The following is a 922,746-nucleotide window of genomic DNA, read 5'->3' as shown; positions in this document are numbered from 1 at the left end:
TCCAGTCCGTCCAGCAGAGCACTTTTGACAGCAGAGATTTGTTCCAGCATAGATTTGGGCCAAGTGTGTTTTTTGGCTTTGGCGTCCGCTGGCGTGACGGTAACATCGGCTTCGGTTTGAGCAGTCGACTCATAAGCGGAAGCGCTGTCTTTGCCCCGATCTGAATGTTGATAGTTGGGATTTTGATAGTCAGGACGCAACCAGCGAATCTGACCTCTGGCTTCTTCAGCGGCGCGTTGATGATTCAAAGCCACCAGTCGTTTCAGCAGTTCTTCTTCCGCTTCGGCCTGGGCTTCGGATTTTTCCGGGTAAGGCGTGGTGGCACCGGGCAAACCGACCAGTTTATCCGCCAGGTCGCTCCAGCCGTAGGCTTCGAACACGGCGCAGTCGAGTTCGTCGTGGAGTTCCCGCAGAATCCCAACCAGCCCGTCGTTATTAATGATCTGTTCTTTGGCATTTAGTGGTTCTTGCTTGCGCAGCTTTTCCAGCACGTTGTACATACCGGTTAGCGTCAGCTTGTCGTGGGCGGCTTGCTGGGTTTTGCGGTGCTGGTCTATTTGCTCGGCCAGCTCTCCGATACGGGCGGTGAGTGTTACTTGTTCTGGGCTGGAAAGATCCGGGAAGGGGAAGGTTTCAAAGCAGACTGATTTGTTGTATCGGGGACGGTCTTCGAGAGTTCCGCCAGCGGCTAATGCCCAATTTGTATGAATACGAGAAGATAATGTCCCCAGAGCTGTCGGTGAACCAATGCCAATCGCAACCAGCATGTTGTCTGGCATAATGTCTCCATCCATAGCCAGAAATACTCGGTGTTTCATCGTTTCGACAGTGGCTACATAGCCAGAAAGAGCCTTCTCAACTTGCCTCCACTCTCTCCTTGCTTCACCGAAAACCCACCAGTTATCTCTATAGGACTTTCGGTTGTTTTGATCGCGTTCTGGTTTAACCCGCTCTGCCACCCATTGATACACCGCCGGAAATTGGTTGCGTACGTCGTCCTGAGTCAGCCCAAACAAGTCGATCACCATCACGCCTCGTGGCTTGTCGGTCAGGTCGCGTCCATGTCGGTATTGGCGAATATGCTGTTCCAGTCCAGGCACAGTGCCCAAGCCTAATTGTTTGGCCGCGTCCGGGGTAACAATAAAGCCAGAACCAATCAGCTGAACCCCACGAGAGCTGATACCAGAATTGGACAACAATGGTTTTGCTCCGTGAACATCCGCCCCAATCTTTAAATCCGCAAACAGCTTGCCGTGGCGATTCTGGAAATCGACTTTGATTTCATCGGTTTGGGTTTCTGATTCTTTCAGACTGGTCAGCAGTCGGCCTTGCTGTTCTCCGGCCACGCCTACTGTCATGGCGATTCGCACGGCTGCGCCGTCGCTGGCGTCGACCCAAGGGTGATCCGGGATGGCAAAAGCTAGCGACAAAGGCTTTTTCGGGTCGTTCAGGTGCGGTTCCAGCACCCGGCGGTTAAAGGTCTGGCGCAGGCTATTGGTGGTAATAAAGCCAAACTGGCGTGGCTCTCCAACTTTACCTTGGCCCTGTCGGACTTTTTCAGCGGCGATATGCCACCAGAACATCACGAAATCGGCGGATTCCGGCACTGTGCCTTTAAAGACATTACGCACCGAATCCACATAGCCATCCCCTAACGCCCGTCGCATGGTGGAGGCACCAATAAACGGCGGATTACCGACAATAAAATCCGCGTCAGGCCATCGGGTTTGTTTGGGGTTGTGGTACTGGTACACCGCTGTGCGGGCGCTGTCGTCGGGGATAAGTTCGCCGGTGACCGGACTGGTCTTCATGGTCAGGCCGTCCCAGATGGTTACTGGCTGGCCGTGTTCATCGAGCAGTTCACTGCGGCTGTCGTATTCAATCAGGGCATCGCGGTTGTCGATATTGTGGAAGTCTTTTAACACTGGTTCTGGCGGGTTGCTGTTGCCATAAGTGCGGAAGTGCCATTGCAGGTAACCAATCCACAGCACCATTTCGGCCACCTTGGCGGCCCGAGGGTTGATTTCGATACCGAGGAACTGGTGCGGGTCAACGGTAATGCCTGCCATATCCAGCAGGCCCTGGCTTTCGCCCAGTTCGTGCAACAGGTTGAGTACGTCGCCTTCCAGCCGTTTCATGTGCTCCAGCGTTACGTACAAAAAGTTACCGCTGCCACAGGCCGGATCGAGTACGCGGATATTGCACAGTCGATGATGAAAGGCGCGAATTTCGGCGACGGCGTCTTTGTGTTTGCCCTTGTCTTCCAGCGCGACCGCCGCCGCTTGTACGTTTTCCCATTCTTCCCGCAAAGGGTCGATGATGGTGGGCATCACCAGCCGTTCGACGTAACTACGTGGGGTGTAATGGGCACCCAGTTTATGACGTTCACGGGGGTCTAACGCCCGTTCCAGCAAGGTGCCAAAAATGGCCGGTTCGACAAATCGCCAGTCGGATTTGGCGGCTTCAATTAATAGCTGGCGCTGTTCGCGGTTCAGTTCGATGGCTTCGGCTTCTGCGAACAGGCCACCGTTAAACTTCAGCACTTTTTTGCGCAAAATCGCCGAAAAGCCACCGCTGTTCATGGTTTTCCACAGATTTTCAAGCATATCCTTGAAAGAGTCGTCTTGCTCCAGCTCCATCAGCAGTTCGGTAAAACTGCGGTGTGGCAAAAGGCCAACATCTTCAGCAAACATGGTAAACAGGCAGCGCATCAGAAAGCCGGAAGTTTGCTCGGGGGAGTGGTTATCAGCTTCGAGGGATTTGGCCAGCTTTGCCAGCTGGTCGGCAATATCACGGGTGACCCGTGCCGACAGGCGGCTGGGATCCAGCTCCATCGGGTTTGTCCATACCGCAATTAAACGCTGCTGAATCTCTGGCTTGCGCAGGTCTTCGAGTTTGATCCGAAAGCTGTTGGCGTCGGGATAAGCGGTGTAGTTACCACCGCTGCGGCTGAATTCAGAATACAGCTCCAAGTGGCGGCCAACGTCGGTAACGATAATAAACGGTGGCCTGCCCTCATCTGCGGGCAAGGCCCGTACGTAACCTTCAGCCTGGTTAAAGGCCTTGCGCATGGCTTTGTCCCAGCGGCTAGACGCCAGCGTCAGACCCGATTGCTTGGCTTCACAGACGAAACTACTGCGTTTGTACAGGTCGATAAATCGCTTGGTACTGCCGCCTTCGGTAAAGGCTTCGGTCACCCGACGTTCAAAGACGTAGCTGTTATCTCGGACGTCGTCGCGGGCGGGTTCCGGCTTGTCGAGGTTTAACACCTCGCACAGTTCGTTCAGAAACAGCTGGTAGTTAGCACGCTCGGTGCCCCCGCCATCTTTCCAGCGGGCAATAAAGGCTTCCACAGAATCGGGGTTAACGCTGGGTTCAGGCAGGTTGGCAAACAGCAGTACGGAGGTATCGATAGACGCGGTACTGCTGGCCATGGGGCATGTCCTTATGGTGAATATGGTGAAAAGCGGCAATGGCCAGAAGAATATCACATGGGTGTCAGGGAGTTATCTTCGGTCTTGGTTTTCGGCTATCACGCGGAGTGTGGGAACGCCTCCGTCTCAGCCAGACTACCACTCGGAGCGTGGCAGCCAATGGTGTTCTGTCGCGGCCATCTCCGCCATGATCCGCTGCCAGGCAACCTCCAGCCAATTAACGTCTTTGATCGATGTGTGTCGGGCATCGGGTTCTACTGTTACGTCAAAGGTTTTGTGCCAGTCGGTTGCCGGGCCAACGTAGACGGGATCCAGCGGATAACCCCGATCTTGAAATTGATCGGCGGTGATGTCGATGATCAGGTTGTTTATTTGTAGCCAGGCGTGGGAGTAGATTTCGTGATCGGTGCCGCCATCTCGACCGGCACAGTAGTCAGCGATTACGCCGGTTTTTTCGAACAGGTAGGTCGCCAGTACGTTGGAGGTATCGCCGCAACAGCCAGCGGGAAAATCCCGGAATACCGATCCGATAAATTCTTCACGGGGAACGGCTTCAATGGCGCGGCGACACTGCCGGGCCAGCAGGTACAAGGTGTGTTGGTCGGGTACGGCCATACCTCGTGGTTCCTTTTGCTGTGGGCGACTGCTTGGGCGAGTTGTTTGCCGAAAAGGCATTCGATGGTTGAGAGTATCGGCTGGCGGCAACACTCACAACGACGGTGGTCTGTCGGCGATGCCATGACAGCCGTTAGAAGGTACGGATTCCGGGGGGTGTGAGCAGCCAGGCTCATCATCAACATGGCGCATTTCATCACACGCCTGGCGTCTGCAGCGGCCCGGTGTGATCGCCGCCAGGCCCCGGCGATTACTTTCCGCGATTACGTTGGCAGTGACTGCGGCATCAACCGGGCGACCAGTTGCCCGAGGGTGCTCAGTGCGGTGGCGACGCTGTCGTCCCACGGTCGGGCGATGTTCAGGCGCAGGTATTGTTCAAATCGTTCGCTGTTGGAAAACAGGCCGCCTGGCACAATGCTGATGGATTGCTCTCGGGCGAGGTGAAACAGTTGCCCGGACGATACCCCATCCGGCAGCTGAACCCAGAGGCAATAACCGCCGAGTGGCTGGGAGATCAGGGTTTGTGCTGGAAAATATTGCTGTATGGCCTGGTAGAACCGCATGCAGTTGTCGGTGATGGTTTGCCGCAATTTGCGCAGGTGGCGGTCGTAGTGCCCTTGTTGCAGGTAGGAATAGAGCGTCTCTTGCGAGAGGCTGCTGGCCGAAAAGGTGGTAAAGAGCTGATGTTTGACCACGTCATCAAAATGGCGTCCCGGTATACACCAGCCAATTCTCAAGCCTGCCGACAGGGTTTTTGAAAACGATGAGCAGTACATTACCCGGCCATCGGTATCCCAGGCTTTGAGGGCGGTACAAGCACCATCAAGGCTGGTGTTATTGGGGCTGGTGTTTTTGGGGCTGGTGTTTTTGTTGACGTAGGCCAGTTCACCGTAGATGTCGTCTTCCAGCAGGTCGATATCGTACCGACGAGCCATCGTCACCAGCTGTTTTTGCCGCGCCACCGGTATTACCGAGCCGTGGGGGTTGGAGAAGCGCGCCGTCAGCAGTACCAGGGTGATCGGCCACTGGCTCAGGGCCAGTTCCAGCGCTTCCAGACTGATGCCGGTGGCGGGGTCGGTGGGTATTTCCAGCACTTTGAGGCCAAGCAATTCTGCCAGTTGCAAGAAGCCGTAATAACAGGGTGATTCGACCGCGATCAAGTCGCCTGGCGTGGTGCTGGCTCGCAGGCACAGTGTCAGCGCCTCGACACAACCATGGCTGATAACAATATCGTCGGAGTGGCAAGTTACGCTGGCATCACGCATGCGAATGGCCAGCTGTTGGCGCAAGCCGGTATGGCCCGGTGAAAACTGGTAGGTCAGCACTTCGGCCAGCCGGTAACGGCTGACTTTCTGAATGTGTTGCTGTAACTGGCGCTGGGGCATCAGTGAGGCATGGGGGATGGTGGCTCCCAGATTCACCTGGCTGGGGTGGTTCAGTTGATTCAGTACGTGGCTGATCAGATCCGCCTTGGTGACTTCCGAGGGGGCGACTTCTGGTGCGGAGACCGGTAACCGGATGACCTTGGCCTGTCCCATCTGGGTATGGGTGGAACGAACGTAGTAACCGGATTGTGGCCGTGCTTGCAGCCAGCCCTGGTCTTCCAGCCAGCCATAGGCCTGGCTGACGGTGGAGATACTGACGCCGCGTAACCCGCTCATCTTGCGTACGCTGGGCACCTTATGACCCACCGGATAAATACCGCTGCGAATATCGTTGCTGAGGGCATCTGCCAGTTGCTGGTAGAGGGGTTTGTCCTGGCTACGTTCGAGCATATTGGCTCTCTCTCACGTCGATTCACGACTGTTTGGTAACGGTTTTTAGTGGCTGTCCACTTCGGGGTTGTTGAGCATACCGTCGTGATGGCGCTGGCAACCAGTACAGTTTTCTCTCAATTAGCCAGTTCAGTTAACTGTACAGGGGTCATCTGTACCGCTTGTTCAGTGCCATTGTGGTGCTAATACCTTGGGCCGGGCTACGGCATGATGGGCTGGTTTTCTAGCCGCTCTGGTTTCTAGCCGCTCTGGTTTCTAGCCGCTCTGGTTTCTAGCCGCTCTGGTTTCTAGCCATTGCGGGGTTCCTGATCATTAGGATTGCCTGCCTACCATTCAGCCGAGGTGTTTATGTCTCTGTTTCAGCTTCGTCGCTCTGAACCATTATTGCCACTGCCATCATGGCAGCTGGCCATCAGGCAATGGTTCAGCCATTCGGGTATTTATCCGAAAATCACCCGGCTGACCGCGCTGCTGGCAGCCGCAGTGGTGATGGTAATCGGCATAAAACTGGGGCTGGCGTCGTTTTCGGTTGCTTCGGTTGCTTTTGGTGCCAGTACGCTACTGGGCATCCGGGCGCTGTTGCTGATTGTTTTGCAGCGTCTGGCCTTCCCCGCTGCGGCCAACTGGCCATGGCTGGGGCTTGCTGCCGTGCTGCTCAGCCTGATATTGCCGGAATTGCTGGTGCTGTTGGTCGATAGTGCCGCCTTCGGCTGGCTACTGCTGGTTATTCTGGTGGCCAGCGTCATTTATACCCTCTGCTCCCAACTGCTGCTGTTTGAGCAAATCGCCACCATGATTGGCTGGAATATGCTGCTGTGCTTGCCTCTGCTGGCGCTGTGCTTGGGCCTGTCGCTGGGGAACCACAGCCATGTCACGACCTCGTCAGTCGGGCTGGGGGGAATGGTGTTGTTCGGGGTGGGCTACTGGTGGTTCTGGTCGCTGCTGCTGAAGCACACGGCCAGACCATGAACCATGCTGAGCTACTCCAGCAAGTACTGATACACCGACTGCATTAACAGCCGTTCGATTGGCAACATGCTGAAGCAGTCCGGGAGTTCAATCCAGCGCATGCCTTCCGGGGCAGCGAAGGGCGACGGGCCTGAAACCCGCAGGATATATACCTGAGTTGGCTGGCCAGGGGTGTCTATCCAGCGGCGGAAGCCGGGTTCTACCGACAGGCGATCGAGCGGCAGCTGCATCTGTTCACAGGCTTGCTTCAGCCAGGTGCCGGGATGAATGGCCAGCTTGTCGAATTGTGGCCGTTCATCCATCAGTTCCGCCAGTTTGGGTAAGGGGGTTGGCATACAAAGCTGGCCGTAGGGCATGGTCAGATAACGCAGACGGGCACTGACCCGGTGTACGTGAAATACCAAAAAGCGCAGTTGCATCGGGCTTTCTGCTATTGAAGTCATATCCGTATCAGACATTCGGACGGGTTTCCGGGTGGAGAAGAAAATCAGGCACTGAGCAGGTCAGACCATTGCAGTGCCCAGCGGGCAGCGGCCATGGGTTGTTCAGCATTAGGAACCAGAGCGGCATCAAGGCGATACAGATCGCTGACCTGACTGGCGCCACTGCCGTACAGTAAGGCTTCCAGTGTCATTCCGGCCTGGGCATAACGGGGATAACCGCTGTCGCCCAGGGCAATGACCGCATAACGCCGGCCTTGCAGGTTGACGAGCTGGTCTTCCAGGGCCAGGTACACCGGATAGATATTGCGTGGCAGTTCACCGTTGCCGGTGGTGGAGCAACAGATCAACAATATTTCATCCGCATCGCGGCCGAGATCAGCGGCGCTGGGTTCAACATTGATCCAGGCATGGTGCCCGAGTTTTTCCAGCAGTTGCGCAACCACAGCACCGACCTGCAAGGCAGTGCCATTGACGGAACCGATGATGACCTGAATTTTTGCCATGATTTGACCTCTGTGCCAGTGGTGAGCAAGCCTGGATTCGATTAGCGGTTACAGCCTGAACTGCAAATAACAGGCCTTGGGGATCATCTATTTAATCCGGTGCCTGCTCCGGGCTTCCGGATGGTGTCGAAGCACGAAGCCGGTTTGCAGGTCTGACGGGCCAAGTCAACAACCGGCGACACCGAGTCGTAATCATCTGTCAGCCCCCGAAGGGCGCGGGTTGCTGCCCGCCAGAGCGGTGTTGGCGAACGTGAAAAAGACTCGTTCGCGGCGTTCGCCGCCTTGCTCTGACATCCAGCAACACTCGCACAGCGCTGTGCAGGATTAAATAGAGGATCCCCTTGGGTTAAAACGCACTAATTACAGGGTTCATGCGCTGGAAGATGAAAAAATGTACTGAACAATGTACTGAAAGTCTGTCGTGATTATGACAGCACAGCGGCTTTTGCCGGGTTTGCGACAGATGAATTTTAAGCCGGTACAGACGCTGACGATTCGAACTCTGTCGACCAGAGAATCTGTTTATGTGAGTACACTGATTCAAAACCGCCAGGGTACTCTTTCTCATTCTCTGGCCATGGCAAACGACCGCCACTAAAAGCGATGCGGTAACTGGCGTTCTTACTGGCATGTGTGACACCTGAATAGTTGTCCTGAGTTATGTGAACCCTTCCCCTGATCCTCTGATCCCAAAATTCCCACAACTCCCAAACCTTCTCCCCCCCCCCCTTTCCCGCACTCTGTTGCCACTCTGCAATGAATGAAAAAGTTCAATTAGAATTACGAAAATATTTGATAAGCATTATCATTAATATTAGCATAATTGCATAACCACTTTCAGGAACGGTAACCATGGATCAACTGCAAACACTGATGAACACGATCGGAGGGCCTATCAACGCGATTTTGTTGGTGCTTTCCCTGGTTGCCAGCACGCTTATTCTGGCCAAGTTATGGCAGTTTTTCCGGCAAGGTTCCGGTTCTCGACAGCGTATCGACGCAACCTTTGCACGCATCACCAGCGGCGAACAGTCGCAAGCCTTGCTGATGACCCGCAATCATCCATCCCCTTGTCTCAGTCTGATTGGAAAATTCCTCGAGCTGCGTAAAACACCCGCGCTGTCAGTCGCATCGTTGCGAGAAGAAACCCTGCGCCTCGCCCGGCTGGAAGTCGGCAAGTTGACTCAGGGATTACGGCCCTTGGAAGTGATTGCCAATATCGCCCCCTTATTGGGTCTGTTCGGTACGGTGCTAGGCATGATCGAAGCTTTCCAGGCCATGGAAGCCGCCGGTTCCCAGGTTGATCCTGCAGTACTGTCGGGCGGTATCTGGCAAGCACTGTTGACCACCGCTGCTGGTCTGGCGGTCGCGATTCCGGTCTCGATGATCCACAGCGCGCTGGAGCGCAAGGCCGAATTACAAACCAGTGAGCTGCAGGATGTGATTGACCGCCTGTTCTTCCTTCAGTCCACACAGCAGGATGCGGACGCCGATGCGCCGACTTGCGAACTGGCGGCCCAGCGCGCATGAGCAGCCTGGCCATAACGCCACGCCGGGCACGCCCGATCAGCCTGACGGCACTGATTGATGTGGTGTTTATCCTGCTGATGTTCTTCATGCTGACCTCCAGTTTCAGTCAATGGCTAACCCTGCCATTGGCGTCGCAGTCGGCAGTAACGACCAACAGCAGGAGCGACGAGTTGCCCCAACTGCTGGTGCTCCACCACGACGGCTCGGTCACGCTGGCACAGGATAAACCGGCCCGCTTTGATGCCCTTGAACAGGCCATCGGCCAGATCGATCACAGCAGCAAGCTGGTGGTGTTACCGGAAGCTGATATTCAGGTGCAACGCATCGTCGAGGTGATGACCACGCTGGCCACGCTGGAGCTGCCAGCGGTCACTCTCGGGCAAGCGCTGTCAGGCACAGATGCGGCAACTGCCGTTGCACCACCCGCCCGCAGTCAATCTGCCCTGTTTCCGGAATAACCCGTCATGCTCCAGAGTCATTCCCTGCTCACACCGCACACATCGCGAAACAACGACGACAATATGATCCCGCTGATCAATATCGTCTTTTTGCTGCTGATTTTTTTTATGGTCGCCGGACAGATTCGGGCGCTGCCCAATGCCGAGCTGGTATTGCCCAAGGCTGCCTTGGAACAGGCTGAAGGCCAGTCCGACCTGCGCCTGGAAGTGTCTCAACAAGGTGACATGACGCTGGATGGCATCGCCTGCACGGCGGAACAACTGGCTACCAGACTGCAAGCGCTGCCCCAGCCTTCGTCGGTAGCGGTCGGAATTTTTGCCGATCAGCGCGCTACCGCCGCCGCACTGGAGAACGCTCTGGCGGTGGTACGCCAGTTTTCTTTCCAGTCGGTACGTTTGTACGCCGAAGCACCGGAAGGAACCGTCAAATGACACTGACCCGAATCCATTGGTTGGGCGCCTTGACCGTGGCGGCTGTCCTGCATGTGCTGGCGATTTATTGGCTGCTGTTTTACACCCCGGCCAGCGCGTTGGGGGATGCCGTCGCTGACGGAGAATCCGGTGTCGATGTCAATCTGGGCATGCTGGGCAGTTATGCCAATGCCGCAGAGCGACTTGCCGAGCCAGAACCTGAACCAGTGCAACCACCAGAACCTGTGCAACCACCCAAGCCCAAACCAGATCCGGTGCGGCCAAAACCGGTATCAAAGCCCGTTACCAAAACGCCGCCAGCCAAACCGATTGCGCCGCAGCCAGAAATCGCGCCGCAGCCAGAAATCGTCAAGTTGCCAGAACCCACAACGGTGGTGCCGGAAGTGGCAACGTTCAAGGTAGCCAAACAGCAACAGCCACCTGCAGAGCCAGAATCTGAGCAGCAACCTGAACCGGAGTCAGAGACGGCCGAACGTCCACTCGACGAGCCGAAAGAGACCCGAACAGAAACCAGCAAAGCCATGGTGAAAGCCACTGGCAAGGCAGATCAGCAACGCGCCGGTGGCAAGCGCGGCGATAGCAAAAATTATATCGCCAGTATCCAGCGCTGGCTGAACCGGTTTCAGGAATACCCGACCGTTGCAAAAAAGAAAAAGCAGGAAGGGGTCGTCAAATTGCAGTTCACCATTAACCGCAATGGTGAGGTCATTCGCTCCGGTATTTACCAGTCGTCCGGCAATCCGTTACTGGATCAGGCGGCTCTCGAAATGCTGGCACGGGCCAACCCTCTACCCGGCGTTCCGGATGACTTTCACCCCGACAGGTTGACCCTGCCGCTGGTCATTCCTGTCGAATATTCATTAATTACCAACACCTCCTTTAAGGACTGATTCATGAGCGATAACACACGACGCACTCCCTTAACTCTGCGTAAACCGGTATTCAAACAGCGTTCCACGCTACTTGGATCGGCGATGGTCGGTATTCCGACGCTGTTGCTGGGTACCACGGCGATGGCTCAGGACGACGACGCCCCGATCATGCTCGACACCATGCAAATTGAAGAGCGGGCACTCGATACCAACCCCTACGCGGAAGAAGGCGCCATACAAGGCCAAAGTGTCCGGTGACCGCCGCCACGTCAAGGAGCTGGCCGACACGCCGCAAACCATCTCGGTACTGACCCAGACCATGATTCAGGAGTCTGGCAAAAGTGATCTGAAAGATATTCTCGCGGCGCAACCCGGTATCACGCTGGGTACCGGCGAAAACGGTAACGCCTTTGGTGACCGTTATGTGATTCGTGGTCACGAAGCCCGCTCCGACGTCTTTGTCGATGGTTTGAAAGACCCCGGTATGACCACCCGTGAAAGTTTTGCGGTAGAACAGGTCGAGATCACCAAGGGCCCCAGCTCCACCTTCGCCGGTCGAGGCTCCACCGGTGGTGCGATCAACAGCATTACCAAGCAGGCCAACAGCGAATATTCCTTTAACAAACTGTCAGCCGGAATCGGCACCGATGACTATCGCCGGGCCACGCTCGACAGCAATCTGCGCATCACCGACGACATCGCGGTACGTGCCAACCTGCTGCATGCCTATGAGGAAGTACCCGACCGCGCACCCGCCGACCGCGAACGTAACGGTGCCGCGCTGTCACTGAGTCTACAGGCTACCGACAAGCTGAAAGTCATCGCCGACTACTACCACTTGCAGGCGTTTGATCACGCTGACCTGGGTGCCTTTATCAGCAGGGATACCGGCAAGGTATACGAAGATATCCCGTCTTATGTACAGGATGAAGATTTCCTCAAATCCCGCGTCGATACCTTCACCCTGCGCGCCGAATACGAAGGCGATAATGTCACCATCACCAACGCCATGCGTTACGGCACCACCAATAACGGCTATTTCGTGACGGGTGCTGGTGCCTCAACCCGTGACACCGGAGAGTTCACAATAACAACAAGCAACCATCAGGGCTGGCAAGAGGTTGATTACTTCGTCAACCAGCTGAATCTCTACTTTGACGCAGACCTGGCTGGCAAGAAGCATGAGTTTGTAACCGGGCTGGAATATTCCCGCCACAATGTGCTGAACGGTACCTATACCGGCACCTCGACCGGCGCGACCAACTGTGTTGTGAATGGCACTGAAAATTACTGTTTGCTGGATGAAAGCGGCAATGCGGTCAGCAACATTAACAACCTGCTGCAACGCGACATCACCAAGGGCGACTGGGACTCCGACTATCAAATCAACACCTGGTCGCTGTACCTGATGGATACCATTGAAGTAAACGAATTTGTCTCAGTGTTTGCCGGTATTCGTGCCGACAACTTCGACTACGACAACGTGGTGGTCAGTACCGACCGGGACACTCAGGTAACCTCAAAAACGCCTTACACATACAGCGATACGCTCTGGAACGGCCACCTCGGCGGTACCGTCAAAGTCGCAGAAGACACCAATGTATACGCGACCTGGAGCACCTCCAGCAATATTAACGGTGGTGAATCCGATGTCGGCGGTAACTGCGGTTATGGTGGTTTGTGTTCCAGTGCCGAGAGCGTCGACAAGGCCAAACCGGAATCGGTCGAAAACCTCGAGCTGGGTATCAAGCATGAAATGCTGGATGAGAAGTTATTGGCCACGGCAGCTATTTTCAGAATCACCAAAGACGATGTCATGGAAGGCACCGATTACGATACCGCCGGTACTTACAACACCGGTAAAAACCGTGTTGAAGGTCTGGAAATCGGCCTCACCGGCAACCTGACCGAGAAACTCAGTACTCAGTTCGGCTTTTCCCTGATGACGTCAGAAATACTGAAAACCCAAGCCACCAATCGTGATGGTTCTGCTGTTGAGCCAGGTGGTCGTCTGGCCAACTTCTCTGATCGTTCTGGCTACCTGCAATTGCGTTATCAACTGACCGACAAGTTCAGCTTCGGTGGTTCCGCTACCCACGCCAGCGAGTCTTACGTTGGTCAGCCAGACAGCCCTGCGGGCGATCTGTATGTACCGGCTTACACGGTGTTTGATGCATTTGCCAACTACGACATCAACGAACAGCTGAAAACCCGACTGAACGTAGGTAACGTGACCGACAAGAACTACTATCTGACAGCCTATCGCAGCGGTACTTTCGCCTATATTGGTGACGCCCGTAATGCCCAGCTGACGTTGTCTTACGAGTTCTGATCCGCCCTGAAGACAGCAGGTGCAGCAACAAGCTGCACCTGCTTTCCGGTTACATTCCACAGGAAACAAGATGACACACATTCAGCAACCCCATTTATCCCATATTCCTGCTGATCTGGTTGCCATCCATGACTACGAACATCGTGCGGCTGAATTTATTCGCCACGATATTCTTGAATACATTGCCAGCGGTTGCGCCGACGATCTGACCATGCAACGTAACCGCCAGCGGCTCGACGCTATCCCGCTACAAGCGCGTCTGTTACAGGACTTTCAACAAGCCAATACGCGTACCACCCTGTTTGGCCAACCACTAGCTCACCCGCTATTGCTCGGCCCTGTAGCCCACCAGCAACTGGTTCATCCGGCCGGAGAATTGGCCACTGCCGAGGCCGCTGCGGCCATGGCAACCCCTATGGTGGTCAGTACACTGGCCAGTACGACACTGGAGACCATTGCCAGCCATCATCAGGGCGCGCTCTGGTTTCAGCTGTATTGGCAACACGACCGGCCCAGCTCGCTGGCACTGGTGCAACGCGCCGAACGCAGCGGCTATCAGGTGCTGGTCATTACTCTGGATGCGCCGGTGAACGGCCTCAGAAATCGCCCTCAACGAGCCAAATTCCAACTGCCCGACGGGGTGATCGAAGCTAATTTGCAACACCAGCCCCGCCCCGCCCAACGGACACTGTCCGCTGAGCAAAGCATCATTCTTAATGGCATTATGGCCGACGCCCCGACACTGGACGACCTGCTCTGGCTGCGCCAGCAAACCCGCCTCCCTATCGTGATCAAGGGCGTTATCAATCCTGCTGACGCCACTGCGCTGCAAGCAGCCGGATTTGATGGTCTGATTGTTTCCAACCACGGTGGCCGAACGTTGGATGGCCTACCGGCCAGCATCGACGCCTTGCCAGCCATTCGGCGTGCCGTTGGTGCGGACTTTCCGGTCTTGATGGACAGCGGCATTCGTCGGGGTACGGATGTGTTCAAGGCCTTGGCGCTGGGTGCCAACGCGGTGCTGGTTGGTCGGCCGCAGCTGTATGCCCTGGCCGTTGCTGGCGCACTCGGCGTTGCTCATATGCTGAAAATTCTGCAGGATGAGCTGGAAATGACCATGGCCCTGGCGGGCTGCCCAACCATCGCCCATATCCAGGCAGATGCTCTTGGCTGATCGCTGAGAGCCAATAACAAGACGCCCAGGACTCCCTATGCTGTTGCCTATCGACACGCTGTTAACCCCGCAAGAAGTACACTACTGCCGCCAACAATTAGCGGCTGGCCCCTGGCAGGACGGCAGTCTGACCGCTGGCACGCTGGCGGTACAGGTCAAGCGTAACCTGCAGCTGGATGATCATTCAGAGCAGGCACTGCAGCTACGCCAGTTGATCCTTGGCAAACTCCAGAGTCATCCGCTGTTTGTATCGGCGACGTTACCGTCGCGCTATTTTCCACCCAAGTTCAATTGTTACCAGGACGGCGGCCACTACGGCCTGCACGTGGATAACGCCATCTTGGCGTTGGGCAGCCCGGAGCAACTGCGTAGCGATGTTTCCTGTACGCTGTTTCTGAACAGCCCTGACGAATACGACGGTGGCGAGCTGGTGATCGAAACCCGTTATGGTGCCCAGCAGGTCAAGCTGGAGGCTGGTTCGCTGATTATTTATCCGTCCACCTCGTTGCATCAGGTACTGCCAGTCACCGCAGGACAGCGCATCTGCTCGTTTTTCTGGATTCAAAGTCTGATTCGCGACGCCCACCAGCGTGAAATGCTGTTCGAACTGGATCAATCCGTACAAGCCTTGACCGTGGCTCTGGGCGAAGGTGATGCAGAAGTCAGCCGCCTGAGCCAGCTGTACCACAACCTGCTCAGGGAATGGGCGGTGTAAATGCGGCCTGCTCTGTACCTCAGCCAGTCCCTGTCGACGCGTACAAGCGTTCAAATTCGCTGACGGCCATGGGCCGTTCAAACAGGAAGCCCTGTAACTGGTCACATTCCTTGAAACGCAAAATTTCGGCCTGCATCCGGGTTTCCACGCCTTCTGCAATGACGGTCATACCGAGACTCTTGGCCATGGCAATAACAGCGGAGACAATTTTCTGACTGCCATCGTCATCAACGATGTCCTTGATAAATTGCTTGTCGATCTTGAGCTTGTCGATGGGCAGTTTGCGTAAATACGATAACGATGAATAGCCGGTGCCAAAATCATCCATTGCCAGGCTGAAACCGCCCGCTTTGAGATGATGCAGCTCGCGGATTACCTGATTCGCTCCATGCAGGATAAAACCTTCGGTGATTTCGAGTTCAATACAGCTCGCTGGGCATTTGTTTTCCGCCATCATGGTAATAATATCGGTGGCAAAATCGGGTCGTTTGAGAAAGCTGCCAGAAAGGTTGATGGCCATTTTTCCATACTGTACTCCATCATGGTTCCAGGCTGCCGCCTGCCGACTGGCGGTGTGGACTACCCAGTTTTCCAGCTCCGACATCAGCCCCATTTTTTCTGCCACCGGCAGAAACTCTTCCGGCAGGATTTCTCCCCGCTCCGGGTGAGACCAGCGCACCAGTGCTTCAACCCCTTGCAATTGGCCGGTCGAGGTATCGACCTGTGGCTGGTAGACCAGATGCAACTCGTTTTCCTGAATCGCCCGGTGCAGCTGATACTCGGTTTTCAGCATATCCCGTGATATCGAGTCGGTGTCTTCGTAAAAAAAGAAACAGCGGTTCTTGCCCGCTTCTTTGGCCTGATACATGGCCATATCGCTTTTGCGTAGCAGGGTTTCGCCATCGCGGCCATCATCTGGATAAATACAGACGCCAATACTGGCGGTTACCCGCACCGTGTCATTTTCGATCGCAAACGCTGAAGACAACCGGCGCGTCAGTTTACCCAGCACCAGGCGGGTGGCATGGGCCTGGCCAATACCTTCCAGCAAGACAACAAATTCGTCTCCGCCCAGGCGAGCGACGACGTCTTCTTCGCGCAGTTCCTCTTTGAGTGCATCCGCCACCTGCTTGAGCAGTTGGTCACCGGCACGATGCCCCAAGCCATCGTTGATGTATTTGAAGTTGTCGAGATCAATAAACAACAAGGCAAATTTTTCCCGGTGGCGCTTGGCCCGACCAATCGCCAAGTCGATCGACTCCTGCAGCATCATACGATTGGGCAACCCGGTCAGGGCATCATGATAGGCCTGATGTTCAAGCTGTACGTAAGCTCTGCGGATTTCACTGATATCGGAAAAAGAAAATACATAGTGACTCAGGCGTCCTCTGGTATCCCGGACACTGCTGATCGACAGCCGCACCGGACACGGCTCATCTGCCGTGGTTAATGCTTGCCACTCACCACCCCAGTGATCCGAATCTCCCACCAGCTGTTGCAGTGAAGCGCCACCGGGTTCCAGCCGTTCCAGTAAAAACGCCGTGGGCGTGGCTCCCTCGACAACTGATTCCGGCATACCGCACAGATTGGAAAACATGGTATTGACGTGCTCAACCTGCCAGTTGGCATCGGTGATCACCATCGCTTCCCCGGCTTCCTGAAAGGCACTGGCGTAGTTACGCAGCCGCTTTTCGTTTTCCAGCCGCTCGGTAATATCAACCACGGTGGCCGATACTTTGACACCGTCGTCAGACTGCACCGGACTGAGGCTGACCTCGACGTCAACCAGACTGCCGTCATGATGTTTGGCCCGAATATGCCGATTTCTCGCCATCGTTCGACGTCCGGGCTGGCGGATACCGGTGGCCAAGGGATCTGGGTCAAACAGCACGGCGTTATCCGGCACCAATATCTCCATCGGTTGCCCGACCAGTTCACCCTTCTGGTAACCAAACAGCGTATCCAGAGCCGGGTTGGTCATCTGAATATTGCCATTGCCATCAACAATCAAAATGCCATTGACGTTACCATTCACCAGGTTTTGCGCTTGTGCCCGTGCCCGGATCAAATCAGCTTCCATCTCACGCAAGCGCTCAGACTCTTGCAGCTGAAGAGAGACATCCTGGTGACGACAACGAAAATACAGAAAGGCGGTCAATAGTCCCCAGAGAATCATGCCAACCGAGATGCAGCCCACCCAGACATAACCGCTCTCGCGGCTGACCAGTTGCAACAGTTCGGTATTTGAAATAAAGCTGACCAACAGCAGATTGGGGGCGTGCTGGTAATCCATGGTTTCCGCATAGCCCCATTGCCGCTCACCGGTATGGGCCACGTTCCAGATCCAGATCCCCTCCGGCTGCACCAGCGTTCCTGAAGGCTGGTTCCCCATGGCCTCCCACACGATTTCTGATTGATCACCAATGCGCCGGGGCTTGCCAAACATAAAGCCCCATTCGTCCTGACGGCTGAAGCCTCTTAACCAGTCACCAGCACTATTAGCCATCAGTAACAGGCTGCCGGTGGTGCTGTGTTCCAGCCACTCAAACATGGGTGTCAGACTGTCGTTGATAATCACGATGCCACGATCATGACCAGCATCATCAAATACCCGAATCGCCGCCCGGATCATTGGCCGGAACGGCCGTTCCACCTCACCGTATTCCACGTTCAGGTCGATGGGCGAAAAATACACATTGCCTGGCGCAACGTTGATGGCATCCTGAAAGTAATAACGGCTCGATTTGTCTTGCAGTTCGCTGGTGGGTACATGCTGGATACGACGCCCGTAGCGCTGTAAACGCACGCGCTCCATGCCTTGTTGGTCAATCCAGCGTGCCTGGTAATAGGAAGCGTGGCGACTGGTGATGCCAAACAGAATATCGGCCACCTGGGCACTGCCATTATCTTGTGACAAGGCAGCGATAAGCGCTGGCTCCTGCGCCAGTGAGCGCAGCAAGTCACCACTGTCCGCCATATAACCTGACAGTTGTGAGCTGACCAGTTGTACTTGCTGCTCTTCATGCTGTTTTTTGGCGTCAATAATCTGCTCATTCCAGAGCGAAGTAATCCCCCACCCGGTCAGAGCTGTGATAACCGCGACCAGTAACAGCGACAGCAAAATATGTCTGCCAACCATATTCCTTTACTCCCTGAACCTTCCTGAACCTTCCTGAACGTCAAACACCATTCAGATGCACCGATGTACAAAGAATAGTCAGTAACCGGAGTTTGACTGCTTAATCAACGCCTGCATCCCGCTACAGGCTGTTTTTGTTAGAAGAGTCAACAGCACGCTGATACCAGAGAATAGGCGAAAAATTCCTGCAGCAACAACAGTTAATGGTGGGTTTAGGGGTACCATCCTCAGGAATTCTGGAATCCGTCCGCCACACCATCCGCAAGAGACGTGGGCGAACGGATGGTGATGAGGGTGACGGCGAGTTATTGGCCGCTCGCCAGATTATCCAGATAGCGCTCGGCATCCAGCGCAGCCATACAACCGGTGCCTGCAGAAGTAATCGCCTGACGGTAAATATGGTCAGACACATCACCCGCCGCAAACACCCCCTCTACGCTGGTTTGAGTGGCGTTACCATGACTGCCGGTCTGCACCTTCAAATAACCCCCTTCCATCTCCAGCTGACCTTCAAAAATACCGGTATTGGGTGAGTGACCGATAGCGACAAAAATACCGTCCAGCGCGATTTCCGTTGTCTCACTGCTTTCTCGATGTTTGATACGCATACCGGTGACACCCATGTTGTCGCCCAGTACTTCATCCAGCTCGCTGTTCCAGTGAATGGTGACATTGCCATTTGCGGCTTTTTCGAGCAATTTGTCGGCGAGGATTTTTTCCGAGCGGAAGCTGTCGCGGCGGTGTACCACGATCACTTCGGAGGCAATATTGGAAAGATACAACGCTTCTTCAACCGCTGTATTGCCGCCGCCAATCACCGCCACGGGCTTCTTGCGATAGAAAAAGCCGTCGCAGGTGGCACAGGCTGATACCCCTTTGCCTTTGAAAGCTTCTTCACTTTCCATACCCAGGTATCTGGCACTGGCACCGGTAGCAATAATCAGCGCGTCACAGCTGTACTCACCGCTGTCGCCCTGCAAGACAAACGGCCGCTGATCCAGTTTGACGGTGTGAATCTGGTCAAAAATAATTTCTGTTTCAAAACGCTCAGCATGGGCTTTCATGCGCTCCATCAGTTCCGGCCCCTGAACCCCCATCGCATCACCCGGCCAGTTGTCGACCTCGGTGGTTGTGGTGAGCTGACCACCCATCTGCATACCGGTAATCATCACCGGGTTGAGGTTGGCACGAGCAGCGTACACTGCGGCGGTGTAACCGGCAGGGCCAGAGCCGAGGATTAACAATTTTACGTGGCGTGATGAGCTCATACAAAAATCTCCAGAAAAGGAAGCCTGCCAACGATGCGAATAATCGCGCAGCCATCAGATAACAATGATAACGAATCAATGGGGGCAAGCTTATCGGTTGCCAAGGCAACGGTTCAATAATATTTGCCAATGACCCCGTCTATTTTGTCCATTGATCAGTCCCTGAGCAGCAAAACGCCCGATGGCCACTGTCGCCTTTGATAGCGCAGTTTGATAGCGCAGTTTGATAGCGCAGAGAGGCAAGCAATCATTCACACAGTGCGCCAGGATGAAATTGCCAACAGAGGACTTGGCAAGGTCGGCAACAGAGGCCATAGTGAGGCCATTACCCACGGAGGGAGGGAAACATTGTCAGTTAATCTGTCAATGCCATCGGTTCCGTATCAGCCTCTGGTGCAGCACCGTTTTTTATCATTGCCAAGCAGTGTCGCAGACACCGCCGCATTGGCTGCCCCTGCCAATAACCCGTTCCCCTCCAGCGTCTCCATGTCCCTTTTTGCTCCATCCCGCACGTTCCCAATCCAACATTTCTCAGACCCAACGTTTGCTTCTCTGCAATTGAAACCAGGAGAGTGTCCTTATGGCCGCACGCAAAACTGCTACCAAGCTGTACGTTCTGGATACCAATGTACTGATTCACGACCCGAGTGCCATTCACCAGTTCGAAGAACATCAGGTGGTCATTCCCATGACCGTGCTGGAAGAACTCGACAAATTAAAAATGGGCAAGGCGTCCATCGCCACCGACTGCCGGGAAGCAATACGACAGATTGATCGCATTATTGGGGATGCCACCCCCACCGAGATCGCCAAGGGGGTGCCGATTGAACGGGCAGACGGTAATCCGCTCGGGTTTTTTTCCATTCTGCTGGATGGTTTCGACAGCCGCAATCGCACCCTGCCGCTGGATCTGAACGACAACAAAATCATCAACAGCCTGGTGGCACTGCAAGAAAAATTTCCCCGCCGCGAAATTATTCTGATCACCAAAGACATCAACATGCGCCTCAAGGCACGAGGCTGTGGTATTGGTGCGCAGGATTATCAGAATGACCAGCTGCTGTCGGATGTTTCCTTGCTGGAAACCGGTTTCAACACCTATGCCGGGTCTTTTTGGGAAAGCCAGAGCCAGGTCGATACCTTTCACGATGCCATTGGTACTTTCCACCGTCTGCCACGTGCCAACCTGCCAGACGAGTTGTACATCAATCGTTTTATCGTTGATGAAAGCGGCTTTGTCGGCAAGGTGATTGAACTGAATGACGAGGTTGCCGTACTGCAGGACCTGCCGGTTGAACAGTTGATGTCGCAGGTCGCCTGGGGACTCAGCCCGCGTGATCTGCCGCAGGCCATGGCCTTGCACCTGTTACTCGACCCGACGATTTCGCTGGTCACTCTCAGTGGTCAGGCCGGCTCCGGCAAAACCATTCTGGCCCTTGCAGCGGCCATTGAAATGACCGTCGCGACCCAACAATTCCGCCGTATTATCGCCACCCGCAGCACCCGTGGCCTGGATGAGGATATTGGTTATTTACCCGGCACCGAAGCAGAAAAAATGGAACCCTGGCTCGGCGCGATTACCGATAACCTCGAAGCCCTGCATAACGAAGACGAACACTCCACCAGCAGTGTCGATTACATTCTGAAAAAAGTACCGCTGCAGTTCAAATCACTGAACTACATTCGCGGCCGCAGTTTCCAGCACAGCCTGATTCTGATTGATGAATGCCAGAACCTCACCCCGCACCAGATGAAAACCATCATTACCCGTGCTGGCTCCGGCAGCAAGGTGGTGTGCCTTGGCAACCTGTCACAGATCGACACCCCTTACCTGACACCGGTCAGCTCGGGTTTGACCTACTTGATCGAACGCTTCAAGGAGTTCAATCAGGGAGGCACGATTCACCTGGAAGGTTCGCCTCGTTCACCGCTGGCAGAGTACGCCGAAAACCATCTCTGATCGTTCTCAGCAGCCAGCCGTACCGGGAGCGCGCACTGTTCGCGCTCCCGGAATATCACACCGGGTATGATCAGGCACCATGTTTTGCGCCGACCAAGTTCAACTATGGCCAATTGCGCTCGGCCAACGGGTGACAGCCAGCGCCAGATACGTATGCTAAAGGGAACATCTATTTAATCCTGCACGGCTCTGCGCGAGTGTTGCCGTTGTTCAGGGCAAGGCGGCGAATGCAGCGAAATGACGCGTCCTTGTCAAATTCGTCAACACCGCACTGGACGGCGGCAACCCGCGCCCTCCGGGGGCTGCCGGATTAAATAGGTGTCCCCTATAGCCGAATTTTTCTGCTGGACGTCGAGATGATCAAGCGTGTCGCTATTTATTGTGGTTCCCGTCTGGGGAATGAAACCAAATTTGCCCATGCAGCAGCCTCGCTGGCCACCTTTCTGGCCCGGCAGGGGATCGGCATTGTGTATGGCGGCAGCCAGTCAGGACTGATGGGGGTTGTCGCGGACGCAGCGCTGGCGGCTGGCGGCGAAGTGATTGGTGTGATGCCCGGCAACCTCGAACAGCGGGAAAAAACCCACAGCGGTTTAACCGAAGTGCGTCTGGTGAGCAGCATGCACGAGCGCAAGGCATTGATGGCAGAGCTGGCCGATGCTTTTGTGGCACTGCCCGGTGGTATCGGCACCCTCGATGAGCTGGTGGAAATCTGGTGCTGGGCCAATATCGGTGACCATAATAAACCTTGCGCCTGTTTCGACATCGACCAGTTCTGGCAACCGTTTTTTGATCTGCTGGTGCATATTCGCCAGCAGGGGTTTGCCCATCAGGGAGCAGATATCCTGCGGGCCAGTGAACCGGATCAATTGCTGCTGAAACTCAGAAATCACCGTCAGGCAACGCCATCGACAAGGCACTGACACTGACAGGTCGTACCAACAGGTCATACCAACAGGTCATACCAACAGGTCATACCAACAGGTCATACCAACAGGTCATACCAACAGGTCATACCAACAGGTCATACCAACAGGTCATACCAACAGATGTCGGCTCTCTGCGGCAAAACCGGCACCGACTTCAGAATAATAATTAAACACGACATCAACGCCAAGATTGAGTAATTCCTGGCGCTCATCGTCATAGCGGGCGACCGCCGCAATCTTGCCCTGATAACCGGACAAACGCAGCATCTCCAGCGTGCTTCTCATTTCCAGATGCGAAGGCAGTGCCATCATCACCAGCCGGATATCTCCTCGTGCCGTGCCGATACATTCCCAGAATTCCATATCGTCGGCATCACCAGCGACTACATTCAAACCCCGATCCTTCAGGTAGGCGACCCGCTCGGGATCGGATTCCACTCCACAGACACGATGGCCATATTCGGGTTCCAGCGCCTTGTAAGCGCCTTTGCCAACCCGTCCCATACCCAGAATCAGCACTTCGGCCTGTACTGGCGTTTCGTAAGTCGGGTGAGCACCCGAGCGCTCATACCGGTTAATTTGTTGCTTGCGTAACGCATAGATATGGTGAGCACGGCGATAAACCGCAGCACTGATCACAAACGACAGTGACATCGCCACGGCGATAATCACCAGCCAGTCATTACTCAGCCAGCCCTTCGCCACACTCAGATTGGCAACGATCAGACCAAACTCGCTGAAGTTGGTTAATGCCAGTGCACTCAGATACGAAGCCCGACCCGACACCCGGAACTTCAGCATCAGCACAAAAAACAGGCCGAACTTGAGCAACAGCAACAAGGTTAATAACAGCACCGGTACAGCCATATCGAGGGTCGGTAACGCAGTAAAACCAATCGACAGGAAAAACCCGATCAGGAACAGATCCTTGAACCCCATCAGCGCCTTGTAAATCTCGGCCGACTTGCCATGGGATGCCAGCAGCATGCCCATTAACAAAGCGCCGAGGTCGCCTTTCATATGCACCAGAGTAAAGAGTTCTGCTCCCCCCAGGGCAAGGAAAAAACCCAGTAACGGTAACAGTTCATCGTGGCCAACCCGGCTGACCAGTCGATGCAACAGCGGTTTCAGCAGCCATAATCCCAACAGACCGAAGGCCATTATCGAAGGCACCTTGCCAGTGGACGCCACCAGAAAGATCACCGCGACAATATCCTGAATCACCAGAATGCCCACCGCGATTTTGCCATGGCGTGCTTTCAGCTCGGAAGATTCTTCCAGCATCTTGATGACACAGACAGTCGATGAAAAGCTCAGTGCAAAACCGATCAACAGCTGGGTTTGCCAGGAAATATCAAGATAGTGGCTGATACCCAGCCAGCCCAGCAGGGTCATAATACCGACCAACAAGACCGTCCAGACTCCGGTATGCAGCACGCTAGTGGCCCAGACCTCGGTTTTTAACAACGCCTTGATGTTCAGCTTGAGGCCAATGGTAAACAGCATCAGCGTAATACCGAGATCGGCTAACCGGTTCAGCCCGCTATCCGGCTGCATACCAGCTGCATTCAAGCCAAACCCGGCTAACAGATACCCCACCAGTGGTGGCATTCCTAACTGCTTGACGGCAAAGCCACATAAAAATGCCACCAGAATCCAGACAAAATCCATTCCTGCTCCTTAATTACTACAGCGTTACTACAGCGTTACTACAGCGTTACTACAGCGACTCCGGCCAATAACGACTGCCGCCAACGGCAAGAATACCAGTCGATAAGCTTTGCGCCACTGCTTCCAGTGCTCAGCCACCCAGCGGCCAGACCAGCTGCAGGTAGCCCTCACCGCCGTTACTGCTGGCGTTATCCAGACCTTGGCTGTAACCGATGGTTAATGAACCCGGTGTGCTGTAGCCCCACCAGAGTTGCAGCGTCAGCTCTCCCCCCAGCGCTGGTAACCAGCGTGAAAACTGGCCATCTTCCTCAACGCCACCGGCAACGGCATATACGCGGGTGAAATAATCGCCAAAGCCGATTGGCCAGGTTGACCAGTTCTGCTCCAGCCGCCCGAGCCACAGGCGGGAACTGAGGCTTTCCTTGTGGTAACGGTGGCCGTAGCGGACACCTGCGTGATAGCCAGGTAAAGCAATCTGATCGCGACCAAACAGCTGCGCCTCATCACCGGTCTGCCCACCCAATGCAAAGTACTCGCCGGTATCTGCCGCGATGCCGCCATCGAGACCTAACGTCAGAGTATCTCGACCAGGTAGATCCAGAGTGTAACGGCCCCGGAACTGGGCCAGAGCTCCCCGGTATTGGCTATTGAGTACATCATTACTTTCAATCACCAGATCAGCGTAGCTGCCCTGCCCGACACCAGGCACCTGACGAAAGCTCTGGCGATTGTCCCAGGTCGCCGCCAGCCCCACCAACCCCTGAGACCATTGCCCACCACGCCAGGGCAAACCGGCGTTATCAATCACCTGTTTGCTTTCCCAGACCGTACCCAGGTGGAGCGCGAAACGATCCTCAAAGCCGTGTAACAGGTAATTACGCTGGGCAATTAGCCGATCCTCGCGACCCAGCTGATCGCGCTCGTTATCCTCGGCACCCTGGGCATAGCGGTATTCTCGGGAGAGGTACAGCGCGTAGCGATTGTCGTAGCTATACAGCAGGGTTCCACTGGTCACCCCATAAGTGACATCACGCAACAGGTTCACGCTGTAGTTATGTCGTCCCAAGGCATCCTGACCCCAAGTGGTAACGCCCAGTTCGGTATGAAACTCATCGACATACCAGAGTGGAAACCAGCTGCGCGGCCGCAGGTCGTGCCAGGGTTGGTATTGATCGGCTGCTACCAATGTTGGCGCAGATATCGGCGATGTCTGATCCTGAACGGTGGCGGCTGGGTGATCCTGAACGGTGGCGGCTGGGTGATCCTGAATGATGGCCGTGATCGGTTTGGTATCGACGTGCCGGTATTCAATCCGCTGCCGGTTATCTGCCAATCCTGTAGCGCTTGTCATCAACGGTTCTTTCACTTCATACAAGGCATAGCCTTCGGTGCTATAGCGTTGATAAACCAACCGGTCTGCCAGCCATTGCGGTTCAAATGCGCCGGTCATCACCCGCGTCCAGCGGGTCAGCTGCTGGTCGGTCAGCGACAGCTGGTAAATATCAAAGTTTGCGTCGTAATCGGCACTGAACAGCAGGGTCTGGTTATCTCGGAATACCGGCGCATTTTCAGTAGCGGAGGTTTTGGTCAGCGGTTGCCATGTCGCGCTGGCCAGAGAGTACAGTGCCAGATTCCAGCCCTGTCGCGGCCGTTTGACCGCCGCGACCAGACGGGTACGATCCGGTGAAAGATCAACATCGCCGATCACCACACCATAGTCGCCGCGCCACAGCAACTGGCGGTTGCCGTGTAAATCCAGCGTTAACAGTTCTGCCCGCCCTGCCACCATACGGCGTACCAGCAGCTGCCCTGTATTCAGCCAACGTACCTGGCGGGCACGCAAACCCTGGCTGATACGCACTTCCCGGCCGTTTTTCTGACGGTAAAAAACATCATTCCAGACCCGGCCATCAACCGCTGTCACCGGACGGCTATACACCAGCCTCCCATCCTGGCCAATGTCCACACTGGATGCCCCTGTTACCGACCCGTGCTGTACCCGTTCCCAGCCCGTTCCTGCAGACTGATAACTCACGAGCTGCCGGGCCGACTCGCCGCTGTATTCCACCGCTGCCAGCCAGCTGCCGTTGCTGGCCATCGGCCGTCGCTCTGTGACCAGATCGTTACCGGGTAATGGCTCCCCTTGCCACGATTGCGCCAGACGCTGCTGCCGCTGAGGTTGCCAGTCGGCTGCCTGAGCGGTCAGGAACCCCTGCCACAACTGCTCCAGCGACAGCCCGAAACTGCGCCGAAAATCGCCGCTGAGTTCTGAATAAGGCAGCAGCCGCCCACTGTGCAGCCAGAGGAAATACTTCAGCTGTTGTTCACTGTATTGCTGCGCCAAATAACGAACAAACCAGGCACCATAGAGATAGGCCTTGTTGTATGGCCAGTCCCGTGGTGGAACCAGCACTTGGCCGAGGGAGTCAGGCTGCTGTTCCAGCTCGGCCTGCATTTGCATGCGATAAAAGGTGCTGTTGAGTCGGCCACTGCCAAGATCCTTGTTGCTTTCGAGATACACCGCCAACCCTTCCAGCAACAGTGATGGCTCCAGTGCATGAGGAAAGCTGAACCACATTCGGCCAAATAGATTGCGACTCTGACGTACCGCACCGCGCTGCAAATCGGTGTGCAGTACATGAGTATACTCATGACGAATCAGCAAACTGAGCCAGTCGTCATAATGTTCCAGACCGCTAACCTGATCCGGTGGACTGATATACAAACGCATCTGGGCAAATGGCAAGGGAGTGGCCCAGCCGTTAGCGGCGTCAAAGTCGTCCACCAGCACCACCTGGGTGGGATGCTCTGGCTGACTGCCAAACCAGGCCGACAGTTCGGTATGGGTCTGCTCGGCGATCTGCACGGTTCGGTGGGCAATATCCTCCAGACCGGAGGGGTAATTGACAACAAAATGCTCGCTCTGCAGCGAAAACCAATGCTGGCCCTGGTATTGCCAGCCCACGGCTTCAGCTCGTACCGGGCCGCTGACTAGCCACAACAGTAACAGCAACGGCAGTAACAGCAACGGCAGCAACGGCAACAGCGGCCAAAGACACCGAACCCGTCCATCCGGCCGGGTAATAGTAGAAGTGTGACAGCGGGTGGCTACATACATAAAAAGGCAATCCATGTCCTGAAAGGCAGTGATACAGACAACAAGATAGACAGAGAAATAGACCAAGCTTCAGTGTAAACACGAATGGATGACAAAACCCACCCTGCCCACTATAAGCCCTCGCCGTGAGTGGCAGCCAGATTCTGATTCGGCTACAGTCCCGCCATAAGCTATGCTCTCCCATGCCCGACCCGAGAGGTTAAAAGATTACCCTTGCTCGACATCCTCTATCTTGACGACCATCTGGTTGCCATCAACAAACCCAGCGGACTGCTGGTACACCGCAGTGAAATCGACCGTCACGAAACCCGTTTTGTCTTGCAACTGCTGCGTAACCAACTGGGACAGCGCGTGTATCCGGTACACCGGCTGGATAAACCGACGTCCGGTGTTCTGGTGTTTGCGCTCTCCAGCGAAATGGCCAGCAAGATTGCTGATCAATGGCGCGAGCGTGCCATTGATAAACACTACCTCGCCATTGTGCGTGGCTATATGCCGGAATTTGTCCACCTCGACTACGCCATGAGTCCGCCAGTCGACAAGTACGCCAAGCAGGAAGTGATCAAACCGGCGCAAGAAGCCATTACCGATTTCAGCTTATTGGCCACCGTCGAAATTGATGTCGAGATCGACAAATATCCGCAGTCCCGTTATTCACTGGTCGAAGCCATGCCCAAAACCGGGCGTAAACATCAGATCCGCCGCCACCTAAAACACCTCAGTCACCCGATTATTGGTGATGCCCGTTATGGCAAAGGCCGTCACAGTCGCTACTTTCGCGATCACTTTGACGCCGGGCGCCTGCTGCTCCATGCCTGGCAACTCAGCATGACCCACCCGGTTACCGGGCAACCCCTGGTGTTTACCGCACCACTGGACGATATCTGGCTGTCGCTGGTCAAACGTTTTCAATGGCAGCAGCAGCTACCCGGCCTGTTGTCTGAGACCTTGCCCGGAACCAGGCACGAAGCACCGAGTACCTTTGCACAGCAATAGCCCCTCCAACGATGCTTATTCCCCAGAGTTGTGCACAACCGGTCTGATTAGAAGTTGTGCACAGTTATCGAGGCCGATAACGTAAAAATCCATGCCAACCACTTTTCTTCGTGTATTTTTGACAGGATTTTTTGCCAAAATCAGCAAAATAACCGCCAATTTCTCTTGACGACCGGTTACCCACAGAATCTGTGGATAAATCTGAGGACAATTTCTTTAAAAGTACCTGAGAGCCGCGAAAATACTGGCTTGGCTTCAGATTGGTCGGTTTTGAACCAGAAATAAAACCCCTTAAATATCAACAAGATAGGAAAATTTCAACTTTTCAAAGACATATATTGACTTTTATCGATGAAGAAAATTACCGTTTTATTACTTTGTGAATAACGGCTGTTAGAAAATATTTGTGCTTCATTTTTAAAAAAATCTCTGTCAAGACTTGCATGCCATCATTCTTGGGCTAATTCCACCAAAGCGTTGAAATATCTTCTTAATAACTTGTGGATAACCTAGTGGATAAAATCGCGGACGCTGAAATGGATATTCATCACACCGCCTTACATTGTGTTCATCCGATTCCGGCTTTAAAAAATACCTGCTTTTCAATACCTTAGAGCGTTACAACTACTGGTTGTCAATATCATTACAACCAAACCGCAACATTTGGCCTTTTTCTCCAGTGTGAGTAATTTCTCAACGCCTCAACTTCGCCGCGTGTTTTTTATCGCTGTTTTGAGTGACTTTTCCGAAAAGATACTTGACGTCACTATTCTGTCGATTTGACCCTTCACAACTTCATCCACAGTTTCTGTGGATAATCGTGTGAATATCATCTTCAAAAGCGCTCCAGAGCCAGTCAGGGCAACGACCCGCCCCAGATTGGTTGTTTTTTAACCAGACCGATAACAATGTTACCCACAGAAACAAGTCAGCTCTTGATTCAGTAAGCGTCAAGCATTGGAAGTAAAAAATATCACTTATATAAGCCGCAGGCATAAGCAGCCATGGCCAGAAAAATGCGCAAAAGCGACTGCGGTTATAAAACGTTATTGCCATAAAAACAGCCACAAAAAAGCCCGGATGTCTTGACCCTGCTGCTGCAACGTCGAGTCATCCGGGCCATGCTTGTTTCGCAGTTTGCTGCCGGTTTGCTTTTACTGCCTGAAAAGTATCCCGTCCCTTCAGAGCACACCCAGTTCTCTTGCCAACTCCTCGGCGGGCATATAGCCAGGAAACAAACGACCATCGTCAACAATAATCGCCGGCGTTCCATTCACCCCCAGCTTTTGACCCAACTGGTACTGTGCGGCAATCGGTTCCTGACAGGCTGCTCCTGCTTTCATATTAGAAACCAGCGTGTTTTGTAATTCATTCACCCGTGTCTGCACGGCGGCATCACCGGCTCGCAGCTGGCGACTTAAAGAATTTAACTCGCGTTGGGTATTCTTCATTTCAGACATCGCGGTCTTACGGTCATCCTGACACCAGACATAGTTGATCTTCTGGAACGATTGGGTAGGTCGGCCCGTTTGCGGATCCTGAATTCCAGAACGAGGGTACGCCAGGTAACGAACGGTGATTCCCAGTTCATTAATACGCGGGATTTCCTGATGCAGCTTTTGACAGTAGCCACAATCAATATCGGTAAACACGTTAATCAGGGCTTTCTGCTCGCCTTTGGCCGGAAACAGCACGGTATCCGAATCGGCAACCGCCGCCAGGCTCTCGGCTCGACGCGGGTTCATGCGCTGCTGGGTAATATTGACAGCCTGCGGGCCATCAATGGCGATCAGTTCATCCCGATAGATAAGATGACTGGCGTCCGGTGTCATATAGATTGCCGGGCCACCTTCCAGAATCACTTCCAGTATCTGGCCATTGGCAATCAGAGTGGCTGCTTCGACACTGACATGTGGACCATAAACTTGCTGTAAGCGGGATTCTGCCAGTGTACGGTTATCGGAGCTGGCAGCTTGATTCTGCGTAGCCGCCGCATCGCTGTTGCCTGCATCCGAATCGTTACAAGCGGCCAGGCCAACCACCAGCAACGCCAATAATAATTTTTTCATCGTGTCCAACACCCTGTTGTCAGGAATAAATTCAGGCTTAGAGACCAAAGGCTCATCGTTGGTTCCAACAATACCTTATGCACTCTCTCCATGCTGTTTTTCAGCCATAAAAAAACGGGCGCAAGGCCCGTTTTTCATAACAAGAAGGTTATACCTTCTCTCTGATACGCGCAGATTTACCGCTACGCTCACGCAGGTAGTACAGTTTCGCCTGACGCACATCACCACGACGCTTGACTGCAATGCTGTCAATCTGTGGGCTGTGAGTCTGGAACGTACGCTCTACGCCAACACCGTGAGAAATTTTACGGACAGTGAAAGCAGAGTTCAGGCCGCGGTTACGCTTGCCGATCACTACACCTTCAAACGCCTGCAGACGCTCACGGGTACCTTCTTTTACCTTAACCTGTACAACCACAGTGTCACCTGGGCCGAATTCAGGAACGGATTCTTTCAGCTGGGCGTTCTCAATCTGCTGAATGATTGGATTCTTGCTGCTCATTGTTTGCTCCTCAACAGTCTGGCGATTTGGTGTCGGATTCACTCACTCGTTCGCTCAGATACTCTGTCAATAACCTATGTTGTTCGTTACTCAGTTCCAGCGCGTCCAATAAATCTGGCCGACGCTCCCAGGTTCTGCCAAGAGACTGTTTTAACCGCCAAAGGCGGATTTTCTCGTGGTTGCCACTCAGTAATACCTCGGGCACAGATTGTCCGTCGTAAACTTCCGGACGAGTGTAATGCGGACAGTCGAGCAAGCCTTCCATAAAGGAGTCCTGCTGGGCCGACAGGTCATGTCCCAATACACCCGGCACCAAACGAATCACTGCATCCATCAACGTCATGGCAGCCAGTTCACCACCGCTGAGTACAAAATCGCCGAGCGACCACTCTTCGTCGATTTCCTGCTCAATCAAACGTTCATCAATGCCTTCGTACCGCCCCGATACCAGAATCAGCTTGTCGTGTTGTGCCAGTTCCAGCACCCCCGCCTGATCCAGCTTGCGCCCTTGCGGTGACAGATAAATCACTCGCGCCGGCTTGCCTGGTTGCTGATCTGCCGCTGTTCGAGCGGCGGCGATGGCTTCTTGCAGAGGCTGAATTTTCATCAGCATACCTGGGCCACCACCATAAGGGCGATCATCAACGGTTTGGTAATTGTCATACGCGAAATCACGGGGATTCCAGCGCTCAAGCAAAATCTGTCCCTGCTTCACTGCCCGCCCACTCACACCAAAATCGGTGAGCGAGTTGAACATTTCTGGAAACAGGGAGACAACGCCAAACCACATCGTTTGTGCCTCTACCAATGTTGTCGAAACAACACCGGTCAATAATCTGCTTCCCATTCGACCTGGATGACCTTTGTTTCAAGGTCAACATCCAGAACGATGGTATCCACGTAGGGGATCAGGCGCTGTAGCTGGTCAATACTGCCTTCACAGTTCGTCAGCTTCATTACCTGGTTACCGCCACCAGAATCAAACAGTTCTTTCACCTTGCCCAGCAGCTGACCCTGAGTATTGACTACTTTCAGGTCTTCCAACTGGAACCAATAAAATTCATCGTCGTCGGGTTCAGGCAGCTGTGAGGTATATACCGCAATCTCGGTTTGAGACAGCGCCAGAGCCGCATCGCGGTCTGCTATACCTTGCAGTTTTGCCACAATTCCCTTGCTTTGGGTTTGGCCTGCTTCCACTTCAAACTTCCGCCACTCGCCATTGATATTCAGCAGCCAGATCGGGTAGTCCAGAATGTTGCTTACAGGGTCGGTAAAGGAATACACCTTGATCCAGCCCTTGATGCCAAATGCGGTGGCTACCTTGCCCAGGACGGTGATTTCCTGGTCTGTCACCAACACACCCTCAGCCAACACGTATTAAGCTTCAGCTTCAGCTGCAGGAGCAGCAGGCTGGACTTTACGTGCATCCTTGATCAGTTTGACAACACGTTCAGTAGGCTGAGCACCACGCGCCAGCCAGAAATCAACGCGTTCCAGATCCAGACGCAGGCCTTCTTCGGAGCCGCGAGCAACCGGGTTAAAGAACCCCATACGCTCGATAAAGCGACCGTCGCGAGGACAACGCGAATCTGCTACGTTGATGTGATAAAAAGGACGTTTTTTAGAGCCACCACGGGCCAGACGAATAACTACCATAAAAAAGATCTACTCCGATCGTTTTATCAAGCGGAACACCCGGAAGCGACACTCTGCAAAGCAGAATCACACAGCCGAACATCCCGGTGGCGGGTTTTGGAATCGCCCACCGTTCAACATCTTTCTCGCTTGCCAGGCAGGGTATGAAACCCGGAGGTTGCTCACACCAAACATGGAAACAGGCGAAAAAGGCCTATTAAAAGGGGCGCAGATTGTATGCTGGATTGATTGGGAAGTAAATGGCCGTTTTCTTGCCCCGGCGTAACCCTTGCTGCTACAGACAACAGCCCAGCGGCTATTCAGCCACCACCGGGGCTGGTTGCGGCTTCGACGGTTTGACCATCACTGAAGCCACAGCGGCAAGCAGCATCGACGCACCCAGTACTGCAAAAGCCTCGTTGTAAGACATCACCGCAGCTTGTTGATGAATTTCATTAGCCACTCGGGACAACACCTGGGGAGCCTGCTCCGACAAGCCCATTTGCTGCCCCATCTGGGACAGATAATCGAGCGTCGACTGGCTGTTGGCCACCAGCGTCTCTCGAATTTCTGTCGTGTGTATATCCGTTCGCTTTTGCAACAGGGTGGCCAGACTGGCGATCCCAATAGCGCCACCCAGATTACGCATCACGTTATACAGGATCGATGCCGAGGCAACGTCCTTTGGTGGTAACGCCGACGCCGACATCAAAGACAGCGGCACCATAATAAACGGCTGGCCCAGTGCTCGCAGCAACAAGGCCGGAATCAGGTAACTGCCATCGTAATCCATACTCATGTGCATATTCATAAACAGACTCAGACCCATGACTACAAACCCCATCGCCACCAAAAAACGGGCTTGCACGAATTTGAGAATTTTGGGGATCAAGGGAAAAAAGGGCAACTGTGGAAAACCTACCCACATCAAGACCAGGCCAATATCGAGCGCGGTGTAGTCGTGCAGCGACGCCAGATACAAAGGCACCAGATAGACAGAACCAAACAACCCGAAACCCAGCATCAGATACGCCACGCAGGCGAGACTGAACTCCTTGTTGGCAAACAGCCGCAGATTCACCAGCGGGAACGCTGCACGTAATTGATGCCGTACAAACAAAATCAGCGATACCGCTGACACCAGCGCCAGCCAGCGAATATATTCCGCATCAAACCAGTCGTCTCTGGCACCCTCTTCCAGTACCAATTGCAAGCAACCCAGTCCGAGTGCCATCGTCACCATGCCAAACAGATCGATACGGGCGAGCTGGGAGTCATTCACCTCGCGTTTGTCGAGGCCCATCGACAGCAGGGCAATCACCGCAGCGCCGGGCAAGACATTGAGGTAAAACAGGTAATGCCAGCTGAAGGTTTCGGTCAGCCAGCCGCCCAGTGTCGGGCCGATACTGGGGGCAAACGTCGCAGTAACACCAAACAATGTCATGCCTACCGGACGTTTATCCACCGGCAGCAAGGTCACAATCAGGTTAAAGGCCATTGGAATCAATGCACCGCCGGTAAACCCCTGCAATGCCCGAAAAACAATCATGCTTTCGAGATTCCAGGCTTCTGAACAAGCCAGCGACGCCAAAACAAAAGCGGCACTGTTCCACACCAGATAACGGCGTGGCGACAACCAGCCAGCAAAAAAACCGGTCAGCGGGATGGCAATCATCTCGGCCACCAGATACGACGTCGCAATCCACGACGACTCTTCCAGTGTTGCCCCCAGCGCCGCCTGAATATCCTTCAGTGACGAGTTGGTGATCTGGATATCGAGAATTGCCATGAAAGCGCCGATCAGCGCGCCGGCAATCGCCAGCCAGTGACGGGGAAAACGGTCTACCACAACTTATTCAACTGCAGTTTGAGCAGTAAATACCGCCGCTTCAACCGACATTCCCGGCCGCAGCATTGAGGTGTCCTGTCCAGCCTCAAACACCAGCTTCACCGGTAACCGTTGTACCACCTTGGTAAAGTTACCCGTTGCATTTTGCGGTGGCAGCAGCGCAAATTCCGATCCGGTGGCAGCAAAAAAACTATCGATATGGCCCTTGAATACCTGATCAGGCAAGGCATCCACCCGTATTTCAGCAGCTTGCCCTGCCTGCATTGCCGCAATCTGGGTTTCCTTGAAATTGGCATAGATCCAGACGGGCTCTGTGACCAGACTCATCAGTCGTGCACCGGGAGCCACACCTTGGCCCAGCTGAATTTGACGACTGGTAATCACGCCGTCTCGTGGCGCAACGATGGTGCAGTAATCCAGCATCAGTTGCGCCTGGGCTACCGCTGCATGGGCTTCATCGACACTGGCTGTCAGCTGTGGTGCCTCACCCTTGACCGATACCAGATTGGCCTTGCGTGACGCCAACTGCGCTTCGTTTTCATGCAACCGCGCTTCTGCCGAAGCCAGCGTCAGGGCCGCTGCGTCAATGTTGTCTTGCGAGACGTATTGCTGTTGTTTGAGCTTTTGTAACCGTTGTAATTGTTGCTGGGCGCGCAAGTATTCTGCTCGCGCCCCTTCCAGCGATGCAGCGGCTGAAGCAATCAGCGACTGTTCTGCCTGCACCCGATCAGCCAGATGGGCTAACCCCGCCTGTGCCGCCGCCAGTAACGCCTGTTGTTGTCGCAAGCGTGCCTGATACAGCCCAGGATCTAGCTCCAGCAAAACCTCACCCTGCCGCACACGTCGGTTGTCCTCCGCAAACAAGGCCAACACCGTCCCGTCAACACGACTCATGACAGGCACAATATCCGCTTTGACGTAGGCATTGTCGGTATCTTCGCGACCCTGGTGCCACCACCACCAATAACCCACCAAGCCGACTAACAGCACCACAAACAGAGCAATAACCAGTTTACGCATCGCACCACACCAACCAGTGAACCAGAACAGGGCGCTAAACTAGCCTGCTATTTATCAAATTGGAAACCATACTGCTTTCACATACTGTTCCAGAATTAACAACAGCAACGGCAAGCGGAAGCTTCAGCGTCTTAACGCATGGCCAAATGACCACTGCCGGTTTTACAAGTCATCCAGTATTGCCGCACGTTTTGCCGTGTACTCCGGCTCAGTCAGCAAGTGCTTTTGTCGTAGCGACTCCAGTCGCAACAAACGCTCCTCAATGCTTTTGCCTCCGCCCTGCACTGCTGCAGGCTGACGTACCCGAGACGTTTCATCACAAGCAAAATAACGGGCCTTCATCCTTGTTTTGGTCACACTGGTGTAGAGACCGTTAGCCATCCGTTTTTTATGATCGCTCTGGTCGGTAGTGCCGATAACGACCCGGTTGGCGCCGAATTGGGCGGCAGATTTTAAGTGCTCCTGCCGACAATGCGCCACGCCGTCCCGGCTTGTGGTGGAACACATCTCCTGCTTGACCATGCGGCAACTCTGCTCATCAACCCCATCGCGAATCTCAACAGACTCTGCGCTGACTCCCATACTGGCACTCATACTGACGCCGAGCAGCAATCCAACCCACACCTTTTTCATCATTTTTCTCACTGTTTCTGTTGATACGATGATCTGACTCACGGCTGGAAATGCCGCATCTGGAATCGGCATACTCAGAGCACGCGGGCCACTACAACTGCCCAGTTAAAACAAAAAATCCGCTACCAGAAAACTGATACCGGATTTTCAGAATCCACTTATTAAACCCAGCTAAAGCCCAGACGCTCTGCGATTTCGTCCAATCAACTGATCTCAGTCAACCGAGCATACTCAGTTCTCTTCACACCACACACGGGCATTACGGAACATTCGCATCCAGGCACCGTCTTCACTCCAGGGCTCGCCATCAGCGCCCACCGGAATATACGAGTTCTGAATGGCACGGAATACCCGTTCCGGGTGCGGCATCATGATGGTGATGCGGCCATCGGCTGCGGTCAGGCCGGTAATACCTTGCGGCGAACCGTTCGGATTCAGCGGGTATTGCTGGGTAACCTGGCCGTAGTTGTCAACGTAACGCAGCGCAATCTGGCCAACCAGTTCGTCGAGATCGGATTTGGCGCTGAACTCTGCCCGGCCTTCTCCGTGTGCCACCGCGATAGGCATGCGGGAACCCGCCATACCGGCGAAAAACACGGAGTCCGATTCCTGCACTTCGACCATGGCAACACGGGCTTCAAACTGTTCGCTCATATTGCGCACAAAATGTGGCCAGTGTTCAGCCCCCGGAATCAGTTCATGCAGGTTGGACAACATCTGACAGCCATTACAGACACCCAGAGCAAAGGTATCGTTGCGAGCGAAAAAAGCTTCAAACTGACCACGAGCCTGGGCGTTAAACAGGATCGACTTGGCCCAGCCTTCACCGGCACCCAGTACGTCACCGTAGGAGAAACCACCACACGCCACCAGTCCACGGAAGCTGTCCAGCGTCACTGCACCCGACAGCACGTCACTCATATGAACATCGACGGTGGCAAAACCAGCGCGGTCAAAGGCGGCGGCCATTTCAATCTGGCCGTTTACGCCTTGCTCACGCAGAATCGCCACTTTGGGTGCGCCGTCAACATCAGCGGCTGGTAAATCAGAGGTAATGTCTTCGTTGATATCAAAAGTCAGCTCAGCGTGGATACCGGGATTTTCAATCTCCAGCAGTGCATCAAATTCCTGCTGGGCACAGTCGGCGTTGTCACGTAGCGCCTGCATACGGAAGCTGGTTTCTGCCCAAATGCGGTGCCAGTTGACACGAGACTCACTGAGGAATTCTTCATCCTGGAAACTGAAGGTAATCTGATCGTCGTCGTTGGCAGAGCCAATCACAGCGGTGCAGTCACCTAATCCTGCAGCTTCAAATTGCGTCAGAACTTCTTCCAGATCGTCTCGACGCACCTGCATCACCGCACCCAGTTCTTCAGCAAACAACGCTCCTGCCAGCTCGTCTTCGGCATCCGCCAACAAGTCCATCGAAATATCCAGACCAGCGTGACCAGCAAAGGCCATTTCCACCAGCGTGGCAAACAGACCGCCATCGGAACGATCGTGGTAAGCCAGCAACTTGCCATCGGCGTTTAGCCCCTGCACCACGGCAAAGAAGGCTTTTAAATCTTCGGCATCATCCAGATCAGCCGGAACATCACCCAGCTGCTGGTATACCTGCGCCAGACAGGAGGCACCCAGACGATTCTGACCACGACCCAGATCGACCAGAATCAGATCCGATGCCACATTTTTCTGAATTTGTGGCGTCAGTACCGAACGGGCGTCCGTCACGGGCGCAAAGCCAGTGATCACCAGCGACATCGGCGAAGTAACGGCTTTGTCTTCGCTATTACCCTGTTCGTTGGTGTCTTGCCAACGGGTCTTCATTGACATGGAGTCCTTGCCTACCGGAATGGTCACTTGCAGTTCCGGGCAAAGTTCCATACCCACGGCTTTGACCGTGGCGTAGAGTTTTTCGTCTTCACCGTCGTGGCCAGCGGCGCACATCCAGTTAGCCGACAATTTAATATCTGCCAGCTGGGCAATCGGCGCAGCCGCCAGATTGGTGATCGTTTCTGCTACAGCCAGACGACCGGATGCCGGGGCATCCAGCAACGCCACTGGGGTACGTTCCCCCATGGCCATCGCTTCACCCACAAAAGAGTCATAAGACGAGGTCGTCACCGCGACGTCAGCTACCGGCACCTGCCAGGGGCCAACAAACTGATCACGGGCAACAGTACCGGTAATGGAGCGGTCACCAATAGTGATCAGGAATGACTTGCTGGCGACCGTTGGCAACTTGAGCACCCGTTCAGCCGCTTCGGCCAGATCGATCCCAGCGGATTCAAATGCTTTGACGCTTGTTGCACGGGTGACTGCATCACGGTGCATACGTGGCGGTTTACCCAACAGCACCTGCAGCGGCATATCCACCGGCTTGTTGCCAAAATGGCTGTCGGTCACGGTCAGGTGTTCTTCTTCCGTGGCGTACCCGACCACCGCATAGGGGCAGCGTTCACGCTGACAAATGGCATCAAAAGTGGCCAGATCTTCCAGCGGCACCGCCATGACGTAGCGTTCCTGGGATTCATTCGACCAGATCGCCAGCGGGCTCATGCCCGGTTCATCGTTTGGTACGTTACGCAGTTCGAAGTGACCACCTCGGCCACCGTCGCCCACCAGCTCGGGGAAAGCGTTGGAGATACCTCCGGCACCGACATCATGAATAAAGGCAATCGGGTTCTGATCGCCTTTCTGCCAGCAGCGGTCAATCACTTCCTGACAGCGACGTTCCATTTCCGGGTTCTCGCGCTGCACAGAAGCAAAATCGAGGTCGGCATTGGACTGGCCAGACGCCATCGAAGACGCAGCACCACCACCCAGACCAATCTGCATCGCCGGGCCACCCAGTACAATCAGGGCCGCGCCAACCGGAATTTCACCTTTCTGAACATGCTCGTCACGGATGTTGCCGTAACCTCCGGCGATCATAATCGGCTTGTGGTAACCACGGACTTCACCGTCGTGTTGCAGTTCGAAGGTACGGAAGTAGCCACACAGGTTCGGACGACCAAATTCGTTGTTAAACGCCGCGCCACCCAGTGGTCCATCAATCATGATGTCCAATGCCGAGACGATACGACCCGGCTTGCCGTAGTCGCTTTCCCACGGCTGTTCGAAACCGGGAATTTTCAGGTCGGAGACGGTGAAACCGGTCAGACCAGCTTTGGGTTTGGAACCACGACCGGTTGCCCCTTCGTCGCGAATCTCACCGCCGGAACCCGTGGCGGCACCGGAATGCGGTGCAATCGCAGTCGGGTGGTTGTGGGTTTCGACCTTCATCAGGATGTGCATGTCTTCCTGATGATAGCGGTACTGACGAGACTGATCAGAATCCACCGGGTTCGGGAAGAAACGACCAGCCTTGTGACCACGAATCACCGAGGCATTGTCTTTATAGGCAGAGAGGACGTTGTCGCTGTAACACTCGTAGGTATTCTTGATCATCTGGAACAGGGATTTGTCCTGTTCCAGACCATCAATGGTCCAGCTGGCGTTAAAAATCTTGTGACGGCAGTGCTCGGAATTAGCCTGAGCAAACATCATCAATTCGACGTCGGTCGGGTTACGGCCCATGATCTGGTAGTTATCGAGCAAATAATCCACTTCGTCATCGGCCAGCGCCAGACCCAGGGTTTTATCGGCCTCAACCAGCGCGTCTCGCCCGCCGACAAGAATATCCACGATCGATAACGGTGCCGGTTCAGCGTGTGAAAACAGGGCTTCGGCCTGCTCGCTGCGCTCCAGTACGGTGTCGACCATACGGTCATGCAGCACGGCGGCAATGGCATCACGATCCGCAGTGGCCGCACCTGCGACATAATAGGCAATCCCCCGCTCCAGCCGTTGCACCTTGCCCAAACCACAATTATGGGCGATGTCTGTCGCTTTCGACGACCACGGGGAAATGGTACCGAAACGCGGCGTCACCAGAAAATAGTCACCCACAGCATCCTGTCGGGCAGCCTTGGGGCCATAACGAAGAATGCGTTCCAGCACCAGACGCTCGTTGTCCGCCAGATCCTCACTGAGATCAGTAAAATGTACAAACTCGGCGTACACACCGGTCACGGCCGGAACCGCAGCCTGCAGTTTGGCCAGGATTCTGGATTGACGAAATTCTGAAAGCGCAGGTGCGCCACGCAGCTCAAGCATTGTGCCTTGACTCCAGGGGTTGGGGCCGAAAATACGGGAAAAAATGAGGCCGAATGATACTGGATAGTGGCCAACTCCGCTACCAGAGGGCTATCCCGGCACCGCCGAGAGGGCGGATTTGTGAGCAGTTTCATTCTCTGCAATACCACCCAAACCGCATCGATTAACGGCTGTCGACAACGTATTCATGGCCTGCTGAACGTTCACTTCAGATCCATCTACCGGCTTGTCGCCGCAGAAAAAGGATGAGCCATTGATTGCCTTTCTTATCACCATTCACCAGAGCTATAGGCAACAAGGTTGTTTTTTGACCACCTTATGTTATAAAATGGAACAATAATTGCTGCCACGCCCACTATTGGTGCAGGAGAGCAGAAAGTAAATTCTGGAGCTTACATGTTATTGAAATCAGTCAAACTGATGACTGGTCTGATGACCCTGCTGGTCTGCCTTACGGCTATCACAGGGAGCGTACGTCCAACGCAGCTGGAGCAAATACGGATGCACGGTGAAATTACCGTCGTCACCCGCAACAGCCCGACCACGTACTACGAAGACCGAACCGGCCAAACCGGCTATGAATTTGAACTGGCCCAGGCCTTTGCCGACTACCTCGGCGTCAAATTAAATGTTCAGGTTGCCAACAACCTGACGGATATATTCACCGCGCTGGATACTGACCAGGCTCAGTTTGCAGCAGCAGGACTTGCTATTACGCCAGAGCGTCAGCGCTGGTTTCGCTTTAGTGAGCCATATCAACAGGTCAGTGAACAGGTTATTTATCGCCGTGGTACCCAACGGCCACGTCAGTTGGATGACCTGCTTGGCGGTATGACCGTCGTTCCGGCCTCATCAAGCCATGCCCAGACATTACGCAGAGCACAAGTCACCGAACGGCCCGAACTGAGCTGGAGTGAAACCGGCGAACTGGACGTGACCGACCTGATGCATATGGTCGCTAATGGCGACATCGATTACAGCCTTGTCGACTCCAATGAATTTAATATGCTGCAAGCCTATATTCCCAACATCGGGGTGGGTTTCACCATAACCGAGCAACAGTCCCTGGCCTGGGCCTTTCAGCACAGCCGCGATGACTCCTTGCTGAATGCTTCCCGCGACTTTTTCCAGTCACGTCAGACCCGTCAGCAACTGGCGACACTGAACGAGCGTTACTATGGCCACCTGAGTGAGCTGGACTATGTCGGTGCCAAACGCTTCTTGCGCCAGACCGTACGCAAACTGGATCGTTACAAGCCCTACTTCGTCAGCTCTGCCACTGACAATCAGTTTGACTGGCGCTTGCTGGCTGCCGTCGGTTATCAGGAAAGTCACTGGAATCCGGTCGCCACCAGTTATACCGGTGTCCGTGGTCTGATGATGCTGACCACCGCCACCGCCAGTGACTTGGGCGTCAGTGATCGCCTCGACGCCGAACAGAGCATTCTGGGCGGCGGGCGTTATCTGAATACATTACGAGACCGTCTGGGCACCCAGGTCGCAGAACCGGATCGCACCTGGATGACTTTAGCGGCCTATAACGTCGGTTATGGCCATTTGCAAGATGCCCGTCGTCTCGCTTATGAAATGGGTGGCAACCCGAACCTCTGGCGTGATGTCAAAGAAGCCTTGCCATTGCTGAGCCAGAAGCGTTACCACAAGAATACCCGCCACGGTTATGCGCGTGGACGTGAAGCCGTTGACTATGTCCAGAACATACGCCGCTACTACGACGTACTGGTATGGAACGATGAGCAACCGTTACATATTGCGTCGAGTGAAAATGAGAGCCTGCACCTGTCCTCATCGCTTACGGTCATTCCTCCGCTGCTCTGAGCTATGCTATTCGCCGACACTCTCCACTCCACTCTCACTGCCAGCGGCTGTTGCTCTCCCGGCAGTGAGATAGCGACTCCAAGCGTCAGCTGCCGTTATAACCCGTAGCCGGGCGGTTCTGGCCTTCTCCGTTTTGATCGACAGAAGTTCGATCGCAGCAGCACTAATCAGGTGGGCAGGGTTGACCTCAGGATTCCTGCAAATAATTCCTGAACAGCGTACAAAAAATAACCGCAGACAAGCTGCGGTTATTTTGCCAACACAAGCAGCCGTTGTTATACAAGCCCCCTGCTTTATCCGTTGATATGTACGATGTATGGATGCTTATGACGACTTTTTGTGGCCGCTCCATACACCGCTAACGTCTTCACCGGCAGCCTGCGCGTCGGCATGATAGGAAGAACGTACCATTGGGCCACTGGTAACCCGACTGAATCCCATGCCTTTGGCAATATCGCCCAGCTCATCAAACTCTTCCGGCGTCACAAAACGCTCGACCGGCAGGTGCTCACGGCTTGGCTGCAAATACTGCCCCATGGTGATGTGATCGATGTTGTGAGCGCGCATGTCTTTCATCACTGCAATCACTTCCTCGTTGGTTTCACCCAACCCCAGCATCAGGCCAGATTTGGTCGGCACATCCGGGCGACGCTGTTTGTATTTTTTCAGCAAGTCCAGCGACCATTGATAGTCGGAACCCGGACGGCTCTTTTTATACAAACGCGGCACCGTTTCCAGATTGTGGTTAAACACATCGGGAGGCGTCTGCTCCAGTACATCCAGAGCAACGTCCATTCGTCCACGGAAGTCCGGCACCAGCACTTCAATCTTGATACTCGGGCTGTGCTCACGAGTTAGGGAAATACAGTCGGCGAAGTGCTGGGCACCACCGTCACGCAGGTCGTCGCGGTCAACCGAGGTGATCACCACGTACTTCAATCCCATATCAGCAATCGCCAGCGCCAGGTTTTTTGGCTCATCCACATCCAGCGGATTGGGACGCCCATGGCCAACATCGCAGAACGGACAGCGACGAGTACAAATGTCACCCATAATCATAAAGGTCGCGGTACCACCACCAAAGCACTCACCCAGGTTAGGGCAACTGGCTTCTTCACACACAGTATGAAGCTTGTGCTTGCGCAGCTTGGCCTTGATGTCACTGATCGCCGGGGTAGCCGGAATGCGCACACGAATCCAGTCAGGCTTGCGTGGCATTTCTTCGGTAGGAATCACCTTGATCGGGATACGGGCCACCTTGTCAGCGCCACGCAACTTCAGCCCTTGTACGGCTTTTACTCTTTCAGTCATCTGTTTACCCCAGCCTGCCCGGTCGGCGGGATCACCGCAACCGGGATGTATAGTTTGGATCCAGCACGGCAGATTATGCCGGGCGTTTGATCGTTGCAAAACCCAGGTGGCTGACCAACTGCTGTTCCAGCTGCTCAGCAACCTGATCAATGTTCAAAGTGGCGTCCGGTACTTCCCGAACTACCTGTGTCATTTCAAGCCCGGCATAACCACAGGGATTAATACGCAGAAAGGGCGTCATATCCATATCCACATTCAGCGCCAGACCATGAAAAGTACGACCGTTGCGGATACGCAGCCCCAGCGAGGCAATCTTGCGGCCGTCAACGTAAACCCCCGGTGCATCGGCTTTTGCTGCCGAGCGGATCCCCCAGTGCGCCAGTGTCGCCACGATCGATTCTTCCATCGCTGTTACCAGTAAACGGGGGCCAATGCCAAGACGTTTGATATCCAGTAGCAGATAGGCCACCAGCTGGCCAGGACCATGATAGGTCACCTGGCCACCGCGATCCGTCTGCAGCACGGGAATATCACCCGGCACCAGCAAATGCTCTGCCTTGCCAGCCTGGCCCTGAGTAAATACACGAGGATGTTGCAACAGCCAGATTTCATCCGGAGTGTCTGGCTGGCGCTGCGCCGTAAACGACACCATTTGCTGGTAGCAGGGCTGATAATCAACCAGCCCCAACCGACGAACCACCACATCGGGCATCAAATCACCATGTGTACCAGTTCGTGGGCGCTCAACTCCTTGTGTAATGCTTCAAGCTGTTCAATACCCGTCGCCGTAATATAGATGGTGAGCGATTGGAAATTACCTTTACTGCTATCACGCACCAGAATCTTTTCGATATCAAATCCGGGCGCATGAATCTGAAAAATATCCAGCACCACTTGGCGGTAGTTATCCTTGCCCTTGCCGACTACCTTGATCGGGTAATCAGGACAGGGAAATTCAATTTTCGGCGCTTCCTGAGTCGTCGCAGGTTGTCCGTCAGCTTTAATCAAGGCCATTTCTGTTACCCCAGCAAACGTATAAAAAACATCTGGATCTCGCCCAGCAAGCGGCCAAAAAAGCCTGCTTCCTCAACGGCGCTGATCGCAATCAGGGGCCGTTCGACAATTTTTTCACCGTCTTTGCGCACGACCAGAGTACCGACCACTGCACCAGCAGCAATCGGCGCCTTGATATATTCATCAGTGATCAACTCGACATCGAGATCCCCTTCGGTGCCGCGAGGCACAGTCAGGTACAGATCGTTTTGTACACCGAGTTCAACCTGATCCTGCTGACCCAGCCAGACCTTGCGCTGCTCCAGCACATCATTAGCGCTGTAGAGTTTGTGGGTCTGGAAATAACGAAAACCATACGCCAGCAGCTTCTGGGTTTCCTGGGCGCGGGCATCATCACTGCGAGTCCCCATCACCACGGCAATCAGACGCATGTCGTCACGTACCGCAGAAGCGGCCAGACAGAAACCGGCAGCCTCGGTATGACCGGTTTTCAAACCATCGACGGAGGAATCACGCCACAGCAGCTTGTTGCGGTTGGGCTGGCGAATATCGTTGTATTCAAAATATTTTTCGGAATACAGACCGTAATAATCAGGATGATCCTTGATGATATGCAACGCCAGCGTAGCTATATCCCGTGCGCTTGAGTGGTGTCCTTCCGCTGGCCAGCCTGTCGCATTCATAAAATGACTGTTGTCCATGCCCAACTTGATGGCGTACTGGTTCATCCAGTCAGCAAAGGCATCTTCAGAACCGGCAAAGTATTCTGCCACCGCCACTGAAGCATCATTACCGGATTGCACAATAATGCCGCGTAGCAGGTCGATCAACGGCACCTCGGTACCCTCCCGCACAAACATTTTCGAGCCACCCTTCTTCCAGGCGTTAACACTGATAGGCACCATGGTGTCGTCGCTGGCATTACCGGTCACCAGTTCGTGCACTGCAATATAACTGGTCAACATTTTGGTCAGGCTGGCAGGTGGCAGGGTCTCGTCGGCATTCTGCTCGACCAGTACATTGCCACTCTCGGCATCCACCAGAATAAAGGCCCGCGCATCCAGATCAGGAGCTTTGGGAACAATGACAGCCGCCGATGTACAGGCCGCACTTACGTATAAAAACAGACTTAATAGATAGCGCATGACTCTTGACTAAAAGTAGGAGAGTTGAGCCGGGCATTGTAACACGGCTAGCAGAATTTGCAGTCCGCACTCGAACGACATATTGCCGTCACACAGAGCTGCGATATACAGGGAATGGCTGAGCCAGTCAGACCCCTGTTGACCATACGTAAACAGCAAAGACTATAGGCGCAGCAAGCGCCTCGAATTACACTGGCTGACATAACCAACCTTCACCAGAACCCTTATTCGACAGGAAGTTCCCATGCAACGCCTTGTCTGTTCCGGCCTGCTGGCCATTGCAACAATCACCACAGCGACCCTGGTCACCCCCTCAAACGTGCTGGCAGCAGCGCCGTCGGCGTATCAGCCGGATTATCAACAGGGTGAAGCCTGGCTCGATTATCGGCTGGCCAGCACCACACCGGGAACCCATGCGCGCAACCTGATTCTGTTTCTCGGCGACGGCATGAGCATCACCACCCTGACCGCTGCACGTATTTTGCAGGGCCAGCAACAAGGATTCACCGGAGAAGAAAACTTCCTCTCCTTTGAGCGCTTTCCTTACTCGGGCCTGGTCAAAACCTATAATACCAACCAGCAGACCCCCGACTCCGCAGGCACCATGAGTGCCATTATGACCGGTGTCAAAACTCGTGCCGGAGTCCTCAGTGTCGGCCCGGAACAGGATCGCGCCATCTGCCAGGGCAGCAATACACACTCATTGACCACCCTGTTGGAATACGCCAGCCAGCAAGGGTTTGCCACCGGTGTCGTGACGACCGCACGGATCACCCATGCCACTCCGGCAGCGACCTATGCCCACACACCGGAACGGGACTGGGAAGCCGACAGCGACCTCTCTGACGAAGCCCGCCAACAAGGCTGTAAGGACATTGCAGACCAGTTGATTAACAACGGCTTTGCCAATGGCCTGGATCTGGCGCTGGGAGGTGGTCGCCAGAATTTTTTACCAGCCAGCCAGGGCGGCAAGCGCCTCGACACTGATCTGACCCGTCAATTCAAACACCAGTACCCGAACGGACAACTTCTATTGAGCCGAAATGACCTTGTGAGCATGCATGCCCGCACACCGATTCTCGGACTGTTCGCCAGCAGCCATATGGCCTACGCCTACGACCGCACCCCTGCCGAACCGTCGCTCACCGAAATGACCTTTGCTGCCTTGCAGGTACTGCAGCAGCAAACGCAGAACACCGACAAGGGCTATGTGCTGATTATTGAAGGTGCCCGGATCGACCATGCCCACCATGCAGGCAATGCTTACCGCGCCTTGACGGACACCATTGCCATGGCCGACGCAGTGGCGTTTGCCGACCGCATGACCAACGACCACGACACCCTGATCATGGTCACCGCTGACCATAGCCATACGCTGTCGTTTTCCGGTTACCCGCAACGAGGTAACGATATTCTCGGTCTGGTGCGCCAACCCGACAAGCTCAGTCGGGCGGCTGACAACGCGCCCTATACAACGCTGGGTTACGCCAATGGCCTGGGAGCCAACGATATTGACCCGGTGACTGCAAATGATTCCGGCCAAACTCACGGTCGTATCAATGGCCGTATCCACTGGCACGACGATGAAAACACGGCAGATCCTGACTTTCACCAGGCATCACTGGGTCATAAAGAAAGTGAAACCCACGGTAGTGATGATGTTGCCGTGCACGCCAAAGGCCCAGGCTCACAGTGGTTCCGCGGATTACTGGAACAAAACAGCCTGTTTCACCTCGCCAGTCGCGCCCTGCATCTGACAACTCAGGCGCCAACTGCAACGGAGGGCAATTAACATGATCGGTTTTAACAAGCGCTATCAGGCAGCACGACGCACCGGTACTCTAACCGCCACAACCCTGACCGTTCTTACCCTGGCCAGCTGTGCAACTCACGACAGCCCATTAGCCACTGCTCAGTCTCCTCGACCTATCGGCCCCGTCACCAGTAACGAATGGTATGCCACCGGGCAGCAACAAGCCGACCAGCGCCAACAACAAACCGACAATCACCACCGCGCCAAAAATCTGGTACTGGTGATTGGTGACGGCATGGGCATCACCACCTTAACGGCTGGCCGTATATTCAGTGGCCAACAACTGGGGCTCAGTGGCGAAGACTTTGCCATGAGCTTTGAAACCCTGCCCTATTCGGCACTGGTCAAAACCTATAATACCGATCAGCAAACGCCTGATTCCGCAGGCACCATGACCGCTCTGGTGACCGGCACCAAAACACGCGCCGGGGTGCTGTCCGTCAGTCCGGCCGTGATACGCAGCGACTGCGCCAGCGGCAAGGGTCAAGCACTGGATACTCTGATGGATCTGGCTCTGGCACAAGGCAAGGGCACCGGCGTCGTCACCACCACCCGCCTGACCCACGCTACACCGGCAGCCACCTATGCGCACAGCGTTGAACGTAATTGGGAAAACGACAGCCAGCTGACGCCCGCAGCACGAGCCGCAGGCTGTGAAGACATCGCCACCCAACTGGTACACAGCGACCTCGACATCGCTCTGGGTGGCGGCCTTGCCCAGTTTTTACCTGCGACCGAAGGCGGTGCCCGACAGTCTGGCGACCTCACCGACACCTGGCAACAACGCCCGGATCATCACCTGCTCACAACACCGGCAGCGTTACACACGGCTGACTTGAGTCACGGCCAATGGCTTGGTTTGTTTGCTCCGTCTCATCTGCCGTATGTCGACGATCGCGATGAACAGACGCCAGGCTTACTGGACATGACCCAAGCAGCAGTACAGCGCCTGTCTCACAACCCGAAGGGATACGTACTGGTGATTGAAGCAGGTCGAATCGATCACGCCCACCACGCTGGCAATGGCTACCGTGCGCTGAAGGAAACCGAAGAACTGCATCAGACGGTGGCATGGCTGCTGCAATCTCTCGATCTCGACAATACCCTGCTGCTGGTCACCGCTGATCACAGCCATACCCTGACCCTGGCAGGCTACCCGACCCGAGGCAATCCGATGACCGCACTGGTCACCGGCAACGATGCTCACGGTCATCCATCTACCGAGCCAGACCGACTGGCCGATGGGCAACATTACACCTCAATGAATTATCGTAATGGCCCCGGAGCCGTGACCCTGCCACGCCCGGCCATCACCGCTGCCGAAGTCCAAGCACCAGACTATCGCCAGCAAGCACTGGTACCGCTGGAAGCGGAAACCCACGGCGGAGAAGACGTCGCCGTTTATGGGGCAGGCCCCTGGTCAGACCTGCTTGGCGGCACACTGGAACAGCACTGGTTGTTTCATCTGATGCGTCACGCGCTCACGGTCGAAACAGCACCCGAGCAAGCCACCGTCGCCCACTGAGCTGATACCAGGCTGGTGCCGCTACAGCGGGTAAAGCGGCACCAGCCTGCCAACAAGATCAATCATCTAACGAGTGATCGACCTCAGGGTCAGGCAACAACGACTCGGCACGGGCAGGATGCAGGGAAATCATTGGCGCACCATCATGCTGGCGATAACTGTGGCGTAAACGGAATCCTTCATTGATACGACGAACACAGAGCGTTATCCGTACCGTCAACCAACGATAGTCGACCCGATCCTCTGCGTGCACAATGACCGATGCCTGATTATCCACAATCGCCTGACACAGAGGTGCCATCGCCTCCCGAATAGAGCGGTCACGCAACTCAACCAGTTCGGCATCAAGTGAAAATTCCGCCAGCGGTGGTGAGTTGTCTTCGTAAGGACTACGAAATTCATTATGCACAGTAGCATCCAGCAACCGATAATCCAGCAACATCGCAACCGGGGTTTCCAGAGTGCTTGCCGTAGCCAACGGCAATGCCGCTGACTCTGCTGTCAGTGCCGCCACCTGCTCTGCCAGTAACCGGGCCTGATCAAAGCGTTGTTGCAAGGCGTCCAACCCCTGAGTAAGCGGCACCAGTTCCCAGAGCTGCTCCAGACCGGATGCCGCCGCCGCCAGCTCGCCCGTTTCCAGCCAATAGGCCACCTGCTGCTGATAAGCAGTGGCCCATTGATACGCCAGCGGCACCACTGCCATATCCGTTGGCCAGCGCCGACGAAATTCGTCGATACGTACCATGGCATTCAGGCCCGGAGGCTGGGATAATCGCCCGACAGCGAGATCCTGACGAATAAGACCCAACGCAGCGCTGGCTGAAAGATCCATAGTTACCGGAGTAGTTACCGGAGTAGTTACCGGAGTAGTTACCGGAGTAGTTACCGGAGTAGTTACCGGAGTAGTTACCGGAGTAGTTACCGGAGTAGTTACCGGAGTAGTTACCGGAGTAGTTACCGGAGTAGTTACCGGAGTAGTTACCGGAGTAGTTACCGGAGTAGTTACCGGAGTAGTTACCGGAGTAGTTACCGGAGTAGTTACCGGAGTAGTTACCTGAATAGTTACAGGAATAACCACCGCAGCAGAACCGACAGCTTGTGTTGCTGTTACTGTTGCTGTTGGTATTGCTGTCTGTGATGCTGTCGGCTCGGCCAGCACCAACAGGCTGACGCCCGTTAGCAAAAACAACACCACGATCAACACACCGCTGACAGACAATCCGCTTGGCAAACCCTGACATTGAACACTCATTCGAGGAAATACGTCCTTATGCTTAACCCAACCGGATTACTACGCTTTGGCACTCTGATTTGCGTGCTTCCTGCTGTCGCACTGCTGATAGTCTATGGACTCGACTTGTCGCGAATTACCGATTGCCAGCAACAGGGGCTGAGTTACTCTCCCGCTCTCGGCAGCTGTATCGCCGCCGCCGAACCCGTCATGACCTATTACGCTCGCCACAGCCTGTTGATCAACATCAGCCTGCTGATTGCAACCGCAGGAGCGCTGGCCATGACGCTTGGCATGGCATTAAAAGGCCCGAGTCAGGGCCGACAACCGCACTGACTCAAATGGTCTGCTGGTATCAACCACCACGTCAGGCACAGCATTTTTTGAATTTTTCACCGGAGCCGCAAGGGCAGAGGTCGTTCCGACCCGGCTGTAACTGCTGCCAGTCGGCCTCACCATCGTGGTAGCGCCAATGGCCATCCTGTTTGACGAAATGTGAACATTCATGCAATGTTTGCCAGCGTCCATGGGCCCGGAAAGTTGCCCGGAAACAGACAGTGCCAGACTCATCCTGCTCTTCACTGCTTTCTATCTTCAGCCCATACCAGCGCGTTGAGGCATCACAGACCGGGCCAACCGGCCGGGTTTCCGGGTGCCAACTCTCCAGCAGGTAAGCTTCCAGGCCCAACACATAGGCACAATAACGTGATCTCATCAGGGCTTCAGCACTGGCAGCTGGTTGACCAAGATGCAATGGCTGACAGCAGTGACCGTAGTCAAGAACCCCGGAATCGAATGAACTATGTGAACCATGACCCTGCGAACTGCCACACGGGCAAGGGGAATCCGGTGTCATTGCGTTTGTCCTCTTACGATCCCTAACAACCGGGTAATGGCCTGATCCAGTTGTGGACTGTGCTGGCCGGATGAAAATGCAGCCAGCATCCGCTGCCGCATCCCCGGCAGGGTCATCATATCCGCAACCAGCGCTGCAAAGGCATTTTGCCCCTGCTCATTCACCGCCAGTGTTCTCAGAAACGCCAACAGTAACTCACCCTCAAGATCTGCCCAGCAACGGCTGGATACCGCCGCCAGTACTTCCACCGAGCGGGATTTGGGATGTGCCAGTAGCGCCTGCACCAACAAGCGGCGTTGCTCGATATTTTCACTGTGCGACAGTGCCCGGGCAAACGCCGCCAGGTCGTTGGCGTCCGGTTCCCCCGCGATCACACTGGCAAGCCGGTCATTCACCGCACTGGTCAACGCCTGACCCGGCGAAATATTTTCCATAAAGCCCAGAACCACATTGAGTGGCACCCTCGGCAAGTAGGGCAGTGCACGGGTCAACAACGCCTGATTGTTGTCCTGTTGATATCCTGCAACCACTTCAGCCAGCCCCTGCAACCCAAGCTGTTGCCAGTTTTCCCAACCGATATCCCCCGATAGATAACCGCGGGTTGTGCCATAAAAACGACTGACCGGTGCACCCAGCTCACGCGCCGCCAGAGCATGAAAATACGCCATGCGATGACCGTCCGGCTTGAAACTGAAAGGTGCTTCACCCTTGTCGGTGGTGCTATCGCCTGACGCCTGGCGCTGCGCAACATAACGGACAAACCCATCGCGCGCCGGAGCATCCAGCAGATTTTGTTCATCCAGCGGCAACTTCAAAAACCAGATTGCATGCTGGCCCGCCTGCTCCGGATGCCAGCTCAGCAAAGCCAGCCAGGCATGTTTGAGGTAAGGAACGGGATAACTGCGACGCTGCTGTTCGATCTCTTCAAACAGCGCAGTGTCCAGCGGTTGAATGCGGCGGCCCATATCAAATATACGCAGGTTGGCGCCACGCTGGCGTACCAGATCAGTGATGGTCACTCGTTGCCCTCTAAACAAAATGCAAAACGGTCGCCAGTGTAGCAGATTCTGCAGCCTGTCCGGTTGCCGGTAAGACACCGCAGCGCCACACGGTGCGACCCGCCAGTACCCAAACGAGATCCCCCCTGCCGACGTCACCGACAAGCAGGTATGATGACAATCAACCGAACAGGCAGCCCACAGGAGACAACTTATGCTGATCGTATTTGCTCTGATATCCGGATTGATTATTGGCGGAGGGAGCGTTGGCATCTGGCTCAGTCGACGCTGGCAACAACAGATAAAAGACGCCGAAACCAGCCTGACCGAGCTGGTCAGCCAACACCAGCAAGAGCAGCAAGCGGGCAAAGAGTTGCGACAACAGGCCGCCGACCTCAGTTACCAGCTTAACGAAGCCAGTAAAACCATACGTTATCTGGAAAGTCGCCAGGATAACCTCCCGGCCCCCTGACCAGGACAACCAGGCTCAGAATGCCGACGCCTGCAAACTGGCACGCTTCTGTTTCGCTAACCGGGTAAGCAGGCGCCGTTCAACGTCCCGCCCTTTCTCACCCGCTGCCAGCGCGACGGTAGCGGTTAACAACGAGACTTCACCCAGCACCGGCCAATGACGTTGTTCCAGATGTCGTCTGATACGCTCCATCAACACGATAGCACCGTCTTCCGCGCAGTCTGGCAACAACAAGATAAACAATTCTTCACGGATCCGAAAAACTTCATCCCCGGCCCGTACCTCATCCCGAATACAGCCAACAAAATCCGGCAGAAACTGGATCACGGCGCGATTGCCATGCAGATCGCATAGCTGGGAAAAGTCCTCGATACTGAATCCGATCAGCGACAACGGGCGTTTGGCCCGTACACTGCGAGCTACCTCACGTTCCAACATCAACGCAAACTGACGGGCGTTATAGGCCCCGGACTCTCCATCTTTCAGGGCCAGCGACGTCGCAACCAGCAGACGATGGCTGATCAACAGCCCGTAACAGGCCACCGACGCCGCCACCATGATGTATACCAGCGCAGATCGGGTGGCGACCAGCAAATCCGACACCGCCAGAGTAGCGATCCAAATTGCCACCACCATGCAAAAATTATAGATATGGCCAAGCGTTCGACGCAGACAGAAGTAACTCAGAAACGGCATCATCAACAGATAATTCAGCGACAGGGCAACACCGGTTTCCAGCCGAACCAGTCCGGGGATTGTCACCAGCACCAGCACTGGCAACACCAACCAGTCATGGTGACTGCGATCCCGGCTAAACAGAATCACCACCGCAGCCAATACCAGTACTGGAATGACATAGATGCTGGCCAGCACGGTGTTGTACAAACCCAACTGAAACTGCTCCCACAACAGACCGCTCATCAACAGTGCCGTCAGGCCAAACAATCCCGCTCGCAACACCGGCCCTTGACGATGACTGTCAATGATGGAAATCATGGCGGGCCTCGCTGATACGATCCATCAGACTGTGAATATCATCGTCCGGCTGATAGTGAATGGCGACCACTTCCACTTGCTGGTCTACCGGCCCGTGCAAACCACTGCCAATACGCTGTTCGATCAGCTCAATATCATTGCTATTGCCGTGCGGCATCAACACCAGAAAGTCGTCCGACTTCAATCGATACAGGGTGTGAAATGCCAATACTCCCTGTCGCAGCTGTTCCCCTAACTGATGAATACTGTCTTCATATTTTTCACTATCCCACTGGCGCCAAGCACTTGGCAACACCACCAGAGCCAGCAACAACCGTGACGTCTGCCGATCTGCACGGGGAATCTCACGAGCCAGATCGATTTGCAGCTGATCCTCGTTATAGGCCCCGGTACGAGGATCCGCACCGACCTCTTCTCGCAGCCGGACGGCACCCGACTCGTTGAACCAGCCGATCGCTGCCGCCACGACGACACTCACCAGATAGGTCACCACAATTTGTGCGCGCAGCAACATATCCGACCATACCGCCAGACATAAAAACAACAGTGAAAACGCCAACAACATCCAATAGGCATGCGACCAGCGAAACGCAAAAATCAGATAAAACGGCACCCAATACCCAATATGAACCGTGTCCAGTCCGGTACTCATTTCACGTAGCGTCATCAGCACCAGCAAGGTCACGACTAACCATTCGGGCCAACGACGGCGATAAGGTCGATCCCGCAGCAGCAGATAACCGGCATAGACACTGAGCAGACAACCCAGAGCCAAGGCTGCAAGCGCCTCCCCTATCCGCTGATCAATCCAGTCCAGCAACGATAACGACGTCAGACAGACTGCCATCAACAGGCAATAGAAAGCCGTCAGTCGCAATTCTTGCTGGCGTAAAAAATAGCTATTGTTCTTGCCTGTAAGCATCAGTGGTGTTCTCAATCACTTTGATCGGGCCAGATTCATGCACCATCCAGCCCCGACTCTCGCCGGACTGGCCGCAAAGCAGCCGGGGCTGCTTTGCTTCAAGCACCAGACATCCGAGTGTAATTACCGGGTTAATCCAGAGGTTGGTAGTGTATACTAGCCGACTTTATCTGTTTCCGACCGATCGGGTGTAATCGATGGATGTAAACCAATACATGATAACGCTGGGCGAGCAGGCACGCAGCGCTGCCACTGCCATTGCCAGAGCATCAACCCAGGACAAGAACAAGGCCTTGCTGGCCATTGCCGATGCGATCAGCCAACAGCGTAGCGCACTGTACCAGGCCAATGCCACCGATCTTGAAAACGGCCGGGCCAAGGGGCTTGATGCCGCATTACTGGATCGTCTGGAACTGACGGACGCGCGTATTGATACCATGATCGAAGGCTTGCACCAGGTCGCCACGCTGCCAGATCCGGTGGGTGAAATCACCGATATGAAATACCGTCCCAGCGGCATCCAGGTCGGCAAAATGCGCGTACCTCTGGGGGTCATTGGCATTATTTATGAAAGCCGCCCGAATGTGACCATTGAAGCCGCCAGCCTGTGTCTGAAATCTGGCAATGCCACTATCTTGCGCGGTGGATCAGAATCGATCGCCAGCAACCAGATGCTGGCAGCCTGCATACGCACTGGACTGGCGGCTGCCGGCCTGCCCGAAACCGCCGTCCAGGTGGTTGAAACCACGGATCGTGCAGCCGTTGGCAAACTGATCACCATGCCCGAATTCGTCGATGTGATTGTGCCTCGCGGGGGCAAGGGACTGATTGAGCGCGTCAGCAAGGAAGCCCGCGTGCCGGTCATCAAGCACCTGGATGGTATCTGCCATGTTTATCTGGATCGCTTTGCCGACAAGACCAAGGCCCTGAACATTGCCGTGAATGCCAAGACTCACCGCTACGGCACCTGCAATACCATGGAAACCCTGCTGGTACACCAGCAGGTGGCGAATGAATTGCTACCGGAACTGGGCGAAGCCTTTGCAGCACTGGGTGTCGAATTACGCGGTTGTGACCAGACCCGCGCTATTCTTAATAGTATTCATGCGGCTACAGCAGCCGACTGGGACACCGAGTACCTGGCACCGATTCTGTCCATCAAGATCGTTGCTTCGATCGATGACGCCATTGAGCACATCAATCGCCACGGCTCACACCATACCGACAGTATCGTGACCGAAAACTACACCTTGGCGCGCCAATTCCTCACGGAAGTCGATTCCAGCTCCGTGATGATTAATGCTTCTACCCGTTTTGCCGACGGCTTTGAGTACGGATTGGGGGCTGAAATTGGCATCTCTACCGATAAAATTCATGCCCGTGGCCCAGTCGGCCTGGACGGTCTGACCTCACAAAAATACGTGGTATTTGGTAACGGCGAAGTACGTACATAATGACGTTAACAGCGGCAGCCTGTCGGGCTGCTCCTTGGGCAATCCTTGGTGGTACGTTTGACCCGGTTCACATCGGCCACCTGCGTATTGCCCTGCAGCTGCGTGATGCCGGCTTTGACCGAGTGCTGTTGATGCCTAACCGCATTCCGCCACACCGGCCATCGCCACGGGCGTCATCCAGTCAACGTCTGACCATGCTGACCTTGGCGACCAGAGACCTAGACGGCGTGGATGTCAGTGACATTGAACTGCAACGTCCTGAATGCAGCTACAGTGCTGTTACCCTGGAGCTGCTACGCACCTTGTACCCGGAAGTCACCTTCAGCTGGGCGATGGGTACCGATGCCTGGCTCAGTTTTGATCGCTGGCATCGCTGTGACGACATTCTCGATTTGGCCAACCTGATGGTAATCAGTCGCCCGGGGGAACGGCAACCCGTCGCTCCCTGGCAACAACAACAATGGCTGGCACGACAGGCCTCGCTGGATGAACTCCTGGTAAGTCCGGCCGGTCGCATTTGTCAGCAAACCTGGCCGGGGCTGGATATTTCAGCTTCAGGCTTGCGCCGGGGTATCGCCGAAGGCGAAAATATCCGGTTCCTTACTCCAGACCCTGTGCTGGACTATCTCACTCAACACCAACTTTACCGATAAGTAGCGAATGCAAACTGAGCAAATCAAAAACCTGGTCGTCGATTCCCTGGACGATATGAAAGCCAGAGACATCATTATTCTGGATGTACGCGGTCGTACTTCCGTGACCGACTGGATGATCATTGCCACGGGAACGTCAAACCGCCACGTCACTGCCGTTGCCGGTCATGTTGAAGAAAAAGCCAAGGAAGCTGGCCTGCGACCCAATGGTACTGAAGGCCGCGCGGTTGCCGACTGGGTGCTGATCGACCTGTTCGATGTGGTCGTCCACGTCATGACCGATCAGGCGCGCCATTTTTACGATCTGGAGCGGCTCTGGGGTGAGCCGGCGGACAGCACCAGCCAGGAAAGTTCGGCGGAATGAAAATCCGGCTGCTTGCTGTTGGCCAGAAAATGTCCTCCTGGGTTACCGAAGGCTATCAGGAATACGCCAAGCGACTTCCTGCCGATTGCGCGCTTGAACTGGTCGAAATCAGTCCGGGTTATCGCAGTAAAAGCAGCAGCAAAGAAAAAGCCATGCAGCAAGAAGCCGATGCCCTGCTGAAAGCGATTCGGCCGCAGGAACATCTGGTCGCACTGGATGTCCTTGGTAAACCCTGGTCAACCGAACAGCTTGCCAGCCAGATGGGACAGTGGCGTATGGATGGCCACGATATTGCTCTGGTCATTGGTGGCCCGGATGGCATCGCCCCCTCCTTGCTGACGCAGGCGAAACAGCGCTGGTCGTTGTCCAGTCTGACCTTGCCCCATCCGCTGGTACGTGTGGTGGTGGCAGAACAGATCTATCGAGCCTGGACCCTGTTGCAGGGTCATCCTTACCACAAATGAGGCCTGCATGTGGGAGCACTCCTTCCGGGACAAATCAGCTGAAGTAAAGCTGTTTCGCTCTCGCGCCATGATTCTGGGCCTGATTATTTTTGCCTTGCTGGGTGTGCTCGTCTGGCGCATGGCCTATTTGCAGATCACCTTGTACGAGAAGTACCAGAACCTTTCGGAAAACAACCGCATCAAGATCCAGCCACTGCCCCCAAAACGTGGTCTGATTTATGATCGTAATGGTGAACTGCTGGCAGAAAATGTGCCGTCTTACAGCCTTACGCTAGTGCCTGAACGCGTCCGCGACATGGATGCTACGCTGAGTTTTATTAACGACATGATCGGTATCTCGGAGCGCGACCGGGAACAGCTCGACAAGCGTCTGGAACTGCGCCGTCGCCCCTACGAACCGGTCGTTTTGCGCCACCAGCTCACTGAAGTCGAGATTGCCAAAGTCATGGTCAACCGGGTTTACCTGCCCGGCGTCGATGTGGAAGCCCAGCTGGTGCGCCACTACCCCCAGGGTGAAACCTTTGCCCACGTACTCGGTTATGTCGGCCGTATCAACCAGCGCGAACAAAACCAGCTGGATACCGACAGTGAGACCAAACGCCGTTATAGCGCCACCCAGTACATTGGCAAGCAGGGTATCGAAAAATATTACGAAAGCGACTTACACGGCGAGCCCGGCTATCAGAAAGTCGAAACCAACGCCCGAGGCCGCATTCTGCGAGTGCTGGAACAATCGGATCCGGCTCCTGGGGAAGATCTGACATTACACCTCGACAGCCGTTTGCAACGGCTGGCGCAACAACAACTGGCCGGTCGCCGTGGTGCCCTCGTTGCCATTGAAGTAAAAACCGGCGGCATTCTCAGCCTTTACAGCAATCCCGGCTTCGATCCCAACCTGTTTGTCACCGGTATTTCCCACACCGACTACAACGCCTTGCGTGACAACCCGGACCTGCCCTTGTTTGACCGCGCCATTCGTGGCCGTTACCCCCCCGCGTCCACCCTGAAACCCTTCATTGGCCTGGGTGTTGCCGACCTGGGCGTAACCAGCTGGAGCCGTACTATTTTTGACACCGGCAGCTTCACCTTGGAAAACAGCGATCGGGAATATCGGGACTGGAAGCGTCAGGGTCATGGTGAAGTCAACCTCGAACGAGCCATCGTTGAATCCTGCGATGTCTATTTTTATGATGCCGCCGTACGGGCGGGAATCGATCGATTGGAGCCATTTCTGGCGCAATTCGGTTTTGGCCAGAATCTGGCCATTGATGTGGATAATGCCTTTTCCGGCTTGTTGCCAGGACGCGAATGGAAACATCGCCATCACAAGGCCAGCTGGTATGCCGGAGACACCGTCAACCTGGGGATTGGCCAGGGCTATATCCAGGTCACGCCGTTGCAACTGGCAACCGCTACTGCGGTGATGGCCAACCGGGGCAAATGGATGGCACCACGGTTGCTGGCAGCTCATAGCGGCCAGTACGAAGCCATTGATGAAAGCGGGATTCAGGACATAAAACTGAATAATGAAGACAACTGGAATCGGATGTTTGAAGCCATGCGCAAGGTGATCAGCAGTCCTCATGGCACTGCTCGGGTACTGCAAAAGCATCTGGAATTCTCAATAGCCGGCAAAACCGGCACCGCCCAGGTCGTTGGTATCAAACAGGATGAAGAATACGACTCCGATGCGCTGCGTGAGCGTCTGCGTGACCATGCCCTGTTTATTGCCTTTGCTCCGGTCGAAGATCCCCAGATTGCCATTGCCGTAGTGGTCGAAAATGGTGAATCAGCCGGGCGTACAGCAGCCCCCATTGCCCAATCGGTGATCAATCTTTATCTCAGCGGAAGCACTGGCGAATGAGCAGTTCTGACTTTACCCGCACGCTCGGCAGCGGCGCACATCCAGGATTTGATCGCAGCCGTGCCCTGTTCACCCGTATGCACCTGGATCTGCTGCTGCTGGTACTGCTGCTGGTTCTTTGCCTGACCGGCTTGCTGATTCTCTACACCGGCAGTGGTAAAGATCTGCATATGCTGACACGCCAGGCGATTCACATGGGTATTGGTTCGCTCGGCATGATTCTGGCTGCACAACTGCCGCCACGTTTTTATCAGCTGATTGCCCCCTGGGCCTATCTTGTTGCCCTTGCAGCACTGCTCGGCGTCCTGATTGCCGGGGTAGACGCCAAGGGGGCACAGCGCTGGCTGGCGCTGCCCGGCCTGCCGCGCTTCCAGCCTTCCGAGCTGGTCAAACTGATACTGCCATTGACCGTCGCCTGGTATATGGCCAGACGTCCGGTTCCACCGCATATCACCGACTTGCTCAAGGCCAGCGTGATTATTGTTGTGCCCACCATACTGATTCTCAAACAACCGGATCTGGGCACATCCCTGCTGATTTCCGCGTCCGGTTTGTTAGTGTTGTTTTTTGCTGGCATGTCCTGGCGGCTGATTGGATCCCTGATCGCGCTGGTCTCCGCCTGTGCACCCTTGATGTGGTTTTTTGTGATGCACGATTATCAGAAACAGCGGGTATTGACCTTCCTCAATCCAGAAAGCGACCCGCTGGGTTCGGGCTGGAACATCATCCAGTCAAAAACCGCCATTGGCTCTGGCGGCATTGAAGGTAAAGGCTTTATGCAGGGCACCCAGTCACAGCTGGAATTTCTGCCCGAGAGCCATACCGACTTTATTATTGCCGTCTTGGCAGAAGAACTGGGACTGATTGGCGTTTTACTGCTGCTGATGCTGTACTTTCTGATTATATTTCGCTGCCTGGTACTCAGTAGCCGCTGTGAAACCTTGTTCGGCCGACTGTTGGCTGGCAGTTTGTCTGTTACCTTTTTTATCTATGTGTTCGTGAATATCGGGATGGTCAGCGGAATTTTGCCAGTGGTTGGTGTCCCATTGCCGCTGGTCAGCTACGGTGGTACGTCGGTGGTCAGTCTGATGGCCGCCTTCGGCCTGATCATGTCAATGGCAACGCATCAAAAACGTTAATCTACACAACAGGGAATTAGTATGACCAGACTCACACGTCAACTGGCACAGACCTGCCTGGTTGTCAGCCTCGGAGGCTCAGCCTTGGTACATGCAGGCTACGATCAGCATGCACGCTTCAATGAGTTTGCCGCCGAGCTGGAAAAGGAATATCACATCCCCCCGGCAGAAACCAAACGCTGGCTGTCGGAGTCAAAAAAACTCGATTCCGTGCTGGAAGCAATCGCCCGACCAGCGGAAAAAACCCTCGAATGGGATGGCTATCAGGACATATTCCTGACCCAAAAGCGGATTGAAGGTGGCAAGGCCTTTATGCAACAGCACGCCGAGCTGTTGGCTGTGGCAGAGCAAAAATACGGTGTTCCGAAGGAAATCATCAGCGCCATCATCGGCGTTGAAACCTTCTACGGCAGCCGCCAGGGCAACTATCGGGTACTGGATTCACTGGCAACACTGGCGTTTGATTACCCCCAACGGCCTATATTCTGGCGTGAATTAAAAGCCTTTTTTTCCCTAGCCAAAACAGAACAGCTCGACCCCGGTACGGTCAAAGGTTCCTACGCCGGTGCCATGGGCTACGGCCAGTTTATTCCGACCAGCTTCCTGGCCTATGCCGTCGACGGTGATGGCGATGGCAAACGTGATTTGTGGTCGAACCCTACGGATGCAATTAACAGCGTGGCCAACTACTTCAGTGTCCACGGTTGGCGAGCCGGTGAACCCGTTGTACAGCGCGCACGGGTCAGTGGCCAACAATACGAGACAGCCGTGAATGACAGCCTGAAACCCAAGTGGACGGTAGCGCAACTGGCCGCCATGGGCGTGTCGGCTACCGAGCCAGCGTCAGCGGATGCCCCCGCCAGCCTGGTCAAACTGATCGGCAAACAGGGTGCGGAATTCTGGCTGGCACAATACAACTACTATGTCATTACCCGTTACAACCACAGCCGCCTCTATGCCATGGCTGTCTACCAGTTGAGTGAGGCGCTGAAACAGTGAAGACCGGCTTATGGCTGATCATGGCGCTGCTGCTCAGCGCCTGCAGCTCGCGTTATCAGCACAGGGAAGATTTCAGTCCTCCGGTACCGCCCGATTTATCCACCCTCAAGGAGCCAACCCCAACGTCTGAAGCACTCAGCGTGATGGGTAATGGCCCCACCTACAAGGTGCTGGGTAAACGCTACCAGGTGCTGGAGCAGCCCCGTACTTTCCGCGAGACCGGCACGGCATCCTGGTATGGCATGAAATTTCATGGCCACGCCACCGCCAACGGCGAGATTTACGATGTCTATCAGTTCACCGCTGCGCATAAAACCTTGCCGTTGCCCAGTTATGTAAAAGTGACCAGGCAAGATAATGGTAAAAGCGTTGTCGTGCGGGTCAACGATCGCGGACCGTTTTACAAGGATCGTATGATCGATCTGTCGTACGTCGCCGCTCACAAGATTGGTCTGGATATCTCCGGTACGGCCCCGGTCACGATTGAGCTGCTCAAGCCGCCCCTGCCAGATAAAGTACGCTGGGTACAGGTGTCTGCCCTGTCCGACCAGCCAAGCGCCAACAAGCAGCAGCAAGCGTTACGTGACGCCCTGAAGCCGCTGACCTGGCCGGTCGAGGTCTACCAGGGCAAGCTGAATGGCAAGCCCCTGCACAAAGTACGTATTGGCCCGGTGCCGGAAGGAAAGCCGCTGCAGGACTTACTCGCCCGGCTGGATAAGTTGCATATCAACAACCCGGTCGTACTCGGAGCGCACCAGCTTAACTAACAGGCTGCCAGTGCATACCACCAGTCCCCTTCCCGCTGAGGAATTAAGGCGCACAAAAAAAAGGGCCATGACCAAATTGGTCAGGCCCGAGGCAAGGGTACTCAGCGCAGAAAATTGTTAAAACCGGTACTTATTCACCCGTACCGTGTTTTTTAATGTCTTTACGAATGGCCAGGTAAACACCTGCAAAAAATACGCAGGTCAGGCCCACAATTACCAATCCTGAAAAAACGACTTCATCCATAAACATAGTGGGATACCTCACTCACTGTCGATCATGCGTTTGCCTTGTTGAGTTCAATGTAACAGCCTGTGCCGGGGCCAGATTGACCCATATCAAGTGGATTTTTCTGTCATTGCCCTAACCGCTGCTACGCTTGATATGTATCAAAATCGGGAATTGTGAGCCATTTGGTGGCCTGCTTATTGCGCTGCAGAATGAGACTGTATAATTTTGTCAGAGCTGTATAAGGATCACCGGACGCTGATCGCCCGGGATTACATTCGCCGCCGCTTTGGTAAGGAATGCCCATGCATCATCATATCGATCCGTACCGCAGGGACTCATACAGCCGAATACCCGTCTTGCTACTGGCCGCACTGGCACCGTTGCAGCTGAATCCCTGTCGCGCCGCCAGTGTCGGTGATGCCGCGCCAGCAGTGGTTACCGAAGCAGCCACCCTGGAGACCCTGATAGCCTCCATCCGCTCAGGAGACTTCAGTTCCGCCTACCAGATCGCCCATACACTGCTGGCGATGTACGAAGGCGAGGAAGCCTTCGATTTGATGTACGGCAGCGCCGCACTGGAAACCCGCAACCTCAACGAGGCCTGGTTTGTATTTGACCGGCTGCATAGCCGCTTTCCACAAAATCTCAACTACCACTTCGAGCTGGCGCGCTGCCAATATGCCATGGGGCAGATGCTGGCGGCGGAAACCGGTTTTCAGACTGTGCTGGCAGCGGATCCGCTGCCAGCCATCGCCACCGCATCCCGTAACTACTTGCAACAAATCAGCCAGCAACAATCCCGTAGCCGACGCTCCTGGTCGGTGGCACTGGCAACAGCAGCCGGTTACGACACCAATATCAACACGGCCACCAGTGAACGGGAAATCGACCTGTTTGATGGCCAGTTGAGCGCGATTCTCAGCGAAGAACAGCGCGCCATACATTCAGGTTATTTTCGCTACTCTGCCGCCGTCCAGATGAGTTTGCCGCTCACCAGCAAGCGGCGGGTCTACAGTAGTGTCTCCTTCGCTCGCAAAGACAATAACGGCAATGACACCTACGACCTCGATGCCGTTCAATTCCGGGCGGGTGCCCAGCAGCTGCTGGGACAACACCAGCTGAATGCCAGCCTCGGCTATGAATACTACTGGCTTGGCCACGACAGCCTGCAATCCATGCTGCAGCTGACGACAGAATGGCGCTGGAATGGCTGGCAACACTGGCAGCCTCAGTTCGAACTCCATGTCATCAGCAAAGACAGTCAGCTCAATGATGAAGCCGATACCCTGCAAATCGGCAGCCGGACAGCACTGGCATACCAGCAGGGACTCTGGAGCAGCATGGCGGGCGTCAGCTGGTCGAGCGATCTGGATGACCAGGCTGAACTGGCACGGGATACCGCAGGTGCCGATGCACGGCTGTCTTACCAGTTGAATTCACGTTTGGCGCTGCATCTTCAGGGTCTCTATCGGCAGTACGATTACCAGCATGGCAACGATTTGCTCGCACCAGGCAAAGATCGCCAGGAGCACCTGGGTCAGGCCAGCATTGGCTGGCAATACCAGCTCTTGCACTGGCTGACGCTGCACAATCAGTTCAGTTATTTGCGCAACGCCAGCTCCATCAGCGTCTATCAGTATGACAGGGCACTGTTTGAGGCTGGCCTGACGGTCAGTTTCCAGAATTGAAGCGGAGGTTTTATGACAATCAGGATGCGTATCTTTTTTGGCGCCATGGTCACCTTGTTCGGATTATTGACGACAATGGCTTATGCCGACGACAACGTCGGTACAGTGATCATGGCACGGGGCGAGGTTACAGCCCTCCAGCCGCAGCAAGATGTCCGTGTCCTCAAGCGCCGCAGCCCGGTTTATATGCAGGATACCGTCACCACCGGCAACAACAGCAAAGTGCAGATACGTTTTAACGATGATGCCCTGCTGGCGCTGAATGCCAACAGCAGTCTGGTTGTACATCAGTACCAGCAACAGGCTACCCGCCACGATCAACCGGAAGTGGTCATGCAGCTGATTGAAGGGGGATTCCGGACACTGACCGGTAGCCTTGGCAAGGGCACCGCAGCCGCCTACCGGGTCGATACCCCGGTTGGCAGCATCGGCATTCGAGGCACACTTTACAGCGCCTTGCTGGACAAGGGCCGACTGCTGCTGGGCGTCTGGCAAGGCACCATCAGCATCACTACCGACGCTGGTGATTTTGTGCTCGGTCATGGCGCGGACTTCCACTACGCCAGCGTGGGTGCCGATGGCTTTACCGGCCTGCTGGAAGCACCGGCCGAACTTCAGGACAACACGGCCGAACAACCGCAAAGCACACCCAATAGCAATCAGCACAATACGTCCGCAGACGCCAACAGCAACATCACCAACAGCGACGTGCCACCGCCGCTTGATCAACAGGACAGCGCCCGCCTTCAAGCAATTCTGAAAGCGTCAGTAAATAGTGACACGGATCCCGACGCCAACCCTGACACGCCGCTGATTGACGACAGCAGCCCGGACAGCCGCCTGACCAATACCGAATATCAGGCATTTTTGTCCAGTCACCGTCTTGGTGCTGTCGCCATGAACGGCGAGCTGCGGGTCGGCACCGTAGTGCAACTGGACGGTGAACAACCGATATTTGTTGCCGTCAATGAAGCAGGTCAACTCGATGTCGTGCGCTTTTCCGGCACCAGCTCAAAGTCCGACCAGCCAGACAACAATTTGGATGTCATTTGGGGTGTCTGGGACGGTAGTGATAGCGATATTGAGGTCTACTCCGATCGCGATTCTGATGAACATAGCGGCTATGACGGCATGGCACTCTGGCTACACGGTACCCCGACACTGTCTTCCCAGCTGAGTTCTCTGTCTGGCAGTGTGCATTTTGCTGGCAACCTGGGTATCGGCTTTAATAATCTGGGACAGCCGCTGAGTGTTTCCGGGGGGCAGTTTGATCTCGACTTCAACACTGGCCGCGTTTCCAATGGCTCATTATCTGCCGGATTTGGTGATACCGGCGCCGATCTCTGGGCCATCAGCTTCGATGGCAGCATTCAGATTGATGGTAATAATTCACCACTGGTTAACCTGGATATCATGAATGGCCAACACGGCGATATCAGCATCAACACCGGCACCAGTGAGCTGGGTGGCATTCTGGTCGGCGAACAGGCTGATGCCTTCCTCGGTGGATTTGAACTGATCGACAACAGCAGCAACAGCGCCACCGGCGCGGTATTGTGGCAACACGCCAGTCCTAACTGAACACCTCTGGCTGACGACTATTTTTGCTGATGCTGAAAGCTGCCGTCCCAGTCTGACGGCGGCAGCATCTCCCACTCTCGCAGTCGTTCCTGAAAGACCTGGTAAAGTTTGCACTGGGGATAACGCCAGACCAATTCGTCAAATGCCTCTCTGGCGGCACGCCAGTTAGCGCAGATATACAGATCCATGGCCAGACGATGATAGTCCAACTCTTCACGGGTAGCTGCCGAGGTTTCGCTGATCAACCCGAGTGGTTCAAAGACATCCAGCGCTTCGAGCTTGCCTTTGACCTGGATACGATCAACAAAACGGTATTCAAATTCCAGCGCCTGATGGCGGGTATTTTCGCCAACCAGCACATCAACCCCGTAATACTTGGTCAGTGATTCCAGTCGCGACCCCAGGTTTACAGCATCACCCAGCACCGTATAGGCACGGCGGTATGACGATCCCATATCCCCCACATTCATCGCACCCGTATTAATGCCAATGCCTGCCACCAGCCGTGGCCAGCCGCGTAATGCAAACGGCTGCTCCAACGTTCTGGTCACCTCAATCATGGCCAACGCGGCGGCGACGGCATGGCTGGCATGATCGACATCGTCCAGCGGTGCCCCCCAGAAGGCCATCACCATATCGCCGACGTATTTGTCGATGGTGCCTTCATGATCAAAAATGGTTTTGGTAACCGGCGTAAAATAACTACTCAGCAGCTGTTTCAGTTCGTTGGCGGGCAAACCTTCCGAAATACTGGTAAAGGATCGAATATCGCTGAACAACACCGTCATTTGACGGTTATCACCCTGAAACTGGTAAGCCGACGGATCGTCGAGCATTTTTTCAATATGTGCCGGTGGCACATATTGGTCGAACATTCCCTTCAGCGTGCGACGACTTCTGCTTTCATAAACAAAGCCATAACCCAGGTTGAGTATCACCAGGGTAAAACACAGCAGAATCAGCGGCGCCAATGGCAAATCCAGCCCCATCGACCAGCATGTTGCGTTAATCACGACCACCAGCAACAGCGCGGCAATACTGGATGGAATCGCTCGCAACGGCCCCATTCCAGGTAATACAACCGACAGCAGCAACCCGGTCAGTATCATTAACAGAAACGTCGCCCCCGGCTCCCACTCCGGACGATAGGGAAAACTGCCGTTCAGGAGCGCATCGATCACATTGGCATGAACTTCGACGCCGGGGTACTGGGTACCGACCGGCGTTGTTCGCAAATCAGCCAAACCCTGAGCGCTGGTGCCCACCAAGACCAAAGCACCTTCCAACACGTCGCTTGCCACCCGTCCGGCCATAATGTCAGCGGCCGAGATATAACGATAGCTTCTGGCTGGCCCTTTATAAGGAACAATCACTCGCCCGAGTGCATCGGTGCGCACCTGGATACCCGCCACCGCCAGCTGCCTTGGTACCATGACATTACCCAGGCGAACCATCTCTGGCTCCAGCTGCCAATCGAGCAAGTAGGTCATCACCATGGCCAGTGACAACGCCGGGTACAGTTGATCGCCATAGCGCATCACCAACGGCGTGCGTCTGATACTGCCGTCGCTGTCAGTAAAAGTGGAGACAAAACCGGCTCCAGCACTGGCTTCCGCAAATAATGGTAAATTGCCGTTATAGCCAGGACTGGCCAGAAATGTCATCGGTACACCAGAAGGCAGTTGCGCCACCGGAGCAGGCAGTACACCACGCGTATCCGTGCTGTTGTCGCTGAAAAAAAATCCTGCCACGACATCTAGCCGTCGCATCGTACTGGCCAGTATGGTGTCGGGATCCGGGGCCGATTTCATCAGCTCCAGCAGCATTAAACGCTGCTGCTCTGGGACAGTATCCAGCCAACGACCCAAAGGTTGTTGTTCCGCTTCAGACAGCACAATATCAAGACCAACAACCGCCACACCAGCGTCCGCCAGACGGGTCAGTAATTGCGATAACTGCCGACGACTCCAGGGCCAGCGCCCCTGTTCTGCCAGCGAGGACTCGTCAATATCGACAACGATAACCGGCACCCTGCTGTCTGCCTCATCATCATAATGATCAGACAACAGGCCGAAACGCCAGTCGTACAGCAAATAATCCAGACGTTGTAGCCAGAATCCACTACCACTTTCGATGCGGTTACAGGCCAGTGTCAGGCAGACGGTGATCAGAATACCGGCGTAAACCGGCGCTCGTCGGCGTAAAAGCCGTTTATCGAAAGGGGCGAAAGGCATGTGCTGTTTCCGGTTGAAAAAACATCAACCCGGCAAAGATTGATGGGATATTAACCCGACTTGATGAACGACCTGATAAGGTCAATCCGAGACAACTGCACCAGAAATTTACAGGCGTTATCAAACCAGTTCAATATCGCACCAAAAAACAACACATTGATAACAAACTATCCCGAGATAATTCGGCCCCGATAGACTCGGGTAGAAGGCCCAATACGCTCACGATCATCAATCATTGTGGTGGCACCCCGGTAGGTTCTATCCATAATTTGTCTGGATGGTGGCTCCTGGGTCGGCAAAAACTCCTCTACCAGGGCCAACAGATCCTGACTGACGCCGCTTTTTACAAGGTTTCTGAGGTCGTCTTCCAGTGAAGGCGAATCATAGTGAATCATGCAGCCCTGCTCTTCTTTCGCTAATCGCTTTATTTTTTGTAGTAGCGCGATATTGATGCGGTTGAATTCAACCATGTGGTTCCCCCCAAATTGGTTCTGGAAAGTTCACTGCAACGCTCATACCATAGTTTTGCTCTCGGCGATTATTTGCCCCATGGGACAATCCAGCTGGCGCTCAATGTAGCCGCTAAACTGGGAGGCCACACTCTCCCAACTCAACTGTTCAGCCGTTGTTCGGGCGGCTTTGCCCAATGCCACCAGATCACTGTCTACCAATGCTTCTGCCGCCGCGATAAAGGCAAAATCTGCGGCATGACTGTCCTCTCCCGTTAATGCCAGTACACCGTTAATACCGGTGCGGACGTGCATATGCGCAGCCGCCAGATCAAAGGCAACCACTGGCAAGGCGCTGGCCATGGCTTCCAGAGTCACCAGGCCGAACGTTTCTGTCACGCTGGGGAACACAAACAGATCCGCAGAAGCGAAATGCCGGGCCAGTGCTTCACCGGTTTGTACCCCGGCAAAAATTACATCCGGGTGGCTGGTCTGAATTTCGTCGCGCATGGGACCATCTCCGACCATCACCAGTTTGAGATCCGGGCGTGAAACACGCAAATGGTCATAGGTTGCAATTGCCAGCGGGATATTCTTTTCTGCAGCGATACGCCCGACGTACAGCATTACCCGGTCTGCTTCTCCAACCTGCCATGACTGGCGTAGCCCTGAGCTGCGCCGACGAGGATGAAACAAGGTGCAATTGACACCGTGTGGCAGCACCTGAACATTATGGAAGCGTGATTCACGCAGAAAGGCAGCAACCTCTTCGGAAGGCACCAGAGTCCCGGCGGTACGATTGTGGAAGCGTCGCAACCAGTTCAAAGTCAGTGTTCGAATCCAGCCCAGCCCGTAATAACTGCTGTAACGATGGAAATTGGTGTGAAAAGCGCTCAGCACCGGAATATGGCATTCTGTGGCCAAATTAAGCGCCGAGTTACCCAATGGGCCTTCGGTGGCAATAAATACAAATTCAGGCTGAAATCGCTCCCAGGCTGCGCGTATTTCACTGCGTGCTGGCCAGCCGATTTGCAAATCAGGGTACATGGGGATGGTCAGACCACGACACCACACCTCCTCGACTTCCGGTTTCCATTCCGAACGGGGGCGGGTGCGAATCAGCTGCACCTGGAAACAACCGGGATCCAGAGCATTAATTAACTGACGCAAGGAATTCGCGACGCCATTAACGTCGGGAACATAGGTCTCAGTGACAATACTGATACGAAGCGAAGCCATACTTCTCTGGCACTCTGGCTAAATTTGACCAGTGTGCCAGCGCGAACGTGACACTTTGATGAAGCATGACGGCATACCGGGTATTACCCCGCCAGCCATTATCCGTAAAATGCAATACTGGCACCAGCGCTCGAATAATCAGCAACCGTAGCCATGCCCGGCCAGTAATTACCTGGCGCCAATAATAGGCGAGACAGGTAAAACAGACGTCATCCGCGAACCAGCCAGAAATATCTCAATGCTCACCTGGAGAGGAACGAATAATCCCTCGTCAAGATTGCGGATTCAGCAATACATCCCGGCAGGCCCAAAAGCCTGCATTCCAGGATTCGAATCGGTGAAATTCCTAGTGTGTTACTTCTGCAACGTTTAACTGCTGCAGGTTTTCTTCACTCAGCTTGGAAAGCCGATAACGCAACTGCCGTGGCGTCAGCCCCAGAACCTTGGCAGCCATCGTCTTATTACCATTACATTTGTCGATTGCGGCGTGAATATCACTCAGTTCATCTTCCTGTACGCGCTGGTAAGGGCGAGCATACAGCGTCTTGAAGTTAGGGACGACCTGGGTTGCCAGAATCTGGGCGATTTGCGCGCCAAGGCAGTGCACCAAATCAAGACTGACTTGATCCAGGCGTGCACCACGGAGATCCATCACCAAAACCGCCAATACAGACTGGCGCAACACCAGTGGCACCAGCAGGCAACGATCTTGCAAGGTGAGGCCACAAGCTTGGGGATCAAACCGTTCAGGACGCTCACTACCATCCTTGATAACCAACCACTCTCGCGACTCAAACTGACGACACAGGGCGTGCTGGACAGCAAAGCTGTAAACGCCATTAGTCACGCCGGTTGAACAATACTGCGCCTTGAAACGACTCGGCGAATCGGGCAAAGCAATTGAGACATTGCGCAACTCAGTGTGCTCGGAAATCAGCATCAGCAGGCGCTGAATGCTTTCCTCGTCCTGGTAACGACCTTCAATAATTTCAGTAAGCCCCGTAAGCCAGTGGGCAACGGTAGTTGGCTTGGGCTGGCGGTAGTCTTGGATATCAGCGATTTTATACATGGGCAGATCCTCCTTTGTATAGTCTTTCGCAAACTCCGTACCAGCTATTAGAAACAGGCCAATAAAATTTATCAGGAACCGGTTTCAACGAAAATACCGCTGCAGAAGCCACAATAATGAGCAAAAACACGCTCTATAAGCTGTCTTTCAGAGCTTTTGGTATCAATCCTGTCGTTACCCGATCCCAGTGATGGCAGAAAAAATATTGCGATTTATCAATAACCATTACACTAAAACCAGCACTCATCACAAAAATGCACAAAGAATTATCACAAAGACGACACAGTCGAGTCAAAAGGGTGCAGAAAGGGGGTAACTCTAACGAGGTAAAACGCAGACAATCGGAGTAAAACGAGCCGACGGCCAAAATAGTCGAGATTGCCAGTAGTCTCGCTGGAGGCAAGCCCTCGGCAAGGGTAATCATGCCTCCGGTGTTCGGCATATCTGCTTGTGTTTCAAACGACCTGATAACTAACCAGCCGTGTCTGCGGTCAGGCAACTATCAGGCAACTATCAGGCAACCCTCAGGCAATGCTGGGATCATCGTCTGGCAAGTACTCTTTTTTCAGCCAACCGGCAAAAAATCGACAGGCGTCCTGGCTGGTCAAAATGCCAGCCAGTCGTTCATGGCGCATAACAACCACTGCATTGATTCCTTCTTCAGCCATACAGGACAGCACGACATCAAGCCGAGTATGCAAATCCACTTTGGCAAAACGTCGCTGGCACATATCACCTGCCGTCAGACCCTGGCTATCTTCCAGATCGTGGCCCGGCAGCTGTGCCAGCTTGATCTCTTCGGAACTCAACAACCCAACGACCTTGACTCCATCCATAACGGGCAGGTGGTGACATTGATGCTGCGCCATTTGATCAGCCGCGTCCGTCAGTGAAGTATCCTCGTTAACATGCAGCGGGAATGCCGTCATTACCTCAGTGAGCGTTGGCATATGTCTCATACAACGGGTCTCCAATATTATTTTTTTGCTGTACGACCGGGGGAAGCGATGATCAGTCGTCAGATGCGCCAGCCGAGTACCTGAAGAAGCGCCGGAGTTACATCCATACGAATGGAACCTCCCCACCCTGTCAGACTCCGATACGACCTAATGTATCAACGATTTGTCGCAAGATTTCCGAGAGCGTCGGATGATCCTGATCAAAGCGGATGGCATACTCCTGCAAACCCTCAACAACATCGGCGTTGTCCGTCAGCTCCATAACTTCAATGTCTTCCGCGACTTTCCTCATCAGTTCAGCAGTCTCTTCATCCAATTCAGGATTGGCTGACAATTCCTCATGTAAACGCTGAAGCTGTTCTTTTAGCGGGCTTCCCATAAAACACCTCTCATTTTCTACAGTCTGCTTGATCATGGCACGTTGTCTGACGATATGGTCATTGTGTATCAGGATACTCTATCAGCAGCTGATCTTGCGCACGATTGTGTGAACCTGATTACATTTAACAACAACACCGATAACGCCAGCGAGTTTTTAGCGGAAGGAACCATTACCGTCAGATGTCATAAAGCAACGCGGTTCAAGCAGGGATCAGTAAAGATGGGACAACGCCTACAAGCATCAGGCTGAGGACGTTGTTCCATTATGGCAAGGGCAGCTGTGACTAGCGGGCGTTTTCAATGATCAAACCGAGCCTGCTGAGAGCCCGTTGGTTTCAGAACAAGGCATGAGGAGCGCGATTGGGCGAGCTAAACAAGTGACGAATAACGCCGTACTGGAAGTCACTGGCCTCAGCCCCAAGGGTCAGAGTCAGGGTCAACATCCCGCCAGGCGGTGTTATTGGACTTGAAAAGGACTCGCCATTCTCGGCGTCCAACGCCTTGCCTGACGGGATTTTTCCTCCTGACAGGCCGTGGCAAATAATTGAGAACGCTCCCTAATACGTCGCCTGGCAGAAAATAGGCATATCACAGGATTCGGCGAGGCGTTTGAAGGCAGGAAAATTGGCATGATCGCCAATGTAGAGCAATGGATTACGAGACAAATCCAGAGATTGCAGTTGCGGCAATATCCGGCCCAACACGTTAAGCAACATACTGTGGCTACTCGCCAGAGGTACCCACAGCTCCTGCTGCCCGGAAATTCTGGACAAAAAGCCAAGTAACAGGTTTGAGTTTTCATCAATACTGGAACGTGAATCGGTATACACCAGGTTCAGCCACTGGCTTTGGGGTAGATGATAAAAATTTGCCATGTGTACAGCCGTCGGCAGCAGATTTTCTGCCAGCAACTGTATTCTGGCCGTCGTTTCCTCGTCAGATACATCCCCAGTATATGGGACTGGTATCTGAACCAGCTTCACACTCCATCCTGGTGATGTGATGAATTCCTCTGGAATCCGGGCAAACATAACTTCCTCAGGCTTGCCCAGCCTTTGCGCAGCTTCCATTTTTCCTCCGTTTGACACGGCCTACTGACCGGGCCAGCTATTCGCTACAAGTGAATCTAACGATAGCTATTGCATATGCAGTGCCAATAACGGAAAAACGGCATTTAAAAACAAACAGGCTTACAGGTTGAGTATTTCGACAATCACACTCTTGATGACAAAACCCAGCATGCCCAGCCCCAGTGCAAAGAACAGTACTCCCATCCCAAATTTGCCCGCATTTGAGCGTTTGGCAAGGTCGTAGATGATAAACATCATAAAGCCGATCAAAATGGCAATGCCGATTGTCATGCCTGCATTCTCAACGTGACTGATGTTCATCGGTGTTACCTTCTCCGCAGCTGTGGTAAAAATCGGTGCGACACTTTAACAAAAGCCGCATGGCGCGGCACCCTCTACCGTTACCGTATGCAGGCACCGTTATTCGATGACTCCAGACTTTGATGTATGCATTGTTGGCGCGGGCGTTATCGGCCTGGCGATCGCCCGACAGCTATCCCGCCATTATTCGGTCTTGATACTTGAGCAGGCCGACATGGCTGGCAGCGAAACCAGCAGCCGCAACAGTGAAGTCATTCATGCCGGCCTTTATTATCCACCAGGTTCGCTAAAGGAAACCCTTTGTATCCGGGGCCGGGAGTTGACCTATCCGTTTTGTCAGCAGTTTGACATTCCCCATCAAAAAACGGGCAAGCTTATTGTCAGCCCAAGCGCGGCTCATCCGGAACTGGAACGTCTGCAGCAAACGGCCAAACGCCTCAATATTCCATTGCATCATCTGGACAGCCAGCAAATAAAACAGATGGAACCGGAAGTCGCGGCAGCAGCAGCACTCTGGTCGCCGGAAACCGGCATCATCGATAGCCACCAGTTTATGCAAGCCTTGCAACATCAGGCTGAGCAAGCCGGAGCACTACTGGTTTGTCGCAGCCAGGTCACCGGTGCTCACAGCAGCGGGCCGCTCTGGAAGGTTGACGTCGAAACCCCTGACGGCCCTTGGCACATTCACTGCCGGGCCGTCATCAACGCAGCCGGTCTGCAAGCCATATCACTGATGGCAGCACTTGAAGGAATTAACACCCATACCACTGACACTTCTGTCCACACCAATACCCGTATCCCCCAACTGTTTCCGGCTCGGGGACACTATTTCAGTTATCAGGGCAAAAGCCCGTTCCGGCATTTGGTGTATCCATTACCCGAACCAGGGCTGGCTGGCTTGGGGATTCATGCCACGCTCGATCTGGCGGGGCAATTGCGTTTTGGTCCGGATGTCGAATATCTGGATCAGCACACGGCATTTGGCCCTTCGCGCTATGCCGTAAGCGCCGATTTGCGCAGTCAGTTTGCCGGAGCCATACGCCGGTATTGGCCAGGCCTGGACGAAAATAATCTGCACGCGGCTTACGCCGGTATCCGGCCAAAACTGAGCGCGCCAGGCTGTCCTGCGGTCGATTTTGTAATCACCCGCAGCGATATCAGTACACCACCGATATGGCACCTGCTGGGTATCGAAAGTCCGGGGCTGACATCCGCACTGGCGATAGCGGAGCTTATTGAAAAAAAACTGGCGGCAGAAATCGGATAACACGGGGCATTACTGACAATGTGTCGCACTAACACTACAACAGTCGCCATGTTTAATGACAAACGCTAACATTTCACTGGTATAACCAATCCCGGCTACTCACGACACACGAATCGTCACCAATTCATCGGTGTATTACCATCACACCTGTCTCCGACAGAACAATGGCCTGCTAGGCTGGGATGATAACGACATGTCAGGAACCGTTCGGGAGCTCAAATGATTCACCCATTGCCAATCGCCACCGTCATTATCGAGGACAATGTGAGTACGATATTGCCTTGTGAGGCCCAGATTCCCATTACGTGCGACCAGTGTGAAGCGGATACCAACGTCAGTATTGCTGATCTGAAAGCGCTGGCACCGATTACCTGCCAGCATTGCGGAGCCAGGCGTGCATTCACTCAGACAGAGATTGAAGTTACCCGTCTGGTACTGGCCCAGGCCGGTTACTATTTTTCCTGATGCTATACATATCGCGGCTCGCCACTATCTGGGCGGTCACATACTACCGACGGCAATTTGTGTCAGCATAGCCGATACCACCACCGTCATCATGCCGCTACTATCGGCAAATCACTGCCCCCTTGTCATCTAAAATCAAATAAGTGTTTGAAAAATATAACAAAATAAAATAGGTATAATATTTGCTATAACAGGATAGATGTTAACCAACCCGCTCACTGAAGAGCAGGTCACATATCCTGAGGTTCACAGCCATGCTACTCAATGCACTCACCAGCTACTTGCAGCACCAGAGCGCCTCCATAACACGGGAAAGTGACACGACCAGCGCGGTTACACAGCCCAGCGGCGACACGTCTCTGACATCTCGTAATACGCCAGACAGCTATCAGCCTTCAACCCGTGCAATCCTGATCAGCGCGCTTGCCAGTGATATCAATGTGAACGAACTGGACGATACAACACTCAATCATCTGCAAGACTCATTGCAGCAGTTCGGTCTGATCAGCCCCCGCGACTTGTCCGGTATGTCACTCTTACGCCAAGCCATGCAGGGGGCAGAAACAACAACCAACTCCGTTGAGTTACTGGATCACCTTGCCGCACAGGAGCAACCGTATCAGCAACAGCAGGCCGTCAAACGCTTACAGGCACTCTTCCACAACCTGGCATCCGCCCAGCCGTCTCCTCAGGCAGCCTGATTACTGTCCAGTCTGCCTGCATTGACTATTGCATTGAGTACTGCATTTCACCCTAATGTCACGGAGCTGAAAAAGAACTGTCACACTGACACCTCAGAGTAAAGAGTCATATGTAGAGACCTGATGGCACCATGACTGCACTCGTAAACCGCGTCACGATTGTGACGGAAACTTTTGCCCCCGAGATCAATGGCGTTGCGCATACGCTGTCGCAACTCGTTGATGGCATGAGAGCGCGCGGTATTCAGGTTCAAATCATTCGTCCACGCCAGCACAAACAGGATCAGCCAGCCAACGAACATGGGCTACAAACCGCGCTGCTGCCTGGCATGCCATTACCCGGATACAAGGAGCTGAAATTCGGCGTTCCCCTCACTGGCCGCATTTCTTCCGTCCTGCAACACTTTGCTCCCGATGTTATTTATGTTGCAACGGAAGGCCCGATGGGATGGGCGGCCGTTCGTGCTGCACGTAAAACCGGCGTGGCCGTCATCAGCGGCTTCCACACCAATTTCCATCAGTATATTGAACATTATCGTATGGCCGGGCTGGAAAAACTCGCCTATCGCTATCTGCGCTATTTCCACAACCGGACCGCCGCGACACTAGTACCCACCCGTACTCAACGTGACGAACTGGACGCCCATGGCTTCCACAATGTGCGCGTGTTATCACGGGGAGTCGACAGCCAGAAGTTCAACCCCTGCCATCGCAGTAACGCACTGCGCCGCTCCTGGGGTGTGGGCGAACATGATCTGGTGCTGCTGTATGTGGGGCGTATAGCGGGAGAAAAAAACATGGATCTGGCACTGGCGGCCTACCGCAGACTGCTCAATACCGATGAACAGGTACGTATGGTGCTGGTTGGCGATGGCCCCGAATTACCCGCCATTCGCACCCAACATCCCGAAATCATTTGTTGTGGCATGCGCCGTGATGAAGATCTGGCCGCTCACTATGCCAGCGGTGATATTTTTCTGTTCCCGAGCAAAACCGATACGTTTGGCAATGTCGTCACCGAAGCCATGGCTAGCGGGCTGGCGGTTGTCAGTTTTGACTATGCCGCCGGTCACGAGCATATCACCTCCGGTACAACCGGTATGCTTGCCCCATTCGGCGAAGACGAAGCCTATATCAAGCAGGTAGAAACCCTGTCCGACAGCCCGAATTTACTGCAAAAAATTCGTCAGGAAGCCCGTTCACGTGCAGAAAAGATTTCCTGGAACAGCATTGTGGACGAGTTCATCCAGCGCCTTAGCGGCGCCAATACCAAGGTAACCCCTAATGGCAATCGCAAAGCAGTTACAGCCAAAGACAGCGCTACTGTTCAGTAAAGCCGATCGATTCGAGCTGAGCCTGTGCCAGCTGATGAACCGGATGGGATACAATCGCAGCGTACGCCTGTTTTTCAAAGGCATCAGCCGCGCAGGCGACGGCGAGTTCTGGTATGTACTGGGGCTGCTGTTGCCGCTGATATTCGGCATTGAAGGACTGGCCGCACTCGGCCATATGGCCATCACCGGCTTACTTTGTGTCGGCATCTACAGCCAACTGAAAAACAGGCTGGTACGCCAGCGGCCTTATATTTCGTTTGCAGCCATTCAAGCACACACGGCTCCGCTGGATCTTTACAGTTTCCCGTCGGGACACACCATGAATGCGGTTAACTTTACCGTGCTGATCAGCTTTTTCTTCCCGCTACTGTTCTGGGTGGTTGCCCCCTTTGCCCTGCTGGTGGCACTGTCCCGCGTTATTCTGGGCATGCACTACCCGACCGACGTGCTGGTTGGCGCGTCACTCGGTATGTTGCTCAGTTATGGTTCTCTGGCTATTTGGCCGGCAGGTATGTTCGCGTTTATTATTTACTAAGAACCACACGTTATCGGCTTGGTCGCAACACTCGTTATTGCAACACTCGTTATTGCAACACTCGTTATTGCAACACTCGTTATTGCAACACTCGGCTGCACTTCACCCAAACAAGCATCAAAACAGGCGTCCCTGGGCCGGGTCGCTACCGCAGTGTCTGGCACCAATCCCCAGCAGACGTACCTTTTTATCCTGACGTCGCATGGCGCTGGAAATCAGCCGGGTAAACCCATTGAGATCGGCCGGAATATCATTATCGGCCATCGTCGTTTGGGTAAAATCAGCGAATTTGACCTTCACAAAAGGGGCCAGCTCTTCCGCACGCCAGCCAGTATTCACCACTCGTTGCTGCCAGCGCAGCCACAAATCGGGTAACTGCAGCAGGCACTCGGCTTCACTGTCCAGATCGCTCTGAAAAGTTCGCTCGACACTGACCGTCTTGCGTTCTCGAACCTCCCGCAACGGCCGATGATCAATACCATGACAACGCTCGTACAGGATTGCCCCCATACGGCCGTAACGATGGATCAGATGCCCCATGGATAACGCCTGCAAATCGGCACAAAGGTGCAAGCCATCGGCCGCTAGCCGCTCACCCAGTTTTGGCCCGACTCCGGGAATTTTACGTATCTCAAGCTGACGCACAAACGCCGCGACCTCATCGGCAGGAATCTGCCGGAGACCATTCGGTTTGTTGATATCACTGGCGATTTTAGCCAGATACTTGTTGGGCGCAATACCGGCAGACACCGTCACACCGACCTGGTGTGCCACTTCCTGGCGAATAGCCTGGGCCACGGCCAAGGCGTTCTCACCAACAGGCAATTCAAGATAGGCTTCATCTATGGAGACCTGCTCAAACACCCGCGCATACTGACGCATGATCGCCATAATCTGCCTGGATGCTTGCTGGTATCGCACCATATCTCCCTTTACCAGCACCAGATCAGGACACAATCGCAGCGCCAGCCCTGATGCCATGGCCGATCGCACCCCATAACGCCGTGCAATATAATTGCAGGTCGAAATCACGCCGCGTCCGGATGGGTCACCCCCCACCGCCAGAGGCAGCTGCCGCAGCGCTGGCTGATCCCTCATTTCAATGGCAGCGAAGAAGCAGTCACAATCGATATGCAGTACCTGACGTGGAGAAGTATCCATAATGCAGCCCCATAAACTGTACATCCATACAGTATCAGATACCCAGGTATGGGGGAATACCCAAATCGTACCGCCAACCAGGCCATAATTTGGGGCATACAGCACTCACTGTCGTGGCGCATACGGTCAACCAGTGTTAGCCTGAAGCAGTTGAAAAAGGAACCCAAAGTGAACGACGACAACCAGGCAAAAGAAATATTTTTAACCCGGATCGAGAACGATGATCACCTGTTCTCAGTGACACTGGGCTACATTGACAAGTACTACGAATTTTCCGCTGCCGCATTTACTAACGGTGAGCTGGAAAACAGCCAGGAACAGAATCAGGGCTCATGTCGGGTACTGGCACTGGCCAAGCTGCTGCAACTGACGGATGAACAAACCCTGTGCTGCTTTGGCGAACACTATCGCGATGTTCTGGCGAGCCCGAGCGGTGACAGTCATCAGAACATTCGCCAGTTACAACAACATGGCCTCGAAGGCGTACGCTTCGAACAATTGCCATTGAGAAAAAAATAGTATGGCCACGCCTGTGCTGGATATGAAAACCGGGATGACTCCCCTGACCACACTGACATTTCACAGCACTGAGCCAGAGGTCATCAGCGCCGATCTGCAACGCCGACGCTCCGAGGCTCCGGCACTGTTTCAGGGCCTTCCCTGCCTGATTTCCCTGCAGCATCTGGATCCCGAGCAGACCAGCCTTGCCAGTCTGACGACATTATTGCGCCAACATGGACTGGCGCCCGTCGGAGTACGTTACAGCTCAGCGGCATGGCACTCTGCCTGCGATGCCCTGTGTCTGGCAGATTTTGGTCAGTCATCGGTCAAGCCGGTACGGCAGCAACCGACGCCAACTCAGCCGGACAGTCAGGAACAGGAACTACAGCCAATAGCGGCCCGTGCCGTCAAGGTTCACAGCAGCAACGTCCGCTCCGGCCAGCAACTGTACTTTGATGGTGATCTGGTGGTGATGGGCATGGTCAGCCCTGGTGCCGAAGTACTGGCAACGGGAGATATCCAGATTATGGGCGCGTTGCGCGGCAAGGCTCTCGCCGGTATCAAGGGTAATCCTGATGCCATGATCAGCTGCCTGCAATTTGATGCCCAGCTGACCGCCATTGCTGGCCACTATCAGCTATTTGAAGATGACCACACATTGAAAAACAGCAGCGTACTGGTTCGGTTGGTCGATGACCAATTAACCATCACCGGCTCGGAAAAATAACCAAACCTGCAGGATGAATACCTTGGCAAAGATAATCGTGGTGACCTCCGGAAAAGGCGGAGTAGGAAAAACAACCACCAGCGCTGCATTTGCAGCCGCATTGGCCATGCAAGGCCATAAAACCGTTGTTATCGATTTTGACGTAGGTTTGCGTAATCTGGATCTCGTCATGGGTTGCGAGCGCAGAGTTGTTTACGACTTTGTCAATCTGATACAGGGGGAATCCACCTTGTCCCAAACCCTGATCAAAGACAAGCGGCTTGAAAACCTCTACGTGCTGCCGGCCTCACAAACCCGTGACAAGGACGCCCTGACCATTGAAGGGGTCGAAAAGACGCTTAACGAACTGGCAAAAACCTTCGAATTTATCGTCTGTGACTCACCCGCCGGTATTGAGCATGGTGCTCAAATGGCGCTCTACTTTGCCGAAGAAGCGATTATCGTGACCAATCCCGAAGTCTCTTCCGTACGGGATTCAGATCGCATCATCGGCATTCTGCAAAGCAAATCCCGCTTGGCGGAACAGGGCGGGTCGGTCAAGGAGCACCTGCTGCTCACGCGCTACAATCCAGAACGGGTTGAACGTGGCGAAATGCTGTCAGTCACCGATGTGGAAGACATTCTGGCAATTCCATTACTCGGCGTCATCCCGGAATCCGAAGCCGTACTCAAAGCCTCCAACCAGGGCGTTCCGGTGGTGCACGACAGCGACAGCGACGCCGGTCAGGCCTATGCCGACGCCGTCGCCCGTTATCTGGGAGAGGATCGTCCACACCGTTTTCTTGAGAAGCAAAAAAAAGGCTTTCTGAAACGGGTTTTTGGAGGTTGATATGAGCTTGTTAAAACGATTTCGCAAGGAAAGCACCACCTCCGCGTCTGTCGCCAAAGAGCGTTTGCGAGTACTGGTCGCGCACGACCGGCTACGTACCAACGGCCCGGACTATCTGCCACAACTGGAACGGGAAATACTCGCGGTGATTCGAAAATACGTCGAAGTTGGAGACGAAGACGTCAATGTTCATCTGGAAAACCATGGCCAGACATCCATCCTTGAACTCAACGTGACCCTGCCTGATCGCTAAACCCCTGCGGCCTCGCGTATACCCTCGTCAGTCGGGAGTATTTCGTTAACCCGCCCGGCCTTCCCAACCAGCACTCTGTGTGGGAAGGCCGGGCAGCGGTTAATCAATCGACAACCCCGCCAGCTTGCACAGCAACTGCACAAACGCCATGCAGTTATCCAGATCAGCGCTTTCATCCATGGTGTGATAACCCGTCGTCGGAATTTGCAGCGTGGTGCCATCCACCAAGCCACCCGACGCTGCCACGATACGTCCCATCTCGGTACTGCCAAGGGATTTGGGAGACAGTCCGGCGGCTACCAGACGACGATTATTATCTTCAATATATTCATCCTTGAAACGATAACTCAAGCCCAGCTGCTCACAGCCGGTGACCAGCGCCTGAGTCAAGTCACGGTTAAACCCGGCGTTGGCATCCTTGTGCCGTAGTACCAGCTGTTGCTCATTGGCCGCCGCGATATCCGGATAGGGACTGGTATCCACCACCACCAACTGGTTGGTGGAGCCACCAAAACGCCGGAACCACTCCAGCAAATAACGCCAACTGCGTCCTGCCTCTTCCTGCGCAGTAAAAAACGCCGTACCACGAAAACCCAGCTCGAACAGATACACCAGAACCGCAGCGGTCAGCACGTTATCCAGTTGTCCGTACAACCGGCCCTGCAGAATCCGCAACTTGTCCTGAAAAGCGACCGGCGTACCGGCCACCAGATGCGACATACCGTCCAACTCAAAAATCAGGTTATTACGGTAAGGACAAATGTAGGCATTACGAATGCTGCCCTGTCCACGATACGCCCCCGACCAGGGGTCATAGGCAAACACCCCTTCACTCACAAAGCGGTCAACAATCTGCAACATCAGCTCTTCAGAAACCGAATTACCCAACAGATCCGAACGCCCGCCACAGACAAAAGCAGCGTACTGAAACTCGTTCGGGCCAGTACATATCAATCCATGGCGGTCAATGTGGGCAGAAAACATCAACGACTCCGGTTCACTGCCCTGTGCCACCAGCAAGCCTTCATACCAGGTGACTTTGGCACCACGATCTTCCAGCTCACGTTGTAACACCCGGAAAAACGAGTGTTCGGCACCCACCACTGACGGGCTGCGGATAAGGCTTTTGATAATGTCCAACAAAGGGGCCGGCAAGGTCATGGCAAATCCTGAAAGCAATAATCGAAAAAGAGCAGGTGACACCGGAACAGTACCCGGTGCCAATGAATGCAGTAAAAATGCCTCACAGGCTCGAGAGCAGTTACTGACTAATCGGAAAAATCGACATCAAAACCGAGTAAATCCTCAAGCCTCCTCCGCTCAATAATCGCCTCGGCACGACGTTTTTTACGTTCATAATCTTCACTGCGATGACGCAAGCGACGCGGAGGCTGATCCTCATCATCGTGATTATTCTCAGATTCATGGAAAGACGGGCGCATATTGACCTCCTTTGGTTCATAACACGGGACACCGTACTCAATGCGCTGTTTATCCAGAGAATTCCTCAGTGAAAAGTGAATTATCACAATCCTGTCGAGAAGAAAAATTTGTTGGTCTTCATCAAGGTACGCAGTCAGAATCTGCGCCCCCCGCAAACCAGCACCAACCGAGTTCTCCAGCCCCGTTGAATACCCCTCTGTTCCGCCATATCGAAGAGCAACTGCTGTGTAACGGCCTGGCTATCTGTCAGCCATTCGATTTACAGCTGCCATTGACGCCGCTGTCTGAGCTGTCGCATCAACTCCGAACCCACGTTCTGAGTCTGGAAGAGCAAAACAAATTACAGCCCGCAGGTACTGGTCGAGAGCAGGCACACCAACTGAATCGTCAGATTCGCCGCGACCGGATTCGCTGGCTAACAGCGCAAGACCCGGTCGAAAAAGCCTGGCTGGACTTTATGGCGCAGCTACAGCAACACCTCAATCGCACACTGTTGCTGGGGTTGTTCAGCTACGAGTGCCATTTTGCCCATTACCAGCCTGGCGACTTCTATCAAAAACACAAAGATGCCTTTAGCGGCCAGTCCAACCGTATTCTCAGTACCGTGCTGTATCTCAACCCCGACTGGCAACCAGACGATGGCGGCGAACTGCTGATTTATAGTGACGAGGAAAGCGACTCGGTAAGGTCCCGATTACTGCCCCAACTTGGCACCCTGGTCACGTTTTTAAGCGAAGAGTTTCCTCACGAAGTACTGGCGTCTAATCGGCACCGCTACAGTATTGCAGGCTGGTTCCGCCTCAACAGCAGTGTCAGTAATCGAGTGGATCCTCCCCGTTAATTAATTGCAGATGCGGCCGATAACACTCCAGGTACCTAGACACTGTATAACCGGAGCATCGCCCATGAACTGGTCCAACCTTGGCCTGACCACCAAAATACTGCTACCTATTTTGCTTACCGGCGCACTGATGCTGGTACTGTCTTATATGCAAATCACCACTCTTGAGCGTCTCGCCAAGGAATACGGTCACATCTCCACCGAATACCTTCCCGGCATCAGCCTGGTGCTGAATGCGGACAGGGATTTGTATCAGGCCCAACTGGCTGAACGCAGTCTTGCACTGGGTCTGAAAAACCCTGCACTGGTCAGAGAGCACGCCGACAACTTACAGCAGGTAGCAGACCGTATCAGCAAGATCAAAGCATTGGATATGTCTGCCTCAATCCATAACCAGGCAGACACATTTCTCAGCACCTTCGGCGTCTGGCGAGACAAAAGCACCCGCTTTGTGAATGAACTTGGCGCCAATAGCCATTCTCCGGCCGCAGCTGCCAGTATCAGCACCGGTAAACTTCACGATGAGTTCAACAGGATACGTGCTTTGCTGGACGCACTGGGTGAGTCCGTTACCCAGGAAAGCCTGTCGGAGCATGCCTCAAGCGATCAGGATCGAATCGACTCCCGCAACCGTATTCTGCTGATGCTGGTATTGGCAGTGCTGATTGTCGGTAGTTTCTCCGTACTCTTCCCCAGAGCCATTACCACGCCGATTAATCGCATGGCCAGAGAACTGCAAACCCTGGCCAATGGTCAGGGCGATCTGAATACCCGCCTGGACAGCAACCGCAAGGATGAAATTGGCGAACTGGCGCGCCACTTCAACGCCTTTCTCGACAACCTCAAGGGCATGATCACCCATATCCGTCATGAAGCCAGTGGCATTCAGCACACCACCGATCAGCTGCACAGCAGTGCCGAAGTCAGCCAGCGGGTCAGTAACGACTATAGCCACACCATGGATATGGTAGCCACCGCGAATGAGCAAATGGGTCTGGCCATCCAGGAAGTATCAAGCAATACACAGCAGGTATCTGCAGAAGCACAAGCATCCGATCGAACCGCCAAAACCGTCGCCAAAGAATTTGGCCTGGCGATGGACGAATTACGCACGCTGGTATCACGGGTCGATGATTCCAGCGAAGTAATCCGGGCTTTGGAAGCCGAAACCACCAATATTGCCTCGGTACTGGATGTGATCAAGGGGATTGCCGAACAAACCAATTTACTGGCACTGAATGCCGCCATTGAGGCCGCCAGAGCCGGAGAACAAGGTCGGGGCTTCGCGGTGGTCGCCGACGAGGTACGTACACTGGCCAGCCGCACCCAACAGTCGACCGGCGATATCAATGAAATGATCGAACGCCTGAGAGCCGGTGTCGAACGCGCGGTAGGAGCCATGAATGAAAGCCAGCACAAGGCCGAACAAACCGTGACTCATGCCAGCCGCTCACAAGAAAATATCCAGACCATTTCAGACTCGCTGATGAATATCAGTGACAACATCCTGCAAGTCGCCTCTGCGATCGAGGAACAGACGTCGGTTATCACCGACATCAACCATAACCTGTCGAGTGCCAAAACGCTCAGTGCCCAGGGCAAAAGCAGTTCTGATACCGTGAACAACTCGGTCAGCGACCTGCGCTCCAGAGCTGCCAGCCTTAACCATCAGGTCGCAGGATTCAAGGTCTGAGCAACACCCTCACCGCCAGCAGATACTGCAATCCGGCACTGCAAATCCGGCACAAATGCCAAGTCGGATTGCAGTGCCAAATGACGGTTGTGGTTGTAATGGTTCTTCCATTAATCCAGTGTCACCACCACTCGACCACGCACTTTACCTTCCAGCAGTGCAGTCGCCGTTTCGATGACGTGCTCCAGACCAATCTCATGAGCAATCCCCGTCAGCATGGATTCATCCACCAACCCGGCCAGCTGATCCCAGGCAGACACCCGATCGGCTTTCGGTCGCATCACGCTGTCTATTCCCGCCAGCGTCACACCACGTAGAATAAATGGCATCACCGTGGTGGCCAGATCGGCTCCCTGAGCCAGGCCACAAGCGGCAACGGTGCCACCATAACGGGTGCTCGCCAGCACATTGGCCAACGTGTGACTCCCCACCGAATCCACCGCCCCAGCCCACCGTTCCTGCTGTAACGGTTTGCCCGGCCCGGATAACAACTGACGATCGACAATCTCGGCGGCACCCAGTTGTTGCAGATAATCCACTTCATTCGGGCGTCCGGTTGACGCCACCACCCGGTAGCCCAAACGGGACAACAAGCCGATCGCAAAACTGCCAACACCGCCATTGGCACCGGTGACCAGAATATCGCCCTGCTCTGGCGTCACGCCGTTACGCTGCAAGGCCTGCACACACAGCATGGCGGTATACCCTGCAGTGCCTATCGACATTGCCTCACGGCCAGACAGACCTGCTGGCAATCGAATAAGCCAATCACTGTTCAGCCGCGCACGCTGGGCCAGCCCGCCCCAATGCACTTCACCCACACCAAAGCCGTTTAACAACACCGTGTCACCCACCGCAAAGGCATCACTGCTGCAGGCTTCGACCGTGCCGACCAGATCAATACCGGGCACCATGGGAAAGCGGCGGACAACCGGGGCCTTGCCGGTAATCGCCAGCCCATCCTTGTAGTTAAGGGTAGAATAATGAACCCGTACCGTCACATCGCCCTCTGGTAACGTATCGTCCTCCAGTTGCGTCAACTCGGCGTGGTAGCCCTTGTCATCCTTGTTAATCTGAATCGCCTTGAACATTACAGCCTCCGTCCGGCTACGCCGGTGTTGTGAATCTATGACACTCACGGCCAAATTAGACCGATCGTCTTTTATTAATTTGAAAAACACCCAGCTGTTATACCCTGGCGTTACCCAAGGTTGATTTACCCCCGTGTCAGAGAAGCCAGAAACCAATCACGAAAACGTCGCATCGGTTGGGTGCTGCGCTCCAGCCGCGCCCGCATCACCGCACCTTCCCAGCCAACCCAAAAGATATTAGCCAACACTGCACAGTCTTCGTTGACAGCGATCATCCGTTGTTGCTGTGCCTGTTCCAGGCACTGCTGCAGCTGCAGCTCCCAGCCAGCCAAGATGGCTTGTAACGGCTGGCGCAGGCTCTCCGGCAACTGGCCCACTTCCTGCCCCAGGTTGCCAACCAGACAACCACTGCGGTAGTCGTGCTGCTCCATCCAGCGCATCGCACTATTGGTAAAATGTTCGATCTGTACCAGTGCGGGCAGCTCGCTGTCGTGAAAGCTGCGCGCCAGTACCTTGTCAAAATAGCGGCCATAACTTGCTACTACCGCCGCAACATAGGCCTCTTTACTGGCAAAGAAGTGGTAAAAAGACCCTTTCGGAACACCTACCCGCTTCAGTACCTGGTCGATACCGGTTGCCGCAAAGCCCTGCTCCGTCAGTACATCTATGCCACTACGCACCAGTAATGCACGGGTCTCGCTGACACTGCGACCATCTTTGGGCGGGCGTCCGCGGCGACGGGGTGACTCGGCGGCGGTGATATCGGCGGGCGTTGGTGTCGTTGGTTTATTCATTCGTATATATTAGACCGACTGTCTCATTAATGACAAGCCCCGGATTCCCCCCCCCGCGTTGTCCAATCTGCTCCGTCAGCCGTGTTATCAAGGGTGCTGGAAATCGATCAGCTCAAACGTCAGAGTGCCGCCCTTGAACATGGCCAGATCCAGCGGTTCTTCTCGCACCAGCCGTACCAGCCCCACCCCGGGTGCGTACCATTCCGACTGCACAATCTCGACCTCTTGATAGCCCAGCCTGGGATCGGCGTACAATCCGATCACGGCGCGGCCTTCCACCCTCACACAATCGTGAAATTCGCCCGCCGGAGTGGATAACTCCAGCCCGGTTGCAGCCAGCTCGTAGGTCATATCAAATTCATTGCTGCCCCGATTCCAGGCAACGTGGCTCTGGGTGCTGTGAATGACATACGGTCGGGTTGACTGATTCCAGGTAATGCCCTGCTCCAGTTCATCCGCTGGCGGTAGCACCAGTACGGGTTCGGTATCCAGCCGGGGGGCTTTTTCAATCAGAGTACGCTTGCCAACCCGATAGGTGCCGCTGATATTCCGCAGCAGATAATAATCGGTGCCATCACTGGTGTGGCGCACCGTCATTTGCGCAGCGCCGATCAGGCTGACCAGTTCGGCCGGAGTATCAATACGCCGGGTGGCCACGTCAAAGCGACGCACCTCACGGGCATCGGTGCGGTCTTCTGTCACCTGATACTGCCAGCGTAAACCCGGCTCCAGGGGGAAATAATCATCTGCGGCCGGAGCCTGACCACAGCCCGACAGCAGCACCGCAGCAAGCACCGGCAGCAGGCCAGGAAAATACCGATACCGATACATCGACTGACTGTTCATAGTCTGCTCCTACTTTTCCGGTAACGACGGATCCGGCACCGGAACAAATTCAAGCTCCAGCGGGCGGTCTCCCAACTGGTTGCGGAAGCGTTTGACCTCGGGCAAATCATCGCCTCCCGCCTTCAGTCCCAATTGCAGGTTACCCGCCTTGGCCCGGCGCATGGCACTTTCGACCCTGGCGTGCAACTCCTGGTTATACGGCAAGCGATAGGCACGCGGCTCCGCAGCCAGTTGGTCGTCGTATAAATCCGTCAACCAGAGAAAAATCGCCCCTGGCGCACCGCTGCTGTCATCCGGTTCTTCAATCACGGCAAAATGCAGCAGGAACTTGTCCGGCAGCTCGACACTGGCAGGCCACCCCTGGGTATCTTTCCAGCCCAGGTAACTGCCCCAGTACAGTCCACTGGCCAGTACCACCAGCACCAGTTTGGCAACAACCGGCCAGCGACTGCTGATCAGTGCCAGCACCAGCAAGGCCACCAGGGCGGTGTAGGCCAGTAGCAGTAGCAACATGGTTTCAGTCATTTATCCTCTCCCCGAACCAGACTTTTTTGCAGCTGGTTAATATTGGTGACCTTGCCTTCCGGCGTGATGGTAAAGCGGAAGGCCGTGACCTCGTCCCCTTCCTTGCCCAGCACATTAGTGTTGTAAAACAGCACTTTCATGCGCGGATTCACTTCTGCCAGATAGACAGTGACGGGCACCTCCTCTGTCTCAGGCTGAGGCATTGAGGTATCGGCTTGCTGCGTTTTGAAGTAGTGCAGATTGACAATGTATTCCCCTGGGGGTCGGCCGCGAATGGTCAGCACCTCCTGGTTCAACGGGTTATTGATTTCCACACCGTTGACGGTTTGAACGTCGTTGATCATGCCGCGATCATCGCGGTCCAGGTGCATCAAACCAGCCTGCGGCTGCTTGTAACTGACTTGCTTGCCATCCGGGCCGGAGAGCCAGATATCAATGTCGTTGGGATTGCCATCCGGCCAGCTGACTGTAATCAGAAACTCGGCCTTGGGATCCACAATGCCGGTTTTGGCGGGCGGGTTCAGCAACACCAGCGCAATCAGAAACAGAAAGGTGAACGTTAACAGAGCGTTAAACAGCAAATCGGTGAAGGGGTCGATTTCAGTGTGTGGATTACGGCGAAACAGCGCCATCAGCTCGACCCGGAACGGGTGTTAAGCATCTGGCCCAATGCCACGGTGTCGGCCACCAAACGGTCAGCACACCGATCCAGCAGCAGATATTGCATACCCAGCAGCACGCTGCAAACCAGTCCGACCAGCGTGGTATTCATCGCCACCCCCATGCCCGACGTCATTTGCTGCATCAGCTCCTTGATATCAGAGGTATCCAGATTCTCCAGCCCCGAGACAGAACCCAGCATCAGAATAAAGCCGACCACGGTGCCCAACAGCCCGAGTTTTACCAGTACCCCGGTAACAAACCAGCCAACCTGGTGACTACCACGCAGACGTTCCGCCAGGATTTCTGCCGCCAGTGCGTTTTCTTGTTGATCCGGGCCGAGTCCCTGTAAATATTGACTGCCCAGCGAGCATTCCGGCGTCAGGGAAGCCAACTGCGGTGCTTTATGAGCAGGCGTCAGGTGATCAAACGCCAGACATTCGCGTGCCAGTACCCAGCTGCGTACGCCACAATGGCCACAGCCAACCACAAACACCAGCAGGGTGACTGCGGTAATCCGGGTTACATCCTGTGCCAGCATGGTATTCAGCACCCCTAGATCCAGTAACAGCAGGGCCGCAAACAGCATCAGCCCGAGTAACAGCAGCCAGTGCAAAAAGACCTGATAAGGATTCTGAGAAGGGCTGGGGTAATGCATACCGCCACCTGTGGTGATGTAGTGATGTTATTTATCGTTATGGGGTTTTATGTTAGATCGGAGGGCCGTCGGCGGCCAGCGCTACTATAGGACCAGACGGCCCGAATGGGAGTGGCCGAAAGTCGTACTATTGCGGCAGCAGTAGCGCCAGAATCCGGCGTTTTTCTTCATGACTCAGTGGCAGTTCAGCATCATGATAATCAGCAAAACGGCGTATTGAATAATTGAACTTGCGAGCAAATTTTCGACTTCTGGGGCAAAAATAGCGAGTAACACCGGTGTCTATCCAGGTGACTTTACCTTGCGGATGCGCAAAGACATTTTTCAAATGACAATCCGAAAACACCACACCGGCATCTCGCATAATACGCAGATCATCCAGAATCGAATCCAGCCAGCTAATCCGCTGCGCACTGTCCAGACCACCAGACTTGAACAGCTCAAAGACTTCCAGCGCCCCCGCAGCGGCGAGGTCATCCATGATGTAGTAGCCAAGATAACGATAGCGACGGCCCGGTAACAGCCCGACACCCATTTCATGAATAGCAGCCACATGAATACCCAACCGGGTAAGCAAACGGTTGCCCTTCACTTCCTTGAACAGGCGACTGTGCGCCCAGAAGGTTTTGACGTACTCGTGCCAGCTGCGTGCCTTGATCAACTTGAGAACAGACAAACCATTAGCCGTGACGGCAACCGTAGACGGCGTATGATCGATAATCAGTCGATCAGCCGTTCGTACACCGTTATGAGGCAGCTGACGCGATAACTGGAAACAGACAAACGCCTGGGATACCTCCAGCCAAGGCAGTTTTACGTGGGTAATCATCATAAGTGCAATTCCATGGGCCGGTTCAGACAACCGGTAACGTGTTAACGTTATTGAACCAGCCCTAGGGGTCGCCGTATTAGCCCTGCCACTAACAACAGTTTGTTAACAATTGATGACAAGCACCCAAGTCGTTTTATAAACCGACATTTAGGAAATAAAAATCAAAAATACACATAATTTGTGAGCCATTAGCATCAGTTATGCTATTCACGTCACACTTTGATAGCTTGAGTCGGGATATTTGGAAGTGTTAGCCATTCCGAATCGCTGCTTTCCAGATACGGAACAATTGCTATTTGTATTTCTTTTGCCTGAACAGCTCCTTCTGCTCAGGCATTACAAAGCTGAGCTGGGTTTTAACGGGGCTTAGGGGGCGTTCTCAATTAGTTAATGCGTCCTGTTATGGAGAAAAAATCCATCAGGCAAGGCGTTGAACGCAGAGAATGGTGGGCCCTTTTCAAGTTCAACAACACCGCATGATGGATTTTTAACCATAACCCTTCGGGCTGAGGCCAGTTGACTCCAGAACGGTGTTATTCGTCGCTTATTGAGCTCGCCCTGTTTATTAAACACAGGAGGCACTCCTCATGGCTTGTTCTGAAGCCAACGGGCTCTCAGCAGATCCGATTGACCAATTGAGAACGCCCCTAGTCATACCTCCACCGCCACTGCCACGGATTTGAATGCAGGCGTATGACTTCTGGGGTCTCGCTCAATGCCGGTTAACACATTGGCTTCCGGGTAATAGGCCATCACCGCACCCCGAGTCAGTCCATAGGGGTACACCTCTACCCCTTCCATACAGCCATTACGGGAACGCAAGGTCACGGCCTGTTGTGGCTTGATACCCAGCTCCAGCATATCCTGCGGCGACATCAGTACCGACCAGCGCTTGGGGGTGCCACGATAGCTGTCTGCTTCTTCATAAATGATGGAATTAAATTGCCCTTCGCTACGCACGCTCATCAGTGCAAACGGAAACGCCGCCGACATTTTCAGACCGGGAAGCCTGTGGGTCTGAAAATGCGCCTTGCCAGACGGTGTAGTAAAACTCGGGGTCTTGATCAGCCGGTTGGGAATATGGAACTCCCGTTGGCTGTCACTGATATCCGCCAGCCCTGCCATACCGGGAACCACCCGTGAAATGCATTCGCGCACCCCTTGATGGGATTCAATCGCCGTCAGATCCAGCCCAGGTTGAGACACACCCCGCTTGAGTAACTCCAGCAGAATAGCGCTCTCCGCTTTGACATTGTCCAGCCGGGTAATTCCGCCATCACTGAGGCGGACGTAGTTGAACATCGACTCTTGCGTGGTTGGCTCAAATTCTTCATCCCGGGCGGCAACCGGTAAAATAAAGGCTTCACTGTGCTCCATACCGGAGACATGGCCACGGTTCAGAGTTGTGGTGAGGAACACCTTGGTCTTGACCCGGTCAAGCGCCTCCCTGGCCCAGCGAGTATCCGGTGTGGCATCGAGCAGATTACCGCCCAGCAAGACAGCCAGATCGACGGCTCCGGCATGAGCCTGTTCCAGGCTGGCGAGCGTATCCAGCCCCGTGGTGGTTGGCAGACGGACACCCAACTCCTGTTCAAGCGCCTGAAACACCTGCTCCGGTAACACAGGTTTAACGCCGATGGTGCCAATCCCCTGCACATTACTATGACCTCGCAAGGGCAACAGCCCAGCCCCCGGCTTGCCGACCATTCCCCGACAGAGCGCCAGGTTAGCAATGGCCTCAACGGTATCGGCACCATGGGTGTGATGTGTGACTCCCATCCCCCAGGCAAAAATCGCCTTGGTGGAACGCCCGTACAATGCCGCCACTCGCTCGATATCAACGCGGGCAACACCGGTCGTGTCTTCAATGTCCGGCCACGCCAGCCCGGCCACCTGCGTCAGGAATTCATCACTCCCTTCGGTATGGGCCTGCATAAATGCGTCATCCATCCACCCTTGTTCCAGCAGCGATTTGGCCAGCCCATACAGTAACCAGATATCCGCCCCCACCCTGGGCTGCAGATACTCCGAGGCAATGTCACTCCCCCCCTTGAGCATCGAGCGGGGACTCTTGGGAACCGCAAATTTCACCAGCCCCGACTCTTTCGCCGGATTGATCACCACCACATGGCCGCCACGTTCACGCAGTGCCATCAGCTTGTGCATCAGACGAGGATGATTGGAAGCCGGGTTGGCGCCTATCAGTACCACCAGATCGCATTCCGCCAGATCGGCCAGTTCCACCGTCGCGGTATACGACCCGACGGTGGATTGCAGCCCCACGCCCGTCGCCTGATGGCAGTAATAGGAACAGTTGGTGACATTATTGGTACCGGATAACCGCGCCAGCAGCTGCAAGACAAAACCGGCTTCGTTGGACGAGCGTCCGGAAGAATAAAAAAAGCTCCGCTCCGCCGGAGTCACCTGCATACGTTCGGCGATACGCTCAAACGCTGACTCCCAGCTCAGTACCTGATAATGATCACTGTCTGCGGGCTTGAACAACGGGGTGTTCAGACGACCGAGGTGTTCCAGCTCGTAGCGACTGAGTTGCTGAAAATCGTCCAGCGAGTGTTTGAAGACGGCGGTAGGAATCGGCGCCTGAATGTCCGTCGACTGCGCCTGGATACTTTTGTTGCAGACCGACGGAAACTCATCCAATTCGTTGGTCATTCCCCCATGCTGCCCCCCCATACCCAAACCACAGGCCTTGCAGGTATTGTGGCTTTTCAGCGCCTTGGCAGAATTGATCAGACCAATACGCCCGACAGTCTGCAGGGTATACAGCACCTTTTTCGGACCACCACCGACGATCGTCGGGGCACCCGCTGCACGGGCCGTAGCAAGGACAGAATCAGATTTACTCATAACAGCTCCGGTCAACCGCCCATACCTGATCAGGTGACAGTGACAGAGGCGGTATCAATATGACATCAGGGAGCCAGTAAAGCGCCTCCGGTGTCAAAATCCAAGATCCAAAGCCGACCGTAAAAGTCTTTTACGATCGGCCAGACATCAGATCAGCGGGCGCTCTCCATGATAGAACAAAGCCTGTTGTCGGTGAAAATTTCATCAGCCAAGGCGTTGAACGCAGGGAACGTCTAGGCCAGCCACGACAATATATGATGGCTCTTCGCTACCCCGACCATATAAACGTACATTAACAGAGTCACCACAGCGGCGGGGATACTGCGCTGTCGCACCGCGATGACACCTGCGCCAATCAATACCACCAGTGCCACCACCTTGGCTGTCAGCCAACCATCAACCAGTGGATACTGGCCAATCAGCACACACAGCCAGACGGCAAATACCAGCAGGATCGTATCGATCACGTGTGGCAGAATCTTGACCAGTTTGCTGGAGGCCATCCCGGCTCCGGCATACACCAGTCCGAAACGAATCAGAAACAACAGCGCTGACAAATAAGCCAGGCCAGCGTGAGCGTGTTTTACAGCAGAGTAGTCCATAAGATCCTCAGAAAAGTACGAATTTAAACTTGCAGCCAAAATGTGACCGGGCCGTCATTCGTTAATGCCACTTGCATATCAGCACCAAAGCGGCCGCTGGCAGTATGAACACACTGCCCCGCTGCTGCGACAAAATAATCGTACAAGGATTCAGCCAACGCTGGCGCTGCCGCCGTCGAGAAGCCCGGCCGCAAGCCACGGCCGGTATCTGCTGCCAAGGTAAACTGCGAGACCACCAACAGCTGTCCTCCGGCGGAGAGCAAACTTCGATTCATACGGCCTTCGTCATCCGCAAAGACCCGGTAATTGACCACCTTGTGTAATAACTTGTCGGCCTCTGTCGACGTATCGTCCGGTTGCACCCCCAACAGCAGCAACAAACCACCACCAATCTCGCCAATCACCTTGCCATCCACCGCCACACTGGCGTCAGAAACCCGCTGAATCAACCCAATCATCTGTATTCCTGTTTAAACTGGTTCACAATTCTAACGCCTGCAGCATAACGATGAATTCAACCCCTGCACATCGTTCGCCTTTGCTGCAGAAACTCGGGTAAGCTGTCGCCATCAAAACCCCATGACAGAGGACAGACTTTATGATGTGCCTGATATCCTCCCGACGGTCTTCAATCGCACGGCTGTTATGCATACTCTGTCTGACCGCCGCCAGTTATGCCCAGGCGAGTACCCAGGTGTACGTAACCCGAGATGCCGCCGGCAACCTGACGTTCAGCGATCGCGCCAGTGCCGACTCGGAAGCCCACGATGTGAATGAACTGCCAACCGTGCCTGCCTTTGTGCCACTCTCAGCAGACCGGGCGCCACCCACTGCAGCACCCGTTCAACCAGAACGTTATTACACCAGCCTGCAAATACTCAGCCCTTCCAATCAGGAAAACATCCCCACCGGCCTGGCCGCCAGCCTGAACATCCTGATTGACGTCATACCGGCGTTGCGGGCAGAAGACACCTTTGTAGTACTGGTCGATGGCAGCCCGATCGCTTCCGGGCACGACAACAGCATCCCCATCAACCAACTGATACGAGGCCAACATTTGCTCGAAGCTGTGATCAAAGACGCCAATAACAAGGAAATACTGCGCAGCCCGGCGGTCACCGTGTATATCCAGCGCCACTCAATTCAAAACCAGCAATTGCAGCGCTGACGCAGCAGTAAAAGGGGTTTGCAGAAAATCAGGTCAACGCCCAAGTCGTCCGACAGGCTTACCGGGTGATCAAAAATGATCTGAAAGTTCACAGGATGCCAATAGCCACCCCCTTTTCTTTTATATCACCACGGCAACTGGTGGCCATTCTACAAAGGGAGAGAGATCTTGTTGAGTTAATGGCATGGTTGGTCAAACCGGTATTACTCGACCACCGAAGGCAGCAGTTCCAACAGCCGCGTCAGTTCTTTCATATCACCACGGCAACTGGTGGCCATTCTACAAAGGGAGAGAGATCTTGTTGAGTTAATGGCATGGTTGGTCAAACCGGTATTATTCGACCACCGAAGGCAGCAGTTCCAACAGCCGCGTCAGTTCTTTCATATCACCATGGCAACTGGTGGCCATTCTACAAAGGGAGAGATCTTGTTGAGTTAATGGCATGGTGGGTCAAACCGGTATTATTCGACCACCGAAGGCAGCAGTTCCAACAGCCGCGTTAGTTCTTTCATATCACCATGGCCACTGCCGATGGCACGATTGATTTTGTCCAGTACGACACTGAGACCATCGTCAATCCGGATACCTTCGTTAAAGACCTTCGAGGTATCGGCTACGCCCTGCTCCATAATGTTCTGGATTGCCCTCTCCTGTTGTTCGTCCATCCCCAGAAATTGCAAACTGCTTTCCACACCTTCGGCCATCCCTTCAACCACATTGGCAATATCGCGCATAACGAGCTGATAGGAATCATCGACCGAGGCCATCAGACCGCGCATGCTGCTGACCAGGCGCCTGACCAGTTGACCTTCGATCTCCAGGGAGTAAAGGTTATCCAATGCCATGGTTCGGGCATGAGCCCCTTGTAATAGCGAGAACACGTTATCCTTGATGGCACCATATTTATTGCGGTCATCCACCGGCATGTTTTTCACCAGGATGGATACCGAGCCGTAATTCATAATGGAGCGCTTGCCAAAATCAACATAGCGGCCCTGATCCCGACACTCCATCAGTAGCGCTGCTTCCAGCTCCTTGGCCATGCCGTTGGCTTCCATGTTCTTGACCACAAAACGGGAGCGTATTTGCAAACTGCAATTGATGCCGTAGCTTTTTAACGCCTGAAACAGCCGCATACCCAGTTCATCCAGGTTGTTACAGGTATTCACGTCGAGCAAAAACTGGATATTAACGCCCAGATCAGACGTATCGGACATGGCAATAAATGCCATTTCATTGGCGTGTTTCAGTTGCACCTTGAGCTGATCGTTTGCAACCTTGTTAAACAGTACCCGATCCAGCCTTGGCTTCATCTCATCCAGGTCGCTGCGAACCAGATAGTCATCACAACCGGCTTCGTAAGCACTCAACCGATGTTTGAGGGTTTCACTGTTGGCCAGCATCACCAGCGGTACTTCTGCAGTGGCCGGATCATCCTTGAGCTGACGACAGGCGGCAATGCCGGTTTTAGGGCCAATACTGACCAGATCGACCAGAATCAGCTTGGCATCGTATTGCCGCACCCCTTCCTGAATGGCGTCCAGCTGCCCAACCTGATGCAGTGTGTAACCGTCGTCCAGCACCGCTTCTATCTCGGGAAGTGGCCCGATCGCCAGAATGACAGCGTGATATGTCGTTTCCATGTGTTACCAACCATTGCATCCAGTAAACCTTTTAAGGTTTAGACGACAGCCGTGCAATTCGCCAGTGACAGCGAGTATTACCAAGCGACCATCTGCTTTTGCATCACCACACATACCATCACCACACATACCATCACCACACATACCATCGCCACACATAAAAAGACAACGGCATCAAGACCGATGGTCAACTAAACGAAAGGGGATATTTATTTAATCCTGCACGGCTCTGCGCGAGTGTTGCCGTTGTTCAGGGCAAGGCGGCGAATGCCGCGAAATGACGCGTCCTTTTCAAATTCGTCAACACCGCACTGGACGGCGGCAACCCGCGCCCTGCGGAGGCTGCCGGATTAAAGAGATGTCCCCTAAAGCAACAGCAGTTCCTTCGCCTTGTGAATTGCCTGGGTACGGTTTTTTACCCCCAGTTTGATATTGATCTTGCGGGCATGAGTCTTGACCGTATGCAGGGAAATAAACAATTGCGATGCTATTTCCTGATTTGATAACCCCTCGGCAATCTTGCGCAGCACATCGTGCTCCCGCTCACTAAGCTGAACCCTGGCCGTGGTGGCGAACGCGGATTCTGCTTCTCGTGCCGGCGCATACAACTCCGGCAACCAGGCTTTGAAACTCATGCTAATGCCTTCCTGGCGCAACTGATGACCGACCTGATTAAAAATATGCTGACTTTCAGCAATCTGATTACAACCACGCAAGGCCGCAGCACGAATCAACTGGATCAGCATCATGATCATCGGGCTGGAATTACAGCGTAACCACTCATCCACTTCCGCCAGGCAATCATGAAAGCGACCGCACACCAGATACAACCGCGCCTGGGTCGCAGCGGCAAAGTCTGGTAACAACGGGAATACTTCCGGACGCGGCAGGTGCGCTACCGGCTGCCCCTGCAACAATTCAACCAGACAACCCTGGGCGCGATGGTGTTTGCCCTGGGAAATCCAGACATTGGCTTTTACCAGAATCAGCCAGAGGTAACTGGCCGATTCGACGCCCCAACTGTGCATCAAGCGCTCAACCTCATCCAGCAGATCCAGTGCCTGGCGGCAGTGCCCATCTGAGGCAGCAATCATGGCCTGCAGGCCGTAGCCGTAGCAGATCATCACATCCGCCCCTTCACGGCAGTAACGGCTGCCCTGTTCCAGTAAATCTGGCAGCGTATCCGGGTGACGATGAGTGACCCACAACAAAAAGGCGCGATACACCATCAGTCGACCCATTGGCACGACCGCAATACGTCCGGGTTTGTCCCGTAACAGCTGAATACCGGCATCAATCAGATCCAGACTGAATTCCAGATGGCCCCGGTGCAGTTCGATACGCGCCTGGTCAAACATCGCCAGCGCCTCCAGCGCCCAGCCACCATGTTGCCGTGCCAGTTGCATGGCACGCCGATTCCAGGCGCGGGCGTTGTCGAGATCGGTTTCGCCAAGGCTCAGATAGGTCAATGTGCTGCACATCAGAAAGCGAATGCTGTAACGATCGCCCGACAAACCATCAAGTGCTTTTTTACACAGCGTCATGGCGCTTTTTTGCTGCCCCTTGAGACGCGCCAGATACCCTTGCAATGCCGCCAGCTCAGCATCATCCAGTAACTGTCGATGCATCAGCTGCCGCAACATCGACTCGGCCCGACGCTGCCGATGGCTGACCAGCCAGGCCCAACAGGCCAGTTGCATCAGGCGTGGCGATTGATTCAGCACCTGATCACCAGCCAGCTCACACCAGTCGATCAGACCAGCGATGTCCAGGCTCGCCAGCAAAGCCTCCGCCTGCGACTCCATCCAGGGGGCAAGCTCGGCTGCCATGGCCGTTTTTTGTGCATGCTCCAACGCCCGCACAGGCTGTTGATGCTCGCCGTACCAATAAAAAGCCAGACGGTGCCATTGCTCCCGCTGCACCTCCGTAACGGTCGCAAATATCAGCCGTCGAAACGGAGCCGCTACCTTGACCCAGCCGGCCTGATCCAACGGCTGTAAAAATCCGTTACGTAATAATTCATCGATGCCCGCGCTGGAATCCCGCTGATTCAACCGCCGTAACAGATCCTCACAGCCATACTCCAGTACCGCGAGTTGTTGCAACAGTAATCGATTCTCAGCCGATTGGTCGGCAACCACATCGCTGAGCCAATAATCCTGCAACTCAAACATTCCCAATCCGGGGGCCATCACTTCCAGGGTTGCATAGGCCCGGACACAGGCCAGCCAGATCCCCAGCGCTGCCGGCCAGCCACCCAAGCGGCGATCCAGCAGCAGTTGTTCATCCTGATCAAGCGACAGGCCATGCTCCGCCAGCCAGCGTTGCTGCTGCGGCAGGCTAAAGGTGAGCTGACGCATACCAACCGCCAGTAACGCCGGATGCCGGAACACCACACTGGCACCACTGGGTGCCCGACGGGTCGCCAAAACGAGAGAACAAGTCTCTGGCGCCCGACTGATCAGCAGCTGAACCAGACGCCAGCCAGTCTCATCAAGATTCTGCAGATTATCGATACACACACACAGCGGCCGGTCGATCAGCGCCAACCAGTTGATCAGGATCGACTCCAGCTGTTCGGCAGCAAACGCAGGCGTTTCAGCCAAAGGCCAACAATGTCGGGCCAACTCAATCGCCGCTGCAGACCCATCGCCAGCCAATAAAGCCTGCAGTAACAAGGCCGCATCATCCGTCACTTCACAATTGAACCAGATGACATTCAGCCCTTGCCCCTGCCAGTGGTGATACCACTCCAGCAGATATTGGGTTTTACCAAATCCGGCGGGAGCATGAATCCACACCAACCCCGGAGTCGTGGCATCCAGAGGATAATCGAGGCGTTTTATACCGGGTGACAAGGGGGCAGGAGGACGCCGCCGCGCCAGTAACAGCGGCGCCGCAAGGACATCCGCTAACGCAGCAAGCGATGTGTTATGGGAATAGTGTTCAGAGGTCGTCATGGCAGACTGCGGTAACGATTTGAGGCATTATGGCGAGTTTCATCGGCCCACAGCAACCATCGACACCGAACCCACGGTCGATATGGACGACAGAGCAAATGCCCATAAGGCAACAAGATAACAATCGGGCGATATGGCGGAAAACAGCCAAGAGAAACAGGTGCGAAGCCATCCGGCTTCGCACCGGAGCATCAGGCCTCTGGTGCTGCCTTCGGCGCTGCTTCATCAAGCAGGGTTTTCAGTTCACCCTTTTCAAACATCTCGGTGATGATATCGCAACCGCCCACCAATTCACCCTTGACCCACAACTGGGGAAACGTAGGCCAATTGGCATACTTGGGCAAATTGGCCCGAATTTCTTGATTGGACAGAATATCGACATAAGCGAACTTCTGACCACATTCCATCACCGCCTGAACAGTGCGGGCCGAGAAGCCACACATAGGCTGGTTAGGCGAGCCCTTCATGTACAACAGAATATCGTTGCTTTCGATCTGGTCTTTGATGACTTCCATAATTTCCATGGTGACAACTCTCTCGTCAGGTGAATCAACAGCGTTCAGATTACCACAATCCTGGCTAATCCTGACAGCCACGCTTGGGTTTTAGCGTCCATCCATTGGCACAACGGCTACTACTCCGTAACCGCCACCGCCCGGCGTATGAATTGCCAGCGTATCGTTTACATCCAGTTCCAGCCGGGCACAACCAGCGACGGGCAACACCGATTTCGGTTCTCCTGCGGCGGTACGTCCGCGCATCACCATATTCACCCCACAGCTACCGGCACCACCGCCCTGAATCCCAAAGGGGGCAACCTGGCGGCGGCCGCTGATGATATTAGCGGTCATCGGTTGCAGAAAGCGGATATGACGTTCAACGCCCATGCCGCCCGGATATTGGCCAGCGCCACCCGAGCCACGACGTAAATGAAAATGATCCAGCACCACCGGGTAGCGCTGCTCCAGTACTTCCGGGTCGGTCAGCCGTGAGTTGGTCATATGGCTGTGCACCCCGCTGGCACCGGCCCCAAAAGCGCTGCCACCAGCCCCACCGCACAGGGTTTCGTAATATTGGTAGCGTTGGTTACCAAAGGTCAGGTTGTTATTGGTGCCCTGACAGGCAGCCATCAGTTGCAGTGCGCCCATCAGGGTATCGACCAGATACTGGGCGGTTTCGACGTTGCCGGAGACCACCGCTGCCGGATAACAAGGAGCCAGTATCGATGCTTCCGGTACTCGGATGGTTAACGCCCGGAACAGGCCGGCGTTCAGCGGAATCGGCCGAGCCACCAGCACCCGGAACACATACAGCACGGCGGCACGAACCACGGATGTGGGCGCATTAAAGTTGCCCGGATGCATGGCCTGATCCGGCCGATAGCCGGTGCCGGTAAAATCAATCAATGCACTGCACGTCTGTTGGTCTACCTCGATCCGGACGGCGAACCGGGTGCCATCATCCATCAATTGATCAAACTGACCGGACGGCAACTGTGCCAGACAGGTTCGCAGAGTGTCTTCGGCATTGTCGAGCACATAGCCCATGTACTGGTGCACCAACCTGCGGCCATAACGCTGGCAAAGGCGTGCCAGTTCTCGGGCACCGGTTTCGCAAGCGGCCAGCTGAGCTTTCAGATCGGCGATATTCTGCTGCGGATTACGTGCCGGGTAACGGCCGTTCGTCAACACATTCAGGATTGAGTCCGTCAGTAACACCCCCTGCCGCATCAGCAACAGGTTGTCGATCAGTACGCCTTCTTCATCAATGTGTTGGCTGTTGGCGGGCATCGAGCCGGGTGTTATGCCGCCGATATCAGCATGATGGCCACGGGCCGCCACGAAAAAATCGGCCGTTCCTGTGGTGTTCCCGGCAATAAAGACCGGTTTGACAACGGTGATGTCCGGTAAGTGAGTGCCCCCTTCATAGGGTGAGTTCAGCACAAAGGCATCGCCTGCTTCCATCTCTGGGTGGCGACGGACAACGGCCAGCACACTGTCGCTCATGGAACCGAGATGCACCGGTATATGCGGTGCATTGGCAATCAGTTCAGCGTTACGATCAAAAATAGCGCAAGAAAAATCCAACCGTTCCTTGATATTGACACTGCTGGCGGTTTTTTCCAGCACCAGTCCCATCTGTTCGGCAGCAGCCATAAACAGATTATTGAATACCTCCAGTTGCACCGGATCAGCACCCGATGGTTCTGGATCAGGCAGTTCTGGATCAGGCAGTTCTGGATCAGGCAGTTCTGGATCAGGCAGTTCTGGATCAGATGGTTGCGCGGTCTGCTGCTTTGGCTGGCTTTCCAGCATCTTCTCCTGCACGACTTCCCGCACCTTTTCCAACACCAGCGCACCGCTGGCGATGACCGTGCATGTCCAGCCTGGCTCGACGACCAAGGTACTATTGCTGTCGGTGAATAACAGCGGCCCGACTGCGCAAAAGCCGCTGGGCAGGCTTTCTCGGCTATACACTTTCACCGACTGGCGACCGGCAGGAAAGACCATCTCGACGGATGCCAATGGCTCGGGAGCGTCACCCGCCCTCGGTATTAGCCGGGGTAATGGCTCACCCGGCTGAATACGTTCCAGTTGAATGGCATCGCAGATCAGTGGCTGATCCGCGGACACAAACCCGAACAGTCGCTGGTGACGGATGGCAAACTCGGCTGCCATTGTTTCCGGCGCTGCCAATGCCACCAGCAAAGGCGTATCGGCACCCTGATAACGCACATACGCGCGCCAGTGATCGGCCACCTCGGCGGTTGCCGGTAATGACTGCTGCGCCTGTTGCTGCAACTGCTGACACACCCGCTGCTGCTGATTGGCCATCTGTTCGAGCACGGTCTCTACCGGTTGCTCACCCAGCCAGCGCTGATCGGCAACGCCGATGCCGAAGGCCGACAACACGCCCGCCATGGGGTGTAGATAAACCTGCTCAATGCCCAAAGCCTCCGCCACCTGACAGGCATGCTGGGCACCGGCACCACCAAAGGCGACCAGGGCGTAATCCCGTACATCATAGCCGCGTTGTACCGAGATTTTTTTGGCGGCACGGGCCATGTTATCGACGGCAATGGCCAGAAAACCCTGCGCCAGTGATTCAGCGGTCTGCGCTTGCCCGGTCTGGTGACTCACCTCAAGTGCCAGCTGTTGAAACTGTTGCCGAACAATATCCACATTCAGAGGTAAATCCTGACCCGGCCCGAACAGACTGGGAAAATACTGCGGCTGGATTCTGCCCAGCAATACATTGCAGTCAGTGACGGTTAATGGCCCCCCGTTGCGATAACAGGCAGGGCCAGGAAAAGCCCCCGCGGATTGTGGCCCAACCTGCAAGCGTCCATCGGCAAACGTGACGATCGAACCGCCCCCGGCCGCCACGGTATGAATATTCATCATTGGCACTCGCAAGCCAACACCGGCAATACGGGTGCTGGTTTCACGCTCCAGCTCACCGGCAAAGTGACTGACGTCGGTCGAGGTGCCCCCCATATCAAAACCGAGCAGACGCTCGAAACCATCGGCCGTGGCCGTGCGTACCATCCCCACCACCCCACCGGCCGGACCAGACAATACGGCATCCTTGCCAGACAGCATGGCTGCCGGGGCCAAGCCACCGTTCGACTGCATCAGCGCCAGCGTGGCATCGACACAAATGCTCTGCAACTGCTGCTCGACATTCGCCAGGTAACGCTGCAACACCGGCGTCAGATAGGCATCCGCCAACGTGGTTTCGCCACGGGCGACCAGCTTGATCAGCGGACTGACCTGGTGGGAAAGGGAGATTTGTTCAAAGCCCACGGCACGCGCCAACGCTGCCAGCGCCAGCTCGTGCTGCGGGTATTTATAGGCGTGCATCAGCACCACGGCAACAGCACGCAAGCCACCGTTCCAGGCCTCTTGCAGCTGCACACGAGCAGCTTCCAGATCCAGCGGCCAGTCAACCTGGCCGCTGGCCAATATCCGCTCCGGCACTTCATACACCGCCTGATACAACCGTTCAGGCTGTTCGATAGCGACGGCAAACAGGTCAGGGCGAGTTTGATAACCAATCTGTAGCTGGTCTCTCAAACCATGACTGATCAGCAGTGCAACTGGCGCGCCCTTACGTTCCAGCAACGCATTGGTGGCCACCGTAGTACCCATTTTTACCTGCTGGATCAGACTTCCCTGCTCGGGATATCGGCGCAACAGCTGACGAATACCCTCTATCGCGGCATCGTTATAGTGGTCGGGGTTTGCGGACAAGAGTTTGTGCGTCACCAATACGCCATCGGGGCGCAACGCCACCAGATCGGTAAAGGTGCCTCCCCGATCAATCCAGAACTGCCAGCGGCTGGCGGGAGTATTCAGGTGGGGAGATAAAGAGGCGGTTGGCTGGGTCATGGCGGCATCGCTGGTCGGTCGGGCCTGTCAGTCTAACAGAGCAGGGGAATCCCTGAATAACCCGGCGAACGACGCAACGTCATTCACAATTCAACCATGAAAAATAACAGCAGCGATGGCTATCAGCGCATATGGGCCAGATACGCCGCGACGTCTTTTAGCTGTTGCTCGGTCAGATTTTGCACCACACCAATCATCGGCGACTTCGCTCTGTCCGGATTTTTATCCAGAAATTTCAGCAAGGTTGCTTCCAGGTATTCATAGGGCTGACCGGCAATACGAGGATACTCGCGGGAGCCATGGGCGCTGGCGCCATGACAGGCGAAACACATCGAGTCAAACAGGGCCTTCCCCTCGGCCGAAGGGACAACGGGTTGTTGTCTCGGCTTGACTGCCCGATCGGCAAAATACAGCGCAACGGCCACTCGATCCGAATCCGTTATTTGGGTAGCCAGTTTGCTCATCACATAGTTTTTACGCTCGCCGCTGGCAAAATGCTCGAACTGGGTAAACAGATAGGCCGGATTCTGGCTGGCCAGATTGGGAATGTAATCCCGAGTGCTGTTGCCGTCCTTGCCATGGCAGGAAAAACACAACGTACCGCGATACTCCCCCTGCTGAATGGCAGCTTGCAACGCAGCCGGATCTTGCTGGATACGAGCCATATCTGCCAACAGTTCGTCAACAGTCTCCGCCTGCACAGAAACGGACAGCAACCCCAACGACAGGAGTAAACACAGTACAGGTTGAATAATATTTTTCATTTCCATAACATTTCCAGTGATGATCCAACAAAATACCGGCCCCGTTCCCCAGCTCCAACCCCTGTCTGTGTTGTTTCGCCAGTTTGTAGGACTGCCACTGATCTGAGTCAACAGCCCGAACAGAGTACAAGCGTTCAGCCATGGATAAGAAAGACCTTGTCACGACTTGTCCTTTCCTCTCGCGACGGACATCGGTGTTCGCGCCGGACGCATTCGGTTAAACTCCTGCCCTACTTTCCCAATCACGTATCCGATTTCAAAGCCAACATGATGCAAGAGACTTACGCTCCCCACGCCATTGAGCCTGCTGTTCAGCAACAGTGGCAGGAAAACCAGGTATTCCGTGCTGTGGCCGACGCCAGCAAAGAAAAATTCTACTGCCTGTCGATGTTCCCCTACCCCAGTGGCCGCTTGCACATGGGCCATGTGCGTAACTACACCATCGGTGACGTAATCTCTCGCTACCAGCGCATGCTGGGCAAGAATGTGCTGCAACCGATGGGCTGGGACGCATTTGGTCTGCCTGCTGAAAACGCCGCCATCAAGCACCAGGTTGCGCCAGCCAAGTGGACACGGGAAAACATTGCCTACATGAAAAACCAGCTCAAATCACTGGGCTTTGGCTACGACTGGGAACGCGAAATTGCCACCTGCGACCCGGACTATTACCGCTGGGAACAATGGTTCTTCACCCAGTTGATCGACAAGGATCTGGCCTACAAAAAAGTATCTGCCGTTAACTGGTGCCCCCACGACCAGACGGTACTGGCCAACGAACAGGTAATCGAAGGCTGTTGCTGGCGCTGTGACACACCGGTTGAACGCAAGGAAATCCCGCAGTGGTTTATCCGTATCACAGCCTACGCGGAAGAGCTGTTAAACGACCTCGACCAACTGGAAGGCTGGCCGGATCAGGTCAAGGCCATGCAGCGTAACTGGATTGGCAAATCCCGTGGTGTACAACTGCAATTTGGTATAAAAGGCCGGGACGAAGCGCTGGAAGTTTACACTACTCGTCCGGATACCCTGATGGGCGTCAGCTACGTGGCAGTCGCGGCTGGCCACCCATTAGCCAAAGAAGCCGCCGCGAACAATACCGAGCTGGCTGCCTTTATTGACGAGTGCAGCAAGTCCGGCACCGCCGAAGCCGATGTCGCAACCAAGGAAAAGAAAGGCCTGAAGACCGGTTTTACTGCCATTCATCCCCTGTCTGGCAAAGAAGTGGATATCTGGGTGGCCAACTTTGTATTGATGGAATTTGGTACCGGTGCAGTGATGGCCGTTCCCGCCCACGACCAGCGTGACTGGGAATTTGCCAATCAATACGGTATCGAGATTACTCAGGTGATTGCTTCAGCAACCGAGAGTGACGCAATTGACCTGAGCAAGGCGGCCTATACGGAAAAAGGCACCCTGATCAATTCTGCCGAATTCGATGGTCTGGCTTTCGAACAAGCCTTCGATGCCATCGCCGCCAAACTGGCCGAACTGGGCAAGGGTGAAGTCAAAATCAATTATCGACTGCGCGACTGGGGCGTCAGCCGTCAGCGCTATTGGGGATCACCGATTCCCATTATCCGGACAGAAAGTGGTGAATCTATTCCAGCAACAGTAGACATGCTGCCGGTGATTCTGCCAACGGACGTGGTGATGGACGGCATCAATTCTCCCATCAAGAACAACCCGGCATTCGAAAACATCGAATTCAACGGTGCTCCGGCTTTCCGTGAAACCGATACCTTCGATACCTTTATGGAGTCATCCTGGTACTACGCCCGCTACTGCTCGCCCAAGGCCGACCAGATGTTGGATCCAGCCGAAGCCAACTACTGGCTGCCGGTCGACCAGTACGTCGGTGGCATCGAACACGCCATCCTGCACCTGCTCTATGCCCGTTTTTTCCACAAACTGCTGCGAGATGCTGGTCTGGTGGACAGTGACGAGCCGTTCAAAAGCCTGCTGTGTCAGGGCATGGTACTGGCCGACGCCTACTATTACACCAACGTCAATGGCGGCAAGGAATGGGTCAATCCGGCAGAAGTCACCGTTGAACGTGATGACAAAGGCCGGATGGTGTCTGCCAAACGCACTGCGGACGGCCTCGAGCTGCACCACTCGGGCATGAGCAAGATGTCCAAATCCAAGAACAACGGTGTTGACCCGCAAGAAGCCATCAAGCACTACGGTGCCGATACCGTGCGTTTGTACACCATGTTCGCAGCGCCGCCAGAGCAAACACTGGAATGGTCTGACTCCGGCGTACAAGGATCGCAGAAATTCCTCCAGCGGGTATGGCGTCTGGCTTACGAACTGAAGCAACTCGATCAGGTTGAACTGAGCGCCGTTGCACTGAGTAAATCCGATAAAGACGCGCGCCGTAAACTGCACGAGACCATTGCCAAGGTATCTGACGACATTGGTCGCCGTTACAACTTCAATACCGGTATTGCTGCCATTATGGAGTTGATGAAAACCCTCACCAAGCTCGACCTCGCGCTGGAATCCAGCCGTGCCGTTGCGGCCGAAGCCGTGGACGCCGTGATTCGCATGCTCAGCCCGATGGCGCCGCATATCACTCAGGCGCTCTGGGTCGCATTCGGCAACGAAGGCCTGGTGATCGATGCCAGCTGGCCAGCAGTGGATGAGTCCGCATTGGTAGCTGATACCATTCAGGTCGTGGTACAGGTGAATGGCAAGCTGCGTGCCAAACTCGACGTTGCGGCCAGTGTCAGCAAGGAAGAACTGCAAGCACAAGCCATGGCCGACGAGGCAGTGCAAAAGCAGCTTGATGGCAAAACGGTGCGAAAAGTGATCGTAGTGCCTGGCAAACTGGTCAACATCGTCGCGAACTGAACAGGCTGACCATTTTGAGCTATCTTCGCGTTCCACATAGCCTGCTGATGCTACTGACCTTGCTGGTCAGTAGCTGCGGCTGGCAGCTGCGTGGAGACTATCAGCCTCCTGCCGATACCACGGTACTGATGCTGCAAAGCCAGGCAAGCAGCAACATTAACCAGCGTATAGAGCAGGCACTGCAGCGTCATGGCTGGCTACTGGTAAATAACCGCGAGGACGCCCAGGCAGTCCTTGAAATCCAGTCGTTTGTTATCAATCGCCGGACTCTGACGATTAACAGCGCCGGACAAATTGCTGAGTATCAACTGGAGGCCGAGCTGCAGGGTCGTCTGGTCACCGCCGCTGCCGCTGCCTACTCCATCGAGCTGTCCACCCAGTCCTGGTTCGACAATGACGTCACCCGAGTCACGGCGACGGCTCTGGAAGAAGACGCCGTGCGTGAGCGCCTCACAGCACGCATGATTGAATTACTGATTTTCCGCTTGCAACACATCCGGAGCGAGAATTGAAACTTCGTACCGACCAGTTGCAGGGCCATTTGGGCAAATCACTGCTGCCGGTATATCTGGTCTCTGGTGATGAACCCTTATTGGTCATGGAAGCCTGCGACCAACTTCGGGCAGCCGCCCGTGCACAAGGGTTTGAGGAGCGTCAGCTCTTTCATGCCGAAGCTGGCTTCGACTGGAACCAGCTTCGAGATGAAGCCGATGCCATGTCGCTGTTTGCCAGTCGTCGGTTACTGGAAGTACGCATCCCCAACGGCAAGCCCAGCGATAAGGGCGATACGCTCAAGGCCTTGTTGCAGCGGCCGAACCCCGACAATCTGTTACTGGTTATTTGCCCGCGACTGGACAGCAAATCACAAAATACCGCCTGGCACAAAGCCATCGACAAGCACGGCGGCCTGGTACAAATCTGGCCGATTGAACGCAACCAGTATGCCGGTTGGCTGCGCCACCGCTTGCAGCAGGCGGGTTTACAAGCAGATCCGGCTGCTATCTCTCTGCTGGCCCATCAAACCGAAGGCAACCTGCTGGCAGCGGTTCAGGAAATTGAAAAACTGCGCATGAGTGGCGCAGTACGTATCACAGAAGAGTTATTGCAGGAAGCACTGGGCGACAGTGCCCGTTTTGACGCTTTTGGCTTCGCCGATGCCTGCCTCGACGGCAAGGTACAGGAGGCCAGCCGGATTCTGTCGCACTTGCGCGCCGAGGGGGTCGAAATACTATCGATTCTTGGTGCCCTGACCCATAAAATTCGCCAGCTAATGGTTCTGTCTGGCAAATCTGGTCAATCATTGAGCGAAGCCTTCAAACAGGCCAGAGTCTGGCCGCGACAACAGGGCAGTTATAAAACAGCACTGACGCGACTGACGCGACAAGAACTCCAGCAAGCGCTGATTTTGGCAGAAAAAATCGATGCTGCAGCCAAGGGGCAAGGCGGTAATTGCTGGTTACTCATGAGCGAACTGACACTTTTGGTCACATCAACTCACTTGTTCCACAGCCAGCGTTTGGGACAGAGTTAACATTGGGCAGTCCGACTAACGCACAGTTTTCGTGTATATAAGATGAGATACTGCTGCCTGTTAGTTATTAACACTAATGGTCAGTAAGCGACGCTATGAGTAAATGAGCCCCCACACTGGCGTTACCGCTGACAAATTTTGTCAATGGATAACAAAGAGTGACATTTATCCCCTAGTGTTCTGCAAAAATAGGTAGCAACACCCGATCTATACGTTAAACTGCATTTGACTCGTGAAGGTAGACAGGATGAATTCTGTGAAGCAACAACGTAACGCGGATTTGGTGTGGGATCTCCAGAAGATCCATCAGCACAAGCGTGCCGTCAATTTTGTAAAACAGTTTGAGAATCACTTTTGTGTGTTCTCTTCTTCCGTCCGGCAGCTCTATACCAACTACAACGTTTTTTTTCCGGAAGAAGCCAACCGCCAACTGGTTATCCTGCCTGATCCCTATGCTTTCCACGACACTTTCAGCCACCTGAACCCGGAAGCTGTCCAGTCCACCGGACTGCATGTTATTCCTGGCAATCTGATTGGTAAAAGTGGTTTGTATCTGATTATTTCGCACCGGGATAAAAACGTACGCTCAGTGCCTATTCCATTCCAGGAAGGTATTCGCCAGATTCTGCGTCGCTCCAACACCGAGGATCCGTTCCTGCCGGTATTGATGAAAGGTGACCTGCGCGAATTTAACGATCAGCTTCCCTGTCTGCATCTGCATCGCCTGCGTCTGAAAGAATTAAAAGCTTTGTCATCACTGGATCGCGAAAGTATTCGTGCCGTGATCACTGACAAGCTGATGACGCTGTATCAGGAATCCAGCGCCCTGAATCTGGCCTGATCCAGACAGACGTAAAAAAACGGGCCTTGATTGCCCGTTTTTTTACGTCTGTCGTTACTGCTCAGCTGTCCGTACTGTCTGCCCGGTAGTAGCGTCGAACCAGTCGCCCCAGACCGGTTCGCCATGGCTTGCGCTTGATCCCGAAGGTATAAAACAGTTGTGACACATCCGCATTCGGTGTCCAGATTACCGGAGCTAGACCCTCGCTATGTTCCACCAGACGAGCCTCGGACAAATCCTCAAATTGCCCAGCCTCAGCTAACAAGGCTTCGGCAAAAGCGTAGGAGGTGACTGGCTCTACGCCACAAAAATGATAGGTGCCCCATAAATCATCACTGCAGTCGGCCTGTTTGAGCATCGCCAACAGCACGTTGGCAATATCATCATCCGGTGTCGGGCTGAAAGTACGCTGGTCATCCACCTGAATCAGGCCATTATCTCGAATACGGGTGAGCAAGGTATGGGCAAAATCACCGGACTGTACCGCAAAAGCTTGGCCGACCCGCAAAATCAGGTGCCGACGACACTGACGAATCCGTTGCTCAACAGCCATTAACGCAACGCCCAGTTCACTGGAACAGTAGTCATTGTCCTGTTCGGAGAAGCGATGCCCGTCATCCGCAGCAAAGACCGCCAGCGACGACACCAGCACCACTGGAGCATCATGCTCATCGGCCAGATCAGCCCAGGCCATGGCATCACTGAAGTCGCTGGGATGACACAATGAGGGCGTCAGCACAAAAAACGGCTGCCCGGCCGATTGCACGGAAAACCGCTCCTGCCTTTCAATCGCCACGCCTTTGTAGATATAGTTTTCTGTTGCCAGTGCTCTGGTCAGGCACTGGCCCACCGAGCGGTCTGCACCGATCACATAGCTATAGAAAGGATTTACCGACAAACGTTTTACTCCCCGTCAACTGCCTGGTTATTGATACTCCAGCGACATACGCTGCAATTCATGGGTATTTGCCAGCGCATCCTGCTTGTTGGCAAACAGACGGACATCATTAAGACCAATCAGCAATACAAAGCCTTCGGCCAAACCGACGTAGCCAGCTCGATGTTCCCGGATCAGCGGCGAGCAATCGGGTAAACACGCCGCGTCCGTCAATGCCACACTGCGAATCAGACCATTGCCCAGAGGATCCTGCAACGCATCCAGGTGACGATATAACGCCAGACCATCCCGGCCAATCGTCAGCACACAACCATTAAGCAGTGTGGCTGCATCAACACGGACACCATTGGCCAGTGTTGTGACATGATCTGAGACAATCAGATCTGAACTGGTTTCTATCAACATACAGGACTACCACTACATTACCGCCGATCAGCCATCATACTCCAAAGGGATCATCTATTTAATCCTGCACAGCTCTGCGTGCGCACCTATGAATTACAGCGCTCGCAATGACGGCGTCAATCATCGACCCACCATGCTCATTTATCACTCATAAACTGTGCTTTTCGTCGATTTTTGCCCTGTCCTTTCATCGCTCGCTACATTTTTATTTAAATGCACCCTTAAAGCCATACGGTAAGAGATGGAAAAATAAAAGCTAAAAACTATCTGAAAAATAAATTCAATTAATTTTTAAAATACAAAGAAGCGACCATACTGTCTGTATGACGAGTAACGGCATTCGACCAGTACCAAACGCTATTCAACATCGATCTTTCCATTCAAGGAGCAAACATGACAACACTGATCAGTAAAGAAGGACAGGCTGTACCATCGGTCACCTGGCCCGCTCGTGTTGGAGATGACTGGGTTCAGATCTCCAGTGATGACATTTTCAAGAATCGCACCGTGGTGGTCTTTTCGCTTCCTGGTGCCTTCACGCCCACCTGCTCCAGTACCCACTTGCCGCGTTACAACGAGCTGGCCAGTGTTTTCCGCGCCAATGGCATTGATGAGATTCTCTGCATCAGCGTCAACGATACTTTTGTGATGAATGCCTGGGCCGCCAATCAGGAAGCCGAAAACATTCGTATGATTGCGGATGGTAATGGCGAGTTCACTGCTGGCATGGGCATGTTGGTGGACAAGAATGATATCGGTTTTGGCAAACGCAGCTGGCGTTACAGCATGCTGGTGAAAAACGGCATTGTCGAAAAGATGTTTATTGAGCCACAAAAACCGGGCGACCCATTTGAGGTATCTGATGCTGATACCATGCTCGAATTTATCAATGCCGATGCCGAAAAACCCAGATCGGTGGCGTTATTCACCAAGCCGGGCTGCTCCTTTTGTGCGCGAGCCAAAGGTGCATTGGAAGCAGCGGGGATGGATTATGAAGAAATCGTCATGGGTACGGATGCCAGTATCGTCTCACTGCGCGCTATCACCGGACGTGAAACCGTACCGCAAATTTACATTGGCGGAGAGCACATTGGCGGCTCGGATGAGTTGATCAAGTATCTTTCCGGGAAGTAATCCAACACCAACCAACACCAACCACACCGTTTAACCGGTATGGTTGGTGTTGGTTGGTGTTGTTACCGGACATTGCCGGGGGTTCCTATCTCTATAGCAACGGAACAAATATTGGAACAATCATCAGAACACTAATAATAGCAATAATCATCGGTATAGGGCCGATCAGAAAAAAGTCTCAGAACAACTCAATATCACCCTCGTCCGTACCGCCACAGGCCTTGCGTTTCCTGTCATTTTCTTCTGCCAGTACCAGATCTTTCAGATCCGCCAGTTCAACATCCGTCAGCTGGGTAATATCCATCGACTTGAAGGTACGTTTCATGGTGCGATAGGCCTGATAGCAATAAGCATGGGCTGGCCCCATCCCCGGTACCGTCTGTCCACTACTGCCAAAAACCACTTTTTGGCAAAATACACAGTTCAACGACATGCTGGGTGATTCCAAATATCTGAATATATTTGCAGTCTAGCAGGCTGTCGAAAATCCACTGCCAGCAGTCAGCCGACAAGCCGGATTATTCGCTCGGTGCCTTCAACTCAGGCTGGCCATGACCCAGCGCCTCCTGACAGGCTACCGGTCGGTTTTTGCCATCCACCAGGATGCCTGCCACTTCATGACCATTGGTCGGCCGCAGTAGCAAATAGCCATCAACGCAGAACGCCTCTTTGCCAGACGCCTTGTTCGAGACTTTGACGTCATAACCAGGTTCCAGCGACAACAAGACAAACTCGTCGATGCGGGCGCTGTCAGCGTCAGATGGATGCTTGATAAAGCCGTAATATTCCATTGCCAGCACAGATAAAATGATCCCGGCGACAAATCCGATAAATGCCCAGCGGGTAATATCCGGTGGCTCGACCGGATTATGATGTGATTCGTGATTGGTTTCAGTCACCGGATATTTCTCCTGGCGGGTAGGTTGCTCCCCACAGTGGCATTAACGACTGGGGTATATTGAGTTGGTTAAGGATACGGGCCACCACAAAATCAATCAGATCCTGAACCGATTGTGGTTGATGGTAGAAACCCGGACTAGCGGGCAGAATGGTCGCTCCCATACGTTTCAGTGTCAGCATGTTGCTGAGATGAATTTCCGAATACGGACTTTCACGGGGCACAAGAATCAGTTTGCGACCTTCTTTTAATGCCACATCGGCAGCCCGTTCGATCAGATTATCGCTGGCGCCGACGGCAATCGCCGACAACGTGCCGGTACTGCACGGGCAGATCACCAGCGTGCCGGGCTGACCGGAACCAGAGGCCCAGGGGGACATCCAGTCATCACGGCCGAACACTCGCAGACGCTGCGCATCAACCTGAAAATGGTGGTGCAGCGCACGGGCCTGACCTTGCGGTTTGCCAGGCAGCTGCAATTCGGTTTCCGTTGCCATCACCAGCAGGGCTGCGCGGGAAAAGATCAGGTCAACATTCTGATCCGCCGCCAGCAGAACCTCGATCAGGCGCAAGGTATAGGGTGAACCAGAGGCTCCGGTGACCGCAACACAGATACGACTGTCATTCACGCGTGCTCTTCCTCTGCTTTCAGGTTAACCCAGGCAGCAAACCGTGCCGGTAGGCCGGAAAATCCGCCATTGGACATAAATACCACCCGATCACCAGGACGCAGCTGTTGCTGCAAATGTTCCAGCAGCTCCTCATCCGTGTGGAAACAGCGCCCTTTTTCTTCAGGCAGACGGTCTGCCAGGCTCCAGCCCTGGCCTTGCGATTCCAGCCAGAAGGACAAATCAGCATCGCCCACAGCGGGTATCAGTGCTTCCTTGTGCACTCCCATTTTCATGGTATTGGAACGTGGTTCGAGTACCGCAATCAACCGCTCGTCATCCGTCATCGCCGCTCTGGCACCAGCCAGAGTGGTCTTGATCGCCGTAGGGTGATGAGCAAAGTCGTCATACACACGCACCCTGCCGGTATTTGCCAGGCATTCCATCCGTCGGCGCGGCAATCTGAACGACGTCAGGGCCTCCAGTGCCTGCTCGGGCCGTACGCCCATATGCCGCGCAGCCAGCAGCGCAGCACAGACATTGTTCAGATTATGATCACCATTCAGTGACCATTGCACCTGACCCAATTGCTGCTCGCCCTGCCACAATGAGAAGAGACTGCCATCATCCGCATGCTTGCGTATATGCCAACCACTTCGTTCTCCGAAACGTTCGATTTCGCTCCAGCAACCTTGCGCCAGCACTCGTTCCAGCGCCGGTTCAGATGCGGGCAATACAATACGGCCAGAAGCCGGAACCAGTCGCACCAGGTGATGAAACTGACGCTCAATCGCCGCCAGGTCGTCAAAAATATCCGCGTGATCAAACTCCAGATTGTTCATCACTACGGTTCTGGGCAGGTAATGAACAAACTTCGAGCGCTTGTCAAAAAACGCTGTGTCATATTCATCGGCTTCTATCACAAAAAACGGGCTGTCACCAAGGCGGGCGGACACCGGGAAGTTTCCCGGCACACCACCAATCAGAAAACCCGGTGCCATTCCCGCGCACTCAAGTATCCAGGCCAACATACTGGCTGTTGATGTTTTGCCATGGGTACCTGCTACCGCAGCAACCCAGCGACCTTGCAGCAGATGCTGATTCATCCACTGGGGGCCGGAACAATAGGGAATACCTCGTTCCAGTACATACTCGACCGATGGGTTCCCCCGCGACATGGCATTACCGATAATCACCAACTCGGTATCAGCAGGAATCGCAGCGGGGTCAAACCCTTCAATCAGATCGATCCCGGCAGCCGACAGCTGCTCGCTCATGGGTGGATACACACCATGGTCACTGCCTGACACCTGATGGCCGAGCGCCTTCGCCAACTGCGCCAGCGACCCCATGAAAGTGCCACAAATTCCCAAAATATGAACGCGCATGGCCAATCATCCCCACAAACCAACAAAAAGTCCGCTAGTGTAGCCGCTGGGTCGCGCTGACCCAAGCACAGATAAATCGGCCTGTCTGTCGGTAGAAGAAGGCGAAATCAGGTCAGGCGGCCACGGCTGGCACTGTAATCAGAACCTGATTCCGGTAGTATCGCCGCAACGGAACGAATGTGACCAATGAGGCCCAGCGACCTATGCTTAGATTGAGGACTTTTTTACAGCAGCACTGCGACAATGCAGAACTGATCGATGTGATCGACCAGTTGGCAGTGACCTGCAAAGACATTGCCCACCAGCTCACTCTCGGTGACCTAGCGGGCATTCTTGGCAGCGCCGAGCAGGAAAACGTACAGGGTGAATGCCAGAAAAAACTGGATGTAATCGCCAACGATCTGCTGAAGGACTCACTGGCGGCATTACCCGCTGTACGCGGTATCGCCAGCGAAGAAGAGCCGGATCCTGTGGCATGCAATAAAAACGGTGCTTATCTGGTGCTGTTTGATCCACTGGATGGTTCTTCCAATATCGACATCAACGTGACGGTTGGCACCATTTTCTCGATTCTGGCGGCGCCAGAAGGCAGCCATGGCAGTGACGAAGCGGCTTATCTGCAACCAGGCAACCAGCAAGTGGCCGCTGGCTATGTTCTGTATGGGCCATCCACCATCATGATGCTGACCACGGGTAACGGCGTGTATTCCTTCACGCTGGACACCCGCATGGGCGAATTCCTGTTGATGAAAGAAAATATTCAGGTGCCCGCCGCTACTGCCGAATTTGCCATCAATATGTCGAACCAGCGCTTCTGGCTACCGGCCATGCAGCAATACGTAGATGACTTGCTGAAGGGCGAAACCGGTCCGCTGGGTAAACGTTACAATATGCGCTGGGTGGCTGCCATGGTGGCGGAAATCCATCGTATTCTGACTCGAGGGGGGATTTTCTTGTACCCGTTCGACAACCGTGATCCCGCCAAACCCGGCAAACTCCGGCTGATGTACGAAGCCAATCCGATGAGCATGCTGATGGAACAAGCTGGTGGCCGCTGCAGTACCGCCAGTGAAGCTATTATGGCCATTCAACCACAAGGCATTCACCAGCGCGTCTCCGTCGTGATGGGTTCCGCTGAGGAAGTAAGCATCGTTGAGCAGTATCATCACTGATTAACGGTCGATTATCAGGAGGTCAGCGATCCGTCGTACTGACCTCCGTTCCTCCCTTCCGGCCCCACTTCAGCAAAGTGGCTTGCAGCGAAGCCAATGACAGCGGCTTACCCAGGTAGTCATTCATTCCCACGCCGATACAGCGCCGAAACACCAGATCCGAGCCATTGGCGGTACAGGCAACAATAGGGGTTGTCACGCCGTTGGCACGCAAACGCCGGGTTGTCTCAAAGCCATCCAGAACCGGCATCTGACAATCCATAAGAATCAGATCAAAATCCTGCTCCGCCACGCATTCCAGACAGCGTTCGCCGTTTTCGGCAGCAACCACGTTGGCTCCAGGACACGCCTTGAGGATCATTTTTTCTGCCACCTTGAGGTTAACCACATTGTCTTCTACCACCAAAACGGCAAGCGCCATACCAAGCACATCCGTGTCTTGGTTACCGGACACGACAGAACGCTTGATCGGCAGATTGATTAATACCTGGGTTCCCCCACCGTCATTATCCCGTAACTGGATACTGCCGCCGAGGATATGGCTGATATGCTGTGAAATGGTCAGACCCAGCCCAATCCCGTCGTATTGACGACTGAAAGATGAGCTTATCTGGGAAAAGGCTTCCATAACCTTGTGTCGTTTATCGGGCGGAATGCCGATCCCGGTATCCTTCACCTGGATTCTGAGCCAGTGGCTGGTCGGCTGCTGATGAATCGAGAACAATGCCACCACATACCCTTGTTCGGTAAATTTGATCGCGTTGTCAATGATGTGGCGAACAATTTGCCGCACCAGCGATGGATCCACCCGAATTTTGCCTTGCGACAGGATATCATCGTATTCAACAACGAAAGACAGCCGCTTTTCCAGTGCCCGAAGGCTGAACTCGTGCATCAGGGTCGCCAGTATTTCAGGCAGCGGATGCTCGGCAAAAACCACCGGCAAGTTATTCTTTTCCGTGTCTACAACCACCAGCACATCTTCCAGTAGCTGTGCCAGATTGGTCAGCGACTGCTCAGCCATCGATTTGTATTCGTAAAATTCCTCAGCCTCGTTATCCAGTGCGATCAACTGCAGCATCCCTACTGCGCCATTTAATGGCGTACGTAATTCATGGCTCATCATCGCCAGAAATTCACTTTTGGCCTGACTGGCCTGCTGGCTTTTGTGCTGTTCTTCCCGGAGTTCTGCGGTATAGCGCCGGTGGGCTTCCTGAGCGTGCTGCAACGACTCAGCCAGCCGATTAGCGCTATCTTGAAGATTGCCTATCTCTGCCCCACTGTCGATCGTAATACGCTGTTTGACATTGCCAGAAGCCAGCTGGCCGATAAAGCCAGTGAGTCGTTCAAGCGGCGGGATAATCGTTGTCGAGATTCCCCCAGCCACCAGCATGGAGACCAGTACAAACCCCAGACCTGCCACCATGGACTGATACATAATGGCGTCCTGACGCTGACGAATAAAGGTATCCGCCACTTCCATCTTGACCAGCCCGATACGGTGTACCTCTGGCTGTTGGGAATCAAACTCGGACAAGCTGTCCAGCGCCGGAATTTCAGGAAAAATTTCCCGCGTCAAGGTACGAACATCCTTTCTGGGGATTTCTTCGTAACGCTCGGTTTGCTGGAAATACAGCCGCTTGCCACTCATATCCAGGATCTCAACGGCCGCAATGGAAGGCTGCTTGAGCACCGCCATCACCACCGGATTCAGCAACTGATAGTTGCCTGAAAAAATAGGATATTCTGCGCCTGCCACCAGGTGTTCCAGCGCGATATTCGCCAAGCTGTCAGTTTCCCGCTGTAACTCCTCCCAGCGCTGCATCATGTGATAACTGGTGATCAGAATCGCTGCCAACACCACCGGAATTGTTGCAACCAACATGATTCTTAGGCGGATCGACCAGCGCCGAACCGAAATCATCGACGTTCCCTGTCCTTGAGGCGGGTTACCATGTCATTTTCATCGGGCAGCACCAGATTCAGGGAGCGAGCCACCTGTTCGTTGTAACGCACCTTGAAATAGGGATTGTAGTCCGGCTCTGGCCAGCTACCCGACTTGCTCCCCTGCCGAATGATATCCACCAGTCGACTGGCAACATCGTCAAGGTCGCTATAGGTCGTCGCCAGCGCACCAGCACGGATATAAGCACTGGATGGACCAATCAATGGTCGATTCTGGCGATAGGCGGTAATGAGGATATTCTTGATATTGGCAGCACTGAACAACTCGGGATCGTAAATGCCGACCAGCGCCTGATTGTCCTGCAACAGATCCACCAGCGCTCGATTCATACCCGGATAGTCACTGATAAAATAAGGAGTGACTCCCATCTTGCGTAATGCACTTTCGTTGCAACACAAGGTGAGCAGACGCTCCGGACTACTGGCCAGCAAGCCGAGCGGAGTCTGGCGACCGAGAATCTCGTGGGCAAGGCTAACCTGACGCATCAAGGGTGGCTCCAGATACACAGCACTGGACAGATGATCTGCCCTGAAGATGTCTTCACGAGTTACCAGGGTAGCCAACACTGGCAAGGCAATGGGCAACGCCAGAGACGCCGCTTCCCGCACTGCCACAGGGCCGACCAACACCACGACATCAGCACTGGCAATGGCGCTGTCCAGATGACCGTCAGACAACACCCGTACCGTCGAGCTGGCGCCAGATCCGGCAGCCGTCTGTGCTGCCAGCTCATTAACCGAGTCCATCGTCTTATGGGTGATAAACAGCAACTCAAGCGCACTGGCAGTACCACTCAACCCGACTAACAGGGGAAAAACCAGTAGCTTAAACCATTGCTTGAAAAGCCATGCATCCATGCAAGCATCCGCTCCCTGTCAGAAATTAAGGCCAAGCTGTACATTGTACAGATTATTTGTAGAGTAGCGCTGGTTCGCGTACACCAGACTACTGTCGTCAACCAGATGCTGTAAATGAAAACCCAACCAAGGGTTATACCGGCCGATCCGGTCAAATACTTTCAGACTGACTTCATAGCGACGATAGCGATTTCCCTTGCCGCTGTACTTACTATTGTAGGCGTCGTACCAGAAATGTGACCCCGTCAGACTCCAGCGACTGCCCTGATGATGCCAGCTCGCAACCACACTGTCTTTCGCACTGAGGCGGGTATCAACACGTTGATTGCGTTGCACGCCATCCTCACCCTTGAGCTCGACATTAATATAGGCAGACGACAACCAGATCCAGTCTGTGGGAGTCATGCGCCAGTTAAGCTGTACTTCTGCCCCATCAATATCCATTTGGGTATCCGAACTGATGGCCAGGCTCTGAATCTGAATGGGATCCGAAATCAGGTGGGTCATATGCTCCTGAAACAATTTCAGATCAATTTCGATATCAGGATCAGAGAAACGACCATAATAGCCTACTTCGGTGCTGACAATTCGCTCATGATCGAGATCCCTTGACTCCGGCCATTGATGAATAAAAAACTGTCCTTCCGACAAGCCGAGGTAATTATCCCCAAGGCCGCTGACGGCCACCGTATAATTAGGGTTCTGCTCCAGCAAATCCGGTGAACGCACGGCTTCTGAGTGAATAAGGCGAATACTCTGCTGGGGGGTCAATAACAGATTCAGGCCAATCCGGGGAGAGAAGGCATCATCATTGGCATCTTCGCGCTCATAGGTGCCACCAAGGTTGACAATGACACGATCATAGCTGCGCCATTCCAGATTACCAAACACCCGATAGGTATCGTTATTTACCTTGCCGCCAAAATACGTCTCGGACGTCACCTGATCCCGTCGCATATTGATACCCAAGACCGTACGCAGTGAGTTACTCCAGCGCCGGGTATCCTGAAATTCAATATCAACCCGCTCATCAGCGATATTCCAATTGGTTTGTCCCGTCACCTCTTGCGACAAATTGGCAACGTCCCCACCGGTACTCGCCAGCATCGCCTGCAGCTGATCCAGATCGGAATTGCTGACCTCAACCGGATGGCCAGCTGACGTTGCCAACGCCTCAAGCTGCTCGGCAGAAGCCCCGGATGCCACGGCATTAATCATGGATTCATTTAATGCCAACCGAGCCAGATCCGGATTGTTGCGATAGAGGGCATACAGGTTCGGATCCAGCAATATCGTTGGCACCCGGACAGAAGTCTCCTGCGTGCGATCATCATATTGCCAGTAGGCACGTACCGAAGACGAATGATTGGCACTGAAATCCCGAGAAAGCTTGGCCATGACCATTCCCTGACGCGTATCCTGATCTGGATAACCCTGATCAAAATCCCCCTGGCGAATGTCAGTATGGCCCGCCTTGTAGGCCGCCTGGGTATTCAGCTGCCAGCCACCCTCAAACCCCTGAGTCCGATTCAGGCTGACAAAACCATGACGGCTGCTGTCGCGCAGGTCATCAGCCCCCTTCGTGCTATCGATACCATCAAACCCATTCGATGCATTCAGTTGTGCTGTCAGTCGGTAGGAAACACTGTCATCTTGCCAGGAATAACTGGCCAAACTGTCATCCTCTCCCTGATTGCCATTACGGTAACGCAAACGCACCCCCAAAGTGTCACCCGGGTGCTTGCTGATAATGTTAATGACCCCCTGAAAGGAATTGGAGCCATAGGTTGCCGAACTGGGGCCTCGGGTAATTTCAATCCGCTGAATATCCTCTAACGCGATCGGTATATCATCCCAGACCACCGAGGCAATGCCGGATTTAAACACCGAGCGGCCATCCACCATCACCTGTAAGCGCCTCATCACACTGGGGCTGGAAGAGTGATAGGCAATCGATGCGTTGTTCTCATCATCGCCATGACCAATAAACATGCCTGGCACAAAACGCATCAGTTCTGGCAGGGTTCGGACATTCCATGCCTCGATTTGCTCTGCTTCAATCACGGTGACACTGGCAGGTACCTCGGCACGCGGCTGGCGCAGGCGCGTCGCCGTCAAGACAACCGGAATATCATCATCACCGAGGCCAAAGACTTCCGCAAAGTCTGGCAGCTGCTTATCGTCGAAATCGCTGGCCGTCGCATTGCCAGACCCCCACAGTAACGGGATGCCCACCAAGGCCCAAATTAACATCGCCATAAGTCGTATTTCTTTTACTCGCTGATCAGGATAATAAACCGGCTGCCTGCATCTTTTGGTCGATGCCTGCAGTTTTATACTGATGTAGACCTGACAGAACAAGAGCCGCTTGGCTATAATCCGGCCAAATAACTCAACCGACCCAGGGAAAACAAGATGAGCTACAACGCCATTTCCGCAGGTAAAGACCTGCCAAACGATGTTTACGTCGTCATTGAAATTCCAGCCAACCATGCCCCCATCAAATACGAAATAGACAAGGACATGGATTGCCTGATGGTCGATCGCTTCATGGCCACCCCGATGTTCTACCCGGCCAACTATGGTTATATTTCAAATACGTTGGCAGGTGACGGTGACCCACTTGACGTGCTGGTGATCACGCCTTATCCAGTACAACCGGGTTCTGTCATCCGCGCTCGCCCGGTTGCCGTACTTAACATGGAAGACGAAGGTGGCGAAGACGTCAAGTTACTCGCCGTTCCTCATACCAAACTCAGCAAGATTTATGATGACGTTCAGGACGTAAACGACGTACCTGAGTTGCTGCGCAACCAGATTGCCCACTTTTTTGAAAACTACAAGGATCTGGAAGCCGGAAAATGGGTCAAGGTGCGCGACTGGGGTAATGCCGACGAAGCACGTCGCCTGATCATGGAATCTGCCGAAGCTTACAACAACAAGTAATCCGGTACAGACCAACCAATCAGTATCAATAAAAAAGCAGAGCGCAGCCGCGACTCTGCTTTTTTTATGCTTCCTATTGGATGGTTAAAGCCCACCCTGGCATCTAAAAAATAGAGTGAGCGATAAAAGACCGAGGCAACAATCAACGAAAAAGCGCAGTTTAACCGTGCTGAATGAGCCTTTTGAGATGATTTTTAACAGCGTAACTTTTACAGCTGTGCTCAACGGATCAGGGCAGGCTACGCAACCTGGCCAACTCGGCCTCTGCCACTTCAGCACGATGCAGGGCTTCAACGGTCGCGGTGACGTCTTTCTGCACACCGATGTAATACATCAGCTGATCGTCATCACTGTACACTGGCGACAGACTTAATTCGTTCCAGAACAACGACCCATCCTTGCGATAATTTCTCAGTGTGGCTCGTGCCGGTCGTCCTTCAGCAATCGCCTGGCGGATTGCACCCAGATCGGCCTGATCCCGATCGCCCAACTGTAAAAAACGACAATCCTGATAGAGAATCTCATCGGCCTGATAGCCAGTCAGACGCTCGAACGCCTTGTTGACGTAAACCAGAATATTGTCGTCACCTTCCTGCTCGGCAATGACGATGCCATCATTGGAGGCATCGACCGCTTTTTTCAACAGCTCAAGGCTGATCGGCCCCTGAGGGTCTGACGCGTCAGCAAACATACATGCTCTCCATTGGAATATTCCGGCAAGTTAATCAGCGTCACCGCCGTGGTCAAGTATTTGGCCCCTTTGGGACGCGACTTTTACTTTGTAACGATGTAAGAATAGAATCTGTACACCCTTGTACACCACCGGTTACAAAAGAAGATTTCATCATCGTACCCGGTCACCGTCCACCCAAGGTGACAGCCTGCTTGTTACCAGATAACGCAAGAGCCCATGACATGACTGGCAATGGTTCCGAATCTCACGCTGCGTATTATCCGATCCGGATAGTGTCTGCGGAAACAGGCATCAATGCCATCACCTTGCGCGCCTGGGAACGACGCTATGGACTGATCGAACCCAAACGCACCGCCAAGGGGCATCGCCTTTACACCGAGCAAGACATACAGCTGATCAAACGGGTGATTGCCTTGCTGAATCGCGGCATCCCCATTTCCCAGGCCCAAGCCATGCTGGCGAATGGCGAGGCCGATCTTGATACTCCGCTTACCGCCGCCAAACCTTCCCAGTGGCAGCATTATCGGGAATTATTACAGCAAGCGACGCAAGACTTTGACGACCGTTTGCTGGCTTCCACCTTTGATGAAGTCAGCCAGTTTTTTCCGGTTGAGCTGGCGCTGCGATTTCTGTTTGTGCCTTTTTATCGTCAGCTCAGGGAAAACAGCACCCAGACACTGGGCAGCGCCCGACTGTGCTTTTTTACTTCATTCCTGCAAGCCAGGCTGGCCTGGCGCCTGTCAGAAAGCGGAACAACGCCAGAACAGCCAAGAATACTGCTGGCAAACTGCACCAGAGACAGCGAAATCAATCTGTTACTGCTCGGTTTGCTGATCCGACAACTCGGTCTGGGCGCTACTCGGCTGTCCGGTTTAATGGCGCTGGAGCAAATCATCCCGTTGCTGAACGAATGTCGACACTGGCCTGTCGCCATTCTACAAATAGAAGCAACACCTTCGACAGAACGTATTCAGCAATTACACAAGATTGCCGCAGAAACCGGCTGTCCGTTGTTTGTCACCGGACAATCCAGTGAATTTGACAGTCAATTACGTCAGCAAGGGCTGGTCCCACTTGGCGACGACTACCAGATCGCAGCATTAAACGTACGCGACATAGTGCAAGGAATGACGGCATGAACCAGGCCCCCTACCAATTACTGACCCGCCACCCGGATTTGCTGACGGCGACCACGCTGATCCTTACCAGCGAGAGCGACACCGATCCCGAGTGGCTCAACATGGTGCGTAGCGCCGGGTGCCGGGTGCAAACCTGGGATTGGCGCTGCTACCTCGCCATGTCAGCGGCGCTGGGCGAAGACAAGGTCACCTTCGCTATTCCCGAAGCCGAACTACCGGATAACACCGAACGCGTCGTTATTGTCTGGCCTAAAGCCAAGCAACTGGCCATCGCTCTGGTACAAATGCTGACTCGGGTACCCGCTCACCGCCATCTGCCTGAAGTCTGGCTGGTCGGCGCCAATGACAGCGGTGGCAAAAGCATCAATAACGCCATCAAGCACCTTGCGGATCCGCTGAAGCACGACAGTGCCCGCCATTGCAGCCTGTGGTCAGCGCTGCTGCGGCCTCAGCAACAAGCGTTCAACTGGCTGGCACTCGCCAAAGCAACACACTACGATGGTCGGGATTATCTATCCCTGCCCGGCGTATTCAGTCAGGGGGCTCTCGACAAGGGCACCGAGTTACTGTTGGCACAACTCAAGCCGCTGCACGGCAAGGTGCTGGATCTGGGTTGCGGCTGTGGCGTACTGGGCCTAAGCCAGGCGCTGCGTAGCCCGGACATCAGTCTGACGCTGGCAGATACCGACGCCTTTGCACTGCGCAGCGCCGCACTGAATGCGGCGCGGTTAGGGATCCAGGCAGATATTATCGCCAGTGATGGCATGAGCCAGGTCGACGGCTATTTTGAGACCATTATCAGCAACCCACCGTTCCACGCTGGCAAAGAGACAGACTACCATTTTGCCGAACAACTGTTTGCCAGTGCCCGCAAACAATTACGGGCAGGAGGCAAGCTCTGGGTCGTCGCCAACCGCCACTTGCCCTATGAAGAGTGGGCCACACACCACTTCAGCCAGGTAGAGGAAGTCGCCACAGCCAACGGCTTCAAGATACTCCGTATCAGCCATTAACCGCCGGAGTCCGACAGCAGGGGGAACACCATGTTCAGGAACGAGCAACACATCAGTGTCAGGCGTCGACATCCCCTGCTCCAGCTGATTCCAGCCAGTGTACTGGTAGCACTGCTCGGATTCTCTGCTCCGGGTCAGGCAAATGATGCAACACTTTCCTACGACCCGGAAAACTACAGCCGCTTTTTGCCCCTGACAGCCCTCGACCTGCTACGCCAGCTCCCCACTACTGGGATGGGTAAGAATCTCAATATAGAGGACGACGTACTCCTTTATGGCATGAGCGGCAGCTACCAAAGTTTGTCTATTAATGGCCAACCGCTACTGGGAGACAGCAATGCCCAGCGGCTGGCTCTTGAGCGCATTCCGGCCGCCATGATCAAGCAAATTGACATCAGTGAAAACAGCCAGTCAGACCAGGACTGGGGGGGAGGCGCTGCCGGTGCCATCAACCTGATACTGAAGGATCAATTCAGCCCAAGCAGTTACCTGGCAGGCATCAGTGGTCCGGAGGATGGTTATCAACTGCTGGCCGATGTATCACTATCTCGTACTCTGCGAATCGGTCTTTCACGTATTCGCCAGGCTAGCAACAACCAGGGGACGTATGACGATGGCACCCGGCAAACCTGGTCACAACACCGTCAGCAGCAAGACGATACGCTGCGGCTGTATCACCAAGCTTCATTATCTGCAGCAACACGCCTGAGCAGTGAACTCATGCTGATGAACAGCGACTTCGACCGCAATCACACCGCTCTGCCATTAACGTTACGTTATGATGCCAGTCACCCAGGCCTGGCCGATACGACCTACCAGCATGACCGCACCAATCAATATCTTCGCTTTAGTGCCAGTCATCAAATTGATAGCCGTATTACCCGACTGTCGCTGACAGGTGAGCAATTTGAACAGCAACAACAACGAGACAACACCTACGATGACGAAGACGACAGCCGCTATCGACTGAACTGGACACTGGCAGAAACCCGCGATGAACACCGCTGGTCACTGGGGCTGAGCTACCAGCAACGAAAGCAGAGCACCTACCATGCTGGCGATAGCCAGCAACAACAGCTGATATTCAAGGAAAACCGGGCCTCTGCCTTTATACAGGATGCTTGGCAGGTAACGCCCGGTACCCGTCTTACGCTGGGATTACGGCTGGAATCCTATGAACTCAGCCAAGACAATGAAGGAGATCAAAGTCTTGCCGACCAATCTGAGATCGCAACCGCGACCTACTGGTTGCCCAGTGCAATCCTCAATCGTCGCCTCGACTATCATCAACAATTGCAGTTCAGCCTCGGCCAAAGCATTCATTCAGCCCGCGCCAGGGATCGGGTTCCCCACCAACTGGATGACGAGAACCTGTTATGGATGGGCAATGCCAACCTGGTGGACGAGCAGATAACCTCCTACGTGATGCGCTATCAGCGCCAATTCCAGACCGGTGTCCGGGCGGAAGAAGAAGGCTTGATTCTGTCAGTCTTCCAGCGCAGCCTCTACCAGCCCATCCATTATCGCTATGACGCTTTGGCCGCAGGGCAATATCAGATCACACCGGTCAACAGTGCTGTTCCTGCCGTTCTGCGCGGTATTAGTCTGTCTGTACGGCGACCGTTATCGCTGGCTGAGCGACCACTGATTGTCGAACTGGGAGCTAATCTTTATGAGTCGGATGTTCGGGGTGGGCAAGTAATAGAACAACGCCGACGGCTGGATCAGTCTCCGGACGCCGTGATCAAAGCCAGCGTGGAGTACTGGTATTTCCGTCATGCCCGACTCGGAGCCTACTGGTTTTATCAAGGTCAATCGGCCCATCTCGCAGTTGGAGACACGCACGAAATCAGCGTACGGAACACGCCTTCCCATGATTGTGGTGGCTATCTTGACTACTCCTGGACAGGTGGTTGGCGTATCGGTGTATCCATCAGCCAACACCTGACCGGTGACTACCGCAGCAATGATCCGGATTTCCAGTTAGAAAGCGCCAGCGAATGGCGCTGGCAATTGCAATTACGCAAGGAAGGCTAGCCGAAACACAGGAGAACCCCTGTCGAGTTTCAGACCCAAAAGACAAAAAAACAGGACAGCGCCCCAGTCAAAGGCACTGCCCTGTGGGCGTTTACCCGAATCAGTCAGGCATATTACGGGAGTAGAAGATCTCCAGCATTTCCTTGCGCACCTTGTTCTCAATCACTTCGCGCTCTGCAGTACTCAGGCTCAGTGCCGCTTCTCCGAACAGGTAGTTATCCAGTTCAAAATCCTTCAGCAACATTTTGGTGTGGAAGGTATTTTCCTGGTACACGTTCACATCGATCATCTGATAGGCGTTGCGGGTGTCTTCGGTCAGATAGTTCTGGATTGAATTAATATCGTGGTCGATATAATGCTTGTTGCCATCAACATCACGGGTAAAACCGCGCACCCGGTAATCCACCGTAACGATGTCTGAATCCAGTGCATGAATCAGATAATTTAATGCCTTCAGCGGCGAGATCAGACCGCATGTCGAGACATCAATATCTGCCCGGAAAGTGCTGATCCCGCCATCCGGATGACTCTCTGGGTAGGTGTGCACCGTCACATGGCTTTTATCGAGATGAGCAACGACAGAATCTCTCAATGGGCCAGGCTTCTCTTCCATCAGATCATCGCTGGGCGGTACTTCATGCTCAGCAATCAAAATGGTCACACTTGCGCCCTGTGGCTCATAATCCTGACGGGCCACATTGAGAATATTTGCACCGATAATATCCACTACATCACCCAGAATCTGAGTCAGGCGGTCAGCGTTGTAGAGTTCATCAATGTATTCGATGTATTCCTGACGTTCTTTCTCGGTCTGGGTATAACAAATATCGTAGATATTAAAACTCAAAGACTTGGTCAGGTTGTTGAAGCCATGCAGGCGCAACTTGTCGTTCAATAGCGTATCCTCATCAACCCCGCCTGATGCGGTGGTGTGGATGTTAAAATTTGAATTTCATTGAAGCTGATATCAGGCTTCAATCACTTCATGGCTGTGGGTAATGGCAACACCCGCCTGTTCGAGCATAATCGATGCCGAGCAGTATTTTTCTGCCGACAGAGTGACTGCGCGCTCCACACTGCCCGCCTTCAGATGTTTCCCGGACACTTTGAAATGTACATGTATACGGGTAAAGACCGACGGCACGGAATCTGCCCGTTCCGCTTCAATGGAGGCAACACAATCGGTGACCTGCTGACGCTGTTTGGTCAGGATGCTCATGACATCAAAACTGGTACAACCGCCCAGGCCCAGCAACAGCATTTCCATCGGCCGAACCCCCATGTTCCTGCCACCGTGATCTTCTGGACCATCCATGACAACTGTGTGACCACTGCCAGACTCACCCAGGAACATGGCACCATCTACCCATTTGATTTCTGCTTTCATCTCGTCAACCAGCACAGTTATTAAAGAAAGGCGCGGAGCGTACCATAACCTGCGCGCGCGGTTAAATTGTCTCACCTGGGCAACACGCCCTGTCGCCGTGTTTTGTCACCCTGACAAAAAGTTCAATCTGCCGATACATTTGATGCCGCCGCCCTATCCTTGCTACCAAATCCGGCTGTTATGCCGGGCAAACCCGAACCCTACAAGACAAATCAAAGGCTTACATGATTTTACTGATATTAATGATCTGGTTCACGGAACTGAAAGCCATACTGTCTGTAATGGTAAAAGCACTAACGCACTGCGTCACAAACTGACATACTATTTAACTTATTCTGTTCATGAGCAATAATCGCATCAGTACCGGATTGGAAGCCCAACTATGAGCCTGGTAAGACTGCCCCAAAAGGATCCCTATCTGGAAGACTTTTTGTCTCAATGTCACCGTCGTCGTTACCCGGCGCGCAGCACCCTGATTTATGCTGGAGAAGAAAGTCACACCCTGTACTATCTGGTCAAAGGCTCCGTCAGCGTCATTATTGAAGACGAAGACGGACGCGATATGATCATGGCCTACCTGAATCCTGGCGACTTCTTTGGTGAAATGGGCCTGTTTGATGAAGAGCACAAGACCCGTACCGCTTGGGTAAAATCCAAAATCGAATGTGAAGTTGCCGAAATCAGCTACAGCAAGTTTGAAGAACTGGTCAAACTGAATCCTGCGCTGCTCTTCCGCTTGTTCCGCCAAATGGCGCATCGCCTGAGCCATACCACCCGCAAAGCCGGTGACTTGGTATTTATGGACGTCACTGGCCGTGTTGCTCGCACCTTGCTGGAATTGAGCAAGGAGCCTGATGCCATGACTCACCCGGATGGTATGCAAATCAAGATTACACGGCAGGAAATCGGCCGCATTGTTGGCTGCTCCCGCGAAATGGTCGGTCGGGTATTAAAAGACCTTGAAGACAGCGGCCTGGTATCCGTCAAAGGCAAAACCATGGTGGTGTACGGCACCCGCTGAATTTGATACCGGATTCAATGCTTTATTGACTAGCACAATCAAAAAAACACTGTCATGGCAGTGTTTTTTGTGGTGATCATAAAAACCATCGGTCAGAAAAACAGTTTGCTCAGCTCGACGCCAGGCTCATCAGCCCGCATAAAGGCCTCTCCGACCAAAAAGCCATGAACATGGTGCTGACGCATGGCTTCAACATCCTCACGACTCAAAATACCGCTTTCCGTTACCAGCAATTTATCGTCTGGCACCGCCGCCAACAAACCATAGGTCGTTTCCAACGTCACTTCAAACGTATGCAGATTGCGGTTATTGATACCCAACAGCGGCGTTGTCAACGTCAGCGCAGATTCCAGTTCACGCTGATCATGAACCTCGACCAGCACATCCATACCCAGCTCCTGCGCCAGACCTTCCAGATCCTGCAACTGCATGCCCGACAACGCCGAGACAATCAGTAAAATACAGTCGGCATTCAACGTCCGTGCTTCGTAAATCTGGTAGGGATCCACCAGAAAATCCTTGCGGATGACCGGCAGCGAGCAGGCACTACGGGCTTGTTGGAGAAAATCCTCATGCCCCTGAAAATACTCACGATCCGTCAGTACCGACAAACACGCCGCACCGCCCTTTTCGTAAGACTCGGCAATGGCTGCAGGGACAAAATGTTCACGTAATACGCCCTTCGATGGTGATGCTTTTTTTACTTCGGCAATAACCGCAGGATCACCGGCATCAATGCGGGCACGCATGGCTCGATAAAAGCCGCGTAGTTGTTCCGGGTCCTGATCCAACGCCTGCGCTCTTAATTCAGCCAACGGCAAGTTACGCCGACGCTGCTTGATTTCCAGTGCTTTGGTTGCGAGGATTTTTCGGAGTACGGTCGGTGTATCGTTATTCACTGCGTTATTCGCCTTTTGTTTCGCCGGTTTCAGGCAGCGCCATCTTCAACCAGACAGGTTGAAAAGCTGACCAGCTCTTTCATTTTTTCCAGTGCCAGACCCGAGTAGATGGCATCCTGTGCCATGCTGACACCATCTTTCAGATTCAGCGCCAAGCCAGCCACATAAATGGCAGCACCGGCATTCAAAGCCAGCATATCTGCGGCTTTCTTGCCTGCTTCCGTTTTACGTTTGCCCAACGCATCCTGAATCAACTCCAGACTTTCAGCCGCGCTATTAACGATCAGACCATTCAGGCTGCGTGGTTCAATTTCCAGCTCTTCTGGACGAATAATACGTTCACGAAGTTCACCCATGTAAAGCTCACAGGCGTACGTAGGGCCAGCCAGACTGATTTCATCCAGTCCGTCATCGGAATGCACTACCATGACGTGGCCAGCGTTCATCCGCTGCATCACTTCCGCCACCGGGCGCACCAACGCCTTGCTGTACACACCAATCAACTGATTGGGTACACCGGCCGGGTTGGTCATGGGCCCAAGAATGTTAAAAATGGTTCTTAGCCCCAGCGACTTGCGCACACCAATGGCATGTTTCATGGCACTGTGGTGCTGGGGAGCAAACATAAAGCCCACTCCCAACTCTTCAATACAACGGGCAACCTGCTCGGGGCTGAGCGTCAATTTGACCCCCGCCGCCTCAAGTAAATCGGCACTGCCTGATTTCGACGAAACGCCACGATTACCGTGCTTGGCGACCTTGCCGCCTGCAGCCGCAACCACAAAGGACGAGGCCGTTGAGACATTAAACAAGTTCGAGCCATCGCCACCAGTACCGACAATATCCACCGCATGGTGCGGATGAACATTGACGCCGCTAACCAAATCCCGCATCACACGCACCGCACCGACAATTTCGTCAATGGTTTCGCCCTTCATCCGCAAGGCAACCAGAAATGCCCCGATCTGGGCATCTTCACACTGGCCGGTCATTATCTGGCGCATGACATCGGTCATTTCTTCCGTCGTCAGATTTTCACCTTCGACAACCCGTGCAAGGGCAGCGCGCATTTCCATAACGGTCTCCTGATCAGTTCAGCCGCATTTGCAAAAAGTTGTTGAGCAAGTCATGGCCATGTTCGGTAAGAATGGACTCGGGATGGAACTGAACCCCTTCAATCGCCAGTTCCCGATGCCGAATCCCCATAATTTCTTCCATGCTGCCATCCGGGTTTTGCGTCCAGGCAGTCACTTCCAGGCAAGCAGGCAAGGTGTGCTTGTCAATCACCAGAGAGTGGTAGCGAGTCGCCTGGTACGGATTCGTCAGGCCGCTAAACACCCCGGTATTGGCATGGTGTATTGCTGACAGCTTGCCATGCATCACCTGCCCAGCACGCGTAATCGTGCCTCCAAATACCTGGCCGATCGACTGGTGGCCAAGACAAATCCCGAGGATCGGCAACTGGCCGGCAAAGTGACGGATAGCGTCCATCGAGATTCCGGCCTCGTTCGGTGTACAAGGCCCAGGGGAGATCACGAGATGATCCGGTTTCAAAGCTTCGATTTGCTCCAGTGTAACGTCGTCGTTACGAAACACCCGCACATCTGCACCCAATTCGGCGAAATACTGCACGATGTTGTAAGTAAAGGAGTCGTAGTTATCAATCATTACCAGCATGCTGTACTCCAGCGGCGCCCGCTACAGCTGACGCCTTGTCACATTCATTCGGAAGATGGCGGCCTGTCTGGCAGGCCGTTATTGATCCAGCCCGGCTTCCGCCAGAGCAACGGCACGGAACATGGCCCGGCCCTTGTTCAGGGTTTCCTGCCACTCCATTTCCGGAATTGAATCGGCCACAATCCCGGCTCCTGCCTGAATATTCAGCACACCGTCCTTGATAACAGCGGTACGAATCGCAATAGCGGTATCCATATTGCCGTTCCAGCTCAAATAGCCCACCGCGCCGCCGTACACACCCCGTTTGGTTGTTTCCAGTTCATCAATGATTTCCATTGCCCGGATTTTCGGCGCGCCACTCAAGGTTCCCGCCGGATGCACGGCCCTCAGAACGTCCATCGCGGTTGTACCGTCTTTTACCTGGCCGGTGACATTGGAAACGATGTGCATCACATGACTGTAATGCTCCACCACCATTCTGTCGGTCAGTTCCACCTTGCCAGTCTGCGCCACCCGGCCAACATCATTACGCCCGAGGTCGATCAGCATCAGATGTTCTGCTATCTCTTTTGGATCAGCCAGCAGCTCCTGCTCCAGTGCCAGATCCTCTGCGGCGGTATGGCCCCGTTTGCGCGTTCCGGCAATCGGCCGTACGGTGACTTCACCGTCTTCAAGGCGCGCCAGAATCTCTGGCGAAGAACCGACAACATGAAAATCATCCAGATGCAGACAATACATATAAGGTGACGGGTTCAGTGTTCTCAACGCGCGATAGATATTGACCGGATCGCCCGCAAACGGAATCTGCATACGCTGGGATATCACACACTGCATAATGTCCCCGGCCAGGATGTAATCCTTGATGGCAGACACCGCCGAGCGGAACTCGTCTGCACCAAACACTGAGCGGAAATCATCTTCAACCACCTGACGTGGCTGCACCAATGGCTGACCCACCTCTCCCTGGTAAGGCTGACGCAGCTGTTCGCGCAACTGTTCAATACGCCGTTCGGCAATAGTCAGAGCATCCTGCTGCTGTGGATCAGCCAGTACAATGAGGTGCAAGGTGCCACTCAAGTTATCGAATACCACCACCTCTTCTGACACCATCAACAGAATGTCCGGAGTATTCAATTCATCGACAGGGCAACCCTTTTCCAGCCGGGGTTCAATATAACGTACGGTATCGTAACCAAAATAGCCGACCAGCCCGCCCTGAAAACGCGGCAAGCCGGGCAAATCCGGTACCTTGTAACTTTGCTGTAATTCGCTGACATATTGCAACGGGTCACGCACTTCCAGCTCGCTGACCACTTCGCCATCTTCCAGCCGTACCACCCGATGCCCCGACACCTTGATGATATGTCGTGCGGGCAAGCCGATCATCGAATATCGACCCCATTTTTCTCCACCCTGAACCGATTCGAACAAGTAGGAATAAGGGCGATTGGCCAATTTCAGGTAGGTACTGAGAGGAGTGTCGATATCAGCCAGAACCTGGCGCGACACAGGAATACGGTTATAGCCCTGGGCAACCAGCGTTTCAAATTCTTGCGGAGTCATAATAGGAACCTGAGTGTGATTAAACGCAATAGCGGATGCATCCTTCCATGTAATACAGAGGTGATGCAGGAAATCAGGCGTTTATCACCATCGACGGGCGAGCAGTTGGCCTTGTTGCTGAGGACGATCCAGAGGGTAGAACACCACGGGCTCCATAGTCGTGATTTAATCGAACAGAGATCATACCAGAAGGCCAATCTCCGGCAAGCCTTGCGGCGGTTGATTTCAGTTTTTGAGGGGACGCCAGTCCAGACAAGGCCAGCTTCTTAATTCCGCCGCGTCACGCAAACGGGCATTCGGATTCAATACTACAGGCTGGGCCACTTTTTCCAGTAAGGGCAAATCGGCATGGCTGTCGGTATAAAATGCGGCATCTGCAAATTTCAAACCCCGTTCTCGCAAAAAGGTTCGGGCCAAACCCACCTTGCCACTGCCGTAGCACAGTGGTCGCTGCAAGCCGACAATACGATCATCAACCACCTTGAGGCGGTTACTGATCACATGGGTGATACCCAATGCATCAGCGTAGGCCCGAGCCACATAATCATCGGCACCCGTAATCATCACCAGCTCGACACCCTGGCTCTGATAGGCATATAGCAGCGATGCCGCCTGCGGATAAATATGCAGATGGCCACGCTCCTCAAAAAACTGCGCCACCCGCTGCTGATACACCGATAAAGCCATGCCACGGGCACGGGTTTTGTAATAATTCGATAATCGCCAGTGAGTCACCCGCCCTTTTTTATAGGCGCGATACAGCGAGGCCAAAGCCAGAGTCGCCTCAACCAGCGCCCAACGCTCACGGCGAACCCGCCATTTGATCCAGAGGCTATTGGCATCCTTGTTAATCAGTGAGTCGTCGAGATCAAAAAAAACGACTTTTACCTTGTATACCTGCATGACACTCTGCCCACAATGCGTCCATTCAGACTAACATGCATTCAAATCCTTCCCAATGCGAATTCGTCGCGTCAACTCACTGTTGCATTCAGACTCAAAAGTTCCGCCAAAAAAACATAAAAATGTTACATCCAGATGATTGACCTTGTGACAAGTTGATGTAGTCTGAAGACATCAGGGAGCAACAGAAACGCCTGATCGCAACCCGGTAAAAGGTATTTTCCGGTTGCAGTTTTTTGTTATCAAGCTATTGTTTTATAAAGGTTTTCAAGACTACCGTAACGTGAAGGAGGGTAAAAATACCGATCCAGGCGCACTCGGCAAGATCCAGAAACCGGTCTGTATACCTATACGGATCTGCCCTTTAGCAAGTGCGTAATGACAACTGCGCCAACGCGCAGACGTCCGCCGGATTCCCCGGCGTAGCCTCATGCTTATTTTAACCAAGGAGCATTTATGAAAGGTCTGGCAATCAGTTTTCGTGACATCGAACATTCAGATGGGATAGAAACGTCTATCCGCGAGAAAGCCACCAAACTTACTTCCACCTTTGATGACATCACCGGTATTCGTGCTGTTGTCGCCATGCCGCACAACCATAGCTATAAAGGCCGACTGGCTCATGTGTCACTGGAAGTGGGATTACCTGGTGAAACGGTAGCAATCACTCACGACAACCACGATAACTCTGACCACGAAGATATGTATGTGGCCGTCAGGGATGCGTTCGAGAAGGCCCAACGCAAGATCCGCAAGATTCATGAAAAGCGGGTAGATCGTAACCGTCGAGCAACAACTGTTGTCGCCCAAGCCACCTGAACACCCCAGATATAATGGCAACTGAAGCTGAATTTACCGCTTAAGCCACTACAAAAAAGCCGCTGACATCAGCGGCTTTTTTGTGTTTTCTACTCTGGCTGGCACAAACAACCGGTAAAGAAAAAGGCCACTCCAAAGAGTGGCCTCTGCTCTTACCTCTTGTCCGGATCAAACCTGACCCGGAGCATAATCAGCATTGAGTGAGCATTTACTAGAATGCAAAGTGCTCTACATCCAGATCCATCACGCTCGCAGCACCGGCAGTCATGGTAGCTGCGTGCATACGGGTACGTGGCAGAATACGCGTAAAGTAGAAACGTGCGGTCGTCAGCTTGGCTTTGTAGAACGCTTCTTCTGACGTACCCGCTGCCAGTTTTTCCTGCGCAACCTTGGCCATTCTGGCCCAGAAATACCCCAGTACCATATAGCCGGAATACATCAGGTAATCGACCGAAGCGGCACCGACTTCATCGCGGTTTTTCATGGCGCTCATCCCAATTTTCATGGTCAGGTCGCCCCACTCCTTGTTAGCTTCCACCAAAGGTTTGATCATTTTCGACAGTTCTTTATTGCCAGACTCGGCCTTGCAGAACTTGTGCACCATCTTGGTGAACGTCCGCAGGCTGGCACCCTGGGTCATCAGAACTTTACGTCCTAACAGATCCAGTGCCTGAATACCCGTTGTGCCTTCATAAATAGTGGCAATACGGGTATCTCGCGCCAGCTGTTCCATGCCCCATTCAGCAATATAACCGTGGCCGCCATACACCTGCATACCCAGGTTGGTGGCTTCACAACCGGCTTCGGTCAGGAAGGCTTTGGCAATCGGCGTCAGGAAGCTCAACAGCTCTTCCGCTTCTTTGCGTTCGGCTGCGGTGGCGGCTTTTTTAACGATGTCGTTTTGCTGCGAGGCAAAGTACACCAGTGCCCGGCCCGCTTCGTTCAGCGACTTCTGGGTCAGCAGCATACGGCGCACATCCGGGTGAACAATAATCGGATCGGCGGCTTTCTCAGGTGCTTTCGGGCCAGTTAGTGAACGCATGGCCAGACGCTCTTTGGCGTATGCCAACGCGCCCTGGAACGATGCTTCCATCGCCGATGAACCCTGCAACGCGGTACCGATACGGGCGGTATTCATAAAGGTGAACATGCAGTTCAGACCCTTGTTTTCCGGCCCAATCAGCCAGCCTTTGGCACCGTCGAAGTTCATGACACAAGTGGCATTACCATGAATGCCCATTTTGTGTTCCAGTGAACCACACTCTACCGCGTTACCATTACCCAGGCTGCCATCTGCATTTGGCATCACCTTGGGCACAATAAACAGGGAAATACCTTTAGTGCCTTCAGGTGCACCAGGCAGCCGCGCCAGTACGATGTGGATGATGTTTTCGGCCATGTCGTGGTCACCGGCAGAAATAAAGATTTTGGTGCCAGTGATGGAGTAGCTGCCATCGGCATTGGGCTCAGCCTTGGCTTTCAGGATGCCCAGATCAGAACCGCAATGGGGTTCAGTCAGACACATGGTGCCGGTCCATTCGCCCGATACCAGTTTGGTCAGGTAGGTGTTTTTCTGTTCGGCAGTACCGTGCTGGTCAATAGTGTTCATGGCTCCGTGCGACAGACCGGGATACATGCCCCAGGACCAGTTGGACGAACCGACCATTTCCGAAATAACGATTCCCAGCGATTCAGGCAAACCCTGACCGCCAAATTCTTCTTCGTGAGACAGCGATGGCCAGCCACCTTCAACAAATTTGGCATAGGCTTCTTTGAAACCGGTCGGTGTGGTCACGGAACCGTCTTCATTACGCTTGCAGCCTTCGATATCACCCACACGATTCAAGGGTGCCAGTTCCTGTTCACAAAAACGGGCGCCTTCAGCAATGATGGCGTCCACCATGTCTGGAGTCGCTACTTCGGCGTAGGCAGGAATGCTGGCGTAATGGGACGGCATATCCAGCAGCTCGTCCATAACGAATTTAATTTCACGCAGGGGGGCTTTGTATTCTGGCATTGCGGATACCTCGTCGCCTTACTGTTTGGGTCGCCTGATGGGCGTTATCTGTTATTAGTCTAGCGTCTGACAGCTAAAACGGTGAATGTCAGCGCAGGCTGTCGAATGAGTGTATCTGAACACACTTTCAAACAACTGTTTGAAACATACGTTCGCCTTACAATTCTGTCAAGCAAAAGCGTGCAATAACCCTTATCAACCCCGAAACCCACGACAAGGCAGCAACCTCCTCTTTTTTAAAACGCCAGCACCAGAGTCGATTGCCCCTGACCCTGAGGCCTGTGACTTCCAGCACGGCGTTATTCGTCACTTATTGAGCCGGTTAATAAATGACCGATTTGAGCCTGTTTTTAACACTGCTGTGGCAACGCAGATAGAAAATCAACAGCCTCTAGAAGCACAAACCGGATTCAGACTTGGGTATCCAGCAAGTATCCTATTTGAGCGCTCTGCGCTTCTATCAGCTTACCGGCGGCGCTCACCAGTTGCTTGCCCTGTTGCATATCCACCAACGCTTCGGTCACACCGCCCGTTTCTTCAATCGGACGCTGGGACATGGAGCCTGCCACTTGCTGCGCCGCCACGGTGACACGCTGTTCGGCATCACTGACCATATGGGTCGCCTGAGTGCTCACCGTCATGGCCGAGCCGGAAGTAGAACCTATATTCATTTAACCACTCCTTACTGTATCAATAGGGTTCATCTAAAAATGTAGCGCGCGATGAAAGGCCAAGGCAAAAATCGACGAAAGCGCAGTTTATGAGTGATAAATAAGCATTTTGAGTCGATTTTTAACGCCGTGATTGTGAGCGCGGTAATGTATAGGGGACATCTATTTAATCCGGTGCTCACTCTGGGCTAGCGGATGGTGTCGAATCACGAAGCCAACTTGCAGGCCTGACGGGTCAAGTCAAACGTCGGCGACACAGAGTCGAGATCATCCGACAGCCCCCGCAGGGCGCGGGTTGCCGCCGTCCAGTGCGGTGTTGACGAATGTGAAAAGGACGCGTCATTTCGCTGCATTCGCCGCCTTGCCCTGAACAACGGCAACACTCGCGCAGAGCCGTGCAGGATTCAATAGATGTTCCCTATAGATGTGCCCAAATAGCTAACTACGGATACAAACAGGATAGTCGCCGCACATGCGAACCAGCCTGCAGATTTGTCGTAACGGTGTTTCAGGCTACGCTTCTGTACAAAATTCCAACACTTTATTCGGTAACATCAGGCTACCAAATGTAATCCACTGGGTGTTATTAGCAGATTGACCCAAGATCGACATCCAAGCAGGATACGTCGGGTATTCATACGCAAAAACGGATCAGGGAAGACAATGGCAAGACGCCTCAGGTTGAATCTGTTGAATACGCTTCAGGTATCAAAACACCAGTCGGCGGTGCAGCTGTCAGACTTTCGTTGTGAATGGTGCCTGACCACAGTCAGCAACAGTGTCAGCGGATTTTTGTGCCACCACTGCGAGACTATCTTGCGTGCTCCCTACCCGGCGTGCAGCCAATGTGGCGAACTATTAAACTCCACTGAACGCCGTTGTCAGCATTGTCAGCAAACGCCACCCGCATTCGACTACACTCTGGCGTTTCTGCCCTACCAAACACCCGTTAGTTATTGGTTGCGTCAGGCGAAAGACCGCCGCCGCTACGAATGGCTGTTACGTCTGGGCTACTGGATGGCTCGCTATCCCCCCGCCGCCATCAACCAGGTGGACGCGTTTGCCTATGTACCTTCAGGTTGGCAGAAACGCCTCTGGCGCGGCTTTAATCCCGCTCGGATTATCTGTGAACAACTGGCAGCAATGCACCACAAACCGATAGTACACAAAGCGCTGCGCCGTCGTGGCAGTACGCCGCAACGGGGCCAACAACGCCAGTCCCGATTACTGCAGGCCAGACAACAGTTTGCCAGCGGCCAGCAAGCGCTGGACGGCTTGCACCTGCTGCTGATTGACGATGTGCTCACTACCGGTGCAACGGCAGATGCCACAGCAGCGCTGCTGAAACAGCAAGGTGCCAGTATTGTCGGTGTCTGGGCGCTGGCACGGACGCCGCCTCCCGGAATGCCGATACCAATGCCACAGCATGGATGTGGGTTGCCTGAGAGTCAGGCATAATCGCCTGTCGAATCCAGGTGAGGCCCGATCATGTCTGCACATCCCTACGCTAACCTGACCCCGGAACGGGTGATGGATGCCATTGAGTCAGTGGGCTATCTCTGTGACGCCAGGGTATTCCCGCTCAACAGTTATGAAAATCGGGTGTACCAGGTCGGTATCGAAGAAGGCGAGCCGCTGATCGCCAAGTTCTATCGCCCTGATCGCTGGAGTCGCGCTGCGATTCTGGAAGAGCACAAGTTTATGTTTGATCTGGTCGAGGAAGAAATCCCCGTCGTTGCACCGATCCAGATTGATGGCGAAAGTCTGTTCTATAGCGAACCCTTTATGTTTGCGCTGTTTCCGCGCCGTGGCGGCCATGCACCGGAACTGTCATCCAATGCCGATCTGGAATTGTTGGGGCGTTGGTTGGCACGCTTGCATCAGGTTGGTAGCTGGGAGTCCTTTGAACATCGGCCGGTCATTCTTGGCGCACAGGATCTGGCCCAGGCCGCCGAGACGGTGCTGAGCTCTGGCCATATGCCCAGCGACTACCACGCAGTGTATGCCAGTATCTGGCCACAGCTGGTGCAAAGCCTTGAGCAGCAAATGTCATCCCGTCCTTTCCGTACCATTCGGGTACATGGCGACCTGCACCCTGGCAACCTGCTTTTGCGTTATGAACAACTGTGGATGGTCGACTTTGATGATTGTGTACAAGGCCCGGCCATGCAGGATATCTGGATGCTGCTGAGTGGTGCACGGGACGAACAATTGTCTCAGCTGGACGTCATCCGCAACGGTTATGAAATGTTCCGCCCCTTCCCCTATACGGAACTTTCACTGGTCGAGTGCCTCCGAACCATACGTGTTATGAAGCATGCTGCCTGGCTTTGCCAGCGTTGGGACGATCCGGCTTTCCCTATCGCCTTTCCCTGGTTTGACAGCCATCGCTTCTGGTCAGAGCACATTCTGACTTTGAGAGAACAACAGGCGGCACTGCAACAAGAACCACTGGTACTGTTTGCCTGAGCCTTTTGGGCAGCAGTGCACCCGTTTTATATATCTAACATGCGTTAAGGAACTGCTATGACTCGATCGATGACATCTTCTCTCCTGCTGACCACTCTGCTCTGCACCGGTACTGCAGCACATGCCGATGAAATGGATACCAGCAAGCTCTATTTGGGCGGCAGTTTTTCCTACAACACCATCGACTCCCCATTTGGTGGTGGCAGTGCCGATGCAACCGGTGTCCAGGGCTTTGCTGGCTATGAAATGGCGACTCTTGAAGGGGGAATTCATACCAGCGTTGAACTGGGTATCAGCCAGACCGGTGACTTCGACCACACCGATGAAAGCATCAGTGGCTTGTGGCTCGCTGCCGTCGCCGAAAAAGACCTGCCAGAGATCAGCCCCAACCTGTCACTGCTTGGCCGGGTTGGACTGGATGTGGGTGACGACGACGGCATACTGACCGGTGTGGGTGTTGGTTATCGGCTTAACCGCCAACTGCAATTACGTGGGGAATTTGTTAACAAGGATGCGTCCAACCAATACCTCGCCAGTTTGCTCATCAAACTCTGATATTGGCACCGGCATCTGGACACACAGCCGGAATATACAGTCTGAACAGACAATGAGATCGCAATAAAAAACCGGCCATCGCCGGTTTTTTATTGCGCTTTTATTAACTGCAACAACAAGCAGAATCAGCGTCGCCCTGAACGACGCAACGCCGAGGTGGTGTAGTCACTGGACGAGCGCTCTGCGCCAAAGACGTACGAACCGTCCTCTTCATTATCCAGACCCAACGCCAGGTAACGGCCAGAGGTCAGGTCGTAGAGTACTTCCAGGCCGTACCATGGCACCGTAGCATTGTAGTACATCACCTCATGGCCTTCCGCCACACGCCACAGCAATCCACGGCCATCATAATGATCAATGACCGATGCCTGCCAGGTATCTTCATCTATATAAAACACCCGTTTGGCATAAACATGGCGCATGCCATCTTTCAGGGTCGCTTCCACCTTCCAGACGCGGTGTAATTCGTAACGGGCAAGATCCTGGTTAATATGGCCAGGCTTGACGATGTCATCGTACTTCAGTGTGTCAGACTTCAGCTTGTAGCTGTTATACGGAATATACATATCCTGCTTGCCAATCAGCTTCCACTCGTAGCGATCGGGTGCACCATTGTACATATCGAAGTTATCCGAAGTACGCATGCCGTCGGACGCTGTGCCAGGGCTGTCGTAGGCAATGGTCGGTGCCCGGCGAACCTTGCGTGAACCGGCATTGTAGATCCACGCCTTGCGCGGTTCTTTTACCTGATCCAGGGTTTCATGCACCAGCAGTACGTTACCGGCCAGACGGGCCGGAGACAGTACATCCTGTTTGAAATAGAACAACACGTTGTCGTCCTGACCCGGCGTGTAGTCGGTCAGCTTGTCACTGAAAGTGAACTCTTCCTGAAAACGGACCAGCGTGTAGTCACCACTCGCCTGGGGTGTTACCTGGCCGATAGTACGTTCGACACTGCCGCCGCGATAACGGACGATATGGTTCCAAATCACTTCCAGGCCCGTTTTGGGCATGGGAAAGGGAGTACCGTCGACGTAGTTCTCCAGACCGTTGCCACCATCAACCAGTTTGGTCGCCGTCGCATTACTGGCCGTCACATCGTAGATGCTGCGAGGATACGCAGCGGTACGATGAGAGGGATAGACCGGCATACGGTAACTGTCCGGGTATTTTTCAAACATGGCTTTTTGGCCAGCCGACATTTTGTCGGCATATTGTTTGTAGTTACTGCTATTGATCACAAACAGCGGCTTTTCGTCAGCAAACGGATCAACCAGCTTACCACCACTGACGTATCCAGCCGGAGCCTGCGTCAGGCCACCGGTCCAGGCGGGAATATCACCCGACCCGGCCTTGTTGGCACCCATAGGGGTCAGCTCATTACCCAATTTAGCAGCTTCTGCGGCCGTCACTGCAGCCTCGGCAGACAGCCCGAGCAGCGAAAGCATCAGTGCACTGCCCAGCACACGTATCGTCGATTTGATCATTCTGTGTTCCTCGCTTGTTCCACTGTCTGCCAATTAAAATGAATAGGATGCAGACAGACTGATGTTGTCGCGGTCTTTAATCTGGTTGTAATCACCGCCGGTGTAATTGGTATAGCTCACATCGACCGATGTCTTGTTCAGATACACAAAGCGCATGGCCAAACCGGTGGTCAGGCGGTTATCAATAAACTGGGCACCGGGTTCTGGGCCATTACCCTTGTCATAGGCAAGCGACACAATCGGGGTGATGTTGACCCCTGCCAGCGCATTGTTGTAGTCGAATGACATACGCAAACGCACACCGCCAGAAAGCCGGGTAACGTAGCCGTCATCGGTACAATTGGCAGCATGCACGTTTTTACCACTATTTGCTTCATTAGTGCCTGGTACGGTGTCGGCGGTACAGAAGTTGGTATCCCCTGCAGCGCTATAAACGCCATCGTTGTTACCAATACCGTAAGCGCCCGAGCGACCGTAACGAGCATCGTCCGTATCTGGCAGATCCGGGATAAAGCTCACACCCAGTTCACCCACCAAAGCGGCACGGTCTGAACCAAGGATACGATCAAAGAACGCAATATAGGTAGTTTGTGCCTGCCACATATCGAACTGATCGTAGCCAACGGCCAGTTCACCCGATAAATCAGCCGGGTTACCGCCAGCTTCGGCCAGACGCTGCTGATACATACGGCTATAGGGAGCAGCGTTACCGGCCAGCAGCAGCTCAAACGCATTCCACTGCAAGGGCATATCCGGGCGATAACTGATTTCTCCAGATACCGAGGCGCCGCCTTCTGTTGCCGTCGCAAAACTTAATCCCATCACCTGAATATCTTCAGGATAAGCAATCTGGTAGAGCGGATAATTGCTCTCGTAGGTGGCATTGGCATTGTAGTAACTGCTGTCAGACTTGTTCACCACCACGCCGTTGATAAACGGCAAACGGCTGTGAATATTCATGTAGTAGGCACCAAATTCCGTGTCACCCAACGCTTCGGAATACCAACGTAATGCCAGACCATATTGGCCGGAATCTCTGGGTTCATCGTCAGACAATCGTTCCGCCACCGGTGCAACCCGTTCAGACAGGGGCTGATTGTCCGCCACTTCCTGATCTCGGGCTGCCAGGATATCCAGCTCACTGGAGCTACCTCCCAAGATCACCGGGCCACAGCCGTCGGCAACAAAATCGGACGAAGAGAAGAAGGTGCCGCATGGATCAGTCCGGGTCTTTTCCCACTGCAGCTGATAGAAGGCTTCCATCGACAGATCCGGGGTCAGGCCGACCGAGGTGTACAGCATGTTGACGGGCAACAAACCTTCTTTCAGCTCTGCCCCAGGTTTACGGAACGCCGAGGCATCCACCGGATTAATGCTGTTGATACCGCCCTGAATAAAAGTGCTTTCACCCCAGCTTAATACCTGACGTCCCAGACGTACCGAGAGCGGTGTCTCGCCAATATCAAAATCACCCCAGACATACGCATCCAGCAAGTCATAACCACGACCCGCAGCATCCTTGGTTTCATTACTGAGTGCCTTGAAATCCGTATCGTCATTCATGATGGCATCGTCATAAAATGCCCGAACCCGGAAAAAACCGCCGTAATTTTGATAGGTCATTTCCAGATCGGATGTCCATTTTATCACTCGGGTATAGACATCACCCTTGCCGTAGTTCTGTGTGCCGTCGTCATAATTGTACGAAGAACCCGTCGCATCGTTGCCCGAGGCCGCGCCATTACCAGGCATAATCTGATACGCACCAGGTTCCTGTAGTCGCCAGCCGATACCGGCACTGACGGTGTTGTCCAGCCGCATATCGATCGCGCCAACAGCAAACTCGGTTGCCTGAACAGAAGTGGCTGCAAGAGCCGAAATGGCCAGAGCCAGTGGAAGCTTTTTCATCGCGTGCCCGCCTGTATTCTTATTATTCATGGTCGCCCCTTTACTCTGCCGCTGCTTCAACAATACCAGCGCCACCATCGACCAGAGTCGGTGCTGCCGGATCGTTAAACAGGCTCACAATGTGGTTGGCGATAACACCAAAGGTCGCAGCCGTTTCCGCAGTCGCATCGCTTGTATCCGGTACCGCCATCGAGATATGACTGCTCAAATCCGCATTGAGGCGCAAGGCAACCTGCACCGGATGAGTGGCCGACAAATCGGACGAGGTATCCACCAGCGTCGCACTCAGAACATCAATCAACGGTTCGGTACCCGATAACGGGGCATCATCAACCGTATTCGGAATAACGTGATCACCCACCGCCTCAATCAGGGTATAAGGCGTACCAGTGGCTGCCAGCTGTTTAACGTAGTTGATCGGGTCAGAGGCATCCACGGTCGCCTGATACACATACATCAGTGACTCATAGTCCGAGCCGCCCTGAGTGAGGTTAAAGCTGTCGGGATCTGTCAGTCCTGCCACGATTGTCGGGCCATAGGCATCGGAATGTTCAAGCATTTTTGCCAACCCACCACCAGGAACACCAAAAGCGGCAGCCTGCACCGGATTCAAGGCACTGTTACCTGTGGCATTGGCCGCCAGCGTATTGGCGTTATTGATCGCCACAAATTCGGTACCGACAATGGCACCCAACGAAATACCGGCAAAATAGATCTTGCTGGCATCAAAATCCGGCGCACTGTTCAACACGCCGTTACCGTCACCATCGATATCCATAAACGGAATCGACGCATTCAGGTTGAGTAAATCCATCACTGCCTGACGGGTGTTATCGCGCGTGGTCTGGAAGCGCACAAAGTTAATGTAAAGCGAACCGGAGACATTCGCGGCAGCATCCGTTGCGCTGACCGCTGTTGGTGCTACGCCATTGGCGGTCAGCCCAAAGTGGCGCTGACTGTAAGTTTGGGCCGTAACAATCTCCGTCACCTTGGCCAGCAACGCGGCCGTGCCCTCGCTCTGCCCCAATGCGTACAAACTGGTTGCACTGTTCTCGCTGTGTTCGCTGCCCTCAACAATCGCCAGGGCCGGTACTGCCGCAAATTCGGCCCCCAGCATGGCGGACAGATCCACCGTATCGGTTGGCATCACCCCGTGTAGCGGCAGGTCAATGGCGACCGTGGCATAACAGTTCTGGGCGAACTGGTCTGCCAGCGGCAAGGTATCCAGGCGCTGGGAGCGTAAACCGTGTTGATAAATCACCACTGGCCAGCCGGCCGCCGGTTTGACGCAACTGGAAACCGGCTCAACCACCAGTACCGGTGCTGACACGGTGCCCTGGGCTGCGGCAAACGGGAACAAATCGGTGACGTTTTCAGAAGGTGCCGCATAAGCCGCCGCCGTTGTGGCATCGGCTCCCAGCGCCAACTGAATATTGCTGATCACATCGGCATCAGACACCCACTGTGAAGTAATCACATTGGCGGCTGTCAGCTGTTTCAGCAAACAGTCAGAGTCCGTTGCACTCGACGGTGTACAGCCATAACCGGCGGCCGGACTCTCACCACTGTAGGCACCCTCTGGCGCGCTGTGATAATACGGCAGTTCAATACGGCCACTGCGGAATGTCGACTGCAAACCAGCCGCCAACAAGGCTGAAGGAACTGACGCACTGGTGCTGAAATCCGTTTTGCGCGGTGCCGGTGTCGGCAAGGTAGCCAACAGGGTATTGCCCTGAATCAGCGCCGTAGCGGTCGCGGTATCACCACTGGCCATCATGGTGACGGTCGCCATTTGAGTGCTGGCATCGTCGGTGGTGGTGTTGAGATAATTCTGCACCACCGCTGGAATATCCTTGTTGCTCAAGGCACTGTTGACGTTACCGGGGGCGGCCATGGCATTCATCACGGCCGTTGAACCGCCGGTGGTAAAGGTGTAGGCAAGCGCAACATGAACATCGCTGCGCTGCAGTACACCGCCGACAAAACCTTCCGCCAGTTGCTGCCAGCCTTCTACCGCTGACTTGGCAGATTCAAGAGCGTCCGTATAGGCTTCCAGATCCGGATCAGACAGGTACTTGTATTGCGTCGAGGCATCAATCTGATTGCCATTGGCGCCCAGCAGGCTGTCGAGCACCACCACCAGATAACGGGTGCTTTCCAGTAGCGGCTCAGTTGGGCTGATACGAAGTACGTTGTTACTGAGGTTGCCATCGGTGTAACTCACCACCTCGGCACGAATAGCAGGCATGCTCAGGTATTGAAACGGCGCTGCAGAGTCCAGAGAACCCAGTTTGGCTCCACCCTCATAGTTCAGTGGCACCAGATAGACCGAGCCAGCGGCAACGTCAGTCGACAACTCACCATCAAAGGCAATATCAAACGGCGCCGTAACAGAAAAACCATCCAGATCGTTAATGGCATCGTAGACCGGGTTGTAATCAGGGTTGATATCACCCGTCGCCGACAGCGGAGCGATGTCTTTGCCCGCAGCATAATACAGAGTGCCATCCACATCGGTGGCATCGACGGCGGAGCCATCGGTATTAGTCGGGTAGGTTTTGAACAGAAAATCGATATTTAACGGTAATTCTGACGTAGCAGGATTAAACATCGGAGAAACAAAAGTATCCTGATTTTCCCCACTACCGGCGAGCACCGAGGTTTGATCGACTTCACTATTGCCATCCACACTGCTGATGTTGCAGCCAACCAAGCCCGCGGTTGCTGCCGCAATGGCCAGACCGAGAAACGTCTTGTTAACCATATTGCTACCTGTCGTATTGTTGTTATTAGTACTGTGAATGGATAAGGAGGCATCCATAGCCACAGCTATGAGAGGAATATAGTCTGCCAAAGCGCTCATACTCATCCCTCCAAAGTATGAATCCACCGAGAATGGCCATTGCTTTTGTTAAGTTCTGTAACAAGCAAATCTACCCGTGTGCACGCCAAACCGCCTCGGCACCAGCTACTATCAAAAGTCTAGACAACAAACCGGCATTCAGAAAGAAATCAGGCAGGCCTGTGGCCTGCCTGATAAAGCATGAAGTGAGCAGCGGGGGGTCAGAACACGATGGTCTTGTTACCATGCAGCAGTACCCGATCTTCCAGATGGCTACGCACGCCGCGCGCCAACACCATTTTTTCCACGTCCTTGCCCAGCCGTACCATATCGTCCACGGTGTCGTTATGGCTGATCCGAATAACATCCTGGTCGATGATAGGGCCCGCATCCAATTCCTGGGTCACGTAATGACAGGTGGCACCGATCAACTTCACCCCACGATCGGCCGCCTGGTGATAAGGCCGCGCGCCTACAAACGACGGCAAAAAACTGTGATGAATATTGATTACCTGACCGATATACCGCGCACATAACTCTGGCGGCAAAATTTGCATATAACGCGCCAGTACGATGGTATCGGCCTTGTGTTCTTCCACGATCGCATTCACCCTGCGAAAATGTTCCGCCTTGTTGTCTTTATCAACCGGCACATGAAAAAACGGGATACCGTGCCACTCCACCAGCGAGCGCAAGGTGTCGTGATTGGAAATCACACAGGGGATATCACACATCAGTTCCTGGCTGTGCCAGCGGTGCAACAAATCGACCAGGCAGTGGCTGCCCTTACTCGCCATCAGAATGACTTTTTTTGCGCTGCCGGAGTCATTGATGTGCCAGTCCATATCGAACTCGGTGGCAATCTCCGCAAAACGACGGCGCAGCTCGTCAATCTCGAAAGGCAGCGACTCCGCCCGAATACAGTGGCGCATAAAGAACCGGCCGGTGGCCGCATCTGAATAATGGTTGGCCTCGACAATCCAGCCACCCAAGCCGGAAAAAAACTGCCCCACCCGAGCGACGATTCCGACCCGATCTGGACAAGAAATCGTCAATCGATACACACGTTCCATAAGAATTCTGCCTGTTACCACGCTATGCTTAAAAATGTCTTGAACGGTTGTCAGAGCGAAGCGCACCAACAGCAGTACAAGCTGTTCGTTTGCCGCGCATCGACAGATAATATTTAACGCTGCCGGAAACCGTCTTGGTGAACCCATCATTAAAGGTACGCTGAGTTTAACCGCTAATCCGCTCATTGTATGTGCCTGGCAACAGACGGAGAGCATCATGGCCATTATCAGTTTTGATATGGGGCAGCGAGTCATCACCCCGGAGCAACCAACAGCCCGCAAGGTTGAGCGTACCGGAGCCATCAGCCCGGCCAGCGCACTCCACCAGCATACCGGCAGCGAAACAACACCAGCGGGGCATAACCCACCCCGCAACCCCGCGATCCACCGCTATCAGCAACAGGCTCGACAACAAGACAACACTCCCCGCCCGGTGCTGTACGTAGCCGAGCTGATGACCGTTTCGCCCACCACTCTGCCAGCAACAGCCACCCTTGAAGAAGCCTGGTTATGCCTGCGCGAGCACCCCTTTCGCCACTTGCCGGTCGTTACAGAACAACGGATTCAAGGGCTGCTCTCCGACCGGGACCTGCTCACTTACTACGCCTCACCCGACCAACATCAATCCACGGCAACACTGATGTCGATCGCCAGCCGTCCGGTGATGTGTGTCGAAGCTCATACCGACATTCGCCAGGCTGCAGCGCTGCTGTGCGAACAGCATATTGGCTGCTTACCCGTCGTTGAACATGAGCTGATCACCGGCATTCTGACCCGTAGCGACTGTCTGAGAGCGCTCAGTCGTTACCCCGAAATCACCCTCTGGGTCTGACGGTTAATGCTTCGACACTGCACGTCCTGGCAAATGCAGCCATCAATGACCCGCCCAATAATCGCACTCAGATTCCTTAACTCCGATGGCTTACATGCTGTTATTGCTGCAGTTTTTTTACCCGCAGCCTATAGTGATCAATACGACCGACGGCAGGAAATGACCACATCCATGAACAGCTATGAACTGATTCACCCCAAAACCCATCTGCGCGTACTGTCGCGCTACGAAATACAACAGTTACGAGACGTCAGCAGTCAGGCTCACGACCTGGTACGGCGCTGCTGCTACGCGGTATTGAGTGCCGGCAGCCAGAACGACAGCTATGTTGAAATAGAAGAAGCCTATCAGCCGTTCGATATCCACTTTGAACAAGAAGATCGGGGACTGGTATTACGACTGATCAACCCCCCGGCCAGCGCCTTTGTCGACAACGAAATTATTCGCGGTGTACGGGAGCAATTATTTTCTGTACTGCGGGATGTTCTCTACGCCCAGGATTCCATTATCAAAGCCCAGCGCTTTGACTTGAACAACAGCGAAGACATCACCAACGCCATTTTTCACCTGCTACGTAATGCCGATGTATTACGGGCGGATCAGCTACCCAATCTGGCGGTATGTTGGGGAGGCCATTCTATTCCACGCAGCGAATACAAATACTGCAAGGAAGTCGGCTATCACCTCGGTCTGCGCGGGTTGGATATCGGTACCGGCTGTGGCCCCGGCGCGATGAAAGGTCCCATGAAAGGGGCCACCATCGGCCACGCCAAGCAACACAACCGCAACGGCCGTTATATTGGCATTACCGAACCCGGTATTATCGCCACCGAGGCCCCAAACCCCATCGTCAACGAACTGGTGATTTTGCCAGACATTGAAAAACGCCTGGAAGCCTTTGTGCGCATGGCGCACGGCATTGTTATTTTTCCTGGCGGGCCGGGGACTGCCGAGGAACTGCTCTACCTGCTGGGGATTCTCACCCACCCGGATAACGCTACCCTGCCGTTTCCGGTCATCATTACCGGACCAAAAGAGACAGAAGACTATCTGCAAGCGATCGACCGCTTTATCGGAACCACATTAGGCGCAAAAGCCCAGGCTCGTTACCAACTGATTATTGATGACCCACAAGCGGTCGCCCAGGCAATCAAAACCGGGATCCACGGCGTCAAGATCTGGCGGCAACAGCAAAAAGATGCCTACTTTTTTAACTGGTCATTACATATCGAAGCAGACTTCCAACACCCGTTCGATCCGACCCACGAAGCCATGGCAGCACTCAACCTGTCGCTAAAAGCACCAGGACACCAGCTGGCCGCCGACTTGCGCCGTGCCTTTTCCGGCATTGTTGCAGGTAACGTAAAAGCAGACGGCATCAAGCGGGTACAGGAGCATGGCCCGTATCTGTTGAATGGTGATCCGCAAATTATGGCCGAGATGGACGCCCTGCTGGCTCGCATGGTGGCTAACGGGCGTATGAAGATAACAGGGGAGTATACTCCCTGCTACCGTATTTCAAGTCGGGGAGTCTTGGAGTAAGTCGAACCCGTACCTGCCTTTCAAACACCAAGCAGGTACGGGCGTATTGCAGCCACCGTCGTGCTTCAGTAGTGACTGAGTATTTCCGTGATACCCGTCTTCTGATCGACTTCAACTTCATCGTACACGTTCGTCAAGGGTGTGATCACCGCTTCGCGGCCCAGATTAAAACTCTGCTCTTTAACGATCACCCGATAAGCTTTATTTAACTTCAATGCTCGCTCAGCCGAAGGCATTAACAGATAGCTGATATCGTCAGAAATTTTGGCAAATTCTGCGGCAACAGGGTTACCCTCGGAATCAAAGAATTTCGCTAACACTTCGTCGTTGGTGCGGAATTCATTACCGGTTGGGTTATGTGCCAGGTAATAGGCAAACTCGCCAGCACCGTCTTCACGCTTCAGGTCTGCAACCCCCGAGAAACCCTTCTCCAGCCAGTGATACCAGCCCTGACGAAAGCTGTTTTGGGTATCAAACTTGCGTTCGAATGAAAGAACCGTGTCGTTGTGTGCACCAATAAAGCCATGACAACCCAGGCAAAACGCGTTTTCTTCGTACGTTTGCGGACGCAGTTGCCCGGCATCATCTTCAATAAAGCCTTGATACAGCCAACCATGCGAAGCGTAAACACCTACTTCCATGTTGCCGAAGATGGTTTTGGTACGACTCGGGAAATCGTGACGCTCCTTGATTTCCTTGTTCACGATTTCGCGCAGGTCGTAATAGGTGCGCCAGCCCATCTTGCGGCTATAACGCAGTTCCTTCATACGAGCCGCCATGCCGGTATTGCCAGTGGCCTCGTTGATATCCAGGTAACGCACACTATGCAGAAATTCGGTACCTTCCGGGAACAAACGCGCAGCCAGATGAATATCACCTTTTTCCAGTTGCGATTTGGCCACCCCCACGTAAGTCATATATCGGCCGTCATTCGGGGCCCAATCGTAGGTAATTTGAGTTGCAGTGCCCAATACACCATTGTTATCCAGATCGACACCAAAACGCGTTTCATCGGTGGCATCAATCATGACATCTTGTTCTTTCAGCAGCGCTTCGACAATGGCCAGGTTGATCTTGTAGGTCTCCAGGTCAAAGGTTCCTGTCGTCAGTTGCTGGAAAGCTTCCGGCAGTCTGATCATCACATCGTCTGTTGAGCCATTGGTGGGCATAAAGGTGCCCAGGAACGGGTAGTAAGCATAAACGCGCCAGCCGCTGTACTGTCCATCCGGGGCAATATCAAAGCCCTGCTCATTAAAATCAAACCAGGCATCCGGGGAATAACCCTCCCATTTGCCATCACCATTACGATCCCATTCGGCAGGAGGGTTGGCGAGTTTTGCTGCGAGAATGATGCCGCCATTGTCAGCGCGGTAGTTATCCTCGCGAACGTATCGCAGAATGTCGTCGTCTGAAATCGCCGCTATATCATTCGTGCGATCCTTACGGATATTGGCCCAACGATTCACTACACCACTCTCTGGAAAAGCGTACGCTTCCTGTACGTCAGTATCGTTGAGATAGTTGGGGCGTTTACTCTCACCATGACACGCATAACAGGGGTTGGATACTTCCCCATTTTCCTTGACCGGATTGGTGTAACACTGAGGCGGGATATAAGGCGTCGGACTCTCGGAAACATCTCTGGTGATATCGGTCAGAGTGCCGTAAGCCAGATTGGTAGCAACAGGATTCGTCGTCTCTTGTTGATTATTATCACTGCTGCTATCCGGGGAACTACTATCTTCAGTCTGGTTTTCATCATGTTCACTGGCATCCGAGTTACTGTCAGCTGTATGAGAAGATCCACTGTTATCAAAACAGGCGGACAAAACCAAAGGAACCAGCAGTAGGCAAATTCGGAATGTGTTCATTTAACAATACCTTTAAAAAAAGGGCAGCTAAGCGCCGCCCTTTTTGTTGATCGATCAAGCGATAACTACCAAAACTTACTCTGCAATAGCAGGGAAAGGCCCGATATAGCCAGTGTATGCACGGTGTGCATCACCCGTTGTATCTTCTTCTTGGTCAGACTCACCATAAGGATGCTGAACCACAGACATCAGGTAGGCGAAACCATTGATGTTTGGATACCAGTATGGAGAAGTCGTTTCAGAACCATATGGAGTGGTCTGGATACGAATCAGATCCTGGCTGGCAAAGTCGTAAGCCCAGATGACGTCGTTCTGGTGGTTACCAGTATCTTCACCAATGATCAGGTAATCATAACCGGACATGTAGGTCACGTTATCCGGCTCGGAAATACCATTGATATGACAGCTGTTTTCGTCTTCGAAACCCGCCAGCTGGGCTTCAACGTTCACGCCCTCAACACCGTTGCTGGCCTTGGTTGGACGACCAACGACCAGTCCTTTCATGGTTTTGGCAACGTAGTTGGAACCAATAGTGCTATCAACCAGCAGATCCAGTTCATAAACCGCACCACAACGATTCTTGTTCAGCTGGATATGGTCTACCGGTGCAGAGGCATCGGCTTGCATGCTGTTATACACACGAGACATAGCAACATACAGCTTGTTGCGCTTGCTATCGTAAGTAACACCTTCTTCCTTGGAGAACTCGGTGGTTGCACCCATCAAGGCAGCGTAACGACGGGTTTCCAGACGGGAAGCAGCCACTTCCATACCGGTTTTCACAGCCAGACATTCGGTTGAACCGTTGGCAGCAATTTTGGTGTGGGCAGCGTTAGCACAGGTGCCGTCAGTCTGCACTTCGGAGGTTGCGAAGATGTCAGTAAACAGCAGCGGATCGGTGGTGTCGGTACCGTGTACGTAGGCACTGACAGTCGCGTTGTCTGCATGACCCAGAGAGATCCAGTCCAGAGTCGCTTCACCAGCGCCTGTAGCAGAAACCTGGTTCCACTTGGCTGCATACAGGTTACCGGCACTCAGATCACCAGCGGTGTCGGCCACGAACATGAAGAAACCAACGTTGGAACCGTCATCCGTGATGTAGGCAGTTTTGGAGTCCGGCATGACATAAGCCAGCTCAATGGCCACACGGCCCATGGCGTAGTGCTTGGTCATATCAACGGTTGGAGTACTGGTGGCATCCGTGGCGTCAGTGCTCACTTCAATTTCAGTGTTCCAGCCGTAGTAGTAAGGGTTCCAGCTCAGATCACCGGAAACGTAGTAGTCCAGTTGGGTAGCAGGGTAGCTATCAGCAGCGGCTTCAGTAGCCGTCGGCAGCGAGCGGGCATCCGGCTCATATTCTTCAGACGCCAGGTGGGTGTTCCATGGGGTCACAGAAGCAGCACAATGTACCCAGCCACCATCAACGCCTTTCTGATCCAGCTGGGTCAGGCTGATTGGTGAAAGAGCGCCAGTCGTTTCATCCTGATCCAGTTCGAACAGGAACATGGCGCCCGGACGGGTTTCCATCTGGGAAACAGAGAACAGGCGACCATTCACTGGCAACAAGGAGGTGTGTTCGTTAGCGTCAGTAATACGCAGTGAACTGTCTTCTTCAGTCAGGGCAGTGCCCATATCATCAACCAGCTGGCCGAATGTTACGCCAGTGATTTCATCACCAGAACGGGCGAACTCATGGTATTGACCACCGAAAGATTCGCCATCAATAACCGCTTCAGACACCAGGATTGCACGTTTCTGAGCATCGGTTGCAGGAGCAGGAACACCAGTAAAAGTCAGTTTACCAGTACCAGCAGCAGGAGTACCGTCAGTACCTGGAGTACCTGGATCACCCTTGTCACCGTCAGCACCAGCAACGCCGTCTTTGCCATCGTCGCCATCTGAACCACAAGCAGCCAGACCAGTAGCCAGAGCGGCCATCAGCAATGCCTGCAGCAGTTTGTTTTTCTTGAATTCCATAACGCACTCTCTCATCGATTGTTTATAGAGGTCTAAGTGCGGCATAGGCTAGTCGCAGAAAATGACAACTTGAATGAGCTTTTATGTCAGAAAGAAGACATTATTGTGACAGCTATTAATAACGAATTTGACGTCGATACACTCCCATGACGCGTTTGTACTGGAGCTTTATTGAGGTATCAATGGTGCAATCTGCCGGCTATGGTTGCCAAAAATGGCCTCAGATTCCAGGGTACTCAACCTTCGGACAAGAGCATCATCTCAAGATGGCCAACTGGGTGCAGAAGGGAGAAATGGCCCGTTGCTCGTGGCTTCAGATATGAATCGTCAGGCTACCCCACCACCACTAGGGGTGGTGATTCTGTTCCTCTGCCAGTTCTCCTGTGCGATTAGCCAACCCCAGCGATTGCCCGAAATTCTGGGTCTTTACCTTGCGCTGTAACATCGATTGGTTCTCTTCGCTTATCAATTCCCAGGCGGACAGCAGCCCCGCCAAAACACGAACGATTTCATCCTGAGTGAGTGAAGATGGTGTCAGTGCTTGCTCCGGTATCCGCAGTAAAAAACAAAAAACCCGGCGCTGTTAACACAGGGCCGGGTTATTCAATCAGAACAGCGTGATCAGCTCACTTCTTTCGCGGCGATACGCGCCGCCCATTCGATCGGGCCGGTCATGTGTACCGATTCACCTTTGGTATCGACAGCAACGGTGACGGGCATATCCACCACGTCAAACTCGTAGATGGCTTCCATACCCAGATCCGCAAAACCCAGCACTTCCGCACCCTTGATCGCCTGGGAAACCAGGTAAGCCGCACCGCCGACGGCCATCAGGTACACGGCTTCGTTGTCCTTGATGGCTTCAATCGCGATCGGGCCACGCTCGGATTTACCGATCATGCCCAGCAGTCCGGTTTGTTCAAGGATAGTACGGGTAAACTTGTCCATCCGGGTGGCTGTGGTCGGGCCAGCAGGGCCAACTACTTCGTCGCGAACCGGATCAACCGGGCCAACGTAATAGATAAAGCGACCTTTCAGATCAACCGGCAGTTCTTCACCACGGGCCAGCATTTCGACCATACGTTTGTGAGCGGCATCCCGGCCGGTCAGCATCTTGCCAGACAGCAGTACGGTTTCACCGGTTTTCCAATCCTTGACGTCTTCCGGCGTTACGGTGTTCAGGTCAACGCGGCGAACACTGTCACCAACTTCCCAGCTGATTTCCGGCCAGTCTTCCAGCTTTGGCACTGGCAGCGAGGCAACCCCGGAACCATCCAGCACAAAATGGGTGTGACGGGTTGCCGCACAGTTAGGAATAATGGCTACCGGCTTGTTGGCGGCATGGGTCGGATAATCCGCCACTTTCACATCCAGTACCGTGGTCAGACCACCCAGCCCCTGAGCGCCGATGCCCAGCTTGTTGACCTTATCGAACAACTCCAGGCGCAGTTCTTCGGCACGATTACTGGCACCACGCGCCTGCAGTTCCTGGATATTGATTGGCTCCAGCAGCGATTCCTTGGCAATTTGCATGGCTTTTTCAGCCGTGCCGCCAATGCCGATACCCAACATGCCCGGCGGACACCAGCCAGCCCCCATGGTCGGAATCTGCTTCAGTACCCATTCAACCACATCGTCAGACGGGTTCAGCATGGCGAACTTGGATTTGGCTTCGGAGCCGCCGCCCTTGGCTGCGACATGCACGTCGACGGTATTCCCCGGCACCAGTTTCATATGAATAACCGCCGGAGTATTGTCCTTGGTGTTGACCCGCTTGCCGTCCGGATCCGCCAGTACCGAAGCACGCAAGACGTTGTCCGGGTTCAGGTAAGCACGACGAACCCCTTCGTTACACATGTCTTCGACCGACATGTCGCTTTCAAATTTGACATCCATACCAATGGTCAGAAAAACGGTAACGATACCAGTATCCTGACAGATCGGACGTTTGCCCATGGCACACATACGAGAGTTGATCAGAATCTGCGCCATGGCGTCTTTGGCGGCCTTGGACTCTTCACGCTCGTACGCTGCGTGAACGGCGTCGATAAAATCTTTGGGGTGGTAGTAGGAAATGTACTGCAGCGCATCAGCGACGCTTTGGATCAGGTCTTCTTGCTTGATCACTGTCATGGCGAGTTCTCTCTCTGTGCTCTCTCTCGGGTGCCCTGGCTCCGTCTTGCGACAAAACACTCAGCAGTGATATGCGCCAGACCGATGCTGGCGCGAACGGTGGCCGATTGTACCCGAAGGAACAAGCGGCTCAAATGCGATCGACAGGCGCCTTTAGTCAAATGTCAGGGTTTGGTCGCGGCCGGAGTGTGCAGTGTGGTGATACGCGACTCCACCTGACGCAGCTGCTTGCGTAAGGTCTCAATCTCTTGCTGACGATTGGCCAGGGATTCTTTCAGGATGGCGACGCTACGCCCCGTCATTTGTACCGCCTCGCTGTTCTGGGCAATACGCAACTCGGATTCCGGCAAGGACAGCAGTGCCGCTTCGGCGGAAGATACCCGCTCCGACAGTGCGCTGCTGGCCAGCTGTTGCTGCTCCAGCGTCGCTTGCTGCGTGGTCAGGCTGATCTGCTGCTTGTCGGCCTCAGACTTGAGTCTTTTGACAGTCGCCACATTGCTCGCTATGGCTTTTTCATTACTGGCGATCATGCCCTTGTTACGCTTATTGGCAACATCCCACAGCTTGCGAATTTCAGAATCATGTTCTTTCAGCAGCACCTTGAGCGCATCGAGTGACAAACTGGCGTTTTCGCCAGTAACCGACAAACGCTCATTTAGTTGTTGCAGATTAACCGACTGCTGCTGAAGGGTCTGTCTGGCCGCCAGCAGCTCGGTCTGCATCGTCTGCACCAGGGTATAAAGATACCCGGCGGCGGCGAGACCAAGCAGAGCCAGCAACAGTGCCACAGCCACCAGCCCGGCCCCAGCGGACTTGCCTGTTGTGTTGGCAGACCCGGCTGCCGCCGGTGAACGCCGCGATTTATTTTGCCGCTGACGCATTTCAATATCGTCTTTCGAGGGTTTGATGTCGGGTATAAGCGGTTCTTTAACGTTGTCCATTAGGATTTCCGGAACTGGCGATCAGGAGATAAACGGCCCGCAGTATACAAACATTAACGCTGAAATACCGACCGCAGCCGGGAATTTTCACGCCTGACCAGAGCATCAGACACACCTGTAGAGCAAGAATTCATCCTTTCCATAATAGTGATTCACTATTAGCAACACATAGCCGCTCCGGCCGCTCCGGTGTTATCATGCTGCGACTTCGGAAGGCGGGATGGAGCCGTTGAATTATTTTTATAAAGCCCCATCTACACCCCTGAATGCAACCACCTAGCCTGATAATGGAGAACGCTCATGGCCTTCGAACTTCCCGCTCTGCCATACGAAAAAACTGCACTGGAACCTCACATCTCTGCAGAAACCCTCGATTTCCACTACGGTAAGCACCACAACACCTACGTCACCAAACTGAATGGTTTGATTGGTGGTACTGAATTTGAAGGCAAGACTCTGGAAGAAATCATCAAGACTTCTTCTGGCGGCGTATTCAACAACGCAGCCCAAATCTGGAACCACACCTTCTACTGGAACAGTCTGGCACCGAATGCCGGTGGTGCACCGACTGGCGCTATCGCCGACGCCATCAACGCTGCGTTTGGTTCATTCGAAGAATTCCAGACCAAGTTCAACGATATGGCGGTGAACAACTTCGGCTCCAGCTGGACCTGGCTGGTGAAAAAGGCAGACGGCACACTGGACATCGTCAACACGTCCAACGCTGCTACCCCGATCACTGAAGAAGGTCTGACGCCGCTGCTGACCGTTGACCTGTGGGAACACGCCTACTACATCGACTATCGCAACGTACGTCCGGATTACCTGAAAGGTTTCTGGGCACTGGTGAACTGGGAATTTGCGAACGCTAACTTCGCTGCCTGATCACTGCATTGATAAAAAGGGAGCCTCGGCTCCCTTTTTTGTTGGCTTGGTTTTTATTAACTGGCCGCCTTTCCTTCCTTACCTTTTCCAGCGCAGTGTCGGCTACGCTACAGGAGCCTGAATGCAACTGTTACTCGCCTCATCATCTCGCTATCGTCGCCAGCAACTGGCACAGCTGGGTATTCCATTCGACTGGGCCAGTCCGGATATTGATGAAACCCCGTACGTCGATGAAACCATCGATGCCTATGTCCAGCGCCTGGCGGAACAAAAAGCCCTCGCCATGGCAGCACAGTACCCGCAGCACTGGATTATCGGCAGCGATCAGGCCTGTTCACTGAATGGCGCGGTAGTCAGCAAACCGGAAAACCATGACAACGCCCGTCAGCAACTACTGGCCAGCGCCGGGAAGACCATTCGTTTTTCGACCGGTATTGCACTTTGGCATCAAGGTAAAACAAGCAGTGCCGTTGAGCACTTTGATGTGCAGTTTCGGGCTCTGTCAGCCGAGGAAATTGAAGATTATCTGAGACTGGAGCAACCCTACGATTGTGCTGGCAGCTTCAAGGTCGAAGGCCTCGGCATCCATCTGTTTGAAGCCTTGCATGGGCGGGATATCAATAGCCTGATTGGGCTGCCATTAATCCGCTTGTGCGATTTAATGAGAGCAGCAGGACTGAACCCACTGCAGTTGGCGGCCCGGCATCGCTAGGAAGCCCACCAGTCATGATAACGACGGGGGGTAAACCTGCGATGCGACCGCGACAGAGTGACGGCGTGGCCTGAAGGCCCACTAGCGATTGGTTGGACGACCCTCAAACAGTCGTTCAAGCGAGGCATCAATATCGTCCGTACCAAGCTGATCAGACACTTCAAACTCCCAGATACCGTTGTATTTTTCACGGGTCAGTGCACGGGAGGTTTCAGCGTTATTAACAATGGTCGGACGTAAAAACACCATCAGATTACTTTTGACGTGCTCGCTACTGGATGAGCGGAACAACCAGCCCAGCACCGGAATATCACCCAGCCAAGGCACCTTGCTTTCACTCTCGATCACGTCATCACGAATCAGGCCGCCCAGGACGATGGTTTCCTGATTACCAGTCAGAATCATGGTTTTGATCGATCGTTTGTTAGTAATCAGATCCGCACTGCCCGACACCGAGGTGGCCGATACGGATTCTGCCGTAGCTTCCACTTCCAGACGAATATCCGTGCCGTCATGAATGTGTGGCTTCACCTTCAGCGTCACACCAACATCTTCACGGGTGATGGTGGTGAAAGGATTGGAATTGGTCGACGACGACGTCGAGCCAGTAATAAACGGTACGTTCTGACCGACAATGATTTCCGCTTCCTGATTGTCCATAGTCATGATGCTGGGGGTCGACAGCAAGTTGGTATTGCTGTCACTCTGCAATGCCTGCAAGATCACGCCGAAGTCCAGCACACCGTTATTCTCACTGTAACCACCAACCGTCAGGCCACTGCCAATGGCACTGGCATACGACCCGGACGCAACACTGGTGGCGATGGTACTGAGCGACGGCCCGGCGTCGCTGAAATTAGTCATGGATACCGGATTATCCAGATCACCAGAAACCCATTGCACGCCCAGTGCATCGTTCACATCACCCGTCACTTCAACAATCGCCGATTCAATCAACACCTGTGCACGGCGTACATCCAGTGACGCGACCAGTTCCTGAATCTCTTTCATCAATGACGGTTCGGCACGCACCACCAAGGCATTCAGTTCTTCATCGGCGTGAATACCGACAGAACCCTTCACTTGCTGGGCATCCTTGTCATTACTGCTCACTTCACCCATCAGGTTTTTGAGCAGATCCGCCAGCTTGGTGGCATCGGCGTACTGCAGCCGAATCACCTGGGCACTGCCGCTGAAATAGGATGGCTGGTCAAGCTGCTCGATCAGATGGCGAATACGTTCGCGAGCCGTTTTTTCGCCCTTGATAATCAGCCGATTGCTGCGCTCGTCGGCCACCACCCGAATGCTGCCAGCGGTATTGTTATTATCGCCATTGCCCTGGGAAACCTTGGAGGGATCCAGGCTTTGTAACATGGTAACGACATTGCCGACCCAGGCTTCTTTGAGTTGCACCACTTCCAGTTCTTCACTGCCGGACTTATCGAGGCGATCGATAATCTGCTCGATGCGCTGAATATTCATGGCATGATCTGAAATGATCAGCGCGTTGGCGGATTTGACCCCGGCCAGATGGCCGTATTTGGCCACCAACGGGCGCAAAATAGGCACCAGATCCAGCGCCGGTGTATTCTTGATCATGATTACCTTGGTAAGCATTTCCTGGCTATCATTGGCCGATTGGGTGTTCAGGTCACGACCAACCTGTTTCACCTCGTTCTGTTGGACAATCAGCACCACATCTCCGGCTGGTACGGCGGCATAACCGTGCACCTGCAACACCGACAGAAACAACTCATATACGCCGTTGGAATCCATCGCCTCACTGGTCAGGACATTAACCTTGCCCTTGACGCGCGGATCGACCACAAAGCTTTTTCCGGTAATATCCGCCACCTGGCTGATAAAGGCGCCGATATCGGCTTCTTTCAGATTGATCTGCCAGCTCTCCTGAGCACTGACGGTGAAGCTCAGTGATAACAAGACAGCCACTACCCAATGTTTGAACACACCCATATCCTTAATTCAGCCTGTGGTTAACGGTGAAACGATCATTGCCGCGCTGTACTTCGATACGCACGCTATCGGTATTTTGCAAATCAGCCAACAGGCTCTGGTCACTGGCGGGGTCTCCGAGTGACTGGCCGTTGATCGACAACAGCAAATCACCTGGTCGGAGTTTGAACTGCATCAGCGGCGAACCGGGTTGCACCCGATAGCCCAAACCATCCCCTTGCGGCTCCAGCCCCATGCGTCCCAGCGCTTCAAGCGGATCATCCTCCAGTTCAGACGTCGCCAGATCGACAAATTCAGTGGCATTACGGATCTTGCCAAAACGCTCCTTTAACGAACCGGAACGCCCGCTAGAGGCACTCGGGTTACCCCTGTCAGTATCGTCACGAGGGACAATCCGCACATCCGAGCCACGACTTGTCTGCTCGTCAAACTTGAGGGTTTCCAACTTGCCCACCGTATCCAGAATGACTTTGTCCGAATACACACCGGCCAGCCGGGTACGGCCTTGAACGGCATCCCCCATCCGATAAAATTCCCCAGCCCGACCCGCCGCAGAGATGATGGCACTGGAGTATTCCTCTCGCGAGGACTGATTAACCCCCAGCAGGGTCAGCTTCAGACGGGTATCCGGTGCCTCCACTTCTTTTTGTACCACCACTGGAGCGACCGCCGTTGCTTCACCGAACAGGTGATAGGCTGCGGTTCCCCGCACATGACCATCTGCCGCCTCAGCATTACCTTGAACGGGCGCTTTTAATACCAGCGGTGCCGGGGCGGCCACCAGCCACACCAGTTGTGCTGCCTGCCAGCTCAATAACACCGTCAGCATCAGCTTGCCCGCCAGCAATATCCATTTTTGCCACAGCAACAGCTCTACCACATTCTTATCCAAATCGACTGCTCCGAATCGGCGCCAAGGTTATAGAATCTTTCGTGACACTTCAAAAACCACGGTATCCACATCGGCTTTGTCTGGCCAGGTTTGCCCTAACACATCAAACATGCGACGTCGTATCGCCACTCCACCCCAGCCATCCGGCTGGATGAACCCTTGTACCAGCTTCTGGCCTTCCATTGACGTCACATCCAGCACCGCACGTTCTTTATCCATACCCAGAGCCCCAACCAACATCGGCACCTCGGCCGTCACCCGTTTGCGTTGTACCGGAAAAGCCGCAGCACCACCACTGAAAACCAGGCGGCCACCCAGTGCGGTCAGCTGCCGGGTATCCAACTCAATCACGGCAGCCACATCATTGGCTTCGATGTTGCCAGACAGATCAATCTGCAATGGTTTCAGTAACGGCTTCAATAAATCAGTATCAACAAAACCGTCCAGCCCGGTGACATGTAACTGCTGATCGGCCTCCAAACGCACCAGACCATTCATTCGGATCGCAGGTGCTGTCAACGTCAAGTCAACTTCAGCCGCCGCCGTCAACAACGCCCAGGGCGACAACCGCCACTCCGCATCAATGGGGCCAAGTTGTCGTTGCTCGGCCTGGAGATGACCATGCCAGAGTGTGCCGGAAACTGACCGAACATCGACCGGTAAATTCCGCACATCAGGTTCCAGCATGCGCCAGACAAAGTGTAATGGCGCATTGATGGCCAGAAATACAAGAAAGGTAAACAGGCCGAGAAGCAGGTACCAGCGAGTTGCCCAAATGGCTGCAAACATGATGATGATGGTATCCGTGTCGCTATAAATTGCGTGTCATTCTACTGACAGGGCGCCGGAGTCTAAAGCGAAGTTATGACATCCATGTAACAATTACGCAGTGTATCGGTAACAAGTGTTCAGCTTGCGTCTGATAAACCTTTCACCGCGTACCTCATTACCTCATAACACGATTCACGCCACATCGTGCAACAAGCGCTGTTGCAGTGCGCGGTCTCCAGCGATCAGCCGTTCCTTTTGGGGTCGGCTCAACCGTTTCGCCCGGTATTCGACTTTCAGTGCCACCGACTTGCTCGGCAACAACCAGCTAAAATCCAACTGCAAGGGTGCCTTGCCTCGCAACGCCCGCGCAGCACGCACGCTACCGGAGTTGTGCTCGCGAAAGCGCCGAATCACATTCGTCGTAACGCCACAATACAAGGTGTTGTGGCGGGTACGAATAAAATACAAAAACCAGCCTGCGTCAGGAGCAGATTCAGTGGCAGGTTTGATATCAGAGGAACCTTCTGCCAGGTCGGCGTCATAATTTACCTGATCTGCCGGTATACTCAGTCGCGCTACACTGTTTGCTGCCATAAAATCGGTATAAACCCCAAAGGTAATTGCGTTATCCACTATGGTCACTCACAGCCCGCCAAGGAGTTTTTAATGCACCCAGGTCGCCCGCTGTTTCGCGAACCAGTCAGTGGCCTCACCCATCTTGCCGGTGCGCTGTTTGCCATTGTTGCGCTGTGCATTCTGAGTGTCCAGGCAACGCTACATGGCAGCATTTGGCATATTGTATCGTTCAGCGTATTTGGCACCACCATGCTGCTGATGTTTGCCAGCAGTGCGGTCTATCACCTGTCATATGGTTCCGAGCAATGGATTGCCTGGCTCAAACGGATTGATCATATCGCCATTTTTTTACTGATCGCCGGTACTTATACGCCGGTTTGCCTGGTTCCTCTCCACGGCACCATTGGCTGGTGGCTGCTTGGCACCGTATGGTTACTGGCGCTGCTTGGCGTGGCGCTGAAGCTCTTCTGGATCACCGCACCACGCTGGCTGTCTACGCTGGTGTATATCGCCATGGGCTGGCTGATCATAGTCGCTGCCCAGCCAGCGATAGAACGTATTCCAACCGATGCGTTGATCTGGCTGGCCTGTGGCGGTGGTTTCTATACCATAGGCGCGGTTATTTACGCCTGCAAATGGCCAAACCCCTGGCCTGACACCTTTGGCTTCCACGAAATCTGGCATTTATTTGTGATTGCTGGCGTATTCTGTCATTTTTGGGCCATTGCCTTTGGCCTCGCGGATTTACCCGTAGCAAACATCGCTCCGGCGATGTCTGCGGCATCCCATCCCGACACCACTGGCTGACACTTTTATAACCAACAGAACGCCATGACTGACTCCGAAACTGAACTGGAAATTTCCAGCCGCCTCTCCGTCCCGCTGTATCAGATCGAATTACTGGCCATCCGCGCTCAAGGGGCTGGGGGCCAGAATGTTAACAAGGTATCCAGCGCTATCCACCTGCGCTTTGATATTGGCGCATCGTCCTTGCCGGCCTATATCAAGGAACGCCTTGCCAATACCTCCGACAGTCGTATCAGCAAAGACGGTATTATTGTGATCAAGGCGCAGCAACACCGCACCCAGGAAAAAAACCGTCAGGATGCGCTGGAGCGTCTGGCCGAGCTGATCCGCAAGGCAACCGTTGTCTTGCCACCCAGAGTCGCTACCCGACCCACCCGTTCGTCACAGCGTAAACGGGTCGATCAGAAAACCCGGCGCGGGCAGATCAAAAACCTGCGCGGTAAAGTCGGCAAGGTCGATACCTAGCAGGCTGTTGAAATTCTTATTCGCTTTGCTGACAGAAGCTTTTCAACTCGCTAAATCACGCTTATTTGGTTGTTTTTTGAGTGGTTTTTCCACCGGAAACAGGATGATCCATCCCGTTTCCGGTCATCAGACGGATTGACCCTGTAACTTGGACATTCGCACCAGGTTATAAGCCATCATGGTCATCTCAAGAACACTGTTGACCTTCGCAAGTCCTCTCACTTTTAACTGCCGTAAGTGGCCGACGGTCTTACCCCAGCCGAAAGGTTCCTCGACACGTTTACGCACAATCTGACTGGCGGCATAACCCGCTTTGTTACTGGTTCGACCATCGATGGCTGAGCCACCTGACCGTTTGTCATTGCGAGCAACATGGGGCGTGATGCGGTGCTTCCTGCATTCCTTCACAAACCCTTTGGTGTCGTAGTTTTTATCCGCACCCACGGTTTTACGATGAGCTCCCGGCAGTGCTTTTAAAAGCCCTTGGGCGACGTCTCTTTCCGCTGTTCCGGTCGCCAGACTGGCTTGTGTCGCAACGATCAAACCATTCCGATTTTCCATGACAGTGTGTCCCATGAAGGATAATCGGGCCTCTTGTCCTTTGGATTTTTTGAACAGCCTCGCATCCGGATCCGTGGTTGATTCATGCGTGTCATTACGGCGTTTGGTGCCACGAAAGTTCTCTTCCTGATTGCGTCCGGATGGCCCTTCGCCCTTATCCTGATCGTCATCAGATTGCTTTGGCCGAAAACTCTTTTGGGAAGCCCAGGCCTGCATCAATGTGCCATCGACACTAAAATGATCGTTCGACAGGAGTTGTTGTTTTCGGGCTGTGGCAATCACCTCGGCGAATAATTCGGTGCTGACGTCATGGCGGATCAAACGATCCCGATTGACGCTGAAAGTCGAATGATCCCAGACCGGATCATCAATACTCAAACCAATAAACCAGCGATAAAGCATGTTGTACTGAATCTGCTCGACCAGTTGCCGTTCGCTGCGAATACTGAAGAGGATTTGCAGCAGCAAGGCTCTCAATAGACGCTCCGGAGGAATAGATTCCCGGCCACGCTCGGAATAGATCAGGCTGAGTTTCCAATCGATATTGGTGAGCGCCTGATCAAACAGGATTTTGATGGATCTCAAAGGGTGATCCTGTGGAACCAGTTCATCCAGTTTGATGGTGGTGAACAAGGCTTCTTGGGTAATGTCAGCGCCACGCATGGGAGTCCGGGAATCCATTGAAAAAGAGTATTGTATCGAAGCCAGTAGGCATCAGGGATAAAATCAACGGCCTGCTAGGAGTCTGTCAGTCCAGGGGGCGTTCTACTGCGGGAAGCGGGTTTTGTTGGCCAGTAGGTCAATGGGCTTGCTTGGTGATGAGACAGTTCGAGTCACAACATGGTCACAGGCCCTGAGGCCTGTGCCACACAACACTCGTCAGAGTGATCGCGCCTTGCGGATCATGGCGTAGGAGGTCTGGATTTGCTGGGTTTTTTCTTTCGCCAAGCGCAGCATTTCTTCTGGCATACCACTGGCAGAGAGCTTGTCGGGGTGATTCTGGCTCATTAACCGTCGATAGGTTTTTTTCAGCGTTTCGTCATCAACATCAGACCGCACGCCCAGTGTTTTATAAGCCTGCTCCAATTGCTGGCTTTGGCTGACACCGCCGTTACGCGCCTGAAACATGGCTGCTTCGATCCGTTCTTTGACCCGATCGATCTGCGTCTGGCTAATACCCAGTACGTTACTGAGATGCTCAATCATGGCCCACTCTGCGGGTGACAACTCGCCATCGGCGTAACCGATGGTCATCACCACTTCCAGAAACATCTGTGCCATCGGCAAGCTCAGTCGCGGCCGCAGCTGTTCCAGCTCGCTATCGAATGAAAACTCCGTGTCTTTACCTTCCTGAAACCAGGCAATCGCTTGCTGCCTGGCAGCGTCCTTGAGCTGCATCCGGTCCATAATAAAATTGGCAGCGGCTATTTCTTCCTCACTGACGCGGCCATCAGCCTTGGCAATCCGCCCCATGCAACGACACAGGGATGACACATACAGCTGGCGAACATCACCAGCACCGCCGGGGCGAGCCAGTGTCATTAACTGGCCACCCCAGGCATTTTCCAGGTTCTGGTCGAACATATGGCCTACAAATGCGCCTATCATCATGCCAAACGGGCCGCCGGTCATAAAACCGAGCATGCTGCCCATGGCTTTTCCCATCCATAGCATCAGAACGTCTCTCTGGTGAGTTGCTGTTCCAGTTCTGCCAGACGCTGTGGAGTACCCACATCTGTCCAGCAACCATTAAGCAAGCAGCCTTTTACCTGCTTGCGTGCCATTGCCTGACGTAATATCGGTGCCAATGCCTGCTTCCCCATAGATATTCCGGCCAACAAGTCGGGGTGAATCAGACTGATACCGGTAAACGTCAAACCCTGGTCGCCAGCCTCTGCCGCAACCTCGGTACCGTCAAGGGAAAAATCGCCCGCCGGGTTATGAAGCGGGTTATCCGTCAGCCACAGCCAGGCCAGAGTGCCGTCGTCGAGTACCCCGGAGGATAAGGTTCTGACCGCTTCCTGATAGTCCCAGTCAGTCCAGACATCGCCGTTAACCAATAAAAACGGCTGATCTCCCAGCAACGGCAGCGCCTGTCGTACGCCGCCAGCGGTTTCCAGGGCAATCGCTTCAGCGGAATAGCGAATGGTTGCACCCCATTGCTGGCCATCCTGTAGCTGGGTTTCAAGCATATCTCCTAGCCAGGCGTGGTTAATCACCAGTTCGGTGATACCTGCCGCGACCAGTTTTTCAATATGATGAACAATCAGCGGTTTGCCCGCCAGTGGTAACAACGGTTTGGGGCAATGATCGGTCAATGGCGCCATACGCTGGCCTCGACCAGCAGCCAGGATCATTGCTTTCATCGGGATAACTGCACCAGTGCGGGCATCAGCCGCTGGTTGAGCCAGAGACTGAAGTCACTCAGTTCGTCGTAACGTCTGGCAATATCCACCAGGTACTGGCAGGTATTGGGAATATCGGCCAGATAGGTCGGTTTATGGTCGCGCAAATTGAGGCGGGCAAAAATACCGGCGGCCTTGAGGTGTCGCTGCAGACCCATCCAGTCAACGTCCCGCACGCAGTGTTCCCAATCACCGAGATAATAACCAAACGGTCGGGCCAACTCCCAATAATAGGCCACCAGTTCATCCACCAGCGCCTGCGGCCAGCGCACGTAGCAATCTCGAACCAGCGACACCAGATCGTAAGTGGAAGGGCCAGCCAGGGCATCCTGAAAATCAATAATGCCCAACCCGCCATCCGGTTTCAGCATCAGGTTGCGGGAGTGATAATCCCGGTGCACCGTTACTATTGGTTGCGCTAATGCCTGGCGAGCAAGCAGATCAAACACCCGATCCAGCATGCAGTGTTCGGCGGCTGTCAGTGCCAGTTGCAGCTGTTGGCCGCACAACCAGTCACGAAACAGCTCCATTTCTCGTTGCAGACACGCTTCATCATAAGCAGGCAGCTGACGGCAGCTGACACCCTGTAGCTGCACCAGTTGCTCAATCGCCTGCCGATACAGCGCCAGTATTTGCTTGTCGGTTGCAGCCGGATCGTGCAAAGCCGCCCATAGCAGATGGTCACCAAAGTCTTCGAGTAACATAAAACCCTGGTCGATATCTGCGGCCAGTACTTGGGGAACCGCCACCTGCTGGTGACGCCATTGCTCGGCAATACGAATAAAACGCGGGTTATCTTCCTTGTCTGGCGGGGCGTCGACAAGAATCCAGCTCTTGCCCAGGCCTCTCAGGCGGAAGTAACGGCGGAAACTGGCATCACCAGACACCGTTTCCAGGCTAGTATTAACATCCAGGTTCGCCTCGCGGCGAATGGTACTGGACGCCCAGTCAACCAGGTGATCAAGGCGCGGATCCATGCTGGCCTCACATTTGTTATCGATCTAAAATTGCGCGCGTTGAGCGCCCCCCGTATCATCTGCGCGCTAAGATAGCACACTTCACAGTACAGGCACCCACGCTCAGCCATGGCGGATCACAGACATTCAGATGCAATCCATACACAGCCGATGCCCATTCGCATGCCGCTGACGCCATCGCGCCTGCCTGCTCGTTACGCCTGCAGGCTGCTACTGATCGCCTTCTGCACGGCGAGCACCAGCGCCCTGGCTCAGGCTGAAACACCGCTGCTGAATTGGTATCCACGGGCGCTACTGAGTGATGCTGAGCTTGCCGGGCTGCCGTCATTCTGCTCCGGTCGCTACCTGCCCAACCAGCTGCTACCGCTCTCTGATGGCCGTCTCGAAGCCGAATCCGAGCAGGCGTTCGTAGATCGTAATGGCAACGCCGAGTTCACCGGTTCCGTCAGCATGCGACGAGAAGACTACGTATTAAAAAGCGATTCTGCGCGCTGGGATGCCAGCCTGCGTCAGGCAGAGTTTGATAGCGACGTCAGTTTTTTTAATGACGAAGTGACCGTCCACAGTGACCATGCTCGCTTTCAAGAACAGCAGAGCGCCGCCAACAGTCGTAGTGAACTGGTACTGGAAAGTGCCCGCTATGCGCTACCCGCACGCCATATGCGCGGTACTGCAACCAGTATGACAACCCGTTCGGAAGGCACCATCGAACTGAATGAAGCCACCGTCACCTGGTGTGAACCGGGCCAGGACGATTGGCGTATCGCAGCCAGCCATATTTATCTCGATCAACAGCAGGGCATTGGCAGTGCCTGGAACACCCGTCTGGAAGTGATGGATGTCCCTGTTTTCTACATCCCCTATTATCGTTTCCCGATTGATGATCGTCGTACCACGGGTTTCCTCGATCCCAGCTTCTCGCTGGGCGGTAACGCCGGTCTGGAAGAACTGAAGTTGCCGTTCTACCTGAATCTGGCCAGCAATCTGGACGCGACTATCGCGCCGCACTACTTCAACCAGCGCGGCTGGTTGTGGGAAAGCCAGTTGCGCCACAAAACCCGTTGGCTTGGCGACGGTGAGCTGAACTATGCCTACCTTAATCAGGACGCCACCGACGAGCGTGAACGCTGGCTGATCAACTACCAGCAGTCCGGCACTCTGGGGCCGCACTGGCAACATCGCTGGGTCTACAACCACGTCAGCGACAACGACTATCTCGCCGATCTGAACTCATCCACCGCGATCGACCGTACTACCCACTTACCGCGTTTGGGCCAGCTGCGTTACCAGAACGATGCCTGGCGGTTTGAGTTGCTGGCCGAGGGTTTTCAGACCATCGACGATACCATTGACCTGGCTGACCGGCCTTACAAACGCTTGCCTCAGGCCACCCTCGACTATCAGCAACGATACGATCGCTGGCGGGTAAGCAGCCGTTTGCAAGGCAGTCGTTTCGAACGGGAAGACAGCGCTACCATCAACGGCAGTGAGCAGACTCTGACCGGCTTTGCTTCTCTCGATGGCCGTCGGCTGGTCAGCGACAACGCCATCGCCTGGCGTTTCGAACAGCCGTACAGTTATATCCAGCCGGAAGCCAGTTACCGCTATCGCTATTATCGTCTGAGCAGTCCAGACAGCTTCGATTACAACACCGTGGTCAATTACGGCGTCCCCCGTTACAGTCTCGATTCAGGGCTGTTTTTTGAACGACCGTTACACTGGTTTGATACTATCCAGATCCAAACGCTGGAACCGCGCCTGTTCTGGGTCAAAAGCCCTTACCAGTCGGGCCAGGATGCAATTCCCGCCTTTGATACCAAGGTCACCAGTGTCAGCTACGACAGCCTGTTTCAGGGTGATCGTTTTATCGGTGCCGATCGTCTCGCCGATCTCGAACAGGTCAGCCTTGGCGTCACCAGCCGGATTATCGATCAGCGCGGGGATGAATGGCTGCGTTTTAGCCTCGGCCGGGTCTATTTCGGCGATCGTCGCAAGGTTCAGCTCGACAGCGACGAAGTCAATGACAGCCACGCCACCTCCAGTACACTGGCCGAAGTGGAATGGCGTCCGGGCAGACACTGGCGTTTGAACCAGACACTGGAGTGGGATGTGTATGGCGACTATGCTCGCCAGCGCCGTCTGGGAGTCGGCTATGCGCCGCTCAGCAACCGCATGCTGAACCTTTCTGTTAACAAGGTTCAAAGCGAGAATTCCGATAGTGGTACGATCGAGACTGACCTGTATCAGGCCGATATCAACGCCTTCTGGGCGCTCAGTGATCGCTGGGCCCTGACCGGACGCGTACTCAAGGATATGAAGAACTACCCGGAAGGCGAGCGTCGCCCCACCAGCTCCGTACTGGAATCGCTGGCCGGATTTGAATACCAGAATTGTTGCTGGCGCTTGCAAGTGCTGTACAAGGAGTCTTCTCCGACAGCCGATGACAGCGCCAGCTACAGCACCGAAAAGAGCCAGAGCCTGATGTTCAGTATTCAGCTCAAAGGTCTCAGCACGCTGGGTGGCGGCACCGACGCCACCGTTCGCAACAGCATCAAAGGTTACTCCAGACGGCAATACCATGACTATTAACAAGCTGATTTTCCTGTTTTTCCTCACCCTCAGCAGCACGCTGAGCCACGCCGAGCCGGTACTGATTGACCAAGTCGTTGCAATCGTTGATGACGACGCGATCATGGCCTCACAGTTGCAGCAGCGGGTGCAGAATGTCCGCAGCCAGAACCGTGGAGCCAACCTGCCTGATGACTCGGTACTGAAAAAACAGGTACTGGATCGTCTGATTGAGGAAAGTATTCAACTGCAGCTGGCCAAGCGCATTGGTATTCGTATCAGCGATGCCCAGCTGAACGACTCCCTGCAACGTATTGCCGCCCAGAACAAGATGAATCTGGAGCAGTTCCGCGCTGCGATGGAAGCCGAAGGCATTCCCTTTGCTACTGCCAGGGAACAGATTGAAACCGAGATGATCACCAGCCGGCTGCAGCGTATCCGGGTCGGAGAAACCATTCAGATCACCGATCAGGATGTCGATTATTTTCTCGCCTCCGAAATCGGCAAAATGGCCTCTGCCGCCGAATACCGCCTTGGCCATATTCTGGTGTCTGTTCCTGCCGATGCCAGCGCCAGCGACTTGCAAAAAGCCGAATTGAAGGCCCGCGCCCTGGTTGCCCGTATTCGCGCTGGTGCCAACTTCACTGACGTTGCCATTGGCGAATCAGATGGTCGTAACGCGCTCAAGGGCGGCGACCTGGGCTGGCGCAAAGAAGGTCAGCTACCGGGGATTTTTGCTGCGGTTGTACCGACACTGGCAGCCGGTGAAGTCTCTGACCCTATCCGCAGTTCCAGTGGCTACCACCTGGTTGCCGTGCTGGAAAAGCGTGGCGGCAACAGCCAATTAATCACCCAGTACCAGGTGCGCCATATTCTTGTCAGTCCGAATGAATTACGCAGCAAAGACGAAAGTGAAACACTGATCAATCAACTGTATCAACGGCTGTTACAAGGAGCAGACTTCGCCGTACTGGCGAAAGAATTCAGCGACGACCCTGGCAGTGGCTCCGCCGGTGGCGACCTTGGCTGGGTCAGTCCCGGTGCCATGGTGCCAGAGTTTGATGCCACCATGCAGCAGGCACAAATCGGCAATATCAGTGCACCATTTGAAACCCAGTTCGGTTGGCACATATTGCAGGTGCAAGCCCAACGCCAAAGTGATATCGGTAAGGAAATGCAACGCAACCAGATCCGTCAATTGCTGTACTCGCGTCGCTTTGAAGAAGAGCTGCCGTTGTGGCTGCGCAAAATCCGCACCGAAGCCTATGTTGACATCAAGGAGCCTGCATGACCCTGCGTCTGGCAATAACAGCCGGAGAACCCGGCGGTATTGGCCCCGACCTTTGTATTCAGCTGGCTCAGCAGGGAAGTGAACACCAACTGGTGGTGATCGCAGACCCACAGCTGCTGGCTGAACGGGCCAGACAACTCCGCTTGCCGCTGACCCTGGTGGATTTTAACCCGGCCAGCGCCACAGTTCCGACCCCAACGGGTACGCTGTATGTTCAGCCGGTCGCCTTGCAACAACCCGCCGTTGCCGGTGAACTCAACCCGGCCAATGCCCGTTATGTACTGGATACCCTGACCATCGCAGCTCAGGGATGCAACGAGGGTCACTGGGATGCGATTGTCACCGCCCCGGTGCACAAAGGTGTGATCAATGATGCCGGTATGCCATTCAGTGGCCATACCGAATACTTCCGTGATTTTGCCGGTGTGGAAGAAGTTGTGATGATGTTGGCCACCACCGATCTGCGGGTGGCTCTGGTCACCACCCACTTGCCGCTACGGGACGTCGCCGATGCTATCACCCCCGAGCGCCTGAGCCGGGTTATCCGTATTCTGGATCATGACCTGAAAATGTTTTTTGGCTGCCCGCAGCCACGTATTCTGGTGGCTGGCCTCAATCCTCACGCCGGAGAAAATGGCCATCTGGGCCACGAGGAACAGGACATTATCGAACCCACGCTGGCACAGCTGCGCCAGGAAGGCATCCATCTGATCGGGCCACTGCCCGCCGATACCCTGTATACACCCAAACATCTCGCTGGCGCTGACGCCACCCTCGCCATGTATCACGATCAAGGCCTGCCAGTGCTGAAATTTCATGGTTTCGGGCGCGCCGCCAACATCACACTGGGGCTGCCCTTTATTCGTACTTCTGTCGACCATGGTACCGCCCTCGACCTTGCCGCCACCGGCAAGGCCGACAGTGGTAGCCTGCACACGGCCATTGCCGTCGCAGCACACATGGCCGACAGCCGCCACACCGCCGGAGTCAAAACCGCATGAGTCGCCACCCCAAACCCAATCTGCACGGCCACAAGGCCCGCAAGCGCTTTGGGCAGAACTTTCTCCATGACCCCTATGTGATCAGCAACATCATCAACGCCATTTACCCCAAGGATGATGATTGTCTGGTAGAAATTGGCCCAGGCATGGGCGCCATTACCGAGCCGCTGCTGGAAGCCACTGGCAAGTTAAACGTGGTTGAGCTGGATCGTGATCTGATTCCCATCTTGCGCACCAAGTTCTTTAATTATCCCGGCCTGCAAATTCACGAAGGGGATGCCCTCAAGTTCGATTTCAGTCAGCTGGCTGAACCCGGCAAACGTCTGCGTATTATTGGCAATTTGCCCTACAATATTTCCACACCACTGATTTTTCATTTGCTGAGCCACCATGCACTGGTGCAAGACATGCATTTCATGTTGCAAAAAGAAGTGGTCGAACGCCTGGCAGCGGTACCGGGTAACTCCGACTATGGCCGCTTGAGCATCATGACACAGTATTATTGCAAGGTAGAGCTGCTGTTTATTGTCGGGCCAGGATCGTTTAATCCGCCGCCCAAAGTAGAGTCTGCCATTGTCAGAATGACGCCTTACGAAACACTGCCGATCGTCGCTAAAGATACAAAAATGCTACAAACCGTCGTACGTGAAGCCTTCAGTATGCGTCGTAAAACCATACGAAACACTTTAAAAAAGCTCATCAGCGCCGAACAACTGGAAGCATTGGGCATTGATACACAGCTGCGCCCGGAAGTACTGACACTGGAAGACTATGTCCGTATTGCCGATGCCGTATTACAGCTGTCTGAGCAAGCGGAGAAAGAAAATGGGACTGAGTGAATGCATCCGGGTGACCGTGCTGCCAGAGTATCTGGAAGAACAATCTGACCCGGAAGATGAACGTTTTGTATTTTCCTACCAGGTTTGCATCAGCAACCAGGGGGATCAGGGTGCCACGTTAAAAACCCGCCACTGGTTTATTACCAATGGCAATGGCGATATACAGGAAGTCAAAGGTGAAGGCGTAGTCGGAGAACAGCCCAATATTGCCCCGCAACAGCAGTTCGATTATACCTCTGGGGCCGTACTGAGCACCCCGGTTGGCAGTATGCGTGGTTACTATGTGATGGAAGCGGATGATGGCACCCTGTTTCACGCCACCATCCCGGTATTCACCCTGGCAACCACCTACGCCTTGAATTAGGGGGCGCTGAGCAACGCTTTCGATGCCGTCAGCGCAAGACAAAAATGATTAAAAAAGCGGTTTAGCAGTCAGAAATGCGTATTTAAAGGTCATTTTTAACGCAGTCATCGTAACGCGGACAGATTTTCAATCCGTCTGACAGGGAGCCAGACCGTGACCACTTACGCCATTGGTGATATTCAGGGCTGTTATGAACCGCTACAACGGCTGTTGGAACTGATACATTTTGATCCACAGCATGATCAGCTCTGGCTCGCGGGAGACTTGGTTAACCGGGGCCCGCAAAGTCTGGAGGTATTACGCTGGGCCAGCTCGCTGGGAGACAGCGTTGTCGCCGTATTAGGTAACCACGACCTGCACCTGCTGGCGCGTTACTACGGCAGTAGTCGCAAGAGCAAAAGCGACACCCTCGACAGCGTCCTGAACGCACCGGATTGCGATGAACTGATGCACTGGTTACGCTATTGCCCATTAGTGCACCTGAGTGATGACCAGCAATGGTGTATGAGCCATGCCGGTATTCCACCCATCTGGTCGGCAACACAGGCCAGAGCACTGGCAGCAGAAGTCGAGCAGATCTTGCAGGGAGACCAGAGTCAAGACCTGCTGCGCGAGCTATACGGCAATGCACCGGACATCTGGGATGAACAATTAACAGGGCCTGAGCGCTGGCGCACGATTGTCAACTATTTGACACGCATGCGCTTTATCGATACTCATTGCCGCCTTGATTTTAGCGCCAAGGAAGGTCTCGACAGTGCACCGAAAGGATTTATGCCCTGGTTTGAGGCAAGCAACACTCAAACACGCCTGATTTTTGGTCACTGGGCAGCACTGAACGGCAATATTCACCACAATCATATCGAAGCCCTCGACACTGGCTGTGTCTGGGGCGGACAGCTAACAGCCATGAGCCTGAACAACAGACAGCGCTATGCCGTACCAGCTTCGGCCTGACGCCTATTAAAGGAGTAACAGATGAGCGGTTTTACCCAGATAAATGCAGCCGATGCCAAAGCCATGATCGCCAACGGTGATGTTCAGATCGCCGATATCCGTGATGCCATGAGCTACCAGTCTGGCCATATGAATGCGGCACAACGTGTCGACAACCAGAACCTGAATGACTTTATCGCAGCGACCAGCAAGCAAAAACCCCTGATCGTCTGTTGCTATCATGGCAATTCCAGCCAGGGTGCGGCCCAGTTCTTTGCCGAGCAGGGTTACGAGTCGGTGTACAGCCTGAAAGGGGGTTACGAGATGTGGAAAGTGACCTGCCCAGAATTGTGTCAACACGGTTAACCACCGCGATATCAGGGCTTGCTAACATCCGGCAAGCTCTCTCCCGCAGGGCCTGCGGCGATCAGACTTGCAGGCCAATCTCACCGCCACCATCAGGCCACTATCCGCGCCTCTGATACCTCCTCCGCATGATCCTGGCCACGCCTGCGTCTTCGCCGCATGAACCTTTGTTAACCATACCGTCGTCAGGACAATGACAAGCACCTTTTCGTCACGCCCGTTTGCTCCCGTGCAGTAGCCAATTCCTTGCCACAGGTCTAACCCCTGTTAGCTCCCGCCATTGTCGACCTTCCATTTTGACGTTGGCATACGCTGTTACGGCACACTCAATGCATAACACATTGAAGAGTCAAAAAGTCATCAGCGTCAAACAACGACTAGACTGAACCAATCCGGTGCTGCCAAACCAAAGCATTAGACAGCGAGCTTTAAAGGCATTGGAAAGTATGCTTTTGTATCTGAACAACCGAATCAAAAAGAGGAACGCCGCAGTTCTGGACGTCAATTGAACAACGATATCTACCAGCCGAAGAGGTGCCCAATGAGTGTATTCAGCCGCTATCAAGATCGTTATCAGGCCACTCAGCAAGAAGTCATGAGCCTGCAAGACTACCTCGAGCTCTGCAAAAAAGACCCGAGTGTGTATGCCACAGCCGCCGAACGTTTGTTATTGGCCATCGGTGAGCCGCAACTGGTAGACACGTCCAAAGACCTGCGCCTCAGTCGCATATTCTCCAACAAGGTCATCAAGCGTTATCCGGCATTTAATGAGTTTTACGGCATGGAAGAAGCGGTAGAAAGTATCGTTTCCTACTTCCGTCATGCTGCTCAGGGGCTGGAAGAACGCAAGCAGGTGCTGTATCTGCTGGGGCCAGTTGGCGGCGGTAAATCGTCGCTGGCTGAACGCCTGAAACTGTTGATCCAGAATGTGCCGTTTTATGCCATCAAGGGTTCACCGGTCTTCGAATCGCCGCTGGGGCTGTTTGACCCGGCCGAAGATGCCGACATTCTGGAAGAAGATTTTGGCATTCCGCGCCGTTACCTCGGTCGGGTGATGTCGCCCTGGGCGGTCAAGCGCCTGCATGAAATGGGCGGCGATATCAGCAAATTCGAAGTGGTCAAGCTTTACCCTTCGACTCTCGACCAGATCGGGGTGGCCAAAACCGAGCCGGGCGACGAAAACAACCAGGATATTTCCTCACTGGTGGGCAAGGTGGATATTCGCAAACTGGAAGACTATTCCCAGGATGACCCGGATGCCTACGCCTATTCCGGTGCCTTGTGCCGCTCCAACCAGGGCCTGATGGAATTTGTCGAGATGTTCAAGGCACCGATCAAGGTGCTGCACCCCTTGCTAACCGCCACTCAGGAAGGTAACTACAATGGCACTGAAGGCATGGGTGCGATTCCGTTTGAAGGCGTTATTCTGGCTCACTCCAACGAATCGGAATGGCAAACCTTCAAGAACAACAAGAACAACGAAGCCTTCCTCGACCGTGTTTACATCGTCAAGGTGCCTTACTGCCTGCGCGTTAACGAAGAAGTGAAAATCTACGAAAAGCTGCTGGAACACAGCTCGCTGGCTCATGCTCCTTGCGCACCAGATACCCTGAAGATGCTGGCCAAGTTCACCGTTCTGTCCCGTCTGAAAGAACCAGAAAACTCCAGTGTCTACTCCAAGATGCGTATCTATAACGGTGAAAATCTCAAGGATACCGATCCCAAGGCCAAGTCACTGCAGGAATATCGCGACGCAGCCGGTGTTGATGAAGGCATGAACGGGATATCCACCCGTTTCGCCTTCAAGATCCTCTCCAAGGTCTTCAACTTTGACGCCACCGAAGTCGCCGCCAATCCGGTACATCTGATGTACATTCTCGAACAGGCGATCGAGCAGGAGCAATATCCAGAAGAAACCCACAACCGCTATCTCAATTACCTGAAAGAATATCTGGCCCAGGATTACGTTGAATTTATCGGCAAGGAAATCCAGACCGCTTATCTCGAATCCTATTCTGAATACGGCCAGAATATTTTTGACCGCTACGTTACCTATGCCGACTTCTGGATTCAGGATCAGGAATACCGCGACCCGGAAACCGGCGAAATACTGGATCGTGTAGCGATCAACGAAGAACTGGAAAAAATCGAGAAGTCCGCCGGTATCAGCAACCCGAAAGATTTCCGCAACGAGATCGTCAACTTCGTTTTACGCGCCAGAGCCAACCACAACGGCAACAATCCTTCCTGGCAGTCGTACGAGAAAATGCGCTCCGTTATCGAGAAAAAAATGTTCTCCAATACCGAAGACCTGCTGCCAGTTATTTCCTTCTCTGCCAAGTCTTCCAACCAGGATCAGAAGAAACATAACGATTTTGTTGCTCGCATGACTGAACGAGGCTATACCGAGAAACAGGTGCGCTTGCTATCCGAGTGGTACCTGCGCGTACGCAAGTCCCAGTAACCGGTTTAAACCCGTGTAGCGTTTAGTTAGTCGCTGCACGGTTTCCGGCCGATGGTCTGCCCGAATAGCCAGCCTTGCTCAAAGCCGGGCGGCTTATGGGCCAGAGAAGCTCCACCGGGGAGCTTCTGACGTGTGGAGACTATATATGTCATATATCATTGATCGACGTCTTAACGGCAAAAACAAGAGTATGGTGAATCGGCAGCGTTTTTTACGCCGCTATCGCCAGCACATCAAGGAAGCCGTATCCGACGCCGTCAATCGCCGCTCCATCACCGATATGGAGCGGGGAGAGCAAATCAGCATCCCGACCCGCAATACCCATGAACCCGTTATCAGCCATGGCCAGGGTGGTAAACAGCATCGGGTCTTTCCGGGCAACAAGGAATTCAATACCGGCGACCAGCTGGAAAAACCCAAAGGTGGTGGTGGCGGCTCCGGTTCCGGCAAAGCCAGCAATCAGGGCGAAGGGGAAGACGACTTCAGCTTTTTTATTACCAAGGACGAGTTTCTCAAATACCTGTTTGATGACCTTGAACTACCCAACATGGTCAAGAAAACCCTGTCGCAGTCGAAAGAGTTCAAGACCCGGAGGGCCGGTTTTGTCTCGGAAGGCACGCCCAACAACCTCTCGGTTGTCCGCTCCCTGCGTAATGCCCATGCTCGCCGCATCGGGATGGGAGCAGGCAAACGTCGGCGTATTCGGGAACTGACCAGCGAAATCGAAGCCATGCTGGCGGCTGGCAATACCAAAACCCATGCAGACCAGATAACCGCCATGCGGGAAGAAATCGAATCACTGGAGAAAAAACTCAAGCTGCTGCCTTTTATCGACCAGCTTGACCTGCGCTACCGCAATCAGGTCAAAGTCCCAACCCCTACCAGCAAGGCGGTGATGTTTTGTCTGATGGATGTCTCCGGTTCCATGACCCAGGACGTCAAGGATCTGGCCAAACGCTTTTACCTGTTGCTCTACCTCTTTCTGGAAAAGAACTATGAGCACATCGAGATTGTGTTTATTCGTCACCACACCAGCGCCAAGGAAGTCACCGAAGAAGAGTTTTTCTACTCCAGAGAAACCGGCGGCACCATCGTATCAAGTGCGCTGAAGCTGATGAATGACATTGTTCAGGAGCGCTACCTCAGTGGTGGCTGGAACATCTACGGTGCCCAGGCATCTGACGGCGACAACTGGGATGACGACTCCCCTATTTGCGCCAGAATACTCGCCGATCAGCTGTTGCCCATCATCCAGCACTTTGCCTATATAGAAATCACCCCGCATGAGCATCAGGCACTCTGGTACGCCTATCAAAGCGTTGCCAAAGCCAATGCCCACCAGTTCGCCACCGCCCAGATCCGTAATCCCGGTGATATCTTTCCGGTCTTCCGGGAACTGTTTGCCAAAGAGCGTTACAAGGAGGCCGTATGAGTCTCAATCAAACGTCAGACAAGCGCGAGTACCTGTCCACGGATTCTGACTGGACCTTTGCACTGCTGGAAGACTACGATCGGGAAATTGCCCGTATCGCCAAGGGTTATGGCCTCCAAACCTATCCAAACCAAATTGAAATCATCAGCGCTGAACAAATGATGGATGCCTACTCATCGGTGGGCATGCCGATTGGCTACAACCATTGGTCTTACGGCAAGCAGTTTCTGGCTACCCAGAAAAGCTACCAGCGCGGGCAAATGGGTCTGGCTTACGAGATTGTCATTAACTCAGACCCCTGCATTGCTTACCTGATGGAAGAAAACACCATGCCGATGCAGGCACTGGTGATTGCCCATGCCTGTTACGGCCACAACTCCTTTTTCAAGGGTAACTACCTGTTCCAGACCTGGACAGACGCCAGCTCTATCATTGATTACCTGCTGTTTGCCAAGCACTACGTCCGCAAGTGCGAAGAACGTTACGGTAGCGAAGAAGTTGAACGTGTGCTGGATGCCTGCCATTCACTGCAGAACTATGGTGTTGATCGCTATCGCCGACCACGGCCAATATCCGCCGCCGAAGAAAAGTTGCGCCAGGAAGAACGGGAAGACCAGATGCAACGGCAAATCAACGATCTCTGGCGTACGCTACCGACCTACAACACTGATGAAGTCAAAAACAAACAAGGTAAATTCCCGGAAGAACCGCAGGAAAACCTGCTCTATTTTCTCGAAAAAAACGCCCCGATTCTGGCCCCCTGGCAGCGGGAGCTGGTGCGTATCGTGCGCAAGATTTCGCAATATTTTTATCCACAACGCCAGACCCAGGTGATGAACGAAGGTTGGGCTACCTTCTGGCATTATACCCTGCTGAACCACCTGTATGATGAAGGCAAGGTCACCGATGGTTTTATGATGGAGGTGCTGTCATCGCATTCAAATGTGGTGCACCAACCGAGCTTTGACTCGCCCTATTACTCAGGCATCAACCCCTACGCACTCGGCTTCAACATGTTCAGGGACATCAAACGGATTTGCGAAAACCCGACCGCTGAAGATTATGAATGGTTTCCGGATATCGCCGGTAAAGACTGGCTGGAGACCTTGCACTTTGCCATGCACAACTTCAAGGACGAGAGTTTTGTACAGCAATTCTTGTCACCTCACCTGATGCGGGAATTCCATCTCTTCAGTCTTTATGACGATGACGAGCGCTCCCATTACGAGATCGAAGCCATTCACAACGACAGCGGCTATCGCAAGGTGCGGGAAATGCTGGCGCGCCAGTACGACCTGTCGGTCAGGGAGCCGAATATCCAGGTCTGGTCCGTCGACCTGCAAGGGGATCGTTCCATGACGTTGCGCCATACCATGCAGGATGGCACGCCGCTCTCCACCGATGTGCACGAGGTGCTCAAGCATCTTAATTATCTGTGGGGGTTTGATATTCATCTGGAAACCTACAAGGATGGCAAACTGATGAGCAAGCACAGCTGCCCTTCCATGAAAGTAGCAGACTAACGCTGTCAGCCAGCACCCGAGCGAGGATAGAGGCCCGACTCCCTGGAGTCGGGCCGTCCGCAACCTCTCAACTCTTCGATTAATTTTCTCGTCAATTACCAACAATCACCAGGCAATCACCAGGCAATCACCAGATCATCGCGCTGGATCGCCAGCGAGGCCGCGTCACTGGTCATTTCTGCCACCACAAACTGGGGCTGTACCTGCTTGATCACGACTTCGGTTGCCATATCAGTCAGCTCGGTACGGGGTTCAAGGTCAAGATTATAAAAGGTGCCAGTGCGGTACACCTGAAACTTGTCACCGGGACGAATACCGGTACCACCACTGGCTTCAATGTGTATACGCTTGCCTCGGGCTGCCACGATACGAGCCATGAATGGCTGACACCGTATGACTTCTCCAATGTCATCGACCATGGCTTCCAGAATATGTCCCACTTCCTTGCCATAGGGAGTGTCCCAGAATACCGGCGAAGCAAACCCGACGCTGGCATTCCGCTCCGGTGTCCAGGCGCCAGAACCCTGATAAGTACGCTGAAACAACAAGGCACCGCTCAGGCCGTCATGCACAAACAGATCGGCGACAAACTCACGCTCCAGGGTTGCCCTATCCAGCCCCAATAGCGACCTCCAACCGGCCTGTGGTTCGGGTTCAGTTTGCTTGCCCGGATTGCCTTGCCCCAGCTGCCGCACCACACCAGACACTACATATTGCGCTCCCAACCGGGTTGCCAGCGCCACCGATGTCGTCAACCGCTGCTGACTCGTCTCCATTGATGGTGCCCGGCGTGGATCTTCGTACAGGCTGATTCGGCTGGCATCAAGCGCTTGAACAAAGCGGCTGTTATTCAATTCACTGATCAGTACTCGCGGTAAATCCTGTTCGATATTCTGCAGCCGTCCCAGAGTTGCCTGGGACGGTTGTGCCAGACCAAACCCAGCCACTGCAATCGCCTTGCGATAGGATTGCTGACTGGTCGAACACATGGCTTCCGGGCGCACCTCTGCCCGAATTTCCAGCTCGTAGATGCCGTTGTGCTGACCTTCTCCCAATACTTCGATATTGTGCACTCGGGCACGACTGCGAATATCCATATCATCCTGCTCCAACTGCCCGGCAGACAGACGTTGGGTCGAGCGGATACTGGCTCCAGCCGTCAACCCCGCCTGCCGTAACGCATCGGTCAGGGCATCTTCGCGGGCCTGATTAACCGATATTTCAATGACGGCGCGACCGGTCACCTCCACCGTCTGCGCCTGTACTGGCCCACTGAGCAACAACAGCAGCACACTACTGACTCCGGCATACCATATTGCACACATTGCAGCCTCCCGGCTCCGGTCAGGAACCATCATCATTCGATAAAATAAAAACCGGAGTCAGGCACGGGCGCTTCACCCTTGACCCGGCTGCGCTGGCGTTCAACAAACTGGCTCAAGCTCGCGCCGCCAAGGGAAACTCGACAATCAACGTTAACCCGCTGGTTATCCATGGTTTGCAGACAGTTACGGAAGCCCTGATCAATGGTCATTTCCAGCAGAGTTTCCACCGTCCCATCCGGCATCACATCCGAACTGACCACGCGGGCGCCATGCAGCCAGGTTTCGATATAGGTTTTCAGACGGTCGTTTTCGACCACCATATCGCGCACCGTGGTACTCCCTTGAATGGCCGTTCCGTACACCCGTTCAGCCATGGCTCGATAAGCATCCATACGGGCAGCACGAATCGCCAACAAACGCCGCTGGGCGTCCGTCATGCCTTTGCCATTTGCCATTGCGCCATACCCCACCACTCGCAGCAGCATGGGGGCGATCGGATCAATTTGTTGTTCTACCGGTGAAAAATACGCTTCGGCGTCTTTCGGTGTGCTGCTGTGGCGCATCAGCATGTCGCTACACCCTGTCATTATTAACGCCGTACAGACAAGTATCTGCAGATATAGCACTCGTTTCATGATGATCTCCGACCGGTTTACAGCAGTTATCGGCCGAAAATACATTGAGTTAAGCTTTTTTCCGCGCCCGCCAACGTTGCGGAGCCAGCAGCCCATGATGCAGCAGACGATCCAGCCTCTGTGGCCACTGATACAAGGCCAGCGCCAGCAGCAGCAAACCAGCGCCCTGCAACGTCGCCAGCTGCAGCGTTTCATCGTTCAACAGATGGCCCCAGAGCACCGCCAAAACCGGTGCAATCAACGTAATCATGGTGACCCGCGCGGCGCTGTAATGACGCAACACCAGGAAATACAGTACAAACCCGAGCAGTGAGCCAAACACCGTCAGGTAACCAAGACTGAGCAACCCTCTGGTTGGCCATCGATCAGGCCAGACCAAACCGAAAAACGGAATCGACAAGACGTACAACACCGACGACAACAACAAACTGCCGCTGGTCTGTACCATCGGATGCAACCCGGCGTTGGAGCGTTTGACCCAGACGGCACTCAAGGCAAAACAAAATACCGAGACCAGAGTGCCGACAATGCCCCGCCAGGACTGCTCATCCAGATCCAGGCGAGCAGCCACGACCAGTCCAAGCCCAGCCAGCGCCACCAGCAAGGCAAACACTCTGGCAGGCGTCAACTCACGTTCTTTCAGCCAAACCCAGGCAATCGCCCCCGACAGCATCGGACTCAGTCCGTACAGCACCGAGATCAACCCGGACGGGATGTAATGAGCCCCCCAATACACCGCCATCATGGCGCCATAAATACCGATGGTGCCGCCAACATAACTGTTGATCGCCTGCCGCGAGCGCTCCAGCCGCTGCCCCATAATCCATACCAGCGGTAGCGACAGCATGGCGCTCACGGTCATTCGCAGCATGGCGGCCATAAAAAACCCGATACCTTCCTGGCTCGCTTGTAACGCCAGTGGTGTGGTCGACCAAATAAGGATGACCAGTAAATACGCAACAATTACTAACATGGCAGTTTTCCTGACGACCTGATCCGGCTGATGGCGACAAAATGGTGGTTTCCGCGCCTTGTTGCAACCGCTGCAGGCGATTCGCCTCGCAGGATAAGCCTGGACAATGTCAAAGAAAGGTCAGCGATTGTCATTCATGCGTCATCTGCAAGTAACCGGAAATTCATCAACCAACCATAGCGTTTCTCATTCTCGGCTAATCCCAATCTTCAGAGGACGATGACATGAACCTATTCAGATTATCCACGCTTGCACTGGCAATCGTACTGGCGGCGTGTGGCAGTGATGGCAAGGACGGTCAAGGACGGTCAAGACGGTCAAGACGGTCAGAATGGATCCAATGGCAGCGACGGAACGAACGCGCCAACCGCCAAAGCGCTGGATCTGACCATTCTGCATATGAATGACCACCACTCGCATCTCTCGGCAGAAACACTGGATATCGACACCTCGGCGCTGGCGTTAAACGCCAAAACGGAAGCCGACGAAGCCATCAGCGAAGTCGCGGTTGAATACGGCGGCTTCCCGATGCTGACCACGCTGTTCAACACCCTGAGCAACCAGCACACCAATGTGCTGAAACTGCACTCCGGTGATGCGGTTACCGGTACGCTGTACTTTTCACTGTTCAACGGTACTGCCGATGCTGCCGTTATGAACCAGATCTGCTTTGATGCCTTTGCCCTCGGCAACCACGAATTTGATGGCGGCGACTCCGGCCTGGCCAACTTCCTCGACTCCCTCAACGCCAGCGCTTGCGAAACCGCGACCCTGGCTGCCAATGTGCAACCATCCGCCACATCGGCCATCGCCAGTGGTTATATTCAGCCCTATACCATCGTTGAAAAAGACGGTGAAAAAATTGGTATTATTGGTATCGATATCGCCAGCAAAACCCAGAATTCCTCCTTCCTCGATGCCGGTACCCTGTTGCTGGATGAGACCGAAACCGCCCAACAGTACATCGACGAGTTAACAGCGGCGGGGATTAACAAGATCATCCTGATGACCCACTATCAATATGCCAACGATCTGACTCTGGCATCCAACCTGACTGGCGTTGATGTGATTGTCGGGGGCGATTCACACACCCTGCTGGGTGACAGTACCTTTACCAAGCTGGGCTTCAATCCGGTAGCGGCATACCCCACCATCGTCACCAACAAGGATGGTGACACCACCTGTGTTGTACATGCCTGGGAATACGCCCATTTGTTGGGCAAACTGGATGTCAGGTTTGATGCCGACGGGGTTGTCACCCAATGTTCCGGTCACCCCTACCTGCCAATTGGCACCACTTTCACATATGCCTATAACGGCAGTGAAGATCGCACGCTGGACGCCGTGGATGCGTTTACAGTGACACAGCAGCTGACCGCTGACGACGACGTGGTGTCTACCGTCGCCGACAGCAACAGTGCCGCTATTCTGGCAGGCTACGATCAGGTTGCCGATGTACTGCGTCAAACCGTCATTGGCACCATCTCGGAAGATCTCTGCCTTGAGCGTATTCCCGGCCAGGGCCGCTCCAGTATTTGTGATGTATCGGATACCACCGTGCATGGCAGCGATATCTCCAACATCGTCGCCAAAGCCTTTATGACCATCACGCCAACGGCTGACATCGCCATTCAAAATGGCGGCGGCGTCCGGGTCGACGTCGCCAGCGGTGACTACACCATTGCAGACGCTTACTCGCTGCTGCCATTTGCCAACACCATGGCAACTCTGGAAATGACTGGCCAACAGATCAAGAATGTTCTGGAAGATGCGTTCGACTACGCCCTCAGTGAGGGCGGTTCTACCGGTTCGTACCCTTACGCATCCGGCCTGCGTTTTGACGTAGATGCCTCGCAGGCCAAGGGCAGCCGTTTCAGCAATCTGGAAGTCAACTCCCGCGTCGCCGGTGACTGGGGCGCCCTTGATCTCGCCGCCACCTATACCGTGGTGACCAACAACTATATTGCCGCTGGCCAGGACGGTTACACCACCTTTGCCGAGATCACCGGGGATGCCTATGTCGATACTTTTACCGAGTATGCGCAAGGCTTCATGGACTACGTCAAGCAGCTCAGTGACGCTGGCCAAACCGTCAACAAGCTGCCCATCAGTGAATACTCCACCCAATCCTATATTGGCACGGACAGCTGCAATCACAGCAGTGGCAGCTGCACCGGGTTCTGAGCCAGAACCGGCTGGTTCTGCTATCCACCCAAACAGGGGCCACTGGCCTCTGTTTGTTGTCTCTTACCCCTGCGTTGGTGGGTAATAGCCGGAAAACTGCCGCGCCAGACTGGCCGCATAGGTATCGGTCATACCCGAGATATAATCGATGGTGCGCATATAACTCTCATACAGTGTCCAGCCGGGCTGTGGAGCCGAACCTCCCATCAATTCCAGCAAGCGGGCATTACGAAACGTCGGAGCCTGACTGGTTGAACACTCTCGCGCCGCACTGAGAAAAGCGTCCAGCAGAATACCCAATGTCGTGTAGGAGCCAATCTCGATTGTCAGCTTGCGCCCGTCTCTGAAGATGCGCTGGCGCGCCAGTTCCTTGGCATCCGCCACCACATGGCGCACAGCTTCCGGGCAATAGTCAATAATGCCGCCGTCCAGACAGCCCTGCAGCAGTTGCGCTTCATGGCGAGTAAAGCTGGCACTGACCGCTTGTACCATCACCTCCATCGCATAACCGCGCAGAATCTGTAACTTGCGCCGGTCACCCTCTTCGTTGGCCAGGTCTTCCTGAACCTGTTCCCACTGATCGACCAATAACGGACTGAGCAGGGTTTCGACCTCGTGATACTGCAACAAGCCCACTTCAACGCCATCTTCAAGATCAATCAGACCGTAACAAATATCATCAGCGGCCTCGACCAAATACACCAGCGGGTGGCGACACCAGCGATCCTCTCCCCGCTTGAGCAGCCCCAAGGCGCTGGCGACTTCTCGCAGAATCGGCAGCTCCGACTGATAACAGCCAAATTTTTTCGCTCTGCCCTGCGTCACTTCGGCAACACTCCAGGGGTATTTGAGAAACGTCCCCAACGTCGCATAGGTTAACCGCATACCGCCCTTGAAGCGGTTGTATTCCACCTGAGTCACCAGCCGTAACCCTTGGGCGTTACCCTCAAAGGTCATCAGGTCGGCCTGCTCCAGTGCAGACAAGCCTTCAAGAAAATGGTGATTCTGTGGATCCATAAACCAGTGCCGAATAGCGTCTTCACCACTGTGTCCATAGGGAGGATTACCAATATCGTGAGCCAGACAAGCGGCCTGAACCAATGCACCGAGATCGCCAGCATCGATAAACTCCGGCAGTTTATGCGCCATGGCGTTACCGACCATGCTGCCGAGCGAGCGGCCGACACACCCCACTTCCAGTGAATGAGTCAGGCGACTGTGCAAATGATCGTTCTCGGTCAGCGGATGCACCTGGGTTTTACGATTCAACCGCCGAAACGCCGACGAAAAAATAATACGGTCGTAGTCCTTGTGAAAGGGAGTACGGCCGATATCCAGCGCCAGACGTGCCTGGGTTTCGCCGTAGCGCAGCGGCAACAGTAATTGCCGCCAGTTCATGCGCCCGCCATGCGGTTGCTTTTCCATAGACTCTGCTCCGTTCACTACTGCTTATATGCCGGGCTAGACACCTGGCGCGTTGATCGGAACGCACCCTTTTCAACCCGCCGTTCAGCCCACAACGTCAACCCTCAGGCTGTCTCCCCGCCCACGCGGTCAAACAGGCGAGGCCTGATGCTTGCGACCATGGTATAGCAACCGGCTGACTTTCTATAACCTGCTGATTTAACAAATATTTTATCCACAAATGTGGCCTATTTTGAGGCTACTACCAAGGTCTATCTGTTGCGCGATCAGACTTAGCTGCTAGTTTTAGCTTACCTATAAAATAACAATTAGGAGGGGTTATGGCTTTCAAGTCTGATGACGACAAAAAGGCCTACTGGCGCAGAAACATCAATCTGATGAAAGTGCTGCTGGTAATTTGGGCTTTATGCTCATATGGATTCGGTATTTTGCTTCGTCCGATACTCGATGTTATCCCGGTGGGTGGCGTTGGGTTGGGATTCTGGTTCGCTCAGCAAGGTTCCATTTATGTGTTCCTCGCAATCGTATTTTATTACGCCAAGAAAATGCGCGATCTCGATCGTGAATTCGGCGTTGAAGACTAATAAAAATAAATAGCTGAGGAATCAATAATGGATCTCACGACCTTAACCTACATCGTTGTAGGTCTGACCTTTGCCCTGTATATGGGTATTGCGGTATGGGCCCGAGCGGGCACGACCGGCGAATTTTACTCTGCAGGCGGTGGTATTCATCCGGTCGCTAATGGCATGGCAACCGGTGCCGACTGGATGTCTGCGGCTTCTTTTATCGGCATGGCCGGCCTGATCGCCTTTAAAGGCTATGATGCCTCCATCTTCCTGATGGGCTGGACCGGTGGCTATGTACTGCTGGCACTGTGCCTGGCACCTTACCTGCGTAAATTTGGCAAATTCACGGTGCCTGACTTTATTGGCGACCGTTACTACTCCAAAACCGCCCGTATCGTTGCTGTTATCTGTCTGATTGTGGCGTCACTGACGTACGTTATTGGTCAGATGAAAGGGATCGGCGTGGCCTTTTCGCGCTTCCTCGACGTTGACTACGCAACCGGCCTGTACTCCGGTATGGCGATTGTATTCTTCTACGCCGTATTGGGCGGCATGAAGGGCGTTACCTACACTCAGATCGCGCAATACTGTGTACTGATTTTTGCCTACACCGTTCCTGCGGTGTTTATCTCGCTGAACCTGACCGGCAACCCGCTGCCACAACTGGGTTTCCTCAGCGATACGGCTGATGGCACGCCGCTACTGGTCAAACTGGATCAAACCCTGGTTGATCTCGGCTTTGCAGAATACACTGCCCAGAAAGGCGGTACCTTCAACATGATGATGTACACCCTGTCACTGATGTTTGGTACAGCTGGCTTGCCTCACGTGATCATCCGCTTCTTCACCGTACCGAAAGTATCCGATGCGCGTAAATCTGCTGGCTGGGCATTACTGTTCATTGCCATCCTCTATACCACGGCTCCAGCCGTTGGCTCCATGGCCCGCCTGAATCTGACCAACACCATTCAGAACCCTGAATTTGCTGTAGGCGACCCGCAAGCCAACCTGGAATATGAAAAGCGTCCAAATTGGTTCAAGAACTGGGAAACCACCGGTCTGTTGCAGTTTGAAGATAAAAACGGTGACGGTCGTATCCAGTACTACGATGACTCAAACCCTGAGTTCGCCGCCAAAGCTGAATCATACGGCTGGAAAGGCAATGAAATGGTCAAGGTTGACCGAGACATCATGGTATTGGCCAACCCTGAAATTGCCAACCTGCCTAACTGGGTCATTGCACTGGTAGCCGCTGGTGGTCTGGCAGCTGCACTGTCAACAGCAGCCGGTTTGTTGCTGGCAATCTCTTCGGCTATCTCGCACGACTTGCTGAAAAGCACCTTTATGCCAGGCATCAGTGAGAAGCAGGAACTCATGGCTGCTCGTATCGCCATGGCAGGTGCCATATTGGTGGCGGGTTACCTTGGTCTGAATCCGCCCGGATTCGCGGCTCAGGTAGTGGCTCTGGCCTTTGGTCTGGCAGCGTCCTCGATCTTCCCGGCATTGATGATGGGTATCTTCAGCACCAAGATCAACAACACCGGAGCGGTCGCCGGTATGCTGGCTGGTCTGCTGTCTACCCTGGTATACATCTTCACCTACAAAGGCTGGTTCTTTGTTGCTGGCACCGAAATGTTGCCAAACACACCGGACAACTGGTTCCTTGGTATTGCACCGGAAGCCTTTGGTGCCATGGGTGCGCTGATCAACTTTGTTGTTGCCTTTGCGGTAACCAGCATGACAGCTCCCGTACCTAAACATATTGAAGAAATGGTCGAAAGTATCCGTGTTCCCAAAGGCGCTGGCGCCGCTCAGGATCACTAAAATGTTTTGAACTACCCGCTCTGCAACCCGGCTTCGGCCGGGTTTTTTGTACCTGTTACTACGAATGACCCAAACGATCTGACGAAAAATCCTCTTCAATTACCCGTTAGAAGGATATTGATCCCGTCACAGCAATGACTTCAGCTGCTGCAAATTCGCTTGTTGCTGCTGACGATCCAGTGGGCGTTCGATGGTGACGGGCAGCGCCTTGTCGACGGCCAGCTGAATATCCTCACCCTGTTGCAGTCGTTGCAGCAGCAAGTCGTAGTTACGCTTGAACACCGAAAATGCCTGCTGCTCAGTACTGTTGGCGAGAAAAAACCAGTCGCTGGCGCGCCCGGCAAAATAGACGATAGGGTGACTCCAGCCGAAGTCCTTTTTTGGTGACGGTGCCCGACAGGCTTCTATATAAGCGGCGTGAGCGTCTGGAACACCAAATTCTGCCGCCAGATCACAACGAGAAATCACCTCATGCACATTCGGCAGGTAACTGCACTCCTTCACTGCTCGCTCAGCCGCCGACAATATCATGCTGGCCGGATAGTCCATTAACAACCTGGCCCACAATCGCTTGGCGGTGATCAGGGTCGCCGCGTCGGGAAAGGCTTTAAGAAACTGGTTGTGGTAGTTGAAGCGAAACAGCTCGAACATTTGATTCAGTGCTGATTTTTGTGCGGTGTTGGCTTCTCGCGAGCCATCATCACCAGCTGGTGTCGTTGAGTCGGCGCAAACTTGCTTCAACTGTTGTGTAGTCCGGTTCAGCAGTTGTTTGTCCATTCTTGCCTCCTTGGGTGGTCGGTTGCGACAACTGACGAGCCCACTGTTGTTTGATGTATTGCAAAAAGCGACTGTTCCAGCTGTTATGCACCTGATGGGAGTCACGCCAGTAGAGTACAAACTCGGCTACCCGTTCGCGGGCAAATTGCGGATCAATATGAGCCATGGCGAGAATATCGTAACAATCGCGCGAGGGCTGCCAGTCGCTGGCGATCGGCAAGGGCACCGTAGAGTGTTCCATGGCTGCTGAATAGCGTGCCCATTGCTGGCGAATATGCTGAATAAACTTGCTGTTCCAGGTTTTTAACGCATCGCCCCGCTCGCGCCAGTAAAGAATAAACTCGGCTACCGCGTCGTCAATAAACTGCTGATCGATACCTGAACGTTGCAAAATCTGTAGCGCGTCCTCACTTGGTCGCCATTGGTGGCCAATGGGTGCAGCTTCGTCACTGGCAACATTAAAACCACTGCGATTCAGCTGGTTTTCCTGCTGTAGCCGTTGACGTTCGGCGTCGTTCTGGGCGTACACCCACTGTTTTTTGACAAAGCGGAAAAAGCGGGTATTCCAGTCATTACGATTAGCCCCCTGCTCTTGCCCCTGCAATAAAAAGACATCCCGCTGGGTCCAGATAAAACTGGTGGGAATACCATGCTGTTGCAGTCGCGTCAGAGTGTCAGCACCGGGCTGCCACTCGTTGCTGATCCCCTGGTGACCTGTCGGTATCGCGCTGGTTGGCGGCGACCCTGTGCCTATAGGCCCACGCCCCATAGACCCGGTGCCCATGGCCTGGCTGGTTTCGACTCGCTGGGCGGAAGCGTTGACCGAGGACTGGTTCTGATCAAAGCTCAGTACCAGTTCAATACTTTCCGGATACATCGGGCCGTGCAAGCGCACCAGCCCCTTGTCGACCAGACTGGCCAGGGTACGACGAATCGTCACATCATCCCAAAAGGGTAATTGCTGCCGCACCGTTTCCCGCGCCAACCGAATGCCATGACGGCTACTGTCGTGCTGCAATACCGCAGCCTGATTGATAATGGTCAGCAAGACAGCGTCCTCCAGCCCGATTGTGGCGGCCAGCGTCACGGACAAGGGGATGGAAAAATCGGTAAACAGTGGATGGCTACTCATGATGTACTTGTTGAATTGACCTGGGTCGAAAGCGGAAGAATGATCGGACGAGGTATCAGCATACCACCCTTCCGGGTGTAACCATGCGGAAGAAACATTGGTTCGCTATTCGATTAATCGACCATTGTGTCTTGGCCGCCTCCTCAATTATTGGACGCGGCCTGTCGTGCCTGTTTGTGCCTGCGGGTACGGGGTGGCCCAAGAATAGTACAAAAAAACAGTCATACCCGGACGTACGTATGAGCCACTCCCGACACGCATCACATCTCGCATCACACCAGCCCGACTTACGCCAGGCGCTTGTACTTCATACGTTTTGGCGCAGCATCGGCACCCAGACGTTTTTTGCGATCGGCTTCGTATTCGGTGTAGTTGCCTTCAAAGAAGTTCACTTTGGAATCGCCTTCGTACGCCATGATGTGCGTGGCAATACGGTCGAGGAACCAGCGATCGTGGGAGACCACCATTACCGCGCCCGGAAAGGCCAATACCGCTTCTTCCAGTGCCCGCAGGGTTTCCACATCCAGGTCGTTGGACGGTTCGTCCAGCAACAGTACGTTAGCCCCTTGCTTTAAGGTATAAGCCAGCTGCAAGCGGCCACGCTCACCACCGGACAAGTCGCCCACACGCTTCTGCTGGTCACCACCCTTGAAGTTGAAGCGGCCAATATAGGAGCGGCTTGGGTATTCCTTGCCATTGATATTCAACATATCCTGGCCGTCAGAAATCGCCTCCCATACCGTTTTCTTGTCGTCCAGCTCATCACGCAGCTGTTCAACAAATGCCAGCTTGACGGTTTCACCCATCACGACTGCGCCGGAATCCGGTTGTTCCTGCCCCGCAATCATGCGGAACAAGGTTGATTTACCCGCACCGTTACCACCAACAATACCAACAATGGCACCAGCCGGTACGGTAAAGCTGAGGTCATCAATCAACACCCGATCACCGAAAGATTTGGTGACGTTATGGAATTCAATTACCTTGTCACCCAGGCGCGGGCCAGGTGGGATGTAGATTTCGTTGGTTTCGTTGCGGGTCTGGAACTCGCGCGAGTTCATCTCTTCGAACCGGGCCAAACGCGCCTTGGACTTCGACTGACGGCCCTTGGCTCCTTGACGCACCCATTCCAGTTCGTGCCTGATGGCCTTGGCGTGAGCATCTTCTTCTTTCTTTTCCTGATCCAGACGCTTCTCTTTCGCTTCCAGCCAGGTGGTGTAGTTGCCCTCGTAAGGGATACCGTGGCCACGATCCAGCTCCAAAATCCACTCGGCACAGTTATCGAGGAAGTAACGGTCGTGGGTAATCGCCACCACGGTGCCGGGGTACTCTTCGAGAAATTTCTCCAGCCAGCCGACCGATTCGGCATCCAGATGGTTGGTCGGTTCGTCCAGCAGCAACATGTCCGGCTTCGACATCAACAATCGGCATAAGGCAACACGACGACGCTCACCACCCGACAGCTTGGTGACATCGGCATCCCAGGGTGGCAGCCGCAAGGCGTCGGCGGCGATTTCCATCTGGCGATCAATATCATGGCCACCGGCGGTTTCGATCAGGGCTTCGAGCTGGCCCTGTTTTTTAGCCAGTGCATCAAAATCGGCATCCGGCTCGGCATACGCCGCATAAACTGCATCCAGTTCGGTCTTGGCATTCATCAGCTCACTGAGGCCGTCTTCGACGTTGCCCTTGACATCTTTGGCCGGATCGAGTTCCGGCTCCTGAGATAAATAGCCTATGTTCAGGTCGGGCTGGGGACGGGCTTCGCCAATGAAATCCTGATCAACGCCTGCCATAATCTTCAGCAGGGTCGATTTACCGGAGCCATTCAGACCAAGTACACCAATTTTGGCACCGGGGAAAAAAGATAGAGAGATATCGCGTAGAATCTGACGCTTGGGCGGTACAATCTTGCCCAGACGGTTCATCGTAAATACATACTGTGCCATGGTGAAACCCTTAACTATAAATGCTGCGCCAAACTACTCAAATCCGCCGAAAATGGCAATCAGCGACATCACTATCCCATTGCTAGCGGTCGGTTCCGGCGTGATTTGGCTTTCAAGGGCGATGATCAGCCAATGGGCTGATTCGGCACTCAGTAGAGTAAGGCTATGAGCAGGAATCAGATCGATGCAGCATGACAAACAAACAGGCAACCCCGTGCAGTCAGGAGCAGGCCCACAGCGCTTTTTTATCCCCGCCTTTGTCATCATGGTTACGATTGTCGTATTCAATGTGTATCAGCACGTCTGTTCCGATCGGGAAAAACTACTCACCAGCGCCAGTATTATCGTTAACCAACAGGCCACCGCTCTCAGTTCCCTGCTGTTGGCCTATACGCCATTACAGTGCCATCTGCGCGAACATATCCCCACAGCCGAGCAGTTGTCAGCCACAGCCAAACTCGATCAACTGGCCGGATTAACACCGTCACTGGAAGCCATCGCCATCGTGGCATCGGCTCAAAACATCATCTATCAACACACGTTGTCAGGTCTGCCAGTCAGCCAGGAGCTGCTGTTTGCCCTGGCAGAAAATCCGCAACGTCAGCTGGCAACACAACCGCAACTAGTCAATGGACAACTCTATCTGGTGTCCTGGTGCAATCGCAGCAATCAGCAGTATCAGGTTGCCAGCCGCCACTCGGTTAACCACTTCAGTGCCAATACCCTGTCCAGCAGCAACCCGGATATCAGCCTCAGTCTGGTGAATAGCCGTTCTGGCAGCGCATTAGGCGACACATTAAATAATCGGCCAGACAACCTCCCCCATGATGCACCATTGGCACAAAAAACAATCACCGGCACTGAGTGGTCTGTCGTTGCGCGACAGGTGCCAGGTTATCTGGAGCGCCAGCTCGCCGGACGTCTGGTTGCACCACTGCTGCTGATCTTGGTACTGATAGCATTTGCGCTGGCATTCTGGCGTTTTATTCGCAAAGCCGAGCAGGCCGCCAGGCATGCGGATAGCCAGCGTCAACAGGCTGAAGAACGGGCCGATCTGGTGCTGCAGTCGATAGAAGACGCCCTGATTTCTACCGACGCCGACGGCATCATTAATTATATCAACAACCGCGCCAAGCTACTGCTTGAGCAAAATGGTCACGCGATTGTCCTCGGCCGCACACTCGCCGAAGCCTGGCCGCATCCTCGGGCATTGTGGTCCCACGGCCTCAACGCCCGCGAGCTGGAAGTCCTGCGCGATAATGGTCGCACTCTGTCGATCTCCCTCGACGGCGAGTCCCGCATTCTGGAGCAAAGCTACCACCCGCTGTATCGCGACCGGCAACTGGATGGCATCGTCTGGATACTGCGTGACATCAGCATTTCGGTGCGCACCCGTCGCGAACTGGAACTGAGCCGCCAGCGTTATATGTCCCTGTTCGAAGAAGCGGGTGTGGCCCACTGGTTATTGGATGTTTCCGAGTTCCGCAACACGCTCTCCAGCCTGGTGATTGTTAATGCCAACCAGGCGGCCGTGGTGCTGGCAGGAGCCACCAGTCGGCCACAACTGCAACTGCAGTTTCGGGAACTGTTTATTGATGACGGTAAAGCCTTTCTCGAGATGATCCGCCACAGCCTCAACGAACAGACCCGCTATACCCACACCAATGTCTCCGTCAAACGCTTTGATGGCCAACAGCGAGAACTGTCGGCCCACTTCAGTCCCGGCTTCGACCACAAACTGATGATCTCCCTGATTGATATCACCGAAGAAAAGCGTGCCTCAGAACAGACACGGGAACAGGAAGCCTTCTGGGCTGCCGTGATGGCTGCCATGCCGGATACCGTCTTTGTCGCCAATCTCGATGATCGGCTGGAACCCGATCTTGTTTACTGCAACCGCACCGGTTCCCAAACGCTTGGTTACCCGGCAACCGATAATCGTGATGGCCACGACTGGCTGCTGTATGCCTCTGACGAGGTAAAAAAACACTGTCTCCAGGTCATGACGGTCGTCAGAAAACTGCCTCCCGGACAACCACTGGTCACCAGCGCCCAATTCCGTCATTACGATGGCAGCATCCGGGTTATTCGCTTCGAGTTTACGCCATTCCAGCACAGTGATAACGGCAAGGTGGATCGTTATATAGGCACGGCTCGGGATGTAACCGCCGAGCTTACCAAGCAACAACAAGTCGCCGAAAGCGAAGCCCGTTACCGCATGGTGGCCGAGAACATGACCGACGTCATCTGGGCAACAGACGATCAGATGCAGCTCAACTTTGTCAGCTCGTCGGTACAGCGGCTGCTGGGCTATCCGCCAGACGAGTTGCTTGGCCTCGGTATCGGCGCGATTTTCAGCCGCCGGGATATCCGCAGCTTGTTCCGTGAATTACAGCAAAGCCTGCGTCAGGCGTTGCAGAATAACGGCAACGACCCCGGACTCTACCGCAATGTCCTGGTACAAAAAGACATTCAGGCTAAAACTCGCAGTGGCACACGCTGCTTGCTGGAGCTGCAGGCCAGTATGATTTGGGGCCAGGACGGTGCGATGCAAGGCATCATCGGCATCTGCCGCGACGTCACCGAAAAACGTCAGAACGAGCGCGAACTGCTACTGGCGGCCGATGTGTTTGAAAACACCAACGAGGCCATTATTGTTGCCGATGCCCACTTCCGGGTGGTCAAGGTTAACCGGGCCTTTACCCATATCACCGGCTTTGCGAGTAATGAAATCATTGGCAAGACCCCGGATCACCTGGTAGCACCGGAACATCGCAACAACCAGTACATGCACGAGATTATCGAAACCCTGGTGATTGAAAACTACTGGCAGGGAGAGCTGAAATACCGCTGTCTGAATGGCGAAATCCGCACATCCTGGACCGGCATCAGCATCATTCGCGATCAGCAGCACGAGATTCAGAGCCTGACCATCATCATGTCGGACGTCACCGAACGTAAAGCCAACGAAGAACGCATTCACCGCCTGGCGTATTACGACCCGCTGACCGGCCTTGCCAACCGCGCCCAGATGCACGAACGGCTGGAGTTGTTGATGCACAAGACCGACAGTTCCGACGGTTTCCTGTCATTGCTGTTTATCGATCTCGACCGCTTCAAGCCGATCAACGATTCACTTGGTCACCCGGCGGGCGACAAGGTATTGATCGAGGTTGCCGAACGCCTGCGTCACTGTGTTAAAAGTGGTGACATGGTGTGCCGGATGGGCGGCGACGAGTTCACCATCAGCCTCGCCTTCAAGGATTCCGCCGACGATGTAGTCGCGATTTCCCAACGGGTATCAGAACGCATTCTCAAAGAAATCAACCAACCCTATTACATTGGCAAGCACCAGCTGTTTCTCAGTGCCAGCATTGGTATCGCCACCTACCCGAGCGATGGCAACAGTGTCATCGAACTGTTGAAAAACGCCGACATGGCGATGTACCACGCCAAGGATGCCGGTCGTAACAACCTGCAATTCTACGACGCCACCATGAATCGACGGGCGGTTGAACGCATGGAACTGGAAAATGACCTGCACCAGGTGATTCAGAAACAGGAGCTGTATCTGCTGTTCCAGCCACAATACGACTCCAGGACGCTCAAGGCCGTCGGCGTGGAAACCCTGCTACGCTGGCAACACCCGGTGCGGGGCGAAGTATTACCCCAGGTGTTTGTGCCCATTCTGGAAGATACCGGTCTGATTGTGTCAGTGGGGCGCTGGGTGTTGGAACAATCCTGTCTGCAAATGGCGCGCTGGCTCGAACTCAACAGTTCGGTTCGTCTGATCGCGGTCAATGTATCGGCGCGCCAGTTCAAATATCCGGGCTTTGTCGAGGAGGTCAAACAGGCAATCATAAAATCCGGCATATCAGCCAGCCATCTTGAGCTGGAACTGACCGAATCGGTGTTGATTGACGACATCGACTTCACCTTGTCGGTATTACACGAATTACGGGCACTGGGTGTACGCATCTCGATTGATGATTTTGGTACCGGCTATTCGTCACTCAACTACCTGAAACAATTCCCGGTCGATATGCTCAAGATCGACCGCAGTTTTATCCAGAACCTGCCAGCCAACCGTGATGACGCCCAGATCACCCGCACGATTATCGCCATGGCCCACAACCTCGGCCTCGGTGTGATTGCGGAAGGCGTCGAAAACTGCGACCAGCTCGAATTCCTGGTCAAGGCCCGCTGTGAAAAGATCCAGGGTTACCTGTTGTCATACCCGGCCACCGCCGAAGAGCTCGAAAACCGCATTAAAACCCAACAAGTTTGTTGTGCAATGCAGTTGAAAGACACTCAGTCTGACGGTGAATAACACTCACGTGCCAGCAAGCCACAATTTAGGGTAGAATGCTCGCCCTTTTAAATTGCCCGGCGTAGCCACGACCCGATGCGCAACGCCCCACACACCGAGGACGCCCTGATGTTTAGCCGCGACATGAACATTGCCGACTTTGACCCGGATCTCTGGTCAGCCATGCAGGCTGAAGACCAGCGTCAGGAACACCATATCGAGCTGATTGCTTCCGAAAACTACACCAGCCCACGGGTCATGGAAGCCCAGGGTTCCCAGCTGACCAACAAGTACGCCGAAGGTTATCCAGGCAAGCGTTACTACGGTGGTTGTGAACACGTTGATGTGATCGAACAGCTGGCCATCGACCGCGCCAAGGAACTGTTTGGTGCACCGTACGCCAACGTTCAGCCTCACTCTGGCTCCCAGGCCAACGCCGCCGTCTTTATGGCGCTGGTCAAGCCTGGCGATACCGTATTGGGCATGAGCCTGGCCCACGGTGGTCACCTGACGCACGGCGCGTCGGTCTCTTTCTCTGGTCGCATCTACAATGCCATCCAGTACGGGCTGAACCCGGAAACCGGTGAAATCGACTACGAAGAAGTTGAACGCCTGGCAAAAGAACACCAGCCGAAGATGATCATCGCCGGTTTCTCGGCCTACTCCCGTATCGTCGATTGGCAGCGTTTCCGCGACATCGCTGATGCCGTCGGTGCCTACCTGTTCGTCGACATGGCTCACGTTGCCGGTCTGGTTGCTGCCGGTGTCTACCCGACGCCTGTCGGTATCGCCGATGTCGTTACCACCACCACTCACAAAACCCTGCGTGGCCCGCGTGGTGGCCTGATTCTGGCGAAAGAAGACGAAGAACTGAACAAAAAACTCAACTTCGCCGTCTTCCCGGAATCCCAGGGTGGCCCGCTGATGCACGTGATTGCCGCCAAGGCCGTGTGTTTCAAGGAAGCCATGTCGGAGGAATACAAAACGTATCAGGCTCAGGTGGTAAAAAACGCCCAGGCCATGGCGAAAACCTTTATTGAACGTGGCATCAACATCGTTTCTGGCGGTACCGACGACCACCTGTTCCTGGTGGATCTGATTGGCAAGGAATACACCGGCAAAGACGCCGACGCCGCACTCGGTCGCGCCAATATCACTGTCAACAAAAACTCCGTTCCCAACGACCCACGTTCTCCGTTCGTAACCTCGGGTCTGCGTATCGGTAGTCCGGCAATCACTTCCCGTGGTTTTGGTGAAGCGCAAGCCACGGAACTGGCGGGCTGGATCTGTGACGTTCTGGATAGTCTGGAAAATGGCACCTCAGCACACGTTGAAGCCGAAGTGAAAGCCAAGGTAATTGCCTTGTGTGACCAATTCCCGGTTTACCGCTAACATCGATCGACCTGTCACATCGCGCCACACTTGCTGTGGCGCGATGCCCGCCCCGACCGGCCGCTAGCGGCTACGCTCCATCGTCCAGGAGTCTGCTCAACACAGATTTTCACCCGACACTGCAGTTTTTTATTGCAACTTGACCCCGACGTTTTAGAATCGCAGCGCTCGTGCAAGAAGTTCCGATCGTACTCTTTCTGATACTCAGGATGCCTCTGATGACGACGTCAACCGAACAATGCGCCTGTGGCTGGACTCCTATTTCCGAGTCCCGCCTACTGGATCTGATCAAACGCGCAGAAACCAGCATGGAAGCACCTGTCAAAGCCCTCTGGGAACTGGTGCGCCTGCCGGATGCCGAAATATGGCAACAGCACCCTTGGGCCGATGAAGGCTGCGGCTTCTGGGTACTGGCGACCTTCAGCCGCCACTGTCTTTATTTTAACGATGTCACCCAGGGCTTTGCCGTGAGTCCATTCCGCAACTGGGGCAATATCGATCACTTTGAACCCGACCCGACGCCTCTGGATGAACTGATCGAACGCCTGACCGCCAGCGCTTGCGAGAGCGCCTGAAGTCAATTCCGGCGACACCACTGCAGCGAATGCCATTGCCTGACCATTCCGTCAGGAGTACACTGGCGCGCTTTGGCCACTACGGCCGTATCACGCTCTTTAGTCAGTTCCGCCTATGCATTGTCCATTCTGTTCACATCCGGAAACCAAGGTGGTCGACTCACGCTTGATGGCTGACGGCGCCCAGGTTCGCCGTCGTCGCGAATGCTTGGGCTGTGCCGAGCGTTTCACCACGTTTGAATGCGTCGAACTGACCTTTCCCCATGTGATCAAACAAAATGGCGAACGGGAAACCTTCCGCGAGAGCAAACTCCGCAGTGGTATTGAACGAGCGCTGGAAAAACGCCCGATTCCGGTCGACACCATGGATGCTGCCATCCATCGCATTCTGCAAACCATTCGTAACAAAAACGACCGGGAAATTTCCAGTCGCCAGATCGGCGAATGTGTCATGGCCGAATTACGCCAGCTGGATCAAGTCGCTTACGTCCGCTTTGCCTCGGTATACCGCAGCTTCAAGGATCTGGACGAATTCCGCGCCGAAATTGAACGCCTGACAGACAGCGTCACCGCTGCCGTCATCACAGCAGTCGACGCATGAATACCCCTATTGAACACAGCGATGAATACTGGATGGCCAAAGCGCTGCGACTGGCTGAACGCGGCCTTTATTCCACCAGCCCCAACCCCCGAGTTGGCTGTGTCATCGTCAAGGACAACCGCTTGATCGGCGAAGGCTGGCACCAGCAAGCCGGTGGACCACACGCCGAAGTGCACGCCCTGCGCATGGCCGGTGATCAGGCCCAACATGCCACCGCTTACGTCACCCTCGAACCCTGCAGCCATTTTGGCCGCACCCCCCCCTGTGCCAATGCCCTGGCAGCAGCCGGTGTAGCCCGAGTGGTTGGCGCTTGCCGCGACCCCAACCCCCAAGTAGGCGGACGCGGCTTTCAACACCTGCGCGATGCCGGAATCGAGGTCACAGAAAGCTGCTTGCAAGCCCAGGCCGAAGCTCTGAATACCGGTTTTATCCAGCGTATGCGCAGTGGGCTGCCCTGGGTCAGCATCAAACTGGCCCAAAGCCTGGATGGACGTACTGCCATGGCCAGCGGCGCAAGCCAATGGATCACCGGCCCGGACGCCCGACGTGATGTTCAACGCTTACGGGCGCGCAGCTGTGCCGTCATTACCGGTGCCAGCTCGGTGCTGATCGACAATCCGTCGATGACCGTCCGGCCAGCCGAAACCGGTATTGAACAGCCTGAACACCTGTGGCGTCAGCCCTTGCGGGTGGTGATTGACGGCCAGCAACGGCTGAGCGGCAACGAAAAACTGTTTAACCAGTCTGGGGATATTTTGCTGGCGGTTACCGACCCGACTCGCGTCACCGTCCAGCGGGCGGCAGAATTGGGCCAACTGACGCTCTGGCAAAGCCCGCCGACCCGTTCTGGCAAGGTCGACCTGCCAGCCCTGCTGCAGTTTCTGGCCGCACAAGGCCACAACGAAGTGCTGGTCGAAAGTGGCGCTCACCTGGCGGCGGCCTTTGTCGAATCCGGTCTGGTAAACGAACTGGTGTTGTACTGCGCACCCACCTTGTTGGGCAGCAGTGCCCGCCCGTTACTGGTGCTGCCACTAGAGAGCATGCAACAACAGATGCGCTGGCAATGGCAGGATATACGCATGATTGGCAACGATCTGCGCCTGATCTTACGACCTGAACAAAATCAGCCCGGTTAGCCGAATGCTGAGCAACGGCATCCGGCTTGTCGCCAATGCCAATAGAAATAGAGACCGATAGAGAGCAGCCATGTTTACAGGAATTATCGAAGCGATCGGCACCGTCGCCAGCGTTACCAGCGTCTCTGGCGACCTGCGTCTGACGATCCGCAGCGGTGCGCTGGATCTGACTGATGTCAAACTCGGCGACAGCATTGCCACCAACGGCGTTTGCCTGACGGTCGTGGCACTGCCCGGCGACGGTTTTGTGGCCGATGTCTCACGCGAGTCACTGTCCCACACGCGTATTAGTGCCTGGCAAGCAGGCACACGGGTGAATCTGGAAAAGGCGCTACTGCCGACGACCCGCCTGGGCGGCCATATGGTCAGTGGCCACGTTGATGGCGTTGGCCGTATCAGCAGTCGTCAGGCCGATGCACGTTCCATTCGCCTCGGCGTCAATGCTCCGGCAGAACTGACGCGTTATATCGCCGCCAAGGGTTCAATTACCGTCGATGGCGTCAGCCTGACTGTCAATGCCCTCAACGACGACGGCTTTACACTGAATATTGTGCCCCATACTGCGGCGGAGACAACATTGATTTCCATTCAGCCGGGTCAGCAGGTTCACCTGGAAGTTGATATGATTGCCCGCTATCTGGAACAGTTGGTCAAGGCACCAGCAACCACAGAAAAAACACCCATGGATGCGGCTTTTCTGGCGCAACACGGGTTTTGGAAATAGGCGGAACTGACCGGCAACAAGATCGGCACCGACACACACTCACAGGTTATTCTGAACAGGCTCATTATGGCACTGAACACCATCGAAGAAATTATTGCCGACATCCATGACGGTAAAATGGTCATCCTGATGGATGACGAAGACCGTGAAAACGAAGGCGATATTATTGTTGCTGCAGAGAAAGTGACGCCAGAAATCATCAACTTTATGGCCACCGAAGCGCGTGGTCTTATCTGTCTTCCCTTGTCAGCAGAACGTTGTGATTACCTCGGTTTACCCGCCATGGTAACCGCCAACGGCGCCAAGTTTTACACCCCGTTCACGGTTTCCATTGAAGCCGCCGAAGGCGTCACTACCGGTATTTCTGCCGCCGACCGTGCCGCCACTATTCTCGCCGCCGTGAACCCGATGGGTAAACCGGAAGACATCGTCCAGCCGGGGCATATATTCCCGTTACGCGCCCGTCCGGGGGGGGTGCTGAGTCGCGCTGGCCATACTGAAGCCGGTTGTGACCTGGCACGCCTGGCGGGTCTTAACCCCGCCGCTGCCATCGTTGAGGTATTAAACCCTGATGGCACCATGGCCCGTCGCCCGGAACTGGAAGTGTTTGCGGAAAAGCATGGCATCAAGATCGGTACAATCGCCGACCTGATCCACTACCGCATCGCCAATGAAAAAACCGTTGAGCTGGTCAGCAAGGACGACATCTCCACCGAATATGGCGATTTTGTGTTACACACCTTCCGCGACACCATCCAGAACGAAACACATCTGGCGCTGACCCTCGGTGACATTCACCCGGACAGCCCCTGCGTGGTGCGGGTACAGACCAATAACTATCTGCGCGACGTGCTGGGCATGCGCCCAACCAGCGGCTCCAGCTGGTCGTCTTCCCATGCGCTGCAACGTATCGCCGATGAAGGCGAAGGCGTACTGGTGTTGTTGTCGGCGGGTCAGCGCGAATCGATTGAAGACAGCCTTGGTGACTTCTTTGGCCGCGCCCGCCCGGTGCGTAGTCCCAACAAGGACAGCTCCGGTGCCTTCCTGACCATTGGCACCGGCTCCCAAATCCTGCGCGAGCTGGGCGTTCAGAAAATGCGCCTGCTCAGCTCGGAAATGAAATACAGCGGCATCTCGGGTTTCGATCTCGAAATTACCGAATACTTGCCATTTGATGCCTGACATTCCCCTGCTTACAAACTGGAAATACTCATGAAACAGATCAGAACCATTGAAGGCAACCTCACCCCGAACGACGGTAAATACGCCATTGTCGTTGGTCGCTGGAACGCCTTTGTTGTGGAAAGCCTGCTTGAAGGCGCAGTCGACAGCCTGCTGCGTCACGGTGTTGACGAAGAAAACATCACGATTATTCGTGCACCGGGTGCGTTTGAGATTCCTCTGGTAGTGCAGCGTATCGCCGCCTCTGAACAATACGATGCCATCATTGCCCTCGGCGCAGTGATTCGTGGTGGGACACCACACTTCGAATACGTCGCTGGTGAATGCACCAAAGGCCTGGCCAACGTCTCGCTGGAATACAGCGTACCGGTTTCCTTCGGTGTACTGACCGTCGACAGCATTGAACAGGCGATTGAACGCTCTGGCACCAAGGCCGGCAACAAAGGGGAAGAAGCGGCAATGTCTGCCTTTGAAATGGTTTCCCTGCTGTCCGCCCTGGAGGCCTGATCCGCATGTCACGTGCTTCTGGCAACCATAAACCCAGTCCTGCTGCGCGCCGCAAAGCGCGTGGTTTTGCCTTGCAGGCGCTGTACCAGTGGCATATCGCCGGTGCCAACCTGACTCAGATTGAATCGGAATTTCGTGCCGATAACGACATGAGCAAGGTCGACCTGGAATATTTCCACGACATTCTCCACGGCGTACCGCGTGAGCGTTCTGCCCTGGATGAAAAAATAGCCCCGCTGATGGATCGTCGCCTTGATGAAATGACACCGGTTGAGCTGTCCATTCTGCGTCTTGGTGCCTTCGAAATGTGCCGTCGGCCAGATGTACCCTACAAGGTCGTAATTAACGAATCGGTGGAATTGGCCAAAATCTTTGGTGCCACCGACGGCCACAAGTACATCAATGGCGTCCTCGACAAACTGGCCCAGCGTGAACGGGGGGTCGAGATTCGTGGTGCCCGTGCACCACAGCGGCAGGACAACAAAGAACAGTGAGCGAGCAGCCGGGTGGTTCTGAATTTGCGCTGATACAGCGCTGCTTCAGCAGCGGCTACCCGCAAAACGCTGCGACCCTGCTGGGCGTTGGTGACGATGCCAGCGTTATTTGCCCGCCTGCGGGTCAGCACCTGGTACAAAGCCTCGACACCCAGGTTGCCGACGTCCATTTCCCTGCCAACGCTCCTGCCCAACTGATCGCCCAGCGCACTCTGCGCTGTGCCGTCAGTGATCTGGCGGCCATGGGTGCGACGCCACAGGGTTTTTTACTCGGCCTCACTCTGCCAGACAACCAAACGGACTGGCTTGATGATTTTGCTCATGGCTTGCGCGACGCCGCTACCGAATTCGGTATCAGCCTGTTGGGGGGCGACACCACTCGTGGGCCAGCCCTGGTAATCAGCATCCTGGTACAGGGCTGGGTAGCCACTGCCCCGACACCAACCGGTTTGACGCGCAGCGGTGCCAGGGTCGGAGATGATGTTTGGGTCAGTGGATATATTGGTGCCGCAGCCCTGTCCTTGCCCACCGTGCTGGCCAACCCTGAGACCACCGATGGGCTCGCTGCCGCTTATTATTACCCCACACCCCGGCTGTCACTCGGCCAGTCACTGCTAGGGATCGCCACAGCCGCGCTGGATATTTCCGACGGCCTGTTGCAAGACGCCCACCATATTGCCACCGCCTCGGCGGTTAGCCTGGCCCTGACCGGAGAGCAGATTCCGACAGCCGTCGGCTGTGGTCATCCCGACTGGCCCAACTGCCTGACGGGTGGCGACGATTATGAATTATTATTTACCGCCTCCCCTGCACAGCAGGCCAACATTCAGACACTGGCGCAACGACTGGCTCTTCCCCTGAGTCGTATTGGCCAGTGCCTGCCAGCAGCCCCTGGTCAGCCACCCGCAGTGACCGTTTCGCTTGATGGCCTGCCGTTGCAGCTGAAAACATCCGGCTACCAGCACTTCTGAACCGGAATGAGGTCAGAACCACCACTCAACGCCCTGCCAAAGGAATGCCCATGACACGCCTCACCCATACTGCCCTGCTGTTGTGTTTGCCGCTGATCACCTTGCTGGCACTGCCGAGCCAGGCTGCCGAAGAGGCCTACGTCCAGGTCTCTGCCAGCGCCGATGTTCAGGCAACCCCGGATTACCTGTTGCTCAACCTGAATATCAGCGATACCCGCCCGACCCTGGCAGACGCCAAACGTCAGGTCGACGACAGCTTTCATCAGCTGATGGAAGTCACCCGCAAGCTGAACATTGCCGAAGATTCGGTGCGAGCTGAGCAAATCTCCAACTACCCCCAATACCAATGGCATGAAAAAGGCCGCACCTATGTCGGTGAACAGGTCACCCGCCAGATCGCGATTACCCTGCGCCAGTTGGATAACTACGGCGAACTGGTGCATCAACTGATGCAAAACCCATTGGTGCAAATCAGCCAGAGTCAATTTCGTTTCGACGATCGCGATGGGCTGGAAAACCAGGCACTGAAGGCCGCCTTGCTGAAAGCCAGAGACAAGGCCAAACTGATGGCCAGCACCCTCGGTAGCCGGCTGGGGAACGTCTTGGCGATTAGCGAAAGCGGTTCCAGCTCACCCCAGCCGATGTACGCCATGCGGGAAATGGCCGCCGATACCCGCAGCAAAAGCGCCCCTATGCTGGTACAGCAACAAACCATCAGCGCCAGTGTCGATGTGCGTTTTGAACTGGAATAAGGACGAGTCATACCATGAGTCTGCAGCACCCCACAGCCAACACTGTCACAGCCAACACCGTTAATCCCTGCCCGGCGGGCCTGCGTCCTGGGCGTTACCGCCATTACAAGGGCCAGGACTACGAAGTCTTCGGTCTGGTACGCCATAGCGAAACCGAAGAATGGCTGGTGCACTACCGCACCCTGTATGGCGACTTCAGCCATTGGGTACGGCCATACCGGATGTTTATTGAAACAATCGATGTGGAAGGCAAAGCGGTTGCCCGGTTTGATTATCTGGGGCCTATCGAGCTGCCGTCCAAGCCGGACACCCTGCCTGTGGATGCGTTATGACCCCTGCCATTAACCTGGCCAAAAAAGCCGGGATCACGTTCACCCTGCATGAATACCCACACGATCCCAAGGCCGACTCTTGGGGTGGTGAGGCTGCGGAAGCACTCGGCCTGCCTCCCTCACAGGTGTTCAAAACCTTATTGGTCAGCCTCAGTGGCCATCAAAGCACCCTGGCTGTGGCGATTATCCCGGTGGACAAAAAACTCAGCCTGAAAGCCATCGCCAAAGCATTGGGTGCCAAAAAAGCCGATATGGCCGATCCTGCTGTTGCGGAAAAAACCACCGGTTATGTGGTGGGAGGCATCAGTCCGCTGGGGCAGAAAAAGTTATTACCCACCGTACTGGACAGCAGCGCCGAACAGCAGACCACCATCAATGTCAGCGGTGGCCGTCGCGGGCTGGAGATCGAACTGGCAGCCGCCGACTTGTTGGCGCTAACGCGCGGAAAACTGGCGGCTATTGCCAGCGAGAGCTGATTAAAACGCCACGCTGTACAGCCACTGCAGCTGTATTCTGGGCAGCGCCAGGGCATCGGTCAGGGGCACATTATATTGCAGCCGCAGCTTGCTGCCCTGCCATGGCAAACGCCAGGCGATCAGCATATTCAGATAGCTGGGGCTGCGGCTCTGGTGGTTAAGAATCGAATCGGCCAGATCATCTCCAGATACCCGGCTCAAGCCCACATCACTGCCCAGCGTCTGCCAGCGTACACCGGCTGCCAGCCTTGATTGCTGCCACGACAGGTCGAGATAACTGCCCCAGCTGCGCAGATCCAGTACTGCGCTGGCATCGGTGGTTTGCCCGGCAGCACTGCTGAGATCCCCTTTTTCCTGACGTTGTTGATACTCGCCCTGTAGCCGCCAGCGGCCCCATGTGTTGTCCCACTCACTGGACAAGCCCATGGCGATATGACCAATACCACCGTCAAAATACTCGGTCGCCGTCGAGCCATGACTATGAGTGGCCGTACTGGTGGAGAACAACTGCATGCCCCGTTGCCCCACCTCGGCTCCATACACATCCAGTTTGATGGCATGCTGCCACTGCCCGTAGCGAGCACTGACGGCAGTAGTGACCATGGCAGCCACGCCGTCCCTGGCGGTGTTCATTTGGCTGGTGCCCAGCAAACTCAGCGCTGAATGCCACTGCCACAGACCCGAATTTGAATCCAAATCCTGCCTCTGATAGCCCAGCCGTACTTCGGCTTCTGACCACTCACCACCCCACATCGCCTGATACATCAGCGGCAGATCAACAAACAAGCGGTCGTGGCTATGCAATCGATTCAGCCAACCAAGATCAACCAGCTGCTGCCCAGCCTGTAGCTGCCAAGCACCGCTACGGTGTCCGATCCAGGCTTCGTGGATGTCGGTACTGCTGCGGTGACGCGACACCACCACCTGCCCATACACGCCCTGATCTGGCAACCGAAACGACCGTCCGATATCCAGGTGTTGCAAGCCAAATCCGGCGCTGCGGTAATGACCGTCGTAAGGCAGAAAACCGGCAATCAGTGGTGTCGCGGTCTTCTGATAGCCCATCACTACATCCAGTTGCCACGGCGTCCGGTCTTGCCCAGTCTCACCCGCAGCGGCGGTTTCATGCTGATGACCACTGTCAGCCAGTACCGGTAAAACCATCAGACTGGAGGCCGCCGCAAAACAACGGAGATTATTCAAACGGATTGGCAAAACGGTCATCGCTAATAAATTCCTGGTCGGTCAGGCTGTGAAGAAAATTGATCAGATCCGTCTTGTCTGCGGCCGTCAGGTCAAAACCATTCACAAAACTGCTCTTGTACGGATTATTACGACCATCACCGCGATAAGCACCAGCGGTCAGGTTTCGCCCTCCAGCTGCGTAAAAGTCCACCACGGCTGCCAGCGTGGCAATGGAACCGTCGTGCATATAGGGTGCGGTCAATTCGATATTACGCAGGGTCGGCGGACGAAAAGCCCCCATATCATTCCAGTCACCCGTAACCTGATACTTGCCGGTATTGTCGCTCGGATAACTGCCCTGATTATCGATGTTGTACAAACCGGTATTAAAAAAGGGCCGTTCCGGAAAGCGGGTGTTCGTGGTGATAGTGGAGCTGGAAAAATTAAAACCGTTGTGACAGTGGAAGCACTCCAGCGCCTCGGAGAAAAATAACGCCTCGCCCCGACGGGCAGAGTCCGACAGTTCATTACGGTCATAGGGTGAGCGATCGGAAATCATCGTGCGGGTAAAGGACGCCAGCGCACGGGTGATATTGGTCAGGGTAAAAGGGTCCGTCGCTGTCGGAAAGGCGTTAGCAAACAAGGCCTGGTAAACCGTATCACTGCGAAAGCGTTGAAGAATCGCGGCCAGATTGGCGTCATTAATTCCCAGCTCTGCTGGGGTATCCCCGGTCAGAGGCATCGCCAACTGTAATTCAATGCGGGTGAAAATCGGATTCCACCAAGTATAAGTCGCGTTATAGGCCACGTTGGTCAGCGTTTGCGAATTACGCACCAGAGCCTCACCGGTCGAGCCGGTCGGCACCGCTTTACCATCGGTAAAAGCCAACGCCTGAAAATGGCAGCTCTCGCAACTCTGGGTCTGATTGGCCGACAGCCGGGGGTCGTAAAACAGAAAACGGCCCAGGGTAATTTTGGCATCTGTCAGCGGATTCTCGTCCGGGATAGCAGGCAGCACAAAACCGCCCTCACTGCTGAGTTGCAACAAGGTAACGCCTTCTGCCTGCTGCTGCAGCTGCAGATCAAAGTCGGACGACTGACACCCCGCCAGCAACAACAGACACCCGACTGCCAGCCACCGGACAGATAAACTGATCAGCTGCATTTATTCGACCGTCACCCAGGACTGGGAGTCACAGCCATCAGCCAGGCATTGACCAGTGGTCACATCCAGCCCCATACGGGTAAACAGGGCCTCACATTCGGGATCATCGGCGGACGACATGCAGCCGATCGCCGTGCCCTCGGTATTACTGCTCAGATCAGACCCGGCAACCAGTGCCGCATAGTCAAAATTGATGGTACTGCTGCCCGGCGTCAGGCTGGCAAAGGTGTAGGTCGGACGGTTCGGACGTGCGTTAGAGCAATCCAGATTGGTGTTATTTTCATCCAGCGTACAACCGGTCGTGCCAAGGTGGATATTCCAGCCAACAATATCCATCCGGGCGTGCTTGTAACCCCCTGCCCAGCTCCAGGTCAGGCCATCAATATTCAGCGGTGATAGCGCCGTGGCACGATCCAGATGATTGAGTTCTTCCGGCACACCCAGAGTAAAACGCACCCGGCTGTAGTCTGCGGCTGGGGCCGTTCCGCTAATCACCCTGTTGGTTGCCGTGGTGGATGCAGTGCAAGTGCTGGTGCCATCTTCAAAATCCAGCAGTGCCACATTGTTGTACTGCCAGTCGGTCTGATCCAGTGTCAGACTGACGAAGTCTCCGTTGGCGGTTGCCAGCTGTACGTCGGAGATATACAAACGGAAATCGCTGATCTGCGGCAGACTGCCATTCCCTTCATTGGCGTTACCCGCCAAAGTGGTTCGCTCACCACAGGCCAGGGGTTCGGCACCAACGGATGCAGAAAACGGCAGGCTGTAGCTGGCAGATGAATCTGCCGTGGCTGAATCTTTGTCGCTGCCACTGTCACTGCCACAACCGACCAGCAAAACACTGGCGGTCATCACACTGAAAGCGGTTAAAAAAGTCGCGCTGGGGAGAGTAAAAAGAACGGTCATGGATGTGTCCTTACTGGATGACATTAAGAATTCGCCGTTGGCTGTGAGTGCCAGCCAGCGGCGATAATGCGGGGGACATCCGTTCAAATCCAGACCGTGCGACACTGTGTCACAGTATTAACAGCGGCGTTACGGGAACCAATAGAACAGCTGTTACATAACCCGTCAGATCAACAAACGCTATCGGTTCACAAAAACCGCAGCGGGAAGTCACTGTCATCTTTTTTCAGTCTTGTTGTCATCTCTCTCAACTAGCCTGCGCCGTTCTGCTTGACCAGACCCAAACTACGTCAGAACCACCCAGGATGATGATCATGTTGAAACAGATTTCCGCCGCGCTGTTACTGTCATCGGCACTCGCCGTTGCCAGTACCGGCCATGCGACCGTCGCCAATGGCGATTTTGAACAATGGACTAACTCAACTCCCGACGACTGGACCACCATCGACAGCGGCATCAGTCTTGCCGCGTCCAGCAGTGTGGTGTATAGCGGCAACCAGTCGGCCGCCATTACGGTCAATACCGGCACCCAAAGTTCTACCGACTTGCGCCAGACCGTCAGTGTCACCAGCGGTACCCACTACGACTTCAGTGCCTGGATTTATCACACCGAAGGCCACGTCCAGGCACGCCTGTATGTCGCCGATTATCAGGGCTATTCCGATAACAGCCTGACCGATCAATGGCAGCAACTCAGCTACAGCTATACCGCCACCAGCACAGGTTCCATCGAAGTGGGCCTGCGTTTTTACGACCAAAGCGGCTTTGATGGCTCGGAACTGGTGTATGTCGACGACTTTGAACCAACCACCGACAGCGCGACAGACACTGGTGCAGACAGCGGCAACACAGGAAGCAGTGGCAGCTGCGTCACGACCGACGTCAATATCACGACCGATAATTACGGCTCCGAAACCAGCTGGTACATCCTCAATGCCAGCGGCACCGAAGTCGCCAGCGGCGGCAATTACGACAACAACAGCAGCAACACCGAAACATTCTGCCTGGATACCGGTAACTACACCTTTACCATTCTCGACAGCTACGGCGATGGTATTTGCTGCTCGTACGGCAACGGCTCTTTTGCAGTGGTGGTGGCTGGTACCGAAGTGGTCAGTGGCGACCAGTTCACCAGCAGCCAGAGCAACAGCGTTACTGTCGCCGATAGCAGCGACGGATCATCCGGCGGCACAGAAACTGGCGGAGGTTCATCCGGTGGTACAGGAGCAACGGATAGTGGTGCCAGTTGCACAGCAGGCACTCTGAGCCTGACTACCGACAACTACGGCGCCGAAACCAGCTGGGCCATCAGCAACAGCAGCGGCACCGACATCGCCAATGGTAACGGCTACAGCAGCAACACCAGCTACAGCGAAGATATTTGCCTGGAAGACGACGACTACACCTTCACCATTAACGACAGCTATGACGACGGTATGTGCTGCTCATTTGGTAACGGTTCCTACGACCTCGTTCTCGACGGCACCAGCGTCGCCAGCGGCAGCGAATTTGCCAGCAGCGAAAGCACCAGTTTCATCCTGGGTTCCGCTACAGACACCGGAGCTGGGACAGATACCGGTACAGGAACCGGCAGCACCGACCTCATTGGCTACTACGCCAGTGCCAATGGCCTGAGTGGCTATGTCCTCAAAACTGAGCTGCACAACATCATCAGCGCTGGCCACAGCGCCCAGGGCTACAGTGCCTTATGGACCTTCTACAGCAACTACGAACGCGATAATTATTACGAAGCCGACGGCAGCCTGCTGGATATTTACTCCGAAAATCCGAACGGTTCAGACCCATACACCTACACCAGCAGCAGTGACCAGTGCGGCAGCTACAGCGGCGAAGGCTCCTGCTATAACCGAGAACATACTTTCCCACGCAGTTGGTTTGGTGGTGCAATAGAACCGATGAACTCCGACGTACACCATATTTACGCCTCCGATGGCTATGTCAACGGCAAGCGCAGCAGCTACCCTTACGGCGAAGTGGCTACCGCCAGCTACACCTCCAGCAATGGCTCCAAACTGGGCAGTGCCGAATCCGGATTGGGCTACTCCGGCACCGTATTCGAACCCATCGACGAGTTCAAAGGCGATTTGGCCCGCACCTATTTCTACATGGCCACCCGCTACGAAGACGTGATTTCCGGCTGGGAGACCCAGTCCAGCTATGGCGATGCCGTACTCAATGGCAGCAGCGATCAGGTCTTTGAAATCTGGTACCTGAACCTGATGAAAAGCTGGCACAACGCCGACCCCGTCAGCCAGAAAGAACTTGATCGTAACGACGCCGCCTACAGCCACCAGGGCAACCGTAATCCCTTTATCGACCACCCGGAACTGGTGGCTGAAATCTGGGGTAACTGAAGCGCGGTTGTTGACAGGTTGTTGGCAGTATCACCAGGCTGCTCTGCATACCCCTGGCCACCACGCTCCGGCGTGGTGGCCAGGGGTATCACTTATCGACCAACAGGGCAGTCCTAAATCACTGCACATAATGCGGCCAACGCGGCTGACTGAACCCAACCGCTTTCAAGGAGGCTGACCAAGGGCTGTAACAGCGATTCAATAGACAGTGATGGGTTTTCGTATTTATCCGCCGGATCGGTATTTTCCTGCTTTACTGTAATCAGAACAGCCAAGGCAGGAACCACCATGCAACTCGTCAAACAACTGATGACCACTCACCTTCATACCCATTTGCCAACGGATACCCTGCGCGATGCAGAAAAGACGATGGCAGAACACCATATTCGCCATATTCCTGTGGTGGATGAAGAGGGCAAACTCTGTGGCCTGATGAGCCAACGGGAATTTCTGACGGAAGCATTCCGCATCACCGATAAATTTGGTGCCCACCACTTGCAGGAATACCTGAGCAAAACCGGCATCAGCCAGTGCATGCAGCATGAGGTTGTCACTGTGACGCCCGATACCTCATTGCAGCAAGCGGGTGAAAGCCTGCGCGCCAATCGCCGCCAAGGGTGTGTGCTGGTCACCGATGAACACAAGGTACTGGTCGGCATGCTGACATCACAAGACTTTGTAAAACTGGCCATTACGTTACTGCAACAGAACAACTAGCGATCGTTTTTAATACTTGCTCCGGCACCAAACCCAATCCGGTGCCAACCTAACGGGCAGGCCAGCGTTGCTGAATATCCTGAATCGCGGCTTTGTTATCCAGCACCGCCGCTACGCAGTCGGGATCCAGCTGGCGACCGGAAAGCCGCTCCAGTTCCTGCCACACCGCATCTTCTTCCCATGCCTGCTTGTAACAACGGGCATTCAGCAACGCATCCAGAATATCCGCCACGGCGACAATACGAGCTTCCAGCGGAATTTCATGGGTACCATTCAGCCCCAGATAACCGGAACCATCCAGCTTCTCGTGGTGGTACTGGATAATATTCATCAGCATATCGATGTGCTCGATCCGGGCCAGATCAAAACGCCGAATCGCCTTTTCAAGCAGTGTCTTGCCCCCAGAAACATGACGCTTCATTTCATCAAATTCCTCTGCGGTCAGACTGCCCGGCTTGTGCAGAATCCGATCCGGCACCGATATTTTGCCAATATCATGTAACGGCGCAAACAGCGTCAGATATTCTATCCAGCTGTCTGACAACGGCTGTGACGATTGTAATTGCCGGGCAATCAGCCGAGTGTATGCGGCCATACGCTGCATATGGTCGTCCGATTCAATACAGCGCACGCCACTGACATCCAGTGCCCAACGTGCCAGCGCATGCAGACGGCGTAACGTCTCCTGTTCCTGCGCCAGCGTCTGCCCCACCAAATGGCCCCACAGGGTGCAATACGCCGCCATGGGCGCCGAGAAATAGTCAATGGTACGAGCATTCAGAAACAGCATCCCGAGGAAATGTCCTTCCACCGTCAATGGCATCGTCAGGCTTGAGCGATAACCCTGCCCCAACAGCGCCGCCGTATGCGTTGACAGCTCATCAGAGCGAAACTCGCGCATATCACCGACCACCCGCACCAGCGGGTTATCGGCCAGAACTTTTAACGATGGCACCGCGTCTAATAACACGCTGTACCCCGTTAGTGGCGATGCGTCATCTCCGGCACAGGTAAAGGTCGATAGCTGATCACTGTCTGGCTGATACAACGCCAGCGACAAACGATCAATACCGGAATACTGTTCACGCAACACCCGATAGAGATGCTGCAACCGATCACCGAATGACAGCGGCTGCGCCAACTGCTGGTAGGGGTCGATAAAACGCTGTTCTGAGGCATTGGCCATAACGACCTCCAGGAGCAGAAACGAACAAAAACAAGGCAAAAGCCACTCTCTTCAGTCTAGCCAAAGCTGTCTTGCACGCCGCTGACCCATATCAAGGCGGTCGGGCAACAGCCAACGTAATTTGACAGCCAGACACGCCAATATATTCGACGTTTATTAAGGAGAATCCGATGAACATTGATGCACTACGGAGCCGCTTGAGACAACAGCTGGATGAGCTTCAAACCCGCTCTGTCGATGCCGAACGACTCGCCAGTCACCGTGACAACCCACTGTCGGCAGATTTTGCCGAACAGGCAACCGAGCGTGAAAACGACGAGGTACTGGGCGCTATCAGCGGCGAAGCCTGTATTGAAGCAGTAGCGATCCAGCAGGCGCTGGAGCGAATTGAACAGGGCACTTACGGCAGCTGTATTGAATGTGGAGAAACCATCGAAAGCGCACGGTTGGAAGCAGTGCCTTATGCAATTCGCTGCCTGCAATGTGCCAGTCGGCACGAACAGCAGGCCTGAGAAAACAACACGCATGGAAGTGGCTCTCACAACATATCCAGCTTCTTTTCGATACGCTCAAGGCGTTGCTCCAACACCTTGAGCTGGCGAGATTGCTCCCGTATTAGCCGGGATTGGCCCGCTTCATCCTGCTGCATCATCAGTGAAGACATGCTCGCCGTCAGCGTAGGGACGCCCTCCGTGGCTGTCCGAAACGGCCACGCATTGCACAACGGCCACGATGGAACCGGCAACGGCCACGCATATTGCACAACGGCCACGATGGAACCGGCAACGGCCGCGCATATTACACAACGGCCACGGACGGAGCCGGGCCCTACGTTATTATTTGATTCAAGATCCCAAAGGGTCGGTAAAATACGGGGATACAACACGCCGTAGGGACGCCCTCCGTGGCTGTCCGAAACGGCCGCGCATATTGCACAACGGCCACGATGGAACCGGCAACGGCCACGGACAGAACCGGCAACGGCCACGCATATTGCACAACGGCCACGGACGGAGCCGGGCCCTACGTTATTATTTGATTCAAAACCCAAGATCCCAAAGGGTCGGTAAAATACGGGGATACAACACGCCGTAGGGACGCCCTCCGTGGCTGTCCGAAACGGCCGCGCATATTGCACAATGGCCACGATGGAACCGGCAACGGCCACGCATATTGCACAACGGCCACGGACGGAGCCGGGCCCTACGTTATTATTTGATTCAAAACCCAGAATCCCAAAGGGTCGGTAAAATACGGGGATACAACACGCCGTAGGGACGCCCTCCGTGGCTGTCCGAAACGGCTACGCAGATTGCACAACGGCCACGGACAGAACCGGCAACGGCCACGCATATTGCACAACGGCCACGGACGGAGCCGGGCCCTACGTTATTATTTGATTCAAAACCCAGAAAATCCCAAAGGGTCGGTAAAATACGGGGATACAACACGCCGTAGGGACGCCCTCCGTGGCTGTCCGAAACGGCCGCGCATATTGCACAACGGCCACGATTGGCCACGATGGAACCGGCAATGGCCACGGATGGAGCCGGGCCCTACGTTATATGACACAACCGTCTGCTAACGCGGGCTAACCTCTACCTCACACAGTACCGAGTTGGCAATAAAACAGTGCTCATGAGCTTTGTGATGCATGGCCATAATGGCTTCAGCATCGGGCACCTTGTCACCCTCAAACACCACCCGTGGTGACAAACGGATGCAGGCGACATGGAAACGGCCATCGTCTCGCTGTGCCAGCTCTGCTACTGCACGGTCATCGTACGACACCACGGTCAGCCGCTTTTTGGCTGCCAGCGCCAAAAAGGTCATCATATGGCAACTGGCCATCGATGCTGCCAGCATCTGCTCAGGATCACAGCCGTAGTCATTACCAGCGCCTCCGGCTGCTATGTGTGCCTGATGGCCAAAGTCGAGTTGATGGCGGCGCTCAAAACCCAGGTGAGAGAACTCACCCTCACGCTGCCAGTGTAAATCCATGCCGTGTTCTGAAACCTTCGCTGTCATTTATTGTGCTTCCAGGGATAGGGGATCACCAATCAATACCATTGACGGGGTTAGTCAGCCAGTGTTTTGCGCAGGGTAAAGGCACCCCGTAATTGACCCACCTGATAACCCACCGCCTGGTCAGCCGGGTACAGCTCACTGAGACGAGTTTTAACCGGCTCAGCCAACGCTGAACCATGGCAGTTCAGACACAAGGCTCCGGTCGGAATCGCTTTCATATAACGATATTCACCGTTCTCCAGCATGCTGGCTTCCAGCGCAGCCGGAGGTTCGCCTGCCGCCAGACGCTGGTCGAAAGATTTTAAGGTCGCCAGTTCCCAGGCGTCCGGGGCATTGGCCGGATTGCGCAACTGCAACGAGGTACGCCCCACCGTCCAGTCGCCCTGGCTGTTGGCAGCGGCAATTGCCGGTGCCTGGGTATTACACAGATGAATGGCTGCGGTTGGGCCGCCCGCCTTCATCCCCTGCTGTACCGTTTGTTTCAGCTGTTTGCCAAACGTCATGGCCTGCTGCCGGGCTTCAATACGCAGGCTGGCGTCATCAAGCTGTTCAGCCTTGACGGTTGCACTGGTCAGCGACCCGAATGAGCCACCCAGTACACAGACCAGCGTCAATAATTTTTTCATCGTTATGCTCTCCATAAATAACTAAATACGCACAAAGGAATATTAATATTCTGAAAAAGCGGATACATGTATCAACACGATCCGCTCCTGTCTTGGTGTCCATCTGCCGCGAATGGCGAACGGCAAATTACCGTTTGTAATGGCTTATGGCCGTATATTTACTGGTATACGCTAGGATTAACTTCCACCTTGTGGACGTCACCGCTCCAGCCGTCAAAACCACCCACCAGCATTTTTACCTGGTCAAACCCCATACGCTTGAGGGTATGAGCTGCCAGTGTGCTGCGGCCACCATTCTTGCAATACAATACAATCGTGGCTGCTGTATCCATCAGCGCCGGATGATCACCGACCCGAAATTCCAGCACTCCACGAGGCACATTCACGGCCCCTGGCAAATGTCCCATCTCGAACTCGGCCGGCTCCCGCACGTCCAGTACCACGGCACCGGCGGTCAACAAGGACTCTGCCTCTTCGACGTTAACCGGGTTAACCGATACCCGTGCTTCGGCCAACAAATCTTCTTTTTTGAGTATCATCAGGTTTCCTCTTGACCAACGAACCGGAACAAACATGCCCATGCAGGCATATTATTAGTGTGCACCCAAACGCCATACAAACCAACCGGCTTAATCACAATTGATGCAACTCGCCGCCGCATCAGCTGCCGCTGCTCCGGCTTGCTCAGCCGCCTCGATACGTTCAAGCGTAGCAGGATGCGAACTCAGATACTGCTGCCAGCCCGGTTGATCTGTTGATAGCGGATCATCCGCATGTGACGCCATCAATAACCGCATGGCACGGGCAAAATCCAGCGGCGACCGGCCAAGTTGCTGCAGCCTGGCAATGGCAAAATCATCCGCTTGCCGCTCCATCTCCCTGGAGAAGGCATTTTCCAGCAAACCGGTTCCGGCCCCCAGCAGCAGCTCGGAGCTACCCTCTATATCGCCAAACAGTAAGCCAAACAACACTGAGGTGGCGGCCGATCGCGCCATCAGCTGCATCCCATGCTGATACTCCACATGGCCAATTTCGTGCAGCATAACGGCGATCAGGGCATCCACATCGGACGCGGTAAGATCCACCATCTGGTCTGTTACCAATACGGTGCCATCGGGCAGCGCAAAGGCATTCGCGCCCATATCCCCGGTACGGAAAATCAGGGGATACTGCGCCGGTTCAAGCTGTAACCGTTCCAGCACCTGTTGCCAGTGCACACGCAACTGCTGCTGTTGTGGCAAGGGCAGTGATGACGGCTCAAAATGCAGCGAGTCGAGAACCTGCAGGGTGTGTTGGCCAACCTGCTGCGATACCTGTACTGGCAACCATTCTACCGTGGTTTGCGCCAGTGCTGGAATGCCACGAAACGTGACCCACCATAAACACAGCGGCACCGCCAAAGCCGCAACCAGCACCACCAGCCAACGGCTTTCCAGCCATTCAGGTATACATTGCCGACGGCCAGCCACTAACCAGCGCCAATGTACATCGGCGGGAATAAAGCGGGCGTTATCTTCAAACACGACTTCTTGGGGTAAGCCAGGCACCGCACTTTCTACTACAAACTGGCCCGCTGCTGCGTATTTCAGCCCTTGTTGTACGTCCGTGCGATTCACATGAATCGCGCCGGTGTCATCCAGCAATGCCTCAGCCGCAACGGCCAGAGCACGATCGGCAAACTGATACTGTCCGGCAACAGCCGCTGTCATCCCAGCACCGAGACATCAACATCAAACAAACCTGCGGCTTCCTCACCAAAAGCGCCATCCTGCGACGTCACGGTATTGATCATGGAATCCATCGCGGGCTGAATCGTTACCTCGGTATGTTCCGCCAAATAACACAGCATACGTACCTGAGTAACCGGATACGCCAACCCCAAGGTTACGATTAACAGCAGGGCATTAGATATTGCCAGCCCGGCGTAACCGATAGGCGTGACATCCGATCGAAAAGTGGCGATGCCATCCAGCGACAGATTGGCCAGCAGGTGATTGCGGATCATGGCACTCCATATGGCGGCAACTAGTTGACTGATCACAAACATCGCCACAAACAGCAGCACCGGCAACCAGAAGCGCGGGGGAGCGTCGCCCTCGCCCTCCCCAATACCGGATAGCAGGCTGAACAACGGCAGCAGCAGCACCATACTGAGTATGCCAAGGCCGACACACACCAGTGCCGCGTGATAATACGCACTCGTCCGGTTACTCACGTTGAAGGCCTTGCCGCCATAGGTGATGTTGTTATGGGTGTACTGATCAATCTTCTTCAGTACCCAGGGCAGTGCGAAGTAGAAGGTGAACATGGCGATCAGCGGCAAAAAAATAAAATGCGCCATGATACCGCCATAGTCACCGGTAAAATCAAAACGAACCTGGCGGTAGGAAGTCATCCGCAAAGTGAAGCGAATGCCCTGACAAATCAGCCATGGCACCGCAAACATCAGCAGAAAATACATCAAGCTCGCCGCTATCGGGCTGACATAGGCAACACCTGACAGCAGCACCAACACCAGCAGGGCAATCAGGCGCCCTCGCAAGATTTGCAGCGGTTTGGCCAGATAACTGAAACGATGGCCATCCAGCGAGGTATGGCCATACAGGTAACGGTGATTACGTACCTTGGCCCAGGCGCTGTAAATGCCCAGCGTCAGCAGGGTCAACAACATATTGACCAGCCAGAGTTTCTGGTATTCCAGATTGCGGCCAGAAAACAGTACTCGTACGTCTCTCGCACCACCCTCACTCGGTCGTGGAGGCGGTGTCACATCGTCATGGCCATTGGCTGCGGTGGCCATCCGGCCAGCAAAAGAATCAGTTTCCATCGGGAGTTCTCAACATCCGTGTTAATAAATAGGAGACTTCTATTTAATCCGGCGCTCACTCTGGGCCAGCGGATGGTTTCGAATCACGAAGCCGACTTGCAGGCCTGACGGGTCAAGTCAAACGTCGGCGACACCGAGTCGAGATCATCCGGCAACACTCGCGCAGAGCCGTGCAGGATTAAATAGATGTCCCCAACAGTCTATATAACCGTCATCCTCCGGCGGTACAACCTCTGGCCCCACAGCCATCTGCTCTCACAACCACTATACCTACACCCATGACTGACCACAGACACCCGTGACTGAACTGACACCCAACTCACTACCGACACCCGCTGCTGTCAGATCAGAGCAGCCACAGGTACACACACAGCCCCATCAATGGCCAGCCGACATAAGGGCTGAAGGCATACCGCCAGAGCCGGGTTGTCGGAACATAGCCGACACCGTGGACAAACCCGGCGGAAATACCCCATAACCCCGCCGACAACGAGCCGTGATCCAACTCGTGCAAACCAACGGCCACCAGCTGCGGCATGGCCAACAGCAAACCGGACAGCACCAGCGCGCCCAGAAAGGACAGCGCTCGTGCCCAGCCCGCATACAGCGGCCCATAGGCCGCATAATCTACCGGAGTATTGGTTGAAGACGCCATGAAACTACTCCGCGTCCCGATCCAGGTCTTCATAAAACTCCAGCCACATGGCGTTAATCAGGCCAAAGGAGCAGGCCAGTAATACACCGAGAATCCAGGCAAAATACCACATACTATTTTCCTCGTTGTTTGAGTCAGACGTCGGGCGTCTGACCCCATTTCCGGGTTTTGATATTGCAGAATAACCAGCGTCGGTTCATCAATACGTGCTGTATTTGTTATCTTCAATAAACTTGTTGGTCATCCGGCCCCACATTTTGTAGTAACCCCAGATGGTGTAACTCAGCACGATAGGTACAAAAATCACCGCGACCCAGAACATGATGTTCAGCGTCATTTCGCTGGATACCACATCCCACACGGTAAGGCTGTGAGACGGCTCCAGGCTGGACGGCATCACAAACGGGAACAAGGAGAAACCAGCCGTCAGAATAATCCCGGTGACTGCCAGCGAGCTGGATACGAACGCCAGGGCACCGCGATTCAACATCGACATCAGTGCCGTCAGCGCCAGTCCGGCGAAGCCCAGCAACGGTGCTGCCAGCATCCAGGGGTATGTGCTGTAATTGGCCAGCCAGGCACCTTCCTGGGTGATCACCAGCTTATCCAGCGGCGTGACTGCCGCTGCGGTACTTTTGATATCCACAATCACATAGCCATCAATACCCATCCAGATCCAGACTCCGGCCAGTGCAAACAACGCCGCCACCAATACCGCCAGCGCCACCGCCATACGACGGGCGCGTTCATGCAGGGCACCATCAGTACGCATTTGCAGCCAGGTCGAACCGTGCATCATCAACATACCCAGACTCACCAGTCCGGCCAGCAGACCAAACGGATTCAGCAGCGCCCAGAATGAGCCGGTATAGGTTGAGCGCATAAATTCATCGAGATCAAACGGCACCCCCAGAATCAGGTTGCCAAAGGCCACACCAAACACCAGCGCCGGTACGGCTCCGCCAATGGTCAGGCCCCAGTCCCACAAATTACGCCAGCGCGGATCATCCACTTTCGAGCGATATTCAAACCCGACCGGCCGGAAAAACATCGAAAACAACACCAGCAACAAGGCCCAGTAAAAGCCGGAAAACGCCACTGCATACACCACAGGCCAGGCCGCAAAAATGGCCCCGCCTGCGGTAATAAACCACACCTGATTGCCATCCCAGTGCGGCCCAATGGTATTCAGCATCACCCGTCGTTCAGTATCGGTACGGCCAAGAATACGCAGCAGCGCCCCCACCCCCATATCGAAGCCATCGGTAACCGCAAACCCGATCAGCAGCACCCCGATCAGTACCCACCACACCATTTTTAATACTTCGTAATCCATAACTCCCCCTTACGCCTGTTCGTTACGTGCTTGCAACGGTTGCGCCTGTGGCCCAGCCGCTGTACCACCCGCAGTGGTGTGATCATCATCTTTCTCAAAGTGATAGCGGCCGGTATGAATGGCCGATGGCCCCAGGCGAGCAAACTTGAACATCAGGAACATCTCGGCAATCAGCAAGCCGGTATAGAACACGACGAAGCCACCGATACTCATCCACAAGTCTTCAACCGAACGGCTGGAGGCGGACAAATGGGTTGGCAGCACTTCACCAATCGACCAGGGCTGACGGCCAAACTCAGCCACGAACCAGCCCATTTCACAGGCCAGGAAGGGTAATGGAATCGCCCACAACAGCGCTTTTTGCAGCCAGGTTTGCTTATCGATGGTCTGGCGAGCGGAGTGCCAGAACGCCAGCGCAATCAGCAGGAACATGGCGAAGCCAATGGCCACCATAATGCGGAAGGTAAAGAACATCGGTGCGACTCCAGGAATGGTGTCACGCGCCGCAGACTTGATCTGCTCTTCCGTCGCGTTGGTCACGGTCGGTGTGTATTTTTTTAATAGCAAGCCATAGCCCAGATCGTGCTTGACCGCATCAAACGCCGCCATGGTTGCGGGAGATTCATCCCCGGCTTTCAACTGCGTAAATAGCTGGTATGCCCCGATACCATTACGCACCCGCTCTTCGTGTTCCACCAGCAAATCCTTGATACCCACCACTTCCTCATCGGTCGAGCGAGTAGCAATCAGGCCCAGAACCCAGGGAATCCGCACGGCATAGTCGGTTTCCATGGTTTCCTCATTAGGAATACCAAACAGCGTAAAGGCAGCCGGTGCCGGATGGGTTTCCCACTCAGCTTCAATCGCCGCCAGCTTGGTTTTTTGCACATCGCCGATTTCATAACCGGACTCATCGCCCAGCAAAATCACGCTCAGAATAGCCGCCATACCAAAGCTGGAGGCAATGGCAAAAGAACGACGGGCGAACGGCAGATCACGCTTTTTCAGCAGATAATAGGACGACACGCCCAGGACAAACATCGCCCCCGTGACATAACCAGCCGACACCGTGTGGACAAACTTGACCTGGGCAACCGGATTAAAGATAACGTCGGCGAAGCTGGTCATCTCCATCCGCATGGTGTTGTAGTTGAACTCGGCCCCAACCGGGTTTTGCATCCAGCCATTGGCAATCAGAATCCACAACGCCGACAGGTTCGAACCCAGCGCAACCAGCCAGGTCACCATCAGATGCTGCAGGCGGGTCAAGCGATCCCAGCCAAAAAAGAACAGGCCGATAAACGTACTTTCAAGGAAAAAGGCCATCAAGCCTTCAATCGCCAGCGGCGCACCAAAAATATCGCCGACATAATGGGAGTAGTAAGCCCAGTTAGTACCAAACTGGAATTCCATCGTCAGACCGGTGGTCACACCCAAAGCAAAGTTGATACCAAACAGCTTGCCCCAGAACTTGACCATGTCCTGATACACCTGCTTGCCCGTCATCACATAGGCAGATTCCATGATGGCGAGAATAAACGATAACCCCAGTGTCAGGGGTACAAACAAAAAGTGGTACAGCGCGGTAATGGCAAATTGCAGCCGCGACAAGTCCACCAGACTTTCACTGATCATGGTTGATCCTCCAAAGGCAGGGCCGTGGAACGTTCAGTTGAGTGTTGAGGAAGCGAAAATTCAGTCGCCGGACGAGCGGGAGAAACATGTTCTTCACCGTTGCCCAGCTGCTGTAACAAGGCAGCCTGTGGATCGCTCAGATCCACAGGCTGAGAAAAAAACAGTGCTCGCAAGGTAAAAATCAATGCCAGCTTGAGCACCAGGATCAACGCCAGATCACGTACGATCGGCTTCGACCAAAGAGAGGATGTACTAGCCATAATGAGCTCCGACAGCGGCAGGAAGCGGGTCACAACACAGGGCTTTTTCCTGTGCTACCGAACTGATGCATAACCCCCTGGACACCCGTCCGGGGTAGATCACATAGTCATCTGGAAGTTGGAGGAGCGGCAGCTTATCAACGTCAGCCTCTGGCTCAGATGCGACAAATGGTCGCAGCCCACCCGCCAGCCACCATAAACCGGTAAAGACCAGCCCGTCACAAGCATAAGCCACCCGAGCGGTTGCCGGATCAACAATAATCCGTATACGGCTCTCTCCCAATGCCAGCGCATCCGGTGCTACCGGGCCAGACAGTGCCCCAGCGGAGAACATATCCGCACCTAACACCTGACCGGGGACATTCACGCCACTGGCCACCGCACCGGTGAACAGCAAATAGGCATTACCAACCCCCAATTGCTCCAGCGTCTGCAAATAGCAGGACACCAGTGCCGGTTGTGGATCAATCACCGCGCCACGACGGGAGATCGGATCAAACAGTAAATAACTGAGTTGTTGATTGATCCGCCATTGTTTCACTCTGGCCATACCCTTCCTGCCGGTTGTCTCGTATCCGTCACAGCTGACATTGGTCGCTGACTATGCCAGTGGAACAGCAAATCACGGGCCAGTCTGCCAAGCCCCTGCGGCATTTATTTTCCAGATCCTCATAAAACAGCTCAAAAGCGCGCTATTACTGGGCTTTCGATAAAATACAAGCCCGACAAAAAAGACCGGGCAAGAGGATTGGCAACGAATACGCCTTTAAAATACAGCAGCCATCGTCTACCATTCTGCCAATACTGTCAGACCGGTGACACCTATGTCAGACCTTCGCAGTTACAGCAGCCTGCCCGGCATCTCCTCCTTGCTCGACGCCATCTCCGCACCCGCCATTCTGATGGATCGTGACTACCGTATTTGCGCTGCCAACCAGGCTTACCGGGAGCATTTTTCAGGTAACGAAGCCCTGCTCGGACGTCATTGCTACGAAGTCTCCCATGGCTATCAGGTACCCTGTGATCAGGCCGGTGAAACCTGCCCTCTGCAAGGCTGCCTGCGCACCGGTCAGCGCCAGCGCATCCTGCACATTCACAACACCTGCCAAGGCAAGGAACACGTCGATGTCGAACTGAGTCCGGTGCGTAATGACGACGGCCAAATTGAATTCTTTGTCGAAATAATGGCCCCGGTACGCACCCCGGATACGCCAGGGTCGCGGCCAATGCTGGGGTTCAGTCAGGCTTATACCGAGATGCTGGCCATGCTGGGTCGGGCCGCACCGTCTGAAATCAGCGTGCTGCTGTTGGGTGAATCCGGTACTGGCAAAGAACTGGCCGCCCGTCATATCCACCAGCACAGCGCACGGGCCAACAAACCCTTTGTTACCGTGGAATGTTCCGGCCTGACTGAAAGCCTGTTCGAAAGCGAATTGTTTGGCCACGAAAAAGGCGCGTTTACCGGTGCCACCCAGCGCAAGCCGGGTCTGGTCGAAGCCGCTCGCGGCGGCACCCTGTTTCTTGATGAAGTCGGTGATATTCCGCTCGCCATGCAGGTCAAATTGCTGCGCCTGATCGAAACCGGCAGCTATCGCCTGGTTGGCAGCGTCACCCCGCAGCAGGCCGACTTCCGGCTGGTCTGTGCCACCCATCGCCAGCTGACCCAGATGGTTGAGGCAGGCACCTTTCGACAAGACCTGTACTACCGCATATCACCGTTTCCGATTCTGCTGCCATCGTTGGCCGAACGGCGGGCAGACATCGTCCCGCTGGCGCGCAGACTGTTGCAACAGCTGAGCCAGGATCGTCCACGGGTATTGTCTGCCGCGTCTTGCGACTGGCTCGAACAGCAGCAGTTTCCTGGCAATATCCGCGAGCTGAGAAACCGGCTGGAACGGGCCACTATTCTGTGTGATGACCGCGAGATTGAACCGCGCCACCTGACCTTGCCCGACTCACTGCTGACTACCGCACAAGCTTCCCACAATATCCAGTCCGTCAACCTGACCACCGGTATCGATCAGGCCATGCCACTGGATCAGCTCGAAGCCCGCTACCTGCTGGCCATCGCCCACCAGTTTGGCGGCGACAATGCCCGCCTGGCCAAACAGTTGGGTATCAGCGAGCGCACCCTGTATCGCAAGTTGGCCAATGCCCGCAGCAACCCGCAAGACAACCCCGATGCAACAACAGCAGACAAACCGTCATCTGCGGAACACTGAATTCTTGTGTAATAACGACTGGTTCAGAATGCTTGTGAGTATTGCTCATTAAAGACAGGCACCAAGGTGTGTACAATTGCGCCAAATTTTTACAAGCACCCGTGACTATGAAACGACTCACTATTGCACTGGCCGCCCTGGCGCTGAGTGCCTGCTCAGTTGGCAACCTGCCGAAAAACCTGTCCCGTTCGATGATGAACAGCGACAACCCGGAAGTAGTTGCCGCCGGAGCACCGGCCTATCTGCTGCTGCTCGATGCCCTGGTACTGACCTACCCGGATGACGAAGATTTCCTGCTGTCAGCCTCCAAGCTTTATGGTGCTTACTCCGGCGTATTCTCCAGAGACCCGATCCAGACCAAACGCATGGCCGACAAGGCACTGGAATACGCCACCCGTGGCCTGTGTGAATACGACGACGATGCTTGCGCCGCCGTCAAATTGCCACAAGACGAGATGCTGGATGCGCTTAACCACCAGTTCGACGAAGACGATATTCATGTCTTCTATGCCTACGCTGCCGCCAAGGCAGGCTGGATTCAAGCCAACAGCAGCGACTGGGGCGCGATTGCCGAACTGGGCAAAACCAAGGCGCTGATGCAGTGGGTCGCCAATATCAAACCGGATTACGACCAAGGCACACTTCAGGTCTACCTCGGTGTCATGGAAACTCAGCTGCCCCCGTCTCTGGGTGGCCGTCCGGAAGTCGGCAGAGAACATTTTGAAAAAGCGCTGCAATACAGCAATGGCAAACACCTGATGGCCAAGGTTTTATATGCCAAGCAGTACGCACGGCTGATGTTTGACCAGGAACTTCACGACCGCCTGCTCAACGAAGCCATTGCCGCCGACCCGGAAGCCGAAGGTCTGACCATGATCAACTACCTGGCCCAGCGTCAGGCAGCTGAACTACTGGCAGAATCCGCCGACTTTTTTGAATAATCGCCTTTTGACCACAAGCCAAGAGTAACCACCTATGAAAAACAAACTGATTGCCCTGGGCCTGATGCTGCTGTGCCTGAGTCCGATGTCCCAGGCGGCAACGCTGAAAATCGCCACCCTGGCCCCCGACGGCACCAACTGGATGAAACAGATGCGTGCCGCTGCCGACGAGATCAAGCAAGAAACCGCAGGCCGCGTCAAAATCAAATACTTCCCCGGTGGGGTACAGGGCAGCGACAAGAGCGTGCTGCGCAAAATGCAAATCGGCCAGCTGCAAGGTGGCGCAGTATCTTCCGGCGCACTGACCAATATTGCCAACGAAGTGCAGCTCTACAGCTTGCCTTTTACCTTCCGAGATCCGGCGGAATTAAGCGCTGTCCGAGCCGAATTCGACCACTATATTGTTGATGCCCTGGAAGCCAGAGGCTACGTCGTACTAGGTCTGACGGAAGGCGGCTTCGCCTACATCATGGGTAACAAGCCACTCAAAACCACTGCCGATTTCCAGGGCCAGAAAGTCTGGGCTCCAGAAGGCGACATCGTCAGCCAGACAGTCTTCCAGAAAGCCGGTATCGAGCCGATTTCACTGCCGATTTCTGACGTTTACACCAGCCTGCAAACCGGCCTGATCGACACTGTCGGGGTGAATCTCACCGCCTCGATCGCACTGCAATGGCACAGCAAGCTGAGCCATGTTACCGACCTGCCACTGCTGTCGCTGCTGGGCATGATGGTGGTCGACCAGAAAGCCTTCGACAAACTGTCAGCGGAAGACCAGACCATCGTCCGTCGCATCATGAAAGCAACCTACGCCCGGATGGACAAACAAAACGCTGAAGACGAAATCGGCGCTCGCAAGGCACTGGAAGACAGCGGCATGATCTTCGTACAACTGACCGACGCCGAAAAAGCCACCTGGCAGAAACTGGCCGACGACAGCCTCACCGAACTGGCCAGCAAGGGAGTCTATCCGGTTGATCTGTATAAGAAATTGCAGGCGCGTATTGCCGCGATTCGGGCAGGTCAATAACCTTGAAACACTCCCCTTTGCGGCGTCTTCTCAGCGCCATTCACACATTGGAAGACGGCCTGTTGGTACTGGTATTGCTGATTATGGTACTGCTGGCAGGCATTGATATTGTCGCCCGCAGTGTCTTTGGTGGCGGCGTTATGTGGATTCCTCCCGCGCTGCGGGTGATGGTGTTATGGCTCGGCTTGCTGGGCGGCATGGTTGCCACTCGCGGGCGCGAACACATTGCCATCGACCTGGTGAACCGGCTGGCACCCAAGGCTGTATCCGAAGCCATCTCCGTCGTCACCTCCGCGTTTGCAGCCTTTATCTGTGCCATTGTGGCCTGGAACGGCTATGCCTACATCGAACTGGCGATAGAATTTGGCGATATCGCTTTCGGCAAGATTCCTGCCTGGCCGCTACAACTGATTATCCCCTTCAGTTTTACGGTAATGGCATTACGCTTTGCCATTCAAAGTATTGAAGCCGTCATCAAAGTGCTGGGCAAACACCCCGCAGCCGAGGCCCATTCATGAGCGTACTGGTTCCACTGATTCTGTTATTACTGGCATTGTCCGGTACACCGCTGTTTGTGGTGATTGCCGCCAGTGCCATCTGGGGATTTTATCAGACCGATATTGACCTGATGGTAATGGCGGTCGAGATTTACCGGATTGCTGAAATGCCGGTGCTGATTGCCATTCCGTTGTTTACCTTTGCCGGTTACCTGCTGGGAGAAAGCAAGGCACCACAGCGGCTGGTGCGTATTACCGACGCCTTTCTCGGCTGGATGCCCGGCGGGCTGGCCATTGTCGCACTGGTTACCTGTGCGCTGTTCACCGCCTTTACCGGTGCTTCCGGCGTCACCATCGTTGCATTGGGTGCACTGCTGGTACCAGCCCTGCAGAAATCCGGTTACCCGGAGCGATTTAATCTCGGACTGGTCACCACCTCCGGCTCACTTGGCTTGCTGTTTGCTCCTTCACTGCCGCTAATTTTATACGGCGTGGTGGCGCAGCAAATGTCACTGGACGTGGCGGTTAGTATCGATGACCTGTTCCTCGCCGGTTTGCTTCCCGGTGGTCTGATGCTGGTCGCACTGTCGCTTTATAGCGGCTGGGTGTCACGCAAGACCGAACGCAATCACCATCCTTTCGACAAGACCGAAGCCTGGGCAGCGCTGAAAGACACCAAATGGGAAATGCCCCTGCCATTCCTGGTATTGGGTGGCATTTATGGCGGCTGGTTTGCGGTATCGGAAGCAGCCGCCATTACCGCGTTTTACGTCCTCATCGTTTCTACGCTGATTCGCCGTGAAATTCCGTTTAAACAGCTGATTACCGTCATGCGGGATTCAATGAAGCTGGTCGGGGCGATTCTGCTGATTCTGGCGGTGTCCATGGCATCCACCAACTACATGATTGATGCTGGAGTACCGGAAAAAATCTTCGGCTTTATTCAGCAACACGTCAGCGACAGTTTTACTTTCTTGCTGCTGCTCACGGTGTTCCTGCTGATTCTGGGCATGATGCTGGACATCTTCTCCGCCATTGTGATCATGATTCCGATTATTCTGCCGATTGCGGTGGAATACGGTATTCATCCGATTCACTTGGGGATTTTATTCCTCGCCAACATGCAGCTGGGATACTTCACTCCGCCGGTCGGTATGAACCTGTTTATTGCCAGCTTCCGTTTTAACAAACCGGTAATGGAGTTGTATCGCGCTACCTTGCCTTTCTTCTTTATCCTGCTGGCAACGGTATTGGTGATTACCTTCTGGCCCGGATTAAGTCTGGCCTTTATCGGAGAGTAAGCGCTATTAGCAGAGGGCCGTCGTCAGTGGCGGCGCTCTGTTATCTTCCCCTCCTTTTTCCAACCCACGCCACACACACGCCACGCCACAACCACTCCACAACCACGCCACACACACGCCACGTTCCATCTTCTCTAACCATTCAAACAGAAAAGTCCCATTTCCAGCCAGAAAACGTCATGTTCCCCAGTATGGCCTGCCGCAATAATGAATCCATCGAAGCTAAACGCTCCGGCAATAGCTTCCGCTGTGTTGCTCAGGGCCCGACAACACCTTGCTGATATTAAAAACAACAAAATACCCAAGGCTGAATACCATGACTGCAAACAACCCGATGTTGGAAAAGCTGCACGAAATCCTGCCTGCGATTCGCGCCAATGCGTCAAAAGCAGAAGAGATCCGCATGATCCCGCAAGAAAACGTCGACATGCTGCACGGCATCGGCCTGAACCGCGCTTTCCTGCCGAAAGCCTACGGCGGTTTGGAAATGAGCCTGCCGGAATTCACCGACTGCATCGCCGCACTGGCTGGTGCCTGCTGCTCCACCGCCTGGGGCTACAGCCTGTTGTGCACTCACAATCATCAGATTGCCATGTTCAGCAAAGAAACCCAGGACGAGATCTGGGGTGAAAACCCCGATGTCGTGGCATCGTCTTCGATTGCACCGTTTGGCCGTTACGAAGAAACCAACGGCGGCATCGTCTTTACCGGTGATATGAAATGGAGCTCGGGGGTTGACCACGCTGACTGGATATTGGTTGGCCTCAACCGCATGGTCAACGACGAAAAAATCTACAGCTTCGCGATTATTCCGAAAGCCGAATTCACCATCATCGACGACTGGTACGCCGCTGGCATGTGTGGTTCCGGCACCAAAACCGCCCGTATCGAAGGTGTGTTTGTACCCGAACGCCGCATCCAGGCCGCCAAAAACATGATGGAAGGCCGTCATATTGGCCGTGACCTGTATCCAGAAAGTAACATCTACCACACCCCATACCGGCCATACTTCGCCTGTGGTTTTGCCGCCATGAGCCTGGGCGTAGCCGAACGCATGATCGCCGTGTACAAAGACATCACCCAAAACCGCGTCCGCGCCTACACCGGCGCCAAAGTAGCGGGATCTGTCGCGCCGGTATTGCGCATGGCTGAGTCCTACCAGCAAGTCTGCGCCGCCCGCGCCTACCTCGAAAAAACCTGGAACGAGCACAAGGAATACGGCGAGCGTCACCAATACCCGGATCGCTACACCCTGGCCCATTGGCGCACCAACCAGGCCTACGCCATCAAGATGTGTGTCGAAGCCGTTAACCGCCTCTGGGCCGTGATGGGCGGCTCCAACTGGTATAACGAGCGCGAAGGCCAGCGGCTGTGGCGCGAATCCAACATGACCGCCGCCCACGCCTACACCGACTACGACGTTTGTGCGCAGATCATTGGCCGCGAACTGCTCGGTATGGAACCCGATCCCAGCCTGCTGTAAGCGGCTCTCACCTGGCCCCCACGCTCCGGCGTGGTCGCCAGAGATCCCGGCCCACCGCAGCGTTCCCTCACAAGAATGAGGGAACGAGAAACACAAAATTGACGCCTCAGGGTGCGCACTGCGCACCACTGCGCCAGCACAGGATACTCACCATGTCAGCCACACAAACCGCCACCGACTTCGACCCCAAAGCCTTCCGCCGCGCCCTCGGCAACTTCGCCACCGGCGTCACCGTCATTACCGCCTGCACCCCGAACGGCGTACAAACCGGCGTCACCGCCAACAGCTTTAACTCGGTCTCCCTCGACCCGGCACTGGTGCTGTGGAGCATCATGAAAACCTCCGCCAGCGTCGATATTTTCGAGCAAGCCAGCCACTTTGCTGTCAACGTGCTGGCCGCCGATCAGATCAACCTGTCGAACCACTTTGCCCGTCCGTCCGACGACAAATTTGCCCGCATCGACTACGAAAAAGGTCTGGGTAACGCCCCCCTGTTACCCGACTGTGCCGCCCGTTTTCAGTGCGAAAACTACCAGCGTATCGACGGTGGCGACCACTGGATTCTGATCGGTAACGTCGTCGCCTTCGACGACATTGGCCGCGCCCCATTGCTGTATCACGGCGGAGCCTACTCCGCCGTGATACCCCATGCCGGAGTCAAACCAAAAGATTCTGACGCCTCCAGCAAAGGCGAAGAGAAAAACGCCCAGCGTCTGCACGACAACCTCTACTACCAGATGATTCAGGCAGTGAAGCGTTACCAAACCAGTTACCAACCGCTGCAACTGGCCACCGGCCTGCGTACCATCGAAGCCCGCATGATCATGACCCTGAACGACTTCGGCAGCCTCGCCGCCAGTGAACTGGAACAACGTATTGGCATGCCGGATCAGGATTTGAAAGCCGCACTGGACACCCTCAAACGCAAAGAATGGATTGCCGCCAGCGACGACATCCTCAGCCTGACCCGCGCCGGTATCGAACAGGCAGCCACCTTATGGAAAGTAGCTAACGACCGTCAGACTGACGTATTTGGCCAGTTCAGCGCCGAAGACGTTGCCACCTTCCGCAAAGTGCTGGACGCCGTACAGTAACCAACACCACTGACCACCAATCCCCACCCATATCGGCGGCAAGCCACCTTCTACCGGGATATATCCACGCAGGAGGGTTTGCCACCGATATAAATACGGCTCCCACCCTTGCTTGCCCTGCCCTTGCCTGTCCCCCAAAAATAACGACAGCCAGCCAGTCAAAATTGATTACACTGAACAACAATCAGGTTTGCATCACAACAATAACAACGAGCATCCATCCCTATGGATCAGCCAATAGTCACGCCACCCACCGAGCAACAACTGACGCTGCTGGAATCGCTGGGCACCCCGGCGTTCTTCGACCACTTTCTCAACTGGCTACAACACCAGCTACTCAGCGACCAATGCATGATCTTTTTCTGCCCCGATGGCGAACACGTCAGTACGCTGCTGTACAAAGACTTCAGCCACGACGCCTCAGCCCGCCAGCTGGCCATGGCCTATATTTCCGAGCGCCAGTACCTCCACGACCCGAACTTCGACAAGCTACGTCACTGCCAACCAGACCAACTGATTACCGAACATTATGGTGTTCTCAGTGGCAACATGGGGCTGCACTACCGCAATCGTTTTTTTGAACAGCCAGGTTTTCTCGACAAATGGTCCGTGATTTGCCACTCAGACAGCGGCAACTACTACATCAATCTCTACAGCCGTCGCGGCTATTTCAGACCATTATTCAACAACAGCCAGCAACAAGAGCAAGGTATTGCACGGCTGCTTGCCCTGCTGGTCAGCAAACATTACCTGCTGAACAACCAACTGCTCAATCAGGGGCCGCTGGCGTTTTTATCGGAACGCGAACGCCAGGTGTGTGAAGCCGTACTGGCAGGCAAAAAATCCGAAACCATTGCCCACGACCTGACCATTTCCCCCAGCAGCGTAGTGACCTACAAAAAACGCGCCTACGACAAGCTCGGTATTTGCTCGCGGGCGCAGTTATTTGCCTTGTGTCGGTGAAAGGATTCCTGAATTTGATGCAATCGTTGGCGATGTAATGCCATTAACTCATCGGCCGATAACGATGTGCAGGATACTTGCGACCTCCTGCAGAAAAGCGCTTGCGCCCTCCTGCAGAAAGAATCCGAATGCCTATATAAGGCTGCATTTAAGCCATATTGTTATCCTGTGGCTTATACTGTGACGGAGTCTCAAGCACGGCAATCGTCACGCGAGAAACACAGACCAGCTTTTCACCTTCATTTCGAATACGCACTTCCCAAACATGTGTCTTTCGCCCAATATGCAACGGTTTCGCGACACCGTAGACCCATCCTGAATCGACGGCACGAATATGGTTCGCGTTGATTTCTTGACCAACACAATGATATTTAGAAGGATCAACGGCACATGCAGCCCCCCAGGAAGCGAGCGTTTCTGCCAGAACAACCGACATGCCACCATGAAGAACACCAGCCGGTTGCCGGGTTTTCTCATTGACCTCCATTCGGCCTTTTAAATAATCATTGCCAGCTTCTGTAATCTCAATACCAACACGTTCGTTAGCAGTGCCTTTTGCCAAGAAATTCAATTCTTCGATATCCGGCTCTTTGAACCAACAAGACTTATCATCACTCATAAACAACCCTTTATTTTCATGTTAACAATTTTCTTATATTTACAGGAGACATCTATTTAATCCGGCACGACGCTGCGCGAGTGTTGCCGGTGATCAGAGCAAGGCAGCGAATGCAGCGAAATGACGAGTCCTTTTCACATTCGACAACACCGCTCTGGACGGCGGCAACCCGCTCCCTGGGGGGCTGCCGGATTAAATAGATGCCCTCTACAGCATAACCGACACACTTGGTATAAATAAGAGAATCCGCAGCTGCTTCTCCAAAATATCCCCGCCACACAGATTTCTTTATTATCGTCCTCAGCAATCCGGCATGACCATCAAACGAACAACGCCACAAACATGGCACACGCCTACCTTATTTTGTGTCCTTTTTTTGCAAACAACCATCGCTGTTCTACCACATTTTCGTAACCGCTCCATTAACCCCATCTAATATCCTCGCCACCACCTGCGTATCCTGATTCTGTAAATCCCGGATCAGATCCCGCTCAAGCTCATCTTCGCTCTGGTAGGCGTCCTTTACCTCCCAGCGGCGAACGTATTGAATGTCTTTACCGGTGATCTCCGCCAGCGGCTGACGGGTCAGATGACTGCTGGCCTGTAACAACGCCACAATGGCATCCGGTGCGGTATACAGCAGAAATTCAGTGGCCTGATCTTGCAGGGTCAACGCTCGGCTCATGGGCTACTTCCTTTATTGGGCGACGGTGGCCGTGTCTGGCTTGGGGAAACTCAACAGCTGATCCCGGTAGCTTGATTTCACGGGTCAAGCCCTCGCTGATTGAGTTGGTTAGGGTATCGAACTTGTCGAGCTTGAAATCCCAGCCGTCGACTGCGCCTCGGACATCGTTGGCAATGGCCCATATCTGGCGGTGCAGGATTAAATAGATGATCCCTTTACATTCAAGGCGATTATTTTTAGTAAGTGCATAACGATTCATTGCAACGCCGCTATTTTTTTGAGTATCGCATCTGCTCAAAAGAACCTAACCTAATGATTTTATTGAATATTTAATATATACGCAGCGTTTGGTCAACATATGCCACCAAACCAATTGGATCCGTATCGCTTGGCACGATGATCCGTGAACTTTATACGAAAGGCGAGTTTTTCTAGCAGTAGCGAACAACGGGCCATCGTTTATGACCAAACACCTTCCAGTAACACTGACCAATGGCACGTCGTGTCGGCGGCAAGTCACCTCCTGCGTGAATCCCGGACGACGTCGGTGTTTTGTGTCCCCATTTTCTGAGGACATTCCCCCACCCGGCTTTTCAGTAACCTGTGCTTCGTCATCACGATCAAACAACAATAATACGGAGCACTCAGATGAAACCTGAAAGTCATATCCAGCAAACCGGACGTCCGTTTAATGGTGCGGAGTTTCTTGCCAGCCTGAACGATGGCCGTGAGGTGTATTACGCCGGTGAGCGGGTCGAGAATGTCACCGCGCATCCGGCCTTCAAGAATGCCGCTGCGTCGGTTGCCGCCATGTACGATGCTTTGCACGCTGAGGAAACCAAAGACAAACTGTGCTGGGCGACGGATACCGGCAATGGCGGTTATACGCACAAGTTTTTCCGTTACGCCCGCTCACCACAGGAATTGTTGGAACAGCGGGATGCCATCGCGGAATGGGCGCGTATGAGTTATGGCTGGATGGGTCGTACTGCCGACTATAAAGCCGCCTTTGGGGATGTTCTGGGTGCCAACCCGGAGTTTTATGGTGACTTTGCCGATAACGCCCGTACCTGGTACCAGCGTATTCAGGAAAACTGTCTGTATTTGAACCACGCGATTGTTAACCCGCCGATCGACCGCAATAAGCCTAGCGATGAGGTCAAGGATGTTTATGTTCATGTCACTCGTGAAACCAGTGACGGGATTTACGTCAACGGTGCCAAGGTAGTGGCGACCAACTCGGCACTGACCCATTACAACTTTATTGGTCAGACTGCCGTACAAGACATTGGTGATGACCCGGATTTTGCCCTGCTGTTTATTACTCCGATGAATGCCAACGGCGTAAAACTGATTTCTCGGGTTTCGTATGAAAAAAATGCGACCGACACTGCGTCGCCATTCGACTATCCACTGTCGTCCCGTTTTGATGAAAACGACGCCATCCTGATTCTGGAGAATGTGTTTATTCCATGGGAAGACGTACTGATCTACAAAGACAAACAAAAGCTGATGCAATGGGGATTTGCCGCCGGTTTTGGGCGTCTTTACCCGTTGCAGGCCTGTACCCGGTTTGCGGTAAAGCTCGACTTTATGGCCGGTCTGCTGGAGCAGGCGCTGGAATGCACCGGTGCCATCGATTTCCGTAATGTAGGTGCCGAACTGGGCGAGGTGGTCGCCTGGCGCAACCTGTTCTGGTCTATCACCGATCATATGTGCCTGGCCGCCGAAGAATGGAAATCCGGTGCCTGGCTGCCCCCCACGGAATCGGCTTTCAACTATCGCGCCTTCGCTCCCATGGCGTACGACAAGATTTGCCACATCATCAAGACCACCGCCGCCAGCGGCCTGATCTATTTGCCGGGCAGTCATCTGGATCTGAAAAATCCGCAGTTGAACACGGATCTGGCTCGTTACTGTCGCGGCTCAGGTGATATTTCACACCTCGAACGCATCAAGATCATGAAATTGCTGTGGGATGCCGTTGGCTCTGAATTTGGTGGGCGTCATCATCTGTATGAACTCAACTACGCGGGCACTGCCGATGCTATTCGCCTGCAATGCCTGGGATCGGCTCGCGCCACTGGCAGTATGGCCAAGATGCGGCAGCTGTCGCAGCAATGCATGGAAGACTACGATCTGAATGGCTGGACCAACCCGACACTGAGCTAGGAGCCTGTAGGACTTAGGCGTTCGTCGCGAGGGAAAGACTGGTTTGAGCCATTTTTGCGCAAATTTGAGGCGAATAATGGTTCTATTTAACTTAACCAGAATTTGCTCAAAAAAGAGCCAGATTCAGCTTTACCGCAGTAGAGCAGCCCTAAGCCCGACAGACTCCTAGGCCCAATTCGCCCCGCGCATTACCACGCGGAGCGTAGGAACAAGAAATTTACGCCTCAGGGTGCGCACTGCGCACCACTGCGCCAGCACAGGATACTCACCATGTCAGCCACACAAACCGCCACCGACTTCGACCCCAAAGCCTTCCGCCGCGCCCTCGGCAACTTCGCCACCGGCGTCACCGTCATTACCGCCTGCACCCCGAACGGCGTACAAACCGGCGTCACCGCCAACAGCTTTAACTCGGTCTCCCTCGACCCGGCACTGGTGCTGTGGAGCATCATGAAAACCTCCGCCAGCGTCGATATTTTCGAGCAAGCCAGCCACTTTGCTGTCAACGTGCTGGCCGCCGATCAGATCAACCTGTCGAATCACTTTGCCCGTCCGTCCGACGACAAATTTGCCCGCATCGACTACGAAAAAGGTCTGGGTAACGCACCTCTGTTACCCGACTGTGCCGCCCGTTTTCAGTGCGAAAACTACCAGCGTATCGACGGTGGCGACCACTGGATTCTGATCGGTAACGTCGTCGCCTTCGACGACATTGGCCGCGCCCCATTGCTGTACCACGGCGGAGCCTACTCCGCCGTGATACCCCACGCCGGAGTCAAACCGAAAGATTCTGACGCCTCCAGCAAAGGCGAAGAGAAAAACGCCCAGCGTCTGCACGACAACCTCTACTACCAGATGATTCAGGCAGTGAAGCGTTACCAGGCCAGCTACCAACCGCTGCAACTGGCCACCGGCCTGCGCACCATCGAAGCCCGCATGATCATGACCCTGAACGACTTCGGCAGCCTCGCCGCCAGTGAACTGGAACAACGTATTGGCATGCCGGATCAGGATTTGAAAGCCGCATTGGACACCCTCAAACGCAAAGAATGGATTGCCGCCAGCGACGACATTCTCAGCCTGACCAGCGCCGGTATCGAACAGGCAGCCACCTTATGGAAAGTAGCTAACGACCGTCAGACTGACGTATTTGGCCAGTTCAGCGCCGAAGACGTTGCCACCTTCCGCAAAGTGCTGGACGCCGTACAGTAACCAACACCACTGACCACCAATCCCCACCCATATCGGCGGCAAGCCACCTTCTACCGGGATATATCCACGCAGGAGGGTTTGTCACCGATATAAATACGGCTCCCACCCTTGCTTGCCCTGCCCTTGCCTGTCCCCCAAAAATAACGACAGCCAGCCAATCAAAATTGATTACACTGAACAACAATCAGGTTTGCATCACAACAATAACAACGAGCATCCATCCCTATCCCTGTGCGGGTTATTTTGCAGCAGCCTTAACGTGTTGACCAAGCCGCCATCATATTTATCGGCTTAATTGATGCCCCATTGCTTAGCGGTATCTTGATAGATTTTGATCACGTATTGAGAGGCTTTGCCAGAACAGGTAATGCTAAGCGTCATGTAATCCTGCTTTCGCTTGAGCAATCAGCTCTTCATGGCTTAGCTGGCTTTCTCGACTTTCTTCACCCTCTTTCAGAGCGTGACGCAATGCTTCAAGCTTGGTCTGATATTCCGTTTCTTGTTCTTCTAATAAGCGCAAACCCGCTCTGACCGCTTCACTGGCGTTGCGATAGCGACCGCTGGATTTAAGCGCACCATGCAGCAACGCATCGAACGGCTAGAGAATTTTGATCAAACGCGGGGGCAATCCCTGAATAGGGATATTGAACAGTATCAACAGATACAGCAAGGAGTGCAGGAGAAATTCGAGCCTAAGCTAACGCCTTGATTAGCTACATTTCCGTTAGATCGTCCACGTTCAGTTGGCGATCAACATCCATGTTTTCATGCAGGATACGGATCACTTCCAGCGTCGTCTCGGTGTGAACATATACAATAAGATGGTGAGCATGACGGTAAATACGAAGTGTGGGCGTGTATTCCGTGCGCTCTCGGCAAATCAGCGGATTATCAGCCAGAACTGCGAAGTTCTCATCAAATTCATCAATATAACGGTTAGCCTGCGCTGTACCCCACGTTGACTGGGTATAACGCCAAATACTTTCAAGATCAGCTTCCGCTTGCGGGTATAGCAGGGCTTCACGCATTCTTAACGCTTTCTTCCATACGCGTCTTAAATGCCTGTTTATTGAACGGTTTGGGCGTACCGCTCTGCAAACCTTCATCAATGGCTTGTTGCATCGCTTGAATTTTGTGGTTGCGCTGTTGATCTTTACGGATCAAATCACGCACATAATCACTGTTGTTAGAGTAAAGACCACTGTCGATCTGCAACTCAACCCAATCGCGCATCTGGTCAGGTAAAGAAATATTCATTGTCGCCATGGAAACCGCCTTTCTTTTAGAAACAATCAACTACTACACTTCCAAGATGACATTATTTGGCAATCATTGTCAATCTTATCATTCCAACGCCAAATACAGATTCCTAATCTCATCGGGCAATATACCTGGCAGGTTGACACATGGTTGGGCAGGTTTAATGTGGTGCCATCAATCGCTAGCCATCGCAATCCGTTACGCCGTTGTTCTGGCACTTGATTGACCATCAGGCGATTGAGGTATGCCAGTGCCTCCGGGTTGAGCTTGTCGCGTTGTTTGCAAAATGCAGCGGCAGAAACGGGCATGTCCTGCTCGGGAAGATAACGAAACAGTTCATGATCAATCGATGAGGTCATGTTGCTCAATAGCAGCAGAATCAGATCTTTCAGTGGCAGGCGGCGGTCACGAATGAAATCTGAGTGGGTGCGCCGGGCTTTTTCTCGAAAGATGTCGGTCTCAAGCTGATCAATGAGATGGCCGACAATGTTCTGTAGTTGGTCAGGAGTCACGTTGGTTTATCGAGTTATCAGGAGTTAGCCGGTGACAATGGAGGAGATTGAGATCTCTTTCAACAGGCTTAAGTTAATGGCATTGAAATAACGCCTTGCTAAGCGGATAAAAATGGTTGGCTATAATCGCGAAGCGATGGCCAACTGTTTTTATTCCGTTTAAGCAACTTGTTATGTGTTTATCTCTTTCACCAATTTAGCTTGGCAAAATATTCCATTTAATGAAGCTATGCAACTTAATTGTACATCTTTTGCCTTTATAGTTTGTTGGTTATAGTTTAATGACCTAGTAGCACAGGCATCTGAAGCTAATGTAATTTTATACCCAAGATCAAATCCAGCTCTCACCGTTGATTCAATGCACATATGAGTCATTGCACCGCAAATAATTAACTCTTTTATTTTTTCTTTGTCCAAATGTTCTTGTAGGCTCGTTTCTCTAAAGCTGTTTGGATAATTTTTTTTGATAATTGTATCATTAGTAAAATCCAGACTTTCATGGAGCTCTACACCTTTTGTTTCAGGTATAAAGAACGTTGCCCCTTCTCTTGTAGAAAAATGCTGAATGAAAAATATTTCATATTCATGAGTTCTTGCATATGAAATTAACTCATTCGTTTTATTTAACGCTTCTTCCACCCCTTCAAGTTCCATTTTGCCACCACAAAAATAGTCATTTTGCAAGTCGATAATTAATAGTGCTTCTTTCATTTCATTTCTCTCTGTAGAATTGATTAAGTGAGTAATAATACAGAGGGATTTTTTTTAAAGAATTGCATAACGAAAGACATTTAGTGCCATTACTTACATTATGAAAGGATTAATACTTTGGATAAGATGAATACAAAAATACTGGATTGCCTTAAGCAAAATGGCAGAATGAGTTGGCAAGATATTGGAAAGAAAGTTCACTTAACAGGACAAGCTGTGGCAACCCGTGTAAAACAGATGGAAGACTTAGGCATTATATCGGGTTACACCATCAAGCAAGATAATCTTAAGCAACACTTTATAACAGTTTTCATGGATACAAGAGACTTCGTGAAGTTTGATGAGTTTTTAAAACAACAAAACCTAGTAAATCAAGCGTTTAAGGTAACAGGAGATGGGTGTTATCTTATTGTTTTTATAGGCATTGATAAAGAATTAGAAGTTTTTTTAGATTTATTATTAAGTTATGGGAGATATAGAGTCTCAAGTATTTTAAAGTTAATAAAATGAATATAACTACTAGAACCTCGATTACCCTCATCTTCAACGCGATTCACATCCCCGCAAGAAACACATAACAGTTTATTCATGCGCATGCGCGTTTTTCTGGTGGCACGATTTGTTGCGAAAGGAGGGCAGGTATTTCATGAGGTTACGCTAACACCAACCGAAAAAATGCGCAAGCTCTCTGGAAATACGCGCATGGATTTTCTCTCCGACTTGATTATACTGTTCATACATACAGACTTATAGAGAGAGGCAGAAGCATGAGCAAAAGACCTTTCATCAATCAAGTCTCCAGATTCATGCGGCTGAATGGATGCAGCCTCAGAACAGAGAAGACCTATCTTCAATGGATCAAGTGTTTTATCCGATACAGCGGTTTACGCCCACTACTGTCCGGTTAACTGACCCGCCAAAAGAAAGAAGCCCGGTTCCCATGCCGTTTCCGGTAAAATGAAGCTTCTCACAGACATCATTCAGAGGAACCGGGCTTGGCACAGGCTAACACCGTGCTGGCACAGCGACTCAACGTCATCCCTCGTCATCAATTTCAGAAAACCGTCGATCAATACCAAGCCGACAAACGCACACGAACCTTGTCATGCTGGGGGCAATTTGTGGCCTTGCTGGTGGGTCAGCTGAGTGGTGCTTCCTCTCTGCGAAGGCTGGTTGAACAGCTCGATGTTCAATCCTGCCGTCTGTACCACCTGAGCCTGAAGCCCGTCCGCAAAAGCACACTGGCCGATGCCAATCAAAAGCGCTCCACGCGGGTGTATTACGTGCTGTTCTTTCGCTTGCTGTCCCGCTTGGCCAGACAGAAAGGCCGTCGAGAAGTCATCACTCAGGGTCAATGATGGCCGCGCCATCTCTCAACTCTCTGTTTTTAAAGGGACTATTTACGTATTTGAGCGTGCTTATAACGGTGGGGCATGGCTCGAAAACTCGTGAATGAGGGCTGTCTGTTTGTGGGCAGGATGAAGAAAGATATGAATTACAAGGTCACAAAGTCTCTGCCGCCAACAGGCGTGGGGGTGGTGAGCGATGAAAAAATCGAGACCCGATCGTATCTGAAAGGCCGCACCTTGAGGCGAGTCGTGTTTCATCGTCAGCAGGATGACAAGGAGCTGGTCTTCATCACCAATGACCTGAAACGCAGCGCTCTGGCGATTGCGGATTTGTACAAACAGCGCTGGCAGATTGAATTGTTTTTCAAGTGGATCAAGCAGAATCTCAAGATCAAACAGTTCTATGGTACGTCAGAAAACGCCGTCAAATTGCAGGTTTTAATGGCGATGATCAGTTATGTGCTGTTGCGTCTGATCCAGCAAACCGGACGCCCGTTTAATGGTGCGGAGTTTCTTGCCAGCCTGAACGATGGCCGTGAGGTGTATTACGCCGGTGAGCGGGTCGAGAATGTCACCGCGCACCCGGCCTTCAAGAATGCCGCTGCGTCGGTTGCCGCCATGTACGATGCTTTGCACGCTGAGGAAACCAAAGACAAACTGTGCTGGGCGACGGATACCGGCAATGGCGGTTATACGCACAAATTTTTCCGTTACGCCCGCTCACCACAGGAATTGTTGGAACAGCGGGATGCCATCGCGGAATGGGCGCGTATGAGTTATGGCTGGATGGGTCGTACTGCCGACTATAAAGCCGCCTTTGGGGATGTTCTGGGTGCCAACCCGGAGTTTTATGGTGACTTTGCCGATAACGCCCGTACCTGGTACCAGCGTATTCAGGAAAACTGTCTGTATTTGAACCACGCGATTGTTAAATCGATTTCCGTAATGTGGGTGCCGAACTGGGCGAGGTGGTCGCCTGGCGCAACCTGTTCTGGTCTATCACCGATCATATGTGCCGCCCGTTTTCAGTACAAAAACGACCAGCGTATCGATGGTGGCAACCACTCGACTCTGCTTGGTAAGGTGCTTGGCAAAGTAGTGGCGTTTGACGATATTGGCTACGCACCGCTGCTGTACCTCACGCCGCTATTCCTTTTACCGGGTGATTCCCATCACCAAACAGCAACAGGCTGACATCAAACGTATGCTATCGGCCTGGTTTCACGCTAACGCGGCGCCTCGGTCGTTACCCAGGTGCCGTCGTCCACCAACTGCTGGCACTGCTGCCGGATCGCTTCGACCACTCGTATAAACGCGGCGTTTTGCTTGTATTCGTGCAGGTATACCAGGTTCATCTGGCGAGTCATGTCCGGCTCGATCACCGGGAGCAGTTTCACCTCTCCCTGACGCACTTGCGGGTAAGCTGCCGTCGTCGAGCAAATCATCAAACCGTAGCCTTCCGCCACGTAGCGCATGCTGGTCAGTAGCTGACCGAAAGGTATCTGCCGCTGCAGACGAACACCCGTTAGTTTCTCATACTGTGCGACTCTAAAGCCCAAAGAATCCTGTTCGCTGGTGTACATCACCTGGTAGTTGGCCAGTTCACTGAAACGGAGGCTGTCGCGACTGGCCAGCTGGGCATAATCACCATCCGCTCGGGTGCTCACCGCCAGAAACAAGCGTTCGGTCAGTAGTGGTTCGCTGACCATACCCATGTGCGAGCTGGCATCTTCCGGGCACACCAGCAAGTCCACTTCGCCTTTGCGCAACTGCTCATACAAGCGGCTGGACAAACCGGTGTACAAATCCAGTTCTATCCCTGGATAGCGCCGGTTAATGTCGGCAAACAACGGGATTGCCAGGGCGTTCCCCGTGGGTTGTGTCATACCAATCACCACGCGACCAAACGGGTCGGCGGCAGACTCCTGCAAGGCAACCTTGGCACCCTCCAGCTGTTGCAAGGCCGTGCTGGCAACTGGCAAAAACCGTTGTCCTGCCGCTGTTAACCGCACGCCTTTGTGGTCGCGTTCCAGCAGTCGGGTTTTTAATTCATGTTCCAGCGCGGCCAGTTGCTGGCTGATGCTGGGCTGGGCGATATCCAGTTCACGAGCCGCCGCCGCGATGGAGCCGGTGCGGGCGCAGGTGATCAAATACAGCAATTGTCGGGTATTCACGCTTGTGATCCATCCATATCTGAGTACTGGCACAGACTGCCAACACAAGGCTATCAGCTTTACCTATAACCCCTTCCATAAAGATCAGTCTACCCGCCCTTGATGTCAATAATTAACATGCTAACGAAAATAACCTCTCCTCTACACCGGGGTAACACCATGACTGATGTGCAGAATGACGCCTTGATCCGTGACCAAAACAATTTCAACAAGCCAACCCGTTTCAGTGCAGAAGAATGGCAAGCGCGTGTCAAGCTGGCAGGTACCTATCGGGTGTTCGCTTATATGGGCTGGGATGAAGGCATCTACAACCATATTTCGCTGCGTATTCCCGGCACTGAATATTTTCTGATTAATCCGTTTGGGCTGCATTACAGCGAGGTGACGGCCTCGAATCTGGTGAAAGTGGATATCAACGGCACGTTAATGGGTCATTCCGACTGGCCCATTAATCCGGCCGGTTTCACCTTCCACGGTGCCATTCATGCCCAGGTCGCCGACGGTCATTGCGTGATGCATGTTCACACTACGCCAACACTGGCGGTGTGTTGTCTTGAAGATGGCCTGTCTTACAGTAATTTTTATTCGGCCCAGCTGTACGGCAAGGTCGCCTGGCATGACTTTGAAGGGATTACCGTGCACGCCGATGAAGGCAATCGCATTTTGGCCAGTGCTGGCGACAAACCGGTCTTGATGCTGAAAAACCACGGCCCGGTGATTATTGGCCATACCCTGGCCCAGGCTTTTTCGCTGATGTGGCTGGTGAACCGTGCCTGTGAATGCCAGCTGGCGACGCTGAGCATGGGCAAGCCGCAAAGTATTGCTAAAGATGTACTCGAGCGCTGTGTCGCAGATTCGTTGAATTTCGATCCGCGTTTTGGTGCCGGTGAAGATGCTCTGGCAGCATTTATTCGGCTGGTCGAGAAGCAGGATCCCTCGTTCAAATACTGATACTAAGCGGTTAGCCAGTAACACTGGCAATACCCTCAAGACCTGAAACACTCGTTAGTTCGACAGTGTAGTACCCGGTTGCAACCACCTGTCGTCGGGTACGCCATAACAATAAAAAATAACCAACGGTAAAAGAGCGAATCATGAAATATCTTGTCAGCTTGTTTTTTAGCCTGCTGCTGTCTGTCAGCGTCCAGGCACAAACCACTATCCGCGTCGCCACCTGGTTGCCGCCGTCCAACCCGCAAAACGCGGTGGTCTGGCCAACCTGGATCAAATGGGTTGAAGACGCCACCGAAGGACGTGTTACGGTAAAACTGGAGTACGGTATGGGCCACCCCAAATCGCTGTTTGCGCTGGTGGAAGATGGCGTGGTTGATATGGGATTCAGTGTGCTGGGCTATATTCCGGGGCGCTTCAAACTGCCATTGGTGGCGGAGCTGCCGAATATCAGTAACAGCGCCGAAGCGACCTCAGTTGCTTTGTGGCGCACGCAGGAAAAATACTTTGCCAGTGCCCATGAATTTGACGGCCTTGAATTACTGGGGATGTTCGTCCATGGCCCGTCCCAGATTCATACCCGTAACCGATTTGATACTCTGGAAGAACTGTCGCAGATGAAAATTCGGATTGGTGGCGGTCTGCAGGGGCCAATCGCAGAACGTCTGGGTGTCACCCCGGTACAAGCACCTGCCCCAAAAACGTATGAAATGATGCAGCAAGGCGTGGTCGACGGCACCTTTATGCCAGCACTGGAGCAGAAATACTCCCGCCTGAGCGAAGTCAGCCAGCAACTCACGGTTATCCCCAAGGGTCTCTACGCCAGCTCCTTTGCCTTCTTTGCCAACCCGGAGTTTATGGACAGTCTGGATCCCCGTGACCGCGACGCCATTCTCAGTGTCTCAGGTGAAAAGCTGTCCGCCCTGGCAGGACGTGCCTGGGAAACCGGCGACAAGGAAGGCTACAAGACTGCCCGTGCCGCAGGGGTCAAGATCCTGCAATTACGCGAAGAAGACGCGCTAACAATCGCCTTCCGTGACAGGCTGGCGTATTTGCCGGAGGAATGGGTGATCAGTGTTGCAGATCGCAACGTCGATGCTACCCAGGCAATGAATTACCTGAAACAACAGGCGCTGTCTTATGAACAGCAACACGCTGTCAATCATGTTGAGCAGCCGTAACAAGATCCGTCACACCGCCGTGACGCGGACAACAACACCCGCTTGTCCGCGTTCGGTTTCGATTTCGATTTCGATTTCGATAATGATTGGCGGCCAGATCCGCTCCGGGCTTTCCGGCCGTAACGGATCATCCGCAGGTATTCAGGAGAATAGCCAATGAACGTATGTATTCTGGGGGCCGGTGCCATTGGCGGTTATATCGCCGCCCGTTTGTCGCAACAGGGCTGCCACGTCAACCTGATTGCCCGAGGCGAAACGCTGACCCAACTGCAACAGCATGGCATCGGCCTGATCGAAGATAATCAGCCGGTGCAGTATTTCCCGGTGAATGCCGTGGCACAGGCCAGTGACTTGCCGCCACAGGATCTGGTGATTATCGCCGTCAAGGAGCCAGCACTGGCGGGACTGGTGCCGCAATTACGTCACCTGGTCAAGCCCCATACCCGTATTGTCACCGCTATGAACGGCATTCCCTGGTGGTTTGGTGCCGGGCTGCCAGGCGGCTCGGCGCTGCATCTGGAACCGCTCGATCCTCATCATCACCTCAGTGCGCTGATGCCCGCTGAACAGGTGATCGGTTGTGTCCTGCACATGGCCTGTACTTGCCCGACGCCAGGTGTGATTCAGCACAAGATGGGTAATCGCATGATTCTCGGTGAAGCCCTCGGCGGCCCTTCCGCAGCGCTGGACGGCATTGCCAACTTACTCACCGGTGCCGGGTTTGATGCCAGCACCACGGACCATATCCACAAGGACATCTGGTTCAAGCTGTGGGGCAATATGTCCCATAACCCGATTTCAGCACTGACCCGAGCCACCACCGATCAGATCATCTCCGACCCGCTCACCCGGCAGTTGTCGGAAGACATCATGGCCGAAGCCCAGCAGGTGGGAACACGTATCGGCTGCCAGCTCGACACCACTCCGGCCTGCCGCAATCAGGAAACCCTCAAACTCGGGGCCTTCAAAACGTCCATGTTGCAAGACGTGGAAGCGGGGAAAACCCTGGAGATCAACGCCTTGCTGGGTGCCTTCTGCAATCTGGCGCAACAGCTCGGAATTGAAACCCCGTTTGCCTCCACGGTATTGGGCCTGGTACGACTACTGGATCGGCAGCTGTTGTAACGCGGGTGTTGTAACGCGGGTGTTGTAACGGAGATCGAGTGTTGGGGCCGGGTATTGGAGGCCGGGTAGAGTAAATCCCGTTAATGGCTTCGTTAATTGCCATTAATGATGGTTTGAACCGGCCACCACTTTCTCTCATGATCGGGGTATGTCTATCTGATCCATAGTTGAGGAATCTCCAATGCCTGCCCCGATTAATCATTTCAAGAATGCCATCCGCACAGGTGCCGTACCGACCAACCGTGCCCAGATAGGCCTGTGGCTGGGTCTTGCCAACAGCTACACCGCCGAGCTGCTGGCCGGAGCCGGCTTTGACTGGTTATTGATCGACGGTGAGCATTCCCCCAACGATTTGCGTACCATTCTGGAACAGTTGCAGGCCATTGCGCCTTACCCGACGGCACCTATCGTGCGTCCAGTCTGGCCGGATTCCGTTCGTATCAAACAAATTCTGGATCTGGGTGTACAAACCATTCTGGCCCCCATGGTCGATACTGCCGAACAGGCTGCGGGGGTGGTGGCGGCCACCCGTTACCCGCCCGAAGGTATTCGCGGCGTTGGCAGCCCACTGGCGCGTGCTTCCCAGTTCAACCGCACGGCGGATTACCTGGAAACCGCCAATGAACAAATCTGTGTGCTGATCCAGATTGAAACCGCCCTGGGAGTAACCAACCTGGACAGCATTCTGACCGTCGAAGGCGTTGATGGTGTCTTTATTGGCCCCGCCGACCTGAGCGCCTCCATGGGTCATTTGAACAACCCCGCCCACCCGGAAGTTCAGGCCGTGATCGAAGACTGCATCGCCCGCATTGTCAAAGCAGGCAAGGCTCCCGGTATTCTGATTGGCGATGAAACCCTGGCCAAACGCTATATCGACCTCGGCGCCATGTTTGTCGGTGTCGGTACTGATACCGGTTTGCTGCTGAAATCTTCGGCTGAGCTGGTTGGCCGTTTCAACCCGGAGAAGGCACCGGCAACGTCAGACGAGCCATCGGTATATTAAAATTACCGGACAGCTGACCCAGACCGGCGGCGCTGGCTGTCCGGGTCAGTTGCGCTGGCCAGTCCGGCAAGCCAGTTATTCAAGATACGTGGGTTTGCCCGCCTTGGTACGCACGGCTTTCCACTCGTCATAGCTCCGCACCAGCTCATCACCACGAAATGACTGCAGCACCTGAAAGAAGTTTTCCCGATATTTGTCCTGAATAACTTCATTCCGGGGCCGCCCTTTGACCAGATAAACACTTTGTACATTCTGGTGATCAAATGCCCGCCACACCTGTTCATCCTTGAGCGCAGTGTAACGATGACCTTCCAGCGCCTTGATAACGCTATCGGTGTCCAGCGTACCCGCACGTTCAACGGCATCCTTGTATTGATAAACGATGTTATAAGCCGAAGCAGCCGGGCTTGACGGGTACTGGTCATATTTTCGGACGTAGGCTTCAACAAAACGCTGGCCTTTTTCGTAACCCAGTTCATAGGGGATATTCCAGCTCCAGGGCACCGTACCAATCACTCCGTCCAGCAGATAAGGCCCGGCATTACGGGCCATCCCCAACGTAAATGCGGTGGCAATAAGCGTCAGGTTTTCAGTAGCAGGATTATTTTTGATCATCCTTAACATGGCGACGAGATTTTGCCCGCCCAGTGTGATGACCAGGGTATCAACGCCACTCTGGAGCACGGCGTCCAGTGTCTCTGCCATTTGCTGGTGACGAGGTTTGGGAAAGGGTAATAAAAAAGACGGATGCACCACCTTGTCGGCCGTACCCGACAAGCCTCTGAGCGAAGATTCTGTCGACCAGCCCCAACTGTAGTCGGCAGTGATATAACCGATCCGATCCTTGCTATGATGCTCCAACAGGTATCCCGCCAGCGACTTGGCCATCATCCAGGAGTTATGACACTCACGGAACATATAGCGCTGGGCTTCTTCCCCCGTCGTCTGGTTGGCATAACTCAAGGTGCCAAAATACAGCAGCCCATGCTGAGCCGCTTCTTTTCCTGCCGCAATAGTCACCGTGCTGGTGACACCGCCAAATACCATACTGACGCCCTGTTTTGCCATTTGACGGACATTGTCAATCGCCTTTTCCGGTTGCGAGGCGGTATTCGCGGTTATCAGTTCAATGGGACGTCCTGCCATACCGCCGTTTTGATTAATCTCTTCTACCGCCAGCATGGCCCCCTGGGCCTCCGCAATACCATCGGAGGAAAAGCGGCCGGTTGATGGGTAATTCAACCCGAGCTTGATCGGGCCGCTAGCGGCTGCGACCTGGTTAGCCAGCGAGACAACAATCAGCAGAAATGCAGCGCCGAGGATGTTTTTCATTATTATTTCCTGTCAATGAGCGAGCAAATTTAAGGGTATAATATAGCGATATTAGCGTTACCCATATCGGCCAATTTCGTCGTGATCATGACTGGACACAGCCTCAAAAAAAGCCCGGAAAGTTTCCGGGCATGGCCATTATATTAGCGGCTGTATCTGAACCATCTTTCGCGAGTCAAACGAAGGAGAGCGATGGTAATTCGCAGCAACGCAGCAACAAGGTTAATGAATTAATATTCATCATGCACATTGAAGCATTAACCTGAGCGGCGTTTCCAGGATCAATCAGAAGCTCACACTAATACCTGCCAAAAAGTTATTAACCGAATGATCGTACTGAGCACCTTCCACATACAGGTAGGATTTGTCACCCGTCTGGTATTTCACCTTGGCCATAACACCGCTGTTATCCAGGGCGTCGTTGTCATGATTTTTATTGGCATAACCCAGGCTCGCCGAAACCCGTTGGGAAAGGCTGGTTTCTGCCACTACCGCATAGGAGTCAAAATCACCGGAGGGGTGTTTATCGTTCATTTCATAGGTACCCCCCAGAGAAAACGAACCAAAGTCATAACCAATAGTCGCTGCGGTACGGTTATAGGTTTCCGGCACCAGCTTGTCACTGACCATGACATTACCCAAACCGGCATTAAACCCTTTTTTGTTGTTATACACAAAACGCCACACCAGTGCATCAAGGTCTTCTTTATTGTAATCGTCAATGGTTAATGCGGCGGCAATAAAGCGGACGCCACCAGCAAATTCAGGTGTGATATAGGCGACGACATCGTTTGCCTGTTCGATTTGCGCAAAAATAGCACTTGGCCCGGTTTTGCCGTGCATGCGGTTATATTCAAACTTGTCGACATTACCGTACAGCTGGGCCCACTGACCGGAAATAGTACGAGGAGCTACCAGGAACAGACCATAATCGGTAATCACAAAAATCCGCGCGGTATGAACGTCAACGTCGCCTTCAGAATTGCCGTTATCCAGGTCGGAAGATTCACCAGAAGTCCAGGTTTCACCGCCGCTGTCTACACCGTTCAGCTCACCGGCAAAGTCGGCAACAAATTGATACTTCAGCTTCACGCCACTTTCGGTAATGTACATGCCATCCACACCCAGATCGGCCTTGAATGCCCAGACATCGTAGTCACGAGAGCCTGCCTGCAAAATACCGGCATTCAGTTTGCCGGAAAAATTCGGCCCTTTATGAATATCACCTTCCGCCTGCACAGCAGTAGCACCAACACCGGCCAGCAGCGCCATGGACAACACCATCACTTTACGATTCAGTTTCATGAACAATCCTCATTTATTATTATCTTGATTAAATATTCATCATCATGAAAGGCAGCGCCTTTCGATATATATCGAACAAGCAAACGAATCCCCGACAGAAAATCTATCGTTATAAAATGATCCGTTTCATCGCCAATAGATAAGCCGATCCATTGCGGGCTATATATGCTCGTAATCTTGACTCATCCGATGACTTGACCTTCAGGGTGTATCTAAAAATGTAGCGAGCGATAAAAGAACAAGGCAAAAATCGACGAAAAAGCGCAGCTCATTATTGATAAATGAGCATTTTGAGTCGATTTTTAACGCTGTTATTTCGAGCGCAGTATTTTATAGATGTGCCCTGCAGCCAGTTTATTAACACTCTGTCACTGTTATATCTGGATAATGCGTTTTTCCTCCTCCTGAATTTCGCGCCATAAGACCTTACCACTGCCAGATTTTGGCAATGTATCCACAAACCGTATTAAACGGGGAATTTTATAGGCAGCCATATGCTCACGACTCCATTCGATAATATCAGCGGCCTGAATATCCGGGTATTCGTCAGCCACTACAACCAGTGCCTTGACGGTTTCACCCCGTTTCGGATCTTTTTGAGCAATAACACAGACTTCCTTGATGGCAGGATGGCGATACAATACCGCTTCCACCTGATTTGGCCACACTTTAAAACCTGAGGCGTTAATCATCCGTTTAATACGATCCACGATAAACAGATACCCAGATTCATCAACATAACCCAGATCACCGGTACGTAAATAACGCTGGCCATCCAGTTCGATAAAAGAGTCGTTATTGGCTGTTTCATCCTGCCAGTAACCCACCATCACCTGTGGCCCGGCAATCAATACCTCGCCGACGTCGCCTTCCGGCATATCGGCCAGGCTATCGTGATCAACAATACGGCAGTGGGTATTAAACACCGGAATACCGGCACAACCGGCTTTCGGGGCCTGGGGCGGATTAGCCGTTCCCGGACAGCAGGTTTCGGTCATGCCGTAACCTTCCAGGAAGGTAACGCCACAGAGTTGGTACAATTTGGCCGCAACGGCCTCCGGCATGCTGGAGCCGCCGCCAAACATCACCCGTAATGACGACACATCGCACAACTCAAAGCCCGGCATATTAATCAGGTCTATGGCCATGGTCGGCACCGCTGGCCAGACGGTGACATGAAAATTGTGAATGGCATGGGCGGCGACCTCACGATCCCAGCGCGGCAGAATAATCAGCGTGCTACCCCGTGCCATCGCGGTGTTCATGCCTGCCTGCAAGCCAACGACATGGAACATCGGCGCAACCGCCAGAATCACATCCTCGCGACCAATACCGAACCAGTCATACACGCCGCGCAAGGCGTGTTGCACATTGATATTGTTGTGCATGCAGCCTTTCGGGTTACCGGTGGAGCCGGAGGTATAAGGCAGCATCACCAGGTCATCCATCACCAGCTCGGCCATGGCAACCTCCGCAGTGCACGACATGGCCTGCTGCCAGCGGATAAAATGCGGGTGCTGGTCGAGATCTGGTGGGCAATCCTGCTGACGAATAGCCGCCGGAATCGGCAGGTCAGTAGCAGTACGCAGATAATCCTTGTATTCAATCCCGACCACCTGGATATCACGGCGATCCATCACCCCGACAAACGCGTGATGAAGCTCCAGCGCAGCAAACAGCAAGGTCGCCCCACTGTTGTCCAGCAAGTACGCCAGTTCGTCTTCAACATACATCGGGTTCATTGGCACCACGACTGCGCCAAGGCGCAGAGCAGCGTAGTAAGCGATCACATACTGCGGGCTGTTTTGCGAAAAGATACCCACCCGATCACCCTTGCAGACACCGGCGCTCGTGGCCATCCAGGCAGCCAGGCGACACACATCGTTGTGCATCTCCTGATAGCCGATACAGGTTTCATAAAACACCAGCGCTGGCTTGTCGGCACACTCGGCCACCGAGTGTTCAAAATTCTGGTAAACCGTGGTTTCTGGCAGTTCCAGGTCTTCGGGCTGGCCCGGTGGCCAGACGGAAAAGTTCTTCTGATACATAGCCCGCTCCTCAGTCCAGACGCTCAAAGATGGTGCTGATTCCCTGTCCCATGCCGATACACATGGTGGCCAGGCCCAGCGTGGTGTCTTGCTGTTGCATCACGTTCAGCAGCGTGGTGGAGATGCGTGTTCCCGAGCAACCGAACGGATGTCCGAGAGCAATGGCTCCCCCGTTGAGGTTGACCTTGTCGTCCACCACCTCCAGCAGATCCAGATCCTGCAGCACCGGAATCGCCTGCGCCGCGAAGGCTTCGTTTAATTCCACGGTTTGCATGTCCTGCATGGTCAGACCGGCACGCTTGAGCGCCTTGTGGGTGGCAGGCACCGGGCCATAACCCATGATTGCGGCTTCACACCCGGCGACGGCCATCGAGACGATTCTGGCCATGGGCTGCAACCCCGCTTCACGGGCGGCCTTGCCCGACATCACCAGCATGGCGGATGCGCCATCCGCCATGGCCGACGCCGTACCTGCGGTAATGGTGCCGGTTTGTGGAATAAACACCGGCGGCAAGGTCGACAGTCCCTCCAGCGACACGTCGGCACGAATCACTTCGTCTTCCGTTACCGCGATCAACACACCGTCGGCGTCGTGACCGTCAATGGCCATCAATTCGTTGGCGAAGCGGCCTTCAATCGTGGCTTGGTGAGCACGCTGTTGTGATCGGTAGCCAAAGGCGTCCTGCATCTGGCGGCTAACACTATGTTTGCGACCCAGGGCTTCGGCAGTCAGACCCATGTTCATCGAGTGACTGGAGATCGAACGGCTCAACTCCGGGTTAATGTCGATGCCGTGGGTCATGGCGATATGGCCAATGTGCTCGACACCACCGACGATGAAAGTGTCCCCCAGACCGGCGCTAATGGACGCGGCGGCGGTGTGCAAACCGGCCATCGACGAACCACACAGGCGGTTAACGGTTTGTGCCGCAATGCCGGTAGGCAAATCAGCCAGAATCGCCACACCTTTGGCGATGTTCAGCCCCTGCTCCAATGTCTGGTTAACACAGCCCCAGATCAGATCTTCGACTCGTTCGGGGTTAAAGTTCGGGTTACGTGCCAGCAGCCCTTCGACCAGACGTGCGGACAAGCTATCGGCCCGTACATGGCGGAATACGCCGCCTCGTGAACGACCCATCGCAGTACGGGCTGCATCAATAATGACGACGTCGTTGTCTTTGAAATTCATGACTGATTCCTCAAACCCGGTTAGCGGATGCTGAAGTGACGGATGAAGTGGCTGATTCTGTGGCGTAAAAACACTGGCCAGCGGCGGCCATATCACGCAGGCGCGCCGTTGGCTGGTAGGCCATGCCGAGATCGCTGTAGTGGTCGCACTGGCTGACAAAGTCTTGCAGCCCTACGCTGTCCATGTAGCCAAACGCTCCACCAAGATAACGGGGGAAACCCACGCCGTTGATCAACGCCACGTCGATATCCGCAACCGCATCGGCAATACCTTCTTCCAGACAGCGCATCGCTTCCAGACAGAGCGGAATCATCATGCGCTGAACAATGTCGTCGTCCGTCAGCAGCAGCGAACCACTGACGACCGACTGGATAACGTCGTGCGCCGCCGGATCGGAGGATTTCTTCAGTTTGCCGCGCTTGTCGGCTTCATAGCGGTAGTAACCGGCACCACTTTTTTGTCCCAGACGGCCCGCAGCAAACAGGGCATCGGTCGGGGTTTTGACGCCGGTCAGATAACGATCCGGGTAGGCAGCGGCAATCAGTCCTTCAGCATGATGACCGGTATCCATACCGACGATGTCGGCCAGCGTGGCCGGGCCCATCGGCCAGCCAAAACGTTCCATCACCTGGTCGATACGTTCGAAATCCACACCATCTATTACCAACCGGGCGAAGGCGTGTACGTAGGGCAGTAATACCCGGTTGACCAGGAATCCGGGGCAGTCATTCACCACGATCGGGACTTTCTTCATTGCCAGCGCATACGACACCGCCCGGCTGACGGCGGCATCCGAGGTTTGCTCACCACGAATAATTTCCACCAGCGGCATACGATGTACCGGATTAAAGAAGTGCATACCGCAAAAGTTTTCCGGCCGCTGCAACTCACCCACCAGTTCCTTGACGGTCAAGGTCGAGGTATTGGTGGCCAGCACGCAGTCACGGCCAACCTGTTGTTCCACTTCGGCCAACACTGCCCGTTTGATATTAGGGTTTTCCACCACTGCCTCGACCACCAGATCAGCATGGTCAAAGCCCTTGTAGTCCAGCGTTGGCTGAATACGCTGGCTGGTGGCCAGCGCCTGTTGCGGTTGCATTTTCTTGCGTTTGAGTTGGCCCAGCATCAGCCGGTTGGCTTCGGCCGTACCGGCCTCCAGCGCTTGGCTGGTAATGTCTTTCATCAAGATCGGGGTGCCGGTGGAGGCGCTCTGATAAGCCACTCCACCTCCCATAATGCCTGCACCCAATACCGCCGCCTGGGCGACCGGTTGGCCAGTGTTGGCATACTGGCGATTTTTACGTTTGAGGGCCTGATCGCTGAGGAACAGGTTCACCAGACTGCGGGATACGGCCGTATTGGCCAGCTGAATAAAGTCGCGGCTTTCGTGTGCACCGGCAGTTTCACGGTTCATCCGCACACTGGCGCGCACCGACTGCACAATGGTACGTGCGGCCGGATAATGATCACTGCTGAACATCGACACCATGCCTTCGGCGGTGTCACAGGCCATCGCCAGTTCCAGTTCATTCAGGGTCATGGCGCGGGTCTTCAGACCACGGCGGGGCAGATATTTGAGGCGACCATCTACCGCCTGTTGCAAGACTTTCAAGGCGGCAGCGGCGAGTTTGTCGTCGGCGACCACCGCATCCGCAACCCCTGCCCGCAAGGCGTCAGCGGCTTTCATCGGCCGCCCCTGAGTCATCCAGGTCAGGGCATTATCCACCCCGATCAGTCGCGGCAGACGCACGCTGCCACCCCAACCCGGCATAATGCCCAGATTCACTTCCGGCAACCCCAGGCGCGCTTGCTCGGTCACCACCCGGTAGTCGGCACAGAGCGCCAGTTCCATACCACCACCCAGGGCTTCACCCCGAACAGCGGCTACGGTCGGAAAGGGCAGATCTTCAATCCGATTAAACAACCGGTGCACCTTCATGCTGTAGTCGAAGATGGTATCGGCGCTCTGGGCAAAGCTGTCACAGAATTCGGTAATGTCGGCACCGGCAACAAAGCTGTCCTTGGCACTGGTGATCAGCAGTCCTTTGATCGATGCCAGCGGCAACTGCGCAATCGCCTGCTCCAGGCTGGCAATGGCGGCCTTGCTGAGGATATTCATACGGGCATCGGCAGCGTCCAGAACCAGCTGATACAGGCCGTTTTCCATTTCCTCAAGGCGAACGAAGCTCTCCACGTTCATAAGGTGGTTCTCCAAACAAAATGGGGTAAGTCAGACCCCCGCCAGCACACAGCGGGGCATTGATTCAGACGGTTACATGTAGTTTTGGTAAATAAGCATCACCACCACCAGCACCAGGTCGGCAAGAATAAAGGGCAATACCCCGGCAAAGATTTTTTCCAGCGAGGCGTAGTCTTTCGCCACCGAGTGAATCACGAACACGTTCAGCCCCACCGGTGGGGTGATCATGCCGATCTCCAGCAACTTGGCCACCAGCAGCCCGAACCAGACCTTGTCGATACCGTGTTCAACCACCAGTGGCAGGAACAGCGGCAAGGTCAGCAACATCGCGCCAATCGGCTCCAGGAACATACCTAACGCCAGATAGATAAAGACGATCACCAACAGGATACCCAGCACACTGAAGCCGTTGCCGTCGATCCAGTCAGCCACTTCATACGAGAGGCCAGTCAGGGCGATCAAGCGGGTAAACAGGCTGGCACCAATTGCGATCATAAACAGCGCGCCGCTGGACAGCAGCGTATCGAGACAGCTGTCGATAAAGCGTTCTTTGTTCAGCTCCTTACGGCTCAGGCCAATAATGATGGTGAAAAAGGCACCAATCGCTCCGGCCTCGGTGGCAGTAAAGATGCCGCCAAACAATCCCCCAAACACCACGATGATCAGCAGCAGTACCGGCCAGATGTCCATGCTGGCACTGATTTTTTCTTTGAAGGTCGTGCTCTCGACGCCGGGTAAACGCTCCGGTGCACTCAGGTAGGTCAGCCAGATTACTGCGAAGTAGAACAGCATCGACAGCAGCCCCAACGCCAGACCACCGACAAACAGGTCGTTGATGGATTCTTCCGCCTGAATACCGTAAATAATCAGCAAGATACTCGGTGGAATCAGCGCGCCGATGGTGCCGCCGGCTGCAACCGAGCCGGTTGCGGTGCGAATGTCGTAATTCATGCGGTGCATTTCGGGAATGGCGATCCGGCCAATCGCAGCGCTACAGGCCACCGATGAACCGGTCACCGCCGCAAAGCCGCTGGCACCACCAATAGCGGAAATTGCCAGCCCACCGGGCATCCAGCCCAGCCAGGCACGAGCGGCGCTGAACAGCCCCCGCGTCATACCGGTATGAAAGGCGACATAGCCCATCAGCAGGAACATCGGCACCGAGCTGAGCGTCCAGCTGGAAGCAAAGCTGTAGGGAATATTCGATAACATACTGACCGCCGACTCAGCTCCGACGATGGCCATAATGCCAACCGCAGAGACGGTGATCAGACTGACCGCAATGGGGACGCGCAACATAATCAGCGCCATCACGCCAACCAGGGCGGCAAAACCGATAGTGACCGGTTCGATTTCCATGATCATTCCTCCACCTGGGCCAGGGTGACATTCATCATGTCAGGGTCATGGCCATGATCCTGAATACGGTTGGTGACCAGCTCGACGGTGCTGGTAATCACGCGCAACAGCAGTACCAGCACCATTAATCCGAACGACACCGGTAAAACCCAGTAACTTGGCCAGGTGTAAAACATGTCCACCCCCGACTCCACATACGATCCCTTGCTGGTGTTGGCAATGGCCTCCACCAGCGTGCCCCAGCAGAGCACGGCGTAGACCAGCAGCGAGAGAATAAAACCCATCAGAGTCACCAGCAGCTTGGCTCGCGGTGGCAGCTTGTCGGTGAAAATAGTGGCCTCGACATGGCGACGACGAATCTCGGCGTAAGCGATCGGCAAAAAACTGACCGCCACCATGTAGTACTTGCTGACCAGCTCTGAAGTGGCGAGAAAACCCGCTCCCAACAGTGAGCGCATGGCCACATCGATCACAATCTGCAGCACCATCAGGATCAGGATGGTGCAGCCAATCCAGATGGTCAGTCGGCCAATCCAGTTCTCAAGTTGTTTCATCTCTCTTCCACTCAGCCAGTCAGTTACCCGGTGTGTTAGTTGCCATAGTGGCTCAGATCTCGCTTGGCCCAGATTTCCTGGTAACGCAGCTCGGCCAGCTCGTCTTCACTGCTGACACTGGCCACCAGCTTGCTCCACTTTTCAACCAGTGCGATGTAACGATCTACCTTGGCCTGAGCGTTTTTCACGCCGCGTTCTTCCAGGGTTTTGGCAACGGTCGCCAGGTGATCTTTCTTGAACTGTGCAGCTTTGGCCTTGAGTGAATCATCCGGCTCAAGAAACTGGATACCGGCTTTTTTGCCTTCACGAGTGGCTTCTTCCAGAGTGTTTATCCAGCCATAGATACTGGCGACCTGGGCGTACTGGGCAGCATGCACCAGCGCCTGACGCTCTTTTTCATCCATCTTGCTCCATAGCTTGCTACCAACATTGGGGAAGGCCGAGGCGTTAAACACCCCCTGATGAATATTGGTGACGTACTTGACGACGTCGTACAGACGGGAGTTTTTCAGGTCGGGGGTAGAGCTGTAAGTACCATCCAGGACACCCGAAGACAGTCCTTCAAACAGCTCACTGGAAGGCATCTGCACCGCCACACCACCCATATCCGAGACAAAACGGGTAAACACCGAACCGGCGGTACGAATACGCATGCCTTTGAGATCAGCACTGTTGCGCACCGGTTTGGTGGTCAGCAATTCATAGGTTACGGTGGCATCACTGCCGGTATACACCTGGCCATTGGCCTTGAACTCGGCCAGGCATTCATTACAGGTCGAGATGTATTCGGTCACCGCAGAGGAAATAGCGCGATTGTCAGTACCCACAATCGACAACTCTGCCACCAAAGCGCTTTCGGAATAGTCGGCCGCAAAATACGGCATGATAATGGTGCCCATCTCGGCGACGCCGTTTTTCAGACCTTCGTTCATTTCGCCGATGGACAGCAGACCGGATGGGGTATCGCGGATTTTCCACTCGCCGTTGGTAAATTCCTGCAGTTTTTCAGACATTTTCGGGTAAGCCGTGGTCGCCAGCACGTGGGCTGGGCCAAAACCACTGACCGCACGAATGGTCTTTGCCTGCACCGATGGCGCAGCCATCGCCAGCATGGAGGCAGCTGCGACGGTCAGAGACAGCATTCTGATTTTCATAGATACACCTTTTGTAATTACTTTTTATTGTTATTCAGTAACCGGCCTTACCAAAAAAGCCGGGGACAACACCCTGCTGCCGCAGGGTTTGGTGATGACGGGAATAAACCGACTCAGTCGCCCACTTCCGGGATATCCGGCAGACAGGCATCTGCATCATCAGCCAGATAATTCATCACCTGCCGCTCCATGCCGGCAACTTCGGCCAGGCTGTAGCGACAATAAAAATCGGCACTTTGTAACCAGCTGGCCAGTTGGGCAGCGGTATAGTCTTCACCATTCTGGTGAAAGCGGGCCGCCAGCGCACAACGGCCAAGCAACCAGCCACCGGCAACATGACCAAACATCATCAGGAATGGCACCGACATCAGTTGTGCCAGCGGCATGTCATCGGCACAGCGTTTCATCACCGCCGCCGCCGTACTTTCCAGACTGTTGATCGCCACCGCCAGTTTTGTCGCCAGCGTATTCAGCCCATTTCCCTGCATCGCCGTCACCGTCTCGCGCATACGGCTCACCAGCAGGGCGAAGGTTTCGCCCTTGTCACGATAGAGCTTGCGGCCAATCAGATCCTGCGCCTGAATACCGGTCGTACCCTCATAAATCGGGCTGATACGAGCATCACGCCAGATTTGCGCAGCACCGGTTTCTTCCACAAACCCCATCCCACCGTGGATCTGGATACCCAGCGAAGCCACTTCTACACCGGACTCGGTCGCCCAGGCCTTGAATACCGGAATCATCAGCTCAACAAACTTCTGTTGCTGCTGGCGCACCTCGGCATCGGCGTGGTTTTCGTGCATGTCCTGCGCTTCGGCAATCACCATCGCCATGGCACGCATGGCGCGCGTCCGTGACTGCATCAGCATCAGCATGCGGCGAACATCCGGGTGTTCGGCGATCACCGCCGGTTTACCTGGTTCTGCCGGAGTTGCCCCCTGAACTCGCTCAAGGGCGTAAGCCCAGGCCAGTTGCAAGGCCGCTTCGGCCGAAGCCAGCCCTTCAATCCCTACCGCCAGCCGGGCCATGTTCATCATCACGAACATCGCCGCCAGCCCCTTGTTTTCTTCACCCACCAGATAACCGATGGCACCGTCCTGCTCACCAAACGCCATCACGGCGGTGGGACTGGCGTGAATACCGAGTTTATGTTCCAGTGCGGCACAGACCAGATCGTTGCGTTCACCCAGTGAGCCGTCATCGTTGACCAAAAACTTGGGCACCAGGAACAACGAGATACCCCGAACACCCGCAGGCGCATCCGGGGTACGGGCCAGTACCAGGTGAATAATGTTGTCGGCCAGGTCATGTTCACCGAACGAGATAAAAATCTTCTGGCCTTTTATACGATAGCTACCATCCGCCTGGGGCATGGCTCGGGTACGAATAGCCCCCACATCAGAACCCGCTTGAGGCTCGGTCAGATTCATGGTGCCGGTCCATTCGCCCGCCACCATTTTCGGTAAATACTTCTGTTTCAGCTCATCGGAGCCGGCTGCATAAATGGCTTCAATTGCACCCTGAGTCAAACCGGGGCACATGGTGAACGACTTGTTGGCGGAGCTGAACATCTCAGTCGCCAGCGTGCTGATCATCCATGGCAACCCTTGCCCACCAATGCTTTCAGGCAAAGCCATGTTGTTCCAGCCATTGGCAATCAGTTGTTGCCAGGCTGCGGCAAAACCATCCGGAGTGGTAACAACGCCATCTTCCAGGGACAGCCCGCTACGGTCGCCGCAAGCATTCAGTGGCGACAATACGCCAGCGGCAAATTTGCCTGCTTCTTCCCAGATGGTCAGCGCCAGCTCCTGGGTCATCATCTCGGGATCACTGACCGCTGCCGGAAAATCCACCAGCTCGTGCAGTAAAAAACGTAAATCATCCAGAGGAGTGCGGTAAGCCATGTTCCGGTATCCGTGAGTTATTGTTATTTGAACTGGTAATTACGGTACATTGGGCAAAGAAGGCGGTCTGTAGGAATATTCTGATTTGATCGATGGACACATCAATTATTGAATTACTAAACAAAAAAACCTGTAATCTGTGATCAACACAGACAGACGCATCGGCCAAACAACAAAAAAAAGAGGCCCAGTATGACTTCACAGCGAGACCAGCAGCTGGAACGCCGTATTATCAATGAGATTCCCTACCAGGTTCTGGTGGAGCAATCCTTGGTCGGCATCTATCTGATTCAGGATGGCATTCTCAAATATTGCAACACCGCCTTTGCTGGCATTACCGGCCATACCCCTGAACAGGCGATAGGCAGAAATATTGCCACTATGGTGGCTCCAGAAAGCATCCACCGGGTGCTCAACAATATTGACAACCGGATTGGCCAGGGCATCGGCAACAGCACCCGTTATTTCAACAAGGCGGTGCATGTGGATGGTTATCTGGTGGATCTGGAAGTACATGGCCGTTCAATCCTGCACGAAGGTCGCCCCGCTATTGCCGGTGTCGCAGTGAACGTCACCAAACGACTGAAATACGAGCGGGAATTCCGCGAGTCCCACGACCAGTTACAACAGCTGACGCGTTACACCATCAAGTTGCGGGAACAGCGGCGGCAGGAAATGGCGCGGGAGATTCACGATGTACTGGGCGGTTTGCTCACTTCCATCAAGATGGACGCCACCCGTATCCTCAACCACCAGCCGTCGGCCAATGTCGCGGAGATTGCCGAAGACATCATCAATCTGGCGCAGGAAAGCATTCACTTTGCCCGCCACAAATCGGAACAGCTCTACCCCACCACGTTGACCTACCTTGGCCTCAAGCCCGCGCTGGACAGTTTGCTGAACCAGTTCCAGCAACGCAGTGAACTGGCCTGCCAGCTGGTGACCCAGTCGCCGATTCCACGCCTGTCGGCCGATGCTGAGTTGATGGTTTACCGGATCGTACAAGAGTCCCTGACCAACGTTGTGCGCCACGCCAGGGCAACCGAGGTAACCGTTACCCTGAGCGCCGACGCTGACCAATTACAAGCCTGTATCCTTGATGATGGCATTGGTATTCATGAATCCATTGCCAGAGAAGGCTCTCTGGGGCTGCTGTTCATGCGTGAGCGGGCGGCAGATTTTGATGGTGAATTGACGGTCACAGGGATACCGGAGGGCGGTACCCGAGTGTGCCTGATCCTGCCGCTGAACGAACGCAACCGCAAACCGGTGCCCTTGCTGGAACCCGGCATGAGGCTCTAGCAGCCTGTCGGACTTAGGAGAAAAACAATGACAACGTCCAACAAGTACCCGATATTGCAGGTCGACGACCACACGATATTCCGCAGCGGCCTGAGCAAATTATTGGCCGAAAGCGAATGTTTTATGATCCAGGCGGAAGCCGCCACCATTGAACAGGCCTGCGCCTGTTTGCAGCAGCAACCTGAACTGGCGCTGATGATTCTCGACATCAATCTGGCGGGCCAGAATTCCCTCGACCAGATCCCGCTGTTGCGTCAGTTCCACGCCGACATCCCGATTCTGATCATGTCGATGTACCCACCTGACCAGTTTGCCGCTGCCGCCTATCGAGCCGGTGCCAATGCTTATCTGAGCAAGGATGCCTGTCACGAAGAACTGCAGCTGGCCTTAAGCAGTATCGTAACTGGCGGAATCTGGCTGAACCCGTCTGCCAGACTGGCAACGGACGATACCCCCAACCAGGGCTATCCTCACGAACGACTGTCCGAACGGGAACTGGATATTCTCAAAAGTCTGGCCAACGGCGAATCACTCACTGACATTGGCAGCCGCATGTTCCTCAGTGTAAAAACCGTCAGTACCTACCGTACCCGGATTCTGGAAAAGCTGAATCTGACCAACAATGCCGAGCTGATCAAATATGCCCTGACCCACGGTCTGAGTGTCTGAGCATAACCGTCAAGCCGGAGTTCTTGCTCCAGCTACCATTTTTCTCCGGCCACTATTTGTCTCCTGCTACTCTTCTTCTGGCTACTCTTCTTATGGCCACTATTCTTCTGGCCACAGATGAATCTGCGCCCGGCCTCCGGGCCGAAAACCATAACAGGTGTTCAGTACCGCTTTACGTTCCTCGCTGCCGTTGCTGTACCCTGCGGTATGGCTGAGGTGATAACCACGAATGGTCTGCATCGCGGCGGTCGCCAACACTGGCAACATTTCGGTCAGATGGGTACAGCCACTTAACCGCCCCACCGCCTTGCGGGCGTCGGCCAGCCAGCCCTTGCCAATGTGCAGCCCGACCAGCGCCTGATATTGCTGCGCCGCACCGGGGCAGTCCTGATACGGTGTGTGATACATGGTGGCACGAGCGTCCAGTATCTGCAGTTGGTCGTTGATGATCAGGGTCAGCCTCATACGATGCAGAAATCCGCCAACCTCAATCCGGCCACGGTCAAACAGTTCAATGTCATAACCCTTGGTATCTTCCAGTACGCCTTCTATTTCCCACAGCCCGTCTTCACGTAAATAGCCCTGCACATCGATATTGCGACGGTGCAAGGGAGTGCGCGGTGAGGCAGGAATTGGCTCGGACATCGGCTTCGATATCGGCTCGGACATAGTCAGTCTCCAGGGTCAGTTTTCACAGTCGGTATGGATCGGTCTTTACAGCACCAAGGAGTGTGCCGCATTGATGCGGCGTCAACCAGCCTGACCGAAGCGGCTGAACAGCTCCGGGTTCAGGCCCTGTGCTAATTGGCGCTCGATAAACGACACTGAGATAGCACGCTCTCGCAGTGCATTTACATCGCTGTTCGGGTCAGATACTGCCCGGTAATGATGCTGGAACGACAACCAGAAGTAATCCTGCTGGCGCTGGTCGAGCCGTTGGTCAACACCGGCTCCGGTCAGCGACTGACCATTCATGCTGGCGTTGGCTATGCCGCTGACCTGCTGCGGTGCTACCGATGGAAAGTTGATGTTGGTGACCATACCGCCAGGGAGCGGCTCAGTCAGCAACTGGCGAATCAGCGCCCCGGTATAACGACGCGGCGTATCCCAGTGGATCTTGTGGCGATCTTTCCAGGCCTGACTCAGAGCAATGGCCGGTATATCAAACAGACTGGCGGTCAGCGCCGCTCCCAAGGTGCCGGAGAAGCCCACGGTATCGGCCATATTGATGCCCTGGTTGATGCCCGACAGCAGCAGATCCGGTTTTTCCGGCATCAAATGAAACGCCCCCAGCAAGACACAATCCGAAGGCGTACCACGCACCGCAAAGTGACGTTCAGCCAGGGGTTTACAACGAATCGGCTGGTGTAACGACACACTCTGGGCGGTGCCGCTCTGGTCTGTTGCCGGAGCCACAATCCAGACTTCTTCCGCCAGTTCCGCCGCCAGTTCCGCCAACAACTGAATACCGGGGGCATCGTAGCCATCATCGTTGGTAATCAGGATACGCCGCAGTAATGGCTCGCCTTTGTGCGGATGCACTGGTGGCAGGGGTAACAGCCGCAAACCATTTGGGCTCACCCGGCTCATGCGCAGGTCACGCCACCGTCGACGGCCAGTGCGGTGCCGGTTACATGGCAGGAGGCATCGGCAGCAAAAAATACGGCCGGGCCCTGGAGGTCGGTTTCAGCACCAAATCGCTGCAAGGGAACCGCAGGCAGCACCTGATCGGAGATACTTGCCAGCAGCTTGGCCGACAGTTTCGACTGGAAAAAACCGGGGCACAGAGCATTCACATTGATGTTGTACTTGCCCCACTCGCTGGCCAGCGCCTTGGTGAAGTTGATCATTGCAGCCTTGGAGGTGTTGTAGCCGATGGTATTCATATTCAGCCCTGGGGGGTTGCCGCTCAGACCACCAATAGAGGCGATATTAATGATCTTGCCGTAACGCCGGGCAATCATGCACTGACGTCCGATTTCACGGGTCAGGACAAAGGGCGCGGTAATATTCAGCGTCATGACCTTGTTCCAGGCTTCCAGCGGATGCTCCTCCATCGGCGCGGCCCAACTGGTGCCAGCATTGTTGACCAGAATGTCAATGCTGCCGACCTCGGCCAGTAACTGCTCGACCATGGCCGGAATGGCATCCAGATCCTGCAAGTCGCTGACGCAGCTCAGGATACGGCTGGCATCACCCTTGGCGACGGGCAGCAGTTCCGTTTTGGCTTCTTCCAACTCGGCGGCCTTGCGGGCGGTCAGAATCACCCGTGCGCCCTGTTGCAGGTAGGCTGCGGCAATTTGTAACCCCAGCCCACGAGAGCCGCCGGTAATCAGCGCGGTTTTACCAGAGAGATCAAACATAGGAGTACCTGCTCTATAGTGATTGATTTTATATTTTTATAGGTTGGCGTTTTATTTTATTGATGGGGCTGGATAGTGCTTGATGGTGCGTGCCCGACCAGCGCGCCAGGCCTTCAGGCGTCGCTCATAAAAACCACTCGTGCCAACAACGAGCCACCCCGCTGGGCCTGACGGCTGATCAATTCATCCGGTTCCCACAGCACCTTGCCGTGGCTGGCGTAACGCTGATATTGGCGCATTTCTCCAACCAGCTGACTCAGCCCCAGTTGCTCAGCCAGATACATCGGCCCTCCGGCGGCGGCCGGGAAACCGTAGCCATTAACAAATGCCAGGTCGATATCCACCGGCCCACTGGCAAAACCTTGCCGCACAATGGCACAGCCTTCGTTCACCAGCGCCAGAATGCAGCGCCCCAGTATTTCGTCATTACTGATGTCCCGACGCGTATGTCCCAGCTCGGCAGACACTTGTTGCAACAGCGCATCGGTCTCGGCACTGGGCAGGGCGGTGCGGGAACCGGCTTCGTAGCAATACCAGCCGGAACCGGTTTTCTGTCCATAACGGCCCTGTTCGCACAGAGCATCACCGATCCGAGGCTGCAGGATATCGGGAGTACGCTGCTGACGCTGACAGCGCACCATCCAGGGGATGTCGTTGCCCACCATATCCAGTGCCCGCAGCGGGCCAATCGCCATGCCCCAGTCTTCCAGCACCCGATCCACCTGCGCCGGGGTTGCGCCTTCTTCCAGCAAATACATGGCCTCCTGGTGAAAGCGGTCAAACAGGCGATTGCCAATAAAACCGTCACAGTTGCCCGCCACCACAAACACTTTGCCCAACGCCAGCGCCATGGCTTTGATCAGCCCTGTCACCGCCGCCGAGGTGGTTTGCGCGGGTACAATTTCCAGCAACCGGGTAATGTGTGCAGGGATAAAAAAATGCGTACCGATCACCCGTTCAGGATGGTTAACCGCAGCGGCAATGGCATCCATATCCAGCGTCGAGGTATTGGTTGCCAGCACACAGTCATCAGCGACCAGCGCCTCGATGGCTTGCATCACCTGCTGTTTCAGTTCGAGTATCTCCGGCACCGCTTCTACCACCAGGCCTGACCCGGTAATACTGGCCAGCTCGACCGAGAATTCAAAACAGGATTGCAGCTGCGCTGCGGCATTTTCATCCAGTTGGCCACGTATCTGCTGACTGGCAAGATACTGGTCAATAAAGCGCTGGGCGAGGTCAAGGGAATCGGCGTCCGCATCGACCAGAGTCACCTGTTTGCCCAACCGGGCCAAGGCAATGGCGATGCAGCGCCCCATGGCTCCGGCACCAATCACAGCGACCTTGCGAATATCTTCAAACCCCTGCCGATCCGCTGCCGTTAGCTGCTTTGGCAAAGCCATTATCGACTGTTGCTGCCAGCTGTCCGCATGCTTGAGCTGGGCGGCATCCCGCACCAGGGTCTGCCGCACAGGTTCAAGGGGCGAGGCTGTCATACCATTTCAGCCTCATCGGCGCTGGCCAAGCCGTAGTCAAACGGCAAATCCAGACGGGCATCACGTTCTTCGGCACGATCCGGCGGGGTCAGGAAACGGGCCGCCTGACCATAACTATCCTTGGCTTTTTTGATGGCACCACGGGCAATCGAACGCAGGTGCACTTCATCCGGGCCATCGGCGATACGCAGGGCGCGGCCCATGGTCCACAGTTCCGGCAGTGGTGTATCCGGCGATAGACCCATCCCACCAAATACCTGCATGGCACGGTCAACCACTTTCAATTGCATCCGTGGCACAGCCACCTTGATCATGGCAATTTCGTTACGCGCCAGCTTGGCACCACCCTGATCAATCAACCAGGCCGCTTTTAATACCAGCAGGCGGGCCTGTTCAATTTCGTACATGGATTCGGCCAGGAATTCACGTATCACACCCTGTTCATGCAGGTACTGACCAAAGGTTTTACGTTCCAGTGAACGTTCCGCCATCAAGTCCAGTGCCAACTGAGCCTGGCCGATGCAACGCATGCAATGGTGAATCCGACCCGGCCCGAGGCGCGCCTGAGCCAGGGCAAAACCGGAACCTTCTTCACCCAGCAAATGACTGGCGGGCACGCGGACGTTCTTGAACAGCAGCTCGCAATGGGTTTCGTAGCTGTGGTGATTCATCACCGACAGATCACGTACCACGGTCAGCCCTGGTGTGTTCATCGGCACCAGAATCATGCTTTGCTGACTATGCACATCGGCGTTGGGATCGGTTTTGCCCATCACGATCGCGACTTTGCAGTTCGGGTTCAGCGCTCCGGTAATAAACCACTTGCGACCGTTAATGACATAATCTTCGCCGTCACGCTGAATCAGCGTGGTCACGTTGGTGGCATCGGATGACGCGACATCGGGCTCGGTCATGGCAAAACAGGAGCGAATCGCGCCACTCAACAAGGGCTCCAGCCATTGGGATTTTTGCTCGTCGGTGCCGAACATGTGCAACAACTCCATGTTGCCAGTATCCGGGGCGGAGCAGTTAAATACTTCGGAAGCCCAAGTCATGCGGCCCATAATTTCGGCCAGCGGAGCGTATTCCATATTGGTCAGACGCGTGCCCGGTTCGCCGTCACGCAAGTGCGGCAAAAACAGGTTCCACAGGCCTTCGGATTTGGCCAGCGCTTTCAGATCGTCCAGAAAGGATATGTGGTAGCCATTGTCATGGAATTCCCGCAGAAACTGCGCATTGCGCGGAATCACGTGGTCATCCATAAAGTTGTTGAGCTTCTGTGCCAGCTCTTGGGTGGTCTGGTTGTAGGCAAAATCCATAATGATGTCCTGTCGTCAATTGAGTTGTCTGGTGACGCTTGCCGCGTCGGTTACAGCTGGCCGTGGGCAACTTGCAAGCCGATACCGGCAAAAACATGGTGCAAGCGGCTGATGTCCACGCCCGGATGTGCCTCCGGGTCACCGCCACCTCGGCTTAATACGCCGTCGAAAATTACCGCCAGCCGGAAGAAGGAAAAAGCCAGATAGAAGGGGTTAAAGTTGTTACTGATAGCGCGATTGTCGAAATATGCCTGTATATAGTCGTCAAACACCGGGATGCCACAGGCAGCAAAGTCCTGATCGGCTATGCCGTGAAATTCGTCACCGCGCATTTTCCACACCATCAGGTTGTAACCAAGATCCGACATCGGGTGGCCCAGGGTCGACAGTTCCCAGTCCAGCACCGCCACCACTTCCGGCTTGTCCGGGTGGAACATCAGGTTGCCCAGGCGAAAATCACCATGGACGATGGTGGTGACATCGTCGTCTGGCAGGTTGTCTGCCAGCCACTGCCCCAGCGCTTCGATCTCTGCCACCGAGCTGCCGCTTTTGTCGTACTGAGCACTCCAGCGCCGAATCTGGCGCTCGATAAAACCACCTTCGCGACCAAAACCTTCCAGCCCGACGGCACGAAAATCCACTGCGTGTAGTTTCGCCAGGGCGGCGTTCATGGCGGCGTAATACTGACCGCGTTCTTCCGCACTCATGCCCGGCAAGGTGCTGTCGTGTAATACCCGTCCTGGCACCCGTTCCATAATGTAGAACGGCGTTCCCACCAGGCTGTCGTCCTCGCAGTAATGCAGCATTTTAGGTACTGGCACGTCGGTATGCTCCAGCGCCGCCATAACCCGGTATTCACGGTCGATGGCATGGGCCGATGGCAGCAAGTCACCAGCGGGCTTCTTGCGCAGCACATAGTCAGCGCTGTCGGAGTATTTGAGAAAAAATGTTGGATTGGAAAATCCGCCAGCAATCGGCGTCAGCTCTGCGGTGGCCCCTTCAGGCCCACAGTCCAGATACTGACGCAGATAGTCTGTCAGTCGCACGAGATCAAACGGTGCAGCATCCATCGAAGTTGTGATTGGTGCAGACGTGGTCACAGCCAGGCTCCTGAATCAGATTGGGTGTGAATTGATAGTGTGCTCCGCCAATACATATGTAAAATCAATAGTTAGCATGATCATCTATAGATAAATCACATGTATCTGACAGCCGGGAGTCCGCATGCATATTTACCGAACCGATCTGAATCTGTTGGTGGTGTTTGACTGCATCTATACCCAGGGCAGCGTGACCCGTGCGGCAGAGGTACTGCATCTGACCCAGCCCAGTGTCAGCCATGCCTTGTCTCGCTTGCGCGATCGTGTGGGCGATCCGTTATTTGTACGCAACGGCCAGAAACTGGCACCCACCCAGGTTGCCCAAAAACTGATTTATCCCGTACGCCAGGCGTTGCAACTGCTGGAATCCTCTCTCAGTGACCTGGAAGGGTTTGACCCCCAGACCGCCAATCAGCATTTTGTAATTGGTATGCGGCCCTTGATGGAAGGTGCTTTTTTCCCACCATTGATGCGTCAGATCACTCAGCACGCTCCCTCTGCCGGGCTGTCATCGGTACAGTTCGACCGTAACAATCTGGCCGCTGAACTGACCAGTGGTAAACTCAGCGTCGCGATTGATGTGTTTCTATCCCTGCCTGACACCATCTGTCGCCAGCATTTGTCCAGCACCCCGATTGTGGTGGTGGCCCGGCGTGATCACCCGGCGATTAACGCCGGACAGATCGATATCGACCGTTATCTTGCCCAGCAGCACTTGCTGGTATCGTCGCGACCGGAAGGTCACGGTGTTGAAGACCTGATGCTGGCCCGCCAGGGCATCAGTCGCCGGGTGGTGGCACGCTGCCAGCAAATCACGACCGGACTGGAGCTGGTACGGCAGTCGAACCTGCTGATGACGGTGGCGGAGAGTCTGATCAGTCATCACTTCGACCCGACGCAACATCAAATCTGCCGGGCACCGTTTGCGGCACCGGAAGTGGACTCCTACCTGTACTGGCACGCCAGCAGCGAGTCCGACAAGGCCAGCCAGTGGTTACGTTCCATCATTGGTGCTTCCTACCAGACAACAGGGCAGCTGTTACCGCGAACGGTATCTTGATGGGTGTCCTAGTTGAGAGTGGTTTGGTAACCTTACCCGCTCTATGTCTAGGGGGCGTTCTCAATTGGTCAATCGGATCTGCTGAGAGCCCGTTGGCTTCAGAACAAGCCATGAGGAGTGCCTCCTGTGTTTAATAAACAGGGCGTGCTCAATAAGCGACGAATAACACCGTTCTGGAGTCAACTGGCCTCAGCCCGAAGGGTTATGGTTAAAGATCCATCATGCGGTGTTGTTGAACTTGAAAAGGGCCCACCATTCTCTGCGTTCAACGCCTTGCCTGATGGATTTTTTCTCCATAACAGGACGCGTTAACTAATTGAGAACGCCCCCTAGAACATCCCCTAATTCCTTATTGTCCTCGGTGCGTATGCAAGCCACAGTAAAAAAAGACTCAAAACCCGCTCAAACCCCGATGATGACGCAGTATTTGCGGATCAAATCCGAGTTCCCGGACACCATCCTGTTTTACCGCATGGGGGACTTCTACGAACTGTTTTTTGACGACGCCAGGAAGGCCGCGCAACTGCTGGACATCACTCTGACGGCACGTGGTCAAAGTGAAGGTAAACCGATTCCCATGGCCGGTGTGCCCTATCATGCTGCCGATAACTACATCGCCCGGCTGGTCAAGCAGGGTGTGTCGATCGCCATTGCCGAACAGATTGGCGACCCGGCCACCAGCAAAGGCCCGGTCGAACGCAAGGTGGTGCGGGTAATCACCCCCGGCACCCTGACCGACGAAGCCTATCTGGATGAACGCGCCGACAACCTGATTGCCGCCGTCTGCCGCCACCAGGACGCTTATGGCATCTCGGTGCTGGAAATATCCACCGGGCGATTTTCAGTACTGGAAGTAGCCTCGGAAGCCGAGTTGCTGGCCGAGATCGAGCGGCTGCGGCCGGCTGAACTGCTCTATGCCGAAGACCAGCCGCTGCCGGCAGGGGTGAACGAACGTGCCGGGGCACGCAGTCAGGCACCCTGGCATTTTGACTCCGACAGCGCCTTTCGTTTGCTGACCCAGCAGCTAAAAACCAAAGACTTGCGGGGCTTTGGCTGCGAGGGCATGACGCTGGCGGTACGGGCTGCCGGAGCACTGTTGCATTACGCCCGAGAAACCCAGCGTAATGACCTGCCTCACGTTCGTTCTTTACAGGTCGAATTGTCGGACGATGCCATTGTGATCGACCCGGCCAGCCGCCGAAATCTCGAAATCGACATTAACCAGCAGGGTGAAAGCAGCCACACCCTGGCCTGGATCATGGATAAAACCGCCACCGCCATGGGCAGCCGTCTGCTCAAGCGCTGGCTTAATCGCCCGATCCGTAACCTCACCTTGCTGGAGCAGCGCCAGACCCTGATCAAACAGCTGTTAGAGACCGGTGCCTGGCAGGATCAGCAACCGCTGTTGCGCCAGATTGGTGACATCGAACGGATTCTGTCCCGTGTAGCGCTGGGGTCGGCCCGTCCTCGTGACCTTGCCCGCCTGCGTGATGCCTTGTCGGTATTACCCGCCGTCAGAACCCTGCTGGAACCCATCGACAGCCTGCTGGCCCGGCAGTTATGGAGCGAGATTCAGGAATTCCCCCAGTGGGTGGAACGGCTGCAGGCCGCTATTATCGACAACCCGCCAGTGGTGATTCGGGACGGTGGCGTCATTGCTACTGGCTATGATGACGAGCTGGATGAGTTACGCAGCCTGAGCGAAAACGCCGGTGATTTCCTGCTGCAACTGGAAACCCGCGAGCGTGAACGCAGTGGTATCAGCACCTTGAAAGTCGGTTACAACCGGGTGCACGGCTACTACATCGAGATCAGCAAGGCCCAGGCCGCCGATGCACCGACCGAATACATCCGCCGCCAGACGTTAAAAAACGCCGAGCGTTTTATCACCCCGGAATTAAAAACCTTTGAAGACAAGGCACTGAGCGCCAAAAGCCGTTCCCTGAGCCGGGAAAAACACCTCTACGATCAACTGGTCGTGGATCTGGGGCTGCAGCTGCCGGGGCTGCAAACCTGCGCGGCGGCACTGTCGCAGCTGGATGTTCTGGTGAATCTGAGTGAACGCGCCGACACCCTGAGACTGACTTGCCCAACCCTGACCAGTGACGCCGTGATTGATATTCGCCAGGGCCGCCATCCGGTTGTCGAAGCCCTGATCGACGACCCTTTTGTTGCCAACGACACCCGTCTGGATGACAGCCGCAAAATGCAGATCATCACCGGCCCCAACATGGGCGGTAAATCAACCTACATGCGTCAGGTAGCGGTGATTGTACTGCTCGCCCATATCGGCAGTTTTGTACCCGCTGACCAGTGTACCCTTACCACGGTTGACCGTATTTTTACCCGCATGGGTTCGGCTGACGATGTCGCCGGTGGTCGCTCCACCTTTATGGTCGAGATGACCGAAACCGCCAACATCCTGCACAATGCCACCGCCAACAGCCTGGTGCTGATGGATGAAGTCGGGCGTGGCACCAGTACCTTTGATGGCCTGTCACTGGCCTGGGCCAGTGCCGCTCATCTGGCGGAAAAAACCGCTGCCTACACGCTGTTTGCTACCCACTACTTTGAAATGACGGCGTTGCCGGAATCCCATCATCGGGTCGTGAATGTGCACCTCAAGGCCACTGAACACGACGACCGGATTATCTTCCTGCATTCGGTCGAGGATGGCCCGGCCAGTCAGAGTTATGGTTTGCAGGTCGCGCAGCTGGCCGGTGTGCCTGCTACCGTTATTCAAAATGCTCGTATTCAACTGCAGAAACTGGAACAGGGCAGCTTGCCCCCGACCAGCCCGAGGTTTGTCGAACCCGGCGTCACCGACCCGCCCCACCAGACGGATATGTTTGCCAGCGTGCCGTCGGCCGTCGAAACCCGGCTGGCCGAACTCGACCCGAACAACCTGACGCCACGCGCTGCACTTGAGCTACTCTATGAACTGAAACGCCTGGTCTGATGTATGAGCAACAGTAGCCATCAAGAACGAAATAAGCCGCACAGCAACACCGGGCGGTTGTTTGGCTTGCGGCCTGACAGGTGGATACCTAGAATGAACGATTATTCCCAAGCCTGAGCAAAGAACTCGGGTATATAACCGATTACGCCATGCGCTGACTGTACCCGGCGCGATATGAGGAGATACTCCATGCCTTTTGTTGTCACCGACAACTGCATCAAATGCAAATACACCGACTGTGTAGAAGTTTGCCCGGTCGACTGTTTTTACGAAGGACCCAACTTTCTGGTGATCCACCCGGACGAGTGCATCGACTGCGCATTATGCGAACCGGAATGTCCGGCCGAAGCGATTTATTCCGAGGACGAAATCCCGACAGGTCAGGAACAGTTTATTGAACTAAACGCCGAGTTGGCAGAAATATGGCCCAACATCGCCGAGCGTAAGGAACCGCTACCCGATGCAGAAGAATGGGATGGTGTTGAAAACAAGATTGGTCAGCTGGAGCGTTAATACGCTGACTTGTTGAGGTCTGTCTGATCGAGACGTTTCTGAAGTATTTTTTGCGGTACTCTGCAGTGATTACTGCAATAAAGTACTCGCAGAAACTGGATCGCCCTGAGTGAGCCAGTCAGGCCCGAAACATCGATTCTGAAACACCAGTCCAGAAAACCCAGCCCAAAAAACCACTGAGCACCCGTTAACCGCAGGCGGTACGACTAACGGGTGATCGGGTTGCACAACCCGATACTGATGACTCCGACCCCCTCGGAGTCATCAGTGTCACGCTTCCCCAAACAAGGTTTCTGCGTTCAGACCCTGACCTTCCATCACTTCACGCAGACGTTTTAACGCCTCAACCTGGATCTGACGCACGCGTTCACGAGTCAGGCCAATTTCACGACCGACATCTTCCAGCGTACTGGTTTCATGACCACGCAACCCGAAACGGCGCGACAGCACTTCCCGTTGTTTTTCTGGCAGCTCGTCAATCCACTGCTCCAGGTTGTTCTGAATATCGTTGTTTTGCAGCTCTTCACCTGGATCAGCACTGCGCTCATCGGCAATGGTATCCAGTATGGATTTGTCGGAAGACACCCCCAGTGGCGTATCAACCGAGGTAACGCGTTCATTCAGCTTGAGCATGCGCTTGACGTCGGCCACTGGCTTTTCCAGCAGTTCGGCGATCTCTTCTGCACTCGGTTCATGATCCAGCTTCTGGGTCAGCTCTCGTGCCGCACGCAGGTAAACATTCAGTTCCTTGACCACATGAATCGGCAAACGGATGGTACGGGTCTGGTTCATGATGGCGCGTTCGATAGTCTGACGAATCCACCAGGTAGCGTAGGTTGAAAAACGAAAGCCACGTTCAGGATCAAATTTTTCCACGGCGCGAATCAGACCCAGGTTGCCCTCTTCAATCAGATCCAGCAATGCCAGCCCACGATTGATATAACGACGGGAAATCTTTACCACCAGACGCAGATTACTTTCAATCATACGTCGACGACCCATCTCATCACCCTTACGGGCCAGGCGTGCGTAATGCACTTCCTCTTCCGCAGACAACAACGGCGAAAAGCCGATTTCGTTCAGGTAAAGTTGAGTAGCATCCATTGCTTTGTAGGAGCTGTCGGCTGCAAAACGTTCTGGTGCCGTATCCGTTTGATGATCGTCTGAGCCAGAAGTGGCTGTGTCACGCTCATCAAGGATATTTTCGTTGACATCACGCTGCTGTTGTACCGCCATGATATTTCCCCGCCTTTTGGTTTGTCTTATTGTCCTGATAGTTAAACAGGAACTGTGCCAGAACGGTTGGTAAGTAATCCCGACTGGGACTTTACCGTTTTGGCAAGTACAACAGCGGGTCGACCGGTTTACCGTTCTTGCGGACCTCAAAGTGAAGTTTCACTTTATCGGTACCGGTAGAACCTGTTTCGGCAATTATCTGTCCAGCTTTAACAACTTCTTTTTCGCTAACCAGAATCCGACTGGTGTGGGCGTATGCACTGAGGTAGGTTTCATCGTGCTTGATGATCACCAGATTGCCGTAACCCCTGAGGCCTTGACCGGCATACACCACGGTTCCTGCCGCTGCTGCAGACACAGATTCCCCCATGGCACCGGCCAGATCAATCCCCTTGTTAACGGGCTTTTGGGTTGAGAACTGAGCCATTATTTTGCCGGGTACCGGCCATACCCAGTCGTTCTCGGTACTCTCCACAACAGGTTCTGGCGGGTTTTGACCAGTTATCACTGGAACGGCAACCGGTGTCGGCGGAATTGACACCTGAGGCGCCGGTTTACTGACACTTTTTGAAGGAGTGGGTTTTTTGATCGCGACAACCACAGGCGCGGTTGCTCGTACGTCAATTTTCTGACCCGGAAAAATGGTATAGGGACTGGTAATGCCGTTAGCTTTGGCCAAGTCGTGATGATCCACGCCATAACGCCAGGCAATTGAATAAAGAGTGTCGCCTTTTTCGACGATATGAAAACCTGACGATTTTTCGGCACGCTCTGTTTGTTTATAGACCGGTCGTTCAGAATTGCCAAATTTTTGTTCCACTGACACAAATCCACTGCCAGTCGTACAACCAGCCGTGATGGCAACAATCGCGACGATAGTGACAACAGTCAGGCGCTTCATGGTTTTTCCTGAGCGGTTGGTTCTTGACACCCTGAAGTGACAGATTTCCGTTAATAGGTGCATTATTGAACCAATCTAACAACAAGATATTAAATAACCTCCTAATATTCTAAAAAGATCTAAAAGAACAACCTATTTATCAGAATTATTACTAGTTGGGATTATTTTTCATCTGGACTTGCCGCCAGCCTGGTCTACTCCTTTATTAAGTGTCAGCCAAATATCAGCGGCGGGTACGCATACCCATACCGTTAACAGGCTGTTAATTGATTGTCTTGCTGGCGATTGGCAACCCATTCCAGCAGCAACACCAGCGCCGCACCCGCGACCATCAGCAATAACGCCCATAACAGATCGGCTCCCGGCTCTGGCAGGATGTTCTGCTGCAGGAAGGGTACGGTTTCACCTTTGCTGTTCAGCCGGGTCGACAGGGTTTCCTTCCAGGGCCAAACCTTGACCAGAGAACCGAGCATAAATCCGGTCAGCACGGCAAATGTGGCTTCTCGCCAGCCGGCCAGCAGCCAACTGAGCAAACGGGAGAAAGAAAGCAGTCCGATCACGGCACCGGCACCAAACAACGCCATAATACCCAGGTCAAGATTCTTGAGCGCCCCCAGAATCGGCTCATACAACCCCATCAACAGCAAAATAAAACTGCCCGATATACCGGGCAGAATCATCGCACAGATGGCGATACTGCCCGCCAGAAAGACCACGAATGGCGTGGCTTCAATTGACGTCGGAGATGCCATACTGATCCAGCCAGCAACCACGGCTCCAGCGGCCAGCAGAACCAGCGTAACAGCATTCCACTGGCGGATTTCACGGCCAACGTGAAACACAGAGGCGATGATCAAGCCAAAGAAAAACGCCCACAACCAGACCGGGTAATGCAGCAGTAAAAAGTGAATACCTTTGGCCAGGCTCAGCAATGCGGTCAGTACACCGGCCCCCAGCACCACTAGAAAAGTACCATTTATATGTTGCCAGGCCGCCCTTGGCCCCTGTTTGAACAGCAGTACCAGCGCCTGGGCATCCACTTTGCGAATGGAACCCAGTAACTGATCATAAATGCCGGTCACAAAAGCAATCGTACCTCCCGATACACCGGGAACGACGTCTGCCGATCCCATTGCAATACCTTTCAGAAACAACCAGAGGTGGTGCATGACTAATCCTTGTTAACAGAAAAAGAAAATTAACGCTGAACCCCGGACAGAAAAGGGACAAACAACGCATCTTCCAGGATACGGGTGACAAACTCGTCACCATCGCGGGAAATCAGGGTCAATTTTTGCTGTTCGCCGCCCAGCGGAATCACCATGCGGCCCCCGTCAACCAGTTGCTCCAGTAAGGCATAAGGCACCTGTTCAGGAGCGGCTGCCACCAGGATACCGTCAAACGGCCCCTTGTCTGGCAAGCCCCAACTACCGTCGGAGAGTGAGCAATGGACGTTACGGTATTTCAGATCGTAAAGACGGTTTCTGGCGCGGGAAAACAGCGGTTCGATACGCTCGACACTAAACAGCTGCTCCACCAGCGGTGACAATACCGCCGACTGATAACCGCAACCGGTGCCAACTTCCAGTACCCGTCCCAACCGACGCTGGTTGCCCAGCAACTCTTCGGTCATACGGGCAACGGTATAGGGCTGGCTGATAGTCTGGCCATAACCAATCGGCAAGGCCGTGTCTTCATAGGCACGGTGAGCCAGGGCTTCGTCGATAAACACATGCCTGGGTGTCGATGCCATCACGCTGAGTACCTGTTCATTGCTGATACCCGCTTCCCGCAAGCGCTGTACCAGCCGATTACGGGTACGCTGGGATGTCATGCCAATTCCGCTCAGTTGCTGCGTATCCAACCGCACTCCTCCATTAGCCAAGCACTGTTTGCATATGTTCCAGCGCTGTGTGCTGGGTCATGTCCATCTGGATCGGGGTAATCGAAACATACCCTGCTTCTACTGCAAAAAAATCGGTTTCCGGCCCGGCATCTGCCACCTCGCCTGCGGCAGAAATCCAGTAACACTCTTTGCCACGCGGGTTGGTGGCCAATACCGGATTATCGGAACGATGACGATGACCAAGACGGGTAATACGCTGACCCCGTAATTCACTGTACGGCCGGTCTGGCACATTGATGTTGATCACCGAATGCGGCGGCAATTGCAGCTGTTCCAGCCGGGGTAGCAGCTCCACCAGCACACGGGCGGCGGTATCAAAATGCTGTTTGCCGACCAATGATACCGCCACTGGGGTTTTACGGAGAAAACGACCTTCCATCGCCGCCGCGACCGTGCCGGAATACAAGACGTCATCGCCGAGATTGGCACCGGCATTAATACCGGACACCACCCGTTCACACTGATCGCGGAACAGTGCGTTGGTACCCAGGTGCACGCAGTCGGTCGGGGTGCCGTTGACACAATAAAAACCGTTTTCGAGCAATACCGGATGCAGCGGGCGATCCAGGGTCAGCGAATTGCTGGCGCCGCTGCGGTCACGGTCGGGAGCAATTACTGATAACGAATAGCCCGCCTGCTGCAAGGCATTGGCCAGCGTGCGCAAACCGAGCGCATGGGCACCATCGTCATTGGAAAGCATCAACCGGCTCATGTGTTTTCTCCTGCTGCGGTGGCATCTGACGCGACCGCTAGCATGCGATCCGGCTCACTCACCGCCAGCACTTCCTGTAATAGTGACGTCGCATAATACCCGGCTCCCAAGGAAAAACAGACTCGCAATTGGGGAGTCTGGTCGTCGGCTTGTTGCCATTGCCAACTCATCCGTTCCGGCTTCACCACCAGCGCCCGCCGTTCCTGACTCAAGCCACTGTGTTCCAGCGCGTCGAGCACTTCGGTGTAGGGCGCCAGCACAGCGTCTTCGAAAGCTAATGCCTGCGCCGTGGACAATGAACGGCCACGTCCCCACAGGGGGGCCGTGGTCGTACCGCTGGCGGTCAGCGGCTCGCCTTCCAGCGGGACAGTCCAGTCACCGGCCACCACTCGTGCCGCCACCACCTGATTAAACAGCCAGGATCGCACAGCCGAGAGATACAGGCCTTTTTTGCTGGCATTCCGCACCCGGATTTCGCGGCGCAGCATGGCAATACCTTGGGGAACATTAGCGCCGCCATGGCCAAAACGCTGGGGGCCAAAGTAGTTGGGGTAGCCGTGATCACGAATCGCCGTCAGATTGGCCTCTATCGCCTCAATCGGGCCTTCCACCGCTCGGATTAATAATTCAAAGTGGTTGCCGAGCAAATCACCACGCCGCAATTTTTTGTTATGGCGCAGCTGCTGTAACACACGAAACTCGTCGTGTTGCAGAGCCAAAAAATCCGGGGTTTCGCCTTTGGGGAAATAAATACTGAACCACTGCCGTGTTACCGCATAACGATCCTTGAGACCAGCAAAGCCGACATCCAGCTCCCGAACTCCAGCATAACGCGCCAGTTCGGCGGCCACCCAGGCGGTATTGGCACCGCGCTTTTCGACCCATAACCAGATGTGTTCGCCCTCTCCCTGAGGCAACGCCAGCGGCAGTTCATCCACGACAAAATCGTCCGGGACAAACTTGAGTACACCGCGCGCGCCGGTATCCGGGAGTGCGGCAGGCCAACCAATAGGCCAGTCAACCGATGTAGTGGCTCCCTCGGTCGCTAATGGCAAAACAGGAGTAGCAGTCGTGGTATGGATATGGGTGGAATCAGTCAATGAATGGTGTACTCAACGTTCAGGGCTGGCGACGGTGGTCGGCCTGGCCAATGGGTTTAAAATCAGATCAGTCAATTCGTTGCAATACTCAGGGCGTTGCAATACTCAGGGCGTTGCCATAATCAGCGCAACGGCATGTACCGCAATGCCTTCCTTGCGGCCGACATACCCCAGTTTTTCAGTGGTGGTTGCCTTGACGTTAACATCGTCCAGACGCACGTTCAGGTCAGCAGCAATCGTCTGACGCATCAGCGCAATATGGGGGGCCATTTTCGGGGCCTGGGCAACAATCGTGATATCCACATTGCCGATTCCATAACCCCGATCCGCCAGCAGGCAAACCACGTGACGCAACAGCATACGACTGTCGGCCCCGGCCCATTGCGCGTCGGTATCGGGAAAATGCTGGCCAATATCACCCAGCGCGGCAGCGCCCAACAGGGCATCGGCCAACGCATGCAAGGCAACATCACCATCGGAGTGGGCCTTGAGTCCCTGATCATGAGGGATTTCGACTCCACCCAGAGTAATAAAGTCGCCATCTTCAAAAGCGTGGACGTCAAAACCGTGGCCAATTCTCACAACCCACCTCGTTTATTGGTTAGCCCAGACCGGGCCTGCTGTAAATAAAATGCCACCAGCGCCAGATCCGCCGGGCGGGTAACCTTGATATTGTCTGCCCGCCCCTCCACCAGCCTGGGGGCATGGCCGAGGTGCTCGATGGCTGAGGCTTCATCCGTCACCGCTACGCCCTGCTCAAGGCAGAACTCCAGCGCACGAATCAACAACCCCAGCGGAAACACCTGCGGCGTCAAGGCATGCCAGAGTTGTTCGCGTTCAACGGTGGCGCTGATTTCAGTTTGTCCTGCGGCATTGAGACGGCCACGCTTCATGGTGTCTCGTGTCGGGCTGGCCAGAATAGCACCGGGGAATGTCAGCTGCGCCAGCAAGGCATCGAGGTCGCTGTGTTGCAGACACGGACGCGCCACATCATGCACCATCACCCAGTCATCCACTGAAGCAATCGCCTGTAGGGTACGTAGTCCATTTAATACCGAGTCAGAACGTTCCGCACCACCAGCGGCACGCAGAATCCGTGCATCATGGGCAAATTCACTGGCGGGCCAATAGGGGTCGTGTGCGGACAGCACCAATACCAGACGCGTCACGCCCGGATAGGTCAGCAGGGTATCGAGGGTATAGTCCATCAGCAGGCGCTGATTCAGACGCAGATATTGTTTCGGGCGATCGGCCTGCATACGACGGCCAACACCCGCCGCGACAACTAATGGCCAGACCGTCACTGTTGTGGCTCAACAAACAGGATCAGGGTTTCACCATCCTGTACAAGGCCCAGGTCTTCGCGGGCCTTTTCTTCCAGAATCGCGCTGCCATCGCGCAGGTCTGTCACTTCCAGCTTCAACTGGTCGTTGCGACCCTGCAATACGTCGATATCTTCAGCAATACGCTCAATCAGCTGTTCAAGCGTCCGACTGGCCAGCACGCCACTGTCATCCCACCAGATGCGATACTGGAGAACCAGTACTAACAGTGTACCGATGAGTAACATAGCGCGCTGGGTAATAGTGCTCATGGCATGTCCGGAAGTCAGGCGCACAAAGCCGGGCAGAGGCCCGGCTTTGTTAGCTGATCAGCTGTCGATTACTGACCCTTGATCTCTTTCAGGCCATTATAAGGGGCCTTGGCACCCAGCTGCTCTTCAATCCGCAGCAAGCGGTTGTACTTGGAAACCCGGTCAGAACGACACAGCGAACCGGTCTTGATCTGGCCCGCACAGGTACCCACCGCCAGATCCGCAATGGTGGTATCTTCGGTTTCGCCGGAACGGTGTGAAATCACCGCTGTGTAACCGGCATCTTTCGCCATCTTGATCGCTTCCAGGGTTTCGGTCAGCGAACCGATCTGGTTGAACTTGATCAGGATCGAGTTGGCAATGTGCTTCTCGATGCCTTCTTTGAGGATCTTGGTGTTGGTCACAAACAGGTCGTCACCCACCAGCTGCACCTTGGCACCCAGCTTTTCAGTCTGGTATTTCCAGCCTGCCCAGTCCGATTCGTCCTGGCCATCTTCGACAGATACGATCGGGTACTGCTCACACAGGTCGTACAGATAGTCCGAGAACTCTTCTGCACTGAAAACTTTGCCTTCGCCTTTCAGGTCGTACTTGCCGTCTTTATAAAACTCAGACGATGCACAGTCGAGCGCCAGGGTAATGTCTTTACCCAGCTCATAACCGGCTCCGGCAACGGCTTCCTGAATAGCCGCCAAAGCATCGGCATTGGAGGCCAGATCGGGCGCAAAACCACCTTCATCACCAACAGACGTGCTCAGGCCCTTGCTGCTCAGTACTTTTTTCAGGCTGTGGAAAATTTCAGCACCGGCACGCAGGGCTTCAGCAAACGTCGGAGCGCCCACGGGCTGCACCATAAATTCCTGAATATCGACATTGTTGTCGGCGTGTTCACCGCCGTTGATGATGTTCATCATCGGCACTGGCATGGAGTACTGGCCAGAAGTGCCGTTCAGGTCGGCAATGTGTTCGTACAGTTCAACACCTTTGGCAACAGCCGCAGCCTTGGCGGCTGCCAGAGACACGGCAAGAATGGCGTTGGCACCCAGCTTGGCCTTGTTGTCGGTGCCGTCCAGCTCCAGCATTTTTTCGTCCAGAGCGCGCTGTCCGGTGGCGTCCATCCCCAGCAGAGCAGGCTTGATGATGTCGTTGACGTTGGCAACCGCTGTCAATACGCCCTTGCCCAGGTAACGGCTCTTGTCGCCATCACGCAGTTCGAGCGCTTCACGGGTTCCTGTCGATGCACCGGAAGGAGCGCATGCGGTACCAAAAAAGCCGCCTTCAAGAGTAACGTCCGCTTCGATGGTCGGGTTACCGCGGGAGTCCAGCACTTCGCGTGCCTTGATGTCTACGATCTTAGCCATAAGGTTTCTCCATGAGTAATTGGCAAATTGAATGCTCTGACCCGACTCCGTTGAGTCGGGCAGGATTGCCGGTCGTTATATTTTTTCTTTGTGGATCAATGCTGCATTGATAAAGGCGGAAAACAGGCCATGGCCATCACGGGGGGTCGACGTAAACTCCGGATGGAACTGACAGCCGACAAACCAGGGATGATCAGCCACTTCAACCACTTCCACCAGCTCGCCATCAACAGAACGGCCGGAAATCCGCAAGCCAGCGGCTTCCAGCTCTGGCACCAGCGACGAGTTCACTTCGTAACGATGACGATGACGCTCAAGTACGACATCCTGACCGTAGGCCTGCGAGGTGGTGGAATCGGGCAACAGCACACATTCCTGGCCACCCAGACGCATGGTGCCGCCCAGATCCGATGCTTCGCTACGGACTTCTGTCGTGCCTTCGGCGGTTGTCCACTCAGTAATCAGGCCAACCACAGGATGCGTGGTCTCGGTGCTGAACTCAGACGAATGGGCATCCGTCCAACCAACCACGTTACGAGCGAATTCAATAACGGCTACTTGCATGCCCAAACAGATACCCAGATACGGCACCTTGTTTTCGCGGGCGTACTGTACCGTGCGGATCTTGCCTTCCACACCCCGGTTACCAAAGCCACCAGGCACCAGAATGGCATCCACACCGGCCAGAATATCAACGCCCTTGCGTTCAACATCTTCGGCGTCGATGTAGCGGATATGTACCTTGGCACGGTGCTGGATACCGGCATGATCAATCGCTTCGATCAGCGACTTGTAGGCATCCAGCAAATCCATGTACTTGCCGACCATGGCAATGGTGACTTCCTTTTCCGGGTTCAGCTTGGCATCCGCCACGGCATCCCACTCAGACAGGTCGGCATCCTTGCAGGACAGATCAAATTTCTCAACGATCAGATCATCAAGCCCGGCGTCGTGGAGATGACGCGGAATCTTGTAGATGGTGTCGGCATCTTCCAGCGGAATCACCGCACGTTCTTCAACGTTGGTAAAAAGCGCGATCTTGCGTAACGCCGAGGCTTCAATCTTGTGATCGGAACGACAGATCAGCACATCGGGCTGCAAGCCAATGGTGCGCATCTCTTTTACCGAGTGCTGGGTCGGCTTGGTTTTGGTCTCACCAGCGGTGGCGATATAAGGCACCAGCGTCAGGTGAATAGACAACGCCCGGCGCGAGCCAAGCTCGACTTTCATCTGCCGCACCGCTTCAAGGAACGGCTGGGATTCAATATCGCCGACGGTGCCGCCAATTTCGACCAGCGCGATGTCCGCGCCTTCAGCGCCTTCAAGTACCCGGCGCTTGATTTCATCGGTAATGTGCGGAATCACCTGCACAGTACCGCCGAGGTAGTCACCACGCCGCTCCTTGGCCAGTACATCGGTGTAGATGCGGCCAGTGGTGAAGTTATTCCGACGTGACATGGTGGTGCGAATAAAACGTTCGTAATGGCCAAGATCCAGGTCGGTCTCAGCGCCGTCCTCGGTAACAAACACCTCGCCATGCTGGAAGGGGCTCATGGTGCCAGGATCAACGTTGATATAAGGGTCAAGCTTGAGCATGGTGACCTTGAGGCCACGGGCTTCCAGAATGGCAGCCAGAGATGCAGAAGCGATGCCTTTCCCCAACGAAGAAACAACACCACCTGTGACAAAGATAAATCGTGTCATAGAAGGTCCGCGAAAAGAGGTGATAAATCAAAACGGAAGGTGCAGAACCTTCACTCGAGATGGGAGGGCAGGTTAGCAGATTCGCCAATTCGGGTAAATTTGTTTAGGCCTGTTCCGGGCAGTAAAGTCATGGTAATTTCGGCAGTAGCTCGACTGTTTGCAGCAAAACCCGATGATTTACCCTGTTTTTGCGGATTTTTGCCTGTTTCGCCCATATTCTCGCCATGTTGGACTGATGGCAGCGACCGGTCGGATTGTCTCAGCCAGATCCTCATACCCACCAGCCAAACATCCAGTCTTCACGCCGTGATCCCAACCCCGCCTGAATGAGTATGCAATATGACTGCCCGCTATTCATCTGCAGCCACCCAGAACGATCAGCGTTTCGGCCTGATCATTGCCCTGTGTGCCGCCACGCTGTTTTCCACCAAACCCATTCTGATCAAATGGCTGTACAGCCTTGGCGTTGAGGTACTGCCGCTGATTTGGCTGCGCATGGCAATGGCTCTGCCTTTCTACCTGATCATGGGGTATCTGGCCTGGGCCAGACTGGCCAGCAAACCGGCCACCAGGCATTTACTGAAAGCCGCCAGCATCGGCTTGCTGGGATACTACCTGTCATCCGTACTCGACCTGTATGGGCTACAATACGTCAGCGCCCAGCTGGAACGGCTGGTGCTGTACGCCTACCCATCCATGGTTGTCATACTGGGCATGCTGTTTTTTGGTCAGACCTTCAAAGCGGCCATCATTCTGCCCCTGCTTATCACCTACGGCGGCCTGGCCCTGATGTACGGCCATGACATGGACATGCTGGCAGCCGTTCCCGGAGTGAATAACGACCAGCTGATGATGGGTGCCGGACTGGTACTCAGCGCGGCGTTGACCTTTGCCTGCTATCTGCTCTTCAGCAAAAACTCGATTCGCCAGCTTGGCAGCATTCTGTTCACCTGCATCGCCATGACCTCGGCAACGCTGGCGATTCTGGTGCATCAACGCGTGGATTCCTGGTTAACCGGCGTGGACTACCCGCTGGTGCCAGAGTATTCAGCCACCATCTGGCTGGGAATTGCCGCACTGGCAATCATTGCCACGGTGTTGCCTTCCTTCCTGATCAGTGCCGCCATTGCCCGAATCGGCCCCGAACGCACCAGCATGAGCGGCACAATCGGCCCGGTAGCCACCACAGCGCTGGCGGTGATTTTTCTGGGTGAAAGTTTGTCGCTGCTCAGCATCGCCGGTATGGCACTGGTGGTCTTCGGCGTGTGGCGGCTCAGTCAGATCAAGTAACGAGCCAGGCAAACCGGGGAAGTAGGCAAGATGTAATAGCCGAAGGCGTATTACATCACACTGATTGGGTATATTACGCGTTCCGCTCATACACCCTAGCTGATATTTTTTTACTGGCTTGGCAGGTATCGCCGATTAAGAAATATGGTAAGAGACATGGGCACTGGCTTAAGCGGATGCGGTCGCCAGAATAAGACGATCTCGTGCCATCGTCACCACCGCTGCCCTCAATCCGCGCATCACCGGGCTTTCGGTTTGCCAGTAATGCCAGTACAACGGCACATCCAGGTGATAACCCGGTACCACATCCACCAGCGTGCCCTCTTCGAGGTATTTGGCGATTTGCAGTTGCGGCATCATGCCGTAGCCGAGGCCTTCCAGCGCCATACGAACAAACCCTTCGGAGGTGGGCGAAATATGATAACGCTGCGGTTCCGGTTGTTGCGGGCACAGCGCCTGCAAAAAACGATGCTGCAGACGGTCGTCCTGGTTAAAAATCAGGCAAGGCAATTGTGCCAGTGGCGGTTGCGGCATTAACAGCGGCTGACCAGCACCATACCGTGCGACAAAACCGGGGCTGGCAAAGGCCCGGTATCTGAGGATGCCGAGCGGCTGCACCAGGCCGCCATTAACCGGGGTGTCGGCGGCGCAGATACAGGCCATGACTTCGCCATTTTTCATCCGTCGCAGGCCAACGTCCTGATCTTCCACCAGCAGCTCAAAGTCCATGCTGTCACTGCCTGGTGCCGCTGCCAGCGCGGGAACCAGCCAGGTATCCAGGGAGTCGGCATTCACCGCCAAGCGTATCCGCACGGATTGCCCGGTTGCCTCTTCGTTCAACAGCAAACCTTGTTGCAACTGTTGCACCTGTTGCAAATGGTTGGCGAGGCGCTGCCCCAGTTCGGTAGGTTTCGGCGGTGTGGTGCGCAGTAATACCGGCTGGCCAAGTTTGAATTCCAGCTGACGAATACGCTGGCTAATCGCCGATTGACTGACACTCAGTCGTTGTGCGGCGCGTTCAAACCCACGGGTTTCAATCACAGCGACCAGGGCTTCCAGAGCACGGTAGTCAATCATAAGACCTTCTAATATCTCATTAGATTTATGACTTGGACTTATAGCAGGTCTCTCCCTACTCTGCCACGCATCCGCCTGCCAGCTACTGCCTGGGGGCGGAGCGGTATTGCGGCTGCCGCTATGATCGCTGCGTTTTCTGAGTACTGGAGCACCCTGCTTGTGTCTGATCTGTTCTTGAATCTACAACCGCTCATCACTGGCTTTGCCATTACCATGGGGTTGATCGTCGCCATCGGGGCACAAAATGCCTGGGTGTTACAAAAAAGCCTGCGTGGAGAGAACCCCTGGACCATCGCGGGCGTTTGTGTGGCGCTGGACGTCCTGCTCGTTTCCACCGGAGTATTTGGTCTGGATTATATCCAGACCCTGATGCCGGGTTTGGTGCCGGTGCTAACCTGGCTCGGTATTGCCCTGCTGCTGTGGCTGGCGCTGCAAGCTTTTGGACGGGCGCTACAAGGTAATGATGGCCTGGTGGTTGCTGCGGCATCGGAGCCGGTCAACCGCTGGCGCAGTGCCGGCCAGGTGATGATGTTGTCGTTGATCAATCCCCATGTGTATCTGGATACCGTGGTATTAATTGGCAGTGTCGGTGCCCAGCAAAGTCATCCGGGCCTGTTTGTCGTGGGCGCAGCCTGCGGATCGGCGTTGTGGTTTGGCACTCTGGTGATTGCTGCCCGTCAGCTCAGACCTTATCTCAGCTCACCCCGTCACTGGCAGATGCTGGATGTGATTATGGGTGTTCTTTTATTGCTGGTCGCGCTGACGTTGTTACTGAATCACCCCTAGGGACGCTCTGAAAACACACTCGAATCAGCGACAATCGCCTGATCAGTCAGCAGCATGACTGAACACGACTCAGATGACCTTCGCCGAACTCGAAGAGCAGATCAAAAAACGCAAAACCCGTCGTAAAATCTTTCTGGAAAAGATGGATCCGCTGATTCCCTGGGCCCAGCTCGAGAAAAAACGGGGCCAATATCACCCCGTCAAAGCCACTGGTCGACCTGATGACCCGCTGCCCACCATGCTCCGCATCCATTACATGCAGCCGCCGGATCTTGCGGTTCGCGGTGGCCTTGCTCCCAATCTTGGAACGTGAGCATACTGACGCCCCGCAAACGCTGACTGAGACATTTTGAGCTTTAACGGATTACTTGGGGTGGTCACGGCTCCGACAGTTCTGCGGTTTTGAATTGAACCTTGCCTTTCTTGTACTGCTGTATTTCTCTAATACCGCCCAAGATCTCAGCACCGACATCTCGCTGACTCATGATCGATTGCCTCTGCGATTTGTTTCAAAACATGACCAGAAATGGTAAATCGCTCCGATTTGCTACCTGAATTCAGGGTTCCGTTTAAGTGCCCTGTTACATTTTAGTCGCAAGCACAAGACATATCTTTACCATCAGCACTATATGCACATGTGCCAGACTGACCGCCACAAGAAACACTCGAACCATCAGCACTATATGCACATTTTACAGACTGACCACCACAAGCAACACTCGAACCATCAGCACTATATGCACATTTTACAGACTGACCACCACAAGCAACACTCGAACCATCAGCACTATATGCACATTTTACAGACTGACCACCACAAGCAACACTCGAACCATCAGCACTATATGCACATTTTACAGACTGACCACCACAAGCAACACTCGAGCCATCAGCGCTATATGCACATATATCAGACTGGCCACCACAAGCAACACTCGAGCCATCAGCGCTATAATTACAAGTTCCAACTGCAAGGCATTGCATTTTCGTCGTCAGTATTTTTATTTTCTCACGCGGTTGCTTCTGTTCTCCTTGAATCATTACCAAACACGCATTACCAACCCTCTTAAATCCTTCATTACACTTCCAATCACTACCATATAAATCCAAACCTGCATTCTTCGGTATTTTGACTTTTTGACATTGACGACCCGATTTATAAAAACCCTTATTGCACGCCCAGCCATCTCCATATGAATTTTTTGAAGCATGTTCAGGAACATCTTGCGACCAACATTGTACTGATAAGAAAATCGCCAACATTAATAACAGTATTCTCACCTTCACTCCTAAAATATAACGAAGCTGTAGAAAAAGTATTTTCGGAAGGTATTTATTCACCATATCCGAAACAGCCGTCACAAAATCCAACAGATCCAAACTCTGTCCCAGAAATGTCCGAACTCAGGATTCGCTCTGTCTTTAATCGAAAAATCTGCTTCATTGCATCCATTCCTCTCTATACTCCTTCTTCAATAGCTCATTCTCGGTGACCACTTCTCAATATTGTGCACCACACTGAATAGTTGCCACTGCGCTTGAACTTTCTTTTTACCCCTCAGGCTGAATCGCTTCAAGCCTTTATTATATTCAATATTGGCAAACACTGACTCCACCGTCGACATCCTGTGGCTGTCAATTCGTTTACCTTCATCACTGTCGATACGCCTGGTTGCTCGTATCGTCCTGATACTTGCCCTTCGGGCTGACGCACCAATCGGCTCCTGGCAGATTGGTCATCCAATCCGTGTACGTCGGTACCTTGCTGTACACTCGGAATGAGACTTGCCTTCCCGAGCCGTTACGATGATCCGCCGAGGATGGATTGACCATGCCATCGGCTTTAATCGGGCACACCCGACAAGCGAACAGTCGTCCAGTAAAATAAGCCGCCTGGTTTCCCTGATCATCTTATCTGAGGCCATTAAACGTCAGTTCATTTCCCTGTGGGCAAATACACGCTTGCTTCACGGGATCGTAGTCAAATTCACTGGCCGAGATTTGCTTGTGACACTCGCTTTTGCGGTGCTCTTCATGGCGGTGGCCATACTTCTCTTTTTGTTCGTCAAAGCGTTCATCTTGGGAGCGAAACCGGTAATACACCTGCGCCGGTGGTTGGTCATGATACTCAGCACGGCTCAACACCGCTTTTGCCTGAGTACGCTCTTCGACACTCAAGGCGCGTGGTTGGATATCCTTGCGCTTTCGTCGGTGTGGGCTCACCGGCCCGCACAGGTGATAACGGGCGCGTATGGCACGAAAGGTATTGCGACCAATATCCAGCACGTGACAAGCAAGGCGTTCAGAAATACCGGAGGGTAATGGTGCCTGCAGCAACTGATTCATGACGCGTCCTCGTCGAGCATGTCCAGTAGATCCAAGGCTTTTTTTTGGAGCGTCAGGCAGCCATTCTGAATCTCGATCTGCTTGCGTAGCCGGTCGTTCTCTTTTTCGAGCTGTTCGATACGTTTTTGCTCAGCGGTCTTCTTCGGCGCGGGACCTGGGGCGGATTTTTTCAGACCATCCAGCCCTCGCTCATCCCGTTCCCGACGCCATTGAGACAGTTGATTGGAATACAATTTTTCATGGCGCAGCAGTTCCCCTAACTCACCATGCTGGCAGGCCTCGGCTTGCTGGATGATGGATAACTTGTATTCGGTACTGAAGGCTCTGCGCACCCGCTTTTCCAGTGCGGGACTGGGTTCAACTTTGGGATTAGCAGTGGTAGCAGGTTTTGGCATAGTCATTCTCCTGAGCGCCCTGATTTAGATGTTATCTCAAAATCCACTGGCTCAGGCTTAGGTTGACATACAGGGCACGCAAGCTCAGCACAGAGCAACAGGAACTTCTCAGGCAGCAGGCCATTCGACTCCGTTTGAAAGGTAAAACTTTCCGTGAAATCGGGCAGCTGCTCAATGTTCACCCCGATACTGTTGGACGCTGGTACCAGCGTTATGAAGCCGGCGGCAAGGCGGCTTTGACAGTACAAAAACGGGGCCCCAAGAACAAACCGCGTCGCCTGACAGAGGCGCAGGAGCAGCGTGTCATTGAGGCGGTTAAAGACCAGATGCCGGATCAGTACAAACTGGGTTTTGCGCTCTGGACGCGGCGTGCTATCGCTCAGCTAATCAAGCAATTCTGGGGGATCGACATTCCGGTTCGGACTTTGGGAGACTATCTCAAGCGCTGGGGCTTCTCGCCGCAGAAGCCGCTAAAGAAAGCCTGGGAACAGAGCCCGGCCCGGGTCGATGCTTGGCTGAAAGAGGAGTATCCGCAAATCCAGGCTCGCGCCAAAGCAGAGAACGCGCAGATTTTCTGGGGTGACGAAACCGGGATCAAGAATACAACTCAGCATGGCCGTAGTTATGCTCCGATCGGCAAAACGCCCGTGCAGCCACTGCCGGCCAAGCGCGTATCACTGAATATGATCTCGGCGATCACCAACCAGGGGGCCGTGCGTTTCATGCTGTACGAATCGACGATGAACGCCAAGGTTCTGATCAAGTTTCTTCGGGCACTGATCGAGTCGACGCCCGGCAAAGTGTTTCTGATTCTTGATAACCTGCGCGTCCACCATGCCAAGATCGTGAAGCGCTGGCTCGCAAAGAAGCCCGTGAAGCGCTATCTGGAAGTGTTTTTTTGCCCGCGTACTCGCCTGAACTGAACCCGGATGAATACTTGAACTGCGACCTGAAGAAACGCACTCGATCGTGCATGCTCACATTGCAACGTCGGCCAGAGCGGGTAAAAACCTATTTCCGAGCAGGACACATTCTGTATGCAGCATGAGCGATGTATTTATCCGCCGGGTTAATACTATCTGACAGATTGCCACGCTTTATCAATTTAATTGTGGCAGCCCGCCCTACAATGCTGAAAAACCATACTTAATTTCCGGTATTGGTTGACCGCTTCAGATTCCCCTATGCACACAATACATATTGTGATAATCCGCAGATTTATACGGGACGGCGGCCGCAGGCGAAAGTCTTGGTGAATCCATCCCCTCTTTTAAGCGATGCTGTCCCAGCACAGGGCAGCATCGCCAGCCAAAATTTCCTTGGCGTTTGAATTTAAAACGGATACTGCATACCTGGGCCCATCACGCTGACCCACTGAGTTTCAGTGAACTCTTCGATATTCGCAGGACCACCAAAACGACTGCCATTACCCGATGCGCCCATGCCGCCGAATGGAACCTGGAACTCGTTATTCACCGTCTGGTCGTTGATATGCACCATGCCAGCACGCAGCTTGGAGGCGACACTGAGGGCCCGTGATTCGGACTGGCTATGCACCGCCACAGCAAGACCGTATTCCGAACTGTTCACCAGAGCGATGGCCTCTTCCTCTGTATCGAACACCATGATCGGCGCCACAGGTCCGAAGATTTCCTCGTTCCAGGCTGGCATGTCGGGCGTAACGTCCGCAAGGACCGTAGCCTGGAAGAAACGACCGTTGGCCTTGCCACCGGCGAGTACCTGCGCACCGAGTGCGACAGAACGGTTGACGATATCCCCAACCCTTGCAGCTTGACGGTCATTGATCAACGGGCCCAGATGTACCTGATCAGTAGCTGGATTGCCCACCGCTAGGTTGGCGGCACGGCCAGCCAAAAGTTCAGCGTAGCGCTGCGCCACCTTGCGTTGCACCAGATGCCGCCCTGTCTGCATGCAGATCTGCCCCTGGTGCAGGAAAGCCCCCCAAGCCGCGCAAGATGCTGCAGATTCAAGATCAGCATCATCAAGAATGACCATGGCGTTGTTACCGCCGAGCTCCAATGAGACTTTTTTCAGGCTACGTCCGCAAATCTCACCAATCTGCCGGCCCACTGGAGTCGAGCCGGTAAAGGAGATCATCTTGACATCCGGGTGCCGTACCAGCGCATCTCCTGTATCTGCAGCGCCGGGAACGACCTGGAAGACTCCTTTGGGTATCCCCGCGGCTTCGAAAAGCTCGGCCAACAACAAGCCTCCGCAAACTGCACTTTGTACATCCGGCTTCAAAATCACAGCATTCCCCATGGCAAGTGCTGGCAGAACTGAGCGCAGACCCAGCAGGATGGGAAAATTCCAGGGAGCGATAACACCCACCACGCCGATAGGGATACGCTTCCAGTAATTGCGACGCCCCGGCATCGAAGACGGGAAGATTGCCCCCGTTGCATGCATCGGCAGGGCTGCCGCCATATGGGCCTGCTCAATGCAGGCATGCAGTTCCCATTCAGCCTTGGGTGGGATAGACCCACATTCCCGAACGTTCCAGTTATTGATGGTGGCAGCATTATCCTCCAGTTGGCGAGCGACTTTACGCATGATGGCAGCACGCTGATCAAAAGACAGAGCCGCCCAGTGCACCTGAGCCTCTTTGGCAATGCGGGCAGCATCATCAATATCATCCTTGGTACCTGTCGCCAGCATCCCAAGCTGATTCCCTGTCGCTGGCTCTATGACCGGAACGATCTCGCCGCGGCCAGACACCCAGCTTCCCAAATAAAGTTTGCTATCCCATTGAGCAGATACGTTTGAAGTCATTGTCTTTTTTCTCCGGAGTTAGGCCTTACTGACCTTTATTTTATTCGTATACTCGACACATCAAAATATAATTAATTTATCGCCCACCCCCTGCCTTAAATTATCAAGCGATATTTGATTTAAACTACAATCCGATTTCAAATCTCCCATCCAGAAAGTACGATTAAATAATATATTTTACAAAAATACACCTCAACTATATAGAAACTTCGGCAGCAGCATTGCTATCGGAGCGATAAAAACTACAAGTAATAAACGTACAATATCAGCACACCAGAACGGCGTAACCCCTCTAAAAATAGTACTCGCTCTCATATCTGGAATAACCGCACTGAGCACGAAGACATTCATACCTACTGGCGGGGTAATCAAACTTATTTCTGTAACGATAACAACCACGATGCCAAACCAAACCAAGTCAAAGCCCATACTTGCCACCAGTGGATAAAATACCGGTACCGTCAGAAGTATCATCGACAGGCTCTCAAACACCATCCCAAGGACAATATAAACAGCCAGTATCACCAGAATGACAGCAAGCGGCGAAATATCTAGTGCCGCCACAAACTGCAGTAACATATCCGGCAATCCGGCTCGGTTAACAAAGTCGGAGAAAATCAGTGCGCCTATCACCACTGCAAACAGCATCGCAGAGGTACGGGCAGTTTCCGCCAACGTCAGGAACAAGGTCCCCAACGTCAGGCGTTTACGGCTGAGCGCTATTATAAAAGCGCCGCCTGCGCCTACACCTGCGGCCTCTGTCGGAGTAAAAACGCCCAGATAGATACCCCCCATCACCACTGTGAACAGTACCAGCACCCCCCAAACCCCTTTCAGGGCCTGTATGCGCTCGGGCCATGATAGCTTTTCACCGGCCGGTCCCGCGGCTGGATCGCGCCAGACGACGTAACGAACCGCTCCCAGATACAGCAGTATTCCTAGCAGGCCAGGGAGCAGACCAGCAGCAAAGAGTTCACGAATGCTGCTTTCTGTCATCAAACCGTAAATCACCAGGATGACACTCGGAGGAATAAGAATACCGAGAGTTCCACCCGCCGCTATCGAGGCCGTGGCAAGGGAGTCCGCGTATCCGTATTTGCGCATTGCAGGCATGGCCACTTTCGACATCGTGGCCGAGGTGGCAAGACTCGAACCGCAGATGGCGGAAAACCCACCACAGGCAACTACAGTAGCCATCGATAAGCCGCCCTTGCGATGTCCCAAAAAGGCGTTCGAGGCGGCATAGAGTTCCTCGGAAAGACCTGATCGGGTAACCAGATTACCCATCAATATAAACAGTGGAATGACCGATAAGCCATAGTCCTGCACAGTATCGATCATACGATTAGAAGCCATCGACAACGGGATGGTCCAACGAAAATCAGTGATATTTGTTAATTCAAGCCCGATTATAAACGCAAAACCGAAAAAACCCACGAGGCCCATTGCAAACGCAATCGGTATTCGCGCAACTATGATCATAAAAATGAGTACGGCAAATCCGACTAAGATTACTGACATAATAAATACCTCTATCTATCCAGTATATTTTATTTTTTTTCCTGAGACAGGATTCGATAAACGCCAAATGTAATCACGCAGAAAGCTGTTACCCAGCTCATCACGGCAATGTACTGAACAATGTAACCTCTTGGGAAACTGAGATACTCGGTTATGACGCCACGGAGAATCGAACGCGCACCCAAATCGAATATTCTGAACGCCAGAAAAAACATTGATGATGAGATCAGCAGCGCTACCAGTAACCCAATGACTTTTAGAATTCGGGTTCCGATAAATCGATCCAGCAGATCCACGACCACATGACCAAAACGCCAGGTCACTACGGGCATCGCAGCAAATACCATGAGCGCCAGTCCAATCTCGGTGAGCTCAACACTGCCGTGCACTGGGCTGTTAAACAGGTAGCGGCCGACGACATCGACACACGTAAGCCCCATCAAAACGAAGAGAATAATTGCAGCGGCCACCTCGAGAGAGAAAGCCAGCCATTTGGCTGGGCCTCTCTCGACATAGTGCTGGTTGATCCAGGCACTCAACGACATCGGATGATTCCTACTTCTGCGCTTCAAGATTGCGTGCAGTCTGACGTAGTTCCGCAAGCGCGGCACTGGCATCAACACCCTTGCTGGCAACACGGGTTAACCATTCGTCGTCGATTCCCGTGGCAATTTCCTGGAACTCTGCTGCCATCGGTTCACCGACTTTAACCATTTTTACGCTAACTCCTTTATCGATGCTCTCCTGAAGAGCTTCATCGCCGCACTGCTCCCAGGCTTGGCCAGCAAGGCGTGAGAGTTTTTCACCGGAGACATTGAGAATGGCTGTACGGATTTCTTCGGACAGTGAGCCCAGAAAATCGGGATTGATGAACACCGCGAAACTGGTTTGGTACATCCCGCCAGGCAGTAACGTCAGATTCCGCGCAATTTCATTCAGTCGTAGCGTACGCTGCTCACAAACGGGCAAGAAGGTGCCGTCGATAACGCCCTGCTGCATCATCTCGTAGACTTTACCGGCTGGCGCTGAGACCCCGACAGCCCCCATCTTTTCGGCCAACTCATTCATAACTCCGCCGCCAAGCCGAATCTTTCTGCCTTTAAGATCACTTAGACTGGAGATTGGCTCCAGTGTGTGAATCTGCCCGGGCGCATGCGTAAAAAGACCCACGACTTCAAGACCAGAAAATTCATTCGCCTTTTTCAGGTACTTTTCATGGATACGCCAGTAAGCCACCGATGCGGCTTCGGCATTCGTACCGAGCAATGGCAACTCTACAACCTGTGTCAGCTCGAAACGCCCCGGAACATAGCCGGTTGAAGACCAAGCGGCATCGACAACTCCATCTTCTACGAGCGAGAACAGATCCTTAGGATGGCCCAGATTGTAGCTAACTTGAAGCTTGACCTCACCCTGCGTAGCCTCTTCGATCCATTTTGCCCAGGTAGGAAGGACAATGGCATTTTGCGGGTGGGTCGGCGGCAACCAACTTCCGACATGCATGATCGTTTCGGCAGATGCCTGTGTATTGGCAAGCACACATAACGCGGCAGACAGCATCACTTTCTTAATATTAAACATAAGAACCTTCTTATTTTAAAGACTATTAGCCCGGCGGGTTAACAGGAAAACAGGCAATGCAACGCAAAAACAAACGGTAAATCCGTGTATTTTCGTCAACTTACCTAAAGAATAGACAAACAGCATCGAGCTTAATTATTTGTTTTTAATAATCTAATATAATTACAAAAACTGTCTAACAGTTTAAATAATATACTTTACAATTTCCGACTCCTTCCAGGTGATACCTGCCCCAGGTTCATCAGAAATAATTACATTTCCATCAACGAACTTGAGTGAAGAGTCTACAACCGACTCCGCAATATCCAATTTTTCCAACCAATCAGCAGTGGGAGTCACTGTTAATAAGTGAGCACTGAACTCCTGGAAAAGGTGTGACGACATTGGCAGACTAAACTGCTGGGCCAATGCACTGGCTCGCAGCCAGCCCGTAACTCCACCGATTTTCATAATATCTGGCATCGCCAGGTCTGAAGCCCCCGCCATGCAAGCGTTCATCATTTCTTCTGGTCCGATCCAGTTCTCACCCATCTGGATCGGCACATTCAGTGATTCACGAATTCGTTTATGACCGTCGTAGTCGTACTGGAGCGTCGGCTCTTCAATCCAGGCGATACCTTCATCCTGCAATGCCTGACCCCGTGCTATCGCTTGCGGCACTGTAAGGCTTTGATTGAAGTCGACCATAATGCTGAAGTTGTCGCCGACTTCCTTGCGAATACCGCGTATGACATTGATATCTTCCTGAACACTCGAGTAGCCGATTTTTGTTTTTATACCCTTGAAACCGCTAGACGCAGCTCCTGCTGCGCGTTCGGCCGCCAGATTTCGCCCATCCATACTATGACTGTCGTAGCTTTTTATCGGTTGAGCAATACCACCAAGATATTTGTACAGCGGCAATCCGGCCTGTTTTGAGAGCAGATCCCAAAGCGCCATATCAATACCTGAACATGCCATACGAACCAGCCCTGTAAAACCCAGCAGGGTGAATTTTTCCGACAATATTTTTTCAATACTCTGTGGTGCTACAGGTAACCCAATGAGCGCACTTTCCATACCCATGATAATGGAAATAAGAGGTTTAATAGTAAGAGGTGTGTAGCCAAAAATATAGGCGTGACCGACTTCATCGGTAGTTGTTAACACATCAATCAAAACGAGTGGAGATGTCTCGACGGCCCCCATAGCCGTATAGACAGGATATTTCAGGGGCGCATTGACACCTCTGGCCTTTATTCCTTTTATCAGAAAGTCTTTCATTATAAACCCCAAATTATTATTTCAAAGACAAAAAAGATTTATCAACAGTATTGATATCCGCACAACCGATATGAGCAAGAGTCCGGTCAATATCGTTTTTTAACAGTTGAAGCATGTGATCGACACCGGCCTCCCCTTCCGCAGCAAGCGCGTAAAGAACAGGCCGGCCGATCAGCACAGCCGTAGCACCAAGGGCGAGCGCCTTGACCACATCCGCACCGCGTCGAAATCCGCTGTCAACCAGAACAGGTATATTGATCGCAGAAGCCGTTTCTTCGAGTATCTCCACCGGCGAAATACAGCTATCCAGTTGTCGGGCACCGTGATTGGACAGGATGACACCATCCACTCCCAGATCCGCACACCGCGCAGCATCCTCTGTACTGGTAATGCCTTTCACCAGAAGCCGGTGTGGCCAAATATCACGCAGCCATGTGAGATCCTGCCAATTAAAGCTGGCATCCATCTGCCGACTCATCAGTGCGGCCTGAACTTCCAGGTTGGAAACATCGGCGATTTTGAAGTTAGCCAGTTCTGGCGCTCCCCTAAGCATGAAGTTCAAGGACCAATCCGGGTGCAGTGCACCGTCAATGATTGATTTCAGCGTGTATTGGAACGGCACGGAAAAGCCATTGCGAATATCTCGTTCGCGAAAACCATTTATGCTAACATCAACAGTAAGTATGAGTGTCTTGTAACCGGCCTTTAAGGCCCTTTCCACCATTTGCTTTGCCAAATCTCGGTGCACGACGTAGAGCTGAAACCAGAGCTCTCCATCACTCACCTTGGCAATATCCTCGATCGAAGCATTCGAGGCTGTCGACAATGCGAAGGGTATGTTTGCCCGTGCCGCGGCCCTGGCAAGTTTGAAATCGCCATCGGGCGAAAGCATACCGTTAAGGCCGGTAGGCCCTATCGCGATGGGAGCCGAAAACGATCCACCTAGAAAGCTAGACCCAATACTCCTGTTTTTAACGTTGATGAGTCGCTTGGGCTTGAACCTGATCGCGTCCAATACGCTTCGGTTGTGCTTAAGCCCGACTTCGTCATCAGCACCGCCTTCCAGGTAATCAAATACCATACCAGGAAGTTTCTTCTGTGCCTTACAACGAAAATCTTCAGAATTTAACAGCTTATTCTTCATAAAAATCGCTCAATTACATAATTTGGAACAACTTATTATTACTTTATTAATGCTGGTAAAAACTTGGATATCTCAGGAAATAAGACCAAAAGAATCAAAACACTAACCTGGAGCAGCAAAAATGGAAATGCCGCCTTATAAACCATACTGAGTCGGGTGCCGGCAGGTGCCACTCCCTGCATAACGAGTAAGAGCAGCCCAAACGGCGGTGTAAGCAAACTTATTTCCATAGCGATAAGAATCAAAACACCGAACCAGATCAAGTCAATTTGAAGATTGTTGGCCAACGGGATAAAGAAGGGAAGCGTTAACATGATCATACTAATCTGATCTGTAAAACACCCAAGAATTAGCAGGGTTACTACCATGATAATTACCACCATAAAAGGTGACAGATCAAAACCCATGAAAGTATTAAGCAGCCCTGTTGTAGCCCCGGAGAATGAAAGTATTTGTGAAAAAGTTGTTGACGAGACTAAAATAAATAAAATCACTGCCGATATTTTTGCCGTTTCGACAACTGAAACTAAAAATGATTTCTTATTCAAGGTCCCATAGCATACAGAAGCGATAAAAGATGCGACCACTCCGAAGGCCGCAGACTCGGTGGGTGATGCCCAGCCGACAAGCATAGAACCAATAACGACGAAAAAAATACAGAGAAGTGGAACCACATCGCGGAAGAACGGCTTCCATTTGTCCGACCCGCTGATCAGTTCAACCTCATCAGACGGCGCCAATTGCGGATTAAGGGAACACCGGATAATAACGTAGACGAGCGTGGCGGCACAATGAGCAACCCGGGCACGATACCCGCAATGAGCAGTTTACTGATCGAAATCCCGGCAAGACTCGCCAACGTAACCGCCAATGCCGATGGCGGGATAAGCATTGCTATCCCGCCAACAGCCATGATGGGCCCCATCGACATAGAAGGGTGGTAGCCTTTACGGTGCATCTCAGGAAGCATCGCACTGCCCATCATAGCCGTATTGGCGATACTGGATCCTGACAGCGTCGCGAAAGCAGTTCCCCCTAAAATGGAGACAATGCTAAGACGACCAGGGACCGCCGATATCAGGCGTTCAATGGCTGAAATTGCTTTGTAAGCGAGTCCCGTGTGAAAAAGAACCTCTCCCATCAAGATAAAAAGGGGGATAGGTATCAACGAAAAAGAAGAAATTGCTTCTGCTGAGTTTCGAGCCATTTGCACCACCCCGAACTCACCTCCAAGAAAAGCAAAGGCACCTAGTATATTGATCGCAAAGAATGCAATTACAACGGGCACCCCGACGATCATCAGGAATAGAAGAGACCCAAACAAAAAGAATAGACTCAGTTGCCAATCCATTAGTTAGATCCTCTTATTGCTATAATTATGCGGCGGAGAAACTCGACACAAACCAGTAAAAAGCACAGAGCGGGGGCTATCAACAACCACCACTCGGGTATGACCAATGATTTTATTTGTAAGGTTTCATTTACAAAGGCTTCATGAGCAATTCGGAGCATAAAATAGCACAATACAACTCCAACAAGGAAACCAACAGCATTGATAAAAAGCTCAATTTTTTTCCTGATAGCTTCTGGCGAGCTTCGAAGCAAAAAATCAACCTGAACATGTGCCGATTCGTATAGAACCCATGGCGCAGCGATGAAGGCTGAAAAACTTAGTCCATACTCACATATTTCAGTGACCCATGAAAAAGAAACGCCACCAGTGTTCCGCAAAATAACATTTATGAAAATCAACAGCGATATCAGAAATATAAATATTCCAGATATTACGCCCAGTGATTTCATAAAGATATCGTAGCTTTTCGAGAGCCCCGACATTTTAATATAACTTTCGGCACTCAACATCCCGATACTCATCGATAGTTACTCAATTATATTTTTAATATTAATCGCCATATCCTTGGAATTCTTCATAACCTCTGCCCAAGCTGCTTCTTTTGCAACCTCAAGAAACCTCGTGCGTTCTTCCCCTCGTAACTCAATAACGTCTATACCTGTTTCAGTCTGACGTTGTCGCTCTATTTCATTAATAGAAACATTCTCATCATTCAACGATTCGAGCCAAATAGCTTTATCCGTAAGATATTTCTGCTGATCGCCTGTCAGACTCTCCCATTTACCTTCATTGACCATGACCGTAACTTCTGCTTGATAGAAACCAGGCTCAACACGGTACTTAGTTTGTTCATGCCAGCCGAGGTCAAAAATACCCTGCATCGTCCAGCCATATCCATCTACTACACCACGCTCAAGTGCAGTGTAAACCTCACCGGGTGCAGTCTGTACGACAGTCGCTCCCAAAGCTTCGAAGAATGGCCGATAAATTGGCGTCACTCTTAAGCGCTGACCATCCAATTGGGCGGACTCTATCGGTTTGTTCGTGTAAAGGTGGAACTGGTTGCCATAATTGGTAAACGCGAGCAGATGGACATTCATTCCGTCCTTCCATATTTTCTGGAGCTTTGACCACCCACCCGCTGCACGCAGTTGCTGCGGAGAATAGTTCGTCAACTTCAGTGCATCTGCGGCAGGCATAACGTTGCTGTAGAAAGCCCCCGTCGAAAGGATCATATCGACAACGCCGGTTTTAACGGCATTTCCGATCTGAAACGGTGGCATCGCTTCCGGGCCGCCGATCAAGTTAATTTTGATAGGCGATTTTTCATCTGAATTTATATTTTCAACAAATTTTTCAAAAGTGCGCGTAATAGCAGTACCTCTAGCAAACCCGCTGATTGCTCTTATTTCAACTTTATCTTCAGCAAATGCACTTGTTGCTGAAGAGCTAGATAGCGCGAAACATAAAGCAAAAATACCGAAATTTAAATTATTGTTATTCATTATAACCACCCATAAGATAAAGTAAATTTTAAACGATAACCTCAATCAAAAACGGCCTATCCATATTCAAGGCTATCTTGTAATGTTTTTTGAAGTCTCGAACAGAGTTCACTTTTACAGCCTTAACGCCATACCCCTCCGAAATTTTTACAAAATCGACATCTTCAATAGTCAATCCAGGCACCGCATCATCGACACCAAACAGGTCAGCAAACCACTTCAGTGCAGAATACCCCTTATTGTTAATAACCACATAAACAACGGGAATATTGTATTTTGCAGCCGTCCATAACGCTGCAATGCTGTAATGGGCGGATCCATCTCCGATAAATGCGACCACTTTCCGCTCCGGAGAGGCCAACTGAACTCCGAGTGCCGCTGGCATCGCAAAGCCAAGACCACCCGCCGCGGCAAAGTAATAGCTACCAGAGTATTCCATCGTGACACGGGACCACAAGGTAGCCAGCGTTGAGGTTGCCTCATTGAGATAAATGCTGTCTCGGGGGCTCAAATCATCAACCACATCATAAACTGTCTCGGGGCTCAACACCGCGTCATCCGATGTATTCCGCCTAACCTCTTTCCGAAAACTTGGACACTCCGTTTGCTTGGGCGGCAGGCTGTCGTACAGAGCTTCGACAAAGCTCTTAACGCTAGCAACGATCGCTTCACCAATAGGCGCCCTTGCGGCTTCATCACTGTCGGACGTGATGTGAATCAGCTTTGCATGGTCGGGAATCAGGGTGCCTGGGTCATTCTGGTGATAGCGGAAAACAGGTCCACCAATGACGATGACCAAGTCATGCTCCTGAAGATGGCTACAGAGCGCGGCCTCCCCCGCAGGTAAAATGCCGGCGAAGCAACGATGACCGGTCGGAAAGGGACAACGTGGTGCGGACGGCGCCACCCAAGCTGGTGCATGAAGTTTCTCGGCCAGTTTTGCGACCAAGGCATTGCAGCGCTCACTGTCAACTTCCGGGCCGAGAATCAGTACGGGGCTTTTAGCTACCTGAATTTGCTTACTGACCCTTTCCAGCAACCCCTTATCTGGGGCCCCACAGTGCGAGACGCGTCGATTAACCAACTGCAACGCATTTTCACTCACCTTTTTTTCCCAGTCATCATAGGGTATCGAAACGTATACCGGTCCCTTGGCGGGAGCCATTGCGGAGTTGAGTGCCCGGTTGATCGAATGTGGCACCTCTTCATGACTAAGTGGCTCAAAGCTGTCCTTGACCAAAGGCCTTGGCAGCATGGTGGCATCTGAGTTCTTCAACATTGGATCAGCATATACCATGGTCCTGGCCTGCTGACCGGCTGTCACTACGATCGGACTGTGAGAGTTACGCGCGTTTGCCAGCCCCCCCATTGCGTTCCCGGTCCCCGCGGCGGAGTGCAGGTTAACGAAAGCCGGCTGGCCCGTCGCTTGGGCATAACCGTCCGCAACACCAATGACAACACCTTCATCCAGGCACAGAATGTATTCGAAATCTTCGGGGAAGCCGCGCAGAAAATGCAATTCGTTGGAACCCGGATTGCCAAAAACCTTGTCTACCCCATGATTCCTGAGTATCTGAAATACTGTTTCTTTGACGGACGGCAGTGTATCGCTCATGACAGCTTCTTTCTTATTGATTGGACTTTAAGGTTATCAATGCTAGCATTATCCATCAAATAGATAATTAATCGATCAAGATATAAATAATATCTATATATTAGAGATGCCATGTCTTACAAAGCAGATTTAGGCCTGATTAAAGTTTTTTTGGCCATTTACGAAAGTGGAAGTGTCAGTGGCGCGGCTGAAAAAATACACCTGACACAGCCTTCGGTTAGCTACTCCCTCGCAAGGCTGCGAAAACTGCTGAATGATCCGCTCTTCACCCGAACCCGTGAAGGTATGCAATCCACATTCATAGCGGACCAATACTACGCGACATTTCGTGACTCCATACTGGCAATTGAGCAAGCGATCGCGGCCGCCCAGGAATTCGACCCTGCTTTAGCAAATCGAACGTTCAGAATAGCGCTTTCAGACTTAGGTGAATTTTACCTATTACCAATAATTATGGAAAAATTCCAACAGCTTGCGCCCAACTGTAGTATGGAAGTCATAACAATCGAAGTTAATCAAGTAGAATCATGGCTTCTTCGCGGAAGAATAGATGCAGCTATTGGAAACCTTAAATTCTTGAAAGGCACAGTTGAATCTAAGAAACTTTTTAATGAAAACTATTCATGCTTATTATCTACCAACCACCCAAGAATAAAAAACAATATAAATACCGAGCAATTTCTAACTGAAAAACATATATTAATATCAAAATCTACCGGACATTTTATAATTGATGAGTACTTAAGAGAAAATAGCAAATCTATCGATATAGCGCTAAAAATACCTCATTTTTCTGCACTCCCTGGAATCATTCCGAAGTGCGATATGATCGCCTGCTTACCGACCCGCGTTGCGAACAAATTCGCCGAGAGCCGTGATCTTATTTCCACCCCACTTCCATTCGACCTCCCATCTTTTGAGGTCGGCCTATATTGGAACAATAATATTGATGAACCGTCGGCACACAAATGGTTATGCGATGTAATTTATGACTCATTAAGCGCTCTATAGGTATTTTCTCAAGATTGGTTACCTTGCAGCCCCGGACGCGGTCGGTAGCAAGGCTGCGTCCGCTCAAGGTGCACCTGTATCGGAGGCGGAACGTGTCAACGTCATTTGAGCCAGTTTTTTAAACATTACATTGCTTTTGTAATCGCCCGTGGCAACGTTGGGAAATTCACGCCTTTTTCGATTGTCGCCTGATCAGCATCCTCTGGCACCGGATTGATGCAGACTTCGGCCGGTGGCAGCGGTACGTTTGGACGACCTTTACTGAAGCGCTCCGGGTGCTGAGCGTACATCTCGTCCAGTGCCGCTTGCCGGAGGTGAGCGATTTCAAGGTATTCCCCGCTAAACACCTGATGGGGCGTAAAACCGGCCAGGCTGCTGTGGTGGTGATCATGGTTGTACCAGCGGACATACTCCTCATTCCAATGTACCGCATGGTCGTAGCTGTCGAAGCGGCCCGGGTAGTCCGGCTGATATTTCAGGGTCTTGAACTGTGCTTCACTCATCGCGTTGTCGTTGCTCACTCGGGGGCGGCTATGACTGGCCGTCATCGTCAACTCACCCAGCAAATCCAGATAGCAGTGGGCGGTCATGGGGGTGCCACGATCCTGATGCAGCGTGAGCGTACCGGGTTGTATGTCATAACGTTCATGCGCTTCCATGATCAGCTGGCTGGACAGCGCACTGTTTTCCTTGCGTGACAGCATCCAGGCCACAATGTAACGGCTGAACAGGTCCATGACCACGTACAAGGACAGGTATTCACCGCGCTTCCTGGTCGGCAGCTTGGCAATGTCCCAGGTCCAGACTTGATTGGGTGCGGTCGCCTTCAGCCGTGGAATGGCATGCGACTGGCGCGGACGCTGAAGACGGCGTTCGCCGTTGAGTCCATCGGCTCGCAGCAGTCGGTGCATCGTGCTGATGGAGCACAGGTAGGTGCCTTGTTGCAGCAGGCTGTAATACACCTGCGCCGGTGGTTGATCCTGATACTCAGTGCTGCTCAATACCGCTTTTGCCTGAGTACGCTCTTCGACACTCAGGGCCCGTGGCTGTTGGGTATCCTTGCGCTTTCGTCGGTGTGGGCTCACCGGCCCGCACAGGTGATAACGGGCGCGTATGGCACGAAAGGTATTGCGACCAATATCCAGCACGTGACAAGCAAGGCGTTCAGAAATACCGGAGGGTAATGGTGCCTGCAGCAACTGATTCATGACGCGTCCTCGTCGAGCATGTCCAGTAGATCCAAGGCTTTTTTTTGGAGCGTCAGGCAGCCATTCTGAATCTCGATCTGCTTGCGTAGCCGGTCGTTCTCTTTTTCGAGCTGTTCGATACGTTTTTGCTCAGCGGTCTTCTTCGGCGCGGGACCTGGGGCGGATTTTTTCAGACCATCCAGCCCTCGCTCATCCCGTTCCCGACGCCATTGAGACAGTTGATTGGAATACAATTTTTCATGGCGCAGCAGTTCCCCTAACTCACCATGCTGGCAGGCCTCGGCTTGCTGGATGATGGATAACTTGTATTCGGTACTGAAGGCTCTGCGCACCCGCTTTTCCAGTGCGGGACTGGGTTCATGCCATAACCTCCTATTTAATATAATTAATAATCCACTAGCCCCACCGTCCCCGCCAACCGCTTATTAATCACTTTAACCTCCGCTCGCCATATCTGACCCTGGCGTTTTAATACACTGGCTAATTTATCGCTAAAAGGCGGAAGGTATTCATCTGGCATCTCCGGAATCACCAGATACAACATAATTCTGCGCTCTGGCCCAAGTGGTGTAACTCTAGTCATCGGGCCCATTTGGTGAGTCAATTCGTTATGACGCTCCAGCAAACCTGCCGCGAGTATTTGTAATGAGTTATCCAGCTTTTCGAAGATACTGGTGAAAAATTCGTCGTATTCTTTGGGGAATGTATGAGGGTTAGGAACCGAGCTTTTGGCTTCGATCAGCAGCAAGCTATCTTGCGGAGTAAGCCAGACAAACTCACAGGCCTTGAGTTGTTTGCCTCGCAAAAATGCAGACTCTTCGATCCTGAAAACCCGATCAGGATCAAAAGGCCCAAACGTCATCCCTGACTCTGTGATGGTGATCATCCGATTCCTTCGAACTCCTGTTCAAACAGCCTGACGGATTCCTTGATGATTTCGGTTTCTGGCAGACCGTCATTTAACAAACAACTCTGTTGCCAGACACCCTGAGAATCAGAGAGAAAACAAGGGATGGGCAGTTGTTGCTGGCGAGCGATCAAGAGCAGCTTTTTGACCACATAATAAGAATGGGTGGCCATAAATATCTGCATGCCCTGCTGTGCCAGCAGGGCCAGAATATCCAGAAACTGCACAATCGCTGTCGGGTGCAAGGCGGATTCTGGCTCGTCGACAAATATCACCGAACCCGGTGTCAGGAAACGGTTGCCGAGCAAGGTATCCAGAATGGCGATTTTCTTGATGCCTTCTGCCGTGCTGTGAATCGAGAATTTCGAGTTGCCCTGTTTGTAAATCCACTCGTTGTTCTCGAACGTGACCTTACCCTGAAACATCTCTTCCAGTTGTTTGCGGGATCTGGAAAAGCTGTCGTAGTTACGGCCCTTTTGTGGTTGGTTCTGCAACGCCAGCACCAGATCGGAATAGGTGGCGTCATAACCAAACTCACGATTCTGTAAGGCACTGCGCAAAATCACATGCCACAGTGACAGCACTTCCTTGGGGGGCAGAAAGATCGAGTTGTCTTCACGTTCAGAAAGGGTGTTAACCGATGGCTTTACCAGCTTGCTGGTGTCTTGCCCAAAACTGTATGCAAGACTGGTGTTGTCCGACATGGACACTTCAAAACTCAGGCGGTTGCCCTTGCCTCGACGCACCATATCGCCCAGAGAGTCGGTCTGAAACGTCCAATAGAGCTTGTCACTCAGAACGTCATGGAATTCACGCTTGTCATTGCCGCGCCCGGATTCTTCCTGAGTACGCATAACGCAATAAAGGCTTTTCAGCAGCCAGGTCTTGCCACAACCATTTTCCCCAATGATCAGATTCAATGCGCCAAGCCCCTGCCCTTTGGCAGAGGCAATCGGCCCGCTATTGGAGATGGAGAAACTGTAAATCATGCACATGTCCTGAATGATGATTACTTAACTATACCACCATCTTCTACAAGACAAACCGGACGACCTGAGAGTTCGTTAAGCACCAAACTCCGCGACGTTGCAGGTATCCATCCCCCCGTTTTCAACAATATGTCGCTGAGTACCGACACCTGCCATTGCCAAGCATTTGTTTGGCCATTTAACCCTCAACGTTTCCGCTTTTTTATGTGACGGATGGCAACGCAGCCCCGCCACTAGCGCCCGTAGCTTCCGCGCATCAGCGCGCTAATATCCGCAGCAGCCTTGTACATGATGGGTGACAGGCTTTCAACTCACTGCAACTCACCGTCGACAAACGCACTCAGAATATCCATCACCTGCTCCTGCTCCTGCTCCTGCTCCTGCGTTGGATTCTGAATCCCCTCCATCGATGCCAGTTTCAAGCGGGCTGCGTCTTTGATCAGGGCAGACTCTTCCTCGGTCAGATCGTGAATCAGGGTTTGCCAGGCATTAATTTGCAGATCGGCCGTTTCATCCGGGTCATAACCGTTGTCCGGTTCTACCGAGAGATAACAGAGCAGGTCCATCAGAATGGTGGTCAGGTTTTTCATCATGGATTCTCAACAGACATATCCTGCGCAGTTAACCCACGCCATGAAGAAGAGTCAACCGGCCAACAGACTGCGCTCCCACTGACCGGATCTCATCCCTACGCTCCTGCGTGGGGATGTTGCGGCGCCAATCTATCTGGTGCTTTGGTTCAGAACACATCTCCCAGTGAACAACAAAAGATGATTTGCGAGGCGTTATTGACGTGTTCTTGCTGGATGTTTCAAACCCGTCGTAATTGAACTCTCGAATCTGAAACCATCGGAGCTATCCCATAAAGTGCTCGTCCAGCTTATCCAGCAGCTCCAGCCCCTTGCTCCTGTCGCCCACTGCCGCCATAGCCCTGAAGCGGACTTCAGTATCAAACTCAGCGATGGCCTGGGTTGATAGCTCTTCAATCAGTTTGTTCATGCTGATTTTTCTGTGAGCTGCCAGAGCTTTCAGGCGATTATGTTTATCGTCGGGCAAGCGTACGGTCAATGTCGACATGTCAATTTCCCCTCAAATTTCCAGCCCGTTTCTCAACGATGTCCGCCGGCTCATGCGCATTCGGGGCGACGGGGGCTATCTATTTAATTCTGCACAGCCCCGGCTCTGATTTCGTAATTCGAGACCATCCAGAAACCGGCGGGTACCGGATTATATAGATGATCTCCGACCACTCAGACGTCGGGCTCAAACCGGGTTATCAATATCGACAAACGTGACCTTGATACCAAACTCGGTTTCCAGATGCTGCCCCAGAGCCAGAACACCGTAACGCTCGGTAGCGTGATGACCAGCACTGTAGAAATGGGTGCCGGTTTCGCGCGCCAGGTGCACCGCCGGTTCGTTGATTTCACCGGTGATATAGGCGTCGACACCGGCATCCACTGCCAGCTGCAGATAACCCTGCGCGCCACCGGTACACCAGGCAACTGTTTCGATGATGTCTTCATCTTCGCCAATATGTAATGGCGTACGATCCAGGCATTCGCCAATCCATTGGGCAAACTCGGCGGCAGCCATCGGCTTTGATAATCGCCCGATCAGGCCGGGGGTCGTATGATCCAGCGGATCGATAGCGCTGGTGACGGTCAGTTCGAGAATATCGGCCAGCTGGGCGTTGTTGCCCAGTTCAGGGTGAACATCCAGCGGCAGGTGGTAGGCGATCAGGTTGATATCGTGGGCCAGCAGGGCTTTCAGGCGTTCGCGTTTGATCCCGGTCACACAGGCATTTTCGCCTTTCCAGAAGTAACCATGATGCACCAGCAAGGTATCGGCACCGAGCGCAATGGCTTCATCAATCAGCGCCTGATTGGCTGTCACGCCGGTGACGATGTGCTGAATGCGATCTCGACCCTCGACTTGCAGACCATTTGGGCAATAATCCCGGATCTGCCGGTTTTGCAACAATTGGTCCAGATATGTCAGCAGCTGCTGGCGTTCAATAGCGCCATCTAACATGATGCGTCTCGCTTATTTCTGTTAAATTTGTTGGCCAGCAATAATCGACCTGATCGTTTGAACCTGCGGCTTGCTCGCAACCCCGTGGAGACTTGCTTACATGCCCCGATATTCCTTTGTTCACACTATGCTGGTGCCATCACTGGTCGGTCTGTGTGTCGCCTTGATGATCCTGCTTTGGGCGCCGCAATGGGTGACGCCTGCGCTCCAGCAACAGAACCAGCAAACGGCTGCTGCCGTCCAGCAGGATACACCGACAGCGTCCGGCATGGTGAGCAGTTACGCTGATGCTGTGGAGCGGGCAGCTCCTGCGGTTGTCAACATTTACACCAGCAAGGTGGTAAAACGCAAACAGCATCCGCTGTTTGATGATCCGCTGTTCCAGCGTTTTTTCAACACCAAGCCAGAGCCCAGCGAGCGACTGCAGTCCAGTCTCGGTTCCGGTGTGATCATGACAGCGGAAGGCCATATCCTCACCAATAATCACGTGATCAAGGATGCCGACCAGATTGTGGTAGCCCTGCGTGATGGTCGCGAGGCCAATGCGACTCTGATCGGCTCTGACCCGGAAGCGGATCTGGCCATTCTGAAAATTGACATGGCAGATCTGCCGGTGATTCAAGTGGCCCATAACGAGCATCTGCGGGTGGGTGATGTTGTGCTGGCGATAGGCAACCCGTTTGGCGTTGGTCAGACGGTGACATTAGGAATTGTGTCGGCTACCGGGCGTAACCAACTGGGGCTGAATACCTACGAGAACTACATTCAGACCGATGCTGCCATTAATCCGGGGAATTCCGGTGGTGCCTTGATCAATGCCAACGGCGAGCTGGTTGGCATCAATACTGCAATTTATTCCCAGAGTGGTGGCAGCGAAGGCATTGGTTTTGCCATTCCTGGCACGGTTGCCCAGCGGGCACTGACGGATATTTCCCAACACGGTATTGCCATTCGTGGCTGGCTCGGTATCGAAGTGCAGGAGGCAACCCCCAAACTGCTGGAAGCGCTGGCCCTGCCGGAGGCGCTGGAAGGGCTGATTGTGACGGGTATCTATCAGGATGGCCCTGCGGATCTTTCCGGGCTGACGGTCGGCGACATCATCGTCAAGATCAACCAGATGGACGCCAGTGATGCCCGCGCTGCGATGAATCAGATCGCTATTCTGCATCCGGGCGACAAGATTCTGGTGGATTTTATTCGTGAAGGAAAACTGGCCCAAACCGAAGCAATTGCCGGTCAACGGGGTGCCCAGCCAGAAAGCTGAGCATTAGCAGGAGCCTGCTGCTCTACTGCGGACAGGCTCCTGAGCCGCCAGCGGCCGCATCAGTCCTTGATGCGGTACTCGGCGGAACGGGCGTGGGCAGTCAGGAACTCACCACGAGCCAGCGTTGAAGCTACTTTTCCCAGTTCCGATGCGCCATCAGCTGAACACATAATCAGCGATGAGCGTTTCTGGAAGTCGTACACCCCCAGCGGCGATGAGAAACGCGCCGTGCCCGAGGTGGGCAATACGTGGTTCGGCCCGGCACAGTAATCACCCAATGCTTCTGCGGTATACCGACCCATAAAGATGGCTCCGGCATGACGGATGGACGGTAACCAGGCTTCCGGGTCTGCCACCGACAGCTCCAGGTGCTCAGGTGCAATGCGGTTGATAATGGCCACTGCATCGTCGTCTGAGCGGGCGTGAATCAGCGCCCCACGCTCCGCCAGCGATGTACGGATAATTTCGGCACGTTCCATGGTGGGCAACAGCGTGTTGATGCTGGCTTCCACTTGATCAAGGAAATCGGCATCGGTTGATACCAGGATCGACTGGGCATCTTCGTCGTGTTCTGCCTGGGAGAACAGATCCATGGCAATCCAGTCCGGGTTGGTTTTGCCATCACATACCACCAGAATTTCTGACGGCCCGGCAATCATGTCGATACCGACCTGACCAAACACCATGCGCTTGGCGGTGGCAACGTAAATATTGCCAGGGCCAACGATTTTGTCCACTCCCGGTACGGTTTCGGTGCCGTAAGCCAGTGCTGCCACCGCCTGCGCACCACCAATGGTGAAGACCCGCGAAACGCCGGCGGCAGCGGCAGCGGCCAACACCAGTTGATTCAGCTCTCCCCCTGGCGTCGGCACCACCATGATGATTTCCTGCACGTCGGCAACGTGAGCCGGAATGGCGTTCATCAAGACCGAAGATGGATACGCGGCTTTGCCACCGGGGACGTAAATGCCAACGCGGTCCATCGGGGTGATTTTCTGCCCCAGCACGGTGCCGTCGGCTTCGGTATAACGCCAGGAGTCCTGCTGCTGGTGTTTGTGGTACGAACGAACACGTTCAGCGGCCGCCAGCAAGGCGGTACGTTGTGTTTCTGGCAAGCCATCCAGTGCATCCTGCAACTGCTGCTGGCTCAACTCCAGGTCGGCCATGGACGTCACATCCATCCGGTCGAACTTGTTGGTGTATTCAATCACGGCGGCATCGCCACGGCTGCGCACATTGTTGACGATGTCGGTGACGGCCTGTTGGACGCCGGTATCGGATACCGATTCCCATGACAACAGCGCGTCCATCTGGCTGGAAAAATCCGGCTGGGCGGAGCTGAATCGACGAATGGATAAAGTCATGTTGTCTCCCCGGTTATTTGGCTTGCTGCTGTTGACGCTCTACCGCAGCGCCAATCAAATCGATAATAGGCTGAATCTGGGCATGCTTGACCTTCATCGCGGCACGACTGGCCACCAGTCGGGAGCTGATCGGGGCAATCAGGTCACGCGCTTCCAGACCATTGGCCTTGAGGGTATTGCCGGTATCCACGATGTCGACGATCAAATCCGCCAGGCCCATGATCGGTGCCAGCTCCATGCCACCGTACAGCTTGATAATGTCGACCTGACGGCCCTGTTCGGCAAAGTAGCGTTTGGCCACGTTGACAAATTTGGTCGCCACCCGCAGCCGCCCTTCTGGCAAGGCATAGCCCTTGATGGCCGCCGTCATCAGCCGACAGGTCGCAATGTTCAGATCCAGTGGCTCACACAGATTGTCGCTGTTGTACTCCATCAGCACATCCTTGCCCGACACGCCCAGATCCGCTGCACCGTATTCGACATAGGTCGGTACGTCCGTCGCACGAATCACCACCAGCTTGATATGCTCATGATTGGTATCGAAGATCAGCTTGCGGCTTTTTTGAATGTCTTCCGCCGGATGAATGCCCGCCTCGGCCAGCAGGGGCAAGGTGTCATCCAGAATGCGTCCCTTGGACAGTGCAATGGTAAGCGGTTGGGTCATGATGTCCTCAATCTAGTGTGGTGTGCCAATCAGCCGGAAATTCGACGGATATTGGCACCCAGCTGCTGAAATTTTTCTTCAATACATTCGTAACCACGATCAATGTGGTAAATGCGATTTACGTCGGTGGTGCCATTGGCGACCAGCGCAGCCAGTACCAGCGAGGCCGAAGCCCGCAGGTCGGTGGCCATCACCGGGGCACCACTGAGTGTGGCACGACCGGTAATAATGGCCGTGTTACCTTCGACATGAATATCCGCTCCCATGCGCACCAGTTCCTGGGCGTGCATAAAACGGTTTTCAAAGACGGTTTCGATCACAGTACCCACACCTTCAGCGACCGCATTCAGCACCACAAACTGGGCCTGCATGTCGGTTGGAAATGCAGGGTGCGGAGCGGTACGAATATTCACTGCTTTAGGGCGGCGGCCGGTCATATCCAGCTGAATCCAGTCGTCACCGGTGGTGATTTCGGCACCCGCTTCTTGCAATTTCAGCAGCACCGCTTCAAGTAATAACGGGTCGGTGTTGCGGGTTCTGACGCAACCACCGGTCACGGCCGCAGCGACCAGATAAGTACCGGTTTCAATGCGATCAGGCAAGACTTCAAAGGAACAGCCGTGCAGGGTTTCAACGCCGTCGACCGTCAAGGTCGCACTGCCTGCTCCCTGAATCTTGGCACCCATGGCAATCAGGCAGTTGGCAAGATCCACCACTTCCGGTTCGCGGGCAGCGTTTTCAATCACTGTCCGGCCATCCGCCAGCGCGGCAGCCATCAGGATATTTTCCGTGCCGGTCACCGTGGGGGTATCCAGGAAGATATGCGCACCCTTTAAACGGCCACCTGGCACATGTGCCTTGATGTAACCATCCAGCACATCAACATGTGCACCCATCGCTTCCATACCACGCAGGTGTAAATCAACCGGACGGCTGCCAATGGCACAACCTCCTGGCAAGGACACTTCGGCTTCACCATAACGCGCCAATAATGGCCCCAGCACCAGGATCGATGCCCGCATGGTGCGCACCAGGTCATAGGGAGCAACACAGCTTTTAACATGGCGGCAATCGGTCTCGACCGACATATCTTCGTTGATTGCCACTTCAACACCCATGCACCCCAGCAATTCCAGCATCGTGGTGATGTCATGCAGGTGCGGCAAGTTACCGACCCGCATAACGCCTTCGGCTAGCAAGGTAGCGGCCAGAATTGGTAAGGCGGAGTTTTTGGCACCCGAGATCCGAACATCACCGGACAGCCGGTTGCCGCCAACAATTTGCAATTTTTCCATGTGTCTTCCAGAAATCAGCGCGCAGCATACTCAGCGCTGGTGAAGGTACGAATGGTCACAGCATGCAGCGAGCCATTGGCGATCAGAGGATTAAGTACTGTGTAGACAACCTGTTGGCGTTTAACGGCATTCAGGCCTTCAAAATGATCGCCGATGCCCTCTACCTGATATTGGTAACCATCACCATCAACAGACCACTGGACGTCAGGAAACTGGCTTTCCAGCATGGCCTGGATTTCGGAGAGTGTAGAAGGTGTCATATTGCTCCACCGGTATTGGAATTAGAGAGGGCGGGAATGATAGCGGATTTAGTGGATCAGAATAAGTGGAAGGAGGATCAGCAATAGCTATTCGGCCGATAATCAGCTTGAGGGGGCCGGGCCGTACGCGGTGACCATCAGGAACGGCACCCAAGCCGTCCCTCTTTTTATGCGCGTCTGTGCGTTATGCGTCAGTGACCATGACTTCGGCAAACAGCACTTCCAGGTCACTGACCTGCAGAATAGGCATCAACCGTTCTGGCACCGAGCGAATGGTCATGTGAACGTCGTGCTGGCGTGCGGTTCTCATCCAATCGAGTAGCAGTGCCACGGCGGCACTCGACACCCGATCCACATTGGACATATCCAGACACCATTCGCCACCGGAGCTGCGAATCATTTCGTGCCCTGGTTCAATCAAGGCAACCACAGTGGACGCCAGCATGTCACCACTGACATTGGCCAGGTTGGCGGAGAGGGACTCAAGCGTGGTCATTTATTGTGCCCCACTGACAACGGAGCGCTTGCGCAACTCGCGTCCCTGCTCTTGCAAATTTTCGATCCATTGATCGATGGCCGCACCGATATTGCCATTATTATCTTCAACCAGCTGAACAAACTGTTCATTAAACAATTGTCCGATGTTGATGCCGTTAACAATCACGTTTTGCGCTTTCCAGGCGTAGGAGGACAGGTCGTAGTACATGCTCTGGGTGATGGGAAAAACCCGACCACTGGGGGTAATAACTTCCAGATCGACCAGAGTGTTGGATGATGTGTGTTCAAAATCCTTGCGAGGCGGTAGCATCCGGACTTCGTAATCGGTGAACTCAATCAGGCCGGTCGCGTAGGAACTCAGCAAACTGCGCTTGAAGGCACGGGCAAAACGCTGGCGTTGTTCCTTGCTGGCATCAAAATAATAACGCCCCATGATCTTGCGAGTCAGCCGGCGAAAATCCACCATCGGCCCCAACACATCTTCCAGCTCCCAATAAAACCGGGCCTTGTCACTCTCGTAAAGATCCCGATTGGTGTTGATTTTCTCCAGCACCTTGGTCGTTACCCGTCGCACCACTTCGTGGGCGTGCTCGCCCAGTTCTTCTGACTCAAGTGCCTGAACACCAGGCGCAAGCAATACCATAACCAATAATAGCAACCGAATCATGACGTCTCCTTCTCTCCATGTAGCGCGGGCTTACGTTGTGTATCCACGGTCTGACAGCTGCCATACGCCTGATCTGGGAAGCTAAGTTACAACCATTACAAATTGCAACAAAGCGATCATAAAAGCAGCAAATCAGCCATCTTCTGCCTTGTTAAACAAGAAACGGCCAATTAATTCCTCAAGTACCAGCGCCGACTGGGTATCTTCAATCCAGTCGCCTTCTTTGAGGAAGTCTTCCTCGGCACCCACGGTCAGGCCAATGTATTTTTCTCCCAGCAAGCCTGCGGTAAGAATCGCCGCTGACGTATCGCTGGTCAGGGTGCTCATGTCCTTGGTGATTTCCATCTCGACAACAGCCGAGTACCATTCTTTGTCGAGGTACACCTTGGTCACCCGACCAATGGTCACTCCCGCCATGGAGACCTTGGCGCGCTCGTTCAGACCCCCCAAATTTTCGAAACGGGCCTTGATGGTATAGGTATCTCCGGCATCACTCATCGACAAACCGCTGACGCGGAGCGCCATCAGTACCAGAGCCAGAATACCGATCACCATAAAAGCACCGACGGTGAGCTCTACAGAACGCTTTTGCATAATTAAACGCCTCCAAACATGACTGCTGTCAGTACAAAATCGAGTCCCAATACCGCCAGCGAGGAAATCACCACCGTCTGGGTTGTTGCCTTGCCAATGCCTTCTGAAGTCGGCATTGATGCATAGCCCTGATAAACCGCAATCCAGGTCACCACCCAGCCAAATGCGACCGACTTGATAATTCCCTTGACCACGTCGTTATAAAATTCGACTGACGCCTGCATATTGCCCCAGTAGGCACCTTCATCAATACCCAGCATATCAACGGCAACAAAGGCCCCGCCCCAGATGCCCACGGTATTAAATATCAGCGTCAGCACGGGCAGCGAGATAATACCGGCCCACAAACGCGGCGTAATCACTCGCTTGAGCGGATCAACCCCCATCATTTCCATCGCCGACAACTGTTCCGTTGCCTTCATCAGGCCAATTTCTGCCGTTAACGCGGAACCAGCCCGCCCGGCAAACAACAGCGCCGCGACCACCGGCCCCAGCTCACGCAACAGCGTCAGCGACACCAGCGTGCCCAGCGCCGCCTCGGAGCCAAAATCAACCAGAATGGTATAGCCTTGCAACCCCAGCACCATACCGACAAAGAAGCCGGCAACGGCAATAATACTGAGCGAGCGCACACCAACAGAATAGAGTTGTCGAATCAGGTCAGAAAACGTCGCACTGCCTGGGCCGCCCCAAGCCAGTGAATGCCATAACACCAGGGACGCAGCGCCCAGTGCCTCAATGGAAGACAAGCCACGACGGCCCAGCAACTGCAATCGATTGAGCATATTCAGTCGCTCCCTGCCAATATGTCCTGGCGGTAATCATTCGCGGGATAATGAAACGGTACCGGCCCATCAGGGTCGCCATTGAGGAACTGGCGAACTTCATCCGAGCCTTCATGCAACAGCTCATTCGGCGTGCCAAAACCGATCACCTTGCCACCCGAGACCAGGCACAGGTAATCAGCAATCCCGCAACATTCCTCAACATCGTGGGATACCAGCAGGCTGGTCAGTCCGAGTGCCTTGTTCAGCCCGCGAATCAGCTTGACGATCATTCCCATTGAAATAGGGTCAAGACCAGTAAAGGGTTCGTCGTACATGATCAGTTCAGGATCCATGGCGATGGAACGTGCCAGTGCCACTCGACGCGCCATGCCGCCGGACAATTCAGCCGGATTAAGACTGCGAGCTCCGCGCAAACCGACGGCTTCCAGCTTCATCAGTACCAGATCCCGAATCATGGATTCGGGCAAATCGGTATGAACACGCAAGGGGAAAGCCACGTTATCGAACACATCCAGGTCAGTAAACAGGGCACCGGTCTGGAACAGCATGCCCATTTTCTGTTTGCGGAGTTCGAACAGCTGATGACGTTTGAGAGTGGTAATTTCTTCTCCGGCAAGCAGGATAGAACCACTGTCGGGAAGCAACTGACCACCAATCAGGCGCAGCAAGGTTGTTTTCCCGGTGCCACTGGGTCCCATGATTGCAGTGACCTTGCCACGGGGAAAATCGACGGACAGGCCGTTGTAGATCAAACGATCGCCGCGTGTAAAGGTCAGATCACGCACCGAGATGTAGGGCTGCTCAACCACCATGAAAGCTTCCTTACCTGGGCCGGAAATGCGGGGTTTAAAGTGAGCGCTAGCATAGCGGATTGCACAGACAGAACCAACGCTGCTTTTGTGATGACCTTCACCCGCCACAAAACGCATTGTTCCAATTGCGCCCTTGCGCCCCTTCGGTACAATGCGGCCTCTCTATCATCAAGCACGTCAAAGCAGAATTCACCTGCAGGAGCATCATGATCACAGCACTGGTTGCCGTCCTTATCGGTTTGGTTGTTCTGGTATGGAGTGCCGACAAGTTTGTCCTCGGTGCTGCGGCGACAGCCCGTCGTCTCGGCATGTCACCGCTGCTGGTCGGACTGACCATTGTCTCCATCGGCACCTCCGCTCCCGAGCTGTTTGTCTCTGCCGTCGCGACACTGGATGGTGCTGGCAACCTCGCCATAGGCAACGCACTGGGTTCTAATATCACCAATATCGGCCTGGTACTGGGTATTACTGCACTGGTCAGCCCGATTCCGCTGAAAAAGAAGTTGTTACGCAAAGAACTGCCACTGCTGCTGCTGGTCAGTATTCTTGCCGGTTTGACACTGGCCGACCTGGAACTCAGCTATATTGATTCCATCCTGCTGCTGGCCGGACTGGTTGCCGCCATGTACATCCTGTTTCAGGAATCCGATGACAGCGGCGAATCGCTGGTTGATGAAGACGAAGCCGCAGCGATTGAATCGCTGTCCACCAAGATGGCAGTGTTCTGGCTCTTGCTCGGACTGGTCTGCCTGATGATCAGCTCCAAGGCACTGGTTTGGGGCGCAACAGAAATTGCCCGCAGCTTTGGCATCAGCGATCTGATGATTGGCCTGACCATCGTTGCCATTGGTACCAGCCTGCCAGAACTGGCGGCATCGGTTGCCAGCGCCCTCAAAGGGCATCACGACATTGCGATTGGCAACGTGATTGGCTCCAACATATTTAACCTGCTCGCAGTGATGCCTGTCCCCGGTCTGATCGCGACAGTTGCAGTCGAACCAATGGCACTGTATCGCGACCTGCCCGTCATGTTGGCTCTGACTCTGGTACTGTTGGTACTGTTTATACTCAATCGTCGTAGTGGAGTGATGGGACGCTTCAGTGGCAGCCTGCTTGGGCTGAGCTATCTGGGCTACCTGACCACCCTGTTTATGATGACAAGCAACGGATAACGACAAGCAACGGATAACAATGAACACTGAATTTGATTTTGATTTTCTGAAATCGGCGCTGCGCACCATCGAACTGGAACAGCGCGCCATTCATAATCTGTCAGCCATGCTGGATAGCAATTTTATTACTGCCTGCCAGCTGATGCTGTCTTGCCAGGGTCGAGTCGTGGTCACCGGGATGGGTAAATCCGGCCACATCGGCAACAAAATTGCGGCCACCTTGGCCAGCACAGGGACACCGGCCTTTTTTGTTCACCCTGGTGAAGCCAGTCACGGCGATATGGGCATGATCACCGCAGTGGACGTCGTGATTGCCCTGAGTAACTCCGGTGAAACCGCAGAAGTGACCAGCCTGTTGCCGTTATTGAAGCGCATGGCGATCCCTTTGATCAGCATCACCGGCAATCCGCGTTCCACGCTGGGTCTGGCCTCGGCTGCCCATCTGAACGCCAGCGTCGATTCAGAAGCCTGTCCGCTGGGTCTGGCACCCACCTCCTCAACCACCAGCGCCCTGGTACTGGGAGATGCACTGGCAATCGCCTTGCTGGAAGCACGCGGATTTACCGCCGAAGACTTCGCGTTTTCACATCCCGGCGGCAGCCTCGGGCGGCGTCTGTTGCTAAAAGTGGAAGACATCATGCACAGCGGCCCAGAGATTCCCACGGTCAGGCCGGAATCCAGCCTGTCGCGCTCGCTGCTTGAAATGACCACCAAAGGCCTCGGGATGACCACGATTCAAACCGCCTCCGGCGATCTGGTGGGAATTTTCACCGATGGCGACCTGCGCCGTACCATCGACCATGGTGTTGATATCCATTCCGCCATTATTGCCGACCTGATGACGCGCCATGCCAAAACCATATTACCCGGCATGTTGGCCGCAGAAGCGTTGAAAATTATGGAAGACAGTAAAATCAATGCGCTTGTCGTGGCTGAAAACCACCGCATCTGCGGCGTGATTACCATGCACGACTTGCTGCGTGCCGGAGTCATCTGATGCGCAAGCGCTATCTGCTGCTGGTACTGGCGGTGGTCTTTGGCCTTGCCTTGCTGGCAGTAGAACGCTACACCACTGAACTGGTCACCGCTGAAACCCAGGTGGTCAGTTTTGAACCGGATTATTATGGCAAGCAATTACAGCATCGCCACTACGACGTTAATGGCCAACTGCAGCAAACGCTGCAAGCGGATGGCTCCAGCCATATTCCGGCTTTCTCGGAAACCCGACTGGAGAATCCCGTTATTATCACCCAGACGGCTCCACAACAGGCATGGCGTGTCAGTGCTGAATCCGGCCGCATTCAGGATGCCAACAGTCTGGTTGAATTACGCAATCAGGTCGAAATACGTTCGCTGGCGGAGACCGGCCAGACAAATGACGATCTGAGTATTGAAACCAGCCAACTGCTCTACGAACCGGAATTGGCTACAGCCTCTACGACCAAACAGGTTACCATTCGTAATGGCAACAGTATTACCCACGCAACAGGCATGACTCTGGACATCAAGCGTCAACACCTCGACCTTCAAGAACACGTGAGTACCCGGTATGTACAATAAACTGGCAGCCCTGCTGCTGCTCACCAGCGCCCTGGTTGCCACGGTAGAGGCATTGCCAGAAGACTGGCAGCAAGAAATGATTATCCAGTCCGACCGCGCCGAACTCGATCGCAAAACCGGCATGGTCGTTTATGAAGGGGATGTGGTACTGACGCAAGGTACTCTGAAAATCGAATCTGAACGCCTGGTACTGATCCTGAACGGCAAAATTCTCGAACAAGCCATCGCCGAAGGTCAACCCGCCCGCTACCAGCAACAGGTCAGCAGCAACAAGCCGGTCACTCAGGCAACCGCCAATCGCATCGATTTTTACGCCACCCGCAAGGAAATCGCGTTTAAAGGCAATGCCGAATTACGCCAGGAAAACAACCTCTTCAGTGGCGAACTGATTCGCTACGACATTGAACAGGAAACCGTGACCGCCAGCGGCTCCGACACGCCTGCCGATGGTACGGCTGAGTCGGAAGACAAACAGCGTATCCGGGTGATTATCCAGCCCCAGCCCGACACGGAAGCACAACCATGAAAACGCTCAGGGCGGAACATCTGGCCAAAAGCTACAGCGGCCGAGAGGTCGTCAAAGACGTATCCCTTGCCGTCAGCAGCGGACAAATTGTCGGCCTGCTCGGCCCTAACGGAGCCGGTAAAACCACCTGTTTTTACATGATTGTCAACCTGGTACAGGCCGACAAGGGACGCGTCAAAATTGACGACGACGACATCAGTCACCTGCCCATGCATGGCCGTGCCCAGAAAGGCATTGGCTATCTGCCACAAGAAGCCTCGATCTTCCGCAAGCTCAGCGTCGAAGACAACATCATGGCCATTCTGGAAACCCGCACGGAACTGAAAAAACCCCAACGCCAGCAACAGCTGGAACAACTGCTGGACGAATTTCACATCCAGCACATTCGCAGCAGCCTGGGGATGTCACTCTCCGGCGGTGAACGCCGCCGGGTAGAAATTGCCCGGGCACTGGCCGCCGAACCCTCCTTTATTTTGCTTGATGAACCCTTTGCCGGTGTCGACCCGATTTCCGTATCCGACATTATGGCCATCATTCGCCAGCTCAAGGCGCGCGGCATTGGCGTACTGATTACCGATCACAACGTCCGCGAAACCCTCGCAATTTGTGAAAAAGCCTATATCGTAGGCGGTGGACACATTATTGCCGAAGGCAGCGCCGATGAAGTACTCGCCAACGAACAGGTTCGGGCCATCTACCTTGGTCAGGACTTCCGTCTTTGATTCTTACTGGCTTACAGGGCTATGATGCCCGGCGCTGTTTCATTTCGACACCATGAAAAGCATTCCCAGCCTCACAGGCTGGCGTATAATGCACAGACCATGCCGACAACCGATGAACTATAACGCTGTATGAAAGCATCGCTTCAGTTAAAAATGGGTCAGCAGCTGACCATGACCCCTCAGCTGCAACAGGCAATTCGACTGCTGCAATTGTCTACCCTTGATCTGCAACAGGAAATCCAGGAAGCCCTGGATTCCAATCCCATGCTGGAATTCGAAGAGTCCGAGCACGACGACTATACGGATGCCCAGCAAACCAACGGCGATCAGGAGCGAGAAGCCGCCGTCACGGCGACAGCGACCGACACCGACACCCAGGAACTGGGTGAACAGTGGTCGGACGACAAGATGCCGGATGACCTGCCGGTCGACAGCAATTGGGACGATACCTTCCAGACTACCGCTGGCGTTTCCTCCGGTTCAGGCTCTGTCGGCGACGACGACTTTGACTACGACTCCCGTCATGCCACCTCCGACGACCTGCAAGGGCATCTGGAATGGCAACTGAATCTGACTCCCATGAGTGATGTCGATCGCGAGATTGCCACCATGCTGATTGACGGTGTCGACGACGACGGCTACCTCCACACCACCATAGACGACGTACTGGGTTCCATGGATCCGGAATTTGGGGTTGAGGAAGACGAAGTCCAGGCCGTACTCAAACGCCTGCAACAGTTTGATCCGGCTGGTGTTTTTGCCCGCGACCTGCGCGAATGCCTGATCCTGCAGTTAAACCAGCTGCCAGCCGACACTCCCTGGCTGGCAGAAGCCAAACTGGTGATCGGTGACTACATTGCCCTGCTGGGCAGTAAAGACTACCCCACGCTGATGCGCAAAACCCGGCTGAAAGAAGAAGACCTCAAAGCCGTATTACGCCTGGTCAAGGAGTTGAATCCCAAACCAGGAGCCGGAATCAGCTCCGAACAGTCAGAATACGTTGTGCCCGACGTGATCGTGCGTAACATCCGCGATGAATGGCGCGTTGAACTGAACCCGGATATTGCCCCCAAACTGCGGGTAAACTCCGACTACGCCTCGTTGGTGCGCCGCTCAGACAGCAGTGCCGACAACGCCTTCCTCAAAGATCACCTGCAAGAAGCGCGCTGGTTTATCAAAAGCCTGCAAAGCCGCAACGAAACCCTGCTGAAAGTCGCTACCAAAATTGTCGAATATCAGCTCGACTTTTTTGAGCAGGGCGAAGAAGCTATGAAACCACTGGTACTGCATGATATTGCCGATGCCGTTGGTATGCACGAGTCGACCATTTCACGGGTAACGACGCAAAAATTCATGCACACACCGCGTGGTATTTTTGAACTGAAGTACTTTTTCTCCAGCCATGTCAGTACCGATGCTGGCGGCGAATGTTCATCAACCGCCATTCGCGCCATGATCAAGAAGCTGATTAGCGAAGAAAACCCGCGCAAGCCACTGAGTGACAACAAGATCGCCGTCGTCCTCGGAGACAAGGGAATTCAGGTTGCACGCCGCACGGTGGCCAAATATCGTGAGGCAATGATGATTCCGCCATCGAATGAGCGGAAACAGTTGATTTGATCGACCCCGTCGATCCTTGTTCGGTTTAAAGCGAGCCATAAGGAGCCGTTTATGAGCATCAATATCAGTGGACACCATGTCGAAGTTACCGAAGCCATGGAAGAATACGTCAAGGAAAAACTGGTTCGCCTTGAGCGGCATGCCGAACCCATTACCTCTGGTCAGGTTACCCTGACCCTTGAAAAAGGCCGTCAGCTGGCAGAAGCATCGCTGCACGTCAGTGGTGCCGATTTTCATGCGACGTCATCCCATGACGACATGTACGCTGCCATTGACTTGCTGGCCGACAAACTGGATCGGCAAGTGCTGAAACACAAAGAAAAACTGGTTGCCCGACAGCACGGACAAGGCTGACACATGAGCATAGCGATTGCCGATATTCTTGCGCCTGAACGTACTCGTACCGATGTCGCCATTACCAGCAAAAAAAAACTGCTGGAGTTTCTGGCAGAGCTGATTGCTGAAGAAGTGGATGGCAGCTCATCGGATGAGGTTTTTGAACGTCTGCTTGGGCGTGAGCGCCTTGGCAGTACCGGCATTGGCGAAGGCATCGCTATCCCTCACTGTCGATTACGGCAATGTGAACGGGCCGTTGGGGTATTACTCCACCTGCGCGAGGCCATCGACTTTGATGCCATAGACCATCAGCCAGTCGATCTTGTATTTGCCTTGCTGGTGCCTGAAGAAGCAACAGACGACCACCTGAAAATACTGGCAACCCTGGCAGAAAATTTCAGCCAGAGCCAATATCGCCACCTATTACGCAGTGCGAGCAGCGACCAGGAACTGTATCAACGGGCGCTGGCCGACAACTGACCTTGCCCAAAACACGGAGACAGTACATGCGTCTGGTTGTGATCAGTGGCCGTTCAGGCTCAGGTAAATCCAGCGCACTGGCGGTGCTTGAAGACCTCGGGTTTTATTGCATCGATAATCTACCGGTCGATTTACTGCCAGCACTCGCAGGCCTGCCCTACAGTGCAGAAAAACGCGCCAACGTTGCTGTCAGTGTTGACGTTCGTAACCTGCCCGATGCCATAGAGCAACTGACCCAGGTGCTGACCCGCTTGCCGGAGCAGTATCGCCAGGTCGACATCGTTTTTCTTGATGCCACCGAAGAAGTCCTGTTACAACGCTTCAGTTCAACCCGGCGCAAGCATCCGCTCACCAATGACAATATTTCCCTGGCGGAAGCCATTGAGCGCGAAACCGAATTACTCGAACCCGTCGCCAACCTCGCGGATCTGACTCTGGATACGACACGCATGTCGGTACATGAGCTGCGGAGCCTGATCAAACTGCGAGTGGCCGAGAAAATCACTCCGGACATGGCTGTGCTGTTCCAGTCGTTCGGCTTCAAACAGGGCATTCCCCTGGATGCCGACTTCGTTTTCGATGTGCGCAACCTGCCCAATCCCTACTGGCAGCATGAGTTGCGCCCGCTGACTGGGCAAGACCCGGCCATCATCGAGTTCTTGTCCGGCCAACAGGAAGTCACCGAACTATTTAATGATATTCAGGCATACCTGTTGCGTTGGCTACCCCGTTTTGCTGAAAATAACCGCAGCTATTTAACCGTTGCGATTGGTTGCACTGGCGGCCAGCATCGTTCAGTGTATTTATCTGAACGACTGGCAGAAGCCTTCAAGCAAGAATTCGGCAACGTTCAGGTGCGTCACCGCGAGCTGCGGTCGACTGCCAACAGCAGTCACTGACACACACCAAAAACAATGACATCGTTCGGGAGCCTGGATGGTCAGCACTCAAATAACCATCATCAACAAACTTGGTTTGCACGCACGGGCAGCAGCCAAGTTGGTTTCGACTGCCGCCGCCTACGGTTCTACCGTCAAGATCGGCTATCCGAACCGGATGGTTGATGCCAAAAGCATCATGGCGGTGATGATGCTCGCCGCCAGCAAGGGCACTGATATTCAAATCGAAGCCGAGGGTAACGATGCCCAACCAGCACTGGATGCGCTCTGCGAGCTGATCAACCGCCGCTTCGATGAAGGCGAATAAAATGTACCCACCCTGGTGTCGCCACTGCTTGCCAAGATTCGCTAACACATAAAAAGTTTCCTATAAAATCAAATCACTAGCGACATAAATGCGAGTAGTTTCAGCACTGCTCACATGGCAACACTCGACGATTCACGCTAGAATCATGCCATTCACTCCGTATCGGGGCTCCCATGGCAGAACTCAGCGAAAAGGCCAGATCCAAACTCCATAGCCTGAACGAAGCGCTCGAATCTGGTGCCATGACTCGGGTGCGCCGGATCATCAACTCCGGCCTCGCCCCTGTCGATGTTGCCCATCTGATCGAATCCTCTCCGCCCAAGGCCCGAAAAATCATCTGGGAACTGGTCGACAAGGAAATCGAAGGTGAAGTGCTGCAATATCTGGCGATCGATATCCAGAGTCAGTTCCTCAGCGACATGAGCGCCGAGGAAGTCGTCGATGCCACCGCAGATCTCGACAGCGATGATATTGCCGATATGCTCCAGCAACTTCCTGAGCAGGTTACCCAGGAAATTCTGAGCTCGATGGATCATCAGGATCGTGCTCGTGTTGAAGCCATTCTTGGCTACCCGGAGGACAGCGCCGGTGGTCTGATGAACACCGACACCATCACCATTCGCCCGGACATCACCCTTGATGTGGTGCTGCGTTATCTGCGCCGCCACCAATCGTTGCCAGACATGACGGATAACCTGTTGGTGGTAAACCGGCAAAACGAGTTTATTGGTGCCCTGCCAATCCGTAAATTACTGGTGAGCGACCCGTTGCAGACCGTTCGTGAAGTCATGTCAACCGGCAGCACAGTGATCCAGGCGACCCAGCATGAAACCGAAGTCGCCAAACTGTTCGAGCGTCACGACCTGGTATCGGCACCGGTGGTGGATGCCAACGGTATGCTGCTGGGCCGTATCACCATCGATGACGTGGTCGATGTTATCCGCGAAACGGCTGATCACTCACTGATGAGTATGGCGGGTCTGGACGAAGATGAAGATACCTTCGCACCAGCACTCAAAACGGCGCGACGACGGGCTGTCTGGCTCGGCATCAACTTGATTACCGCCTTTATCGCCTCGGCCGTGATTGGACTGTTTGATAAAACCATCGAGGCCGTGGTCGCATTGGCGGTATTAATGCCAATTGTTGCCAGCATGGGTGGCATTGCTGGCAGCCAGGTACTGACACTGGTGATTCGAGGACAGGCGCTGGGTCATCTCAGCGGTGCCAACTTCCGCTGGTTATTTAATCGTGAGCTGTTGGTTGCCGCGTTAAATGGTGTACTTTGGGCTATTGTCATCGCGATACTGGCGTGGGTATGGTTCGGAGATCCCAGACTTTCCCTGATCATGGCAGCAGCCATCATGATCAACCTGATGGCCGCTGCTGTTGCTGGCGCTTCACTGCCTCAGATTCTCAAAGCCAGAGGCATTGATCCGGCACTGGCCGGAGGTGTTATCCTGACGACGGTGACCGACGTCGTGGGTTTTATGTCCTTCCTCGGACTGGCGACCCTGATCTATATCTAGCAGTGAAAGCAGCCCCAGGGGTGCCCTCACCGCACTTTAACGAATACGCACGAGAAGACTATTTATTATGAACGACTTTGACTCCCAGCCAGACGAAGAATACGAACTGGTCAGCAAGACCGAAATGAAGCGTGAAGCAGAGCGCTGGCAAGCACTGGGAGAACAACTGACGGAGTTGAACCCGGCATTGTGGAACGACATGCCAATCACCGAGGTATTACGGGCCGCGCTGGAAGAAAGCCGACGGATAAAACAGCATGGCGCCAAGCGTCGCCATCTGCAGTACATCGGCCGAATCATGCGTGATGAAGATATCGAAGGTATTCAGGGGAAAATCGATCTACTGGATCCTTCCAGCGATGCCTACGGCCGCCGTCAACGGCAGTATGAAATGTGGCGTACACGCCTGCTGGAAGACAGTACCGGTCTCAACGCCTATATCGAGCAATACCCTCATATTGATCGCCAGCAACTGCGCAACCTGGTACGCAATGCCCAAAAGGAAATGAGCGGTGACGATGCCCGTCCAGGGAAAGCCTACAAAAGCCTGTTCCAATTGATCAAATCCGAGAGTGAATAACGGCCAAGAACTGCTGAATATACCGCGTAGGGATTGCTCAATGATGAGCGCGCATAACGCGCATAAAATGGCAGTAGACTTCACACGTTCACGCTAATCTGCGCTGAACCATAAAAAACCGTTACCGGCACTGCTAACGGTTTTTTTTATGTCCGACCTGGTCATTCCACCGATAAAATTCCACCAGTAAAATCAGTCAACAATCATGCAATTGCCCCACTGACAACGTACCAGCAAAAAACTGCCATCGTCACAACGGGCCTGATACACCTCATCTGGCCAGGCGTTACTGAGCAAGCTGACTTGCGCTCCCGGACAGGCAAAACGCTGTGACAGTTTTTCTACCACATAATATGATCGGCCATAAACCTTGCCTGTCTGTTTCTCCACAGCAGCCTGTTTCAGCAACAAGGCGTCACCTTGCATATCCTTATGATGCTGCAACTCCAGCAAAGCCTTGTAGGTCGCCTCGCGATCAGCCAGATCCAGATCTCCACGATCAAATTCTTCCAGCACCTTGAGACAGCTACTTTCTCGTTCGGCGTTATTTGCCAAGGCGGCGTTCACTTCTTGCTCCGCGCTTTCAACGATTCCCCAGGTCAGTGCCATCGCCAGACGCGCACCGGTCGGTTGGCGGGTGTCTGTCACCGTCACCAGATCATAGGCCAGACCATAATCGGCGCTTTCGACCAGATTACCATTCCGGCTCCACCAGTTCTGGCGTGCCAGTTGGGCCGCCTTGTCCGCCTTGTAGCTGACTTTCGAACAACTGTCTGCCCATGTCCGCAAACGCGTATCCAGCGCCAGCGCATCATAAATTGCCTCCCCTTTGGCAGATAGGGGGCTGGAAGCACACCCGGACAACCCAGCCAGCAGTGCGGCGGCAAGCATCACAATCTGAATACGGAGCAAACCGGTTCCCGCTATCATCTTCTTCATCAACATAATCAGTTTTCCTTTTCCGGAGAGTGATGCACTGTCAGCCAGGACAGCAAGTGTGCGAAATCAAACGGCCAGCCAAGCTCATCACAGGAGCCATCATGCCGAATCACGGGGATACGAATACCATAACGCTCAACCAGCCTGTCATCATTGGCAATATCTTCGTATCGATAAGTTACCGGAAGCAGGGTAGCAGCCTGTTGCAGCAGCCGGCCTGCGTCTTCACACAAGTGACAACCATCGGTACCAAAAAGCGTAAAAGCCATTTAATGATCCTTAATTAAACCTTTAAACTGGGCACATCAAGCACGCCTCAATCAAGCTGGTCAAAAAAATTCGGAAAATTGTATGCCATGTTTCTTTCTCAGTCAGTCATCAATCAAACTTCAGTACAATTTTCTACTGGTAAATTCATGGTTGATGATGAAAACTATCTTACTGATAATTAACTTATTATTTATCCGCACACCAGACTTAAAAACACAATAACGCCATCGGCGACACTCAAGCAGTAAGGCAGCAATCAATATGACGACGGATCAGGGGTATCTTGCAGCACTGACAGTGATGCCATTGCTACAGATTTTGCCACATCAACACAGGGAACATCTGCCAGCCCCATTGGGGAATGTAACGCCGGAGCTACCCGCCATACTGGATGCTGCCACCGCAGACGAGTACATTGCCCATCTGCGAGCAACACACAACAACAACGATTTCTGTGTTTTACCGCCACTCCGCTTCGATAGCATTGCCAGCGGCCCGCTACATCATCTGTTTTTGTGCAGTAACACCTTGCGTGAAGCACTGTACTATCTGGAAAAGTTTTCCGCCCTGCTGTCGGAACACATGGTTGTCAATGTCACCCGTACTCGGATGGGGCCATTACGCGTCCGCATGGATCTGAAAGCAGCTATCGAGAATGACGTCAGCCGCTGGCGTATGGAATTGCTGATCAGTACCTTGCTGAGCTGGTTTCGCCATCTCTGTGGCTCACGCTTAAGCATTGAGCGCATCCTGCTGCCGTGGCCAGAGCCAGACTACACCCAGCGCTATACTCAACAATGGCAAACCGATCTGCTCTTCAATTGCCCGCAGTGTACGATAGAGCTACGTCCAGACAGTCTTGATCTGGGGTTACACCATACCAATCCGAACATTACTCAAATGATGCGGCGTGAGGTTGAACAGCAATTTCGCAAACTCGTGCGGGCTGGTTCACTGTGCAATCATATCCAGCGGGCTCTGACCAGCGGGCAGTTAAGTTTCTCCGCCACCCAGCAAACCATTGCTGAACATTTCAATATCAGTACCCGGACGCTGAATCGCCACTTGCAACGAGAAGCGACATCACTGAAACAACTGGTGACCCGAGTAAGAATCGAGCGAGCCAAGCACATGCTGCTCAGTAGCAACAGCAGCATTGATGATGTTGCAGTAACACTGGGACTGTCGGGAAGACGTGCTCTGGATCGTATATTTTACAAACACGAAAACATCAGCCCAGCGCAGTTTCGTCAGGATGCCAATACAAAAATTTCGGAAGTCGCCAACTGAGTCGATCAGGTGCCAACCAGACCTAACAGTCTGGCGCGCTGGATCACCGCGACAGTCAACAAATCCGTAATACGGCCATCCAGCGTCATCGCCAATGCTTCAGCAAATGGAATACGCTGAATATCCAACTGTTCGGTTTCGTCAAAGCAGGGCTTGCCCTCGGTCAGCCCACAGGCCAGATAAGCAAAGGCTTCTTCATTGGTGATGCAATTGCTGACATGAAAATACCCCAGCGACTGCCACTGCTCAGCAACCAGTCCAGTTTCTTCCTGCAGCTCACGCCGAGCGGCCAATTCTGGCGCCTCATCCAGTGGCCCACCACCCATGGGTAGTTCCCAGCTGTATTGATCCAAAGGAAAACGGTGCTGACCAACCAGCCAGGTATCACCATTATCCGCGACAGGCAGAACTGCAATTGCACGATTTTTGAACGTAACAGTGCCATAAATACCCGGTTTGCCGGTTGGCGCTATCACCTTGTGGTCGTCGACCCGTATCCAGGGATTTTCGTAAACGGATTGGGCACTGACAATAGTCCATGGACCGCGCTGTTGTTGATCATTCTGAGACATATGGGCTATCCCGGCGAGAAATTTGGCTCCAGACTGCCATAGCCAACAGCCAGATGCCACCGGCGATCACACCCAACAAATGGGCGCGGGTTTCTACCCGTCCACCAATAATCGCCATGATCGCCTGGTCACTGTAAAACGGTGTCTGTTCCCACAATACCTTGACCACAATCAGACCGGCAAAGAGCAGCGCGACACGACGGCTATATCCTGACGCCAAAAACGGAGCTACCATCAAAACGCCGTGTAACACTCCAGACAACCCCACATAACGCTGTAAATCTGCGGCCAATAATATCAACCCCAAACCCGTGATACAGCTGCACCAGAGCAACAGCCAGGCCAGCACACTGTCTTTCACCGTCCTGCGAGTGATTGCCGCCAACAGTGCCAGGCCGCCGATATTTCCCATCGCATGCAGCAATGACAAATGCACCCAGTGGCAAGTCAGCAAACGCCACCATTGGCCCTGATCAATCCGGTTACGATTAAACTCCAGCCACTGTGAGCTAAACGGTTCCAGTGCACTCAACAGCAAAACTACGGCGACACAGACTGCACAGGTAAGATAGCGACCGGGCTGGTTCATAGTGACACTCCCACAATGATTGCCAACCATCCGGTTACAATCAGGTTATAAAAATCAGGCGGATGTCCTGTTCGAGGAGCGAGACGCCCACAACAAGGGCAGCCCCAAGATCAGTAGCCACCAGCCACTGCCACCCGATGTACCTGCAGTATCATGCGTGCTACTAACCGTTGTTAGCGGGGTTTCAGTTTTGCTGGTTGTTTCAGGAACAGTACTGGCCTGAGTGCCAGTATCATCATCCCAGGGCACCAAGGCCAGACGGTATAACAAGCGCACATTGACATCATAGGGCTGTACCGTCATCAGCACCTGCTGCTGTAAGAAAGTCTGTCCACTGCTGCTCCCCTGCCGATCAAGCCCGATAGAAGCACCCGCGGAGATAATGGCACCCGCCACAGCAGACACCGACAAAGCCAACACGGCACCACAGTCACCCAGACGGTGGGCGCTGAAAGGGATCCGGTTCCAGCCGGCCTCAAGCATCATGTCTTGGTCAACAATCTCACAGCCACTCCTCGCCGCAGGCATCGCTGTCAGCGACAAATGCACCATGCCGGCACCGACGGCATAAATGTCTACGCCTTCAATGGTGCTATCCTCAGGTTGTGTTTCCATATCAAAATGAATAACCAACGCACGGTCATCCCGATTGACAAACCAGCCATCTGTCGCCAGCCACTCAGCGTAACCCAGATTACGTCCGCCCATATCCAACAAGCGCTCGACCCGTAATTGCGCACCCTGCTCTCCACCTTGACCGGAGATCAACGCCAACAAGTGGCTACCATCAAGAGTGTAGATCCCCTGATCCTGCCAGCGGTCAGTATCCGAAACGACGGCTTCACTCAAAACAAAACCGGTTTCCAGAGGTGTAGCCTGAACGGCAGTCGCAACATTGGCCATCGACTGCAACCGGTCATCGACCCGACTGACCAACAACATATTATGTGGCAGTGCCTGGTCGAAGCCATCATGGGTGCGGTATTCCAGTAGCACCCGTTCACCATGACGGTAATCGTCTACCGGGATCTCCAGTGCTCTGGCCATCAGGGACGAACTTTCCAGCTGCCACAGGCTAATACCCTGACCCACGGCTTCAGGTTGTAAAAAACCGGCTCGATGTTTGGACCAGGCCAACAGATGCGCTGGCGAATCACCGGCAACCTGCTCACCATTCCAACCACCCAACCCCATCAGGCCCCAGCGTCCAACACCATCGGCAAAGCCGGTGTTATTGTGTAAATCTGGCAGCCCTAACAGTAAATGACCCAGTTCATGACAAATAACCCCCAAGGTAGCCAGATGATCTTCATGTTGTTCACCGACCATCGCGTAACCATCCAGCGTTACACCTTGTATGGGCAGCTGGCCAAAAGCAGTTTTGTGCGCCCATACCCGTGGGTGACTGGCACTGGCACCGGCATAGGAATGCTCATAACCGGCAATCACAAACACAATCCCCAGTTCCTGAGCCGATAGATGACCATTACCATCAAGATCCAATGCCGTCAGATCCGGCAAACCACCCTGTTGCTCCAATGCCTGCATGATGTTTTGTGCGAGCAAGGCACTGACACCGCCCCCCGCCCCCATCCCGAAATCCGGGTGTGGATAATCCAACGTCACATCAACAACCGGGTTGTCGGGATTGGCCGCTACCAGGAGCAGTGCGCCATAGGAATTCTCGGCGTAATAGGCACTCACACTCTGTCCAGCAGCAAAAAAGCGCTGCTCTACTTGCTGATTGGAATAAACAAAGCCCTGATTACTGAATGCAACCCGAATCACCAGTAACCGCTGTGTCCTGTTAACGGCAATGGCATTCACCTGACGATCGACCAGCACCAGTCCTCGCACATTGGGTTTCGCCACATCAGTCAGGCCGATGCTTGCTCTAACCGCAGTCGCATCCTCCAGCGGTGGCATCAGCAAACCATCAGGTGCAGGCAAACTGGCATTCGCCAGCGATAGCGTGATCAGCAAGAGACAGGAAAGACACAGTTTTCCGAGCAGGGAGGCAGACATGAAACAGGCCATGTATAAGGGTCTGTTGCAAGCTTAGGTACGGCAAACGTTAGGTGCCGGGATAACAACAACACGCTACAAATCAGCAAAGTTGGTAACACATTAGTGCGATAAACACACAAAAGTACTTGTGCATAAGAAAAGTCATGCTATTCAGGCTTGAGTGTTAGCCCACAGATAATACCCAGACAAGTAAAAACAGCGGTACTGGGCACAGCCGGTCAGAATGACCAGCGAGAAAGCCAGAAACTAACGTCGTTTATTAGTAACGTTGATCCAGGTAGTCCAGAATTGCATCCGGACTGTACAGCCATTGACTGTCCTGCTCACCGTCGATACGCAAACAGGGCACCCTTGATGCACCGCCGCCGTTAACCAGCTCATTACGATAAGCATCGACACGTTCAACGTCTTTTTCCACCACCCGCAAACCGAGGCGCAAACAATGACGCCGCACCTGAATCGAGGCCGGGCAGTTACGCGAAAAATACAAATGCATCCGCCGTGACTCACGATCCAGTGCCGTTTGCAGAGCGGGTGGGCGCACAACCGGCTTAACAGGAACCACTCGATCGACCCAATCAAAAGCCATACTTTTCAGTTGACGAGCTACATTCATATAATCAGGACTCAGCGCACGAAATCGATGCGCATTGTAGTCCTGTTTTGCCACACAACAACCCCTTATTGAGTACTTTTTTACACCGCCACCACGGGTAAGCCAGATCGCATCAATAACACGTCAACCAGGAGATTGGTTAAGCAGAAATATCGCCACCAACAATAACAGCATCGAGCAGGATACAACCCAGCGGCTGTAAAAACACACGCGGCAATAACGTCCTGCCATCTTCACCACCTCCCAGTCATTCCCATGACCAGAAGATAGTTCAGAGTAGCGTTTACCGCCAATACAGAACGTTACTGAATCCAGGTATTACGTTCAAACGAAGGCAAGTCACTCCAGCTTTTCCAGTGCATCCAGACCGCTACGGCCTTGCCAACAATATTTTTCTCGGGCACAAAACCCCACACCCGTCCATCGCTGCTGTTGCCGCGATTGTCGCCCATCATAAAGTAATGCCCTTGCGGCACATCCCACTCGCCCTCTGGGCCTGCCCAGACCACCAACTCAGTAGAACCTGCCGGGCGACCGACTACCCACTGTACAGTTGCCTGGTGCTCACCCAGCGACTCTTCTACCAGATATTTGACCGGACGGTACACCGGCTCTCCACTCAAGGCTTGAGTCGCAATTTTTTCACCATTAATCGTCAATTGGCGATTGTGATAATCAATATGATCGCCCGGCAAGCCAATCACGCGCTTGATAAAATAACGCGGATCATCCGGCGGGAAAAACACCATCACATCACCCCGCTCCGGCTCACCGACAGGGATCAACGTGTTACCAAAAACCGGCATTCTCAGACCATAGTGAAATTTACTCACCAGAATAAAATCACCTTCGGTCAAGCCCGGTTCCATTGATGCCGACGGAATCTGGAACGGTTCGGCAATAAACGAACGCAACACAAAGACAATCGCCAGCACCGGGAAAAAAGATTTGCTCTGCTCCACCAGAAAAGGCTCACGTGCGGCAACGGCTGCGGCGTCCATATCACCCAGAGCCGTTTTGGCATCGGCACGATCAGCGCGCCGGGTCGCCAGAAACAGCTTGTCCACCAACGCCACGATGCCGGTAAGCACAGTAGCGACCATCAATACGAGCGGAAAATCAATATTCATAAATAGCAATAACCTGAAAACGTTGCATCATTGAGGCGGGCATTCTAGCTTACCAGGAGAGGCTCCTGAGATTTTATATTGCCGAAAGGGAGATTCTTCTGTGGCTGGCTCACCCTGAGACACAAGGTGAGAGAGTGGGCAATATTCATCTCGTTAAGCCGCTGTGTTGCCACAGCGGCTCCTTGATTACCTGTCATTAGCAGTACAAATGCAGCACTGGCAGGAGACAGGCAAAAACCGATCAGATTTCGAAACTGTGACGCAGTACGATGGTTTCGACGCGGTCAGGGCCGGTAGAAATAATATCGATCGGTGCGTTGATGGCTGTTTCAATAAAGCGAATATAGGCGCGGGCATTTTCTGGCAAGTCTTCCAGCGTTTTGGCACCAAACGTGGATTCAGTCCAGCCCGGCAGCTCTTCATAAACCGGAGTGATCTTTTCAAACTTGTCAGCGCTGGCCGGCACGTTCATCCGCTTGCCATGTTCATCTTCGTAGCCGATACACACCTTGATGGTTTCCAGGCCGTCGAGTACGTCGAGCTTGGTCAGACAAATAGTATTGATCGAGTTCACACGAATCGCGTGCTTGACCAACATGGCATCAAACCAGCCACAACGACGGTCGCGGCCAGTAGTCGTACCTTTTTCCTTGCCAACCGTGGCCAGATGTTTGCCAACGTCATCAAACAGTTCTGTCGGAAATGGGCCAGATCCCACACGGGTGGTATAGGCCTTGGTGATTCCCAGAATCTGATCCAGATACAAGGGGCCAACGCCAGAACCCGTCGCCACGCCACCTGCGGTGGTGTTGGACGAGGTGACGAATGGGTAAGTGCCGTGGTCAATGTCCAGCAGCGTGCCCTGAGCACCTTCAAACATGATGTCACCACCGGCTTCACGGACGGAGTGCACCAGATCCACGGCATCAACCACGATGCTTTCAATCTGTGCAGCCCAGTCTTTGCAGGATGCCAGGGTTGCTTCATAACTGACTTCTTCCACACCATAGTAGTGCTTCAGTGAAAAGTTATGGTATTCCATGACTTCTTTCAACTTATCAGCAAATTCCGGCTGATACAGATCGTCGACACGCAAGCCTCGACGGCTGACCTTGTCTTCGTAGGCCGGGCCGATACCACGACCGGTAGTACCAATCTTGGCGTTACCCCGTTTGATTTCGCGCGCCTGATCCAGAGCCGCATGATAAGGCAGAATCAATGGGCAGGCATGGGATACGCGCAAACGCTCCATCACCGGCACACCACGATCTTCCAATGCCCGCACTTCTTTCAACAGTGCGTCCGGTGCCAATACCACGCCATTCCCGATGATACAGGTTACGCCATCACGCAGGATGCCAGAAGGAATCAGGTGCAAGGCGGTTTTTTCGCCATCAATGACCAGAGTATGACCGGCATTGTGGCCACCCTGAAAGCGCACAACTGCAGCGGCTTTTTCAGTCAGCAAGTCAACAATTTTACCTTTACCTTCGTCACCCCATTGGGTGCCGAGAACTACAACACATTTACCCATGTCTGTCTCAATCTTGAACTGGTTGCACTGAGACCAGCTGCCACTGGCCATTGATGGTTTGCAGGGAATAATCCGCCTGCTGTGTATCCTGCTCGCGGCAGGAGATAACGCGCATCCCCTGCTGCCTTAATTCATTCACTTGCTGCCAGAGCGCAGCATCGTCAGAGGTTGGTGCCAGCACCAGCGGTTTACGCTCCGGTACAAAATTACCCAGACGGGCCAGAACCCGCAAGTCGGCACTGAACCCCCGTGCCGGACGTGCACGGCCAAAGGCCTTGCCGGTTTCATCGTAACGACCACCCTGAGCAATCGCATCACCGTAACCGGGTACGTAGGCACCAAACACCAGACCGGTGTGATATTGGTAACCACGTAATTCCGTCAGGTCGATATACAGCGGTACCGCAGGGAAACGCGCCAGAATCTGGCTAGCAACCACGCGAATGTGTTCCAGTTCTCCGGCTGCCGCCGGCACCAGTGCCGTCAACTTGCCAAAGCCGACTTCCAGATTGTCTGGCGTACCTTGTAAACGTGCCAGCAGTTGCAGCGCTGCGCGGCTATTGCTATCGGCAATTTCCCGTTCCGCCCAGGCATCAATATCACTGGCACATTTGAGTTTGAGCAAATCAAACAGCTCGGCCTGTTGTACCGCCGTCACACCAGCCTGTTCAGCAATCGCACGATAAACACCGACGTTGCCGATATCCAGATGGACATTATCAACGGCGCTGGCAGCCAGCAGGCTTAACATCAACCCGAGTATTTCAACATCGGCTTCCGCTCCCGCTTCACCAAACAGCTCTGCGCCTATCTGGGTTGGTGTACGGCTGGCCAGCAGTGAACGAGCACGGGTATGAAAAACCGTACGGCAATAACAGAAACGTCCAATTCCTTGCGGAGCCAGACTGTGGGCGTCGATTCTGGCAACCTGCGGTGTGGTATCCGCACTCAGTCCTAACATGCGGCCAGAGATCTGATCGGTTACCTTGAAGGTACGCAGATCGAGATCCTTGCCTGTGCCGGTCAGCAGCGCATCCAGATATTCCAGCACGGGCGGCATCACCAGGTCGTAACCCCAGCCGTCCATCAGGTCGAGTAAACGTCGACGCAAGTGTTCTATCTGCTGCGCTCCCGGCGGCAGGACTTCTTCAATACCGTCCGGCAATAGCCAGCGATCCGCTAGAGTCATTATTCAGCCTATATCAATGGGTAACATACAAGAGTGTCAGGCCCAGCACGATGCTGGCCAAGCCAACCAGGCGTACCGTTCGGTCACTATTGGCAGCCGCCATTTTTACCCAGCATCGCCAACGCCGTGGAATCAGGAAAGGCGTCAGGCCTTCCAGAATCAATACCAGACAAAAGGCGGCCAGAAGTTCCTGCCAGAGCGTCATATCTTGATCTTCTTTACACACCAGTGCGTCTCATCCGAGTCAGTGCGCCTGACTACCGATCGTCTGATGCTTTGGTTATGTCACAAAAAAACCGGGCCTTTGCCCGGTTTTTTTGATTTTAGCAAAGCTGCGCGGTGATGGCCATGAATCCGTACCCTGCAGCTGCTATCGCCATGGCCTGTCAGCTACCGGAAGGATCTTTGAGGTAACGGAAGAACGTACTGTCTGGCTTGAGCAAAATCACATCGTTCTGATTAAACGTCTCAGTGTAGGCTTTCAGGCTACGAGTAAAGGCGTAGAACTCAGGATCCTTGCTGAACGCGGCGTTATAAATGCGAGAAGCTTCTGCATCCCCTTCACCACGAGTCCGTTCCGCATCCCGATAAGCTTCCGCTACAATCACGGTCTTCTGACGATCGGCGTCGGCCTGGATACCTTCTGCCAGCTCACGTCCCTGGGAACGATGCTCGCGCGCTTCACGCTCACGTTCCGCCGACATCCGCTGATAGACCGATTCGCTCAGGTCGTCGGGCAAATCAATTGCCTTGACCCGAACGTCCAGCACTTCAATCCCCAATTCCGACTGGGTTTCAGTATTCAGCAAGCCGGTCAGTTTGGTCATCAGCTCATCACGCTCGCCAGAGACCACATCATGCATGGTGCGAGCAGCAATTTCGTCGCGCAGACCCTTATTCATCAGATTAGCGAGTAATTTCGATGCTTCCATCCGGTTGCCGGATGTTGCTTGATAGTAAGCTCGCACGTCCTTGATGCGCCATTTGGCGAAAGCATCAACAATCACGTACTTTTTACCCGCAGTCAGAAAACGGGCAGGGCTGGAATCAAGCGTCAGCACACGGGCATCAAACAGTTTGACGGTTTCAATAAACGGTACTTTCCAGTGTAAACCAGGCTGAATGTCAGCACCGACAATTTCACGGAACTTCAGTTTGATGGCACGTTCGGTTTCGTTAACCACGTACAAACCCTGACTGGCAAGCAGCAGGACAGCACCCACAATCACGGCGCTGGCAAAGGCTTTCGGAGACATTAACGACCCTCCCGACGAGTTGTAGTAGTAGTTGAGCTTTGACGTGAGCGCACTTCTTCCAGCACCTGATCGGTGAGGCGGGAAATATCGCTACTGGTCAGCTGACCACTACCCGATGCCGCCTGCGATGAGGGCATCGCCTTCATCAGCTGATCCAATGGCAGATACATCATGTTGTTGCCACCATCAACATCGACCAACACCTTGCTGGACTGGGTATACACATCTGAAATGGCATCAATATACAAACGCTCACGCATAACTTTGGGAGCCTTGCGGTATTCCGCCAGCAGATCGTTAAAGCGGGCAGCCTGACCTTCGGCACGAGCAATAACCTGTTCTTTATAGGCCGAGGCTTCTTCCAGCTGACGCTGGGCACGACCACGAGCTTCAGGAACAACCGAGTTGGCATAGGCTTCAGATTCGCTGATAAAACGATCCTTGTCCTGCTTCGCTTTTTGCACATCATCAAACGATGCTTTCACCTGTGAAGGTGGACGGGCATCCTTGATGTTGACTGTATTCAGCACCATACCGGTCTGATAGCGATCGAGATAATCCTGCAGCCGGATCTGCACCTGATCGGCCAGCAGATTACGACCGACCGTCAAAATCTGATCCATTTCTGTCGAACCCACTTCATGACGCAGGGCACTTTCAGCAGCAGCCACCAGTGTACGCTCAGGGGATTCAACCCGCAGGGCATACGCAACCGGATCGGATACGCGGTACTGCACGCTGAGCTCAATTTCGACGATGTTCTCGTCTTCAGTCAGCATGCGTTCCTTGACTTCCACTTCACGAACACCCGTGGTGTTGACCGGTGTTACCTGGTCGACCAGTGGAATCTTGAAGCGCAAACCGGGGTTTTCGGTCGAGCTGTATTCCCCCAAACGCAGTACCACGCCACGCTCGGTTTCATCCAGCGTGTATACCGAGTTAAACCCCAGCAAGACAATCAGGATGGCACCGGCAATTGCGAACAACCCGCCAAAACCGCCACTGCCGTTGTCCTTGTTATTACCGCCGCCAGAACCCTTGCCACCAAACATGCCGTTGAGCTTGTCAAGCAGCTGCTTGAGTGCCTCGTCCAGATCGGGTGGCTGACCGCCGCCGCCGCGGTTGTTGTTACCGCGGTTGTTGTTACCCCAGGGATCGTTGGGATTGCCCTTACCGCCGGGCTCATTCCAGGCCATAGTTAACTCCAGTCAGGAAGCATCCAATACATAAAAACCGGGCCTTACTCGCCGCTCCCCGCAGGGAATGACATTCGGGCCCGTTCAGAAAATTCAGTCGCCAATGATAACGATTTTGGCCAGGATTGCGACCAAAGCCGTTACTGGTTACTGCCAGGCTTCACGAACTTCTGGCAAAAACCGGGATTCGGCGATTTCCGCCCGTGCCAATGCACGTTTAAAGTCCTCGACCTGCAAGCGCACCGACAACAGCATATCGCCATTATCTTCATGCTGTTCGCGCTGGATAGCACCCAGCCCGTACAGTATGGCACGCAGTTTGGCATCCGCCGGTGTTAGCAGAATATCTTCGTCCAGTAGCTCTTTACCCAGCAATTCACCAATCGCCCGGGTTAACAGCTCGAAACCGTTACGATCAACCGCCGAAAGCCAGATGGCTTCTGGCTGCCCATGTTCGTCGCGATCAATACGTGCCTCTCCCCGCTCCAACAAATCAATCTTGTTGTAGACACGCAATTGCGGCACATCGCTGGCGTCAATTTCTGCCAATACGGACTCAACCTCGGCGATATTGCCATCCCGCTCGGCTGCCGCACAGTCGACAACATGCAGCAGCAAATCAGCCTCTGCTGCCTCTTGCAAGGTCGCCTGAAAAGCGTCTACCAGCTTATGAGGCAAATGACGGATAAAACCCACCGTATCGGCCAATACCACTTCGCCGATGTCATCCACCGGCAAGCGACGCAAGGTCGGATCCAGTGTCGCAAACAGCTGGTTGGCAGCATACACTTCGGCGCTGGTCAGAGCGTTAAACAAGGTCGACTTGCCCGCGTTGGTGTAACCCACAATAGCCACCGTCGGGATCGATGAACGCTGTCGTGCTCGCCTGCCCTGTTGCCGTTGGGCACGTACCTTGGCCAACCGGGCATGGATGTTTTTCACCCGCTCACGCAGCAGCCGCCGGTCAGTTTCGAGCTGGGTTTCACCCGGCCCGCGCATGCCTATTCCCCCTTTTTGCCGCTCAAGGTGAGTCCAGCCGCGAATCAGCCGGGTTGACTGGTATTGCAGTTGTGCCAGTTCAACCTGCAGCTTACCCTCGTGGGTACGGGCTCGCTGGGCAAAAATATCCAGAATAAGACCGGTGCGATCAAGCACACGGCACTTCAGGGCGCGCTCAAGATTGCGCTCCTGACTGGGGGAAAGAGAGTGATTGAAGATCACCAGTTCGCAGTCGTGCAAATGCACGAGGTCGTGAATTTCCTCAACCTTGCCGCTGCCAATAAAGAATTTGGCATCTGGCACATCACGTTTGCTGGTAACCAGTTCGACCGGATCAGCTCCGGCGGAGATCACGAGTTCCCGAAATTCAGCAACGTCTTCACGATTGACGCCTTCCGGGAAATCGATATGCACCAGAACGGCTGTCTCGCCGCCGTTCTGTGGGCGCTCAAAAAACAATTAGACGCTACTCCCAATCCTGTCAGTTATCGTCACCGGATTCGTCACCGGTTTCCATTGGCTGCATCCGCACATTACGGGATGGCACAACGGTTGAGATGGCGTGTTTGTAAACCATTTGGCTGACGGTGTTTTTCAGCAAAATTACAAATTGATCAAACGATTCGATCTGCCCTTGCAGCTTGATTCCATTAACCAGAAAGATGGATACCGGAATACGCTCTTTCCTGAGCTGATTTAGGTAAGGGTCTTGTAGCGAGTGCCCTTTTGACATTGTTGTAGTCTCCTCAAAGAGTGGTGCCCCCAATATACGGCGGCAAAAAAAATAGAATAAACCCAGTCCGCTGCTTTTTCAGGGCAACTCGCTAAATATGGCGTTCGCCTCAAGTATTTTCAAGGCACTTGTCAACAGATCCGGTGAATCTGTCTCAAGCCAGTGTAAATCAGGCCAGCTGCGCAACCAGGTGATCTGCCGTTTGGCCAGCTGACGCGTGGCAATAATGCCACGTTCTCTCATACTGTCGTAATCATACAGTCCATCAAGGTATTCCCATACCTGGCGATAGCCGACTGCCCTGATGGAGGGCAGGCCGGTGTGTAAATCGCCGCGCTGGTACAAGCGCCGTACTTCATCAACAAAACCTTGCTGCAGCATCTGCTCAAAACGCCAGGCGATACGCTGGTGCAATAGCGCCCGGTCTGTCGGGCAAACCGCAAGGTTGACCAGCTGATACGGCAGCGGTTCCGTCTGCTGTTCAGCCCAGTACTGGGTCAGGGTTTTGCCGGATACCCGATACACTTCCAGCGCCCGCTGGATCCGTTGCTGATCCATCGGTTGCAAACGCGCGGCCGCAGCCGGATCCACTTCTGCCAGACGCTCATGCATCCACGGCCAGCCTTGGGTTTCGGCTTCGGCCAGCAACTGGCTGCGCACCGACTCATCGGCCTGGGGCAAGTCCGCAGCACCATCACGCAGGAATTTGAAATACATCATGGTGCCACCCACCAGCAGTGGAATACGGCCTCGGGCGCTGATCTCCGCCATCTCACGCAAGGCATCCTCGCGAAAGGTAGCAGCGGAATAGGGTTCTGCCGGATCACACAAATTAATCAGCCGATGAGGCGCCTGGGCCAGCATGGCAGCGTCGGGCTTGGCCGTACCAATATCCATATCGCGATACACCAGCGCCGAGTCGACACTGATAATGTCACACGGATAGCGATTCGCCAGCGCCAGCGCCAGCGCCGTCTTGCCAGACGCAGTTGGCCCCATCAAAAAAATAGCCGGCGGCAAACGGGATTGGCTCACTAGCGCCCCCTCAGAAACAGTTTGTCGAGTTCAGTCATACTGAGTTGGGTCCAGGTCGGGCGGCCATGATTACATTGACCACTGCGCTCCGTCGCCTCCATATCACGCAACAGAGCGTTCATTTCGGCAATCGTCAGTTTACGATTGGCCCGCACCGAACCATGACAGGCCATGGTCGACAGAATTTCGTTGCGATGTGCCTGAATCCGGTCGGAAGTGCCATGCTCCAGCAGATCGCCCAACATATCGGTCACCAGCTGCGGCACCACGGCCTGCTGCAACAGTACCGGAATTTGTCGAATCAATAATGACTCCGGCCCAACGCGGGCCAGCTCAACCCCGAGTTGGCGGAACTCTTCGGCATGCTGCTCGGCCATATCCGCTTCGCGTTCACTGACGGCCAGGGTCTCCGGCACCAGCAAGGGCTGGCTGACGACCTGTTGTTGATCGACGGCCAGCTTCAAACGCTCATAGGTAATCCGTTCGTGGGCCGCATGCATATCAACCAGCACCAGCCCGACGGTGTTCTGCGCCAAAATATAAATACCGTGCAATTGAGCAATAGCCAGACCGAGCGGTGGCATATCACCGTCATCGGTTGCTGGCATTACGGCGGGCTGTCCAGACAACGGTAGTGGTTGGCTCATGGCATGGTAAGCGCTGAGTTGGTCGGCAACCTGATTACCAGAGGGGCGCTGGCCAAATGGCTGCGCCTGACTGCCAATCGCAGCTCTGCTGCTGGCCTGGGCCTGCCAGGGTAAACGCTCCTGACCGGTAAATTCTCCCGTTGCCTGACCCGTCACCGGCAGCGACTGTCCGGCCGGATGCAAGACACCGTCACTCGCAACCGTTGGCTTGCCATCCGCCATCCCTGCTCCCAGCGCATCGGCATTGGTCGGCGGCAATTGATCGGACGGACGCACATCCGCCAGTACCCGGTGCAAGGTTCGAAACAGAAAATCATGCACCAGCCGACCATCACGAAAACGCACTTCGTGCTTGGTCGGATGCACATTCACATCCACCAGTTTTGGATCCAGCGTCAGATAGAGCACAAAGGCCGGATGGCGACCATGAAACAGCACATCACGGTAGGCTTGTTTGATCGCATGGACGACCAACCGGTCACGCACAGCACGCCCATTGACGTAAAAATACTGCATATCCGCCTGCGAGCGCGAAAAGGTCGGCAACGCCACCCAGCCAGACAGCGACAAACCCGCCGCCTCGGTATCCACATGCAGGGCGTTATCGATAAACTGCGGTGACAGGATCGCCGCTACCCTGCGTTCCTGTTCGATACCCCGGCTGGCAACACGTAGCTGATGGATGACGCGATTGTTATGACGCAAACAAAACGCCACGTCATAACGACTCAGCGCCAGTTTCTTCAGATGTTCTTCAAGGTGGGAGAATTCGGTTTTTTCGGTACGCAGAAATTTGCGCCGGGCCGGAGTATTAAAAAACAGGTCACGCACTTCCAGCGTTGTCCCTTCCGGGTGCGCCGCCGGGGCGACACTGGTCACCATATCACGGCCTTCGGCGGTCACCTGCCAGGCATCCGTGGCCTCATGATGACGCGACGTCAGGGTCAGTCGGGAAACCGAGCTGATAGACGCCAGCGCCTCGCCCCGAAACCCCATGGTGATCACGGCTTCCAGATCATCAAGAGTATTGATCTTACTGGTGGCATGGCGGCTCAGTGCCAGAGACAAATCGTCTTTTTCAATACCGCAGCCATTATCACGCACCCGTAACAACTTGATTCCGCCTTGCTCGGCGTCCACGTCAATGCGGGTTGCACCCGCGTCCAGCGCGTTTTCAACCAGTTCCTTGACGATATTGGCAGGACGTTCCACCACCTCCCCGGCAGCAATCTGGTTGGCCAGGCGAGGAGAAAGCAGATGAATATTGGGCATGAGTTCTTCAGGAGCTGGGGATTTTGATGGTTTGACCAATACGAATCTGATCATCGCTCAGGCCGTTGATGCGGCGCAACTCATTCAAGGCTACACCATTCTGAACGGCAATGTCCGACAGGGTATCACCACTACGAATGACATAGGAGCGCCAATGGTCAGCGCTGTCCTGATTGCGGCGACGCTCCGCCTCCAGCAAGGTGCCACTGGGCGGATGATCACTGAAATATTCCTTGATGCCACTGAAGATGGCCGCTGCCATCTTCTGCTGATAACTGCGAGTATTCAGCTTGCGTTCTTCTTCCGGATTGGAAATAAATCCGGTTTCAACCAACAAGGCTGGCATGTCCGGTGCCTTCAATACCACAAACGCTGCTTCTTCTACCTGACGCTTGTGCAAATGAGATATTTTATCCATATGTCCAAGGATGTCGGCTCCAATACGCTTGCTGGAATTACGTTGATACGTCATCGACAGATCCAGCAACGTCATTCTCAAATGATCGTCCTTGTCTTCCAGCGAGATCCCGCCAATCAGGTCGGCGTCGTTTTCCTTGTCCGCCAACCAGCGGGCTGTCTCACTGGTCGCACCACGATCAGACAGCACATACACCGAACTGCCATTAGCACTGGATTGTTTAAACGCATCCGCATGAATTGAAACCAGGAAATCAGCATTGGCTGCACGGGCTTTTTCAGTCCGTTCACGCAGGCCAATATAGTAATCACCGGTACGTACCATAAACGGCGTAAAACCCGCTTCCTGCTTCAACAGCGCCTGCAATTCCTTGGCGATGGCCAGCACCACGTGTTTTTCCTTGGTACGGCGTGCACCAGAAGCACCGGGATCTTCTCCACCATGGCCAGCGTCGATAGCAATAATGATGTCTCGGCGACGTGATGCCGGCGTCTCCGCTTTTTTAACCGGTTTCACTGGTGACAGCGACTGGGTTGTTTCCGGCCGCTTCAAATCAATCACCAGACGATGGTTGGAATAGACCTCATTCGGCGGTAACGGGAAACTGCTCGGATTCAGCGTTTCATTCAGGTCGAGTACAATCCGCAACACTTTTTTACTGGGGTGACCGGTGCGAATACTCGCAACCGCCGTCCCTTCCAGGTCGATCGCAGCGGTATCCAGCAGCATTTCAGCATCAGTCAGATCAATCACAACACGACTGGGAGAGCTGAGCGGAAAAATCTTGTGCTCGGAAGGCTCGGTCAAATCAAACACCAGCCGAGTACTTTCCGGTGACTGCCACACTCGAATATCGCGGACATCAGCATTCGTGATAGCGCTGCCACCAAAAGCCAGCCACAAACAGACATGCCAGAGTAGTGACTTTTTCGCCCCAACCGGAGTTGCTTTTACGGCACGGGACAACGTCATCCAACATCCCCTTGCTCTAGCGCCGCCAGCCACACAACCGCACGGTCGGACAGTGCCAGCAACTGCAGACGACGGGACTCACCCAGATCATCGAAATGAATTTCCAGATCAGCAGCAGGTAAAACACCCCGTCCCTTGTCAGGCCATTCAATCAGGCACAGCGCCTGATCCGATAGATAATCACGAATACCCATAAACTCCAGTTCTTCCGGATCGCCCAAGCGGTAGAGATCAAAATGACACACCTGGCAACTCTCCAGCTGATAGTCCTCGACCAGTGTGTAAGTCGGACTTTTAACCGCCCCAGCATGCCCCAGTGCCTGAATCAGACCACGACAAAACGCGGTTTTACCCGCCCCCAGCGTACCCTGCAGAAAAATCAGCCCGCCATTAACAACAAGCGGTGCCAGCTGAGCAGCCAGCTGCAGCGTCGCTGGTTCACCATGCAGTTCGCGGGTAAGGATCATTTTGGCAGGAGGGAGGCAATCGGTCACGGCGATCATTAACTCGTTCAGGAAAGATGTTTCTGGTATCGGAAAGTGGGCAAGTGTATCAGCCCGACAGCCGATTCCCAATGGAAGAGGATGTACCTCGCGGCGGTATGCAGGGGTCTGACCATCAAAGGCAACCGGTTCATCACTGGCAGTAAAACCAGGCAGAGCACTGATGTAAGGGGTCTCAACTCTCGTTATTCAATGCCCGGAGATAAGGGAACACATCGGTTGCCAGCAAGCCACGACTGCCACCTTCTGCTGCCGCCAGATCGGCTGCTGCACTATGCAAACAAACCCCCAAGCGCGCAGCGTGCCAGGCATCACTGCCCTGGGCCATCAGCGCGGCGATCACGCCGGTTAGAACATCGCCCATTCCGCCCGTAGCCATACCGGAATTGCCATCAGTACACACCGCGACACGGCCCCCCGGACGAGCAATAAGAGTTCCCCGCCCTTTCAATACCACAACCGCTTGATACTTCTCCGCCAGGGCTCTCGCCGCGACGAAGCGATTCTGCTGGATCTCGATAGTATCCAGCCCCAGCAGTCGGGCAGCTTCTCCCGGATGTGGCGTCAACACGACGTTACGTTCAGAGAATTCGTGGAACCAGGCTGGCGTTGCCAGCAGATTCAATCCATCGGCATCCAGCACCAGCGGCTTCTCGCTGTTTAACACCTGCTGTAACATCAATTCGGACCAGCTGCTTTGTCCCATACCAGGGCCAACCGCCAGTACGCTGGCACTGTCGAGCAGCCCGGTCAGTTCAAGCCCGGAAGACACTCCATGCACCATCACTTCCGGGCGGCGCGCCAGTACAGCGACACTGTGTTCTGGTCGGGTAGCACAGCTGACCAGACCCGCACCGGTGCGTCCGGCCGCTTCGGCGGCCATGGTAACGGCACCCACCATTCCCTGATCGCCACCCACCACCAGCACATGCCCAAAATGCCCTTTATGGGAGTTACCGGTACGTACGGGTAATAACTGGCCAAGCTGCTGTAACCGATGCCAGCTGATGCGCTCGCAATCGGGTATGAGCCGACCGGCGGCGGCACCCTCGGTCGACAATGCTGCAAAGGCAATTTCACCACACAGATCGGGGCCATCAGCGACCAGCAAGCCTCGCTTGGTACCGACAAAGGTCACCGTCATATCAGCACGCACCGCAACACCCAGCACGCAACCGGTATTGGCATCCAGGCCGGATGGAATATCCAGCGACAATACGTCAGCCGGGTGGGCATTGATTGCCCAGATGGCGTCGGCATACACACCGGCAACTGTAGCATTCAGGCCAGTGCCAAACAGTGCATCCACAATCAGCTCGCCATCAAAATCCAGCTCGCCATCAAACACCTGGGGAATGACGCCGGCATCCAGCGCCAGTTGAGCCGCTTCCGCAGTAGCAGCAGAAACCTGCTCATGATTACCCAGTGTATACAGGCTGACGCTCATGCCATGCAGAGCGGCCAAGGCGGCCAGTACGTAACCATCACCACCGTTATTCCCGGCCCCTGCCATTACACAAACGGACTCGGTGTAACCCCAACGTCCGAGCAGACAGGCAAATGCAGCCTCTCCGGCACGCGCCATCAGTTCAAAGGTACGAATACCCTCGAAAGTAATGGCCGCCTGATCCAGTTCACGCACTTGCTCGGCGCTGTATAGCGCTCCGGGCAGGTGATCCACAATGCTGTTTGGTCGTTTCATCCCTGATTCCTGAAAATAGAACAACGCCGTTGCTCCTGACCACGGTCAGGGCTGGCTCGGCGACTGTCAAGCATGAGTATGTGTTCCAAGATTAACACCAGGTGCTATCTGTGGCTGTGATAAAATGACTGAATTATAAACAGTCTCTCCCTACTAAGCGAAACCATGTCCGACGAACTGCAATTAATTCCACCCGCTGCCATGGCCAGACTGCGCCAACAGCTAACAGACTGGGGAAACGAGCTTGGGTTCCAGCAAGTCGGTGTTACCAATATCGAGCTGAATGAACATGGAGAACGTCTGCAAGAATGGCTGAAACAGGGCTATCACGGCTCGATGCACTACATGGCAGACCACGGTGACATGCGCTGGAAACCCGATGCACTACTGCCCGGCACACTCAGGGTTATCAGCGTCAGGATGGATTATCTGGCGCCACACATTGACCTGATAAGCCAACTTCGCAATCCGGACAGGGCGTATGTCTCACGCTATGCACTGGGAAGGGACTACCACAAGTTAATCCGCAAACGTTTAACCCTACTCGGCCAGAAACTGGCGACCGAAGTCGAACAGCTGGGATTTCGGGCGTTTGTGGATAGCGCCCCGATACTGGAACGCGCTCTGGCTAACAAGGCCGGACTCGGCTGGATTGGCAAAAATACCATGTTAATCAATCGCCAGGCCGGTTCGTATTTTTTTCTCGGTGAGCTGCTCACCAATCTGCCATTACCCATGGATACGCCTTACCAACAAGACCACTGCGGTCGTTGTACTGCCTGTCTGGAGATCTGCCCTACCCAGGCCTTTGTTGGCCCCCATATACTGGACGCCCGACGCTGTATTTCCTACCTCACCATTGAACTGGATGGCCCCATTCCGGTTGAACTGCGCAAAGGCATGGGCAACCGCATTTTTGGTTGCGATGACTGCCAGATTGGCTGTCCGTGGAATCGCTTCAGCAAACCGACCACAGAAACCGATTTCACCCCCCGCCACCAGCTCGACAAAGCAACGCTGCTGGAGCTGTTTCAGTGGGACGAGCATACTTTTCTGAAAAAAACCGAAGGCATGCCGATTCGCCGAACCGGCTATGAAAACTGGCAACGTAATATTGCTGTGGCGTTGGGAAATGCTCCCGCCAGTCTGGACGTGGTCGCCGCACTGGAACACAAACGCCCGCAGGTCAGTGCGCTGGTACAACAACATATTGATTGGGCATTAGCCCAGCAGTCGGGCTGAACGGTCGGCCGATATTCTTTCCATTCTCACTCATTCCCCGCCTGAACATCACCAGCAACCTACCGGCTATACAACCATCAAAACCGGTTGTATCAAGTTACATCGGCCGTTTGGCAAACTGGTATCGGTTCAACCGTCGTTCCAGCAGTCGAAACATCAGAATCAGCACCGCAGCCATTGCCAGGTACACCATACCAGCTGCAAAAAACATCTCTAACGGGGTATAGGTTCGAGCAATAATGGTACGGGCCATACCGGTCAGATCCAACAAGGTGATGGTGGAAGCCAGCGCGCTGCTCTTCAGCATCAGCAGTACTTCATTGCTGTAACCTGGCAGTACAATGCCAGCAGCACGGGGCAAAACAATCCGCCGAATCATGGTCAGTTTACTCATCCCCAGCGCCAGCGAGACTTCTATTTCACCTTTTGGAATCGCCTGAATCGCGGCCCGTATCAACTCGGCGGCATAAGCTGCTGTGTTCATTGAAAAGGCGATAATGGCACACCAGTAGGGTTCGCGCAGAATCGGCCAGAGCAAAGACTCTTTCACTGCATCAAATTGCGACGCACCGTAATAAATCAGGAATATCTGCACCAGCAGCGGTGTACCACGAAAGAAAAATATATAAGCGTACGGAAAGGCATTAATCGCCGGATTGGCCGACGCTCGCATCAGTGCCAAGGGCACCGCCAGCAACAACCCCAGCAGACCAGAAACCGCCACCAACTCCAGAGTCAGCCAGGCGCCTTGTAACAGCCTGGGGAAATACTCCCAGATAACCCCCCACTCCCAGCTCATGCGCGGCTTCCTCTCAGTTCCGGTTTGCTACGACGTTCGAGATAGCCAGTCAGCAAGGTCGTCACCACCGTCAGTAACAAGTACAACAGCGCCGCTGCCAGATAAAAATCAAACGGTTGCTTGGTATTGGCAGCCCCAACTGAGGCCTGCCGCATCAGTTCGTTCAGACCCACCACCGACACCAGCGCAGTATCTTTCAGTAACACCTGAAACAGGTTGCCCAACCCCGGAATCGCCAGCCGCCAGACCTGCGGCATAATGATACGAACAAAGGTTTTTAATGGCGTCATGCCCATCGCCTGGGCCGATTCCCACTGGCCTTTGGGCAAATCCATCATCGCCATGCGGAACACTTCAGTGGAGTAAGCACCAAAAGCGATCGCCAGCGCCGCAACCGCTGCGGCAAACTGGCCAACATCAATATATTCGTCATAGCCAAACAGGCTGGCGATCCACATCAATAACTGTGAACCGCCAAAATACAGCGTCAGTACCAACAGCAGTTCCGGAATACCCCGCACCACCGTGGTATAGGTGGTGGCAATCGCACGGGCCACCGGCGACGAAGACAAGCGTGCGGTGGCACCACACAGACCAATGATCAAACCGAAAAAGACACTGGCCAACGCCAGCTGAATGGTGACCCACAAGCCACTTAACAGCAGTTGGCCATACCCTTGTAAATCCATAGCGATGGCTACCGTAATCCTGGGACTGAAACCTGCAACAGTGCCGGAGCCAGATTCTGGCTCCGGCAACCAACGTCAGTAAATATCAAACGGGAAGTACTTGGCGTTAATCTCGGCGTACTTGCCGTTGGCACGAATGGCCTTGATTGCCGCGCTAAACTTGGCCGCGAGTGCATCACCCTTACGCACCGCAATGGCAATATGGTCATCGATGTCGAGGTCAGCGCCTTTGAATTCAAAGCTTTTGCCATCGTCGGTACGCAGCCAGTCATAGGCCGGGAATTTGTCCGACATAATGCCGTCCAGACGGCCGTTAGCCAGATCGAGATAAGCGTTGTCCTGGGTGTCGTAGAGCTTCACATCAACAATATCGCTAAAGTTGTCTTCCAGATACTGACCGGCAATGGTCGCCCGCTGGGCACCAATTACCTTGCCTTTCAAACCGGCCTTGCTGGTTTCCAGTGGTTTGCCTTTTGGCCCGACAAACGCCAGTACGTTGGCGTAGTACTTTTCGCTGAAATCCACCACTCGCAAACGTTCGTCGGTGATCGACATGGAGGCGATAATGGCGTCGTACTTGCGTGCCCGCAGACCCGGAATAATACCGTCCCAGTCCTGTGCCACAATCTCGTAGTCGGCTTTCATTTCAGTACACAGGGCCTTGGCGATATCGACATCAAAACCGATCAGGTTGCCCTGATTATCGGTCATATTAAACGGCGCATAGGCACCTTCTGTCGCAATACGGATTTTGTCACCCGCCAACGCCAGCGGAGCCGTCAGGCAGGATACCAACAAACAGACAGTCGTCATTACCTTACGCATCGTTCTCTTTCCTCATGGTTTATAAGATCAAGGGGTACTGAAAATAGCGGCAGCCACAGCCGCACTGCTCATCACCGCTCATCAGGATTGATGGCTGGCCATAAAATCTTTCACTCGCTGGGATTTTGGCTGATCGAACACCTGTTCAGGCGTGCCGATCTCTTCTATTTGACCCTGATGCAAAAACACCACCTGGCTGGATACTTCACGGGCAAAACGCATTTCGTGAGTCACAATCAGCATAGTGCGGCCCTCTTCGGCCAATTCGCGCATGACCGCCAGCACTTCATTCACCAGTTCAGGGTCGAGTGCCGACGTTGGTTCATCAAACAACAGTACCCGAGGTTCCATTGCCAACGTACGGGCAATCGCAACGCGCTGCTGCTGGCCGCCGGACAAATGCGCCGGATAGGCATTTTCCTTGTCGGCCAACCCCACCTTGGCGAGTAATTTACGCGCGCGCTGAATGGCTTCTGCTTTGGGCACCCCCAGCACATGCACTGGAGCTTCGATAAGGTTCTGCAAAATGGTCATGTGCGGCCAGAGGTTAAACTGCTGAAAGACAAACCCGAGCCGGGAACGCAGCTTTTCCAGCTGCTTGCTGCTGGTCGCTTCCAGCTCGCCATTTTTACCCGGCTTCAACATTAATTGTTCGTCGCCAATAACAATTTCGCCCTGACTGGGTTTTTCCAACAAATTGATACAACGCAGCAAGGTGCTTTTGCCTGATCCGCTGGATCCAAGAATCGAGATCACATCCCCTTTTCTGGCTTGCAGCGTAACGCCCTTCAGCACTTGCAGGTCGCCATAAGATTTGTGAATGTCGATCAGCTCCAACGCCAGATTCGAAGTACTCATGCAGGACTGCACTCTTGTGGAAGAATGGATGTCGTTGAAGACACAGTAGTAATTTTTCCTATTTTCAATGGCTTACAGATAGATGACAACCAAAAAAACAAACGATCGTTTAACAATCTGACCCAATGTTGGCAATACTATCCTGGCTTCGGTAACACACCGGATATACAAACTGGTCACCCGCTAACCCGGCCTTCCAGACGCTAGCTCAGGCATAATCTCAGGCATAGCCAGAATCCAGGTCACGAGACCACAAAGTCCGTTGCGCGTAACACTGGCTGCCGTTTTGCGTTTGTTTTTCCAGCCACCCAAAACAATAACAATCTGCCCAATACGATATGCCCAACAAATGTTGCCTGGCACCGCCGACCGAATGTAGTAAACATCAGGGATCATCTATTTAATCCGCTGCCGAATAGTATTCGATAAACGCTCTTGTAAATCGGGTTTGGACACGGCATCCAGTCGGATCACAGCGGCATTGTGGCCAAAGCAGCGAAGCAACACAGACAGTGGTAATCCACGGCAGTCGCAAGAGCCTATGTAAAACAAAAAACTCACAATGAGGCGACCACCGACAAACAGCGCATACTGCCGTTTGCCACTGACTTGTTTTCAGGATAGAACCATCCCTTCAACTGCGCATTGTGGTCAATATTCGCAATATGACCCGTTTTGAGGCCATCCTAGGGGGCGTTCTCAATTGGTCAATTGGACCGGCTGAGAGCCCGTTGGCTTCAGAACAAGGTATGAGGAGTGTGGTTTGGCGTGCAAGACCGGACAGCGTTCAATGCGTCATTCAAGGTTACATTGAACGCAGCAATAACGACACCAACAACGAGTCAACCACCACTACACGATGGAACGCCATGGTTACGCCCACAGGCCTGGCATACTGGTGGAAGAGGTAAAAAAAGGGACATGATTATTTCCACTGTTTATCAAACGCCAGTGACCGGTAAAACGGCAACAAAAAGGGGGACGCTATGCTGCCACTGATTGTTCCTGTTGGTTCACTGTTGCTCGGAGTGTCGCTATTACTGTTTGGTAGCGGTCTACTGAACACCTTGCTGGCCCTGCGCGGGGGTATGGAAGGTTACAGCGACAGCCTGATTGGCTATATCAGCTCCGGTTATTTTGCTGGCTTCTTTGTCGGCTTTTATATTGGTCTGCCCATACTGCGGCGTATTGGCCATATTCGGGCTTTTGCGCTCTGCGCCGCCATTGCCGCTGCCGTTGTGCTGCTACACAGCCTGCTGGTTAATCCGGTCGCCTGGATCCTGCTGCGGATTGTGACCGGTGCGGTACTGGTCATTTTGTACACCATTATTGAAAGCTGGCTCAATAACCAGACGCCGCCACAACAACGTGGCCAGGTGTTTGCGATTTATATGGCCGTCAACCTCGGCTCATTGGCCTTGGCCCAGCAACTGTTACAGCTCGACAGTCCGGCCAACTTTACCCTCTTCGCGCTGGCCGCCATGCTCGTATGTATCAGCCTGGTGCCCATTACCTGGACGCGTCTGGCCCAGCCATCCGTTGCCGAGGTCAAACGTTTCTCGCTGCGAAAACTGGTCAAACTGGCTCCCGTTGCCGTTGCCGGAGGCGCCCTGTCTGGCATTGCCATGGGCGCTTTCTGGGGGCTGACGCCAGTATTTGGCCAGCGTATCGGTTTTGACAGCGGCCAGGTCGCAATGCTGATGTCGGCCACCATTATTGGCGGTGCCATATGCCAATATCCACTGGGGCGTTACTCGGATCGGCATGACCGCCGCCGGGTGCTTGGCATCACCGCCGCTGCCGGAGCAGCCGTGGCGTTACTGCTGTTCCTGTTACCGTCCAGCTACTGGCTGGTATTGCTATTGATGGCCATTTGGGGAGGCGCAGCGTTTGCCATCTACCCGGTATCTGTTGCCCACCTGGTCGACCATCTGGAAACCGGTGATATATTGCCTGCTGGTAGCGCCTTGTTATTACTACATGGGATGGGTGCCGCTGCCGGACCGGCGATTGCTGGTACACTGATGGAGTTCACTGGACCGCTGGCCCTGCTGCTGTTTTTTATGCTGGCCCATGCACTGATTGCTGCCTACGCCTTTTATGCCCTGCAGCGACCACAAACCCAGGCGGATGAGATTGAATCGGCAGCGCCGTTTGTACCCATGGTACGAACAACCCCTACAGCGCTGGAAATGCTGCCGGAAGAAGGACCCGAAGAAGATATAGATATGGCGCAGAGCCCAGAACGTGATAAGCCGCCCGAGTCACCATCATCACCCGACCGATACGGCTGATAGCCACCCGAACAACGTAACATGGCCTAAGGCAACAAAAGGAAACGTAGCCGGAGGGAAATACATTCAGGAACACCGTCACCTTGCCAGTCATTTGAACAAGCGCAGTCTGACCGGATGTTCCACACCGCCAGAGCCGAGGCTCCGGTATCAATGGCTGCAGAAGCCAATTAACCCGATGTCAGCCATGCAGACATCACGACCTGTCAACCAGGGCCGCCCATCGTTCAAGATGAACCCAGCCCAGGAAGGAGAATACGCACGATGCTACTCGCCACAGACCTTGATGGTACTTTTTTATCCGGCAACCCGGACGATCGACAACAGCTCTATCATCTGATTAATCATCACCCGGATATTCGGCTAGCCTTTGTTACCGGTCGCGGGATTGAAATGGTGATGCCACTGCTGTCCGACCCGTCAATCCCACAGCCCGATTACATTATTTGCGATGTCGGCGCCACCATCGTTGATGGAGAAACGCTACAACCCATTACCCATATACAGGGCGAAATCGAACAGAATTGGCCTGGCGAACTGGCAGTCACCAATGCTCTGGCTGCATTTACCGAGCTGCAGCGCCAAGACGTGCCACAGGAACGCCGCTGCTCCTACTATTGTGAACAAGGCAGCGTTTCCGCAGCATTGCAAACCGCTGTCAGCCAGCTCGGGTGCGATTTACTGTATTCCTCAGACCAGTATCTGGATGTGTTGCCCCGTGGCGTCAACAAGGGTTCTACCCTCGACAGCCTGGCAGAATGGCTGGGTCTGAGTCAGGATCAGGTACTGATCGCGGGTGACAGTCTGAACGACCTGGCGATGATTTCACTCGACTACCCGTCCGTTTGTGTCGGCGGCTCCGAAAGCCGTTTACTGGAAGCGACAGAACGCAGCACCATGGTCTATCACGCGGAGAAAAATGGCTGTGGTGGCATTCTTGAAGCCTTTAACTACTTCGGTTTTCTTGGCGAAGCCGGTGTCGAAGCCGAAGCCAGGGCAGAACAGCAAACCGGAAAATCCGACCTGGTGGTGGTTTATCATCGCCTGCCGTTTGAAGAAAAAGTCGAAAACGGTGTCATGGTCGAGCGTCAACCGTCTTCGCCGAACGGCATTATTCCGACGTTACTGAGCTTTTTTGGTGATGGCAAACCCGGCTCTTGGGTGGCCTGGTCGACGGTTGACCCAGCGACTCCCGGTTACAGAACCCGCAGCGCCGTCGATATCGTAAAATATCCCAAACTGGTTGCCGCCCGCGTTGCCCTGACAACGCATCAAGTGGATATTTTCTACAAGAAATTTTCCAAGGAAGCCTTCTGGCCCACACTCCACACCTTCTGGGAGCGGGCCACCTTTCTTGAAGAAGACTGGCTGGTATACCTTGAGGTCAATCGCTTGTTTGCCGAGCGGGCAGCGGCAGAGGCAGCAGAAAATGCCGTTGTCTGGATTCACGACTACAACCTCTGGATGGTGCCCGCGTTCCTGCGAGAACTGCGCCCCGATGTCACCATCGCCTTCTTCCACCACACCTACTTTCCATCGGCTGACGTCTTTAACGTAGTGCCATGGCGTCGTGAAATTATCGGCAGCCTGCTGCAGTGCGACTTTATCGGCTTCCATATTCCACGCCAGTCGGAAAATTTTGTCGATGTCGCCCGTGGCGTTACCCCGATCAAGGTGCTGGAAAAACAGAACTGTGCACCCCGTTTCATGACCTACGGCTGTGCCGTCGGACTGGAAGAAATGACCTCGGTGATCAAGGTACACGGCCGCATCATTCACCTTGGTGCACACCCGGTCGGACTCGATCTCAGCCGTATCAGCCATGCCCTCGACAAACCAGAGATCCAGGCGCAAATACGCCAATTGAAAAAGGAACTCGAAGGCACACGAGTATTACTGTCGGTCGAACGGCTCGATTACACCAAGGGGATTCTGGAAAAACTGCATGCTTTCGAACGCCTGCTGGACGAACACCCGGAACTTATTGGTAACGTGACTCTCGTTACCATCTGCGTCCCGGCGGCGGCAGAAATGACCGTGTATGCCGAACTGCAAGTCGATATTGAACAGGCCGTCGGCCGCATCAATGGCCGCTTTGCCCAGATTGGCTGGACACCGTTACAGTTCTTCTTCCGCAAAGTGCCGTTTGAACAGCTGGTCGCTTATTACGCCATGGCAGATGTTATGTGGATTACGCCGCTGCGCGATGGCCTTAACCTGGTCGCCAAGGAATACGTTGCCACCCAAGGCATGGTGGACGGTGCCGGAGTACTGGTGTTGTCGGAATTTGCAGGCGCTGCCGCCGAACTGCGAGGCGCTTTGCTGACCAACCCCCACTCTCCGCATGAACTGGCCGACAGCGCCTGGCAAGGACTGATAATGGATGAAGCGGAAGCCCGTTCCCGCATACGCGACGCCTTTGATGTTGTCCAACACCATGACATTGAGCGCTGGGGCCACGACTTCCTCGACGCCGTCGAAGTCGCACGGCTGGCCAATATCCAGCAGGTTGCAGAAGACAGCCAACCGGCGTGATGTTTACGTGATGTTTGCGTACTGTCTGTAAAAGCAGACCATCACGGTGTTCAGGTAACCCCGCAGAATCCAACCTGCCGGATTACCTGAGCGGCCGGTTTGTAATATTCCAGCCTGCCCGATACCATGGCCATGTCTCGTCCAATCCACATGGAAAACCATGCCCTTGCCAGGATCTCACCGCCTATGTTGAAGACCAACAAATCAGGGGCCATGGTTGGCGTTATAGGCAACAAGACCCTGCATTACAGTGCAGCAGCTCTGTGCCTGGCCTTGTATATGGGTCTACTGGTCGCGGCCATATTATCCGGTGCCCTATCATTCTGGGCGATTCCACTGGGCCTCATGGCTATTTACTGTGCTGATACCCTGTCCGGTATTACTCATTTTTTTCTCGACTATCGCCGTACCACGCCCAATTCCGGGCTCAAGGAATTGTATTTTTATCAGGGCAACAAAGGCTCACAAGACTATTTACAGAAGCGCCAGATCGCCATGAAAAAGATTTCGCCACTGGAAACCATCGTCTTTGATTTCAAAGTCCACCATCTCAGTCCCGGTGCTCTGGGACGCCGCAGTTTCCTGCGGGTGATCCTGCCTGCCATGTATTTTATCACCCTGCCCAGCACCAGCCTGCTGCTGCTATTACACGCACTTGGATGGATTGACGGCCTGGTATCTTTCTTTCTCTGGGTGGTTATCGGTGCCCTGACCCTGGCGCAATATGCGCACAGCTGCGCTCATCGTAAACAGATCCCCATCGTGGCGCGTTATCTGCAGACACTGGGGGTTTTTATGACCAAAGAACAACACAACTCCCATCACCTGGATCTTGGCGTCGACTTCTGCATACTCAACGGCTGGGCCAATCCGATCGTCAACCGTATCTTCCGTTTTTGCCGCCAGCGGGGCTGGATCTTCGAAGAAGGGCTGGAACCCATTTAACCAACGACTGCACACACAAGCCCGAGGCGGCCATGCAACAGCCTGCCAGGATAAACACGCCATGAAACCTCATCTCCAACGCTATCTGCTGCGGCCACTACTCTGGTTATTGGGTTCACTGCTGGTTGGGTTGATCAGAGCCACAGGCCAAACCCGGATACAGCGCATCAGCCACTATTCTGTTACCGGGCCGATTATTGCCCGTCTAACCAGACTGCTACTGGCCAAAAAAAATCACTATCTGGATGACAACCTGCAACGCGTATTTCCCGATGCCAGCGTGGAACAACGCCAGCATATCCGCCAGCGCTACTACGCCAACCTGCTCTTGACCGCAACAGAATCCCTCACGATGGATGGCAACGAACGGCAACGCAGCCAAATAGATGGATTGGAAAACCTGCAACATGCCAGAGACCGCCAACAAGGTATTTTATTTGTCAGCGGTCATATCAATAACTGGGAAATGAACCGCCGTATCATCGAGCAACTGGGATTCCCGGCATGGGAGCTGTACCGGGATTTTGCCGACACACGGTTTGATTATCTGACCTTTAACCGCCGCTTTCGAGTCGGGCCAAAGATGATTTCAACCGCCCGTATCAGCGAATTGATCGGCCACCTGAGCAACGGCGATAACGCCCATATTCTGATCGACATCAAGGTCAAGAAAGGACGTAATGGCCAGCAGCTCGACTTCGCCGGGCAACCCGCCTGGACCTCCACATTCGCGGCAGAAATGGCCCTTCGCCATAACCTGGCGCTGATACCCACCTATACCCAAAGAGAAGCCAATGGCCACTATCGGCAGATCTTTGAAGCCTCATTAACCTCCGAACACCCAACCGCCAACGACCATATTCAGGCGTCTGCTTGCCAACTCACCGAACGCATCAACCAGTCCTTGTCGAACCAGCTCAAGCAAAACCCTGCCAGCTGGCTGTTATGGGATACCAATCGCTGGGGGCCATAATAAACTGGCCTGACAATCACAGGTTCCGAAACGCTGAGGCAGGCTGCGACGGGGCTTATTCCCGCAATAATTACTCAGGCAAATTACTCTGGCAAGTTACTCAGGCAAGCGCAGAAAATGCTCGCGGTAGTGCGCCAGTTCGGCAATCGATTCACGAATATCATCCAGAGCCTGATGGCTGCCGGCTTTTTTGAATGAAGACACCACCGCTGGATTCCAGCGCTTGGCCAGTTCTTTCAGGGTGCTGACGTCAAGATTGCGATAATGGAAAAATGCTTCCAGCTCCGGCATGTATTTGACCAGAAAGCGGCGATCCTGATGAATGCTGTTGCCACACAGCGGCGACGTACCGGCCTTGAGGTGCTGACGGAGAAACGCCAGCGTCTTTTGTTCCGCATCACGACAAGTAATCGTGCTGTTGCTGACCCGTTCGACCAGCCCGGAATTACCATGGGTGCGGGTATTCCACTCATCCATGGCGTCCAGCAGGATAGCCGGTTGATATACCGCCATCACCGGGCCTTCGGCAATCAGATTCAGATTACCATCGGTCACGATGGTCGCGATTTCGATAATCACATCCCGCTCTGGCTCCAGACCGGTCATTTCCAGATCCATCCATACCAGATTGTCTTGCTGACTCATGTTTGTCGTTTCCTGTGTTCGCTCAATGTCCGGAGTCTAGCAGGCTGTTGAACTGCGCGTCACAGCCGACTCAGATAACCCAGGCTGAGAGCCGCCGCAGAGGTGCGATTCTCGACCCCCATCTTGCGGAATACGGTTTCGAGGTGTTTGTTAACCGTGCGAGGGCTCATGGACAGAATCCGGCCGATTTCCTGATTGGTTTTGCCACGCGATAACCACAGCAAGACTTCGGCCTCCCGTACCGTTAGCTGAAAATGGTCGCGCAGCGTTTGCCGCAGTGATACTTCGTCATCATCCACCAGCCGCAATAAATATTCACCGGGAGCGGGTAAACCCAGAAATTTCACCAGCAATGGGCTGCTGGTCTGTTCAATCCTGACTTGCTGGAATCGTTCTGGTGCGCTGGCAAACCACGAGGCCAGAAAGGCGCTGGTTGCTTCCTGAAAGTCATGCTCCGATAACCCGGCTTTGGCCAGCACTTCAATAGTACGACTGGAACACCACAACAGTTGCCCATGCACATCGCAGGCAAACGTGGGCTGACCAATCTCATTCAAGGAACCGATTGCCCGGCGTGTCTTGCGCGCATTGGTGATATGCACCTGAACTCGGGCCAGCAACACATCCAGATTGACCGGCTTGGTGACATAATCCACGCCTCCGGCTTCCAGCCCGCGCACGACATCGATACTGTCACTCAATCCGGTCATGAAGATCACCGGAATACCTTCCAGATCCGGGTCTTTTTTGAGTGCCTCACAGGCTTCGAAGCCATCCATGTTGGGCATGATGGCATCCATCAGAATCAGATCCGGCATCATTCTTTCGGCCACAGCCAAGGCCTGTAAACCATCCATAGCGACCAATACGGTATAGCCAGCCTGAACGAGTGTTTCATTCAGCATACCCAGCGACTCGATGGTATCGTCTGCTATCAGTACCACCCCACGAGTGCTGGTTCCGGAAGACGTGTGGGTCGCACTATGTTTCATGGTTGATCACCTTTTTCGCCAGTGTGATGAGCTCATCGAACCGAAAGGCCGAGAGATGGTGACGTATCTGCCACTGTACATCAGCAGCAGCTTGCCGCTGTTCCATGTCGGCGAGCACGGCTTCCATACCGGCAAGATGGCCCAGTTCAGCCGCCGCCAGCAGTTCCCGTGCTTCTGATCGTGTCATATCGCAATCGCTACCGATGGCGGTCTTGTTGTTCACTGCAATCTCATCGTCTTCATATTGCCATTGCAAATCCAATACTCTGGCCACCAGATCAAGCAGCTTGCGATCACGGATCGGCTTGATCAGGTAACCATCATTCAGGCGTTTGCCCTGCTCACTGGCATCTCCCTGGGCCAGCGCGGACTGACGGTCTTCCGCATCCGCTGACACCATCACAACGGGGCTTTTCACACCCTCATCACGTAATTGCCGCAGCAGCTGCCAACCGGTCATGCCCGGCATGGAGATATCCATCAGCAACAGATCCACATGGGTCTGGTGTAAAACCCGCTGACAAGCGTAGCCATCTTCTGCTTCCAGCACCTCAAATCCCACCGGCGTCAGGATCTCACTGATCAACCCCCGATGGGTGGCGTCATCGTCGACCACCAGCAAGGTTTTCCCACTGCCCTGGTAACCAACAATCTTGCGCTCCGGCGCAACCCCCGGCCCTGGTGTTGCCACACTGGCTAACATCATCGACAAACGGAACACACTCCCTCGGCCCGACTGGCTGTCCACATGAATGTCACCCCCCATGATGTCGGCCAGCAAACGGGAGATGGTCAAGCCAAGACCCGTCCCTGGCGTCTGTGGCAAACCGGGTTTACGAATCCGTTCAAACGGCAGGAATATGCGCTGCATATCGTAATCACTGATGCCGGGGCCGGTATCCGTCACCATAAATTCGGCCACCTGGCTACGGTAGCTGATGGCTAACGAAACCTGACCAACCGTAGTAAATTTGACGGCATTGGAGAGCAGGTTGATCAGAATCTGGCGCAGATGTTTTTCGTCCGAACGGACAATGTGTGGCAGGTACGGGCCGGGCTTATAGATAAATCGAATGCCTTTGTCTTCGGCCTGGAGCCGGAACATATCCACCAGCTCATCCAATAAACGATGCAGATCAAACTCGTCACGGTGAATTTCCAGCCGACCGGCTTCAATCCGGGAAATATCCAGCAGCCCTTCAATCAGATCGGCCAGATGGTCACCGCTACGGTGAATCAGTTTCACCTTGTCCCGTTGCCGAACAGACAGCGTAGTGTCTTTTTCCAGCAATTGGGCATAGCCAATAATGGAGTTCAGCGGGCTGCGTAACTCGTGACTGATGCCGCCCAGATAGCGGCTTTTGGCGCGGTTGGCGGCTTCGGCCAGTTCCTTGGATTGCTGCAGGGCGCGATCGGTCACTTCGTGTGCAGCAATCTCCTGTTGCAATAATCCGGTCTGGCGCTGGGATTCATTAAGGGCAAACATCCGGCTCTCATTCGCCAGCACAAACAACCAGATCAGTACACCAATAATAATCAGTAACAGCAGATACACCTGTATCAGAGTACCGGCGAGTAATGAGTGTCCTTCGGCATAGGCGGGAATCTGGGCATACACCATCCAGAACAGCCCACCCACGATAAAGCCGATAATCGCCATCAAGCCGCAAAACTGCAGCAACCTCGGGTTCATGCGCTCCACCATCCAGGTTGGCAGCAGAATTTCCAGCAACTGCTGAATCTGGTCACTCAGGCGGGCGTTTTCCTTGCAGAGGTCGTGGCAGCGGGATTCCAGCGTGCAGCACAAGGAGCAAATCGCGCCTTTATACAACGGACAGCTGGCGATATCTTCCGAGTCAAAATGGTTGTTGCAGACCACACATTCACAGACCGCCGAGTCCTGCACAATCACCTCACGGGCCAGGTAAAAACGCCCACGGGTCAGCATTGCAATCAACGGCGACACCACCAGCGCCGTTGCCAGCGCAATGTAGGGCGACAGCGCCTGGGCAACAGCACCAAACACCCCCATAAAACTCATCACCCCGATCACCGATGCCAGCACCATCGCACCAAATCCCACCGGATTGATGTCGTACAGGTAAGCCCGCTTGAACTCAATGTGTTTGGGACTCAAACCCAAAGGCTTGTTGATCACCAGATCGGCAACCAGCGCCCCGACCCAGGCCACTGCAACGTTGGCATAAATCCCCAGAATCCGCTCCAGCGATTCATACACCCCCAGCATCATCAGCAACAGCGCGATGATCACATTAAAGACCAGCCACACCACCCGGCCAGGGTGGCTGTGGGTCAGGCGGGAAAAGAAATTCGACCAGGCAATGGAACCGGCATACGCGTTGGTGACATTGATCTTGACCTGACACAGCACCACAAACAGGCCGGTCAGAGCCAGGTTCGCCATCGGTGATTGGGTCAGGTAACCGAAAGCCACGTAATAAATACGGGTCGGATCAGAAGCCTCGGCAATCGACATGCCGGAACGCACCGCCAGCACCGCCAAAAAGGAGCCTGCCAGAATTTTCATCATACCGACCACAATCCAGCCTGGCCCGCCGCCCAGCAAGGCCAGCCACCAGCGCAGTCGATGGTTTGGTTTTGGCTCGGGCAAAAAGCGCAGAAAGTCGACCTGCTCGCCAATCTGGGCGATCAAGGCAAACACCACCGCCGACGCCGCACCAAAAAACATCAGATTAAAATGGCTGCCATCGCGATGGCTATCCTCTGCCACCGACATCGTGCCCGGATAGTTCACCCACTCCGTCGCCGCAGACCATTCCTGCCAGAGAATAAACACAAACGGCAGTACCTGCAGCACGATCCAGAGCGGCTGACTCCACAACTGAAAGCGGCTGATCACGGTGATGCCGTGGGTAACCAACGGGATCACCAGCAAGGAGCTGAACAGGTAACCGACCCACAGTGGCATGCCAAACAGCATGTCCATCGCCGACGCCATGATGGCCGCTTCGATCGCAAAAAAAATAAACGTGAACGAGGCGTAAATCAGCGAGGTAACGGTCGAACCAATATAGCCAAACCCGGCACCCCGACTGAGCAGGTCGATATCCACCCCATACCGGGCAGCGTAATAACTGATCGGAATGGAGGTCAGAAAAATCAGCGCCGACACCATCATGATGGCCGCCACCGCAGAGTGAAAGCCGTACATCAGCGTCACCGTAGCGCCAATCGCTTCCATCGCCAGAAACGAAATGGCCCCCAACGCGGTGTTGGAAACCCGCGCCGCTGACCAGCGCCGGGCATTTTTGGCGGTGAAGCGTAACGCAAAGTCTTCCAGCGTCTGATTCGCTACCCAACGGTTGTAACTTCGGCGACTCGAGTACGGCGACGGTTGCGGCATAACCTGTATTTACCCACGGCGACCAAATCGCCTTTCCTAATGAATCAAGACCATAACGACAAGCCCTGCTGGCGGGTATGCGTCAATGTACGTACACCGGTGTCACAAGACGCGAATATTTTTTCCCGGGCCGATGATGGATGCTGAACAACGTTCCTTACGCTAACAGCAGAACCCATGAAGAGGCCCAATTATGATTTCAAAATCAAGGAATTACGACTCGCTCAGAGGTACACGCCGTACTCTGCTACGTAACATGCTGGCGATTCCCGCAACACTGGCGATGGCTCATTTCAGCTTGCCAGTGCTGGCCGACAGTGCCAACACAACCGGCCTGGCAGTGACCGACAGCACGGTCACTGTTGGTATCCTGCACTCGGTAACGGGCACCATGGCCATCAGCGAAACCGGTTCTGTGCAGGCAGAAAAACTGGCCATCGACCAGATCAATGCCATGGGTGGCGTGTTGGGCCGCAAGATCGAATACACCCAGGAAGATGGTGCCAGTGACTGGCCAACCTTCGCTGAAAAAGCCAAGAAACTGCTGGTCAGCGACAAGGTCGCAGCGGTATTCGGCTGCTGGACCTCGGCTTCCCGCAAAGCCGTCTTGCCCGTGTTCGAACAATACAACGGCATGCTCTATTACCCTACCTTCTACGAGGGACTGGAACAGTCTCCGAACGTGATTTATACCGGCCAGGAAGCCACCCAGCAGATTCTCGAAGGTCTGAACTGGGCGTCAGAAACCAAGGGCGCAAAAAAATACTTCCTACTCGGCTCGGACTACATCTGGCCACGTACCTCCAACAAGATTGCCCGCAAGCACATCGAAAACGTGCTGCACGAACAAGTGGTTGGCGAAGAGTACTACCCGCTTGGACACACCCAGTTCAACTCCGTTATCAACAAGATCAAGCTGAAAAAGCCTGACGTAGTGTTTATCTCCGTGGTCGGTGGTTCCAACGTGGCGTTCTACAAGCAGTTGAAAGCCGCAGGTATCGACATGACCAAAGAGAAGCCGTTGTTCCTGACCATTTCGGTGACTGAAGACGAAATCCTCGGTATCGGTGGCGAGAACATCGACGGCATCTACGCCTCCATGAAGTACTTCCAGAGTCTGCCTAACGCCAACAACGCCGCCTTCGTCAAAGCCTTCAAGGCAAAATATGGCAAGGACATTGTTATCGGCGACGTCACCCAGGCAGCCTACCTCGGCCCATGGTTGTGGAAAGCAGCGGTTGAAAAAGCCGGTTCATTCGACATCGACAAAGTCCGTGAAGCCTCTCCTGGCATCGAACTCACCACCGCACCTGAAGGCTATGTGCGCGTGCATCCAAACCACCACTTGTGGTCCAAGACCCGCATCGGCCGCGCTCAGCTGGATGGCCAGTACAAGGTGGTTTACGAGAGTGCCGAGCTGATCGAACCCAACCCCTTCCCTAAAGGTTACCAGTAAGAACGGCAACAAGCGGCCCCTGCGGGCCGCTTTCAACCACGTTCATCGCGCTGTTCGTACTGCTCCAAACCACTGGGAGGACACACCATGTTTGCCGATTACACCATGACCGAACTGACCTCAATCTTTGCCATGCAAGGTTTTGCCGGTCTTATTCTGTTTTCTGTTTTTGTTCTGATGGCGCTGGGGCTGGCGATTATTTTCGGCCAAATGGGCGTCATCAATATGGCGCACGGCGAATTCATGATTCTCGGTGCCTACACGACCTACCTGACATCCCATATTTTTTCGTCGTATCTGCCCGAATCCTTCTATGACGCGTACTTTTTTGTCGCCCTGATTCTGGCCTTCTTTGCCGCCGGGGCACTCGGGGCGCTGGTTGAATGGGCCATGATCCGGCACCTCTACAAACGCCCGCTCGACACTCTATTGGCCACCTGGGGCCTGAGCCTGATTTTGCAACAGCTGTACCGCACCATTTTTGGCACCCGCGAAGTCGGCGTCACCCTGCCCGACTGGCTGATGGGTTCCATCGCCCTGACCGACATGGTGGAAATTCCGATCAATGGTTTGTTCGTGATGGCCATCACCCTGGTAGTAACGGTGGGCGTCTGGCTGATGATGCAGAAATCCCGACTCGGCAAACAAACCCGCGCCGTGGTGCAGAACCGACCGATGGCCTCCGCCGTCGGCATCAATACCGCCATGGTAGACCGCCTGACCTTTGCCCTCGGTTGCGGCATTGCCGGTATCGCCGGATCCGCCTTCACCATGATCGGTTCTACCGGCCCGACCTCTGGCCAGCTTTATATCGTCGATACCTTTTTGGTGGTGGTGTTTGGTGGAGCCTCCAGCTTGCTGGGCACGGTCGCCTCGGCTTTTACCATCTCCCAGGCGCAATCGACCATGGAATTTTTCCTCAGTGGTTCGATGGCCAAAGTTCTTACCCTGCTCGTCGTGGTTGGCATCCTGATGCTGCGTCCACAAGGGCTGTTCTCTCTGAAGATACGGAAATAAGAGGTTGCCCATGAATCCGATTAGCCAATTCTTCGCACGTTACCAGATGACGCATATGTTGATCCTGGCGCTGTTGCTGGTGGTGATACTGCCGTTGTCGATGGATATTTTCCGCCTCAATCTGGTGGGTAAATACCTGACCTACTCCTTCGTCGCTATTGGCCTGGTGTTGTGCTGGGGCTACGGCGGCATTCTGAGCCTGGGCCAGGGGGTTTTCTTTGGCCTTGGCGGCTATTGCATGGCGATGTTCCTCAAGCTGGAAGCCTCCAGCCCGGAAAACACCACCATTCAGTCAACGCCGGGAATTCCCGACTTTATGGACTGGAACCAAATCACCGCACTGCCCTGGTTCTGGGAACCCTTCCACAGCTTCGGCTTTACCCTGATTGCCATTATTGCGGTACCAGCGATCTTTGCCTTTGTCGTCGCGGTGGCCATGTTCAAACGCCGCGTCGGTGGCGTGTATTTCGCCATCATTACCCAGGCCGTCGCCGCCATCCTGACCATCCTGATCATTGGCCAGCAAGGCTACACCGGTGGCGTTAACGGTATTACCGACCTGCGCACCCTGCATGGCTGGGATATCCGTACCGACAGCGCCAAATACGTTCTCTATTTTGTCTGTGTTGCCTGCCTGTTCGGCTGTCTGTTTATCGCCAAATACGTGATTAACAGCAAACTCGGTCGGCTGCTGGTAGCGATGCGGGAACGGGAAGACCGAGTGCGCTTTTCCGGCTACGACGTGTCCGCCTTCAAGATTTTCATCTTCTGCCTGGCCGCAGTGTTCTCGGCTATTGGTGGTGCCATGTTCGCGCTGCAAGTGGGCTTTATGTCACCGACCTTCGTCGGCATCGTGCCGTCGATCGAGATGGTGATCTTCTGCGCCGTTGGTGGGCGTCTTTCTATTCTCGGCGCGGTGTACGGCACCTTACTGGTCAACGCTGCCAAGACCAGCTTCTCGGAATCCTTTCCCGAGCTGTGGCTGTTCGCCATGGGTGCCTTGTTCATCGGCGTGGTAATGGCATTCCCGAACGGCCTGGCCGGGGTCTGGAGCACGCATATCGAGCCGCGAATCAAGGCACGGTTCTGCAAAACCAACACGCCCGCTGCCCTGCCAGATACCACCACTAACAACGCAACGACCTCAGCTACCGCCAATACCGCCAATACCGCCAATGCCGACACCTTCAATACCAAGGAGCACAGCCATGCTGGCAGTTAACAAGCACATCGAGCAGAAGGACTTTGTTCTGAGCGTCGAAGGGTTGACGGTTTCCTTTGATGGCTTCAAGGCCGTGAGTGATCTGTCGCTGTACGTCGAAGAACAGGAAATCCGGGTGATCATCGGCCCCAACGGCGCAGGTAAAACCACGGTGCTGGATCTGATCTGCGGCCGCACCAAAGCCACCGAAGGCTCGATCAAGTTCAAGGGCCAGGAGCTGACCCGTATGAACGAACACCAGATTGTTCATGCCGGAGTTGGCCGCAAGTTCCAGAACCCCTCCATTTACGAAGACCTGACGGTGTTCGAAAACCTCGAACTCTCCTACCCCAAAGGCCGAGGGGTATGGGGAGCGCTGACCTTCCGGCGTGACGCTGCGGTGATCGACAAGGTACACGAAATCGCCGAGATGATTTTCCTGCCCGACAAGCTCGATATGCCTGCCGACCTGCTCAGCCACGGTCAGAAACAGTGGCTGGAAATCGGCATGTTGCTGATCCAGGACCCGGAACTGCTGATGCTTGATGAACCGGTCGCAGGCATGTCGGTTGCCGAACGCCAGCAAACAGCCGCATTGCTGCAACGCATTACCAAAGACCGCTCGGTACTGGTGATTGAACACGACATGCAGTTTGTCGCCGACATCGCCGACCGCGTCACGGTATTGCACCAGGGCAAAGTGCTGTCGGAAGGCTCGATGGAACGGGTGCAGAACGACCCCAAAGTCATTGAAGTATACCTGGGCCATTGATCGCCAAGTCGGTAAACGAGGAGATAAACAATGCTTGAGCTAACCGATTACAACGTGGCCTACGGTCAGAGCGACGTTATTCGCAATATGAACCTGAGTGTCGGCGACGAGGAAATCGTCGCGGTACTGGGCCGCAACGGCATGGGCAAGACCACGCTGATGAAGTCGCTGATCGGCATGATCCCGAGTAAATCAGGCCGCGCCGCACTCAACGGTGCCGACCTGGTGCCCCTGAAAAGTCATGAACGGGTCGGTGCCGGTATCGGTTTTGTGCCCCAGGGACGGATGATTTTTTCCACCATGACGGTGAGAGAAAATATTGAAACCGGCCTCACCTCAACCGGCAAAAACCAGATCCCGGAAGACCTCTACGAGATGTTCCCGGTGCTGAAAGAAATGCAGCACCGGCGTGGCGGCAACCTCTCTGGAGGCCAGCAGCAGCAACTCGCCATCGCACGGGCGTTAGCCAGCGACCCCAGTGTACTGCTGCTGGACGAGCCGACCGAAGGTATCCAGCCCAGCATCATCAAGGAGATGGCCCGTACCCTGCGCAAGATCCGCGACCAACGCAAGTTATCGATCATCGTTTCCGAACAGGTGCTCAGTTTCGCACTGGATGTCGCCGACCGCATTCTGGTGATCGAGAAAGGCAGCATCGTACTCGATGTCCCCGTTGCCGAGGCCGACCAGGCCACCATCACCCGCTACCTGTCGGTCTGAACCAAATCTGATTCAAAGGAGAATCCTCATGCGTCATGGTGATATTTCAAGCAGTAACGATACCGTCGGCGTTGCCGTGGTGAACTACAAAATGCCGCGCCTGCACAGCAAAGCCGAGGTGCTCGACAACGCCCGCAACATTGCCGACATGATCAAGGGCATCAAGCAGGGCCTGCCGGGAATGGATCTGATTGTCTTCCCTGAATACAGCACCATGGGAATCATGTACGACCACGATGAAATGATGGCCACGGCAGCCACCATTCCTGGCGACGAGACCGAAATTTTTGCCGCCGCCTGCCGCGCCGCCAACACCTGGGGGGTATTTTCCCTCACTGGTGAACAGCACGAAGAACACCCCAACAAAGCCCCCTACAACACCCTGGTGCTGATCAATAACAACGGCGACATCGTCCAGAAATACCGCAAGTGTATTCCCTGGTGTCCGATTGAAGGCTGGTACCCAGGCGATCGTACCTACGTCAGCGACGGCCCGAAAGGCATGAAGCTGAGCCTGATCATTTGTGACGACGGCAATTACCCGGAAATCTGGCGCGACTGCGCCATGAAAGGCGCCGAGCTGATTGTGCGTTGCCAGGGCTATATGTACCCGGCCAAGGAACAACAGGTGATGATGGCCAAATCCATGGCCTGGGCCAACAACTGCTACGTCGCCGTCGCCAACGCCACCGGCTTCGACGGTGTTTACTCCTACTTCGGTCACTCCGCCGTGATTGGCTTCGACGGCCGCACCCTGGGGGAATGCGGCGAAGAAGACATGGGCGTGCAGTATGCCCAGCTGTCGCTGTCGCAGATTCGTGACGCCCGCAAAAACGATCAGTCACAGAACCACCTGTTCAAACTGCTGCACCGTGGCTACACCGGCGTGCATGCCTCCGGCGATGGCGACCGGGGTATTGCCGACTGCCCGTTCGAGTTCTATCGCACCTGGGTCACCGATGCTGAAAAAGCCCGCGACGACGTTGAAGCCATGACCCGCAGCACCATCGGCACCGAAGAGTGCCCTGTGGGGGATCTGCCAGCACCGGAAAAAACCATGGAATCCGGTTCCTGAGGCGCTGACGACCATGGTGTTCATTAACGATCGTCTGCAGCAGCGTCAGCCGCCATCAGCAGGCCAACCGGAGTCGGCCAGTCCGGCGCTTTACTCCCGCTTTGCTTTTGATCCGGCCCAGCTACAGCAGCAACTGGAAAGCCAACTGGTGGGGCAGAGTCAGGTCATTCGCAGTTTGCGCCGCCAGTTGGATGTGCTCAAGGCGGGCCTCAGTGACGGTCGCCGCCCCTTGCTGACGGCACTGTTTCTGGGAGATACCGGGGTAGGTAAAACCGAAATGGTGCGGCGTATTGCCGAAGCCATTCATGGTGACGCCAACCGCTTCTGTCGCATCGACATGAACACCCTGTCGCAAAGCCATTACAGCGCCGCCATCACTGGTGCACCGCCGGGCTACGTTGGCAGCAAGGACAACCTGACCCTGCTCAACGAAGAACTGATCAATGGCAGCAGCACCCGCCCCGGCATCGTGCTGTTTGATGAAATTGAAAAGGCCAGTCCAGAAGTAGTGCGCAGCTTGATGAACATTCTGGATAACGGCGAACTGACACTGGCATCCGGCCAGAAAGCACTGCACTTCCGCAACACCCTGGTATTCATGACCAGCAACATTGGTTCACGCCAATGGCAACAACACAGATTACGCCCGTGGCTGCCGCAAGCCTGGCAGACCAGGCTGCAACAGCGGGTACAACAACAGGCACTGGAAAGCCACTTTGATGCGGAATTCCTCAACCGTATTCATTGCATCGAACGCTTTGCCAACCTGAGTCACGAACACCTGCCACGGGTGGTGATCACCCTGCTGGACGAACTCAACCAGCGCCTGAACAAACACCAACTGACCTTGCTGCTCGACGATGCCTGCCTGTTCTGGCTCAGCCGCAGCGGCTTTGACCAGCAGTATGGTGCCCGTGCGATCCAGCGGCTGTTCCAGCGCCAGGTCGTCGCGCCCTTGGCCAGTTACCTGCTCACCCTGCCCCAGTCCCAGCAACCGCGTCAGCTGCGAGCGCTGCTATGCGATGGCGAACTGAGTTTCAGCGCCGCTGCTGTGACCAAACCCGCAACCGACCCGACGGATTCAGCATTACCCCGCACCAACACAACCCGACAAGACGGTGCTACTGCCGTCGATCCACACGTTTTTTCCAAGGCTGTACTTGCCAATCAAGGAGCAAACCATGACTGATACCATCATCAAAATTGACCTTAACCAGTCTGCCTACGACAACGACAGCGTCCACAACCGCTGGCACCCGGATATTCCCATGGTGTCTACGGTAAAGCCCGGTGATGATTTTATTATCGAGTGCTACGACTGGACCGGCGGCCAGATCAAAAACAACGATAACGCCGAGGATATTCGTGATGTCGACCTGACCCAGGTGCATTTTCTGTCTGGCCCGGTGGCGATCGACGGTGCCCAGCCAGGTGACCTGCTGGAAGTCGATATTCTCGACATCGGCACTTTTGCCGAACAACAGTGGGGCTTCAACGGCTTCTTTTCCAAAAAGAACGGCGGCGGTTTCCTGACCGACCGTTTCCCCGAAGCACAAAAATCCATCTGGGACTTCAACGGTATCTACACCAAATCCCGTCATGTACCGGGCGTTGAATTTGCTGGCATCCTGCATCCCGGTCTGATCGGCTGCTTGCCATCCCGCGATATGCTGGACACCTGGAATCAGCGCGAAAAAGAATTGTTTGATACCAACCCGGATCGCGAACCGGCCCTGGCCTGTTTGCCTTACGCCGACACCGCCCATATGGGGCGGATGCAAGGCGATGCCAAAGCCGCTGCTGCCGCAGAAGGTGCCCGTACAGTGCCACCGCGAGAGCATGGTGGTAACTGCGACATCAAGGATCTGACTCGAGGGGCAAAGATTTATTTCCCGGTCTACGTCGACGGTGCAGGTCTGTCCGTAGGCGACCTGCACTTCAGTCAGGGTGACGGCGAAATCACCTTCTGTGGTGCCATCGAAATGGCTGGCTGGATTCACTTGCGCGTCAACCTGATCAAGGATGGCATGAGCAAATACCAGGTGAAAAACCCGATCTTCAAGCCCAGCCCGCTGGTACCCAAATACGATGACTACCTGATCTTTGAAGGTATTTCCGTTGATGACACAGGCAAGCAGCACTATCTGGATACCAGCCTGGCTTACCAACAAGCCTGTATGAATGCCATCAACTACCTGACCAAGTTCGGCTACAGCGAAGCCCAGGGTTACGCCATCATTGGTTGTGCACCGATTCAGGGACATATCAGTGGCGTGGTCGATATCCCCAACTCCTGTGCCACCCTGTGGTTACCTACCGACATCTTCGAGTTCGATATCAAGCCGTCAGCGGATGGCCCGGTCAAACATCTGGATGGCTCGGTGAATATTCCGAAAGCAGCGGATCTCGACTGACCACAACAACCCAGACACCGCTGCCGGGGTTGCTCCGGCAGCGGTTGCTCTATCAACAATTGATGATAAAAACTGCCGGAGATACCCGCCATGCCCATGTACGACTACAAATGTCCCAGCCACGGCGTTTTTCAGGAACTGGCCCCGATGCAGCAGCACGACCAGCCCCAGCCCTGTCCCCAATGCAACACCCGTTCGGCACGGGTGATTGTCTTGCCTCCAGCCATTGCCAAGGTATTAAAAGAAACCCGTGAAGCCATGGAGCGCAACGACAAAGCCCGCGAAGCACCCGAAGTGATGAGCACCAGCCAGTATCAGGAAAGGGAGAACGAAAAAAAAGAACGCCAGCGGTTTGATCATCGCCACCAGCATGGCAAGGACTGCGGCTGTGGCAGCAAACGCAAGAGCAACCTGATGTACACCGCCAATGGCGACAAGATGTTTCCTGGCATGCGGCCATGGATGATTAGCCATTAAATACACGCGACTGAACAACACGCACATCAACAACACACCATCACCACCGTGCTGGCAAACGCCAAAACCGGCAGAATAAACCTTGCTGCAGGGACGCATACCGGTATTTCAGACGCCACACTGGCAGCTCGCTCTTTGCTGCCATGCGTGTGGTGCCGAACGCGGCATGACTCGGGACTGAAAACCGCACTCGGCAGGCGTCGATCACCCCGGCTACAGCTTGCGCTTAGCGCAGCCAGCGCGGAGAATGGCGGCCGAATCGACACTCCGAGTAACGCATGGCCAAACGAAAGCTCACCAAAAAACAATCCTGGCGCATCACCAAAATCCAGGAAGAAAAAGCCCAGCGCGCCCAGCAAAAAGAGGCGGTGATTTCCGATCAGCTTAACGCCGGTGAATTAGGCGATGAAATGCACGGCCAGGTGATCGCCCATTTTGGTGCCCAAGTCGAAGTGGAAGATAACGAACGCAACATCTACCGTTGTTTTTTACGCGCCAACCTCGGCTCACTGGTCACCGGTGACCGCATTGTCTTCCGCCCGGCACCGGCCAATGCCCTGGGTGTCAATCAGGGGGTGGTGGAGATGGTGCAGGAGCGAGAATCAGAGCTGTCGCGCCCCAACCCCTACAATGAGATCAAACCGGTCGCCGCCAATATCGATTTTATTGTGCTGGTGATTGCCCCCGAACCACACGCCCACGCCAACCTGATTGACCGTTACCTGGTGGCGGCAGAAAACTGCCGGATCGAGCCAATTATCCTGCTGAACAAGATCGACTTGCTCGACGAGCTGAGCCTGTTTCACCTGGAGCCGCTACTGCAGCGTTATGCCTATCTCGGTTACCGCATTCTGCAAGTGTGCGCCAACGACCCCGACAGCTTGGGAGAGCTAAAAGAATTCCTCAACGACCGTGTCAGCGTATTTGTTGGCCAGTCTGGGGTCGGCAAGTCGTCGCTGATCGGCACCCTGCTGCCCGATGAAGAACTCAAGGTTGGCCCGCTATCGGAAAACACCCGCAAGGGGAAACACACCACCACCACTGCCCGGCTGTACCACTTTCCGGCGGGTGGCGATCTGATTGACTCGCCGGGAATCCGCGAGTTTGGCCTCTGGCACATGAGCGAAGATGAGGTGTTGTACGGCTTCCGTGAGTTACGGGCGCTGGCTGGCCATTGCCGCTTCCGTGACTGCCATCATGAAACCGAACCCGGCTGTGCACTGTTGCAAGCCGTGGATGAAGAGCTGATCAGCCCGGAGCGGTTTATCAGCTACAAACGGATCGTCGAGACCCTGTCGGAACTCTGATGCCTGCCCGATAAAACAGCACGGCTGACTATTCCATCTGATTGGGTGGATTATCGTAGCTGTTATCGGGCTGGTTACGTTGCTGCTGCACCCGCTGGAGGGTGCTATCCGCCGCCGTACCGCCATCTGAACGCGATGAGATCTCGCCATCTTGCAAGGCCTCGTTGCCCGACAAGCTCTCACTGCGCTGTCGGTTCAACAGCAGCAGCGCAATACGCCGGTTCACCGGTGCCTGGGGATTGCTGCGATCGTACGGGGCCGTGTCGCCCATACCGATCACCTGAGCGATTTGTGGCTTGCTAACACCCGCTTCCATCAAGGCCCGGCGGGCCGCATCCGCCCGCTGCGCGGACAGCAGCCAGTTACTGTCTTCTGCCGCTTGCCCGCTCGGACTGGCCGGGTAAGCATCGGTATGCCCGGTTATCGATAGCCGCAAACCGGAAGCGGCCAACACCGGTGCCAGTTCCCAAAGCATATCTTCGGCGTAATAGGTCAGCACCGCCTGGCCAGACTCAAACAGCGGCCGCTGCTGACGATCAACTATTTGCAGCCGTAAACCGTCCGTAGTGATATCCAGCAGCAGTTGATTCCGAAACGGGCTTAACGCCGGGCTGGCCAGAATCAAGCGCTCAAGTTGCTCGTATACTTCTTGCTGTTGCTGTTGCTGCTGTTGTTGATCATTGTCGTCGCCTCGATCCGGGGCCGGTTGGCGATTAATCATCGCATCCGAGTTCCCTGACTGACCGATATTAGCCAGCACCGAAGGCGAGCCGCCAAGGTCAATGGCTGCAGCTGATGGCGCACGACGGCCCTCAATAAAAGCCTGCGGATCGGCAAAATAGCCAGAAATAGCCTGGCGTTGTGCTTCGGTCGAATTACTGATGATCCACAGCACCAGAAACAGCGCCATCATCGCCAGGGCAAAATCGGCCATGGCTACCTTCCAGGCACCCCCGTGTTCTTCGTGCCCGCGCCGGGGGCTGCGTCGAATGATGACCGGGGGCTGAGGGCCAAGATGCTCCATCAACGTCCCCGCAAACGGGATTCAAGTTCATTAAAAGTCGGGCGACTGTGGCTGTACAGCGCCTTGCGGCCAAACTCCACCGCCAGCTGCGGTGCAATCCCATGCAGCGAAGCAATAATGGCGGCCTTGGCGGCATCATAAAGTTTGATTTCGTCTTCTGCCAGATGCTTCAAGTTGGCACTGACTGGCCCCACCAGGCCGTAGGAAAGCAACACCCCGGAAAATGTCCCCACCAGGGCAGCCGCCACATGCGCACCAATTTCGGCGACATCACCACCAATCGCCCCCATGGTGATCACGATTCCCAGTACCGCCGCCACAATACCAAAACCGGGCAAGGCATCGGCGACTTTACCTAATGCCACACCCGGTTGTTCCAGTTCATTCAGCCGGGTGTCGATTTCCTGATCCATCAGTCCCTCCAGTTCATAAGCACTGAGATTGCCGACGACGATGATGCGGAAATAGTCAGCCACAAAATTGGCCAGCTCCGGATTTTTTTGCACGCTGGCGTAACGAGCGAAAATGGCACTGGCCTGAGGGTTGTCGACTTCCGCTTCAATGGCCATCAAGCCTTCGCGACGGGACTTGCCGAGAATGTCATAAATCAGGCTGAGTAATTCCATTTGGCGGGTCTTGTGATGGTGCGCGCCGAAGATCACCGAGGGCAATTGCCGGGCACAGCGTTTCACCACCGACCAGGGATTGGACAGCAAGAATGAACCCAGTGCCGCACCGACAATAATCAGCACTTCAAACGGTTGCCACAACGCCAGTAATTGGCCGTGTGACATCACAAAGCCAAACAGGACGCTGCCAAAAACAATCACCATCCCTATCAAAAACAACATGTGGTTATTCAGCTCCCCAAGGTCAATCCGGTAATCCTGTCTATAGTTAAGGACATGACTCTCAGTTACACAAACGCCGACATGAAACCAAACCTCCGCCAGTACAGCGAAAGCCCGTTTAATCGCCAGCAGCAGGACACTGTTTTTGCTGTTGGGCCTTTGCCTATCCTCGAAGAAACCCGTACCCGCCTGCACGCCCGCCTGCGTGACCGCCAAATCACCTTTAATGACCTGGCCCCTGAAGTCGAACGCGATCCGGCCCTGTGCCTGCAATTACAAAGGCTGGCGGTGGAGCAAAATCCGGATTGTCTGGAACAGATCAGCGGTGCTGCCAATTGTTTGTCCTTACTGGGGATGCAGGAACTGGTCAGGTTGGTAAAACAGCTGCCGGTCATAACCACTGACACTCTGGACGAGGGTGAACAGGCGTACCGCACCGCGCTGCAAAACGCTGCTCTGGCGGGCAGGCTGGCCGCACTGTGGACACAACAAAAGGGCAATATCAGCCCACACTACGCGCACTGGGCAACCATGCTGGCGGCCGCGCCACTCTGGCCCTGGCTGTTATCTGTCCCGCCAGCCCGCAACTGGTTGTATTACCTGTCGCTCGGACTTGAACCCTGGCAGGCGCTGCAGGCGATCTGGGGCAAGGATCTGAAACCCTGGCAGCGACTGGTGACACATATGCATTTACCGCCGTTGGCGCGTGAGGTCTGGAATCCGCGCAAGCATCCAACACCACAACAATGGCAGGCGCTACGTCGTTGTGATCCCCGTGATTTACCCGCCCAAACCGGTCGGCCACTGATACACCTGGGACAGCAACCAGTGATGACCACATTGTTGTGTTGTCACCTCGCCTGGCATCTGCACATCCACCCTCGAAGCCAGCGCAGCACCCGTTGGTTGACACTGATCAGCCACTGGCTCGGCAAGCCCGAGAGTATGGTGACCAACCAGCTCCGAGAAACACTGTTGGACGTGAGTCATCAACAGGGCAGTGCCTTTGCGACCGGACTGCACCAGCTGCTGCATACCTCGGCTCATGATCACCCAGCCGCAGGCATCCAATACCCCTGGGTTGAAACCCGGCCAGCGCCTGCGGTTGCAACTCCCGTTGCGGCAACACCGGATATGTCAACACCGGATATGTCAACGCCGGATATGTCAACGCCAGCAGCTTCGGCTATTCCCGCGACATCGAACCCTCGACCGACTCCACATCTACCGCCATCGCCATCGCCATCGTCATCGCCATCGTCATCGTCATCGTCATCGTCATCGCCAGCGCCATCGCCATCGTCATCGGCAGCGGTGCCAGCCCAGGCAGCGGCAGCCGCGCCGGTAGCCCGATCAGCCCGACACAACCTGGCAGCCCTGCAACAACGCATGCAACAGGATGCCCGCAGTTTTGGCGACTGGCACAGCCTGGTCTCCAGCCTGCTCCATGGCATCCGGCTGGGGTTGTCCGTGCCATTTGCCGCCTTGTGGCTGCCCAACCGTGACAAGACCTGCCTGCGACTGATTTACCAGGAAGGCATTCCCGAGCAGCAACCAATCGTCGGCCTGCAATTGCCGCTGGATAAAACCAGCCTGTTCAGCAAACTGATGGAACGTAATGCCGGTATCAGCCTGCATCCGGGTAATCGCCAGCAGCTGCTGCGCGGCATACCGCCCGTATTGGCGCAACAACTGCCAGATCACGCCATGCTGATGTCGATCAGTGCCGGAGCCAAACCCATCGGCATCGTCATGGCGGGCACACTGGACAGCAATCAACTGGCCATTAGCGCGAGCGACTACCCGCATTTCAAATCGCTCTGTCATTACGCTTCCCAGGGGCTTGCCTGTCTGCGCGAGCAATCGCTGGAGCAACAAAAAAGCGCCCGCCACAAGACCTAATCTTTTTTAGTAACTGTTTTCCAGTACGGCTTTACGCCTGACAGTCGCCGTCGGCTTGGATACACTGCATCTTTGCGACCTGTTTATCCGGAGTATTGTTCATGAGCCAACTGCCGCTGCTGCTGGAACCCCGGGCGCTTGCTGAGCGACTGCCACTGAATAACGTCCTGATCATTGATCAGAGCAAACGAGAAACCTACCTCCAGCACCATATTCCCGCTGCCGTACATCTGGACTTCAAACGTCTGCAGTTGGGTATTGCCCCAACGCCCGGTGCCCTGCCATCGCTGCAGCAACTGTCCGAGGTCTTCAGCCAACTGGGACTCACCGCAGAGACTCATGTGATTGCCTATGACGACGAAGGCGGCGGCTGGGCCGGACGACTGCTCTGGGTACTGGATATGATCGGCCATCGTCACTACAGCTATCTCAATGGCGGCATTCACGCCTGGCTGCAAGACGGCCTGCCGACCGAGTCTGGCGAGGTGATACCGACGCCATCGGGTTACTCTGTCAGCCAATTGCAAGACGGCTTTTCCCTGACCAAGGAAGAGATACTGGCACGCCTCGGCCAGCCGGATTTTGCCGTTTGGGATGCTCGATCCCAGGCCGAATACAACGGTGAAAAAGTGATTTCAGCCCGTGGCGGCCATATTCCCGGAGCCGTGAACTACGAATGGACACTCGGCATGGACAAAGCCAACGGCATGCGCATCAACGAACTGGAAGCCTTCCGCAGCCTGTTGTCGTCAATGGGACTGACCGCCGACAAAGACATTGCCACCCACTGCCAAACCCATCATCGTTCCGGTTATACCTATCTGGTGGGCAAGATTCTGGGGCTGAAGATGAAAGCCTACCCCGGCTCCTGGGCAGAATGGGGTAACGATCCGTCAACCCCGGTCACCACTGGCAACCAGCCTTGAAACCAACCTAAACAAACAACCATTTCCGGCCAAGGATGCCTGGCCTAATAAAAGAGAGTCCCCCCTTGTTAAAAGATGATCTGTTTATTGCCAGCCAATACGTGCTGCCCCATCACTGGCTGTCTCGTCTGGTCGGCAAACTGGCGGCCAGTGAGAACACCTGGCTCAAAAACCAGCTGATCACCCGGTTTATCCGCCAATACGATGTGCGCCTCGACGAAGCCCAGCGGCAGCATCCCCAGGATTTTCGCAGCTTTAACGATTTTTTCACCCGCGAATTGTTGCCCGAAGCTCGACCACTGGATAACGCTGCCGATAGCCTGCTTTCCCCGGCTGACGGTGCGGTTTCCCAGATTGGTCATATCCAGCGCGGGCGTATCTTTCAGGCCAAAGGACAGGAATTCTCCCTGACCGAGTTACTGGGTGGTTCACGCCCGCGAGCCGAAGATTTTGTTGGCGGCAAGTTCGCCACCCTGTACCTGTCACCACGAGATTATCACCGGGTGCATATGCCGATGGCTGGCAAACTGCGCGAAATGATCTACGTGCCCGGCTCTCTGTTTTCTGTCAACCAGACCACCGCCGAGCGCGTTCCCGGACTGTTTGCCCGCAACGAACGACTGGTGTGTATTTTTGATACCGAGCATGGCCCGATGGCCATGGTGCTGGTTGGTGCGATGATTGTTGCAGCGATTGAAACCGTCTGGGCGGGCCGGATAACGCCACCGACCCGCGAACTGAAAGTGACTGATTATCGCGACCCACAGCCGGTTGAACTCGACAAGGGTGAAGAAATGGGCCGTTTTTGCCTGGGTTCCACCGTGGTGCTGTGTTTTCCGGATGGCATGGTCGACTGGAGCAAGGAACTGGAAGCGGGCAGCCCAATTCGTATGGGCAGCCGACTGGGTTCAATCCGGGCGTTACAAACAGAGGAATCTGCGCCGATCGAAAACACGGCGACGGCAATCGATGCTGAACCAGCCGTGACGACTGACAATGCAGAGGCAGATGCCGATGCCGAAAATGTCAGCCCTGATAACGCTGACACGAGATCAACCACAACGGACGATAGCCGCAGTCAGTAATCACTCCCCGCACTGACACCACGCAAGCAACCGCCGGGCATGTCCGGCAGGTTGCTCTGTGGCCGGATACGTAATGACACCCATTGCTGGCTGCCATCAAGGTGAATATCGGCAAAACGCCATTGTTGGCTGAGCTGCTCATTCTCAGGCCAGATCACCCGGCTGAGCGAGCCCATTAACCGGGCCATACGTCCGGCGTCAGCAGAGACCAGATGCACCAGGGTTTGCTGGTCGTACTCCGCCACCAATGCGACCGGCACCCGAATCTGCAAACCCCCGCCAACCCCAATTCTGGCGATCATCAGTTCACAATCAATGTCAGCTGCTAAAGCTGTCAACGGCATACCTAAACCCAACAGCAACAGGCCCCAAACCGTATTCCCAACCGACATTTCCAGACCTCCACAAGATGAGTGAAAATCTGACCATATTCCGCTGTTAAGTAGGTCGGCGAATCAGCAAGTAAATGCAATAGTTTGGTTATAAATGTCAGGCACGCGACCAGTCGAAACTCAGCACCTCGGCGATCACCGTCGATTGCAAGCGCTGCATCAAGATTCGATCCAGCCCCATGGCCACGCCAGCACATTCAGGCAAGCCCGCTGCCAGCGCCGCCAATAAGCGTTGGTCGACCGGGCGTCCGTCAGCCTCATTGGCAAAACGACGGGCCTGCTCTTGCGCATCGGTCAGCTCATGGTAGCCATTCGCCAGCTCTGAGCCGTTCCAGAACAATTCAAAGCGCTCAGCGACCTGATAGCCATCCTCATGCTGGCGGGTTTTTGCCAACGCCGCCTGAGATGCCGGAAAGTCGTACACAAAGACCAGGGTGTTGGTCGGCAGTGCCGGTTCGACAGCGTGGCTCATGATAATGTCGAGCCAGCCATCGCGGCTCAACTGCAAGTCGTGACCCGCCAGTTGCTGGCCTCGTGCGGCCAGCACTGCATCTGACGCCTGACAAGGGTTGATACCGGCATACTGCTCCAGCGCTTGCTGGTAAGTCAGTGTCAGTAACGGCCGATCATCCGGCAAATCCAGCAGCTGGGTGACCAGCTCGGCCACTTCCGCCATCAACTGCTGCTCGTTCCAGCCCAGCCGATACCATTCCAGCATCGAGAATTCCGGGTTGTGGCGACGACCCGCTTCACCGCGCCGAAAGACTTTGCAGATCTGGTAAATATCACCACTACCGGCACATAACAGCCGTTTCATCGCATACTCGGGCGAGGTATGCAGATAGCGACCATCCAGGGTTGCCATAGGTTCTATATTGGGGTCGCACACCGGCGCTTGCGCCAGTATCGGAGTTTCAACTTCCAGTACCTGACGATCGGCAAAAAACCGGCGGATGTGTTGATACAGATCGGCTCTGGCCTGAATCGCCGCCAGACTGGCAGAAGGGATCCAGCGTGTGGTCATAACATTTTATACTCTACAGGGATCATCTATTTAATCCGCTGCCCACTCTGGGCTTTTGGAGGGCTTCGAATCCCGAGGCCGGTTTTGCAGACACAAAAAAGGGAGCCAGTGACTTGACTCCCTTATGGACGACGCCTCAGCGCCGCGATCAAGCGCGGCTGACGTATTCACCAGAACGGGTATCGATACGCAACGTATCGCCGATATTGATAAACAGTGGTACTTTCACCACCGCACCGGTTTTTAATGTCGCGGGCTTGCTGCCACCCTGAGCAGTATCACCTTTGATGCCGGGGTCGGTCTCTGCCACTTCCAGTTCAACAAAATTGGCCGGAGCAACCGTCAGAATCGCACCGTTAAACAGGGTAATGACATAGACATCCTGTTCTTTCAGCCATTTGACCGTATCGCCAACCGCTTCGGCAGACGCACCGTGCTGTTCAAATGAACCGTCGGTTGCCATGAAATGCCAGAATTCTCCATCGTTGTAGAGATATTCCATGTCAATTTCCATCACGTCGGCACCTTCGAGCGAGTCGCCAGACTTGAAGGTTTTTTCAATCACCCGGCCGAGACGCAGGTTGCGTAACTTGACGCGGTTAAAGGCCTGACCTTTGCCGGGTTTTACGTATTCGTTCTCAATAATGGAGCACGGCTCTCCATCCATCATGACTTTAAGACCGGATTTAAATTCGTTGGTAGAATAGTTCGCCATTTCGCAATCCAATTAGAGTAGGACATTTTTATAAAGTGCGTATCATAGCGCGATCCGCTGCCATTGAGCAGCAAGACTGGCAACAGATTCTGGCCAGCGCCATCCGTAGCCCCGAACAACTGTTCGCGGCACTTCGTCTTCCAGCGACCGACCTGAGCGCCCGCCAACAGGCAGCCAGCACATTCCCGCTGCTGGTACCCGAGCCTTATCTGCGCAAAATGGAACCCGGTAACCCCGATGATCCGCTGTTACGTCAGGTCATGCCGGATGCAGAAGAACTGGTCGCCATGCCCGGTTACGTCACCGACCCACTGGGTGAACAGCAAGCCAATGTCACCCCTGGCATTGTGCACAAGTACAACGGCAGACTGTTGTTACTCGCGGCGACCGGCTGTGCCGTCAACTGCCGCTACTGCTTCCGGCGTCATTTTGACTATACCGATAACCGTCTCAGCCGACGCCAGTGGCAAACAGCTCTGGATTATGTACGCGATGACCCGTCGATCAGTGAAGTGATTCTGAGTGGCGGCGACCCACTGATGCTGAAAGACGACGCCCTTGACGAACTGCTTGAAGCGATCGGGCACATATCCCATGTCCGGCGTTTGCGTATACATACCCGGCTGCCCGTAGTCATTCCCCAACGTCTGACCGATCACCTGATTCAACAGCTCAGTGCCAGCCGCCTGTCGATCAGTCTGGTGTTACATATAAACCACCCCAACGAGCTGGATGCGCTGTTTCGGCAATATATCCAGCCCTTGCGCCAGGCCGGAATCACTCTGCTGAATCAGTCGGTGTTATTAAACGGCGTCAATAACCGGGTGGATACTCTGGTCAATCTCAGCCAGTCTTTATTCGATGCAGGCATTCTGCCCTATTACCTGCATCTGCTCGATCCGGTAACAGGCACACATCACTTTGATAACCCGGAACAGGAGGCGCTTGTCCTATACCGTCAACTGCATCAGCGACTACCCGGCTACCTGTTACCCAGGCTGGTACGCGAAGAGGCAGGTAAGGCAGGTAAGTCATTGATTCTTATGGATGACAATTTTTGACAGACAGATCACTCATTATTTGTCATATGTCGCTACAATCTGCAGTTATCTACTGACTGGCATGACATTAACTGTCTGTTGTTACTGCCTGCTGTCATAATTTGTTCCTGAAGAGCAAACAGTATGTCCTTCTGCTTGCAGCTGACCAAGATGGGCTTTATTGACCAACTTTGGGTACAATTAGACAAACAACGTCAGATCATCCAAGAATACGACTGAGTAAACCGAGCAATGGCGAGCAACCAAGAGACGCTACACCTGCTGATTCATACCGAATCCCAGAATGACGCAGAAGGAATTGTCAGTCTGTTGCGGAACTCAGGCAATGCGACCCGCGCTCATCAAATTACCTCGCTGGAAGACTTTAACGAACAGCTGGAACAAAAATCCTGGGATCTGCTCATTGCCGAAGAAGAAGTAAACGGCATTAACTATCAGGCATTACAAGATCAGATCCGGCGTCTGAACAAGGATCTGCCGATCATTCTGATCAGTCGGGAAATAGACCTGATTGCCATGGAAAACGCGCTCAAGCGTGGCGTGTGCACCATGGTTCCCATGGATGAAACCAATTTACTGGTGCTCGCCCTGCAGCGTGAATTACGCCACCTGAAAAACCGCCGGGAGCTGCGCTCCCTTGAAGTCCGGTTAAGGGACGCCGAAAAACGCTCTCAGGCGCTGCTTGAAAGTTCTCGTGATGCAGTAGCCTACGTCCACGACGGCATGCATATTTTTGCCAACCCTTCTTATCTGGGCATGTTTGGCTACGCATCCGTCGACGAGCTCGAAGGCATGCCGCTGATGGACATGGTCGACAGCTCGGGCCAGGCTGAATTCAAGAATTTCCTCAAAAAATACATGACTGGCCCCCACAAACTGGAAGAGCTCAACACCATTGGTGTTGATGGTCAGGGGCAGTTATTTCCCATGTTGATGCGCTTTTCACCAGCAACGTATGCCGAAGAACGCTGCACCCAGGTCACCATTCGCTCCAACGAAAAAAATACCGCCCTCGAAGCAAAGCTGCGCGAAGTCAGTAATCTCGACATGATGACCGGGCTGTACAACAAGCCCTATTTTATGGCCCAGCTGGAAATTGCAGTCGATAACGCCGTCCTGGGAGGCAGCCACGGAGCCACGCTTTACCTCAATCTTGATGGTTTTGGCAAAATCAAAAGTGACGTTGGTATCAGCCGGGCAGACACGGTTTTGTCTGAGTTATCCCAGTCGCTCAAAAAAGAAATTGGTACCACTCACAGCCTGGCCCGTATCAGCGAAGATATTTTTGCCACCATTCTCACCGGTTATAACGCCGATCAGGCCATGGAGTTCGCAGAACGACTGCGGAATCACGTTGAAACCCTGCTGATCGATATTGGCGACCGCACGATCACCGCGACCGTGAGCGTAGGCGTTGCGTTAATTAACGACACCTGTTCCCGTCCCGAAGACGTGCTGCAAAATGCCCATACCGCGTGTGAACAGGTGCACCAGCAAGCTGATCACGCCAATGGCAATGGCGTCATGCTGTTTGTTCCCAGCGCACCACACAGTGTGGCCCCAAGTGACATAAGCCTTGAAGAAGCCATTACAGAAGCCTTGCGCCAGAACAGCTTCCAGTTGCTATTCCAGCCGATGATCAGTTTGCGCGGTGATGACATCGAACATTATGAAGCTCTGATACGACTGAATCTGCCCGGTGGCCGCGATGCCACCGCCGGTGAACTGATGAACAACCCGGATATCAGTGACGCCCTGAAGCGCAAGGTAGACCGCTGGGTATTGCTGAATACCGTCAAACGCCTGGGAGAACATCGTCAGCAAGGCCATGACACCCGCGTCTTTGTGAATCTGGCAGCACCATCAATTCAGGATGACAGCCTGCCCAACTGGATTGGTGTTGCCATGCGCGCTGCACGCCTGCCCAAAGGCTCGTTGGTGATGCAACTGTCGGAAGACAACGCCACCAAGGTACTGAAACAGGCACAGCAATTTGTCGAATCACTGAATTCTCGTGGTATCACCACGGCCCTCAATCGTTTTGGCTGCTCCCTTAATCCACTGCGTAATCTGCAGCATCTCGCCGTAGAGTACGTCAAGATCGATGGTTCCTATACCAGCGAACTGAATCAGAATCAGGAAAACCAGCAACAGCTGCAAGCCTTGTTGAAAGAACTGCACGAAGCGGAAAAGAAGACCATCATTCCCATGGTGGAGAGTGCATCCATGCTGGCCACACTGTGGCAAATGGGCGTCCATTTTATTCAGGGTGACTACGTGCAGGCACCTCAAGACAGCATGAACTACAACTTCGAGGAAGAAAGCAGCTTCTGATCAGAGCTGCCGAAAACCCATTCAGTCTACCGCTGGCCAGCAGTAGTACACGGCGGCTCGGCAATATCCCGGTCGCGATACCCCAGCAGATACAGAATGCCGTCCAGACCCAGGGTTGAAATAGAGTGACGGGCATTTTCACGCACCAGCGGCTTGGCACGAAACGCAATGCCCAAGCCAGCAATACTCAGCATCGGCAGATCGTTGGCACCGTCTCCCACGGCAATGGTCTGCTCCAGGCGAATACCCTCCTTGGCGGCCAACTCTCGCAGCAATTCTGCCTTGCGCTGGCCATCAACCACCGGCTCGATGACACGGCCGGTAACCACACCGTCCTCCATCTCCAGCTCGTTGGCAAACACATAATCAATACCCAGACGTTGCTGCAGATAACGACCAAAGTAGTTGAAACCACCGGACAGAATAGCGGTTTTATACCCCAGTGCCCGCAGGTTATAAATCAACCGCTCGGCACCTTCGGTAATCGGCAGTCGCTCGGCAATGCCTTCCAGCACACTGGCATCCAGCCCCCGCAACAGCGCCATGCGTTCGGCAAAACTTTGTTTGAAATCCAGTTCGCCCAACATCGCCCGCTCAGTAATGGCTGCCACCTGATCCCCGACTCCGGCGGCACGAGCCAGCTCGTCGATGACTTCCGCTTCGATCAGAGTCGAATCCATATCAAAAGCCACCAAGCGCCGCGTACGACGATAAACATCATCAGCCTGGAAGGCGACATCGACACCCAGCTCGTTGGCTACCTCCAGAAAGCGGGCGCGCAACTCACTCTGATCAGCTTCGCCGCGTACCGAAAACTCAACACAGGCACGGGTATTGTCGTTACTGCTGGCGGCCTGATCCAGTGGCACCCGCCCAGACAGACGGCTGATCTGGTCAATATTCAGTCCGTGTTCCGCCACAATCGCGGTAACACGGGCAATGGCATCGGCCTCGATCGTACGGGCCAGCAGGGTGATGATATGACGGGACTTGCCCTGACCAGCCACCCAGTGCGCGTAACTCTCGGCGGTGACCGGTGTAAAACGGATAGAAAGCCCCAGTTCGTGTGCTTTGAACAACACATCTTTTAATACCGGAGCGGATTCTGCGTTGTCAGGAATCGCTGCCAGAATACCCAAAGACAAGGTATCGTGAATTTCAGCCTGACCGATATCCAGTATGGTGACACCATACTGGGCCAGAATCGCGCTGATACTGGCAGTCAGGCCGGGTTTATCGGCACCGGTTACCCGGATAAGAACCAATTCGGTCACAATGCGTTCCTGTTGCCCTCAGGCGGTTGTCAGTTTACAGCTTACCCAGATCGGTCTTGGCTGCAGCCACGACAGAGCGCAGGTCTTCAATCAGATCGGTAGTTTCATGAGTAGACAGTGCACGGATACGGTCAACACTCATCAGAAACAGGCCTTTTTCCAGCTGTTCCAGTTTTTCTTGCAGAGACTGCTTAACGTCGCTCATGGCGGTTCCTCTTGGGTTCAGTATTGGTCGTCCGATGCCCGACGGAATTGGCATCACTGCCGCTCGGTTCTGGCCATATATCGGGCGGCGCCTATAATACCACCTCAGACAACTCTGACTATCACTGCGATGGTACTGATTGCCGACGGCGAATAATTTCCAGCGTTGCGCACGTCAGTTATGCCGCAAACCGGTATGGTCGTACCAGATCACCAGTCAGACCCCGGATTTCAACACCCTAATGGCGAACCAGATGCAGGTTAAGTTGACCAGAAGTTTTCCTTTCAGCCAGATCTGCGGCCTTGCAGGTGCCACCCAAGTACTGCTACTTGGACTGCTGATTACATTCCTGACCTATAACAACCTCAGCGACCAGCTCGAGCGGCGGCTGCAGCAGGATGCCACCAGGCAGACCCAACGGCTGGCACTGACCCTGGCCCACAGCCTGATCCAGCAAGACCGCATCAGTCTCAACCTGGCGCTGGCGGAGTGGCAACGAGGTGAGGAAATCAGCGCGTTGAGAGTACTGGATACCGACGGCCAAGTGATTGCCGAAATCGGCAAAACCCTCGATAACCGCATCAATATCAGCCGCTCAATCACTCAGGACGACCAGGTGGTCGGTGTCATCCAGGCCGACATCAACCTCGCCGCTGCCCACCGCGACAGCGGCCGTTATCTGTCGCTGGCGTTGATTGCTACCGGGCTAAGCGCCATGTTGGCAGGTCTGATCAGCTATTTTCTGGCCGAACGGGTAGCCAACTACTTGCGAAAACTGTCCCGTACCTTGCAAGGCTGGCACGACGACGAGCCGCTGCAGTTACCGCCCCCGCCCCCCCCGGTGACCGAGTTTGATCAACTTCATACCGAGTTGGGCAACATCCGCGAGCAGGAACGACAACGCCTGGCATTGGAAAAAGCACTTGGCAAGTTTCTCTATAACGACAACAAAGTGCCGGTCAAGGCCACGACCTACCAGCGCTGTGCGCTGATCTACATCGAAATTAGCGAACTGGATGTGCTGCAATCACGCCTCAGTGCCGAAGAGCTGGCCCAGGCTCTGGGCGAGTACCATCGGTTATTGAACCAGGCGGCCAAACTGTATAACGGCAAACTGGATCGCTATCAGGGTGATGGCATCGTGATGATTTTTGGCCTCAACGATGAGAATGAACGCGACACCCTGCACTGCGTCTACGCAGCCCAACTGTGTCTGGGACTGATGCAGTATGCTCGGCAAAAAAATCCCCATCTGGCCGCCATCAGTTTCCGTGCTGCCGCCCACTGGGGGCCGGTATTACTGGCACCACTTGAGCAAGGTGACGAAAGTCATTACAGCCTGATTGGCGACACCCTCTATTGGGCATCGCATCTGGCCCGCCGCAGTGAAGAACACCGCCTGCTGGCCAGCCAAACACTGCTTGGTGAGCTGCCACCCGAATACGGGCTGGAATGGGAAGAAGGCCCAATGGTGGCGGATTTACAAGGTAACGAACAAGCCAACTTCTGGCTCACCGCCCTGCCAGAAAACAGCCGGACGCTGATTGATCGTCAGATATTGCATATTGCCAATATGACAGAGCAAGTCTGAGCAGCCGCAGGGATTACGGTCAGGACGATAATTACCAGGACGATAATTGCCAGCCAGCCTGGGTTCACTTCACCTGACGGGCCTGGCTCTGTGACTGTGACTGTAACTGCAACTCAACCAACCGGTCGAGCACCCCCGCGACCGCATCAAACTCCGACGAAGCCACCAGCCGGTTCAGTCCGGCCACCGCCGCTTCCAGCGTGGACAAGCCATCAGGACGAGGCGATTTGCGAATCGGACGGTAACGACTGAGTTCGGCTGGCGTGAGTTGTAGATGGGGTAATTCTTTCAACCAGGGATTCAGCAACAACAAGCGTCGCACCTTGCGCCAGGTGCCGTCCAGTATCAGCAGCTGCTGACACTGACGCGCCTGTTCGACCGGACACTCGGGCTTGTGCTCCAACGGGAATAGCAAGACGGTGTTCTGACGCCAGCCTGGCCCCAGCAACTTGACTGGATCGTATTGATCCGCCACCACCAGACGACTGTTAGTGATGCTTTTATGCAACAGTGGTGCGGTAGATAAACGGTGACGAGCCTCATCCGGATCCTGCCAGATCACCAGCTCCAGCGGTGCCAACGTGTGCACCAGCGCGTCACACAAACACACACTGGTTGGCCGGTCGCACTGGTGACAGATTGTCCGGCCCGACATCAGCGCTGCCGCTGTTTCGCCACTTCCAGCAACGGCTTGAGGAAGCGGCCGGTATAGGACTGCTCAGCTGCCGCAATCGCTTCTGGAGTACCTTCAGCAATAATATAACCGCCCTTGGAACCGCCCTCTGGCCCGAGGTCGACTACCCAGTCAGCGGTTTTGATCACATCCAGGTTATGTTCAATCACCACCACAGTATTGCCGTGGTCGCGCAACCGGTGCAGCACCTCCAACAACTGTTCAATATCATGGAAATGCAACCCGGTCGTTGGCTCGTCCAGTATGTACAGGGTTTTGCCGGTATCCCGCTTCGACAGCTCTTTCGCCAGCTTGACCCGCTGTGCTTCACCACCTGACAGCGTCGTCGCCGCTTGTCCCAAACGAATGTAACTCAGCCCGACGTCCATCAGGGTTTGCAGCTTGCGCGCCACCGCCGGAATCGGATCAAAAAATTCGCGGGCATCTTCAACCGTCATATCCAGCACTTCGTGGATGTTTTTGCCCTTGTAGCGAATATCCAGGGTTTCGCGGTTATAGCGTTTGCTATGGCAAATATCGCAAGGCACATAAATATCTGCCAGGAAGTGCATCTCCACCTTGATGACGCCATCACCCTGACAGGCCTCACAACGCCCGCCCTTGACGTTAAAGGAAAAACGTCCGGCCTTGTAACCACGGGAACGGGCTTCCTGAGTGCCCGCAAACAACTCACGGACTGGAGTAAAAATGCCAGTATAAGTCGCGGGATTGGAGCGCGGTGTACGACCAATCGGACTCTGGTCAATATCCACCACCTTGTCGAGCAGCCCCATGCCATGCACGCTGTCGTGCTCAGAGGCTTTCAGCGTCGTTGCGCCATTTAAAGCCGTGGCTGCCAGCGGATACAGGGTGCGGTTGATCAACGTCGATTTACCCGACCCCGACACCCCGGTCACACAGGTCATCAACCCCAACGGAATAGTCAGGTCGACGTTATTGAGGTTGTTACCCCGTGCGCCCTTGAGTTTCAGCTCCTTGCCCTTCGGATACGGTGTGCGGATATCGGGCACCTGGATGGCACGGACACCGGACAGATATTCCCCCGTCACCGAGTTCGGATCCGCAGCCACCTGCTCTGGTGTGCCCTGGGCAATAACCTGTCCGCCATGCACTCCGGCACCAGGACCAATATCAATCAGGTAATCGGCACTGCGAATCGCATCTTCGTCATGCTCCACCACCAACACGGTATTACCCAGATCGCGCAAATGAAACAACGTCTGCAGCAAACGGTCGTTATCACGTTGGTGCAAACCAATGGACGGTTCATCCAGGATATACAATACGCCAACCAGGCCAGCGCCAATCTGCGAAGCCAGGCGAATACGCTGGGATTCCCCCCCGGACAAGGTATCGGAACTGCGATTGAGGGTCAGATACTCCAGCCCGACGTTGACCAGAAAACTGAGACGTTCACGAATTTCCTTGAGAATTTTTTCTGCAATTTCGCCTTTGTTGCCTGCCAGCGCCAGGCTGGTGAAATAAGCGTGGGCATCCTCGATCGACATACTGGTGCAGGCATGAATATTTTTATCTTCAATAAACACATTGCGTGCTTCCTGCCGCAAACGCGAACCGGCACACGCCGGACAAGGCTGCACACTCAGGTATTTGGCCAGCTCCTCACGTACCGATTGTGATTCGGTTTCGTGATAACGACGATCCAGGTTGGGCAACACCCCTTCAAACGGATGCTGCTTGCGAATCTGCTCACCGCGCGAGTTCACATAAACAAAACCGATCTCTTCATCACCACTGCCGTACAGCAGTTGCTCCTGCGCCTGAACACTCAACGTCGAAAATGGTACATCCAGCTGGAAACCATAATGCTCAGCCACCGCACATAACATCTGAAAGTAATAAACACTGCGGCGATCCCAACCCCGAATGGCACCCTCTCCAATCGACAAACTCGCATCGGCAATCACCCGATCCGGATCAAAAAACTGCTTGACCCCCAGACCATCACACGTGGTACAGGCACCGGCCGGGTTATTAAACGAAAACAGCCGAGGCTCCAGTTCAGACAGGCTGTAACCACAATGAGGACAAGAAAATTGTGACGAAAACAACAGGGGTGCCGCGTCATCGTCATCCATCGATGCCACCAGCGCCAGACCACCGCTCAGCTCCAGGCAGGTTTCGATGGACTCAGACAAACGCTGCTCAAGACCAGGCTTGACCTTGAAACGATCGACCACCACTTCAATGCTGTGCTTGCGCCGTTTATCGAGATCCGGCGTATCATCCAGATCGTAGATACGGCCATCAATACGTACCCGCACATAGCCCTGAGCGCGCAAGCTATCGAAGATATGCGCATGTTCTCCCTTGCGGTCACGCACCACTGGCGCGAGGATCATCTGCTTGCTGTCTTCCTCCAGCGTCAGAATACCATCAACCATCTGACTGACCGTTTGCGCCTCCAGGGCAACGCCATGATCCGGGCAACGCGGCGTGCCCACCCGAGCGAACAACAAGCGTAAATAATCGTAGATTTCAGTGACAGTCCCCACCGTGGAACGGGGATTGTGCGAGGTGGATTTTTGCTCAATAGAAATCGCCGGCGACAAGCCCTCGATCAGGTCAACGTCGGGCTTTTCCATCACACTCAGAAACTGGCGTGCATAGGTAGACAGGGATTCGACGTAACGACGCTGGCCTTCCGCATAAAGGGTATCGAATGCCAAAGAGGACTTGCCCGATCCACTCAGGCCAGTGATCACCACCAACTTGTCGCGGGGAATATCCAGATCGATGTTTTTGAGGTTGTGAGTGCGTGCACCCCTGACCAGAATCTTGTCCATGCAGCTCTACACCAAGGCAAAAGCGCTATTGTAATAGAACCCGTGTCCAGATACAGGATTGATCTGCTTATTGCACAACAACAGAGTATCCATTCAGTGGCACCTGTCAGACCAAGTGGTTGCTGACCCACGCTGGCACCCAAAAAGACCGCCGTTTGACTTAGCAATATAAATACATCATGACACCGAGAGTGTGCCGGTTGCCGGGGATCCACGGTGAAACCACTACTGCTTGCTATGCAACCACTGCTACAGCTACTACTACCATGTGAATCGGGTTTACAAGCACGCTTCCCACTTGGCTATAGCGACTCCTTCCGGTACTTCTTGAAGTTCTCGGCTTGCTCGAATATTTCTTTGTACACCTCGTCCTTGTCTACAGGCGGATAGCCGTGTTTGGCCAGTAGCAGAATCAAACCCACTTTGAGTTCGGCTTTAATGTCTTCTCGCTGATCCCAGTCGGTGAATTGGGCTTTGTCATCAACCAGTTGTTTTACCGCTTGAGCCAACGTTAACAGTTTGTCTTCCGGGTAGGTGAAGTCGTATTTGATCGCGAGTTTTTTGAGGATGTCGTAGAAGGCTTTTTCTTCCAGATCAATGCCCAGATCAGCAAACGATTCTTTCTCTTTTTTCAGCGCCTGCAGCAGATCAACGATCTGGTCGGAGAAGTCTTCCAGCACGTCGCTCACCAGCACACTGTCTTCATTCCGTTCGTTGTAGTTTTCCACCAACTGGCGGAATTTCTCGCTGAAGTTCAGGCCCTGGGTTTTGTTGACCTTTTTGAAGTCTTCAATGGCGCGGGCCAGCAGTTGCTGCAGCAGCTTGATACGGGTGTTAGGCAGTTTGATCTTTTCGATCTTGGCCAGGTAATCGTCATCGAAGATGTCGACTTCGCCACCCTGGTTTTCGCCCATTTTGAAGATTTCTTCGACGCCGTCGGCTTTTAACGCTTCGGCAATCATCTCGCGCACGCGGGCGTTCATCTTCGCGGTGTCCGGGGCGTTCCCCCGAGTGAGTTTGAACACAATCGAGCGCACCGCCAGATAGAAGTGGATCCAGTCACGTTCATCCTGGTTGATGGATTCCGAGCCACTGCAAATATCAAACGCCGCTTTCAGGCGTTTCACCAGCGCCATAAAACGCTTTTCGATCTTGTCGGTGATCTGCACAAACTCAGCGGCCATATTCAGGCAGTTAAGCTGCTCCAGCGGGCTGCCGCTGAAGTACGGCGTGGTGTCGAACTTGTGGAAAATCTTGCCCAGCAGGTCGAGGTGGTCTTTCACCACAATCACCGACTGCTGTATCTCTTCGATGTTCTGCTGGTCGGCCTTGTTGTAGTGCGCCAGCGCCAGATTCATCTGCTTTTTGATGCCGATGTAATCCACCACCAGGCCTTTCTCCTTGCCTTCAAACTTGCGGTTCACCCGCGAGATGGTCTGGATCAGGTTATGGCGCTGGATTGGTTTGTCGATGTAGATGGTATCGAGGAACGGCACGTCGAAGCCGGTCAGCCACATATCCACCACAATGGCAATTTTGAAATTGGATTCCGCCTTTTTGAACTGGCGACTGAGCATCTCGCGATACTCCTTGGTGCCGAGCATTTCATAAAGCGCTGCCGGGTCATCCTTGCCACGAGTCATGATCATCTTGATCCGTTCCATCGGTTTGATGTCCTGTTTTTCCTTCTCCGACAGCTTGTCGTTCTCTTCAGCAATCAGCATTTCGTTCCATTGCGGGCGCAGGTCGGTCACTTCCTGCCAGAAGCGGTAGGCAATCTCGCGGCTGCTGCACACAAACATGGCTTTACCCTTCAGGGTTGCGCCTTCTTCGATGCGTTGTTCATAGTGGTGAACAAAGTCTTTGGCCAGCGCCTGGATGCGGTCGGGGTCGCCGAGAATGACGTTCATATTGGCGCTGGCTTTTTTGCTTTCCTCGATGGCGTAGTCGGAGCTGCCTTCGTCGGCGCACTCCTTGTAGTACGCCTCGATCTCTTGCAGCTTGTTGTTGTCCAGCACCACCTTGGCGGCGCGGCCCTCGTAGACGATGCGCACGGTGATCTCGTCTTTTACCGACTCGGTCATGGTATAGCTGTCGATCACCTCACCGAACACATCCAGCGTGGCGTCGATCGGTGTACCGGTAAAACCCACATACGTGGCGTTGGGCAGCGAGTCGTGCAGGTATTTGGCAAAGCCATAAGTACGTTTGACGCCCTGTTCGGTGATGCGCACCTTCTGATCCAGATTGATCTGGCTGCGGTGGGCTTCGTCGGAAATACAGATCACGTTGCAGCGATTGGTCAGCAGCTCGATGTCTTCGCTGAACTTGTGAATGGTGGTCAGAAACACCCCGCCGCTGCTGCGCCCTTGCAGCAACTCGCGCAGGTGCTGGCGGCTTTCGACGCTGACCACGGTGTTATCGCCAATGTAGGTTTTGGCGTTGGTAAACTGGCCGGACAGCTGATCATCGAGGTCGGTGCGGTCGGTAATCAGCACAATGGTCGGGCTTTCAAAGGCCACGCTTTTCATCAGCAGTCGGGTTAAAAACAGCATGGTGAAGCTTTTGCCACAGCCGGTGGCACCAAAGTAAGTGCCGCCCTTGCCGTCTCCGCCACGCACCCCGCCCTGGCCATCCGGCACTTTGCGGTGCGCCAGAATGTTCTGATACAAACGGGTGGCGGCGTAAAACTGCGGATAGCGGCAGACGATCTTGTCCTCGCGCTTCGACACATCCGGGAACAGCACAAAATGACGAATCACCTCGCGCAGCCGGGTTTTGTCGAACAGCCCCTGCATCATGGTGTGCAGCGCACTGATGCCGTCGGCCTCGATGGTTTCGTGGCCGGTGATCTTGCGCCAGGTGTAGAAATACTCGTAGGGCGCAAACAGCGAGCCCATACGCGAGTTGACGCCATCGCTGATCACACACAGGGCGTTGTACTTCATGAGTTCGGGAATATCGCGGGCGTAATATCTGGTCAGCTGCACCCAGGCATCGTGAATGGTCGCTTCCGGACGAATCGCGCTTTTAAATTCAAACACCACCAGCGGCAGGCCATTGATATACAAAATGGCGTCCGGTTTGCGCAGTTCATTACCCTCAATCTCCAGCTGGTTGACCAGCTTGTAGATATTGCCGTCGCCATAGGCGGTTTGTGGATCGTTCACCGCAGCGGCTGCCAGGGTTTCTACCTCGCCTTCTGCTGGCACGCGCTGCTCGGGCAACCCGGCATAGTCAATTAGCTGGATATACAGATCTTTTTTACTGCGCTGTTTATCCCCGGCGGCAGGCTCGCGCTTGAGCAAAAAACCATCGGCCACCCGACGGTGAATGGTGCGGTTGCTGTCGTACAGATCGGCGGCGGGCAGCTTCTCCAGCTGATGGATAATGGTGTCGATTTCAGATGCAGTGATCTGCTCGGTGGCGTAGCGTTTGCCCAGATAAGCGCGTAAATCCTCCTTGATCAGCACCCCGGATTTCGAGCGGCCCAGCGACCCGCCGGGTATATGCGGAAAACCCTGCTGCCCGAGCAATTCGATAATGGCCTGTTCCAGCCTGGCTTCAGTAAAGCTCATCCCTGATTCCTTTTTGATGGCAGCCAGGCTGCGTTTAATGATTGAGGCTTAACATATTCATAATCAGCCGAATCAGCGTCTCTTTCTGTTTCGGGTCGGATTCGGCCACCAGCAAGGTTAACGCCGCCAGGCCGGTATCGTTAATCACCGGATAACCTTCCGCACTGAACAAGCGGCCATTACGGTGTAAAAAGTCGACAAACAGAAACGCGCCGCTGCGTTTGTTGCCGTCGGCGAACGGATGATTTTTTACCACAAAATACAGCAAATGCGCGGCTTTACTCTCGACGGTTGGATAAGCCGGTTCGCCAAAGACGGTTTGGTCAAGGTTGCCGAAAATACCCGCCAGCCCGTGCTCCCGCACTTTGGCGAATAGCTCGGTGGCCTCGCCTCGCGCTATCAGCGATTGCTTGAGCTGACCTAACGCCTGCATGGCATCGTCAGGGGTGGGTAACTGGCCGCCGTTTTCTCCGGCGGGTTCTTCCAGCAAGCCTTCGTCGTAACGCTGCAACCACAAAAAGGTTTGGGTATAGCGCGAGACAATATCCACCAGACCACGCCCCGCCGGGCCAGACAACTCCGGGCTTTGCGCGGCTTTCTGGATCAAGGCCAGCGCCTGCTCCAGCTCGACGGCGTTTTTCTCAAAGCGGGTTTTATCCAGGGTGTAACCCTGCACCAGCAGCTCTTTCAGACGTTGAGTGGCCCAGATACGGAATTGGGTGCCTTGCCGGGATTTAACCCGATAGCCGACCGAGATAATGACATCCAGGTTATAGTGCTCGACCTGATAGGTTTTGCCGTCATCGGCAGTTGTCGCAAAATTTGCGACAACTGAATCCCTGCTCAACTCCCCCTCCCGGAACACATTGGCAATGTGCTTGCCGATGGTTTTTACATCCCGCCCGAACAGCTCGGCCAACTGCTGACGGTTCAGCCAGACAGACTCCTCTGCCAGCCGCACCTCAATCCGGGTGTGGCCATCGCTGCTTTGGTAGATCTCAATGGCTTTACTGCTTTGCTCGGGTGTGCTCATGGTGTTACCTCTGGCTTAATCTGTATAAATATACAGCAGCAAAGCATAACGCTTTTGCAGGAAAACCGGCTCTCACCGTCGGTCGGACAAGACTGCAGCCGACACGCCGACGTCAGCCGCTTCGCGTCTTTATCAGTCCGACACGAATCCAACCCCGCAGGATGCTGCCAGCCCAAGGTTGTTCGCGTGGCCAGGGCTGCCGTTATGCTGCCATTATTACTGTCGTTTTCTGAACGCAGCCAACGAAATCACATTATCGGTCGTCGACCCGTGCTCCGGGTCGGTCGTAAAGCTGCGCCTCATCGAAACGGCGATCTTTTGGCAGCAAGCCCTGTTCATTCAGCGGCAATTTGGCCAGCAGTTTTTTGGTGGAATGAATCGTGATCATCGGTTGTCGTTTTGAGCCAGTGTTGACGAGTGTCGAACATTCACTGTGTAGGCCTGCCGTGGATGGGTCGGCGTATCAGGAAAGGCCATCACCAGCTTTCCGCTATCTACCAATGGCTTAAGCGTATTTTTACGCAACGATTCAGGTTTTCTCACGAGTAGCTCGCAGAGTACCGGCAAGGTCAGGTAATGCTTTTTACAAAGGTCGAGAACAATTTCTGCCATCGCCTCCGGAGGTAATCGCCTGCTTTGCTGCGCATCCCAAGCATCAATCACCAACGATCTGCCCAGTTCTGAAGCCAGCAGGTCCAGCCGATCAATCAAAGGTCGGCTTAAACCCTCGACCAGCAAACAACCATTACTATCCCTCTGACTATATCCGGAGCTCTGCTCGTTATGTCCAGAGCTCTGCTCGTTATGTCCGGAGCTACCGTCATTAGCTCCGGACATAGCGCCAGCTTCAGACATAGCAACCGACCCAGGCACATGCTCACCAAATACCTGATCAGCCGTTGGGCCATCGTTTCCGGGCAAGCGGTAAACGGTTCCCCGACCACGGCCATAAGCCACCAGCAGCTCTTTTTTACTCAGCGCCTGGAATGCCAGCGTCAGATCGTGGGCATGTTCGGTAGTAATTTCAGCCATACGGCCATGGCTGACCACTTGCTCAGTCATCGCGGTGGCCAAAATCAGTCGTTCCAGATGACTGAGTTCGTCAAAGCCTTTGCCCAGCATAACCTTGAGGTTCTCGACCACACCTTCCGGTAACAGATCGAGCATACGCAATTCAAGTAACGTCTGCTCTGAGGGTGAATCTTTCTCATACAGCAGTGGCGTTCGCCAGTGCTGGCTGTCCCAGCCACGATAAATTTTTGGCACACCAGAGCCCGCCTGTTCGCCCAGCCCGACATACCGGAACATTTGGTGAATCAATCGGTTACGACAATCACTGTCACCACCCTGCACTGCCTGCTCTTGTGGCACCCTCATCAAGCCTGGATTACGAAAGCCAAACATATCAGGCCGCTTGACCACCAGCACCGACGCCCGACCGGTGTAATCGGCGTGCACCAGGGTGTTAATCAGGGCTTCACGCAGCGCCTGATGCACCAGTGTATTGTCCTGCCTCACATCACCTTCCAGCGAAAACGGCACTTTCAGATCACTGGTGAGCTTTTTGATAACCCTGCGATAAAAATCGAACAGATTGCCCGGCCAGCTACCATCCAGCGTCAGCCGGTCAATCCAGCGGGCTTCCGTGGTGGCTTGCGGGCGTTCCTGATAATCCAGCATGTAGTTCGGGAAACATTCCTGAATCGACGGCAACTGCCCAAACATCAGCAAACCGGCACGGGTCAGCCCTTCCTTGCCAGACTCACGATCCATACGCCAGCCGCCGATATTGCGCAGAAACACGCGAGCGTCAGCCTCATTCCAGGGGTGGTCTGGCTGCAAGCTGACATACAGCTGGCGGTAGGCTTTAAAGGTATCAGCATCGAGATCATCCAGCCCAAAGCCAAACAGAATCTCATTGTCGCGGCTGTCTTCAACCTGCTCCGCCATCATTCGACGAACCGTTTCTTCGTCGCACAGAAAATCACCGCTGTGGTTGCGCTTGTAAGTACCCGTTATCGGGTTACCACCTACATACACCGGGCGCTGTTTGCGTGCCGCCGCTGGCACGTGAATATGGATAATATTCTGGCCTTCAAGGGGAATGACCCGGACGTCGGACTCCCGCAGCAGGTTGACGCTGGCTTTCTGTGGGTTATTCACCAGATTCCATAGGTTATCCAGCACCCGACCAAGCTGCTGAATACCACCGACCGAAAAGCGCGACTTTTTCTCTTCCAGCCCCAGTAACACATCGCCCCCACCACTATTGGCAAAGGCGCTGTAACTGCCCCAGAAATCCTTTGGCAGCTCACCCTGGCCGTCCTTGCCAGCGGCCAGTTTACATTCGATGTCGGCGCTTTCACGCAAGGCAGCAATATCGTCAAGGGTCTGGATTTCAAGCATGGTTACAGCACCTCGTCTAAGACCTGCTCGGCATCGGGGATGGTGATCTGGCCGGAAAGCAGTTTGGGGAGTAAGGAATCGCGGAGGTCTACTAGCGTCTTACTACTTGCGCCACAAGCTAAGCTCTTGTCGGTCATCCCTACGGTGTAACGTTCAAAAAAGCTCAAAACTTTTGAATCCGGCTGCAATACAGGAACTGCTTCCAGGTGGCCTTTCGTAACAGCCTCTCTGGATGCTCCAGCATTTTGGGCCATCAGATGATTTTTGATTTTTTGATTCAAAAGATGCAGGTGTAAATAACGAGATGGAACACCGCTCTTGGGGCGAATAATCGCTACGTGCTGATTTACTCGGGCAGGTAGAACAGATGGCTCAACGATGCAGGTACGAAGAATTGAGGCTCCCGTAATGTTAATCAGGACATCACCCTCCATGACTTCAACGTTCTTTAACTGCAACGCTGCTTCATCAGTGATAAAAGCCAGTCCATCCCAGACGAAATCTGAGTCATAAATATTTTGGCTACGAATCAACGATATTCCTGACTCTTGATAAACACTTTGACCGCCTCTTGGAGTTGCTCCACTACCAATTTTTTGGGTCATTTCTTTCAACGTAACCACCTCCCACCCTTCGGGCACCCAGCCCATGTCTTCGGTAAAGACAAAGCGGTCGGGGAAGTGTTGTTGCACGTCGGCGGGGTGTGTCGGGCCTTGTGGGTGTGTGCGGGTTTCGGCGTTGCTCTCGCCCTCGCTGTCACTGCCACGCAAAGCGCGGCGGCGGGCGGCGCGGGCTTGCAGCTCGTCCGGAATGTCATGACCAGCGGCGAGGGCGTTGTCGATCACGGGGTCGAAATCGACAAACCAGCTTTTAAACAACGCCTGCGCCATGGATTCGAGAGTGGTGTTGATCTGGCGGTTCAGGGCGATTTTGTTATCGAGAGCCGAGAGGATAGAAACAATTTGCTCCTGAACTTCCAATGACGGCAAAGACAATTCCATTAATTTTGCCGAACCTACATTGAAGTGCTGCTGCACAGCGCCAACAAGGTGAGCATTCACATGGCTGCTAGCGACCGTATTGACGTAATACGCGAGAAAACGATTATTAATTTCCGGCCCACATCGAACAATCACAAGGTCAGAGCAATTCGCGCTCTCTAACCAGTCAGGAATAACCGCACAGGTTCCTGGCTTCCCTGTGCGAACAATGACGACATCCCCGGGAGCAAGAGCGGATTTTTTTAACTTTTCGTTAAACTCTGGAGATATGTATTTGATGTCATCCAGATTTACAGTAAACGGATCAACATTCTTTGATCTCAAAAACGGAACTCCTGACTCTATGTACTCCGACGTCATAGAACCAACATAGCCAACCGTGACTTCAGAGGCGACTTCTTCGAGTTTTACCTTCCGCCACTCACTCCCCATAACCCAGCCCCTTCAGGTTCTGTTTAATTACTGCATCCAGCTCCTGCGCATCACGCATCTGCTGAAACAGGGTTTGGGTGAGTTGCTGCATTTTTTCTTCAAACAGCTCGCCGTCGTCTTCCACTTCTGCCGCGCCTACGTAACGGCCCGGTGTCAGTACGTAGTCGTTGGCCTGGATGTCGGCCAGAGTGGCGGATTTGCAGAAACCAGCAACGTCCTGATAAGCGTCAGACGTCTGACGTCCGACGTCCGACGAATTGGCATCTGACGCAGTGGTGTTTGCGTCCGACGTCTGACTTCCGACTTCCGACGATTTCGCGTCCGACGTCCGACTTCCGACGTCCGACAAATCAACCGGCTCCCCTCTCCACAAATGATACGTCCGTGCAATCGCGCCAATATCCTCGGCGGTGAGTTCTTTATGGGTGCGGTCGATCATGCTGCCCATATTGCGGGCGTCGATAAACAGGGTTTCGCCCTGGCGGTTGCGGTGTTGTTTGCGGCCGTCGCTGAAGGTTTGTTCTTTCTTATTCTTGGTTAAAAACCACAGGCACACCGGAATCTGGGTGGTGTAGAACAGTTGGCCGGGCAGCGCGATCATGCAGTCGACCAGGTCGTTGTGAATGATCTGCTTGCGGATTTCACCTTCGCCCTTGGTGTTGGTGCTCATCGCGCCGTTGGCCAGTACAAAGCCCGCGACGCCGTTGTCGCTGAGCTTGCTGATCATGTGCAAAATCCAGCCGTAGTTGGCGTTGCCGGTGGGCGGAGTGTCGTAACCGGCCCAGCGCGGGTCGTCGGTGAGTTCGTCGGGGCCGCGCCATTCCTTCAGGTTAAACGGCGGGTTGGCGATGATAAAGTCGGCTTTTAAATCCGGGTGCTGGTCTTTAAAGAAGGTGTCGGCAGGCACGTCGCCGAGGTTGGCGCTGATGCCACGAATCGCCAGGTTCATCTTGGCCAGCTTGTAGGTGGTGCTGGTTTGTTCCTGACCGTAGATAGAGATGTTTTTTTTGTTGCCCTGATGGCTTTCAACAAATTTGATCGACTGTACAAACATGCCGCCGGAGCCGCAGCAGGGGTCATAGATTTTGCCATGATACGGCTCGATCATTTCGGCCAGCAGGTTAACCACGCATTTGGGGGTGTAAAACTCGCCGCCGCCTTTGCCTTCAGTGGCGGCGAAGTTGCCGAGGAAGTATTCGTAAACGCGACCGACGATGTCTTCTTCGCTGGCGGCTTTTTGAGCTGCGCTGCCGGCACTGTCTTCACCATCAGCCCCCACAGCCTGAACAATAGTGTCGATATTGTTGATGCCGTCGATCAGCGCCGCCAGCTTGCTGACGTCGAGGCCAAGGCGCGAGAAGTAGTTATCCGGCAGCGCACCGCGCAGGGATGGGTTGTTTTTCTCGATGATGTACAGGGCGGTGTCGATTTTTACCGCGATGTCGTCCTGCTTGGCGTGTTGGGCAATGTACTCCCAGCGGCTGTTTTCCGGCAGGTAGAAGGTGTTGGTCATGGTGTAAAACTCCACCATGTTGACATAGTCGCCCTGTCCTTCGTTTATCAGTTGCTGCTTGCGTTGAGTGAATTTGTCGCTGATGAATTTGAGGAAGATCAGCGACAGCACCACGTGTTTGTATTCTGACGATTCAACGCTACCGCGCAGTTTGTCGGCGGTGGCCCAGAGCGTTTGTTCAAAGGATTGGGTTTTCGAGGCGTCTTTTTTAGCGGGCTTGCGGGCCATGAAGGCGATTCCTTGGGCTGCACAGGGAAGCGGCATGAACCAGTACCATTCACTTCCCTGCATGGGGTTGCTGTCTATTCTGCCCCCAACCAGTGGGGGTTGTCTCGCAGGGTAATAATCGTTCAAACCCGGATGCTCACCGAAAAACAGCGGTGGGGATTAAAATCATTCAGCTTGGCGTACGTTTTTTGATTCAGAGCCAGAGGTATTTACGTTGAGGCGACGAGAACGAGCGAATTTCAGGCACAAAAAAACCAGCACTTGGCTGGTTTAATTGGAAATGGTTGCGGGAGCAGGATTCGAACCTACGACCTTCGGGTTATGAGCCCGACGAGCTACCAGACTGCTCCATCCCGCGACATCATCTTGCTTCTCTGACCTAAACCGCACTACGTTGGAAATTGGTTGCGGGAGCAGGATTCGAACCTACGACCTTCGGGTTATGAGCCCGACGAGCTACCAGACTGCTCCATCCCGCGTCAGAGGTTGCATATATTACGGACGACGCCCTCGACTGTCAAGTCATGTTCACAAATAAAGCAGGATCTACCGTTCAAAATCCGCTACTGATTAAAAAATACTCTTGGGGGCTGGTCTGAAAGCAGCGGCGGTGATACGTTGTCTGCAACAAAAATAACAACAATGACATTATTTATGAGTGCTTATCTTACTCCGACATTGACGTCGGCGGCGTTGCACCCCCTTTTTCAGCTCATGCGTGAGCGGGGATTAAGTCCTGATGAGCTTCCTGAGCTGGCTCAGGACTGGGGTAACAGCCAACAACAATTTCCTGTGCCTGTGTTTGATCGCATCATCGAACAGGCCGGTCAGTCTCTGAAAACGCCTGCTATTGGCGTCATGATGGGGAGCCGGCTGGATTGGCGACGGTTTCGACTGCTGGCTTATTTGCTCAGTGAATGTCGCACCGGTCGCGATGCGCTGTCACAACTGCGGCGTTATTATCCGCTGATCAGCGACAGTCATCCCCCCGATGTGTTTATTGGGCAGCAGGCGGTCAAAGTCGTGTTTTATGTTAGCGATGGAACACCGCATGCGCGTCAAACCCGTGCCGAACTGGTTGCCGCTGGCATTCATGACGTCGGCTCCAGGCTGGGGAGCGGGTTTTACAACATCACCGGCATTGGCTTTCAGCAGCCACCACCACACTATCGGGAACAACTCGACCGCTACTTCGGGGTGCCTGTACGTTATGGCGAAAGCTGTAACTGGATCAGTTTCTCCAGCGACTACCTCGACAAGTCGATGAAAAAGGCCATGCCTTTCCTGGAAACCATGCTGGAAGGTGCTGAAGTGCCTTGGCGCTCGGAAGACACCGAACGCCCATTCAGTCGCAAATTACGCCATATCCTTTATTACTGGCCGACCTGTCTGCCGATGACCAAGGAAGCTGTCGCCGATTTGTTGGGCACCAGTGCGCGAACCCTGACCCGACGATTGCAGGAAGAAGGCAGCCAGTTTTCAGAATTGAGCAAACACTGTCGTCTGGTTCGGGCAGCCGCTGCGCTGAAGCGTACCAGCAAGGATGTGCAACAGTTGGCCAACGAGCTGGGATTTTCTGATCGCCGAGGTTTCGAACGGGCGTTCAAACAGTGGACCGGACAAACACCGGCAGCCTTCCGGCGTCAATGGCGCAATCAGGCCGTCGCTGCGGTTTCCAGCATGTCGGCGCTGGAATCGAATATGGGGTTTTACTGACCTGACGAAAACGTCGCTCTGACGCGCTCCGACACCCGGCTGGGTTTGTTTGCAGCCGGACTGTCGCTGCAACGTCAGGGTGAATAAGAGTGCGTTACCACTATGGTAGCTATGGTAACAGGCACTCACACTCAGATGCCGTTACGTTATTGCATTAACTGACGCAGTTCCGCCATACGGCCGCTCACCAGTGTCTTGTCGGCTGCATCTACCGCTTCCATTTCATCCATCATTTTCAACGTGCCCCGCATCATGGTTTCCATGGCATCCAGCTGTTCTGCTGGCATGCCACCGGCGTTGCGCATTTGTTGCAGCTGGGCCAGTTGTTGCTTTACTTGATCACGGCTGCCGCCCTGCTCACTCATTTCCACGGCCAGCATGCCCAGACTGACTTCGGTTGTTACCCTTGTCCATTGTTCCACGCTGTCAAACCCGGCAGCGGATACCTTTCGACCAAACTCGCTGTAGAGGCCTGAGGTTTTCAGACTTTTGATACCTTCCTGAAACATCGCGGCCATGCCTTGTTCCATGGAAGCGCTGGTTTTTGGCATGGCATCTTCATGCTGATCCAGCCAGCCTTGTATCTGTGGCATGGAGTTAATCCACACATCCAGCTCTGTCGCAGTCAGGGCCCATGCCGGGGATGTTGCCAGCATGGCAACCAGTGTCATCACACGACGCATACAATAATCTCCGTTTATTTTTTCTGATAGCTGTTCTAAAGCCGCGAGATTATCACAGCCAGATCAAGGCGAGTGTGGCATGGCGTGGATTTCAATCAAAACCTGCTGATCAAAATCACCGATGGCCGGTAAGGTAGCAAATAGCCCGGAGTCCTGGGCTGCAGCTGCTGAAGACGGGAAGAAGTGACGCAGGGCAGCAGCGGGTTCAGCCGTCAGCCCTGCCGAAATACTGGCCTGCAGCTCGGCTAACAGTGGGTGACTCGCCGGGTCGTAGAGCAGATCGCCCGCCAGAAACACATCAAAATCACCCCAGTCTCCGGCACGAACAACCTCGACGACCACGCCGTTCAGGCTGGCGTTGTGCTGTGCTGCCAGGGTCGCCAGCGGATCAATATCACAGACCCCCACCATACTCGCCCCCTGACGAGCTGCCTGCAGCGCTGCAATGCCTCCACCACAGCCGATATCCAGCACCCGTTTGCCTGCAACCCGGTGCGGCTGTTTCACCAGGAAGGATGACATTGCCCTGCCCCCTGCCCAGGCAAATGCCCAATAGGGCATGTAACGCCACAGGGCTGCAATCTCTGTAGCATCAAACAGCCGCTGTTCATTCACTGCCAGTAGCCAGAGGCGAATATCATGCTCCAGCGGCACCAGCGCCAGTCCGGCGTCAGCCCAGACTGCATGTTGTTGCAGACCCGCTAACAGCGCCTCTGGTGGCTGAGGATGAAGGGGATTCACGTCCCACCGCCGTAGCGTTGCTGTGCCGCTGAGACTTTTTTAAGGTAGTTACGCGATTCCTGGCTCGGATGACTCGACAGGATGGTGCGATAAACCTGATTGGCAGACATGGCGTTAATGCGGGCAATGGCTTTTTGACGATCGCGATGAAAGGTTTTCAACAGATTACCGGCACCGCCGTTATAGGATGCGATCATGCAGTAGAGCTGCTTTTGGGCATCCTGTATGCCGCGCAAATAGCGATCCCGTAAAATAGACAAATACGCTGTGCCGATATCAATGTTCTGCTCTGGGCGAAAGAGCACATCACGACCGGGTCGACCACTGCGCTGATAGATTTTGTCATAGACGTCCTGACCCGCCGTACCACTCATCACCTGCATCAAACCATAGGCCCCCACAGGAGAGACGGCAAAGGGGTTAAAACTGCTTTCGGTTTCAATAATGGCCAGAATCAGGGCAGCAGGAATGCCATAACGATTTGCTGCCTGATGCACCAGTTCACCGTACTGCTGTGCACTGACCTGACGAAATTGCCGAACCATGGGAATCGAAACCCAGTAGCGACTGCCCGTGTGTTGCAGCTGGTGCGCCACCAGATATTCGGCATAACGCCGGGCACGCCAGGGAAACTCGACCGATTTGCCTTCCTGATCTTGTACTTTGCCAGCCAGAAAGGGGGTTCCCGTCAGGCCGAAATCCGCTGCGGTCAGCAAGTCGACAGCAGCAGGATCGGCGGGGGTCAGCAAGGTGGCTTCAATGGCATGTCGCAGCGCTTGAAGCGGTGTGTGACTGCCGCGACTTTCGATATGAATCGTGCCCACATCAAAGTCGATGCGTACCTGGGTATGGAAATCGTCCAGGTATTTCACCAGCGAGCGAACGCCCGACACCGCCAGATCGTTACCCCAGACCTGGTTGGCCTGTTCCGGGAAAAACATGAATTCCAGAATGACGGACTGTACATCGTCCGACAGCTCGGCAAAATTATCCGGCAGCTCGGCATCCGCCAACACCAGCCCCCCCGTCAGGGAGAACCACAGCAACGGATAAAGCAACAGGTAACGGCGGCGTTGCCACTGTGGCAGCAGCAACCTGAGCACCAAACGGAACATCGGTGTGAGCAAAAAAAAGACAGCCAACGGAGCACATCCATAAAGATCAGGCCGCAGTGTAGCGGCCTGTTATCAGCCTGTCAGCGTTTGGCCTGGCGGCGGACGGCATTGGTGGAAAAATCATTTTCACTCAAACCGGTATCAAAGAAGCGGAAACTGCGTTCGCGTTCGTTATCCAGACCTTCGACATAATAACGCCCGGAGGGAAAATCATAGGTCACTTCCAGTGTAGTCATCATCATTTGCAGGTCGTAATAGTTGATCAGATGGCCTTCTGTCACCTGCACCAGTAACCCGTGATGATCGTATTCTTCGGCATACACAATCGACCAGGAGTCTTCATCCAGGTAATAGCGGCGCTTGCTGTAACGATGACTGAACCCTACCCGCAAATTGGCTTCAATCACCCACACACGGTGCAGCTCATAGCGCAACAAGGCCGGATTCAGATGGTGTTTTTGTAATATATCGTCCAGTCGCAGGTTCCCCTGATGCACCGGATAAGCATTGTAGGGAATATAGATTTCCTGTTTGCCGATCAATGTCCAGTCGTAATAATCCGGCGCACCGTTATACATATCGACCTGGTCAATGGTACGGAGTGACTGACTGTTCACATCCGGTGTGTCGTGCGCCAGATCTGGAGTACGACGCAAGCGCCGGGCACCCGGCGTATAAATCCAGGATTTACGGGGCGAGCGCATCTGATCCAGCGTTTCATGTACCAGCGTCAGGCTGCCCGCCTGGTGCGCCGGGGCCAAAGTCTCCCGCGTTAACAGAAACACCTTGTTATCCAGCGCCGATGGCTGGAGGCCAGACTCGCTGTATTTGAAGTAGTAGTTGTACTCCCGCAGGGTATCCATCCGCTGGCCCGACGCCGTTATCAGTGAGCTGACCGCTTCGTAGGATACCGTCTGGCCCCGAAATCTGAGCGTATGGTTCCAGAGCACTTCCAGTCCATTGGCGGGGATCGGAAAGGGCGAACTCATGACTGCGCCGATGACACCCGATCCATAAGGCAACAATTTGGCGGTAGCAGCGTTGGTTCTGATCGCCTCGTAAACATAATCCGGGTAAGACGCAGAACGATGACTCGGATACACATTCAGGTACATATCCGGAAACCGCATCAGCAGCTGGCGCTGTCCTTCGGTCAATTGCGCCTTATGTGCTTCCAGGTTACTGGCTTCAATACGAAATAAGGCCTGTTCTCCGGCATAAGGGTCAGGATGAAATCCGCTTTCCCAGGGGCCTTTGTCCTGTGGCAAGCCCCCCGTCCAGGCCGGTATCGCTTTACCATTACCGGCACGCTCGGCACCCAATGGGGTTAAATCCTGGTGTAATCGTTCAATCTCGCTGGCAGGTAATTCCGCCCAGGACGACATTGCCGCGCTTATCATCAAAAAAGCAGCACTGATTATTTTCATGTCTTTTTGCCTACCCGGTGTTGCCGCAGTTGAATGTTCAACCACATAATTTTTATTGTTATCTCAACCGGGAAGAATAATGAGCGCGTAACCTGGGATCAATTTCACCTTACAAAAGGCAACAACTCTGGCTTGTTACCAAAAACAACATCCAGGCTTTAATCATACTTTCGAGTGACATCCATTCCAGAATGTACGGTATTGAAGGCCATTCTCAGCTTTCTGTTATATAGGATGGTCTGACAAGGGGAAGAATAGCTTGCGAATACTATCGGCCTGGCAGGCTTGCAGCGCTGCCGGAGTCAGCTGTTTGATCCGCGCCAGTGCCACCCCCACCAACGGCAGGAAAACGGGCGAGTTGCGCCGCGACGCCGCGATCGCGGGCGTCATATCCGGTGCATCGGTTTCCAGCAACCAGGCTTCCAGCGGCAGCTGTTGAACCGTGCGGCGCAAGCGATGGGCATTAGGCCGCAGTAACAATCCTCCCAGACCCAGACAAAAACCCAGATCCAGGTATTGCCGCGCCTGCTGTTCACTGCCACTGAAGGCATGCACGACACCACCACCGTCAAACCGGGCCAGTCGCAACGCCTGGATAATCTCATCGTGCGCTCCCACGCCGTGCAAAATAACCGGCAGTTTGTACTGTTGCGCCAACTGTATTTGCGCATCAAACAGCTGGCGCTGTTGCTGACGCACCGCCAGATCGACAGGGCGGCTAAAATGCAGGCCAAACTCCCCCACCGCGACACATTCTGACGTAGATAATACCTGCTCCAGCCAGTCGAGATCGGCCATACGGTGCCGCTCGCTAAAACAGGGATGTAACCCCAGTGCAAAAAACCATGGCTGCCCAGCGCAGAACGATGCCAGACGTTCGCCTTGCTCGCGGCAGACACCTGGCACAATCAAACCGGAGATACCCAGTGTTTCGCAGTGCTGCCATACCGCTCGCCGATCTGGATTAAATGCCGGAAAATCAAAATGACAGTGGGTATCAAACCAGCCTGGCGAAGATAATTTCTGGCATGAACCGGGAAGCGAGCCTGAATAAGAGTCACGGGGTGAATATTTTTTCATTTAAATTTGGTTTCTAAGAATAATTTAAAATAAAAACACGGAGAATAATTCGCAAATATCACCACCAGCGGCCATCCGCGTCCAGTTGACGGCGGGATATCGACACGGCAATACCATCACCAGCCAATTATCCATTCGTAAATAAACCGCCAACTGTCAAATTTCTGACAATATTTATAACGGCGGCGGCCAGAAATAGACCCGTCCAACGTAATCCGCCACAGCACAGCGGCAGCCACAATACGATATTGGCGTTAATTGCATCAATTTCTCTCCCAGCAAGAATAATGGCGTTCTTTTTGCAACTGATACAAGTGTCACAGAAATCAACCAATACCCCGTCATCACTGGCCAACGACCGTTCAAACAATCCAGTCAATAACGACCAGTGTGCTATTCCTAAGGGTATACAATCTAACCAAGACTACAGGAGGGTGAGCGATGAAGCTTATGCCTCACGAGCTCAGAGACACCATTATTCGCCCAACACTGGACTATCTGGGCTGTTATACCGGCACTGCGGAAAACCTGCTGATTGCTCTGGCGCAAAGGCAGGAGCACAGCCAGGTCAATGCTTTCGAAGACTGCTCGCTGTATCCGCTGGATGCCGATATTCATCAGAAAGTCTGGGATCAATATCTTGCCTTTGACCCGGATCAGGCCAGCCTGATTCGTGGACTGGCTTCCCAGCGGCAATTTTTGGTCAATCCTCACAGCGAATTAAAAACCAACCTCTGTTATGCCACTGCCATCGCCTGGGCCGTTTTTATTGCCTATCCGCAGGTGCAAGCCAGCGACCTGAGCCAGAGCGCCTGAATCAGAGCACCTGGCTCAAAGTTTCAACTGCTCTTTTACTGCAGCCCACAACGCCCGGTAATTACGGGACAGGGGAACATGGGGCTGACAGACCACGATCGGACTGCGTAATTCCAGCATCCGCTCAGCACTGGCAGAGTGGCCGATAAACACGGGTAATAACTCGCGAATTTTTGGCGCTACTTCTGCAGCCCATTTGACGTGCGCACTCTTGCGACGATCAATCAGAGTCACAAAGGGCATCCACTGCTTGCTTTTGACCCAGTCGAGCTGTTGTTTGGACTGCTCGTAGGCCCGAATGGACAGCAACGAAGGTTCTATCGGTACCAGAATTTTATCCACGGCCTGCAAGACACCCTCAATCTGCGGCGACAGTACTGGCGGGCAATCAATCACCACCAGTTCATAGTCTTCTCCCAGCATGCTGATGGCATCGGTGGTCAAATCCCTGGCGGTACGCTTGTCGGCAACACTCTGGTGAAACTTGCGTAACGAGATATCAGCTGCCAGTACATCCAGACGATCGTACTGGGTCGGGTAAATATAGCGGCCAATAGGCTTGCCTTCACTCCAGACCTTGTCTTGCTTGCGATCCGGCTCAACCCCCAGTATCCAGGTCGCAGCCCCCTGGGGATCCAGATCCCAGAGCAGGGTACGAATGGAGTTACTGGCAGCCAATGCGGCCAGGTTGACGGCGGAGGTAGTTTTCCCCACCCCGCCTTTCAACTGAAATACAGCGATAGCGCGCACTAAACGGTCATCCCTTGGTAACATTGGCGACCAGTCTAACACGCGATTCTTACGGATAATCCAACCAATACCATACCGCAACGGCCATAGCCTAGGGACAGGGCGGTATTGGTCACGGCAGATCGCAGCTGGCGGAATGGATAGCGTGGTTATTTTTGCTCTGACACGGCGTCTGCGAAGACGACACCACAACCACCCAGCCCACAATACCCACCGGGATTTTTAGCCAGATATTGCTGGTGATAGCCTTCGGCCATGTAATAACGAATGCCCAGCAGTATCTCGGTAGTTATTTCGGGCATGCCTGCGGCAGTCAGGCACTGTTGGTATTGATCCCGACTCTGCTCCGCCAGCGCCATATCTTCCGCATTGGTCAGATAGATCCCTGAACGGTACTGGGTACCAATATCGTTACCCTGGCGCATGCCCTGGCAAGGGTCATGTTTTTCCCAAAATACAGTGAGTAGTTGCGGTAATGACGTTTGCTGCGGGTCATACCAGATACGCACCAGCTCGTTGTGACCGGTTAAACCGCTGCAAACCTCTTCATAGCTGGCATTGGGCGTATGCCCGGCACCATAGCCGACCGAGGTGGAATACACTCCCGGCAATGACCAGAAAGCCCGCTCGGCTCCCCAGAAGCATCCCATCCCCACCATTAATTCAGCCAGATCCTCCGGGCATTCTCCGGCAATGTCATGGCCATTAACAAAATGATGGCTGGTGGTCGGTAAGGGTTCAGCACGGCCGGGCAGTGCTTCGGCCGCAGTAGGAATGGACATACGCTTTGGACGCCACATAATCAGTCTCCAGTAACAGTATCCGTATTCAGGCAGGGCTATTTTCTACAGGCATCCTATGACAACACATCCGAATCACCTATCCCTCTGTTTTCAGGGTGTCGGTAGCGGCGGGCATTTAGCCCTCGGCAGTGCCGCCGCTACCTTGGAACAACAGGGCCAGCCCTTGCTGTTGATCGATTGCGGGCCGGGCACACTGGCACAACTACAGCAACGCTATCAGGCTCTGCCAAGCGCTCTATTTATGACCCATGCCCATATGGATCATATCGCCGATCTGGAAATATTGACCGTACGGGCGCGACTGCAACAGCTTGCACCGATTCCCATGTTTGTACCACTCAGTGTGATACCGGTTTTGCATCAGCGGCTGGCCACCTATCCCGGCACCATGGCAGAGGGTGGGCATAATTTCTGGCAATCTTTCCAGTTGTTACCGGTAACCGACCAGTTTGAATACGCAGGCATGACATTTTGCTGCTATCCGACCCGGCATCATGCTCCCGGATCATCTTTCGCGCTGCATTTACCCGGACAATTTTTTTACAGCGGCGATACCCGACCGATTCCCGAGATTCTCAACCACCAGCTGAGCGGCAATGAAGTGGTCTTTCACGATTGCGGGTTAAGTGCCAATCCATCCCATACCGGCCTCGATGACCTCGACAGGGAGTACCCCGAGCCGCTGCGACAGCAATTGGTACTGTATCACTACGCCAATGCCGCCGCTGGCGAGCAACTGGCCGCCGCCGGTTATCGTGTTGCCAAACCCGGCGAATGTTTTGCGCTTGGAGGGGCCTGAATGAGTACGGGCATAAGTACTGGCATAAGTACTGGAATGGCTACTGGCATGAAGGATCGTCCCTGGTGAATCACGCTCATCCACTGCTTGACCAGCAACTGCAACAGATGCTGCCGGGCAGCTATGTCCGCCGCCAACATCTGGCTGCCTGTCCTGAACTGCAGCTGTGGCTGGTTGCGCCGGAATGCATCAATCGGCCCTTTTCTGCCGAGGAACAACAGCGCATCGCGGCTTACCCGGCCTATTGGGCAGTGTGCTGGCCAGGCGGCCTGGCCATGGCACGTTATATTCTGGATCACCCGCAGCTCGTCAGAAACAAGGCCGTTCTGGATCTCGGTTGTGGATCAGGGCTGGTGGCGATTGCGGCTGCTCGTGCCGGAGCCAAACGGGTGATTGCCTGCGACCTGGATCAGCAGGCGCTTGCGGCCTGTCGCGCCAATGCCGAATTAAACCAGACGAGGCAAAATAACAACGAGCTGGAATTCTGTACCGATTTCCACCGAACTGATGGTATTGATATCGTGCTCGCGGCCGATCTGCTGTACGACCACCACAACCACACCTTGCTGGACGAGTTTATGACGATCAGCCAGCAGGTCTGGCTGTCGGAATCGCGGGCAGCAGACATTCAGCACCCCGCCTTTGATCACATCGGCCAACACCACTATGCCACCGAACCCGACAGCGGACACCCTGATCCCTACGCAACGTCGTTGCTGTATTGCTCCAGACCGGGTGCCAAACAATAAAAAACACACCGACATCTGTTGATATCAGGGTGTTTTTTAAGCAGCCATCATTGATTCAAATCAGCTCAATGCGACATTTTCCAGAGTCAGCTCGCTACCCGCCATCACCTGCATACGCTTACGGGTGTTGGCGATATAGCTGGAGCTGGTGATGGAATCGACAAATACCCAGTCGCAGCTGGCTTTTTCTGGTGTAAACGTTACCAGCATAAAACCACGATTACCGGCATTCAGATACTTGAGGTCATCAATCAGAATGGTAATAGCGGACTCGAAAGAAGCCTGCAACGCCGCATCGCTACCAAACCCGGCATACACTTCCAGACCTGGCGACGTTACCGATGGGGTGGCAAATTCAACGCCGATGGCACTGTCACCCTGAGTCAACTGGCTGGCCCAGGCATTATGAGTGTCACCGGCCAGAGCAACCAGGTTAACGTCACGGGATTGACCCGCAATCTGCGCGTACAGTAGCTGGCGCGCCACTTCATAACCATCCCAGGCATCCAGATTGTAAGGCGCCGTGACTGCCAGTGCGGCGGCAACATCGGCATCAATATCCATACCCAGGCTCTGCATATACTTGGCCGTCGCATAGGTTTCCAGCATGGTCGCCAGCGCTTGCTGATCTTCAACCGTTGCCAGTGATGCCATAGCGGTCAGAATATCCGCTGGAATATACATGCGGCCCATCAACACTTGCTGACCCAGTACGTCCCAGGTGGCCCCCGAAGTCGCCAGACTATTACCAAACCAGGCCGATTGCTCATCCCCCAGCAAAACACGCGAGGTATCGGCCATCGCGGTCATAAACGCAGTAGTATCGAGGCCGCTGGCAGTCATGTAATTGGTATAATCCAGCTGCTTGCTACGGGCCAGAATACGGGTATCCAGCATATGCAGACGTACCAGGTCGCCAAAATCAAAGGCGCGGTAAATATGCGTATTATCTGACCCGGTACGGATTGGCAACCACTCATGATAGGCCTGCTCTGCCGCCGCACGACGATCGGCAAACGACCCTTCGGTCGTCTCGTCGTGATTTTCAGCGCCGTCCTTGTAGGCATCGTTGGCCAGTTCGTGGTCATCCCAGACGCAGATAAACGGCTTCGCCGCGTGCGCAGCCTGCAGGTTGGCATCGACATGGTACTGAGCGTAACGCTGACGATATTGCGCCAGCGTTGTAATCTCTACCGATGGTTCCGGCTCACGGCCTTCGGCATCTTCGGTAGGGTATTCATTGGTGCCGTATTCATACAAATAGTCACCAAGGTGTACAACCGCATCGGCATCACTGTCGGCAATTTCTTGATAGACGTTAAACAGCCCGGCAGGAAAGTTGGCACACGAACATACTGCCAGCTTGACGCTGCTGACACTGCCTTCTGGCAAGGTTTTGGTCTTGCCTACGGTCGAGCTTTCGCCATCCTTGCCAGAGAACTGATAGTAGTAGCTGGTGCCCGCAGACAAACCGGTGACATCCACCTTGACGGTATAGTCGCGTGAGGCATCGGTATACACAGTGCCAGAGGCGACAACGTCGGTCATCGCCGCATCGGTCGCCAGGGTATAGCCCACTTCCGCTTCGGCATCCGCCGTCGCCGATTCATCTGGCGTAACACGCGTCCAGAGAATAACCGCATCCGCCAGCGGATCGCCCGACGCTACCCCATGACCGAATACAAACACTGTCAGGTTGCGGCTGGACTCATTGTCGTCATCATCGGCAAAACAACCGGTAATAACCGCAGGAACGCTTACCGCGCTGGCCGTACCAGCAACCGATTGCAAAAAACGACGACGACTCAAACTTGGCGTATGTGACATGCTCAGACCTCAGAATAAAAATTAAGGCGTGATCCGCCCCATTAGTGCCTTAAAACACCCATAGTCGTGAATCTTTATTAAGAACTGAAGACAGCATGAATTTTCCCTACTGGCCTGTATGGCACGCGTCCATTAAACTCAACGACCTTTTTCACCGGCCGGGGCCAGATCGGAATGCTAGATAAGAATGCGTTGTCACAACTGCAATCTCTCAAACAGGAAATACACGACAGTGTTCCCAGGTTTGAGGGCAAGGTTCGGGCGACTGGCGGACGCTTCGGCTTCGTAGTCACGGACGATAACCAGCAGTTCTACATGTCACCGGAAGAAATGGAAAAGGTACTGCCGGGAGACAAGGTCGCTTTTCGTGTTGAGGAAGTCACCGAAAAGAAGACTCAAGCCATTGTCGAAAGTCTGATCAGTACCGAACTGAGCGATTTTTGCGGCACCTACATCGTCAAGGGCAAGGGTCACTTTATCCAGCCCGACCATCCAGCCTTGAACCGCTGGATTTTTGTGCCGCCCAAATCTCGCCAGAGTGCTGGAGATGGCATGCTGGTCAAGGGACATCTTTCCCAACATCCTTACCCTGCGGGTCGCGCCCAGGCGGAAATTGATGCGGTGATTGGCAGTAGCCAGGATGCCGGTATCGAAGCCCGCTACATGTGTCAGAAGTGGCACCTGACCACCGAGTTCACCGAGGCCGAATTACAACAGGCCAATGAACTGGCTGCGGCAGGCATCGACAGCTTCACCGCCGGACGTGTCGATCTGACCGGGCTGCCACTGGTAACGATCGACTCTGCCAGCACCCGCGATCTGGACGACGCCCTCTGTGCGACCGTCACCGATAACGGCTGGACGCTGCACATCGCCATCGCCGATCCGGCTGCTGTTATTCAACCGGGCACGGCACTTGATCTGATGGCGCGTGACCGCACGACCTCAGCCTACTTTGCCAACCTGGTCATTCCCATGCTGCCAGCAGCGCTGTCCGAACAGCTGTGCTCCCTGCAACCTGAGGTTACCCGTCTGGCACTGGTTGCCGAAGTGGCCGTCAATCAGGAAGGCGAATCCACCCTGATCGGTTTGCAGCAAGCACACGTCAAAAGCCACGCCAAGCTCAGCTACCAGCAAGTCAGTGAATTTATCGCTGACGCGCACCAGGGTGACATCGACGCCGCCTTGCAACCGTCGCTGGCGGCATTAAAAGACTGTACCAGAGCACTCGCCAGCCAGCGCAAAAAAGCCTGCCTGGTGATGGAAGACCGTCCCGACTATCGTCTGGTACTGGATGAAAATGGCAAGGTCAAGGACATCGTGCGGCAGGAACGCAACGACGCCCAACGCCTGGTCGAAGAATGCATGCTGGTGTGCAACCGCCTCTGTGCCGATTGGCTGCGCCAGCACGAGAGCGGCATTTTTATCGAACATGCCGGTATCCGTACCGAACGTATTGGCGATGTAACCAGTCTGCTCAAGGAACAGCTCGGGCTGGAAAAGAAACCCAAAATCAAATCGCTGGAAGATTACGTCAGCCTGATGAAACAGGCAGCGGCCTGTGACAGCGGACTGAACGTCAAGGACATCATCAGCCGCCAGCTTGAACGCAGCAACCTGACGCAGGAAGACAAACCCCACATGGGGCTGGGCTTCCCTCGCTACACCACCATGACGTCACCGTTACGTAAATACAACGACCTGCTGGTGCACCGCATGATTGCGGCGATTCTCGCCGCACAGCCCGCTCCCGAAGTGGATGCGCTGGCGCTGGCGGCCATTCAGGACAAGCAAACCAAAGCCCGGATCGCTGCCAACCAGACCGATACCTGGCTGAAGCTGCAGTGGTTAAAAACCCTGCCAGCAGAAGCCCAGTTTGATGCGGTTATCCAGTACGCCACCGCCAACAACATCATGGTGCGTTTTGAAGATTCAGGGATTGAAGGGCAGATAGACCGCCGCAAGGTAAAAGGCAACTGGGCATTTGACAGTAAAACCCTGTCGCACAGCAATGGCGAGCAGACGCTGGCCATTGGTCAGACGGTTCGGGTTAGTGTCTTGACACTGGAGCCGGACGCCCGCGAACTCAAGCTGGCCTTGCAGGAGTAACAACCATCCGTTGGGGACGACCCGCCGTGGTCGTCCCCAACTCTTTCATCTCCAACTCTTTCTCTTTTTCATTGCCAACTTTTTCATTTCCAACTCTTTCATTTCTAACGTTACTCAGTTGACTCGGGTTTGAATGGTCAGCGTCTGAACGTCAGTATCCCGATTACTGACCGGTGAGCGCTCGTCTTGCCAATCCCCCGGCTGCGCGGTCGGTTGCCCGGTGCGGGATACACGCGCAATCAGCGTCAGTTGGTCAAAACCGCTAATCGTCATACCCGGTGCCATCGCCTGGGCATCGGTCAGAATCACCTGTGTTGGCAAATCAGCGACTTTCAAGCGCTGAACCGCCAGGGGCATCGGCGGGCCAGTCACGGCTTTGGCCAAGACAAACACCAGATCATCCGGCGCAACCGCCGCTCGCGCTTCAGCAGTGATATCGACCGTGATGGTTAACCTGACCCGTTCCAGCCAACTCAGATCAACCGTAATCCCCTGCGACTCCAGCTGTTCCGCAGCACGATGAATTCCCTGTGCCAGCACCTGGGATTCCGGCCCTTCCGGCAAACCTTGCCACAATGCTTTCCAGTGGCTGATGGCGCGTTCGTGCTTGCCCAGTTCAAACGCCAGAATACCGGCCATACCCAGCGCCTGACGACTTTGGGGGTTGAGCGTCAAGGCTTCATCCAGCAAGGCATAGGTGGACTCATCGGCTTGCTGATCGGCAGCAAAGAATTGCGCTTCGGCCATCAAGGTCAAGGTTGCCGCACGATCGGCGCTGGCATCGTCAGGCAAAGCATCAAGAATGCTGGCAAACGCCTCGGTAGCACGGTGGTATTCGCCACTGGCACTGAGCAGACGTGCATTCAGATAGGCCCATTCCAGATTGTCAGGATCATGCTGTGCTTCTGCAGCCAGTCGTTGTATCAACTCCTGCCGTTCCGGTGTGGTCAGTTCCACCTGCTCGCCCTTGTCCAGCAAGGCGCTGGCGCGCAAGGCATTGTCAGAACCCCAGAAGCTGTACAGCAGCATCGAACCCAGCAGCGCAATCGCCGCCATGCTGCCCAGCATTAGCCAGCTGCCAGAAGTTTTGTCTGCGCTGCTTTGGCGCGCATCGGCACTGGCCAGAAACTCACGATCCAGCTCCAGCTGTAATGCCGCCTGTTCGGTATCGTTCAAATCGCTACTTTTTACTTCGTTGGTGCGTTCCTGATACAGCCGCAGGTTTTCTTCGCTTTGCTGATTGGTTTCAGGCCGGAACCACACCGGGCGATACAGCAACGCCACCAGTGGCAGCAACAGGATCAACAACATCCAGATCATGGGTTATTCGCCTTTTGGTCATTCGATGAATCCGCCGTCACTGCGGCTTTTAATTGTTCAAGACGCTGACGTTCTGCATCCGTTAGTGGTGCCGGTACCGGTGCCTTGCGCTGATTACGACGCATCTGTCTCAGCACCAGCAGCCCCAATAAAAACGCCAGCAACGGGCCGAACCAAAGCAGGTAGGTTTCAGCACGAACCGGGGGTTTGTAACGGACAAAATCGCCGTATCGGGCCACCAGATAACCCACAATCTGATCATCACTCTGGCCTTCATTCATCAGCTCATACACCTTCTCGCGCATATCTCCAGCTACCGGGGCATTGGAGTCTGCCAGATTCTGGTTCTGGCATTTGGGGCAGCGCAATTCTTCAGCCAGGTGCTGGAAGCGGGCAATATCAGCAGGGTCTTCAAACGGGTACTTGTAGCCATTAACAACGGCCTGGGCTGCTACTGCAGCAAGCAGCAGCAATAACCCTGCCAGCCAGTGGCGAAATGGATAACGCATCACGGCAGGCTCTCAAATTCAGGTTTCAGAGTGGCCCAGACTCGGGCATTGAGATCACCCACATGGCGACCCCGAATAACCCCGCTGCCATCAATCAAAAAGGTTTCCGGTGCGCCGTAAACCCCTAGCTCCAGCCCCAGCTTGCCGTCGGTATCGGACAGGTTCCAGCGATAGGGATTGCCGTATGACGCCAGCCATTGCCTGGCCTTGCTGTCCTCGTCCTTGTAGTTGATACCAAAGATACGAACCCCTTCAGAAGCCAGCAGGTTAAGAAAGGAATGCTCAGCCTTGCAGGTTGGGCACCAGGTGGCCCAGACATTCACCAGCGCCCGCTTGCCCAGCAAATCCTTGCGACTAACCACTTCACCGGTTTCCAGCGAGATCATCTCAAATTCAGGGAACGGCTGGCCAACCAACGGCGACGGCAGAACCTCTTTGTCCTTACGGTCGATAGTGAGAAAAAACAACCCGGCCAAAATAGTAAAGCCCACCAACGGGACAAACAGAATAAACCGGTTCATACCGCCACCTCCGTTGTTGCCGACTGACTGGGTGCGGACGGATCCTGTACCAACCGTCGGGGCTGGCGATAACGTTTATCGAACATTGCCATCAAGCCACCCAGCGCCATAAATATTGCTCCCAGCCAGACCCAGCGCATAAAGGGTTTGACCTGTAACCGCATCCCCCAAGCACCGTTCTCCAGCGGTTCGCCCATTGACACATACAAATCGCGGAACAGGCTGACGTCGATGGCGGCTTCAGTCATCACCGATCCACGTGCACTGTAGCGCCGTTTTTCCGGCATCAGCTCACCAATCTGACGCTCACCGTCATAGACCCGGAAACGAATGGCATCAGCCTGATAGTTAGGGCCGCGAATCTGCCCTGCTTCGACAAATTCAAAGCGGTAGTCACCCAGCGTGTGGCTGTCGCCCGGTGCCATACGAACAGACACCTCCTGACTGTAATTGGCCACCATGGTCACCCCCACCACCGTGACTGCCACACCAATGTGCGCGAGAATCATGCCGTTAAAACTGAGACTCAGCGACGGAATACGCTGGAGCTGGCCACGGCATTTTTTCCAGACTTCAGCAAGACTGGCCAACACCAGCCAAATCGCAATGCCCATCCCCAGCATTACCTTGCCATTCAATTCACCAGAGACAATCAAGGGTGTCGCCACTCCCAGTACCAGCGCCGCCAGCGCCGCCAGACCCAGTTCCCGCCCAAGGCGGCTGAATTGGTCACTTTTCCAGCGTGAAATGGCACCAATACCGATAATCAGGGTTAACACCACACTCACCGGCACAAACATAAAGTTAAACCAGCTCGCCCCCACCGATATTTTGCCCATGCCGAGGAAATCGATCAGCAGTGGATACAGGGTACCGAGCAGGATCGCAAAGGCAGCAACCAGCAATAACAGGTTGTTCATTAACAAAAAGCTTTCCCGCGACAACCACTCATAACGTCCCACCGACGCAACAGTCGGCGCTTTGAGCGCATAAATCAGCAGCGAGCCACCGACACAGATCCCCAGCAGCGCCAGCACAAACACACCCCGCTCTGGATCGGAAGCAAAGGCATGAACCGAGGTCAACACCCCGGAACGTACCAGGAAGGTGCCCAGCAGACTGAGCGAAAAGGCAAAGATTGCCAGTAGCACCGTCCAGCTTTTAAACAGTCCGCGTTTTTCGGTGACTGCCAGTGAGTGCATCAGAGCAGTTGTTACCAGCCAGGGCATCAGCGAGGCATTCTCAACCGGATCCCAGAACCACCAGCCGCCCCAGCCCAGTTCGTAGTAGGCCCACCAGCTGCCAAGCGCGATACCAATGGTCAGAAAAATCCACGCAGCGGTTGTCCAGGGACGCGACCAGCGTGCCCAGGCGGCATCCAGACGACCACCCAATAAAGCCGCAATGGCAAAGGCAAACACCACCGACAGGCCAACGTAGCCCATATACAAGGTGGGCGGGTGGACGATCAGACCAAAATCCTGCAACAGCGGATTCAGGTCACCGCCCTCAGAGGGAACCGACGGCAAGGTTCTGGCGAACGGGTTGGAGGTTTCCAGTGTGAACAGAATAAATCCGGTCGAGACCAGCCCCATGATGCCCAGCACCCGCGCCAGCATTTCCAGCGGTAACGAACGACTGAACAGCGCCACGGCGACGCCCCAGCAGCCCAGCAAGGTGACCCACAGCAATAACGACCCTTCGTGAGCACCCCATACCGCGCTGATCTTGAACGGCGTCGGCAAGGCAGAATTACTATTGGTGGCCACATAAGTGACAGAAAAATCATCCACCACAAAACACCAGGCCAGCGTCACCAGACTGATCAGCAGAAACAGCGCCTGTGCCGCCGCCAGTGGCCGGGCATACGCCATCGCCAAGGTATTCCCGGCACGGACGCCCCACAGTGGCACCAGGGTTTGCAACACCGCCACCAGAAACGCCATGATCAACGCCAGCTGGCCAAACTCCGGGATCGACGACAAGGTGCCGTAGGCTTCGGTAAACATCAGTACGCTCCGCCGGTTTTGATCGATTCAGAGATCGAATAAGACGCTGGTTTCGACGCCGCGTCCTGCAGCGCCTGCTTGCCTTCTTCGTGAGCCTGCTCCAGCGCATCCTTCACTTCGGGCGGCATGTAATTTTCATCGTGCTTGGCCAGCACTTCGGATGCCTGGATCACGCCATGTTCATCCAGCTTGCCCAGCGCCACAATCCCCTGCCCTTCGCGGAACAGATCCGGCAGGATACCTTCATAATGAATCGGCACCGTCGCCGCACCATCGGTGACATTAAAAGTCACCGCCAGCCCCTGATCATCCCGTTGCAGGCTGCCCTTGACCACCAGGCCACCGGCACGAATGGTACGGCCGACCGGCACGTCACCACTGGCAATCTGGGTGGGTGTCTGGAACAGGTTGATATTCTGGCTGAGGGAGTACATCAACAACCCCACGGCAACACCAAACCCGATCACCAAAAACAGAATCAGCGTCAGCCGTTTCTTTCGTTGTGGATGCATGTCAGTTTTTCTCCTCGTTAACAACAGTTCGGTCGGGGCTGGCCTGTTGCGCACGACGATCGCGACGCAGATGCTGCCCTTGTTGCCGAATCAAACGACGGCGCTGCATCATCGGCAGCACCAGATTGGCGATAATCACCAGCGCACTCAGCCCATACGACAGCCAGACATACAAGCCATGGCGACCCATGGCGAGAAACTCGCTGACACTGTGAAATTCCATCAGTGACGTCCCCCTGACATTTCTGGCAACGCCTGTACCCAGCTGCGCTTGCGCTCGTGCCAGAGAATTTCATTACGGGTGCGCAAAATCACCAGCAAGGCAAACAGCACGTACGTGGTTAAAATCATGATCAGCAGCGGTATCAGCATATCCGGGTGCATGCTTGGTTTTTCGGTCAACTTCAAGGTCGCCGGTTGATGCAAGGTATTCCACCACTCCACCGAGTATTTGATGATGGGAATGTTCACCAGCCCCACCAGCGCCAGAATCGCGCCAGCCTTGTGACTGGCTTCTTCTGACTCGATCGCCCGCTGCAATGCCATCACCCCGAAGTAGAGGAACAACAGCATTAACATCGAGGTCAAGCGTGCATCCCAGACCCACCAGGTACCCCAAGTCGGCTTACCCCAGATCGCTCCGGTAAACAGTGCAATCAGACAAAAGCTGGCCCCTACCGGAGCCACCGCACGGGCCACCCAGGCGGCCATTTTCATTTTCCAGATCAGGAACACCGCCCCGGCAAGCGCCATCATGACAAAACCACTCTGGGCCACAAGTGCCGCCGGAACATGAATATAAATGATGCGAAAACTGTTGCCTTGCAGGTAATCCGCTGGCGCATACAGCAAACCGAGTACCAGCCCGACCACACCGCCCACCACTGACAACAAACCCAGCCAGAAGATCCATTTTGATGTCAGTTCATAAAACCATTTGGGCGAACCCAGGCGGTGATACAGCCGTACAATCCACTGCCACATAAAATCCCCGATCAAAAACGTGCGCCTAGCGCGACAAATTCAGTTTCAGTGCTGCAGCCGAAGCAAACGGCGTCAGGCACACAGAAAGCGCCAACATGGCGCCCAGAAAACCGATCTGGCCATTGTATGCCATCCCCAGCCCGGCGTGATAAACCGCACTGGCAGCAAAGATCAAAACCGGCACATACATAGGCAAAATCAATAGGCTCAATAGCAATCCGCCGCTGCGTACCCCGGCGGTCAACGCCGCACCCACAGCCCCCAGCAAACTCAGGATCGGCGTCCCCACTGCCAGGCTCAGCAACATCGCCAGGTAGGCGTCATTAGGCAGCGCCATCATCAATCCCAACACCGGTGCCATCAGCGTCAGCGGCAAACCGCTGCAGAGCCAATGCACCAGCGCCTTGGCCAGTGCCAACAGATAAAGCGACTCACCCGACGCCAGCCACTGTTCCAGAGTGCCGTCCTCGACATCCGCCTTGTAGAGCGCATCGAGCGACAGCAAGGTCGCCAGCAAGGCACCCACCCAGATCACACCACCGGCAATGCGCGCCAGAAAGTCAGGATCCGGATCCACCGCCAGTGGAAACATCGCCACCACCATTAAAAAGAACATCAAGGGGTTGAGCCACTCACCGGGATTTCGTCCGGCCAGCAGCAAGTCCCGCTTAATGGTCGCGACGACCAGGCTCATGAGAGTCCTCCCGCCAACGCCAGTTCACCCAGATCCAGACGTGTGAGCGAAGGAATATTCTGCAAGGCATGATGACTGGTAATAATGACCGCGCCATTGCGGGCGACATGCTGCTGGATCTGTGTTTCAAGCCAGGCAACACCGGCAATATCCAGCGCCGTAAACGGCTCATCCAGAATCCACAACGGTGCCGGTACAATCGCCAGACGCGACAAGCCGACGCGGCGCTGCTGCCCTGCCGACAGCTGATTACAAGGCGTCTCTTCATAGCCGCCCAGCTCGACCGCCTCCAGTGCCCGCCAGAGATCATCTTCAGTAATAACCGCTGGCTGCTCTGCAGCCATCCACGGGCTAACCAGCCAGCGCAGATTTTCCAGCGGCGTCAGCGCCCGCTTGATCGCCGCCAGATGGCCGAGATACAGACGTTGACGGGCGTAATCGGAAAAAACGGCGGATAGCGGTTGGCCATGCCACTGCAACGCCCCGTCAAAATCGCGATTCAAACCGGCAAGCAACCGCAACAAGGTGGTTTTACCCGCGCCATTAGGGCCAGCCAGCTGTAACAAATCGCCATTATTGACGGCCAGGTTCAGGCGATCGAACAACACCCGGTCATCGCGCTCACAATACAACTGAGTTGCGCTCAGAGACACACTGTTATCGCTATAACGATTCGCCATTCAAACCCCGGTAGTTGTGCCAAATCAGTTGCCACTGCCAATAACGGCGGGCGCATTATATACAAAAACCGTACCGACTGTGGCTTGACCCGGATGGGTCATTCGATCAATTTGTCTCATTCATCAGACGCACTTCAGATCCTGCCTCAAGCGCCGATAACAGGGTACAGCCAAAAAGGTAGCGAGCGATGACAGGACAAGGCAAAACCGAGTTTATCAATGCGTATTTTGAGTCGATTGTTAGCGCCGTCGTTTCGACGCACAGTCATTGACTCACAGTCATTGATACGCACAGTCATTGACAGATACGCCCTCAACCTATGCAGGAGGTAACCGATGATCCGATTCAGGCCGACGTGTTACCCGGTTGGCAATGGCGCTGAGCGCTACCTGCCAAGCCTGGACGGGAGCCTGGCGTGAGGCCGCTGATTACGAGCGATTTACTGCAACGTACCGCGCTGGAAACACCCGCCCGGCGCGAGCCGGTGATACAGGCGCGAGTATTAACCAGTACCCCCTCTGCCGACGCTACCGCCCGGCGCTACAACCTGACATTGGTCGTAGCCGATCAACAGCTGACGGTGAACAGCGAACAGGATTTTGCACCGGGAACACGCCTGACCATGGTTCTCAAACCGGGGCCAGCGCTGACGGTGATCAAAGCGGATGCCCAACACAGCGGCCAGCCGTCCCAGTCCACATCAGCCCCACCGGAACAGGCTATTGCCCGCCTGCTGGCCTCGCGCTTACCCCTGCAACCTCCAGCCTCACGACCAGCACCGTTTACAGCTGCACCGTTTACCTCAGCACTGTCTACAGCGGCACCATTGGCTGGCCTCACTTACCCACCCAGTCAGAGCACCAGCAGTACAACCTCCAGCCCGATAACCACAACGACCAATACAAGCACGAATGTCATCGGCGTCCTGATGCAGCGGCTACAAACTCCGTCCTCCGCCCAGCCCAGGGGCAACCGCCCTTTGCCCACACCCGTCAGTCCATCTCTGACGACCCCATCAAACACCCCATCAAACAATGGCACCACGACACCCGGTTTGAGTCAGCAGACGCAAGCGTTGTTACAACACTGGCATAACCAGCTGCCACAGGCAGGTGGGCGTGATGCCGCCGCGATCAAAACAGCCATTCAACAATCCGGGGTTTTTCACGAAGCCCAGCTATTAGCCAAATTGAACGCCGCCGTGAGCGGCCCAGGCAACTCAGATAATAGCGGCAGCGGCAAAATGTCAGGCATCGCCGAGCAGCTATGGCAACGCCTGGCGGCATTATCGCCAGCGCGACCACAGATGCCAGCAGCCACGACAACGCCAGAGCAAACAGCCCCCTTACCATTGAGCCAGCAAGCCCGGCAGCCATCACAACCATTACAACAAACGTTGCAGCAGATCAGCCAGAATTACAGCCAGCAAATGGCCGCCGCAGTAGCGGATGTCAGCGACAGTACGCCGAGTCTGACCAACCTCAAGGCCGTACTGGCACAGAGTATTCTGGATCTGGAAGGCAACCACTCGCGCTCGCGCACCATTCCATTAAGCTGGACGCTGGCGTCAGAAACACCCCTCAGCCGACAGCTAAAGCAACTGCTAGCCGGTATTGAAACCCGACAACTCAACATGGCCAGCGAGCCGCGTTCCTTGTTGCAGACCTTACTGCTGTTAAAGGACGGTGAGGCCTTGCAGCAGGTACGGATTGACGTGCAACGCCAGGACGGTTCTCCCCACAGCGCCGAGCAACGTCCGCCAGAACCACGCAGTAGCGAAGCGGCCAGCACCAATAGCCCACATTCACCACCCGCACATAACAGCGACGACCCCAACGCCCAACACCAGCACAGCCCGCCATCAGCGGCGGCACAACGCCAGCCGGTGTGGCAGCTCAAATTACATTTCGAACTGGAACAATTTGGGCCGCTGGATGTGGAGATCCAGCTGGGCTGGCCCAGGCTGGACATCACTTTCTGGTCATCCCAACAGCACACCCGGCACACGCTGAGCGCCGCCTTGCAGCCATTACGCCAGCGGCTGCAAGCGCTAGGAGCAGAAGTACAACAAATGGAAGTGCGTCACGGCTCACTGCCCGTCGGGCAGCAAAACGTTATTACCCAACGACTGGTGGATTTGCACACATGAGTATTCCGGATTCCCTCAAACAGGCCAACCAGGCCATTGCACTGAGTTATCAGCCCGAGCAGACAGGCACCCCACGCATCAGTGCCAGTGGCGAGGACGAACTGGCCCAGGCCATTATTGAACTGGCGCTGGCCCATCAGGTGCCGGTCTATGAAAATGCCGCGCTCACTCGTTGGCTGGGGCAAATGGCGGTTGGCGATGAAATCCCTGAGCCGCTGTATCAGGTAATTGCTGAAATTCTGGCAGTGGTGTATCAGCTGCAAGGCAAAACGCCGGATGGCAGCTGAAACGCTCAGACGAGATCGACCACCCGCTTTTTCACCGCCTCGACCAGCCAGTCGGTATGAGTACGCACCATATCTTCCGGGATCAGTTCCACACCTTCCAGCAACTGTGGCAGCGCCTGGTATTGATAACAATCCACCAGCCCGTGAATGGCGGTAATAAAATACAGTGTAATACGCTGGCGCTCGACATCACTTTGCTCTGCCAGCCCGTCAATCGCATCCGTCAGTAACATCTGTGCATGGCGTTGCCATTCTTCCAGCAAACGATCCAGCTGCATGGCCGCGAGGCCGTCATCCTCATCGGCCAGCCCCGGACGAATCCGGGGCGGCTGAAACATCAGCTGATAATAACCGGCATAGTCCCGCGCAAAACAGATCAACTGGCGGGCCAGACGGTGCAGAGAGTCAAGTGAACTGGTGCTGTCCATCAATGCCAGGTTGGTATCGTGAAACAGCATTTCGAAGCCACGACGACGAATGTGCAGCAGCAAGGACTCCTTGCTGGGAAAATAATTGTAAATATTGCTGGCGGTCATTCCCAACTCAGCAGCCAGCTTACGCATGGACAGATAATGAAAACCGACATCGGCCATGACGCCAGCAGCGCTATCCATGATGCGCTCACGCTGGCAAGCGATTTCTTCCGGTGAAAACGGCTTCTTGGGCATGACTACTCCTGGTCGTTGCAATGGAAGACGGCAAGCATATTCAGGGTCTGACGGCCCGACAGCTTGACCGCCAAGGTTAACGGGAACCAATACCAAATCAAGTCAAATGAGTGAGTAAAACGTCGCAGTGACCAGACCAAAGCATAACGGCCCTACTATAGGTTTCTCTTGATGCAGGGCAACTCGACCCGTCATCAATTTATTTAACATTCGCTCAGATAACAGCATATGGCACATACAAGCGAAAGCGCCATGCCCATACCTGCCAACCGGATCAAATCAAAAACAGACAGCAGCAGGATGCATCTGAAATATCACGCTGCCAGAGCTGCCCGGCAGGCATGGCCCATCACGAGGTAAACTCAGCATGAATCACACTGTTTCCTGGGATCCTTTGCTGATCCAGCGTTATAACCGTCCCGGACCGCGCTACACGTCCTACCCGACGGCAGTTGAATTTGTACCGCTCGACAATGACATCCTTGAACGCCAGGCCTATGCCGAACGCAACCCTGAACGGCCACTGTCGTTGTACCTGCACATCCCTTTCTGTCGCCATGTCTGCTACTACTGCGGCTGCAACAAGATTGTGACCAAGGACATGAGCCGCGCAGCCCCTTATCTGGAATATCTGAAAGACGAAATCCGCCGTAAACATGCCCTGCTTGGTGGTAACCAGGGAGGCCGTATTGCTCGTGTCGAACAACTGCACCTTGGTGGTGGCACTCCGACTTTCCTCAGTGACGAACAACTGCAGGATCTGGTTTCTTTCCTGCGCGAGACCTTTGAATTCAGCACTTCGGAAGACGCCGACTACTCCATCGAAATAGATCCGCGTGAATTACGTCCCGGTACACTGACACTGTTACGCCAATTGGGTTTCAACCGCCTCAGTTATGGCGTGCAGGATTTGCAGCCAGAGGTACAGCAAGCTGTCAATCGGCTGCAGCCGGAAGCAATGATTCGGGAAGTGATGGCAAAAGCACGGGTGCTGGGATTCCGCTCTATCAATATTGACTTGATCTACGGCCTGCCCCATCAAACACGGGACAGCTTCGACCAGACACTGGATACCATGATCGAGCTGAGCCCGGATCGACTGTCGGTGTTTAATTACGCCCACTTGCCAGAGCGCTTCAAGCCACAGCGTCGTATCAACGCCGAAGATCTGCCGTCGGCGCAGGAAAAACTGGTTATTCTCGGACACTGTATTCAGCGCCTGACAGCAGCGGGCTACCAGTATATTGGCATGGATCACTTCGCCCGACCGGATGACGAGCTGGCGCTGGCCCAGACTGCAGGCAAATTACATCGTAACTTCCAGGGCTATACCACCCATGGCGATTGTGACCTGCTCGGATTCGGCGTGTCTTCCATCAGCCAGATTGGCGACTACTATCTGCAAAACCAGGTCAGTATGGATGGCTATACCGCAGCGCTGGACAAACCGCAGCTGCCAGCCAACAAATACTGCAAGGTAACCCGCGACGACCAGATCCGGCGGCGGGTCATCAGCGAATTATTGTGTCATCTCCACGTCGACTTCTCTGCTATTGATGCCGAGTTCCAAATCAACAGCCGCGACTACTTGTTACCATCACTGCGACGTCTTGATCCCATGGTGAACGACGGGCTGGTGACCATTACCGACAGCGGCGTCGCTATCCGTGACAAGGGCCAATTATTGGTGCGTAATGCCTGCATGGCCTTCGACGAGTACATTTACCAGCATGAGCAACAACGTTTCTCCAGAGCCATCTGATTCTGGCTGGCGACAAGGCTACCGGGCCAGACCCCGCTGGCAACGCTGGGGTATCGAACTACTACTGGCCTTCCTCGTGGTAACACTGCTGAGCCAGTGGCTCAGCCGTCACCTGCTTGACCGCAATACCCCCTTTCCGGCGCTGACCCTCACCCGTCTTGATGGCCAGCCCGTGCTACTGCCCGACGCCACTCAGGCACCCAAGACCACTCTGGTGTATCTGTTTGCGCCATGGTGCAGTGTCTGCCGGGTCAGCATGCCAGCGCTGAAGTGGCTGGACAGCGACGACATCCGTATCATTGCCATCGCGCTGGACTGGCGCAACAAGTCTGAAGTGGCCAATATGGTCCAGTCCGTACACTACGCTGGCACCACCCTGCTGGGTGATGCGGAGACCGCCAGACAACTCAATATCCGGGGCTATCCGAGTTACTACGTAATCGATCAACATGGCAACATTCGCTTTGCCGATCAGGGCCTCAGCACCTTGCCCGGACTCTGGCTACGAACCCGCCTGGCCAACCAGGAATAACCCGACAAACCGGCTCTCCTCAGAATGCACTCCAGCCTGTCGCCGCAATATGACCACGCCAATAGTGCCAACCATCCTCGTCAAACTGCAGATACACGGTACGAGCGAATGGCTTGTCGAAGGATTCGGCACTGCGGCGGAACAGTCGCTGTTGTTTGAACAAGGGTAACCTGGCCCAGGGTGACAGAGCCTCGACGTACCACTCCAGATACACCTCGGCGTACCAGGCATCATCCACCCAATAGGCTGGAGACACCGACACCACACGCTTCAGAGCCGGGTGGCCGTACTGTAAACGCTGCCCATCCGGACTGTCGATCCAATCGCTGCCAGGGCCAGATCGATACTGCCACAGCGCAGCAATACGCCGTCGGCCATTGCTTTCGTCGATCATCTGAATGCTTTCCTCGCGGCTGACCAGCCGCTCCTCTGCCAGCACCGACAACCAGCGAGCCAACCTGGACTGCTCGGTCTTCGGTATCAGCAATGGCAAGGTAATACCGTCCCAGATCAATAATTCATGGGTAATAGATTGAACTACCAGCGCCTCCGCATCCTCGAAGAGCAGTTCAGGTTGAACCGCCGGAGCGGCCCAGGCTAACACCCGATCGACCCAGACAATGCCAAGCACGGGCAACAGCACCAACAAAACAGACGCAACATCCGCGACAAAGCCGCAGCTGAAATATTTTTGTAATGACGGTTCACGAATGTAGTTCATATCAATACCATAGCGCTTCTTGGGACGAATGTCGGACATGTCACCCAAATGTCATACGCACGCCGTAAATTCGGCCAGATTAATTCAACAGTCAGGTATTACCATGCAGCAAGCCACTGCTCCCCAGAGCGCCGTCAGCAGCGACTCTCCACTCGTGGCCCGGGTGACTCAGGATCCCGTTGAAATTCGCCAGGCACTGGCACTGCGTTACCGGGTGTTTGCCGAGGGAATGGGGGCGCACATCGATAGCGGTGAAGCGGGGATTGACCGCGATCACTTCGATGATATCTGTCTGCACCTGATTGTTAAGGACGTCAACAACGACCGTGTTGTCGGTTACAGCCGTATTCTCACCAACGAACTGGCGAATCAGGCAGGCGGTTTTTATTCGGCTACCGAATTTGACCTCGGCAACATCGTCAAACCAGGTCATAGCTATATGGAAATCGGCCGCACTTGCGTCGATCCCGATTTCCGCAGCGGTGCCGTGATCGGCTTGCTGTGGTCCGGTCTTGCCCAGTTCATGTCAGCCCACAACATTGATTTCCTGATGGGTTGCGCCAGTATTTCCCTGAATGAAGGGTATGCACGAGCAATCGCCATCATTAATTACTTGAGAGAACAACATTTTTCACCCGCCGATACACGGGCAGAACCTCGCTTGCATATGCCACGTATCGATGTCGATATGGATGGTGCCAGCCTGGTGCCGCCACTGTTAAAAGCTTACCTGCGTATTGGCGTCAAGGTGTGTGGCGAACCCTGCCTCGACAAGGACTTTAATGTTGCCGATGCACTGATCCTGCTCAGCCGCGACAACATCAACCAGCGCTATCTGCGCCATTTCACCAAAACTGAAGGTCAGGGTTAACTCTGCGCGGATGCTGCTATTGTCGCAGCCATCCTGATACCCATTCCTCTGCTAAGCTGAAACCTGACTCCAACATTAACCGGGCGACGTCAACACCGTCGCCGCGAGGATCAGGAATGAACAAGATCAACATCAGTGACGCGCTGATCGCGATTTGGGACCTTATCGAAGGGCTCGAAACGGGATACTGGGAAGCCAGCTCAATGGACGCCAAGGATCAGCTGTTTAATTTGCTGCAGGTGTTGCAACGGGAGTACATCGAGCTGCTCAAACTCAGCGTGCAGGATCACCATTTCGAATACGAAGTGATCAGCCTGCCACCTCAGCAGCTGCATGACCTGATGATCAACCTCCAGCGAGACGTAACCCGACATTGCCCCCGCAACAGCACTCGGCAGCAACTTGCAACACTGGCCGATACCCTGCTCACCGGGCTGACTGGCTGACCAGATCCGCAGCTATATGGCGGGCGCGGCCGCTACGCTTGGCCCGGTAAAGTGCCTCATCAGCAGCAGCGACCGCCGTTATTACCGGATCATCCATCAGCGGCTGAAACCAGGCGCTGCCGATACTGACACTGAGTAATGGCCCGGCCGGAGATCCGGTATTCAGCAGTTGCAGATCAGCAATCGCCCGCAGCATACGTTGCGCCACAATTGCAACGCCTTCCGGCTCAATCGACGGCAGGACGACCGCAAACTCTTCCCCCCCGTAGCGAGCAACCAGATCGTGAGAACGATTGACGGCTTCATCAAGTGCGCCAGCCACCTTGCGCAAGGCTTCATCGCCCTGAGGATGTCCGTATTGATCGTTAAACGCCTTGAAAGCATCAATATCAATCATCATCACCGCCAGACCGCTCTGGTGCCGCTGCGCTCGACGCCACTCCGCCAGCAAAAAATCATCAAAACGCCGTCGATTGGCAATACCTGTCAGGCCGTCGGTGGTGGTTAACGCCTCAAGCTGGCGCAGACGCCGACGCTGGCGGGCCAGCACGCCCAGCCGGGCAGCAACCAGAGTCGACCGCAACGGTCGTCCCAAATAGAGAGCCGCGCCAGCGTCCAGTGCCATCACTTCCTGATCAATATCAGCCGTACCAATCGCTACCACATCAACGTGGCGATGCAGCGGATCCATCGTCCAGCGCGCCATAAAAGCGGCAAAATCAAGTGTCGGCAAATCCACTGCCAACAGCAGCAACTGAGGATAAAACTCGGGTTGCTGTAAACAGTCTTCCAGCTGTGCCACCGACGTCAGATTCATGACCCGACTGGCCGCTGGCAATACGTCGCCAAACAACGCCTGGTCAGCCAGGCTGGCATCTGCGACCAAAACAGTCAGAGGCTTATTCATCTTCAGAGGAACCATTTGCTATGAATCAATACTTACAATTTGTCATCATAACGAGACAAACAACACCCGCCGCTACAAAAAAATAACAGACTTTTTATCATCGTCGACCAGAGCCGCCTGGAAATACACAGCCGTCAGCTATTTTTGGGGTCAACCCCCAACCTCGTATACACTGCCCGCCAACTACCGTGACCAAGGAGCAAAATATGTCACCGCAAACCACTTTACGGATCATCACCCGCCCCTTCCTGCCACTGAGTCTGTTCGCCACACTGGCGCTGCTACTGTCCGGCTGTGAGCAGGCGACAGAAACACCTGCCAGCCAGTCCCCAGAAACACAGGCACAGGCACAGGCACAAGACAAGCCGACACCAGCCCTGCCTACTGCAGAAGTGAAAACCAAACCGGTACAAGCTGCCAAGAGCCCGGTGCACGCCAGTACCTCATCGACACTGCCCAACTTCGCTAGCTATACCGATGTCAAACAGAAGAAAAAAGCCTTCTTCAGCTACATGCTGAACCTGGTCAAGCGTGCCAATGCCAATGTACTCAAGGAACGTACTGCCGTTAAACAATGGGACACCAGCAAAGCCGCAAACAGCACCATCAGTGCTTTAGTTGAAAAATATCGGGTCGAAGACACTCTGTCAGCAACCGAACAGAAAGCCTTGCTGCTCAAACGTGTCCAGGTCATTCCTCCATCCCTGGTACTGGCACAAGGGGCGAATGAAAGCGCCTGGGGTACCTCCCGTTTTGCCCGCCAAGGTAACAACTTTTTTGGTCAATGGTGCTTTTCCAAAGGCTGCGGCATTGTGCCAAGCCAGCGTAACGACGGGGCTGCCCATGAAGTAGCCAAATTTGATGACCCGCTGGAATCAGTCGAAAGCTATATTCGGAATCTGAACAGCCACCCGACCTACCGGAAGCTACGAGACCTGCGTAGCACCGAGATGGCCAAACAGGGCTACCCCACCGGTATTAACCTGGCGGCCGGCCTGGAAGGCTACTCTGAACGAGGCCACGAATACATCAAGGAAATCCGCAGCATGATCCGGTTTAACAAGCTCGACCAGCTCGACCCCGGCGTGCTGGCCGACCTCAAGGCAAAGACACAGGAAGGATAATTTGAGCGCGCCAGACCGTCGTTTCAGCCAGCGCCACGATGCCGCTCCATTAAAAGTGGAGCTGTGTCAGCGTAACTGGCTGGGCCAGTGGCAACCACCCCACCATGCCATTGCACTGGAGATCACTCTGGATGGGCTGTCCATTCTGTCGCCCCTGAAAATCCGCCGGGGCCAGCGGCTGCTGATCGCCATCGGCAACCGTCACCACAGTTTGCAACAGCTCACTGCCGCCGTGGTTCAGCAAACCCCGCAAGGTCGCGATTTCATCTACAAATTGCACTTTGAACTCGACTCTCTGTCAGACAGTTCACGCCAAAGTGCAGAAGCCGTTCTGCAACGACTGCTCACCAGCCCCGCTGGCTGAGCAGTCAACCTCGATTGAAGGCAGAAACAGCCTCCATCCCGGCTTGACCCAGGCAAAACGGTAGGGTTTTATGCTGCCTCGACAAAGAATCTCGGCCATTCAATAACGATAACGAAGAACGCTCCCATGCCCGCATTTCTGACCGGACTGATCGCCAGCCTGCTGTTAATCTTAAACACCCTGATTTGGGCGCCATTATTGATCGGCCTGGCCTTGCTGAAATTACTATTGCCCATTCCCGTGGTACGAACGACTCTGAGTTGGCTGGTCGATGGCTGCGCCAGCCGCTGGATTGCCTGCAATTCCGGCTGGATGAAGCTGACTCAGGCCATGGACTGGCAGATAGAACGACCTGACAAACTGACGCCGCAAGGTTGGTATTTTGTCGTCAGCAACCACCAAAGCTGGGTGGATATTCTGGTGCTGCAACACTGCCTGAATGGTCATATTCCCTTGCTCAAATTTTTTCTCAAACAAGAGCTGATCTGGGTACCGATTATGGGGATCGCCTGGTGGGCACTCGACTTTCCGTTTATGAAGCGTTACAGCAAAGCCTACCTGGCCCGCCATCCGGAAAAACGCGGACAGGATCTCAACACTACCCGCAAGTCCTGTGAGAAATTCCAGCGCAAGCCCACCAGTGTGATGAATTTTCTCGAAGGCACCCGCTTCAACCAGGAAAAACACGCGCTGCAACGCCCGTCCTATCGCCATTTGCTGCAACCCAGAGCAGGCGGCATGGCGTTTGCTATGAGTGTGATGGGAGACAACTTCCACTCACTGGTCGATGTCACCATTCACTACCCGGATGGCGTACCCACGTTCTGGTCGTTCCTGAGCGGCAAGATGCGTCGCTGTCAGGTACTGATTCAACAAAAAGACATCCCGGCAGAACTGTCTCAGGGCGATTATCAGAACGACATAGACTTCCGCAACCGGTTTCAACAATGGGTACATGAATTGTGGCTGGATAAGGATGATACGCTGGAGCGACTGTCTCGAAGCGCGTCAACCAGCCAGGCAGAATGACCGCCAAGGCCGTCACGATGGACAGACTCTGATACTACACGGCGACAGAATTGCCGCTACAAAACTACCAAGGAGCTTATTCGATGAATGTTTTTGAAGATGTCAGCCAGTCGATTGGCAACACCCCACTGGTACGTATCCGTACCCTGACCGATCACCCACACGTTTACGCCAAACTGGAAAGCCGCAACCCGGCCCAGTCGGTCAAATGCCGGATTGGCGCCAATATGATCTGGCAGGCCGAAAAAGATGGCCTGTTGAAGCCGGGCATGGAAATCGTCGAACCGACCAGTGGCAATACCGGTATTGCCCTTGCCTTTGTTGGTGCAGCACGTGGCTACAAGGTCACCCTGACCATGCCAGAAACCATGAGCATGGAACGTCGCAAAGTGATGATGGCACTGGGTGCCAACCTGGTACTGACCGAAGGCCCAAAAGGCATGAAAGGCGCGGTCGACAAGGCTGAAGAACTGCTCGCGGAAGCACCGGCAACCCGCATCATGCTGCAACAGTTCAACAACCCGGCCAACCCGGCGATTCATGAACAGACCACTGGCCCGGAAATCTGGCGCGATACCGACGGTGAAGTCGATGTTGTGGTTGCCGGAGTGGGTACCGGCGGTACAATTTCCGGCATTTCCCGCTACCTCAAAACGCAAAAAGCCATTACGTCTGTGGCAGTGGAACCAGCAGCCTCACCCATTATTACCCAGAAACTGCAAGGCGAAGACCTGACCCCAGCGCCACACAAGATCCAGGGTATCGGTGCCAACTTTATTCCAGGCAACCTGGATCTGGATATTCTTGACCGGGTTGAACAGGTTAACAACGAAGACGCCATGGCCATGGCACATCGACTGATGTCGGAAGAAGGTATCCTGGCCGGTATCTCTTGTGGTGCTGCCATGGTAGCCGCCTTGCGCCTGGCAGCCGAAGATGCCTTCAAAGACAAGAAAATCGTGGTGATCCTGCCGGACTCCGGTGAGCGTTACCTGACGTCACCCTTGTTTGACGGCTTTTTTGACAAGTAATAACACCCGGCCCCGCTGTAGATCTTATGGCGGGGCTGCTTTGGGGCGCGTTAAAGAAAGCCACAACGTGTCCAGCCCTTCGGGGCCGGTCTGCAATGTAACGGGCAATAGCAACACTGGACAACTAGAATACCCATGGCTCGATTTCGCGGCGACAGGCTTCATAAGCGGCAATAGCCTCTGACTGCTCAAGAGTGATATCAATATCGTCTAATCCAGCCAAAAGCTTGTTTTTCACGACAGATCCAATATCAAATTTTAATGCAGTTCCATCGGGTTTTAATATCGTTTGCGATATCAAATCAATGGTAAGCCAGTAACCCGGCGAAATGTCGACTTCCGAAAAAAGCGTATTGATTTCGAAAGTATCCAATACGATGGGCAACAATCCATTTTTCAAGCAATTGCCAGAGAATATGTCAGCAAAACTGGGCGCCAGTATCGAGCGAATACCAAAGTCTCGCAGTGCCCACGGCGCATGCTCTCTGCTGGAGCCACAACCAAAATTTTCACGGGTAAGTAGGATTTGACTCCCTAGATAGCGGGACTGATTTAACGGGAAATCGGGATTTAATCTGCGTTCTTGATTGTCCAGACCCGGCTGGTGCTGATCTAGATAGCGCAATTCATCGAACAGATTGGGGCCAAAGCCGGTACGACTGATCGATTTCATAAACTGTTTTGGCAGTATTGCATCGGTGTCTATGTTTGCGCGGTTTAACGGAACAACCAGAGACTCAATGCGGGTGAACCTATCCATTTATCAGCTCCTGAGTAATATCCACAAAGTGACCGGCAATGGCCGCTGCTGCTGCCATGGCCGGGCTGACCAGATGAGTACGTCCCCCGGACCCTTGCCGGTCTTCAAAGTTACGGTTAGAAGTCGACGCACACCGTTCACCAGAGGATAAGCGGTCGTCATTCATCCCCAGACACATTGAGCAGCCGGGCTCTCTCCACTCGAACCCGGCATTAGCAAACACGCTATCCAACCCTTCCGCTTCTGCTTGCTCCTTTACCAGGCCGGAGCCTGGTACCACCAAGGCCTGCTTGATCCAGGGTGCAATCTTTTTACCACGTACCATCGCGGCAGCTGCTCGAATATCTTCAATCCGTGCATTAGTGCAAGAGCCGATAAAAATCTTGTCCAGGTAAATGGATTTGACCGGCATGCCTGACTCAAGACCCATATACCCAATGGCTCGTTGTAAACCAGCACGTCGAGTGATATCCGGTTCATCAGCTGCATCCGGTACGTAACCATCAACGGGAACCACCATATCGGGCGAGGTTCCCCAGGTCACCATAGGCTTGATCAACGACGCATCAATAGTCAAAAAAGCATCGAAGATGGCATCGCTATCACTGTTTAATGTCAGCCAATACTCCACCGCATTGATCCAGTCATCGCCTTTGGGGGCGAAGGGTCGGCCATGAATGTAATCAATCGTTTTGTCATCGACAGCAATCAATCCAACTCGGGCACCCGCCTCAATCACCATATTACAAAGTGTCATGCGGGATTCCATCGACAGCGCGGATACGGCTTTACCAATAAACTCGATTGCGTAACCGGTCGCACCAGCGGCGCCTAACCGACGGATCACCTCGAGAATCAAATCCTTTGCCGTGATGCCCGCAGCCAGATCCCCATCAATTTTCACCATCATGGTCTTCGGTTTGTTCAATATCAGGCATTGAGTTGCCAGTACATGCTCCACTTCCGATGTACCAATGCCGAACGCCAGGGCCGCAAAGGCTCCGTGCGTACTGGTATGCGAGTCTCCTGCAACCACCGTCATACCCGGAAGTATCGCCCCTTGTTCCGGCCCTATCACATGAATAATGCCTTGACGATGATCCATCAAACCAAATTTATTCAGACCAAACTCGGTACAATTCTGATCAAGCTGCTCAATCTGGATTTTGGCAAGATTATCCTGAATTGATCCGATCGAGGTTCGTTCACTTGCAAGTGTCGGAACATTATGGTCAACCGTCGCAAGCACACTACCCGGGCGCCATATCTGTCGACCTGACACTCGCAATCCTTCGAACGCTTGCGGGCTTGTGACCTCATAGACAAGATGGCGGTCGATATATATCAGAGATGATCCATCTTCCATCTCGGTCACGACGTGTCGATGCCACAGTTTTTCAAATAACGTTATACAAGCCATAATAGACTCAGCCTCTGATTACAAGAACACCCGACTTATTGGCGAGGGACGATAATATTTATTATTCCGCTGAATCGCTCATCTTCAACTTGAGCGGAACCCGGCTGAATTTATTATTCACATGAACCAGCTTGGATAACAAAGCCATGAAGACATCCTGTTCTTCCGCAGATAACGGGGCTAATAAACGCTGTTGTATTCGAGAAATTTGTTCGACCGTTTTTCTCAACAGTTTATTGCCAGCATCGGTTATATAAAGCTGCTTGACCCGCAAGTTCTCTGGGGGGGTAAGACGCCGAACCAGACCTTTATTTTCCAGTCCTTTCAGCATCGTCGCCACGGTGGAACGATCGATCGCTACTATATTTCCCAGACCTCGTTGATCGATACCTCCATGATCTCTGATGGCCAGCAGTGATGCATATTGAACTGACGTTAAACCATATTTGCCCAGTTCATCAGCAAACAGGGCAACAGAAATCTGGTGAGATCGCCGTATAAGGTGCGCTGGTGCCATATAAATAGCGGCTATCTCCGGAGGCTCTCCAGAGACAGAAATATTGTCCCAAAACTTTACGCTACGCTGCGACGAATCCAGCTGCTCTTCTTCAATGGGCGCATCGGATGCCCACTGATCTGGTGGTGTATGCAAGGCCATTCCCCAAAAAAAATCACAAAGGCAATATTAACCTATTGACATCCCTACCGCAAATTGTCAGCATACTGACAATAAATCATCAGTGTACTGACAGTTTATAGATCATGGTATGACCCGAGCGAAAACAAGCCCTTTCACGTGCGAACCATACGCAACCAGAGACTTCAGGAGAGCTATATGAGCGACGTTATCAATACCGAAATTATTATCGTAGGAGGGGGCATCGGCGGTTTGGCCGCTGCCCTGGCGCTGGCGAACATTGACAAACACGTCTGCGTGCTGGAGCAGGCAGCAGAGATTGCAGAAATCGGTGCCGGGATCCAGCTGGGTCCCAATGTGTACAAGATGTTTGAACGGCTCGGACTGGTGGATGAAATCAACAGCATCTCGTCGTTCCCTGAAAGCCTGATGATGCGTGACAGCATGACCGGTGAATCCGTCATTGAAATACCAGCCGGTAAGCAATTTAAACAGCAATTCGGGTTTCCCTATGCCGTGATTCATCGGGCTGACCTACATGGTGTTTTATTAAAGAAATGCCAAACGTCAGACAAGATCGAACTCCGGACAGGTGCCAAGGTTACCGGGATTGAGGAGTCAGATACCGGCACCAGCGTGACAACAGAACAAGGTTTGCGAGTCAACGGCGATGCGCTTGTCGGAGCCGACGGGATCTGGTCCACCATTCGTCAGCATGTTGTCGGTGATGGTGATGCTCGTGTTTCCGGTCATGTTGCGTACCGGGCCGTTATACGGGCGGAAGATATGCCAGAAGCGCTGCGCTGGAATTCCATGTGCCTCTGGGCTGGAGAAAAGTCTCACCTGGTGCAATATCCAATGCGCGGTGGTGAGCTGTTTAATCTGGTTGCTGTTTTTCACTCAGACAAGTTTACCCAAGGCTGGAATGACTTCGGTGACAACGAAGAGTTGGAGCACCGTTTTGCAGGCAAGTGCCCAGAAGTACTTTCCCTGATTGGCAAAATTGAAAGCTGGCGTATGTGGGTATTAAGCGATCGTGAACCAACCCGTGATTGGGTCAAGGGTCGTATTACATTACTGGGGGATGCCGCACACCCAATGCTTCAGTACCTTGCCCAGGGCGCCAATATGGCCATCGAGGATGCCATTTGTCTCGCCGATATGTTGGTAAATGAGAACGGTGACTATGCCAAGGCATTTATACGTTATCGCGACGCCCGCTACCTCAGGACTACCCGAGTCCAGATGCAGGCCAGGCTCTACGGCGAGATATACCATGCCAGCGGCGCTGTCCGCGATTTCCGTAATGACGAGCTGGCCAGTTGGTCCGATGAAAAATTTTATACCGGGATGTCCTGGCTCTACGACATCAAACCGTCCTGGAGAGATCAATAACTAGCAAAAAAAGATCAATCCAAGCAACAAGATACGCCATTCTATAAATAAAAATAAACGGTGCAGATAATGAAAAAAAGACATCTAAAATTCATCACATTATTAGCGTTAATGCTTTCATTCAACTCTGCTTCTTATGCTGAAACAACAATACTGCGCTACAGCGCCTGGCTGCCAGCAACGTATTTTATGCATAAAAATGCGCTTTATAAGTATTTTGAAGATATTGAGCAGGTCACAGAGGGTCGAGTCAAGGTCGAGATATCCGCTGCTCCATTGGGACCTGCGCCACGAAACTTCCAACTCGCCTTGAGCGGTATCGCTGACATTACCTGGGGTCTGCATGGCTATACACCTGGTACATTTCCATTGAGTGAAATGGTGGAACTTCCTTTTAATTCAACCAATGCCGTCGAAAACTCAGCCGCCTACTGGAAAGTGTTCAAAAAATATTTTGAACCCGCTGGTATGCATAAAGGGGTACACACCCTGACCGTACACACGCAGCCGCCAGGGCAGATATTCAGCTCCAAGCAGGCGATCACCGAAGCCAGTAACTTTGAAGGCCTCAAAATCCGCTCGACCAACAGTGGTGTTGCCGAATCTATTGCTTTACTCGGTGCAGTTCCTCTCGGCATTCCGGTTACTGAAATGCGCGACGCCTTGCACAAAGGCATTGTGGATGGGGTATCGCTGACCGATGAAGCCCTTTACAGCTTCAATATCGACCGTTTGATCAAGCATAAGCTTGAGGTTCCAGGAGGAATGTACAACGCCAGTATGTTTCTTGTCGTGAACCAGAATAAGTGGGATCAAATATCTGCGGCTGACCAGCAGGCCATCACGTCGATCTCAGGAGAAGTGCTCGCCCGTCGTATGGGTCAAGTCTGGCAGGATGAACTGAACCATGCTGCCGCCCAGTTGGCAGCAGATGGCATTGAGAAAAATGTGGCCTCCGGGCCGCTGTTCGAATTCATCCAGTCACGCCTATCCAAACAGGATGCCAATTGGGTGAAAAAAGCCAATGCGCTCAACGTAGACGGTCAGGCTGCACTTGAGATGTATCATGCCGAATCCTCCAGGGGTCAATAACGCAGGGGAACCAGCTATGCATTTTAATACTGCACGAACCATTGCCCGCCAGCTGGAATCCATGGCAGCAGTGGTTGCCGGAACGCTGATATTTCTATTGGTACTTATTACCTTTGTGGATGTTACCGGACGTCAATTCGGGCATCCACTGGCGTTTGCTTTTGAGATCACCCAGCTCACGGTTGGCATCATGTTCTATACCGTTCTGCCGTTGGTTACGCTCAGGCGCGAACACATTACCGTTGACCTGATTGCTATCAACCCTGACTCATTCGGCGTTCGCGTACTGGCTGCCCTGGTCAATTTACTCTGCGTTGGAGCCCTGGCAGTCACTGCCAAGGAGCTCTGGCGGCAGGGTGAGATGCTGGAGATGCTGAATACCGTGACGATGTTTACCCGCTGGCCGGTGGCTCCCTTTGTGTATTTCATGGCAGTGCTGGCGATGTTTACTGCCCTAATATTTGTTGCCTTGGTGGTCATTGACGCCAGGCACGCTCGACGATTCGATAAGGAATAACACAGTGCTTATTTTCTTGGCTTTTGTTGTACTGTTCGCTCTGCTGCTCTGCCGGGTGCCGATTGGATTTGCGCTTGGTTTGGTAGGGACTGGGGGCTTTGCCACGATCGTCGGACTCGAGCCAGCGCTAAGGAGTCTGGGCGGAGTAGCATCCGATACCGTGATGAGCTACGACTTCGCGGTCATCCCCATGTTTATTCTCATGGCCAACCTAATCGGGCGATCCGGCATATCAGACGATCTTTATGCCACGTCCAATGTCTGGTTCGGAGGGGCTCGTGGCGGACTGGCTATTGCCACTATCGCTTCCTGTGGTGGATTCAGTGCAGTTTCCGGATCCAGTCTTGCGACAGCCGCGACAATGGCCAAGGTGGCTATCCCCCCGATGCGTTCCTATCACTACTCAGACACCCTGGCTGCAGGCGCAGTCGCGGCGGGTGGAACACTTGGCATTTTGATCCCGCCCAGTATCGCGCTGGTGCTCTACGGCATCATGACGCAATCGGATATTGGCAAGCTGTTCGCTGCCGGTGTGCTGCCGGGTATTTTGGGAATTGTGCTGTACATGGCCGCAATCGCCATCTGGGTGCGTATCGATCCCGATATAGGGCCTGCGGCTAAAAAACACAGTTTTCCCGAAAAAATAGCATCTCTCCGTGGTGTGATCGGTATCCTGGCCTTGTTCACGCTAGTAATGGGTGGGCTTTATGTCGGCTTATTCACTCCAACCGAGGCGGCGGGTATAGGATCCTGCGGCGCTCTGTTGATCACCACCCTGCGCGGGCGCTTCAACTGGAAGGAATTCCTGGAGGTGATTTATACCTCTGCTCGCACCTCAGTCACCTTGTTGACGATATTGATCGGTGCCATGTTGTTTGCCAATTTTATCAACGTTGCACGATTGCCGCAGACGATCGGAGATTGGGTTTCTGGATTGGAACTGGCACCTATTTATGTGATTCTCGTGATTGTCGCCGTGTACGTAATCCTGGGTTGTTTTCTAGAATCACTGTCGATGATGTTACTGACCGTGCCTATATTTTACCCTATCGTTGAGATGATGGGTTATGACCTTATATGGTTTGGCATTCTCGTCATTGTGGTCATTGAAATCAGCATGATAACGCCACCAATCGGGATCAACATATTCGTATTACGCAGCGTATTACCAGACATACCGACAAAAACCATTTTTAAAGGCGTCATACCTTTTATCTCTGCTGATCTGGCACGAATATCATTATTGATTATTTTCCCGGCAATTTCACTATGGCTACCATCTTTAATGAGGTAAAACCACCAACTACTGATCCATATCAATATATTTCTGGCATATCAATCCGGTCAGCTACTATCGCTATAGCTGACGTTTTGCTTGGTATGTCTGACAAAGATAAAAAATGGGCTACTGATTTCAACCAGGATTAACAGTAAAGAAAGCAGAACAATAAAAACCCGCACTGATAGCAACCATCACAGCCGGAGGAAATATGTAATGGCATCGTTTGATTCGCTAACTAACGCTGACAAGCAAAATTTTTATCAAGAGCTAGATCCCGTTTCACTGGCACCTCTCTGGGAGGTTATGAAAGGCCTGGTTCCTTTTGAACCGACAAACAAGGCCGTTCCCTACGCCTGGCACTATGAGCAGATGCGTCCGTTATTGATGAAATCAGGGGAGTTGTTGACAGCAGCAGAAGCCGAACGCCGCGTATTGGTGTTTGAAAATCCATCCTTTCGGGGACAGTCTATTGTCAACTCGACCTTGTATGCTGGTATTCAGCTTATCCTGCCTGGAGAGACGGCTCCAGCCCACAAACATACCGCTGGTGCCTTGCGTTTCGTACTCGAAAGCGAGGGCGGCTATACCTCGGTAAACGGTGAAAGAACCACCATGCATCGTGGCGATCTGGTTCTGACACCCAGTGGTACTTTCCACGATCACGGCCATGATGGAGAAGGGCCCGTTATTTGGATCGATGGATTGGATGTGCCCATTGTGAATTATTTCCAGTGTGGCTTCAGTGCCCAACTTGATACCGAACGGCAACTAATAACCAAGGTAGAAGGCTATTCGGGTGCAGCGTTTGGTTCAGGCATGACGCCTTTTGAACCCAGATCTCCATTTGGATCAACATCGCCTATATTTTCTTATCCCTATTCGCGCGCACGGGCAGCATTGTTAGCAATAACGGAATCAGAAAAACCTGATCCGCACTGGGGATATGTACTCAAGTATGCGAATCCGTTAACTGGCGACTGGATTATGCCAACAATGGCAGCCTGGTTAGCATATATCCCAGACCAGATGATCACGCAAAAATACAGAACAACAGACAACCAGGTACTGGTTGTCTCAGAAGGTACTGTGCAGGTGGATATTGGCGATGAAACCTTTGAGCTAGGCCAGAACGACGTGATGGCTCTGCCCGGCTGGACCTGGCGCCAGTTTCATGCCAGTGAAGATTCCGTATTGTTTTTCTTCTCCGATCGCAGCGCGCAGGAGAAGCTGGGTATTTGGCAAGAGCAAAAGGGAGGAGCAGAAACTCAACTATAAAGCCGGCCACGATTTATCGTTATATGAACTCACTCATCGTGGCAAATCAGGGGCTTTATATGGCGTCGTGCCACTAACGAATCTTTAAACTCCGAGAGGAATCCAAAATGCGCATTTGTTTCTTTAATGACCAACGTCTGGGGCTCGTCGATAACAACCAGGTACGAGACATCAGCGAAATATTGAAAGAGTTCCCGGCTCATGCTTATCCCTACCCCAGGCATGACCTGCTTATTGCTGCATTACCGGAGCTGCATGACAAGATCACTGCTCTCGCAGCAACTGCACCGGCTATTGCCCTGGATCAGGTGACCCTGTTAAGCCCGGTACAAAATCCAGGCAAGATTGTTGCTGCACCGGTCAACTACCAAAAGCATCTGGAAGAAGCGATCGAGGATACCGCCACCTTCTCGCGCGCCCACGTGCGGAAAATCCAGGAAACCGGATTATTTCTCAAAGCAACACATTCTCTGGTAGGTGCCAGCGAAGGCATTGAACTTCAATTGCTGGAGCGCCGTACCGACCATGAAATCGAACTCGCGGTCATCATTGGTAAAACATGCCGGAATGTGGACTATGAAGATGCCTTGGCGCAGGTGGCAGGCTACTGCATTGGCCTGGACATTACCATTCGAGGCCCGGAAGAACGCAGCCTGCGGAAGTCGCTGGACACATATACCGTGCTCGGCCCCTGGTTAGTAACGGCTGACGAGCTAAGCGATCCATCGCAACTCGAAATGACATTATTGGTCAATGATGAACAACGTCAGCATGCCAATACCAGAGATCTGATTCTGGATGTCGCAGACCTGATTGTTTTTGCATCCAAGTTCTACACCTTGGAACCGGGAGATATTTTACTGACCGGCACTCCTGAAGGTGTCGCGCCCATTCATCCCGGTGACAAGCTCTGCGCCAGTATCGACAAGATCGGCACCATGGACGTAGAAGTAAAACCGATAGTTTCATAAAGTCATTTAGCGGCCGTAAACGCTCCGCCAGACCAACACCCATCCTCTTTGACAACGAGTGATGGGTGCAGCTTAATAGCAAAAGTCGGCTTGTGTTCAAACGCAGAATTTCAAACCAAGGATTTTCAGGGTATACCCGGATATTTTTAACTCCGTAATTTCGAGCGCAGTCATTTATAGATGTACACTGCCACCGCCGCAGCCCTGTGCCAATAAGGAGGCTGGAGGAAAATATCAGCATGTTATTGCTTTCCGGAATGACGCCAGAGCAGCTCCTCGACGGTCAGCTAAGTTACTACCCTGAGCTTATCCGCGATTCCGACACGTTGCTGCAAATCCTGCTCTCCGAACTGCCCTGGCACTCTGACTCAATCCGGGTTTATGGCAAGGAACACACGATTCCCCGACGGCAATGCTGGCTTGGCGACACCGGACTGAACTACACCTACTCAGGCAAAACCCTGCAACCGTTGGCCTGGCATCCACGGTTAAAAACACTTAACCACGAGCTGAACCAGGCATTGGGTCTGGCTAATAATTCGGTGTTATGCAATCTCTACCGTAATGGTCAGGATACAATGGGCTGGCACAGCGATGATGAACCGGAACTCGGCCCAGCGCCGGTAGTCGTGTCGGTCAGTCTCGGGGCCGAGCGGGATTTCGCCCTGCGGCGTAAAGGACAATCCAGGATGTATGGCAAACTGCCGCTGGCTCATGGCTCGGTACTGGTGATGAACGCCGGTATGCAAACTTGCTGGCAGCACGCCCTGCCACGTCGGGCAGGTATTGAGGCGGCCAGAATCAACCTGACCTTTCGCTGCCTGGCCAATCCCGCGCCGTTATTTTGAAATCACGCTTTCGATACGAAACATGATTACGGGGGTGGTTTCATAATCCTTGTCCCGCTCCCACACCAGCTCCGGGGCAAACTCAGCAAACACCCAATCCTTGTAGATCTGGCGACGATAACGCACGCTGACACTGTAGTTGTAAAAACTGGGATATCCCTCGGTATCACCACTGGCACCGGCGATATAACCCAATGCGGCTCGACGGCTGAGTTCGTGGTACAAGCCGCCACTGTAGGACAGCTTAAAATAATCGTCGTTAAGCAAATAAGCGGCTTTGGCGTTGATCCGGAACAGCTTCTCGATATTGAGGGGGTAGTTCATTTGCAGACTGGTGTCTTCTCCCCAGCCCTTGGTAGCGTAGTAAGACAGGGTCTGGGTTGCTTTTACTTCCCATTCGGCAAAATAGCCGTAGCGCCTGGCCCGGAGACGAGTAAACGGATCGGGGGGTAACCCCCAGCGAACACCGGTATCAATGTCGGTCTTCCAGCGTTCACTCTCCTGCAGAATAAACCGCAACGCGGCGGAGTAATGATTGTTTTCAATACTTTCCAGCGGGTCGGCTTCACGCGCTTCCTCGTCTTCCGATTGCAACAGCAAATTCAACCGCTCGCTGATATTCGGTAACTCCAGATTCACGCTGATTCCGAATTTATAATCCACTGGATCGCCCAGCTCGCGCCGGGTATAAAACGACAGCTTGGCACGGCTGCCCTTGACGTCATCTTCGAGAATGTTTTCACTAAAAAAGGTATCGACAAAAAAGCTGTCGAGGCCACCCGACAGGTTATCCAGATAACTGGCCAGCCACTCTCGGGAGCGGTTCACCATATCGTCCGTCACCTTCGTTTCTGCGGTATAGGGTTCGCTGGCTGAGGCTTCATTGGCCTCCGCGGACAAGGTTTCCTGGCCAGCGCGGAGATAGGGTTCCGATGTCAATGCCTTAACCGGTGCTGCGGTTAACAGGCTGATCCCGAGGATGATTGCCCAGCGTCCGTGCATGCGGTCACTCCCTGTCATTCCTGGACATAGCCAGAGTTTACACAAGCCCTGACAGCCTGCTAAACCGGATCATGATGAATCAGTACCTCGGCACGGGGGAAGCGCGCCAGAATCGCGGCTTCAACCTGATCGCCAATCGCATGGGCACGGCTCAGGGTCTGGTCGCCATCCATATCCAGATGCAGCTGGATAAATTGTACCGCTCCGGCCTGACGGGTTTTCAGGTCATGCAAACCACGCACACCGTCAATAGCTCGAATCAGCTGTTGTAATTCCACTTCTTCTGTCTCGGGCATAGACTGATCCATCAGCACCACCAGCGCTTCCTGGATAATGTCGTAAACGCTGCGCACCAGCACCAGTGCAATCACCAGTGCAATCACAGGATCCAGCCAATATTGTCCGAACCAGGCAGCAACCAGAGCAACCACCACCGCCAGACTGGTGAGAATATCGCCATAATAGTGGGCTGAATCTGCCTTGACTGCGAGGGAGCCGGTCTTGCGTACGACCCAGCGCTGATAGAGCACCAGCGCGGTAGTGAGGGCGGTGGAAAACAGCATAACGCCGATACTTTCACCCACCGCCTTGAGCGGTTGAGGATCCACCAGCCGATCGGTGACGTGCAGCAACAAGGCCACGACCGAACCCAGAATAAACGCGGACTGCACCAGAGCTGCCAGTCCCTCAGCCTTGCTGTGCCCAAATGGATGATCATCATCCGCTGGCATCAGCGCGTAACGCACAGCAAAATAGTTCACCACGGACGCGGCAATATCCATCAGCGAATCAAGCAGCGACGACAGCACACTGGTCGAGTCGCTCACGCTCCAGGCGCCGAGTTTGGCCACCAGCAAAACCACTGCTGTTGCAATGGATGCCATAGCTGCACGCTTGATCAGTATGGCATCGGGTTGATAAGACATAAGTGCCAACCTTTAACATGATCGGCTGATTATGCCAGAGAACCTGCTCAGGTGGTGGCCCGGCAGCAAATTAGCCACTCAGGCACATGGTCGCTGACCATCGGCAGCACAGGTATTAGCGAGGGCGATATCGAGTGTCACGCGGTGGCCATCCGGCTCCGCAACGTTCTGGTAGTGCCAGTTCAACCGCGCCGTCAGTTGCCGGGTGAGCTGCAACCCGAGACCAAACCCCTGATCCTGGTACCTGCCATCATCGGGATGATTGTCACCGCCTGCCTGGCGAAAATCATCAGCGGCCTGTTTATCGTAGTTGTTCACCACAATCCGGCTGCCCTGCTGGTTAATCTCGACACGGCCTTCCCAGGTATGCTGAAAGGCATTACGCAAGATATTGCCCAGCACAATCCGTAATGGTGTTTCTGGCAGGCAGGCCTGCCAGTCATTGTCGGTTGTAACCACCAGCTCGATGGCCTTGTTGTTTAACAAAAATGTCAGCTCGTCGACCAGCTGGCGGAGTAATACGCCAGGTGCGACCTGCCGGGTTGGCAGACTGCCCATATCATCGCGACTGAGCCAAAGCAGGGTTTCGGTCAATTGGGCCATGGTCACTCCGGCGCGTTCCAGTCGTTCTACGGTCGCCAACACCCGTCCATCGTCGAGCGGGGTATGACGTTCGGTCAGACGCCGGAGCAACTCGGTATTGGTACGCACCACCGCAATCGGAGTGCGCAACTCATGACTGGCGTGACGTAAAAACGCCTGCTCGCGATTCAGCGTCTGCTGCACACGAGTCAGGCTACCGTGCATCAGTCCGGCCAGCTCGTTCAGTTCCGAATAACCAAAATCCGGCACCGGTTGCTGTAACCGGTCGGCATCCAGTGCGCGGGTCCAGTCCAGCAAGCGCCCTGCAGGGCGGGACAAAAACCGGTACAGCAACACCGCAATACCGATAATCAGCGCCATGGTCGCCGCCAGAATCAACTGCAGTCGCTGGCGACTGCTGTCGATCTGGGTACTGACCAGCGATGAGCTGGTTGAACGCTCCAGTGTCCGGCTGATATACCAGTCTTGCTGTTGGCCATCCCGTATCAGCGAGTAGCGCATCAGAAAATGGATCTGGTGAGGCTCCGTACCCAAGCGGGTATTGTGACGCTTATACAACACCCCCGCTTGCTCAGGAATGTGCTGGAATATCTGCTGTGTTGCTGGCGGGAGCTGCTGCCAGTCCGGGGCAACATAAAACTCATTGTACTGGCCAGCGGCAGGAGGCTGCTTTGCAGACGACAGCTGCTGCAGGGTGTGCTCCATATCCCGTATCAACACCACATCCATACCACGAATCATGTACTGGACGCTGAGCATGGAATAGCCCACGGCCAACAACAGACCAAGCAATATAAATGCCGCCACCAGCAACCATTTCAGACTGATACGCATCAGCTCTGCTGCCCGTCGTTCGCATTGGGCACGCGCAAAGCGATGCCCTGCCCTGCCAGGGTATACATCAGCGGCACTCCCACGCTACCGTCAACGGCCTTGCGCAAATTAAACAGGTGCACCTTGAGACTGTTGCTGTCAGGGGTTTCGTCGCCCCACACTGCTTGTGCCAGCTGACGTCGGGTGACAACGGTAGGAGATGCCCGTAACAGGGTTTCCAGCAAGATCCAGCCGGTGGGCGACAGTCGAATCTCGCGGCCACTGCGAGTCACCGAGCGACGACCAAGATCCATCACCAGATCAGCGCACTCCAGACGCGTGACCTGACCACTGCGCCGTCGGGCCAAGGCCTGCACCCGCATCACCAGCTCGCTCATTTCAAATGGCTTGACCAGATAATCATCGGTACCGGCCTGAAAACCATCCCGTTTATCGGTAAGCTGATCACGGGCAGTCAACATCAGGATCGGCGTATCGTTGCCCAGCTGCCGCAATCGCTGGCAGACACTGAGGCCATCCAGCCGGGGCAGGTTCAGATCCAGTAACAATACAGAATAGTGATTTTGTGCCATCAGCGTCAGCCCGGCCACGCCATTACTGGCGTGATCGCACTGAATATCTTCCAGCAGCAGATAGTCGACCAGTGTCGCGGCAAGATCGAGATCATCCTCCACCAGCAAGACACTCAGCACGGCTTGTCTCCTGCGGGGTCAGTCTCGTCTGGCGAATCAGCACGGCCACCAAAACGCTGCTTGAGTGCCGCCAGCAGATCAATCGCATCGTGCTGCACCGCCAGCAAGGCCGGAATCAGGATCAGGGTAATCACTGTCGCAAACAGAATGCCGTATCCCAGGGAAACAGCGGCCGGAATCAGGAACTGGGCTTGCATATCGGTTTCTCCCAACAGCGGCGCCAGACCGGCAAAGGTCGTCACCGAGGTTAACAATACCGCCCGTAAACGATCCCGACAGGCCAGACTGATGGCACTATTGTAGTGAGCGGCATCCGGTTTGAGTTCGTTAAAACGGGACACCAGCAACAGACTGTCATTCACCACCACCCCGCTCAACGCGATGATGCCAAAAAACGACTGAATGGTCAGCGATAGCCCGGTTACCCAGTGCCCCAAAATTGCCCCCATCACCCCGAACGGAATCGCCGTCATGATAATCACCGGCTGCACATAGGACTGCAGCGGCACCGCCAGCAGGATGTAGATCACCAGCATGGCAACAATAAACAGCGAAGTCATGCTCGACTGGGTAGTGGCCTGCTCTTCTGCCTCACCGGCAAAATGCACATCCAGCCCCGGATACTGTTTTTGCAGCTGCGGCGCGACATCGCGCTTGAGCAAGCTGACCAGCTCGGTCGATGACAATACGCTCTTGTCGACATCAGCAGTCAAGTAAACCGCACGCTTACCGTCAATCCGGGTGATCGTGTCACGAGAATAACCATAGCTGATGGTTGCCACCGCAGACAGTGGCACCACGGTGCCATCGGCAGTCCGCACCCGCGCACTCAGAACATCCGCCGGATTCTGACGATCCGACACGGGATAACGAACCTTCACTTCCATTTCATCACTGCCACGCTGATAGCGCTGTACCACCTGGCCACTGAAGGCCTGTAATACTTGCTGCGCCAGCATGGCGGTGGTCAGCCCCAGTGCCTCACCCTGGGCATTCAGCCGCAAACTGACCTGGGGCTGGGTCGGATCCAGATTATCTTCCACGCCGCTGACACCGGGAATGGCCATTAACCGCTCACGAAAGGCCTCGCCAGCTCCTTCCAGAACATCATCGGCACTGGCGCGCAATTCAACCCGCAAGGCCGAAATAGATTCATGACGGCTCTGGATACGCAGCGTTCTTACTCCTTCCGGCGTACCGGCCAGCGCCTTCCACTGCCGGGTGAATTCACCAATCCGGTAAGGGGCGTTTTCAGCCAGCTCAATGGTCAGCGAGCCAGACTGATCGGCCTGGGACAGTACCTGGATATGGGCAATTCCATGACCTCCCAGCGCTTGATCGACCTCATAGGCCTGTTGCTCCAGAGTCAATAAATGGCTGTGGGTCAAGCCATAGCTGGCGTCCTGTTGCATGGTCAGTGAAGCACGAACCGTATCGCCTTCCACATCCGGGAAAAAGCTGACCCGTACTGCCCCGGTAAATGGCATCCCCAGCACCAGTACAAACACACCGGCAAACGCCACAATCACCGCATAACGTTGCGCCAGTGCGGCATCAATCAGCTGGCGGTATACCCGTTCGCTGAACCATTGCAAGCCCACATCACAGCCGTGTTGTATTTTCCCCCACCCCTTGGACAGCAGGTTACGACGCAGTCGCTTGCGGGTATTCAGATGCGCCAGGTGGGCTGGCAGAATCAGCTTCGACTCCACCAGCGACAGCAACAGGCAAATAGTGACTACGCTGGCAAACTGGCTATAGACCTGGCCCAGACGCCCCTCGATATGCGACAGCGAATAAAACGCCGCCACCGTGGTAAACACCCCGAACAGGGTGGGAACGGCAACGCGCAAGGTACCGCTAATGGTGTTTTTTAACGCATCACCGTGCCGACTTCGTTCGGTGTAGACACTTTCGCCCACCACTACGGCATCATCCACCACAATACCGAGCGCCATAATAAAACCGAAAGTGGTGAAGGCGTTGAGCGATAATCCCGCCCAGCTGTCGCCCATAAAATACAGCGTGCCAAAAAAGATAAACGGCAATCCCATCGCCACCCAAAAGGCGACCGTCACGTTCAGAAACAACGCCAGCAACAGGAACACCATCAGCACACCGGTAATCGCATTTCTGACCAGCAGCGACAGACGACTATTGATCGATTCACTGCGGTCGTACCAGGTATCCAGCGCCACCGAGGGTGGAATGCGGCCGGTTTCCTGCCACTGCGCTACCACTGCACGTGCCGCCACGACGGAATCGCTGATATCATCCTGACCAGTCGTAATGACTTGCAGGGCAATACTGTTCTGACCCTGGAAACGGGACAGTACCACCGAGTCTTCGTCGTAGGTATCACGCACGCTGGCCACGTCACCGAGCAGCAGCTGACGACCACTGGCCAGACTGATCAGTGGTAATTGTTCAAAGGCGGTGACATCGTAAGCCTGCTCCGATGCCTGCAACTGTAAGTACAGTTGCTCGCTCTTCAATACCGCCGTCATACTGGTCGACGAGCCAGAATTCACCGCATCCTCAACGTCCGACAGACTCAAGCCATAAGCCTGCAAGCGGCCCTCATCAATTTCGACCACCATCTGCGGATCACGCCAGCCCGATTCCGACACTCGGCTGATCTCGGAACGTGCCAATAAATCGGATTTCAGTTCCTTGCCCAGCAGTTGCAAGGTATGGCGATCCACATCGCCATAGAGCTGAATCCACAACGAGTGCTCTTCCCGCTGGGCCTTGGCTATCACCGGATTCTTGGCATCCACCGGAAAGGTTGAAATACCATCCACTTCGGCACGGACATCGCGCAGCAAGGTATCCAGATCGTAGTCCGATTTGCGCTCTATCGTGACGGTGGCACCGCTGCCGGTCGAACTGGAAGTAATCGACTCAATCCCCATCACCCCTTCCAGCGCTTCCTCAATCTTGATCGCCAGACCTTCTTCGGACTGCACCGCCGAACCACTGCTGTAACTGACCGACACCGTTACCTCATCTGGCTCCATGCTCGGAAAGGCTTCCTTGCGCAGCTGGGTCGCCTGCAGCAAGCCCAATACAATCACCAACCCCATCAGCAAATTGGCCGCCACCGGGTTGCAGGCAAACCAGCCGATCAGACCACCCGAGGATGGTTTGCTGAGGTTACTCATACGACGACACCCCACCCTGTTTTGGCTTGTCCGCTTGCAGGCCAGATTCTCCTGTTTTCACCACCACCGGCACCACCTGACTCTTTTCAGCGTAGCTCGACAGCGGTTGCACCACCACCTGACGCAGCCCAGACAAGCCGTCGGGCACCTGTACGTAGATGGAATGGGCATCGCTGAACAGGGTATTGGCGACGTATTTTTCCAGCTGATGACTGCCGTTGACCAACCAGATTTCGCCACGCTGGCTCAGTGCTGAAGCGGGTAATTTCCACAGCTGATCCACCGCCTTGCCCGACAGCGCGACTTTGACAAACATGCCGGGCTGTAACATCGGCGTTTGTTCCAGCGGTTTTGCAACCGCCACAATCAGTGCTCGCTGCCGTGTTGCCTCATCCAGATGCTGTTGCGCCCGAATCACCACGCCCTGCCATTGGCCGGAAGATTCCACCGACGTCAGTGTCACCGGCCAGTCTCCGCTCAGTAACTCATCAACACCGGGTAACATTTCCCATTCCCGCTCGGACAGGGCAACGGCAATTTCTACCCGATCGGTGCTGTACAGTGTTGCCACCGCGCCACCCGCACTGATATAGCCACCCGGACTGACCAGGCGTTCGATAATCAGGGCATCAAACGGCGTGCTAATACGCGTCCAGGACAGCCGCTTGCGAGCAGAAATCAAGGCCGCTTGAGCATTGTTCAACGCCGCTTCCGCCGCCGCCAATTGTGGTTCGCGCAGCAACAGTGGCGAATCCGGCTCCCCCGCCAGGCCAGCGGCTTGCCATTCTTCCCGTGCCTGATCCACTTCGCGCTGTTCTTCCAGTAACGCCAGACTGGCATCAGCCACGGCTTGCTCAGCAACCGCCACTTCGGCCTTGTAACTGCTGTCTTCCAGCGTCGCCAGCACCGTCCCTTTTGGCACACGGCGGCCACTGTCAAAAACAGCAGCGGTCTGTTCGATATCACCGGCCACCTTGGCGGTAAGGCTTAATTCAAAATGCGCCTCGGCAGAGCCATAGCCAGATAACTCGGCTTGATACTGGCCTGCCGACACTTCTACCACTCGAACGCTGGCAGCGGCGACGGTTGAGGTCTCAGCGGACGGTGGTGCGATCTCAGGTGCAGCCGCTGTTTCAGCGTCTGGTTCAGCGCCTTGAGCGGCACTCTTGTCGTCTCCCTGTCCGGGCATGGGACGGTTGTCCTGCTGATTCATTTTGTAGCTATTCCAGGCCACGACGGCGCCAACAAAGGCGACGGCCACAGCGAACCAGATCAGTTTGCGCCAGCCAGTGTGAGTCAAGTTAGCGCTCATATCAGCGAGTCTCCGTAGATAATTCAGATGAGGATCCAGTGGTGTTTTTCAGGCTGGCAGTACCCGGTAAGCCAAGTGCCAGACCCAGCGTAATGCGGTTACTCAGGCGCTGATACGTGAGGGTGTTCAGCGTGCCCTCCAGGTCATAGCGGGATTGCTGTACCGTCAGCAAATCGAGCAGATCGACCAGCCCGGAACGATAACGGCGCAGGTAACGTTCTTCATTGGCACGAGCGCTCAGCAAGGCCCGCTGAATGGCGGCTTGCTGGCGCTCCAGTGCCACCTCTTGATCCAGTGCATTTTCCACTTCCGTCACGGCGGTCAGCAGCGTTTCCCGATAGGCCTGGGCGGACTGGGCAGCGGTTAATTCGGCGGTACGGGCCGCTGCTTTTAACTCACCGCCCCGAAACAGCGGTGCCGTCAGCTGTCCCAACAAACTCCAGACCGGATCCGTCAACAAGGATGCTGCAGGGGAACGGCCACTGTCGGACAACGCCGCCGAAATACTCAGTGATGGCAACATGTCTTTGTAGGCGACGCGGGTGCGTAAATCAGCGGCTTCCAGCGCCTGCCAGGCGGCTTGCAAATCAGGACGACGCGCCAGCGTCTGTTCCGGCAAATCCACCAGCGGCATCAATACCGCAGGATAATCATCCGGAATAGCAACACCTGCCGAACCTGCCGATTCTGCAGCCGTATCTGTCACTTGACCCAGTAAAGTACGTAAACTGCGTTTTGCTGCAGCCAGCTGATACCGGTTATCGGCCTGGGAGGACTCAGCACTGGCCAATGCCGAACGAGCGCTGTCCAGATCATCCAGATCGCCGACACCGCGACGATAACGCTGCAGAATTGCCTGTTCATTTTTGCCCAGTGCGGCAAGACGCAGAGCCTGCCATTCGATGGCATTGTGCAACTGGATCAACTGCAGCCAGGTCGACATCACCGCCGCTACCTGACTGTCACGCGCCGACTGATACAGCGCCAGTTGTTCGGCCACATCCGCCGCCGCCGCCGAACTGCTGTCGGCCAGCTTGGCCCATAAATCCAGCTCCCAGCTGACCGACAACTCGGTGCTGAAGCTGTTGCCCGTGTTTTCACCACGACTGGCGGCAAAGCCCAGATCCGCCTGCGGCAACTGGCCAGCTTCCACACCGCGCTGTTCACTACGCAAAATCTGCAGCGTCAGCCAGGTTTGCTGCAAACCGGGATTGGCGGCCAGGCTTTGTTTGACCAGTTGGGTTAACTGCTCGTCCGGCAGTAGCGATAGCAGACTGTTGGACTCGACCGCTTCCTCCCCTGCCACAGAAGTCACGGGAGTGGCTTGCCACTGCTGAACGCTGGCCTGTTCATCCATCAAGGTTTGCTGTACCGCTTGCTGCTCGCCAGACAAACTGGCACACCCCGCCAGTAACATGACAGGTAGCAGCCGGGCTGTTCGTGGAATCAGGGGCAACGGGAATGCCAGAAAAGGCATAAAAGATACTCCGCAGGAATCTGGTCGGCCATGCTAGAGCAGCCAAGGTTAAGGTAGGGTTAAGGGAACGGAAGGTTAAGAGCGAATCCAGCGCGATTCAATCAGCAGCGGATTGGAGGTAAGCTGTGGCGGTGAGAGTCACTTTATGAAGTGTCCGGAATCAGTTGACCACTACAGAGCGCAGCGTAGGCGCGTCCGACAACAGCCGCTTGTTATATCAGCTCTCTGGTAGCTCAAGTTGTCTCTCACTTCTCCAAACTCGAATGAGCACAACGTCAGTTTCTTGTCTCAGGTAGACAACTCGAAATGGCGAATGGATTAGCTCTCGGATATGGTTCAAACCAAGCTCGGGGACAATCCGGCCAGCATCAGGGTGGCGCACAAGCATTTCAGCTTGCTCCAGAATGGCGGTCACATACTCATCACCGATATGCGGCACGCTCTCTTTGATGTAGTGTTCTTGAATAGCTTGCAAATCCTCAAGAGCGGACTGTGAGACGCGCAGTTCCATTTAGTTAATGCCCAGGGTTTTCTTCGCATCAGTTAGAGAAACAGTATTGCCCTCGCGAACATCCATGAGACCCTGTGCCACAGCTTTAACGAATCGGAGTTCCTCAGCAGTTTTCTCAAACTCCTCAAGCCCTTGAACAACAGCTACTCCACGACCTCGGCTCGTAAGCAAGATTGGACGGTGTGTACTCTGAGCTCGGCTAACCACCTTTCCAGGGTTAATCTTTAGGTCTGAGAGAGGGACAACGTCTTCTGAAAACTTTACTTGCATGATGCATACTCCAAAGTGGAACAGCTATCACTAATAGCACCAGTTAACAGGTGCGGTCAAGAGAATATAACGCTGAGCGCACCGGAGCCTTTGACGTAGCGAAGCGGAGACAAAGGCATCCGAGTGCCGCGTCTGGTTAAATTACTATCGTTCACCTGCAAGGCCATGCCATACCCGGAGAATGATGATGGCACTGGCATGAAGTGAGTATCGAACGACGTATTTGCCGAAAAACATATCTCGAACGGAGTCTGGCACCGGTGCCATTTCAACGGGTGTGCCCATTTTGGGGAAGTCTGGGAGCAGTCCGATTTTGCCAACCAGTTCGGCGGCAATCTTGGCTGCCGCCGATGGATTGTGGACTTCAATGAACTCCCTCAAACGTTTCAAATCTTCGATGGCTTCATCCGTGTAAACCAGTTTCACTTACCTGACCTCGGTGCATCCTGCTCGTTCTCGGCTCCCCAACTATTAAGCCAGCTATGAACCTCACTGGCATCAACAACCTTGCCTTGGGCGGCAGACTCCATTGCCTCTAACGTTTGTTTCCAACGCTCCTGCTCAAGCTGCTGCTTTTCTATGTATTCCGACAGTGCCTGGTTGATTACCCAACCTTTGCTCCGCTGCAGCCTGCTTGCGATTGCTTCCAGGTGCTGTTCAACTTCGGCTTGGAGACGAACGGTGGTGACACTCATAGCTATACCCTCGAACCTGAAACTACAATGTATTACATCATAGTCTGCGAGGTGTAGTGGTCAACTGATTCCGGACACGGTGTTAAGTTTTTCTTCTGCTGCGAGAGGGCTGATACCACCATTAGCCGTATGTGGCCGCTGTTGGTTGTAATAGCCCACAAAAAAGCCCGCAATCATTGCGGGCAAAAAGAAAAGGGTATCCGGATTAACTGGTTGATACGTGCGTTAGCGTTCAAAAGTAGAGCTCAGGTGAGCAACGGAAAATATGGTTTATCGTGAGACACACGACATTTCCGTCAAAGTGGCTCCAAACTCCAGCCTTGTTCAGTAGCAAGCAAGCGTTCTGTTAGTCCGAGGTTTTCCAGAAATGAGTCATCATGCGACACTACGATCAACGTGCCTTGGTAACTACGCAACATGATTTCCAATGCCTGTACTGAGGGCAAATCAAGGTGATTGTTCGGTTCATCAAGTAACAAGAGTTGCGGTGGTGAATCGGCGTAGAGTATGCAAGCGAGAGCTCCCTTTAGACGCTCACCGCCGCTCAACGACCCGCTGGGTGTCGCTATCTTCTGCGCGTCAAGTCCTAGTTGAGCCAAGCGCATGCGCAGGTCCCCTTCAGTAGCTGTGCGATTGGCCAATTGTAACTGTTCTAGTACCGTATTCTCTGGATCCAAATTTTCTAATCGCTGATCGAGATATGCTCTCTCCGGCGTCACCTTGGATACCCCAGCCAAAGGCGAAACTTGTCCTGCAAACACTCGAAGCAATGTGGATTTACCACAACCGTTCGGGCCGACTACACCTATACGCTGTTGTCCACCCAGGATCAGGCTTATGGTTCGGGTTGCTCCCGATACGTACGGCAGCTCCACGTCATTCAATTCGGCCACGCGACGCTTTGCGGCCTGCGTAATTGGTATTTCATGCAGGGTTATTTGCGACTCATCTTCAACTTGTTGTGCGGCTTCACGCACGCGTTGGTTGAGTTGTGCCCGGCTGGAGGCCTGTTTCTGGCGCAGCGCGCCTGACGATGTCTCGCTGCGCTCTTTCTGACGATCCAGCAAGATCTTGGCTTGATTGGCCTCTTTGCCTCGCCGGTTACCGCGCGCTTGCCGTTGTTCCTGCCGTACACGCTGCTTCCGCATCGCCTGTTCCTGCCGTTGGCGTTCAAGCTTGCGCTCACTCAGGCTTTGTAGGGCGTTCTGTCGTTCATGTGCCTTAGCCTCGGCATAAAATGAGTAGTTGCCTCCGTAGCTTTGCAGCCCCAGGGAAGACAATTCCACGATGCGCTCCATGGACTCCAGCAACTGCCTGTCATGGCTGACCACGATCAGCCCACGCGGCCAGCGTTGTAGTTGTTCGATCAGCGCCTGTCGGTTCGGTCGATCGAGATGATTGCTCGGCTCATCGAGAATCAAGAAGTCTGCATCCGAGAGCATGGCACCAATCAAGGAAATTCGCATCGCCTCACCGCCGCTCAGGATGCTGGCAGGCGTATCTGTTTCAAGGTGGCTCAAGTTATTGCGCTCAAGTTCATAGCGGAGTCGCTGGTGTATGTCCCAGTGATCTCCTACGGCATCGAAATCCTCCGGTGCTGTACTGCCTGACTCAATACGTGCTAGCGCATCCAGCGTGTGCTTTACCCCCGCCAAGTCGGCCACTGTAGAACCATCAGGGTGCACCACTTGCTGGGCGAGGTAATGCACGCTGCCGGAGCACTGGCAGTGGCCGGTGGTTGGTTGTAACAACCCAGACAAGATGCGTGCTAGCAAAGTTTTACCGACACCATTGCGTCCGACCAGTCCTGTTGAGCGCATATCGAACTGCTCGCGAAGGTCGGAGAAAAGAGTTCTGCCGTCTGGCAGAACGTGGGACACGTTTTTCAGTACGAGATGGGTATTCGTCATGCTCTATTCCAAAGATGCCAAGAACTCCCCCTGCTACTGGGGGCTGGTGGAGACTGGCCGTCATAACAACGGCGGCATCAATGGCGCATTGGACAAACACCTCATATTGGAAGGAATAGGCTAATTATTGTACAAGCACTTGCAGAAATGGACAATGCAGTAATTTCAGCTGATTGAACCAACAAACTCATGACCGAGATGCCCGACAACATCCTGCACCTGCCTGAGTATCAGGTACTGGGCTTCAAATCCACCGACGACGAAATGCACTTCCAGGTGGATGCGCCCAATCCCATCGCCTGCGAGGAATGCGGCGTGCAGGGTGAATTCGTGCGGTTCGGCAAGCGTGATGTTCCCTATCGTGATCTGCCCATCCACGGCAAGCGGGTCACCCTCTGGGTGGTCCGCCGCCGGTACACCTGCCGGGCCTGCAAGACTACCTTCAGGCCCCAGCTGCCGGAGATGGTAGACGGCTATCGCATGACACTGCGGCTGCATGAGTACGTGGAGAAGGAAGGCTTCAACCATCCCTACACCTTCGTGGCAGCACAGACCGGCCTGGACGAGAAGACGGTACGCGACATCTTCAGCACCCGTGCCGAGTTTTTGGGGCGCTGGCACCGCTTCGAGACGCCCCGCATTCTGGGCATCGACGAGCTGTACCTGAACAAGCGCTACCGCTGCATCCTGACCAACATCGAGGAGCGAACCCTACTCGACCTGCTGGCCACTCGCCGACAGGACGTGGTGACCAACTACCTGATGAAGCTGAAAGACAGGCAGAAGGTCGAGATCGTCAGCATGGACATGTGGAACCCCTACCGGGCAGCGGTCAAGGCCGTGCTGCCACAGGCCCGCATCGTGGTCGATAAGTTCCATGTGGTGCGCATTGCCAACGATGCCCTGGAAAAGGTGCGCAAGGGTCTCAGGAAGGAGCTGAAACCCTCCCAGAGCCGAACCCTCAAGGGAGACCGGAAAATCCTGCTGAAACGCGCTCACGAAGTTTCAGACCGAGAACAACTCATCATGGAGACCTGGACGGGCGCATTCCCGCAACTGCTGGCTGCCTACGAGCACAAGGAACGCTTCTACGACATCTGGGACGCCACCACACGGCCCCAGGCAGAAGCCGCTCTGGACGACTGGATAGCCACCATCCCGAAGGGCCAGAAGGAAGTCTGGAGCGATCTGGTCAGAGCTGTGGGCAACTGGCGCGAAGAGATCATGACCTACTTCGAGACAGACATGCCGGTCACCAACGCTTACACGGAGTCCATCAACCGACTGGCCAAGGACAAGAACCGTGAAGGGCGTGGTTACTCCTTCGAGGTGATGCGGGCACGAATGCTCTACACCACGAAGCACAAGAAGAAGGCCCCGACTGCGAAAGTATCTCCGTTCTACAAGAAAACCATCGGTTACGGACTGCCGGACTTCGCAGAGGAACTCAACTACGGAGTCGATCTATCAACCATCTGAGGGTGGCATCAGGTTGGTGGGGTGAAGGTGCCCCATCAACCATTAAATCCGCATACCCAAAGAAAACAATCACTCACTCACTGCCGTCAGCGGCCGAGCTTTTTCACCGAGACACCACCAATACCAAAATGTTGCTTGGGCATTTCCGTGATCAGTACCCGGACACTTTCACGAGGAGCGCCCAGAGCACGTACGGCGGCTTCTGTCAGTTCGACAATCAGCTGTTCCTTCATTTCATCAGGACGGCCTTCGATAATACTGACCTGAATAATCGGCATGGCGGCTCTCTCTGTTACTGTACTGGATACACGGATGGGCTACGCCTCACCCGTGCGGTTATGCCAACAGGCATTACAACTTGATGCAAATATTCTTCAGTTCGGTGTAGAACTCAAGACCATGGACTCCGCCTTCACGGCCAATCCCGGACTGTTTGGCACCACCAAAGGCAGTACGCAGGTCGCGCAGGAACCAGGAGTTGACCCAGACGATACCGGCTTCCATCTGCTCGGCGACACGAATCGCCTGGGAGGTATTTTCGGTCCAGATCGCGGCAGCCAGGCCGTACACCGTGTCGTTGGCCAGTTCGATCGCTTCTTCTTCCGAATCAAACGGGCGAATATGACAGCAAGGGCCGAAAATTTCTTCGCGCACCACACGGGCGTCGTCTGGCAGACCGGTCCAGATGGTCGGTTCAATCCAGGCACCGTCATTCAGTTCAGCCCCCATATCCGGGATACCGCCACCAATTTCTACCGTCGCGCCTTCTTCTTTTGCCAGGTTGTAGTAGTAGGCAACCTTGTCGCGGTGTTCGAGGCTAACCAGCGGGCCGAAATTGGCTTGCTTGTCTTCCGGGCGACCCAGCTTGAGTTTGGCAACTTCTTCTTTCATACGGGCCAGAAACTGGTCATACACGGGCCGCTCAACGTACACACGCTCGGTGCCCAGACACACCTGACCGCAGTTAACGAAGGCGGAACGCATGGTGCCTTCGACGGCTTTTTCGATATCACAATCGGCAAAAACAATACCGGCATTCTTGCCGCCACATTCCAGCGAGATATTACGCAGGCCACAGGCGGCGGCTTTCATAATGATTTCGCCGGTGCGGGTTTCACCGGTAAAGGTAATGGCATCGACCAGCGGATGGGTGGTGAGAAATTCACCCGCGGAGTTTGGCCCCAGGCCATGAACGACGTTAAAGACACCGGCAGGAACGCCACATTCGTTCATGACTTCACCCAGCAAGGTGGTGGTGGCCGGGGTTTCTTCTGATGGTTTAACCACCACGGTATTCCCACACGCCAGCGCCGGGCCAACTTTCCAGGTCATCAGCAGCAACGGCAAGTTCCATGGCGAAATCACCGCAACCACCCCTTTCGGAGTACGGTGACCCATGTTGATAGCGCCCTTGCCGTCTGGAGTATCAAGACGGAAATTTTCAGTCGGATGGTTGGCCAGGGTTTCAGAGAAAGCCTTGAAATTGGCCGCACCGCGTGGAATGTCGATATGGCTGGCAATGCTGTGTGGCTTGCCGGTATCCAGACATTCAGCCTGGAGGAATTCGTCAAAGCGTTCGTTGATACGATCCGCTACCTTGTTCAATAGATTGATACGCTGTGCCTGGGTGTATTTGCCCCAAGGGCCTTTGAGGGCTTTTTTGGCAGCCTTGACGGCGGCATCAACTTCTTCTTTTCCGGCTTCGTGCACCAGGCCAATCAGGCTGTTATCAACCGGGTTACGATTTTCAAATGTCCGGTTGCTCAGAGATGCAACATACTCACCATTAATAAAGTGTCGAAACTCTTTCATATATCACCTGTTTGATCATTTGTTTGCGCAGGAAAAAACGTAATTCCGCCGTTCGGGATCACGGTTTATTGTTATTCGGCTTGCTACTTCAGAAACCCTATATCAGACCCTCAGTATATGGCTGGCATAAGCGGTTAAAACCGATAATTTCGAGAGTTGATCATCCCGATTACGGGATGATCAAAGTACCAAAAAGGGGCCATTCAGCGCAGTCAGTCCTGCCGGGGGGAGCCAGACAGTCCGCTGGCAGCGCAATAATAATCGCTCTGTCGATTACACGGCTTCACGCAGAAGAGCGGCTTTCTGGGTTGCCCTGGCGATGACAAAATCAATAAAAGCGCGGGTTTTGACGGGCAGGTTTTCGCGGTGCGGGAAGACAATATTGACCTGCCGATCTTCCATCCGCCATTCCGGTAACAATTGAATCAGCTCGCCTTTTTCCAGCTCGTCACGGGCAATGTAAGACGGCAAACAGGCAGCACCAACACCATCCAGTACCGCATCCAGAGCGAACTGGATTTCATCGGTTCGTAACGCCGGTTTCGGCACGAAAGTTTCCGCTTCGCCGTTGTTATTAAAGAAGCGCCAGACCGGATTACGCTTCAGTGCCACCAGCGGCATGCGTGACAACTCTTGCGGGCGCTGCGGATTATCGAATTGAGTCATATAGGCGGGTGTGGCACAGATCAGATTACTGGAACGAAACAGCGGCCGAGACACCCATTCATTCAGGGTCACATTACCCATGCGGAAGGCGATATCAATGCTGTTTTTCACCAGATCGACATTCTCGTTACTGAGGAACATTTCTACCGTAATACGTGGATTTTCCTTCATGAACTCGAACACCCACTGCTTGACGTAGTAGTGCCCGAGGCTGACGGGAGCGGTGATTTTGATGTCGCCCGACATCGACGACAACTCACTGTTGACGTTTTCCAGCCGGGTTTCGAGATCCTGTACCGTGTGAACGACACTCTGATAAAAACGCTGGCCGGATTCGGTCAGACCAAAGGTTTTGGCGCTTCGATGAATCAGCTTGTAACCCAGCTCGGCTTCAAACGACTGTATCCGCCGACTCAGCGTGGAGGTGGGCACGTTCAGATAACGCGATGCTGCCACGATACTGCCTTTATCCACCACCTTCACAAAGAAATACAAATCCTGATAATTCATTGAGCACCCATATATGACATTCGGAATTCCCGCGCATATTAAAAACAACACCTGACCTTGTTTTCTATTCGCGCTAGCATTTTGAAATTATTATTATTGGAGTGGTTATGGAACCCCACAGCGACACAAACGGCCCTGTTACGGTTGTCATTTCTCGCCGTGTTATTCCCGGCAAGGAGTCCGAGTTCGAACAACTCAGCGCCGAAATGACCCTCGCCGCTTCACGCTTCGAGGGCTATCTGGGTACCAACCTGTTTCGCCCGGCCAGCAGCGAAGACCCAGAGTACCGGATCATCTTCCGCTTTGCCTCCCATGCCGCGCTTAACGTCTGGGAAGCATCGGAGCAGCGGGCACAACTGCTCGGTTCGATTGAAGCCCTGTTGTCGTCACCCACCCAGCGAGAAAGAACCTACGGCATCGCCAACTGGTTTGATCTGCCTGGACACCCAGCGGCGAACCAACAATCTCCACCAGCCAAATACAAGATGACCATCGTCAGCTGGATGGCCCTGTATCCTATCGTAACGCTGATTTTCTTTTTGTTTGGTGAACCGCTTGCCCATATCCCACTGATACTGCGCACACTGCTGGTGACCGCTGCGGTGATGGTTCTGATGTCTTACGTCGCCATGCCACGCATGACACGCTGGTTCGGGTTCTGGTTATTTTCCAAACGCTAACAACTCGAATTTGACACCTGCGAACCTGACACCCGCCCCTCTCAACATGCAATGTATCGACACCTTCCAGCTTGTCCAGCAAGCATAACGCCACGATTGACCGTGGCGTTATGCTTATGGGCTATTCAGCCAGATCAGGTAGTGACGGTCAGGAAGCGTTCGTTCAGGACACGGTCATGGTAGAAAATCGCCTTGCCCAGCTGATCTGCTGTCCAAGTGATCGGTTCATGATCCGGATAGTGGTAGTTACCATTGGCGAACACTTCGGTGCGGTTACCGGATGGGTCAAAGAAATAGATCGTACGACCGTTAGTTAAGCCGTGGCGGGTCGGGCCAATATCGATAGGGGTATCCGTCATGGAGATCAGGTCAGCAGCACGCAGCACGTCTTCCCAAGTTTCCAGGTAATAGGACGAATGGTGGAACTGGCCGGACTCGGGGCTTTCAATAAAGGCAATATCATGCGCTTTCATGCCGCAAGACAGAAAAGCGGCGATCACGGTTTTATCTTCATCCGGTGTCAGTACTTGCTCAGCCATATCAAAACCCAATACCTGCTGAAACAATTTTGCCGTTGCCGGAACATCCGGGCCATACAACAGGCAATGGTCGAAACGCACCACGCCCATCCCTTTAAGGTCACGCGGCCAGGCTTCCGGGTTAACATTCGATATACCCCATTTGCCGGTTTGCTCCTTGGTGGCAAACAGCTCAAAGGTATGACCGGTCGGCACCACAAAACGAATTCGGCGGCCACAATCCTGCAGATCGTTGGCGGCCACCTCATTAACTTCAACACCGTATTCAACCAAACGGCCTTGCAGCAGATCCAGCATTTCTTCTGAAACAACCTTGAAACCGATAAAGTCCACACCGGCAGCATCGGCCTCACGCAGTACAACTGAATACTTGTCCACTTCCGACCAAGCTTTCAGATAAACGCGACCCTGATCATCGCGACCCGTTTCAATCAGACCCATCAAGTCACAGTAGTGCTTCAGGGCATCTGCCATATCGAGAACCCGAATCTGGACATGTCCAGGACGCATTACGCCGTATTTCATAGCTATTTCCCGTTTATTGTTATTTACGTTTGATAGTACACATGACTCCACTGGCTTTCAGCCGGGTGGAACCAATGAGAGAATCTTGATCTCCGTTCGTCTTGTTTTTTGTGATTATGACGAATGGATACGAAGCCTGTCTGGCCGTTATTACTGTCTGCCTGCAAGTAAAAGCAACCGCCGTGCCAGCGCCAGAAAAACAATTCAGCAGAACCATGGAAAACAATAAGTTATTGTTTTATAAAAGATTTTTAAAATCAATCCGATCAATAAATTCAGCTTTACGCCCAACCACGGGACGACCAGATCCCGATAGACATTTACGATATAGTGACTGTGATCTATCCAATTGACGATATGATCAATCTGATACCGGCCAACACAAAAAAGATAACAACAATGAGCCAAAGAACTGCGTTACCCGTCCCCAGCGACGATGACTTGATTCATCAACTGCGTTTCGACCCCGACAGCGGCCACATATGGCTGCACGAAAATCGAATGCTACTGACCCACTCCGCCGTGTTTGGCAAGTTGCGCAAAGACCTGATTGATATTCTTGGCTGGGAACGTGCCAAGGGTGTGCTGATGCGCTTTGGTTACGCCGCTGGCCGCCTGGACGCAGAGCTGGCCAAACGCTTGCGTCCCGACCTCAGCACCAGAGATTCCTTTGTAGTAGGGCCACAGCTGCACAAACTCGAAGGCAAGGTCAAGGTGACACCGATCCGGTTGGAGTTCGATATGGCCAGCGGTGCCTATTACGGCGAATTTGACTGGCACCACTCCTGGGAAGCCGAACAACACCTGCAGGAGATCGGCCCCAGCAAAGAAGCCGTGTGCTGGACACTGCTCGGCTATGCCAGTGGCTACACCAGTTACTACATGGGGCGACAGATTCTATTCAAGGAAACCCAGTGCTGCGCCTGTGGCGATAGCCACTGCGTCAACATCGGTCGTCCGGCCCATGAGTGGCCAGATCGCGAAGAACTGGAAAAATACCTCCGCCCCAGCCCGCTGATCGACGAACTGGAGTTGCTGCAGCACGAATACACCGAATTAAAAAACCGTTATGAAGCCCAGACTCAGGCCGACTGGACACCGTTTTCCGCCGTTGGCAATGCCCCGGTGTTCAAACAGGCCTGCGATATGATTGCCAGAGCCGCCGCTAGTAAAGTCAGCGTGTTGTTGCTGGGAGAAACCGGGGTCGGCAAGGAAGTTCAGGCCCGCAACATTCATCGTCTCAGCGACCGCGCTGAACAACCCTTTGTCGCCGTCAACTGCGCCTGCATTCCACCCGACCTGATTGAATCGGAATTGTTTGGGGTCGAAAAAGGTGCCTTTACTGGTGCCCACCAATCGCGCAAAGGCAAATTTGAACGCGCCGATTACGGCACCATATTTCTGGATGAAGTCGCCGAACTGACCCCCAGAGCACAAGCCACCCTGCTGCGGGTACTGCAAGAAAGTGAGCTGGAACGCGTTGGTGACACCATGACCCGCAAAATCGACGTACGGGTTGTGGCTGCCACCAATGAAGACCTGGAACAGGCCGTCCGGGACGGACGCTTTCGCGCCGACCTGTTCTTCCGCCTTAACGTCCTGCCCATTCGTATTCCATCATTACGTGAACGCAAGGAAGACATCCCGCTGTTGGTGGAGCACTTTCTCGACCGCTACCAGCGAGAGTACAACAAGAAAATTCTCGGCCTCACCGACCGCGCCATGTCGATGCTGGCGGAATACGCCTGGCCGGGTAACGTCCGTGAACTGGAAAATATGATCGAACGCGGCGTGATTCTGACCGACAACCATCGGGTCATTGAGCTGGAACATCTGTTCCCCTCCCTGACAGAGCCATCTCATCCGCTCAACATCATTAACCGTCAGGGTAGAATTGCTTCACCCGGCAGCGAAATAACCACCATAGCGCCGGGGTTATCGACCGACCAGCTGGCCGACATCCTCATCGCCTCCGGCACCAGCCTTGATGAACTGGAAACCCTGCTGATCGAAAAAGCACTACAGAACAGCCATGGCGTAGTCACCGAAGCAGCGAAACAGCTGGGACTGACACGCCCTGCACTGGCCTACCGGATGAAAAAACGGCAATAAATCACGTACCGTCCGTGGCCGCATATCCGTGTCCGCGTGTCCGTGGCCGCATGTCCGTGTCCGTGTCCGTAGGGCCCGGCTCCGTCCGTGGCCGCGTGGCCGTGTCCGTGTCCGTAGGGCCCGGCTCCGTCCGTGTCCGCATGTCCGTGTCCGCATGTCCGTGTCCGCATGTCCGTGTCCGCATGTCCGTGTCCGCATGTCCGTGTCCGCATGTCCGTGTCCGCATGTCCGTGTCCGCATGTCCGTGTCCGCATGTCCGTGTCCGCATGTCCGTGTCCGTAGGGCCCGGCTCCGTCCGTGGCCGCATGTCCGTGGCCGTGGCCGTGGCCGTGTCCGTGTCCGTGGCCGTGGCCGTGTCCGTGTCCGTGTCCGTGTCCGTGTCCGTGTCCGTGTCCGTGGCCGTGGCCGTGGCCGTGGCCGTAGTGCAATTGTAATTCTGATTGTTTTACACCAATGCTATTTCACGGCTAACGGCCAAAGGTCACTTCCATCTCATCGGCCATCATCTGCGGGTCGACCGGCTGACCGGTGAGTGTTTTGACGCCACTGAGCCAGGCACTGACCTGGGCCGGATTGCGGTGCATCCACATCCGCACGGCGCGATCGACCGGGACAAACTCATTGCTGGTTTTCTGCATAATTTCTTCTTCGATCGCGGCCTTGAAGGTCAGGTTACTGAAAAAGCGGGCGAGGTTGGGACATTCCTGCTCCAGTCCCTTGCGGATACTGGTATTCACCGTGGCCTTGCCGTAATCCGGGCCGAAATACTGATCACCACCGTCAAGATAACGCATGGCAAACTGCTGGTTCATCGGATGCGGTTTCCAACCCATAAACACGATCCATTCTCCCTTGCGGACTCGGCCATTCACCTGTGCCAGCATCAGCCGTTCGGAGGTTTCAATCAGTTTGAAGTCTTTCAGCCCAAAGGCATTGGAGGAAATCATTTCGAGAATGGCGGCATTACCGCTACTGCCTTTCTCCAGGCCGTAGATACGTCCTTCAAACTTGTCGCTAAACCGGGCGATATCGGCAAAATCATGCACGCCCTGTTCATAAACATAATCGGGCACCGCCAGTGTCCAGAGCGCTTCATCGAGGTTGGCCGTCAAGGTTGATACGTCTTGCGGGCCGTAAAACGGCGCTGCCACCTCAACCATGGCGGGCGTCCAGTAACCCATAAAAACATCGATATTCCGTTGCTGCATCTGGCTGAATACTTCCGGTGTGGCGGGCTGGTTACTGAGTTCCACCCGATACCCCAATTGCTCCAGCAGCGATTTGGCAATGCCGTTAACCACATGCAAATCGGTCCAATCCACCACGCCTATACGCACGGTTTGGCACTGTGCTTCTGTAGCGCTTTCGGCGTAACCGGTCAGTGCCAGCAGCCACACCAGTACGCAACGGGAAACAAATTTCATGAATTACCTCGATTCAGACCATGGGAATTAAATGGTGAGGAGCCGGGAAACATCAGCAACAACGCTGTTACTAATTAACGTCGTCGCTAACAAACTCATCAACAACGCAGCAAACGGCCTTCAGCTTATAAATAACCGCACCCGGCGGCATTTCCCCATTAGGGCCATTCCCAAAGAGGTATTGACGCCATCTCAAACGGCAAAAAACCGGCTTTTGATAAAAGGAATAACTCGGGTGGGGTATATCGTTGGGGTGATTGACGCGCAAAAAGGCTACGCAATGGCTCAGACAGGGTTAGCTGAGCCTGGGCGGACAATATGACAGAAAAACCTCCGTCTGTGCGGAGCGGGTTGTTACACGGAACAGGTCACTGGCCTATAGGCCGGAGCCAAGTACCCAGCTGATGGTGAGTAGCGAAATCATCGACGTCCAGATAATGGTGGTGGAGGTTTCCTGCACGAAGGTGTCGTATTTTTGCGCCAGTACAAAGCTGCCTGCACCGGTTGGTGTACTGGCCATCAGAATCGCCACACTGGTCCAGAGTGGTGGTAGCGAAAAGACATAACTGGCCAGCCCCCAGGTCAGCAATGGCTGCCCCAGTAACTTCAGTACCGCCGTCATCGAGATCGCCCCGAGATCGCCAAACAGGGGTTTGCCCACCAGAAACAGCCCGAGCGAAAACAGCGCGCATGGCCCGGCGGCAGCCCCAAGAATATCGCAGAAGTTAAATACCATGGAGGGCAGCTCCAATGGCAACATCGCATACAGGATGCCGACCAGCGGCGATAACAACATCGGGTTTTTAAACACCGCCTTGCCAATATCCAGGGTAATACGCCCGGGACTGGCTGCCACCTTGTTATCCAGTTCAATCATGATAGTGGCCATGGTGATGGTCAGCAGAGAGCCAACCACCACAAACAGAATCACTGGCACACTGGCTGCGTCACCAAAGCTGGCAAACGCCAGCGGGATACCCAGATACCCGGTATTGCCGTAGGCCGCGTTCAAGCCCAGCATAGTGGCGCTGCCAAGCCGCTTGCCGAGCAGGTATTTCGCCAGCACAACCCCGATCACCATGGTCAGCACCACGCTGATTGCAATCAGGATCAGGTAATCCAGATTCAGCAACACCTGTGGATCAACCACAGCCATGGCCTTGAACAGCAGACACGGCATGGCAAACCAGAAGACAAAATCATTTAATGCCTTGGCTGCCTCGCTACCACAAATCCTGAATTTCCCTGCCAGAAATCCGGCCAGGATGATCAGGAAGACCGGAAAAACCGTATCAATCAGAATCGACATTTTACCTCCAGAACGCCTCCCGTATGGAGGGCCAGCAGTATAAAGAGAAAATATTGCCCGGCACCAGACAGCGATTGGTAGGGCACAAGCGCTGGCCGTTGTGCTTCAGTCCGCCTGGCGACGTCGACCTGCCGTCTTGCGGCCCTTGCTATGTGTGCTGCTGGCGCTGCTACGGCGCTGGGGTTTCGCCTTGGGGTTGTCGCTCTGGATACCACTAAAAGCCTGGGTATTCAGCTGGCAGGCCTGGCCAACCAGGGTATGCAACTGCCCTAGCAGCGGTTGCATAAAACCCTCGTAGTTTAATGCCCGTTCGCTGATGTCGTTCAGCTGGCGTTCCCAATGCGCGGTCATGTCTGGCACGGTGGTGCTTTCTGGCAGGGTATTGATCAACGCACGACCCAGCTCGGTGGCCAGTATGGTTTTGCCTGCGCGCTGCAGGAAGCGCCGCTTGAACAACAGTTCGATAATACTGGCCCGCGTGGCTTCGGTGCCAAGACCATCGGTGTCTTTGAGGATTTTTTTCAGCTCGCGGTCTTTAACGAAGCGGTTGATGCCCGTCATCGCCGCCAGCAGCGTGGCATCGCTGAAATGCGTCGGAGGTTGGGTATGTTTTTCATCCACCAACGGCTCACCACTCCATACTGTCTGGCCGGGTGCCAGCACGGGCAAGCGGCCGTCGCCGGGTAGCGCTGAATCATCCGGTTGCCGCTGCTGTTTGCCTTGTGGCATGGCGGCCTTCCAACCAGGTTCCAGATTCTCCCGTTCGGTAGCGACAAACTGGCCGCCCGCAATGACCAGCTCAATACGACGGTCGGCATAACGATGCGGCGGATAAAACTGCAGCAGATACTGGCGGGCAATCATCGAATACAGCTGTTTTTCTGCCAGTGTCAGGCTGCCGGAAGCCGTGGTTTTTTCGCTGGGAATAATCGCATGGTGCGCTTCGACCTTACGGTCATTCCAGGCTTTGGAACGTAACGACAGATTGGCTCCCTCAATCACCGTCACCAGATCTTGCTGATGATGACCAATGGCACTGACGACCGACTGGCGGCGGCTGTAGTGATCCTCTGGCAAGTAACGGCAATCGGAGCGGGGATAGGTAATCAGCTGATACTTTTCGTACAACGACTGACAGCCATCCAGCACCTGTTTGGCGCTCAGTCCAAACGCTTTGGCGGCATCAATCTGCAACGCCGACAGGTTATAGGGCAGCGGTGCGGCTTGCTGTTTCTCCTTGCGTTCGCTGGCTGTGACGGTGGCGGGTTGCTGTCGAATACGTTCAGCCACGTTATGGGCAAGTTTGGGGTTAAGTACCCGCCCCTCGTCATCCAGGTGGCTGGCACAGGCTTCACTGGGTTGCCAGCGAGCGTAAAAACACAAGGGTTGACCGGCTTGCAGATGAATGGCAGCACGGACTTCATAAAAAGGTTTGGAGACAAAATCGCTTATTTCTTCATCGCGACGCACCACCAGTCCGAGAATCGGTGTTTGTACCCGTCCCACCGACAGTACCTGCTTCAACCCACCTTGCTGCCCCTTGACGGTACAGGCTCGGGTCAGGTTAATGCCGTACAGCCAGTCCGCCCGACTGCGTGCCAGCGCCGAGGTTGAGAGCGGGATAAAGTCCCGATTGGAACGTAGTTGCGTTAAGGCCCGGCTCACGGCTTGGGGATTGAGGTCGCTGATCAGCAGGCGTTGCATGTTCTGACGTTTGACCACCGGGACATTCAGATAGCTGACAACTTCGTCCACCAGTAGCTGCCCTTCCCGATCCGGGTCGCCGGCATGAACCAGTTGACTGGCCTCTTTCACCAGTTTACGTAACACCGACAGTTGTTTACGGGTCTGGCTTTTGGGTTGCAGTTGCCAGGTCTCGGGCACGATCGGCAATACATCCAGCCGCCACTGTTTGAACGCCGGGTTGTAGGCTTCTGGCTCGGCCTGTTCCAGCAAATGACCGATACACCAGCTGACGACATCGCCATTGGCAGCACGTACAAAACCTTCACCTTTTTGATGGGGTTTCGGCAGCACTGCCGCAATGGCGCGGCCAAGAGAGGGTTTTTCAGCAATAAACAGACGCATGGCTTTTCTGGATAACTGGGATTTTGTACAGTATATCCAGACTGGCGACAAAGGGAATGCACAGCGTGGTTTAACGCTGCGGTCGGTTATCCTTGATACCGGGCAGCATGCCCTGCAGCAGAGGCACCCGGTAACGCCACTGGATCAATAACACCGCCACAACGTGGATCACCACCATGGCCATAACGCTATTGGCCGCCCAGCGATGCAGATTTTGCACCCAATCTTCGCCCCAGAAGGCATCCAGTTCCTGCATCCAGCCGCTGACGCCGGTGACTGTCAGCATCAACAGCAACAACAGCACCATCAGCCCGCCAACCGGGCTGTGGCGACTGTTATGCCGATGCTGACGCTGGTACTCGCCAAACCGTTGCCAGTTATCACATAACCGCGCCGGCGTCGGCAGAAAGTCGCTGAAACGGGCGTTGGTCGGGCCAACAAAGCCCCAGATCAGACGCGCCAGCAGCAGCGCCAACAGCGTATAACCGGCCCATTCATGCGCATCGTCGCCATCGTCCAGCCACCAGAAGTTAGCCAGAAACAAAACCGCCACCGACCAGTGAAACAGACGTATAAAACGATCCCAGATCATTCCAGCAGCACCAGCTCAGTCGATTTTTTTCTTGACGATGTCGCCCGTTTTAGTATCGAAATACACTTCGATTTTGACAAACTCGGTCTTTGCCTCGTTCAGACCCCAGCCATAGATTTCATAACAATGGCCAGCTGCCTGGAATTTTTTGATGGCAAAACCATAGTCATTCACGATCTTTTTCTGCATTTCCAGCACATGCAGTTGTTCTTCTTTGGGGTGCTTCTGGCAATCAGCACTGGCATACAGCGGGCCACTGGCCAGGGTAGCGAATGACAGCAACACTATTTTTTTCAACATCACTTTCTTCAACATCACTTTCTTCAACATCAGGGAGGACTCCGACAAAGGACAAATTATCGGCCCGACATTACATTGAATATAAATTACTATCAATATCGTTTACAAACAATCACACCCTGGCACCAACCGCGCTCCAGAGCCTCAGATACCCCAGTTCACATCATCGTGTTTTGCGACACAATCGGTACGGAACGTCGACAACGTGGCGTTGCTGCAGGTCAGGTCGGTTACGACGATATCCGTGCCGTCGTAGTAACCGTCGAGCAGCAACCACTTGTCATCGTCGATGGCATTATCCAGGTCAGAACACTGGCTGAAGCTGCTGCAATCCAGATTGGGGGCACTGTCGTACACAGAGATAGAACCGCCACTGCTTTTTGACAGTTCACTGCCCCGTACAATTATTTTGAAATCGTAGCTGCTGCCAAGACGGTCATCCGGGCTGCTGTCATCATTATCCAGCTCGACTGCCGTAATGCTGCCGCCGTCACTGGTGGTTTTGATCACATCAATATAAGGCTGCTCTCCCCATACCGGCGTAAAGCCGTCGATACCATCGTCCAGTTGCAGCAGTTCAAAATCGTCCGAACTGTTAACCTTGTACACCAGGCACATGGCCGCTTCGGCCAAACCACATTCGCTCTGGAACCAGCCGATGTACCAGGACACGCTGCTGCTGCCTTCACAGCTGCTGTCAAAATCGTCTTCAGCTGCAGCACAGAGAACATTGTCCAGTGTAATGCCACCAGCCCCGTCGACACTGAATTCCAGTTGTGCCACATAGCCATTGGCAACCGCCGCAGTCAGCTCATCACAGGCGCTGTTGCAGGCAAAGTCGATCTCGCTGGCCAGATTCCAGTTCGCATCATCTACGGCGTAGAGAATACCGGTGTCGGTGTAGAGGGTCAGGGCGAAGGTTTCTTCACTGTCGCTGACGGCCTCGGTCGAAGCGATGCTATCGAAGCGGTAACGGCTAGGGTCACCATCTTCGTCAAATGAGACGGTGACATTCACCACATAACGGTTACCCCAGGCAAATTCGCTGAAGCCACTGAAAGTCTCCTCGACCACATCCCAGCTGTCGTCACTCGCTTCCCGAATACGAAAGCAGAGGCTGGTGCTGTCGGTATCGCACTGTTCTTTGTAATAGTCGACCTGGCGGGTTTCGGCCTGGTCGTCCCAGTGACGCCCGAGTTCCAGGCAGCCCGACAGCAACAGTGCCATCACCGGCCATAGTAATCGTATTATCCAACGCATCCGTTCAACTCTCTTCTGTCATCGTGTTCATCGAATAACAACCACATCAAACTGCATCACAACGGCATCACAACCACAGCAATTACCTTTACTAGCAGGTGACACTCATAGCGGTGGACTGGCGGGTTATGACAGCCAGTGATTGCTTAATGCTTTCTATTGCTCAATGCCTTGCTGCAATAGAATAGGCATGGCGTAGCCAATCAATACCTGTTTTTGTACATCCTGTGCTTCACCTTCGATGCGCTGCCACAACGTATCCTGAATCTGGCGACTGCACTCACCGCCATCCACATCCGGGTAACAAGCGAAACGCTGCTGCAACAACCGCACCGCAGCATGATGCACAGGCAGAATTTCAGTCATGTGACGCATCTGGCGATCAATCGCCGCTGCCATGGTTTCCGCACTGGCCAGCTCGTCATCTGTCAATGGCTGGCCAAAATCAACGTGTATCGTTCCCTTCTGACCGATAATGCCCGCCAGCAAACTGCGGGTATCTTCTCCTTCTTCCTTGCTGTAACAGCCGTATTTGGATCGGGCCACCAGCTCTCTGGCTTTCATCAAGTCACATGGATCCCATTCGTACTGGATGCACACTGGCACCGGGCGCAGGGCGAACAGGGTTGCGGCAAAGGTTTCCGCGTGTTCACGTCCATGCAGGGCCAGCATTTTTAATACCGCCTTGTCGGTCAGGTCGATGCCATTTTTGGCCCGTCCTTCCCGCTGGGCAATCCAGACTGATTCATGCTGATCCAGCGAAAAACGAATATAGCCCGATAGCTGCTGTAATGCCGTCAGCTTTTCTCGTTTATTGGTAATGTTTCGTCGAACAATAAATGATTTATTGAGACGCATGACATCGGCAATATCCGGGTGACTGAGCAAATTATCACCAATCGCAATCCGACTGGTGGGCCAGCCCGCCTGATACAGCGAGTAGTTGATCAGCGTTGGATCCATGGCGATGTCACGGTGGTTGGATATCCACAAATGTCCCTGTTCCGGGGCCATTTTATCCAGCCCCCGCACCACCACATCGGTGGCGGTTTTGGCCAGCAGACGTTCGATCCAGCCTTCCATCCACATCTGGAAATCGTGCACGGTATTGACGCCCGCCAGCTGGCGATCCAACAGGTAACGGGCTAATGGCAGCATCCGTTCGCGCAGCCAATGCGGCAACATCGGCAGCCGGTATTTCAGCAGTGCCCGGTGTACGGTGTCGGACTGACTCACTCGCTCCAGTACGGCAGCAACTTCATCATCCTGGTAGGGGCGGATATCGGCGTAACAATCTGGTATTGGCATATCTGGATTCGGCAGTAAAAGGCGCGGGGATGATGCCTGAACAATGCGTTGCTGTTAAGGCACATTGAGGGATGTGGTACCGTTAGCCCCATAAAATTTCTGGTCAGTGCACCGTACTGACGGTTTTTGAGGAGACACCCGATGATTGAGCAGTGGCAACCGGCTTCCAGCCAGACCAGCAAACCGGATTCCGACACTCTGCTGCAACTGCTAGCAGCCCTGCCCCAGCAACCGCAATCACCTGTTATTGACCGTCAGCGTCTGGATGACAGCGCACGGGCCAAAGCCCATACCTGGATCACACTGGACGAAGCGGCATGGCAGACGGCGCTGGCCGGGATCGCAGCCGACCAGTTGCTACAGGTTGCTACTTTTTTTGTCTGTGCCGAGCAACAGCTGGAAGATTGGCAATGTGGCAGCAGCAATCCGGCGATCTGGGTATTTCGTTACCTGAAGAAACAGGGCACCCCTGCGAGCAAGGAGCAGATCCGGGCCATCAAGGCACTCACCGACAACCGCTATATTCCGCACGGCAGCGCCCTCTGAGTAACTGCCAGTAACAGTAACAGTAACCTCAGGGTCAGGGGTCAGGGGCCGCTTACCGGCCCTCTCGACCAGCCCGCAAAAACGTTGGCAACTCGCGCCGCAAATCTTCCAACCGTACCGGTTTGGCCAGGTAACCGTTCATACCGGCGGCTTCACAGGCGCCCTTGCGGTCTGACATCACATCGGCAGATAACGCCACAATCGGTACCCCAGGCAGATCTTGCTGTTGTTCTCGTCGACGTATTTCCCGACAGGCATCAAGGCCATCCAGCACCGGCATATGGCAATCCATCAGGATCAGATCGAATTCAGCAACGGCACTGCTATCAACCGCTTCGCGGCCATTATTGGCGACGGTGACAATACACCCCAGGTGCGCCAGCATCTGGGTAGCCACTTTCTGGTTCACGGCATTGTCTTCCGCCAGCAGGATACGGCAGTTATTCAACCGTGCATCATCTTCAGTAACCGGCTTGCTCATACCCATACCCTGATAGCGATTGGTTCGGGTAATCATCAAGGTCGGCTGAGGCGGTTGCTGTAGCAGACGACTGAGCAATTCACGCAAATTGCTCTGGCTGATTGGCCAATCCCAGTGAGCACCCACTCCGGCAGCCAACAAGGCGTCACGGCCAGTGGTTAACACATCTTTGGATGATAATGCCAGTCGTACCGGACTGGCCGCCAGCGTACGGCGCAAGTCCTCGTCACTCGCCATCCAGCTGCGATAAGCCAGTACCAGAATGGCCGGCTGCTCATGCGGCAACAAGGCCACCACATCGGCTGGGCGGCCAAATTCCCGATACGGCATCCCCAGCTGACGCGCAACCGAAATCAGCAAGGTACGATTTGCCTGCAGTTCGTCACAGATCCACAACGCCTGCCCGCCTATCGGCGAAATATCCCCTTCATCACCGGCTTTGACGGAGACCACTGGCAAGGTGACATCAAACCAGAAGTTGGATCCGACACCCGGCGAACTGACAACACCCACATAGCCATCCATCAGTTTGGCCAGCCGTTGGCAGATATTCAGACCCAGCCCGGAACCGCCCGCAGCGGAGGAAATCCTGCCGTGAACAAAACTGTATTCCTCGAATAACGCCATCACCTTGTTGGCACCGATACCGATACCCGAGTCTTCAACCGAAAACCGCAACTGCACTTCATGTCCCAGTTCCCGGACTTGCACCACCCGCAACAAGATATGGCCAGTCTCGGTAAACTTAATGGCGTTGCTCAGGTAATTCATCAGAATCTGGCGAATACGAATCGGGTCACCTATCAATTGAGCAGGTATTTTTTCGTCCATAAACGACTGCAGCACCAGCTGTTTTTCCTGCGCCTTGCTGGACACCATTTCCAACAGGCTTTGCACCAGTTCAGGCAGATCAAACACGTCGGTCTCAAGACTCAGCTTGCCAGCATCAATTTTGGATATATCGAGGATGTCATTGATGATCGCCAGCAAATGTTCAGAGGAACTTTGAATAACCCGTTGAAAACCTTGTTGTTCATCATCAAGGTGGGTCTGCTCCATCAGTGACACCATGCCCAGCAAGCCGGTCATGGGAGTACGAATCTCATGGCTCATATTGGCCAGAAAACGGCTTTTGGCCAGGTTCGATCGCTCAGCATAATCCCGCTTGGTTTCCAGCGCTTGTCGTTGCCGGACCAGGACGGACACATCGCGAAAAAACACCAACGCCTCGGTATCCGCCTGCGGGTTGGTTACCAGCCAGACATGCCAGCAACAGGCCGGTTCGTCATCCGTCAAGATCTCCATGGAGGCGGTAATGCCCTTGTCCAACACGCTACGCAGGGCGGACTGCCACACATCGCGCTCGGCCAGCGGCAGGCAGCCCGCCAAATTTTGCCCACTCGTCAGTAGCTGTCGAGCAAGCGGACGATTGGCCTCAATCACCAGGCCATCCGAATCAACCCGAACCAGCACATCGGGGGACTGTTGCCACCATGACTGCAGCTGTCGTTGCCGTTGCATCAGCGCATCCAGCTGCTGGCGAATGCGGCGCTTTGCCTGTACCAGCAAGACCAGCGCAGTCAGTACTGGCAGTAATACCAGCACCAGCACCAACAACAAGACGAGCCCACTTTCAGTAAACATGTCGGTCATAGCTACCTTTTTTAGCGATCCCTGCCCTCGTAGTCACCGATACAGACTGTATGTCAAACGCTGACGGTGATGGTCATAAATCCAGCAAGCTGACGAAGCGCTTCTGTTCCATCGGCCAGTGCAGTCGGTACCAACCATCGCTACTGACCCCACCTGCCACATCGGCCCCCGCCAGGATACACAGCATTTCCTGCAGTTCTCCTTCACGCCGAATACGATTGACCGCAGCAACCAATGCCTCACTGGAAACCACCATCGCACTCGGCTGTTGCTCAGCATAACAATAGCCAAACTGCATCGCATCTCCGGCCACCAGTGGCTCCCAGCCCGCCCGCCGGGCAGAAGACGCCAGCTCAGCAGCCAGCTCCTCTGGTTCGGCAAGAATCAGCAAGGTTCGACTTTGACCTCGTAACTCATCAGGAACCGGCATCTGGTTACTTTGCAGAAAATTGATAAATCCGGGCAAGGGAATTCGATTATCTCCACGCCCTGGCAGTTTATAAGCATCCAGATGACCACGTTCAATCCAACGGATGACCGTCCTGAAATTTACGCCACAGTACTTTGCAACCTCACCTGTGGTAAGTGCCTGTTTTCCCCTCACGTCATTGCCCAGCCCGATAGATACATTAGTTTCAGTATAGATACCCTTTGGCCATTGCAAGGTCGAAACAGTATGCTGTGGCCAGGACACAAGAGTGGCACGCCGAAGTTATCCACTCAATCGGTCAGCAGTGCCCCCGTAACAGGAGCCGAAATGACGTTCAAGGTATTACTGGTTGATGATGAAGCCGGTATTCTGCATTCAATCTCAAAACTGCTTCTTAACGAATCCATTACCGTGAGAACGACCACCAGCGCCGCCGAAGCCCTCGATTACCTCGCCACCCAGTCCATCCAGGTGCTGGTCACCGATTTCCAGATGCCGGATATGGATGGCCTGGCACTCTGCCGGGAAGCCCGCCAACTAAGCCCCAGCAGCTACCGTATTATGCTCTCTGGCCACGTCGATTACCCGGTACTGCGTCAGGCCCGGCAACAAGGTGTGATTCACAAGTTTATTGCCAAACCCTGGAACAATCTGGTACTGGCGCGGGATATTTTTGAAGGTGCCCGCCAGTCCAGTCTGATGCAACGGGCCCATACTCTGAAAACCGCCATGAATACCGAGCAGCCCGCCTTTCTGACCGACAACAACTGGGTCATTCGCCTGGCCAACAAACCGGTCTGTGAAGCGCTGTCGGTGGCTGAGGATCAACTGCTGGGTCGCAACCTGTTTGCCAACAGCGTCAGCAATATGCCGGTTGCCCTGGAAACAGAAATCACCCGCCAGTCTGAATCCAACCAGACCTGGCTGGGCTACTTCAACCTGATCGACCAGCAACGCCGCATCCAGCCCACCTGGATGGCCATTACACCACTCAGTGAAGATTTCCGGCTCTGTATCTGTGGCCTGATCAATACCGCCGCCGACCGGCAATCCGAATTAAAAACCGAGTTTCAGCGTTACTCCGGCTTGCATCAACTCAACCAGCTGGAGAGTTATCTGACCCAGTCGGATGGTATCAACTGCATTTTACTGATCAGTTTCGATGAAAACAGGGTCGCCGACGCCGACCTGGGCAGCCTGTGTTATGAACGCCTGGTCGAGGCAATTGCAGCGCAGTCACCGGTATTCCAGCCAGCCCACCATCTGTTCCTGATACCGGTCATCACCGATCCGGCCAGCCCCTGTGCCGAACACCTGCAGAGTGCCATTCTACAGGTGTTCGACAAGCCGCTGTTGCACCAGAATCAGGCAATCACCCTGACCCCCGGCATCAGCTGCGAATGGGTACAACCGTCACAGCATGACACTCGCCCCTCAACGGATCCGTTTGAACGAATCCGCCAGCACCTCGGGCTTGGCAGCATCAACGGCCAGCCCCAACCACCGGAACGGCCCCAGCCAGCGGCTGTTATGGAGGCATCTCCCGAACGCCAGAGCGATTTTAACGCCATGCCAGTGTTTGATTCCCAGGGCGCGCTGGCAGGACTGGAGCTGCTCCCCGAGTACATGATCGAACCCGATATTTGCCGCCAGTGGCTGGAAGACATGCATATCGCCTGGCAACAACATTTTTCTCAGCCCATGTACGTCATCCTCCGGGTAACCAACCTTAACGATGAGAGCTGGCAACACATCACCGCCTGCATCGTCAAATGGCACCAACAGGCAACCGGCCCGGTGCCCCACTGGTGCGTTATCCTGCCGTGGCATCCGGATGACACGGTGCCAGAACTGGCCCATGGACTGCGCCAGCTCAATATGCAGCTGCTACTCGAGATGGTACTGAGCACACCTCAGCAACGGCTGCCCGGCTATCGCAGTCTCCGTGCCATGAACGTTGATGGCTTCAGTCTGGCACCAGGCCTGGTCGCCCTCACACGTCAGCCCCAATATCAGGAAAGACCGTTACTGCAGCGCCTGCAGCAGGACGGGGTCATTATCTATGCCCATGGCATTGGCTCGACCGAAGCGCTGGCCGCCGCCCATCAAAGTGGTGCTGGCTGGTTAAGCGGTAATGCCTTGTCGCGCATGGTGAACGCCACCCAGCTGCACTGGTTTGCCATCAGCGACTGAATTCTCATGTATGATGGGCGGCTAATCGGAGGAACCGCCCTGTGAACAAAGACCAAGCCTATCACCAGATTGCCCTGGCCTGTCTGAAATCCCTGCGCAACACCAGCGCCAGCAGCTCGGATGCCGTGTCCGAGCTGTACAGCACCATAGATGAAGCCTTCCAGCAGCAATTTGCCCTGATGCTGACGGAACTGGAAGACAATCGCGAACGTCTCAACCGCATTTGTGAGCTTGACCCCGGCATCAACACACTGGCCGACGCCCAGGCAATTGCCTTGAACCGGGGAACCTCACACTGACAACGCGCCTGGGGCCAAGCTTCAGGTAACCCAACCCTGATTGACCGCGACTTGTAGTAGGAGCAGGTATGTTATCGCCCCGTTACTGGATTTTTATTGTTATTGTTCTGGCTGCCATCGGATATTCCATGTTCAAACCCGCGTCTGACACTCCCGCTGCTGTTTCCGACTGCAGCGACACCACCCCCTGGAACTGCCGCGAGCCGGGCGACACCAGCGTCATTGTCAGCCCCTCGGATCCGTTCAGCTACGAATACGTCCAGCTCGACAATGGCCTGCGCGTGCTGCTGGTATCCACCCCAGACACCGACAAGGCCGCCGCCGCCATGACCGTGGCCACCGGCAGTGGCGATGACCCCAAGGGCCGCGAAGGCCTGGCACACTTTCTTGAACACATGCTGTTTCTCGGCACCGAACCCTACCCCGAATCGGGCGAATATCAGGCCTTTATCAGCCGCCATGGTGGCAGTCATAACGCCTTTACCGCGCATCAGCAAACCACTTACTTTTTCTCGATCGACAATGATGCCATGAGTGGCGCACTGGATCGTTTTGCGCCTTTCTTTATCTCTCCCAGCTTTGACGAAACCTATGTCGATCGCGAGAAAAACGCCGTTCATGCCGAATACAGCGCCAAGATAAAAGACGATTTCCGCCGTATTTTTTCGGCTGAAAAGCAAGCCATGAACCCGGCCCATCCTTACGCTGGCTTTGCTACCGGCAACCTCGACACCCTGTCGGATCGCCCGGATCGCAAGGTGCGCGATGACCTGATCGACTTTTACCGCCAGCATTACAGTGCCGACCAGATGACCCTGGTGCTGGCAGGCAACTACCCGCTGCAACAGCTGCAAGACTGGGCCACCAGCCACTTCAACGCCGTTCCCAAGCGAGACGTAAAAACCGCCACGTCACGGCCACCCATGTTTGTACCGGAGCAATTGCCTCTCGATATCAATATCGAACCGGTAAAAGAAATTCGCCGCCTGCAATTTACCTTCCCAATGCCGGAAACCCTGTCGCTGTACCAGTACAAGCCGCTGCAATTATTGTCCAACTTGCTCGGTCATGAAGGCGAAGGCAGCATACTCGCCTTGCTGAAAGAAAAAGGCTGGGCCGAAGGTCTCAGTGCCGGACGCTCCATCAGCACCCGCTTCGAGTCCAACCTGGTCATCCAGATTGAACTGACCCGTGCCGGGCTGTTACACGTCGAAAACATCACCCAGATACTCGAACACTACTTTGCCCTGCTTAAAGACCAACCCATTCCGACCTACCTGATGACCGAACAAGAACAGCTGAGCGAAATGTCATTCCGCTTCCAGCAACATGGCAGCCTGTCAGACTACGCCGTACGCTTGAGCAGCAACCTGCAGGTCTATCCGCCCGAGCAGGTGATCCACGGCGACTACCTCTGGCGGCCGACAACACAAGGCACCCTGAAGCCTTTCCTTGATGCCCTGAGCATGGATAACGTCTTGCGCACCCTGATTGCACCCGGCGTCGCGACCGATATGACCGACCCCTGGTACAACACGCCAATGCGTATTCGTCCATCCAGCTACCTGGCCGCAGATGTCTCGACCGATGAGCTGGAACAACTGCACCTGCCTGCACCCAACCCCTTTATTCCGCAAGATTTCTCACTCAATGCCGAACCGGAACAAGCGGTTCCGACCGCGCTGATTGATCAACCAGGACAGCAACTCTGGTACTACCCGGAACACGAGTTCGCCCAGCCCCGCAGCCGTATTACCCTGGAGCTGCAACATGCCGACATCGCCACACCGCGTGGCATGGTACTGGCTCAGCTGTACACCCGCGCAGTCAACGAAGCGCTCAATACCTACAGCTACCCGGCGCAACTGGCCGGGCTGAATTATGGCCTCAGTGCCAACTCCCGTGGCCTGCAACTGATGCTGTCCGGCTACCAGGACAAGCTGCCCGAATTGCTCAAGCGAGTACTGGATGGCATGCAGCAGGTCAGCATCAGCGACGACCAGTTCCAACGCTATCAGGCATCGTTACAGCGAAATCTGGAAAACCAGCTCAAGGCCAAACCCTACGAGCGCGGCATCGCCGAGCTGAAACGCTGGATCTACTCCCCCAGCTTCGACGAACAACAGCTGCTGGGTGAACTCGGCTCGGTCAGCCGCGCCGACGTCGAAGCCTTCGCCAGCACCATGCAAGGTAATACCGCTACCCGCTTGTATATTCACGGCAGCATGAGCAAGGCCGATGCCGAAGCAATCGCCAGCCAGGTAGCCGAGGTATATCCGGCCAACCCCGAGCAACAATCCAGCCTCGCCATCCTCAAGGCACCTGCTGGCAAGTTCCAGCAGTCGCTGAATCTGGATCACAAGGACAACGCCATGATCCTGTACCTGCAAGGTCAGGATACCAGCGACCATAACCGCGCTCAGACAGCCCTGCTTGGCCAGATGATCAGCGCTCCCTACTACCAGTACATGCGTACCGAACAGCAGTTGGGGTATATTGTCTTTGCTGCCGTTTACCCGCAGCGTACCGTGCCCGGGTTGGTCTTTATCGTGCAGTCGCCAGAACATACCCCTGCCGACCTGATCCACCACAGCCAGATCTTCTGGAACCACTATCAGGACACTCTGGCGGCCATGGGCGAAGAAGAATTTGCCGCCTTCAAGGAAGGCCTGATCAGCATGCTGCTGCAACCACCGCGCAACATGAGTGAAAAAGCCGACGACTTCTGGCGCGACATTGATGTCCAGCGTACCGGCTTTGATACCAACAAGGCCATTGCCAGCGAAGTACAAAATCTGACGCTGGCAGAAATTCAGGCGTTGTATCAACGTCTGATCCTGCAAGCCGATGTACCCTGGCTGTTATTTACCCAGGGTGAACCCGTACCCGACTGGCAACCGATGAACAGCCTGCAGCGCGACCAGATGACAAGGTTTGACCTCCCGCGCTAACAGGCACATAACACAGGGCCTGGCCATGGCGGCCAGTGCCCGAGGGAGAAGACGATGAAGACCTGGCAAAACCTGGACGAGCTGACCCTGAGCAGCCACTACGCCACCCTGCCTGAATCCTGGTATCACGCCATCGAGCCGACGCCACTACCGGATCCTGCCATCGTCAGCGTCAACCACATGGTCGCCGAGCAGCTTCATATCAACCCCTGCAGTCTGGATCCGCACCAACTTGCCGCCTGGCTCGGAGGCCACACCCTGCCACCGGGAGCCAGACCGCTGGCGATGAAATACAGCGGCCACCAGTTTGGCGTCTACAACCCGCAACTCGGTGATGGTCGCGGGCTGTTGCTGGGAGAGCTGGAGATCGATGGCGAACGCTGGGATCTGCACCTCAAGGGCGCGGGTCAAACCCGCTATTCACGCATGGGGGATGGCCGTGCGGTACTACGTTCCAGCCTGCGGGAATACCTGGTCGGGGAAGCTCTCACCCATCTCGGCATCCCCTCTACTCGAGCCTTGGCAGTCTGCGTCAGCAGCCAGAAAATCCAGCGTGAACGGGTTGAACTGGCAGCAACGATCCTCCGCATCAGCCGCTGCCATATTCGTTTTGGTCACTTCGAACACCTGTACTACACCCGCCAATTTGACGGCTTGAAACAACTGGCCGACTATTGCCTCGACCGTTACTACCCGGACTGCCAGAGCGCCGACAACCCGTATCTGGCCATGTTCCAGCACATCAGCCAACGCAGCGCCGACATGGTGGCAGGCTGGCAGGCCTATGGTTTTTTACACGGCGTCATGAACACCGACAACATGTCGATTCTGGGTGAAACCTTTGATCATGGCCCCTTCGCCTTTATTGATCGCTGGAAAGAAAATGCCGTCTACAACCATACCGATCAGGAAGGCCGCTACGCCTTCGACCAACAACCCGATGTGATTCACTGGAACCTCTCCGCGCTGGCCCAGGCACTGACGCCACTGGTGCCGGTTGATGACCTCAAGGCCGCTCTCGAACAGTTCCCCGAGCGCTATGCTGCAGCCTACCAACAACGGATGTCACTGCGCCTCGGTCTGGCTACCAGCCAACCCGGCGACGACGAACTGATTCGTCACTGGCGCGATTTGCTGAACCAGCATCAGGCGGACTACAACCCGCTGTATCGGGCACTGTCCGAAGCCCAGCAAAGCGACGATGGTCAACCCGGCCTCAACCACCTTGACCTTGCACCCTGGCAAACCATGCTCAACGACTGGCTGCCGCAATACCGGCAACGACTGCAACAGGAAACCTGCAACGCCGAAACCCGCCGCCATGCCATGCTGGCCGTCAATCCGGCCTACACCCTGCGGACCCACGTAGCCCAGCACCTGATCGACAGGGCTGAAGAAGGTGACTACCAGCCACTCAACGACTGGCTGACCATCTTGCAGAATCCGTTTGATGAACATCCAGGATTTGAACAATGGCGTCGCGCGCCGGATACCCGAGGACTGGTGATGCTGAGCTGCTCGTCATAAACCGCAACCAGCCATTCAGTGGTACCCGGCATCGTGGGTTGAGTATCCATGACCGTGAGCACGCGCCAAAACACACACCTTTGTATGTTTTTAGCAACTCACGGCAATAATTTCGGTAATTGCAGTCCTGTCGGCAACCACATCAGATCACCATCTGATATGATTCAAGGCTTGACCCCAAACCCCCTTGCTGTTGTCCCGTCGTACAGAACATAAGCCTTGCGGGCTGTTAGCAGACAAAATCCAAGGGGATAAACTGCGCCATCAAACAGTTTGAACAACGATCCCTATCCACTCGAGGATCGTATCGATGCTGCAGGCCTTACCAACTGACGCCAGTGTATTAAAATATCTGATATGAGTTCACCGAAACTGACCCGTAATGACTGGATCAACTCCGCAATGAATGTGCTGGCTACTGGTGGCATTGACCTTGTACGAGTTGACAACCTCGCCAAGGAAATGAAAATCACCCGTGGCAGTTTTTATTACCACTTTGAAAACCGGCAGGAATTGTTACAGGCGATTCTTGAGCGCTGGCGCATCAAAGCCACGGAAGCCGTCATTGAAAGCCTGAAAAAACGCTCGCTGAACACCAGAGAGCAATTGATTGAACTGATCACCCTGCCCTACAAGGGCGAACGCTCCTTTGAAGCGGCCTCGATCGAAATCTCCCTGCGCGCCTGGGCGCGTCGCGATCCCATGGCCAAAGCCGCTGTCGAGGAAGTCGATTCCTATCGTATTTCCTACATCGAAAAGCTGTTTATGGAAATGGAACACCCGCAGGAACAGGCCAGTGATCTGGCCTATCTGATCTATTCCTATATGGTGGCCAACTCGCTAATGGGAGACAAGGATGATCCGCAAAGCAAGGCCGACCGCGCCCGCAGACTGGCACTGTTTCTGAGCGACAATTGCCCGCTAACCAACTGTCAGCACCGACTGCAAGGCCATGCCAGCGGTGGCTGATCGTGGAAGTTGAGAGTTGAGAGTTGAGAGTTGAGAGTTGAGAGTTGAGAGTTGAGAGTTGAGAGTTGAGAGTTGAGAGTTGAGAGTTGAGAGTTGGAAGCCTGACGCCGAAACAGACGTCAGGCAAGTGATTACTCCATCCACTCCACCAGACCCAGAGAAACAATCGGGAACGCCACGATCAACGCCAGCCGGAACAGATCGGCCACCAGGAAAGGAAAGACACCACGGAAGATCACCTTTAGATCAACATCCGTAATCACCGATTTCAGCACAAACACATTCAGCCCCACCGGCGGGGTAATCAGACTGATCTCGGTGGCCACCACCACAATGATGCCAAACCACACCAGATCCATTCCCATACCCGCGACCACCGGATAAAACACCGGTACGGTCAGCAGCAGCATGGAAATCGACTCCAGCACCGCTCCCAGTACAAAATACAGCGCCAGCATGATCAGCAGTACCCCGATCAGACTCAGATCCAGCGATTCAATCCAGGCGACAATATGAAACGGCATATTGGAAATATTCACCAGATTGGCGAATACCAGTGATCCGATCAGAATGGCCACCAGTGATACCGTCGTTGCGGCAGACTCTTCCAGTGCATCCAGCAAGTTACGCCACTCAAACTTACCCCGGATCAGGGTCACGACAATCGCCCCCACCGCACCCACACCGGCCGACTCGGTCGGTGAAAAGAAACCGGCATAGATACCACCCAGCACCAGCACAATCAGCAGCGAGAACGCCCACAGCTGACCAATCGCCTGCAGTTTTTCCTTGCCGGTTGCTTCTTTAACACGGCTATCACTGTCACCCTTGACATGCACCACATACAACACCGCCGCAATATAAAACAGCACCCCCAGTACACCCGGCAGCACTCCGGCAATAAACAGACGACCGATATCGGTCTCGGTCATGATGCCGTAAAACACCAGTGCAATAGACGGTGGAATCAGAATACCCAAGGTGCCACCAGCAGCAATGGAACCCGTTGCCAGACCATCGCTGTAACCGAATTTTTTCATCGACGGGTACGCAATCCGGCTCATGGTTGCCGCCGTGGCAAAACTGGAACCACAAAACGTACTGAAGCCTCCAGACGCAGCAATGGTGGTAATGGCCAGACCACCACGATAATGACCCACCAGCGCATGGGTGGCGCTGTACAGTTCCTCCGCCAGCCCCGAACGACTGATGATATTCCCCATCAAAATAAACAGCGGAATCACCGCAAATTCGTAGGACAATACGGTTTCAGTGGCAATCATGCCCAGCTGGCTTAATGCCGGAGACCAGCCCTGAAACCAGGCCAGCCCCACCACCCCGACAGCCCCGGTAGCAACGGCAATCGGGATACGTAAAAACAGCAAAAACAGCAAGACAACAAATGCAAAAATCATAACCATGGACGCTATTACCCCTGACGCTCAGTACGTGGTAACCGCGCCGAACGGGTTTCCGGCGTGGTAACGATCAGGCTGACAAACGCGATGACCGCCAAGACAAACATGACCAGCAATACCAGCCATTTTTCAAAGCCGAGAAACATAAAGGTTTCCCCGAACAGACGGGTGTCTTGCAGGGTCTGGTACACCATCACCACCAGAGCACCAAAAAACACCACTTCAATCAGATAACCAAACCAGAACACCAGTACGCCCGGCGTTCCTTTAAACAGCCCATCAAACAAATCGATACGGATGTGTTTGCTGGTTTTATGGACATGGTACAAACCGGCATAAAACGAAACCGCCAGAAAAATACCGACCAGCTCATAGGCAAACCCCAATGGGGCGTTAAACACTACCCGGCCAAACACATCGGCAAACGTCACCGCCGCCATCAGCATCAGGGTAATGATCGAGAGTTTGGCGCAGAGATATTCCAGCACCGCAAGCAACGAAAACTTCACAGATTTCTCCAGTCAATCGGCATAGAAAAGCACAGCCATCACGCCCCGACCGTAACGACAGCCGGGGAGCGCTGTATACTCTTACTGTTCCAGTGCTTCGGTTTGCTGACTGTAGAAGCGCATCGCTTCCAGGCCATCTACCTCGGCAGCGGTCGCCTTATCCAGCCATTGCTCACGAATAGGGGCAAACGCTTCGTCCAGACCAACAAACAGCTCTTCCGACGCGATTTGATAATCCTTGCCCAACCGCTTTTTTAATTCACCACGCGCCAGCAAATCGTTCTTGTGCCACAACGCGCCCATGCGTACCGCCAGCTTTTCGCCGGAAATCGCCATAATGGCTTGCTGGTCTTTGGCTGAAATCTTGTTCCATTTATCTTTGTTCATAATCACAAAGGCACTGTTGGAATAGAGGCCACCCGGAATCTGGGTGATGTAGTTAATGTACTTGTCGACTTTAAAACCGGTCAGCAACTCATCCGACAACGACGTGCCATCGACAATGCCGCGAGACAAAAACTCGCGCAGCTCCGACAGTGAGCCGGATACCGGTACAGCACCCAGAGTCTTCAGCGCATCACCCACAACACTGGTCTGGACACGGATTTTCTTGCCCTGCAAATCCTTGATCGTATTGACCGGTGCATCCTTCATATGCAGGTTACCGCCGGAGGTAACATGCACTGCCAGCGTCACCACGTCACCATGCATGCCGGCTGGCTTGAAGTACTTTTCAAACACGCGCCAGTAAGCCGCAGAACTGATACCGGCATCATTCACACTGAATGGGAACTCCACCATTTCTGACAGCGGAAAGACGCCCGGAGTATAACCGTGAGGCCCCCAGGCAATATCAGCAATGCCGTTAACTACCGCCTGATAGTTTTTGGTCGGTGGCACAATCGGCTTGGCCGAAGGCTGCACCTTCACCCGCCCTTCTGTGACTTTTTCAATCTCCTCAAAATATTGGTACAAACCGTCTTTCTGCGACCAGTGCTGGGACGGAAACCACTGGTTGTATCGCAATACAACAGTGTCTTCTGCCAGAGCAATGGACGAGGTCACAATAGCCGCCGAGACAAACGCTGATTTAATAATAATGCGCTTGAATAGATTCATGGTTTTCTCCATTTTATTATTCTACTTTCAAATACATACATGTCTGTATGTTGAGGGCAAACTTTAACCCGTGGCCTGGCCACGAGCAAGATCAAACAAAGGCATCGGAATAGAAATTGGCTGAACTCAGCCCGCATTGACCCACAAAATCCCGGCGCGCAGACTCAATCACTATCGGCGCACCACAGGCGTACACTTCGTGAGCCGACAGGTCGTTCAAATCGGCCACCACCGCCTGGTGTACAAAACCGGTACGACCCACCCAGCCATCCGTGGTATCCGACACCACCGGAATATAATCAAACCAGGGCAAGCGCTCGGCCCAGCCTTCACACAGCGCCGCCATGTAGAGATCGGCGGCCGAACGACCACCCCAGTACAATCGGACTGAACGCTCGTTACCCTCAGCGATCAGCTGCTCCATAATCGCCTTGATAGGCGTAAAGCCAGTCCCGCTGGCCAACAACACCATCGGAGCATCGGAATTACGCAGATAGAAACTGCCGAATGGCCCTTCTACCGTCACCATTTTGCGCAGCCCCAACTCGTTAAAAATAAACGGCGTGCCGGTGCCATCCGGTTTTAGCCGGATATGCAATTCAATCGCGTTTTCCTGCAACTGTCGGCTCGCCATCGAATAGCTGCGCGTCACGCCGTTAGGCAAGGTAATATCAATGTACTGTCCCGGCAGATAAGGAAAATCACTGCCCGGTGCCAGCATCAGCTTGAGTACAATCACATCGCTGGACACCTGGTCTTTCAGCAGCACCCGAGACACCAGTTTCTGGATCGAAATACCCTCCAGCTCGGTGACTTCAGGCGCATTCAACGCCAGATCCTGATGCGCCACCGCCTGGCAACACAGCACCGTTGCACCGGCCTGATCACTCTCCGCCAACGCCAGACCGGCCGGATACGTCACCGCGCCTTCTGAGATCGGCGTCTCAACCAGAGTACGACAGTCACCACAGCGACCATCACGACAGCCGTGCTTCAACATGATCCCGGAGCGCAAAGCGGCATCCAGAATGGTTTCTCCCTCGTGGGTATCGAAGGTTTTACCCACCGGGTTTACGGTAATGGTACTCATATAACACCTGTTTTAATGTATTCGTCAGATGTCTGAAGCCGGAGATCAGACACCTGACGCAATGTTTTCTCGTTTCCGCGCTCAACGCGGGAATGCCAATCCGCAAGGGCTGCCCGCAGCAGCGTGGCAGCCAGTCCAGCGTTAGCCTTTCGCTTTGTTAGCCTTTCGCTTTCGCTTTGGCCATGGTTAACGCCAGATCTTCAATCATGTCTTCCTGACCACCCACGGTGCCGCGCTTGCCCAGTTCCACCAGGATGTCGCGGGCGCTGACGCCGTATTTCTTTTCGGCACGCTGGGCGAACAGCAAGAAGGAGCTGTACACACCGGCATAACCCAGGGTCAGGGCATCACGGTCGATGCGGATGATCTGATCCATTAATGGCGTGATCAGGTCTTCGGCAACGTCCATGATTTGGTACAGGTCGATGCCGGTCTGACAGCCCATGCGGTCGAGTACCGCGCACAGCACTTCCAGCGGCGTGTTACCCGCTCCGGCACCCAGACCAGCGACTGAGCCGTCGATACGGGCAGCCCCGGCGTCGATGGCGGCGAGGGAGTTGGCTACGCCCATGGCCATGTTGTGGTGGCCGTGGAAGCCGATTTCGATGCGGCTGTCGAGTTCTTGCCGCAGCAGGCCGATTTTCTGGCTGACTTCGTCCGGCAGCATGTAACCCGCAGAGTCGGTGCAGTAGATGCAGTTGGCTCCGTAACTGACCATCAGTCGGGCTTGTTCGAGGATTTTTTCGGCCGGTACCATGTGCGCCATCATCAGGAAGCCGACGGTGTCCATGTCCATTTCACGGGCGATGGTGATGTGTTGCTGGGAGACGTCGGCTTCGGTGCAGTGGGTCGCCACGCGAATGGTGGAGACGCCCAGTTCTCGGGCCATTTTGAGGTGGTCAACGGTGCCGATGCCGGGCAGCAGCAGGGCGGAGATTTTCGCCTGTTTCATTTTCGGGATCACGGCACCGAGGTATTCTTCGTCGCTGTGGGCCGGGAAGCCGTAGTTCACCGAGGCACCGCCGAGGCCGTCGCCGTGGGTGACTTCGATCAGTGGCATGCCGGCGGCGTCCATGGCGCAGGCGATGGCGACCATGTCGTCAACGCTGATCTGGTGACGTTTGGCGTGCATGCCGTCGCGCAGGGACATGTCGTGGAGTTTGACGCTTTTACCTTGCAAGTTCATGTTCATGCTCCCCTGTTATTCGCCACGTGCTGGCAGTGTGATGGTGCCGTTGGCGGCTTCTTCGGCAAACATTTCGGCGGTACGCAGTCCGGCGGCGGTCATGATGTCGAGGTTACCGGCGTATTTGGGCAGGAAGTCGCCCAGGCCTTCCACTTCCATAAACATGGAGACGCGGTTGCCGTCAAACACCGGGCCGTTGACCAGGCGGTAACCGGGTACGTATTTTTGTACGTCAGCAACCATGGCGTGAACCGATGCGGTGATGGCATCACGATCCGGTTCGCTTTCGGTGAGGCAGTGGACGGTGTCGCGCATCATCAGTGGCGGTTCAGCCGGGTTGATGATGATGATGGCTTTGCCTTGTTTGGCACCGCCGACTTTGGACACTGCACCGGCGGTAGTGCGGGTGAATTCGTCGATGTTCTGGCGGGTGCCGGGGCCAACGGATTTGGACGACACGGTGGCGATGATTTCGCCGTAGTCAACCGCTTGTACGCGGGACACTGCCGCCACCATGGGGATGGTGGCCTGGCCGCCACAAGTGACCATGTTGACGTTCATTTCGAGGTTTTTGGCGTGCGCGGCAAGGTTCACCGGCGGCACGCAGAACGGGCCAATGGCCGCTGGGGTGAGGTCGATCATGATCACCCCCAGCGCGTTGAGCTTGCGCGAGTTTTCCGCATGCACGTAGGCGGAGGTGGCGTCAAAGGCGACACGAATGTCGTCGGCGATTACCTGTTCGAGTATGCCATCGACGCCGGTGGCGCAGGTTTTGATGCCCATCGTGGCGGCGCGTTTGAGGCCTTCGGATTCCGGGTCAATGCCCACCATCCAGACCGGTTCAATCCATTCGGAACGTTGCATTTTCATCAGCAGGTCGGTGCCGATGTTACCTGGGCCAATAATGACCGCTTTGAGTTTTTTACTCATATGAATACCTTCTGGTTCTTGTGCTTAGATGGCTATCATCGCACCGGCGTTAAGAGGGGAATGGTTGTCTGCATACAGGCTGGCGATCAGATCCTTACGGGTGTCCAGTAACTTGCGCTGATTCAGATTACCTTTGTCGGTGACTTCACCCAGATCAAGCGAAGGTGCCTGATCGGCCAACACGACTTTGGCAATACGCTGGGATGAGCCCTTGGCCTGGGCATTCACAACATCCAGGGCTGCAACAAAGGCTTGCTGCAAGGATGGATTGGCCAGCAAGTCCGCCGCTGCCATCTGCCCACTGCTATCTCCACCGAGTTGGTAAATACCCGGACTCGGAAAAACCACCAGGCCGATATAATCCTGATCGTGACCAGTAATCAGGGCATCCGACACCAGTCCGTCAAAGGCTTCCACCACGCGTTTGCGCATGGTTGCGACGCACACCCAAGTGCCGGTGGATAATTTAAAATCTTCCGACACCCGACCGTCGAACAGCACACCCGCCGACGGGTTGGTCGGGTCAGCCAGGCGACCGGCATCACCAATTTTGTAGAAGCCATCCCGATCGAAACTGTCAATCGTCTTCTCACGGTCGTGCAAATATTCCTTGAATACATTCGGGCCTTTGACCCGCAGCTCCAACTTGCTGCCGTTGGGAACAAACTTAAGCGCCACACCGGGCATGGGTATACCAATATTACCCGCCTTATCGAGGCGCCAATTGACATTGGTATTGGCCGGGGCCGTCTCTGTCGAACCCCACTCGGTTGAAAACAGAGGATCCTTGCCCTGTTCCGCAGCCAATGCTTTCAGGGCCTTCCAAACCGGTTCAGACAAGGACGCGGCGGCATAAAACACCAGTTGCAGGTTTTCAAAAAAGGCGCTTGCCAGGGACTTGTCCTGCTGCAACATCGGCAGCAGCGCTTCGTAGCCTTTGGGGACGTTAAAAAACAGCGTGGGTTTGATCTCGCGAATATTGGCGACGGTTTTTTCCACCATGCCGGGCATCGGGCGGCCGTCATCAATGTAGAGTGAGCCGCCATTACGCAAGACCAGATTAAAATTGTGATTGGTGCCGAAGGTATGACTCCAGGGTAGCCAGTCGAGTACGACCGGCGGCGTGGCTTCAACAAAGGGATAACACTGGGCAATCATCTGCTGGTTGGAGCACATCATGCGCTGGGTCACCACAACGATTTTGGGGTGTCCGGTGGAGCCTGAGGTCAGCATGTATTTGGCTGGCGTTTCAGGGTTAATCTCAGCAAAGCGCTCATCGACCAGCGCGGTTACCTGGGCATCTGCCAGTGTGGCCAGCAACATCACGGGTTGTTGCACGTCTGCCAGCGCCTCAAGACCGGATGACACCACCACTTGATGATCCCCCTTCAAAGACGCCAGCGGTTGGGCAAATGTCTGCCCCTGCTCTGCGAAAATCAGTCCTGGCGTCAAACGCTCAACGGCGGCGACCAAGCGGTCGTATTTGCCCGCAAACATCGAATAGGCGACCGATAAGGAAGTAACCGGCACACCGACATGCATGGCTGCCATCTTGATCAGGGCATGGTCAATCGAGTTGCCCGACAGAATTAATACCGGTCGCTGTGGCGACAAGCCCAGCGTCAGCATCCCTTGGGCCAGCTGCCGTACCTGATCACGAAAGGCCTGATAGGTCAGGGTTCGCCACCCTTCAGCCTCTGGATTCGCCAACCGCAGAGGCTCACCAACCAGAATCGCATCCGGGGTCTGTTGCGCCCATTTTTCCAGCCAGTCACCGACACAACGCGCATATGGCAACAGCGCCATATCCGATTCCATGATAATGACACCCTGGTCATCAGTGCTGACCGATGCCAACGGTGTTGGCAGTTGTTCAAACACGGATTGAGTACCCATAAAACACCTCATTTATTGTTATATGCGGACAACAGGAGGGCAGCCGGAAATATATCGGGCGTTTGATTATTAATCACTGTCATTACAAACGCCGTCGCTTCTGAATATGCCCAACAGGCAAACGCTCCCCGACCACCATAACTGGTTGGATATCGGAGGCTTATCCCTGATCCGATGTTGCTGTTTTACCGGATTATTATTGACTGCCAATCATCCGGTTTATATATCGGCTATTTATTATTGCAAACAGCTCGTTATTGTTATCTTCGCCTGCGCTACATTTATAAACATCACCACCAAAGCGTGATGGCTTAGATCGCCGTCACTGCAATGGACTCCAGCCCCTTGAAATCAAACTGCAGGGTTTGTCCGGCAACCACCGGTACCATCGGAGCCAATGCCCCTGACAATACCAACTGGCCCCGACGAATCGGCCGTCCCAGGGATACCATTTTGCGTACCAGCCACTGGGTAGCGTAAAGCGGATTCCCCAGACAAGCGGCCCCCCGTCCAGCAACATTGACGCCCTCACCCCGAATAACGATTTCCAGCTCGGCAAAATCAACGCCATCGGGTGAATATCGGCTATCGCCAGGAATATACAAACCGGATGAGGCGTTATCGGCAACCGTATCGATCAGGGTAATTTTCCAGTCGGCAATCGCCGAATCCACGACTTCCACAACCGGAAAGAAATAATCAATGGCGGATTTCAATTCAGTGAGGGTGATATCGGTATGTTCTATATCGCGATTAAAAACAAAACCGATTTCACCTTCGGCTTTGGCCGCGATCAAGCGGGAGCTATCCAGCGGCTGATCCTTACGGACTTCCATACTGGCAAACACCAGACCGAAGTCCGGTTCACTGACCCCCAGTTGTTGCTGCACTGCGACCGACGTCAGGCCAACCTTGTAACCCACGATCCGTTCACCCCGAAGCAGCCGTTGTTCACTGATCAGGGTCTGGATGGCGTAGGCATCTTCAACGCTGAGGCCGTGATAACGGGCTGTAATCGGAGCCACAGGCTGACAGTCAAGACGAGCCGTCAGCAGCTCATCCGCAATTGCTTTCAGATCCAAAGACACACTATTTCTCCAGGATGATTCAGGAAAACGACGCCAGTAACTGGCGAGTTTCTGCTACGGCGGTATCAAACTCGGCCACCAGGCTATTCACAATCTCGGCGGTGGTTTCTTTGGCGCGGATATTCCCGACCCCATGGCCAGCCGACCAGACGTCTTTCCAGGCTTTATTGGCAGTGGAAATATTGCCGGAGAAATCAATACCGGCCTTGTTTTCAGACGCCGGATCAATACCCGCTTGTTCCAGGCTCTGGCGCATCCAGTTGGCCTTGACGCCACTGACGGCTTTGGTTTCGATGACGTCATCCATCACCGCCGCTACCAGCATGTCGCGGTAGCCTTCTGCCACCAGACTTTCGCGGGCACCAATAAAGCGAGTACCGGACAAAACAAAATCAGCACCTGCTACCCGCATGGCCAGCAAGTCGCGACCGCTGGAGATACAACCGGCTATGCCCAGCGGGCCATCCCAGAACTGACGCACTTCGGCAATAAAGGCTAACGGGTTATAGGTACCGGTGTGGCCACCCGCGCCATTGGTCACCAGGATCAAAGCATCCACCCCTGCGGCAGCAGCCTTGCGCGCCATGGCCGGGGTAATCACGTCGGCAATCACCTTGCCGCCGTAGGATTTCACCGTATCCAGAATCCGTGCCGGAGACCCCAGCGCCGTCGAAACAATGGCAGGCTGATAACGTTTGACCAGCTCCACCTCGGCCTCAAAACGGTCGTAGGTCTTGTGCACAATCATGTTAAACAGCCAGGGCAACTGACGCGGGCTAAGCTGTTCGTGAATTTGACCCATCCAGGCATCAAGCGCCTCAACGGTACGGGCGTTAGCGGCTGGCAAGCTGCCAACAACGCCGTTCTGCGAAGCCGCTATTACCAATTCTGGCGACGACACCAGAAACATCGGCGCGACAATTAATGGCAGTCGCAGCCCGGTGGATTCGTTATCAAACAGATTCATAGCGCTACCCTTGTCACTTTATTGTTATTTGGAGATTGTTATTTAACGGCCCAGCCGCCATCACTGTGAATGATGTTACCGGTTGTAAACGGTGACAGCTCATTGCTGGCCATTACCAGATACAGGTGAGCATGGTCTTTGGGGGCTGCAATCCGCTTGAGTGGCACGGCATTGGCTGCAGCCTCCTGAAACCCCTTGATGCTGTTTAATGGCTGTGCCCGATCGGAGACCCCTTCGACCGAAGCCAGACTGGTATCTGTTGCGCCCGGTGACACACCGTTAACACGGATATCCGGGGCCAATTCATGTCCCAATTGCTTGATAATACCCACCACCGCATGCTTGCTGGCGACGTACAGTACGCCACCACCACCCGGATAAAAACCGGAGTTGGATACCGTCAGCACCACCGATCCACGGGTTTTCTTTAACTCCGGGGCAGCGGCCTTGACGCCATTGATGTAGCCCAGCACATTGACCCGGAAAATGCGGTCGAAGGTATCACTCAGGGTCGTGTCATCGAGCTTGTGTAACGGCGTGAAATAATCAAACAGTGCGGCGTTGCCGATAAAACTGTCGATCTTGCCAAACCGCTCGACCGCCAGACGCACCAGCGCCTGATTATCGGCCAACGAAGCCACATCCCCTTGCAGCGTGAGAATGTCGGGCGACACCTCCGCTTGCAGCGTTGCCAGCTTGTCGGCGTTGATATCCATCACTGCCACACTGGCACCCTGCTCCAGCATGTATTCAACAACACCACGACCAATGCCGTCGGCTCCGCCCGTCACCAGTACTACTTTCGACTGCATGAGTTTCATCGCTACTTCCCAGACTAGATAAAGGTATTGATGTTTTTGCAGTTCAGCGTCGCGTTCGGCATCAGAATCAGACGCTTTTTCAGCTTCAGCTGACCGTCCACATCGGCCCAGGTATCGTAACGGCGGCCGCTGAACACATACTCTTCGTCCAGACCACGGGAGCGAATGCTCTGGAAGGTGGAATAGACCACGTACTCCCCGGCCATTGCGCCACGAAAGGCTTCGATTCCGGCAACGATATGCACGTTACGGGTGGCCGGGTTTTCGGCCCAGGCCGACGGCTGCTGAAAACGGGCAACACGACGTTTAAGGTCGCGCATGGCATCGTCAAATAGCGCCATATGCTGGGAATCAAAGAAACCGTGTTCCAGTGGATTTTCACGACGGCGGTTTTCCATGCCCGGCATCCAGTAATGGATTTCCGGGTGCAACATGGCCAGCCAGTCGTCAAAGCGTTCTTCATCCAGCAGGCGGTATTCACGCGCCAGCAGCATGCTGATGTTATGGAATTCGTCTGGAGATACCGGGGTAAAATCCTCACTTTGATAAAACATCACTTTGCCTCCTTGAGTTCGCAGCGCTCAGCCGCGACTCCGGCTTCGACACGACCGACATTACGGTTGGGAACATCGTTCCAGCTTGGTGCTTTCAGCAAATCACTCCAGAACTGGTAAAAAGCGCGGGAGTTGGCTTCATTCAGCTGGCCGCTGTAGACGTTGGCAGGCAGATCGGTTTCTTGCAGCAACGAATCCTGACCCAGGCCGACGTACAGATCCTGTTTGGCGGTTACCTTGCCACGAGCGGTTTTGGTGCAGTATTCCCAGTTTTCGCCATCGTCCATTTCAAACACGCCGGTGGGCGAGAAGGTCATCATCGCGCCCTTGCGCCACTTTTCCTTGATCTCTTCCGGAGCCGACTTGTTCACCAGCACCCAGGTATAGAGTTCGATCTTGTTCGGCCCCCGTGGCTGCCACACCCGAATGGTGTTCTGGCCCGGCAGGAAGGAGAAGTTGGGGAAAATCGTCGCCGACGATACCGAGCCAATCATATTGGAACGGAAGTCACCCAAGCGTTCAGCCACCGATGGCTTGATGGTGTGGAGATATTTATTGAGCGCACTTTCGCCCAAAACGGCCACGTTGCCGACGGTATCCAGCGCGAATTCGTAACCATGGCCATGCCAGTTAACGGAATAGGACTCGTCGAAATCGCTCACCTTGGATACCGCACCACCCAACATCGCACGGGCAGCGGAGTCATGTGTCCAACCGGCATGCAGAATGTCGCCGACAAAGTTTTCGGCGGCAATTTTCCAGTTACAGTCCATGGTGGAACGAATACAGCCACCGACAAATTCAGTACCACCTTCCTGGTTATCGAACAAGGCGTCGAAATACCAGGCCATCGGGCCGAGATACTCTTTCAGCGACGGTGCGTCGGCATCGAAGTTGGCAAAGATCAGTCCCTTGTAGCTGTCGATCAGAGCAACTTCCCGCAGCCCCCATTTCGAGGCATCAAAATTGCTGCTCTCGTAGATACCAGATTCATGCTGGCCAATCAGGTTACCGGCAATATCAAACGACCAACCGTGATAGTTACAGATAAAACCGCGCGCATTACCGGATTCGGAAAAACACACCTTGTTGCCACGATGCGGGCAAGCGTTGATAAAGGCGCGGTGGCTGCCGTCTTTCTGACGCACCACAATCACGTCATCTTCGCCCATGGTGGTGGCAATATAATCCCCGGCCTTTTTGAACTGGGATTCGTGTGCCACAAACAACCAGCAACGGGCAAAAACTTTTTCCAACTCTTGCTCGTAAATATCCTGTCGGTGAAAGATTTCACCGGAAATACGGGCATTGGGGATGTCGCAGAAACGATCCACATCACTCAGTGCTGTGGTAACGTCGACGGTTTTTATCATTGTAGTCATATCGGTAACCTCTCAGCCTTTCGCTATTACGTCAGGTTGCTGTTCAGTTGTTTCAATAAGGGCGTACAAGGCATCGCCCTCCTGTTTGACCGGATAGGTTTTGATGTTGATTTCGCAAGGAAACCCGCGAGCCTCGCCAGTCGGAATATGGAACGTGCCCCAGTGCACCGGGCACACAATCAGGTCATCTTCAATATCGCCTGCCGCCAGCGACGCCGTAGCATGGCTGCATAAGTCCGCCGTGGCGTAAAACTGGCCGCCGAGGTTGTACACGGCGATATCGCCGTGTTCCGCGTTATCGACCTTGCGGACTGCGTTGTCGGGCAGCTCACCGACCTGGCAAAGAAAAATCTGTTTCATACGATATCCGCTGTTTGGTTCAGTGCTTTTTCAATTCAATAAAGCCCAACCCGGTGACCCACTCAGGGACTGGTTGGTATTCAATCAGGCTGGTGCTATCGGCATTCACCGCTGCCATGGCGCAGACAAAGTTGCGCAGTTCCATCGCACCGTTGCCGCCATGCTCCAGAATGTGCTCGTCACTCAAGGCCATGATGGCGTTGATATTGAGTGAACAGCAGTGATCCAGAACCATGTGATCGAAGGTTTCATTCACCCGGCCAGACTCTTTGGTGCCGACCCAATGGCTAATGCCACCACTGCCAATCACCGCGACCCGCTCGTCACCGTCAAAGGCTTCAACCGCAGCAGCTATTTGCTGACCCAGCTGTTGGGCACGCTGCATGGTCAGAAACGGATCAACGGCACTGGCCAGATACACAGGAATGGCCTGGATTGGCTTACCCCGGATCTCCGCCGCCCGCTGGACGATTTTCTGAAACGGAATCGAAAACGAATGATCGGTCGAAAACGACCGCGCCACCGCCCAGTCAAAGCCGTTGGCATGACCATGAGCAGCGATATGCGTCGCCAGCGCTTCGTGATTAGGCACCGGTTGACGCTTCAAACCCGGCAGCTGATCCAGCGGGCCATCGACATCCCCGGTCGCAATACAAAACTGCGGTAAACAGGTGGTGCCAAACAGCATGTAATGGTCGTTACCGACAATAATCACGGTGTCTACATCCTGCTCGGCCAGACGTTCGGCACAGGTATCAAAGGCCGCCCAAGCCTTGTCAGCGATTTCTTTGGCCGGTGCATCCGGTGCCACAAACATCACTGGGTCATGCGGCACCAGCAAACCACTTACTATTGTTGCCATGGTGTTTACCCCTTGATCGATGCGGAATACTGGCCGGTTGAGCCAAGCTTTTGGTTGTAGGTATGCATCGAACGGTCGGGAGACATCTCGATCCAGTAGCCCATGGTCAGCATGGGATTAACACCCATTTCCTGTAGCGCTTTGACATCGAAGGTCAGGATCTTCTCGACATCTGACTCATCCAGCACAAAGCGTGACAGGAACTTGTTCGGATCTTCCTTGAATTTCATTTTCGAAAAACGGTCCATCGACAAATTCCATAACACTCGTTCGATTACATCGCGTTTCATAAGCTGCTCCCTTACTCACCAACAAACAGGGTGACCATGCGGATGAACTTGGTGCGCTGTTCGGTCTGTACCCAGTGGCCACACTGACCAAACACAAACAGATCGGCATTGGGGATGTTTTGCACCAAACGAATACCGCATTCCAGTGGTACGACCTTGTCTTCGCGGCCGTGTAATACCAGCGTCTGGGCGGTGATTTTTTGTAATGCCGGTTCCGGAAAGCCCTTCACCAGGGTCTCGCCTTCGTCGTTGGGCTTTGGCAACAACTTGCGCAGCGCTTCCTGAGCGCCTGGACGATTACTGGCTTCAAAACGGGACTGCAACAGTTCGTCAGTAATCAGCGCAGTGTTATAGGGGAACAGCTCCATCAGCTGGCGCATGTTGGCCACCGTTGGCTCATACAGCCAGGCACCGGCCAGACCCGGAGTCTGGACAAAGGTGCCCGCCGGAGTACCCAGTAACACCAGTTTGTTCAGCCGCGCCGGAGCAAATACACCCAGCCCGACACCCACAGCACCACCAAATGAATTACCCACCAGCGAGGCCTTGTCGATGCCAACAGCATCCATAAATTCGACCAGGTGATTGACCCAGAACTTGATGTCGTAGGTGGTGCCTTCCTTGAACTCGGTAAAGCCAAAACCGGCAATATCCGGCACATACACATGAAAGTGCTGGCCCAGTTCAGCCATCACACCACCCCAGTTGGTCCAGCCAGAAACGCCGGGGCCAGAGCCATGTAACAACAACAGCGGCTCACCACTTCCACATTCAAAGTAAGCCGTCTGATGACCGGATGCCGTGACAAACTTGCGTTCTGATTCATTCATAAAACCACCTCAACATACACAACTGTATTTAAACAATACTCAAACATACAGAAGTGTATGTCAAGTACAAAAATCATCCTGTAAGGACAACCACCGGTGCTGCCTGGGTACTAAGATCGACCAGCAAGTGCCAGGATCGACCAGCAAGTACCAGGAGCGGCTAGCAAGCCCCGGCCCGACGACGCCTTAATGTTTCCGAGGGCAGCTCCCCCATGCATTCACGATACTGCTGGGCGAAGCGCCCAAGATTGGAAAAACCGTAATCGATGGCCACTTCCGTGACACTGCGTGACAGCGGTGCCGACAGATCTCGGTAAGCGCACTCCATTTTCAGGCGGCGCAGATATTCACCCGGAGTCATGTCCAGCTCCCGGCGAAACAGGTTGTACAGACTGCGGGAACTCAGGCAGCACTCTTGTGCCAGGGCGTCGATATCGAAGGTGTTTTTTATATTCCGGATCAGCCAGTCACGGGCTAGACGTAGCATCGGATGCTGAATCGACCGATGCAGATGAAAACTGGTCATTTTGCCCGGCCAGCCCTGCAGTACCAGGAAGTCACACAGGCGTACGTAATCATCAATGGCTTCTTCCTGAAATTGATAGCGCTGCAGTCGAAAAACGTCGTCCACCAGCGCCGCCAGACAACCAGCGTGCTCGGATGACACAATCGCATCGCCAGGCTGATAACGGCCACCGCGCCAGTACATGCCAAAACCCAGCACGGTTCGCATCAGCTTGGCCTCGGGTATCCGGAGCAGTTGCACTCTGGCCTGTTCATGGCACCACAGCGACACCGGCCTCCCGGCAGGAATCGCACGCATGCAACCCGCGCCCAGATATTCATCACCATCGCTAATACCGCCACTCTGACAAATAACCAGCAGCAACTCACCGGGCAACACCCGGCCATGCACCGCGATAGACTTGTGACAGACCAGCTGCAGATATTCCCGCCCCCGCAGGGTTTTGCACTGCAATTCGGAGACGTGGGCGCTGCTATCAAACGCTGTCCACTTGCCCGTGATCCAAGCCGTGAGCTTGCTTTCCAACTCATGGTTGACACTAGGGTTAACATGCCCGCCGAATTCCCGGCGCAGTACACGCGGCACCGGTACTGGCAAAGCCCGAGTGCTGTGCATTTGCACACCCCAGTGTTCGCACGTCGTCTCTATTTCAGCACCAGGGTTCAAACTTGCCATGGTTACACCCCACACACAGTCAATCACTGCATCATTATTATTTTTATTCACTAATTTGTGGTTCCCGGTGTTCAGCCAGACGTATCAGCAGATACATCAAGAATAGAGTACGGCCGCCCGACCATCAGAATACACAACTGTATTCTAACTTATTACCAACATACATAAGTGTCAATCGATAATTACACGGCGGGCAGGCGCAGCAGGCCAGCGAGAAAGACAGCGGCTTGGCGATAAAGGCCAATATGACGTCGTCCGTGCCAGTGGCATATCCGCAGTAGAGCAGTCCTGAGCCCGACAGGCTCCTGGCCGTTATCCATTCAAAACCATCGGCTAACGCCGGACTATCCAGCTGCTGCACGGCGCTAGCCAGAATCGGTCGTTGCCAGGCTTATAAACGCCGCAACCCCGGCCGCTGCACACGGTTTTTTCCCGGCTCGATGGGCTCTTGCCAGTAAACCGGCCACACGTATTCTTGACAGATAAATCGTGATCCCTTATTCCAGACAGCCGATAGATACCATTATCCAGCCGCAGGGCAAGAGGTCTGATGAGCATTCTGATTCAACAACAGCAATCCATGAGCCACCAGCACGAATGGCTGCCGGTCACCGGCAGCGACACCCTGGTACTCATTTACCCGACCTGGGCTGGCATTGCTGACTTCGAACGACAAATCGCCACACGCCTGAATCAGCAGGGTTTCAGTGTCATGCTGGTTGATATTTTTGGCCAAGGTGTCGCCCTGAACAGCATGGAAGAGCGCCGTGCGGCCATGGCCACCTACCTGAACAATCGCCCACTGCTCAATCAGTCACTGCAAGCTTTTGCTGACTTCGCCCTTGAACAACCCGCTGCCAAAGACAAGCGTTTGATGGTAACCGGCTACTGTTTTGGTGGGCTGTGCGCCATGCTCAGCGCCTTGTTGCTGCCGACCATCGAAGCAGCGGCCAGCTTTCATGGACTGTTTAAAGTCCCATTGGATCTGACACCAGCCAACCCCGCCGTGCGCCTGCTGATACTGAACGGCTATCGAGACCCGATGGTGCCGGAACACGAGGTACTGGCTTTTCAGCGACGTCTGGATGCCCTCGATCTCGATTGGGTGATCATGCATTTTGGCAAGGCCATGCACTCATTTACTCTGCCCGCCGCCAATGCTCCCGATCATGGCAGCTGCTATGAATCCAAGGCGGCAGCACGGGCATGGCAAGCACTGCTGGCGTTTCTTGCCGAGTCGCGGGATTAAGCCGGGTAATTTATGACGCAGGTATTAACGGCGACCTCCTATTTTTTGTTATATTATAACAAACAAAAGGAGGTCGCCCATGAAACTACATCGACACTACCTTGCCGGGATACTACTGACGACCACTGCCTCACTGGCTCAGGGAGTCCCTGCCCACCAGCACGGAGTCGCCACCCTGCAAGCCGTTTTATCATCAACAACGCTTCATATTGAACTGCGTTCGCCCTTGATGAACCTGGTCGGATTTGAAGGCCATGCCGATACCCCCGAACAGCAACAGGCATTGGATGATGTACGCCAGCGCTTTGCCCAGGATGTGATTCAGTCAAGGCCGTGCCAATTGCAACACACCTCGATCGAATTGCCAGAGCAATCGCACGACCACGATCATGATCATGATGAACACACAGACCTGACCGTCTCTTGGGAGTTTTATTGCCCGGCGGCAGGTTCCGTCACACTGGATTCCCGACTGATCACGACGTTCCCCGGTATTGAAACCTTGCAGCTACTCTGGATAACGGATCAGCAACAGGGTGCAGATACTTTCGATCACGATCAGCCTATTCTGCTACCACGACGTTGAGCCTGTTCGCACCTCAGACGTCGGCTAACCGCTCTTATTGGTAATACGCTTCACGCTTTTCAACGGTGAGGGCGTATGCCGACTGGCCAAGGCCGTTGTCGTTTTTCTGTAAATGCAAAGTCCCTTCCAGCCAAACCGGATCGAAGATGGACTCCAGCACAAACGCATCATCCACCTGCGCATAAATAATCTGGTTCGGCGGCGGCGGCGGTACATGAATACAGGCACCAAAAAAGGGAACCAGGAAAAACTCGGTCACCCTTTGCTGATCATCAAAGTTGATTGGCACCACAAAACCCGGAATCCGTATACGTGTCCCGTCTAACTCCTGTCGCGTACGGGTTGATGTCAAGGCAGCCTGATAACGCTGCAGCCGGGCAGACTCTTCCATCGAGATATCGGAGCTGAGCTGTCCATCCAGACTATTCGCCATGGTATCGGCATCCGATCCCTCCTCAATACTGTCGAGGAGTGCCGGGCGATCTTCCAGTGCCGCCAGATCGTCATCGGGAAGCAGATCGATCCAGTCAACTTCTCGGATTGCATGACGGCTGTTCTGACCCTCGCCGGTATCCGCAGTTGCCAGCGAGGAATCGGTGCAACCAGCAACCAGGAGCAATAACAGCAAGCTGCCAGGTAAAAAGCCTTTATTCATAATCAGTACTCTGGAGTATCGAGGCCACTTTATTGTTACAATATAACAAACCAGATACTCCAGAGAAACCCATGCTGGCAATCGAGCTACAGGACATCGTGTTCCACTACCCATCCTCTCCGCCTGAGCATGCCTTGTGTATCCCACATTGGCAGGTTCCTCCCGGCCAACGCCTGTTTTTACACGGCCGCTCTGGCAGCGGTAAAACCACGTTGCTGCGTTTATTAACCGGCATGATGTCGCCACAGCAAGGCCAGATCCGCCTGCTTGGGGAAAACATCCAATCGCTGTCTCCACCGCAACGAGATACCTTTCGAGCCCAACACATCGGCCAGATTTCACAACAGTTTTATCTGCTGCCGTATTTATCCGTAGCCGACAATATTCGTCTGGCGGCGGTGCTGGCCAAAAAACCCAGTGCCTTTCTGGATGACAGAATCTATCAACTGTTAGAACAATTGGATATGCCGCCAGCGCTATTCCATCAGCCTGCCGGACGTCTCAGTCAGGGCCAACAGCAACGGGTCGCCATTGCCCGAGCCCTGATCAACCGCCCGGCGCTGCTGTTTGCCGATGAACCAACGTCGGCCCTTGATGAAGCATCCACCGCCGCATTTATCCGCCTGCTGCTGCAGAATCTGGCAACCGATACCACACTGATCATGATCAGCCATGACCACCGACAAGCCAGCTGGTTTGATCAATCGGTCGCCTTGCAAGATCTTACATCCGTTAAAAAGGGGCTTTAACATGTTATGGCGCATTGCTCGCTTGAGCCTCTGGCATCGGCGTATCACCATCAGCCTGATCGTATTGGCGCTGACACTGGCGTTTGCCGTACTGCTGGCGGTGGAACATATTCGCCATGAGGTACGTGACACCTTTACGGGTACGGTATCCGGAGTCGATCTGATTGTCGGTGCCCGCACTGGCTCCAGCAATCTGTTGTTGTACTCATTGTTTGGCATTGGCAGCCCAACCCGCAACATCAGCTGGACAAGCGTTGAAACCATTACTCAACAGCCAGCCGTCGATTGGGTTGTGCCTTTATCGATGGGTGATTCGCACCGGGGGTTCCGGGTACTCGCCACAACCGATGCGTTTTTTGCACATTTTCATTATGGCCAGCAACGCCCTTTGTTGTGGCGGCAAGGCCAAGGATTTGCCACCTCTCGTGAGGTTGTCGTCGGGGCGGCAGTGGCGCAACAACTGGGCTATATTCCCGGCGACAGTCTGGTACTGGCTCATGGTCAGGGACGTACCAGTTTCAGCCTCCACTCCGACCATCCGTTCAAAGTCTCCGGCGTGCTAGCGCCAACCGGTACACCGGTCGACCAGACATTACTGATTAACCTTGACGCCATGGATCAGATTCATGGCCACTCACCAGGGGCGCAGCCTCAAGCCGTCAGCGCCCTGCTGGTCGGGCTGAACAATCGTATCCAGACATTTGCCCTGCAGCGTTATATCAATGAATTTGACCAGGAAGCACTGCTGGCGATTTTACCTGGAGTCGAACTGTCCTTACTGTGGGAGAATCTCCGCTGGATTGAAACCAGCCTGAGATCCATTGCCGCCTTGGTCTTGCTCTCCTCCATGCTCGGCATGATCACGTTACTGCTGGTATCAATCCAGCAACGTCAGGAAGAACTCGGAACGTTACGCTCGTTAGGAGCAGGCCCCTGGTCGGTGTTTGCCCTGATTGAAATCGAAGTATTGCTGATTACCGGCAGCGCATTACTGCTGGCGCTGCTGATCACCCAACTGGGTCTGCTGGCCGCCAGCCAGTGGCTGGCACACATCACCGGCATTCAGCTGACGCCGTTATCCATCGACATCCGCTTGCTCGGCTGGCTTGGGCTACTCCTGCTGATTTCCCTGATGGTCGCAGTGATACCCGCCTGGCTTGCCAGCCGTCGTTCGCTGCTGCAGCAGTTGCACAGTGAGCGTCACTGAAGGGACCGGCTCCGTATTCGGACAGCCACGGAGGGCGTCCCTACGATTACCGCCATTTGTACAACGTAGGGACCGGCTCCGTCCGTTCGCAAAACCGGCTCCGTATTCGGACAGCCACAGAGGGCGTCCCTACGATTACCGCCGTTTGTACAACGTAGGGACCGGCTCCGTCCGTGTCCGCAAAACCGGCTCCGTCCGTTCGCAAAACCGGCTCCGTATTCGGACAGCCACGGAGGGCGTCCCTACGATTACCGCCGTTTGTACAACGTAGGGACCGGCTCCGTCCGTGTCCGCAAAACCGGCTCCGTCCGTGTCCGCAAAACCGGCTCCGTCCGTTCGCAAAACCGGCTCCGTATTCGGACAGCCACAGAGGGCGTCCCTACGATTACCGCCGTTTGTACAACGTAGGGACCGGCTCCGTATTCGGACAGCCACAGAGGGCGTCCCTACGATTACCGCCATTTGTACAACGTAGGGACCGGCTCCGTCCGTTCGCAAAACCGGCTCCGTATTCGGACAGCCACGGAGGGCGTCCCTACGATTGCAGCCACTGTCGCTCTTGAGGTGTGAAACCACTTTGCTGCGAGGCCGGTAGTCTCACCAGATTAATATCCGGTGCATAAATGCGGCTCAATTCAACAATCGTGTCAACCTCCAGACCACGTAATGCCGATACTTCCAGAACGTCAGCCTGGTTGCTCAGGGTCATTGGCCAAACTCCCATTCCGGGAACGGATCATCCATCCCGCTCCAGAGCTGGCGACCGGCGGCCAGTTCATCCTCGCCCAGGGATTCTCCCGCCTCTTGCAGGCACAGCGCAGCATCGTAATCGTGCAGAAAATTGACCGCATCGACGACGGTTACCAGCGTATCAAGCCGGGCAATATCGCTCAGAGAATGACCTTGTTCATCAGTAAAGGTAAACACCGGTAGCGGCTCGGCCAACTGACGAATTTCAATCAGCAAATCTTCGCGTAACGTACAACAAATGCAGCCATTGCTCATTTCTACCAGTTTTTCTTCAGCACGATGCAAAGCAACCTGTTGGCCCACCGTCATGACATCAATATTCACCTCACTCATGTCATTGACGATCACCGCGACCCGCAGGCCTTCGCGATTATTCAAAATGTGATTCAGAACGGTGGTTTTTCCAGCTCCCAGAAACCCGGACAGCAGCGTCACGGGAAGCAATTCAAACGGATCTTCAGACATATTCAGCCTCCTTATCGTTGCCAGACAGCGTCAAAATCTGTTTTCAGTTCTTGACGATCCCTACAAATGTTATGTTATAACAATAACAACATTAAGCAACGAAGGATTGCAACCCATGCTCATCCAATGGAAGCGCCAGGCACTGTTTCTGGCCATCACCAGCCTGCTGTTAAGCGCCTGTGGCTCTGACGACAACTCGTCCAGCAGTGATGATCACGGCCATGAAGACGAATATGGCCAACGCCTGGTCATGACGGAATTGAATGGTCAGGATATTTCGCTTTATGACCGTGACGAGGCCAGTGTGAGTCTGGTCGGTCAGGCCAACGCGGCGGCCGGGCAATTGTTAAAATCCGATGACGGCCTCAGTGCGGCGCTGATCACCTCTTCCGGCGTGCAATTTATCAGCAGCGGTCTGGCCACCGAGCCAGAAACCGATGCCATCTTCCTCGACACTCTGGCGGTGACCCTGGCAGATCCACAGCTGATCATGACGGCCAACCACTTTGCCTTGTTGCAAGACGGCAACACCGAGTTCTACCCGGCGGAAGACCTGACAGACGCCACAGGCCCAGAAGAAGACCTGACACTGACGGGTATCACCCAGACCTTCCCGGCACTGATTCTGAACGAAGGCGAAAGCCTGTACGCGGTGTTCTACGATGACCAGCTGCACGTTTACCAAGACAGCGTGCTGCAAACCAGCTACAACTGCAGTGCTCCTTCTGCGGTCATGCACAATGATGCGCTGGCGCTGATCCAGTGTGACGGTGCCTTGCGTTATCTGGTGGTTGATGAAGACGACAGCGGCTCCCACGTTGCTTACAGTGGCACCACCTTTACGGGCGAAACCGTATCCGGCTGGAGCAGTGGTGGTGAGTACATCCTGCTGTACAACAGCGATACCGTTTCCCTGGTTTACCCCCACAACGACCACACCCACAGCACCGACCCTGGCATCAGCCTGACAGATGACCAAAGCATTTGTGCTGCCGCCATCAACTACGATGCCAGTGCCCTGATTACCGTCCGTGACGACGCCAGCGCTGAAGTGCTCGACCTGACCGATAACGGTCTGGATCCGGCTACCATAAGCCTCAGCGAAGCAGAAGCCACCTTCAGCTGTGACGATATACAACTGGCCGCAGGCAGTGCGGCCTTCATGATCACCGACAACAGCAGTGGCCACCTGTACACGGTGGATTCACACGATGGTGGCGCCTGGCACCTGCATGGCAGCGCGTTGGCGTTATCCAGTGGTATCAACGTTCAGTCTACCGTGCTGCTGGAAGCAGACGACGATCAAGAGAGTGACGACGACGAACATGACCATTAATCGGCCAACCGCCACCGGTAACGGTGGCAACCCGGTCAGCAGCAGACAGACAGGCACACCGCGACGGCTGACAGCAGCCGTCATCAGCCTGCCCCTGTTGTGGCTCGCTGCCCTGTCGCAGGTCGAAGCTGAAACGGCTCCAGAAGCTGCCAGCCACTGGCAGGATCTGGAAGAAGTTCGAGTCACGGCTCCAGAGCAAACGCCTTCCGAGGCCATCAGTCCGGTACTGGATCAGGAATCGATTCAGGGTAACCGTAGCCAGTCATTGGGGGCCTTGCTCGAATCGATGCCCGGCGTCAGCAACGCCTCGTTTGGCCAGGGAGTTGCCCGTCCTGTCGTACGCGGATTATCCGGCAACCGGGTGCAAATCCTGACCAATGGTGCCGACAGCGCCGACCTCTCCGCCATGAGTTCCGACCACGCCCCGATGGCCGATCTGGCCGCTGCCAATCAGGTGGAACTGGTACGAGGCCCGGCCGCTTTCCGTTATGGCAGTGGCATCCTTGGCGGCATCGTCAATGTACAGGACAGCCGCATCCACGATACCGAACTGGATGGCATCGACGGCGAGGTCACACTGGGGTATTCCAGTAATGATCAGGGCTGGACCCGGATCGCCCGGCTTGACGCCGGTAATGGCCAGACCATTGTGCATATCGATGGTTTTGACCGTGAAGGCAACAACTATCATGCTGGCGCTAATGGCGCACAGAGCGGCGGCCGCAGCGGCGAAATTTTCAACAGCGACACCAGCAGTCAGGGTATGGCATTCGCTCTCAGCCGGATCTTCGATAATTACGGTTATCTCGGTCTCAGCATCAGCAACCTCAGCAGTGACTACGCCGTCCCCAACGAAGATAACGACAACGCCCGCGTCGCCCCTGACCAGACGCGCTACGACCTGCGTACCGAACTCCCGCTGGACAGCAGCTGGGCCAATACCTGGCGGCTGCAACTGGGCTGGAGCGACTACGAACACGATGAATCCACCGACGACCTGGTGGTCGGCCTGTTTATTCAGGCGTTCCGGGAATGGCGTACCGAGCTGGACTATCAAACCGAATCCGGCTGGAACGGCACCATTGGCATCGGCAGCAACCAGCGCAGTTTTGAACTGTGCCACGATCATTCCGGCTGTGAACAGATTGCCGACCACAGTGACGAGAGCTGGGATGGCTCCCAGGGACCCGACTTCACCCACTACGAAGGTTATGACTTTGCCCACGATACCCCGATGCCCAGTACCGTCAGTCGTGACATCATTGGTTTCTGGCACGCCGACCAGCCATTGACCTTTGGCCAGCTGTCGCTCGGCGGCCGCGTTGAACAACGTCAGATTCAGGCCGATGAGTCTGTCATCAGCGCCAGCTTCCGCCAGGACGAAGCGTATTATAAAAACCGCCATTACACCCCGGTGTCGCTGTCTGCCAGTCTTACCTACGACCTGAACGACATCAGCCAGATGATCGCGACCTTGTCGCGCTTGCAACGGGCACCCACCACCGACGAGCTGTACTGGAATGGCGACCATCATGCCACTTTCTCCTTTCAGCTGGATAACCCCGACCTCAAGCTGGAAACCGCTCGGGCACTGGATATCAGCTGGCAAAGTTACCCCGCTGCCAACGCCAGCCAATGGCGTATCAGTGGTTATTTCTACGACTATCAGGACTATATCTATAACGACCTGAAGGACTTCACCGACCCTTACCACGGCAACCGGGTATATCGCCACGAGCAAACCGACGCCCGTCTGGCCGGTGCTGATGCCAACTGGACGCAGCCCCTCAGCGAGCAATGGACGCTGGACGTCGGCGCATCCCTGACACGTGGCTGGCTGGTGCAATCCGGCGACCCCCTGCCACGCATGCCAGCCGACAACCTCATGCTCGCTTTCAGCCGCCAACACGCCCATAACCGGCTGCGGGCTGAAGTGTTCTACCACGCCCGTCAGACACGCGTTGCCACCGCAGAAACCATCAGTCCGGCCTGGTATCAACTGAATCTCGCCGCACGAACAGAAATCAGACTGGCTAACCAGACGTTACGACTGGATGCCCAACTGCGTAACCTCACCAACCAGTACGGCGAACAACATACGTCCTATCTCAAGGAATATGCCCCGATCATGGGACGTAACCTACTGCTGGAACTGCAATGGCCGTTTGGTGACTCGGGCTAACGGAATGCGCGCCACAATCAGCATGGCATTGGGACTGGCTGCTAGGGGGCTCTCAGCAGGTTCGATTGACCAATTGAGAACGCCCCCTAGCGCTGTTCAACTGCCATGCCGTCGCCAAGTTCGGCGGCGGGATAGAGAATCACCTTTTCATTCACCTGCAATCCCTGTAATACACTGGCCTCGGTGCCATTGTTTTTTTCGATGCGCAGAGTGCGTAATTGCGCTTTGCCGTTGTCCACCACGAATACCGCCCAGTCGCCGTTTTCCCGCAACAGCGCACTTGACGGCACCTTGACCGCGCTTGTTTTCTGCCAGACAACAATCGCCACATCGACCCGAAAACCGTGCCCCAAACCAGAGGCCGAGACCGGTAGCGATGGCAGAGAGATCAGCGCCTTCACCCGTCGTTCTTCAACTCCCAGTGCCGACGTTTTGATGTAGCCCAGTGGATCAATGCGGCTGACAACCCCCGCGATGATTTCATCGCCACCCCAGTTCGAGATCTGGACAGGCTGGCCGGGCCGAATCTGGACGGCATCACGAGACAACAACTCAACTTCGACCTCAAGGCCGTGGGTAACGTCGCCGATTTCGACAATCGCTACGCCAGCGGTCACGACCTTTTCGTTTTCTTCCATGACACGGAGAATTTTGCCCGATATCGGTGCCAGAATATCGATGGCTTTAAAAGGGGCATCACCCCCGCTACCTGCCAATGCCGCTCTCGCATTAAGCAACTCGGCACGGCGCATGGCCAACATTGCGACTGCGCTGGCGACGGCAGCAGCAGCGTTGTCAGCCTTGACTTGGGTTTGTTCATTATCGGCAACACTGAGAGCGCCCAGCCTGGCCTGCTGCTCGTTACGCCGGGCTTGCTGATCGGCCAGGTATTGGTCGTTTTCAGCCTGTTTTAATGCCGCCTGAGCCGCATCAACAGCGGCTTCTGCTGCTTGTACTCTGGCCTGACCCTGCGTGATTTCATGACTGTCCAAAGGGTTAGGCAACAGCTGTGCGACCAGGGTTTTCCCTTGCACAACGGCAGCGCCCGGTTTAAGTTCCAGCCGTAGCAAACGACCAGATACCGGTGCCGACAAGACATACAGTTCGGTCACCCGTGTATGAGCTTCTTCGTTAATAGTCACTTGCATCGGCCCCTGTGACACGGTGCCGATATCCACCCGTGTCGGTTGTGGCCAAAAGGCATACACAAGCGCGATAGTGACAAGTATTGTGGTTGCGATCGTCAGGGCTTTTCTGGAAAGCTTTTTGCTGGTCATAACCTCACTCTTTTGATTTCAGGGCGGAAACCATATCCATCCGGTCGATATCCCGCTTCACCAGCCAGCCCGATGCCACCGCTGCCAGCAGAACCGATACCCCTGCAACACCATAATTGGCGGCTGAGAAGGTTGCCGGAATCTGATACAGATCGGTACTGAAGCCCTGCGCTACCCCCATCGACAAATAGTAGCCCAGCACACTGCCAAGCGGCAGCGCCAGCAAGGTTACCAGTGCCAGTTCTCCCAATAGCACAAACGCCACTTCGCCTCGGGTAAAACCGATAACCCGCAAGCTGGCCAGATCGCGCTCGCGTTCGGCATACGCAATCCGGGCGGCGTTGTACACAATGCCAAAGGTAATCGCCGCCGCAACCAGCATCATGATGTAGCGCATGGCACCGGCACCGCTGTCCATCATGTTGACAAACGCAGCCAGACGGTCACTTTTTAACGTCATACCGGCAACTGCGGGCATGTTTTTGATAGCCTGACAGACGCTATCACGAGAATGGCTGTCGAGGCTGAGATAGGCACCAGAGATACGTTCCGGCTCATGCAAATAGCGATTCAGCCAGTTAATATCCATATACGTCGGTGCTCCCAACAAGGTGTCTGCCACGCCGATTACCGGGATATGCAAGACCGGCTGGTGACCCTCACGAACGTCGACCGTGATCACTTCTCCAGGCCTGATGTGCAACATATTCGCCAGCGGTTGGGCAATAACAATACCCTGCTGGTCAAGCAGCATCGGGTTATGGGCTGTATCTAACGCACGATATAAACGCGCGGTGTTTGTCAGTCCATAAATCGCCCCGCGATAAGAGTAACGTCCGTGACGAAACACCACAGCGACATTACGAAAGGGTTCAACGTAGGTTACGCCTTCGAGGGCTTGCAGCTCAAACACAGCTTTGTCGCCCATCGGTTGAATAAAGGTAACGCTGGCATCGCTACGATCCACCACTGAAAAGGTCAAATCGATAGCGCGATCAAACCCCGTCAGCACCGTGGTCATACCCACCGATAACGCCATGCCGGTGGCAATGCCGGCGACACTGCCGGCCATCCGTCCCGGTTGTCGTAACACCCGCCGCAACACCATCCGGCTGGGCTGATCCAGCCAATGATAAAGACGTTGCAAGCCTTGCCCGGATTGACGATAGTCCGGTGGCGCAGCCGGTCGCATGGCCACCGCCGGGGTCAACACAAAGACCTGTTTCAACACCAGCAGACCACCGACCGATGCGGTGACGATACTGACGCCAAAGCCGGTGACAAATGCCCTGGGATCAAGCTGAAAAACAATAAACGGAAATTTGAAATAGTGTTGATAAAACACCGCCATGCTATGGCCAGCGGCAATACCCATGATACTGCCGACAATTGCGCCACCGGTCGCGATGATCAGCACCAGCTTTAAATAATGGCTGCTGACTTCAGCGCTGGAATAACCAAAGGCTTTTAACAAGCCGACTTGCTGACGCTCGGACTGCACCAGGCGCGATATAACGATGTACAACAGAAAAGCCGCTACCGCCAAAAATATCGGTGGTACGCCGACTGCGGAGGCCCGCAAGCCGGATATTTCTTCACTTACAAACCGGTTGGAGGTTTGATCCTCCAGACCGTAGGCACCCAGACCACCATAGGCTTTCACGACCGCATCGGCTTGATCCAGTATCGCGGGCAAACGTGCCTGACGAGTGGTCGCTAACAAGGCCTCATTAAAGGCACCTTTCATATCGTACACCGCCGCCAACGCGGTTCGACTCATCCAGAACACGGCAAAGCGGCCATCGTCAGGCACCATTTCTCCCGGCGCGGTGGTGTACAAAAATTCTGGCGATTGCGCCAGACCGACGATGGTAAACTCCCTGCGGATACCCTTCATGGTAGCGGCCAACACATCGCCCGGCTTTAACTGGCGGGCACGGGCAAAGCTGTCGAGCAGCAGAATTTCATCTGCCCGGCGTGCATCCAGCATCCGGCCTGCGGTGAGCAGCACAGCATTCAAGCGCGGTGAGCCGAGGTCGGGCAGCGACACCGCTTGTGCTCTCAGTGGTATGGCGACATCCGCTAAATCAATCAGTGCATCGCCTGTTACCCGACCTTCAACGGCACTGATACCGGCGATATGGCCCAGAGATTCCAGCACGCTGTTAGGTGCCCTTTTAACGCTGACAAACACATCCGCCAAGCGGTAGCGCTGATAGTAGGCCTGCCGGGTTTCATCAAGGGTATTCACCAGGCCGTCCATCATTACCAGCATCAGCACGCCCAGCGCAATCACCAGGCCAATCGCCAATGCCTGCCCCTTGATACGCCATAAATCGCGCAATAATTTGCGCTCCAGCGGGCTTACCATTCAATCGCCCCAGCGGATAACGGCTGCGTATTAACGCTGATATTCCGAATATCACCGTCGGCAAAATAAATCACCCGATCGGCCATTTTGGCCGTATTCGCCGCATGAGTCACAATAATGACGGTAGCGCCAAATTCCTTATTGATGTCTTGCAGTACCTTTAATACCGCACGGCCGGTGTTGCTATCCAGAGCGCCGGTTGGCTCATCACAAAACAGCACCGTGGGTCGTTTGGCAATGGCGCGGGCAATCGCCACCCGTTGTTGCTCCCCCCCTGACAGTTGCGACGGAAAATGATCGCCTCGGTGTTGTAAGCCCACCAGAGTCAGCGCCGCATCGGCAGCCATTGGATTGCCAGCGATTTCAGTCACCAGCTCGATATTCTCCCTGGCGGTCAGGCTTGGCATCAAATTATAAAACTGGAATACAAAACCAACCTGATCACGGCGATAGCGGGTCAGCTCGGCGTCTGACAATTCACTCAGATTTTGCTGCTGAAAAAAAACCGAGCCGCTACTGGCTCGATCCAGCCCACCCAATATATTCAACAGTGTCGACTTACCACTGCCTGATGGCCCGAGTAACACAACGATTTCACCGGCCGGTATGTCAACTGTTACTCCGCGCAGCGCATGCACGGCAGTATCGCCTGCGCCGTAGACTTTCGTCAGCTGCTTGGTGGCAAAGGCCATTCGATGCTGTTGCTGTGGCGGTAACATGGGACTGTCCCGGTCTTGAAAGAAGCGCGCAATACAGTAATTTCGGAGCACACATGGAGCACGTATAGTGGTGTAACCAACCGAGACACTCAACAAAGTCTTTCACTGACGCGCCATTGATCTGGGGAACCACCTCTTTAATCCCGGCACAGCTCTCGGCTCTGGCTTGCAGCAACCCGCGTCCTGCGGGGGCTTCCGGATGATTCCGACTTGGTATCGCCGGTTTTTGACTTGACCCGTCAGGCCCGTAAACCGGCTTCGTGATTCAAAACCATCTGGAAGCCAGGAGCGGGCACCGGATTAAAATAGATGGCCCCTGTTGTTCGGAGGCTTTCTAGGAATTCTGGGGCACTGTGTGCTAATGTTATATCCATCTGTTTTTAAATATCAGCCGAAGACATCGCGTGTGTCAGAAATACCCAGACCCTGCCTGAGAACGTTGATCTCGCCAGGAAGTCAGTTTTTGCACTATTAATTGGCACCTGAGTCCACAACTTGAAAATGGTTATTTTTAAAACAACTTACAGAACTTAAAAAGCGACAAATGCTGAAATATAACTGGATTACTCGTAACCAACCAATCATGAAAAATCATCCTGCCTCAGCATTTTTAATGAGTCATTTGGTATATTTATGAACAAATCTGCAATAGAACATGAAACTTCTGGATTCTCCAGTTCAAGCAAGACCCAGGCATCATTGGTTCGGCATTTAATTCAGAATGATATAATTTCAGGAATATTCAAACCTGGAGAAAAACTCAAACCCGCCCAATTAGCCGCCCACTACGGCATTGGTCTGATTCCGGTACGCGAAGCCCTGTCCAAGCTTGCCATGTCTTCCTTTGTTACCGCAGAGGATTTGAAGGGGTTTAAAGTAGCACAGGTATCCAAATCAGAGATCGAAGACTTATTGAATTTACGTTTGAACCTTGAAATCAATGCCCTTGAGCAATCCATTAAAAATGGTGATATCAAATGGGAAAGCACACTGGCAGGCATCACCCACCTGCTATTGTCATTATCCCAACAACATGAATCAGAAGCATCGGCAGTTGAATGGCACCAGGCCCATGAAAAATTTCATGATGTGCTCATCGCTGCTTGTCCATCGCCCTGGTTAATAAAAATTTGTACCATGCTCAGAGAGCAATCAACCCGCTATCGGTTTTTATCCTCGCGAAGCAAAAAATTCAATGACCGCCATTTGTACGATGAGCATAAAAATATAGCGGAAGCAGCCCTGAACCGTGATGTTGAAAAAACGGTAAAACTCTACATACAGCATTTGAGTAAAACTGCCGATTTGGCAATAGCCGCATTGGATTAATACATTCCCTGGTTCAACCCCGGGTTCCCGAAATAAGTAATCGTTTTCAGCCCTGCTCAGCAACCAAACATGCCGCGCTGAAGTCAAGAATCGATCAGCGCACAACGCGCTGATCGATAACACCAAAGGGGCCGGCATCACCGTTATCAAACATGGCCTGCATCCGCACCCGGTCGCCAAACTGCATAAAAGGTGTTTTAGCGGCTCCCTCATCTATTATTTCGATGACTCGCCGTTCAGCAATACAGGCTGAGCCAGCGGCACGGGATTGATTCGATACCGTACCAGACCCCACCACGCTGCCCGCTGACAAGGTTCGGGTGCGAGCTGCGTGAGCAATCAGTTCACCAAATGAATAATGCATTTCGCGGCCATGGGGTTCGCCAAAGCGCGCACCATTCCACTCGACCTTGAGGTGCATATTGACCCGGCCATTCGCCCAGGCATCACCCAGTTCGTCGGGAGTAACAGCTAGTGGGGCAAAGCTGCTGGATGGCTTGGCTTGCAGAAAGCCGAAGCCGGTTTTCATTTCGTGGGGGCCAAGTGCCCGCAAACTCCAGTCGTTGACCTGGACGATCAAACGTATCTGTTGTTCTGCGGCTTCCGGGCTGCAACCCATCGGAATGGCTCCCACCACCACACCAAACTCTCCTTCGAAGTCGATGCCGTATTCTTCGCTGGCCATGACCATATCGTCCATCGGGCCATGAAAATCGTCACTGGCACCCTGGTACATCACTGGAGTGGTCTCGAAGTGCGGGATACGTTCGGTATTAAACGCACGTTCCATCAGGTAGCCGTGATTCAGGAAGGCCGAGGCATCCAGCCATTGCGGTGCACAGGGTAACGGCGCAGCGCATTGGGCCGGGTCAAACGCAAAGGCACCAATAAAAGTGCCATCGTTGAGACGGCTATAAATTTCTTCCAGCTCTGGCTGACGGGTATCCCAGCACTCCAGCGCAGCAAGCAGATCCGGCGCAATCATAGAGGCATCGGCCGCCAGAGTCTGGTCGCGGGATACCACAATCAAACGACCGTGTTTACGTGCAGATTTGAGTGAAGCCAGTTTCATGGTGTTCTCTTCTTATTGTATATATGGGATTCATCTAAAAATGTAGCCCGCAGTAATTTATAGATTTGCCCTATGGATAATAAAAGCGGTTGTTCTACCAGTGGCTCAGCTGGTCAGGGGTTACCACCCCTCTGCGACAACTTTTCCGCTCTGCGCTACCCCGTCACAACAGAATGACCAGGGGCGTTTACTCCTGCAATACGTTCAGCCCCAGCGCGCCTCTGCCTTGAGATCTTTTTCCGCCGCATCAAGCCAACGCTCCCGGGTATTGGTCTCAGACTGGTGCAAAGTTTCTTTTTTCCAGAACGGCGCGTGGTTTTTGAGGTAATCCATCATGAACTGGCAGGCTTCAAAAGCGGCTTCGCGGTGGGGGCTGCTGGTGCCAACAAAGACAATCTGATCGCTGATGCCGAGCTGCCCGACGCGGTGGACAATTTGTACCCGGCCCAACGGCCAGCGAGCGCGGGCGTCGTCTTCTATCTGGTGCAACGCCCGTTCGGTCATGCCTGGATAATGTTCCAGCAACAGGCCGCTGACGGCGTCTCCCTGATTCATATCGCGTACCAGCCCGACAAAAAACACCACGGCACCATCGGTGGGGTTGTCTCCGATCAGTTGCTGATATTCAGCTCCCACATCGAAGTCTTCGGTTTGTACCCGTACCGCCATATCAGCCTCCGGTCATGGGGGGTAACAACGCAATTTCATCCGTTGCGCAGACGATGGCATTTTCGTCGTTGGTCAGTGCCTGGTTAATGGCAACCAGTGCCCGCCCCGCTGCCAACACATCCGTCTGATGCGGAAAGTGCTGTTGCAAGGCGAACCGCAAACTGGCAACCGTGCAGGGTTCGGGAAGGTTCATGCGGAGGCAATCGGTACCCAGTTCATCACGCAGGCGGGCAAACAGCAAAACCTGGATCATGACGGCGCTCCTGTAGCGGTTTCTGTCGTGCCGGATTCCAGCTGCCAGTGGCCGCTTTTACCGCCCTGTTTTTCCAGTACCCGAATACCGCTGATACACATGGCCGGATCAACCGCCTTGCACATATCAAACAGCGTCAGGGCGGCGACACTGACGGCGGTCAGGGCTTCCATCTCGACGCCGGTCTGGCCACTGAGTTTGCACAGGCTGTGAATACGCACACGGTTGTGTGCTGGCTGTACCTCGAAGTCGACCGCCACTTTTGACAGCATCAGAGGATGGCAAAGGGGAATCAGCTGACTGGTCTGCTTGGCTGCCTGAATCCCGGCAATACGGGCAACACTGAATACATCGCCCTTGTGGTGATGGCCGTTGATGATCATCTTCAGGGTGCTTGCCTGCATCTGCACATAGCCTTCCGCACGTGCCTCGCGCACGGTCACGGCTTTACTGCTGACGTCGACCATATTGGCTTCACCACGTGAATTAACGTGGGAAAAAGCCGCTTGTTGTGCAGGTTTATCCATCTCAGCCTCGCGTTCCACAGAGGTTATCTGCGGTATTTTTCAGCCGCAAAACAAAGTTGCAGGGACGGAAACGGGCATCCAGCTGACTGGCAATAATGTCATCCCAGGCAGTACCACACGCATTAGTGGAACCCGGCATGCAGAAAATCAGCGTGCTGTTGGCAAGGCCAGCCACTGCACGACTCTGAATGGTAGAAGTGCCAATCTGATCGAAGGAGATCTGCCGGAACAATTCACCAAAGCCGGTAATAGTCTGGTCAAACAAGGGTTCCAGCGCATCGGGGGTATTATCGCGTTCGGTAAAACCGGTTCCACCAGTCACCAGCACCACCTGGGTGCTGGTGTCGGCAACCCATTGTGATACGACGGCGCGTAACTGGTATTTGTCGTCGGCCACAATCGCTTTGGCGGAGAGCACATGCCCTGCTGCGGTGAGCTTTTCGATCAGCAGATGACCGCTGGTATCGGTTGCTTCGGTACGGCTGTCAGAGACGGTCAACACGGCGATATTGAGAGCAACGAAGTCATCAGTAAAGGTTTTTGACATGATAAAAGTTCCTTTAATCCTGAGGTAGAACCGACCAGTCTGCTTGTAGACTGGCCTGCCATTCTTCCGGGGTATTGGTATTGGTTAGAGTGTTATCAACAGGTGCTGGCAATGCCACGGCGTTTTCCCGCCGCAACAGGCCACGAATGGATTTGTCTGATGCAGCCAGAGTAATACGGGCACACAGATCCTCACGCAGGGCGTCATGCAACGGCAAATACAGCGGTAAATACTCGTTTTCGTAATACACCGCCGTGCGCAGGCGCTGGCCTTCCTCCAGCAGATGCTGCAGGGATGCAGTACAAACAAAAGGCAAGTCCACCGGCAAGACCAGTACCGCTGTCGCTTCCGGCCAGGCTAAAGCAGCGGCCTGGATGCCGGCCAACGGCCCTTCGTGATTGTCACTGTTGGAGTCACTGAGTACCGGTACATCCAGATCCGTCGGAGTCTGGTGACGGCGATGGCGACTGACCGAACAGGCGTCCAGCGACAGCGATTGCAACAAGGCCAATTGACGGTGCAACAGGCTTGGATAACCGGCTACTGATAGCAATGCCTTGTCCTGACCCATACGGCGCGACTCCCCACCGGCCAGAACCAGACCCAGGATAAACGCAGTCGACATCATCAGCCTCCTAACATCGCCAGGTGACGGGTAGCACCGGTAGCGCCTTGATGCAGGGAGTGGCTCACGCGTTTTTCACCCAACAATGTCAACAGACGAGCCTGGAGCAAATCCTCCTTGCCAGCTTCCAGCAAGGTTCGAATATCATGGCCTTGCTCACCAAACAGACACAGATGCAACTTGCCGACAGACGACAGACGCAGGCGATTACAGCTGGCGCAGAAGTCCTTGCTATAGGGCATGATCAAACCAATACGGCCCCGGTAATCCGGATGCTGGAATTCCAGCGCTGGCCCGGCGTTGATCTCTTTCAAGCGCGGTTGCCATCCTTGCTGTAGCAGCTGCTGGCGAATCTCGTCTCCACTGACATGATGTTCGGTAAAAAACACCTGATTGTCGCCAGTTTGCATCAGTTCGATAAATCGCAGACTAACGGGTGTCTTACGAATCCAGTTAAGAAAATCCTGCAGTTGATGGTGATTAAATCCTTTCAGCAGAACGGCGTTAACCTTGACCTTCAGTCCCAGCGCCAGCGCTTTGTCCAGACCTTGCAGCAAATACGGCAAACGGTCATGGCCGGTAATGTTGGCAAATTGCGCCGGATCGAGACTATCGATACTGAGGTTGAGGTGGGTCAGACCGGCGTCGGCCCAGTCCTGCACGGCATGTAACAGCCGATAGCCATTAGTGGTAATCGCGACCTGATCAATACCGGGGGTTTGCGCAACAATACGAATAATATCCGGCAGATCTTTACGCAGACTGGGTTCACCACCGGTGACACGCACCTTGCGTGTCCCCAGTGCGGCAAATGCTGCCACAGCACAACGAATTTCATCCAGCGCCAGGTATGTCGGTTTTTCCGAGCACTGGTAACCATCCGGCAGGCAATAATTGCAGCGGAAGTTGCACTGATCGGTCACCGACAGGCGTAAATAACCGAAGCGACGGCCAAAGGCGTCACTCAGTTGGGGTTCTGGCAATGTCATGTCACACCTTTCCAAATATGTGGGAGGCCAGCCAGTTTCCCGGCTAACCCTGGTGACCGACCGCCGTTATTGGTGGTGGCCACGGCGGCAGCTGCGTACCTCATACCTGATTAGCTCAGGGAGGGTTAGCAACAGCCGCTCGGCGATGAACTGCGTTTCATCAAAAAAACAAACAGGATCAGCAGCAGATCAAGCAGTGCCAGATAACCAGGCCTGATGCAGATCCTCTGCCGCCTGGCGTATATCATCCGAGGTCAGGGTCATGTGGTACTCCTTTTTCGATGGGTGTTCAGATGAGCCAGAAGCGTTCCCAGATCTTGTTGGCGGGCGTTGCGTAACGTGCGCCATCGGGGCTGATTCAACGTCTCCAGTGCACGCTCAAACTCCTGCTCGGATAGCGGCTCGGATGCCTTGCCCACCAGGTGGTGATTGTCTTCTGTAACTTGTTGAATAATATGCTGCCCCAGCTGCCTTGCCGTCGCTCGTGCAACGTCCAGATTCCACTTTTCAGGAACCAGGCAGACGTCGATTAACGCGGCGATCAAGCGGGATTCCTGAGGGAGGTTGTCATTTGTGTCGGTATGGGTCACCGATACGTTATCGCTGACCTGGTGCAATTGTTGTAAGGCTGGTTCCTGACGGAAATCACGTATCACCAAGGCAAAATTCTGGATTGCCGTCAGTAACATGCCGACTAACTCATCGTTCTCGGTAAGGCAGTCCGGCGCTTGCAAGCAGAGTTCCAGCTGTTCAATTAACGCTATCCAGATCGCATGGTTCTCGCGGAACTCCCGGATCACTTGCTGCTGCGCCGATTCCTGTTCTTCCCCCACTGCCGCCACCAGTACCGGGATCCGGGTCTGCTGGACCACTTTCAACAGCACTGAGCCGAACAGGCGTTCGATCAACGAACGACGCCAGTGCGTCCCCATCAGGATCAGGTCTGCTTGCAGCTCCGTCGCCTTGGCCAGAATGGTGTCCGCAATCGAATCGTCACAGACTTCGGAAATAAAATCGGCGCTTATACTTGCTGTTCGTGCCCAGCCGGTTGCCCGTGCCTTGATGTAACCATCTCGCCACAGGTATTTACGGGCGAACAGTTCCGGGGCCATGGCGTGCAGCAGCCCGGCATCTTCACGGTTCACTTCGTTGTCCTGCGGCGACAGGTACAAAAAGGTCACGTGGGCACCGTGGACTTCAGCCATGCGCACCCCCGACTCCAGCACTTGCATCGACAGCTGGCTTTCATCCAGCGGGATAAGTAGTTGCTTGTACATCCTGTTTGCTCCTCAGTGCGGCTGGCTGCGTTTCAGTAAAAAACTCGCCAGCGCCGGCAGTAAAATCAGCGCGCCGAGCATGTTCCACAGGAACATGAAGGTCAGTAATATGCCCATGTCGGCCTGGAACTTGATCGGTGAGAAGGCCCAGGCACCAACGCCAATGGCGAGGGTGCAGCCGGTAAAAATAACCACCCGGCCGGTGAACACCAGGGCCCGATAGTAGGCTTCGGAGAGGCTGGCCCCAGCGCGTAGCCAGGTTTGCACCACGCTGAGGATGTAGAGCGCGTAGTCGATGCCGATGCCGACCCCGAGAGCGATCACCGGCAAGGTCGAGACCTTGATGCCGATGCCCAGAAAGACCATCAGTGCCTCGACCAAAATCGAGGTCAGTACCAGCGGCACCATGGCGCAGATCACTGCGGGCAGGGAGCGGAAGGCGATGATGCTGAGCAGGGTGACGGCGATATAGACGCCGTACAAAATCTTGCTGTTGGCGACCTTGACCACTTGGTTGGTGGCGGCTTCAATGCCGGCGTTGCCGCCGCTGAGTTCAAAGCGGATGCCGGTTGAGGGGTTGTCTTGCTTGAAGGTGTCGATGGCGTTCACCACGGTTTCCAGGGTGTCGGCTTTGTGGTCGGTGAGGTACAAGTAAATGGGCAGCAGGTCGCAGGTGGCATTAAATAGCTCACGTGGGGCACGGGCGGCACTGCCATTGATCAGGTACTGGTTGGCGACCAGGTCGTACCATTTGAAGTTGCCTTCGTTAAACCCGGCGGCAGCCTGACGCACCATGCCGGCAAAGGATCGGGTGCCATCCACCATCGGTAATTGCCGCAGTTGCCATTCCAGCCGGTCAACCATCAGCAGGTTGTCGTAGTTGGCACAGGCCCCCTTGTCGGTGACCCCAAAGACCACAAAGACGTCAGCTCCGGCCTGGTAGTTGGCCACCATAAAGCGGTTATCCTGGTTGTAGCGGGAGTCGGCCCGCAGTTCCGGCGCACCGCTGTCGAGGTCACCGATGCGGACATGCTGACTCACCAGGTAGCCGCCGACACCGAGGCCCAATGCGATGACCAGGGCGACAGTCGCAGGTCCCCGACGGGTAAACATGTCCAGAAATTGCCAGAACGGATGTTTTTCATGATCGGCTTCGTCACCGGTCTGGGCCAGACTGCGACGGGCAGCGCTGGCGGAGACGCCGGTGTAGGACAACAGAATCGGCAACAGCGCCAGGTTGGTGAAGATCAGGACACCCACCCCGACACTGGCAATCAGCGCCAGCTCACGGATCACCGGAATATCAATCACGGAGAGCACCGCAAAGCCCACGACATCGGCTAGCAATGCCGTGGCTCCGGCCATAAACAGACGGCGGAAGGTATAACGGGCAGCGATCAGGCGATGAGTGCCACGACCGATGTCCTGCATGATGCCGTTCATTTTCTGGGCACCGTGGCTGACACCAATGGCAAAGATCAGGAAGGGCACCAGAATCGAATAGGGATTGAGCTCAAAACCCAACACCGGCAGCAAGCCCAATAACCAGACGATGCCAATCAGCGTGGTCAACAGCACCAGCAGGGTGCTGCGCAGGCAGCGGGTAAAAAAGAACAGGATTAACCCGGTAATGATCAGGGCAAAGGCGAAGAAGGCCAGAATGGTGTACAGGCCATCAATCAGATCCCCCATCACCTTGGCAAAACCGGTGATGTGCAAGCGGATGCCATGGGCTTCGTAGCGGCTGCGAATGTCTTCCAGCGCTTGAGAGAGTGCACCGTAGTTCAGGGGCGACTGATCGGTTTCCATCAGCGGCACATAAATAATGGACGAGCGGAAATCCGCCGCAACCAGCTGGCCAATCTCACCGGAGCGCAAGACGTTGTTGCGGAAATCGGCGATGCTCTGGTCGCTGCCATCGTAGTTCTGCGGCATCACCGGGCCACCTTCGTAGCCATATTGGGTCACCCCGATCCAGCGTACCGAGGGCATCCACAACGACTTCATGAAGGGCCGGTCAACGTTGGGCAGCAGGTAAATCTCGTCGTTGATGGCCTTGAGCTGATCGATATAGCTGGCCGAAAAGAGGGTCTCACCGGGCTTGGCTTCCACCGCAATCCGCAGGGCATTCCCCAATCCCTTGACGTCATCCTGATAGTTGAGAAAATTGACAATATACGGATGGTTGCCCGGAATCGTTTTCAGAAAACTGGCATTCAGTTCGGTGCGCAAGGCCGATAATCCCAATAACAGGGTTAACAGGGCACAGACGGCCACAATCCAGGCGCGATGATTAAACAGCAAACGCTCAGCACGATTACCGGAACGCGAATCAAAAGACCCCAGATCCGCGATGGTTTCAAATGTTTGAGAAGAGACGGCCATGAAATATCCAGATAAAAGTTAGGGTTGAGCAGCCGGGGTTACCGCCAGGGCACCCTGCAATCCCACAGCAATAACCGGGGCTTCGGAGCGGGTACCCGGTGACAGTGCCAGGATGGGAAAACCGGCCGATACGGCCAAACGCGAGGTGGTGCCGTTATCCTGCAAGCGCCAGAGGCCGCCGCCGTCATCGGACAGCAGATAACCACCAGTCGTTAATGGCAGAATGGCCAGCAGTGAGTACTGGGTATCGATGGCCAGCGGCTGCCAGTCAGCGGAGCTCAGGTCGCCCTGCCAGAGCGTGCCGCGCAGACCGAGCAACAGCAGTTGCTGCTGGCTGGCGGAATACCAGCCACTGAACAGGCTGGCGTCGGAGGGCGAATCCAGCGGCTGAAAATGCTGACCGCGATCACCGGACTGATACAGCAAGCCCATTTCACCCATCAGAATGATCCCGTCGCCATCACTGGCGATGTGGTAAATATGGCGGTCTTCTTCACCCCCCAGTCGACCAGCCGCCGAGTGCCAGCTTTGGCCGCCATTGTCGGTGCTTAACATCACGCCATAAGCGCCCACCGCCAAACCGTCCTGGGCATTGATAAAATGCACATCCAGCAGAGGCTTGTCGGCACCGTCGTCGCTGTAGCGTTGTAACTTCATCGCCAACCGATCGTCACCGGCCTGTTGTGCGGCTTCCGCCTGTTGATGCCACATCCCGACCAGTTGGCGGCCATCGGTCTGGCGCTGCCAGGTCAGGCCGCCATCGGCGGTTGCCAGAATGACCAGGCCGTGTCCGACTGCCCAGCCATGCTGGTCATCAACAAAATCCACCGCCGTCAGGGTCACCGACACCGGCACCTGGGCTTGTTGCCACTGTTGGCCGCCATCCTCGCTGTAAACGATATGGCCGCGTTCACCGACCGCCACCAGACGTTCACCCACCTGGCGAATATCCAGTAATGCCCCGGTAGCGGCCAGGACACTGGGCAGCGCCGGTTGGTCCAACGGGGAATAGGACGGCAGCGGGTCTGCCTGAACAGACGCCGCCCCGACACACAGTATCAAGGCGGCGATACGCCTTACCAAATTCAACATAATCAACAACATCCTATTAAAAACACCCGTACTCGGGTGTGTTGCACTGACACCGAAGGCCGCGTGCTAACGCACACTGCGGATAATCAGTGACGAGGGCGAAAAATAACGTTCGGGTTTCATTTCGACGGCTTTTAACTGATAGCCAGGATCGAAATACACCATGTTACGAGCCGACCAGGACGCATCCAGGATATACAGGAGGTCGGCATAACTGCTCATTTGTGTGGGCACGTCGGGCAGGTAGAAGGCCAGGTTCAGGCTCACCCGCCAGAGCGTGCCGGACGGATCCCAGCCATCCATCAGGCTGGTGCCCCAGGTGTCTTCGTCGATGTAAAATTTGCGCTTGCTGACGGCATGGCGTTTGCCCGGTTTTAATGTCGCTTCCACCACCCAGACGCGGTGTTTTTCCCAGCGAATGGCATCCGGTTGGTGGTGTTCCTTGCCAAAGACACCGTCTTCATCCAGCGCAAAAATCTTGTTGTTGTTGTACGGAATCAGCGCTTCCTGTTTACCCACAATACGGTAGTCATAACGTTCATCGTTGGTATACGGACTGCCAAACACTTCATCAAAGAAGTTGGCACCGGAGTTGACAAAATCCGGCGTATCCCAGCCGACGTTGGGGGAACGACGCACGCGGCGCTGACCCACCAGGTACTGGGAGACCTTGCGATCCGACTGCACATAGTTGTCGGTGTCGCGGGAGACCAGACCCTCGCCGGCCCGGAACGACGGCGCGTCGGTAAATTGCAGGAACAGCCAGTTGAGGAAGCCCTGTTCGGCGTGTTTCTGCAACGAGATGTCCTGCCGGTAGGCCTCGAACTGATCCCGTTGATAGGATTGACTACCTAACACCCGTTCACCATTAGTGGTGAAGGAATATTGGCGACTCTTGCTCTCGTACGACTGCCCGCGCCAGCGCAGGTTGGTGTTCCAGCGCACCTCCGATCCAGTTTTTGGAATAGGGAACGGAATGCCATTGATCGCACCGAGCAGACCATCGTTATCGCCCTTCACTTCCAGCGTCGCCCGCGTGGCATTGGCTTTGGTGCCTTCGTACACCCACTCGGGCGCACAATGGTTACGGTGCGTCGGGTAGACATCCAGATACAGGGATGTTGGATATTTCTGCAGCAGGGCTTTGACACCGTCCGACAGCAAGGCGTCGTACTGCGCCATATTGGTGGCCGTGACCCGGTACAGCGCCGACTCTTGGGCATAGGGATCCCAGCGTCGGTCGCCCGATTGCAGTTGTGCCATCGGCACCTTTTTCATGTCGGGACAGCCGTTCCACTCCGGAATCGAGCCGTCGCTATTGGCGGCGCGCTCCGCCCCCAGTGGCGTCAGATCCTTGCCCAGACGGGCGGCTTCTTCACGCGATACGGCCGCCAGGGCCGGGACAGAAATCATCAACAGCAGGTAAACCATGGTCACTACCGGTTTAAACATTGTTCTGTTTCCTTCTTCTTATTGTTATTTTTCATCGCTGGATAGTCACAACCGGCCACACCAGACCACACCAGACCACGGCATCGCCGTGGCCTGATGAGCGATCGGCCGACTTACCGCACGCCCCGTACCAGCAAGGCAGACGGCGAGAAGTCACTTTCCGGTTTCATCTCAACCGACTTCAGCTGATAACCCGTGTCGTGGTACACCATGTTGCGCGCTGACCAGGAGGCATCCAGTACGTACAGCACATCACCGTAATACACCTGCGCCGGGACATCCGGCAGGTAGAACGGTACGTTGATGCTGACGCGCCAGAGCTTGCCGGATGGATCCCAGCCATCCATCAGCGCAGTACCCCAGGTGTCTTCGTCGATGTAGAATTTGCGTTTGTTCACCGCATGGCGTTGACCCGGCTTCAGCGTGGCTTCCACCACCCAGACACGGTGTTTTTCCCAGCGCAGGGCATCCGGCTTGTGGTGTTCCTTATCAAACACGCCGTCTTCATCCAGGCTGAAAATCTTGTTGTTGCTGTACGGGATCAGCGCTTCCTGCTTGCCCACAATGGTGTACTCGTAACGCTCATCACCGGTGTAGGGACTGCCGAACACTTCATCAAAGAAGTTGGCACCGGAGTTGACAAAATCCGGCGTATCCCAGCCGGCGTTGGGGGAACGACGCACGCGGCGCTGACCCACCAGGTACTGGGAGACCTTGCGATCCGACTGCACATAGTTGTCGGTATCACGAGAGACCAGCCCCTCGCCGGCCCGGAACGACGGCGCATCGGTGAACTGCAAAAACATCCAGCTCAGATAACCTTGCTTGGCATGGTCTTCCAGCGAGATACCTTGGCGGTAACCTTCCATCTGGTCGAGCTGAAACCCCTGACTGCCCAACACCCGTTCGCCATTGGTGGTGAAAGAGTACTGACGGGTTTTGCTCTCAAACGACTGTCCGCGCCAGCGCAGGTTGGTGTTCCAGCGCACCTCCGATCCAGTGTTTGGAATAGGGAACGGAATACCATTAATGGCACCCAGAAGACCGTCATTATTACCCTTGACCTCCAGCGTGGCGCGGGTGGCATTGGCTTTGGTGCCGTCGTACACCCACTGCGGAGCACAGTGATTGCGGTGGGTCGGGTAGACATCCAGATACAGATCCGGATATTGGGTCAGAACCGCTTTCACCCCCTCCGACAGCAAGGCGTCGTACTGTGCCATATTGGCCGCCGAGACCCGGTACAGTGGCTTTTCTGCGGCGTACGGATCCCAGCGTCGGTCGCCCGATTGCAGTTGTGCCATCGGCACCTTTTTCAGGTCGGGACAGCCGTTCCACTCCGGGATCGAGCCGTCGGCATTGGCGGCACGTTCCGCCCCCAGCGGCGTCAGATCCTTGCCCAGACGGGCGGCTTCTTCCGGCGAGACCGCCGCTTGCGCGGCGGGGATCGCCATCATCAGTAGACACGTTGTCAAAAACGCAGGTTTAAACATTGCTCGTTCTCCTTATTGTTATTCTTAAAAGCTGTATTCAGCCGATACCGAGAGGTAATCCCGGTCTTTCAGCGCCTGGCCATAGTTCTGCACATAGCCGGACGTCTCGCTGCGTAAAGAAGTCTTCTCGGTACCAAAATAATGGTTATAGGTCAGCGACATGCGCAGCAGGCGTCTGTAATCGCCTTTGAGACCGATGGAGACATCACCGCCCTTGTCGGCACCGCCATTAAAGGACGTCAGCACGGCGGACTTGCCTTTGGGGTTGTACCCCAGACCCATCGGGATGGTCAGATCCAGTCCGGACAGCACCTGGTAGATAGCCGGTTCCAGTGTCAGGCGCAGACCCAGCGCATCGCGCTCAGCCCCAGGATCCAGTGCATCCGGGTTATCCGTCACCTTCAGCAAACGGTTCCAGCCGATCTCACCGACCAGAAAGGCGTTGTCAAACAAGGCTCCGCCGGTAAAGGAATAAATCATCGAGACGTTGGCATGAGCAGTACGGCCCACGGCGTAGAGCGGGTTATCGCGGTTATCCCCGGTGCCCATCACATCGGCCTGACCGGTGGAGACCAGCGGCATATTGCTGCGCATCGACACTTCGGCCGCGACATTGGCATCCCCCACCAGGGTGCTGACACTGGTTCCCAGGGTCTGGATATCTTCCGGGTAGACCCAGCGATAAGCGGTCGGCGTCGGCGCGGGCACTGCGGGTGGGAAGGCAAATTGAGTCAGATAAATCTGTGGCGTCTTGTCGTGATAGCGGGCGGCATAAAAGCCGAATTCAGCATCAATGGACCTCGGCGTAAAACGTAACTGCATGCCACCCTGACCGCTGTCGCGGGCTTCCAGATCATCCTCACGAGTGGCGGCAAAACCGGGGGCCAGCCACAGCTGTTCAGCGCCATCGGCAAGAAAATCAATGGTGCTGAAATAACTGCCGGAGGCTGGCAAGCGGGTTTTTTTCCAGCTCAGCTGGTAATAACCCCCCAGCGTCCAGGCGGAGTTCAGCTGGGTCTGCAGAGATACCTGGTTGACCGGCATCAACAGTTCCTTGAACTGGGTATTGGGCACCGACAACGCTTTCACCGCATCGACCGGCCCCTGCGCGGCGGCAATCCCGTTAGCACCAAAAAACAGCGTCTCGCCATAAACCTGGGTGTGTTTACCGACCCGGACAATGGTCGGTGCCCCGGCCATATCAAAACGACCGAACAGGAAAGCGTCGAGAATTTCAGCCTTCTGGCCGTGCAGATCACGGGTATCGTCGGTGAATTCGGTTTGGTCGACGGAAGCGGCATTCCCGGTCGTGCTGTCGTTATCGGTATCCTGCTGATAGATCTGGTCATACCAGCCAGCCCCGGAGACACGCACGCCCAGGTTGTTATAGGTCAGATCGATTTCGGATAAGACATCCACCCGGTTGGAGACCAGCCCCTGATCGAAATTACGATCGCCATCGTCCTGGTTCAGGTCGGCGGTGAGGGTATCGGAGGCCTGTTTAAGGCGATACATGGCGCTGTATTTAAGGTTGGTATCCCAACGAATGGTCAAATCTGGATTACCGCTATCGATTTCAAGCGCCATGGCTGTGGTTGAACCCAGCAATAACGCCCCCAGGATAACCGCATGCCGTAACCGGTTTACGGGTAATATCGTGACGGCAGCGGTGGATTTATTTTCATTACTGCAGACTATTTTTATCATTATGGTCTCCATTAAGAGATTGATTGGTGTTCGTCACCAAACGCTTATTTTTCCTGCACATACTAAAAACACAACGGCATCCCGGCACTGACAATGTTCGTATTGTCAGTGCACGAAATGTTTTGAATAAAAAGGGGAGCCAGTGACAGGACTCCCAAAAAGCCGCACAGGCGGCTGGCGGTGTAAATAATCGGTATTTAATAAGAGGAATGCTGTTATAGCGTAGCCGGTAACTCAAATAGTCCTGGCGGCAATCCCTGATCCAGCAGATAACTGCCAAGCAGGGCAGAGGTATCATCTTCATTTTGGGTGATATGGTTGGCAGCAACGAGCAGCGCTCTCATTTGGCGCTGCATGGGATTACTCAGGAATACCCCTCTGGCGCTGCTTTTCTTGAACAACATATGACCAGCACCAAAACAATCTTTGGCAACCCCCTGAATATCGAGGAAATAGTGAACTCGATCATGAATACTCACCAATCCGTCTTGCTCCACAGATTGCGTGGATTCCTGCACTCCGACCAGCAAGCGTGCGCGGGCGGAGCGAATCATCAATACGGCGTTACCCAGTTTTTCCTGAACAAAAGGATTTTGTGCCGCGACGGGGCCACCCACAAAAACATTCACGCGTGGTTTCATATGTTCAACGAATAAATCGACCATGCCTTGTGCAAAACCAACGATCACTGACGATACGGCACCGAAGAAGATCTGGTTAAAAGGTAACTTGTAGCTTAAATCGCCTTCGGGTTGGGTGTAATCGGCAATGCTGTGTGATCGGTGCTCAGGAATAAACACCTCTTCCTTGAGCACCAGTGATTTACTGCCCGTGCCTGCCAGGCCAACCACGTGCCAGTCATCGATCAGTTCATAGTTCTCACGGCGGGCGAGGAAGGAGCGGTAGTCAACAAAGTTACCTTCTTCATCAAAGATACGTGCGCCCAGAAAAGCACCGCCCGCTGCATGATCCGAACCACTGGCTGTTGGCCAGCGACCGGATAACATCCAGCCGCCTTCTACTTTCCTGGCTTTACCCAGTGGCGCGTAGGATGACGCAACCAGAATGCTGTTATCTTCTCCCCATACTTCATTCCCGGCTTGCGGATCCATTTTGCCGAATTCCCATTGATGGATACCAAGAATCATCAGGCACCAGGCACTGGAAGGGCAACCACGGCCCAGCTCCATCAGCACGCGATAAAACACTTCCGGATTCATGCCGTAGCCGCCCCATTGACGCGGTTGCAGAATCTTGAAAAAGCCACAGTCCTTGAACAGTTGAATAGTCTCAGTGGGAACCGAGCGCAGCTCTTCAACGTGATCAGCGTTATCTCGCAGTTGTGGAATCAGCTCACGGGCTTTGCTGATCAGCACTTCCGCAGATGGAATATTGGTTACAGACATAATGGTTACCTTCTATTTATTGTTAGCTGGAGAGACGTCGATAAAATGACCGTCGAAGTAAACCAGCGCTTCACGCTGATCGGGATGGGTGCAGACTTGAATCACTTCACAAACCACCATGCTGTGAGAGGAGGCTGGTAAAATCTCGACAATCTGGCACTGCAAATTAACCAGGGCAGACGGTAGCTGCGGTGCCATATTCTCTGGCTGAATCCAGCCCCCCTGATCGAAGCGCGCTTCCGGGGCGATATCGCTGACCATTCCGGCAAAGATCTGGGCCTGATACTGGTCAGCAGATGACAAAACGTTAATGCAGACAGAACTCCCTTCTTTCACCAGCGTATGGGCAAAGGTGCTCTGGTTAACGCAGACCATAAGTCTGGGCGGCGTGGCCGTAATCGACATGACCGCTGTGGCGGTCAGTCCTGCGGTTTGCTGGCCATCGGTAAATGACAGAATGGAAACAGCACCGGCCAAGCCACGCATTCCGGCTTTGAACTGTTCGGCATCGACCGGTGGGGCGAGACACTCGCTTTGCTGGGTTGAAGTCGCCATATCAAATATCCCCGGTGCTCAGAAACCGGGTTACTACCTGGTTGAACTCTTCCGGGCACTCGTATTGGGGCCAGTGCGCAGCATCCGCTTGCATCACGTACAGCTTGCCGCCATCGACTCGAGCAGAGGCGGCTTCGGCGGCTTCCAAATCATGAATCGGGTTGTGTTTGGTCCAGAAGAACAGTGTATCGACGGCAAGGTCTTCCAGCGGCAGCATCTCTCCGAGTTCAATCAGCTCCTCGGTTCGGCGCAGCAGGCTGAATACCAGAGGTGCAGATTGCTGGAATTCCGGGCGGGTATAAATTGCCAGGCGGCTGCCAATCAGTTCGTCATCCAGCAATCCCCAATTGGATTCATGAATCAGCCACTGCATCCGCTCACGAACAGAATCGACAGTGGGGGCCTTGCCAAAATTCTTGCGATTCAGAGCGTCGAGATCACGAATATCCTGACGGCCTTTTTCTGTGACCACCGGAATGCCACCGGCGGTGTTCAGGATCAGACGCAGGGTGCGTTCGGGATATCTGGTCGCAAACATACCGGCGACCCATCCTCCCAGAGATTCACCAGAGATGTGTGCTTTCTGGATATCCATGGCATCCATCAGCTCTGCCAGCATCTCTACATAAGTGGATGGCAGGTAATCGATATCGGTTCTTTTTTCAGATAAACCATGACCGATAAAATCAAAGGCAATGGTGTGAAATGTTTCAGATAATGGCATCAGGTTTTTGGCATAGGCTTCAATATGGCCACCAATACCATGCATCAAAAACAGCGTTTCCTGATTACCTTTACCTGATTCGGCGATTCGAAAACGGCCGAAGGTAGGGGTTTCGACATAGCGTACTTCTGCGCCCAGAAAATCCAGCCACAAGCTCATATTAATATCCTGTCGGAGCTATATTCTCCGAATTTGACGTTCTGAAAATTTTTGTTCTTATGGTTTGATCTGGAATTCGTGACCCCAATCACTTAATTGCTGATAGGTTTTTATATGCCAGTCATTGTCATCAACAACGATGCCGCCAAAACCGAATTCCAGTCCAAATCCAGAAGGCGTCACAATATAGAAAGAGACCATCTTGTCATTGGGGTGATGGCCTATACCCATAATGACCGGAATGTTTGCTGCTTTCATTCGATCAAATGCAAGACCCACGTCATTAAGATCCTTCACCTGTATCATCATATGTTGCAGGATTTTCGCGGATGGCATGGCAGCGGTTGCAAGTGAATGATGACGCCCGGTTTTGGTATGCATAAACGTGGCATCAACGGTGACTCCGGGAAATACACTTGAATCCCGTATATAGTCAGTGATTTTCAGACCGAGTTTTTGAGTATAGAAATCAACAGATGCTTGGTAATCCCTGGCAACAACCAGAGCATGACCAAGGCCCAACTCACCGGTTTCAAATCCGTCACCAATCAGTTTTGATGAATAGAAAGGCGATGAAATAGGAGCGTATACCGGGCCGGTAAAAAACTCGTTGGTGTAACCATTGATATCGTCACACACGTATAGTGATTCTACTTTTCTTTGCAAGCAGAGCTCTTCATTGGCAGCGTTCACGACAACGCCTTTGGATTTCAGGGTCTCAATGTATTGGTTCAGATCAACCAGGTTTTTGAATTCCCAGCCGATGGCAAACAAATCATCTTTTTCCCCCTGTACCAGTTGGATACGTTGTTCACGTTCATCCATACGGAGGTTTATTACCGTATCTGTACAGGAGCCTATTTGCAGACCCAGTAATTCAGCGGCGAAGGAACGCCAGTTTTCGAGGCTGGAGACCTCTAACACCATGTATCCAAGAGATTGTATTTCAGACATGCAGACTCCCAAGGCAGCTCGATGGCTGCGGTATTATTTTTAGAATTTTTAGCAATCTGAATACATGTAGCCAAAAGCATGCCAGTTATATATTTTATTATAAGTTATTGATTTTTAATAAATTTTTATTTTCAGGGAGGTGTCTGGGTAATAAATTTATCAAATCACCAATATCTTGCTGGTTCCAGCATTATAAATTTATCAGGTGACCTGTTGTCGGCTATCGGGCGCAGCTGAAAACACAGGTGCTGTGTCTATAGCCGGTTTGGCTCACCTTGGCACAGACTTGATGGAGAAGAGGCACACTTGATGGAGAAGATAAATGTCTGGAAGATTGACAACACCCCCCGGATAATGTTTTTCATTAGGCAGATACGCCAGCGATTGGCTGTTAAACACCAATAAGAACAAAAAGAAAAAAATATGACCAAAAAATCAGATGTAGAATTTGTCGAACCTCGAACAAGTGGTAACTCTTCGGCGTTTGCCGAAATGAAAAAGAGGCTGCATTTTAATCCGGCAGAAGCCATGATCTGGCTTGATGATCGTCGTATGGTGCTGATGCAGGTCGAAGCTCTGGGGTTGCTGCGGCAGGAGCTAATTGAAAGTATCGGTCGGGAGGCAGCCAGGGGACTGTTGACCCGTTTTGGTTACTCCTCTGGTTGTCGTGATGCTGAAGTGGCGGTAAAAATTAATCAGCAAGCGTCGCCAGTGGATTTGTTGATTTCAGGTGGCGATTTCCACGCCTTGCAAGGTGTTGTTGCAGTCGAGTTGGTGCATCAGGAAATTGATATTGAGAAGGGCACTTGCAATATTGAGTTTTTGTGGAAAAACTGCTTCGAAGATCAAGTGCATACCCATTATTACGGCATTTCTTCTGAGGTCGCCTGCTGGATTGAGACAGGTTATGCCTCCGGGTTTCTCAGTACCTGTATGGGAAAACGTATTTTAGTGAAAGAAGTGGAATGCCGGGCACAGGGCAAGGATGTTTGTCGATGTATTGCGCGTCCTCTGGATGAATGGGCCGATATCGATGAAGCCCGTTACATTTACCCCGGTATTACGTTGCCTGAAGCCGGTATCAGCAAGGTTCTAACTGCTGTGACCATGCCCTCAGATGTTACTACGGCTGGTACTGAAGTCCGAGCCGGTATGCTGGGCGTGTCGGCACCTTTTAATGTGTTGATGCACAAGATAAAACGAGTGGCTGCTACCAATGCTACCGTTTTGTTACAGGGTGAAAGCGGTGTTGGCAAAAGTGTTTTTGCCCGTGAACTGGTGCGCTTGAGCAAACGTGCTGGTCAGCCTTTTCTTGAGATGAATTGTGCCGCGATTCCCGATCAATTAATTGAGTCGGAATTGTTTGGTGTTGTGAAAGGCGCTTATACCGGGGCCAATAACAGTCGCCCGGGACGTTTTGACATGGCCGATGGTGGCACCCTGTTCCTGGATGAAGTGGGTACTTTATCCCTTATTGCTCAAGGCAAGCTGCTACGGGTGATTCAGGATGGTGAATTTGAGCCGCTGGGCAGTGTCGAAACCCACAAGGTGAATGTTCGTATTATTGCAGCAACCAATGAAGACCTTAAGGCCCGGGTTCGGGATGGCAGTTTTCGTGAAGATTTGTTTTATCGATTAAACGTATTTCCCATTCTGGTACCACCTTTAAGAAATCGCAGGGATGATATTCCCCTGTTATTGGAATTTTTCATGAAGAAATTCTCTGATCTTTATGAAAAACACCCGTCAGGCATAACGGCAAGAGCCTTGCAGACTATTTTGAATTATTCCTGGCCTGGTAATATCCGTGAATTCGAGAACGTGATAGAGCGGGGTATTATTCTTTGTGACACCGACCAGCCGCTGGCATTCAGTCATCTGTTTACCATCGATACCTTTGCTGCAGACGATACGATTATGGCCCCGGATGAATTTGGATTGTTATCCGAGATCAATCTGCAGGACAAATCAGGTGATGCGGCCAGCCAGGAGGAAAAAGCCATGGAAGAAATGATGCTGTCCAATTGGTCAGATAGTGTGGTGCAACGATCCCGAGTCACTCTGGAGGATGTCGAAGATGCTCTGATCCGATCAGCGATCAAAGCATGTGATGGAAATCTGACGCAAGCCGCCATAAAACTGGGGTTAACCCGGTCGCAAATAGCTTACAAGGCCAAGAAGAAGAAAATGGGCTGATGTTGAGGGGACATCTATTTAATCCTGGACGGCGGCAACCCGCGCCCTGCGGGGCTGCCGGATGATCTCGACTCTGTGTCGCCGACGTTTGACGTGACCCGTCAGGCCTACAAGTCGGCTTCGTGATTCGACACCATCCGAAAGCCCAGAGCGGGCACCGGACTAAATAGATGTCCCCAAATGTTTAATGCATCTGAAAACGGCTGTGCTGGCGATATTTATAAATCAATGACCAGTACGCTGCTTTTCGAGCGGGAACAGCAGGGGGTGAACTGATTGTTCAGTGCATGCTCTTTAGCCGTCATAAAATAATCCCTATGGTCAGGAATACCCTCCAATACTGACGTCAGACAGGTGCCACAGATGCCTTGCTCACAGGAGATCGGGATTTCGATACCATTGTCCAGCAACACGTTGGCAACCGATTGATCCGCCGCTACTTTTAGCTCTTTGCCACTACGCGCCAGCCGGAGTGTGAAACTTTCTGCCTCCTCGTCACCCGCTGTGTCAGCAGAGGCCACATCAGGAGCGGAAAAGTATTCCCGGTGTAATCTTGCCTCGGGCCAGCCGCTATCTGTTGCCTGGCCAAGGACATAGTCCATGAACCCGGCAGGGCCACAGATGTAAAGATGGCTGTCTTCCGGTGTTGCACCAAACACGGTGTCTAGGTTCAGTTTCTGTTTTGCATCACCATCATCACAATGAAGGATAACCTTGGCCGCAAAAGGCGAATGACGCAAACGGTCGATAAACGCCATTGATGTACGCGAACGTCCGCAGTAGTGCAGTTCAAAATCACGGCCTAACTGCTGGAGTTGCTCGGCCATGGCGATAATTGGCGTGATACCCACTCCTCCAGCCAGCAGCAGCGTGAAACCGGTATTTTCATCCAGTGGAAACAGGTTGCGCGGCTTGCTGATACGAATCGTTTGCCCCTCAAGCACCTGTTCGATCATCCCGACCGAGCCACCTCTCGATGCCGGATCATTCAGTACGGCAATGAGGTAACGATCCGTTTTCCCTGCTGGATTGCATAGTGAGTACTGCCGGATCAGTCCTGGACGGACTTCAACATCAATATGTGCACCGGCTTGAAACTTTGGCAGATAGCCTTGCTCCGGCAGTGTTAACTCGAAGGAGTAAATATTTTCAGCTTCCTGCTTTTTTTTGCATACAACGACATCAAACATCGGGATACCTGTCATAAAAAGAGAGATGGCGAGCGCGGTGCTCTGAATATGGCTATTGGGCAACGACCGCTGCCCTAGCGGCCTGAGTGGCTGATACCGTCTTGATCCATGATCATGGGCGGGGAGTGGCTATGATCCACTTTCCCGCTCCAGGGCACTGCTGGTTAGGGTTCGTTTCTGGGGTTGGTTCCCGACGGCTAATCGGTACGGAAACGAGCTAATCAGGCTGGCGTATTTACCTCTGCCAGAATCATCTCATCTAGCAATCGTCTTGCTTTTACGGCAGCGACATCCGTTTCCAGCAACACTGGTTGCAGCGCAAAAAGATCGAGGACTCCTCCCATCAACTCCTGACAGGCTTCCACCATTGGCTCGTCTTCGTCTGCAAATGCCCGGATTGCATATTCGCTAATCACACGGGTTTTCTCGGTATCGTCAATATCCCGGTTGTGACCAATGGCAAAAAAGTAATGACTGGTGGTGGCGGTTTCCGGTGTCATAAAGTGCATCACCGGTACAATCACCCCTTCTTCTTTGGGCTTGCCGGTTTCAGTAAGACTCACCTCAAGAACCAGCGTTGCTGGCGCGTGCCAGTGCATCAGTGCTCGAAAATCACCCGGAGCACGATTTTCCCAGAAGACAGCAAGCTGGGGGGTTGCTGGCATATCGCGGACAAAATAATTGGACTGAATATCCCGCTCACCCTGCACAAACTCGACGGTCATTTTACCCGGTGCCATGGATTCTTCTGTTGCACCCGCCAGAGTATCGGGATGAAGATAAGGGGCGTGGGTCAGATCCAGCAGGTTGTCGACAAATAACTGATAGTTGACCTTCACCTTGAGGTAACCGGTTGTACTGGCATATTGGTCTTTCTGAACCAGAAACGGCGTTCCCACAATCTGCTCTTCATCGATATTCTCGGCATCTCCCATCCAGATCCACAGCGTGCCTTCGCGCTCAACCAGAGGATACGAACGTAATTGGGCTGCTTTCGGGATAATGCCTCTGCCATGCGGGTTCAGGATGCATGTGCCATTGGCATCATACTGAAGGCCATGATAGGGACATTCGATATTGTCCCCCTTCAACTTGCCTTCACACAGGGGTGCAAACCGATGAGGGCAACGGTTGGAGAGAGCAACAGGGGTTCCGTCCTCTCGTCGGTACATCACGATTGATTCTTCGAGAAACGTCTTTGAAATGGGTTCACGGCCAATGTCAGAAGACCAGCCAGCGCAGTACCAGGCATTCTTTAAATAGTTCATCGCAACCTCTGTTATTTTTGTTGGTTAAAAGGTGAGCGTCGAAACTGTAGCAATCACAAATGTATTTTTATAATTTAACTAATTCAGCTAACGTATTGATCTTGTCAATGTATTTAGGGGGGAATCACTCGGTGCGTTTCAAAGGATTAGATCTGAATTTACTGATTGCTCTGGATGTGCTCATCGCCGAGCAGAGTGTCACGAAGGCCGCAGGCAGGCTCAATCTGAGTCAATCGGCGGTCAGTTGTGCACTCAACCGTTTGCGTGATCACTTGCAGGATGAATTACTGGTTAAGGTAGGCCGCAATATGGTGCTGACGCCATTTGCCACAGCCTTGGGCAACGATGTGCGAAATTTGCTCCTGCAGATTGACGCTACCATGAAGTCCCGCCCGGAATTTATTCCTGGCAAGGTCGAGCGCACCTTCAAAATAGCGGCTTCCGACTATATGGCTCATGTGGCCATCAACAGATTAAGACGCCGGGTCTTCAAGCAGGCTCCGGGCATCAAGCTGGAACTGTTGCAAATAGGTATTCATTCGATGGAAATGCTTGACCAGGGAACTATCGACCTGGTGATCGCACCATCCCAGTTCCTGCGCCCAGGGCAATCCAGTCAGCCACTGCTACAGGACACCATCGTCTGTCTGGTGAGTGAGAACAATCAGCTGGTTGGTGATGAGATAGATCTGCCATTGTATATGTCGCTGGAGCATGTCGCGTTCCAGCCCGAAGGCCTTCCGGCAACCTTCGAACGCTGGATGCTGGCAAATCTAGGAAAGCGCAATATCCGGGTATCAACCCTGAACTACGCCATGCTGCCCTATTTCATTCTGGACAGTGACATGATCGCAACCTTGCCACTGCAGCTGGCACTCCTGTACAGCAGGATTCTGCCGGTGCGGATTGTGCAGCCAGCGTTTCATCTGCTGGAATTTACCGAAACCATGCAGTGGCACAAAGCCAGTGACCGCGATCCTGGAATCAGTTGGTTAAGAAATGAGATGGCCGAGGCGGTAGCGGAAGCCAAACTCAATCACGAGATGTGATCTTTCAGAACCAGCGGGTGTTATGCCTGACACCACCGGCGAGTTCCGTTGACCTCTGATTGCATCTGGGCACGGCTCCATTCTGCCTGCTGTCTACTCCCTCTCCCCTTTGCTACGAACTGCGGCGAACAACCGGAGTGCTTGTCGCTCTGAATCACTCCGGGTTTTGAGCTGGCACAACAGGCTCAAGCCCGCTCAATCGGTTCTTGTCATCAATCTTGCTGTGTTGATTTATTTTATCGACACCTTGTTGTTGACGTGTTTTATGTTCTCTGATTTACTATCAAATAATATATCAAATTGAAACGGTATATCTAGGAGCAAAGAACATGATAAAAATAAAAGACATCCTCTACGTTCGTTATGCAACACCAGATCTTCAGGCCATGAAGCAGTTTCTGCAGGACTTCGGTATGAGTGTTGCGCATGAAAATGACAGTGCTCTTTATATGGCAGGAGCGGGCGACTCCCCCTTTGTGCATGTGTCCGAAAAGGCGGAACAAGCAGCGACGCTGGGTTTTGCCCTGGCGGTCGAATCTCGCGATGATCTGGTTGAAATAGCAGCCCTGACCGACACCCCGGTGCTGTTGAACGAAGAACCTTGCGGTGGTGAAGTGGTAAGAATTCTTGACCCGTTTGGTTTTCGCATCGACTTTCTGTGGGGCTATGAAAAACGTGCCGAGGATGCCGTGCGGCTGCCTTACAAAATGAATCCGTCTTCTGAACGTAGCCGCTACGGCAACCCTATACGGGTTGTGCGTAATGCGCCGTCGACGGTGATGCGCTGCGGCCATGTGGCGTTGTTGGTGTCTGATTTTGCCAAGGCAATGCAGTTTTATACCGAGACCCTCGGACTGAAGGTGTCTGATACCTATTTTGATGGCACTGAGACCAATCTGATTGGTGCCTTCCTGCATTGTGACCATGGTGATGAATTTACGGATCACCACACTATCGCACTGGTTGCTTCTCCTCAGGGAGAAAGTCGTTTTGATCACTCCGCCTTTGAGGTTATTGACCTGGATGACCTGATGTTGGGAAATGACCATCTGGAATCCTGTGGTTACAACCACGCCTGGGGTGTTGGTCGGCATGTGCAGGGCAGCCAGTTGTTCGATTACTGGCGTGATCCGTGCGGACACAAGATCGAGCACTGGACCGACGGTGACCTGGTGAATGATCAGTGGCAAGTAACAACTGCCCAGATTACGCCAGATGAGCTGGCTCAGTGGGCACCTGAATTCTCACCTGAATTCTTCAAATAATATTGTTGATTCAAGCATACTGATTCTGTATTGGAGTTGATTGTGAAATTTGTTCAATTTAAAAATGGCAATGATATTAATGATATTGTCGCCGGTATTCTTGTTGATGGTCTGGTGTATACCATCACGGATATTGATTCGAATTTGCCCGCAACCGTGAAAGATATTATTGCTGCCGGTGACGATGCAATGGCGATTATTCGCTCTGCAGATGTATCAGCTCTGACTGGTGTTCCTGAGTCTGCATTGACCTTGGTGTCGCCAGTTCATAATCCACAAAAATATCTGGCTATTGGTATGAATTATCAGGATCACGCTGATGAAGCCCGCGCCGCTGGTATTCCTGTGCCCACAAACCAGTTGTGGTTTAACAAGCAGGTATCCTGCATTACCGGGCCATATTCAGATATTGAAGTTCCCTGGGTTTCCGACAAAATAGATTATGAAGCTGAAATGGCCGTTGTGATTGGCAAGCGCTGTCGTCATGTGTCTGTCGAAGATGCCCGCGATGTGATATTTGGCTATATGGTCAGTAATGATGTCACGGTTCGGGACTGGCAGGCTGCGAGCCAGACATTTACCCTGGGTAAATCCTTTGATACCCACGGCCCATTAGGTCCCTGGCTGGTAACGGATGATGAAATTAAGGATCCATTGGATCTGAAAATGAGTCTTTGGGTTAATGATGAGCTGCGCCAGCAGGCCAATACCGGGTTGATGATCCATAATATTTATGAGCAGATTGCCCATCTCTCTACCGCGATGACGTTAGAGCCGGGTGATATTTTGGCAACAGGAACCTGTGCCGGTGTCGGTATTGCCAGTAATCGTTTTCTAAAGGCGGGAGATGTGGTTAAGGTTGCAATTGAAAACCTTGGCCATATTGAAAATGCCTTTGTTGATGAAAAGAAGTAGTCTCTGTTCACGATATTTCTGTATGACTGAATGAAATTGACTGCCTGAAGATAAAAATAAGATCAGGGTATACTGTGAAAAAAATCAAGTTCCGTGCAATTCTCACTGCGCTGGGAGTAATGCTCCCGGCAGTAGCCAAAAAGAATTCCATGCTGGCAACTATGTTGCAAAAACATAATGCAACCTTTCAGATGAAGCTGAAAGATGGAAGTGCCGGTCGTGTATTCACAGTCAAGGATGGCAAGGTGACCAGTGTTGCTGGTATTTCTGAAGATGCTGATGTCAGCATTGTCTTCAAGAATCTGGACGTGGCACTGAAATTCATGTCCCCCAAACCTGATCGACTTTTTATCGTTCATGCAGCCAAGAACTTTCTGGTTGAAGTGGCTGGTGAAAGTGAAAAAGTCGTGTGGGCCATGCAGGTGCTTAACTGCATTAATCACACCGGTGTTCAGTTCGGTACACCACAAAAAGACGGTGCGGTGCGTTACACCACCATGACCAATGGCGGCCCGCTGTTTGTCTATGTCAAAGACAATAAGATTGTGCGGACGATGCCGATTGACTTTGATGCGTCGGATGCCGAGCCATGGACTATTGAGGCGCGTGGTAAATCCTTTACGCCTGAACGTCGTGCCACGGTGGCACCACATGCGTTGGCGCACAAGTCGGTTGTGTATTCCGACAAGCGTGTTCTTTATCCCATGAAACGGGTGGATTTTGACCCGGAAGGGGAGCGCAATCCGCAAAACCGGGGTATTTCAGGCTATGAACGTATTTCCTGGGACGAGGCACTCGATATCGTGTCGAAGGAAATCAATCGTCAGAAACGTGAATATGGCCCAGGCTCAATTGTCTTTCCGATGTCTTCTCACCATCAATGGGGCAATGTCGGCTATTACCTCAGCTCATTGATGCGTTTTGCCAACCTGATCGGTTTTACCCGTTTGGCTGCTAATCCAGACAGCTGGGAAGGCTGGTATTGGGGGGCGATGCACCATTTTGGTGGTTCCATGCGGGTTGGTATTGCCGGTAATTACGGCACCGTTGAAGACTGCCTGAAAGAATGTGAGCAAATCATCTTCTGGTCCAGTGATCCTGAAAGCACCAATGGCGGTTATATGGGCTTTGAAGGCACACCGCGTCGTTTATGGGCCAAGCAGCTGGGCATCGATTTTGTCCATATTGATCCTCACTACAACCCGACAGCCCAGTTGCTGGGTGGCAAGTGGATTCCTATCAAGCCTGGTACGGATTCGGCGCTGGCGATCGCGATTATGAATGTCTGGGTTAAAGAAGATCTTTACGACAAGGATTATATCGCCAAAAACACCACCGGTTTTGATGAATGGAAAGCGTATCTGATGGGTGAAAGTGACGGTGTGGATAAAACACCGGAATGGCAAGCTCAGGAAACCGGGGTTTCTGCTGCTGTCTGTCGTGCGCTGGCACGCAAGTGGGCGGGCAAAAAGACCTATCTGGCACCGGGTGCCAGTGGTAGTGGTTTTGGTGGTGCCTGTCGGGGGGCAACCGGTGCGCAGTGGGCTCGTAACATGGTCATGATGATGGCCATGCAAGGCTGGGGCAAACCGGGTATCAATATGGGTAACCTCCAGGCGGGCACCCCGATTGACCTGCATTTCTATTTTCCGGGTTATGCCGACGGCGGTATATCTGGCGAGCTGAACTGGAATGCCAACTCGGTGAATAATTACCAGAAAATGCCCCATGTTCTGACGATGAATCCGGTCAAGCAGATGGTGCCAAGGCAACAGTTTCCAGAAGCTATTATTAACGGTGAAGCATCGGGTTACCTATGGGATGGCACGGCGCAAGAAGCCCAGTTCGCGCCTTTCCAGTACCCGATGCCGGGTTACTCAAAAATCCGTATGATTTATCGTTACGGCGGTTCGTCATACAGCACGCTGACCAATTCCTCGCGTATGGATGAAGCCTATCGCCATGAATCTATCGATTTTGTGGTGAACCAGTCGATCTGCATGGAAGGTGAGGCGCTGTTTTCAGACATTATATTGCCAGCCTGTACATCGCTCGAACGCTGGGACATTGGCGAGTGGGGCAGTGGTGGTGGTTATTTACCGCATGGTTTTAACGGTCTGAATCACCGGGTGATCGCTCTGCAGCATAAATGCATTGAGCCGCTTGGTGAGTCCAAATCGGATTATCAGATTTTTACCGATATTCTCAATCGACTGGGTCTGGGTACGGTCTTTACCGAAGGGTGCACCGAGCTGGACTGGGTGAAGCGCGTGTATGAATCTACCGATCTGGTGGATTATATTTCCTGGAAAGCGTTTTGTCGCAAGGGTTATTTTGTTGTCCCGGCAGAAAAGGAAGAGCTGAGAGACCCGGTCAATATGCGCTGGTTTGCCGAAGGCCGCCATAAGGATGTTCCGGAAGCCCAGCCTTTGCCATCACAATATGCTGAAACCTTCGGAAAAGGATTACAGACTCCAAGCGGCAAATTTGAGTTTATTCCAGAGACCTTACGCCGGTCTGATCCAGCAAATGAAGAACGGCCTTTGGTTAATAAATACATTCAGTCCTGGGAAGGCCCAGCGACGACCTCGTTAACGGATAAATACCCGTTACAAATGTTGGCAACACATTCCCGCTACAGCTTCCATACCCATGTGGATGGTAAAAACAGCATTACCAATACCATCAATGACCACCGACGTTTGATAGATGGTCATTATTACTGGATTGTACGTATTAATTCGGATGATGCGGAGGCACGTAATATTCGCAAAAACGATATCGTCAAGGTTTTTAACGCCCGTGGAGCGGTACTGTGTGCTGCAGATATCAGCGACCAAGTGGCCGTCGGAGTGGTCAAGTCCTTTGAATCCAGTGCAGAATACAAGCGAGTCATGATGAACGGGGAGTTGGTTGAAATCGGCGGCTGTATGAATATCCTGACTTCAGACCGGCCACAAATGAAAGGTACAAGCAGTATGTCTCCGAACTCCTGTCTGGTTGAGGTTGTACGGTTTGATGTCGTAAAACAAGGTGAAGCGATATGAAAAAGTGGAACCTGCTGATTGATGTGGAATTGTGTGAAAATTGCAATAACTGCGTTCTGGCGACCAAGGATGAATACCTCGGTAATGATATTTCCGGTTATTCGGCCAGAGTGCCGGGTATGGGTAATAATCTGATTGCTATCGAATCTTCCGAACGTGGATCGGGTGCACTGATTGAAATTTCACATCGCCCTGTGACCTGTAACCATTGTGATAATGCGCCCTGTATTCAACATGCTCCGGATGCCATTCAAAAGCGTGCCGATGGCATTGTGATTGTTGATCCGGAAAAAGCCCATGGGCGTAAGGATATTGTGGGTTCGTGTCCTTACGGGGCTATTTACTGGAATGAAGAGCTAGCGCTACCGCAGCAGTGGATTTTTGATGCACACCTGCTGGATCAGGGCTGGAAACAACCCCGTGGTGCCCAGGCTTGCCCCACTCATGCTATCTATGCGGTGCAGAAAACGGATGCAGAAATGCAACAGCACGCCAGTGCCAAGGGATATGAGGTGCTGAAGCCGGAGTTGGGTACCTCGCCTCGGGTCTACTATCGCAATAATCACCATTTTACCGATGGTTATGTAGCTGGTGCGGTATTTGCCAAAAATGAATGTCTGGCAGGTGTGCAGGTTACTCTTGAATGTCATGGCCAGCCGCTGGGTGAAGCCATAACGGATGAATTTGGCGAATTCCGTATTCATAAAGTACCGATAACAAAAGATATAATGAAACTCTCTCTGATGTCGCAAGGTTTGGTATTTGAGTCGATAGATGTTGGCTTTGGTGATGGGGAGTCTTCTGTTGTTCTGAATGAGTTATGTATGATTTAATAACTCTTCAGGATGGTTTTTAATCGTTATTATTACTCTGGCATACCTTTAAGATATGCCAGGTTGGCTGGGCTTTCATAAATATAATAAAGGTTCTTGATATGGCAACGACTGAATGTGCCAGAGGTAGACTTGCGCTTTGCTCGGCACACGTAGCGGGTATGGTGGATATGGTGGCCCTGCCTGTTTGGGTAGGAAGCCTGATATCCGGCTTTGGTTTTTCACCTGCACGGGCAGGTGGATTAGCCAGTATTTTCCTGATCGGTGTGGTTGTGGCCAGCCTGTATCTGGCGCCTCGATTTAATCGTATTAATGCGCGGATTCTGGTGCCTCTGGGTTTTGTTGCTTGCGGTATTCTGTTTTTGCTTAATATCGTTGTTGACCAATATGAGATCATGGGTGTTTTTCACTTCCTCGGTGGTTTGGCCCTGGGTTGTGCACTGTCGCTAACCCATGGCACGGTGGGTCGTAGTGCCAATCCTCATCGCACCTTTGCCTTGTTACAGTTTGCCAATGGCATTTTTGCCATTGGATTTATGGGCAGTGTGCCATTACTGATTCACGCCTATGGCGCCGAGGCCATGTATTACGTTTTTGCCGTGATTATGTTGATGGCAGCCATTCTGACCGGTTTTTTCTTCCCCGACCCGGATAGGTCTGTGCAGCAGCAGGCGCGCAGCAGCAAGCCTCATACTGCTTTACCTGTCGGCGTCTGGTTTGGTATCGCCGGCGTATCACTGATGGCGATCATGCAGTCGATGATGTTCAGTTTTCTGGAACGGGTAGGTTCCAGCAAGGGATTCAGTGTCGAGCAAATGGCATCCATGCTGGCATTCCTCGGGCTTGTTAATCTGGCACCGGCAGCGCTGGCAGCGGTGTTGGAAAAACACCTCAAAGCACATCGGGTGATGCAATTTGCCCCGGTATTTCAGGTGCTGCTGGCTTTCGCTATTGTGTATTCCGGCAGTTTTTATATGTATGCCGCTGCCGGGGCTTTTTATCCCTTTATTATGATATTCACTCATACCTTTGCATTCGGCTTGTTTGCAAAACTGGATCCCAGTGGACGAGTTGTCTCTTCAACGCCTGCGATCAATATGCTTGGTGCCAGCATCGGTCCATTTTTGGGTGGCGTACTGGTTCAGGAAATAGGCTATGGCGCCCTTCCTTATGCGGTCAGTGTCCTGGCACTGGTAGCCATGTTGTCATTCTTTATGATCGGTCGACATATCAAACGCAATTCGCCAGTCGTCTTGTCACATTAACCCCATTATCAGTCATCAATAAAGGTTATGAATATGAAATCGAATGATGCGGTCATTGCTTCCTATGCCAGAACCGCTTTGGGTAAATCGTTTCGTGGTGCATTTAATGCCACCCATGGCGCGCAGCTTGGTAAGGCCTCTGTCGCTGAGGCGGTGCGTCGTGCGGGTATCGACCCCAAGGATATCTCTGATGTACTGATGGGCTGTGGGTTTCCTGAAGGACCCACCGGATTCAATATCGCCCGTCAGATCGCCCTGGCAGCCGGTCTTGGTAATAGTGTACCAGGCATGACCATTAACCGCTTTTGTGCCAGTTCCCTGCAAACAATCGCGACGGCTTCACAAGCGGTTATCAGTGGTCAGGGCGAGGCTTTTGTTGCGGCCGGTGTGGAATCTATTTCTGGAACCCAGGGCAGCATGAATACTTTCATGCTGGAAGATACTGATTTGAAGAGCCAGCATCCAGGGATCTATTGGACCATGCTGCAAACCGCTGAAGAGGTTGCCCGGCGCTTCGAGGTTTCTCGAGAGGATCAGGATGCCTATGGCCTGAGAAGCCAGATGCTGGCGGCTAAAGCCGCTGACAATGGTGTGTTCGATCAGGAAATTGTCCCTGTCTCTACCACCATGAACCTGTTTGACCGGGCAACGCGAGCAGTCTCTGGACAACGGGATATTACCGTCAGTCGTGATGAGGGTATTCGGCCAGATACTTTAATAGAGGGATTGTCCGGACTGAATGCCGTACTTGACGGCGGTACGGTAACAGCAGGCAATGCCAGCCAGTTTTCAGATGGCAGTGTTGCGACCTTGGTGTGCAGTCGTGCCAAAGCGCAGGAGCTTGGCGTCGAGCCTCTTGGAGTCTTTCGCGATTTTGTGGTTGCCGGATGTGAGCCTGAAGTCATGGGGATCGGCCCGGTTTATGCCATCCCCAAATTGTTAGCCCGTGCAGGCCTGACCGTTGACGATATTGGTTTGTGGGAAATTAACGAGGCTTTTGCGGTTCAGGTGCTGTATTGCGCCCATGCTCTGGGGATTCCTCTGGATCGTCTGAATGTTAATGGTGGGGCGATTGCGTTAGGCCATCCCTATGGTGTATCGGGTGCCCGAATCGTCGGCTCCGGTTTGCTTGAAGCAAAACGTCGCGGCGTAAAATATTTTATTGCTTCCATGTGTATCGGTGGTGGTATGGGCGCAGCAGCGCTGTTTGAAATCGAGTAAGGAGATAATCATGACTGCGCAACCCAAGGTGCTTTGGCAACCATCGAATGAGCGACTGAAGCAGGCGAAGTTGACCGGTTATACCAACTGGCTCAAGGAAACCCGAGGAGTGTCGTTTGATCGTTACGATGATTTGTGGTCCTGGAGTGCTGAGACTCACCCAGAAGATTTCTGGAAATCTGTCGTCGATTATTTTGAATTGCCTTACGCAGATACGGTTGGTGAGGTAATGTCCTCCGATGCGATGCCGTACACGCGCTGGTTCAAAGGAGTTACTACTAACTTTGCCGAGCAGGTCTTTCGCTTTGCACACCTTGATAGCCCGGCGCTGGTTTATGAGAGCGAGGCGCTTGGTAAAGGGGAGCTGAGTTGGTCTGAACTGAAACAGCAAGTGGCTTCTCTTGCGGAATGTCTGCGTAGTCAGGGGGTACAGCCAGGAGATCGGGTTGTCGCCTGTTTGCCGAATACCTGGCATGCGGTTGTGTCATTTCTGGCCGTTGCCGCAGTCGGTGCAATCTGGTCTATATGTGCCCCAGAAATGGGACCAGTTAGTATTCTGGATCGTTTTCAGCAAATAGAGCCAAAAGCATTCATCGCCTGTGATGGCTATGTTTTTAGCGGCAAAACCATCGATAAAAGACCCGTTATCGAAGAAGTGGCATCCAGTCTACCAACGCTGAAAACCATTATCAGGGTCAATCTTATATCTTCAGATCGTGCGGATATTGCCGGAAAGGAAACCATATCATGGCAACAGGCCAGCAGTCAGAAACCCCAGTTGCGGTGCGAGTCCGTATCATTTGAACAGCCGCTTTGGGTAGTATATTCATCCGGTACCACCGGTATTCCCAAAGCGATTGTGCATGGTCATGGTGGCGTCGCTCTTATGAATATAGTGTCGGCTGCTTTTCATACCGACTTGGGGCCGGGTGATCGCTATCTTTGGGTTGCCAGCACCGGTTGGATTGTTTGGAATATATTGGTGTGTGGCTTACTGGTGGGCGCTACGGTATGTCTGTTTGACGGTGCGCTTACTGGCTCAGGCAGCACACCGGATTGGCAGAGATTGTGGCGATTTGTCGCCGAGAATAACGTAGAGGCATTTGGGGCCGGTGCTGGTTTCTTTGCTTCTTGCGATAAATTTAATGTCGAACCTGGTAGAGACTGTGATTTGTCGACGCTACGAACCATTATTTCATCAGGTGCGCCCCTGACCCCTGAGTCTTATGAATGGATTTATCGTCAGGTACCGGATGTTTGGGTGACCTCTGCTTCTGGCGGGACAGATATTGCCGGTGCTTTTATTACTGGTGCACCGACATTGCCCGTGTACTCTGGAGAAATGCAGTGCCGGGGACTAGGAGCTGCTGTTTATGCCTTTGACGATGATGGGCGGCCAGTCGAAGGGCGGGTGGGTGAGTTAGTGTGCACCCGTGCTTTGCCATCCATGCCGTTGTATTTTTGGGGCGACAAGGATGATGAGCGTTATCTTGACAGTTATTTCGGCATGTATACGGATGCAAAGAGCGGTCAATCTGTGTGGCGTCATGGCGACTGGCTGGAGCTTAACTCCAGGTCACAGGCATCAAGTGGCGTTATTTTTGGACGTTCTGACGCTACTATTAACCGTGGTGGTATTCGCATGGGAACCAGTGAAATATACCGGGTGGTTGATCGCTTGCCAGTGGTAGCGGATTCGATGGTGGTTGACCTCGAATACCTGGGCAAACCATCGATGTTGGCCCTGTTTGTCGTTCTTCGGAATGAATCTGAATTGACGACGGAGATCGAAGACACTATTCGCTCTGAAATTCGTGTTTCCTTATCACCTCGTTATGTGCCGAATAAAATCCTGGCAGTTCCGGGTATTCCTAGAAATATAACCGGTAAAAAACTGGAGTTGCCAATAAAAAAAGTATTATTGGGTTTTAATCCGGAAGATGTTGCCAAACGTGATGGTTTGGCAAACCCGGATATATTTGACTGGTATGTTGATAACGCCCAGGAATTTATCTGATCAATGAATTGATTACACCGCCAGCCGCCTGTGCGGCTTTTTGGGAGTCTTGTCACTGGCTCCCCTTTTTTATTCCTGCTCCTTCGGGAGTAATAACCGATTCCGGTCGGTTTACTATTCTGGTTTAAGGGCTGCCAGATACCTTTATTTTGCCCTTTATTGTTTTAGCGAGTTACGTCCAAACGGAGATCATAATGATAAAAAACATCTGCAGGCATAACGCTAAAGTTACCGTCCGACAAAACAGAGCCTTTCCGGTTTCTCTTTTGGCACTGGCAGTGACGGCTGCTTCCTTTTCTTTTGTTACCCCGGTGGTGGCGCTTGAAATCGATAGCGGTAATCCGGATTTGACCATTCGTTGGGATACCAACCTTAAATACAGCGCCATGTATCGCCTTAAACAGGCCTCCGATACCCTCACCGCCGACCTGAACCAGGACGATGGCGATCGTAATTTCGATCAGGGGCTGGTCTCCAACCGGGTGGATGTCTTATCCGAAATCGATCTGACCTATAACAACCTGGGCGTGCGTGTCTCCGGGGCTGGCTGGTATGACCAGATCTATCAGCAGGATACCGATAACGACAGCACGACCGGGAATGCCGCTTCCGTCGACCAAACCGAATTCACCGACGATACCCGTGATCTGCACGGCCAGAAGGCTGAAATTCTCGACGCTTTCCTGTTCGGTCGTTTTGATATGGCCGGGGCACCGACCATTGTCCGGGTCGGTAAACACACCCAGGTTTATGGCGAGACGCTGTTTTTTGGTGCTAACGGGATTGCCGCCGCGCAGGGGCCGGTCGATGCGGTGAAAGCGTTGTCGGTGCCCAATACCCAGTTCAAGGAACTGTTGATGCCGGTCAACCAGGTATCTCTGCAGACCCAGCTGAACTCCGCCTGGACGCTGGGGGGTTATTACCAGCTGAGCTGGAAAAAAACCCGCTTGCCAGCCTCCGGCAGTTATTTCAGCACCATTGATTTTCTTGCCGATGGCGCTGAACAGCTGTGGCTGGCCCCCGGTTTTGCCGCCACTCGTGAGGATGATCTGGAAGCCCGCGACAGCGGTCAGGGTGGCATGCAGTTACGTTTTACGCCGAGGTCCATTGATGCTGAATTCGGCTTTTATGCCGCCCGCTATCACGACAAGACGCCACAGATTTATCTGACTCAATTTGCCTTCCCACCCGCAGTGCCCGCGCCGACGCCGACCGCTTATCGCTGGGTCTACCCGGAAGATATCCAGACCCTGGGAACCAGTGTCAGCACCCTGGTGGGGGATGCCAATGTCGCGGCCGAAGTGTCGATGCGCAGCAATATGCCGCTGGTCTCCACCGGTCAGGCCGATGTGATGGGCACCGGGGATAACCGCGATAACCCGCTCTACGCCGTGGGCCGTACTGCTCATGCCAACGTCTCGATGATTTATTCCTTTACCGGCGGAGCCTTGTTTGACAACGCCTTTCTGGTCGGTGAGATCGGCTGGAACCGTTTGCTGAAGGTGACGGATAACCCGGATGCACTGGATCCTGGGGCTGAGCGCGATGCGCTGGGTCTGCGCCTGACACTGGAACCGGCTATCTACCAGGTGCTGTCCGGACTGGATCTGACCATCCCGATGGGTCTGGGGTACAACCCCAAAGGCAAGTCCGCCGTGCTGACGTCCTTTAATGGCGGTGCCGACAAGGGCGGTGATGTCTCCATCGGTCTCAAAGGCGATTACAGACGCCTGCTGCGCATGTCGCTGACCTATAACCATTATTTTGGTACCGAGAAGACTTCTTTACGCAGCGAGACGTCCGGCTATGTGCAGAACTATGGCCAGGCGCTGAAAGACCGGGATTACCTCTCGGTATCGGCTGAATACAGCTTTTAAGAATAACAATAAGGAGAACGAGCAATGTTTAAACCTGCGTTTTTGACAACGTGTCTACTGATGATGGCGATCCCCGCCGCGCAAGCGGCGGTCTCGCCGGAAGAAGCCGCCCGTCTGGGCAAGGATCTGACGCCGCTGGGGGCGGAACGTGCCGCCAATGCCGACGGCTCGATCCCGGAGTGGAACGGCTGTCCCGACCTGAAAAAGGTGCCGATGGCACAACTGCAATCGGGCGACCGACGCTGGGATCCGTACGCCGCAGAAAAGCCACTGTACCGGGTCTCGGCGGCCAATATGGCACAGTACGACGCCTTGCTGTCGGAGGGGGTGAAAGCGGTTCTGACCCAATATCCGGATCTGTATCTGGATGTCTACCCGACCCACCGCAATCACTGTGCTCCGCAGTGGGTGTACGACGGCACCAAAGCCAATGCCACCCGCGCCACGCTGGAGGTCAAGGGTAATAATGACGGTCTTCTGGGTGCCATTAATGGTATTCCGTTCCCTATTCCAAACACTGGATCGGAGGTGCGCTGGAACACCAACCTGCGCTGGCGCGGACAGTCGTTTGAGAGCAAAACCCGTCAGTACTCTTTCACCACCAATGGCGAACGGGTGTTGGGCAGTCAGGGGTTTCAGCTCGACCAGATGGAAGGTTACCGCCAAGGTATCTCGCTGGAAGACCATGCCAAGCAAGGTTATCTGAGCTGGATGTTTTTGCAGTTCACCGATGCGCCGTCGTTCCGGGCCGGCGAGGGGCTGGTCTCTCGTGATACCGACAACTATGTGCAGTCGGATCGCAAGGTCTCCCAGTACCTGGTGGGTCAGCGCCGCGTGCGTCGTTCCCCCAACGCCGGCTGGGATACGCCGGATTTTGTCAACTCCGGTGCCAACTTCTTTGATGAAGTGTTCGGCAGTCCCTACACCGGTGATGAGCGTTACGAGTACACCATTGTGGGCAAGCAGGAAGCGCTGATCCCGTACAGCAACAACAAGATTTTCAGCCTGGATGAAGACGGCGTGTTTGATAAGGAACACCACAAGCCGGATGCCCTGCGCTGGGAAAAACACCGTGTCTGGGTGGTGGAAGCCACGCTGAAGCCGGGTCAACGCCATGCGGTGAACAAACGCAAATTCTACATCGACGAAGACACCTGGGGTACTGCGCTGATGGATGGCTGGGATCCATCCGGCAAGCTCTGGCGCGTCAGCATCAACGTACCGTTCTACCTGCCGGATGTCCCGGCGCAGGTGTATTACGGTGATGTGCTGTACGTACTGGATGCCTCCTGGTCAGCGCGCAACATGGTGTACCACGACACGGGTTATCAGCTGAAGTCGGTTGAGATGAAACCGGAAAGTGACTTCTCGCCGTCTGCCTTGCTGGTACGGGGCGTGCGGTAAGTCGGCCGATCGCTCATCAGGCCACGGCGATGCCGTGGTCTGGTGTGGTCTGGTGTGGCCGGTTGTGACTATCCAGCGATGAAAAATAACAATAAGAAGAAGGAAACAGAACAATGTTTAAACCGGTAGTGACCATGGTTTACCTGCTGTTGATGATTTCTGTCCCGGCCCTGGCGGCCGTATCGCGTGAAGAAGCCGCCCGTCTGGGCAAGGATCTGACGCCACTGGGGGCGGAGCGCGCCGCCAATAGCGACGGCTCGATTCCGGAGTGGAACGGCTGTCCCGACATGAAAAAGGTGCCGATGGCACAACTGCAATCGGGCGACCGACGCTGGGATCCCTATGCCCAAGAGTCGGCGCTGTACCGGGTCACGGCCACCAATATGGCGCAGTACGACGCCTTGCTGTCGGACGGTGTCAAAGCCCTGCTGCAGAAATATCCAACATCCCTGTATCTGGATGTCTACCCGACGCACCGTAACCATTGTGCGCCCGAGTGGGTGTACGAAGGCACCAAAGCCAATGCCACGCGGGCGACGCTGGAAGTGAAGGGCGATAACGATGGTCTGCTCGGTGCGATCAATGGCATTCCGTTCCCTATTCCAAAAACTGGATCGGAGGTGCGCTGGAACACCAACCTGCGCTGGCGCGGGCAGTCGTACGAGAGCAAGAGTCGCCAATATTCCTTCACCACTAATGGTGAACGGGTGTTAGGTAGTCAATCCTATCAACGGGATCAGTTCGAGGCCTACCGGCAGGACATCTCGTTGCAGAAACACGCCGAACAGGGCTTCCTCAACTGGCTGTTCCTGCAATTTACCGACGCGCCGTCGTTCCGGGCCGGCGAGGGTCTGGTCTCCCGCGACACCGACAACTATGTGCAGTCGGATCGCAAGGTCTCCCAGTACCTGGTGGGTCAGCGCCGCGTGCGTCGTTCCCCCAACGTCGGCTGGGATACGCCGGATTTTGTCAACTCCGGTGCCAACTTCTTTGATGAAGTGTTTGGCAGTCCGTATACCAACGATGAACGTTATGACTACCGTATTGTGGGTAAACAGGAAGCGCTGATTCCGTACAACAACAACAAGATTTTTGCGCTGGATGAAGACGGTGTCTTTGGCAAGGAACACCACCAACCGGATGCCATTCGCTGGGAAAAACACCGCGTCTGGGTGGTGGAAGCGACATTAAAACCGGGCAAACGCCATGCCGTCAGCAAGCGCAAATTTTACATCGACGAAGACACCTGGGGCACCAGCCTGATGGATGGCTGGGATCCGTCCGGCACGCTCTGGCGGGTGAGCCTGAACCTGGCCTTCTACCTGCCCGACGTGCCCACACAAATGAGCAGTTATGCCGACCTCCTGTATATCCTGGATGCGTCCTGGTCGGCTCGTAACATGGTGTATTTCGATCCTGGCTATCAGTTAAAAGCCGTCGAAATGAAACCCGAACGTTATTTTTCGCCCTCGTCACTGATTATCCGCAGTGTGCGTTAGCACGCGGCCTTCGGTGTCAGTGCAACACACCCGAGTACGGGTGTTTTTAATAGGATGTTGTTGATTATGTTGAATTTGGTAAGGCGTATCGCCGCCTTGATACTGTGTGTCGGGGCGGCGTCTGTTCAGGCAGACCCGCTGCCGTCCTATTCCCCGTTGGACCAACCGGCGCTGCCCAGTGTCCTGGCCGCTACCGGGGCATTACTGGATATTCGCCAGGTGGGTGAACGTCTGGTGGCGGTCGGTGAACGCGGCCATATCGTTTACAGCGAGGATGGCGGCCAACAGTGGCAACAAGCCCAGGTGCCGGTGTCGGTGACCCTGACGGCGGTGGATTTTGTTGATGACCAGCATGGCTGGGCAGTCGGACACGGCCTGGTCATTCTGGCAACCGCCGATGGCGGCCTGACCTGGCAGCGCCAGACCGATGGCCGCCAACTGGTCGGGATGTGGCATCAACAGGCGGAAGCCGCACAACAGGCCGGTGACGATCGGTTGGCGATGAAGTTACAACGCTACAGCGACGACGGTGCCGACAAGCCTCTGCTGGATGTGCATTTTATCAATGCCCAGGACGGTTTGGCGGTGGGCGCTTATGGCGTGATGTTAAGCACCGACAATGGCGGCCAAAGCTGGCACTCGGCGGCTGGTCGACTGGGGGGTGAAGAAGACCGCCATATTTACCACATCGCCAGTGATGGCGACGGGATCATTCTGATGGGTGAAATGGGCTTGCTGTATCAGTCCGGTGATCGCGGTCAGCATTTTCAGCCGCTGGATTCGCCCTCCGACGCCAGCCTGTTCAGTGGCTGGTATTCCGCCAGCCAGCAGCAACTGCTGTTGCTCGGTCTGCGCGGCACGCTCTGGCAGGGCGACCTGAGCTCCGCTGACTGGCAGCCGCTGGCCATCGATACCCAGTACTCACTGCTGGCCATTCTGCCATTAACGACTGGTGGTTATCTGCTGTCCGATGACGGCGGCGGCCTCTGGCGCTTGCAGGATAACGGCACCACCTCGCGTTTGGCCGTATCGGCCGGTTTTCCCATCCTGGCACTGTCACCGGGTACCCGCTCCGAAGCCCCGGTTATTGCTGTGGGATTGCAGGGTGCCCTGGCGGTAACCCCGGCTGCTCAACCCTAACTTTTATCTGGATATTTCATGGCCGTCTCTTCTCAAACATTTGAAACCATCGCGGATCTGGGGTCTTTTGATTCGCGTTCCGGTAATCGTGCTGAGCGTTTGCTGTTTAATCATCGCGCCTGGATTGTGGCCGTCTGTGCCCTGTTAACCCTGTTATTGGGATTATCGGCCTTGCGCACCGAACTGAATGCCAGTTTTCTGAAAACGATTCCGGGCAACCATCCGTATATTGTCAATTTTCTCAACTATCAGGATGACGTCAAGGGATTGGGGAATGCCCTGCGGATTGCGGTGGAAGCCAAGCCCGGTGAGACCCTCTTTTCGGCCAGCTATATCGATCAGCTCAAGGCCATCAACGACGAGATTTACCTGCTGCCCAACGTTGACCGGCCCTTCATGAAGTCGTTGTGGATGCCCTCGGTACGCTGGATCGGGGTGACCCAATATGGCTACGAAGGTGGCCCGGTGATGCCGCAGAACTACGATGGCAGCGACCAGAGCATCGCCGATTTCCGCAACAACGTCTTGCGCTCCGGTGAGATTGGCCAGCTGGTTGCGGCGGATTTCCGCTCGTCCATTATTTATGTGCCGCTGATGGAAACCGATCAGTCGCCCCTGAACTACGGTGCACTCTCTCAAGCGCTGGAAGACATTCGCAGCCGCTACGAAGCCCATGGCATCCGCTTGCACATCACCGGTTTTGCCAAGGTGATGGGGGATCTGATTGATGGCCTGTACACCATTCTGGCCTTCTTCGCCTTTGCCCTGATCATTACCGGGTTAATCCTGTTCTTTTTTACCCGCTGCCTGCGCAGCACCCTGCTGGTGCTGTTGACCACGCTGATTGGCATCGTCTGGTTATTGGGCTTGCTGCCGGTGTTGGGTTTTGAGCTCAATCCCTATTCGATTCTGGTGCCCTTCCTGATCTTTGCCATTGGTGTCAGCCACGGTGCCCAGAAAATGAACGGCATCATGCAGGACATCGGTCGTGGCACTCATCGCCTGATCGCTGCCCGTTATACCTTCCGCCGTCTGTTTATGGCCGGAGCCACGGCATTGCTAGCCGATGTCGTGGGCTTTGCGGTGCTCTCCGTGATTGATATTCCGGTGATCCGTGAGCTGGCGCTGATTGCCAGTGTCGGGGTGGGTGTCCTGATCTTCACCAACCTGGCGCTGTTGCCGATTCTGTTGTCCTACACCGGCGTCTCCGCCAGCGCTGCCCGTCGCAGTCTGGCCCAGACCGGTGACGAAGCCGATCATGAAAAACATCCGTTCTGGCAATTTCTGGACATGTTTACCCGTCGGGGACCTGCGACTGTCGCCCTGGTCATCGCATTGGGCCTCGGTGTCGGCGGCTACCTGGTGAGTCAGCATGTCCGCATCGGTGACCTCGACAGCGGTGCGCCGGAACTGCGGGCCGACTCCCGCTACAACCAGGATAACCGCTTTATGGTGGCCAACTACCAGGCCGGAGCTGACGTCTTTGTGGTCTTTGGGGTCACCGACAAGGGGGCCTGTGCCAACTACGACAACCTGCTGATGGTTGACCGGCTGGAATGGCAACTGCGGCAATTACCGATGGTGGATGGCACCCGATCCTTTGCCGGCATGGTGCGTCAGGCTGCCGCCGGGTTTAACGAAGGCAACTTCAAATGGTACGACCTGGTCGCCAACCAGTACCTGATCAATGGCAGTGCCGCCCGTGCCCCACGTGAGCTATTTAATGCCACCTGCGACCTGCTGCCCATTTACTTGTACCTCACCGACCACAAAGCCGACACCCTGGAAACCGTGGTGAACGCCATCGACACCTTCAAGCAAGACAACCCCTCAACCGGCATCCGCTTTGAACTCAGCGGCGGCAACGCCGGCATTGAAGCCGCCACCAACCAAGTGGTCAAGGTCGCCAACAGCAAGATTTTGTACGGCGTCTATATCGCCGTCACCCTGCTCAGCATCATCGCCTTCCGCTCCCTGCCCGCAGTGATCTGCGCCATGGTGCCGCTGGTACTGACCTCGATTTTGGTCGAGGCACTGATGGTCTTTCTGGGCATCGGCATCAAGGTCTCGACCTTGCCGGTGATCGCTCTCGGGGTCGGCATCGGCATCGACTACGCGCTCTACATCCTCAGCGTGGTGCAAACCTGGCTACGCGCTGGGGCCAGCCTCTCCGAAGCCTACTATCGGGCCCTGGTGTTCACCGGCCGGGTGGTTATTTTTACCGGCTGCACCCTCGCCATTGGCGTTGGTGCCTGGGCCTTCTCACCGATCAAGTTCCAGGCCGACATGGGCATATTACTGACCTTCATGTTCCTGTGGAACATGCTCGGCGCGCTGATTTTACTGCCGGCGCTGGCGAGTTTTTTACTGAAACGCAGCCAGCCGCACTGAGGAGCAAACAGGATGTACAAGCAACTACTTATCCCGCTGGATGAAAGCCAGCTGTCGATGCAAGTGCTGGAGTCGGGGGTGCGCATGGCTGAAGTCCACGGTGCCCGACTGACATATATAAAGAGGAGTGCAACATGACCATGACCCCGGAAAACATTCATCAGGCAGCGCAGGATCTGCATCAAGCCTGGTTATCCAGAACCACTATTCCACCACTGTCGAAGCGCTACAGCGACATCAGCATGGACGACGCCTATCAGATCCAGACACTATTTGTTGATGCTATGAAAGCAGGCAAACACCAGGTTATTGGCAAAAAAGTGGGGGTTACCAGCCAGGCAGTGATGGATTTACTGGGTGTTTATCAACCGGATTTTGGTTATTTGCTCGACAACATGTGTGCCCAGAATAGGCAGGCAATCCAGCTCGATACCCTGATTCAACCAAAAGCCGAAGGCGAAATTGCCTTCGTCCTGAAAGACGACCTGATGGGGCCAGGAATTACCAATGCCGATGTGCTGGCGGCCACTCGCGGGGTTATGCCCTGTTTCGAGATTGTTGATTCCCGCATTACTGACTGGAAAATCGCCATCACCGATACCGTCGCCGACAACGCCTCCTGCGGACTGTTTGTCCTCGGCGATCAACTGACCAGCGCAGAAGGGCTGGATCTGGCGCTGGCTGGCATGGTGCTGGAAAAGAATGGCCAGATAGTCGCCACCGGTGCCGGAGCAGCAGCACTGGGTAGCCCGGTTAATGCAGTGACCTGGCTGGCCAATACGCTGGGGCAATTCGGTATTCCTTTGAAAGCCGGGGAAGTCATTCTTTCCGGTTCGCTTGCGACGATGGTGCCAGTGCAGCCCGGCGATTTCCTCAAGGTATCCATTGCCGGACTCGGCAGCTGCTCAGTCTGTTTTGAGTAATTTATTCCCTGTTTTTACTTTATATATCAAAGGTTAAACCATGAAAAAGATTCGTTGCGCCATTATCGGGCCAGGCAATATCGGCACCGATCTGCTCTACAAACTGCAACGCAGTGATTACCTGGAGCCGGTATGGATGGTCGGTATTGACCCAACCTCGGAAGGCCTGGATCGTGCCAGAACACTCGGATTACAGACCACCGCTGACGGTGTTGATGGCCTGCTGCCACATGTTGTCAGCGATAATATCCAGATCGCTTTTGACGCCACCAGTGCTTACGTTCATGCCGAAAACAGTCGCAAACTGAATGAACTGGGGGTACTGATGATTGACCTCACTCCGGCCGCTATTGGCCCCTATTGTGTGCCTCCGGTCAATCTGAATGAGCATATCGGCAGTGGCGCGATGAACGTCAACATGGTGACCTGTGGTGGCCAGGCGACAATCCCGATGGTAGCGGCGATTTCACGGGTTCAGGATGTGGATTACGGCGAAATTGTTGCAACGGTTTCCTCCCGATCAGTAGGCCCCGGCACCCGCAAGAATATCGACGAATTCACCCGCACCACAGCGGCTGCCGTCGTAAAGGTTGGAAGGGCCACCGAAGGCAAGGCCATCATTATTATCAATCCGGCGGAACCGCCGCTGATGATGCGCGACACCGTGCATTGCCTGACCCGTGAAACGCCAGATCAAGAAAAAATCAAAGCCTCTGTTCTTGCCATGATTGCCGAAGTACAGCGCTACGTCCCCGGTTATCGACTCGTGAACGGCCCGGTGTTTGATGGCAAGCGGGTATCGGTATTCCTTGAAGTGGAAGGTCTGGGTGACTTTTTACCCACCTACGCCGGTAACCTCGACATTATGACAGCCGCCGCCTGTCGCACTGCCGAGATGTTTGCTGAAGCCCTCAACCAATCCGCATCCTCAGCCCAATAATGTATTCAGGTATCCCGATATGACCATAAACACTCGTATTACCCTGCACGATATGACCCTGCGTGACGGCATGCACCCAAAACGTCATCAGATGAGCCTGGACCACATGCGCAGCATTGCCTGTGGTCTGGATGAGGCAGGCGTTCCGCTGATTGAAGTCACCCATGGGGATGGCCTTGGGGGCAGCTCGGTAAATTATGGCTTTCCGGCTCACACGGATGAGGAATACCTGGCCACCGTTGTCCCACTGATGAAACAAGCCCGTATTTCCGCTCTGCTGTTGCCCGGTATTGGTACGGTTGATCACCTGACAATGGCCCATGATCTGGGTGTTTCGACGATTCGTGTCGCCACCCACTGCACCGAAGCCGACGTTTCCGAGCAACACATCACTCTTGCGCGCAAGCTGGAAATGGATACCGTCGGTTTTCTGATGATGGCCCACATGAACTCAGCCGCCGGGTTACTGGAGCAAGCGCGATTGATGGAGTCTTATGGTGCCAACTGCATCTACATCACCGACTCAGCGGGTCATTTGCTGCCAGAGGGCGTAAAAGAACGTATTCGTATGGTGCGCGAAGGCCTCAAACCTGAAACCGAAATCGGTTTTCACGGCCATCACAATCTTGCCATGGGGGTTGCCAATTCCATTGCCGCCATTGAAGCTGGAGCCACCCGGATCGACGGCGCTGCCGCCGGGCTTGGAGCCGGGGCCGGTAATACCCCGCTCGAAGTGCTGGCTGCCGTGTGCGATATGATGTCAATTGAAACGGGGATTGACCTGTATAAACTGCAGGATGTCGCCGAAGATCTGGTGGTACCGATTATGGACTTCCCGATTCGTATCGATCGTGATGCCCTGACCCTGGGTTATGCCGGTGTCTATGGTTCTTTCCTGCTGTTCGCCAAACGCGCTGCCGCGAAGTATGGCCTGCAAGCCAGAGATATTCTGGTTGAAATGGGACGCCGGGGAATGGTCGGAGGACAGGAAGACATGATTGAAGACACAGCACTGACACTGGCCCGGCAACGCTCCATGTAAACCGGCCTGTCCGGGACAAGGCGTCCCGGACAATGCTTATCAACGAGTCCTGCGGGCAAACTGACCATTCACCGCACCGGTTCTGCGAGCGCCGGGCTGATCTAACCACGCCCCAAGGATGCCTCTGCATGACAACCACCACCCCGCAGGATCGCCACGACGAACAACCGGAAGGTTCGATGTCTGCGCGCGTGTTCCCGGCTTCCAGCCAGACCCGCCACCTCAGTCTCAGGCCCGGATTCTTGCTGTACTGTGCCGCAGGTCAGATAACCTGGCTGCCACTGCAGCAGCCTGATCCACTGATGATTCCAGCCGGGTGCCCGGCCTGGCTGATGACCCTGGACCGCTCCTGTTTCTTCCACGCCATCCACAATAATCCGGAACTGGAACAGGCTTTACGGATACTCGAACAGCCGTTACAGATCGCCCTGAATGAGGATTCAAAGGTACTGGCATCCATTCAGAATGATATTGGCCGAATGCAGGATGAACTGTCACTGAATGCCCCTGGCTCCGGGGCGTTATTAATGTCACTGGTCACCCTGGTACTGGTGTATGTCTGGCGCGCAACCGGCACCGAAGCATTACTGCAACAGATAACCCACGACAGCAGCCGGATGGTTCAGCGCTTTCAGGTACTGCTGGAACAGAATTATCGACAACGCTGGACGGTGTATCAGTATGCTGAAGCCATCGATGTCAGTACCCATCGTCTGTACGCGGGGTGCAAACGTGAAACCGGCATGACCCCGGCGCAATTGATCCAGACGCGAATTGTGCGCGAGGCTCGGATATTGTTAAGCCGATCCGCCTTGAGTATTGACCAGATCTCAAGTTGCCTGGGATTCAAGGACAGTTCTCACTTCAGCCATTTTTTCAAACGCCATGCCAGCGAGTCTCCCGGCCACTATCGAGCCAATCATCGCCCGTCAGCGACACCAAAGCCCCTCGAAGCAACAGAATTTACCCATTGGCCATAAAAAATTCTCCGAGTTGGCCCAAGTTACACCACAACCTCAGGATATTGACAATAAATGGCAGGATTACGACATATCCAGCCCTGCCCTTCGGTGGTCTCATAAGCCTTTAATAACAATAACCATGCAATGGGTTCTGTCTGTACCGATTGCTCTGGAGGCTTTATGCAAACCACCCAACTCCTGATTAATGGCGAATATCTTGATGCCGCACAGGGAAAAACCTACGACTGCATTGACCCGATAACAGAGCAACCCGCCAGCCGGGCTGCTGCTGCCAGCAGCAAGGACGCCATTGCTGCAGCAAACGCTGCAGCGGCCGCCTTTACCGACTGGGCCTTGACCGGCCCCGGTACCCGCCGCAGCATTCTGATGAAAGCGGCCGATATTCTGGAAGCCCGCAGCCAGGAGTTTGTTGCCGCCATGCAGGCAGAAACAGGTTCATCAGCGGTCTGGGCCGGGTTTAATTGCCATCTGGCAGCCGGACATATGCGTGAAGCTGCCGCGATGACCACATCCATTACCGGTGATGTTATTCCTTCCGACAAGGCCGGCAGTTTTGCCATGTCGGTAAAAGAACCTATTGGTGTTTGCCTCTGTATCGCCCCCTGGAATGCCCCGGTTATTCTGGGTGTGCGGGCCATTGCCATGCCGCTGGCCTGTGGTAATACCGTGATTTTCAAGGCATCGGAACTCTGCCCAAAAACCCATGCCCTGATCGCCGACGTGCTGGTCGAAGCCGGTTTGCCTGCCGGGGTTATCAATGTGATCACCAATGCGCCACAGGATGCCGCCGAGATTGTACGCACCCTGATTGAACAGCCGTGTGTACGACATGTGAACTTTACCGGCTCTACCCGGGTTGGCCGCATTATTGCCGAACAGTGTGCCCGTCACCTCAAACGTCATGTACTGGAACTGGGTGGCAAGGCCCCTCTGCTGGTACTGGAAGATGCCGATCTGGATGCCGCCGTGAGTGCCGCCGCCTTTGGTGCCTTTATGAATCAGGGGCAGATTTGCATGTCGACAGAGCGTCTGATTGTGGATAACCGCATCGCGGACGAGTTTGTCCAGCGCTTGAAAACCAAGGTTGAAACACTTCAGGCTGGTAACCCTCGCGAAGGCAATTTCCCACTGGGTGCCATGATCAGTGCCGACGCCGCCCGCCGGGTCAAAAATATGGTCGATGAGGCGGTATCAAAGGGAGCGGTCAAGATTACGGGTGGCCAGGTTCAAGGTGCCATCATGCAACCAACAATTGTTGATCACGTTACGCCCGAGATTGCCCTGTACCGTGATGAATCGTTTGGCCCGGTGGTCAGTGTGATTCGTGTTAACAGCGAAGACGAAGCCATTACCGTCGCCAACGACACCGACTACGGTCTTTCTGCCGCCGTATTCAGCCGCGACATCAGCCGTGCCATGGCAGTCGCCCGCCGTATTCATTCCGGTATTTGTCATATCAATGGTTCAACGGTACACGACGAAGGACAAATGCCATTTGGCGGCGTCAAGGACAGTGGTTATGGTCGCTTCGGTGGCAAAGCCGGTATTAGCGAGTTTACAGAAACCCGCTGGCTGACGATCCAGAGCGGTACTCCGCATTATCCCATCTGACGATGATGTCAGGCGCTGTTGGCCTTTTACCCGACAGTAGCAATCCCAATCAGGAAAGGCGGGCCACTGTGCCCGCCAAAAACAGGGATAAAGCCTGCCAGGCACCAATATAAAACAACAAATACCAACCCACTAAAATGAAAATATTCCTCGTCAACCGGGGTGATTCAATTCGTTAATCAGGCAACCGTCATATTAACGAACAACGTTTAACACTGGAGAATTCAAGACATGAAAACTGGAGTAAGGTATCGCATGCCGGTTGTGTTTGGCCCATCAGTTAGCCCACGTCAACATCCGGATGGCAGACCATGGAAAATTGAAGAAACCGGCACCATGACACTTGAAACGGCCTCTGTTCGTTACCGTACAGATGCCGAAAAACTTAAAGCATTATTACCTCCTGGTTTTGAACTGCGTGGCGAACCGGTTATTACGCTTAATTACAGCTGGTTCAAGGATTTATACTGGCTGGCAGGACGTGGATACGGCGTAGTCATGCCAACCTTCCCAGTTACCTATTATGGTAAAGACGAAACTCTGGAAGGAAACTTCAACCCCTGCATCTGGGAAGGAAATCCCGACGCGATCATGACGGGGCGCGAAGAAATGGGCTTTGCCAAACTGTTCGCCGATATTCCAGCAACCGTTTGGCAAGAAAACGAAGGCACATTGTCAGGTGAAGCCTCCTGGTATGGACATACGTTCTTTGAACTGAATTTGAGTGGTATGAAAGAAGTCGGAGGCAAACCCAATCAGTCCATTATTGGCAACCCCAATATCTGGTTTAAATATATTCCCAAAACTGCCGTAAACGGAACTGGTGGCGGTGATGTTGCCTATGCCACCACCAATGCGCCAGCAGCCGATCCAGCAGCATTTTCTCGCCCGGCTTTGGAAATCAGCAATTATCGTCGCTGGACTGCTGAACACGTCGATATCAAATGGCATCGTGCAACATTTGAACAACTGCCACTGACCGCTCATATTGTTAACAAGCTGGCAGACCTTGAAATCCTTGAAGTGATTGATGTTGAAGTCAGCAGTTTTTCAATGCCCGGCATCGGTATTTCTGCAGATGAACTGCGTGCCATTGAGCCTAAAGATGAAAACAGTGTGAGTATTTTGCATCCCAGTACTGCCGAATAATTGATTTAAAGAGTCAAGTCATAAAGCCACGGCCTGCCGTGGCAGCCAGGAAAATACTGGAACCTCTGACGTTGACCATCAGAGGTTTTTCTCCCAATGCCTATCTCAGTCAGCGACCAGTGCCTGTTGTCGTTCCGCGCTGGATTGTGCCGTTTGCAGGCTGCGAGCACGGTTGCGTAATTCCGTCAGAGCCGCCTTGGCATCAACACCTTTGGCGTTTGCCATCTTCAGCCAGTCGGTATCTATGCCTTTGGTCATGGCTTGATATTCATTCACCATGGCACCCCCAGCAGCAACATACTGGATATGAACGTGCTGATCCTTGGCCATGTTGATGCCATTTTTGTCCGATTGATCCCAGGCTTTGCCCGCCAGTGCCGACAGGCGTGCCCCGGATACCGCCCAGATAGCTTTGCGATCCCGAGGCTCCAGCGAATCGAGAAACTCTTCATTGGCAAAAATCGCAAAACTGCCCATATACAAGCCGCCCGGCAGCAACGTCAGGTAGGGAGCCACTTCGGCAAGACGAAAGTCTTTCTGGCTGGCGGCTGGCATAAAGACACCATCAACGATGCCTTGTTGCAGCAGTTCGTATACTTTGGGGCCGGGTGCTGCAATCGGCGTGACGTCCAGACGTTCCGCCAGGGTTTGCTGAATACCACCACCCACGCGGATTTTCATCCCCCGCAGATCGGTAAGATGATTGATTGCGCGGGTGCTGTGAATCTGCCCCGGCCCATGGGTAAACAAGCCCAGTAGCGCCAGGCCGTCATGCTCTCCGGCCTTGGCCAGATATTTCTGATACACCTCCCAATAGGCTTGTGAAGCGGCTTCGGCATCGACGCCCAGGTTCGGTAACTCGACGACCTGGGTCAGCTGGAAGCGCCCCGGCACATACCCATGATAGGCCCAGGCGGCATCGGCCACGCCATCTTCGACCAGATTAAAAAAGGTCGACTGATTACCAAGGCCGTATTCCAGTTTGACCTGTACCCGACCTTCGGTAGCTTCTTCAATCCATTTGGCCCAGGTTGGAAATACGATGCTATTTTGGACATGCCCTGGCGGCCCGGCAGTAGCCACATGCATGATCACAGGTTCAGCCTGTGTCTGAGCGGCCAGGCCCAGTGAGGTGGCCGTGATGGCGGCCAGTAGCGAGGTTCGGATGATGTTTTTTATGAGGTTGCGCATCGGAGTACCCTTTTGATTTTGTTATTGGTTCAGGGAGTTGTGATTGTGCGGTCTTGCGGCGGTGACCAGAGTCTGATCAGGAAGCCACCGCAGCGGTTGCCAACGTGCAGGAATTGCCGGCGTTGGGATCGTTAGGGTCAACAGGGGCCACACACTGGCCCAGTGGTATTGCGGCGTTAGCCGCCTGTAACGGGTCGAGCGACTGACCGCTACTGATCAGTTTTTTTGCCTGCAGAAAATCCGCCGGACGATTGACCGCATCACAGGCCAGTAGACGACCCTGACGTAAATACAGCCAACTGATTCCCGGTTTGCCTTCGGCCTGGCGCGTGATGAGCTGGTCGTAACCCTGCGACAGTCCGGCAATTTGCAAACGGGCGTCGTACTGGGTTGACCAGAACCAGGGCACCGCCGCCGGCGGTAGCGGACTCTGCGTTAACATCGCCGCAATAAGCTGACCCTGATGAGTGGCATTTTCTACCGACTCCAGTCGCAGCCGTTGTTGATACAGGGGATGCCGCCGATTGGCCCCATCACCAGCCGCAAAAATATCTGGATCGGAGGTCTGGCACTGTTCATTCACCAGTATGCCGTTGTCACATGCCAGCCCGGCAGACTGTGCCAAGCCGGTTTCAGGCTCAACCCCGATCCCGACCACCACCAGATCGGTTGCCAGCACATCCCCAGACGCCAGCTGTATCGCTCGTACGTTGCCATGGTCGTCGGCCAGCAGGTGCTGTAACGAGCTGTGCAGGCGCAGCTCGACACCCTGTTCGATGTGCATTTGCTGAAACCAGTGGGAGACCGGAGCAGCCACCACCCGACGTAACAAGCGCTCGCCAGATTCCAGCACACAGACGGCGACCCCTTGCTGGCGCGCCGTTGCCGCTACTTCCAGTCCGATAAACCCGCCACCAATCACCGTCAGCTGACGGGCATGTTGCAGCGCTTGCCTCAGAGCCTGCGACTGGCTCGCGGTTTTGAGGTAAAAGACCCCCTTCATCTCACTGACTGGCTGATCACCACCCGGCAGAGAAAGCTGGCGCAAACGGACACCGGTGGCCAACACCAGCGTATCCCACTCAAGCTGACGGCCGTTATACAGCTGCAGTTGATGCCTCTGACGGTCGACCGAGATCACACGACAGTCAGTAAGCCATTGCAGACCCAGGGTGCTCGTCATGGCTTGGCGTACCTCACTGGCGATCAGTGGCAGCTGATCGTCACCGACCTTGTGACTGAGGTAATCTTTCGAGAGCAACGGCCGGTTTACCGCCTCGGTGCTCTCGGCGGAGATCACCGTCACTTGCCAGTCGGAGCAGCCATTGCTGGTTTGCTTGTGTAACTGATTCAGCAAGGCGGCGGTAGCATGACCACCACCCACAATCAGCAATTTTTTCATACCCTCTCCTCAGCACTCGGCCGGCACAATGATCAGGGACAGGCCATCAAGGCTGGCATCCAGCCGTATCTGGCAGCTCAGTCGCGACTGGTCATTACGCACGTCCAGGGCATCCAGCAGGTCATGTTCTTCTGCGGGCATGGCTGGCAGCCGTTCCAGCCATTGCGGGGCAATATGGACATGGCAGGTTCCACACGCGGCACAGCCACCACAAATGCCTTCGACACCGTCACTCTGATCCCGTAATACTTCCATCAACAGTGCACCATCGGCGGCTTTCAGCTGTTGCTGGCGACCTGATGCAGCGGTGACCTCAATCTGGATACTCATGACAACTCCTCGTTTATCCATCCTGTTTTTCAGCACAACGACAGCCGTCACGGCTCAGACCGGCACTGGAATATTGCCGACCGTCGCCGGTGCTGCGGGAGCCGTGGGGGCTGCCGATGACGCCGGGGCATCTGTCGTTATCAGGCCCTGCTCCTCGTTTGCACGACGCTTGAGATAACGCCGCATGGCGACACTGGCTGCGTCTGACTTCACCGATATTTCGAAATAGTTGTCGTCCATTTCTGCCGCCATCAGTATTTCCTGTTGCTGCAAGCCCACCACGTCTTCCTGGAATGCGGCCATCAGCTGTTGGTGCATAAAGTCGGTGACGTCGCCTTCCTCCAACGCAAAGTTGCGGCCGTGAACAACAAAATAATGGGTTTCGGTCGCGGTTGATGGCGTCGGTATATGCGCCGTTTTGATACGTTGATCCGGGCGCTCTGATTCAGCCAGCGCCAGGTCGTAAAACTCGGCGTGGACGATATGCAGTGCCGGGGAGACAAAATCCGAGGTGGTAATTCGCGCCGCATCCTTGCCTTCCAGCCGGGTTGGTTTGGCCCAGACCGGTGGCAAGCGGGTCGGCATGACGTAGCGTTTCAGCCACATGCGGGTATCCGAGATCTGGACGTCAAAATCAGCGCGGGCGTAATCCGGGGTGCCAAAGGTGTTGGCGTGCAAAAAACTCAGGTGGGTCAGATCCAGCAAATTCTCATGCAGATAAACGTAGTTGGCTTTCAGATCCATATAGTCTTCCGACGTGACCCAGCCGTCTTCCAGCATCGGCATCTCCGGGATGGTGGCAGGATCTGCCTGTTCCGGCTGCCCCATCCAGATCCAGATCACCGGCCCCATTTCCACCAGTGGATAATGACGAATGGAAATACCGCCGCACGAGGCTTGGGATGGCACCTCTATCACCTCGCCCAGCTCGTTGTAACGCATACCGTGGTAGCCACACACCAGGTGATCGCCCACCAGGGTGCCCTTGTCGAGAGGGAATGAGCGATGGGCGCAACGGTTACTGAGTGCCACCGGGCCGCCATCCTGCTTGCGGTAAAACACCAGGGTTTTACCCAGAATAGTGCGAGCCAGCGGCTCGCGACTGACTTCCCGAGACAAGGCGGCAACGTACCATTCATTAAAAATAAACGGGGTGTCACGCCCGGCCAGGCTTTTTCCTGCCACTTGGGCAGCACGCTGAATACGTGTCAGAGTCATCACGGTCTCCTGTTGTTGTTATCAAACCGTTGCGAACAGGTTACGTCGGCCAGACGCTGACGACACTCACAAGATCTTGTGAGTTGATGCAGCCCAGCCAGGATCAGAGCAAAAGATAAACCGCTGAGGAAAGGCCAGAAGCCAGAAGAGAAAAACACCGGCGGGCCAGGAGCGGACGCAGTGAAATACAGTTTCTACTTGCCAGCTACACGCCAGCTACCACATAGTAAAAATATCAGGGGACGTTCTCGATGATTAAACCGAGCCAGCTGAGAGCCGGTTGGTGTCAGAACAAGGCATCAGGAACGCGGTTGAGCGAGCTCAACAAGTGACGAATAACAAGTGACGAATAACAAGTGCTGGAAGTCACAGGTCTCAGCCCGAAGGGTCAGGGTCAAATAATTGAGAACGCCCCCTAACTATCCGTTCAGAATAACAACAACACACTGGGGTAGTCGTATGAATCCGGCGCAATCTACCGATTTGCCGCTGACTGACCTGATTGGGTCACTCGGTGCCGACACGTTTGAATCGACATTGGTCAGCAGCCTGCGACGCCTGACCGGTGCCGATCATTGCCTGTTGATTTCTTTCCGGGCGAACAATAAACACCCGCTGACACTGTTTTCCACCGGTGCAATCTATCAACCGTTAGCACGGGAGTGCCGTCACCTGTATGACGAGTACTATTTTCAACGCGACCCTAACCTTGACTGGCTACGCCATCAGGCAGCCAGCGGGCAACCTCGTATTCGCCAGCAGAACGCGCGCGAGCTGGCCGATGGGGATTACCGTCATCAGCTGCTTGAGCGCTGTGGTATTGAGGAAAAGCTGGCGTTTATGTATCAGAACGATGGTCAAGCCCTGTGTCTTAACCTCTATCGACTGGCATCTGAACACTCGACCCGCCTCGACATGAGTTCGCTGGCTCAGCATGGTGAGTTGCTGGCCACCCTGTTGCAGCGTCATATCCAGCTGACTCGACAACATCGCATGGTGTTTGATCTGCCCTGGGTACGGGCACGTCTGGCAGCAGCCGTGGGTAAACAGCTGACCGCCCGCGAACTCGATGTCGGCTCTCGTATTGTGTTGGGTTACCGCTCCGACGCCATTGCTCTGGATCTGGGTATCAGTCCCAATACCGTGCTGACCCACCGCCGTAACCTGTACGACAAACTGGGCATCGGCACTCAGAATCAGCTGTTCGGCATGGTGATTGAAGGCAAATAAAGCCTCGGAATCCGCTATTCAGAAAACAACTCAAAAACGATATTTCTTAGCCAGATATTACCCGTATCCTGATGATAGCGACGATGCCAGAACACATTGATCTGCGCCGGAGGAATCGGCACCGGATGCGGCCGGGCCACCAACCCCAGGCTTTTTGATGTTTGTAACGCCAGTTTTTCGGTGACGGTCGCCACCAGATCCGTCGTGCTGACAATATAGGGAGCCGAAATAAAATGCGGCAGCCGCAACCTCACAATGCGTGAAATGCCACTCCGCATCAGCTGCTTTTCAACCCGGCCGTGGCCGGTGCCCTGAGCCTCGATGATAATATGCTGCGCCTCGGAAAAACGTTCCAGCGTCAGCTCACCATCTGCCAGTGCGTGGCCTGCCCGCATCAGACAGACATAGTCCTGATCAAACAGCCGCCGCTGATAAAACCCGCCTTCCAGTTGCGGTAACAAGCCAATCGCCAGATCCACGCTTCCGCCTTCCATTTCTTCTTTCAACGGTCGGCCCGTATCTCTAACTGTCGTTAGTGATATATTGGGTGCGTGTATCGCCAAATAAGCCATCAGACGCGGCAGCAGGTACATCTCGCCCAGATCAGTCATCGACAGGCAAAACGCCCGTTCGCTCTGTATTGGGTCAAAACGTTCCTGATAATTCAGTCCATCCTGCAAGGTACTGAGTGCATACCCAATGGATTCGGCAATGGCATCGGCAAAGGGAGTCGGTCGCATCCCCCTGGAGGTACGCTCGAACAGCTCATCATTCAAGGTCTTGCGTAATCGGCCCAGAGCATTACTGACGGCGGGCTGCGACAGACCCAGTTGTTCTGCAACCGGGCCGGTTTTACGCTCCCGGTACATCAGCTGAAACACCAGCAGCAAATTAAGATCGATCTCTCGCAACTGAATCATCGGCTCCCCCTGTTATTCATATTGTGAAGATTGCTTATTCAGCCTATTAGCTGTCTCAATATCACGAGCCTCCCTATAGTGCAAAACAAGTTGAATACACGCTTGCGGAGCCATAATGGAAGTCCTGATAACACCAATCAATAAAACCGTCATCGCCGCAAATGGCAGCACTCTGCTGGATGTATTACTTGCCAATGACATACCGGTCTCTTACAGCTGTTTGTCTGGCCGCTGCGGCACCTGTCGTTGCAAGGTAATTGAAGGCAATGTTCAGGGCCCTTCCGCCGCCGATGGCCGCTTGGCGTCCAGCGGGCGTTATGTGCTGGCCTGCCAGAGCCACGTCGAAAGTAATTGTGTGATCGAACTGCCGGAGATGGACGAGGTGGTGATTCACCCCACCAAAACCCTGAAAGGCACCGTGACGGCCTTTGAAACCTTGTCTCATAATGTCCGCCGTCTGCGTCTGCGTACCAACAAACCACTGGATTATTCTCCGGGCCAATACGCCAACCTGCAATTCTGGCCAGAGGGTATCCGGGCCTATTCCATGGCCGGACTGGCCACTGATGATGAACTGGAATTTCATATTCGTGTTGTGCCTAACGGGCGTGTGACCAGCCAGTTGGATGAACGATTAAAACCCGGCAGCAGCGTGAAATTGAATGGCCCTTTGGGGGCTTCCTATCTGCGCCGCAAACACGCTGGCCCCATGCTCTGTGTCGCCAGCGGTACTGGTCTGGCACCGATTCTTTCCATTGTGCGCGGGGCACTGGAGTCTGGCATGGCCAACCCCGTCACCCTGCTGTTTGGCGCCCGCACCGAAGCCGATTTGTATGGCCTGAATTACCTTCAGACGCTGGCTGGCGACTACCCCAATTTCCACTATCGCATCTTGCTCAGCCATACGCCCGACACCTTGCAATACGAGTGCGGTTTGGTCACCGACCCCGTCATCAACGACTTTCCTGATTTGCAGGATTACCGCATTTACCTGGCCGGAGCGCCTGCCATGGTCGAAGCCGCCTCTCTGGCGTGCACCCGACGAGGTGCCAGCATCGACCGGATTTATGCTGATGCGTTTTACCCCAGCGGCGTGTAACGGCAGGCAACCTGAGCCCTGACCGACTCGAACAAGTGCCCGGCAATAACGCCCAGCGACAACCGAAAAAACACCAATAACGATAAACACCAATAACGATAAAAAGGTGAATACGATGAGTGAACAACAACGGATTCCTCTTGCGCCCGTCTGGGATCAGGAGGACACCAGCCGCATCCCGTTCCGGGTCTATACCGACGGCGCGATTTACCAGCAGGAACTGGACAAGCTGTTCTACCGCAATCACTGGTGCTATGTCGGACTTGCAGCAGAAATCCCCAACAGCGGCGATTTCAAGCGCACCGTTATTGGCGAACGCTCCGTCATTATGGTGCGCGCCGCCGATGACAGTATCCAGGTGATTGAAAACGTCTGCGCCCACCGGGGCATGCGCTTTTGTCGTGAAAAACAGGGCACGGCCAAAAGTTTTGTCTGCCCCTACCATCAGTGGAACTACGACCTTGCAGGCAACCTGCAAGGTGTGCCATTCCGCCGTGGCGTCAAGCAGGACGGCCAGGTCAAGGGCGGCATGCCTAACGATTTCAACCCCGCCAACCACAGTTTGACCCAGCTGCGAGTAGCCCAGCGTGGTGGCGTGGTCTTTGCGACGTTCGACCACGAAATGGAATCCTTTGAAGACTTCGTCGGCCCTGAAATGCTGCACTATTTCGACCGTATGTTTAATGGCCGCCAGTTAAAAATCCTGGGTTACAACAAACAGCGTATTCCGGGTAACTGGAAGCTGATGATGGAAAACATCAAGGATCCTTACCATCCGGGGCTGCTGCACACCTGGTTTGTGACTTTCGGACTGTGGCGTGCCGATAACCGCTCCGAACTGAAAATGGATCAGCACCATCGCCATGCCGCCATGATCTCGACCCGTGGAGAAGGCGGCAAAAATGCCTCGGTCACCGAAGGTGTCAGCAGCTTCAAGGAAAGCATGGCACTGAATGATCCACGCTTTCTCGATGTTGAAGCCGAACCCTGGTGGGACGGCCCGACCGCCGTCATGATGACCCTGTTCCCGAGTGTGATCCTGCAACAGCAGGTCAACAGCGTGACTACCCGCCACATCCAACCCCATGGCCATGATTCTTTTGATTTTGTCTGGACCCACTTCGGTTACGAAGATGACAGCGAAGCACTCACCCAACGCCGCCTGAGTCAGGCCAACCTGTTTGGCCCGGCCGGTTTTGTATCTGCCGACGATGGCGAGGTTATCGAGTTTTCCCAGCAAGGTTTTGAGCAAAAACCGTTTCACCGCTCACTGGCGGAATTGGGAGGACGCGAGGTGGCCGACACCGATCATATGGTCTCCGAGACTCTGATCCGGGGAATGTATCAGTACTGGCGCAAGATGATGGAGCTGTAATCATGTCTATTGAAACCTACCTGCAAGTCAGCGAACTGCACCAGGACTACGCCGCCGCCGTGGATGCCCAGGACTGGGAGCGCTGGATCAATATATTCACCGATGACTGCGTCTACCGCGTTCAGTCACGGGAAAATTTCGACCGGGGAATGCCCATGGCGGCGCTGTCGTTGGATAGCAAAGGCATGCTGAAAGACCGGATCTACGGCATCACCGAAACCATTTTCCACGATCCTTATATGCAACGCCATGTGGTGTCCGCAGCGCGTATCCTCCGCCAGGATCGCGAAGTTATTGAGGCCGAAGCCAGCTATGCCGTGTTCCGTACCAAATACGACGGCATCGCCGAGGTATTCAACGTCGGTCGTTATATCGATCGTCTGATCCAGACAGAAGACGGCCTGCGTATTCAATCAAGAATCTGTGTGTTTGATAACGACATGATTCTGAACTCCCTGATTTATCCGATTTGAGGTGCTTATGACGGATTCCTGGATCAGCGTCAGCGCGCTGGATGACATTCCCGACGACGACGTGATTGGTGTCAGCGTTAACGGCCATCCGATCGCGCTTTACAAAATGGATGGCGAAGTCTTCGCTACCGATAACGTCTGTACCCATGGCCAGGCCTTGCTCAGTGACGGTTTTCTGGAAGATGGGGAAATCGAATGCCCGTTACATCAGGGCAAGTTCTGTATCAAGACCGGTAAGGCCATGTGCCAGCCACTGACCGATGACATCCAGACCTACGTCACTCGGGTGGAGGACGATCAGGTTTTTCTGCGGCTTGGCTAACACCCGACCCAGGTACTCACAGCGCTTATATAACAATAAAGAAACACCGGAGAATAATAATGAAAACACATACCCTGTCACTGCTCACCGGCATCACACTCAGCCTGTGTTCATCCCTGAGTTCAGCCCAGATGATGTCGTTTGCATCACCGCCTCAGGGTTCCGTCTGGAACACCATGAGCACGTCCATCGCGAACGTTGCCCGCTCGAAAAACAATATGAATGCCGTGGTGCAACCGTTCAGCGGTAACCGCGCCATGATGGATTCGGTCGATCAGGGGCTGGCTGAATTTGCCATCAACGACGTCAATGATGTGATTGTGGCCGCCAATGGCATGGCCGACTACCGCGACCGGGAACGGCCCAACCTGCGGTTAGCCATGCGCATCAGCCCCCAACCCATCGGTATTTTTGTGCGCAAGGACTCCGGTATCAACTCGATCAAGGATCTGACCGGCAAGCGGGTCGCCGCAGGCTGGAATGCCTTCCCGCTGGGTCGTTCGCATATGTCTGCCATGCTGGCAACCAGTGGGCTGGAATGGAGCGATGTCAAACAGGTGCTGGTACCGGATTTGATTCGGGCGGCCGACGCCCTGTCTTCTGGCCGTATTGATGCCACGTACTTCGCGGTTGGAGGCCCCAAGGTTGCTGAAGTGGATGCCTCGGTCGGCGGCGTCAAATTTGTTCCGGTAGCCAGCGATGAAATTGCCGCCGCGGCCATGGAAGCCATACGCCCGGCGTTCTATTTTTCCGCAGTAACCCCTGCCCCGCACCTTGTTGGTGTCGACGCCCCCATGCAAATGGTGACCTGGGATAACGTGCTGGTTGTCGGTGCCCATGTAGACGATGAAAAGGTATACCAGATGGTGAAAACCGTGCTGGAAAGCAAACCGGAACTGATCAAGCTGTTCCCCGGCTTCCGTACCCTGTCGACCGATGAACCTTACAAGATCTATCCCGGCCTGGCTTACCACCCCGGTGCCATCCGTTACTTCAAGGAAAAGGGCCTGTGGCATGAATAACTCCCTGAGCCATGATCTGTTGGAGACACAACATGAGTGAGTCATCGACCGTTCATCAACCCACCCTGGTGGAGTCCGCTGGGCGTAAACAGATCCGTACCCTGCTGGGGACACTGATTACACTGGCCGCCATTGCCTACGCCGCAGATCTGTTCAGCCGACTGGGTCTGGCCATTTATACCGAGCAATATCTGGCGGTGATTCTCGGCATCAGCCTGGCGCTGGTATTTCTGAAGCCACAGGCCAATCCGCTACGACGCGGGTTTGATACCGCACTGGGGCTGATCGGCCTTGGAGCCGGGCTGTACCTGTCGGTGCAGTATCCCTGGCTGGTCGAGCGGCAACTGGATATGCCACTCTCCGCGCTGATCCTGTCGGTGACTTTTCTGCTACTGGTGATGGAAGGTTTACGCCGGGTCGTTGGCATCACCTTAGTGATTGTCGTGGCCACCTTTCTGGCCTTCGCACTGCTGGGGCATCATCTGACTGGCCCGCTGCAAACCCGCAATGTCGAATTCGACCGCCTGGTGGTCTACCTCGGGCTGGATACCAACGGCATGCTGGGTTTGACACTGGCCGTGGCCGCTACCATTGTCATTGGCTTTGTCTTATTCGGACAACTGCTGCTGCGCTCCGGTGGTGCCGATTTTTTTAATGATCTGGCACTCTGCCTGATGGGCCGCTCACGTGGAGGTTCCGGCAAGATCGCCACCATAGCCTCCGCCTTGTTTGGCTCTATCTCGGGGGTGGTGGTCTCCAATATTGTCGCGACCGGTGTCGTCACCATTCGCATGATGAAGCAGGGCGGTTTCAAACCACAAACCGCCGCCGCAATAGAAACGGTTGCCTCCACTGGAGGCCAGATTATGCCGCCAGTAATGGGGGCTGTTGCCTTCCTGATGGCCGAGTTCCTGCAAATCAGCTACGCCGACGTCGTACTGGCTGCGCTGGTGCCAGCGATTCTGTACTACGCGGCGCTGTTTATTCAGGTTGATCTGGAAGCCGCCAAAGAAGGCATCGCCAAGGTTGACCCAGCGCTGATCCCGCAACGGAATGAGGTACTGCGTAATGGCTGGATTTTTGTGGTGCCTTTTGCGGCGGTCGTGGGTGCGTTGTTCTTCTTTAATCTGCGACCCGAAACCGCTGCGCTCTGGGGTGCGTTGGGTGCGCTGATCGTCGGCGTTAGCCGTGGCTACAAAGGCAAACGGATGGGCATCAGCGACATCCGCGCAGCCCTGGCAGAAACCGGCCACTCCATCGTCGACATCATCATGATTGGCGCTGCCGCCGGATTTATTATCGGCATTCTGAACGTCACCGGACTCGGCTTCGGACTCACCTACTTCCTGGTACAGCTGGGCGAAGGTAACCTCTTCCTGCTGCTACTGATCTCGGCGCTGGTCTGTATTGTGCTGGGCATGGGGATGCCAACCGTAGGAGTGTATCTGCTCCTGGCCGTATTAGTGGCTCCCTCATTGATTCAGGTTGGCGTTGAACCGATCGCCGCCCACCTGTTTATCTTCTACATGGGCATGATGTCGATGATTACCCCACCGATTGCGATTGGTGCTTTCTTCGCCGCCAGCATCGCCGGAGCGGATCCCATCAAAACAGCCTTTACCTCCATGCGTCTGGGCTGGACGGCCTACATTGTGCCCTTCCTGTTTGTCACCACACCGGCCCTGCTGCTACTGGGAGACACGGGCGATATCGTCATCGCCATCAGCACCACGCTGGCAGGGGTATGGGCTATTTCCGTCGGTTTTGTCGGCTACTTTGGCCAGCGGCTAGGCAGCCTGCAACGCTTTGGCTTTATCGCCAGTGGTGCGCTGCTCCTGTTCCCCGCCATGGGCAGCACCAGCCTGTTGATTGCCACCCGAGTAACCGCACTGGTTTTGTTGGTTATCCTGTTACTGACAGCAAGCCTGTGCCGCACAAAGGCACAGCCGTCATCAGGAAGCTGATAACCCCTGTTCATAACATCCGGTTTTGGCCTTCCGGGTGTTATGTCCTGATCCCTTGCTGTACTCGCAGCAAGGGATCACCCAGCCAGTGATACAACCCGAACCGGATACCTGATCAGCTCACAGACTTCATCTATGATCCGCTTTATCCTCCATAGCGGATAACGAGGGTTATAAGCCTCTGGATCTACCTGCCATTCACAGTCGACGTACTGTCGTTCGCCAAGGTAGCAGTCAGCCTGATATCAGAAGTCGATTTGCAGGGTGCCATTTCTGGCATTCACTGCTCCCAGATATACAGCATTTTGCGGCCACCCAGGCAGTGAAAATAGCGACCCCCCTACCAACTCCAATGGATCAGAACCCTTCTGCTGATTACAACTGGTACGAGCGCCGTACCTGGTGCAGGCGGACAACTTATCAGTAGTGAGATAGGCTTATGACACAACGATCATCTTCACCAAGCCATTTTAACCTTTGGTGGATTTTTATGTCTCCCTGAAGAATATAATAACGCTCAAAAGATCTTTCTCTGTAGAATGCTCTGCTATAGATCAAAAAAGGTTATTGGAAATGATCAAGTGCCATTTATCTCGCATCATGGGTGAGAAAAAACTGAAGATCGCAGACGTTGCCAGAGACACCGGCATCAACCGTGGCACCATCACCCGCCTGTATCAGGAAACGTCTGTCAGGGTAGAGTTCGACGTGCTCGAACAGCTTTGCGTCTATCTACAGTGCGATATTTCCGAATTGCTGGAACTGGTGACGGCTGATGGCGCAGCGACAAAACAAGGAGCATCTGAGTGAACGCTGTCGAAATTGAAATCGCCATCTCTGAACTGGCGCAGCAGCCATTCGACACCGATGAATTTCCCTACGAGTTTCTGCGGGCCTTTGGCAACAAGGACACCACCCTCAAACGTCTGCGCTCGGGTGCTACCAACAAATCGGACGTTGGCGGAGTGTTGCAAACCAACAACGTGCATATCGCCATTGCCAAGCCGGGAGAAACAACCCAAACGTTAACCGCCTTGCGTGAAAGCCCGGCAACCACCAAAGCAAAGGTCAAATTTATACTGGCGACCGATGGCGACACCTTCGAAGCAGAAGAGCTTGCAAGCGGTGAAACCGTCGCCTGTGAATACGGCAAGTTTCCTGATCACTTTGGCTTTTTCCTGCCATTAGCTGGCATCAGCACGGTGAAACAGATCCGCGACAGCTCGTTTGATATTCGTGCCACCAGCCGCTTGAACCGCTTGTACGTCGAATTGTTGAAAGACAACCCAGACTGGGCAACCGCCGATCAACGCCATGAAATGAACCACTTTATGGCCCGGTTGATCTTCTGCTTCTTTGCTGAAGACACCCGCATTTTTAACGGTACCGATTTGTTCACCGCCACTATTGAACAGATGAGCGCACGGAATTCGTCCGATACGCATTTGGTCATCAGTGAGATATTTCGGGCGATGAACACCAAAATCGCCGACCGAGAAACTTCTGGCCTGCGCCCCTGGACAGATCAATTCCCCTATGTCAACGGTGGTCTGTTCTCCGGTAGCACCGACGTACCGAGTTTCAGCAAAATTGCCCGTTCTTACCTGCTGCACATTGGCAACCTCGACTGGACACAAATCAACCCGGACATCTTCGGTTCCATGATTCAAGCCGTCGCCGACGACGACGAACGTGGCGAACTGGGAATGCACTACACCAGCGTGCCCAATATTCTGAAGGTACTGAATCCGCTGTTTCTCGATGACCTGCGCGACAAGCTGGGAGACGCCGGAGACAGCAAACTCAAACTGTTAAACCTGCGCAAGCGTATGGCACACATCCGGGTATTTGACCCGGCCTGTGGCTCGGGCAATTTTTTGGTGATTGCCTACAAACACATACGCGAGATTGAAAACACCATCAACAAACGGCGCGGAGAGCCAGGGCGTAAAAGTGATATACCATTGAATAATTTTCGTGGTATTGAACTGCGGGATTTCTCGGCAGAAATTGCTCGTCTTGCGTTGATTATTGCCGAATACCAATGTGATGTCCGTTATCGGGGACAGCAGGAGGCGCTGATTGAATTCCTGCCCCTCAATAATCAAAACTGGATTGCCAGCGGTAATGCCTTACAGCTGGAATGGGAGTCGGTATGCCCGTCAGCAGGCACCAGCGTCAAAATTTATGCCGATGACTTGTTTCAAAGCCCATTGGACCAGGCGGAAATCAACTTTGATAACGACGGTGGCGAAGTCTATATCTGCGGCAACCCGCCGTATCTGGGGAGTAAGTGGCAATCCAAAGAACAGAAAGCCGACCTGCAAAAGATTTTTGAACAGCGGGTAAAAAGCTGGAAGTCGCTGGACTATGTGGCCGGTTGGTTTATGAAAGCCGCCGATTACTGTTCGCGCCATACCGCCAGTGCGGCCTTTGTGTCCACCAACTCCATATGCCAGGGGCAACAGGTGCCAATTCTATGGCCCTTGGTATTTGATACGGGCTGCCAGATTGAGTTTGCCCATACCTCCTTTAAATGGGCGAATTTAGCGGCCAATAATGCCGGTGTAACGGTGGCCATTGTAGGAATTTCTGCTCAGCCTAAAACACCACACAGATTATTCTCTATTACGGCAGAGGGAGAAACCGTGGAGAGACTGTGTGAAAATATTAACGCTTATTTGATAGCCTCTAAAAATATTGAGGTTCACCCTGTGAGCTCATCATTGTGCAATTTGCATAATATGAAATTTGGTAACCATCCGTATTACGCAAGTTCTCTTGTAATGTCGGCATCTGAGGCAAGAGATTTAGTAAAGCGTGATCCGAAGGCAAAGCAATTTTTGAGACCTTTTTATGGTTCTAAAGAGTTTGTTGATAATTCACCTAGGTATTGCTTGTGGATTCAGGAAGAAGACGTCGAATTGGCAAAGTTGGTTGCCGAAATTGATCAACGCATAAACTCAGTGGAAGTTTCTAGAGTGGCTGCATCCAAAGATTCAAGTGCACAGAAGCTATCGGCTACGCCATGGCGTTTTAGGGAGCAAAATGTTGGTAAGAAACATACGATTATCATTCCACGGGTATCATCTGAAAATAGACCCTTTCTTCCAGTCGGTGTTCTTGGAAAAGATAGTGTTGTTCAAGAGAAAGCCTTTGCTATGTATGACGCCCCCCTTTGGAATATGTCACTGATTGCCTCTCGCCTTCACTGGGTCTGGATTGGTACGGTTTGCGTTCGTATGCGAACGGATTTTTCTTATTCCAATACGATGGGCTGGAACACCTTCCCCGTGCCTAAACTCACCGAAAAAAACAAAGAAGACCTGACCCGCTGCGCGGAAGATATTCTACTGGCCCGTGAAGCGCATTTTCCAGCCACTATTGCTGATTTGTACAAACCCGATGATATGCCGCAAGATCTGCGTGAAGCCCATGAGCGTAATGATGAAGTGCTGGAGCGTATCTATATTGGTCGCCGCTTCCGCAACGACACCGAACGGCTGGAAAAACTGTTTGAGCTGTACACCAAAATGACAACAGACACGGCAGCTGATACGACAGGCAAGAAAGCCAAACGAGGTAAACCATGACAGGGAGCGTGATTCCTTCAAAAGAATCCCTGACGGTGGAATTCAAAAGCGACCGCAAACGTCTGCGCGATGATGAACTGGTACAGGCGCTGGTGTGTTTGGCTAATTCTGAAGGCGGTGAGCTTTGGTTAGGAGTAGAAGACGACGGCACACCGACCGGTTTGCATAAAGAGCATATGCACCTTGCGGGTTTGACCGGCCTGATTGCCGCACGCACCTCGCCTGCGTTACAGGTGAGCGTCGAAGCGGTGGCGGTTAACGAAATTCAGGTTGCGCGAATCACGGTGCCCAAAGCGATTCATTCAGAAATTGCCACTACGGCAGGCCAGTATCTGCGTCGCCGGTTAAAGCAAGACGGTACACCGGAGTGTGTGGCCATGTTGCCACATGAGCGAGCCAGCCGGTCTTCAAGCATTGGTATATCCGACGCGTCGGCTCAGATAATGGTCGCTGCGACCGTCGCCGATTTTGACCCGATTGAGCGTGAACGTCTGCGTCAGGCGGTACAGAGCTACGGCGGTGATCGGGTGTTGCTGGAGCTTGACGACGAGCAGCTGGATGCCGCCCTGGGCTTCACTGCCCGGTCGGCCAGCGGCGAACGCTTGCCAACACTGACCGGTTTGCTGGTAATCGGGCGCGAGTCAGCACTGCGTGAGGTTGTACCGACGCACGAACTCGCTTTTCAGGTATTGGAGCAGGAGGATGTGCGTTTTAATGAATTTCGCCGGTTCCCCTTGTTAAAAGCGCTGGAGTGGCTGGAGACCAACTTTTTACCCTATAACCCGGAGCGCGAGATTCAGGTGGGTTTGTTTCGTGTACCTGTCCCCGTGGTGGATCGTGGAGCCTTCCGTGAAGCCGTCGCCAATGCGCTGGTGCACCGTGATTACCACAGACTGGGGGCAGTGCATGTGCGCCTGGATGATCTGGGGCTGACCATCAGCAACCCCGGCGGTCTGGTAGATGGCGTGACCCTGAGTAATCTGCTGAGCACGGAGCCCCGACCACGCAATCCACGGTTGGCGGACGTAATGAAACGCATTGGTGTGGTGGAGCGTTCCGGTCGGGGGGTAGACAAGATTTACCGTGGCATGCTGCGCTTTGGTCGCCCGCAGCCGGATTACAGCCGCACGGATTATAACAATGTGATTCTGCGTCTTGAGACGGTGGAGGCCGACGAGGTCTTTCTGCGCCTGGTGGTTGAACAGGAGAAGCAGAAGGGCAGCCTGCCTGTGAACAGCCTGATTGTGTTATCTGCCCTCAAAGCACATAAGCGTTTGAATGTAGAAGAGTTATCGGCCTTGGTGCAGCAGGATGTCAGTGCCGCCAAGCGCGCTGTTGAATCCCTTGTTGAGGCTGGACTGGTTGAAGCACACGGCAAGACCCGAGGCCGGACGTATACGCTTTCGGCAGCCATGTATCAGGTGAAAGGCGATCAGGTTGCGTATACCCGCCAGGCAAGTTTCACCCGGCTGCAGAATGAGCAGATGGTGGTGTCGCATGTACAGCATCATGGCCAAATCAAGCGTGCTGAAGTGATGGAGCTGTGCCATCTGGATAAAGACCAAGCTGCCAACCTGCTCAAAAAACTTAAAGAAGAAGAAAAACTTCAGCAGCATGGTGAGCGACGTGGAGCCTACTACACCATGCCTGGCGAATAACCCTTGGTTGGAAGTTATGAGTAGTTATGAGCAGTTATGAGCAGTTATGAGCTTTTTATGCCCGCTTTTGTTTACCGCGAGAAACCTGCTCGATAGCTGGAATTTTAAGGACTGGCGAGAGCCTGGAAGGATGTCTGGATTATGAAAAACAATGTGCCTGCAGTTTCTGTGACCTACGCGCAGAGCGGCCAGTCAAACAAATCAAACGAGCTGGGTATGCGCCCGATGCAGGAGCGCGCTTACGAGCGACGCGGTGAGCAGTATTTGCTGATCAAGTCACCACCAGCATCCGGTAAAAGCCGTGCCTTGATGTTTATCGCGCTGGATAAATTACACAACCAGGGTATGCGTAAAGCCATTATCACGGTGCCTGAGAAATCTATTGGTTCCAGCTTTGTTGATGAGCCATTGTCAAAGTTTGGGTTCTGGGCTGACTGGCATGTTGAGCCCAAATGGAACCTGTGTAACAGCCCTGGTGAAGGCAGCAAGGCAGATTCAGTCAATGCTTTTCTGAATAGTGAAGACAGGGTGCTGGTTTGCCCGCACGCCACGTTCCGCAATGCAGTAGAAAAATTCGGCATTGCGGCGTTCGATGACTGCCTGATTGCGGTGGATGAGTTTCACCATGTTTCTGCTAATCCGGAAAACCGATTGGGCGCGCAACTGTCTGAGCTGATTGCCCGTGACAAGGTCCATATTGTTGCGATGACGGGTTCCTACTTTCGGGGTGATGCTGAAGCGGTACTGGTTCCTGAGGACGAAGCCCGCTTTGAAACCGTAACCTACACCTATTACGAGCAACTGAATGGCTATCAGTACCTGAAAAAGCTTGATATCGGCTATTTTTTCTACACCGGCCCTTACTCGGATGACTTGCTCAAGGTATTGAACCCGGATGAAAAAACCATCATTCATATTCCCAGTGTGAATTCCCGTGAAAGCACCAAGGATAAAATCCGCGAGGTTGAACACATCATTGAAGAGTTGGGTGAGTGGCAGGGAATTGATCCTGATACCGGCTTTCAGCTGGTCAAAACACCATCAGGCCGAGTTTTGAAAATTGCGGATCTGGTCGACGATGCCCAGCATCGTGACAAGGTTTCGGCGGCGCTCAAAGACCCATCCCAGAAAAACAACCGGGATTACGTCGACATTATTATTGCTCTGGGTATGGCCAAAGAAGGGTTCGACTGGATCTGGTGTGAGCATGCCCTGACCGTTGGCTATCGTTCCAGCCTGACGGAAGTGGTACAGATCATTGGTCGTGCTACCCGGGATGCTCCCGGCAAGTTGAAAGCACGTTTTACCAACCTGATTGCCGAACCGGATGCCAGCGAAGAGGCTGTTGTCGAAGCCATTAACGACACTTTGAAAGCGATTGCCGCCAGCTTGCTGATGGAGCAAGTACTGGCCCCCCGTTTTGAGTTTCGCCCCAAAAATCCAGCCAATGAGCCGACTGAAGGCTTTGATTATGGAGAAGGCGGTTATGATCCCGGCAAAACGAATGTGGGTTTTAACGATGCTACTGGCCAGATTCAGATTGAAATCAATGGTTTGGTATCACCCAAAAGCAAAGAAGCCGTTCGAATCTGCCGGGAAGATTTGAACGAAGTCATCGCAACCTTTGTGCAGGACAAAACAGCGATTGAGCGCGGTTTATTCGATGAAGAGATGGTGCCGGAGGAGCTAACCCAGGTGCGTATGGGTAAAATCATCAAGGAACGTTACCCTGAACTGGGCGAAGAAGATCAGGAATCTGTGCGCCAGCATGCGATCACGGCGTTGAGTCTGATTCAGCAAGGGAAACAGGTTGCCCTCGATATTGCTGAGCAAACCGGCCTCACCGCAGGCGCTGCTGAAGGTAACGAACCACGACCCACCAATACCGCCCTTATTGATGGCATCCGTAAATACGCCATGGATGTGCGAGAGCTGGATATTGATCTGATCGACCATATCAATCCCTTCAGTGAGGCATATGCCATTCTTGCAAAAACCATGAGCGAGGAAAGTTTGAAACAGGTCGCGGCGGCGATTGCAGCAAAAACCACCAGGATTACACCTGAAGAAGCGAAAGAGCTCGCGGTACGTGCGGTAAAATTCAAGAAAGAGCGCGGGCGTTTGCCATCCATCAGTGCAACCGATGCGTGGGAAAAGAAAATGGCCGAAGGGGCTGCTGCTTTTGTCCGTTATAAAGACGAGGGTCGTTATGATTGATCTTGATGATCTGCGTTATGAGCTGGATGACTTTGCCAAGCCTGAAAAAAAACAGGTGTTGTCAGCCAAAGAGCAACGCGTTGTTGCGGGCTTTGAAGATATTCAGCGCTTTTACGATGAGCACAAGCATCTTCCGCAGCATGGGGAAAACAAAAATATTTTCGAGCGAATGTACGCCACCCGTCTGGAGCGACTGCGCTCGTTGGCTGAATACCATGAGCTTTTGTCGCCTATTGATCATCAGGGGCTGCTAACGGCTACTCCTGCTGCCAATTCAGGAGTCAACGAAGACTCTCCATCTTACGATGTTGATGACGCTTCTGACGACGAGCTGCTTTCTGAATTGGAAGGCATTGCGGGTGGCTCGCTAACGGAGTTAAAGCACGTACGCAGTACGGCGCAAAAGCGAGAAGTTGACGAAGTTGCAAAGAGAGATAAATGCGAGGACTTCGATAACTTTCGATCTGTATTTGAACGGGTGGAACGAGAAATAAAAGACGGTCTTCGTAAAACCCGCCGTTTCAAGCAAGATGCCAGTATTGAGCTGAGTAATCTGTTTATTCTTGGTGGACAGCTGGCATACGTGGCGGAAGTGGGCGAAACCATTAAAGCGCCAAACGGCGATAACGATGCCCGACTGCGAGTGATTTATTCCAATGGAACCGAAAGTAATATTCTGTTGCGCTCTCTACAAAGAGCCCTCTACAAAGATGAGGCAGGCCGCCGTGTGACAGAGCCAGACGCGGGCCCTTTATTCAGTGACCAGTCGAACGATGACGATATTGAAAGCGGTACGATTTATGTGTTGCGCAGTCACTCTGACCATCCAGCTGTAGCACAGCATCGCGACTTGATTCATAAAATTGGTGTGACAGGGGGCAAGGTCGAAACCCGTATCGCCAATGCTGAAAATGATGCTACCTATTTATTGGCTGCAGTGGATGTTGTTGCCACTTACAAGTTGGTCGGAATTAACCGGACAAGACTTGAAAATCTGCTCCATCGTATATTTGCCGCTGCGCAACTTGATCTGGTGATTAATGATCGCTTCGGCAAGCCAGTGAAACCCCGCGAATGGTTTTTGGTGCCATTTCACGTTATTGACGAAACCGTTGAACTGATTCGCTCTGGAAAGATAGAAGGGGTCTCTTATGATCCTGAGCAAGCATCTTTGGTAACAAACTGAATGACAACGACCTGGAGTAATGTCTGCCCTGATCAACAAAACCGTACGAAGCCAAAAAAGATTGAAAAGCGCTTTCGGGTTATCGACCGTGATCCGCCAACACAGCTTGTTAGGATGGAGGAACCGACAATAAAAGGGGTCTGATGCAGATCCCACGGGAGCGTATTATGAGTTCTGCAACACCTTTTGACCCACGCCAGTTCCGCCGCGCACTGGGTAACTTCGCTTGTGGTGTCACCATTGTTACGGCGATCGATGCGGATGGAAACAAGGTTGGCGTCACCGCCAACAGCTTCAATTCGGTATCGCTGGATCCACCGCTGATTCTTTGGAGCCTCGACAAACGCTCCAGTGCCTGGGAGACCTTTCAGGCCGCACAGCATTTCACTGTCAACATTTTAGCTTCTGATCAAATCGAGCTGTCCAACGGCTTCGCTCGCCCGGCGGATGATAAATATGCCGGTATCAGTTTCCGCCAGGGTTTTGGTGGAGCTCCGGTATTTGATGGTTGCTCTGGCAACTTCCAGTGCAGCTTGTTCGAGCATATTGATGCCGGTGATCACTGGATTCTGATCGGCAAAGTTGAGGTTTTTGAAGACTTTGGCCGAGCACCTCTGCTTTATCATCAGGGCGGATACGCCATGGTGATACCTCATCCCCAGGGGGCAAAACCAAACCAGGATCCAGCCGCTCCGGCCCCTTACCTGCTCGACACCCGTCTGGGCGAAAACGTTTTTTATCTGATGATCCAGGCTGTCAATGCCAGTCACCCTCGCTTTGTCCAGGAGCAACAGAAGCTGGGCCTGCACAATATCGAATCACGCCTGTTGATGGTGCTGGAGAGTGCGCCAGATGCAAATTTGCAAACTGCTATCTCGATGCCGCCCACGGAAGTGGAATTTCGCCGTATTTGTGACGGTGAGAACCGCTTCCATCAGGGCCTGCCTTTCAAATTACGAATGACCAGCAAAGCGTCCAACTCAGCAGGTCTACAACTGGCAGACCTGGTAGCTCGGCCCATTGGAAGACACATACTAAACCCGGAGCAAGAGAATCGTGCTTTTGATGTGCTAAATCTGCGAAGGTGGCAGAGGATGCGTCGGAACCGACTATGAAGATTGGGGATTGAAGCGTTTTCCAGAGCCCAGACGCCGACCGGGAACCCCCAATCCATTTGCGATGAGGTATCGTATCCACCAACGAATATCTCAAGGCATTTTAGTGCCTTTATAAGCTATTTGTTTACTTTAAGTACTATCTGATTCCTCTGGGTACTTTTTCAACCGTCTCGGCTTTCAGTTTTGAAGAACGCCGCAAAGACTTGACCCACCCAACAACAATGGACACAGCACTAATGAACGGATGGATGGTAAGAGCAGGAAGAGGCGGCCGCTATTTTGAGGACTTTTCTGGGGGTGATTATGTTGCAATCGGCTGGGATGAACTCGGTGATCTGACGCAGTACCAAACAGCGGAAGATCTGCGCTCTGTCTATGTGGCCATCTATGGAAATTCAGGCAAAACTGGCAACGCGTTGGCTATGCTACGCAAGTTTCGTGACGAGATTCAGGCCGGTGATCTGGTGATTTCCTATGGCCCTGAAACCCGGGAATACTTGATTGGCCAGGATAAGGGCGAATACTACTACGCCGCTGATGACGAAGAGCACGACTATGGCAGTCGTCGAAAGATTGAGTGGCTGGGAAAAGTCCGGCGAGATGACTTGTCGGCAGCTGTGCGTAACACACTGGGCTCTACCTTGACCTTGTTTGCTTTGAATAACGACTGTCAGACAGAACTGAAAAATGCGCTTGAAGGTAATCCAGCCAAAACATCTGATGGACTCACCGAAGAGGTTCAGTTAGAGCAAGTCAAGGAGGAGGTCATCAGCCGTAGCCATGAGTTGATTAAGGACCTGCTTCAAGCCTTGGATGCCGATGAAATGGAGCAAATGATGGCTGCTGTTTTGCGAGCTATGGGATTCAAGACCAAAGTATCTCCAAAGGGGCCTGATCGTGGTGTCGATATTATTGCCTCACCAGACGGTCTGGGGTTGACCAGTCCTCGAATAAAGGTAGAGGTGAAACATCGCAAAGGGCAAATCGGGTCACCCACCGTACGCAGTTTCATTGGCGCCTTGCGCGAAGGTGATAATGGGTTGTATCTCAGTACTGGAGGCTTTAGCAAAGAGGCCCGCTACGAAGCGGAACGCTCCACCATGCAGCTGACATTGGTGGATATGGACGACCTGGCAGATTTGATTGTGACTCATTACGAAAGCTTCGATGTCGAAGGCAGAACGCTTATGCCATTGGTCCGGGTTTACTGGCCTGCGGAGTGATTTTTTGAGAATGAAGGCAAAGGTCAAAAACGGCTTGAGCCCTGATATCGCATTTTCAGACGTGGTCTCAAAATGGTCTCAATTTTTAGAAGTTAGTAACCACTATCGCCAGAACGGCTTGAAATATGGTCCGCCCGAGAGGATTCGAACCTCTGACCTTCGCCTCCGGAGGGCAACGCTCTATCCAGCTGAGCTACGGGCGGTCGATGAGTTCAGGCTAGGATTACCTGAATCAAGGCCGCGTATTGTATCTGCTTTTTTATGGATGCTCTACTGCTACCTGTTAGTCTGGCCAAATTCGCTCTTTTAGGTGGTTATTTCAGGTAGTCGCTGAAGTGTCTTTTCAGTCCGGCGACGAAGTTGGTTTTGCGGCGGTTGGTTGCCTCCAGTTCACGCACCAGCTGGCGAAACCCGTCGTCTCCGTCGCTGCCCCACCCTTGTTGCAGTTGCTGCAGAGCTTCTACAGCTTCGGCATAGGCCTGGTTATGGGTGATGGCCACCCGGTCGTTTAATGCGCTGGTGGCCAGGGCGATCACGGTATCTGATGCCTGTTGATAGTTGGCAGGCTGCTTCAGGGTGTTGATCATGGCTGTCATGCTTACCGGTTGCTGTTTGACCCAGGCCAGGGCTTGTTCCGGTTGCGAGGTGGCCAGGTAGAAATTGACCATGTCGTCGGTCACGGCGCGCATCCTCCAGCTCGGTTTTGAATTGGCAGGCTGGGTGAGTGCTTGACGCAAACAAGCGTCGGCCTGAGCTTGCCAGTCGGCTGGGACGCTGGCCTGGAGCGAGTAGTCTTCCACCAACGCATTGAGAATTTTCCAGTCCTTGTAGCCGGGGCTTTGCTGGAAGTTCTGCCAGCGCTGCTGCCAGACGCTGACGGCCTTGCCCGACGCCAGATCGATGCGTTGCTGCACGTCGTCAAAGCGGTTTCGGTTATGCTCGTCATGTGGCAGTGATCTGGCTCGAAGCAGGAAGTCTTCTGCGCTCAGTTCGTCATCCAGATTCAGACAGCCTTCGGCCAGGCGTAGGCACTCCCATGCGGTGGTGGCTGTTTTTTCGTCGATGGCCAACCGTTCACGGGGGCTTAATGTCGGTGCCGGTCGACTGGTCAGTAACCCGGCGAGGTTGTGCAGGCGCTGATTGCGGGTTCTCTGGCGGTAATCGCTGGCAACATCAATGCGATCAAATTCTGCTCTTACCTGTTGGTAAAACGCTTGTTTCTCTCCATCGGACAGTTCCAGCTCCGCCACCGATGGGAACAGGTCGCTGTTGTCCAGTTGTTGGTTGAGTAACCAGGTCAGCTTACATTCTTGTGGCCAGTCGAGCCGGGCAACGTCGCGGCTGATTGCCTTGCCCAGGGTGTATTCCAGCGCCTCTCGAAAACCACCCGAATCATCAATTTGTTCCAGCACGCTCCCCAGCCGTTGTAAGGCCTTGGCGCTCCAGTTGAGCGCAGTCTCGGCTGGCAGGTTGGCGATGTGGTCGATCACCGGCTGTAGCTGTAACAGCGCGCGGTCAAAATATTGCGCCACCTTGCGGTATTCCCACAGGCCCGTGCGTTTTGGCAGGGCTTTGGTGATGTGTTTGTTTAATGCGGCAGGCGTGGGTGGCGAGAGCGCCAGTGCTGCCTGAATCGCCAGTTCGGAACGCAGTTCGGGGTGTTGGCTGGCCAGTCTGGACAGGCGTTCGATGAGCGCGGCGCTAGGCTGTTGTTGAAGCCACTGTTGTATCTGTTCCAACTCGGTGTCTTTTTTGGCTGGCTTGCGTGGCGCGGTGTTTGCGGAATTTTTTGCAGAGGTGTTATCAGCGGCATTGTTCTGGTTATCGCCTGGCCCGCTGACGTCGTCTTGCAAGCTGTCCAGATATTCGAGGCAAGTCGCGACCTGATGTTTGCAGATCGGCTGGTAATCGGCAGCCGGGCAGGTGCAGCGGTGGTGCAGCAAACTGCCGTCAGCAAAAGTGAGTGTCACCTGATAACGCCGGGTGCCCTGTACATCCGACGTCACCGTGATCCGATCATGGCTGTTTTCCGAATGCAGCGCCTGCACGCGATCCTGTTCCAGCAGGTCGGTACCTTTTTTAAATACGCTATCGCCCGCCAATTGGCGAATCTGGTGCAGGTTCATCTGGTTTTTGCTGTCGTCGATAGAGGTTGACCACAGATTATCGGCCAGCAACGCGTCTTGCCAGTATTTCGGTTATCAGCACTCAACAAAAGCGCTTTTGCCGCGCCATCTGCTGAGGAGCAGGGAAATCTCCAGTAGACGTTTGTTTTAGTCAGCCACGTCAACGATGCTGTTGCGATAACGAGCCACCAGATCGGGTATCCATTGCTGTTTCTCTCCGGTGACATGGGTACGGATAAAGCGGTATTTGGTGAGAATGTCTTGTATTTTTTGCTGTTCTTCCAGGTTCTGGTAGTCCTTCGATTCCACCGCCTTGATGCACCTTTGCAGTATCTGGTCATCCAGCAAACTGAGTGCATCCGGGTCTCCACCCAATAGGTAGAAATTCAGTGAACCGAATACCTGGGCCTGATAGGCCAGGTTCTGCATGGAGACCGAAACGGCAACGTCGTTGAGAATGGAGCGGTCGGAATCCTGCGGTTCCAGGCTAGCCAGAAACTCATCCAAAGCGGCATGGGTTTGCAACATCTTGTTCATATAGATCGGGAACAGGTAGTCCAGCTCTGGAGCCAGCTGGTCGACATCTGTCACTGCCGCCTCCAGGTCGCTGACCAGGGTCTGGCTGCTGGCAAGGGGGCCGAAACGGTTTGCAGCCGACCACGAAGACAGAGTAACAGCCAGCTGATGATACTCCTCTCGTAATGCCGGATCCTGATTGCTGTACCTGGGGTTGTGGTAAAGCAGTACATCACTCACCAGCCGAAACGCGTTCATTCGCATGCTAAAAACGTCATCTGCGTTGGCCACCAGCCAGCTCAGACACAGGATCAATCCGATCAGATACCTCATGATAATCACCTTATTGTTATTATAGTTGGTGCGTCCCTGCTGGTTGCCAGCCATGACCAGTCATGCTGTCAGCAAGGCATCCCGTACCAGTGCATCCAGGTTAGCATCGGCTTTGAAACCGGCCGTGTCTGCATGCCCTGAGAGTAAAGGCGGGAAACGCCCAAACAGGGTTTCTATCCGCTTATTCGGGCTGAATTGCACCAGCTCCATGGCTGGCACCTGGTATACCCTGCCCACCGCTTGTGCCAGTGCTTCCATGGTGCAGACCTGGGTTGGCAAGGTGAATGTGCGCTGGCCCGCCAGCTGCTGCGCCGGCACCACAGCGCCATGAATCAGGTTGTCGATCACGTTGGTTAGGGAGGAAGCCCAGATTGTTGCCGCCGCCGCGGTTGGGCAGACAAACGGGCGTCCAGCCGCGAGTTCACGGATAATATCGCTCATAAAGGCCGATAACTGGCCGGTATTGGCTGGCGGACGGGCCAATACACCAGGCAATCGCAAGGAGCGGCCGTCAACCCAGCCCCGGCGGCTGAAGTCTTCCAGCAGAATTTCCCCGATGCGTTTTTGTGCGCCATAGGTCATCAGCGGGCGGGCCGGTGTGTCATCGGATACTGGGCCATCCATCGTGCCAAAAATGGCAATACTGCTGGCAAAGACAAAGATGGGGGCTGGCCCACCGGCTTGCTGCTGGGTTTGCCCCAGCTCCAGCAAGGTCTGGGTTGCATCCAGATTCACTGCCCGAGACAATTCGTAGTGGGTTTCTGCCATGCCACCGGGAATGCTGGCGAGGTGAAACACCACATCCATCGTATCGCTGGCGGGAAATTGCGACACCAGCCAGTCCTGGTCGGCGATGCTGCCAGAGCGCTGGCTGACCGCCACATCACCACTCAAAACGTTATCAAACGACAGATCCAGCAAGGTCAGTCGCGTTATTGTTCTGCTACCCAGCGTCCCCATACCACACAGACGCTGCGCCAGAGCCTTGCCGACAAAGCCATTGGCTCCAGTAATTACTATATGCATGGTTTCAGTCCTTGGTTAATGCAACAACGCGCTGATCGATAACACCAAAGGGGCCGGCATCACCGTTATCAAACATGGCCTGCATCCGCACCCGGTCGCCAAACTGCATAAAAGGTGTTTTAGCGGCACCCTCATCTATAATTTCAATGACTCGCCGTTCAGCAATACAGGCTGAGCCAGCGGCACGGGATTGATTCGACACCGTGCCAGATCCCACCACACTGCCCGCTGACAAGGTACGGGTGCGAGCTGCGTGAGCAATCAGTTCACCAAATGAATAATGCATTTCGCGGCCATGGGGTTCGCCAAAGCGCGCACCATTCCACTCGACCTTGAGGTGCATATTGACCCGGCCATTCGCCCAGGCATCACCCAGTTCGTCAGGAGTAACGGCAATCGGGGCAAAGCTGCTGGATGGCTTGGCCTGCAAAAAACCGAAGCCGGTTTTCATTTCGTGGGGGCCAAGTGCCCGTAAACTCCAGTCGTTGACCTGGACGATCAAACGTATCTGTTGTTCTGCGGCTTCCGGGCTGCAACCCATCGGAATGGCTCCCACCACCACACCAAACTCTCCTTCGAAGTCGATGCCGTATTCTTCGCTGGCCATGACCATATCGTCCATCGGGCCATGAAAATCGTCACTGGCACCCTGGTACATCACGGGAATGGTCTCGAAGTGAGGGATACGTTCGGTATTAAACGCACGTTCCATCAGGTAGCCGTGATTCAGGAAGGCCGAGGCATCCAGCCATTGCGGTGCACAGGGTAACGGCGCAGCGCATTGGGCCGGGTCAAACGCAAAGGCACCAATAAAAGTGCCATCGTTGAGACGGCTATAAATTTCTTCCAGCTCTGGCTGACGGGTATCCCAGCACTCCAGCGCAGAAAGCAGATCCGGCGCAATCATAGAGGCATCGGCCGCCAGAGTCTGGTCGCGGGATACCACAACCAAACGACCGTGTTTACGTGCAGATTTGAGTGAAGCCAGTTTCATAGTGTGCTCTTCTTATACTGGTAACAAAAACGTGGAACATCTCGGTCAGCAACCGGCTACGCACCAAAGGCGGTCAACCGCCGTCACTGATCAGGGTTCCGCCATCCACCACCAGGGTTTGCCCGGCGATAAAACCACCCGCACGGCTGGCCAGCATGATGACCACTCCGGCAATTTCCTCTGGCTCGCCAACCCGGCGTAACGGTGTGGCCGCCAAGCGACGCTCCATAAAAGCACGGTTATCGATCAGCGCTGTCGCCAGCGGGGTACGAATCAGACCAGGGGCAATGGCATTCACCCGCACCCCGGATGGCCCCCATTCCACAGTAAGATTGCGCGCCAGCTGCGCCAGTGCAGCCTTCGACAAGCCGTACAGGCCAATCGCCTTGTTGCCGCGTAACGCCGCGATGCTGGCCATCAGAATGACCGAACCGTCACCACGTTCAGCCATCGCCGGAATCAGTAAGGCAGTTAATCGTTGAGCACTGCGCAGGTTGATGTTCATCACCTGCTCCCAGTCATCATCCGAGACCGCTGCTAGCGAACCGGCAGGTCCCTGAATACCGGCATTACACACCAGCACATCCACCCGGCCACACAATGCCAGGGCATCAGTGACCAGTTGGTTGATGGCGACCGGGTCTGCCAAGTCACACCCCAGCGCATGGGCGATTCCTCCCTGGCGACGAATGCTGTCGGCGACAGCGTCACAGACTGTCAGATCGATATCCGAGACAATCACCGTCGCTCCATGGGCAGCCAGCCCGTTGCTGATGGCGTTGCCCAGCCCACCGCCAGCACCCGTGACCAGAGCAACCTTGCCAGTCAAGTCAAACAGCGTAGAGTCCATATCAACCGTTCCTTTTATCCAGGGCCGCAGCGATCTCTGCTTCGTACTTGCCATCGACCAGTACAAACAACATGCGACACATATTGCCGGAGCGATTGGCCCAAGCGTGGTTGGTGCCACGCTGCACCACCACACTGCCCTCACGCAATTCAACCTCGGAATCATCCAGCACCAGTGTCATGGCGCCTTCTATCACAATGCCGTAATCAACCGATTCGGTACGGTGCATCAAGGGATGGGGCGAGTCGGTTTTTACTGTAGAAGCGGCTTCATCGCCGATTTCGTTGAACGCATCTTTCATACGGCCGGCGCCATTTGCGAGATAGTCTTCCGTGTCGGGGGGAATATCCACAAAGCGAATACGAGTACCATTACCGGGCGGCGGCAAGACCAGTTCCCCCACTGTCGGATCGGTGTCGTTATTGATGCTGACCGGCGTTGCCGAGGTACTCCAGACTTCATGGAACACAGTACCGGGAATGGCCGTCAACGGTACAACGGTGGCCAATGGGCCATCCAGAATAGCGACGGCCTTGCCGTCTGCATCGTGACCCGTAACGACTCGGTGAATATCAGGAAAACTCATAAAAAAACCTCATTGCGCGGTGTATAAAAACGATTTTTTGGGATGCCTTGGGGGTGTCCATCCAGCACGGTCAATTCGCCCTGCTATCTACGTTGCCAGCGTTAGTTCTGTTCATCGTCGAAGATCGCGACCGCACGCGTCCAGCCCGCTGATGCGCCGCGAATCTTGTGCGGGAAGCAACTGATCATAAATCCATGAGAGGGTAGCGCTTCCAGGTTATGGAGCTTTTCCAGATGGCAATAACCGATATCACGGCCTGCTTTGTGGCCTTCCCAGATCAGCGAGGTATCGCCGGTGGCAGCAATACGTTCGGCGGTATAACTGAAAGGCGCATCCCAGCTCCAGGCATCGGTTCCAGTCAGGCGTACGCCACGCTCCAACAAATACATGGTGGCTTCGTAACCCATACCACAACCGGTATTGACGTAACCTGGCTGGCCATAAGCCATCCCCGCACGAGTATTCACCACCACAATATCGAGCGGCTGAAGGTCGTAGCCAATCCGCTCCAGTTCGGCTTCAACATCCGCTGCGGTGACCACATAGCCATCCGGAAAGTGGCGAAAATCCAGTTTCACACCGTTCTGAAAGCACCATTCCAGCGGTACTTCATCGATGGTGATCGATGGGCGCGAGCCGCCGTTTCTGGCATCCTGGGTAGAATGAAAATGGTAGGGCGCATCCAGATGCGTGCCGCTATGGGTGGACAGGCTGACCCATTCTGCGGCAGCGGCTTCGCCCTCTGGATAGTCTTCCGGACTGGTGCCCGGTATTAACCGGGTAAATTCGCCAATGGTATCCTGATGGGTCTGATAGGTGATTTTAGGTGCCAGGGCAGGCGGATCAGACAGCACATCATTTTCAAGATAAATCGACAAATCAACAAATCGGCGCAAAACGTTAACAGCCATGGTATTACTCCTCAACGGCGGTATGGCGATGGCTGACAATCAACAAATCGGCGCAAAACGTTAACAGCCATGGTATTTTTCCTCAAAGGCGGTATGCCGATGGCTGACATGGCTGCAACCAATACACCCTGATGTCAGCCATCCAGCACAACCAGTAACAAAGCCAATCAAATAGGCTGTGCTAACGTCATCATCGAGGTTTTCATGATGCTGGCATGTTCGGCCTTGTCACCACCATCAATCTCGATCTGACACAGGCGACCAGAGTTTTCCACCACCATGCGGCAGCGTTCCCAGCGGCGTTCATGGAAGCGATCCAGCGCCACTTGCAGATCGGTATTACTGGCCAATTCCTCACCCAGCACGATGCCGCTTTCAATACCGATACCGGCACCGGATGCCAGGTGCGGTGTGGTGGCCGCCACGGTGTCACCAATCATGACCAGACGACCCCGGTTCCAGGGTGTCGGCACCAGCAAATTGGCTAACGGACGATAGTCTATATTGGCAGTTGCAGCATGAGCCTGAGGTATCAGATCCGTAATCATCGGGTCGGAAAAACGGCTCATCAGCTCAGCAAACACATCTGGCCAGGTCGTCGGATCAATATATTCCTTGGTCGGACGGTCTTCGGTAATAAACATGTACATCTGGGTTTGGGATACCGGGTTAATGCCCAGCTTCAAATGCTCTGCCAACCACATACACGGCCGTTCCAGCTTGGCCGGACGTGTCATCACTGCACGCCAGACCCCCTGCCCGATATACTCAGGTTTTTTGATTTCCGGGAAGAACCGCTCACGCAGCGACGAGTGCACGCCATCAGCGCCCACGACCAGATCATAGCTAGCGCTGCTACCGTCGCTAAAGCTGACATCGACATGGTCACTGTTTACGGTCACATCGCTGAAGGTGCATCCCAGGCGTACGTCAACACCGCTATCACGGGTCGCTTTGGCCATGATCCGGGCCAGTTCCGGACGCATGGCACCGCCACCACCGGCCACATTGGAGCCAAGCGGCTGGGGTGTTGGCAGAGTGGCAACGAGTTGGCCCGAGGCGGTACAGATATCCACCCCGTCAGACACAAACCCGGTTTCCAGAAACTCATCATAAAGACCAAGCGTTTCCAGAGCTCGCAAAGTCGCACCATTAATGGTGATACCGGCCCCCAAAGGGCACCATTCCGGGTCAATCTCGATCAGATCAACCTCAATGCCACCCTTGCGCATCTGGATGGCGGCGGCCATTCCGGAAAACCCGCCACCAATAACCAATACCTTGTTAACTGCACTCATCGTTATTACTCCTTCTTATTGTCTTGTAATGGATCCACCACGACGATATTGCCGTCGGGAGTTTCAGATACATCCACTGGTTGAAGTTGTTGGCCAACACAAGGCCCCTGGATACACATACCTGTGTCTGGCTCGAATAAAGCGCCATGGGCATGGCAGGCGATATAGCGCCCGGCCGCATCCAGATACGCGTCTTTACGCCAGGCCATGGGCGCGCCGTTGATATGGGGACAGGCATTACGCCAGCCATACAGCTGCCCAGCCCGACGCACCACAAACAGGCTGTCGCAGCCCAGTTGCAGCGGGTCAAACCCGCGCGACTGGCCTTCTGCTACCATCTCACTGCGGCACAGCAGCTGGGGTTGAGGCTGAGATTGCTGTCCGCTGCTCACCGTTGTGATTCCGGCTCAGCAGCAGGTTTCATCAGAAAGTGCGCCAGCGCCGGGATCAGAATCAGTGCCCCCAGCATGTTCCAGAGAAACATAAACGCCAGTAACAACCCCATATCAGCCTGGAACTTGATCGGGCTGAACACCCAGGTCACCACACCGACGGCTAAAGTAACACCCGTTAGTATTACCACTTTTCCGGTAAACTGCAGCGCCCGTAAATAGGCTTCCGACAGGCTCGCTCCAGCTCGCAAGCGGGACATCGTGACCGACAGAATATAAAGCGCATAATCGATACCGATACCCACGCCCAGTGCGATCACCGGCAGAGTAGCGACCTTGACGCCCATTCCCAGCAGAACCATCAGGGCTTCAGCCAGAATTGAGGTCAACATCAAAGGCAAAATGGCAACAACCACGGCACGCCAGGAACGGAAGGTGATAAACGACAGCAGAATCACCGCGCCGTATACCAGTAACAGCATATTGCGCCAGGCCTCCTTGACCGCGATGTTGGTTGCCGCCTGAATACCGGCACTGCCTGCGGCCAGCAAGAACGTGACGTCTTCACGGTTGTTGGCGGCGGCAAACTGTTCAATATGATCCACCACCCTGGTCAGGGTGTCCGCCTTGTGATCCTGCAAATAGACGTACAAGGTCAACAGCGAACAGTCGTCGTTATACAAACCCCGTGGCGCGCCAGCGGTAATAAAATTCAGCATATTCTGGTTGGGCAACAAGCCGTACCACAGCGGATTACCTTCATTCAGGCCCGACAGCATGCGACGCGACATCAAGGCCAGAGAATTGGTGGTTTCCACACCGGGCAGCTGGCGCAATTGCCATTCCAGCAGGTCAACCGCTTTGAGAATGCCGTACTGGGAACAGAACCCGGCGGGGGTTTCAATCATCACCGCCAGTACATCACTGGAGGCCCCGTAATGCTGATTCATAAAGGCCACGTCGCGGTTATAACGACCGTCAGGGCGCAGCTCCGGCGCACCCTGATCGAGGTCGCCAATTTTCAGCTGGGTACTCAGGGCACCGCCAGCAATGGCCAACGTAACCCCGGTCAGAATCGCACCGATGGCCCACTTCCGCCGGGTAAAGCGATCAAGAAACACCCACAAACGCGCTTCGGCAGAATGACTCTGGTCTTCATTCTCATTGGCGACACTGCGTTTGGCGGCGCGCTCACTGACCCCAATGTAGGAGAGCAGGATTGGCAGCAGAATCAGATTGGTAAAAATCAGCACGGCAACACCGATCGAGGCCGCAATAGCCAGCTCGCGAATCACTGGAATATCAATCACCAGCAGTACGGCAAAGCCCACTGCATCGGCCAGCAAGGCCGTCAGTCCAGCCAGAAACAGGCGGCGAAAGGTAAAGCGGGCGGCAACCAATTTGTCAAACCCCCGCCCGACGTCCTGCATAATGCCATTCATCTTCTGGGCACCGTGGCTCATGCCAATGGCAAACACCAGAAAGGGCACCAGGATGGAATAAGGATCCAGCGAGTAACCCAGTACCGGCAGTAACCCCAGCTGCCATACCACCGCCGTCAATGAGGCCAATACCACCAGTGCGGTAGAGCGGACACAACGGGTGTACCAGTACACCATGGCAGTGGCAATGGCGACGGCAATAGCAAAGAACATCAGAACCGATCGCACGCCATCAATCAGATCGCCAATAACCTTGGCAAAACCGGTGATGTGGATCTCGACGCCCTGTTGCTCGTAACGGCCTCGAAGCTCTTCAAGCCGGGTGGCAAATTCAGCGTAGCTGATCGGATTCCCTTCAGCATCCTTGTCAAGCAGCGGCACATAAATGGTGCTGGAGCCGCTATCAAGTGCCACCAGCTGGCCGATTTCGCCAGAACGGTTAACATTGATCGCCAACCGTTCCATGCTGGCTTGCGAACCATCGTAGCCGTCTGGAATCACCGGGCCGCCTTCCATGCCTTCTTCGGTCACCCCCACCCAACGGGTCGACGGCGTCCAGATTGACTTCATCTGTACCCGGTCAACCCCTGGCAGCAGAAAAATCTCATCGCTCATCTGCCGCAAGGTTTCCATGTACTGGGCGTCGTAAATGGTGCCGCCCGGATTGGCGACAGCCACACGAACCGAATTGCCCAAGCCGTTCAGTTCACTCTTGTAAGACCGATAATTGGTGACGTATGGGTGATGAGTTGGCAAGGTCTTTTCAAAACTGGCATTCAATTCCAGCCGGGTTGCCTGAGAGGCCAGCAACAGCGTGATCAGGGCGCACAGCACAACCACGACCAGGCGGTTGTTAAACAACAAACGCTCGATCAAAGATCCGGATTTGGGATCGAATTCGCCGCTATCGGCGGGTGTATTCGGAATGGAATATTTCACTGCACATCTCCAGACTCAATCGAGATAATTCCCCGCACGCTGGCCGCGAGCAGTCCACCGTCCTGGGTCCGGACAAGATGATTCAGGGGTGGGAGTTTTTTATTGATAACCGGCAACAGCGCGCCGTTGGTTTCACGCAAGATGTGACCCGCCTGATTAACCAGCAACAACTCGCCATCCTGGTAAAGCGACGAAGTAATGGTGGCCACCACCGGGTTACTCATCTCTTGCCAATGTTGACCGGCATCATCGGCGGATACCAGGGTATTGCCCTTCAGCCCAGCCAAAACCAGTCGGCCACCAGCCGTGATTTCACCAGTAAAGAAACTGCCAGGATAAGGTGTTTCCAGTTCACTGAAGCTATGACCGTTATCAACCGACAGCCGCACCAGGCCCTGCTCGCCAAATACCAGCCAGCGCTGCCCTTGTGTGCGAATACCGTACAAGTGCAAGCCCATGACATTGTTCAAGCGCTGCGCCCAGTCGCTCCAGGTCGCCCCGCCATCGTTACTTTCCAGCGCCAGGCCGTACGCACCGACCACAATCAGGTGCTTCGCGCTGAGCACCAACAGATCAAACAAAGGCTTGTCGGGGCCATCCTGAACCAGATAATTGGCCGCCCGGAGTGCATGATCATTGCCAGAGGCTTCCGCTTCCGCCAGCAGGATGCGAGCTATTTGTTCACCCGTCAGCACCACTTGCCAATGTGCACCACCATCAGTGGTGGCCAACACCACGCCAGAATGTCCCGTGGCATACCCGGTATTGGCATCAAAAAAATCCACATCCGTCAGAGTCACACTGACGGGCACCGGTGCCTGAGTCCAGTGCGTGCCACGATCGCCCGACAGCAGGATCAGACCCCGTTCACCGACGGCGATCTGACGTGATCCCGCGAGCGCAACCGAGGTCATAAACGAATGGGCATCTGCCCGGCTTGATAGCGCCGGTCGATCCCAGGCATCCGCCACTTCATCAGGGTTTTGTTCTGCCGCCAGACACGGGCTACCGAGACCCGCCAACGCCAACAGCAACGCCAAAAAGCCATGCTTCGATGCCACTGCCATCATGAACCAGCCACTCCTGGCGCAGAGCGGAAAATAACCCTTGCCTGCCAGGCTAACGAAGCTTTTCTATATGTGTGTGCCATGACGCTACCTCGATACAAAACTGTTTATTGTTATGTGGTGATGCCTGCTGGCGGTTAAGACCGCCGCTCAATCCTTCTGCCTGGCCTGCTGTCCTTGCGTCTTTATTGCCACCGCAATGGCAAAGCGCTTCACCCGGCGGCGCGGCAAAGCACCGCCCGGTGAAGCGATATCACGCAGATATCACGCAGATATCACGCAGATATCACGCATAGTCACCGTTTTCAGGCGTACCTGGGCCTGGAGACCACTTCTTGCGGTATTGCAGCAGGAACGCCTGCGAGGCATCAGCCCCTAGGTCAGAAACCCGCGCTTCCCAAGTTCTGTCGTGCAGATCCATATCGGCGTCCATTTCCATATGGCAGGCAAACGGGCTGTTGAAATACCAGAACCAGTTGGATCCGAGCAGGTGTCGGCCTGGGCCCCAGAACGCCTGATAGCCTTTTTCGATAAAGCGGGAACCGTTCTGCATTACTTCCGTTGGACCAGAGAAATGGAAGGTGAAATGCTCGACACCTTTCATATGTTCTGGCGCACCAATCAGAAAGTGAGAGTGGTGTTCCAATGAGCCACTGGCCTGTAAGAAGGGGCCAATACCATCAAAGCGGTCAGTGCAGCGGAAGCCCAGGCGTTCAACATAAAAGGCCTCGGCCTTGACCACATCCGGGACGAAATACACAACGTGCGACAGGGTACGCGGGCGTATCTGGCCAACATGGTCATCGACCCCCAGCTGGTTGACATCACGCTGGATCGGCGATCCGGGCACGTTGGCGATTTCGCCGATTTTTTCGATCAACTTGCGTTGGGTCAGCTGAAAACCAATCACAAAACCCATGTCGTCAACGGATTCAATCGAGCCATCGTCTAACAGCCGTACTGCACGGTCTTTCGATAACTCGTCGCGAATGCCATCCAGCGATGCCTGATTAGCCACACCCATCACGGTTTTACGCAACAAACAGCCATTACCCAGCGCCGCTGGCAAGGTTTCATCGTCGGTATGAGCCAGTACGATGGCAGTGCCATCCAGGGCTTCAAAGCGACCACCCTGATCATTCGTATCGACCGCAATCAAGCCGTAGTCGGTCAGGTATTGAGCACAGTCAGCAAGGTTTTCAACACCAAATACCAAAGTTTCCAAACCGGTAATATTCATCTTTGCTTCTCCTGAAAAGACAGTGCTAGGCGATGCGGCCATTCAAGTGTTCGGCAACCCAGTCAGCAATATAGGCTCCAGCGTTGTCCGGGTTATCAAAACTGGAATGCTGGGTACCACCTTCACGTTCGGTGAAAATTTTCAGTTCACGGTCAGGGCTGTTCACCAGCTGGTCGAAGGTGCGCTGAGCCCACTTCAATGGAATCTGGGAATCTTTTTCACCATGGGTAACCAGGAATGGCACCTTGATTTTCTCAACCACACCATCCAGGTGAACCTGTTCCGCAATCGCCATAAAGTCGCCCATGTCTTTCGCACCCCAGACCCAGCGCACGTGTTCCCAGTAATGCGGCACCGGAAAATCACCTTCATTTTCCAGGCGCTTTTTCTGGACGTCGCGCCAGTCGTGGTTAGCACCCCAGACCACACCGCAAGCAAAACGCGGCTCGAATGCCACGGCACGAGGACAGTAATAGCCACCCAGCGACACCCCTTCCATACCAATACGGGCAGCATCAATATCATCGCGGGCTTCCAGCCAATCGACCACGCGGCTGGCCCAGTGCTCGGCATCAAAGCGTGCAGGCAAACCTTGCAAACGCAACGCTTCACCTGTGCCTGGCTGATCAATAACCAGGGAAGCCACCCCCCGTTTAGCCAGCATGCGGGGCAAACCAACGCGGTATTTCATTTCTTTGGTGGAATCCAGGCCGTTGACCTGTACCAGCACTGGAGCCGGGCCATCCACCCCTTCCGCCCGCACATACAGCGCCGACAGGTGTGTGCCTTCGTAGGGAATTTCTACCCGCACGCAGTTTTCTTTGGTCAGCTCGGTACCGCGGTTAAACACTTCCAGAAAACGGGTAAATAACGCCAGACGACCTTCTGCACCATGGGCCTGCAAACGCTCGGCGGTCAGATAATACGTTGCAGCCCGGTTGTATTTTTCTCCGGCAGAGATCAGTCGCCCTTTGGTTTCATCTTCAGCCGCCAGATCGCAGAGTTTGTCGGCCATACGCGCCCAGGTTTCACGAAATGCAACCGTGCCTTCCGCGTCACGCTTTTTGGAAGCCTCCATCAGCGGTGCGCACATTTCCTCGATTTCACCCATCTTGGCCCCCATTTCAATGGCCAGATCGACGGATAAATTCCACGGATAGTTGGTTGGAAAATATCGAAACATAATTCCTCCTGATCAAATCAATAACATAAATTAATAACAACGGTAAAAACAGAATATCCTCAGATATCCACACACAATAAAAAAGACTTTCAGAGGCCCTCCGACACCATTAACAATTATCGTCAAACGCTGAATTAACCTCTGAAAGTCAAAGCACCTTGTTGCTGAACCAACCCAATAAAACAAGGCACGTTAAAATGGATCCTGGCCGCCATTAATTACCACCGAGATACAACCCAACAACATAACTCTGGCAAGCAAGCGGTTACCCGGTGGCTTACCAAGCAATCGTATTTTCATGTCCCATTCACATCATGCACATATCCAACTCGATCACACCGCAGTAATACCGAATCCAAACCCTTGTTATTTCAAGAGACTACCCCTGCCACTCACAGGAGATAACGATTCAAATCCGGTATCGCTGATTTGCTATTAACGAACCCCTTGTGCTGCCAGGCCCTGGCCGGTAAAGGTATTGGTTGGCCAACGATTGGTCGGTCGGTGATGGAATTCCTGATCGTTCAAGACATTGGCCACATAACCTTCACCAGACAACAGATCGTAGTAACCAAAGGTCTGGCGAATCGTGCCGGGAAAGTCTGGCATCACGTAGTTAAAGCCCCACAACGTCTTCCACAGCTGGCCTTTGCCATCCCAACGGTCGCCCAACACCGCTTGCCAGGTGTCTTCGTCCAGGTAGTACTTGCTTTTGGGAACACGATGACGCTTGCCTTCCGCCAGTGTCGCTTCGACGACCCACACCCGGTGCAACTCCCAGCGTACGGCTGCGGGATTGAGGTGCTGGCCGGTAATGATCTGATCTTCGCTGTATTGCAAAAACCGGTTCTGGTTGTAGGGCACCAGGATTTCCTGCTTGCCCAGCAGTTTCCAGTCGAACAGGTCGGTACGACCCGAAAACACCGATATCTCGTCAAATGACATCAGACCGGCAGTAGCGGGAGCTGGCGTATCGCAACAGGCATTCGGCAAACGCCGAACCCGGCGCTGACCTGTCAGGTAGACATAGGCCGCCGACTTGTCGGCATCCAGGTTATCACGTCCGACGATCATTTCACCGGCACGAATCGGCGGTCCGACGTTGGTCAGGTTAATTTCCCAGTACATGCCATCGTAGTTATCCACGCTGCCATCCTGAAAGTAATACGGCATATTCTGGCGAATAGACCCCTCGGTGGTCAGTACGCTTCTGCCGTTCGAAGTGATCTGATATTGCGTCAGCATCACCTCCCAACTGCTTCCCGCCCAGCCGAGAATATGATTTTTAATGGCTTCAAGACCTGTTTTAGCAATCGGGAACGGCACGCCACCGTAGGCACCCTTGAGGGTGTGACCATCCAGAGTCGCGCGAATCGCATTGGCGGCAGTGTTGTCATACACCCACTGGGGCGCTGACGCAGTACGATGAGTCGGATAGACATTCAGATGGTAGCTATCCGGGTATTTTTGCAGCATCGCCTTGACACCGTCAGTCAACTGATCGGCATACTGATTCATGTTGTCGACGGTGATGGTGTACAGCGGCTGCTCATCCTTGAACGGATCGCTGCGACGCCCGCCCGCCACATCACCGGGAATTGGCTGGGTGTAACCGCCAGTCCAGGCAGGAATGATACCAGCCGCATTCCCGGCGCGCTCGGCACCAAGCGGGGTCAGATCCCGCTGCAAACGAGCAGCTTCTTTTTCTGAAACAGCCGCGCTGGCGACCAGACTGGAACACGACAATACCGTTGTAGAAATAACGGCCAACAGTGCCCGGCTTTTGTTGTTATACATAATTGCCTCCGGCTATTTAAAAGGTAGTACTGACAGACAATGAGAGGTAATCCCTGTCTTTCAGCGCTTGTTTGAATTGGGGGTCATTATTGTTATCGTTGCCTGAGCCAATCGGTCCGTGGAACCTCATATAGCTCAGCGAACCAGTCCAGCGACTCAGATATATTGCCTTGACGCCAACATTAAAATCGCCGCCCCGGTCAACACCAAAAGCCGGGCCAACGGCAGACGAACGACCCCATGTATAGCTACCACCGATCGTTGGACTTACATCAATACCGGAGAATAACTGGCGATAGGTCGGGCTATAAACAACCCGAATAGCCGATGCCGATTTATCGGTATTCGGATTCAATGCACCCTCGTTATCAGTAATGGCCATACGCGTATTCCAGGCAACTTCACCCAAGAAACTGGCCTCATCTGAAATAAACGAAGGGCCGAGGCTGGCGAGCCATGACACCTGGGCATGACCCGTCTTGCCTACCGCATAACCAGGGTTATCACTGTTGTTGTATTCAGTGCCGACACCGATGGTTTCCAGAATGGTTACGCCAGAACTGGCCAACGGTGCGTTCAGACGAACGGAGGCTTCACCCGCCAAGCTCCACACGCCGACCGTTTTGGCAAAACTGGCGCCAAACGCCTTGATCCCTTCGTGATAGGCCCACTGGAACTTGGAAGCCGTCAGCTCCGGCGGAGTACCAGACAAGGTGGTGTAGATAACGCTGGGAGAAAACGAATTGTATCGAATGGCGTACAGACCAAAATCGGTGTCAACCTCAGGCACATACAAGCGTGCCTGCAGGCCGTACTGGCCGCTGCCAGACGCCTCCATATCACCGCCATTTTCAAACACACCGGTGGGGCCAGCATTCAAACGTTCTCCAGCAAGTACATCATTGCTCGACAGATAAGCACCCGCTGGCAACAAACGGGTTTTCTCCCATTCGTAACCAACATAGGCACCCAGCGACAAATAGTCGGACAACGATAAGGTGGCAGACACCTTGCCCAGCGGCCGAGCTACTTCCTTGAACTGGGAATTGGGAACCGATAACAATTTCACCAGATCCAGCGGTGCCTGACCACCGGCAATACCATTCGCGCCATAAAACAGGCTCTCACCCCATAGCAAGGTATGACGCCCGACCCGCACCGTACTCATGTGCTCACCAAAGCTGAAGTAGCCGTACACGAAGGCATCCAGCAGTTCAACATCCCGCCCCATAATGGTGCGGGCATCGTCTGAAAACTCATCTGCCGAATCGGCATTAGAGGTAGTGGTATCGTTGTCGGTATCCTGATGGTAAATCTGATCGTACCAACCCGCCGCACTGACTCGAGCGCCCATGTTTTTATAGGCCAGGTCAACCTCAGTCAGGATATCCAGTCGGTTGGAGACCAGCCCCTTGTCGAAGTTATTGTCACCGTCGTCTTGGTTAACATTATTGGGGCCGACAATGCCATTGGCATCGTACTGTGTTTCGGAAAGCTCTGCAGACCGCTCTTTGAGGCGATAGGCAGCACTGTATTTGACCGTATTATCCAAACGCAGGGACAGTTCCGGATGACCGGTATCAATCGTAAATGCGTGAACAGATGTTGTGCATACCATGATGGCCAGAGAGAGCACTTTGGGGTGCAATTTCTGACACACGGGAGCCATACCCTTGCGAGTGTTTATCGTCATCAGACCCTCCTCCAATTATTTGGAGATTGTTGTTTTTATTCAGGGAGCCGAACACCGGAGCCAGCGTTATCGCTACTGAACTGAGGCTAGCGATGTACCGCGAGAGGGCAGATTACGAGTGACTGACCATTCAGTAAAACGCTTAAAACTAAACAGAGGATTCGATAAGATCGAACGTTTATTGAATAATTCAGCCATCCGCCCATTTGCCAATAAGGCTGGTCAAAGCAGCTGGAAAGACTCTACTCTGTGAGCCGGAATGGCGAGACAAGAGGGGAAACATCATGCGTTTTAACAAGCTGGATCTGAATTTGCTGATCGCACTGGATGTGTTGCTAAAAGAACGAAGTATTACCAGAGCAGCAGAAAAGCTGAACCTGAGTCCATCCGCCGTCAGCAACTCCCTCTCACGTCTGAGGGAGTATTTCAACGACGATATCCTGACCCAGATCGGCCGTAAGATGTACATCACGCCATTAGGGGAAGACATGCAGGATTCCGTCCGTAATGTGCTCAATCTGATCGAAAGCAGTATTCTTATCCAGCCCAACTTTGACCCCGCCACTACCGACAGAACCTTCAGTATCTTCTGCTCTGACTACACCCAGATGGTACTTATTCCCCACCTGCTGATGCTGGCAGAACAACAAAACAGCAATGCCCGCTTCCGGTTTTTGCCACAGATTGAAAATCCGCATAAGTCCATGGAGCGAGGCGAGGCCGACCTGCTGATTATTCCGTCGGACTTTGTCTCCGCCGAAAACCCCAGCGATGTACTTTATGAAGAAGATTTTGTGTGCATGATGTGGAACGACAGCGCTATTGCACACACCCCCCTGACCGTAGCGGCCTATGCCAATGCTGGTCATGTCAGCATGGAGCCTTCCGCCCATCGCCGAGATTTTTTCAGCCAGTTTATTAACCAGGAATACGGCATCAACCGTCACATTACCGTCAGCACCTACAGCTTTGCCGTATTGCCTTCCATGGTGGTAGGGACAGAAAACATCGCCACTGTGCACGCACGCCTGGCCCGTCAAATTGCCAGAATCTGGCCGCTCACGATCAAGCCCGTACCCTTTGCCATGGCGCGAATGAAGCAATGTGTGCAATGGCATCAGTACCGTAATAATGACAAAGGGCTAATCTGGCTCAGAGAACTGCTGGTCAAAGCCACCTCCCAATTGGATATCTCACCCCCGGCGTAGCAGCCGATCGCACAGCAGCCAATGTCTCGAACACCCACTTGGTGCTGACCGATCACCTGAGGCACTGGTAGCCAGTGCCTGTTTCTGATGATCAGCTACCAACCATCGCTATCTTGAACCGTGCTTACCCTCACAGCAGACTCAACTTGTCAGCTCCGGAACCTTGACATAAAAAATACTCACCACTAAAGTAAACATAGTTAACTTAACAATGTTAATTTAACCTTTGAAACACCCGCTACATAAAAATAAATCACCAGGTCATGGATCATCACGCCCGGCAAGGGATAACAGCATCCATAACCCAGCAGGAGAACACCGTATGCCTTATCTGATGAATTGTTGGTACGTGGCCGCATGGGCCAGCGAAGTAAGCACCGGGGAACTGTTTCCCCGCACCCTATTGGATCAGAAAGTCGTCATCTACCGCGACAACGAAGGCGTGGCCCACGCCTTGCTGGATCGCTGTCCCCACCGTTTTGTCCCCCTGTCCAGCGGCAGCCTCTGCGATGGTGGCCGTTCGATCCAGTGCAATTACCATGGATTGCAGTTCAACCAGTCCGGCCAGTGCGTGCACAATCCGCACGGTGATGGAAAAATACCCGCAGCCGCTCGCGTCAAGACCTTCCCGTTGGTCGAAAAACACAACTGTCTGTGGATCTGGATGGGTGACCAAGACAAGGCTGACCCAGCACTGATAACCGATTTTTCCTGCATGGATCGGGAACATTTCTACGTGGGTGAAGGGTATTTATATGCCAAAGCCAACTATGTGCTGGAGTCCGATAACATTCTAGACCTGTCCCATATCGAGTTCTTGCATCCTGGCACGCTGGGCAGCGATGCTGTCAAAGACTCGGTCACCGAAGTGAAACAGGATGGCGACACCGTCTGGTCCATGCGCCAAACCAACAACGAAATCCTGCCCGATTTCCTGTACCAGGCCTGGGGCATTGAACATGGAAAACGGGTCGATCGCTGGATCGACGTCCGTTGGGACGCCCCGGCCAACATGCTGCTGATCAGCGGTGCAACCCCCACCGGACAGCCCAGAGAAAACGGCATCGAAACCTTGATTCCACATATTTTCACCCCCGAAACCGCACATTCCACGCATTACTGGTTTGGCATGTCCTTTCCCAAGGCCATCGGGCCGCATGCGCAGCAATTGGCTGACGAACAGGTCGCCAACCTGAGCGTGCCGTTTGAAACCGAAGACCTGCCCATGCTGGAAGCCCAGCAAGACAACATGGGTGACAGCGACTTCTGGGAAAACAAACCGGTCTTGCTGATCGGTGACGCAGGAGCCATTCGTGCACGCAGGACACTGGACAAGCTGATCAAGGCAGAAAACGCCGCGACCTGAGCCAGCTCAGCATCCTATTCCTCAAACCGAGGGGACGTTCTCAATGATTAAACCGAGCCTGCTGAGAGCCCGAAGGGTCAGGGTCAATATCCCGCCATGCGGTGTTCCATGCGGTGTTGTCGGACTTGAAAAGGACGCGCTATTCTCGGCGTCCAACGCCTTGCCTGACGGGATTTTCCTCCTGACAGGCCACGTTAACTAATTGGAACGTCCCCTAGAACCACCGCCGGGGATAACAGCCCCGGCGGACTGCACTCGTACAGGTAAACAGCATGTTTGACGTTATCGTCTCGAAACGTACTCAGGAATCAGAGCGAATCATCAGCCTGGAACTGACCGCCCCAAACGGCGGCGAGTTACCGGAATTCAGCGCTGGCGCTCATATTGATGTCGTCACCCCGAATGGCCCCGTGCGCCAATACTCGTTGTGCAATAGCCCGGCTGAACGCCATCGCTATTGCATCGCAGTTCAGTTGGAAGCCGACTCTCGTGGTGGCTCGACCGCCATTCACCAGGCTGCAGTTGAAGGCAGTACGCTGCAGATCAACGCCCCCAGAAACTTGTTCCCATTGGATAGCAGCGCCCAGCATTCGCTGCTGGTGGCGGGCGGCATAGGGGTGACCCCTATTCGCTCAATGGCAGCCAGCCTGCACGGTGAAGGCAAATCGTTCGAGCTGCATTATTGCGGTCGCCAGTTAGCCAACATGGCCTACCTTAACGACCTGCAACAGTCCGAATACGGTGATCAGGTTCATATCCATTGCGATGAAAGTGAATCGGCCCAACGGCTGGACATCACCACCCTGTTGCAACAAACCGACCCGACCACCCATATCTACGTCTGTGGCCCAGCCGGATTTATGGACTATATACTGGACGGCGCTGCTCAGGCTGGCTGGCCAGCCCAACAACTGCATCGGGAATATTTCAGTGCCCCCAGCCCAAGCGACGACGACGAGCAAGGCAATCGCGCGTTTGACCTGTTACTGAGCAGCAGCAATCAGGTGATCCGGGTGGCTGCCGACACCAGCGCAGCCGAAGCGCTGCTGGCTGCGGGTATCGATGTCCCCTTGTCGTGCGAACAGGGTATTTGCGGCTCCTGCCTGACCACCGTCCTGGAAGGGACTCCAGAACACCGGGACAGCTTCCTTACCCCGGATGAACAGGCTGCCAATAACTGTTTCACCCCCTGTTGTTCACGAGCACACAGTCGTCAGTTGACCATTGACCTCTGAAGCCCGAGTCTGGACAAGCACTCGAATCCTTCGGGGCAGAATGTTAGATTGCGCCTTTTGGCTGCCCCGGCAACCAAAAGGCCGACGCACATGGAGCACCCAGTGAACAAGAAAACGTCCTATCACCATGGCAGCCTGCGCGCGACAGCCCTTGAACTGGCCCGCCAACTGATCGCCACGGAGGGACACGATGCCGTCCAGATCCGTCATCTGGCCAAAGCCATCGGTGTCACCCCAGCCGCCATGTACGGGCATTTTGCCAGCCGCAGCGACCTGTTGCTTGAACTGGCAGAAGAGGCCCACCAGCGCCTTTATCAACAGCTCGAACGGTTCCTTGCCAGTCACCCGGAACCACTGCCCGCGCTGAAAGTTGCTGTCCGCCATTTTATTGATTTTTGTCAGGCAAACCCCGGCACCTTTCGCATGATGTATCACGATGAAGTCATTCATGCCGCTAACGCAGAGCAGCGGCTGGCATCACTGGCCAGAACCTACCGACTGCTCTATCGCATGTTTTTACGCGCCTTTCCGGAACGGGATAGCCAGCAAATACAAATCAACATGATCTGTATGTGGTCAATGCTGTACGGCTTCGCCCTGGTACGCAATCAACAGATGTTGATGCCTTATATGTCTCAGGGGCTGAATGATGAAGCGCTGATCAATCAGGTGGTGCAAGCAGCCATCACCTCCTGACCTGCTCGTCTCATACGCAGGGTGTGAGGGTGCCTGATATATGGAAAATGCTATGACGAAGATCGCCGCAAGGTTTCAGAAGGCAACTCACCAATATGCTGGCGATAATGCTGTGCAAAACGCCCAAGATTGGAAAACCCGTAATTAATAACCACCTCAGTCACATTCCTTGCTGTTCGAGGTCGGGCACTTAATTCCCGGAACACACTTTCAATTTTGAGCAGGCGAATAAACTCGCCTGGGGTGCAGTCCAGTGAGGATCTGAGGCGGTTATACAAGGTCTTGACGCTGACCTTGCAGGACGCTGCCAGAGCAGACAGATCGACATCCTCCTGCAGATTGGTCAGCACCTGACGCCGCAATTGAGCCACCACCGCATCGTTCAGCGGCTGTGTGGTTATCATCCCGCAACCAAGACCATGAAACAGTTGCAGTATCAGGCCATGACACACTTGTAACTGGTGAAAACGTATATGTTCTCGGAAATGGTCTGTTTGGTGCGACGGCTGCGTCATCACCTTTACCAGTTGCTCCAGCTCTGGGGCTCCGCAGACGACAGGCAGCTCCCAAAGTGTTTCCTTCCGTAGCCAACTCATACCAATTGCCGCGTCACTGAGTTCAGCCAACGGCACATTCAGAATACTGAAGCAACCGTCACTATCAGGAACCAAGGCATTGTGAGTGCCAGCAAACAGCAGCAGCACATCACCGGATTGCAGCTGGTAGCAAGTACCACTACACAGCAATTGATGGCGCCCAGTATGACTGACAACCACCTGCATCATCTCTGCCGGAATGACCCAGTCACAAGGCATATCCAGACCACTGAACGACACCAAAGCATGGCTCCCCCGACACTCTACGAATATGTCTGACTGCTGGCTAGTCTGTGGCACAGGCCCGCCCCTCAGGAACGCAAATACCTCCTGAATGCAGATATAGTCAGGACATGAATGCCGTCTGCCATCCGTCAGAGCGGCTGGAGCTGGCCTAGTCTGTAATGTATCAATAAAACCGCATGCCGCCATAACCCTGCCTTTTAGAGAAGAGGAACGATCAGTACTGGGCGAGCACCGTGCTCCATCACCTTGGCAGCGGTTGAACCCAACAGTTTTTTGCCGAGCCCAAGCCCATGACGCGTCCCCATGACGATCACACTGGCCTTGATTTCATCCGCTACACGGAGAATTTCTTGCCACGCACGCCCCTCTTCGACGCGAGCAACCAGCTGATCCGCTTGCAACTGCTCGTCGATATCCAGTTCCGCAGCGCAAAAATCCTGCACCCGCGCCAGAATCTGCTCCCGTACCGCAACAAGGCTGTCATCATGCAAGGCCTGCAATGACGGATCCTGAGCCATGAGCTGCTGCGCCAGACGGTCAGCCTGACGGCTCGGCGATTCGATCACATGCAGGTAGGTAATGTGCGACTGGTAATGGCCACACAAGCTGACCGCCGCTCGAAATGCCGGGCGCGAACCATCCTGCAAATCGGATGCGTACAAAATACGTTTAACACCAGGCAGCATAAGGCACCTCCTGTTGGATAATCAGAGTAAACGGCATCAGCGATACAGCCATTCCGGCAGCAGCATGGCGATCGCTGGAATAAAGACAATCAATGCCAGACGCACAATATCGGCACACCAGAAGGGCGTCACTCCCTTGAAAATGGTCGCCGGATTCACATTACGTAGCACCGCACTGAGCACAAACACATTCATGCCTACTGGAGGCGTGATCAGGCTGATTTCGGTGACCACCACCACCACAATACCGAACCACACCAGATCAAAACCCAAGCTTTGCACCAGCGGAAAAAAAATCGGCACCGTCAGCAGCATCATCGATAAGCTTTCAAACACCATTCCAAGTACAATATAAATACCCAGAATCACCAGAATCACTCCCATCGGGCTCATATCCAGCGCCGAGACAAAGGTCAGCAAATCGGCGGGCAACCCGGCACGGTTGATAAAATCGGAAAAAATCAAAGCCCCTATCAGTACCGTAAACAACATAGCGCTGGTACGTCCGGTATCCGTAAGTGCCAAAAACAATGAGCTGAACGACAGGCTACGACGCGTCAAGGCAATAATAAAGGCACCGCCAGCACCAATTCCTGCCGCTTCAGTCGGCGTAAACACGCCGAGGTAAATGCCCCCCATCACCAGCGTAAACAGAATCACCACACCCCAGACCCCCTTCATCGCCTCCAGCCGCTGTTTCCAATCCAGTTTGTCACCGCAAGGGCCCGCTTCCGGAGTGCGCCACACCACAAACTTGACTGCTCCTAGGTACAACAGAATACCCAAAATACCAGGCATAAAACCGGCGGCGAACAGCTCACGGATACTGGTTTCAGTCAGCAAGCCATAAATCACAAGAATCACGCTGGGCGGTATCAGAATCCCCAACGTGCCACCGGCAGCGATCGATGCCGTTGCCAGCGAATCGGCATAGCCGTACTTCCGCATCGGAGGCATCGCCACCTTGGCCATAGTCGCCGAGGTTGCCAAAGACGAGCCGCAAATCGCCGAGAACCCGCCACAAGCCACCACAGTGGCCATCGACAAGCCTCCGCGGTGATGTCCCAGAAAGGCATTAGAAGCACGGTATAACGCTTGCGACAGACCGGAGCTGGTCACCAGATTGCCCATCAGAATAAATAGCGGTATGACCGACAGGCTGTATTCTTGCACCGTGTCAATGACCCGGTTGGATGCCATCGCCAAGGCACCGGTCCAGCGAAACTCCAGCAGATTATCGAACCCGAGTCCCTGCAAATAAGCGAAGCCGAAAAATCCGACCAGCCCCATGGCAAAGGCAATGGGAATGCGTACGACAATAATCAACAGCAACAATATAAAAAAGCCAATCAGTGCGACGATCATATGGGAATTCCGATAAATAAAGTGGTAAAAATCATTTCAGCTCATCGCTCTTCATTCAGTATTCTATATATTCCATAGCTGACCATAACAACCGCACAGACATAACTCATCACCGATATATACTGAACAATATAACCAACCGGCATTTGCAGATACTCGGTGACAACTTCACGCCGTAACGAACGTTCAGCGGTAAACATCATGCGCCCAGCCACGGCATAAAAAGCCCCAGAGACCAGCAGCGCAGATAACAACCCCAACGCCTTGACCAATCGATGGTTCATATAACGATCCAGCAAATCGACAACGACATGGCCTCCGCGCCAGGTAATAACCGGCATTTCGGCAAACACCACCACCGCCAGTGCTAGCTCGGTGATTTCCACGGTGCCATCGACCGCGTTGTTTAAAAAATAGCGTCCGATCACATCGGCACACGTCAGCAGCATCAGCGCCATCAGCACGGCAGCAGCAACGCACTCAAGGGAGAAGGCCAGCCATTTGGCTGGCCCCTTCTCCTCGTAGTGTTCTGAAATCCAATCAGAAAACACCATCTGCTATTTCGCTCTGTGGTAATTACGGGCAATATTTCGCAACTCAGCCAAGGCCGCCTCCGCGTCAACCTTGCGGTCAGCAACAGAGTCTATCCAGAGCTTATCCATACCGGTAATCAGCGTATTGAATTGACGCGACAGCAGCTGCGCAGCTCCGACTTCGTTGATTTCTACCTTGTCGGCCTTGGCTGCGATAAAACCTTCCCCGTCACCTTCTTCCCAGGCCGCACCGGCCATCCGGGACAATTTCTCACCCGAAACAGACATAATGGCCTGACGGTCACGTTCGCTCAGGCTATCGAGAAAATCCGGGTTGATGAACATAGAGAAGCTGCCCATATACATGCCTTCCGGAAAAATCGTGATGTATTTGGTGACTTCGCTCAGACGCAGGCTTTTTTGCTGTGCCATCGGCATAAAGATGCCGTCGATCACTCCCTGCTGCAGCATTTCGTAGGCTTTGGTGGCGGGTGCAGCCACCGGCGTTACTTTCATTTTTTCTGATAATTCGGTCTGGATACCGCCCCCTACACGAATTTTCTTGCCTTCCAGATCAGCCAGCGAGGTGATACGAAAATTTGACTGAATGGTACCCTGACCATGGGTAAACATCCCCAAGACTTCCAGACCTTCAAATTCATTCGCGACGCGGAAATATTTGTCGTACACACGCCACAGCGCCACCGAGGCAGCTTCGGCACCGACACCCAGCCCTGGCTGCTCCACAATTTGTGGCAGTTTAAAACGGCCTGGTACGTACCCGTGGTAGCTGAAGCTGGCATCAATCACGCCATCTTCCACTAGCTGAAACATGGTTTTCGGATGACCCAACCCGTACTCGAGTTTGACCTTGACCCGCCCCTCGGTGGCTTCTTCCACCCATTTAGCCCAGGTCGGCCAAACAATGGCATTCTGATTGTCGGTTGGTGGCAACCAGGTACCAACCCGTAATTCGGTGGCAGAATGACTGACGGCGGAGGTCACCAATGCTGCGATTGCCACACCGGCCGCCGCCATATTTTTAATACTAAACATGTCGTTTTCACCCTTGCTTTTAGATTTATTTTATTTTGTCTCGTTATCACACTGTGATAAAAAGCCAAATGGGCACTACTTTATTTCGGTATTATCTCGTCAGACTCAAATACCAATTTATTAACGTTATCAACGCCAGAAAAATAATATTTTTTTATGCTGAATACTTATTTATTCTTATATGGAAATAAAATCGCTTGCCGAAGTTAACTGCCGACCCCCTGTTTTTTCACCAGTGTCAGAATGTCATAGCTGGCCACCAGCTCACCCTGCTGATTGGTCACCTGAACATCCCACGCCACGACTCCCTGAGGGTCACCCTTCGGACTTTCCTTGCCCTGATCGATTTTGCGTTTACAGGTCAGCCGCGCCTGAATCGTGTCACCGATACCGACCGGATTCACAAAGCGCAGGTTATCCAGACCGTAGTTGGCCAGCACCGGGCCAACGCCGGGGGATACAAACAGACCGGCTGCGGCCGATAACACGAAATAACCATGCGCGATACGTTGTTCGAACTGCGAATCCCGTGCTGCTAGTTCATCAAAATGCATATAAAAATGATCACCAGATAAACAACCGAAGTTGACGATATCGGCTTCGGTCACTGTGCGTCGGTGCGTCAGTAACGACTCACCAATTCTCAATTCTTCAAAATGCCGGCGGAACGGGTGTACTTCGGTCTCATAGGTTTGGCCACCACGCACGTATTCTCCGGTTACGGCAGTCAACATGGTGGGCGACCCCTGCACCGCCGCACGCTGCAAATAATGCTTTACTGCCCGGATTCCTCCCAGTTCCTCGCCACCACCGGCACGACCAGGGCCACCGTGTTTCAGCATGGGTAATGGTGAGCCGTGGCCTGTCGATTCAGTAGCTGCTTCGGCGTCGAGAATATGAACACGGCCATGCCAGCTGGCGATGGCGGGCACGATCCGGGCAGCCAGCTCCGGGCTTCGGGTAATCACTGACGACACCAGCGAACCCTTGCCACGAGCCGCCAGCTCAATTGCATGATCAATATCCCGATATGGCATCAGCGTACTGACCGGGCCAAACGCTTCAATATCGTGAGCGCCACCTTCTGCATCGGGATCACGGCACAACAGCAGGGTTGGTTCAAAGAAGGCTCCGTTACTGGCACCTTCACCTAGCGGAGAGAAATCAGCCGTACCGCCATATACCCGTTCGCAGCTAGTCATCAGGGCTTCGACCTGATGATGCACGTCGCGCTGCTGATCATGGGAAGCCAACGCTCCCATCCGTACGCCCTCAATCGCCGGGTCACCGACGCGGGTTTTAGCCAATCTGGCGATCAGTTTTTCTGTCACTGCATCCACCTTGTCCGCAGGCACCAACACCCGGCGAATGGCGGTACATTTTTGCCCGGCCTTGGTGGTCATTTCACGGACAACCTCTTTCACAAACAGATCAAATTCGGCGTCGTCCGGCGTTACGTCCGGCGCTAGAATGGCGCAATTGAGGGAGTCGGCTTCGGCGTTAAACATCACCGAGTTAGCAACCAGATTAGGCGTTACCCGCAACTTGGCCGCTGTTGCGGCTGACCCGGTGAACGTCACAATATCCTGTCCACCCAGCCGATCCAGCAAGTCGCCGGTGCGACCGATCACCAGTTGCAAGCTGCCTTCCGGTAACAAGCCCGACTGCTGCATCAGCCGTACAGCCGCTTCGGTGACATAGCTGGTCGAGGAACCCGGTTTGACAATACAGGGCATGCCGGCGAGGAAGTTAGGCGCAAATTTTTCCAACATGCCCCACACCGGGAAGTTGAAGGCGTTGATATGCACCGTAACCCCCCGACGTGGCACCAAAATGTGACCACCAGCAAAGGCTCCTGTTGGCCCCAGCGGTATCACATCGTCTTCCGGGATCAGATTGCCAGAAGGCAATTCCCGTCGGCCCAAACTGGCGTAAGCAAACAGAGTACCAGCGCCGCCTTCGATATCAATCCAGCTGTCGGCGCGAGTGGCTCCACTATGGGTGGAAATAGTGTAGAGGGTTTCCTTGTGTTCGATCAGGTACTTGCCCAACGCCCTCAAACAGGCGGCACGGCTCTGGAAATCCATCGCCAGCAGTGATTGCTGACCAGCACGACGGGCGAAGTCTAGTGACTGCTCAAAATCGATGGTCTCGGCATGAGTGTGATACACCAGCTTGCCATTGACAGCGCTGGCCAGCGGGTTGGCCGCAGTCGAACCAATCCATTGGCCCGCAATAAAACTTTGTAACGTCGGTATCTGATTCATGTCCTGACTCCTGGAAACTCCGGTTAAACAGGTGATTGAGGGTGTTCAGTCATTCTCAGACTTCGTCGAAATCCAGTACCACCTTGCGGCTGAGCGGGTACGACTGGCACGACAGTACATAGCCAGCCTTCACCTCGTACTCTTCCAGGCCAACACTGACGTCCATATCGACTTCACCCTCGATGACCTTGCATTTGCAGGTTGAGCACACCCCGGCCTTACAGGAGAACGGCAACTCGGCACCGTGCTCATTACCTGCTTCCAGCAGGTTGGTGGTGTTCTGAGCCAAATCGAAGGTTTTGCTGTGGCCATCGCGAATCACTGTAATTTCACTGATACTGGCATCCCTAGCGGCAGCTTCCGCCCGCTGTTCACGCTTGCGCTCGTTACCAGCGCTGGCAAACAGTTCAAAATGGATTTTATCGGCGGCCAGACCACACTCTTTGAGGGTACCGCGCACGGTTTCTGTCATTGCTTCCGGACCACAGATAAAAGCGGCATCCAGTGTTCTGGTATCAATCCAGCGACTGAACAAGGTGCGGCACTTGTCAGCGTCAATATGGCCGTTATACAGATCAATATCCTGCTGCTCCCGGCTAAACACATAGATCAGGTTTAACCGCCCCATCCAAGTGTTTTTCAGGTTTTCCAGCGCTTCACGGAACATCGCCGAAGAACTGGAGCGATTGCCATAAATCACAGTGATTGTGCTGTTGGGTTCCACTTCCAACGTGCTTTTTACAATCGATAGAATCGGCGTAATGCCACTGCCTGCCGCTACCAGCAGGTAGTGTCCTGCGCGTTCGGGATTCAGCTCGGTGTAGAAGCTGCCCATCGGTGGCATCACCTGTAGCTGAGCGCCCGGCTGCAACTGCTCGTTGGCAAAGGTAGAAAACAGGCCGCCGGGGACTTTCTTGACGGCAACACGGATTTCCCCATCGTTAACACCGGTACAAATCGAATAGGAACGGCGCACGTCTTCACCTTCAATCTCAGTGCGCAAGGTCAGGTACTGGCCCTGGGTAAAGCGATAGGTGTCGGCCAGCTCAGCAGGTACAGCAAAGGCCAGTGATACTGAATCTCGTGTTTCGCGACGCAAGTCGGAAACGGTTAACGAGTGAAATTGACTCATTGTGTCTCTCCAGGGCCACCGTGTTATTGGCGGTGACTCAGCTCAAATACATTTGAAATAATCAAACGGTTCCAGGCAGTCCAGGCAGCGATAAAGGGCCTTGCACGCCGTCGATCCGAATTCACTGACACGCTCGGTGTGGACACTGCCGCACTGGGGACAAGCAATCTCCGGTGCAGCGGCCAGCAAACTCAGCTTGTTGGCACTGCCTACCGGTGGCGCAACCCCATAGGCGCGCAAATTTTCTCGCCCGGTGGCAGTAATCCAGTCAGTTGTCCAGGCTGGATCCAGCTGCTGCTTCAGTACCGGTTGGTGAAACCCTGCAGTGGTCAGAGCTTCTTCAATCAGGGTTTCGATAAATTCGGTCGCTGGGCAACCGGAGTAGGTTGGCGTGACGATCACCTGCAAGTGCCCCGCTGACCAGCGTACGTCGCGCACAATGCCGAGATCGACGACATTGATCACCGGCACTTCAGGATCCATCACGTCGGCCAGCACAGACCAGGCTCGCTCAATGTCTTCAGCGCTACCGGCACGTCCCTGCCGATCACTACCAATCAGTTCAACCGCCGGGCCAACCCCTACCGTCGACAGCGGAGGCAACTCACCAGACGGCATCAGGGTACGCTCGTTGCAGGAACTGCATTTCGGCCAGCAACAGGCCCAAACTCTCGGTATGCATGCCTTCACGGCCACTCAGGTAAAACGAGGGCGCGGCTGACGGCACGGTCAGCGTCGCCTGCTCGAGCACCTGACTGACGGTTGCCAGCCATTGTTCTGCGATCAATTCCGGGGCAGCAATCACGCCAGCGGCTGCCAACCGATTTTCTACTTCGTCCCCACTCACCAGCTCAACGGTAAAACGCCAAACGACATCCAGTGCCTTGACCATCCGGTCGTGACTTTCCTCAGTACCATCGCCAAGGCGTTGTACCCAATCAGAGGAACGGCGTAGATGGTAGGTCACCTCCTTCAGAGCCTTGGCGGCAATCGCCGCGACACGTTTGTCGGACGAGGCTTTTAATGCCGTCAGTACATGGTAGTGCCAGGCGTCGTAAAAGAACTGCTTCAACATGGTGACGGCAAAATCGCCGTTTGGCTGCTCGACCAGCAATAGGTTGCGATAGGCACGTTCATCGCGGCAGAAAACCAGTTGGTCGGCAGAACGACCGTCATTCAGCAGTTCTGCAGTGAACTCCAGCCAGTTGCGAGCCTGCCCAAACAGGTCGAGACCCACGTTCATCAATGCCATTTCTTCTTCCAGCGCCGGTGCCCGGCCGCACCATTCACACAGGCGTTGCCCCTGTACTACAGCGCTGTCACCGAGGCGCAGCAGGTATTCGGTCAGATCGTCATATTGGTTCATGGCAGTGCCTCACATATGGCCGACTTCATCAGGTAGCTTGTAGAAGCTGGCATGGCGATAAACCTTGTCATCGGATGGATCGAACAAGGCTTCTTTTTCGTCGGTCGCCGACGCTGTGATCATATTGGAAGGCACAATCCACAGGCTGACGCCTTCGCTGCGACGGGTATACAAATCGCGGGCGTTTTCCAGCGCCATTTCGGTATCTGCCGCATGAACGCTGCCGACATGCTTATGGTTCAAGCCGTGTTTGCTGCGCACGAACACTTCAAAAAGAGTCCACTCAGACATAGTTTTAATCTCCGGTATCAATCAGGCAGCTGCCCGTTGTTTTTTCTTATTCGCGTGTGCAACCGCTGCCCGGCGAACCCAGGTACCGTCGCTGATGGCATTCCGGCGAGTTTCAAGACGCTCGCGATTACAGGGGCCATTGCCTTTGATGACGTCAAAAAATTCGCCCCACTGAATCTCGCCAAAATCGTAGTGGCCCCGCTCTGCGTTCCACTTGAGGTCGGGATCGGGGGCGCTACAGCCGAGAATTTCCAGCTGCGGCACGGTCTGATCGATAAAGCGCTGACGCAATTCATCGTTGGTGTGACGCTTGATTTTCCAGGCCATGGATTGCGCACTGTTGGGTGAGTCGGCATCACTAGGACCAAACATCATCAAGGCTGGCCACCACAGACGATTGATAGCGTCTTGCACCATTGCTTTCTGGGCGTCATTTCCCTGTCGCATCATGGTCAGCAGAATTTCGTAACCCTGACGCTGGTGAAAACTTTCTTCTTTGCAAATACGGATCATGGCGCGGGAATACGGGCCGTAAGACGTGCGCTGCAATACCACCTGATTCACGATGGCAGCACCGTCGACCAACCAGCCAACAGCACCCATATCCGCCCAGTTCAAGGTCGGATAGTTGAAGATAGAGGAATATTTGGCCCGGCCACTGTGCAGTTTTTCAACTTCTTCATCGCGATCAGCACCGAGGGTCTCCATAGCGCTGTACAGATACAGCCCATGACCCGCTTCATCCTGAATCTTCGCCATCAGCTGCAGTTTGCGTTTTAAAGTCGGAGCACGAGTGACCCAATTGCCTTCTGGCAGCATGCCGACAATTTCCGAGTGGGCATGCTGGGACACCTGACGAATCAGGGTCTTGCGATAGGCGTCCGGCATCCAGTTTTTGGGCTCAATCTTGATTTCCGCGTCAATCTTTTCCTGAAAGACGCGCTCTTCCGGGGACATGTCGTCCAGAGCTTTAACTTGCTTGATCCCTGTCTCAACCATTTGTGCGTACATGAATCTCTCTCCGGTAGTACTGGGCAGCCGCTGCTGCCGTTGAATTCAATAATGATACTGAAATTAAAATAAAATAAAATAAAATGTATCACTTATAAGGCGTAACTATCCGATTCCAGATGCATTGGCCTGGATTGACCAAACCGCCGTCAGGAGGCTCTGGCCAGGCAGTGCGTTGTTCGTTAGCCCTGATACCGTTTGTCGAACACCCGCTGGGCCTTTCCCTCTGATCGGGCAATAGTGCCACAACCACGTACATCAACAGCCACGCTGATACCCACTGATGACTTCACGTGGTGTTTCAGTTCCTGCACCAAACGCTGGGTCTGTGCCTCATCCAAATGGTGGAATTCTGGCCGCAGCTCTACGTGCACTTCCATGCTATCCATGTTGCCTTTTCGATACAGGTGTATCTCATATATTTCTGAAAACTGTGGAACTTTAACCACCTCTTCTTCGATCTGGGTGGGAAAGACGTTAACACCACGAATAATCATCATGTCATCGCTACGACCGGTAATCTTGTCGATCCGGCGCATCCGACGAGCACTGCCAGGCAACAATCGGGTCAGGTCTCGGGTGCGATAGCGAATCATAGGTAAGGCTTCCTTGCTGAGGGTGGTAAACACCAGCTCGCCCATCTCACCATCCGCTAGCACTGCACCGGTGACCGGGTTAATGATTTCCGGATAGAAGTGATCTTCCCAAACGGTCGGGCCATCTTTGGTTTCGGCACACTCCATCGCCACGCCTGGCCCCATGATTTCCGATAAGCCATAGATATCCAGCGCCTGAATGCCCAGCCGCTGCTCCACTGAACGACGTAGCTCATCGGTCCATGGCTCGGCACCAAAAATACCCAACCGTAAGGACAGCTCATCTGGAGTAATGCCCTGACGCTCCATTTCATCGGCAATATTGAGCATATAGGAAGGGGTAACCATGATGATGTCAGGCTGGAAGTCACGAATCAGGCGTACCTGTTTTTCGGTTTGGCCACCAGACATGGGAATCACACTACAACCCAGGCGTTCAGCCCCGTAATGCGCGCCCAGTCCACCGGTAAACAACCCATAACCATAGGAAATATGCACCTTGTCACCACGATGACCACCTGCCGCCCGAATGGAGCGAGCAACGATATTGGCCCAAGTATCAATGTCATTCTGGGTATACCCCACCACAGTCGGCTGGCCAGTGGTGCCACTGGAGGCATGCAAACGCACGATGTCGTCCATCGAGGTGGCGAACATGCCATACGGGTAGTTGTCACGCAGGTCGGACTTGGTGGTAAAAGGCAGTTTGGCCAGATCATCCAGCGACTGAATGTCTTCCGGATGAATACCGACTGCATCAAAACGCTGTCGATACAGCGGCACGTTATGGTAGGCGTGGCCAACACTCCATTTCAGCCGCTGCAGCTGATGGGCACGTAACTCATCTATGCTGGCGGTTTCCATCGGATCGAGCTGATCCGGCTTGAACTGGTCTCGAATATTCATGCTGAGTCTCTCTATCTCTCTTTTATTGTTGTTTTGATAAGGCAATGAATACCTTGTCAGGTGTTCTGCAGCACCCGCTGTGCGCTGGCTGTTTGCTATTTGTCGCAGGCGCTCTTTTTATGCTTGTCGGCTGACAAGGGCCGTCTGGTCAGTGCCGACCCCCAGTCAGATCAGTCATCTAGTCGCTCAATCACCATGGCAATCCCTTGGCCAACACCGATACACATGGTACAGAGGGCATAGCGACCACCGGTACGTTGCAACTGATGCATAGCGGTCATTACCAGGCGAGCACCACTAGCTCCCAGCGGATGACCGAGCGCGATGGCGCCGCCGTTCGGATTAACGTGGGTCGCATCATCCGCCAGGCCCAGCTCACGCAGTACCGCCAACCCTTGAGAGGCGAACGCTTCGTTGAGTTCGATCACATCCATCTGCGCCAGCGTCAGACCTGCTTTAGCCAGCACTTTTCGGGTTGCCAGTGCCGGGCCAAAGCCCATGATGCGTGGTTCCAGACCAGCGGTAGCCATCGCCACAATACGCGCTTTGGGTATCAGGCCGTTTTTCTCTGCAGCGGCTCTGGAAGCAATCAATAGCGCGCAAGCACCGTCGTTCACGCCGGATGCATTGCCGGCCGTGACTGAGCCGCCTTCACGGAAGGGCGCTTTCAGTTTGGCCAGCCCTTCCAATGTGGTGGATGCTCGCGGATGCTCATCGATATCCACCACAATGTCTTCACCCTTGCGTTGCGGGATCACCACCGGGCAAATTTCTTCGTTGAACAAGCCTGCGTCCATTGCAGCGGCCGTTTTCTGCTGACTGCGGTAGGCAAACAGATCTTGATCTGCACGGGATATGTTGAAATCTTCAGCGACGTTTTCGGCGGTTTCCGGCATCGATTCCACGCCGTATTGCGTTTTAATTTTCTGATTAATAAAACGCCAGCCAATGGTGGTGTCGTACAAACCGTTCGGCGTGCGACTAAAGGCGGATTCGGCCTTGCCCATCACAAAAGGGGCGCGAGACATGGATTCACAACCACCCGCGATCATCAGTTCAGTTTCTCCAGACTTGATCGCCCGCGCTGCAAGACCAATGGCATCCATACCAGAACCGCAGAGGCGATTGACTGTCGTGCCCGGTACCGAGACTGGTAAACCGGCCAGCAATGCCGACATGCGCGCAACGTTGCGATTGTCTTCACCCGCCTGGTTAGCATTGCCATAAATCACATCATCGACCGATGCCCAGTCGACATCGGGGTTACGCGCCATCAGCGCCTTCAGTGGAATAGCACCCAGATCATCGGCACGCACCGGGGCCAGAGCGCCGCCGTAACGGCCAAAAGGGGTGCGGATGGCGTCGCAAATATAGGCATCAGTCATTGTGATTCTCCTGGGTCGGTGGTTTGAGGTGAGTGTTCGGCTCCAGAATCTGGCCACGCACCCGGTAGGATTTGCCATGAAACAAGGCAATCAGGTGACCATCCTGGTTATGAATTTCGACATCGTAGTTACCGGTCCGACCACTGCGGCTGCGCTCAACTGCCGTTGCCGTAAGCACATCGCCACCGCGACCCGGCGCGACATAATCGATGGCACAACCGATTGCGACGGTGGGCTCGTTGTAGGTATTGCAGGCGAAGGCGAACGCAGAGTCCGCCAGCGTAAACAGATAACCACCGTGACAAGTCTGATGGCCCTGCAACATAAAATCGGCCACCGTCATCGCTACCGTGGATTGGCCCGGTGACGAATGCAGCAGCTCGATGCCCAGGTGCTGTGTCGCGCTATCACGGCGATACAACTCGTTGGCACAAGCCACCGCCAGTTCGTCGGCATTCATCGTTTGCAGGTGCGATTGATCAGTCATGGAAACGACCTCCCTGCAGTGCCAGACGGCGAATCAGCAAGGAAGGACGATAACGATCCTCGCCGTAAACCGCCTGCAAATAAGTCAACAGCTGGTCGACTTTGGCAAGGCCGATCTGATCGGCCCACCGCAACGGCCCACGAGGATAATTCACCCCAAAACACATGGCGGTATCGACGCCGATTGCATCGCCAACGCCCTGCAATACGGCATCCGCGCCTTCATTCGCCAACATGCAAACCGTTCGCATCACCGCCAATCCCGGAACATCGGTCAGTTCACTGACCTGAATCCCGGCCTGAGCCAAGCAGTCCACGACTTGCTGAACTGCGTCTGTCGATGTGTTGTGAGCACGGCTAATGGCCAGCCGGGATGCTTGGTTGTAGTCCAGCGCCAAATCAATCAGCACCAGGTTAGTGAGACCCTCTTCCAGCGCCCGCTGACAGGCCAGGCGCCCGTCAGTCAAAGCGACGGTGGCGGTTCCGATGCGTAACACCCCGGCATCGGATGCGGACTCCTGATCCACCGAGATACCGGCTTGCGCCAGCCGTTGCACCAATACCGACAGCAAACCGACATCACCAAGTGCCACACAACCGGATGGAGTATCAGAACTGACCGTCACGGTAAGGGCTAACGGTTGCTCAGTAGCCTCACCGTAGTGATAAAAACCGCGACTGGCCTTGCGGCCCAGATAGCCAGCATCGACCAGCTCTTTCTGGATCAGTGAGGGCTGGAAACGGAAGTCGCCGTAATAGGCAGTAAAAACAGAGCAAGTCACCGCGTAGTTAACGTCATGACCGATCAGGTCGGTCAGTTCAAATGCTCCCATACGAAAACCGCCAGCGTCGCGCATCAAGGCATCCAACGTGGCGCAATCACTGGCCTGTTCCTGCAGCAGACGCAGGCTTTCGGCATAAAACGGACGTGCCACTCGATTCACAATGAAGCCCGGTGTGGAGCGGGTGTGCACCGGCTTTTTGCCCCAGTTCAGAGCAGTGTCGTACACGGTGCTGGCGGCATTGGAATCCGTTGCCAGGCCAGACACCACCTCCACCAGCTTCATGATCGGAGCCGGATTAAAGAAGTGCATACCAACGATACGGCCCGGATACCGGCGGCCGGCGGCCAGACTGGTGATGGATAACGACGAGGTATTGCTGGCCAGAATGCAATCATCAGAGCAAACGTCTTCCAGTGTTGCCAATACGCTGCGCTTGACGTCGAGGTTTTCAATAATGGCCTCGATCACCAGCTTGGCATCCACCAATGCTTCAATGTCATCAACCGGCGTGATACGAGACAGTACCGCGTCACGCTGTTCAGCCGTGAGCTTGCCACGAGCAACCAATTTGTTCAGCTGAGCAGCCATCGTGTCAATGGCTTGGGCAGCAGCGCCTTCGCGATTGTCATACAGCTTCACCGGGTGACCGGCCTGGGCCGCTACCTGAGCGATGCCCGCCCCCATCGCACCGGCACCAATGACGGCAACCAGAGTGTCGATACTCAATGTATGCGTCTGTTCTGGCATCATTCAGCGCCCCTTGAATTCAGGTGTGCGTTTTTCCATAAAGGCTTTTACGCCTTCGCGGTAGTCGGCGGTACGACCGGCCAGGCGTTGCAGATCTCTCTCCAGCGTCATCTGCTCCTCGAAGCTGTTGCTGACGCTGCTGTTCAAGGCACGCTTGATTAGCGCCAAACCTTGCGTCGGTTGAGTCGCTAATTGCTTCGCCAGTGTCAGGGCTTCGTTATGCAGGGCTTCGTCATCCACCACCCGATAGATCATGCCCCAGTCATACGCTTGCTCAGCTGTGACAGGGGTTCCCAGCAAGGCCATATGTTTGGCACGGGCCATGCCGACCAAGCGAGGCAGAAACCAGCTACCACCAGAATCCGGCACCAGACCAATTTTGCAGAACGCCTGAATAAACTTGGCGGAGCGAGCCGCCAGCACCAGATCACAGGCCAAAGGAATATTCGCGCCAGCACCGGCTGCGACACCATTGACCGCACAGATCACCGGCATCGGCAAGTCTTGCAGGGTCTTGATCAATGGGTTGTAAAAGCGTTCGATCGACAACCCCAGATCCGGTGAATTGGCATTAGGGTCAACATTGCGGTCAGATAAATCCTGACCGGCACAAAAACCGCGGCCCTCTGCCGTCAGCAGCAAGGCGCGGACTTCCGGATTGCCGGCAGTCGCTTTCAGGGCCTCTTTGACTTCAAGGTGCATGGCTTCGTTAAAGCTGTTCAACGCCTTGGGACGGTTCAAACTGAGGATGGCAACGCCGTCCTCAACGGAATACAGAATATACTCGAGGTTCATGGGCATATTGCTCCTGGAGATCAGAATGGGTTGCCAGCACTACTGGCCGTTAAATTCGGGTTTGCGCTTTTCCTGAAAAGCGGCAATGCCTTCCTTGCGGTCGGCGGTGCCAGCCAGAACAGTAAAGGCATGGCGCTCGAAACGGAGACCAGAGGCGAGATCGGTATCCATACCTTTGAGCACCGATTCTTTGGCCAGGCGCACTGCCAGCGGTGCCTTACAGGCAATACTGGCAGCAACAGCCAACGCCCGCTCAACAGTCAATTCCGGTTGGGTAATCTCGCTTACCAGACCGGATTGCTGAGCTTGTCGAGCAGTGATCGGCTCGCCAGTCAGTACCATCTGCATTGCCATCGACTTGCCCACCGCCCGCAATAATCGCTGCGTGCCCCCAGCACCGGGCATGATGCCAAGGTTGATTTCCGGTTGTCCGAAGCGCGCGTCTGCGCCAGCAAGAATAATATCGGCGTGCATCGCCAACTCGCAGCCACCGCCCAAACAAACGCCATTTACGGCGGCAACCAGCGGCTTGGGAAAACGGCTAATCCGCTGCCAGTGCTGCTGGCGGGGGTCATTCAGAATACCGACCAAATCGCGCTCGGCCATTTCCTTGATATCGGCTCCGGCAGCAAAGGCCTTGCGGTTGCCAGTGAGAACCAGCACTCGAATGTCGTCCTCGGCTTCTGCCAGATCCATGACCACCGACAACTCACCCAGCATGGCGGTGGTCAGGGCATTGAGTGCCGCAGGGCGATTCAGCTCAATCAGCTGAACCCCTGCACTGACCTTATGTACGACCAGTGTTGCGTAGCGTTTTGTCATCTGAGTAACCTGTCCGATTTTGTTTTTATAGCGTTTCGGCAATGACTTAAGGCGCAGACGTCTTCGTTCCCACTCGTTCCGGCACCCTGACGGCACCAGCCTTGAATCAAGGAGCGGACTCGTTTGATCTGCATCAACAGTTATCAATGCTGCCCAAAATTAAGATACAAAACAATAATTTATTTTTTGATTTTCGTATCTTATTTTCATTTTGCATGAAAAAACCCTCTGAAAAATCAATAGACGCGAGCATTTCTCGATTAAAAAACAATATTTTTCAAATAGATAGAAAATAAAATGGATTCAAATACATCATTTCGAGACAATCTAAACAACACCAACAGATGCCGTTTCAATCAACAACGACCTATGATTTGATACATTAAATAATAAATAATAGATATTTTAGTGTCTTTAAAACAAAAATACTCATTAATGGAGTTGTTATGTCGTCTGATGCCATGACGAACAGCCAGGCCACGCTCTGGTTTTCCCGCCACTCACCTTTGCTGGATCAGGCCGTTAGTGCGATTCATCAGCGCGGTTACTGGGCTCCTTTCCCGGAACATCCCAAAGCGTACCCGGCGGAGTCATTGGCCAGCGCGGCAGCAGAATTCCAGACCTTGCTAGGACAGCCGTTTGAGCTGCAAGGAGTAGGGGAGATTGGACGAGCGGGTGAGGAGCAGTCACCCTACGGCTTCGCCCTTGGCATCCACTATCCGCAGTACGACCCGGATACGTTACTGGAAACCCAGCAATCACTGATTGGTGGCTGGCGCGATGCAGGGCCACAAACCAGGGTGGCGGTCGCTCTGGAGGCCATTCACCGGTTAAATGCACTCAGTCCGCTGATGGCTCAGGCGGTACAACACACCACTGGACAATCTGCCAATATGGCTTTCCAAGCCGGCGGCCCCCACGCCCAGGACCGGGCAGTAGAAGCCGTTGCCTACAGCTGGGATGCCATGGCGGAGATACCGCAATCCGTATTGTGGCGAAAACCCATGGGCAAACGTGGTCAACTGTCATTGACTAAACGTTGGCATATCGTGCCTCGGGGAATATCACTCAGCATCGCCTGTTGCACCTTCCCGACCTGGAATACCTACCCCGGATTATTTGCCAGCCTGGTGACGGGCAATCCGGTGGTCATCAAACCCCACCCGGATTCGATTCTGCCGCTGGCACTGACCGTCAAGGTGCTACAGGAGGTACTCACCGAAGCCGGATACGATCCACGCCTAGTGATGCTCGCGGTCGACACTCGGCCTGCCCCGCTGGCGGCCCGACTGGCAACCGACCCACGGGTGCGGCTGATCGATTTCACCGGTTCCAGCCACTTTGGCAACTGGCTGGAACAGCACGCTCACCAGGCGGAAGTGTTTACCGAAAAAGCCGGGCTCAACACCGTGATTATTGACAGCATGGCGGACATCACTGCAGTTGCTGGTAATCTCGGTTTCTCACTCAGTCTCTACTCCGGGCAAATGTGTACCTCTCCCCAAGTCATTTATATTCCTGCTAGTGGCGTGATGGTAGGAGGTGAATGCTGGTCATTTGAGCAAGTAGCTGATGCACTGGTCAGCAGTATTGCCCAGTGGACCGCCGATCCAGCCCAGGCGTGCGGCTTCCTCGGCGCAATTCAAAGTGAAGGCACCTTAGTCAGAATTCAGCAATGCCGGGAGGCGATCACAGGCCGGGGCAGCGTATTACTCGATAGCAAGAGTCTGATTCATCCAGATTTTCCCTCAGCCCGCGTGCAGACGCCACTGCTGCTCGCACTGGCAAGCCAGGATCAGGATCTGTATGGCAAAGAACAGTTTGGCCCGATTGCGTATCTGGTTCGTACCCACGGCACCGCAGAATCCCTGTCACTGACACGCCAGACCTTGTTAGCTCAAGGCGCGATTGCACTGGCTATCTACACCACCCGCGACGATGTGCTGGCGCAGGCAGAAAATCTGGCTCAGGACGTCGCAGTCTCGTTATCCATCAATCTGGATGGCAGTTTTTATATGAACCAGTCCGCCACATTCAGTGACTTTCATGGCACTGGTGGCAACCCGGCAGCCAACACTTCTCTCACCGATAGAGGGTTTATCAGTCGCCGCTTTGTAGTGGTACAAAGCCGTCGTCCAGCGACCGCCGCCACTGACTGATCAGGAGAGATTTATATGCCTTGTTACAAAATCGATGGCGTGACACCAGTGGTTCATCCCAGTGCCTATGTCCATCCAACTGCCGTCCTGATTGGCGATGTGATCATCGGAGCACAATGCTACGTTGGCCCGGCCGCCTGTCTGCGTGGTGATTTCGGCCGCATCATTATGGAAGAAGGTGCCAACATCCAGGATACCTGTGTGGTGCACGGCTTCCCGCAAAGCAGCACAATTATTCGTCGCCATGGCCATATCGGCCACGGCGCAGTGCTGCACGGCTGCATTATTGGTGAAGATACCCTGATTGGCATGAATGCCGTGGTGATGGATGGTGCCGATATAGGTGCCGAGTCAATCGTCTCGGCCTCCTCCTTCATCAAAAACCGTTTTACCTGTCCCCCGCGCTCCATGGTGATGGGCACGCCCGGTGTTATCAAACGTCAAGTCACGGATGATGAGCTACGCTGGAAACAGCTCGGCACGCAACAATATATCGAGCTGTCGCGTCGCTGCCTGAACAGCCTGGTAGAGTGCTTGCCACTGAATGCCGAAGAGCCGGATCGCCAGAGTTTCGTTGATACCGGCCACCGGCCAAAAATATAACCCAGCCCGTTCGCTGCTGTTCAGTTGGATAATAGATGCCAGCCTTCCGGGCTGGTAATCTTGACTGCTGTCGCGCTACTACCATGAAGGCAGTCGCTGCAAACCCCCGACAGGTTATGCAGAATTTGCCAGGCACCGAGCTGTAAACATGGCCCCCAGATACCCATATAGTGCTCATAGACCGCGCCCAGTTCTTGTCTAATTGTACTCGCTGCTGCGCGGAAACACCTTTGGAGGCCCTGTTAAACTGCCAGGTGCTGCTCCCGCTCTTCGACCGGAATTTCTTGAATATGAAGTCACTGAACACATTGGACGCGGTGATCAAGCGCTTCCAGAACCAAACCCCTATTCGTGCCACCTCTCTGGTGATCACGATTTATGGCGATGCCATTGAACCACACGGGGGGACCGTCTGGCTGGGCAGCCTGATCAAACTGCTAGAGCCAATCGGGATCAACGAACGCCTGATGCGAACCACTATTTTTCGTCTAACTCAGGACGGCTGGCTAATGAGTGACAAGGTGGGCCGACGTAGCTACTACAGCCTTACTGGGCCGGGCCGACGTAAGTTCGAACAAGCGTTTCGCCGCGTTTACAGTGCAAAGTCTGCCGCCTGGGACGGCTCCTGGTCACTGATTCTCATCCAGCAGCTCAGCCCTGAACAGCGCAAGCAATTGCTGGATGAACTCGAATGGCAGGGATTTGGTGTGCTATCACCTGGTTTACTTGGCAGCCCCCGAGCTAACCCTGCAGAAGTCAACTCCGCGCTCTCGTCGCTGGGGGTCAGCGACAGGGTAGTGCTGTTTAATACCTCTGCTCGGGAAGAGCTCGCAGGGAAACCAATCCGAATGCTGGTGCGCGACAGCTGGGGCCTGCCTGATATGGGAGCCCGCTATCAAGACTTTATCGACCTGTTCCGGCCAATGTGGCAGGAATTGAACGACAACAAGGGGCGGGATCAACAGGCCTGCTTTTTGGCGCGCATACTGCTGATTCATGAATACCGTAAACTGGTATTGCGTGACCCCCTGTTACCCGAAGAATTGCTGCCCGGAGACTGGGAAGGCCGCGCAGCCAGGCAACTGTGCCGCAATATTTATCGCAGCCTGACCCCCTATGCCGAGCAATGGATTGCCGAACAACTGGAGACCGCCGAAGGGCCATTGCCAGCAGCATCGGCCACCTTCTACCGGCGTTTTGATGGTCTGGAGAAATATTCTGCCCAAGAGTTGGCGGATTAGTAGCTCAACCGTTTATTTATGCCGCGCCAACAACCGATAGCTCTCCATCCGGTCGTAATGACTGTGCGTCACGGTGACCAGGGCAAATTCCTGGCAGTCAAACGTCTGGCTCAGTTGTTCCATCTCGGCCAGACACTGATCCGCAGTACCGACGGTATAGCCACTGAGAATATGGTCGTAGTCGGCCTGCGCAGACGGCGACATTTGCCGGTAGCGATCCTGCACCTGCTCGGGTGTCAGGAAATTTTCCGGCGTGCCTTGCTGTGCTGTCATTTTACGATAGACCGCCGTACCAGCCCGAAGCTTTGCCTCTGCTTCCGTCTCGGCACAGATACAGGCAATGCCGAGCAGTTTGTTGGGTTGGCGCTGATGACCGGCTTTTTGCCACGCTTGCTGCCAGCCTTCAAAAATCGACGGGTGACAGTGATCCGGGGCAATAAATCGCGCCAATGCCAGGTCGTAACCCAGCTTGCCAGCCAGTCCGGCACTGCCGCCACTGGAACCCAGCATCCAGCGCTCAGGGGTTGGCTCGTTGTCTGGCATCACACTGAGGCTGTGAAACGGGTTATTGGCTGGCACGGTGCCGTCCAGAAACTGCCCCAACAGCTGCGCTTGCTGCTCATAGGCATCACCATGTAACGGGCGATAGGGATAGGCCAGTGCCGCTGAACTTAAACCGGAACCACCTGGTGCCCGTCCGACGCCGAGGTCAATGCGGTCAGGATACAGGGTGGCGAGCATGCGGAAGCACTCTGCCACTTTTAACGGGCTGTAATGACTCAGCATCACGCCACCACTGCCAACACGGATACGGCGCGTCTGGGCTGCAATGGTCGCAACCAGTATTTCCGGGCAGGGGTTGGCAAAGTGAATGCTGTCGTGATGTTCGGCCACCCAATAACGGTGGTAACCCAGTTCATCGCACATCCGTGCCAGTTCGAGGGTGAGCTCCGGTGCTTCCCTGCGGCTATGGGAACCGTGAACCGGTGACTGATCGACAACCGAGAGTTTGATATTCATTCGAGATCCTGTGTAAAGCGTGTCTGTGCTGGGCTTGCCAATGTGGATGGCGGACAGCCGTCTGGCTAAATGATACCCATACCGACGTGCCAGAGGGACTGCGCGAGGTCATCCAGACGGAATAATGTAATCCTGTTTTCAGGATATCAACACCAACAGCGGCAGCCGACGCTGGTCTTGAATACATCAAAATAGGCCAAGTGCGATAAAAAATACACCCCAAAAATCGGTAAAAACGGCAGTGGATATGGAATAAATGAGCCTTGTGAGGTGACGTTTAACCCAGATAAGTGCAGCAGTCGTGGTGCTTTTATATGCCTGCCACCCAAGAGCCTACCGGTTTATCACTCAAAACCAGGCATTTGGAAGCCCGTTTCCGAGAGTTATAAAGGGCCATTTTTGGGTGATATAAATCCCGTTTCATTCGCAGGAATACAGGCTGTTTTTTATACCGTCAATTCGACTATGGGTATCAATCGGGGTAAAGTGAAATAATAACAATAAAAGAGAATTCGCATGTTACACAGCGTACTCAATAATTCAGCCGTCTGTATCAACACCACACCGGATGAGGTATCCAACCATGTCAACAAACATGTGGGGCGTCATCGTCTGGAGCTGATGGGACCAGAAATCTCGCGTTCGCAACTGTCGTTGTGCCAGTTTTCCGACCTGTCACTGTCGCGTATCTGTTATGGCAACAAGGTTCGCGTGGCCTGTCCTGACCTTGAAGATATTTATCACTTTCAGATTGTTATGCGCGGTGAATGTCAGTGGCGCTTTTCCGATACCGATCTGGTATTAACCAGCGGTCAGGCGCTGATGATGAATCCGGGTGAAAAAATCGATCTTCTTTACAGCGATGATTGTGAAAAGCTGATCGTTAAAATCCCTCGGGAAGTCATTAATAACACCTGTGTCGAATTTGCCGGGCGGTTGCCAAAAAGTGGCATTCTGTTTGAACGTAAAGTACGGGATATTCGCCAGTCGCAATCTTTTTTATCCTGTATTGAAGCGGTGTTTTATGAAGCCAGCGAAGAATCCGAACTCAGTCTGAATGGAATATCCTCCAGCTACCGCGACCTGCTGGTGCAGAAGCTGCTGAACACTTTTCAAAGTAATCTGATGGATGTGATGCCCCCCACCACCCCGGAAGATAAAACCATACAACGGGTGCTTGGCTATATTGATACCAATATCAAGGAAAACCTGACCGTCGAAGAGTTATCGGCCGTCGCGGGTATCAGTGTGCGCAAGCTGTATTCCCTGTTTGCCAATGGTTTGTCGACCACTCCCAAACGTTACATCAAACAGGCCAAGCTGCTCGCCATCCATCGCGAGTTGAAAAGCAATCGGGCGATTCGGAACGTTACCGAAGCGGCCATGGATTATTCGGTAACTCACCTGGGGCGTTTTTCTTCCGAGTACAAGGACACTTTTGGTGAGCTGCCGTCGGTGACCTTAAAGGCGCGTTAGACCTGCTGCCTTTTATCCAACGCACCAACAGCCCTTGACCATTTTCAAATTACTCGCCAATTTACTTGCGAGACCTGTCTGTGAGAGCGGGATGCTGCGCTTGCTGCACCCCGCCACTCACATTTAATTTAAACACTCAGATGGGTTTCCACCGTTTCCAGATCACTCAGTAACTCTGCCGTATCACCGTCAAAGACCACCTGCCCCTTCACCAGTACAACGTGCCGATCACACAAGTTTTTCAAGACCTGGATGTTTTTGTCAACGATCAGAGTAGACATGCCGCTGTCTTTGATATGAGCAATCACCTCCCAGATTTCCTTGCGGATCAGTGGTGCCAGCCCTTCGGTGGCCTCGTCCAGAATCAGCAAATCCGGGTTGGTCAGTAACGCCCGTCCGATCGCCAGCATTTGTTGCTCACCACCAGACAACTGGGTGCCCAGGTTGGTCAGGCGTTCAGCCAGCCGGGGAAAGGTTTCCAGTACCCGGTCGTAATGCCATTCTTGCTGACCATTGGTGCCTGGCCGGGCAGCCAACTGCAAATGCTCTTTCACGCTCAGGTTATGGAACATACCACGGCCTTCTGGCACATAGGCAATGCCCTGGCGCATGCGCTTCCAGGTCGGCAGTGTACTCAGGTCGGAGCCATTAAACAGCACCTCGCCACCGCGAGGAGTGACCAGCCCGAGCACAGATTTCAGTGTGGTGGTTTTGCCCATGCCATTACGTCCCATCAGGCTCATCGCCTGCCCGGCTTCGAGGGTAAAATCGACGCCGTGTAAAATGTGGCTTTCACCGTAAAAGGTGTGCAAGCCACGAACAGTCAGTAGTTGTGTCATCAGATTACCTCGTCGCCCTGGCCCAGATATGCCTCTTTTACCCGCACATCATGGCGGACTTCCTCGACCGTGCCGGTCACCAGATGCTGGCCGTTCACCATCACGGTCAGCTGATCCGACAGCTCGAAGACGGCATCCATATCGTGTTCTACCAGTACAATGCAGTAGTCTGTTTTCAGGGTTTGTAGCAGCTCGATAATCAGCCGGGATTCTTCATGACCCATCCCTGCCATCGGTTCATCCAGCAGTAATACCGATGGCGCAGTGGCCAGCACCATGGCGATTTCCAGCTGCCGCTGCTCGCCGTAACTGATTTGCGCCGCGACGGTATCACGACGGTGACCCAGGCCGACTCTGACCAACGCCTCATCTGCCATCTCGATCAGCAGCTTGTCGCGATTGCGCCTGGCAAAGATATTGAAGCTGCCACCGGTGCGACGCTGAGCCGCCACGCAGCAGTTTTCCAGGCAGGTCGCCTGTGGATAGATATTGGTTTTTTGAAACCCACGGCCGATGCCCCGACGCACAAATTCATAGGCACGAATATCTTCAATGGCATCACCCTGATGCAGAATTCGACCACTGGTGGGCTTATAGGCACCACAGAGCATATTCAGCAAAGTGCTCTTGCCCGCACCGTTGGGGCCAACAATGCCGTGTAATGACTTGTCATGAAAAGCCAGATTCATATTGTCGAGCGCTTTCAGGCCGCCCCAGTATTTACACAAACCTTCGGTTTGCAGCACGATATCCTGACTCATTTGCGACGCTCCACCAGGTTCTCGATAAAGCCGGCAATACCGGATTTGAACGCCATCACCATAGCGATAATCATTAAGCCCATCGGCAACAGCCAGTGCTCGGTCATATGCTCAAAGATATAACGCAAGCCTTCGTACACCGCTGTCCCCAGAATCGCACCGTAAATACTGCCCATCCCGCCCAAAATCGACATCACCAGCGCCGACCCTGAGGTTTGCCAGGACATCATCGACGGATTGACGTAGCCGTATTGCAACGCAAACAGATAGCCTGCGTACGACGCCAGCGCCGACGCCATAACGTAGCTGATCAGCCGAAACAGAAACACGTTGTAACCCAGCGCCGTGGTGCGATCGGGATTGTTTTTGACCGCATCCATAATGCGACCGAAGCGCGATGCCAGCACCAGCTTCCAGAATGCCATGCAGTTGAATAACGACAGCAAACAGAAGTAGTAAAAATGAATCGGATCATCGAGGTCAAAAAACGCCAGGCCGAACAGACTGGTATCCGGTTTCACCAGAATAAACAGACCGTCGTTGCCGCCAAAACGGATGGAGTCAGAGAAAAAGTAGAAGCACATCTGGGCAATCGCCAGCGTAATCATAATCATATAGATACCGCTGGTACGCAGCACAATCACCCCGACCACCAGCGCAATCGCCGCCGCCAGCACACAGATATAAAAGGTATACACCCAGAAGTTCACGGCCTCGTATTCCGGCGCAATCATAAAAAACAGATAACCGCCCAGGCCATAAAACATCGAATGGCCCAGAGTGATCATGCCGCAGCGGCCAACCAGATAATCCAGCGACATCACAAAGATGGCGAAAATCAGCACCGTGGTCAGCTTGTTGACATAGAAGACGTTCTGCTCCAGAAATAATGGCAGCAGCAACGCCAGCGGAAAGAACAGCCAGACGAACAGCTGTTCGGTTTTATTGGTAAAAAACATCGCGAAATACCGCCCTTAGTTGGAAAACAGGCCTTGCGGCCTGATCAGCAGAATCACCGCCATCAGGATATAAACCACCATCGACGACACGCCGGGAAACAGCACCGAGGCAAAGGTATCGACAATGCCCACCATCAGCGCCGCCACAAAGGCTCCTTTGATCGACCCCATGCCACCAATCACCACCACCACAAAACAGGTAATCAGCACGTGCTCACCCATACCGGGCACAATCGACGCGATAGGTGCAGAAATCACCCCGGCCAGCGCCGCCAGCATCACCCCGGCACCAAAGACGATGGTATAGAGACGGTTGATATCCACGCCCAGGCACTCGACCATCTCGCGGTTGGATTCACCGGCACGGATCAACATCCCCAGCCGGGTGCGGTTGATCACCAGATACAGGGTGGCCGCCAGCACCAGACAGAGCACGGCAACAAACAGCCGATAGATGGGATACTCCACCAGCTCGGTGAGCCGGATTGAACCACCCAATAACTCAGGCACATCCACCCCGAGAGAGTCATTCCCCCAGAGCAGACTCTGCAGTGCATTAAACACAAAAATCATACCGATCGTTAACAACACCTGATCAAGGTGGTTACGCTTGTACAGACGGCAGATCAGTGTCTTTTCAATGACGACACCCAGCGCCAGCGCAACCGCCGCCGACAACAACGCACCCAGCAAAAAGCTGTCGGTATGTTGGGTGAAATACCAGGCCAGGTAAGCCCCGACCATATACATCGAGCCGTGGGCCAGGTTGAGAATTCCCATCACCCCGAACACCAACGTCAGCCCTGATGCAATCAGAAACAGCAGCAAGCCGTACTGCACACCATTCAGCAGCTGCACAAGAAATATTGCGAAATCCATAAAAGCGATCGCCTTGAAGAGTCATTCAGAAACTCCACCAGCTGCACCCGCCTCGCAACACACGAGCGGTACAACCAGCGGAGGATGATCAGTTACTGCTTGCAACCGCGAGCGGGGTCTTCCAATGCCTTGGCGGCAATACCGGACACCTTGTTAACGCCATTTTCAACCGTACGGAGGTAAATGGTCTGAATCGGATTATGGGCTTTAGAGAAGTGGAACTCGCCACGGGGGCTGGGAATCACTGCCGCTTCCATTACCCGGATCAGGGCATCACGGTCACTGATATTGCCGTTCAACTGGTCAACCGCCTGGGCGATCAGCAAACCGGTATCAAAACCCTGCACGCCGTACAAGTCAGCGTCTTTGCCAAACTCGGCTTTGTACGCAGCACGGAAAGCGTGGTTCGCCGGATTATCCAGCTCGTCGGCATAATGCAAACCCGTGACAATCCCTTCAGCAGCATCACCCTGAGCGGCCAACGTGCCTTCGGTCAGGAAACCGGAACCCAACAGCGGAATCTTGCCGCTCAGACCCATGGCATCGTAGTCCTTGACGAACTTCACCGCGCCACCACCAGCAAAAAACACAAACACGGCATCCGGCTTCAGCGAGGCAATTTCAGTGATATACGACTGAAACTCGGTTTTCGGAAACGGCACCATAATCTGCTTCAGCACCTTGCCGCCGCCCTTGGTAAACGACTCTTCAAACGCCGCCAGGCTCTCCTTGCCAAAACCGTAGTTCCAGCTCATGGTCACTACCTTCTTGTAACCCCGGTCGAGTGCCACCTGGCCCATCGGATACGACGGCTGCCAGGCAGAAAATGAGGTGCGGAACACATTCGGCGCACACCAAGGGCCCGTCGCTGCATTGGCACCAGCGTTAGGAATAATCACAATCGGCTTTTTATTACGCAGCACTTTCAGCATCCCCATCGCCACCCCGGAATGCACCGGGCCAACAATAAAGTCCGCGTCTTTCTGACTCATCAGCGACGTTGCGATTTCCGGCGCGCGATCAGGTCTGGCCTCGGTATCCATCTCAATATATTCAATGGTACGGCCATGCAGTTTGTCGGCGTTTTGTTCCAGCGCCATCTTCAAACCATTACGACCGGCATCTCCCAGCGCAGCGTACACACCACTGAACGGCAACATGATACCGACACGGATCGGCTCATCCTTGGCCACTGCAGAAGCGCTAGACAACACGGAAGAAAGCAACACCGCACCGGCGGTGAGGAGGGATTTATAGTGATTCATAATTCTGCCTGAGTTCTTATTATTGAGTTGTACGACCATTTAAAGCCGCCACACCTCAGGCAAATAGCCAATTTGTGCAGCCTTCTATCCCCTCCTTGCACAGAGCGGATAAACTGGCTTGCAGAGGTAACAACTGTCATTCAGGGCTACCAGTACCGCGCATGATTTACCGTGCTGGAAAGTAAACGACACCCTCTGTTTAATGCACGATAACGGCATAAAAGCGCGTCCCGGATGACCACCGCTATTGATGACCAACACGACCAGCAAACGCTGGAACTGCAGACCTACCAGCAATTGGCTCCAAATCCATGGTGTCACGGGCCTTAAATAGCGAACACAGCTTGAGTAAAGATCCTATCCAGGCGTTAAGTGAACGGTTTGAAATAAATACGGGACTTTTGTGACGCTACGCCGATGGGCTAGGAGCCTGCTGGATAGGTTGTATGAGAAGGCGGCGCTTGCGAATTGATATCAGCCGTTATAGTCCATAGAGCGAAGGTGCTTTTCGGCCGAGGAACCCAGGTAATTTCGAATAGCGGAGAAGAAAGGGGGCCAATGGTGTTTACTATTTTTCTGCAAATAGGTTGCCGCTAATCGATCGAGAGCTTCTCCGACAGATAATTCTGAATTCCGTTGAAGTAAATTCCTTACATCGGCATTCAGCTTGTTCAGCACTGTCTGACGCAGACTATTCAGGCGCTTTGCATCCAGCCTGAGTTCTCTGATTGTGGCTTGTGCTTTGATAGGATCAATACCGGCAATCGAGCAATTTACCTTATCAACGCTTGGCTCGCCGGTTGTTCGGTCAAATGCAAAGATTGGTGGAAAAGCCGGCATTTGATGCGGATTCAGAATGACAGAATCCAGATTTTGACTTCCCTTTGGAATATCACATGAGCAATCAGGGCTGGTATAGCGATGTGCGGCATCAGTAACGTCAGGCCTGCTGCCACCATGACAACAGCCCAACAAATTTTGCCAGTCCAGTGCCCAATTGTGTCCTGCTGTCATATCTGACTTGGGGTGATAGTGTTCAACACGGTAGTCGGCGTTGCCATGACTATCCTGCTCTTTCAAGTCGATCTCACAATAGACACAGAGTCCACTTTGATCAGCTATTATTTGTTGTTTCAACTGTTGGCGACGAGCTCTGCTATTTTTGAACATATCCCACGAGCCTGTTGGATTCTTGTGTCTATATCGGGCCAGCAACGGAGGCTCGATTCCTTTGAGCACCTTTTTCATTCGTGCGTACGCTCCCATTCTTTCATGCGAACATCCATATCCAGCCGCAGTAACTCTGGCTCGTACTCCTGTCCCCAATCACGTAATTCTCTGTGCAGTTGTTGTGCCTCGTCAGAATCCCATTGATCCTGAAAAACCAGCTGTTGATAGCGTTTGAGTTTTTGCACAATATCCAGTTGCTCAACGCGAGAGGACTCTACACCCAGTACATCCAACAGCATTCTCTGCGACTCTGCACCTTCAGAAAATTCGACCAAGTGCAGGCTTGGCTGCTCATCATGCCACTCGATTACCCGTAGACACTTTGGCTTGACCGAGGAAATCACCTGAGGGCTATGGGTCGTAACGATAAACTGGATGTTGGGGAAGGTGCGCTGCAAATCGAGCAAAATGGTTTGCTGCCAACCAGGGTGAAGATGTAGATCCACTTCGTCGATCAAGATTACGCCTTCGGTATCCAGAGAGTTATTCAGCCCTGAACGTTCAATGTCTGGATTTGCTTCCGCCATTCGAGCTGCAATATCCATCACCATCGCCAGCGTGATGCGGTAACCGTCACTGAGTTGCTCAATGCGTAACTCTTTCAGGGTGCCATCACAATTCCAGTCGACTGCTATTCCTGCCGGCTCGGCTCCTCTGGGGTTACTGAACTCAGGCAACATACGGTGAATGGCTTCACGAATGGCCTTTAACTCCGGTATTTCCAGCTCGAAAGATTTTGCATCCCGCTGACTCTTCAATTCGATATCTTCAAGTGCGTAAAAATATTCAACAAATCGTTTGAAATTGGTTCGGCTTTCCAGTGACTCCGACAATGCCTCAAAACGAGGAAACTCTTTGCCAAATCCTCGTTTTCGCTGTGGAACATCAAAGACACCTCGGCCTGTTCCATAGTAGGCGAACAAAGGCAAGGCAAAGGCGCTGTTGTCGTTAAACGCATCCACCATGGAGTCGGCGTAATCGGTCAATTGTTTTATACCCAGAGCTTCTGGTATGTGGCTGGCTGTTTTTTTGGTTTGGTCGCGTTTTTCAGTTCTGTCCCAGCGCAGCTCGTTAAATGACTGACACTGAATCCTCATAAATGGAGGTTTGAGTTTATTGGGATAAACCTGAAAGTCAGAGTCTTTCGGGTTTTTACCACTGACATTAGGCAAGCGGGTCAGAAATGGTCCTAGAGCGATCGCCAGAGCATCCAGAATACTGGTTTTACCCGCGCCATTACGGGCGACCAATACCGTAAGCTGTTCATGGAAGTCGATTTCGAAGGAATCGAAGCGGCGGAAGTGATCCAGTTTCAAATGACGAATTTTCATGAATAACAATCTGATTGCCAAGTAAGTAGTGAATGATTCTATCACGTCGATATAGTCATTGGAGGGCCGATCAAACCTGAGTCAAACCACTTTATTTGTCATCAAATAACGTAAACCGCTTGGTCTTCTCGTCCCCCCACTCAAAGTAAAAAATCCCGTATATCGGGATCAATTTCACATACGCACAAAAATTAGCACACCAAACAACAGCCACAAAAAAGGGCCCGAAGGCCCAAACAAGTGTCAACAAATTGTCGAGCGATCACACTTACTGCAACTGCTGCGGCTTACCGGCGGCTTGTCTGGCAGCCGTCCATTCCTGCTGTGTTTGAGCTGCCATATTGCCAGGCAAGCTCAGCAGGATGTCAAAGTAGTCCTGATAAAAACGGTCTTTCATCGCATCGTTACGGGTTTTGACTTTGACCACATGTACCGACTGCACATTCTGGTGATCAAATCCGCGCCAGGTTTGCTGATCTTTGAGGCCGATGTAGGTGTGATCTTCCAATGCCTCGATCAGGCGCTCGCTATTCAGGCTGCGCGCCCGTTCAACAGCGTCCTTGAACTGGTAAACAATACTGTAAGTCGAGGCAGCGGAGCTGGAGGGGTAATTCTCGTAGCGCTCGGTAAAGGCATCGACAAAATGGATGCCCTTCTCAAATCCATACTGGTACGGCAGCCGCCAACACCAAGGCACCGTACTAACGACGCCTTCCAACAAGCCAACACCAGTTACCCGAACGGTGTCCAGAGTCAGTCCCGGCACAATAATCGTCATGGTTTTTTTCAGTTCCATGGTGTGCACCAACTGCATCGCCACCGCCAGATCATCCCCCGCCATCGTGAGTACCATCACTTCTGCACCGGACTGCTGGGCAGCGTCCAGAGCAGCCTTGATCTCACTATGCTTGGGCCGAGGAAATGGCACCAGATAACCGGGGTTCACATGGTTGTCGTCGGTGTTGGTGAAGCTGCGCATGGAGGCTTCGGTCGAATGCCCCCAGGAATAGTCCACCGTCACATACACCAGTCGTTTACCCGCCAGGCTCTGGTTAAGATAAAACGACAGCGCCTTGCTGCTCATCCAGGCGTTGTAAGACTCCCGAAAGATATAACGGTGCCCTTCTGCCCCGGTGGTCGCATTGGCGTAGGAATGGGCACTGAAAAACAGCAGGCCTTGCTTTGCCGCTTCCTTGCCTGCGGTAATCGCTACCGCACTGGAAACACCACCAAAGACCATGGACGCCCCCTGATTGGCAACCGATTTCACAGCGGCGACGGCTTTGTCCGGCTTCGACGCAGTATTTTCCAGCAGTAATTCTAACGGTCGTCCCAGTACCCCACCCGCTGCGTTAATTTCTTCCACTGCCAACAAGGCAGCACGCGCTTCCGCAATGCCCATTTCTTTATAAGGGCCAGTATAGGGATACAGGAAGCCGAGTTTGATCGGCTCGGCAGCAACAGCAACAACGCCGTTAAGCAATAACAGGCCGCTAGCAATAAGCGCAGCCATTCTCCGCAATGAGGAAATCAGCATAGTGTCCTTTTTTCTTATTGTTGTTATCAGTTACTGTCCATTCAAAACGATCGGGTAACACCACGCTAGCCAGCCGCTGCACACTCATAGCCATACCCTGCACACTCGCATACCCTGCACACTCGTAGCCAAGGCTGCTCAGCGTGTCTTGCGACGCAGCAGATTGGTGAGTACAAATACGGCAGTGCCCAGTACCACCCCCCAAAACGCCGAGCCAATACCATAAATACTGATGCCAGAAGCGGTGGTCATAAACGCCACCAACGAAGCATCCAGATGCTCTTTTTCTTCCAATGCCACATTCAGGCTGTTACTGATGGCACCGAGCAAGGCAAGTCCAGCAATAATGGCGATCATCTCGGTCGGAAAGCTGGTAAAAAACAGCACTATGCTACCCGCAAACAATCCACCCACCAGATAAAACACACCATTGGCAATACCGGCGATATAACGCTTGTCCGGTTCCGGGTGCGCATCCGGGCTGGTACAGATCGACGCAGTAATGGCCGCCACCACCGTGGTGATACCACCAAACAGGGCCGTGGGAATCGACATCAACGACAGCGCCGTAATCACCGGACGGGTAGAGACCTGATAACCTGCGGTTTTCAGAATCGCAAAGCCGGGCAGAAACTGCCCCGTCAGGCTGACAATCACCAGTGGCAACGCCAGGCTCAACGTCGAGCCAATACTCCACTCAGGTATAATCACCGTCGGCGTTGCCAACTCCCAACGCAGCTGGCTGAGATCCGCATGCAGCACCGTGAACGACAGGGCAAACCCGAGTCCCACCAGCAACACCAAAAAGTAGCCCCGGCTGAAAAACTTGAACACCACAAACGCCAATACCATGATCGTTGCCACCACCGGAGTCGACTCCAGAGTGCGGAATGCCCCAAGGCCAAAATCAAACAGAATACCCGCCATCATGGCACCCGCCACCCCACGGGGAATCAGATGCACCACCCGATCAAACAAACCACTGATGCCAATAAAAAACAGCATTACCGCAGCTGTAATATAGGCACCAATCGCCTCATTCAGAGACAATTCGGGAAACAGGGTAACCAGCAAGGCGGTTCCTGGTGCCGACCAGGCCGTAACCACCGGCACCCGCAGCCAGGCACTGAGGCCAATACTGGTCACCCCGGCACCGATGGAAATTGCCCACACCCAGGAGGTCATCATCTCGTGGGAGATATTGGCACTGTCGGCCGCCTGAAACACAATCGCCAGTGGCCCGGAATACGACACCAGTACAGCCATCAACCCCGCAATCAGCGTGGATGCAGATACGTCTTTGATCATCTGTCAGGCTCCTGTGATCGAATCAGTTGAGTTGAGCAATGCCTTTCACTTCCAGAAAATAGCCCGGCGCACCACACAAGGAAGCAGCCCCGATTGCCGTCCAGGCGACGTAGACGCCCTGCAAATAACGATCGCGCACCTGCATAAACAACGGCAAATCACGCATATCGGTGTGGAAACTGGTCATCTCAACCAGATTCTCGAACGATCCACCCGCTGCTTCTAACACTCGCTTCATATTCTCGAACACCATAACAAACTGGGCTTCTTTATCGACCACCAGCTGACGTTGATCATCGCGGCCGATCTGACCCGAGATATAAAGCGTATTACCGGCCAGTACCGCCGGAGCATAGCCGATGTCATCACGAATAAATTCCATGCCTTCTGGCACAATAAGGTGTGGTTTTTTCATAACAGTACCCGGTAAACGCCATAGTTATTTGTGTTGTTGTATTTATCAAAGAAAGTGGCGTAAACGCAGGCTAGCCGGGCAAGATACTCCGCCACTATCCATATCACGCCAATTTGTATCCGCATACTGCAACGCCCTCGAGTCAGGCAAGCTAAAGAGGCCATCTATATAATCATAATCCGGTGCCCGCTCTGGGCTTACGGATGGTTTTGAATCACGAAGCCGGTTTACAGAATTAAATGGATGGTTCCTATAAAGACTTGACGGCAGCCCATTCGCAGGAGTTAGCTTGAGAATCCAGTCGCGGACAAGCCTCCGACAGACAAGCGGAGGCAGGCTCATACATACCCATGCCAGCCAATAACACCGCCAGATCATCGAGTGATGATCATTGGTAAGATCATAAAAAGTGATCACCATAGCCAACATAAATAACAACAAAGGCTTCAGCAGAAATGAGTAACCTTATCGACCTGCGCCGACACTTTCAGGAAGGCCGATCCGTCGCCGACAACGCCCTCGACCGCCATATTTTCCAATCCTGGCAACGCTGTGCCTCCATGGGGCTGGATATGATGGGTAAAGCCGACTACAACCTCCTTGATGGCCGCGCCCTCGACCGGGTACTCGACCGCAATACACCACTGCTGCAAGCCGCCGAACCCCACGTGCAATGGCTGCAACAAGCCATCTCACGGGCCGGATGGTCGATATTACTCACCGACAGCCAGAACATTGCCATACGCTCGGTGCGTTCCAGCCAGCTACAGGACGTCCGTATCGACAGTGCCTTTAAAGTCGGCACCCTGCTGAGCGAAGCCGCTATCGGCACCTCCGCCATGTCGTGTGCCCTGACTGACCAGCGTTTCACCCGCGTCTACGGCTTTGAACACTACAACGAATATCACCGCCAGTTTCACTGCGCTGCCACACCGATATTTGACCCACGGGGCAAGGTCTGTGGTGCGCTGGATATCACCAGTGCCAACCCGGACAGAAACGAAGGTGTCTTTCTGCTGTTGCAGCAATGCGCCCGCCAGATCCAGACCGACATGATCCGGCAGCTTCCCGACAGCCTGCCTATCGTCCTGAGTTCCACACCCAACGCAGGGTCAGGCGGCGACGCCATGGTACTGGCGGTTAACCCCGCCGGTTATATAACCGGCGCTAACCGGCTGGCCTGTCAGATGCTGGGATTGCAGTTGCAAGACGACCGCAGGCTGCATTTCGAACATCTGTTCGATAACGCCTCAGCAGATTTGAGCCGCCTGCAGCAAGGCAACCTGCCGCTGCGACTACACAACGGCATCACCCTGTTTGCACAGATTCCAGCCACTATCCACAGCACCACCATCAACAGCGCGCGCATCCGGCACCCACCCGGATCAGTCCAGGCAGACAAACAGACGGCAAGCACCCTTTTTGGAGACACCCGCATCAACGAGAATCTCACCAAAGCCTGCCGGGTCATCACACGCCTGCCGATTCTGCTGCAAGGAGAGTCCGGCACCGGCAAGGAAGTGGCCGCCACTTACCTGCACAACAACAGCGCTGCCGCCGACGGCCCACTGGTATCGCTGAATTGTGCCGCTATCCCGGAAAATCTGATCGAAAGCGAACTGTTTGGTTATCAACCCGGTGCCTTTACCGGTGCCAACAAGCGCGGCCAACTCGGCAAACTGCGCGAAGCCAATGGCGGCACTCTGTTTCTGGATGAAATAGGCGATATGCCAGCCGCTCTGCAAACCCGCTTGCTGCGTGCACTGGAAACCCGCGAAGTTGCCCCGCTTGGTGGCGGCCCAGCACAAGCGCTCAACTTCCAGCTGATTTGCGCCACCCACCAAAACTTGCCACAACAGATTGAAAGCGGCACCTTCCGTCTCGACCTCTACTACCGCATCAATGGCTTCAAGCTCACCTTGCTACCGCTGCGCGAACGACAAAACGTGCTGGCATTGGCAAACACGTTGCTCGCCGACCTCCGCCAGCCCAATCAGCAAGACAGTCGATTGATCGTTCATCCCGCTGGCCGTAGCCTGACGCCAGAGCTGCAGCGTTTCATTGTGCAATTCCCCTGGCCTGGCAACGTACGCCAGCTCAAACACGCGCTGATTTATGCCGACGCACTGGCCGAATCCGCAGCACCGCTCACTCTCGCCGACTTGCCCGAAGAACTGACTACCGGTTACGCACACGCTCAACCAACGGAACTGACCAATCAATACGCCACCGAATACCAACCGCTCGGCAGCCCAACGCAACACTTGGCACACAGTCTCTCGCAACCGGAGCACAGTCTTAACGGCGAAAATATTCGCCTGATCGAAGAGACCTTACGGATGTATGACGGCAACGTCAGCAAAGCCGCCAACCACCTGGGCGTAGCGCGCTCAACGATTTATCGCAAACTGGGGAAGGTGTGACACGGGTAAAACGCATTGACGGATATCGGGGATAAATCCTCTCCTACAAAACCGGCATCAAATGATCGGTGCCGGGTGCACACCCTGGCAAACCGGATACGCCAGTGAGTCACTGCAGCATTCTGCAACACTGCCTGCCAGACAACTCCAACGCCACTGTTGCAACCTGCAACACTCCTACCACTAGCATCAAATAACCCATTGTTTTTAATAGTATTTATTTTCTGGCCCGACACTTGCTCAATAATTTTGACCAGTGATAAAAAATATAACAACAAGGGTACATTCATGACCAAATCTATGCTGCGTGCCGCCGTGGCCACCTCTGCATTGTGTGTTTTAGCCACCAGCGTTTCCAACACAGTTTCTGCCGCCCAGGTGGCTACCGACCCTGGAGATTACAGCCCGGCTCCAGCCGGAGTGGATCTGGGGTTGTTGTATCTCCAGCATGCCAGCCGTACGTCGGTGTATGCCGATGGCAAAAAAGCACCGGTCGAGGCTGAGTTAACCTCCAATATCGGTCTGTTGCGCTGGGTTCATTTTATGGAAATTGGCGGCATGATTGCCGATCCACAGGTGATTTTGCCCTTCGGCAAGGTCGATCTGGGCAAACCACTGAATGGCTTGCCTGCAATGTCGGCCAGTGGTGTCGGCGACCCGATTGTCGGCGGCACCCTGTGGGTGATGAACAATCCGAACACACACAAGTCTGTGGGCTTAACCGCCCTGCTGTCGTTGCCACTGGGCGATTACGACGCGGATCAGGGCCCGGTGAATGTCGGTGAAAACCGTTACAAGCTGATCACTCAGGCGGCCTATGTCACACCACTGACCGACACAATGAGCCTGGATGTCATTGCGGAATACACACTGTTCGGCAACAACGACGACTTCCTCGGTTTTACCCGCAAACAGGCCGCCCAATACGGCTACCAGACTCATTTTAGCTATCACCTGTCAGACCAGACCCGTCTGGCTCTGTCGTGGTTTCAGGATTTCGGAGGTGAAACCACCGTCGCCGATACCAAACAGGACGACGCCCTCAACAACACGCGCTGGCAGCTGGGTGTAGCACATTTCTTTGCGCCGGATAAACAGATTCTGCTGCAGTACAGCCAGGATCAACATACCGAGTCAGGCTTTCAGGAAGACAGCCGCTTGAATCTGCGTTTGCTGAAAATTTTCTGAGGAACCGCTTATGAATAACCTTTCTCTGAATCGTCGCCGTTTTCTGCAAGCGGCCAGCAGTATTGCCGTGGCCGCCGCGAGTTTGTCGGCCACCAGCAGCGTGGCAGGAATTTTAACCGCTGATAACAAAATGAGCGCTCTGGAGCGCCAGCTGTTGCAGAAAATGCTGAATATCTCATTACCCACCAAAGGCAGCACACTGGTTGATCCGGCGACCTTGCCGGTGCTGGATGTGCTGGAAAGCGCCTTGCTGGCAGGTATGGCGGCCGATATTCGTGCCGGTTTGCGCGGTGGTATTGGCTACTTCAATGACAGCGCCAAAGCCGAATATGGCAAACCATTTGTAGCACTGAGCGACACCGACGCCACCCGCTTTGTCGATGCCTGGACCGATGGCAACACCGAACCACAACGGGCACTGGCCATGGGCCTGAAAAAACTCACCGTGCTGGCCTATTGGGCCATCCCCAACAGCTGGGCACCGCTGGGGTATGACGGCCCGATCAGTGATCGAGCCGGTCTGAAATCATTGGGGAATACCCCGGAACCCCGTGGTTAATATCGCGCTTAATGGAAAGGTGAACACTATGACAAACCAGGCGAATACCCTGAATATTCACACCGCCGCCGATATTGCCAGCGGTGAATTGAATCTGAAAGCCGATGTATTGATTATTGGCTCTGGTGCCGGTGGTGCCATCAACGCCTATGAGCTGGCCAAAAAAGGCAAAAAAGTGCTGGTGCTGGAAGCTGGCCCTTACGTGCCGTCCAGCCAGTTCAAGGAAATGCTGGCGGTGGCTATGGGCACCCTGTACGCCGATGAAGGCGGCCAGACCAACACCGATCAGGACATCTCGATCCTGCAGGGCCGCTGCGTTGGGGGTTCAACCGTCGTCAACGCAGCCTTGTGTTTCCGTACCCCGGATTATTATCTGAAAATCTGGCGTGAACAGTTTGGCCTCACCGACCTGACACCAGAGCGTATGAAGGGTTACTTTGACAAGGTCGAAGCCAATCTGCACATCACCCCCAACGCCGCCTACGAAACCAGCTCCGGTGCCGAGCTGATCAAAAAAGGCATGCAAAAACTGAATATTCCCGCCGGTATTGCCAAACGCAATATCCGTGACTGCGCCATGACCGGCTTCTGTTTCTCCGGCTGCAAGACCGATCGCAAACAATCCATGCTGGTCACCTATTTGCCCTGGGCCTGCAATCACGGAGCCGAGATCTACGCCGACACCCGCGCCTCACGGATTGTCGCGGATAACGGTAAGGTAACGGGTGTTCTGGCCGAAGTCGTTGACCCCAAAACCGGCAAGGTCAAAACCACCGTCAATATTTCAGCAACGCTGGTCGTGCTGGCGGCCGGGCCCATTCAGACCCCCATTATTCTGCAGCAGTCGGGGCTGGCCAACAGCAGTGGCCAGGTAGGCAAGAACTTCGCTTGCCACCCGACCATGTCAGTAACTGCCATGTTCGACAAGCCGATTGATGACTTCCACGGTGCCACTCACTCGGTTTATGTCGATACCAATATCCTGCCGGAAGAAGGCGGATTCCTGCAGCTCAACGCCGTACAGGAGCCGGTAGAAGCCAGTTTTCAGGCCGAACCAGGTACGGGCAAGCCCTATGTTTCCTATATGGAAAAGTACCCCAACAGCATGCGGTTGATTACGCTGATTCACGATAAAAACGTCGGCGAAGTAAAACTGGTAAACGGTGCCAAACAGATTATCTACCGTGTCGATGATAGTGACTTTGAGCATATGAAGCAGGGGCTGAAACAAAACGCCCGCATCCTTTTTGCCGCCGGAGCCAGCTACCTGTACCTGCCCACCTCCAACCGCACTCTGATTGAAAACGAGGGCCAGATCGACCGCGTCATCGACGGCCTGAATAACGAAGCCTCGCGCTACCGTTACACCTCATTCCATCCGCAAGGCACCTGTCGTATGGGAGCCGACCCCAAAACCTCGGTGGTCAGCCCCAGCGGTGAAACTCACGACATCAAAAACCTCTATGTGTCTGACGCCAGCCTGCTGCCGACCTCCATTGGTTATAACCCGTCGGAAACCGTGTACGCGCTGTCGTCGCTGATCGCCGACAACATCATCAAGCGTCATTTTTCATAATTTCCACCAACTGAACGAGCAAGGAAATGCTCCCGGAGCCTGTTATGAGCCAACTGAATGCCATTCAAAATGCCGACTGCCAGTTTTATATCGGTGCAACAACCAACCAACAAACCGCCTTTAACGGCGCACACTATCCCCTCACAGAAGTGGCAACCGGTGCCAGCCTTGGCAGCATCAAACTGTCGAGCCAAGACGATACCAATGCCGCCATTACCCGCGCCCACAATGCCCAGGCAAGCTGGGCAGCCACCAGTTTTGCAACCCGCGCCGCCGTTATACGCCGCTTCGCCCAACAGCTGGAACACAACGCCGACCTGATTCATGCCTGGAACGCCCGCGAATGCGGCTCGATTTTGCCCAAGTCACAATGGGAACTGAAAGCCTGTATCGATCAGGCCTATATGAGTGCCGACCTCACCCTGCAACCCAGTGGCGAGATTTTCCCATCCAGCATACCCGGCCGTGACAACCGCTGGATTCGTGTGCCAGTGGGTGTGGTTGGCGTGATCTCGCCGTGGAACTTTCCGCTGCTGCTGTCGTTACGCTCGGTGCTGCCCGCACTGGCGTTAGGCAACAGCGTGGTGCTGAAACCCGACCTGCACAGCTCGGTCTGCGGCGGTGTGCTGATTGCAGAATTGTTGCAAACGGCCGGTCTTCCCGATGGCGTCTGCGAGCTGGTACTGGGCGGTGGCGATAGAGGCCAGCAACTGGTCGAACACCCGTCCGTTAACATGATCGCCTTCACCGGCTCCACCGCCGTTGGCAGAACTATTGGCGAACACTGCGGTCGCACGCTGAAAAAATCGTCACTGGAACTGGGAGGCAACAACGCCTACATCGTCTGTGACGACGCCGACCTCGTCAGCGCCGCCTCCTGCGGTGCCTGGGGTTCATTCCTGCATCAGGGGCAAATCTGCATGCAATCGGGCCGCCATATCGTCAGCAACCATGTACTGGATGCCTATGTTGAAACCCTGGCACAACGCGCACGCAATCTGGTGACTGGCAACCCCTTTACCGAACAGGCCCACCTGGGGCCACTGATCAACGACCGTCAGGCCGACCGCGTTATGCGTCTGATAGAAGAATCGGTTGCGATGGGGGCAGAAATCGTCTGTGGCGGCACACGTAATGGCCGTTTTATCAGCGCCACCGTGATCCGTAACGTCACCCCGGACATGCCCATTTACAAGGAAGAAATCTTCGGCCCGGTGGCTCCGGTGATTGGTTTTGATAGTGACGCCGACGCCATTGCCCTGGCCAACAACACCGACTACGGCCTCTCGGCTGCCATTCACAGCAGTAACCCGGTACGCGCCAACGCCATGGCTCAGGCCATTCACGCCGGAATGGTTCATATCAACGACCAGACCGTCAATAACGAGTATCAGGTGCCGTTTGGCGGTATGAAAAGCTCCGGCAACAGCGGCCGTTTTGGCGGCCCCGCCAATCTCGATGAATTCACCGAACGCAAATGGATCAGCAGCATGGCGAACGGCATTCAGTACCCGTTCTGAATGCCATTTAGCTTCCTGATGTATTGATTAGATTTAGGGCCTTCAGGCCTTCTTATGATTCAGCGCTGGAGAGAAGAGTAAAGGGGGCATCTATTTAATCCGGTGCCCGCTCTGGGCTTGCGGATGGTTTTGAATCACGAAGCCGGTTTGCAGGCCTGACGGGTCACGTCAACAACCGGCGACACCGAGTCGGAATCATCCGGCAGCCCCCGGAGGGCGCGGGTTGCCGCCGTCCAGTGCGGTGTTGGCGAACTTGAAAAGAACTCGTCATTTCGCGGCATTCGCCGCCTTGCCCTGATCACCAGCAACACTCGCGCAGAGCCGTGCAGGATTAAATAGATGTTCCCTAAAGGAAGATGACACTTCTCGAATATCGTATTGTCGGGGCCAGGTATAGAAACTCGCTGATTTGACTCAAATTAACCTCTCAACTTGCTTCGTGGGTTTGGTGCCCGGTTAATCCGTAGCGGTGTTCCACACCAGGGTGTCAGCCCGCCCACCGTCACGATAGCCATAACAGGTATTGGCCATTCGTTTACGGTTCGCCGGGCTATCAGCGAATCCCGTCTGGAATTCCAGCCGGTAGCCTTGCAGGGTCTGGAATGCGGCGGTCGCCAGTACTGGCAGCAGTTCAGTGAGATGGGTGCAGGCGTGCTGACGGCCCAGGGTTTCCTTGACGTCGTTGATCCAGCCGGAGCGGATTTTCATCCCGACCAACAAATCATAACGGGGGGCTGCTCCATGACAATCCTGATAGGGAGTCGCACGCATAGCCGCACGAATCTCACGAATCACCAGCCGATCATCCACCACCAGAGTCAAGGTCATATCGTGCAGCGCATCACCAATAATCAGGCAACCTCTGTCCGGCAGGTTAGCTTCATAGCCCTTGGTGTCCAGCAAGGTGCCTTCTACTTCCCACAAACCGTCGCTGCGCAGGTAACCCTGAACGTCAATCTGGCGGCGATGTAATGGCGTACGGGTAACGGGGCTGGCTTCTTCAGTTATGGCTGACTCCAGCGTAGTAGCCGAACTCTCTACACTATCCCGTCCACGCCAACCCGTCCGCCCGTTCCGTTGTTAACGATCTTGCACAGCCAAAAAGTACTATCACAACCCCAGCTCGAACTCTCCCACGGTTTTATCCAACCCCATTACCCAAGCCCGAATAAACTCACGTACTTTCTGACTGTCTGGCCGTTCACTGTCTTCCGCTCGCCACCACAATGCAATATCGCGGCGGGCGCTGATCTTACCTTCGACCTGAATCATTTGTTGCGGATCAATTTCAGCGGTCATCAGTGCCAGCCGGGCGGGCAGCCGTACCACCATATCGGAGGTATCCAGCAGGTGAATGACTGAGCGGATACCGCCGGTAAAAGCGATACGAACGGCTTGCTGGGCGGCCGGGTCTTCCACACCAGACAAAAAACCGGCGCTGGCACCAGCAATCAACCAGCGGTGCTGTTGCAGTTCTTGCGGGGTTACCGGCTGTTGCCGACCCAGTAAGGTCGATTGTTTACCCACAAAAACGCCGGAGCGATCGCGGAATACCACTTCCCGCTCCAGTGATCCCTTGCGCCCGGATGCATGCACCACCGACAGATGAGCCGGAGCCAGGAGAAAGTCCAGCTCACCGTTTTGCATCCATTCGATCTGAGTAGCAGCAGAACCCACCCGGCAATGAAAGACATAACGACTCTGCTTCAAAAACCCGGACGTCATCTCGGCCACGGTAGCGTATTCCCATAACGGGTCGATGCCGATGGTGAACTGGTTATCGTAGCCCGAGTGCCACTGCCGGATCACTTCATCGCCCTGCTCGGTTTCCGCCAAAATTCGTTCACCCACCAGGGCCAGTCGGACGCCAATTTCTGTTGGTGTCACACCATAGCGGGTACGCTTTAATACCGGCGCACCCACACGCATTTCCAGCTGCTGCAAAGCGCGAGTCAGAGTCGGTTGGGTAATAAACAGCTGTTCGGCGGCAGCACTGATCGACCCTTGTTTGACGACCATTGCCAGTTGTTTCAACAAGTTAGGATTCATATATGCAAATTCTTTACATCTTAAATTAAAAACCAATTTTTGCTGATATATAAAGCCAAGTAAAGTGATCCAGAACAATACAGAAAAACAACAACAGCGACAGGAACACTACGATGCAATTTCATCTTAACGGTTATAACCCAGGCGACCCTCGTTTTTCCGACCCTCAGGATGCGGTTGTGCCACCGCCAATCAAGCGTCCGTTACCAGAGTGTGTCGATGTCATGATTGTCGGCTGTGGCCCTGCCGGGCTGAATCTGGCGGCGCAACTATCACAGTTCGGGAATATCAAGACTGCTATCGTCGATCTGAAAGACGACCGCTTATTGGTTGGCCAGGCCGATGGTATTGCCTGTCGCACTATCGAAATGTTCCAGGCGTATGGTTTTGCCGAACAAATTCTGCAGGAAGCCTACCAGGTGCACGAAGTGGCTTTCTGGAAACCGGATGCCAACAAACCAGATGAAATTGCTCTCAGTAGCAAAATTCAGGACGTTGAAGATGATCTGTCCGAGATGCCACACGTCATTATTAACCAGGCACGGGTGCACGATCAGTTTCTCGACGTCATGCTGCGTAGCCCCGGCAAAGTCGAACCTTATTACTCTCGTAAGCTGTTAAATATAGAAGTGGATGAAAATGCCACTGAATACCCGGTTACCCTGACCTTCGAACGCGCACTCAACTACTCCGTTAACATTCAGACAACGGAAGTCGTCAAGGCAAAATATGTTGTTGGTTGTGATGGCGCTCGTTCCACTGTGCGCAAGGAGATCGGCCATGAACTGGTCGGCGACGCCCTCAACCAGGCGTGGGGGGTAATGGACATACTGATGGTGACCGACTACCCGGATATTCGGGTGAAGAGTGTCATTCACTCCAGTAACGAAGGCAATATGCTGATTATCCCTCGTGAAGGGGGTTACATGGTTCGCCTCTATATCGAGCTGGATAAACTGGCAGAGAACGAGCGTATTGCCCGCGACAAGATAACCAAAGACTATCTGATCGCTGCCGCCAAACGCATCATGCAGCCGTTCACCCTAGATGTGAAAGAAGTTGTCTGGTGGAGCGTGTATGAAATCGGACAGCGCTTGACCACCGCCTTTGACGATTCAGCCGAAGGTCGTCCGGCCCATGTTTTCCTCGCCGGAGATGCCTGTCACACCCACAGCCCGAAAGCAGGACAGGGTCTGAATACGTCGGTGATGGATACTTGGAACCTGGGCTGGAAAATGGCCCACGTTCTGAATGGCAAGGCCGATGCCGAGCTGTTAAAAAGCTACTCTGCCGAGCGTCAGGTTATCGCCAAACAGCTGATCGATTTCGATCGTGAGCTGTCGAAAATGTTCAGTACCAAGCCAAAATCCCCTACCAACCCCGATGGTATTGACCCGGCGGACTTCCAAAAATACTTCGAACAATTTGCGCGTTTCACCGCCGGTACAGCGATTCGTTATAACCCGTCCAAACTGGTAGGCACGGGTGAACACCAGCAACTGGCAACGGGACAAACCCTGGGCATGCGTTTCCACTCAGCTCCTGTGGTACGCCAGGCTGATGCACGGCCAATGCAATTGGGCCATTGCATCACAGCCCGGGGGAAATGGTATGTTTTTGCCTTTGCTGGCGAACAGCAACCCCTGTCAGCCGAGTGTGGCGTGAAAGCCCTGTGTGAATTTCTGCAACACGACCCGGCATCTCCGATCAGAGCTCACACACCACAAAACGCTCCTCTGGATGACGTGATCGATGTGCGAGCTGTATTCCAGCAGCACCATCGTGATGTCAATGTGTCGGCGCTGCCAGACATTCTGATGCCCCTCAAGGGCAAATTCGGCCTGCGCGACTATGAAAAAGTATTCTGCGTCGACAACCGTCCGGAATCCTCAGGTGGTGGCAAGAATATCTATGACATGCGCGGCATCAACAAGGAGCAGGGCTGTATCGTTATCGTACGGCCGGATCAGTACGTTGCCGATGTGCTGCCGCTGAATGATTACTCCAGTCTGACAGCCTTTTTTAAAGGCGTGTTGAAGTAAGTAACCGCCCGCTGTTCTCTAAACCCCCGTGAGTGATTATTCACCGGGGGTTTGTGCTATCCCGCTATCCTTTAGTGTCCCACAGCCAGCGACCAGAATTGGATGCAGATATTCTCGATCGTGGGTAAGGCCGCTCGCTGAATGAATGGTGCGCGGTGCGCACCAAACCCGATGCCCGGTTAATCCGTAGCGGTGTTCCACACCAGGGTGTCAGCCCGCCCACCGTCACGATAGCCATAACAGGTATTGTCCATTCGTTTACGGTTCGCCGGGCTATCAGCGAATCCCGTCTGGAATTCCAGCCGGTAGCCTTGCAGGGTCTGGAATGCGGCGGTCGCCAGTACTGGCAGCAGTTCAGTGAGATGGGTGCAGGCGTGCTGACGGCCCAGGGTTTCCTTGACGTCGTTGATCCAGCCGGAGCGGATTTTCATCCCGACCAGCAAATCATAACGGGGGGCTGCTCCATGACAATCCTGATAGGGAGTCGCACGCATAGCCGCACGAACCTCACGAATCACCAGCCGATCATCCACCACCAGAGTCAAGGTCATATCGTGCAGCGCATCACCAATAATCAGGCAACCTCTGTCCGGCAGGTTAGCTTCATAGCCCTTGGTGTCCAGCAAGGTGCCTTCTACTTCCCACAAACCGTCGCTGCGCAGGTAACCCTGAACGTCAATCTGGCGGCGATGTAATGGCGTACGGGTAACGGGGCTGGCTTCTTCAGTCATGGGCATACTCAACAGTTTATCGGTGCATCGAACTGACCATGGTAACTGCCTCGCTGCCGCTGGCAAAGCGGACTCACTGTTGCAGCCGTGTTTCAACCACCAGCAAAAAACCATCCGCCTACCAGCACGGCGGTGATCATCCCAACGCCATCACACAACAGCCCGGCCCAGAGTGCGTAGCGAATCCGGGTAATCCCTACCACGCCAAAGTAGACCGCCAAGACATAAAAGGTAGTTTCTGTACTGCCTTGCATCACCGCAGCAATATGCCCTGCGACCGAGTCAACGCCATGGGTATTCATCACATCCAGCATCATGGCGCGGGCACCGCTGCCACTGAAGGGCTTCATCAGTGCGACAGGCAAGGCGTCGACAAACAGGGTGCTGACACCCAGTGCCGTCAGCAGCCAGCGTACGCCATCCAGTAACAGGTCGAGTGCGCCACTGGCGCGAAAAATACCAATCGCCACCAGCATGGCCACCAGATAGGGAATCAACTGCACGGCGGTTTCAAAACCGCTTTTGGCACCCGCTACAAATTGTTCGTAAACCGGTTGTTGACGCCACAGTCCGGCCGCCACCAGACCGACCATCAACAATAGGATGATGCCGTTAGCCAGTTGCTGTGAGATATCGGCAAGGCGATCCACGGGTACAGAACCGAGCCAGAACACCAGCGTCGCGACAACGGCCACCAGTCCGCCCAGATACCCCAGTACCACCGCATCCAGGCGGATTTTTTGCAGCCACATCACGGCCAATAAACCAGACAGGGTTGAGGCGGTGGTCGCCAGCAAGATTGGCACAAACACGTCGGCCGGATTGGCCGCGCCCAGCTGGGTGCGGTACATAAAAATAGTGACGGGTAACAAGGTAACCGAGGAGGTATTCAGCACCAGAAACAGGATCTGGGCATTACTGGCGGTATCTTTGAGCGGATTGAGTGTCTGCAAGGCCTGCATCGCCTTGATCCCCAGCGGGGTGGCAGCGTTATCCAGACCCAGCATATTGGCCGCCAGATTCATGGTGATGGCACCTTGCGCCTCATGCCCGGCAGGAACCTCTGGCATCAGTCGTCGGAACAGCGGTGCCAACCCTTGACCGAGCCAGCTGATAACGCCGGTTTTTTCAGCAATGGCAAACAGCCCCGACCACAACGCCAGCAATCCCACCAGACCAATGGCAATATCGACCGAGAGTTTGGCCATATCGAAACTGGCATTCACCAGTTGCTGAAAGATCTCGGTATCGCCGCCCAGCCAGCGCACCAGCGCGGTGGCACATCCGACCAGAAAAAATAATGCCCAAACAAGATTCAAACACAACTCCCGGCGTACACCCTGTCCAGCTTCCGAGTTATACGCCGTCAGTTGTGAATGTCCAGAATCAAGGCGATAGCCGCTTTAGACTTTGCTTTAAGCGTTTATAGCAGCCAGTCTTAATCCTGTTCGTATTTATTAATCAGATCGACAGCTTTTTGGTACAGCCGCTGGCCATCATTACCGGCATCGTCCATTTCCTTGATCCAGCCATCCGTCACCGGTTGCATGGTGGTTTTCCAGCGCGCCGTTTCACTGTCACTGAGCACCAGAATCTGGTTGCCTTCTTCTACGGCTGCCTTGCGTCCGGCTTGTTCCGATTCATCCCAGGCAGCACCTATCCAGCCAGCGGTGCTGATACCCGAGTTGTTATCAATCACCTTTTGCAAATCGGCGGGCAGTTTGGCATAGGCATCCTTGTTCATCGCGAAGATAAAGAACTGGGTATACAGACCCCGGTCGCCATGAATTTCGGTATGGTAATCCACCATCTGGTGAATTTTTAACGGCGCAACCACTTCATAAGGCAACAGCGCAGCATCCAGTACGCCCTTGGAAAAGGCCGATGGCACAGAAGGCACCGGCATAAACAGCGGTGAAGCCCCGGCAAGGGTCAAGGCATCTGCCATTTGCTTGTTGGAAGCACGAATTTTCAAACCGGCCAGATCTTCCAGTCGCGAAACCGGTGTCGTGCGACTGTGAATCGAACCCGGTGCGTGGGTATGCAATGCCAGTAGCTGTACATCGGCGAATGAATCCTGCATTTCCTGCTCGGCATATTCTTGCAACGCCATGCTGGTGATTTTTGCCGATGCCGGCATAAACGGCAATTCAAACACCCCGGCTTTGGGGAAACGTCCCGGCGTATAACCACCGACCGTCCAGATAATATCAGCAACGCCTTTGCGAGCCTGGTCGTACAGCGATGCGGGCTTGCCGCCTAGCTGCATGGAGGGATAGATATCGATCTGGATACGGCCGTTGGATTCAGCCATTACCTTGTCGGCCCACGGAACCAGAAAACGGCGGTGGGCAGTCGAGCTCATGGGGAGCATATGATGCAGCTTCAGAGTCACTTCCGGCTCTGCAGCGGTGGCGGTTGAAAAGGATACAAGGGCGGCAATGCCCATGCCCAGAACGGAGACCAACTGTTTGATTTTCATACTGAGTACCATAGTTATCTTTTTTATAGTTATCTGTGTATCGATTTGAAGACGTGCGCTAAACGGGTTGTCACGGTGTAAAAATAATCGTGCCCTCCCTGCCATTCAGATTCAGATTCAGATTCAGATTAGCAATCAGGGCGCAGAACGCCCCGTGATTACAGCTGTAACACCAGCCGGGCACTTTTTGAACGCGAGCAACAGGGGGTGAAATGGCTGTTGGCAGCCTGTTCTTCCTCGGTCTGGTACAAATCCCGATGGTCAGGAATACCGTCCAGAACGGGCGTCAGACAGGAACCACAAATGCCTTTTTCACACGACAGCGCGACATCAATGCCCTGTTGTTCCAGTACCTGAGCGACGGTCTGATCCGCTGCGACCGAATAGATCGCCCCGGTGGACTGCAGCTGAATTTCAAATGGCTGGTCATCATCCGAGGCGATCACCTCAGGGGCATCAAAATATTCACGGTGCATGCGTGACGTTGGCCAGCCCTGCCCCAGCGCATCCGCCCAAAGGCTGTCCATAAATCCGGCTGGGCCACAGACATACAAATGTGTTGTCTCTGTTGCTTGAGCCAGCAGGCTGGCCGATTGCAGCCGACCGCCATCCTGACTGATGTGCAAATGTACCTGTTGTGCCCACGGCTGTTGCTGCAACTCACCAATAAACGCCGCCTGCTCCAGACTGCGGACGCAATAATGCAATTCAAACGAGCGCCCTTGCTGGTACAGCTGATAGGCCATCGCCAGCATCGGCGTAATCCCGATGCCGCCGGCCAGTAACAGACTGTGAGTGGCCTTTTTTTCCAGAGCAAACAGGTTGCGTGGCATACTGATCTGCAGTCGGCTGCCGACCTTGACGTCCCGGTGCAGCGCCTCCGAGCCACCCCGAGATCCGGCATCACGCAGCACGCCAATACGGTAGTGGTTCGGCTCTGCCGTCGCATTGCAGAGCGAATACTGGCGAATCAGACCACCAGGCAAATGGACGTCGATGTGAGCACCGGCTTCATAAGCCGGTAATGGCACAGCGTCAGCACTCACCAGTTGATAGCTGTTTACCTGGCTCGACTCCCGGCAAATGCTGGCAACCCGAACCTCAATCAGATCCGTTGGCGCAATCATTTCAACGCTCCGTTTCGGCGGTCAGCAAACGTTCAATCACACGGCGTGATTGCACCCCACCGGCATCAATATTGAGTTTGAGCACATCGCGATTCGGATAGGCCAGCAGGTTCTTTTGCTGCAGTTCCAGCATTTCCAGATCTTCACTGAAAATCTTGCCCTGACCTTCGCGAATACGATCGGTTAACGCCTGATCGTCCGGGCAGAAATTACGGGCCATACCCCAAAAGTACCAATGGGAAGTTTCGGTTTCCGGGGTGATAAAATCCACCACGATGCACGAGGCGCGGTCTTTCTTCTCGGCATTGATACTGCCCTTGCCTGCCAACGCCACGCCGACGTCAATCATCACGTGACTCGGCGGAGTGAACCGGCACACCTGCCAGCGATCCACCACTTCGTTGGGATCCAGACCATTAGCTTCCATATTAGAAGCCCAGAAAGGCGGAGCCTGAATGTTTTCCATAAACCGGGACGTCAGCACCTGTTCACCTTCCACCGTAGTTTCTGGCGCAGCTTCGTCGATTTCTTTCTGGCCAATAGACGACGCATGGACGTAAGTTTCATGGGTCAGATCCATCAGGTTGTCGACCATCAGCCGATAATCGCACTGGATATGGAACAGACCACCACCATAGGCCCACTCATCACTTTCGGCCCACTCGCATGGGTGCAGTTTTGCTGGATCCACGGCCGCCTGATCTCCCGGCCATACCCAGACAAAACCATAGCGCTCAATCACCGCATACGCCTTGACGCAAGGGAAAGCGCGTACCCGCTGACCCGGCATACTGTCTACCTTGCCGTCGGATCCCATGGCCAAACCGTGGTAACCACACACCAGCTTGCCGTTTTCGACATAACCTAACGACAGCGGCGCACCACGATGAGGGCAAAAATCCTCAACTGCGGCGGCAGTACCGTTCTCATCACGGAAAAACACGATATTTTCGCCACAGATCTTGCGCCCCAGGGGTTTGGCTTCGATTTCATCGGGAGTACACGCAACGTACCAGGCATTTTTAATAAACATGGGAGACCTCTCTTTGTTCTTATTGGATCCAATTAAATCAAAAATGAACAATAAATCAACAAAAAATAGATATATTTGTCCTTTATGGATCCATAAATAAAAAAATAACAAAGAATTGATGGGAAAAACCGGGTAACTCACAGGCATCCTTGATCACCCCAGCCCCGTGTTAAGATCTCTGCCAGGTACACAACGACGAGAGATCCATGGCAACAACGGGGCAGCAAGTACTGGTTACCTTGCGCAAACAGATTGCCGACGGCCAGCTGACCGCCGGTCAACGACTGGCAGAAATTCCTACGGCAGAGGCGCTTGGTGTGTCCAGAATGCCGGTACGAATGGCATTCCGGGCGCTGGAACAGGAAGGTTTTCTGATCAAAAGCGGCCGCGGCTACACCGTCCGGGAAACCTCATCAGAAGAAATTACCGGCGCGATTGAAGTCCGGGGCGTACTGGAAGGACTGGCGGCTCGCCAGGCGGTTGAGCGGGGATTGGATCCAGGCGCAATTGACACCCTGCGGCGTTGCCTGCAAGAAGGGGATCAACTGTTTTTGCACGGCTTACTGAGCGATAACGACTTCGATCGCTATCACGACATGAACTGCCTGTTTCATGACACCATCATCAAGGCAAGTCATAACCCGGCGGTCGCCGCCGCGCTGGCGCGCAACGATCACATGCCCTTTGCCTCGGTCAAGGCACTGGCGGTGGATGCCAGTCAGCCGGAGCGAGAATTCAAACGTTTCTACTACGCGCACCTGCAACATCATGCCATCGTTGATGCCCTGTCCCAGGGACAAAGTGCCAGAGTTGAAGGGCTGATGCGAGAACACGCCAATGCCACACTCAACTATGTTGATGACCAACAACAGAACAACGCCAACGTTTGGGTTCGACGCAAAAGCCCAAGTGGTACGACGCGATCATAACCATAAGCCAAAGCTGGCTGTCAGCCAGCCGTCGCACCGCACAGTAACCAGGTCTTTTTGCCCGGTTACTGAGAACACAGTCAGCCGGAAAGCGGGCCGTTGGCCCTTTGCCCCCAGACTGATACTGCCAACGATAAATGAAATGCTAGCGTGGGTGATATTGCTCATAAAAATGCTTGATCACCGGATTGGCAGCGGTATAACGCTTGATTACGGTACTGATCGCCGCCGACATCTGCTCCGCCCCCAGATTGGCTACTTTCACTCCTTCACGCTTGAGCAGCGCCAAGTTATTGATCTCGGCTTCTTCCTGGCGTTGGAACCCCCAGGCTTCGGCTTCCTTGAAAGCGGTCATCACCATTTGCTGACGATCGACGGTCAAGCCGTCCCACCATACCTTGGACGCCACGACAACACCCGGAAACGCCATATGGTTGGTCACCGTCAGGTAGGGTGCATCACGATAGATCTTCAGGCCCACCAGCATATCCAGGTCAACATCGACCGCATCCAGCTGTTTATTAAGCAAAGCGGGTTGCGTATCAAGCAGTGCCAACTGCATCGGTACAGCATTCAGTGTTTGCCACCAATCTTTGAACACCTGATCAGGAAACGAACGGATTTTCATGCCATTAAAATCGCTGACATTGGCAACAGGACGGGTTGACACCACCTGACGCATTCCTGCCAGGGCATACCCCATACCGACCAGCTGACTCGACTCCAGCCGCTGCAACATTTGTTGGGCATCGGTACCGGCAGTCGCCTTGGCGACGGCTTGGACATCTTTAAACAGATAAGGCAAATACCAGCCGCTGAAAGCGGGTTCAAGAGACGACAGACTGCCCGCCGTCAGAATCGCCAGGTGTAATTTACCGGACTGTAATTTTTTGATCGTTTCCGCCTCACCCTGCATTTTGGCCATTCTGGATGAGCGCAAACGTATCTGATCATGAGAGGCCAGCTTGAGATTATTACTCATCCGGTCTGAAACCTGGCTCCAGATATGGCCTGGCGGTGTCACCATTCCGATACTATAGGACTTCGCCTGAGCACCAGAAGTGGCCAAAGTCAAGCCAACCATTGCGGTTACCGGGAGCAAACAGCGGGTAATCTGGCCACATATTGCGTGTATCGAAGCAATCTTCATCGTCATAACATGTCCTGATAGGTAGAGAGCGCGTTCTCCATGAACTCTCAGATTATTTATTGGTTATTAGGGTAGCCCTAAACAATCCTGCATCCTTTTATTTATACGTTTTTAAGTATGATCAATACAATCCGAAATATCAGCAGTCATTCAGTGATCTATCACCAATATGCCCCGCCAGCAGATCCACGAACGGTAACACAGCAAAAAAAACAAAAAAAAAGCGGCCACAAGGGCCGCCAAGACTAGAGCTAACAGAGGAGAGCTGAAGGACAATGAAACTACTTATACTAAGAACCCCTCTCCATCCGTTGGTTCCAGTGACTGTTCAAAAATAACTTTTTTTTTCCGGTACTGGCTTCTATTGATCCATTTTTCAGCCAGATCCCCTGCCCAGCGCCTGGCTAACGCATCAGGCCAGGTAACCACAGCGACAATTCCGGCACCAGCGCAATAATGACCATGCTGATTCCCATCGCCAACAAAAATGGCAACATGGCACGGAACAGCGACATCATTGGCAGGTTGGCGGTGGTCATGGCAATGTAGAGTCCCGGCCCAACCGGAGGCGTCACCAGCCCCACCAAGGTGGCAAGGCTGATAATCACGCCGAAGTGAATCGGGTCGATACCAAAGCCAACGGCTGCGGGCAGGATTATCGGCACAATCACAATCATCACCGCGATGCTCTCCAGGAACATACCCAGGACGATGACCATGGCGTATACCAGCATCAGGAAGGCAACGGGGGATTCCGTTACACTGGTTATCCACTCCACCATCATGTCCGGCACACCTTCAAACGACAGCGCCCAGCCAAACACGGAGGCGGCAGCAATCAGTCCGGTAATGGTGGCGGTGTTAATGGCAACCGAGGCAAAAATCTCACCCAGATCCCGCAGCGAGATAGTTTTGTACACCAGCAAGCCGATCAGGAACGCCATCACTGAGGCAATCGCCCCAGCTTCTGTCGGAGTCATGACCCCCATCACAATACACAGAATCACCACAATCGGGATGGTGCCAGGCAGCAAACCGTCAATCAGGTCACGCTTGACGTTCTTGTGCGCCATCGGCTCGCCCTTGGGTAATTCCTTGAACACCCCGGTCAGGAAGATGACCAGGGCAAATCCGGCAATAATCAGTATGCCGGGGAGAATACCGGCAATAAACAGATCCGAAATCGGCTGGTAGGCGACAACGCCGTAAATAATCATCAACATGGATGGCGGAATGATCGGCCCCAGCAAACCACCGGCCATGGTAACAGCGGCAGAGAATTCCTTGTTGTAGCCTTTCTCGACCATGGTCGGAATCATCAATCGGCTCATCACCGAGATCTGCGCCGTTGCCGAACCAAGAATCGATGCTGCCATGGCGTTGGTAAGCAAATTCACATAGGCCAGGCCGCCCTTGAAGCGTCCGACAAAAACGTCGGCAGCGTTCATCAGCCGTGAAGTCAGGCCGCCCTTGTTCATCAACTCCCCCACCAGCATAAACAGCGGGATGGCCAGTAATCCATTCTGGCTCAATGAGCCATACAGCTGGATCGGCAAGGAGCTGACCAGCATGGTGAGATCCATTTCATAGAGAAAAACCAGCGTCCCCAGCACCAGGGTCAGAAAAATAGGCAATCCGGTCAGCAGGGCCACAAAAAAGGCAATCAGTGTGGTCATGAACGCACCTCTGGGCCATCGCCGGTGCTCTCATCTTCGACCAGTAATTGATGCATATCGATATTTTCGGGGATCAGCACTTTCACCGCCTGATGCCAGGTCATGCAATAAAATGAAAAAATCAGTATCGAGTAGTTGTACCAGCGCGGTATCTGGGTGGTGGGTGAGACATCACCACGAATCTCTGGACGCTGAATCCATTCGGTGGCGAAATAACACATGATGCCCAATGTGATCAGGCCGATGATATCCAGCACACGCAGCAACACCAGCGAGCTCTGCGGTTTCAGCATGGTCAGGAGAAAGTCTACCCGCACCAGCTTGCCGCTGTAGGTCAGGTAACTGACACCAACAAATGAAATAATAATCAGCACCTGCACCGCGACTTCTTCTGCCCAAAACAACGGGCTGTTAAAAAAGTAACGCAGGATAACCTGCGTGCAGAGAATCAGCGTCAGGCCGGCTGTCAGCGCCACCATCAACCAGCGTTCACCACGACCAATCGCGTGGTCCAGCGTTTCCAGAAATTTGAGCATGAGAACCTCGAAGACCCAGCAGCGCCACGAGATGACTCCGTTGCTGCTGGTCAAACTGATAACCAAACCTCGGTCGGGGCCGAACATCTCTGTGCCGATCCAACCAACCAGGCGGTGCCTGCGGTCACTGCAGGCACCTGCGCGGCTTATTTGTTTTCGGTGTAGAACGCTTTGATATCAGCATTCGTGCTGGTGTATTTGTCAGACACCTTGTCCATAACCGGCACCAGTGTTGCTGTATCAAAGTCGACGACCGTAACGCCTTCTTTTTTCAACAGTGCCAGATTACTGATCTCGGCTTCAGCTTGCTGTTGAAAGCCCCAGCTTTCAGCATCCTTGAACGCGGCCATCACGACTTGCTGTTGTTGTGCCCCCAGGCCGTTCCACCACTTTTGGGAGGCGACAACCACGCCGGGAAACGCCATATGATTGGTCAGTGTCAGGTAAGGCGCCTGCTGATACATTTTCAGGCCTACCACCACATCAAGATCGACATCCACGGCATTCAGCAAGTTGGTGGTCAGCGCTGGTGAGACACCGGACAACGGCATAGCCGTCGGGGCAGCTCCCATATCGGTCCAGAAATCGTTAAACACGCTGTTCGGAAACGAACGGATCTTTTTGTTGGCAAAATCTTCGACCGATCCCATTGGCTGAGTCGACAACACATGGCGCATCCCGGCGAGGGTGTAACCCAGACCAACCAGCTTGTGCGCTTCGAGTTTTTTCAGCATCGCTTGCGCTTGTGGCTTGCCTGTCGCGACTGCCGCATCGCTGACACTGTCGAACAAGCCAGGCAGGAACCAACCAGAAATAGAGGCTTCTCGATTGGATAACACGCCGGCCGTCAATACCGCCAGTTGCATGCCGCCGGACTGCAGCAAATCGATCATTTGCTGTTCACCGCCCAGTTTGGACAGTGGATAGACCTTGATCTTGGTCTTGCCACCGGTGGCTTCTTGCAGATTGTTATTAAAGCGTTCAGACACCTTGTTCCAGATATGACTGGGTGGCGTCACCATGCCCATACGCAAGGTATCGGCCTGGGCTGAAAAGCTAGTCGCCGTCACCAAAGTTCCAAGCACCAGGCTGGAGAGGGTATGGCGGAATGTTCTGCGAACATGGCGGAGTACGTGAGTCATGATATTGGCCTTATCGTTATTGTTGTGTATCGATATGTCACGAGCACCCACTCAGGGCACCCGTATTCGCCGGACACTGCGCCAGCAGCCGATCAGCTGACAGCTGGCACTCTGCTCAGGCGATAGTCAGGGAAATGTCGCCCACGTTGTCGATCTTGCCGGTGATCACATCACCCGCAACCACAGGGCCAACACCTTCTGGAGTACCGGTATAAATCAGGTCACCAGGCTGCAAGTGATAGAATTTGGAGAGGTGGGCGATAACTTCGCGCACATTCCAGATCAGCAGTCCCAGCGTGGTTTTTTGTTTCTGCTCGCCACCCACAGACAGCTCAAGATTACCCTCAGTAATGACACCGACATCTTCCTTGCGGTAGATCGGAGCCAATACCGCAGACTCTTCAAAATCCTTACCCAGATCCCAGGGACGACCGGTTTCGCGGGCTTTCAGCTGCAGATCGCGACGGGTCATGTCGAGACCACAGGCATAGCCGTAGATCAGTTCATCAGCGTTGTCTTCGGCCACTTCAAAACCGGCCTTGCCAATGGCAACCACAAATTCCATCTCGTAGTGGTAGTTGGCGGTTTGTGGCGGGTAAGCCACAGTGCTGCCGGACGGCACCAGGGTAGAGGCATCCTTGATAAAATAAAACGGTTCCTGGGTGCTTTTGTCGACGGTGACACCCATCTCCGCTGCGTGGGCGTGATAGTTACGCCCAACGCAGAAAATACGGTTTACCGGGAAACGGGCATCGGTGCCAACAATTTCGGCAGTGACCGGCGCTTTGGCCGGAAAAATCAGATGAGTTGTCATGGTTTCTTCTCGCTGTAAGTGCGTCATTAAATCGGGTGCAGCAGACTCTTTCGGAGTAACTCATGCGGCACATGGCGTATAGCGGGCGTTAGCAACGCCGTTAGAAAATACCCAGATACTGGTGTAACGGGCTTTCGTCGGCGCTGATCAGAAACGCTGGTTCAGTCGCGGACCGGTTCGTCAGGGTAATGTCGGTGTAACCCGGTGCGCACAGCGTGTCCTTGTTGATAAAGTCCAGCGGTTCCGCACCGGCGGATGCGTGCCCCACAACACTCATCTGACCAGCACCTTCAACCACATGGAAGACCACCGGCGTGGTGCGTTTTGGCAAGGTAATGGTTTCTCCCGGACGTAACATCAACGCGCCAAAACCAATACTGGGGAACAACGGCGTGCCATTTTCAGGATTCACATAGCTGATGCTGAGCAGACCTTCAGGGTATTCGCTGGCCATTTCGAGCAGGCAGGTACGAGTCTTGGCCCAGGGGTAACGCAGCATCGGGCTGTTACTGTCACCGCGCTGGAAGCCCATATTGGGAACCACCCCGGCGGCACTGTAATCAGCAAAGGATTTGTCGCGCTCAGAGCGTTTTTGCTGCAGCTGACCTTCCATTGCCCAGGAGCTTTCCAGGCGATAAACCAGCGGCAGGTCGAGCACATCCAGCCAGACAATCGGGCCAGTACCTTCATGATGGTGTTCATGCCATTTACCAGCCGGGGTCAGGATCAGGTCACCACGTTCCATCCGGCATGGCTCACCATCGACCGTTGTAAAGGCACCTTCGCCTTCTACGATAACGCGCACCGCATTCGGGGTATGACGATGATTCGGAGCCGTCTCGCCAGGCAGGATCAGCTGCAAGCCCAAGTAAATACTTGGAGTTGCCTGCATGTTTTCCAGACCATGGCCCGGATTGGCCAGTACCAGCACACGCCGCTCGGCTTTTTCCATCGGCGTCAGTTCACCGGCTTGCAACAGCAACGGCCGGACACTCTCGTAACTCCAGTTCAGTACCTGGGTATGACGTGTCGGTATGCGAGGTGGTAACACCGCCCGCATCGATGGCCACAACGGTACCAGATTGGTTGCAGTCAGATCATCGCGATAGCCCTGTGGCAGATCTTCAAGCTTGCCGAGTTCGTGCATGGTTCAATCCTCATGGTCTGGAGTGACAATCCTGTCATCACTCAATGTCACTTGTGCAACGCCACTGGCGTCGGGGTCTTTTGTTATTGGTCAGACATTTATATTATTGGCTGTCCGGCTGATTCGCCGGAGCCGCCTGCTGGAACGCCGGTAGCGTCTGGCAGTATTGGTAAATCGCCAGTATCCGTGTGTAGGCACTCAGATCACAGCCAAAACGCTGGGCATTGGCGACTTGCGGAATCAGGCAGACATCGGCCAGAGTCGGTTCATCACCAAAACAACAGCGGCCATGACCATATCTCGCCAGCAGCGCTTCTACTGCGTCAAACCCTTCCACCACCCAGTGGTTGTACCAGGCTTTTTTCTGTTCCTCGCTCACCCCCAGCTCTTTGCTCAGATAGCCCAGAATGCGCAGGTTGTTCAACGGGTGCATATCGCAGGCAATCGCATTGGCGACTTCCAGCACTCTGGTTTTCGCCACCAGATCCGCAGGAATCAGCCGCGACTGAGGGTATTTTTCATCAAGGTAACTGAGAATGGCGAGAGACTGGGTAACCTGAGTGCCGTCGTTGTCGATCAGCAAAGGTACACTTTTGTTAGGGTTTTTTGCCACATACTCGGCGGCAAATTGCGCACCAATACGAATATTCACACCCTGATATTCAAAATCCAGGTCTTTTAATGCCAGTGCGATCCGTACCCGGTATGAGGTGGAGCTGTTAAAAAAACTGTAGAGCTGCATTTATAGTTATCTCCGGTTGCGGCCATGACACGGCGTCAGGCAAACCGTGGCATCTCTCAAACTGTTAAAAAGATTATTGACGAGCCTTGGTAGATCGAATAATGATAGTTTCAGATAGAGCCATAACCTGAGATATATACCTTGAGAGATACCTTGAGAGAGATACTTTGAGCTGGACGCGGCAATTACGATTAAAACACCTGAGCCTGCTGATTGAACTATCAGAGAGTGGCAGCCTGAGTGATGTAGCCCGCACTTCCCACACCACCCAACCAGGGTTGTCGAAATGGCTGAAAGAACTGGAAGAGGATATTGGCGCACCGCTGTTTGATCGCCATTCACGCGGGCTGCGGCCCACCCCACTGGGCAGTCTGATGGTCAGTCATGCCCGGCGCATGCTGTCGGAAGTGGAACGTACGGAGCAGAACCTGCATTCGTTAATGCAGGGCGGCAACCGTATTCTCTCCATTGGCACCTCCCCGGCGTCCGCGCCAAGTTTTGTTCCTGCCGCCATAATGCGTTTTCTCAAAAGTAATCCGAATGCCCGTATCCGGGTGGAAGAAAGCACCATGAACGAAATGTTGGCCAAACTGGAATTGGGCAAGCTCGACCTGGTGGTCGGCCGGATGGACAACTACCGGCCACGTCCAGTCATTGGCAGTGCCATTCTCTATAATGAAAGGCTGCGTGTTGTCGCCCGCCCAGGTCACCCACTCACCCGGAAAAGCAACCTGACCTGGGAAGACCTTTACCAGTACGACTGGATCGTCTGGCCCGACGGCACCCCCATCCGCAGCAAACTCGACGCCGCCCTCACCGCCGCAGGCCAAAAACCGGCGCCATTACGGATTGAATCGGCTTCACAGATCGCCAACCTCTGGATGATCAAATACAGCGATATGCTGTCGATCAGCTCCGAACGGGTGGCCATGCATTTTGAAGAACGGGGCTTGGTTGTGCCGCTGGCGATGGATATTGAGCAGTCCGGCGGGAGCGTTGGCATGTGCTGGCGTGATGAAGACAGCCAGGACGATATGATCGACCTGCTGCTGGCTTGTTTCCGCAACGAAGCCGAACGGGTCGCCGACGAATTGGGCTAGGAGCCTGTCGGACTTAGGCGTTCGTCGCGAGGGAAAGACTGGTTTGAGCGATGTTTGCGCAAATTTGAGGTGAATAGTGGTTCTATTTAACCAGAATTTGCTCAAAAAAGAGCCAGATTCAGCTTTTCCGCAGTAGAGCAGCCCTAAGCCCGACAGACTCCTAGGGAACGTTTTTAATGATTAAACCGAGCCTGATGAGAGCCCGTTGGTTTCAGAACAAAGCATGAGGAGCGCGCCAAACAAGTGACGAATAACGCCGCACTGGAAGCAAGAGGCCTCAGCCCCAAGGGTCAGGGTCAGGGTCAGGGTCAGGGTCAGGGTCAGGGTCAGGGTCAGGGTCAGGGTCAAATAATTGAGAACGCCCCCTGGCCTCCAACCCAACACTTTCCGGCTTGCAACAATGCTTGCTAAAAACAGATCTATCAATCACCAGAAGAATCAATAAGCTGGTGCCATTCTTTTGGTCCAGGCCCTTTTATGCATTCCTCATCCCGTGCGACCCCGATTGTCATGCTGCTGATTTGCGTGATCTGTTGGGGCAGTGTGTTTCCCATCTCAAAAATCCTGCTGCACTCAATATCCGGCCTGTCGCTGTTGATGTGGCGGTTTCTGATCGCGATTGCCTGTGTCATCGTTTACTTGATCGTACAGAGAAAACCCTGGCCATCGCTGCGTTGGTCGCAATACCTGATTCTGGCGGCGCTGGGCGTGCTGGGTGTCGGTGGCTTCAATCTGGCGCTGTACGAAGGACTGCCCTATACCGAAGCCACCAACGGTGCCTTGATCATGGCACTCAGTCCATTGGTCACGTCCATCGCCGCCGCCGCACTGGCTCGTCGCTGGCTTTCCATCCAGCAGTGGATCAGCCTGCTGATTGGTCTGACCGGTGTCACTCTGGTCATTACCAACGGTGATGTCATTGCCCTGCTGCAACACGGCATCAATCAGGGCGACTTGCTGATTGCTGGCGGCATGTTGTGTTGGGCCGCCTTTACCATTGCCTCTCAACGGGTCAATCACTGGTTATCACCCGTGCCGTTTACCCTGGTGACCATGACAGCCGGATGGCTCGCAGTCAGCTTTTATGGTCTGGTCATCAGGCAAGTGCATCCCTGGGAAGAATTGCAGTTAATGACGCACACCAACCTGTTGCAAATACTCCATATCAGCGTGTTTGGATCTGTGGTGGCCTACCTGTTCTGGATTCAGGGAGTGAAGGCTATTGGCGCGGCCAGCGCCTCGATGTTTTTTAACCTTGTGCCGGTATCGGCAGCCCTGATTGCCGTGGCGATGGGCGAGCAGCTTTCCGCTATTCAGGTCACCGGCATTGCTATCGCTATTGCAGGATTGAGTTTACCCAGCCTGATCCGATATTTGTGGTCTCGACGACATCGTGATGCGGTGCAGCTTTAACGGAGAGCAGGGTTTAACGGGAGAAGAGCAAGAGACGGAGGAAGTAAAACAGGGAGGCAAGTATGGGTTTGAAAGCGAAACAGTTAACACAAACCGACAGACGCACCGGATGATGCGTCTGTCGGTAGGCAAGACAGGAACAACGGTCAGTTCAGCAGATGTACTGCCCAGAGCGTGATGCCAGGGAAGATAATCATCAGGATGACACGCAGAATATCCGACATCAGAAACGGGATAACGCCCTTGAACGCTTCTGTCAGCTGCAAATCCTTGTCAAAGGATTTGATGATAAAGACGTTCATGCCAACCGGTGGCGTAATCAGCCCCACTTCAACAACAACCAACGCAATAATACCGAACCAGATCCCCAGGTCTTCCGCCGACATACCAAAATCCATAACGGCAATGATCGGATAATAGATGGGAATGGTCAGCAGAATCATCGCCAGACTGTCCATAAAACACCCCAACACCAGGTAAGTAACCAGCATGATCGCCAGTACCAGATACGGAGACAGGTCAGCTGCCAGAATCATATCAGCGCCAATGGATGGCAGCTGGGTCAGGGCAATAAAAACACTGAACAAATCGGCACCCAACAGGATGAAAAAAATCATCGCCGTCGATACCGCTGTCTTGAGGATACTTTCACGGAAATCCGCCAGCCGCATCTTGCCGTGGGTAAAGGCCAGTATCGCGGTCAGAAAAACCCCCACCGAAGCCGCTTCTGTTGGCGTAAAGATACCCGCATAAATACCACCCAGTACAATCAGGAAGATAACGGAAATATGCCAGACGTCTTTGGTGGAACGAAACTTCTCAGCCCAGGTGGTCTTTGGGCCAGCAGGACCGGATTCTGGCTTCCAGCGAACATAAATGGCAATCGCCAGCATGTAGCCAAACGCCGCCATAAAGCCCGGCACAAATGCCGCAATAAACATTTTGGCGATGTTTTGTTCGGTCAGAACCGCAAAAATAATCAGCACCATGGACGGTGGAATCAGAATACCCAACGTACCACCTGCTGCCAGCGCTCCGGCTGCCAGACCGGCCTGATAGTTATTGGCTTTCATCTCAGGCAGGGCAACCTTGCCCATGGTCGATGCAGTTGCCAGCGACGAACCACAAATAGCACCGAATGCAGCACAGCCGGAAATGGACGCCATCGCCAAACCGCCTTTCAATTGCCCCACCCAGACGTTACAGGTACGGAACAATTCACGCGTAATACCGGCACGTGTGGCCAACTCACCCATCAGCAAAAACAGCGGCACAACCGACAGGTCAAAAGTAGAAAACTTGGAGACCGGCACTGTCCCCATATAATTCAAAACGGAGTCTGGCCCGGCCAGCAGACCGTAACCCAAAGCGCCACAAGCCATCATCGACAGTGCAATAGGAATACGCATCGCCATCAGCAGCATCAGCAATACAATCATGGCAAACGCCAGTTCTACATTGGTCATTTCCCGGCTCCACGAACAAAGGTAACTACACGATCAAGACTCGTCAGGGCAACCAGGACAGATGACAACACACCGGGCACAAAAACGATCCATAACGGCAGTTCAAGAATCATGCTCTGTTCCATGTAGTCGTAGGCATCCAGTCCACCCAAGGTCAGTTGCCAAATCAGCACCACCGACACCACAAAGAAAAAAGCCTCACCGATGGTCTCCAGCAACGCCACCCAGCGGGGTGCCAGATTATTGGTGAAAATATCAACAACGACATGACCATTAGCACGGTGGCCTTCCGGTAAAAACAAAAAGACGGTGATTCCAAGACCGGCTTCCACCAATTCGTAATCGCCTTCAATTGCGGTACCAAACAGAGCGCGACCGGTGATACTGATAACCGTCATGGTTGCCAGTACCAGCATCAGAAAACCGCCCACCAGTGCAAACTGGCGGGACAGCCATGCTATACCGATACGCACCTGTTCCAGCCAGACAGGCTGATTCAGGGCTACTTCAGTCATGATCCACTAACAACCTTCTCGTATTTCGTAATCAGATTAACGGCTTTCTGATACAGCGCCGCACCATCCTTGCCATCATCCGTCATATCCGCAATCCAGTCGTCGGTCACTGGTTGCATCATGCGCTTCCAGTTTGCAGTTTCTTCCGGAGTCAGGGTGTAGAAAGGGTTATTTTCTGCGTGTGACGCGGCATACCCTGGCAGTTCGGCCAGATCCATTTCATGGCCCAGTCGACGCGCTTCATCGATACCTGAATTGTTGTCGATCACCTTTTGCAGGTCAGCGGGTAACTGCTCGTAAGCTTTTTTGTTCATAGCAAACAGAAAGAACTGAGTATACAAACCGCGCTCACCCTTGATCTCGGTATGGTTCGGTGCCAACTGCTGGATTTTCAGCGGGTTAACCACTTCAAACGGCATCACGGCAACATCAACCACGCCTTTGGACAAGGCGCTAGGCAAAGCGGGTACTGGCATAAAGACCGGTGAGCCGCCCATAATACCGAAAGCTTCGGCCATCGCCTTGTTCGGCGCTCGCATCTTCAGGCCTTCCATATCCGCTGCGTTCTTGATCAGCTTGGTACGCGAGTGCAATGCACCGGGTGCGTGGGTATGAATGGCCAGCAGGTGCACATCGCTCAGCTCATCCTGCATTTCAGTCTCAGCGTATTCTTGCAGCGCCATACTGGTTGCTTCCGCACTGGCGGGCATGAACGGCAGTTCAAAGGCACCGGCTTTCGGGAAACGACCCGGTGTATAACCACCTACCGTCCAGACGATATCGGCGACGCCTTTACGCGCCTGATCAAACAACTGCGGAGGCTTGCCACCCAGCTGCATGGCAGGATAGATATCGATCTTGATACGACCATGAGACTCTGCCATCACCTTGTCTGCCCACGGCACCATCATTTTTTGATGAGTGGCGGACAACGGGGTCAGAAAGTGATGCAGCTTAAAGGTAAATTCAGGTTCAGCAGCCTGGGTGTTCAATGCAGCCATACCTGCGACAGTAAGGCTTAGCGTCAGGAACAGGTTTTTCAATTTCATTGTTTTACACCTTGTTATTTTTATCGGTCAGACTTTGCCAGCGGCAAAATCCCCGAAGGCAAAATCATGCAACCTAAGAACTGTTATAAGTTTCAACAGACTTTTTTGTATTGAAGTGATTCACCTGAATTACCACCAGCACAGTCACTGGCCACTGGAAATCCAAGGCAGCAAAACAGCAATTAGAATCGACAACCGCAAGCTAGCATCCCAGCCGCCTTGCTGGTAATTAAATAAGCATAGGAACCATTCGTTTTTTGCATAGATACATGCCAATCCAGCTATAAAGTCACGTTCCAAGCGCCATCGCCAGATGGGTCTGATGCCCAGAAAAGCCCAGCAAAAGCAGTTTTTTTGCGACAAAAGAACCCTTCCAGCACTTGCGATAGCAATAAGAACTGCTTCACTGACTATAGTAAATAAAATCACATTCTGCCCCAATCCTTGCTCTTTGCTATAGCAAAAACAAATAGCCTACTGATGAAATTGGAATGGCAGTTTGGTAGCACGAGCAAATACGTTACAGGCATACTTCCATGCAGAAAAAGAATACTGGCCACGCACTTCAGCGCCAGCTCAAGAATGAGTCCGACGACAAGCATGTCATTTAAGTACCAGCAAGCTGATGACAATCAAAGGGACTCACCCAAAACGGTAATAGAGGAAATCCATGCCTGACGCATCGCTATCCATTTCAGCTTCCCTGGCACTGGTACCTAGCCCTGAGCGAGTGAGCAAGCCCCAGCTGGAATGGCGCATGGAAAATCGCGCAGGTACTGCCCTTTTTATTCGTCCGGCCGAAAGTAATCCCCTTGCGGACACTCCGACACTGTTTCGAAACGACCGCAACTTGTTCGGCAAGCTGATGCTTTCCGAGCTGCATTTTGCTCACGAGACCCCACTGGTCTGCCATACCAGCGAGGACAGCTATTTTTTACTACTGGTAATGAGCGGCAGTTGTGACTATCACACCCTGACAGGGCAACAACAACTCACCCCCGGCGCAGTGTTATTGCTGAACCCGGGTGACAAACTGCCGGTTTGTTATCAGGCGGATTGTCATGTCACGACACTATCCATTCCGCAGCAAGAGTTACTGAATGCTGCGGTTGTCATGGGCTGCGCTCATTCCAGTATGGAAATCGACTTTCTGCTCCCGGAAACCGGCGCTGTCTTGCCTGAGGCGCTTTACCATATTATTCGTTCCATGTGGGCCTCAGCGACCAGGCCCATCACCGAGGCAACCCGCCAGTGCTACGAGCAACTGCTGTACGATGCCCTGATGAACAGTTTTACCACCCGAGTGGTGCAACCAGGTCTGGCACAGGTCAGTAAGCACCCACAAATAGAACAGGTGCGACATCGGGTAATACAACACATCACGGAAGACTTTGATGTCCGAGAAATTGCTGCGGTATGCAAGGTCAGTGTAAAAACACTCTACAACCTGTTTAATCGTGAGCTGGGGGTTACACCCTCTGTTTTTATTCGCAATTGTAAACTCGAAGCGGCGTACGCCAATATTCAGCAGCACCCGGAACACAACATCACTCATATCGCTACACGTTACGGCTTTACCAATCTCAGCCGTTTTTCCGCCTATTACCGGGAACGCTACGGCGAATCACCGTCGGATACATTACGCAAGCGGCGCCAGCAACAGGCCACAAGCTGACCTCGTCGATCATCGACAGACATCGTCCCAGAACGACAGCCACAAAAAAACCGGGCGAACCCGGTTTTTCTTGTTGTCACAGGGAGAGCTGTCGCAACCCTGCTTGCAGAACAACAATATCAAGCGAACCTATCAGGTACTGCCACAGTCAGGCCGGATAGCACACCACGACAGGTGCTATCCAAACCAGGCATGATCAGAACTTGTAGATTGCCATCACTTCCAGCTGCTTGCCTTTCGGACGCAGGTTCGGCAGCGTTGAGGTGTTATTCAATGTATCAACATCCTGCTTGCGGAATTCGATACCCAGATCCAGACCTTTGGTGTAATTGTAGATCACGTTGGCATTCATGGCATTCAACTCACTGTCTGCCGTGTCGTCAACGCCGATGTGGGCCATACGAATAGTCGCTGTCGTCTTGGTGTCAAACTTGTATGCAACCGCTGCGGTGTAGCCGGTTTGCTGTACCAGCTCGCCATCCTGAGCATCGGAGTTTTTCGGACCACCGTAGGCACCATTCACACCAAAGCCTGAGAACACACCCAAGCCCTTACCTGTGTAGGCACTGCCGTACAGCGTCACGTCACCCAGACCCAGCTTACCGGCAAACGAAGCACCGCCACCAAAAACAGAGTTTTCACGGTCGTTATTGGAACCGTCACCCTGAGCGACATCGCGGCCGACAGCCGCTACGGTAAAGCCAGAACCACCTTCAAAACGCTGGGTATAGGCAGCCACCATATCCGGGAAGCCAGCACCTGTGTTAACCGGATCCTGCAAGCTGATACGGATTGGACCCGAGGTGTAATGCATCACCAGGTTCGAACGGACAGTACCGCCGTTACCACTGATAGTACCCAGGCCAGGGCCCCAGAAGTTGATCTGGGCCGCGTCCATTGGTGCAGTAGCGAAGAACGCACCATTCCAAGTCTGACCAAGGGTTACCTTGTCAATTTGCATATAGGCGTGACGCAAACGCCAATTGTAAGTAGCGGAGTTAAAATAACCACCGTAGAAGTCACCTTCGATAAAGGTAGAGATCTTGTGGCCATCGACTTCACGTTCGGTCTTGAAGTTCAAACGAGACTGACGGGCGGTCGCATCAAAAGTGTTAGTTACGCCGTTGGCTGCATCAGCATCCGGACGATTGAATACGCCCTCGGCCTTGATGTAGCCACCCACGCTGTATTTGACGCCATTCATTTCAGCGACCTGACCTGCACCAGCAGCGGATGCAAGAACGGATGATGCAATGGCCAGAGCCAGTGTATGCTTCTTCATTTTTACGCCTTTTTATTTATTGTTTTGGTCTTATAACAGTAGTCCAACGGTTGCTCTCCTGTGAAACGACCGCCGGTTAATTCAGCCACACAAGTGTCGTACAGCACCAGAAGAAAGGCTGTACATATATTGAAAACGACATACGCTATGTGTAAAAATCCATAGAATTGTTACACATTTCCATAACTTTTTGAGATACCAGAGATTTATCCCGTCGATTCATGGTCACAGCTGGTTGCTTTTTGTTCAACAACAACCCAGCACCTGTTCGCACTATTTCTTCCCACCTCGGCAGATGCCTGTTGCAAAACAGGCGGGCAGCTATCCACACCTAGCTGACTATTTATCCTTTGCAGAAAAAGTACCAGCGATAGCCGCTATCCTCCATTCAGAATCAGATCGAATTTGCTCATCATGGAATGGATACCAGACACCACTCAGCCGAGGCAAACATGAAAACTATAACAACTCAGGTAGCCATTATTGGTTCAGGCCCATCCGGCTTGCTGCTAGGTCAGCTGCTGAACACACAGGGTATTTCCAACGTTATTCTGGATCGCGTCGACGGCGACTATATTCTGGGCCGAATCCGCGCCGGTATTCTGGAACAGGGTTTTGTTGATCTGGCGCGAGAAGCCGGTGTAGCGGAGCGGATGGACAACGAAGGCCATGTACACGAAGGTTTCGAACTGTCGATGAACGGTGAACGTACCCGCATCGACCTGAAAACACTGACCGGTGGCGACACCGTCATGTGTTATGGCCAGGTCGAAATCACCCGCGACCTGATGGATGCGCGTCAGGCAGCTGAACTGCCAACCTATTACAACGCTGAAAAAGTAACCCCGCATGAGGTTAAGAGCGACAAACCCTACGTCACGTTTGTCCACGACGGTGAAGAATACCGCCTCGACTGCGACTACGTTGCTGGCTGCGACGGCTTCCACGGCGTGTCGCGCCAGACCATTCCTGCCGAGATCCGCACCGAACACGAACGGGTGTATCCATTCGGCTGGCTCGGCTTTATGGCCGATGTACCACCCTGCAACCACGAATTGATTTATGCCATGAGCGATCATGGTTTTGCCCTGGCGAGCCAGCGTTCTGCCACCCGCTCACGCTACTACTTGCAGGTGCCATTAACCGACAAAATCGAAGACTGGAGCGATGAACGTTTCTGGGATGAGCTGAAAAAGCGTCTGCCAGCGGACGTAGCGGCCACCATGGAGACCGGCCCGAGCATCGAAAAAAGCATCGCCCCCCTGCGTTCGTTCGTTTGTGAACCCATGCAATATGGCAACCTGTTTCTGGTCGGCGATGCCGCCCACATTGTGCCGCCAACCGGAGCCAAAGGCCTGAACCTGGCGGCCTCGGATGTCGCGACGCTCTTCAAGATCATGACCCGCGTTTACAAGGAAGGCGATAAGGAGTGTATCAGCCAGTACTCTGACATTGCCCTGCGTCGAGTGTGGAACGGTGAGCGTTTCAGCTGGTGGATGACCAGCATGATGCACGACTTTGGCGACGACCTCTCCGGTGGTAACAACATGGAACCACTGATGTACAAGCGTTTTATGGAATCCGAATTGAACTACTATCTGGGCTCCGAGAACGGTCGCAAAGTCATTGCCGAGCAATACGTCGGCCTGCCTTACGAAGATCTGAAGTAACTGCATGAGTCCGCAATAGCCACAACCACAGGTAAACAAGAAGCAGGTTTGGCCTGCTTCTTGTTTTTTTAAGGACTCTTATTCTCTACGGTATTGCAGCGGAAATGGTCAGCGGCGATTAGTGCCAGACCGGAGCGGCAAAAAAAGACCCCAAATGTGGCCGCATGCGACATAAACGCTGCTCCAGCACGGGCCATTCCAGCAACAGCAGATCTCTTGCCAAAGACACATTCACACGCTGGGTTGGTGTGCTGGCCTCGAGCAGATGGGCCGCGACCAGTTCAGCACAGCGGCTCAATTTGACCAGTGCCATTTCGGCTCGTCCCGCTTCCAGGTACGCATCCACCAGGTTCAGTAACGGTGTAACCACCGCCAGTAATGACTGCTCTGACAAGCGTTCAGGGCCAGCGTCAAGTTCGGCGTAACCAAGATTTAATGCCTGATGAAAGTCGTCGCAAGCTTGCTGCGGATTCCCGGCCAGTAATGCCCTGCGCCCGGATTCAATCCAGTCGCACCAGCCAGCCGGCATGTCCAACCCGGCCAGGTGATAGCAGGATACCCTAGCCATCATATCCTCCCGTGGTGAGAGACAATCAGATGCCTCCTTGTGTCAGCTTGGCCGGATCGAGCAAGCGTTCCAGCTCCTCACGTGAGAGATTGGTTCGCTCATCCGCAACATCCAGTACCGGCCGTTTTTCATGATAGGCTTGTTTGGCAATGTCGGCCGCTTTCATGTAACCCACTATCGGATTCAGCGCCGTCACCAAAATCGGATTACGTGCCAGTGCCTGCTGCAAGTTGGCTTTATTGACCGTAAAAGTAGCGATGGCCTTGTCGGCCAACAACTGTGATGCATTGGTCGCCAGCTCAATACTGCCCAACAAATTAAACGCAATCAGCGGCAACATCACATTCAGCTCAAAATTGCCTGACTGGCCACCGATGGTGATCGCGGTATCGTTACCGATGATCTGCGCCGCGACCATAGCCGTTGCTTCCGGTATCACCGGATTTACCTTGCCAGGCATGATCGATGATCCCGGTTGCAAGGCTTCCAGCTCAATTTCTCCTAATCCCGCCAGAGGGCCAGAATTCATCCAGCGTAAATCATTAGCGATTTTCATTAGGGCCACTGCCAGGGTTTTTAACGACCCCGAGGTTTGCACCGCCACATCTTGAGAGCTGATCAGCATAAACAGATCCGGGCCAGGCTGAAACGGCAAGCCGGTCAGCTTGCTCAACTCATGATTAAACAACTCGGCAAATTCCGGGTGGGCATTAATCCCGGTACCCACCGCCGTGCCACCTTGAGCCAGGCGTAATAACTGGGTCAGCTGATGATCCAGATTCTTGCGACAACTGCGAATTTGCTCAGCCCAGGCTCCCAGACTCTGGCTCAGACGGATGGGCATGGCGTCCATCAGATGAGTACGTCCGGTTTTGATACAACCGTCCACGGTGGTGGCCTTTTCTCGAATCACCCGCTGCAGGTGATCCAGCGCCGGGATCAATTCGTCACTGAGAGTCACCGCCGCACTGATGTGGATGGTGCTCGGAATAATATCGTTGCTGCTTTGCCCGCAGTTAACGTGGTCGTTGGCACTCACTTCCCGCCCCAGTGATCGGCTGGCGAGGGTCGCAATGACTTCGTTGGCGTTCATATTGGTACTGGTGCCCGAGCCAGTCTGGAACACATCCACCGGGAAGTGCGTCATCAAGTCATCATCTGCCAGCAATTGATCAACGGCCGCGACTATCGCTTCTGCCACCTCGGTTTCCAGCATACCCAACTGACTATTGGCTCTGGCGGCAGCCGACTTGGCCAGCAGCAAAGAAATCACAAAGGGTGCAGGCAGGCTGCGGCCACTGATCGGGAAGTTATTGATTGCCCGCTGGGTCTGCGCTCCCCAAAGTGCCTCTTCCGGCACTTGCAATTCACCCATACTGTCTTTAACGGTACGAAAACTCATGCTGTTCTCCTCTGCTTATGGCTCGACTAATCAGGCTTCGCTGACGGATGACATTACCCGTCAACCCGCCGAATACTCCAGGCTATAACTGGCAATCGTACGTAACTGCCACTGCAACCGATTCACCGAACGGCGCTGATGTGGCTTGGTCGCAATCGACGACAGGCCATTCAACGGATGATGGCTGTAATCCATACACAGCTGCCTCCAGCTCTCTGGCACCAGTTCATCAGCAATGGCTTCCAGCAACAAATCGTACTCACGCCGGTAGATCCGCCGTCTGACACAGTTGCAGCTACGCGGAAAAACCAGCTCTTCCAGCACCAGCCAACGCTGAATACAGTGTGGGCTATCGGGTTGCTCTCCATATCGCACGGCATGGCGCATAGCGATCAGATCCAGGTAGTTATCCATTGCTTGTTGACTGGCCATTACGTGCTCCTGTAGCGGGTTCGGACAGATGTCCGCTGGTGAGTTCCCTTGCCCAACGGCAGTCCAGTGACAGTTTAACGGCAGCAGGATTGGCAAACAGGAACAAAGAATGATGAATCCATGGTTGATTTATTAATGATAATGATTAGCATTTAATAAAACGTCAACCCAATATCCATCATCGGACTATCAAAGTTCTGAATCTGCAGCGAGAAAGCCACTATGAGCAACCACACGATCCGCACCGGTATTATTTTCGGTACCGACACCGGCAACACGGAAGACATTGCCAACCGCATTTCCGAACAGCTCAAGCAATATGATATCGAGGCCGACATTCACAACATCAGCGACACCAGCCCGGAGCAGTTCAGCCACTACGATTTATTGATTCTGGGGATTCCCACCTGGGATTTTGGCGGTATTCAAGGCGACTGGGACGATTTTGAAAGCGCTTTGCAACCGCTGGATTTAACTCGGCAAGTGATTGCGCTCTACGGACTTGGCGACCAATTTGGCTACGGTGACTATTTTGTGGATGCCATGGGCTGGCTGTACAATCATTTAAAGCACTCTGGCGCTCAGTTTGTGGGTTACTGGCCCACCAGTGGCTATGAATTTGATGCCTCGCTGGCGACGCTGGAAGACGGCAGGTTGTTCTGCGGACTGGCGATTGATGAAGACCAGCAATTCGAACTCACCGACGAGCGGGTTAATCGTTGGGTCAGTCAGATTGTGAGCGAACACCGTCAATGGGCTGATGATATGGCCGAAGCCGGATAAGCAGCAGGCTGAACAGACCCTAATAGCGAGCCAGAGGGGAAATTTTTTCCCCTGCTGGCGACCCATTTGCTGTCCCGTCTCAGTGCTCTCCCGGTGCTCACTTGTGACCGGCTATATCCCTCTCAAGAAAACCAACAGAGCCTGTTGATCTTCCTCGGCTAATATCTCCCAGGCTTCACGCGACGCTGACGATTCCCCGCCATGCCATTGAATCGCCTCTGGCAGTGTCCGGGCACGCCCATCATGCAAAAACCGTGAATTTCCGATACCTTCTATCAGCCCCAGCCCCCACAGTGGTGGCGTTTTCCATTCGCGGCCATTGGCGTTCCCCTCCTGTACACCATCGCTCAATTCAGCGCCCATATCGTGTAACAGCAAGTCGGTATAGGCATAGATCGTTTGCTGATTCAGCGTCTCGAACAGTGACTGGTTGCCGGTGGTCAGCATCGGGCGATGACAGTTGTCGCAGCCAATTTGCTCGAACAGGTCGGCACCAAGATCAAATTGCGTCTGGTCGGTAATTCGGCGTTCATACACCGCCAGCAGCGTCAGAAAGTCATTAATGGCATTCAGACTGTCCAATGAGACTTCCGGGTCACCGCCGCTAGGCTGATCCGCGCAAATCGACTGGTATGCGGTACAGGGTTCTGCCGGATTAAGCGCTGTTGTCAGCCCCATGTCCTGATGCAGGGCCGCAGCGCTCTGACCACGCAATGTGCATTGCATTGCCTTCCAGCCAAATCGACCAACACAGCTAACGCCTTCACGCTCGATCCAATGTGCGCGGCCGGAGATTCCGTCCTGATCCTGATCGTCCGGGTCGTGCCACTCCAGAATCTGGGCTTCCGGTATCTGTTGTAACAGGCCGACACCGGTCAACTGTGGTGACAGGCGAGGCCCAAGATGGACGCCATCGTCCAGTAATTGGTCAGTCTCAGACAACTGAAATTGTGGGCGCCCCAAGCCAATATCCTGCCAGGTAACCCGTCCTTCTGGCACATCGACTGTCGCTGCCGTTTGCAGCTGGCCACCCAAACGAGTGTCTGGCTGTCCATCCGCAGTACCAAGCCGGAACAAAATACCGGGGGAGGTTGTGCCATCGTCATTCAGGCTGGCGGCACGGCCAGAGACGAGATGACAATCCGCACAGGCATCAGCGATAAACAACGGCCCCAATCCATCGAGCAGCGTCCGGCTACCTGGCGCAGCGGTCCAGTTGGCAACAAACAGCTCTCGCCCCTGGGAAACTGTCGGAGCTGAGCCAAGATCCAGATCTGGTATAAATTGCAGAAAGGCCATATCGTCCCTGAATGCCACCGTTGCACTGCCACCCACCGCTTGCCACTCCCGTGGCTCTGATTGCTCGGGAGGTGTGACTGCGACCGTATCACTGTTTCGAGACGGCTGCTCGGAACCACAGCCACTAAAGCCTGTCACGGCCAAGCCAACGAACAAAATGGCCGCCCATCGGGCGACCACCTGATTCCGGTTTGTCGGGAATAATCGTATTGTCATGGCTGAATAGAGGACATCACCAGGGTTGGCACCCTATACGTCCAACGGTCGATGGTACCGTCGCCACCGCCAAGCGAGCCCTGAAAACTCCATCCCCAGGAGAACACACTGCCATCCTGACGCATTCCAATGGTGTGCAAGGCACCATTACCGAGATCCACGACCTGATCGAAGCCGAACACTGACGACGATGGGAATGTCACATCACCATCCTGTTCCAGCCCTAATGTTCCGAGCATATTTTGTCCCCACGGGTACACCAGGCCATCCTGACGTTCGGCAAAGCTCTGGTTACCATTGGCCCAGACAGCTACCGCATCATCAAACCAGGGCAGTTTTTTGGGACTGGTTACTTCTCGAGGCCATTCAGGGTCTTCATTATCACTATCGTACAAGCCGATCTGGCTGCTGTAATTCAGTCCCCAACCATACACCACACCGCTGCGGGCAATGGCCAGAACATGGCCTTTGCCTGCTACAACCGCTTCGATGGGTTCGTCAATACTGACTTCCATGGGGGTCGGATGAGCATCTGTATCTTCAGTTCCCAGCCCCAATTGGCCAGAGTTATTTTGCCCCCAACTCCAGACCCGGCCATCACGATCAACGGCCAAGGAAAAAGAAGCCCCCGACGCAATCTGAACGATATTACTGACATTCGGCTTGACCGCTATATCCCGATCTGCCGTTGTGCCATCACCCAGCTGGCCATACCGATTATTGCCATAGGCCGATACAGTGCCGTCCTGATGCAAAACCAGCGTCTGGTTATACCCTCGCGTTACGGCAACGGCATCGGTGATACCGATGACCTGAAGTGGTATAGAGGAATCATCTTCATTCAGCGTATCGGAGCCGGTTAGCCCTTGTCCCAACTGGCCATCACCACCATTGCCCCAAGTCCATACCGTGCCGTCGTCTGCCAATGCAGCGGAGGTATTCTGACCAAATGCCAGAGAAATAAAGCTCGGTTCCACGGTCATTCTGAGCGGTGCAAACGGATGCTCATCAATATTCAGGTCTTTACTCGGATCTGAGACAAAACCGAGCCCCGTTTGGCCATAATTATTACGACCCCAGGTGTAGGTGCCATCCGGGCGAATGGCACCAGAGTGAGCATTACCGCCCATCACCTGCTTACCCAAATAGGCCGTATGGGTTGCCGAGGTGCTGTTACCCGCCATATCGGTTGCCGTCACCTGATAACTATTGCTGCCCGGAACCATCACCATACGGGCCAGATACTGGCCATCGACCTCTTCCGCAATCACGGTCTGATCGTCCATTACCACGCTCACCGAAGCTACCGACTGATTATCGGCAGCATCAATACGCACGGTGGTGGTGAGTGCCTGGGTTGCATGGCCACTGGACGGAAAGACGAATGTCAGCTCCGGGGGCTGAGTATCGAGAACGATCGTGCGAATGTCTGTATGGGCATTACCCGCAGTGTCCGTGGCGGTGATTTCCACCCGGTTTTCACCCTCGGTCAGGGTCAGGTCAGCAGAAAAACGGTCACCATCAAAAGCGGCAGCCATTGTTTGCCCGCCATAAAGCACGGAGACCGAGCGGATAGCCTCGTTATCCGTCATATTGCCTTCAATCGTAATTGCAGCAGAAGACACATTGGACTGATCAGCTGGTGTGATATTAAACACTTCAGGTTGTTCGGTGTCCTGCGGTGAGCTGGAGTCGGAATCTGACCCACAGCCTGCCAGTGCCAGAGAGGCCAGAAAAACCGGGTAATAAAGACGATTCATTACGTCCCTCCAATATTGATTGATTTATCATCAGAATGGAAAACGCAATCGTACCTCTCTTTACTTTTTAATACAAATCATTATCATTTGATTTAAGATTTGAAATGAGAAACTCTGACGCCCGAGCCAATCGCCAACAACTACCCCGGTAAATACGCTTCGCTTATTCAGACTCAAACTGAGAGATGGGTGGTGCAATAGTAAAAAAGGGCCGCTAAAAATGTAGCGCGCGACGAAAGAACAAGGCAACAATCGACGATAATGCGCACGCCCACAGGGATGCAGGCGTTAAAGTGACGCAGGAAGCGAGTTTATAAGTGCTAAATGAACATGTTGAATCGATTTTTAATCGCCGTTATTTCGAGGCAGTCATGTACCTGGCGATCAGGTTTGACTACACCCGCTGGACAAATTGGTCACGAAGGGAAAGGGATTTACTCTGCTGCTTAACCACGTACTTCGTCGTTATCCAGTGCCGCCGCCGCACCGAGCAGGCCGGGGTTTTCGGCGAGACAAAGCCATACCGGCACATCGGCCAAGTATTGAGCAAAACGTCCCTTGTTGACCATGGCGGCGTGGAAGCCACTGGCCAGGAACAGGTCGTGCACTCGTGGCAAAATACCACCACACACGTACACTCCCCCACGGGCACCCAGAGTGAGTGCCTGATCTCCGGTGACCGCACCCAGTATGGCAAAAAAACGGTTCAGGGCGCGGCGACCTAACGAGTGCTCGTCTGCTTGTGCCTGAGCGGTGATTGCCACCGGGCTGCGACACACCGCCGCCAAACCTTCGATATCGGCCATCACCTGATACAGTTCCAGCAGGCCCTGACCAGACAAAATACGTTCCACCGATACCCGAGCGTAGCGTTTTTGCAGGCCTTGCAGGATAGCGCTTTCTTCCGCATTGGTCGGCGCAAAGCTGACATGACCCCCTTCCCCAGACAGCGGCACCCAGCCATCGCGAACAGGCATCAGGCCAGAGACCCCGAGGCCGGTGCCGGGGCCAATCACCAACCGGGCGGCACGTTCCGCTGAATAAAGACCGGAATCACCACGATGGACGTCAAGCAGTTCATGAGGTTGCAGGTGAAGCATGCCTAATGCCATGGCAGTGAAGTCGTTCACCAGTTTGAGCTGCTTCAGCCCCAGATGGTTCATCAGCTGCTGACGGCGGAACAACCAGTGATTGTTGGTCATATCGATATCGTCGCCATCAACCGGACAAGCCAGCGCCAGACAAGCCCGGTAAATACCGCTTGCTCCTACCTGTTCGGCGTAACAATGAATCGCCGCTTCGATACCGGGAAAGTCAGCGGTAGCCAGCGTGACAATATTGGTCAGTTCAACCGTACCGGGCTTCACCAGGGCAAAACGGGCGTTAGTGCCACCAATGTCTCCCACTAGCACCCGCTCTCCCTGAACGGCTGTTACTCCACTACTGCTGACGGCTCGAGTCATGCTTCGATCTCGGAATTACGGCCAGCTTCGGAACTGTCACCAAGCAGTTGCTGTGGCACCAGGTCGGCATCGGTTATAAAGCTGAATACCGTTGCGCCGCGCTCGGCTTCATTCACCTGGCTGCGCATTGGGCCAAACAATTCACGCCCCATACCCAGGCTGTGTTGCTTAACCACGGCGGGTTCTGACGCCGGGCGCTGCAACCAGCTGGCGTTGTCAGCCAACAGCTGCAGCTCGCCAGTGCTCGCATTCAACCGAATGATGTCGCCGTCTTGCACACAGGCCAGCGGCCCGCCCAGGCGTGCTTCAGGCCACACATGAATAGCCGCCGGGACTTTACCGGAGGCACCGGACATACGGCCATCAGTGACCAGCGCGACCTTGAATCCCTTGTCTTGCAGGGTGCCCAGATAGGGCGTGAGTTTGTGCAGCTCCGGCATACCAATGGCGTTTGGCCCCTGATAGCGCACTACCGCAATAAAATCTTTTTCCAGCTCGCCGCGCTTGAAGGCATCGGCGAGGTCATCCTGGTCGTTAAAGACGATGGCGGGCGCTTCAACCACCCGGTGTTCTTCGGCCACAGCAGATACTTTGATCACCCCACGACCGAGGTTGCCACGTAATAATTTCAGCCCGCCGTTGGTTGAGAACGGAGCAGAGGCAGGACGCAGAACCTTATCGTCGAGCGAGGTTGCCGTGCCTTCACGCCAGACCAGTTTGCCGTCTTGCAGGAATGGCTCTTGGGTATAAAGGGACAAACCGTGCCCCATAATCGTCATCACGTCGTTGTGCAGGTAACCGGCACCCAGCAATTCACGGACGATATAACCCACACCACCTGCTGCGTGGAAATGGTTGATATCAGCTTCGCCGTTGGGATAAACACGGGCAATCAGGGGCACGACGTCAGACAAATCAGAAAAATCCTGCCAGTCAATAATCACCCCGGCCGCCGCCGCAATGGCAATAATGTGCATGGTGTGGTTGGTGGAACCGCCAGTGGCCAGCAAAGCCACGATACCGTTCACCAGGGATTTTTCGTCAACGATTTCGTACATCGGCGTAAACCGGCCGTTTTGGGCGGTCAGGCGCACCGCTTGTTGCGCCGCGTAGCGAGTCAGTTGTTCACGCAATTCGGTGCCCGGATTCACGAAAGAAGACCCCGGCAAGTGCAAACCCATCATCTCGACCATCATCTGGTTGGAGTTGGCCGTGCCATAAAACGTACAGGTGCCAGCGCTGTGGTAAGAATCCGACTCGCATTGCAGCAATTCATCACGGCCAATTTTACCTTGAGCGTACTCCTGGCGAATGCGGGCTTTTTCCTTGTTTGGCAAGCCGGATGGCATTGGCCCAGCCGGAACAAACACGGTGGGCAAATGGCCAAAGCGCAGCGCCCCCATTAGCAAGCCCGGCACAATTTTGTCACACACGCCAAGGTAGAGAGCAGCATCAAACATGTTGTGCGACAGTGACACCGCCGTCGCCATGGCAATCACGTCGCGACTGAACAGCGACAATTCCATACCCGGCTGGCCCTGGGTCACACCGTCGCACATGGCTGGCACACCACCGGCAAATTGGGCCACCGAGCCGACGTCGCGAATTGCTTCACGAATCTGATTCGGATAGGACTCAAATGGCTGGTGAGCAGACAACATGTCGTTGTAGGCCGACACCATGGCCACATTGACCTGGTTGACCATTTTCAGCACATCCTTGTCGTGCGGGTTACAAGCGGCAAAACCATGTGCCAGGTTGCCACAGGACAAGGTTCCCCGATGTACGCCCTGCTCTTCGGCCGCTTTCATTTGTAACAGATAGGCACGACGAGTGGATTGGCTACGCTTGATAATGCGCTGGGTTACCTGCTCAACGACGGGATGCATAACGCCTCCAAAAACGGTTCATTAAATTGTTGTAGTTGTCTGCGGCCTGTCTTTCAGACTGGTTTGATTCGATTAAAGCACGTTGCTGGATCCTCAAACACCCACGACACCCGCTAGCTGGCCGCTGTGTTCAAGACAAACCGCTGACATATTCACAAAGCGCCCATTCACCCGTATTAGCACATTCTGGCAGTAAGGATGTTAGTGATTTTTACCGCTGGCGATGGGTATTATCGAATTTTTCATTTTAATGGCGGATCATCGCATGCTGGCGGGCCAGCACAGGATCACCACGCCAAACGGGGCAGCCTGGCGAATTCATCCGTTACCCAGGCAGAAAAATTAGCGTTCGGAACTGGCAGAATGGTCGCCACAGTCCTATAGTTTTCGCTATATCTAACCGATGGGAGCCAGACCGATGCTGGGCATGATTTTTACCGAACTGGTAGAAATGGTCGAAGATACTTTCTCGCCAGAGCTGGCAGATGAAATTCTGACGGCCGCCAATCTTCCGAATGGCGGGGCCTACACTGCGGTTGGCTATTATAATGCCGAAGAAATCCTGTCGCTGGTAACGCTGTTATCCGAAAAAACCGGCACTCCGGTTCCCGATCTGGTACAAGCCTTCGGTCGTTATTTGTTCAACTCATTTACCCGCAGCCATGCTGAACTATTGGCCAACAAGCACTCCTTGTTTGACCTGCTGGCGACACTCGATAACGATATTCATAAAGAAGTACTCAAGCTTTACTCGGAAGCCACGCTGCCGACTTTCCGGGTAATGTCCCAATCAAGAGACTGTATGGAGCTGGAATATCGATCCAAAAATCATCTGGAGCCACTGGCTATTGGGCTGATCGAAGGCGCAGGAAACTATTTTGGCCACCAGCAACTGATCATCAGCCAGCAACCTGATCCTGGCTCCAACGATGCTACCGTATTCCGTGTCCAAATCTGATCTCAACGTCGAGGCACCAACCCTTTCGGATCCGGCCGCTGTGCTGGAACGCCGGATACAACGGGAACGTGCCGCTCGTAAAGAAGCCGAGCGTTTACTGACAGAAAAGTCGGTCGAGTTGTACGAAGCCCTGCAACTGGGTGCCCGTGACCGTCACAAACTGGAACTGGCACTGTGGGCGGGTAATGAATCCATCTGGGACTGGGATGCCGAACATCAGATTTACGAACTGCAGGGCTTTCCAGAAGATGCCGCCAATGCGACCCGCAGCTGGGGTAATACCGGCCAGGTCATACGCCGGGTGCACCCAGATGACCAGGAAACCTTGCGCACCAACTGGCACCTGCTTCTATCTGACAGTATCAATACCCTGGATATTGTCGTGCGCTACCGGCCACCTTCCTGCCCAACCCGCATCCAGAGCCGGGAAGATGCCATCGCTTTGGCCCAATCGCCACATCCGGACAGCCACAAAAACAACCAGAGCATCGATAATCCAGAGTCCTGGTGCTGGCTTCATTGTCGGGGACGCGTCGTAGAACACGATAAGGAAGGCTTCCCTTCCCGTATTACCGGAACCGTTCGAGACGTCACCAACCATCATCACATGCAGGAATCGTTCCGGCTGATGGCGCGGGCCTTTTCCAGCACCCTCGATGCCATGCTGATTATCGATCACCACGGCAGTATTATTGAGGCCAACCAAGCCTTTTACTCACTATTCCGACTCACAGAAGGCAGCGTCGGACAGCGATCATTAAACGACTTTATCTGTGCCGATGAAGTAGCTGACCGCTCCCCTGCAGCACAGGGTAACCAGACATTCCGGTCCACCATGCATGCGGATTTTATGCCGGCGTTACCCCTGGAAGTGTCGCTTTCCCATTTCCAGCCAGATGACGCCCGCCATCATTACAGCATCGTCACGCTGCGCGACATGAGTGAACGCAAGCGGGCTGATTGCGCGCTGCAACATATGACCCAGCACGACAGCCTGACCAACCTCGCCAACCGTGGCACCTTGAACGAAGTCGTCACCTCAATGCTGCAGCAAGTAACCACCCAGCAACCGCTACGGGTTATGTTTCTCGACCTTGACGGCTTCAAAGCCGTTAATGACGAATTTGGCCATATTGCCGCCGACGTTCTATTGGTAACACAGGCGCATCGCATGCAACGACTGGCACCTGCCGATGGACTGGTTTCCCGCTGGGGCGGCGATGAATTTGTCATTGCCTGGTGGCCGCCTGTCAACCAACCGGATTCGTTGCCTACGGCTATTATGGACGCGATACGCGAGCCGATCGACCTTGGCGGCAGCAGCATCCGCCTGTCAGCCAGTATCGGTATTGCCGAAACCTGCCAACCCGGAACCGATGCTGCCGAATTGATCCGCCACGCCGACACTGCCATGTTCGAAGCCAAAGTGCAGGGGAAAAACCGCATCCAGGCCTATACCGATGGCCTTGGCCAACAAACCAGCCATCGGGCCAGTCTGATGTCGGAGTTGGCACAAGCGATCGAACAGGATCAGCTGACATTTTATGTGCAACCCAAATTCAATACTGAACGGCGAATCATTGGTGGCGAAATGCTCGCCCGCTGGCACTCGGCGACGTCGGGCAACATATCACCCGCCGTGTTTATTCCGCTGATAGAACAAGGCGGCCTGAATGCCAGCTTTGCCGAAGCCGTACTGCGCCATGGTTGCCAATACGCCGCTGCCGTCACGGCCATCAATCCAGAGCTGCATATCGCGATTAACCTGTCCGGCTGGCAATTACTCGACAGTCACCTGGCCGACAAACTTGTCATTCAATGCCAGCAGGCCGGTGTCAATCCCTCCCGAGTCGAGCTGGAAATTACCGAATCAGTGTTTATGCAGCCGGAAAGTGATCCTGCTGCGATTATGCATCGCTTGCGCAGCCTCGGATTTCGTCTCGCCATTGACGATTTTGGCACTGGCTACTCCTCGTTGAGCTACTTGAGAGACTTACCGCTGGATACCGTCAAAATCGACCGCAGCTTTATTATTGATGCCGATGCTAACGACAGGGCCCTGAAAATTCTCAAAGCCATTATCCAAATGAGCCACGACCTCGACATGCACATCGTCGCTGAAGGCGTTGAAACCGTCGAACAATGGCAGCTGTTAAAAAACCTCAACGTCGAACTGTATCAAGGATTTCTGTTCGGCCGCCCGATGCCGTTTGAAGACTTTCTGCAAGCACTACATGCTGACATGGCAAACCACTGAGCAATCCTCTATCTTCTATATTGAAAAATATTGATATAGAAAACCAAGCTGTTACTATACCGCCCCATGACACCCATTACGACGATACACACTACGACAGCAGCGGCCAGCGCCAGATTGTCTGCCGAGCAGCTGGCACACGCCTGCAAGGCTCTGGGAGATCCACTGCGCCTGGCCATTGTGCAGTTACTGGGGCGAGGCTCATTTGGCGTACTGGAACTGTGCGAGCTGTTTGACACCAAGCAATCCAGCATGAGCCATCACCTGAAAATTCTGGCCCAGGCACAATTGGTCAGCAGCCAACGGGAAGGCAACAGTATTTTTTATCGCCGCCCTCTACTGGCCGGTCACGGCCTCTGGACACAATGGCTGAGCGCCACACTGGTTACGCTGGACGCACTGGATGACCCGCAGAACAACGAGGTCGAGCAACGCCTGCAGCGAGTACTGGCCAACCGCGCTGCCGCCTGTGCCGAATTTTTTGCCCGCAACGCCGAAGCGTTCAAGCAACAGCAAGACCTGATTGCGTCCTACGACCAATATGGCGCACCGTTGGAACGACTGATTGCAACCATGGATATTCCAACCCGGCAGGCATTGGAAATTGGTCCAGGCGAAGGCGCGTTTTTAGCCGCATTGGCCAGCCGGTTTGACACCGTACTGGCGCTGGATATTTCAGCCCCGATGCTGCAAAAGGCGCAGCATCGTATTCACCAGCAACAGCTCGACAACGTGTCGTGCCTGCTGGGCGATAGCAGTGACATTCGCGGGAGCCACCGCCACCAGTTCGATTTGGTGGTCGCCAATATGGTGCTGCATCACGTACCGGCTCCCAAAACGATCTTTACCGACGTCGCCCGCTTGCTGACCGACGATGGCTGTTTTCTGGTGACCGACCTGTGTCGGCACCAACAAGCCTGGGCACGAGAATCCTGCGGGGATCTCTGGCTCGGTTTTGAACCGGATGACCTGACCGCCTGGGCGGTCGAATCCGGCTTGAGCGAAGGCCAGAGCCAGTACCTAGGCTTGCGGAATGGATTCCAGATCCAGTTCCGATTGTTTTATCGCGCCTGATTGATCAGGTGACACCCAACAACCCTGTAAGAGCAGACGACTGCTCTGCTGTTATTATTGAGGATTCCGTGCATGAGCGAATATTCCATTTTTACCTCCGAATCGGTCTCTGAAGGCCATCCAGACAAAATGGCTGACCAGATTTCCGATGCGGTACTGGACGCCATTCTGAAAGACGACCCCTACGCCCGTGTTGCTGTCGAAACCATGGTCAAGACCGGCATGGCCATCGTTGCCGGTGAAGTTCGCACCAGCACCTACGTCGATCTTGAAGACCTGATCCGTGATGTCATCCTCGATATTGGCTACAACAGCTCGGATGTGGGCTTTGATGGTGCATCCTGTGCAGTCATCAATGCCATTGGCAAGCAGTCAGCCGACATCGCCATGGGCGTTGACGAAGGCGACAACAAAGACCTCGGTGCTGGCGACCAGGGGCTGATGTTTGGTTACGCCACCAAAGAAACCCCGGTATTGATGCCAGCCGCCATCTACTACGCTCACCGCCTGGTAGAAAAACAGGCCGAACTGCGTAAAAACGGCACCCTGAACTGGTTGCGCCCGGACGCCAAATCCCAGGTCACCCTGCGGTATGAAAACGGCATGCCCGTCGCAGTCGAAGCCGTTGTCCTGTCAACCCAGCACGACGAAGGCATCGCGCTGAATGTCCTGCGTGAAGCGGTGATGGACGAAATTCTCAAGCCGGTGCTGCCCGCCGAATGGCTGCACGCCGATACCCTGTACCACATTAATCCGACCGGCAACTTCGTCATTGGTGGCCCGGTGGGTGACTGTGGCCTGACCGGCCGCAAAATCATCGTCGACACCTACGGCGGTGCCGCCCGTCACGGTGGTGGTGCTTTCTCCGGCAAAGACCCGTCCAAGGTAGACCGCTCCGCCGCCTACGCTGGCCGCTATGTCGCCAAGAACATTGTCGCCGCCGGGCTGGCAGACAAATGTGAGATCCAGGTGTCCTACGCCATTGGCGTAGCCGAACCGACTTCCATCTCCATCAATACTTTCGGCACTAACACTATTGCCGAAGACAGAATTGCCGAACTGGTACGCGAACACTTCGACCTGCGTCCGCAAGGCATCATCGACATGCTCGACCTGCGCCGCCCAATCTACCGCGCCACCGCCGCCTACGGTCACTTCGGTCGTGAAGAACCCAACTTCACTTGGGAAAAAACCGACAAGGCCGCCACACTGAAAGCAGCAGCCGGTCTGTAAAAAGCGAAGCATTCAGAACCCAAACAGGTAGGAGGTGGCGTGCCACCGAAGCCATTTATCCCGTGGTACACGCTTCGGGGCCAAGGCGGCCCCTCCGACCTAAACGCCCAATGAGACAGGAGCCAACATGACTCAATTCACCGATTACAAAGTCGCCGACATCAATCTGGCCGATTGGGGCCGTAAAGAAATCCAGATCGCCGAAGGCGAAATGCCTGCCCTGATGGCGCTGCGCCGCAAATACCAGGAAAGCCAGCCACTGGCCGGTGCGAAGATCATGGGCTGTATCCACATGACCATTCAAACGGCCGTACTGATCGAAACCCTGGCTGATCTGGGTGCCGAAGTACGCTGGTCTTCCTGCAATATTTTCTCGACCCAGGATCACGCCGCCGCCGCCATTGCCGCTGCCGGTATCCCGGTATTCGCCTGGAAAGGTGAAACCGAAGAAGAATTCCTCTGGTGCATCAAGCAAACCATTCTGGCCAAGAAAGATGGCGACCAGGTATGGGATGCCAATATGATTTTGGACGATGGCGGCGACCTGACCGAGATGGTTCACCAGGACTTCCCACACCTGCTGGACGCCATCCACGGTATTTCGGAAGAAACCACCACCGGTGTTCATCGCCTGTTGGAAATGATGGAAAAAGGCGAATTAAAAGTGCCCGCCATCAACGTTAACGACTCCGTCACCAAATCCAAGAACGACAACAAATATGGCTGTCGCCACTCTCTCAACGACGCTATCAAGCGCGGTACCGACCACCTGCTGAGCGGCAAGAAAGCACTGGTCATCGGCTATGGCGACGTTGGTAAAGGATCGGCGGCATCGCTGCGTCAGGAAGGCATGATCGTCAAGATTTCTGAAATCGACCCGATCTGTGCCATGCAGGCCTGCATGGATGGTTTTGAAGTGGTTTCACCGTACATCAACGGCGAGAACACCGGCGAATTGAACGGTGTCGACGGTGATCTGCTGGGCAAGACCGACCTGATCGTTACCACCACCGGTAACGTCAACGTCTGCGACAAGAATATGCTGCAAAAGCTGAAACGCAGCGCCGTCGTTTGTAACATCGGTCACTTCGACAATGAAATCGACACCGCCTATATGCGTGAAAACTGGGAATGGGACGAAGTCAAACCTCAGGTGCACAAGGTATACCGTGACAAATCGACCGACGACCACCTGATTTTGCTGTCAGAAGGCCGCTTGGTGAACCTCGGTAATGCCACTGGTCACCCATCGCGCATCATGGATGGCTCTTTCGCCAATCAGGTACTGGCTCAAATCTACCTGTACGAACGCCAGTTCGCCAACCTGATGGAAGCCGAAAAAGCCGAAAGCGTGTACGTAAAAGTACTGCCGAAAAAACTCGACGAAGAAGTGGCCAAAGACATGGTGGAAGGTTTTGGGGGCGTCATAACCAAACTGACCGCCACCCAGGCCAGCTATATCAACGTCAAGGCAGAAGGCCCGTACAAGCCGGAAGCGTATAAGTACTGATTGCCTGACGCTGGACGTCGGAGGTCTGACGCCGATAACCATCAAAACAGCCGTCAAAACCTTCGACGCCCTCCAGAGCCTGTCCTCTGGAGATAAACACCCACATTATGGAGCGTCTGACACCTGACGTCAGGCGAACAAGATGACCACCCTCAGCTTCGAATTTTTCCCGACCAAAACGGACGCCGGTACCCAAAAGTTACTGCGCGTTCGGGATCAACTGGCCAACGCCAACCCCGAGTTTTTCTCCGTTACCTACGGCGCTGGCGGCTCGACCCGCGATCGTACGCTGGCCATTGTTGAAGGTATTCAGCAGCAAGGCATGGCTGCCGCCCCGCATTTGTCCTGTGTCGGCGATTCAATATCAGAGCTGCGCGATTTACTGCACATCTACAAAGACATGGGCATCCGCCGTCTGGTTGCCCTGCGAGGTGATTTGCCTTCCGGTGCAGGACTGGCCAGCAGCGAATTACGCTACGCCAATGAACTGGTCGAGTTTATTCGCAAAGAAACCGGCGACTGGTTCACCCTTGAAGTGGCCGCCTACCCGGAGAAACACCCTCAGGCCAGCTCATTTGAAGATGACCTGAAACACTTTGTCCGCAAAGTGGAAGCTGGAGCCGACAGCGCCATTACCCAGTACTTCTACAACGCCGACAGCTACTTCTGGTTTGTCGACCGGGTGCGTGCCATGGGCATTACGATACCGATCATTCCAGGCATCATGCCTATTACCAACTACACCAAACTGGCACGCTTTTCCGACAGTTGTGGCGCTGAATTGCCACGCTGGATTCGTAAACAGTTAGAAGCCTACGGCGATGACACCGACAGCATCCAACAGTTTGGTACCGAGGTGGTGACCACTATGTGTGAACGCTTGCTGGCCGGAGGTGCACCGGGGCTGCATTTTTATACCCTGAATCAGGCCGAGCCGAGTTTGAAGGTGTGGAATCGCCTGGGAATTCAATCAAGCTGAGCCGTTCTCGCTGCCAAAACGAGTTTTCCGGCCTGAACGAGCGGATAGTATTTACCAATAAATATACTGACAGCCACCAGCATCGTCAGTGCATACCAAATAACGTAATCATAAAAATACAGCGTCAGTATCAACTCATCCACCATAACAATCGGGGTTAGTACGCTATAGGCCACTATCAATACTATGGCGCCCAGGTCGGTCAGTAATTCTGCCAGCAAACCCGCTGGCCGTTGTTGATAATTCTGCACAACCCAGCGGGCGAACAACAAGTTAACCACTGGCATTAGCCAAATACGATTGGTATCAAAGGCGATCAAATGCATCAACAGAGGAGCCAGACTTGCCAGCACCAGCAAGACAGAAAGTAACAGCCGGAAGGGCAATCCAACCATAGCTGCCAGTGTTGCTAGCAGTAGCCAGGCAAGAAGTGGCCCAAAAACCACCAGCGATTCGGTATCCTTCAGGCGCTGTAGCCCTTTGGATAGTTCTTCCTGCCAGAAACCATCGAACGAGTGCATGATCAACTCGACCATATGCTCCGCACCCGGATAGATTTTCGACGGGCGAAAATCCAGCAAGCGTAAATCCTGCTCACAACGTTGCAGCAAATAAGTACGCAAGGCATCTGACTGCTCAAAATGAGATTGGGTGTAAAAAATCCACCCCAGTACCAGCAAGGGGGCCAACGTCATAACCTGTGCCGCTCCAGGCCATTTCCAGAACAGCAGCGAGTGTCGACCCAGTCTTGCTTGCTGAAATATAATAGTCAGAACGGCTATTGGATAACCGACAAACAGCGCTGCTTCGTGTATTAGTATCGCAACCAGCAGGAGCCCCGTCGCAATAAGGTACTTGCGCTGCAAGGCGCACCCAATTGCACCAGCCCCCAATAGATAAACAGCATAATCCAGATATCCCACCAGATTAGATGCCATGACCATCAACGGCGATACCAGCAGCGCCAACAATATAAGTTGATCGGTTCTGCTGGGCCGGGTTTTTCCGCCGCTCTGTCTTCCAGCTTGTAAAGTCAGCCATACCACCAACATGCCAAACAGAACCAGTAACACACTCCCCACAACGAGCACCCAATCCGTCCGATTCCATCCCAGCCAACCCGAATCAAGTAGCGGCCGCGTAAGCGTACCCAACAAACCGCGTTTGAAAAATCCAAAATCATAGCTAATTTCCCAGTTAGACATAGCCCAACTGTGTAAGCCACTCCAGCCTTTAACGCTCGATACGACGACAGACATCAATACCGCAAGGGTAAAAGCGACCCTACTGGTAAGCGCATGACCTACTTCCGGTAACCAATATTTTATAAGCCCACTGCGGCTATTTTTGCTGACTATCAATATAAAAGTCCCACCGACTGGTGTCGTCTTATGACCGTGAATCTATGTTGATTGGGGTCACTGTATCATACAGAAAACAGATTTTGGCCTTGCAACACTCAGAATTCAAATAATCCCCTCAAGGCCAGAAAAAAGAAAAAACCTTGATGGCAGGGCCACAGAAATACCTAACGGGCCTGACCAAAGGGAAAATACCAGTGCGATCCACACCAGCCACAGGGGTACAGAATAGGTTATTTTCACCACACCACCGACATAAGCCAGCAGTATAAACAACAAACTCATTAACAACGCGTTCCAGCGATAAAAATCGACACCCAAAAAATAAAGAAATAACACTGAACCCGATACCAGCACTACGACTTCTACAACAGACACTTTTAACTTCATTAACTCCCTAATCATTGACCCGAGAATAATCAAAAATGGAAAACAAGCAACCAAATTTAATAAAACCCGAGATCCTGTTTTTTCCTCCATAAGCCGTCCCATTGCCCAACTAAAATTATCATAAAATGAACGACCGGCAATATTGAAAACATCGTTATCAGCCGTCAGAAATGGCATGAGAGTAGAACTGGACTGATACCTGACAGATGCTTCTACTGTAGAGCTACCGGCAATATATACAACAGTAAACATTAGAATGGAATAAAGAAAATAAGCACTGACCAATTTAAATCGTATGACCCGTTCGAGCGGCTGAACCCAGATACCTGCAAGGAATATAGGCACCAACAACAGTGCCGAGACCTCATGAATCAATAGCGCAACAGTAGTAATAAAAAAAATTAACACCAAAGTAGTTTTCATTCTATCTGGATTGATTATTTTAAGCCCTATCATAACCATCATAAGTATAATCACATCCAGTTTACCCAAATCATACGCATACTGCTGAAAATAAAACCCGCTCGACAAAATAACGAATAACGTAAACGGTGGAAAACTTCCAAGACTGATAAAAAAAAGCAGCGAAGCGAATACGAAAAGCAGAAAACAAAAAAGAAAGATAGCTTCCATGGTTTCCTTCGATAAGGGTACCTCAAACAGACCGCCAACAACTTCTCCTGCCAACCCTCGCCTTACAAACCCCTGTGAATAATCGATAGACCATAGAGCAAAATTAAAGTCACTAGAACCACCAGATAGGCCAGCAACCATAGCAACAAGTATTACCGGCAGCAGCGTCCAGCTATATTTTCTCAGTCCATAGGTCAAACCGTTACTTTCCATTTTTTGTTTTAGCAAGATACGGTATTAATAGAAAAAGACCAATGACCACCGCAAACCACAGGGTGGCCAATCTGATCAAAACAGTAACAGCAATAGCGATAGGTAGCGGCACACCAGAAAGCGTTAACATTGCAGTCATGGCTGCTTCTGCACCACCAATCCCTCCAGGCATAAAACTGGCCGCTCCTGCTAACATGGAAAGGCAATAAATCGAAATAGCAAGATACCAGGAAATATTGGCATCCACTTGCTCTAATAAGAACCAAAAACCTAACCCTTCAGCTGCCCAAGCCAATACCCCTAAAATCAGGCCTTTTACAATCATACCTGGCGGGTTACAGCGGCGAGCCTGTGCGAACACATTGACCACTTTCATCATCAATTGAGAAAATTGACTGTTTCTACGGCTCAAGCCAGAGCGAACCCAGCGCTGAGGAGCGGGCATTAATATCGCTACAAACCCGCCCATCGCTGCCAGAAATACCAGCGCTATCGGGAATAATTCCGGATATGCCGCGATGCCCAGCAACGATAACAGCAATACCACCGCGATATCAGCAAGACGCTCCGATACCAATGCTGCAAAGCTGTTGCTATAAGGCACTCCCAAGGGTTTCAGTAAGACCGTCCGTAATGCCTCCCCTGCCTTGCCTGGTGTGGCAGTAAGTGCAAACCCAGCCAGGTATATCCTTAAGTGCTCCGCAGATGGCAAACTGGAGCACCCCAGTTCTACCAAATAGCCATTCCAGCGAATAAAGCGAAGCCCATAATTGATTAGCGACAGGATAAAAGCCGCCGATGTTGCGGTAGCACCGATACGAGTAAATGCCTGCCAGACCTCTTGCCACCCACCCCAAAGAGCAAAACCGATATAGCCTATTGCGCTGATGACTGCCGACAGTAACAGCAGTCGAAAACGCCAGCCATGCACCAGATGAGTGTCGGTCACAGACTCAGTCTCTTGAATATGGCAGTAGGAATAAGACGGATAATAGCCATGATAAAAAGCCAGAAACCGGGCGCGTAAATGACTCCCTGCTGCCGCTCGCTGCCTTTCACAATAACTCGTGCCACTTGCTCAGGTGTCGCCACCAGCTTGTCTGGCAAATTCAGATCAGCAGTCATTGGGGTTTGTACAAAACCGGGTTTGATAACGGAAACAGACACTCCAGACTTCTGCAATCGCATCATCAGGCCAGAACAAAATACCGTCACCGCAGCCTTGGCAGCGCCGTAGAAATAATTACTCATACGACCACGATCCCCCGCCACGGAGGAAATCACCACCAGATGGCCGGTACGTTGATGCTCCAACGTTGTCGCCAGCTGTTCCAGCAACATCATAATGGACGTCGCATTGGTGTTGATCGATTCCCGCGCATAGACGAGATCCTGCTGGCACAATGCCTGGTCAGGTAGCGACCCCGGAGCCACCAACACTCGATCCAGCTGCCCCAAGAAACAGCCTGCCTCCTGAATGATCGTCGCATGACTTTCCAGGTCATTAATATCCAGCAACAAAGTGTCAACTTTCTGGGCACCCCGCGTCTGTAAATCTGCTTTGATCATATCCAGTTTGTTCCGGTCGCGGCCGGTCAGAACAAACTGACAGGCATCATCCTGCTGCAACCACTCACGGGCGCAAGCTTCGGCAATGGCCGACGTCGCACCAATAATAAGAATTCGTTTCATAAGGTTACCCGTTTCCAGAAGTGAGAGCTGATGCTGGGATCCCGTAGCGCATCCAGTGCCTGCCACTGTGGGTAGAAACTCTGAAAATCTGCTGCCGACATATGCGCATCCTTGGCAGGATACAAACGCCCACCAGCAGAACGGGTGATGGCATCCAGCCGCTCGAACAGTTTCTCGGTTTTTGATGACTGGGGAAAGTCCAGTGCCAGCGAAGTACCCGCTAACGGAAACGACAAAAGTCCAGGCGAAGAGACATCGCCACATTTTTTCATCACTGCGAGAAAAGAACCTGATTGAGCATCGGCGATAGCGCTGAGTAATTCACGCATCGCATCCGTCGCACCATTATCCGGTATCACACACTGATATTGCTGAAAACCGTTGCGCCCGTACAGACGATTCCAATGCTGAATACCGTCCAGTGGGAAAAAGTAGCCAGGATAAGGCTCTCTAGACACCACGGGCTGCTTTGGTTTGGTGTACCAATACAGCTCGTTGAATACTTTTAGTGACACCCGGTTCACGAGCGATAGCGGCGGGGTGAGAGGTATCGCCAACTGCCGCTGGTGAATCGTCATTGGCGACTCATATTCAGCATGATTGCCGGCAAAATACACCCCTCGCCCCTGCCGTGACCCGCGTGCCAGACAATCAATCCAGGCGACGCCGTATTGATGACTAAGGTCATAGTCATTTGCCAGCCTAAAAAAATCTTCCAGCCGATCAAACCGCTGGGTCACAGTATCAATCTGGCCGGTCTTTATCGGCATTAACTGAATTTCGGCCGCGACAATAATCCCGGTAAGGCCCAGACCACCAATGGTGGCAGCAAACACGTCAGGCTCTTGCTGCGGTGAACATTCCAGCCACTGCCCTTGACGATACAAGGTGAAGCGATTGACGTGGCAGCCAAACGTCCCTTGTCTATGGTGGTTTTTACCATGAACATCGTTGGCAATGGCACCACCCAGTGTCGCCAGCCGGGTTCCTGGAACAACGGGTAAAAACCACCCGGCCGGCACAGTCACTTGCAAAATATCACCCAACGTCACACCCGCTTCAGCACGTAATACCCCGGTCTGACGGTCAAAAGCCACGAAACGATCCAAACCACGCATCGTCAGTAGCTGATTGCTGGAGGCCAAACACACATCGCCATAACTTCGGCCATTGCCAAAAGGCAAAAATGATTGCGGCAACGCAGCAGCATCAAGCTGTTGCGGCCACCAAACCGGCGATGCCGCTTGAGGGTATTTGGGATACCGCCCCCAGGATTCCAATTTCATATGGCAGCTCCAAAGACAGCCATGATCATCAATAAGGTCACCAGACTTACCTTGTCCTTAATGGCAAAAACAACCGGATCATCGTGCATTTCTCCCCGATGGGTCAGCAGCCACAACCGCGTTACCCAATACATCAGGACGGGGCAAATCAACCAGAGCCATTGCGGGTGGGAATACAGAACTATTGTTGCCGCATCTTGAATATATAAAGCAAAGAAGAGAATCGACAAATAACCATTGCCTACCCCCATAGCGGCAACCATTTCCATATCAGAGGGGTAATAACCACGGCCAGCCGACTTCCCTGTTTCTCCTTTATTTCTGGCCTGCTGCAATTCAGCAAACCGCTTCACCAGAGCCAGGCTGAGGAAAATAAACAATGAAAAGGTCAGAATCCAGAAGGTTGGCTCCGTTTCAATCGCCACCGAACCCGCCACAATGCGTAGGGTGTACAGCACCGTCAAGGTGATCACATCCACAGCCATCATGCTTTTCAGTACCAGCGAATAAGCCAGAGTAATGACCAGATAGGCGATAAGTGACAAAACAAAAAGCGGAGGCAGCAGCATCACCCCCAATAGCACACCGACAGCCACCAGCAACAAGGCAGACCAAATACCGGTTAACGGATCCAGTGTTGCGGCTGCAAATGGCCTTTTACACTTACTCGGGTGTTGGCGATCATCCTGAATATCGAGCAAATCATTGATCAGATAAGTACCAGACGCCACCAGACAAAAGCACACGAAGGCCAGCAATGCCACTCCCAAGGCGTCAACAGAGAAGGCGTGAGCAGTCATTAAAGGTACAAAAATCAATCCGTTTTTAGCCCACTGATGCGGACGCAGTGCTTTCAAAAAAGCCAACAAAGGAGTTTTCTGAGTACTATACTCATCACTGACGTTAGCCGTTCTGCGGGCCGCCCTGGCCACACGAGCCGGTGTATCAATCAGGATGGCGTGTTCCGACGCCTGCCAGACCAGCAAATCATCGCTGGAATTACCAATATAATCGAAGCCCCGAACACCAAAGCGCTGAACCAGAGCATCCCGCTTGCGCGCAGCAGACAAGTTAGTGCCTCCATCAGAAGCAATGACCTCATCAAAGCATCCCAAATGGTCTGCAACTGCCCTGGCAATAGCCTGGTCACTCGCAGTCGCCAGAACCACTCGCTTACCAGACTGTTTTGCTTGCCGAATCAATTCCAGCACGTAGTCGTTATAAGGCAGCTTTTCGATACATAACGAAGAGTTGTTTGCCAAAGACTGTTTAAGCATTGCCTTACCGGAGCGAAGCCAACCTGGAAGGCGGAGAATGCCAGCCGGATGCTGGTGAAGAAAATCCAGACCAGATTCAACCAGAGCATCCGTCGAGACCAGCGTGCCATCAAGATCCACCACAAGTACGCTATTGCTTGATTCCATCGGCCTAAACTTCCCTATACAAAATCGTCCACTATCAAATGGCGCAGTATACATATTTAGCCCCATGATATTAAAAAAATCTGTTCCCCAACGACACCCAGCTTCCAATACGACGAACACCTGGCTTGGTAGATTTTTAAGCGACAGGTAGACTGACTCTCTACGTTTACTCACCGGCCACCGACCATGATTAATACCGTCTACTTTGCCTCTACTATTTTGCATCTGTATGCCGCTGCAGTGATTGCCGCAGAGCGTACCGACGAACAAGCCCATCTCATTTTTATTGATCAGCCGGAACATCAGGATTTCCCTCTCTATACACTGGTCAAAGATTGGCCACAATCGCCTTTTGCCAGTGTCCGGATCTTTTACGGCCGCTTCAAAGGTCTGGTTAATAAACTCCAAAAACGCAAACAGCTGTTTGCCAAGCTCGAAGACCTCATTACCACGCTGCGTCCAACCAATTTATTTGTCGGCAATGACCGTCGTATCGAATTCCAATACAGCATGCACATTGCCGACGCCCTTGGCTGCGAGCCGATTGGTCACTATATGGATGAAGGAACGTTCACTTATATGGGCCGAAAAGCCTCCTCCAGTTTTAGTGACAACGTGCTGGACAATCTGGTGAAAAAACTCAGTTATGGATTCTGGTGGAAAAACCCGCCAACCGTAGGCGGGTCAGACTGGATCCAATATGTGCATGCGGCTTTTCCGACACATATTCACCCGCTATTAAAAAACAAACACGTGATTCAGCTCAGCGCCAGCGGCTTTACGGCAGCGCCCTTGCTGGCATTATCATCACAACTGATGAAGCAGTATGGCTTTGACCCGCAGCAACTGCGGCCGTTGGATGTTTTGTTCACCCTTCCCCATGAGTCGCTATTTGAGAAAGACCCAGAATATAAACAGCGCATCATGGCGGTGATTCAGCAAATGGCAAAGGATGGCAAGCAGATCGCTGCCAAATACCACCCGCGCAACAGTGGCCCTGATAGCCTGCAGCTGCAAGCAGAAGGCGTTACCTTGCTACCGGCCGGTATCAGCTTTGAAGCCATGCTGCCGCACCTGCCAAACCAGTGCGAGATATGGGGCGATGTTTCTTCGACATTACTGATTGCCAAGTGGTTGAGGCCTGAAATAAAAGCTTTTTCATTGATAGATGGTAAATCTGATCAACGACTGATAACGCTGTTCAAATCTCTGGACGTGACAATATTTTCATTTTCCTCCCACAAGCAATAAATCTGTATTTTCATCCATACCCGAAAAGTATCAGAGCAAGTGGTCTGAAATCTGATTAATCAACATTCTGATGCATCTGGCAATGCACAGAACGTCAGCTCGAATCCGCTATAAGTAACGACGGCCAGTGTCGACCAATTGATTCAGAACCGAATTAACAACACACCGGAAGAGGGAATGCTCGCCCTCAGTGGTGGCAACACTGTAAATGGCTTATGTGCTATTACTGCATGTTCCGTTCCGAGTTACTTCCAGTATTGCTTTATCCATGGCGCATGACGATATATATCGTAAGATCCATCCATAACATCCTCAGGATCCGGCTTGCCATGAAACTGAACAATTCTGGCACCATCAGGTATCACTGCCTCACCTTTTACTTTCATCAGGCCAAAACGGCGTAATACGAGACCAAGCCGACCATATGAGCGTTCTATTCTGGAGTTACATTGTTTTTTAAACGATACCACCCAGGAATCAGGCCATAATTGCGGGTTAACTACCTGTTTGGTAATCCAGTCCTGATCACCTTTGTAGTCTTGCATCACTCGTTCTGGTTGCTCCGCAAAAGAGTTCCAGATCTGTGCCTGACTGCCCGCCTGAAACCTGAATACCGAGCTATTGAAAGCACCTGTGAGCAAATCTTTTGAGATCAGAAATTCACCAGGCTTATATCGGAAAAATTCATCCAACTGATCAACAATCACGACATCCAGATCGGTATAAAGCAGATCTCCGCTCAAACCATAAAAATCATTCTGAAACAGACTCAGTTTATGCCACCAGCCCGACAAATTGTTATCACGAATAGGCAACACTTGAATATCCGGATGCAGGTCACGGCCATCATCAGTCAGACAATAGAGTACAAAGTCTGCCTGCATTTGCCGTGCAATCATATTACGTAAACGGTTCACATAAGCTGCCGGATATTTGGTGCCCCAACGCACGCATACAAACTGATGTTTCAAACCCGCTTCTCCGCCAGAATCAATAACTCACTCCAGACTTTTGTTGCCGAAATAGTGCTGTAACAAGGAGGTATGTCATCCAACAGCATTAAACAAATTTTCTGCCGGCAAGGTGAACACTCAAAATCAGCCTGAAAATTCACCACCCGGCTGCCCATCGCTCCAGTCAGCGCAACACTGGTACTGCCAAAAATAGCGACAGTAGGGATACCGATTCCAGCGGCAACGTGCATCAGGCCGGTATCGACCCCAACAGCGCCTTTGCAGCGAGCGATCACGCCACTCAAATCCCAGAGACTCATGTGTGGCAGAACTTCTCCCCATCCCGAACTTGCGACCAGATGCTCGGCTCGTTGTTTTTCGGTGTCATTACCCCATGGTAGCAACACTTTCTGCCCCGCCTGCCGGGCCAATTGCAATAATTCACACCACTGACGCTCAGGCCAATGTTTGGAGTCCCAGGTCGTGCCGTGGAAAAATATCAATTGATCGTGCCAGGATGCCTGACAGCTAGCCAGACGACTGGTTTGAATACCGAAGTCCGGTTCGCCTTGCGGTTGATAACCCAACACCTTGCCGAATAATTCTCGCGTTCTTTCAATTGCGTTGACTTCGGTAATCGGATAGCCCTGGCGATAGACATGCCGGGTCTCGGCATCCGTCGCGGACTGTTCGTCGGGGCCAAAGACCGGCGCTCCGGATAACCAGCCCACCCGGGCAGATTTGATACGTCCCTGGGCATCGATAACCAGATCGTACTGATTACGACGCAAGCCGCGATAGAATTGCCACTGCTCTTTCAAGGTGACGAAGGCCAGACGCCGCTTTTTCCAGCGTAAACGGCCGTGAGGGATAACCTGATGTAAGCCAGGGTGTAATCGGGCAATGTCAGCAAATGGCTCTTCACATAACCAGTCGATCTGTAACGATAGGTCGTGTTTCAAGGCATCAGTGACGGCAGGCAGTGTGTGCAAAATGTCGCCTAGTGCAGACATTTTTACAATTAGAATTCGGGTCATGGGTATCTTGCTTGTTATTGCAGTACTGAAATCACAGCACAGCCAACAAGTGAGCCTCTATCTGTTCAAGATCAGGAATAAACGCGGATTCGCCATCAACACTGATGGCCATCTGATCCATCGCCCCCATTCCCATTACCGCATCAACCTGTTGAATATCCGATTCCAGTACCTTGTTGAGTTTTGGAATGCCTTGCACCAGCATGCCGAAAAATGGCATCCCGGTATGACGACCAACACCGTTAATCACGGCAAAACGGGCACTGGGGCTTGGACGTGGTGCGGCCGTTCCATTAAGTAATTCGTAGCAAATAACCGGTATACCAACCCCGCGCCACTGAATACTGCCAATGACCCAGTTGACACTGGAGTTCGTGGTCATTAACTGAGAAAAAGGGATAATCTCAGCGACTGTCACGTTAGGAAGCAATAACTGTCGGTCGTGCAGCTGCATCATCAGGCACTCAACCTGACCGGGTTGTTCAATGCTGGCAGGTGTCTGGCTCATGGGTGTTCATCCAGTGATTCTTGAGTCTATTCACCAGCTGGTTAGCCAGCTGGAACGGGGTGCCATGAAAAGTGACCAGGCCTGTAGCGAGCGCACTTTCAGGCATTGATGCATTGGCACAGGTCGCCGGGGTTTGCACCCAGATCGGCAGTTGCCTTTCAGGTAAAGCCGTCAGTGCTTCCGAGCCATCATTACCCATGCCGCTGAACAGGATAATACCCGTCCGAGCCTGAAAATACCGGTGCACGTTTAATATGACCTGATCAATCGATGGACCGTACGGGCCTGGCCAGTCATGATGTGTCGATACTAACCGGCCTTCAGCTTCAAAACCAAATTCATCGGTAATCGGAGCAACCAGCACATCCCCATGAGTCAATTGACGGCCTTCCTGAAACAGACATAACTTGAGCTCAGAGTGGCGGCCAATGGTCGCAGACAGTGTTTCTTCAAAGCGGCAATCAATATGTTGGGCATAGACAAAAGCAACGGGCAGTCCGGCAGGCAGAGCATCAAGAAAGTTTTTGACGGCACCGGGGCCACCCAAAGACGCGCCCAAAACCCAGATTTCGTCTGCCGGTTTGCCGGTCAATGCCAAGTTTGCGAAGATTTTCGGCAGCAGGATGCGGCTAGGTTGAGCGCTAACCGGAGCAGAAAGGCGTTCCAGGCTGGCGGCACTTTCACCCGCCAGCGGCTTTCCTGGCACAATCTCCTTTAACTTCTGGTACAGGCGTTTTTGCCAGCGTGGCAATGTTGTACTACCCCGAGGAGGCGCTTTTTCAAACCCCACCAGCACCGGGATCGGGCCATGTATCAGTTCATCCAGCCAGTCTGACAGCTCATCATCATTATCACGATTGATATCGATCAGCCAGACATCCAGCGACAAGCCACGACCCCGAATCAACTCCATGCGCGACGGGTCAGCACTGACGATTACTTCAAAGCCAAAATGTGCCATGGCCGCCTGCAACATATGCTGCTGCAGGCGGTCGTCAGCGATAATGCCAACCCGAGGCAATATCACCTAGTTACCCTCACGCCCCAACAGCCGATTCATGGTTGCCAGCAGCAACTCTTCCTGGAAAGGCTTGCCCAGATATTCATTCACACCGATCGCCATCGCCCGATCACGGTGTTTGTCTCCGGTACGGGATGTAATCATGATAATCGGGATCGATTTCAGACGTTCATCGTGGCGTACCAGTGAGGCGACCTCAAAACCGTCCATGCGCGGCATTTCTATATCCAGCAACATCAGATCCGGATGATGATCCTGCAACGTCGCCATCGCGTCCACTCCGTCACTGGCGGTAAACACCTCCAGACCATGACGTTCCAGTAGCCGCGTGGTTACCTTGCGTACCGTTACCGAATCATCCACTACCAGCACCCGAGGGGCCCTGGCCGCCTGCTCATGACGTTGCTCAGCCATTCTGGCATCAAGCAGTTTCGCCTGCTGATATTCCAGCGACGTCTGACTCCGAATCATGGCGGGCAGGTCAAGAATAATCACCACGCTACCGTCACCCAGAATGGTTCCGCCTGATACTCCCATAACAGAAGCAAACTGGGGACCCAAGGCCTTTACCACGATTTCACGGCTGCCCAGGAGTGAATCAACCTGTAAGGCATACGGCACAACCCCGTTAATCAACAAAATGGGCAACGGCAGGTTCTGATTCACAACCTTGGGCTGGGATTCATTTTCGAGCATGACACCAAGATACTCCAGGCGATAATCCTGCCCGGAATATTGGTACTGCCGGTCTTGTGACGGTAACTGGTAGTAGCCCTGCAGCTCATTACCTGATGCCCTGACAATGCCCTGAATATTATTCAGAGGGATCGCGTACAAATCGTCACCAATCCGAACCATCAGCGCCCGGTTAACCGATACAGTGAATGGTAAACGGACAACAAAGCGTGTACCGGCCCCCTCTTCAGAGAGAATTTCGACCGTACCACCCATTTGTTTGATTTCAGTACTGACAACGTCCAAACCCACGCCACGCCCGGAAATCTGGGTGACATTTTTCGCCGTCGAGAAGCCAGCCTGCAGAATAAACTGCAACAGGTCGTGATCGGATACCCGTGCATCTTGCGCCAGTAAACCACGCTCAATCGCCTTGGCTCGAACGGCTTCACGGTTAATACCTTTACCATCATCACGCAAAGTCAGTACAACGTCGCTGCCTTCGCGGCTGACGGCCAGATCAATGGTACCAATATCCGGCTTGCCCGCCACACGACGGTCTTCGAGTGATTCTATACCGTGGTCAACGGCGTTACGCACCATATGCTCAAGCGGAGAAATCATCCGTTCAAGAATGGTACGGTCGAGCTCGCCTTCAGCATTCAAGACCCGGAATTCGACCTGTTTGTCGAGTTCCAGACTCACCTGCCGCACAATCCGGCGTAACCGCGGAACCAGGCGCTGAAAAGGCACCATCCGCGTCTTCATCAAACCTTCCTGCAATTCGGTGTTTACCCGGCTCTGTTGTAGCAGCAAGGTTTCCGCATCACGGGTTTTATTTGACAGCGTGTCCTTGATATCAAGCAAATCCGAGGCGGATTCAATCAGGGCACGTGACAGCTGTTGAATCGTGGAATAACGATCCATTTCCAGCGGGTCAAAGTCTTCGTATTCCGGGCCATGGCGCTCTTGACGAAATAACACCTGGGCTTCGGTTTCGATATCCAGACGGCGTAACTGGTCGCGCAAACGATCCAGCGTACCTTCCATTTCTTCCAGCGTATGAGAGAAGTCAGTCACCTGTTGTTCCAGACGACCACGACCAATTGAGGTTTCACCGGCGAGGTTGACCAAATCATCCAGCAAATCGGCTGAGACCTTGACCAGTTCTTGAGGCGCACGCCGCGCTGCAACCTGTTGCGCGGCTTCGGCAACCGACGCTGGCACAGCCGCCGCTGTTACCGGAGCCATTGTCGTACGTAGCGGCACCACATTACTGGCTGTGGGTTCGGCGCTTGCGCTTGCTACAGGGACAGGGACAGGGACAGGAGCTGACTCTGGCGCAGGGTGTTCTTCAATTCCAGGATCATCATCCTCGGCTTTTACCGCTGCTGACACGGACTTCTGATCCGCTTCGTCCGCTTCCGCATCGTCCAATTCAGGGTTGGCAAACCACTTTTCCACAGATGGATTGTCAGACCACTGATCCAGCGGTGCCGACTCAACACTGGTGTCGCCAAGCAATACCATTTCGCCCGATTGCAGCATGGTACCAATTCGTTCGATCTGTCGGGCCAGAGCATCCTGCTCCTGATAGGCAGATTTGAAGAACTCCGGATCCGCATTCAGGTACCCTTGCTGCACCCGCAGGATACGACTTTCAAATTCATGCGCCTGATCGCCGATAGCCACCAGACCAGCAAGACGTGCACCGCCTTTGAAAGTATGCAATACGCGCTGAGCTTCGTTCGCAGGCTCCATGTTGGTCGGTGTTTTTTCCCACTCCTGCACCGCCTGATCCAGCGCTTCATACAGCTCGGCAGCTTCGTCCAGAAATATCTCAAGAATTTCCCGGTCACTTTCGTCCAGCGATTCGGACTTGACCAGATCAACGGCAACCGCAGAATCATCAAGATCCTCCAGCGCCCCAGCCTCAGTGACATCGGATGCATTTGGGTCGTGTACCACTTCCCCCTGCATATACGCTTTCAGGGAAAGCAGGATACTGTCTGCTGACCGGGGCACTTGAGCATGACGAATGCTGTCCAATTGGCCACCCAGATCATCATGGGCTGCCTGCAACAGGGTAAACAACCCCGGCTCTACCCCCAGGCGACCATTGTTGATCCGTTCGTACAGTGTTTCGAGATCATGGCACAGCTCGGCTACTTCTGCCTGCTCAGCCATCCGAGCGCCACCCTTGAGGGTGTGAAGATCCCGTTGCAAATGCGCCACGTTGACCAGGTTATCAGGCGCGGTGCGCCAATCCCCCAGAACCCGGTCAACGGATTCAATAATTTCTTCGGCTTCTTCCAGAAAGATTTCGAGAATTTCTTCGCTGCCGTCATCAACCAGCATGGCTGGCGGAACATCTTCGACGATCCATTCCGGTGCTGCAGCCGTCAGCGGGCTAGTTACGGTCGACTCAGATTCTGGAATTGTTATTGAGTCGTCCAACTGCCGCAGATCATGCTCCGCAACAATATGGCCGTCATTATTGCCGTCATTACCGTCCGCGCTCCCCTGCAGCAGGCCATGGTCATGGTCTGTTGCTGGCTCCTCTACTTCAGGCAAATCAATAGGCGCCTCAAGCTCAAATTGCTCGTCATCGACAATGTCATTGTTACTTAATAACTCGGCAAAGGTGTCATCAACAACAGGGACGCTGCTCAGCAGTGTTTCAAGATCCTGTTCCGGGTACGATTCTCCCAAGGACTCGATACTTTTCTGCAGTTCATGTTCTACCGCCAGATTTTCTGGCGGTAATTGCCATTCTGCAGCGCTGTCGGACACATCCGGCAAAGATAGGCTATCCTCTGCCTCTGGTGTCTCAACAAGATCTTTGGTATCCGTTGTCTCCGGGTTATCAAACGCTTCCCGATGCTCTTCACGGACCGGATCATCCAGCTCAAAAGCACTTCCGAGATCACTGAAATCCACTTCCGGCCCATCAACATCCAGACGCTGCGGCACAAAAGGTTCAGCGGACAGTAACGGTAATTCTTCGTCAGCCGGCTCTTCCCTGGAAGCGGCATCCGTTGATACCCACTCGACTTCAAAACCTGCCTCTTTCGTATCATCAGCATTAACAACAGCAGTTATATCTTCTGCGACGTCTGGCTCGTCGAGAACAAATTCAATCTCCAGATCCGCAACATTGCTTACGTCGCTTTCAGGCAGCTGTATTTCAATCTCGTCCGATACATCAGCAATAATCCTGCTGTCTTCAACGGCATCGCTCTTTTCTTCCTCTGCCTGAAAATCGATTTCAGTTTCAACAACATCCCATTCAAACGGGGCCGGAGGCACGGCGTCTACTGCCTCATTTTCGACCGTATCGGTATCTGCTTCGAACGCAGCCGTTACTGATAAAACGGGAATCGCATCAGCGGAAGGGATATCTCCCTCAGACAAGACCGGCGCTTCACCAAAAGGGGCGTTGTCACCATCACCCTCTGCTCCAGCAGCATCAGTCAGCCAGGCTTCCAGCAGATGGGTAACGCCTAAAATCCGGTCAAGAATAATCGGCCGCTCCAGTACCTGACCAGCGGCCAGGCAGTCCATCATGTTTAACAGTTGCTCCTGACCTTCCATCGCCAGTTCAGCCCAGTTATTTTGCTCTGCGGCCTGGGTTTCCGCCCCGGCTTTACTGGCCTGTTGGTAAAAACCGTGCAGCCCTGTCGCCAACTCATGAATGCGTGGTTGTTCCGCCTGGTCTGCACCATCGGCGACTTCAACAAGATCATTACACAGGGCATCAAGCACACCAAAGTCACCGGTCTGCTGCCACTTTCTAAGTAATAAATCAGCCTCCAGCAGAGAATCCATGCCATTCGCCAGAAATTGCGAAATAGCCTGAGGATTGGGAGTCTTGATGATCGCACCATCATCCAGCAGCAGTGCCGCTAGCAACGACTTTTCAACATCTTCAATGCGGTGAAGATAGCCTTGTTCTTCTTCGGTCAGATTACGGTGCAGTCCGGCCTTGTTCTGCAAGGCAGTCGCTATCAATGCTGTTCCAGCGGTGATCAGATCGACCAGCAACTCACTGTTACTCACCTGGTAGGCACGTAATTCCTTGAACAGGCGTTCGAGCGGCGCAGCAAGATTGGCAATGGCACTGATACCCGCCATATGGGCACTGCCCTTGAGGGTATGCAGAGCACGCTGAACCCGGTCGCCAAGCGGATTTTCAAAATGATGCAAGCGGGATTCGGCAATAAATTCATTTACCGTATCCAGATGGCCATTCGCTTCCTGTACAAATACTTCCAGTAAGGCACTGTCGTCATCCGGTTCATGGCCAACATCTGACAGCTGTTCTACTGTAGTCGATGTTGTGCCAAGGACTTCAGCCAGGTCTGGCACCGCCATTCCTGCAGCCAAGGCATAGGCATAGTCCATCAACGGTTGAGTATCGATACTGGGCCCACCACGTTGGCGGAAGTCATCAATCAGTGCTGGCAACACACTCATTACATGCTCAACAATATCAATCAGGTTATCACTGGTTGAAATGGTCTTGTCGATCACCCGATTGAACATGTTTTCAATCGACCAGGCCAACTCGCCAATAATCAGTGCCTGAACCATGCGTCCACTCCCTTTGAGAGTATGGAACGCACGCCTGACAGTCGTTAGCGCTTCAGCATCGGAGATATCCCGTTTGTACTGAGGCCAGTATTCTTTCAGGGTTTCGGTAACTTCTTCTGCTTCTTCCAGGAAGATTTCAATAATCTCATCGTCGATAAGATCATCAACATCATTAACAATAAGATCTGCCACCGATACAGGAGCCGGTGGAAGCAAAGACCGTTTGGCTGCAGTACCGAGTTCAACACCCACCACCGCAGCAGGCGTACTCTTCATGCCGACGTCGTTAACGACGTCGGCATCTTCGGTGTCATTTAGTGAAGTACTGGCCGTCAGGTCATCCTTGTCTGCTTCCGGCGCTGACGTTATTTGCAGCTCTGGCTCTGGCTCTGGCTCTGGCTCTGGCTCTGGCTCTGGCTCTGGCTCTGGCTCTGGCTCTGGCTCTGGCTCTGGCTCTGGCTCTGGCTCTGGCTCTGGCTCTGGCTCTGGCTCTGGCTCTGGCTCTGGCTCTGGCTCTGGCTCAACAGTATTGGCATCTGTCGCAGCCAGTACAGCACTTTCTTCAAACGGAGCGCTTTCATCCGGGAGTGCCGACGGTGCTGTTTCGGCCAGGCGCGCCTTTTCAGCGTCAGCCTCAACCACCGCAGCGGCACGAACACCCGTGATACTTTCAAGCGATACCCACACGCGTTGGAGAATATCGTCACCAGAGCTGTGTGGATTATCGGTATAGCGTTCAATAAAATACTCTACACCCGATAGCACATCAGCAAAGCTGTCTAGCGTTGTCCAGTCAGAACGCGCTCCAGACTCGATCAGATGTTCAACAAATGGCGCAGCAACATGAAGTATTTCGGCCACATCAGGCAGCGGCACCATACGCAGCGAACCGGCGATTGAATGCAGCAGACCAGGAACGTCGCGCAACTCGTTGGTATTCCACTGATTACCAACGTACGCAATGATCGCGTCCTTAACCTGCTCAAGAACGTTGCGGGCTTCACGCAAAACAGCCTTCTGGGCATCTGTCAGGGCACCGGTTTCACCACTGTCTTCCAGATTGCCTTCCCGAATCATTCCGGACAGCGTAGCCTCAACAAACAACAAGGCACCCGCCACATCAAACAAACGAGTGTTATCAAGAGCACCACATTGTTGCATCTCTTCAAGAACCGACAGTTGTTCTTGTATCACTAGCCGTGGCGCTCCCAGGCCCAGCATCCCCATGGTGTCACTGACTTGTTTCGCTGCAGGCAACACCAGTTGCAAAGATTCAACACTGCCACTGCCGTCACGCATAGCAAAGTCAAGCTTATCCTTGATCGCCGTAATTTCTTCAGCCAATGCCGTCAGAACCTGGCCAACCGTATCCCGGTCAGGGCCTGAAAGAGCATCTCTTTCGCGCTGAATTTCATCTTCTGTCGGCAACGCAGCATCCAGCTGAAATGCTTCCTGTACAGCGGCGATAGCATCACCCTGGACACTGGTTCGGGCGACATAAAACAGCAGGTTTTTGACCAGCTCATCTGACGCCGCCTGATTAAGCACCCGCTCGCCATCGGCGATCAGGTTTTTCAGCATATGATCCAGTTCACGCAACAGCATCTTGGCGCTGGCGGGCATATGTTGCTGGCCAATCAACCACTCACTGAACGCCATCGCTGGCTGCCAAACCACACCAAACGGCGTATGCCCGAGCGCATTGTGTAACCGACTGAAAACTTTCAGCAGATATTCCTTGGCGACCTCGGGTTTTTTATTCTGTAGTAACTGCGATGTTGCCGCCTGCAACATCTGACGAACCTTGCGAATCCATTGCTGAAAATCGGCATTGGTAAAACGTGCAAGCTGCGCCGGTGTCAATACCGCCCGGCGTTGCATCCGAGGGCTGAAGAGTGCGGTTTCAGACAGCAGGTTTTCCCCGCGAGCGGAGCGCAGTTCATTCAGGATAGGGAGTAATACAACAGGAAGGTCTCGTCGACCAACCTGGATGTGATCCAGATAGTGGGGCAGCTGAATAATGGCCTGCATCAGTACTTCCAGACCATCTCGTTCATTTCTGAGCTGACCATCCGCCAGCGCAGCCGCAACCGCTTCCATTTCCTCTGCCAACAAGGCGGCACCATAAAACTCCACCATCTGGAGCGTGCCATGAACCTGATGCAGGTAACTGAAGCAGAACTTCAGTCTGCTGTTGTCCTGGGGGTTTTCACCATAAGCTTCCAGTGATTGCTGGGCTTGCTGGAGTGTTTCCTGGATTTCCCCTTTCACCCATTCCAGGGCGATGTAATCCTGACTCATCGCCGTTTGCTCTCCCTGTTAGAATCGTTTTGCTTACGGACAAATGCTGTCAACTTGCCACCACCAACCGGCTCAACCAGAGGGTTACGCCAGTCTACAATTTCGCCAAGACCAATCACCAGAATGCCACCTGGAACCAGCCGTTCGGCAAGTACATTGAGAATCTCCCGACGCCGCCAGCGCCGGAAATAAATCAGCACATTTTGGCAATAGATCACATGCTGGGACTGCAGCGGAAATGCGGAAAGATTCAGTAGATTCACCTGAGTAAAGCAGCAACGCTGACGAACTGTATCGGTCACCTGCATATGACCGTCGTCAGTACGGAGGCAGTATTGGTCGCGGTGGCTGTCTGGTATCCAGCCGAGGGCAGACAGTTGATAACTGGCAGCTCGCGCCTTGCGCAAGGCAAAGGTGGATATGTCCGTCCCCGTCACCGCATATTGGCGCCCTGCGGGAGTCAGGTATTGATCAGCAACCATGCCCAGGCTGTATGCCTCTTCTCCAGATGAACAGCCTACACTCCACATTTCAAGCGTTTGGCCCGCCGCCAAAGTATTGGCCATTTTCTGGATATAATTACCAACAAACTCGAAGGCATCCGGATCCCGAAAAAAACGGGTCTCTTGCACAGTCAGTCGATCCACCAGGGTATTCCACTCAATAGCACCTGATGGGCCACTGACCACCTTGCTGTAATACTCGGAGTAATCGCTGCATGCAATTTCACGCATCCGAATACCCAGGCTGGTTTGCAGAAAAGTCCGCCGCTGAACGGGCATACACATACCCGTTCGCTCTTCCAGCAGAGCTTGCCAACGAACAAACTGGTCGTCGTTAAGCTCTGGCATAGTGCTGACAGCAGGACGAATCTGATGATTCATAAGGAGTCTCAACCAGGACTGTTATCACAGAACCTGTTGTTGCTCCATATCCAGATCTGCTTCAGGCAGCTTGAAGCCCGCTACAGACTCACGCAGTTTGTTGGCCATTTCAGCCAGGTTACCAATCGATTTCGCGGTAGCCGTGGTACCAGCAGAAGTCTGCGAGGTAATTTCCTGGATTACATTCATCGTGTTGGAAATATGACCAGCAGAAGAGGCCTGTTGACGGGCAGCGTTGGAGATGTTCTGAATCAGTTCCGCCAAGTTTTTCGATACGTTCTCGATTTCTTCCAGGGCCACACCGGCGTCTTGCGCCAGACGGGCACCCCGTACCACCTCGGTGGTGGTCTGTTCCATCGAGATTACCGCTTCGTTGGTATCGTTCTGAATCGTTTTAACCAGTGCTTCAATCTGCTTGGTTGCAGCGGCTGAACGTTCTGCCAGGCGCTGTACTTCGTCCGCTACCACCGCGAAGCCCCGACCTGCGTCACCGGCCATGGATGCCTGAATCGCAGCATTAAGAGACAGAATGTTGGTTTGGTCAGCAATATCGGTAATCAGCGAGATGATGTCACCAATCTCCTGCGAGGACTCACCCAGTCGTTTAATCCGTTTGGACGTTTCCTGAATCTGCTCGCGGATGTTATCCATGCCGTTGATCGTCGCCTGTACCACTTCGGCGCCCTTGTTGGCGATGGCTACCGAACGTTCCGCTACCGCAGAGGATTCAGAGGCGTTGGCAGATACCTGGTCAATGGAAACCGCCATTTCGTTGATCGCCGCCGAGGCGCCGGCAATTTCCTGGGCCTGGTGCTCAGAAGCCTCAGCAAGGTGCATCGCAGTGGCCTGGGTTTCCTGGGCTGCTGAGGATACCTGTACCGCTGTTTCGTTAATCGCCGATACCAACGAACGCATCTGGTCGATGGCGTAGTTAATAGAGTCAGCAATCGCACCGGTAAAGTCTTCGGTTACCGTCGCAGAGGCAGTCAAGTCACCATCGGCAAGGTCAGCAATTTCGTCGAGGAGTCGCAAAATCGCCATCTGGTTCTGCTGGTTCTGGCTTTCCGTTTCTTCCAGATCGCGACGGGTTGACTGATAAGACAAATAACCCAGAGCAATCATGATCATGATAGCGAACACTGCAGCACCGTATCCCAGCGCCTGCAGCACCGCTCGTTCGTCGGCTTCAGTAAGAATGGTTTCGGTCAGTTCTGATGTCTGGTTCAGCAACACTCGAGAATTAACAAAGATGCTGTCGGATGCCTCACGAACCTGGAACAGTTCCGGCGACGTTTCAAGAATCTCGTCTACTGATCCGGATACGAATTCAAACAATTCGGAAACTTCAGAGAGAGCCAGTACCGCTTCATCGTCCGTTACCTTGGAAATATTCATCGCCACGTTGCCCTGCACCATGCCGTTCAGTACCCGACCAAACAGCGAGGCATCCCGGCCAAACGCATCGGCCGCCATGACAGCGTCTTCGCCACCGGTCAACACTTTGTTAACAGAACGAACAATCCGCTCCGCCAACCAGGATTGACGCTGGGCTACCGCCACCTGGTCAGCAGGCGCGTCGTTATCAAGTAAAATTTCTACAATCTCATCGTATTCCACCTGCAGCTGGGGAATCGTTTCTGAGAGCGTCGCGGCAACTTCATGCAGAGAAAGGATAATATCCTGGGCGCGAATAATCTGGTCGGCGTTTTGGCTGACACCATCCCAGACTTGCTGCACGTTGGTCATCGTCGCCACTTCTGCCGGTTCGAGGCCGGTCTCTGGATTACCATTGTTCAGATAATTCCAGCGAAGTTCAAACTTGTCACGGGCCACCCGCAGCTGCTCGAACGCTTCACGGTTACCGGACGCCGCTTCCACGGCGTTGGTCGCCATTTCCTGCGACAACACCCGCAACTCGCCAGCATGTTCAATGTATTGTTCATCCCGGTTCTGCAAACTGTTTACATAGACCGTGATACCAATAAACAAGCCAAGACATGTGACCAGCAGCACTGCCAGAACACCATTGACTCCGTTCTTCAAAACCGTCGAAAAGACGTTACCAGCTTTCGAACTCATGCCCTTGTCTCCACACTTACTGCATGCATTATCCTGGCGCCCCGAATGGAGTCACCTCAGAACCCGGTCAAACCGCGATCTGCATAAACTCCGGGGATTGAATCAGTTCGTCAATACGGAAAATCGACCAGACCTTTTCATTCCGGTCAAAGCCGTGGCGAGTGTATTTTTCCAATGCCGGGTCGACCTGAGCCAATTCGCTCATGGTATCCATCGGAAACTGCTGCATCCCCAACACAGCATCCACCAGCAAACCCGTCAATACATCGCCCTGCTCTACCACCAACACCCGACGGGAACGCCAGTTAGCCTTACCTGTCAACCCCAGCATGCCAGCCAGATCCATGACTGGAACAAGACGGCCTCGAACATTGGCCACGCCCAGTACCCAGCTACGAACACCGGGTACCTTGGTCATCCTGGGAGGCTGCAATATTTCTGCTACCTGCCCCATATCTGCCACAAACTCGTAACCTGCCAGCATAAAACCGACACCCCGCCAATAGGTAACAACCTCGATCTGCTGTGGCAGCTCAGAGGCATTACGGCGACTGCGTTCGGCAATGCTGACGAGCAGCGCAAATGGGCTCATCGCTACTTGGCCATAACCGAATTGATTTCAGACAGCAAAATGCTTTCCGACACCGGTTTCACCAGATAGCCACAGGCGCCCTGACGCTTGCCCCACACCCGGTCAGTTTCCTGATCTTTAGTGGTCACGATAATAACCGGAATTTCTGCGGTTTCTGCGTCCTTGGTCAGCTGACGGGTCGCCTGAAAACCATTCAGTCCAGGCATGACAATATCCATCAGTACTACGTCCGGCTTTTCCTGTTTTGCCAGCGCCACGCCGTCCGCACCATTTTCGGCGGTGAGGACTTCATGACCATTTTTCTCCAGCATGGAACGAAACACTTCGGTTTCTGTTGGAGAATCGTCTACTACCAGAATGCGAGCCATGCTTGGTACCCCTTAATGCTTCGCGTGCTTATCTTATGATTTTACGTATTGCCGGATAGAACCCAGCAGCTCGTCCTTACTGAACGGCTTGGTGAGATATTCGTCAGAACCTACAATGCGGCCCTTTGCCTTATCGAAAAGACCGTCTTTACTTGAAAGCATGATCACTGGCGTGGACTTGTACTTGGAATTGTTTTTTATCAGCGCGCAGGTCTGATAGCCATCCAGGCGCGGCATCATAATATCGACAAAAATAATATTCGGGCTGGTGTCTGCGATTTTGGCGAGGGCATCAAAGCCATCGGTTGCCGTAATCACCTCGCAGCCTACTTTTTTCAGCAGCGTCTCTGCTGTGCGACGAATGGTCTTGCTATCGTCGATGACCATCACTTTGATATTTTGAAAGTTGTCGTCCATATAAGGGCCTTAACCATCCGATCGTTAATTGCTGTTTCCGGCCGCGACCGCATGCGTGTGACGTTACGGTGCACTTTTGTATCACACATTAATGTACCAAGCTATAAGGTTCCCATGTCAAAACTGTTTCACCGAACAGAGACCTGATTGATATAGAATCCAGATCAGACTTTTATTGCGGGGAAAACAGAATGGCCAGAAAACTCGGGGTTGTCATGGATCCCATTGATACCATCAGCGTCAAGAAAGACACATCGCTCGCCTTGCTGAACGCAGCACAAACACTTGGCTGTGAGCTTTTTTACATGGAACAGGCCGACTTGTATATTGACACAGGCCGCGCAATGGCGCGAATGGCCCCTCTGAGCGTCAGTCTGGATCCCGACCACTGGTTTGATCTTGGCGAATGGCAACACCAGCCGTTAACCGATCTCGACATTGTACTAATGCGTAAGGATCCGCCCTTTGATGGCGAATTTATCTACAGCACTTATATTCTGGAACTGGCGGAACAAGCGGGCGTGCTGATCGCCAACAAACCCCAAAGCCTGCGTGATTGTAATGAAAAAGTGTTTGCCACGCACTTTCCTGAGTTGATGAGCCCCACCATGGTGACTCGCAGCGCCGATCTGCTGCGGCATTTTCATCAGCAACACAAGGATGTCATTTTCAAGCCCCTTGACGGTATGGGCGGCTCCTCGATCTTTCGTCTCAGACAGGATGATCCGAATGTCAGCGTTATCATTGAAACCCTGACCAACCACGGCCGCCAACAAATCATGGCGCAAAAATTCATCCCGGATATTACCGAGGGTGACAAGCGCATCCTGATGATTGACGGCGAACCGGTGCCTTACTGCCTGGCCCGTATTCCGGCCAAAGGAGAAACCCGAGGCAACCTGGCGGCGGGTGGCCGTGGTGAAACACGCCCCCTGTCAGATAACGATTTTGCCATCGCCAGACAGATCGGCCCGGAATTAAAAAAACGGGGCTTGTATTTTGTTGGTCTGGATGTGATTGGCAGCTGCCTGACGGAAATCAATGTCACCAGTCCGACCTGCGTGCGGGAAATCAGCCGCGATTCTGGCATTGATATCGCCAGCCAGCTGATCTCAACATTATTGGCAAAACTCGACTGATTCACTGAATCAGTCAGTATCGACAGGTGTTGATCCCCGGCAGGTGGACAAAAGCCGGGGATCAGCGCAGACTGCGCAGTCATTGCCACCCGCCATTTTTAACCGAAGCCGTTCTGCGACAGATACCCCCATGACTGCTGCCGTTGTCTCCAGTTCCGATCGTCTAGTTTTTGCCCTGTTTCTGGCCTTGCTGATTCACGCCATGATTGTATTGGGTGTCAGCTTCAGTCCAGACGACCGCAGCAATCTGTCAAAAACACTCGAAGTTACCCTGGCCAGCTATCGCAGCGACAAGGCACCGGAAAAAGCCGACTTTCTCGCCCAGGAAAACCAGGAAGGTAGCGGCACGGAAGAAGATGCCCGTATGCTGACAACCGACGTCAAGGCACCTTTCCAAAGTAACGACATTACTCCTGCCTCAGTGCAGAAGCAGGAAGTATCCGCCCCCAAAGCTATTGCCAACACGCCATCTCCAGTAACCACCACTGCGGCCAGCACCATCAAGGCCATCAGTCGCGAAAAACAACCACCCGCCGAAGCCAAACCGGTTCCCGAAGGCCCGCAAAAAATGCTGTTGCAGCGCAGCCTGGAAATGGCCAGCCTGGAAGCCAAACTCGACAGTATGCGCCAGGCCTATGCCAAACGACCGCGAGTCCAGCGCCTGACGGCAGCCTCAACCATGAAGGCCAGCGACGCCTACTATGTCAATTCCTGGCGCAGCAAAATTGAAAAGATGGGCACACTCAATTACCCGAAAGAAGCAGAGAACTGTTTTGATAACTGTCGCCTGAGAGTGTTGGTGTCTATTAACCCGAATGGCACTATCAACGACCTTGAAATCCTCGAATCGTCTGGCCGCAAAGTGCTCGACGATGCAGCGCTGCGCATTGTGCGCATGTCGGCCCCTTTTGCCCCGTTTACCGACGAGATGCGCAAAACCACCGACATCCTCGAAATCATCCGTACCTGGCAATTCAAGGGTAACCGTTACCTCTCGGAAGGCTCCTGATGAAAGAACTCAACAGCCTCGGCAACCAGCTGCTGATCGCCATGCCGCAACTGCAAGACAGCTGGTTTGAAAGCGCCGTCATTTACCTTTGTGAACACGATCAGGATGGCGCTATGGGACTGGTGCTAAACAAGCCGCTCGATGTCGATTTTGCCGCCGTTTGTGAACAACTGGCGATTACTCGCCATCAAGACATTAACGCCGTTATGCTCGGCGGTGGCCCCGTCGGCACAGAGCAGGGCTTTATCCTGCATCAACAGCCCGGCCACTGGAATGCCACCGAAACCATCAGCGCCTTTGCCCACCTGACTTCCTCCAAAGACATTTTGACAGCCATTGGCCAGGGGGCCGGGCCGGATAACTACCGACTAGCACTGGGTTATTCCGGTTGGGGCCCAGGGCAACTGGATGAGGAAATTCTCGGCAATAGTTGGCTGACCGTTGAAGCCGACGCCGAGTTACTGTTTGACACACCTCCAGAAACACTTTATCAGGCTGCACTGAACCGCCTGGGTGTCAGCGGCTCAGCCTTGTCTGCCCAGATAGGCCATGCCTGATGAGTCACATTCCTGCTCGTGTCATGCAAGTCATGGCGTTTGATTTTGGTACCAAACGAATTGGTGTCGCCATTGGCCAACGCCTGACTGGCAGCAGTAGCGCCCTGACACCGCTCAAAGCAAACGATGGCGTACCCAACTGGGATACCCTGACCGCACTGGTCAATGAATGGCAGCCGGATGCCTTTGTGGTTGGCCTGCCATTAAATATGGACGGCAGTGCCAGTGACATGAGCACCCGTGCCGCCAAATTTGCCCGACGCCTGGAAGGCCGTCTGCACAAGCCGTCGTTTACCCACGACGAGCGCCTGACCAGCTATGAAGCCAAAGGCATGGTGATCGCCGATAGCGGTGAGCGCGATTTTGGCCGACACTCGGTTGATGGTCTGGCAGCACAATTGATTCTCGAAAGCTGGATGGGCGAACACCCTCGCCCCGATGACGCGCAGTAACAGGGAGAAGCCCCATGCAATTACCGGATATTCAGCTCGCCTGCAGCACACTGGCAACCGCACTGGGCAGCCACCTGCAGCAACACAAGATTGAACAACCGCTGATCATTGGCATTCGTACCGGTGGCGTCTGGATTGCCGAGCGGCTGCATCAGCAACTGCAACCGCAAGAGCCGCTTTACAGCGTCGACATCAGCTTTTATCGCGACGACTTTACCCGTCACGGCCTGCACCCCGAAGTCAAAGGGTCTGAATTGCCCGACACCATTGAAGACCGCCACGTGGTACTGGTCGACGACGTGATCATGAGCGGCCGCACTGTACGGGCAGCCATCAACGAGCTGTTTGACTACGGTCGTCCGGCCAGCATCACCCTGGTTGCGCTGTTTGATATTGGCCGCCGCGAATTACCGATTCAGCCTGACGTTTGCGCCGCTCGCCTGACGCTCGACGACGGCCAGCTGATCAAGCTCAGTGGCCCGGAGCCATTGGCCATCAGCCTGCTCTGACACTCGTATTCGGGGTGCTCTGGCATCCCACCCGGTTTGGTTACAACACACATGGTTCTCCTATGACAACTGATCCCAGCCAGCTTCAGCTCACTGCAGACGGCAGGCTAAAACACTTTCTGACCACCGAAGGACTCAGCAAGGCATTGCTGACCGAAATCCTCGACACCGCCGATTCCTTTATCAGCACCCAGGAGCGGGCCGTCAAAAAAGTCCCGCTGCTGCGCGGCAAAACCGTGGTTAACCTGTTTTTTGAAAACAGCACCCGCACCCGCTCGACCTTCGAGCTGGCCGCCACCCGCCTGTCGGCCGATATTCTCAACCTCGACATCCAGCGCTCAGCGACTGCCAAGGGTGAAACTCTGATGGACACGCTGTGGAATCTGGAAGCCATGTATAGCGATATGTTTGTCGTCCGTCATGCGGACTCCGGTGCCGCCCACTTTATTGCCGAACAGGTCACCCCCAACGTCGCCATCATCAATGCCGGAGACGGACGCCATGCGCACCCGACCCAGGCAATGCTCGACATGTTGACCATTCGTCGCCACAAGCAACAAATAGAAGGACAGATCGTTGCCATCGTTGGCGATATTCTGCACTCCCGCGTTGCCCGCTCCCAGATCCATGCCCTGTTGGCACTGGGCGCAGCGGAAGTCCGCGTGGTTGGCCCGGCTACCCTGCTGCCGAAAGACATCGAGTCGTTAGGGGCCAAAGCCTACTACGACCTGAATCTGGCATTGCGAGACTGCGACGTGGTGATCATGCTGCGACTGCAAAAAGAGCGGATGCAAAACGCCTTGCTGCCCAGTGAAAGCGAGTTTTTCAAACTCTACGGTCTGACCACCGACAAGCTGGCCCTGGCCAAACCCGACGCCATCGTTATGCACCCAGGCCCGATCAACCGTGGCGTCGAGATTGAATCCGCCGTTGCCGATGGCCCTCAATCCGTCATTCTCAATCAGGTCAGTTATGGAATCGCCGTTCGCATGGCGGTGATGGCCATGGCCATGAGCGGACAACAGGCCAGTCAGCAAGAAGCATCACATTCCGCAGAGGCCGCCGAATGAAATACCTGCATATTCGTGATGCCCGTGTTATTGCACCAGCCCAGCAACTGGATGCCGTCTGTGACCTGTATCTGGCCGAAGGCCGGATTCGCGCCATTGGCCAAAAACCAGCCGGTGGCACCATAGAATCAACCCTCGATGCCCAGGGCCACTGGCTGGTGCCCGGCTTTATCGACCTCAGCAGTTACCTCAACGAACCGGGCTACACCCAGCGCGGCACCATCGCTAGCGAAACCCGGGCGGCGGCGGCGGCGGGATTCAGCCAGGTGTGTGCCCAGCCGTTAACCAAACCCGTTGCTGACAGCCCGGCGGTTATTCAGCTGATGCAAGACAAAGCCAGCAGCGCTGGGTATTCAAGGGTCTTGCCACTGGGGGCACTGACCCAGGGACTGGCGGGCGAGCAGCTGGCGAACATGGTCAGCTTGCGTAATGCCGGCTGTATTGCCCTGAGTAACGCCCGTCAGCCAATCAAGGACAGCTACGTTCTGCGCCGCCTGATGGAATACGCCGCTACCTACGATATTCTGCTGTTTTTATCCGCTGATGACGCCGCACTCTCCAACGGCGGAGTGATGCACGAAGGCCCAACCGCGACCCGCATGGGCCTGGCCGGGATTCCGGAAACGGCCGAAACCATCGCGCTGGCGCAAATCCTGTTACTGGTTGAACAAACCGGTGTACGCGCTCATATCAGCCAACTGAGTTGTGCTCGCAGCGTCAGCATGCTGAACGACGCTCGCCAGCGCGGCCTGCGGGTCAGTGGCGATGTCGCATTAGCCAACCTCTGTTATACCGATGCCCAGGTCAACGGCTACAACAGTCGTTACCACGTGTTACCGCCACTGCGTTGCGAGTCCGATCGACAGGCGCTGCTGGCAGCCATCAACAACGGTGAACTGGCGATTTGTTCCAATCACCAGCCCCACGAAATTGCCGCCAAAAAAGCCCCCTTTGCCGATGCAGCAGCGGGTATGGCCATGTATGACCTGTTTATCGGACTGCTGCTGGAACGGGTCAATTGCGGCGAGCTGACGCTGAATGCAGCACTGTCGGCACTGAGTTCAGTCCCGGCAGCCACGCTCGGGTTACGTTCCGGTTTCGAAGAAGGCCAGCTATTTAATGCCAGCCTGATCAACCCGCAGCAACAGGATAGCTACGGCCGCTCTGGCCAGGTAGTCGCCACCTTTGTTGAGGGTTTCAAAGTCTTCCGGCGTCAACCCTGATGGTTGGTAAACAGCCCGACCAATAAACCGACGCAATCCATACCCAACAAATATATCCAGCAGGGCAGGCCAATCGATACAGGCCTCCTATACTGGATATATGCCCTTACCCATCCCGCTCCCCGATCATTTCCAGCTACGCCAGTGGCAAGACAATTTTTTGCAGCTGAATCAGCAGCGGCTCTCCAATGCCCGCACGCAACTGCACGTGCGACAACAACGACTGCTGGATCTGCTACCGCTGCTGCTGCACGTCAATCACCCACAGTTGCCCGGTTTTGTCGATCATCAGACACCTTGCGGGATTGATCACTACCAGGTCACGGCCAACACCGAACAGGCGTTACGGCATTTGATTCGATCCATCCCGCGCCTGAACCAGGCTCCCCCTGCCCATTACGCCATCGGCGGGCTTTACCTCATGGGCAGCATGGGTTCACTGGCCCAGAACCGCCACAGTGATCTCGATATCTGGGTCTGCCTCAATCAGCCGCTTGACCCGGCACAGCAAGAAAAGCTGCAGAACCGGTGCCAGCGCATCGAGAAGTGGGCCGCCAGCCACAACACCGAAGTACACCTGTTTATTATGGATCTGGAAGAATTCCGTCGAGGCCAACAACAGGCAGCCAGCGGCGAAGACTGTGGTACCAGCCAATACCTGCTGTTGCTGGACGAGTTCTACCGCAGTTCCGTCTGGCTGGCAGGGCGCTACCCGCGCTGGTGGCTGACCCCGGAACAAAGTGCTGGCAACAAAAGCAATTCAACCAGTGATCAATACTGGCAAGAGCTGATCAATCGGCATCAAATCAAGGCCGACCAGTGGCTGCACTTTGGCGACATCAGCACCATTCCGGTGGATGAGTTTTTGGGTGCCGCACTCTGGCAGTTACACAAAGGCATGAGCGGCCCCTACAAGGCGCTGCTGAAACTGCTGCTGTATCGCGAATACGCCAGCCAATACCCGAAGATTCAGCCGTTGTGCCAGGATCTGAAGCACAACATCCACAACAACCGCACCACCAGCCGCGACAGCGATGCCTACCTGCTGATGCTGGAGCGCGTCAGCCAGAGCCTGACCAACCAGCAACCCGCACGACTGGAGCTGATCCGACGGGCGTTTTACGACAAGACCGGTCTCAAACTCAGTCGCCTAACACTGGCTGCACGCCAACAGGACTGGCGCGCCAAACTGATGCAGCAGCTGACGACCGAATGGCAATGGTCAGAAGCGGATCTGTTCGAACATGACAGCAAGGCGCAGTGGTCGCCGCAGCAAGTCTTCCGCGAGCGTAATGACCTGGTGGCCGAATTACTCGGCAGTTACCGCAGTCTCAGCCAATTCAGTCAATGCCATGTCAACACCTTGCACATCAGTCCGACCGATATTCAGACCCTTGGCAATCAGCTGATTGCCGCCTTTGACTCACGACCGGGTAAAATCATCCAGATCAACCCTGGCATCAGCCCATCGCTGGCACAAAGCCAGCTGACCCTGTTGCGCTATCCCGGCGTCTGGCAACTGGCACCGGGGTATTGGCAAAAACCCCCACCGGATCACCGCATTCTGCGCCAAAGTCCAAGCCTGATCGAATTACTCGCCTTTGCCATCAGCAACAGTCTGATCAACCGCGATACCCGCATCAGCTGCTACCCGGACGACGCCATTAGTCGCTACGAATTAACCCGTACTCTGGCCACCCTGGCCGGGCAGATGATACGTCACCGCTCGCTACCCGACTGGTCAAAAGGCCCTGCCATTCAGTCATTAACCGTGTTTATTAACGTCACTACCGACCCACTGGAACGTTACAGCCAGGCTGGCTTACAAAAACTCAGCGACCAGAATGACGCGCTCAACTTCAGCAGCAGCCATCACAATCTGGTTTCAACCATTGATATCCTCGCCTGTAACAGCTGGAACGAATGGCAAGTCTATCGCTTTCAAGGAGAACACGGGCTGAATGAGGCGCTGTGTCTGCTGATGCCATTGCTGGCCGACCGCCAACAGCGAGCCTCACTGGAAATACACAGCTTCAGCAAGCATCGCGCCGCCCGTATTCGCCAGCGTACCTTGCAGTTACTCTCATCCGCCCTCGCCCACTACCGCCGCCGTCAGGGGCGCTTCCTGTATCAGCTGGGTGAACGCTGCTACAGCCTTGAGGCCTGTACACCGGCATCCAAAGACACCGCGCCGCGCTGGCAAGTGATTGCCTTGAATGACACGCCAACCCTGATGACTCACCTGGCGCAACCGGCGTCGCACTTTTGTCCAAGCGCCGTCGATCGCTGGGTGAGCCAACTGCCGCTGCCGCTCAACGAGCTGATGTTGCATTGCCAGCCACGCCGCTGGCAGCTGTTTTATCAGCGTCAGGGAGACCAGCTGGATTTCTATCTGGTCGACGAATGGGCCGCATTAGTGCATCAGCGCATACGCCGGACAGAACTGGCTCACTGGCTGCTACCCACTTTGCGCTTTCTGCGCCGGTTGCAACAACGCTGGCATGGCGACCACCCGCAGTTTGAGGGGCTGGCCCTGTACGAACTGAAAGCACCGACCGATAACAACCGTCCTGCCAGCAGCAGCGAGGCGGCCGGCCTCTGGCAGGTACGGCAGCGGGACATTCCCGTCCTGGCAGAAACGCCCGCTGCCATTGAGCTGACCGCCCGGTTTGATATCGATAACCAGCCAACCCTGTACTGTAACTATGCCGAATTCAGCATCTGGCAACATGGCCAGCATCTCTATCGGGATATCAGCGCCGCCGTTATACAACGACGCAGTCAACAGCAGCACTATCCGTGCTATCTCAGTGACGTCGTCTTCGCCGACCCTGGCAATCAGTTGCTACTGACGCACTGGCAGCAGAAGCAGGTGCTGGAGGCCAAAATCAATCAGGCCATGCAAAGTAACCGCTGAATAACGCCACACGGGTTCTTACCAATCAAGACAGCCTGCACAGGCGGTGTATAATGCGTGCAAATTCAAGATACAGAACCCGCGCGCCAGTCCATCGCCCATCTGAGTCGTTTGACCAGAGCCAGACACTGGCAACGCCCGCAAGCAGATTATTCCATTGCCCATGACAAACCTGATTTGCCGTCTGCCATCGCTGCCTCTACTGACCGCCCTGTTACTGGCGGCACTGGTACTCAGCGGCTGTGGTCAAAAAGGCCCTCTGTATCTGCCCGACCAACCTGATACGGAAACGACCCGCTAAATGTCAGCCTTTACTTACCAGCAGGGCAGCCTGCACGCCGAACATGTCGACCTTGCCCAGCTCGCAAACCAGCATGGAACGCCACTGTATGTGTACTCACGCGAGGCACTGGAACGCCAGTATCGTGCCTATGACGAAGCACTGGGAGAGTGGCCGCACCAGGTCTGCTTTGCGGTCAAAGCCAACTCCAATATCGCGGTCTTGAATGTCCTGGCACAGCTCGGTGCAGGGTTTGATATTGTCAGCCTGGGTGAACTGGAACGGGCACTGGCTGCCGGTGGCGACCCCACTCGCATGGTGTTCTCCGGGGTTGGCAAACAGGCCATCGAAATGCGCCGCGCGCTCGAAGTCGGGGTTGGCTGTTTTAACCTCGAATCGGAAGACGAGCTGGAACGTCTCAATGACGTTGCCACCGCGATAGGGGTTATTGCCCACGTATCAGTACGGGTCAATCCAGACGTGGATGCCCAGACACACCCCTATATTTCTACCGGACTGAAAGACAACAAGTTTGGTATCGATATCGAACGCGCTCCGGCGGTTTACCAGCGTGCCGCCAGCCTGCCCGGTATTCAGGTGATCGGCGTCGACTGCCACATTGGCAGCCAGCTGACCTCGATTGATCCCTTTCTTGACGCCCTCGATCGCCTGCTGGCACTGATTGATGAACTCGCCACTCTGGGAATAACCATCAACCACCTCGACCTCGGTGGCGGTCTCGGCGTCTGCTACCGCGACGAACAGCCCGCCAGCCCAGCCAGCTATATCGCTGCGGTCAAGGAACGTCTGGCCGGTCGGTCACTGACACTGATTTTTGAACCGGGTCGCTCGATTTGTGCCAACGCGGGCGTATTCCTCACCAAAGTGGAATACCTCAAACTCAACCAGCACAAGAACTTTGCCATTATCGATGGCGCCATGAATGACCTGATTCGCCCGGCGTTGTATTCCGCCTGGCAAGAGATCCGGCCAGTGGCAGCATCCAGCGACGCGCCAGTCCGTTGTTACGACCTGGTTGGCCCGGTCTGTGAAACTGGCGATTTTCTCGGTAAAGACCGTGATCTGGCACTGCAACAGGGTGATTTACTGGCAGTGATGTCTGCCGGAGCCTACGGCTTTGTGATGGCTTCCAACTACAACAGCCGTGGCCGCCCGGCAGAAATCATGGTCGACGGTGACCAGGCTCACCTGATTCGCCGCCGCGAAACCATCGAACAACTGTTCGAGAGCGAAGCCTTGTTGCCGGTGCGCACATGAGAGTCAAGTTCAGCAAAATGCAGGGACTTGGTAACGACTTTGTCGTCATAGACCTTGTCACCCAGACTGGCCGTATCAGACCCGAACGGGTAAGAGAACTGTCGGATCGTCATTTTGGTATCGGCTTCGATCAGATGCTGATTGTCGAGCGCCCGACCCGGCCCGACGTCGACTTCCGCTATCGCATTTATAATGCCGATGGCAGTGAAGTGGAAAATTGCGGCAATGGTGCCCGCTGCTTCGCCCGTTTCGTCAACGAACAGATGCTCACCGGCAAGCGTGACATTCGGGTAGAAACCGCCAACGGCATTATCGAACTGCACCTGACCAGCGACGGTCAAGTGGTGGTTGATATGGGTCAGCCAATTCTGACACCGGCCGACATCCCCATGATCGCGGAACAGTTCATGCCGGAATATCACCGCCATGTCCCCGGCATTGGTGACGTTCGTTTTGGTGCAGTTTCCATGGGCAACCCCCATGCCGTTATTCGGGTTAACGACGTCGACAGTGCCCCGGTACACGAATGGGGGCCCATCATCGAATCGTGTGAATATTTTCCTAACCGGGTCAATGTCGGTTTTATGCAAGTCGTTAACAGCCACGCTATTCGTTTGCGGGTATTTGAACGGGGCAGCGGAGAAACCCTGGCCTGCGGCACCGGAGCCTGTGCTGCCGTCGTTTCCGGGCAGCTGCGCGGCTGGCTCGAACCCGGTGTGACTGTGTCCCTGCCGGGTGGTCAGCTGAACATTGACTGGGATGGCAAATCCAGTGTCCGAATGACCGGCCCCGCCGTGACTGTTTACGATGGACGGGTTAATCTCTAACTCGCCAGTTGTTGAAAAACGCTTTCTGACGGAACCAAGGTAAGGATCACATGAGCCAGCAACCCCGACTCACCGACGCCGATGTCGTGCAGTACCTGGAAGATCATCCCGAGTTTTTTGTTGGCAAGGACGACCTGTTGTCCCGTTTGCGGGTGCCTCACGCCACCAGTGGCGCGACCAGTCTGATTGAGCGTCAGGTTCAGGTACACCGGGATCGTAATATCGAGCTGCGTCAGCGGCTGTCCGACCTGCTCGAAAATGCGCGCCGGAACGACCAGTTGTTTGAAAAGACCCGCCGCCTGGTACTGGCCCTGATCGAAGCCAACAGCTGGCTGGCTATCCATACCGCCCTGGACGATTCACTGCGTAATGACTTTGGTGTGCACGCCTGGGTCATGTTGCACTTTACCGAGCGACAGCTGGAACGCCCGCTGGTAGCGGTTCGCAACCAGGAACAACAGCGTAATATCCACCGCCTGTTCAAGGGTCACCGGGCCATTTGTGGCCAGCTGCCCAAAGCCGATATGGCCGCCCTGCTCAATCTTGACACCACCGACATGGAATCCATTGCGGCGGCACAGATTCGTGGCCAGGATAATCACGGTCTGCTGGTATTAGCCAGTCAGGATGGCAGCTATTATCGCACCTCCATGGATACCCTGTTTCTGGATTACCTCTGTGACGTACTGGCATTACGCTTACAACAGACCCCGGTCAACCGTTAGATAAGGCAACTTTTTTGGCTCTGAAACTGATCACCCTCGATCTCGACGACACCCTCTGGCACACCGCACCGGTGATGCGCCGCGCCGAACAGGCCTGCTATGACTGGATCTGCGCACACTGTGCCGGTTTCGCCGATCTTTACAGCCTGGAAGGGTTACGCCAATACAAGTCTGAACTGGCGGAATGCTACCCGTCGCTGCAACACCAGATGTCGCAACTCCGGTTCGAAACCTTGCGCCGCGCCGCCATGCAGACCGGCTGCGACCGCAATAGCGCCCGTGCTCTTGCCGACAGCGCCTTTGCTGTCTTTGCCCATGAACGCAGCACACTGGAATTATTTGCCGGGGCTGAAGTGATGCTGCAACAACTGGCGACACACTGGCCATTGATCGCCGTGACCAATGGCAATGCCGATCTGGAAAAAGTTGGCATCCGGCATTATTTTAGTGCTCACCTGAATGCTGAAACCATCGGTGCCGCCAAACCAGCCCCCGATCTTTTTCATGCCGCACTGGCCCATGCCGTTGTCGAACCGCATGAGTGCCTGCATATCGGCGACCATCCGCACCACGATATCGACGCCGCCCATGCCGCTGGCCTGCATACCCTGTGGGTCAATCTGAACGAGAGCCCCTGGCCTGATGCCTTTGCCAGCCCGACATTACAGGTCAGCGCCTTGTCCGACGTGGTCGAACAGATTACTCAATGGCAGCGACAGCTGTCTCACTGAAGCGCCGTGCAGCACCGTGAGCAGCAATGGATCAGATAGGTCGGCTGCCATAATTGGATTGTGGCTTACGTGGTGGATCGGCCATCACGTTGTCGTCTACTTGTTGAATCCGGCCACCGCGCGACAGAAAGGCTTCAACATCACCTTCAAGCGAATCACGCAGTTCGTTGTGCGCCGTTGACGACACTTGCAGGCTGTCATCCTGATCGCTCGCTTTGGTAGCGCCACGTTTTTTTACTTGCGGCCGGGCATCACCGTCGGCGTCCTGGTCGGTCTCATCATCGTGTATTTCGAAGTCGTCATCAGACATGTCATGGTCCTATTCTTGATACAAGCCCATTACATATAGACCACCATGGCAAACCCGGTGCGTCTCGATACAATTGTTTACAAAAAGTACGATTCCCGACCGGGTTAGCCAGGGGATACACAGGTCTGTCGGCGGATTCTGAATTTGCGAATACGACGGTACAACGTGGGCCTGGAAACCCGCATCACACGGGCGACTTCACTGAGGTTCCAATCGTGTTGATCCAGTAACATAACGAGTGCCTGTCCTTCTTCGGTCAGCACAGCAGTATGAGTCAATTCAGGTCGGGAAAGACTGGCAGCGGTCTCACCCGCAGCCACGACACCAGTCTCACTACCACCAGCCTCACGACCACCGACCTCGCTACCTGGCAGCTTGTCACCCTGGCCAGTGCCACGAAGTTCCGGCAAATCTGCCAGAGTAATAACGTCACCGCTGCTGTTGGCTTCTGCATAGGCCAGTACATTAACCAGCTCACGCACATTGCCGGGCCATGAGTGAGCCAATAAAGCACTGATAACATCGGCGCGCAGGCGTAGCTCCGGTCGTTTCAGTTTTTGTTTCAGCTCGGCCAGCAAGGAGCGAATCAAAAATTCTCGATCCGCCCGTTGTCTCAATGGCGGCAAGGTCAGGGTGGCGCCGTTAAGCCGGTAATACAAATCAGCCCGGAATTCGTTGCGCTCAATCATCGCCTGGATATTGTGATGGGTCGCTGCAATGACCCGACAATCGACAAATACCGGTTTATCAGCTCCCAGAGGCGTCACCTCACCTTCCGCCAGCACTCTTAGCAAACGGGTTTGCAGCGGCAACGGCATGTCACCAATCTCGTCCAGAAACAAGGTGCCACCATCGGCTTGCTGAACCAGCCCTTTCGCCCCTCTGCTACGCCCACCGGTAAACGCACCGGCGCTATACCCAAACAATTCGCTCTCAATCAGGGATTCCGGTATGGCGGCGCAGTTAAGCGCGACAAAGGGCTTTTGGCGGCGATGACCACTGGCGTGAATGGCAGTGGCGAGCATGTCTTTGCCCGTCCCGGTCTCGCCCAGTATCAGCAAGTTAACATCACGCTGGCGAAAGCGTTTGGCCTGTTCGATTGTCTTGCGCATGGCGGCATCATCACCGGCCAGTCGATCCAGCGGCGGCACACGCTCAAGCGGACGGGCAGACTCTTTGCCAAGCCGACCGTGAGTCGATGGGTCATGCTGGCGCTTTGGTTCAATCAGCGTGCCAAACACCGTCTGATCATTCAGGGACAACCGGAACGCCTGCACGCCATCAGCACTGATCTGGTTGATGGCCAGAATATCGTCCCAGCGGCTGTCCAGTAATTCTGGCAAGGATGGCGCGGCCTGAACCGCAGCCGTTTCATCGCGAGCAGTGGGCACCCACACCGGATTGTCCGCCAGTAGCAAACGACCAGCAGTATTGGCAGCGACAATCGTGCCGGTGTCATCCAGCGCCAACAGCACTCGGCCATTAAGGGCGACAAACTCACGCGAGTCGTCGCAACGGAACACCAGATGGCGACGATAGCGCCGGAGAAAATAGGCGTCTTCAATCATGCGGGCGTAAAGCTGGGTCAGATGCAAAGCAAACATCTGGCTATCCCGCGCAGCAGGTGAATTCAGCGCCGAAATATCCAGAACCGCAATCAACTCACCAGAGGGGCCAAAGATCGGAGCGGCGGTGCAGGTCAAGCTGATGTGGGCACCATCGAAGTGGTCACCCCGGTGACAGGTCAACGCAGTCTGCTCCTGAATGCAGGTTCCCACTGCACAGGTTCCGGCATAACTTTCGTCCCAGTCAGCGCCAAGATATAGCCCCGCCTGCCTTAACTTGTCGTCCAGATCCCGCTCACCATGAAATTGCACCGTCACACCCGCGTGATCCGTCAGCAGCAAAACATAGCCAAGTCCATTAATACTGGCGTAGAGCTGGTTCACACCGGCACGGGCGACAGCCAGTAATTCATCGGCAGCATCCTGATGCTCTTTCAGGGTTGAACGGGTAACGATACGCGCTGGCTGTTTGCGCCCCGGCTGCAAGCCATACTGCTGCAAACAGCGCCACCAGGAACGGCCGATCAGATCGGCAGCGGCAGGCAGTGGTGGCCGACGGGCAAATTCAGTGATCACTCGGGTGTGAGCACGAGCGCTGGCTGCCGCCGTTGAGTGAGTCAAATATTCCGGCACCTATCTCCATCCTTGCTGCTTGCTGGGCAGCCTATCTTGCTATTGGATGTGACCAGTCTAAAGAGACCAGGCCGCTGCTGTCACAGGCCCATTCGTTCCACCCTTGGCAAACATTACAGCTGTAACGGCGATGATTCAGTTGTAGCGCCAGTGGCTTTACAGCTGTCTCGGAGCCTTATCTTCAAGGCATTCCTCTGCCATCCAAAATAATTCTGAAAACGTATAAATATCAATCGGTTAAAAATATTCCACGGCTCTGAAACCGGTCTGGCACAAGCACTGCAATAGCCAACCAGAGACGTTAGCGTCCACATAAAAACAACAAGATATTGATCAGGAGTCATCCATGACCCGGAATACCCAAACCACTACAACACCCTCAACAACACCCTCAACAATGCCTCCAACATCTCCACCTTCGGCCCAGGCACAACACTGGCTCGACCAACTCAATCAGGCATTACAACACCGTGACCCCGCTGCAGCTGCGGCTCTGTTTGAACCACAAGGGTTCTGGCGCGATCTGGTTACCTTTACCTGGAATATCAAAACCCTTGAAGGACGGGAAGCAATTCAGGCCATGCTGACAGCAACACTGGCGCAGGTGCAGCCATCCAATTGGAGACTGGAGGAAGAGGCGACCGAAAACGATGGAGTAATCGAAGCCTGGATTTGCTTCGACACTGCAGTTGCCCACGGCCGGGGGCATCTGCGCTTGCGCCAGGGTCAAGCCTGGACCTTGCTGACCACCATGGTAGAGCTGAAAGACTTCCCGGAAAAACGCAACGCTCAACGTCCCCGAGGGGCCGAGCACGGCATTAACCGGCAGCGCCAGACCTGGCAAGAAAAACGCCAGCAAGAAGAAGCGCAACTGGGTTACGAGCAACAGCCCTATTGTCTGGTTATTGGTGGCGGCCAGGGCGGCATTGGTCTTGGTGCCCGGCTGCGGCAGCTGGAGGTGCCAACCCTGATCATCGACAAGCTGGAAAAGCCCGGTGATGCCTGGCGGCGGCGCTATAAGTCCCTGTGTTTGCATGATCCGGTCTGGTACGACCATATGCCGTATTTGCCCTTCCCCGATCACTGGCCAGTCTTCGCCCCCAAAGACAAGGTGGGCGACTGGCTGGAAATGTACACCAAAGTGATGGAGTTGAATTACTGGGGTTCCACCGAATGTATCTCGGCTCATTACGACGAACAGGCCGCAGAATGGGTCGTGCAGGTTAACCGCGCTGGCGAACCGCTGACCTTACGCCCCAAACAGCTGGTACTGGCAACCGGGATGTCGGGGATTGCCAATATTCCTGACATTCGTGGCCAGGACAGTTTCGTCGGCGAACAACACCACTCCAGCCAGCATCCCGGCGGCGAAGCCTACGGCGGCAAGCACGTAGTGGTACTGGGAGCGAACAATTCCGCCCATGATATCTGCGCCGCCTTGTGGGAGCATGGTGCTGACGTCACCATGATCCAGCGTTCCTCCACCCATATCATCAAATCCGATACGTTAATGGAAAAGGTGTTGGGCGGCTTGTATTCGGAAGCAGCCGTGCAGAACGGTATGACCACATACAAGGCCGATCTGACCTTTGCTTCCATCCCCTTCAAGGTGATGCCAGAGTTTCATATTCCGATCTATAAAGAGGTCGCGAAACAGGATGCCGATTTTTACCAAAGCCTGGAAGAAGCCGGTTTTATGCTTGATTTTGGTGACGATGGCTCTGGCCTGTTTATGAAGTACCTGCGCCGGGCTTCCGGCTACTACATTGATGTCGGTGCATCCGAGCTGATTGCCAGTGGCGATATCAAGCTGAAAAGTCGTACCACCATCGAACAGATATTACCCCACTCAGTGATACTGACCGATGGTACCGAGCTGCCCGCTGACCTGATTGTCTACGCCACCGGCTATGGTTCGATGAATGGCTGGGCCGCCCGGATCATCTCCCAGGAAGTGGCCGACAAGGTCGGCAAATGTTGGGGCATGGGATCGGCGACCAGCAAGGATCCGGGGCCGTGGGAAGGGGAATTACGCAACATGTGGAAACCCACCCACCAGCCGGCACTGTGGTTCCACGGTGGCAACTTGCACCAGTCGCGCCATTATTCCCAATATCTGGCGCTACAGATCAAAGCCCGCATGGAAGGTATTGCAACGCCCGTCTATGGCATGGAAGACGTCAATCACTTGTCTTGACTGACGCCTCTGTCCTGACAACCAGTCAGCCATCGCCAGACGGTTAACCGGTTCTGCTCCGTTTCGCACAGAAACCCGTATTGGCGGGGGCTTGCGAAGCGGAGTACTCAGGCCAACGCTTACAACTGCAAGTAGGTATAGGCCTGCATCGATTCCGACAGTTCACGCTGGAACATGGCCTTGTCGCTGTCATCCAGAGAACTCTGTTCCACCTGACTGATCAAGCGATGACGAATATCGTCGGCGTTAAAATTCACATAACCCAGCACCTTGGCAATATGATCGCCCCATACCGGATTGTGCAACGCTGGCTTGCCGTCTTCGTCCAGCACCACATCAACCGAGTCGGTATCACCAAACAGATTATGCAAGTCGCCAAGAATCTCCTGATAGGCACCAACCATAAAAAACGCCAACATATCACCCCGATTGACCGATGGCAGCGGCAGGCTGGTGCCCAGGCCGTCGTTTTCAACATAGTTATCGATACGGCCATCCGAGTCGCAGGTGATATCCTGCAATACGCCACGATAGGCCATCGGTTGATCAAGGCCACAAACCGGCAGAATTGGAAAAATCTGTTCAATACCCCAGATATCCGGCAACGACTGGAATAACGAAAAATTCACAAACACCTTGTCAGCCAGCTTCTCCTGCAACTCGTCCAGTAACGGTCGATGGGCACGATTCCCCGGATTGAGTTTTTCTACCAGTAACTGGCAAGTACGGGCATATAGCATCTCGACACTGGCGCGTTGCACGAGGGACAACAACCCAAGACTGAACGAAGCATGCGCCTCTGCGACCCAGTGCTGGACATCATGATACAGCTCCACCAGTCCGCTGCTGCGGGACTCCAGTAATAGCTCATAGGCCCGATACAAGCCCTTGAGACAAACCGGATCGTCCTCCTTCATCGGCTCCAGCTCACCATCTAACGGCCGCTCGTGATCAATGATTTCGGTGAGTAATACGGCATGGTGCGCGGTCATGGCACGCCCGGATTCGGTGATGATATGCGGTTCCTCGGCACCGATTTCGGCGCAAATATCCTTCATCGCCTCCACCACCTTGCGGGCGTATTCCTGCATGCTGTAGTTCATCGAACAGTAGCTGCGCGAGCGGGTGCCTTCATAATCGACCCCCAGACCGCCGCCGACGTCCAGCCATTGAACCGGCACTTCCAACTTCACCAGCTCGGCGAAAATACGACTGCATTCCCGCAAGCCGGTGTGTATATCGTGAATATTGGCCAACTGCGAACCGAGATGAAAATGCAGTAACTGCAAGGTGTCCAGCTGACCTTGCTGACGCAACAGCTCGACCACCTGCAGAATTTGCAGCGCTGACAAGCCAAACTTGGACTTCTCGCCACCGGTATTCTGCCAGTTGCCCTTGCCGATGGTGGACAATCGCGCTCGCACCCCCAAACGCGGTTTGACACCAACCCGCTCAGCCTCGCGCAAAATCATCGGCAGCTCGGACAGTTTTTCAATCACCAGAAAAACATGATGGCCCATCTTCTCCGCCATCAGCGCCAGCCGCACAAAGTGGGCATCCTTGTAGCCATTACAGATAATGGTGGCCTTGATGTCCCGAGTCTGGGCCAGTACCGCAATCAGTTCCGGCTTGCTGCCCGCTTCCAGTCCGATCCGCTCAATACCCGCCAACCGCTGCCCGGCGACAATCTGGGCGACCACCGGTTGCTGCTGATTCACCTTGATCGGATAGACCGGTGTAAATCCACCCTGATAATCAAACTCCTGCCGTGCCTGCTCAAAAGCACTGACCAGACTGCCAACACGGTGATGCAGAATCCCCGGAAAACGCAGCAATACCGGTAATCGCAGTCCTTCCTGACGTACCAGGTCTGCCAACTCTTTGAGATCAACCCCCGCCGTTGGAGAGGCATCCGGGTGGACACTCAGGTTGCCCTGATCATTAATACGGGCGTACCCCTCACTCCAGTAAGGCAGGTTATAGACGTCTTCTGCATGGGCGGGCTTGGCGGTAGTCATGGGCGGTCCTGAGTACTGATTCGCTTGGCGCGAATCCATGGTTAAGGTATCTTGCAGCGCAAATGGTCGCAGCGGCACAAGGAACGACGCCCGCTACCGGAAAATCCGGGACGACCGGCGTTCAGTCATTCGGGAGGCACCCGCCTCTGCTCACAGACCGGCGCACATATCCCTGTCGGGGCTACCGTGGGCGGAGCATCCGCTACACCGGCAAGCCGCCGATTTTAAAGAACATCGATTCATTTGAGTATCCAATATGACACACTCACTGGCAGACGGCTGGTTTACCGAAGTATTTGATCAACAAGGCTCTGCCTTCTCTCTGAAAGTGAAAGGCAAGATCGACAGCGCTCAAAGTGAATTCCAGAGCATTGACATCTACGACACGGAAACCTTCGGCAAGCTGATGGTGATTGATGGCTGCACCATGGTCTCCACCCGTGAGAACTTTGTTTATCACGAAATGATGTCGCACGTGGCCTTGTTCGCCCACCCGGCACCTAAAAAAGTCGCCATTATTGGTGGCGGCGATTGTGGCACCCTGCGCGAAGTACTGAAACACACCGGTGTTGAACAGGTCTGGCAGATTGATATCGACGAGCTGGTCACCCGCATGTCGGAGAAGCATTTCCCGGAGTTGTGTGAATCCAACGACGACCCCCGCGCCAACATCCTGTTTGCCGACGGCATTCAGTGGATCAAGGACTGCGAACCGGAATCCCTCGACGTGATTATTATCGACAGCACCGACCCGGTCGGCCCGGCAGAAGGGCTGTTTGCTGTCGATTTTTACCAAGATTGCTTCAAGGCGCTGGCTCCGTTGGGCATTGTGGTTCAACAATCAGAATCACCGCTGTACCACAGCGATTCCATCATCAAGAAAATCCATGTTGATATGGCCGCAGCCGGAGCCAGCAGCAGCCATACCGTACCGTTCCCGCAAGTGATCTACCCGTCTGGCTGGTGGAGTTGCACCCTCGCCAGCAAAGGTGGCGATACCACCAGCTTCCGCATCGAAGACTCGGCCGCCAAATCCTTCCGCACCGAGTACTACAACGCCGAGATGCATGCTGCAGGTCTGGCGATACCCGAGTTCATGCGCCGTGCCTTGGGTATGGCTGACTGACCAACACGTGCTTCTTCTTATTAGCGCTTATTTTTATTAGCTCTTGTATTTATTGACGCTTGTTGGCAGATACCAGACACAAAAAAGCCGCAATGGATTGCGGCTTTTTTGTGTCTGTCTTACTGTTATGCCGGTTTATTCTCGACCCGACATAAACTTGATTGCTGCCAGCAGTTCGTCATCCGAGCAATTCATACAGTTGCCTTTCGGCGGCATGCTGTTCAAGCCCTGCACCGCGTTGTGCAGCGTTGCGTCGAACCCCTTCTCCAGACGGGCATCCCAGGCCGCAGTGTCACCCTTCTTTGGTGCCCCCAGAATCCCGGCACCATGACAGGCGAAACAGGCACCACCGTAGACGTCTTCTCCAGAGCGAGGACCGGCTGCAACCACCACCGCACCACCGCACTCCACGCCAACACAAACGTCACCCACCGGGGCGATACGTTCGCGAATTTTATCTTCATTGGTAGCTGTCGCAGCGAATGCTTGCGAAACCAGCAAGGTAGCAGCAACCAAAATCAGTGCTTTCAGATGTTTCACAACGGGCCCCTTTTTAAGCTAATACGGCTTATCAAAATTAGAATCGCACGAATTATAGCGAGTTTTACAAGGTCATTGGAATCAAACAGCATGACTGAACGCAAGGGACAATGGTATTAGGCCCTGCAGCCATCGCCTGAAGCCAGGTTTACCGAACCCAAATACCGCTCCGACAGCCCGGATTTACTGTAAATACTGGTCGAGAATCGCCTGATAACGGCCACTCTGGCGCAGCTGTTGCAAACCCGCGTTAAAATCATCCCGCAAAGCCGGATCCCGGAATCCGATCCGGTAGCTGACCGGCGGAAACAGTTCAAAAACACTCACCGGACGCTCAGTGCTTTCCCGACCGGCTTGCGCCCGATAATAATTAAAAATATACCGATCCATCACGATCAGATCGATGCGCTCCGAAAACAGCATATCGACCTGACTGTGCTGACGGGTGGTTTCGCTGTAATGGATATTGTTACTGGCCATATGGCCAAACTCTGGCCCCAATAACCGGGCGGCGTTCTGAAATGCCAACACCCGATAATTCACCATGTCATCCAGTGTATGAATCGCAAACCCCTCAAATGCCAGCGCCAGCACCACATTGTGGTAGGTAATGTATTCATCCGAGAAAAAGATATCCTCTTCTTCTCCTTCCGACGGCAACGTCAAGGCAGCATCCACTCGGGCTTGCTGCAACAAGCCGTTCACTCGACCATAGGGGGCATATTCAGGCGTAATATCATGCCCTCGCAGCGCCAGGGCTTCACGGACAATATCCAGCTCTGCACCGGTATTATTTTCCTCGATCACGTACGGGGACAAGGATGACCCAACCGCCACACGCAAGCTCTGCGCCATCGAGGGGAACGACATCATCAATAACAGCAATGTCACCAGGGGGTATTGCATTGGTAGCTCCGTTTTAAACTGCACATATGTTCAGTATAAGCAATTCATAAAGATGATAGAACATCTCATTTATGTACACCATTCGGCCTGCGCTGGCAGCCTGGCACTTGGTGCCGGTTTCGCCGAACTCCTGTCCTCATCTTGATCAGACAGCGGTTGCATTGCCACAATCCAGCGTTACAGTAGAGGCCGAATTGCCCAGGAGGCTTGTTATGCCATATCACCCCCGCATTGCCTTTAGCATGTCTGCGATTGTTCTGGCCACTGCACTGGCAGGTTGTACAGTCAAGCTGGCCGCACCGGAAAAACCCATCACGATCAACCTCAATGTCAAAATCGAACATGAAATCCGGGTCAAGGTAGAAAAAGATCTGGAAAACTTGTTCGAAGAAAAAGACGCCTTGTTCTGAGTTATGGAGATATTCATGAAACGCCTACTGCTGACACTGGTCACCTTGATGTTGTCTTTCTCTGTCATGGCACTCGACCTCGACACCGCCCGCGAAGCCGGTCTGGTGGGTGAACAACGAGATGGTTACGTCGGACTGGTCGATACCAGCCGCCACGATGTTGCCGCATTGGTGGTTGAAATCAACACCAAACGCAAGATTCACTATCAGGAAATTGCCAACAAGCAGCAAGCGCCGCTGGCCAGTATTGAAAAAATTGCCGGAGAAAAACTCACCGACAAGGCGAACAAACAGGGACAATACTACCAGTCAGCCAATGGCGACTGGGTACGCAACTAACGCTCATTTACCACTACTGCCCGGCAGCCTTGGGCAAACCTGACCCGACAAAGGAACCGTTATGGATATGTCCACCATCATCACACTGGTTGTCATTGCCTTGTTGCTGGTTTATCTGGTGTCGATTTACAACACCCTGGTGAGCTATCGCAATCGTTATGAAAACAGCTTTGCCCAGATCGAAGTTCAACTGAAGCGACGCTACGACCTGATTCCCAACCTGGTTGAAACCGCCAAGGCTTATATGAGCCATGAACGTGAAACTCTGGAAGCGGTCATCGCCGCTCGTAATCAGGCTGCTGCCGGACTGAAAGCCGCCGCCAGCCACCCTGGCGCGGCCGACGCCATGCAACAGTTGATGTCAGGTGAAGGTGCCCTGACCGGTGCCCTGGGTCGATTAAACGTTGTGATGGAAGCTTACCCCGACCTCAAGGCGAATCAGAACATGATGCAGGTATCGGAAGAGTTGACCAGCACCGAGAACCGCGTCTCTTTCGCCCGTCAGGCCTTCAATGACGCCGTCACCACCTATAACAGCTATCGCCAGTCATTTCCTCCCGTGGTGTTTGCCAGCCTGTTTGGCCACAGCGAAGATGCCCGTCTGCTCGAATTTGCCGACAGCGCCGCGATCCAGTCTGCTCCGAAGGTGTCTTTTTAAGCAGGTGTTTTTTGAGAAGGCAACTTTCTGATTCAAACGCAGTGAGGTCATCCGGACAGACTATGCAGAGTATGAATCGATATGGATTTTTTTAACCATCAGGATCGGGCGCGCAAGCAAACCAGCCGCCTGATCATGCTGTTTGTGCTGGCTGTTGTGGCACTGGTCTGCGCCATCAATCTGCTGGTTGCCCTGATCGTCTGGTATGGCCAGGGCCAGACCATCAACAGTGTTGAACTGGCCGCCCGTGCCGGGCAACCGGCCATGTCCTTTCTCGATTCGTTATCAACAGAACGCATCCTGACCATATCGGCAGCAGTGGTGCTGGTGATCAGCCTTGCCAGCCTGTACCGCTGGCTCAACCTGCGTGGTGGTGGCCATGTAGTCGCAGAGTCCCTCGGCGGTCGTCGTCTGCCCCCCAACAGCAGCGATTTTTACGAGCGTCGCCTGCTCAACGTGGTGGAAGAGATGGCCATTGCCGCTGGCATGCCCGTTCCACCGGTGTACGTCCTGAACGATGACAGCATCAATGCCTTTGCTGCCGGTTATCAAGCATCTGACGCCGTGGTGGGCGTGACCCGAGGCTGCATGACCAAGCTCAGCCGCGATCAGCTGCAAGGCGTGATTGCCCACGAATTCAGCCACATCGCCAATGGTGATATGCGGCTGAATATTCGTCTGATGGCATTGCTGTTCGGCATCCTGTTTATTGCACTGATTGGACGCTTTGTACTCGAAGCCACCGTTCACCGTCATGCCATGCGCTCGAACGACAAGCGCAACAGTCTGCCGCTGTGGGCCATCGGTCTGGCCTTACTGGTGCTGGGCTATGTCGGAGTGTTTTTTGGTAACCTGATCAAGGCGGCAGTATCACGGCAGCGCGAATTTCTCGCCGACGCCTCCGCAGTGCAATACACCCGCAACCCGGCCAGTATCGGTGGCGCACTCAAGGTCATCGGACACGGCAGTGGCAGCGACATCAGCAGCCCGGAACGCGAAGAGACCGCGCACTTGTTTTTTGGCAGCGCCATGCACTTCCGGCTGCCGATGTTCGCAACCCATCCACCGCTGGAACAACGAATCCGGCGCATCGAACCGACCTGGGATGGCCGTTATCTGGCACCGCAAGCGCGGGCTGAGGCCGAACGAGACAATCCCGAGTTCGTTGATACGTTGGTTAAACAAGGATCGGCGGCGGCCCACATCGGCACCGGGACATCTGCCAAAGCGGCAGTCGCTTTAGGGATGGCGGCAGCGGCGGCTGGTGTTGCCACCGCCGCAACAACCCGTCCAGCCAGCAGTATGCCAACCAACAGCACTGCCAGTAGCAACGTCAGCGCCACAGGCGCCGCTTCCTTGCACGACAAGGCCCGTGACCCGCATCAGGCCCGCTCACTGATCTACACCCTGTTACTGGCACCGCCCAGCCGCTTTGTCCACGACCAGCAGCTGGATATGATTTTGCAACAAGCAGGCAGCGAACAATACCAACACGTCCTGCGCCTGATACCCACGATCAAGGCACTGGCGCCCGAGCAACGTTTGCCGCTGGTCGAGTTGGCTATTCCGGCGCTCAAACAACTGTCTGAAAACCAATATCGTGCCTTTCATGCCTTGTTGGTTAGCTTGATGAAAGCCGACGGCCAAATCGATCTGTTTGAGTGGTGCCTGTTCCGCTTGCTGAGCCAGTATCTGTCCGGGCAATTCGACAAAGTTTCCCCGGTCAAGGCGCGCTACAGCAAGCCCGATCCGGTTGCCGATGATATTGCCGTGCTGCTGTCTTACCTGGCCGACAAGGGTCATGACCATCCCGACGAAGCGGCCAACGCCTTCCAGATGAGTCTGGCTGACGGTGCCTTTGGCTCACTCGGCATCCGCTTTCAGCCCCCGGCCAACAGCCTGAAACCCCTGAATCAGTCACTCACCCGACTGACCGAACTCTACCCTCATATCAAGGGACGCCTGATCAAATCCATGGTTGCCTGTGGCCGCGCTGACGGAGTACTACGCCCTGCCGAGCGCGATCTGATCCACACCATCGCCGCGATTCTGGAAACTCCCGTCCCGGCTGGAGTGCTGGCACAATGCTGAATCAGCAGCCGACCGTCAGGCACCTCGCTGGTCAGATTATGCCTGCGATAGCCATCGGGAGCGCATTAACACCCGTAACACCGCTGGATTTCCAGCGTCTGACGGATGTCATATTCAGCGTTCAGCAGGATTCCCGTTGAATTACCTTTATTGTGGCTTGGGTGGCTTTTGTTTACTATGCGCCCGACCTGAACCTCAGAGGCTACAGCCATGAATACTGTCGTCTACCCCGGTACGTTCGACCCCATTACCAATGGTCATACGGATCTGGTTGAGCGCGCAGCGCGGATGTTTGATCACATCATCGTTGCGGTTGCAGACAATCAGAAAAAACGGCCTATGCTGGAACTGGACGAACGCGTGGGTCTGGCCCGTGAAGTGCTGGGACACCTGCCGAATGTTGAAGTCGTTGGTTTCAGCAACTTGCTGGCCACTTTTGTACAAGAACGCAGTGCCAATATCATTCTGCGAGGCTTGCGGGCTGTATCGGATTTTGAATACGAATTCCAGCTCGCCAATATGAATCGCGTGCTGGCTCCACGCGTCGAGAGCATGTTTCTGACACCGGCGGAGAAATATTCGTTTATTTCATCCACCCTGGTGCGCGAAATTGCATCACTGCAGGGCAACGTCAGCAACTTCGTACACCCGGCAGTCGCCGCCGCCCTGGTCAAACATGTTAATGAGTCACGGCCACATGCCTGACGGAGGAAAAAATGTCGTTAATTATTACTGATGAATGCATCAACTGTGACGTATGTGAGCCAGAGTGCCCCAACGAAGCCATTTCTGCCGGTGAAGAAATCTACGAAATCGACCCTGGCAAGTGCACCGAATGCGTTGGTCACTACGATGAGCCACAATGCCAGCTGGTGTGCCCGGTCGATTGTATTCCACTGGATGAAAACCGTACCGAAACCCAGGAAGAGCTGGAAGCCAAGTACGAACGCCTGACCGGCAAAAAAGCCTCCTGAATTGAACTTGCAGGGTTGGACTTGCAGGGTTGGACTTGCAGGGTTGGACTTGCAGGCTTGAACGCCTGAGTTAAACACCCTGTTCCACCGCCGATAGCGTGTTTGCCTTGCAGCACGCTGTCGCGTTGCCCACACTGGCAGCTCATGTACGGCCCTCCACCGCCATTCAGGATGACCGATGATTGCTACGCCCCGCACGCTGTTTTCACGTTTTCACCACCTGGCCCGTCTTGTTGGTGCCGTGCTGATCGCACTGACCAGTCTTTGCGCCTGCGCCCTGAGCGACAACACCAGCAACACCGATAGCAGCCAGACCGCCACAACCCCCCCGACAGCGACTCCCGGTTTTAACGCCATTGCCAGCGCACACCCATTGGCGACCCAGGCCGGTATGGACATTCTGAATGCCGGTGGTAATGCCTTTGATGCCGCCGTCGCCGTCGCTGCCAGTCTCGGCGTGGTCGAGCCCTACAGCGCCGGGATTGGTGGTGGTGGCTTTTGGCTGCTGTATCTTGCCGACCGCCATGAATACCGCTTTATTGATGCCCGCGAAAAAGCCCCGCTGGCGGCCCACCGCGATTATTACCTTGATGACCAGGGCGATGTGATCCGCGACAAGGCCATCAATGGCCCGACCGCCGCCGCGATTCCAGGGCAAGCGGCTGCCTTTCACTGGCTGGCGCAACACTATGGCACATTGCCACTTGCCATCACCCTGCAACCGGCCATAGAACAGGCTCGCAACGGCTTTCCGGTATACCAGCAATACCGCCTGCTGCTGAATTACCGCCTGAAGGCACTCCAGCGTTATCCCGACAGTGCCCGCCTGTTTCTCAGCAACGGCGCCCTGCCCGACCTCGGCCATATCATTCAACAGCCGGAGCTGGCCATCACACTGGAACGACTGGCGACCCAAGGCAGAGACGGTTTTTACCAAGGCAAAACCGCCGAGGCACTGGTGAACGGCGTCCGGACAGCGGGCGGAAACTGGACCTTGCAGGATCTGGAAAATTATCAGGTGATTGAACGTCCACCGGTGATCTCAACATTGGGGGAATACACCCTGATCAGCGCCCCACCACCCTCTTCTGGTGGTATCGCCCTGACCCAGATGCTCACCATGCTGGATCAATTTCCCTGGCGCGACATGAACCAGGTGCAGCAAACCCACCTGTTGGCGGAAGTGATGCGGCGCGCCTATCACGACCGCGCCAAATACCTGGGCGACCCCGACTTTGTCGATGTTCCGGCGCAACAACTGATATCGGCAAGCCATAATCAACAATGGGCCAGCAGCATTCGCCTCGATCAGGCAACCCCATCCATATCACTGCATGGCCCAAAAAATCTCGAAGAAGGTTTTCACACCACCCACCTGTCGGTGCTGGATGCCCGGGGCAATATGGTCTCGGCCACGCTCAGCATCAATTTACCCTTTGGCTCTGCTTTTACCGTGCCCGGCACCGGCGTCGTACTGAACGACGAAATGGATGATTTCTCCGCCAAACCCGGCGCTGCCAACGCCTACGGACTGGTCGGTGCCGAAGCCAATGCCATAGCCCCCGGCAAGCGCCCCTTGTCGAGCATGAGCCCAAGCCTGCTGGTATCTGCCGATCAGACCGCCATTATCGGCACCCCCGGCGGCAGCCGGATCATCACTATGGTATTGCTCGGCCTGCTGCAAGCCATGCAGGACAAACCAGTCACAGACTGGGTCGCTCAACCCCGAATACACCATCAATACCTGCCCGATGTGATCCAATATGAACCCGGCAGCCTGACACCAGATCAGCGGCAGCAATTACAGGCCATGGGACATCAACTCAAGAACGCTGGTCGCCAGTACGGCAATATGCAGGCAATCCGATGGGATCATCGATCTGGAGAAGTCACCGCCGCAGCCGACCCGAGGGGAGAAGGGTCGGCAGTCGTGCAGGCCGCCAACAGCACAACCCATGTCACGGTTACGGGAACCGTTACTGCGGACGGCGATTAAAAACGAAGCTGACGGCGAGGCAGTCCATACCGGCAAGCGGTCTGCCGCTACGAACGACCCGTCTGACTGGCGGCGGTGAGATCACTTCCAGCAGCGGCTGCCTTTTCCTTGTCGGCCTTCTGCGCTGCTTCCCATTCAGCCACGTCTTCACGATAAATATCCCACACACAACGATCACAACCGCTTTCACAGCATTCGTAATCACCCGGTGGTAACGGCTTGTCGTCTGGAATCTGCTCTGCCATCACGGCCTCCGGCGCAAATAACGCCAGTATACCAGCCCGGATGTTTGACGGCAGTAGCCGCCCAATCAACCTTCCAGCCGATACTCACCGGCATCCAGCATGCCTTCAAAAATACTCATCAACCGATGGGGCGTAATCAAGCACCCAGCCTCCGCGCCGCGTGGCATGATATCCAGCATCACATCATTGGCAGCCAGCTCAGGCAAAATGGTATCCAGCAAATACTCCAGTGCGACTGAATCGGGACGACAATCCTCCCAGACATCCAGTGCAGACTCCCTGGCATAGCGCCGATAAGGCCACAACGGCTGTACCCGCTGACCATCCAGCTCATGCACAAACCAGGCTTTTCCTGCCCTCAGGCTCCAGCTTTCCTCTGTTTCAAACGCACGCAGCAGATAATAATCCAGCCGCTCGCCATCAGTCAGGGTAGGAACGGCAGCGTATTCAGTATCGTAAGGTTCGTAGCGCATGAGGCAATCCTGCAACAGTCACGGAGTTAGCCGATGTGTTGCAAACAACCCGCCAGTCGGCGAGAAAAGATTATTTAATAAAATCAAAAGGTTAAAAACACGGTCGGCGGCGTAAAAAACACCGGGTGATCAGCAGGCAAGACATTGTCGGAAACGTAACAATTGATCGGTATCTGAATCTGGCAAATACAGCATGGATTCTATCCCAGAACCTTGTTTCAGAGGCTGGTTTGTTGCATCAGTCTGTGAAGGGTCTGAATAACCCTCCTCCATCACAATCCCAACCAGTTTCAGAGGCTGGTTTGTTGCATCAGTCTGTGAAGGACTGCCGGCGGGGCTGGTGCTGTCGTAGTTATCTGTTTCAGAGGCTGGTTTGTTGCATCAGTCTGTGAAGGAGATATATTAGAGTCGTGGGCTGTGGATAGGTACGTTTCAGAGGCTGGTTTGTTGCATCAGTCTGTGAAGGAGCATCAGCGATGCTGCCGAGTCCGCGCAATGATCGTTTCAGAGGCTGGTTTGTTGCATCAGTCTGTGAAGGCCAGCGCTATTGCTGATTACAAAATCACCATTGACAGTTTCAGAGGCTGGTTTGTTGCATCAGTCTGTGAAGGCCAGCGCTATTGCTGATTACAAAATCACCATTGACAGTTTCAGAGGCTGGTTTGTTGCATCAGTCTGTGAAGGAGGACACCCCATGAAACTGACACCCGCGCAAAAATGTTTCAGAGGCTGGTTTGTTGCATCAGTCTGTGAAGGACACAAGGAAACATGAATCCGCACACTGGAAAGGCGTTTCAGAGGCTGGTTTGTTGCATCAGTCTGTGAAGGGTAACTCGCTGGGGCACTCGACTGGTCGCAGCGCTGTTTCAGAGGCTGGTTTGTTGCATCAGTCTGTGAAGGGGTAGCAGTTTTGAATCGTGTTAAAGAGGGCGTCAGTTTCAGAGGCTGGTTTGTTGCATCAGTCTGTGAAGGGCACAGTGCGCCGGGGTTTTCACACCAGTCGCCGTGTTTCAGAGGCTGGTTTGTTGCATCAGTCTGTGAAGGGGATCTGGCGACACCGTTGTAATCAATGGGAGACCCTGTTTCAGAGGCTGGTTTGTTGCATCAGTCTGTGAAGGACCCGGCCCGGCAGCCATACCCGCTCGCCCGTATCTGTTTCAGAGGCTGGTTTGTTGCATCAGTCTGTGAAGGGCTGAAACGACTGGCCACTGGTGCCGCTTCGTTAGTTTCAGAGGCTGGTTTGTTGCATCAGTCTGTGAAGGCACCTACCAGTGAGTAGGCAGAGGTGCCAGAACCGTTTCAGAGGCTGGTTTGTTGCATCAGTCTGTGAAGGAGAGGCGACAGCTTCGGCCAGCCAGGTTTCGTAGATGTTTCAGAGGCTGGTTTGTTGCATCAGTCTGTGAAGGGCCGGGTATGTATCGCTGACCTATCAAAAAGCGAACGTTTCAGAGGCTGGTTTGTTGCATCAGTCTGTGAAGGTGGGAGTCGGTAAATTGCAGCCCCAAATTCTTTTGTTTCAGAGGCTGGTTTGTTGCATCAGTCTGTGAAGGGTTGTGTGTCGCTGTGATCGTTGCGAGTGGGTTTGTTTCAGAGGCTGGTTTGTTGCATCAGTCTGTGAAGGCCAGATTGGCTGTCGTGCGTTTGGGGCGCTGGCGTTTCAGAGGCTGGTTTGTTGCATCAGTCTGTGAAAGGCCATCAGGAGCGCTCTGACACCACAGCAGCGCCGTGTTTCAGAGGCTGGTTTGTTGCATCAGTCTGTGAAGGGCGGCTGGCCGCCGTTGATTGTGATGCTGATTCCTGTTTCAGAGGCTGGTTTGTTGCATCAGTCTGTGAAGGCCGAAGGTCAACTGCTAATGGGCGGCCTGTTTGGGTTTCAGAGGCTGGTTTGTTGCATCAGTCTGTGAAGGGGTCTCGATGCGCCGGAGGATGGCCATTGCTGAGGTTTCAGAGGCTGGTTTGTTGCATCAGTCTGTGAAGGCAGCACACGGGTCAGGCGATCGGTCAGTTGATCATCGTTTCAGAGGCTGGTTTGTTGCATCAGTCTGTGAAGGGCTCACCGCCGCAGTAAAAAAACTGAGCGGCCGGTGTTTCAGAGGCTGGTTTGTTGCATCAGTCTGTGAAGGGAATCCATTGCAGAAATCCTGAAAGGCAAGGGAACGTTTCAGAGGCTGGTTTGTTGCATCAGTCTGTGAAGGTGCCGCAGTGGTATCCAGACAAAGACGGCACCTATTGTTTCAGAGGCTGGTTTGTTGCATCAGTCTGTGAAGGTTACGTAAACAATGGTATGCAGCCATTGGTTTCAGCGTTTCAGAGGCTGGTTTGTTGCATCAGTCTGTGAAGGCTCCTGAATCGTCGTTGTGAGTGTTTGCAGTCGGGTTTCAGAGGCTGGTTTGTTGCATCAGTCTGTGAAGGTGACCTGGCAGGCCACAACCCGCACCCCGGCCACCTGTTTCAGAGGCTGGTTTGTTGCATCAGTCTGTGAAGGGTCGAACGATTTGCCGTTAATTCGTTGGCTCATTGTTTCAGAGGCTGGTTTGTTGCATCAGTCTGTGAAGGCGTTGGTAACAGCAGCGATCCTCTTTATATCGGACGTTTCAGAGGCTGGTTTGTTGCATCAGTCTGTGAAGGGGATTTCCACCCGGTACTGCTTTTTGCCGCCCCCCTTGTACAAAATGCCCCAGATCTCATGCTGCGGATATTGCTCTCGAAGGCACAATAAATACGCAATCAGCTGCAGTTTTTGCGCCGTTGATGGCGGTCGTTTGTCGTGCTTGTATTCCACAGCAACCGCCTGTCGGCTGTTATGAAGCACTTCATCGGCATAGCCATAGAGGCCATATTGGCGACTTTCGACCCAGGCATCGGGCTGATGCTGATATGGCGTCTGTAAACCCTGTATCTGGCGTTTTTTCTGCAGTTCGGGCTGTTTCTGGTGCCAGCGTTTCCCCTGTTCAACCCAGGAGGGCATAGGTGGCTCGAACGCTTCGACCATCTTGAACCAGGGTACTCGCGGGCAAAACAGGTATTGCCGCACATAACTGACCGGCACAGCTTCCGGCTCAGAAAATACTGTCGTCATCGTATTCCTCCATTTCCGGTACATAACCATAAAAGCTGGCCTTGTCCTTGATCTGGCCTTTGGTGATCAGGGCACGGTCGGTGCCACTGTCGAGTTCTTCTGCAAACAGACGTTTGACCAGGCTGATTTCGGCAGGCAGCAAACGCCCCCACATAACGGATTTCTGGATAGAGATCAGACCCAGATCCCGCAGCTGGTTATGCAACCGTGTGCGTGCGCGGTTATTTTCGACGTCATAGGCCACCAGTACTTCCTGTAAACGATTCGGGTTCATGGCATCACCACTTGAACAGTAGAGGGCGGTATTTGTACTGGTCGGCAAACATACCGCACAGCCGGTAGCACTGGCGTTGCAGTGCGCTTTCAAGGCGCAGGCGCTTGCCGTGGTAAGGAATGGGGCTTTCGAATGTCGCCAGTACCGACTGGCTGAGTTTCTGGCGGGTTTTGGGTTTCAGCAGACCGTCCGACAGCTCTCCGCGCAGTTTGATGACGTTACGATCAACCACCCATGGCCGATATTCTTCCATCATGTCGAGCACCAGCGAGGGTTTGCCGGGCCTGGGGGTGTGCAGGGCTCCGAGGTAGGGTTCGAGACCAGCATTGATCAGCGCATTCCAGACCACACTCGTCAAAATGCCGTAACCGTAGTTGAGCGCCTGATTGGCGGCGTCCGTCGCCCCGCGACCGACCCGGCCGTGAAACGCATCACCCAGCCATTGTCCTTTGGCGAGTGCCTGCCAATAGGTATGGGCAGCCTGTCCTTCCAGCCCCAGCAGTGTGCTGTGCCAGCGTTCGTTATAACCGAGGTTGCGGATTTGCTCGGATAACTGTCCCAACGCTTCTGCAGCTTGCTGGCTGATGTGCTTGATTGCATCGCTGCAGCGCTGTTTCTGGAAATACAGCAGGGTGGCGCGCTGGTTACGGACCTTGCCGTACACAAAGGCTCGCGCTATCCGATATTTTTGCTGGTCATTAGCGAGAAAGGTGAATTGATGAATACGGTTCTGAACCACGGCATGTTGGGCTACGCCATGCAGGCTGCACATTTCTTCTGCTCGATGGCCGATAAACACCTTGATGCCGTGACGTGCGCAGGCCGTCAGCAGGTTACTGGACAGGCTGATGCCGGGTTTCTGGATGGTGATGGTCGAAATCCGCCGTAGCGGAATTTCTTTTTCCTGCTCGTTGTCGCGAATGACCAGCCGCTCGGAGGTCAGCCCCAGCATGCGGCCGTAGTCCTGAATAATCACGTGTTTCATAAAAGTCCCTTTCTGTGATGGCCGCCCCGGTGGGTTGGCGACCCGGTTTACTGGCGACCCTTGCTGATGGCAGCGCTGCCTTTTCAGGCCGATCAGCAAGGGTTTTATTCTGTATTTTGCTTGTGTAATCGGGATTACTGGGTTAGTTTTGCCCTTGCAACAAACCAGCCTGTTCAAGCTGAAATCACTTGAAAGGTAATTATGAAGCGGGCTCTGTATTGCACACCCCGGAATCAAAAAAAGCGCCGACGGGCGCTTTTTTTGTGTCTGCGATTCAGGCGCTGCTGTCGTCGTCCAGGACAAAGCGGTCGAGCCGGTTTTTGTACTCCAGCGTCAGGCTGACATATTCGCCTTCAAGCCCGATCGCAATAGTTTTGTCTGATCGCGGTGCCATGGCCAGCAAGCGCTTCAGGGCATTTTGATTGATGCCATCACGTTCCGGATCCTTGTGGCTGTAATCCAGGCTTTTACGCTTTTTCCAGTCCGTCCCCTCATGCTCTCGCCGCTCCAGCATATGGTTCTCGAACCATTGCACAGGAAGCCCCTGTAAAGTGAGTTTTACCGGCGTACGTGCAATCGCGATCAACGACAGACAATTCAGACCCATTGCCTCTGCAATGCCTGCATTCAGTAATTTGGCGATGTCCAGCCTTTGGCCACTGATATCCACCAGCTCCTCAATATCCGTGTTGTAGCCCTTGCTCAGAATATCCTTGTCGAGCAAGACCATGTTGGGTGATGTCATCGCCAGAGCCGGGACGTGCGGTTTTGGCACATTGTTGTTATTCATCGGCATGAGCTGATAAATCATTTGGCCGCTGGAGGCTTTACGCGACACCAGTGTGACGGAGCCATTCAGGGTCTGGAGCACTTCCAGCTGCATGTTTTTGTTTTTTGCATGTGACTTGTTCAATGTGCTGCGTTTCAGAAAGCGATTGCACCAGTCTTGCCAGATTGGCTGGGTCGATGGCGTGATAACCAATTCTCCCTTTTCGATAGAATCCGGCACGAGCGCCAGCCAGCCGTCGAGAAAGGCTTGCCACTGTCGTTTTTGCGGAGAGTCCGCCATTTTCTCGATCACCACAGGTGCCGTTGTCAGGCTCTTGCGGCTGGTGCAGTAAAACAGGCCGGACAGTATGAACGTCGCGAGCATCTGATCCGGATGATCCTTGATACTGCCCTTCTTGCGCTCGCCCAGAATCTGGAACAGTGTCGCCATTATCTGGCTGCTGTTGGCCCGCCAGAAGGACACGCCCATGCGATGGACTGGCCGGTAATAGCCTTGCTCTACCAGTGCCTCAAGTATCGAGGTATCTTTCGACACGGCTGTCCGGGTGAACGCTATAAATTCTCCGGCTTGCCCGCTTTCGTCATACCAGCCTTTAAGCAGTTTGCCGTTCACTAACGACAGGTCGTAGTAGCGCAGGCCGTAGGCGTTTTCAGTATGAATATTCCGGCTCAGCACCTGCCCCGGTGCTTCACCCTCTGCCATTCGTTTGGCTTTCTGATATTGGCTTTGCGGTTTTACCTGTACTGCCGGGCTGACCTGGCTTTCCGGAACCTGTAACAGGCCATAAAGACCCGGTGTTACCTCACCCGTCTGCTGATTAACCCCCCAGGGCGTACAGTGACGCGGCAGCTCAAGGCGTAATGCGCCTTCGCCCTGATGGGCATCAACAGCCAGAGTCATGGCGCACATGGCGTCGATCACATGGGAATATTCTTTCTGGGAGATGCCTGCCTTCTTCTTGTAGGGACGCAAGTCAACGCCGCTGGCAGGATCAACGCATTCCAGTATGCGACGCAGGGCAACGGTGGAGTTTTCATCCGCCGGGTTGCTGCTGATTTCGAAGTAATCGAACTCCAGCTGTTTATCTGCCCCGATCTTGCGGGCTTTTTGCCAGACAATATCCGCCAGCAGCTGCGCCATGTAACGCTGGGTGCCGTTAACCCGAGCTTTTTGCCGGTGCTGGATGGCATCGATGACCTGCTGTCGCAGCGAATGTTCAGCAGGCAGGAACAGGGCATGGCGGAACGCGGTTTGCTGTTCGGCGGTCAGTGCCAGAAACTGGCGGTACTGGCCAAACACAAATTGCTCGCTGCCGCTTTTCCACAGGCAGGACTCAATGCTCTGAGTAATCGCCTGCATATCGGCAGTGCCAAATTGCGCTTTCAGGTAGGCCGGATTCAGATCGGCCAGGGTGAGCATACGATTGCCTTTGTTGCGGTTGCCGTTACGAGAGGCGCAGATCAGGTTGGCTTCGTCGTTCAGAACGCCCCAGGGGCCGGTGCGCGGAATAATATGGTCTATTTCGTGCGCTTCCAGGCTGGTGCTGTTACCTCCCGGATACGGGCAAATGCCCTTGCCCTGATTGACGATGCGCTCCTGTTTGGCTTCATAGACATCCGGCATGGCTTTGCCTTCTTTCTTTTTTACCCCTTTGAGGTCTGCCAGGTTTTCCGTGAAGTCGAAGCGGTTTTGTTCCAGAACCAGAGGAACCGATACCCTGTTGCCGTTGGACAGCGAGGGTTCGATGAGCGGCCAGAGACGGTTGGCAATGTGGTGGGCCTGATGGGTCAGCAAGCGTTTCAGGCCACCGTCGATCAGACGCATGGACAAGGTGTTCAGACGGCTGGCGCGGCTGCTGGTGTTGCCTTCTTGCGGTTGCATGCGCTGGGCATTATCAACGCTGCACAACGGGCAGGTTTTGCCAAAACCGCTGCGGTCTTCCCATACCAGTGCGTAGAGTTGGGCAAACTGGTAAAGCGAGCTGTTGCGTTCAACAAATTGCTGTTGCTGTGTTTCACTGTTAAACAGGCGGCTGGCCAGCCGCTTGCTGTCTTCGCGCAGCTTCACCTGCAGATCAATCAGCTTTTTGTCGGTTTGCAGCATGGCCCCCAGATACGGGCCATGTTGCTTCTGCAGAGTCAGTGCCTCCTTGCAGCGGGTTTTCAAGCCTTTGATAGCAAACAGAAACTCATCCAGAGTCTCAATATTCCATTCCCCCGGCAGCAGCGCAGCACGCAGCTGTGCTTCAGCCATTCCCCACAGTGCCAGAATATCCTGCAGCGCCTGATGTTTAAGCTGCCGTGGCCGATGGCTGCACATCACCATCAGATTGCCTTCACGCTGCCAGCGATTTTGCAAAGAGCTGACGCTGTTGTCGTAATGCAGAAAGTAACGGCCATCACGGCTGCGACGACGGGTCTGGTAGTAGCGATTGAGCAGATGCCAGAAGCCTCCCAGAGCCTGATCGCCACCCACCGTCAGCGACGATTTCAGGTTTTCGGGCAACGCCGACTCCTGTACCAAGGCTGACAGTTCGGCTTGCTGGCGTTCGATACTGTTGCCATGGCGCTGGTTTTCATGAGCCTTTTTGAGAAGACTCCAGATACTCTTGAGTTTGAGCGGATCATGACTCTGGCTGGCATCCAGAAACACTTGCAGCGTGCGGGCGTCCAGCTCGTCTGCGCTTGCCAATGGGTTGTCATTTTTGCTGAGAGCCGAGTGAAGGGCTTGTTGGTAATTCTGCACCCCGGCGACATCGGTGCTCTGTAATTGTTGGAGCCAGTTGCGCCATTGCGGGTACGCCTGATCGAGAAAACCGGGGTTCAGAATCAGGGTCTGACAGGATGGCGGACGACGGTTGGTGTGATTCTGGTAGGGTGGGATTGTTTGTTCCGGGTCGATCTTGAGCCAGAACTCAAACAGTTTACCGGGTGACGCTTCAGTAAAGGCTTTCCAGATTTCGCGCAGCTGTTTGACCTCGACGATACGTTCCGGCTTGTTTTTGCTGCTGGTTTGCCATTGTTTCAGAATCCAGCGTCCAAAGATTTCAGCCCAGTGTTTTTCCAGCTCTTCAGCAGACCCGGATTCGATACCGGCGGGTAACATGGCATTAAGGGTTTTCAGCTCCAGATTGCTGACGTGGCACAAAATTCGGTGAAACAACGGCATGAAACGGGCGCTGGCCGAATTGGCGGGCTTATGCTGGTGCAGTTCATGGCCCAGCCTGCGTACGGTTTTACTCGGATGCTCGGTATAGTGCTTCAGGTCTTCGGCTATATCGGAAAAAAACTGACGACGGTGTTTGGCACCTCGGGTCTGGGCGTTGGCAAAGTCGAGCAGACCTTTGGCGAACTGTCTTTCAGGCGACTTTCCCTTGCCCTTGTGCCAATCATGGGCATTGATCAACTCTTCAAGCTCAAAAATGACGGCTGGTTCATCTTCGAACAGGGCGTCAATGCTTTGATTCAGGTTCTGAGTATCGAGATCCTGCAGGGCCTCCAGTACATTTTCTGATTCAATCAGGGGTAACCATGCGGAGAAATCCAGACTCTCCGGGGCACCAAAATCTACTTCAGCCTTTTCGACGTAGCTGTAACCCCTTCTGTTCATCAATTCAGCGATGGCTTCCTGATGTTCGGCAGCAGCAAAGCCGTAAATCCGCTCCAGTATCAGCGCAAAAAGCCGTTTGGCCTGACGATCGCGGGTCTGGCAGCGACGGATATGGCGTTTCTGCGTGCGTCCGGTTTGCAGCAGGCTGTAGCCACCAGCCTTGATGGTTGGCACCCTGGCAGTAAAGGCAAGCTTGGTTATGGCTCCGGATTCAATCTGTGTTCCTGCGGGGTATAACAGCGCAAACACACCGGTGTTGGCAGCGCCAAGGTCAAAGGCAACCGGGAAAATCATGGATTCAGACATACTCATCCCTGAAAAGTGACTGTTGTAAAGCGGTTATGATGCAGCTTATGCCACCCTCTGGTCGATTAAAAAGGACATTACCAGAGAATCAGGCCGGACCGCGATCTCAGCCCCCCTCGGCCGTAGTACCCCGGTATTCCCGAATATCGCCAGCTCCCCGGATTATCATCCGGGCTACGGTTGGCTTTAACAGGAGCGCCCCGCCCGGCTCCCGGACAAACACATTCCCTGTATTAGAACCATGGCCCGTTTCTGTGCGCTTTTTATCCTTGTGTCTTGTGACAGGGCACTCATTGCTGGCGTGATACTTCCCGTTTGATCGCTGGTGGCACCAATCACCACGTAACCAGCTGTTTTTCTTCGAATAAAGCTTTTCTTTATGGCTTCCTGACCAGCCTGTCAACTTTTTGCTTTTATCCAGCGGCCTGACCGAACGGTCATCATCACGCCAACGCTGATTGTTGGTGGCGTGCTGGGTCTGGGTGTTGACACCTTATTCAGGCACGTCGTCCGTTTGGTATTGGTACTGGTCTGATCTGTGTACAGGGCACCAGCTTTGCGTTTCTCAGCTCGGTGCTGGCAGCGGGGTTTGTAGCCAAGGGCAAGGATTCTGGCTGCTGAACAGGAGTTCGCCGTGTTCGGGTTCAAGGGTGCCAGCATGCGCGAAATTGCCCGCCGTGCGGATTGCCCAAAGCCAACATTCATTATTACTCCAAGAACAAGCTGGGCCTGTACCTGGCCGTCGTGAGTGACATCATTGATCTCTGGGATGGCACCTTCAGCCAAATAACTTCCGACGACGATCCGGCTGAATCGCTGCAACACTATATCCGCAAGAAAATTGAATTCTCCCGTCAGCATCCACAAGCCTCGCGTATATTTGCCACCGAAATCATCAGCGGCGGCCCCAATCTGGACGGGTATTTCAGTGAAGGTTACGTGCAGTGGTTCGAGTCACGGGTAGACGTGTTCCGAGAATGGCAACGACGCGGCAAGATGGACTCCAGCATAGAACCGGCTCATCTGATATTCCTGTTATGGTCGAGCACCCAGCACTACGCCGATTTCAATTTCCAGATTGCCTCGGCGCTGAACAAGCCGGAGTTACAACCGGCAGATTTTGATACTGCAGCCACCACCCTGACGCATATTATTCTGAAAGGATGCGGGGTGGTGTGAACAAATAGCGGACGTTAGGGCGGGAACCAGGCAGCGCAGCTGCAAGTGTGTGCGGGCCGGGTGCCCGCGCTCCCGCAAGGCTGTGTTTGAGAGGATTGTGCTTACTGGTTCAGCCATCGCTCCAGTGTTTGCCGTTCTGCGTCGGTCATGCCGGTCTTGTTCATAAACGGCATGTCATGGGTGTGAACGGCGCGAGCGAGGATACGGTCTTTCATGGCTTTGATCTGGTCAAGGTTGTCGAACATCACACCACCGGGTGCGGCTTTGAAGATGTCGTCGCTGGGTGTCGCGCTATGGCAGGCGCTGCAGTGTTTGCCTACGATGCCTAACGCTTGTATATCGGTGACGGGGGAGCCTGCAGCGGCGGCCATGGCTGTCTGGTCGGCTGGCTTGGTAACCCAGGCGACCAGGGCAAAGGCAGCCAGGGCCGAGACCAGGATCATGGGTTTGACGATGCCCTGGTGGCGCAGGTTGAAGAAGTGACGAGCCCAGGCACCAATGAACGCCAGCACACCCAGTATCAGCCAGCCGTATTCGTGGCCGTAGGTCATGGGAAAGTGGTTGCTGAGCATAATAAACAGCACCGGAATGGTGGCGTAGTTGTTGTGGGTCGAGCGTAATTTGGCCTTGTAGCCATAGATGGGGTCTGGTGATTCGCCTTTGGCAGCGGCGGCAACCATGGCCCGCTGGGCAGGCATGATGGTGGTAAAAACGTTGGCAGCCATGCAGGTGCCAATTAACGCACCAACGTGGATATAAGCGGCGCGGTCACCCAGTACCTGGCTCAGTGCCCAGGCCATGGCGGTGAGTAATACCAGCATCACCAGACCAAACAACAGGCCTTTTTCCACCAATGGGGTGCGGCAAGCACCTTCGTAAATAGCGAAGCCCGCCAGTAACGAGCCAACTCCGATGCCAATGGCTTGCCAGCTGCTGAGATCGGCCTTGGTGCTGTCAATCAGGTAACTCTGGGCACCGACATAAAACACCACAATCAGCAGCAGCATGCCGGTGATCCAGGTGGAATAGGCTTCCCATTTAAACCAGTGCAGGGTTGTCGGCAGCGCTGCCGGAGCGTTTTTGTATTTGGCGATCTCGTAAAAGCCGCCACCATGGACGGCCCAGAGGTCTCCTTTGATGCCCTGATCGGTTTTCCATTGCGGCGGGGTTTCCAGCGAGTTGTCGAGCCAGACAAAATAGAAGGATGCGCCAATCCAGGCGATGGCGGTTAAGACGTGCAAAAACCGCACAAGCAGGTGTAACCAGTCAATGATGTAGGCGTCCATATCAGTTTTCCCCCAGAGGCACGTGGTGCGAATCTCGCTGATGGGCCAGTTGGCCAAGAATATAGGTGGCGGCAATTACGCGGTCGTCACCCAGGGTGTTGAGTACAAACAGGGTTTCTTTAAGGTTGTGACAATGGGCGGTACGGAAGGCCAGAAAATCCGTCGCTTGTGGGTCCAGCACAATAAAGTCAGCTTCCATACCGGGCTGGAAACTGCCGATTTTGTCATCCAGCGACAGCGCTTTGGCACCGCCCAGTGTGGCCAGATAAAGCGCCCGGAACGGGTCAAGATTGTGGTGTTGCAGCTGCTGGATCTTGTAGGCATCGGCCAGTGAATCAAACGCCGAAAAACTGCTGCCACCCCCCACGTCAGAACCGATTCCGACACGAATGCCGTAGTCGTCCATTTTTTTCAGGTTGAACAGGCCCGAGCCCAGAAACAGGTTGGATGACGGGCAATGTGCCAGCACCGAGTCACTGCTGGCCAGACGCTGGCATTCGTCGTCACACAGATGAATGCCATGGGCAAAAATGCTGCGGCTTCCCAGCAAACCGGCCTGATCGTAAACGTCCAGATAATGCTCTGAGTCTGGAAACAGGCTTTGTACCCAGGCCAGTTCATCGACGTTTTCAGACAAATGGGTATGCAGATACACATCGGGAAATTCTGCTAACAGGCGTCCGGCCATATGTAATTGTGCAGGTGTGCTGGTGGGGGCAAAACGCGGGGTAACGGCATAGCTGAGACGGTCAACACCGTGCCATTTTTCGATCAGGGCTTTTGATTCGTGGTAGCTGGTTTCAGCCGTGTCGAGTACGGCTTCCGGCGCATGGCGGTCCATCATGACCTTACCGGCAATCATGCGCAGCTGGTGCTGTTGGGCCACGCTGAAAAACGCCTCCACCGACTGCGGGTGTACGGTGCCAAATACCAGTGCGGTGGTGGTGCCATTACGCAGCAGTTCCGTGACAAACCGTTCAGCCATGCTGACGCCATAAGCGTAATCACTGAACTGGCTTTCCACCGGGAAGGTGTGGGTTTGCAGCCAGTCGAGCAGCTGAGTGCCGTAGGCGGCAATCATTTCGGTTTGCGGATAATGAATATGGCAGTCAACAAATCCCGGCAGCAGAACTTTGCCGCGGTAGTCCAGCAGCTGGATCTGTTGTTCTGTCTGTTGTTCTGTCTGTTGTTCTGTCTGTTGTTCTGTCTGTTGTTCTGTCTGTTGTTCTGTCTGTTGTTCTGTCTGTTGTTCAATCAGGAGCCCGGCCAGTTGCTCATACGCACCAACACGCTCGATCAGGCCGCTCTCACCAACCCACAACAAGCCGTCTTCAATCCACTGATACGCTGCATCACCGTCTTGCAGCGGGTCACTGGTGAAGAACAGCAACGAGCCTCGAAATACCTTGATCATGCTTATGAACCCCGGTAAGTCGAGTAGCTGAACGGGCTTAACAACAGCGGAATATGAAAGTGCTGCGCCGGGTTTTCCACCCGGAAGACAATTTCAGCAAAGGGGTAAAAAGCGCTTTGCCCCAATTGGCTGAAATAGTCGTCCAGTTCAAAACGAATGCGGTAAATACCGGGCAGCAGCGCCGGTTGGTCATCCAGCCAGCCGGGGATGCGGCCGTCGTGGTTGGTTATTCCCTTGCTAACGCTTGTCCAGCCATTCTGATCCGGGCTGCTCTCGTTCTGACGACAGAGGGTCACCTCAATGCCAATGCCGGGTTGGCCCAGCGCGGTATCCAGTACATGGGTGGTGATCATGGTGTTGTTTCCTGTCTTCTGCTTACCCGGCGATGCCAAGTAATTTGTTAATACGAATGCGGGTGATTTTGGCCTGCTCGTCAGCGGCGTTCTGTACTTCGGTGGCGCGGTTGTTACTCAGCCGGGCCTGTAACAGGGCCAGCATTTCGGCGGCACTTTTGCCGGTGGCACAGACGATAAAAATAAACCCGTAACGCTGTTCATAAGACTGATTGCCCTCTGCCAGGGCGTTGATAATGGCGTCGTTGGCAGCGTTGACGCTGGACTGTTCACCGGCCGCCAGCGCCTTGGTGCTGGCGTATTTCTGTTGCAGCGAGCTGATATCGCCAATTTTCGGATGACCTTCAAAGGCTTCGAGATAATCCGCTTCTGCCAGTGCTTGCCAGAAGTTCTCGGCCTGCTGCTGTAACTGTTCGGCGGATAGAAATGGCCGGGCAGCGACCATCTGTTGAATCCAGCGCTGGCTGACACAGCATTGGGCAAACGCAGTAGCGGCTTCGTCAGCGGGCAGTTGGTTCAGTTGCTCAAGTGTCATCAGGAAGTCGCCTTGCAGGATTTGCTCAGGGATTGTGTTTCAGTCTGGGGGTCGGGCTGAGATTCGGGCTGAGATTCGGGCGACGCCTGGCAGCGAGCCTTGTCCTGACGCATCAGTGTTTTCAGGGTTGGTAGTGACACGCCGCTACTGCGAGTGGACTTATCAGGCAGTAGTTCTTGTTGATACTGGGCAATCAGCTGTGCGGCAATCGACACCGCCACTTCCATGGGCAACTTGCCGCCCACTTCGGCCAGCCCCACCGGACATTGCAGGCGCTCTAACTGCTGTTCGTCCATGCCACTCTGACGCAGCCGGTAACGAAAGCGGTTGGCCTTGGTGGCCGAACCAATCACACCAATAGAGGCAAAACGCTGCAGCCGCAGGGCGGTTTCAGCCAGGCGGTAATCCAGTGCGTGGTCGTGGGTGAGAATCAGCACACGGCTGCCGTGTGGTGCCTGTTCGAGCAGGGATTCCGGCGTCTCGGCCACCACACATTCAATATGGGCGGCAAGGGAATCGGCTGGCGGAAACAGTTCCGGGCGGTTGTCGATCCAGCGGGTTGGCAGCGGCAGCTGTTGCAGAATCTGCATCAGGGCGCTGGCAACATGACCGGCACCAAACAGCCACAGCGCGGCTGCGCGGGCGGGGTAACTTTCAAACAGCAAGGTGGCGTAACCACCACAACACTGCCCGGCGTCCGCTCCCAGCAAAACCTGCTGGATCTGCTGTTGCGGTTCATGGTGCCGCAATAACTGCCGCGCCTGCTGCAGTGCCTGATATTCCAGCTGGCCACCACCAATAGTGTCGATGCTGTTATCCGGCAACACCAGCATTTTGCTGCCAGAGGCACGCGGCGTGGAGCCACCGGTGCTGATCACGGTGACCAGTACATGAGGCTGGCCGCGACGCTGGCAGTCGGCCAGCGCTTGCGACCAGTTTAACGGGCGCGAGGGGGTATTCATCAGCAGTCCTCTCCATTGGCAACGGCCTTGTCGAGCATATCGGTCTGAATCGCCATCACCGCCTTTAACACCCGTTCGGGCGTGGCCGGGGTGTCGAGGTCGGGGCTGAGCTGGTAGTTACTGAGACTGCTGATGGCATCACGCAGGGCCGACCAGACCGAAATCGCCAACATAAACGGCGGTTCGCCCACGGCTTTGGAGTTGTAGACCGTGGCTTCGTTGTTGGCCTGCTCATAAAGGCTGACGTTGAATACCGGTGGTGTGTCACCAATCGCCGGAATCTTGTAGGTCGCCGGGGAGTTACTAAGCAAACGGCCATCGTTGTGCCACACCAGTTCTTCGGTGGTCAGCCAGCCCATGCCCTGAATAAAACCCCCTTCAATCTGGCCCCGGTCGATGGCCGGGTTAATGCTGCGGCCAACGTCGTGGAGAATATCCACCCGGCACACCTTGTATTCACCGGTGAGGGTGTCGATCACCACCTCGGCAACTGCCGCGCCATTGGCGAAGTAAAAAAACGGCCGACCGGAAGCGCTGCTGCGGTCGTAATGGATTTTTGGCGTGCGGTAATAACCGGTAGCCGACAGCGAAATCCGGCCGACATAAGCGGCTTGTACCAGTTCGGCAAAGGACATGTTGTCGGTGTCAGTATCGGTGTCGGCTTCACCCCAGAATACCCGCCCGTCGGCAAAACGAATGGCCGTTTCTGCTACCGATTTTTCCGCCGCCAGAAACCCGGTCAGCCGCTGTTTCAGGGTCAGGGCGGCATTCTGCGCCGCTTTGCCATTCAGGTCGGTGCCACTGGAGGCCGCCGTTGGTGAGGTGTTGGGCACCTTGTCGGTACGGGTAGCGGTGACCTGAATCACCTCGCTGCTGACCCCCAGGGTTTGCGCCACAATCTGCCCCACCTTGGTATGCAGGCCCTGCCCCATCTCGGTGCCACCGTGGTTTACCTGAATCGAGCCATCGGTGTAGATATGAATCAGCGCTCCGGCCTGATTGAGATGCTGCAAGGTGAAGGAAATACCGAATTTCACCGGTGTCAGAGCCAGGCCGCGTTTGAGAATCGGGCTGGTTTGATTCCACTGGTGAATCTCCGTACGACGCGCCCAGTAATCACTGCTGTGCTCCAGCTGTTCAATCATCTCCGGCAGGCTGTTGTGTTCCACCTGCTGATGGTAGGGCGTCACGGTGCGATCCGGGTTATGCGTGCTGGTGCCGTACAGATTGAGTTTGCGGATGGTGAGCGGGTCCTGGCCAACGGTACGGGCAATGTCGTCCATCGCCCGTTCAATAATCATCATGCCCTGCGGGCCACCAAAGCCCCGATAGGCGGTATGCGACACCTGATGGGTAAAGGCGCGGTGGCCGTCTATCACCGCATGGGGCAAGTAGTAGGCGTTATCGGCGTGGAACATGGCGCGGTCCACAATGGCATCGGACAAATCCGGGGAGTTGCCGCAGTTACCAATAACCTCTATATCGGCCGCCAGAATCTGTCCTTGCGAGTCGATACCGATACGGTAACGGTTGGCAAACGGGTGCCGTTTGCCGGTCATCACCATATCGTCCTGACGCGGCAGACGCATTTTTACCGCCCGCCCGGTTTTTGCCGCCAGCAACGCCGCCAGACAGGCCCACTGCCCGGCCTGGCTTTCCTTGCCGCCAAAACCACCGCCCATACGGCGCATATCCACGGTAATACGGTTCAGTGGGACGTCCAGCACTTCCGCCACCAGCTTTTGCACTTCACTGGGATGCTGACTGGAGGTGTACACCAGCATGCCGCCGTCTTCGCCGGGTAAGGCCAGCGAAACCTGTCCTTCCAGATAAAAATGTTCCTGCCCACCGACCGCTTGTTCGGCTTCGAGAATATGCGCTGCCGCCGCCATACCGTCGGCAATATTGCCCTTGATCATGCGATGACTGGGGCGCACCAGACGTGCTTGTGCCAGTGCCTCGCGAGGGTCGAGCAGGGGCGTGTGTGTTTCATATTCTACAATGGCCCGTTGTGCTGCGCGGCGCGCAGCCAGTTCGGTGGTGGCTGCCACGACGGCAATACACTGGCCAAAAAACTTCACCTCGCTGGAGGTCAGAATCGGGTCGCCGGGGAATACCGGGCCAATATCCACGTGGCCGGTCAGTTCTTCCACCGTCATCACGGTGGCCACACCGGGACTGTTGCTGACGGCGGTCAGATCCAGCCGGGTTATCTGTCCGGCGGCGATGCTGCTGCGAATCACGGCGGCATGCAGACAATTGGCGGGTTCTATCATGTCATCCACATAACGGGCGCTGCCGCTGACATGGCCAATGGCGCTTTCATGTGGCGACGGTTTGCCCAGCGCAGCGCTGACAATGTCCTGTCCGGCCAGGCCACTGTTGGCCAATGGTCCGGTTTCGGCCAGCCCCGTGTTGTGTTCGGGCAAGGTGACGTTACGCATAGTGGGCAACCTCCAGTGTGGCGTGGGGCTGCTGGTATTCCAGTACCGCACGGGCCAGCAGGTTCTGTACCAGCTGCAAGCGATAAGCAGCGCTGGCGCGGACGTCCGTCAGGGGTGTCAGGGTTTGTGCCAATACGGTTTGGGCGGCGCGAATACCGGCCAGCGTGGCGGGCTGGCCAATCAGCGCCTGTTCGGCAGCTTCAACACGCAAGGGTGTTGCCGCCACGCCACCAAACGCCAGCCGGGCAGCGGTGATGACGTCGTTTTCCACCTTGAACATCAGCGCTGCCAGCACGGCGGAAATATCGTCTTCAAAGCGTTTGGAAACCTTGAACACACAACGATGCCAATCGGTTTTATCAAGGGGAATTTCAATCTGGCTAATGACCCCACCCGCTGGCAAACAGGTCTGGCGGTAACCGCTAAAAAAATCCTTGATGGCAATCCGGCTGGCTCCGGCCGGGCTGTGAACATGCACAATGGCATCCAGCGCCAGCAACACCGGCGGTGTATCACCAATAGGAGAAGCATTGGCGACGTTGCCCGCCATGGTGCCCTGATTACGCACCTGCAGCGCCCCTAGCCGTTCCAGCATGCGGGCGAATTCCGGCAGATGCTGTTTGAGGGTGCCCATAACCGCGCTGTAGCTGACACCGGCACCTATCATCAGGCGGCTGTTGCTGACCTGAATATGCTGCAACTCAGTCACCTGGCCGGTGTAAATCAGCACATCCAGTGGCTGCAGCTGCTGGGTATATTCCAGCGCCAGATCAGTGCCCCCGGCCACCAGACGGCCATGGGGATACTGGCAACGCAGGTCGAGCAGTTGCTGCAGGGTTTGCGGCACAAAAAAGTGCCGATCACCCTGATTCAGAGAACCCGTATCGGTGGCGCTGGCCAGATCCCGCAGCTGCTGCCAGGTTTGCGCTTCTTGGTTATTGAAGTGGTCATTGGCATGATCGTTAGCGGCTGCGGCCAGTACATGGCCTGCGGCTTCAATAATCGGCCGATAACCGGTACAACGACAGAGGTTGCCACCCAGTGCCAGATCAATGTCATGGCGGGTGTGGGCATCGGGGTTGGTCGGGTCAAATTCGTTAACGGCAGTAACCGGTGTACTGTTCTTGCCCAACGCAAACAGTGACATCACAAAACCGGGGGTACAGAAACCGCATTGTGAACCGTGGCAATCCACCATGGCTTGTTGGGCAGGATGTAATGGCTGTCCCGGCGCTTTCAGGGCTTCTACGGTGATCAGCTGTTTACCCTGTAAACTGCCGACAAAGGTGATGCAGCTGTTGACACTTTTATAGGTCAGCTTGCCTGTAACAGAACCCTCTGGAGAGCCGTCAGCAGAACCCTCTGGAAAGACAGGCTCAGCCACCACCACAGTGCAGGCACCACAGTCGCCAGATGCACAACCTTCCTTGGTGCCTCGTTGCACTTCGACAGTGCGCAGGTACTCCAGAATGGTCAGGTCTGGAGCAAGATCATCTACTTCGCGTAACTGATCATTGAATAAAAAGCGAATCAATGTTGCTTCCTCCGATTAGCTACTTATATCGGCAACTAATTCATAACCTAATGATTTTTAAGGGAATTTAAAGTTACAACAGCGTTTTCCCCGAATTTTATGGTGGTTTTCCTGAGGCTGGCTCTGAAGCCCCGCAAAACCTGACCGATCGGTCATGTAAAGCATTTACTATACCAGTCACTCTGACGGCTTAACAAAAAAATTCTGACCAGTTGGCCAGCTTTTTGCTCACTGGGTTAAGATCCATAACAATACTGCAACCGGGAGGTCAACCCCGGAACCTTCAGCAGAGAGGAACAGCCCGTGCCCAATCAACCTGTACCACCCAGGCTCAGCCTGCGTGGCATCACCAAACAGTACCCTGGCTGTTTGGCCAATGACGATGTTCACCTGGCTATCGCCCCAGCCGAAATTCATGCCCTGCTGGGTGAAAATGGCGCTGGCAAAAGTACCCTGATGAAGGTGATCTATGGTCTGGTGAAGCCAGACAAAGGCGAACTGCTGTGGGATGGCCTGCCACTGGAAGTAAAAGACCCCGCGCACGCTCGCAAGATGGGCATTGGTATGGTGTTCCAGCATTTTTCGCTGTTCGATACCCTCACCGTCACCGAAAACATCGCCCTGGCACTGGGTGATGAAGCGGGCGAGCTGGGGCCGCTGGCGGAAAAAATCCGTACAGTGTCAGAAAAATACGGCATGGCGATTAACCCCGAGCGCGAGATTCATACCCTGTCGGTGGGCGAACGCCAGCGGGTCGAAATCGTCCGTTGTCTGGTGCAGGACATCAAACTGCTGATTCTCGACGAACCCACCTCGGTACTGACTCCGCAAGAAGTCGATACCCTGTTTATCACCCTGCGCAAGCTGGCCAGCGAAGGCTGTTCCATTCTGTTTATCAGCCACAAACTCAACGAAGTCAAAGCTCTGTGCCACAAGGCCACGGTGCTGCGTGGCGGGCGCGTGTCCGGTGCCTGTATTCCCGCCGAGCAAGACACCACCAGCATGGCCAAAATGATGGTCGGTGACGATACTCCGGTCAGCACCACCTACCCCAAAGTACTTGGCAGCGAGCCGGTGCTGGAAGTACAACAACTGAGCCTGCGCAGCCATGATCCGTTTGGTGTGCATCTGAACAATCTCAACCTGACAGTACATAGCGGTGAAATCGTCGGTATTGCCGGGGTCGCCGGTAACGGTCAGGAAGAACTGCTGGCCAGTCTCAGCGGCGAAACACGTTGCCCTGCGGGTACACTGGCTTTTAATGGTGTCGACGTCGCCAACCTGCCGCCGGATCAGCGCCGTGCACTGGGGCTGGGTTTTGTACCGGAAGAGCGCCTCGGTCGTGGTGCCGTACCGGAAATGAGTCTGACCGAAAACGCCCTGCTCACTGGCTTCCTCACCGGACTGGTGGAGAAAGGTATGGTGAACTGGCGCAAGACAGAAGCCTTCGCCGACAAAATTATTCAGGACTACAAGGTCAAAACTGCCGGGCGTCATGCCCAGGCTGACAGCCTCTCTGGTGGCAACCTGCAAAAATTCATTATCGGTCGGGAAATTCTCCAAAACCCGAAAATTCTGATTGCCGCTCATCCTACCTGGGGCGTTGACATCGGTGCCGCGACAGCGATTCATAAAGCGCTGATTACCCTGCGTGATCAAGGGGCTGCCATTCTGGTGGTATCGGAAGACATCGACGAATTATTTCTGATTTCCGACCGCATCGGTGCCATTTGTGATGGCGCGTTATCGCCGGTCAAACCGACACCACAATCTTCCATTGAAGAGCTGGGCCGCATGATGGCAGGTGACTTCAGTACCCCCACCAGCCCGCCGCCGACTAAAACCCCTCAGGGAGAAGAGGCATGATCAAACTGGAACCTCGGGGCGAGCGCTCCAAACTCATGGCCTACCTGTCGCCAGTACTGGCGGCGCTGCTGACCCTGCTCACTGGCGTAATACTGTTCACCCTGCTGGGGGTCGACCCCTGGGAGGCACTGGTCACCATTCTCTACGTGCCCATCTCGGATACCTATGGCATTGCCGAACTGTGCGTCAAAGCCACCCCCATTCTGCTCTGTGCCATTGGATTGTCGGTGGTGTTCAAGGCGCAAATCTGGAACATCGGTGCCGAAGGTCAACTGCTAATGGGCGGCCTGTTTGGCAGCTATATGGCGCTGCAACTGATCGAGGTGGAATCCAGCTGGGTACTCCCCATGGTGTTGTTATTTGGCGCCATCGGCGGTGTGTTCTGGGCCGGGATTGCCGCGCTGTTAAAGGTTCGCTTCAACACCAACGAAATCCTTACCACCATTATGATGAATTACATCGCCCTTAATATTCTGTTGTGGGCAGTACACGGGCCATTAAAAGACCCGGACGGATTTAACTTTCCGGAATCCGCCATGTTTTCGGATTTCTCGCTCCTGCCTATCCTGATTGAAGACACTCGCATTCACTTTGGCCTGGCCTTGGCCCTGCTCGCCGTCGTCGCGGTATGGGTATTGATGAGCCGCAGTTTTTACGGTTTCCAGATCAAGGTGATGGGGCTCGATGCCAGCGCTGCGCGGCTGTCCGGCTTCAAGGAAAAACGCCTGGTGTACTTTGCCCTGATGCTCAGTGGCGCACTGGCCGGACTGGCCGGAGTGAGTGAGGTGGCTGGACCGATTGGTCAGCTGATTCCGAACATTTCCCCGGGGTACGGTTATGCCGCCATCATTGTGGCCTTCCTCGGGCGTTTGCATCCAGTCGGTATCGTGCTGGCGACCTTACTGATGGCGCTGCTGTACATGGGCGGTGAAATGGCCCAGATAAGCCTCGGCTTGCCACTGGCATTAACCGGACTGTTCCAGGGCATGCTGCTGTTTTATCTGCTCGCCTGCGACGTTCTGATTGGCTTCCGTATTCGCTGGGTCAGCCGTAAACCCGGCACCCCATCCACCCGTACAATGTCTGCCAGCGCCACCAATACACAGGGATAAAACCATGGATATCGATCTGATTACCAACATACTTTACGCCATGGTACGTACCGGCACACCGCTGCTGATTGTGGCACTGGGCGAACTGATTTGTGAAAAAAGCGGCGTCCTTAACCTCGGCCAGGAAGGCATGATGCTGATGGGCGCCGTGGTGGGTTTTGTGGTGGCGTTGCTGTCTGGCAGCCTGATACTGGGCTTTGTACTGGCGATTGTGGCCGGCATACTGATGTCGCTGATCTTTGCCGCCATTACCATGGAACTGAGCGCCAATCAGGTGGCTACCGGCTTGGCATTAACCATTTTCGGCACCGGTCTGTCGGCCTTTATCGGTGCGGATTTTGTTGGCAAGCCGATCGAAGGCCTCGATCCAATTTTTATTCCGCTACTGACCGATCTGCCACTGATTGGCCGCATGATTTTTGGTCAGGATCTGATTGTCTATCTGTCGTTTGTGCTGTTTGGTGGTGTCTACTGGTTTATCAAATATTCCCGCCCTGGCCTGATTTTAAAAGCCGTGGGTGAAAACCCCCACTCCGCCAACGCCATTGGCCTGCCGGTGCTCAAGACCCGTTATCTGGCCATTATGTTTGGTGGTGCCATGGCCGGTCTGGCGGGCAGCTATCTGTCACTGGCCTACACCCCGCTGTGGGCAGAAAACATGAGCGCCGGACGCGGCTGGATTGCGCTGGCACTGGTGGTGTTCGCCAGCTGGAAAGCCGAACGGGTGTTACTGGGAGCCTGGCTGTTTGGCCTTGCCAGCATTCTGCATCTGGTTTTTCAGGGGCTCGGTTTTGCCGTATCCCCCAACCTGCTGGCGATTCTGCCATATCTGGCCACGGTGGTGGTGCTGGTGATTCTGTCCAGCAACCAGAGCCGCAGCCGCCTTGTCGCGCCGATGTCCCTCGGCAAAGCCTTCTACGCAAAAAGTTAATATGACCATGAACAGCATCACTGCAAGCGCAAGCCTGTGGATCGCCAACCCGCTGGCGATTCATACCAACGCTGACGAAGACGCCCGTGGCGGACTGGTGATCCAGTCCGGCAAAATCGTCGAAGTCGTGGCGGCCGGGCAACAGCCCATCCACTTTGACCAGCAATTCGACGCCAGCCGCCATGTGCTGATTCCGGGCCTGATCAACACCCATCACCACTTTTACCAGACCCTTACCCGTGCCCTGCCAGCCGCGCTCAACAAGGAACTGTTCCCCTGGCTGCAAACCCTGTATCCGGTATGGGCCGGGCTCGAACCCGACATGCTCCATCAGGCCACCCGACTGGCCCTGACCGAGCTGCTGTTGTCCGGTTGCACCGCCGCCGCCGACCACCATTATCTGTTCCCGCAAACCCTCACCGACGCTATTGATATACAAGCCGATGCCGCCAGGGAAGTTGGCTTGCGAGTCACACTGACCCGTGGCTCCATGAGCCTCGGCCAGGACGACGGCGGCTTGCCACCACAGCATGTAGTACAAAGCGAAGCGACCATTCTGGCCGACAGCGAACGTCTGATCAGCCGTTACCACGACGCCTCCGAAGGCTCCATGGTGCAAGTGGCATTGGCCCCCTGCTCGCCGTTTTCGGTCACCCGCGACATCATGCTTGCCAGCGCCGAATTGGCCGCCAAACATCAGGTACGACTGCACACCCATCTGGCAGAAACCCTCGACGAAGAAGCCTTCTGCCAAAAAATGTTTGGCCTGCGCACCGTGGATTACCTCGACAGCGTCAACTGGCTGCACAACCGCACCTGGCTGGCCCACGGCATCCACTTCGACGCCAATGAAATCCGCCGCCTGGGTGCCGCCGGTGTGGGCATCTGCCACTGCCCAACTTCCAACATGATGCTGGCCTCCGGTATCTGCCCGGTCAAAGACCTCGAAGCCGCTGGCAGCCCGGTAGGGATCGGAGTTGACGGCTCCGCCTCTAACGACTGCTCGAACCTGATTCAGGAAACGCGTCAGGCCATGTACCTGCAACGGCTCAAATACGGCTCCTCCAGCGTCACCCACCAGGACGCCCTGCGCTGGGCAACCCAGGGCTCCGCCCGTGTACTCGGCCGCGACGACATCGGCACCCTCGCCGTTGGCAAACAAGCCGACCTGGCTTTGTTCAACCTCGACGAACTGCGCTTCTCCGGCAGCCACGACCCACTCGCCGCCCTGCTGTTATGCGGAGCCCACCAAGCCGACTACGTGATGGTGGCCGGACACTGGAAAGTGGAAAAAGGCGAAGTAGCAGGAGTTGATATTGGTGCACTGCGCCACAGCCATCAGCAAGCCGCGAACAGGCTGGCAGCAAAAACAAACTGATCCGCCGCCGTAGGGACGGGCTCCGTCCCTGTCCGTCTTGCCGCAGATGCGGTGTTACGTCCCTGTCCGTCTTGCCGCAGATGCGGTGTTACGTCCCTGTCCGTCTTGCCGCAGATGCGGTGTTACGTCCCTGTCCGTCTTGCCGCAGACGTGGTGTTACGTCCCTGTCCGTCTTGCCGCAGACGTGGTGTTACGTCCCTGTCCGTCTTGCCGCAGACGTGGTGTTACGTCCCTGTCCGTCTTGCCGCAGACGTGGTGTTACGTCCCTGTCCGTCTTGCCGCAGATGCAGTGTTACGTCCCTGTCCGTCTTGCCGCAGATGCGGTGTTCGGAAATAAATTCACTCCTGCATAAACATCAGTAGTGTTAGAGGGCATGCGCGAAAAACCTGAATTCACATAAAAACCACAACCCAGTCCAAAAAGATGAAAAACAGGTAACCCTGAGTCAAACCAAGCAAGCCTGATAACGGTTACCGATGGCTCAGCATGATGTGTCGTGCGACGGAAAACTCTTCCAGTGCGCTGGCGGAGAGGTCTTTGCCGTAACCGGAGCTTTTCAGGCCGCCGTGGGGCATTTCGCTGGGAAGCATAAAGTGGTTATTGATCCAGGTGGTGCCGTATTCGAGCTGGCTGGCGGTGGCCATGGCACGGCCGATATGTCCAGACCAGACCGATGAAGCCAGGGCGTATTCGGAGCCGTTGGCCCAGTCGATGGCTTGTTGCGCAGTTGGGCAAGAGGTAACGGAGACCACCGGGCCGAAGACTTCGCGGCGCACAATTTCATCGTCGTGGCGGGCACCGGCCAGCAAGGTAGGCTGGTAATAAAAGCCAGGCCCTGCGGGTATCTGCCCACCTGCCAGCAACTGGATATGAGGCTGTTCGAGCGCCCGTTCGACAAAGCTGGCGACGCTGTTGCGTTGGCGCTGGCTGATCAGCGGGCCGAGATCATTACAACGGTCGTCAGCCTGGTTAAAGGTCAGCGAGGAGACTTTCTTCGCCAGTGCTTCGATCAGCGGCTGGTAAATACTGGCATCCGCGTAGATGTGGCAAGCGGCGGTGCAGTCTTGCCCAGCGTTGTAGTAGCCGTAACGACCCACCCCTTCGACCACGGCATCGAGGTTGGCATCTGCCAGCACAATCACCGGGGCTTTGCCGCCCAGTTCCAGATGAGTGCGTTTGATCGAGCGCCGCGCTGCCTGCAAAACTTTTTGTCCGGTAGAAATATCCCCGGTCAGTGACACCATTCGAACATGACGATGGTTGATCAGCTGGCTGCCCACGCTGTCGCCTCGGCCCAGCACTATGTTGACGACTCCAGGCGGCAATACCGCGTCAAGAATATCGGCCAATACCAGCGCCGTCAGTGGCGTTTGTTCCGACGGTTTGAACACCATGGTGTTGCCGGCGGCGATTACCGGGGCAATTTTCCAGGCGGCCATCATCAGCGGGTAATTCCAGGGGGCAATGGCGGCCACCACGCCAATGGGGTCGCGGCGAATCATGCTGGTGTGGCCGGGTAAATATTCCCCTGCGGCCGGGGCAGTCTGGCAACGCACCGCCGCAGCAAAAAAGCGGAACACATCGGCAGTGGCCAGTACGTCGTCCTCGACCACTTGATGCAAGGGTTTGCCGCAATTCAGTGCTTCCAGCTGTGCCAGTTCCATAGCGCGGGCATCGATACCGGCGGCGATGGCCAGCAGCATCGCCGCCCGTTCGCCGGGGCTGGTTTGTTTCCATACTCTGGCGGCCTGACGAGCAGCGGCTACGGCAGCATCAACCTGCTCGGCGGATGCCTGCGGCAAGCTGATCAATAACTCCCCCGTACGCGGGTTGATGACGGCTTCAGCCTCTCCGTCTCCGGCCATACGCTGGCCCTGTATCAGTATGTTCGTCGGCAGCTTATTGGCATTCATGGGTTTTCTCTCTTGGGCAGATCGTCAGCTGTTGGCGTGGTTATGGCGTACTGGCAGGGATTCCCGAGCCACTGGCAGGAACAGGTCAATCAGCGGATTGCGAGCACCGCCACGACGCCAGGCCAGACCGATATCGAGGGTTTCCGATACTTCGGTAATACGACGAGCCTCGACGGTATCGCCTTCGACCGACCATGGCCGGTAGGTCATATCCGGCATCAGCGCCACTCCCATGCCTGCCGATACCAGGCTACGCACCGCTTCCACCGAGGCACTGCGCAGGCTGACGGTGGGCTTGCTGGCGGCCGGTGCCCAGAGGTTACGAATGCGTTGTTCCATTTCATCGACGTTAAGCAGAATCAGCGGTTCATGCAGCAAATCCTTGAAGCCGATGCTGTCGAGCTGCAGCAGTTCGTGATCGGGCGGCAACCAGAGGCGGTAATGGGAAAAGGTCAGTACTTCGGTATTCAGTGCGCTGAGGTATTTGAGATTCGACAGGATCAACACCCCGACATCGATCTCACCGCTGACTAACAAGTGTTCGATATAGTCCCGATCATCTTCAACCACCCGTAGTTTGACGCGGTGATAAATTCGCTGGAACCGGGCCAGCAGATCGGCCAGATAATATCCGGCCACCAGACTGGTCACACCGATGGTCAATTCACCGGTCACGGCTTCGGTACTTTGTTGCAGGCTGCGACGGGCGTTGTCCACCGATGCCAGCACCAGATGTGCCTGACGCAAAAACTGATGGCCCTGGTGCGTCAGCTCCATACCTTTGGCGTGCCGACTGAACAGGGTAACGCCGAGATCATCTTCCAGCTGTTTGATGGCGGTGGTCAGGGTCGACTGTGAAATCGGCACCGCCTGGGCCGCCGCCGATACCGACCCGGTTTCGGCAATGGCAATAAAGTATCGAATCTGGCGCAGGCTCATCATGGCAAAACAGGTGCTCCGCGAGGGGTTGTCCAAGGGGGTCATTGTGACGTTGTACATGTCTTCATTGTTAGCAATGTCACTCACACCAGCGACGACTGCTTGACCCTGATGGTGGTGGCCAACACCCGTCCGTCACCCACGCCAGACAAGGGTTTTCCAGTAAATACCGGGGCTTACGCCAGTATTAACAATCTGTTTTTGATATACCACCGCTAATTTTTTCGTAGCTATCGTTTTTTTAGAATGCTTCTTTCTTAATTAACAATTGGAGCCAGACAAACCCCTCGCTTTAGCCTGAAGCCCTCGTTGAATCCCGTTCCACAGCTTCCGCCATCCGTAGCGGCGCTCGGGGCACGACGTTAAACCGGCGCAAGCCTTCAATACGTTCAGGCAGAGGAAAACCCCATGGCAACACGTCATCTGATACTCAGCACCTTGTTGGCTGGCAGCGCACTGACTGCGCTGGCCGGCACCCAGGGAGAAGGCCGCGTCGATATCATCGCCTGGCCCGGCTACATTGAACGCGGCGATACCGACCCCGCCTACGACTGGGTCAGCGGCTTTGAGCAGTCCAGCGGTTGTTCCGTCAATGTCAAAACCGCAGCGACTTCGGACGAGATGGTCAGCCTGATGGCCAAGGGCGGCTACGACCTGGTTACAGCATCCGGTGATGCCTCGTTACGACTGATTTACGGCAAGCGGGTGCAACCGGTCGACACCAGCAAGATCAAGGCCTGGAACAGCATCGACCCACGTCTGCAAAACGCGCCCTGGTTTACCGTTGATGGCAAACACTACGGCGTGCCCTTCCAGTGGGGCCCCAATATGATGATGTACAACACCGACGTGTTCAAACAGGCACCGGACAGCTGGAGCGTGGTGTTTGAAGCCACAACCTTGCCAGATGGCCAATCCAACAAGGGCCGGGTGCAGGCCTATGACGGTGCGATTTATCTGGCCGATGCCGCGCTGTATTTGAAGTCTGCCCGCCCGGAACTGGGCATCAAGGATCCGTACGAACTGAATGAAACCCAGTACAACGCCGTACTGGAGGTATTACGTGCGCAACACAGCCTGATCCATCGCTACTGGCACGACTACAACGTGCAGATGAGTGATTTCAAGAATGAAGGCGTGGTGGCCTCCAGCAGCTGGCCTTTTATGGCCAATATCCTGATCGCAGAAGGTGCCCCGGTAGCCACTGCGTTCCCGCAAGAAGGGGTGACGGGTTGGGCCGATACCACCATGTTGGCCACGGGTGCCGCGCATCCGAACTGTGCTTACGAGTGGCTCAATTGGTCAATCACGCCCAAGTTGCAAGGCGATCTGGCGTCCTGGTTTGGTTCGGTTCCGGCCGTGCCCGCCGCCTGTGATGGCAATGAGCTGTTGGGTGCCGAGGGCTGCAAGACCAATGGGATGGACAACTTCGACCAGGTGTTTTTCTGGAAGACCCCGACCTCCAACTGCAGCAGCCAGGGCAGCTGTGTTTCCTACAGCCGCTGGACTCGGGATTACATCGCCATTATGGGCGGCCGCTGATTCCGCCAAGTACGAGTCAAGCACCAGTCAAGTACGAGTTAAGTACGAAAAAAGTACGAGTACCGGTTGACTGCCGGGCCTGCTGGCCCGGCAATGCTTTCACAGGACACGATATATTTTATGAATACCGCTGTTGAGTTTTACCAAACCAGCCGCTGCTTCGGCGATGTCCGGGCGGTCGACCGGGTCTCGCTGAAAATCGCCGAAGGTGAGTTTTTTTCCATGCTGGGGCCTTCGGGTTCCGGTAAAACCACCTGTCTGCGACTGATTGCCGGGTTCGAGCAACCGGACGATGGCCATGTCATCATTCATGGCCGCGATGCCACCGGGTTGCCGCCCTACCAGCGTAACGTCAATACCGTCTTTCAGGACTACGCCCTGTTCCCTCATATGAACGTACTCGACAACATCGCCTATGGTCTGATGGTCAAGGGCGTCAACAAAAAAGAGCGCCGCCATCGCGCCGCTGAAGCACTGGATATGGTGGCGTTGGGGCAGCATGGCCAGCGCAAACCCTCACAGTTGTCCGGTGGCCAGCGCCAGCGGATTGCACTGGCACGGGCACTGGTCAATCGGCCCAAAGTGCTGTTGCTGGACGAACCACTGGGCGCGCTGGATCTGAAATTACGTGAGCAAATGCAGGGGGAGCTGAAACGGCTGCAACGCCAGCTGGGTATTACCTTTGTATTTGTAACCCACGACCAGACCGAAGCGTTGTCGATGTCTGACCGCGTGGCGGTGTTTAACCAGGGCCGGATTGAACAACTGGATTCACCGCGCAATTTGTACAACCAGCCGCAAACGGCATTTGTTGCCGGGTTTGTGGGTTCTTCCAATGTCTTGCAAGGTGCACTGGCGCAGCGTTTGTCGGGGAAGTCTGCGGCACTGGCCATTCGCCCGGAATACATTTCGCTCGACGCCAATGGCATACACACCGGCTCCGCTCGCTCATCAAGCACGACCCCAGCGGATGTCATCACCCTGCCCGGTGTGATTAAAGACGTGCAGTATCAGGGTTCGAACACCCGCTTTGAAGTGGAGCTGGAACCCGGTGTCAGCGTTGCCGCCTCCGAGGCCAACAGTCTGTTGTCGAGCCACACCGCACTGCTGCCAGGGCAGTTGGTACAGGTCAGCTGGAGCAGCCAGGCCATGGTGTCTTTGCGGGACGAAGCGAGTGCCTGATATGACTTCAAAATCGTCACTGTCTGCGGCTGATAACAGCCCGGTTTTTACCCCTCCATCCGGGCTGCTGTATCAGGCCGCAGATCGGCTTTATCGTCGCCCCAACCTGCTGTTGGCCTTGCTGCTGCTACCACCGCTGTTGTGGTTTGGCTCGGTGTATATCGCCTCGTTACTGGCGCTGTTATGGCAAGGGCTGTACACCTTCGACGACTTCACCATGCTGGTGAGTCATACCCTGACGCTGGAAAACTATGCCCGGCTGTTTGATCCTGCCAATTTCGACATCATCCTGCGCACCCTGCTGATGGCACTGGCGGTATCCGCGTTCAGTGCCGTACTGGCGTTCCCGGTGGCTTATTACATGGCGCGTTATGCCAGTGGTCGCACCAAGGCTTTTTTCTATCTTGGCGTGATGCTGCCAATGTGGACCAGTTACATCGTCAAGGCCTATGCCTGGACCTTGCTGCTGGCGCAGGAGGGTGTGTCGCAGTGGTTTATTCATCTGCTCGGGCTGACGCCGCTACTCGATGCACTGCTGTCGGTGCCCGGCGTGGGGGGCAATACGCTATCGACTTCCAGCCTCGGACGTTTTCTGGTGTTCACCTATATCTGGCTGCCATTCATGATTCTGCCCATTCAGGCATCACTGGAACGCTTGCCACCGTCGCTGTTGCAGGCTTCTTCCGACCTTGGCGCTACGCCGTTCAAAACCTTCCGCCACGTGATTCTGCCGTTGTCGGTGCCGGGTATTGCCGCCGGTTCCATCTTTACCTTTTCGCTGACGCTGGGGGATTACATTGTGCCGCAGCTGGTAGGGCCGCCGGGTTTGTTCCTCGGCAGCATGGTGTACGTACAACAAGGATCGATTGGCAATATGCCGATGGCTGCTGCGTTTACGCTGGTGCCGATTGTGTTGATTGCGGTTTATCTGTCGATTGTGAAACGTATGGGGGCTTTTGATGCACTCTGATCAACATGCCAGCGTGTGGCTGAAATGTGCAGCTTGGGGCGGTCTGGTGTTCCTGCACTTCCCCATTGTGATTATTGCGATGTATGCCTTTAACACCGAAGAGTCGGCGTTCAGCTTTCCACCCAAGGGTTTTACCCTGCACTGGTTCAGTGTTGCGTTTGGACGTGCTGATGTCCTTGAATCGATTGGCCTGTCGCTGAAAATTGCCAGCCTTGCCACCGCTATTGCCATGGTGCTGGGCACGCTGGCGGCGGCGGCCATGTATCGCCGTTCGTTCTTCGGCAAAGACAGCATCACCCTGATGCTGATTCTGCCGATTGCCCTGCCCGGTATTATCACCGGTCTGGCACTATTGCAGGCATTCCAGGCCATGGATATCCAGCCTGGCATCCTCACCATAGTGATTGGCCATGCCACTTTCTGTGTGGTGATTGTTTACAACAACGTCGTCGCCCGCTTTCGCCGCACCTCTGGCAGTCTGATCGAAGCTTCGATGGATCTGGGTGCCGATGGCTGGCAGACCTTTCGCTACATCGTGTTGCCCAATCTGGGCAGCGCCATGCTCGCCGGTGGCATGCTGGCGTTTGCGCTGTCGTTTGATGAACTGATTGTCACCACCTTCACCGCCGGTCACGAAAAACCGCTGCCAATCTGGCTATTGAACCAGCTGACCCGACCGCGGGATGTGCCGGTCACCAACGTGGTTGCGCTGATGGTGATGCTCGCCACCATGGTGCCGGTGTTTCTGGCTTACCTCCTCACCCGGGGTGGCGATGACGTTGCCGGTAGCGGCAAATAACGAGGCAATATTCCATGACCGCTGATCCATACACATTATCTGACACCCGTCCGACCTATCGTCTGAACAAAGAGGCCTAATACCATGCTCAATAAAATGCTGATTAACGGAGAACTGGTTGCTGGCGAAGGCAAGCAACTGGAAGTATTTAATCCTGCCACTGGCGAGGTACTGTGCCTGATTGCCGAAGCCACCGCCGCTCAGGTCAATACGGCCGTCAGTGCCGCTGATGACGCCTTCGACAGCTGGAGCCAGCAAGCCCCCAAAGACCGCGCTTACCTGCTGCTGCAATTGGCCGATCGTATTGAAGCCATGAGCGAAGAGTTCGCCCGTCTCGAATGTAACGACACCGGCAAACCCTTCTCCGCCATGCAGGCCGACGAAATCCCCGCCATTGCCGATGTCTTCCGCTTTTTTGCCGGTGCCTCACGCTGCCTCAGTGGTTCCGCAGCGGCAGAATACCTGCCCGGTTTCACCTCCATGATTCGCCGCGATCCACTTGGCGTCGTGGCTTCCATCGCGCCCTGGAACTACCCCTTGATGATGGCTTCATGGAAACTCGCTCCCGCTCTGGCTGCCGGTAACTGTGTTGTGATCAAACCGTCGGAACTGACACCACTGACCACCCTCAAGTTGGGCGAAATCATGCAGGAGATTTTCCCGGCTGGCGTCGTCAACACCGTCTTTGGCGGCGGTGCCAGCGTCGGCGCTACCCTGACCACCCATCCAGAGGTGCGCATGGTGTCGCTGACCGGCTCGATCGCCACCGGCCAGAAAATCGTGCAATCCAGCACCGAAGATATGAAACGCACCCATATGGAACTGGGCGGCAAGGCACCGGTGCTGATTTTTGACGACGCCGATATCGACGACGCCGTCGAAGGCTTACGGGCGTTCGGCTACTACAACGCCGGACAAGACTGCACCGCCGCCTGTCGCATCTACGCCCAGAAAGGCGTGTACCAGCAACTGGTCGATAAACTGACCGCCGCCGTCTCCACCATCAAAATCGGCAGCCAGTACGAAGACGGCACAGAAATGGGGCCGCTGGTTTCCCAGGCCCATCTCGAACGGGTGGCCGGATTTGTGGATCGCGCCCGCGAACAACCTCATATCACCATCGCCACCGGTGGCAAGATCGCCGATCGCGCAGGCTATTTCTACGAACCGACCTTGATTGTTGGCGCCAAACAAGACGACGAAATTGTCCGCCGTGAAGTCTTTGGCCCAGTCGTCTCCATCACCGAATTCGACACCGAAGCACAAGCCCTGGCCTGGGCCAACGATTCCGACTACGGCCTCGCCTCTTCCCTCTGGACCGCCGATACCGGCCGCGCCGCCCGCCTCAGTGCCCGCTTGCAATACGGCTGCACCTGGGTCAACACCCACTTTATGCTGACCAGCGAAATGCCCCACGGCGGTATGAAGATGTCGGGATATGGCAAGGACATGTCCATGTACGGCCTGGAAGACTACACCACCGTCCGTCATGTCATGATCAAGCACTGAGTTAACCGACACCCGTTTTGGCTGATTTTTGCCACGCCCGCTGATGACCATCAGCGGGCTTTTTTTGAGGGCAATAAACAGTTCGGTAGAGCACTTCAAAGAAAAACGGGCAATACGCTAACACAGCCCGTCAACGAAACATTCAATGCGCAACGTAGCCAATTTCAGGCTTGACATGCAACTTCACACAACTATATTGGTACTTTTCACAGGTTTCGAGAAGGAAACTGACAGTGAGTACCGAAATCACTATTAAAGAAGCGGCTCTACAGCTAAACATCAGCGTTCAGCGAGTCAGAACATTGTGCCGTGAAGGTAGCTTAAGCGCACGAAAACTGGGCACCACTTGGGTGATAGATCACGAGAGTCTGCATAAATACGGTCTCAGGACAGCTCATACAGTCGCTGAAGATCATCCTGCCTATTTCGTTAATAACAAAAAACCAATAGCGTTAAGCTTCTTTTCCGGTGCAATGGGTCTTGACATAGGAATAGAAAAAGCCGGTTTTGATATACGACTGGCCTGCGAAATAGACAAGTTTTGCAGACAAACCATTGCGTTGAACAGGCCCAAAACAGCGTTATTAAACGATATAAACAATTACGACGCCGCAGACATCAGACGCGAAGCCGGGTTAAATAATAACGATGAGATTGACTTGATTATGGGAGGGCCTCCCTGCCAAGCATTTAGCACTGCAGGCAACAGGAAAGGCTTTAACGATGATCGTGGAAACGTATTTTTAAAATATTTAGAATTATGTTTGGAACTAAGACCCAAGTATTTTGTAATTGAAAATGTTCGGGGGCTTTTATCCTGCCCCATGGAGCATCGCCCACACGAAAAAAGAGGCCAAGAATATCCAGACCTCAGCGAAGACGAGTTAAAAGGCGGGGCACTAAACTTCATACTAAACAGATTAGAAAAATCTGGTTATGGTTACTCATTCAATCTATACAACTCTGCAAATTTCGGCACGCCTCAGATCAGGGAGCGCGTGATCATTATTTGCTCTCGCGACGGAAAAGAACCGCCTTTTCTGATACCAACGCACTCAGAAACGGGCGAGTATGGTTTACCGAAATGGAACACGTTAAAACGATGCATTACCAAGATAAGTCATCATGACCATCTCACCTTTCCAGAAAAAAGGCTGAAATATTACCGTTTATTAGAACCCGGTCAAAACTGGAAAAATCTTCCATTAGAATTACAAAAAGAAGCCATGGGAAAATCTTTTTTTTCTGGAGGTGGAAAAACAGGGTTTTTACGGCGACTAGCCTGGGACAGACCCTCTCCAACACTGGTAACCCATCCAGCCATGCCAGCTACGGATCTTGCGCATCCAACAGAAAACCGGCCGTTATCTGTTCAAGAATACAAAAGAATTCAGGAGTTTCCAGACAAATGGGAACTTGCTGGCCCAATCATCCAGCAATATAAACAAATAGGCAACGCTGTTCCTGTAAGTTTAGGCTGTGCCGTTGGAACGCTGATATTTAATCTGCTAAATGGCATTGATATTATCCAACACAAAGACTTCAAGTACTCTCGCTATAAATGCACCACAGATAAAGAATGGAAAGAACAATTCAGGCATCTTGTTGAACGTCACAACTCAAAATCTGAACAGCAAGAACTGGGGTTTGGTTAACCCCAGTTCTTATAGATCAGCCCATGGGTTTTCTTGCTCGACAGACAAGCATGCTGGATTATTTTTTAGCGTTGTTTGAACAAAATCAACAAACGAGTCTTCCGACAGTTCAATCGTGCCGCAGATTTCATTCAAGGATGACCACATGTATTCAATTCTATCAGCCTTGATCCGGAACCACTTTTCTATCTGAGTTCCATTTCTGACAGTACTGCTTGAACTGTTTTCAGAGTTACTCCGATTCTTAACCTGAAGGAGTCGACCATCTTCATGAACAAAATCAACCGATTTTACGGTTTCGCCCCATGCACAATGCCATCCATGAAATTCTAGACTAACAGCTAAATATTCTTCCAGCATCAAACCAAGAATATTTTCCGCAGACATCGCCAAACGATGTGCGTACTGTATTTTATTGAGATCCTTTTCTGTAAGGCCTGATATCCTGGAACCAATAATCTTTTCAATAACCGGATCAGATACTGTGCCCGGAAGATTTGATTTTCTCTGACTCGCCCTTCCATCTTTGCCCGCTTGATACTTCAAAAGCCACTTTCTAATTGCACTGCTTTCGTTATCATTTTTACCACCAATATTTCTGGGCACTCTTTCCAAATCACCAGCGATCGCACTAAATACAACTGCGACACCACCGTCCCACCGAATATTCAAATCTTCAGCTATCTGGCTAGCCGTAGCAATTGACTTTTTTGCGCCTAATTTTTCGATTGCATGTTGTAACTTCAAAGCTCTCTCCGATACCCAGTCAAATCGTGCTTCAACAGTTTGTAATGCATTTTTTCGTTACTCTGAAAAACCGATGTCAACGTCCCTATTTCAGCCGGTTACGCTAGCAGCTGTTGGAAAAGCGAGCAACCCTTTCAGTCAAAACAAAGATGTCTGATACCCAATGCCATTAACTTAGCGAGTGGGTGACTTCAAAAACATCGGGTTTTGGCTAATTTCTGGCCCTGCTTCCAGCAGGGCCAGGCTTTAAGTTAATGACATTGGTCTGATACCGGATTGCCAAATACGCAGGAAGCAGGCTTATGAATATTGTTATGTTGTTAAAATACAATGTTACCTCTCTTTACCTCGTTTCCGTATTCGTCAGATTCGAATCAGAAAATATTGATCAGCAACAAGTAACCAACGAACACCGAAGCCATAAAAAAGCCTCCGCAAGCGGAGGCAAAGGCTTCATCCAAATTGAAGCGGGGGTGCCGGGTGCGGGTCGCACCCGGTGAATCATTTAGCCTTGCTGTTGCACGAAGGCCAGGGTGTCGTCCAGGGCCTTGCCCATTTTGTCGATGATTTCGTCGATCTGGGTTTCGGTAGTAATCAGTGGCGGACACAGTGCCAGGCTGGAACCAGCCACCGGGCGGCTGATCAGACCATGTTCCTGACAGGCGTTAGCGGCAAAATAACCGACCTTGCTGTCCGGGAAGGCGGCCTTGGTGTCTTTGTTCGCCACCAGTTCAATGGCCGCTATCATGCCGCAGCCGCGTACTTCGCCCACTAACGGGTGATCGTTGAATTCACGCAGCCGGGTTTGCAGGTAGGTGCCGGTTGCTGCGGCTTTGGCAAAGACGTTATCCCGCTGGTAGATTTCCAGTGTTTTTAATGCCACGGCACAAGCCAGTGGGTGCGCCGAGTAGGTATAACCATGGCCGAACACTCCCAGTTTGCTGCAAGGATCAATCATGGCTTCGTACATATCACCACGAATCACCGAGGCGGAGATCGGCACATAGGCTGACGACAGCTGTTTGGCGAAGCTCATCATGTCGGGCTTGATGCCCATGGTGGTGGAGCCAAAGTCATTGCCGGTACGGCCAAAGCCGGTGATCACTTCGTCGGCCCAGAACAGGATGTCGTATTTGTTCAGGATGGCCTGTACTTTTTCGTAGTAACCGGCGGGCGGTACGATCACGCCGGACGCGCCGGTAATCGGCTCGGCGATAAAGGCGGCGATGGTTTCCGGGCCTTCACTCAGGATCAGGGCTTCCAGATTGGCGGTAATACGATCCACGAACTGGCTTTCACTTTCGCCATCCTGTTTACCACGCAGGTAGTGCGGGGCATCGGTGCGCAGAATTCCGAGCGCATCGATGGGCAGGTCGAAGTGGGTCTGGTTGATGGGCAGGCCGGTCAGGCAGGCTGCTGCCACGGTTACTCCATGGTAGGAACGCTCACGGGCGATGATTTTGCGCTTTTCAGGTTTGCCGATGGCGGCAAAGTAGTAACGCAGCAGTTTGATCTGGGTGTCGTTGGCGTCGGAACCCGAGCTGCCGAAAAAGACACGGGCGTCGTCAACCGGCACCATGGCGGTCAATGTATCCGCCAGCTGCATGCCGACATCGTGGGTTTTGCCGCTGAACATATGGGCGAAAGACAAGGTTTCCATCTGCCGGGTGGCCGCTTCGATCAGTTCGGCATTGTTATAACCCAGCGATGCACACCACAGCCCGGACATCCCTTCGAGGTACTGTTTGCCGTGGTTGTCGTACACGTAGATACCGTCACCACGAGCGATGTTCATCGTTTCGGTGGCAGCGAAGTTGGTGGTGGGATAAATCATGTGAGACATAGCAACCTCGATGTTCTGTTTACCCGGTTTGGCGGGCTGATTCGTAGGGGTGAGCCCCGAGACTCACCCGTTTGTTGTTTTGCGCCCTGGTTACCTGAATGACATCCGGGCTGAGTTCCTGACGACGTTTGTTTCAGCCAATCACAGTCCGCCCAGGCAGATCAGTTTGGTTTCCAGATAATCATCCAGACCATACTTCGAGCCTTCACGGCCCTGGCCGGATTCTTTCACGCCGCCAAAAGGGATCGCTTCGGAGCTGATAGCAGTTTCATTAACACCGACCATGCCGAAATCAATGGCTTCCGATACCTTCCAGATACGGCTGAGGTTCTGGGTAAAAAGGTACGCCGCCAGGCCGTATTCGGTGCTGTTGGCCAGTTCAATGGCTTCGGCGTCGGTTTCAAACTTGAAGATGGGCGCTACCGGGCCAAAGATTTCTTCGCGGAACACCCGCATATCCGGGGTGGCATCGGCCAGAATAGTAGGCTGATAGAAGCGGCTGCCCTGGTCGGATGGTGCGCCACCGGTGACGATACGGGCACCTTGTGCAACGGCATCTTGCACTTTTTCGTCCACCCCCAGTGCCGCCTTGTCGGTAATCAGTGGGCCATGGGTCGTCGTGGCGTCCTGACCGTTTCCGAGACGGAATTCGCCTACGGCCTCGGACAAGCGTTCGATAAAGCGATCGTAAATGCCGGATTGTACTAACAGGCGATTGGAACAGATGCAGGTTTGGCCAGAGTTGCGGAATTTGGAAATCAGCGCGCCATTAATGGCCTGATCGAGATCGGCATCATCAAAAATAATGATCGGTGCATTACCGCCCAGTTCCATTGAGGTGCGTTTGACGGTGTCGGCGCATTGTTTCATCAGCAACTTACCGACGGGTGTCGAGCCGGTAAAGGTCAACTTGCGCACCCATTTGCTGCCGGTCAGTTCGTTGCCAATAGCAGGGGCATCGGAACCGACCACCATATTGATCACACCCGCCGGTACACCGGCCTGTTCGGCCAGCAGCCCCAGTGCCAGCGCCGATAACGGAGTTTCTGCCGCCGGTTTGCAAACGATGGTGCAACCCGCTGCCAGGGCCGGGGCAATTTTGCGTGCCAGCATGGCGCTGGGGAAATTCCATGGCGTAATAGCCGCCACTACACCGATGGGTTGTTTGATCACGATATTACGTCGGCCAGCCTGCGCCGCCGGGATAACATCGCCGTAGACGCGCTTGGCTTCTTCAGCAAACCATTTGATATAAGCAGCGCCATAGACGATCTCGCCTTTGGCTTCGGCCAATGGCTTGCCTTGCTCTGCGGTCAGGATCATCGCCAGTTCGTCCTGATGCTTGATAATCAGGTCGTACCAGATTTCCAGAATCAGACTGCGCTGGTTGGCACTGGTGGCAGACCAGCCGGGAAAGGCATCATGGGCAGCGGTTATCGCCCGCCGGGTTTCTGCCGCGCCCATATCGGCGACACGAACCAGCTCTTCCCCTGTTGCCGGGTTATCAACCACCAGAGTGGCTTTCTGGTCGGCATCGACCCATTCGCCATTGATCAGTCCTTGCGTCATCACCAAACGGCTATTCTTGAGTAACACGTTCATAGCACCCTCGACCTGTTATTCGATTTTACGTTGTTATAGCGTGCAGCAAGCCGCCAATAAATAAAGCTGAACCATAGCTTACGTTGATAAAACCTTACGCAAAGCATCCAGACCAGGCTGCCAGCCTTTGCTGTCACTCTGCCAACGTTCGGCCTAACCATTCAAACCCAGACAGAGAGGCCAATGTTCCACGCTGCCTCAGCCTGTTAATGGTCACGCGGCTGACCAGCGGCGCTATCCAATCAGCCGCGAAAAAGTCGGGATATATCCCCCGGTGGGTATGGCGGCAAGACGGCTGCCGCCCTATCTTGAGAGCATTCGGGCCAACCCCGCACTCCGCCCCCAGAGAGACTAACGATGACAGCCATTTATCCTTCTTCATACTACGCTGCCTCGGCCAACCAACAGCAGGATCGTCCGTCGCTGAGCAGCAGTATCAGTGCGGATGTGTGCGTGATCGGTGCAGGCTACACTGGCCTGTCGACGGCACTGCATCTGGCTGAGCGCGGGTTCTCCGTGGTGGTACTGGAAGCCAGCCGCATTGGTTTTGGTGCCTCCGGCCGTAACGGTGGCCAGATCGTGCACAGTTACAGCCGCGACATGGATTTTATTGAACGCCATTACGGCCAGAAAACCGCCAATGCCATGGGTAAAATGGCCTTTGAAGGGGGCCGGATTATTCGCCGCCTGGTGGATCAATACCATATTCAATGTGATCTGAAAGACGGCGGTATTTTCGCGGCCTGCAATCAGAAGCAGCTGCATGAACTGGAAGCCAAAAAAGCCCTATGGGAACAGCACGGCCACCAGCAGCTGGACATGCTCGACGCCCATCAGGTGCGCGAATACGTGGGTACAGAGCGTTATGAGGGCGCGTTGCTGGATCACAGTGGCGGCCATATTCATCCGCTGAACCTGGCACTCGGCGAAGCCACAGCCATTGAGTCTTTGGGTGGTCAGATTTTCGAAGATTCGCCAGTGGTGGATATTCAGCAAGGGCCCAAGGCCGTCGTAAAAACCGCCAACGGTCAGGTCACCGCCAACTTTGTAATGGTTGCCGGTAATGCCTACCTCACCGGGCTGCTGCCGAAACTGCAACAGAAAGCCATGCCCTGTGGCACCCAGGTCATCACCACCGCACCGCTCAGCCCGGAATTGCAGCACCAGCTGTTACCCAAAGATCACTGCGTTGAAGACTGTAACTATCTACTGGATTACTTCCGTCTCAGTGGCGACGGCCGCCTGATCTACGGCGGCGGTGTCACTTATGGCGCACGGGAGCCAGACAAGGTTGAAGCGTTGATTCGACCTAAAATGCTGAAAACCTTCCCAATGCTGAAAGACGTGAAAATAGACTACGCCTGGACCGGCAACTTCCTGCTGACGCTGATGCGTCTGCCGCAGTTTGGCCGTATTGGCGACAACATCTATTACGCCCAGGGCTACAGTGGCCATGGCGTAACGTCCACCCATCTGGCCGGAGAGCTGATCGCCAGCGCGATACAAGGGCAAGCCGAACGTTTCGATGTGATGGCCAGCCTGCCGCAATATCCTTTCCCCGGCGGCCGTTTGATGCGAATTCCCTACACCGCTATGGGTGCGTTTTATTACGATATGCGCGACAAGCTGGGAATCTGAACCCGCTGTTCACATTCTGCTGTCAGGACGCCCTAGGGGCGTCCGGGCATCTATCCATCAACTACTCATTAACTAGCCATCAACGACTGATCAGCAATCTCAACAACGACTCAGCAGCAACCAATCCACGTATCATTCTGAACCGGCCATCCACCTTGCGCGCTCAATAGGTTGAATTGGGCGTGGTGGAGGGGTTGATATCGCCGTACACCTCTTCTGGGTCGACGTCATTGTCCAGTAACACCTCTCTGACAGCAGCAATCTGATCCAGCACGATCTGGTAACGATCGCCATATTCATATTTGGTCACTTCAATAGCCTTGGGCATATAGGTAAAGGCGATTTTTAATGCCTGTAATGCCGCTTCATTCATCTTGTCACTCATACAAGGTACCTCCTCTGGCTTGGTGTAATGCCTGTTTGTGAGTCCCCTCACTGTGACGGAAGTTGCCAGGCTTGGCCAGCTTGTGCGTATTTCCAGCCTTCCCCAACCCGGCACTTACCCCCGACCTATCCCCTTTTGCTTACCCTCACGGGGGAATACCCCTGATGCATCAATCGTCATAAATTTTTCCCCACAATAATTTTTCTGTAGCAGGAGAAAACACATGACCCAACGCGTTGCGATTATTGGCGCTGGCCCCAGTGGTCTGGCCCAATTGCGAGCTTTCCAGTCTGCCCAAGCCAAGGGGGCCGACATTCCTGAACTGGTGTGTTTCGAGAAACAAACCGATTGGGGTGGCCAGTGGAACTACACCTGGCGCACCGGCCTGGACAAAAACGGCGAACCGGTACCCAGCTCCATGTACCGCTACCTGTGGTCAAACGGCCCGAAAGAAGCGCTGGAATTTGCCGACTACAGCTTCGACGAGCACTTCGGCAAAGCCATCGCCTCCTACCCGCCACGGGAAGTACTGTGGGATTACATCAAGGGCCGGGTCGAAAAAGCCGACGTGCGCAAGTACATCCGCTTTAACTCTCCGGTTCGTCATATTGAATACAACGTAGCCAGCGACAATTTCACCGTGTCTGTTCACGACCACAACGAAGACAGGGTTTATGAGGAAGACTTTGACTTCGTGGTGGTCGCCAGCGGTCACTTTTCGACCCCATACGTACCGGAATATCCTGGCTTCGGCAGCTTTGGCGGTCGCATCCTGCACGCCCACGACTTCCGCGATGCACTGGAATTCAAGGACAAGGACATTTTGGTGGTCGGCTCCAGCTACTCCGCCGAAGATATTGGCTCCCAGTGTTACAAATACGGCGCCCGCTCGATTACCTCCTGCTACCGCAGTGCGCCGATGGGCTACAAATGGCCCGCCAACTGGGAAGAAAAACCGGCCATGACCCACGTTGACGTCAATACCGTGTTCTTCTCCGATGGCAGCAGCAAAAAAATCGACGCCATTATCCTCTGTACCGGCTACCTGCACTCCTTCCCCTTCCTGCCAGAAGCCCTGCGCCTGAAAACCAACAACCGCCTGTGGCCACTGGGTCTGTACAAAGGCGTAGCGTGGGAAGAAAACACCAAGCTGTTTTACCTCGGCATGCAAGACCAGTGGTACAGCTTCAACATGTTTGATGCCCAAGCCTGGTATGCCCGCGACCTGATCATGGGGCGCATTCCCATGCCCTCGAAAGAAACAATGAAAGCCCACAGCGCGTTGTGGCGCGAGAACGAACTCAAGCTGGTAACCGACAAGGAAAACTACGAGTTCCAGGGGGCCTACATTCAGGAACTGATCGACGAAACCGATTACCCCAGCTTCGACATCCCGGCAGTGAACGAAACCTTCCTGCAATGGAAGAAGCACAAGAAGCAAGACATCATGAAATTCCGCGACTACTCCTTCCCTTCCGTTATAACCGGTACGCCGTCACCGGCGCACCACACCCCCTGGTTGTATGCACTGGACGACTCGCTGGAAGCCTACCTCAGCGACGAACCCAAGCCGGAAGAAATACGGCACGCGGCGGGCGAATAACCCTGGCCAATGCGCAGGAGGAAACTTGACCCCGATACCGCACCAATAGCGCACCTATAGCGCACCCCAGCGGCGGCAAGTCACCTCCTGCACGAACATATCGGGTTCCCACTGTCTGTGTGAGAGCCAAAGTGAAGCGTTTTTCAACACGAGAGCACCCCATGACCATCACCAAAATTCCCGCCCCCTCCGTTGACGTCATTACCGACGATCTCGCGGGATGGACCAAAGCCGAAGGCAATCCAACCATGAAAACCTGGATTGAATACACCGCCCCGGACGGATCCATGATCGCCGGATGGTGGGAAGCCACACCCGGTACCTACTACGCCGAATACTCCGGCTGGGAATTTGTTCACCTGATCGAGGGCAAGGCGATCATCACCCCGGACGGCGGCGAACCGGTGGAAGTTGGCCCTGGCGATGCCTTTATCTTTGAAGCCGACTTCAAAGGTTTCTGGAAAATTGTCGAACCGATCAAAAAGCACTTTACGATCAAACTGAAGTAACAACCGGCTTTCTGGGCGCGGGCCGCCGTGCCCGCACAACTCTCTTCGTGTTATTCCTTACCTGCAGCAACACCTCAGACTGCAACACCTCACACTGCACTCTTCAAGCTGCGACATTTAAGTGCCCACCTGCTGCACCCGCGCACCAACCATAAGCACCCTCGACCAAGACACTGGCTCAAAACGTCCCCCTCCCTCACAATCAACCGTCATACACAGCGCCCGAATGCCCATAAAATCAGGTAATTAAATAAAGCCTGGCAATCTCGTCCACTTGGTCAGGATTTTGCTAATTGAAAATACTGTCCAAACGGTCAATTTTTTAAAAAAATCAGGCAATATCACTTGCCGCAACAGGAGAAGGACGGATGAAACGACGTCAATTTCACAAGCTGATCAGCGGTCTGGCCGCCGGAACCCTGATGGCTGCCCTTGCTATTCCCGCAGCATTTGCCGCAGACCCGCTCAAAGTCGGTTTCGTTTACGTCGGCCCGATTGGCGACCATGGCTGGTCTTATCAGCACGATCAGGGCCGCCTGTCGGTTGAAAAGTATTTTGGTGACAAGGTCAAAACCACCTACGTTGAAAACGTCGCCGAAGGTGCCGATGCCGAGCGCGTTATCCGCAACCTCGCCAAAACCGGTCACGACCTGATCTTCACCACCTCGTTCGGTTTTATGAACCCGACGCTGAAAGTCGCCAAGCAATTCCCCAAAGTAAAATTTGAACACGCCACCGGCTACAAGATGGCCGACAATATGGGCACCTACGTCTCCACCACCTACGAAGGCCGCTACATTGCCGGTTACGTTGCCTCCCAGGTGACCAAGTCCAACAAAATCGGCTATATCGCCTCCTTCCCGATTCCGGAAGTCATCCGCGATATCGACACCGTGCAACTGGCACTGGCCAAGTACAATCCGAAAGCCGAACTGAAAATCATCTGGGTCAACAGCTGGTTTGATCCAGGTAAAGAAGCCGACGCCGCCAACGCCATGATGGATCAGGGTGTCGACGTGATACTGCAGCACACCGACAGCCCGGCCGCCATGCAGGCGGCTGAACGCCGTGGAGCCTACGCCGTGGGTCAGGCATCCGACATGTCCTCGTTCGGCCCGAATGCCCACCTGCTGTCCGTCGTCGACGAATGGGGCCCGCACTACATCAACACCGTCAAAGCGGTGATGGATGGCAGCTGGACGGCTTCCGCCCACGTGGAAGGCATGAAAGAAGGTGCGATTGTGATTCCCGGCTTTAACAAAAGCATTCCGGCGGATGTGGTCGCCAAAGCCAAGGAGCTGATCGAAGGCATCAAGGACGGCAGCGTCTACCCCTTCACCGGCCCATTGAAGGACAACAAAGGCGAGCTGAAAGTACCGGCTGGCACCAAGCTGACGTTCGCCGATCTGGAAAAAATGGACTGGTATGTTGAAGGCATTCAGGCCGACATTCCGAAATAACAGATAGAGAATGACCACCAAGAATACCGCTCGGTTAGCTGGTATTACCCGCCCGACCTCTTATCGCCTGACGAGAGGCGGGTGGGTTTTTTTATTGGATTACCACTTATGAATATTCCGCTCATTGATATTGCGCCCCTGTACCAGGACAACCCGACCGGCAAACTCAGCGTGGCCAACGCCATCGACCACGCTTGCCAGCACAGCGGCTTCTTTTACATCCAGGGCCACCCCATCAGCCGCGAACGTATCGCCGCCATGCGTCAGCTGGCGCAAGACTTTTTCGCCCTGCCCGCCGCAGAAAAGCTCAAAATCAACATCCAGCTCTCCGCCAACCACCGGGGTTATGGTGAAACCGCCGCCGAACAACTCGACCCGAGCCAACCCGGCGACTGGAAAGAATCTTACGACATGGGCCTCAACCTGCCCGTAGATCACGAGCTGATTGGCCCCGAACGACCGCTCTACGGCCCCAATCAGTACCCTACCGCCATACCCGACTTCCAGCGCCGCATGGAAACCCACTACTGGGACATGCTGGCACTGGGCAAAAAAATCCTCAGCGCGCTGGCCCTGGCCCTCGGCATCGACGAAACTTTCTTCGATAACAAATTCGACCACCCGCTCAGCGTACTGCGCTTCCTGCACTACCCGTCACGTCCGACAACAGATAAACAGGCCGCTATCGGAGCCGGTGCCCACAGCGACTACGGCTGCATCACTATTTTGTGGCAAGACGAAATCGGCGGCCTGCAAGTACAAGACGTCAACGGACGCTGGATAGATGCCCCGCCGATAGCCAACACCTTCGTGATCAACATCGGCAATATGATGGCGCGTTGGAGTAACGACCGTTATAAGTCCACCCCGCACCGGGTCTACAGCCCATCGGGGGCAGAACGCTATTCCATGCCGTTTTTTGTCGAACCGGATTTTGATACCGACGTCAGCTGTTTACCAAACTGCGCCGCCGCCGGTGACACACCCAAATACGCGCCGATATCCGCCGGTGACTGGATGATCTACTGCTTCAACAACACCTATGCCTATCGGGCGGAAGAATATCAGCAAGAAGAAACTTGACCGCCAGATTCAATACCAAAACAGCCCCAAGCAGGGTGTTAGTAACGAAGCGTAGTACACCGTTATCAGCTCCCCTGGATGGCGCTGCGCTTATTCAGGCAACGTGCTGTTGAAGGGAATTTATTGCCAATTCAGCGCGGTACACCATCAAGCTGGTCCAGCGTGTTGCTTACCCTTGCGTCGCAAGGCCCGGTAAATTTTGCTGATCAGATCATCGGTGGCTAATTGACGAAACTCCGGGTCAGCCATCAAGCGGCCAAATATTTCTTCGTTGTCATCCATGCGGTCGATAATCAGTCCTTCAAATGTCTTTTCAAACACATAACGAAAATCATCTTCAGTATTGGCCTGAGCAGCTTCTCGCAAGTCGGCGTTTTCGATGGCTTCTTGTTGAATCTGGTCGAAAAACAGCTGATCCGCCTCGGTAAAGTGGGTGCCAAAACGTGCGTTAAGTTGCTCTACCAGCTCGGACAGTGGCACGTATTCTTCGCCAGATCGACCGGTGCCGACTTCGTCCGAACCACCGAGGCGGTCGGCATCACCGCTTTTCAGATCAATCTGGCCTTCGCTGATTTTTTGCAGGCGGTAATACTCCAGCTCGACGTCGTCGTCCAACTTGTAGGCTGGGCCGCTTTCATTACGTGGTAGTTTGTTGAGTAAAAAGCGCAGATAGCTGTACCACTGCTCCAGATCCGAATCCTGATACGGAATCACCTGAGACAGGAAACCGTACATATTGCGGAAGTTCACGCACAGGCCCTTGAAGTCGGCCTGTTCATCCTCCGGCAACGTATTAAAGCGCTCGATGGCCTTATCCAGGATGGCGTTCATACGGGCGTGGTCGTGCTTGCTTTCCTTGCGTTTGGGCAGGAAGTACACCTGACAAAAGGATTCGATCTCTTCATCACGCAGTACGCGGGTTTCTTCAATCTGGTGCTGTAACCGATACAGATGCTGCGGGTCGGTCAGGTCATCGGCTTCGGTCTGGTCGTAATAGGGTTTGAATGCTGCGTAGATTTCTTCTTTGGTATTACGGAAGTCCAGTACAAAGGTGGCTTCCTTGCCGGTGCAGGTACGGTTCAGGCGCGACAGGGTTTGCACTGCTTGAATCCCTGACAGCTTTTTATCCACGTACATGGTGTGCAACAGTGGCTGATCAAAACCGGTCTGGTATTTCTCGGCTACCAACAGCACCTGAAAATCATCGCTGTCGAAGCGTTCCGGTAATTCGCTTTCCTTGATGCCACCGTTCATGCCGGTTTCAGTCCAGCTTTTATCAGGGCAGTCCGGGTCAGTCACTGAACCGGAAAATGCCACCAGAGAACGCACATCGGTATAACCCTTGTTACTGATGTAGCGGTCGAATTCCTGTTTGTAACGCACCGCATGCAAGCGCGAGCCAGTGACCACCATAGCCTTGGCGCGGCCACCGATTTTATGGCGAACGTGGGTGCGGAAATGCTCCACCATGACCTCGGTTTTCTGGCCCAGGTTGTAGGCGTGTAAATCCAGAAAACGCGCCAGTGCTTTGGCGGCTTTCTTGCGCTCTACATGCGGATCGTCTTCGGTGTCCTGGGTAAGACGGAAATAGGTGGTAAAGGTGGTGTAGTGCTTCAGCACATCGTGGATAAAACGCTCTTCGATGGCCTGACGCATGCTGTAGTGATGGAACGGCGCTTCGCCATTTGGGCCGGGTTCATCAAACACCTTGAGGGTTTTGTATTTGGGCGTGGCGGTAAACGCGAAAAAGCTCAGATTCGGCTGTTTGCCACGTTTCATCAGGCGGCGCACCACTTCTTCCATACGGTCCTGTTCGTCTTCCATACGGCCCTGATCGTTTTCCGGTAACGCCTCATCGGCATCCAGATCCAGCCCTTGTTCTGCTGCATATTGCGCGGCCGCTTCCTGAATACCATTGCGGTTGAGTACACCTTTCAGATCCATGGCGCTCTCGCCGGATTGCGAACTGTGGGCTTCATCCACAATCACCGCAAAGCGTTTGCCCTGGGTACTGATGGCTAAATCCGGGTGATCCTTGTTGGCCTGCGCCGACTTTTGATTGAGCTTGTCGAGGGTTTCGGCCACAAAAGGGAATTTCTGCAAGGTGCTGATAATAATCGGCGTGCCGTCGCTCAACGCCTGCACCAGCTGGCGGGTGTCTTCGTCGATTTTTTGCACCACGCCATGTTTGTGATCGAACTGGAAAATGGTTTTTTGCAGTTGCTGATCCAACACCCGGCGGTCGGTGATCACAATCACCGAGTTGAACACCCGTTCGTCATCGGCGTTATGCAAATTACTCAGTCGATGAGCCAGCCAGGCGATGGAATTGGATTTACCGGAACCGGCGGAATGCTGCACCAGATAGTTATGACCCGCACCGTTTTGCTGGCTGTGCGTGACCAGATTACGCACCACTTGCAGCTGGTGACAACGGGGGAAGATCATGGCCTCGCGGGTAATTTTCTGGATCTTGCCGTCTTTCAGGATGCGCTTGTCGTCTACCTGCAAATGCATAAAGCGGCCAAGAATATCCAGCAGGCTGTCCGGGCCTAATACCTCGCGCCACAGATAAGCGGTTTTGTAATCGTCTTCAACATTCGGATTACCAGCCCCACAGGCTTTTTCACCGGGGTGTGAACCCCGGTTAAAGGGCAGGAAGAAGGTTTTATAGCCACTCAGACGGGTGGTCATAATCACCTGATCTTCATCGACGCCAAAATGCACCAGGGTGCGTTTTTTGAACTCGAACAACAGCTCGCGATGATCACGATCCTGCTTGTATTGCTGTTTGGCCTGCTCGGTGCTCCAGCCGCCGGGCAAGCGGCTTTTCAGCTCCAGTGTGGCGATGGGCAAACCATTCAGGAACAGCACCATATCCAGCGAATTCTTGTTGGCTTCGCTGTAATACAACTGGCGCGTCACACTCAGGCGGTTTTTATGGTACAGATCCCAGCTGGCCGGGTTCTTCTGGTTATTGGGAGCAAACAGCGCTACCCGAAACTTCTTGCCATAGACCTTGAAGCCCTGCCGCAGCACCTTGAGCATGCCCTTGATCGCCAGTTCCTTGGTCAGACCGTCCAGTACAATGGCAGCGGTTTTGTCTTTGTGGATCTTCTCCAGTGTTTGCCACACCAGCGGCTGGGTACGCTGGATAAACGCCAGTACCTGTGCTGGCTCCAGCGCCAGGGATTTATCAAATTCGCTGTTTGACCCCGGTTGATAACCCTGATCCAGCAAGGCCTGTTCAATATCGGCTTCAAAGCGTTCTTCAGAATGGCGTTTGCTCATGCGGGCTCATCCTTGTTCTCAGCCGGGTCGTCACGGGTATCAGGCGGCAGCGTGCGGGTGGTTTTGGCCAGTTTCTTTTCATCGGATTTAACCCGGCGTTCCAGCTTGCTCAAATCTTCCTCCGCCGGTAACTGTTCCGGCTGAATACCGCGCTGGCCCAGCATATTGCGTACGCTGGTGTTGTTCTGGACATGTTCTGAGGTAATGGCACGCTCACCCTGCAGGTCGGATTGCTGCACATTGTGGTTGGTCATTTCGGTGGCCAGGTTCTTGGCCGCGATGGTCAGGGTTGGCAGAAAATCGGCTAGTGGCCGTGTTTTGACGATGCCGTATCTGTCTTTCATGGCCTGCGTGGTGTGGCCGCCAAACAGGGCCTGATCACCGCGAGAGCGAATTCGGCCAAAGCCCTGATTATCGACACCGCGTTCAAAAATATTCTGCGACAGGGCCTTTTCAGATTCGCGCAGACGGTCGCGGGCTTCCAGCCGCGCCTGTAAACGCATACGGTCTTCGATCAGCTCCTGTTTGCGGGTCTGTACCGCAAAGTAACTCTGGGCAAAGGCGATCTCCTGTTTGCGCGGATCACCATTCTGGGCGATCAGATAACAGGCGTAACGGGTGAGCATAAAATCCTCGACTTCACGCTTTGAGCCACTGCCCAGGATGACCATTTTCGTGACGCCACGAAAATGGTCTGAAACCGCATGCCCCGTGGCCTCGCAAGAATCCGAGGCGCGCTGGATCGCGGTCTGGAAGTTCTCCCAGCGGGCATAACCGAGCAGGGGTTGCAGATCGCGGGCAAACCAGAACTCAATGCCTTCGGCATCGGCGCGCTGTACCGCTTCTTCGAGCTGTTGCTGTAATTGCAGAAGTTGGCTGTCCATAGTGTTGTCTCCCTTATTGTCCTTATGGGGTGGTTTACTTGTTTGTGAAGAGAGAGGTCCGGTCATTATTCATAATGACTCCAGAGCCGCAGCACCTTGATGGTCTTTTGGTCTTCAAGTACCTGATACACCAGCCGGTGCTGGATATTGATTCGGCGTGAATACGCACCAGCCAAATCACCAATCAGTTTTTCGTAGGGTGGTGGTTTGCGGTAAGGGTCTTCGGCGATCAGCGCCAAAAGTTGTTGCGCTTTGGCCTTGAGGCCGCTGGCGGCGAGTTTTTTGGCGTCTTTCTGGGCCTGTTTGGTGTACACCAGCGCCCAGTTCACCAGTCCAGTTCCTGATCACAGTCTTCGATATCGGTTGCCAGCCCTTCACGGATGGATTCGCGCATACCGGGCACCGACAGCAGGTACAGGGTTTCCTGAATGGCTGCCCAGTCTTCTTCCGACACCAGCACGGCGTTATTGCGTTTGCCGCTGATGACCACCGGCTGGTGGGATTCGGCGGTTTCATCGATCAGGCGATACAGTTTGCTGCGTGCTTCGGTTGCGGTTATGCCGTTCATCACACACCTCGGGTTGTATAAATAAAAACCAGTGTACGCCCGAAAGTACGTACGTCAATGCGGACGGCTAGAGGGTTGTCGGACGTCGGACGTCGGACGCTAGGTGTCGGGTGTAGTCGCTGGCTCCGGCAGCTTAAACCCGCGTACATCAATCTTGCCGGTGACGGCGGCGGTAATCAGCGTGGTACGGTATTCCTCAAGACGGGTGATGGTGTCTGATGTTTTACTTTTTAATGTGTCCAACTTGCTTAACTCGGAATTGAGGTAGAGAACTATCTCCACTTGCTCCTCGTAGCCTGGAATGCCAATTCTGAAATCTTTGATGAAGTCTTCTGGTACTCGCTTTTGGCCCCCTGCTCCATACATTTCAGAGGCTCCTATTTCTCTGAATGGATAGCTAATAGAGAGATAGAAGAGCCACTCTGGATTGATTTCCTCCTCAGATCGCAGAACGTGTAGCTCGGTAGTTCCAAAGGCTACTTGGTTTGTAAGGCTTCTAGCTAGCGCTCCCTTACCGTTCTCAAAACAAGGAGTGATCTTCGCGACGACCACATCATCATCTTTAAAGTAGGTGTAACCTGCGTATACCTGCTCCAATATCTTTTCCTGGCCCAGTTTAATTCCACCGTATTCACCAACAGCTTCCATCGGTACGAATGAAACAACATCAGTATCTGACAGATCTCTTATTTCTGATTTAACAGGGTTTGAGCGTATTACAAAACGCAAACGCTTCACTTCCCAGCCCTCGGGCACTTGCCCGAGCCATTCCACGCCGGAGTCTTTGAGTGCGGCATCCGGGTTGAGCCCTCGGGTGACGGCCTGGGTAATCAGGGCGATACGCTGTTCGTTCAGACGTTCGATCAGGGCCTGTTTTTGGGCAATCAGCTGATCCAGCTGAGCGGTTTTATAGTCCAGAAAACGGGCGATCTGGGTTTGTTCGGGGAGAGGGGGAAGCGGCACTTTAAAGCTATTCAGTGCACCGATTGTTAGCTGGTTTATCGTCGTTGTTAGATAAGCCCCTGACTGATACTCGAAAATCTTTGAGTTAAAAACATAGTAGAGAAAATGGTTTATTGGACTTCGGTAGACAGTAGTAAAAGCTCCGAACGAGCTGCCGGAAAAATCTTCTGTTATCAGCCCGCATTTTCCGATGAGTTCTTTGCTTCCATTTCGGGAACAGATCAATATATCACCGACCCTAGTTCTTAATTTTTCAGGAATTTTCGTTGATACATATGTGTTGTCTTTATTCGTGATTTGGCCATTTTGAATGTTGCTTGATCGCAATACGAGCGTGCCGGAATCTACATTTGTTAAGTCATCTGGAGAATAAGTAAGACCAATGACGGCATCGCCAACAAACTTCAATGATTTAACAGACCAGCTGGCAGGGATGTTTCCCAGCCATGTTTGATCTGAGCTAATAGTATCCGAATAAGCCGCATACCCCATCACACCACCTCCTTTAACATCGCCAGAATCTGGCCTTCCAGATCCTTGATTTCCGCTTCAATCACGTCCAGTTCACGGGGTGGCTGGTACTGGTAAAAGTGGCGGTTAAAGGGGATTTCGTAGCCGACTTTGAGCTTGTCGAAGTCGATCCAGGCGTCGGTGCGGTAAGGCAGCACTTCAGCCGCCAGATAGTTCTGACAGTGGTCTCGTACCAGCTCGATCAGGGCGGATTTATCCACAGTGCCCTTGTCCTGTTTGGGGTTTTCGTAGGCCAGTGGCAGTGGCAGATTTATCAGGCTGTTGGCGTTGTCACGCTGGCCATTGGCAAGCAGGCCGCCGGGGAAGGGCACGTTTTCGGTATCGCGCAGTTCCGGGTCGGATTCCGGGTTGTTTTTGTTGTCGGTACAGATATCCGCCAACGGGTCGCGTTCGGCCAGTATGCCGGGGGCCAGCAGGGCTTTTTGCAGGATGGTATCCCATTTGATACCGGCCAGCGCCAAGGCGGGTTTCAGAATTTTGATAAATGCCTGGCGGTTTTTAATCGGTTCCGCCTGGTTCGCAAATTCTGCTTTCTGCTGGTTCAGCGCATCAAGGATAGCCTGTTGCAGGCTTTTGCCGAGGGCTTCTTCGAGTGCAATCTGTTTTTTGTCCTTGCGCTTTTTCGAGCTGGCGAGGTCTGCAAACCATTTGCTGTTTTGTAGCCGTTGGATGCGTTCGTCGTTGACGGTGAAGTTCAGCCGTAGTGGCCGTTCGACGGTGATTTTGAAGTAGCCGAAGTCCTGATTGTTAAAGGTTTTGCTGACGAAGATGGGTTGAGAAGCGTCGCGTCTCTTGTCTTTGGGGCTGTCGCTATTGGTGCGAATTTGCGCCAGCGTCCGCTGTTCGCTGTGGTCGGCGTTGGCGGTCAGGCCATTGCCGTAGAGTTCGGTAATCAGCCGGATATGGTCGGGTTCATTGCTGTTATCAGAGCTTGTGCCCCCTACTGAGCCAGTACCGAGTTTCTTGCGCTTGTCGCCGAGGCTCTTTTTCATTTTCCAGGCGAAGTCGGTGGCGTTGATCAGCTGGATCTTGCCCTTGCGTTCGGGGGCCTTGCGGTTGGTGACGATCCAGATGTAGGTGTAAATGCCGGTGTTGTAGAACAGCTGGTCGGGCAGGCCAATAATGGCTTCGAGCATGTCGTGTTCAATGATCCAGCGGCGGATATTGCTTTCGCCACTACCGGCATCGCCGGTAAACAGCGGCGAGCCGTTAAAAATAACGGCGATACGGGCACCGCGTCCGTCGTCGATGGGGCGTAACTGCGAGGGGATGGATTCGGTGTATTTCTGCCGTGCCTGTTCTTCGGCAGACCGTGAGGTTTGCTGCTTGGCTTGATCCTTTAACCATGCCGCCAATTCTGGCTGATGCTGTGGGCCGGGCTGTTCCATTTTGTCGATCATATGCAGCAAAAACAGCAGGGCACCGTCGTTGATGCGCGGCAGGCCGGGGCCAAAGCGGCCCTTGAAGCCAAAGGTTTCGTATTCGCCGCTGACAAAGTCTTTTTCCGGTTTCCATTCCACGCCAAACGGCGGGTTGGCGGCCATGTAGTGGAAGTATTTGTCCGGGTGGCCGTCGCCGTCGGTAAAGCCGTCTTTGCTGCGACCGGTGCCAAGGGTATCGCCGAAGACGACGTTGTCGGCTTCTTCGCCCTTGATCATCAAATCGGAGCCGCAGATGGCGTAGGACTCGGGATTGTATTCCTGGCCAAACAGGCTGACGTCGGCCTTGTCGTTCTGGCGTAGAATGGTTCTTTCCGCTTCCGATAGTATGCCGCCGGTGCCGCAGGTCGGGTCGTACACCCGGATGACCTTGCGGCCCTGGTAGATGTCTTCTTCACCGGTAAACAGCAGGTTGACCATCAGCTGCACGACTTCGCGTGGGGTGAAGTGATCCCCGGCTTCTTCGTTGGCCTGTTCGTTAAAGCGTCGCACCAGATCTTCAAAGATAGTGCCCATGTCGCTGTTGGGAATACGACTGGGGTGCAGGTCGATGTTCTGGAATTCCTTGATGATTTCGTACAGGCGGTTGGCTTCGTCGAGGCGTTCGATTTCTTCGTCGAATTTGAATTTTTCCAGAATGGCGCGAGCACGGGAGGAAAACCCGGCCATATAGGCGCGCAGATTGGTAGCCAATTGGGTGTCGTCGTCGAGCAGGTTGTCGAAGCTGAATTTACTGGTGTTGTGGAATTTGAGTTTCAGCTTGTGGTTGATGGTGCGCTCGATGGTGGCGGTATCGGTCTTGAGGGCGATCAGGTTTTGGTACAGCTGGCTGACTTCGCTACGATTGTCTGCCAATACACAGTCCAGACGCCGCAGCACGGTGAGCGGAATCATGACCCGGCGGTATTGAGGCGGCCGATACGGCCCACGCAGCAGGTTGGCGATGTTCCATACGAGGTCACTGTGCTTCTGGAGTTGGGACTGGTCGGTCACGGGCTGTCCTTGATGCGTCTGACGGGAATCAGGCTATTGAAATAAAGTCGGGAATCATGCCCGAGATGGGTGCCGGGCTGCAATTTCTGTGTGTTGTTCCGGTTATGGTTGCCGGAATCAGCGCATGTATTGCAAATACTGTTCAAACTCTTTATTTCCGACCGGTTCAGTGCGCTGCATTTTCAGCAGAGCCTGACGGATCTGTTCCGGGCTGGCCTTCAGGTTTTTGATCCAATATCGGTGTTGGTGATAAGGGGCTGGCTGGCGTTCCATCACATCGTTCCATCACATCGTTCCATCACAACGTTCCATTGCAGTGTCATACGCCTGCGGCGATGACACTGCCGTTTTTATTCTGCAAGCGCTGCTTACTCAATCACCCCGCGCACGCCATCGGCAAAATAATGCAGGTCACAGTTTTGCTCCGGGCCACCGCGATCAACAACCAAAAACTCCTGATCCACTTTTTCCACCAGCAGCGGGAAATGCCATACCCCACGGGCAAAGTTCACACCCTGGCAGCCGTTGGTACAAAACAGCGTCAGGTTCTCCGGTGACGGCGCTTCACCCGCCGGTGCCACCAGCACCAGAAACGGCGTATCCGACAGTGGAATAAACGCCTGACTCGACATTGGGTGTCGCTCCATCATGTCCACTTGCAGTGGCCGGGGCCGTGGACGGGCGCGGAAAATACTCAACAGCGGCTTGCCATCCGCCTCGGTCAGGTCGACATCCGCCAGGTTATGGAAGCGATCAGCGTAACCATCGTTGATGGAGAAATGGTCACGGCCTGCCGTTTCGATCACATCACCAAAAGGCGCAAAGGCCTCCCGGCTCAAGGATTGTGGCGTGAGGGTGACGAAGCCCGGCGCCGGTTCAACAAAAGGTTCCATAGAGGTTTCCTGCAGTAAGAATTCAGCAGCCAGAGATTCGGAAGACAGTCCCGACAAGCAGTATCGGATGCGTCATTGTAGCCGACTCATTAACTCGATGATGGGCCTAAATGTCTGATTTGACCAATCGGTCAGGATTTTTTATTGAGTGGATTCCAAGGACAAGATAATCTGCCAGCACTTTCAAGAATACGCGCATATTCTTCCTGCCCGGCAGATCTCTGCAGCGCGGCAGCCGTCCGACTGGAGAACACAATGTCTGTGGATTATCCCCGCGATTTAATCGGTTATGGTGGTCAACCCCCACACCCGCAATGGCCTGGTGACGCCCGTATCGCCATCTCGTTTGTGCTCAACTACGAAGAGGGCGGCGAACGCTGCATCCTCCATGGCGACCAGGAGTCTGAAGCCTTCTTGTCCGAGATGCCAGCGGCGCAGGCGCTCGCCAATGTGCGCCATATGAGCATGGAATCCATTTATGAATACGGCAGCCGTGCAGGTGTGTGGCGTATTCTCAAACTGTTTGAACAGCACAATATTCCACTCACCATCTTTGCCGTAGCCATGGCAGCGGAACGCCATCCAGAACTGATCAAGGCCATGCACGCTGCCGGTCATGAAATCTGCAGCCACGGCTACCGTTGGATCGACTACCAGTACATGAGCAAGGAAGAGGAAACCGAGCACCTCAACAAAGCCATCGAAATCCTCCAGGGCATTACCGGCGAACGGCCACTGGGCTGGTATACCGGTCGCACCGGCCCCAACACCCGCGATATCGTCATGGCAGAAGGTGGTTTCCTGTACGACTCCGACAGCTACGACGACGATCTGCCCTACTGGGTCAATGGCCCCAAAGATTCAACCGGGGCAGAAAAACCGCACCTGATCATCCCCTATACCCTCGACACCAACGATATGCGTTTTGCTACGCCACAGGGCTTTAACAGCGGCGCACAGTTTTATCAGTACCTGAAAGACGCCTTCGATGTGCTCTACGATGAAGGGGCCAACGGTGCAGCCAAGATGCTGTCGATCGGCCTGCACTGCCGTCTGATTGGCCGCCCGGCGCGGCTGGCGTCGCTGAAACGTTTTATTGAATACGCCGCAGGCCACCAGCAGGTATGGTTCCCGCGTCGCATGGATATCGCCAAGCACTGGCACGAACACCACTACCCGACTTCCGTACAGAGCCAAGCATGAACACCACACTCACTCCAGAAAAACTCAAGCAATACGTCAACCTGGCCAACCGTCGCCTGGGCACCGAAGTGACCTACGTGACCGACGACTGGTTTGCCGAAGCCAACCGCATGCTCAACCCGGAAGCACCGGTGTGGCAAGAAGGCGTCTACGACGACAACGGCAAGTGGATGGATGGCTGGGAATCACGCCGCAAGCGCCAGGCCGGTTACGACTACGCGATTATTCGTCTGGGTGTGACCGGTGTGATCAAGGCGGTGGATATCGACACCCGTTTCTTCACCGGCAACTACCCGCCATCCGCCTCGCTGCAAGCCTGTTACTGTCCGACTACATCCAATGGTGACATCGGCGACCCGACGGCCGATACCGAATGGAGCGAGATCCTGCCAGCGGTCAACCTGCAGGGCGACAGCCATCACCTGCACGCCATTGACGATCGATACACCGACCAGCCCTGGACGCACCTGCGTCTGAACATTTTCCCCGACGGCGGTGTTGCCCGTTTACGTGTCTACGGCGTGCCTTACAAAGACTGGTCCAACCCGTCTGCAGACGAACAGGTCGACCTTGTGGCCGCTCTGAATGGTGGGCGTGCGCTGGCCTGTAACAACCAGCACTTTGGCCATATGAGCAACCTCATCCAGCCTGGCAAAGGCATCAACATGGGCGATGGTTGGGAAACCGCCCGTCGTCGTACACCGGGCAACGACTGGGTGATTCTGGCGTTGGGCCACGCAGGCACCATCGAAGAAATACTGATCGATACCCACCATTTCAAAGGCAACTACCCGGACAAGTGTTCGATACAGGCAGCCTGTGTCACCGGCGGCACCGACGACCAGATCGAAACCCAGAGTTTGTACTGGCAAGAACTGCTGCCGCAACAGAAAATGCAGCCCAATCAGGAACACAGCTACAAGGTGGAAATAAAAGATTTAGGCCCAGTGACCCATGTAAAGATCAATGTCTTCCCGGATGGGGGGATTAGCCGAGTGCGGTTGATGGGGAAAGTGGCCAGGTAACCGTCACAGGCAGCTGACCGGTCAAGTACAAGAGCGTTTGCGGAGTCCACCGGCACCCGAGCCGAGGTATGGCAAGCTCGTATTGCTGTTGCATGAGAACTGCAACGACAATAGGTTTCCAGCCCTAATACCCTTCTGGTTGCTCCAATTCCTGCACCAGATAACCGACTTCGTCCATTTTTTCACTGGCCAGTTGGTGGGCATCCTTCAAGCCGCGATTGTAGTAGTACGGCCCAATCTCGCGGGCAAAAAAGTCAATCAGAAACTCGGCATCAAAACTGCCAATCTCTTGCTGCAGCTCGTCAACGAAGTACTTCTTTACCCTGGCCGCCATACGTACTTTTTCATCGTTGGAAAAGGTTATTTCGCTCATTATCACACCATCAACCAAACTGTGAGTACCGTGCCCTCACCAAAGGGGGACGGTGACAGAAAAAAAACAGCCCTGCGTTGTCGTAACCGCAGGGCCATCGGGAGTGTGGCAGGTAGCCCTGCCAGAGCACATCAGGCCGCCGGAACGTCACTGCCCATTTGCGACTGCAGGTAGTTCTGCAGACCGATGCGATTGATCAGGCCAAGCTGTTTTTCGAGCCAGTAAGCGTGATCCACTTCAGTGTCATCCAGCATTTTCAGCAGAATATCGCGGGTGACGTAGTCTTGTACCGATTCGCAGTAAGCCATCACCTCGCGCAGGTCGGTGACGACCTTGTATTCGAGATCCAGATCACTTTGCAGCATCGCCGGAACGTCTTTACCGACGTTAATCGGCGCTCGGGTGACCATATCAGGGGTGCCTTCGAGGAACAGGATGCGTTCAATCAGATCGGCGGCGTGTTGTTTTTCGTCGTCGAATTCGTGATCGATACGGACGTACAATTTGTTCAGTCCCCAGTCCTGATACATGCGGGAGTGGACGAAGTACTGATCCATGGCAGCGAGTTCACCAGCCAGCAGTTCGTTCAGTTTATCAATAACCTGTTGATTGCCTTTCATGGTTCGTCTCCTCAGTCGTCACTCATCATGGATTGCAGGTAGTTTTCGATGCCCGTCGTGGCGATCAGGTGCTGCTGGGTTTCGATCCAGTCCAGATGAGCTTCTTCGTACTCAGTGATTTCTTCCAGTACCTCGCGGCTGACGAAGTCTTTGACGGATTCACAATAGGCGATGGCTTCGCGCAGCAGTTCAAGCTGCTCGATAATCTGTTCCAGGTCGCACTGCAGCATTTCTGCCGGGCTTTCACCGATGCGCAGGCGGTTCAGTTTTTGCAGATTGGGCAGGCTTTCAAGGAAGAGGACACGCTCGATCAGTTCATCGGCCTGCTTCATGTCCTTGATGGATTTTTTGTAGCACTTGGTGTTGAGTTCTTCGAAACCCCAGTTTTTGTACATGCGGGCATGTAAAAAATATTGGTTGATCGAGGTCAGTTCAATAGTAAGCACCTGATTCAGGTATTCAATAACCTTGCTGTCGCCTTTCATAAGCCCTCCCAATCCTTGTTTTGATTAAATAGGGCCTAAGTCTAAGTATCAAATGACCTATCGGCAAGTAAACAAATGCAATGGTTGATTCAAACAGAAACTATTACGGTTTAATTAACACCCAATTATCACTCAATATCGGATCGGCTATCTTTTTTGTAGGAAAACCTACAAGTTATTGATTCTAAAAACATTATATAAAAAAATATTCAACCTCATTTTCATTTGAGAAATATCAACGTTTGGGACGAATTCCCGTTTGATATGAGCCATCATTAAAAAAACGCACCACTTCATCACGGCTTTTGCCCAGCAACATGGGCTGATCATCCACAAACAGGAAATTTTTCCAATGGCGCTGAAATATATCCCAGCGGGTCTGGACGATATGGTCGACATCGTAACAAAAAAAGACCGTGACGTTGGTTTCCCACGGGATGTGTTGCGCCATAAGCGCTGGCATGGCGTTAGCGTCGGCTTCCCAGGCCAATTGCCAGTTCTCTTTTGGTTGCCAGACGCCATTGCGAGACGGCCAGTCGTCTCCCAGAAAGTGACTGGCGTGAGCCGCTTCCTTGCTGATATGGGTTTTCCAGAACTGGTTGGCCGATGCTTTGTCGAGCGGGCGAATCAGACCCAGCGACTCTGAGTCCACCGGCAGTTCGCGGTGACGGAAAATCCAGCCCCATTTGAAGTCATTCAGGGATACGTAATTCATGGCAAACCTCAGGGAAGGTGGTCGGACGCCGAAACGTCAACAGCAGCACGATGGAAATAACCGGATTGATGCGACGACCCCGATAAAACTGGCCGACAACACATCACGATGCCGGGCGCCTGGACGCCCGACAGTCTGCCAGTCAATCCTTGAATGTATGGCTGGCAATAAATGCCTGAACGGTCTTGAGGTCAGCGGGTAATACGCTCAGCCGCTCTTCGCGTTCCATCAGGTCGTTCAGGTGGTGAGGCAATGTAGGCATCTCGAATCCGGCGCGCTTGACCGCATCTTCGAATTTCACCGGGTGGGCGGTGCCCAGGGTGATCATCGGGATACGGGTATTACGACGACATTCCCGTGCCGCCTTCACACCGATCGCGGTGTGCGGGTCGAGCAGGTAGCCGGTTTCAGCAAAGACCTGCTGCATCACAGCAACGGTTTCATCCTGATTCACCGCCATGCTGTCGAACAGCTCACGGGCTTTGGCCAGTTTGTCTTCATCCAGCGAGACCACGTCTGTTTTGGCATTCATGCGGCCCATCAGATCGGCCAGCGCGGCACCGTCGCGATCATAAAGATCAAACAGCAGGCGCTCGAAGTTGGACGATACGGCAATATCCATCGACGGGGTGATGGTGTGCTTGAGCGGATGCACTTCGTACAGGTTCTGGCTCATCAAGCGATGCAGCACGTCATTTTCGTTGGTGGCAATAATCAGTTGTTCGATCGGCAGCCCCATTTTACGAGCCATATATCCGGCAAAGATATCGCCAAAATTACCGGTCGGCACCGAGTAGGCCATTGGACGCAGCGGGCCACCCAGGTTCAGCGCGGAATAGAAGTAGTACACAATCTGGGACATGATACGTGCCCAGTTGATGCTGTTGACGGCCACCAGCTTGCGCTCACCACGCAGGAAAGACTGATCACCAAAGCTGGCCTTGACCATGTCTTGCGCCTGATCGAAGTTGCCTTCGATAGCGATGTTATGGATGTTATCACCGCTGACCGTGGTCATCTGACGGCGCTGGACGTCAGAAACCTTGCCGTAAGGATGCAGGATAAAAATGTCGACGTTGCGACAGGCCTTGGTGCCTTCAATCGCAGCGGAGCCGGTATCGCCGGAGGTTGCCCCCATAATCACGACTTTTTCGTGGCGACGTTCCAGTACGTAGTCCAGCAAACGACCCAGCAGTTGCAGGGCAAAATCCTTGAACGCCAGGGTCGGGCCGTGGAACAGCTCCAGTACGTATTCGTTGTGGTCAAGCTGTTGCAACGGTGCAACGGCTTTATGGCCGAACGCACCATAGACATCGTCGATCATGCCTTGCAGGGCTTCGGCATCCACACAGCCTTCAACAAAGGGATAGATGACCTTGTGCGCCAGTTCGGTGTACGACAGGTCGCGCCAGGATTCAAGCTCAGCCAGAGAAAACTGTGGTACTTCCTTCGGTACGTACAAGCCGCCATCGGCAGCCAGACCGGTTAACAAAACGTCGTCGAACGCCAGCTCTGGCGCATTACCCCGAGTGGAGATGTATTTCATCATGGTATGGAACCCGAATATCCTGGTTTGCTGTCAGGTGATATGGCGACCGCGCCAGGCAATTGGCAGCGCCCCCATAAAAAAGGCGCTAGTTTACCTGCTTTGCGAGAAGCACGCACGGATCACCAGGATAATCCCCCGCTCAGGTCAATGCAGCACCGGAAGCGGCTGGATTTCATCCACATCCAGGTGCACAGCAAGGATGCTGACCAGGGAGGGCAGCGTCAGGTTTTCAAAGGCGTCGTAGACCGGGTTCACTTCCGATGACTCCGGGTATTCCAGATGCACGCCATAGCGTCCCTGCGTCTGGCCCAGCGTATAGAGGTAAGCGCGGATACCCGGTTCATCCAGATCACAGATGTAAATGGCACGCAGGTCGGTATTGATACGCTCATCAATCGCAAACGCATCAGCTCCCAGCTGTTCGGTTAACAACAGCAGCAGGTGCTTGATGCCCTGATCCTTGTCCATCGCCCAGATATTCAATTCACCCATCTGGATACCTGTGCGGTCAGTCTGCGTGGTGGTTTTCATGATCAGCCCGCCACTTGCAGCTCCTGCCAGCGCAGGTAGCCTCCGCCCAGGTTGTACACCTGTTCAAAGCCGAAGCCGGTAAACAGCTCACATAAGTGTTCGCTGCGATGCCCGGAGTAGCAGTAGATCAGAATCGGTCGTTGCTTGTCGCCCTTGCGAATCAGGGTTTCGACCAGCGTATCATGGGCATGCAGGGCACCATCAAGGTGATTGCTGCGGTAGTCTCCAACGTCACGGCAATCGAGCAGCATCAGGTCGGGCTTGTCGAGCAGGTTCTGGATGTCTTCACACAGGATCATCTTGATGGGAGCCGTCATCAGTGCGTCTCCACCAGGTGCGCGATCATCAGGTCGTAGGCCTGGTGGTCAAAATCGATATGTTCGCGTGAAAAGAAGTCCGCCGCATTTTCGACCGCATCCTGAATCGCCGCCAGTACATAAGCCTGACAATGACGTGATGCCACCATATGGGCCGGGACTGAAGATTCAATCCGCAGCCGCCGGTTGGCGCGATCAAACGAGTGGAAACGCATGCCACGAAACGGCGGAACATCGGTACTCCCCGGCACCAGAAAATAGAGATCCAGATGAGGATCTTCCAGGTTCTTCTTGCGACCATTCATACTTGTCAGTTTTGCTGCAACCCTTGTCAGCGCCCCGACAAACGGGCTGTCTGATAACCCGCTTTCAGGCAAATATGCCCCGCAATACAGTGTCATAACGGCAGTCTCCCTAGTCAATTGCCTACTCACAGGGAGATATTGCAAGGAGTTTGCCAGCTTGACAGGGGGCCAAGATGTCCATTCCCTCGGCGTTATTAAAACGGCAAATTATCCCGCCGCTTTAGCCGGAAAGCCGCCGTCGTCCAGTGCCGCAGCCAGTTGCTCCAGTGTCGCTTTGGCATTGGTTTCTACCAGTCCGGTTTCAAGGCTGACGCTGACCTCGGCACTGTCATCCAGCCCTTTGATAATATGGGTGACGGCGTTGACACAGCCGCCGCAGGTCATGCCTTCTACGGTCAGTTTCATGATTTGTGCTCCTGTTCAGTGGGTGATTTAACACTGCGTCAATATGATCCTTGCCACAGTGGTAAGGTCAAGAATGCGTCTGCATCCGTCACCAGAATATTGATCTGGCTCGCTGAATCCGGTTTACCTTACAACGATGGCAAGGTTTACCATGTTGTTAATCGCTGACGGGGCGAGCAGGGTTTAACGTCCAACCAGCTCCACTGCCCAGCTCACCCAGTCCCTTCACTCGCTTCGCCAAGGAGGTTCCATGTCTGCCATTCAAACCTCAAGTTCACCGTCCGGCCAACCCCCGGCCACTCCGGAACACATTTTACGTCTGAATATCGACGGCATGACCTGTGCTTCCTGTTCTGCTCGGGTACAAAAAGCGCTGGCCAGCGTCGCTGGTGTGAGCGAGGCAACCGTCAATCTGGCGACCGAAACCGCAACGATTACCGGCAAAACCGGGTTAAACGTAGAAGCGCTGATTGAAGCTGTCGTCAAAACCGGTTACTCAGTCCATCAACCGGCAGCGATCGAGCTGGCCATTGAGGGCATGACCTGTGCGTCTTGCTCTGGCCGGATTGAACGGGTACTCAACAAGCAGCCTGGCGTGGTGGGTGCGGCGGTTAACCTGGCCACAGAGCAAGCACGAATCAATATATTGCCTGGCACCACGGCTGCCGAGCTGATTGCCGTGGTAGAAAAAGCCGGCTTCGGGGCCAAGGCGATGGGAACAGCGGAACAGGCCGGGCAATCGTCTCTCGATAACCGGGAAAAACGCGATGCCGAAGCCCAGATTTATCAGCGTGATCTGCTGATTGCTGCGGCGCTGACCTTGCCGGTGTTTATTCTGGAAATGGGGGGTCACCTGATTCCTGCCTTTCATCATTGGGTTATGGCCACACTGGGCCAGCAAACCAGTTGGCTATTGCAGTTTGTCTTAACGACGCTGGTGTTGCTGATACCGGGGCTGCGGTTTTATCAGCGGGGGATTCCGGCCTTGCTGCACGCGGCACCGGATATGAACTCTCTGGTGGCGGTCGGCACCCTGGCGGCCTGGGGCTTTTCAACCATCGCCACCTTTCTGCCCGGCCTGCTGCCACCAGGCACGGTGCATGTGTATTACGAAGCGGCTGCGGTGATCGTCACGCTGATTCTGCTGGGGCGGTTGCTGGAGGCTCGTGCCAAGGGCAGAACCTCGGAGGCGATTCGCCACCTGATCGGCCTGCAACCACACACTGCACGGGTGCAGCGCAACGGCCAGGTAATCGAGCTGGCGCTGGCAGACGTTATTCTGGGAGATCGCATCGAGTTACGTCCCGGTGAACGTGTCCCGGTGGATGGCGAGGTGATTGATGGTGACAGCTATATTGATGAATCCATGCTCACCGGAGAGCCCCTGCCCGTTCGACGCCAGCCCGGTAACAGCGTCACCGGCGGCACACTGAACCAGTCTGGTGCCTTGACGATTCAGGCGACGGCGGTCGGTGAACACAGCGTGCTGGCGCAAATTATCCGTATGGTCGAGCAGGCACAAGGAGCCAAACTGCCGATTCAGGCCCTGGTCGACAAGGTCACGCTTTGGTTTGTGCCCACCATCATGGCGCTGGCCTTACTGACCTTTGTCGTGTGGCTGATCTTTGGCCCGGAACCGGCGCTGACTTTTGGGCTGGTGAATGCCGTGGCGGTACTGATTGTCGCCTGTCCCTGTGCCATGGGGCTGGCCACACCGACTTCGCTAATGGTCGGCACCGGCCGGGGTGCAGAAGCCGGAGTGTTATTTCGCAAAGGCGAAGCCTTGCAGCACTTGCAGGATGTGGCCGTTATTGCGGTAGATAAAACCGGCACCCTGACCGAGGGCAAACCGGCGTTGACCGATCTGGAAGTCATGCCTGATTTTGAGGCTGCTGCCGTTCTGGCCCTGATCGCCGCCGTTGAACAACATTCTGAACACCCGATTGCCCGCGCCATTGAAACGGCAGCACAGCAACAGCAACTGACCATACCGGCTTGCTCAGACTTTGAATCGCTCACTGGCCTGGGCGTGACAGCCAAAGTGATGACAGCGGCCAGGGCAGGAGTGACGCCAAATGAACAGACCCAGCACATCGCACTGGGGGCGGATCGGCTGATGCAACAAATGGGCATCGACATCCGCCCGCTGGCAAGCACCGCCGCCCGACTTGGCAAAGAAGGCAAAACGCCCCTGTATGCCGCACTGGATGGCCAACTCGCCGCCATCATCGCCGTCGCCGATCCCATCAAGGCAAGCACTCCGGACGCCATTGCCGGTTTGCACCAGTTGGGCCTCCAGGTTGTGATGATTACTGGTGACAACCGCCATACCGCCGCAGCGATTGCACACACCCTGGGAATTGATCAGGTCGTTGCCGAGGTATTACCCAGCGGCAAGGTGGACGCCTTGCAGCAGCTCAAAGCCGCACTCCCACAGGGTAAAAAACTGGTGTTTGTCGGTGACGGCATCAACGATGCGCCAGCGCTGGCGGCGGCCGATATCGGCATGGCGATTGGTACTGGCACCGACGTCGCGATTGAAGCCGCCGATGTGGTACTGATGTCGGGCAACCTCAACGGTGCCCGTACCGCCATCGCCCTCAGCAAAGCGACCATGACCAACATCCGCCAGAATCTGTTCTGGGCCTTTGCCTATAATGCCGCCCTGGTGCCCCTGGCTGCTGGCGTGTTCTACCCGGCCTTTGGCTGGTTGCTGTCGCCTGCCGTCGCAGCGGGTGCGATGGCCATGTCATCGGTGTTTGTCGTAGGCAACGCCTTGCGATTAAAGCGGATTCGTCTGTCCTGACAACGGATACCCAGCCTGAGAACAAACACATAGCCGTAACAAATACACACCCGTCAACCGAACAGGAGACCGGTATGAACATTGGAGCCGCTGCCAGCGCTTCGGGCATCAGTGCCAAGATGATCCGCTACTACGAATCGATTGGCCTGATTCAACCGGCAGCGCGCAGTGCTGCCGGATATCGTCGTTACCGCGAGCAGGACATTCACACCCTGAAATTTATACACCGGGCGCGAGGAATGGGTTTCCCGGTTGAAAAAACCCGAGAGCTGCTGACCTTGTGGCAAGACCAATCCCGCCACAGCGAAGATGTCAAACGATTGGCCACTGACCACATCACCGTATTGAATCAAAAGATTGCTGAACTGCAGTCGATGGTCAACAGCCTGCAATCACTGGTGAGCTGCTGCGCGGGTGATGACCGTCCAGATTGTCCCATTCTGGAAGACATCGCCAACCCGGAACATATAGACGAGAGCAACCACCATTGACGGCAACAACAAAGATAACAACAACTCTTCTACAGCATCAGGCGTAACGACCCACACGTCCTGAGTAATACGCTATTGAGCACTGTCGTTACTGCATGTGCCGCGATGCCATTTCTGACATTTATTGCTGCCAGATGCAGCCATGACTGCGTCGGATCAAATGTATTTTTTCTTCCCTCTTTAACATGGACGGACTGACCGGAGGAATCCCCATGACAGAACCCCTTATCGCCGTTGCGGTAGAAGAACACGGACAATTATCTCCCCACGCAGGCCGTGCTGTGCACTGGAATGTATATGTTGTATCGAACGGCCAGCCAGAGTTGGTCTGGAGTATCCATTTATCCAAAACAGGCAGCCTGCATGAATGGCATGTGCGTGGCGACGGCAATCGACACCCACTGCACGGGGTCGATATAGCTCTCTGCGGCTCAGCCGGAGAAGGTGTAGCCCGTCGGCTGGCAGAACGCGGCACCACGTTGGTGGCCACTTCAGAATCCGATCCGATCACAGCGATAACCGCTTACCTCAATAGCACCCTGGCGCCCGGACTTCCTCATGAAGAAATGGAATGCCTCGACCCGGAGCATCGCAAAGCAGTGAGTAAGAATTGAGAAAACGCTTGGTCAAGCATATAGAGTAGAGCTAAAGCTAGAGCAGGGAGCAGGGAGCAGGACAGAGCCTGCTCCCTTCATTAACCTTTTTTGGGGTGATAACAACGACCCGGAGTAGCCTCAGAGCCTATTTCAAACGCTGTTTGAAGGCATCCAGCAAGGCTGGGCTGTATTCATCCAGCGATACCGTCAGCTGCCGTTCAGACAGGGTGTTTTCCAGTTCAATGATTTTCTCTTGCAGCTCTGGCAATGTCAGGGTGTTGTCTTCCGACTCATAAAGCAGTTTCGCGCCGCGCAGATTGAAGTTCTGGATAACAAACGCGTCACGATCGCCCGCAGCCAGCGCTTGTTCAAGGATCTTGCTGCTGCGATAAATGCGGTTCAGCTCCCGTTTCAGACGCCACAGATACACCATGTCCGCCATCCAGGGTTTGTCCTTGATGCGGTTAAATAGCAGCGCCACCAGTGCCGCAGCCGTAGCCACCGCGAGTGCATTCAGCAGTGTGCTGGATTCGCCCCCCGCCCATAACGCCCGATACAGTTCGGAAAACAGCAGCGCCAGTACCAATAAAGTAATCACGGCCCCTCCCTGTACCTGGTTAAGGCGTTTTTTGTAGGTGGTTTTGTCGATAGAACGAAGCTGCACAATCACCATTCCTGAGCAAGAGAAAGAAGCCGCAGCATAAACCAGAACCATCCATTAAGCAGGTTCTGATCCTTGTTTGCCCTGCCACAAAGGCCATCCACCACGAAAATGGCTGATTGCGTTCAACAGGGCATGCCTGTGGTACCCACGACAACCTCGCGGTAGCAGATCAACCACCTGCTGCTTGTATGAATAACCGTTATACCGGCGGTGTCAGCATTTCTCTCAACATCCGGGCATGAGCCTGACGACGGCTTTCCAGCTGCCGCCGGGCGTTATCACTGTCCACCATGGTGTCGAACATAAACACCAGTGCCGGCGATACAATTAAGGCCGGTGAGTCAGTCAGGCTGCCATTGCGCAGCGTTCCTGCCACTACCCCTTTCTGCACCAGAATCTGAAGTCGCTGTTGATAAGGTTGCGAAATCAGCGAATGCCAGTAGCGGACAAATTCCGGCACACGGTTACCGTCCACCAGCACCAGCCGCAGAATGCGGATAACATCCGGATTGGAAAAAGAGGCGTACAATGGCTCTACGACGTCAGTAATAATCCTTTCAACCGTTACTGGCCGGTCATCATCCGGAAACTCAACACCAGCGCCATACTGGTTCAAACGGTGTTTCAGCAGTTCTTCAAAGATCTGCTCTTTGCTGCGGAAATGATTATAAATGCCGCCTTTCGACAAACCCGCCGCCGCCGCAATGTCGTCCATCCGGGCTGACACAAATCCCTTCTCCGCAAACACCACAAACGCCGCATCAAGAATCTGCTGAATACGTAATTCAGGCGACAATCGCCGACGTCCAGCTGCCGTGGCGGCAATGGTTTTGCTTGATTGTTTATTGGTCATTTCTTGGATTCACAGATTCTCTCTTCAACGGCCCCGGCCAGACAATAGTCGCTACGGTGAAACACAGTGTTAGCTCGCAAAACTGCACTATCTGAACAGCATGCCACACGGATCAATAAATCATCATTGTCAGTCATAAAACACCGACCTATAGTTGTCGCAAGAGTTACCGACCGACCAGTCGCTAATAATGGATAACCGCTCGCGGCCTGGCAATTAAACATTCAACGACGCGCATAAAATCAGGATTTACATCATGAAAACGGCTTTCAGCAACAAACGTATTTCCGCGTTTATTCTATTTATCGTCGTTCTGGCGGGCTGGTTTATTTGGAGCAGGCTGGACAGCACCAGCACCGCAGAAGGTTTTGTCAAAGGCAATGGCCGCATTGAAGCCACCGCCGTGGATGTCGCCACCAAACTCGGCGGACGACTGCAATCCCTGCTGGTAAAAGAAGGCGATTTTGTTATTGCCGGTCAGCAACTGGCAGTGATGCAGAGTGATTCCTTGCTTGCCCAGCGTAATCAGGCCTTAGCTCAACAGGCACAGACCAAAGCGGCAGTGGCCAGTGCCAAGGCGCAGGTGGCCATGCGCGAGAGTGATCTGGCGGCTCTGCAAGCCAGCCAGATCCAGCGAGAAACAGAACTGGATTCCGCCCAGCGCCACTACCGCCGCTCGGTACAACTGGCCAAAGAAGGTTCGTTGTCGGATCAGGTTCTGGATGATGACCGCGCCGCTGTACGTACCGCCGAGGCCACACTGAGTGCCGCCAAAGCCCAGGTCGCCGCTGGCAGAGCAGCCATTGAAGCTGCCAAAGCGCAAGTCATTGGCGCTGAATCCAATGTTAATGCGGCAGCAGCCAGCGTCGCCCGTATCGAAACCGATCTGGCCGACAGTATTCTCACCGCCCCACGGGATGGCCGGGTGCAATATCTGGTAACTCAGCCGGGTGAAGTGCTGGGCGCCGGTGGCAAGGTAATCAATATGGTCGATCTGTCGGATGTGTATATGACCTTCTTCCTGCCAGAAACCGTGGCTGGCCGTATTGCCCTCGGACAGGAGGTGCATCTGGTGCTGGATGTGGCACCGGATTATGTCATTCCGGCACAGGTGTCGTTTGTTGCGTCCACCGCTCAGTTCACCCCGAAAACCGTCGAAACAGAAAGCGAACGGCAGAAACTGATGTTCCGGGTGCGCGCGCGGATATCGCCACAACTGTTGCAGAAATACATCACTCAGGTCAAAACCGGCCTGCCCGGCGTGGCGTGGCTGAAACTCGATGAGGCAAGCGCATGGCCCGCAGAGCTGACCGTTAATCTGAGTGCGGAATAAATCATGGCCACAGCCCCGGTAGCACACCTCAGTAACGTCAGCCTTCGTTATAGTAAAACCTGTGCACTGAACGATATTTCGCTGGAGATTCCCGGCGGTGTCATGGTCGGCTTACTCGGCCCGGACGGCGTGGGTAAATCCAGCCTGCTGTCGTTACTGGCCGGTGCCCGAGCGGTACAGGGCGGTAACCTTGCTGTCCTTGGCGGCGATATGAGCAACAAGCGTCACCGCGATCTTGTCTGTCCTGATATTGCCTATATGCCACAGGGGCTGGGTAAAAACCTGTATCCGACCTTATCGGTGGAAGAAAACCTGCAATTTTTTGCCCGCCTGTTTGGCCATAACTCCATTGAGCGCCGCCAGCGTATTGATCACCTGACCAGAAGTACCGGTCTGTATCCATTTCTGACGCGTCCGGCTGGCAAGCTGTCCGGCGGCATGAAGCAAAAGCTGGGGCTGTGCTGTGCGCTGATTCACGACCCGGACTTGCTGATCCTGGATGAGCCCACCACCGGTGTTGACCCACTGGCGCGGGCCCAGTTCTGGCAACTGATTCAGAGCATCCGCGCCAGCCGTCCGCAGATGAGCGTGGTGGTCGCCACCGCTTATATGGATGAAGCACAAGGCTTTGACTGGCTGGTAGTAATGGATGACGGCAAAGTACTGGATACCGGTACGCCAGATGAATTACTGCAGAAAACTGCCACCGAGTCATTGGAAGCGGCGTTTATTGAACTGCTGCCGGACGACAAAAAAGCAGGCTATGCACCGGTCGACATTCCACCGCTGCCGGACGATGGCCAGGACATTGCCATTGAAGCCACCGATCTGACCATGCGCTTCGGCGATTTTACCGCCGTTGACCATGTGAACTTCCGCATCCGCCGGGGCGAGATTTTCGGTTTTTTAGGTTCCAATGGTTGCGGCAAATCCACCACCATGAAAATGCTCACCGGTCTGCTGCCCGCCACAGAAGGCCAGGCCTGGCTGTTCGGTAATGAAGTCGATCCTCACGATATCACTACCCGTCAGCGGGTGGGTTATATGTCACAGTCCTTTTCGTTGTATGGCGAACTCAGCGTAGAACAGAATCTGATCCTGCACGCACGCCTGTTTCATGTGCCGGAGGATGAGGTTGATAGCCGCGCAGAAGAAATGATCCAGCGCTTTGATCTCCATGAGGTGCGAGGCTTTCTGCCGGAAAAACTGCCCATGGGCATACGTCAGCGCCTGTCGTTGGCCGTGGCCATGGTGCATAACCCGGAGCTGCTGATTCTCGATGAACCGACCTCAGGCGTAGACCCGATTGCGCGGGATAATTTCTGGCGGCTGTTGATTGAATTATCGCGCCGCGACCGGGTGACCATTTTTATCTCCACTCACTTTATGAATGAAGCGCTGCGTTGCGACCGCATGTCGATGATGCATGCCGGCAAGGTGCTCGACAGCGATAAACCCGCCAACCTGATCAGCAAACGTAACGCGGCAACGCTGGAAGAAGCTTTTATCAGCTACCTGATTGAGGCTGAGGCCAGCGACAAACAGACCGACAATGATAACGTCGAGGAAGACGAAGAAGATATTGCCGCTACTGACAACCATAACGGAATAACCCCGTCCGGCAGCCGACCTCCACCGCGCTTTTCAACGCAACGCCTGTGGAGTTATTTGTGGCGTGAAACACTGGAGTTACAACGTGATCCGGTACGGGCAACGCTGGCACTGGTCGGCTCACTGATTCTGATGCTGGTCATGGGGTATGGCATCACCATGGATGTCAATAACCTGCCCTATGCGGTGCTGGATTATGACCAAAGCACGCTCAGCCAGAATTATGCGCTGAACCTCACCGGCTCGACCTATTTCAGCGAGAAGGCTCCGCTCCGGGATTACGCCGATATGGACCGCCGCATGCGCTCCGGCGAACTGTCACTGGCGATTGAAATTCCACCCGGCTTTGGTCGCAGCGTACTGCGTGGCGATCAGGTCGATATCGGCGTCTGGATCGATGGTGCCATGCCCTCCAGAGCCGAAACCGTCAAAGGCTATGTCAGTGGTATACACACCCAGTGGTTACAGGAGCAGGCGCGCCAGAGTGGCAATGCCGGAGCCCTCAGCAGCGCGGTTGATGTCGTCACCCGCTTCCGTTACAACCCGGATGTCAAAAGCCTGCCAGCCATGGTGCCGGCAGTGATTCCGATTCTGCTGCTGATGATGCCGGCCATGCTGACCGCGCTGGCGGTGGTGCGGGAAAAAGAGCTGGGTTCCATTATTAATCTGTACGTCACCCCGGTCACCCGCACCGAATTTATTCTTGGCAAACAACTGCCTTACGTTGGCTTTGCCATGATCAACTTCTTCCTGATGAGTCTGCTCGCCGTCACCTTATTTGATGTGCCAGTGACCGGCAGCTATCTGACCCTGACCCTCGCTGCCCTGTTATTCAGTTTTGCCGCCACCGGCATGGGCTTACTGGCCTCAGCGGTCACCAAAAGTCAGATTGCGGCGATGTTCTTCGCCATGGTCGGCACCCTGATTCCGGCGACCCAGTTCTCCGGCTTGACCGATCCGGTCAGTTCACTGGAAGGCAGCGCTCAGGTTATTGGTCAGATCTATCCAGCCACCCATATGGTGACCATCAGCCGCGGTGTGTTCAGTAAAGCGCTGACCCTGAGTGATTTGTACGCCTCATTCTGGCCGCTGCTTGTTTCGATACCCGTGATTACCGGTACCGCCATTTTGCTGCTGAAAAAACAGGAGCGCTGAGATGGATTTAAATAAGATAAGACGCCACCTGATCAATATTTACCGCCTCGGCATCAAAGAACTGTGGAGCCTGTGGCGTGACCCGACCATGCTGGTGCTGATTATTTTCAGCTTCACCTTCTCGGTGTATACCGCTGGCACCTCGATGCCGGACTCACTCAACAAAGCCCCCATCGCCTTTGTTGACGAGGATGGATCAGCGCTGTCACAACGGATTATTTCCGCCTTTTACCCACCCTATTTTATGCCGCCGGAAATGATCACCCTGAAAGCCATGGATGCCGGTATGGACGCCGGACTTTATACCTTTGTGGTGAATATTCCGCCGGATCTTCAACGTGATGTACTGGCCGGGCGGGATGCGGAAATTCAGCTCAATGTCGATGCCACGCGCATGAGTCAGGCCTTTACCGGCAGCGGCTATGTGCAGCAGATTGTACAGGCGGAAGTCAGTGAATTCCTGCAAAGCTACCGCAGCGATACCGTCTTACCGGTGAACCTGGCCGTACGGGCGCGTTTTAATCCGGCGCTGGATCAGTCCTGGTTTGGCAGTCTGATGCAGATCATCAACCAGATCACCATGGTCGCCATTATTCTTACCGGTGCCGCGCTGATCCGGGAACGGGAACATGGCACCATCGAACATCTGCTGGTGATGCCGGTCACACCGACAGAAATCATGTTGGCCAAGGTCTGGGCGATGGGAGTCGTCGTACTGATTGCCGCCGCCCTATCGCTGAACGGTATGGTACGCGGCATTCTTGATGTACCGATTGAAGGATCGTTACTGCTGTTTTTCAGCGGTGCCGCGCTGCATTTGTTTGCCACCACATCGATGGGGATTTTTCTTGCCACCCTGGCCCGCAGCATGCCGCAGTTCGGGCTGCTGATGGTATTGGTGATGATGCCGCTGCAAATGCTGTCCGGTGGCACCACACCCCGCGAAAGCATGCCGGATATTGTGCAGAATATAATGCTCCTCGCCCCGACCACCCACTTCGTTGAACTGGGACAGGCGATTCTTTATCGCGGTGCGGGTTTTGATGTGGTGTGGCCACAGTTCCTGGCCTTGCTGCTGATCGGTGCCGTGCTGTTTGCTTATTCGCTGGGACGTTTCCGCAAGGCCATCATGCAGATGGCCTGAGAGATGTTTGGGGTAATGAGGTAATGGGGGTACAAGTAAAGCGGCATCAAGTTCGGCACCAGGGATTCCCAGACGCCTCCCCACGTCACCCATGCCCTGCGAGACGTGGCGAATACGGTATCAGCACAAAAATATCCGCAACGTTTTACTGAAAAACACCCGCTTGCTAACGCATCGGCGGCATACCGCCGCCAAAGCCGGGTGGCAAACCACCACCTGGGCCACCCATGCCGCCGCCATTTCCGCCCATGGCGCGCATCATCTTTTTCATGCCGCCCTTGGCCGTGACTTTTTTCATCATTTTCTGCATTTGCTTGTGCTGTTTCAGCACCCGGTTAACGTCCTGAATCTGGGAGCCAGAGCCATTGGCGATACGTTTTTTACGTGAACCGTTAATTTTGTCCGGGAAGCGGCGTTCATCCAGCGTCATGGAGAAAATAATCGCTTCCATCTGCTTGAACTGGCCCTCTGCCGCAGCGGTTTGCTTGGCCATCTGGTTCACATTACCCATGCCAGGCAACTTGTCGAGCATGCCGGTCAGGCCACCCATGTTTTTCATTTGCTGCAACTGGTCGAGGAAGTCTTCAAGATCGAAGCCCTTGCCCTTTTGCAGTTTTTTCGCCAGTTTGTCAGCCTTGGCCTTGTCGATATTACGTTCGGCTTCTTCGATCAGGGTCAGTACGTCACCCAGGTCGAGAATCCGGGACGCCACGCGATCGGGATGGAATGGCTCCAGGGCATCGGTTTTTTCACCCATACCCATAAACTTGATCGGCTTGCCAGTGATATGACGCACCGACAACGCTGCACCACCACGAGCATCACCATCGGCTTTGGTCAGCACGACACCAGTCAACGGCAGTGCTTCGCTGAATGCCTTGGCGGTATTGGCGGCATCCTGACCCGTCATGGCGTCCACCACGAACAGGGTTTCAATCGGATTGATGCCAGCGTGTAACGCCTTGATCTCGGCCATCATCGCATCGTCGATGGCGAGACGCCCGGCGGTATCCACCAGCAGCACATCGGCGTGGGCTTTTTTCGCCGCCTCGATAGCACCTTGAGCAATGGCCAGTGGCTTCTGGCTGATATCCGATGGATAAAACAGTGCACCAACTTCGTTGGCAAGGGTTTCAAGCTGCTTGATTGCTGCCGGACGATAAACGTCGGCAGACACCACCATCACCTTTTTCTTTTCGCGCTCGGCCAGATACTTGGCCAGCTTGGCAACCGTGGTGGTTTTACCCGCCCCCTGCAAGCCAGCCATCAGGATAACAGCCGGTGGCTGGGTCGCCAGATTCAGCTTTTCATTGGCCTCACCCATGACGCTTTGCAGCTCTTCATGGACGATTTTCAGGAATACCTGACCCGGATTCAGACTCTTCAGAACCTCGGTACCAATGGCGCGCTCTTTGACCTGGTCGGTAAAGGCTTTCACCACCGGCAAGGCAACGTCGGCTTCCAGCAGCGCCATGCGAACTTCACGCACGGTGCCTTTGATGTTTTCTTCGGTTAACTTGGCCTGGCCGGAAATGCTTTTGAGGGCTTTGCCAAGTCGGTCGGTCAAACTTTCGAACATAATGACAACTCGTATGCTGGGTACGTCTGGCCGGGACTGGATAACCGGGCCGGCGCCCCGTTTGCGAAAAATAACGCCAAGTATACCCTCTTTAAGGACGGTTATCCTTACGCCCGTTGGGCGAATTCGCCGTCGTAACGAATTAACCGGGATCGCGACCGCAACATGGAATAATCACAAGATTTTGTTACGGTACTATCCCCATAGCACCATCCATAGCACCATCCATAGCACTTGCCTCATAGCACCTGCCCCAGGCTCCGGCGCACGATACCGAGCCATATGTAACAAGTGTTCATCAATACCACAGCGCCCATGGCGGCAAGACAGGGAGACCTTATGTTTACGGCGTTTTCACCGGAGTTGCTGGTATTTTTGCGCCAGCTGCAAGAAAACAATAACAAGGCCTGGTTCGAGCAACACAAGTCCGACTATGAGCTTCAGGTTCGTGGCCCGGCACTGGCGTTTATTGCTGCCATGGAAATGGAGATCCGCGCTATCTCGCCCTATTACGAAGCCGTCGCCAAAAAAGTGGGCGGCTCGTTGATGCGGCCCTATCGGGATACCCGCTTTGCCAAAGACAAGACGCCCTACAAGCTGAATGTTGGTATCCAGTTTCGCCATGAGTCCGGCAAAGATATCCATGCACCGGGATTTTATTTGCACATTGCAGCGGACGAGATATTTGTTGGCGTCGGCGTCTGGCACCCGGATTCGGTAGCGCTGGGGAAAATTCGCGACGCGCTGGCCGAACGACCGGCACGCTATCTGGATGCTATTGGCGATAACGACTTCCAGCAATATTTTCAACTGGATGGCGACAGCCTGATACGCCCGCCCAAGGGCTACGACAAAGATCACCCTCAAATAGACGAGCTCAAGCGTAAGGATTTTATTGCCCTGGCGGCGCTGGATGAAGAGACGCTCTATCAACCCGACTGCTGTGATCAGATTGCCCGGCGCTTCCGTGCTGCGAGCAATTTTCAGAGCTGGTTATGTGATGCCTTGGGCTTGAGATACTGATCTGTCAATGCAACTGAATTGCATCGACTTTGCTAAGTCGGGGCCATGTGCGACACTGGCCGCGTCTTTTTGGAAACTTGGTTATGTCCGAATTTATTGTTGCCTTGCCCGCTGCGGTTTTGTATCTGTTTTCTGCTTTTCGTCAGTGGCAAACCATTCGTGGAGACCGTCCAGCCAATCGTAATCTGGTACTGACGCTGGCCATGCTGGCGGCGCTCACGCACCTGGGTTTTCTGCTCTACGGTGCCGTCACCAGTGACAGCGCCCATCCCGGAATCAACTTTGCGTTTTATAATATTGGCTCGGTCATTGGCTGGGTCATTACGCTGCTGTTGCTGTTTTCCAGTTTGAAAAAGCCGGTCGAGAATCTGTTTGTTGGCCTGTTTCCAATGATCGCTGTGCTGTTGGTGGTGTCTTCGTTCTCTCAACAACGTGAAACACTGGATCACCTCAGCTACGGCCTGGTCTGGCATATTTTGTTATCCATTCTGGCGTACAGCGTGTTTGTGATTGCCGCAGTGCAGTCGGTATTGTTGTCCTTGCAGGATCACCATCTGCGCAAGCACAAGACCCACGGTCTGATTCAGGCACTCCCGCCGCTGCAAACCATGGATCTGTTGCTGATTGAAATGATCTGGCTGGGGATGATCCTGCTGACGCTGGCGTTTGCGATTGGCTGGCCCAGTGTGGTTGACCTGAAAGAGCAGCATCTGCTCCATAAGGTGGTCTTTGCCTCGATCGGCTGGGCCGTATTTGCGATGTTGCTGTTTGGTCGTTATCGCTTTGGCTGGCGTGGTGTTACCGCCAGTCGCTGGACACTGATTGGCACCGGATTTCTGGTGTTGTCATATTTCGGTTCCAAGTTTGTGCTGGAAATAGTGATCGGCAAATAGCCACACCTGACAGATGCATTCCGCAATGCATCTGTCAGGCTATGCCACAACATCAATACCATCAGTACCATTCCCGGATGACCGGCTAACCACGCTGGCGGATCAGCTGTAAATATTCTGCGATACTTTTCATCAGACCCTGATACACCCAGAACGCATCTTCACTGTCGACTTTTTTGAGTTCGGCAATGTCATTCAACCAGCGGCTTAACCGTTTCATCACTGTTTCGATGCTCATCACCACCCAGGCATCATTGGCAATGTACTTGTCCATGATGTAATCGAGACGATCAAACGTGTGTTTCAACAACGGATAGCTGGTGCTGAATTCCTTGCTCTGCTGGATCTCAACAAAGTGTTCGAATGCTTCGTCGCAATAGTGTCTGGGCTTACTGGCTTCAGCCAGGTAACTGGCTTGATAGGACACCATCAGGCTATCGAAGTTTTCCACAAACGCAGGCTCGGAATTCAGCTCGATAAAGGGAGCCAGGGTGTCGATAACAAAGCCGTAGACCTTCGACACCTCACCCGCCATGGCATTGAATGTTTGCAAAAATTCAGGCTTTGGCAAATGGCTGGTGATGGTACGACCAATCTCCAGCCATTCAGCCTGAGTGACGGTAACCGTAGACAACTCTTTAAGAACGGTCAGCTCGTTGTTCATCAGTGGACTCCATGGCTCAGGCTGCGGTCAGGTCGGATATTCCGGCAATGCAGGCGTTGTCTTTTACCGCGTGCAGGGCGTTGTCGAACAACATCTGATCCGCAAACAAGGCGCTTTTGGCGATGATTTGGCCGTGGGTATCTTTAATCACAAAAAACGTCTCACCAGCTGGCGTTTTACCTGCGGCGATTTGATGCCCCATAAGAGAACCCAGCTTCACGTCTTTAATTCCTTGCTCGGCTGCGGCTTTGTTCGGGTAATCCCCACTGAGCAGTAGCATGTCGCCGCTGCTGCTGAGCAACTCAAAGGTGAACTCCTGGGTTTCGGTGGTTTTCAGTTCAAACGTCACTGACATAACTGGCTCCTGTCGCGTTTTACGCATTGCTGGTTATTGGATGGGTCTCCAAATAGAGAGCAATCCAGGTGCCATAGCAAAACACTCTCATTTGACCCCTTTGCTTGGAGTTTGGTGGGCTTTTTTGTCGTTAAACCGACAAGGGTGTCAGGAATCTGCTAGCACATTGCAATCCCGTCAGGTCGGGAAATAGCATGAATTTAACGTTGATAAAGCAGATTCTTGAACTCTCAACGGCAAATCCATCCAATCTCTCAATAGCGACTAATGAATAGACACTCAATTGATGGGAGATCAAACAATGGATTTAATGAGCTTATTGGTATTTTTGCTAATTGGTGCGGTTGCCGGCTGGTTAGCTGGCACACTGAAGCGCGGTGGCGGATTCGGTTTTTTCGGTAACATGGTCATTGGCGTTACCGGAGCATTTATCGGTGGTTTTGTCTTTAACTTGCTGGGGATTGCTGCCGTTGGATTTATCGGTTCGGTCATCATGGCAACGGTGGGGGCGCTACTACTGCTGTACATTGGCAGCGTTATACGCCGAGCCTAGCAGGCGGTTGATTTTCTATCTGCGTTGTTGTCACTGCGGTGTTAAAAACAGGCCTGAATCGGTCATTTATCAACCATAAACTCCCTCTTTTCTCCTATTTTTGCCTTGCATTGACTGCCTCGAAAACAAAAATCAACAGCCTGCTAGGAACCTGGGCGTGCCTGTCAGATCAGGCACGCACCGGTACCTCAAGTGTTAGAGATCCTTGATTTGTTCCGCGTAACGTTCTGCAAATGGCACGAACTCTTCACATTGCTCATCGCTACAAAGAATATTACCGCTCTTGATATCGTACACCCAGCCGTGCAGGTAGATCTTTTTGGTGGCAATTTTGGCCGCGACGCAGGGGTGGGTACGAATGTGGGCGACCTGCTGCAATACGTTCTGGCTGATGGCTTCGTTGAGGTAACAAGGATCCAGCGGTTCATTCCAGGAAATACCATGGCGTTCACGGACAATATCCATGGCAGAACGACAATGACCCAGCCATTCTTTTACGTGTGGTAAACCCTGATCCTTGATGGCTTGAATATCCAGCGCACCCTTGATCGCGCCGCAGTCGGTATGGCCACAGATAATTACATGGCGCACACCCAATACGGCAACAGCGTATTCGATCGAGGCGGTCATGCCCCCAGTGAAGTTGGATGGCGGCGGCACGATGTTACCCGCGTTACGACAAATAAACAGATCGCCTGGCTCGGAGCCAGTGACCATATTGGGGTCGATGCGGGAATCGGAGCAGGTAATAAACAGGACATCCGGGCTCTGGCCATCGGCCAGTTCACCAAACAGGTCTTTATTTGCCGGATAGACGTTTTGCTGAAAATTCAGCACGCCCTGCACCAGTTTTTTCATCTTGCTTCCTCAAAATTCCATCAAACGATTGTTCAAAATTATAAGCCGGAGGTTACGTTACCCGCGTCGGCAACACATCCTTTTTGATCTCGAGAATAATAATAATTCCGACAACAACGGCGGAGTTGAGCAGCACGACCAGATGCTGACGATTCTGTTGCTACTGCTACCCTGGTTGCCGCTATTCTTCCGCGACTGATCTGCTGTGATTGGCCCGCCAAGCAGATCCGTTTTACAGACCTGTTTGGCGGTTTGTTGATCAGCCAATTTCGATCAGTACTTCTCCCGGTGTAATACGATCCCCTTTGGCAACATAAACGGCCTGGATGGTACCGGCCACATTGGCATGAATTTCAGTTTCCATCTTCATTGCCTCCGCTACCATAACGGCCTGCCCGGCTTTCACCTCGTCACCTTCTTTGACCAGTACATCCACGACGTTACCCGGCATGGTCGCGGTAACGTGGCCCGGCTCGGTTGCCCGTTTGCGGCCTTTGCTGGCACCATCGTCAACGTATTCGTTCAGTGGTTCGAAGATCACTTCCTGCGGCACGCCGTCCATGCTGAGGTAGATCTTGCGTTTGCCAGCGCCAAAGTCACCCACACCCGTAACGGCAATGTCGTAGCTTTCACCGTGAACATCAATGGTGAACTCGGTCGCCACACCCATTTTTGCTTTGCTATCACTGCCAACCGGTAACAGCGCCTCAGGCACCAGCGTGCCTGCAGCCCGCTGTTGCAGGAATTCACGACCAAGGTCCGGGAACATCGCGAACGTCAGCACATCTTCGTCACTCAGGGCGAGGTCACCAATATCAGCTTTCAGTCGAGCCATTTCGGCATCGAGCAAGTCGGCTGGACGCGCTTCGATAATACCTTCCGAGCCAATTGCCTGCTTTAACAGTTCGGCATTTACCGCTGCCGGTGCTTTGCCATAACCGCCTTGCAGGTAGCGTTTCACTTCGTTGGTGATGGTTTTGTAACGCTCTCCGGCCAGCACGTTGTACACCGCCTGAGTGCCAACAATCTGGGAGGTGGGGGTTACCAGCGGCGGAAAGCCGAGGTCTTCGCGTACTCGTGGAATTTCCGCAAACACATCACGAATCTTGTCGAGGGCATTTTGCTCTTTCAGTTGGTTGGCGAGGTTGGACATCATGCCGCCCGGCACCTGGTTGATTTGCACTGAGACGTCTTCCCGAGTGAACTCGGATTCAAACTGGTGGTACTTTTTGCGTACCTCGCGGAAGTAGTCAGCAATATCACCCAGCTGCTCCAGATCCAGCCCGGTGTCGTATTCTGTGCCTTTTAAGGCGGCCACCTGGGATTCGCAAGCCGGATGGCTGGTGCCACTGGCAAAGGAGGAGATGGCGGTGTCTATGCGGTCGACTCCCGCTTCGATTGCTTTCATCTGACACAGCGGCGCCAGACCGGAGGTGCTGTGGCTGTGAATCACCACGTCCACGTCCACGGCTTCTTTTAACGCCTTGACCAGATCATAGGTGCCATACGGGGTCAGCAGACCGGCCATATCCTTGATGGCCACAGAGTCTGCACCCATGTTGACCAGATCTCTGGCCTGCTGCACAAACAGATCCAGCGTGTGTACTGGGCTGGTGGTGTAGCAGATGGTGCCCTGGGCGTGTTTGCCAGCGGCTTTGACCGCTTTCATGGCAGTTTCGAGGTTACGCAGATCGTTGAGGGCGTCGAATACCCGGAACACATCCATCCCGTTTTCAGCGGCTTTATGAACAAACGCCTCAACCACGTCATCGGCGTAATGACGGTAGCCGAGCAGGTTCTGGCCGCGCAGCAACATTTGCAAACGGCTGTTCGGCAGCGCAGCGCGTAATTGACGCAGACGCTCCCACGGGTCTTCTTTCAGAAAACGGACGCAGGCATCAAACGTAGCGCCGCCCCAGACTTCCAGCGACCAGAATCCGGCCTGATCCATTTTTTCGCAGATCGGCAGCATGTCTTCGGTGCGCAGACGGGTAGCAATCAGTGACTGATGCGCATCACGCAGAGTAACGTCTGTTACTTGTACTGGCTTCTTGATCATTTTCAAATCTCCTGGTCAAAGTGGGAGTCAGGCGGCCATGTGGGCTGCGATGGCCGCGGCCAGCGCCAGGGCAATTTCACTGGGGTGACGTTTTTCCGAGTAGTTCAGCAGCTCGGGGTGGCTAGGCACAAAACTGGTATCAAAGACGGCTTTTTCAAAATCCGGATGACTGAGAATCTGCTGGTAGTAAGGAGCGGTGGTTTTCACTCCGCGCAGGCGCATATCGTCGAGGGCACGCTTGCCTCGGGCGATCACTTCTTCCCAGGTTAATGCCCAGCAAATCAGTTTCAGGCACATGGAATCGTAGTAGGGCGGAATGTCGTAACCGGTATAAATGGCGGTATCGACCCGTACTCCCGGCCCACCTGGTGCATAGTAATGGGTGATACGACCAAAGCTGGGCAGAAAATCATTTTTCGGATCTTCGGCATTAATGCGGAACTGCAAGGCAAAGCCACGGTAGCTGATGTCTTCCTGACGGTAGCTGAGCGGCAAACCGGCAGCAATGCGCAGCTGCTCGCGGACAATGTCGACTCCGGTAATCTGTTCGGTAATGGTGTGCTCCACCTGAACACGGGTGTTCATTTCCATGAAGTAGACCTTGTTGCCAGACAGCAGGAATTCAACCGTACCGGCATTTTCATAGCCCACTGCGGCAGCAGCCTTGACGGCAAGGTTGCCCACATACTCACGCTGCTCCGGCGTGAGTTGTGGACTGGGTGCAATCTCAATCAGTTTCTGGTTGCGGCGCTGGATCGAGCAGTCACGTTCGTACAGATGGATCACGTTACCGTGGCTGTCGGCCAGAATTTGTACCTCGATGTGGCGCGGATTAACAATGCATTTTTCCAGGAACACATCGGCAGAACCAAAGGCCTTGGTGGCTTCGGAAATGACCCGAGGGTACTGCTGTATCAGTTCTTCCGCGCTGTCGCAGCGACGAATGCCACGACCACCGCCACCGGAAGTCGCCTTGATCATCACCGGATAACCCACGGTTTCAGCCAGCTCAAGCGCTTCGTCAACGTTAGCCAGGTTGCCGTCAGAGCCGGGGGTGACTGGCACGCCAGCACCACGCATCGAGTCACGAGCCTGAGTCTTGTCACCCATACCATGAATAACGGCAGATTTCGGGCCGATAAAGGTGACACCCTTTTCTTCACACAGGCGGGCAAATTCGGCGTTTTCAGACAGAAAACCGTAACCAGGGTGAATGGCATCACAGCCGGTTTCTACCGCCAGGTTTACCAGCCGTAAAGGATCAAGATAACCGGCCAGCGCATCTTCCCCCAGCGAGTAGGCTTCATCGGCCCGCTTGACGTGCAAGCCATAGCGGTCAGGCTCGGTGTAGATGGCGACCGAGCGAATTCCCATTTCGGCGCAAGCGCGCACAATACGCACCGCGATTTCGCCGCGATTGGCGATCAGTACCTTCTTCAGCATGAGTCAAGCCTCAAACGTGGTTGATGCATTCCACACTACGTTACTCGGATATTGATCCAAAATTGATATTATTTTAGATAGCTATAAGTTTTACCTTATAGTCAGCTATTTACTCCGGTCTTATATGCCAAATTCTGTGCAACAATTGGTCAATCGATTGTCTTTCCGACAGCTGCAGGTCTTTCGGGCTGTTTATCGGCACCGCAACTACAGCAAGGCCGGGGAGCAACTGGGTTTGACCCAGCCAGCCGTCAGCTCACAAGTACGACAATTGGAACAGGCGCTGAAGCAGCCGGTATTCGAATACGTCGGCCGCAAACTGTTCTGCACTGCCGCCGGGGAGAAATTGGCCTCCTGCATCGACGTCATTTTTGATGAACTGGGGGCGTTACAAAATCAACTGGTAATGATGGGCAATCAGGTTGCCGGTGAGCTGAATATTGCGGCGGTTGATACCGCTCACTGCGTGCTGCCGTATCTGTTGCAGGACTTTATGGCCAACCACCCACAAGTACGGGTGCATGTGCGGATGGTAAACCGTTCCGAGTCCATGCGACGCCTGCACGATAACACCGATCATCTGGTGGTGATGGGCATGGCTCCAGTGGATAAAACCCTGGCCACACTGCCGTTTCTGGACAATGAGCTGATCCCGCTGGTTGCTCCCGGCCACCCGTTGCTGGCACGCCGCGAAGTGGGTATTCAGGAGTTTCTGGCGCAAGGGCTGATTATCCGCGAGGAAGAATCCGGTACCCGTCAGGCGCTGGAGCTGTGGAGTAGACAATGCCGTATTCCATTGCAACCAATCATGCAGATCGACTCCAACGACGGCCTGAAACACGCGGTTATCGCGGGCCTGGGAGTAACGGTATTACCGAAGCTGACGGTACTGTCGGAGTTACAGAACGGCAGTCTGAAACAACTGCCACTAGCGGGCTTTCCGTTACGCCGCTCCTGGTGTCTGGTGTACCTCAGCGACAAGCAACCGAACCCGGCGATGCGGGCCTTTGTGGATTTTGTCCAGGACAGTATCCATGCGATCGAACAGCAATTTGCCCGCCGCTCAGCCAGCGTCAGCAGAGCAGCCCCAAGCCCGACAGACTGAGACTGTGTCAGAGGTTGAAACGCAGGAGGCCCAGCCCGAGTGAGCCAAAATATTGCACCCGTTCGACTTCGTAATCCTGATAGGTGTTGGCCAATGCGCCGCGCATACCAACAGAACCATCAAAACTGAAGCGATACACATTCGGTGACTGTCGCACCGCAAACCAGACACCGGGACATTGCCTGATTGAATGTCATTATCGCTGTCTCGATGTCCGAGGTTTTCATAATAAAAACCGGCTGCCAGGGCACCTTAGTACCAACGCTTGAGCAGACGAGTGCCCAGTTCTCCCCCCACGCTGATACCTTTTGACTGTAACACCCGACTGCACTCTCTCCTGGTATCAGCAGCGCGGTACAGCGTTTGACAGCTGTCAGCCCAAACATAATAGCTATTCAGTTCAACACCGACATGATTGGACAAGGCGTGCCGCAAGGACACTTTCACACCCGGGATTTGCTGGAACGATCGACTTCCGCCCGCCATGGCTGCTGTCGATCGTTTGGTACAAAGCGGCTGAGAACCACACGGGTATTGTTCGGCTGCAAATGGGAGTCGATAAACCAGCGCCCCAGTGCGTGACTTTTCGTGCATATCTTGTGCGGCAACAGCCTCGCCACCATCAGTAACAGCCGGTGTACTGGCAGTAAGTAGCAGCCTGTGTACTGGTCAACGGTAATAACGGTGCTAACAACAAGAGTGAAATCAGACGGAAACAGCGATCCAGGCAGCGCATAATCAATCCTTTGGCAGAGAATCCACACATTTTTGCATTGGTTGATGAAGAAGTCGCTAATATTACCGGACAAGCACCCACCGGTGACCGCCGAGCAGAATACAATCGGCTCATAATAAACACCCAGACCGGCCTCTCTCTTCCGATCACAACAGGAGTACCCCGTGCCAGAATTAGTCAACCAATACAGCCTGGCCTTACAGGCCTTGATGCTGATGTTTGCCACACTGTTGGTACAAAGCCTGGTAGCCACTCTGGCGCATCGCAAACAGCCGCATTACATCCCCGGTATCGTTGACAAACAACTGAGCCATGCCTCCTTTGTGTTCCGCAGTCACCGCACCTTTATGAACTCGCTGGAGAATCTGCCAATGATGGTCGGCCCGGTACTGGTGGGTCTACTGTCTGGATTTGATGCCGTACAACTGGGGCTGATGTGCTGGATTTACGCCATAACCCGCCTGCTGCATATGGCGCTGTATTACGCCATTGCAACCGAGAAGAATCCCAGCCCGCGCAGTTATTTTTACAGCATCGGGCTGTTGGTGAACGTCATGCTAATCGTGATGGTAACGGTTCATCTGCTGAGCAGCCGTTAATCCACGAACAAGCTGGCGTGTATTACCGTCCGATCAGGAAGAGACTTGCGGGTACAAAATCACGTTCGAACAACGAAACAAGGCGATGGTCTTGCCACTCGTCTCATCCACCACTTCGGCATCCCAGACCTGGGTGGTTTTACCCAGATGCCGTGCCGTCGCAGTACACACCACGCGGCCTTCACGGGTCGTGCCGAGATAATTGGTTTTTAATTCGATCGTAGTGAACGACTGCCCGCCTTCCGGCAAATGCAGTACGGTGGCATAGCCACAGGCCGTATCCGCCAGCGACACCACACTGCCGCCGTGCAAATAGCCGTTGGGTGCCAGGTGTTGCGGCGTGACATTCATGGCGGCCACCAGCCGACCTTCATCAAACGCTAGTATTTCCATGCCCAACAGGCCTGGCAGATGGCCAGCACCAAGGGTGTTTAATTGTGCCAGCGTGATCATGGGGTTTAATCGACTCATAACAGCCTCTTCTGGTTAACGAAATTGGTTAACGGGATTGGTTAACGGGATTGGGTATCGGGGTGGTTCAGATACACGGCAGATGGCCGCACTCGCAAGCGCTCGAGGTAATCCGCCAGCGCCGTCCCCTGTTTAATCAGCTTGCCTTCGGCATCCAGCACGGGTGCCTGGGCGGCGTAATGCAAAAATGGCGTGATCAGGGCATCGGCCATACTGTAATGCTGCCCGGCCAGCCAGCTGTGTTGATTCAGCTGCGCCTCAATAATGGCCAGAAATGCGCGGGCTGCAGGCAGGTTTTCCTGCACCTGATCCATGCGAACCTGGCCATCCTCACCTTTGGGAAATGCCAGTTCCAGTAGCAGGCCATCCATCAGGTTCTGGTTGGCGTACTGGCTGGCCACCAGTGCCCATTGATCGACCAGCGCCTTTTCGGCATGCATCAGCACCTGCTCCGGTGGTTGCGCGCCCGGTAAACCGGCCAGATAACGACAAATCGCTGGGCTCTCAAACAACACCAGATCCCGGTGCAATAAGACCGGAATCTTCAAAAATGGGTTTAACGCCTGATGCGCTGGCGACCGAAATGCAATCGGCTCTCCTAACGGCGCCTGGGTATGAACATGAGTCAGCCCAAGTTCATCGCAGTAGATTCGAACAGCTCGTACAAATGGGCTGAAATGGGCTCCGTAAAGCGTCGGTGTCTCCAGATCGGTCATCCTCAGATCAGTCATACCTCGTCCCTCCGCATGGGGTCTGAAATAAAGCATCGCTTGCATTGGCACCCTACCCCGACTCAAAATATGTTCAAGAACATATTTTAGGAGCCAACCATGGCCTGGAGTCCGGAACACAAACAACAGAGCCGCGAGCGTATCCTCAAGGCCGCCTCCCGGCTGTTTGCCGCCAGAGGCTTCGAACAAACCGGTATTGATCAGGTCATGGCCGCCGCCGATATGACCCGAGGGGCGTTTTACAGCCATTTCAAATCCAAAGCCGAGTTGTACACGGAAGCCATGACGTGGGCAGGAATACGCCGCTTTCGTTATGCCCTTGGTGCCGATAGCGCAGACCAACCAACCGTCGATAGCGCCCCGCCTAGTCTGAACCGCCTGGTTGAGACCTACCTCAGCGAAGAGCACGTCAGTGGCCAGCACGGCGGCTGCCCGATGGCTTTTCTGGTCACCGATATTGCCCAGCGCGACGAACCGGTACGCAGCTGTTACACCCGTTTGTTAAAAGGCATGCTGGGGAAAATGTCGGAAGTGGCACAGGTCGATCGACCACAAGTTTTGCAAAATATGGTGATGATGATTGGTGGTGTCGCCATTGCCCGAGCAGTGAACGACCCCGAGCTGCAACAAGAGTTACTGAACGCTTGTAAGACCGGCATCCAGGATAACCTCTAGAGGCTGCAACACTCCGTACCAAACCGCCCCCTGTTGTTGCCGCAACAAGCATGACAGCATGGCAATTCAACCGATTGATTGTTGCTGGTTTTTATCGACGGCTCTACCCCAAACTGAACGAGGCCACCATGTCATTGCTTGCTGATACCCCACTCTCATTACTGGAACTGGCCACCGTCCCGCAAGGCTCAGATATTCCCCAAACCCTTCAGCACATGCTGGAACACGCCCGCCATGCGGATCAATTGGGGTTCAAACGTCTGTGGCTGGCGGAACACCACAATATGGCAGGTATTGCCAGCTCCGCCACCTCGGTACTGGTTGGTCAGATAGCGGCTCAGACCCAACAGATCAGAGTCGGCTCCGGCGGTGTCATGCTGCCTAATCATGCGCCCCTGGTGATTGCCGAACAGTTTGGCACCCTGGCATCGTTGTATCCGGATCGTATTGACCTCGGCCTTGGTCGTGCCCCCGGTACCGACCCCATCACCAGCCGGGCGTTACGCCGCGACGACATGCGCGCCGAACAATTCCCCGCCGAAGTCGCCGAGCTACAACGACTGTTAGGTGATGATACTTCCGGCAAGCGGGTCAAAGCCTATCCAGGCAGTGGAACCCATGTGCCCATCTGGCTGCTGGGTTCCAGCTTGTTCAGTGCACAGCTGGCCGCTCACAGAGGCCTGCCCTATGCCTTTGCAGCCCATTTTGCCCCACGCTACCTGCATGAAGCACTGGCCCTGTACCGGCAACAATTCCGTCCTTCTGAACAGCTGTCCGAACCTTATGCGATTGCCACCATTCCCCTGATTGCCGCCGCCAGCGATAAAGAAGCCCATTACCTTGCCACCAGCAGCCAGCAACGGGTGATGGCGCTGATGAGTGGCCAACCGCTGTTCTTGCCGCCACCCGTAGCCAATATGGATGAACTCTGGGACATCCCGATGCAAGCCCAGGTGCAATCCTTTCTTGCCATGGCAGTGGTGGGCGGCCCGGCAACGTTGACATTCAAACTGGAAGCGCTGGTGAAAGAGTTGGGCGTGAATGAACTGATGTTTACCAACGACATTTACGATCGGCAAAAGCGACTGGATGCGCTGGAGATTGTGATGGACGCCAAGCAAAGGTAAACGCTCGGCAAAGAACTACGAACTCCTCTCTGGGAGCCAGTAATTTATTTACGTAAAACTGGCTGCTACTTTCTGTTTACTGCCTTATTCGTACACTGCAAGAAACTTTTGAACGTCGGCGTCGTTTTTCCGATACCACTGTGTGCATATCGCGTACAAGTACCCATCTCTCTCGAATTCATATTTCCACGTCCATCGAGATACACCATCCTTCGACTTTACCAAGGCTTTTTTTGTACTTGGATCTACTGTAGATGGGACACGTACAAACAAGGGAAAACTCAACCCAAATTGTTCTTTTGATGAGACATCTCCGCAAAATGCCTCAAGAACTTCTGATGGCATATTTTTTGCTGACAATGAAATTCGCTGTTGAATTTCTTTATTTGTAAACAGTCGACTTCCACTACTTCGTCCTTCGGGAACAGCATCACTGCAATTTGACTTACAATGACTTTTCTCATGCCTGTCTAACAATCTTTCGATCACATTAGATGGAGAATCGAAACCGCTCGCCAAAGCCTCAAGACGCTGGTAAAGCGTTAGGCTCACTTCAATTTTGACAGTCATTTTCAATCACTCCATCTCGATTTTTTACAAATTGTAATTATGTAAAAATTAAATTTCAATGACTTTTACATTTTCAAGCCATACATCAGGATTCTATCCAATTGCGATACCTATCTTCCGTCAATTAACTGATTGTGATTCACCAACACTGCTGATGTACTGACAATAAGACCGTTCCTACTGACGACCAAACAACCAGAGGTGCCTGATGACAACAATAACCACCAATCTGCCTACCCCTTATCCGCCAGCCATCGTCCATCCCCACGGTATCTGGCAGCTGGATGCCGACTACGTCACCCCTGGTGTAGCCAGCGTTTATGTGATTCGTCAGGGTGAGCGCCTGGCCATTATAGAAACCGGCACCGCCTACACCGTTCCCCACATACTTGATCATATTGCCGCCCTGGGCCTGACTCCGGAACAGGTCGATTATGTGATTCCGACCCATGTCCATCTCGATCATGCCGCCGGCGCTGGCAAACTGATGGCTGAGTGCCCGAATGCCCGTCTGGTGATTCACCCTCGGGGCGCAGCCCATATGATTGATCCCTCCAAACTGGAGGCCGGAACCCGTGCAGTGTATGGCGATGAACGATACGACTCATTGTATGGCGCACTGATACCGATCGCTGCCGAACGGGTGATAGAAGCTGCAGATGCGTTTACACTCGATTTTAACGGCCGTACCCTCACCTTCCTCGATACACAAGGGCACGCCAAACACCATTTTTGTGTTCTCGACAGTGGCAGCAACAGCATCTTTACCGGCGACACCTTCGGCGTCTCTTACCGTATGTTTGATAACGATGCAGGTGAGAATCTGTTATTCGTCACCACCACGCCCATACACTTCGACCCCGAAGCCATGCGTGCCAGCATCCTGCGCCTGGCCGGATTAAAGCCGGAATTTATGTACCTGACCCACTACGGTGCCATTCGGCCCACAGAGCATAATGTTCAGCAGCTACTCGACTCTCTCGATACGGTAGTGGCTATCGCTGAACAACAACAGACACCCGTAGAAGGGCGCCTACAACGCATCACCGACAGTTTGGCCGCCTGGTTATTGGAACGGGTACAACAGGTTAATCCCGCATTCGATATAACACTGGCCAAACAGTGGCTGGCAACCGATGCCAATCTGAATGCCCAGGGGTTGGAAGTGTGGCTGACGAAAAAAAGTCAGGCATGACCAACAGATCGAGATTTAGACCGATCAATAAAAAAGCCACCGTATCGCTACGGTGGCTTTTTTCTGCTAATAACCGGCCTGTGGCGGCCTGACTCAGTTACGAATCAGATAATCAAACGCCCCCAGTGCGGCGGTCGCTCCGGCACCCATGGAGATGATGATCTGCTTGAACGGCACGGTGGTGACGTCTCCGGCAGCAAACACTCCTGGCATACTGGTCTGACCACGGCTATCAATCACGATCTCACCACGGTTGCTGAGTTCGAGACTGTTTTTCAGGAAATCGCTGTTCGGTACCAGACCAATCTGGACGAAGATCCCGGCTACGTCTAACAGGTGTTCTTCATCGTTGCGGCGATTCTTGTATTTCAGACCAATCACCTTGTTGCCGTCGCCTATCACTTCTGTGGTCATGGCTTCCTTGATGATGGTGACGTTGGCCAGCGATTCGGCTTTTTTCACCAGCACAGCGTCGGCACGCAGGGTGTCGGCAAATTCCAGTACGGTCACGTGTTCAACGATACCGGCGAGGTCAATCGCGGCTTCGATACCGGAGTTACCACCACCAATCACGGCCACCGGCTTGCCTTTGAACAGCGGGCCATCACAGTGCGGGCAGAACGCCACGCCTTTGGTTTTGTACTGGTCTTCACCCGGTACGTTCATTTCGCGCCAGCGGGCACCGGTCGCCAGGATGACGGCTTTGGCGGTTAATATTGCGCCGTTTTCCAGTTCAACCTGCTTGATCTTTTTGCCATCAGCACCGTCTATCTCGCGGATATTGACGGCGCGCTGGTTGGTCATCACGTCAATATCGTATTCCTTGACGTGTTCTTCCAGCCCGGCGACGAGTCGTGGGCCATCGGTCGCCTTGACGGAGATAAAGTTCTCGATCGCCATGGTATCCATCACCTGACCACCAAAACGGTCGGCCACGATACCGGTACGAATACCTTTACGGGCGGTATAAATGGCAGCCGACGCACCGGCTGGGCCACCCCCCACCACCAGCACATCAAACGGTGCCTTGGCAGCCAGTTCAGCGGCTTTTTTCTCTTCGGCGCTATCGTCAACCTTGTTGAGGATTTCTTCCAGCGTCATGCGGCCATTACCAAACGGTTCGCCGTTCAGCATCAGCGTCGGCACCGCCATAATGCCCAGCTCTTCCACTTCTTTAGGGAAGACGCCACCATCAATCATGGTTGCGGTCACATTCGGGTTCAGTACCGCCATCAGGTTAATGGCCTGCACCACGTCCGGGCAGTTGTGGCACGACAGCGAAATGTACACTTCGAAGTTCAGAGATTTGGAGAGACCTTTGGCCTGTTGCTGTAATTCCGCTTTTTCCTTGCTCGGGTAGCCACCGGCTTGCAGTAAGGCCAGCACCAACGAGGTGAACTCGTGGCCCATCGGCACACCGGCAAAGGTGACACGGGCTGGCTCGCCTTCCGGGCCAACCGCCATACGTGGCACTCGGCCCGCGTCATCAGTTTTGATGGTCAGGGCAATATTCCCTGACATGTCAGAAATTTCACGCGCCAGTTCTTCCAGTTCTTTGGACTTGGGCGTTTCGTTTACAGACACCGTCAACTCAATCGGACGAACGATTTTCTGAAGATAGGTGCCCAGTTGTTGTTTCATGTTGGTATCTAACATAAATCACCATCCGGATTGAATTGAGTTAAAAATTTGCGAGTCTCTACCCACTATCAAGATCCACAGTGAGATAAATCGCCATGGGTGGGTAAAAAATCAAGGCTGGGGGTTCCAAAGCTGGCCCGGAACCCCTGGTGGGCAAGACCCACCCTGTAACGCTGCATCGATGAGGATAACCTTGGGTTGACCTGCGACCCGAAGCATCGGTGAGGCAGGTCAGGCAAGGCGGAATCAAGCGAGAAAGCCGAGTTTACGAGTCTGTAAATGAGCATTTCGAGCCTGATTCCAACGCTGCATGAGCAACGCAGTCAACTTCGATCAGTTTAGATTTTGCCAACCAGATCGAGAGACGGAGCCAGTGTCGCTTCGCCTTCTTTCCACTTGGCTGGGCATACTTCACCTGGGTGAGATGCGACGTACTGAGCCGCTTTCACTTTACGCATCAGGTCGTCTGCATCACGGCCAATGCCTTCAGCAGTGATTTCCATTGCCTGAATCACACCTTCTGGATCAATCAGGAAGGTAGCGCGATCTGCCAGGCCCTGGCCTTCACGCAGTACACCGAAGTTGCTGGTGATGGTGGCAGTCTGGTCGCCGACCATGTAGTAGTTGATTTTGCCGATAGCTTCGGAAGTGTCGTGCCATGCTTTGTGACAGAAGTGAGTGTCGGTAGATACCGAGAACACTTCTACGCCCAGCTTTTGCAGTTCGTCGTACTTGCTGGCCAGGTCTTCCAGTTCGGTTGGGCATACGAAGGTGAAGTCGGCTGGGTAGAAAAAGAATACTGCCCACTTGCCTTTCACATCGGCTTCAGTGATATCTACGAACTCACCGTTTTTGAAAGCGGTCGCTGCAAATGGCTTGATTTCAGTGTTGATCATCGTTGTTACTCCATGGAGTGAATGTGATGTGACTGGGAACGAGATTGATAATGCGCGTTTTCAGATCATAGATTAAATTGATCTTTTATAAGGGGGTCATAGTCATTACTGATCGACCGATGTGGCAATCAGGATCATAAATAACCCCGAGAGAAAATAGGGTTATCCGTCAGCAGATGTCAACTGCTGTCCATCCGTCTGTTGCCAGCACTCAAGAATACCGGCCTCGCAGATCTCGAATCGAGCGGCTCAAGCACACCGGTTAACCCAACGCAGAGACAAAAAATGCCCGGTACTCAGAGTGACCAGCAAGCACAAAATTCACTCGTAGTGGGTCATTGGCATCACTTAATCCGGCCACTGCTTGCCAGTATTGCGGGTCTGTGGCGCAATAACGCTGCAGTGCGCCGGTATCCACCGCCGGGCGTATAACCTCATCACCACTGCTGTCGATCAGTACCACAACGTTGTCGGAATCAAACGCCTGGCCGAGATCCTGAACCAGCGTCAGAAAGCCCCGGTCACTGCCGCCGCGTTGCCATTCACCATCAATCTGGTGAGAGGTGATGGTATCGCCAACGCCTATAATTCTGGGCATTAACGCCGGATCAAAAGCAGATTGCGCCAGTTCCAGCAGCGCGTTATGGGAAGCGGGCGCAGTACGCACGCTGAAGTCTGCTCCCAGCGGATAGGCCCCGGTTTTGGCGGCGAAATACTGGTTCAGCAACACCAGCACGCCGGACTCTTTCACCGCTCCTTTGAGCATGAACTGAAAGTCGGTCGTACCCCAACTGCTGTCATCCGCAGGCTTGATACGTTCCAGCCCAGTGGCCGGATCGGTGCCCAGGTTGGGGGCGTAGTGAATAAAAAACGACTCCCCCATACCCTGTGACTGCGCGTCTTGCAGCAGCCGGGTCATAAAACGCTGCAAGTCTTGTTGTAACTGCCTGACAGGGGTGACCGAACCCAGTACTGCACTCAGCAAGTTGGCATTGATGGTCGGCGAAGCGCGGTTATCCAGCACCACGGCTTCCGCCAGCAGCTGGATATTTTCCTTGGCGAGGTTGTACGGTGAGTTGCCCAGCAGGTTAATCAGAAAGTAGCGGGCCTTGACCGGGATTTGCAGCAAAAAGGCCATTTCCTGTGAGCTGACACCAGGGTGAGAGACCTTGCCAAAACGATTTTGCAGCTGCACCCCGCCAGCGCCCAGGCCGGGTAAATATAGCCCTTCGGTTTTGGCAACGCCATTTCCTAACGCCCGATCAATCATCGGGTTTACACCGCGTTTGCCAATATGCTCGCCATTGGTCAGGACATAGAAACGCCCTTCCTGGTTACGCACTGCATGCACATAACCGGGATCCATCGTGCGGCTCAGCGGGTCATTCACCAATCCCATACAGACGCCATCCAAATCCTGAATAATCAGATAATCCGGTGCTGTCGTCAGAGTGTCGGCCAGGGGAGATATATCGGTATGCCATTGATAAGAAGAAAGACCTGGGGTCATGAAGGCTCCGTCGTTGCTGATTCCTCAAACAAAGACCATACCATTGCTGATGCGTTTTGGCTGGCGGGTTTTGGCTGATGCGTTTTGGCAAGCGTTCCTCACTGCTACGATCAACAGTAAGGAACATCTTATCCGTCTCGGGTCAGGCCTTGCTGCCCATGCTGTCGGCGGCCATCGCTGCCGTCACCTGTGGCGGCATGGAATCCAGATGTAATGTCCGGGTCGGGAACGCGCAGTCGGCACCTTCAGCGTGAATAATGCGGATGATTTCCAGCATCACTGCTTGCTTGATCTTGTGATAGGTCGCCCAGTCGGTGGTTTTGGTAAAACAGTAGACAAAAAAGTCCAGACTGGAGGCTCCGAAGCTGGTGAAATTCACCATGATCGTCTGCCTGGTATCGATATCCGCATGCGTGCGCAGCATGGCTTCGATGTTTTGCAACAGAGTATCCAGCACGTCGGAATCCTGATAACGCACGCCGATGGTTTCGTAGATACGGCGATTCAGCATCCGCGACGGATTTTCCACCGAGATACTGGTAAACACCGAGTTAGGGACATATAGCGGCCGCTTGTCGAACGTGCGAATACAAGTGACCCGAAAACCAATACTTTCCACGGTACCTTCAATATTGCGGTCTGGCGAACGAATCCAGTCGCCCACCCGAAACGGCCGATCCATATACACCACCAACGAACCAAAAAAGTTGGCCAACAAATCCTTGGCCGCCAGGCCCACCACCAGTCCTCCCATGCCGCCAAAGGCCAACAGACCTGAAATAGTGATGCCCAGCGCCTGCAAGATAGGTAGCGCCATCAGAATCATCACGACAACCCGAGCAATCTTGCCCACCAGTTCGATGGTGGTAGGGTCAGCACCACAGGAAATCTGCCGATGCTCAACCCGGTTGATCAGTCGCCAGATCGCCCAGGCCACCAGCACAATCAGCGACAGCTGACGCGCCAGGGGTATGCTGGTCATGATCACGCCAATCTCAAAGCTGCGAGCGGTAATATCCGCAATCCAGCTGGCTCCAATGGCAAGAATAATCCAGTTGATCGGCACACCCAAAGCGTCCACCACCACATCATCCCAATGGTTATTGGTACGGGTGACCAGTGCCAGCAAACGACGTCGGGCAAAGCGCCATACAACCCCGGTCAACAAGGTGAGGATGATGGCCACCGAGACATCCCAGAACCAGTCATAGTTCTGGCTGATCAAGTCGTGCCACCAGTCGGGCTGGGTAAAAACGAAGTCGAACATCGGTGAGTCCTTGGCGACATCAGGAGTAATAGCATTGGGGCGAGAGAGTAGGGAAAAACAGGCAAAGTGACAATTCATCTGCCAGTCGTACACTCAATATTGCCCAAAAACGACGGCTCAGATGACCTATATGATCAAATCACACCGGGTTAGCCATTTTGGAGTGAGCAGCATGCAGCCATCATCCCGCAGGGAAGACAGCGCAATGGATTTGAGTGTTCCATCATGCTGGCGTCCAGGTGCTGCTCGGTCATCAGCAGATCCGGTTCTGCTGTTGTCCCATGCTGAACCTATCTACTTAATCCTTACAAAGACTGGGCTTATTCATTGATACCGTTATTCCAACCCGGCCTTTCAGCCAGCCAGGATCCGTTCGCCAGGCGGCCTTTTTCACTTGTGCCATTTATTACATAACCCTGTTCCATAATCAGACATTATGAGCCAGCCATATAGCTGCTAGCCTCCCCGCCTTCTTGCACTATTTTCACCTCAAGGTAATTACATGAAGTCCCCTGTATCCATTGCCATCCTGTTGATGGCCAGCTCCTGCTATTCCGCTGCCAGCGAGGCTGCCATGCGCAGTCAGGGCGACTGGTACGGTTATTGGGGCTGGAACAACGCCACCTATTCCGACAGCGATATTCACTTTGAAGGAGACGACTACGATTTCACCCTGCATAACGTCTCCGCCAAGGATCACCAGACCCAGTTCAGCATCGCGCAGATTTTTCACAGCTATCTGAATCCCGGTCGCATAACCATCCCCCAATACAACTGGCGTTTCGGCTACTTTGTACAGGACAACTGGTCGGTATCGCTGGGCTGGGATCATATGAAGTATGTGATGGTGCAGGATCAGACCGTCAGCATGACCGGCACCAACGATCGTAACGGCTTTGAGAAAACCGACCCCGCCGCCGAGGATGTCGTATTGACCGAAGACTTCCTGACCTACGAACACACCGACGGTTTTAACCAGATCTCACTGGAAACCGAAGCCTACCTGCCCGTGTGGCAGCACGGTGCAGACATGGACATCGCTCTGTTTGCCGGAGCAGGTGCGGGCATCATGTACCCCAAAAGCAACGTCAAACTGATGAGTGGCGATCGTAACGATGAATGGCACGTTGCCGGTTACAGCACGCTGGTAAAAATTGGCGTTGAAGCCAACGTGTGGCAGGGGCTGTTTGTGCGCTTTATCGGTAAATACGGCTACGTCAATATGAATGATGTGCTGACCAGCCACGACAGCAGTGACAAGGCGCGCCAGAAGATTTATTACGATGAATACATTGGCGCGATCGGGTATCGGTTTTGAGCACCAGGTGCCAGACAGAACCTTGGCTTTGACCGGGTGAACCTGGTTCAAGCCACCAACAAATAAAACACAACAGCTAAACACAACTGTTGTTTTCAGATAATGCGGTGTTCGCCGACGCTTATCCTTTGATTACAGCGCCAGCCGCTGCCGCACCGCTTCAAACAAACAAATGCCTGTCGCCACCGAGACATTCACTGAGCTGACTTCACCCGCCATGGGAATATTGATCAGATGATCACAGTGTTCGCGGGTCAAACGCCGCATGCCAGCACCTTCTGCGCCCATCACCAGTGCCAGTGGGCCTTTGAGGTCTTGTTGGTAGACCGAGGTGGTGGCTTCGCCTGCGGTACCCACCAGCCAGATACCGCGTTCTTGCAGTTCGGTCATGGTACGGGCCAGGTTGGTCACCTGGACATAAGGAACCACTTCGGCAGCACCACAGGCGACCTTGGCGACGGTAGCATTCAATGGTGCCGATTTGTCTTTCGGAGCAATCACCAAATGTACTCCAGCGGCATCGGCGGTACGCAGGCAAGCACCGAGGTTGTGCGGGTCGGTCACGCCATCCAGGATCAGGATAAACGCCGGGCCGGCTATGCGGTCGAGCACATCGGGCAGGTTACGTTCACTCACGCCCTGTAGCGGTTTGCGAAACGCAATCACACCTTGATGGTTACCGTCGGCTTTCTGGTTCAGTAAGCCTTTGTCGGCTTCACGCACATCCAGGCCAAGCCGTTGGGCTTCGTCCAGCACTCTTTGCATACGCTGATCAACGCGGCCTTTTTGTACCCAGATTTCCGTCACCTGATCCGGACTGCGTTGCAGCAGGGTGGTGACGGCATGCAGGCCATATACAGCATCAAGCTTCATTCATTTGTCTCGTCAGCGGGCAGGTATCGGCCTGCCCTCGGGTTTATGCAGTGTCAGGGTTTGGTGACGCTTTTGGCTTTGGGCGCGGCTTTACGCTTGGCTTTTTTGGCCTTGCTGGCTGCTTTCGGCTTGTCTTTGGCGGCAACCGGTGCTGTACCGGCCGGGGCTTTTTTGGCGTTCAGCTTCTGGCGTTTGCTCGACGATTTTTTGCGGCTTTTTTTCCTGGCTCCGACTTCCTTGTCGGCGCTGGCGGTATCACCAACGACAGCGCTGGTGGGCGCAGCAGCAGCGGCAGCCGGTTTTTTACGACGACGGCCTGAAGGTTTCAGTACTTCTTCTTTTACCCCGGCAGCACCGGTCTTGACACCAGCACCAGCGGCGGCTGTTTTGGAGCGTCGACGTGGTAATCGCGGTGGCTCAGGCATGGCTCGCCCGGCATTACCGGGGGCGGTTGCCAGATCAAAATCAACCTTGCGCTCATCGAGATTAACACCGGAGACCTGCACCCAGAGGCTGTCACCCAGGCGGAAAGTACGCCGAGTACGTTCTCCGACCAGGCGATGTTTGACGGCATCGAACTGGTAAAAGTCGTTCGCCAGCGAGGAGATATGCACCAGTCCTTCGACATAGACGTTTTTCAGTTCAACAAACAGGCCGAAACCGGTGACGGCGGTAATCACGCCTTCAAAGACTTCGCCGATCCGATCCTGAATGTACTCACACTTGAGGAAATCATTCACATCGCGGGTGGCGTCATCGGCACGGCGCTCTGTCATGGAACAATGCTCACCCTGCTGAATGACCTGCGCCATGTCGTAGGGATAAATATCGGCCTTGGCCAGCGGTTTGGCACCGTCTGCACGGGTAGCATTGCTGCATTCCTGCTCGCTGCGAATCACGCTGCGAATGGCACGGTGTACCAGCAAATCCGGGTAGCGGCGAATCGGCGAGGTAAAATGGGTGTAGGCCTTATATGCCAGCCCAAAGTGGCCTTCGTTTTCCGGGTGATACACCGCCTGGCTGAGGGAGCGTAATAGTACCGTCTGGATCAGGTGGGAATCTGGACGCTGCTGAATACTATTCAGTAGTTCCTGGTAGTTCTTGGGGGTCGGCTTGGCTTTGCCGGTGTTGATCGACAGTCCCATTTCACCCAGGAAAGAACGCAGGTTTTCGAGCTTTTCGTCACTTGGCCCGGCGTGGACACGGTAGACGCACGGCACCTTGTATTTATCGAGGAAGTTGGCGGCACAGACGTTGGCGGCCAGCATGCACTCTTCGATCAGCATATGAGCGTCGTTACGGGCAACCGGCACGATTTCCTGAATCTTGCGCTCGGCATCAAACACAATGCGGGTTTCTACCGAATCAAAGTCCATCGCACCACGTTCTTCGCGCTTGCCCCGTAAGAGCTGGAACAGGCTGTAGAGGTTTTCGATGTGCGGCACGACGGCAGGGTAATGATCTCGCCACACCTGCCCTTCTTCACTGCGTGGTGTCTGCAGCATCATCCAGACCTTGTTGTAGGTCAGCCGGGCATGGGAGTGGATCACCCCTTCCATAAACTTGTAGCCGGAGATATTGCCAGCTTTGGAAATGGTCATTTCACACACCATCACCAGGCGATCCACTGCCGGGTTCAGCGAGCACAAACCGTTGGAGAGTTTTTCTGGCAGCATGGGTACAACAAAACCGGGGAAATACACCGAGTTGCCGCGAGTGTGGGCTTCCTGATCCAGTGCTGAACCGGGTTTGACGTAATGGGATACGTCGGCAATGGCGACGTATAAGCGCCAGCCACCGGTGTTCCGGTTGCGCTCGCAGTACACCGCATCGTCAAAATCGCGGGCATCTTCACCGTCAATCGTGACGAAGGGCAAATGCCGCAAATCAATACGATTGGCTTTGTCCTGCTCGCGGACTTCGTCAGACAGTTTTTTAGCTTCAACCGTCACTGCCGCAGGCCATTCATGGGGAATGTCGTGGCTGCGAATCGCCACTTCAATTTCCATTCCCGGTGCCAGGTGTTCGCCCAGAACCTCGATGACCTTGCCAATTGGCAGACCGCCCTGCTTCGGCTGGGCGGTGATTTCGACCACCACAAATTGGCCGTGTTCGGCACCGTGGCGGCCTTCGGCTGGCACCAGCACTTCCGTACTGACACGCTTGTTATCCGGCTGTACTACGCCAACGCCAGACTGATCAAAATAGCGCCCGACGATGTGTTGGGTATTGCGTTCAATCACCTGGACAATCTTGCCTTCCGGGCGACCACGTCGATCCAGCCCGAGAATCTGTACGGCGACCTTGTCGCCGTGGAATACTTTGCGCATTTGACGGTTCGACAAATAAATGTCGTCATCGCCGTCGCGCAAGACAAAACCAAAACCGTCTTTGTGGCCCATCACTACGCCAGTCACCAAGTCGGCTTTTTCCATCGGAAAAAACTGGCTGCGCCGGTTGCTCATCAGCTGGCCATCGCGCGACATGGCAATCAGTCGGCGACGCAAGGCTTCAACCCGTTCCGGGTCGGTTTCTGCCAGCGCTTCACACACATCTTCATGAGTCATTGGGCGACCGGATTGCTCCAGCAACGCCAGCAATGCTTCCCGGCTGGGAACCGGATTATCGTACTTCTGTGCCTCCAACGCAGCGTTGGGGTCGTGAATGGGGGAATGTTTTGGGGTGGGGGAATCCGTCAATGTACGGCTCCTGTTCTTATGAGGGGTGTGTTAGGGCGCCACAGGCGGCTGATTGAGACTGGTTTTATGTTATTCATGGTAATCAGTATACCCAAAGGTGGCGGATGCTGCTCAATCTGCTGTCACAGCCCACGAATATTAATGAGCAGGGGTTCTCGATGGGCACCGGCGGCGGTCAGCTGATCGAGATAATCCTGCCATAACGAATCCTTATTCAGGCATAAATGGCGCAGATAATGCCAGTCGTACAGCCCGGAATCATGACCATCGTCGAACACCAGTTTCAACGCATAGTTACCGGCTGGTTCGATCCTCAACAGGCCCACGTCTTTCTTGCCCGATTGTAATACGCCATTACCCGTACCATGGCCACGCACCTCGGCTGAAGGGGATAATACCCGCAGCAATTCAAAGCTGAGTTCATGCGTTTCATCGCCATACCGTAATTCCAGGCAACGACTGTTTTTTCTGACTTTTATGCCATCTGGCTTCATTGGTGCACCTCTCTGCCGATAACGACTTGTATCTCTGAAATATAACCTAGACTGACAACATACCGCGACGACATAGCCTGGTATTTACCGAAACGAACCCGGTACAACCTCTCGTCGCCCACGCCGATACCGAACAGACGAGAAACGTATTATGTCTTTATTTCGCAACATCAGTATTCGGAGCCGCCTGTGGCTCTTATTGGGAACGGCCATAATCTGCGTTGTTATCATCCAGATCACGGCGTTGCAACAGACCTATAACACGCTGACCAATGCCAAGAACCAGAGTGTCCAACAGCTCACCGATAATGCCTACAGCTTGCTGACACACTTCGCCAATCTTGAAAAAGAAGGCCTCAGTCGTGCAGAAGCCCAGCGCTTGGCCAAAGAAACCATCACTGCCCAACACTACGACAACGGCAGTGGTTACTTTTTTATCCAGAGTACCGACAACATCATGCTGGCGCACGGTGCCAACCCCAAGCTGAACGACATGGACATGTCGGATCTTAAAGATGCCAACGGTCGACCCCTGACCCGGGATATCACCAAAGTGGCCCTGGCGAACCCGGATGGTGGTTTTGTGCACTATTATTGGCCTAAAGCAGAACAAAGCGACCCTGTCGCCAAGGTCAGTTTTGTCCGTTTGCTGCCGGAATGGGGCTGGGTCGTGGGGACTGGCGTCTATACCGATGATATTGACACTGTCTTCCGCAAGACCGCCATCCATATGATCTCGACCTCGGTGGTTTTTGTGCTATTGCTGGTCGGTACTATCTACCTTATTTCCAACAGTATTCGACAACCGCTGCACAATGTTAACCGCGCCATGTCAGACATTGCCCGTGGTGAAGGGGATTTGACCCAGCGACTGCCTGCTCAGGGCAATGATGAAATCACCGAGATTGCGCGTTCCTTTAACCTGTTTGTTGAGGCCATTCAGAAAGTCGTATCGGAAAGCAAAAGCACTACTCAGGTGTTGGGCCAGCTAACCCACAATATTTCCGAGATCAGCCGTACCACCCGTGCAATGACCGAACGCCAATTACAGCAAAGCGATATGGCGGCCACGGGTTCCCACGAAATGAGTCTGACCATTCAGGAAGTCGCCGGTAATGCCGAACGGGCGGCAGGTGCGGCGCGGGAAGCAGACGACAACGCCAGACGTGGTTTACACACCATGCAGGATACCCAGCAGCGGATTACCGACCTGGCCAACAGCATCAACCAGTCCAGCGACGTGATTCGAGGCTTGCAAGCGGAGACCGACTCGATTGGTTCCGTACTGGACGTGATTCGAGGCATTGCCGAACAGACCAACTTGCTGGCGTTAAATGCGGCCATTGAAGCCGCACGAGCAGGTGAACAAGGACGAGGTTTTGCCGTCGTGGCGGATGAAGTGCGTACTTTGGCTTCCCGCACTCAGGAATCCACTCAGGAAATCAACAACATGATTTCACGGCTGCAAGAACAAGCGGTGCAGGCAGTATCGTCAATGGAACAAAATGCCCGTAATTCGGAAACGACCTCGGAGATGTCCAAGCAGGCCAGCGAAACCATTGCCTCCATTTCCTCGGCGGTCAGCACCATCTCGGAGATGAACCTGAGTATTGCCGGTGCCGTCGAAGAGCAGAGTGTCGCGTCGAACGAGATCAGTAGCAATATCGTTCAGATTGCCGAGGCCTCGCGTACCATCAGTGAAAACGCGACTCGTAACGACAACACGGTGACCAGCCTGGCGGAGAGTACTCGTCAGTTAAATAGCCTGATCGAACGCTTCAAGGTGTAATCGCTCGCACGACATGAGTCGCAGCCGTAGTGACACGACAATAGCGGCTCGACAATAGCGGTAATCAACAAAGGGGGCGCGTGATGCGCTCCCTTTGTCTGTTGCCTGTTCTGTTACTTGTCAATAGCAATACAACAAACGTGAATTCAGCCAGCTGAATTCACGTTTCAGATCAGAGAATAAACTGGCTCAGATCGTGATTTTTCACCACATCACCCAGCTGGGTTTCAACATAGGCAGCGTCAATCACGACCGCCTCGGTCAGGTCGGTGGCATCAAACGAGACCGTTTCCAGCAGGCGTTCCATAATGGTGTGCAAACGGCGGGCACCAATATTTTCAGTACTTTCATTCACTTCGTAGGCGATCTCGGCCAGCCGCTTGATGGCATCCGGGCGGAATTCAAGATCCACACCTTCTGTTTTCATCAAAGCGCGGTACTGCTCGGTCAGTGATGCATTTGGCTCGGTCAGGATGCGTTCGAAATCGCCCGGCGTCAGCGCCTGCAGCTCCACCCGAATCGGTAAGCGACCCTGTAATTCAGCAATCAGATCCGACGGTTTGACCAGGTGAAACGCGCCAGACGCCACAAACAGGATATGGTCGGTCTTGATCATGCCGTGTTTGGTGCTGACCGTGCAGCCTTCGATCAATGGCAGCAGATCTCGCTGCACCCCTTCGCGACTGACATCACCACCAGAACCCGACTCTCCTCGTTTAGCGACCTTGTCTATTTCGTCGATAAAGACGATGCCATTCTGCTCAACCAGTTCGACAGCCCTGGCCTTGAGGTCATCCATGTTCAGCATTTTCGCGGCTTCTTCGTCTTGCAGCTGCTTGAGCGCATCACCGATTTTCAGCTTGCGAGTGGTTTTTTTCTCACTCCCCATACTGGAAAACATGCTCTGCAACTGGCTGGTCATTTCTTCCATGCCGGGAGGAGCCATGATCTCAACGCCAACCGGCGTCTGGGAGACAGCAATATCAATTTCCTTGTCATCCAGCTGACCTTCACGCAGTTTCTTGCGGAAGATCTGGCGGGTTGAAGAGTCTGCCGGTTTGACATCGGTGGTGGTGTCCCACTCGCTCTGGGTAGTGGAGCGTGGTGGTGGTAACAGGGCATCGAGAATACGTTCTTCTGCGGCGGCGGCGGCCCGGTGTGCCACCTTCACCATCTCCTGCTCACGCAGCATCTTGATGCCGGTTTCGACCAGATCACGGATAATGGATTCTACATCCTTGCCAACATAGCCCACTTCAGTGAACTTGGTGGCTTCGACCTTGATAAAGGGCGCATTGGAAAGCTTCGCCAGACGCCGGGCAATCTCGGTTTTACCCACCCCGGTCGGACCAATCATCAGGATATTTTTCGGTGTTACTTCATCACGCAGCTCTTTTGGCAACTGCATGCGACGCCAGCGGTTACGCAAGGCAATCGCTACAGAGCGTTTGGCGTTCTGCTGACCAATAATATGGCGATCCAGCTCGTGCACAATTTCTCTCGGGGTCATTTCGCTCATGCGTTATCTCCGCCAGACAGGCATTCAACCGTCATATTGTTGTTGGTAAATACACAGATTTCCCCCGCAATCGTCAGGCTTTTTTCTGCAATCTCACGCGCATTCAGCTCGGTGTTGTGTAACAACGCACGCGCTGCTGCCAACGCATATTGGCCACCGGATCCCACGCCAATCAGGTCTTCTTCCGGCTGTACCACGTCGCCATTACCGGTAATGATCAATGACGCCGTGTGATCAGCCACTGCCAGAATGGCTTCCAGCTTGCGCAGGGCACGGTCTGAGCGCCACTCTTTGGCCAGCTCCACGGCGGCACGCGTCAACTGGCCATGATGCTGTTGCAGTTGTGCCTCAAATTTTTCAAACAGGGTAAATGCATCCGCAGTGCTGCCTGCAAAACCGGCCAATACCTGGTTGTTGTAGAGCCGACGCACCTTGCGCGCATTGCCTTTCATCACAGTATTACCCAGTGAGACCTGGCCATCACCAGCAATCACCACCTGGTCACCGCGCCGGACGGATACAATTGTTGTCATAACGTCTTCCTGCTTACATTCGGGTCAGCGGTAAAAGATGGGGCCGTCAGTCACGAAATCAAGTGCCGCTAACGGGATTCTGTTTGCAGCAGCGCTTGCCTTGGCTTGCGGTAACTTGCGGTAAATAGTTGCCTGCTCTGGTCGACAACCGGATACTCTGCAGCTGGACGATACGCTGGAAACCAAGATGATTACTGCCAATACTGTTGTTGAATTACACTACCGCATGACCGACACCGATAATCAACTGATTGAGTCGACCTTCGATGGCGAGCCCGTATTTTATATGCACGGTAAAAACCAGATGCTGGCGGCGTTTGAAACTGCCCTCAGCGGACACGCGGCAGGTGATGAACTGCTGCTGACCCTGACCCCGGAGCAGGCTTATGGCCAACCTCGTAGCGATGCCCTAAAACGGGTGCCGGTAAAACACCTGCAAGGGGCCAAACGCTGGCGCGCAGGCATGACCGCCGAGGTGCAAACCGAACATGGCCCGCGCAAGGTCACACTCGTCAAGGTTGGCAAGTTTATGGCCGATGTCGACACCAACCATCCGCTGGCCGGCAAAACACTGAATTTCCAAGTGTCCATTCTCAGCACCCGAGCAGCCACAGCCGAAGAACTGGCCCATGGCCATGCACACGCAGGTGGGCACTGTGGCCACTGAGCGACCAGCTCGAAGTCGCAGCCTTGTTGACCAAATCAATAAAAGCGTCGCTTTTCTGGCGTAAAGTAATCACTCGCCAGAAAAGCACTGCAACAATGAACCATTATGGGTGTCGGCCTTCCAAACGGAACTGGCCCCATTCACACAACACAAGCACGACACAAGGAGAACGTTATGGCCTGTAAACATTGGGCAATGGCAGCCACCATCGCGGTGATGGTTGGCTGTTCATCAAATCAGTCGATTGAAACCCAGCCCGTCAGCTGCGCCTTTGCCGATGGCTCGGGCAAGGAAGCACCAGAGTGGGTGTGTGGTGCACCGGTCGAAGGGGTTGATCTGACAGCCGTCGGTTATGCCGACAAAACCGCCGCTGGCCCCAACTTTATGAAACAGATGGCGGCGACGGCTGCCCGTGTTGAGCTGGCTCAAACCATGCGGATTGAAGTCCAGAACATGATCAAGCAGTACGCCGAAACCACCGGAGCCGGTGATAGCGAAACCGTCGACAAAGTCAATTCCTCGGTCACGCGCCAGATCACCAAGGAAACGCTGGTCGGCTCCAAAATCCTGCGCCAGATGCCCACCCCAAGCGGCGGTATGGTGGTACTGGTCGGCCTGAATGCCGACACCATGGCCCAGGTGGCCGAACAGGCATTAAAAACCTCCATGGCAAACGACAAGGCACTGTGGCAAAAATTTCAGTCCGAAAAATCGTTTGATGAACTGGCCGAAGAAATTGCCAAGCTGAAATAAACGACTCTCCGGTTTGCGGCGGACGCGATACCCTCACTCCGCCGCAGCTATAGAGCCTGAAAGCAACGGAGAATGCAGAACCATGAACGCCAGATTCCAGAAAGGTTTACGCGGCCTCCTTGCTGCCGTTGCGCTGATACCCTGCTCACTTTCACTGGCCGCTACCCCCTCGCAAACCGATGACTACCAACAGTGGTTACAGCAAACCCGTACCGACTATCAGTCTTATCTGGATAAAAACGACCGCGCCTTTCTGACGTTTCTGAACCAACGCTGGAAAAACGTCGAGGTCGAACCGGCCCAACAGCGCGACCCCGAACCCAAACCGGATCAAATCCCGATCGCCCCGCCCACTGACACCCCGGAACAACCAACGGCAGATAACCAGCCAGCCGAGCCAACGTCACCCATACCCTCGCCCGAGCAAGCGCCGCCGGTACCCGTTCCGCCACCCCGCATCGCCATCGTACCTCCAGAACAACTGCCGACCAGCGCCAACACCGTGCAACTTGCATTTTATGGCAGAACGCTCAGCCTCGACATTCCCGAAGGCTTCGACAGTACTTTCAGCGGCCGTCCCGATAACAAGACCATTGCGGCCTATTGGCAGCAACTCGCCAGCACCCCGCACCAATCCCTTGTCAGCGCATTAAAAACCGCCGCTGCGGACTGGCAACTGAACGACTGGGCCACCGCCTTGCTGTTTAACCAGTTTGCCCACGCCCTGCATAACGACCCGGACAGCCAGGTATTGAGCTGCTGGTTTTTACTGGTAAAAGCCGGTTTTGATGCCAGAGTCGCCTATGACCAGCAGATCCACCTGTTACTGCCAGCACAAGAAGCCCTTTACGGCGTTACCTACTTTGAACTCGACCATCAACGTTATTACGCACTGCAGCCCGGAGAACAACCGCTGGGGATTGGCACCGTCAAAACCTATCAAGGCGCTCACGAACTCGGCACCCGACCCATCGGCTTTGCCGACCCCTACCGTTTTATTCCGGGTGGCGCTCAGGAAACACGCACCGTGAGCTTTAACTGGCAAGGCCAGCAGCAGGATCTCAAGGTCAGCTACCCGGCCGACTACAGCGACTACCTGGCAACCTACCCACAACTGGCACTGCCCGGTTACTTCCAGGCCGGACTGCCCGCCACAACCGCCAACCAGCTGTTGGAGCAATTGCGCCCCAGACTGGCCCGCTTGAACGATCGCCAGAGCAAAATCAACTACCTGTTGCGGCTGGTGCAAACCGGCTTTCGCTATGAAACCGACGCCGAACAGTTCCATAGTGAAAACTACCTGTTTCCACTGGAAACCCTGCACTACCCCTATTCCGACTGCGAAGACCGCGCCGCCCTGTTTGGCTGGTTGGCAAAACAACTACTCGATGCCGATGTGCTGATTGTCGAATTACCCGGCCACGTCGCCACCGCCATTGCCATGAACGCCACAGACACCGCTATAACCGGCAGCGGCTGGCTGTTTGAAGGCAAACGCTACCTGGTGGCCGACCCCACCTATATCAACGCCGATCTCGGCATGATGATGCCCCGCTATCAGGGCCAGACGCCGACGTTGAAGAAATTCTGATACAGTGGCCACAACTTGACCATCGTCCGAATAATCACCTCCAGAATCACTATCCGTCAGAGAGAACCAACCACCATGGCCCTGATCACTGCCACCGTGCCGGTAACTGCCTTCCAACAAAACTGCACCATTCTGATGTGTGAAGCCACGCACCGGGCTGCCATTGTTGACCCTGGTGGTGATATTGAGCGGATTATCGCCAAACTCGATGCCATGGGTGCCAAGCCGGAAAAAATTCTGCTGACTCACGCTCATCTCGACCATGTTGGCGGCACGGCCGAGCTGGCCAAACGTTATCAGTTACCGATTGAAGGGCCGCACAAGGGTGACAATTTCTGGATTCAGGCACTGCCGCAGCAGGCACAGATGTTTGGTCTGCCGGATGTTGAGATGTTTACTCCAGATCGCTGGCTGACTGGCGGCGAGCAGGTCACGGTTGGCGATGTGACTCTGGATGTGATTCATACGCCGGGTCATACCCCCGGCCATGTGGTATTTGTCCAGCCGGAGCAAAAACTGGCGTTAGTGGGTGATGTGATTTTTAACGGTTCGATTGGCCGCACCGACTTTCCGCAGGGTAATCATGCTGATCTGATCCGTTCGATTCGCGACAAGCTGTTCCCACTCGGGGATGAAATTGAATTTATACCTGGCCATGGCCCCCGCTCCACCTTTGGCCATGAGCGCAAAACCAACCCGTTTGTGGCCGACAAGCGCGGCTAATATTGGCCAAAGCAGACGTTTTCATCCGTCTCGCGACCGTCAAGATCGGCGAGGCGCCTCGTCGGGTGTGTTTATGCCACTCGTTTCAGCACAAGTTTAGTGCGGAATGGCTTTGGATGAACGAGGATTGGTCATAAATAACGGATGCGCTCCAAGTAGTTTCCGTGTTTCACACGCTTGAGATAGTCAAGCGGTGTGGCATTAACCTGCTTTTTGAATTCTCTGGAAAAGTGGGATTGATCGCTGAAGCCGAGGTCGGATGCCAAGTCCGAAAAGGCCACCTGATCACTGTGATTAATATCATAAACCGCCGATTGGCAGCGTATGATCTGGCTGAATGCCTTGGGTGACATGCCCATGTCGGCCCGAAACTGACGCTGCAACGAGCGGGTGGTGTAGCCGGTTAATTTTTCCAGGTCGTTAATATGAATACTGCCATGGCTTTCGCAGATACTGCGCACTGCCTGGGCCGTCAAATTTGACGATTTACGCACCGCCTTACCTGCACAAAACTGACTAAACAAAGCCACCTGTTCGGCAAAGTTTGTGCTTGTCACGATCTCTTCAAACACTTGATTTGACTCAGGAACCAGCTCCTGAAAGCCATAGTGCTGCTCAATCAGTTCTTCCGCCGAGACATTCAGAAAATCGGGCATGGCACCAGACACAAATCGCACACCAAAATAACGATGATGGCTGCTCAGGTCGATGTCGATGGCTTTCATCGGCGTGCCAAAGACTTCGGCTGTCGGCTGGTTGCGGTCACAGTCAAATAAGATGTCGATGCAGCCATCCGGGATCGCAAACGTGGCTTCGGTGGAATCTTTGGCTTCAAAACTGTAGAAGTGGGAAATAACCGGATTATCCGACCCCGACAGAGAAAATGTCTCGGCAGAATTAAGCACCAACCAGGGTTGTTTGGAGCGAATTCCAGCAAGATAACGAACAAGGGAAGCATGAGACATGGCTTAAATTCGCTCGCTGAATATATCTAGGATACGCCATCTCAAGCAAAGAAAGTGCCAAACATTTTGCTGTCTGTCTTTCTTGATTTCATGTCGCAAAAGTTCAATACGAGAGATTTTTCTCCGTCTAGGATTATATCTTTCCACAGCTAGCCCGGTTCATTAGTTTGGCCAATCATTATTTATTCTGATGAGTGCATGGCAGCTGAATACAAGTACGAAAGTGCTCATTCACAGATCCAAGGTGATGTTATGTCAGAGAATACGAAAATCGATTTTATTTATCTTTCCGAGCCAGACATGATCAAAGCTGGCGTTATGAATATGGCCAAATGTGTCGATACCATGGAAAGCATGTTCACCTTATTACACCAAGGTGATTATCGCATGGCGGGGCCAAATAGTGATTCTCATGGTGCCATGATTACCTTTCCGGAAGAGTCGCCATTTCCAACCATGCCAAAACCCACTGCCGACCGTCGTCTGATGGCGATGCCTGCTTATCTGGGTGGTGAATTCCAGACCTGTGGGGTGAAATGGTATGGCTCGAACATCGCCAACCGTGAAAAAGGTTTACCCCGCTCTATTTTGATGTTCATTCTGAATGATATTGATACCGGTGCCCCCATGGCTTATATGTCAGCCAACCTGCTGTCGGCTTATCGCACCGGAGCCGTGCCAGGTGTAGGAGCTCGTCATCTCGCTCGAAAAGATTCCAAAACGGTGGGTCTATTGGGGCCTGGCGTTATGGGTAAAACCTCTATTGCGGCCTTTATGGCCACTTGCCCGGATATCGATACCATTAAAGTAAAAGGTCGTGGCCAGAAAAGTCTCGATAGTTTTATTACTTGGATAAAAGAAACCTACCCACAGATTACAACCATCACTGTTGTGGATAGTCTGGAAGACGTTGTACGTGATTCTGATATCGTCACTTACTGTAATTCCAACGAAACCGGTGATATATCCAGCTACCCGGAAGTCAAACGGGAATGGGTCAAACCAGGCTGTTTCCTTTCGATGCCAGCGTACTGTCGCCTGGATGATGCCATGGAACAAAACGATGTCCGTAAAGTGCTGGATAACACCGGGCTATATCAGGCCTGGTTCGAAGAAGTACCCAAACCGGCTCACCAGTATATTCCGATTATCGGCGCCCGTTTTATGGATATGGTCAATGAAGGAAAACTGTCCCTCGATCAACTGGAAGACCTTGGTGCTATCACTGCCGGAGCCACGCCAGGGCGTACCAACGATGAAGAAATCATCATTTTGTCGGTCGGTGGTATGCCGGTCGAAGACGTCGCCTGGGCCACGGTGATTTATCGCAGCGCGATTGAACAGGGTATTGGCGTCAAGCTGAACCTTTGGGATACCCCGGAGCTGCGCTAGCCGCTTCTGCTAATTGCCAACGTCCCAGTGGTCGTTGGCGGTGCTCCTTCTGACTTACAGGCATTCAATGCCGGGATACTCCAAATGCCCAAAATCGTAAAAGTAAAAACCGGTTCGAAATTCGAAGAAATCGGCAGCTATTCCCGTCTGGTTGCCGTCGATGACTGGCTCTACGTTTCCAATACCGCTGGCCGTAACCCGCTGACCAAAGAGATTCCTGACGACGTACTGGGGCAAACACACCAGGTGTTCAGCAACATAGAAGCCGCACTGGTGGCAGCCGATTCATGCCTGGCGGATGTGGTGTGCTCACGAGTGTTTATTCAGGAGCCTGCCGACGTGCATACAGTGATGACGCTGATTGGTGAGAAGTTCAAGGGCATCAATCCGTCCACTACCGTGACTTGCCCGCCATTGGGTTCCAGCGTCTACAAGGTGGAACTGGAAGTCACCGCTTACCGTGGCGCCTCGCAAGCCACCGTAGAAACAATCACCATCGCCTGATTGTGTCAGGTGATACCCGGAAACCCGTTGAAGTCGGCAGCAAGCTTATGACCAAAACACTGGAAGCAGTACACACCACCGATCAATTACCTGACGCCACCACCGTCGTTATTATCGGTGGTGGCATTGTCGGTATCAGTGCCGCGCTGGCGCTGGCGGAACGTAATATCCCCGTGGTTTTACTGGAAAAAGGCCACATTGCTGGCGAGCAGTCGTCACGCAACCTGGGCTGGATACGTAAAACCAGCCGTCATGCTGCCGATGTCCCTCTGGCCTTGGCGGCCGATCGACTCTGGGCCGGGATGCCGGAACGCATCGGTCAGTCGGTGGGCTATCAGCAGTCCGGCATTATGTTTCTGGCCAAAACCGCAGAACAAATGGCCATGCACGAAGCCTGGTCAGATTCAGTGCAATCACTGTCGCTGGACTCGCAATTATTGACCGCCAAAGACATCGATCGCCACGTACCAGGAGGTCAGGGCCAGTGGAGAGGCGGCATTTATACGCCGTCGGATGGCCGTGCAGAACCGGCCATCGCTACCAGTGCCATCGCCAAGGCGGCAATTGCCAAAGGCGCGGTACTGATTCAGCACTGTGCTGTCCGGACGCTGTCGACGGCGGGCGGCAAGATCTGTGGCGTTGTCACCGAAAAAGGTGGAATACGCTGTGAGCAGGTACTGCTGGCTGGCGGCGCCTGGTCCCGTCGTTTCCTCGGTAATCAAGGGGTGTCGTTACCCACATTGCCACTGATCTGTTCGGTATTACGCACCCAACCCATGATTGGCCCAACCAATATTTCGGTGGGTGGCCCGGACTTCTCTTTCAGAAAGCATCAAGGGGGCGGTTTTATTATCACCCAGCGGGGTGCTCTGGATGCTCCGATTACTCTCGACCATCTACTGATCGGCTGGCGTTATCTCACTCAGCTGCGTACCCAGCGCAGTTTTTTGCGTACCTCGTTAGGCCGTGCCTTTCTGCAAGACCTTGCACTGGCCCGGCGCTGGGGAGCTGGCAGCCGCTCACCCTTTGAACAGATTCGTACTCTCGACCCAGCCTTTAACCCTGGCCTCAATCAAGAGGCACTCACTAATCTTGCCGATGCCTGGCCGGCGTTCAAGCAGGCTCGGGTAGAAGAAGCCTGGGCTGGCGTGATTGACGTAACCCCTGATTCCAATCCGGTGATCGACCATATCGGTGCCATTCCTGGCCTGACGATCGCTACCGGGTTTTCAGGGCACGGATTTGGTACCGGGCCAGCAGCCGGACAGCTGGCGGCAGACCTGGTCGCCAATGTGGCCCCCATTATCGACCCAGACCCTTACCGGTTTGATCGACTCTGACATACCTAACAACGGTTTTACTCACACGAGGTACAGAACATGAGCGGTACGGCACACACAGCAACAACCAAATCGATTGATCAAAAAGCAGGGACGGATAAAAAAGTCAAAATTGGTCTGCTGACCATGATGGCGGTTTGTATTGGCCTGGTGATTGTTCAGGGAGCAATGATTTCAGCGCTACAAGGCTTGGGCATTGGCGGTCTGAGCTTTATTGTCGCCATGTTGGTCGCCTTGATGCTGGCGCAATTCAACGCCATGAGTTTTGCAGAATTGTCGTTGATGTTCCCGCAAGAAGGGACGCTGGCAACCTATACACAAAAAGCCATCGGACACTTTCCGGCGATTGTATCTGTCTTTGCCGGTTATGTGGTGGTGGCGGTATTAGCCTTGCCCGTTGAGATGTTTCTGGTCGATGCTATGTTGGGTGAACTGCTACCCGGCGTATTACCCGAAAAACTGATTCCTCTGCTTATTTTACTGGTATTCACTATTACCAACCTGGTTGGTACCGATGTCTTTGCCAAAGTACAGAATATTCTGGCCTTTATTCTGGTCAGTGCCCTGATTATTACTGGTCTGGTGGCCATTACCGGTACTGCCGAACCACACCCTACTCTGACAGGTGCCACAGTAGACTGGAGTATGGCGGGTATTATGGATGGCAGCTTTATTGGTTTGATTGGCCTGGCATTATGGACCATGGTCGGGGTCGAGTTTATTTGCCCAATGATCAATGAGGTGAAAAACCCGCAGAAAAATATTCCGATGGCCATGCATTTATCGCTGTTTTTTATCTTTACTATTTTTGTTGCCTTTATTTTTGGTGCCAGCCTTTATCTGGATCTGGATACCTTGCTCGGCTCGCCACTGCCCTTCCTGGATTATGCCAAGGCGGTATTCGGACAAAGCGGTCTGATCATTGCCACGATAATGGCTCTGGCGGCTACTTGCAGCACAATGAATACCATTCTGGCGGCGGTGCCCAGAATGCTGAAAGGCATGGCGGACGAAGGCCAGGCTTTCCCACAATTAAAAGCACATAACCGTTTTGATGCTCCCTGGGTCGGTATTGTGATGATGGCAGGCTTAACCACTATTCCTTATTTTATTTTTGGTATTGATTCTCTGATCATGTTGATTATCGCCGCTACCACCAGCTGGTTATTGGCCTACAGCGTGGCACATATTGATGTATTGGTATTACGTAAACGTATGCCGGATCATGTCCGTCCGTACCGCACACCCTTTTACCCGTTACCGCAAGTTCTCGGGATTATTGCCATGCTGTACGTTGCCCTGAATAACTCTCCGGCACCAGAAATGACCCATATGGTATACAGCATCACCGGTGGTATCTTGCTGCTGTTGAGTATTATTGCGGCAGTATGGGTGAAATTTTATATGAAACGGAACTTGTTTGAGCCAGATATGGATTAAACATTAACGGCTGCTAAAAATACAACTGCGAGCAATAAGGTTACCGACCATGCCGACCTTCTTCACCGGGCGACCAAGTCAGCCGGGTGAGCTTGTCGGCATGGTCTTTTCGTCTTTTCTGCACCACCAGCCACTCTACCTCCTACCTATGCTGCCATTCAGGCATTGGCCTCCTGGCCACTCAGAGCTGCTGTTGTTATTGTCCTCAGACCCAAAAAAACCCGCCGAAGCGGGTTTTGGTGTTGCGGAATTCTGGCAGAAACAGGGATTACTTCTTGCCAAAACCACCGAAACGCTTGTTGAAACGGTCAATACGGCCGCCGGTATCCACTGTTTTCTGCTTGCCGGTGTAGAAAGGGTGGCAAGCGGAACATACGTCCAGATACATTTCGCCAGGCTTGGCGGAGCGGGTCTTGACAATGTTGCCGCAAGAACAGGTAGCGGTCAGTTCAGCGTATGCAGGATGAATATCTTGTTTCATGGGGCACCTCGGGTCTTCACGCCGCCACCTTCCGACCATCGGACAGGCACCGCGTTACTGTTAAGAAAAACTTCAAATACTCGCTGTCGCCATGGAGTAATGCCTGCGGTAAACCGCGCATCAGCCCCTTGCACAGACAATAAGGACGCGCATAATACCAGAGCCTTTTTTGTCAGCAAGTTTTTTCATGCCTTTTTACGTCGTGCAGGTCGCTGTACCAGTGCCCTTACGGCGCTGTTTCGACTATCTTCCTCCCGCTGGTGAGCCGGAAGACACCTGGAAGCCCGGACAGCGGGTACGGGTTAACTTTGGCCAGCAATTACTGACCGCCATCGTGGTCGGCACCGCGCAGACGACGGATGTACCCGCTGGCAAGCTCAAACCCTTGCTGGAACGTCTTGATGATGAACCTTTGCTGGATGCCAGTCAGCTGACACTGGGGCGATGGTTAGCGCGCTATTATCATCACAGCCCTGGCGAAGTGCTGGAGCTGATGATACCGGCACTGTTGCGTCGGGGCGGATCCCTGCAAGAGGCACAAGAGCAAAGTTGGGCTATCCTGCCTCAGATCGACTCCGAACCACAGACTTCAGAACCACAAACCAACCCCGAGCCGCTGAGCAAGCCCAAAGTTGCCTTACGCGGCAAGCAACAGCAGGCGCTGTGGCAATGTTTCCAGCAGCAACCGGTGTGGACGCATGCCAAGCTGACGGCCCAGGGTTTTACCCTGGCACAACTGCGACGGCTGGCAGAGCTGGGGTTGATCGAAACACAACAACGGCTGCCAATACCTGCCATCGCGCCACTGCGACGCGACGACTTGCCACTTAACGATGAGCAACACAAGGCCCTGATGCAACTGAACCAACAGCTGGGGCGATTTCAGCCCAGTCTGCTGGAAGGCATCACCGGCTCAGGTAAAACCGAAGTGTATCTGCAGCATCTCAAACAGGTACTGCAACGGGGTCAGCAGGTGCTGGTACTGGTGCCGGAAATTGGTCTGACGCCACAAACGGTGCAACGCTTCCGTGAGCGGGTTGATGTACCCGTTGCCCTGATGCACTCCGGCCTGAATGATCGTGAACGCTTGCAGGCCTGGTGCCAGTGCCGCGATGGCAGCGCCCGGATTCTGATTGGTACCCGCTCGGCGGTCTTTACGCCGCTGCCCGATCTCGGGCTGATTATTCTGGATGAAGAACACGACGGCTCATTCAAGCAGCAGGACAGTGTGCGTTATTCTGCCCGCGACTTTGCCATGGTGCGCGCCAAACAGGCCAAGATTCCTATCGTGCTGGGGTCAGCAACCCCATCGCTGGAATCGCTGCATAACGCTCTGACCGGCCGCTACCTGCACCTCAAACTGACCCAGCGAGCAGGCAACGCCAAGCCGCCGGGTATGAAGCTGCACAGCATCCTGCATCAGCCGCTGACCTTTGGTCTGGCGCAACCCGTGATTGCCAAAATGCAGCAACATCTGGATGCCAATCGTCAGGTGCTGGTCTTTATCAATCGGAGAGGTTATGCCCCACTGATGGCCTGTCAGGAATGTGGCTGGCTGGCCGAGTGCCGACGTTGCGATGCGCGCCTGACCCTGCATCAGTCGCCATTACATCTGCATTGCCATCATTGTGACTTTCAGCAGGCAGTGCCCGGATTCTGCCCTAACTGCCACAGCGACAAAATCCGCGCTCTGGGACAAGGCACTGAGCGGTTGCAGGATGAGCTGTCGATGCTGTTCCCGCACGTCCCCACTACCCGTGTGGATCGCGATACCGCGCGGAACAAGCAGGCCTTCGACGGATTACTGCAAGATATTCATTCACCCGGTAAGCGGCTGTTGATTGGTACCCAGATGCTGGCCAAGGGTCACCATTTTCCGGCGGTCACCATGGTGGTGATTGTCGATTCCGATGCCGGTTTGTTCAGTGCCGATTTCCGTGGCATGGAGCACACCGCCCAACTCATATTGCAAGTCGCTGGCCGTGCTGGCCGCGCCGAACATCCAGGTGAAGTCTGGATTCAGACCCTGTATGCCGATCATCCGCAGTTGAACCTGCTGATCGATAACGGCTACCACGCGCTGGCGCTGGCGCTGCTGCAAGAACGCCAGCAACAACAACTGCCACCGTACAGCCATATGGCCATGCTGCGGGCCGAATCACCGCAACGTCACCTCGCCGAGCAGCTGTTGCAACTGGCTCGCCAGTTTTTACAACAACAGTCGGCCCAGCGCCGCAACCAGCCAGACCAACTCAGTCCTCTGGTATTGGTCGGGCCATTTCCGGCCATTATGGAACGTCGCGCCGGCCGTTTTCGCCAGCAACTGCAGCTTTTCAGCGGCGAACGCACCGGCCTGCATTCCGTGCTGGATCCGCTGGTCGATTTTCTCCACCAGCAAAAAGGCTTTCATCAGGTGCGCTGGCATCTGGATATCGACCCGCAAGATACGCTGTGACCTTGGCCGATCGTACCGGATAACCACTGGCAGTCTGCCGGGCATCACCTTATGATCGCTGCCTTTGCACCATGACTTTTATGCTGATACGTGCTGACGGAGTGGCCTGTGGCTCGAACTCAATTGACATCCTGGACTCACTGGCTGGCTTTCGGCCTGGGTTCCGGCCTTGCCTCCAAGGCACCCGGCACCTTCGGCACGGTGGCGGCCTTGCCCATCTGGTGGCTATTGCTACACGATATGCCATTGCTACCGTATCTGGGGGTGCTGCTATCCGGCTTCGCATTCGGCGTGTATTTATGTCAACGCACGTCCGACGACCTGGGCGTACATGACCACCCCGGAATTGTCTGGGATGAATGGATTGGCTTGTGGATAACCTACATTCTGGTGCCATCTGGCTGGGAATGGATTGTGGCCGGCTTTGTATTATTCCGCTTCTTCGACATCCTCAAACCCTGGCCGATCAAATGGCTCGACCAGAAGGTTCATGGCGGTTTTGGCATTATGATTGATGATGTGCTGGCGGGGATATTTGCCTGGGTAGTGATACAGGCTGCGCATGCGTTTATTGGCTGATATCGGTATCCGCCTCGCGGCTAAAGCGCACGGCACAACTGACGATAACCAAACACCAGCCCAACGCCATCCACACCACGGGCTAACGTCATAACGCCACCATTACGGGTTGCGGCTTCGCGCGCAATTGACAAGCCCAGACCACTGCCAACGCCTGGCGAACCGGGTATCCGGTAAAAGGGATCAAACACCCGACTGAATTCTACTGCCGGTATACCAGGGCCAGTATCAATCACTTCGATCACCGCCATGTTCTGCTCTTGAGATAAATGCAAGGTCACCGAGCCACCCGCAGGAGTGTATTTCAAGGCGTTATCCAATGCATTACTGAGGATCAAACGCAGCGATTCCCGATGGGCAGAGACAATACACCGGGCGTTATCCTCCAGCCCGAGATCAATATGACCAGCCTCGGCATAAGGGTGAAACTCGGCTAACAGTTGCAGTACCAGGGAGTGCACCTCTACTGGTTCTGGTGGCTCTGCTACAGACTGGGTTCGGGCCAGCTCCAGCAACTGCTCGGCTAATTGCCGTGCCCGCCCAATCCCAAGGTGCAGCGGTTGAATGCGCTGCTGCAACTCCGCCGGGGAGGATACCTGCTCCAGATTCTGGATTTGTAGCGACAATGCCGTCAGCGGGCTGCGCAACTCATGGGCCGCATCAGCAATAAAACGACGTTGCTGCTGCATCAGATCCCCGACTCTAAGCAGCAAACGATTGATCGCCTGAACAAAGGGTAATATTTCACGAGGTAAACCGGCCTCGTCCAGTGCTTCCAGACGCTCCGCCTCCTGCTCATCCAGTGTGTTGGTCAAAGCCCCGACAGCAGCAAACTCACGTTGTAGAATCCGCACCATCAACCAACACAACAAGGGCAACAGTAACAGCAACGGTGCCAGGGTGCGCAGAGCACTGGCCCATGCCACTTCGTCTCTCGCTTCTGTGGCTTGGGCCACCAGCACTCGCGGCCCGTTTTCCGGCGTATAGACATACACCCGCAGATCACCGCTCGCCATCGGCAGGGTATGAAAACCGGCGCCCAGTTCGGCACTTAACCAGTCAGGAACCGTCTGGCCAGGAACCCCGTGATCAGGTACATGAAACACCCAGATACGGGATTCCGGGTCGCTCACCGGCATATCGACCGCTAAAGCCGATGTATCCCTGACCCCCAACACCGCGATCTGCTGTAACAAGTCGTCCTGAAACTCCCGCGCTTCACTGAAACTCAGAACAAACGACGCCACGGCAGCCATCAATCCAAACAACATGATCACGGCACTGAGCTTGCGGGTTAGCTGATATTGCAGTGAACGACTCACAGTGGTTTATCCACCATCCAGCCCGCACCACGGACATTTTTAACAATGGCAGCGCCGAGTTTTTTGCGCACACCGTGAATCAGAAAATCCACCGCATTACTTTCCACTTCTTCATTCCAGCCATAAATACGCTCTTCCAGCTCATCCCGTCCGAGAATCACCCCAGGCCGTAGCAGCAAGGCTTGCAACAAGGCAAACTCCCGCGCACTCAAGAGCACGTCCTTGCCGCTTGCCTGCGCCAAGCGCGTGCCCAGATCAAGACTCACGACCCCGTTAGCCAGTTTCGCCGTGGCATGCCCGCCTTGACGACGCATCACCACCCGCAAGCGGGCCAACAACTCCTGAATATCAAACGGTTTGACAAGATAGTCATCCGCGCCCAGATCCAGGCCGCGAATACGGTCTTCGACACCGTCTCGGGCAGTCACGATGATCACCGGCAGCGAATTACCCGCTGCCCGCAACCGTCGCAGCACCTCCAGACCGTCCTGCCCTGGCAGGCCCAAATCCAGCAACACCGCTTCGTGAGTACCCAAAGCCAGTGTATGAGTGGCGGATACGCCATCTCGCACCCAGTCCACCGCGTAGGCGGCATCTTTTAATGCCGTCACCACCGCCTCTCCAATCATCGGGTCATCTTCAACCAGCAGGATTCGCACGTAACTACCTCAATTAGTGTGATGTCGCCGCCGCCCGCTGGCGGGTGACCATCAACAAAATGGCAATACCGCCCAGCAACACCGCTGTCGCGGTATAACGGCTCAACTCAAGCCCGCCGGATGCGATGGGCTTGTCGAGAAAATCGCCCACCACGGCGCCCAGCGGCCGGGTCAGAATAAAGGCTGCCCAGAACAACAGCGTTGGTGAAATTCGACTGTGATAATAGGCCACCACGATCGTCGCTAACATGGTGCTGAACAGCAGTGCCGCTCCGCTATAGCCAAATCCAGCCGTATCGGCACACCAGTCGCCCAGTGCTGTCCCCAGGGTTTGTGAGAACATGATCGTCACCCAGTAAAACATCTCTGCTTTTGGCGTCGCCACGCTGCTGACCGATACCGATCCCATCGTCCAGCGCCAACTGAACAACGACATCAGCAACAGGCTCAGCAGTAACAAGGTGCCACCGGCATAACCGATGCCCAGCGAACGATCGGCAAAATCGGCCAGCGTCGTACCTACGGTCGTCGTCGCAATAATCGTGATCCAGTACACCAGCGGATGGAACCGCTCAGCACGGATCTGGACAATCACCGCCACGAGAAAAACAGCCGCAAAAATCCCGGTGCCGACGAGATAGCCCAGATTCATCGACATGGAGACAGCATCGCCGCCGGTTTCACCCAGCGTCGTCGCCAGAATCTTGATCGCCCAGAAGGCCAATGTCACTTCTGGCACTTTGGCCATCACAACGTCTTTGGCATCCACCACGTTTTGGTTCAGCGCATTCATACAGATTTCCTCGGTGCCACAAGATCTTTGCCCGTCAGCGTCAGCCATATTACCAACCCGCCAATCGCCGTCAGGAACAGCCCACTGGTCACCAGGGTGCCCAAGCCGATACCTCCCTCTGCCACTGGCTGCGCTAGCAAGTCACCAAACGAGGCCCCCAATGGCCGGGTCAGAATGTACGCCAGCCAAAATGCCAACATGGCATTGATCCGGAAAACATAATACGCCCCGGCCACCAGCGCTATCGCCGCCGCAAACAGCAGCGTCGACACGCCAAAGCCCTGCTTCAGGGATTCTGCCACCAGATCCCCGGCGGCGGTTCCCAGGGCAAATGTCAGCAAAATGGCCAACCAGTAAAACAGCTCACGACGACGCGTCACAATGCTGTGCATCGACAGTGTTTTTTCACACCAAAACCAGATAGCAAACGCCGCCAACAGAGCAGCACTGAACACCCCGGTGGTTAGCCCCAGCGGCACGCCAAGGTTATCGGTCAGGTTGTCGGTAACCAGGGTTCCCACCACACTGATCAACACCACCGAGACCCAATACCGCCAAGGCACATAACGATCGGCCCGTAATTGTCCAACCAGACAGACCGCTAATAGAGCAGCCATAATCGCTGATGTGACGGTTAGCCCCAAACCCAGATTCACATCCAGAAAATCCGCGGCGGTTTCGCCGACTGTCGTCGCCAGCACCTTGATGAACCAGAAGTACAACGTGATCTCTGGCACTTTATTGAGCAGTGATTCTGTCGTCGGGTAGTAACTCCTGTCTCGTTCCCGATAGCCTGCCAATGTCAATGCCTGATCGGCCAGTAACGACGGTTCAGGCTGGGGGTTGGAATCAGTCATCGCCCTCGCCCTCGTCTTCATCGTCGTATTCGCCATCTGGCGTATCGCTACTGGCCGCCAGCACCTGGCCATCACGAGCATCCAGAGTCACATCCATCACCAGGTCACCATGGACAATCTCGATATCGAATGTCGACATTCCGTCGTCCCATTCCAGAGCAGCACGAGAAGCCATACCACCAAGCTGGTTTTCAGCCAGGGAAATCGCTTCAGCAAGACTGATTCCGGCCTGTTCAATACCTCGGGCGTCATTATCTTGCAGCTCTGCACAGCCATCGCTGAGGAGTCGTTCAGCAGCCTGGGTTATGTGCTCAAAATAGCCGTGGTCAGCCTGTTGCCCGTTTTGCTCTGAAGACTGAACCGCCGCCAAAGCCGCTCCAGCCGTCGTCATGCCAGCCATCAATACCAGTGGCATTGTGAATGTTTTGAATTGCATCGTTGTCGCTCCTGTTCAAAGTGATGGACTCACACAGCAGAAGCTACCGAACAAGAATTAGGAGAGTCTTAGGAAAAACAGGAAAGAACAGGAAAGAGTCAAAACACGGCATCACCGCTCCGTTACTCATGTAGAAAGATCAGATCAAACCGCCGGTGCACGACGTACAGTGCAATACCGAGCCCTTCAGCGAGCCGACTTAACGCCTCAGAAAACGCAGCCAACGCCAGACGTTCAGCAGGCTGGCCAGTGATCCGGCAACGTAGGTTAACGCTGCCGCTTTTAGTATTTGTCGCGCGGCAACCATATCCTGTTGATCCAGATACTGGCCCTGCTGTAACAGTGGCAAGGCTTTGTTAAAGCTGGCATCCAGCTCCACCGGTAGCGTCACCAATTGCACCAGCGCATTGATACTCATCGCCAGTACCGCTGCCAGCAGAGTCCAGCGTGATAAACCCGGCTGTACCGCCAGCAGCAAGGGCGATAGCAGCAGCGCCACCGGGGCCAGGCGCTGCATCCAGATCGCCAGTGCGACCAGCCCCTGGCGCCAGTAAAACATGCGTTCACCACGCTGATGTTGCCAGGCATGACCCACTTCATGGGCTGCCACCACGACCGCCGTCAGCGATTTTCCGTCCAGCTTGTCCGCTGTCAACCGCACTGCACGCTGCTGCGGATCATAGTGATCCCCCTGTTCCGTCGCCTCAACCACCACATTGGCCAGCTGTAACTTGTTGACCAGGTGGCGGGCCATATCGCCGCCCGTACCGGGAAAATCCACCCGTGCCGAGCTGTGGCGAACAAGTACATGCCGTACCCAGACGCCAGGCAAGATCAGCGCTAGCAACAGCAGAACAACTCCGGCGATCATCAGCATCTATTTATCCTGTGCAACAGTGTGTTAACCAGACGCTCCGGCAGGAAGAAAATCCCGACCGTAACGCAAGAATTAATGAAAAGTGTGCCATTTTCAGGCTTTTTATCCTGCCTGAGCCAGCGATTCTGACCATTGTGACATCAAGAAGCCCCGCTTTTAAGGCAAGGGAAACTTGGGTGATCGCTGTCCGGGCTGATAGACTACGCCGCTTGTTTTATCGGAGGTGAGAGCCTTGAGTATCCAATACATTGCATCGTCCAAGCTGCCAACGCCGTTCGGCGTCTTTACCATGCACGGATTTGAAGACACCGTCGCGGGTAAAGAGCATGTGGCACTCACGCTGGGGGATGTTGGCAACGGCGAGCCGGTGCTGGCACGTGCTCACTCCGAATGCCTGACCGGTGATGCGCTGTTCAGCATGCGCTGTGATTGCGGCTATCAACTGGAAGAAGCCATGCGCGCCGTGTCCGAAGCTGGCCATGGCGTGGTGCTGTATCTGCGCCAGGAAGGTCGCGGCATTGGGCTGCTGAACAAGATCCGGGCGTATCATCTGCAGGATCAGGGTGCCGATACGGTTGAAGCCAACGAGCAATTGGGGTTTGGTGCCGATCTGCGTGATTACAGCATGTGCGAACCGATGCTGAGCCACCTGGGTATTCATGCGATCCGCCTGATGACCAACAACCCGCGCAAGGTAAAAGCGTTGTCAGACGCTGGCGTCAAGGTGATTGAACGCGTCGCCCTCGAAGTGGGCAGAAACCCGTACAATGAAGGCTATCTGAGCACCAAGGCCAGCAAACTGGGGCATATGCTCAGCAGCGCTGCCGCCACGGCGCCCTTGACCCACCAGGACGACGAACCGGTCTGAGAGTGATGGTCAACGCGGCCTCACTCACTGCCAGAGCTGTCCGGGTGGCGAACCTGCAACATGATCTGATGCCCTTCAAACTGACGCTGTAACGCCTGTAATTTACTGACATGGCGCTCTGTCAGTAATGTTCCTTCCGACAGCAGCACCACACCCGCCGGGCTGATCAGACTTTTTGCCAGTATGGTGCCCTGCTTGGCTGCCGCGATGGGAATACGGTCCATATTGGGCACAATACCTTCATCAAAATCTTCCAGCACTTCCATCAACAGATCGATCAGTGCGCGGTCATAACGCAAGCCCGCCATTTTGATCATGTAGGTGCGGGTATCGTCTTCGTTGAGTTTTTCGCCAAGAAAGTTGTGTTCGCGCTGCAGGTCGACGTAATCCGTCACGATCCGCAAAATGCGTGATTCCAGCGGAATGGCATCCCCTTCAAGACGATCGGGGAAACCTTTGCCGTTGTACAGCTCCATGTGCGAGCGAATGATATTGGCAGAATTTTGCAGTGGTTCCAGCAGCATCAAGGTGGTCTGGCCATTCACAGGAAAGCGGGAGTACTCTTTTTTCTCCAGTCGGTTCATGGTTGTCCATGATTTAATCAGCACGGCATCGGGCAAGGTAATCTTGCCGATGTTTTTCAACAGCGCCGCGTAATACAAATCCTGAATCGGTTGCCCTACCAGGCCGGCAAATTCCCCAAACAGCTTGCTCAAGCGCGCCAGTCGCTCGCTACTGCCGGGTTCTTCACCATTACGTTGCTCGACCATACCCACCAGCAACAGCACCATGCTGTTAAATTCTTGCACCAGGCTGCGGTAAGCTTCTTCCAATTTGGCTTCTGCCGCTCCTGCCTGATCGGTTTTTTGCTCCACTTGCTGTTCCAGCTCATGATTAAAGCGTGCCAGCTCCTTGTTCTGTTCCTTGATGCGGGCCTGCAGTTTTTCGTTCTTTTCTTGCAGTATTTTGCACTGTAAGGCATCAGCCACCACAGAGCACAGCTGGTCGTTATCCCAGGGCTTGTTGATATAACGGTATATATTGCCTTCGTTAACAGCCCGAATGGTGGACTCCATATCGGCATAGCCGGTCACCAGCACTCGCACCATCTCGGGCCAACGCTCAAAGCAGACCTTAAGCAAATCCGCACCCGACAGCCCAGGCATGCGCATATCGGAGATGACCAGGTCAAACGCCTCCTGTTCAAGCAAATCCAGCGCTTGCTGACCACTGCCAGCGGTCACAACGTCATATTGTCGACATAACAGTCGTTTCAGAGCTTGCAGTATGGCGGGTTCATCGTCAACCAGCAGAATCCGGCCAACCTTGACGCTCTCTTCCTGCGCCAGACACTCTTCAAACACGGTTACTCTCCTCCGCTATCAGGGGTAAATAAATATGAAAACAGCTGCCCACACCGAGTTCGCTTTCGAGCTCAATACGGCCGCCATGCTCCTCGATCAATTGCTGGCTTAACGCCAGGCCCATGCCGGTACCTTCATCCGCCGACTTGGTGGTGTAAAATGGCTCAAATACGCGGGCAACCGTATCCGCACCGATGCCGATACCATTATCCGAGATAACAATTTCCAGCTCGTGGGCATGTTGCCGCTGATAAATACTCACTTCCCCATAACGCTCATCCACCGCCTGAATGGCATTCACCAGGATATTCAGCACCACCTGCCCAACCAGTGCAGGGTTACACACCACCGGGGGGCAATCGTCCAGCAAGCCGACGTTCAGCGTCAGCTCGCCACCAACCCCGATCCTGGCAATATTGATAATGGCGTTGAGTTCGTCGTTGATGCTACTGGGGGATTTTGGTCCCTGATCACCTCGCATCAGGCGTTTCATATCCCGTACGATATGGCTGATACGATCAACCCCTTCGAGGCTGTCGGACACCCGTTCGGGCATCAGTGAGACGATATCGGCGATACCCTCATCCTGATAGGCAGACAGTATCAGACGATAGGCCTCGCTGGCGGGATCAAGGCGGTTACCGGCGTTATCAACAGCGCCGACAAAGCGCAACAAGCCGTCCATGTCAGCACGGATCGCATGCAGATTACTGCCCACAGACGCCACCGGATTATTGATTTCATGAGCGATGCCGGCAGACAGCTGGCCAACCGCCGCCAAACGCTCCATTTGTTTAATATGCCGAAGTTGGTCAGCGGTTACTCGCAAGTCTGCAGCCTGGTTTTGCGGCTCGGCGTTATCGGTGACGGCGGAAGCTGAGCGCCAGAGCGGCCCTATAGAGGCCATCCCCAACAGCACCCACGGCAGGATAGAGACGTCGGCAAACCCAAGCGTCAGAGCCAGTACCAGAGCCGGAATCAATAGCAGGTGATGTGAGTGCACCCCTACCCCCAAAAAAACAGATGTCTACCTAAGTAAAGCACCGATTAATCAACTCGGAGGAAGAACGTGTTACAGAATGTTAGCCGGGCATGGTCATATTCAGTGAGTCTGGCCGAGACAGCCAGACGGATAGCAGGCAGGAAAAATGTGCGAACTGGCTATACGCTGATTAACAGTCTGGTGTGACGGCGATCAGCAGCGCGCAAGACGCTGCCGAACACGGTCCAGCATACTGACGCTATCGAGTCCCGCGTCCAGCCACTGACGACCCGGACTGGCATGCTCGATGTAGCGATCCGGCAAACCACTCAGCAAAACCGGAACCGACAGCCCCGCGTTCGCCAGCGACTCCAGCACTGCACTACCGGCACCGCCAGCCGTGGCGTTTTCTTCCAACGTCACCAGCAGATCATGTGATGCCGCCAGTGATGCGACCAGAGTATCATCCAGCGGTTTTACAAAACGCATATCGGCAACCGTGGCATCCAGCTGGGCGGCAATCGCCAGCGCTGTACTCAAGGGTGCACCAAAGGCCAGCAGCGCCACGCGTTTGCCAGCAACAGCCGCAGATTCCCGTAATACGCGTCCTTTGCCCAGCGGCAAGGCCGTCATGGTCTGCTCCGCTTCAACCCCGGCACCACTGCCACGGGGATAACGTACTGCAGCCGGGCCTTCGTGCTGATAACCGGTGTACAACATCTGACGGCATTCATTTTCATCTGAGGGCGTCATCAGCACCAGATTGGGGATACAGCGTAAATAGCTGAGGTCGAAAGCGCCGTGATGGGTCGGGCCGTCTTCACCCACCAGACCCGCCCGATCGATGGCAAACAATACATCGAGATTTTGCAGGGCAACGTCGTGTATCAGCTGATCGTAGGCGCGCTGCAGGAAGGTCGAATAAATGGCCACAACCGGTTTGCACCCTTCACAGGCGAGTCCGGCAGCCAGGGTCACCGCGTGTTGTTCAGCAATGGCAACGTCGTAATAGCGATCCGGAAATTCGTGCGAGAAGCGAACCAGGTCGGAACCTTCGCGCATCGCTGGAGTAATACCCACCAGCCGACGGTCAGCGCCAGCCATATCGCACAGCCACTCGCCAAACACATTGGAATAGGTCGGTTTTTTTACCGCCGCCGAGACACTGCGCACTGGCTTCAAGGCGTGATAGCCAATCGGATCTTGCTCCGCCGGTGCAAAACCCTTGCCCTTTCGAGTGACGATATGAAGGAAACGTGGCCCCTTCATCTTCGCCAGATTGCTCAGGGTATGCACCAGCTCGTTCAGGTCGTGGCCGTCGATGGGGCCGTAATAATTAAAACCCAGCTCTTCAAACAGGGTGCCCGGAGCTACCATGCCTTTCATATGCTCTTCGGTGCGACGGGCAAATTCCCAGGCAGCAGGAATCTTCTCCAGCACTTTTTTGCTACCGGCACGCATGGCACAGTAGGTTTTGCTCGACCAGATGCGGGTGAAATATTTGTTTAATCCACCCACATTGTTGGAGATCGACATATCGTTGTCGTTCAGAATCACCAACATATCGGCTTTTTCGTGACCAGCATGGTTCAGGGCTTCAAACGCCATGCCTGCCGTAATGGCACCATCACCAATAATGGCAACGGCTTCGTGTTCCACCCCTTGCTGGCGAAATCCCAGCGCCATGCCCAGTGCCGCACTGATAGAGGTACTGGAATGGCCAACCCCGAAAGTATCGTAAGCGCTTTCTTCGCGGCGCGTAAAAGCCGCCGGGCCATATTCGCTGCGGATACGGGTCATTTCTTCGCGACGACCAGTGAGTATCTTGTGCGGGTAGGCCTGGTGGCCAACATCCCACACCAGGCGGTCATTCGGGGTATCAAAAACGTAATGCAGTGCCACCGTCAGCTCCACCACCCCCAGCCCGGCGGCAAAATGCCCTCCCGACTGGCCAACACTGTAAAGCAGATATTCTCGCAGCTGGTGACAGACTTCCTGGAGTTGCTCTGGCTCCAGCAGACGCAGGTCGGCGGGCTGATTAATGGCATCCAGTAACGGGGTAAGAGGGCGAGCACTCGGTATTTCGGTAAACATCAGGCGTTGTGTTTCCGGTCGTTGAGCATCAGGAAAGGGCAGATGCCGCTACGTAATGGCAAAAAAGGTCGACTATTCTAACGATTGCGGTGGCCATTGAGTAGGCCAAAACCACATTGGTCACGAATCCGTCCAACCGCAACCGGCCGTCCCGTTTATGAAACCAGGTTTAATGGTTACGATGAATCACGTAATCCGCAATCTGGTGCAGTAACCCGATGTGTCCACCGTCCTGCTGCAAAGGAGCCAACGCTTGCTGGGCTTGCTGGCACAATTCTGCTGCTTTTTGACGCGCAGCCTCCAACCCCAGTAGCGCCGGATAAGTCGGTTTGTTGAGTGCGACATCCGCACCCGCCTGCTTCCCCAGTGTGGACGTATCCCCTTCGACATCGAGAATATCGTCCTGTACCTGAAAGGCCAGACCAATCGCATTGGCGTAGTCCAACAGCGCCTGCTCCTGCTCAGCAGCCAGAGGCCAGCGCACGGACATCGCCCCCATCATCACTGCCGCCCGAATCAGTGCGCCGGTTTTACCACGGTGCATCTGCTCCAGTTCAACCAGAGACATCGGCTTGCCTACATGGTTGAGGTCGATACTCTGGCCACCCACCATTCCTGCGGCTCCTGCCGCCTTGGCCAACAGCACCGTCATGGCCAGCCGTTGTTCAGCCGCCAGCGACTGATCTGCCAACAGTACTTCAAAGGCTCCAGTGAGCAGTGCATCCCCTGCCAGAATAGCCGTGGCTTCATCAAAGGCGATATGAGTAGTGGCTTTACCACGCCGCAGATCGTCGTCGTCCATCGCCGGTAAATCGTCGTGAATCAGACTGTAGCTGTGCACCATTTCCAGCGCCGTGGCCGCACTGTCAGCTTGCTGCGACTGCCCTCCCAGGGCTTCAGCCGCAGCGTAGGCCAGCAGTGGGCGCAAGCGCTTGCCACCATTCAGCAAGCCATAGTGCATCGCATCTGCCAGTCGTGGGTCACTGCTGGCGAGCTGTACGACGGCAGACCGCAATTGCTGTTCCAACTGTGTTTGCACGGCCGCCAGCCGTTCCGGCAACAGACTCATTCAACGGCTTCCCGACCACCTGGAGGCAGCGGCTGAGACAGGCTCTGGCCGTTCTGTTCGGTCAGGATACGGACTTTCTGTTCTGCCTCAGCCAGCGCCTGCTGACAGGATCGGGTCAGATGAATGCCTTGTTCAAAGGCACCCAGTGACTGTTCCAGCGTCAGCTCACCACTTTCCATCCGCTGCACCAGAGAGGTCAGTTCAGCCAATGACTGTTCAAAATCAAATGTTTGTTGTGTATCGCTCATAACACCTACCCGCGCTGTGTGCCGCCACAGTAGCGCCTGTCCGTGGCTTCAACAAGTGCAGCAGCCAGTTTTTACCTCAGAACAGGAATAACCCGGATGTTTGACTAGACTGATCTCATGGTTCGAGGAATTCAGAAGGAGCCGCTGTGGATCTCGCAACACTGGTAGGTTTATTAGGTGCATTTGGCATTGTCGTCATGGCCATGATTCTGGGCGGCGATATCGCTATGTTTGTAAACGTGCCGTCGATTCTGATCGTCTTTGTCGGCAGTTTTTTTGCGGTGATGATGAAATATGAACTGGGCCAGTTCCTTGCTCTGGCCAAGGTCGGTGGCAAAGGTTTTTCGTTCAAACTGAGCAAGCCGGAAACCATTATCGCAGAGGTGGTAGAGCTGGCAGGACTGGCACGCAAGGGTGGCCTGCTGTCGCTGGAAGGCAAGGAAGTCAGCGATGAATTTCTGGGTAAAGGCATCCAGCTATTGGTTGATGGCCACGACCCGGACGTGGTGCGTTCGATTCTCAGCAAGGAAGCCAAACTCGCCACCGATCGCCATGATATGGGCGCGTCTATCTTCCAGAATCTGGGGGATACCGGCCCGGCCATGGGTATGATTGGTACACTGATTGGTCTGGTCGCCATGTTGGCGAACATGGACGATCCCAAAACCATTGGCCCCGCCATGGCCGTGGCATTGTTAACCACCTTGTACGGCGCCATGCTGGCCACCATGTTTGCCTTGCCTCTGGCCGACAAGCTCAGGTTGCGCATGAACGAGGAAGGTCGGCTGAAATCGATGATTATCGACGCCTTGCTGGCCATTCAGGCAGGCCAGAATCCGAGGGTGATTGAATCCATGCTGCAGGCCTATATTGCCGAAGGCAAGCGCACAACAGCGAGCGATTAGGTCATGGCAACGGAAGAAGAACAGGAATGCCCACCCTGTCCCGCCGGGATACCCGGCTGGGTAATGACCTTTGCCGACCTGATGTCGCTACTGATGTGCTTTTTTGTACTGTTACTGTCGTTCTCAGAAATGGATGCACTCAAATTCAAACGCCTGGCCGGAGAATTGCGCGACGCATTTGGTGTCCAGACCGTCGTCAATGCCGCCGATCCCCCCAAGGGCACCAGTGTGATTGCCCGCCACTTCAGCCCGTCCATTCCTGAACCCACGCCGATCAATCAGGTGCGCCAAGTCACCAGTGATATCACCAAAAGTTCACTGGAAGTGATGTGCCAGGATGAAATTACCCAGCAACAAGAAGCTCAGGGCAACCAAGGCAAACAAACCCGTATTCTGGTACAAGCGGATGCAGCTGCGCAGAACAAGGCGACGGAAGACAATGCCTTGCAAGTGGCCAACCTGCTGGAAAACGAAATTGCCCAAGGCCAGATTGAAATTGAAACCGTGGGCCAGAAAATCATTATCCGCATTCAGCAACGCGGTGCATTTCGCTCCGGCTCAGACTATATTGAAGACCGGTTTTTGCCGGTGATCGATAAAATTCGTACCGTATTGGTCACTATTCCCGGACTGATTTCTGTCGAAGGCCATACCGATGACGTGCCTGTCCGTGGCGGGCGATTCCGCTCCAATTGGTCATTGTCTACCGCCCGTGCAGTCGCTTTTGCGGAAGAGTTGTTTGCTGCCCCGGAAATGGATGCCAGTCGTTTTCAGGTCGTCGGCCACGGCTCGACCCAACCGCTGGTTGAGAACCTGGACTCCGCTTCGCGGGCGCGCAATCGCCGGGTTGAAATCATCATCTTGCGTTCGCGAGAAAATGATAGCGATAGCCAGCCGGAGATCGAACCGGATATGAAGCAAATCGACAACGCCGTCAACGCCGTACCGGAAGACTTTGAGTTACGCCCCAATGAAATATTCTGATACCGTGCCACTCGCCAGGCAGCTCGAATCCAGGCCCCCTGAAACCTGGGATGGCAACGAACGACGCCAGTACTTCCGCCTGGACGATCGTGTCTTGCTCGGAATAGAAGTGCTCGCCATAGCGCCAGCCGACGATCCGGCCGTCGACAGCCTGGTCGAACTGGAACAACAGATCACCAGTCTGCTGCATCGCGTCAGCTCACAGCAACCAGAAGTCGCCGCGCTGCTGCGACTGATGAACCAGAAGTTAAACCGGGTTGCCGGGCTGGAATTACAACCCACCATTGACGTCGAGGAACACCCGGCCAATGTGAACCTAAGCGCCTGTGGCATCCGCTTTGAGACCCATACCGATGTCTCAGAGGCCCACTACCTTCGACTCCATCTCACTCTGCTACCGGATCATACGACACTGGTACTGAATGGCCGTATCGTCGCCCTGGAAGCGGGCAGCAAGCCAGACAGCACCCGGATTCGCGTTGCCTTCAACCCGATCCGTAATACCGATCAGGAAATCCTGATTCAACATATGATGAGCTTGCAACGGCGGCAAATACGCCCGCACGATCGATAAGCTGACGATTCGGCGGGTTACCCATTGCCGAATATCCGGGCCAATTTGCTATTATCCGCAGCGATTGCCAGTGGAGAGCAGAATGTCGTCACCGAGAATTTTTACCGACCAACCCCTGATCGTCGGACAAACCGTTACCTTGGACGAACAGCCCAGTATTCATCTGCTGCGGGTATTACGACTGGGTCTTGGTGCACCGGTACGGCTGTTTAACGGCGACGGCTGCGAATACAGCGGTACAATATCCACCGCGAGCAAGAAACAGGCCGCCGTGTGTCTGCTTGAGGCATCGGTAGCGGATGCCATACCACCACTGCGCCTGCACCTGGGACAAGTGATCTCCAAGGGTGACAAGATGGATTTTACCATCCAGAAAGCCACTGAACTGGGCGTTAGCCAAATCACCCCTCTCTTCAGTGAACGCTGCGATGTACGACTGAAAGGCGAACGCCTGGACAAAAAGATGGAACACTGGCAAAAAATCGCAGTATCCGCCTGTGAACAAAGCGGCCGCAACCGTATCCCGCAAGTCTTGCCCGCCGTAAACCTGAATGACTGGTACGCCCAAAGCGACGCCGAACTGCGACTGGTGTTACACCCACACAACCAGCAGCCGTTAGGGCAACAACAAAACCCGACCAGTGTAGCGCTGTTGGTTGGCCCCGAAGGCGGCCTGACTGATATCGAAGTTGCTGCAGGTACGACACATGGCTTTCAGGGGCTGCTGCTGGGACCGCGTATTTTGCGTACCGAAACTGCAGCCCTCGCGGCAGTCTCGGTACTGCAATTCTTGTGGGGTGACTTTTAACAGATTACCGGAACAGATCACCTGGGTTGAGCCGCGTCACTAGGGGGTATTCTCAATTAGTTAACGCGTCCTGTTATGGAGAAAAAATCCATCAGGCAAGGCGTTGAACGCAGAGAATGGTGGGCCCTTTTCAAGTTCAACAACACTGCATGATGGATTTTTAACCATAACCCTTCGGGCTGATGCCAGTTGGCTCCAGAACGGTATTATTCGTCGCTTATTGAGCTCGCCCTGTTTATTAAACACAGGAGGCACTCCTCATGCCTTGTTCTGAAGCCAACGGGCTCTCAGCAGCTCCGATTGAGCAATTGAGAACGCCCCCTAATAACCATGGCACATCAAGGCTTGGCTGCTTCCGACACGTTTAGCCGCAAAGACGACCAGTCCCACCAGCTACTGAGAAAATACACGCCGATAAACAAGGTAGCCCACCATTCGATAATCCGTTTACCATGACTCATATCGGCCCCAATCGTGACTCCGGCAAAAACAATAAACTGCAACCACAGTAACGCCATCAACACCGTTTTTAACCAGAACGATGGCACCACCAACCCAGCCTTGCGGCCACGCCAGACCAACACATAATTAATACTCAGCGCTACCAGCATGCCCTGAAAAAACAGATTGGCTCCGCGTACATGCACTCCCCAATGAGTCGCAGTTTTTTCCGGCAGTAACACCGCCGTCCCAGCCAGCAACCCCAGCGCGGCCAGCACTCCGAAAAACTGCATCAGTCCTCGACTGACTGGCCCGGAAACCGACTTGAGCCAGGCATTCATCAGCTGCCACCAGATCACAAAATACACACACGCCGCCACCATACCGCCACGGAAAATAAACCCGGCATCGCCTTTCATGCCGGTATGGGTGATGTCGGTACAGCCATCCAGAAACGGATTGCATATCTCTGCAGTACCCTGGCTGATAGCGACACCATAGGTAACCGCAATCGTACCCATCGACAGTAAAAAACTCATCAGGGCAATGCTTTGACCGAACGACATGGAAACTCCGACTGAAGAATAAACGGCCCGCCATTATGCCGTGCCGATCGGCGAATTACTTCGGTAAAAACAGCACCCCACAAAATCGCCGCAAGCCTCTTATTAGCAGACACACCAAGGTTGTTACCGAACAATGGTATCCTTCAACATTGTTCCTAACTGTCCACCAGATCCGACACCGAACTCATGGCCAAAAAGAAAATCGCTTATGTCTGTGCCGACTGCGGTACCGACCACTCAAAATGGCAAGGGCAATGCACCGGCTGCGGTGCCTGGAATACCCTGCAGGAATTTGTCGTCGCAGCGGCCAAAACCCCGGCACGGAATGCCGCACTGGGTGGTTACACCGGCGCGGCCGGACAAACCGGCATCCAGCGCCTGGATCAGGTCAATCTCGATGAAGTCCCCAGATTCAGCTCCGGCATGCAGGAATTTGACCGGGTGCTCGGCGGCGGACTGGTGCCGGGTTCCGCGATTCTGATTGGCGGTCATCCGGGTGCTGGCAAATCCACCCTGCTACTGCAAACCCTGTGTTCCCTCGCCCGCCAGATGCCCGCCTTGTATGTGACCGGGGAAGAGAGCTTGCAGCAGGTCGCGATGCGCGCACGACGTCTGGGACTACCGATGGATCAGCTCAACATGCTCAGTGAAACCAGCGTCGAACAGCTGATTCAGACCCTGCAACAGCATCAGCCCCGCGTGGTAGTGATCGACTCAATCCAGGTCATGCATGTCGAAGGGGTGGACTCCGCCCCCGGCAGCGTCTCCCAGGTACGTGAAAGTGCCGCCATGCTGACCCGCTTCGCCAAACAGACCAACACCGTGCTATTGCTGGTTGGGCACGTCACCAAGGACGGTACTCTGGCCGGGCCAAAGGTACTCGAACATATGATCGACTGCTCCATCATGCTGGAAGGCTCCAACGACAGCCGCTACCGCACCCTCAGGGGCATCAAGAACCGTTTTGGCGCTATTAACGAGCTGGGCGTGTTTGCCATGCTGGATAGCGGCCTGAAAGAAGTCAAAAACCCCAGTTCCATTTTCCTCAGCCGCAGTGACGAACCCTCACCCGGCAGCGCGGTGATGGTCATCTGGGAAGGCACCCGACCGCTGCTGATCGAGATCCAGGCACTGGTGGATGACAGTCATTTTGGCCAGCCCAAACGAGTCGCGGTTGGCCTCGACCAGAACCGGCTAAACCTGCTCCTGGCGGCACTGCACCGTCATGGTGGTATTCATCTCGGTGATCAGGATGTGTACATCAACGTAGTCGGCGGTGTACGGGTCACCGAGACCAGCGCGGATCTGGCGCTCTTGCTCGCGGCCTTGTCGAGCTTCAGAAACACGCCATTACCACAGGATATGATTGTGTTTGGAGAGGTAGGGTTGTCGGGTGAAATTCGCCCTGTGCCTTCAGGACAAGAACGTATTCGAGAAGCGGCCAAACATGGCTTCAAGCGCGCGATTGTACCCAAAGCCAATATGCCTAAAGTCATGCCGGATGGCATGACCGTGATTGGCGTTGAACGCCTGCAACAAGCGCTGGAACATATCTAGATCTGACCGCCCGTTAGACGGCGTTGAATGACCGCCACGGACAGGCATTGCTCCGTCCGTGGCGCGCCCTCTAACCGTTAACCGTGATAGCCCGGACTCAGCTCAACCACCGCTTCAACAAAAGCTTTGGCTCGTTCAGGATCGACAAACTGGTGAATACCGTGGCCAAGGTTAAACACATGGCCGGTGCCATAACCATAGCTGTCCAGGATACGTTTGACCTCAGTACGAATCGTCGCCGGGGAAGCGTATAACACCGACGGATCCATATTACCTTGCAAGGATACTTTATCGCCGACACGACGACGGGCTTGGCCTATATCTGTCGTCCAGTCCAGTCCTAGCGCATCCGCGCCGGTATCTGCCATCGACTCCAGCCACTGACCACCTCCCTTGGTGAACAGGATCACCGGAATCTGCTGACCGTCATACACACGGGTCAGCCCTTCCACAATCTGGCGCATATAGCGCAGCGAAAATTCCTGATAAGCCACATCACTCAGACTGCCCCCCCAGGTATCAAAAATCTGTACCGCCTGGGCACCCGCCCGAATCTGGGCATTAAGATAATCGATCACCGACTTGGCCAGAACATCCAGCAGCTGGTGCATGACCTCCGGCGTGTCGTACATCATCGCTTTCACATGACGAAAATCCTTGGAGGAGCCGCCTTCTACCATATAGGTCGCCAGCGTCCAGGGGCTGCCAGAGAATCCGATCAGCGGCACCCGGCCATTCAGTTCGGAGCGAATCGTACTCACGGCCTTCAAGACGTAATCCAGATCCGACTCGGTATTCACTACCTTCAGGCTCTGAACATCGGCTTCGGTACGGATGATCTTGTTAAAGCGTGGGCCTTCACCGGTCTCGAAGTACAAGCCAAGCCCCATAGCATCAGGGATGGTCAGAATATCGGAGAACAAGATAGCGGCATCCAGCGGGAACCGCTCCAGCGGCTGAATCGTTACCTCGCACGCCAGTTCGGGATTTTTGCACAACGACATAAAGTCGCCGGCTTCTCCCCGGCTGGCACGATATTCAGGCAGATAGCGCCCGGCCTGACGCATCATCCAAACAGGCGTGCGATCAACAGGTTGGCGCAGCAGCGCTTTAAGAAAACGGTCGTTTTTAAGTGGGGACATGCAAATCATCCGTCGCAAGAAAAGTACTGGCGACGGATGATAGCAAAAATGACGCGAGGGTTATTGATTTGTGGCCTCAGACAAGAGGCCACATTGGCAGGGGTTATGGGTACAAGACCGTCGATAACGATAGCGTGTCGCCTGATGCCGTCAGCTCAATACTCAACCCGACGCCATCCAGAGCATAACTCACCTGATACAGATACCCGAAGCTTGGCAGACCGGTATTACCACTGATCTGTTCGCTCAGATACCCCAGCGACCCATCAGGCACGGCTCCAGAGCTGCCGGTAATCTTGTAGCCGTCACCAGACACGGCCAACGACGTGCCATTGGCGGGCATATTATCATTGCCGTCTTGCAGCAATACATAAAATGACCCGCTAGTCCCCAGAGTCAATCCAGCAGCCGGGGTGAAGTTGATACCATCTGCAGACTCGTAAAACGACATTTGTATGTTTGAATCACTCTGGATAATACGAGTCTGACTACGAACATGCGTCAGACTGGCGCAATGCCCCAATGCCAAAGCAGTGTCATCACACACTACGCCTTGATAGGTCGAGGGAGCACTGTCATAGCTTTCGTTCGAGTCAAAATCGGCAAAAAATTCGACCGGAGCTCCAGCGTCAGTATCCAGAACACCGTCAAAGTCATCGTCACGGAACGCTTCCGGCAACGCAACAAACGGCTCGACGGAACCAGAAATGGCATCAAACACACCGTTACCATTACTGTCGGTATAGCCACCCTCTCCCAGTGTGTATGCCAGAATCGTTGTCATCCCAAGCACGGTTTTGGTTGCATTTTGGGGATCCATTTCATTCACACGTTTCAGCGCGGCATCAAAATTTCCCGGACGGGTACCACTGCTATACCAGGTCACAGAACAGCTGCCGCCAGACATTTCGCAATAGGGTTCGATGGTTCCGCTCTCGGCCGTAAAGTTCACAACCGTTCCATCAGCCACCGGATTCTGATATTGATCGGAGGCAAAAACGGTCACATCAACTTCGGTACCACTCCAGTCATACGCTCTTGGATTCTTGATATTGGTAACAACCTCAAAACTGTCCTGATCAGCAATTCCCGTGGTAATCGATATCGGCTGGGAATTGGTGCTGATGCTAGTACCATCTGACATTTCCGTGGTTGCCCGGATAGAGGTAACAGCATGGCTGGTGCCCGCATTAACAATCACGGTTACTTCACCGTTAGTATCAGACACATCCAGGTCTGTCGTTGTGCCGCTACCCAGTGTAATGCCACCGGTCTCATTGTTCAGGCTGAAACTGACTTCCTGGCCAGCAACCGGTTCACCGGTTTTATCCAGCACGGTAAAGGTCACAGTCGACTGCTTCGGCAAGACAGCATCACCAATATTTTTCAGCGAGATATAGGGTTCACTGATACCACTATAAGTGATGGCTCCAATTTCAGTTGGCTGGATAAAGATAATGCCTGTAATTGGATTCTCGTTAATACGGCTCGCTATCGCGCCATCAACAACGGAATACAAATCGGCACTGAACTCATCCGCCAGACAGCCATTAGCGGTGTAGGTAAAACGAACCTCGCCTGCGGTGGTGATTTTCTCCAGCACATCCAGCTCTGCGGTGCCATCGTCTACGCAATTTGAGCTAATGGTCACCCCGTAACTGGTACCAGATACAATGTTGTCACTGTCATTACCATCAACAATATTAGCCTTGATCAACATGGTACCACCCGCAGACAACTTCAAACTGTCGGCCACGGTAGACGAAGTCGGACTAGCACCATATTCACTTTCACGTACACCATTAACCAGTAGTTCGGAATAAAAAACATCCGTCACCACAACACCCAGCTTGGGATCTTCACCTAATTCGACAGACACTGTTTCAGTCAAGCTAGCATAACAACCGGATGTCTCCGAGCGAGTACAGCTGGTGCTACCTCGGCCATAGACTTGCAGGGTAATCTGGTTGTCGCCGGGACAAGAAGCAAAGTCAGCCACATAACGTGTTGCAATGGCACCAGTGGAGACGGCCTGTTTCTGGATAGTAAACTCACCATCGTCACAACTGCTATACCATTCGGCAATGTAGTCTTCACTGGCAACCAGCGAGTTGGAATCGAGCGAATTAACCAGGTTAACTGACAAGTCGGTGGCGTCATCAAGTACAGTCAGATCACCCTCCAGCTCGCCCTCAATAAATGAAGCACCACTACCAGAGCCTACCAGCGGCAGAGCGGTATCAATCGTTATCCCAGCAGTCGCCAGTGCCGTGCCACTATCCACATCACGCAAGGTGACGGTAATCGTATCGGTACCGGTACAGCCTTTGTTACGGTAGGTACTGGTTACCGAATTGGATGTGCTGTATGTACTGTCAATTGAAAAAACCGCTTTAGAACACCCGGCAGAAAACTCATACAGGTAGCTGCCGGCTAAAGAGCTGTTAGCATTGTTTTTATCCACGCCGTCTGCCGTTACGGTAATACTACCACCGACGAGCACGGACTCCGCAGACAGGGTCAGACTGCCTTCTTCGAAGTCAGCTCCGCTTCCAGCACCCAATGCTTCCTGAATGTCATCCCCCCCCGAAGAAGTAACCGTTATATTCACAGTCGTCACGATAGTATCGAGTACCGTCTTGTGCTCATCTGCCAGAACCAACTCAAGTGTGATGGTGTTGTCGCCAAGACAGCTTGTCAGGTTACCGTCATAGCGGGTAGAAAATTCGCCAGTAGTGACGTTCTGATCGCTAATACTGAAACTGCCACAACTGGTCGTCCAGAGGACATCGTAGTCACTGGAGGTCACCAGTGCATTCAGGTCAGACGGATCAACAATCGAGCCAGTCAGTACCGTTTCAGCCTCGTCAACCAGCTGGATATCACCTGAAAGAACACCATCCCGGAAGTCCACACCATTACCATTACCCAGTGCCGGAATAACGGCCGGAATAATAATGGAGGCGGTTGCCAGCGCTGAGTCACTGGCGATATTGGCACTGGCAGAAAATAGCTGTACAAGAATGGTGTCGTCTTCGCTGCAGCCATCATTCACATAGTTGGAACTCACCTGGCCAGTGGAATCATAACTGGTCTGAGTTGTAAAATGAGCCGTTCCCGCACTAACACAATCAGAGCCGAAGACATATAAATAGCTGTCGGTCAAAGCTGTGTTGCTAGCGTTCTGGTCAACGGCGTCCACAGTAACAGTGACGATACCACCGATCAGCACATGGTCTACGCTCAGTCCCGGTTTGCCCGAGGTAAACGCACTACCCGTGCCACTGCCCAGCGCAATCGATAGTGCCGAACTTCCTGTATCGGTGCCGGTACCAGTGTCAGTACCCGTATCGGTCGTAGTATCGGTAGTAGTATCGGTAGTAGTTGTGTCTACGACAGAGTCTCCCCCTCCACCACACGCCGTCAACCCCAGCGCCAGTAAAAAGGTGATTAACAAACCGCGACTAAACATACGGACAAGCTCCCTTGGAATTGTTCCTGACAGTTCTATGGTTCGGGAGAATACCACTTACGCATGAGCAACGGCCACTCACAAAAAACGCGGCCGGAGCCGCGTTTTCTACTTTCCGTCACAAAAATGGTATTTATCAGACATCCAGGTAATCGAGAATACCTTCTGCAGCCTGGCGGCCTTCGAATATCGCGGTTACGACCAAATCGGAACCACGCACCATATCGCCACCCGCAAAGATTTTCGGGTTGGTGGTCTGATGCTTGAATTCCTGTGTTTCAGGAGCAATAACTCCATCCCAGGAATTCAATTCAATACCAAAGTCCTTGAACCAAGGGGCCGGGCTTGGACGGAAGCCAAAGGCGACCAGTACCGCATCGGCGGGCAGGATCTCTTCCGAACCTTCCACCACCTGCGGACGACGACGGCCGTTTTCGTCAGGTTCACCCATTTCGGTCGTCACTACCTTGACGCCTTCAACCTTGTCTTCACCAACAATCGCAATTGGCTGGCGGTTGAACAGAAACTTCACCCCTTCCTCACGCGCATTGGTGACTTCACGCTTGGAGCCCGGCATGTTGGCCTCGTCACGACGATAGGCACAGCTAACGCGGGTTGCACCCTGGCGAATAGAGGTACGGTTACAGTCCATCGCGGTATCACCGCCCCCAAGCACAACCACCTGCTTGCCTTTCATACTGACAAAGTCGGCAGCGTCTTTTTCGAAGCCCAGATTACGGTTGACGTTGGATATGAGGAAGTCCAGTGCGTCGTACACACCTGGCAGGTCTTCACCGGGGAAACCGCCTTTCATATAGTTATAGGTACCCATACCCAAGAACACAGCATCAAATTCGTCAATGATGTTCTGGAAATCGACGTCCTTGCCCACTTCTGTCTCAAGACGGAATTCGACACCCATTTCTTCAAACACCTTGCGGCGGTTGGACATAACGGTTTTTTCGAGTTTGAATTCGGGAATACCAAAGGTCAGCAAACCACCGATTTCAGGGTACTTATCGAATACCACTGGCGTCACGCCGTTACGTACCAGAATGTCGGCGGCGCCAAGCCCCGCAGGGCCAGCACCGATAATGGCCACACGCTTACCCGTTGGCACCACGTTGGACATATCCGGTTTCCAGCCCATGGCAAATGCCGTATCGGTAATATACTTTTCGACATTACCGATAGTGACTGCGCCAAAACCGTCATTCAGGGTACAGGAGCCTTCACACAGACGATCCTGCGGGCATACCCGGCCACAGACTTCTGGCAGGGTGTTGGTCTCGTGACTCAACTCCACGGCTTCCAGAATATTGCCCTCACTGGCCAGTTTCAGCCAGTTAGGGATGTAGTTGTGTACCGGGCATTTCCATTCACAGTAGGGATTACCACAGGCCAGGCAGCGATGCGCCTGGTCATTAACCTGTGCCTGCTTGAACGGCTCATAAATTTCCACAAACTGCTTCTTGCGGGTGGAAATTGCTTTTTTCTTCGGGTCCTGGCGACCCACTTCAACAAACTGAAAATTATTGTTCAGACGTTGTGCCATCTCGAACCTCTCTATACTCGTCCTAGACTCATTCTATTGTCGCGTCGTAATTACTCAGGACGAGCGCGGGTGTTTTTCAGCAACTGTTGCAGATCAGCAGCCTTCGGTTTAACCAGCCAGAAACGGCCAATAAAGCCATCGAAGTCGTCAAGGATTTCCTGTCCCCAGGCGCTTCCTGTCTCGGCAACAAATTCACGAATGACGCTGCGCAGGTGGTTACGGTGTCCTTCGGTTTCTTCGTTGGCGATCCGGTGAATATCCACCAACTCGTGGTTGTACTTGTCAACGAAACTGTTATTGCGATCCAGGACATAGGCAAAACCGCCGGTCATACCTGCACCAAAGTTGTAGCCGGTTTCACCCAACACACACACCATACCGCCGGTCATGTATTCACAACAGTGATCCCCAGCGCCTTCGACGACCGCATGTGCACCAGAGTTACGCACAGCAAAACGTTCGCCAGCGCGGCCAGCAGCCAGCAGTTTGCCACCCGTTGCACCATAGAGGCAGGTATTACCGACGATGGACGTATCATTGGTTTTGAATTCAGAACCTTGTGGCGGAAAGATAACCAGCTTGCCGCCGGTCATGCCCTTGCCCACGTAGTCGTTGGCATCACCTTCCAATACCATGTCCAGACCACCCGCATTCCAGACACCGAAGGATTGACCGGCAACGCCTTTCAGATTCAGGCGCAGCGGTTTATCCGCCATTCCCTGATTGCCATAACGCTTGGCGATCTCACCGGATAACCGCGCACCAATGGAACGGTCACAGTTGGTGATGGTAAATGCATACTGACCACCCGTTTTAGCCTCAATCGCCGCCAGCACTTCCTCAACCATACGTTCAGCCAGCAGGCCTTCATCGTAAGGTGCATTACGTTCAACTTCGACAGTGTGCGGTTTATCGGCCGGAATCTGGTCATTCACCAGCAGCGGTGTCAGATCAAGATTACGCTGTTTACCGGTATTGCCTTCCAGCATATCCAGCAGGTCGGTACGACCAACCAGCTCTTCCAGAGTACGAACACCCAACTGAGCCATCAGACCGCGAACTTCTTCTGCCAAGAAGCGGAAGTAGTTTTTCACCATTTCGGCGGTGCCGATATAGTGCTTGTCGCGCAGGTCATCGTTTTGGGTAGCAACACCGGTGGCACAGTTGTTCAGGTGACATATACGCAGATATTTACAACCGACCGCAACCATTGGCAGGGTTCCGAAACCAAATGACTCCGCCCCCAGAATAGCAGCCTTGACCACATCCAGACCGGACTTCAAACCCCCATCCGTTTGTACCCGAACCTTGCCACGCAGGTCGTTGGAGCGTAGTGCCTGATGCGCTTCAGACAGACCCAGTTCCCATGGTGAACCAGCGTATTTGATGGACGTTAGCGGTGATGCCGCCGTACCACCATCATAGCCGGAAATAGTGATCAGGTCGGCATAGGCCTTGGCCACACCGGCTGCGATGGTGCCCACACCAGGCTCAGAAACCAGTTTTACCGACACCAGGGCTTTGGGATTCACTTGCTTCAAATCGAAGATCAGCTGGGCCAGATCCTCAATGGAGTAAATATCGTGGTGTGGCGGTGGTGAAATCAGCGTCACACCGGGCACGGAATAGCGCAATGTCGCGATCAGGTCATTGACCTTGCCACCTGGCAGCTGACCACCCTCACCTGGCTTGGCACCCTGGGCGACCTTAATCTGCAGCACTTCAGCACTGGCCAGGTAAGCCGGAGTGACACCAAAACGACCGGAAGCAATCTGCTTGATCTTGGAATTTTTGTTGGTGCCATAACGAGCGGGGTCTTCACCCCCTTCACCAGAGTTAGAGCGCCCACCCAATTCATTCATGGCCTCAGCCAATGCTTCATGAGCCTCTGGAGACAGGGCCCCCAGCGACATGGCAGCCGTATCAAAGCGGGCAAACAGCTTTTCTGCCGGCTCCACCTCACTGATATCGACTGGCTGGATATCCTTGCGGAACCCCAACAGGTCACGAATGGTGGCGACTGGACGAGTGTTGACCAGTTCGGCAAAACGATCGTAGGCAGCCTGGCTATTCTGCTGTACGGCTTCCTGAATATTCTTTACCACATCCGGGTTATAAGCATGATATTCGCCACCGTGGACGTATTTCAGCAAGCCGCCCTGATCAATTTTCTTGCGTGCTTTCCAGGCGTGTTTCGCTATCAGTCGGAGATCTTCATCAAAATCGACGAAGGTTGCCCCGCCAATACGACTGGTGACGCCACAGAAACACAGATCGACCACTTCCCGGCTCAAGCCAATAGCTTCAAACAACTGCGAGCCACGATAAGAGGTCACCGTCGAGATACCCATTTTGGACATCACCTTCATCAGACCCTTGCGAATTGCCTTGCGGTAATTCTGCTGCGACTTGAGCGGGTCTCCCAACAGCTCGCCGGAGCGGTGCAAGTCGGTCAGGACGGTGTACGCCAACCATGGATAGACCGCTGTTGCCCCAAAGCCCAGCAGCACGGCAAAGTGATGAGGATCTCGGGCATCACCGGTTTCAACCACGATATTACCGTTGGTACGTAACCCTTTGTGTACCAAATGATGGTGGACAGCGCCGGTCGCCATGACAGCAGGAATCAGCACCTGATCCCTGACCACATCACGGTCACTCAGAATCAGTATGACATTGCCATCCTGGATTGCCTGTTCTGCGGCAAGGATCAGATTCTGAACGGCCTGCTTCAAACCGATGTCAGGATCAAACGCCATCGACAGCGTGGTGTGGCGGAATGCGTCTGCGGTATTATTGGTCAGGCCAATAAACTTCAGCGGAGACAATACTGGTGACGTCAGAATAATACGATTGGCATGATCCGCAGTCTGTTCAAAGACGTTTTTCTCCGCCCCGATACAGGTTTCCAGCGACATCACAATCGCTTCACGCAGTGGATCGATCGGCGGATTGGTGACTTGGGCAAACTGCTGACGGAAGTAGTCGGCAACATGACGGACACGCAAAGACAGCACCGCCATTGGCGTATCATCACCCATGGAGCCGGTCGCTTCCTGACCCTCTTCACCCATCGGACGCAACACCTGGTCGCGTTCCTCATTGGTAATCAGGTGAAGTTTTTGCTGACAATCGAGCGCCTCTCCGGCAATCGGATCAAATCCGGCCTTTTGCAGATAAAGCTCACTTTCAATACGGATTGCGTTCTCTCGCAACCACTTTTTATAGGGATACTCGGACTTCAGCGCATTATCGATGTCATCCGTTTTGAGCAACTTGCCCTGTTCGGTGTCGATTGCGAGGATTTGGCCAGGCCCTACCCGACCCTTGGCCACGACATCTTGCGGCAGATAGTCGTGTACGCCCACTTCGGAGGCCACGGTGATGAAATCATTTTTGGTGATCACCCAGCGGGACGGACGTAAACCGTTACGATCCAGGCCACAAACGGCATAGCGGCCATCGGTAATCACCAGACCCGCCGGGCCGTCCCACGGCTCCATGTGCATGGAGTTGTATTCATAAAATGCGCGCAGGTCGGCATCCATGGTTTCGACATTCTGCCATGCTGGCGGAATCATCATGCGTAACGCCCGGAACAGACTCATGCCACCCGTAGTCAACAATTCCAGCATATTGTCCATTGACGACGAGTCAGATCCCGTTGTGTTCACCACTGGCGACAAGTCGGTCAGATTTGGCAGCAGAGGGCTGACAAATTTACTGGAACGGGCATTTGCCCAGTTACGGTTACCCTGAATGGTGTTGATTTCACCATTATGCGCCAACATGCGAAATGGCTGGGCCAGCTGCCAACGCGGCATGGTGTTGGTCGAAAAGCGCTGATGGAAGACACAGATCGCGGTTTCCAGCCGTTTATCACCCAAATCCAGATAAAAATTCGGCAGGTCAACCGGCATCGTCAGACCTTTATAAGACAGCACTCGGGAAGACAGGCTGGCAATATAAAAATCTGGATACTGGGCCAGGGACTTTTCGGCATAACGCCGTGCGTAAAAAAGCTTTACATCCAGTTCCGCATCGCTCAGTTCCGCATCAGCCGAGACAAAAATTTGCTCGAAGCGCGGCAGACAATCCAGCGCCATTGGGCCCAGACAATCGTTATTGGTTGGCACAGTGCGCCAGCCCAGAACATTCAGTCCCTGGTCGCTGATCGCTTTTTCCACTGCGGCTTTCTGTTCCGCGCAAACGGCATCGTCAAGATCCACAAACAACATGCCAACCGCATATTGGGCTGGCAGGTCGATGCCAGCTTCTGGCGCCACTGCACGCAAGAAAGAGTCCGGCTTTTGCAGCAATAGTCCGCAACCATCACCGGTTTTGCCATCCGCCGCAATGCCGCCCCTGTGCGTCATGCAAGTCAGGGATTGGATCGCTGTCTTCAACAGCTCATGACTTGGTTGGCCCTTCAAGTGAGCCAGTAGACCAAAGCCACAGTTGTCTTTGTAATCGCCTGGAGTATACAGACCAGTTCTCATAGAACAGCTCTCACCAAAAAAATGCTATTAAAATTATTTGCGACTGGAAACAGCCGACTGCTCAAAATTTGAGCAATAAAGAGACAAAAGGACGCTCATTCTACACATCCGCACGTCCTCTCACAAATGGGCGCTGGCCAGCAGGCCAGCAACGACCGAAAGAGAGGGGCTAAAAACCCGTTTACAGCGGTTCTACCTGAGGGGCGATCTGGCTCATTTTCCGAACCCAGGGAGATCCCTTTTTAAAACCTCCTGGCCGACTCACAAGCCATACAGTCGCGTCTTCCCGAGATGAAAAAACACCTGCAAGGACCACATACCAGGGCTGGCCATTCCGTTGACTGCGATACCAGACCAATTTGCCATCTGCCTCCGACTGCCATTTGGCCACAAAATCTCGTGCACCTTGCGGCTCGGAAGTCCCTAGCAGCTGAATCCCCCACCCCTCCCCACTTTTTAACCAGATGGGGTATCCAGACAAGCGGGACGGCAGTGACCCCGGTACGATGAGATCACCCTGCTTCGGAGCAACCTGAGTGGCCGCACTGGGTATTGCATCTGTCTGCGCGACCCCAGCCCCACGGTCAAGAGCCATCCCTTGATCCCCGGAGTGTGTCGGATTCCTGACGACCTGTGAAGGCACCGACAAATCCTCTTCCGGCATTGCTGCCAAACTGCGATCAGATTGGACAAATACCGGTGGCAGCGGAACTTGAAGAACCGTGCTCGAAACATCATCAACCCCGTCATCGTATAACAGCCAGAGAACCATCAACGTCAGCAACACAGCAGACACAAGGATAATCACCAACGGAGAGCGCAGCTTGAGCGAAAGAGCAGTCATATTAACGACACCCAGTGCATGGCCGATACCAGACTGCCGCGGAGTGGCTGACTGGTCTATGACTGCTTGCTGCTGATTGTCTGGTGGCAAAACGTCATGACTGACTTCATCCAGCAGCAGGTCAGGAAAATCCCCACTTCTTGATGGTTCTGGCAAAGAGATACGGTAGACAGGGGCCACCGCAGGCCCTTCTTTCAAACCCTGATCAAACCCTTCCCGACCAAACAGGCAAAAGGAAATCGCATGGGACGACATCAGTGCAAACTGGGCCAACGCCTGCAGCATTTCAAGTGGAAGATTCTCGGCCTGATCAACCAGAACCAGGAGCGGATCGGAAGAGTCAGCCCGGAAACGAGCCTTTTCCAGTATTGCTTCCCGGGCAGCCACTTCATCGGCAGGTAAAGACGTTACCCCAAAAACCAGAGCAAGCCGGGCAATCAGATGGCGCGGATGATCCAGTTCTGCTGCCGTCAATTTCAACACTGGGCCAGATTCGGCATAACTCTCAGCGACCGCCGTCGCCAAAGCACCCGCCTCGACTTCGGATTGATGGCGAATCAGCACCATCAAAGGGGAGTAGCAGCACAGGTGACAGATCAGCTCCAGGTAACGGGCGGGTGAGGCATAGACATTCTGGTCACGATCCAGCGCCTGAGAAAATTGCGGTGTCATTCTGCCTCCGCGAGTTCGGGGTTAGCCGTTTAATGCAGCGCCTGCCAGCGTCTGGCAAAGCTGCGTCCTGTCCACATCTGATGTGATATAAGCCTGACCAATCTGGCGTAACAGCACCAATCGGATACGGCCGTCTAGAACTTTTTTATCGATACTCATGCGCGACAGAAAATCGGCTTCGGTCATATCTGCCGGAGGCAATACCGGGAGAGAGGCTTTTACCAACAAGGCTTTCAGCTCGTCCACTTCTGCGACAGAAATAGCCCCCATGCGACAGGACAGGTCGGCAGCCATCAACAACCCGGTGCCAACCGCCTCGCCATGCAGCCAATTGCCGTAGCCCTGATGGGACTCAATCGCATGGCCGAAGGTATGGCCAAGATTCAGGATGGCGCGAATACCGCCTTCCCGCTCATCTTGTGCAACCACCCGAGCCTTGCATTCACAGGAGGTACGAATAGCGTGTGCCAGCAGTGTCGCAGCGCCAGCCATCAGGTTGTCAATGTGCTGTTGAATCCAGCGATAAAATGCCAGATCCTCAAGCAGGCCATACTTGATGACTTCAGCCATTCCCGCAGATAACTCACGCGCAGGTAACGTTGTGAGCGTATTGGTATCGATCAGCACCGCCTGTGGTTGATAGAAAGCACCAATCATATTTTTGCCAAGACGATGATTAACACCCGTTTTGCCACCGACGGAAGAATCAACCTGAGATAACAATGTCGTCGGCAGCTGAATAAAACTCACCCCACGCTGATAGCTGGCAGCGGCATAGCCACACATATCCCCTACCACACCACCACCCAGTGCCAGTAGAGTCGTTGTGCGGTTGTGGCCCTTTTCCAACAAGGCGTCAAAGATCAGATTCAACGTCTCCAGGTTTTTGTATTGCTCGCCATCAGGGAGAATAACGCTATCAACCTGGTAGCCGTCCAGTAGCTGCTCGACCATCGCCAGATACAGGGGTGCCACCGTGGTATTGGTCACGATCATGACCTGATTGCCCTGGATATGGCGCGTCAGCAATTCTGGCAACACCAATAAATCAGCGCCAATATAGATTGGGTAACTGCGCTCAGCCAGCTCCACGGTCAATGTAATCATGACAAGGCCTTGATACGTTTTTTTATTTCATTGACGACCCAGCGGGGGTTCCGCTGGTCAGTTTGTAATACGACATGAGCGACTTCCCGATATAAGGGATCACGCTTTTTGAACAGCTCGCGTAGCACTTGCGCCGGATTAGCCGTTTGTAACAAGGGACGGTTCTTGTCCTTCGACGTCCGGGCAATTTGCTGCTCAACCGAGGTGCACAGATAAATCACGATGCCGCGACTGCCCAGATGCTGACGATTCTCCGCCCTCATCACAGCCCCGCCACCGGTAGCCAGAACCAATCCACGACGCTGCGTGAGTAGGTCTATCGCCTGCTCTTCGCGATCACGAAACCCGACCTCCCCTTCCATATCAAATATCCAGGGAATATTGGCTCCGCAGCGCTCCTCGATAAATTTGTCCGAATCGACAAACTCGAGGTGCATCTCGCAGGAAAGTAAACGGCCAATGGTGGTTTTACCCGCTCCCATTGGCCCTATCAGAAAAATCGATTGTTCGGACGGCATAGACTATCTGGCGCTGAAGGAGTCCTTCACCAGCTTCGGCGTGATGAAAACAAGTAACTCGCTCTTGTCATCCGAAACACTAGAGTAACGGAACAGGGCTCCAATTAATGGCAAATCCCCGAAGAAAGGCGTCTTGCTGACCGACCTGACTTCTTCAGAACGGAAGATACCACCTAATACGATGGTTTCGCCATTATCGACAAGCACCTGGGTTTGTACCGCATTGGTATTAATACTCGGACCAGCCGAGGTTTGCTCACCAACGGAGTCCTGATTGATTACCAGATCCATGATAATCCGATCATCCGGAGTGATCTGTGGAGTCACCTCAAGTCGCAACACGGCGGCTTTGAATGTCACGCTGGTGGCACCGCTGGACGTCGATTTTTCGTAAGGAATCTGGGTACCTGATTCAATAAAGGCCGTTTGCCCATCGGCGGTAATCACCCGTGGCTGGGAAACAATTTCAGCACGACCATCGGTTTCAATCGCCGATAACTCCAGATCCAGCAAATAGTCTGCGGTCTGATATCCAATCGCAAATGTCGTTGCAGATGCACTGGTTGCACCAAAGTCGACAATATTGGATGACGTCAGATCCAGCCCATCGGTTGTATCGCCGGAAGCCCGATCAAACAAAATCTGGTTGGTATCCGCGATGGTTTGCTGACTACCACCTGCTGTAACCCAATTGGAGCCATTATCCTTATAGAAGCCTCCACCCCATTTGACGCCCATTTCTTCACCAACAGTGGTCGAGGCAACCACAATACGCGCTTCAATCAAAACCTGCCGCACCGGCACATCCAGCATCACCAGCGCTTCACGCACCTTCTCCAGATTAGCGGCGGTATCCTTCATCAGGATAGTATTGGTTCGTTCATCCACAACAGCCGTACCACGATCAGATAACAATCCCTGATCCGAGGTCAGAATCGTTGCGATATCCGCTGCCTTGGCGTACTTGAATTGCATGAACTCCTGCACCAGTGGAGCCAGCTCTTCAACCTGACGCACGGCTTCCAACTCAATCTTTTCACGTGCAGCAATCTCTTCCGCCGGTGCGATCAACAATACCGAGCCCATCTGACGCTTGCCTAATGCCTTGGTCTTCAACACCAGATCCAGAGCCTGATCCCAGGGAACATTCTGCAAACGCAAGGTAATACTCCCCTGAACCGTATCCGAAGCAACCAGGTTCAATCCGGTAAAGTCAGCGATCAACTGCAGTACCGCTCGCACTTCAATATTCTGAAAGTTAAGCGACAGCTTTTCACCAGTGAAGGGGAATTTTTTCTTACGATCTTCAACCGCCTCTTCCGGTACATTAGTGACGTTAATCGACAGCAACCGATCGGTCTGATAGGCCAGATATTCAAAATCTTCCGACACTGGCTCAATCACGATACGGGTTCCACCCTCATGATCCTTGGCGTCAACATATTGAACCGGGGTCGCAAAATCAGTGACATCCAGACGGCGACTCAGCTCGCGAGGCAAACGAACCCCCGACAGGTCGGCAATGATTTTTGAGCCTTCGCGGCGAATATTGGCAGACGCCTTGGCATCATTGAGCATAATCTGAATCTGACCGTCACCCTGTTCGCCACGACGGAAATCAACATTGACGACCTTCAGTTCATTAACCCGTGCAGAAACTTTTGGAGCACCCAATAATTGTGGTTTGGTATCCTCAGCCGTCACCTCGTTAGCGACCCCGATACGCACCAGCAGGACATTCCCTTCCGCCTTGGTACTGTAGGACACCATCCGCGACAGATTAATCACCAATCGGGAACGATCCTGAGTGGTGACGACAACAGCAGATCGGGCGTTACCAGCACCAATCTGGTGGCGCTTCGCCTTCAGGGCACTGACAACGCCCGGCATATCAATAGCAATACGCGCAGGTTTCTCAATGGTATAACCACTGATTTCTGGAGGTGCACTGTCAAACTCCAAGCTGATTTCAGTGACATCGCCGGGCAACGACGAAAAATGGATATCGTTCAAGACGGCGGCGGAAGACAGGCCAGCCTGAAGCATCAACAAAGCTGCAACCCAGGTACGACCTAGAGTGCGTACAGCGTTTAAAAGATTCATTTCAGTTATCTCCGCCTATTCCTTCCAGAGCGATTGTTTTCGGGCGTTCAACCCAACCACCAAGACCGTTCGGTACGATCTCGATAAGACTGAGTCTGTTTTGGGATATGGTCATGATCCGACCGTGATTTTGTCCCATGTAATAGCCTTCCTTTACACGTACAACACTGCCATCACCGTCGTTTATCAGCGCCCACAGGATATCATCAGCCCCGGTCATGGTGCCGACCATCGTCAATTGCCCAAGTGGGAACTGCTCAAGATGTTCTTTCGGCCGATCAAAATCAGGTCGAACGTTACTTGATGGCTGAGCCGCCTGAAGTGAGCTGTCGACCACCACCGGCAATTCAAAAGGTGATCTTAATCCGGCAGCGCTATAACTGAAGTACTCATAAGGCTTGAATACTGGAATAGGCTCAATTCGACCACGGGGTTTAGCTAATGCTTGACTGACAAACTGCTGTAAATCAGACGTATTCGCTGGCTGTGAGCACCCTTGTAAAAACATCATTGTCACGCCCATAACAAACAGAAACAGACTATTTTTCATCGCCGCCTCCATACTGATATGTCTTGGCCAGAATCGTCATGGACAAACCACCACCTTTGGCGGAGCTGATGTCAAAATCATGTAAGGTCACAATCCTGGGCAAAGCGGCAACACCGGATACAAACGCCCCCATTTCATGATAACCACCGTCGACTTCAATGCGGATCGGCAGCTCATTATAAAACTCGGTGCTGACCATTTTTTGTGGCGAAATAGCGTTCAGTTTCAATCCGGCACCCAAGGCTGCTGCACTGATATCGTCTACCAATCCAGGCACCTCCGTGTCTTTAGGCAATTGTTTTAGCAACGAGCCAAAGCTGTCGCGCATTTCTGCCAGTTGATCCTTATAGGCATCCAGGTTGGCAACACGATAAGCTTTTTTCTCAATATCCTGCTTCAGCTGAACTTCTTTAGCCGTCTCCCGCTCCAGATGCTCGACGGAGTCCTTAACCAACAGGAAATAGCCACCAATCACCACTGCAATAAAAATAAGCGAACAAAAAACGACCTTGCCAGGCATCGGCCAAGAGCCCATATCCTCCCAGTCGATCTCATTCAGATCATTGACATCCAGCTCTTGCAGCTTGTCGGTCCATGCCTTGAAATCAAATCCCTGCTTGGCCATATCAAGGCTCCTCACTGGATTGAGGCTCTACCCGTCGCACGGACACCTCAAATTCGTTGCTGCCGTTGGCCACCGCTTTGACCCCCAACAGCGCGGGGTCAGCAAACCATTCCGACTCATCAAAATTACGCATCAACGCTGCCACACGGTTATTGGATTTGGCCACACCTTTAACACTGACCCGACTGCCAACAACGGACAGGCTGGTATAATAAAGATCCTCGGGGACAGAACGGGCCAGCTCATCAAACAAACGTACAATAACCGGTCGATTACCCTGCAAATTCTGGATCAGTTCCATACGTTCAATCAGCTGCTGGCGCGTATCAGTGAGTTCATTAATCTCAGCAATTTTTTTATCCAGCCGGGCAATTTCCTGAGACAAAAAAGTATTTCGCCCTTGTTGGTTACTCAACTCACCATCGTAGTAACTGCTTACAGACCAGATCAGCGCAGCCGCAATGATTGCTACCATTACGATGATGCCGACAAACTCTTGCTGCTTCTCCTTGCGGAGTTCCTGGCGCCAAGGCAATAAATTGATATTGGCCATTAGTTAAAACTCCGCATCGCCAATCCACACGCCACCAGCAATGAGGGCGCATCGTTACTCAGTAACTTGACATTCACCCTGGACGACACAGCCATATCCCGAAATGGGTTGGCGACCAGTGTTGGCAATCCCATGTCATCCTGCACCTTTTCCACCAGCCCAGTCAGCGATGCAGTGCCACCCGCCAATACAAGGCAATCCACTTCATTAAACTGACTGGAGGAAAAGAAAAACTGTAATGAACGACTGATTTGCTGAACAACCGCATTCCGAAACGGCTCCAGCAGCTCTTCTTCATAATCACTCGGCAGGCCATCACCGTCGCGTGCTGCTGCCGCTTCCGGTTCAGACATACTGTAACGTCGCATGATGTCGTCAACCAACTGACGACCGCCAAAAAGCTGCTCGCGGGTATATATAGATACACCATTATGAAGCACACTGAGCGTGGTCATGGTCGCACCAATATCGATAATTGCGACAGCCTCATTGGTGTCACCTTCCAGATGATCACGAATAAGCTCAAACGCCCGCTCAGTACAATAAGCTTCAATATCAACCACTACAGCTTCAAGATCCGCGTATTCAACAGCATCCTTGCGGCGTTCAACGGTGTCCGAACGACAGGCGGCCAGTAATACCTGAGCAATTTCATCATTACCCGCCAGGCCTTGCTGCACTTCCCAGTCCAGCGACACCTCTTCTAATGGATAGGGAATATATTGATCAGCCTCGGCACGGATCTGCAAATCCATTTCGGCTTCTGACAGATTGGCACTCATCTGAATGATTTTGGTAATAACAGAAGAACCGGCCACCGCCAGGGCAGCACGTTTCGCACCCGAGCGGGATTTGGTTAATGCTCGCTTGATCGCTTCGCCTACTTCTTCGTCATTGTGGATATTCTGTTCCACAATAGCTCCCGCAGGCAGTGTTTCAGCAGCGTAGGCTTCTACCCGATATCCGGAATCGCTACGACTCAATTCAAGGACCTTTACCGACGTGGAGCTGATGTCCACGCCAAGAAGGGCCTTGCCCTTCTTGCCAAACAGGTTCGCCAGCACAACAAAATCCCCTTGAAAATCGAGAACTTGCGATAACAAGCTCAGATTAATCCTATATTTGGGCGGTCATTATAAGCACAATCCTATAAAAAGGACAAAAAAGCCTTATAATGCCGCGACCGCTGATGACAGACCATACGAAGGAATTTTCAACACCTTTATGATCACACCCAAATCGATTCTGAAATTCGTCATCTGGTTATGCGTTTGTGCCGTTTCAGGCACCGGTTTAGCCTGCCTTGCCATATACCTTTATCTAACACCCACCCTGCCTGACCCACGCCAGCTACGCGATGTCGATCTGCAAACACCGCTACGGGTATACACCGCCGACAATCAACTGATCAGCGAATTTGGCGAAAAACGCCGGACGCCGCTCACCTTTGAACAAATTCCCGAACAGTTTATCAACGCCTTGCTCGCCTCCGAAGACGACGGCTTTTATGAACACTACGGCATTGATGTTAAAGGACTTTTAAGAGCAACGCTGGAACTGATTCGCACTGGAAGAAAGAAATCTGGCGGCAGCACCATCACGATGCAAGTGGCCAAAAACTACTATTTGTCCAGCGAGAAATCATTTGCCCGAAAATTTACCGAAATATTATTGGCAATAAAAATAGAGAAGACGCTCACAAAACAGGAAATTCTTGAACTTTACATCAATAAAATATATCTGGGTAAACGTGCATATGGTATTGAGGCTGCCGCTCAGGTGTATTACGGCAAATCCATAAACGAATTAAGTCTTGCCCAAACCGCAATGATCGCAGGTTTGCCCCAGGCCCCGTCTGCAGCCAACCCCATCAATAGTCCAGACAGGGCTATTAGTCGGCGTAACTACGTCCTTGCACGCATGGTGAGCTTGGGCATGATCAGCCAGCCTGATTTTGAAACTGCCGCAGCGGAGCCGATCACCGCTCGCTATCACGGTGCCACCAGCGAGATTACAGCCCCTTACGTTGCAGAAATGGTTCGCCAGTACATGGTCGACCAATATGGCGATCATGCTTACACCGATGGCTACGTTGTCCACACGACGATAGATGCTCGTCGCCAGACAGCAGCCACCCAGGCGCTGCAACAAGGGCTGTTGAACTATGACAGAGCGCACGGATACCGCCAGCAACCCAGCTTTGCAGATACAATCGCAAGAACCTCAACATTGCCAGCGCCAGACAACTCACCCGACTGGTTCGATACAGCAACGGCCGACCCCGCAACTGACTGGCCCGCAACCTTTTCAAACTGGCAACAACAACTCCGCAACCAGGAACCACAAAACCGGCTGGTACCGGCAATCATCGCCGACGTAAAAACAGATGGCGCTTGGATGGTGACTGCTGAAGGCTTCCGTTTTTTACCATTCAGCGGGATGCAATGGGCGGCACCGTACATTAACGTCAACGTTATTGGCAAAAAACCCACCACCCCTTCGCAATTACTCAGCAGTCGCCAGAAAATCTGGTTTGAAGACCGGGACGGCGAGCTGTTTCTGGCCCAACCTCCAGAAGTAGAAGGCGCCCTGATCTCCATCAATCCAAATAATGGGGCCATTCAATCTCTGGTCGGAGGATTCTCCCAATCCGGCAATCAATTTAACCGTGTACTTCAGGCCGACCGCCAGCCCGGCTCATCTTTCAAGCCCTTTATCTATAGTGCCGCGCTGGAAAATGGCTTCACACCGGCAAGCATAATCAATGATGCTCCGGTCGTATTTAACGACTCAAGCCTGGAAAACACCTGGCGGCCGGAAAATTACAGCGGCAAATTTTATGGCCCGACACGCTTGCGGCAAGCGCTGTATAAATCCCAAAATCTGGTGTCCATTCGAATTCTCAAGCAGATGGGCCCCGCCACAGCAGTCAACTACATTACTCAATTCGGTTTTCCAAAATCCAAACTCAGTGCAGATTTATCCCTTGCTCTGGGGGCTTCGGCGGTATCCCCAATAGAGCTGGCCACCGGCTACGCGGCACTGGCAAACGGCGGCTTTGCCATTACGCCGTTTTTTATACAAAGCGTCACAACAGCAGATGGCCTGGAGCTGTTCTCCGCTACTCCGGAAATCGCCTGCCGCCAGTGTGAGAACCAGACAACCGCAACTGAGCAGGCAGCAAGCGCCAGTAACTTACTCCAGGCATCCACAGATACTTCAACGCCAACAGAACCGGTGCTCGCCAGACGCATTATGGACAAGCGCACCAACTTCCTGATGGTCAATATGCTCAAAGATGTTATTCGGCGCGGAACGGGACGCCGCGCCAGAGCCCTTGAACGCAGCGACTTGGCAGGCAAAACCGGAACGACTAATGATCAGGTCGATGCCTGGTTTTCCGGCTTTAATCCGAATCTGGTCACTACCGTCTGGGTTGGCTTTGATCAACCTCAAAGCATGGGGAAATGGGCCTTGGGCGGCACCACGGCCTTGCCTATTTGGATCGATTACATGGGTGTCGCTCTTGAGACCGAGCAGGAAGTATCATTGGAGCAGCCCGACGGGGTTGTCTCGGTGCGTATCGACCCGCAGTCCGGCTTGCTGGCAGCTCCCGGACAAGAAGATGCTATCTTCGAATATTTTCGCGCAGAAAATGTCCCCACCGACGTGGCATTGCCTTCCTACTCAGAAACGGCGGATGGTGACAATAGCGGCCTGACGGCCACGCCGGAGCTGTTGTTCTGATTCCGTTAAGCCAGAAATAAAAACGCCGCCTTTATATAGGCGGCGTTTTTTATATAAGCGGCGTTTTTTTCTGTCCCAAGTCCGGCAGCCTGCTAGATCAATCCATATCGATTACTTTGCCAGGATTCATCACGTTATTTGGATCAAAAGCAGCTTTCATTGCTTTCATATAACCAATTTCAGCTGCAGAACGAGAATAATGCAAGTAAGGCTTTTTGGTCATGCCGACGCCATGCTCAGCAGATACAGAGCCATCATATTTCTCGGTGATTTCAAACACCCACCGGGATACACCTGCACAACGCTCAAAAAATTCTTCTTTTGGCATCTCATCCGGTTTGAGGATATTCAGGTGCAGGTTGCCATCACCAATATGACCAAACCAGACGATCTCGAAGTCCGGGTACTCGCGCACCACCACCGCTTCAACTTCTTGCAAAAACTCAGGCACTTTAGAAACAATCACTGACAAATCGTTTTTGTACGGCGTCCAGTGTGAAATCGTCTCAGAGATGTCTTCACGCAAGCGCCACAAATTCGCCGCCTGGGTTTCATTCTGACTGATCACACCATCGAAAACCCAGCCTTCTTCCATGCAAGCCTCAAACAGCTGCATGGCGACATCCATTTTATCGTCAGTTTCCGCTTCAAATTCCAGCAACGCATAAAACTCGGTTTCTGTTTCAAACGGCGCCTGCACATCTCCCCGCGCCAACACCTTATTCAAGGCTTTGTCTGAGAAAAACTCAAACGCGGTCAAATCGATGCCGGATTGAAACTTGTGCAACACATTCATAATGGCAGCCATTTCCGGCACACCCAACACTAGAACCGTCAGATTTTTGGGTGGGCGAGCCAGGCGCATAGTGGCTTCAGTCACGAATCCCAGCGTCCCTTCACCACCGATAAACAGGTGGCGCATGTCATAACCGGTATTGTTTTTTAGCAAATCCTTGTTCAACCGGACGATATCGCCCTTACCTGTCACAACGGTTAATCCAGCCACCCAGTCACGGGTCATACCGTAACGAATCACCTTGATTCCACCGGCATTGGTACTGATATTGCCACCAATCTGACTGGAGCCAGCAGAGGCAAAATCCACTGGATAAAACAGCCCCTGCTCTTCCGCATAGGTTTGCAGCTGCTCGGTAATCACCCCTGCACCACATTTCACCGTGCGGTCAACGGCGCTGAACTCAGAAATCTGATTCATATAGTCAAACGACACTACCACTTCGCCATTGGCTGCCATGGCACCGGCACTCAATCCGGTACGACCACCCGATGGCACCAGCGCCAGACCCGCTTCATTGGCCAGCAACACAATCTGCTGTACCTGCTCTGTGGTTTTCGGAAAGACAATCGCACTTGGCTGTGGCTCGTAAATACGCGTCCAGTCTTTGCCAAAAGTTTCCAGCGAATCGGCATCAGTACGAACCTTGTCGGTGCCAACAATGGCAGCCAGGCGTTCAACGAGGGCGTCTTGAGTAAGTTGTGTCATGGTCAGTCCAGGAATATGAGGAATCGTCACACCAACCTGAAGAATCGTCGGATTGAAGGTGTTGACGGAGGATCACATTGAAAGTCGGACATGCTAACATGTGCGCCCTGTTTTTCGGAGAGCTTTTGCCCCGAACAGACCGACCGCACACCAACAGCATGGCATCAGGCCCCAACCTGAACCAGCACCTCACGAGAAGGTACCCCAATGGCCCAGACTTCCCTCGACAAAAGCAAGATCAAATTCCTCTTGTTGGAAGGCGTGCATCAGTCAGCTCTGGATACACTCCACGCTGCTGGCTATACCAATATCGAATACCTGAAAACATCGATTTCCGAAGATGATCTGAAAGAGCGCATCAAAGACGTTCATTTCATCGGTATTCGTTCGCGCACCCAACTGACAGAAGCTGTCTTCGCAGCTGCCGAAAAACTGATTGCGGTAGGTTGCTTCTGCATTGGTACCAACCAGGTCGACCTGAAAGCCGCGACCAAACGCGGCGTTGCAGTCTTCAACGCACCGTACTCCAACACCCGTTCTGTCGCTGAACTGTCGATCGCCGAAATCATCATGCTGATGCGCGGCGTGCCGGAAAAGAGTGCCCAATGTCACCGTGGCGGCTGGAATAAGTCGGCGACCAACTCCTACGAAATCCGCGGCAAAAAACTCGGTATCGTTGGTTATGGCAGCATTGGTACTCAGCTGTCGGTGATGGCTGAAAGCATGGGCATGAAGGTCTATTTCTACGACATCGTTACCAAGTTGCCTATCGGCAACGCCACCCAGGTAGGCTCACTGCCAGAGCTGCTAGGCATGTCGGATGTCGTCTCGTTGCACGTGCCAGAAACTGCGTCTACAAAATGGATGATGGGGCCAGAACAGCTCGCCCAGATGAAGCAAGGTTCGATCCTGCTGAACGCATCTCGCGGCACCGTGGTTGATATCGATGCTCTGGCAGAGAGCATTCGCAATAAAAAACTGCTGGGTGCTGCCATTGACGTGTTCCCAACCGAGCCACGCTCTAACAACGAAGAGTTTGTCAGCCCGCTGCGCGAATTCGACAACGTCATCCTGACCCCACACGTGGGCGGATCCACTATGGAAGCACAGGAAAACATTGGTAAAGAAGTAGGCGAAAAACTGGCGACCTACAGCGACAGAGGCACAACCACAGCATCCGTTAACTTCCCAGAAGTCGCTTTGCCGTCGAACGCCAATGTACACCGCATTTTGCACATCCATCAAAACGTTCCTGGCGTGATGAATGCCATCAACAGTATTTTCGCGAAAAACGACATCAACATCTGCGGCCAATACCTGCAAACCGTTGAAGACATCGGCTACGTCGTGATCGATGTTGCTGCGTCAGCCAGTGAGCTGGGGCTGGAAAAAATCAAGGAAGTCGAAGGTACTATTCGCGCCCGCGTGCTGTACTAAGCGACAGGTGCGACGGCCCCCTCCTCACTGGAGGGCTGGTCGTCTCACCTTGGCCACAAACCCGCTACAGCCGATAGTGAGCACTGACCCACGACAACCAGCGCGGAGTACGCTCAAAGTAAAGCTGGCCACCATCAGCATCATACTGAACAGATAGCGCTACTCCGGTATGGCCAAAATCGTGGGCAAACCGACTCTGCAACTTGCGTTGACGATAAAATTGCTGGCCTGCAAAACGGGAACCAATACGACCATTCCCCTCATCAAGAACCACACCCAGCATCCACTCCGACACACCCGGGGTATAAGTCCATGCGGCCCGAAGGCTACGCTCTGCACCTAAAACACCTTCACTACTCCCCTCGTTCAACTCCCGATGCTGCAGCAAACCGACCAGCCATAGCCGTTGCTGCTGAGCCAGTCGCCAGTCCAGCTGCCATTCCAGACCCATCAACTTCATGCTGTTGGAATCATCAAGATACCCATCCAGCAAATTAACCTGCCCTTCAATCAGCTGATACATACGCTCGTGAAACAGTTTGATATCTGCGGAGAGTCGAGGATCAAAAAAAGCACCGTAGTACCCCAGCTCCCAGGCATGAATTACTTCACCACTCAGATTGCTGTTCCAGGCATCGGCGTTAACGGAAAGAAACAGCTCTCCGCTCTCAAGCCCGAGGTAATTGCCAGACAACTGCGTCACCGCCCCAGTCGCATCAAGATGCTGCTCTGCCAGATCCGGTGAACGATGGGTACGGGAATACTGGAAACGCAGGCTTTGATTCGGAGTCAAGAGATGCGTCACCGCCAACCGGGGGGAGAAATTAACCTCATTATCAGACTGATACTCTGCAGTTATCGAAAAGAAGGTCAACCAGTCCGGTCGTAGCCGATATTCAATGCTGGAAAAGGCCATCAGGCTGCTCTGAGTCAGCACCCGATTAAAAAACGCCTGGGAGTTGACCTCATCCCGGCGATACATCAAGCCCTGAACTGAGCGTAACTGACTGCTCCACCAGACCGTATCTTCAAATTCAACTTCCAGCCGCTGCTCATAAATATCGTAATCGCCTCGACCACAAGTTGCCTGATCCAGACTGTTTACCCCAACAGCTGTCGCGACCACCTGTTGCGCCAACGCATACTCTTCTGCCGAAACATCCGTATCCACACCTTGGCTCGCCAGATAACTCTGCAGCGACGAAGCATCAACCAGGCCATACGCCAACGCCTGATAGTACTGCTCGATGCTGTCCCTCTCAGAAGTCGAGGTTTGCTCGTCCAGTAGCGGCAATACACCGTAGGCAATTGCTTTCGCCAGTTCAGCATCCAACCCGAAGAGGCTGCTGAGATTAGGATCGAAGGCAAGGGTTGTCGTACATGCCCGATAGGACTTTTCCTGGTTTTCCGACTGCCAATAAGCCTTGAGTTTCCACTCGTGTCGGCTATTTTCAAGACTGCTGAGCGTCGCTGACATAAAATCCGTAATCGATTCATGCTCTGGCGACGCCTCATGAAAGTTTTCATCGGCCAGAATATTACGCTGCAGCCGTTGCCGGCCCGCTTGCCAACGCAATTCAGTATTAGCCGATACGTCACTGGCACCGCTCCAGTTCAGTCCGTCAACCCGATCATAATCCGGCTTGTCCCAAGCTTCGTAGTGGTTACCGCCGCTGGCTCCTTCGCTGTAGCCAAAAAAACTTAATCGCTGACGGGAGCCACCCATATCATAGGCCGTAGACAAATAGGCCCGGCGGCGGGATTCAGACCCAAGCGAAGCAGAGAGGTTGAGCGAGCGACTGTCGGCAGGATGACGGGTAATTATATTGATTACCCCCTGAAACGCATTCATACCGTACGAAGAGGCGCTGGGGCCTCGAGTGATTTCGATGCGCTTGATGTCCTCAAGCGCGATATTCAACTGATCCCAATCCACACTGGCGAAGGTGGCACGATACACTGAACGCCCATCCACCAGCACTTCCAGGCGACGCGACAGGGAGAGATCGCCCGAGTGATACACCACACCAGACTGGTTGGAATCCAGCTCCTGCGCCACAAACATACCGGGAACATACTGGAAGACGTCGACCAGGCGCTGGATACCCCACAGACGAATTTGCTCAGCCGTAATCAGCGTCACACTGGCCGGTACTTCAGACAAGGGCTGCGGCAGACGCACCGGACTCAACACCACCGGTAACTCTGGCTCAAAGCTATCCAGTGCATCTGCCTGACAATACATCGCACCGATTGCCAGATATCCTAGAATGCTGGCAAACACACCAGTACGTCGTCCAACACGAGGCATAGATCAATCCATCGGCATTGTTGCAGAGTTCAAAAAAGACTGTTGGAATTATGCCTATATAAGCATCAAAAAACGACCGTGATTGACTAAAGATCAATCAATTAGACGCATTTCAATCCCTGCCGCTGCCATATGCTGCTTGGCCTGCTGCACCGTATACTCACCAAAATGAAAAATACTGGCTGCCAAGACCGCATCGGCCTTGCCCTGTTTAACCCCCTCCACCAGATGATCGAGGTTGCCCACACCACCAGAAGCGATCACCGGGATATTCACTGCATCCGAGATGGCGCGGGTAACCCCGAGATCAAAACCGGATTTTACGCCGTCCCGATCCATGCTGGTCAGCAGGATTTCACCCGCACCGTACTCGGCCATTTTAACAGCCCACTCGACGGCATTAATACCCGTTGGCTTGCGACCACCATGGGTAAATATTTCCCAATGGTTATCACCCACCTGCTTGGCATCAATTGCCACAACAATGCATTGAGCGCCAAATTTCTGCGAGGCTTGACGCACAAATTCCGGGTTATACACCGCCGCTGAATTGATCGAGACCTTATCGGCACCGGCATTCAGCATCCGGCGAATATCATCCAGCTCGCGAATACCCCCGCCCACGGTGAGCGGAATAAACACCTGCTCGGCAATCGCCTCCACCATATGCACCGTAGTTTCACGGCCTTCATGACTGGCCGTGATATCCAGAAAGGTAATTTCATCCGCGCCCTGATCATTATAACGCTTGGCGATCTCAACCGGATCGCCTGCATCCCGAATACCAACGAAGTTCACGCCTTTTACAACGCGGCCCTTGTCGACATCCAGACAAGGAATAATACGTTTGGCCAATGCCATGGGAACTCTCCTGAATTAGGCCGCTTAGCGAGCGGCCAGCTTGTCAGCCAGCGCTTGAGCTTCGGCAACATCGAGCGTGCCTTCATAGATGGCCCGGCCGGTAATCGCACCCAAAATACCCTTGCTTGCCACCATCGACAGGTGGCGAATGTCCTCGATATTGGTCACACCGCCAGAGGCAATAACAGGAATACCCCCTTCCACAGCCAGCTCAACAGTCGCTTCCAGGTTTACGCCCTGCATCATGCCGTCACGGGCAATATCGGTATAAACAATGGCAGACACACCGTCGTGCTTAAACTGTTTAGCCAAGTCCACCGCTTTGACTTCCGATACTTCGGCCCAACCATCGGTCGCCACAAAGCCGTTCTGGGCATCCAGACCCACAATGACCTTGCCTGGGAAAGCCGCGCAGGCTTCTTTCACAAACGCAGGTTCTTTCACCGCCTTGGTGCCGATAATCACGTAACTCACGCCCGCTTTAACGTAGGCTTCGATCGTCTCCAGCGTACGAATACCACCACCAATCTGAATTGGCAGGCCCGGAAACTCTTTCGCAATAGCCGTCACCGCACCACCATTCACCGGGACACCGGCAAACGCACCGTTCAGGTCGACCAGGTGCAAGCGACGGCAGCCTGCATTCACCCAGCGTCGAGCCATCTCCACCGGGTTATCACCAAACACCGTAGAATCGTCCATACGACCCTGACGCAGACGAACACATTCGCCATCTTTCAAATCAATTGCAGGTATTACGAGCATGAGGAAAACCTTAATTCAGTGAGGAAACCAGTCCGTCAGGCCTGGCCATTCCAGTCGAGAAAATTCTTTAACAAGGCCAGACCGGCGTTATGGCTTTTTTCCGGGTGAAATTGCACCGCAAACACATTGTTTTCAGCCATCGCAGCAGCGAAATCAACGCCGTAGTGGCCATGGCCCTTCACCTGCTCCGGACGCTGCGCCTGCACATAATAAGAATGAACAAAATAAAAGCGGCTGTTATCCGCAATGCCACGCCAGAGCGGATGTGCAACCTGCTTTACCTGATTCCAGCCCATATGCGGCACTTTCAGCTTTTCGCCGTTCTCGACCAAATCATTACCAAAAAAGCGTACTTGGCCCGGCAACAACCCCAGACAATCCACCCCGCCGTTTTCTTCCGAACGATCCATCATCGCCTGCAAGCCAACACAGATACCCAACAGCGGTTTGGTTTTACGGGCTTCTTCCACGACCTGATCAATGCCCTGACGACGAATCTCAGCCATACAATCGCGAATAGCACCCACCCCCGGCAGCACCACATGATCAGCCGAACGAATCACCTCCGGATCACTGGTCACCAGCACTCGGGTATCCTGCGCGACTGCCTGCAATGCACCATGAGCGGAATGCAGATTGCCCATGCCGTAATCGATCACCGCACACAATTTACTAGTCACTTAAACCATTTCCTTACAGGAGAATATTACAGAGTGCCTTTAGTGGATGGCATAACGCCCGCCATACGAGGATCCATTTCAATCGCCATCCGCAGCGCCCGACCAAACGCCTTGAAAATCGTCTCAGCCTGGTGGTGGGCGTTAAAACCCTTGATGTTATCAATGTGCAAACTGACCTTGGCATGATTAACAAAGCCCTGGAAAAACTCCCAGAACAACTGGGTATCCAGCTTGCCAATGGAAGCGCGGGTAAAATCACAATTGAAACTCAGGCCCGGACGACCGGAGAAATCGATCACCACCCGCGACAGCGCTTCATCCAGCGGCACATAACTATGGCCATAACGGACGATACCTTTCTTGTCGCCAATGGCTTCAGCAAAGGCCTGACCCAGAGTGATGCCGATATCTTCCACCGTATGATGATCATCGATGTGGAGGTCACCTTTACAAAAAATATCCAGATCAATCAGGCCATGGCGGGCAATCTGATCCATCATATGCTCCAGAAACGGCACACCGGTATCAAACTGGCTTTTGCCAGTACCGTCGAGATTGACAGACACCCGGATCCGGGTCTCCAGGGTATTACGTTCGACCGTTGCCGTGCGGGCCATGGAATGCTCCAAACTATCGCCAAAGAAAAAGGAAACCATTATAAAGGGCGCGGTGGAAAACCTCCATGAAACCTCGACCAGCGTCCAAATACAGCAACGTTGCCGCTCAATTCAGTCCCAAGGGAGCCTCAAGTGCCCGTCAAACTCGAACATATCAACCAGCCCACCCCTGCCGACTGGGCTGATATCGCCAAGATTCAGGCCGATACGACCGACGAGCAATTACTATCGCCCGCGTTACAACACCATTTTGAACAGCAGGGTTGGCTTATCGCAGCGCGATTTAACGACCGCATCATCGGCGTTATACTCGTCTCCCGGAATCACCAGACCGTTACGTTATCAAACGCCGCAGTGAGAAGTATCACGCAGCGCCGGGGGGTTATGCATCAGACAATACACCTGCTGCAACGTTGGGCCAGTGATCAGGAAATCACCATCCGTATCAATACAGCCCCGGAAACACTGGTACTCGCGCTGGAAAAACGGGGTTTCAAACGTACCGAATCGGCCTGGATATGGCAGCCGTAGAGAACCCCTAAATTGACGACGACGAGCCTACAGTCCACCACAGAAAATACTTTCAGCCACCAGAGGCAACAATCTTTTCAAGCAATGGACGCTACACAAGTGACACCTGGCACGACATACTGCACAAGTAATCAGAACCTGATCTGTTGCCTGTAGCCAACCCACACACCAATGGACGACTCACTCATGCTTCGACTCCTGACCACCATTTCCACGTTGCTTTTCAGCCTCGCTGTCTGGGCCGCTCCAACACCATCGGAAGTGGTCACTCGAGCAACCAACGGACTGATTGATAAACTGAACCAGACCCCAGCAGAACAACGCACCGATACCGTAGTACGCGAACTCGTGATGTCGTACATCGTTCCTGCCATTGATCAGGAAAAAATCGCCAAAGGCGCACTGGGCAAATACTGGCGACTGGCCAACCCCGACCAGCAACAAGAATTTATTGACCGTTTCCGTGAGTTGCAAATTCGCACCTACAGTGGTGCCTTCAAGGCATTCAGTGGTGAAAAGCTGGAATTTGAAGAAGCCCGTATCAATCCGGAAGGTGACAAGGCATTTGTTCAGGGACACCTGACCCAGACCAACGGCAACACCATCCCTATCGACTTCAAACTCTACCGGGAAAAAGCCGACGTCCAATGGCGGGTGTACGATGCTGTCGTCTCCGGCCTGAGCATGGTCAAGACCTACCGTGATCAAATGGCCGAACGCCTGCAAGGCACCAACCCAAGCAATGCCACCACCCGCATGAACGAACTGCTGACGCAGTTACAGAAGGAAGCCGATCAGGTTGCCCTGCAAAACTCGACTGCAGAATAGCGCCACCGGGGGCTGTAACAGCACAGCTCCCAGCCCTCCCCAGTTCCCTGTTTCCGAGCTCAAGCAAGCACATCAGATCCGGCAATAATCCGGGTTATGGTACATACTATGATGTTATCTTATGCGGACAACATCACGTAACCGCCCCAAGCGAGCTGAGAAACACATGCAACTGCAGGTACAAAGCCTGAAGCGCAAGCTGGTGATCGTCGCCTTGCTGACGACAACCCTCACATTGATATTTTCAAGCATTACATTCACCTGGCTGGAATACTACCTGACTCGCCAGGACAGCGAGCGCCAGCTGACCACGCTCGGCAGCATGATGGCACGGCATAGTGCGCATGAAATCAAAGCGGGCCACATCGATGATTTGCAAGAAACCATTCGCTCACTCAGCGCCCACGGCGACATTCTGAGTGGCTGCATCTACGATATCAGCAACCATCTGCTCATCAGCTACCTGCGCGATGGCCCATCTTCAGCAGAAAGCTGCCCGCTTGAAGGACATCCAGACAGCAACGACCCCAGGCAATGGGTCTTCCCCATTCAGTACAACAAAAACGTCATTGGAACCCTGACAATTCAGGCAACCAACGACTCACTCAACAAGCGGCTGCAGCAATTTGGTGCCTTTTCAATCGTCATTTCCGCCCTCGCCTTACTGCTCGGATTTTTCGCCTCTTCACGACTGAAAGAATTGATCTTACGTCCACTACACGACCTTTACGCAACACTCAAGCGTATCGCACAAGACAAGGACTATTCCATCCGCGCAACACGGGAAACCGACGACGAACTGGGTGCTTTGGTTGACCTGTTCAACTCACTACTACACACCATCGAAAGCGAGCATGCCGCCTTAAAAGAAAATGAGGCCCGCTTCCGTAAACTGGCCACTTTTTCACCAGTGGGTATTTTTCAGGTAGACACCCAACAAACACTGCAATACGTCAACCAGCGTTGGCGAGAAATTCACCAGATGCATGGCGACCTGCCAGAACTCGAGCGCTGGTTTGGCTGCATCGCTCCGGCCGACCTCGACAGCCTGCGTGACGCCTGGCAACGGTTAACGACCTACCAGGAAAGCATTGCCATGGATCTGCGCTTGCTTCATCGCGACAGCACCCAGACATGGATTCACCTGATGGCCAGCTCCCTGAATGACCGCGATGGTGAAGTCATTGGCTACCTCGGAGCCATATCTGACATATCCGAGCTGAAATCGGCCCAGCTGCAAATGGAAAATCTGGCCTTCTACGATGCCCTCACCGGCCTCGCCAACCGACGACTGTTTAAAAACCGGCTGGCCAAATCCATCAAGTCTGCCCAACGAACCCGCTCCACCCTGGCACTGATGTTTCTCGACATGGATCAGTTCAAACGTATCAACGACTCCATGGGCCACGATGCAGGTGACTTACTGCTACAAGAAGTCGCCAGACGGCTCAGCAACTGCGTGCGTGATAGAGATACCGTCTCCCGCATTGGTGGCGATGAATTCACCATCTTGCTGACCGATGTCAACCATACATCCGATGTACTGACCGTCGCCGAAAAACTGCTCGAAGCACTGA

The 922,746-nt window shown here is 54.1% G+C and carries 822 protein-coding genes, 3 tRNA genes, 4 pseudogenes, 1 CRISPR repeat array and 1 riboswitch (2 of these 831 only partly in view); of the genes and pseudogenes, 330 read left to right on the top strand and 499 right to left on the bottom strand.

What is annotated here, in order from left to right:
• The 3 genes from SOJ49_RS05160 to SOJ49_RS05150 form a co-directional block, all read right to left on the bottom strand.
• On the bottom strand, positions 1–3,434 hold the 5' portion of the coding sequence (locus SOJ49_RS05160; protein WP_369857168.1) for a DNA methyltransferase. 133 nt of this gene lie to the left of the window's left edge; only the first 3,434 of its 3,567 coding nucleotides appear in the window; it begins with the start codon at positions 3,432–3,434; the stop codon falls past the left edge of the window.
• 135 nt (positions 3,435–3,569) lie between these two features.
• Positions 3,570–4,049 carry a hypothetical protein gene (locus tag SOJ49_RS05155; RefSeq protein WP_369857167.1) on the bottom strand — a complete coding sequence of 160 codons (480 nt, stop codon included), beginning with the start codon at positions 4,047–4,049 and terminating at the stop codon, positions 3,570–3,572.
• 263 nt (positions 4,050–4,312) lie between these two features.
• Positions 4,313–5,824 (bottom strand): PLP-dependent aminotransferase family protein, encoded by a 1,512-nt coding sequence (locus SOJ49_RS05150; RefSeq protein WP_369857166.1) that lies wholly within the window; start codon positions 5,822–5,824, stop codon positions 4,313–4,315.
• 348 nt (positions 5,825–6,172) lie between these two features.
• On the opposite strand from SOJ49_RS05150, the gene SOJ49_RS05145 reads away from it, so the two are divergent.
• Positions 6,173–6,793 carry a hypothetical protein gene (locus tag SOJ49_RS05145; protein ID WP_369857165.1) on the top strand — a complete coding sequence of 207 codons (621 nt, stop codon included), beginning with the start codon at positions 6,173–6,175 and terminating at the stop codon, positions 6,791–6,793.
• 11 nt (positions 6,794–6,804) lie between these two features.
• Here SOJ49_RS05145 and SOJ49_RS05140 read toward each other — a convergent pair whose 3' ends face one another.
• Entirely contained in the window at positions 6,805–7,251 is a 447-nt protein-coding gene (locus SOJ49_RS05140; RefSeq protein ID WP_369857164.1) for a hypothetical protein, read from the bottom strand.
• A gap of 29 nt (positions 7,252–7,280) precedes the next feature.
• The gene (locus SOJ49_RS05135; protein ID WP_369857163.1) at positions 7,281–7,739 is read right to left on the bottom strand and encodes a flavodoxin domain-containing protein; all 459 of its coding nucleotides are present in this window, start codon (positions 7,737–7,739) and stop codon (positions 7,281–7,283) included.
• Between the two features lie 852 nt (positions 7,740–8,591).
• Here SOJ49_RS05135 and SOJ49_RS05130 point away from each other — a divergent pair.
• From SOJ49_RS05130 to SOJ49_RS05095, 8 genes are all read left to right on the top strand, one after another.
• Entirely contained in the window at positions 8,592–9,269 is a 678-nt protein-coding gene (locus tag SOJ49_RS05130; RefSeq protein ID WP_369857162.1) for a MotA/TolQ/ExbB proton channel family protein, read from the top strand.
• The gene (locus SOJ49_RS05125) at positions 9,266–9,727 is read left to right on the top strand and encodes an ExbD/TolR family protein (RefSeq protein ID WP_369857161.1); all 462 of its coding nucleotides are present in this window, start codon (positions 9,266–9,268) and stop codon (positions 9,725–9,727) included. The genes SOJ49_RS05130 and SOJ49_RS05125 overlap by 4 nt, the downstream gene beginning before the upstream one ends.
• 6 nt (positions 9,728–9,733) lie before the next feature.
• Complete coding sequence (locus SOJ49_RS05120; RefSeq protein ID WP_369857160.1) at positions 9,734–10,159, top strand: ExbD/TolR family protein; 426 nt, start codon at positions 9,734–9,736, stop codon at positions 10,157–10,159.
• A complete protein-coding gene (locus tag SOJ49_RS05115; protein ID WP_369857159.1) occupies positions 10,156–11,049 on the top strand; it encodes a TonB family protein in 894 nt (297 codons plus the stop codon). Before SOJ49_RS05120 ends, SOJ49_RS05115 begins: the two co-directional genes overlap by 4 nt.
• 3 nt (positions 11,050–11,052) lie before the next feature.
• Positions 11,053–11,289 carry a hypothetical protein gene (locus SOJ49_RS05110; protein WP_369857158.1) on the top strand — a complete coding sequence of 79 codons (237 nt, stop codon included), beginning with the start codon at positions 11,053–11,055 and terminating at the stop codon, positions 11,287–11,289.
• The gene (locus SOJ49_RS05105) at positions 11,279–13,363 is read left to right on the top strand and encodes a TonB-dependent receptor (protein WP_369857157.1); all 2,085 of its coding nucleotides are present in this window, start codon (positions 11,279–11,281) and stop codon (positions 13,361–13,363) included. Before SOJ49_RS05110 ends, SOJ49_RS05105 begins: the two co-directional genes overlap by 11 nt.
• A gap of 70 nt (positions 13,364–13,433) precedes the next feature.
• Complete coding sequence (locus SOJ49_RS05100; protein WP_369857156.1) at positions 13,434–14,537, top strand: alpha-hydroxy acid oxidase; 1,104 nt, start codon at positions 13,434–13,436, stop codon at positions 14,535–14,537.
• Positions 14,538–14,574: 37 nt separating this feature from the next.
• Entirely contained in the window at positions 14,575–15,252 is a 678-nt protein-coding gene (locus SOJ49_RS05095) for a Fe2+-dependent dioxygenase (protein ID WP_369857155.1), read from the top strand.
• A gap of 19 nt (positions 15,253–15,271) precedes the next feature.
• Here the strand turns inward: SOJ49_RS05095 and SOJ49_RS05090 are convergent, their stop codons facing one another.
• Entirely contained in the window at positions 15,272–18,391 is a 3,120-nt protein-coding gene (locus SOJ49_RS05090) for an EAL domain-containing protein (RefSeq protein ID WP_369857154.1), read from the bottom strand.
• Between the two features lie 305 nt (positions 18,392–18,696).
• Entirely contained in the window at positions 18,697–19,659 is a 963-nt protein-coding gene (gene trxB, locus SOJ49_RS05085) for a thioredoxin-disulfide reductase (RefSeq protein ID WP_369857153.1), read from the bottom strand.
• A gap of 580 nt (positions 19,660–20,239) precedes the next feature.
• Here trxB and SOJ49_RS05080 point away from each other — a divergent pair.
• On the top strand, positions 20,240–21,619 hold the full coding sequence (locus tag SOJ49_RS05080; RefSeq protein ID WP_369857152.1) for a PhoH family protein: 1,380 nt from the start codon (positions 20,240–20,242) through the stop codon (positions 21,617–21,619).
• A 356-nt stretch (positions 21,620–21,975) separates the two neighbouring features.
• A complete protein-coding gene (locus SOJ49_RS05075; RefSeq protein ID WP_369857151.1) occupies positions 21,976–22,539 on the top strand; it encodes a TIGR00730 family Rossman fold protein in 564 nt (187 codons plus the stop codon).
• 114 nt (positions 22,540–22,653) lie between these two features.
• Here the strand turns inward: SOJ49_RS05075 and SOJ49_RS05070 are convergent, their stop codons facing one another.
• Together SOJ49_RS05070 and SOJ49_RS05065 are read right to left on the bottom strand one after the other, a co-directional pair.
• The gene (locus SOJ49_RS05070; protein WP_369857150.1) at positions 22,654–24,216 is read right to left on the bottom strand and encodes a cation:proton antiporter; all 1,563 of its coding nucleotides are present in this window, start codon (positions 24,214–24,216) and stop codon (positions 22,654–22,656) included.
• Between the two features lie 130 nt (positions 24,217–24,346).
• On the bottom strand, positions 24,347–27,334 hold the full coding sequence (locus SOJ49_RS05065) for a TolB family protein (RefSeq protein WP_369857149.1): 2,988 nt from the start codon (positions 27,332–27,334) through the stop codon (positions 24,347–24,349).
• 213 nt (positions 27,335–27,547) lie between these two features.
• On the opposite strand from SOJ49_RS05065, the gene truC reads away from it, so the two are divergent.
• Entirely contained in the window at positions 27,548–28,330 is a 783-nt protein-coding gene (gene truC, locus SOJ49_RS05060; protein ID WP_369857148.1) for a tRNA pseudouridine(65) synthase TruC, read from the top strand.
• A gap of 1,181 nt (positions 28,331–29,511) precedes the next feature.
• On the opposite strand, the gene SOJ49_RS05055 is transcribed toward truC, so the two are convergent.
• The 9 genes from SOJ49_RS05055 to purL form a co-directional block, all read right to left on the bottom strand.
• On the bottom strand, positions 29,512–30,399 hold the full coding sequence (locus SOJ49_RS05055) for a DsbC family protein (RefSeq protein WP_369857147.1): 888 nt from the start codon (positions 30,397–30,399) through the stop codon (positions 29,512–29,514).
• Between the two features lie 148 nt (positions 30,400–30,547).
• A complete protein-coding gene (gene rplS / locus SOJ49_RS05050) occupies positions 30,548–30,901 on the bottom strand; it encodes a 50S ribosomal protein L19 (RefSeq protein WP_369857146.1) in 354 nt (117 codons plus the stop codon).
• Between the two features lie 10 nt (positions 30,902–30,911).
• Entirely contained in the window at positions 30,912–31,691 is a 780-nt protein-coding gene (gene trmD, locus SOJ49_RS05045) for a tRNA (guanosine(37)-N1)-methyltransferase TrmD (RefSeq protein ID WP_369857145.1), read from the bottom strand.
• 38 nt (positions 31,692–31,729) lie between these two features.
• Positions 31,730–32,254, bottom strand: a complete 525-nt coding sequence (rimM, locus tag SOJ49_RS05040; protein WP_369857144.1) for a ribosome maturation factor RimM — start codon at positions 32,252–32,254, stop codon at positions 31,730–31,732.
• 24 nt (positions 32,255–32,278) lie between these two features.
• Positions 32,279–32,557 (bottom strand): 30S ribosomal protein S16, encoded by a 279-nt coding sequence (gene rpsP / locus SOJ49_RS05035; RefSeq protein ID WP_369857143.1) that lies wholly within the window; start codon positions 32,555–32,557, stop codon positions 32,279–32,281.
• 295 nt (positions 32,558–32,852) lie between these two features.
• Complete coding sequence (locus tag SOJ49_RS05030; protein ID WP_369857142.1) at positions 32,853–34,385, bottom strand: DHA2 family efflux MFS transporter permease subunit; 1,533 nt, start codon at positions 34,383–34,385, stop codon at positions 32,853–32,855.
• 3 nt (positions 34,386–34,388) lie between these two features.
• Positions 34,389–35,405, bottom strand: coding sequence for an efflux RND transporter periplasmic adaptor subunit (locus tag SOJ49_RS05025; RefSeq protein ID WP_369857141.1), 1,017 nt, complete (start codon positions 35,403–35,405; stop codon positions 34,389–34,391).
• A 162-nt stretch (positions 35,406–35,567) separates the two neighbouring features.
• Positions 35,568–36,041 (bottom strand): hypothetical protein, encoded by a 474-nt coding sequence (locus tag SOJ49_RS05020; protein ID WP_369857140.1) that lies wholly within the window; start codon positions 36,039–36,041, stop codon positions 35,568–35,570.
• Between the two features lie 228 nt (positions 36,042–36,269).
• A complete protein-coding gene (gene purL / locus SOJ49_RS05015) occupies positions 36,270–40,196 on the bottom strand; it encodes a phosphoribosylformylglycinamidine synthase (RefSeq protein WP_369857139.1) in 3,927 nt (1,308 codons plus the stop codon).
• Between the two features lie 396 nt (positions 40,197–40,592).
• Between purL and mltF the strand changes: the two genes are divergently transcribed.
• Positions 40,593–42,032, top strand: a complete 1,440-nt coding sequence (gene mltF / locus SOJ49_RS05010; RefSeq protein ID WP_369857138.1) for a membrane-bound lytic murein transglycosylase MltF — start codon at positions 40,593–40,595, stop codon at positions 42,030–42,032.
• A 324-nt stretch (positions 42,033–42,356) separates the two neighbouring features.
• Here mltF and lipA read toward each other — a convergent pair whose 3' ends face one another.
• The 4 genes from lipA to SOJ49_RS04990 form a co-directional block, all read right to left on the bottom strand.
• Positions 42,357–43,343 (bottom strand): lipoyl synthase, encoded by a 987-nt coding sequence (lipA, locus tag SOJ49_RS05005; RefSeq protein ID WP_369857137.1) that lies wholly within the window; start codon positions 43,341–43,343, stop codon positions 42,357–42,359.
• 73 nt (positions 43,344–43,416) lie between these two features.
• Entirely contained in the window at positions 43,417–44,055 is a 639-nt protein-coding gene (gene lipB / locus SOJ49_RS05000; RefSeq protein ID WP_369857136.1) for a lipoyl(octanoyl) transferase LipB, read from the bottom strand.
• The gene (locus SOJ49_RS04995) at positions 44,055–44,357 is read right to left on the bottom strand and encodes a YbeD family protein (RefSeq protein ID WP_369857135.1); all 303 of its coding nucleotides are present in this window, start codon (positions 44,355–44,357) and stop codon (positions 44,055–44,057) included. Before SOJ49_RS04995 ends, lipB begins: the two co-directional genes overlap by 1 nt.
• A gap of 5 nt (positions 44,358–44,362) precedes the next feature.
• A complete protein-coding gene (locus SOJ49_RS04990) occupies positions 44,363–45,502 on the bottom strand; it encodes a D-alanyl-D-alanine carboxypeptidase family protein (protein WP_369857134.1) in 1,140 nt (379 codons plus the stop codon).
• A gap of 244 nt (positions 45,503–45,746) precedes the next feature.
• Here SOJ49_RS04990 and SOJ49_RS04985 point away from each other — a divergent pair, with 244 nt between their 5' ends.
• Both SOJ49_RS04985 and SOJ49_RS04980 read left to right on the top strand, forming a co-directional pair.
• Positions 45,747–47,294: an alkaline phosphatase gene (locus tag SOJ49_RS04985; protein WP_369857133.1), complete on the top strand. Its 1,548-nt coding sequence runs from the start codon at positions 45,747–45,749 to the stop codon at positions 47,292–47,294.
• 1 nt (position 47,295) lies between these two features.
• Positions 47,296–48,840 (top strand): alkaline phosphatase, encoded by a 1,545-nt coding sequence (locus tag SOJ49_RS04980; protein WP_369857132.1) that lies wholly within the window; start codon positions 47,296–47,298, stop codon positions 48,838–48,840.
• Positions 48,841–48,898: 58 nt separating this feature from the next.
• Here the strand turns inward: SOJ49_RS04980 and SOJ49_RS04975 are convergent, their stop codons facing one another.
• Positions 48,899–50,092 (bottom strand): hypothetical protein, encoded by a 1,194-nt coding sequence (locus SOJ49_RS04975; protein WP_369857131.1) that lies wholly within the window; start codon positions 50,090–50,092, stop codon positions 48,899–48,901.
• Positions 50,093–50,110: 18 nt separating this feature from the next.
• Here SOJ49_RS04975 and SOJ49_RS04970 point away from each other — a divergent pair, with 18 nt between their 5' ends.
• Positions 50,111–50,407 (top strand): hypothetical protein, encoded by a 297-nt coding sequence (locus SOJ49_RS04970; protein WP_369857130.1) that lies wholly within the window; start codon positions 50,111–50,113, stop codon positions 50,405–50,407.
• 31 nt (positions 50,408–50,438) lie between these two features.
• Here SOJ49_RS04970 and SOJ49_RS04965 read toward each other — a convergent pair whose 3' ends face one another.
• Entirely contained in the window at positions 50,439–50,786 is a 348-nt protein-coding gene (locus SOJ49_RS04965) for a YchJ family protein (protein WP_369857129.1), read from the bottom strand.
• 137 nt (positions 50,787–50,923) lie between these two features.
• Positions 50,924–51,946 (bottom strand): DUF3549 family protein, encoded by a 1,023-nt coding sequence (locus tag SOJ49_RS04960; protein ID WP_369857128.1) that lies wholly within the window; start codon positions 51,944–51,946, stop codon positions 50,924–50,926.
• Positions 51,947–52,139: 193 nt separating this feature from the next.
• On the opposite strand from SOJ49_RS04960, the gene SOJ49_RS04955 reads away from it, so the two are divergent.
• Complete coding sequence (locus SOJ49_RS04955; protein ID WP_369857127.1) at positions 52,140–52,397, top strand: hypothetical protein; 258 nt, start codon at positions 52,140–52,142, stop codon at positions 52,395–52,397.
• Positions 52,398–52,412: 15 nt separating this feature from the next.
• Here SOJ49_RS04955 and SOJ49_RS04950 read toward each other — a convergent pair whose 3' ends face one another.
• On the bottom strand, positions 52,413–53,393 hold the full coding sequence (locus SOJ49_RS04950) for a GGDEF domain-containing protein (RefSeq protein WP_369857126.1): 981 nt from the start codon (positions 53,391–53,393) through the stop codon (positions 52,413–52,415).
• Positions 53,377–54,315, bottom strand: a complete 939-nt coding sequence (locus SOJ49_RS04945) for a hypothetical protein (protein ID WP_369857125.1) — start codon at positions 54,313–54,315, stop codon at positions 53,377–53,379. The genes SOJ49_RS04950 and SOJ49_RS04945 overlap by 17 nt, the downstream gene beginning before the upstream one ends.
• A gap of 197 nt (positions 54,316–54,512) precedes the next feature.
• Here SOJ49_RS04945 and SOJ49_RS04940 point away from each other — a divergent pair, with 197 nt between their 5' ends.
• The 8 genes from SOJ49_RS04940 to SOJ49_RS04905 are packed head-to-tail and all read left to right on the top strand — an operon-like array spanning position 54,513 to position 62,019.
• The gene (locus SOJ49_RS04940; protein ID WP_369857124.1) at positions 54,513–55,769 is read left to right on the top strand and encodes a glutamate-5-semialdehyde dehydrogenase; all 1,257 of its coding nucleotides are present in this window, start codon (positions 54,513–54,515) and stop codon (positions 55,767–55,769) included.
• Positions 55,769–56,422: a nicotinate-nucleotide adenylyltransferase gene (nadD, locus tag SOJ49_RS04935; protein ID WP_369857123.1), complete on the top strand. Its 654-nt coding sequence runs from the start codon at positions 55,769–55,771 to the stop codon at positions 56,420–56,422. The genes SOJ49_RS04940 and nadD overlap by 1 nt, the downstream gene beginning before the upstream one ends.
• A 7-nt stretch (positions 56,423–56,429) precedes the next feature.
• A complete protein-coding gene (rsfS, locus tag SOJ49_RS04930) occupies positions 56,430–56,786 on the top strand; it encodes a ribosome silencing factor (protein WP_369857122.1) in 357 nt (118 codons plus the stop codon).
• Complete coding sequence (gene rlmH, locus SOJ49_RS04925) at positions 56,783–57,250, top strand: 23S rRNA (pseudouridine(1915)-N(3))-methyltransferase RlmH (protein ID WP_369857121.1); 468 nt, start codon at positions 56,783–56,785, stop codon at positions 57,248–57,250. Before rsfS ends, rlmH begins: the two co-directional genes overlap by 4 nt.
• Before the next feature lie 7 nt (positions 57,251–57,257).
• Complete coding sequence (gene mrdA / locus SOJ49_RS04920) at positions 57,258–59,114, top strand: penicillin-binding protein 2 (RefSeq protein WP_369857120.1); 1,857 nt, start codon at positions 57,258–57,260, stop codon at positions 59,112–59,114.
• Positions 59,111–60,253, top strand: coding sequence for a rod shape-determining protein RodA (gene rodA, locus SOJ49_RS04915; protein WP_369857119.1), 1,143 nt, complete (start codon positions 59,111–59,113; stop codon positions 60,251–60,253). Before mrdA ends, rodA begins: the two co-directional genes overlap by 4 nt.
• A gap of 21 nt (positions 60,254–60,274) precedes the next feature.
• Positions 60,275–61,252, top strand: a complete 978-nt coding sequence (gene mltB / locus SOJ49_RS04910) for a lytic murein transglycosylase B (RefSeq protein WP_369857118.1) — start codon at positions 60,275–60,277, stop codon at positions 61,250–61,252.
• Entirely contained in the window at positions 61,249–62,019 is a 771-nt protein-coding gene (locus tag SOJ49_RS04905) for a septal ring lytic transglycosylase RlpA family protein (protein ID WP_369857117.1), read from the top strand. Before mltB ends, SOJ49_RS04905 begins: the two co-directional genes overlap by 4 nt.
• Positions 62,020–62,149: 130 nt before the next feature.
• Here SOJ49_RS04905 and ccoM read toward each other — a convergent pair whose 3' ends face one another.
• Positions 62,150–62,269 carry a cytochrome c oxidase subunit CcoM gene (gene ccoM / locus SOJ49_RS04900; RefSeq protein ID WP_369857116.1) on the bottom strand — a complete coding sequence of 40 codons (120 nt, stop codon included), beginning with the start codon at positions 62,267–62,269 and terminating at the stop codon, positions 62,150–62,152.
• Positions 62,270–62,550: 281 nt separating this feature from the next.
• Between ccoM and SOJ49_RS04895 the strand changes: the two genes are divergently transcribed.
• Positions 62,551–63,936, top strand: a complete 1,386-nt coding sequence (locus SOJ49_RS04895; RefSeq protein WP_369857115.1) for a tetratricopeptide repeat protein — start codon at positions 62,551–62,553, stop codon at positions 63,934–63,936.
• Between the two features lie 12 nt (positions 63,937–63,948).
• Positions 63,949–65,517 (top strand): FecR domain-containing protein, encoded by a 1,569-nt coding sequence (locus SOJ49_RS04890; RefSeq protein WP_369857114.1) that lies wholly within the window; start codon positions 63,949–63,951, stop codon positions 65,515–65,517.
• A 17-nt stretch (positions 65,518–65,534) separates the two neighbouring features.
• Here the strand turns inward: SOJ49_RS04890 and SOJ49_RS04885 are convergent, their stop codons facing one another.
• The 8 genes from SOJ49_RS04885 to SOJ49_RS04850 form a co-directional block, all read right to left on the bottom strand.
• Positions 65,535–67,751 (bottom strand): CHASE2 domain-containing protein, encoded by a 2,217-nt coding sequence (locus SOJ49_RS04885; RefSeq protein WP_369857113.1) that lies wholly within the window; start codon positions 67,749–67,751, stop codon positions 65,535–65,537.
• Positions 67,752–67,918: 167 nt separating this feature from the next.
• Entirely contained in the window at positions 67,919–68,221 is a 303-nt protein-coding gene (locus SOJ49_RS04880; RefSeq protein ID WP_369857112.1) for a hypothetical protein, read from the bottom strand.
• 42 nt (positions 68,222–68,263) lie between these two features.
• Complete coding sequence (locus SOJ49_RS04875) at positions 68,264–69,439, bottom strand: glycosyltransferase family 4 protein (protein ID WP_369857111.1); 1,176 nt, start codon at positions 69,437–69,439, stop codon at positions 68,264–68,266.
• Between the two features lie 346 nt (positions 69,440–69,785).
• On the bottom strand, positions 69,786–70,508 hold the full coding sequence (locus tag SOJ49_RS04870) for a helix-turn-helix domain-containing protein (RefSeq protein ID WP_369857110.1): 723 nt from the start codon (positions 70,506–70,508) through the stop codon (positions 69,786–69,788).
• A 524-nt stretch (positions 70,509–71,032) separates the two neighbouring features.
• A complete protein-coding gene (locus tag SOJ49_RS04865; protein WP_369857109.1) occupies positions 71,033–71,467 on the bottom strand; it encodes a CBS domain-containing protein in 435 nt (144 codons plus the stop codon).
• A 130-nt stretch (positions 71,468–71,597) separates the two neighbouring features.
• Entirely contained in the window at positions 71,598–71,882 is a 285-nt protein-coding gene (locus SOJ49_RS04860; RefSeq protein WP_369857108.1) for a DUF4404 family protein, read from the bottom strand.
• 523 nt (positions 71,883–72,405) lie between these two features.
• Positions 72,406–72,723: a hypothetical protein gene (locus SOJ49_RS04855; RefSeq protein WP_369857107.1), complete on the bottom strand. Its 318-nt coding sequence runs from the start codon at positions 72,721–72,723 to the stop codon at positions 72,406–72,408.
• A 315-nt stretch (positions 72,724–73,038) separates the two neighbouring features.
• Positions 73,039–73,239 (bottom strand): DUF2788 domain-containing protein, encoded by a 201-nt coding sequence (locus SOJ49_RS04850; RefSeq protein WP_369857106.1) that lies wholly within the window; start codon positions 73,237–73,239, stop codon positions 73,039–73,041.
• Between the two features lie 106 nt (positions 73,240–73,345).
• Between SOJ49_RS04850 and SOJ49_RS04845 the strand changes: the two genes are divergently transcribed.
• The 5 genes from SOJ49_RS04845 (at position 73,346) to SOJ49_RS04825 (ending at position 77,541) form a co-directional block, all read left to right on the top strand.
• Complete coding sequence (locus tag SOJ49_RS04845; protein WP_369857105.1) at positions 73,346–74,506, top strand: NAD(P)/FAD-dependent oxidoreductase; 1,161 nt, start codon at positions 73,346–73,348, stop codon at positions 74,504–74,506.
• 219 nt (positions 74,507–74,725) lie between these two features.
• Positions 74,726–74,971, top strand: coding sequence for a hypothetical protein (locus SOJ49_RS04840; protein ID WP_369857104.1), 246 nt, complete (start codon positions 74,726–74,728; stop codon positions 74,969–74,971).
• Between the two features lie 254 nt (positions 74,972–75,225).
• Positions 75,226–75,672: a hypothetical protein gene (locus tag SOJ49_RS04835; protein ID WP_369857103.1), complete on the top strand. Its 447-nt coding sequence runs from the start codon at positions 75,226–75,228 to the stop codon at positions 75,670–75,672.
• A gap of 131 nt (positions 75,673–75,803) precedes the next feature.
• Positions 75,804–77,006, top strand: a complete 1,203-nt coding sequence (locus tag SOJ49_RS04830; protein ID WP_369857102.1) for a glycosyltransferase family 4 protein — start codon at positions 75,804–75,806, stop codon at positions 77,004–77,006.
• The gene (locus tag SOJ49_RS04825) at positions 76,957–77,541 is read left to right on the top strand and encodes a phosphatase PAP2 family protein (RefSeq protein WP_369857101.1); all 585 of its coding nucleotides are present in this window, start codon (positions 76,957–76,959) and stop codon (positions 77,539–77,541) included. The genes SOJ49_RS04830 and SOJ49_RS04825 overlap by 50 nt, the downstream gene beginning before the upstream one ends.
• A 117-nt stretch (positions 77,542–77,658) precedes the next feature.
• On the opposite strand, the gene dinB is transcribed toward SOJ49_RS04825, so the two are convergent.
• Positions 77,659–78,702, bottom strand: coding sequence for a DNA polymerase IV (dinB, locus tag SOJ49_RS04820; protein ID WP_369857100.1), 1,044 nt, complete (start codon positions 78,700–78,702; stop codon positions 77,659–77,661).
• Between the two features lie 168 nt (positions 78,703–78,870).
• Between dinB and SOJ49_RS04815 the strand changes: the two genes are divergently transcribed.
• The 4 genes from SOJ49_RS04815 to minE are packed head-to-tail and all read left to right on the top strand — an operon-like array spanning position 78,871 to position 81,012.
• Positions 78,871–79,221, top strand: a complete 351-nt coding sequence (locus SOJ49_RS04815; RefSeq protein WP_369857099.1) for a HopJ type III effector protein — start codon at positions 78,871–78,873, stop codon at positions 79,219–79,221.
• Between the two features lies 1 nt (position 79,222).
• Positions 79,223–79,930: a septum site-determining protein MinC gene (minC, locus tag SOJ49_RS04810; RefSeq protein ID WP_369857098.1), complete on the top strand. Its 708-nt coding sequence runs from the start codon at positions 79,223–79,225 to the stop codon at positions 79,928–79,930.
• Between the two features lie 22 nt (positions 79,931–79,952).
• Positions 79,953–80,759, top strand: a complete 807-nt coding sequence (minD, locus tag SOJ49_RS04805) for a septum site-determining protein MinD (RefSeq protein WP_369857097.1) — start codon at positions 79,953–79,955, stop codon at positions 80,757–80,759.
• A gap of 1 nt (position 80,760) precedes the next feature.
• Positions 80,761–81,012: a cell division topological specificity factor MinE gene (minE, locus tag SOJ49_RS04800; RefSeq protein ID WP_369857096.1), complete on the top strand. Its 252-nt coding sequence runs from the start codon at positions 80,761–80,763 to the stop codon at positions 81,010–81,012.
• 99 nt (positions 81,013–81,111) lie between these two features.
• Here the strand turns inward: minE and SOJ49_RS04795 are convergent, their stop codons facing one another.
• Both SOJ49_RS04795 and SOJ49_RS04790 read right to left on the bottom strand, forming a co-directional pair.
• On the bottom strand, positions 81,112–82,173 hold the full coding sequence (locus SOJ49_RS04795; protein WP_369857095.1) for a peptidase M42: 1,062 nt from the start codon (positions 82,171–82,173) through the stop codon (positions 81,112–81,114).
• Positions 82,174–82,280: 107 nt separating this feature from the next.
• A complete protein-coding gene (locus SOJ49_RS04790; protein ID WP_369857094.1) occupies positions 82,281–82,454 on the bottom strand; it encodes a hypothetical protein in 174 nt (57 codons plus the stop codon).
• Positions 82,455–82,639: 185 nt separating this feature from the next.
• On the opposite strand from SOJ49_RS04790, the gene SOJ49_RS04785 reads away from it, so the two are divergent.
• Together SOJ49_RS04785 and SOJ49_RS04780 are read left to right on the top strand one after the other, a co-directional pair.
• On the top strand, positions 82,640–83,296 hold the full coding sequence (locus SOJ49_RS04785; protein WP_369857093.1) for a 2OG-Fe(II) oxygenase: 657 nt from the start codon (positions 82,640–82,642) through the stop codon (positions 83,294–83,296).
• Positions 83,297–83,360: 64 nt separating this feature from the next.
• Entirely contained in the window at positions 83,361–84,989 is a 1,629-nt protein-coding gene (locus tag SOJ49_RS04780) for a methyl-accepting chemotaxis protein (RefSeq protein WP_369857092.1), read from the top strand.
• A gap of 110 nt (positions 84,990–85,099) precedes the next feature.
• Here SOJ49_RS04780 and SOJ49_RS04775 read toward each other — a convergent pair whose 3' ends face one another.
• The 10 genes from SOJ49_RS04775 to dtd all read right to left on the bottom strand — a co-directional run bounded on the left by SOJ49_RS04775 (position 85,100) and on the right by dtd (position 94,323).
• Positions 85,100–86,080 carry an MDR family oxidoreductase gene (locus SOJ49_RS04775; protein WP_369857091.1) on the bottom strand — a complete coding sequence of 327 codons (981 nt, stop codon included), beginning with the start codon at positions 86,078–86,080 and terminating at the stop codon, positions 85,100–85,102.
• Positions 86,081–86,205: 125 nt separating this feature from the next.
• Positions 86,206–86,874, bottom strand: a complete 669-nt coding sequence (locus SOJ49_RS04770) for a TetR family transcriptional regulator C-terminal domain-containing protein (RefSeq protein WP_369857090.1) — start codon at positions 86,872–86,874, stop codon at positions 86,206–86,208.
• A gap of 87 nt (positions 86,875–86,961) precedes the next feature.
• On the bottom strand, positions 86,962–87,720 hold the full coding sequence (locus SOJ49_RS04765) for a hypothetical protein (RefSeq protein ID WP_369857089.1): 759 nt from the start codon (positions 87,718–87,720) through the stop codon (positions 86,962–86,964).
• Between the two features lie 9 nt (positions 87,721–87,729).
• Positions 87,730–88,245 carry a hypothetical protein gene (locus SOJ49_RS04760; protein WP_369857088.1) on the bottom strand — a complete coding sequence of 172 codons (516 nt, stop codon included), beginning with the start codon at positions 88,243–88,245 and terminating at the stop codon, positions 87,730–87,732.
• Entirely contained in the window at positions 88,242–88,877 is a 636-nt protein-coding gene (locus SOJ49_RS04755) for a hypothetical protein (RefSeq protein ID WP_369857087.1), read from the bottom strand. Before SOJ49_RS04755 ends, SOJ49_RS04760 begins: the two co-directional genes overlap by 4 nt.
• Positions 88,877–89,563 (bottom strand): MotA/TolQ/ExbB proton channel family protein, encoded by a 687-nt coding sequence (locus SOJ49_RS04750; protein ID WP_369857086.1) that lies wholly within the window; start codon positions 89,561–89,563, stop codon positions 88,877–88,879. The genes SOJ49_RS04755 and SOJ49_RS04750 overlap by 1 nt, the downstream gene beginning before the upstream one ends.
• Positions 89,564–89,690: 127 nt before the next feature.
• Positions 89,691–90,395, bottom strand: a complete 705-nt coding sequence (locus SOJ49_RS04745) for a hypothetical protein (protein WP_369857085.1) — start codon at positions 90,393–90,395, stop codon at positions 89,691–89,693.
• Positions 90,396–91,046: 651 nt separating this feature from the next.
• Positions 91,047–93,263, bottom strand: coding sequence for an FdhF/YdeP family oxidoreductase (locus SOJ49_RS04740; protein ID WP_369857084.1), 2,217 nt, complete (start codon positions 93,261–93,263; stop codon positions 91,047–91,049).
• Between the two features lie 233 nt (positions 93,264–93,496).
• On the bottom strand, positions 93,497–93,865 hold the full coding sequence (locus SOJ49_RS04735) for a SirB2 family protein (RefSeq protein ID WP_369857083.1): 369 nt from the start codon (positions 93,863–93,865) through the stop codon (positions 93,497–93,499).
• A 23-nt stretch (positions 93,866–93,888) separates the two neighbouring features.
• On the bottom strand, positions 93,889–94,323 hold the full coding sequence (gene dtd / locus SOJ49_RS04730; RefSeq protein WP_369857082.1) for a D-aminoacyl-tRNA deacylase: 435 nt from the start codon (positions 94,321–94,323) through the stop codon (positions 93,889–93,891).
• A 140-nt stretch (positions 94,324–94,463) separates the two neighbouring features.
• On the opposite strand from dtd, the gene SOJ49_RS04725 reads away from it, so the two are divergent.
• Positions 94,464–95,033, top strand: a complete 570-nt coding sequence (locus SOJ49_RS04725; RefSeq protein ID WP_369857081.1) for a hypothetical protein — start codon at positions 94,464–94,466, stop codon at positions 95,031–95,033.
• A 461-nt stretch (positions 95,034–95,494) separates the two neighbouring features.
• On the opposite strand, the gene SOJ49_RS04720 is transcribed toward SOJ49_RS04725, so the two are convergent.
• From SOJ49_RS04720 to SOJ49_RS04700, 5 genes are all read right to left on the bottom strand, one after another.
• Complete coding sequence (locus SOJ49_RS04720; protein WP_369857080.1) at positions 95,495–96,676, bottom strand: two-component system response regulator; 1,182 nt, start codon at positions 96,674–96,676, stop codon at positions 95,495–95,497.
• Between the two features lie 365 nt (positions 96,677–97,041).
• Positions 97,042–99,636, bottom strand: coding sequence for a LuxR C-terminal-related transcriptional regulator (locus SOJ49_RS04715; RefSeq protein ID WP_369857079.1), 2,595 nt, complete (start codon positions 99,634–99,636; stop codon positions 97,042–97,044).
• A gap of 191 nt (positions 99,637–99,827) precedes the next feature.
• A complete protein-coding gene (gene grxD, locus SOJ49_RS04710) occupies positions 99,828–100,160 on the bottom strand; it encodes a Grx4 family monothiol glutaredoxin (RefSeq protein WP_369857078.1) in 333 nt (110 codons plus the stop codon).
• 81 nt (positions 100,161–100,241) lie between these two features.
• Complete coding sequence (locus SOJ49_RS04705; RefSeq protein ID WP_369857077.1) at positions 100,242–104,027, bottom strand: hydantoinase B/oxoprolinase family protein; 3,786 nt, start codon at positions 104,025–104,027, stop codon at positions 100,242–100,244.
• 122 nt (positions 104,028–104,149) lie between these two features.
• The gene (locus SOJ49_RS04700) at positions 104,150–104,797 is read right to left on the bottom strand and encodes a cytochrome c (protein ID WP_369857076.1); all 648 of its coding nucleotides are present in this window, start codon (positions 104,795–104,797) and stop codon (positions 104,150–104,152) included.
• A gap of 264 nt (positions 104,798–105,061) precedes the next feature.
• Between SOJ49_RS04700 and leuS the strand changes: the two genes are divergently transcribed.
• The 4 genes from leuS (at position 105,062) to SOJ49_RS04680 (ending at position 110,016) form a co-directional block, all read left to right on the top strand.
• The gene (gene leuS, locus SOJ49_RS04695; RefSeq protein ID WP_369858032.1) at positions 105,062–107,644 is read left to right on the top strand and encodes a leucine--tRNA ligase; all 2,583 of its coding nucleotides are present in this window, start codon (positions 105,062–105,064) and stop codon (positions 107,642–107,644) included.
• A gap of 14 nt (positions 107,645–107,658) precedes the next feature.
• A complete protein-coding gene (lptE, locus tag SOJ49_RS04690; RefSeq protein ID WP_369857075.1) occupies positions 107,659–108,156 on the top strand; it encodes an LPS assembly lipoprotein LptE in 498 nt (165 codons plus the stop codon).
• Positions 108,153–109,175: a DNA polymerase III subunit delta gene (gene holA, locus SOJ49_RS04685; RefSeq protein WP_369857074.1), complete on the top strand. Its 1,023-nt coding sequence runs from the start codon at positions 108,153–108,155 to the stop codon at positions 109,173–109,175. Before lptE ends, holA begins: the two co-directional genes overlap by 4 nt.
• A gap of 247 nt (positions 109,176–109,422) precedes the next feature.
• Positions 109,423–110,016 (top strand): hypothetical protein, encoded by a 594-nt coding sequence (locus SOJ49_RS04680; protein WP_369857073.1) that lies wholly within the window; start codon positions 109,423–109,425, stop codon positions 110,014–110,016.
• A 61-nt stretch (positions 110,017–110,077) separates the two neighbouring features.
• On the opposite strand, the gene SOJ49_RS04675 is transcribed toward SOJ49_RS04680, so the two are convergent.
• On the bottom strand, positions 110,078–110,914 hold the full coding sequence (locus SOJ49_RS04675; protein WP_369857072.1) for a sugar nucleotide-binding protein: 837 nt from the start codon (positions 110,912–110,914) through the stop codon (positions 110,078–110,080).
• 27 nt (positions 110,915–110,941) lie between these two features.
• A complete protein-coding gene (locus SOJ49_RS04670; protein ID WP_369857071.1) occupies positions 110,942–111,319 on the bottom strand; it encodes a hypothetical protein in 378 nt (125 codons plus the stop codon).
• A gap of 393 nt (positions 111,320–111,712) precedes the next feature.
• Between SOJ49_RS04670 and SOJ49_RS04665 the strand changes: the two genes are divergently transcribed.
• A complete protein-coding gene (locus SOJ49_RS04665) occupies positions 111,713–112,453 on the top strand; it encodes a glutathione peroxidase (RefSeq protein WP_369857070.1) in 741 nt (246 codons plus the stop codon).
• Between the two features lie 178 nt (positions 112,454–112,631).
• Here SOJ49_RS04665 and SOJ49_RS04660 read toward each other — a convergent pair whose 3' ends face one another.
• The 4 genes from SOJ49_RS04660 to mpl form a co-directional block, all read right to left on the bottom strand.
• Complete coding sequence (locus tag SOJ49_RS04660; protein ID WP_369857069.1) at positions 112,632–112,886, bottom strand: DUF2175 domain-containing protein; 255 nt, start codon at positions 112,884–112,886, stop codon at positions 112,632–112,634.
• An 85-nt stretch (positions 112,887–112,971) separates the two neighbouring features.
• Entirely contained in the window at positions 112,972–113,352 is a 381-nt protein-coding gene (locus SOJ49_RS04655; protein WP_369857068.1) for a hypothetical protein, read from the bottom strand.
• Positions 113,345–113,980, bottom strand: a complete 636-nt coding sequence (locus SOJ49_RS04650) for a flavin prenyltransferase UbiX (protein WP_369857067.1) — start codon at positions 113,978–113,980, stop codon at positions 113,345–113,347. The genes SOJ49_RS04655 and SOJ49_RS04650 overlap by 8 nt, the downstream gene beginning before the upstream one ends.
• Complete coding sequence (mpl, locus tag SOJ49_RS04645; RefSeq protein ID WP_369857066.1) at positions 113,977–115,347, bottom strand: UDP-N-acetylmuramate:L-alanyl-gamma-D-glutamyl-meso-diaminopimelate ligase; 1,371 nt, start codon at positions 115,345–115,347, stop codon at positions 113,977–113,979. The genes SOJ49_RS04650 and mpl overlap by 4 nt, the downstream gene beginning before the upstream one ends.
• Positions 115,348–115,550: 203 nt before the next feature.
• Here mpl and SOJ49_RS04640 point away from each other — a divergent pair, with 203 nt between their 5' ends.
• On the top strand, positions 115,551–116,519 hold the full coding sequence (locus SOJ49_RS04640) for a class 1 fructose-bisphosphatase (RefSeq protein ID WP_369857065.1): 969 nt from the start codon (positions 115,551–115,553) through the stop codon (positions 116,517–116,519).
• A 22-nt stretch (positions 116,520–116,541) separates the two neighbouring features.
• Here the strand turns inward: SOJ49_RS04640 and SOJ49_RS04635 are convergent, their stop codons facing one another.
• The 3 genes from SOJ49_RS04635 to SOJ49_RS04625 are packed head-to-tail and all read right to left on the bottom strand — an operon-like array spanning position 116,542 to position 121,601.
• Entirely contained in the window at positions 116,542–118,404 is a 1,863-nt protein-coding gene (locus tag SOJ49_RS04635; RefSeq protein ID WP_369857064.1) for a response regulator, read from the bottom strand.
• Between the two features lie 35 nt (positions 118,405–118,439).
• Complete coding sequence (locus SOJ49_RS04630) at positions 118,440–119,342, bottom strand: hypothetical protein (RefSeq protein WP_369857063.1); 903 nt, start codon at positions 119,340–119,342, stop codon at positions 118,440–118,442.
• A gap of 18 nt (positions 119,343–119,360) precedes the next feature.
• Positions 119,361–121,601 (bottom strand): TonB-dependent receptor plug domain-containing protein, encoded by a 2,241-nt coding sequence (locus tag SOJ49_RS04625; protein ID WP_369857062.1) that lies wholly within the window; start codon positions 121,599–121,601, stop codon positions 119,361–119,363.
• Positions 121,602–121,757: 156 nt separating this feature from the next.
• Between SOJ49_RS04625 and ppa the strand changes: the two genes are divergently transcribed.
• Positions 121,758–122,288 (top strand): inorganic diphosphatase, encoded by a 531-nt coding sequence (gene ppa, locus SOJ49_RS04620; protein WP_369857061.1) that lies wholly within the window; start codon positions 121,758–121,760, stop codon positions 122,286–122,288.
• Positions 122,289–122,517: 229 nt separating this feature from the next.
• Here the strand turns inward: ppa and SOJ49_RS04615 are convergent, their stop codons facing one another.
• Positions 122,518–122,979 (bottom strand): PAS domain-containing protein, encoded by a 462-nt coding sequence (locus SOJ49_RS04615; RefSeq protein WP_369857060.1) that lies wholly within the window; start codon positions 122,977–122,979, stop codon positions 122,518–122,520.
• 224 nt (positions 122,980–123,203) lie between these two features.
• Here SOJ49_RS04615 and SOJ49_RS04610 point away from each other — a divergent pair, with 224 nt between their 5' ends.
• The 3 genes from SOJ49_RS04610 to SOJ49_RS04600 are packed head-to-tail and all read left to right on the top strand — an operon-like array spanning position 123,204 to position 127,171.
• The gene (locus tag SOJ49_RS04610; RefSeq protein ID WP_369857059.1) at positions 123,204–124,121 is read left to right on the top strand and encodes a MerR family transcriptional regulator; all 918 of its coding nucleotides are present in this window, start codon (positions 123,204–123,206) and stop codon (positions 124,119–124,121) included.
• Positions 124,118–125,134: a methyltransferase gene (locus SOJ49_RS04605; RefSeq protein WP_369857058.1), complete on the top strand. Its 1,017-nt coding sequence runs from the start codon at positions 124,118–124,120 to the stop codon at positions 125,132–125,134. Before SOJ49_RS04610 ends, SOJ49_RS04605 begins: the two co-directional genes overlap by 4 nt.
• Before the next feature lie 30 nt (positions 125,135–125,164).
• Positions 125,165–127,171: a TonB-dependent receptor plug domain-containing protein gene (locus SOJ49_RS04600; protein ID WP_369857057.1), complete on the top strand. Its 2,007-nt coding sequence runs from the start codon at positions 125,165–125,167 to the stop codon at positions 127,169–127,171.
• A gap of 100 nt (positions 127,172–127,271) precedes the next feature.
• Here the strand turns inward: SOJ49_RS04600 and speD are convergent, their stop codons facing one another.
• Both speD and SOJ49_RS04590 read right to left on the bottom strand, forming a co-directional pair.
• Positions 127,272–128,066 carry an adenosylmethionine decarboxylase gene (gene speD, locus SOJ49_RS04595; RefSeq protein WP_369857056.1) on the bottom strand — a complete coding sequence of 265 codons (795 nt, stop codon included), beginning with the start codon at positions 128,064–128,066 and terminating at the stop codon, positions 127,272–127,274.
• Between the two features lie 72 nt (positions 128,067–128,138).
• Positions 128,139–128,558 (bottom strand): OsmC family protein, encoded by a 420-nt coding sequence (locus SOJ49_RS04590; RefSeq protein WP_369857055.1) that lies wholly within the window; start codon positions 128,556–128,558, stop codon positions 128,139–128,141.
• Positions 128,559–128,940: 382 nt separating this feature from the next.
• Between SOJ49_RS04590 and crp the strand changes: the two genes are divergently transcribed.
• Positions 128,941–129,579, top strand: coding sequence for a cAMP-activated global transcriptional regulator CRP (gene crp, locus SOJ49_RS04585; protein WP_369857054.1), 639 nt, complete (start codon positions 128,941–128,943; stop codon positions 129,577–129,579).
• Positions 129,580–129,671: 92 nt separating this feature from the next.
• Here the strand turns inward: crp and trpC are convergent, their stop codons facing one another.
• The 5 genes from trpC to SOJ49_RS04560 form a co-directional block, all read right to left on the bottom strand.
• A complete protein-coding gene (trpC, locus tag SOJ49_RS04580) occupies positions 129,672–130,478 on the bottom strand; it encodes an indole-3-glycerol phosphate synthase TrpC (protein ID WP_369857053.1) in 807 nt (268 codons plus the stop codon).
• A gap of 29 nt (positions 130,479–130,507) precedes the next feature.
• Positions 130,508–131,554 (bottom strand): anthranilate phosphoribosyltransferase, encoded by a 1,047-nt coding sequence (trpD, locus tag SOJ49_RS04575; protein ID WP_369857052.1) that lies wholly within the window; start codon positions 131,552–131,554, stop codon positions 130,508–130,510.
• Positions 131,555–131,567: 13 nt separating this feature from the next.
• Positions 131,568–132,155 carry an aminodeoxychorismate/anthranilate synthase component II gene (locus tag SOJ49_RS04570; RefSeq protein WP_369857051.1) on the bottom strand — a complete coding sequence of 196 codons (588 nt, stop codon included), beginning with the start codon at positions 132,153–132,155 and terminating at the stop codon, positions 131,568–131,570.
• Positions 132,156–132,233: 78 nt separating this feature from the next.
• On the bottom strand, positions 132,234–133,718 hold the full coding sequence (trpE, locus tag SOJ49_RS04565; RefSeq protein ID WP_369857050.1) for an anthranilate synthase component I: 1,485 nt from the start codon (positions 133,716–133,718) through the stop codon (positions 132,234–132,236).
• Between the two features lie 225 nt (positions 133,719–133,943).
• Positions 133,944–134,621, bottom strand: coding sequence for an HAD family hydrolase (locus SOJ49_RS04560; protein WP_369857049.1), 678 nt, complete (start codon positions 134,619–134,621; stop codon positions 133,944–133,946).
• A 456-nt stretch (positions 134,622–135,077) separates the two neighbouring features.
• On the opposite strand from SOJ49_RS04560, the gene SOJ49_RS04555 reads away from it, so the two are divergent.
• Positions 135,078–135,440, top strand: a complete 363-nt coding sequence (locus tag SOJ49_RS04555; RefSeq protein ID WP_369857048.1) for an HPF/RaiA family ribosome-associated protein — start codon at positions 135,078–135,080, stop codon at positions 135,438–135,440.
• A 211-nt stretch (positions 135,441–135,651) separates the two neighbouring features.
• Here the strand turns inward: SOJ49_RS04555 and SOJ49_RS04550 are convergent, their stop codons facing one another.
• The 3 genes from SOJ49_RS04550 to SOJ49_RS04540 form a co-directional block, all read right to left on the bottom strand.
• Complete coding sequence (locus tag SOJ49_RS04550; protein ID WP_369857047.1) at positions 135,652–137,457, bottom strand: acyl-CoA dehydrogenase C-terminal domain-containing protein; 1,806 nt, start codon at positions 137,455–137,457, stop codon at positions 135,652–135,654.
• A gap of 410 nt (positions 137,458–137,867) precedes the next feature.
• Positions 137,868–138,128: a hypothetical protein gene (locus tag SOJ49_RS04545; protein ID WP_369857046.1), complete on the bottom strand. Its 261-nt coding sequence runs from the start codon at positions 138,126–138,128 to the stop codon at positions 137,868–137,870.
• A gap of 206 nt (positions 138,129–138,334) precedes the next feature.
• Positions 138,335–138,481, bottom strand: coding sequence for a hypothetical protein (locus SOJ49_RS04540; protein WP_369857045.1), 147 nt, complete (start codon positions 138,479–138,481; stop codon positions 138,335–138,337).
• Between the two features lie 337 nt (positions 138,482–138,818).
• Between SOJ49_RS04540 and SOJ49_RS04535 the strand changes: the two genes are divergently transcribed.
• From SOJ49_RS04535 to SOJ49_RS04525, 3 genes are all read left to right on the top strand, one after another.
• The gene (locus SOJ49_RS04535) at positions 138,819–139,586 is read left to right on the top strand and encodes a ComF family protein (RefSeq protein WP_369857044.1); all 768 of its coding nucleotides are present in this window, start codon (positions 138,819–138,821) and stop codon (positions 139,584–139,586) included.
• A 30-nt stretch (positions 139,587–139,616) separates the two neighbouring features.
• Positions 139,617–140,597: a serine/threonine protein kinase gene (locus tag SOJ49_RS04530; RefSeq protein ID WP_369857043.1), complete on the top strand. Its 981-nt coding sequence runs from the start codon at positions 139,617–139,619 to the stop codon at positions 140,595–140,597.
• A gap of 69 nt (positions 140,598–140,666) precedes the next feature.
• Positions 140,667–141,152, top strand: a complete 486-nt coding sequence (locus tag SOJ49_RS04525) for an outer membrane beta-barrel protein (protein WP_369857042.1) — start codon at positions 140,667–140,669, stop codon at positions 141,150–141,152.
• Positions 141,153–141,277: 125 nt separating this feature from the next.
• Here SOJ49_RS04525 and SOJ49_RS04520 read toward each other — a convergent pair whose 3' ends face one another.
• The 4 genes from SOJ49_RS04520 to purU all read right to left on the bottom strand — a co-directional run bounded on the left by SOJ49_RS04520 (position 141,278) and on the right by purU (position 148,462).
• Positions 141,278–142,639, bottom strand: a complete 1,362-nt coding sequence (locus SOJ49_RS04520) for a DUF1329 domain-containing protein (protein ID WP_369857041.1) — start codon at positions 142,637–142,639, stop codon at positions 141,278–141,280.
• A gap of 33 nt (positions 142,640–142,672) precedes the next feature.
• Positions 142,673–144,547, bottom strand: a complete 1,875-nt coding sequence (locus tag SOJ49_RS04515; protein ID WP_369857040.1) for a DUF1302 domain-containing protein — start codon at positions 144,545–144,547, stop codon at positions 142,673–142,675.
• 40 nt (positions 144,548–144,587) lie between these two features.
• Entirely contained in the window at positions 144,588–147,410 is a 2,823-nt protein-coding gene (locus tag SOJ49_RS04510) for a hypothetical protein (protein ID WP_369857039.1), read from the bottom strand.
• A 200-nt stretch (positions 147,411–147,610) separates the two neighbouring features.
• Positions 147,611–148,462 (bottom strand): formyltetrahydrofolate deformylase, encoded by an 852-nt coding sequence (gene purU / locus SOJ49_RS04505; protein ID WP_369857038.1) that lies wholly within the window; start codon positions 148,460–148,462, stop codon positions 147,611–147,613.
• A gap of 217 nt (positions 148,463–148,679) precedes the next feature.
• Between purU and SOJ49_RS04500 the strand changes: the two genes are divergently transcribed.
• Both SOJ49_RS04500 and ppnN read left to right on the top strand, forming a co-directional pair.
• Positions 148,680–149,294 carry a CBS domain-containing protein gene (locus SOJ49_RS04500; RefSeq protein WP_369857037.1) on the top strand — a complete coding sequence of 205 codons (615 nt, stop codon included), beginning with the start codon at positions 148,680–148,682 and terminating at the stop codon, positions 149,292–149,294.
• A 171-nt stretch (positions 149,295–149,465) separates the two neighbouring features.
• Positions 149,466–150,836, top strand: a complete 1,371-nt coding sequence (gene ppnN, locus SOJ49_RS04495) for a nucleotide 5'-monophosphate nucleosidase PpnN (RefSeq protein WP_369857036.1) — start codon at positions 149,466–149,468, stop codon at positions 150,834–150,836.
• A gap of 65 nt (positions 150,837–150,901) precedes the next feature.
• On the opposite strand, the gene SOJ49_RS04490 is transcribed toward ppnN, so the two are convergent.
• From SOJ49_RS04490 to SOJ49_RS04470, 5 genes are all read right to left on the bottom strand, one after another.
• Positions 150,902–152,707 carry a hypothetical protein gene (locus tag SOJ49_RS04490; protein ID WP_369857035.1) on the bottom strand — a complete coding sequence of 602 codons (1,806 nt, stop codon included), beginning with the start codon at positions 152,705–152,707 and terminating at the stop codon, positions 150,902–150,904.
• Between the two features lie 75 nt (positions 152,708–152,782).
• On the bottom strand, positions 152,783–154,684 hold the full coding sequence (locus SOJ49_RS04485; protein ID WP_369857034.1) for a PhoX family phosphatase: 1,902 nt from the start codon (positions 154,682–154,684) through the stop codon (positions 152,783–152,785).
• 346 nt (positions 154,685–155,030) lie between these two features.
• A complete protein-coding gene (locus SOJ49_RS04480; RefSeq protein WP_369858031.1) occupies positions 155,031–155,153 on the bottom strand; it encodes a 4a-hydroxytetrahydrobiopterin dehydratase in 123 nt (40 codons plus the stop codon).
• Between the two features lie 152 nt (positions 155,154–155,305).
• A complete protein-coding gene (locus SOJ49_RS04475) occupies positions 155,306–156,817 on the bottom strand; it encodes a fumarate hydratase (RefSeq protein WP_369857033.1) in 1,512 nt (503 codons plus the stop codon).
• A gap of 164 nt (positions 156,818–156,981) precedes the next feature.
• A complete protein-coding gene (locus tag SOJ49_RS04470) occupies positions 156,982–157,758 on the bottom strand; it encodes a hypothetical protein (RefSeq protein ID WP_369857032.1) in 777 nt (258 codons plus the stop codon).
• A 300-nt stretch (positions 157,759–158,058) separates the two neighbouring features.
• Here SOJ49_RS04470 and sodB point away from each other — a divergent pair, with 300 nt between their 5' ends.
• On the top strand, positions 158,059–158,643 hold the full coding sequence (gene sodB, locus SOJ49_RS04465; protein ID WP_369857031.1) for a superoxide dismutase [Fe]: 585 nt from the start codon (positions 158,059–158,061) through the stop codon (positions 158,641–158,643).
• 121 nt (positions 158,644–158,764) lie between these two features.
• Positions 158,765–159,355, top strand: a complete 591-nt coding sequence (locus SOJ49_RS04460; RefSeq protein WP_369857030.1) for a nucleoside triphosphate pyrophosphatase — start codon at positions 158,765–158,767, stop codon at positions 159,353–159,355.
• Between the two features lie 81 nt (positions 159,356–159,436).
• Here the strand turns inward: SOJ49_RS04460 and gspD are convergent, their stop codons facing one another.
• The 4 genes from gspD to SOJ49_RS04440 all read right to left on the bottom strand — a co-directional run bounded on the left by gspD (position 159,437) and on the right by SOJ49_RS04440 (position 163,625).
• Positions 159,437–161,329: a type II secretion system secretin GspD gene (gspD, locus tag SOJ49_RS04455; RefSeq protein WP_369857029.1), complete on the bottom strand. Its 1,893-nt coding sequence runs from the start codon at positions 161,327–161,329 to the stop codon at positions 159,437–159,439.
• Between the two features lie 4 nt (positions 161,330–161,333).
• Positions 161,334–162,221: a type II secretion system protein N gene (locus SOJ49_RS04450; protein ID WP_369857028.1), complete on the bottom strand. Its 888-nt coding sequence runs from the start codon at positions 162,219–162,221 to the stop codon at positions 161,334–161,336.
• A 27-nt stretch (positions 162,222–162,248) separates the two neighbouring features.
• Entirely contained in the window at positions 162,249–163,010 is a 762-nt protein-coding gene (gene gspN, locus SOJ49_RS04445; protein ID WP_369857027.1) for a type II secretion system protein N, read from the bottom strand.
• A gap of 174 nt (positions 163,011–163,184) precedes the next feature.
• On the bottom strand, positions 163,185–163,625 hold the full coding sequence (locus SOJ49_RS04440) for a GIY-YIG nuclease family protein (protein ID WP_369857026.1): 441 nt from the start codon (positions 163,623–163,625) through the stop codon (positions 163,185–163,187).
• A gap of 33 nt (positions 163,626–163,658) precedes the next feature.
• Here SOJ49_RS04440 and SOJ49_RS04435 point away from each other — a divergent pair, with 33 nt between their 5' ends.
• Together SOJ49_RS04435 and arfB are read left to right on the top strand one after the other, a co-directional pair.
• Positions 163,659–164,375, top strand: coding sequence for a hemolysin III family protein (locus tag SOJ49_RS04435; protein WP_369857025.1), 717 nt, complete (start codon positions 163,659–163,661; stop codon positions 164,373–164,375).
• Between the two features lie 24 nt (positions 164,376–164,399).
• Positions 164,400–164,840 (top strand): alternative ribosome rescue aminoacyl-tRNA hydrolase ArfB, encoded by a 441-nt coding sequence (arfB, locus tag SOJ49_RS04430; protein WP_369857024.1) that lies wholly within the window; start codon positions 164,400–164,402, stop codon positions 164,838–164,840.
• Positions 164,841–164,966: 126 nt separating this feature from the next.
• On the opposite strand, the gene SOJ49_RS04425 is transcribed toward arfB, so the two are convergent.
• The 4 genes from SOJ49_RS04425 to SOJ49_RS04410 all read right to left on the bottom strand — a co-directional run bounded on the left by SOJ49_RS04425 (position 164,967) and on the right by SOJ49_RS04410 (position 168,783).
• Positions 164,967–166,064 carry an IS5 family transposase gene (locus tag SOJ49_RS04425; protein WP_369854779.1) on the bottom strand — a complete coding sequence of 366 codons (1,098 nt, stop codon included), beginning with the start codon at positions 166,062–166,064 and terminating at the stop codon, positions 164,967–164,969.
• 216 nt (positions 166,065–166,280) lie between these two features.
• A complete protein-coding gene (gene djlA / locus SOJ49_RS04420; RefSeq protein WP_369857023.1) occupies positions 166,281–167,075 on the bottom strand; it encodes a co-chaperone DjlA in 795 nt (264 codons plus the stop codon).
• Complete coding sequence (gene murU / locus SOJ49_RS04415) at positions 167,075–167,767, bottom strand: N-acetylmuramate alpha-1-phosphate uridylyltransferase MurU (RefSeq protein ID WP_369857022.1); 693 nt, start codon at positions 167,765–167,767, stop codon at positions 167,075–167,077. The genes djlA and murU overlap by 1 nt, the downstream gene beginning before the upstream one ends.
• Positions 167,764–168,783, bottom strand: coding sequence for an aminoglycoside phosphotransferase family protein (locus tag SOJ49_RS04410; RefSeq protein WP_369857021.1), 1,020 nt, complete (start codon positions 168,781–168,783; stop codon positions 167,764–167,766). The genes murU and SOJ49_RS04410 overlap by 4 nt, the downstream gene beginning before the upstream one ends.
• Positions 168,784–168,933: 150 nt before the next feature.
• Between SOJ49_RS04410 and SOJ49_RS04405 the strand changes: the two genes are divergently transcribed.
• From SOJ49_RS04405 to SOJ49_RS04360, 10 genes are all read left to right on the top strand, one after another.
• Positions 168,934–171,372, top strand: coding sequence for an LPS-assembly protein LptD (locus SOJ49_RS04405; RefSeq protein ID WP_369857020.1), 2,439 nt, complete (start codon positions 168,934–168,936; stop codon positions 171,370–171,372).
• Positions 171,362–172,642, top strand: coding sequence for a peptidylprolyl isomerase (locus SOJ49_RS04400; RefSeq protein ID WP_369857019.1), 1,281 nt, complete (start codon positions 171,362–171,364; stop codon positions 172,640–172,642). The genes SOJ49_RS04405 and SOJ49_RS04400 overlap by 11 nt, the downstream gene beginning before the upstream one ends.
• Positions 172,639–173,643, top strand: a complete 1,005-nt coding sequence (pdxA, locus tag SOJ49_RS04395) for a 4-hydroxythreonine-4-phosphate dehydrogenase PdxA (protein WP_369857018.1) — start codon at positions 172,639–172,641, stop codon at positions 173,641–173,643. Before SOJ49_RS04400 ends, pdxA begins: the two co-directional genes overlap by 4 nt.
• The gene (gene rsmA, locus SOJ49_RS04390) at positions 173,640–174,482 is read left to right on the top strand and encodes a 16S rRNA (adenine(1518)-N(6)/adenine(1519)-N(6))-dimethyltransferase RsmA (RefSeq protein ID WP_369857017.1); all 843 of its coding nucleotides are present in this window, start codon (positions 173,640–173,642) and stop codon (positions 174,480–174,482) included. Before pdxA ends, rsmA begins: the two co-directional genes overlap by 4 nt.
• On the top strand, positions 174,469–174,846 hold the full coding sequence (apaG, locus tag SOJ49_RS04385; protein ID WP_369857016.1) for a Co2+/Mg2+ efflux protein ApaG: 378 nt from the start codon (positions 174,469–174,471) through the stop codon (positions 174,844–174,846). The genes rsmA and apaG overlap by 14 nt, the downstream gene beginning before the upstream one ends.
• Positions 174,847–174,999: 153 nt before the next feature.
• Positions 175,000–175,803: a symmetrical bis(5'-nucleosyl)-tetraphosphatase gene (locus SOJ49_RS04380; protein WP_369857015.1), complete on the top strand. Its 804-nt coding sequence runs from the start codon at positions 175,000–175,002 to the stop codon at positions 175,801–175,803.
• Between the two features lie 21 nt (positions 175,804–175,824).
• Positions 175,825–176,148 (top strand): thiosulfate sulfurtransferase GlpE, encoded by a 324-nt coding sequence (gene glpE / locus SOJ49_RS04375; RefSeq protein WP_369857014.1) that lies wholly within the window; start codon positions 175,825–175,827, stop codon positions 176,146–176,148.
• A 541-nt stretch (positions 176,149–176,689) separates the two neighbouring features.
• The gene (locus SOJ49_RS04370) at positions 176,690–178,612 is read left to right on the top strand and encodes a PrkA family serine protein kinase (protein ID WP_369857013.1); all 1,923 of its coding nucleotides are present in this window, start codon (positions 176,690–176,692) and stop codon (positions 178,610–178,612) included.
• A gap of 145 nt (positions 178,613–178,757) precedes the next feature.
• Entirely contained in the window at positions 178,758–180,044 is a 1,287-nt protein-coding gene (locus tag SOJ49_RS04365; RefSeq protein WP_369857012.1) for a YeaH/YhbH family protein, read from the top strand.
• On the top strand, positions 180,041–181,567 hold the full coding sequence (locus SOJ49_RS04360) for a SpoVR family protein (RefSeq protein ID WP_369857011.1): 1,527 nt from the start codon (positions 180,041–180,043) through the stop codon (positions 181,565–181,567). Before SOJ49_RS04365 ends, SOJ49_RS04360 begins: the two co-directional genes overlap by 4 nt.
• Positions 181,568–181,683: 116 nt before the next feature.
• Here SOJ49_RS04360 and SOJ49_RS04355 read toward each other — a convergent pair whose 3' ends face one another.
• From SOJ49_RS04355 to SOJ49_RS04345, 3 genes are read right to left on the bottom strand one after another with little or no spacing between them, the layout of a single operon-like run.
• A complete protein-coding gene (locus SOJ49_RS04355) occupies positions 181,684–182,892 on the bottom strand; it encodes a flagellar assembly protein T N-terminal domain-containing protein (RefSeq protein ID WP_369857010.1) in 1,209 nt (402 codons plus the stop codon).
• 32 nt (positions 182,893–182,924) lie between these two features.
• The gene (locus SOJ49_RS04350; protein ID WP_369857009.1) at positions 182,925–183,527 is read right to left on the bottom strand and encodes an LPP20 family lipoprotein; all 603 of its coding nucleotides are present in this window, start codon (positions 183,525–183,527) and stop codon (positions 182,925–182,927) included.
• Between the two features lie 49 nt (positions 183,528–183,576).
• The gene (locus SOJ49_RS04345; protein ID WP_369857008.1) at positions 183,577–184,500 is read right to left on the bottom strand and encodes a DMT family transporter; all 924 of its coding nucleotides are present in this window, start codon (positions 184,498–184,500) and stop codon (positions 183,577–183,579) included.
• A 285-nt stretch (positions 184,501–184,785) separates the two neighbouring features.
• On the opposite strand from SOJ49_RS04345, the gene SOJ49_RS04340 reads away from it, so the two are divergent.
• Positions 184,786–186,684: a bifunctional UDP-sugar hydrolase/5'-nucleotidase gene (locus SOJ49_RS04340; protein WP_369857007.1), complete on the top strand. Its 1,899-nt coding sequence runs from the start codon at positions 184,786–184,788 to the stop codon at positions 186,682–186,684.
• A gap of 63 nt (positions 186,685–186,747) precedes the next feature.
• Here SOJ49_RS04340 and SOJ49_RS04335 read toward each other — a convergent pair whose 3' ends face one another.
• Entirely contained in the window at positions 186,748–188,109 is a 1,362-nt protein-coding gene (locus tag SOJ49_RS04335) for a deoxyguanosinetriphosphate triphosphohydrolase (RefSeq protein WP_369857006.1), read from the bottom strand.
• Between the two features lie 320 nt (positions 188,110–188,429).
• Here SOJ49_RS04335 and SOJ49_RS04330 point away from each other — a divergent pair, with 320 nt between their 5' ends.
• The gene (locus SOJ49_RS04330) at positions 188,430–188,693 is read left to right on the top strand and encodes a DUF4212 domain-containing protein (protein WP_369857005.1); all 264 of its coding nucleotides are present in this window, start codon (positions 188,430–188,432) and stop codon (positions 188,691–188,693) included.
• Positions 188,694–188,720: 27 nt separating this feature from the next.
• Positions 188,721–190,502: a sodium:solute symporter family protein gene (locus SOJ49_RS04325; RefSeq protein WP_369857004.1), complete on the top strand. Its 1,782-nt coding sequence runs from the start codon at positions 188,721–188,723 to the stop codon at positions 190,500–190,502.
• Positions 190,503–190,628: 126 nt separating this feature from the next.
• On the opposite strand, the gene SOJ49_RS04320 is transcribed toward SOJ49_RS04325, so the two are convergent.
• The 3 genes from SOJ49_RS04320 to ettA all read right to left on the bottom strand — a co-directional run bounded on the left by SOJ49_RS04320 (position 190,629) and on the right by ettA (position 194,360).
• Positions 190,629–191,279, bottom strand: coding sequence for a replication protein P (locus tag SOJ49_RS04320; RefSeq protein WP_369857003.1), 651 nt, complete (start codon positions 191,277–191,279; stop codon positions 190,629–190,631).
• Positions 191,203–192,411: a DnaT-like ssDNA-binding domain-containing protein gene (locus tag SOJ49_RS04315; RefSeq protein ID WP_369857002.1), complete on the bottom strand. Its 1,209-nt coding sequence runs from the start codon at positions 192,409–192,411 to the stop codon at positions 191,203–191,205. Before SOJ49_RS04315 ends, SOJ49_RS04320 begins: the two co-directional genes overlap by 77 nt.
• 287 nt (positions 192,412–192,698) lie before the next feature.
• Complete coding sequence (ettA, locus tag SOJ49_RS04310) at positions 192,699–194,360, bottom strand: energy-dependent translational throttle protein EttA (protein ID WP_369857001.1); 1,662 nt, start codon at positions 194,358–194,360, stop codon at positions 192,699–192,701.
• 184 nt (positions 194,361–194,544) lie between these two features.
• Between ettA and SOJ49_RS04305 the strand changes: the two genes are divergently transcribed.
• From SOJ49_RS04305 to ybaK, 13 genes are all read left to right on the top strand, one after another.
• Positions 194,545–198,690 carry an EAL domain-containing protein gene (locus tag SOJ49_RS04305; protein ID WP_369857000.1) on the top strand — a complete coding sequence of 1,382 codons (4,146 nt, stop codon included), beginning with the start codon at positions 194,545–194,547 and terminating at the stop codon, positions 198,688–198,690.
• Positions 198,691–198,798: 108 nt separating this feature from the next.
• The gene (glyA, locus tag SOJ49_RS04300; RefSeq protein WP_369856999.1) at positions 198,799–200,061 is read left to right on the top strand and encodes a serine hydroxymethyltransferase; all 1,263 of its coding nucleotides are present in this window, start codon (positions 198,799–198,801) and stop codon (positions 200,059–200,061) included.
• Between the two features lie 218 nt (positions 200,062–200,279).
• Positions 200,280–200,636: a hypothetical protein gene (locus tag SOJ49_RS04295; RefSeq protein ID WP_369856998.1), complete on the top strand. Its 357-nt coding sequence runs from the start codon at positions 200,280–200,282 to the stop codon at positions 200,634–200,636.
• A gap of 115 nt (positions 200,637–200,751) precedes the next feature.
• The gene (nrdR, locus tag SOJ49_RS04290; protein ID WP_369856997.1) at positions 200,752–201,237 is read left to right on the top strand and encodes a transcriptional regulator NrdR; all 486 of its coding nucleotides are present in this window, start codon (positions 200,752–200,754) and stop codon (positions 201,235–201,237) included.
• Positions 201,234–202,373, top strand: coding sequence for a bifunctional diaminohydroxyphosphoribosylaminopyrimidine deaminase/5-amino-6-(5-phosphoribosylamino)uracil reductase RibD (ribD, locus tag SOJ49_RS04285; protein WP_369856996.1), 1,140 nt, complete (start codon positions 201,234–201,236; stop codon positions 202,371–202,373). The genes nrdR and ribD overlap by 4 nt, the downstream gene beginning before the upstream one ends.
• Before the next feature lie 70 nt (positions 202,374–202,443).
• Positions 202,444–203,097, top strand: a complete 654-nt coding sequence (locus SOJ49_RS04280) for a riboflavin synthase (RefSeq protein ID WP_369856995.1) — start codon at positions 202,444–202,446, stop codon at positions 203,095–203,097.
• Between the two features lie 66 nt (positions 203,098–203,163).
• The gene (ribB, locus tag SOJ49_RS04275) at positions 203,164–204,279 is read left to right on the top strand and encodes a 3,4-dihydroxy-2-butanone-4-phosphate synthase (protein WP_369856994.1); all 1,116 of its coding nucleotides are present in this window, start codon (positions 203,164–203,166) and stop codon (positions 204,277–204,279) included.
• A 30-nt stretch (positions 204,280–204,309) separates the two neighbouring features.
• Positions 204,310–204,786 carry a 6,7-dimethyl-8-ribityllumazine synthase gene (gene ribE, locus SOJ49_RS04270; RefSeq protein WP_369856993.1) on the top strand — a complete coding sequence of 159 codons (477 nt, stop codon included), beginning with the start codon at positions 204,310–204,312 and terminating at the stop codon, positions 204,784–204,786.
• 5 nt (positions 204,787–204,791) lie between these two features.
• Positions 204,792–205,280 (top strand): transcription antitermination factor NusB, encoded by a 489-nt coding sequence (gene nusB / locus SOJ49_RS04265; RefSeq protein WP_369856992.1) that lies wholly within the window; start codon positions 204,792–204,794, stop codon positions 205,278–205,280.
• Complete coding sequence (thiL, locus tag SOJ49_RS04260) at positions 205,277–206,251, top strand: thiamine-phosphate kinase (protein ID WP_369856991.1); 975 nt, start codon at positions 205,277–205,279, stop codon at positions 206,249–206,251. The genes nusB and thiL overlap by 4 nt, the downstream gene beginning before the upstream one ends.
• Positions 206,252–206,301: 50 nt before the next feature.
• Entirely contained in the window at positions 206,302–207,003 is a 702-nt protein-coding gene (locus SOJ49_RS04255) for an SIMPL domain-containing protein (protein WP_369856990.1), read from the top strand.
• A 14-nt stretch (positions 207,004–207,017) separates the two neighbouring features.
• Positions 207,018–207,335, top strand: a complete 318-nt coding sequence (locus SOJ49_RS04250) for a DUF1653 domain-containing protein (protein WP_369856989.1) — start codon at positions 207,018–207,020, stop codon at positions 207,333–207,335.
• Entirely contained in the window at positions 207,332–207,811 is a 480-nt protein-coding gene (gene ybaK, locus SOJ49_RS04245) for a Cys-tRNA(Pro) deacylase (protein WP_369856988.1), read from the top strand. Before SOJ49_RS04250 ends, ybaK begins: the two co-directional genes overlap by 4 nt.
• On the opposite strand, the gene SOJ49_RS04240 is transcribed toward ybaK, so the two are convergent.
• The 3 genes from SOJ49_RS04240 to SOJ49_RS04230 are packed head-to-tail and all read right to left on the bottom strand — an operon-like array spanning position 207,812 to position 211,067.
• Positions 207,812–209,035, bottom strand: coding sequence for a hypothetical protein (locus tag SOJ49_RS04240; RefSeq protein WP_369856987.1), 1,224 nt, complete (start codon positions 209,033–209,035; stop codon positions 207,812–207,814).
• Positions 209,007–210,161, bottom strand: coding sequence for an MbnH family di-heme enzyme (locus SOJ49_RS04235; RefSeq protein ID WP_369856986.1), 1,155 nt, complete (start codon positions 210,159–210,161; stop codon positions 209,007–209,009). Before SOJ49_RS04235 ends, SOJ49_RS04240 begins: the two co-directional genes overlap by 29 nt.
• Positions 210,162–211,067 (bottom strand): MbnP family copper-binding protein, encoded by a 906-nt coding sequence (locus SOJ49_RS04230; RefSeq protein ID WP_369856985.1) that lies wholly within the window; start codon positions 211,065–211,067, stop codon positions 210,162–210,164.
• A gap of 314 nt (positions 211,068–211,381) precedes the next feature.
• Between SOJ49_RS04230 and SOJ49_RS04225 the strand changes: the two genes are divergently transcribed.
• Positions 211,382–213,442 (top strand): endonuclease, encoded by a 2,061-nt coding sequence (locus SOJ49_RS04225; RefSeq protein ID WP_369856984.1) that lies wholly within the window; start codon positions 211,382–211,384, stop codon positions 213,440–213,442.
• 288 nt (positions 213,443–213,730) lie between these two features.
• Positions 213,731–214,159, top strand: coding sequence for a CBS domain-containing protein (locus SOJ49_RS04220; protein ID WP_369856983.1), 429 nt, complete (start codon positions 213,731–213,733; stop codon positions 214,157–214,159).
• Positions 214,160–214,208: 49 nt separating this feature from the next.
• On the opposite strand, the gene SOJ49_RS04215 is transcribed toward SOJ49_RS04220, so the two are convergent.
• Positions 214,209–215,345, bottom strand: coding sequence for an HD-GYP domain-containing protein (locus SOJ49_RS04215; protein ID WP_369856982.1), 1,137 nt, complete (start codon positions 215,343–215,345; stop codon positions 214,209–214,211).
• A gap of 170 nt (positions 215,346–215,515) precedes the next feature.
• On the opposite strand from SOJ49_RS04215, the gene SOJ49_RS04210 reads away from it, so the two are divergent.
• Positions 215,516–215,857: a TraR/DksA family transcriptional regulator gene (locus tag SOJ49_RS04210; protein ID WP_369856981.1), complete on the top strand. Its 342-nt coding sequence runs from the start codon at positions 215,516–215,518 to the stop codon at positions 215,855–215,857.
• Positions 215,858–215,883: 26 nt separating this feature from the next.
• On the opposite strand, the gene SOJ49_RS04205 is transcribed toward SOJ49_RS04210, so the two are convergent.
• The 12 genes from SOJ49_RS04205 to SOJ49_RS04150 all read right to left on the bottom strand — a co-directional run bounded on the left by SOJ49_RS04205 (position 215,884) and on the right by SOJ49_RS04150 (position 225,262).
• The gene (locus SOJ49_RS04205) at positions 215,884–216,009 is read right to left on the bottom strand and encodes a hypothetical protein (protein ID WP_369856980.1); all 126 of its coding nucleotides are present in this window, start codon (positions 216,007–216,009) and stop codon (positions 215,884–215,886) included.
• A gap of 917 nt (positions 216,010–216,926) precedes the next feature.
• Complete coding sequence (locus SOJ49_RS04200) at positions 216,927–217,373, bottom strand: OsmC family protein (protein ID WP_369856979.1); 447 nt, start codon at positions 217,371–217,373, stop codon at positions 216,927–216,929.
• Between the two features lie 50 nt (positions 217,374–217,423).
• Positions 217,424–217,999: a DUF3365 domain-containing protein gene (locus SOJ49_RS04195; protein WP_369856978.1), complete on the bottom strand. Its 576-nt coding sequence runs from the start codon at positions 217,997–217,999 to the stop codon at positions 217,424–217,426.
• Positions 218,000–218,157: 158 nt separating this feature from the next.
• Entirely contained in the window at positions 218,158–218,538 is a 381-nt protein-coding gene (locus tag SOJ49_RS04190; RefSeq protein WP_369856977.1) for a rhodanese-like domain-containing protein, read from the bottom strand.
• A gap of 90 nt (positions 218,539–218,628) precedes the next feature.
• On the bottom strand, positions 218,629–219,708 hold the full coding sequence (locus SOJ49_RS04185) for a M48 family metallopeptidase (protein ID WP_369856976.1): 1,080 nt from the start codon (positions 219,706–219,708) through the stop codon (positions 218,629–218,631).
• Positions 219,705–220,826: a YjgN family protein gene (locus SOJ49_RS04180; protein ID WP_369856975.1), complete on the bottom strand. Its 1,122-nt coding sequence runs from the start codon at positions 220,824–220,826 to the stop codon at positions 219,705–219,707. Before SOJ49_RS04180 ends, SOJ49_RS04185 begins: the two co-directional genes overlap by 4 nt.
• Positions 220,827–221,172: 346 nt before the next feature.
• Entirely contained in the window at positions 221,173–221,481 is a 309-nt protein-coding gene (locus tag SOJ49_RS04175; protein ID WP_369856974.1) for a cyd operon YbgE family protein, read from the bottom strand.
• Positions 221,482–221,485: 4 nt separating this feature from the next.
• On the bottom strand, positions 221,486–221,593 hold the full coding sequence (gene cydX / locus SOJ49_RS04170; RefSeq protein WP_369856973.1) for a cytochrome bd-I oxidase subunit CydX: 108 nt from the start codon (positions 221,591–221,593) through the stop codon (positions 221,486–221,488).
• Positions 221,594–221,680: 87 nt separating this feature from the next.
• On the bottom strand, positions 221,681–222,817 hold the full coding sequence (gene cydB, locus SOJ49_RS04165; RefSeq protein WP_369856972.1) for a cytochrome d ubiquinol oxidase subunit II: 1,137 nt from the start codon (positions 222,815–222,817) through the stop codon (positions 221,681–221,683).
• Positions 222,818–222,826: 9 nt separating this feature from the next.
• Positions 222,827–224,452 (bottom strand): cytochrome ubiquinol oxidase subunit I, encoded by a 1,626-nt coding sequence (locus SOJ49_RS04160; RefSeq protein WP_369856971.1) that lies wholly within the window; start codon positions 224,450–224,452, stop codon positions 222,827–222,829.
• Positions 224,449–224,712: a hypothetical protein gene (locus SOJ49_RS04155; protein ID WP_369856970.1), complete on the bottom strand. Its 264-nt coding sequence runs from the start codon at positions 224,710–224,712 to the stop codon at positions 224,449–224,451. Before SOJ49_RS04155 ends, SOJ49_RS04160 begins: the two co-directional genes overlap by 4 nt.
• Positions 224,705–225,262: a hypothetical protein gene (locus SOJ49_RS04150; RefSeq protein ID WP_369856969.1), complete on the bottom strand. Its 558-nt coding sequence runs from the start codon at positions 225,260–225,262 to the stop codon at positions 224,705–224,707. The genes SOJ49_RS04155 and SOJ49_RS04150 overlap by 8 nt, the downstream gene beginning before the upstream one ends.
• A gap of 274 nt (positions 225,263–225,536) precedes the next feature.
• Between SOJ49_RS04150 and SOJ49_RS04145 the strand changes: the two genes are divergently transcribed.
• The 8 genes from SOJ49_RS04145 (at position 225,537) to SOJ49_RS04110 (ending at position 234,243) form a co-directional block, all read left to right on the top strand.
• The gene (locus SOJ49_RS04145) at positions 225,537–226,934 is read left to right on the top strand and encodes a sigma-54 interaction domain-containing protein (protein WP_369856968.1); all 1,398 of its coding nucleotides are present in this window, start codon (positions 225,537–225,539) and stop codon (positions 226,932–226,934) included.
• Positions 226,935–227,041: 107 nt separating this feature from the next.
• The gene (locus SOJ49_RS04140; RefSeq protein WP_369856967.1) at positions 227,042–227,875 is read left to right on the top strand and encodes a TRAP transporter TatT component family protein; all 834 of its coding nucleotides are present in this window, start codon (positions 227,042–227,044) and stop codon (positions 227,873–227,875) included.
• Between the two features lie 34 nt (positions 227,876–227,909).
• Entirely contained in the window at positions 227,910–228,905 is a 996-nt protein-coding gene (gene dctP, locus SOJ49_RS04135; RefSeq protein WP_369856966.1) for a TRAP transporter substrate-binding protein DctP, read from the top strand.
• Between the two features lie 2 nt (positions 228,906–228,907).
• Complete coding sequence (locus SOJ49_RS04130; RefSeq protein WP_369856965.1) at positions 228,908–229,423, top strand: TRAP transporter small permease; 516 nt, start codon at positions 228,908–228,910, stop codon at positions 229,421–229,423.
• Positions 229,420–230,703, top strand: coding sequence for a TRAP transporter large permease (locus tag SOJ49_RS04125; RefSeq protein ID WP_369856964.1), 1,284 nt, complete (start codon positions 229,420–229,422; stop codon positions 230,701–230,703). The genes SOJ49_RS04130 and SOJ49_RS04125 overlap by 4 nt, the downstream gene beginning before the upstream one ends.
• 316 nt (positions 230,704–231,019) lie before the next feature.
• Positions 231,020–232,186, top strand: coding sequence for a p-hydroxyphenylacetate 3-hydroxylase oxygenase component (locus SOJ49_RS04120; protein WP_369856963.1), 1,167 nt, complete (start codon positions 231,020–231,022; stop codon positions 232,184–232,186).
• A gap of 152 nt (positions 232,187–232,338) precedes the next feature.
• Positions 232,339–233,280 carry a p-hydroxyphenylacetate 3-hydroxylase reductase component gene (locus SOJ49_RS04115; RefSeq protein WP_369856962.1) on the top strand — a complete coding sequence of 314 codons (942 nt, stop codon included), beginning with the start codon at positions 232,339–232,341 and terminating at the stop codon, positions 233,278–233,280.
• 225 nt (positions 233,281–233,505) lie between these two features.
• Entirely contained in the window at positions 233,506–234,243 is a 738-nt protein-coding gene (locus SOJ49_RS04110; RefSeq protein WP_369856961.1) for a helix-turn-helix transcriptional regulator, read from the top strand.
• A gap of 148 nt (positions 234,244–234,391) precedes the next feature.
• Here SOJ49_RS04110 and SOJ49_RS04105 read toward each other — a convergent pair whose 3' ends face one another.
• Both SOJ49_RS04105 and SOJ49_RS04100 read right to left on the bottom strand, forming a co-directional pair.
• On the bottom strand, positions 234,392–234,862 hold the full coding sequence (locus tag SOJ49_RS04105) for a PaaI family thioesterase (protein ID WP_369856960.1): 471 nt from the start codon (positions 234,860–234,862) through the stop codon (positions 234,392–234,394).
• A gap of 397 nt (positions 234,863–235,259) precedes the next feature.
• A complete protein-coding gene (locus tag SOJ49_RS04100) occupies positions 235,260–235,547 on the bottom strand; it encodes a hypothetical protein (protein WP_369856959.1) in 288 nt (95 codons plus the stop codon).
• A gap of 648 nt (positions 235,548–236,195) precedes the next feature.
• On the opposite strand from SOJ49_RS04100, the gene SOJ49_RS04095 reads away from it, so the two are divergent.
• Together SOJ49_RS04095 and SOJ49_RS04090 are read left to right on the top strand one after the other, a co-directional pair.
• Complete coding sequence (locus tag SOJ49_RS04095) at positions 236,196–237,719, top strand: 4-hydroxyphenylacetate 3-hydroxylase N-terminal domain-containing protein (protein ID WP_369856958.1); 1,524 nt, start codon at positions 236,196–236,198, stop codon at positions 237,717–237,719.
• 270 nt (positions 237,720–237,989) lie between these two features.
• Positions 237,990–238,931 (top strand): p-hydroxyphenylacetate 3-hydroxylase reductase component, encoded by a 942-nt coding sequence (locus SOJ49_RS04090; RefSeq protein WP_369856957.1) that lies wholly within the window; start codon positions 237,990–237,992, stop codon positions 238,929–238,931.
• A 370-nt stretch (positions 238,932–239,301) separates the two neighbouring features.
• Here SOJ49_RS04090 and SOJ49_RS04085 read toward each other — a convergent pair whose 3' ends face one another.
• The 5 genes from SOJ49_RS04085 to SOJ49_RS04065 form a co-directional block, all read right to left on the bottom strand.
• Entirely contained in the window at positions 239,302–239,517 is a 216-nt protein-coding gene (locus SOJ49_RS04085) for a type II toxin-antitoxin system ParD family antitoxin (protein ID WP_369856956.1), read from the bottom strand.
• 127 nt (positions 239,518–239,644) lie between these two features.
• Positions 239,645–239,959, bottom strand: coding sequence for a type II toxin-antitoxin system RelE/ParE family toxin (locus SOJ49_RS04080; protein WP_369856955.1), 315 nt, complete (start codon positions 239,957–239,959; stop codon positions 239,645–239,647).
• Positions 239,952–240,197 (bottom strand): type II toxin-antitoxin system ParD family antitoxin, encoded by a 246-nt coding sequence (locus SOJ49_RS04075; RefSeq protein WP_369856954.1) that lies wholly within the window; start codon positions 240,195–240,197, stop codon positions 239,952–239,954. Before SOJ49_RS04075 ends, SOJ49_RS04080 begins: the two co-directional genes overlap by 8 nt.
• Before the next feature lie 26 nt (positions 240,198–240,223).
• Positions 240,224–240,703: a hypothetical protein gene (locus tag SOJ49_RS04070; protein WP_369856953.1), complete on the bottom strand. Its 480-nt coding sequence runs from the start codon at positions 240,701–240,703 to the stop codon at positions 240,224–240,226.
• Between the two features lie 171 nt (positions 240,704–240,874).
• Positions 240,875–241,414: a cysteine hydrolase family protein gene (locus SOJ49_RS04065; protein ID WP_369856952.1), complete on the bottom strand. Its 540-nt coding sequence runs from the start codon at positions 241,412–241,414 to the stop codon at positions 240,875–240,877.
• 126 nt (positions 241,415–241,540) lie between these two features.
• Between SOJ49_RS04065 and SOJ49_RS04060 the strand changes: the two genes are divergently transcribed.
• The 4 genes from SOJ49_RS04060 to SOJ49_RS04045 all read left to right on the top strand — a co-directional run bounded on the left by SOJ49_RS04060 (position 241,541) and on the right by SOJ49_RS04045 (position 243,957).
• The gene (locus SOJ49_RS04060) at positions 241,541–241,924 is read left to right on the top strand and encodes an Lrp/AsnC family transcriptional regulator (RefSeq protein ID WP_369858030.1); all 384 of its coding nucleotides are present in this window, start codon (positions 241,541–241,543) and stop codon (positions 241,922–241,924) included.
• 257 nt (positions 241,925–242,181) lie between these two features.
• On the top strand, positions 242,182–242,322 hold the full coding sequence (locus SOJ49_RS04055) for a phage integrase N-terminal SAM-like domain-containing protein (RefSeq protein WP_369856951.1): 141 nt from the start codon (positions 242,182–242,184) through the stop codon (positions 242,320–242,322).
• An 87-nt stretch (positions 242,323–242,409) separates the two neighbouring features.
• On the top strand, positions 242,410–242,772 hold the full coding sequence (locus tag SOJ49_RS04050) for a DUF4372 domain-containing protein (RefSeq protein ID WP_369856950.1): 363 nt from the start codon (positions 242,410–242,412) through the stop codon (positions 242,770–242,772).
• Between the two features lie 132 nt (positions 242,773–242,904).
• Entirely contained in the window at positions 242,905–243,957 is a 1,053-nt protein-coding gene (locus SOJ49_RS04045) for a 4-hydroxyphenylacetate 3-hydroxylase N-terminal domain-containing protein (protein WP_369856949.1), read from the top strand.
• Between the two features lie 32 nt (positions 243,958–243,989).
• Here the strand turns inward: SOJ49_RS04045 and SOJ49_RS04040 are convergent, their stop codons facing one another.
• Positions 243,990–244,937, bottom strand: a complete 948-nt coding sequence (locus tag SOJ49_RS04040) for a LysR family transcriptional regulator (protein WP_369856948.1) — start codon at positions 244,935–244,937, stop codon at positions 243,990–243,992.
• Between the two features lie 159 nt (positions 244,938–245,096).
• On the opposite strand from SOJ49_RS04040, the gene SOJ49_RS04035 reads away from it, so the two are divergent.
• From SOJ49_RS04035 to hpaI, 4 genes are all read left to right on the top strand, one after another.
• Positions 245,097–245,888 (top strand): class II aldolase/adducin family protein, encoded by a 792-nt coding sequence (locus SOJ49_RS04035; RefSeq protein WP_369856947.1) that lies wholly within the window; start codon positions 245,097–245,099, stop codon positions 245,886–245,888.
• Positions 245,889–246,031: 143 nt separating this feature from the next.
• A complete protein-coding gene (locus SOJ49_RS04030; protein WP_369856946.1) occupies positions 246,032–247,069 on the top strand; it encodes a TRAP transporter substrate-binding protein in 1,038 nt (345 codons plus the stop codon).
• Between the two features lie 156 nt (positions 247,070–247,225).
• Positions 247,226–248,194, top strand: a complete 969-nt coding sequence (locus tag SOJ49_RS04025; RefSeq protein WP_369856945.1) for a ketopantoate reductase family protein — start codon at positions 247,226–247,228, stop codon at positions 248,192–248,194.
• 181 nt (positions 248,195–248,375) lie between these two features.
• Complete coding sequence (hpaI, locus tag SOJ49_RS04020) at positions 248,376–249,197, top strand: 4-hydroxy-2-oxoheptanedioate aldolase (protein WP_369856944.1); 822 nt, start codon at positions 248,376–248,378, stop codon at positions 249,195–249,197.
• A gap of 75 nt (positions 249,198–249,272) precedes the next feature.
• Here the strand turns inward: hpaI and SOJ49_RS04015 are convergent, their stop codons facing one another.
• From SOJ49_RS04015 to SOJ49_RS03975, 9 genes are all read right to left on the bottom strand, one after another.
• Positions 249,273–250,529, bottom strand: coding sequence for an ABC transporter substrate-binding protein (locus SOJ49_RS04015; protein WP_369856943.1), 1,257 nt, complete (start codon positions 250,527–250,529; stop codon positions 249,273–249,275).
• 285 nt (positions 250,530–250,814) lie between these two features.
• Complete coding sequence (locus tag SOJ49_RS04010) at positions 250,815–251,834, bottom strand: hypothetical protein (protein WP_369856942.1); 1,020 nt, start codon at positions 251,832–251,834, stop codon at positions 250,815–250,817.
• Between the two features lie 374 nt (positions 251,835–252,208).
• A complete protein-coding gene (locus SOJ49_RS04005) occupies positions 252,209–253,882 on the bottom strand; it encodes a long-chain-fatty-acid--CoA ligase (RefSeq protein ID WP_369856941.1) in 1,674 nt (557 codons plus the stop codon).
• Positions 253,883–253,892: 10 nt separating this feature from the next.
• A complete protein-coding gene (gene fadA, locus SOJ49_RS04000) occupies positions 253,893–255,071 on the bottom strand; it encodes an acetyl-CoA C-acyltransferase FadA (RefSeq protein WP_369856940.1) in 1,179 nt (392 codons plus the stop codon).
• A 10-nt stretch (positions 255,072–255,081) separates the two neighbouring features.
• The gene (gene fadB / locus SOJ49_RS03995; RefSeq protein WP_369856939.1) at positions 255,082–257,271 is read right to left on the bottom strand and encodes a fatty acid oxidation complex subunit alpha FadB; all 2,190 of its coding nucleotides are present in this window, start codon (positions 257,269–257,271) and stop codon (positions 255,082–255,084) included.
• A 72-nt stretch (positions 257,272–257,343) separates the two neighbouring features.
• A complete protein-coding gene (locus tag SOJ49_RS03990; protein WP_369856938.1) occupies positions 257,344–258,630 on the bottom strand; it encodes a TRAP transporter large permease in 1,287 nt (428 codons plus the stop codon).
• Positions 258,631–258,632: 2 nt separating this feature from the next.
• A complete protein-coding gene (locus SOJ49_RS03985; protein ID WP_369856937.1) occupies positions 258,633–259,184 on the bottom strand; it encodes a TRAP transporter small permease in 552 nt (183 codons plus the stop codon).
• A gap of 35 nt (positions 259,185–259,219) precedes the next feature.
• Positions 259,220–260,338, bottom strand: a complete 1,119-nt coding sequence (locus tag SOJ49_RS03980; RefSeq protein ID WP_369856936.1) for a C4-dicarboxylate TRAP transporter substrate-binding protein — start codon at positions 260,336–260,338, stop codon at positions 259,220–259,222.
• A 113-nt stretch (positions 260,339–260,451) separates the two neighbouring features.
• Positions 260,452–262,242: an acyl-CoA dehydrogenase gene (locus SOJ49_RS03975; RefSeq protein ID WP_369856935.1), complete on the bottom strand. Its 1,791-nt coding sequence runs from the start codon at positions 262,240–262,242 to the stop codon at positions 260,452–260,454.
• A gap of 192 nt (positions 262,243–262,434) precedes the next feature.
• Here SOJ49_RS03975 and SOJ49_RS03970 point away from each other — a divergent pair, with 192 nt between their 5' ends.
• Positions 262,435–263,544 carry a PAS domain-containing sensor histidine kinase gene (locus SOJ49_RS03970; RefSeq protein WP_369856934.1) on the top strand — a complete coding sequence of 370 codons (1,110 nt, stop codon included), beginning with the start codon at positions 262,435–262,437 and terminating at the stop codon, positions 263,542–263,544.
• 27 nt (positions 263,545–263,571) lie between these two features.
• Positions 263,572–264,213 (top strand): response regulator, encoded by a 642-nt coding sequence (locus SOJ49_RS03965; protein ID WP_369856933.1) that lies wholly within the window; start codon positions 263,572–263,574, stop codon positions 264,211–264,213.
• Positions 264,214–264,312: 99 nt separating this feature from the next.
• Here the strand turns inward: SOJ49_RS03965 and SOJ49_RS03960 are convergent, their stop codons facing one another.
• The 6 genes from SOJ49_RS03960 to SOJ49_RS03935 form a co-directional block, all read right to left on the bottom strand.
• A complete protein-coding gene (locus SOJ49_RS03960; RefSeq protein WP_369856932.1) occupies positions 264,313–264,882 on the bottom strand; it encodes a DUF2889 domain-containing protein in 570 nt (189 codons plus the stop codon).
• Between the two features lie 81 nt (positions 264,883–264,963).
• Entirely contained in the window at positions 264,964–265,803 is an 840-nt protein-coding gene (surE, locus tag SOJ49_RS03955) for a 5'/3'-nucleotidase SurE (protein WP_369856931.1), read from the bottom strand.
• Positions 265,800–266,576, bottom strand: coding sequence for an SDR family oxidoreductase (locus tag SOJ49_RS03950; protein WP_369856930.1), 777 nt, complete (start codon positions 266,574–266,576; stop codon positions 265,800–265,802). Before SOJ49_RS03950 ends, surE (SOJ49_RS03955) begins: the two co-directional genes overlap by 4 nt.
• Before the next feature lie 113 nt (positions 266,577–266,689).
• A complete protein-coding gene (locus SOJ49_RS03945; RefSeq protein ID WP_369856929.1) occupies positions 266,690–268,072 on the bottom strand; it encodes a 3-hydroxyacyl-CoA dehydrogenase NAD-binding domain-containing protein in 1,383 nt (460 codons plus the stop codon).
• Positions 268,069–269,391 (bottom strand): acyl-CoA dehydrogenase family protein, encoded by a 1,323-nt coding sequence (locus SOJ49_RS03940; RefSeq protein WP_369856928.1) that lies wholly within the window; start codon positions 269,389–269,391, stop codon positions 268,069–268,071. Before SOJ49_RS03940 ends, SOJ49_RS03945 begins: the two co-directional genes overlap by 4 nt.
• Before the next feature lie 50 nt (positions 269,392–269,441).
• Positions 269,442–270,491, bottom strand: a complete 1,050-nt coding sequence (locus SOJ49_RS03935; RefSeq protein WP_369856927.1) for a phosphotransferase family protein — start codon at positions 270,489–270,491, stop codon at positions 269,442–269,444.
• 124 nt (positions 270,492–270,615) lie between these two features.
• Between SOJ49_RS03935 and SOJ49_RS03930 the strand changes: the two genes are divergently transcribed.
• The 3 genes from SOJ49_RS03930 (at position 270,616) to fdxA (ending at position 275,023) form a co-directional block, all read left to right on the top strand.
• Positions 270,616–271,551: a LysR family transcriptional regulator gene (locus tag SOJ49_RS03930; RefSeq protein WP_369856926.1), complete on the top strand. Its 936-nt coding sequence runs from the start codon at positions 270,616–270,618 to the stop codon at positions 271,549–271,551.
• Positions 271,552–271,963: 412 nt separating this feature from the next.
• The gene (mutS, locus tag SOJ49_RS03925; RefSeq protein ID WP_369856925.1) at positions 271,964–274,510 is read left to right on the top strand and encodes a DNA mismatch repair protein MutS; all 2,547 of its coding nucleotides are present in this window, start codon (positions 271,964–271,966) and stop codon (positions 274,508–274,510) included.
• Between the two features lie 189 nt (positions 274,511–274,699).
• Entirely contained in the window at positions 274,700–275,023 is a 324-nt protein-coding gene (fdxA, locus tag SOJ49_RS03920; RefSeq protein ID WP_369856924.1) for a ferredoxin FdxA, read from the top strand.
• A gap of 270 nt (positions 275,024–275,293) precedes the next feature.
• On the opposite strand, the gene rpoS is transcribed toward fdxA, so the two are convergent.
• From rpoS to SOJ49_RS03865, 11 genes are all read right to left on the bottom strand, one after another.
• On the bottom strand, positions 275,294–276,259 hold the full coding sequence (gene rpoS / locus SOJ49_RS03915) for an RNA polymerase sigma factor RpoS (RefSeq protein ID WP_369856923.1): 966 nt from the start codon (positions 276,257–276,259) through the stop codon (positions 275,294–275,296).
• A gap of 91 nt (positions 276,260–276,350) precedes the next feature.
• Entirely contained in the window at positions 276,351–277,160 is an 810-nt protein-coding gene (locus SOJ49_RS03910) for a peptidoglycan DD-metalloendopeptidase family protein (RefSeq protein WP_369856922.1), read from the bottom strand.
• 251 nt (positions 277,161–277,411) lie between these two features.
• Positions 277,412–278,329 (bottom strand): DUF368 domain-containing protein, encoded by a 918-nt coding sequence (locus SOJ49_RS03905; RefSeq protein WP_369856921.1) that lies wholly within the window; start codon positions 278,327–278,329, stop codon positions 277,412–277,414.
• Between the two features lie 29 nt (positions 278,330–278,358).
• On the bottom strand, positions 278,359–278,994 hold the full coding sequence (locus tag SOJ49_RS03900; protein WP_369856920.1) for a protein-L-isoaspartate(D-aspartate) O-methyltransferase: 636 nt from the start codon (positions 278,992–278,994) through the stop codon (positions 278,359–278,361).
• Positions 278,995–279,037: 43 nt separating this feature from the next.
• Positions 279,038–279,778, bottom strand: a complete 741-nt coding sequence (gene surE, locus SOJ49_RS03895) for a 5'/3'-nucleotidase SurE (RefSeq protein ID WP_369856919.1) — start codon at positions 279,776–279,778, stop codon at positions 279,038–279,040.
• Positions 279,775–280,878 carry a tRNA pseudouridine(13) synthase TruD gene (gene truD, locus SOJ49_RS03890; protein ID WP_369856918.1) on the bottom strand — a complete coding sequence of 368 codons (1,104 nt, stop codon included), beginning with the start codon at positions 280,876–280,878 and terminating at the stop codon, positions 279,775–279,777. Before truD ends, surE (SOJ49_RS03895) begins: the two co-directional genes overlap by 4 nt.
• A 105-nt stretch (positions 280,879–280,983) precedes the next feature.
• Positions 280,984–281,460, bottom strand: coding sequence for a 2-C-methyl-D-erythritol 2,4-cyclodiphosphate synthase (ispF, locus tag SOJ49_RS03885; RefSeq protein ID WP_369856917.1), 477 nt, complete (start codon positions 281,458–281,460; stop codon positions 280,984–280,986).
• Positions 281,457–282,182, bottom strand: coding sequence for a 2-C-methyl-D-erythritol 4-phosphate cytidylyltransferase (gene ispD, locus SOJ49_RS03880; RefSeq protein WP_369856916.1), 726 nt, complete (start codon positions 282,180–282,182; stop codon positions 281,457–281,459). Before ispD ends, ispF begins: the two co-directional genes overlap by 4 nt.
• Positions 282,179–282,472: a septum formation initiator family protein gene (locus SOJ49_RS03875; RefSeq protein WP_369856915.1), complete on the bottom strand. Its 294-nt coding sequence runs from the start codon at positions 282,470–282,472 to the stop codon at positions 282,179–282,181. The genes ispD and SOJ49_RS03875 overlap by 4 nt, the downstream gene beginning before the upstream one ends.
• A 68-nt stretch (positions 282,473–282,540) precedes the next feature.
• Positions 282,541–283,833, bottom strand: a complete 1,293-nt coding sequence (eno, locus tag SOJ49_RS03870; RefSeq protein WP_369856914.1) for a phosphopyruvate hydratase — start codon at positions 283,831–283,833, stop codon at positions 282,541–282,543.
• Positions 283,834–283,908: 75 nt separating this feature from the next.
• The gene (locus SOJ49_RS03865; protein WP_369856913.1) at positions 283,909–285,537 is read right to left on the bottom strand and encodes a CTP synthase; all 1,629 of its coding nucleotides are present in this window, start codon (positions 285,535–285,537) and stop codon (positions 283,909–283,911) included.
• A gap of 339 nt (positions 285,538–285,876) precedes the next feature.
• On the opposite strand from SOJ49_RS03865, the gene SOJ49_RS03860 reads away from it, so the two are divergent.
• Positions 285,877–286,827, top strand: coding sequence for a DMT family transporter (locus SOJ49_RS03860; RefSeq protein ID WP_369856912.1), 951 nt, complete (start codon positions 285,877–285,879; stop codon positions 286,825–286,827).
• 168 nt (positions 286,828–286,995) lie between these two features.
• Here SOJ49_RS03860 and SOJ49_RS03855 read toward each other — a convergent pair whose 3' ends face one another.
• Positions 286,996–287,904: a LysR family transcriptional regulator ArgP gene (locus SOJ49_RS03855; protein ID WP_369856911.1), complete on the bottom strand. Its 909-nt coding sequence runs from the start codon at positions 287,902–287,904 to the stop codon at positions 286,996–286,998.
• A 159-nt stretch (positions 287,905–288,063) separates the two neighbouring features.
• On the opposite strand from SOJ49_RS03855, the gene SOJ49_RS03850 reads away from it, so the two are divergent.
• On the top strand, positions 288,064–288,690 hold the full coding sequence (locus tag SOJ49_RS03850) for a LysE/ArgO family amino acid transporter (protein ID WP_369856910.1): 627 nt from the start codon (positions 288,064–288,066) through the stop codon (positions 288,688–288,690).
• A gap of 73 nt (positions 288,691–288,763) precedes the next feature.
• On the top strand, positions 288,764–289,003 hold the full coding sequence (locus SOJ49_RS03845; protein WP_369856909.1) for a hypothetical protein: 240 nt from the start codon (positions 288,764–288,766) through the stop codon (positions 289,001–289,003).
• A 275-nt stretch (positions 289,004–289,278) separates the two neighbouring features.
• Here the strand turns inward: SOJ49_RS03845 and SOJ49_RS03840 are convergent, their stop codons facing one another.
• The 4 genes from SOJ49_RS03840 to SOJ49_RS03825 form a co-directional block, all read right to left on the bottom strand.
• Positions 289,279–290,070 (bottom strand): hypothetical protein, encoded by a 792-nt coding sequence (locus SOJ49_RS03840; RefSeq protein WP_369856908.1) that lies wholly within the window; start codon positions 290,068–290,070, stop codon positions 289,279–289,281.
• A gap of 92 nt (positions 290,071–290,162) precedes the next feature.
• Positions 290,163–290,315 (bottom strand): transposase, encoded by a 153-nt coding sequence (locus SOJ49_RS03835; RefSeq protein WP_369856907.1) that lies wholly within the window; start codon positions 290,313–290,315, stop codon positions 290,163–290,165.
• Between the two features lie 286 nt (positions 290,316–290,601).
• The gene (locus SOJ49_RS03830; RefSeq protein ID WP_369856906.1) at positions 290,602–291,036 is read right to left on the bottom strand and encodes a hypothetical protein; all 435 of its coding nucleotides are present in this window, start codon (positions 291,034–291,036) and stop codon (positions 290,602–290,604) included.
• The gene (locus tag SOJ49_RS03825) at positions 291,033–291,431 is read right to left on the bottom strand and encodes a transposase (protein WP_369856905.1); all 399 of its coding nucleotides are present in this window, start codon (positions 291,429–291,431) and stop codon (positions 291,033–291,035) included. The genes SOJ49_RS03830 and SOJ49_RS03825 overlap by 4 nt, the downstream gene beginning before the upstream one ends.
• 62 nt (positions 291,432–291,493) lie before the next feature.
• Here SOJ49_RS03825 and SOJ49_RS03820 point away from each other — a divergent pair.
• Positions 291,494–292,479, top strand: a pseudogene (locus tag SOJ49_RS03820) (IS630 family transposase).
• A gap of 284 nt (positions 292,480–292,763) precedes the next feature.
• On the opposite strand, the gene SOJ49_RS03815 reads toward SOJ49_RS03820, so the two are convergent.
• From SOJ49_RS03815 to mdlC, 11 genes are all read right to left on the bottom strand, one after another.
• Positions 292,764–294,224 carry a benzaldehyde dehydrogenase gene (locus SOJ49_RS03815; protein ID WP_369856904.1) on the bottom strand — a complete coding sequence of 487 codons (1,461 nt, stop codon included), beginning with the start codon at positions 294,222–294,224 and terminating at the stop codon, positions 292,764–292,766.
• Between the two features lie 192 nt (positions 294,225–294,416).
• Positions 294,417–295,745: a TRAP transporter large permease gene (locus SOJ49_RS03810; protein ID WP_369856903.1), complete on the bottom strand. Its 1,329-nt coding sequence runs from the start codon at positions 295,743–295,745 to the stop codon at positions 294,417–294,419.
• Positions 295,746–295,774: 29 nt separating this feature from the next.
• The gene (locus SOJ49_RS03805; protein WP_369856902.1) at positions 295,775–296,290 is read right to left on the bottom strand and encodes a TRAP transporter small permease; all 516 of its coding nucleotides are present in this window, start codon (positions 296,288–296,290) and stop codon (positions 295,775–295,777) included.
• 10 nt (positions 296,291–296,300) lie between these two features.
• Positions 296,301–297,326, bottom strand: coding sequence for a TRAP transporter substrate-binding protein (locus tag SOJ49_RS03800; RefSeq protein ID WP_369856901.1), 1,026 nt, complete (start codon positions 297,324–297,326; stop codon positions 296,301–296,303).
• A gap of 183 nt (positions 297,327–297,509) precedes the next feature.
• The gene (locus tag SOJ49_RS03795; protein ID WP_369856900.1) at positions 297,510–298,589 is read right to left on the bottom strand and encodes an enolase C-terminal domain-like protein; all 1,080 of its coding nucleotides are present in this window, start codon (positions 298,587–298,589) and stop codon (positions 297,510–297,512) included.
• 16 nt (positions 298,590–298,605) lie between these two features.
• Positions 298,606–299,733, bottom strand: a complete 1,128-nt coding sequence (locus tag SOJ49_RS03790) for an alpha-hydroxy-acid oxidizing protein (RefSeq protein WP_369856899.1) — start codon at positions 299,731–299,733, stop codon at positions 298,606–298,608.
• 38 nt (positions 299,734–299,771) lie between these two features.
• Positions 299,772–300,473: a TRAP transporter large permease subunit gene (locus SOJ49_RS03785; protein WP_369856898.1), complete on the bottom strand. Its 702-nt coding sequence runs from the start codon at positions 300,471–300,473 to the stop codon at positions 299,772–299,774.
• Positions 300,446–301,084 (bottom strand): TRAP transporter large permease subunit, encoded by a 639-nt coding sequence (locus SOJ49_RS03780; RefSeq protein WP_369856897.1) that lies wholly within the window; start codon positions 301,082–301,084, stop codon positions 300,446–300,448. The genes SOJ49_RS03785 and SOJ49_RS03780 overlap by 28 nt, the downstream gene beginning before the upstream one ends.
• Positions 301,084–301,596 (bottom strand): TRAP transporter small permease, encoded by a 513-nt coding sequence (locus SOJ49_RS03775; protein ID WP_369856896.1) that lies wholly within the window; start codon positions 301,594–301,596, stop codon positions 301,084–301,086. Before SOJ49_RS03775 ends, SOJ49_RS03780 begins: the two co-directional genes overlap by 1 nt.
• Before the next feature lie 18 nt (positions 301,597–301,614).
• Complete coding sequence (gene dctP / locus SOJ49_RS03770; protein WP_369856895.1) at positions 301,615–302,592, bottom strand: TRAP transporter substrate-binding protein DctP; 978 nt, start codon at positions 302,590–302,592, stop codon at positions 301,615–301,617.
• A 28-nt stretch (positions 302,593–302,620) separates the two neighbouring features.
• The gene (gene mdlC / locus SOJ49_RS03765; protein ID WP_369856894.1) at positions 302,621–304,207 is read right to left on the bottom strand and encodes a benzoylformate decarboxylase; all 1,587 of its coding nucleotides are present in this window, start codon (positions 304,205–304,207) and stop codon (positions 302,621–302,623) included.
• A gap of 111 nt (positions 304,208–304,318) precedes the next feature.
• Here mdlC and SOJ49_RS03760 point away from each other — a divergent pair, with 111 nt between their 5' ends.
• On the top strand, positions 304,319–305,218 hold the full coding sequence (locus SOJ49_RS03760; protein ID WP_369856893.1) for a LysR family transcriptional regulator: 900 nt from the start codon (positions 304,319–304,321) through the stop codon (positions 305,216–305,218).
• Between the two features lie 125 nt (positions 305,219–305,343).
• Here the strand turns inward: SOJ49_RS03760 and SOJ49_RS03755 are convergent, their stop codons facing one another.
• The 7 genes from SOJ49_RS03755 to SOJ49_RS03725 form a co-directional block, all read right to left on the bottom strand.
• Positions 305,344–306,486 carry an IS3 family transposase gene (locus SOJ49_RS03755; RefSeq protein WP_369858029.1) on the bottom strand — a complete coding sequence of 381 codons (1,143 nt, stop codon included), beginning with the start codon at positions 306,484–306,486 and terminating at the stop codon, positions 305,344–305,346.
• Positions 306,423–306,758 (bottom strand): transposase, encoded by a 336-nt coding sequence (locus SOJ49_RS03750; protein ID WP_369856892.1) that lies wholly within the window; start codon positions 306,756–306,758, stop codon positions 306,423–306,425. The genes SOJ49_RS03755 and SOJ49_RS03750 overlap by 64 nt, the downstream gene beginning before the upstream one ends.
• 53 nt (positions 306,759–306,811) lie before the next feature.
• The gene (locus SOJ49_RS03745) at positions 306,812–307,312 is read right to left on the bottom strand and encodes a hypothetical protein (RefSeq protein ID WP_369856891.1); all 501 of its coding nucleotides are present in this window, start codon (positions 307,310–307,312) and stop codon (positions 306,812–306,814) included.
• Positions 307,309–308,322: an AAA family ATPase gene (locus SOJ49_RS03740; protein WP_369856890.1), complete on the bottom strand. Its 1,014-nt coding sequence runs from the start codon at positions 308,320–308,322 to the stop codon at positions 307,309–307,311. Before SOJ49_RS03740 ends, SOJ49_RS03745 begins: the two co-directional genes overlap by 4 nt.
• 311 nt (positions 308,323–308,633) lie before the next feature.
• Entirely contained in the window at positions 308,634–308,915 is a 282-nt protein-coding gene (locus tag SOJ49_RS03735; protein ID WP_369856889.1) for a hypothetical protein, read from the bottom strand.
• A gap of 262 nt (positions 308,916–309,177) precedes the next feature.
• The gene (locus tag SOJ49_RS03730; protein WP_369856888.1) at positions 309,178–309,399 is read right to left on the bottom strand and encodes a toxin-antitoxin system HicB family antitoxin; all 222 of its coding nucleotides are present in this window, start codon (positions 309,397–309,399) and stop codon (positions 309,178–309,180) included.
• A 186-nt stretch (positions 309,400–309,585) separates the two neighbouring features.
• Positions 309,586–310,356: a Nif3-like dinuclear metal center hexameric protein gene (locus SOJ49_RS03725; protein WP_369856887.1), complete on the bottom strand. Its 771-nt coding sequence runs from the start codon at positions 310,354–310,356 to the stop codon at positions 309,586–309,588.
• Between the two features lie 100 nt (positions 310,357–310,456).
• Between SOJ49_RS03725 and SOJ49_RS03720 the strand changes: the two genes are divergently transcribed.
• Positions 310,457–311,620 carry a trypsin-like peptidase domain-containing protein gene (locus SOJ49_RS03720; protein ID WP_369856886.1) on the top strand — a complete coding sequence of 388 codons (1,164 nt, stop codon included), beginning with the start codon at positions 310,457–310,459 and terminating at the stop codon, positions 311,618–311,620.
• Between the two features lie 59 nt (positions 311,621–311,679).
• Here the strand turns inward: SOJ49_RS03720 and hisD are convergent, their stop codons facing one another.
• From hisD to SOJ49_RS03675, 9 genes are all read right to left on the bottom strand, one after another.
• Complete coding sequence (gene hisD, locus SOJ49_RS03715) at positions 311,680–312,984, bottom strand: histidinol dehydrogenase (protein WP_369856885.1); 1,305 nt, start codon at positions 312,982–312,984, stop codon at positions 311,680–311,682.
• 13 nt (positions 312,985–312,997) lie between these two features.
• Entirely contained in the window at positions 312,998–313,648 is a 651-nt protein-coding gene (gene hisG, locus SOJ49_RS03710) for an ATP phosphoribosyltransferase (protein WP_369856884.1), read from the bottom strand.
• 29 nt (positions 313,649–313,677) lie between these two features.
• Positions 313,678–314,943 (bottom strand): UDP-N-acetylglucosamine 1-carboxyvinyltransferase, encoded by a 1,266-nt coding sequence (gene murA, locus SOJ49_RS03705; protein WP_369856883.1) that lies wholly within the window; start codon positions 314,941–314,943, stop codon positions 313,678–313,680.
• Positions 314,944–314,957: 14 nt separating this feature from the next.
• On the bottom strand, positions 314,958–315,203 hold the full coding sequence (locus SOJ49_RS03700) for a BolA family protein (protein WP_369856882.1): 246 nt from the start codon (positions 315,201–315,203) through the stop codon (positions 314,958–314,960).
• 184 nt (positions 315,204–315,387) lie between these two features.
• Positions 315,388–315,699 (bottom strand): lipid asymmetry maintenance protein MlaB, encoded by a 312-nt coding sequence (locus SOJ49_RS03695; protein WP_369856881.1) that lies wholly within the window; start codon positions 315,697–315,699, stop codon positions 315,388–315,390.
• Entirely contained in the window at positions 315,700–316,368 is a 669-nt protein-coding gene (locus SOJ49_RS03690; protein ID WP_369856880.1) for a phospholipid-binding protein MlaC, read from the bottom strand. It lies immediately after the preceding gene.
• Positions 316,369–316,500: 132 nt separating this feature from the next.
• Positions 316,501–316,962 (bottom strand): outer membrane lipid asymmetry maintenance protein MlaD, encoded by a 462-nt coding sequence (mlaD, locus tag SOJ49_RS03685; protein ID WP_369856879.1) that lies wholly within the window; start codon positions 316,960–316,962, stop codon positions 316,501–316,503.
• A gap of 2 nt (positions 316,963–316,964) precedes the next feature.
• Positions 316,965–317,747, bottom strand: coding sequence for a lipid asymmetry maintenance ABC transporter permease subunit MlaE (gene mlaE, locus SOJ49_RS03680; RefSeq protein ID WP_369856878.1), 783 nt, complete (start codon positions 317,745–317,747; stop codon positions 316,965–316,967).
• Positions 317,748–317,749: 2 nt separating this feature from the next.
• On the bottom strand, positions 317,750–318,562 hold the full coding sequence (locus SOJ49_RS03675) for an ATP-binding cassette domain-containing protein (RefSeq protein ID WP_369856877.1): 813 nt from the start codon (positions 318,560–318,562) through the stop codon (positions 317,750–317,752).
• 206 nt (positions 318,563–318,768) lie between these two features.
• On the opposite strand from SOJ49_RS03675, the gene SOJ49_RS03670 reads away from it, so the two are divergent.
• The 12 genes from SOJ49_RS03670 (at position 318,769) to yjgA (ending at position 328,293) form a co-directional block, all read left to right on the top strand.
• The gene (locus SOJ49_RS03670; RefSeq protein WP_369856876.1) at positions 318,769–319,734 is read left to right on the top strand and encodes a calcium/sodium antiporter; all 966 of its coding nucleotides are present in this window, start codon (positions 318,769–318,771) and stop codon (positions 319,732–319,734) included.
• Positions 319,735–319,753: 19 nt separating this feature from the next.
• Positions 319,754–320,731 (top strand): KpsF/GutQ family sugar-phosphate isomerase, encoded by a 978-nt coding sequence (locus SOJ49_RS03665; protein ID WP_369856875.1) that lies wholly within the window; start codon positions 319,754–319,756, stop codon positions 320,729–320,731.
• A complete protein-coding gene (gene lptC, locus SOJ49_RS03660) occupies positions 320,731–321,294 on the top strand; it encodes an LPS export ABC transporter periplasmic protein LptC (protein ID WP_369856874.1) in 564 nt (187 codons plus the stop codon). Before SOJ49_RS03665 ends, lptC begins: the two co-directional genes overlap by 1 nt.
• Entirely contained in the window at positions 321,284–321,820 is a 537-nt protein-coding gene (gene lptA / locus SOJ49_RS03655) for a lipopolysaccharide transport periplasmic protein LptA (protein WP_369856873.1), read from the top strand. Before lptC ends, lptA begins: the two co-directional genes overlap by 11 nt.
• A complete protein-coding gene (gene lptB / locus SOJ49_RS03650) occupies positions 321,817–322,542 on the top strand; it encodes an LPS export ABC transporter ATP-binding protein (protein WP_369856872.1) in 726 nt (241 codons plus the stop codon). The genes lptA and lptB overlap by 4 nt, the downstream gene beginning before the upstream one ends.
• 129 nt (positions 322,543–322,671) lie before the next feature.
• Positions 322,672–324,162: an RNA polymerase factor sigma-54 gene (locus SOJ49_RS03645; RefSeq protein WP_369856871.1), complete on the top strand. Its 1,491-nt coding sequence runs from the start codon at positions 322,672–322,674 to the stop codon at positions 324,160–324,162.
• Between the two features lie 51 nt (positions 324,163–324,213).
• Positions 324,214–324,516 carry a ribosome hibernation-promoting factor, HPF/YfiA family gene (gene hpf, locus SOJ49_RS03640; protein WP_369856870.1) on the top strand — a complete coding sequence of 101 codons (303 nt, stop codon included), beginning with the start codon at positions 324,214–324,216 and terminating at the stop codon, positions 324,514–324,516.
• 3 nt (positions 324,517–324,519) lie between these two features.
• A complete protein-coding gene (gene ptsN, locus SOJ49_RS03635; protein ID WP_369856869.1) occupies positions 324,520–324,978 on the top strand; it encodes a PTS IIA-like nitrogen regulatory protein PtsN in 459 nt (152 codons plus the stop codon).
• A gap of 26 nt (positions 324,979–325,004) precedes the next feature.
• On the top strand, positions 325,005–325,877 hold the full coding sequence (gene rapZ, locus SOJ49_RS03630; RefSeq protein ID WP_369856868.1) for an RNase adapter RapZ: 873 nt from the start codon (positions 325,005–325,007) through the stop codon (positions 325,875–325,877).
• Between the two features lie 37 nt (positions 325,878–325,914).
• Positions 325,915–326,184, top strand: coding sequence for an HPr family phosphocarrier protein (locus tag SOJ49_RS03625; protein ID WP_369856867.1), 270 nt, complete (start codon positions 325,915–325,917; stop codon positions 326,182–326,184).
• Positions 326,185–326,357: 173 nt separating this feature from the next.
• Positions 326,358–327,713, top strand: a complete 1,356-nt coding sequence (mgtE, locus tag SOJ49_RS03620; RefSeq protein WP_369856866.1) for a magnesium transporter — start codon at positions 326,358–326,360, stop codon at positions 327,711–327,713.
• A gap of 67 nt (positions 327,714–327,780) precedes the next feature.
• Entirely contained in the window at positions 327,781–328,293 is a 513-nt protein-coding gene (gene yjgA, locus SOJ49_RS03615) for a ribosome biogenesis factor YjgA (protein ID WP_369856865.1), read from the top strand.
• A 192-nt stretch (positions 328,294–328,485) separates the two neighbouring features.
• On the opposite strand, the gene SOJ49_RS03610 is transcribed toward yjgA, so the two are convergent.
• Together SOJ49_RS03610 and SOJ49_RS03605 are read right to left on the bottom strand one after the other, a co-directional pair.
• The gene (locus SOJ49_RS03610; RefSeq protein WP_369856864.1) at positions 328,486–329,238 is read right to left on the bottom strand and encodes a hypothetical protein; all 753 of its coding nucleotides are present in this window, start codon (positions 329,236–329,238) and stop codon (positions 328,486–328,488) included.
• A 2-nt stretch (positions 329,239–329,240) separates the two neighbouring features.
• Complete coding sequence (locus SOJ49_RS03605) at positions 329,241–329,501, bottom strand: glutaredoxin family protein (RefSeq protein WP_369856863.1); 261 nt, start codon at positions 329,499–329,501, stop codon at positions 329,241–329,243.
• A 262-nt stretch (positions 329,502–329,763) separates the two neighbouring features.
• Between SOJ49_RS03605 and SOJ49_RS03600 the strand changes: the two genes are divergently transcribed.
• The gene (locus SOJ49_RS03600; protein WP_369856862.1) at positions 329,764–330,792 is read left to right on the top strand and encodes a helix-turn-helix domain-containing protein; all 1,029 of its coding nucleotides are present in this window, start codon (positions 329,764–329,766) and stop codon (positions 330,790–330,792) included.
• Positions 330,793–330,797: 5 nt separating this feature from the next.
• Here SOJ49_RS03600 and SOJ49_RS03595 read toward each other — a convergent pair whose 3' ends face one another.
• From SOJ49_RS03595 to SOJ49_RS03515, 17 genes are all read right to left on the bottom strand, one after another.
• Positions 330,798–331,364, bottom strand: coding sequence for an NUDIX domain-containing protein (locus SOJ49_RS03595; RefSeq protein ID WP_369856861.1), 567 nt, complete (start codon positions 331,362–331,364; stop codon positions 330,798–330,800).
• Positions 331,351–331,953 (bottom strand): rhombosortase, encoded by a 603-nt coding sequence (gene rrtA / locus SOJ49_RS03590; RefSeq protein WP_369856860.1) that lies wholly within the window; start codon positions 331,951–331,953, stop codon positions 331,351–331,353. Before rrtA ends, SOJ49_RS03595 begins: the two co-directional genes overlap by 14 nt.
• 54 nt (positions 331,954–332,007) lie before the next feature.
• The gene (locus tag SOJ49_RS03585; protein ID WP_369856859.1) at positions 332,008–333,978 is read right to left on the bottom strand and encodes a M6 family metalloprotease domain-containing protein; all 1,971 of its coding nucleotides are present in this window, start codon (positions 333,976–333,978) and stop codon (positions 332,008–332,010) included.
• A gap of 262 nt (positions 333,979–334,240) precedes the next feature.
• On the bottom strand, positions 334,241–334,597 hold the full coding sequence (locus SOJ49_RS03580) for a glutaredoxin family protein (protein WP_369856858.1): 357 nt from the start codon (positions 334,595–334,597) through the stop codon (positions 334,241–334,243).
• Between the two features lie 302 nt (positions 334,598–334,899).
• Positions 334,900–335,721: a signal peptidase I gene (gene lepB, locus SOJ49_RS03575; RefSeq protein WP_369858028.1), complete on the bottom strand. Its 822-nt coding sequence runs from the start codon at positions 335,719–335,721 to the stop codon at positions 334,900–334,902.
• A gap of 247 nt (positions 335,722–335,968) precedes the next feature.
• Complete coding sequence (locus tag SOJ49_RS03570) at positions 335,969–337,261, bottom strand: adenylosuccinate synthase (protein WP_369856857.1); 1,293 nt, start codon at positions 337,259–337,261, stop codon at positions 335,969–335,971.
• 7 nt (positions 337,262–337,268) lie between these two features.
• Positions 337,269–338,450: an ATP phosphoribosyltransferase regulatory subunit gene (locus tag SOJ49_RS03565; RefSeq protein ID WP_369856856.1), complete on the bottom strand. Its 1,182-nt coding sequence runs from the start codon at positions 338,448–338,450 to the stop codon at positions 337,269–337,271.
• A gap of 13 nt (positions 338,451–338,463) precedes the next feature.
• The gene (locus SOJ49_RS03560; protein WP_369856855.1) at positions 338,464–338,676 is read right to left on the bottom strand and encodes a DUF2065 domain-containing protein; all 213 of its coding nucleotides are present in this window, start codon (positions 338,674–338,676) and stop codon (positions 338,464–338,466) included.
• Positions 338,677–338,836: 160 nt separating this feature from the next.
• Positions 338,837–339,706: a protease modulator HflC gene (gene hflC / locus SOJ49_RS03555; protein ID WP_369856854.1), complete on the bottom strand. Its 870-nt coding sequence runs from the start codon at positions 339,704–339,706 to the stop codon at positions 338,837–338,839.
• Complete coding sequence (gene hflK / locus SOJ49_RS03550; protein WP_369856853.1) at positions 339,706–340,902, bottom strand: FtsH protease activity modulator HflK; 1,197 nt, start codon at positions 340,900–340,902, stop codon at positions 339,706–339,708. The genes hflC and hflK overlap by 1 nt, the downstream gene beginning before the upstream one ends.
• Positions 340,903–341,049: 147 nt before the next feature.
• Positions 341,050–342,360: a ribosome rescue GTPase HflX gene (gene hflX / locus SOJ49_RS03545; RefSeq protein ID WP_369856852.1), complete on the bottom strand. Its 1,311-nt coding sequence runs from the start codon at positions 342,358–342,360 to the stop codon at positions 341,050–341,052.
• Between the two features lie 22 nt (positions 342,361–342,382).
• Positions 342,383–342,634: an RNA chaperone Hfq gene (gene hfq, locus SOJ49_RS03540; protein WP_303433210.1), complete on the bottom strand. Its 252-nt coding sequence runs from the start codon at positions 342,632–342,634 to the stop codon at positions 342,383–342,385.
• Positions 342,635–342,712: 78 nt separating this feature from the next.
• Positions 342,713–343,633: a tRNA (adenosine(37)-N6)-dimethylallyltransferase MiaA gene (miaA, locus tag SOJ49_RS03535; protein WP_369858027.1), complete on the bottom strand. Its 921-nt coding sequence runs from the start codon at positions 343,631–343,633 to the stop codon at positions 342,713–342,715.
• Positions 343,634–343,668: 35 nt separating this feature from the next.
• Positions 343,669–345,588, bottom strand: a complete 1,920-nt coding sequence (gene mutL, locus SOJ49_RS03530) for a DNA mismatch repair endonuclease MutL (RefSeq protein ID WP_369856851.1) — start codon at positions 345,586–345,588, stop codon at positions 343,669–343,671.
• A gap of 7 nt (positions 345,589–345,595) precedes the next feature.
• Positions 345,596–346,978, bottom strand: a complete 1,383-nt coding sequence (locus tag SOJ49_RS03525; RefSeq protein WP_369856850.1) for an N-acetylmuramoyl-L-alanine amidase — start codon at positions 346,976–346,978, stop codon at positions 345,596–345,598.
• Positions 346,975–347,472, bottom strand: a complete 498-nt coding sequence (gene tsaE, locus SOJ49_RS03520; RefSeq protein ID WP_369856849.1) for a tRNA (adenosine(37)-N6)-threonylcarbamoyltransferase complex ATPase subunit type 1 TsaE — start codon at positions 347,470–347,472, stop codon at positions 346,975–346,977. The genes SOJ49_RS03525 and tsaE overlap by 4 nt, the downstream gene beginning before the upstream one ends.
• Before the next feature lie 184 nt (positions 347,473–347,656).
• Complete coding sequence (locus SOJ49_RS03515) at positions 347,657–349,183, bottom strand: NAD(P)H-hydrate dehydratase (protein WP_369856848.1); 1,527 nt, start codon at positions 349,181–349,183, stop codon at positions 347,657–347,659.
• A 165-nt stretch (positions 349,184–349,348) separates the two neighbouring features.
• Here SOJ49_RS03515 and queG point away from each other — a divergent pair, with 165 nt between their 5' ends.
• Positions 349,349–350,425 carry a tRNA epoxyqueuosine(34) reductase QueG gene (gene queG, locus SOJ49_RS03510; protein ID WP_369856847.1) on the top strand — a complete coding sequence of 359 codons (1,077 nt, stop codon included), beginning with the start codon at positions 349,349–349,351 and terminating at the stop codon, positions 350,423–350,425.
• Positions 350,426–350,522: 97 nt separating this feature from the next.
• Here the strand turns inward: queG and SOJ49_RS03505 are convergent, their stop codons facing one another.
• From SOJ49_RS03505 to SOJ49_RS03490, 4 genes are all read right to left on the bottom strand, one after another.
• Positions 350,523–351,224 carry an ABC transporter permease gene (locus tag SOJ49_RS03505; RefSeq protein WP_369856846.1) on the bottom strand — a complete coding sequence of 234 codons (702 nt, stop codon included), beginning with the start codon at positions 351,222–351,224 and terminating at the stop codon, positions 350,523–350,525.
• On the bottom strand, positions 351,221–351,913 hold the full coding sequence (locus tag SOJ49_RS03500; protein WP_369856845.1) for an ABC transporter permease: 693 nt from the start codon (positions 351,911–351,913) through the stop codon (positions 351,221–351,223). Before SOJ49_RS03500 ends, SOJ49_RS03505 begins: the two co-directional genes overlap by 4 nt.
• A 75-nt stretch (positions 351,914–351,988) precedes the next feature.
• On the bottom strand, positions 351,989–352,738 hold the full coding sequence (locus tag SOJ49_RS03495; RefSeq protein ID WP_369856844.1) for an ABC transporter substrate-binding protein: 750 nt from the start codon (positions 352,736–352,738) through the stop codon (positions 351,989–351,991).
• An 81-nt stretch (positions 352,739–352,819) separates the two neighbouring features.
• Positions 352,820–353,596, bottom strand: coding sequence for an ABC transporter ATP-binding protein (locus SOJ49_RS03490; protein ID WP_369856843.1), 777 nt, complete (start codon positions 353,594–353,596; stop codon positions 352,820–352,822).
• Positions 353,597–354,582: 986 nt separating this feature from the next.
• On the opposite strand from SOJ49_RS03490, the gene SOJ49_RS03485 reads away from it, so the two are divergent.
• The 4 genes from SOJ49_RS03485 to SOJ49_RS03470 all read left to right on the top strand — a co-directional run bounded on the left by SOJ49_RS03485 (position 354,583) and on the right by SOJ49_RS03470 (position 360,343).
• Positions 354,583–355,890 (top strand): MFS transporter, encoded by a 1,308-nt coding sequence (locus tag SOJ49_RS03485; protein ID WP_369856842.1) that lies wholly within the window; start codon positions 354,583–354,585, stop codon positions 355,888–355,890.
• A gap of 264 nt (positions 355,891–356,154) precedes the next feature.
• Positions 356,155–358,425, top strand: a complete 2,271-nt coding sequence (ggpS, locus tag SOJ49_RS03480) for a glucosylglycerol-phosphate synthase (protein ID WP_369856841.1) — start codon at positions 356,155–356,157, stop codon at positions 358,423–358,425.
• A gap of 186 nt (positions 358,426–358,611) precedes the next feature.
• Complete coding sequence (locus SOJ49_RS03475; protein ID WP_369856840.1) at positions 358,612–359,370, top strand: fatty acid desaturase CarF family protein; 759 nt, start codon at positions 358,612–358,614, stop codon at positions 359,368–359,370.
• A 61-nt stretch (positions 359,371–359,431) separates the two neighbouring features.
• Positions 359,432–360,343 carry a lysophospholipid acyltransferase family protein gene (locus SOJ49_RS03470; RefSeq protein WP_369856839.1) on the top strand — a complete coding sequence of 304 codons (912 nt, stop codon included), beginning with the start codon at positions 359,432–359,434 and terminating at the stop codon, positions 360,341–360,343.
• 96 nt (positions 360,344–360,439) lie between these two features.
• On the opposite strand, the gene orn is transcribed toward SOJ49_RS03470, so the two are convergent.
• From orn to SOJ49_RS03455, 3 genes are read right to left on the bottom strand one after another with little or no spacing between them, the layout of a single operon-like run.
• Positions 360,440–360,988, bottom strand: a complete 549-nt coding sequence (gene orn, locus SOJ49_RS03465; protein WP_369856838.1) for an oligoribonuclease — start codon at positions 360,986–360,988, stop codon at positions 360,440–360,442.
• 59 nt (positions 360,989–361,047) lie between these two features.
• Positions 361,048–361,980, bottom strand: a complete 933-nt coding sequence (locus SOJ49_RS03460) for a response regulator (RefSeq protein ID WP_369856837.1) — start codon at positions 361,978–361,980, stop codon at positions 361,048–361,050.
• Positions 361,970–365,365, bottom strand: a complete 3,396-nt coding sequence (locus tag SOJ49_RS03455) for an ATP-binding protein (RefSeq protein ID WP_369856836.1) — start codon at positions 365,363–365,365, stop codon at positions 361,970–361,972. The genes SOJ49_RS03460 and SOJ49_RS03455 overlap by 11 nt, the downstream gene beginning before the upstream one ends.
• A gap of 193 nt (positions 365,366–365,558) precedes the next feature.
• On the opposite strand from SOJ49_RS03455, the gene urtA reads away from it, so the two are divergent.
• The 10 genes from urtA (at position 365,559) to rsgA (ending at position 375,804) form a co-directional block, all read left to right on the top strand.
• Positions 365,559–366,821 carry an urea ABC transporter substrate-binding protein gene (gene urtA / locus SOJ49_RS03450; protein ID WP_369856835.1) on the top strand — a complete coding sequence of 421 codons (1,263 nt, stop codon included), beginning with the start codon at positions 365,559–365,561 and terminating at the stop codon, positions 366,819–366,821.
• 87 nt (positions 366,822–366,908) lie between these two features.
• Positions 366,909–367,838, top strand: a complete 930-nt coding sequence (gene urtB / locus SOJ49_RS03445) for an urea ABC transporter permease subunit UrtB (RefSeq protein ID WP_369856834.1) — start codon at positions 366,909–366,911, stop codon at positions 367,836–367,838.
• 10 nt (positions 367,839–367,848) lie between these two features.
• On the top strand, positions 367,849–369,060 hold the full coding sequence (urtC, locus tag SOJ49_RS03440; RefSeq protein ID WP_369856833.1) for an urea ABC transporter permease subunit UrtC: 1,212 nt from the start codon (positions 367,849–367,851) through the stop codon (positions 369,058–369,060).
• A complete protein-coding gene (urtD, locus tag SOJ49_RS03435) occupies positions 369,047–369,811 on the top strand; it encodes an urea ABC transporter ATP-binding protein UrtD (protein ID WP_369856832.1) in 765 nt (254 codons plus the stop codon). Before urtC ends, urtD begins: the two co-directional genes overlap by 14 nt.
• A gap of 30 nt (positions 369,812–369,841) precedes the next feature.
• On the top strand, positions 369,842–370,531 hold the full coding sequence (urtE, locus tag SOJ49_RS03430; protein ID WP_369856831.1) for an urea ABC transporter ATP-binding subunit UrtE: 690 nt from the start codon (positions 369,842–369,844) through the stop codon (positions 370,529–370,531).
• Positions 370,532–370,559: 28 nt separating this feature from the next.
• Entirely contained in the window at positions 370,560–371,606 is a 1,047-nt protein-coding gene (locus tag SOJ49_RS03425) for an aliphatic amidase (protein ID WP_369856830.1), read from the top strand.
• A gap of 13 nt (positions 371,607–371,619) precedes the next feature.
• The gene (locus SOJ49_RS03420) at positions 371,620–372,795 is read left to right on the top strand and encodes an AAA family ATPase (protein ID WP_369856829.1); all 1,176 of its coding nucleotides are present in this window, start codon (positions 371,620–371,622) and stop codon (positions 372,793–372,795) included.
• Positions 372,788–374,020 (top strand): formamidase, encoded by a 1,233-nt coding sequence (gene fmdA, locus SOJ49_RS03415; protein WP_369856828.1) that lies wholly within the window; start codon positions 372,788–372,790, stop codon positions 374,018–374,020. Before SOJ49_RS03420 ends, fmdA begins: the two co-directional genes overlap by 8 nt.
• A 90-nt stretch (positions 374,021–374,110) precedes the next feature.
• A complete protein-coding gene (locus tag SOJ49_RS03410; RefSeq protein ID WP_369856827.1) occupies positions 374,111–374,497 on the top strand; it encodes an FmdB family zinc ribbon protein in 387 nt (128 codons plus the stop codon).
• Positions 374,498–374,775: 278 nt separating this feature from the next.
• Complete coding sequence (gene rsgA / locus SOJ49_RS03405) at positions 374,776–375,804, top strand: small ribosomal subunit biogenesis GTPase RsgA (RefSeq protein ID WP_369856826.1); 1,029 nt, start codon at positions 374,776–374,778, stop codon at positions 375,802–375,804.
• Positions 375,805–375,832: 28 nt separating this feature from the next.
• Here rsgA and SOJ49_RS03400 read toward each other — a convergent pair whose 3' ends face one another.
• Both SOJ49_RS03400 and motA read right to left on the bottom strand, forming a co-directional pair.
• On the bottom strand, positions 375,833–376,738 hold the full coding sequence (locus SOJ49_RS03400) for an OmpA family protein (RefSeq protein ID WP_369856825.1): 906 nt from the start codon (positions 376,736–376,738) through the stop codon (positions 375,833–375,835).
• Between the two features lie 89 nt (positions 376,739–376,827).
• Positions 376,828–377,679 carry a flagellar motor stator protein MotA gene (gene motA, locus SOJ49_RS03395; RefSeq protein ID WP_369856824.1) on the bottom strand — a complete coding sequence of 284 codons (852 nt, stop codon included), beginning with the start codon at positions 377,677–377,679 and terminating at the stop codon, positions 376,828–376,830.
• An 81-nt stretch (positions 377,680–377,760) separates the two neighbouring features.
• Here motA and SOJ49_RS03390 point away from each other — a divergent pair, with 81 nt between their 5' ends.
• From SOJ49_RS03390 to asd, 3 genes are all read left to right on the top strand, one after another.
• Positions 377,761–379,581 carry a hypothetical protein gene (locus tag SOJ49_RS03390; RefSeq protein ID WP_369856823.1) on the top strand — a complete coding sequence of 607 codons (1,821 nt, stop codon included), beginning with the start codon at positions 377,761–377,763 and terminating at the stop codon, positions 379,579–379,581.
• A 101-nt stretch (positions 379,582–379,682) separates the two neighbouring features.
• Complete coding sequence (locus SOJ49_RS03385; RefSeq protein ID WP_369856822.1) at positions 379,683–380,507, top strand: sulfurtransferase; 825 nt, start codon at positions 379,683–379,685, stop codon at positions 380,505–380,507.
• Between the two features lie 65 nt (positions 380,508–380,572).
• Positions 380,573–381,592, top strand: coding sequence for an archaetidylserine decarboxylase (gene asd / locus SOJ49_RS03380; RefSeq protein WP_369856821.1), 1,020 nt, complete (start codon positions 380,573–380,575; stop codon positions 381,590–381,592).
• On the opposite strand, the gene SOJ49_RS03375 is transcribed toward asd, so the two are convergent.
• The 3 genes from SOJ49_RS03375 to efp form a co-directional block, all read right to left on the bottom strand.
• Positions 381,586–381,930: a hypothetical protein gene (locus SOJ49_RS03375; RefSeq protein WP_369856820.1), complete on the bottom strand. Its 345-nt coding sequence runs from the start codon at positions 381,928–381,930 to the stop codon at positions 381,586–381,588. The genes asd and SOJ49_RS03375 overlap by 7 nt on opposite strands.
• A gap of 151 nt (positions 381,931–382,081) precedes the next feature.
• Positions 382,082–383,008 (bottom strand): EF-P lysine aminoacylase EpmA, encoded by a 927-nt coding sequence (epmA, locus tag SOJ49_RS03370; protein WP_369856819.1) that lies wholly within the window; start codon positions 383,006–383,008, stop codon positions 382,082–382,084.
• Between the two features lie 148 nt (positions 383,009–383,156).
• A complete protein-coding gene (gene efp / locus SOJ49_RS03365; RefSeq protein ID WP_369856818.1) occupies positions 383,157–383,723 on the bottom strand; it encodes an elongation factor P in 567 nt (188 codons plus the stop codon).
• Positions 383,724–383,758: 35 nt separating this feature from the next.
• On the opposite strand from efp, the gene epmB reads away from it, so the two are divergent.
• Together epmB and SOJ49_RS03355 are read left to right on the top strand one after the other, a co-directional pair.
• Positions 383,759–384,784: an EF-P beta-lysylation protein EpmB gene (gene epmB / locus SOJ49_RS03360; RefSeq protein ID WP_369856817.1), complete on the top strand. Its 1,026-nt coding sequence runs from the start codon at positions 383,759–383,761 to the stop codon at positions 384,782–384,784.
• Between the two features lie 231 nt (positions 384,785–385,015).
• Positions 385,016–387,118 (top strand): EAL domain-containing protein, encoded by a 2,103-nt coding sequence (locus tag SOJ49_RS03355; RefSeq protein ID WP_369856816.1) that lies wholly within the window; start codon positions 385,016–385,018, stop codon positions 387,116–387,118.
• 26 nt (positions 387,119–387,144) lie between these two features.
• On the opposite strand, the gene serB is transcribed toward SOJ49_RS03355, so the two are convergent.
• Together serB and SOJ49_RS03345 are read right to left on the bottom strand one after the other, a co-directional pair.
• On the bottom strand, positions 387,145–388,392 hold the full coding sequence (serB, locus tag SOJ49_RS03350; protein WP_369856815.1) for a phosphoserine phosphatase SerB: 1,248 nt from the start codon (positions 388,390–388,392) through the stop codon (positions 387,145–387,147).
• Positions 388,393–388,426: 34 nt separating this feature from the next.
• Complete coding sequence (locus tag SOJ49_RS03345) at positions 388,427–388,597, bottom strand: hypothetical protein (RefSeq protein WP_369856814.1); 171 nt, start codon at positions 388,595–388,597, stop codon at positions 388,427–388,429.
• A gap of 253 nt (positions 388,598–388,850) precedes the next feature.
• Here SOJ49_RS03345 and SOJ49_RS03340 point away from each other — a divergent pair, with 253 nt between their 5' ends.
• Positions 388,851–390,188 carry an adenylate/guanylate cyclase domain-containing protein gene (locus SOJ49_RS03340; RefSeq protein WP_369856813.1) on the top strand — a complete coding sequence of 446 codons (1,338 nt, stop codon included), beginning with the start codon at positions 388,851–388,853 and terminating at the stop codon, positions 390,186–390,188.
• Between the two features lie 64 nt (positions 390,189–390,252).
• Here the strand turns inward: SOJ49_RS03340 and SOJ49_RS03335 are convergent, their stop codons facing one another.
• The 10 genes from SOJ49_RS03335 to SOJ49_RS03290 form a co-directional block, all read right to left on the bottom strand.
• Positions 390,253–390,843, bottom strand: coding sequence for a tRNA-uridine aminocarboxypropyltransferase (locus SOJ49_RS03335; protein WP_369856812.1), 591 nt, complete (start codon positions 390,841–390,843; stop codon positions 390,253–390,255).
• On the bottom strand, positions 390,843–393,689 hold the full coding sequence (gene uvrA / locus SOJ49_RS03330; protein WP_369856811.1) for an excinuclease ABC subunit UvrA: 2,847 nt from the start codon (positions 393,687–393,689) through the stop codon (positions 390,843–390,845). Before uvrA ends, SOJ49_RS03335 begins: the two co-directional genes overlap by 1 nt.
• A 302-nt stretch (positions 393,690–393,991) precedes the next feature.
• Positions 393,992–397,267, bottom strand: a complete 3,276-nt coding sequence (locus SOJ49_RS03325; RefSeq protein WP_369856810.1) for a type I restriction endonuclease subunit R — start codon at positions 397,265–397,267, stop codon at positions 393,992–393,994.
• A 34-nt stretch (positions 397,268–397,301) separates the two neighbouring features.
• Positions 397,302–398,300 (bottom strand): RhuM family protein, encoded by a 999-nt coding sequence (rhuM, locus tag SOJ49_RS03320; protein WP_369856809.1) that lies wholly within the window; start codon positions 398,298–398,300, stop codon positions 397,302–397,304.
• A 253-nt stretch (positions 398,301–398,553) separates the two neighbouring features.
• A complete protein-coding gene (locus SOJ49_RS03315; protein ID WP_369856808.1) occupies positions 398,554–398,688 on the bottom strand; it encodes a hypothetical protein in 135 nt (44 codons plus the stop codon).
• Complete coding sequence (locus tag SOJ49_RS03310; protein ID WP_369856807.1) at positions 398,685–400,706, bottom strand: ATP-binding protein; 2,022 nt, start codon at positions 400,704–400,706, stop codon at positions 398,685–398,687. Before SOJ49_RS03310 ends, SOJ49_RS03315 begins: the two co-directional genes overlap by 4 nt.
• A 2-nt stretch (positions 400,707–400,708) precedes the next feature.
• Positions 400,709–402,139 carry a restriction endonuclease subunit S gene (locus tag SOJ49_RS03305; RefSeq protein ID WP_369856806.1) on the bottom strand — a complete coding sequence of 477 codons (1,431 nt, stop codon included), beginning with the start codon at positions 402,137–402,139 and terminating at the stop codon, positions 400,709–400,711.
• Entirely contained in the window at positions 402,129–403,880 is a 1,752-nt protein-coding gene (locus SOJ49_RS03300) for an N-6 DNA methylase (protein WP_369856805.1), read from the bottom strand. The genes SOJ49_RS03305 and SOJ49_RS03300 overlap by 11 nt, the downstream gene beginning before the upstream one ends.
• A gap of 281 nt (positions 403,881–404,161) precedes the next feature.
• Positions 404,162–404,238 (bottom strand) — tRNA-Met (locus SOJ49_RS03295).
• Between the two features lie 44 nt (positions 404,239–404,282).
• Positions 404,283–404,359, bottom strand: a tRNA-Met gene (locus SOJ49_RS03290).
• A gap of 175 nt (positions 404,360–404,534) precedes the next feature.
• On the opposite strand from SOJ49_RS03290, the gene SOJ49_RS03285 reads away from it, so the two are divergent.
• Positions 404,535–405,596: an AraC family transcriptional regulator ligand-binding domain-containing protein gene (locus SOJ49_RS03285; RefSeq protein WP_369856804.1), complete on the top strand. Its 1,062-nt coding sequence runs from the start codon at positions 404,535–404,537 to the stop codon at positions 405,594–405,596.
• A 146-nt stretch (positions 405,597–405,742) separates the two neighbouring features.
• Here the strand turns inward: SOJ49_RS03285 and SOJ49_RS03280 are convergent, their stop codons facing one another.
• The 5 genes from SOJ49_RS03280 to SOJ49_RS03260 form a co-directional block, all read right to left on the bottom strand.
• Positions 405,743–406,279 (bottom strand): hypothetical protein, encoded by a 537-nt coding sequence (locus tag SOJ49_RS03280; protein ID WP_369856803.1) that lies wholly within the window; start codon positions 406,277–406,279, stop codon positions 405,743–405,745.
• Positions 406,280–406,342: 63 nt separating this feature from the next.
• Complete coding sequence (locus SOJ49_RS03275; RefSeq protein ID WP_369856802.1) at positions 406,343–407,020, bottom strand: methyltransferase; 678 nt, start codon at positions 407,018–407,020, stop codon at positions 406,343–406,345.
• Positions 407,017–408,162, bottom strand: a complete 1,146-nt coding sequence (locus SOJ49_RS03270; protein ID WP_369856801.1) for a murein transglycosylase domain-containing protein — start codon at positions 408,160–408,162, stop codon at positions 407,017–407,019. The genes SOJ49_RS03275 and SOJ49_RS03270 overlap by 4 nt, the downstream gene beginning before the upstream one ends.
• Before the next feature lie 53 nt (positions 408,163–408,215).
• Positions 408,216–409,562: a DUF1329 domain-containing protein gene (locus tag SOJ49_RS03265; protein WP_369856800.1), complete on the bottom strand. Its 1,347-nt coding sequence runs from the start codon at positions 409,560–409,562 to the stop codon at positions 408,216–408,218.
• Positions 409,563–409,787: 225 nt separating this feature from the next.
• Positions 409,788–410,642 (bottom strand): TatD family hydrolase, encoded by an 855-nt coding sequence (locus tag SOJ49_RS03260; protein WP_369856799.1) that lies wholly within the window; start codon positions 410,640–410,642, stop codon positions 409,788–409,790.
• Positions 410,643–411,083: 441 nt separating this feature from the next.
• Here SOJ49_RS03260 and SOJ49_RS03255 point away from each other — a divergent pair, with 441 nt between their 5' ends.
• A complete protein-coding gene (locus tag SOJ49_RS03255) occupies positions 411,084–411,458 on the top strand; it encodes a hypothetical protein (protein ID WP_369856798.1) in 375 nt (124 codons plus the stop codon).
• Positions 411,459–411,473: 15 nt separating this feature from the next.
• Here the strand turns inward: SOJ49_RS03255 and SOJ49_RS03250 are convergent, their stop codons facing one another.
• Both SOJ49_RS03250 and msrA read right to left on the bottom strand, forming a co-directional pair.
• On the bottom strand, positions 411,474–412,208 hold the full coding sequence (locus SOJ49_RS03250) for a ParA family protein (RefSeq protein ID WP_369856797.1): 735 nt from the start codon (positions 412,206–412,208) through the stop codon (positions 411,474–411,476).
• Positions 412,209–412,357: 149 nt separating this feature from the next.
• On the bottom strand, positions 412,358–413,008 hold the full coding sequence (msrA, locus tag SOJ49_RS03245; RefSeq protein ID WP_369856796.1) for a peptide-methionine (S)-S-oxide reductase MsrA: 651 nt from the start codon (positions 413,006–413,008) through the stop codon (positions 412,358–412,360).
• Between the two features lie 58 nt (positions 413,009–413,066).
• On the opposite strand from msrA, the gene SOJ49_RS03240 reads away from it, so the two are divergent.
• Positions 413,067–413,810: an MBL fold metallo-hydrolase gene (locus tag SOJ49_RS03240; protein ID WP_369856795.1), complete on the top strand. Its 744-nt coding sequence runs from the start codon at positions 413,067–413,069 to the stop codon at positions 413,808–413,810.
• A gap of 65 nt (positions 413,811–413,875) precedes the next feature.
• Positions 413,876–414,559, top strand: coding sequence for a methyltransferase (locus SOJ49_RS03235; protein WP_369856794.1), 684 nt, complete (start codon positions 413,876–413,878; stop codon positions 414,557–414,559).
• A gap of 60 nt (positions 414,560–414,619) precedes the next feature.
• Here SOJ49_RS03235 and SOJ49_RS03230 read toward each other — a convergent pair whose 3' ends face one another.
• Complete coding sequence (locus SOJ49_RS03230) at positions 414,620–416,386, bottom strand: alkaline phosphatase (RefSeq protein WP_369856793.1); 1,767 nt, start codon at positions 416,384–416,386, stop codon at positions 414,620–414,622.
• 174 nt (positions 416,387–416,560) lie between these two features.
• On the opposite strand from SOJ49_RS03230, the gene SOJ49_RS03225 reads away from it, so the two are divergent.
• Positions 416,561–418,495, top strand: coding sequence for a VacB/RNase II family 3'-5' exoribonuclease (locus SOJ49_RS03225; RefSeq protein ID WP_369856792.1), 1,935 nt, complete (start codon positions 416,561–416,563; stop codon positions 418,493–418,495).
• Between the two features lie 114 nt (positions 418,496–418,609).
• Here SOJ49_RS03225 and ccmI read toward each other — a convergent pair whose 3' ends face one another.
• Genes ccmI through ccmA form a run of 9 tightly spaced genes read right to left on the bottom strand, consistent with a single transcriptional unit; the run spans position 418,610 to position 425,724 of the window.
• The gene (gene ccmI / locus SOJ49_RS03220; protein ID WP_369856791.1) at positions 418,610–419,815 is read right to left on the bottom strand and encodes a c-type cytochrome biogenesis protein CcmI; all 1,206 of its coding nucleotides are present in this window, start codon (positions 419,813–419,815) and stop codon (positions 418,610–418,612) included.
• Positions 419,812–420,324 (bottom strand): cytochrome c-type biogenesis protein, encoded by a 513-nt coding sequence (locus tag SOJ49_RS03215; protein WP_369856790.1) that lies wholly within the window; start codon positions 420,322–420,324, stop codon positions 419,812–419,814. Before SOJ49_RS03215 ends, ccmI begins: the two co-directional genes overlap by 4 nt.
• A complete protein-coding gene (locus SOJ49_RS03210; RefSeq protein WP_369856789.1) occupies positions 420,324–420,845 on the bottom strand; it encodes a DsbE family thiol:disulfide interchange protein in 522 nt (173 codons plus the stop codon). The genes SOJ49_RS03215 and SOJ49_RS03210 overlap by 1 nt, the downstream gene beginning before the upstream one ends.
• Entirely contained in the window at positions 420,842–422,854 is a 2,013-nt protein-coding gene (locus tag SOJ49_RS03205; RefSeq protein ID WP_369856788.1) for a heme lyase CcmF/NrfE family subunit, read from the bottom strand. Before SOJ49_RS03205 ends, SOJ49_RS03210 begins: the two co-directional genes overlap by 4 nt.
• Complete coding sequence (gene ccmE / locus SOJ49_RS03200; protein WP_369856787.1) at positions 422,854–423,366, bottom strand: cytochrome c maturation protein CcmE; 513 nt, start codon at positions 423,364–423,366, stop codon at positions 422,854–422,856. Before ccmE ends, SOJ49_RS03205 begins: the two co-directional genes overlap by 1 nt.
• 1 nt (position 423,367) lies before the next feature.
• Positions 423,368–423,589, bottom strand: a complete 222-nt coding sequence (ccmD, locus tag SOJ49_RS03195; RefSeq protein WP_369856786.1) for a heme exporter protein CcmD — start codon at positions 423,587–423,589, stop codon at positions 423,368–423,370.
• Entirely contained in the window at positions 423,589–424,350 is a 762-nt protein-coding gene (locus SOJ49_RS03190; protein ID WP_369856785.1) for a heme ABC transporter permease, read from the bottom strand. Before SOJ49_RS03190 ends, ccmD begins: the two co-directional genes overlap by 1 nt.
• 25 nt (positions 424,351–424,375) lie before the next feature.
• Positions 424,376–425,044 carry a heme exporter protein CcmB gene (gene ccmB / locus SOJ49_RS03185; protein WP_369856784.1) on the bottom strand — a complete coding sequence of 223 codons (669 nt, stop codon included), beginning with the start codon at positions 425,042–425,044 and terminating at the stop codon, positions 424,376–424,378.
• On the bottom strand, positions 425,041–425,724 hold the full coding sequence (gene ccmA / locus SOJ49_RS03180; protein WP_369856783.1) for a cytochrome c biogenesis heme-transporting ATPase CcmA: 684 nt from the start codon (positions 425,722–425,724) through the stop codon (positions 425,041–425,043). Before ccmA ends, ccmB begins: the two co-directional genes overlap by 4 nt.
• Before the next feature lie 416 nt (positions 425,725–426,140).
• Here ccmA and SOJ49_RS03175 point away from each other — a divergent pair, with 416 nt between their 5' ends.
• Complete coding sequence (locus SOJ49_RS03175) at positions 426,141–427,874, top strand: flagellar hook-length control protein FliK (protein ID WP_369856782.1); 1,734 nt, start codon at positions 426,141–426,143, stop codon at positions 427,872–427,874.
• Positions 427,871–428,161, top strand: a complete 291-nt coding sequence (locus SOJ49_RS03170; RefSeq protein WP_369856781.1) for an EscU/YscU/HrcU family type III secretion system export apparatus switch protein — start codon at positions 427,871–427,873, stop codon at positions 428,159–428,161. The genes SOJ49_RS03175 and SOJ49_RS03170 overlap by 4 nt, the downstream gene beginning before the upstream one ends.
• Positions 428,162–428,166: 5 nt before the next feature.
• On the opposite strand, the gene SOJ49_RS03165 is transcribed toward SOJ49_RS03170, so the two are convergent.
• Positions 428,167–428,829, bottom strand: a complete 663-nt coding sequence (locus SOJ49_RS03165; protein ID WP_369856780.1) for a TetR/AcrR family transcriptional regulator — start codon at positions 428,827–428,829, stop codon at positions 428,167–428,169.
• Between the two features lie 367 nt (positions 428,830–429,196).
• Between SOJ49_RS03165 and hemN the strand changes: the two genes are divergently transcribed.
• A complete protein-coding gene (gene hemN, locus SOJ49_RS03160; RefSeq protein WP_369856779.1) occupies positions 429,197–430,591 on the top strand; it encodes an oxygen-independent coproporphyrinogen III oxidase in 1,395 nt (464 codons plus the stop codon).
• Positions 430,560–431,123, top strand: a complete 564-nt coding sequence (locus tag SOJ49_RS03155) for a TlpA family protein disulfide reductase (protein WP_369856778.1) — start codon at positions 430,560–430,562, stop codon at positions 431,121–431,123. Before hemN ends, SOJ49_RS03155 begins: the two co-directional genes overlap by 32 nt.
• A gap of 19 nt (positions 431,124–431,142) precedes the next feature.
• Here SOJ49_RS03155 and SOJ49_RS03150 read toward each other — a convergent pair whose 3' ends face one another.
• A complete protein-coding gene (locus SOJ49_RS03150) occupies positions 431,143–431,883 on the bottom strand; it encodes a hypothetical protein (protein WP_369856777.1) in 741 nt (246 codons plus the stop codon).
• Positions 431,884–431,947: 64 nt separating this feature from the next.
• Here SOJ49_RS03150 and SOJ49_RS03145 point away from each other — a divergent pair, with 64 nt between their 5' ends.
• Together SOJ49_RS03145 and SOJ49_RS03140 are read left to right on the top strand one after the other, a co-directional pair.
• Positions 431,948–432,715 (top strand): GNAT family N-acetyltransferase, encoded by a 768-nt coding sequence (locus tag SOJ49_RS03145; protein ID WP_369856776.1) that lies wholly within the window; start codon positions 431,948–431,950, stop codon positions 432,713–432,715.
• Between the two features lie 116 nt (positions 432,716–432,831).
• The gene (locus SOJ49_RS03140) at positions 432,832–433,161 is read left to right on the top strand and encodes a hypothetical protein (protein ID WP_369856775.1); all 330 of its coding nucleotides are present in this window, start codon (positions 432,832–432,834) and stop codon (positions 433,159–433,161) included.
• On the opposite strand, the gene SOJ49_RS03135 is transcribed toward SOJ49_RS03140, so the two are convergent.
• The gene (locus SOJ49_RS03135) at positions 433,142–434,068 is read right to left on the bottom strand and encodes a diguanylate cyclase (RefSeq protein WP_369856774.1); all 927 of its coding nucleotides are present in this window, start codon (positions 434,066–434,068) and stop codon (positions 433,142–433,144) included. The two genes, SOJ49_RS03140 and SOJ49_RS03135, sit on opposite strands and share 20 nt — an antisense overlap.
• Before the next feature lie 206 nt (positions 434,069–434,274).
• On the opposite strand from SOJ49_RS03135, the gene SOJ49_RS03130 reads away from it, so the two are divergent.
• The 4 genes from SOJ49_RS03130 to cysK all read left to right on the top strand — a co-directional run bounded on the left by SOJ49_RS03130 (position 434,275) and on the right by cysK (position 437,616).
• Positions 434,275–435,192: a glucosaminidase domain-containing protein gene (locus SOJ49_RS03130; protein ID WP_369856773.1), complete on the top strand. Its 918-nt coding sequence runs from the start codon at positions 434,275–434,277 to the stop codon at positions 435,190–435,192.
• A gap of 1 nt (position 435,193) precedes the next feature.
• On the top strand, positions 435,194–435,556 hold the full coding sequence (locus SOJ49_RS03125) for a hypothetical protein (RefSeq protein WP_369856772.1): 363 nt from the start codon (positions 435,194–435,196) through the stop codon (positions 435,554–435,556).
• Positions 435,557–435,682: 126 nt separating this feature from the next.
• Positions 435,683–436,585 (top strand): acyltransferase, encoded by a 903-nt coding sequence (locus SOJ49_RS03120; protein WP_369856771.1) that lies wholly within the window; start codon positions 435,683–435,685, stop codon positions 436,583–436,585.
• An 83-nt stretch (positions 436,586–436,668) separates the two neighbouring features.
• Entirely contained in the window at positions 436,669–437,616 is a 948-nt protein-coding gene (gene cysK, locus SOJ49_RS03115) for a cysteine synthase A (protein WP_369856770.1), read from the top strand.
• Positions 437,617–437,740: 124 nt separating this feature from the next.
• Here cysK and leuD read toward each other — a convergent pair whose 3' ends face one another.
• The 3 genes from leuD to SOJ49_RS03100 all read right to left on the bottom strand — a co-directional run bounded on the left by leuD (position 437,741) and on the right by SOJ49_RS03100 (position 440,448).
• A complete protein-coding gene (gene leuD, locus SOJ49_RS03110) occupies positions 437,741–438,376 on the bottom strand; it encodes a 3-isopropylmalate dehydratase small subunit (protein ID WP_369856769.1) in 636 nt (211 codons plus the stop codon).
• The gene (gene leuC / locus SOJ49_RS03105; RefSeq protein WP_369856768.1) at positions 438,369–439,796 is read right to left on the bottom strand and encodes a 3-isopropylmalate dehydratase large subunit; all 1,428 of its coding nucleotides are present in this window, start codon (positions 439,794–439,796) and stop codon (positions 438,369–438,371) included. The genes leuD and leuC overlap by 8 nt, the downstream gene beginning before the upstream one ends.
• Before the next feature lie 61 nt (positions 439,797–439,857).
• On the bottom strand, positions 439,858–440,448 hold the full coding sequence (locus SOJ49_RS03100; RefSeq protein WP_369856767.1) for a MarR family winged helix-turn-helix transcriptional regulator: 591 nt from the start codon (positions 440,446–440,448) through the stop codon (positions 439,858–439,860).
• A 183-nt stretch (positions 440,449–440,631) separates the two neighbouring features.
• Here SOJ49_RS03100 and SOJ49_RS03095 point away from each other — a divergent pair, with 183 nt between their 5' ends.
• From SOJ49_RS03095 to SOJ49_RS03065, 7 genes are all read left to right on the top strand, one after another.
• Positions 440,632–441,828 (top strand): 3-hydroxybenzoate 6-monooxygenase, encoded by a 1,197-nt coding sequence (locus SOJ49_RS03095; RefSeq protein WP_369856766.1) that lies wholly within the window; start codon positions 440,632–440,634, stop codon positions 441,826–441,828.
• Between the two features lie 69 nt (positions 441,829–441,897).
• The gene (locus tag SOJ49_RS03090; protein ID WP_369856765.1) at positions 441,898–442,920 is read left to right on the top strand and encodes a TRAP transporter substrate-binding protein; all 1,023 of its coding nucleotides are present in this window, start codon (positions 441,898–441,900) and stop codon (positions 442,918–442,920) included.
• A gap of 16 nt (positions 442,921–442,936) precedes the next feature.
• Complete coding sequence (locus SOJ49_RS03085) at positions 442,937–443,437, top strand: TRAP transporter small permease (protein WP_369856764.1); 501 nt, start codon at positions 442,937–442,939, stop codon at positions 443,435–443,437.
• A gap of 4 nt (positions 443,438–443,441) precedes the next feature.
• Entirely contained in the window at positions 443,442–444,731 is a 1,290-nt protein-coding gene (locus SOJ49_RS03080; protein WP_369856763.1) for a TRAP transporter large permease, read from the top strand.
• Positions 444,732–444,932: 201 nt separating this feature from the next.
• On the top strand, positions 444,933–445,994 hold the full coding sequence (locus SOJ49_RS03075; RefSeq protein WP_369856762.1) for a cupin domain-containing protein: 1,062 nt from the start codon (positions 444,933–444,935) through the stop codon (positions 445,992–445,994).
• Positions 445,995–446,101: 107 nt separating this feature from the next.
• Positions 446,102–446,965 carry a fumarylacetoacetate hydrolase family protein gene (locus tag SOJ49_RS03070; protein WP_369856761.1) on the top strand — a complete coding sequence of 288 codons (864 nt, stop codon included), beginning with the start codon at positions 446,102–446,104 and terminating at the stop codon, positions 446,963–446,965.
• Between the two features lie 239 nt (positions 446,966–447,204).
• Complete coding sequence (locus SOJ49_RS03065) at positions 447,205–447,813, top strand: alpha-ketoglutarate-dependent dioxygenase AlkB (RefSeq protein WP_369856760.1); 609 nt, start codon at positions 447,205–447,207, stop codon at positions 447,811–447,813.
• On the opposite strand, the gene SOJ49_RS03060 is transcribed toward SOJ49_RS03065, so the two are convergent.
• The 12 genes from SOJ49_RS03060 to SOJ49_RS03005 all read right to left on the bottom strand — a co-directional run bounded on the left by SOJ49_RS03060 (position 447,805) and on the right by SOJ49_RS03005 (position 461,209).
• Complete coding sequence (locus SOJ49_RS03060) at positions 447,805–448,815, bottom strand: hypothetical protein (RefSeq protein WP_369856759.1); 1,011 nt, start codon at positions 448,813–448,815, stop codon at positions 447,805–447,807. The two genes, SOJ49_RS03065 and SOJ49_RS03060, sit on opposite strands and share 9 nt — an antisense overlap.
• A gap of 59 nt (positions 448,816–448,874) precedes the next feature.
• A complete protein-coding gene (locus tag SOJ49_RS03055; protein WP_369856758.1) occupies positions 448,875–449,741 on the bottom strand; it encodes a cation diffusion facilitator family transporter in 867 nt (288 codons plus the stop codon).
• A 78-nt stretch (positions 449,742–449,819) separates the two neighbouring features.
• Positions 449,820–451,178 (bottom strand): sensor histidine kinase, encoded by a 1,359-nt coding sequence (locus SOJ49_RS03050; RefSeq protein ID WP_369856757.1) that lies wholly within the window; start codon positions 451,176–451,178, stop codon positions 449,820–449,822.
• On the bottom strand, positions 451,178–451,870 hold the full coding sequence (locus tag SOJ49_RS03045) for a response regulator transcription factor (RefSeq protein WP_369856756.1): 693 nt from the start codon (positions 451,868–451,870) through the stop codon (positions 451,178–451,180). Before SOJ49_RS03045 ends, SOJ49_RS03050 begins: the two co-directional genes overlap by 1 nt.
• Positions 451,864–455,034 (bottom strand): efflux RND transporter permease subunit, encoded by a 3,171-nt coding sequence (locus tag SOJ49_RS03040; RefSeq protein ID WP_369856755.1) that lies wholly within the window; start codon positions 455,032–455,034, stop codon positions 451,864–451,866. Before SOJ49_RS03040 ends, SOJ49_RS03045 begins: the two co-directional genes overlap by 7 nt.
• Positions 455,027–456,346, bottom strand: coding sequence for an efflux RND transporter periplasmic adaptor subunit (locus SOJ49_RS03035; protein WP_369856754.1), 1,320 nt, complete (start codon positions 456,344–456,346; stop codon positions 455,027–455,029). The genes SOJ49_RS03040 and SOJ49_RS03035 overlap by 8 nt, the downstream gene beginning before the upstream one ends.
• 1 nt (position 456,347) lies before the next feature.
• A complete protein-coding gene (locus SOJ49_RS03030; protein WP_369856753.1) occupies positions 456,348–457,823 on the bottom strand; it encodes a TolC family protein in 1,476 nt (491 codons plus the stop codon).
• Positions 457,824–458,040: 217 nt separating this feature from the next.
• Positions 458,041–458,334 (bottom strand): type II toxin-antitoxin system RelE/ParE family toxin, encoded by a 294-nt coding sequence (locus SOJ49_RS03025; RefSeq protein WP_369856752.1) that lies wholly within the window; start codon positions 458,332–458,334, stop codon positions 458,041–458,043.
• Positions 458,335–458,604, bottom strand: coding sequence for a type II toxin-antitoxin system Phd/YefM family antitoxin (locus SOJ49_RS03020; protein ID WP_369856751.1), 270 nt, complete (start codon positions 458,602–458,604; stop codon positions 458,335–458,337).
• A gap of 144 nt (positions 458,605–458,748) precedes the next feature.
• The gene (locus SOJ49_RS03015) at positions 458,749–459,030 is read right to left on the bottom strand and encodes a type II toxin-antitoxin system RelE/ParE family toxin (RefSeq protein WP_369856750.1); all 282 of its coding nucleotides are present in this window, start codon (positions 459,028–459,030) and stop codon (positions 458,749–458,751) included.
• Positions 459,027–459,299 (bottom strand): CopG family ribbon-helix-helix protein, encoded by a 273-nt coding sequence (locus SOJ49_RS03010; protein WP_369856749.1) that lies wholly within the window; start codon positions 459,297–459,299, stop codon positions 459,027–459,029. Before SOJ49_RS03010 ends, SOJ49_RS03015 begins: the two co-directional genes overlap by 4 nt.
• A gap of 296 nt (positions 459,300–459,595) precedes the next feature.
• Positions 459,596–461,209: an ABC-F family ATP-binding cassette domain-containing protein gene (locus SOJ49_RS03005; RefSeq protein ID WP_369856748.1), complete on the bottom strand. Its 1,614-nt coding sequence runs from the start codon at positions 461,207–461,209 to the stop codon at positions 459,596–459,598.
• A 189-nt stretch (positions 461,210–461,398) separates the two neighbouring features.
• Here SOJ49_RS03005 and SOJ49_RS03000 point away from each other — a divergent pair, with 189 nt between their 5' ends.
• The gene (locus tag SOJ49_RS03000) at positions 461,399–462,688 is read left to right on the top strand and encodes an ISL3 family transposase (protein WP_369856747.1); all 1,290 of its coding nucleotides are present in this window, start codon (positions 461,399–461,401) and stop codon (positions 462,686–462,688) included.
• Between the two features lie 86 nt (positions 462,689–462,774).
• Here SOJ49_RS03000 and SOJ49_RS02995 read toward each other — a convergent pair whose 3' ends face one another.
• The 3 genes from SOJ49_RS02995 to SOJ49_RS02985 form a co-directional block, all read right to left on the bottom strand.
• Positions 462,775–462,966, bottom strand: coding sequence for a 4-oxalocrotonate tautomerase (locus SOJ49_RS02995; protein ID WP_369856746.1), 192 nt, complete (start codon positions 462,964–462,966; stop codon positions 462,775–462,777).
• Between the two features lie 73 nt (positions 462,967–463,039).
• Complete coding sequence (locus SOJ49_RS02990; protein ID WP_369856745.1) at positions 463,040–464,500, bottom strand: 2-hydroxymuconic semialdehyde dehydrogenase; 1,461 nt, start codon at positions 464,498–464,500, stop codon at positions 463,040–463,042.
• A 273-nt stretch (positions 464,501–464,773) separates the two neighbouring features.
• On the bottom strand, positions 464,774–465,676 hold the full coding sequence (locus tag SOJ49_RS02985; protein WP_369856744.1) for a LysR family transcriptional regulator: 903 nt from the start codon (positions 465,674–465,676) through the stop codon (positions 464,774–464,776).
• A 107-nt stretch (positions 465,677–465,783) separates the two neighbouring features.
• On the opposite strand from SOJ49_RS02985, the gene SOJ49_RS02980 reads away from it, so the two are divergent.
• On the top strand, positions 465,784–466,356 hold the full coding sequence (locus tag SOJ49_RS02980; RefSeq protein ID WP_369856743.1) for an antibiotic biosynthesis monooxygenase: 573 nt from the start codon (positions 465,784–465,786) through the stop codon (positions 466,354–466,356).
• A 134-nt stretch (positions 466,357–466,490) separates the two neighbouring features.
• On the opposite strand, the gene SOJ49_RS02975 is transcribed toward SOJ49_RS02980, so the two are convergent.
• Positions 466,491–467,420, bottom strand: coding sequence for a catechol 2,3-dioxygenase (locus tag SOJ49_RS02975; RefSeq protein WP_369856742.1), 930 nt, complete (start codon positions 467,418–467,420; stop codon positions 466,491–466,493).
• Between the two features lie 399 nt (positions 467,421–467,819).
• On the opposite strand from SOJ49_RS02975, the gene SOJ49_RS02970 reads away from it, so the two are divergent.
• Complete coding sequence (locus SOJ49_RS02970) at positions 467,820–469,532, top strand: sigma 54-interacting transcriptional regulator (RefSeq protein WP_369856741.1); 1,713 nt, start codon at positions 467,820–467,822, stop codon at positions 469,530–469,532.
• A 467-nt stretch (positions 469,533–469,999) separates the two neighbouring features.
• Here the strand turns inward: SOJ49_RS02970 and SOJ49_RS02965 are convergent, their stop codons facing one another.
• From SOJ49_RS02965 to SOJ49_RS02935, 7 genes are all read right to left on the bottom strand, one after another.
• Complete coding sequence (locus SOJ49_RS02965; protein WP_369856740.1) at positions 470,000–470,956, bottom strand: glycine betaine ABC transporter substrate-binding protein; 957 nt, start codon at positions 470,954–470,956, stop codon at positions 470,000–470,002.
• A 376-nt stretch (positions 470,957–471,332) separates the two neighbouring features.
• Complete coding sequence (locus tag SOJ49_RS02960; protein ID WP_369856739.1) at positions 471,333–472,265, bottom strand: AEC family transporter; 933 nt, start codon at positions 472,263–472,265, stop codon at positions 471,333–471,335.
• 105 nt (positions 472,266–472,370) lie between these two features.
• Complete coding sequence (locus SOJ49_RS02955; protein ID WP_369856738.1) at positions 472,371–474,353, bottom strand: DNA topoisomerase III; 1,983 nt, start codon at positions 474,351–474,353, stop codon at positions 472,371–472,373.
• 70 nt (positions 474,354–474,423) lie between these two features.
• Complete coding sequence (locus SOJ49_RS02950; RefSeq protein ID WP_369856737.1) at positions 474,424–474,945, bottom strand: cytochrome b/b6 domain-containing protein; 522 nt, start codon at positions 474,943–474,945, stop codon at positions 474,424–474,426.
• Between the two features lie 15 nt (positions 474,946–474,960).
• Complete coding sequence (locus SOJ49_RS02945; protein ID WP_369856736.1) at positions 474,961–475,275, bottom strand: PepSY domain-containing protein; 315 nt, start codon at positions 475,273–475,275, stop codon at positions 474,961–474,963.
• 114 nt (positions 475,276–475,389) lie between these two features.
• Positions 475,390–476,505: a hypothetical protein gene (locus SOJ49_RS02940; protein WP_369856735.1), complete on the bottom strand. Its 1,116-nt coding sequence runs from the start codon at positions 476,503–476,505 to the stop codon at positions 475,390–475,392.
• 156 nt (positions 476,506–476,661) lie between these two features.
• Positions 476,662–477,813 (bottom strand): 1-acyl-sn-glycerol-3-phosphate acyltransferase, encoded by a 1,152-nt coding sequence (locus tag SOJ49_RS02935; RefSeq protein ID WP_369856734.1) that lies wholly within the window; start codon positions 477,811–477,813, stop codon positions 476,662–476,664.
• A gap of 141 nt (positions 477,814–477,954) precedes the next feature.
• Here SOJ49_RS02935 and SOJ49_RS02930 point away from each other — a divergent pair, with 141 nt between their 5' ends.
• The gene (locus SOJ49_RS02930) at positions 477,955–478,359 is read left to right on the top strand and encodes a hypothetical protein (protein ID WP_369856733.1); all 405 of its coding nucleotides are present in this window, start codon (positions 477,955–477,957) and stop codon (positions 478,357–478,359) included.
• A gap of 52 nt (positions 478,360–478,411) precedes the next feature.
• Here SOJ49_RS02930 and SOJ49_RS02925 read toward each other — a convergent pair whose 3' ends face one another.
• The 3 genes and pseudogenes from SOJ49_RS02925 to SOJ49_RS02915 form a co-directional block, all read right to left on the bottom strand.
• Positions 478,412–480,493, bottom strand: a complete 2,082-nt coding sequence (locus SOJ49_RS02925) for a response regulator (protein WP_369856732.1) — start codon at positions 480,491–480,493, stop codon at positions 478,412–478,414.
• 73 nt (positions 480,494–480,566) lie between these two features.
• The gene (locus SOJ49_RS02920; RefSeq protein ID WP_369858102.1) at positions 480,567–480,923 is read right to left on the bottom strand and encodes a hypothetical protein; all 357 of its coding nucleotides are present in this window, start codon (positions 480,921–480,923) and stop codon (positions 480,567–480,569) included.
• A 90-nt stretch (positions 480,924–481,013) separates the two neighbouring features.
• Positions 481,014–481,097, bottom strand: a pseudogene (locus SOJ49_RS02915) (hypothetical protein); the annotation flags it as partial.
• Positions 481,098–481,250: 153 nt separating this feature from the next.
• On the opposite strand from SOJ49_RS02915, the gene SOJ49_RS02910 reads away from it, so the two are divergent.
• The 5 genes from SOJ49_RS02910 to SOJ49_RS02890 all read left to right on the top strand — a co-directional run bounded on the left by SOJ49_RS02910 (position 481,251) and on the right by SOJ49_RS02890 (position 488,862).
• The gene (locus SOJ49_RS02910) at positions 481,251–483,116 is read left to right on the top strand and encodes a response regulator (protein ID WP_369856731.1); all 1,866 of its coding nucleotides are present in this window, start codon (positions 481,251–481,253) and stop codon (positions 483,114–483,116) included.
• 41 nt (positions 483,117–483,157) lie between these two features.
• Positions 483,158–483,415, top strand: a complete 258-nt coding sequence (locus SOJ49_RS02905; RefSeq protein ID WP_369856730.1) for a hypothetical protein — start codon at positions 483,158–483,160, stop codon at positions 483,413–483,415.
• A gap of 68 nt (positions 483,416–483,483) precedes the next feature.
• Positions 483,484–486,366 carry an insulinase family protein gene (locus tag SOJ49_RS02900; RefSeq protein ID WP_369856729.1) on the top strand — a complete coding sequence of 961 codons (2,883 nt, stop codon included), beginning with the start codon at positions 483,484–483,486 and terminating at the stop codon, positions 486,364–486,366.
• Positions 486,367–486,420: 54 nt separating this feature from the next.
• Positions 486,421–487,893: a YdiU family protein gene (locus SOJ49_RS02895; protein ID WP_369856728.1), complete on the top strand. Its 1,473-nt coding sequence runs from the start codon at positions 486,421–486,423 to the stop codon at positions 487,891–487,893.
• A gap of 357 nt (positions 487,894–488,250) precedes the next feature.
• Positions 488,251–488,862, top strand: a complete 612-nt coding sequence (locus SOJ49_RS02890) for a TetR/AcrR family transcriptional regulator (protein ID WP_369856727.1) — start codon at positions 488,251–488,253, stop codon at positions 488,860–488,862.
• Between the two features lie 131 nt (positions 488,863–488,993).
• Here the strand turns inward: SOJ49_RS02890 and SOJ49_RS02885 are convergent, their stop codons facing one another.
• The 17 genes from SOJ49_RS02885 to SOJ49_RS02805 form a co-directional block, all read right to left on the bottom strand.
• A complete protein-coding gene (locus SOJ49_RS02885) occupies positions 488,994–490,283 on the bottom strand; it encodes a TRAP transporter large permease (protein ID WP_369856726.1) in 1,290 nt (429 codons plus the stop codon).
• A gap of 8 nt (positions 490,284–490,291) precedes the next feature.
• Positions 490,292–490,789 (bottom strand): TRAP transporter small permease, encoded by a 498-nt coding sequence (locus SOJ49_RS02880; RefSeq protein WP_369856725.1) that lies wholly within the window; start codon positions 490,787–490,789, stop codon positions 490,292–490,294.
• Positions 490,790–490,870: 81 nt separating this feature from the next.
• The gene (locus tag SOJ49_RS02875) at positions 490,871–491,908 is read right to left on the bottom strand and encodes a TRAP transporter substrate-binding protein (RefSeq protein WP_369856724.1); all 1,038 of its coding nucleotides are present in this window, start codon (positions 491,906–491,908) and stop codon (positions 490,871–490,873) included.
• A gap of 91 nt (positions 491,909–491,999) precedes the next feature.
• Positions 492,000–492,998: an FAD-binding oxidoreductase gene (locus SOJ49_RS02870; protein WP_369856723.1), complete on the bottom strand. Its 999-nt coding sequence runs from the start codon at positions 492,996–492,998 to the stop codon at positions 492,000–492,002.
• Between the two features lie 157 nt (positions 492,999–493,155).
• Complete coding sequence (dmpG, locus tag SOJ49_RS02865) at positions 493,156–494,184, bottom strand: 4-hydroxy-2-oxovalerate aldolase (protein ID WP_369855745.1); 1,029 nt, start codon at positions 494,182–494,184, stop codon at positions 493,156–493,158.
• A 15-nt stretch (positions 494,185–494,199) separates the two neighbouring features.
• Positions 494,200–495,114 carry an acetaldehyde dehydrogenase (acetylating) gene (locus SOJ49_RS02860; RefSeq protein WP_369855746.1) on the bottom strand — a complete coding sequence of 305 codons (915 nt, stop codon included), beginning with the start codon at positions 495,112–495,114 and terminating at the stop codon, positions 494,200–494,202.
• 24 nt (positions 495,115–495,138) lie between these two features.
• Complete coding sequence (locus SOJ49_RS02855) at positions 495,139–497,010, bottom strand: feruloyl-CoA synthase (protein ID WP_369856722.1); 1,872 nt, start codon at positions 497,008–497,010, stop codon at positions 495,139–495,141.
• Between the two features lie 311 nt (positions 497,011–497,321).
• Positions 497,322–498,098, bottom strand: a complete 777-nt coding sequence (locus SOJ49_RS02850; protein ID WP_369856721.1) for a 2-keto-4-pentenoate hydratase — start codon at positions 498,096–498,098, stop codon at positions 497,322–497,324.
• 19 nt (positions 498,099–498,117) lie between these two features.
• Positions 498,118–499,065, bottom strand: coding sequence for an NAD(P)H-dependent flavin oxidoreductase (locus SOJ49_RS02845; protein WP_369856720.1), 948 nt, complete (start codon positions 499,063–499,065; stop codon positions 498,118–498,120).
• A gap of 38 nt (positions 499,066–499,103) precedes the next feature.
• On the bottom strand, positions 499,104–499,886 hold the full coding sequence (locus SOJ49_RS02840) for an SDR family NAD(P)-dependent oxidoreductase (protein WP_369856718.1): 783 nt from the start codon (positions 499,884–499,886) through the stop codon (positions 499,104–499,106).
• A 14-nt stretch (positions 499,887–499,900) separates the two neighbouring features.
• Positions 499,901–500,440, bottom strand: coding sequence for a 3-phenylpropionate/cinnamic acid dioxygenase subunit beta (locus tag SOJ49_RS02835; RefSeq protein WP_369856717.1), 540 nt, complete (start codon positions 500,438–500,440; stop codon positions 499,901–499,903).
• Positions 500,440–501,822 (bottom strand): aromatic ring-hydroxylating dioxygenase subunit alpha, encoded by a 1,383-nt coding sequence (locus SOJ49_RS02830; RefSeq protein ID WP_369856716.1) that lies wholly within the window; start codon positions 501,820–501,822, stop codon positions 500,440–500,442. The genes SOJ49_RS02835 and SOJ49_RS02830 overlap by 1 nt, the downstream gene beginning before the upstream one ends.
• 12 nt (positions 501,823–501,834) lie before the next feature.
• Entirely contained in the window at positions 501,835–502,182 is a 348-nt protein-coding gene (locus SOJ49_RS02825) for a non-heme iron oxygenase ferredoxin subunit (RefSeq protein WP_369856715.1), read from the bottom strand.
• 19 nt (positions 502,183–502,201) lie between these two features.
• Positions 502,202–503,044 carry a hypothetical protein gene (locus tag SOJ49_RS02820; protein ID WP_369856714.1) on the bottom strand — a complete coding sequence of 281 codons (843 nt, stop codon included), beginning with the start codon at positions 503,042–503,044 and terminating at the stop codon, positions 502,202–502,204.
• 5 nt (positions 503,045–503,049) lie between these two features.
• Positions 503,050–503,334 (bottom strand): hypothetical protein, encoded by a 285-nt coding sequence (locus SOJ49_RS02815; protein WP_369856713.1) that lies wholly within the window; start codon positions 503,332–503,334, stop codon positions 503,050–503,052.
• An 11-nt stretch (positions 503,335–503,345) separates the two neighbouring features.
• On the bottom strand, positions 503,346–504,164 hold the full coding sequence (locus SOJ49_RS02810) for an alpha/beta fold hydrolase (RefSeq protein WP_369856712.1): 819 nt from the start codon (positions 504,162–504,164) through the stop codon (positions 503,346–503,348).
• 160 nt (positions 504,165–504,324) lie between these two features.
• Positions 504,325–505,365 (bottom strand): helix-turn-helix domain-containing protein, encoded by a 1,041-nt coding sequence (locus tag SOJ49_RS02805; RefSeq protein ID WP_369856711.1) that lies wholly within the window; start codon positions 505,363–505,365, stop codon positions 504,325–504,327.
• 550 nt (positions 505,366–505,915) lie between these two features.
• Here SOJ49_RS02805 and SOJ49_RS02800 point away from each other — a divergent pair.
• Both SOJ49_RS02800 and SOJ49_RS02795 read left to right on the top strand, forming a co-directional pair.
• A complete protein-coding gene (locus SOJ49_RS02800) occupies positions 505,916–506,614 on the top strand; it encodes a dienelactone hydrolase family protein (RefSeq protein WP_369856710.1) in 699 nt (232 codons plus the stop codon).
• Positions 506,615–506,693: 79 nt separating this feature from the next.
• Entirely contained in the window at positions 506,694–507,200 is a 507-nt protein-coding gene (locus tag SOJ49_RS02795) for a DUF2796 domain-containing protein (protein ID WP_369856709.1), read from the top strand.
• Between the two features lie 34 nt (positions 507,201–507,234).
• Here the strand turns inward: SOJ49_RS02795 and SOJ49_RS02790 are convergent, their stop codons facing one another.
• Positions 507,235–507,855, bottom strand: a complete 621-nt coding sequence (locus SOJ49_RS02790) for a DUF3299 domain-containing protein (RefSeq protein WP_369856708.1) — start codon at positions 507,853–507,855, stop codon at positions 507,235–507,237.
• A 71-nt stretch (positions 507,856–507,926) separates the two neighbouring features.
• Between SOJ49_RS02790 and SOJ49_RS02785 the strand changes: the two genes are divergently transcribed.
• Together SOJ49_RS02785 and SOJ49_RS02780 are read left to right on the top strand one after the other, a co-directional pair.
• Positions 507,927–508,604: an ABC transporter ATP-binding protein gene (locus SOJ49_RS02785; RefSeq protein ID WP_369856707.1), complete on the top strand. Its 678-nt coding sequence runs from the start codon at positions 507,927–507,929 to the stop codon at positions 508,602–508,604.
• Between the two features lies 1 nt (position 508,605).
• Positions 508,606–509,811 carry an ABC transporter permease gene (locus SOJ49_RS02780; protein WP_369856706.1) on the top strand — a complete coding sequence of 402 codons (1,206 nt, stop codon included), beginning with the start codon at positions 508,606–508,608 and terminating at the stop codon, positions 509,809–509,811.
• Between the two features lie 535 nt (positions 509,812–510,346).
• Here SOJ49_RS02780 and SOJ49_RS02775 read toward each other — a convergent pair.
• Complete coding sequence (locus SOJ49_RS02775) at positions 510,347–510,520, bottom strand: hypothetical protein (protein WP_369856705.1); 174 nt, start codon at positions 510,518–510,520, stop codon at positions 510,347–510,349.
• 65 nt (positions 510,521–510,585) lie between these two features.
• Positions 510,586–511,026, bottom strand: a pseudogene (locus SOJ49_RS02770) (GTP-binding protein); the annotation flags it as partial.
• A 115-nt stretch (positions 511,027–511,141) separates the two neighbouring features.
• Between SOJ49_RS02770 and SOJ49_RS02765 the strand changes: the two are divergent.
• On the top strand, positions 511,142–512,362 hold the full coding sequence (locus tag SOJ49_RS02765; protein WP_369856704.1) for a hypothetical protein: 1,221 nt from the start codon (positions 511,142–511,144) through the stop codon (positions 512,360–512,362).
• A complete protein-coding gene (locus SOJ49_RS02760; RefSeq protein WP_369856703.1) occupies positions 512,337–514,544 on the top strand; it encodes a TonB-dependent receptor in 2,208 nt (735 codons plus the stop codon). Before SOJ49_RS02765 ends, SOJ49_RS02760 begins: the two co-directional genes overlap by 26 nt.
• Before the next feature lie 86 nt (positions 514,545–514,630).
• Here the strand turns inward: SOJ49_RS02760 and SOJ49_RS02755 are convergent, their stop codons facing one another.
• Genes SOJ49_RS02755 through SOJ49_RS02745 form a run of 3 tightly spaced genes read right to left on the bottom strand, consistent with a single transcriptional unit; the run spans position 514,631 to position 518,911 of the window.
• Entirely contained in the window at positions 514,631–515,821 is a 1,191-nt protein-coding gene (locus SOJ49_RS02755) for an efflux RND transporter periplasmic adaptor subunit (RefSeq protein ID WP_369856702.1), read from the bottom strand.
• Positions 515,822–515,825: 4 nt separating this feature from the next.
• Positions 515,826–518,192: an ABC transporter permease gene (locus SOJ49_RS02750; RefSeq protein WP_369856701.1), complete on the bottom strand. Its 2,367-nt coding sequence runs from the start codon at positions 518,190–518,192 to the stop codon at positions 515,826–515,828.
• Complete coding sequence (locus SOJ49_RS02745) at positions 518,186–518,911, bottom strand: ABC transporter ATP-binding protein (RefSeq protein ID WP_369856700.1); 726 nt, start codon at positions 518,909–518,911, stop codon at positions 518,186–518,188. The genes SOJ49_RS02750 and SOJ49_RS02745 overlap by 7 nt, the downstream gene beginning before the upstream one ends.
• A 633-nt stretch (positions 518,912–519,544) precedes the next feature.
• Between SOJ49_RS02745 and SOJ49_RS02740 the strand changes: the two genes are divergently transcribed.
• Positions 519,545–520,240: an FCD domain-containing protein gene (locus SOJ49_RS02740; protein ID WP_369856699.1), complete on the top strand. Its 696-nt coding sequence runs from the start codon at positions 519,545–519,547 to the stop codon at positions 520,238–520,240.
• A gap of 94 nt (positions 520,241–520,334) precedes the next feature.
• Here SOJ49_RS02740 and SOJ49_RS02735 read toward each other — a convergent pair whose 3' ends face one another.
• From SOJ49_RS02735 to SOJ49_RS02655, 17 genes are all read right to left on the bottom strand, one after another.
• Complete coding sequence (locus SOJ49_RS02735; RefSeq protein WP_369856698.1) at positions 520,335–521,312, bottom strand: fumarylacetoacetate hydrolase family protein; 978 nt, start codon at positions 521,310–521,312, stop codon at positions 520,335–520,337.
• A gap of 204 nt (positions 521,313–521,516) precedes the next feature.
• A complete protein-coding gene (gene moaE / locus SOJ49_RS02730) occupies positions 521,517–521,981 on the bottom strand; it encodes a molybdopterin synthase catalytic subunit MoaE (protein WP_369856697.1) in 465 nt (154 codons plus the stop codon).
• Position 521,982: 1 nt separating this feature from the next.
• The gene (locus SOJ49_RS02725; RefSeq protein ID WP_369856696.1) at positions 521,983–522,234 is read right to left on the bottom strand and encodes a MoaD/ThiS family protein; all 252 of its coding nucleotides are present in this window, start codon (positions 522,232–522,234) and stop codon (positions 521,983–521,985) included.
• Positions 522,231–522,761 (bottom strand): cyclic pyranopterin monophosphate synthase MoaC, encoded by a 531-nt coding sequence (gene moaC / locus SOJ49_RS02720; protein ID WP_369856695.1) that lies wholly within the window; start codon positions 522,759–522,761, stop codon positions 522,231–522,233. The genes SOJ49_RS02725 and moaC overlap by 4 nt, the downstream gene beginning before the upstream one ends.
• A 1-nt stretch (position 522,762) precedes the next feature.
• The gene (gene moaB / locus SOJ49_RS02715; RefSeq protein WP_369856694.1) at positions 522,763–523,308 is read right to left on the bottom strand and encodes a molybdenum cofactor biosynthesis protein B; all 546 of its coding nucleotides are present in this window, start codon (positions 523,306–523,308) and stop codon (positions 522,763–522,765) included.
• A 13-nt stretch (positions 523,309–523,321) separates the two neighbouring features.
• Positions 523,322–523,933 (bottom strand): molybdenum cofactor guanylyltransferase, encoded by a 612-nt coding sequence (locus SOJ49_RS02710; RefSeq protein ID WP_369856693.1) that lies wholly within the window; start codon positions 523,931–523,933, stop codon positions 523,322–523,324.
• A gap of 2 nt (positions 523,934–523,935) precedes the next feature.
• Complete coding sequence (gene moaA, locus SOJ49_RS02705; protein WP_369856692.1) at positions 523,936–524,922, bottom strand: GTP 3',8-cyclase MoaA; 987 nt, start codon at positions 524,920–524,922, stop codon at positions 523,936–523,938.
• Positions 524,911–525,079: riboswitch (molybdenum cofactor riboswitch) on the bottom strand. It overlaps the preceding gene by 12 nt.
• A gap of 103 nt (positions 525,080–525,182) precedes the next feature.
• Positions 525,183–526,199, bottom strand: a complete 1,017-nt coding sequence (locus SOJ49_RS02700) for a universal stress protein (protein WP_369856691.1) — start codon at positions 526,197–526,199, stop codon at positions 525,183–525,185.
• Positions 526,200–526,211: 12 nt separating this feature from the next.
• Complete coding sequence (locus SOJ49_RS02695; RefSeq protein WP_369856669.1) at positions 526,212–528,584, bottom strand: RND family transporter; 2,373 nt, start codon at positions 528,582–528,584, stop codon at positions 526,212–526,214.
• 18 nt (positions 528,585–528,602) lie between these two features.
• Positions 528,603–529,676, bottom strand: a complete 1,074-nt coding sequence (locus SOJ49_RS02690) for a WD40/YVTN/BNR-like repeat-containing protein (protein ID WP_369856670.1) — start codon at positions 529,674–529,676, stop codon at positions 528,603–528,605.
• A 66-nt stretch (positions 529,677–529,742) separates the two neighbouring features.
• The gene (locus SOJ49_RS02685) at positions 529,743–531,128 is read right to left on the bottom strand and encodes a DUF1329 domain-containing protein (RefSeq protein WP_369856671.1); all 1,386 of its coding nucleotides are present in this window, start codon (positions 531,126–531,128) and stop codon (positions 529,743–529,745) included.
• Positions 531,129–531,241: 113 nt separating this feature from the next.
• Entirely contained in the window at positions 531,242–532,621 is a 1,380-nt protein-coding gene (locus tag SOJ49_RS02680) for a DUF1329 domain-containing protein (protein WP_369856672.1), read from the bottom strand.
• Between the two features lie 24 nt (positions 532,622–532,645).
• On the bottom strand, positions 532,646–534,328 hold the full coding sequence (locus SOJ49_RS02675) for a DUF1302 domain-containing protein (protein WP_369856690.1): 1,683 nt from the start codon (positions 534,326–534,328) through the stop codon (positions 532,646–532,648).
• Positions 534,329–534,543: 215 nt separating this feature from the next.
• On the bottom strand, positions 534,544–535,734 hold the full coding sequence (locus SOJ49_RS02670; protein ID WP_369856689.1) for an acyl-CoA dehydrogenase family protein: 1,191 nt from the start codon (positions 535,732–535,734) through the stop codon (positions 534,544–534,546).
• Between the two features lie 12 nt (positions 535,735–535,746).
• A complete protein-coding gene (locus tag SOJ49_RS02665; RefSeq protein WP_369856688.1) occupies positions 535,747–536,289 on the bottom strand; it encodes a flavin reductase family protein in 543 nt (180 codons plus the stop codon).
• Position 536,290: 1 nt separating this feature from the next.
• Positions 536,291–537,172, bottom strand: a complete 882-nt coding sequence (locus tag SOJ49_RS02660) for an alpha/beta fold hydrolase (protein ID WP_369856687.1) — start codon at positions 537,170–537,172, stop codon at positions 536,291–536,293.
• A 57-nt stretch (positions 537,173–537,229) separates the two neighbouring features.
• Complete coding sequence (locus SOJ49_RS02655) at positions 537,230–538,126, bottom strand: VOC family protein (RefSeq protein WP_369856686.1); 897 nt, start codon at positions 538,124–538,126, stop codon at positions 537,230–537,232.
• Positions 538,127–538,549: 423 nt separating this feature from the next.
• On the opposite strand from SOJ49_RS02655, the gene SOJ49_RS02650 reads away from it, so the two are divergent.
• On the top strand, positions 538,550–540,322 hold the full coding sequence (locus SOJ49_RS02650; protein ID WP_369856685.1) for a sigma 54-interacting transcriptional regulator: 1,773 nt from the start codon (positions 538,550–538,552) through the stop codon (positions 540,320–540,322).
• Between the two features lie 218 nt (positions 540,323–540,540).
• On the opposite strand, the gene SOJ49_RS02645 is transcribed toward SOJ49_RS02650, so the two are convergent.
• Together SOJ49_RS02645 and SOJ49_RS02640 are read right to left on the bottom strand one after the other, a co-directional pair.
• On the bottom strand, positions 540,541–541,512 hold the full coding sequence (locus SOJ49_RS02645) for a 2Fe-2S iron-sulfur cluster-binding protein (RefSeq protein ID WP_369856684.1): 972 nt from the start codon (positions 541,510–541,512) through the stop codon (positions 540,541–540,543).
• Positions 541,513–541,733: 221 nt separating this feature from the next.
• Positions 541,734–542,780 (bottom strand): Rieske 2Fe-2S domain-containing protein, encoded by a 1,047-nt coding sequence (locus tag SOJ49_RS02640; RefSeq protein ID WP_369856683.1) that lies wholly within the window; start codon positions 542,778–542,780, stop codon positions 541,734–541,736.
• Between the two features lie 131 nt (positions 542,781–542,911).
• Between SOJ49_RS02640 and SOJ49_RS02635 the strand changes: the two genes are divergently transcribed.
• The 20 genes from SOJ49_RS02635 to SOJ49_RS02540 all read left to right on the top strand — a co-directional run bounded on the left by SOJ49_RS02635 (position 542,912) and on the right by SOJ49_RS02540 (position 569,351).
• Complete coding sequence (locus SOJ49_RS02635; RefSeq protein ID WP_369856681.1) at positions 542,912–543,829, top strand: LysR family transcriptional regulator; 918 nt, start codon at positions 542,912–542,914, stop codon at positions 543,827–543,829.
• Positions 543,830–544,158: 329 nt separating this feature from the next.
• Positions 544,159–545,094, top strand: coding sequence for a VOC family protein (locus SOJ49_RS02630; protein WP_369856680.1), 936 nt, complete (start codon positions 544,159–544,161; stop codon positions 545,092–545,094).
• 42 nt (positions 545,095–545,136) lie between these two features.
• Entirely contained in the window at positions 545,137–546,009 is an 873-nt protein-coding gene (locus tag SOJ49_RS02625) for a fumarylacetoacetate hydrolase family protein (protein ID WP_369856679.1), read from the top strand.
• 74 nt (positions 546,010–546,083) lie between these two features.
• Positions 546,084–549,056, top strand: a complete 2,973-nt coding sequence (locus SOJ49_RS02620; RefSeq protein ID WP_369856678.1) for a molybdopterin-dependent oxidoreductase — start codon at positions 546,084–546,086, stop codon at positions 549,054–549,056.
• On the top strand, positions 549,053–549,889 hold the full coding sequence (locus SOJ49_RS02615; RefSeq protein WP_369856677.1) for a 4Fe-4S dicluster domain-containing protein: 837 nt from the start codon (positions 549,053–549,055) through the stop codon (positions 549,887–549,889). Before SOJ49_RS02620 ends, SOJ49_RS02615 begins: the two co-directional genes overlap by 4 nt.
• Positions 549,890–549,990: 101 nt before the next feature.
• Positions 549,991–551,154 carry an MFS transporter gene (locus tag SOJ49_RS02610; protein ID WP_369856676.1) on the top strand — a complete coding sequence of 388 codons (1,164 nt, stop codon included), beginning with the start codon at positions 549,991–549,993 and terminating at the stop codon, positions 551,152–551,154.
• 33 nt (positions 551,155–551,187) lie between these two features.
• On the top strand, positions 551,188–552,375 hold the full coding sequence (locus SOJ49_RS02605) for an acetyl-CoA C-acyltransferase (protein WP_369856675.1): 1,188 nt from the start codon (positions 551,188–551,190) through the stop codon (positions 552,373–552,375).
• A 10-nt stretch (positions 552,376–552,385) separates the two neighbouring features.
• Complete coding sequence (locus SOJ49_RS02600; protein WP_369856674.1) at positions 552,386–554,392, top strand: acetoacetate--CoA ligase; 2,007 nt, start codon at positions 552,386–552,388, stop codon at positions 554,390–554,392.
• A 266-nt stretch (positions 554,393–554,658) separates the two neighbouring features.
• Positions 554,659–556,269: a DUF1302 domain-containing protein gene (locus SOJ49_RS02595; RefSeq protein ID WP_369856673.1), complete on the top strand. Its 1,611-nt coding sequence runs from the start codon at positions 554,659–554,661 to the stop codon at positions 556,267–556,269.
• A 24-nt stretch (positions 556,270–556,293) separates the two neighbouring features.
• The gene (locus tag SOJ49_RS02590; RefSeq protein ID WP_369856672.1) at positions 556,294–557,673 is read left to right on the top strand and encodes a DUF1329 domain-containing protein; all 1,380 of its coding nucleotides are present in this window, start codon (positions 556,294–556,296) and stop codon (positions 557,671–557,673) included.
• Positions 557,674–557,786: 113 nt separating this feature from the next.
• The gene (locus SOJ49_RS02585; RefSeq protein WP_369856671.1) at positions 557,787–559,172 is read left to right on the top strand and encodes a DUF1329 domain-containing protein; all 1,386 of its coding nucleotides are present in this window, start codon (positions 557,787–557,789) and stop codon (positions 559,170–559,172) included.
• Positions 559,173–559,238: 66 nt separating this feature from the next.
• Positions 559,239–560,312: a WD40/YVTN/BNR-like repeat-containing protein gene (locus tag SOJ49_RS02580; RefSeq protein WP_369856670.1), complete on the top strand. Its 1,074-nt coding sequence runs from the start codon at positions 559,239–559,241 to the stop codon at positions 560,310–560,312.
• Positions 560,313–560,330: 18 nt separating this feature from the next.
• Positions 560,331–562,703: an RND family transporter gene (locus SOJ49_RS02575; protein WP_369856669.1), complete on the top strand. Its 2,373-nt coding sequence runs from the start codon at positions 560,331–560,333 to the stop codon at positions 562,701–562,703.
• Positions 562,704–562,715: 12 nt separating this feature from the next.
• Positions 562,716–562,841 (top strand): hypothetical protein, encoded by a 126-nt coding sequence (locus SOJ49_RS02570; RefSeq protein ID WP_369856668.1) that lies wholly within the window; start codon positions 562,716–562,718, stop codon positions 562,839–562,841.
• The gene (gene dmpE / locus SOJ49_RS02565) at positions 562,838–563,626 is read left to right on the top strand and encodes a 2-oxopent-4-enoate hydratase (protein ID WP_369856667.1); all 789 of its coding nucleotides are present in this window, start codon (positions 562,838–562,840) and stop codon (positions 563,624–563,626) included. Before SOJ49_RS02570 ends, dmpE begins: the two co-directional genes overlap by 4 nt.
• 40 nt (positions 563,627–563,666) lie before the next feature.
• On the top strand, positions 563,667–564,566 hold the full coding sequence (locus SOJ49_RS02560; protein ID WP_369856666.1) for an acetaldehyde dehydrogenase (acetylating): 900 nt from the start codon (positions 563,667–563,669) through the stop codon (positions 564,564–564,566).
• Positions 564,567–564,585: 19 nt separating this feature from the next.
• The gene (gene dmpG, locus SOJ49_RS02555; protein WP_369856665.1) at positions 564,586–565,608 is read left to right on the top strand and encodes a 4-hydroxy-2-oxovalerate aldolase; all 1,023 of its coding nucleotides are present in this window, start codon (positions 564,586–564,588) and stop codon (positions 565,606–565,608) included.
• 128 nt (positions 565,609–565,736) lie between these two features.
• Complete coding sequence (locus SOJ49_RS02550) at positions 565,737–566,588, top strand: helix-turn-helix transcriptional regulator (RefSeq protein ID WP_369856664.1); 852 nt, start codon at positions 565,737–565,739, stop codon at positions 566,586–566,588.
• A gap of 162 nt (positions 566,589–566,750) precedes the next feature.
• On the top strand, positions 566,751–568,202 hold the full coding sequence (locus tag SOJ49_RS02545; RefSeq protein WP_369856663.1) for an aldehyde dehydrogenase: 1,452 nt from the start codon (positions 566,751–566,753) through the stop codon (positions 568,200–568,202).
• A gap of 231 nt (positions 568,203–568,433) precedes the next feature.
• The gene (locus SOJ49_RS02540) at positions 568,434–569,351 is read left to right on the top strand and encodes an acetoacetate decarboxylase family protein (protein ID WP_369856662.1); all 918 of its coding nucleotides are present in this window, start codon (positions 568,434–568,436) and stop codon (positions 569,349–569,351) included.
• Positions 569,352–569,456: 105 nt separating this feature from the next.
• Here the strand turns inward: SOJ49_RS02540 and SOJ49_RS02535 are convergent, their stop codons facing one another.
• The 4 genes from SOJ49_RS02535 to SOJ49_RS02520 form a co-directional block, all read right to left on the bottom strand.
• Positions 569,457–570,542 (bottom strand): TRAP transporter substrate-binding protein, encoded by a 1,086-nt coding sequence (locus SOJ49_RS02535; protein ID WP_369856661.1) that lies wholly within the window; start codon positions 570,540–570,542, stop codon positions 569,457–569,459.
• A gap of 76 nt (positions 570,543–570,618) precedes the next feature.
• Positions 570,619–571,944: an NAD(P)/FAD-dependent oxidoreductase gene (locus tag SOJ49_RS02530; RefSeq protein WP_369856660.1), complete on the bottom strand. Its 1,326-nt coding sequence runs from the start codon at positions 571,942–571,944 to the stop codon at positions 570,619–570,621.
• 9 nt (positions 571,945–571,953) lie between these two features.
• Positions 571,954–572,274: a 2Fe-2S iron-sulfur cluster-binding protein gene (locus SOJ49_RS02525; protein WP_369856659.1), complete on the bottom strand. Its 321-nt coding sequence runs from the start codon at positions 572,272–572,274 to the stop codon at positions 571,954–571,956.
• Positions 572,275–572,328: 54 nt separating this feature from the next.
• On the bottom strand, positions 572,329–573,492 hold the full coding sequence (locus SOJ49_RS02520; RefSeq protein WP_369856658.1) for a Rieske 2Fe-2S domain-containing protein: 1,164 nt from the start codon (positions 573,490–573,492) through the stop codon (positions 572,329–572,331).
• 459 nt (positions 573,493–573,951) lie between these two features.
• Between SOJ49_RS02520 and SOJ49_RS02515 the strand changes: the two genes are divergently transcribed.
• Positions 573,952–574,722 carry a helix-turn-helix transcriptional regulator gene (locus SOJ49_RS02515; protein WP_369856657.1) on the top strand — a complete coding sequence of 257 codons (771 nt, stop codon included), beginning with the start codon at positions 573,952–573,954 and terminating at the stop codon, positions 574,720–574,722.
• A gap of 14 nt (positions 574,723–574,736) precedes the next feature.
• Here the strand turns inward: SOJ49_RS02515 and SOJ49_RS02510 are convergent, their stop codons facing one another.
• On the bottom strand, positions 574,737–575,642 hold the full coding sequence (locus SOJ49_RS02510) for a LysR family transcriptional regulator (protein WP_369856656.1): 906 nt from the start codon (positions 575,640–575,642) through the stop codon (positions 574,737–574,739).
• Positions 575,643–575,757: 115 nt separating this feature from the next.
• Between SOJ49_RS02510 and SOJ49_RS02505 the strand changes: the two genes are divergently transcribed.
• The 13 genes from SOJ49_RS02505 (at position 575,758) to SOJ49_RS02445 (ending at position 592,892) form a co-directional block, all read left to right on the top strand.
• The gene (locus SOJ49_RS02505) at positions 575,758–576,741 is read left to right on the top strand and encodes a 2Fe-2S iron-sulfur cluster-binding protein (RefSeq protein ID WP_369856655.1); all 984 of its coding nucleotides are present in this window, start codon (positions 575,758–575,760) and stop codon (positions 576,739–576,741) included.
• A 115-nt stretch (positions 576,742–576,856) separates the two neighbouring features.
• Entirely contained in the window at positions 576,857–578,116 is a 1,260-nt protein-coding gene (locus tag SOJ49_RS02500) for an aromatic ring-hydroxylating dioxygenase subunit alpha (RefSeq protein WP_369856654.1), read from the top strand.
• A gap of 2 nt (positions 578,117–578,118) precedes the next feature.
• A complete protein-coding gene (locus SOJ49_RS02495; protein WP_369856653.1) occupies positions 578,119–578,589 on the top strand; it encodes an aromatic-ring-hydroxylating dioxygenase subunit beta in 471 nt (156 codons plus the stop codon).
• Positions 578,590–578,596: 7 nt separating this feature from the next.
• Complete coding sequence (locus SOJ49_RS02490; RefSeq protein WP_369856651.1) at positions 578,597–578,911, top strand: non-heme iron oxygenase ferredoxin subunit; 315 nt, start codon at positions 578,597–578,599, stop codon at positions 578,909–578,911.
• A 59-nt stretch (positions 578,912–578,970) separates the two neighbouring features.
• A complete protein-coding gene (locus tag SOJ49_RS02485; protein ID WP_369856650.1) occupies positions 578,971–579,933 on the top strand; it encodes a TAXI family TRAP transporter solute-binding subunit in 963 nt (320 codons plus the stop codon).
• A gap of 32 nt (positions 579,934–579,965) precedes the next feature.
• Positions 579,966–581,897 carry a TRAP transporter permease gene (locus tag SOJ49_RS02480; RefSeq protein WP_369856649.1) on the top strand — a complete coding sequence of 644 codons (1,932 nt, stop codon included), beginning with the start codon at positions 579,966–579,968 and terminating at the stop codon, positions 581,895–581,897.
• A gap of 573 nt (positions 581,898–582,470) precedes the next feature.
• On the top strand, positions 582,471–582,707 hold the full coding sequence (locus SOJ49_RS02475) for a helix-turn-helix domain-containing protein (protein ID WP_369856648.1): 237 nt from the start codon (positions 582,471–582,473) through the stop codon (positions 582,705–582,707).
• Complete coding sequence (locus SOJ49_RS02470; RefSeq protein WP_369856647.1) at positions 582,704–585,490, top strand: class I SAM-dependent DNA methyltransferase; 2,787 nt, start codon at positions 582,704–582,706, stop codon at positions 585,488–585,490. The genes SOJ49_RS02475 and SOJ49_RS02470 overlap by 4 nt, the downstream gene beginning before the upstream one ends.
• Positions 585,487–587,148 (top strand): ATP-binding protein, encoded by a 1,662-nt coding sequence (locus tag SOJ49_RS02465; protein WP_369856646.1) that lies wholly within the window; start codon positions 585,487–585,489, stop codon positions 587,146–587,148. The genes SOJ49_RS02470 and SOJ49_RS02465 overlap by 4 nt, the downstream gene beginning before the upstream one ends.
• Positions 587,149–587,289: 141 nt before the next feature.
• Positions 587,290–589,365, top strand: a complete 2,076-nt coding sequence (locus SOJ49_RS02460; RefSeq protein ID WP_369856645.1) for a DEAD/DEAH box helicase — start codon at positions 587,290–587,292, stop codon at positions 589,363–589,365.
• Positions 589,358–590,551: a GIY-YIG nuclease family protein gene (locus SOJ49_RS02455; RefSeq protein ID WP_369856644.1), complete on the top strand. Its 1,194-nt coding sequence runs from the start codon at positions 589,358–589,360 to the stop codon at positions 590,549–590,551. The genes SOJ49_RS02460 and SOJ49_RS02455 overlap by 8 nt, the downstream gene beginning before the upstream one ends.
• A 167-nt stretch (positions 590,552–590,718) precedes the next feature.
• Complete coding sequence (locus tag SOJ49_RS02450; RefSeq protein WP_369856643.1) at positions 590,719–591,666, top strand: flavin reductase family protein; 948 nt, start codon at positions 590,719–590,721, stop codon at positions 591,664–591,666.
• A 239-nt stretch (positions 591,667–591,905) separates the two neighbouring features.
• Positions 591,906–592,892, top strand: a complete 987-nt coding sequence (locus tag SOJ49_RS02445) for a restriction endonuclease (protein ID WP_369856642.1) — start codon at positions 591,906–591,908, stop codon at positions 592,890–592,892.
• A 126-nt stretch (positions 592,893–593,018) separates the two neighbouring features.
• Here the strand turns inward: SOJ49_RS02445 and SOJ49_RS02440 are convergent.
• The 16 genes from SOJ49_RS02440 to SOJ49_RS02365 all read right to left on the bottom strand — a co-directional run bounded on the left by SOJ49_RS02440 (position 593,019) and on the right by SOJ49_RS02365 (position 611,285).
• A tRNA-Arg gene (locus SOJ49_RS02440) sits at positions 593,019–593,095 on the bottom strand.
• A gap of 111 nt (positions 593,096–593,206) precedes the next feature.
• On the bottom strand, positions 593,207–595,069 hold the full coding sequence (locus SOJ49_RS02435) for an SWIM zinc finger domain-containing protein (RefSeq protein ID WP_369856641.1): 1,863 nt from the start codon (positions 595,067–595,069) through the stop codon (positions 593,207–593,209).
• 96 nt (positions 595,070–595,165) lie between these two features.
• Positions 595,166–595,867 carry a hypothetical protein gene (locus SOJ49_RS02430; protein ID WP_369856640.1) on the bottom strand — a complete coding sequence of 234 codons (702 nt, stop codon included), beginning with the start codon at positions 595,865–595,867 and terminating at the stop codon, positions 595,166–595,168.
• A gap of 60 nt (positions 595,868–595,927) precedes the next feature.
• Positions 595,928–596,893 carry an NAD-dependent epimerase/dehydratase family protein gene (locus tag SOJ49_RS02425; RefSeq protein ID WP_369856639.1) on the bottom strand — a complete coding sequence of 322 codons (966 nt, stop codon included), beginning with the start codon at positions 596,891–596,893 and terminating at the stop codon, positions 595,928–595,930.
• 4 nt (positions 596,894–596,897) lie between these two features.
• Positions 596,898–597,887, bottom strand: a complete 990-nt coding sequence (locus SOJ49_RS02420; RefSeq protein WP_369856638.1) for a fumarylacetoacetate hydrolase family protein — start codon at positions 597,885–597,887, stop codon at positions 596,898–596,900.
• 73 nt (positions 597,888–597,960) lie between these two features.
• Entirely contained in the window at positions 597,961–598,737 is a 777-nt protein-coding gene (locus SOJ49_RS02415; protein WP_369856637.1) for an SDR family NAD(P)-dependent oxidoreductase, read from the bottom strand.
• Position 598,738: 1 nt separating this feature from the next.
• Positions 598,739–599,323 (bottom strand): cupin domain-containing protein, encoded by a 585-nt coding sequence (locus SOJ49_RS02410; protein WP_369856636.1) that lies wholly within the window; start codon positions 599,321–599,323, stop codon positions 598,739–598,741.
• A gap of 101 nt (positions 599,324–599,424) precedes the next feature.
• Positions 599,425–600,234, bottom strand: coding sequence for a cyclase family protein (locus SOJ49_RS02405; protein ID WP_369856635.1), 810 nt, complete (start codon positions 600,232–600,234; stop codon positions 599,425–599,427).
• 167 nt (positions 600,235–600,401) lie between these two features.
• A complete protein-coding gene (locus SOJ49_RS02400; RefSeq protein WP_369856634.1) occupies positions 600,402–601,532 on the bottom strand; it encodes an FAD-dependent oxidoreductase in 1,131 nt (376 codons plus the stop codon).
• Between the two features lie 5 nt (positions 601,533–601,537).
• A complete protein-coding gene (locus tag SOJ49_RS02395; protein WP_369856633.1) occupies positions 601,538–601,924 on the bottom strand; it encodes a Rieske (2Fe-2S) protein in 387 nt (128 codons plus the stop codon).
• Positions 601,921–604,305, bottom strand: coding sequence for an RND family transporter (locus tag SOJ49_RS02390; RefSeq protein WP_369856632.1), 2,385 nt, complete (start codon positions 604,303–604,305; stop codon positions 601,921–601,923). Before SOJ49_RS02390 ends, SOJ49_RS02395 begins: the two co-directional genes overlap by 4 nt.
• Positions 604,302–605,375 carry a WD40/YVTN/BNR-like repeat-containing protein gene (locus SOJ49_RS02385; RefSeq protein ID WP_369856631.1) on the bottom strand — a complete coding sequence of 358 codons (1,074 nt, stop codon included), beginning with the start codon at positions 605,373–605,375 and terminating at the stop codon, positions 604,302–604,304. The genes SOJ49_RS02390 and SOJ49_RS02385 overlap by 4 nt, the downstream gene beginning before the upstream one ends.
• A gap of 283 nt (positions 605,376–605,658) precedes the next feature.
• The gene (locus SOJ49_RS02380) at positions 605,659–606,612 is read right to left on the bottom strand and encodes a VOC family protein (RefSeq protein ID WP_369856630.1); all 954 of its coding nucleotides are present in this window, start codon (positions 606,610–606,612) and stop codon (positions 605,659–605,661) included.
• A 25-nt stretch (positions 606,613–606,637) separates the two neighbouring features.
• Positions 606,638–607,795 (bottom strand): alpha/beta hydrolase family protein, encoded by a 1,158-nt coding sequence (locus SOJ49_RS02375; protein WP_369856629.1) that lies wholly within the window; start codon positions 607,793–607,795, stop codon positions 606,638–606,640.
• 435 nt (positions 607,796–608,230) lie between these two features.
• Positions 608,231–609,592: a DUF1329 domain-containing protein gene (locus SOJ49_RS02370; RefSeq protein WP_369856628.1), complete on the bottom strand. Its 1,362-nt coding sequence runs from the start codon at positions 609,590–609,592 to the stop codon at positions 608,231–608,233.
• A gap of 16 nt (positions 609,593–609,608) precedes the next feature.
• Positions 609,609–611,285, bottom strand: a complete 1,677-nt coding sequence (locus SOJ49_RS02365) for a DUF1302 domain-containing protein (RefSeq protein WP_369856627.1) — start codon at positions 611,283–611,285, stop codon at positions 609,609–609,611.
• Positions 611,286–611,569: 284 nt separating this feature from the next.
• On the opposite strand from SOJ49_RS02365, the gene SOJ49_RS02360 reads away from it, so the two are divergent.
• The 4 genes from SOJ49_RS02360 (at position 611,570) to SOJ49_RS02345 (ending at position 615,790) form a co-directional block, all read left to right on the top strand.
• A complete protein-coding gene (locus SOJ49_RS02360; RefSeq protein ID WP_369856626.1) occupies positions 611,570–612,493 on the top strand; it encodes a LysR family transcriptional regulator in 924 nt (307 codons plus the stop codon).
• Between the two features lie 322 nt (positions 612,494–612,815).
• The gene (locus tag SOJ49_RS02355; RefSeq protein WP_369856625.1) at positions 612,816–613,859 is read left to right on the top strand and encodes a Rieske 2Fe-2S domain-containing protein; all 1,044 of its coding nucleotides are present in this window, start codon (positions 612,816–612,818) and stop codon (positions 613,857–613,859) included.
• Positions 613,860–614,131: 272 nt separating this feature from the next.
• The gene (locus SOJ49_RS02350; protein ID WP_369856624.1) at positions 614,132–615,094 is read left to right on the top strand and encodes a 2Fe-2S iron-sulfur cluster-binding protein; all 963 of its coding nucleotides are present in this window, start codon (positions 614,132–614,134) and stop codon (positions 615,092–615,094) included.
• 102 nt (positions 615,095–615,196) lie between these two features.
• Entirely contained in the window at positions 615,197–615,790 is a 594-nt protein-coding gene (locus SOJ49_RS02345) for a TetR/AcrR family transcriptional regulator (protein WP_369856623.1), read from the top strand.
• 50 nt (positions 615,791–615,840) lie between these two features.
• Here the strand turns inward: SOJ49_RS02345 and SOJ49_RS02340 are convergent, their stop codons facing one another.
• From SOJ49_RS02340 to paaF, 17 genes are all read right to left on the bottom strand, one after another.
• Positions 615,841–616,626, bottom strand: a complete 786-nt coding sequence (locus SOJ49_RS02340) for a helix-turn-helix domain-containing protein (protein WP_369856622.1) — start codon at positions 616,624–616,626, stop codon at positions 615,841–615,843.
• Between the two features lie 203 nt (positions 616,627–616,829).
• Positions 616,830–617,318, bottom strand: coding sequence for a universal stress protein (locus tag SOJ49_RS02335; RefSeq protein WP_369856621.1), 489 nt, complete (start codon positions 617,316–617,318; stop codon positions 616,830–616,832).
• Between the two features lie 36 nt (positions 617,319–617,354).
• Entirely contained in the window at positions 617,355–618,683 is a 1,329-nt protein-coding gene (locus SOJ49_RS02330) for a TRAP transporter large permease (RefSeq protein WP_369856620.1), read from the bottom strand.
• Positions 618,684–618,724: 41 nt separating this feature from the next.
• Complete coding sequence (locus SOJ49_RS02325) at positions 618,725–619,237, bottom strand: TRAP transporter small permease (protein WP_369856619.1); 513 nt, start codon at positions 619,235–619,237, stop codon at positions 618,725–618,727.
• A 3-nt stretch (positions 619,238–619,240) separates the two neighbouring features.
• Entirely contained in the window at positions 619,241–620,272 is a 1,032-nt protein-coding gene (locus SOJ49_RS02320) for a TRAP transporter substrate-binding protein (protein ID WP_369856618.1), read from the bottom strand.
• A 206-nt stretch (positions 620,273–620,478) separates the two neighbouring features.
• Entirely contained in the window at positions 620,479–622,539 is a 2,061-nt protein-coding gene (paaZ, locus tag SOJ49_RS02315; protein ID WP_369856617.1) for a phenylacetic acid degradation bifunctional protein PaaZ, read from the bottom strand.
• Between the two features lie 55 nt (positions 622,540–622,594).
• Complete coding sequence (gene paaE / locus SOJ49_RS02310; RefSeq protein WP_369856616.1) at positions 622,595–623,671, bottom strand: 1,2-phenylacetyl-CoA epoxidase subunit PaaE; 1,077 nt, start codon at positions 623,669–623,671, stop codon at positions 622,595–622,597.
• A 42-nt stretch (positions 623,672–623,713) separates the two neighbouring features.
• Positions 623,714–624,289, bottom strand: a complete 576-nt coding sequence (gene paaD, locus SOJ49_RS02305; protein WP_369856615.1) for a 1,2-phenylacetyl-CoA epoxidase subunit PaaD — start codon at positions 624,287–624,289, stop codon at positions 623,714–623,716.
• Positions 624,276–625,037 (bottom strand): 1,2-phenylacetyl-CoA epoxidase subunit PaaC, encoded by a 762-nt coding sequence (paaC, locus tag SOJ49_RS02300; protein WP_369856614.1) that lies wholly within the window; start codon positions 625,035–625,037, stop codon positions 624,276–624,278. Before paaC ends, paaD begins: the two co-directional genes overlap by 14 nt.
• Before the next feature lie 9 nt (positions 625,038–625,046).
• Positions 625,047–625,328, bottom strand: coding sequence for a 1,2-phenylacetyl-CoA epoxidase subunit PaaB (gene paaB / locus SOJ49_RS02295; RefSeq protein ID WP_369856613.1), 282 nt, complete (start codon positions 625,326–625,328; stop codon positions 625,047–625,049).
• A 21-nt stretch (positions 625,329–625,349) separates the two neighbouring features.
• A complete protein-coding gene (gene paaA, locus SOJ49_RS02290) occupies positions 625,350–626,339 on the bottom strand; it encodes a 1,2-phenylacetyl-CoA epoxidase subunit PaaA (protein ID WP_369856612.1) in 990 nt (329 codons plus the stop codon).
• Between the two features lie 182 nt (positions 626,340–626,521).
• Positions 626,522–627,841, bottom strand: a complete 1,320-nt coding sequence (paaK, locus tag SOJ49_RS02285; RefSeq protein WP_369856611.1) for a phenylacetate--CoA ligase PaaK — start codon at positions 627,839–627,841, stop codon at positions 626,522–626,524.
• Positions 627,842–628,011: 170 nt separating this feature from the next.
• Positions 628,012–629,226 carry a 3-oxoadipyl-CoA thiolase gene (pcaF, locus tag SOJ49_RS02280; RefSeq protein WP_369856610.1) on the bottom strand — a complete coding sequence of 405 codons (1,215 nt, stop codon included), beginning with the start codon at positions 629,224–629,226 and terminating at the stop codon, positions 628,012–628,014.
• Positions 629,219–629,713: a hydroxyphenylacetyl-CoA thioesterase PaaI gene (gene paaI / locus SOJ49_RS02275; protein WP_369856609.1), complete on the bottom strand. Its 495-nt coding sequence runs from the start codon at positions 629,711–629,713 to the stop codon at positions 629,219–629,221. The genes pcaF and paaI overlap by 8 nt, the downstream gene beginning before the upstream one ends.
• On the bottom strand, positions 629,706–631,247 hold the full coding sequence (paaH, locus tag SOJ49_RS02270) for a 3-hydroxyacyl-CoA dehydrogenase PaaH (RefSeq protein WP_369856608.1): 1,542 nt from the start codon (positions 631,245–631,247) through the stop codon (positions 629,706–629,708). Before paaH ends, paaI begins: the two co-directional genes overlap by 8 nt.
• Positions 631,248–632,039: a 2-(1,2-epoxy-1,2-dihydrophenyl)acetyl-CoA isomerase PaaG gene (gene paaG, locus SOJ49_RS02265; protein ID WP_369856607.1), complete on the bottom strand. Its 792-nt coding sequence runs from the start codon at positions 632,037–632,039 to the stop codon at positions 631,248–631,250.
• Positions 632,040–632,078: 39 nt separating this feature from the next.
• Positions 632,079–632,861 carry a 2,3-dehydroadipyl-CoA hydratase PaaF gene (paaF, locus tag SOJ49_RS02260; RefSeq protein ID WP_369856606.1) on the bottom strand — a complete coding sequence of 261 codons (783 nt, stop codon included), beginning with the start codon at positions 632,859–632,861 and terminating at the stop codon, positions 632,079–632,081.
• A 446-nt stretch (positions 632,862–633,307) separates the two neighbouring features.
• Between paaF and paaN the strand changes: the two genes are divergently transcribed.
• The 3 genes from paaN (at position 633,308) to paaX (ending at position 636,864) form a co-directional block, all read left to right on the top strand.
• The gene (gene paaN / locus SOJ49_RS02255) at positions 633,308–635,020 is read left to right on the top strand and encodes a phenylacetic acid degradation protein PaaN (protein ID WP_369856605.1); all 1,713 of its coding nucleotides are present in this window, start codon (positions 633,308–633,310) and stop codon (positions 635,018–635,020) included.
• A gap of 15 nt (positions 635,021–635,035) precedes the next feature.
• On the top strand, positions 635,036–635,623 hold the full coding sequence (locus SOJ49_RS02250) for a phenylacetic acid degradation protein PaaY (protein ID WP_369856604.1): 588 nt from the start codon (positions 635,036–635,038) through the stop codon (positions 635,621–635,623).
• Between the two features lie 290 nt (positions 635,624–635,913).
• Positions 635,914–636,864 carry a phenylacetic acid degradation operon negative regulatory protein PaaX gene (gene paaX / locus SOJ49_RS02245; RefSeq protein WP_369856603.1) on the top strand — a complete coding sequence of 317 codons (951 nt, stop codon included), beginning with the start codon at positions 635,914–635,916 and terminating at the stop codon, positions 636,862–636,864.
• A gap of 12 nt (positions 636,865–636,876) precedes the next feature.
• Here paaX and SOJ49_RS02240 read toward each other — a convergent pair whose 3' ends face one another.
• On the bottom strand, positions 636,877–637,884 hold the full coding sequence (locus tag SOJ49_RS02240) for an MsnO8 family LLM class oxidoreductase (protein WP_369856602.1): 1,008 nt from the start codon (positions 637,882–637,884) through the stop codon (positions 636,877–636,879).
• Between the two features lie 516 nt (positions 637,885–638,400).
• Between SOJ49_RS02240 and SOJ49_RS02235 the strand changes: the two genes are divergently transcribed.
• Positions 638,401–639,360 carry a helix-turn-helix domain-containing protein gene (locus SOJ49_RS02235; protein ID WP_369856601.1) on the top strand — a complete coding sequence of 320 codons (960 nt, stop codon included), beginning with the start codon at positions 638,401–638,403 and terminating at the stop codon, positions 639,358–639,360.
• 128 nt (positions 639,361–639,488) lie between these two features.
• Here the strand turns inward: SOJ49_RS02235 and SOJ49_RS02230 are convergent, their stop codons facing one another.
• The 10 genes from SOJ49_RS02230 to SOJ49_RS02185 form a co-directional block, all read right to left on the bottom strand.
• Positions 639,489–640,199, bottom strand: a complete 711-nt coding sequence (locus SOJ49_RS02230) for an ABC transporter ATP-binding protein (protein ID WP_369856600.1) — start codon at positions 640,197–640,199, stop codon at positions 639,489–639,491.
• A complete protein-coding gene (locus SOJ49_RS02225) occupies positions 640,199–640,960 on the bottom strand; it encodes an ABC transporter ATP-binding protein (RefSeq protein ID WP_369856599.1) in 762 nt (253 codons plus the stop codon). Before SOJ49_RS02225 ends, SOJ49_RS02230 begins: the two co-directional genes overlap by 1 nt.
• Complete coding sequence (locus SOJ49_RS02220) at positions 640,957–641,919, bottom strand: branched-chain amino acid ABC transporter permease (RefSeq protein WP_369856598.1); 963 nt, start codon at positions 641,917–641,919, stop codon at positions 640,957–640,959. Before SOJ49_RS02220 ends, SOJ49_RS02225 begins: the two co-directional genes overlap by 4 nt.
• 15 nt (positions 641,920–641,934) lie before the next feature.
• A complete protein-coding gene (locus SOJ49_RS02215; protein WP_369856597.1) occupies positions 641,935–642,798 on the bottom strand; it encodes a branched-chain amino acid ABC transporter permease in 864 nt (287 codons plus the stop codon).
• 92 nt (positions 642,799–642,890) lie between these two features.
• Complete coding sequence (locus SOJ49_RS02210) at positions 642,891–644,063, bottom strand: ABC transporter substrate-binding protein (protein ID WP_369856596.1); 1,173 nt, start codon at positions 644,061–644,063, stop codon at positions 642,891–642,893.
• 474 nt (positions 644,064–644,537) lie between these two features.
• Complete coding sequence (locus SOJ49_RS02205; protein WP_369856595.1) at positions 644,538–645,311, bottom strand: retron system putative HNH endonuclease; 774 nt, start codon at positions 645,309–645,311, stop codon at positions 644,538–644,540.
• The gene (locus SOJ49_RS02200; RefSeq protein ID WP_369856594.1) at positions 645,308–646,624 is read right to left on the bottom strand and encodes an AAA family ATPase; all 1,317 of its coding nucleotides are present in this window, start codon (positions 646,622–646,624) and stop codon (positions 645,308–645,310) included. The genes SOJ49_RS02205 and SOJ49_RS02200 overlap by 4 nt, the downstream gene beginning before the upstream one ends.
• Before the next feature lie 268 nt (positions 646,625–646,892).
• Positions 646,893–648,137 carry an ABC transporter substrate-binding protein gene (locus tag SOJ49_RS02195; RefSeq protein ID WP_369856593.1) on the bottom strand — a complete coding sequence of 415 codons (1,245 nt, stop codon included), beginning with the start codon at positions 648,135–648,137 and terminating at the stop codon, positions 646,893–646,895.
• A gap of 162 nt (positions 648,138–648,299) precedes the next feature.
• A complete protein-coding gene (locus tag SOJ49_RS02190) occupies positions 648,300–649,469 on the bottom strand; it encodes a benzoate/H(+) symporter BenE family transporter (RefSeq protein ID WP_369856592.1) in 1,170 nt (389 codons plus the stop codon).
• A 22-nt stretch (positions 649,470–649,491) separates the two neighbouring features.
• Positions 649,492–649,884 carry a RidA family protein gene (locus SOJ49_RS02185; protein WP_369856591.1) on the bottom strand — a complete coding sequence of 131 codons (393 nt, stop codon included), beginning with the start codon at positions 649,882–649,884 and terminating at the stop codon, positions 649,492–649,494.
• A 455-nt stretch (positions 649,885–650,339) separates the two neighbouring features.
• Between SOJ49_RS02185 and SOJ49_RS02180 the strand changes: the two genes are divergently transcribed.
• The 5 genes from SOJ49_RS02180 to SOJ49_RS02160 all read left to right on the top strand — a co-directional run bounded on the left by SOJ49_RS02180 (position 650,340) and on the right by SOJ49_RS02160 (position 657,150).
• A complete protein-coding gene (locus tag SOJ49_RS02180; protein ID WP_369856590.1) occupies positions 650,340–652,307 on the top strand; it encodes a sigma-54-dependent Fis family transcriptional regulator in 1,968 nt (655 codons plus the stop codon).
• A gap of 288 nt (positions 652,308–652,595) precedes the next feature.
• Entirely contained in the window at positions 652,596–653,495 is a 900-nt protein-coding gene (locus tag SOJ49_RS02175) for a transporter (RefSeq protein ID WP_369856589.1), read from the top strand.
• Positions 653,496–653,505: 10 nt separating this feature from the next.
• The gene (locus SOJ49_RS02170; RefSeq protein WP_369856588.1) at positions 653,506–654,054 is read left to right on the top strand and encodes a gluconate 2-dehydrogenase subunit 3 family protein; all 549 of its coding nucleotides are present in this window, start codon (positions 653,506–653,508) and stop codon (positions 654,052–654,054) included.
• 28 nt (positions 654,055–654,082) lie between these two features.
• Complete coding sequence (locus tag SOJ49_RS02165; protein ID WP_369856587.1) at positions 654,083–655,630, top strand: GMC family oxidoreductase; 1,548 nt, start codon at positions 654,083–654,085, stop codon at positions 655,628–655,630.
• A gap of 44 nt (positions 655,631–655,674) precedes the next feature.
• Positions 655,675–657,150 (top strand): aldehyde dehydrogenase family protein, encoded by a 1,476-nt coding sequence (locus tag SOJ49_RS02160; RefSeq protein ID WP_369856586.1) that lies wholly within the window; start codon positions 655,675–655,677, stop codon positions 657,148–657,150.
• A 134-nt stretch (positions 657,151–657,284) separates the two neighbouring features.
• On the opposite strand, the gene SOJ49_RS02155 is transcribed toward SOJ49_RS02160, so the two are convergent.
• The 3 genes from SOJ49_RS02155 to SOJ49_RS02145 form a co-directional block, all read right to left on the bottom strand.
• Complete coding sequence (locus SOJ49_RS02155; RefSeq protein WP_369856585.1) at positions 657,285–657,431, bottom strand: hypothetical protein; 147 nt, start codon at positions 657,429–657,431, stop codon at positions 657,285–657,287.
• A 175-nt stretch (positions 657,432–657,606) separates the two neighbouring features.
• Positions 657,607–658,074, bottom strand: a complete 468-nt coding sequence (locus SOJ49_RS02150; protein ID WP_369856584.1) for a DUF2889 domain-containing protein — start codon at positions 658,072–658,074, stop codon at positions 657,607–657,609.
• Between the two features lie 186 nt (positions 658,075–658,260).
• Complete coding sequence (locus tag SOJ49_RS02145) at positions 658,261–659,199, bottom strand: LysR family transcriptional regulator (protein ID WP_369856583.1); 939 nt, start codon at positions 659,197–659,199, stop codon at positions 658,261–658,263.
• A gap of 113 nt (positions 659,200–659,312) precedes the next feature.
• Between SOJ49_RS02145 and SOJ49_RS02140 the strand changes: the two genes are divergently transcribed.
• Positions 659,313–661,241: an FAD-dependent monooxygenase gene (locus SOJ49_RS02140; RefSeq protein ID WP_369856582.1), complete on the top strand. Its 1,929-nt coding sequence runs from the start codon at positions 659,313–659,315 to the stop codon at positions 661,239–661,241.
• 179 nt (positions 661,242–661,420) lie between these two features.
• On the opposite strand, the gene SOJ49_RS02135 is transcribed toward SOJ49_RS02140, so the two are convergent.
• The 5 genes from SOJ49_RS02135 to SOJ49_RS02115 form a co-directional block, all read right to left on the bottom strand.
• On the bottom strand, positions 661,421–661,972 hold the full coding sequence (locus SOJ49_RS02135) for a DUF2889 domain-containing protein (protein WP_369856581.1): 552 nt from the start codon (positions 661,970–661,972) through the stop codon (positions 661,421–661,423).
• Positions 661,973–662,064: 92 nt separating this feature from the next.
• Entirely contained in the window at positions 662,065–663,291 is a 1,227-nt protein-coding gene (locus SOJ49_RS02130) for a nucleoside recognition domain-containing protein (RefSeq protein ID WP_369856580.1), read from the bottom strand.
• A 119-nt stretch (positions 663,292–663,410) separates the two neighbouring features.
• Positions 663,411–664,454, bottom strand: a complete 1,044-nt coding sequence (locus SOJ49_RS02125; protein ID WP_369856579.1) for a TRAP transporter substrate-binding protein — start codon at positions 664,452–664,454, stop codon at positions 663,411–663,413.
• Positions 664,455–664,612: 158 nt separating this feature from the next.
• Positions 664,613–665,581 carry a 2Fe-2S iron-sulfur cluster-binding protein gene (locus SOJ49_RS02120; RefSeq protein WP_369856578.1) on the bottom strand — a complete coding sequence of 323 codons (969 nt, stop codon included), beginning with the start codon at positions 665,579–665,581 and terminating at the stop codon, positions 664,613–664,615.
• A 1-nt stretch (position 665,582) separates the two neighbouring features.
• On the bottom strand, positions 665,583–666,614 hold the full coding sequence (locus tag SOJ49_RS02115) for a Rieske 2Fe-2S domain-containing protein (protein ID WP_369856577.1): 1,032 nt from the start codon (positions 666,612–666,614) through the stop codon (positions 665,583–665,585).
• Positions 666,615–666,820: 206 nt separating this feature from the next.
• Here SOJ49_RS02115 and SOJ49_RS02110 point away from each other — a divergent pair, with 206 nt between their 5' ends.
• A complete protein-coding gene (locus tag SOJ49_RS02110; RefSeq protein ID WP_369856576.1) occupies positions 666,821–667,543 on the top strand; it encodes a GntR family transcriptional regulator in 723 nt (240 codons plus the stop codon).
• Between the two features lie 145 nt (positions 667,544–667,688).
• Here the strand turns inward: SOJ49_RS02110 and SOJ49_RS02105 are convergent, their stop codons facing one another.
• The 7 genes from SOJ49_RS02105 to maiA all read right to left on the bottom strand — a co-directional run bounded on the left by SOJ49_RS02105 (position 667,689) and on the right by maiA (position 674,750).
• Positions 667,689–668,699, bottom strand: a complete 1,011-nt coding sequence (locus SOJ49_RS02105) for a TRAP transporter substrate-binding protein (RefSeq protein ID WP_369856575.1) — start codon at positions 668,697–668,699, stop codon at positions 667,689–667,691.
• 398 nt (positions 668,700–669,097) lie between these two features.
• The gene (locus SOJ49_RS02100) at positions 669,098–670,369 is read right to left on the bottom strand and encodes a TRAP transporter large permease (protein WP_369856574.1); all 1,272 of its coding nucleotides are present in this window, start codon (positions 670,367–670,369) and stop codon (positions 669,098–669,100) included.
• Positions 670,366–670,905 (bottom strand): TRAP transporter small permease, encoded by a 540-nt coding sequence (locus SOJ49_RS02095; RefSeq protein ID WP_369856573.1) that lies wholly within the window; start codon positions 670,903–670,905, stop codon positions 670,366–670,368. Before SOJ49_RS02095 ends, SOJ49_RS02100 begins: the two co-directional genes overlap by 4 nt.
• A 146-nt stretch (positions 670,906–671,051) precedes the next feature.
• Positions 671,052–672,047, bottom strand: coding sequence for a TRAP transporter substrate-binding protein (locus tag SOJ49_RS02090; protein ID WP_369856572.1), 996 nt, complete (start codon positions 672,045–672,047; stop codon positions 671,052–671,054).
• Positions 672,048–672,162: 115 nt separating this feature from the next.
• A complete protein-coding gene (locus tag SOJ49_RS02085) occupies positions 672,163–672,861 on the bottom strand; it encodes a fumarylacetoacetate hydrolase family protein (RefSeq protein WP_369856571.1) in 699 nt (232 codons plus the stop codon).
• A gap of 100 nt (positions 672,862–672,961) precedes the next feature.
• The gene (locus tag SOJ49_RS02080; RefSeq protein WP_369856570.1) at positions 672,962–674,008 is read right to left on the bottom strand and encodes a cupin domain-containing protein; all 1,047 of its coding nucleotides are present in this window, start codon (positions 674,006–674,008) and stop codon (positions 672,962–672,964) included.
• 103 nt (positions 674,009–674,111) lie between these two features.
• Positions 674,112–674,750: a maleylacetoacetate isomerase gene (maiA, locus tag SOJ49_RS02075; RefSeq protein WP_369856569.1), complete on the bottom strand. Its 639-nt coding sequence runs from the start codon at positions 674,748–674,750 to the stop codon at positions 674,112–674,114.
• A 167-nt stretch (positions 674,751–674,917) separates the two neighbouring features.
• On the opposite strand from maiA, the gene SOJ49_RS02070 reads away from it, so the two are divergent.
• A complete protein-coding gene (locus tag SOJ49_RS02070) occupies positions 674,918–675,850 on the top strand; it encodes a LysR substrate-binding domain-containing protein (RefSeq protein ID WP_369856568.1) in 933 nt (310 codons plus the stop codon).
• Positions 675,851–676,327: 477 nt separating this feature from the next.
• Positions 676,328–677,263 carry a DMT family transporter gene (locus SOJ49_RS02065; RefSeq protein ID WP_369856567.1) on the top strand — a complete coding sequence of 312 codons (936 nt, stop codon included), beginning with the start codon at positions 676,328–676,330 and terminating at the stop codon, positions 677,261–677,263.
• Between the two features lie 146 nt (positions 677,264–677,409).
• Here the strand turns inward: SOJ49_RS02065 and SOJ49_RS02060 are convergent, their stop codons facing one another.
• The 3 genes from SOJ49_RS02060 to SOJ49_RS02050 are packed head-to-tail and all read right to left on the bottom strand — an operon-like array spanning position 677,410 to position 680,293.
• The gene (locus SOJ49_RS02060) at positions 677,410–678,729 is read right to left on the bottom strand and encodes a TRAP transporter large permease (RefSeq protein WP_369856566.1); all 1,320 of its coding nucleotides are present in this window, start codon (positions 678,727–678,729) and stop codon (positions 677,410–677,412) included.
• The gene (locus SOJ49_RS02055; RefSeq protein ID WP_369856565.1) at positions 678,726–679,244 is read right to left on the bottom strand and encodes a TRAP transporter small permease; all 519 of its coding nucleotides are present in this window, start codon (positions 679,242–679,244) and stop codon (positions 678,726–678,728) included. Before SOJ49_RS02055 ends, SOJ49_RS02060 begins: the two co-directional genes overlap by 4 nt.
• Entirely contained in the window at positions 679,241–680,293 is a 1,053-nt protein-coding gene (locus SOJ49_RS02050) for a TRAP transporter substrate-binding protein (protein ID WP_369856564.1), read from the bottom strand. The genes SOJ49_RS02055 and SOJ49_RS02050 overlap by 4 nt, the downstream gene beginning before the upstream one ends.
• Positions 680,294–680,963: 670 nt before the next feature.
• On the opposite strand from SOJ49_RS02050, the gene SOJ49_RS02045 reads away from it, so the two are divergent.
• Positions 680,964–681,968 (top strand): helix-turn-helix domain-containing protein, encoded by a 1,005-nt coding sequence (locus SOJ49_RS02045; protein ID WP_369856563.1) that lies wholly within the window; start codon positions 680,964–680,966, stop codon positions 681,966–681,968.
• A gap of 196 nt (positions 681,969–682,164) precedes the next feature.
• Here the strand turns inward: SOJ49_RS02045 and SOJ49_RS02040 are convergent, their stop codons facing one another.
• The gene (locus SOJ49_RS02040; RefSeq protein WP_369856562.1) at positions 682,165–683,250 is read right to left on the bottom strand and encodes a hypothetical protein; all 1,086 of its coding nucleotides are present in this window, start codon (positions 683,248–683,250) and stop codon (positions 682,165–682,167) included.
• A gap of 461 nt (positions 683,251–683,711) precedes the next feature.
• Between SOJ49_RS02040 and pobA the strand changes: the two genes are divergently transcribed.
• Positions 683,712–684,920: a 4-hydroxybenzoate 3-monooxygenase gene (gene pobA / locus SOJ49_RS02035; protein WP_369858026.1), complete on the top strand. Its 1,209-nt coding sequence runs from the start codon at positions 683,712–683,714 to the stop codon at positions 684,918–684,920.
• 118 nt (positions 684,921–685,038) lie between these two features.
• On the opposite strand, the gene SOJ49_RS02030 is transcribed toward pobA, so the two are convergent.
• Genes SOJ49_RS02030 through SOJ49_RS02020 form a run of 3 tightly spaced genes read right to left on the bottom strand, consistent with a single transcriptional unit; the run spans position 685,039 to position 687,322 of the window.
• A complete protein-coding gene (locus tag SOJ49_RS02030; protein WP_369856561.1) occupies positions 685,039–685,488 on the bottom strand; it encodes a hypothetical protein in 450 nt (149 codons plus the stop codon).
• Between the two features lie 25 nt (positions 685,489–685,513).
• Complete coding sequence (locus SOJ49_RS02025) at positions 685,514–686,890, bottom strand: class II fumarate hydratase (RefSeq protein ID WP_369856560.1); 1,377 nt, start codon at positions 686,888–686,890, stop codon at positions 685,514–685,516.
• Positions 686,891–686,950: 60 nt separating this feature from the next.
• Positions 686,951–687,322, bottom strand: coding sequence for a hypothetical protein (locus SOJ49_RS02020; RefSeq protein ID WP_369856559.1), 372 nt, complete (start codon positions 687,320–687,322; stop codon positions 686,951–686,953).
• Positions 687,323–687,544: 222 nt separating this feature from the next.
• On the opposite strand from SOJ49_RS02020, the gene SOJ49_RS02015 reads away from it, so the two are divergent.
• Entirely contained in the window at positions 687,545–688,105 is a 561-nt protein-coding gene (locus SOJ49_RS02015; protein WP_369856558.1) for a flavodoxin, read from the top strand.
• Between the two features lie 111 nt (positions 688,106–688,216).
• Here SOJ49_RS02015 and SOJ49_RS02010 read toward each other — a convergent pair whose 3' ends face one another.
• The 4 genes from SOJ49_RS02010 to edd all read right to left on the bottom strand — a co-directional run bounded on the left by SOJ49_RS02010 (position 688,217) and on the right by edd (position 694,732).
• Positions 688,217–689,542, bottom strand: coding sequence for a di-heme oxidoredictase family protein (locus tag SOJ49_RS02010; RefSeq protein ID WP_369856557.1), 1,326 nt, complete (start codon positions 689,540–689,542; stop codon positions 688,217–688,219).
• A 74-nt stretch (positions 689,543–689,616) separates the two neighbouring features.
• On the bottom strand, positions 689,617–691,380 hold the full coding sequence (locus SOJ49_RS02005) for an Ig-like domain-containing protein (RefSeq protein ID WP_369856556.1): 1,764 nt from the start codon (positions 691,378–691,380) through the stop codon (positions 689,617–689,619).
• Between the two features lie 446 nt (positions 691,381–691,826).
• Positions 691,827–692,843, bottom strand: coding sequence for a glucokinase (gene glk, locus SOJ49_RS02000; RefSeq protein WP_369856555.1), 1,017 nt, complete (start codon positions 692,841–692,843; stop codon positions 691,827–691,829).
• Positions 692,840–694,732 (bottom strand): phosphogluconate dehydratase, encoded by a 1,893-nt coding sequence (gene edd, locus SOJ49_RS01995; RefSeq protein WP_369856554.1) that lies wholly within the window; start codon positions 694,730–694,732, stop codon positions 692,840–692,842. Before edd ends, glk begins: the two co-directional genes overlap by 4 nt.
• A 418-nt stretch (positions 694,733–695,150) precedes the next feature.
• On the opposite strand from edd, the gene SOJ49_RS01990 reads away from it, so the two are divergent.
• From SOJ49_RS01990 to metF, 6 genes are all read left to right on the top strand, one after another.
• Complete coding sequence (locus tag SOJ49_RS01990; RefSeq protein WP_369856553.1) at positions 695,151–695,690, top strand: heme NO-binding domain-containing protein; 540 nt, start codon at positions 695,151–695,153, stop codon at positions 695,688–695,690.
• Positions 695,677–697,947 (top strand): putative bifunctional diguanylate cyclase/phosphodiesterase, encoded by a 2,271-nt coding sequence (locus SOJ49_RS01985; protein WP_369856552.1) that lies wholly within the window; start codon positions 695,677–695,679, stop codon positions 697,945–697,947. Before SOJ49_RS01990 ends, SOJ49_RS01985 begins: the two co-directional genes overlap by 14 nt.
• Positions 697,948–698,013: 66 nt before the next feature.
• Positions 698,014–699,021, top strand: a complete 1,008-nt coding sequence (locus SOJ49_RS01980; RefSeq protein WP_369856551.1) for an ArsR/SmtB family transcription factor — start codon at positions 698,014–698,016, stop codon at positions 699,019–699,021.
• Between the two features lie 72 nt (positions 699,022–699,093).
• The gene (gene metK / locus SOJ49_RS01975) at positions 699,094–700,254 is read left to right on the top strand and encodes a methionine adenosyltransferase (RefSeq protein ID WP_369856550.1); all 1,161 of its coding nucleotides are present in this window, start codon (positions 699,094–699,096) and stop codon (positions 700,252–700,254) included.
• A 127-nt stretch (positions 700,255–700,381) separates the two neighbouring features.
• A complete protein-coding gene (gene ahcY, locus SOJ49_RS01970) occupies positions 700,382–701,764 on the top strand; it encodes an adenosylhomocysteinase (RefSeq protein WP_369856549.1) in 1,383 nt (460 codons plus the stop codon).
• 142 nt (positions 701,765–701,906) lie between these two features.
• The gene (gene metF, locus SOJ49_RS01965) at positions 701,907–702,743 is read left to right on the top strand and encodes a methylenetetrahydrofolate reductase [NAD(P)H] (RefSeq protein ID WP_369856548.1); all 837 of its coding nucleotides are present in this window, start codon (positions 701,907–701,909) and stop codon (positions 702,741–702,743) included.
• Here metF and SOJ49_RS01960 read toward each other — a convergent pair.
• The 6 genes from SOJ49_RS01960 to SOJ49_RS01935 all read right to left on the bottom strand — a co-directional run bounded on the left by SOJ49_RS01960 (position 702,731) and on the right by SOJ49_RS01935 (position 709,916).
• Complete coding sequence (locus SOJ49_RS01960) at positions 702,731–704,104, bottom strand: hypothetical protein (protein ID WP_369856547.1); 1,374 nt, start codon at positions 704,102–704,104, stop codon at positions 702,731–702,733. The two genes, metF and SOJ49_RS01960, sit on opposite strands and share 13 nt — an antisense overlap.
• A gap of 105 nt (positions 704,105–704,209) precedes the next feature.
• Positions 704,210–705,325: a hypothetical protein gene (locus SOJ49_RS01955; protein ID WP_369856546.1), complete on the bottom strand. Its 1,116-nt coding sequence runs from the start codon at positions 705,323–705,325 to the stop codon at positions 704,210–704,212.
• 4 nt (positions 705,326–705,329) lie between these two features.
• Positions 705,330–706,289, bottom strand: a complete 960-nt coding sequence (locus tag SOJ49_RS01950) for a YbhN family protein (RefSeq protein ID WP_369856545.1) — start codon at positions 706,287–706,289, stop codon at positions 705,330–705,332.
• On the bottom strand, positions 706,286–707,032 hold the full coding sequence (locus SOJ49_RS01945; protein ID WP_369856544.1) for an SDR family oxidoreductase: 747 nt from the start codon (positions 707,030–707,032) through the stop codon (positions 706,286–706,288). The genes SOJ49_RS01950 and SOJ49_RS01945 overlap by 4 nt, the downstream gene beginning before the upstream one ends.
• A complete protein-coding gene (locus SOJ49_RS01940) occupies positions 707,029–708,318 on the bottom strand; it encodes an FAD-binding protein (RefSeq protein WP_369856543.1) in 1,290 nt (429 codons plus the stop codon). The genes SOJ49_RS01945 and SOJ49_RS01940 overlap by 4 nt, the downstream gene beginning before the upstream one ends.
• The gene (locus tag SOJ49_RS01935) at positions 708,315–709,916 is read right to left on the bottom strand and encodes a UbiA family prenyltransferase (protein ID WP_369856542.1); all 1,602 of its coding nucleotides are present in this window, start codon (positions 709,914–709,916) and stop codon (positions 708,315–708,317) included. The genes SOJ49_RS01940 and SOJ49_RS01935 overlap by 4 nt, the downstream gene beginning before the upstream one ends.
• Before the next feature lie 12 nt (positions 709,917–709,928).
• Here SOJ49_RS01935 and SOJ49_RS01930 point away from each other — a divergent pair, with 12 nt between their 5' ends.
• The gene (locus SOJ49_RS01930) at positions 709,929–710,993 is read left to right on the top strand and encodes a polysialyltransferase family glycosyltransferase (protein ID WP_369856541.1); all 1,065 of its coding nucleotides are present in this window, start codon (positions 709,929–709,931) and stop codon (positions 710,991–710,993) included.
• 245 nt (positions 710,994–711,238) lie between these two features.
• Here SOJ49_RS01930 and SOJ49_RS01925 read toward each other — a convergent pair whose 3' ends face one another.
• The 10 genes from SOJ49_RS01925 to pilG form a co-directional block, all read right to left on the bottom strand.
• The gene (locus SOJ49_RS01925) at positions 711,239–711,964 is read right to left on the bottom strand and encodes a hypothetical protein (RefSeq protein WP_369856540.1); all 726 of its coding nucleotides are present in this window, start codon (positions 711,962–711,964) and stop codon (positions 711,239–711,241) included.
• Positions 711,961–712,983, bottom strand: a complete 1,023-nt coding sequence (waaC, locus tag SOJ49_RS01920) for a lipopolysaccharide heptosyltransferase I (RefSeq protein WP_369856539.1) — start codon at positions 712,981–712,983, stop codon at positions 711,961–711,963. Before waaC ends, SOJ49_RS01925 begins: the two co-directional genes overlap by 4 nt.
• 31 nt (positions 712,984–713,014) lie before the next feature.
• Positions 713,015–713,491, bottom strand: coding sequence for a chemotaxis protein CheW (locus tag SOJ49_RS01915; RefSeq protein WP_369856538.1), 477 nt, complete (start codon positions 713,489–713,491; stop codon positions 713,015–713,017).
• The gene (locus SOJ49_RS01910; RefSeq protein ID WP_369856537.1) at positions 713,466–714,518 is read right to left on the bottom strand and encodes a chemotaxis protein CheB; all 1,053 of its coding nucleotides are present in this window, start codon (positions 714,516–714,518) and stop codon (positions 713,466–713,468) included. Before SOJ49_RS01910 ends, SOJ49_RS01915 begins: the two co-directional genes overlap by 26 nt.
• Positions 714,519–722,081: an Hpt domain-containing protein gene (locus SOJ49_RS01905; protein WP_369856536.1), complete on the bottom strand. Its 7,563-nt coding sequence runs from the start codon at positions 722,079–722,081 to the stop codon at positions 714,519–714,521.
• A complete protein-coding gene (locus SOJ49_RS01900) occupies positions 722,078–722,965 on the bottom strand; it encodes a protein-glutamate O-methyltransferase CheR (protein ID WP_369856535.1) in 888 nt (295 codons plus the stop codon). Before SOJ49_RS01900 ends, SOJ49_RS01905 begins: the two co-directional genes overlap by 4 nt.
• A 24-nt stretch (positions 722,966–722,989) precedes the next feature.
• Positions 722,990–725,044, bottom strand: coding sequence for a methyl-accepting chemotaxis protein (locus SOJ49_RS01895; RefSeq protein WP_369856534.1), 2,055 nt, complete (start codon positions 725,042–725,044; stop codon positions 722,990–722,992).
• 67 nt (positions 725,045–725,111) lie between these two features.
• Complete coding sequence (locus tag SOJ49_RS01890) at positions 725,112–725,636, bottom strand: chemotaxis protein CheW (protein ID WP_369856533.1); 525 nt, start codon at positions 725,634–725,636, stop codon at positions 725,112–725,114.
• A 2-nt stretch (positions 725,637–725,638) separates the two neighbouring features.
• Positions 725,639–726,004: a twitching motility response regulator PilH gene (pilH, locus tag SOJ49_RS01885; protein ID WP_369856532.1), complete on the bottom strand. Its 366-nt coding sequence runs from the start codon at positions 726,002–726,004 to the stop codon at positions 725,639–725,641.
• A gap of 33 nt (positions 726,005–726,037) precedes the next feature.
• A complete protein-coding gene (gene pilG / locus SOJ49_RS01880) occupies positions 726,038–726,421 on the bottom strand; it encodes a twitching motility response regulator PilG (protein ID WP_303432905.1) in 384 nt (127 codons plus the stop codon).
• A gap of 191 nt (positions 726,422–726,612) precedes the next feature.
• Here pilG and gshB point away from each other — a divergent pair, with 191 nt between their 5' ends.
• The 13 genes from gshB (at position 726,613) to SOJ49_RS01815 (ending at position 739,138) form a co-directional block, all read left to right on the top strand.
• Positions 726,613–727,560: a glutathione synthase gene (gshB, locus tag SOJ49_RS01875; protein WP_369856531.1), complete on the top strand. Its 948-nt coding sequence runs from the start codon at positions 726,613–726,615 to the stop codon at positions 727,558–727,560.
• A gap of 130 nt (positions 727,561–727,690) precedes the next feature.
• Positions 727,691–728,569, top strand: a complete 879-nt coding sequence (locus tag SOJ49_RS01870; RefSeq protein ID WP_369856530.1) for an energy transducer TonB — start codon at positions 727,691–727,693, stop codon at positions 728,567–728,569.
• Positions 728,569–729,126 carry a YqgE/AlgH family protein gene (locus SOJ49_RS01865; protein WP_369856529.1) on the top strand — a complete coding sequence of 186 codons (558 nt, stop codon included), beginning with the start codon at positions 728,569–728,571 and terminating at the stop codon, positions 729,124–729,126. The genes SOJ49_RS01870 and SOJ49_RS01865 overlap by 1 nt, the downstream gene beginning before the upstream one ends.
• On the top strand, positions 729,126–729,578 hold the full coding sequence (gene ruvX, locus SOJ49_RS01860; RefSeq protein ID WP_369856528.1) for a Holliday junction resolvase RuvX: 453 nt from the start codon (positions 729,126–729,128) through the stop codon (positions 729,576–729,578). The genes SOJ49_RS01865 and ruvX overlap by 1 nt, the downstream gene beginning before the upstream one ends.
• 14 nt (positions 729,579–729,592) lie before the next feature.
• Positions 729,593–730,087, top strand: a complete 495-nt coding sequence (gene pyrR, locus SOJ49_RS01855) for a bifunctional pyr operon transcriptional regulator/uracil phosphoribosyltransferase PyrR (protein WP_369856527.1) — start codon at positions 729,593–729,595, stop codon at positions 730,085–730,087.
• A gap of 62 nt (positions 730,088–730,149) precedes the next feature.
• Positions 730,150–731,157, top strand: coding sequence for an aspartate carbamoyltransferase catalytic subunit (locus SOJ49_RS01850; RefSeq protein WP_369856526.1), 1,008 nt, complete (start codon positions 730,150–730,152; stop codon positions 731,155–731,157).
• Positions 731,154–732,380 carry a dihydroorotase gene (locus SOJ49_RS01845; protein ID WP_369856525.1) on the top strand — a complete coding sequence of 409 codons (1,227 nt, stop codon included), beginning with the start codon at positions 731,154–731,156 and terminating at the stop codon, positions 732,378–732,380. The genes SOJ49_RS01850 and SOJ49_RS01845 overlap by 4 nt, the downstream gene beginning before the upstream one ends.
• A gap of 100 nt (positions 732,381–732,480) precedes the next feature.
• Complete coding sequence (locus SOJ49_RS01840; RefSeq protein WP_369856524.1) at positions 732,481–735,297, top strand: class I adenylate cyclase; 2,817 nt, start codon at positions 732,481–732,483, stop codon at positions 735,295–735,297.
• A 163-nt stretch (positions 735,298–735,460) separates the two neighbouring features.
• On the top strand, positions 735,461–735,598 hold the full coding sequence (locus SOJ49_RS01835; protein ID WP_369856523.1) for a lipoprotein: 138 nt from the start codon (positions 735,461–735,463) through the stop codon (positions 735,596–735,598).
• Positions 735,599–736,855, top strand: coding sequence for a diaminopimelate decarboxylase (gene lysA / locus SOJ49_RS01830; protein WP_369856522.1), 1,257 nt, complete (start codon positions 735,599–735,601; stop codon positions 736,853–736,855). It abuts the gene before it with no gap.
• Positions 736,852–737,682 carry a diaminopimelate epimerase gene (gene dapF, locus SOJ49_RS01825; protein ID WP_369856521.1) on the top strand — a complete coding sequence of 277 codons (831 nt, stop codon included), beginning with the start codon at positions 736,852–736,854 and terminating at the stop codon, positions 737,680–737,682. Before lysA ends, dapF begins: the two co-directional genes overlap by 4 nt.
• Positions 737,683–737,732: 50 nt before the next feature.
• Complete coding sequence (locus SOJ49_RS01820; RefSeq protein ID WP_369856520.1) at positions 737,733–738,407, top strand: DUF484 family protein; 675 nt, start codon at positions 737,733–737,735, stop codon at positions 738,405–738,407.
• Positions 738,408–738,421: 14 nt separating this feature from the next.
• On the top strand, positions 738,422–739,138 hold the full coding sequence (locus SOJ49_RS01815) for an HAD family hydrolase (RefSeq protein WP_369856519.1): 717 nt from the start codon (positions 738,422–738,424) through the stop codon (positions 739,136–739,138).
• Positions 739,139–739,169: 31 nt separating this feature from the next.
• On the opposite strand, the gene SOJ49_RS01810 is transcribed toward SOJ49_RS01815, so the two are convergent.
• Both SOJ49_RS01810 and SOJ49_RS01805 read right to left on the bottom strand, forming a co-directional pair.
• Positions 739,170–739,448: a hypothetical protein gene (locus tag SOJ49_RS01810; protein ID WP_369856518.1), complete on the bottom strand. Its 279-nt coding sequence runs from the start codon at positions 739,446–739,448 to the stop codon at positions 739,170–739,172.
• 104 nt (positions 739,449–739,552) lie between these two features.
• On the bottom strand, positions 739,553–741,646 hold the full coding sequence (locus SOJ49_RS01805) for a sigma-54-dependent Fis family transcriptional regulator (protein WP_369856517.1): 2,094 nt from the start codon (positions 741,644–741,646) through the stop codon (positions 739,553–739,555).
• Between the two features lie 397 nt (positions 741,647–742,043).
• On the opposite strand from SOJ49_RS01805, the gene SOJ49_RS01800 reads away from it, so the two are divergent.
• Positions 742,044–743,843, top strand: a complete 1,800-nt coding sequence (locus tag SOJ49_RS01800; protein WP_369858025.1) for an NAD(P)-binding domain-containing protein — start codon at positions 742,044–742,046, stop codon at positions 743,841–743,843.
• Positions 743,844–743,962: 119 nt separating this feature from the next.
• Here SOJ49_RS01800 and speA read toward each other — a convergent pair whose 3' ends face one another.
• Positions 743,963–745,861 carry a biosynthetic arginine decarboxylase gene (gene speA / locus SOJ49_RS01795; RefSeq protein WP_369856516.1) on the bottom strand — a complete coding sequence of 633 codons (1,899 nt, stop codon included), beginning with the start codon at positions 745,859–745,861 and terminating at the stop codon, positions 743,963–743,965.
• Positions 745,862–746,117: 256 nt separating this feature from the next.
• Here speA and speE point away from each other — a divergent pair, with 256 nt between their 5' ends.
• The gene (gene speE, locus SOJ49_RS01790; protein ID WP_369856515.1) at positions 746,118–746,987 is read left to right on the top strand and encodes a polyamine aminopropyltransferase; all 870 of its coding nucleotides are present in this window, start codon (positions 746,118–746,120) and stop codon (positions 746,985–746,987) included.
• A 135-nt stretch (positions 746,988–747,122) separates the two neighbouring features.
• Here speE and SOJ49_RS01785 read toward each other — a convergent pair whose 3' ends face one another.
• Positions 747,123–747,527: a cytochrome c5 family protein gene (locus SOJ49_RS01785; RefSeq protein WP_369856514.1), complete on the bottom strand. Its 405-nt coding sequence runs from the start codon at positions 747,525–747,527 to the stop codon at positions 747,123–747,125.
• A 183-nt stretch (positions 747,528–747,710) separates the two neighbouring features.
• Positions 747,711–748,433, bottom strand: a complete 723-nt coding sequence (locus SOJ49_RS01780) for a substrate-binding periplasmic protein (protein WP_369856513.1) — start codon at positions 748,431–748,433, stop codon at positions 747,711–747,713.
• 242 nt (positions 748,434–748,675) lie between these two features.
• Between SOJ49_RS01780 and SOJ49_RS01775 the strand changes: the two genes are divergently transcribed.
• From SOJ49_RS01775 to ggt, 7 genes are all read left to right on the top strand, one after another.
• Positions 748,676–748,843 (top strand): YnbE family lipoprotein, encoded by a 168-nt coding sequence (locus SOJ49_RS01775; protein WP_369858024.1) that lies wholly within the window; start codon positions 748,676–748,678, stop codon positions 748,841–748,843.
• A 15-nt stretch (positions 748,844–748,858) separates the two neighbouring features.
• A complete protein-coding gene (locus SOJ49_RS01770) occupies positions 748,859–749,182 on the top strand; it encodes a YdbL family protein (protein ID WP_369856512.1) in 324 nt (107 codons plus the stop codon).
• 61 nt (positions 749,183–749,243) lie between these two features.
• A complete protein-coding gene (locus SOJ49_RS01765; RefSeq protein ID WP_369856511.1) occupies positions 749,244–749,840 on the top strand; it encodes a LemA family protein in 597 nt (198 codons plus the stop codon).
• Between the two features lie 81 nt (positions 749,841–749,921).
• Positions 749,922–751,931 carry a M48 family metallopeptidase gene (locus tag SOJ49_RS01760; protein ID WP_369856510.1) on the top strand — a complete coding sequence of 670 codons (2,010 nt, stop codon included), beginning with the start codon at positions 749,922–749,924 and terminating at the stop codon, positions 751,929–751,931.
• Positions 751,932–752,141: 210 nt separating this feature from the next.
• Positions 752,142–752,636 (top strand): pantetheine-phosphate adenylyltransferase, encoded by a 495-nt coding sequence (coaD, locus tag SOJ49_RS01755; protein ID WP_369856509.1) that lies wholly within the window; start codon positions 752,142–752,144, stop codon positions 752,634–752,636.
• An 11-nt stretch (positions 752,637–752,647) separates the two neighbouring features.
• A complete protein-coding gene (locus SOJ49_RS01750) occupies positions 752,648–752,905 on the top strand; it encodes a YfhL family 4Fe-4S dicluster ferredoxin (RefSeq protein WP_369856508.1) in 258 nt (85 codons plus the stop codon).
• Positions 752,906–753,083: 178 nt separating this feature from the next.
• Entirely contained in the window at positions 753,084–754,901 is a 1,818-nt protein-coding gene (ggt, locus tag SOJ49_RS01745; protein WP_369856507.1) for a gamma-glutamyltransferase, read from the top strand.
• A 47-nt stretch (positions 754,902–754,948) separates the two neighbouring features.
• On the opposite strand, the gene SOJ49_RS01740 is transcribed toward ggt, so the two are convergent.
• The 6 genes and pseudogenes from SOJ49_RS01740 to SOJ49_RS01715 all read right to left on the bottom strand — a co-directional run bounded on the left by SOJ49_RS01740 (position 754,949) and on the right by SOJ49_RS01715 (position 764,662).
• Complete coding sequence (locus tag SOJ49_RS01740; protein WP_369856506.1) at positions 754,949–755,146, bottom strand: oxidoreductase-like domain-containing protein; 198 nt, start codon at positions 755,144–755,146, stop codon at positions 754,949–754,951.
• A gap of 65 nt (positions 755,147–755,211) precedes the next feature.
• The gene (locus SOJ49_RS01735; protein ID WP_369856505.1) at positions 755,212–755,619 is read right to left on the bottom strand and encodes a DUF2750 domain-containing protein; all 408 of its coding nucleotides are present in this window, start codon (positions 755,617–755,619) and stop codon (positions 755,212–755,214) included.
• Positions 755,620–755,834: 215 nt separating this feature from the next.
• Positions 755,835–758,247: direct repeats of the CRISPR family, unit length 37 nt; unit sequence GTTTCAGAGGCTGGTTTGTTGCATCAGTCTGTGAAGG.
• 61 nt (positions 758,248–758,308) lie between these two features.
• Positions 758,309–758,611, bottom strand: a pseudogene (locus SOJ49_RS01730) (PD-(D/E)XK nuclease family protein); the annotation flags it as partial.
• A 67-nt stretch (positions 758,612–758,678) separates the two neighbouring features.
• Positions 758,679–758,972 carry a CRISPR-associated endonuclease Cas2 gene (gene cas2 / locus SOJ49_RS01725; RefSeq protein ID WP_369856504.1) on the bottom strand — a complete coding sequence of 98 codons (294 nt, stop codon included), beginning with the start codon at positions 758,970–758,972 and terminating at the stop codon, positions 758,679–758,681.
• A 4-nt stretch (positions 758,973–758,976) separates the two neighbouring features.
• Entirely contained in the window at positions 758,977–759,957 is a 981-nt protein-coding gene (gene cas1 / locus SOJ49_RS01720; RefSeq protein ID WP_369856503.1) for a CRISPR-associated endonuclease Cas1, read from the bottom strand.
• 274 nt (positions 759,958–760,231) lie between these two features.
• Complete coding sequence (locus tag SOJ49_RS01715) at positions 760,232–764,662, bottom strand: hypothetical protein (RefSeq protein ID WP_369856502.1); 4,431 nt, start codon at positions 764,660–764,662, stop codon at positions 760,232–760,234.
• 684 nt (positions 764,663–765,346) lie between these two features.
• Between SOJ49_RS01715 and SOJ49_RS01710 the strand changes: the two genes are divergently transcribed.
• The gene (locus SOJ49_RS01710) at positions 765,347–765,841 is read left to right on the top strand and encodes a TetR family transcriptional regulator C-terminal domain-containing protein (protein WP_369856501.1); all 495 of its coding nucleotides are present in this window, start codon (positions 765,347–765,349) and stop codon (positions 765,839–765,841) included.
• A 101-nt stretch (positions 765,842–765,942) separates the two neighbouring features.
• Here SOJ49_RS01710 and SOJ49_RS01705 read toward each other — a convergent pair whose 3' ends face one another.
• From SOJ49_RS01705 to xdhA, 7 genes are read right to left on the bottom strand one after another with little or no spacing between them, the layout of a single operon-like run.
• Complete coding sequence (locus SOJ49_RS01705; RefSeq protein ID WP_369856500.1) at positions 765,943–767,127, bottom strand: urate hydroxylase PuuD; 1,185 nt, start codon at positions 767,125–767,127, stop codon at positions 765,943–765,945.
• Position 767,128: 1 nt separating this feature from the next.
• A complete protein-coding gene (gene guaD, locus SOJ49_RS01700; RefSeq protein ID WP_369856499.1) occupies positions 767,129–768,541 on the bottom strand; it encodes a guanine deaminase in 1,413 nt (470 codons plus the stop codon).
• Positions 768,542–768,543: 2 nt separating this feature from the next.
• The gene (gene uraH / locus SOJ49_RS01695; RefSeq protein ID WP_369856498.1) at positions 768,544–768,894 is read right to left on the bottom strand and encodes a hydroxyisourate hydrolase; all 351 of its coding nucleotides are present in this window, start codon (positions 768,892–768,894) and stop codon (positions 768,544–768,546) included.
• Positions 768,895–768,916: 22 nt separating this feature from the next.
• Entirely contained in the window at positions 768,917–769,429 is a 513-nt protein-coding gene (gene uraD / locus SOJ49_RS01690) for a 2-oxo-4-hydroxy-4-carboxy-5-ureidoimidazoline decarboxylase (RefSeq protein WP_369856497.1), read from the bottom strand.
• Positions 769,429–770,391 carry a xanthine dehydrogenase accessory protein XdhC gene (gene xdhC / locus SOJ49_RS01685; protein WP_369856496.1) on the bottom strand — a complete coding sequence of 321 codons (963 nt, stop codon included), beginning with the start codon at positions 770,389–770,391 and terminating at the stop codon, positions 769,429–769,431. Before xdhC ends, uraD begins: the two co-directional genes overlap by 1 nt.
• Positions 770,391–772,835, bottom strand: coding sequence for a xanthine dehydrogenase molybdopterin binding subunit (gene xdhB / locus SOJ49_RS01680; RefSeq protein WP_369856495.1), 2,445 nt, complete (start codon positions 772,833–772,835; stop codon positions 770,391–770,393). The genes xdhC and xdhB overlap by 1 nt, the downstream gene beginning before the upstream one ends.
• Positions 772,828–774,369 carry a xanthine dehydrogenase small subunit gene (xdhA, locus tag SOJ49_RS01675; RefSeq protein ID WP_369856494.1) on the bottom strand — a complete coding sequence of 514 codons (1,542 nt, stop codon included), beginning with the start codon at positions 774,367–774,369 and terminating at the stop codon, positions 772,828–772,830. The genes xdhB and xdhA overlap by 8 nt, the downstream gene beginning before the upstream one ends.
• A gap of 303 nt (positions 774,370–774,672) precedes the next feature.
• On the opposite strand from xdhA, the gene SOJ49_RS01670 reads away from it, so the two are divergent.
• From SOJ49_RS01670 to SOJ49_RS01655, 4 genes are read left to right on the top strand one after another with little or no spacing between them, the layout of a single operon-like run.
• Complete coding sequence (locus SOJ49_RS01670) at positions 774,673–776,235, top strand: ABC transporter ATP-binding protein (protein WP_369856493.1); 1,563 nt, start codon at positions 774,673–774,675, stop codon at positions 776,233–776,235.
• Positions 776,232–777,347 (top strand): ABC transporter permease, encoded by a 1,116-nt coding sequence (locus tag SOJ49_RS01665; RefSeq protein WP_369856492.1) that lies wholly within the window; start codon positions 776,232–776,234, stop codon positions 777,345–777,347. The genes SOJ49_RS01670 and SOJ49_RS01665 overlap by 4 nt, the downstream gene beginning before the upstream one ends.
• Before the next feature lie 4 nt (positions 777,348–777,351).
• Complete coding sequence (locus SOJ49_RS01660) at positions 777,352–778,278, top strand: ABC transporter permease (RefSeq protein WP_369856491.1); 927 nt, start codon at positions 777,352–777,354, stop codon at positions 778,276–778,278.
• Between the two features lie 7 nt (positions 778,279–778,285).
• Positions 778,286–779,656, top strand: coding sequence for an 8-oxoguanine deaminase (locus SOJ49_RS01655; protein WP_369856490.1), 1,371 nt, complete (start codon positions 778,286–778,288; stop codon positions 779,654–779,656).
• A 471-nt stretch (positions 779,657–780,127) separates the two neighbouring features.
• Here the strand turns inward: SOJ49_RS01655 and SOJ49_RS01650 are convergent, their stop codons facing one another.
• Both SOJ49_RS01650 and SOJ49_RS01645 read right to left on the bottom strand, forming a co-directional pair.
• A complete protein-coding gene (locus tag SOJ49_RS01650) occupies positions 780,128–781,570 on the bottom strand; it encodes a gamma-aminobutyraldehyde dehydrogenase (RefSeq protein WP_369856489.1) in 1,443 nt (480 codons plus the stop codon).
• A gap of 24 nt (positions 781,571–781,594) precedes the next feature.
• Positions 781,595–782,596 carry a LysR family transcriptional regulator gene (locus tag SOJ49_RS01645; RefSeq protein WP_369856488.1) on the bottom strand — a complete coding sequence of 334 codons (1,002 nt, stop codon included), beginning with the start codon at positions 782,594–782,596 and terminating at the stop codon, positions 781,595–781,597.
• A gap of 321 nt (positions 782,597–782,917) precedes the next feature.
• Here SOJ49_RS01645 and SOJ49_RS01640 point away from each other — a divergent pair, with 321 nt between their 5' ends.
• The 6 genes from SOJ49_RS01640 to SOJ49_RS01615 all read left to right on the top strand — a co-directional run bounded on the left by SOJ49_RS01640 (position 782,918) and on the right by SOJ49_RS01615 (position 790,166).
• On the top strand, positions 782,918–784,051 hold the full coding sequence (locus tag SOJ49_RS01640; RefSeq protein ID WP_369856487.1) for an ABC transporter substrate-binding protein: 1,134 nt from the start codon (positions 782,918–782,920) through the stop codon (positions 784,049–784,051).
• 120 nt (positions 784,052–784,171) lie between these two features.
• Positions 784,172–785,233 (top strand): ABC transporter ATP-binding protein, encoded by a 1,062-nt coding sequence (locus SOJ49_RS01635; RefSeq protein WP_369856486.1) that lies wholly within the window; start codon positions 784,172–784,174, stop codon positions 785,231–785,233.
• Between the two features lies 1 nt (position 785,234).
• Positions 785,235–786,203 carry an ABC transporter permease gene (locus SOJ49_RS01630; RefSeq protein ID WP_369856485.1) on the top strand — a complete coding sequence of 323 codons (969 nt, stop codon included), beginning with the start codon at positions 785,235–785,237 and terminating at the stop codon, positions 786,201–786,203.
• A complete protein-coding gene (locus tag SOJ49_RS01625; RefSeq protein ID WP_369856484.1) occupies positions 786,193–787,002 on the top strand; it encodes an ABC transporter permease in 810 nt (269 codons plus the stop codon). Before SOJ49_RS01630 ends, SOJ49_RS01625 begins: the two co-directional genes overlap by 11 nt.
• A gap of 84 nt (positions 787,003–787,086) precedes the next feature.
• On the top strand, positions 787,087–788,511 hold the full coding sequence (locus SOJ49_RS01620; protein WP_369856483.1) for a gamma-aminobutyraldehyde dehydrogenase: 1,425 nt from the start codon (positions 787,087–787,089) through the stop codon (positions 788,509–788,511).
• Between the two features lie 233 nt (positions 788,512–788,744).
• Positions 788,745–790,166 (top strand): DNA cytosine methyltransferase, encoded by a 1,422-nt coding sequence (locus SOJ49_RS01615; protein WP_369856482.1) that lies wholly within the window; start codon positions 788,745–788,747, stop codon positions 790,164–790,166.
• A 9-nt stretch (positions 790,167–790,175) separates the two neighbouring features.
• Here SOJ49_RS01615 and SOJ49_RS01610 read toward each other — a convergent pair whose 3' ends face one another.
• Positions 790,176–790,913: a SinI family restriction endonuclease gene (locus SOJ49_RS01610; RefSeq protein WP_369856481.1), complete on the bottom strand. Its 738-nt coding sequence runs from the start codon at positions 790,911–790,913 to the stop codon at positions 790,176–790,178.
• 302 nt (positions 790,914–791,215) lie between these two features.
• Between SOJ49_RS01610 and SOJ49_RS01605 the strand changes: the two genes are divergently transcribed.
• Positions 791,216–791,413, top strand: coding sequence for a hypothetical protein (locus tag SOJ49_RS01605; protein WP_369856480.1), 198 nt, complete (start codon positions 791,216–791,218; stop codon positions 791,411–791,413).
• Between the two features lie 5 nt (positions 791,414–791,418).
• Here SOJ49_RS01605 and SOJ49_RS01600 read toward each other — a convergent pair whose 3' ends face one another.
• Complete coding sequence (locus tag SOJ49_RS01600) at positions 791,419–792,756, bottom strand: aminotransferase (protein ID WP_369856479.1); 1,338 nt, start codon at positions 792,754–792,756, stop codon at positions 791,419–791,421.
• A 141-nt stretch (positions 792,757–792,897) separates the two neighbouring features.
• Positions 792,898–794,358: an NAD-dependent succinate-semialdehyde dehydrogenase gene (locus SOJ49_RS01595; protein WP_369856478.1), complete on the bottom strand. Its 1,461-nt coding sequence runs from the start codon at positions 794,356–794,358 to the stop codon at positions 792,898–792,900.
• 357 nt (positions 794,359–794,715) lie between these two features.
• Here SOJ49_RS01595 and SOJ49_RS01590 point away from each other — a divergent pair, with 357 nt between their 5' ends.
• Positions 794,716–795,996, top strand: a complete 1,281-nt coding sequence (locus tag SOJ49_RS01590) for an NAD(P)/FAD-dependent oxidoreductase (protein ID WP_369856477.1) — start codon at positions 794,716–794,718, stop codon at positions 795,994–795,996.
• Positions 795,997–796,159: 163 nt separating this feature from the next.
• Here the strand turns inward: SOJ49_RS01590 and SOJ49_RS01585 are convergent, their stop codons facing one another.
• Complete coding sequence (locus SOJ49_RS01585; protein WP_369856476.1) at positions 796,160–796,381, bottom strand: hypothetical protein; 222 nt, start codon at positions 796,379–796,381, stop codon at positions 796,160–796,162.
• A gap of 223 nt (positions 796,382–796,604) precedes the next feature.
• On the opposite strand from SOJ49_RS01585, the gene SOJ49_RS01580 reads away from it, so the two are divergent.
• The 4 genes from SOJ49_RS01580 (at position 796,605) to SOJ49_RS01565 (ending at position 801,036) form a co-directional block, all read left to right on the top strand.
• Positions 796,605–797,984, top strand: coding sequence for an NAD(P)-binding domain-containing protein (locus SOJ49_RS01580; protein WP_369856475.1), 1,380 nt, complete (start codon positions 796,605–796,607; stop codon positions 797,982–797,984).
• 161 nt (positions 797,985–798,145) lie between these two features.
• Entirely contained in the window at positions 798,146–798,493 is a 348-nt protein-coding gene (locus SOJ49_RS01575) for a cupin domain-containing protein (RefSeq protein ID WP_369856474.1), read from the top strand.
• Between the two features lie 368 nt (positions 798,494–798,861).
• Positions 798,862–799,953 carry a BMP family ABC transporter substrate-binding protein gene (locus SOJ49_RS01570; protein ID WP_369856473.1) on the top strand — a complete coding sequence of 364 codons (1,092 nt, stop codon included), beginning with the start codon at positions 798,862–798,864 and terminating at the stop codon, positions 799,951–799,953.
• Positions 799,954–800,061: 108 nt separating this feature from the next.
• Positions 800,062–801,036 (top strand): isopenicillin N synthase family dioxygenase, encoded by a 975-nt coding sequence (locus SOJ49_RS01565; RefSeq protein WP_369856472.1) that lies wholly within the window; start codon positions 800,062–800,064, stop codon positions 801,034–801,036.
• 147 nt (positions 801,037–801,183) lie between these two features.
• Here the strand turns inward: SOJ49_RS01565 and SOJ49_RS01560 are convergent, their stop codons facing one another.
• From SOJ49_RS01560 to SOJ49_RS01530, 7 genes are all read right to left on the bottom strand, one after another.
• A complete protein-coding gene (locus SOJ49_RS01560) occupies positions 801,184–804,327 on the bottom strand; it encodes a type I restriction endonuclease subunit R (RefSeq protein WP_369856471.1) in 3,144 nt (1,047 codons plus the stop codon).
• Positions 804,324–805,211: a DNA damage-inducible protein D gene (gene dinD, locus SOJ49_RS01555; protein ID WP_369856470.1), complete on the bottom strand. Its 888-nt coding sequence runs from the start codon at positions 805,209–805,211 to the stop codon at positions 804,324–804,326. Before dinD ends, SOJ49_RS01560 begins: the two co-directional genes overlap by 4 nt.
• Before the next feature lie 65 nt (positions 805,212–805,276).
• Positions 805,277–805,540: a Txe/YoeB family addiction module toxin gene (locus SOJ49_RS01550; protein WP_369856469.1), complete on the bottom strand. Its 264-nt coding sequence runs from the start codon at positions 805,538–805,540 to the stop codon at positions 805,277–805,279.
• Positions 805,537–805,779 (bottom strand): type II toxin-antitoxin system Phd/YefM family antitoxin, encoded by a 243-nt coding sequence (locus SOJ49_RS01545; RefSeq protein WP_369856468.1) that lies wholly within the window; start codon positions 805,777–805,779, stop codon positions 805,537–805,539. The genes SOJ49_RS01550 and SOJ49_RS01545 overlap by 4 nt, the downstream gene beginning before the upstream one ends.
• 99 nt (positions 805,780–805,878) lie before the next feature.
• On the bottom strand, positions 805,879–807,234 hold the full coding sequence (locus SOJ49_RS01540) for a restriction endonuclease subunit S (RefSeq protein WP_369856467.1): 1,356 nt from the start codon (positions 807,232–807,234) through the stop codon (positions 805,879–805,881).
• Positions 807,234–809,705 (bottom strand): N-6 DNA methylase, encoded by a 2,472-nt coding sequence (locus SOJ49_RS01535; RefSeq protein ID WP_369856466.1) that lies wholly within the window; start codon positions 809,703–809,705, stop codon positions 807,234–807,236. Before SOJ49_RS01535 ends, SOJ49_RS01540 begins: the two co-directional genes overlap by 1 nt.
• 368 nt (positions 809,706–810,073) lie before the next feature.
• Positions 810,074–810,598, bottom strand: coding sequence for an ureidoglycolate lyase (locus SOJ49_RS01530; RefSeq protein WP_369856465.1), 525 nt, complete (start codon positions 810,596–810,598; stop codon positions 810,074–810,076).
• A 255-nt stretch (positions 810,599–810,853) separates the two neighbouring features.
• Between SOJ49_RS01530 and puuE the strand changes: the two genes are divergently transcribed.
• Complete coding sequence (gene puuE, locus SOJ49_RS01525; protein ID WP_369856464.1) at positions 810,854–811,801, top strand: allantoinase PuuE; 948 nt, start codon at positions 810,854–810,856, stop codon at positions 811,799–811,801.
• Complete coding sequence (alc, locus tag SOJ49_RS01520; RefSeq protein ID WP_369856463.1) at positions 811,798–812,826, top strand: allantoicase; 1,029 nt, start codon at positions 811,798–811,800, stop codon at positions 812,824–812,826. Before puuE ends, alc begins: the two co-directional genes overlap by 4 nt.
• A gap of 124 nt (positions 812,827–812,950) precedes the next feature.
• Here the strand turns inward: alc and SOJ49_RS01515 are convergent, their stop codons facing one another.
• The 9 genes from SOJ49_RS01515 to SOJ49_RS01475 all read right to left on the bottom strand — a co-directional run bounded on the left by SOJ49_RS01515 (position 812,951) and on the right by SOJ49_RS01475 (position 818,126).
• The gene (locus tag SOJ49_RS01515) at positions 812,951–813,199 is read right to left on the bottom strand and encodes a DUF2164 domain-containing protein (protein WP_369856462.1); all 249 of its coding nucleotides are present in this window, start codon (positions 813,197–813,199) and stop codon (positions 812,951–812,953) included.
• Between the two features lie 131 nt (positions 813,200–813,330).
• Positions 813,331–813,819 carry a bacterioferritin gene (gene bfr, locus SOJ49_RS01510; protein ID WP_369856461.1) on the bottom strand — a complete coding sequence of 163 codons (489 nt, stop codon included), beginning with the start codon at positions 813,817–813,819 and terminating at the stop codon, positions 813,331–813,333.
• 11 nt (positions 813,820–813,830) lie between these two features.
• Positions 813,831–814,304, bottom strand: coding sequence for a bacterioferritin (gene bfr / locus SOJ49_RS01505; protein WP_369856460.1), 474 nt, complete (start codon positions 814,302–814,304; stop codon positions 813,831–813,833).
• A 235-nt stretch (positions 814,305–814,539) separates the two neighbouring features.
• Complete coding sequence (locus SOJ49_RS01500) at positions 814,540–815,019, bottom strand: DUF2947 family protein (RefSeq protein ID WP_369856459.1); 480 nt, start codon at positions 815,017–815,019, stop codon at positions 814,540–814,542.
• Positions 815,020–815,161: 142 nt separating this feature from the next.
• Positions 815,162–816,565 carry a threonine synthase gene (thrC, locus tag SOJ49_RS01495; RefSeq protein WP_369858023.1) on the bottom strand — a complete coding sequence of 468 codons (1,404 nt, stop codon included), beginning with the start codon at positions 816,563–816,565 and terminating at the stop codon, positions 815,162–815,164.
• Between the two features lie 147 nt (positions 816,566–816,712).
• A complete protein-coding gene (locus SOJ49_RS01490; protein WP_369856458.1) occupies positions 816,713–817,099 on the bottom strand; it encodes a hypothetical protein in 387 nt (128 codons plus the stop codon).
• Positions 817,100–817,101: 2 nt separating this feature from the next.
• On the bottom strand, positions 817,102–817,416 hold the full coding sequence (locus SOJ49_RS01485) for a rhodanese-like domain-containing protein (RefSeq protein ID WP_369856457.1): 315 nt from the start codon (positions 817,414–817,416) through the stop codon (positions 817,102–817,104).
• Complete coding sequence (locus SOJ49_RS01480; protein ID WP_369856456.1) at positions 817,416–817,817, bottom strand: hypothetical protein; 402 nt, start codon at positions 817,815–817,817, stop codon at positions 817,416–817,418. The genes SOJ49_RS01485 and SOJ49_RS01480 overlap by 1 nt, the downstream gene beginning before the upstream one ends.
• Before the next feature lie 111 nt (positions 817,818–817,928).
• Positions 817,929–818,126, bottom strand: a complete 198-nt coding sequence (locus tag SOJ49_RS01475) for a heavy-metal-associated domain-containing protein (RefSeq protein WP_369856455.1) — start codon at positions 818,124–818,126, stop codon at positions 817,929–817,931.
• Positions 818,127–818,460: 334 nt separating this feature from the next.
• On the opposite strand from SOJ49_RS01475, the gene SOJ49_RS01470 reads away from it, so the two are divergent.
• The 3 genes from SOJ49_RS01470 (at position 818,461) to SOJ49_RS01460 (ending at position 822,037) form a co-directional block, all read left to right on the top strand.
• Complete coding sequence (locus SOJ49_RS01470; protein WP_369858022.1) at positions 818,461–820,932, top strand: heavy metal translocating P-type ATPase; 2,472 nt, start codon at positions 818,461–818,463, stop codon at positions 820,930–820,932.
• A 74-nt stretch (positions 820,933–821,006) separates the two neighbouring features.
• Positions 821,007–821,423 (top strand): Cu(I)-responsive transcriptional regulator, encoded by a 417-nt coding sequence (gene cueR, locus SOJ49_RS01465; protein WP_369856454.1) that lies wholly within the window; start codon positions 821,007–821,009, stop codon positions 821,421–821,423.
• Between the two features lie 212 nt (positions 821,424–821,635).
• Positions 821,636–822,037 (top strand): NifB/NifX family molybdenum-iron cluster-binding protein, encoded by a 402-nt coding sequence (locus SOJ49_RS01460; RefSeq protein WP_369856453.1) that lies wholly within the window; start codon positions 821,636–821,638, stop codon positions 822,035–822,037.
• Between the two features lie 127 nt (positions 822,038–822,164).
• Here the strand turns inward: SOJ49_RS01460 and SOJ49_RS01455 are convergent, their stop codons facing one another.
• Together SOJ49_RS01455 and SOJ49_RS01450 are read right to left on the bottom strand one after the other, a co-directional pair.
• Positions 822,165–822,683: a DUF3087 family protein gene (locus SOJ49_RS01455; protein WP_369856452.1), complete on the bottom strand. Its 519-nt coding sequence runs from the start codon at positions 822,681–822,683 to the stop codon at positions 822,165–822,167.
• Positions 822,684–822,882: 199 nt separating this feature from the next.
• On the bottom strand, positions 822,883–823,536 hold the full coding sequence (locus tag SOJ49_RS01450) for a TetR/AcrR family transcriptional regulator (protein WP_369856451.1): 654 nt from the start codon (positions 823,534–823,536) through the stop codon (positions 822,883–822,885).
• Between the two features lie 256 nt (positions 823,537–823,792).
• Between SOJ49_RS01450 and SOJ49_RS01445 the strand changes: the two genes are divergently transcribed.
• From SOJ49_RS01445 to SOJ49_RS01435, 3 genes are read left to right on the top strand one after another with little or no spacing between them, the layout of a single operon-like run.
• Positions 823,793–824,869: an HlyD family secretion protein gene (locus SOJ49_RS01445; RefSeq protein ID WP_369856450.1), complete on the top strand. Its 1,077-nt coding sequence runs from the start codon at positions 823,793–823,795 to the stop codon at positions 824,867–824,869.
• Between the two features lie 3 nt (positions 824,870–824,872).
• The gene (gene rbbA, locus SOJ49_RS01440; protein ID WP_369856449.1) at positions 824,873–827,635 is read left to right on the top strand and encodes a ribosome-associated ATPase/putative transporter RbbA; all 2,763 of its coding nucleotides are present in this window, start codon (positions 824,873–824,875) and stop codon (positions 827,633–827,635) included.
• Position 827,636: 1 nt separating this feature from the next.
• A complete protein-coding gene (locus tag SOJ49_RS01435) occupies positions 827,637–828,779 on the top strand; it encodes an ABC transporter permease (RefSeq protein ID WP_369856448.1) in 1,143 nt (380 codons plus the stop codon).
• Positions 828,780–828,945: 166 nt separating this feature from the next.
• On the opposite strand, the gene ffh is transcribed toward SOJ49_RS01435, so the two are convergent.
• Complete coding sequence (ffh, locus tag SOJ49_RS01430) at positions 828,946–830,358, bottom strand: signal recognition particle protein (protein WP_369856447.1); 1,413 nt, start codon at positions 830,356–830,358, stop codon at positions 828,946–828,948.
• A 339-nt stretch (positions 830,359–830,697) separates the two neighbouring features.
• On the opposite strand from ffh, the gene SOJ49_RS01425 reads away from it, so the two are divergent.
• Positions 830,698–831,381 (top strand): DUF2461 domain-containing protein, encoded by a 684-nt coding sequence (locus tag SOJ49_RS01425; protein ID WP_369856446.1) that lies wholly within the window; start codon positions 830,698–830,700, stop codon positions 831,379–831,381.
• Positions 831,382–831,464: 83 nt separating this feature from the next.
• Positions 831,465–832,274 carry an inner membrane protein YpjD gene (locus SOJ49_RS01420; protein WP_369856445.1) on the top strand — a complete coding sequence of 270 codons (810 nt, stop codon included), beginning with the start codon at positions 831,465–831,467 and terminating at the stop codon, positions 832,272–832,274.
• A gap of 85 nt (positions 832,275–832,359) precedes the next feature.
• Here the strand turns inward: SOJ49_RS01420 and SOJ49_RS01415 are convergent, their stop codons facing one another.
• Both SOJ49_RS01415 and SOJ49_RS01410 read right to left on the bottom strand, forming a co-directional pair.
• Entirely contained in the window at positions 832,360–832,938 is a 579-nt protein-coding gene (locus SOJ49_RS01415; RefSeq protein ID WP_369856444.1) for a hypothetical protein, read from the bottom strand.
• Positions 832,939–832,954: 16 nt separating this feature from the next.
• Entirely contained in the window at positions 832,955–833,293 is a 339-nt protein-coding gene (locus SOJ49_RS01410) for a hypothetical protein (protein ID WP_369856443.1), read from the bottom strand.
• 301 nt (positions 833,294–833,594) lie between these two features.
• On the opposite strand from SOJ49_RS01410, the gene SOJ49_RS01405 reads away from it, so the two are divergent.
• Positions 833,595–833,846, top strand: a complete 252-nt coding sequence (locus SOJ49_RS01405; RefSeq protein ID WP_369856442.1) for a GlsB/YeaQ/YmgE family stress response membrane protein — start codon at positions 833,595–833,597, stop codon at positions 833,844–833,846.
• A gap of 195 nt (positions 833,847–834,041) precedes the next feature.
• On the opposite strand, the gene SOJ49_RS01400 is transcribed toward SOJ49_RS01405, so the two are convergent.
• The 3 genes from SOJ49_RS01400 to SOJ49_RS01390 form a co-directional block, all read right to left on the bottom strand.
• Positions 834,042–834,704, bottom strand: a complete 663-nt coding sequence (locus tag SOJ49_RS01400; protein ID WP_369856441.1) for a carbonic anhydrase — start codon at positions 834,702–834,704, stop codon at positions 834,042–834,044.
• Between the two features lie 259 nt (positions 834,705–834,963).
• Positions 834,964–836,763, bottom strand: coding sequence for a sodium-extruding oxaloacetate decarboxylase subunit alpha (oadA, locus tag SOJ49_RS01395; RefSeq protein WP_369856440.1), 1,800 nt, complete (start codon positions 836,761–836,763; stop codon positions 834,964–834,966).
• A 27-nt stretch (positions 836,764–836,790) separates the two neighbouring features.
• Positions 836,791–838,206 (bottom strand): acetyl-CoA carboxylase biotin carboxylase subunit, encoded by a 1,416-nt coding sequence (locus tag SOJ49_RS01390; RefSeq protein ID WP_369856439.1) that lies wholly within the window; start codon positions 838,204–838,206, stop codon positions 836,791–836,793.
• Positions 838,207–838,330: 124 nt separating this feature from the next.
• Here SOJ49_RS01390 and SOJ49_RS01385 point away from each other — a divergent pair, with 124 nt between their 5' ends.
• Positions 838,331–839,311 carry a LysR family transcriptional regulator gene (locus SOJ49_RS01385; RefSeq protein ID WP_369856438.1) on the top strand — a complete coding sequence of 327 codons (981 nt, stop codon included), beginning with the start codon at positions 838,331–838,333 and terminating at the stop codon, positions 839,309–839,311.
• A 7-nt stretch (positions 839,312–839,318) separates the two neighbouring features.
• Here the strand turns inward: SOJ49_RS01385 and SOJ49_RS01380 are convergent, their stop codons facing one another.
• Together SOJ49_RS01380 and SOJ49_RS01375 are read right to left on the bottom strand one after the other, a co-directional pair.
• Positions 839,319–839,468, bottom strand: a complete 150-nt coding sequence (locus tag SOJ49_RS01380) for a hypothetical protein (RefSeq protein WP_369856437.1) — start codon at positions 839,466–839,468, stop codon at positions 839,319–839,321.
• A 286-nt stretch (positions 839,469–839,754) separates the two neighbouring features.
• Positions 839,755–840,120 (bottom strand): hypothetical protein, encoded by a 366-nt coding sequence (locus SOJ49_RS01375; RefSeq protein WP_369856436.1) that lies wholly within the window; start codon positions 840,118–840,120, stop codon positions 839,755–839,757.
• Positions 840,121–840,211: 91 nt separating this feature from the next.
• On the opposite strand from SOJ49_RS01375, the gene SOJ49_RS01370 reads away from it, so the two are divergent.
• The gene (locus SOJ49_RS01370) at positions 840,212–840,646 is read left to right on the top strand and encodes an MAPEG family protein (RefSeq protein WP_369856435.1); all 435 of its coding nucleotides are present in this window, start codon (positions 840,212–840,214) and stop codon (positions 840,644–840,646) included.
• Between the two features lie 33 nt (positions 840,647–840,679).
• Here SOJ49_RS01370 and SOJ49_RS01365 read toward each other — a convergent pair whose 3' ends face one another.
• Both SOJ49_RS01365 and SOJ49_RS01360 read right to left on the bottom strand, forming a co-directional pair.
• Entirely contained in the window at positions 840,680–841,117 is a 438-nt protein-coding gene (locus SOJ49_RS01365) for a PaaI family thioesterase (protein ID WP_369856434.1), read from the bottom strand.
• 41 nt (positions 841,118–841,158) lie between these two features.
• Positions 841,159–841,848 carry a glutathione S-transferase family protein gene (locus SOJ49_RS01360; protein WP_369856433.1) on the bottom strand — a complete coding sequence of 230 codons (690 nt, stop codon included), beginning with the start codon at positions 841,846–841,848 and terminating at the stop codon, positions 841,159–841,161.
• A 99-nt stretch (positions 841,849–841,947) separates the two neighbouring features.
• Between SOJ49_RS01360 and SOJ49_RS01355 the strand changes: the two genes are divergently transcribed.
• Together SOJ49_RS01355 and SOJ49_RS01350 are read left to right on the top strand one after the other, a co-directional pair.
• The gene (locus SOJ49_RS01355) at positions 841,948–842,523 is read left to right on the top strand and encodes a TetR/AcrR family transcriptional regulator (RefSeq protein ID WP_369856432.1); all 576 of its coding nucleotides are present in this window, start codon (positions 841,948–841,950) and stop codon (positions 842,521–842,523) included.
• A 128-nt stretch (positions 842,524–842,651) separates the two neighbouring features.
• Entirely contained in the window at positions 842,652–843,650 is a 999-nt protein-coding gene (locus SOJ49_RS01350) for an LLM class flavin-dependent oxidoreductase (RefSeq protein ID WP_369856431.1), read from the top strand.
• An 84-nt stretch (positions 843,651–843,734) separates the two neighbouring features.
• On the opposite strand, the gene SOJ49_RS01345 is transcribed toward SOJ49_RS01350, so the two are convergent.
• On the bottom strand, positions 843,735–844,220 hold the full coding sequence (locus SOJ49_RS01345; RefSeq protein ID WP_369856430.1) for a hypothetical protein: 486 nt from the start codon (positions 844,218–844,220) through the stop codon (positions 843,735–843,737).
• A gap of 208 nt (positions 844,221–844,428) precedes the next feature.
• On the opposite strand from SOJ49_RS01345, the gene SOJ49_RS01340 reads away from it, so the two are divergent.
• Entirely contained in the window at positions 844,429–845,415 is a 987-nt protein-coding gene (locus SOJ49_RS01340; protein ID WP_369856429.1) for an MBL fold metallo-hydrolase, read from the top strand.
• A 93-nt stretch (positions 845,416–845,508) separates the two neighbouring features.
• Here the strand turns inward: SOJ49_RS01340 and ahpF are convergent, their stop codons facing one another.
• From ahpF to SOJ49_RS01320, 4 genes are all read right to left on the bottom strand, one after another.
• Positions 845,509–847,071 (bottom strand): alkyl hydroperoxide reductase subunit F, encoded by a 1,563-nt coding sequence (ahpF, locus tag SOJ49_RS01335; protein WP_369856428.1) that lies wholly within the window; start codon positions 847,069–847,071, stop codon positions 845,509–845,511.
• 323 nt (positions 847,072–847,394) lie between these two features.
• Positions 847,395–847,952, bottom strand: coding sequence for an alkyl hydroperoxide reductase subunit C (ahpC, locus tag SOJ49_RS01330; protein WP_369856427.1), 558 nt, complete (start codon positions 847,950–847,952; stop codon positions 847,395–847,397).
• 262 nt (positions 847,953–848,214) lie between these two features.
• Positions 848,215–849,462, bottom strand: a complete 1,248-nt coding sequence (gene stpA / locus SOJ49_RS01325) for a glucosylglycerol 3-phosphatase (RefSeq protein WP_369856426.1) — start codon at positions 849,460–849,462, stop codon at positions 848,215–848,217.
• A 142-nt stretch (positions 849,463–849,604) separates the two neighbouring features.
• Complete coding sequence (locus tag SOJ49_RS01320; RefSeq protein ID WP_369856425.1) at positions 849,605–850,729, bottom strand: mechanosensitive ion channel family protein; 1,125 nt, start codon at positions 850,727–850,729, stop codon at positions 849,605–849,607.
• 502 nt (positions 850,730–851,231) lie between these two features.
• Here SOJ49_RS01320 and SOJ49_RS01315 point away from each other — a divergent pair.
• Positions 851,232–852,047 (top strand): hypothetical protein, encoded by an 816-nt coding sequence (locus SOJ49_RS01315; RefSeq protein WP_369856424.1) that lies wholly within the window; start codon positions 851,232–851,234, stop codon positions 852,045–852,047.
• 132 nt (positions 852,048–852,179) lie between these two features.
• On the opposite strand, the gene rlmB is transcribed toward SOJ49_RS01315, so the two are convergent.
• From rlmB to SOJ49_RS01300, 3 genes are all read right to left on the bottom strand, one after another.
• On the bottom strand, positions 852,180–852,920 hold the full coding sequence (gene rlmB / locus SOJ49_RS01310; protein WP_369856423.1) for a 23S rRNA (guanosine(2251)-2'-O)-methyltransferase RlmB: 741 nt from the start codon (positions 852,918–852,920) through the stop codon (positions 852,180–852,182).
• 53 nt (positions 852,921–852,973) lie between these two features.
• Complete coding sequence (rnr, locus tag SOJ49_RS01305) at positions 852,974–855,619, bottom strand: ribonuclease R (RefSeq protein ID WP_369856422.1); 2,646 nt, start codon at positions 855,617–855,619, stop codon at positions 852,974–852,976.
• A 122-nt stretch (positions 855,620–855,741) separates the two neighbouring features.
• Positions 855,742–856,113 (bottom strand): gamma-butyrobetaine hydroxylase-like domain-containing protein, encoded by a 372-nt coding sequence (locus SOJ49_RS01300; RefSeq protein WP_369856421.1) that lies wholly within the window; start codon positions 856,111–856,113, stop codon positions 855,742–855,744.
• A 151-nt stretch (positions 856,114–856,264) separates the two neighbouring features.
• On the opposite strand from SOJ49_RS01300, the gene SOJ49_RS01295 reads away from it, so the two are divergent.
• On the top strand, positions 856,265–857,902 hold the full coding sequence (locus SOJ49_RS01295) for a methyl-accepting chemotaxis protein (RefSeq protein WP_369856420.1): 1,638 nt from the start codon (positions 856,265–856,267) through the stop codon (positions 857,900–857,902).
• Positions 857,903–858,074: 172 nt separating this feature from the next.
• On the opposite strand, the gene hslU is transcribed toward SOJ49_RS01295, so the two are convergent.
• Positions 858,075–859,421 (bottom strand): ATP-dependent protease ATPase subunit HslU, encoded by a 1,347-nt coding sequence (gene hslU, locus SOJ49_RS01290; RefSeq protein ID WP_369856419.1) that lies wholly within the window; start codon positions 859,419–859,421, stop codon positions 858,075–858,077.
• Positions 859,418–859,954: an ATP-dependent protease subunit HslV gene (hslV, locus tag SOJ49_RS01285; RefSeq protein WP_369856418.1), complete on the bottom strand. Its 537-nt coding sequence runs from the start codon at positions 859,952–859,954 to the stop codon at positions 859,418–859,420. Before hslV ends, hslU begins: the two co-directional genes overlap by 4 nt.
• A gap of 187 nt (positions 859,955–860,141) precedes the next feature.
• Here hslV and SOJ49_RS01280 point away from each other — a divergent pair, with 187 nt between their 5' ends.
• From SOJ49_RS01280 to SOJ49_RS01265, 4 genes are all read left to right on the top strand, one after another.
• Positions 860,142–860,621: a peptidylprolyl isomerase gene (locus tag SOJ49_RS01280; protein WP_369856417.1), complete on the top strand. Its 480-nt coding sequence runs from the start codon at positions 860,142–860,144 to the stop codon at positions 860,619–860,621.
• Positions 860,622–860,795: 174 nt separating this feature from the next.
• Positions 860,796–861,374, top strand: coding sequence for an LPP20 family lipoprotein (locus SOJ49_RS01275; protein ID WP_369856416.1), 579 nt, complete (start codon positions 860,796–860,798; stop codon positions 861,372–861,374).
• An 82-nt stretch (positions 861,375–861,456) separates the two neighbouring features.
• Positions 861,457–862,965 (top strand): hypothetical protein, encoded by a 1,509-nt coding sequence (locus tag SOJ49_RS01270; RefSeq protein WP_369856415.1) that lies wholly within the window; start codon positions 861,457–861,459, stop codon positions 862,963–862,965.
• 75 nt (positions 862,966–863,040) lie between these two features.
• A complete protein-coding gene (locus SOJ49_RS01265; RefSeq protein ID WP_369856414.1) occupies positions 863,041–863,688 on the top strand; it encodes an MBL fold metallo-hydrolase in 648 nt (215 codons plus the stop codon).
• A gap of 131 nt (positions 863,689–863,819) precedes the next feature.
• Here SOJ49_RS01265 and SOJ49_RS01260 read toward each other — a convergent pair whose 3' ends face one another.
• Positions 863,820–864,653: a helix-turn-helix domain-containing protein gene (locus SOJ49_RS01260; protein WP_369856413.1), complete on the bottom strand. Its 834-nt coding sequence runs from the start codon at positions 864,651–864,653 to the stop codon at positions 863,820–863,822.
• Between the two features lie 252 nt (positions 864,654–864,905).
• Here SOJ49_RS01260 and SOJ49_RS01255 point away from each other — a divergent pair, with 252 nt between their 5' ends.
• The 4 genes from SOJ49_RS01255 (at position 864,906) to SOJ49_RS01240 (ending at position 869,329) form a co-directional block, all read left to right on the top strand.
• Complete coding sequence (locus SOJ49_RS01255) at positions 864,906–866,045, top strand: tyramine oxidase subunit B (protein WP_369856412.1); 1,140 nt, start codon at positions 864,906–864,908, stop codon at positions 866,043–866,045.
• Positions 866,046–866,129: 84 nt separating this feature from the next.
• Positions 866,130–866,549 carry a Rid family hydrolase gene (locus SOJ49_RS01250; protein WP_369856411.1) on the top strand — a complete coding sequence of 140 codons (420 nt, stop codon included), beginning with the start codon at positions 866,130–866,132 and terminating at the stop codon, positions 866,547–866,549.
• 47 nt (positions 866,550–866,596) lie between these two features.
• The gene (locus SOJ49_RS01245; protein WP_369856410.1) at positions 866,597–867,889 is read left to right on the top strand and encodes an NAD(P)/FAD-dependent oxidoreductase; all 1,293 of its coding nucleotides are present in this window, start codon (positions 866,597–866,599) and stop codon (positions 867,887–867,889) included.
• Between the two features lie 39 nt (positions 867,890–867,928).
• Complete coding sequence (locus SOJ49_RS01240) at positions 867,929–869,329, top strand: APC family permease (protein WP_369856409.1); 1,401 nt, start codon at positions 867,929–867,931, stop codon at positions 869,327–869,329.
• A gap of 268 nt (positions 869,330–869,597) precedes the next feature.
• Here SOJ49_RS01240 and rpmE read toward each other — a convergent pair whose 3' ends face one another.
• Complete coding sequence (gene rpmE, locus SOJ49_RS01235; protein ID WP_369856408.1) at positions 869,598–869,810, bottom strand: 50S ribosomal protein L31; 213 nt, start codon at positions 869,808–869,810, stop codon at positions 869,598–869,600.
• 187 nt (positions 869,811–869,997) lie between these two features.
• On the opposite strand from rpmE, the gene SOJ49_RS01230 reads away from it, so the two are divergent.
• Both SOJ49_RS01230 and SOJ49_RS01225 read left to right on the top strand, forming a co-directional pair.
• Complete coding sequence (locus SOJ49_RS01230) at positions 869,998–872,265, top strand: primosomal protein N' (RefSeq protein ID WP_369856407.1); 2,268 nt, start codon at positions 869,998–870,000, stop codon at positions 872,263–872,265.
• Positions 872,266–872,373: 108 nt separating this feature from the next.
• Complete coding sequence (locus tag SOJ49_RS01225; protein ID WP_369856406.1) at positions 872,374–872,844, top strand: phosphatidylglycerophosphatase A; 471 nt, start codon at positions 872,374–872,376, stop codon at positions 872,842–872,844.
• Between the two features lie 20 nt (positions 872,845–872,864).
• Here SOJ49_RS01225 and SOJ49_RS01220 read toward each other — a convergent pair whose 3' ends face one another.
• From SOJ49_RS01220 to SOJ49_RS01195, 6 genes are all read right to left on the bottom strand, one after another.
• The gene (locus SOJ49_RS01220; protein WP_369856405.1) at positions 872,865–874,166 is read right to left on the bottom strand and encodes a sensor histidine kinase; all 1,302 of its coding nucleotides are present in this window, start codon (positions 874,164–874,166) and stop codon (positions 872,865–872,867) included.
• The gene (locus tag SOJ49_RS01215) at positions 874,163–874,825 is read right to left on the bottom strand and encodes a response regulator (protein ID WP_369856404.1); all 663 of its coding nucleotides are present in this window, start codon (positions 874,823–874,825) and stop codon (positions 874,163–874,165) included. Before SOJ49_RS01215 ends, SOJ49_RS01220 begins: the two co-directional genes overlap by 4 nt.
• A gap of 13 nt (positions 874,826–874,838) precedes the next feature.
• Complete coding sequence (locus tag SOJ49_RS01210; RefSeq protein WP_369856403.1) at positions 874,839–875,618, bottom strand: hypothetical protein; 780 nt, start codon at positions 875,616–875,618, stop codon at positions 874,839–874,841.
• Positions 875,615–876,475 carry a hypothetical protein gene (locus SOJ49_RS01205; RefSeq protein ID WP_369856402.1) on the bottom strand — a complete coding sequence of 287 codons (861 nt, stop codon included), beginning with the start codon at positions 876,473–876,475 and terminating at the stop codon, positions 875,615–875,617. Before SOJ49_RS01205 ends, SOJ49_RS01210 begins: the two co-directional genes overlap by 4 nt.
• Positions 876,468–876,911, bottom strand: a complete 444-nt coding sequence (locus tag SOJ49_RS01200; protein WP_369856401.1) for a PepSY domain-containing protein — start codon at positions 876,909–876,911, stop codon at positions 876,468–876,470. The genes SOJ49_RS01205 and SOJ49_RS01200 overlap by 8 nt, the downstream gene beginning before the upstream one ends.
• A gap of 199 nt (positions 876,912–877,110) precedes the next feature.
• Positions 877,111–877,788, bottom strand: coding sequence for a zinc metallopeptidase (locus SOJ49_RS01195; protein WP_369856400.1), 678 nt, complete (start codon positions 877,786–877,788; stop codon positions 877,111–877,113).
• A 232-nt stretch (positions 877,789–878,020) separates the two neighbouring features.
• Between SOJ49_RS01195 and ribA the strand changes: the two genes are divergently transcribed.
• Positions 878,021–878,656, top strand: a complete 636-nt coding sequence (gene ribA / locus SOJ49_RS01190) for a GTP cyclohydrolase II (protein WP_369856399.1) — start codon at positions 878,021–878,023, stop codon at positions 878,654–878,656.
• A gap of 20 nt (positions 878,657–878,676) precedes the next feature.
• Here the strand turns inward: ribA and SOJ49_RS01185 are convergent, their stop codons facing one another.
• The 5 genes from SOJ49_RS01185 to SOJ49_RS01165 form a co-directional block, all read right to left on the bottom strand.
• The gene (locus SOJ49_RS01185; protein ID WP_369856398.1) at positions 878,677–880,020 is read right to left on the bottom strand and encodes an HD domain-containing phosphohydrolase; all 1,344 of its coding nucleotides are present in this window, start codon (positions 880,018–880,020) and stop codon (positions 878,677–878,679) included.
• Entirely contained in the window at positions 880,013–881,023 is a 1,011-nt protein-coding gene (locus SOJ49_RS01180) for a sensor histidine kinase (protein WP_369856397.1), read from the bottom strand. Before SOJ49_RS01180 ends, SOJ49_RS01185 begins: the two co-directional genes overlap by 8 nt.
• Before the next feature lie 192 nt (positions 881,024–881,215).
• Complete coding sequence (gene dxs, locus SOJ49_RS01175) at positions 881,216–883,096, bottom strand: 1-deoxy-D-xylulose-5-phosphate synthase (protein ID WP_369856396.1); 1,881 nt, start codon at positions 883,094–883,096, stop codon at positions 881,216–881,218.
• Between the two features lie 169 nt (positions 883,097–883,265).
• Entirely contained in the window at positions 883,266–884,165 is a 900-nt protein-coding gene (locus SOJ49_RS01170; protein ID WP_369856395.1) for a polyprenyl synthetase family protein, read from the bottom strand.
• Positions 884,162–884,413: an exodeoxyribonuclease VII small subunit gene (locus SOJ49_RS01165; RefSeq protein ID WP_369856394.1), complete on the bottom strand. Its 252-nt coding sequence runs from the start codon at positions 884,411–884,413 to the stop codon at positions 884,162–884,164. Before SOJ49_RS01165 ends, SOJ49_RS01170 begins: the two co-directional genes overlap by 4 nt.
• 146 nt (positions 884,414–884,559) lie before the next feature.
• Between SOJ49_RS01165 and pomA the strand changes: the two genes are divergently transcribed.
• The 4 genes from pomA to SOJ49_RS01145 all read left to right on the top strand — a co-directional run bounded on the left by pomA (position 884,560) and on the right by SOJ49_RS01145 (position 887,684).
• Positions 884,560–885,318, top strand: a complete 759-nt coding sequence (gene pomA, locus SOJ49_RS01160; RefSeq protein ID WP_369856393.1) for a flagellar motor protein PomA — start codon at positions 884,560–884,562, stop codon at positions 885,316–885,318.
• A 3-nt stretch (positions 885,319–885,321) separates the two neighbouring features.
• On the top strand, positions 885,322–886,302 hold the full coding sequence (locus SOJ49_RS01155) for a flagellar motor protein MotB (protein WP_369856392.1): 981 nt from the start codon (positions 885,322–885,324) through the stop codon (positions 886,300–886,302).
• Positions 886,289–886,876 carry a PilZ domain-containing protein gene (locus SOJ49_RS01150; protein ID WP_369856391.1) on the top strand — a complete coding sequence of 196 codons (588 nt, stop codon included), beginning with the start codon at positions 886,289–886,291 and terminating at the stop codon, positions 886,874–886,876. Before SOJ49_RS01155 ends, SOJ49_RS01150 begins: the two co-directional genes overlap by 14 nt.
• Positions 886,877–886,958: 82 nt before the next feature.
• Positions 886,959–887,684, top strand: a complete 726-nt coding sequence (locus SOJ49_RS01145) for a 16S rRNA (uracil(1498)-N(3))-methyltransferase (RefSeq protein ID WP_369856390.1) — start codon at positions 886,959–886,961, stop codon at positions 887,682–887,684.
• A gap of 338 nt (positions 887,685–888,022) precedes the next feature.
• On the opposite strand, the gene SOJ49_RS01140 is transcribed toward SOJ49_RS01145, so the two are convergent.
• Positions 888,023–888,691: a hypothetical protein gene (locus SOJ49_RS01140; protein WP_369856389.1), complete on the bottom strand. Its 669-nt coding sequence runs from the start codon at positions 888,689–888,691 to the stop codon at positions 888,023–888,025.
• 186 nt (positions 888,692–888,877) lie between these two features.
• On the opposite strand from SOJ49_RS01140, the gene radA reads away from it, so the two are divergent.
• Positions 888,878–890,248, top strand: a complete 1,371-nt coding sequence (gene radA / locus SOJ49_RS01135) for a DNA repair protein RadA (RefSeq protein WP_369856388.1) — start codon at positions 888,878–888,880, stop codon at positions 890,246–890,248.
• A gap of 77 nt (positions 890,249–890,325) precedes the next feature.
• Here the strand turns inward: radA and hemE are convergent, their stop codons facing one another.
• The 12 genes from hemE to SOJ49_RS01075 form a co-directional block, all read right to left on the bottom strand.
• Positions 890,326–891,390, bottom strand: coding sequence for a uroporphyrinogen decarboxylase (hemE, locus tag SOJ49_RS01130; protein ID WP_369856387.1), 1,065 nt, complete (start codon positions 891,388–891,390; stop codon positions 890,326–890,328).
• A gap of 103 nt (positions 891,391–891,493) precedes the next feature.
• Complete coding sequence (locus tag SOJ49_RS01125) at positions 891,494–894,862, bottom strand: hypothetical protein (protein WP_369856386.1); 3,369 nt, start codon at positions 894,860–894,862, stop codon at positions 891,494–891,496.
• A 136-nt stretch (positions 894,863–894,998) separates the two neighbouring features.
• A complete protein-coding gene (locus tag SOJ49_RS01120) occupies positions 894,999–896,417 on the bottom strand; it encodes an FAD-dependent oxidoreductase (protein ID WP_369856385.1) in 1,419 nt (472 codons plus the stop codon).
• A 50-nt stretch (positions 896,418–896,467) separates the two neighbouring features.
• Complete coding sequence (gene gltB / locus SOJ49_RS01115; protein ID WP_369856384.1) at positions 896,468–900,916, bottom strand: glutamate synthase large subunit; 4,449 nt, start codon at positions 900,914–900,916, stop codon at positions 896,468–896,470.
• Positions 900,917–901,097: 181 nt separating this feature from the next.
• On the bottom strand, positions 901,098–902,432 hold the full coding sequence (locus SOJ49_RS01110) for an SPOR domain-containing protein (RefSeq protein ID WP_369856383.1): 1,335 nt from the start codon (positions 902,430–902,432) through the stop codon (positions 901,098–901,100).
• A gap of 21 nt (positions 902,433–902,453) precedes the next feature.
• On the bottom strand, positions 902,454–903,539 hold the full coding sequence (gene aroB / locus SOJ49_RS01105) for a 3-dehydroquinate synthase (RefSeq protein ID WP_369856382.1): 1,086 nt from the start codon (positions 903,537–903,539) through the stop codon (positions 902,454–902,456).
• A complete protein-coding gene (aroK, locus tag SOJ49_RS01100; protein ID WP_369856381.1) occupies positions 903,536–904,057 on the bottom strand; it encodes a shikimate kinase AroK in 522 nt (173 codons plus the stop codon). Before aroK ends, aroB begins: the two co-directional genes overlap by 4 nt.
• A gap of 3 nt (positions 904,058–904,060) precedes the next feature.
• Positions 904,061–906,160, bottom strand: coding sequence for a type IV pilus secretin PilQ (pilQ, locus tag SOJ49_RS01095; RefSeq protein WP_369856380.1), 2,100 nt, complete (start codon positions 906,158–906,160; stop codon positions 904,061–904,063).
• 1 nt (position 906,161) lies between these two features.
• Complete coding sequence (locus tag SOJ49_RS01090) at positions 906,162–906,710, bottom strand: pilus assembly protein PilP (RefSeq protein ID WP_369856379.1); 549 nt, start codon at positions 906,708–906,710, stop codon at positions 906,162–906,164.
• Positions 906,700–907,335: a type 4a pilus biogenesis protein PilO gene (locus SOJ49_RS01085; RefSeq protein WP_369856378.1), complete on the bottom strand. Its 636-nt coding sequence runs from the start codon at positions 907,333–907,335 to the stop codon at positions 906,700–906,702. The genes SOJ49_RS01090 and SOJ49_RS01085 overlap by 11 nt, the downstream gene beginning before the upstream one ends.
• Position 907,336: 1 nt before the next feature.
• Positions 907,337–907,888 (bottom strand): PilN domain-containing protein, encoded by a 552-nt coding sequence (locus SOJ49_RS01080; protein ID WP_369856377.1) that lies wholly within the window; start codon positions 907,886–907,888, stop codon positions 907,337–907,339.
• Positions 907,888–908,991 carry a pilus assembly protein PilM gene (locus SOJ49_RS01075; protein ID WP_369856376.1) on the bottom strand — a complete coding sequence of 368 codons (1,104 nt, stop codon included), beginning with the start codon at positions 908,989–908,991 and terminating at the stop codon, positions 907,888–907,890. The genes SOJ49_RS01080 and SOJ49_RS01075 overlap by 1 nt, the downstream gene beginning before the upstream one ends.
• Before the next feature lie 121 nt (positions 908,992–909,112).
• Between SOJ49_RS01075 and SOJ49_RS01070 the strand changes: the two genes are divergently transcribed.
• A complete protein-coding gene (locus tag SOJ49_RS01070; RefSeq protein WP_369856375.1) occupies positions 909,113–911,635 on the top strand; it encodes a penicillin-binding protein 1A in 2,523 nt (840 codons plus the stop codon).
• 97 nt (positions 911,636–911,732) lie between these two features.
• On the opposite strand, the gene SOJ49_RS01065 is transcribed toward SOJ49_RS01070, so the two are convergent.
• Positions 911,733–913,139: an FAD-binding oxidoreductase gene (locus SOJ49_RS01065; RefSeq protein ID WP_369856374.1), complete on the bottom strand. Its 1,407-nt coding sequence runs from the start codon at positions 913,137–913,139 to the stop codon at positions 911,733–911,735.
• 207 nt (positions 913,140–913,346) lie between these two features.
• On the opposite strand from SOJ49_RS01065, the gene serA reads away from it, so the two are divergent.
• Positions 913,347–914,576: a phosphoglycerate dehydrogenase gene (gene serA, locus SOJ49_RS01060; protein WP_369856373.1), complete on the top strand. Its 1,230-nt coding sequence runs from the start codon at positions 913,347–913,349 to the stop codon at positions 914,574–914,576.
• A 64-nt stretch (positions 914,577–914,640) separates the two neighbouring features.
• On the opposite strand, the gene SOJ49_RS01055 is transcribed toward serA, so the two are convergent.
• The 5 genes from SOJ49_RS01055 to hisB all read right to left on the bottom strand — a co-directional run bounded on the left by SOJ49_RS01055 (position 914,641) and on the right by hisB (position 919,810).
• Positions 914,641–916,887 (bottom strand): TonB-dependent receptor plug domain-containing protein, encoded by a 2,247-nt coding sequence (locus SOJ49_RS01055; RefSeq protein ID WP_369856372.1) that lies wholly within the window; start codon positions 916,885–916,887, stop codon positions 914,641–914,643.
• A 93-nt stretch (positions 916,888–916,980) separates the two neighbouring features.
• Entirely contained in the window at positions 916,981–917,748 is a 768-nt protein-coding gene (gene hisF, locus SOJ49_RS01050; RefSeq protein ID WP_369856371.1) for an imidazole glycerol phosphate synthase subunit HisF, read from the bottom strand.
• 24 nt (positions 917,749–917,772) lie between these two features.
• Positions 917,773–918,513 carry a 1-(5-phosphoribosyl)-5-[(5-phosphoribosylamino)methylideneamino]imidazole-4-carboxamide isomerase gene (hisA, locus tag SOJ49_RS01045; protein ID WP_369856370.1) on the bottom strand — a complete coding sequence of 247 codons (741 nt, stop codon included), beginning with the start codon at positions 918,511–918,513 and terminating at the stop codon, positions 917,773–917,775.
• 35 nt (positions 918,514–918,548) lie between these two features.
• Positions 918,549–919,157, bottom strand: a complete 609-nt coding sequence (hisH, locus tag SOJ49_RS01040; protein ID WP_369858021.1) for an imidazole glycerol phosphate synthase subunit HisH — start codon at positions 919,155–919,157, stop codon at positions 918,549–918,551.
• Positions 919,158–919,219: 62 nt separating this feature from the next.
• On the bottom strand, positions 919,220–919,810 hold the full coding sequence (gene hisB, locus SOJ49_RS01035; RefSeq protein ID WP_369856369.1) for an imidazoleglycerol-phosphate dehydratase HisB: 591 nt from the start codon (positions 919,808–919,810) through the stop codon (positions 919,220–919,222).
• Positions 919,811–919,942: 132 nt separating this feature from the next.
• Here hisB and SOJ49_RS01030 point away from each other — a divergent pair, with 132 nt between their 5' ends.
• The 3 genes from SOJ49_RS01030 to SOJ49_RS01020 form a co-directional block, all read left to right on the top strand.
• Positions 919,943–920,341, top strand: a complete 399-nt coding sequence (locus SOJ49_RS01030; protein ID WP_369856368.1) for an acetyl-CoA sensor PanZ family protein — start codon at positions 919,943–919,945, stop codon at positions 920,339–920,341.
• A gap of 186 nt (positions 920,342–920,527) precedes the next feature.
• Complete coding sequence (locus tag SOJ49_RS01025; RefSeq protein WP_369856367.1) at positions 920,528–921,169, top strand: phospholipid-binding protein MlaC; 642 nt, start codon at positions 920,528–920,530, stop codon at positions 921,167–921,169.
• A 166-nt stretch (positions 921,170–921,335) separates the two neighbouring features.
• Positions 921,336–922,746, top strand: the 5' portion of a protein-coding gene (locus tag SOJ49_RS01020; protein WP_369856366.1) for an EAL domain-containing protein. The gene runs 980 nt beyond the window's last position; the window shows 1,411 of its 2,391 coding nt (coding positions 1–1,411); it begins with the start codon at positions 921,336–921,338; its stop codon lies off the right edge, out of view.

Source organism: Candidatus Thalassolituus haligoni, assembly GCF_041222825.1.
Lineage (GTDB): Bacteria > Pseudomonadota > Gammaproteobacteria > Pseudomonadales > Oceanobacteraceae > Oceanobacter > Oceanobacter antarcticus.
The sequence above is the reverse complement of the archived record's forward strand: the minus strand, read 5'-3'. Positions and strand labels throughout refer to the sequence as shown.

What these genes read in the sequence shown, in the direction of transcription:
- SOJ49_RS05155 (WP_369857167.1), bottom strand. Translation starts at nt 4,049, where the DNA reads ATGGCCGTACCCGACCAACACACCTTGTACCTGCTGGCCCGGCAGTGT.
- SOJ49_RS05150 (WP_369857166.1), bottom strand. Translation starts at nt 5,824, where the DNA reads ATGCTCGAACGTAGCCAGGACAAACCCCTCTACCAGCAACTGGCAGAT.
- SOJ49_RS05145 (WP_369857165.1), top strand. Translation starts at nt 6,173, where the DNA reads ATGTCTCTGTTTCAGCTTCGTCGCTCTGAACCATTATTGCCACTGCCA.
- SOJ49_RS05140 (WP_369857164.1), bottom strand. Translation starts at nt 7,251, where the DNA reads ATGTCTGATACGGATATGACTTCAATAGCAGAAAGCCCGATGCAACTG.
- SOJ49_RS05135 (WP_369857163.1), bottom strand. Translation starts at nt 7,739, where the DNA reads ATGGCAAAAATTCAGGTCATCATCGGTTCCGTCAATGGCACTGCCTTG.
- SOJ49_RS05130 (WP_369857162.1), top strand. Translation starts at nt 8,592, where the DNA reads ATGGATCAACTGCAAACACTGATGAACACGATCGGAGGGCCTATCAAC.
- SOJ49_RS05125 (WP_369857161.1), top strand. Translation starts at nt 9,266, where the DNA reads ATGAGCAGCCTGGCCATAACGCCACGCCGGGCACGCCCGATCAGCCTG.
- SOJ49_RS05120 (WP_369857160.1), top strand. Translation starts at nt 9,734, where the DNA reads ATGCTCCAGAGTCATTCCCTGCTCACACCGCACACATCGCGAAACAAC.
- SOJ49_RS05115 (WP_369857159.1), top strand. Translation starts at nt 10,156, where the DNA reads ATGACACTGACCCGAATCCATTGGTTGGGCGCCTTGACCGTGGCGGCT.
- SOJ49_RS05110 (WP_369857158.1), top strand. Translation starts at nt 11,053, where the DNA reads ATGAGCGATAACACACGACGCACTCCCTTAACTCTGCGTAAACCGGTA.
- SOJ49_RS05100 (WP_369857156.1), top strand. Translation starts at nt 13,434, where the DNA reads ATGACACACATTCAGCAACCCCATTTATCCCATATTCCTGCTGATCTG.
- SOJ49_RS05095 (WP_369857155.1), top strand. Translation starts at nt 14,575, where the DNA reads ATGCTGTTGCCTATCGACACGCTGTTAACCCCGCAAGAAGTACACTAC.
- SOJ49_RS05090 (WP_369857154.1), bottom strand. Translation starts at nt 18,391, where the DNA reads ATGGTTGGCAGACATATTTTGCTGTCGCTGTTACTGGTCGCGGTTATC.
- trxB (WP_369857153.1), bottom strand. Translation starts at nt 19,659, where the DNA reads ATGAGCTCATCACGCCACGTAAAATTGTTAATCCTCGGCTCTGGCCCT.
- SOJ49_RS05080 (WP_369857152.1), top strand. Translation starts at nt 20,240, where the DNA reads ATGGCCGCACGCAAAACTGCTACCAAGCTGTACGTTCTGGATACCAAT.
- SOJ49_RS05075 (WP_369857151.1), top strand. Translation starts at nt 21,976, where the DNA reads ATGATCAAGCGTGTCGCTATTTATTGTGGTTCCCGTCTGGGGAATGAA.
- SOJ49_RS05070 (WP_369857150.1), bottom strand. Translation starts at nt 24,216, where the DNA reads ATGGATTTTGTCTGGATTCTGGTGGCATTTTTATGTGGCTTTGCCGTC.
- SOJ49_RS05065 (WP_369857149.1), bottom strand. Translation starts at nt 27,334, where the DNA reads ATGTATGTAGCCACCCGCTGTCACACTTCTACTATTACCCGGCCGGAT.
- SOJ49_RS05055 (WP_369857147.1), bottom strand. Translation starts at nt 30,399, where the DNA reads ATGAAAAAATTATTATTGGCGTTGCTGGTGGTTGGCCTGGCCGCTTGT.
- rplS (WP_369857146.1), bottom strand. Translation starts at nt 30,901, where the DNA reads ATGAGCAGCAAGAATCCAATCATTCAGCAGATTGAGAACGCCCAGCTG.
- trmD (WP_369857145.1), bottom strand. Translation starts at nt 31,691, where the DNA reads ATGTGGTTTGGCGTTGTCTCCCTGTTTCCAGAAATGTTCAACTCGCTC.
- rpsP (WP_369857143.1), bottom strand. Translation starts at nt 32,557, where the DNA reads ATGGTAGTTATTCGTCTGGCCCGTGGTGGCTCTAAAAAACGTCCTTTT.
- SOJ49_RS05025 (WP_369857141.1), bottom strand. Translation starts at nt 35,405, where the DNA reads ATGCGTAAACTGGTTATTGCTCTGTTTGTGGTGCTGTTAGTCGGCTTG.
- SOJ49_RS05020 (WP_369857140.1), bottom strand. Translation starts at nt 36,041, where the DNA reads ATGATGAAAAAGGTGTGGGTTGGATTGCTGCTCGGCGTCAGTATGAGT.
- purL (WP_369857139.1), bottom strand. Translation starts at nt 40,196, where the DNA reads ATGCTTGAGCTGCGTGGCGCACCTGCGCTTTCAGAATTTCGTCAATCC.
- mltF (WP_369857138.1), top strand. Translation starts at nt 40,593, where the DNA reads ATGTTATTGAAATCAGTCAAACTGATGACTGGTCTGATGACCCTGCTG.
- lipA (WP_369857137.1), bottom strand. Translation starts at nt 43,343, where the DNA reads ATGACTGAAAGAGTAAAAGCCGTACAAGGGCTGAAGTTGCGTGGCGCT.
- lipB (WP_369857136.1), bottom strand. Translation starts at nt 44,055, where the DNA reads ATGCCCGATGTGGTGGTTCGTCGGTTGGGGCTGGTTGATTATCAGCCC.
- SOJ49_RS04995 (WP_369857135.1), bottom strand. Translation starts at nt 44,357, where the DNA reads ATGGCCTTGATTAAAGCTGACGGACAACCTGCGACGACTCAGGAAGCG.
- SOJ49_RS04990 (WP_369857134.1), bottom strand. Translation starts at nt 45,502, where the DNA reads ATGCGCTATCTATTAAGTCTGTTTTTATACGTAAGTGCGGCCTGTACA.
- SOJ49_RS04985 (WP_369857133.1), top strand. Translation starts at nt 45,747, where the DNA reads ATGCAACGCCTTGTCTGTTCCGGCCTGCTGGCCATTGCAACAATCACC.
- SOJ49_RS04980 (WP_369857132.1), top strand. Translation starts at nt 47,296, where the DNA reads ATGATCGGTTTTAACAAGCGCTATCAGGCAGCACGACGCACCGGTACT.
- SOJ49_RS04975 (WP_369857131.1), bottom strand. Translation starts at nt 50,092, where the DNA reads ATGAGTGTTCAATGTCAGGGTTTGCCAAGCGGATTGTCTGTCAGCGGT.
- SOJ49_RS04970 (WP_369857130.1), top strand. Translation starts at nt 50,111, where the DNA reads ATGCTTAACCCAACCGGATTACTACGCTTTGGCACTCTGATTTGCGTG.
- SOJ49_RS04965 (WP_369857129.1), bottom strand. Translation starts at nt 50,786, where the DNA reads ATGAGATCACGTTATTGTGCCTATGTGTTGGGCCTGGAAGCTTACCTG.
- SOJ49_RS04955 (WP_369857127.1), top strand. Translation starts at nt 52,140, where the DNA reads ATGCTGATCGTATTTGCTCTGATATCCGGATTGATTATTGGCGGAGGG.
- SOJ49_RS04950 (WP_369857126.1), bottom strand. Translation starts at nt 53,393, where the DNA reads ATGATTTCCATCATTGACAGTCATCGTCAAGGGCCGGTGTTGCGAGCG.
- SOJ49_RS04945 (WP_369857125.1), bottom strand. Translation starts at nt 54,315, where the DNA reads ATGCTTACAGGCAAGAACAATAGCTATTTTTTACGCCAGCAAGAATTG.
- SOJ49_RS04940 (WP_369857124.1), top strand. Translation starts at nt 54,513, where the DNA reads ATGGATGTAAACCAATACATGATAACGCTGGGCGAGCAGGCACGCAGC.
- nadD (WP_369857123.1), top strand. Translation starts at nt 55,769, where the DNA reads ATGACGTTAACAGCGGCAGCCTGTCGGGCTGCTCCTTGGGCAATCCTT.
- rsfS (WP_369857122.1), top strand. Translation starts at nt 56,430, where the DNA reads ATGCAAACTGAGCAAATCAAAAACCTGGTCGTCGATTCCCTGGACGAT.
- rlmH (WP_369857121.1), top strand. Translation starts at nt 56,783, where the DNA reads ATGAAAATCCGGCTGCTTGCTGTTGGCCAGAAAATGTCCTCCTGGGTT.
- mrdA (WP_369857120.1), top strand. Translation starts at nt 57,258, where the DNA reads ATGTGGGAGCACTCCTTCCGGGACAAATCAGCTGAAGTAAAGCTGTTT.
- rodA (WP_369857119.1), top strand. Translation starts at nt 59,111, where the DNA reads ATGAGCAGTTCTGACTTTACCCGCACGCTCGGCAGCGGCGCACATCCA.
- mltB (WP_369857118.1), top strand. Translation starts at nt 60,275, where the DNA reads ATGACCAGACTCACACGTCAACTGGCACAGACCTGCCTGGTTGTCAGC.
- ccoM (WP_369857116.1), bottom strand. Translation starts at nt 62,269, where the DNA reads ATGTTTATGGATGAAGTCGTTTTTTCAGGATTGGTAATTGTGGGCCTG.
- SOJ49_RS04895 (WP_369857115.1), top strand. Translation starts at nt 62,551, where the DNA reads ATGCATCATCATATCGATCCGTACCGCAGGGACTCATACAGCCGAATA.
- SOJ49_RS04890 (WP_369857114.1), top strand. Translation starts at nt 63,949, where the DNA reads ATGACAATCAGGATGCGTATCTTTTTTGGCGCCATGGTCACCTTGTTC.
- SOJ49_RS04885 (WP_369857113.1), bottom strand. Translation starts at nt 67,751, where the DNA reads ATGCCTTTCGCCCCTTTCGATAAACGGCTTTTACGCCGACGAGCGCCG.
- SOJ49_RS04880 (WP_369857112.1), bottom strand. Translation starts at nt 68,221, where the DNA reads ATGGTTGAATTCAACCGCATCAATATCGCGCTACTACAAAAAATAAAG.
- SOJ49_RS04875 (WP_369857111.1), bottom strand. Translation starts at nt 69,439, where the DNA reads ATGGCTTCGCTTCGTATCAGTATTGTCACTGAGACCTATGTTCCCGAC.
- SOJ49_RS04870 (WP_369857110.1), bottom strand. Translation starts at nt 70,508, where the DNA reads ATGTATAAAATCGCTGATATCCAAGACTACCGCCAGCCCAAGCCAACT.
- SOJ49_RS04865 (WP_369857109.1), bottom strand. Translation starts at nt 71,467, where the DNA reads ATGAGACATATGCCAACGCTCACTGAGGTAATGACGGCATTCCCGCTG.
- SOJ49_RS04860 (WP_369857108.1), bottom strand. Translation starts at nt 71,882, where the DNA reads ATGATCAAGCAGACTGTAGAAAATGAGAGGTGTTTTATGGGAAGCCCG.
- SOJ49_RS04855 (WP_369857107.1), bottom strand. Translation starts at nt 72,723, where the DNA reads ATGGCAAATTTTTATCATCTACCCCAAAGCCAGTGGCTGAACCTGGTG.
- SOJ49_RS04850 (WP_369857106.1), bottom strand. Translation starts at nt 73,239, where the DNA reads ATGAACATCAGTCACGTTGAGAATGCAGGCATGACAATCGGCATTGCC.
- SOJ49_RS04845 (WP_369857105.1), top strand. Translation starts at nt 73,346, where the DNA reads ATGACTCCAGACTTTGATGTATGCATTGTTGGCGCGGGCGTTATCGGC.
- SOJ49_RS04840 (WP_369857104.1), top strand. Translation starts at nt 74,726, where the DNA reads ATGATTCACCCATTGCCAATCGCCACCGTCATTATCGAGGACAATGTG.
- SOJ49_RS04835 (WP_369857103.1), top strand. Translation starts at nt 75,226, where the DNA reads ATGCTACTCAATGCACTCACCAGCTACTTGCAGCACCAGAGCGCCTCC.
- SOJ49_RS04830 (WP_369857102.1), top strand. Translation starts at nt 75,804, where the DNA reads ATGACTGCACTCGTAAACCGCGTCACGATTGTGACGGAAACTTTTGCC.
- SOJ49_RS04825 (WP_369857101.1), top strand. Translation starts at nt 76,957, where the DNA reads ATGGCAATCGCAAAGCAGTTACAGCCAAAGACAGCGCTACTGTTCAGT.
- dinB (WP_369857100.1), bottom strand. Translation starts at nt 78,702, where the DNA reads ATGGATACTTCTCCACGTCAGGTACTGCATATCGATTGTGACTGCTTC.
- minC (WP_369857098.1), top strand. Translation starts at nt 79,223, where the DNA reads ATGGCCACGCCTGTGCTGGATATGAAAACCGGGATGACTCCCCTGACC.
- minE (WP_369857096.1), top strand. Translation starts at nt 80,761, where the DNA reads ATGAGCTTGTTAAAACGATTTCGCAAGGAAAGCACCACCTCCGCGTCT.
- SOJ49_RS04795 (WP_369857095.1), bottom strand. Translation starts at nt 82,173, where the DNA reads ATGACCTTGCCGGCCCCTTTGTTGGACATTATCAAAAGCCTTATCCGC.
- SOJ49_RS04790 (WP_369857094.1), bottom strand. Translation starts at nt 82,454, where the DNA reads ATGCGCCCGTCTTTCCATGAATCTGAGAATAATCACGATGATGAGGAT.
- SOJ49_RS04780 (WP_369857092.1), top strand. Translation starts at nt 83,361, where the DNA reads ATGAACTGGTCCAACCTTGGCCTGACCACCAAAATACTGCTACCTATT.
- SOJ49_RS04775 (WP_369857091.1), bottom strand. Translation starts at nt 86,080, where the DNA reads ATGTTCAAGGCGATTCAGATTAACAAGGATGACAAGGGCTACCACGCC.
- SOJ49_RS04770 (WP_369857090.1), bottom strand. Translation starts at nt 86,874, where the DNA reads ATGAATAAACCAACGACACCAACGCCCGCCGATATCACCGCCGCCGAG.
- SOJ49_RS04765 (WP_369857089.1), bottom strand. Translation starts at nt 87,720, where the DNA reads ATGAACAGTCAGTCGATGTATCGGTATCGGTATTTTCCTGGCCTGCTG.
- SOJ49_RS04760 (WP_369857088.1), bottom strand. Translation starts at nt 88,245, where the DNA reads ATGACTGAAACCATGTTGCTACTGCTACTGGCCTACACCGCCCTGGTG.
- SOJ49_RS04755 (WP_369857087.1), bottom strand. Translation starts at nt 88,877, where the DNA reads ATGGCGCTGTTTCGCCGTAATCCACACACTGAAATCGACCCCTTCACC.
- SOJ49_RS04750 (WP_369857086.1), bottom strand. Translation starts at nt 89,563, where the DNA reads ATGCATTACCCCAGCCCTTCTCAGAATCCTTATCAGGTCTTTTTGCAC.
- SOJ49_RS04745 (WP_369857085.1), bottom strand. Translation starts at nt 90,395, where the DNA reads ATGATGATTACCCACGTAAAACTGCCTTGGCTGGAGGTATCCCAGGCG.
- SOJ49_RS04740 (WP_369857084.1), bottom strand. Translation starts at nt 93,263, where the DNA reads ATGAGTAAATCTGATTCTGTCCTTGCTACGGCCCGTGCAGCGGGTGCC.
- SOJ49_RS04735 (WP_369857083.1), bottom strand. Translation starts at nt 93,865, where the DNA reads ATGGACTACTCTGCTGTAAAACACGCTCACGCTGGCCTGGCTTATTTG.
- dtd (WP_369857082.1), bottom strand. Translation starts at nt 94,323, where the DNA reads ATGATTGGGTTGATTCAGCGGGTTTCTGACGCCAGTGTGGCGGTGGAT.
- SOJ49_RS04725 (WP_369857081.1), top strand. Translation starts at nt 94,464, where the DNA reads ATGATGTGCCTGATATCCTCCCGACGGTCTTCAATCGCACGGCTGTTA.
- SOJ49_RS04720 (WP_369857080.1), bottom strand. Translation starts at nt 96,676, where the DNA reads ATGGAAACGACATATCACGCTGTCATTCTGGCGATCGGGCCACTTCCC.
- SOJ49_RS04715 (WP_369857079.1), bottom strand. Translation starts at nt 99,636, where the DNA reads ATGACGACCTCTGAACACTATTCCCATAACACATCGCTTGCTGCGTTA.
- grxD (WP_369857078.1), bottom strand. Translation starts at nt 100,160, where the DNA reads ATGGAAATTATGGAAGTCATCAAAGACCAGATCGAAAGCAACGATATT.
- SOJ49_RS04705 (WP_369857077.1), bottom strand. Translation starts at nt 104,027, where the DNA reads ATGACCCAGCCAACCGCCTCTTTATCTCCCCACCTGAATACTCCCGCC.
- SOJ49_RS04700 (WP_369857076.1), bottom strand. Translation starts at nt 104,797, where the DNA reads ATGGAAATGAAAAATATTATTCAACCTGTACTGTGTTTACTCCTGTCG.
- leuS (WP_369858032.1), top strand. Translation starts at nt 105,062, where the DNA reads ATGCAAGAGACTTACGCTCCCCACGCCATTGAGCCTGCTGTTCAGCAA.
- SOJ49_RS04680 (WP_369857073.1), top strand. Translation starts at nt 109,423, where the DNA reads ATGAATTCTGTGAAGCAACAACGTAACGCGGATTTGGTGTGGGATCTC.
- SOJ49_RS04670 (WP_369857071.1), bottom strand. Translation starts at nt 111,319, where the DNA reads ATGTTGATAGAAACCAGTTCAGATCTGATTGTCTCAGATCATGTCACA.
- SOJ49_RS04665 (WP_369857070.1), top strand. Translation starts at nt 111,713, where the DNA reads ATGACAACACTGATCAGTAAAGAAGGACAGGCTGTACCATCGGTCACC.
- SOJ49_RS04660 (WP_369857069.1), bottom strand. Translation starts at nt 112,886, where the DNA reads ATGTCGTTGAACTGTGTATTTTGCCAAAAAGTGGTTTTTGGCAGTAGT.
- mpl (WP_369857066.1), bottom strand. Translation starts at nt 115,347, where the DNA reads ATGCGCGTTCATATTTTGGGAATTTGTGGCACTTTCATGGGGTCGCTG.
- SOJ49_RS04640 (WP_369857065.1), top strand. Translation starts at nt 115,551, where the DNA reads ATGCTTAGATTGAGGACTTTTTTACAGCAGCACTGCGACAATGCAGAA.
- SOJ49_RS04635 (WP_369857064.1), bottom strand. Translation starts at nt 118,404, where the DNA reads ATGTTGGTTGCAACAATTCCGGTGGTGTTGGCAGCGATTCTGATCACC.
- SOJ49_RS04630 (WP_369857063.1), bottom strand. Translation starts at nt 119,342, where the DNA reads ATGGATGCATGGCTTTTCAAGCAATGGTTTAAGCTACTGGTTTTTCCC.
- SOJ49_RS04625 (WP_369857062.1), bottom strand. Translation starts at nt 121,601, where the DNA reads ATGGCGATGTTAATTTGGGCCTTGGTGGGCATCCCGTTACTGTGGGGG.
- ppa (WP_369857061.1), top strand. Translation starts at nt 121,758, where the DNA reads ATGAGCTACAACGCCATTTCCGCAGGTAAAGACCTGCCAAACGATGTT.
- SOJ49_RS04615 (WP_369857060.1), bottom strand. Translation starts at nt 122,979, where the DNA reads ATGTTTGCTGACGCGTCAGACCCTCAGGGGCCGATCAGCCTTGAGCTG.
- SOJ49_RS04610 (WP_369857059.1), top strand. Translation starts at nt 123,204, where the DNA reads ATGACTGGCAATGGTTCCGAATCTCACGCTGCGTATTATCCGATCCGG.
- SOJ49_RS04605 (WP_369857058.1), top strand. Translation starts at nt 124,118, where the DNA reads ATGAACCAGGCCCCCTACCAATTACTGACCCGCCACCCGGATTTGCTG.
- SOJ49_RS04600 (WP_369857057.1), top strand. Translation starts at nt 125,165, where the DNA reads ATGTTCAGGAACGAGCAACACATCAGTGTCAGGCGTCGACATCCCCTG.
- SOJ49_RS04590 (WP_369857055.1), bottom strand. Translation starts at nt 128,558, where the DNA reads ATGAAAGCAGAAATCAAATGGGTAGATGGTGCCATGTTCCTGGGTGAG.
- crp (WP_369857054.1), top strand. Translation starts at nt 128,941, where the DNA reads ATGAGCCTGGTAAGACTGCCCCAAAAGGATCCCTATCTGGAAGACTTT.
- trpD (WP_369857052.1), bottom strand. Translation starts at nt 131,554, where the DNA reads ATGGAAATGCGCGCTGCCCTTGCACGGGTTGTCGAAGGTGAAAATCTG.
- SOJ49_RS04570 (WP_369857051.1), bottom strand. Translation starts at nt 132,155, where the DNA reads ATGCTGGTAATGATTGATAACTACGACTCCTTTACTTACAACATCGTG.
- trpE (WP_369857050.1), bottom strand. Translation starts at nt 133,718, where the DNA reads ATGACTCCGCAAGAATTTGAAACGCTGGTTGCCCAGGGCTATAACCGT.
- SOJ49_RS04560 (WP_369857049.1), bottom strand. Translation starts at nt 134,621, where the DNA reads ATGCAGGTATACAAGGTAAAAGTCGTTTTTTTTGATCTCGACGACTCA.
- SOJ49_RS04555 (WP_369857048.1), top strand. Translation starts at nt 135,078, where the DNA reads ATGAAAGGTCTGGCAATCAGTTTTCGTGACATCGAACATTCAGATGGG.
- SOJ49_RS04550 (WP_369857047.1), bottom strand. Translation starts at nt 137,457, where the DNA reads ATGCCAGAATACAAAGCCCCCCTGCGTGAAATTAAATTCGTTATGGAC.
- SOJ49_RS04545 (WP_369857046.1), bottom strand. Translation starts at nt 138,128, where the DNA reads ATGAATATAGGTTCTACTTCCGGCTCGGCCATGACGGTGAGCACTCAG.
- SOJ49_RS04540 (WP_369857045.1), bottom strand. Translation starts at nt 138,481, where the DNA reads ATGCAGCGAAATGACGCGTCCTTTTCACATTCGTCAACACCGCACTGG.
- SOJ49_RS04530 (WP_369857043.1), top strand. Translation starts at nt 139,617, where the DNA reads ATGTCTGCACATCCCTACGCTAACCTGACCCCGGAACGGGTGATGGAT.
- SOJ49_RS04525 (WP_369857042.1), top strand. Translation starts at nt 140,667, where the DNA reads ATGACATCTTCTCTCCTGCTGACCACTCTGCTCTGCACCGGTACTGCA.
- SOJ49_RS04520 (WP_369857041.1), bottom strand. Translation starts at nt 142,639, where the DNA reads ATGATCAAATCGACGATACGTGTGCTGGGCAGTGCACTGATGCTTTCG.
- SOJ49_RS04515 (WP_369857040.1), bottom strand. Translation starts at nt 144,547, where the DNA reads ATGAAAAAGCTTCCACTGGCTCTGGCCATTTCGGCTCTTGCAGCCACT.
- SOJ49_RS04510 (WP_369857039.1), bottom strand. Translation starts at nt 147,410, where the DNA reads ATGAGCGCTTTGGCAGACTATATTCCTCTCATAGCTGTGGCTATGGAT.
- purU (WP_369857038.1), bottom strand. Translation starts at nt 148,462, where the DNA reads ATGGAACGTGTGTATCGATTGACGATTTCTTGTCCAGATCGGGTCGGA.
- SOJ49_RS04500 (WP_369857037.1), top strand. Translation starts at nt 148,680, where the DNA reads ATGGCCATTATCAGTTTTGATATGGGGCAGCGAGTCATCACCCCGGAG.
- ppnN (WP_369857036.1), top strand. Translation starts at nt 149,466, where the DNA reads ATGAACAGCTATGAACTGATTCACCCCAAAACCCATCTGCGCGTACTG.
- SOJ49_RS04490 (WP_369857035.1), bottom strand. Translation starts at nt 152,707, where the DNA reads ATGAACACATTCCGAATTTGCCTACTGCTGGTTCCTTTGGTTTTGTCC.
- SOJ49_RS04485 (WP_369857034.1), bottom strand. Translation starts at nt 154,684, where the DNA reads ATGGAATTCAAGAAAAACAAACTGCTGCAGGCATTGCTGATGGCCGCT.
- SOJ49_RS04475 (WP_369857033.1), bottom strand. Translation starts at nt 156,817, where the DNA reads ATGACAGTGATCAAGCAAGAAGACCTGATCCAAAGCGTCGCTGATGCG.
- SOJ49_RS04470 (WP_369857032.1), bottom strand. Translation starts at nt 157,758, where the DNA reads ATGGACAACGTTAAAGAACCGCTTATACCCGACATCAAACCCTCGAAA.
- sodB (WP_369857031.1), top strand. Translation starts at nt 158,059, where the DNA reads ATGGCCTTCGAACTTCCCGCTCTGCCATACGAAAAAACTGCACTGGAA.
- SOJ49_RS04460 (WP_369857030.1), top strand. Translation starts at nt 158,765, where the DNA reads ATGCAACTGTTACTCGCCTCATCATCTCGCTATCGTCGCCAGCAACTG.
- gspD (WP_369857029.1), bottom strand. Translation starts at nt 161,329, where the DNA reads ATGGGTGTGTTCAAACATTGGGTAGTGGCTGTCTTGTTATCACTGAGC.
- gspN (WP_369857027.1), bottom strand. Translation starts at nt 163,010, where the DNA reads ATGTTTGCAGCCATTTGGGCAACTCGCTGGTACCTGCTTCTCGGCCTG.
- SOJ49_RS04435 (WP_369857025.1), top strand. Translation starts at nt 163,659, where the DNA reads ATGCACCCAGGTCGCCCGCTGTTTCGCGAACCAGTCAGTGGCCTCACC.
- arfB (WP_369857024.1), top strand. Translation starts at nt 164,400, where the DNA reads ATGACTGACTCCGAAACTGAACTGGAAATTTCCAGCCGCCTCTCCGTC.
- SOJ49_RS04425 (WP_369854779.1), bottom strand. Translation starts at nt 166,064, where the DNA reads ATGCGTGGCGCTGACATTACCCAAGAAGCCTTGTTCACCACCATCAAA.
- djlA (WP_369857023.1), bottom strand. Translation starts at nt 167,075, where the DNA reads ATGCTATGGATGGGAAAAGCCATGGGCAGCATGCTCGGTTTTATGACC.
- murU (WP_369857022.1), bottom strand. Translation starts at nt 167,767, where the DNA reads ATGAAAGCAATGATCCTGGCTGCTGGTCGAGGCCAGCGTATGGCGCCA.
- SOJ49_RS04410 (WP_369857021.1), bottom strand. Translation starts at nt 168,783, where the DNA reads ATGGATCCGCGCCTTGATCACCTGGTTGACTGGGCGTCCAGTACCATT.
- SOJ49_RS04405 (WP_369857020.1), top strand. Translation starts at nt 168,934, where the DNA reads ATGCCCATTCGCATGCCGCTGACGCCATCGCGCCTGCCTGCTCGTTAC.
- SOJ49_RS04400 (WP_369857019.1), top strand. Translation starts at nt 171,362, where the DNA reads ATGACTATTAACAAGCTGATTTTCCTGTTTTTCCTCACCCTCAGCAGC.
- pdxA (WP_369857018.1), top strand. Translation starts at nt 172,639, where the DNA reads ATGACCCTGCGTCTGGCAATAACAGCCGGAGAACCCGGCGGTATTGGC.
- rsmA (WP_369857017.1), top strand. Translation starts at nt 173,640, where the DNA reads ATGAGTCGCCACCCCAAACCCAATCTGCACGGCCACAAGGCCCGCAAG.
- apaG (WP_369857016.1), top strand. Translation starts at nt 174,469, where the DNA reads ATGGGACTGAGTGAATGCATCCGGGTGACCGTGCTGCCAGAGTATCTG.
- glpE (WP_369857014.1), top strand. Translation starts at nt 175,825, where the DNA reads ATGAGCGGTTTTACCCAGATAAATGCAGCCGATGCCAAAGCCATGATC.
- SOJ49_RS04370 (WP_369857013.1), top strand. Translation starts at nt 176,690, where the DNA reads ATGAGTGTATTCAGCCGCTATCAAGATCGTTATCAGGCCACTCAGCAA.
- SOJ49_RS04365 (WP_369857012.1), top strand. Translation starts at nt 178,758, where the DNA reads ATGTCATATATCATTGATCGACGTCTTAACGGCAAAAACAAGAGTATG.
- SOJ49_RS04360 (WP_369857011.1), top strand. Translation starts at nt 180,041, where the DNA reads ATGAGTCTCAATCAAACGTCAGACAAGCGCGAGTACCTGTCCACGGAT.
- SOJ49_RS04355 (WP_369857010.1), bottom strand. Translation starts at nt 182,892, where the DNA reads ATGTGTGCAATATGGTATGCCGGAGTCAGTAGTGTGCTGCTGTTGTTG.
- SOJ49_RS04350 (WP_369857009.1), bottom strand. Translation starts at nt 183,527, where the DNA reads ATGAAACGAGTGCTATATCTGCAGATACTTGTCTGTACGGCGTTAATA.
- SOJ49_RS04345 (WP_369857008.1), bottom strand. Translation starts at nt 184,500, where the DNA reads ATGTTAGTAATTGTTGCGTATTTACTGGTCATCCTTATTTGGTCGACC.
- SOJ49_RS04340 (WP_369857007.1), top strand. Translation starts at nt 184,786, where the DNA reads ATGGCAAGGACGGTCAAGGACGGTCAAGACGGTCAAGACGGTCAGAAT.
- SOJ49_RS04335 (WP_369857006.1), bottom strand. Translation starts at nt 188,109, where the DNA reads ATGGAAAAGCAACCGCATGGCGGGCGCATGAACTGGCGGCAATTACTG.
- SOJ49_RS04330 (WP_369857005.1), top strand. Translation starts at nt 188,430, where the DNA reads ATGGCTTTCAAGTCTGATGACGACAAAAAGGCCTACTGGCGCAGAAAC.
- SOJ49_RS04325 (WP_369857004.1), top strand. Translation starts at nt 188,721, where the DNA reads ATGGATCTCACGACCTTAACCTACATCGTTGTAGGTCTGACCTTTGCC.
- SOJ49_RS04320 (WP_369857003.1), bottom strand. Translation starts at nt 191,279, where the DNA reads ATGGACAAACAACTGCTGAACCGGACTACACAACAGTTGAAGCAAGTT.
- SOJ49_RS04315 (WP_369857002.1), bottom strand. Translation starts at nt 192,411, where the DNA reads ATGAGTAGCCATCCACTGTTTACCGATTTTTCCATCCCCTTGTCCGTG.
- ettA (WP_369857001.1), bottom strand. Translation starts at nt 194,360, where the DNA reads ATGGCACAGTATGTATTTACGATGAACCGTCTGGGCAAGATTGTACCG.
- SOJ49_RS04305 (WP_369857000.1), top strand. Translation starts at nt 194,545, where the DNA reads ATGCAGCATGACAAACAAACAGGCAACCCCGTGCAGTCAGGAGCAGGC.
- glyA (WP_369856999.1), top strand. Translation starts at nt 198,799, where the DNA reads ATGTTTAGCCGCGACATGAACATTGCCGACTTTGACCCGGATCTCTGG.
- SOJ49_RS04295 (WP_369856998.1), top strand. Translation starts at nt 200,280, where the DNA reads ATGACGACGTCAACCGAACAATGCGCCTGTGGCTGGACTCCTATTTCC.
- nrdR (WP_369856997.1), top strand. Translation starts at nt 200,752, where the DNA reads ATGCATTGTCCATTCTGTTCACATCCGGAAACCAAGGTGGTCGACTCA.
- ribD (WP_369856996.1), top strand. Translation starts at nt 201,234, where the DNA reads ATGAATACCCCTATTGAACACAGCGATGAATACTGGATGGCCAAAGCG.
- SOJ49_RS04280 (WP_369856995.1), top strand. Translation starts at nt 202,444, where the DNA reads ATGTTTACAGGAATTATCGAAGCGATCGGCACCGTCGCCAGCGTTACC.
- ribB (WP_369856994.1), top strand. Translation starts at nt 203,164, where the DNA reads ATGGCACTGAACACCATCGAAGAAATTATTGCCGACATCCATGACGGT.
- ribE (WP_369856993.1), top strand. Translation starts at nt 204,310, where the DNA reads ATGAAACAGATCAGAACCATTGAAGGCAACCTCACCCCGAACGACGGT.
- nusB (WP_369856992.1), top strand. Translation starts at nt 204,792, where the DNA reads ATGTCACGTGCTTCTGGCAACCATAAACCCAGTCCTGCTGCGCGCCGC.
- SOJ49_RS04255 (WP_369856990.1), top strand. Translation starts at nt 206,302, where the DNA reads ATGACACGCCTCACCCATACTGCCCTGCTGTTGTGTTTGCCGCTGATC.
- SOJ49_RS04250 (WP_369856989.1), top strand. Translation starts at nt 207,018, where the DNA reads ATGAGTCTGCAGCACCCCACAGCCAACACTGTCACAGCCAACACCGTT.
- ybaK (WP_369856988.1), top strand. Translation starts at nt 207,332, where the DNA reads ATGACCCCTGCCATTAACCTGGCCAAAAAAGCCGGGATCACGTTCACC.
- SOJ49_RS04240 (WP_369856987.1), bottom strand. Translation starts at nt 209,035, where the DNA reads ATGACCGTTTTGCCAATCCGTTTGAATAATCTCCGTTGTTTTGCGGCG.
- SOJ49_RS04235 (WP_369856986.1), bottom strand. Translation starts at nt 210,161, where the DNA reads ATGCAGCTGATCAGTTTATCTGTCCGGTGGCTGGCAGTCGGGTGTCTG.
- SOJ49_RS04230 (WP_369856985.1), bottom strand. Translation starts at nt 211,067, where the DNA reads ATGACCGTTCTTTTTACTCTCCCCAGCGCGACTTTTTTAACCGCTTTC.
- SOJ49_RS04225 (WP_369856984.1), top strand. Translation starts at nt 211,382, where the DNA reads ATGTTGAAACAGATTTCCGCCGCGCTGTTACTGTCATCGGCACTCGCC.
- SOJ49_RS04220 (WP_369856983.1), top strand. Translation starts at nt 213,731, where the DNA reads ATGCAACTCGTCAAACAACTGATGACCACTCACCTTCATACCCATTTG.
- SOJ49_RS04215 (WP_369856982.1), bottom strand. Translation starts at nt 215,345, where the DNA reads ATGGCCAATGCCTCAGAACAGCGTTTTATCGACCCCTACCAGCAGTTG.
- SOJ49_RS04210 (WP_369856981.1), top strand. Translation starts at nt 215,516, where the DNA reads ATGAACATTGATGCACTACGGAGCCGCTTGAGACAACAGCTGGATGAG.
- SOJ49_RS04205 (WP_369856980.1), bottom strand. Translation starts at nt 216,009, where the DNA reads ATGTCTTCACTGATGATGCAGCAGGATGAAGCGGGCCAATCCCGGCTA.
- SOJ49_RS04200 (WP_369856979.1), bottom strand. Translation starts at nt 217,373, where the DNA reads ATGACAGCGAAGGTTTCAGAACACGGCATGGATTTACACTGGCAGCGT.
- SOJ49_RS04195 (WP_369856978.1), bottom strand. Translation starts at nt 217,999, where the DNA reads ATGAAAAAATTATTGACGCTGGTCTGTGTACTGGGTGGCTCATTCGGG.
- SOJ49_RS04190 (WP_369856977.1), bottom strand. Translation starts at nt 218,538, where the DNA reads ATGATACTCAAAAAAGAAGATTTGTTGGCCGAAGCACGGGTATCGGTT.
- SOJ49_RS04185 (WP_369856976.1), bottom strand. Translation starts at nt 219,708, where the DNA reads ATGACAGCGGCTGTTGCCGGACAGTATCAGTTTGCCGATCGTGCTCTG.
- SOJ49_RS04180 (WP_369856975.1), bottom strand. Translation starts at nt 220,826, where the DNA reads ATGGAAACTGATTCTTTTGCTGGCCGGATGGCCACCGCAGCCAATGGC.
- SOJ49_RS04175 (WP_369856974.1), bottom strand. Translation starts at nt 221,481, where the DNA reads ATGGCGTCTTCAACCAATACTCCGGTAGATTATGCGGCCTATGGGCCG.
- cydX (WP_369856973.1), bottom strand. Translation starts at nt 221,593, where the DNA reads ATGTGGTATTTTGCCTGGATTCTCGGTGTATTACTGGCCTGCTCCTTT.
- cydB (WP_369856972.1), bottom strand. Translation starts at nt 222,817, where the DNA reads ATGGATTACGAAGTATTAAAAATGGTGTGGTGGGTACTGATCGGGGTG.
- SOJ49_RS04160 (WP_369856971.1), bottom strand. Translation starts at nt 224,452, where the DNA reads ATGATCAGTGAAAGTCTGGTGGACTTGTCGCGGCTGCAATTTGCCATT.
- SOJ49_RS04155 (WP_369856970.1), bottom strand. Translation starts at nt 224,712, where the DNA reads ATGGCTAGTACATCCTCTCTTTGGTCGAAGCCGATCGTACGTGATCTG.
- SOJ49_RS04150 (WP_369856969.1), bottom strand. Translation starts at nt 225,262, where the DNA reads ATGGCCAGAGTGAAACAATGGCGGATCAATCAACAACTCAGTTATTTA.
- SOJ49_RS04145 (WP_369856968.1), top strand. Translation starts at nt 225,537, where the DNA reads ATGTCAGACCTTCGCAGTTACAGCAGCCTGCCCGGCATCTCCTCCTTG.
- SOJ49_RS04140 (WP_369856967.1), top strand. Translation starts at nt 227,042, where the DNA reads ATGAAACGACTCACTATTGCACTGGCCGCCCTGGCGCTGAGTGCCTGC.
- dctP (WP_369856966.1), top strand. Translation starts at nt 227,910, where the DNA reads ATGAAAAACAAACTGATTGCCCTGGGCCTGATGCTGCTGTGCCTGAGT.
- SOJ49_RS04125 (WP_369856964.1), top strand. Translation starts at nt 229,420, where the DNA reads ATGAGCGTACTGGTTCCACTGATTCTGTTATTACTGGCATTGTCCGGT.
- SOJ49_RS04120 (WP_369856963.1), top strand. Translation starts at nt 231,020, where the DNA reads ATGACTGCAAACAACCCGATGTTGGAAAAGCTGCACGAAATCCTGCCT.
- SOJ49_RS04115 (WP_369856962.1), top strand. Translation starts at nt 232,339, where the DNA reads ATGTCAGCCACACAAACCGCCACCGACTTCGACCCCAAAGCCTTCCGC.
- SOJ49_RS04110 (WP_369856961.1), top strand. Translation starts at nt 233,506, where the DNA reads ATGGATCAGCCAATAGTCACGCCACCCACCGAGCAACAACTGACGCTG.
- SOJ49_RS04105 (WP_369856960.1), bottom strand. Translation starts at nt 234,862, where the DNA reads ATGAGTGATGATAAGTCTTGTTGGTTCAAAGAGCCGGATATCGAAGAA.
- SOJ49_RS04100 (WP_369856959.1), bottom strand. Translation starts at nt 235,547, where the DNA reads ATGAGCCGAGCGTTGACCCTGCAAGATCAGGCCACTGAATTTCTGCTG.
- SOJ49_RS04095 (WP_369856958.1), top strand. Translation starts at nt 236,196, where the DNA reads ATGAAACCTGAAAGTCATATCCAGCAAACCGGACGTCCGTTTAATGGT.
- SOJ49_RS04090 (WP_369856957.1), top strand. Translation starts at nt 237,990, where the DNA reads ATGTCAGCCACACAAACCGCCACCGACTTCGACCCCAAAGCCTTCCGC.
- SOJ49_RS04080 (WP_369856955.1), bottom strand. Translation starts at nt 239,959, where the DNA reads ATGCGTGAAGCCCTGCTATACCCGCAAGCGGAAGCTGATCTTGAAAGT.
- SOJ49_RS04075 (WP_369856954.1), bottom strand. Translation starts at nt 240,197, where the DNA reads ATGGCGACAATGAATATTTCTTTACCTGACCAGATGCGCGATTGGGTT.
- SOJ49_RS04065 (WP_369856952.1), bottom strand. Translation starts at nt 241,414, where the DNA reads ATGAAAGAAGCACTATTAATTATCGACTTGCAAAATGACTATTTTTGT.
- SOJ49_RS04060 (WP_369858030.1), top strand. Translation starts at nt 241,541, where the DNA reads ATGAATACAAAAATACTGGATTGCCTTAAGCAAAATGGCAGAATGAGT.
- SOJ49_RS04055 (WP_369856951.1), top strand. Translation starts at nt 242,182, where the DNA reads ATGAGCAAAAGACCTTTCATCAATCAAGTCTCCAGATTCATGCGGCTG.
- SOJ49_RS04045 (WP_369856949.1), top strand. Translation starts at nt 242,905, where the DNA reads ATGAATTACAAGGTCACAAAGTCTCTGCCGCCAACAGGCGTGGGGGTG.
- SOJ49_RS04035 (WP_369856947.1), top strand. Translation starts at nt 245,097, where the DNA reads ATGACTGATGTGCAGAATGACGCCTTGATCCGTGACCAAAACAATTTC.
- SOJ49_RS04030 (WP_369856946.1), top strand. Translation starts at nt 246,032, where the DNA reads ATGAAATATCTTGTCAGCTTGTTTTTTAGCCTGCTGCTGTCTGTCAGC.
- SOJ49_RS04025 (WP_369856945.1), top strand. Translation starts at nt 247,226, where the DNA reads ATGAACGTATGTATTCTGGGGGCCGGTGCCATTGGCGGTTATATCGCC.
- hpaI (WP_369856944.1), top strand. Translation starts at nt 248,376, where the DNA reads ATGCCTGCCCCGATTAATCATTTCAAGAATGCCATCCGCACAGGTGCC.
- SOJ49_RS04015 (WP_369856943.1), bottom strand. Translation starts at nt 250,529, where the DNA reads ATGAAAAACATCCTCGGCGCTGCATTTCTGCTGATTGTTGTCTCGCTG.
- SOJ49_RS04010 (WP_369856942.1), bottom strand. Translation starts at nt 251,834, where the DNA reads ATGAAACTGAATCGTAAAGTGATGGTGTTGTCCATGGCGCTGCTGGCC.
- SOJ49_RS04005 (WP_369856941.1), bottom strand. Translation starts at nt 253,882, where the DNA reads ATGTATCAGAAGAACTTTTCCGTCTGGCCACCGGGCCAGCCCGAAGAC.
- fadA (WP_369856940.1), bottom strand. Translation starts at nt 255,071, where the DNA reads ATGAATTTCAAAGACAACGACGTCGTCATTATTGATGCAGCCCGTACT.
- fadB (WP_369856939.1), bottom strand. Translation starts at nt 257,271, where the DNA reads ATGAACGTGGAGAGCTTCGTTCGCCTTGAGGAAATGGAAAACGGCCTG.
- SOJ49_RS03990 (WP_369856938.1), bottom strand. Translation starts at nt 258,630, where the DNA reads ATGGAAATCGAACCGGTCACTATCGGTTTTGCCGCCCTGGTTGGCGTG.
- SOJ49_RS03985 (WP_369856937.1), bottom strand. Translation starts at nt 259,184, where the DNA reads ATGAAACAACTTGAGAACTGGATTGGCCGACTGACCATCTGGATTGGC.
- SOJ49_RS03980 (WP_369856936.1), bottom strand. Translation starts at nt 260,338, where the DNA reads ATGAAAATCAGAATGCTGTCTCTGACCGTCGCAGCTGCCTCCATGCTG.
- SOJ49_RS03975 (WP_369856935.1), bottom strand. Translation starts at nt 262,242, where the DNA reads ATGGCTTACCGCACTCCTCTGGATGATTTACGTTTTTTACTGCACGAG.
- SOJ49_RS03970 (WP_369856934.1), top strand. Translation starts at nt 262,435, where the DNA reads ATGACTTCACAGCGAGACCAGCAGCTGGAACGCCGTATTATCAATGAG.
- SOJ49_RS03965 (WP_369856933.1), top strand. Translation starts at nt 263,572, where the DNA reads ATGACAACGTCCAACAAGTACCCGATATTGCAGGTCGACGACCACACG.
- SOJ49_RS03960 (WP_369856932.1), bottom strand. Translation starts at nt 264,882, where the DNA reads ATGTCCGAGCCGATATCGAAGCCGATGTCCGAGCCAATTCCTGCCTCA.
- surE (WP_369856931.1), bottom strand. Translation starts at nt 265,803, where the DNA reads ATGAGCCGGGTGAGCCCAAATGGTTTGCGGCTGTTACCCCTGCCACCA.
- SOJ49_RS03950 (WP_369856930.1), bottom strand. Translation starts at nt 266,576, where the DNA reads ATGTTTGATCTCTCTGGTAAAACCGCGCTGATTACCGGCGGCTCTCGT.
- SOJ49_RS03945 (WP_369856929.1), bottom strand. Translation starts at nt 268,072, where the DNA reads ATGACAGCCTCGCCCCTTGAACCTGTGCGGCAGACCCTGGTGCGGGAT.
- SOJ49_RS03940 (WP_369856928.1), bottom strand. Translation starts at nt 269,391, where the DNA reads ATGGATTTTGCCTACAACCAGACCACCCAAGAGCTGGCACAGAAGCTC.
- SOJ49_RS03930 (WP_369856926.1), top strand. Translation starts at nt 270,616, where the DNA reads ATGCATATTTACCGAACCGATCTGAATCTGTTGGTGGTGTTTGACTGC.
- mutS (WP_369856925.1), top strand. Translation starts at nt 271,964, where the DNA reads ATGATGACGCAGTATTTGCGGATCAAATCCGAGTTCCCGGACACCATC.
- fdxA (WP_369856924.1), top strand. Translation starts at nt 274,700, where the DNA reads ATGCCTTTTGTTGTCACCGACAACTGCATCAAATGCAAATACACCGAC.
- rpoS (WP_369856923.1), bottom strand. Translation starts at nt 276,259, where the DNA reads ATGGCGGTACAACAGCAGCGTGATGTCAACGAAAATATCCTTGATGAG.
- SOJ49_RS03910 (WP_369856922.1), bottom strand. Translation starts at nt 277,160, where the DNA reads ATGAAGCGCCTGACTGTTGTCACTATCGTCGCGATTGTTGCCATCACG.
- SOJ49_RS03905 (WP_369856921.1), bottom strand. Translation starts at nt 278,329, where the DNA reads ATGCACCACCTCTGGTTGTTTCTGAAAGGTATTGCAATGGGATCGGCA.
- SOJ49_RS03900 (WP_369856920.1), bottom strand. Translation starts at nt 278,994, where the DNA reads ATGACATCCCAGCGTACCCGTAATCGGCTGGTACAGCGCTTGCGGGAA.
- surE (WP_369856919.1), bottom strand. Translation starts at nt 279,778, where the DNA reads ATGAGCCGGTTGATGCTTTCCAATGACGATGGTGCCCATGCGCTCGGT.
- SOJ49_RS03875 (WP_369856915.1), bottom strand. Translation starts at nt 282,472, where the DNA reads ATGAGCACTATTACCCAGCGCGCTATGTTACTCATCGGTACACTGTTA.
- eno (WP_369856914.1), bottom strand. Translation starts at nt 283,833, where the DNA reads ATGGCTAAGATCGTAGACATCAAGGCACGCGAAGTGCTGGACTCCCGC.
- SOJ49_RS03865 (WP_369856913.1), bottom strand. Translation starts at nt 285,537, where the DNA reads ATGACACGATTTATCTTTGTCACAGGTGGTGTTGTTTCTTCGTTGGGG.
- SOJ49_RS03860 (WP_369856912.1), top strand. Translation starts at nt 285,877, where the DNA reads ATGACTGCCCGCTATTCATCTGCAGCCACCCAGAACGATCAGCGTTTC.
- SOJ49_RS03855 (WP_369856911.1), bottom strand. Translation starts at nt 287,904, where the DNA reads ATGATTGACTACCGTGCTCTGGAAGCCCTGGTCGCTGTGATTGAAACC.
- SOJ49_RS03845 (WP_369856909.1), top strand. Translation starts at nt 288,764, where the DNA reads ATGACCTTCGCCGAACTCGAAGAGCAGATCAAAAAACGCAAAACCCGT.
- SOJ49_RS03835 (WP_369856907.1), bottom strand. Translation starts at nt 290,315, where the DNA reads ATGTCGACGGTGGAGTCAGTGTTTGCCAATATTGAATATAATAAAGGC.
- SOJ49_RS03830 (WP_369856906.1), bottom strand. Translation starts at nt 291,036, where the DNA reads ATGAATCAGTTGCTGCAGGCACCATTACCCTCCGGTATTTCTGAACGC.
- SOJ49_RS03825 (WP_369856905.1), bottom strand. Translation starts at nt 291,431, where the DNA reads ATGCCAAAACCTGCTACCACTGCTAATCCCAAAGTTGAACCCAGTCCC.
- SOJ49_RS03815 (WP_369856904.1), bottom strand. Translation starts at nt 294,224, where the DNA reads ATGACTTCAAACGTATCTGCTCAATGGGATAGCAAACTTTATTTGGGA.
- SOJ49_RS03810 (WP_369856903.1), bottom strand. Translation starts at nt 295,745, where the DNA reads ATGTCAGTAATCTTAGTCGGATTTGCCGTACTCATTTTTATGATCATA.
- SOJ49_RS03805 (WP_369856902.1), bottom strand. Translation starts at nt 296,290, where the DNA reads ATGTCGTTGAGTGCCTGGATCAACCAGCACTATGTCGAGAGAGGCCCA.
- SOJ49_RS03800 (WP_369856901.1), bottom strand. Translation starts at nt 297,326, where the DNA reads ATGTTTAATATTAAGAAAGTGATGCTGTCTGCCGCGTTATGTGTGCTT.
- SOJ49_RS03795 (WP_369856900.1), bottom strand. Translation starts at nt 298,589, where the DNA reads ATGAAAGACTTTCTGATAAAAGGAATAAAGGCCAGAGGTGTCAATGCG.
- SOJ49_RS03790 (WP_369856899.1), bottom strand. Translation starts at nt 299,733, where the DNA reads ATGAAGAATAAGCTGTTAAATTCTGAAGATTTTCGTTGTAAGGCACAG.
- SOJ49_RS03780 (WP_369856897.1), bottom strand. Translation starts at nt 301,084, where the DNA reads ATGGATTGGCAACTGAGTCTATTCTTTTTGTTTGGGTCTCTTCTATTC.
- SOJ49_RS03775 (WP_369856896.1), bottom strand. Translation starts at nt 301,596, where the DNA reads ATGTTGAGTGCCGAAAGTTATATTAAAATGTCGGGGCTCTCGAAAAGC.
- dctP (WP_369856895.1), bottom strand. Translation starts at nt 302,592, where the DNA reads ATGAATAACAATAATTTAAATTTCGGTATTTTTGCTTTATGTTTCGCG.
- mdlC (WP_369856894.1), bottom strand. Translation starts at nt 304,207, where the DNA reads ATGAGCGATACACTGCCGTCCGTCAAAGAAACAGTATTTCAGATACTC.
- SOJ49_RS03760 (WP_369856893.1), top strand. Translation starts at nt 304,319, where the DNA reads ATGTCTTACAAAGCAGATTTAGGCCTGATTAAAGTTTTTTTGGCCATT.
- SOJ49_RS03745 (WP_369856891.1), bottom strand. Translation starts at nt 307,312, where the DNA reads ATGATCACCATCACAGAGTCAGGGATGACGTTTGGGCCTTTTGATCCT.
- SOJ49_RS03740 (WP_369856890.1), bottom strand. Translation starts at nt 308,322, where the DNA reads ATGATTTACAGTTTCTCCATCTCCAATAGCGGGCCGATTGCCTCTGCC.
- SOJ49_RS03735 (WP_369856889.1), bottom strand. Translation starts at nt 308,915, where the DNA reads ATGATGAAAAACCTGACCACCATTCTGATGGACCTGCTCTGTTATCTC.
- SOJ49_RS03730 (WP_369856888.1), bottom strand. Translation starts at nt 309,399, where the DNA reads ATGTCGACATTGACCGTACGCTTGCCCGACGATAAACATAATCGCCTG.
- SOJ49_RS03725 (WP_369856887.1), bottom strand. Translation starts at nt 310,356, where the DNA reads ATGTTAGATGGCGCTATTGAACGCCAGCAGCTGCTGACATATCTGGAC.
- SOJ49_RS03720 (WP_369856886.1), top strand. Translation starts at nt 310,457, where the DNA reads ATGCCCCGATATTCCTTTGTTCACACTATGCTGGTGCCATCACTGGTC.
- hisD (WP_369856885.1), bottom strand. Translation starts at nt 312,984, where the DNA reads ATGACTTTATCCATTCGTCGATTCAGCTCCGCCCAGCCGGATTTTTCC.
- hisG (WP_369856884.1), bottom strand. Translation starts at nt 313,648, where the DNA reads ATGACCCAACCGCTTACCATTGCACTGTCCAAGGGACGCATTCTGGAT.
- murA (WP_369856883.1), bottom strand. Translation starts at nt 314,943, where the DNA reads ATGGAAAAATTGCAAATTGTTGGCGGCAACCGGCTGTCCGGTGATGTT.
- SOJ49_RS03700 (WP_369856882.1), bottom strand. Translation starts at nt 315,203, where the DNA reads ATGACACCTTCTACACTCTCCGAAATCCAGGCCATGCTGGAAAGCCAG.
- SOJ49_RS03695 (WP_369856881.1), bottom strand. Translation starts at nt 315,699, where the DNA reads ATGACCACGCTTGAGTCCCTCTCCGCCAACCTGGCCAATGTCAGTGGT.
- SOJ49_RS03690 (WP_369856880.1), bottom strand. Translation starts at nt 316,368, where the DNA reads ATGATTCGGTTGCTATTATTGGTTATGGTATTGCTTGCGCCTGGTGTT.
- mlaD (WP_369856879.1), bottom strand. Translation starts at nt 316,962, where the DNA reads ATGCAAAAGCGTTCTGTAGAGCTCACCGTCGGTGCTTTTATGGTGATC.
- mlaE (WP_369856878.1), bottom strand. Translation starts at nt 317,747, where the DNA reads ATGCTCAATCGATTGCAGTTGCTGGGCCGTCGTGGCTTGTCTTCCATT.
- SOJ49_RS03675 (WP_369856877.1), bottom strand. Translation starts at nt 318,562, where the DNA reads ATGGTGGTTGAGCAGCCCTACATCTCGGTGCGTGATCTGACCTTTACA.
- SOJ49_RS03670 (WP_369856876.1), top strand. Translation starts at nt 318,769, where the DNA reads ATGATCACAGCACTGGTTGCCGTCCTTATCGGTTTGGTTGTTCTGGTA.
- SOJ49_RS03665 (WP_369856875.1), top strand. Translation starts at nt 319,754, where the DNA reads ATGAACACTGAATTTGATTTTGATTTTCTGAAATCGGCGCTGCGCACC.
- lptC (WP_369856874.1), top strand. Translation starts at nt 320,731, where the DNA reads ATGCGCAAGCGCTATCTGCTGCTGGTACTGGCGGTGGTCTTTGGCCTT.
- lptA (WP_369856873.1), top strand. Translation starts at nt 321,284, where the DNA reads ATGTACAATAAACTGGCAGCCCTGCTGCTGCTCACCAGCGCCCTGGTT.
- lptB (WP_369856872.1), top strand. Translation starts at nt 321,817, where the DNA reads ATGAAAACGCTCAGGGCGGAACATCTGGCCAAAAGCTACAGCGGCCGA.
- SOJ49_RS03645 (WP_369856871.1), top strand. Translation starts at nt 322,672, where the DNA reads ATGAAAGCATCGCTTCAGTTAAAAATGGGTCAGCAGCTGACCATGACC.
- hpf (WP_369856870.1), top strand. Translation starts at nt 324,214, where the DNA reads ATGAGCATCAATATCAGTGGACACCATGTCGAAGTTACCGAAGCCATG.
- ptsN (WP_369856869.1), top strand. Translation starts at nt 324,520, where the DNA reads ATGAGCATAGCGATTGCCGATATTCTTGCGCCTGAACGTACTCGTACC.
- rapZ (WP_369856868.1), top strand. Translation starts at nt 325,005, where the DNA reads ATGCGTCTGGTTGTGATCAGTGGCCGTTCAGGCTCAGGTAAATCCAGC.
- SOJ49_RS03625 (WP_369856867.1), top strand. Translation starts at nt 325,915, where the DNA reads ATGGTCAGCACTCAAATAACCATCATCAACAAACTTGGTTTGCACGCA.
- mgtE (WP_369856866.1), top strand. Translation starts at nt 326,358, where the DNA reads ATGGCAGAACTCAGCGAAAAGGCCAGATCCAAACTCCATAGCCTGAAC.
- yjgA (WP_369856865.1), top strand. Translation starts at nt 327,781, where the DNA reads ATGAACGACTTTGACTCCCAGCCAGACGAAGAATACGAACTGGTCAGC.
- SOJ49_RS03610 (WP_369856864.1), bottom strand. Translation starts at nt 329,238, where the DNA reads ATGTTGATGAAGAAGATGATAGCGGGAACCGGTTTGCTCCGTATTCAG.
- SOJ49_RS03605 (WP_369856863.1), bottom strand. Translation starts at nt 329,501, where the DNA reads ATGGCTTTTACGCTTTTTGGTACCGATGGTTGTCACTTGTGTGAAGAC.
- SOJ49_RS03600 (WP_369856862.1), top strand. Translation starts at nt 329,764, where the DNA reads ATGACGACGGATCAGGGGTATCTTGCAGCACTGACAGTGATGCCATTG.
- SOJ49_RS03595 (WP_369856861.1), bottom strand. Translation starts at nt 331,364, where the DNA reads ATGTCTCAGAATGATCAACAACAGCGCGGTCCATGGACTATTGTCAGT.
- rrtA (WP_369856860.1), bottom strand. Translation starts at nt 331,953, where the DNA reads ATGAACCAGCCCGGTCGCTATCTTACCTGTGCAGTCTGTGTCGCCGTA.
- SOJ49_RS03585 (WP_369856859.1), bottom strand. Translation starts at nt 333,978, where the DNA reads ATGTCTGCCTCCCTGCTCGGAAAACTGTGTCTTTCCTGTCTCTTGCTG.
- SOJ49_RS03580 (WP_369856858.1), bottom strand. Translation starts at nt 334,597, where the DNA reads ATGAATGTAGCTCGTCAACTGAAAAGTATGGCTTTTGATTGGGTCGAT.
- SOJ49_RS03570 (WP_369856857.1), bottom strand. Translation starts at nt 337,261, where the DNA reads ATGGGTAAATGTGTTGTAGTTCTCGGCACCCAATGGGGTGACGAAGGT.
- SOJ49_RS03565 (WP_369856856.1), bottom strand. Translation starts at nt 338,450, where the DNA reads ATGACTCTAGCGGATCGCTGGCTATTGCCGGACGGTATTGAAGAAGTC.
- hflC (WP_369856854.1), bottom strand. Translation starts at nt 339,706, where the DNA reads ATGTCTCCGAAAGCCTTTGCCAGCGCCGTGATTGTGGGTGCTGTCCTG.
- hflK (WP_369856853.1), bottom strand. Translation starts at nt 340,902, where the DNA reads ATGGCCTGGAATGAGCCCGGCGGTAAGGGCAATCCCAACGATCCCTGG.
- hfq (WP_303433210.1), bottom strand. Translation starts at nt 342,634, where the DNA reads ATGTCAAAAGGGCACTCGCTACAAGACCCTTACCTAAATCAGCTCAGG.
- miaA (WP_369858027.1), bottom strand. Translation starts at nt 343,633, where the DNA reads ATGGGGCCAACTGCGTCTGGCAAGACGGCGCTGGCGCTGGCGCTGGCG.
- mutL (WP_369856851.1), bottom strand. Translation starts at nt 345,588, where the DNA reads ATGCCCAATATTCATCTGCTTTCTCCTCGCCTGGCCAACCAGATTGCT.
- SOJ49_RS03525 (WP_369856850.1), bottom strand. Translation starts at nt 346,978, where the DNA reads ATGACGTTGTCCCGTGCCGTAAAAGCAACTCCGGTTGGGGCGAAAAAG.
- SOJ49_RS03515 (WP_369856848.1), bottom strand. Translation starts at nt 349,183, where the DNA reads ATGAAACGACCAAACAGCATTGTGGATCACCTGCCCGGAGCGCTATAC.
- queG (WP_369856847.1), top strand. Translation starts at nt 349,349, where the DNA reads ATGTCCGACGAACTGCAATTAATTCCACCCGCTGCCATGGCCAGACTG.
- SOJ49_RS03505 (WP_369856846.1), bottom strand. Translation starts at nt 351,224, where the DNA reads ATGAGCTGGGAGTGGGGGGTTATCTGGGAGTATTTCCCCAGGCTGTTA.
- SOJ49_RS03500 (WP_369856845.1), bottom strand. Translation starts at nt 351,913, where the DNA reads ATGGATTTACAAGGGTATGGCCAACTGCTGTTAAGTGGCTTGTGGGTC.
- SOJ49_RS03495 (WP_369856844.1), bottom strand. Translation starts at nt 352,738, where the DNA reads ATGCGTAAGGTAATGACGACTGTCTGTTTGTTGGTATCCTGCCTGACG.
- SOJ49_RS03490 (WP_369856843.1), bottom strand. Translation starts at nt 353,596, where the DNA reads ATGAGTACTTCGAATCTGGCGTTGGAGCTGATCGACATTCACAAATCT.
- SOJ49_RS03485 (WP_369856842.1), top strand. Translation starts at nt 354,583, where the DNA reads ATGCTGCCACTGATTGTTCCTGTTGGTTCACTGTTGCTCGGAGTGTCG.
- ggpS (WP_369856841.1), top strand. Translation starts at nt 356,155, where the DNA reads ATGCTACTCGCCACAGACCTTGATGGTACTTTTTTATCCGGCAACCCG.
- SOJ49_RS03475 (WP_369856840.1), top strand. Translation starts at nt 358,612, where the DNA reads ATGTTGAAGACCAACAAATCAGGGGCCATGGTTGGCGTTATAGGCAAC.
- SOJ49_RS03470 (WP_369856839.1), top strand. Translation starts at nt 359,432, where the DNA reads ATGAAACCTCATCTCCAACGCTATCTGCTGCGGCCACTACTCTGGTTA.
- orn (WP_369856838.1), bottom strand. Translation starts at nt 360,988, where the DNA reads ATGAGTCAGCAAGACAATCTGGTATGGATGGATCTGGAAATGACCGGT.
- SOJ49_RS03460 (WP_369856837.1), bottom strand. Translation starts at nt 361,980, where the DNA reads ATGAAACATAGTGCGACCCACACGTCTTCCGGAACCAGCACTCGTGGG.
- SOJ49_RS03455 (WP_369856836.1), bottom strand. Translation starts at nt 365,365, where the DNA reads ATGCCGCAACCGTCGCCGTACTCGAGTCGCCGAAGTTACAACCGTTGG.
- urtA (WP_369856835.1), top strand. Translation starts at nt 365,559, where the DNA reads ATGATTTCAAAATCAAGGAATTACGACTCGCTCAGAGGTACACGCCGT.
- urtB (WP_369856834.1), top strand. Translation starts at nt 366,909, where the DNA reads ATGTTTGCCGATTACACCATGACCGAACTGACCTCAATCTTTGCCATG.
- urtC (WP_369856833.1), top strand. Translation starts at nt 367,849, where the DNA reads ATGAATCCGATTAGCCAATTCTTCGCACGTTACCAGATGACGCATATG.
- urtD (WP_369856832.1), top strand. Translation starts at nt 369,047, where the DNA reads ATGCTGGCAGTTAACAAGCACATCGAGCAGAAGGACTTTGTTCTGAGC.
- urtE (WP_369856831.1), top strand. Translation starts at nt 369,842, where the DNA reads ATGCTTGAGCTAACCGATTACAACGTGGCCTACGGTCAGAGCGACGTT.
- SOJ49_RS03425 (WP_369856830.1), top strand. Translation starts at nt 370,560, where the DNA reads ATGCGTCATGGTGATATTTCAAGCAGTAACGATACCGTCGGCGTTGCC.
- SOJ49_RS03420 (WP_369856829.1), top strand. Translation starts at nt 371,620, where the DNA reads ATGGTGTTCATTAACGATCGTCTGCAGCAGCGTCAGCCGCCATCAGCA.
- fmdA (WP_369856828.1), top strand. Translation starts at nt 372,788, where the DNA reads ATGACTGATACCATCATCAAAATTGACCTTAACCAGTCTGCCTACGAC.
- SOJ49_RS03410 (WP_369856827.1), top strand. Translation starts at nt 374,111, where the DNA reads ATGCCCATGTACGACTACAAATGTCCCAGCCACGGCGTTTTTCAGGAA.
- rsgA (WP_369856826.1), top strand. Translation starts at nt 374,776, where the DNA reads ATGGCCAAACGAAAGCTCACCAAAAAACAATCCTGGCGCATCACCAAA.
- SOJ49_RS03400 (WP_369856825.1), bottom strand. Translation starts at nt 376,738, where the DNA reads ATGGCCGATTTTGCCCTGGCGATGATGGCGCTGTTTCTGGTGCTGTGG.
- motA (WP_369856824.1), bottom strand. Translation starts at nt 377,679, where the DNA reads ATGTTGTTTTTGATAGGGATGGTGATTGTTTTTGGCAGCGTCCTGTTT.
- SOJ49_RS03390 (WP_369856823.1), top strand. Translation starts at nt 377,761, where the DNA reads ATGAAACCAAACCTCCGCCAGTACAGCGAAAGCCCGTTTAATCGCCAG.
- SOJ49_RS03385 (WP_369856822.1), top strand. Translation starts at nt 379,683, where the DNA reads ATGAGCCAACTGCCGCTGCTGCTGGAACCCCGGGCGCTTGCTGAGCGA.
- epmA (WP_369856819.1), bottom strand. Translation starts at nt 383,008, where the DNA reads ATGACCACACGCTGGATCCCTTCTGCCAGTCTGGCGGCGATTCAGGCC.
- efp (WP_369856818.1), bottom strand. Translation starts at nt 383,723, where the DNA reads ATGGCGAACTATTCTACCAACGAATTTAAATCCGGTCTTAAAGTCATG.
- SOJ49_RS03355 (WP_369856816.1), top strand. Translation starts at nt 385,016, where the DNA reads ATGGCGAGCAACCAAGAGACGCTACACCTGCTGATTCATACCGAATCC.
- SOJ49_RS03345 (WP_369856814.1), bottom strand. Translation starts at nt 388,597, where the DNA reads ATGAGCGACGTTAAGCAGTCTCTGCAAGAAAAACTGGAACAGCTGGAA.
- SOJ49_RS03340 (WP_369856813.1), top strand. Translation starts at nt 388,851, where the DNA reads ATGCAGGTTAAGTTGACCAGAAGTTTTCCTTTCAGCCAGATCTGCGGC.
- SOJ49_RS03335 (WP_369856812.1), bottom strand. Translation starts at nt 390,843, where the DNA reads ATGTCGGGCCGGACAATCTGTCACCAGTGCGACCGGCCAACCAGTGTG.
- uvrA (WP_369856811.1), bottom strand. Translation starts at nt 393,689, where the DNA reads ATGGACAAGATTCTGGTCAGGGGTGCACGCACTCACAACCTCAAAAAC.
- SOJ49_RS03325 (WP_369856810.1), bottom strand. Translation starts at nt 397,267, where the DNA reads ATGAGCTTTACTGAAGCCAGGCTGGAACAGGCCATTATCGAATTGCTC.
- rhuM (WP_369856809.1), bottom strand. Translation starts at nt 398,300, where the DNA reads ATGAGCACACCCGAGCAAAGCAGTAAAGCCATTGAGATCTACCAAAGC.
- SOJ49_RS03315 (WP_369856808.1), bottom strand. Translation starts at nt 398,688, where the DNA reads ATGATCACGATTCATTCCACCAAAAAACTGCTGGCCAAATTGCCGCTG.
- SOJ49_RS03310 (WP_369856807.1), bottom strand. Translation starts at nt 400,706, where the DNA reads ATGCTTGAAATCCAGACCCTTGACGATATTGCTGCCTTGCGTGAAAGC.
- SOJ49_RS03305 (WP_369856806.1), bottom strand. Translation starts at nt 402,139, where the DNA reads ATGGGGAGTGAGTGGCGGAAGGTAAAACTCGAAGAAGTCGCCTCTGAA.
- SOJ49_RS03300 (WP_369856805.1), bottom strand. Translation starts at nt 403,880, where the DNA reads ATGGCCCGCAAGCCCGCTAAAAAAGACGCCTCGAAAACCCAATCCTTT.
- SOJ49_RS03285 (WP_369856804.1), top strand. Translation starts at nt 404,535, where the DNA reads ATGAGTGCTTATCTTACTCCGACATTGACGTCGGCGGCGTTGCACCCC.
- SOJ49_RS03280 (WP_369856803.1), bottom strand. Translation starts at nt 406,279, where the DNA reads ATGCGTCGTGTGATGACACTGGTTGCCATGCTGGCAACATCCCCGGCA.
- SOJ49_RS03265 (WP_369856800.1), bottom strand. Translation starts at nt 409,562, where the DNA reads ATGAAAATAATCAGTGCTGCTTTTTTGATGATAAGCGCGGCAATGTCG.
- SOJ49_RS03260 (WP_369856799.1), bottom strand. Translation starts at nt 410,642, where the DNA reads ATGAAAAAATATTCACCCCGTGACTCTTATTCAGGCTCGCTTCCCGGT.
- SOJ49_RS03255 (WP_369856798.1), top strand. Translation starts at nt 411,084, where the DNA reads ATGAAGCTTATGCCTCACGAGCTCAGAGACACCATTATTCGCCCAACA.
- msrA (WP_369856796.1), bottom strand. Translation starts at nt 413,008, where the DNA reads ATGTGGCGTCCAAAGCGTATGTCCATTCCTACTGCGGCCGAAGCACTG.
- SOJ49_RS03240 (WP_369856795.1), top strand. Translation starts at nt 413,067, where the DNA reads ATGACAACACATCCGAATCACCTATCCCTCTGTTTTCAGGGTGTCGGT.
- SOJ49_RS03230 (WP_369856793.1), bottom strand. Translation starts at nt 416,386, where the DNA reads ATGTCACATACGCCAAGTTTGAGTCGTCGTCGTTTTTTGCAATCGGTT.
- SOJ49_RS03225 (WP_369856792.1), top strand. Translation starts at nt 416,561, where the DNA reads ATGCTAGATAAGAATGCGTTGTCACAACTGCAATCTCTCAAACAGGAA.
- ccmI (WP_369856791.1), bottom strand. Translation starts at nt 419,815, where the DNA reads ATGATCTGGATGTTGTTGATCCTGTTGCTGCCACTGGTGGCGTTGCTG.
- SOJ49_RS03215 (WP_369856790.1), bottom strand. Translation starts at nt 420,324, where the DNA reads ATGCGTTATCCATTTCGCCACTGGCTGGCAGGGTTATTGCTGCTGCTT.
- SOJ49_RS03210 (WP_369856789.1), bottom strand. Translation starts at nt 420,845, where the DNA reads ATGAACCGGTTTATTCTGTTTGTCCCGTTGGTGGGCTTTACTATTTTG.
- SOJ49_RS03205 (WP_369856788.1), bottom strand. Translation starts at nt 422,854, where the DNA reads ATGTTTACCGAAGCCTACGGCACCTTGTCGTCGATCCCGGAGTTTGGC.
- ccmE (WP_369856787.1), bottom strand. Translation starts at nt 423,366, where the DNA reads ATGCATCCACAACGAAAGAAACGGCTGACGCTGATTCTGTTTTTGGTG.
- ccmD (WP_369856786.1), bottom strand. Translation starts at nt 423,589, where the DNA reads ATGGAATTTCACAGTGTCAGCGAGTTTCTCGCCATGGGTCGCCATGGC.
- SOJ49_RS03190 (WP_369856785.1), bottom strand. Translation starts at nt 424,350, where the DNA reads ATGTGGCAGTGGATTGTACGGCTGTATCACCGCCTGGGTTCGCCCAAA.
- ccmB (WP_369856784.1), bottom strand. Translation starts at nt 425,044, where the DNA reads ATGAGCCTGGTCGTCGCGACCATTAAGCGGGACTTGCTGCTGGCCGGA.
- ccmA (WP_369856783.1), bottom strand. Translation starts at nt 425,724, where the DNA reads ATGGCGAATCGTTATAGCGATAACAGTGTGTCTCTGAGCGCAACTCAG.
- SOJ49_RS03170 (WP_369856781.1), top strand. Translation starts at nt 427,871, where the DNA reads ATGAGTATTCCGGATTCCCTCAAACAGGCCAACCAGGCCATTGCACTG.
- SOJ49_RS03165 (WP_369856780.1), bottom strand. Translation starts at nt 428,829, where the DNA reads ATGCCCAAGAAGCCGTTTTCACCGGAAGAAATCGCTTGCCAGCGTGAG.
- hemN (WP_369856779.1), top strand. Translation starts at nt 429,197, where the DNA reads ATGAATCACACTGTTTCCTGGGATCCTTTGCTGATCCAGCGTTATAAC.
- SOJ49_RS03155 (WP_369856778.1), top strand. Translation starts at nt 430,560, where the DNA reads ATGAGCAACAACGTTTCTCCAGAGCCATCTGATTCTGGCTGGCGACAA.
- SOJ49_RS03150 (WP_369856777.1), bottom strand. Translation starts at nt 431,883, where the DNA reads ATGTCCGACATTCGTCCCAAGAAGCGCTATGGTATTGATATGAACTAC.
- SOJ49_RS03145 (WP_369856776.1), top strand. Translation starts at nt 431,948, where the DNA reads ATGCAGCAAGCCACTGCTCCCCAGAGCGCCGTCAGCAGCGACTCTCCA.
- SOJ49_RS03140 (WP_369856775.1), top strand. Translation starts at nt 432,832, where the DNA reads ATGAACAAGATCAACATCAGTGACGCGCTGATCGCGATTTGGGACCTT.
- SOJ49_RS03135 (WP_369856774.1), bottom strand. Translation starts at nt 434,068, where the DNA reads ATGAATAAGCCTCTGACTGTTTTGGTCGCAGATGCCAGCCTGGCTGAC.
- SOJ49_RS03130 (WP_369856773.1), top strand. Translation starts at nt 434,275, where the DNA reads ATGTCACCGCAAACCACTTTACGGATCATCACCCGCCCCTTCCTGCCA.
- SOJ49_RS03120 (WP_369856771.1), top strand. Translation starts at nt 435,683, where the DNA reads ATGCCCGCATTTCTGACCGGACTGATCGCCAGCCTGCTGTTAATCTTA.
- cysK (WP_369856770.1), top strand. Translation starts at nt 436,669, where the DNA reads ATGAATGTTTTTGAAGATGTCAGCCAGTCGATTGGCAACACCCCACTG.
- leuD (WP_369856769.1), bottom strand. Translation starts at nt 438,376, where the DNA reads ATGGATAGGTTCACCCGCATTGAGTCTCTGGTTGTTCCGTTAAACCGC.
- leuC (WP_369856768.1), bottom strand. Translation starts at nt 439,796, where the DNA reads ATGGCTTGTATAACGTTATTTGAAAAACTGTGGCATCGACACGTCGTG.
- SOJ49_RS03095 (WP_369856766.1), top strand. Translation starts at nt 440,632, where the DNA reads ATGAGCGACGTTATCAATACCGAAATTATTATCGTAGGAGGGGGCATC.
- SOJ49_RS03090 (WP_369856765.1), top strand. Translation starts at nt 441,898, where the DNA reads ATGAAAAAAAGACATCTAAAATTCATCACATTATTAGCGTTAATGCTT.
- SOJ49_RS03085 (WP_369856764.1), top strand. Translation starts at nt 442,937, where the DNA reads ATGCATTTTAATACTGCACGAACCATTGCCCGCCAGCTGGAATCCATG.
- SOJ49_RS03075 (WP_369856762.1), top strand. Translation starts at nt 444,933, where the DNA reads ATGGCATCGTTTGATTCGCTAACTAACGCTGACAAGCAAAATTTTTAT.
- SOJ49_RS03070 (WP_369856761.1), top strand. Translation starts at nt 446,102, where the DNA reads ATGCGCATTTGTTTCTTTAATGACCAACGTCTGGGGCTCGTCGATAAC.
- SOJ49_RS03065 (WP_369856760.1), top strand. Translation starts at nt 447,205, where the DNA reads ATGTTATTGCTTTCCGGAATGACGCCAGAGCAGCTCCTCGACGGTCAG.
- SOJ49_RS03060 (WP_369856759.1), bottom strand. Translation starts at nt 448,815, where the DNA reads ATGCACGGACGCTGGGCAATCATCCTCGGGATCAGCCTGTTAACCGCA.
- SOJ49_RS03055 (WP_369856758.1), bottom strand. Translation starts at nt 449,741, where the DNA reads ATGTCTTATCAACCCGATGCCATACTGATCAAGCGTGCAGCTATGGCA.
- SOJ49_RS03050 (WP_369856757.1), bottom strand. Translation starts at nt 451,178, where the DNA reads ATGCGTATCAGTCTGAAATGGTTGCTGGTGGCGGCATTTATATTGCTT.
- SOJ49_RS03040 (WP_369856755.1), bottom strand. Translation starts at nt 455,034, where the DNA reads ATGAGTAACCTCAGCAAACCATCCTCGGGTGGTCTGATCGGCTGGTTT.
- SOJ49_RS03035 (WP_369856754.1), bottom strand. Translation starts at nt 456,346, where the DNA reads ATGAGCGCTAACTTGACTCACACTGGCTGGCGCAAACTGATCTGGTTC.
- SOJ49_RS03030 (WP_369856753.1), bottom strand. Translation starts at nt 457,823, where the DNA reads ATGCCTTTTCTGGCATTCCCGTTGCCCCTGATTCCACGAACAGCCCGG.
- SOJ49_RS03025 (WP_369856752.1), bottom strand. Translation starts at nt 458,334, where the DNA reads ATGGAACTGCGCGTCTCACAGTCCGCTCTTGAGGATTTGCAAGCTATT.
- SOJ49_RS03020 (WP_369856751.1), bottom strand. Translation starts at nt 458,604, where the DNA reads ATGCAAGTAAAGTTTTCAGAAGACGTTGTCCCTCTCTCAGACCTAAAG.
- SOJ49_RS03010 (WP_369856749.1), bottom strand. Translation starts at nt 459,299, where the DNA reads ATGAGTGTCACCACCGTTCGTCTCCAAGCCGAAGTTGAACAGCACCTG.
- SOJ49_RS03005 (WP_369856748.1), bottom strand. Translation starts at nt 461,209, where the DNA reads ATGACGAATACCCATCTCGTACTGAAAAACGTGTCCCACGTTCTGCCA.
- SOJ49_RS03000 (WP_369856747.1), top strand. Translation starts at nt 461,399, where the DNA reads ATGACCGAGATGCCCGACAACATCCTGCACCTGCCTGAGTATCAGGTA.
- SOJ49_RS02995 (WP_369856746.1), bottom strand. Translation starts at nt 462,966, where the DNA reads ATGCCGATTATTCAGGTCAGTATTATCGAAGGCCGTCCTGATGAAATG.
- SOJ49_RS02990 (WP_369856745.1), bottom strand. Translation starts at nt 464,500, where the DNA reads ATGAAAGAGTTTCGACACTTTATTAATGGTGAGTATGTTGCATCTCTG.
- SOJ49_RS02985 (WP_369856744.1), bottom strand. Translation starts at nt 465,676, where the DNA reads ATGAATTATCAGGATTTGTATTTCTTTGTGAAGGTGGTGGATAAAGGC.
- SOJ49_RS02980 (WP_369856743.1), top strand. Translation starts at nt 465,784, where the DNA reads ATGGAACCCCACAGCGACACAAACGGCCCTGTTACGGTTGTCATTTCT.
- SOJ49_RS02975 (WP_369856742.1), bottom strand. Translation starts at nt 467,420, where the DNA reads ATGAAATACGGCGTAATGCGTCCTGGACATGTCCAGATTCGGGTTCTC.
- SOJ49_RS02970 (WP_369856741.1), top strand. Translation starts at nt 467,820, where the DNA reads ATGAGCCAAAGAACTGCGTTACCCGTCCCCAGCGACGATGACTTGATT.
- SOJ49_RS02965 (WP_369856740.1), bottom strand. Translation starts at nt 470,956, where the DNA reads ATGAAATTTGTTTCCCGTTGCGTACTGGTGTGGCTGCTGGCACTGACC.
- SOJ49_RS02960 (WP_369856739.1), bottom strand. Translation starts at nt 472,265, where the DNA reads ATGTCGATTCTGATTGATACGGTTTTTCCGGTCTTCCTGATCATCCTG.
- SOJ49_RS02955 (WP_369856738.1), bottom strand. Translation starts at nt 474,353, where the DNA reads ATGCGTCTGTTTATTGCTGAAAAACCCTCTCTTGGCCGCGCCATTGCG.
- SOJ49_RS02950 (WP_369856737.1), bottom strand. Translation starts at nt 474,945, where the DNA reads ATGATCTGGGATCGTTTTATACGTCTGTTTCACTGGTCGGTGGCGGTT.
- SOJ49_RS02945 (WP_369856736.1), bottom strand. Translation starts at nt 475,275, where the DNA reads ATGTTGAAGAAAGTGATGTTGAAGAAAGTGATGTTGAAAAAAATAGTG.
- SOJ49_RS02940 (WP_369856735.1), bottom strand. Translation starts at nt 476,505, where the DNA reads ATGCGTTGGATAATACGATTACTATGGCCGGTGATGGCACTGTTGCTG.
- SOJ49_RS02935 (WP_369856734.1), bottom strand. Translation starts at nt 477,813, where the DNA reads ATGCCAATACCAGATTGTTACGCCGATATCCGCCCCTACCAGGATGAT.
- SOJ49_RS02930 (WP_369856733.1), top strand. Translation starts at nt 477,955, where the DNA reads ATGATTGAGCAGTGGCAACCGGCTTCCAGCCAGACCAGCAAACCGGAT.
- SOJ49_RS02925 (WP_369856732.1), bottom strand. Translation starts at nt 480,493, where the DNA reads ATGACCGACATGTTTACTGAAAGTGGGCTCGTCTTGTTGTTGGTGCTG.
- SOJ49_RS02920 (WP_369858102.1), bottom strand. Translation starts at nt 480,923, where the DNA reads ATGCCGGTTCCTGATGAGTTACGAGGTCAAAGTCGAACCTTGCTGATT.
- SOJ49_RS02910 (WP_369856731.1), top strand. Translation starts at nt 481,251, where the DNA reads ATGACGTTCAAGGTATTACTGGTTGATGATGAAGCCGGTATTCTGCAT.
- SOJ49_RS02900 (WP_369856729.1), top strand. Translation starts at nt 483,484, where the DNA reads ATGTTATCGCCCCGTTACTGGATTTTTATTGTTATTGTTCTGGCTGCC.
- SOJ49_RS02895 (WP_369856728.1), top strand. Translation starts at nt 486,421, where the DNA reads ATGAAGACCTGGCAAAACCTGGACGAGCTGACCCTGAGCAGCCACTAC.
- SOJ49_RS02890 (WP_369856727.1), top strand. Translation starts at nt 488,251, where the DNA reads ATGAGTTCACCGAAACTGACCCGTAATGACTGGATCAACTCCGCAATG.
- SOJ49_RS02885 (WP_369856726.1), bottom strand. Translation starts at nt 490,283, where the DNA reads ATGGTTATGATTTTTGCATTTGTTGTCTTGCTGTTTTTGCTGTTTTTA.
- SOJ49_RS02875 (WP_369856724.1), bottom strand. Translation starts at nt 491,908, where the DNA reads ATGAATCTATTCAAGCGCATTATTATTAAATCAGCGTTTGTCTCGGCG.
- SOJ49_RS02870 (WP_369856723.1), bottom strand. Translation starts at nt 492,998, where the DNA reads ATGAGTACCATTACCGTAAACCCGGTGGGTAAAACCTTCGATACCCAC.
- dmpG (WP_369855745.1), bottom strand. Translation starts at nt 494,184, where the DNA reads ATGAACTTGCAAGGTAAAAGCGTCAAACTCCACGACATGTCCCTGCGC.
- SOJ49_RS02860 (WP_369855746.1), bottom strand. Translation starts at nt 495,114, where the DNA reads ATGAGTAAAAAACTCAAAGCGGTCATTATTGGCCCAGGTAACATCGGC.
- SOJ49_RS02855 (WP_369856722.1), bottom strand. Translation starts at nt 497,010, where the DNA reads ATGGGTACTCAATCCGTGTTTGAACAACTGCCAACACCGTTGGCATCG.
- SOJ49_RS02845 (WP_369856720.1), bottom strand. Translation starts at nt 499,065, where the DNA reads ATGAATCTGTTTGATAACGAATCCACCGGGCTGCGACTGCCATTAATT.
- SOJ49_RS02840 (WP_369856718.1), bottom strand. Translation starts at nt 499,886, where the DNA reads ATGAAACTCATGCAGTCGAAAGTAGTACTGGTGACGGGCGGAGCCGAC.
- SOJ49_RS02835 (WP_369856717.1), bottom strand. Translation starts at nt 500,440, where the DNA reads ATGTTTTATCAAAGTGAGGATTTTACCCCGGTATCTCCAGACGAATTC.
- SOJ49_RS02830 (WP_369856716.1), bottom strand. Translation starts at nt 501,822, where the DNA reads ATGACTACAATGATAAAAACCGTCGACGTTACCACAGCACTGAGTGAT.
- SOJ49_RS02825 (WP_369856715.1), bottom strand. Translation starts at nt 502,182, where the DNA reads ATGAAACAGATTTTTCTTTGCCAGGTCGGTGAGCTGCCCGACAACGCA.
- SOJ49_RS02820 (WP_369856714.1), bottom strand. Translation starts at nt 503,044, where the DNA reads ATGGCAACAATAGTAAGTGGTTTGCTGGTGCCGCATGACCCAGTGATG.
- SOJ49_RS02815 (WP_369856713.1), bottom strand. Translation starts at nt 503,334, where the DNA reads ATGAAACGCGATGTAATCGAACGAGTGTTATGGAATTTGTCGATGGAC.
- SOJ49_RS02810 (WP_369856712.1), bottom strand. Translation starts at nt 504,164, where the DNA reads ATGAATGAATCAGAACGCAAGTTTGTCACGGCATCCGGTCATCAGACG.
- SOJ49_RS02805 (WP_369856711.1), bottom strand. Translation starts at nt 505,365, where the DNA reads ATGGCAAGTTTGAACCCTGGTGCTGAAATAGAGACGACGTGCGAACAC.
- SOJ49_RS02800 (WP_369856710.1), top strand. Translation starts at nt 505,916, where the DNA reads ATGAGCATTCTGATTCAACAACAGCAATCCATGAGCCACCAGCACGAA.
- SOJ49_RS02795 (WP_369856709.1), top strand. Translation starts at nt 506,694, where the DNA reads ATGAAACTACATCGACACTACCTTGCCGGGATACTACTGACGACCACT.
- SOJ49_RS02790 (WP_369856708.1), bottom strand. Translation starts at nt 507,855, where the DNA reads ATGAATAAAGGCTTTTTACCTGGCAGCTTGCTGTTATTGCTCCTGGTT.
- SOJ49_RS02785 (WP_369856707.1), top strand. Translation starts at nt 507,927, where the DNA reads ATGCTGGCAATCGAGCTACAGGACATCGTGTTCCACTACCCATCCTCT.
- SOJ49_RS02780 (WP_369856706.1), top strand. Translation starts at nt 508,606, where the DNA reads ATGTTATGGCGCATTGCTCGCTTGAGCCTCTGGCATCGGCGTATCACC.
- SOJ49_RS02775 (WP_369856705.1), bottom strand. Translation starts at nt 510,520, where the DNA reads ATGACCCTGAGCAACCAGGCTGACGTTCTGGAAGTATCGGCATTACGT.
- SOJ49_RS02765 (WP_369856704.1), top strand. Translation starts at nt 511,142, where the DNA reads ATGCTCATCCAATGGAAGCGCCAGGCACTGTTTCTGGCCATCACCAGC.
- SOJ49_RS02755 (WP_369856702.1), bottom strand. Translation starts at nt 515,821, where the DNA reads ATGACCAGCAAAAAGCTTTCCAGAAAAGCCCTGACGATCGCAACCACA.
- SOJ49_RS02750 (WP_369856701.1), bottom strand. Translation starts at nt 518,192, where the DNA reads ATGGTAAGCCCGCTGGAGCGCAAATTATTGCGCGATTTATGGCGTATC.
- SOJ49_RS02745 (WP_369856700.1), bottom strand. Translation starts at nt 518,911, where the DNA reads ATGTTACCGCCACAGCAACAGCATCGAATGGCCTTTGCCACCAAGCAG.
- SOJ49_RS02740 (WP_369856699.1), top strand. Translation starts at nt 519,545, where the DNA reads ATGAACAAATCTGCAATAGAACATGAAACTTCTGGATTCTCCAGTTCA.
- SOJ49_RS02735 (WP_369856698.1), bottom strand. Translation starts at nt 521,312, where the DNA reads ATGAAACTGGCTTCACTCAAATCTGCACGTAAACACGGTCGTTTGATT.
- moaE (WP_369856697.1), bottom strand. Translation starts at nt 521,981, where the DNA reads ATGGCGGTACGGGTACAAACCGAAGACTTCGATGTGGGAGCTGAATAT.
- SOJ49_RS02725 (WP_369856696.1), bottom strand. Translation starts at nt 522,234, where the DNA reads ATGATCCAGGTTTTGCTGTTTGCCCGCCTGCGTGATGAACTGGGTACC.
- moaC (WP_369856695.1), bottom strand. Translation starts at nt 522,761, where the DNA reads ATGGATAAACCTGCACAACAAGCGGCTTTTTCCCACGTTAATTCACGT.
- moaB (WP_369856694.1), bottom strand. Translation starts at nt 523,308, where the DNA reads ATGTCAAAAACCTTTACTGATGACTTCGTTGCTCTCAATATCGCCGTG.
- SOJ49_RS02710 (WP_369856693.1), bottom strand. Translation starts at nt 523,933, where the DNA reads ATGTCGACTGCGTTTATCCTGGGTCTGGTTCTGGCCGGTGGGGAGTCG.
- moaA (WP_369856692.1), bottom strand. Translation starts at nt 524,922, where the DNA reads ATGACATTGCCAGAACCCCAACTGAGTGACGCCTTTGGCCGTCGCTTC.
- SOJ49_RS02700 (WP_369856691.1), bottom strand. Translation starts at nt 526,199, where the DNA reads ATGTACAAGCAACTACTTATCCCGCTGGATGAAAGCCAGCTGTCGATG.
- SOJ49_RS02695 (WP_369856669.1), bottom strand. Translation starts at nt 528,584, where the DNA reads ATGGCCGTCTCTTCTCAAACATTTGAAACCATCGCGGATCTGGGGTCT.
- SOJ49_RS02690 (WP_369856670.1), bottom strand. Translation starts at nt 529,676, where the DNA reads ATGTTGAATTTGGTAAGGCGTATCGCCGCCTTGATACTGTGTGTCGGG.
- SOJ49_RS02685 (WP_369856671.1), bottom strand. Translation starts at nt 531,128, where the DNA reads ATGTTTAAACCGGTAGTGACCATGGTTTACCTGCTGTTGATGATTTCT.
- SOJ49_RS02680 (WP_369856672.1), bottom strand. Translation starts at nt 532,621, where the DNA reads ATGTTTAAACCTGCGTTTTTGACAACGTGTCTACTGATGATGGCGATC.
- SOJ49_RS02675 (WP_369856690.1), bottom strand. Translation starts at nt 534,328, where the DNA reads ATGATAAAAATAGTCTGCAGTAATGAAAATAAATCCACCGCTGCCGTC.
- SOJ49_RS02670 (WP_369856689.1), bottom strand. Translation starts at nt 535,734, where the DNA reads ATGTCTGTAACCAATATTCCATCTGCGGAAGTGCTGATCAGCAAAGCC.
- SOJ49_RS02665 (WP_369856688.1), bottom strand. Translation starts at nt 536,289, where the DNA reads ATGGCGACTTCAACCCAGCAAAGCGAGTGTCTCGCCCCACCGGTCGAT.
- SOJ49_RS02660 (WP_369856687.1), bottom strand. Translation starts at nt 537,172, where the DNA reads ATGAGCTTGTGGCTGGATTTTCTGGGCGCAGAAGTACGCTATGTCGAA.
- SOJ49_RS02655 (WP_369856686.1), bottom strand. Translation starts at nt 538,126, where the DNA reads ATGTCTGAAATACAATCTCTTGGATACATGGTGTTAGAGGTCTCCAGC.
- SOJ49_RS02650 (WP_369856685.1), top strand. Translation starts at nt 538,550, where the DNA reads ATGACCAAAAAATCAGATGTAGAATTTGTCGAACCTCGAACAAGTGGT.
- SOJ49_RS02645 (WP_369856684.1), bottom strand. Translation starts at nt 541,512, where the DNA reads ATGTTTGATGTCGTTGTATGCAAAAAAAAGCAGGAAGCTGAAAATATT.
- SOJ49_RS02640 (WP_369856683.1), bottom strand. Translation starts at nt 542,780, where the DNA reads ATGAACTATTTAAAGAATGCCTGGTACTGCGCTGGCTGGTCTTCTGAC.
- SOJ49_RS02630 (WP_369856680.1), top strand. Translation starts at nt 544,159, where the DNA reads ATGATAAAAATAAAAGACATCCTCTACGTTCGTTATGCAACACCAGAT.
- SOJ49_RS02615 (WP_369856677.1), top strand. Translation starts at nt 549,053, where the DNA reads ATGAAAAAGTGGAACCTGCTGATTGATGTGGAATTGTGTGAAAATTGC.
- SOJ49_RS02610 (WP_369856676.1), top strand. Translation starts at nt 549,991, where the DNA reads ATGGCAACGACTGAATGTGCCAGAGGTAGACTTGCGCTTTGCTCGGCA.
- SOJ49_RS02605 (WP_369856675.1), top strand. Translation starts at nt 551,188, where the DNA reads ATGAAATCGAATGATGCGGTCATTGCTTCCTATGCCAGAACCGCTTTG.
- SOJ49_RS02600 (WP_369856674.1), top strand. Translation starts at nt 552,386, where the DNA reads ATGACTGCGCAACCCAAGGTGCTTTGGCAACCATCGAATGAGCGACTG.
- SOJ49_RS02590 (WP_369856672.1), top strand. Translation starts at nt 556,294, where the DNA reads ATGTTTAAACCTGCGTTTTTGACAACGTGTCTACTGATGATGGCGATC.
- SOJ49_RS02585 (WP_369856671.1), top strand. Translation starts at nt 557,787, where the DNA reads ATGTTTAAACCGGTAGTGACCATGGTTTACCTGCTGTTGATGATTTCT.
- SOJ49_RS02580 (WP_369856670.1), top strand. Translation starts at nt 559,239, where the DNA reads ATGTTGAATTTGGTAAGGCGTATCGCCGCCTTGATACTGTGTGTCGGG.
- SOJ49_RS02575 (WP_369856669.1), top strand. Translation starts at nt 560,331, where the DNA reads ATGGCCGTCTCTTCTCAAACATTTGAAACCATCGCGGATCTGGGGTCT.
- SOJ49_RS02570 (WP_369856668.1), top strand. Translation starts at nt 562,716, where the DNA reads ATGTACAAGCAACTACTTATCCCGCTGGATGAAAGCCAGCTGTCGATG.
- dmpE (WP_369856667.1), top strand. Translation starts at nt 562,838, where the DNA reads ATGACCATGACCCCGGAAAACATTCATCAGGCAGCGCAGGATCTGCAT.
- SOJ49_RS02560 (WP_369856666.1), top strand. Translation starts at nt 563,667, where the DNA reads ATGAAAAAGATTCGTTGCGCCATTATCGGGCCAGGCAATATCGGCACC.
- dmpG (WP_369856665.1), top strand. Translation starts at nt 564,586, where the DNA reads ATGACCATAAACACTCGTATTACCCTGCACGATATGACCCTGCGTGAC.
- SOJ49_RS02550 (WP_369856664.1), top strand. Translation starts at nt 565,737, where the DNA reads ATGACAACCACCACCCCGCAGGATCGCCACGACGAACAACCGGAAGGT.
- SOJ49_RS02545 (WP_369856663.1), top strand. Translation starts at nt 566,751, where the DNA reads ATGCAAACCACCCAACTCCTGATTAATGGCGAATATCTTGATGCCGCA.
- SOJ49_RS02540 (WP_369856662.1), top strand. Translation starts at nt 568,434, where the DNA reads ATGAAAACTGGAGTAAGGTATCGCATGCCGGTTGTGTTTGGCCCATCA.
- SOJ49_RS02535 (WP_369856661.1), bottom strand. Translation starts at nt 570,542, where the DNA reads ATGCGCAACCTCATAAAAAACATCATCCGAACCTCGCTACTGGCCGCC.
- SOJ49_RS02530 (WP_369856660.1), bottom strand. Translation starts at nt 571,944, where the DNA reads ATGAAAAAATTGCTGATTGTGGGTGGTGGTCATGCTACCGCCGCCTTG.
- SOJ49_RS02525 (WP_369856659.1), bottom strand. Translation starts at nt 572,274, where the DNA reads ATGAGTATCCAGATTGAGGTCACCGCTGCATCAGGTCGCCAGCAACAG.
- SOJ49_RS02520 (WP_369856658.1), bottom strand. Translation starts at nt 573,492, where the DNA reads ATGACTCTGACACGTATTCAGCGTGCTGCCCAAGTGGCAGGAAAAAGC.
- SOJ49_RS02515 (WP_369856657.1), top strand. Translation starts at nt 573,952, where the DNA reads ATGAATCCGGCGCAATCTACCGATTTGCCGCTGACTGACCTGATTGGG.
- SOJ49_RS02510 (WP_369856656.1), bottom strand. Translation starts at nt 575,642, where the DNA reads ATGATTCAGTTGCGAGAGATCGATCTTAATTTGCTGCTGGTGTTTCAG.
- SOJ49_RS02505 (WP_369856655.1), top strand. Translation starts at nt 575,758, where the DNA reads ATGGAAGTCCTGATAACACCAATCAATAAAACCGTCATCGCCGCAAAT.
- SOJ49_RS02500 (WP_369856654.1), top strand. Translation starts at nt 576,857, where the DNA reads ATGAGTGAACAACAACGGATTCCTCTTGCGCCCGTCTGGGATCAGGAG.
- SOJ49_RS02495 (WP_369856653.1), top strand. Translation starts at nt 578,119, where the DNA reads ATGTCTATTGAAACCTACCTGCAAGTCAGCGAACTGCACCAGGACTAC.
- SOJ49_RS02490 (WP_369856651.1), top strand. Translation starts at nt 578,597, where the DNA reads ATGACGGATTCCTGGATCAGCGTCAGCGCGCTGGATGACATTCCCGAC.
- SOJ49_RS02485 (WP_369856650.1), top strand. Translation starts at nt 578,971, where the DNA reads ATGAAAACACATACCCTGTCACTGCTCACCGGCATCACACTCAGCCTG.
- SOJ49_RS02480 (WP_369856649.1), top strand. Translation starts at nt 579,966, where the DNA reads ATGAGTGAGTCATCGACCGTTCATCAACCCACCCTGGTGGAGTCCGCT.
- SOJ49_RS02475 (WP_369856648.1), top strand. Translation starts at nt 582,471, where the DNA reads ATGATCAAGTGCCATTTATCTCGCATCATGGGTGAGAAAAAACTGAAG.
- SOJ49_RS02465 (WP_369856646.1), top strand. Translation starts at nt 585,487, where the DNA reads ATGACAGGGAGCGTGATTCCTTCAAAAGAATCCCTGACGGTGGAATTC.
- SOJ49_RS02460 (WP_369856645.1), top strand. Translation starts at nt 587,290, where the DNA reads ATGAAAAACAATGTGCCTGCAGTTTCTGTGACCTACGCGCAGAGCGGC.
- SOJ49_RS02455 (WP_369856644.1), top strand. Translation starts at nt 589,358, where the DNA reads ATGATTGATCTTGATGATCTGCGTTATGAGCTGGATGACTTTGCCAAG.
- SOJ49_RS02450 (WP_369856643.1), top strand. Translation starts at nt 590,719, where the DNA reads ATGAGTTCTGCAACACCTTTTGACCCACGCCAGTTCCGCCGCGCACTG.
- SOJ49_RS02445 (WP_369856642.1), top strand. Translation starts at nt 591,906, where the DNA reads ATGAACGGATGGATGGTAAGAGCAGGAAGAGGCGGCCGCTATTTTGAG.
- SOJ49_RS02430 (WP_369856640.1), bottom strand. Translation starts at nt 595,867, where the DNA reads ATGAGGTATCTGATCGGATTGATCCTGTGTCTGAGCTGGCTGGTGGCC.
- SOJ49_RS02425 (WP_369856639.1), bottom strand. Translation starts at nt 596,893, where the DNA reads ATGCATATAGTAATTACTGGAGCCAATGGCTTTGTCGGCAAGGCTCTG.
- SOJ49_RS02420 (WP_369856638.1), bottom strand. Translation starts at nt 597,887, where the DNA reads ATGAAACTGGCTTCACTCAAATCTGCACGTAAACACGGTCGTTTGGTT.
- SOJ49_RS02415 (WP_369856637.1), bottom strand. Translation starts at nt 598,737, where the DNA reads ATGGACTCTACGCTGTTTGACTTGACTGGCAAGGTTGCTCTGGTCACG.
- SOJ49_RS02410 (WP_369856636.1), bottom strand. Translation starts at nt 599,323, where the DNA reads ATGAGTTTTCCTGATATTCACCGAGTCGTTACGGGTCACGATGCAGAC.
- SOJ49_RS02405 (WP_369856635.1), bottom strand. Translation starts at nt 600,234, where the DNA reads ATGGCTGTTAACGTTTTGCGCCGATTTGTTGATTTGTCGATTTATCTT.
- SOJ49_RS02400 (WP_369856634.1), bottom strand. Translation starts at nt 601,532, where the DNA reads ATGAGTGCAGTTAACAAGGTATTGGTTATTGGTGGCGGGTTTTCCGGA.
- SOJ49_RS02385 (WP_369856631.1), bottom strand. Translation starts at nt 605,375, where the DNA reads ATGATGGCAGTGGCATCGAAGCATGGCTTTTTGGCGTTGCTGTTGGCG.
- SOJ49_RS02380 (WP_369856630.1), bottom strand. Translation starts at nt 606,612, where the DNA reads ATGAATATTACCGGTTTGGAAACTTTGGTATTTGGTGTTGAAAACCTT.
- SOJ49_RS02375 (WP_369856629.1), bottom strand. Translation starts at nt 607,795, where the DNA reads ATGTTTCGATATTTTCCAACCAACTATCCGTGGAATTTATCCGTCGAT.
- SOJ49_RS02370 (WP_369856628.1), bottom strand. Translation starts at nt 609,592, where the DNA reads ATGTATAACAACAAAAGCCGGGCACTGTTGGCCGTTATTTCTACAACG.
- SOJ49_RS02365 (WP_369856627.1), bottom strand. Translation starts at nt 611,285, where the DNA reads ATGACGATAAACACTCGCAAGGGTATGGCTCCCGTGTGTCAGAAATTG.
- SOJ49_RS02360 (WP_369856626.1), top strand. Translation starts at nt 611,570, where the DNA reads ATGCGTTTTAACAAGCTGGATCTGAATTTGCTGATCGCACTGGATGTG.
- SOJ49_RS02355 (WP_369856625.1), top strand. Translation starts at nt 612,816, where the DNA reads ATGCCTTATCTGATGAATTGTTGGTACGTGGCCGCATGGGCCAGCGAA.
- SOJ49_RS02350 (WP_369856624.1), top strand. Translation starts at nt 614,132, where the DNA reads ATGTTTGACGTTATCGTCTCGAAACGTACTCAGGAATCAGAGCGAATC.
- SOJ49_RS02335 (WP_369856621.1), bottom strand. Translation starts at nt 617,318, where the DNA reads ATGCTGCCTGGTGTTAAACGTATTTTGTACGCATCCGATTTGCAGGAT.
- SOJ49_RS02330 (WP_369856620.1), bottom strand. Translation starts at nt 618,683, where the DNA reads ATGATCGTCGCACTGATTGGCTTTTTTATATTGTTGCTGTTGATTATT.
- SOJ49_RS02325 (WP_369856619.1), bottom strand. Translation starts at nt 619,237, where the DNA reads ATGGTGTTTTCTGATTGGATTTCAGAACACTACGAGGAGAAGGGGCCA.
- SOJ49_RS02320 (WP_369856618.1), bottom strand. Translation starts at nt 620,272, where the DNA reads ATGTTTAGTATTAAAAATATGGCGGCGGCCGGTGTGGCAATCGCAGCA.
- paaZ (WP_369856617.1), bottom strand. Translation starts at nt 622,539, where the DNA reads ATGAATCAGATACCGACGTTACAAAGTTTTATTGCGGGCCAATGGATT.
- paaE (WP_369856616.1), bottom strand. Translation starts at nt 623,671, where the DNA reads ATGAGTCAATTTCACTCGTTAACCGTTTCCGACTTGCGTCGCGAAACA.
- paaD (WP_369856615.1), bottom strand. Translation starts at nt 624,289, where the DNA reads ATGCCGTCTGGTGAGTTGCCTCCGCTGTCGACGGTAGGGGTTGGCCCG.
- paaC (WP_369856614.1), bottom strand. Translation starts at nt 625,037, where the DNA reads ATGAACCAATATGACGATCTGACCGAATACCTGCTGCGCCTCGGTGAC.
- paaB (WP_369856613.1), bottom strand. Translation starts at nt 625,328, where the DNA reads ATGTCTGAGTGGACTCTTTTTGAAGTGTTCGTGCGCAGCAAACACGGC.
- paaA (WP_369856612.1), bottom strand. Translation starts at nt 626,339, where the DNA reads ATGTACGCACAAATGGTTGAGACAGGGATCAAGCAAGTTAAAGCTCTG.
- paaK (WP_369856611.1), bottom strand. Translation starts at nt 627,841, where the DNA reads ATGAATATTCGAGACCAGTTCAAGCCGGATCAGCTCGATCCGATGGAA.
- pcaF (WP_369856610.1), bottom strand. Translation starts at nt 629,226, where the DNA reads ATGACTGATGCCTATATTTGCGACGCCATCCGCACCCCTTTTGGCCGT.
- paaI (WP_369856609.1), bottom strand. Translation starts at nt 629,713, where the DNA reads ATGACTGATCAATCGCACCTGCAAACGATGAATGCCGACGAACTGGCG.
- paaH (WP_369856608.1), bottom strand. Translation starts at nt 631,247, where the DNA reads ATGATGCCAGAACAGACGCATACATTGAGTATCGACACTCTGGTTGCC.
- paaG (WP_369856607.1), bottom strand. Translation starts at nt 632,039, where the DNA reads ATGAACCTCGAGTATATTCTGTATTCCGTTGAGGACGGCGTTGCCATC.
- paaF (WP_369856606.1), bottom strand. Translation starts at nt 632,861, where the DNA reads ATGACAAAACGCTACGCAACACTGGTCGTACATAAGGTCAGTGCAGGG.
- paaN (WP_369856605.1), top strand. Translation starts at nt 633,308, where the DNA reads ATGTCGTCTGATGCCATGACGAACAGCCAGGCCACGCTCTGGTTTTCC.
- SOJ49_RS02250 (WP_369856604.1), top strand. Translation starts at nt 635,036, where the DNA reads ATGCCTTGTTACAAAATCGATGGCGTGACACCAGTGGTTCATCCCAGT.
- paaX (WP_369856603.1), top strand. Translation starts at nt 635,914, where the DNA reads ATGAAGTCACTGAACACATTGGACGCGGTGATCAAGCGCTTCCAGAAC.
- SOJ49_RS02240 (WP_369856602.1), bottom strand. Translation starts at nt 637,884, where the DNA reads ATGAATATCAAACTCTCGGTTGTCGATCAGTCACCGGTTCACGGTTCC.
- SOJ49_RS02235 (WP_369856601.1), top strand. Translation starts at nt 638,401, where the DNA reads ATGTTACACAGCGTACTCAATAATTCAGCCGTCTGTATCAACACCACA.
- SOJ49_RS02230 (WP_369856600.1), bottom strand. Translation starts at nt 640,199, where the DNA reads ATGACACAACTACTGACTGTTCGTGGCTTGCACACCTTTTACGGTGAA.
- SOJ49_RS02225 (WP_369856599.1), bottom strand. Translation starts at nt 640,960, where the DNA reads ATGAGTCAGGATATCGTGCTGCAAACCGAAGGTTTGTGTAAATACTGG.
- SOJ49_RS02220 (WP_369856598.1), bottom strand. Translation starts at nt 641,919, where the DNA reads ATGTTTTTTACCAATAAAACCGAACAGCTGTTCGTCTGGCTGTTCTTT.
- SOJ49_RS02215 (WP_369856597.1), bottom strand. Translation starts at nt 642,798, where the DNA reads ATGGATTTCGCAATATTTCTTGTGCAGCTGCTGAATGGTGTGCAGTAC.
- SOJ49_RS02210 (WP_369856596.1), bottom strand. Translation starts at nt 644,063, where the DNA reads ATGAATCACTATAAATCCCTCCTCACCGCCGGTGCGGTGTTGCTTTCT.
- SOJ49_RS02205 (WP_369856595.1), bottom strand. Translation starts at nt 645,311, where the DNA reads ATGAAAAAGGTGCTCAAAGGAATCGAGCCTCCGTTGCTGGCCCGATAT.
- SOJ49_RS02200 (WP_369856594.1), bottom strand. Translation starts at nt 646,624, where the DNA reads ATGAAAATTCGTCATTTGAAACTGGATCACTTCCGCCGCTTCGATTCC.
- SOJ49_RS02195 (WP_369856593.1), bottom strand. Translation starts at nt 648,137, where the DNA reads ATGGCTGCGCTTATTGCTAGCGGCCTGTTATTGCTTAACGGCGTTGTT.
- SOJ49_RS02190 (WP_369856592.1), bottom strand. Translation starts at nt 649,469, where the DNA reads ATGATCAAAGACGTATCTGCATCCACGCTGATTGCGGGGTTGATGGCT.
- SOJ49_RS02185 (WP_369856591.1), bottom strand. Translation starts at nt 649,884, where the DNA reads ATGAAAAAACCACACCTTATTGTGCCAGAAGGCATGGAATTTATTCGT.
- SOJ49_RS02180 (WP_369856590.1), top strand. Translation starts at nt 650,340, where the DNA reads ATGAGTAACCTTATCGACCTGCGCCGACACTTTCAGGAAGGCCGATCC.
- SOJ49_RS02175 (WP_369856589.1), top strand. Translation starts at nt 652,596, where the DNA reads ATGACCAAATCTATGCTGCGTGCCGCCGTGGCCACCTCTGCATTGTGT.
- SOJ49_RS02170 (WP_369856588.1), top strand. Translation starts at nt 653,506, where the DNA reads ATGAATAACCTTTCTCTGAATCGTCGCCGTTTTCTGCAAGCGGCCAGC.
- SOJ49_RS02165 (WP_369856587.1), top strand. Translation starts at nt 654,083, where the DNA reads ATGACAAACCAGGCGAATACCCTGAATATTCACACCGCCGCCGATATT.
- SOJ49_RS02160 (WP_369856586.1), top strand. Translation starts at nt 655,675, where the DNA reads ATGAGCCAACTGAATGCCATTCAAAATGCCGACTGCCAGTTTTATATC.
- SOJ49_RS02155 (WP_369856585.1), bottom strand. Translation starts at nt 657,431, where the DNA reads ATGCCGCGAAATGACGAGTTCTTTTCAAGTTCGCCAACACCGCACTGG.
- SOJ49_RS02145 (WP_369856583.1), bottom strand. Translation starts at nt 659,199, where the DNA reads ATGAATCCTAACTTGTTGAAACAACTGGCAATGGTCGTCAAACAAGGG.
- SOJ49_RS02140 (WP_369856582.1), top strand. Translation starts at nt 659,313, where the DNA reads ATGCAATTTCATCTTAACGGTTATAACCCAGGCGACCCTCGTTTTTCC.
- SOJ49_RS02135 (WP_369856581.1), bottom strand. Translation starts at nt 661,972, where the DNA reads ATGACTGAAGAAGCCAGCCCCGTTACCCGTACGCCATTACATCGCCGC.
- SOJ49_RS02125 (WP_369856579.1), bottom strand. Translation starts at nt 664,454, where the DNA reads ATGAAAATCAAACAGTTGGTCTCCGTTCTGGGCATGGGCATTGCCGCC.
- SOJ49_RS02120 (WP_369856578.1), bottom strand. Translation starts at nt 665,581, where the DNA reads ATGATTGCGCCAACGGATCTGATTGAGGTTCGGGTTGCCAGCATTTGC.
- SOJ49_RS02115 (WP_369856577.1), bottom strand. Translation starts at nt 666,614, where the DNA reads ATGTTTATTAAAAATGCCTGGTACGTTGCGTGTACTCCCGATGAAATC.
- SOJ49_RS02110 (WP_369856576.1), top strand. Translation starts at nt 666,821, where the DNA reads ATGGCAACAACGGGGCAGCAAGTACTGGTTACCTTGCGCAAACAGATT.
- SOJ49_RS02105 (WP_369856575.1), bottom strand. Translation starts at nt 668,699, where the DNA reads ATGACGATGAAGATTGCTTCGATACACGCAATATGTGGCCAGATTACC.
- SOJ49_RS02100 (WP_369856574.1), bottom strand. Translation starts at nt 670,369, where the DNA reads ATGACCACACTGATTGCCTTTTTTGTGGCCCTGCTGACCGGATTGCCT.
- SOJ49_RS02095 (WP_369856573.1), bottom strand. Translation starts at nt 670,905, where the DNA reads ATGCTCAAATTTCTGGAAACGCTGGACCACGCGATTGGTCGTGGTGAA.
- SOJ49_RS02090 (WP_369856572.1), bottom strand. Translation starts at nt 672,047, where the DNA reads ATGACTCACGTACTCCGCCATGTTCGCAGAACATTCCGCCATACCCTC.
- SOJ49_RS02085 (WP_369856571.1), bottom strand. Translation starts at nt 672,861, where the DNA reads ATGACAACTCATCTGATTTTTCCGGCCAAAGCGCCGGTCACTGCCGAA.
- SOJ49_RS02080 (WP_369856570.1), bottom strand. Translation starts at nt 674,008, where the DNA reads ATGCACGAACTCGGCAAGCTTGAAGATCTGCCACAGGGCTATCGCGAT.
- maiA (WP_369856569.1), bottom strand. Translation starts at nt 674,750, where the DNA reads ATGCAGCTCTACAGTTTTTTTAACAGCTCCACCTCATACCGGGTACGG.
- SOJ49_RS02065 (WP_369856567.1), top strand. Translation starts at nt 676,328, where the DNA reads ATGCATTCCTCATCCCGTGCGACCCCGATTGTCATGCTGCTGATTTGC.
- SOJ49_RS02060 (WP_369856566.1), bottom strand. Translation starts at nt 678,729, where the DNA reads ATGACCAATGTAGAACTGGCGTTTGCCATGATTGTATTGCTGATGCTG.
- SOJ49_RS02055 (WP_369856565.1), bottom strand. Translation starts at nt 679,244, where the DNA reads ATGACTGAAGTAGCCCTGAATCAGCCTGTCTGGCTGGAACAGGTGCGT.
- SOJ49_RS02050 (WP_369856564.1), bottom strand. Translation starts at nt 680,293, where the DNA reads ATGAAATTGAAAAACCTGTTCCTGACGCTAAGCCTTACTGTCGCAGGT.
- SOJ49_RS02045 (WP_369856563.1), top strand. Translation starts at nt 680,964, where the DNA reads ATGCCTGACGCATCGCTATCCATTTCAGCTTCCCTGGCACTGGTACCT.
- SOJ49_RS02040 (WP_369856562.1), bottom strand. Translation starts at nt 683,250, where the DNA reads ATGAAGAAGCATACACTGGCTCTGGCCATTGCATCATCCGTTCTTGCA.
- SOJ49_RS02030 (WP_369856561.1), bottom strand. Translation starts at nt 685,488, where the DNA reads ATGGCTAGGGTATCCTGCTATCACCTGGCCGGGTTGGACATGCCGGCT.
- SOJ49_RS02025 (WP_369856560.1), bottom strand. Translation starts at nt 686,890, where the DNA reads ATGAGTTTTCGTACCGTTAAAGACAGTATGGGTGAATTGCAAGTGCCG.
- SOJ49_RS02020 (WP_369856559.1), bottom strand. Translation starts at nt 687,322, where the DNA reads ATGGCCAGTCAACAAGCAATGGATAACTACCTGGATCTGATCGCTATG.
- SOJ49_RS02015 (WP_369856558.1), top strand. Translation starts at nt 687,545, where the DNA reads ATGAGCAACCACACGATCCGCACCGGTATTATTTTCGGTACCGACACC.
- SOJ49_RS02005 (WP_369856556.1), bottom strand. Translation starts at nt 691,380, where the DNA reads ATGAATCGTCTTTATTACCCGGTTTTTCTGGCCTCTCTGGCACTGGCA.
- glk (WP_369856555.1), bottom strand. Translation starts at nt 692,843, where the DNA reads ATGACTCGAGCCGTCAGCAGTAGTGGAGTAACAGCCGTTCAGGGAGAG.
- edd (WP_369856554.1), bottom strand. Translation starts at nt 694,732, where the DNA reads ATGCATCCCGTCGTTGAGCAGGTAACCCAGCGCATTATCAAGCGTAGC.
- SOJ49_RS01990 (WP_369856553.1), top strand. Translation starts at nt 695,151, where the DNA reads ATGCTGGGCATGATTTTTACCGAACTGGTAGAAATGGTCGAAGATACT.
- SOJ49_RS01980 (WP_369856551.1), top strand. Translation starts at nt 698,014, where the DNA reads ATGACACCCATTACGACGATACACACTACGACAGCAGCGGCCAGCGCC.
- metK (WP_369856550.1), top strand. Translation starts at nt 699,094, where the DNA reads ATGAGCGAATATTCCATTTTTACCTCCGAATCGGTCTCTGAAGGCCAT.
- ahcY (WP_369856549.1), top strand. Translation starts at nt 700,382, where the DNA reads ATGACTCAATTCACCGATTACAAAGTCGCCGACATCAATCTGGCCGAT.
- metF (WP_369856548.1), top strand. Translation starts at nt 701,907, where the DNA reads ATGACCACCCTCAGCTTCGAATTTTTCCCGACCAAAACGGACGCCGGT.
- SOJ49_RS01945 (WP_369856544.1), bottom strand. Translation starts at nt 707,032, where the DNA reads ATGAAACGAATTCTTATTATTGGTGCGACGTCGGCCATTGCCGAAGCT.
- SOJ49_RS01940 (WP_369856543.1), bottom strand. Translation starts at nt 708,318, where the DNA reads ATGAAATTGGAATCCTGGGGGCGGTATCCCAAATACCCTCAAGCGGCA.
- SOJ49_RS01930 (WP_369856541.1), top strand. Translation starts at nt 709,929, where the DNA reads ATGATTAATACCGTCTACTTTGCCTCTACTATTTTGCATCTGTATGCC.
- waaC (WP_369856539.1), bottom strand. Translation starts at nt 712,983, where the DNA reads ATGACCCGAATTCTAATTGTAAAAATGTCTGCACTAGGCGACATTTTG.
- SOJ49_RS01915 (WP_369856538.1), bottom strand. Translation starts at nt 713,491, where the DNA reads ATGAGCCAGACACCTGCCAGCATTGAACAACCCGGTCAGGTTGAGTGC.
- SOJ49_RS01905 (WP_369856536.1), bottom strand. Translation starts at nt 722,081, where the DNA reads ATGAGTCAGGATTACATCGCCCTGGAATGGGTGAAAGGGGAAATCCAG.
- SOJ49_RS01900 (WP_369856535.1), bottom strand. Translation starts at nt 722,965, where the DNA reads ATGAATCATCAGATTCGTCCTGCTGTCAGCACTATGCCAGAGCTTAAC.
- SOJ49_RS01895 (WP_369856534.1), bottom strand. Translation starts at nt 725,044, where the DNA reads ATGAGTTCGAAAGCTGGTAACGTCTTTTCGACGGTTTTGAAGAACGGA.
- SOJ49_RS01890 (WP_369856533.1), bottom strand. Translation starts at nt 725,636, where the DNA reads ATGAGCCCATTTGCGCTGCTCGTCAGCATTGCCGAACGCAGTCGCCGT.
- pilH (WP_369856532.1), bottom strand. Translation starts at nt 726,004, where the DNA reads ATGGCTCGCATTCTGGTAGTAGACGATTCTCCAACAGAAACCGAAGTG.
- pilG (WP_303432905.1), bottom strand. Translation starts at nt 726,421, where the DNA reads ATGGACGACAACTTTCAAAATATCAAAGTGATGGTCATCGACGATAGC.
- gshB (WP_369856531.1), top strand. Translation starts at nt 726,613, where the DNA reads ATGGCCAGAAAACTCGGGGTTGTCATGGATCCCATTGATACCATCAGC.
- SOJ49_RS01870 (WP_369856530.1), top strand. Translation starts at nt 727,691, where the DNA reads ATGACTGCTGCCGTTGTCTCCAGTTCCGATCGTCTAGTTTTTGCCCTG.
- SOJ49_RS01865 (WP_369856529.1), top strand. Translation starts at nt 728,569, where the DNA reads ATGAAAGAACTCAACAGCCTCGGCAACCAGCTGCTGATCGCCATGCCG.
- ruvX (WP_369856528.1), top strand. Translation starts at nt 729,126, where the DNA reads ATGAGTCACATTCCTGCTCGTGTCATGCAAGTCATGGCGTTTGATTTT.
- pyrR (WP_369856527.1), top strand. Translation starts at nt 729,593, where the DNA reads ATGCAATTACCGGATATTCAGCTCGCCTGCAGCACACTGGCAACCGCA.
- SOJ49_RS01850 (WP_369856526.1), top strand. Translation starts at nt 730,150, where the DNA reads ATGACAACTGATCCCAGCCAGCTTCAGCTCACTGCAGACGGCAGGCTA.
- SOJ49_RS01845 (WP_369856525.1), top strand. Translation starts at nt 731,154, where the DNA reads ATGAAATACCTGCATATTCGTGATGCCCGTGTTATTGCACCAGCCCAG.
- SOJ49_RS01840 (WP_369856524.1), top strand. Translation starts at nt 732,481, where the DNA reads ATGCCCTTACCCATCCCGCTCCCCGATCATTTCCAGCTACGCCAGTGG.
- SOJ49_RS01835 (WP_369856523.1), top strand. Translation starts at nt 735,461, where the DNA reads ATGACAAACCTGATTTGCCGTCTGCCATCGCTGCCTCTACTGACCGCC.
- lysA (WP_369856522.1), top strand. Translation starts at nt 735,599, where the DNA reads ATGTCAGCCTTTACTTACCAGCAGGGCAGCCTGCACGCCGAACATGTC.
- dapF (WP_369856521.1), top strand. Translation starts at nt 736,852, where the DNA reads ATGAGAGTCAAGTTCAGCAAAATGCAGGGACTTGGTAACGACTTTGTC.
- SOJ49_RS01820 (WP_369856520.1), top strand. Translation starts at nt 737,733, where the DNA reads ATGAGCCAGCAACCCCGACTCACCGACGCCGATGTCGTGCAGTACCTG.
- SOJ49_RS01810 (WP_369856518.1), bottom strand. Translation starts at nt 739,448, where the DNA reads ATGTCTGATGACGACTTCGAAATACACGATGATGAGACCGACCAGGAC.
- SOJ49_RS01800 (WP_369858025.1), top strand. Translation starts at nt 742,044, where the DNA reads ATGCCTCCAACATCTCCACCTTCGGCCCAGGCACAACACTGGCTCGAC.
- speA (WP_369856516.1), bottom strand. Translation starts at nt 745,861, where the DNA reads ATGACTACCGCCAAGCCCGCCCATGCAGAAGACGTCTATAACCTGCCT.
- speE (WP_369856515.1), top strand. Translation starts at nt 746,118, where the DNA reads ATGACACACTCACTGGCAGACGGCTGGTTTACCGAAGTATTTGATCAA.
- SOJ49_RS01780 (WP_369856513.1), bottom strand. Translation starts at nt 748,433, where the DNA reads ATGCAATACCCCCTGGTGACATTGCTGTTATTGATGATGTCGTTCCCC.
- SOJ49_RS01775 (WP_369858024.1), top strand. Translation starts at nt 748,676, where the DNA reads ATGTCTGCGATTGTTCTGGCCACTGCACTGGCAGGTTGTACAGTCAAG.
- SOJ49_RS01770 (WP_369856512.1), top strand. Translation starts at nt 748,859, where the DNA reads ATGAAACGCCTACTGCTGACACTGGTCACCTTGATGTTGTCTTTCTCT.
- SOJ49_RS01765 (WP_369856511.1), top strand. Translation starts at nt 749,244, where the DNA reads ATGGATATGTCCACCATCATCACACTGGTTGTCATTGCCTTGTTGCTG.
- SOJ49_RS01760 (WP_369856510.1), top strand. Translation starts at nt 749,922, where the DNA reads ATGGATTTTTTTAACCATCAGGATCGGGCGCGCAAGCAAACCAGCCGC.
- coaD (WP_369856509.1), top strand. Translation starts at nt 752,142, where the DNA reads ATGAATACTGTCGTCTACCCCGGTACGTTCGACCCCATTACCAATGGT.
- SOJ49_RS01750 (WP_369856508.1), top strand. Translation starts at nt 752,648, where the DNA reads ATGTCGTTAATTATTACTGATGAATGCATCAACTGTGACGTATGTGAG.
- ggt (WP_369856507.1), top strand. Translation starts at nt 753,084, where the DNA reads ATGATTGCTACGCCCCGCACGCTGTTTTCACGTTTTCACCACCTGGCC.
- SOJ49_RS01740 (WP_369856506.1), bottom strand. Translation starts at nt 755,146, where the DNA reads ATGGCAGAGCAGATTCCAGACGACAAGCCGTTACCACCGGGTGATTAC.
- SOJ49_RS01735 (WP_369856505.1), bottom strand. Translation starts at nt 755,619, where the DNA reads ATGCGCTACGAACCTTACGATACTGAATACGCTGCCGTTCCTACCCTG.
- cas2 (WP_369856504.1), bottom strand. Translation starts at nt 758,972, where the DNA reads ATGAACCCGAATCGTTTACAGGAAGTACTGGTGGCCTATGACGTCGAA.
- cas1 (WP_369856503.1), bottom strand. Translation starts at nt 759,957, where the DNA reads ATGAAACACGTGATTATTCAGGACTACGGCCGCATGCTGGGGCTGACC.
- SOJ49_RS01715 (WP_369856502.1), bottom strand. Translation starts at nt 764,662, where the DNA reads ATGTCTGAATCCATGATTTTCCCGGTTGCCTTTGACCTTGGCGCTGCC.
- SOJ49_RS01705 (WP_369856500.1), bottom strand. Translation starts at nt 767,127, where the DNA reads ATGGACGCCTACATCATTGACTGGTTACACCTGCTTGTGCGGTTTTTG.
- guaD (WP_369856499.1), bottom strand. Translation starts at nt 768,541, where the DNA reads ATGATCAAGGTATTTCGAGGCTCGTTGCTGTTCTTCACCAGTGACCCG.
- uraH (WP_369856498.1), bottom strand. Translation starts at nt 768,894, where the DNA reads ATGATCACCACCCATGTACTGGATACCGCGCTGGGCCAACCCGGCATT.
- uraD (WP_369856497.1), bottom strand. Translation starts at nt 769,429, where the DNA reads ATGACACTTGAGCAACTGAACCAACTGCCCGCTGACGAAGCCGCTACT.
- xdhC (WP_369856496.1), bottom strand. Translation starts at nt 770,391, where the DNA reads ATGAATACCCCCTCGCGCCCGTTAAACTGGTCGCAAGCGCTGGCCGAC.
- xdhB (WP_369856495.1), bottom strand. Translation starts at nt 772,835, where the DNA reads ATGCGTAACGTCACCTTGCCCGAACACAACACGGGGCTGGCCGAAACC.
- SOJ49_RS01665 (WP_369856492.1), top strand. Translation starts at nt 776,232, where the DNA reads ATGATCAAACTGGAACCTCGGGGCGAGCGCTCCAAACTCATGGCCTAC.
- SOJ49_RS01660 (WP_369856491.1), top strand. Translation starts at nt 777,352, where the DNA reads ATGGATATCGATCTGATTACCAACATACTTTACGCCATGGTACGTACC.
- SOJ49_RS01655 (WP_369856490.1), top strand. Translation starts at nt 778,286, where the DNA reads ATGAACAGCATCACTGCAAGCGCAAGCCTGTGGATCGCCAACCCGCTG.
- SOJ49_RS01650 (WP_369856489.1), bottom strand. Translation starts at nt 781,570, where the DNA reads ATGAATGCCAATAAGCTGCCGACGAACATACTGATACAGGGCCAGCGT.
- SOJ49_RS01640 (WP_369856487.1), top strand. Translation starts at nt 782,918, where the DNA reads ATGGCAACACGTCATCTGATACTCAGCACCTTGTTGGCTGGCAGCGCA.
- SOJ49_RS01635 (WP_369856486.1), top strand. Translation starts at nt 784,172, where the DNA reads ATGAATACCGCTGTTGAGTTTTACCAAACCAGCCGCTGCTTCGGCGAT.
- SOJ49_RS01630 (WP_369856485.1), top strand. Translation starts at nt 785,235, where the DNA reads ATGACTTCAAAATCGTCACTGTCTGCGGCTGATAACAGCCCGGTTTTT.
- SOJ49_RS01625 (WP_369856484.1), top strand. Translation starts at nt 786,193, where the DNA reads ATGCACTCTGATCAACATGCCAGCGTGTGGCTGAAATGTGCAGCTTGG.
- SOJ49_RS01620 (WP_369856483.1), top strand. Translation starts at nt 787,087, where the DNA reads ATGCTCAATAAAATGCTGATTAACGGAGAACTGGTTGCTGGCGAAGGC.
- SOJ49_RS01605 (WP_369856480.1), top strand. Translation starts at nt 791,216, where the DNA reads ATGAATATTGTTATGTTGTTAAAATACAATGTTACCTCTCTTTACCTC.
- SOJ49_RS01600 (WP_369856479.1), bottom strand. Translation starts at nt 792,756, where the DNA reads ATGTCTCACATGATTTATCCCACCACCAACTTCGCTGCCACCGAAACG.
- SOJ49_RS01595 (WP_369856478.1), bottom strand. Translation starts at nt 794,358, where the DNA reads ATGAACGTGTTACTCAAGAATAGCCGTTTGGTGATGACGCAAGGACTG.
- SOJ49_RS01590 (WP_369856477.1), top strand. Translation starts at nt 794,716, where the DNA reads ATGACAGCCATTTATCCTTCTTCATACTACGCTGCCTCGGCCAACCAA.
- SOJ49_RS01585 (WP_369856476.1), bottom strand. Translation starts at nt 796,381, where the DNA reads ATGAGTGACAAGATGAATGAAGCGGCATTACAGGCATTAAAAATCGCC.
- SOJ49_RS01580 (WP_369856475.1), top strand. Translation starts at nt 796,605, where the DNA reads ATGACCCAACGCGTTGCGATTATTGGCGCTGGCCCCAGTGGTCTGGCC.
- SOJ49_RS01575 (WP_369856474.1), top strand. Translation starts at nt 798,146, where the DNA reads ATGACCATCACCAAAATTCCCGCCCCCTCCGTTGACGTCATTACCGAC.
- SOJ49_RS01570 (WP_369856473.1), top strand. Translation starts at nt 798,862, where the DNA reads ATGAAACGACGTCAATTTCACAAGCTGATCAGCGGTCTGGCCGCCGGA.
- SOJ49_RS01565 (WP_369856472.1), top strand. Translation starts at nt 800,062, where the DNA reads ATGAATATTCCGCTCATTGATATTGCGCCCCTGTACCAGGACAACCCG.
- SOJ49_RS01560 (WP_369856471.1), bottom strand. Translation starts at nt 804,327, where the DNA reads ATGAGCAAACGCCATTCTGAAGAACGCTTTGAAGCCGATATTGAACAG.
- dinD (WP_369856470.1), bottom strand. Translation starts at nt 805,211, where the DNA reads ATGGACAGCCAACTTCTGCAATTACAGCAACAGCTCGAAGAAGCGGTA.
- SOJ49_RS01545 (WP_369856468.1), bottom strand. Translation starts at nt 805,779, where the DNA reads ATGAACGGCATAACCGCAACCGAAGCACGCAGCAAACTGTATCGCCTG.
- SOJ49_RS01540 (WP_369856467.1), bottom strand. Translation starts at nt 807,234, where the DNA reads ATGGGGTATGCGGCTTATTCGGATACTATTAGCTCAGATCAAACATGG.
- SOJ49_RS01530 (WP_369856465.1), bottom strand. Translation starts at nt 810,598, where the DNA reads ATGGAACCTTTTGTTGAACCGGCGCCGGGCTTCGTCACCCTCACGCCA.
- puuE (WP_369856464.1), top strand. Translation starts at nt 810,854, where the DNA reads ATGTCTGTGGATTATCCCCGCGATTTAATCGGTTATGGTGGTCAACCC.
- alc (WP_369856463.1), top strand. Translation starts at nt 811,798, where the DNA reads ATGAACACCACACTCACTCCAGAAAAACTCAAGCAATACGTCAACCTG.
- SOJ49_RS01515 (WP_369856462.1), bottom strand. Translation starts at nt 813,199, where the DNA reads ATGAGCGAAATAACCTTTTCCAACGATGAAAAAGTACGTATGGCGGCC.
- bfr (WP_369856461.1), bottom strand. Translation starts at nt 813,819, where the DNA reads ATGAAAGGCAATCAACAGGTTATTGATAAACTGAACGAACTGCTGGCT.
- bfr (WP_369856460.1), bottom strand. Translation starts at nt 814,304, where the DNA reads ATGAAAGGCGACAGCAAGGTTATTGAATACCTGAATCAGGTGCTTACT.
- SOJ49_RS01500 (WP_369856459.1), bottom strand. Translation starts at nt 815,019, where the DNA reads ATGAATTACGTATCCCTGAATGACTTCAAATGGGGCTGGATTTTCCGT.
- thrC (WP_369858023.1), bottom strand. Translation starts at nt 816,565, where the DNA reads ATGAAATACATCTCCACTCGGGGTAATGCGCCAGAGCTGGCGTTCGAC.
- SOJ49_RS01490 (WP_369856458.1), bottom strand. Translation starts at nt 817,099, where the DNA reads ATGAAAACCACCACGCAGACTGACCGCACAGGTATCCAGATGGGTGAA.
- SOJ49_RS01485 (WP_369856457.1), bottom strand. Translation starts at nt 817,416, where the DNA reads ATGACGGCTCCCATCAAGATGATCCTGTGTGAAGACATCCAGAACCTG.
- SOJ49_RS01480 (WP_369856456.1), bottom strand. Translation starts at nt 817,817, where the DNA reads ATGACACTGTATTGCGGGGCATATTTGCCTGAAAGCGGGTTATCAGAC.
- SOJ49_RS01475 (WP_369856455.1), bottom strand. Translation starts at nt 818,126, where the DNA reads ATGAAACTGACCGTAGAAGGCATGACCTGCGGCGGCTGTGTCAACGCC.
- SOJ49_RS01470 (WP_369858022.1), top strand. Translation starts at nt 818,461, where the DNA reads ATGACCTGTGCTTCCTGTTCTGCTCGGGTACAAAAAGCGCTGGCCAGC.
- cueR (WP_369856454.1), top strand. Translation starts at nt 821,007, where the DNA reads ATGAACATTGGAGCCGCTGCCAGCGCTTCGGGCATCAGTGCCAAGATG.
- SOJ49_RS01460 (WP_369856453.1), top strand. Translation starts at nt 821,636, where the DNA reads ATGACAGAACCCCTTATCGCCGTTGCGGTAGAAGAACACGGACAATTA.
- SOJ49_RS01450 (WP_369856451.1), bottom strand. Translation starts at nt 823,536, where the DNA reads ATGACCAATAAACAATCAAGCAAAACCATTGCCGCCACGGCAGCTGGA.
- SOJ49_RS01445 (WP_369856450.1), top strand. Translation starts at nt 823,793, where the DNA reads ATGAAAACGGCTTTCAGCAACAAACGTATTTCCGCGTTTATTCTATTT.
- rbbA (WP_369856449.1), top strand. Translation starts at nt 824,873, where the DNA reads ATGGCCACAGCCCCGGTAGCACACCTCAGTAACGTCAGCCTTCGTTAT.
- SOJ49_RS01435 (WP_369856448.1), top strand. Translation starts at nt 827,637, where the DNA reads ATGGATTTAAATAAGATAAGACGCCACCTGATCAATATTTACCGCCTC.
- ffh (WP_369856447.1), bottom strand. Translation starts at nt 830,358, where the DNA reads ATGTTCGAAAGTTTGACCGACCGACTTGGCAAAGCCCTCAAAAGCATT.
- SOJ49_RS01425 (WP_369856446.1), top strand. Translation starts at nt 830,698, where the DNA reads ATGTTTACGGCGTTTTCACCGGAGTTGCTGGTATTTTTGCGCCAGCTG.
- SOJ49_RS01420 (WP_369856445.1), top strand. Translation starts at nt 831,465, where the DNA reads ATGTCCGAATTTATTGTTGCCTTGCCCGCTGCGGTTTTGTATCTGTTT.
- SOJ49_RS01415 (WP_369856444.1), bottom strand. Translation starts at nt 832,938, where the DNA reads ATGAACAACGAGCTGACCGTTCTTAAAGAGTTGTCTACGGTTACCGTC.
- SOJ49_RS01410 (WP_369856443.1), bottom strand. Translation starts at nt 833,293, where the DNA reads ATGTCAGTGACGTTTGAACTGAAAACCACCGAAACCCAGGAGTTCACC.
- SOJ49_RS01405 (WP_369856442.1), top strand. Translation starts at nt 833,595, where the DNA reads ATGGATTTAATGAGCTTATTGGTATTTTTGCTAATTGGTGCGGTTGCC.
- SOJ49_RS01400 (WP_369856441.1), bottom strand. Translation starts at nt 834,704, where the DNA reads ATGAAAAAACTGGTGCAGGGCGTGCTGAATTTTCAGCAAAACGTCTAT.
- oadA (WP_369856440.1), bottom strand. Translation starts at nt 836,763, where the DNA reads ATGATCAAGAAGCCAGTACAAGTAACAGACGTTACTCTGCGTGATGCG.
- SOJ49_RS01390 (WP_369856439.1), bottom strand. Translation starts at nt 838,206, where the DNA reads ATGCTGAAGAAGGTACTGATCGCCAATCGCGGCGAAATCGCGGTGCGT.
- SOJ49_RS01385 (WP_369856438.1), top strand. Translation starts at nt 838,331, where the DNA reads ATGCCAAATTCTGTGCAACAATTGGTCAATCGATTGTCTTTCCGACAG.
- SOJ49_RS01365 (WP_369856434.1), bottom strand. Translation starts at nt 841,117, where the DNA reads ATGAGTCGATTAAACCCCATGATCACGCTGGCACAATTAAACACCCTT.
- SOJ49_RS01360 (WP_369856433.1), bottom strand. Translation starts at nt 841,848, where the DNA reads ATGACTGATCTGAGGATGACCGATCTGGAGACACCGACGCTTTACGGA.
- SOJ49_RS01355 (WP_369856432.1), top strand. Translation starts at nt 841,948, where the DNA reads ATGGCCTGGAGTCCGGAACACAAACAACAGAGCCGCGAGCGTATCCTC.
- SOJ49_RS01350 (WP_369856431.1), top strand. Translation starts at nt 842,652, where the DNA reads ATGTCATTGCTTGCTGATACCCCACTCTCATTACTGGAACTGGCCACC.
- SOJ49_RS01345 (WP_369856430.1), bottom strand. Translation starts at nt 844,220, where the DNA reads ATGACTGTCAAAATTGAAGTGAGCCTAACGCTTTACCAGCGTCTTGAG.
- SOJ49_RS01340 (WP_369856429.1), top strand. Translation starts at nt 844,429, where the DNA reads ATGACAACAATAACCACCAATCTGCCTACCCCTTATCCGCCAGCCATC.
- ahpF (WP_369856428.1), bottom strand. Translation starts at nt 847,071, where the DNA reads ATGTTAGATACCAACATGAAACAACAACTGGGCACCTATCTTCAGAAA.
- ahpC (WP_369856427.1), bottom strand. Translation starts at nt 847,952, where the DNA reads ATGATCAACACTGAAATCAAGCCATTTGCAGCGACCGCTTTCAAAAAC.
- stpA (WP_369856426.1), bottom strand. Translation starts at nt 849,462, where the DNA reads ATGACCCCAGGTCTTTCTTCTTATCAATGGCATACCGATATATCTCCC.
- SOJ49_RS01320 (WP_369856425.1), bottom strand. Translation starts at nt 850,729, where the DNA reads ATGTTCGACTTCGTTTTTACCCAGCCCGACTGGTGGCACGACTTGATC.
- SOJ49_RS01315 (WP_369856424.1), top strand. Translation starts at nt 851,232, where the DNA reads ATGAAGTCCCCTGTATCCATTGCCATCCTGTTGATGGCCAGCTCCTGC.
- rlmB (WP_369856423.1), bottom strand. Translation starts at nt 852,920, where the DNA reads ATGAAGCTTGATGCTGTATATGGCCTGCATGCCGTCACCACCCTGCTG.
- SOJ49_RS01300 (WP_369856421.1), bottom strand. Translation starts at nt 856,113, where the DNA reads ATGAAGCCAGATGGCATAAAAGTCAGAAAAAACAGTCGTTGCCTGGAA.
- SOJ49_RS01295 (WP_369856420.1), top strand. Translation starts at nt 856,265, where the DNA reads ATGTCTTTATTTCGCAACATCAGTATTCGGAGCCGCCTGTGGCTCTTA.
- hslU (WP_369856419.1), bottom strand. Translation starts at nt 859,421, where the DNA reads ATGAGCGAAATGACCCCGAGAGAAATTGTGCACGAGCTGGATCGCCAT.
- hslV (WP_369856418.1), bottom strand. Translation starts at nt 859,954, where the DNA reads ATGACAACAATTGTATCCGTCCGGCGCGGTGACCAGGTGGTGATTGCT.
- SOJ49_RS01280 (WP_369856417.1), top strand. Translation starts at nt 860,142, where the DNA reads ATGATTACTGCCAATACTGTTGTTGAATTACACTACCGCATGACCGAC.
- SOJ49_RS01275 (WP_369856416.1), top strand. Translation starts at nt 860,796, where the DNA reads ATGGCCTGTAAACATTGGGCAATGGCAGCCACCATCGCGGTGATGGTT.
- SOJ49_RS01270 (WP_369856415.1), top strand. Translation starts at nt 861,457, where the DNA reads ATGAACGCCAGATTCCAGAAAGGTTTACGCGGCCTCCTTGCTGCCGTT.
- SOJ49_RS01265 (WP_369856414.1), top strand. Translation starts at nt 863,041, where the DNA reads ATGGCCCTGATCACTGCCACCGTGCCGGTAACTGCCTTCCAACAAAAC.
- SOJ49_RS01260 (WP_369856413.1), bottom strand. Translation starts at nt 864,653, where the DNA reads ATGTCTCATGCTTCCCTTGTTCGTTATCTTGCTGGAATTCGCTCCAAA.
- SOJ49_RS01255 (WP_369856412.1), top strand. Translation starts at nt 864,906, where the DNA reads ATGTCAGAGAATACGAAAATCGATTTTATTTATCTTTCCGAGCCAGAC.
- SOJ49_RS01250 (WP_369856411.1), top strand. Translation starts at nt 866,130, where the DNA reads ATGCCCAAAATCGTAAAAGTAAAAACCGGTTCGAAATTCGAAGAAATC.
- SOJ49_RS01245 (WP_369856410.1), top strand. Translation starts at nt 866,597, where the DNA reads ATGACCAAAACACTGGAAGCAGTACACACCACCGATCAATTACCTGAC.
- SOJ49_RS01240 (WP_369856409.1), top strand. Translation starts at nt 867,929, where the DNA reads ATGAGCGGTACGGCACACACAGCAACAACCAAATCGATTGATCAAAAA.
- rpmE (WP_369856408.1), bottom strand. Translation starts at nt 869,810, where the DNA reads ATGAAACAAGATATTCATCCTGCATACGCTGAACTGACCGCTACCTGT.
- SOJ49_RS01230 (WP_369856407.1), top strand. Translation starts at nt 869,998, where the DNA reads ATGCCTTTTTACGTCGTGCAGGTCGCTGTACCAGTGCCCTTACGGCGC.
- SOJ49_RS01210 (WP_369856403.1), bottom strand. Translation starts at nt 875,618, where the DNA reads ATGAATGCGCTGAACCAAAACGTGGTGGATGCCAAAGACGTTGTGATG.
- SOJ49_RS01205 (WP_369856402.1), bottom strand. Translation starts at nt 876,475, where the DNA reads ATGACTGATTCCAACCCCCAGCCTGAACCGTCGTTACTGGCCGATCAG.
- SOJ49_RS01200 (WP_369856401.1), bottom strand. Translation starts at nt 876,911, where the DNA reads ATGCAATTCAAAACATTCACAATGCCACTGGTATTGATGGCTGGCATG.
- SOJ49_RS01195 (WP_369856400.1), bottom strand. Translation starts at nt 877,788, where the DNA reads ATGCTGATGATCGCCGGAGTTGTTCTGCTGTTGCTAGCGCTGATCTTG.
- dxs (WP_369856396.1), bottom strand. Translation starts at nt 883,096, where the DNA reads ATGTTTACCGAAATACCGAGTGCTCGCCCTCTTACCCCGTTACTGGAT.
- SOJ49_RS01170 (WP_369856395.1), bottom strand. Translation starts at nt 884,165, where the DNA reads ATGAGTCTGTTGCCGGAACGGCTGGCGGCCGTGCAAACACAGTTGGAA.
- SOJ49_RS01165 (WP_369856394.1), bottom strand. Translation starts at nt 884,413, where the DNA reads ATGAGCGATACACAACAAACATTTGATTTTGAACAGTCATTGGCTGAA.
- SOJ49_RS01155 (WP_369856392.1), top strand. Translation starts at nt 885,322, where the DNA reads ATGGCAACGGAAGAAGAACAGGAATGCCCACCCTGTCCCGCCGGGATA.
- SOJ49_RS01150 (WP_369856391.1), top strand. Translation starts at nt 886,289, where the DNA reads ATGAAATATTCTGATACCGTGCCACTCGCCAGGCAGCTCGAATCCAGG.
- SOJ49_RS01145 (WP_369856390.1), top strand. Translation starts at nt 886,959, where the DNA reads ATGTCGTCACCGAGAATTTTTACCGACCAACCCCTGATCGTCGGACAA.
- SOJ49_RS01140 (WP_369856389.1), bottom strand. Translation starts at nt 888,691, where the DNA reads ATGTCGTTCGGTCAAAGCATTGCCCTGATGAGTTTTTTACTGTCGATG.
- radA (WP_369856388.1), top strand. Translation starts at nt 888,878, where the DNA reads ATGGCCAAAAAGAAAATCGCTTATGTCTGTGCCGACTGCGGTACCGAC.
- hemE (WP_369856387.1), bottom strand. Translation starts at nt 891,390, where the DNA reads ATGTCCCCACTTAAAAACGACCGTTTTCTTAAAGCGCTGCTGCGCCAA.
- SOJ49_RS01125 (WP_369856386.1), bottom strand. Translation starts at nt 894,862, where the DNA reads ATGTTTAGTCGCGGTTTGTTAATCACCTTTTTACTGGCGCTGGGGTTG.
- SOJ49_RS01120 (WP_369856385.1), bottom strand. Translation starts at nt 896,417, where the DNA reads ATGGCACAACGTCTGAACAATAATTTTCAGTTTGTTGAAGTGGGTCGC.
- gltB (WP_369856384.1), bottom strand. Translation starts at nt 900,916, where the DNA reads ATGAGAACTGGTCTGTATACTCCAGGCGATTACAAAGACAACTGTGGC.
- SOJ49_RS01110 (WP_369856383.1), bottom strand. Translation starts at nt 902,432, where the DNA reads ATGACACCGCAATTTTCTCAGGCGCTGGATCGTGACCAGAATGTCTAT.
- aroB (WP_369856382.1), bottom strand. Translation starts at nt 903,539, where the DNA reads ATGATTACATTGACCGTGGAGCTGGCTGAGCGCAGTTACCCAATCTAT.
- aroK (WP_369856381.1), bottom strand. Translation starts at nt 904,057, where the DNA reads ATGCCGTCCGAACAATCGATTTTTCTGATAGGGCCAATGGGAGCGGGT.
- pilQ (WP_369856380.1), bottom strand. Translation starts at nt 906,160, where the DNA reads ATGAATCTTTTAAACGCTGTACGCACTCTAGGTCGTACCTGGGTTGCA.
- SOJ49_RS01090 (WP_369856379.1), bottom strand. Translation starts at nt 906,710, where the DNA reads ATGAAAAATAGTCTGTTTCTGTTTGTTATGGGCGTGACAATGATGTTT.
- SOJ49_RS01085 (WP_369856378.1), bottom strand. Translation starts at nt 907,335, where the DNA reads ATGGCCAAGCAGGGATTTGATTTCAAGGCATGGACCGACAAGCTGCAA.
- SOJ49_RS01080 (WP_369856377.1), bottom strand. Translation starts at nt 907,888, where the DNA reads ATGGCCAATATCAATTTATTGCCTTGGCGCCAGGAACTCCGCAAGGAG.
- SOJ49_RS01070 (WP_369856375.1), top strand. Translation starts at nt 909,113, where the DNA reads ATGATCACACCCAAATCGATTCTGAAATTCGTCATCTGGTTATGCGTT.
- SOJ49_RS01065 (WP_369856374.1), bottom strand. Translation starts at nt 913,139, where the DNA reads ATGACACAACTTACTCAAGACGCCCTCGTTGAACGCCTGGCTGCCATT.
- serA (WP_369856373.1), top strand. Translation starts at nt 913,347, where the DNA reads ATGGCCCAGACTTCCCTCGACAAAAGCAAGATCAAATTCCTCTTGTTG.
- SOJ49_RS01055 (WP_369856372.1), bottom strand. Translation starts at nt 916,887, where the DNA reads ATGCCTCGTGTTGGACGACGTACTGGTGTGTTTGCCAGCATTCTAGGA.
- hisF (WP_369856371.1), bottom strand. Translation starts at nt 917,748, where the DNA reads ATGGCATTGGCCAAACGTATTATTCCTTGTCTGGATGTCGACAAGGGC.
- hisA (WP_369856370.1), bottom strand. Translation starts at nt 918,513, where the DNA reads ATGCTCGTAATACCTGCAATTGATTTGAAAGATGGCGAATGTGTTCGT.
- hisH (WP_369858021.1), bottom strand. Translation starts at nt 919,157, where the DNA reads ATGGGCAATCTGCATTCCGCTCATGGTGCATTGCAGGCAGTCGCGCAG.
- hisB (WP_369856369.1), bottom strand. Translation starts at nt 919,810, where the DNA reads ATGGCCCGCACGGCAACGGTCGAACGTAATACCCTGGAGACCCGGATC.
- SOJ49_RS01025 (WP_369856367.1), top strand. Translation starts at nt 920,528, where the DNA reads ATGCTTCGACTCCTGACCACCATTTCCACGTTGCTTTTCAGCCTCGCT.